Here is an 898,171-nt window from a genome sequence, read left to right on the forward strand (position 1 = left end):
AGCTCGCTCCTACATGAATTTCTGCGCGGGGCCGGCCCTCTTCCTGAACCTGGCTGCGGGACCCGCTTCGAAGGGAAAGAGGACTAAGCGGCGTCGGGCGGAACACCGGGTGGGCCGGCAACTTCGAACGGCCCCCTTTCCCTTCAGGGAGAGGGGAGCCCAGGCACGGACTATCGGAGAAGGGCTGCAATAACCCCTGCTACCGAACCCAGGTCAGAACTTCTCACCGGGCTGCAGGAAGCGCCATTGGCCGACGGGCAACTTGCCCATGGCCACGCCGCCCAGGCGCAGGCGACGGATCGACACGGCGTGCAGGCCGACTGCACGGCACATGGCGGCTATCTGGCCGGGGCGGAACTGCTTGCCGGCAAAGCGCAGGCGGTTCTCACTCTGCCAGCTGACCTTCAGCGGCGGCAGCTCGCGGCCGTCGATGACCATGCCACGGCACAGGCGTTTCAAACCGTTGTCGGCTATTTGCCCGCTGACCTCGACCACGTATTCGTGCTCGATGTTGTCCGCCTCGTCCACCAGCCGGCGCTGCACGCCGCGGCTCTGGGTGTAGACCAGCAGGCCGCTGGCATCGGTTTCCAGTACGGTGGTGTTGAACTGGTGGCCGAAGTGCTTGCGCAGCAGGCGCTGCTGCAGGTTGTCCTCGCTCCAGCGCTTGTCCGGCGTCAGCAGTTGCTGGGCGGAGTTGGCGCCGTTGCCGCTGCCCAGGCCGACAGGTTTGTGCACGAGGATGGTCACCGGCGGGATCGGGTCGGGAGAGGCGCCCGGCAGCAGTTCGATGCGCTGGGTGTCGACCTTGAACTGCGGTTCCTCCACGCGCTGGCCGTCCACCGTGACCCAGCCACCTTCGATGTACAGCTCGGCGTCGCGGCGCGAACAGGGCAGCAGCTCGGCGAGGCGCTTGGACAGACGGATGGCTTCGGACATTTCGGGTAACCAGGCAGGGGAAAACGTCCATTGTAACTGCAAGCCGGCGGAATGATCCGCGCGGTGTCCGGTCACAACCTCAGACCAAGCAACGAGGAAGAGCGATGCGGATCACCCTGATCGACGGCCTGGGCTGGGACCTGGACGAGCGCGGCACCGGTGGCCTGATCAATCGGCGCGGCGAGAAGGTGCACCTGCGCCAGGGCGACATGGACGGTGCCTGCGGGCCCTACTGCCTGGTGATGGCCATGCTCGCCCGCAACCAGTTGGCGCGGCGCCAGGCCAAGGGGCTGGCGCCGGTGGATTCGCGGACCCGCTACGGGCGGTTGATGGAGGCGCTGAACGAGCACGAGACTCTGGTGCGCGTCGGCACCACGGGCGCCGACCTGCTGGAACTGCTGAAGGTCATCAGCGACAAGGAATACCGCGTCGAGCGCGGCAACGGTACACGGATGGTGGAACTGACCCGGCGCCATCTGGACGAGAACATCCCGGTGGTGCTGGGCTTCCACGGCCGCAAGGACAGCGATATCCGCCACTGGTGCCTGGCGGTGGGCATGAGCGACGACGCCTTTTTCCTCCTTGATCCGGCTCACGACCTGCAGCGCGGACTGGCGTGGAACGCGGTGCTCACCACCCTGGCCAACGGCTCGCGCTTCGGCTATCGCTACCTCAATGCGAAGGGCACCTGGGCGGTGACGCTCAAGGAGATGGTGGCGCTGCTTTGAGCGCTTGCCTCAGCGGGTGAAGCGGAACAGGTTGTAGCCTCCCAGCTGTTCCGGCACCAGCAGCACGAAGCCGTCGTACGAATTGCGTACCACGCCGACCACGTCGGTCTCGCGCGCCGCTGCCTGCTCCAGGCCGCTGTAGCCGACCTGCGGATCGTCGTTCACCGAGGCACCGCCGACAAAGACCAACTGCTTGTCGTCCAGGCGCTGCAGATAGCCGCTGATTCGCTGCGAGCCACTGGTCTTCTCCAGGAACAGGCCCTTGGGCGTTTGCCGCACCGAGCACTTGAAGTTCGGGTAACCGTACAGCGCTTCCGTTTCGATCTGCACCGAGCGGCATTTCCAGTCGCCGGTCAGGGCCGTGTCGGCCAGTGGTTCGGGATCTTCCAGCACGATGCGGTAGAGGTTCAGCGCTTCGTTGCGGGTGGTCTCGTCTTCGCTCTGCTGGAGCTGGTCGAGCAGGCGCTTGACCTCGCCGTCGAGGGTCGTCAGGCGCTGCTGGTCGGCGGCGTTGACCGCGGCTGGCCAGACGATGGCAGCGTCTTCGGCGAAGGCCAGCGGGGAGAGCAGCAGGCCGGCGGTGAGCAGGGCGGCAGTGAGGGAGCAGCGTTTGGACATCGTATGCATTCCGTTGCGGGGTGAATGTCCGCGGACCGCGCCGCGGGCGGGAGACCAGGCTAGGGAGTCGGTTCGACCGGCGGCGCCACGGGCGCCTCGCGTTCGTGCACCCAGGACATGAACAGTTCGTAACCCAAGGCCAGCACCACCGGGCCGACGAACAGGCCGATGATGCCGTTGCTGAGCATGCCGCCGAGGGCGCCGATCAGGATCACCGCCATCGGCACCTTGCTGCCGCGGCCGAACATCAGCGGCTTGAGCACGTTGTCGGAGAGGCCACCGGCGACGGTCCAGACAGTGAACAGGATGGACACCAGCAGCGAGTCGTTGGTCATGAACACGTAGGCGATCGCCGGCAAGGTGATCAGTACCACCGGCAGTTGGGTGATGCCCAGCAGCAGTACGCCCAGGGCCAGCAGGCCGGCGCCGGGAATGCCCATGACGATGAAGCCCAGGCCGAGGATCAACGTCTGGATGAAGGCAACGCCCACCACGCCTTGGGCGACCGCACGGATGGTGCCGGTGCACAGCTGGGCCAGGCCCGGACCACGGTCCGGCCCGGAGATGCGGATGGCAATGTCGCAGGCGGTGCGGCTGCCAAGCTTGCCGTAGGCCATGATGATTCCGGCGATGATGAAGGCGGCGAGGAACTGCATCAGCCCCATGCCCACGCCTGCCGCCTGCCCTGCGACTTTCTTCGCCACGCCCTGCAGGTGTGGCGCCAGTTGGTGTGCCACGCCCATGAAGTCAGTGGCCACGCGCTGCCAGAAGGGATAGACGTACTGCCCGATCACCGGCCAGTTCTGCACCGAGTCCGGTGGCAGCGGGATCTGCAGGGTACGGTTCTGAATGGCGTGCACCAGGTCGCGTACCGAATCGGCCATGGACAACCCGATCACTACCACCGGCACCAGCAGGATCACCAGGCCCAGCACCACGATCAGGCTGGCGGCGCTGTTCGGGCGCTCGCCCAGCCAGCCGCTGAGCAATTGGTGCATCGGGTAGAGGGTGATGGCGAGGATCACCGACCAGAGCATCAGGTCGAGGAAGGGATGGAAGATGCGGAAGCAGAATACGGCCAGCAACAGGATCAGACCGGCGCGGATCAGTACATCGAGCAGGTTGCGCGACAGTAGCTTTTCCGGAGAGGGCAGCATGGGGTGCTCCTTGCGAGTGGCTGGGATTGGCCAAGTCCTAACTATCGGCGGACTCTGCCCGAGTGCAAGGTGGGCGGCAACACAGGAACAGCGGATTTGCGGAGGTTTTGGTGTAAAGCGGGGGCGGGAGCAGTGCGGGACAGGTGGTGCGGAGGAGGCGGGCAGCCTGCCGGGAGCCGGCAGGCTTGCCTGCGAGATATTACTTCTTGCCGAGGCTGATATGGCGGCTCGGTGCGCCGTAGTTCTGACCAGTCACGCCCTTGGCGATCTGCTGGATCTCACCGCCGGAGTTCAGGAAGGCGGCGATCTGGGCTTCCAGAGCTTCGCTGGTCGCGGTCGCGGCGGGAGCTTTGGGGGCGGCTTTCTGGCGGGTGGAGGGCTTGGTAGTCATATCTGCCATACCTGTCTGCGCAAATTGGCCGCCCATTGTACATCAAACGAGCACCTTTCGGGGCGGTTATGGAACGAACGGTCCCATTCGGCTGCCTGAATCGTCCTTGGCGTGGCGTCCTGCGGCGGTGCTACCCTCTGCCCATTTCGGCCGTTCAGAGCCCGCCATGTCCCTGTTGTCGTCCCGCCAGCGCAATGCCCTGCGCCTGGCCCGCTCGTTCCTCGCACCGTACCGCTGGCGTGCCCTTGGCGCCTTGCTGGCGCTGCTGTTCACCGCTGCCATCACCCTGTCACTGGGGCAGGGCATCCGCCTGCTGGTGGACCAGGGCTTCATCACCCAGTCCGAACAGCTGCTCACCCGTGCCATCGGCATCTTCTTCGCCCTGGTGCTGTGCCTGGCGGTGGGGACCTTCGTGCGCTTCTACCTGGTGTCGTGGATCGGCGAACGCTTCGTCGCTGACATCCGCCAGCGCGTGTTCGACCACCTGATCGAGCTGCACCCTGGTTTCTACGAGAACAACCGCGCCTCGGAAATCCAGTCGCGGCTGACCGCCGACACCACGCTGCTACAGTCGGTGATCGGCTCTTCGCTGTCCATGGCGCTGCGCAACGTGCTGATGCTGCTGGGTGGAGTGATTCTGATGTTCTTCACCAACGCCAAGCTGACCAGCATCGTGGTCGCCTCGCTGCCATTGGTGATCGCACCGATCCTGCTGTTCGGCCGCCGCGTGCGCAGCCTGTCGCGGCTCAGCCAGGACCGCGTGGCGGACGTCGGCAGCTACGTCGGCGAATCCCTCGGGCAGATCAAGACGGTGCAGGCCTACAACCACCAGGCGCAGGATCGAGCGCGATTTGGCCGCACGGTGGAAGACGCCTTCGATACCGCGCGCAAGCGCATCATGCAGCGCTCCTGGCTGGTCAGCGTGGTGATCCTGCTGGTGCTCGGCGCCGTCGGCGTGATGCTCTGGGTCGGCGGCATGGACGTGATCGCCGGACGCATCAGCCCCGGCGACCTGGCGGCTTTCGTGTTCTACAGCCTGATTGTCGGCATGGCCTTCGGCACCCTCAGTGAAGTGATCGGCGAATTGCAGCGCGCGGCCGGTGCCGCCGAGCGCATCGCCGAGCTGTTGCGCGCGCGCAGTGAAATCCACGCGCCGGCCAGCGACTTGCTGCGCCTGCCCGAACGTATCGTCGGCAGCATCGACCTGCAGGGCGTGCGATTTGCCTACCCCTCGCGCCCGGAGCAGTGGGCCATCGACGGTATCGACCTGCGCGTGGAGCCGGGCGAGACCCTGGCGCTGGTCGGCCCGTCGGGCGCCGGCAAGTCCACCCTGTTCGACCTGTTGCTGCGCTTCTACGACCCGCAGCAGGGGCGCATCCTGATCGACGGCCAGCCCATCGCCCAACTCGATCCGGCGGACCTGCGCCGCAGCTTCGCGCTGGTGTCGCAGAACCCGGCGCTGTTCTTCGGCACGGTGGAGGAGAACATCCGCTACGGCCGCCCCGGCGCCAGCGATGCGGAAGTCGAGGCCGCCGCGCGCGCCGCCCATGCCCACGAGTTCATCCTGCGCCTGCCGCAGGGCTACCAGACGCACCTGGGCGAGAGCGGCATGGGGTTGTCCGGTGGCCAGCGCCAACGACTGGCGATCGCCCGTGCGCTGCTGGTGGATGCGCCTATCCTGTTGCTCGACGAAGCTACCAGCGCGCTGGATGCCGAGAGCGAACACTTGATCCAGCAGGCGCTACCGGGGCTGATGCGTGATCGCACCACCCTGGTGATCGCCCATCGCCTGGCCACGGTACTCAATGCCGACCGCATCGCGGTGATCGAGCATGGTCGCCTGGTGGCGCTGGGGCGGCACGCCGAACTGGTGGTCAGCAGTCCCTTGTATGCACGCCTGGCCGAGCTCCAGTTCGGCCAGGCGGAACAGAACCTGTAGGAGCGAGCTTGCTCGCGAACCGTTTGATACCGGAGCCGACGGTGTGAGTTCGCGAGCAAGCTCGCTCCTACAATCCTGCGGCGTTCGGCGGCTGAAGGCGCATCCTGGCGCCAATGCGCGTAGAATGCCCGCCCCGTTCACGAGGTAAGCGTCATGGCAGTCATAGGTCGGTTCAATTCGTTGCAGGTGGCCAAGCACACCGATTTCGGTCTCTACCTGGATGGCGAGAGCCACGGCGAAATCCTGCTGCCCAAGCGCTACGTGCCGAAGAACGAACCCACCGAAGTGGGTGACTGGCTCAACGTGTTCATCTACCTGGACAGCGAAGACCGCCTGATCGCCACCACCCAGAAGCCCAAGGTGCAGGTCGGCGGCTTCGCCAGCCTGAAGGTGGTGGAGGTCAACCGCATCGGTCTGTTCCTCGACTGGGGGCTGCCCAAGGACCTGCTGCTGCCGCACTCGGAAGAGAAACGCCCGCTGCAGGTCGGCGATTACTGCGTGGTCTACGTCTACCTCGACGAGCGCAGCCGCCGCATCACCGCCACCGCGCGTCTGGACCGCTACCTGGACAACACCCCGGCGAATTACAAGGCCGGCCAGGAAGTCGACCTGCTGGTCGTCGAACGCACCGACCTGGGCTACAAGGCGATCATCGAAGGCAAGCACTGGGGGCTGATCCACAAGAACGAAGCGTTCAAGTTCCTGCGTGGCGGCCTGCGTGAGAAGGGCTACATCAAGGAAATGCGCGCCGACGGCAAGATCAGCCTGAGCCTGCAACCGGCCGGCGCGGGGCTCTCTGATGCCCTGAGCGAGAAGATCCTCCAGGCTCTGCGCGATGCCGGCGGCACGCTGGCGATCAGCGACAAGAGTCCGCCGGAGCTGATCGCGCAGCAGTTCGGCGTCAGCAAGGGCAACTTCAAGAAGGCCATCGGCGGCCTGTTCAAGCAGGGCCTGATCGTCATTCACGACGACCGTATCGAACTGGCCTGAGGCTAGCCGCGACCGCGGACGATGGACTCGGCCACCGCGCAACGAGGCTCGGCCGGGGCCAGTGAACCCATGCGTTGCAGGTCCACCGGTGTGCCTGGCTCGGCCTTCAGCTGGCGACGCAGGTCGTCGAATACCCGGTCATGTTCCTTGCGAAAGCGCAGTACCGGCCCGCGGCACGCCCGCAGGCCGTGGCGCCGCAGGATGCGCGTGGCGCTGCCGGCGAAATTGAAGGCGAGATCGCCGGGCAGGTCGAAGCCGTCCTTGAATGGTTGGCCGTCGATTTCCCCCTCCAGTTCGAACTTCACCAGCGCATCGCGGCTAGCGGCGTTCTCCACGCTGTAGCTCAGGCGGATGCGGTATTGCTGGCGGTCGAGGCCGGCAGTCGAGTGGACGGTGACCTGAGCCGGGGTAGCCATTGCTCCTCCTCGAGGCAAGTAGCTTGAAGGGTAGATGGACCGTAGCGGGCGGCAGGAGATACAGCCAGGTGATACGGGGAAAGTCCGCGCATCGATCTGCCGATGCAGGTCGCAGAACGGCTCGTTGAGCGTTCAGTAGGAAGTTTCAGACGCTCGCGCGGGGTGATGCATGACATGAGTCAACGCCCGGCGCGCCGCTGGCGGGGCGAGTGACAGGCACGCAACGCACCTGCCGCTGACTGGAGTCACGGATGGGAGAGCTGGCGGCGCTGATCGTGCAGAGGCGCCGCTACATCATGTGGCGGAAGCGATTCCAGGCCTGCTCGATGGACAGCCACCAGGCCGGCATGGCGCTGCCGAAGCCGGCGATTTCCAGGCGCGGGTGATGGCGCACCACCATGTCCAGCACCGGTTCCTGCTCGGGCTTCACGTCGACGAAGAACACGTGGCGGCCTTCCTGCAGGTTGTCCTGGAAGCGGCGCACGTCGCCGCTGGGGCGCTGCAGACCGAAGAAGCTGCTTTCCCATAGACTGAAGCCCAGCAGTACCGCGGCAAGGAACACCACGGGAATCCAGCCGGCCGCCGTTTGCGTCCAGCCGCTCAGGTAGCCGACCACCAGTACCAGCACCGCCAGCGCGGCGCCGATCATCAGGCCGATCTTGCCCCAGTGCACCACGTCCTTCTTCATCATCGAGGGCACTTCGTGGAGGCGGTGTTCTTCCAGCTCCGCATCGCTGTCGCTGAGCACGTGCATCTGTTCGATGCCGATGCCGCTTTCGGAAAGCTCCTGCTCGACCTGTTCCAGGTCGTCCAGGTTGTCGCTGATGTAGTAATGCCTGTTCATGACGAACCTCCCGCCCCCGGAATGAAAGCGCCCCCAGGGTTCGACCGCCATCTACCGTGAAATTCGGCAAATATCCGTCGTTCGATGGTTGTCGTCGTCGATCAGTCTATCACTGCGGTGCTGCGGCTTCCGGGGCGCTGCCCGGCGGTCGCGGGCTTGCCAGACCGGTTGCAGGGGCCGAGGATGCAGCTCTCATTGGAAGCATGCCGCTTTCACACAACGGCGAACGAGGCCGAGATGATCCGCGAGATTCTCAAGATGGGCGACGAGCGCCTGCTGCGCATTGCCCCGCCAGTGCCCGAGTCGATGATCGGCAGCAACGAGTTGCAGGAGCTGATCGACGACATGTTCGAGACCATGCACCACGTTGGCGGCGTCGGCCTGGCTGCGCCGCAGATCGGCGTCGACCTGCAACTGGTGATATTCGGCTTCGAGCGTAGCGAGCGCTACCCGGATGCGCCGGCGGTTCCGCCGACCATCCTGCTCAACCCGGTGATCACGCCCATAGGTGACGAGTTGGAGGAGGGCTGGGAAGGCTGCCTGTCGGTGCCGGGCCTGCGCGGCGCGGTGAATCGTTACCAGCGCATCCGCTACCAGGGCGTCGATCCGCAGGGGCAGCCTATCGACCGTACCGTGGAAGGCTTCCATGCGCGGGTGGTGCAGCACGAGTGCGACCACCTGATCGGCCGCCTGTACCCGTCGCGCATCACTGATTTCAGCAAGTTCGGTTTTACCGAAGTGCTGTTCCCAGGGCTCGATCCGAGCGCGGACGACTGACAGCAACCCGAGCCGTTCTCTGTAGGAGCGAGCTTGCTCGCGAACCCGCCGGGCTGTGGAACTGCCGGCGAACTTATTCGCGAGCAAGCTCGCTCCTACAGCAGGTGATGGTGCCGTGCGCGTTTGCAGGAGCGGGCTTCTTCCTGAGAAGAGGGCGGCGTCGCCGTTAATCTTCCTGGTCGAGTTGGTAGCGCGTCGGCACCAGGCTCTCCTTGATCTTGCGCAGGTGTGGCTGGAAGTCCACGCCACGGCGCAGGGTCACGCCGGTGGCGAGCACGTCGAGTACGGTGAGCTGAATGATCCGCGAGGTCATCGGCATGTAGATGTCGGTGTCTTCGGGCAGCGGTATGTCCAGGCTCAGCGTGCTGGCGCGGGCCAGCGGCGAGTCGGCGGCAGTCAGGCCGAGCACCGAGGCGCCGTTCTGCCGCGCCAGGTGCGCCACGTCCACCAGCTCGCGGGTGCGCCCGGTATAGGAAATCACCACGAACAGGTCGCCGGTGTGCGCCACCGAGGCGATCATCCGCTGCATCAGTACGTCGCTTTGCGCCGACACGGCGAGATTGAAGCGGAAGAACTTGTGCTGCGCGTCGAGCGCTACCGAGCTGGAGGCGCCGAGGCCGAAAAAGTGGATTTGCCGGGCCTGGATCAGCAGGTCGACGGCACGGTCGATCACCTTCGGGTCGAGCTGCTTGTGGGCGCTGTCCAGCGAGGCGATGGTGCTGCTGAAAATTTTCCGGGTGTAGGCCTCGGGGCCGTCGTCGGCGGCCACCGCCTGGGTCACGAAGGCCGCACCGCTGGCCAGGCTCTGCGCCAGCTGAATCTTCAGTTCCGGATAGCCGCTCATGCCGAAGGAGCGGCAGAAACGGTTCACCGTCGGCTCGCTGACGCTGGATGCCTGGGCCAGCGCGGCGATGCTGAAGCGCGTGGCCTGCTGCGGATCGCGCAGGATCACCTCGGCGACCTTGCGCTCGGCCTTGTTCAGCTCTTCCAGACGGCTCTGGATCTGCTCCAGCAGGTTTTTCATCCGTGCTCCTTGGGCAATCGACGGTTGACCGGTTGGTTACGGTCAGCGGCGCTATCCTAACGTCAGGCCGGCAGGCGACCAACAGCGGCGCGAAACGGCAAAAATATGTTGTTTAATTACTACATATTTGCCTTAATGTTGGCGTGGAAGGCTAACTATCGTTCAAAATTTGGTTGGTAACAACAAATGCCTGAAGTCCGCGTTCTGCCCTGCACCCTCGCGCTGTTCGGCGCCCTGGGTGATCTCGCCCTGCGCAAGCTGCTGCCGGCGCTCTATCAGCTCGACCGTGAAGACCTGCTGCACCGCGATACCCGCATTCTCGCCCTGGCACGCGATGACGGCGCCACCGAGGCTCCGCTGGCGACCATCGAGCGCCGCCTGCGTCAGGCCGTACCGGCGAAGGAGTGGGACGAGGCAGTGTGGTCCCGCTTCCAGGCGCGCCTGCATCACCTGAGCATGGATTTCCTCGACGCCGGCTCCTACCAGGTGCTGGCCGAACTGGTGGGTGACGAGAAAACCCTGGTCGCCTACTTCGCCACCGCCGCCTCGGTATTCGGCGGCATCTGCGAGAACCTTGCTGCTGCCGGCCTCGCCGAGCGCACGCGGGTGGTCCTGGAGAAACCCATCGGCCACGACCTCGAATCATCCCGCGCGGTGAACGATGCGGTGGCGCGCTTCTTCCCGGAAAACCGCATCTACCGGATCGACCATTACCTGGGCAAGGAGACGGTGCAGAACCTCATCGCGCTGCGCTTCGCCAATAGCCTGTTCGAGACCCAGTGGAACCAGAATCACATCTCCCACGTGGAGATCACCGTGGCCGAGAAGGTCGGCATCGAAGGCCGCTGGGGTTACTTCGACAAGGCCGGCCAACTGCGCGACATGGTGCAGAACCACCTGTTGCAACTGCTCTGCCTGATCGCCATGGACCCGCCGGCGGACCTTACCGCCGACAGCATCCGCGACGAGAAGGTGAAGGTGTTGCGCGCGCTGGAACCCATCGCCCCCGAGCAGCTGGCGACCCGCGTAGTGCGTGGCCAGTACACCGCCGGCTACATCGATGGCAAGGCCGTGCCGGGCTACCTCGCCGAGGAAAACGCCAACCCCAACAGCGATGCCGAGACCTTTGTCGCCCTGCGCGTGGATATCCGCAACTGGCGCTGGTCCGGGGTGCCGTTCTACCTGCGTACCGGCAAGCGCATGCCGCAGAAGCATTCGCAGATCGTCATCCACTTCAAGGAACCGCCGCACTACATCTTTGCTCCGGAGCAGCGCTCGCTGATCAGCAACCGGCTGATCATCCGCCTGCAACCGGATGAGGGTATTTCCCTGCAGGTGATGACCAAGGACCAGGGTCTGGGCAAGGGCATGCAACTGCGCACCGGCCCGCTGCAGCTGAATTTCTCCGAAACCTTCCAGACCGCCCGGACGCCGGATGCCTACGAGCGACTGTTGCTGGAAGTCACGCAAGGCAACCAGAACCTGTTCGTCCGCAAGGATGAGATCGAGGCCGCCTGGAAGTGGTGTGACGGCCTGATCGACGGCTGGGGGCGCCTGGGCGAGGAGCCCAAGCCCTATCCGGCCGGAAGCTGGGGTCCGCAGGCCTCGGTTGCCCTGATCGCACGCGACGGGAGGGACTGGTATGGCGATCTTTGAACCGACTCTGAAAGAAGGCATGGCCTGGAAGACCTGGAACAACGCCGCCGAGCAGTCTCGCGGCCTGGCCGAAGCGGTAGCCGATAGCCTGCGCGAGGCATTGATCGAGCGTGGGCGCGCGTTGCTGGTGGTGTCCGGTGGACGCAGCCCGGTGGCCTTCCTCGAGGCCCTGAGCGGTGCGGTGCTGGATTGGTCGAAAATGGTCGTCAGTCTCGCCGACGAACGCTGGGTGCCCGAGTCCCACCCGGACAGCAATGCCGGCCTCCTGCGTCGCCACCTGTTCAAGGGGGCAGCGGCCAAGGCGCAGTTCATTGGCATCTACCAACCGGCAGCCAGCCTGGAAGAGGCGGCCGACAAGGCCGACCGCTACCTGCACGAGCTGATGCTGCCAATCGACGTACTGGTGCTGGGCATGGGCGATGACGGCCACACGGCCTCTCTGTTCCCCGGAAGCACCAACCTGGTCGAGGCGCTCGACCCTGACGGCACGCGCCGTTGCCTGCCGATGTGGGCGCCGACCGTGCCGCATCAACGCCTGACCCTGACCCGCGCGGTGCTGCAGGGCGCGCGGGTGCAGATCCTGGCCATCCAGGGCGAGTCCAAGTTGGCCACTCTGAGCCAGGCGCTGAGCGACAACGATGACCAGCGCATGCCGATCAATGCATTCCTGCGTTCACCACTTTCGATCCATTGGTGCCCCTGAGGCACGGAGTTACCGCAATGTCTGAACAACACATCCAGCAGATCGATGCCCTGGCGCAGCGTGCACGCATCCTGCCGGTGATCACCATCGACCGCGAGGCGGACATCCTGCCCATGGCGGATGCTCTGGCAGCCGGTGGCATCACCGTTCTGGAAGTGACCTTGCGGACCTCGCTGGGCCTCACCGCCATTCGCCAGTTGAGCGAGCAGCGCCCGGAGCTGATCGTTGGCGCCGGTACCGTGCTCGATTCTGAGACCTTCCGCCAGGCGGAAGAGGCGGGTGCCAAGTTCATCGTCACGCCCGGCTGCACCGAGGAACTGCTGCAGCATGCCGTGACGCGCCCTGTACCGCTGCTGCCGGGCGTGGCCACCGCGTCGGAAATCATGGCCGCTTATCGCCATGGCCTGCGTCGCTTCAAGCTGTTCCCGGCGAAGGTCGCCGGCGGCGTGGAAGCGCTCAAGGCTTTCGGCGGGCCGTTCCCGGACATCCGTTTCTGCCCCACCGGCGGCGTCGGCCCGGACAACCTCAACGACTACTACCGGCTGGCCAACGTGATGTGCGTGGGCGGCAGCTGGATGCTGCCCAAGGCTGCCATCGACAGCAGCGACTGGGCTGCCGTCGAGCGCCTGAGCCGCGAGGCGCTGGCGCTTCTGGATACACACTGAGCTGTCCTGGATTTGGACGTGCCCGGCCTTGAGCCGGGCTTTTTTATGGGATGACTTTTCGTAGGAGCGGACTTCGTCCGCGATTGCTTCGCCCCCGCTCCAGCTATCTGAAGGAGCGAGGCCTACCCATCGCGGACGAAGTCCGCTCCTACGAGAGCCAATTTCTCAGCCCTTGAATGGGTCAATCCACTCCGACGAACCCGCCTGTCTGGTGCCGCCACAACCGCGCATAGAGCCCTCCATGGGCCAGCAACTCCGCATGGCTACCGCTCTCGACCACGCGGCCATGCTCCAGTACCACCAGGCGATCCATGCGCGCGATGGTGGAAAGGCGGTGAGCGATGGCGATCACTGTCTTGCCCTGCATCAGGGTTTCCAGGCTTTCCTGGATCGCCGCTTCCACTTCCGAGTCCAGCGCCGAAGTGGCTTCGTCGAGGATAAGGATCGGCGCATCCTTGAGTAGCACGCGGGTAATCGCAATGCGCTGGCGCTGGCCGCCGGAGAGTTTCACGCCGCGCTCACCGACGTGGGCGTCGAGGCCGAAGCGGCCCTCGGCGTCGCTCAACTGCGGAATGAACTCCGAGGCGCGCGCCTTCTGGATTGCATCCTGCAACTCCGCCTCGCTGGCGTCCGGGCGGCCGTAGAGCAGGTTGTCGCGGATCGAACGGTGCAGCAGGGAGGTGTCCTGGGTGACCATGCCGATCTGCGCGCGCAGGCTTTCCTGGGTCACGTGGGCAATGTCCTGGTTGTCGATCAGGATGCGCCCGCCCTCCAGGTCGTACAGGCGCAGCAGCAGGTTCACCAGCGTGGACTTGCCGGCGCCGGAGGGCCCGACCAGGCCGATCTTCTCACCGGGGCGCACGGTCAGGTCCAGCCCGCTGATCAGGCCGCCGCCCTTGCCGTAGCTGAAGTCCACCTGGTCGAAGCGCACTTCGCCACGGCTCACCAGCAGCGGTTTGGCGTCAGGGGCATCGACGACCTGGCGGGGTAGGGCGATGGTCTGCATGCCGTCCTGTACCTGGCCGACGTTCTCGAAGATGCCGCCGACCACCCACATGATCCAGCCGGACATGTTGTTGATGCGGATGACCAGGCCGGTAGCCAGGGCGATGGCGCCGACCGAGATCAGCGACTGGGTCCACAGCCACAGGGCAAGACCGGTGGTGCCGGCGATCAGCAGGCCGTTGAAGACGGTAATGGTAACGTCCATCGAGGTCACCACGCGGCCGGCGCTTTGGGCCTTGCGAGTCTGGTCGTCGATGGCTTCGCGGGCGTAGTCCTCTTCCTGCCGCGTGTGGGCGAACAGCTTGAGGGTCGTGATGTTGGTGTAGCCGTCGACGATGCGGCCCATGAGCTTGGAGCGCGAGTCGGAGGCGACAACGGAACGGTGCTTCACCTGCGGGATGAAGTAGCCCAGCGCGCCAACGTAGCCGATCACCCAGAGGATCAGCGGGATCATCAGGCGCCAGTCGGCTTCGGCGAACAGCACCAGGGCGCTGACGGTGTAGATCACCACGTGCCAGATGGCGTCTACCACCTGCACGGCGGAGTCGCGCAGGGAGTTGCCGGTCTGCATGATGCGCTGGGCGATGCGCCCGGCGAAGTCGTTCTGGAAGAAGCCCAGGCTCTGCTTGAGCACGTAGCGATGGTTCTGCCAGCGGATCAGGTTGGTCATGCTGGGGTTGATGCTCTGGTGCACCAGCATGTCGTGCAGGCCGTTGAACACCGGGCGCAGGATCAGCGCGACGGCGGCCATCCAGATCAGCTCGCGGCCGTGCACGCTGAAGAAGTCGGCGGGGGCGGTGCCCTGGGCGAGGTCGACGATGCGCCCCAGGTAGCTGAACAGCGCGACTTCGATCAGCGCGACGATCAGCCCGACGAACAGCAGGGCGAGGAATACCGGCCAGACCTGGCGCAGGTAGTAGACGTAGAAGCGAACGACGTCGGAGGGCGGCATGCGCTCGGGGACGTCGCGGAAGGGATCAATCAGACGCTCGAAACGACGGTAAAGCATGATGGGTCTCGGGTTGTGTCGGCGAGCCCGTCCTGGGCCCGCCTTGAATGGCCTCCGTCAGCCGTGGTTGCGCGCAATCACAGACGCTTGGCGGAGAGGATGACCACCGGGGTGGTCGGTACGTCCTGGAACATGCCGCGGTTGCCGGTCTTCACGCCGGCGATCTGGTCGACCACGCCCATGCCGCGCACGACCTTGCCGAACACCGCGTAGCCGAAGTCACGGGCGCCGTGGTTGAGGAAGTCGTTGCCGGTCAGGTTGATGAAGAACTGGCTGGTGGCGGAGTTCACGTCACTGGTGCGTGCCATGGCCAAGGTGCCGCGCTCGTTGAGCAGGCCGTTGTCGGCCTCGTTCTTGATCGGCGCCTGGGTGTCCTTCTCTTTCATGGCTTCGGTGAAGCCGCCGCCCTGGATCATGAAGTTGGGAATGACGCGGTGGAAGATGGTTCCGTTGTAGAAGCCGCTATCGACGTAGGACAGGTAGTTCTTCACGGAAATCGGCGCCTTGTCGGCGTACAGCTCGATTTCGATTTCGCCCGAGGTGGTGGACAGCAGTACATGCGGGTTCTTGCTGTCGGCGGCGAGCGCCGAACCGGCCAGGACCAGGGAGCAGGCAGCGAGCAGGAAGCGTTTGAACAGGGTCATTTGGCGGATGTTTCCTGAAGGTTCTAGGGATGGTCGACCTGCTCGAGGAAGCCGAGCAGGGTGGTATTGAATCTTTCCGGCTGGTCCAGCGGCGTGGCGTGGCGCGAATCCTCGATCACCACCAGGCGCGCGTTGGGCATGCGCCCGACGTAGGCTTGCTTGAGCGAAACCGGGGTGTAGTCGCGGTCGGCGCTGATCACCAGGGTTGGACAGGTTATGCGCGCGAGGCGTTCCTGCACACCCCAGCCGATGATGGCGTGCAGGCTGGAAAGATAGGCGCGTTTGTCGTTCTGCGGCCAGCGCTGCTGGATCTTGCGGCGCAGGTCGCTCTGCTCGGGCTTGGGAAAGAGCATCTTGCCCAGCGCCTTGCCCACTGTATCCAGGCCCAGTACATGGGCGAGAAACAGCCGGCGCGCGACTTCGAGATGCTCGCGCAGGCTGCGCGGTTTCACTTCCGGGGCGCTGTTGACGATGGTCAGGCTGTTCAGCCGTTCCGGCCAGCGCGTGGCCAGTTCGAAGCCGATCATGCCGCCCATGCTGATGCCTACCAGGTGCACGCGGCCCAGGCTCAGGTGGTCGAGCAGGGCGACCACGTCCTCGGCAAAGGCAGCGATGCTGTAGCGCTGGCGGGGTTTGTCCGACTGGCCGTGGCCGCGTACATCGAGGGCGATTACCCGATGGTGCTTCTCCAGCTCCGGCACCTGATACTCCCAGTCGCGGGTGCTGGAGCCGAGCCCGTGCACCAGCAAAACCGGTGTGCCGAATCCGCTTTCCTCATAGTGCAGGCGATGACCGGCGTGGTCGAAGAACGGCATGACGGGCTCCTTTTCCGTACGGCCTTTATTCAGGCCGGGCTTTCCGGGGCGGCGAAATGGGCGTCGAGGGGCACGTTGGCAAAGGTGGTCAGCAACTCCACGAGGATCTGCGTGGCCGGGCCCAGGGGCTTTTCCTTGTTCGGGTAAAGATAGAAGCGGCTCTCGCGCACGCCGCCCTGTTTCATCGGCAGCGGCTTGAGCTGCCCGTCGCGCAATTCGCGCTCGATCATGTGCCGCGGCAGCCAGGCGAAGCCCAGGCCATTGCTGACGAAGGTGGCGGCGGTGGCCAGGCTGCCCACTGTCCAGCGCTGCTCGGCACCGAGCCAGCCGACATCGCGCGGCTGCAGGCGGCCGGAGTCGCGGATCACTACCTGCATCTGGGTTTCCAGATCCTGGTGGGTGACCTCACGCTGCAAGCGATGCAGCGGATGATCGGGATGGGCGACCGCGACGAAGTCGACGATGGAGAGATCGGCGCCGAGGTGGCCGGGGATGTTCAGGCCGCTGATGGCAAGATCGGCATGACCTTGCACTAGGGCTTCCTCCACGCCCGACAGCACCTCTTCGCGCAGCAGTACGCGGCAACCACGGCTCTGCGGCATGAAGGCGGAGAGGGCACGGACCAGGCGCACGGTCGGGTAAGCGGCATCGACCACCAGGCGCACTTCCGGCTCCCAGCCCTGCTCCATGTGATGGGCCAGTTCTTCGAGCTGGCCGGCGGATTTCACCAGTTGCCGCGAGCGCCGCAGCAGCACTTCGCCGGCCTCTGTGAGCACGGCCTTGCGCCCGTCGATGCGCAGCAGCGGCACGCCGAGCTGCTCTTGCATGCGCGCCACGGTATAGCTGATCGACGACTGCGAACGGTGCAGGGCTTCCGCCGCCTGGGCGAAGCCACCGTGATCGACCACGGCCTGCAGGGTTCTCCACTGATCCAGGGTAACGCGGGGCGCTTTCATCCTCGCTTCCTCTTGTCTAATCTGGCGGTCCGCAGAAGACCAACAAGAGACCGCCATGAAAAAAATCTGTTGTGCCGTTCTGGCACTGTTGCCGCTGACCGCCCTGGCCTATCCCATCGAAGTGCAGAAGAGCCTCAATGGTGCCGAGCTGGATGTCGAGACCCAGGACATAGGCGACCAGATGGGCGCGATCATCCTGCGCAACGTCGGGCAGCAGTCGGTGACCTGCACTGCAGTCTTCGTCAACGGGCCCGAGACGCCCCATGTACGCAAGGCCAGCATCGCGCCGGGCAAGGAAGCCAACCTGACTTCCAGCTTCAGCCGTGCGGTGATCAAGCTGCGGATCAAATTGACCTGTAACCCGTCCTGACACTTCTGCCGGACAAGATTAGAAGCTGCTCCGGAAGAAATCAATTTATTCGATAATTAGAAGCGAGTATTTACGCTTTTTTATCGATTTGTTCATATTTAGGATGGCCTCCATCGACACATTCAACGACCGATGGAGGTCCAGTCCATGTCCCGCGTTCTGGTTATCGAGAGCAGTGCCCGTCAGGATGGTTCCGTTTCCCGCCAGCTGACCCGCGATTTCATCGCCCAGTGGCAGGCCGCTCACCCGGCTGACGATATCCAGGTCCGTGATCTGGCCCTCGAGCAGGTGCCACACCTGGACGCCAATCTGCTGGGCGGCTGGATGAAGCCGGCGCAGGAGCACAGCGAAGTCGAACGTGTCGCGCTGGAACGCTCCAATCAACTGACTGCCGAGCTGCAAGCCGCCGATGTGTTGGTGCTGGCCGCGCCGATGTACAACTTCGCCATCCCCAGCACCCTGAAATCCTGGCTGGACCACGTGCTGCGCGCCGGTGTCACCTTCAAGTACACCGAGACCGGCCCCCAGGGCCTGCTTACCGGCAAACGCGCCTTCGTCCTGACCAGCCGCGGTGGCATCTATGCCGGCGGTGCGCTGGATCACCAGGAACCCTACCTGCGCCAGGCGCTGGGCTTCATCGGCATTCACGACGTGACCTTCATCCACGCCGAGGGCCTGAACATGGGCGGTGAGTTCGCCGAGAAGGGCCTGGCCAAGGCCAAGGCGCAGCTCGCCACCATCGCCTGATCCGTTTCCTGTTTGCGCGTCCTCCCGCTCCTGGACGCGACCGTGGCCGATCTCCTCTGCCGGAGATCGGCCATTTTTTATTTGCCAACTACTTGACCGGATGAAAACACATCCTTCCCGTTCGGGCTGTTCAAAGCATGACCAGCATGCTAAAAGAACCTAGAGCTGATCTAGCCGCTTGAAAAAGAAGGGAAAACCATGACCAAGTCGGAGTTGATCGAGAGAATCGTCACCCATCAGGGGCAGCTTTCCGCAAAGGATGTGGAGCTGGCGATCAAGACCATGCTTGAGCAAATGTCCCAGGCTCTGGCCACTGGGGATCGCATCGAAATCCGGGGTTTCGGTAGCTTCTCGCTGCATTACCGTGCGCCGCGCACCGGCCGCAATCCGAAGACCGGCGAGTCCGTGCGCCTGGACGGCAAGTTCGTCCCGCACTTCAAGCCCGGCAAGGAGCTGCGCGACCGCGTCAATGAACCCGAGTGACCCCGGGGTATCCGTCTTCAAGAAGGAGTGTCCATGCTTCGGGCAAAGCGTTTCCTGCTGATTCTGGCGTTGGTCGTTCTGGCCGCCGTCGTCGTGGTTTTCGTCCTGGAGAACCTGCAATCGACCCAACTGACTTTCCTTGGCTGGCAGTCGCCGCAGTGGCCGCTGGTGGTCTTCATTTCCCTTGCCTTCATCCTGGGGGGCGTGATCGGCCTGCTGCTGAGCATTCCGTTCCGCGCTAAGGCGCACGTCCGCATGACCGGGCTGCGCTCCGAAGTCACTCGTTTCCGTAAGGAGAATGACGCGCTGCGTGAAAAGTCGCTGACGGACCATGCCTAGCGTCATCGCCACGCTGTTCTTCTTCTGCGCCCTGGCCATCGGCTGGTGGATGGGGCGTCGCTCCCTTTCCCGAAACCAGCCCGCGTCCGACTCGAACCTCCGGACCCGTGTCCACAGCATGCACAACTTGCTGGAGCGGCATTCTGACGACGCGCTGGAGAGCCTTTCCCAGGGCCTGGTCGTCAGCCCGGAGACTCTTGAAAGCCACCTGCACGTCGGCAATCTGTTCCGCCGACGCGGCGATATCGAAAAAGCCATCCATATCCACCAGGACCTGCTGGGCCGCGCTGGCGAGGATGGTTCGCTGGTTGCACAGGTGCGTCTGGAGCTGGCGCGCGATTACATCGCTGGCGGCCTGCTCGGCAGCGCCGAAGAGTTGCTGGACGAGTTGACGCAGCAGCGCGACGAGCCTATCTCCCTCGAGGCGCTGGATGAGCAGCGGCTGATCTGCGAGCGCGAGAAGAACTGGTCGCGAGCCATCGAGCTGGCGGCCCGGCTGGTGCCGAGCCGCCCGGAATTGAGCGCCGCCTGGGCCAACTATTACTGCGAGCTGGCCCAGGAAAAAGGCAAGGCCGGGGATCGCAGCGCCATGCAGGAGCTGCTGCGTGAGGCCCGTCGTGTCGACAGGCGTTGCGTGCGTGCGCTGCTGATGCGGCTGGACTGCGAGCTGTGGCGCAAGGATCAGGCTGCGGCGGTCGCCACCATTGGCGAACTGGCCAGCGATGCCAAGGCTTTCCTGGGCGAGATCGTGCCGCTGCTGCGACGTCATGATGGCCTCGCCCGGCCGGAGCTACTGGCCTGCTTGCGTGAGTTGGCCATGGGCGAAGAGGTGCCTCCGGCGATCCTCGCGCTGCTGGCCGAGAGCGAGCCGGTGGAAGGGGCGACCACCTGGCGGCACAGCCTGCTGGAGCGGGTGGAGCGCCATCCTTCCTGGCAGGGTGTCAGCGAGTACCTTGAGGTGGTCGGCAGCGATCGCGAAAAAGACTCGGCTGCCGGAAAAATCGCTCCAATAATCATCGGTTTGTATAAGACAATGCCGCGCTATCGATGCGGCAAGTGTGGATTCGCCGGCCGCGAGCTTCATTGGCAATGTCCCAGTTGCCACGCTTGGAATGCCCTGCGGCCGGTCATCTCGCCGCTCTGACACGTTCGCTCAAACATGGAAGACGCCGTAGGCGTCAGGTTCGGCAGGTACTGGATTGAAGGTTCTACTCACGGGCGCGACTGGATTTGTCGGCCGAGGCGTGCTGGCGCGCTTGCGTCAGGAAGACGATGTGCAGGTGCGTGTCTCCCAGCGCGGCATCGCGGCGCAATGGCCCGATGGCGTCGAAGTGGCGCAGATCGATGGGCTGAGCGTGGCGCAATCCTGGGCGCAGGCCTTGCGCGGAGTCGATGTGGTGATCCATTGCGCTGGGCGCGTCCACGTCATGGATGAGCGGGCGGCCGATCCGCTCGCCGAGTTTCGCTCCGTCAATGTCGAGGCGACCCGGCATCTGGCGCAGGAAGCGGCCGCCGCTGGAGTGAAACGTTTCGTTTTCGTCAGCTCGATCAAGGTCAATGGCGAGGAAACCGCGCCGGGCCTTCCCTTCACTGCCGATGCGGCTCCGCAACCGCAGGACCCTTACGGGCAGTCCAAGCTCGAAGCTGAGCAAGCCCTGTTCGCGGTTGCCGCGCAGACCGGATTGGAAGTGGTCGTGGTACGCCCGCCGCTGGTCTATGGACCGGGCGTGAAGGCCAACTTCGCCAGCCTGATGCGTGCCTTGCAGCGTCGCCTGCCGTTGCCCTTCGGGGCCATCGATAATCGTCGCAGCCTGGTGGCTCGGGACAATCTGGTCGACTTGCTGCTGCTTTGTGCCCAGCATCCCGCGGCGGCAGGGCAGGTATTCCTGGTGAGTGATGGCGAGGATCTGTCCACGGCGCAGTTGTGTCGCGGCCTGAGCAAGGCGCTGGGGGTTCGCCCGCGCCTGCTGCCGGTTCCGTCAGGGCTGTTGCATCTGCTGGGGCTGCTGACCGGGCGGAGCCAACAGGTCCAGCGCCTTTTGGGATCGCTGCAGGTGGATATTTCCGCGACGCGCCGTCAGTTGGGCTGGATTCCGCCGGTCAGCGTCGAGCAGGCGCTGCAGGAAGCGGCCAAGGAATTCAGTCAGGAGCAGAACCGATGAGCATGGTATTGCTGCTGGTTGCGGTGTTCGTCGCGTCCTGGACCATGACTGCCGGTGTGCGCCGCTATGCACTGGCGCGCAGCATCATGGACATTCCGAACGCCCGCAGTTCGCACCAGATTCCCACGCCGCGCGGCGGCGGTGTCGCGATTGTCCTGGGATTCCTCGGCTGCCTGCCGTTGGCTGGCCTGCTCGGCGCAGTGGATGGGCGCAGTCTGTTGGCCCTGCTGCCAGCAGGTGTCCTGGTCGCGGCCATTGGCTTCCTTGATGATCATCGCCATATTCCCGCACGCTGGCGTCTGCTCGGGCATTTTGTCGCCGCGCTCTGGCTGCTGTGCTGGCTGGGTGGAGTACCTCCGCTCCCGATGCCCTGGGGGATGCTGGATCTGGGCCTGCTGGGGGATTTCCTGGGGCTGGTGTTCCTGGTCTGGCTCCTCAACCTCTATAACTTCATGGACGGTATCGACGGGATCGCCGGTCTGGAAGCCATCAGCGTCTGCCTGGGTGGCGCCCTTTGCGGATGGGCGGTCGGAACATCGCAATTGGCCTGGCTGCCTTTGATCCTGGGCCTGGCGGCGGCAGGATTCCTGGTCTGGAATTTCCCTCCAGCGCGCATTTTCATGGGTGATGCGGGCAGCGGTTTCCTCGGGCTGATCCTTGGGGGGCTGGCATTGCAGGCGGGGTCGGTGGCGTCGCCACTGATCTGGAGCTGGCTGATCCTGCTCGGCGTGTTCATCGTCGACGCCACCTTCACCCTGATTCGTCGCCTGATACGCGGCGAGCGCGTCTACGAGGCGCATCGCAGCCATGCCTACCAGCGCGCGTCACGGCGTTACGGCAGCCACCTGCGGGTATCGCTGGCGGTGACCGCCATCAATGTGCTGTGGCTCATGCCGCTGGCATTGCTGGTGGCGCTGGGGCAAGTTTCGGGTTTGCTGGCGCTCATTGTGGCCTATGCTCCTTTGGTGCTTGTCGTAGCTCATCAGGGCGCAGGTCGTCCGGATGAACAGGATGTGAGCTGAACTCCGCCGGATTTGGTGGTCAATGTAGCGGGTGGACGATTTCCTCCGCTCGGGATTAAGGACAAGCGCTGATGCTCCGAGAACGCCTGCTGAGGCTTCCGAGACGACATAAACGGTTACTGCAGGTCACCACCGATATCTTCCTCGTGTGGTTCGCGCTGTGGTTGGCGTTCATCGTGCGGTTAGGCACGGACGATCTGGAGTATCCGTTCCGCGTGCACGGCTGGCTGTTCGTGGCAGCACCGGCTGTGGCCATTCCGCTGTTCATTCGCTTCGGCATGTACCGAGCGGTCATGCGTTATCTCGGCAATGACGCGCTGATTGCCATCTGGAAAGCGGTGACGATCTCGGCTTTGCTGCTTTCGCTGGTGGTCTACTGGAACCGCTCGGTGACTGAGGCGGTACCGCGCTCGCTGGTGCTGAACTACTGGTGGTTGAGCCTGCTGATGATTGGCGGCCTGCGCTTGGCCATGCGGCAGTTCTTCATGGGTGACTGGTACAGCACGGTACAAGCCGTTCCTTTTCTCAAGCAGCAGGATGGTCTGCCGAAAGTCGCCGTCTACGGTGCGGGTTCTGCCGGCAACCAACTGGTTGCCGCCTTGCGCCTCGGTCGCGCGATGCGCCCGGTGGCTTTCATCGACGACGACGACGAGATCGCCAACCGCGTCATTGCGGGGCTGCGCGTCTACAAGCCCAAACATATCCAGCAGATGATCGACGAGACCGGCGTGCAGGAAGTGCTGCTGGCTGTCCCTTCTGCAACGCGCGCCCGCCGCCGCGAAATTCTCGGTCTCCTCGAGCCTTATCCGGTCCACGTGCGAAGTGTTCCGGGGTTCATCGAACTGGCCAACGGCCGGGTGCGGGTGGATGACATCCAGGAAGTGGATATCGCCGATCTGCTCGGACGCGACCCGGTTGAGCCGCGCAAGGAGCTGTTCGAGCACTGCATTCGTGGCGAAGTGGTGATGGTCACTGGCGCTGGCGGCTCTATCGGTTCGGAGCTCTGCCGGCAGATCCTCGGCTCGGGGCCGACCGTGCTGGTGCTGTTCGAACACAGCGAATACAACCTCTATCGCGTGCACCAGGAGTTGGAGAATCGCATCAAGCGTGAGTCCCTCGCGGTGCAATTGGTGCCGATTCTGGGCTCGGTGCGCAGTGCCGAGCGCCTTCTCGACGTCATGCGCACCTGGAAGGTTGCCACCGTCTACCACGCTGCGGCTTACAAGCATGTGCCCATCGTCGAGCACAATATTTCCGAAGGCGTGCTGAACAATGTGATGGGCACCCTGCATACCGCCCAGGTGGCGGTGCGGGCGGGGGTGGAGCACTTCGTGCTGATTTCCACCGACAAGGCGGTGCGGCCGACCAATGTCATGGGCAGCACCAAGCGTCTGGCCGAAATGATTCTGCAGGCTTTGAGCCAGGAGTCGGCGCCGGTGCTGTTCGGCGACAAGTCTGGCGTGCACCAGGTCAACAAGACCCGTTTCACCATGGTTCGCTTCGGCAATGTGCTCGGCTCATCCGGCTCGGTGATCCCGCTGTTCCGTGAGCAGATCAAGCGTGGCGGTCCGGTTACCGTGACCCATCCGGGGATCACCCGCTATTTCATGACTATCCCTGAGGCGGCCCAGTTGGTGATTCAGGCCGGTTCCATGGGGCGCGGTGGCGACGTCTTCGTGCTGGACATGGGGCAGCCGGTGAAGATTCTCGAGCTCGCCGAGCGGATGATTCACCTGTCCGGCCTGAGCGTTCGCTCCGAGCGTACCCCGCACGGTGACATCTCCATCGAGTTCAGTGGTCTGCGGCCCGGCGAGAAGCTCTACGAAGAGCTGCTGATTGGCGACAACGTCAGCGCCACCGAGCATCCGATGATCATGAAGGCCAATGAGGAGCTGATGCACTGGGAGGGCTTCAAGCTGGTGCTGGCCGACCTGCTAATGGCGGTGGACCAGGGAAATTATGCGCGGGTCCGGCAACTGTTGCGGGAAACCGTCAGCGGCTATTGCCCCGAGGGCGAGATCGTCGACCTGATCCACCAGCAGCGACGGATGGAGCCCTGAATCAGGGTTCGTAGCAGACGGCGCTGTATTCGTATCTGCGAGCGTTGTCAGTCCTTTCTTTCCGATCTGTCAGCGGCGCCGGAAACTGCCGCTGACTCTCTAAACCAGCGTTTTCAAGGGTATTCCTGGCGATATGTTCTTTCAGGCGGCGCGGCCGCGCCTGCCTAAAAGTCATTCATAAGGAAACAACCCATGAGTAAGAAACTGCTTTCCATCGCCAGCGTGTTCCTGATTGCCGGCCTTTCCTTTGCCGGCCTGACTCAGGCAGCCACAAGCGCCCAGCCCGCCGCCAAGCCGGCGGCCGAAGCGCCGGCTCCCGCCGCCAAGGCGCCTGTTTCCCAGGTGGAGTCGGTGAATATCAACACGGCGTCCATCGAAGAATTGCAGAAGTCCCTGAAGGGCATCGGCAAGGTGAAGGCCCAGGCTATCGTCGACTATCGAACCAGTAATGGGCCGTTCACCAGCGTCGATCAGTTGCTGGAAGTGAAGGGAATAGGCAAGGGCACCCTGGATAAGAATCGCGACAGGATTTCGCTCTGAGCCTTCCTTATGAAATGGAAAAGCCGGTCGTTGGCCGGCTTTTCCATTCAGGACTTTCATGCGTCCAATAAAAAGCCCCCGGCGTGTGCCGAGGGCTTTGAATTTGGCTCCGCGACCTGGACTCGACGGCGTCAGCCGAACGCGCTTCAGCGCGGCCCCGAAGGGGGAATCACCTGGGACGCAGTCCCTGGAGAGAGTCCAGCGGCACAAAGAAAAAGCCCCCGGCATGTGCCGAGGGCTTTGAATTTTGGCTCCGCGACCTGGACTCGACGGCGTCAGCCGAACGCGCTTCAGCGCGGCCCCGAAGGGGGAATCACCTGGGACGCAGTCCCTGGAGAGAGTCCAGCGGCACAAAGAAAAAGCCCCCGGCATATGCCGAGGGCTTTGAATTTGGCTCCGCGACCTGGACTCGAACCAGGGACCCAATGATTAACAGTCATTTGCTCTACCGACTGAGCTATCGCGGAACAACGGTGCGTATCTTACTGATTAAAAAGGGGAAGTCAACAATGTTCCGATGACTTCCCCTTAATTTTTTACAGCAGCTGGACGATGGCGCGGGTGACGGTATCCAGGTTGCCGTTGTTCAGCGCGGCAACGCAGATGCGGCCGGTGCCGACGGCGTAGATACCGAATTCGTTCTTCAGGCGCTCGACCTGCTCGGCGGTCAGGCCGGAGTAGGAGAACATGCCGCGCTGCTGGGCAACGAAGCTGAAGTCGCGCTTGGCGCCCAGGGCGGCCAGTTGCTCGACCATGGCCACGCGCATGGCGCGGATGCGGGTGCGCATTTCGCCCAGCTCTTCTTCCCAGACCGCACGCAGCTCCGGGCTGTTCAGCACGGCGGCGACGACGCTGGCGCCATGGGTCGGCGGGTTGGAGTAGTTGGTGCGGATCACGCGCTTGACCTGAGACAGGACGCGGGTGGCTTCCTCGCGGCTGTCAGTCACGACCGACAGGGCGCCAACGCGCTCGCCGTACAGCGAGAACGACTTGGAGAAGGAGCTGGACACGAAGAAGTTCAGGCCCGACTTGGCGAACAGACGTACAGCGGAGGCGTCTTCGTCGATGCCGTCGCCGAAGCCCTGGTAGGCGATGTCGAGGAACGGCACGTGGCCCTTGGCCTTGAGCACGTCCAGGACCTGCTTCCAGTCGTCCATGGTCAGGTCGACGCCGGTCGGATTATGGCAACAGGCGTGCAGAACGACGATCGACTGAGAAGGCAGCGCGTTCAGGTCTTCCAGCAGACCCACGCGGTTCACGCCGTTGGTGGCGGCGTCGTAGTAGCGGTAGTTCTGAACCGGGAAGCCGGCGGCTTCGAACAGTGCGCGGTGGTTTTCCCAGCTCGGGTCGCTGATGGCGACGGTGGCGTTGGGCAGCAGGCGCTTGAGGAAGTCGGCGCCGGTTTTCAGTGCTCCGGTGCCGCCCACAGCCTGGGTGGTGACCACGCGGCCTTCGGCCAGCAGCTCGGAATCAGCGCCGAAGAGCAGCTTCTGCACGCCCGAATCGTAGGCAGCGATGCCTTCGATCGGCAGGTAGCCGCGCGGAGCGTGGGCCTCGATACGGGCTTTCTCCGCGGCCTGCACGGCGCGCAGCAGCGGGAGACGGCCTTCCTCGTTGTAGTAAACGCCTACGCCCAGGTTGATCTTGCCCGGACGGGTATCGGCGTTGAAAGCTTCGTTCAGGCCCAGGATCGGGTCGCGGGGGGCCATTTCGACAGCGGAGAACAGACTCATTTTGGCAGCAGCTCTAAGGCGGGAGTGAAGTGCAATTGCAACCCGCCCGCTCACGGCGCTGGGGGTTGCGTCGACGGGCCGGTATTATATAGGCCTCTATGGCAGGCGGCGAGTTGTCGCGCATGCTTTTCGACTGGTATGACGCTTTGGCGACCGAAGCGTCACACGTCAAAGCGAGGTTCCCATGTCGTTATTCCAGCTGGATTCGCGGTTCGAGCCGGCCGGCGATCAGCCCGAAGCCATCCGACAGATGGTGGAAGGGCTGGAAGCCGGGCTGTCGCACCAGACGCTGTTGGGGGTGACTGGCTCCGGCAAGACCTTCAGCATCGCCAACGTCATCTCCCAGGTGCAGCGCCCGACAATGGTGCTGGCGCCTAACAAGACGCTGGCCGCGCAGCTCTACGGCGAGTTCAAGACCTTCTTCCCGAACAACGCCGTCGAATACTTCGTCTCCTATTACGATTACTACCAGCCCGAGGCCTATGTGCCGTCCTCGGACACCTACATCGAGAAAGACTCCTCGATCAACGACCACATCGAGCAGATGCGGCTGTCGGCGACCAAGGCGCTGCTGGAGCGCAAGGACGCCATCATCGTCTGCACCGTGTCGTCGATCTACGGCCTGGGTGATCCGGCGTCTTACCTGAAGATGGTTCTGCACCTGGATCGCGGCGACAAGATGGACCAGCGCGAACTGCTGCGCCGCCTCACCAGCCTGCAGTACACCCGCAATGACATGGATTTCGCCCGCGCGACCTTCCGGGTGCGTGGCGATGTGATCGATATCTTCCCGGCGGAATCGGACCTGGAGGCCATCCGCGTCGAGCTGTTCGACGACGAAGTGGAGAATATCGCCGCTTTCGATCCGCTCACCGGCGAGGTGCTGACCAAGCTGCCGCGCTTCACCTTCTACCCCAAGAGTCACTACGTCACCCCGCGGGAGACGCTGCTGGAGGCGGTGGAGCACATCAAGGCCGAACTCAAGCAGCGCCTGGACTACCTGCGCACCAACAACAAGCTGGTGGAGGCCCAGCGCCTGGAGCAGCGCACCCGCTTCGACCTGGAGATGATCCTCGAGCTGGGTTACTGCAATGGCATCGAGAACTACTCGCGCTATCTCTCGGGACGCGGTCCCGGCGAGCCGCCGCCAACCCTCTACGACTACCTGCCGGCCGATTCGCTGCTGGTGATCGACGAATCCCACGTCAGCGTTCCCCAGGTAGGCGCCATGTACAAGGGCGACCGGTCGCGCAAGGAAACCCTGGTGGAGTACGGCTTCCGCCTGCCCTCGGCATTGGATAACCGCCCGCTGCGCTTCGAGGAGTGGGAGGCGATCAGCCCGCAGACCATCTTCGTTTCGGCGACGCCTGGCCCCTATGAGGATCAGCATGCTGGAAGGGTGGTTGAGCAGGTGGTGCGTCCCACCGGCCTGGTCGACCCGGAAGTGGAAATCCGCCCTGCGACCACTCAGGTGGATGACCTGCTCTCGGAAATCGGTAAACGCGTGGCGCTGGACCAGCGAGTGCTGGTCACCACCCTGACCAAGCGCATGGCTGAGGACCTTACTGACTACCTGGGCGACCACGACGTGCGCGTGCGCTACCTGCACTCGGATATCGATACCGTGGAGCGGGTGGAAATCATCCGCGACCTGCGCCTGGGCAAGTTCGACGTGCTGGTCGGCATCAACCTGCTGCGCGAGGGCCTGGACATGCCGGAAGTGGCGCTGGTTGCGATCCTCGATGCGGACAAGGAGGGCTTCCTGCGCTCCGAGCGCTCGCTGATCCAGACCATCGGCCGCGCCGCGCGGAACCTGCACGGCAAGGCGATCCTCTACGCCGATAACATGACCGGCTCGATGCAGCGTGCGATCAACGAGACCGAGCGTCGCCGCACCAAGCAGCTGGAGTTCAACGCCAAGCACGGCATCGTGCCCAAGGGCGTGAAGAAGGACATCAAGGACATCCTCGAAGGAGCCGTGGTGCCGGGGGCCAAGGGTAAGCGCCGCAGCCTGGCGAAAGTGGCGGAGGAGAGCGGGCGCTACGAGAACGAGCTGCGCACACCCGACGAGATCGGCAAGCGCATCAAGCAGCTGGAAGAGCGCATGTACCAGTTGGCCCGCGACCTGGAGTTCGAGGCTGCGGCCGGCGTGCGCGACGAGATCGGCAAGTTGCGCGACCGCATTGTGTCCATGGGCTGATCAACTTGGCGATTCTTGTAGGGGCGAGCTTGCTCGCGAACCGCCCGATGCCGGTGTGGCCGGCTGACAAAGCGTTCGCGAGCAAGCTCGCTCCTACAGTGCCCTGGCGGGCAGGGCTCAATGCGCGCCGGCTGCTGCGCCCGAGCCTACTCCTGCCGGTAGCGGGCGCGTCAGCAGCACCGCAACCATGCTGACTGCCAGCACGATGCCGATGGCGTGGAAGGCGTCGTTGTAGGCCATGATTGCTGCCTGCTGGTGGACAATCTCACTGATCTTGCCCAGGGCGGCCTGTTGCGTGCCCAGTTGTGAAGTCAGCTGCGCCAGTCGCTCGTCCACCGCACCGTTCACCGGCACTACCGCTTCGCGCAGATAGTCGTAATAGACCTTGGCGCGGCTATCCAGCAGGGTAGCCAGCAAGGCGATGCCGATGGCGCCGCCGAGGTTGCGCAGGATGTTGAACAGGCTCGAAGCCGACCCCGCGTCCTGTGGTTGCAGATAGACGGTGGCGATCAGCGAGATGGTGACCATCACCATCGGCTGACCGAGGGCGCGCAGCAACTGGATCTGGTTGAACTGCGGGCCGGCGAAGTCCGGGTTGAGCACGCCGGAAAAGAAGCTCGCCATGCCGAACAGGCCGAAGCCCACGGCGCACAGCAGGCGCGGCTCGATGATCTTCATCAGCTTGGGGATCAGCGGGATGAGGAACAACTGCGGCACGCCCATCCACATGATCACCTCGCCGATCTGCATGGCGTTGTAGCCCTGGATCTGTGCCAGGTAGAGCGGCAGCACGTAGATTGAGCCGTACAGTCCCATCCCCAGTCCGATGCTGGAAATGCTCGACAGGCCGAAGTTGCGATTGCGCAGGATGCCCAGGTTGATCAGCGGATTCGGCCGCGAGGTCTGCAGGATCACGAAGAGAATCAGGCTGACCAGGGCAATGCTGCCGAGGCTGACTATCAAGCTGGATTCCAGCCAGTCCTTGCGGTGGCCTTCCTCGAGGAACACCTGCAGGCAGCCCAGGCCAATAGCCATGGTGACGATACCTGCGTAGTCAGTGCTCTTCAGCAGCTCCCAGTGCGGCGGCTTCTTCTCCAGGCCGTAGAGCAGCCCGGCAATCATCAGCAGGCCCGGCGGGATGTTGATATAGAAGATGTACTCCCAGCCGAAGTTTTCCGTCAGCCAGCCGCCCAGGGTCGGGCCGATGGAGGGCGCGAAGGTGGCGGTGATGGCGAACAGCGCCATGCCCTTGGGGCGGTGGTGCTCCGGCAACTTGATCAGAGCCAGGGTGAACGCCAGCGGAATCAGCGCGCCGCCGGTGAAGCCCTGCATGGCGCGGAACACGATCATGCTCTCCAGGTTCCAGGCAAACGAGCAGAGCAGTGAGGAGAACAGGAAGCCGACCGAGATCATCCAGGCCAACCGGCGCGCCGAGAGCAACTGCACCAGCCAGGCGGTGAGCGGGATCATGATGATTTCCGCCACCAGGTAGGAGGTGGAAATCCACGAACCTTCTTCCAGGGTGGCGGCCAGCGCGCCCTGGATGTCCTTCAGCGAGGAGTTGGTGATCTGGATGTCGAGGACCGCCATGAACGCGCCGAGCATGGCGCTGAACACGGCGATCCAGTCGCGGCGGGTCGGTTCCCCGACCGGCCGCACCAGGGCATCAGCGGACACGCAGCTCGACCTCGGCCTCGACGGACATGCCGGGGCGGATCAGCCCCTTGAGCGGGTTCTCGTCGGCGAAGGTGATCTTGACCGGAATACGCTGCACCACCTTGGTGAAGTTGCCGGTGGCGTTGTCCGGCGGCAGCAGGCTGAACTGCGCGCCGGAGGCGGCGAACAGGCTCTGTACCTGGCCGTCGATGGGCTGGTCAGGGAAGGAATCGAACACCAGTCTGGCGGTCTGGCCTGGGCGCATCTTGCCGATCTGGGTTTCCTTGAAGTTGGCCTGGATCCAGATGCCATCATCCGGCACCAGCGACAGCAGCTGGCTGCCGACCTGCACGTACTGGCCGACGCGGGCGCCGCGCTGGCCGACCAGGCCGCTGACCGGTGCGTGGATTTCAGTGCGGGCGAGGTTGATCTCGGCCTGGGTGATGTCGGCGCGAGCGCTTTCGATCTGCGCCTGCAGACGCTGGACGTCGGTGCCCAGGGTTTCGCGCTGTACGCGCTGGGCCTGCAGATCGGCCTGGGCCTTGGCCACTTGCGAGCGGGCGACGTTGGAGTCGGCCGCCAGGGTGGTCACGCGCTCTTCCGACACGTAGCCGGGCTTGCGCAGCGCCTGGGCGCGGCCGAGGTCGACTTCGGTGCGGCCGAGGGTGGCCTGGCTGGCATTCACGTCCGCCGCACTGGCAGCAATCATGCTGGTCTGGCCCTTGAGCTTGCTGCGCGCCTGCTCCAGTTCTGCCTCACGGGTGGCCAGGGTGGCCTTGGCGCGGTCCAGCGCGAGCTGGAAGTCTGCGGCTTCGAGCTTCACCAGCAACTGGCCTTTCTCGACGTGCTGGTTGTCCTGCACCAGCACCTCGTCGACGCGGGCGCCGAGCTGGCTGGCAATGCGGGTGATCTCGCCCTGCACGTAAGCGTTGTCGGTGGTCTCGACGAAGCGGCCGATGAAGTACCAGCGCGCGAGGAAGGCGAGGGCAACCACGGCGAGGATGACGAAGAACACGGTCAGGCGGCGTTGTAATTGTGCGGGCATAGGTAAACGAGCGTTTGGTTGGCCAAAAAATGTTTGCCAATGTAACAGTGTTCCGTGGCGGCACGTAGCCGCTACACTTCGGAAACTTTGTTGCTTATAGGGAACAATCATGGGGCTGGATGATGCGCTGATCTTCACCCGCGTCGTGGAGCTGCACAGTTTCACCCAGGCGGCGCAGAGCCTTGGCATGCAGAAATCGACCGTGAGCCGGCGTATCGCGCTGCTGGAGGAACGCCTAGGCGTGCGCCTGATCAATCGCACCACGCGCAAGCTGCGCCTGACCGAAGTGGGGCAGGCCTACTACGACCGCTGTCGGCAGATCATGCATGACTTCGCCGAGGCCGAGCAGGCGGTGATGCAACTGCAGCAGGCGCCTTCGGGATTGTTGCGGATCACTGCGCCCATCGAGTTCGGCCAGATGTACCTGGCCAAGGTGCTCGGCGATTTCATGAATCTTTATCCACAGATTACAGCCGAGGTCGAGTTGACCTCGCGTAATGTCGATCCGCTGGAGGAGGGCGTAGATATCGTCATCATGGTCGGTCAGCCGGAAGACTCGACCCTGATCGCCCGGCGCATGCTCACCACCAATCGCTGCCTGTGCGCCAGCCCCGAATACCTGAAATTGCACGGCTGGCCGGAAACCGTCGAGGAACTGGCCGGGCACCGCGCCGTGCTGCTGCAGGCCGATTCCCAGCGCTATTGGCCGTTGCGCGGGGAAACCGTGCCGTGTCACCGCGTGCTGTCGTGCAACAACATCACCTTCGCCCGCGAAACCGTGCTGGCGGGCGCGGGTATCGCCTCGCTGCCGGAGTTGATCGTCGACGAGGAACTGGCCAGCGGCCGCCTGGTACGCGTGTTGCCGCAGGTTCAGCTGCCGGTGGGCGAACTGTATGCCGTCTACCCATCGCGGCGCTTCCAGGCGATGAAGGTGAAGGCGTTCCTCGACTTCCTGATCAACAACCTGCCCATCGATCCCGGTCGTTGGCTGGAGCCGAAGGCGGCCCGCCTGATACCATCGCACCCATGAGCGCGCGCGCCGTCGCGCGCTGTCGCCGCTTCACACGAAGAATTGCTTCACACGAGAGCCTTCATGACCACAGTCCGCACCCGTATCGCGCCGTCTCCCACCGGTGACCCGCACGTCGGCACCGCGTATATCGCGCTGTTCAACCTCTGCTTCGCCCGCCAGCACGGCGGTCAGTTCATCCTGCGTATCGAGGACACCGACCAGGTGCGCTCGACCCGCGAGTCGGAACAGCAGATCTTCGACGCACTGCGCTGGTTGGGTATCGAGTGGGACGAGGGCCCGGACGTCGGCGGCCCGCACGGCCCGTATCGCCAGAGCGAGCGCGGCGCCATCTATAAGCAGTACAGCGATGAGCTGGTCGACAAGGGCCACGCCTTCCCCTGCTTCTGCTCCTCCGAGCGCCTCGACGCGCTGCGTGCCGAGCAGCAGGCGCGCAAGGAAACCCCGCGCTATGACGGCCACTGCATGCACATCCCGAAAGAGGAGTCGGCCCAGCGCATCGCCGCCGGCGAATCCCACGTCGTGCGCATGAAGGTGCCGACCGAGGGCGTCTGCGTGGTGCCGGACATGCTCCGTGGCGATGTGGAAATCCCGTGGGACCGCATGGACATGCAGGTGCTGATGAAGGCCGACGGCCTGCCCACCTACTTCCTCGCCAACGTGGTCGACGATCACCTGATGGGCATCACCCACGTTCTGCGCGGCGAAGAGTGGCTGCCCTCGGCGCCCAAGCTGATCAAGCTGTACGAGTACTTCGGCTGGGAGCAGCCGGTGCTCTGCTACATGCCGCTGCTGCGTAATCCGGACAAGAGCAAGCTGTCCAAGCGCAAGAACCCCACATCCATTACCTTCTACGAGCGCATGGGCCTGCTGCCCCAAGCGCTGCTGAATTACCTCGGGCGCATGGGCTGGTCCATGCCTGACGAGCGCGAGAAGTTCAGCCTGGCGGAGATGATCGAGCACTTCGACCTGTCCCGCGTCTCGCTGGGCGGCCCGATCTTCGACATCGAGAAGCTCTCCTGGCTGAACGGTCAGTGGATTCGCGAGCTATCGGTGGAGGACTTCGCCAAGGAAGTGCAGAAGTGGGCGCTCAACCCCGAGTACCTGATGAAGATCGCCCCGCACGTGCAAGGCCGAGTGGAGAACTTCAGCCAGATCGCCCCGCTGGCCGGTTTCTTCTTCAGCGGCGGCGTGCAACTGGACGCCAAGCTGTTCGAGCACAAGAAGCTCGATGCCACCCAGGTTCGCCAGGTGCTGCAACTGGTGCTGTGGAAGCTCGAAGCGTTGCGCCAGTGGGAAAAGGATCGCATCACCGCGACCATCCAGGCCGTCGCCGAGCACCTGGGTCTCAAGCTGCGTGACGTGATGCCGCTGATGTTCCCGGCCATCACCGGCCAGGCCAGCTCGGTATCGGTGCTCGACGCCATGGAAATCCTCGGCGCCGACCTGTCGCGCTATCGCCTGCGCCAGGCCCTGGAGTTGCTGGGCGGTGCGTCGAAGAAAGAAGCCAAGGAGTGGGAAAAGATTCGCGACGCAATCGGCTCGTGAGTTCTTTCCTACACTGAAAAAGGCCGGGCGCTGCGAAGCGTCCGGCCTTTTTCATGCTGGCGGCGTGGGTTGCGGACGAGCCGGGGGAGGACAGGCGGGCCGCGGATTTCGCCGGCCGGAAACCGGGGCGGTCACATAAGTGATTGTTCTATGGGAGAAAAAATAAGATTTCTGAAAAAATGTTGTTGACAGGGGTTCGCCTCACCCCTAAGATGCGCCCCGTTCCAGCGACGAACTGAACTGATAGGGCGAAGCGGAACGGTAGATCCAGCGGTACTTTGGGGCTATAGCTCAGCTGGGAGAGCGCTTGCATGGCATGCAAGAGGTCGACGGTTCGATCCCGTCTAGCTCCACCAAATTACCAGTAGGTCTTGTCTGGTCCGGACAAGGCTGAAATCGAAGGTTTTGCGTCCCCTTCGTCTAGTGGCCTAGGACACCGCCCTTTCACGGCGGTAACAGGGGTTCGAGTCCCCTAGGGGACGCCACTTATCCAGCGACGATGCGTTCGCGTCGTCAGCCAGAGTCATCTGGGGCTATAGCTCAGCTGGGAGAGCGCTTGCATGGCATGCAAGAGGTCGACGGTTCGATCCCGTCTAGCTCCACCAAATTCCCATACGGGATGAAGCCAGAATCCACCACCTGGTGGGTTTCTTCGAAGGATATGTCCCCTTCGTCTAGTGGCCTAGGACACCGCCCTTTCACGGCGGTAACAGGGGTTCGAGTCCCCTAGGGGACGCCATTTTTATCGCTCTGCGATGCCTATAGGGCCACTGAGACTTTCAGTGGCCCTTTTGTTTTTTTACGCTCAAAAAATTTTCCTCCGACCAGTGGTCGCGCTTTGCGCTTGCCGATTTTTATTATGAGAATAATATTCTCTCCATAATATTTCTCGAGCCGAGGTCCGCCATGAGCGACAAGAAAGCCCAGACCCGCGAACGCATCCTTTCCGCCGCCACCAGTGCGTTGCTGCAGCGCGGGCCGGTCGGGCCCAGCGTGGGCGAGGTCATGTCGGCGGCGGGACTGACGGTGGGCGGCTTCTACGCACACTTCGAGAGCAAGGACGCGCTGATGCTGGAAGCCTTCCGCCAGTTGCTCGCCAAGCGCCGCGAAGGGCTCAAGCGCTTCGATCCGCAATTGAGTTTCGCTGAGCGCCGGGCGCTGACGGCGCAGTTCTATTTGTCGCGCAAACATCGCGATACCGAGGAAGAAGGCTGCCCGATCCCCAGTTCGCTGAACGAGGTGGCCAATCTGCCGGAAGCGTTTCGCCAGACCCTGGAAGAGCACGTGGAGCTGATGGTGGCGGCGCTGGCCGGCCGCCCCGAGGAAATCGACACCGTGCTCAGCGACATGGCCCTGATGATTGGCGGATTGGCGCTGGCCCGTGCCCTGGGGACGGGGGACCTGTCCGATCGTGTCCTGCGTGCCGCGAAGAAGGCGGTGAACTGAGGAGGTGTGGAAAATGAGCAGTCTGAGCTGGGTTCGAGGAATCAACGCCACCCTGGGCCGCGTCGCGCCGCAATGGGCGGCTGGACGTATGCAGCAACTGTTCGTGACGCCCAACGCGCATGCGCCGCGGGAGTGGGAGCTGCCGCTGCTGGCCAGTTCCGAACGTGTCACCCTGCGTTTCGGTCTGTCGGCGCTGCGTTGGGGGGAAGGTCCGGCCGTACTGTTGATGCATGGCTGGGAAGGGCGGCCCACCCAGTTCGCCACGCTGATTGAGCATCTGGTAGGCGCCGGTTATGGCGTCATCGCACTCGATGGCCCTGGGCACGGCCGCTCGCCCGGCCAGGAGGCGGACATCGTGCTGTTCGCCCGCGCCCTGCTGGAAGCGGCCGGGGAATTACCGCCGCTGCGCGCCGTGATTGGCCATTCCATGGGCGGCGCCAGCGCATTGCTGGCCACCCAGATGGGGTTGCGCACCGAAACACTGGTGTCCATCGGTGCGCCCAGCAACGTGCTCGGCGTCCTGCGGGGCTTCTCCAAGGTGGTCGGCTTGCCGCCGGTGGCGCGGTCGCGCTTCATCCGGATGATCGAAAGCCGTTCGGGGATCGCGGCCAAACAGCTGGATGTGGCGCGTTATGAGTTGGACTTCCCCGGCCTGGTGGTACACGCCGAAGATGATCGGTACGTGAAGGTCAGCGAGGCGGCGGCCATTCACGAGGCCTGGTCGCAGAGCCGGTTGCTGCGCCTGGCCAATGGCGGGCATCACCGGGTGCTGGCGGACCCGGTCGTCATCGATGCGATTCTGGAACTCCTGGAAGAGGCCGAGGAGCCGCTGCCCCTGGCATTGGTTTCCTGAGTCATTCACCCGCTTGATAACGGCGGCTACGGGCCGCCGTTTTCGTTCCATGATGGCCCGTTGCAGGTCGTCACATCTGGCGCGCTGGCGTAGACTTTCGGGTATTTCCGGCCGCCCCGGCCTGGGCGCGAGGTCTTGCGCACGCGGGTGGCCGACTGGGGGAATGCATGAATCTGTCGCTGGATTGGGTGCTGCAGCAGGCGCGCCCGGTCATGCCGGTGTTGGTGATCGACGATGTGGCGCTGGCCGGTGATCTGTCCCGCGCGCTATATGACGGTGGCGTGCGGGTACTCGAGGTGACGCTGCGCACTCCGCAGGCGCTGGATGCCGTCGCGCAGATCCGCCGCGAGCTGCCGGAGATGATTGTCGGCGCGGGTACGCTGATCCACACCGAGCAGTTCCAGGAAGCGCGCGATGCCGGCGCGCAGTTCGCTGTCAGCCCTGGCTGTACGCCGCGACTGGTGGCGGCTGCCGACGATGCCAAGCTGCCGTTTTTGCCGGGTGTGATGACGCCTTCGGAGGTGCTGGTGGCGCTGGAATACGGTTACCGCTCGCTGAAGCTCTTCCCGGCCGACGGCAATGCCGCGATCAAGATGCTCAAGAGCCTGAAAGCACCTTTTGCCGGCATCCGTTTCTGCCCGACCGGCGGTATTACCCAGGAAAACCTGCTCAACGTGCTGCGCCTGCCCAATGTCGCCTGCGTAGGCGGCACCTGGATCGCGCCGCCCAGCCTGGTGCGCGCCCGCGCCTGGGATCAGATCACCCAATTGGCCGCCGAAGCCCGCGCGTTGGCCGCAAGCCTGGAGCATTCCGCATGAGTTGGCAGTTGCCCGACCCCTTCGTCATCGACATCGAGGTCAAGTCCGAGGACATCGATGGACTCGGCCATGCCAACAACGCCGTCTATGTCAGTTGGCTGGAGCGCTGCGCCTGGCGTCATTCGCAAAAGCTGGGGCTGGACCTGGCCGAGTATCGGCGGCTGGATCGCGCCATGGCCGTGGTGCGCCATGAAGTGGATTACCTGGCTGCTGCCTACGAGGGCGAGCAGTTGCAGCTGGCGACCTGGATCGTCGAATCCGACCAGCGTTTGAAGATGACCCGTCACTTTCAGCTGGTGCGGCCGGCAGATGCCGTGACCTTGCTGCGCGCGCAGACCACCTTCGTCTGCATCGAATTGTCCACTGGTAAACCCAAGCGCATGCCGGTGGAGTTCATCGAGGGATATGGCCGGGCATTGCTCTCTGCGGAAACCGTGGCCGCCGGCGCGTGATCCGTCGTGCCGCGCTTTTCCCGGCGCGGCGCATTCCCTACAATCCGCGGCCTTCGTTATTGCCCGAGATTCTCCCGTGCAGATCGCCCTGGCCCCGATGGAGGGGCTGGTAGATGACATCCTTCGCGATGTGCTGACTCGCGTCGGCGGCATCGACTGGTGCGTCACCGAATTCATCCGCATCAACGACCGGCTGTTGCCGCCGTCGTCCTTCCTGGCGCTCGCCCCGGAACTGGCGCATGGCAGCCGCACTCGTGCAGGCGTGCCGATGCGCGTGCAACTGCTCGGTTCCGACCCGCAACTGTTGGCGGAGAACGCCGTGCAGGCCTGCGAGCTGGGTGCGCCGGTGATCGATCTGAACTTCGGCTGCCCGGCAAAGACCGTGAACCGTTCCCGTGGCGGCGCCGTGCTGCTGAAAGAGCCTGAGCTGATGTTCAGCATCATCGAGGCGGTGCGCCGCGCCGTACCCGCGCACATTCCGGTGACCTCGAAGATGCGCCTGGGCTACGACAGTCCGGATGGGGCTATCGATTGCGCCCGTGCGTTGGCTGACGCCGGCTCCGCCCATGTGGTGGTGCATGCGCGGACCAAGGCCGATGGCTACAAGCCGCCGGCACATTGGGAGTGGGTGGCGAAAGTAGCAGACGCAGTGAAGGTGCCGGTATTCGCCAATGGCGAAGTCTGGACGCTCGAGGATTACCACCGCTGCCGCTCTATCAGCGGCGTGGCGGACATCATGCTCGGGCGCGGGCTGGTTTCCCGCCCGGATCTTGCTCGGCAGATCGCTGCGTGGCGCGACGGTCGCGAAGTAGTGCCGATGCCCTGGTCGGAAGTGCGCATGTTGCTCGATGACTTCTGGCGCCAGGCGCGTCGCAAGCTGGCGCCGCGCTATGCACCGGGGCGTCTGAAGCAGTGGTTGGGCATGCTCACCCGCAGTTATCCAGAAGCTGTGGAGCTGTTCGCCCAGGTGCGGCGCGAGAGCGATTGCGAGGTGCTGGATCGGATGCTGCAGGTCGAGGTCGACGTCGCGGCCTGAATCCCGGCTGCTCTTCGTAGGAGCGAGCTTGCTCGCGAATGCGGTTCGTCCCGATGCGCTGGCGTTGGGTGGTTCGCGAGCAAGCTCGCTCCTACAACAGCGTTCAGCACGGCAACGCCGGATCAGCGCCCGCCGCTGACGTCGACGAAGCTGCCGGTGGAATAACTGGACTCGTCCGAGGCGAGGAACAGGATCGCCCGCGCCACTTCTTCCGCCTCGCCGCCCCGGCCCAGGGGGATCGCCGATTGCAGGCGCTCCACACGCCCGGGTTCGCCGCCGCTGGCGTGAATCTCGGTCCTGATCAGCCCAGGTCGCACGGCATTCACGCGGATGCCTTCGCTTGCCACTTCCTTGGCCAGGCCGATGGTCAGGCTGTCCACCGCGCCCTTGGCGGCGGCGTAGTCGATGTACTCGTTGGGCGAGCCCAGTCGTGACGCCATGGACGAGACGTTGACGATGCTTCCGCCGTCGCCGCCGTGCTTTTGCGCCATGCGCTTCACCGCCTCGCGGCAGCAAAGGAAGGTGCCGGTGACGTTCACCGCGAACACCCGCTGCAGGCGCGCGACGTCCATGTCTTCCAGGCGCATCTGGCGCTCGAGGATGCCGGCGTTGTTCACCAGTACGTCGAGACGGCCGAAGGCATCGTCGACTTCGCCGAACAGGCGCAGCACGTCGTCTTCATTCGCCACATCGGCGGCAAAGGCGCGCGCAGTGCCGCCGGCGGCGGTGATCTTCGCTACCAGTGCCGCGGCCGCTTCACGTTCGCGACGATAGTTGAGCGCTACGGCATAGCCGCGTTTGGCGGCGAGCAGCGCAGTGGCGGCGCCGATCCCGCGGCTGGCGCCGGTGATGAGCATGACGGGTTGCATGGGCGAATCCTTTTTGCGTGACGGGGCTTGAAACGGGGTTTGCCATCCCTATCTATGTCCCTGCGGGAGGCCGAAGACGGGTCCCGCACCGGAGTTCTGACGACAGGCTCCCGATCATACCTTGCTGAAAATTTCAGGAGATTCGCAATGAGCAACGTCCTTTCCCTCGCCCCGCTGTTCCGCCAGTCCGTCGGCTTCGATCGTTTCAACGATCTGTTCGAATCCGCCCTGCGCAGTGAAAGCGGCAGTTCCTACCCGCCCTACAACGTCGAGAAGCATGGTGACGACCAGTACCGCATCGTCATCGCCGCTGCCGGCCTGCAGGAGGAAGACCTGGAACTGCAAGTGGAGCGCGGCGTGCTGACCGTCAATGGCAGCAAGCGCGAAAAGGCTTCCGAGAGCGTCACCTACCTGCACCAGGGCATCGCCCAGCGCGCCTTCAAGCTGTCGTTCCGCCTCGCCGACCACATCGAGGTCCAGGGCGCGTCGCTGAAGAACGGCCTGCTGAGTGTCGAACTGGTGCGTATCGTTCCGGAAGAAGCCAAGCCCAAGCGGATCGCCATCAACGGCCAGCGCCCGGCCATCGAAGGCTGAGCAGTGTCCCGGCGCCAGCCGGGGCGTAGCCGCAAACAAGAACGCCCGCCTCGAAAGAGGCGGGCGTTCTCTTTTTCAGAGGGCCTGGATCAGGCGTTCTGGCCCAGCGGTGCCGAGCGGTTGCGCCACCAGGCGATGACGATCGCCGCCATCAGCACGAAGCCCAGGTAGCCCATGGCCGGGTAGACCAGGCCCACCAGCTTGACGAAGCCGACCTGGCTGGCGATGAAGGCGAGTATTACTGCAGCGACGGTTGCCACGCGGAAGGGCACGCCGTAGGCAGCGCAGCGTGCGGCCAGGGTGTAGGCGAAGCCGCTGGTGGTGCAGTACAGCTTCACCAGCAGCAGGGCGAGCATCACATCGCCGAACCAGGGCGCGATGTTGTTGCTCAGCAGCAGGGTGGGAATGGCGCTGTCGCCGATCACGTCGACCTGTACCAGCATCACCAGGGCCATGGCGAGGATCAGCACGCCGACGCCGATGCCGCCGAACACACCGCCCAATGCCGCGGTGCGCAGATTGGACACGCTGCCGCCCATCACCACCACGGCAGCCGCGGTGGCGGCGACGTTGTAGGAGACATAGAGCAGCGCGCCGAGCAGCCAGTTGGGCGCCGGGTGCGGCACGGCCAGGGCGATCTGCTCCAGCTCCGCCAGCGGCTTGTGAATATGCGTCAGCGCGTAGATGGCGATGATCGCCACGATGACCATGAGTACCGGAGTGATCAGGCTCATCAGGGTGATCACCCGCTTCAGGCCCAGGCACACGGTGATGATGGTCATCACGCCGAGAACGATGCCGCCGATGGAATGGCCGATGCCCAGCTGCTGCTCAAAGGAGGAGTTGGCGCCGGCGAACATCACCACCATGGTGCCGAACAGGAAGAAGGTCAGCATCAGGTCGACGACGCGGCCCAGCGGTTTGCCACAGATGTACTCCATGGCCTCCTTGTGCGACTGGGTCTGCAGGCGGCTGCCGATCTGGTAGAGGTTCATCAGCAGGAAGGCAAACAGTGCCAGCGCCACCATCGCGCCGGCCAGGCCCATGATGCCGAAACCGCCGAAGAACTGGAGGATCTCCTGGCCCGAGGCGAAGCCGACGCCCACCACCAGGCCGATATACGCACCGCCGAGCTTGAGACTGGTTTTCATGATCGAGACTCTGTTGTTGTTATGAGAGCGGCCCCGCTCGTGGCGGGGCCGGAAAGGTCACGCCTGGCCGACGTAGGCCTGGACTTCCACCTCGACGTCCACGCCCAGCGCCAGTGCCGACGCCACGCAGGAGCGCACCGGCAGCCCTTGCTCGAAGTAGCGCTTGTACACCTCGTTGAAGCCGGCGAAGTGGGACATGTCCGACAGCCACACAGTGGCTTTCACCACCTGGGAGTAGTCGGCGCCGCAGGCTTCCAGGCTCTCGGCAATGCGGGTCATCACCGCCTCGGTCTGGGTCTGAATGTCGCCCTTGACCACCTGGCCGTCAGCGGTCATCGGGATCTGTCCGGAGAGGAGCAGGAAGCCGCCGGCCTTCACCGCGCGGGAGAAGGGGAAGGGCAGGGTGCTGGGATAACGCTGGATATCGTTCATTCTAAAGTCTCCGGGGAAATTCAACGCAGGCGCGCCGGGCTCAGGCGCTGGGGATCGACGCCTTCCTGACGCAGGGATTCGGGGAGCGGCTGGCCGAGCAGCAGCGACTGGGCCAGGCGCGACACGCCGTCGGCGGACTGAATGCCGTAGCCGCCCTGGGCGGCCAGCCAGAAAAACGCCGGGTTCTGCGCATCCGCGCCGATCACCAGGTCGCCGTCGGCGACGAAGGAGCGCAGGCCGGCCCAGCTTTGGTTCGGTCGGCGGATCGCCAGGGTGGTGTGCTCCTCGATGTGGTACACGCCCAGGGCGATGTCGAGTTCCTCGGGCTGCACATCCTGGGCTTCCACCGGATCGGCGTTAGCGGGCGAGCCGAGCAGTTGGCCGGCGTCCGGCTTGAAGTAGAAGCTCTCGTCGATGCCGATCACTGTTGGCCAGCGGCTGATGTCCAGGCCGTCGGGCACCGGGAAGGTGAAGGCGGTTCGGCGACAGGGTTGCAGGCCGACCGGGCGGATGCCGCAGCGCTCGGCCACGTGATCGGCCCAGGCGCCGGCGGCGTTGATCAGTTGCGCGGCTTGAACGGTTTCGCTCTGGCTGAGTTCGAGCGTCCACTCACCCTGCGCATATTCAGCCGACTGCAGCTCGCGGTTGCAGCGCAGTTCGCCGCCGCGCTGGCGCAGCGCTCGCAGGTAGCCCTGGTGCAGGGCGTGCACGTCGAGATCACGGGCGTCCGGCTCGTAGAGCGCGCCAATGATGGCGTCGGCGCGCAGGACAGGGAGGAATTCCAGCGCCTGCACGGTGCTGATGCGTTCGACGCCGGGCGTGGCCTCGGCTTGCTTGAGCAGTTCGACGTGTTCCGGACCGCCGACGTACAGGCAGCCGCGCGGGGTGAGGATCGGGTACTCGCTGAAGCCGGCCGGCGGATTCTCGTAGAAGGCACGGCTGGCGCGGGTCAGCGCCTGGATCTGCGGTGTGCCGTAGGCCTCCATGAACATGGCGGCGGAGCGCCCGGTGGAGTGGTAGCCGGGCTGCTCTTCGCGCTCCAGGACCAGCACTTTGTGAGTCTCGCTCAGACGGTAGGCGAGGGAGGCGCCGGCAATACCGGCGCCGATGATGACGAAATCGAAATGGCTCACTGCAAGGGCCTTCTGCAGATTTTCTCGTATGTGAGAAATCTAAGATATGAGAATTTTTGCGCCAAAGGCAAGGCCCGGTAAACTTTCGTTGGCCCCCTCACGAGATGTCCCATGAGCGAAACCGCCCAAGTACTACCCAAGCCCCAGCAACTGGATCGAGATGAAGTCGGTGCGCGCCTGCGGGCTGTTCGCAAGCAGCAGAAGCTGACCCTGAAACAGCTCTCGGACCTGTCTGGCGTGGCGGTTTCCACCCTGTCGAAGATGGAGCTGGCGCAGGTTGCGGTGAGCTACGACAAGCTGGCCGCTGCCGCCCGCGCCCTGCAGGTGGACATCGCCCAGTTGTTCCGTCCGCTGCCGCCCGTCGGGGCGCTCGCGGGGCTGAAGACTTTCGTGAAAACCCAGGTGGACGACACCGCGGGTTACGACACCGGCGGCTATGAGTACTACCCCATTGCCGGTGATTTCCCACAACGCAGCATGACGCCGCTGTACGCGCGCATTTTCGCCCGCGAGGTCGGTGAGTTCGATGATTTCGTCCGTCATCCCGGCCAGGAGTTCGCCATGGTGGTGTCCGGCCGGGTGCGTATCCAGTTCGAGACGGGCGAGTCAGTGAGCATCGGCACGCGTGAGACGGCCTATTTCGACAGCAGCGTCGGCCATCTGTACCTCAATGACGGCGAGGACGACGAGGCGCAGGTGATGGTGGTGATGTCAGAGCTGCGGCCCGCCGAATAGCGGGCCTCAGGTTGCCTGCTGGGTATCGCGGCGCGGCAGCAGTGCGATGAAGTCGTCCAGCGGCACCGGGCGGCTGAACAGGTAGCCCTGGTACAGGTGGCAACCCTGCTCGGCCAGCAGCGCCAACTGCTCTGGGGTTTCCACCCCTTCGGCCACCAGTTCCAGCCCCAGGCTGTGCCCCATGGCGACGATGGCGCGGACGATTTCCGCATCGTTGCTGTCGTTGGGCGCATCGCGCACGAAGCTTTGGTCGATCTTCAGGCTGTCCACCGGCAGGCGCTTGAGGTAGGTCAGCGATGAATAGCCGGTGCCGAAGTCGTCCATGGCGAACTGCACACCGGCTTCACGCAGGCGCTCCATGCGCGCGATGGTGTCGTCCAGTTGCTGGATCACAATGCCCTCGGTGATCTCCAGTTTCAGCAGGCTGGGAGGCAATCTGGTCTTGTGCAGCAGCGCCAGCAGGCGCTCGACGAAGTCGCTCTGGCGGAACTGCCGAGGGCTGATGTTCACGCTCAGGCTGAAATTCTCGATGTCGATGCGACCCTCGGCGAGGAGTTGCGCGCCGGTGCGGCAGGCTTCCTCGATGACCCATTGGCCGACTTCGACGATCAGACCGCTGTCCTCCAGCACGCGGATGAAACTGGCCGGTGATTGTGGGCCACGGGTCGGATGGCGCCATCGCAGCAACGCCTCGGCGCCGACGATGCGCGAATCGCGGGCGTCCACCTGCGGCTGGTAGTGCAGGTTGAATTCGCGGCGGGCGAGGGCCATGCGCAGGCCGTTCTCCAGGCGCAGGCGCTCGCTGGCGGCCTGCTGCATGGATTCGTGGAACAACTGCACGGTGTTCCGCCCGGCGTCCTTGGCGCGGTACATGGCGATGTCGGCGCGCTTGAGCAGGTCGTCCGGGGTCGCGCCGTCATCGGGGATCAGCGCGATGCCGATGCTCGGGGTGATCTGCAGGCGGTGGCCGTCCAGCAACATCGGTTCGGCCAGCAGGTCGCGCAGTTTTTCCGCCAGTTGGCGCACCTGCTGGGCGGTTTCCAGGCGGCTACCCTCGATGCCGGTGATCAGCACCACGAACTCGTCGCCGCCCAGGCGCGCCACGGTATCTTCCTGGCGCACGCTGGCCTCCAGGCGCGCGGTGACCATCTGCAGGATGGAATCGCCGACCGAGTGACCGAGCGAATCGTTGATGTGCTTGAAGTGGTCGAGGTCGAGGAACAGCAGGGCGCCGCGCAGGCTGTGGCGCTGCAGCAGGGCGATCTGCTGCTTGAGGCGGTCCATCAGCAGCGCGCGGTTGGGCAGGTCGGTCAGGGCATCGTGGTATGCGAGGTGCTGGATGCGCGCCTCGGCCTCACGCAGCTCGCTGGTGTCGCGGGCGGTGAGCAGCAGACAGTCCACGCCACCCAGTTCGATCGGCTCCACCGACACGTCCACCGTCTTGATCGTGCCGTCGCGGTGGCGGCCGCGCATTTCCAGGTGGTGCACGAAGCCGTCGCGGTTCAGCGCGGCGATCATGTTCAGCCGCTCGTCCGGGTCGGCCCAGATGTTCATCTCCAGTGAGGTTTGCCCCAGCACCTCCTCGGGGCGGAAACCTGTGAGGCGGTGGAAGCCCTCGTTGACCTCGATGTAGCGGCCCGACTCGCGCTCGGTAATGGTGATGGCGTCGGGGCTGGAGTGGAACGCCTTGGCGAACTTCTCCTGGCTGGCCTTGAGCGCTTCCTCGGCCTGCAGGCGCCGGGTGACATCGCGGAAGCTGGAGAGGATGCACAACTGGCGGTCGACCCAGATCAGTCGGCTGGCCACCATGCAGGTGATGGTCCGCCCATCGCGGGTGAGGAACTGCACTTCGACGTTCTGCAGCGAGTGGTCACGCATCAGTTGCTCGAACAGCCGCGAGCGTTGGTGATGGTCGGCCCAGAAGGTCACCTGGTGGGACGAACGGCCGATGATGTCCTCGGCGAGCCAGCCAAAGGTGCTGCAGAAGCTGGGGTTGACCTCGACGAACTCGCCGTCGCGTACTCGTGACACGCAGATCGGGTCCGGGCTGCCCTGGAACAGGCTGGCGAACTTTTCCTCCGAGGCCTGCAGGCTGCGTTCGCGGAGCACGCGTTCGGTGATATCGAGCAGGGTGCCCGCCATGCGCAGGGGCTTGCTGCGAGCATCGCGGTAGAGACGCGCGCGGCTTTCCAGGTAGCGCACTTCACCGGAGTCCAGCTGCGCGCGGTAGGTGAACTGGTAGTCGTTCTCCGGCCCACGGGCCAGTCGGGCGTAGGCCTGGCGCATGCGCTGGCGATCGGTCTTGTCGACGCAGGCGAAGAATTCACCGAAAGGCCCGTGGAAATCTCGGTCAGGCAATTCGTGCAGAACGGCGGCGCGGGCCGAACCGTAGAGCAGGCCGCTGGGAATGTGCCAGTCCCAGATGCCCAGTTGTGCCGAATCCAGCGCCAGGTCCAGACGCTCCTGGCTGTCGCGCAGGGCCTGCTCCTGGGCTCGGACGTGGGTGATGTCGCGTACCGTCAGCACCAGGCAGGGCTGTTCGTCCAGTTCAATCTGGCAGCCATAGACGCGAGCGCTGCGGATTTCACCGGTGCGGGTCAGCAAGGTGACTTCGAAGCCGTCGAGTTGCTGCTCGGCGGCGATCCTGTCGAGCATTCGCTGGCGCTCGTCGAGGCTGCGCCAGAGGCCGAGTTGCACCGATGTACGGCCAAGCGCTTCCTCGCGGCTCCAGCCGAAGCGGTCGACGAAACTGGCATTCAATTCGAGGAATTTTCCGCTGTCCCGGTCGGTGATGACCATGGCATCAGGCGCGGTATGAAAGGCTTTGGCGAACTGGTCCTGGCCGTCGGTAGCGAACGGAGGCGTGCGCGGGGCGCGGCTCATGCGGCGCTTCCCCGATGGCTGGCGGCGCCGACCAAGTGAGGCCGGCTAACGCGAAGTGGCGTGCGGACGGGCATTCGGGCCCCTTCTTCTAGTTCTGTCAGAACAATAGAGGTTAGGCCGCGACAGGCGCAAGCCCGGCTGCCTGGGCGTCGAGCAGGCGCATGAAGGCCCGGGCGGCGTTGGACAGCGTGCGCTCGGTATGCAGGATGTAGCCCAGCTGGCGGCTGAGCTGGATGTCCTGCAGCGGCAGGCGTACGACGCTGTCATCCAGCATCGTACGAGGCAGTACGCTCCAGGCCAGGCCGATGGAGACCATCATCTTGATGGTCTCCATGTAGTTGGTACTCATGCCGATGTTCGGTGTCAGGCCTTCAGCCTCGAACATGCGCCGCACGATGTGGTGGGTGAAGGTATTGCCGCCGGGGAATACCGCCGGGTGCCGCGCCACGTCGGCGAGGAATACCGGGCCCTGCACCGACAGCGGGTGCTCGGGGGCGGCAACGAAGTCCAGCGGGTCGTCCCACACCGGCACGGCGCGCACGGGTTCGGCAGTCTCAGGGGCAAGAGTGATGACGGCCAGCTCGGCGCGGCCGTGGAGAATTTCTTCGTAGGCCACTTCCGAGTCGCAGAACTGGATATCCAGCGCCACCTGCGGGTGGGCCTTGGTGAAGGCGCGCAGCAGCGGCGGCAGGCGGTGCAGGCCGATGTGGTGACTGGTGGCCAGGACCAGCCGGCCGCTCACTTCGCCGTTGAGGTTGGTCAGGGCGCGACGGGTGTCATCCAGTACGCTGAGGATCTGATAGGCGCGCGGCAGCAAGGCGCGACCGGACTCGGTCAGGGTAACTTCGCGGCCGACGCGGTCGAACAGACGTACGCCCAGCTGGTTCTCCAGGGCGGCAATGCGCTTGCTCACCGCCGGCTGGGTCAGGTGCAGGCGCTCGCCGGCCTCGGAGAAGCTGCCGGATTCGGCAATGGCGAGGAAGGTGTTGAGGCTGGTCAGATCCATGTCGACTCCCTGCGCTCTGGAAGCGGCGCCCGACTTTTATAACGCACCGTATTCCTCGTGGGAATCCTTTGGATAAAAAATATGAATTTGAGTTATTCAGTGCCTTTCCATAGGATCATCCCCACAAGCCCAAGGGGCATAGAAAGACGCTGATGAGGACTCTCTGATGGCCGGCAAGACGCTCTACGACAAACTCTGGGAAATGCACGAGGTGAAGCGCCGTGACGATGGTTCGTCGCTCATCTACATCGACCGCCACATCCTCCACGAAGTGACCTCGCCGCAGGCCTTCGAAGGTCTGCGCCTGGCTGGCCGCAAACCCTGGCGCATCGATGCGAACATCGCGACCCCGGACCACAACGTGCCGACCACCCAGGCCGAGCGCAAGGGCGGCCTGCAGGCTATTGCTGACGAAGTGTCGCGCATCCAGGTCCAGACCCTGGACGAAAACTGCGACGACTTCGGCATCCTCGAATTCAAGATGAACGACGTCCGCCAGGGCATCGTCCACGTGGTCGGCCCGGAGCAGGGCGCGACCCTGCCGGGCATGACCGTGGTCTGCGGCGACTCGCACACCTCGACCCACGGCGCCTTCGGTGCGCTGGCCCACGGTATCGGCACCTCCGAGGTGGAGCACGTGCTCGCCACCCAGTGCCTGGTTGCCAAGAAGATGAAGAACATGCAGGTCCGCGTGGAAGGCAAATTGCCCTTCGGCGTGACTGCCAAGGACATCGTCCTCGCGGTGATCGGCAAGATCGGCACCGCGGGCGGCAACGGCCATGCCCTGGAGTTCGCCGGCAGCGCCATACGTGACCTGTCCATGGAAGGCCGCATGACCATCTGCAACATGTCCATCGAGGCGGGCGCCCGCGTCGGCATGGTGGCGTGCGACGAGAAGACTGTCGAATACGTGAAGGGTCGTCCGTTCTCGCCGCAAGGCAGCGACTGGGCCAAGGCCGTGGAAGCCTGGAGCGATCTGGTTTCCGACGCCGATGCGCACTTCGACACCATCGTCGAGCTGCGTGCCGAGGACATCAAGCCGCAGGTCAGCTGGGGCACTTCGCCCGAGATGGTCCTCGCGGTGGACCAGAACGTGCCGGACCCGGCGGCCGAAGCCGATGCGGTCAAGCGCGATTCCATCGTCCGCGCCCTGAAGTACATGGGCCTGAACGCCAACCAGGCGATCACCGATATCCAGCTGGACCGCGTGTTCATCGGCTCCTGCACCAACTCGCGCATCGAAGACCTGCGCGCCGCAGCCGCCGTGGCCAAGGGCCGCAAGGTCGCTGCCACCGTCAAGCAGGCGCTGGTTGTGCCGGGCTCGGGCCTGGTGAAAGCCCAGGCCGAACAGGAAGGCCTGGACAAGATATTCATCGAAGCCGGTTTCGAATGGCGCGAACCGGGCTGCTCCATGTGCCTGGCGATGAACCCGGACCGCCTGGAAAGTGGCGAGCATTGCGCTTCCACCTCCAACCGCAACTTCGAAGGCCGCCAGGGCGCCGGTGGTCGTACCCATCTGGTGAGCCCGGCAATGGCCGCCGCGGCTGCCGTGACCGGTCGTTTCATCGACGTACGTGAATTGATGCAGGCCTGAGGAGACCGAACATGAAAGCCTTTACCCAGCACACCGGCCTCGTCGCGCCGCTCGACCGCGCCAACGTCGACACCGACCAGATCATCCCCAAGCAATTCCTCAAGTCGATCAAGCGCACCGGCTTCGGCCCGAACCTGTTCGACGAGTGGCGCTACCTCGACGTGGGTCAGCCGAACCAGGACAACTCCAAGCGCCCGGTGAACAAGGACTTCGTCCTCAACTTCCCGCGCTTCCAGGGTGCCAGCGTGTTGCTGGCCCGTGAGAACTTCGGCTGCGGCTCCTCCCGCGAGCACGCGCCGTGGGCGCTGGACGAGTACGGTTTCCGCACGGTGATCGCGCCGAGCTTCGCCGACATCTTCTTCAACAACAGCTTCAAGAACGGCCTGCTGCCGATCATCCTGAAGGACGAAGAAGTGGACGAGCTGTTCGCCCAGTGCGAAGCGACCGAGGGTTACCAGCTGACCGTCGACCTCGCCGCGCAGACCGTGACCCGCCCGGACGGCAAGCAGTACAGCTTCGAAGTGGACGCGTTCCGCAAGCACTGCCTGCTCAACGGCCTGGACGACATCGGCCTGACCTTGCAGGACGCCGAGGCCATCCGCAGTTTCGAAGGTGGCTATAAACAGCAGCAACCCTGGTTGTTCCGCGACGCCTGATGGCCGTTGCACCACTCAGTAAGGAGAGCAGCATGACCGAGAGTCGTCACGAGCAAGTGGTCCAGCGCCAGTTCGGCGCCCAGGCCAACGCTTACCTGACCAGCGCCGTACACGCCCAGGGTGAAGAATTCGCCCAGCTGCGTGAGCGACTGTCGACGACTACCGGTGCGCGCGTGCTCGACCTGGGGTGCGGGGCAGGGCACGTGAGCTTCAACGTCGCGCCGCTGGCCGGCGAAGTGGTGGCTTACGACCTGTCCCAGCAGATGCTCGATGTGGTGGCCTCGGCCGCCGCCGAGCGCGGCCTGGGCAACATCGCCACGCGCTGTGGTGCTGCCGAGCAACTGCCGTTCGAGGATGGCGAGTTCGATTTCGTCTTCAGCCGCTATTCTGCGCACCACTGGCGGGATGTCGGTCAGGCGCTGCGCGAAGTGCGCCGGGTGCTCAAGCCGGGCGGCGCGGTCTGCTTCATCGATGTCGCGGCGCCGGGCTTGCCTCTGCTGGACACCTATCTGCAGACTGTCGAGGTCCTGCGCGACACCAGCCACGTGCGTGATTACTCGCCTTCGGAGTGGGCGCGCCTGGTCGGCGAGGCCGGCCTTGCGGTGACCGCCGCCAAGCGCCAGCGGCTGCGTCTGGAGTTCACTTCCTGGGTCGAGCGCATGCGCACTCCCGAGGTGATGCGCCAGGCCATTCGTGCCTTGCAGCTTTCGATGGGCGATGAGGTGCGCGAGTATTTCGAGATCGACGCCGAGGGCTCCTTCAGCACCGACGTGCTGGTGCTCTGGGCGGAGCGCTGAGTTCAGTTTTTGACCGCTCCGGGTGGCTTGCGCCGCCCGGAGCGTTACGTTTTTTGCCAAGCGACTTTTTAAAGTGAGCAGAGAGATGAGCAAACAGATTCTGGTTCTCCCCGGCGACGGTATCGGCCCGGAAATCATGGCCGAAGCGGTCAAGGTGCTGGAACTGGCCAACGACAAGTTCGGCCTGGGCTTCGAACTGACCGAAGACGTGATCGGCGGCGCGGCCATCGACAAGCACGGCGTACCGCTGGCCGACGAGACCCTGGAACGCGCGCGTAACTCCGACGCGGTTCTGCTGGGCGCCGTGGGCGGCCCGAAGTGGGACAAGATCGAGCGTGACATCCGCCCCGAGCGCGGCCTGCTGAAGATCCGCTCGCAACTGGGCCTGTTCGGCAACCTGCGTCCGGCCATCCTCTACCCGCAACTGGCCGATGCCTCCAGCCTGAAGCCCGAAGTGGTCGCCGGCCTGGACATCCTCATCGTTCGCGAGCTGACCGGCGGCATCTACTTCGGCCAACCGCGTGAACAGCGCGTGCTGGAGAACGGCGAGCGCCAGGCGTACGACACCCTGCCGTACAGCGAGAGCGAAATCCGCCGCATCGCCCGCGTCGGCTTCGACATGGCCCGCGTGCGCGGCAAGAAGCTGTGCTCGGTGGACAAGGCCAACGTCCTGGCCTCCAGCCAGCTGTGGCGCGAAGTGGTCGAGGAAGTCGCCAAGGACTACCCGGACATCGAGCTGTCGCACATGTACGTCGACAACGCCGCCATGCAGTTGGTCCGCGCACCCAAGCAATTCGACGTGATGGTGACCGACAACATGTTCGGCGACATCCTGTCGGATGAGGCTTCCATGCTCACCGGCTCCATCGGCATGCTGCCGTCCGCCTCCCTGGATTCGAATAACAAGGGCATGTACGAGCCTTGCCACGGTTCCGCACCGGACATCGCCGGCAAGGGTATCGCCAACCCGCTGGCGACCATCCTCTCGGTCTCGATGATGCTGCGTTACACCTTCAACGAAGGCGCCGCTGCCGACGCCATCGAGAAGGCCGTGAGCCTGGTGCTTGACCAGGGCCTGCGTACCGGTGACATCTGGTCCGAAGGCTGCACCAAGGTCGGTACTCGCGAAATGGGTGATGCGGTAGTCGCGGCTCTGCGGAATCTGTAATCTGTCCGGCTCGCTCGTTCCCGCGCTCTTGTAGGAAAGCGGGAACGACGGCCCTCTAAATATTTGAAGGTGTAGTAGCGATGAAGCGTGTAGGTCTGATCGGTTGGCGTGGCATGGTGGGTTCGGTGCTCATGCAGCGGATGCTGGAAGAGCGGGACTTCGACCTGATCGAGCCGGTGTTCTTCACCACCTCCAACGTGGGTGGCGAAGGTCCGTCCATTGGCAAGGACATTGCCCCCCTCAAAGACGCCTACAGCATCGAGGAGCTGAAAACCCTCGACGTCATCCTGACCTGCCAGGGCGGCGACTACACCAGCGAAGTCTTCCCCAAACTGCGTGAAGCCGGCTGGCAGGGCTACTGGATCGACGCCGCCTCCAGCCTGCGCATGCAGGATGACGCGGTCATCGTCCTCGACCCGGTGAACCGCAAGGTCATCGACAACTCGCTGGACGCCGGCACCAAGAACTACATCGGCGGCAACTGCACCGTCAGCCTGATGCTGATGGCTCTGGGCGGCCTGTTCGAAGCCGGCCTGGTCGAGTGGATGAGCGCCATGACCTATCAGGCGGCCTCGGGCGCCGGCGCGCAGAACATGCGCGAGCTGATCAAGCAGATGGGCGCCATCAATGCTTCCGTCGCCGATGACCTGGCCAACCCGTCCAGCGCCATCCTCGACATCGATCGCAAGGTCGCCGAAGCCATCCGCAGCGACGCCATGCCCACCGAGAACTTCGGCGCGCCGCTGGCCGGCAGCCTGATCCCGTGGATCGACAAGGAACTGCCCAACGGCCAGAGCCGCGAAGAGTGGAAAGGCCAGGCGGAGACCAACAAGATCCTCGGCCGCTTCAAGAACCCGATCCCGGTGGATGGCATCTGCGTGCGCATCGGCGCCATGCGTTGCCACAGCCAGGCGCTGACCATCAAGCTGAACAAGGATGTGCCCATCGCGGACATCGAAGGCCTGATCAGCCAGCACAATCCCTGGGTCAAGCTGATCCCGAACCAGCGCGAGATCAGCATGCGCGAACTGACTCCGGCAGCCGTTACCGGCACGCTGAGCGTTCCGGTGGGTCGTCTGCGCAAGCTCAACATGGGCACTCAGTACCTGGGCGCCTTCACCGTTGGCGACCAACTGCTGTGGGGCGCTGCTGAGCCGCTGCGCCGCATGCTGCGCATCCTGCTCGAGCGTTGATTCGCTCCTGAGTGCGGACTCCACGACGCCGGCCTTGAGCCGGCGTCGTGCTTTGTGGAGCACGAGAAGTTCCCGGCGTGTAGGTGAACCGCCGCACAAAAATGCCAGTCCGTTGGGTTGTCGGCTCTTTGGCGCCAGTTTCTGTGACGCACCCGGAAAAGCCACCGGGAACCAGTCGCTATCCTCGCAGCCCGTCCATGGGGACAGGTTTCGGCGCGCCTTTTCGCGCCGGCCGATGGCAAGCAGCGGGGGAGAAAATGGTTCGGTTGCACAGATTGTGGTTGGCGACGGCAGTCGCCGCGGCGTTCATGCCGGGCATGGCCGGCGCCCTGGAACTGGGCGACATTTCCTCGCGGGCGGCGTTGGGACAGAACCTCTCGGCCAATATCGACCTGCGCGGCGCGGCTGACCTGAGCTCCGAGGAGGTCTTGGTGACCCTCGCCTCGGCAGAGGACTTCGAGCGCCTGGGCGTGGATCGCAACGTCGTCACCAGCGGTTTGAAGTTCACCCCCGATCTTGGCAAGAACGGCCGTGGTGTCATCCACGTCAGCTCGTCCAAGCCAATTCGCGAGCCCTACGTGAACTTCGTCCTCCAGGTCGTCTGGCCGCAGGGTCGCCTGGTGCGTGAATTCACCTTGCTGCTGGACCCGCCAACCTATGTGGCCAGCCCGGTGACGCCGCCGTCGGTCGCACCGGTGGTTGCTGCGGTTCGTGCGCCGCAGATGCAAGCGCTGGCGCCGGCTGTGGCCAATGTGCCGGCAGACAGCTATCGCATCCAGCGCAATGATGCGCTGTGGGACATCGCTTCGCGCAATCGCCCGTCCAGCGGCGTCTCGGTCATGCAGACCATGGCGGCGATCCAGCGGATGAACCCCGACGCCTTCGTCGACGGCAACATCAATCGCCTGAAGGTCGGCCAGGTGCTGCGCCTGCCCGACGAGCAGCAGGTTCGCGAGCAGAGCCATGCCCAGGCAGTGGCGCACGTGGAAACCCAGAATTCCGAGTGGAAGGCCAAGCGCAATCCGCAGCTGGCCCAGCAGGGACGCCAGCTGGACGCAACCCACAAGGCCGAAGCGGGCAGCGCGCCGGCGAAGGCTGAGGAGCGCGACAACCTGCGCCTGGTCTCCGGTCAGCCGGGTAAAGACAAGGGCAAGGTCGAGACGGAACAGTTGGCCGTCGCCCAGGAGGGCCTGGACAGCGCGCGTCGCGAAGGCGACGAACTGCGTAGCCGGATTTCCGATCTGGAAAGCCAGACGCAAAAGCTGAACAAGCTGATCGAACTGAAGGACTCGCAGATTGCCGGCCTGATCGCGCGCCTGGCCGAGCAGGATCGCGTCAAGGCTCAGGCTGCCCCGGCGGCGGGCAATCCCCAGGCCGCGGCAGGGGAGGTCGCCCAGGTGTCCGCGCCGCTGACCGCCCAGGCTACCGGGGGTGAGCCGCGGCCCTGACCTGCGGCGATAGGCGGCGGAGCCCTCGATTGCTTCGTCGCCGGTGGGGGCAGTAAAGTGCTGCGCTACTTTTCCCACCGATTTGAGACACTTCGATGCCTGAAACACTCGACATCGCCGTAGTTGGCGCCACTGGACTCGTTGGCGAGGCTTTGGTCGAACTGCTGGAAGAGCGTGACTTCCCTGTCGCCAACCTGTACCTGCTGGCCAGTGGCGAATCCGCCGGCAAGTCGGTGGCCTTCCGCGGACGCAACATCCGGGTTGGCAAGCTCGATGATTTCGATTTCGCCAAGGTGCGTCTGGCCTTCCTCTCGGTAGGCGCCGACGCCGCTGCCGATTGCGCCGCTCGCGCCGGCCAGGCTGGCTGCAGCGTGATCGATCTGAGTGGTGCGTCGTTGACCAATACTGCTGCGCTGTTGGCTCAAGCCTGCGTGAATGGCGATGCCGTCGAATCCTTGCAGGTTCCTGCTCTGATTGCCGCTCCGGCAGCGCCTGCCGCCGAGGTTGCCGAGGTGCTTGCGGCATTGCGCGGTGTGCTGGAGCTTCGCCAGGTCACGGTGAGTGCCTGCCTGTCCGCCTCCGCGCTGGGGCGCGAAGGTGTGCAGGAGTTGGCGCGACAGACTGCCGAGCTGCTCAATGCCCGCCCGCTGGAGCCACGCCTGGTGGACCGCCAGTTCGCCTTCAACATGCTGGCGCAGGTGGGTGGCGTCGACGAGCAGGGCTATTCGGTGGTTGAGCGCCGCATCGCGGCCGAGCTCACTGTCCTGTTCCCTGAGCTGAAGGACGGCCTGAGCGTGACCTGTAGTCTGGCGCCGGTGTTCTTCGGCGATACGCTGATGCTATCTATCAAGGCGGCGGCGCCGGTTTCCCTGTCCGCTGTCACCGCGGCGCTGGAGGCGGCGGAGGGCATCGAGCTGGTGGAAGACGATTACCCGACTGTCATCGGCGATGCGCAGGGGCAGGATAGTGTTTATGTCGGCCGCCTTCGGAACGGTCTGACAGATTCGTGCGAACTGAATTTGTGGATTGCGTCAGATAATGTGAGAAAAGGCGCAGCCCTAAATGCTGTGAACTTGGGCGAATTGTTGATAAAACACTATCTGTAAAAGATACTTACCGAATATTTGAAGAAGTATTCTAGCTTGGCAATACTGGCCGGGAACGTCGCTGACAGGGGAGAGCACCGCCGTGAAAACGGAGGGTGTAGTGGGCAGCGGCGCCCGATAGACGTTGTTCTAATCCAGAAAAAAGCTATTAAAACAAGGGATTACTATATGGTCCGGCTTCGCAAACTGGTGCAGGCAATCGCAGCTGCTTCGGCACTGACCTCGGGCATGGCACATGCGCTGGGGTTGGGGGATATCCACCTGCGTTCGGCGCTGAACCAGCCGCTGGATGCCGAGATCGACCTGGTCGAAGTTCGCGATCTGTCCGCGGCCGAGGTAATCCCGAAGCTGGCATCGCCGGAAGACTTCAACAAGGCGGGCGTCGACCGTCAGTACTTCCTGACCGGGCTCAAGTTCACGCCTATCGTCAAGCCCAATGGCAAGAGCGTCATTCGCGTCACCTCCGACCGGCCGGTGCAGGAACCCTACCTGAACTTCCTCGTGGAAGTGATGTGGCCTAACGGCCGGCTGCTGCGCGAGTACACCGTGCTGCTCGACCCGCCACTGTATTCCCCGCAGACCGCCGCCGCCGTGCCGCGCGCGCCGATGGCCGTCCCTGCGCCGGTGGCGCGTCCGTCCGCCACTGCCGCGCCGCGCCCGGTTGCCGCTCCGGCGCCTGCCCGCAGCGCCGCCCCGGCTGCAGCCGCTCCGAGCTCGCGCCGCATCGACGGCAACGAGTACCGCACCGGCAAGAATGACACCCTCTGGGAAATCGCCGCCCGTGCGCGCCCGGATGGCAGCGTTTCCGTCCAGCAGACCATGCTGGCGATCCAGGACCTCAATCCGGATGCTTTCCTCGGCGGCAACATCAACCGTCTGAAGAGTGGCCAGGTGCTGCGTCTGCCCGATGCCGAGCAGATCAAGGCGCGCACCCAGCCGACCGCCGAAACCGAAGTCAAACAGCAATACACCGCCTGGCGCGAAGGCCGCAGCCTGCCTGCCGGTGGCGCACGTCAACTGGATGCCACGCCTCGCGCCAACGCCGGTAATGCTCCGGCCCAGGCTGAAACCAAGGACAGCCTGCGTCTGCTCTCCGGCGAGAACGGCAAGGCCAAGGGCGGTGACAAGGGCAGCAAGGACGGCCAGGCCGTCGCTGACAAGCTGGCCGTCACCAAGGAAAGCCTCGACAGCACCCGTCGCGAGAACGACGAGCTGACCGGCCGCATGACCGACCTGCAGAGCCAGATGGACAAGCTGCAGAAGCTCATCGCACTCAAGGATGCGCAACTGGCGAAGCTGCAGAGCGAACTGGGCAGCGACAAGGGCGCCGCGGCCAATGGTGCCGCCGTGCCGGTGCCGGGCACCGATTCGGCCGCCCAGCCGGTGACGCCGCCTGCGCCTGCCGCAGAGCAGCCGGTCGCGCCGGCTCCCGCTGGCGATGCAGGCACTCCGCCGGCTCCTGCCGCCGAGGCGCAACCGCAACCCGCTCCTGCTCCGGTCGCGCCGGCCCCTGCGGCCGAGGCGAAGAAACCCGAGCCCGCTCCGGCGCCGGTGGCAGCGCCGGCCGTGCAGTCCGAGACCAGCTTCATCGATGAGGTCCTGGCCAACCCGATCTGGCTGGGCGCCATCGCCGGCAGTGCACTGCTGGCGCTGCTGGTCCTGCTGATGATCATTTCCCGCCGTCGCGCCGCCAAGGAGCAGGAAAGCCTCGCTGCCTATGCCGGTGATGATGAGCCGCATCTCGATGACGACCTGACTCTTGCCGGCAGCGAGCTGGACACCCTGGACGTACCGCAGGCGGCCGAAGTTGCCGCCCCGGCACAGGCTGCTCCGGAGCGCGTTGCTGCTCAAACCAGTGATGCGCTGGGCGAGGCAGACATCTACATCGCCTATGGTCGCTTCAATCAGGCTGCCGAGCTGCTGCAGGGCGCCATCTACGACGAGCCGCAGCGCACCGATCTGCGTCTGAAACTGATGGAGGTCTACGCCGAGATCGGTGACCGTGAAGGCTTTGCCCGTCAGGAAAACGAGCTGCGTGAGATCGGCGGCGCCGAGCCGCAGGTAGAACAACTGAAATCCCGCTACCCGGGCATGGTCGTCCTGGCGGCTGTGGGTGGCGGTCTGGCCGCGGCCGCAGCGACTTCCGACGACGATCTCGACGGGTTCAGCCTGGACGATTTCGCCATCGATAGCCCGTCTGCCAATAGCCCGGCCGCCGCAGTCGAACCTGCCGTGCAGCCCCATGGCGACCTGGACGATGCTTTCGACCTGGCGCTGGACGATCTGGAGCTGGGCGACGACAAGCCTGCCGCTCCGGCCGCCGCGCAGGGCGATGAGCTGTCCTTCGGCAGCTTCGACCTGGATGATGACCTGACCCTGGGCGGCTCGCCGGCCGCAGCGCCGAGTACCAAGGTCGAGGACGATTTCGCCTTCGACCTGGACCTGCCGGAGGCGCCTGCCGCCAAGGTTGAGGCTCCGTCGCTGGTCGACGACCTGAGCGACTTCTCCCTGGATCTGGACAAGGACCTGGAGAAGGACGGCCCCTCCACCCTGGCATCGGCGGAAGATGATTTCCTGCTGGGCCTGGACGACGACACCGCATCGCTGTCCGGCGTGAGCCCCGAGGAGTTCAGCCTGGATATCGAGAGCAAGGCGCCGCAGGCCGACGACCTGCCGGACGACTTCGACCTGTCCCTGGCGGATGACGAGCAGGCACCGGCCAAGGCCGACGACAGCTTCGCTGCCCAGTTGGATGAGGTCAGCGCCGAGCTGGACCGTCTCTCCGCGCAGAACGACGAGCCGCAGGCTCCGGTCGAGTCGCTGGCAGAAGAAAGCTTCGCTGCAAGCGATCTGGACCTGTCGGGCGAGAGTGCCGACGACGAAGACGATTTCGACTTCCTCTCCGGCGCTGACGAAGCGGCCACCAAACTCGACCTGGCGCGTGCCTACATTGACATGGGTGACACTGAAGGCGCCCGCGACATCCTCGATGAAGTACTCACCGAGGGTAACGACAACCAGCAGCAGGAAGCGCGCGAATTGCTCGGGCGTATCGCCTGAGCCGGAAGGCTCCAGATAGATGATTGAAGCAGTACCCTCAGCGGCGGCCGAATCGGCCGCCGTTGGCGTTTCCAGGATTGCCCTGGGCGTCGAATTCAAAGGTTCGCGTTATCGCGGTTGGCAGCGCCAGGAAAATGGTGTGCCGACCGTGCAGGGCGCGCTGGAAAAAGCTCTGTCCCGGGTGGCTGATCACCCGGTTTCGCTGATGTGTGCGGGTCGCACTGATGCGCTGGTGCACGCAAGCGGGCAGGTGGTGCATTTCGACACCACCGCCGAGCGTTCGCTCATCGCCTGGGTCATGGGCACCAATGCCAACCTGCCCGGCGACATCAGCGTGACCTGGGCCAAGGTGATGCCGGCGCATTTCCATGCGCGCTTCACCGCCATGGCGCGGCGCTATCGCTACGTGATCTACAACGACCAGATACGCCCGGCGCATATGGCCGAAGAGGTCACCTGGAACCACCGTCCGCTGGATGTCTCGCGCATGCGCGAAGCGGCCCGCGCGCTGGTCGGTACCCACGACTTCACCTCGTTCCGCGCGGTGCAGTGCCAGGCCAAGTCGGCGGTGAAAACGGTGCATCATCTGGAGGTGATCGAGCACGGGCGCTTTATTGTGCTGGATGTCCGTGCCAACGCGTTCCTGCACCACATGGTGCGCAACTTTGCCGGGATGCTGATGACCATCGGCGCCGGTGAACGCCCGGTGGAATGGGCGGCCGAAGCGCTGGCCGCGCGCGATCGGCGTGCCAGCGGCATTACCGCGCATCCGTACGGGCTGTACCTGGTGAGCGTGGAATACCCCGAGGAATTCGTCTTGCCCGAGCGCTACCTGGGGCCACATTTCCTTTCAAGTTTGCCGGATATCGTCGGCTGACGATGCCGGGGTCATTTGCTACCATCGATCGATCACTTGCCTGAAGGTTGCTGCATCTTGTCAGCCGTTCGCATCAAAATCTGCGGTATTACCCGAGTCGAGGATGCCCTGGCCGCCGCCGAGGCGGGTGCCGACGCCATTGGTCTGGTGTTCTACGCCAAGAGCCCGCGCGCGGTGAGCATCCAGCAGGCGCGGGCCATCGTTGCCGCGCTGCCGCCGTTCGTCAGCACTGTTGGGCTGTTCGTTGATGCCAGTCGCTGCGAGCTGGGCGAAATTCTCGATGCGGTGCCGCTGGACATCCTGCAGTTCCATGGCGACGAGACGCCCGAGGCCTGCTCCGGCTGGCACAAGCGCTACATGAAGGCCCTGCGGGTGAAGCCCGGTGATGATGTGGCGGCGCAGATCGCGAAGTATCCGCAGGCCAGTGGGTTCCTCCTGGATACCTACGTTGAAGGCGTTCCCGGTGGAACCGGGCTGGCTTTCGACTGGTCCCTGGTGCCGAAGGATGTGCAGCGTCCGCTGATCCTGGCTGGCGGGCTCACGGTCGGCAACGTGGCCGATGCAATCGCCCAGGTGCGTCCGTACGCCGTGGATGTGAGCGGCGGAGTGGAGGCGAGCAAGGGCATCAAGGATGCGCAGAAGATCCGCGATTTCATCGCGCAATGTCGTTCGGTGGCGTGACGCGGAATCTTCATGTGACGACGAGCGGCCTGCCGCCGTCCACTACCCAGTCGCTGCCTGCGGGTAGCGCTGGGAGTCGCAGCAGGAAGACCTGCCCACCGACGCCCCGCATCGAGTGCTGTATCCGTGGTGACGCCCCAGGCGGCGCCTTTGTTTGCGAGGGGTTCCATCCTTGAGGTCGGAACCGCGACGATGAATTTGCTCAGGAGCCTGCGCAGCCCACCGCGCTGAGCCCCTGCACTGGAGACGAGAGCATGAGCAACTGGCTGGTAGACAAGCTGATCCCTTCCATCATGCGTTCCGAGGCAAAGAAGAGCTCGGTACCGGAAGGCCTGTGGCACAAGTGCCCGTCCTGCGAGGCGGTGCTGTACCGCCCGGAGCTGGAAAAGACCCTCGACGTCTGCCCCAAGTGCGATCACCACATGCGTATCGGCGCCCGCGCGCGTATCGATATCTTCCTTGATGAAGAAGGTCGCGAGGAACTGGGTGCCGAGCTGGAGCCGGTGGACCGCCTGAAGTTCCGTGACAGCAAGAAGTACAAGGATCGCCTGACCGCCGCGCAGAAAGACACCGGCGAGAAGGATGCGCTGATCTCCATGAGCGGCAAGCTGATGGGCATGCCGGTCGTGGTCAGTGCCTTCGAGTTCTCCTTCATGGGCGGCTCCATGGGTTCCATCGTTGGCGAGCGCTTCGTGCGTGCGGCCAACTACGCCCTTGAAAACCGTTGCCCGATGATCTGCTTCTCCGCCTCGGGTGGCGCGCGCATGCAGGAAGCGCTGATCTCCCTGATGCAGATGGCCAAGACCTCCGCCGCGCTGGCTCGCCTGCGTGAAGAAGGTATCCCGTTCATCTCCGTGTTGACTGACCCGGTCTACGGCGGTGTGTCCGCGAGTCTGGCGATGCTTGGCGATGTGATCGTCGGTGAGCCGCGCGCCCTGATCGGCTTCGCCGGCCCACGGGTGATCGAGCAGACCGTGCGCGAGAAGCTGCCGGAAGGCTTCCAGCGCAGCGAGTTCCTGCTGGAGCACGGCGCCATCGACATGATCGTCCACCGTGCAGAAATGCGTCAGCGGCTCGCCAGCCTGCTGGCCAAATTCACCCACACTCCAAGTACCGCGCTCGCAGGATGACCCAACGTACCCTTGCCGACTGGCTCAGCTATCTCGAACAACTCCACCCCACGGCAATCGACATGGGGCTGGATCGCTCCCGTGAAGTAGCTGGCCGGCTTGGCCTGGGGCGCCCCGCGCCCCGCGTGGTGACCGTCACCGGCACCAACGGCAAGGGTTCCACCTGCGCCTTCCTCGCTGCCATGCTCGGTGAGCAGGGGCAGCGCGTCGGTGTCTACAGCTCGCCGCACCTGCTGCGCTACAACGAGCGCGTGCTCATCGATGGCATCGAGGCCAGCGATGAGGCGCTCTGCGAAGCCTTCGCCGCCGTCGAGGCGGCCCGTGGCGAAATCTCCCTGACGTACTTCGAGATGGGCACGCTCGCGGCCTTCTGGCTGTTCGAGCGCGCCAACCTTGATGCCGTGGTGCTGGAAGTCGGCCTGGGCGGCCGCCTGGATGCGGTCAACCTGGTCGACTCGGACGTCGCTGTGGTCACCAGCATCGGCATCGATCACGCCGACTGGCTGGGGGATACCCGCGAAAGCGTGGCCTTCGAGAAGGCCGGTATCTTCCGCGCCACAAAGCCTGCCGTGTGTGGCGACCTGGAGCCGCCGGCGCCGATCATGGAGCAGGCGCGCAAGCTCGGTTCACCGCTGGTTCTGCGCGGTCGCGATTTCGATCTGGCGATGGGCGAGGGCGATTGGCACTGGCGCGGCCGTTCCGCCACGGGCGAGGCGCTGAGCCTGCACAACCTGCCGCTGCTCGATCTGCCGATGGAGAACGCTGCGCTGGCTTTACAGGTCTACGCCTTGTTGGACCTGCCGTGGCAGCCTGAGCAGTTGATCGCTGCGCTGCTGCGCACCCGCGTTACCGGGCGCCTGGATCGCCGCACCGTGCAATGGCACGGCGAAGAGCGCCACTTGCTGCTCGACGTCGGGCATAATCCACACGCATCGCAATACCTGGCCAGTCGCCTGCGTGCGGCGCCACCCAAGGGTGTGCGCCATGCAGTGTTCGGTTTGCTGGCGGACAAGGATCTCGACGGCGTACTGGAACCCGTGCTCGGCTTGGTGCAGGATTGGGCCGTCGCGCCACTGCCCACCGGCCGCAGCCGTCCCGCTGGAGAGCTGGAGGCGGCATTGCAGGCTCGCGGGGCGCAGGTCAGTTGCCATGGCGATATCGCCGCGGCGTTGGTAGCGCAATGCGATGCAGCGAGCACCGATGACGAGATTCTGGTGTTCGGATCGTTCTACAGCGTGGCGGATGCCCTGGAGTGGCTCGCCAAGGCTGCTCAATAAGGTAGACCTAAGGGGAGTTGTTGCATGGCGTTGCTCGATAAGGGGCTCAAGCAGCGGGTAGTCGGAGCGCTGGTGCTGCTGGCGCTGGCGGTGATCTTCCTGCCGATGCTGTTCTCCCGCGAGGATGATGTACGCCAGGTGGTGGTCGAGGCGCCGGTGATGCCCAAGCCGCCGGCCATGCCCACCGTCGAAGTGCAACCCACCGAAGTCCCCGAGCCGCAGGCCGAGGATGTCGACAATGGTGCGCCGCCTGCCGAGACGGCGGCTGCGCAGGCGCCTTCCGCGCCGATCGCCAGCTTGCCAGCCCAGCAGTCCCAGCCCGCTCAGCCCAAGGCTCCGGCCCCGCAGCCAGCTGCGCCCAAGCCTGCTGCGCCCGCTCAGCAGCCTGCTCAGGCCAGTGCCGCTCCGGCCGCGCCGGCGCAACAGCCGGCCCAGCGCCTGGACAGCAATAACCTGCCGGTGAGCTGGTCGGTGCAATTGGCCAGCCTGTCCAACCGTGCCCGCGCTGATGAACTGCAGAAGTCCCTGCGCAGCCAGGGCTACAACGCTTATGTGCGCAGTTTCGACGGCATGAATCGGGTGTTCGTCGGCCCGGTGGTCGAGCGCGCGGAAGCGGATCGCCTGCGTGACCAGCTCGGCAAGCAGCAAAAGCTCAATGGTTTCGTGGTGCGATTCCAGCCTGAGCGCGGCTGAGTTCGTTCGTTAGCTTCTCTCAATCGGCCCCATGTCAAACTGGGGCTCTTCTAAATCGAAGGCCTCTGCTAAAATGCGGGGCCTTTCCGTTTCTGGGCCGCAACGTGGCATTTACCTGGGTCGATTGGACGATGATCGGCATCATCGTCATTTCCAGCCTGATCAGCTTGAGCCGTGGTTTCGTCAAGGAAGCCCTGTCGCTGGTCACCTGGATCGTAGCCGGTGCGGTCGCCTGGATGTTCGGCGGCGCCCTGGCTGAGCATCTCGCACCCTACATTCAGCTGCCCTCGGGGCGTGTCATCGCCGCTTGCGCTCTTCTTTTCGTCGTCACGCTGCTGCTGGGCGCACTCGTCAATTTCCTCATCAGCGAGTTGGTCCGAGTGACCGGCATGTCCGGCACCGACCGTGTGCTGGGTATGGTGTTCGGCGGCGCCCGTGGCGTGCTGCTGGTGGTTTTGCTGGTCGGCCTGCTGAGCCTGGCTCCGGTGCAACAGGATCCGTGGTGGCAGCAATCGGTGCTGATGCCGCATTTCCTGATGGTTGCTGACTGGTCGAAGAATTTCATCCTGACTTTTGCCGGGCATTGGATGTCCGGCGTGACCATCACTCCGCCATCCGGAGTGGGGTCTTTGCTGCCGGCCCAGTGACGGGCAGGCACAGGCGACGGGAAGCCGTCGCCGCAACGGCAGGTCCGGTGGATACTGCCGAATATGGAATTGTTTTAGCCTGAACACCAACTAGGGGTTGCGTCGCATGTGTGGCATCGTCGGTATCGTGGGCAAGTCGAACGTCAATCAGGCGCTCTATGACGCGCTCACCGTTCTCCAGCATCGTGGCCAGGACGCTGCGGGGATTGTCACCTGTCAGGACGACCGTCTGTACCTGCGCAAGGACAACGGCCTGGTCCGTGACGTCTTCCAGCAGCGCCACATGCAGCGCCTGGTCGGCAAGATCGGCATCGGTCACGTGCGCTACCCGACTGCGGGCAGCTCCAGCTCCGCCGAGGCGCAGCCGTTCTACGTCAACTCGCCGTACGGCATCACCCTGGCGCACAACGGCAACCTGACCAACGTCGAGCAACTGGCCAAGGAAATCTACGAATCCGACCTGCGCCACGTGAACACCAATTCCGACTCGGAAGTGCTGCTCAACGTGTTCGCCCATGAGCTGGCAGTGCGCAACAAGCTGCAGCCCACCGAGGAAGACGTGTTCGCCGCCGTGGCCGGCGTGCATGCCCGTTGCGTGGGCGGCTACGCCGTGGTGGCGATGATCACCGGCTACGGTATCGTCGGCTTCCGCGATCCCCATGCGATCCGCCCGATCGTCTTCGGTCAGCGTCACACCGAAAATGGCGTGGAGTACATGATTGCTTCGGAAAGCGTTGCCCTGGACGTCCTCGGCTTCACCCTGATCCGCGACCTGGCTCCGGGCGAAGCGGTGTACATCACCGAAGACGGCAAGCTCTACACCCGTCAGTGCGCAGCCAATCCGCAGTACTCGCCGTGCATTTTCGAGCACGTCTACCTCGCCCGCCCGGACTCCATCATCGACGGCATCTCGGTCTACAAGGCGCGTCTGCGCATGGGCGAGAAGCTGGCTGACAAGATCCTGCGCGAGCGTCCGGATCACGACATCGACGTGGTTATCCCGATCCCGGACACCAGCCGTACCGCGGCCCTGGAACTGGCCAACCGCCTGGGCGTTAAATTCCGAGAAGGTTTCGTGAAGAACCGCTACATTGGCCGTACCTTCATCATGCCCGGCCAGGCCGCGCGCAAGAAATCGGTACGCCAGAAGCTCAACGCCATCGAGCTGGAATTCCGCGGCAAGAACGTGATGCTGGTGGACGACTCCATCGTTCGCGGCACCACCTGCAAGCAGATCATCCAGATGGCCCGCGAGGCCGGCGCGAAGAACGTCTACTTCTGCTCCGCCGCCCCGGCGGTGCGCTACCCCAACGTCTACGGCATCGACATGCCGAGCGCCCATGAGCTTATCGCGCACAACCGCAGCACCGAGGAAGTCGGCGAGCTGATCGGTGCCGACTGGCTGGTGTATCAGGACCTGCAGGACCTGATCGAATCCACCGAGGGCGGCAAGATCAAGATCGAACACTTCGACTGCGCCGTGTTCAACGGTGAATACGTCACCGGCGACGTCGATGAAGCCTATCTGAACAAGATCGAGCAGGCGCGCAACGACGCGACCAAGACCAAGGGCGCCGCCGTCAGCGCCATCATCGATCTCTACAACGACTGATTTAGAAACGAATAGGGAGAGCAGGGCATGGCTCAGGATTGGGAAGCCGGCCGGCTGGACAGCGACCTGGAGGGCGTCGGTTTCGACACCCTCGCGGTACGCGCCGGGCAACGCCGCACCCCGGAGGGCGAACACGGCGAGGGCCTGTTCACCACCTCCAGCTATGTGTTCCGCAGTGCCGCCGACGCAGCCGCGCGCTTCGCCGGTGAAGTGCCGGGCAACGTCTACTCGCGCTACACCAACCCCACGGTGCGCACTTTCGAGGAGCGCATCGCCGCGCTGGAAGGCGCCGAGCAGGCAGTGGCCACGTCCACTGGCATGTCGGCGATCCTCTCCCTGGTAATGAGCCTGTGCAGCGCCGGTGACCACGTACTGGTCTCGCGCAGCGTATTCGGCTCGACCATCAGCCTGTTCGAGAAGTACTTCAAGCGCTTCGGCATCGAGGTGGACTACCCACCGCTGAGTGACCTGAAAGCCTGGGAAGCGGCCTGCAAGCCGAACACCAAGCTGTTCTTCGTCGAATCGCCGTCCAATCCGCTGGCCGAGCTGGTCGATATCGCCGCACTGGCGGAGATCGCCCATGCCAAGGGTGCGCTGCTGGCGGTGGATAACTGCTTCTGCACCCCCGCGCTGCAGCAGCCGCTGAAGCTCGGCGCTGACGTGGTGATCCACTCCGCGACCAAGTACATCGACGGCCAGGGCCGTACCATGGGGGGCGTGGTTGCCGGTCGCCGCGCGCAGATGGAGCCCGTTGTCGGCTTCCTGCGTACCGCCGGCCCGACGCTCAGCCCGTTCAACGCCTGGATATTCATCAAAGGCCTGGAAACCCTGCGCGTGCGCATGCAGGCCCACAGCGCCTCGGCCCAGCAGGTTGCGCAGTGGCTGGAGCAGCAGCCGGGTGTGGAGCGCGTGTACTACGCGGGCCTTGCCAGCCACCCGCAGCACGAGCTGGCCAAGCGTCAGCAGAAGGGCTTCGGCGCGGTGGTGAGCTTCGAGGTGAAGGGCGGAAAGGACGCGGCGTGGCGCTGCATCGACGCCACCCGGATGATCTCCATCACCACCAACCTGGGTGACACCAAGACCACCATCGCCCATCCGGCCACTACCTCCCACGGTCGACTGTCGCCGGCCGAGCGCGAGAACGCCGGTATCCGTGACAACCTGATCCGTGTCGCCGTGGGCCTGGAAGATGTCGACGACATCAAGGCCGACCTGGCGCGGGGCCTGGCGGCACTGTGAGCGTGATGGACGCCCTGGGCAACGGCCGGGTAGTGCTGGTCACCGGTGCAGCACATGGCATCGGCCTGGGTGTCGCTGCCTGGCTGGTGGCCGAGGGCTGGCAGGTGGTGCTGGCGGACATCGATCGTGAGCGCGGCCCGAAGGTGGCGGCGGCGTTGGGCGAGCGTGCCAGCTTTATCGCGGTGGACGTGGCTAGCGAAGGGCAGGTCGCTGCGGCTGTGGCCGAGCTGATCGGTCAGTTCGGCCGCCTGGATGCGTTGGTGAGCAATGCCGCCATCGCCCGGCCGCACAACACCGCGCTGGAAAGCCTGGGTCTGAACGAGTGGAACCGCACCCTGGCGGTGAACCTCACCGGTCCGATGCTGCTGGCCAAGCACTGTGCGCCGTACCTGCGCGCGCACGGCGGTGCCATCGTCAACATCGCCTCCACCCGGGCGCATCAGTCCGAGCCGAACTCCGAAGCCTACGCGGCGAGCAAGGGCGGGCTGCTGTCGCTGACCCACGCCCTGGCCAGCAGCCTGGGTCCGGATATTCGCGTCAATGCGATTTCCCCTGGCTGGATCGACGCCCGCGACCTGCGCGAGCGCGAGGCCGAACCGCTGACCGAACTGGACCATGACCAGCATCTGGTCGGCCGCGTCGGCACGGTGGAGGACGTCGCTTCAGCGGTGGCCTGGCTGGTTGGTGAGAGTACCGGCTTCGTCACCGGGCAGGAGCTGGTGATCGATGGCGGCATGACGCGCAAGATGATCTACCTCGACTGAGAGTCGGGTGTGGCAGAGGAGGGCGGCCCGAGGGTCGCCCTTTTCTTTTTGGGGTTCTGCACTTGGGCTGTTCGCGAGCAAGCTCGCTCCTACAAGAGCGGGCATAGGCTGACCCTGTAGGAGCGAGCTCGCTCGCGAACCCGGGTCCGCACCCTGGTCGATACCGGCGCGCCGAACTTTTTTCGCGCCAAATAAAAAAAAGTTCAATCAGGGCATTGACTTAGGTTCTGCCGGCTGTAGAATGCGCCCCACTTCGAGACGAAGGGTGATTAGCTCAGCTGGGAGAGCATCTGCCTTACAAGCAGAGGGTCGGCGGTTCGATCCCGTCATCACCCACCACTCTCGCAAGTTACGCGCAGCGGTAGTTCAGTCGGTTAGAATACCGGCCTGTCACGCCGGGGGTCGCGGGTTCGAGTCCCGTCCGCTGCGCCATTTTCCCCCTCCTTGGTTCCTACCCCGAACCAGCTTGTTGAGTGATTCACTCCAGGCGCAAGGAGGTTGCTTTACCGGACGAAAGTCCAACCGACACGCAGCGGTAGTTCAGTCGGTTAGAATACCGGCCTGTCACGCCGGGGGTCGCGGGTTCGAGTCCCGTCCGCTGCGCCATATTCGAAAGCCCTCAGGTAGCAATACCTGAGGGCTTTTTCGTTTCCGTCCGAAAACTCCTGTCGTCGCTCTGAAAGACGCTGTCACAGGTCGTTCACCTTTGCCGTCTAGCTTTTTTCCCGTGGTCTTTGCTAAAACCGGATCGAACGGTCAGGAGAAAAGCCAATGGATGACTATCAGGAAGAACTGCTGGAGCTGCATGCCGTGGAACAGGATCTGCCGGAGCCGGCCGACGACGCCACGGAGATGTGATCAGGCGCTGTGGCGCTGGGCGCGGCGGAATTCCCCCGGTGTCTGCCCGCTCCAGCGCTTGAAGGCGCGCTGGAAGGCTTCCGCCGAGGCGAAACCAAGCAGGTAGGCGATTTCGCCGAAGGCCAGGTCGGTGTCGCGGATGTAGATCATCGCCAGGTCGCGGCGGGTGTCGTTGAGGATGCTGCGGAACTGCGTGCCTTCCTCGGCCAACTTGCGACGTAACGTCCAGGTTGGCAGCTTGAGCCGTGCGGCCACTTCCTCCAGGTCCGGTTCGCGACCGTTGAGCATCGGGCCCAGCAGCTGGGCGACGCGCTCGCGCAGGCTGCGGGTGCGGGTCAACTGCTCCAGTTCCTTCTCGCAGATATCAAGCAGTTGCCGCCAGGTGCTCGGGCAGTGGTCCGGGTTGCCGCGAGCCAGGGTCGACTGGTCCAGGCGCAACTGGTTGTGCGCCGCACCGAACTCCACCGGGCAACCCAGCATCTCTTCGAAGCGCGATGCCCAGGCCGGCGCCGGATACTCGATCTCGATCTTCTCCGGGCGCAGCGGCTGCGCGCCGATGCTGCCGAGCATGCTCACCCAGCCAGCCAGCACCGAATCCACCACGAAGCGGTTGTAGGTGTTGTACGGGCTGATGGAGTAGAAGCGCAGCCAGGCGCCGCTGGCGTCCTCGATGAAGCTGCTCTGGCCGCGATAGTTCTGCGCATAGAGCGGTTCGAAGCGAATCAGCGCGCGGGCGGCGGCGCGCAGGTTGGGTGCCTGGGCTGCCGTGACGCCGGCCAGGCCACTCTGGCTCGGTCGGCTCAACTGACCCATGCGCAGGCCCAGGGCGGGGTCGCCGCTCTGCTGGATGGCCGCGTGGCCCAAACGCATGTAGCGGGGGATCGACAACCGTGCGCCGGGCTCGCCCAGGCGCGCCGCGTCCAGACCGTATTGCTGGAGCAGGGGTTGGGGGGCGACGCCGCTTTCTGCCAGGGCGTCGGCGAGACTGTGGACGAAGCCCACCGAAAGGTCGCCGAGGCGCATGCTCGGGCGGGTCATAGCCAGAGGTTGATCAGGCGTGCGCCGGGTCCTTCGGGCGCCAGGGTATGGTTGCTACCGCTGACGACCAGGCTGCGGCCATCGCTGCCCAGATCCCAGAGATGGCCACGGAGGAACACGGTGATGCCAGCATGGGCGCCGCTTTCGCCGAGGCGGCCGGCCAGGGCCAGGCGCTCCCAGGCTTCGCCTTCCGTGAGTTCACCGGGTTTGAGGGTCACGTCGTTGGGCGTCGCGCTGCCGTTGTAGCCCTTCCACGGCTTGCTCCAGTTGCCGTTGCCGGTGAGGAAAGCCGGCACGGCAATGATGTCAGGCTTGTTCGCGGCCAGCGCGCTGTAACTCGCTGGGTACCAACTGTCGGCGCAGACCAGCACGCCCAGACGTCCGGCCGGGGTCTGCAGCACCTGCAGGTCGTCGGCGTCGCCGCCGCGGGTGAAGCCTTTCTCGTCGTCGATGGGGAACAGCTTGCGCTGCGGCTTGCCCAGCGGCAGGCCGTCGCTGCCGAAGACCTGGCTGACGTTGTAGAGGCGGCCGTTGCCGGTGCGAATCTGGCCTTCAACGATGCGCGGATTGGGCAACACGATGGAGCCGGCGACGATGGTCACGCCAAATTCCTTTGCCAGTCCGCCGAACAGCGTCTGGTAGTCGTGGGCCATGTCCACCGCCTTCATGCGGAACAGGGCGTCGGCCATGCGGTCCTCGCCCTTGGCGCCGAGCCAGCCGCGCGCCAGTTTCAGCGGGTTGCTGGCAGCCATCCACTCCATGGCCTCGGCCATGTGCTCGGTCTGGTAGACCTCGGGCTTCTCACCGGCGGCCACCAGCCAGGTGCCGACGTGCTCGGGAAAGACCACCACGGTGCGCGGGTTGATCAGCCCTTCGTCGCGGGCTTTGGCCAGGTAAGCATGGAACTTCAGGTGCAGGCGCTCGACGCTCTGGTAGTCCTGGGTGAACAGCTCCGGCTGTACACCCAGCAGGTTGCCGCGCTCGGACGGCTGGCCCTGGTTGAGCGCCACCTGGCTACGCAGGTCGGACAGGTAATGGCCCACCGGGCGACGCTCCGCCCAGCCGGCATAACCGGCGAAGAGAATCACCAGGACGAGGAAGATCAGCTTGCGCATAAAAGACGGGTACTCATGGGATGCACCACAGGGTAGGGGTTGGGCCGGGCGTTGCCAAGACGGGGTGTCATCTTTGGTCAGTAACTTGTCATTTTCGATCATTGAGCGACCGGTGTGCGCTCCTTAGAGTCTGCCCCATACCGACCGTGCTCCATGCCTTGCCGTTCCGCAGGCTGAGGGCGCGGCATCACCGTGAATGCCGGAGGAATCATGACCGCCACTTATCCGCACCTGCTTGCGCCGCTGGACCTGGGTTTCACCACCCTGCGCAACCGCACCCTGATGGGCTCCATGCACACCGGCCTGGAAGAGAAGCCCCAGGGCTTCGAGCGCATGGCGGCGTACTTTGCCGAGCGCGCCCGTGGCGGCGTCGGCCTGATGGTCACCGGCGGCATCGGCCCGAACGAGGAGGGTGGCGTTTATTCCGGCGCGGCCAAGCTGAGCACCGCCGAAGAAGCCGAGAAGCACAAGATCGTCACCCAGGCGGTGCACGAGGCGGGCGGCAAGATCTGCATGCAGATTCTCCACGCCGGCCGTTACGCCTATAGCCCCAAGTCCGTCGCGCCCAGCGCTATCCAGGCGCCGATCAACCCGTTCAAGCCACGCGAACTGGATGAAGAGGGCATCGAGAAGCAGATCGCCGATTTCGTCAATTGCTCGAGCCTGGCCCAGGTGGCCGGCTACGACGGCGTCGAGATCATGGGTTCTGAAGGCTACTTCATCAACCAGTTCCTCGCCGCCCACACCAACCACCGCACCGATCGCTGGGGTGGCAGCTACGAGAACCGCATGCGCCTGCCGGTGGAAATCGTCCGCCGCGTACGCGAGGCCGTGGGCCCGAACTTCATCATCATCTATCGCCTGTCGATGCTCGACCTGGTGGAAGGCGGCAGCACCTGGGACGAGATCGTCCTGCTGGCCAAGGCCATCGAAAAGGCCGGCGCCACCATCATCAACACCGGCATCGGCTGGCACGAGGCGCGTATCCCGACCATCGCCACCAAGGTGCCGCGCGCGGCCTTCACCAAGGTCACCGCGAAGCTGCGTGGCGAGATCGGCATCCCGCTGGTCACCACCAACCGCATCAATACTCCGGAAGTGGCCGAGCAGGTGCTGGCCGAAGGCGACGCCGATATGGTCTCCATGGCCCGCCCGTTCCTTGCCGACCCGGACTTCGTCAACAAGGCTGCCGAAGGCCGCGCGGACGAGATCAACACCTGCATCGGCTGCAACCAGGCCTGCCTGGACCACACCTTCGGCGGCAAGCTGACCAGCTGCCTGGTGAACCCGCGCGCCTGCCATGAGACTGAGCTGAATTACATCCCGACCACCCACGTGAAGAAGATCGCCGTGGTTGGCGCCGGCCCCGCCGGGCTGTCCGCTGCCACCGTGGCGGCCGAGCGCGGCCATGAAGTGACGCTGTTTGACGCCGCCAGCGAGATCGGTGGGCAGTTCAACGTTGCCAAGCGCGTGCCGGGCAAGGAAGAGTTCTACGAGACCCTGCGCTACTTCAAGCGCAAGGTGGAAACCACCGGCGTCGCCCTGCGCCTGAACACCCGCGTCAGTGTCGATGACCTGGTCAAGGGCGGCTTCGACGAGATCATCCTGGCGACCGGCATCGTGCCGCGCACTCCAGCGATCCCGGGTATCGAGAACGCCAAGGTGATCAGCTACCTGGACGCCATCCTCGAGCGCAAGCCGGTCGGCAAGTCTGCCGCCGTGATCGGCGCCGGCGGGATTGGCTTCGACGTTTCCGAATACATCACCCATGCCGGCGAATCCACCAGCCTGGACCGCCATGCCTTCTGGCAGGAGTGGGGCATCGACGAGAACCTGGAAGCCCGTGGTGGCATCGCTGGCATCCAGGCTCATCCGCACGCCGCGGCGCGCCAGGTATTCCTGCTGCAGCGCAAGAAGTCCAAGGTCGGCGACGGCCTGGGCAAGACCACCGGCTGGATCCACCGCACCGGCCTGAAGAACAAGCAGGTTCAGATGCTCAACAGCGTCGAATACCTCAAGGTCGACAACGACGGCCTGCACATCAGCATCGCCGGCGGCGAGCCGCAGGTGCTGCCGGTGGATACCGTGGTCGTCTGCGCCGGCCAGGACCCGCTGCGCGAGCTGCATGACGGCCTGGTCGCTGCCGGCCAGAGTGTGCACCTGATCGGTGGCGCCGACGTGGCTGCCGAGCTGGACGCCAAGCGCGCCATCAACCAGGGCTCGCGCCTCGCTGCCGAAATCTGAAGTGCTTGAGACCTGAGCCGGCTCAGATTCAGGTCTCAAAACCGGGCCCGGAAAAGTTCCCTTCCGGGCCCGGATATCCTTTCGAAAATCCAACCGCGTCACAGAATTATCCAGCCAGTTAACCGCCCGGCCTGACCGCCGGGGCGGGTGCCAACCGAGTCACATTGCCTGCGACATTAATTCCCCTAGACTTGCTCGGATGTCGGGATTTTCCCGCCATCTGGGTGCTGCAATTCTGACAGACCCTTTTTCCAGACTTCCTCCCGCACGAGCCCAGAGGTCAATCGATGAGCATGCAGAAGAAGCCTCAAATGGTGGAAGCCGTGGTCTTCTTCAATGACCGTGGCGTCTGCAGGGAAATGCTCTACCCCGAATTCGAGGCGCTGCTCGACAACGTCGTGCAGATGCCGGAATACGCCGATCAGCAGATGCAGCTCGCCTATGTGCTGATCAACCCGCGCCTGCTGGTCAAGGCGGTGGTGTTCTTCTACCTGGACTTCGACGAGAAGGGCGAGGCTGACCGCGGCTGGAACCTGCCACTGCGCAACCTGGCCGATCGCGCCGGCCGCGGGCCTGATATGGGCGCCGGTCCCATTCGCCTCGCTTGCCGCAGCCAGTGCCCGGTGTCCTGGCATCAGATGCATTTGTGGGACCCGACCCTGGACGCCAGCCAGAACCATCTGGTGCAACTGCGGGAATCGATCAAGCGCAACAACCTTGGCGTGCTGGTGGAGGAAGAACCGGCCGCCGTGGAGCTGGCGCGCCTGCAGATGGCTGACGAGCACCAGTGGTATGCGCCCGCTGAAGAGTCCCGCGAAGAGGCCGAGAAGCTGGCCCGCGCGATGCTCGAGGAGCACCAGCAGAAGACTGCTGAGTTGCTCGGTCAGCATGACGCCCGCCTGTCGCAGGTCAGCCAGCAGCACGAGCAGGAGCTCAGCCGCCTGAAGCTCGGTGCGCAGGAGCAGGTCAAGGTGCTGCAGGCCGAACTGGCCGCGCTGCGCGAAGGCATCAAGCGCGAGGAAGAAATCAATGCCGGCCTGCGCCGTGAACTGGATGGTCAGGCCAATGGCTTCCAGCGCGGGCGCGAGGAACTGACCGCGCAACTGCGCCATATCGAACAGAGCGGCCGCGACGAGCTGGAGCAGTTGCGCCAACAGATCGAGGAAGAGTCACGCACCCGTATGGCCAGCCTGGAGGCTCGCTACAAGGAGCAGATTTCCGTCCGCGATGTCGAGCTGGGTTATCGCAACGAGCTGGATCAGCAACTGCAGCTGGAGAATCAGCAACTGCGCAAGGAAGCTGAGCAACTGCGCGAGGAAACCACTCAGTTGCGCGAAGTCGCCGCGCAACTTCAGCAGGGTGCCGAGGGGCTGCGCCTGGAGCTGGATGCGCTGTCGACCAAGGCGGCCGATGGCTCGGTGCTGGAGCGTCTGGCTGGCCTGGGGGTGATCTTCGTGGTGTACCATCCCGGCGCCGGTCATCTGACCCTGTCGCTGCAGGATGTCGCCCGTTACCAGGAAAACCCCATGGCTTATGCTGCGGCCAAGTGCTTCGTTGCCGAAGACCAGTACCGCAGCTGGCTCGCCCATTACCAGCAACCCGCCTGTGAAGGACGACTGTCCAACGGCGAGCGCTGCGCCATGCCCATCGATCGCGTGGAAACCCCCGGCCGCTTTGTCGAAGGCGACAGCAACTGCTGCTCCCGACACAAGACCGCCGGCCGACTGCGCAGCGTCACCACAGGCTGACCGGGGCGCCTTGCGGTTTCCCGACTGGCGCCCCGAAGCTCCCCTGCAACGCGTCCACCTGCATTGGCTCGACCGCGCCGGCGTCGAGCTGGCGTTGTTGCGCCTGGACCTGGTGGATTCGCTGGTCTCCGGCAACAAGTGGTTCAAGCTCGCGCCCTACCTCCAGCAGGCCGCCGACCTCGGTTTGGGCGGTGTGATGACCTTGGGCGGCGCCCATTCCAATCATCTGCATGCGGTAGCGGCGGCCGGCGCGCGGTTCGGCTTCGAGACCGTCGGGTTGTTGCGCGGGGACGAGCAGGACAATCCCACGGTGGCTGATCTGCGCCAGCTCGGCATGCGGCTCCACTGGCTCGGCTACGGCGGCTATCGTCGGCGTCACGATGCGGATTTCTGGGCGCCGTGGCGCCAGCGCTATTCCCAGTTGCTGGCGGTCGGCGAGGGCGGCGGCGGACTCCTTGGCGCGCAAGGTTGCTCGCCACTGGTCGAGCTGGTTCGCCAACAGCTCGGCGCCCTTGGCTGGGAGGAGTATCAGCAGCTCTGGGTGGCTTGCGGCACCGGCACGACCCTGGCCGGTCTGGTGCTCGGCGAGGACGGTGCGCATCCGGTGGTTGGCGCCATGGCGGTGCCGCCGGGACATGGCGTCGAAACACAGGTGCGCGAGTTGCTGGGCGAGGCGGGTGTGAGCGATAGCGGATACCGCCTGATCGACGCCAGCCGTGGCGGCTTCGCGCGGATCGACCCGACGCTGGCACGCTTCATTCTCGCGGCCGAAGCCGAATGCGGCGTGCCGCTGGAGCCGTTGTATACCGGCAAGTTGCTGCTGGCGCTACGTGAGGAGATCGCCGCCGGACGTATCGCGCGGCGCACTCGTATTGTTGCGATCCACACCGGGGGCCTGCAGGGGCGCCGGGCTCTGGCCGAGAAACTGAAGGCGCTGGCCGCTCAGCGGGAATAGCCGCTGTGCACCCGCGGCCAGCGGTCACCCACCAGGAACAGGCGCTCCTGTTCCCGCCAGCGCCCCTGGCGGAACTCCATGCGCACCAGCATTTGCGGGAAGCCGTCTTCCGGCAGTTCCGCCAGCCAAGTGGCGAAGCGCTCCGTACTCCAGCATTCATCCTCGGCGGCTGGGGATAGCCAGCCCTTGCGCGACAGCGCCTGCCAGCCATGCGGATGCTGTGCCTGGTAGGCCGGCCAGGCGCGTCGGTGCAGCCAGCGGCCGCGTTGGTGGTTGTCGCTGGCGCCGGCGGGCGGCGGGCAGGGCGTGGGCCAGGAGTAGAACAGGTAGCCGCCCAGCCAGAGGCTGGCGGAGGGCGCGGCATCGCTGTGCTCCCGGACCACGGCCAGCCCTTCGGCGGTGGAGGAGAGCGGCAACTGGTGCTGGTAGAAGTGCTCGATCTTGCGCAGCAGATGGTCTTCGGCGCCTGGACCGAGCCAGGAGTCGGGGCCGTCGTCACTGGGGCCTAGGTAGAGCTTGATGGCCAGCTCCAGGTGGTGCAGTCCGTCGTCGTCTTCCAGCAGCAGGTCCAGCTCGCCGAGGGTCTGGCCGTTGTCGCGCACCGGCAGGTTCGCCGCCAGCAGGCGCAGGTCAGGGGCACGCTCCAGAGCGTATTGCCAGAGGCGCTCGTAGTAGCGCCCCAGACGCTGGTGCGGCGCGGATTCCAGCTGCGCCACCAGTTCGCCTGGCGACCGTTCCTGGTCGCGCAGCCAGTCGGCCAGCAGTGCGGGCCGTGAGTACCAGCGACTGGCATTCAGCGGGTGGCGCAGTGCGGGGCTGCCAGGCTGCAGCAGGGGCGGGGAGAGCAGCGTCCAGGCGAGGTCGCGGACCTGCGGCTGGCGCAGGTCGATCAGCAGCTCGTCGAGCAGGGCGGTGGAGTCGGTCATGCCCCAAGCCTAGCCGCTACAGACTCGTTCCGGCCACGCTGCGGTTTGCCGCTGCTTCCGCCTTTCGCCCATAATTCCGATATTCGAGCACCGCAAAGCCGTCCGGAGTCCCATGGAACCCTTTCGCAATATCGGCATTATCGGCCGCCTGGGCAGCACCCAGGTTCTGGAAACCATCCGTCGGCTGAAGAAATTCCTCACCGAGCGCCACCTGCACGTGATCCTCGAGGACACCATTGCCGAGGTGCTGCCGGGCCACGGCCTGCAGACCTGCTCGCGAAAGATCATGGGCGAGATCTGCGACCTTGTGATCGTGGTTGGCGGCGACGGCAGCATGCTCGGCGCCGCGCGCGCCCTGGCGCGGCACAAGGTGCCGGTACTGGGGATCAACCGCGGCAGCCTGGGCTTCCTCACCGATATCCGCCCCGACGAGCTGGAGACCAAGGTCGCCGAAGTGCTCGGCGGCCAGTACATCGTCGAGAGCCGCTTCCTGCTCGACGCCCTGGTGCGCCGCCATGGCGAATCCATCGGCCAGGGTGATGCGCTGAACGACGTGGTGCTGCACCCCGGCAAGTCCACGCGGATGATCGAGTTCGAGCTGTATATCGACGGTCAGTTCGTCTGCAGCCAGAAGGCCGACGGCCTGATCGTCGCCACGCCGACCGGCTCGACTGCCTACGCGCTCTCCGCCGGCGGGCCGATCATGCATCCCAAGCTGGATGCCATCGTGGTCGTGCCGATGTACCCGCACATGCTCTCCAGTCGGCCCATTGTGGTGGACGGCAACAGTGAGCTGAAGATCGTCGTCTCGCCCAACATGCAGATCTACCCGCAGGTTTCCTGTGACGGCCAGAACCACTTCACCTGTGCGCCGGGCGACACCGTCACGGTGAGCAAGAAGCCGCAGAAGCTGCGCCTGATCCACCCCATCGACCACAACTACTACGAGGTCTGCCGGACCAAGCTGGGCTGGGGCAGCCGCCTCGGGAGCAGCGAGTGATGGAACTCGACCCCGCTCGCGGCTATGACCTGATCGGCGATATCCACGGCTGCGCGCACACCCTCGACCACCTGCTGGAGCGCCTCGGTTATCGATCGCAGGGTGGCGTGTGGCGACATGCACGGCGCCAGGCGCTGTTCCTCGGCGACATCATCGACCGCGGCCCGCGGATCCGCGAGGCGCTGCATCGGGTGCACGACATGGTCGCCGCTGGCGAGGCGCTGTGCATCATGGGCAACCACGAGTTCAATGCCCTGGGCTGGTCTACCCCCGCCGCGCCAGGCAGCGGCCGCCAGTACGTGCGCGAGCACACGCCGCGCCATGCCCGGCTGATCCGCGAGACGCTGGAGCAGTTCGAAGGCCACCCGGCGGACTGGCGCGACTTTCTCGGCTGGTTCCAGGAGATGCCGCTGTTCCTCGATGCCGGGCGCTTCCGCATGGTCCACGCCTGCTGGGATCACGACGTGATCGAGGCGCTGCGCCAGCAGTTCCCGGACGGACGCATCGACGAAACCTTCCTCATGGCCACCGCCGAGCCGGGCAGCTTCGCCCAGCAGGCCTGCGACCGCCTGCTGCGCGGCACGGATATGCGCCTGCCCAACGGCCTGACCCTGACCGGCAGCGACGGCTTTACCCGCGCCTTCTTTCGCACCAAGTTCTGGGCAGAGGACCGCGCGCCGGAGACCTACGGCGACATCGTGTTCCAGCCCGACGCGTTGCCCGACGAAGTGGCCAGCGAGCGCCTGAGCGAAGACCAGAAATCCCGCCTGCTGACCTACGGCGCCGACGAACCACTGTTGTTCGTCGGCCACTACTGGCGGCGTGGCACCCCGGCACCTATCCGCCCGAACCTTGCCTGCCTGGACTACAGCGCGGTGATGTACGGCAAGCTCGCGGCCTATCGGCTGGACGAGGAAACGCGGCTGGACCGCAACAAGTTCGTTTGGGTGGATGTGAAGCGTGCGGAGGGCGATGAGTGAGTGCCATTGAAGCGATGCGGTTGCCGGCGGCAGTCGATCTGGGTGAATTCGTTGGCTTGCTGCGACGGCTGAACGTGCCGTTTCGGGTCAGCGAAGAGGCCGGTGAACAGGTGCTCTGGGTGCCCAACTCTCAACTGGCCGAGCAGGTTCGCAGCCTTTACCAGCGCTATCCGCAGGGCGACCCGGAGTTCGCCGTGCAGGCCGAACCCCAGCGCCGCGGGCCGGGTTTTGTCCAGCAACTGCGGATGAGCCGGATGACTGCGGTGGTGCTGTTGGTGACCTTTGTGGTGGCGGCCATCACCCTGCTGGGGACTTCGCCGGAGACGCTGCGCTGGTTCACCTTCCAGAATTTCCAGATGGTCGGCGAGGACCGCGCGCTGTTCTATCCGCTGTCCGACTCGCTGGCGCAGGGCCAGTGGTGGCGTCTGTTCACGCCCATGCTGATCCACTTCGGCTGGCTGCACCTGGCGATGAATGCCATGTGGTACTGGGAGCTGGGCCGGCGCATCGAGTATCGCCAGGGCCCATGGTTGCTGCTGGGGTTGAGCCTGGGCTTTGGCCTGGTGTCGAACCTGGTGCAGTACGCTGTGAGCGGGCCAAGCCTGTTCGGCGGGTTGTCCGGTGTGCTCTATGGTCTGCTCGGCCACTGCTGGATCTTCCAGCGCGTGGCGCCAACGCCGGCCTACCACCTGCCCAAGGGCGTGGTGGCGATGATGCTGATCTGGCTGCTGGTATGCCTGTCGGGGGTGATTGATCTGCTCGGTTTTGGCTCTATCGCCAACGGCGCACATGTGGGTGGGCTGGTGGCGGGATGCCTGAGTGGCCTGATCGGTGGGCTGCTGGCACGGCGCCGCGCGGCCTGACTCTGGCTATGTAGGAGCGAGTTCGCTCGCGAACCGTCTAGCTCCGCAGCATCCCAGGGGCCTGTTCGCGAGCAAGCTCGCTCCTACACAAGAGCAATCACCACAAGAGCAATCACCGACCGCCTGACCTCTGTTCGTGCGTCAAAGCCATCGGGCCGGTAGAATGCCGGCTTCGTTTTTCCCCTGCAGGAGCCGGCCCATGTCGTCCTTCGCCGAAATGATCGAGAACATCACCCCCGAAATCTACGAGAGCCTCAAGCTGGCCGTGGAAATCGGCAAGTGGCCAGACGGCCGCAAGCTGTCCCAGGAACAGAAGGAGCTGTCGCTGCAGGCCATGATTGCCTGGGAGATGGACAACCTGCCCGAGGACCAGCGTACCGGCTACATGGGCCCGCAGGAATGCGCTTCCCACGCCGAGCCGATCCCGAACATGATCTTCTCCTCCAACTCCCTGCACTGATGCAAGAGATCGGACGCGGCGCCCTGGACAAGATGTCGGCGCGCCTGGAAAGCCCCGTGCAGTATGCCTTCCGCCTGGGCGATGCGCAGATTCCGGTGAACCCGCTGATTGGCGAGACCGTGCGCCTGGAATACCTGGGCGAAATCTTCTGCAGCCACTGCGGGCGCAAGACCAAGAAGAGCTTCGCCCAGGGTTACTGCTACCCGTGCTTCACCAAGCTGGCGCAATGCGACAGCTGTATCATGAGCCCGGAGAAGTGCCACTTCGAGGACGGTTCCTGCCGCGAGCCGGAGTGGGGCGAGCGCTTCTGCATGACCGATCATGTGGTCTACCTGGCCAACTCCTCGGGAGCCAAGGTGGGCATCACCCGCGCCACCCAGGTGCCGACCCGCTGGATCGACCAGGGCGCGCGCCAGGCGCTGCCGATCATGCGCGTGGCAACCCGCCAGCAGTCGGGCTTCGTCGAGGACCTGCTGCGCAGCCAGGTCACCGACCGCACCAACTGGCGCGCCCTGCTCAAGGGCGAAGCCGAGCCGCTGGACCTGGTGGCCATCCGCGAGCAGATCTTCGACGCCTGCGCCGAGGGCATCGTCGCCCTGCAGCAGCGCTTCGGCCTGCAGGCGATCCAGCCGGTGATCGACATGGCGCCCATCGAGATCAGCTATCCGGTGGAGGCCTACCTGGCCAAGATCACCAGTTTCGATCTGGACAAGACGCCGGTGGTCGAGGGTACCCTGCAGGGTATCAAGGGTCAGTACCTGATCTTCGATACCGGCGTGATCAACGTGCGCAAGTTCACCGCGTACCAGTTGGCCATCAGCGCCTGATCGGACCTGCATTGAATTTTCGGCGCGAGGAACGCATCTAGGGATAGATGCGTTCCCGACTCGCCCGCGCCGTTCCCAATCGCTAGAGTCAGTATTCCTCCGGCCGGCCCATTCGCCTGCCGCCTTCCAAGGGGCCAAAAGCCATGCGTACCGAGCAACCGAAAGTCATCTACCTCAAGGATTATCAGGCGCCCGAGTACCTGATCGACGAGACCAACCTGACCTTCGAGCTGTACGAGGACCACACCCTGGTCCACGCCCAGCTGGTGATGCGCCGCAACCCCGAGCGTGGCGACGGCCTGCCGCCGCTGGTGCTCGACGGCCAGCAGCTGGAGCTGCTGTCAGTGGCGCTGGATGACCAGCCGCTCGCGGCGGGCCAGTACCAGCTCGACGAAAACCACCTGACCCTGCAGCCGACGGCGAAGACTTTCACCGTCGACAGCACCGTGCGCATCCACCCGGAAAGCAACACCGCGCTCGAAGGCCTGTACAAGTCCGGCAAGATGTTCTGCACCCAGTGCGAGGCTGAAGGCTTCCGCAAGATCACCTACTACCTCGATCGCCCGGACGTGATGAGCAGCTTCACCACCACGCTCTCGGCCGAGCAGCACAAGTACCCGGTGCTCCTGTCCAACGGCAACCCGGTGGCCAGCGGTTCGGAAGAGGGCGGCCGTCACTGGGCGACCTGGCAGGACCCGTTCAAGAAGCCGGCCTACCTGTTCGCCCTGGTCGCCGGCGACCTCTGGTGCGTGGAAGACCAGTTCACCACCATGAGCGAGCGCGAAGTCACCCTGCGCATCTATGTCGAGCCGGAGAACATCGACAAGTGCCAGCACGCCATGGACAGCCTGAAGAACTCGATGCGCTGGGACGAGAAGGTCTACGGCCGCGAGTACGACCTGGACATCTTCATGATCGTCGCGGTCAACGACTTCAACATGGGCGCGATGGAGAACAAGGGCCTCAACATCTTCAACTCCAGCTGCGTGCTGGCCAAGGCCGAGACCGCGACCGACGCCGCGCACCAGCGTGTCGAAGGCGTAGTGGCGCATGAGTACTTCCACAACTGGTCGGGCAACCGCGTGACCTGCCGCGACTGGTTCCAGCTGTCGCTCAAGGAAGGCTTCACCGTGTTCCGCGACAGCGAGTTCTCCGCCGACATGAACTCGCGCACCGTCAAGCGCGTCGAGGACGTAGCCTTCCTGCGCACCAACCAGTTCGCCGAGGACGCCGGCCCCATGGCGCACCCGGTGCGCCCTGATTCCTTCATCGAGATTTCCAACTTCTACACCCTGACCGTCTACGAGAAGGGTTCGGAAGTGGTGCGGATGATCCACACCCTGTTGGGCGCCGACGGCTTCCGCAAGGGCACCGACCTGTATTTCGAACGCCATGATGGCCAGGCAGTGACCTGTGACGACTTCGTCAAGGCCATGGAGGACGCCAACGGCGTCGACCTCACCCAGTTCAAGCGCTGGTACAGCCAGTCCGGCACCCCGCGTCTGGCGGTCGAGGAGAGCTACGACGCTGCCGCGCAGAGCTACACCCTGACCTTCCGCCAGAGCTGCCCGGCCACGCCGGGGCAGAGCGAGAAGCAGCCCTTCGTCATTCCCGTGCAGATGGGCCTGATCGACAAGCTCGGCAACGCCCTGTCGCTGCGCCTGCAGGGTGAAGAGCATGCCCACGGCAGCGACCGTGTGCTGCAGGTGACCGAGGCCGAGCAGTCCTTCACTTTCGTCGGTCTCGCCGAGAAGCCGCTGCCGTCGCTGCTGCGTGGATTCTCCGCGCCGGTGAAGCTGAGCTTCCCGTACAACCGCGACCAGCTGATGTTCCTCATGCAACATGACGAGGATGGTTTCAACCGCTGGGAAGCTGGCCAGCAGCTGTCCGTGCAGGTGCTGCAGGAACTGATCGGCCAGCACCAGCGTGGCGAGACGCTGGTGCTCGATGAGCGCCTGATCACCGCCTTCCGTACCCTGCTGCTGGACACCGGCCTGGATCAGGCCATGGTCGCCGAGATGCTTTCGCTGCCCAGCGAGGCCTACCTCACCGAGATCAGCGAAGTGGCCGATGTCGAAGCGATCCACGCCGCGCGCGAGTTTGCCCGCCAGCAGATCGGCGCGGCGCTGCACGAGCAGCTGTGGGAGCGCTACCAGGCCAACCGCAAGCAATCCCGCGAGACCGCCTACGTTGCCGAGGCCTCGCACATTGCCCGCCGCAGCCTGCAGAACATCGCGCTGTCCTACCTCATTCAGAGCGGCAAGGCCGAAGTGCTCGCCGCCTGCCAGGAGCAGTACAAGGATTGCGACAACATGACCGAGCGCCTGACCGCGCTCGCGGTGCTGGTCAACTCCTCCTTCGAGAGTGAAAAGGCCGAAGCACTGACGATGTTCGCCGACTACTTCAAGGACGACCCGCTGGTGATGGACCAGTGGTTCAGCGTCCAGGCCGGCTGCACCCTGCCGGGCGGGCTGGAGCGTGTACAGGCGCTGATGAGCCATCCGGCCTTCACCCTGAAGAACCCGAACAAGATCCGCGCGCTGATCGGCGCCTTCGCCAACCAGAACGCGGTGAACTTCCATCGCGCGGACGGCGCCGGCTACCGCTTCCTGGCCGACCAGATCATCACCCTCAACGCGCTCAACCCGCAGATCGCTTCGCGCCTGCTGACGCCGCTGACCCGCTGGCGCAAGTACGCGGCGGCGCGCCAGGCGCTGATGAAGGCTGAACTGGAGCGCATCCTGGCGTCCGGCGAGCTGTCCAGCGATGTATACGAAGTGGTCAGCAAAAGCCTCGCGTAACACACCCGCCGCGCCCCGTTCCAGGGGCGCATGCCATGTTCGAAAAGGTGTTACCAACTTATGTTGGTAACACCTTTTTGTTACCTATCGAAATTAATCGACGTCTGGCTTATCGCTGCCCGCTATTGAGCGAAAAACGCCGATGTGTCTGCGTCGCGCCTTCAGGGGCCGATTGCGCCATCTGGCGTGCTGAATGGCGCAATCGGCCACCTGATTTGATCAGTGAATGACCAGTCACAAAAAGTAGCGCGCTGTTTCTTTATTTTTTGTAAGCAGAATCGTATGCATCGGTGCTCTTGGCACTGGGGTTGCACCGGCGGACCCCGCTTAGCCTTTGCCCGTCCATTGGGACGGGAGGCGTGTCGAGCACCTTGGGGGAGTTTCCTTCAGATCGACGACAACAAGGCCGTGGAATAACGGCTGACAAGGCGTACCGCGCACTGGCGGCGCCGCCAAAGAATGATCAGTCCATGGAGTGAGTCCTAATGGAAATCCCAGTTCGCAAGCCCGTCTTGCGTTATGCGCCTGCCCGTGCGGGCTTTGCCCTGGCAGGTATCCTGCCGCTGCTGATGTCTGCCCAGGCAACGGCGGTCGAGTTCAGCTTCCTCGATAACGAAGTCACCGGTTCGCTGGACAGCACCGTGTCCTACGGCGCCCTGTGGCGCGTGCAGGGTCAGGACAAGACCAACAACGACATCAACGGCAACGACGGCAACCGCAACTTCGACACTGGCCTGGTTTCCGAGGTGTACAAGATCACTTCCGACCTGGAAGCGACCTACAAGAACTACGGTCTGTTCGTACGTGGCTCGGCTTTCTATGACACCCAGATCATGGACAAGCGCAACGACTACTACGACAACAACCATCCGGCGCAGCCGAGCCAGACCTACCCCAACAGCGATCGCTTCACCAGCGAGACCCGCGACGCCGCCGGCAACCGCGCCGAGATCCTCGACGCCTACGTCTACGGCAACTGGGACGTGGCCGATCATCCGCTGACCGCGCGCCTGGGCCGCCAGGTATTCAACTGGGGCGAGGGCATCTTCTACCGTGGTGGCGTGAACACCACCAACCCGGTGGACGCCGCCAAGTTCCGCCTGCCGGGCTCGGAGCTGAAGGAAGTGCTGATGCCGGTTGAAGCCGCGAGCTTCAATATCGGCCTGACCGACAATCTGTCGATGGATGCCTTCTACCAGTGGAACTGGAAAGAGACCCGCATCGACCCGGTTGGCACCTTCTTCTCCGAGACCGACCTGTTCGCCGATGGTGGCAATACCGCTTACACCACCGTGGGCGCGCTCTCCAACCCGCTGTTCCAGAGCCTCTACCCGCAGCTTTCCGCCGCCCATGTGGGCGGCCTGCAGGGTACCCAGTACCTGGACTCCAATGGCGTGTTCAAGGTCGCCAACGTTGGCAAGGACATCAACGCCAAGAACGACGGTCAGTTCGGCGTGGCCTTCCACTATGTGGCTGAAGAGCTGAACTCCACCGAGTTCGGCTTCTACTTCGTCAACTATCACTCCAAAGAGCCGACCATCTACGCCGACCTCAACAGCGATTATGCTGGCGTAGACCTCGACCAATTGGCTGGCGTTGGCGGCTTCACCTCCTACGACCAGCTCGTCAGCGCTGCCGGCAGCGGCAATGCCCTGGCCGGCCAGGTGCTGAGCCTGGTCAACGGCGCGACCTCCGTGGACGTGGCCAACCAGGTCAACGCTCGTCGTGAGTACGTCGAGAACATCCGCATGTACGGCTTCAGCTTCAACACCACCGTGGGCGACGCCTCGGTGTTCGGCGAGCTGGCCTACCGCCCGAATCTGCCGATCGGCATCGCCACCACCAACGACCTGCTCGGCGACCTGCTGGTCCAGGCTCCGGCGCTGGCCAGCGGCAAGACCGTGAACATCGGTGGTGGCGACGTTTCGATTCGCGACCAGATCCACAACTACGAACGCGTCGAGGCCTTCAACACCTCGTTGGGCACCATCTACAACTTCGGCCCGTCGCTGTCCTTCGACTCGCTGATGGGTGTGGCGGAACTGGCCTCCGAGCACCTGCGCGGCAGCGACCTGCAGTACACCGCCTATGACGGCAGCACCCGCTACTACTCCGGCCGTGGCAACGGCGCCTACATCTCCGGCTACGACCGCGACGATCAGGTGAACAAGAACGCCTACGGCTACACCCTGCTGCTGTCGGGTACCTGGAACGATGTCTTCGCCGGCGTGAACATCTCGCCCTACGCCGTCTACAAGGACGACTTCGAAGGCAACTCCTACCAGACCGGCAACTTCATCGAAGGCCGCAAGGCCTACACCCTGGGCGTCAAGGCTACCTACCTGAACGCCCTGGAAGCCGAGCTGCAATACACCGAGTTCTACGGCGCCGGGCAGAACAACGCCGCACGCGACCGCGACAACGTGGGCTTCAACGTCAAGTACTCGTTCTAACGACCATTAGATCCAAAGCCGCGCGGCAAGCTCTCCGAGCTGTCGCGCGCCCCTCACGGAGAAGCAACATGCGCAACATGCGTACCCTGGTCGGCGCCGCCGTGGCTCTGGCCCTGTCCGCCGGCAGCGCTCTGGCGGCGGTTTCCCCGCAGGATGCGGCCAAGCTGCAGTCGTCCCTGACCCCGCTGGGCGCGGAAAAGGCCGGCAACGCTGCCGGCACCATCCCGGCCTGGACTGGTGGCATCACCCAGGCGCCGGCCGGCTACAAACCAGGCCAGCACCACATTGATCCGTTCGCCAGCGACAAGCCGCTGTACACCATCACCAAGGCGAACCTGGACCAGTACAAGGCCAATCTGACCCCAGGCACCCTGGCGCTGTTCGCCACCTACCCGGACACCTTCCAGATGCCGGTGTACCCGAGCCGCCGCAGTGGTTCGGCGCCGCAGTGGGTGTATGACAACACCCAGAAGAACGCCACCAGCGCCAAGCTGGCCGAGGGCGGCAACGGTTTCGTCGACGCCTTCGGCGGCATTCCGTTCCCGATCCCGCAGAACGGCGTGGAAGCGGTGTGGAACCACATCGCCCGCTACCGCGGCACCTACGTCGTGCGTCGCGCGTCCGAAGTGGCCGTGCAGCGCAACGGTGACTACTCGCTGGTGACCTCGCAGCAGGAAGCGCTGTTCAAGTACTACATCCAGGGCAAGAGCTTCTCGGACCTGAACAACCTGCTGTTCTACTACCTGTCGTTCACCAAGAGCCCGGCGCGCCTGGCCGGTGGTGCCGCACTGGTACACGAGACTCTGGACCAGGTGAAGGAGCCGCGCCAGGCCTGGGGCTACAACGCCGGCCAGCGCCGCGTGCGCCGTGCGCCGAACCTGGCCTACGACACCCCGATCGCTGCCGCCGACGGCCTGCGTACCGCCGACGACACCGACATGTTCAACGGCTCGCCGGACCGCTACGACTGGAAGCTGATCGGCAAGAAGGAAATGTACATCCCGTACAACAACTACAAGGTTTCCAGCCCTGAGGTTAAGTACAAGGATCTGCTGACCCCGAACCACCTGAACCCGAAATACACCCGCTACGAACTGCACCGCGTGTGGGTCGTCGAAGGCACCCTGAAGCCGGGCTCGCGCCACATCTACTCCAAGCGCGTGCTGTTCCTGGACGAAGACAGCTGGGGCGCCGCCGAAGTCGACCAGTACGACGGTCGCGGCGAGCTGTGGCGTGTTTCGCTGGCTTACCTGAAGAACTACTACGAGCTGCCCACCACCTGGACCGCTCTGGATACCTTCCACGATCTGCAGGCCCGTCGCTACCACGTACAGAACCTGGACAACGAAGAGCCGAGCACCATCGACTTCGGTCAGGCCGTACCGGACGACTCCTACTTCAGCCCGTCCGCACTGCGTCGCCGCGGCACCCGCTGAGTTCGTGTCATGCCTGAAAAAGCCCGCCCCTTGGCGGGCTTTTTCATGTACGCAGGAAAACCGGGACAGGCAGGAGCAACAGTCTTCTGGATAAGCCTTGCCTGTGCTTTCCCTCGCCCAACCCTGTTCCGCCGGGAGAGGCGAGGGTGAGGGCTCTCGACTTTGTAGGAGCGAGCTTGCTCGCGAACCCGCCAAGCTCCTAAGCGGCGTCATGACGCCGTTCGCGAGCCAGCTCGCTCCTACAAAAAGAGGTTCCCCGGCAAGGCTGCACGAGGGCTGGGCGAACAGCTGGAATCGGAAAAGTGTTACCGCTCCACCCGCTGCAAGCCCCCAGCTGCGCGCCTTTCGGGCGAGATGGCAAAATGCACTCATCCTTTCGAGTGAGGCGCCCAGGGCTTAACAAAAGATAACGTGCCGTTAATTGTCAGCCCCGGAAAAGGCTGGCTATATAGCTCCAAACTACATACCGCCTGCATAAGAAAAAGAGGTAAAGGCATATGCGTGAGCCCCTGTGGCGCACTTCGAGCGAGCAGCCCGTATCGGGAGTGCGAAGCTCCTTCCCGATGTCGCGCAAGACGGTTTCCCTGCTCGGCGCGTTTTCCTTCCTGATGATGTCCCTGGCACCGCTGCATGCCGTTGCCGCAACGGACGCCGCCAGCGACTCCAACTCGATCATTTCCGCCAAGGCGTCCAGCAGCCTGCTGCTGAGCATCGCCCATGCCGGCAAGCGTCTGGTCGCGGTGGGTGATCACGGGCACATCCTCTATTCCGACGACGCAGGCAAGAGCTGGACCCAGGCCACCGTGCCGACCCGCCAACTCCTGACCTCGGTGTTCTTCATCAACGACAAGAAGGGCTGGGCCGTCGGCCATGACGCCCAGGTCCTGGCTACCACCGATGGCGGCACCACCTGGACTCGTCAGTTCGAAGACCTGAAGCGCGAAGCGCCACTGCTGGACATCTGGTTCCAGGACGAGAACCACGGCATGGCCGTGGGCGCCTACGGCGCGCTGCTGGAAACCACCGACGGCGGCAAGAGCTGGGAAGATGTCAGCGACCGCCTGGACAACGAAGACCAGTTCCACCTCAACGCCATTACGGCGGTGAAGGATTCCGGCCTGTTCGTGGTCGGCGAGGCGGGCAGCATGTTCCGCTCCAAGGACTGGGGCGAGACCTGGGAAAAACTCCAGGGCCCTTATGAAGGCTCGCTGTTCGGCGCCACCGGCACTACCCACGCCGGCACCGTCCTGGCCTATGGCCTGCGCGGCCACCTGTTCCGCTCCACCGATTTCGGCGACACCTGGCAGCAGGTCAGCCTGCCCACCGCCAATGGCGGCGAGCTGGAGTTCGGTCTCTCCGAAGGCAGCCTGCTGGATGACGGCACCATCGTCGTCGTCGGCCATGGCGGCAGCGTACTGGAGAGCAAGGACGACGGCGTGAGCTTCAGTGTCGTCAACCGTCCGGACCGCCTGTCCCTCGCGGGCGTGAGCGCGGCCGGCAATGGCAACCTGGTCCTGGTCGGCCAGGGCGGTATCCACCTGGCTACGGCGACCGGCGCCGAGCTGACAGAACAACAATAAGCCGGGGAGCCGCAATGAACGCTCTGAACAAGCATCAACAGGACAAGGCGACTTTCCTGGAACGCATCATCTTCACCCACCGGCCGTTCGTGATCATCGCGTGCCTGCTGGTGACTGTCTTCCTCGCCTGGTCGGCCACGCAAGTGCGCCCGTCCACCAGCTTCGAGAAGATGATTCCGCTGCAGCACCCGTTCATCCAGAACATGCTGGAGCACCGCAACGACCTGGCCAACCTCGGCAACACCGTGCGCATTTCGGTGGAAGCGGTGAACGGCGACATCTTCACCAAGGAATACATGGAGACGCTGCGGCAGATCCATGACGAGGTCTTCTACATCCCCGGCGTCGACCGCTCCGGCATGAAGTCGCTGTGGAGCCCGAGCGTGCGCTGGACCGAAGTGACCGAGGAAGGCTTCGCCGGTGGTGAAGTGATCCCGCAGACCTACGACGGTTCCGCCAAGGCCCTGGACCTGCTGCGCAACAACGTGCTCAAGTCCGGCCAGATCGGCCGCCTGGTGGCCAACAACTTCAAGTCGAGCATCGTCGATGTGCCGCTGCTGGAGGTCTATCCGGACCCGAAGGACCAGGGCAAGCTGATGAAGCTGGACTACCGCCAGTTCTCCCATGAGCTGGAAGAGAAGATCCGCGACAAGTACCAGCTGCAGAACCCCAACGTGAAGATCCACATCACCGGCTTCGCCAAGAAGGTCGGTGACCTGATCGACGGCCTGCTGATGGTGGTCGGCTTCTTCGGCATCTGCTTCGTCATCACTCTGGTGCTGCTGCTGTGGTTCACCAAGTGCGTGCGCTCCACCATCGCCGTGCTGTCCACCACCCTGGTGGCGGTGATCTGGCAGCTGGGTCTGCTGCATATCATCGGCTTCGGGCTGGACCCGTACTCGATGCTGGTGCCATTCCTGATCTTCGCCATCGGTATTTCCCACGGCGTGCAGAAGATCAACGGTATCGCCCTGCAGTCCAGTGACGCGGAAACCCCGCTGCTGGCTGCTCGCCGTACCTTCCGCCAGCTGTTCCTGCCGGGCATGATCGCCATCCTCGCGGACGCCGTCGGCTTCATCACCCTGCTGGTGATCGACATCGGCGTGATCCGCGAGCTGGCCATCGGCGCCTCCATCGGCGTGGCGGTGATCGTGTTCACCAACCTGATCCTGCTGCCGGTCGCCATCTCCTACATCGGCATCAGCAAGAAGGCGGTGCAGCGCAGCAAGGAAGACGCCGTGCGCGACCATCCCTTCTGGCGCGCGCTGTCCAACTTCGCCAGCCCGTCCGTGGCGCCGATCTCCGTGGTCATCGCCCTGGCGATGTTCGCCGGCGGCATGTGGCAGGGGCATCACCTGAAGATCGGTGACCTCGACCAGGGCGCGCCGGAGCTGCGTCCGGACTCGCGCTACAACCTGGACAACGACTTCATCATCCGCAACTATTCGACCAGCTCCGACGTGCTGGTGGTGATGGTGGCGTCCGAAGCCGAAGGTTGCTCCACCCACAAGACCCTGTCTGCCATCGACGAGCTGGCCTGGCGCCTGGAGAACACCCAGGGCGTGCAGTCGGCCATTTCCCTGGTCACCGTCTCCAAGCAGATGATCAAGGGCATGAACGAAGGCAACCTGAAGTGGGAGTCGCTGTCGCGCAACCAGGACGTGCTGAACAACTCCATCAGCCGCGCCGAAGGCCTGTTCAACAGCAACTGCTCGCTGGCGCCCCTGCTGGTGTTCCTCAACGACCACAAGGCCGAGACCCTCGACCGTGCCGTGGCCGTCGTGCAGGACTTCGCCAAGGCCAACGAGAAGGACGACCTGAAGTTCAAGCTCGCCGCCGGTAACGCCGGTATCGAGGCCGCCACCAACGACGTGATCAAGCACTCGGAACTGACCATCCTGATCCTGGTGTACATCTGCGTGGCGGTGATGTGCCTGATCACCTTCCGCTCCTTCGCCGCTACCCTGTGCATCGTGCTGCCGCTGATCCTCACCTCGGTGCTGGGCAACGCGCTGATGGCCACCCTGGGCATCGGCGTGAAGGTGGCGACCCTGCCGGTGATCGCGCTGGGCGTGGGTATCGGCGTGGACTACGGCATCTACATCTACACCCGCCTGGAGTCCTTCCTGCGCCAGGGGCTGTCCCTGCAGGAGGCCTACTACGAGACCCTGAAGTCCACCGGTAAAGCCGTGCTGTTCACTGGCCTGTGCCTGGCCATCGGCGTTGCAACCTGGATCTTCTCGGCGATCAAGTTCCAGGCAGACATGGGCCTGATGCTGACCTTCATGCTCCTGTGGAACATGTTCGGTGCCCTCTGGTTGCTGCCGGCGCTGGCGCGCTTCCTGATCAACCCGGAGAAGGTGCGTCAGAAGAAGGCTTCGATCCTGGTCCACTGATCGATGCTTCAGCGGTAAACAAAAAACCGCGGCCCCAGGGCCGCGGTTTTTTATTGCGCCGGATAAGGAGCTCGGCGCGCCCGGGAATTCATCTGGAGCCATGCCCGCGATCGCAGTGCCCCATTGCTAGACGCCCGTCCCACACCGTATAAGGTCGCTTTCGCCCGCATGAAAGGAAGCTTCCGATGTTCAGTCTGAGCGAGCTCTACCGCTACCCGGTCAAATCCACCGCCTATGAGCCCCTGGAAGCCGTCCGACTGGACGCCCTCGGTCTGGAAGGGGATCGACGCTGGATGGTGGTAGATGCCGCCAATGGACGCTTCCTCACTCAGCGGCTGCTGCCGCAGATGGGTCGCATCGAGGCACGCTGGCAGGACGGCTTCGCCGCCTTGCGCTTGCGCGCCCCCGGCATGGATGACCTGCTGGTGGACGTGCCGGGCAGCGACGATAACCTGCGCGGCGTGCTGATCTGGCGCGACATGCTGCAGGTGCCCGATGCGGGCGATGCCGCCGCCCAGTGGCTGAGCGCTTTCCTCGGTCGGGACGTGCGTTTGGTGCAGATGCCGGAGCAGCGTGCGCGTCAGGTGGATACGGCCTACGCCGAGCCCGGCGAGCATGTGCACTTCGCGGATGGTTTCCCACTGCTGCTGATCGGCCAGGGGTCGCTGGACGACCTGTCTGCCAAAGTTGGCCGCCCGCTGGAAATGCTGCGCTTCCGCCCGAACCTGGTGGTCACTGGCGCTGAACCCTTTGCCGAAGATGGCTGGAAGCGCATTCGCATTGGCGAGGTTACCTTCAAGGTGGCCAAGCCCTGCTCGCGCTGCATCCTCACCACCATCGACCCGCATACCGGAGAGCGCGACCCGGAGCGTCAGCCGCTGGCGACGCTGCTCCAGTACCGTAACGTCAACGGCGATGCGCTGTTCGGCCAGAACCTGATTGCCCTGAACAGCGGCGAGCTGCGCGTGGGCATGGACGTGGAAGTCCTGGAGTAGGGCATGGCCAAGGCCCGGCGGCGCATAACGTGGAGCGTTGTGCGCCCTTGCTTCCAACGCTTGGATGAACATCTTTTGTAGGAGCGAGCTTGCTCGCGAACAGACTCGCCGGCAGCTCTGGCGTTGGGGCGGTTCGCGAGCAAGCTCGCTCCTACAGATAGCCGCAGGGCGTACAACCGTCGGCGGTTGTACGCCGTTACACCGAGCCCATCGCCAATGCCTTGCTCAGTCGGGCCCTGGGGCTGGTCTTACAGCTTGGCCTCGACGCAACCGGTGCTCTGGCACTCGCGCTCACGCTCGCGCAGCACGGCCAGGCGCTCGTTGGTCTTGTCCACCGCGCACTGCAGATTGACGAAGTAGCCGCCGTCGCGCTCGTAGCTGCACTGGGCGTCGCGGTCCTTGATCCAGGCGATCTGGCTCTTCTTCAGCGCAGCCTTCTGCCCGTCGTTGAGCATCTTGCGCAGGGTGCCGAATTCATTGTTCAGCTCGCGGTCGACCTGGGCGTATTCGGTACTCAGGCAGTACACGCTGTCGAAGGCGTTGCGCGGCTTCTCGCAGGCGGCCAGGGCGAGGTTGGCACTGAGCAGGCCGGCGGCGAGCATGGTCAGGGAGAGAACGGTCTTGCGCATGGAAATTTCCTTTTTCCTTAGGAAATGAAAACCGCCCGGCGGATGCCGGGCGGGGGAGGGATCAGAGTTCGTCAAAGAAGCGTTCGTGCCAGTCGACAATGGGTTGCGGCGCGTTGAGCTTCTGCCCGTAGATCACCGCGTAGGACAGCACGTTCTGCACGTAGGCGCGGGTCTCATCGAACGGAATGGTCTCGACCCAGACGTCGAAGGCCAGGTGACGTGCATCCTTCAGCCACTGGCGCACGCGGCCGGGGCCGGCGTTGTAGGCGGCGGTGGCGAGCACGCGGTTGCCGTTGAACTGACCGTGCACCTGGCTCAGGTAGGCGGCGCCGAGCTGGATGTTCACATCCGGCACGATCAGCTGCTGCGGCGAGGCCAACGGGATGCCGAACTTGCGTGAAGTCTCCTTGGCGGTGGCCGGCATCAGTTGCATCAGGCCGGTGGCGCCGACGCCGGAACGCGCATCGGACATGAAGGCGCTTTCCTGGCGGGTGATGGCGAATACCCAGCTGGAGTGCAGGCCGCGGTTGCGCGCCTCGCGCACCAGGGTGTTGCGGTAGGCCATGGGGAAGCGGATATCGAGGTCGTCCCAGTACTTGGCCTGGCTGATCGCGCGGATGGCCGGGAAGTACCACTGCATGTCGTAGGCGATCTTCGCCTGGGCCAGCAGCTCGTCGTGGCTCAAGTGGCGGGCAGCGTGGTACCACTCGCGGCGGGCATTGATGATCTCGCCACGGGCGTAGAACTCCAGGGCGCGGCGGGTGCTCGGCGCGTTGCGCACGCGCTGCATCGTCGCCGCGTCCAGCGATACCGGGCGGTTGTTCAACTGGTAGGGAGCGTTGATCCGGTCAGCGGCCAGGAAGCCGTAGAAGTCACGCTCGCTGGCCACCGGCTGGTACAGGCTGACGGCCTGCTTGTTCTGCGGCTGCGCCAGTTGCAGCGAGCGCGCCTGCCAGTATTTCCAGCGATTGGTCTCGGCCAGCGACGGCGGCAGGGCGCGGGTCAGCTCGTAGGCTTCTTCCCAGCGGCCCAGGCGCAGCAGCAGGCGCAGGCGCCACTCGGTGACGGTGTCGTCGCGCAGTTGCGGGTCGTACTTGACCATCATCGGCAGCGCGCGCGGGTCATAGCGACGCGCCAGGCTCAGGCCGATCTCGCGGGCGATGGAGACTTTCTCGTCGCTGGAGAAGGGCAGCACCGAGCTGTAGTAGTCGAGCAGGCTGATGGCCTTTTCCGGATCCTGCTTGGCCAGGCGGCGCAGGCCGAGGCCGACCACGTCGGCGGTAGCGTGGTCGCGGGCGCCGAAGCGGGTGGTCTGGCTCAGCTGCGATGGATTCTGTGCCACGTTGACCATCAGCGCGCCCTGGCTGCCGAGGGTTGGCAGGCGCTTGGAGAGCACGCTGGCGAGGCTGTAGTTGCCCTTCTCGGCGGCCAGCTTCAGGCGCTTCCAGACCTTCTCTTCGGTGAGCTGGCCATCGGCCTGCCACATGGCAAAGGTAGTATCGCAGGCGTCCGGCTGCGGCTTGCCCACCAGCCAGAGTTTCTCGGCGGTGGCATAGCCCTCGGCCTTGTTGCCGTGGCCCAGCTGGTACTGGCCGTAGAGGCAGTCCAGCTCGGTGAAATTCATCTTCGGGTCGTAATAACGGACAAAGGTGTTCCAGTCGCCGCGGTCGGCCAGCTGGCGCATCCAGCGCAGTTTCAGCCAGTTGATCTGCGGCAGGTCGCCGTGCTGCTCGATGAAGCGCTCGATCTCAGCGTTGCTGGCGCTTTTCAGGCGGTTGGTCAGCTCGTCGTAGGCCAGGTACGGCTGCAGCGGATAATCGGCCAGTGCCGACTGGTAGCTGAAGTACGGACCGCTGTCGCCGCGCGCCAGTGCCTTCTGCGCCTCGTCGTACATCTGGCGCTGTTGGGGCAGGGACGCTGCGTTGGCTGTCGAAGCAGACAGGCTGAGGATCAGGCAGGAAAACAGTGAGAAAAGGCGACCGCGCATGGCTCTTCCGGGAAGATGATCGGTGGGCGCTGGATGGCGCGCGCCCGCTGCCGGGTAGCTTAGCCTGTTGCGCGCGGGGGGTGAAAGCGCCACCAGGGCTGCCTGACTCAAAGGCGGACGAATATCTCGCCCCTGCACTTTGTCCGCACCCCTCTGACTTTTCTGCGCTTTCCCTTAAACTGCGCGCCCTGTTTTACGGAAGATGCCCTCATGACCCTGCTCAAGTTAACCGACGTGTCCCTCGCCTTCGGCACCACTCCGCTGCTGGATAAGGTGTCCTGGCAGATCGCTCGCGGTGAGCGGGTCTGCATCATCGGCCGCAACGGCACCGGCAAGTCGAGCATGCTCAAGCTGGTCAAGGGCGAGCAGAAGCCCGATGACGGTGATATCTGGCGCGCTCCGTCGCTGAAGATCGGTGAGCTGCCGCAGGAATTGCCGCGCGCCGATGACCGCACCGTCTACGACGTGGTCGCCGAAGGCCTGGCCGAAGTCGGTGAGTTGCTGGCGCAGTACCACCACCTGAGCATGCACATCGAAAGCGAAGAGGATCTGAACAAGCTGGCACGCGTCCAGCAGGACCTCGAAGCCCGCGATGGCTGGCGTCTGGGGCAACTGGTGGATACCACCCTGAGCCGCCTGCAACTGCCGGCCGACAAGACCCTCGCCGAACTCTCCGGCGGCTGGCGTCGCCGCGTGCTGCTGGCCCAGGCGCTGGTGGCCGAGCCTGACCTGCTGCTGCTCGACGAGCCGACAAACCACCTGGACATTGGCGCCATCGCCTGGCTGGAAAACGCCCTGGCGGACTTCCCCGGTGCGGTGCTGTTCATCACCCACGACCGCTCCTTCCTGCAGGCCGTGGCCACCCGCATCCTCGAGCTGGACCGCGGCCACCTGATCGACTGGAACGGCGACTACGCCAGCTTCCTGGTGCATAAAGAGCAGGAGCTGGCGGCGGAAGAGGCAGCCAACGCGCTGTTCGACAAGCGCCTGGCCCAGGAAGAAGTGTGGATTCGCCAGGGCATCAAGGCCCGTCGTACCCGTAACGAAGGCCGTGTGCGCGCGCTCAAGGCGATGCGCAACGAGCGCGCCGAACGCCGTGAGCGCCAGGGCAAGGCCAGTTTCCAGATGGAGACAGCCGAGAAGTCCGGCAAGCAGGTGATCGTCGTCGAGAAAGCCGGCTTCGCCCATCCGGGTGGCCCGGCGCTGATCCGTGATTTCTCTCTGGTGTTGCAGCGCGGTGACCGTATCGGCCTGCTCGGCGCCAACGGCACCGGCAAGACCACGCTGCTCAAGCTGCTGCTGGGCGATCTGCAGCCGACTTCCGGCAGCGTCAAGGAAGGCACCCGACTGGAAGTGGCTTATTTCGACCAGCTGCGTCACCAGCTGGAGCCGGAAAAGACCGTCATCGATAACATTTCCGAAGGTCGCGAATTCATCACCATCAACGGGCAGAATCGCCACGTCCTCAGCTACCTGGGCGACTTCCTGTTCTCCCCCCAGCGCGCCCGTACCCCGGTGAAGGCGCTCTCCGGTGGCGAGCGGGCACGCCTGTTGCTGGCGAAGTTGTTCAGCAAGCCGGCCAACCTGTTGGTGCTGGACGAACCGACCAACGACCTGGACGTGGAAACCCTGGAGTTGCTGGAAGAAGTGCTGCTGACCTTCGACGGCACCGTACTGATGGTCAGCCACGACCGGGCCTTCCTCGACAACGTGGTGACCAGCACCCTCGTGTTCGAAGGCGAAGGGCGCGTGCGCGAATTCGTCGGTGGCTACCAGGACTGGCTGCGTCAGGGCGGCTCGCCCAAGCTGCTCGGCGTGGGCGAGGAGAAGGGTGACAAGCCTGCTGCTGCTCCTGCTGCCGAGCAGCCGGCGGTTGTGAGTGCGCCGGTGGAAGCCGCGCCGAAGAAGAAACTGAGCTACAAGCTGCAGCGCGAACTGGAAGCCATTCCCGGGCAGATCGAGGCCCTGGAAGCGGAAATGGCCGCGCTGCAGGAAGAAACCGCGTCACCGGACTTCTACCAGCGTCCGCAGGACGAAGCCCAGGCCGCGCTCGCGCGCCTCGGTACCCTGCAGGAGGATCTGGACCGGCTGATCGAGCGCTGGGCCGAACTGGAAGAGTGATCCGTTCGGTCCGGTGATGTGCCCGTGCGTATCGCTGATCAAAGACTGTTAGGGATGGCCGAATGGCAATCGAGTACCGCATCACCCTGGATGATGAGCACGAGTTCAGTTACCGCATCGAGCTGGAGCGCCAGTACGACCCACATATAGCCGCCCAGACGCCACGCTGGACGCGCCTGGAGAACAACCGTTGCAGCAACTGCCCGCTGAGTCCGGCGCAGTACAGCCACTGCCCGGCGGCGGTGGACCTGCACCGGGTGATCGAGGACTTTCGTGGTTTGCCGGCCTTCAAGAAGGTCTCGGTGCAGGTACGCACGCCGGAGCGTGAGTACATCAAGCACGCGGGGCTGGAGGAGGGCCTGCGCGCGCTGCTCGGCGTGATCATGGCCACCAGCGCCTGTCCGCTGCTGGGCAAGCTCAAGCCGATGGCGCAGCAGCACTTGCCGTTCGCCAGCAACCAGGAGTTCATCCTGCGCGCGGTGTCGCTGTACCTGATGCGTCAGTACTTCAACTTCCGTGAAGGACGGCATGCGGATTGGGAGCTGAAGGGGCTGGTGAAGCAGTTCCAGCAACTGCAACTGGTCAACCAGGCGTTCTGGCAGCGTATTCACGAAACCTGCGACGGCGACTCGAACCTGAAGGCTTTCCTCAGCTTCTTCTCCATGGCGTCGAGCATGAGCTATTCGCTGGAGGCGCAGTTGCAGAAGGTGCGGCCGCTGCTGATGAGCGGGGACATGCTCGGGGCCTGAAACGAAGCGGGCCCCGTAGGGCCCGCTGTCTACTCAGGTTGGCTCAGCTGGTTTTCTGCAGACGCACGGCGAGGACATCGCAGGGCGCACCGTGCAGGACGTCGTTGGCGGTGGAGCCCAGCAACAGGGCGAGGCCGTGGCGGCCGTGGCTGCCGACGACGATCAGGTCGCAATCCTGTTCATCGGCGAGGCGGTGGATTTCCTGGCGCGGTTGGCCATAGACCAGATGGCACTGGGAGCTGGTGATCTCGGCGTAGGTGAGGGTGAACTGGTGCAGGCGCTCCTTGGCCTGGTCGAACTGCTGTTGTTGCAGCATCGACAGGTCCATCGGCACATCGCCTCCGAAGGCCATGGCCATGGGCTCGACCACATGCACCGCCGAGAGCCGGGCGTCGTTGGCCTTGGCCAGTGCGACCGCTCGCTTCATCACCGGATCGCATTCTTCGGTAAGGTCGACGGCGACCAGAATGTGTTGGTAGGGCATGAGCGTCTCCTCCGGGGGACTCGTTATTAATCAGTATGGCCCCAATGGCCGTGCTTGACCTGTTTGACCGGTATAACCGATATGACCACGTGGATGGTAATTCTTCTCATCGCATTGGTGCTCAGCCCGCTGACCTGGCTGATCCCTTCGCGCGGTCAGCGTGGGCAGATGGACCTGCGCCTGCAGGCGCGGCGCCTGGGGCTGGCCATGCAGATGGCGCAGCAGGAGTGGCCGCACTGGCTGGAACGGCAGCCGCCGCGCCAGTGCGCGCAATATCACCGCGCCCGTGGAAAGAACCGCGATGCGTGGTGCTACTGGCAGAGCGAGCCGGGCGTCTGGCTGGATCGCTGGCGTGAGGCGAGCGCCCCTGCCGAGCTGGCCCAGGCGCTGGCCAGCCTGCCGAAAGACGTCTACATGGTCGAGGCGACACCCCAGTTCCTCGCGCTGTACTGGGGCGAGCGGGGCGACAGCAGCGACCTCGAGCGGGTCGCCACTTTTCTCAAACAGCATGCCTGAGGCGATCAGCTCTGCTGCGCGGCATAGAGACCGGAGACTTTCTCCAGGTCTTCGATGATGCGGTCGGAGTACTTGTTGATCAGGAAGGGCACACTGTTCTGGTTGTAGTTCTGCAGCGATTTCTCGATGTAGCGCCACTTGATCGCCACGCCGCGCAGTTCCTGGCCAATCTCCGGGGTTGTCTGCGGCGCCTGTTGCAGCTTCACCAGGTTGATCGCGAAGCGGTTGGCCAGGTCATCCAGCGGGCGCTCCTCGCCGCCACCGAAGAAGCTGGCGCCCACCGAGGCGTTGCGCGAGGCGTAGTCCACCGCGATATCCTGCATCAGCAGGCTCTGCTCGCGGGTTTGCTGGGTCAGCGGTGGGACCTTGCTGCCGCTTTCGTCCTGGATCTTCGCGTAGAGCTGCTCGGCGGTATCCAGTAGCTTGCGGTTCTGCGCGGCGAGGTCGGCCACCGGTTGCAGGTCGGTGTAGCCGCTCTTGTCCAGTGCACCGGTGAGGGAATGCAGTTGGGCCGCATAGGCCTTCCACTCATCCTGCAGCTCGGTCTTGAGCTTCTTCGATTCGTTGCCGGGCATTTCCCCGAGCTTGCCCAGGGCGTCTGTGGCGCTCTGCGACGAGGCCTCGACCATCTTGGCGTACTTCTGGTCGCCCTCCATCGCGTTGAACATGAAGAAGTCGCCGAGGCTGCGTTGGGCGGCGAGGCGCGTCTGGTGGACGTTGAGCAGGTCGCTGGCGGCGTCGGCGACAGCGATGAGGGGCAGGGCGGTGAGCGCGAGCGCAGACAGCAGACGCACGAGCGGACGGCTGGGCATCGTTCCAACTCCTTGGAGCCATGGGCTTCTTGTTGTTTTGTATTGCACAGGTTCCAGGCGTCCGCCGGCGTTGGCAGAAGGCAGATCGCCATTGCGCCCGACTCTAGCGCGGGCCATGGGGTTTGAACAGTGGCTGTCGGGACGTCGGTGCCAGGTAGCAATTGTCACGATAGGCGTGGTGAATAGCTTGTCAGGGTTGCGCTGAATGCTCCGGCCCAGACGCCCTGGCCGCTTTGCGACTGTTACGTCTCGCCGATTGACAAGCATTGGCTTTTGCTAGAAGGTGGGCGCACCCAAATCAAACGGGCGTATGAATCGAGCGTTTGCCACGTGCAACGACTCGGACAGAACGCCCCGGCTATCGCGTCGGCGGGTGTGCCGCAAGCTTTGGGACTAACCTCGGCACTGCCGAACGGTCCCGATACACGGTGTCCGACGTGTGATTTCAAGCTTCCCTAGCGTGGAGATCAGTTGATGATTTACCAAGGTAAAGCCATCACGGTTAAGGCTCTTGAGAGCGGCATCGTCGAACTGAATTTCGACCTCAAGGGCGAGTCCGTCAACAAGTTCAATCGACTCACCCTGAATGAACTGCGCCAAGCAGTGGATACCATCAAGGCCGATGCGTCCGTCAAGGGCGTGATCGTGACCAGCGGCAAGGGCGTGTTCATCGTCGGCGCCGACATCACCGAGTTCGTCGACAACTTCAAGCTGCCTGACGAAGAGCTGCTGGCCGGCAACCTCGAAGCCAACAAGATCTTCAGCGACTTCGAAGACCTCAACGTCCCGACCGTAGCCGCGATCAACGGCATCGCCCTAGGCGGCGGTCTGGAAATGTGCCTGGCTGCCGACTTCCGTGTCATGAGCGCCACCGCCAAGGTCGGCCTGCCGGAAGTGAAACTGGGCATCTACCCGGGCTTTGGCGGCACCGTTCGCCTGCCGCGCATCATCGGTTGCGACAACGCAGTCGAGTGGATCGCCTCGGGCAAGGAAAACCGTGCCGAAGACGCGCTGAAAGTCGGCGCCGTCGACGCCGTCGTGGCCCCGGAGCAACTGCAAGCTGCTGCCCTGGACCTGGTCAAGCGCGCCATTGCCGGCGAGCTGGATCACAAGGCCCGCCGTCAGCCGAAGCTGGAAAAGCTCAAGCTGAATGCCATCGAGCAGATGATGGCCTTCGAAACCGCCAAGGGCTTCGTTGCTGGCCAGGCCGGCCCGAACTACCCGGCTCCGGTCGAGGCGATCAAGTCGATCCAGAAAGCCGCCAACTTCGGTCGTGACAAAGCGCTGGAAATCGAAGCCCAGGGCTTCGTGAAACTGGCCAAGACCTCGGTTGCGCAGAGCCTGATCGGCCTGTTCCTGAACGACCAGGACCTGAAGAAGAAGGCCAAGCAGTACGACGAGATCGCCAAGGACGTGAAACTGGCTGCCGTACTGGGCGCCGGCATCATGGGTGGCGGCATCGCCTACCAGTCCGCCTCCAAGGGCACTCCGATCCTGATGAAGGATATCCGCGAAGAGGGTATCCAGATGGGCCTGAACGAGGCCTCGAAGCTGCTGGGCAAGCGCGTCGAAAAAGGCCGCATGACCCCGGCCAAGATGGCCGAGGCCCTGAACGCCATTCGCCCGACCATGTCCTACGGCGACTTCGGCAACGTCGACATTGTCGTCGAAGCTGTGGTCGAGAACCCGAAGGTCAAGCAGATCGTTCTGGCCGAAGTTGAAGGCGTCGTGAAGGAAGATGCGGTTCTCGCGTCCAACACCTCCACCATCTCCATCAACCTGCTGGCCAAGGCGCTCAAGCGTCCGGAAAACTTCGTCGGCATGCACTTCTTCAACCCGGTGCACATGATGCCCCTGGTCGAAGTCATCCGTGGCGAGAAGTCCAGCGACGTTGCCGTCGCCACCACCGTGGCCTATGCCAAGAAGATGGGCAAGAACCCCATCGTGGTGAATGACTGCCCCGGCTTCCTGGTCAACCGCGTGCTGTTCCCGTACTTCGGCGGCTTCTCCAAGCTGCTGGGCTTCGGCGTGGACTTCGTGCGCATCGACAAGATCATGGAGAAGTTCGGCTGGCCCATGGGCCCGGCCTATCTGTCCGACGTGGTCGGCATCGACACCGGCCACCACGGCCGCGACGTGATGGCTGAAGGCTTCCCGGACCGCATGGCCGTGGAAGGCAAGACTGCCGTCGACGTGATGTACGACGCCAATCGCCTGGGCCAGAAGAACGGCAAGGGCTTCTACGCCTACGAGACCGACAAGCGCGGCAAGCCGAAGAAAGTCACCGATCCGCAGGCTTATGAGCTGCTGAAGTCCATCGTCACCGAGCAGCGTGAGCTGAGCGACGAGGACATCATCAACTTCATGATGATCCCGCTGTGCCTGGAAACCGTGCGCTGCCTGGAAGACGGCATCGTCGAGACCGCTGCCGAGGCCGACATGGGCCTGATCTACGGCATCGGCTTCCCTCCTTTCCGTGGCGGTGCCCTGCGTTACATCGACTCCATCGGTGTGGCCGAATTCGTCGCACTGGCCGACAAGTACGCCGACCTGGGTGCGCTGTACCACCCGACCGCGAAGCTGCGTGAAATGGCCAAGAACGGCCAGAAGTTCTTCGGTTGAGTGCGCAACGAATAGAGCGAGAGTGAATTTATGAGCCTGAATCCGAGAGATGCCGTCATTGTCGACTTCGGCCGCACCCCGATGGGCCGTTCGAAGGGTGGCATGCACCGCAACACCCGCGCGGAGAACATGTCCGCGCACCTGATCAGCAAGCTCCTGGAGCGCAACCCGAAGATCGACCCGGCGGAAGTCGAGGACGTGATCTGGGGCTGCGTGAACCAGACCCTGGAGCAGGGCTGGAACATCGCGCGCATGGCGTCGCTGATGACCCAGATCCCGCACACCAGCGCCGGCCAGACCGTCAGCCGCCTGTGCGGTTCGTCCATGAGCGCCCTGCACACTGCCGTGCAGGCGATCCAGACCGGCAACGGTGACGTCTTCGTCATCGGCGGTGTGGAGCACATGGGCCACGTCGGCATGATGCACGGCGTCGACCCGAACCCGCACATGTCCCTGTACGCTGCCAAGGCGTCGGGCATGATGGGCCTGACCGCAGAGATGCTGGGCAAGATGCACGGCATCACCCGCGAGGCGCAGGACAAGTTCGGCGTGCGTTCGCACCAGCTGGCCTGGAAAGCGACCCAGGAAGGCAAGTTCAAAGACGAAATCATCCCGATGGAAGGCTACGACGAGAACGGCTTCCTGAAGGTCTTCGACTTCGACGAAACCATCCGTCCGGAAACCACCCTGGAAAGCCTGGCGGCCCTGAAGCCGGCGTTCAACCCGAAAGGTGGCACCGTGACCGCGGGTACTTCCTCGCAGATCACCGACGGCGCTTCCTGCATGATCGTCATGAGCGCCCAGCGCGCCCAGGACCTCGGCGTGCAGCCGATGGCCGTGGTTCGCGCCATGGCCGTGGCAGGCGTTGATCCGGCGATCATGGGCTACGGTCCGGTTCCGTCGACCAACAAGGCGCTCAAGCGCGCTGGCCTGACCATCAACGACATCGACTTCTTCGAGCTCAACGAAGCCTTCGCCGCACAGGCCCTGCCGGTGCTGAAGGACCTCAAGATCCTCGACAAGATGGAAGAGAAGGTCAACCTGCACGGCGGCGCCATCGCCCTGGGTCACCCGTTCGGCTGCTCCGGTGCGCGTATCTCCGGCACCCTGCTGAACGTGATGAAGCAGAACAGTGGCACCCTGGGCGTGTCCACCATGTGCGTGGGCCTCGGTCAGGGCATCACCACCGTCTTCGAACGCGTCTAAGCTTTTGTCGATGGGAGAGCCGGGGCCTTGTGCCCCGGCTTTCGTTTTTGTCAGGTGGGGATTGCCCGGCGACCGCGCAATCAGCACAATCGCCGCCTTTTGGCCGGCCGAGGGAGAACCGACATGCACTTGCAGCCCGGACTGTATCGACATTACAAGGGACAGCAGTACCGCGTGCTCGGTGTCGCCCGGCATTCGGAGACCGAGGAAGAGCTGGTGATCTACCAGGCGCTGTACGGTGAATTCGGTCTCTGGGTGCGCCCGCTGAGCATGTTTACCGAAGCGGTGGAAGTGAACGGAGAACGGCTTCCGCGCTTTGCTCTGGTGAGCGCCGAGAACGATCCGTTGGGTCTTTCGACTGGTCCGTCCGGCGAAACCCAAGCTTGACCTTGGCGCGACCGCCACTATATATAGCGGTGCCGCTCCTAGCTCCTCCCTCCTTATAAATTCATCTTTTCGACGCAGGAATCTTCCGATCCATGGGTAAATCGCTGGTCATCGTGGAATCACCGGCCAAGGCCAAGACCATCAACAAGTACCTGGGCAACCAGTACGTGGTGAAGTCGAGCATCGGCCACATCCGCGACCTGCCCACCAGTGGCTCGTCTGCGTCGAAGGAGCCTGCGGCGAAAGCGCGCAAGACCGCTTCGGAAGCGCCGGCCCTGTCGCCCAAGGAAAAGGCCAAGCGCCAGCTCGTCACCCGCATGGGTGTCGACCCGGAGCACGGCTGGAAGGCCAAGTACGAGATCCTGCCCGGCAAGGAAAAGGTGATCGAGGAACTGCGCCGTCTGGCCAAGGATGCCGACACCATTTATCTCGCAACCGACTTGGACCGCGAAGGGGAGGCCATTGCCTGGCACCTGCGCGAGGCCATCGGCGGCGACGACTCGCGCTACAAGCGCGTGGTCTTCAACGAAATTACCAAGAAGGCCATCCAGGAGGCCTTCTCCCAGCCCGGCGAGCTGGATATCAACCGCGTGAATGCCCAACAGGCGCGTCGCTTCCTCGATCGCGTGGTGGGCTACATGGTCTCGCCGCTGCTGTGGGCCAAGATCGCCCGCGGCCTGTCCGCTGGCCGCGTGCAATCCGTTGCCGTGAAACTGGTGGTCGAGCGTGAGCGCGAGATCCGCGCCTTCGTCCCGGAAGAGTACTGGGAAGTGCACGCCGACCTCGGCACGCCGAAAAACGACAAGGTCCGCTTCGAAGTCGTGCGCGAGAAGGGCGAAGCCTTCAAGCCGCTGAACGAAGCCCAGGCCACTGCTGCCCTGGAGAAGCTCAAGGCGTCCAGCTACAGCATCGCCAAGCGCGAAGACAAGCCGACTTCCAGCAAGCCCTCGGCGCCGTTCATCACCTCCACCCTGCAGCAGGCTGCGAGCAACCGCCTGGGCTTCGGGGTGAAGAAGACCATGATGATGGCCCAGCGTCTCTACGAAGCTGGCTACATCACCTATATGCGTACCGACTCGACCAACCTGTCGGCCGACGCCATCGACATGGTGCGCGGCTTCATCGACAGCGAGTTCGGCAAGAAATACCTGCCGGCCAAGCCTAACTTCTACTCCAGCAAGGAAGGCGCCCAGGAAGCGCACGAGGCGATTCGTCCTTCCGACGTCAACCTGCGTCCGACCCAGCTGTCGGGCATGGAGCGCGACGCCGAGCGCCTGTACGACCTGATCTGGCGCCAGTTCGTGGCCTGCCAGATGCCGCCGGCCGAGTACCTGTCCACCACCGTCAGCGCCGCTGCCGGTGACTTCGAGCTGCGCGCCAAGGGCCGTATCCTCAAGTTCGACGGTTACACCAAGGTGCTGCCGCAGCAGAGCAAGCCGGGCGAGGACGATGTCCTGCCGGAAATGAACCAGGGCGATGCCATGAAGCTGCTCAAGCTCGATCCGAGCCAGCACTTCACCAAGCCGCCGGCGCGCTTCTCCGAAGCCAGCCTGGTCAAGGAACTGGAAAAGCGCGGTATCGGCCGTCCGTCCACCTACGCGGCGATCATCTCCACCATCCAGGAGCGCGGCTACGTCACCACCCACAACCGCCGCTTCTACGCGGAGAAAATGGGCGACATCGTCACTGACCGCCTCAACGAGAGCTTCTCCAACCTCATGGACTACGGCTTCACCGCCGGCATGGAAGAGAACCTCGATGACGTGGCTCAGGGTGAGCGCGACTGGAAAAACGTGCTGGACGAGTTCTACGGCGACTTCCGCAAGAAGCTCGACCTGGCCGAAGCCTCCAACGATGGCATGCGCGCCAACCAGCCGACCCTGACCGACATCCCCTGCCGCGAGTGCGGCCGGCCGATGATGATCCGTACCGCGTCCACCGGCGTGTTCCTCGGCTGCTCGGGCTACAGCCTGCCACCCAAAGAGCGCTGCAAGGCGACCGTGAACCTGATTCCGGGCGACGAAATCGCCGCGGATGACGAGGGCGAGTCCGAATCCCGCGTATTGCGCGGCAAGCATCGTTGCCCGATCTGCAGCACCGCCATGGATGCGTATCTGGTCGACGAAAAACGCAAGCTGCACATCTGCGGCAACAACCCCGATTGCGCCGGCTACGAGATCGAGGAAGGCCAGTACCGCATCAAGGGCTACGAAGGCCCGAGCCTGGAATGCGACAAGTGCGGCAGCGAGATGCAGCTCAAGACCGGCCGCTTCGGCAAGTTCTTCGGTTGCACCAACCCGACCTGCAAGAACACCCGCAAGCTGCTGAAGAGCGGCGAGCCCGCGCCGCCGAAGATGGACGCCATCCGCATGCCGGAACTCAAGTGCGAGAAGGTGGACGATATCTACGTACTGCGTGACGGTGCTTCCGGCCTGTTCCTGGCCGCCAGCCAGTTCCCGAAGAACCGCGAGACCCGTGCTCCGCTGGTTGCCGAGCTGGTGCCGCACAAGGAAGAACTGGATCCGAAGTACCACTTCCTGCTCTCCGCTCCGGCGAAAGACCCGGATGGCCGCCCGGCGGTGATCCGCTTCAGCCGCAAGACCAAGGAGCAGTACGTGCAGTCCGAGGTCGACGGCAAGCCTACTGGCTGGCGTGCGTTCTTCGACGGCGGCAAGTGGAAGGTCGAAGACAAGCGCTGATGGAAGGCGCGCCCCGCTGAGGCGGGGCGTGCTTATACTGCCGAAGTCGACTGCAGAGGGCCTGGTCATGGCGAACGAACTCTATACCCGCACCAACCAGAAGCTGTTCTTCGCCGGCCTGGCCCTGGAAGCCTGGCGCAGCGCCGAAGCCGCGCGCGCGATGAACGCCCAGGCGCGTATCCAGGCCGAGCGCGAAGCGGCGCTGTTCCATCTCTACGGAGCGGTGCTGGGCGTGGCCCATGAAATCGCCGGCTACTACCGCCTGCCCCAGGCCGGTGCGCCGCGCGTCGATATCCTGCTGAACGCCCAGGTGCTGGCTGCCGCTCCGAGCCCGGAGCTGGCGGAAATGGTCGAACTGGCGCAATCGCCGGAAGCCTGGCTGGGCCGCCTGTTGGCTGCCTATGCCGAGCTGTTCCAGCCGCCGAGCGAGCCGAAGAAAGCCAAGGTCGATCCCACTCAGCCGCTGATCCAGGCGATCAATGTCGACGATGAAGCGCCTACCGCGTTGGGCAATGACGAGCTGGAGGCCTGGCGCAAATCCATCAAGGAGTTGGTGCTGCGCTTCCGCGCATCGCTCACCGAGCTCTGATCCCTGCCTCACGGCGTGCCGGCCTTCCGGTCGGTCCGCGCAAGCTTTGGCTAGGGTGTAGCGAATGTGGCTGTTACACTACGCGTTCTGCTGTGGAGAACGTCGCTATGCCAACCTCATTTCTGGAAATTGTCGAGCTGCCTGACGGGCGCATTGTGCTGCGTCGTGCGGACGAGGAGGAGGCGCTGGTGACCCTGGAGTTCTCTGCCGATGCCAAGGGCTTCCTGCAGGGCCAACACATCGAGATCGCCAAGGCGATGTTCAATGTCGGTGTACAGATGGCTGGTCGTCTCGCCGAAGGTGGCGACATGAGCATGGACGACGAAGGCCCTCGCGTCCTGCACTGAGTTCTTCCGCTTCGCCGCGTTCGCGGCGAAGCTTCTCGCTCCAATCAACCCAGACGAATATTCAGGCTCTGCGCCTGGCCGGCGACGGCAGCGCGGGACAGTTGCGTGCGCGCTTTCGCGCTGAGGTTCAGCCAGCTCACTACGGTGTGGCTGTTGCCCAGACGCAGCGCTTCGCAGGCCAGCGCATGCGCTGCGGCCTGATCGCGGGCCGGCAGCAGCAGGATGCCCTGGCGGTTCAGGCCGGCCTTGCGCAGCCAGTCCGGCGTCAGGCTGGACGGCGGGGCGATCAGGGTCAGCCAGCGCGAGTCACTTTCCTCGCTCAGTTCGCGGAGCATCGGCGCCAGTAACATCAGGCATTGGCCGGGGAGGCCGCGCAGAGCAATTTCGCTGAAGGCGCTTTCATCGGCGATGGGCTCTTCTTCCATCAGCTCCGGGAGCAGGGGAGCAGTACCGCTTGCCCAGAGTGCTTCCTGGAACAGCGGGAGTTGCGGCAGGTTCTGCGGCTGCGGGTACTGCATGGATGTCTCCTGTTAGCGACGGATCACGCCGACGCTCAAGCCTTCGATGACCAGTTCCTGTTCCTTGAGATCGACCTCGATGGGGGCGAACTCCGGGTTCTCGGCAAGCAGCCAGACCTTGCTGCCTTCGCGCTTGAAGCGCTTCACCGTTACCTCTTCACCCAGGCGGGCAACCACGATCTGGCCGTTACGCGCCTCGCGGGTGACATGCACGGCGAGCAGGTCGCCATCCATGATGCCGACGTCCTTCATGCTCTGGCCGCGCACACGCAGCAGATAGTCGGCCGGCGGGTTGAAGAAGGTGGGGTTGATCCGACAGGTGTCGTCGACGTTCTGCTCGGCGAGGATCGGCGCGCCAGCGGCGACGCGGCCGATGATCGGCAATTCGTCGTCGTTGGCGGCAGTCTTGGGCTCGAAGCCGGGGATGCGAATGCCACGGGAGGCGCCCGGGGTCATTTCGATGGCGCCTTTGCGGGCGAGGGCCTTCAGGTGCTCCTCGGCAGCATTGGGCGACTTGAAGCCGAGCTCCTGGGCGATTTCCGCGCGGGTGGGCGGGTAGCCGTTGGCTTCCAGGCAGCGTTTGATGAAGGCGAGGATCTCGGCTTGGCGCGGCGTGAGCTTCAGCATGTCCATACTCTGGCTTTTTATACAGTGCCTGGGATTATATACAGTGATGGCGGGCTGGCAATGCTTTTATTGGTCGCGGCTGTCGGTGGAACGTTCGTGCATGTAACCTTTGGTCTTTGGCAAGCGTCTTGCTGTCTTCTTATTTAGGATAAGTACGGTGTCTCGTCGCATTGCCATGATATTGGTAACAATCCATCGCACTTTGCTTGACAATACAAGACGCTGAAACGTATGTTTCAAACAAGTGTTTGTCAGGCGGAGTAGCCATGGCCCAGTCGGAAACCGTCGAACGCATCCTGGATGCTGCGGAACAGTTGTTCGCGGAGAAAGGCTTCGCCGAAACTTCTTTGCGTCTGATCACCAGCAAGGCGGGGGTGAACCTCGCGGCGGTGAACTATCACTTCGGCTCGAAGAAGGCGTTGATCCAGGCAGTCTTCTCGCGCTTCCTCGGCCCGTTCTGCGCCAGCCTTGAAAAGGAACTGGATCGCCGCCAGGCCAAGCCCGATGCGCCGCGCGCCACCCTGGAAGAGCTGCTGGAGCTGCTCGTGGTCCAGGCCATGGCGGTGAAGCCTCGTAGCGGCAACGACCTGTCGATCTTCATGCGCCTGCTGGGTCTGGCCTTCAGCCAGAGCCAGGGCCATCTGCGCAAGTACCTCGAAGAGGTCTACGGCAAGGTGTTCCGCCGCTACATGCTGCTGGTGCATGAATCCGCGCCGCGCCTGCCGCCGCTGGAGCTGTTCTGGCGCGTGCACTTCATGCTGGGTACCGCCGTGTTCAGCATGTCCGGCATCAAGGCACTGCGCGCCATGGCCGAGAACGATTTCGGCGTGAACACTTCCATCGAGCAGGTGATGCGCCTGATGGTGCCGTTCCTTGCTGCCGGCATGCGTGCCGATAGCGGTGTGAGCGATCCGTCGCTGGCCGGTGCCCAGCTCAAGCCGCGCACCAAGTCGAGCGCCGCACAGGCTCCCGCCAAGGTCTGATCCGGGCCCGGCTTCGCGCTGGGCTGCGTCGGTCCGATCGGCTACAGTAGCCGGCCATGGCTGATCTTGATCTTCTCCATATCTCCCTTGCTGACCAGATGCTCTACGGCTTTGCCGCGGGGCGTCTTGTCTTGCGTGTTCCGGTATCCAGCGCCGCCAACGGCGCGGGGGAGCGCAACGGCTCCGGCTGCACACCGCGCGGCTTGCACCAGGTCCGTGCGCGTATTGGCGAGGGCTTGCCCAAAGGTGCGGTCCTGAAGGGGCGACGCTGGACCGGCGAGACCTGGACGGCCGAGCTTCACGAGGCCTTTCCCGGTCGCGACTGGATACTTACGCGCATCTTGTGGCTCAGTGGCTGCGAACCGGGGCGCAATCGGATGGGGGAGGTCGATACTTTCCGTCGCTACATCTACCTGCACGGCACGCCCGACTGCGAGCCCATGGGCATGCCGCTGTCCCACGGCTGTATCCGCCTGCGCAATGACGACCTGCTGGAACTCTTCCCGCGGGTGCCGCTCCATTGCCGGGTCAGAATCGAAGAGGCCGCCTGTCCCGACTGGCAGGCGGCGCAACTGAATTGAAAGGAATGCACATGCAAGGCTCCCTGATGCTCGACATCGGCGGCACCTGGCTGACCGCCGAGGACCGTCAGATCCTGCGCCACCCGGAAGTCGGTGGCCTGATCATCTTTGCCCGCAACATCGAGTCGCCGCGCCAGGTGCGCGAGCTGATGGCGGCTATTCGCGCAGTACGCCCCGACCTGCTTCTGGCCGTAGACCAGGAGGGGGGGCGCGTGCAGCGTCTGCGCCAGGGCTTCCTGCGCCTGCCGGCGATGCGCGCCATTGCCGATAATGCCAACGCCGAACGACTGGCCGAGCAGTGCGGCTGGCTGATGGCAACCGAAGTGCTGGCGGTTGGGCTCGATCTGAGCTTCGCCCCGGTACTGGACCTGGATCACCAGCGCAGCGCCGTGGTCGGCAGCCGCGCTTTCGAAGGCAACCCGGAGCGCGCCGTTACGTTGGCGGGTGCGTTCATTCGTGGCATGCGCGCCGCCGGCATGGCTTCCACCGGCAAACACTTCCCCGGCCACGGTTGGGCGGAGGTGGATTCCCACGTGGGGATTCCCGAGGACGAGCGCACGCTGGAGCAGATTCGGGCTGTGGATCTGGTCCCATTCCAGCGCCTGTCCGGCGAACTGGATGCGTTGATGCCGGCCCATGTGATCTACCCGCGGGTCGACCCGAACCCAGCAGGCTTCTCGCGCCGCTGGCTGCAGGACATCCTGCGCGGAGAATTGGGCTTCGGCGGGGTGATCTTCAGTGACGATCTGTCCATGGCCGGCGCCCACGTGGTCGGCGATGCCGCCAATCGCATCGAGGCCGCGCTGAGCGCTGGCTGCGACATGGGCCTGGTGTGCAACAACCGCGCCTCCGCCGAACTGGCCCTGAGCGCCCTGCAGCGCCTCAAGGTCACTGCGCCACAGCGCCTGCAACGTATGCGCGCCAAAGCCTGGCCGGGCATCGAATACAAGCAGCTGCCGCGCTGGCAACAAGCCGTCGGCGAGTTGCGCGCCGCACAACTGATCGATTAATTGCAATCTGCCGCGCGTCGGCATGACGGCGTTGGAAGGCTGGCTCGGGCTGCACATTGATGTGTGGTCCGATCCAGCCTTCCGCCTTGTTCTGCGCTAGCTCGCGAGATTGCAGGAATAAATTGAGGATAGAAGCATGACTGTCTACGCCATCATCGGCGGCACTGGCCTGACCCAGCTGGAAGGGTTGACCCTGAAGGACGCCATCGAACTGGACACGCCTTACGGCGCGCCTTCGGCGGCCATCCAGCGTGGCGAGTTTGCCGGCCGCGAGGTGCTGTTCCTCGCCCGTCACGGCCATCCGCATCGCTTCCCGCCGCACCAGGTGAACTACCGCGCCAACCTCTGGGCACTGAAGCAGGCCGGCGCCGAAGCCATTCTGGCGGTGAACGCTGTGGGTGGTATCCACGCGGCCATGGGGAGCGGCCATCTCTGCGTGCCGCACCAGATCGTCGATTACACCTGGGGCCGCGAGCACACCTATTTTGCCGGTGACATCGAGCATGTCACCCACATTGACTTCAGCCATCCCTATGACGAGGCGCTTCGGCTCAAGTTGATCGCCGCCCTGCAGGCGCTGGGCTTTGCGTACAGCAGCCATGGCGTGTATGCCGCGACTCAGGGCCCACGTCTGGAAACCGTGGCGGAAGTCGCCAAGCTGGAGCGCGATGGTTGCGACATCATCGGCATGACCGGCATGCCCGAAGCCGCGTTGGCTCGTGAGCTGGACCTGCCTTATGCCTGTCTGTCGCTGGTGGTGAACCCGGCAGCTGGCAAGTCCAGCGGCATCATCACCATGGCCGAGATCGAGCAGGCGCTGCACGAAGGCATCGGCAAGGTGCGCGAGGTATTGGGGCGCGTGCTGGTGAGCTGATGGAGGACTTGTAGGAGCGAGCTTGCTCGCGAACCGCCTGGCACCGTGCCTTGCAGGTTCGCGAGCAAGCTCGCTCCTACAAAAAACAAAAGCCCGGCGAGTGCCGGGCTTTTTTCATTATTGCGCGGGCTGTGCCGGCGGCGGGGCGTCGAAGCCGCCGTCTGCCGGAGCGGCCGGCGCCGGCTGCTGTGGCGCGTCCGGGCCGGTCGGCGCCTCGTCTTCCACGCCGGGTGGTGGGGCGGAGGCGGGCTTGGCGTTGAGCGGGGTCACCTTGATCAGCATGCCCAGGCTCGGATGGTCGAGGTAGGTCAGCACGCTGTTCTTCAGGCTGGCTTCCTGGACCATGTGCTGGCTGGCGGCGAGCAGACCGTCCTGGCCGAACTGGTTGATCCAGAAGTCGGTCTGGGTGTTCACGAAGCGCTGCTGGCTGAGGGTGACGGTGCCTTCCACCGGGAAGTGGCCGTCATGCTTCTCGCCTTCGCTCAGGGAAATCTTCACCGGGTTGGCATCGATCTCCTGGCGCCAGGCCTTGTGCATCAGGACCTGGAAGCCTTCGTTCTGCTTGAGTTTGGCCACCTGGGCGTCCATCGCGGTGGGGCGCGAGCTGTCCGGGCCCGGCGGTTGTGCTCCCTTGGCCCAGTCGTCGGGCGCCGGGCGGCTGGCGAACACGGCGTCGCCGGACTGCTGGAAGAGGATCAGCTCCACCTGGTAAGGCTCGGCGAAGGCGGCTGGCGACAGCAGTGCCAGCGACAGCAGCAAGGGTTGGAACAGGCGCATGCACAGGGTCCTTAGTGAGTCTGTGGCGTGAGGCGCTCAAGCAGCGCCTCCAGCGTGTTGAACCGTTCTTCCGGGCGCTCCATGGGCACCTGGAACTTGAAGAGGGTGGCCCCTTCGAATTTGTACCGATTGGGCTGGCTCTGGATCATCTTGATCAGTACCAGTGGGTCGACGCAGGTATCGGCGGCGAATTCTACCCGGCCTCCCTGCGGGCCGGCATCTACCTTCACGATCCCGAGTTTTTCCGCCTGCAGTTTGAGAAGCGTCAGGCGGATCAGATTTTTCGCCGGGTCCGGCAGCAGGCCGAAGCGGTCGATCATTTCCACCTGCAGTTCGCGCAGGCCGTCTTCGTCGGCGGCGTTGGCGATGCGCTTGTAGAGGATCAGGCGGGCGTGCACGTCCGGCAGGTAATCCTCGGGGATCAGCGCCGGCACGCGCAGGTTGATGTCCGGGCCGCCGCCCAGCGGTTGCTCCAGGTTCGGTTGCTCGCCCTTGCGGATGGCCTTCACCGCGCGTTCGAGCATTTCCATGTAGAGGGTAAAGCCCACCGCCTGGATCTGCCCGCTCTGGCCGTCACCGAGCAGCTCGCCGGCGCCGCGGATTTCCAGGTCGTGGGTGGCCAGCACGAAGCCGGCACCGAGGTCCTGGGCGTTGGCGATGGCTTCCAGGCGCTTCTCGGCGTCCGGCGTCATCTGCTTGCGCGGCGGCGTGAGCAGGTAGGCGTAGGCCTGGTGGTGGCTGCGGCCGACGCGTCCGCGCAGCTGGTGCAGCTGGGCCAGGCCGAACTTGTCGGCGCGCTCGATGAGGATGGTGTTGGCGCTGGGCACGTCGATGCCGGTCTCGATGATGGTCGAGGCCACCAGCACGTTGAAGCGCTTGTGGTAGAAGTCGCTCATCACCCGTTCCAGATCGCGCTCGTTCATCTGCCCGTGGCCGATGCCGATGCGCGCTTCCGGGACCAGTTCGGCCAGGTCGCGGGCGCACTTCTCGATGGTCTTCACTTCGTTATGCAGGAAGTAAACCTGGCCGCCGCGCAGCAGTTCGCGCAGCAGGGCTTCCTTGATCACCGACTTCTGCTCTTCCATGACGAAGGTGCGCACGGAGAGACGTCTCGCCGGCGGCGTGGCGATGATCGACAGGTCGCGCATACCGGCCACGGCCATGTTGAGCGTGCGTGGAATCGGCGTGGCGGTGAGGGTGAGGATGTCCACCTCACTGCGCAGGGCCTTGAGCTGCTCCTTCTGGCGCACGCCGAAGCGGTGCTCTTCGTCGATGATGACCAGGCCAAGGTTCTTGAACTTGACGTCGTCCTGCAGCAGCTTGTGGGTGCCGATGACGATGTCCACCTTGCCCTCGGCAAGCTGCCCCGCGGCGCCTTCGACTTCCTTGGCGGACTTGAAGCGGCTCATCACCTCGACCGTCACCGGCCAATCGGCGAAGCGGTCGCGGAAGCTGTTGTAGTGCTGCTGGGCGAGTAGGGTGGTCGGTACCAGTACGGCGACCTGCTTGCCGCTGTGCACCGCGACGAAGGCCGCGCGCATGGCCACTTCGGTCTTGCCGAAGCCCACGTCGCCGCAGACCAGGCGGTCCATCGGCTTTTCCGAGAGCATGTCGGCGACCACCGCTTCGATGGCGGTCTGCTGGTCGGGGGTTTCCTCGAAGGGGAAGCCGGCGGAGAAGGTGGCGTAGTCGACCTGCGGGTCCTTGAACGCGTAACCCTTGCGCGCGGCGCGGCGGGCGTAGATGTCGAGCAGCTCGGCAGCGACGTCGCGGACCTGTTCGGCGGCCTTGCGCTTGGCCTTCTGCCAGGTTTCCGAGCCCAGCTTGTGCAGCGGTGCCAGGGCATCGTCGCTGCCGGTGTAGCGCGCGATCAGGTGCAGGTTGGCCACTGGCACGTAGAGCTTGGCTTCGTCGGCGTATTCCAGGGCGAGGAATTCTGCATTCTGGCCGTCGATTTCCAGGGTGATCAGGCCCATGTAGCGGCCGACACCGTGGTCGATGTGCACCACCGGTGCGCCTTCGCGCAACTCGGTGAGGTTCTTGATGACGTTTTCGCCACCGTCGCGGGTCTTCTCGCGGCGCCGGCGCTGCATGACGCGCTGGCCGAACAGCGGGCTTTCCGCTACCAGGGCGATGCCCGGCTGGCCCTTGTCGGCGTCCAGCAGCAGGCCTTCGTCCATCGGTGCGATGGTGATCGCCAGGCGGTCCTTGTGCGCCAGGAAGCCCGGCCAGCCCTCGACCTCGACCGGGCGCAGCTTAAGCCGCGCCAGCAGTTCCAGCAGCACTTCGCGGCGACCGGCGGATTCGGCGGTGAAGAGAATGCGCCCGTCGAACTGCTCGATGAACTGGCGCAGGCGCGCCAGCGGCTCGCTGGCCTTGGCCTCGATGGCCAGCTCGGGCAGCGCTTCGGCGGGGAAGCGCTCGCGGCCGACGCCGGTCTCGATCGGTTCGGGACTGACCACCACGCGCGGCCAGTTCTTCAGGCGGGCGAAGCAGTCCTCCACCGGCAGGAACACTTCACCTGGCGGCAATAGCGGGCGTTCCGGGTCGTAGCGACGGTCTTCGTAACGGTTGCGCACGTCGGTCCAGAACTGCTCGGCGGCGCTCTCGATACCTGGCAGGGAGAACACCTGGGTGTCCTGCGGCAGGTAGTCGAACAGCGTCGAAGTCTCGCCATCTTCGAAGAACAGCGGGATGTAGTACTCGATGCCGGCGGGTGTCAGGCCGCTGGCCAGGTCCTGGTAGATCGGGCAACGGCGGTAGTCGACGTCGAAGCGCTCGCGGAAGCGGCCACGGAAGCCGGTCACTGCTTCCTTGCGTAGCGGGAACTCGCGCGCCGGTAGCAGGCGGATGCTGTCGACCTTGTCGATGGAGCGCTGGGTTTCCGGATCGAAGGTGCGAAGTGTCTCGATTTCGTCGTCGAACAGGTCGATCCGGTAGGGCAATTCGCTGCCCATGGGGAACAGGTCGATCAACGCGCCGCGCACGGCAAATTCGCCGTGTTCGTAGACGGTATCCACGCAACGGTAGCCGGCGGCCTCGAAGCGGCTGCGCATCTGCTCGACGTCGAGCTTCTGGCCGACATCCAGCACCAGGCTGCTGCCGAGCAGGAACTTGGCCGGAGCCAGGCGGTGCAGGGCGGTGGTGATAGGCACTACCAGCACGCCACGGCGCAGTTCGGGTAATTGATAAAGGGTAGCGACGCGCTGGGAGATGATGTCCTGGTGCGGCGAGAAGACGTCGTAGGGCAGGGTTTCCCAATCCGGCAACTGCAGCACGGGCAGGTCCGGCGCGAAGAAACGCAGCTCCTGCTCCAGGCGCTCGGCGCTCTGGCTGTCGGCGGTCAGCAACAGGGTGAAACGCTTTGCCGGTCCGGCGGCTTCGGCGATGGCCAGGCTGAGGGCGGCCCCGGGGAGGTTGCCCCAGGATTGTTTGCCGGCTGCGGTCGGCAATGAAGGTATGCGCAATACGGACACGGGCGTTCGTGGCTCCGGTCGAGGAATTTGACCGGTCGGATTGTAACTATCCCGATTGACGGATGTCAGTCATACGACCGCTGCGGATTGCCGGCGATTGTTCGCGCCGTCATAATGTAGCCCCTTTTTTCTTCTCCTACATGTGGAAGGTATTGCCCGTGACCCAGAAGCCCGACCAGTGTCTCGGTGAGTGGATCGATCGTGAAGCCCTCGCGGAAGCCATGATTCCGCTGATCGGTCAGCTGTACCGTAACAACAACGTGGTGACCTCGATCTACGGCCGTGGCCTGATCAACCGTTCGGTGATCGCGATCCTCAAAGCGCACCGTTTCGCCCGTCACCGCCTGGCCGAAGAAGGCGGGCTGTCGGTTCACGACACTTTCCCGATCCTCAAGGCGATGAGCGAGCTCAAGCTGGGCGCCGCCTCGGTGGACCTGGGCAAGATGGTTGCCAAGTTCAAGACCGAAGGTAACGGTCGCAGCATCGAACAGTTCACCAAGGACGAGCTGGCCGACGTAGTCGGCAAGCAGAACGGCGGCGCCCGCGAAGGCACCGACGTGGTCCTGTACGGTTTCGGTCGTATCGGCCGCCTGCTGGCCCGCATCCTCATCGAGAAGACCGGTGGTGGCGACGGCCTGCGCCTGCGTGCCATCGTCGTCCGCAAGGGCGCCGAGAACGACCTGGTCAAGCGCGCCAGCCTGCTGCGTCGTGACTCCGTGCATGGTCCGTTCGATGGCACCATCACCATCGACGAAGAACACAACACCATCACCGCCAACGGCAACCTGATCCAGGTGATCTACTCCAACGACCCGGCGTCGATCGACTACACCCAGTACGGCATCAAGAAGGCCCTGCTGGTCGACAACACCGGCAAGTGGCGTGATGCCGAAGGCCTGGGCCAGCACCTGAAGTGCCCGGGTATCGACCGCGTGATCCTGACCGCTCCGGGCAAGGGCGCGCTGAAGAACGTCGTACATGGCATCAACCATGGCGACATCACCGCTGACGACAAGATCGTCTCGGCCGCTTCCTGCACCACCAACGCCATCGTGCCGGTGCTGAAGGCTGTCAACGACCAGTACGGCATCGTCAACGGCCACGTCGAAACCGTTCACTCGTTCACCAACGACCAGAACCTGATCGACAACTTCCACAAGGGCAGCCGTCGTGGCCGCGCCGCGCCGCTGAACATGGTGATCACCGAGACTGGCGCCGCTACTGCTGCCGCCAAGGCTCTGCCGGTTCTCAAGGGCAAGCTGACCGGCAACGCGATCCGCGTTCCGACGCCGAACGTTTCCATGGCCATCCTGAACCTGAACCTGGAAAAGGCCACCAACCGCGAAGAGATCAACGAGTACCTGCGCCAGATGGCCATGCACTCGGACCTGCAGAAGCAGATCGACTTCGTGTCGTCCCAGGAAGTGGTTTCCACCGACTTCGTCGGTTCCCGCCATGCGGGCGTCGTCGATGCGGAAGCGACCATCGCCAACGACAACCGCGTCGTCCTCTACGTGTGGTACGACAACGAGTTCGGCTACAGCTGCCAGGTCGTCCGCGTGATGGAAGACATGGCTGGCGTGAATCCGCCGGCTTTCCCGCGCTGATCCAGGCGGTCTAGATAAACGGGAGCTCTCGGGCTCCCGTTTTTCGTTACTGGCTCCACCATAATCATCAATAAAATCTGCCAATTCCTGAACCTGGAAAGACTTCAAATGGATGGACAACATCTGCATGAAGGCGAGCTGAAGCGTGGTCTGAAGAACCGCCACATCCAGCTGATCGCCCTCGGCGGCGCCATCGGTACCGGCCTGTTCCTGGGCTCTGCCGGCGTCCTGCAATCCGCCGGCCCGTCGATGATCCTCGGCTACGCCATCGGCGGCTTCATCGCCTTCCTGATCATGCGCCAGCTCGGCGAGATGATCGTCGAGGAGCCCGTCGCCGGTTCCTTCAGCCACTTCGCGCACAAGTACTGGGGTGGTTTCGCCGGCTTCATGTCCGGCTGGAACTACTGGGTGCTGTACATCCTGGTGGGCATGTCGGAGCTGACCGCAGTCGGCAAGTACATCCAGTTCTGGTGGCCGGACTTCCCGACCTGGGCGACGGCAGCGGTGTTCTTCGTCCTGATCAACGCCATCAACCTGTTCAACGTGAAGGCCTTTGGCGAGACCGAATTCTGGTTCGCGATCATCAAGGTCGTCGCCATCATCGGCATGATCCTGCTCGGTGTCTGGCTGCTGGTCAGCGGCACCGGCGGCCCGCAGGCCTCGGTGAGCAACCTCTGGGCCCACGGCGGCTTCTTCCCCAATGGGTGGAAGGGGCTGATCATGGTCCTGGCGATCATCATGTTCTCTTTCGGTGGCCTGGAACTGGTCGGTATCACTGCCGCCGAAGCTTCCGAGCCGAAGAAGGTGATCCCCAAGGCGATCAACCAGGTCATCTACCGGATCCTGATCTTCTACATCGGCGCCCTGGCCGTGCTGCTCTCGCTGTACCCCTGGGATGCCCTGCTGCAGAGCATCAACAGCGCTGGCGACCCCTACAGCGGCAGCCCGTTCGTGAAGGTCTTCTCGCTGCTGGGTAGCGAGTACGCAGCCAATATCCTGAACTTCGTGGTGCTCACCGCCGCGCTGTCGGTCTACAACAGCTGCGTGTACTGCAACAGCCGCATGCTCTATGGCCTCGCCGAGCAGGGCGACGCCCCGCGCGCCTTCGCCAAGGTGGATGACCGTGGTGTGCCGCTGCTGGCCATCGGTGTGTCTGCCTTCATCACCCTGGCCTGCGTGGTGGTCAACTATGTGATCCCGCACCAGGCGCTGGAGCTGCTGATGTCCCTGGTGGTCGCCGCGCTGGTGATCAACTGGGCGATGATCAGCCTGGCCCACATGAAGTTCCGCAAGGCCATGGTCGCCAAGGGCGTGCGGCCGTTCTTCCGTGCGCTGTGGTACCCCTACGGCAACTGGCTGTGCCTGGCCTTCGTGGTGTTCATCCTCGGCATCATGCTGCAGATCCCGGGCATCGACGTGTCGGTGTACGCGATCCCGGTGTGGGTTGTGCTGATGGGTGTGTGCTACCTGTTCAAGCGCAAGACTCCGGTCAAGGCCAACGCCTGAGCCGATTGAGAAACGGGAGCTTCGGCTCCCGTTTTCTTTTGGTAATGCACCTTTGCCAGAGCGGAAACAGTGGCGGCGGGTGCTTGCGGTAGAATGCCCGGCGCCGCGCACCTGGCGGCTGATGGAGAGACCCGTGTCCCGTGCAGGCCTGTTGATCGTGCTGGTTCTGGCAGCCCTGAGCGGCTGCGGGCAATCCGTCGAGCGCTTCGGCGGGCCGACCATGGGCAGCAGCTACACGGTGCAGTTCGTGCCGACCGGCAAGTCGCCTGACGCAGCAAAGCTCAAGGCCGAGGTCGACACGATCCTGGCTGGCCTGGACGATCAGTTCTCCACTTACCGCGATGATTCCGTGGTTTCCCGCTTCAACGCCCTGCCGGCTGACGGCTGCATGGCGTTGCCGGCGGACATGCTCGAGCTCTGGCGCTATGGCGAGCAGTTGTCGCAGCAGAGCGACGGTGCCTTCGACCTCACCGTCGAGCCGCTGATGAACCTCTGGGGCTTCGGTCCGCAGTCGCGCACTGAAAAGGTGCCGGACGCTGCCGCGCTGGTGCGCGAACGCGCCCGAGTCGGCCATCAGCATCTGCATCTGGACGGCGATCAGCTGTGCAAGGACGTCGACGCGCAGCTGGACTTCGACAGCATCGTCGCCGGTTACGCGGTGGATCAGGTCAGCACGCGCCTGGCCGAATTGGGCCTGACGGACTACCTGGTGGAGATCACCGGGGAGCTCAAAGCAGTGGGCCGCAAGCCCGATGGCACACCCTGGCGCATCGCTCTGGAGGTGCCCAGCGGCGAGCGCGAGCGGCAGATAGAGCGCTCAGTGGCGCTGGACGGAATCGGCTTGTCCACCTCCGGCGACTACCGCAACTATTTCGAGGAGGGTGGGCAGCGCTATTCGCACACCTTCGATCCGCGCACGGGCGCGCCAGTGCGGCATGAGCTGGCGGCTGTCACCGTGGCGGAGGCGCAGGCCTTGCGTGCTGACGGCCTGTCGACCGTGCTGATGGTGCTGGGACCGGAGGAGGGCTATACCTTTGCCGAGCGCAATGGGCTGGCGGCATTCTTCATCGTGCGCCAGGGCGGTGGCTTCGTGACCCGCGCGACGACGCGCTTCGAGGCGCTGTTCCCGTCGCCTGAATGAAAGCTTCGGCGGGCATTATGGCGGCCCGCAGGTTGGTCAATGCATGTAGTGGCGGCAAAATTCGCCTACCTGCCGACCAACCGCTAATGTGCAGCCTTTTGCCGCAGGGCTAAGCTGCGCCAATGATTTCGATCCGCCTCGGCGCATGTGGTGCCGGGGCTTCGCCGGGAGCGCCACGCGGGCGCCCCGGCCTGTTCTGAAGGAGTACGCATGGCTGTCTACAACTACGACGTGGTGATTCTCGGCACGGGCCCGGCAGGCGAGGGGGCGGCGATGAACGCCTCCAAGTACGGGCGCAAGCTGGCGGTGGTGGACAGCCGTCGCGTGGTCGGCGGCAACTGCACGCACCTGGGCACCATCCCGTCCAAGGCGCTGCGTCACTCGGTGAAGCAGATCATCGAGTTCAACACCAACCCGATGTTCCGCCAGATCGGCGAGCCGCGCTGGTTCTCCTTCCCGGACGTGCTGAAAAGCGCCGAGCGGGTGATCTCCAAGCAGGTCTCCTCGCGCACCGGCTACTACGCGCGCAATCGCATCGACATGTTCAACGGCACCGCCAGCTTCGTCGATGAGCGCACCGTCGAAGTCGTCACCCCCAGCGGCGCGGTAGAGCGCCTGGTGGCCGACCAGTTCGTCATCGCCACCGGCTCGCGTCCGTATCGCCCCTCGGACATCAACTTCAACCACCCGCGCGTCTACGACAGCGACACCATCCTGTCCCTGAGCCACACCCCGCGCCGCCTGATCATCTACGGAGCTGGCGTGATCGGCTGCGAGTACGCCTCGATCTTCAGTGGCCTGGGCGTGCTGGTAGACCTGATCGACACCCGCGACCAACTGCTGAGCTTCCTCGACGACGAAATCTCCGACGCGCTGAGCTACCACCTGCGCAACAACAACGTGCTGATCCGTCACAACGAGGATTACGAGCGCGTCGAGGGCCTGGATAACGGGGTGATCCTGCACCTGAAATCGGGCAAGAAGATCAAGGCAGACGCCCTGCTGTGGTGCAACGGCCGTACCGGCAACACCGACCGCCTGGGCCTGGAGAACATCGGCATCAAGGTCAACAGCCGTGGTCAGATCGAGACGGATGAGAACTACCGCACCTCGGTCTCGAACATCTACGCCGCGGGCGACGTGATCGGCTGGCCAAGCCTGGCCAGCGCTGCCTACGACCAGGGCCGTTCGGCCGCCGGCAACATCGTCGAGCACGACGGCTGGCGCTTCGTGAATGACGTGCCGACCGGCATCTACACCATCCCGGAGATCAGCTCGATCGGCAAGAACGAGCAGGAGCTGACCGTAGCGAAGATCCCCTACGAAGTGGGCAAGGCCTTCTTCAAGGGCATGGCTCGTGCGCAGATCTCCAACGAGCCGGTGGGCATGCTGAAGATCCTGTTCCACCGCGACACCCTGGAAATCCTCGGTGTGCACTGCTTCGGCGACCAGGCCTCGGAGATCGTCCACATCGGCCAGGCGATCATGAATCAGCCGGGCGAGTTGAACACCCTGAAGTACTTCGTCAACACCACCTTCAACTATCCGACCATGGCCGAAGCCTACCGCGTAGCGGCGTTCGACGGCCTGAACCGGATTTTTTGAAATACCCCGACCGGCGGCCTGAGCCGGTCGGGGGGAACCTGCTCAGCGATTCCCGATCGTGGCAGTGGCCAAACCGGGAAAGTCTGTGATCAGGCTATCCACGCCAAAATCGGCGAGCCGGCGCATCAGCGCCGGCTCGTTGACCGTCCACACCGACACATGCAGCCCCTGTTTCTGCGCTTTCAGCAGGCGCTCCGGGGTGCACAGCATCCAGTTTAGCGCCAGCAGATCACAGCCGTAGTGCGCGGCGACCTTCAGCGGGTCGAGCCAGGCGTATTCGGCCACCAGCCCGCGAGACAGGTCCGGCGCAAGTTCTTCCAGTGCGCGCAGCACCGTGCGTGAGCTCGAGGTCACGGTGATCCGGTCGCGCAGGCCGAAACGGCCTACCAACTGGTGGATCGCCTGCACCGTGCGGCTGGCACGATCCTTCGATGCGCTTTTCACTTCCAACTGCCAGTGCTCGAACTCGCAGCGCTCGAACAACTCCGCCAGGCGCGGGATAGGGCAGGGGCGCACCCAGCCCGGGCCGCCGTCACGGGCGTCCATGGTGACCAGGTCGTCCGCCAGTTGCTCGGAGACCTTGCCGCGCCGCCCGGTAGTGCGCTTGAGCGTCGGGTCGTGGATGACCATCAGCTCGCCGTCGCGGGACAGGTGCAGGTCCAGTTCGCAACGCTTCACGCCATGTTCCAGGCAGCGCAGGAAGCTGTTCAGGGTGTTTTCCGGTGCTTCGCCTTTGGCGCCGCGATGGCCATAGATCAGAGTCACTGAGGCTCCTTGGGAGTCTGGGGTGAAAGGTCCTTGAGATATTGCGAGCGGTGCTGGCGGACGGCATCGACCACCACCCCGCTCTCGAAATAGACGCTGAATTCGCGGTAGTCCCAGCGCGAGATGGGCGGCTTGCCCACCGCCGGGTGTTCCTCGTCCGGCAGGCCGAAGCGCTCCAGCACGGCCTTCTGGCTCTCGCCACGGGCCGGCAGCACGATGTGTGGGTCACCCTGGCTGCCCACGGGTATCTCGATGGTATCCGCCAGCAGTGGCAGCGGGGTGACAAGGCTCAACAGGAGCAGCAGATGGCGCATGGATTTTCCTGGGTTCATTCTTCGCGGGCCTTGGCCTGCCGGCGTTCCAATGCCTGGCGCTGGAGGATGTGGCGGGCCAGCAGTTGCCGCTGGGTATCGCCCAGGATGTCGAATTCGGTACCGATCTCGTAGTCGCCTTCGTTCTGTTGCTGGCAATGGGTGACCTTGGCGCGCAGCAGCAGGCCCAGGCCGTGGGGCAGCAGGACGATCTTCAGCGCCAGTGGTTGGCCTACGGGAAGCGCGCGAGCATCGCGGAAGTTGATGCCGCCCTCGGACAGGGTGACCTTGCGCGCCGGGCCGATCTCGCTGAGCAGGCTCTGGGTCAGGGCCTGGGCGATCAGGTCGATGCGCTTGTTCATCACCTTCAGGTAGCTGGCCAGTGGGCGGTCGCGCTCGTGGATATGGCGCAGCAGGTGCTGCGACTCGAAGTCGGTCAGGTGCAGGTCGCTGAGCAGATTGAACAGCGCCGAATCATCCTGAAGCACTTCTTGCGACTGGATTTCGTCCTCGCGCAGCGGGCGAAATTCCAATGCGAGCGTGTCTTCAATACGATAGTATTCGCGGCGGTCATCCGCGTCTGGAGTGGACATGGCGAACCCACGGCGGCAGTGATGGTCTGAGTGTAAAGCCGCCTGCCGAGCCTCGCCACACGGAAGTCGCACGCCAGATGGAACTGACGCTCGACGCACTCTTCATCTTCTCAATCGGCCCCACATGTTCAGACCTCTTTCCGTCTATATCGGAACGCGCTACACACGCGCCAAACGTCGCAGCCATTTCGTTTCCTTCATTTCGCTCACTTCCATGATCGGCCTCGCGCTGGGCGTGGTGGTGATGATCGTGGTGCTCTCGGTCATGAACGGCTTCGACCACGAGATGCGGACCCGCGTACTGGGCATGGTGCCCCACGCTACGGTTGAGTCGTACCAGCCCATCTCCGGCTGGCAGGGCATCGCCGGGCAGATCAAGACCCAGCACCCGAACGTGCTGGAGGTCGCGCCCTTCATCCAGATGCAGGGCCTGCTCAGTGCCGGTGGCACGGTGCAGAAGGTGCTGATCAACGCCGTGGACCCGAACGAGGAGAGCAAGGTCTCGATCATCGACCAGTTCTTCCAGGAAGGTTCGCTCTCGAGCCTCAAGCCCGGCGAGTTTGGCATCATCATCGGTGACAAGGCGGCGAAGAACCTCGGCGTGAAGCTGGGCGACAAGGTCACCTTCATCGCCCCGGAAGTCTCGGTCACCCCGGCCGGCATGTTCCCGCGCATGAAGCGCTTCACCGTGGTCGGCACGTTCCACGTCGGCGCCGGCGAGTTGGACGGTTACGTCGCCATGGTCCACATCGACGACGCCGCGCGCATGCGCCGCCTCAAGGAAGGTCAGGTCGAAGGCCTGCGCCTGAAGCTCGACGACCTGTTCCAGGCGCCGCGCACCGCCTGGGAAATCGCTCGCACCCTGAAGGGCAATGACTACTTCGCCCGCGACTGGACCCGCAGCCACGGCAACCTGTACCAGGCCATCCGCATGGAGAAGTCGATGATCGGCCTCTTGTTATTGCTGATCGTCGCGGTCGCCGCGTTCAACATCATTTCCACCCTGGTCATGGTCGTCACCGACAAGAAGGCCGACATCGCCATCCTGCGCACCTTGGGCGCCACGCCGGGGCAGATCATGGCGACCTTCATGGTCCAGGGCACGGTGATCGGTGTGATCGGCACCTTCATCGGCGGCGTGCTGGGCGTCCTCGCGGCGCTCAACGTCAGCTCCGCCATCGCCCTGCTGGAGCGCCTGCTGGGCCATAAATTCCTCAATGCGGACGTCTACTTCATCGATTACCTGCCCTCGCAACTGATGAGCGAGGACGTGATCCTGGTGTGCAGCGCCGCGCTGATCCTGAGTTTCTTCGCCACCCTGTATCCGGCCTGGCGTGCGGCCCGCACCCAGCCCGCGGAGGCCCTGCGTTATGAGTAAGCCGACCCCCAACGACCAGGCCGTCCTGAGCTGCCGCGATCTGGGCAAGCGCTACGAGGAAGGCCCGCAGTCGGTCGAGGTGCTCTCTGGTGTGCAGTTGGAGCTGCTGCCCGGTGAGCGCGTCGCCATCGTCGGCAGCTCCGGCTCGGGCAAGAGTACCCTGCTGAACATGCTCGGCGGCCTCGACACACCCAGCACCGGTAGCGTCTGGCTGGCCGGCGAGCAGCTGTCGGCGTTGAACGAAAAGCAGCGCGGCCTGCTGCGCAACCGCGCGCTGGGCTTCGTTTACCAGTTCCACCACCTGTTGCCGGAGTTCACCGCCCTGGAGAACGTCTGCATGCCGTTGCTGATCGGCAAGACGCCGATCCCTGAGGCGCGCCAGCGTGCCACCGCGCTGCTGGAGCGTGTGGGCCTGGGCCATCGCCTGAGCCACAAGCCGTCCGAGCTGTCTGGTGGTGAGCGCCAGCGCGTGGCCATTGCCCGCGCCCTGGTGAATACGCCGAAACTGGTGCTGCTCGACGAACCCACCGGCAACCTCGACCAGCACACCGCCCACGGTATCCAGGAGCTGATGCTGGAGCTGTCGCAATCCCTGCGCACCGCCTTCCTGGTAGTGACCCACGACACTCACCTCGCCCAGCAGATGGACCGTGTGCTGCGCCTGGAGGAGGGCCGGCTGGTCGCCGCCTGAGGGATAACGGAATGTTCAGACCCCTGTCCGTCTTCATCGGCACCCGCTACACCCGTGCCAAGCGACGCAACCACTACATCTCGTTCATCTCCCTGACCTCGATGATCGGCCTCGCCCTGGGCGTGCTGGCCATGATCGTGGTGCTGTCGGTGATGAACGGCTTCCAGAAGGAAATGCGCTCGCGCATCCTCGGTATGGTGCCGCATGCCGTGCTGCAGCAGACCAGCGGCCCGCTGGACGACTGGCAGCGCGTGGCCGAGGTAGCGAAGCAGAACCCGAAGATCGTCGGCGCGGTGCCCTACACCGAAGTCGACGGCATGCTCTCCTACAAGGGCATGATGCAGCCCATCGAGGTGGATGGCGTCGATCCGGCGCTGGAAACCCAGGTATCGATCATCGGCCAGCACATGGTCCGCGGCAGCCTCGATGACCTCAAGGCCACCGAGTTCGGTGTGGTTGTCGGTGAGATCACGGCGCGACGCTTCCATGTCAACGTCGGCGACAGCCTGCTGTTGATCGTTCCTGAGCCGAGCACCGCGCCCGGCGGCATCACTCCGCGTATGCAGCGCCTGAACGTGGTCGGCATCTTCAAGGTCGGCGCCGAGTTGGACAGCACCCTGGCGCTGATCCACGTGGACGACGCAGCCAGCCTGATGCGTTGGCAGCCCGGCCAGGTGCAGAGCGTGCGTATCGCCCTGAAGGACCTGTTCCAGGCGCCGGAAGTCGGTGCAGCCATCGCCAAACAGCTGGGAGACGGCTACCGCTCGGTCGACTGGACCCACACCCAGGGCAGCCTGTTCAGTGCGATGAAGATGGAAAAGACCATGATCGGCCTGCTGCTTCTGCTGATCGTCGCGGTCGCCGCCTTCAATATCATCGCCACGCTGATCATGGTCGTCGCCGACAAGCGTGCGGACATCGCCATCCTGCGCACCCTGGGCGCCACGCCGAAGCAGATCATGGCGATCTTCATGGTGCAGGGCACGGTGATCGGCCTGATCGGCACCGTCATCGGTTGCGTGCTGGGTGTGCTGGCGGCGTACAACGTCACCGCCATCGTCTCGACCCTGGAGCGCGTGGCCGGCACCCATGTGTTCAATTCGGACATCTACTTCATCAACTACCTGCCGTCCGACCCGCAGATCAGCGACATCGTGCTGATCTGTGTCGCGGCGCTGTCGATGAGCTTCCTCGCCACGCTGTACCCGGCCTGGCGCGCGGCATCGACCCAGCCGGCAGAATCACTGCGTTACGAGTAATTCACCGGCCCATGAAAAAGCCGCCCCGAAGGGCGGCTTTTTCATACCTGTAGGAGCGAGCTTGCTCGCGAATCGCCCCAACGCCGGCCCAGCCGGTCAGAATGTTCGCGAGCAAGCTCGCTCCTACAAAAAGCTCATAGGCCGTTTTGCAGATTGCGCAGCGCCTGGCGACGTCGCCAGCTGCGGCCGATCCACCAGCGCCAGTAACCTTCGGTGACCAGGTAGCCAAGGATGCCTACCAGAATGCCGCAGATCACCGAGCCCAGCAGGAATGGCTGCCAGAGCAGCGCCAGTTCGCCGCTGATCCATTCCCAGGTCAGATGGTCGGGCAGGGCGCGCGCCGGGATACCCATCACCCAGGCGCCCATCTTGTAGGTGCAGTAGAACACCGGCGGCATGGTGATCGGATTGGTCAGCCAGACAAGGCCCACCGAAATCGGCAGGTTGGCCCGCACCCAGACCGCCAGCGAGGCGGCCAGCAGCATCTGCAGCGGGATCGGGATGAAGGCGGCAAAGAGCCCCATGCCCATGGCGCGGGACACGGAACGGCGATTCAGGTGCCAGAGGTTGGGCGACTGGATCAGCGGTCCGAGAAAGCGCAGGCCCTTGTGGTTCCTGATGCTCTCCGGATCCGGCATGTAGCGCTTGAAGATTCGGCGCGGCATGGAGGAAATCTCTGGCAGACGGACGACGCACCATTATGCCTAGCTAGGTGACAGTCATTCGTTGCCAACTATGTCCGTGTGTAACCGCCGCCGATTCATCGGATCAGCGGTTGCACGGGGCTCCAGGGAGGAGTCCTTTGCCTCGTACCGGGATGTTCGCGCTGGCCTGCGGGCTACTGCTCCTGCGCTGGATGCCGGCGCTCCCGCCGGGCTGGGTGCTCCTGCTTCTGCCCTTGGTCGCGCTGCCTCTGTTGTTCACTCGCTGCTATTTCGTCGGTCTGTTCCTGCTGGGTTTTGCCTGGGCTTGCCAATCCGCGCAATGGGCGCTGGATGACCGCCTGGCGCCGGCGTTGGATGGTCGCACGCTGTGGCTGGAGGGCAGGGTAGAGGGCTTGCCGGACCGCTCCGGGCCTTCGGTACGTTTTCTGTTGTCCGACGTTTCCAGTCCCCGCGCGAAGGTGCCTGCAACGCTGCGCCTGTCCTGGTTCGGCGGTCCGCCGGTGGAAGGCGGTGAGCGCTGGCGGCTGGCCGTGAAACTCAAGCGTCCCCATGGCATGGCCAATGGCGCGGGGTTCGATTACGAGGCCTGGCTCACCGCCCAGCGCATCGGCGCCACCGGCAGCGTGAAGGATGGCCAGCGCCTGGAGGCTTCCAGCGGCCCGCGCGCCTGGCGCGAGGCCTGGAGGCAGCGGCTGTTGGCGGTGGATGCCCATGGCCGCTCCGGTGCACTCGCAGCCCTGGTGCTGGGCGACGCTTCCGGGCTGACCACGGCGGACTGGCAGGTCCTGCAGGACACCGGAACTCTGCACCTGATGGTCATCTCCGGCTCGCATATTTCCCTGCTGGCCGGCTTGCTCTATGCCGTCGTCGCAGGCTTGGCGCGCTTGGGCTACTGGCCGCCGCGCGTTCCGTGGTTGCCTTGTGCCTGTCTGCTGGCCGGCGGCGGAGCCTGGGCCTACAGCCTGATGGCCGGGTTCGAGGTGCCGTTGCAGCGCGCCTGCGTCATGGTCTCCATCGCACTGCTCTGGCGTCTGCGTTATCGCCATCGCGGCTTGTGGACGCCGCTGCTGGGTGCCTTGCTGGCGGTGCTGCTGGTCGAGCCGCTAGTGGTGCTGTTACCGGGCTTCTGGCTGTCCTATGCGGCAGTGGCGCTGTTGATCTTTGGCTTCTCCGGGCGTCTCGGGCACTGGACCGCTTGGCGTACCTGGCTACGCGCGCAGTGGCTGATGGCGGTCGGGCTACTGCCCGCATCCATCGCCCTGGGCCTGCCGCTGAGTATTTCCGGCGTTGTGGCCAACCTGGTAGCGGTGCCCTGGGTGGAGTTGGTCGTCGTGCCGCTGGCCTTGCTGGGCAGCCTGGCGCTGGGAATTCCAAGGTTGGGCGAGGCATTGCTGTGGGTGTCCGGGGGGCTGCTGGAGTTGCTGTTCCGCCTGCTGGGCTGGATGGCCGGGCTGGCGCCCGCCTGGCAGCCGGTGGCAGCGCCGAACTGGGCGCTGGTGCTGGCGTTGCTTGGCGCGCTCCTGTTGCTGGCACCTGCGGGCGTTCCGATGCGCGCGCTGGGGCTGGTGATGTTCCTGCCGGTGTTCTGGCCGACAGTCCCGTCGCCCGTGCCGGGCACGGCCGAGATTCGCGTGCTGGATGTAGGGCAGGGGTTGTCGGTGCTGATCCGCACACGCAGCCAGGCCTGGCTCTACGACACTGGGGCGCGCAACGGTGATTTCGATATCGGCGAGCGAGTAGTGGTACCGACGCTGCGCAGCCTGGGCATCGGTCGCCTGGACATGTTGATGCTCAGCCATGCGGACAACGACCATGCCGGCGGCGCCGTGGCGGTGAAGCGCTCGTTGCGGCCGGCGCAGATTGTCAGCGGAGAGCCGGAGCGCCTGGCGGCTGAGCTGCAGGCCAAGCCCTGCCAGGTGGCGGAATGGCACGTCGATGGTGTCCGGCTCTCCAGTTGGGCGTGGCAGGGGGCGAGGGAAAGCAATGACCGCTCCTGCGCGCTGGAAATAGAAGCCAACGGTGAGCGCATCCTGCTCACTGGCGATCTGCCGCAAGCCGCTGAACTGGCATGGCTGGCCGCGCATCCGGGGAAGCATATCGACTGGCTGCTGGCCGGCCACCACGGCAGCCGCAGTTCCTCCGGGCCGAGATTCCTGCAGGCCATCCGGCCGACGACGGCGATCATTTCCCGCGGCGCCAACAACCCTTATGGACATCCGCATCCGTCGGTCGTCGAGCGCTTCCGCGCGCTGGGCATCCGGATTCAGGATACGGCGGAGCAGGGCGCGCTGACCCTGACGCTCGGTACCCATGGCGAGGTCCGGGGAGTGCGGGAAGGCGCACATTTCTGGCAGGAAAATTGAGCCTGGGGCGGTCGGCTCGCCACGGCCCCTGTGCTAGAGTGGCGCCACTTTTTTTCAGGGGATTCACCACTGTGTGGGAACTGGTCAAAGCTGGCGGCTGGATGATGCTGCCGATCTTGCTGAGCTCCGTCGCTGCCATGGCGATCGTCGCCGAACGTCTCTGGACCCTGCGCTTGAGCCGTGTGGCCCCGCCGCAGCTGCTCGGCCAGGTGTGGAAGCAGATCAAGGACAAGAAGATGAACAGCCAGGCTCTCAAGGACCTGCGCGCGTCTTCCCCGCTGGGTGAAATCCTCGCCGCCGGCCTGGCCAACTCCAAGCACGGTCGCGAGATCATGAAGGAGTGCATCGAGGAAGCTGCCTCCCGCGTCATTCATGAGCTGGAGCGCTACCTCAATGCCCTGGGCACTATCGCCGCCATGGCGCCGCTGCTCGGCCTGCTGGGTACCGTGTTCGGCATGATCCAGATCTTCAGCGCCTTCATGGGTGATGGCATGGCCAACGCGCCGATGCTCGCCGGCGGTATCTCCAAGGCCCTGATCACCACCGCGGCCGGCCTGATCGTGGCGATCCCGGCGGTGTTCTTCCACCGTTATCTGCTGCGCCGTGTCGATGAACTGGTCATCGCCATGGAGCAGGAAGCCATCAAGCTGGTGGAAGTGACCCAGGGCGATCGCGAAGTCGATTTCGTCGAGGAAGGCAAAGCGTGAAATTCCGCCGCAGAGCGGGCGGAGCGGCCCGCGAGGACGTCTTCATCAACCTGGCGTCGCTGATCGACGTGATCTTCGTATTGCTGTTGTTCTTCGTGGTCGCCACCTCGTTCACCAAGCCCTCGCAGCTCAAGGTGGAACTGCCTGAGGCGGTCAGCGGCACGCCGCCTGAAGCCACCGAGATCAAGCAGCTGGAAATCTCCATCAGCCTCGAAGGTCACTACGCCCTCAACGGCCAGAGCCTGGCCCGTGACGACCTGGAAAACCTGATGAGCGCCATGCAGCGCGAGTCCGCTGGCGACAACAGCCTGCCGGTGGTAATCACCGCCGACGGCAAGGTGGACTACCAGTCCGTGGTCACCGCGATGGATGCTGCCGGCAAGTTGGGCTTCACCCACCTGCGCATCACCACCATCGAGTCCCGGTCGGACAAGAAGACCCCCTGATGGCGCTCTCCGACCGCCTGCTCGACGCCTGGTACAAGGGTCACCCGGCCCTTGCCTTGCTCAGGCCGCTCGAACTGCTCTACCGGCGCGTCGCCCAAGGCCGCCGGCAGGACTTCCTCTCCGGCGCCAAGCCGGCCTACCGCGCTCCCGTACCGATCATCGTGGTCGGTAACATCACCGTGGGCGGTACCGGCAAGACGCCGATGATCCTCTGGCTGATCGAACACTGCCGCACCCGTGGACTGAAGGTCGGTGTGGTCAGCCGTGGCTACGGTGCAAAACCACCGCAGACGCCCTGGCGCGTGCGTGCGGATCAATCCGCAGCGGAGGCGGGCGACGAACCGCTGATGATCGTGCGCCGCAGCGGCGTTCCGCTGGTAATCGACCCGGACCGTTCCAGCGCCGTGCGCGCGCTGCTGGCTGAAGAGCCGCTGGACCTGATTCTCTGCGATGACGGTCTGCAGCATTACCGTCTGGACCGCGATCTGGAACTGGTGCTGATCGATGCTGCGCGCGGCCTGGGCAATGGCCGTTGTCTGCCCGCCGGGCCGCTGCGCGAGCCCGTCGAGCGCCTGCAGGACGTGGACGCCGTACTGCACAACGGCGCGCCTTCCGATCCGCCGGGCGCCTTCTCCTTCGTCCTGCGACCTTCTGCCCTGGTCAATCTGGCCTGCGGCGAACGCCGCGGCGTCGAGCATTTCCCTGCCGGACAAGAGGTTCACGCCTTGGCCGGGATCGGCAACCCCCAGCGTTTCTTCAAGACGCTTGAGGCGCTAAACTGGCGGCCGATTCCGCATCCCTTCCCCGACCATGCGGCCTACACCGCCGAGCAGCTGCGCTTCACGCCGGAACTGCCGTTGGTCATGACCGAGAAGGATGCGGTGAAATGCCGGTCCTTCGCCGCGCCCGACTGGTGGTATCTCGCCGTCGAAGCGCAGCCGTCGCCGGCCTTCGTCGCCTGGTTCGACGCCCAGCTCGAGCGCCTGCTCGCCCGCTGATCCGGCGCCGCAACCCTGCGCCGCCTGCTTAATTCATGTTCAAGGAACGCACCATGGACCCGAAACTCCTCGATATCCTCGCCTGTCCGCTGTGCAAGGGCCCGCTCAAGCTCACCGACGACAAGTCCGAGCTGATCTGCAAGGCCGACGGCCTGGCCTACCCGGTACGCGACGGCATCCCGGTGATGCTCGAAGGCGAGGCGCGTACCCTGAACGTCGATGAGCGTCTGGATAAGTAATCCCATGAGCCAGGCCTACACCGTCGTCATCCCCGCCCGCTACGCCTCCACCCGTCTGCCCGGCAAGCCGCTGCAGGACATCGCCGGCAAGCCGATGATCCAGCACGTCTGGGCCCAGGCTGGCAAAAGCTCGGCCGCCCAGGTGGTGGTCGCCACCGACGATCAGCGTATCTTCGAAGCCTGCCAGGGCTTCGGCGCCCAGGTGGTGCTGACCCGCGCCGAGCACAATTCCGGTACCGACCGCCTGGCGGAAGTGGCCGATGCGCTGGGCCTGGCCGACGACGCCATCGTGGTCAACGTGCAGGGCGACGAACCGCTGGTGCCGCCGTCGATCATCGATCAGGTGGCCGCCAACCTCGCGGCGCACCCGGAGGCGGGCATCGCCACCCTGTGCGAGGAAATCCACGACCCGGCCGCGTTGTTCAACCCGAACATCGTCAAGGTGGTCAGCGACAAGAACGGCCTGGCCCTGACCTTCAGCCGTGCCACATTGCCCTGGGCGCGCGACGCCTTCGCAGTGGATCGCGAAAGCCTGCCGGCCAATGTGCCGTACCGCCGGCATATCGGCATCTACGCCTACCGCGCACGCTTCCTGCGCGATTTCGTGGCCTGGGGCCCGTGCTGGCTGGAAGACACCGAGTGCCTGGAGCAACTTCGGGCGCTCTGGCATGGCGTGCGCATCCACGTGGCTGACGCCCTGGAAGCGCCGCAAGCTGGCGTCGACACCCCGGAAGACCTGGAGCGCGTCCGGCGCATCCTGGGGGCCTGATGAAGGTCCTGTTCGTCTGCCTGGGCAACATCTGCCGCTCGCCCACCGCCGAAGGCGTGTTCCGCCACAAGGTACGCGAAGCCGGACTTGAGGATCACATTGAGATCGACTCGGCCGGCACCGGCGACTGGCATGTCGGCAAGTCGCCGGACGCGCGCACCCGCGCCGCCGCGCTACGCCGCGGCTATGACCTGTCGAGCCTGCGAGCGCGGCAGGTCAGCGTCGCCGATTTTTCCCGCTACGACCTGGTCCTGGCTATGGACGACGCCAACCTGCGCGATCTCAAGCGCCTGCGTGGCAGCAATGGCAAGGCGGAGCTGGACCTGTTCCTGCGCCGCTACGAGCTGGAAATCGACGAAGTCCCCGATCCGTACTACGGCGGCGAGGACGGCTTCGAGCAGGTGCTTGACCTGGTGGAAAGGGCCTGTGACGGCCTGCTGACGGAAGTGAAGGGGCGCCTGTGACGCTGCAACTGCAAGAACGCATTTCCCTCAAGCCCTACAACACCTTCGGTGTGGAGGTCTCGGCGCGCTGGTTTGCCCAGGCCCACGACGACGCCGAGGTGCGCGCGGGTATCGCTGCCGCTGTTGAAAAGGGCCTGCCGCTGATGGTCATTGGCGGTGGCAGCAACCTGCTGCTGACCCGTGACGTCGAGGCGCTGGTACTGCGCATGGCGTCCCGTGGTGTGCGTGTCGTCAGTGATGACGGCGAGCGCGTGGTGGTCGAGGCGGAAGCTGGCGAAGTGTGGGACGACGTCGTGCGCTGGACCTTGGGTCAGGGCTTTGGCGGGCTGGAAAACCTCAGCCTTATCCCCGGCACCGTGGGCGCCGCGCCGATGCAGAACATTGGCGCCTATGGCGTCGAGATCAAGGATGTGTTCGCTGGTTTGACCGCGTTGGATCGCCAGAGTGGCGAGTTGCGCGAGTTCAGCCTGGAAGACTGCGCCTTCGCCTACCGCGAAAGTCGCTTCAAGCGCGAGCCCGGTCGCTGGCTGATCCTGCGTGTGCGCTTCGCCCTGAGTCGTGCGGCAAAACTGCATCTGGACTACGGCCCGGTGCGCCAGCGTCTGACGGAGGAGGGCGTTACTGCGCCGACGGCAGCCGATGTTTCGCGGGTGATCTGCGCGATTCGTCGCGAAAAGCTCCCGGACCCGGCCGTGCTGGGCAATGCCGGCAGCTTCTTCAAGAATCCAGTGGTGTCCGCGGATCAGGCAGCGGCCCTGCGTCAGCGCTACAGCGATCTGGTAGCCTACCCGCAGGGTGACGACCAGAGCAAGCTGGCCGCTGGCTGGCTGATCGACAAGGCTGGCTGGAAAGGCTTCCGTGACGGCGCCGCCGGCGTGCATGCGCAGCAGGCGCTGGTGCTGGTCAACTACGGTGGAGCCACAGGTGCGCAGTTGCATGCCTTGGCGCAGCGTATTCGCGACGATATCCAGCAGCGCTTCGGCGTGGAGCTGGAGATGGAGCCGAATCTCTACTGAGGTCGCTGTAGTCGTGAAGAAGGGATGCCTCGGCATCCCTTTTTTGTGCCGACCGTTCACGTTCTTCCTGTAGGAGCGAGCTTGCTCGCGAACAGGTGCCAGCGACGGACCCGAACTGGGCGTAGGAGCGGACTCCGCCTGCAATAGGTTCACATCGCGCCGGAAGCCTATCGCGGACGGAGTCCGCTCCTACGAAAACCGGCGGGCGCCGCAGTTCGAGGGCAATAAAAAAGGGGATGCCGATGCATCCCCTTTTTCAGATCAGGAAGCTATCAGTTGTGGTGCTTTTCCACCACGGAACCTTCTTCTTCCTCGGCCTTCTCGCCTTCAACCTGCTCGGCAGTCGCTTCGTGGGCTTGGGCTTCGTTCACCACTTCGGCCACAACGGTCTCGGCAGTGACATCAGCGGTCGGCTCGACCACGACTTCGGCTTCCACGGCAGCGGCCTCTTCAACCACGGCTTCGACGACCGGAGCCTGCTCCACCTGCGGAGCGGCAGCTGCAGCGGCGGCGGCTTCGCGGGCAGCGCGTTCCTGGCGACGACGCTCGCGCGGGTCGTTGGAAGCGCGGCCGGTGGCGTTTGCCGGAACGGCCGGGGCCGCTTCTTCGGTTGCAGTCGGGGCAGTAGCCGGAGCTTCCTCGGCAACTACCGGGGCTTCTTCGACCAGTTGGGCGACAGCTTCGATCACGGTTTCAGCAGCCGGAGTGGATGCTTCTTCCGCAATGGTCGGCTCGGTCGCAGCCACTTCAATGGTTTCGTTGGCAACTTCTACCGATTCTGCAGCCTGTTCGCTGGGCTTGGCCAGGAACTCGATGGTCTGCTCCAGGGCGCTTTCGGTGCGAACCGCTTCGACGATGCCGGATTCGACTTCAACAGTTTCAACCTGGGCTTGAGCAACAGGTTGCTCCTGCTCGGCGGCGGCTTCGGCAACGACTACAGCGGTAGCGGCAGCAGCAACCATGGCAGCGGGCGACGGAGTGTCGGAGCCAGCTTGCTCGGCAGTGCCTTCGGCGCTGCTTACTTCGCCTTCTGCACCTTCAGCACCATCCACGCCGGCTTCACGCTGACGCTCGCGGCGGTTGCTGCGGCGACGCTGGCCACGGGAACGGCGACGCGGACGCTCGTCATCCGAGCCTTCGTCGTCCTGTTGCTCCAGCAGCTCCTCGTTCGGCAGCTCTTCGGCTTCCAGGGCGGCAGCATCGCGGGCCTGACGGTCTTCGCGCGGCTGGCGCTCTTCACGGGGCTGACGTTCGGCGCGCTCGCCACGCTCACCGCGGGGTTGACGCTCTTCGCGCGGCTGGCGTTCTTCACGCGGTTGACGCTCGGTACGCTCACCACGCTCTTCGCGGGGCTGACGCTCCTCGCGCGGTTGGCGTTCGGCGCGTTCTTCACGCGGCTGGCGCTCTTCACGCGGTTGACGATCGGCGCGCTCTTCACGCGGCTGGCGTTCCTCGCGCGGTTGGCGCTCGGCACGCTCTTCACGCGGTTGGCGCTCCTCGCGAGGCTGACGCTCGGCGCGTTCTTCACGCGGCTGACGCTCTTCGCGAGCCGGACGTTCGGCTCGCTCGCCGCGTTCGTCGCGACGACCGCGCTCTTTACGCTCGTCATCACGGCGGCCACCGTCGCGACCATCACGGCGACGATTCTGCTGGCGGCCATTGCGACGCTCGCCCTGGCTTTCGCTGCGCTCGGTAGCCGGTTTGGTAGCGGCGGCAGCTGGAGCCTGCTCGGGCTTGCTGCCGGCGAACAGGCCTACCAGCGACTTCACCAGGCCCTGGAACAGGCTCGGCTCGGGCATGGGTTTGGTGGCTTCGACGACTGGAGCTTCAGCGGCGGTCTGCTGTGGGGCGGGAGTCTGCGGGGAAACGGTCTTCACCGCGGCTTCCTGACGAACCAGGGTGCGGGTGGCGCTGACCGGCTGGATTTCCTCGTGCTCTTCCGGGGCCATCTCATAGCTGGCGTGGCCGGCAAGCAGCTCGGGGTTGTCGTCACGCAGGCGCTGCACTTCGAAGTGCGGAGTTTCCAGGTGGTCGTCCGGCAGGATGAAGATGCGCGCGCGGGTGCGCAGCTCGATCTTGGTAATGGCGTTGCGCTTCTCGTTAAGCAGGAAGGCAGCGACATGGAACGGCACGCGCGCACGAACCTCGGCGGTGCGGTCCTTCAGGGCTTCTTCCTCGATCAGGCGCAGGATGGCCAGCGAGAGGGATTCGACGTCGCGGATGATGCCTTGGCCGTTGCAGCGCGGGCAGACGATGCCGCTGGTCTCGCCCAGGGACGGACGCAGGCGCTGACGGGACATTTCCAGCAGGCCGAAGCGCGAAATGCGGCCAACCTGGACGCGGGCGCGGTCAGCTTCCAGCGCTTCGCGGACGCGTTCTTCCACGGCGCGCTGGTTCTTCGCCGGAGTCATGTCGATGAAGTCGATGACGATCAGGCCGCCGATGTCACGCAGACGCAGCTGGCGGGCGATTTCCTCGGCCGCTTCCAGGTTGGTCTGCAGGGCGGTTTCCTCGATGTCGCCGCCTTTGGTGGCGCGCGCCGAGTTGATGTCGATGGACACCAGGGCTTCGGTCGGATCGATGACGATGGAGCCGCCCGACGGCAGCTTCACTTCGCGCTGGAAGGCAGTTTCGATCTGGCTCTCGATCTGGAAGCGGTTGAACAGCGGAACGCTGTCCTGGTACAGCTTCACCTTGCTCGCGTACTGCGGCATGACCTGCTGGATGAAGTTAAGGGCTTCTTCCTGGGCGTCGAGGCTGTCGATCAGCACTTCGCCGATGTCCTGGCGCAGGTAGTCGCGGATGGCGCGGATGATGACGTTGCTTTCCTGGTAGATCAGGAACGGACCGCTGCGCTCGCCGGAGGCTTCCTTGATGGCGCCCCACAGTTGCAGCAGGTAGTCCAGGTCCCATTGCAGCTCTTCGGAGCTGCGGCCCAGGCCCGCGGTGCGGACGATCAGGCCCATGTCGCCGGGAACGGTCAGGCCGTTCAGGGCTTCACGCAGTTCGTTGCGCTCTTCACCCTCGATGCGGCGGGAGATGCCACCGGCGCGCGGGTTGTTGGGCATGAGCACCAGGTAACGGCCGGCGAGGCTGATGAAGGTGGTCAGGGCGGCGCCCTTGTTGCCACGTTCTTCTTTTTCGACCTGGACGATGACTTCCTGGCCTTCGCTCAGGACGTCCTTGATGTTGATGCGGCCTTCAGGATTCTTCTTGAAGTATTCGCGGGAGATTTCTTTGAGGGGGAGGAAGCCGTGGCGTTCGGCGCCGAAGTCGACGAAAGCGGCTTCGAGGCTCGGCTCGATGCGGGTGATGCGGCCTTTGTAGATGTTGGCCTTCTTCTGTTCGCGCGCGCCGGACTCGATGTCCAGGTCGAACAGGCGTTGGCCGTCTACCAGCGCTACACGCAACTCTTCGGGTTGAGTCGCGTTGATCAGCATTCTTTTCATGTAGTACCAATGGTTTCCGGGGCCACCGGAAACGGCGATCGGCACACACGACTCTCACGGTCGGTGCTAAGGCACGTACTCAGGAATGGCGGACCATTCCCGTGTCCAGCGGCAGCAGGAGAAATCTGCTGTGCCGCGACTACGTTTCCTGCTTGTCGAGTAAGAACAAGCACTCATCAGGAGGAGGAATTAGCTGTCAGATGCGGACGATAAGTGCGTCTACGTTCAAGGCATGCGTTCAAGGCATGAACGCAACGCAATCCGACAGTTGTGCATCTCCGCCCTGCACATTTCCTTAAGAGCCGGGTGCCACTCGCTGAATCCGGGAGCGGGGTTGGCTTTTATCACGGCTACCTTGGTGGCCGTGGTCATGTCTCAAGGCCTGGGTTTCGAGGCGCTGTCGGCGGGAGAATCGCTCGAGCCGTTGCAACGCTTCAGGGGACTGCCTGGTGTCCTTTTAATGTGTTTGCAGGCGGTTGGGGATGGCGATTACGCGATCATCCGCAGGCCTGGCCACTTTTGGCGGCCTCCCGAATATAGCAGCAATGATTAAGTGCTTCAATTGAATGAAAAATTGTTATTATATCCGGATGACGAATCCCGCCCCTCCGACTTCCGGCGTTCAGCTGCTTGAAGTCGCGCCGGAGTATGCCGGCCAACGAATCGACAATTTCCTTCGCACCCAGCTCAAGGGCGTACCCAAGACCCTGATCTATCGCATCCTTCGCAAGGGTGAGGTGCGGGTCAACAAGGGACGCATCAAGCCTGAGTACAAGCTGCAGGCTGGCGACGTGATACGCGTTCCGCCTCTGCGCCTGGCTGAGCGCGACGAGCCGGTGCCGCTGGCCCAGGGCCTGCTGGAGCGCCTGGAGGCAGCCATTGTCTTCGAAGACAAGGCGCTGATCGTGGTGAACAAGCCCACCGGCATCGCCGTGCACGGCGGCAGCGGCCTGAACTACGGGGTCATCGAGGCCTTCCGTCAGCTGCGCCCGGAGTGCAAGGATCTGGAGTTGGTCCACCGCCTGGATCGCGATACCTCCGGCCTGCTGATGATCGCCAAGAAGCGCAGCATGCTGCGCCATCTGCACGACGCTCTGCGCGGCGAGCGCATCGTCGACAAGCGTTACCACGCTCTGGTGCGCGGTAACTGGCCGGCGGCGAAGAAGCAGATTGCCGTGCCATTGCTGAAGAACAACCTGCGTTCCGGCGAGCGCGTGGTGGAAGTGAATCCCGAAGGCAAGGAGGCGCTGACCGAGTTCAAGGTGCTGCGCCGCTTTGGTGATTTCGCCACCCTGGTGGAGGCGCGCCCGATCACCGGTCGTACCCATCAGATCCGTGTTCATGCCAAGCACGCCGGTCATTCCATTGCGGGCGATCCCAAATACGGCGACGAAGATTTCTCCCGCGAGATCCGCGAGTTGGGTGGCAAGCGCCTGTTCCTGCATTCCGCGTTCCTGCGCGTACCGATGCCGGATGGCTCGGTGCTGGAGTTGGAGGCGCCGGTGGACGAGGTCTGGCAGCGCACGGTGGAGCGCCTGGATGCGTGAGTATTCCCTGCTGATCTTCGACTGGGATGGCACATTGGTGGATTCCATCGGTCGTATCGTCGAGGCGATGCGGGTCGCGGCAGTCGGCTCCGGCCTTCCTGAGCGCAGCGAAGCGGCCATCAAGGGCATCATTGGGCTGGGCCTGCCGGAAGCCATTCAGACGCTGTATCCGGAAGTGGAAGAGGGCGAGCCGCTGGAACGCTTTCGTCTTGACTACGGTAATCACTATCTGAGCCTGGAAGTGCAGCCTTCGCCTTTGTTCCCGGGTGTTGCCGAGGCGATGGCGGAGTTTCGTGGTGCGGGCTATCAGTTGGCCGTCGCCACCGGTAAGAATCGCCGCGGGCTGGATCGCGTACTGGCGGGGCAGGGCTGGACCGATTTCTTCGATATCACCCGCGCCGCCGACGAGTCGGCGAGCAAGCCGGATCCGCGCATGCTGCACGAGATTCTCGAGCATTGCCGGGTCGATGCTCGCGATGCGCTGATGGTGGGTGATTCGCCGTTCGATCTGGAAATGGCGCGCCGCGCTGGCATGGATTCGGTGGCAGTGGGCTATGGTGCTCAGTCGCTGGAGATCCTTCGGGAGTATGCTCCGGCGCTGGAAGTGAATCATTTCAATGAATTGCGCGCCTGGCTTGCCGGGCGTTCGGTCAAACCAGTGCTCGAGGTAGGCAACTGATGTCGGATGAATGGAAGGCGGACGATAGCAAGGCTGCGCAAACCACGGCAGGTGATGACAAGAGCTGGAAGTTGCTGGAGAAGGCCGTTCTGGCGGGTGTCCAGGAGCAGCGTCGGTCGCGTCGCTGGGGTATTTTCTTCAAGTTGCTGACTTTCGTATATCTGTTCGGCGCGCTGGCGTTGTTCAGTCCGTTCAGCGGTCTGTCCAAGTCCGCGTCGCGCAGCGCCAGTCACACGGCGCTGATCGAAGTTAAAGGCATGATTGCCGACAATGAGCCGGCCAGCGCTGACAACATCGTTGGTGCGCTGCGTTCGGCATTCGAGGATGCTGGCACCAAGGGTATCGTCCTGCGCATCAATAGTCCGGGCGGCAGTCCGGTGCAATCCGGCTATGTCTACGATGAGATCAAGCGTCTGCGCGGTGAGTACCCGGATATCAAGGTCTACGCGGTCATCAGTGATCTGGGTGCTTCCGGCGCCTATTACATCGCCAGCGCTGCCGACGAGATTTACGCGGACAAGGCCAGTCTGGTGGGTTCCATCGGTGTGACGGCAGCGACGTTCGGCTTCGTCGGCACCATGGAAAAGCTGGGTGTGGATCGCCGCATCTATACCTCGGGCGAGCACAAGGCCTTCCTTGATCCGTTCCAGCCGCCGAAAGCGGATGAAACCGCCTTCTGGCAGCAGGTGCTGGATACCACGCACAAGCAGTTCATCGATGTGGTGAAAAAAGGCCGTGGCGACCGCCTGAAGGACAAGGATCATCCGGAGCTGTTCTCTGGCTTGATCTGGTCCGGCGAGCAGGCGTTGCAGTTGGGTTTGATTGATGGCCTGGGCAGCACCAGTTATGTGGCGCGCGAGATCATCAAGGAGAAGGAAGTGGTGGACTACACCGTGCAGGAAACTGCCTTCGACCGCTTCACCAAAAAGCTGGGTGCGAGTGTCGCCGAGCGTTTGGCATTGTGGATGGGTTTTCAGGGGCCGGCTCTGCGCTGAAGTCCTTCCTTATATAAGGAAAGGCCCGGCGATCGCCGGGCCTTTGTGTTTCCGGCGTTGCGGGGCGGCTTTCTGTTTCAGGCTTTAATTTCAGGGCACTGGCACCTGCTCGGCGAGCAGCATGTCCACCAGGCGGATCAGCGGTAGGCCGACCAGGCTGGTGGCGTCTTCGCCCTCGGTGGAGCGGAAGAGGCTGACGCCCAGGCCCTCGGCCTTGAAGCTGCCGGCGCAGTCGAAGGGTTGTTCGGTCTCCAGGTAGCGGCGAATGCGTGCTTCGTCGAGATCGCGGAAGTGCACGGTAAACGGCACGCAATCCACTTGGGCTTCGCCGCTCTGGCTGTTCAGCAGGCAGAGCCCGGTGAGGAAGCTGACGCTCTTGCCGCTGGCACTCTTCAGTTGTTCGGTCGCGCGCTCGAGATTGTGCGGTTTGCCGAGAATCCGACCTCCATTCACCGCAGCCTGGTCCGAACCGATGATCAAATGGGCGGGGTAGCGCTGGGCCAGGGCGCGAGCTTTGCTTTCCGCCAGTCGGCGCACCAGCTCTTCGGCGCTCTCGTCGGGCAGCGGGGTTTCGTCGATGTCGGGGCTGGCGCATTCGAACGGCAGGCGCAGGCGTTGCAATAATTCACGGCGGTAGGGCGAGCTGGAAGCAAGGATCAGAGGTAGCATGGAGAATTCCTTTGGCGCGTCACGGCGATTCTAGCGAAAAGGGCTGTCCATACAGCGGTTTATGGCTAATTTCCTTTGACAGCTTCGGGTGCATCCCTATAATGGCGCGCTTATGTTGAATGGACCGATACCACCTCACGTTGATCCGCGCAAATTGGTAGAGCGCGCCGCCACCCTCGAGGGTGTGCTGCCGATCGCCAAGATGGCACGTCTCAGCGAGCAACTGACCAGCAGTGATGGCGATGTTCACGCGAAGTTTTCCTTCTTCCGTGATCAGCAGAAGCTGGCGGTCATGCACGTCGAGCTCAATGGCGAGGTGAGCATGGTATGCCAGCGCTGTCTCGAGCCGGCCAAATTCCATGTGGGTGGTGAGTACGATTACGTCATCATCCCGGAAGGCAAGTCGATCGATGATCTGCCCAGTGGCTACGATGCGCTGGAGGTGGGGGATGACCCCATCGACCTGACCTCGCTGGCTGAGGACGAGTTGCTGCTCGCCTTGCCCATCGTGCCGGTCCATGACCCTGAGGATTGCCAGCAGCCGGTGGGATACGCTACAGCGCCCGAACCGAGCGAGAACGTCGAAGAGCGGCCCAATCCGTTCAGCGTACTGGCGCAGTTGAAGCGTGACCCAAACGTTTAGGAGTTAATCAATCATGGCTGTTCAGCAGAACAAAAAATCCCGTTCCGCTCGTGACATGCGTCGTTCGCACGATGCCCTGGACGCGAACGCTCTGTCCGTGGAAAAGAGCACTGGTGAAGTTCACCTGCGCCACCACGTCTCCCCGGACGGTTTCTATCGCGGCCGCAAGGTCGTAGACAAAGGCTCTGACGAGTAATCTTTGTCCGCACCAATCATCGCGATTGATGCAATGGGTGGGGACTACGGTCCCCACTGCATTGTTCCGGCCTGTATTTCCTTTCTGGCCGAATATGCCTCCCTCCAGCTGGTCCTCGTCGGCCAAGCTCCTCTGATAGAAGAACACCTGCGCAGCCTTTCTCCGGCCGAGCGTCAGCGTCTTCATGTTCATCACGCCAGCGAAATCGTCACGATGGACGAGCGTCCGTCCCAGGCGTTGCGTGGCAAGCCCGACTCCTCGATGCGTGTTGCCCTTGAACTGGTTCGAGACGGCAAGGCCCATGCCTGCGTGAGCGCTGGCAATACCGGTGCGTTGATGGCGCTGTCCCGATATCTGCTCAAGACGCTGCCTGGCATCGATCGACCGGCCATGGTCACTGCCGTGCCGACGCAGAATGGTCACTGCCATCTGCTGGATCTGGGTGCCAATGTCGACTGTAGCGCCGAGCACCTCTACCAGTTCGCCGTCATGGGCGCCGTGGCGGCGGAAGCGTTGGGCAAGAGTAATCCCAGGGTCGCGCTGCTCAATGTCGGTACCGAAGACATCAAGGGCAACCAGCAGGTGAAGCTCGCGGCCAGCCTCCTGCAGCAGGCGCGCGGCGTGAACTATATCGGCTACATCGAGGGTGACGGCCTGTATCGGGGGTTGGCCGATGTGGTGGTCTGCGACGGTTTCGTCGGCAACATCCTGCTCAAGTCCAGCGAAGGTCTCGCGGCCATGGTGGCGGCGCGTCTGGAAGAACTGTTCAATTCCAGCCTGGCGGCCAAGGCGGTCGGGCTGATGGCTATGCCTTTCCTGCGTCGCCTGCGCGGCGAGCTCACGCCGTCGCAGCACAATGGCGCGAGTTTCCTCGGTTTGCAGGGCATCGTGGTGAAGAGCCACGGCAGTGCGAAAGAGGAGGGCATCCAGAGCGCCTTGCGTCGCGCGCTGCTGGAAGTTCGCGAGAATCTGCCCCAGCGGCTGCATGGCCGTCTGGAACATCTGCTCTAATGTGTGACCGCAGTCGTCAGACCGTCATCCAACTGTCAGTTCAATGCGCCAGGCTCTCGCCGGCGTTATCCATTTGACGACACAGACAAAAGGGACCTGTTGCAATGTCCGCATCCCTCGCCTTCGTATTCCCCGGCCAAGGTTCGCAGTCGCTCGGCATGCTCGCCGAGCTGGGTGCTCAACATGCCATCGTGCGCGATACCTTCGCCGAAGCTTCCGCCGCCCTGGGTTATGACCTCTGGGCCCTGGTACAGGAAGGTCCGGAAGAGCGCCTGAACCAGACCGACAAAACCCAGCCCGCCATCCTCACCGCCTCCATCGCCCTGTGGCGCCTGTGGCAGTCCGAAGGTGGTGTGCAGCCGGCTTATGTCGCCGGCCACAGCCTGGGTGAGTACTCCGCACTGGTCGCCGCTGGCAGCCTGGCTTTCGCCGATGCAGTGAAGCTGGTCGAGCGCCGTGGCCAACTGATGCAGGAAGCTGTGCCGGCTGGTACCGGTGGCATGGCTGCCATTCTCGGTCTGGAAGACGCCGACGTGCTCGCCGCCTGCGCCGAAGCCGCTCAGGGCGAAGTGGTCAGCGCCGTGAACTTCAACACCCCCGGCCAGGTGGTAATTGCGGGTGCGGCGAAGGCCGTAGAGCGCGCCATCGAAGGTTGCAAGGCCCGTGGCGCTAAGCGCGCCGTGGCTCTGCCGGTCAGCGTGCCGTCGCACTGCGAACTGATGCGTCCGGCCGCTGAGCGTTTCGCTGAAGCTGTCGAAGCGGTGCAGTGGCAGATGCCGCAGATCGCTCTGGTGCAGAACGTCAGCGCCCAGGTTCCCGCCGATCTGGTTGCCCTCAAGCGCGACCTGTTGGCGCAGTTGTATAGCCCGGTCCGCTGGGTCGAGACCGTGCAGTTGCTGGCCGAGAAAGGCGTCACTGACCTGATCGAATGCGGTCCGGGCAAGGTGCTGGCTGGTTTGAACAAGCGTTGCGCCAAGGGCGTGACCACCCACAACCTGGATTCCGCGGACGCCTTCGGTGCGGCTCGCGCGGCTCTGGCTTGAACAGGAGATAAGGCATGAGTCTGCAAGGTAAGGTTGCTCTGGTTACCGGCGCGAGCCGTGGTATTGGCCAGGCCATCGCACTGGAGCTGGGGCGCATGGGTGCCACCGTGATCGGCACCGCCACCAGCGAATCCGGCGCTCAGAAGATTTCCGAATATCTCAAGGATAACGGTATCCAGGGTTCGGGAATGGTTCTGGACGTGTCCAACGACGAGTCTGTGACGGCCGTTGTCGAAGCCATCCAGAAAGAGTCCGGCGCACCGGCTATCGTCGTCAATAACGCAGGCATCACCCGCGATAACCTGCTGATGCGCATGAAAGACGATGAATGGTTTGATGTGGTCAATACCAACCTCAACAGCCTCTACCGTCTGTCGAAAGCTGTGCTGCGCGGCATGACCAAGGCACGCTGGGGTCGCATTATCAATATCGGCTCCGTTGTCGGTGCCATGGGCAATGCCGGGCAGACCAACTATGCGGCGGCCAAGGCTGGCCTTGAAGGCTTCACCCGCGCCCTGGCGCGCGAAGTCGGTTCCCGTGCTATCACTGTCAACGCGGTTGCTCCGGGCTTCATCGACACCGACATGACTCGCGAACTGCCCGAAGCCCAGCGTGAAGCGCTGCTCGGCCAGATTCCGCTGGGTCGACTGGGACAAGCCGAAGAGATCGCCAAAGTGGTAGCATTCCTCGCTTCCGAGGGCGCAGCTTATGTAACGGGTGCCACGGTACCGGTGAATGGCGGAATGTACATGAGCTGATGTGACGAGTTCCTTACTGGCGATGTCATATGCGCTGTCTAAAAATCTCCAGGCGTTTTTACGCTGGAATAGACAGAGCATCTGGATTGCCGGGAAGGGGGCGTCAGCGTTCAGCTTGAAATGCAGAAAACCCTTTCTATACACTTACCCGCAGCCCAGCTGTACGGATTGTCCATAGGAGTGAAAACAAGGTATGAGCACCATCGAAGAACGCGTCAAGAAGATCGTTGCTGAGCAACTCGGCGTTAAGGAAGAAGAAGTCACCAACAGCGCTTCCTTCGTTGAAGACCTGGGCGCCGACTCCCTTGACACCGTTGAGCTGGTGATGGCTCTGGAAGAGGAATTCGAGACCGAAATCCCCGACGAGCAAGCCGAAAAGATCACCACCGTTCAGGAAGCCATCGACTACATCGTTGCCCACCAGGCATAAGACGTAGTCGTCGGTTCCCCGACGAAAGAAGCCGCACGGCCTGCAAAGGCGTGCGGCTTTTCTTTAACGCCGGCATCAGCCGGCGTTATTGCCGTGAAACACATGAGAGGAAGTCACAGTGTCGCGTAGACGCGTAGTCATCACTGGCATGGGTATGTTGTCGCCCCTGGGTGTGGATGTGCCGAGCAGTTGGGAAGGCATTCTCGCCGGGCGCAGCGGTATCGCCCCGATCGAACACATGGATCTGTCCGCCTTTGCCACCCGTTTCGGCGGCTCGGTGAAAGGGTTCGACGTCGAGCAATACATGTCCGCCAAGGAAGCTCGCAAACTCGACCTGTTCATCCAGTACGGCCTGGCTGCCAGCTACCAGGCGGTGCGTGACTCTGGTCTGGAAGTCACTGACGCCAACCGGGAGCGCATCGGCGTTGCCATCGGTTCGGGCATCGGCGGTCTGACCAACATCGAAAACACCTGTCGTTCGCTGTTCGAGCAGGGCCCGCGGCGCATTTCGCCGTTCTTCGTGCCCGGCTCGGTCATCAACATGGTCTCCGGATTCCTGTCGATCAACCTCGGTCTGCAGGGCCCCAATTACGCCATCACCACCGCCTGCACCACCGGCACCCACAATATCGGCATGGCCGCACGCAACATTGCCTACGGCGACGCTGACGTGATGGTGGCCGGCGGCTCCGAAATGGCAGCCTGTGGCCTTGGCCTGGGTGGCTTTGGCGCTGCGCGCGCGCTGTCCACCCGCAACGACGAGCCGACCAAGGCGAGCCGTCCGTGGGACCAGGATCGCGACGGCTTCGTGCTCTCCGACGGCGCTGGTGCGCTGGTGCTTGAGGAGCTGGAGCACGCCAAGGCCCGTGGGGCGCGTATCTATGCTGAAGTCGTCGGCTTCGGCATGAGTGGCGACGCCTTCCACATGACCGCTCCGCCGGAAGATGGCGCCGGTGCCGCGCGCTGCATGAAGGCCGCGCTGCGTGATGCCGGGCTGAACCCCGAGCAGGTCGACTACATCAACGCCCACGGTACTTCGACGCCGGCCGGCGATATCGCGGAGATTTCCGCGGTGAAATCGATCTTCGGCGAGCATGCCTACAAGCTGTCGATGAGCTCCACCAAGTCCATGACTGGCCACCTGCTGGGCGCTGCCGGTGCAGTCGAGGCGATCTTCTGCGTACTCGCCCTGCGTGATCAGGTCGCGCCGCCGACCATCAACCTGGACAACCCCAGCGAAGGCTGCGACCTCGACCTGGTCGCGCATCAGGCCAAGGAGCGTCCGATCGACGTTGCCCTGTCCAACTCCTTCGGTTTCGGTGGCACCAACGGCTCCCTGGTGTTCCGCCGGTTCCACGGCTGATGCTGAGCTGGATCGACGGCCACAACGCCGAAGTCCTGTCCGCGCGTGATCGCGGGCTGGCCTACGGCGACGGGCTGTTCGAGACCATCCGCGTGTCCGCGGGCCGTCCGCGTCTGCTGGCACGCCATCGGGCGAGGCTGGAGGAGGGCGTTCGCCGCCTCTCCCTGCCGGTCTCCCTTGGTCTCGTCGAAGATGAACTCCTGCGCTTCTCCGTCCTGCTCGGCGATGGTGTCGTCAAGCTGATGCTGACCCGTGGCGAAGGAGCGCGCGGTTATGCGCCGCCGGCTGATGCACAGGTGCGCCGCCTGTTGCTGGCCTCGCCTGCACCGGCCTACCCGACGAAGAACAGCGAGGAGGGCGTCACACTCTTCCCTTGCATCACACGCCTGGCCGAGCAACCGCTGCTCGCCGGTCTCAAACACCTCAATCGCCTGGAGCAGGTCCTGGCTCGTGGCGAGTGGAGCGATCCGGCCTTCGCAGAAGGTTTGATGCGCGATGTTTCCGGGCGCATCGTCGAAGGCGTGTTCAGCAACCTGTTCCTGGTGAAGCAGGGTGCGCTGATTACCGCCGACCTTAGCCGCTGCGGTGTTGCCGGCGTCATGCGCGCCGAGATCATCGAGCGCGCCCGCGACCTGGGTGTGCCGGTCATCATTCGCGATATCGAGCACAGCGAACTGGCGCGGGCCGATGAGGTCTTTCTCTGCAACAGTCTCTACGGTATCTGGCCGGTGCGTGGCGTGGCCGAGTTCGCTTGGCCGGTCGGGCCGCTGACCCGTAAACTGCAGGGCCAACTCCGCGAACTTCTGGATTTCTGATACGTGATGCGCAAATTGCTGGTGCTGCTGGAAGGCGGCCTGCTGCTGGTCGGGCTCTTGCTGGGCCTGGCGGCCTGGGAGCAGCACCGTGCGCTGCAGCAACCGCTCCAGCTCACCGAAGAGCGTCTGCTCGACGCTCCGAGTGGCGCCACCCCTGGCCGCCTGTTGACCCGACTGGAGGACGAGGATGTCCTGCATGGTGGGTTCTGGCTGCGCCTGTACTGGCGCTTCAACCTGTCCGGGGAGGCGTTGCACAGTGGTGAATATCGCCTGACGCCCGGCATGACCGCTGCCCAGCTGCTCGATCTGTGGCGCGAAGGCGACGTGGTGCAGTACGGCCTGACGTTGGTGGAAGGCTGGAACTTCCACCAGGTACGCGAACTGCTCGCCCGCCAGCCCAAGCTGGACCAGACCCTGAACGGCCTCAGCGATGCTGACGTCATGGCGAAGCTGGGCAAGCCTGGCGTCTTCCCGGAAGGACGCTTCTTCCCCGACACCTACCGCTTCGTTCGTGGCACCAAGGATGTCGACATTCTCAAGCACGCCTACCAGCGCATGGACAGCATCCTCGCCGAGGAGTGGGACAAGCGCGCGCAGGACCTGCCCTACAAGGATTCCTACCAGGCGCTGATCATGGCGTCGCTGGTGGAGAAGGAAACCGGCGTGCCCCAGGAGCGCGGCCAGATCGCCGGCGTTTTCGTCCGTCGCCTGCAGAAGAATATGCTGCTGCAGACGGACCCGACCGTCATCTACGGCATGGGTGAGCGCTACTCCGGCAAGATTACCCGCGCCGACCTGCGTACACCGACGCCCTACAACACCTACGTGGTTGCCGGCCTGCCGCCGACGCCCATCGCGCTGCCCGGCCGCGAGGCAATCCACGCCGCGCTCAACCCGGTCGCCGGGCAGAGCTTGTATTTCGTGGCCCGCGGCGACGGCAGCCATACCTTCTCCGACAACCTGGACGACCACAACAAGGCCGTCCAGGAGTTCCAGATCAAGCGCCGCGCCGACTACCGTTCCAGCCCGGCGCCCATTCCGCTACCGGCGCCGATGCCCGCGCCAGATGCCCCCGCCGCCGATGCACCGGCGGCGCCGCAAGACAAGGAGAGTGCCGAGTGACCGGCCTGTTCATCACCCTGGAAGGCCCCGAAGGCGCGGGCAAGAGCACCAACCGCGAGTACCTGGCCGAGCGCCTGCGCGAGCGCGGCATCGAGGTCCAGCTGACCCGTGAGCCCGGCGGCACCCCGCTGGCGGAGCGCATCCGTGAACTGCTGCTGGACCCGAGCGATGAAAAGATGGCGGTGGATACCGAGTTGCTGCTGGTTTTCGCGGCTCGCGCCCAGCACATCGCCCAGGTGATCCGGCCGGCCCTGGAGCGCGGCGCCGTCGTACTCTGCGATCGCTTCACTGACGCCACCTACGCCTACCAGGGCGGCGGCCGCGGCCTGCCGGTGGAGCGCATCGCCCAGCTGGAAAGCTTCGTCCAGGGCGGCTTGCGTCCGGACCTGACCCTGGTCTTCGACCTTCCGGTGGAAATCGGCCTCTCCCGCGCGGCTGCTCGTGGTCGCCTGGATCGTTTCGAACAGGAAGGGCGCAGCTTCTTCGAGGCCGTCCGCAATACTTACCTGGATCGCGCCCGCGCCGAGCCGGCGCGCTATCACATCCTCGATGCCGCGCAGTCGCTGGCCGAGGTGCAGCGCGACCTGGACAAGCTTCTGCCGGCCTTGCTGGAGCGCCTCAATGGCTGACATCTACCCCTGGCAGCAGGGCCTCTGGCAGCAGCTCAGCAGCCGCTCGCAGCATGCTCATGCCTATCTGCTGCACGGCCCGGCCGGTATCGGCAAGCGCGCCCTGGCAGAGAACCTGGTGCACCTGCTGCTCTGCCAGCGCCCCGAGGGCGGCAAGGCGTGTGGTCAGTGCAAGGCCTGCCAACTGCTTGCCGCCGGCACGCACCCGGACTATTTCCTGCTGGAACAAGAAGAGCCGGAGAAACCGATCCGTGTCGATCAGGTCCGTGAACTGGTGGGCTTCGTGGTGCAGACCGCGCAATTGGGCGGGCGTAAGGTGCTGCTGCTGGAACCGGCTGAGGCAATGAACCTCAATGCCGCCAACGCACTGCTGAAGAGCCTGGAAGAGCCTTCCGGCGATACCGTGCTGCTGCTGATCAGTCACCAGCCCAGCCGGCTGCTGCCGACCATCAAGAGTCGTTGCGTGCAGCAGGCCTGCCCGCAGCCTAACGCCGAGCAGGCACGTGCCTGGCTGGCGCGCTCCCTGCCGGACGAGTCGGTGGAGGCGTTGGACGAGTTGCTGGTACTGTCCGGCGGCTCACCGCTGACCGCGTTGCGCCTGCAGGGCCAGGGCGTGCGGGAGCAGCGCGCGCAGGTGGTGGAGGGCGTGAAGAAGCTGCTCAAGCAGCAGGTTGCCCCAGGTCAGCTGGCCGAAAGCTGGAATGCTGTACCTTTGCCATTACTGTTCGACTGGTTCTGCGACTGGGCGCTGCTGATCCTGCGCTACCAGTTGGCCCGCGATGAAGAGGGACTGGGCCTCGCCGATATGCGCAAGGTCGTGCAGTATCTCGCCGAGAAGTCGACACAGCCCAAGGTGCTGGCGATGCAGGACTGGTTGCTGTTGCAACGGCAGAAAGTCCTCAATAAAGCCAACCTCAACCGTGCCTTGCTTCTCGAAGCCTTGCTCGTACAGTGGGCAAGTCTCCCCGGGCCGGGCTAGAATCCGGCCATCGGAAAAATCTGCCAGGACAGCTGAATGAGCTTGCCACCAAATCTGGGTCCGCGTAACGGAATCCTGTCCCTGACCATCAAGGACAAATCCGTGCTGTATGCCGCCTACATGCCGTTCATCCGCAACGGTGGGCTGTTCATTCCGACAAACAAGACCTACAAGCTGGGCGATGAGGTCTTCATGCTGCTCAACCTGATGGACGAGCCGGAAAAGATCCCGGTCGCCGGCAAGGTGGTCTGGATCACCCCGAAAGGTGCTCAGGGCAACCGCGCGGCCGGTATCGGCGTGCAGTTCAACGATGGCGACAACACTGCGCGCAACAAGATCGAGACCTACCTTGCCGGCGCGCTGAAGTCGGACCGCCCGACCCATACCATGTAGCTCATACCCTGTAGCTCATGCCATGCGAGAATGGCAGGCTATACAGGCTGCAAACACGAAGCGCCCTCAGGGGCGCTTCGTCATTTTCCGGAGAACGTTTTCATGTTGGTCGATTCCCACTGCCATCTCGATCGCCTCGATCTCGCCGCCCACGACGGGTCGCTGGATGCCGCGCTGGACGCTGCGCGCGCGCGTGGCGTCAGCCAGTTCCTGTGCATCGGCGTGAGTGCGGACAACGCCAAGGCGGTGAAGGACCTGGCCGAGCGTTATGCAGACGTGCACTGCTCGGTGGGCGTTCACCCGCTGGACCTGGAGCCCGGCGCCGCACCTGCTCTGGACTGGCTGTTGGGCGAGCTGAACCATCCGCGCGTAGTGGCCATCGGCGAGACTGGCCTGGACTATCACTACGAGCCCGAAGCGGCCGAGTTGCAGCAGGAAGCCTTCCGCCTGCATCTGGAGGCTGCCAAGGTCACCGGCAAGCCGGTCATCGTGCATACCCGTGAAGCCCGCGCGGATACCCTGGCTCTGCTACGTGAGGCGGCGCTGCCACAGGCTGGTGTGCTGCACTGCTTCACCGAAGACTGGGAGATGGCCAAGGCGGCGCTGGATATCGGCTTCTACATTTCTCTGTCGGGCATTGTCACGTTCCGCAATGCCGAGCAGCTGCGCGAAGTGGCGCGCCAGGTGCCAGTGGATCGCTTGCTGGTGGAGACCGATTCGCCCTATCTCGCGCCCGTGCCCCATCGTGGCAAGCCGAATCTGCCCGAGTATGTGCGCGAGGTCGCCGAGTACCTGGCTGTGCTGCGCGGGGTGAGTTTCGAGACCCTGGCCGAGCAGACCACCGCCAACTTCCGCCGGTTGTTCCCACTGGCGAGCTGATTGCGTCGGCGCTGATACTTTTATTACGCGCAAAAAAAACCCGGGTTCTGGGGGATGAATCCGGGTCAAGACCATTAGGAGTGTAACAATAAGGTACGCGATCCTCGGTACCTTCACCGGCGGGGCACTTGGGGGGAGATGCCGCGCACCGGTATCTTCAAGTATTGGTCAAGATGCCGCGCTTGCCACAGGGCCCCCGGTGTTTTTTAAACGGATTTGGAATACATCACACCGGGCTGAGCAGCTTTCTCGGTCGTGCCTGCGTTATTTCCCCGCCAGAGCCCCGATCAGTTCCAGGGTTTCCTCGATCACCGCCTCGCTGGTGTAGAAGTGCGGCGAGAAGCGGATGCCGGCGCCACGCTGGATGCACACCACCTGTTCGGCGCGCAGGCGTTCCAGCAGGCGGGTGTTGTCCCAGCCGGCGAGGCTGAAGGTCAGGATGCCCGCGCGGCGGGCCGGGTCCTGCGGGCTGTGCAGTGAGGCTGCGCCGATGCGGCCAAGGCCGTCATGCAGTTGCTGTACGCGTGTCTGCACCAGTTCGCCCACCGTTGCCATGCCGACTTCTTCGAGCAGACTCAGGCTCGCCTCCAGCGCCACGGCGCCGAGCATGTTCGGGCTGCCGCACTCGAAGCGCCGGGCGCTGCGGGCCGGCTGCCAGTCGGCGAGGTCGTAGTTGCCGGCGTTTTCCAGCATGTGCCAGCCGTATTCCTGCAGCGCCAGTTGCTCGCGCTCGGCGGCACGGCAATAGAACACGCCCAGGCCTTCCGGGCCGAGCATCCACTTGTGGCCGTCGGCCATGGCGAAGGCGCAGTCATAGGCCTGCACATCGAAGGGCAGGGCGCCCAGTTGCTGGATGGCATCGATGCAATACAGCACGCCACGCTGGCGGCAGCCGGCGCCGAGGCGCTCCAGGTCCATGCGCAGGCCGCTGGCGTACTGCACGGCGCTGATCGATAGCAGGCGCGTGCGCGGGGTGCAGGCGGCCAGCAGGTCGCCTTCCGGGTCATCGCCGTTCAGGCTTACCTGGATGACTTCCACGCCACGCGGTTTCAGAGCTTCCCAGACGATGCGGTTGGAGGGGAACTCCTGGTCGCTGATCACCACCTGATCGCCCGCGCGCCAGTCCAGGCCGAAGGCGACAAAGGACAGCGCCTCGGAAGTGTTCTTCACCAGGGCGATATCGCCGGTGGTCTGGGCATTGACCAGGCGCATCAGACGCTCGCGCAGGCGTTTCTCGATGGTCAACCACCGCGGGTAGTCACGGGCGCCCTGCAGGATGTTCTCCTGGGCAAACGCTGCGACCGCGTCTGCCGCGCGCTTGGGCCATGGAGCCACGGCCGCGTGGTTCAGGTAGCGCAGGCCGGGATGGTGCGGGAATTCTGAAGAAAAGCTAATCATGTCGGATGATCCGTGCAATTTGGCGCTGAATAGGCATAATACGCGGCTTCGAATTTTGACTATTTTTGACCGAACAGTCTTTTTATGCAGAAAGAGCCGCGCAAGGTTCGCGAATTCCGTCGTCGCGAACAGGAAATCCTCGACACCGCCCTCAAGCTGTTCCTCGAACAGGGCGAAGACAGTGTCACGGTCGAAATGATCGCCGATGCCGTGGGTATCGGCAAAGGCACCATCTACAAGCACTTCAAGTCCAAGGCGGAGATCTACCTGCGCCTGATGCTGGACTATGAGCGCGATCTGGCCGACCTGTTCCACTCCGAAGACGTCGCCCGCGACAAGGAGCGCCTGTCGCGAGCCTACTTCGAGTTCCGCATGCGCGACCCGCAGCGCTATCGCCTGTTCGACCGCCTGGAAGAGAAGGTGGTGAAGACCAGCCAGGTTCCGGAGATGGTCGAGGAGTTGCACAAGATCCGCGAATCCAACTTCGAGCGCCTGAGCCAGCTGATCAAGGAACGCATCGCGGCGGGCAAGCTGGAAGACGTGCCGGCCTATTTCCACTACTGCGCGGCCTGGGCGCTGGTGCATGGCGCCGTCGCGCTGTACCACTCGCCGTTCTGGCGCGACGTGCTGGAGGACCAGGAAGGTTTCTTCCAGTTCCTCATGGACATCGGTGTGCGCATGGGCAACAAGCGCAAGCGCGACGGCGATACGCCAGCCGTCTGAGTCGTCATTCGCGTTGCCCATCGTCGCGGTTGCGACAGGGCTAGTGGCACCGGTGGGGATATACTTGTGTGAGTGATCTCCACCGGAGCCGAGCATGATCGTCGACCGCCAGGGCAGGCGCTTTCGCAATCTCCGCGTGAGCCTGACCGCCGCCTGCAACTATGCCTGCACCTACTGCGTGCCGGACGGCAAGCGTCTGGTCGCCGCGCAGGACGAACTCTCCGCCGATTCGCTGGTGCGCGGCGTCGCCTACCTGATCGAGGCCGCTGGCATCGAGCGGCTGCGGGTCACCGGCGGTGAGCCACTGGTCAGTCCCAAGCTGGATGCCTTCCTGCACGGCGTCAGCCGCCTTGGCCTGCAGGACATTGCCATCACTACCAACGGCCAACTGCTCTCGAAAAAGCTGCCGTTGCTGCTGGACTGCGGCATCCGCCGCCTCAACGTTTCCCTCGATACCCTGGATGCCGACGCTTTCCGCCGTATCGCTCGTGGCGGCGATCTGGCGACTGTGCTCAAGGGGCTCGACGAGGCTCGTGCGGCGGGCCTGAAGATCAAGCTGAACATGGTGCCCCTGCGCGGCCAGAACCTCGACCAGGTGGTTCCGCTGCTGGACTACTGCCTGGAGCATGGCTTTGAACTGCGCTTCATCGAACTGATGCGCATGGGCCACCTGGCTCACGATCCGAACGGCTTCCACCAGCAGTTCGTCAGCCTGCAGGAGCTGCTGGAGCTGATCGGTTCACACCACTCCTATGTCCAGGCCAACGCGCCGGTGGATGCCACGGCCATTCGCTATGAAGTGCCGGGCCAGGGCTTCTTCGGCGTGATCGCCAACGAGAGCGTACCGTTCTGCCGGACCTGTTCGCGCCTGCGCCTGTCCTCCACCGGCTGGCTGCACGGCTGCCTGTCGTCGAGCAATCGCCATTTCGTCGGCGATCTGTTGGACAAGCCACGTCACCAGGCGCTGCCAGCCCTGCAACGGTTGCTGGTGCAAGCCCTGGGTGACAAGCAGGAAGTCGCCTTCTCCGGCGGCGTTACCATCATGAAGATCATCGGCGGCTGAGACCGCCCCCAGACCTGATTAACCCATGCCCAACGAATTCCCCATTTCCTATATCGAGCCGGTGTTCCGGCCGCCGAGCGAGGCGAACTCGCTCATTCTTCCGGTCACCAACGGTTGTTCGTGGAACCAGTGCGGCTTCTGCGAGATGTACACCCAGCCGCAGAAGAAATTCCGTGCCCGTGATGAGGCCGAAGTGCTGGAAGAAATTCGTCGTTGTGGCGAGCGCCTGATCGTCCAGCGGGTGTTCCTTGCCGACGGCGATGCGCTGGTGCTGCCGACGCGGCGCCTGCTCAATATCCTCCGCGCGATCCGTGAGCACATGCCCGAGGTGAACCGCGTTTCCAGCTACTGCCTGCCGCGCAACCTACGCAAGAAGTCCGTGGACGAACTGAAGGAGCTGGCCGATGCCGGCCTGTGCATGGCGTATGTGGGCGCCGAGTCCGGCGATGACGACGTGCTGGCGCGGGTGAACAAGGGCGAGACCTATGCCTCCACGCTGGATGCCCTGCAGAAGTTGGGCGAGGCGGGGATCACGCGCTCGGTGATGATTCTCAACGGTCTGGGCGGCAGCACGCTGAGCGCCCAGCATGCCGACAATTCGGCACGCCTGATGAACGAAGCGCAGCCGGAGTTCCTCTCCACCCTGGTGGTGAGTTTCCCCACCGGCGAGGAGCGCTATCGCGCTGGCTTCCCGGACTTCCAGCCGCTGTCCCAGGCCGAGCTGTTCGTCGAGGTCGAGCGCCTGCTGAATGCGCTGGAACTGCGCGACACGGTGTTCCGCAGCGACCATGCATCCAATTACCTGGTGCTCAAGGGCACACTGGGGGCGGACAAGGCAAAATTGCTCGCCCAGGTGCGCCAGGCCATCGAGCAACCTCAGCGTGCGCATCTGCGCCAGGAATGGCAGCGCGGCCTGTGATGGCGCGGAAGCTGCATTGCCTGTCCGAATGCCGGTTTTTCGTCGCCGGCTCCGGAGACATTGCATGCGCCAACTGATACTGATCCTTGCCTTCGCTGCCCTCGGCGGTTGCATGAGCCCCAACGACCTGGCTGACGGCACCGATTATTACCTGCGCGACGCGGGCTTCCTCGATCACAGCCAGACCCGCCGGACGACCAACTGGCGTCTGCAGCAGGACTCTTTCATCTATATCGCCCAGGGCCCGTTCGTCCCGCCAGGCCATCCTTACGCGCGGCCCAACGTGGTGGCGGAGGAGGCATTCAAAGGCTTCGTCCAGTACTTCCCGCTGGTGCGCCGAGCCAAGAGTCCGCTGGGCCTGGAAGGTGCGATGCAGGAAGCGCGCGCGGCGGGCGCCAATTATCTGCTGTATACGCGCTTTGCCCGTGGGGAGGACAATGTCGGCACTTACGAGCAGTACGAAGACACCGATAACGCCGTGGGCCGTGACCGCAGCGTGATCCAGGTGATGCTGATCGAAACCGACAACCGCTATCTGGTGGACAGTGCGACCATCCGCAGCCGCGGCGGTTTTCTGACATTCTATGACGCCAGCCCCGAGGATCTGATCGGGCGGCCGCTGGAAGACTATGCCCGCAGCCTGCTGGGGGTGAAGACGCGAGAGGAGTACCAATGACTGATCCACAGACTCAATCGGACCGGGCCGGCAATCTGCTGGCGCAGATTCCCGCCAGCAAGGACAAGGGGCTGCCGCCGGTGCATCTGTGGAACCCTGATTGCTGTGGCGATATCGACATGCGCATCGCCCGCGACGGCACCTGGTATTACCTGGGCACGCCGATTGGCCGCAAGCCGATGGTGCGACTGTTCTCCACCATCATCCGCCGCGATGGCGACGACTATTTCCTGGTCACTCCGGTGGAGAAGTGCGGAATCACCGTCGATGACGCGCCTTTCGTCGCTGTCACCCTCGCGGTCGAAGGGGAGGGCGAGCAGCAGGTGCTGCGCTTCACCACCAACGTCGAGGACGAGGTGGTGGCCGACGCCGCACATCCGATCCGCGTCGACCTGGACCCGCAGACCCAGGAGCCGTCGCCCTACGTGCTGGTGCGGGTGAACCTGGAAGCGCTGATCCACCGCAATGTGTTCTACCAACTGGTGGAACTGGCGGTTCCCCGCGAGATCGACGGCGTTGACTGGCTGGGTGTCTGGAGTTCGGGGGAGTTCTTTCCCATCGCTCCGCAGCCTTGACCTGCTGGTCTTGATGTGGCCGGTAGTTCGACTCCGGCCTCGCTACAACTTTTTCGAACCTGCAAAAAAGGCTCCCGAGGGAGCCTTTTTCGTTACCGCCAACGGATTACATGTTGGGGTAGTTCGGACCGCCGGTGCCCTCGGGGGCAACCCAGGTGATGTTCTGGGCAGGGTCCTTGATGTCGCAGGTCTTGCAGTGCACGCAGTTCTGCGCGTTGATCTGGAAGCGCTTGCTGCCGTCGTCGTTGCTCACCACTTCGTACACGCCGGCCGGGCAGTAACGCTGCGCAGGCTCGTCGTAGAGCGGCAGGTTCTTCGCGATCGGGGTGTTCGGGTCGGTCAGCTTCAGGTGGATCGGCTGGTCTTCCTCGTGGTTGGTGTTGGACAGGAACACCGAGGAGAGCTTGTCGAAGCTGATTTTGCCGTCCGGCTTCGGATAGTCGATCTTCGGCGCTTCGCTGGCCTTCTTCAGGGTCGCGTAGTCCGGAGTCGTATCGTGCAGGGTGAACGGAAGCTTGCCGCCGAAGATGTTCTGGTCGATGAAGTTGAACGCACCGCCACCGATGGCGCCGAACTTGTGCATGGCCGGGCCGAAGTTACGGCTGCTGAACAGTTCGTCGTACAACCAGCTGGACTTGAATGCCTCGACATAACCGGTCAGTTCGTCACCGCCTTCACGGCCAGCGAACAGTGCTTCGGCAACCGAGTCGGCGGCCAGCATGCCGGACTTCATGGCGGTGTGGCTGCCCTTGATCTTGGCGAAGTTCAGGGTGCCCAGGTCGCAGCCAATCAGTGCGCCGCCAGCGAAGACCATCTTCGGCAGCGAGTTCAGGCCGCCCTTGCAGATGGCGCGAGCGCCGTAGGCCACGCGCTTGCCGCCTTCCAGGTACTGCTTGATCACCGGGTGGTGCTTGTAGCGCTGGAATTCGTCGAACGGCGACAGGTGCGGGTTGGTGTAGGACAGGTCGATGATCAGGCCCACTACGACCTGGTTGTTCTCCAGGTGATAGAGGAAGGAACCGCCCGGGTTGTCATCGTTCAGCGGCCAGCCGGCGGTGTGCACCACCAGGCCTTGCTCGTGCTTGGACGGATCGATGTCCCAGATTTCCTTGATGCCGATGCCGTAGTGCTGGGCGTCGGCTTCGTTGTCGAGTTTGTACTTCTTGATCAGTTGTTTACCGATGTGGCCACGGCAGCCTTCGGCGAACAGGGTGTACTTGGCGCGCAGTTCCATGCCCGGGGTGTAGTAACCCTCTTTCGGATTGCCTTCGCGGTCGACGCCCAGGTCACCGGTGACAATGCCGCGTACCACGCCATTCTCGTCGATCAGCGCTTCCTGGGCGGCGAAGCCCGGGTAGATCTCGACGCCCAGGCCTTCGGCCTGCTGGGCCAGCCAGCGGCACAGGTTGCCCAGGGAGATGATGTAGTTGCCTTCGTTGTGCATGGTCTTGGGCACGAAGAAGTTCGGCACCTTGGCCGCCGCTTCCGGGCTCTTGAGCACATAGATGTCGTCGCGCTTGACGGGGGTGTTGAGCGGCGCTTCGAGTTCCTTCCAGTTGGGGAACAGCTCGTTCAGCGCGCGGGGCTCGAACACGGCGCCCGAGAGGATGTGGGCGCCCACTTCGGAACCCTTCTCGACCACACAGACGCTGATTTCCTGACCGGCGTCGGCGGCCTTCTGTTTCAGTCGGCATGCGGCGGACAGACCGGCAGGGCCGGCGCCGACGATGACGACGTCGAATTCCATAAATTCGCGTTCCACTATCGATCTCTCCTGAATCAAGGCTCTGGGCATTTTGTAGGTATTGGGATGGGCGTGCCCCCACCCAGTAAGAGCGGGGCGCATTATAGCTAGACCTGTTGCTATATCTAAACCCTTTATCCAACACAATACAAACGTTTGTTTGAATCGCCCGTAACCCTGATAGAATCGGGGTCCGCGGCTTATGAAGGGGTATTTTCGTGTATTGACCCGCCCGGTCGATGCGGTCAAGATACCTGCGGTTTTGCGGTCGCGTTGCGCTGGATGTAGTCGCAGATGGCGTGCACTACCGGCCAGGCCTGTCTGGCGACATTCCTATTCACCGGAGAAAAACGAGGAATCCATGAAGGTTCTTGTAGCTGTCAAACGAGTGGTTGACTATAACGTCAAGGTCCGCGTCAAGGCGGACAACTCCGGCGTCGATCTCGCCAACGTCAAAATGTCCATGAACCCCTTCTGCGAAATCGCCGTGGAAGAGGCCGTGCGCCTGAAAGAGAAAGGCGTCGTCACCGAGATCGTTGCGGTCTCCGTCGGCCCGACTGCCGCCCAGGAGCAACTGCGTACCGCGCTGGCTCTGGGTGCTGATCGCGCCATCCTCGTTGAAACCAACGAAGAACTGAGCTCCCTGGCTATCGCCAAGTCGCTGAAAGCCCTGGTCGACAAAGAGCAGCCGCAGCTGGTCATCCTCGGCAAGCAGGCCATCGACAGCGACAACAACCAGACCGGCCAGATGCTGGCTGCGCTGACCGGCTACGCGCAAGGCACCTTCGCCTCCAAGGTCGAAGTCGCTGGCGACAAGGTCAACGTTACCCGTGAAATCGACGGCGGCCTGCAGACCGTTGCCCTGAACCTGCCGGCAATCGTCACCACTGACCTGCGCCTGAACGAGCCGCGCTACGCGTCGCTGCCCAACATCATGAAGGCGAAGAAGAAGCCGCTGGACGTGGTGACCCCGGACGCCCTGGGCGTTTCCACCGCTTCCACCGTGAAGACCGTGAAAGTCGAAGCTCCGGCCGCCCGTAGCGCCGGCATCAAGGTCAAGTCCGTTGCCGAACTGGTCGAGAAACTGAAGAACGAGGCGAAAGTAATCTGATGGCTATCCTGGTAATCGCTGAGCACAACAACGGCGCACTGGGCGCTGCCACTCTGAACACTGTTGCTGCTGCGCAGAAGATCGGTGGTGACATCGCCGTGCTGGTCGCTGGCCAGAACGTCGGTGGCGTGGCTGAAGCCGCTGCCAAGATCGCCGGTGTTTCCAAGGTGCTGGTCGCCGACAACGCCGCCTATGCTCACCAACTGCCGGAGAACATTGCTCCGCTGGTCGCTGAGCTCGGCAAGGGCTACAGCCACGTGCTGGCCGCCGCCACCACCAACGGCAAGAACTTCCTGCCGCGCGTTGCCGCCCTGCTGGACGTCGACCAGATCTCCGAGATCATCGAAGTGGTCAGCGCCGACACCTTCAAGCGCCCGATCTACGCCGGTAACGCCATCGCTACCGTGCAGTCCTCGGCTGCCGTGAAAGTGATCACCGTGCGTGGCACCGGCTTCGACGCCGTCGCTGCCGAAGGTGGTTCCGCCGCTGTTGAAGCCGTTTCCGGCCCGGCCGATGCCGGCAAGTCCGCCTTCGTGGGCGAAGAACTGGCCAAGTCCGACCGTCCGGAACTGACCGCTGCCAAGATCGTCGTTTCCGGCGGCCGTGGCATGGGCAATGGCGACAACTTCAGCATCCTCTACTCCCTGGCTGACAAGCTGGGCGCTGCCGTCGGCGCTTCCCGCGCTGCCGTTGACGCCGGCTTCGTGCCCAACGATATGCAGGTCGGCCAGACCGGCAAGATCGTCGCTCCGCAGCTGTACGTGGCTGTCGGTATCTCCGGCGCCATCCAGCACCTGGCGGGCATGAAGGATTCGAAAGTGATCGTTGCGATCAACAAGGACGAAGAGGCGCCGATCTTCCAGGTCGCCGACTACGGCCTGGTCGCCGATCTGTTCGAAGCTGTACCGGAGCTGGAAAAGGCCATCTGAGCCCGATCCGCTTACTGAAGGAACCCGCCCTAAGTGGCGGGTTCTTTCATTTCAGGTTCCTGATTTTTATCGGGAAATAACTTTTTTGTTGCGCCGGTGACCCATTGGTCACGATTCTTTGCCGAGAAGTCCACTGGCGAAGGTGTCTCATCTACAATGCGCGACGTCTCCAGTTCCTGAATGTGTTCAATCGACACCTGGCTACCGAGGTTTTCATGATCATCAAACCGCGCGTGCGTGGCTTCATCTGCGTCACTACCCACCCGACCGGCTGTGAAGCCAACGTCAAGGAACAGATCGAGTACGTCGAGGCGCACGGTGCCATCGCCAATGGCCCGAAGAAGGTCCTGGTCATTGGTTCCTCCACCGGCTACGGCCTGGCCGCGCGCATCAGCGCTGCCTTTGGTGCCGGTGCCGACACCCTGGGCGTGTTCTTCGAGCGTCCGGGCAGCGAAACCAAGGCAGGCACCGCCGGCTGGTACAACTCCGCTGCCTTCGAGAAGTTTGCCAAGGCCAAGGGCCTGTATGCGCGCAGCATCAACGGCGACGCTTTCTCCGATGAAGTGAAGAAAGTCACCATCGACACCATCAAGCAGGACCTGGGCAAGGTCGACCTGGTCGTCTACAGCCTGGCCGCACCGCGCCGCACCCATCCGAAGACCGGCGAGGTCTTCAACTCCGTGCTCAAGCCAGTGGGCAAGGCCGTCAACTTCCGTGGTCTGGATACCGACAAGGAAGTGATCAAGGAAAGCGTGATGGAGCCGGCTACGGCCGAGGAAATCGCCAACACCGTAGCGGTAATGGGCGGTGAAGACTGGCAGATGTGGATCGATGCCCTGCAGGAAGCCGGTGTGCTGGCCGATGGCGCGAAGACCACCGCCTTCACCTACCTGGGTGAAGAGATCACCCACGACCTGTACTGGAACGGCTCCATCGGCGCCGCCAAGAAGGACCTGGACCAGAAAGTCCTGGGCATTCGCGAGAAGCTGGCCGCCACCGGTGGCGACGCTCGTGTTTCCGTGCTGAAGGCCGTGGTCACCCAGGCCAGCTCGGCCATCCCGATGATGCCGCTGTACCTGTCGCTGCTGTTCAAGGTGATGAAGGAAAAGGGCACCCACGAAGGTTGCATCGAGCAGGTCGACGGCCTGTTCCGCGAGAGCCTGTACGGTGCCGAGCCGCACCTGGACGCCGACGGCCGACTGCGCGCCGACTACAAGGAGCTGCAGCCGGATGTGCAGGACACCGTGAAGGACCTGTGGAACAAGGTCACCAACGAGAACCTGTACCAGCTGACCGACTTCACCGGCTACAAGTCCGAGTTCCTGCGCCTCTTCGGTTTCGAGATCGCTGGCGTGGACTACGAGCAGGACGTCAATCCGGACGTGCAGATTCCGAATCTGATCCAGCTCTGAGTTCGACTCTTTGCAAAAACAGAAACGGCGCCCCAAGGCGCCGTTTCTGTTCTCCAGCTGGGCTCAGTTTGCTGCCGTCACGGGCGCGTGATTCTGCTGGAGGAAGTCGAGGTAGAGGCGGGCGGTTTCCTCCGGGCGCTCGATCATGGGTACATGACCGCAGTCGCGCAGGATCGCCACGCTGGGCTTCTTCAGCAGCGGCTTCATCACGTCGATGCTCGATACATCCAGCACGCGGTCGCGGTCGCCCCATAGCAACAGGGTTGGCGCGGTGATCTTCGGTAGCTCCGGCTCCAGCGGGATGTAGCGTTCACGTAGCTGCTGGAAGACCATGCCGTTGAAAGCGCTGCGTTCCAGCGAGCGTTCGGCCAGGTAATCCTGCAGACGCGACGGCAGCGGCGGCTTCTGTACGAAGACGAAATCGAGCAGGGCCGGGAAGTCGTCCACCGAGCGCAGTACCAGCGGATTGTCGCCACCCTTGAGCAGGCGCTCGAACAGCTCGCTCTGATGCGGCGCCATGACGCCAGCGTTGTCGAACAGACCGACCGACAGCACCTCCTGCGGATGTCGCGCGGCCAGCAGCGCAGCGATGTGACCGCCCATGGAGTTGCCGACCACGTGGAAGCGGCCGATGCCCAGTTCGCGCATGAAGTCCGCCAGGCGCTCGGCCTGAGTGCCGACGTCGTAGCTGATGTTCTCGGGCTTGCTGCTGTCGCCGAAGCCCGGCAGGTCGACAGCGATGACGTGATAGTCCTTAGTCAGGAAGCGCGCGAAGCGCGGCCAGTTGCTCTTGTCGGCGCCGAAGCCGTGGATCAGCAGGACGGTCTGGGCCTTGTCCGGCCCGCCTTCGTAGTAGGTGATGTTCAGGTCATCGACCTGCAGGCTGTTGGTCGACAGCCGGGCGCGGGTGCTTTCGACGTACTGCGCAGTTGCCAGCAGGGTGGAGGGGAAGGCGTACAGCACGCCAGCAGCGACGGCTATCAACAGCAGAAGGGCCAGAAGGGCTTTCTTCATGAGAAGTCCTTATTACCAAATCGGGTCGGTGTGCTTTACGCTAGCATTTTGCGGCTCTAAGCATGGCCGTTCTTTCTTCTGGTGAGCGAGACTACCGATGCCTGATTGCTCCACGATGATCCGTGCGGCGCTGTTGCTGGTGACTTTCTCTATTCCCCTGGCCGGTTTTGCTGCCGGCAAGTGCGAGCGCCTGGTGGCCACTGGCAACCCGGAATACCCACCCTACCTGTGGCGCGATCCGGCGCAGCCGGAGCGCCTGATCGGCGCCAATGCCGACCTGCTGGAGCAGATCGGAAAGGCCGTCGGGGTGAATATCCGGATCATCTACAGCGGCTCCTGGGCGCGTGCGCAGGAAGAGGCGCGACTGGGTCGGGTCGACCTGATTGCCGGCGCCTTCCTCACGCCGCCGCGGCTGGAAACCATGGACTACATTCATCCGGCCTTCCTCACCACTGATAACGTGGTGTGGATGCGCAAGGACGCCACCACGCCCTACACCGGTCGAGACGACCTGCGCGGCTTGAAGGGCGGCACCCTGGTGAACAACAGCTTCGGCCCCGACTTCGACACCTTCGCCAAACAGGAACTGACCCTGGAAGAGGTGCCAAGCCTGACCCAGGCGTTCCAGAAATTGCTGCTCAAACGTTCGGATTACGTGATCTACGAGCACTATCCGGGCCTGGCGGTCGCCGATACCCTTGGCATGGCCGACGACCTGCAGCCGCTGGAACCGCCGATCTCCAGCGAAGGTCTGTACCTGACCGTGGCGCACAACTCGGCCTGCAACGACCCGTGGCTGCGCGGACAACTGGCGAAAAAAATGACAGAATTGACGGCCGCCGGAGTCCCGCAGCGCCTGCTGCAGGACAACATGGCCCGCTGGAAGGCCCAGCAGCTGCAGCCTGCCAGCACTCCCACCGAGTAGGACAATAGATTTCGTGATCAAGCGACGGATGATGGTCGCCGGCCTGGCTTTGTTTGCATTGGCCGGCTGTGCGACGAACGACCCGGCACCCAACGAGCAGATGCGCCTCACCGAGCAGGCGCTGGAGCAGGCCAAGGCCGTGGGTGCGACCGATGACGTGGCCGAGTTCAAGCTCGCCGAGGACAAGTACCAGGCCGCCAAGGGCGCCCTGGCGGTCGGCTCGAACAAGAAGGCCCGGCAACTGGCCGAACAGGCCGAACTCGATGCCCGCTTGGCCGAAGCCAAGGAGCTGACGCGCAAGAGCGCCGAGCAACTGGCCGAGCAGGGCAAGAGCATCAACCGCCTGCGCAAACAGTTGGGAGAAGTGCAATGACTTCCGCACAACTGTTGCGTTTGAGTGCGCTCGCCGCGGCCGCGTTGCTGGCCGGTTGCGCCAACAGCCAGCTCAGCGAAAAGTCGCTGGAGCAGGCTCGCACCCAGTTCCAGGCGGTGAAGGAAGATTCCGCCGTGCTGCGAAGCGCGCCCAAGGACGTGATCCGTGCCGGCGAGTCGCTGGCACGCGCCGAGCGCCTGTCCAACTACTGGGGCAGCAGCGATGACGTGCTGCAGTACTCCTACCTCAGCCAGCGCTACAGCGAGATCGCCCGCGAGCACAGCAATCTGGCGCTGAACCAGGAGCGCCTTGGCAAGCAGCAGATGGAGCGTGAGCGCCTGCAACTGGCGATGCGCGAAGCGCGCCTGCTCAACGTGCAGGAACAGAGCAGGTGGCTGGAGCAGCAGATGGTCAGCCTGGCCACCAACGAAACCGAGCGCGGTTTGGTGCTGACTCTTGGTGACGTGCTGTTCGACAGCGGCGAAGCGGACCTGAAGCCCGCCGCCAACCGCACCGTGCTCAAGGTGGTGCAGTTCCTCCAACTCAACCCGCGCCGGGTGATTCGCATCGAGGGTTACACCGATGCCGAAGGCGATCGCGAGCAGAACCTGCAGCTGTCCAGGGACCGTGCGCAGGCCGTGGCGGACGCCCTGACCGACCTGGGCGTGGACGAGAAGCGCGTCAAGGTGCAGGGCTACGGTGAGACCTATCCGGTCTCGGACAACGCCTCGTCGCTGGGGCGTGCGCAGAACCGCCGGGTGGAGATCGTCTTCTCCGACGAGAAGGGGCAACTCGGCGCCGAACGCTGATTGCCTCGCAATATCTCGACACAGGAAAACCCCGGCTGCCTCGGCTCCGGGGTTTTTCGTTGAGGGTATCTCGAAATCTTTCGAGTGGCAGCTTGGCGAAAATGGCCGGGTGCGACTAATCCCCTCAGGGGGAGCTGTAAACGAGAGAATGTGATGCCATCGGAAAAGAAGCTTTTCAATGTAATCGTGGCGGACCCGCAGCCGATGATCGGTTGGGGTCTGGAACGCTATCTGCTTGAGCGCGAACTGGCGCAGGTGAAAGCCTTTGTCAGCGACACCGACAGCCTGCTGGATGTCCTCACTGCCCATCCCGAGGTCGACCTGGCCATCGTCGAGCTGGCGCTGCCCGGTGCCCGTGGGCGTGACGGCGTGCACTTGATCGAATGGCTGCAGCGTCACCATCCGGACGTACCTGTACTGGTCTACTCGGTCATGGGGGCGCCGTTGCTGGCCACCGCGGCGGTGAAGTGCGGGGCGGTAGGCTACGTCTGCAAGCGCAACCCGCTGAACCTGCTGGATGACGCCTTCGCCCGCATTCGCAAGGGCGAGACCTACATCGACCCGATGCTCCGGCCGCCGCGCCACACCGGCAAGCCGCTGAGCCCGACCGAGATCGATATCATCCGGCGGCTGGCCCATGGTGCCACGGTGGGTGAAATCGCCGAGCGGACCAATCGCAGCGTCTCCACCATCAGCACCCATAAACGCAATGCCATGCAGAAGCTCGGCCTGACCACTGACGCGCAGTTGGTGGTGGCGGGCCTGCTGGACTGGCTCGGGGAGATCTGAGCGGGCGGGGCGGCGTAACTGTATCGGACGGAATACCTCCGACTGTTCTGGAACAGTTTGCACTTTTTGGCTACTGTTTCGGTTCAATGACCGAGGGATGGCCGTCATGTCCAATCTGCTGCTGTACCAGCGCATCGCCCAGCAACTGGCGGAAGACATCCGTCGTGGTGTCTACCAGCCGGGCGAGCGCGTGCCGTCCGTGCGCAAGCTGAGCACCCAGCTCAATGTCAGCCATGCCACGGTGCTCCAGGCCTACGCCACCCTCGAAGACCAGGGACTGATCCGCGCTCGTCCGCAATCGGGCTTCTACGTGCATCGCACGCCGGCGCTGACTGCCTCGACGCCGGACATCGCTCGCGTCGAACGGCCCGGTCTGGTCACCCGCAGCAGCATCATCAACCAGGTGCTCGCCGAGGCGCGCCGCGAGGGCGTGTTCCCGCTCGGCGCCGCCGTGCCGCACGTGGATTACCTCCCGGTCCGCGCGCTGCACCAACAGTTGGCCAAGGTCACGCGCTTCTCCAGCCCGCGCGCCTTCAGCTACATGTTCAGCCCCGGCTACGAGCCGCTGCGCCGCCAGGTGGCGATCCGCATGCGTGACGCCGGCGTGGTGGTCGACCCGACCCAGGTAACCATTACCCACGGCTGCGTCGACGCCATCCATATGGCCTTGCGCGTGATGACCCGCCCAGGCGACCTGATCGCCACCGAGTCGCCGAGCTACTACGGCCTGCTGCAGTTGGCCGACATCCTCGGCCTGAAGGTCATCGAGATCCCCAGCGACCCTCTCACCGGTATCAGCCTGGAGGCCCTGCAACTGGCCGCCAACCAGTGGCCGATCAAGGCCCTGGTACTGACCGCGCGCCTGAGCAATCCGATGGGCGGTACCATTCCGGAGGACCGCCAGAAGGCGCTGCTCAAGCTCACTGCCGAACACAACATCGGAGTGATCGAGGACGACATCTACGGCGAGCTGATGTTCGACCAGGGCCAGACCAAGGCGCTCAAGGCTCACGACCGCGATGGCCGCGTGGTGTACTGCTCGAGCTTCTCCAAGACCATTTCCCCCGGCGTGCGCATCGGCTGGATCATTACCGAGCGCTACCAGGAAGAAATCCGTCGCCTGCAGACCTTCACCACGCATTCGGCGTGCACTGTCACCCAGATGGGCGTGGCGGCGTACCTGGAGAACGGTGGCTACGACCGGCACCTGCGCTACATCCGTCAGGAGTACCGCAAGAACATGACGGCGTATCAGTTGGCGGTGCAGCAGTACTTCCCCGAAGGCACGCAGATGACGAGGCCCAAGGGCGGTTTCATCCTCTGGGTCAGCCTGCCGGCCAAGGTGAACACCAAGGAGCTGCACGTACGTGCGCTGGAGCAGGGGATCAGCATCGCGCCGGGGCTGATCTTCAGTAATACCGAGCAGTTCAACAACTGCCTGCGCCTGACCTGCGGCATTCCATGGGACCGTGAGGCGGAGCGGGCGATCATGACCCTCGGCATGCTGGCCTGCCAGCTGTGCCAGGAAGAGCTGATCGCTGCTTGATTGCCCTGCATGCGTAGGAGCGGACTCTGTCCGCGATAGGTCCGCCGCGCGCCGGATGCCATCGCGGACGTAGTCCGCTCCTACGTAAATGTTTATCGACGGTTAACCCGTTTTCCCACATCGTCTCGTCCAAGCAAGTTGCAACCCTCGACGAGACCGCCGCCGTGCCGCTTGCCACACCCGAGCCTCTGCCTGCCAGTCACGGCGCTACACCTGCGCCAGCGACATCGGCGATACTCGGTCGCTGGCGAGAAGCCAGCCGACACCCGCACCGCTACGGATCGAGAGAGTTGAAGAAATCCCTCACGGATGAAAACGACGTCGCATTGCTGCGACGCTACCGACAAGGCGACGCCGATGCTTTCGGTGAGCTCTACGCTCGCCATCGCCTCGGCCTGTTCCGCTTCCTCTGCGGCCTCTGTGGCGACCACGCGCAGGCCGAGGAAGTGTTCCAGGAAACCTGGCTGAGCCTGATCCGCAGCGATAGCCAGCCGTTGGGCGCAGCCAGCTTCAAGACCTGGTTGTACCAGATCGGCCGCAATCGCCTGATCGACCACTGGCGCAAGCTGGGCCGTCATCAGGGGCGCCAGGAGAGCTTCGACGAGCAACTGCATGGCGATGCGCTGAGCGGTGAAAGCGTTGATCCCGAGCGCGAGCTGAGCCTGAGCCGTGACCAGCAGCGCCTGCAGGAAGCTCTGGAGTCGCTGCCGGAGGAGCAGCGCGAAGTGTTCCTGCTGCGTGCCCACGGTGACCTGGAACTGCACGAGATTGCCGAGCTGACGAAGGCCCCGGCTGAAACGGTTAAGAGCCGGCTTCGCTATGCGATGCAGAAATTGCGTCGGTTGTTGTCCGATCCGTCGGTGACCGAGGAGGTGAGCCCATGAATCGCGATCCGCACGAGCAGGAACTGCTCGAGCATTACCGCCGGCACAGCGACGAGCAGCCGTCGGCGCAGTTGGACGCGCGCATTCTGGCCGCCGCCCGTGCCGCGGTGCAGGAGCCGAAGCCGAGTTTCGCCCGGCGCCTGCATCACTGGCTGCTGGGTGCTGGCAGCCGTCAGCGCTGGGGCGTTGCCGTGGCTGGCCTGGCAACCCTGGGCATCGGCCTGAGCCTGACCCTGCGGACCTTTGAAGAGGCGCCAGAGCGCTTTGACGCGCCGGTATCCCCGGCAATGATGCGCGCGCCAGCGCCCGCTCCGGCCATGGCGCCGCCAGCGGCTCCGGCTGCTGCGCCCTATGCAGCGGAGCCGCGCATGGCCGCGCCGCAGATGGATAGCGCCGCTGCCGGAGCGGCAGTGGAAGAGCTCGCCAAACCGGCGCCGATGAGCAAGAAAATGGCGGCGCAGGCGGAGGAGGCCAAGGTCCGCGAGTCCTTTGACGCCAAGGCGCCGTCTGATGTGCAGGTGCAAGGGAAGCTGCAATCGTTCACGGAAGCGATCGACGAGCCGCATGCCAGCCTGCTGCATCTGCGCGACTTGCAGGGCAAAGGACAGAAGGAGGAGGCTGAACGTGTGCGCGAGAGCCTCCGGCAGCGCTTCCCGGGCCTGGATATCGACAAGGCTCTGAAGGAATTGCCTGACAATCCTTGATCAATGACAGGCCGGGTTCAGCCCGTGTCTGTCAGACTAATCGCAGTAACGGTTTGTCATGGCAAGGCTATTGCTCTGCAACGCATCTCGCGCCAGCATTGCGCGGTTTTTCTGACGGTCCGCCCCATGAAGAAATCCCGAATTCTCGTTGTTGCCGGTCTGTCCCTGCTGCTCGCCGCCTGCGGTGACGAGCACAAGGACAAGGCTGTGGCGCCGGCTGCTGCTCCGGCCGTGACTGCGCCCGCCAGCACGCCTGCGCCCAAGCCGGCCGCTGAACAGCCGCGGGAGGACGAGGCCAAGCCGGCCGCCGCCAAGGCTGTGGCGTCGCCCAAGGCGCCCGCCGTCGAGGCAGCCATCAAACCCGAGGCCAAGGCGCCTTCGAAGACCCCGGCGCAGGTGAGGAAGCCGGTCGATCCGGTCGTCAAGGAACCGCTGCCGCCAGTGAAGCTGGACCTGCGCCTGCCCAAGGATCTGGTCCGCCAGATGGACCCGGACGATCCGATCACCGTGATCGAGGAAAAACCGATCCTGCCGCCGATGTTCGGTGAAAAGGCCGGGCAGAGCCCCTTCGAGGTCGGTGGCCGGCTGATCCAGCGCGAGCCCAACGAGCGCGAGGCCAACGACGACAGCTGGCACTCGGACATCCGTGGCGCCGAGTTGCAGTTCAAATTCCGCAACTGACTCTTTAGCGAGCGGGCCCAGGTAGGGTGTACAACTGCGAACGTTTGTACGCCCTACGGTTCTGGCTCAGAACCGGTGCACGCCACCGCGAATCGCCTCGAACAGAGCCCCGTCCAGCGCCCGGTAGTCCGCTTCGCCGGGTAGGCGCACGTACAACGCCTCGGTCACGGACGATGGGTCGTACGCGTTGCGCTTGAGATCGGTCTTCTTGTACTTGAAGGTACCGGTGGTCTCCACCTGGGCCAGCAGGCGCAGGAATAGCGGCACGGCGTAGGCCGGCAGCTCGCGGTCGAGGTGCGCCGCCAGCAGCGCGGCGTCGAGGCTGGCGCCGTCGGCCAGGCGCAGCGCGGCCATGCCGCAGCGGCCGTTGGTTCCGGGGATCTCCACGCCATAGACCACAGCATCCTCCACACCGGGGAAGGCGCCCAGGGCGTTTTCCACTTCGGTGGTGGAGACGTTCTCACCCTTCCAGCGGAAGGTGTCGCCCAGGCGGTCGACGAACTGCGTGTGCTTGAAGCCGATGTCGCGCATCAGGTCGCCGGTGTTGAACCAGGTGTCGCCTTCCTTGAACACGTTGCGGTAGATCACCGCCTCGCTCTTGGCCGGGTCGGTGTAGCCGTCGAACGGCCACTTGTCGCTGATCTCGCTGACCAGCAGGCCGGCTTCGCCTTTGTCGACCTTTTCCATGAAGCCCCTGGCGTTGCGCACCGGCTGGTCATTTTCCAGGTCGTAGCGGACGATCGCGTAGGTTGCCGGCGAGAAGCCCACCGTATTGTCGAAGTTGAACACGTTGGTGAAGCCGATGTTGCCCTCGCTGGAGGCATAGAACTCGGTGATCCGCTCGATGCCGAAGCGCTCCTTGAACTCCTGCCAGATTGACGGGCGCAGGCCGTTGCCGATCATGCAGGTCAGGGTATTGCCACGTTCTTCCGCGCATTCGGGCTGGTTGAGCAGATAGCGGCAGAGTTCGCCGATGTAGCCGAAGCAGGTGGCCTGGTAGGTCTGGACGTCTTTCCAGAACGAACTGGCGGAGAACTTGCGGCGCAGGGCGATGGCTGCGCCGCCGGCCAGTGCGGCGCTCCAGCACACGGTCACCGCATTGTTGTGGTAGCAGGGCAGGGTCAGGTAAAGCACGTCGCTGTTGGTCAGCGCCAGGCCCGAATGGCCGAAGCCGCCGTAGGCCTTGATCCATTTGCCATGGCTCATGATCGAGGCTTTCGGCAGGCCGGTGGTGCCCGAGGTGTAGATGTAGAAACAAGCGTCCTTCAGGCGGACCTTGGCGGTTTCGGCAAGGTTGTTCGAGTCCTGCTCCTGGGCCAGGCGCATGAGGTTCTGCCAACCCGCTGGCGCTTGGTTCTGCTCGTCGCCATCGGCAATCCAGTAGCAGCGGCCACCACTGTTTTCCAGGGCTGGGCGAACGTCCTCGAAAGCCTCGCGCAGTTCTTCGCCGACCACGAAATGGCTGGGCTTGACCAGGTTGAGGCTGTGGCTGAGCACCTGGCCGCGCTGGGTAGTGTTCACTAGCGCGCCGATGGCGCCGAGCTTGGCCAGGGCGGCGAGCACGACCATGAGTTCGGCGCGGTTCTCCAGCATCACCGCGACCACGCTGGCGTGGCCCACGCCCTCGGCCTGGAAGGCCCGCGCCAGGCGGTTGGCCCAGCCGTTGAAGAGGGCATAGGACAGGCGCCGGCGTTCGTCGATCAGCGCGGGGCTGTCCGGGTAGAGGCGCGCAGCGCGCTCCAGCGCCCAGCCCAGGGAAAGGTTCTTTTCGCGGTTGCGGATGCCGGTGTAGTACAGCCCGCGCAGCATGCGTGGCACGCGACCGAGGGTGGCGGGCAGATGGGCGAGGAAGCGGGTCGGGGTGATGATGTCGGCGTGGCTCATTGACGCGTGCCCTTATTGTCATTGTTGTCTGGCGTGCAGACGCTTGCGAGCGACTCTAGGTCGTCGTCCGGCGTGCGCCTATGGCTGTTGCGCGCGTGGCGCAGGGCAGATCGGCAAACGCATCGGGCAAGCGTTCATCGCAGTCTAGAAAGCGATGGCCGGACGGCCAGGGCGGGATTGTGTCGATTGGTAAACGCCGCGAACGATGCCAGGGGAGAGCGCCGTAGGGCGAATAACCGTTTGCGATTAACCGCCGCCAGTCCGTGGGGAGTGAACGGCGCATAACGCGTTCCGCGTCATGCGCCTCACGAAGAGGTCCGCGAGTGGGCTCAGTCGAGGAACAGGTCGGGCACCAGGCTGCCGCCGTTCGGATCGAAGCGGTATTGCTCGAAGTCGGTCTGGCCCTGTTCGCGCAGGATGTCCTCGTCGATCAGCAGGCGCCCGCTGATGGCGCGCTCGCTGCTGGAGAGAATGGCGTAGGCGGCATCGGCCATGATCGCCGGGGTGCGTGCGCGCTTGAAGGCATCGCGGCTGCCCAGTTCGAACTCGATGGCGGCGGTGGCGATCATGGTCTTCGGCCAGAGGGCGTTGACGCTGATGCCGTACTTCTTGAACTCCTCGTGCATCCCCAGGGTGAGCATGCTCATGCCGTACTTGGTGACGGTGTAGGGGCCGTGCTGGGCGAACCACTTGCCGGCCAGGTTGATCGGCGGCGACAGGCTGAGGATGTGGCCCTTGCTCTGCTTCAGGTAGGGCAGCGCGGCCTGGCTGCAGACCATCACGGCGCGGGTGTTGATCTGGTACATCAGGTCGAAGCGCTTGGGCTCCAGGCGCTCCACGCCGACCAGCTTGATGGCGCCGGCGTTGTTGACCACGGCGTCGATCCCGCCGAAGTGCTCGGCAGCCTTGGCCATGGCCTCGCGCACGGCGATCTCGTCGCGCACGTCGAGTTGCAGGGCCAGTGCCTTGCCACCGGCGGCTTCGACTTCCGTGGCGACGCTGAAGATGGTGCCTTCGAGTTTCGGGTGGGGTTCGGCGCTCTTGGCGGCGATGACGATGTTGGCGCCATCGCGCGCGGCGCGCAGGGCGATCTCGCGGCCGATGCCGCGGCTGGCGCCGGTGATGAAGAGGGTTTTGCCGTTGAGGGACATGGTTGGGGCTCCGTGTTCTTGTTATGAGTCGTCAGCTGACCTGTAGGAGCGAGCTTGCTCGCGAACCTGGGCCCCGCAGCGGGGATTGTTCGCGAGCAAGCTCGCTCCTACGAAAAGCCAAAATCCAAAATCCAAAAGCCGAAAAGCGGTTCAGGCGGGCTCCAGCGCCTCGACCTCCACCAGCAATTGCCGCGATTTCACCTGTTCGCCCTTGCTCACCTGCACCCGGCGGATCACGCCGTCGACGCCGGCCTTGAGCGGGTGCTCCATCTTCATCGCTTCAAGCACCAGCAGCAGCTGGCCCTTGCTGACCCGCGTGCCTTCGCTCACCAGTACGTCGACGATGGCGCCATCCATCGGTGCCTTCACCGTGCCGGAGCCCGCGCCAGCGGCGGCGCCAGCCGGTTCGTGGGTGACGTCGAGCAGTTCCAGGTTGCCGTCTGCGCCATACAGCCACAGGCGCGCACCATCGCGGTGGAAGGGCAGGCGACGGCGAATGCCGTCGGCTTCGAGGATGGCGTCGCCGTTGTCCTCGCCGAGTAGGCGCAGGTTGATCTCGCTGTCACCGATGCGGGCCAGCAGCGTCGGTTGGGTACCGTGCTTGCGGACGTCCAGTTCAACGACGAACTTCTCTTCGCCATGCTTGAGCGCGAAGCGCCACGGCGCGCTGCCCGCGCTGCGCCAGCCGGAAAGCCCCGGCTGGTGCGCACGATCACTGGCGGAAGCCTGGTAGAGCAGGGCGGCGGCGCAGGCCAGTTCCAGCGCTTGCGGCTGGCGCGGGGCCAGGCTGGGGTCACCGGCGAACTGTTCGCCGATGAACGCCGTGGTGGCCTTGCCAGCGGCGAATTCCGGGTGCTTGAGCAGGTTGGCGAGGAAGCGCTGGTTGCCGGTCACGCCCAGCAGCACGCTATCCTCGACGGCGCGCACCAGCTTGCGCCGCGCCTCGTCGCGGGTGGCGCCGTAGGCGATGACCTTGGCCAGCATCGGGTCGTAGAAGGGCGTCACCGGCTGGCCTTCGCACAGGCCGTGGTCGACGCGGATGCCGTCCAGCTGTGGCGGTGTCCAACGCAGAACCTGGCCGGTCTGCGGGAGGAAGCCGTTGCCGGCGTCCTCAGCGTACAGACGTACCTCGATGGCATGACCCTTGAGCTGGATCTGCTCCTGGGTCAGCGGCAGCGGGTCGCCTTCGGCGACGCGGATCTGCCAGGCCACCAGGTCCTGGCCGGTGACCAGTTCGGTGACCGGGTGCTCCACCTGCAGGCGGGTGTTCATTTCCAGGAAGTAGAAGGCGCCGCTGGCGTCCAGCAGGAACTCCACGGTGCCGGCGCCCAGGTAGTTCACCGACGCGGCGGCCTTCACGGCAGCGCTGCCCATGGCAGCGCGCAGCTCCTCGGTCAGCACCGGGCAGGGCGCTTCTTCGATGACCTTCTGGTGACGGCGCTGCACTGAGCAGTCGCGTTCGCCGAGATAGACGATATTGCCGTGGCTGTCGCCAAACACCTGGATTTCCACATGGCGCGGTTGCACCACGGCTTTCTCCAGGATCAGCTCGCCGCTGCCGAAGGCGTTCTGTGCTTCCGAGCGCGCGGTGCGCAGCTGTTCGGCGAGGTCTTCGCTGCGGGTTACCAGGCGCATGCCGCGCCCGCCGCCACCGGCGCTGGCCTTGATCATCAGCGGGTAGCCGATGCGCTGTGCTTCGCGGGTGAGCGTGGCGTCATCCTGTTCTGCGCCCTCGTAGCCGGGAATGCAGGGCACGCCGGCTTCGAGCATGGCGATCTTCGACAGGCGCTTGCTGCCCATCAGGTGGATGGCTTCCACACCGGGACCGATGAAGACGATGCCGGCGGCCTCGCAGGCGCGAGCGAAATCGGCGTTTTCCGAGAGGAAGCCGTAGCCGGGGTGGACTGCGCCAGCGCCGGTACGCCTGGCGGCGTCGAGGATGGCCTCGGGTTTCAGGTAGGACTGGCCCACGGGCGCCGGGCCGATGCACACGGCTTCGTCGGCCAGTTGCACATGGCGGGCATCGGCATCGGCCTCGCTGTACACCGCCACGGTGCGGTAGCCCAGGTCATGGGCGGTTCGGATCACCCGGCAGGCGATCTCGCCACGGTTGGCGATCAGGATTTTGTCGAAGCTGGGCATGGTGGCTGTTTCCCTCTCCCCAGTCCTCTCCTTGAAAGGAGAGGGGGTTGTTCGGTGCGCGCGTTGAGTCACTGCGCCCAGTTCGGTTTGCGTTTCTGCACGAAGGCCATGGTGCCTTCGGCGCCTTCCGCTCCGGTTACCGCGGCAGCGAACTGGCGGGCGGCATCGTCCAGCAGCGGGCCGAGGGCTTGCACCTCAGTGGCCAGCAGCAGCGCCTTGGTGGCGGCATTGGCGCCGGGGGCGCAGCGGCGAACCTGGTCGAGCGCCTGGGCCAGTTGCTCGCCAAGGCTCTCGGCGTTATCCGCGCAGAGATGCACCAGGCCCAGGCGCAGCGCCTCGCGGCCGTCGAAGCGCGCGGCGGTGAGGGCCAGGCGACGCGCCTGGGTCAGGCCGATGCGTTTCACCACAAAGGGTGCGATCTGCGCCGGCAAAATGCCGAGGCTGGTTTCCGGCAGGCCGAACTGCGCGTCGGCCGCCGCGATGGCGATATCCGAGACGCAGGCCAGGCCGAAGCCGCCGCCCAGCACTGCGCCTTCCAATACGGCGACCAGCACCTGCGGCTGTGCCTGGGCTTCTTCCAGCAGGCCGCCGAAGGCGCGGTTCAGCGCGGCGTAGGCGTCGGGACCGGCGGCGCGGGCGCCGGCCATGTCCTTGATGTCGCCGCCGGCGCAGAAGTGTCCGCCAGCGCCGCGCAGGACGATGGCGCGTACGCTGCGATCGTCGCGCACGGCCGCTAGCACCGCGCGCAGTTCGCTGACCATCGCCAGGCTCATGGCGTTGCGGCTGTCCGGGCGGTTGAGGGTGACGTGCAGCACGCCGCCTTCAGGTTCCAGCAGCAGGGTTTCGCAGTTCGGCAACTTATTCATGCCGGGGTCCTCATGGAGTCGGATATTCCCTGTAGGAGCGAGCTTGCTCGCGAACGGATTTTCACTGGGCGCCGAGGCGCCATGCGGTTCGCGAGCAAGCTCGCTCCTACAAAGGGCCCAGGCCCTTAGCCTTTCTTCTTGCCCGGCAGGGTGCCCATCATTTTGCAGATGATGCCCAGCATGATTTCGTCTGCGCCGCCGCCGATGGAGACCAGGCGGGTATCGCGGTAGGCGCGGGAGACCGGGTTTTCCCACATGAAGCCCTGGCCGCCCCAGTACTGCAGGCAGGCATCGGTGACTTCGCGGGCCAGGCGGCCGACCTTCAGCTTGGCCATGGAGGCCAGGCGGGTCACGTCCTTGCCGCGGATGTACTGCTCGGTGGCCTGGTAGGTGAGGGCGCGCAGACACTCGATCTCGGTCATCAGCTCGGCCATGCGGAAGTGGATGACCTGGTTGTCGATCAGCGCCTGGCCGAAGGTCTTGCGCTCCTTGCAGTAGTCAATGGTGGCGTTGACGCAGTACTCCAGGCCCTTGATCCCGCTGGCGGCGCCGAACAGGCGTTCTTCCTGGAACTGCAGCATCTGCATCATGAAGCCCGCGCCCTCGGCGCCGATGCGGTTGCGCTGCGGGACGCGCACATCGTCGAAGAACACCTGGGCGGTCTCCGAGCTGCGCATGCCGAGCTTGTCCAGGTGCGGGCTGACGCTGATGCCCTTGGACTTCATCGGCACCATGATCAGCGACTTGTTGACGTGGGGCTTGTCGTCGGAAGTGTTGGCCAGCAGGCAGATGAAGTCGGCAGAGGGCGAGTTGGTGATCCACATCTTGCTGCCGTTGATGACGTAGTCGTCGCCATCCTTGCGCGCGGTGGTCTTCAGCCCGGCAACGTCGGAGCCGGCGCCGACTTCCGAGACGCCGATGCAGCCGACCATTTCGCCGGCGATGGCCGGGCGGAGGAATTCCTCGCGCAGCTCATCGGAGCCGAAGCGCGCCAGGGCCGGGGTGCACATGTCGGTCTGCACACCCAGGGCCATCGGCACGCCGCCGCAATGGATGGTGCCAAACTCTTCGGCGGCGACCACCGAGTAGCTGTAGTCCAGGCCCATGCCGCCGAATTTCTCCGGCTTGGAGATACCCAGCAGGCCCAGGTCGCCGGCTTTCTTGAAGACTTCATGGATCGGGAAGCGGCCGGCCTTTTCCCATTCGTCGACGTAGGGGTTGATCTCCTTCTCGACGAAGTTGCGGACGGTGCGGCGGAGTTCTTCGTGTTCCTGGGTGAAGATCATTGTTGTTGTTCTCCTGATGCTTGGTCTGGTTTCCCGCCTCTTGCCCTCCTCCCAACCCTCTCCCTGAAGGGAGAGGGGGCTGTGCGGAGTGGCTGGACGGTTCGCATTACGCCGGGTCGCTTTGGCCCCCTCTCCCGCTTGCGGGAGAGGGCGGGGGAGAGGGGCTTTTGCCCGCTCCCATCAGAACCTGGCTACCCCAAAACTATTACCCTTCAGCGGCCGCACGGCCGCCTCCGCGCAGATGTCCAGCAGGTAGCCGAGCAACTGGCGCGTGTCGCGGGGGTCGATCAGCCCGTCGTCCCACAGGCTCGCCGTGCCATAGAGCGCGGTGGATTGGGCGTCGAGCTTCTGCGCGGTCATCTGTTCGAGCATGTCGAGCATCTTCGGGTCGGCTTCCTTGCCCTCCTTGGCGTGTTTTTCCTCGGTGACGATGCGCAGCACCTTGCCGGCCTGGGCGCCGCCCATCACGGCGGTACGGCTGTTGGGCCAGGCGAAGATGAAGCGCGGGTCCAGCCCGCGGCCGCACATGGCGTAGTTGCCGGCGCCATACGAACCGCCGACGACCAGGGTGAGCTTGGGCACAGTCGCGTTGGCCACCGCCTGGATCATCTTCGAGCCGTGCTTGATCACGCCCAGGCGCTCGGACTCGGTGCCGACCATGAAGCCGGTGGTGTTGTGCAGGAACAGGATCGGCGTGTTGCTCTGCTCGCACAGCTGGATGAACTGCGCCGCCTTGGCCGCACCCTGCGGGGTGATCGGGCCGTTGTTGCCGATCAGGCCGCAGGCGTGGCCCTCGATGTGCAGGTGGCCGCAGACGGTCTGGCTGTCGAACTCGTTCTTGAAGTCGAGGAAGCGCGAGCCGTCGGCGATGCGCGCGACGATCTCGCGCACGTCGTAGGGCTTCTTCGCGTCCGCCGGGACCACGCCGAGCAGTTCCTGCGCCGGGTACAGCGGCTCGTCCCACGCCTGTTTCGGGCGAGCCGGAAGCTGCGAATTCCACGGCAACGATGCAAGGATTTCGCGGGCCAGGCGCACGCCGTCGGCGTCGTTCTCCGCCAGGTATTCTGCGGTGCCGGCGACCTGGGCGTGCAGCTCGGCGCCGCCGAGGTCTTCATCGGTGGCGATCTCGCCGGTGGCGGCTTTCAGCAGCGGCGGGCCGGCGAGGAACATCTTGGCCTTGCCGCGCACCACCACCACGTAGTCCGACAGCCCCGGCTGGTACGCGCCACCCGCGGTGGACGATCCGTGCACCACGGTGACCTGGGGAATGCCTGCTGCCGACATGCGCGCCTGGTTGGCGAAGCCGCGTGCGCCCTCGACGAAGATATCTGCCGCATAGTTCAGGTTGGCGCCGCCGCTCTCGGTCAGCGCCACCACCGGCAGCTTGTTCTCGAAGGCGATCTGCTGCAGGCGCAGGGTCTTCTTCAGGCCGGTGGGGGAGATGGTGCCGCCCTTGATCGCGCTGTTGCTGGCCGTCACCAGGCAGCGCACCCCGGCGATGTAGCCGATGCCGGAGATGATGCCGCCGCCGGCCTGGGTGCCGTCCTTGTCGTCATGCAGCTTGTAGCCGGCCAGCGAGGAAATCTCGAGGAACGGCGCACCCGCGTCCAGCAGCAGGTTCAGGCGCTCACGCGGCAGCAACTGGCCGCGCTTGTCGAACTTGGGCTTGGCCTCGGCGGCCTTGTCCAGCACCTTCCGCTCGACCTCGCGGAAGCTCGCCACGGCGGCCAGCATGGCCTCGCGGTTGCGGGCGAAGTCTTCGCCCTGGGGATCGAGTTCGGATTGAATGACCGGCATCGCTTACTCCTGATCCTTCAGTACATCGGGCAGGTAGGCGCGGTGAAAACCGTTGTAGGAGCGGCTCTGCCCCGGCTTCACCTTCGACAGCGGGAAGGCGCGGCTGCCCTGGCTGGCGGCGCCGTCGATGCGAATGGTATTGCCGCTGATGAAGGCGGCGCCGGGGGAGAGCAGGAAGACAATGGCGGCGGCGACTTCCGACTCGGTGCCGATGCGCTTGAGTGGCACGTGCTCGCGCAGGGTTGGAATCACTGCCTTGAACGCGCCTTCGTAGGTGTCCATGCCGCTGGAAGCGACCCAGCCCGGGGCCACGGCGTTGACCCGCACCCCGGCGTGGCCCCACTCGATGGCGGCAGTCTTGGTGAAGTTCTCCATCCCCGCACGCGCTGCGCCGGAATGGCCCATGCCGGGCATGCCGCCCCACATATCGGCGAGCATGTTGACGATGCTGCCGCCGGTCTTGCTCAGGCTCTGGTTGAACACTTCGCGGGCCATCAGGAAGCCACCCACCAGGTTGGTGCGCACTACGGCTTCGAAGCCCTTCAGGTTGATCGACGCCAGCGGCGCGGGGTACTGGCCGCCAGCGTTGTTGACCAGGTGATGGATCGGTCCGCGCTCGGCGATGACCTGCGCCACCAGCGCCTTCACCGCTTCCTCATCGCGGATGTCGCAGCTGTGCCAGCTGGCGCTGCCGCCGTCCTCGATGATTTCGCCGGCGGTCTTCTCCAGCTTCTCCGCCTTGCGCCCGACCAGCACCACGTGGGCGCCGAGGGCGGCCAGCTCATGGGCGGTGCAACGACCGATACCGCTGCCGCCGCCAGTGACGATGATGGTCTGGCCGTTGAACAGGCCGGGTTTGAAGATCGAGTCGTAGCTCATTGTTGTTTTCGTCCTGCCGGGTTTGGACCCCACCCTGTCAAGGTGGTGCTCTGACGCTGTTCTTTTGTAGGAGCGAGCTTGCTCGCGAACCGCCTGACGTTAGTGTTTCCGGCGAAAAGCGTTCGCGAGCAAGGGCTAGGCGCCCCCCTCGGTCCTACATGTTCAGTTCATCGGCGATGGCTTGCGGCACCGCCACCGGGAATTCCAGCAACTGCTGGGCGAAGGCCTTGCCCTGCGGGTCGATGCGCAGGCTCGCCACGCCGCCGCCGCCCAGGGCGTTCTCCAGCAGGAAGTTCAGGCTGTGGCTGCCCGGCAGGTGCCAGCGGCTGACGCGGCCCGTCTGCGGGTCGAGCACGTGCTGCATCCACTCGGCCACGGCGCCTTCGCTCAGTGCCTCGGCGATCCACGGCAGGTATTCGGGCCGGCGCGCCATGACGCCGATGTTGCTGTGGTTGCCCTTGTCGCCGGAGCGCGCCACGGCCAGCTTCACCAGCGGCACGCTGGCCTGGGCCGGGCCTTTGGCGGCCGGAACGGCAATATCGTCGGCCAGCGCGGCCGGATCGAAGGCGTCGAGTGCAGGGAGGGCGGCGCTCTGGCGCTGGCCGTCGATCTCCACGGCCAACTCGCAGTTGTCCTTGTCGATCAGGAAGGAGAACAGGCGGATCACCGGGTACACGGTCGGGCGGCCGCCGACGATACCGGTCAGGCCCGGCGCCATGCCGGTGGCGGCCTGGGCGATCTCGCGGGAGAACAGCACAAGGGCTTCCTTGCGGCTGTGGCGCACGGCGAGCTTCACCACGATTTCGCGGTTGTCCGAACGGCGACCGTGGGGGCCGTAGGTGGCCTCGCTGCCGAGCAGTTCCACACTCACCTCACGGTACGGGCCCCAGCCGCGCTCCATGAGGATTTCTTCGGTCTTGGCGATGATCGCCTGGCTGACCCGCTCGGCCTTCTTCACCGCGTCGATGCCGGCGATCAGGCAGCTGGCGGTGCAGCGGAAACCGTCCGGGTAGGTGGCGCTGACCTTGTATTGGCCGGTCGGCGGCAGGCCACGTGCGCCACTGACGGCGACGCGGTTCTCGCCGACCTGGGCGAGTTGGACCTGGGTGAAATCGCAGATCACATCGGGCAGCAGGTAGGCGCGCGGGTCGCCGATCTCGTAGAGCATCTGCTCGCCCACCGACAGCGGCGAGACCAGCCCGCCAGTGCCCTGCGGCTTGGTCACGACAAATGCGCCGTCAGCCTGCACTTCGACGATAGGGAAACCGATGTGCTCGTAGTCCGGCACGCTTTCCCAGTCGGTGAAGTTGCCGCCGGTGCACTGCGCGCCACATTCGATGATGTGCCCGGCCAGGGCGGCCTGGGCCAGTCTGTCGTAGTCGTTCCAGGCCCAGCCGAACTCGTGCACGAGGGCAGCGCTGACCACTGCGCTATCCACCACGCGACCGGTGATGACGATATCGGCGCCGGCCTTCAGCGCCTGGACGATGCCGGGCGCGCCCAGGTAGGCGTTGACCGAGACGCACATGGGTGGCATGGGCGCATCGCTGAACATTTCGCGGATGCCGGCCTTGGCCAGTTCACCCAGGCGCGGTTGCAGGTTGTCGCCGTGCACCACGGCGATCTTCAGCGCCACACCGGCCTTCTCGCAGGCAGCGGCCAGGGCGCTGGCGCAGGCCTGCGGGTTCACTCCGCCGGCGTTACTGATCACGCGGACCTGCTTCGAGGCGATGTCGCCCAGCAGGGGTGTCATCACGTCGATGAAATCGGTGGCGTAGCCTGCCTCGGGGTTCTTCAGGCGGGCGCCGGCCATGATCGACATGGTGATTTCGGCGAGATAGTCGAACACCAGGTAATCCATTTCCGCGCCGCGCACCAACTGTGCGGCGGCGGTGGAGGTGTCGCCCCAGAAGGCAGAGGCGCAGCCGATACGTACGGTTCTAGTCATTGTTCTGCCCGTGACGCTGAGTGATGGATCGACATTACCAAGCAAGCGCTTGGTTGAAAAGCCCCCGATCGATGACAACCCCAACCATTGGATGGCCAAGCGCTTGCTTGGTTGGTGCTCGCGGGCTTACATTTCGTCAGACAACACAAGCACTTGCAGGGCGTTTCGATGAATCGCCCTGAGCAGATCGGCCGATGCGGCCAATGGGGAGAGAACAGCGTGGATGACCGCAAAGCCCGCGAAGTAATGCTGGAGCTGGTCGGGACCGGGCAGATCACCGACCCGGAGAGCGCTCGTGGCAAGCTGCTGCATACCGCCGCGCACCTGTTCCGCAGCAAGGGTTACGAGCGCACCACGGTGCGCGACCTGGCCGGCGCGGTGGGCATCCAGTCCGGCAGTATCTTCCATCACTTCAAGAGCAAGGATGAGATTCTGCGCTCGGTGATGGAGGAAACCATCCTCTACAACACCGCCCTGATGCGCGCCGCCCTGGCCGATGCGACGACTCTGCGCGAACGCTTGCTGGCGCTGATCCGCTGCGAATTGCAGTCGATCACCGGCGGCACCGGCGAAGCGATGGCGGTACTGGTCTATGAATGGCGCTCGCTGTCGGAAGAAGGCCAGGCGTACATCCTCAGCCTGCGCGACATCTACGAGCAGATGTGGCTGGAAGTGCTGGAAGAGGCGCGTTTGGCCGGCTACAGCCAGGGCGATCCGTTCATCCTGCGGCGCTTCCTCACCGGGGCGCTGTCCTGGTCGATCACCTGGTTCCGCCCCGAGGGCAGCCTGACGCTGGACGAATTGGCTGAGCAGGCATTGCTGCTGGTTATTCGCGATTGAGGCTCTTGTAGGAGCGAGCTTGCTCGCGAATGGCCCCGCAGCGGAGTCGGTTCGCGAGCAAGCTCGCTCCTACAAGGTCAAAAGCAGATCGTGCAGGCTCAGCACGTAGGGCGAATAACGCGCCAGCGTGATCCGCCCAACAGGGATATGTCCGTGTCGTTCAGATAATCCGCAACGGATAACTGAATAGCAGCAAGTGCAGGCAGTTCACCGCCGCGTGCAGCAATACGGGGACCGCAAGGCGGCCGCTGAAGTGGAAGGCCAGGCCGTAGCCCAGGCCCGCCACGCCGGCCACCACGGCGAACAGCGGGTTGATCGGCCAGTGCACCATGCCGAACAGCACGCTGGCGACCGCCACTCCGCCGAATGCGCCGAAGCGACGCACCAGCTCACTCTGCAGGAGGCCGCGGAAGAACGCCTCCTCGGTCAAGGAGATCACGCAGACGTTGACCAGCATCCACAGCCAGAAACCGGGTGGCCATTTCGGGTTCCACACCACCAGGCCGCCGGCGACGGCCACCAGGGGCACGGCGAACAGCGTGGTGACGATGACGATGGCGGCGAAGTCCGGCGAGCGCTTTTCCTCCGGCACCGGCTCACGCCGCAGCCACCAGGCGAGCAGCGTCGCTCCGACCAGGGCCTTGTCCCAGGACAGGTGCAGGGCGTAGACGGGAGCGTCGGGGCTGAGCTGGCGCACTGGCCAGAGCGTCCATGACGTGGTGCCCGGCAGCAGGTGCGCGGCCAGGGCGATACTGAGCACGAGGCACACCAGCCACCAGAGCAGCCGGGGCATGCGTTGCTCGCCGTAGAGGGTCCAGGCGACGTAAGCGGCGCCGATCAGCAACCCCACTGGCTGGACGAATCCCAGCCCGAAACCGCAGAGCAACAACACGGCTGGCAGCAGCGGCAGGAGTTTCCTGAGCATTCTTTCCTCCATCCAGGGAGGCGCAGTCTAGGCAATTTCGACTGCCGCTGGCCATCGCTGTGGCCAGTTTTTGACTGAAACGTCAGTCAGTTAGGTGAGTATCACCGTTTATCGTCGGCTTCCTTGGCATCCATCTCGGCGTTTCGCTCATGGATGCGCTTGAGCTGCTCCTCGGTGAGCGGGAGTTTCTTCGCGGTATCGCGCAGCATCATCAGCGCGCCGACGATTGAGCCCAGGGCTAGGGCAATGATCAACCAGGCATACCAGGGCATGGTCCCGTCTCCGACAGTGGCAGTGAAACATCACGATACGCTGTGATTCAGACCTTGTCAGGCGAGCGCCGGTTCAGACTGATCGCTTCGGGCAGGTCACTGTCGTCCTTGAGCCTGACACCGCTGACTCGCAGGCGCAGCGACTGCTGCAGCAGGTGAGCGAGCTTGTGCGCTGCCAGCGTGTAGGGCAAACCCTGCGGGCGGACGTTGGAGATGCAGTTGCGCTCGCTGTCCATGCGGCCCACGCGCGGCTGCCAGGTGAGGTAGAGGCCAAGGCTGTCGGGCGAGCTGAGGCCGGGGCGCTCTCCGATCAGTACCAGCACGAGCTTCGCCCCCAGCGCTGCACCGATGCCGTCGCCGATGGCCACGCGGCCCTGTTCGGCGAGCACCACGGGGATGTTCTGCCAATCGGCGGCGAAGCATTCTCGCAGCGCATTGAGCAGCGGCAGCGCGTGTTGCTGGACGGCGAAGGAGGATAGGCCGTCGGCGATCACGATCGCCAGTTCCGCCGCTGCGTTCTCGCCCTTGAGCCGCCATTGGCTGTCGGGATGCAGTGCGCGGCCGAGGTCAGGGCGCAGCAGGTAGGTCTGGCGGTCCGGCGCTTCGCTGCGCGCGCGCAGGACACGGAAGTCCTCGTGGGCCAGCGATTGCTGCAGTGCCTCGAAGTCCAGCGGATGGTGTACCGCATCGCGGGCCTGGGCGTGCGCCAGGCCGAACTTCAGCACCTCGCGCGTCGGCAGGCTGGAGCCGACGCGGCCCAGCGCGATGCGTGCGGAAGTGTGCGCACGCAGTTCGTCCCACGGGTCGTTCTGGATCAGGTCCATGCCGGCAGTTCCTCAGAAGGCCCGTAGCAGATCGTGGCCACGGCCGATTGGGCGCAACTGGCCCGAGGCTTCGGTGATCGCCATCTTCGCCAGCCAGGCGTCGAATTCCGGCGCGCGCTTCAGCCCCAGGGTGCTGCGCAGGTAGAGGGCGTCGTGGAAGGAGGTGCTCTGGTAGTTGAGCATGATGTCATCGGCGCCGGGGATGCCCATGATGAAAGTGATGCCCGCCGCGCCCAGCAGGGTCAGCAGGTTGTCCATGTCGTCCTGGTCGGCCTCGGCGTGGTTGGTGTAGCAGACATCGCAACCCATGGGTACACCGAGCAGCTTGGCGCAGAAGTGATCCTCCAGCCCGGCGCGGATGATCTGCTTGCCGTCGTAAAGATATTCCGGACCGATGAAGCCGACCACGGTGTTGGTCAGCAGCGGGCGGAACTCTCGGGCCACGGCATAGGCGCGGGCCTCGCAGGTCTGCTGGTCGACGCCATGGTGGCCGCCGGCAGATAGTGCGCTGCCCTGGCCGGTCTCGAAGTACATGACGTTGTCGCCCAGCGTGCCGCGCTTGAGTGATAGCGCCGCCGCGTGTGCCTCGCGCAGCAGGGAGAGGTCGATGCCGAAGCTCTCGTTGGTTTTCTGCGTGCCGGCGATGGACTGGAACACCAGGTCGATCGGCGCGCCGGCCTCGATGGCCTGTATCTGCGAGGTGACGTGGGTGAGCACGCAGCTCTGCATGGGGATATCGAAGCGCTGGCGCAGCTCGTCCATCATCCGCCACAGCTGCATCAGCGTGGCTTGCGAATCGCTCGCCGGGTTGATGCCCACCACCGCATCGCCCGAACCATAGAGCAGGCCGTCGAGCATGCTGGCGGCGATGCCGCGTACGTCGTCGGTGGGATGGTTGGGTTGCAGGCGCACCGATAGGTGGCCGGGCAAGCCGATGGTGTTGCGAAAGCGCGTGACCACGCGGCACTTCTTCGCTGTCAGGATCAGGTCCTGGTTACGCATCAGCTTGCTCACCGCGGCAGCCATTTCCGGCGTGATGCCCTTGGCAGCGGCAGCGAGCGTCCTGCTGTCGGTACTGTCCAGCAGCAGCCAGTCGCGGAAGTCGCCGACGGTGAGATGGCTGATCGGCGCGAAGGCAGCGGCGTCGTGGCTGTCGATGATCAGCCGGGTGACTTCGTCTGCTTCGTACGGAATCAGCGCCTCGTCGAGGAAGCGCCTGAGCGGCACATCGGCGAGGGCGATCTTCGCCGCCATGCGTTCTTCGTAGCTGCCAGCGGCAAGACCCGCCAGCGAATCGCCGGAGCGTGCCGGGCTGGCCTTGGCGAGCAGCGTCTTCAGGTCGGCAAAGCGGTAGGTGAGGCTACCGACGGTGGTCTGGTAGGTCATGCGAACGTCCCGGTTATCCCGCGCCCCGCTGCAAGGGCAGGGCGCGGATGGCGATCAGGCTCCCGTCAGCATAGCGTCCGCCGGGGCGCTGGCGCGATGGGCGGCGGTGAGTTGGAAGTAGATGAAGCCCGCCGCCATGAAGGCCAGGAAGATGCCGGCAATCTGCAGGTTGAACCAGACCATCGCCGCCAGGCACAGCACCGCCAGCGCAAGGGCGATGCCCGGCACGATGGGGAAGCCCGGCGCGCGGAAGCTGCGTTCAAGATCCGGCTCGCTGCGGCGCAGCTTGAACAGGCTGAGCATGCTCATGATGTACATGACGATGGCGCCGAATACGCTCATGGTGATCATTGCGGCAGTCAGGCTCATGCCCTGCAGGGCGATCAGGCCGTCGCTGTAGATCGCCGCGATGCCCACCAGGCCGCCGGCGATGATCGCCCGGTGCGGCGTCTGGAAGCGCGACAGCTTGGCCAGGCCACGCGGCAGGTAACCCGCACGGGCCAGGGCGAAGAACTGCCGCGAGTAGCCCAGGATGATGCCGTGGAAGCTCGCCACCAGGCCGAACAGGCCGATCCATACCAGCATGTGCAGCCAGCCGGAGTTCTCGCCGACCACCATTTTCATCGCCTGTGGCAGCGGGTCGTTGATCCCCGACAGCGCCTTCCAGTCACCCGCGCCGCCGGCGAACAGCATAACGCCGAGGGCCAGCACTACGAGGGTGAGGATGCCGCTGACGTAGGCCTTGGGAATGGTGCGTTTCGGGTCCTTGGCTTCCTCGGCGGCCATGGCCGCGCCCTCGATGGCGAGGAAGAACCAGATGGCGAAAGGAATTGCCGCGAAGATGCCACTGATCGCCGCGCCGCCGAAGCTGTCGGAGCCGGCCCAGCCATTGAGCACGAAGTTGCTGAAGCTGAAGCCCGGCGCCACCACGCCCATGAACACCAGCAACTCGCCCACCGCAAGGATGGTGACGATCAGCTCGAAGGTGGCGGCGATACTCACGCCGAGGATGTTCAGGGTCATGAAGATCAGGTACGCGCCGACTGCCGCGTGCTTGGGATCGAGCGAGGGGAACTGCACGTTGAGGTAGGCACCGATGGCCATGGCGATGGCCGGCGGGGCGAAGACGAACTCGATCAGCGTGGCGAGGCCCGCCACCAGCCCGCCTTTCTCGCCGAAGGCGCGGCGGCTGTAAGCGAAAGGACCGCCGGCGTGGGGAATGGCAGTGGTCAGCTCGGTGAAGCTGAAGATGAAGCAGGTGTACATGGTCGCCACCAGCAGCGTGGTGACCAGGAAACCGAGGGTGCCGGCCACGCCCCAGCCATAGCTCCAGCCGAAGTATTCACCGGAAATCACCAGGCCCACGGCGATGCCCCACAGGTGCAGGGTGCCGAGGGTGGGTTTGAGTTGCGTGCTCATGCGAGGTCTCCAGGACAGAGGATGAAAGACACGACCCGTGCATTCGTGCAGTGGCCGTGCCATTCCCCTCACGTCGGTCGCAAAGTGCCTGATCGCGTCGTTTCGTGAACATTCGCCACCTGTTCGCCTGCTTCGAAGCGGTGCGATGGTGTTTCGCGCGTCCTGTTCGGGTGCGCCGCCGCGACGCTTGTTGCAGTGCGATGACCGCGCCGTGAAGCTTCCCGGCCACGCGACGGCTGTCACAGGATGGCAATCTGCCGCTGCTCTACTGGCGCCCATCCCAGTGACCGGAGTTCCGCCGATGACCACCCGCGCCCTGCACGAGCTGTTGCGCCAGGTTGCGCCCTTGGCCCCGGAATTGAGCATCAGCGACGTGGCTGAACGCTTCCTCGACGCCGAGCATCGTTCCTTCCTTTCGCTGCCGGTGGTGGATGGAGCCGGAATGCCGCTTGGGCTGGTCAGCCGCAACGGTCTGCAGGACATTTTCATGCAGCGCTTCGGCCGCGACCTCTGGGGGCGCCGTCCGGCGAGCGACGTGATGAATGCGCAGCCGTTGAAAGTGCGCGGCGACCTGAGCCTCGAAGAAGCCTCGCAACAGGTCACCGCCCAGCTGAGTTACCCGATCACCGAGGACTTCGTTCTGGTGGACGAGCAGGGACGCTACCTCGGCCTGGGCACGGTGCTCGACCTGCTCAAGGCCATGGAGCAGCGTGTCGCCCAGCGCAATCAGGTGCTCAACAAGACCCTGCAGGACTTGCGCGAATCCCAGGCACAACTGGTGCAGTCGGAGAAAATGGCGTCCCTCGGGCAGATGGTCGCCGGGGTTGCCCATGAGCTGAACACTCCGCTGGGCTATGTGAAGAACAATGTCGCCCTGCTGCGCGAACTGCTGATTCCGCTGCTGGGCCTGACCGAAGCGCAGACCCTGCTCAACGAGTGCCTGGACGATCCGGCCTGCGCTCCCGAGCAACTGGCCCGCGCCCGCGCCGCTTTCGAGCAGGCCCGCGACGAGGCCGCGCTGGAGCAGTTGGTGGGCGATCTCGACCAACTGTTCGGCGACACCGATTTCGGCCTGGCGCAGATCGGCGAGCTGGTCGGTGGATTGAAGGATTTCGCCCGCCTGGACCGAGCCCGCAGCGAAGAGGTCGATCTCAACGACTGCGTGCGCAGCGCGCTGCTGATCGCCCGCAACAGCATCAAGGAAAAGGCCGAGGTCGCCACCCTGCTGGGTGCGCTGCCCAAGGTCGCCTGCGCCGCCAGCCAGATCAACCAGGTGCTGCTCAACCTGCTGACCAACGCCGCCCAGGCCATGGAGAAGTTCGGCCTGATCCAGCTGAAATCCTGGGCGGACGAAACCCATGTGCACCTCTCGGTACAGGACAACGGCAAGGGCATGAGCGAGGAGGTGCGCGCGCGCATCTTCGACCCCTTCTTCACCACCAAGCCGGTGGGGCAGGGCACGGGCCTGGGCCTGTCGATCAGCTACAAGATCGTCCAGGACCACGGCGGTCGCATCCGCGTGGCGTCCGAGCCCGGACGCGGCACGCGATTCCTCATCAGCCTGCCGATCCAGCAGGCCAGCGAACTGAAACGGAGCGCCTGAACATGAGCCAGCAGTCTGTCCGCATCCTCTTCGTCGACGACGAGGAACGCATCCTGCGCAGCCTCGCGATGCAGTTCCGCCGTCACTACGACGTGCTGGTGGAGACCGATCCGCACAAGGCCCTGCAGCGCCTGCGCGAAGAGCGCATCGACATCCTCGTCAGCGACCAGCGCATGCCGCAGATGAGCGGCGCCGAGCTGCTGGCGCAGGCGCAGGAAATTGCCCCGGACACCCTGCGTATCCTGCTGACCGGCTATTCGGACCTCGACGCCGCGGTGGATGCGCTCAACAGCGGCGGCATCTTCCGCTACCTGACCAAGCCCTGGGATCCGCAGGAAATGGCCTTCACCCTGCGTCAGGCGGCCGAGATCGCCCAGCGCCAGGCTCCGGCCGAGCCCATCGATACCAAGGCGATCAGCCGCGTCGTTGCGCCGCTCAACGTGCTGCTGCTGGACGAGGACCCCGAGACGCTGGCCTGCGTCGGCGAGTTCTGCAGCGCCGGCACCCACCAGCTACACCGCGCGCGCAACCTGGCCGAGGCCATCGTGCGGCTGAACAGCGAGCCCATCGATATCCTCGTCAGCGACCTGAAGCTCGCCGGCGAGGACACCGCGCCGCTGCTCAAATCCCTGGCCCAGGCTCATCCGCGCCTGCTCAGCATCGTCGTCACGCCGTTCCGCGACACCCAGGACCTGCTGGCGCTGATCAACCAGGCGCAGATCTTCCGCTACCTGCCCAAGCCGATCCGCCGCGGGCTGTTCGAGAAGGGCCTGAAGGCCGCCGCCGAACAGGCGCTGCTCTGGCGCGCACAGCCGGAGCAGAAAGTCGCGCGCATCGCCGAGGTGCCGCGCGAGGATCGTGAGCGGGAAAAAGTGGGCAGCCTGCTGGGCATGCTCGGCCGCCTGCGCGAGCGGCTGAGTGCCTGATCGCCGTCGGCGACGCAGCATTCCTGCCGGGCGGGCTACGGAAGTCGGCGCGTTTCTGCGACAATGCGCGCCGATTTTTTCGATACCCGCGAGAGAGCCCATGTCCGCCTGCCAGACCCCGATCATCGTCGCCCTGGATTTCCCCACCCGCGAAGCCGCGCTGGCGCTGGCTGACCAGCTCGATCCGAAGCTGTGCCGGGTGAAGGTGGGCAAGGAACTGTTCACCAGCTGCGCCGCCGGTATCGTCGAGACGCTGAACAGCCGCGGCTTCGAAGTCTTCCTCGACCTGAAATTCCACGACATCCCCAACACCACCGCGATGGCCGTGCGCGCTGCCGCCGAGATGGGTGTGTGGATGGTCAATGTGCACTGCTCCGGCGGCCTGCGCATGATGAGTGCCTGCCGCGACACCCTGGACGCCTTCAATGGCCCGTCGCCGCTGCTGATCGGCGTGACCGTGCTGACCAGCATGGAGCGCGAGGACCTGGCCGGCATCGGCCTGGACGTCGAGCCGCAGGAGCAGGTGCTGCGCCTGGCGGCGTTGGCGCAGAAGGCCGGCATGGACGGTCTGGTCTGTTCCGCCCAGGAGGCGCCGGCGCTGAAAGCCGCGCACCCTGCCCTGCAACTGGTGACCCCCGGCATCCGTCCGGCCGGCAGTGCCCAGGACGACCAGCGGCGCATCCTCACTCCGCGCCAGGCGCTGGACAACGGCTCGGACTACCTGGTGATCGGTCGCCCGATCAGCCAGGCCGCCGACCCGGCCAAGGCCCTGGCCGAGATTGCTGCCAGCCTGGCCTGAGCCTTTCTCCAGGCATGAAAAAAGCCCGCAGCGATGCGGGCTTTTTGCTTTTTGTAGGACCGAGGGGGACGTCCAGTCCTTGCTCGCGAACCGTCCGGCTCATTCGCTGCCGGGAAATTCGTTCGCGAGCAAGCTCGCTCCTACAGGTTTCAGCCGTGGGCTTGAGCGGTTGAAGTCGTCCGGCCGATCCAGCGCTCGCGCACAACGTCATAGACCCAGTTGAACACCAGCGCGTAGGGCAGGAAGAACAGCACCAGGCCGATGTCGAGGATGAAGGCTTCCAGCAGGCTCACCGACAGCCACCAGGCGGCCAGCGGCACCAGCAGGATGATCAGGCCCAGTTCGAACAGCGAGGCGTGCAGCACGCGCACCGACAGGGTGCGGGAAAAGCCCATGCGGTTCTGTGCGCGGTCGAAGGCGGCGTTGAACAGCATGTTCCACACGGTGGCGATGGCCGAGAACATCAGGGTCATGGCGCCCATGTGGCCCAGGGGTTTGTCCATCAGCCAGGCCAGGGTCGGTGCGCAGATGACGACCGCCAGCAGTTCGAAAAGTCCGGCGTGGAACATCCGTTCTTTCAAGGTTTTAGTCGGGCTCATGGTGCTTCTCCAGATATAACGGTGGTAGGCCGACTCCGTCGGTCCGCTGCCATTATCATCGGTCGACCGGCTGGATCTAAGTTGGATACCATCGGGATAACCGATGGAAGAGGTGCCGCCCGTGCAATATTCCCCCGAATCCCTGCAGGCCTTCGCCGAGGCTGCCTGCCTGGGTTCCTTCAGCGCCGCCGCGCGCAAACTCGGCAAGAGCCAGTCCACCGTCAGCGAGGCCATCGCGCGGCTGGAGATCGATCTGGGGTTGACCTTGTTCGACCGCAGCAGCCGCCAACCGCAATTGACCGAGGCCGGCCATGCGCTACTCGGGCGGGTCGAGGAAGTGCTGATGGCCAACGACCGGCTAGGCCAACTGGCGCATCAGCTGGTCGGAGGATTGGAGTCGCGCGTCACCCTGGCGATGTCGGATACCTATCAGTCCGCCGAATTCGAGGCGCGGCTGGCAGAAATCGATGCGCGCTACCCGGACCTGGAGTTCGAGTGGCTGATCGCCGAGGACAGCGATGTGCTCGACCTGGTCGTCCAGGGACGCGCCAGCCTGGGGCTGCTTGCGGCACAGCGGGATTACCCGCCGGACATCAGTTCGGCGACCTTGAGCGAACAGGCCGAGTTCGGCCTGTTCGTCAGCCGCGATCATCCGCTGGCGGGCCGTGCTCAGGTAGAGCGCGAAGATCTGCTGGCCTACAGGGCGCTGCGCCTGAACACCTATCTGGACGACGCCGCGCCGATGCCGGGTGGCCGCTGCTGGAGTGCACCGAACTACCTGCTGCTGCTGGACATGGCGGTATTGGGCTTCGGCTGGATCGAATTGCCCAGCTGGATGGTAGGACGCTTCGCCAGTGGGCGTATGCAGGAACTGAAGGTCGCGGGCTGGCCGCGTCGGGTGGCGGTGGACGTGATCTGGTCGCGACAGCGCCCGCTGGGGCCGGCGTCGAGCTGGCTGATGGAGCGCCTGTTGGGGCGCTAGGCGCTCTGGATCACAGCTCTACATCACAGATTGCGGACTAAATGTGTCGAGGTCTTTGATGCTCTGTCCGGGACCAGTAGGATCGGAGTTTTCCGGGGAAGAGAGGGACAGGATGCACGCCAAGCTGGAGAATTGTCTGAAGGCAGTTGATCAGGTACTGCTCGGCAAGGAAGTGCAGGTGAGGTTGGCGCTGACCTGCCTTCTGGCTCGGGGGCACCTGCTCATCGAAGACCTGCCCGGCATGGGCAAGACCACCTTGAGCCACGCCCTGGCGCGGGTGCTGGGCCTGAGCTTCCAGCGCATCCAGTTCACCTCCGACCTGCTGCCCGGCGACGTGCTGGGCACCTCGGTGTTCGACAAGGACACCGGCCAGTTCGTCTTCCACCCCGGGCCGATCTTCTCCGAGCTGGTGCTGGCCGACGAAATCAACCGCGCCACGCCCAAGAGCCAGAGCGCGCTGCTCGAAGCCATGGAGGAGGGACAGGTGACCATCGAGGGCGCGACTCGCCCGCTGCCGGACCCTTTCTTCGTCATCGCCACGCAGAACCCGGTGACCCAGGGCGGCACCTTTGCGCTGCCCGAATCCCAGCTCGACCGTTTCCTCATGCGCCTGTCGCTGGGCTATCCCGGCCGCGCGGCGGAGAAGGCGCTGCTGCTGGGCGAGGCGCGCCGCGACCTGCTGCCGCGTCTGGAGCCGATGCTCGACCCACAGGAATTGCAGGCGCTGCAGGGCGAGGTGCTGGAGGTGCGCGCCAGTGACGCCCTGGTGGATTACGTGCTGCGCCTGGTGGAGGCTACGCGCACCCAGCCGGCCTTTGCCCTTGGCCTGTCGCCGCGCGGCAGCCTGGCGCTGCTGGCGGCGGCCCGCGCCTGGGCTTTGCTGGCCGGGCGCGATTATGTAATCCCCGAGGATGTGCAGGCCGTGCTGCCCTCGGTGGCCGGCCACCGCCTGCGCGACCAGGCCGACCCGGCCGGGCATGGCGGTGGTGCGCTGGTGCAGTGGCTGTTGCGCGAAGTTCCGGCTCTCTGAGGGGCACGCCATGCTCGTCAGGGTCAGACCGCTGTGGCAGAGCTGGATAGCCCGTCGCATACCGCCGTCGCCGTCGTTGCAGCTCAACCAGCGGCGCATCTTCATCATTCCCACCCGGCAGGGGATGGCGTTCGGTGTCGCCCTGCTGTTGATGCTGCTCACCGCCATCAACTACCAGAACAGCCTCGCCTACGGCCTGACCTTCCTGCTGCTGTCGCTGTTCATCGTTGCCATCCTGCACACCTACCGTAACCTCGGTGGTCTGCGGCTGAGCTCTCTCGGCGCACAGCCGGTGTTCGTCGGAGAGCAGGCCGCGTTCCGTGTACGCCTGGAAGCCGAAGGGCGCGCGCGGCAGGCCATCGGCCTGGGGTGGGAAGCCCAGCGCATGCAGTTCTCCGATGTCGCGGTAGAGCATGCCCAAGAGGTGCTGCTCAGCCTGCCGGCGGAGCGCCGTGGCTGGTTGCGCCCTGGCCGCCTGCGAGTGGAAAGCCGCTTCCCGCTGGGCTTGCTGGTGGCCTGGAGCTGGGTCGACCTCGATCAGTCGGTGCTGGTCTACCCGCATCCACAGCCCGGCGACCTGCCGCTGGAAGGCGGCCCGGCGGAGAACGACGAGGAGGGCGTACGCCCCAGTGGTCGCGGTGTCGACGATTACCAGGGGCTGCGGCCCTACCAGCCGGGCGACTCGCGCCGGCGCTTGCACTGGAAGGCCTATTCCCGTGGCCAGGGATTGCTGGTGAAGGATTTCTCTGCCCTGGCCGGGCGCAATGTCTGGCTGGAATTCGACAGCCTCGGCGGTGACACGGAGGGGCGCCTGTCACGCCTGTGCTTCTGGGTCCTGCAATTGTCGCTGCGCCAGCAACCCTTCGGTTTGCGCCTGCCGGATGCGCAGCTGGCGGTTGGCCTGGATGACGCGCATCGCGATGCCTGCCTGCGCGCCCTGGCACTGCACGGGATGAAACGATGAGCAGCGCGACCGCCACATCCGCCCAGCCGATCCCCCGGGTGGCGCTGACCTGGCTACTGGTGGCCCAGGCCGTGGTGATCATTCCGCACCTGCAGCATTTGCCGCTGTGGATCGTCGCGGTCTGGCTGGGGTGCGCGGCGTGGCGCATCCAGGTGTTCCGCATGCGCGCCAACTACCCCAGCGGCGTCGCCAAGCTGGCGCTGGTGGCGGCGGCCGGTTTGGGGGTGTGGTTTTCCCGCGGTTCGCTGATCGGCCTGGATGCCGGCGTGGTGCTGCTGATTTCGGCCTTCGTGATCAAGCTGGTGGAACTCAAGACCCGTCGCGACGCCTGGGTGCTGATCCTCCTGGGCTTCTTCGCGGTGACCACCAGTTACCTTTTCCAGGACGACATCATCGCCGCTGCTTTCAGCCTGCTGCCGGTGCTGGCCCTGCTGGCGGCGGCCATCGGCCTGCAGCAGAGCAGTTTCGCCGCGCGCCCGATGCCTACCCTGCGCCTGGCGGGCGGCCTGCTGCTACAGGCCTTGCCGCTGATGCTGCTGCTGTTCCTGCTGTTTCCGCGCATGGGGCCGCTGTGGTCCTTGCCCATGCCGGGCGACAAGTCCATGACCGGGCTGAGCGACAGCATGGCACCGGGTGACATGGTGGAGCTGAGCCAGTCCCCGGCGCTGGCCTTCCGTGTGAGTTTCGACGGCAGCCCGCCACCGCGATCGCAGCTGTACTGGCGCGCCTTGACGCTGGAGCGTTTTGACGGCGTGCGCTGGAGCACCGCGTTCCAGCGTGGCGATCGCCCACCGCAATGGCGGCAGCAGGGGCAGCCTCTGCAGTACCAGGTGATCATGGAACCCAATGGCCGCCCCTGGCTGTTTGCCCTGGATGTGGCACAGGCCAGCCTGGACGATGCGCGAATGATGAGCGACTTCCACCTAGAACGGCGCCTGCCGGTGCGCCAGGGGCTGCTCTATCGCGCCACATCCTGGCCGCAGGCGCTGCTCGAACCGGACGATGCCGCCCGCGCGCAACGGATCAACCTTGCCTTGCCGCAAGGCAGCAATCCCCAGGCCCGCGCCTGGGCGCAGCAGCTGCGCGAGCGCTACCCGCAGCCGGCCGAACTGGTACAGGCGATGCTCCGGCACTTCCGCGAGCAGCCGTTCCGCTACACGCTGCGGCCGCCGGATGCCGGCCCGGAACGTATCGACGGCTTCCTGTTCGGCACTCGCGCCGGCTTTTGCGAGCACTATGCCGGCGCCATGACCTTCGTCTTGCGCGCGGCTGGCATTCCGGCGCGCGTGGTCACCGGTTACCAGGGCGGCGAGGCCAGTTCCTCGGGCAATTACCTGACGATCCGCCAGTTCGATGCCCACGCCTGGGTGGAGTACTGGCAGCCTGGCCGGGGCTGGACGCGGGTCGACCCGACGGGAGCGGTATCGCCCGAGCGGATCGAGCAGGGCCTGGAGGCGGCCATGAGCCAGGAAGGCAGCTTCCTCGAGGCCGATCCGTTTTCGCCCCTGCGCTACCGGAACTTCGCGCTCCTCAATGAGCTGCGCATGGCCTGGGACAACGTCAACTACGGCTGGCAGCGCTGGGTGCTGGGCTACCAGGCCGAGCAGCAGGGCGACATGCTGAAAAACTGGTTCGGCGGGCTCGACCGGCAATGGATAGGCGCGCTGCTGGTGGGTGGCGGCGGGCTGCTGCTCGGCGTGCTGGCGCTGGTGCTGTTCAAGCCCTGGCGGCGCTCTGCCGATCTCCAGTTGCGCAGTTTCCAGCGCTTCGAAAGGATGCTCGCTCCACTGGGCGTACGCCGCGAACCGGGGGAGGGTGCGCGGGACTTCTGCCATCGTGCCATCAAGGTCCTGCCGGCTCATGCACAGGCGATCCGCGCTTACCTCGAGGCGTTCGAAGCGCAGCGCTATGGCGGCGTAGCCACTGCGCCGGGCGAGCTGCGCGCGCACCTGGCGCGCTTGCGCCGCGAGCTGCCCTGGCGCTTGCGCACTGCGGGCAGAAACGCAACGTGACATGGTGTCCCTTGCCGCTGCGTCGGTGGGGGCTAACCTGATATCTCACCCTCTGGCGTGGAGCCTGCCGTGACCTCCTTCTCCGATTACCTGGTAAGCCATCTGATCGAGCAGGAGGTCGCGTTGTTCTCCGCGTCTTCCCGCCTGAAGGCCGAATCCGATCCCGAGGCGCTGCATGACCTGCGCATCGCTGTACGCCGGCTGCGCAGCCTGCTGCACCCGGTGCGGGGCATGCCCGGCATCGATGAACTGGAGCAGGCATTGGGTGACATGGGCCGGCTCAGTGGCCCGCTGCGTGATCTTGAAGTGCTGCTGCCGGTGCTGGAGGCCGAAGGCTACGAACGTGCAGTCGCACTGCGTCGGCCGGCGCTGATGTCCGGCTACGCCACGCTGCTCGCCAGCCCGCAGTGGGAACGCCTGATGATGCGCCTGGATGGCTGGCCGCAGCTGTGGCGCACCGCCGAACGCCACGGCGTGCTCAAGGGACTGCATGGCAAGGTGGAGAAGCGCCTGGCCAGGGAGTGGCAGAAGCTGCGCGACGCGCTGAAAGACCCGGCCCACGACCGCCATCGCCTGCGCCTGCTGATCAAGCGGGTGCGCTATTCGCTGGAGGCCTATCCGAAAGAGTCGGCCGTTCCCCAGCGCCTGCTGGTGCCATTGAAGGATGCGCAATCGGCCCTCGGTGACTGGCATGACTACGAGCAGTGGCTGATTCGCAGTGAGCGCGAACTGGACCTGATGCCGCTGCAACCCCACTGGAACGCCCGCCACGACCTTGCCGAGCGCCTCGCCGACGAGAGCCTGGACGCCCTGCAGAAGGCATTGCATAGAGGCCATTGATGGCAGGGCATTTCCTGCAGGGGACAAGGCTTTGGATGGTTTGCCGGTGCGGCGCGATGCCCTAGGATCGCCGGCAGTCCCTTATGGAAGTATCGACATGTCCTTCAGCGAAATGCTCCGGGCGGTGCGTGCCGCGCCGCTGTCCATCGTCATCCCCGCCACCTGGGCACAGGGCCGCGCAAGCTTCGGCGGCCTTGTGGCGGCCCTGGCCTACGAGGCGATGGCGGCGGTTGCCGAGGCCGGTCGGCCGGCGCGCTCCCTGGCGATCACCTTCGTCGGGCCCATCGAAGTGGAAGTGCCGGTGAGCTTCGAGGCCGAAGTGCTGCGTGAGGGCAAGTCGGTCAGCCAGGTGTTCTGTCGCGCTGTGCAGAACGGGCAGGTGGTGCTGCTGGCGCAGGGCAGCTTCGGCGTATCGCGCGAATCCACCGTGCAGATGGACGGCCTGCCGCCGCCGGCCTTCAAGGCCGTGGAGGACTGCCAGGAGCTGCCCTACATCCGCAAGCTGATGCCGGCCTTCACCCAGAACATCGCCATGCGCTGGGCAGTCGGGCACATGCCGTTCTCGGCCAGCCGCGAGCGTGCAATGGGCGGCTGGATGCGCTTTCGCGGCGATGACGTAGGCGATGAGCCGATGGAGATCAGCCACCTGCTGGCGCTGATCGACGCCTGGCCGCCGGCCAACCTGCCGCACCTGAAGTCACCGGCGCCTTCCAGCTCGCTGACCTGGACGGTGGAGTTCGTCCAGCCGTTGCCGGCGATGCCGGCCAATGGCTGGTGCCAGTACCTGGCGACCATCGAACATGCCCGCGATGGCTATGGCCATATTGCAGCGCAGACCTGGTCGGCCGATGGCCAGCTCCTGGCGATCGGCCGGCAGACAGTCACCATCTTCGGCTAACGGCGTTTCAACTAGATACCGGGCGCGGTTTCCGTACGATTGCGCCCGCCGGCCTTGGCCCGGTAAAGCGCGCGGTCGGCACGGGCGAGCAGGTCTTCCAGACGCAGTTCGCCTTCGCGGCGTGCGGCCACGCCGATGCTCAGGGTCAGGCGCACGCGGCTGCCGTCCTCACTGGTGAAGGACAGCGCCTGCACGCTGTTGCGCACCCGCTCGGCGACCAGCAGCGCCTGCTGCAGGTCGGTTTCCGGAAGGATCGCGGCGAACTCCTCGCCACCCAGACGGCCGAGCAGGTCCACTTCGCGCAACCCCTGTGTCAGTTCCTTCGCCACGGCTTGCAGCACGGCATCGCCGAAAGCATGGCCGTGGGTGTCGTTGATCGGCTTGAAGAAATCGATGTCCAGCATCAGCGCTGCGCACTGGCGCTCGTAGCGCTGCGCGCTCTTGAGCAGGGCGACGCCGCGTTTGACGAAGGCATGGCGGTTCTGCAGACCGGTCAGCGGATCGGTAGTGGCCAGCAGGCGCAGTTCCTGCTCCATGGCTTTGCGCTGGTTGATGTCGAAACTCCACACCAGCGAGGCGGGGTGACCGTCCACTTCCATCTTGCGCGCCCAGACGATCGCCCAGTAGGCGGGGTTGCCCGCCAGGCGGGTTTCCCAGCTGTCCAACTGGCCGCGTTCGGCCAGGGACTGGCGGAAGCGCGCTTCCTCGTCGGGGTCGTCAAATAGCCGGTGCAGGGTGAAGGGCTCGTCCGGATGGATGCCGGTACGTTGCAGCAGGCGCGGGCTGACGTAGTGCGCGCGGGAATCCTCATCGCTGAGCAGCGCCACGTCGCTGGGGCTGGTATCGAGGATGTAGCGCAGCAGTGCCTTGCGCTCGCTCAACTCCTGGGTACGCTGCTCGACGCGTTGTTCCAGGGATTGGTTGAGATCATGCAGTCGCTGCGTGAGCAGCAGCTTGCGCCGCGAGTTGGCGATGACCCGCAGAGCCAGCAGCACGCTGCACAGGCCGAGGCCGAAAAGCACCCAGGCCAGCAGGTTGAAGGCACGCTGCAGGTCCAGGCGCTCGGCATCCATGTAATTGGTCAGGGCGATATTGGTGACGACCACCAGTTCGTGCGTCGGTTCGAGCAGGGGCGGTAGTTCACGCAGCATCTCGCCGGCCAGGAGCCTTGCGGCTTGCGGCTGACCCCACGGGGCGCGCTTGAGCCAGGCGTCGCTCAGGCGCTGGATTCGCTCCAGGGTCGCCTGCACTTCCGGGCGTGGCACGACCAGGTAGCTGTAGACAGGCGTATTGCGCAGCGGCGGCAGGAGGCTGGCGAGCACTTCGACGCGGGTCGCCAGGGCATCGCTGTCGCTCTTTCCGGCGAGCACCTTTTGCGCGGTGCTCAGTGAGCGCTCCAGCTCGGCGCGCAGCTGGTAGGCCTGCCACAGCTCGCTGTGGGCGTCGGGATGGGCCAGTTGGCGGACATGCTGGTGCACCATCAGCAGCGCCGCGCCGGCGCCGGCAGTCAGCGCCGCGATCAGGCTGCTGAGGATGATGATGGTCAGGCGGCGATGGCGCCGCCTGGGAGCTTGCGGGGGCACGGCGATCACTCCAGGGTAATGCGGCTTACCTGCCAGACGGTGCGGTTGAAATAGACCTGGGTCCGCAACTCCGGGTGATCGAGCATCGGGTAGATGACGAACAGCGGGCCGCGCTCGGCGATGCCGATGGCTTGGCCGTCGCGGCGGTAGGCGAGAATCGGGTCGAAGGCGTCGAGGTCACTCAACGGAATCAGGGCGGAATAGTCGTTCAGCGCCTCGACCCGCAGGCGCTGGGCGGCGCCGCGGTCGAAGCCGGCGAGCAGGGTACTCAGGCGTACGCCCTGCCAGCCGTAGACCTGGGATTCGTCGGGGAGCATGGAGCGCCGCTCGGTCTGCGGCAGTGCTTCCAGGTCGCGCAGGGTGTATTGGCGCTGGAGCTGCGGCTGGTCTTTCACCGCCAGGATCAGCACGGTGCGCTCGGCCGCCGGTTCCGGGGCTGAGTGAGCAAGCGTGACAATAAACAGGCAGACAAAAATGCCAATAAAATGACGAAAAGCCGACATCTCAACAGCTCGTGACGAAATCTCGACGATTATATCGGCGAACCTGCCCGGTACTTGAATGGCCGAAATGCCACGCCTTTCTGTTAGGGCCGGCTCAGCGCCGGCGACTACGCCAGGCGCGCCACCAGGCGCCGCTCAGCACGAAGCGCGGGAAAGTGATGAATTGCTCGGTCAGGAGGCGGCCCACGGCGTCCTTGCGGTCGCTGAAGGGTTCGGGCGCCTCTTCTTCCAGCTTGTGCCCTCGGCCCTGGATGGCCAGCGAGGCGATCATGCCGATCACGCCCAGCAGAATCGTTGTCAGGCTCAGGCCGAACAGCCCGCTGAGCAGCGTCAGGGCGCCAAGGATGAACAGCGGCACGGCGATGATGTGCAGCGCCAGGTTGGTCGGGTTGCGGTGATTGGCGGCGTAGCCCTGCCACTGCCAGGCGACGAGGTTGGGGTGACGTTTGCCCATGGCGAAGCTCCTGAGACTGAAAGGCCCGCCTGAGCGCAGGCGGGCGGAATGTCAGCAGTCTAGGTGCTGCCGCGAAACCCGTGCCAATGGGCACAGGCTATGCGGGCGATAGGGATTACAGGCGCAGTTGGCGGATGGCGCGGCTCAGCTCACCGGCGAGGTCCGCCAGCTGGTGGCTGGTGCCGGCGGAGTCCACGGTCTGCTGCACGGTGTGCTCGGTGACGTCACGGATACCGACCACCGAGCGGGTCATTTCCTCGGCCACCTGGCTCTGTTGCTCGGCGGCCACGGCGATCTGTGTATTGCTCTCGCGCATCAGCGCCACGGCCGAGGCGATCGCCGCCAGGGCCTCGCCGGCTTCGCGGGCTTCCTCGACGCAGCCGTCGGCCTTGATCGAGCTTTCCTGCATGAACTCCACGGCGTCGCGGGTGCCGGACTGCAGTGCGTTGATCATCTGGGTGATCTCGTCGGTGGAGTCCTGCACGCGCTTGGCGAGGTTGCGTACTTCATCGGCGACCACCGCGAAACCGCGGCCCATCTCGCCGGCGCGGGCGGCCTCGATGGCGGCGTTGAGGGCGAGCAGGTTGGTCTGTTCGGCGATGCCGTGGATCACGCTGACCACGCTACTGATCTTGTGGCTGTCCTGGGCCAGTTGCTGGATCATCTCGGCGGTCTGCTGCACGCCCTGGGACAAGCCGGCGATGGACTGGCCGACGCGGCCGACGACCTGTTGCCCGTTGCCGGCGAGACGGTCGGCTTCCTGCGACTGGTCGCGGGTGTCGGCGGCGTGTTGGGCGATGTGGTGGACGGTGGTGGACATCTCGTTGATGGCGGTGGCGGCCTGGTCGGTCTCGCTCTGCTGGCCGAGCATGCCCTGGCGCACCTGGCCCATGCTGTTGGCGAGGCTGCGCGCGCCTTCGTCGAGGCGCCCGGCAGCCTGGGCGACGGTGCCGACCACGCGCTGGTAGCCGGCCTGCATGGCGTTGAAGGCGGTAGCCATCTGGCCGACCTCGTCGCGGCTCTCCAGCGGCACGCGGGCGGCCAGGTCGCCGCTCTTCTCCACATGAAGCATCACGTCGCGCAGGGTCAGCAGGTGGGTGAGGATGAACCGGATCAGCAACTGCGAGGCGGCCAGCAGGGCCAGCATCAGCACCAGTACGGCGCCGGCGAAGGGCACTGCGCGCTCCTCGAAGACGCTCCAGAAGTCCGCGCCGGGGGCGAGGACAGCGACGCGCTGGCCGCTGCCGATGTCCTGTACATAGGCGCCGGCCAGTGCACCGGCGCGGGTCTGCACGCCCTGCAGATCAACCCAGCCGTTGGCGCGGGCGAGGGCGGAGCCGTCGACACCGGCGATTTGCGGCGAACTGCCGCTGGCGAAGCTGACAAGGTTCGGCGAGTTCGGCAGCGCCAAACCTGCCGGCCAGTTCTTGAGCAGCTGGGCCTGGGCTTCGGCAGCCTGGCGTGCCTGCTGGTTGCGCCCGTCGAGCTCCTGGTGCATGGCGAACAGCACCAGCAGCAAGGTGGTGACGAAGGCGACCGCGTTGACGGCCCAGAACTTGTACTTGAGGGAAATATCGCGGATCCAGGCGGCCATATATCTCTTCTTGTCGGTCGAATAGTGGCGAGGCGCCATTATTGTCGTGAAAAGGATGAAGGTGGCAATTGATGGGAATCAAGCCACCTTCTGCTCCCGACTTATCGGCCGACGAAGGGCTATCTTGAGAGCCGGTTCAAATTTCCGGCAGGCCAAAGAAGCGTCGCGCGCAGTCGCTGGTGTGGGCGGCGACACGCTCTGCGCTCTCGCCTCGGTGCTGGGCCACGCAGGCCAGCACTTCGGGCAGGTAGGCCGGTTGGTTGCGGCCGTTCTTGGGTTTCGGACGCAGGGTTCGCGGCAATAGATAAGGAGCGTCGCTTTCCAGCATCAGCCGGCCTTCGGGAATTTCCCGCACCAGTTCCTGCAGGTGGGTGCCTCGGCGTTCGTCGCAGATCCAGCCGGTGATGCCGATGTGCAGGTCGAGGTCGAGGTACGAATAAAGCGTACGGCGCTCGCCGGTAAAGCAATGCACAACGGCGGCCGGCAGCTTGTCGCGGAAGTCCTTGAGGATCGCCAGCAGGCGTTCGCCGGCATCGCGCTCGTGGATGAACACCGGCAATTGCAGCTCCACGGCGAGGCTCAGCTGTTCCTCGAAAGCCTTCTCCTGCTGCGGACGCGGCGAAAAGTCGCGGTTGAAGTCCAGCCCGCATTCGCCCACGGCCTTGACCCGGTCCTCGGCCAGCAGGCCGCGCAGTGCTTTCGCGGTGCCGCTGTCCCAGTGGCTGGCTTCGTGCGGATGGACGCCCGCGGTGCAGTAAAGACGCTGTTCTTCGTCCAGTTGCCGGCACAGTCCCAGGGCCTGTTCGCTGTCATCCAGGCTGGTACCGGTCAGCACCATCTGCACGACGCCGGCCTCGATCGCGCGAGCGAGGACAGCTTCACGTTCCGGGGCGAAGCTCGGATGGGTGAGGTTGACGCCAATGTCGATCAGTTGCATCGTTCATCCCTTGGTTCGGGCGAGCAGCATAGCAGAACCTCTGTTTTTCAATAAAAACCCTTTTAAAACAGATAGTTGAAGCCACTTCTGAAAGTGCTTCCGGAATTTCGGGTTGGCATTCGGCCCGTGCTGTGAGAGTCTCGCGCGCCCTCGGCGGCTGGGAACTTGCGGCCAAAACCGCGCTCTGATCGGGCCGGTGCCGTGTGCAACCCCCTGGAGAGCTGGATGACGCGACTGTTGCTGCTACTGCTGTGCCTTGTGGCTTTGACGCCACTGCCGGCGGCCGCGCGCCTGACGGCCCAGCCGGAAAACTGGGAACAGGAAAGCAGCGGTGCCCGTGACCTGGCCACCATCCGCTCCGGTGGCACCCTCCGGGTCCTGGTCAACCAGAGCCGCAACAGTTCTGGCGAAATCAAGGGCGAGCCCATCGGCGTAGAGTACCGCCGCCTGCGAGCCTTCGAGCAGTACCTCAACGACAGCGCCCCGGGGCGCAAGCCGCTCACCGTCAAATTCATTCCCAAGGCCAAGGATCAATTGCTCGGCGCGTTGCAGCGCGGTGAAGGCGATCTGGTTGCGCCTGGGGAAGTCCTGCTGGCCCGCGATGGCCAGAATCTCAGCCCCAGCCTGCCGTGGAAGGCCGAGGTGCCACTGGTGCTGGTGACCAAGCAGGGCAACCGCAAGTTCGTCCGCCTGGAGCAACTTGCCGGCCGCACCATCACCCTGCCGGCCGGCAGCGCCGCTGGCGAGGCCGTGCGCAAGGTCAACGAGCGTCTGGCGCAGAAGCGACTGGCGCCGCTGGTGCTGGAGTGGACCGATTCCTCGCTCGCCGTGGAAGACGTGCTGGAGATGGTCCAGGCCGGCATCTTCAACTACACCGTGGTCGAGCAGCCCATCGCCGAGCGTTGGAGCAAGGTCTTCACCAAGTTGCGCGTCGACCGGCATCTGGTGCTGGACAACAGTGAGCCGATGGCCTGGTACGTGCGCCGCGACGCACCGATGCTGCGCGCCAGCGTCAACCGCTTCCTCAAGGACTACCGCGCGCCGGCGGACCAGGACGCGGCTTTCCAGCGTCTGTACCGCCGCGCCTATCAGGTGCGCAACCCGCTTCAGGTGCCTGACCGCAAGCGCCTGGAAGCCGTGCGCCCGACCTTGCAGCGCTATGCCGAGCAGAGCAAGGTGGACTGGCTCGCCCTGGCTGCGGTGGGCTTCAAGGAATCCAATCTCGATGCCAGTGCGCGCGGCGCTGGTGGCGCCACCGGGCTGATGCAGATCACCCCGGCGGCGGCCCGCGCCGTCGGCGTGGATACCGTGCACCAGAAGGAGAACAACGTGCAGGCCGCCAGCCGTTACATGGCGATGCTGCGCAAGCGCTTCTTCTCCAGCCCGCGCATCAATGAACGGGACCGCATGGCCTTCGTTCTTGCTGCCTACAATGCCGGTCCCGAGCGGGTGCAAAGCCTGCGTGCGGAGGCCAAGCGCCAGGGCCTGAACCCCAACCAGTGGTTCTTCCAGGTCGAGCGCGTGGCGGCCGAGCAACTGGGCATGGGCGTGGTGAACTACGTCAGCAGCGTCAACAAGTACTATCTTGCATATCAGCGGGAACGTGATGGCCTCGAGCCACGTGAAAGCGTGGCGGCAATCAAGAAGTAATCGGTTTATTCGATAGTTATTAGTGCGATTTTGCGCTTTTGATATCGTAAAAACTGGTTATATTGGTCGCCAAGCAACCACGGTTGTCACCAACTTCCTACGCCACCCTTCGCTCCCACTAGAGCTTCCATAAGGACGCACCATGAACTCGCTGATCAAATCCATCCTGACCACCAACGCTGGCGCCGGCATCGCTGTACTGCGTATCACCACCGGCCTGACCTTCATGGCTCACGGCTCGCAGAAGCTCTTCGGCGCCTTCGGCGGCCCGGGCCTGCAAGGCATGGCGGGCTGGCTGGAATCCCTCGGCGTGACCCCTGGCTACCTGATGGCTGCTCTGGCCGGTAGCGCCGAATTCTTCGGCGGCCTGGCCCTGGTCCTCGGCCTGCTGGTGCGCTTGGCGAGCATCCCGCTGATCGTCGCCATGCTGGTCGCGGTGTTCAGCGTTCACCTGGCTAACGGCTTCTTCATCACCGCCAATGGCTTCGAATACGCCTTCACCCTGATCATGATCAGCGTCGCACTGCTGATCAGCGGCGCCGGCCCGTTCTCCCTGGACCGCAAGCTGTCCAGCTGATCGCCAGTGAAGTAATAGAACGCCTGTAACGAAAAAGGGCGGACACCCAAGGTGTCCGCCCTTTTTGTTTTCTCTCCGAAATCAGTGGAACAGGTACTGCACGCCGCCATTGATCAGGCCGCCGCCCACCAGCAGGAAGACGAACAGCCCGGCGCCCAGCAGCAGCGGTTTGGGGCCTTCCTTGCGCAGGTCGCCAAGGCGGGTGGCCAGCCCCAGGGCGGCCATGGCCATGCCGAGCATCACGTCGTCCAGTTGCTGCAACGGGGCCAGCCAGCTTTCCGGAACCCAGCCCAGCGAGCGCAGGCCGGTCACCAGCAGGAAGAACACGGCGAAACCGGGGATGTGCAGCTTGCGACGGGTACCCGGCTCGGCAGCTTCGGCGCAGCCAACACGACCGAGGATCAGCAGCGCCGGAGCCAGTAGCAGGACGCGCAGCATCTTGCTGATCAGCGCGGCATCGGCGGCGGCCGGGTCCATGGCGCGGCCGGCGGCGACCACCTGGGCGACTTCGTGGATGGTCGAGCCGGTGAATATGCCGAAGGCTTGCTCGCTGCCGAACAGGTTGGGCAGCGCAGCGTAGATCAACGGATGCAGCAGCATCGCCAGGGTGCCGAACAGTACAACGGTGGCCACCGCGACGGCGGTATGCTCGGCGCGCGCCTTGAGCACCGGGCTGCTCGCCATCACTGCCGCGGCGCCGCAGATGGCGCTGCCGGCGCCGATCAGCAGGGCGCTTTCGCGCGGCAGCTTGAGCCAGCGTTCGCCGATCCACCAGGCGACAGTCAGGGTACTGGCGACCATCAGCACGTCGATGATCAGCGCGGCCGGGCCGAGGGCGGCGATGTCCTGGAAGGTCAGGCGCAGGCCATAGAGCACCACGCCCAGGCGCAGCAGCTGCTGGCGCGACAGGTCGATGCCGGGGCGGATGCTGCCGAAGCGGGCCAGGCCGAGGTTGCCGGCCAGCAGGCCGATGAGGATCGCCAGGGTCAGGCTGCCGAGCCCCAGGTGCTGCAGCGCAGGGATTTCCATGAGCTGGCGGGAGCCGAAGGCGATGCCCAGGCAGAGCAGGGCGCCGGGGACGTAGTAGGGCAGGCGGCGAAGGGCGTTCATTACGGGCTCCTTTTGTAAGGTGAAGCCATGGTGCCGCCACTCCACTTAGTGTAAAAACGGATTGTTCTTATTAGGTTGACCGGTTTTATCGATATGGGGCCGCGCATCACCCTTCGCCAATTGGCGACCTTCACCGCCATCGCCGAACTGGGCAACGTGACCCAGGCCGCATCACGCATAGCGCTGTCGCAGTCCGCTGCCAGCCAGGCGTTGCAGGAGCTGGAGCGTACGCTCGGCACGCGCCTGTTCGACCGCAGTGGCAAGCGCCTGGCGCTCAACGACAACGGCCGTGCCTTCTACCCCAAGGCCAGCGCATTGCTGGCGCAGAGCGCAGAGCTGGAGAGCCTGTTCGAGTCGGCGCCGGTGCAGTTGAGCCTGGGTGCCAGCCGCAGCATCGGCGGCTACCTGCTGCCGCAGGTGATGTCCGGCTTTCTCCACACATTGCCTGAAAGCCGCCTGGAGCTGCAGGTCGCCAACAGTGGCGGGGTGATCGAGGCATTGGCCGAATTCAGGCTGGATGTGGCCTTCATCGAGGCACCGATCCAGCATCCGCAGATCCAGCTCACACCCTGGATGGACGATGAACTGTTGCTGGTAGTGGCGCCGGATCATCCCCTGGCGCTGGCTGAGCGCATCAGCCTGCAGGACCTGGCGGCGGCGCGCTGGGTGCTGCGCGAGGCAGGTTCGGGTACCCGAGTGACATTCGAGCAGCAGGTGTTGCCGCGCCTGGGCAGCGTTAACGCGCCGCTGGAGGTGAGCAACGCCGAAGCGATCAAGCAACTCGTCGGCAGCGGATTCGGCATCGGCTGCCTGTCGCAGCGCGTAGTGCAGGCAGAGCTGGTGCGCGGCGAGCTGGTGCGCCTGGACAACCCGCTAGGGCCGTTGCGGCGCACGTTCTTCCGTGCGCTGCATATCGACAAGTACCCCACCGCCGGCCTGCGTCGTTTCCTCGATTACGCCGAGGAATGGGCGGTGCGTTCAGCAGCAGCGCTCTAGCGGCCACTCGCCGATGGCGCGATAACGCACGCCGGTGGGGCTGTTTTCCGAGCTGAACAGCGTCACGGCCTGCGCTGGCAAGCGGAATGACGCCGTGGCCGCCGGCGTGTGGTGCGCGTGGCGTGCGAGGGTGATGTGAGGGTGGAAGGGGCGGTGTTCGACCTCGAATCCTCCTGCCTTCAATTCCTCGCGCAGCGCATGGACCAGCTCGTGCAGCGCGGTCGGCACTTCGCTGGGCGCGAGGTGAAGGATGCCGTTGGACCAGCGCGCAATGTGGTCCAGTTCCAGGTTGAAACCCTGGCGCGGCAAGCGTTCGCCGATGGCTCGGAGTTCCGCCTTGCGGCCGCGGGGCACTGAGCCGAGGAAGGCGAGTGTCAGGTGCAGGTTGGCCTGGGCAACGGGCTGGCCGTCGAGGTGCATGCCGTCGCGCCAGGCGCAGATCCGCACCGCCAGTTCCGGCGGGCAGGGCAGGGCGAAGAACAGCCGCAGGGGTGGGGTGGTCATCGACTGAAGTCTCCTTGACAGCTTTGCCGGGGCTTCTCTAGGATGCCGCACAGCGCCGATTTAAGTAGCAACTTGCGGGGCGCGGATGCAGCGATGGCTGACATCGAAATACCGCTAAAGCGCTGGTTCGGTGTGCCTCTCGCCGCGTCCAGCAGGACCCCTGAGGCGGAGACGTGACACCATGACCTGTCCCAACCCGCATGTGCGCCTGGCCCCGATCACCACCGGCCTGGTTCGCCGCAACCCGAAGATTCTCCTGGGCGGTAATCACCAGCCCACTCTCGTCCGTTACCTCGATGGCTGGCCCAAGCGCTGGAACGGCTCGCGTACCTTCCTGATCCAGTTCGCCGAAACCTTTGCCGATCTCGCGCGTTTCCCTTCTGACAGCTTCGATTTTGCCGTGGTCCAGTCGCCAGTGGCCGAGCAGTTGGAGTCGGCCATCCACGAGCTGACCCGTGTTGCTCGGCAAGGCCTGATTACCCGGCGTCCGCAGCCGCTTTGACGTTGTAGGAGCGAGCTTGCTCGCGAACGGATTCACCGACAGCTCCGGAGTTGGGCGGGTTCGCGAGCAAGCTCGCTCCTACACCGATATGTGCTCAGGGGTACTCGATTTCCACCACGAACCAGAGCTTCTCGCCTGACGGGCTGCGTACCATCACCTCGGCGTCCAGCTCTTTGCCCACCAGCGCGCGGGCCAGTGGCGAGTCGATGCTGATGTGGTTGTTGCGCAGGTCCAGTTCGTCCGGGCCGACGATGCGGTAGCGGGCCTGTTCACCGTCCTCGTCTTCCAGGGTGACCCAGGCGCCGAAGTAGACCTTGTTCGGATCGGCCGGGCGCTCGCTGACCACCTTGCAGTTTTCCAGGCGCTTGCGCAGGAAGCGCACGCGGCTGTCGATCTCCCGCAGCATCTTCTTGCCGTAGGTGTACTCGGCGTTCTCGGAGCGATCACCTTGCGCGGCAGCCTCGCTGACCGACTGGGTCACCTGGGGCCGGCGCACGTTCCACAGTTCATGCAGTTCGGCGCGCAGGCGCGCTTCGCCTTCGGGAGTGATCAGCGGGGTACCAGCGGGGCGGGGCGGACGATAACGGCTCATGGCTTCCAGTGCGGCGAGGGTGATCGGGCCAGTCTACCCGATCAGCTCTCGCGCAGCAGGCGCAGTGGGCTCACGTTGAGCGCACGGCGGGTGCCCAGCAAGCCGGCGCCGCCCACCAGTAGGGCCCCCAGCACCGGTAGTACCAGCAACCAGGGATGCGGGCTCCACGGCAGGTCGAACACCAGCCGGTAGAGCAGGTAGCTGATCAGCTCGCAGCCCAGCGCCGCGAGCAGGCCGCTGACGGCGCCGAGCAGGGCAAACTCGCTGCGCCGCGTGCGCATCAGCAGGCTGCGTTCAGCGCCCAGGGCACGCAGCAGCGCGCCTTGGCGCAGGCGTTCATCGAGGGTGGCCTGCAGGCCGGCGAACAGCACCACGAAGCCGGCGGCGAGGACGAATACCAGCACGTACTCCACGGCCAGGGTCACCTGGTCGAGGATGCTGCGCAGTTGCGCGAGCAGCGCGTCAACGGGAAGCAGGGTGACGGTGGGATAGGCGCGTGCCAGTTCGATCAGTTGGCGCTCCTGGCTGATGGGCAGATAGAAGCTGGTCAGGTAGGTCACCGGCAGGTCGGTCAGGGTGCCCGGCTCGAAGACCATGAAGAAGTTGGGCTGGAAGTTGTCCCATTTCACCGAGCGCAGGCTGCGGATCTGCGCTTCGCGGGTCTGCCCGGCGACGGTGAAGCTGAGGTGGTCGCCAACCTTCAGGCCGAGGTTGCCAGCGAGCTTTTCTTCCACCGACACGCCCGGTAGATCGCTCTTTTCCCCAGTCTTCCACCAGTCGCCCGCGACTATCTGGTTTCCCGCAGGCAGGCGCGCGGACCAGGTCAGGCCCAGGTCGCGTTGCAGTGCTCGCTCGCTGCGGATGTCCTCGTTCATGGCATGAACCGGCTTGCCGTTCACCGCCACCAGGCGGCCGGGGACCATCGGGTAGAGGTCTTCGGCATTGGGCGACAGCGCCTTTACCCGCTGCTCGAAGCCATCTTTCTCGGCGGGGAGGATATTCAGCGCGAAGTGGTTCGGTGCGTCGGGCGGCAGCTGGGAGTGCCAGGTGTCCAGCAGCTCGCCGCGCAGCAGGGCGATGAGCGCCATGGCCAGCAGGATCAAGCCGAAGGCGAGGCTCTGTCCGGCGGCGGCCAGCGGGTAGCGCAGTAGTTGGCCGAGGCCCAGTCGCCAGGGCAGGCTGGCGCCTTGCAGCGCCCTGCGCAGGCCGCGCAGGGCGAGCAGCAGGATGAAGCCGAGGATTACCGCAGCGATGGCGCCGCCGCCTAGCAGGGCGAGGGTGAGTTTCAGGTCCAGGCTCAGCCGCCACATGATCAGGCCGAGGGCGAGCAGGGCGCAGCCATAGGCGGCCCAGGTGCGCATCGGCACTGGCAGCAGGTCGCTGCGCAACACCCGCAGAGGCGGTACACGCCCGAGCGCGGCGAGTGGCGGCAGGGCGAAGCCGGCGAGGGCGACCAGTCCGGTGGCCATGCCGGCAAGCGCGGGCACGATGCCAGCGTCGGGGATTTCCGGCGGCAGCAAGTTGCCCAGTAAATGCATCAGGCCGAGCTGCGCGAGCCAACCGAGGAAGGCGCCACACATACTGGCGACCAGGCCCAGGACGAACAGTTGGCTGCCATACAACAACAGGGCTTCGCGACGCGACAGGCCGAGGCAGCGCAGCAGCGCGCTGGCGTCGAAGCGGCGGGTGGCGAAGCGGTTCGCCGAGAGCGCCACCGCCACGCCGGCGAGCAGCACGGCAGCAAGGCTGGCGAGGTTCAGGTAGCGCTCGGCGCGGCCCAGGGCATCGCCGATCTGGCGGTTGCCATGGTGGGCGTCCTGCAGTTCCTGGTTGGCGGCAAGGTTGCCCTGGGTAGCTTGCCGGTAAGTTTGCAGCGCATCGTGCGCGCCGCCCCAGAGGTCGCGATAGCGTACCCGGCTGCCGGGCTGCACCACGCCGGTAGCGGCGAGGTCCTGCAGGCTCATCATCACGCGCGGGGTAAGGCTGTAGAAGTCACCGGCGCGGTCCGGTTCATAGGTCAGTACGCGGGCGATGCGCAGGGACTTGCGACCGATGTCGACGCTGTCGCCGATCTTCAGGTCGAGGCTGGCCAGCAGGCGCGATTCGACCCAGATTTCGCCCGTCGCCGGACGGCCGCCCTCGACTTCCGGTTGCAAGGGCGCTGGCGCGCTTTTCAGTTCGCCGCGCAAGGGATAGCTGTCGCCAACGGCCTTGACGCTGCTTAGCTGGATGCCGTTGTCGGTGGCTACCACGCTGGAGAACTCGACGCTCTGCGCGTGCTTCAGGCCGAGCTTGAGGCCGCTGTCGATCTGCTGCTGTTGGGCCGGCTGGGTGCCGGTGAGTACCAGGTCCGCACCGAGGAATTCGGCAGCGCGGACCAGCATGGCGCCGTTCAGGCGAGCGCTGAAGTAGCCGATCGCGGAGCTGGCTGCCACCGCCACCAGCAGGGCGAAGAACAGCACGCGCAGCTCGCCGCTGCGGCCCTCGCGCCACAGTTGGCGCAGGGACAGGCGGAACAGGTTGGGCAGCGAGAGTGGCTTCATCGGCTCTCGTCCGTCAGGGTTCGACGTGGTCGATCAGGTGGCCGCTTTCCAGGCGGATATGGCGCTGGCAGCGGTGGGCGAGGCGTTCGTCGTGGGTCACCAGGACCAGGGTGGTGCCGCGCTCGCGGTTCAGCTCGAAGAGCAGGTCGCTGATGCGCTCTCCGGTGTGGGTATCGAGGTTGCCGGTGGGTTCGTCGGCGAACAGGACGTCCGGCTCGGCCGCGAAGGCGCGGGCGATGGCGACCCGCTGCTGTTCGCCACCGGAGAGCTGGCGCGGGTAGTGGCTCAGGCGCTGGCCGAGGCCAACCCGTTCGAGCAGTTCGCGGGCGCGCTGCTCGGCGTCTTTGCGGCCATCCAGTTCCAGCGGCAGCATGACGTTCTCCAGCGCATTGAGACTGTCGAGCAACTGGAAGGACTGGAAGACGAAGCCGACGTGCGCCGCGCGTACCCGTGCACGCTGGTCTTCATCGAGGCTGCCGAGCGTGTGCCCGAGCAGGACGATCTCGCCGCCGCTCGGCAGGTCGAGCCCGGCGAGCAGGCCGAGGAGGGTGGATTTGCCCGAGCCGGAACTGCCGACAATGGCGAGGCTGTCGCCGCGGGCGAGGTCGAGGGAGAGATCGTGGAGGATGGTCAGCTTGCCTTCCGCGCTGGAAACAACCTTGCTAAGGTTCCGCGCGGTGAGAATGCGTTCGCTCATGGAGAATCCGATGCGTGCATGGCTAATGGGCGGCTGCCTGGCGTTGCTTCTGATCACGCAGCAGGCCGCGGCGCAGACGCTGTTGGTCGTCGGCGATAGTATCAGCGCCGGTTTGGGGCTGGATACCAGCCTGGGGTGGGTCAGCCTGCTGGACAAGCGGCTGAAGGAGCAGGGTTTCGACTACCAGGTGGTGAATGCGTCGATCTCCGGCGACACCACGGCGGGAGGCCTCGCGCGGCTGCCGGCGCTGCTTTCGGAGCAGAAGCCGAAGCTGGTGGTGATCGAGTTGGGCGGCAATGACGGCCTGCGTGGAATGGCGCCGGCGCAATTGCAACAGAATCTTAATGCGATGGTTCAGCAGTCGCAGAAGTCGGGTGCCAAGGTAATGCTCCTCGGCATGCGCCTGCCGCCCAACTACGGGCAGCGCTATACCGATGCGTTCGCCAAAGTCTTCGACAGCGTGGCGAGCGAGCAGAAGATTGCCCTGGTGCCGTTCTTCCTCGAAGGGGTAGGGGGCGTGCAGGACATGATGCAGGCCGACGGCATCCATCCGGCGGTGGCGGCGCAGCCTAAACTGCTCGACAACGTGTGGCCGACGCTCAAACCTCTGCTTTGATGAATAGCGGCACGGATAAACCACGGAATCGAGGCTTCCCCGCGCCCGGCCTTTCGGCTATGTTTGCGCACCCTTCTGGAACCCCCTATGTCGCGCCCCGCCTGGACCCTCTTCGCCTACCAGTTGATCGAGCCCGATGAGCAGCTGGATCTGTTCGCCTGCCGCGAGATCCGGGTGCATCTTGTTGCGCGCCAACTGGAGCTGGGAACCTCGGCCGACCGTACGCTTTGCGGCAGCCTGTTGCCGGCGCAGCCCTTGTGGCGCGGGGTGGAGAAGCCATTGCTGCGCGATCGGCGCATCTGCGCGGCCTGCCTGAAACAACTGGAAGAGGAAAAGCGCGGCGCGCGCAGTTCCTGGCTCGTCTGATATCTCCCGTTGACGGGGCTTGCGGTGGTAAACTGATCATCTTTGCTCATTGCCCACGTCAAGGATCCTCGGATGTTGTCGCGCGTCATTGCCGCCTGCTCGCTGTCCCTCGCCGCGCTGCTCTCGGCCGGCCCCGTTTCCGCCATTGAATTGCCGCTGCCGGCGCCGGGTGACGATATCGTCGGCCAGGTCCAGGTGATCAAGGCCAAGTACGAAGACACTTTCGCCGACCTCGGCGAGAAGTACGGCCTCGGCTATTCCGAGATGATCGCCGCCAACCCAGGTGTTGATGCCTGGCTGCCGGGCGTGGGCACCGAGGTCATCATTCCGACCCGCTTCGTCCTGCCGGCCGGTCCGCGTGAAGGTGTGGTGATCAACCTCGCCGAATACCGCCTCTACTACTTCCCCAAGGACAAGAACGTCGTCTACACCTACGCCCTGGGCATCGGTCGTGAAGGCTGGGGTTCGCCGGTGGGCAGCACCAGCGTGATCGCCAAGACCAAGGACCCGGCCTGGTATCCGCCGGCGTCGATCCGCGCCGAGCACGCCGCCGATGGCGACCCGCTGCCGTCCGTGGTGCCGCCGGGTCCGGACAACCCGCTGGGTCCCTACAAGATGAGCCTGGGCTTTCACGGTTATCTCATCCATGGTTCGAACAAGAAGTTCGGTATCGGTACCCGCACCAGCCACGGTTGCTTCCGTATGTACAACTGGGACGTGACCCAGTTGTTCTCGATGATCCCGGTGGGCACCAAGGTGCGCATCATCAACGAGCCGTACAAGTTCGGTCGCAGCGAAGGCAAGATCTACCTCGAGGCCCATGCGCCGATCGACGACAACGGTGATCCGTCGGTGGTCGACAAACACACTGCAGTGATCAACGCCCTGCTCAAGCGCGAAGACATCGCCAGTCAGATGCAGATGGACTGGAACGTGGTGCGTGAAGTGGTGGCTGCCGAAGATGGCCTGCCAGTTGCCATTGCCCAGCCGCAGCAAGTGCAGCAGGGCGGTTCGGTTGCCGCAACTGTCGACCAGGATGCCATGCCGCTGCAGTAACTCGCCGCGTGCAATCAAAGAGCCCGCCGACCCTCACCGGTCGAGCGGGCTTTTTGTTGCCTGCCTGGCTCGGGCAACAAAACTGCGGACATAAAAAAACCGACCCCGGAGGGTCGGTTTTCTAACAGATCCGAAGATCTATTACTTGCGGCTGGCTTTGTCCAGCATACGCAGGGCGCGCTCGTTAGCCTCGTCAGCGGTCTGCTGGGCTTTCTGAGCGGCGGCCAGAGCTTCGTCAGCCTTGCGATAGGCTTCATCGGCACGGGCTTGAGCGCGAGCAGCGGCGTCTTCAGTAGCGGTCAGACGTGCTTCGGTTTCTTTCGAGTGGCTGCTGCAACCGGTGGCCAGAACAGCAGCCAGAGCCAGAGCAGAGAATTTCAGAACGTTGTTCATCGTGTTCCCCTTAAGGTGGACATTTCCATTAAAAGCAATCTCCCATGACTGGGAAATTAGCCGGACTACATAGTACCCATTACTTGTAGTAAGTAAACTGACCAAGCGCAAGTACGGCACTTTTTTTTCATGTTACGGGTGCTGTTAGCAGTTATCCGAGGCCGATTTGGGCAAAAACTGTCCAATCTGGCAAAGGAGTGTTTCCAACAGGTGTCAGGCGCGGGTTGAGGCTGGTTTCCAGTGGGCGGAACCAAGCTGTCAGATGACTGTCGACAATGATCGAACAACTGTTTAATCGCCGTTGTGCATTTGTCCAACTGACAACTTGCAACTAGGCCGCAACAGGTGAAGAAAGTGTGAAGGGGAAAACGAAAAAGCCCGGCTAATTGCTTAGCCGGGCTTTTTCATGAATCTGGCGGTGAGGGAGGGATTCGAACCCTCGATACGATTTCTCGTATACACACTTTCCAGGCGTGCTCCTTCAACCGCTCGGACACCTCACCAGATTTCTCGACAGCGCTGTGTCTGTCGAGGCGCGCACTTTACTCAAAGGTTTTCTCCTTGGCAAATCTTTTTTGAAAATTTTTTCCAAGGGATTCATCGGCTTAAGGAGCGCGGCCAGGATCACGGGTACACTGGCGCCTTCTGATCCGCGGGGAAGCGCATGGCCAGCTGGGATATCTTCTGCAGCGTAGTCGACAACTATGGCGATATCGGCGTCACCTGGCGGCTGGCGCGCCAACTGGCGGGCGAGCATCGGCAGCAGGTACGGCTGTGGGTCGACGACGTCTCGGCCTTCGCTCGCATTTGTCCAGCGGCTGATAGTGGGGCCGCATCGCAGTGGCAGGCGGGCGTGGAAGTTCGCCTGTGGCCGAAGCCCTGGCAGAGCGCTGCGGCGGCGGACGTGGTGATCGAGGCCTTCGCCTGTGAGATGCCAGCTGCCTATATAGAGGCGATGAGTCGGCGCCAGACGCCGCCTCTGTGGCTGAACCTGGAATACCTCAGCGCCGAGTCCTGGGTGGAGTCCTGCCACGGCTTGCCGTCCTTGCAGCCCAGCGGCTTGCAGAAGTACTTCTATTTTCCCGGATTCACTCCGGCCACGGGTGGGCTGCTGCGCGAGGGCGACCTGATCGCCCGGCGCGATGCCTTCCAGGCCGATCCTTCTGCGAGCCTTCGTTTCCTTGGGGAGCTCGGTGTACACCCGCGTGCACAGGAGCGGTGCATTTCCCTGTTCGCCTATGAGAATGCTGCATTGGGCGACTGGCTGGATGCCTTGGCCGTGGGCACTGTCGCCACCTTGTTGCTGGTGCCGGAGGGTAGGGTGCTCGCCGATGTCGAGCGCTGGGCGGGGCAGACGCTGGGAGTGGGGCAGCAGTACCAGAAGAATGCCCTGCGCCTGCAAGTGCTGCCGTTCGTGCGCCAGGAAGACTACGACCCGCTGCTGTGGAGTTGCGATTTCAACGCGGTGCGTGGCGAGGATTCGTTCGTGCGGGCGCAATGGGCGGGGCGGCCATTCGTCTGGCACATCTATCAACAGGATGAGGACATCCACCTGGAGAAGCTGGAAGCCTTCCTGGCCCTGTTCGGCGAGGGGATGGATGAGGCGCTGCGGGTGGAGTTGCAGTCCTTCTGGATGGCCTGGAATGGCCAGGGTGATATCGGCGATGCCTGGCAAAAGCTGGAAAGCCGGCTGCCGGAGTGGGCTGCGTGGATTGGCAATTGGCAGCGGCGGCTGAGCGAACAAACCGATCTTGCCGCGGGGCTGGTGCGTTTTTATACAAATTGGCTATGATATGGCCCCTGATTTTTGTCTCCAATCCAATCGGATAATCGTATGAAAACCGCACAAGAGTTCCGCGCTGGCCAGGTTGCCAACATCAATGGCGCCCCCTGGGTCATCCAGAAGGCCGAGTTCAACAAGTCCGGCCGTAACTCCGCGGTCGTCAAGATGAAGCTGAAGAACCTGCTGACCGGTGCCGGCACCGAGACCGTGTTCAAGGCCGACGACAAGCTGGAGCCGATCATCCTCGATCGCAAGGAAGTAACCTACTCCTACTTCGCGGACCCGCTGTATGTCTTCATGGACACCGAGTTCAACCAGTACGAGATCGAGAAAGACGATCTGGAAGGCGTGCTGACCTTCATCGAAGACGGCATGACCGACGTCTGCGAAGCCGTCTTCTACAACGAGAAAGTCATCTCCGTTGAACTGCCGACCACCATCGTTCGCGAAATCGTCTACACCGAGCCGGCTGTCCGTGGCGACACCTCCGGTAAAGTGATGAAGACCGCTCGCCTGAAGAACGGTGCTGAAGTCCAGGTTTCCGCCTTCTGCGAAATCGGCGACTCGATCGAAATCGATACCCGCACTGGCGAGTACAAGTCCCGCGTCAAGGCCTGAGCCTGATCCGAGACACAAAAAAGCCCGGCTGATGCCGGGCTTTTTCGTTTCTGCGGCTAGGGGTGCGAGCTGAATCAGACGCTGACGTTCAGGCGCACGTCGATGTTGCCGCGGGTGGCGTTGGAGTAGGGGCAGACCTGGTGGGCCTTGGCGACCAACTCTTCGGCCTCGGCCTGGTCCAGGCCCGGCAGGTTGATGTTCAGTTCCACTTCCAGGCCGAAACCGCCGGGGATCTGGCCGATGCCGACCTTGCCGGTGATCGAGGCGTCCGCGGGGATCTGCTTCTTGCTCTGGCTGGCGACGAACTTGATGGCGCCGATGAAGCAGGCCGAGTAGCCGGCGGCGAACAGTTGTTCCGGGTTGGTCGCTTCGCCGCCCGCACCGCCCAGTTCGCGCGGGGTGGACAGTTTCACGTCGAGGATGCCGTCCGAGGAAACGGCACGGCCGTCACGGCCTCCGGTGGCGGTAGCGGTGGCGGTGTAGAGGGCTTTGATGGTTTGCATGGTGGTCTCCGATTCGCTGTCAGGTAGGTCTGGTTGAGAATGCCTTGCTGCTTAATGTTTTGTGCGCTAAGCAGTTCGTGAGATGAAATTTAGTTCTATTTAATTTAGTGCGCAAGATAATTATTGGAAGATTTCTGACTAAGGAACCTGCAGCTTTGGCATAAGCGCCGGATTACGGGCCTTGCAGGTGCCCGCGCAGGTCCACGAGCTCCTCCTGGAGACGCTTCAGACTGTCCAACGTTAGACCGCTGCTGGCCAGGATGCAGGCCGGAATGCTCTCCGCCTGTCGGCGCAGCTCTCGCCCCTTGTCGGTCAGGCGCAGTTGCACCACGCGTTCGTCCGCCTGGCTGCGGGTGCGGGTGATCAGGCCCTCGGCCTCCAGGCGCTTGAGCAGGGGCGTAAGAGAGCCAGGGTCGGTGAGCATGCGTGAGCTGATCTCGCCCACGGTGATGCCGTCTTCTTCCCACAGCACCAGCATGGCGATGTACTGCGGGTAGGTAAGTCCCAGCTCCTGCAACAGCGGCTTGTAGACCTTGGTCATTTGCAGGGAGGTGGAGTAGAGGGCAAAGCACAGCTGGTTATCCAGCTTGAGGGCTTCGCAGGTCGGGTCTGGCTTGGTCATGGCGTGCTCCTGGCTGGGCACTCGAAGCGAAGAGGTGATTGCGCATTAATTTAGCGCGGCGGTTAATTCTTGAACAGCGCTTCTTCCAGGGCGGCATCCCAGGGCGGCGGAAAGCCGAAGCGCTTCAGCAGGAAGGCCAGCAAGCGTTCGCTACGCGGGTGGGTGCCGCGCTCCAGGCGCAATGCATGGATGACGCCGGGCTCCGGTTCAGGAAGGCCGTTCTCGCAGAACAATGGCCGCAGCTGGCCGCTGATCAGGTATTCACTGCACAGCCAGGTGGGCAGGTGAGCCAGTCCGATTCCCTGCAGTGCGCCCTCCACCAGGGTTTCGGCATTGTTGGCGGTCATCCGCAATCGGCGCGGCCGCAGATGTTGCAGCTTGCCGCCGAGGAGGAAGCGCCAGGCCAGCGGCGGCGCCAGGCCTTCCCAGTCGAGGCCGATGTGTTCGGGCAGCTCCAGAGGTGAAGCCGGCCTGCCGTGTTGCCGCAGGTAGGCGGGGCTGGCGCAGACGATCCGGCGCATGGGCGCCAGTCGCGTGGCGACCAGGCGGCTGTCGGGCAGGGTGCCGATACGCAGGACCAGATCGACCTGGCCGAGGTTCTCCCCGCGGGTGTCGGTGAAGCTGTCGATCAGCCGAAGCTGCACGTCCAGGCCGGGATTGGCGGTGAGAAAGTCCGCCAGTGCCGGCGCCAGGTGGCGGCGGCCGAAGGGCACCGGGGCGTCGATGCGGATCAGGCCTTCCGGGGCGGTGCTCAGCGATACCGCTTCCGCTCGCGCCTGGCGCAGCTCGCTGACGATCCGCCGTGCCCGTTCTGCGAACGCCAGGCCTGCCGGCGTGGCACGTACGTTGTGGGTGCTGCGGACCAGCAGGGTCGAGCCCAGCCCGTGCTCCAGGGCATCCATGCGCCGCGCCACGGCTGAGGGGGTGAGCTGGCGCAGGCGGGCGGCAGCGGAGAAGCTGCCGTTGTCGAGCACGTCCAGGTAAAGGTCGAGTTGGTCTTCGAGGCTGGAAGGGTTCATGGCGGTTGTTCCTTGCGCTGCGGGGGCGCTTTCTCTTTGCAAATAACGCAAAGCCATTGTGCTGCGCTTTGCGTTTCCCATCCAGCCGGGGTTTTCTAGGATGGTCGCACTGTTGTGGAGGTGCGTGATGTGGGACCTGGTTCTGGACTTTCTGCTAGGCGTCGTCCTGGGCAGCCTGGGTGGGCTGTTCGGTATCGGCGGCGGGCTGCTGGCGATTCCTGCGCTGGGGGTGCTGTTCGGGCTGGACCAGCAACTGGCACAGGGCACTGCGCTGGTGATGGTGGTGCCAAACGTGCTGCTGGCGATCTGGCGATACCACCAGCGCAATCGCATCGACTTCGCCCAGGCCGGCGTATTGGCGCTGACCGGCCTGGTCTGCGCGTTCTTTGCTTCGAGCATTGCGGTGAATCTGGACGCCCGCAGCATGCGCACTGCCTTTGTGGTCTTCCTCGTGCTGCTGGCGCTCTATCTGCTGGTGCGCCTGTTCCAGCATGTGCCCCAGGGCGGCAGCACGCCGCGCTACGGCCTGCCGTGGATGGGTGTGCTGGGGCTGGGCGCGGGTTCGCTAGGCGGGCTATTCGGTGTGGGGGGCGGAGTGCTGGCGACGCCGGTGCTGACCTCGGTATTCGGCCTGACCCAGGTGATCGCACAAGGGCTGGCACTGGCTCTGGCGGCGCCCAGTACGGGCGTGGCGCTGGCAACCTATGCGGTGCACGGCCATGTGGACTGGCGCATGGGCACCGCGTTGGCGCTGGGCGGGCTGGTGAGCATTTCCTGGGGCGTGCGCCTGGCCCACGCGCTGCCCGAGCGTCAGTTGCGCATGGCCTTCAGTGCGTTCCTGATCGTCTGTGCGGTGCTGCTGGCAGTGCGTTGAACCGCCTTATGAGCGGAAGCCCTCGACAATGTACTCGGCCAGCTTGTCGGTCACCGGGGTCATCTTCTGCCCGCGCAGCAGCACGATGCTGGCGTTGGGCAGCACAGGCAGGCCTTCGTCCTCGCCGATGATGCGCAGGTTGCCGGTGAGCAGGCTGCGCAATTGCGCGGTCACTGCCAGGCCGGCGTTGGCCACGGCGAAGAGGGCGGACAGACTCGGGCTGCTGTAGGCGATGCGGTAGTCCACCTCCATCGCCTCCAGCGCATTGCAGGCCCAGGCGCGGCAGAAGCAGGCGGTGTTGAACATCGCCAGCGGCAGCGGGCGCTGGTCCTGCGGGCAGAAGCTTTCGGCGGCCATCCAGACAAAGTCTTCCTGGCGCAGCAACTGGCCGATCTCGGTGCCCGGCTCGCGGGTTACGATCGACAGGTCCAAGTCGTTACGCATCAGCAATTGTGCGGAGGAATCGCAGTGCACTTCCACTTGCACCAGCGGGTAGGCCTCGGCGAAGCGCGAAAGTATGGTCGGCAGGAATCGCATGACGTAGTCATCCGGCGTGCCGATCTTCACCGAGCCGACCATGTGCGGCTGGCGGAAGGTGTTGAACACCTCGCCCTGCAATCGCAGGATGCGCCGCGCGTAGCCCAGCAGGATCTGCCCCTCAGGTGTCAGCCGCACCTGGCGGCCGTCGCGCTCGAACAGGCTGCGCTCCAGCACGTCTTCTTCCAGGCGTTTCATCTGCATGCTCACCGCGGACTGGGTGCGGTTGACCATCTCGGCCGCGCGGGTGAAGCCGCCGTGGTCGGCGATGGCGACGAAGGTGCGCAGCAGTTCGCTGTCGATGCTGGGGAAGCTGCTCATTCATCAATCTCCGAGATGGGTCGCATAAGAATGATTCGTTGGATTGATCTTAGCGCGAGCGTGAAACTGCATCCAACCCCACTGGGAGGGAAGCATGATGAAAGGTCAACTTGGTTTCGTAGCAGCGTCCTACCATGTCCAAAGAACTTCTGTTCGCAAAACCGCAGCCGCGCCGCTGTGGAAGCGCGCCTTGCAGCGTGTCCTGCACTGGCATGAACTGGCCCGCCAGCGCCGTGAACTGGCGACCATGAGTGATGAGGCGCTCAAGGACATCGGCTTGACCCGCGCCGATATCCAGCAGGAAGTCGAGCGCCCGTTCTGGATGGATTATGTCCGCCGCTGAGTTCTTCCACATTGAACAGGCCGGGCGGCACGGACCCTCGCCGTGTCGCCCGTGCTCATGATTGAAGAAGCATGACAAGGAAGCCCATGTCCACGTCCTACCATCTCGCCCAGGTCAACATTGCCAAGGCTCGCGCCCCGCTGGATCACCCCCTGATGAAGGGTTTCGTCGACCAGCTTGACCACATCAATGCCCTTGCCGAGCGCAGCCCCGGTTTCATCTGGCGCCTGCAGACGGAGGAGGGCGATGCCACCTCCATCCGCGTCTTCGACGATCCGCTGATCATCGTCAACCTTTCCGTCTGGGAGTCGGTCGAGACGCTCAAGGACTACGTCTATGGTGGCGAGCACCTGCAGGTGTTGCGCAACAAGCGCGACTGGATGGAACGCCTGTCCGCCCCCAGTCTGGCGCTCTGGTGGCTGCCCGAAGGCGAACTGCCCGATGTGCAGATGGCTCGCGACCGCCTGGAGCGTCTGCGAACAGAAGGCCCCTCAGCGGATGTCTTCACCTTCGCCCGTCCGTTTCTCGTACCCGAGCGGCTCGGCGAACCCGCCTGATGCAGCCAGGCATTGCGATTGGAGTTAGGCTCTAGGGCTTGTCCAGCCTTGGAGTTCACGATGCCGACCGTCGAATCCTTGTCCCTCAAGCAGGCCCGCCGACTGGCCCTGGCCGCCCAGGGCTTTACCCTGCGCAAGCCCGGCGCAGAGGTGCAGCGCCGCCACGTGCGCAGCCTGCTGGAGCGCCTGGGCGTGCTGCAGATCGACTCGGTGAACGCGCTGGTGCGCTCGCATTACCTGCCGCTGTTCTCGCGCCTGGGCAACTATTCGCCGAGCTTGCTGGAGGAGGCAGCCTGGAGCGGCGGGCGGCATCGCCGGCTGTTCGAATACTGGGGGCATGAAGCTTCGTTGCTGCCGCTGGCACTCTACCCACTGATGCGCTGGCGCATGCGCCGCGCGGCCGAGGGGCGTGGCATCTACCAGCAGCTGGCGCGCTTCGGGCGCGAACAGCAACCGGTGATCCAGCGGGTACTCGGCGCCGTGCGCGAGCAAGGTGCGTTGGGGGCCGGCAGCCTGACCACTCGCGAAGAGCGCGCCGGCCCCTGGTGGGACTGGAGCGACGAGAAGCACGCGCTGGAGTGGCTGTTCGCCGCTGGCGAGGTGACGGTTGCCGGGCGGCGCGGGTTCGAGCGTCTGTACGATTTGCCGGAGCGCGTCCTGCCTGCCGATCTGCTGCAGCAGCCCGAACTGGACGAAGCCGCGGCGCAGCGCCAATTGCTGCTGCATTCGGCACAGGCGTTGGGGGTGTCTACCGAGAAGGACCTGCGCGATTACTTCCGCCTGGACCCCGCTGACAGCAAGGCACGCCTGGCCGAATTGGTGGAGGCAGGCGAGCTATTGCCGGTGCAGGTCCAGGGCTGGCAGGCGCCGGCGTACTGCCTGGCGGATTCCGTTATTCCTCGCCGGGTGCGCGCCAGTGCCTTGCTCTCGCCATTCGATTCGCTGGTCTGGGAGCGCGCCCGCACCGAGCGCCTGTTCGACTTCCGCTACCGCCTGGAGATCTACACGCCGCAGCACAAGCGCGTTTATGGCTACTACGTGCTGCCCTTCCTGTTCGACGAGCGCCTCGCCGCGCGGGTCGATCTGCGCTCCGATCGCGCCTCCGGAAAGCTGGTCGTGCATGCTGTCCATGAAGAGGAAAAGGGGCTGGGCGATGAAGGGCATGCCGCACTGGCGCAGCAACTGGGCGAGATGGCGAACTGGCTCGGGCTGGAGCGGGTGGCAGTGAATTGCCGGCGGCCGTCCGGCGAGCGGCTGCAAGGGCTGCTGGCGCAGGCTTGAAAGGAAACGGGCCTCCGAAGAGGCCCGTTGGGATCACTTCCCGCTGGCGATGCGCTTGCGGATGTGGTCCGCGCGTTGCTGCGAGCCGGGGTGCGAGTCGAACATGCTGCTCTCTTCGCCGCCACTCAGCTTGGCCAGCTTGTCGAAGGCGCTGGCCAGGCCGTTGAGGTCGATGCCGCGCTTCTTCAGCAGATCGAAGGAGTAGTCGTCGGCCGCCGACTCCTGGGACTGGGAGAACTGCGCATTGACCAGCGCTTCGCCGATCTCGCCCAACTGCGACTGTGACAGCGCGGCCACGGTGGCATTGCCCGAGGCAGCAGCGGCGTTGCGCGCGGCAGCGGCTGCGTAGGCGGTCTGGGTGGCTTTCTTGATATGGCCCAGGGCGACGTGGCCGATCTCGTGGCCGAGCACGCCTTCCACTTCGTTGTCGTTCATCAGGTCCATCAGGCCGGAGTAAACGCGCACGCAGCCGTTGGCCATGGCGAAGGCGTTGACGTCGTCGGTGAGGTAGACCTTGTAGTTGACTGCGGTGCCGGTCAGCGGATTGCCCAGGGCGGCGGCGATCTTGTCCAGGCGCTGCGTGTAGGGGCTGGAGGCGGGCGCGATCTGTGCTTCGGCGTCCTGCTTGGCGCAGGCTTCGTCGGCGACCTGCTTGATCTCGGCGTCGCTCAGGGTGGCGGCCTTCATCGCCATCATGCCCGACTGCACGAGGCTGTCGGTGTTCATGTTCTGACAGCCGGAGAGCGCGGCGCTGGCGCCGATCAGCAGGGCGAGCAGGGAGCGGTGCAGTTGCATCGGAATCTTCCTTGGTTGACGGTTTCCATGGTGCGGCGGCTGCCGCGCGGGGCGCCACTCTAGGTAGGCGCCCCGATACCGTCAATTGCGGGAAGTGGTTTTAGGACTGCTCTGAGACCCGTGTCGGATTCAGCGACGAACCTGTTTCAGGGTTTCGGCGATCAGGAAGGCCAGCTCCAGCGATTGGTCCGCGTTCAGGCGCGGGTCGCAGTGGGTGTGGTAACGGTCGCTCAGGCCGTCCTCGGTAATCGGCCGTGCTCCGCCGATGCACTCGGTGACGTTCTGCCCGGTCATCTCGATGTGGATGCCGCCTGCGTAGCTGCCCTCGGCCTGGTGCACCTCGAAGAACTGCCGGACCTCGGCGAGGATGCGCGCGAAGTCTCGGGTCTTGTAGCCGCTGGAGGCCTTGATGGTGTTGCCGTGCATGGGGTCGGAGCTCCATAGCACCTGCTTGCCCTCGCGCTGCACCGTCTGGATCAGCCGCGGCAGGCCGTCGCCGACCTTGTCCGCGCCCATGCGCACGATAAGGTTGAGGCGGCCGGGCTCGTTGTCCGGATTGAGGATATCGATCAAGCGGATCAGCTCTTCGCTGTCCATGCTCGGGCCGACCTTCACGCCGATGGGGTTGCCGACGCCACGGAGCATTTCCACGTGGGCGCCATCGAGCTGGCGGGTGCGGTCGCCGATCCACAGCATGTGCGCCGAGCAGTCGTACCAGCCGCCGGTGAGGCTGTCGCGGCGGATGAAGGCTTCCTCGTAGTTGAGCAGCAGCGCTTCGTGGGCGGTGAAGAAGCTGGTCTCGCGCAACTGCGGCGCGGTATCCAGGCCGCAGGCACGCATGAAGGCGAGGGTTTCGTCGATGCGGTCGGCCAACTGCTGGTAGCGCTCGGACAGCGCCGAGTTGGCGATGAAGTCGAGGTTCCACTGGTGCACCTGGTGCAGGTCGGCGAAGCCGCCATTGGCGAAAGCGCGCAACAGGTTCAGCGAGGCGGTGGACTGGTGGTAGGCCTGCAGCAGGCGCTCCGGGTCCGGCACGCGGCTCTTCTCGTCAAAGCCGATGCCGTTGACGATATCGCCGCGGTAGGCGGGCAGGGTCACGCCGCCGATGGTTTCGTCGCCGGAGGAGCGCGGCTTGGCGAACTGCCCGGCCATGCGCCCGACCTTCACCACCGGGCAGCCGGCCGCGAAGGTCATCACCACCGCCATCTGCAGCAGCACCTTGAAGGTGTCGCGGATCTTCGCCGCGGAGAACTCGGCGAAGCTCTCGGCGCAGTCGCCGCCCTGCAGCAGGAAGGCGCGCCCCGCAGTGACTTCGGCGAACTGCCGGCGCAGCTCGCGGGCCTCGCCGGCGAACACCAGCGGCGGGTAGCTGGCGAGGGTGCGCTCGACTTCGCTCACGCGGTTGGCGTCAGGGTAGGCGGGCTGTTGCTGGATCGGCTTGCTTCTCCAGCTATCGGGGCTCCAGGGCAGGCTCATCGGCGGGGTCTTCGCGGCTGTGGACGGTATCCGCCCATGGTATCAGCTCGGCTTTTACCCCGCGCGTGGTGGCTGGGGTGCAATCAGGGGGGACATCCTTGTCCAGGGGAACTCTTTGCTTGGCGCTCTGGCGCGATCAGCCGTCCGCGCAGCACGCGGGCGCGCACTGAAGCTGGGGATTCGGCGGGAGAGGGGGACGTTGGGCGGAATCGCGAAGGGCGTTGCGCTGGCGCATGCTCGGTTGTGCCTCTTGGGCTGTTATTCTTGCGGCTTTGCCGACCGGGTGGTGGTGGTTGGCCGTCTTGATGCGAAGGATTATTGCGTGCGCGAGCCCCTGTATTTCAATGGCAATCCGTGCCGTTCGCCACAGCTGGCGGACCGCATTGTCATGGCTGTTCCTGCCCGGAGCCGGACATGACCGAGGAGCTGCTGAGCGAAGAGCTTTTGATCGTCGAGGAGCGCGATGACTTCGGCGTGATTCGCGTCGTGGAGAGTGGTGCCTTCCGCTATCTGGAGTTCGGCGACGAGGTCGAGCAGAGCTGCGTGCTGATGGGCGATCCAAGCTGGCTGGAGTACGACTACTCGCGCGCCATGCTGGTCGGTGCGCTGTGTCATTCGCGTCCGCGCCGTGCGTTGTTCCTCGGCTTCGGCGCTGGCAGCCTGACCCAGGCCTGCCTGAAGTACCTGCCGCTGGAAGACGTGGAGGCCATCGAACTGCGCCCATCCATTCCGCGCCTGGCTCGCGAGCATCTCGGCCTGGTGGAGGATGAACGCCTGAACCTGCGCATTGGCGATGCAGTACAGGAGCTGGCCGAGTGCGAGCCGGCGGACCTGATCTTCCTCGACCTCTACACCGATACCGGGCCGGCGCCGGCTCATATTGGCTGGGATTTCCTCGGTGCCTGCCGCGAGCGGCTGCGGCCAGGTGGTTGGCTGGTGATCAACCAGTGGAGCACCGATGATGGCCGGCCGCTGGGCGCCGCGCTGCTGCGCGGGCGCTTCAACCGGCATTACTGGGAGTGCCCGGTGCCCGAAGGCAACGTGATCGTCTTCGTCCCTGCCGAGCTGGATCAGGAGCTGAACCTGCGCGGTCTGAAGAAGCGCGTCGGCCAGCTCGAGCCGAAGCTGGGCTACTCGTTGCGCACCTACGTCGAGTCACTGCGCCCGGCGCAGTGACTCTCTGCAAGGTTCTCAGGGAATCTGGTAGCTGAAGGCGAAATTCAGCCGCGGGCTGCGCTCGTTGTTGTCCAGCGCGCGGTCGCCGAATGGCTTGGCCACCTCCATCGACACCAGGTAGTGCTTGCGGTTGGAGAAGCGTACGCCGAGCGCTGCCGAGCCGAGCTTGCCTTCGCTCAGACCGTCCTGGTTGTAGCGGGTGCGCGCGGTGTCGACGACGAAGTAGGGCTGGATCTGGTTGAGCACCATGCCCTGCCGCAGGAAGGAATAGTTCACCTCGTACGAAGCGCCCCAGCCCTTGTCGCCGCTGGCCTGGTCGTCCGGGTAGCCGCGGCCGAAGTTGCCGCCGCCGTAGGTGACCTGCTCGGAATCGGGCAGCACGTCGTCGCTCCACTGGAAGGCGGCGGTCACCACGCCCTGCCAGTTGGAGCCGAACTGGTCCTGCTGTGCGCCGTAGCCGAGCAGGCGGGTGAAGTTCTTCTTGATCGGCTCCGGCGCTTCCGCGCCCATGCCATTGAGCCCCTGATAAACCGCCATGCTGCCGGCGCGCACGCGCTTCTCGGCGAATTGCTGGACGACGGTTTCAATGCCCACTACGCGCAGCTTGCTCTTCTGTTCGATGCGGAAGGGGATGGCCGGGTAGACCAGGTCGTAGGTGCTGGTGTCGTTGACCGTGTAGCCGCGCAGGTTGAGGTCCCAGGTCAGGTCGCGGCGCAGCACCAGCGGAATGCCCAGGCCGGCGCTGACCCGCTCGTTCTGCCGCTTGCGCTCGAATTCCAGGCCGCTGGCCAGGCGCAGGTTCTCGCCGGGGCGCGAGTTGTACTTGCTGTAGCCGGCCAGCAGTTGCAGGCCGTTGTCGCCCAGCAGCTGGCTGTAGTTCCAGGCGCGGTAGTACTCGTGGTCGTCGCCCGGCGGGTAGAGGTAACTGAACTGCAGTTGCTCGCCCCAGCCGAGCATCGACATCACCTCGGCATTGAACAGCCCGCGCTGCTCGCCGCGGCGCGAGTCGAGGTTCATCCCGGTATCGAAGCGCTTCTGCTTGCCGGCCAGCTCCAGCACGGCGCCGCCGTCGCTGGTGGTTGGCGGGTTGAGCGCCATGGCCATCTGCATGCCAGGCACCCGGCTCATCAGCACGCTGAAGCGTTCGAAGCTCTCGCGGGTCAGGGGCTTTTCCGCCTTCAGCTTCTCGATCCAGCGGTCCACGCGCATCTGGTGCACGCCCAGGTCGCCCGCGGCGCGGACCTGGCTGATATGGCCTTCGACCAGCACGATCCGCGCGACGCCGCTGCGGAAGTCCTGGTTGGGCACGTAGGCAAAGGAGATGAAGTAGCCGTCGTCCTGGTAGCGCTGGGTGATGGCCTTGGCCGCCGCCACCAGTTCGCTGACCTGGATGGTGCGCTTGGTCAGCGGCTCCAGCAGCGGTTTCCAGGTCTCGACGGGGTAGTGCTTGCCGCCGGCCAGCTCGATGCGCTTGATGCGGATGCGTTGCTGGAGAATCTGTCCGGGCTGGGTGGCGGAGGGTTCTGGCGCGGTGACCTTGGGGGCCTTGGGGCGGATGTCGCCGCCAGGAAGGTTGGGGCGGGGGAGAGTCTGTTCGATATCGGAGCCGGGAAGCTGGATCGGGCGCTCGGCCCAGGCGAAGGGTGCAGCCAACAACAGGGGAAGGACAGCGAGTCTGCGCATCTGGCTCCTCCATGAGACCGATCTTCTTATTAAAAGACCAGGAGCCGTGGGCGGCTCCTGGCTACTACAGTATGGGCGTAATTCGGATTATTGCTTGGGCGTACCGATCGCCAATCCACCGCCCAGTCCGCCGGTTACACCACCCAGCGCGCCACCCACGGCGCCCAGCGTATTGCCCAGCAGGCCTCCCTGACCGCTGGTACCGCCAGTCGTACCGGCACCGGCGCCGACTGCCACACCCGAGCCCTGGGTATTGCTGCCGATACCCACGCCCGCCCCGGCGACCAGGCCACCGCCACCGGTGAGGCTGCTGGTCACGCCACCGAGGGTGCCTGCCACGCCGTTGACCAGGCCGCCCACCGGATTGCTGCCGCCAGTGGCGCCGCCAAGCGAACCGGTGATACCGCCCACTGCGCCGGTCACACCGTTGACCAGGCCGCCCACCGGATTGCTGCCGCCGGTTGCGCCGCCAAGCGAACCGGTGATACCGCCCACTGCGCCGGTCACACCGTTGACCAGGCCGCCCACCGGATTGCTGCCGCCGGTTGCGCCGCCCAGGGAACCGGTGATGCCGCCAACCGCGCCGGTCACGCCGCTGACCACGCCGCCCACCGGGTTGCTGCCGCCAGCAGCGCCACCCAGCGCGCCGGTGACACTGCCGAGCAGACCGCCGCCCGGGTTGCTGCCATTGACCAAGCCGCCGGTGGCGCTGACTGCCTGACCCGCATTGCTGACGATTCCGCCGACCGGCGCCAGCGCCGGATTCGCACTGGCTACCTGGTTGCCTGTCTGGGTCACAACGCCGCCGACGGTGGTCAACAGGTTGTTCACCGGCGTTCCCAGTCCGGTGGCGGCGCCAAGGCCGCGAGTGGTTCCTTCGACCTTGCCGACCAGGCCCGCGGTGGTGCCGCTGAGCTGGGTGGTCAGCTGGCTCAGCGGGCCAGTGGTAACCGCGCCGCTGAGAGAGTCGCCGAGCATGGTGATCTTGCCGCCGACGCCGTCCACTAGCCCGCCGACCTGCCCGGTCAGGCCGTTGAGCGGAGTGTTGGCCAGGACCGGGGCATCGCCGATGGCGGCCACGGTGTCGCCCAGGCTGCTGACTGCGCCGCCGGTATGGCTGACCAGACCGGTAGCGCCGGCCACTGTGGTGCCGAGAGCGTTGGGGTTGTTGCCGAGCTGGCCGAGGCCATTGGTGACGCCGCTGCCGACGCTATCCACACCGGCACCGACTTCCTGGATCAGGGTGCCGGCATTCTGCGTGACGCCATTGCCCAGCACCGGCAGGTCGACGGTTTTCACCACGGCGCCCACGGTGTTTACCGTGTCGCCGACGTTGGATACCGCTTCGCCGGTATTGGTCAGAATATTGCCAGTGGTGCTGGCCGGCGGAGGAGTGGTGCCGCCGCCGTCGGTACCGCCGTTGTCGCCGCCACCGGTACCGCCTGTACCACCGGTGCCGCCAGTCCCGCCAGTTCCTCCGGTGCCGTCAGTCCCACCGGTCCCGCCTGTTCCGCCAGTGCCTCCGGTGCCGCCAGTGCCATCGGTGCCACCCGTACCACCGGAGCCGTCACCACCGGTGCCACCACTGCCGCCGCTGCCATCACCACCGGAGCCGGAACCGTCGTCGGTGGTACTGCTGTCGGAAGCGCGGTGGTGGCTGCTGCCGCCGTGGCTGCTGCAACCTTGCAGCGACAGGGCGACGACGAGAAGGGAAAGTGCGAAAACGCGGATCGGGCCAGACATGAGAAGTTCCTCCATGAGAACGTCAGTCAGCGGGCTGTCCGGTCGGTATCCGGCGAGTCGCTGAGCTGCTCTGGAGTCAGTTCTAGAGGTTTGTTTTCAGGCGCGAAATTGGAACTTGTATATAGTCGTTTTGTGGCTGGCAAGTATCTGATAGTTAAGGGGAAACTAAAGGATTATGGCGACTTGCCAGGCGTTTTTAATACCTTGGATATAGCGCTTTTCGCACGATGGTTCCGGTTTGCATTTTTCCGCTGCGCTCATTTGCCCTGGAAGCGGCCTTCACGGCGCTCCAGCATGGCGCTCAAACCCTCCTGTGCATCCTCGGTGGACAGCAGTTCGCTGGCCATCTCGGGAAGCAGTCGCGCCGCTGCTTCCTCACCCTCATCGAGGCTGCGGCGCGCCGACGCCAGGGTGGCGCGGATGCCCAGCGGCGCCTGGGCGGCGACCCGCTGGGCCAGCCACAAGGCGCGGGGCATCAGCTCTTCGGGGGCGGTGACTTCCTGCACCAGGCCGATGCGGTAAGCCTCGTGGGCGTCGAAGGGATCGCCAGTGAGCAGCCAGCGCATCGCGTTGCCCCAGCCTGCCACCTGATGCATTCGCAGCGTGGCGCCGCCGAAAGGGAAGATACCGCGCTGTACTTCGAGTTGGGCGAAGCGCGCGTTGCTGGCGCACAGGTTGATGTCCGCCGCCAGCATGAGCTCGATGCCGAGGGTGAAGCAGTAGCCCTGCACGGCCACCAGCAGTGGCTTGGTCAAACGGCGGCCGCCGAAGGTGCCCCAGGGATCGGCCGAACCTTCGGGCATCGTCCAGCCGGTGCGGAAGGTCTCGCCGATGTTGGCCAGGTCCAGGCCGGCGGTGAAATGTTCGCCGTGGGCGAATACCAGGGCGCAGCGCAGTTCATCGTCGCGCTCGTATTCGCCGAAGGCCAGCACCAATTGGGTGAGCATCTCCAGGTCGAAGGCGTTACGCTTGTCGACCCGATTCAGGCCGAGCAGCAGGATGTGGTCATGGCGTTCGACTGTGATGCGCGGTTCGCTGCTGGCGGTCATCGGCGGGCTCCCATCAGGTGGCTTGCACGGTATAGCCGGCACGGACGGGGTTGTCCACGGAATGACCGTTCGCCGGGCATGTTCCGAAAAGAAACACATTGGTCAGGAATTTCCGGTATGATACGCGCCGGCCAAACGCTGGCCTCGTTTCGGATCCCGCATTTTTCCGTAGCTTCAGGCTCGGTCTGTGTGTCCGCAGTGCGGACTTCCTTGACGCATTCTTCCAATCTTCATTTCGCAAATCCCCGCTTCCAGCTGCCTGGGTGACTTCACTGTCGTACAGGGCATGCGCAGCTCGGCTATTGGGTCTTTGCGGATGTACTTAGAGGCAAAACCCATGACCCAGGAAACCGCCGGCTTCGCCGCGCTCGGTCTTCACCCCAATGTTCTCGCTGCCATTGCCGCTGTCGGTTACGAAGAGCCGTCGCCGATCCAGGCTCAGTCGATCCCGGTGATCCTCGAAGGCCACGACATGATCGGCCAGGCCCAGACCGGTACCGGCAAGACCGCTGCCTTTGCGCTGCCGATGCTGTCGCAGATCGAGCCGAGCCGCCGTGTACCGCAGGTACTGGTGCTGGTGCCGACCCGCGAGCTGGCCCTGCAGGTTGCTACCGCTTTCGAAACCTACTCCAAGCAGATGCCGGGCGTCGGCGTCATTGCCGTCTACGGTGGCGCGCCCATGGGCCCGCAGCTGAAGGCTCTGCGCCAGGGCGCTCAGGTCGTGGTCGCCACGCCGGGCCGCCTGTGCGACCACCTGCGTCGCGACGAAAACCTGCTGTCCACCGTCAAGAGCCTGGTGCTCGACGAAGCGGACGAGATGCTCAAACTCGGCTTCATGGATGACCTCGAAGTGATCTTCGAAGCCATGCCGTCCAGCCGCCAGAGTGTGCTGTTCTCCGCGACCCTGCCGGCCTCGATCCGCAGCATCGCCGAACGCCACCTGAAAGAACCCAAGCACGTCCGCATCGCTGCCAAGACCCAGACTGTCGCCCGCATCGAGCAGGCGCACCTGATGGTTCACGCCGACCAGAAGCCGGCCTCGATCCTGCGTCTGCTGGAAGTCGAGCAGTTCGACGCGCTGATCGGCTTCGTCCGCACCAAGCAGGCCACCCTGGACATCGCCGAGCTGCTCGAGCGCCAGGGCTACCGTGCCGCCGCGCTGAACGGCGACATGCCGCAGGCCCAGCGTGAGCGCGTGATCGAGTCGCTGAAAGACGGCTCGCTGGATATCGTCATTGCCACCGACGTTGCCGCCCGCGGCCTCGACGTGGCGCGCATCACCCACGTACTGAACGTGGACATGCCCTACGATCCGGAATCCTACGTACACCGTATCGGCCGTACCGGCCGTGCCGGTCGTGAAGGCCGCGCCCTGCTGCTGGTGACTCCGCGTGAGCGCCGCATGCTGCAGGTGATCGAGCGTGTAACCGGTCAGAAGGTCGGCGAAGTTCGCCTGCCGGACGCCGAAACCGTCCTCGAAGCGCGTCTGAACCGCCTTGCCACCGGCCTGCAACCGCTGCTGGCCAACGCCGTTGCCAGCCGTGGCGCCGTGCGTGACGAGCTGTGCCGTCGCCTGGGTACCGATATGGATACCCTGGCCGCCGTCCTGCTGGCCAAGCTGACCGAAGGCAAGGCGCTGGACCTGGAATCGGTCCGTCGCGAACAGCCGCTGACCCCGGCCGCCCCGCGTGAGCGCAGCGGTGACCGTTACGAGCGCAGCGAACGTGGCGATCGCCCCGAGCGTGGCGACCGTCCGGAACGCAGCGGCGCGCCCCGCACCATGGCTCCGCCGTCGGAAGGCAAGGCTCGTTGCCGTACCGCCCTGGGCGCCCGTGATGGCGTGCAGGCGAAAAACCTGCTGGGCGCCATCCTCAATGAGGGTGGCCTGTCCCGCGAGGCCATCGGCCGCATCCAGATCCGCGAGACCTTCAGCCTGATCGAGCTGCCGGAAGAGAACCTCGAGCGCCTGCTGACCAAGCTCAAGGACACCCGCGTTGCCGGCAAGGCCCTGCGTCTGCGTCGTTACCGCGAAGACTGATCCGTCAGTCCTGCGCGTATGAAAAAGCCCCGCCATTGGCGGGGCTTTTTCGTTTCCGGTGTCGATCGATGCCTGACCTGTAGGAGCGAGCTCGCTCGCGAACTTCTCGCAGCAGCGTCGAAGTCGGGCGATTCGCGAGCCAGCTCGCGCCTGCAGAGGGCTGTCAGTCGAAGCGATAGATATCCATCCCCAGCGCGCCGAGGGTGAAGCCCGCGTGCTCCACCGTCATCGCCGAGCCGCCCGCGCCACGGGCGAAGTACAGCGGCAGCAGGTGCTCGTCACGCGGATGGTTGCGCACCGCATGGGGTGCCTGCTGACGGTAGTCGAGCAGGGCGGCTTCGTCATTGGCTTCCAGGCGCTCCACCATCCAGTCGCGGAAGGCCTTGGCCCAGGGGGTGATCACGTCAGGCCCGGCGTGCCAGTCCAGCTCGCCCAGGTTGTGGGTGATGCTGCCCGAACCGATCAGCAGGATGCCTTCCCCGCGCAATGTGCGCAGGGCGTGACCGATGCGTTGCTGCATGGGGGCGCCAAGTCGGCTGGGCAGCGACAGTTGCACGACGGGAATACCGGCCTCCGGGTACATCAGGCTCAGCGGCACCCAGGCGCCATGGTCCAGCGGACGCTCCGCATCGAGGGTGGCAGGCAGGCCGTCCGCGGCCAGCAGCTGGACGACCCGCTGGGCCAGTTCCGGCGATCCGGCGGCGGGGTACTGCACGGCATAGAGCTCCGGCGGGAAGCCGTAGAAGTCATGCCAGGTGTCCGGCTTGGGCGATGCGGTGACGCGCAGGTCCGGGGTTTCCCAGTGGGCGGAGACCACCAGGATGGCTTTCGGGCCTGGCAGCTCGCGGGCCAGGCGCTTCAGGGGGGCGTCACTGGCGCCGGGGTCCAGGGCCAGCATGGGCGAGCCGTGGGAGATGAACAGGGCAGGGAGCATGGCGAACCTCGCTACTTGAATGCCCTTATGTTCACTCGCATAAATATCGAAATCCAGTATAGGTTTTTGAAGTTAATGATCTTGTTTGTCGATTTGTTGTAAGGCAATTCCCTGGCTGTTCGAGATTGTCTGGAATTGCCAACTGGATTGCAGACTGATTCATGCGCCCTGTCGGCAGCCGTTTCGCGGGATGTCATTCGCTCGATACGGTAGAGTTTGCGGAAATTTCCTAGTCGAACATCGGATTCAGTCATGCAGCAAAACCAACAGGTTCTTGTGCTTGAGCCAGGGGAGTGTCTCCGCCTCGAGGACGGCACCGAAATCTGCGTGCAGCGGGTTCGCGGCGACCAGGTGCGGCTGAAGATTCTCGAAGCCGGGGATAGTGAGCGCGAGCGACGTGGCGCCTGGTGGCGCTGGCTGTTGCCCCGCGCGTTGCGCAGTGTATGAGCAGGTGATGTATGCAGCATGAGTTCTGGCAGTCGCGCTGGGCGCGCAATGAAATAGGCTTCCATCAGCAATCGGTGAACCCCGGCTTGCAGCGGCACTGGCCGACCCTGGGCTTGCCCGAGGAGTCGCAGGTGCTGGTGCCGTTGTGTGGCAAGAGCCTGGACATGCTCTGGCTGGCGCAGTGGGGATATCGCGTGCTGGGTATCGAGCTGGCCGAGCGTGCCGCCGTCGATTTCTTCGCCGAGCTTGGCGTTGCGCCACGGATCACCGAAGAGGGCGCACTGCGGCGCTACAGCTATGAGCGCCTGGAGATTCTTCAGGGCGATTTCTTCGATGTTACGGCCGAACAGGTGGCCGGATGCAGCGCACTGTACGACCGTGCAGCGCTGATCGCGCTACCGCCAGACTTGCGCGCCGACTACGCCGTGCACCTGCAAGGCATCCTGCCAGATCAGGTACGCGGGCTGCTGGTGACCCTGGAGTACCCGCAGGCCGAGATGGATGGTCCACCCTTCGCCGTGCTCGCGGATGAAGTGCACGAGTTGTTTGCCGGCCACTGGGACGTGAAGGAGGTAGAGCGCCTCGATGTGCTGGCGGACAATCCGAAGTTCCTCAAGCGTGGCGTCAGCCATCTGGACGAAGTGGTGTTCGCGCTGCGCCGTGACTGAATCGCAGGCATGAAAAAGGGCGACCCGAGGGCCGCCCTTTTTTATCGCTTGAAGCTTAGCGGCCGGCAGCGCGCAGGGCTTCGATGCGGTCTTCCAGCGGCGGGTGGCTCATGAACAGGCCGGCGAGGCCATGCTTGAGGTTGCCGTTGATGCCGAAGGCCTGCAGCGAGTCGGGCATCTGCACCGGCACGCCCTGTTCGGCGCGCAGGCGTTGCAGAGCGGCGATCATCGCGCCGGTGCTGGCCAGGCGGGCACCGGCTTCGTCCGCACGGTATTCGCGTTTGCGCGAGAACCACATGACGATGATGCTGGCGAGGATGCCCAGGACCAGTTCGGCGAAGATGGTCGCGACGAAGTAGCCGATGCCAGGACCGTCTTCGTTCTTCAGGATCGCCTTGTCGACGAAGTTGCCGAAGATGCGTGCGAAGAACATCACGAAGGTGTTCACCACGCCCTGGATCAGTGCCAGGGTGACCATGTCGCCATTGGCCACGTGACCGATCTCGTGGGCCAGCACGGCTTTGACTTCTTCAGGCGAGAAACGCTCCAGCAGGCCCTGGCTGACCGCAACCAGTGCGTCGTTCTTGTTCCAGCCAGTGGCGAAGGCGTTGGCCTCGTAGGCGGGGAAGATACCCACTTCCGGCATCTTGATGCCGGCCTCGCGGGACAGCTCCTCCACGGTCTGCAGCAGCCACTGTTCGTGGCGGGTGCGCGGCTGGCTGATGATCTCGGTGCCGGTGCTCATCTTCGCCATCCACTTGGAGATGAACAGCGAAACGAGGGACCCGGCGAAGCCGAAGACGGCACAGAAAATCAGAAGGCTACCGTAATTCTGGCCGGTGAAACGGTCCACGCCGAGCAGTTTCAGGGTGATGCTGGCGATCACCAGAACTGCCAGGTTGGTGGCCAGGAACAACAGGATGCGCATCATGGCGTAAAGCTTCTCCTCACGGTGACATTGGGGAAAACCGCCTTGGAACGCGGCTTTCCGGATCGCCGGGCACAGTAGCGCACGGGATCGCTGAATAGTATGCGGGGTATATACGGTTGGGCCCCAGGCGATTCAACTCGGGGACTATTTCAACTTGTGTCGCCTGCCGGAATTACGGGCGCCCCAGGTCGCTCTCGAAGAGTAGACGGGTCAGCCGCGCGATGCGTTCCCCGTGCTGGCTCGCCAGTGCTTCGCGCAGCTGGTTGGCCAGCGTGGCCTGGTCGCGGCGCACGCTGGGCGGCAATTCATCGCTGTCTCGCACGGCGTGGGGGATGACTCGGGTCAGGCGCATGAAGGCCTTTTCGCTGAGCACCGCCTGGTCAAGCGCTTCGTAACGAATGGTTGCGTCAAAGCGCAGATAACCTTCATCGGCTAGCCACAGCAAAGCACCCAGGCAACTCTGGTGGCGTGTGCTGGGCAGGCCGAATTCGTCGGGCTCTTCCCGGCCGATCAGGTCCTCGATGTAGAGGGCGATCTTGCGCGGGAAGGCCTGGTAGAGCGTCAGCAGGCCGGAAGCGGCATCCTTGTAGAAGTCGTCGATCTGCAGGTCCATTTATGCGCTGGGATTCACTGGCGATGATTTATTGGCGATAGGTTTTCAGGAAGTTACCGATGCGTCCGATGGCCTGTTCCAGGTCATCGACACGGGGCAGGGTAACCACCCTGAAGTGATCCGGCCAGGGCCAGTTGAAGGCGGTGCCCTGAACAATGAGCAACTTCTCGGAAAGCAGCAGATCAAGGACGAATTTCTCGTCGTTGTGGATCGGGCAGACCTTCGGATCGATGCGCGGGAACGCGTAAAGCGCACCCATGGGTTTGACGCAGCTGACGCCGGGAATGTCGTTGAGCAGTTCCCACGCACGGTTGCGCTGTTCAAGCAGGCGCCCGCCCGGCAGTACCAGGTCGTTGATGCTCTGGTAGCCGCCCAGCGCGGTCTGGATTGCGTGCTGGCTCGGTACGTTGGCGCACAGGCGCATGTTCGCCAGGATATCCAGGCCTTCTATGTAGCTCTGTGCCTTGTGCTTGGGGCCGGAAATGGCGATCCAGCCGGAGCGGAAGCCGGCTACGCGGTAGGACTTGGACAGGCCGTTGAAAGTCAGGCAGAGCACGTCCGGCGCCAGTGACGCGGTGGAGATGTGCTGGGCTTCGTCGTAGAGGATCTTGTCGTAGATCTCGTCGGAGAAGATCACCAGGTTGTGCTGGCGCGCCAGTTCGACGATGTCCAGCAGGACTTCCTTCGAGTAGACCGCGCCGGTGGGGTTGTTCGGGTTGATCAGCACCAGGGCCTTGGTGTTGCTGGTGATCTTCGCCTTCATGTCGGCGACGTCGGGGAACCAGCCGGCCTGCTCGTCGCACAGGTAGTGCACCGGCTTGCCGCCGGAGAGGGCGACCGAGGCGGTCCACAGTGGGTAGTCGGGCGCCGGGATCAGCACTTCGTCACCGTTGTTGAGCAGCGCTTGCAGGGCCATGACGATCAGCTCGGACACACCATTGCCCAGGTAGATGTCCTCGATGCCGACGCCTTCCACTTGCTTCTGCTGGTAGTACTGCATCACTGCCTTGCGCGCGCTGAACAGGCCCTTGGAGTCGCTGTAGCCCTGGGCGGTCGGCAGGTTGCGGATGACGTCCTGGAGGATTTCGTCCGGTGCCTCGAAACCGAACGGCGCCGGGTTGCCGATGTTCAGCTTGAGGATGCGATGGCCTTCCTCTTCCAGGCGTTTGGCGTGCTTGAGCACGGGCCCGCGAATGTCGTAGCAGACGTTGGCGAGCTTGTTCGATTTGGTGACCTGCATGATCTGGGATTCCGAAATAGTCCGCGGCCGGCGACTTGGCAGGCTGTAACGCGGGTGACAGACTGGCGTCAAATGAGCGGTTCGGAAGTGCTTTTCCCTGGCGTCGACCCTGAAAATCGACAGGAAAACAGTGGAATTCTCGAAAAAATAGAGCTTTTAAGGCTTTTCTATCGCGAGAATGTCTCTGTGCGGCAGATTCTGAACCTGACGTTAACCACGTGCATCATACGTGCGGCCCGATTCCCGGAAAAGGAGGCATCGGGCATTTTTTCCATTAATGGAGGCAGATCAATGGAAAAGCTGGAAAAGCCCCTGGAATCCTGGCGTGACGAACTCACCGACGAGCAGTTCCATGTCTGCCGTCTGGGCGGCACCGAGCGTGCCTTCACCGGCGAATACCACGACACCAAGACGCCCGGCATCTACCACTGCGTGTGCTGCGCAACTGCGCTGTTCGACTCCGACGCCAAGTACGATTCGGGCAGCGGTTGGCCGAGCTACTTCCAGCCGGTGAATGGCGAGGTGGTCAAGGAGCTGGAAGACTTCAGCCACGGCATGCACCGCATCGAAGTGCGCTGCGGCAAGTGCGATGCGCATCTGGGCCATGTCTTCCCGGACGGCCCGCGGCCGACCGGGCTGCGTTACTGCATCAACTCGGCGTCGTTGAAACTGGTGCCGAAAGAGTGACCCCAAGGCCCGCCATCCGGCGGGCTTTTCTTTTTTGGGGCTCTTCGTAGGAGTGAGCTTGCTCGCGAACCCGCCCAGCACCATTGCCGCCAGAAAGGCCGTTCGCGAGCAAGCTCGCTCCTACAGGGGAGTCCTGATAACGGGGCATTCAGTGGGTGATTTGTGACCAATTGAATTGCATGCAATTTGATTGATCACTATTCTTTTATTTCCCACTATCCCCGGAGCCATGTCCGATGAGCGACGCACTGCTGAACATTCCCGTGACCACCATCAAGGGCGAACAGAAGACCCTCGCCGACTTCGGCGGCAAGGCCCTGCTGGTGGTGAACACCGCCAGCCAGTGCGGCTTCACCCCGCAGTACAAGGGGCTGGAAAAACTCTGGCGGCAGTACAAGGACAAGGGCCTGGTGGTGCTGGGCTTTCCCTGCAATCAGTTCGGCAAGCAGGAGCCGGGCAATGAAGGGGAGATCACGCAGTTCTGCGAGCTGAACTTCGGCGTGAGCTTCCCGCTGTTCAAGAAGATCGACGTCAATGGCGCCGAGGCTCACCCGCTCTACGTGCAACTGAAGAAGCGCGCCCCCGGTCTGCTGGGCAGCCAGGGCATCAAGTGGAACTTCACCAAGTTCCTGATCGGCCAGGATGGCAAGGTCATCAAGCGTTTCGCCCCGACCACCAAGCCTGAGCAACTCTCCGCTGAGATCGAAGCGCTGCTGTGATGAAAGAAGCTGTCTCCCTGCCGGCCGAACTGCAGCTGGACAATCAGCTGTGCTTTCGCCTGTACGCCGTGTCCCGCGCGGTCATCCGAGGCTACCGGCCGATGCTCGAGGCGCTCGGCCTGACCTACCCGCAGTACCTGGCCATGCTGGTGCTATGGGAGTGGCAGGCCGAGGCGCCGCAGCAGCCTTCGGTGAAGGCGCTGGGTGAGCGCCTGATGCTCGATTCCGGCACCCTCACGCCGCTGCTCAAGCGCCTGGAGCAACTGGGACTGGTGCAGCGCCGCCGGGCGCAGCATGACGAGCGCGAAGTGCACCTGGGGCTGACGTCGGAGGGGATGGCATTGCGCGAGAAAGTGTTGCCGCTGCGCGAGGAGCTGCTGTGCCGCAGCGGCATCGACCTGAGTGTCACCGACGGCCTGCGCGAGCAGCTCGACAGTTTGCTGCTGCAACTGGTGAGGCTGGACGCCTGATTCAGGCGCGGGCGCGTTGCCCGGCCCAGCGCTCGAGAATGGCCGCCAACTCGTCGCGATGGAAGGGCTTGGCCAGGTAGTCGTCCATGCCGGCAGCGCGGCAGCGCTCGCGCTCCTCCGGCAGGGCGTTGGCGGTCAGGGCGACCACCGGCAGCTCTGGCCAGCGGCCGCTCTCGCGGATCGCGCGGGTGGCCTGGTAGCCGTCCATCACCGGCATGTTGCAGTCCATCAACACCAGGTCGAATTCGGCGACGTCGAGCTGCTTCAGCGCCTCTTCGCCGTTGATGGCGATGCCCACCTGGCAACCCAGTTTCTGTAGCAGGCCGCGGGCGACCAGTTGGTTGACGGGGTTGTCTTCCACCAGCAGTACGCGGGCGGAGAACTGCTCCTGGAGAGCGGCGCCCGGCGCATTCGCAGAAGGCTGTGGCTGGTGCTCGAAGGCCTGTTTCAGCGCCTGGTAGAGCACAGCTCGGGACAACGGCCGGGCCAGTTGCCGCAGCGGCGCGAGGCGTTGGGTGAGTTCGGGTTCGAGGAAGTTGCCGTAAGCCGTCACCAGCAGTACCGGTTTGCTGACGTTGCGACGCAGGCCTATCAGGCAGTCCGGGCAGTCCGAGAGCAGCGCGTCCAGCTCCACGCCGGCCAGGCTCGCATCGATGTCCAGACGCTGGTAATCCACACCCCATTCCGGCAGCCAGTTCTGCAGCAGCGCCGCGAGTCCGCTACTGGCGGCGCACTGCACGATGAGCTTGCCGTGCAGTTTTGCCAGCGCTTGTGCCGGCTGCTGGGGCTGCAGCGGCAGGGTGACGATGAATTCGCTGCCCAGGCCCGGCTCGGAGGTGACGCTCAATTCACCCTGCATCGCCTCGCAGAGCTTGCGCGTCAGTGCCAGGCCCAGCCCGGTCCCGCCGTACTGGCGGGCGATGCCGGCGTCGGCCTGGGTAAAGGGCTGGAAGATCTTCTGCAGCGCTTCGGGCGCCACGCCGATACCGGTATCGCGCACGCTGATGCGCACACCTTGATCCCGGGCTTCGGCACTCAGCGGCTCGACGTGCACATCCACACGGCCCAGGCGAGTGAACTTGAGGGCGTTGGACAGCAGGTTGCTGACCACCTGGCGCACTCGCGTCGGGTCGCCGGAAAACTGTGCCGGCAGTTGCGGGCTGATCAGGCAGGTGAGTTCCACGGCGGGGCCGGCGTTCTGCGATAGCAGGCTGGCAGTGTCTTCCACCAGGGTGCCGAGGTCGAAAGGGATCTGTTCCAGCTCCAGTTGGCCAGCCTCGAACTTGGAGAGGTCGAGTACGTCGTTGAGCAGATCCACCAGCACCTTGCCCGAGTCGTGGGCGATGGATAGCTGCTGGCGTTGTTCGGCGGTGAGTGGGCCGTCGAGCGCCAGGCCGAGCATGCCCAGCAGCCCGTTGAGCGGGGTGCGGATTTCGTGGCTCATGTTGGCCAGGAAGCTGCCGCGTGCCTGGGCCATGGCCAGGGCGTTCTGGCGTGCCTGCTCCAGCTCCTGGTTGGACAGGGTCAGGCGCGCGTTGGCTGCCTTCAGTTCGGCAGTGCGCGCGGCAACGATGCTTTCCAGTTCTTCCAGGTACTGGGTCAGGCGGTCTTCGGCCTCACGGCGCTGTTCCATTTCCACCGAGATGCGATTGAGCTGGCGGTTGGTGACCTCCACCAATACGCCGATCTCGTCGCGCTCATGGCCGCGGGGGCAGGGCAGGCGCAGGCGCGAGGGCGAGCGCGGGTCATGGCGGGAGAGGGCATCGATCAGGCTCACCAGCGGCTTGGTCAGCAGCGCATAGAAAAGCACCAGCAGGATCAGCGAGAGCATCAGGCTGCGGACGAAGCCGGAGATGAGGGTCACACCGGCGCGGCGCAGGAAGTCGTTGCCGAAGACGAAGGTGTCGATTTCCAGGCGCAGCACGCCGAGGGACTCGGCCGGGGCGTGTTCGACGAACAGTGGCTCCTCGTAGGTGCGCTGCTGGCCGAAGAGGAAATCACTCAGGCCGCGCAGGTGGCTTTCCGCCGGCGGCCGGTCGGCGCTGGCCAGCGGTACGCCTGCGTTGTCGATGATCTCGGCGCGGATCACGGCGGGCGAGCGCAGCAGGCCCACGACCAGTTCCTGGGCGAGTTCGGCGTCGATGTTGTAGGCGATACGTGCGGCGGGGTTGTGGCTGACGTCCAGCAGGGCGCGCACTTCGCGGTTGATGGAGGCGTCCTGGCTGGCATAATCGACGCCTACCTGGATGAGGCTGAGCAAGGTGCCCAGGATGAACGCCACCAGCACCGTCAGGCTGGCCTGCTTGAACGAGAGGCGATGTGTGAGCGCAATATCCATGGTTGCGGAGCGTCGCCTCGCAGAAGCTTTCCTGCGGCGTAGCATAGCCCATCGGAACCGTCTGTCGGGATAGTCCGAAGATGAAGAAATTCCCGGTTCTGAACCCGAAGAACCGAGCCGGAGAATATGGAGACTCGCGTGGATTCCCGTCTTAACGATTTTCTCGCCCGCGCCGAAGCGCTGATGGCGCGTCTGGAGCCTTTGCTGCCAGCCGTTCGCGAAACGGTGGACTGGCAGCACAGCCTGGCGGCGCGCTGGCACCGCGACGGCCGCGGCGGTTACCTGCAGCCGCTGAAGGTCAGCCTCGACCTGCGCCTGGACGACCTGCTGGGCGTCGACAAGCAGCGCGAGCAGCTGGAGCGCAATACCCGGCAGTTCGTGGCCGGCCAGCCGGCCAACCACGCGTTGCTGTGGGGCGCCCGTGGCACCGGCAAATCCTCGCTGGTGCGCGCCTTGCTGGCGGAGATGGCGAGCGAAGGGCTGCGCCTGATCGAGATTGAGCGCGACCATCTGGCTGACCTGCCGCGCGTGGTCGAGCAGATCCAGGGTTTGCCGCAGCGCTTCGTGCTGTTCTGCGATGACCTGTCGTTCGATGCCGGCGAAGGCGATTTTCGCGTCCTCAAGAGCGTGCTCGACGGCTCGCTGGAGCAGGCGCCGGACAACGTGCTGCTTTATGCCACCTCCAACCGCCGTCATCTGGTCTCGGAGAAGCAGAGCGACAACGAGAACTGGAAGATGGTCGACGGCGAGCTGCACCCCAATGAAGCCGTTGAAGACAAGATCGCCCTGTCCGACCGTTTCGGCCTGTGGCTGTCCTTCTATCCCTTCACCCAGGAGCACTTCCTCAGCGTAGTGCGCCACTGGGTCGAGTTGCTCGCGCAGAAGTCCGGGCTCGCTGCCTGGAGCTGGGACGAGGCGCTGGAGAAGGAAGCCATCCGCTGGGCGCTCGGACGCGGCAACCGTAATGGCCGCTGTGCCTATCAATTCGCCCGCTACTGGGTGGGCCGACAATTGCTGGAAGGAGACACCCCATGATCGATCTGCAACAGGCCGGCGCCGGCCTTGGCGGCTACGCGCTGCTGGCCGCCCAGGCGGAGTCGCTGTTCGCCGACGAGCGCGACTTCATTGCCAACGCCTCGCAGTTTTCCGCGTTCCTGTTCAACGAGCTGCCGGACCTGAACTGGGCCGGTTTCTACCTGAACCGCAACGAAGAGCTGGTGCTCGGCCCGTTCCAGGGCAAGGTGGCCTGCGTGCGTATTCCCTTCAGCAAGGGCGTATGCGGCGCCGCGGCACGTACCCGTGAAACCCAGCGCGTCGAGGACGTGCACGCGTTCCCCGGCCATATCGCCTGTGACAGCGCGTCGAACAGTGAACTGGTGGTACCGCTGGTGAAAGATGGCCGCCTGATCGGCGTGCTGGATCTGGACAGCCCGAAGGTCGGCCGCTTCAGTGAAGAGGACCAGGCTGGCATCGAGCGTCTGGCGGAGATTTTCCTGCGCCTCTCCGACTGCTGACCCGTAGCCATGAAAAAGCCCCGCCTAGGCGGGGCTTTTTCGTTTCCGACGCCGATCAGCGCTTGGCCATGATCTTGGCGATGATCTGCAGCTCGCCTTCGAGAATCGTGGCGAGGGCCGGGCGGGCCAGGGTGCGCTGGAAATGCGCGGCCAGCTTCGGCCAGCGCTGGGCATCCAGTTCTTCGTCGCCGTGGCGCAGGTTCACCAACTGGCAGGCAATGGCGATGTCAGCGAGGCTGAAGCGGTCATCGACGAACCACTGCTGCTCACCCAGGTACTTCTCCAGGTAGTCGAAGTGCTCAGGGAGTTTCTCCTGCATGGCGCCTTTCACCGCCACTTCATCGCAGACCTTGCCCATCAGCGGCTTGAGCAGTCGGTTGCGGAACACGGTGAAGGTGGTCAGCGGGGCCAGCTCGTAGTCGGCGTATTTTTCCAGCCAGTTGATGCGTGCACGCGACTGGGCGCCTTCGCCGCACAGCGGGGCGCGCTGAGGGTCGCGCTCGTCCAGGTAATGGCAGATGACGCTGGAGTCGGCGAGGGTGAGGTCACCGTCGCGGATGGCCGGCACGCGGCGCAGCGGGTTGAGCTCGCGATACCAGTCCGGCTGGTTGAACGGGTTGACGTTCTCCAACTGGTAGTCGATGCCTTTCTCGGCCGCGAACAGGCGGACTTTGCGAACGAAGGGGGACAGCGGTGCGCCGAAGACGACGAGGCTCATGCAAGGCTCCTGGGGCGAAGGTTGCCGGGGGTGATGGTTCGACGACGGATCAGTCGTAAAGGTTCTTCTTCTTCCAGATATCGTCTTCGTCCAGCGCTTTCAGGCCATCGCCCAGTTCGCTCTGTTCATCCGCAGCGGGCTGGGAGGTTTCCAGCACCAGGGCGTTGGCGTGGGCCAGCTGGGCTTCCATCTGCTTGAGCTGCGCCTGGTAGCGGCCGATCTCCGGTTGCTTCTGCAGGTACTGCACGCCGCGCTCGAAGGCCAGGCGCGCCTGGCGCGGTTGGCCTTGCTGCAGCGCCTGCTGGCCGAGGTTGCCGAAGAACTCTATATGAAGAAGGGCGAGCAGGTGGCGGATCTCCTTGACCCACTTCTGCGCCTCGACCCGCGGCAGCATGTTGTCCTGGGCGCAGCGGGTGAGCTGGGCGTGCAGTGCTTCGAAGAGGAAGCGCACGTCCTTGGCCTTGGCCTCGGTGAGAATTGGTTGCGGCGGGTTCTTGACCGGGATGGACTCGCCCTTGGCGACCAGGGCGCGCAGCTCTTCCATGCGCTGCTTCAGCGCGGCGTTCTGCTTGTCCACGGCCAGCAGTCGCTCGCTGAGGCTCAGCTCGAAGCCGCTGAGCAGCAGCTTCAGTGCCGGCGACATGAACTGGCCGGGCAGGGATTCGGAAACATCGGCGCAGCGCCGGCAGCGGTCGGACAGATCGGCCTTCAGGCGCGCCTGCTCCAGCTTGCGGTTTTCCACCAGATAATTGATGTAGCCGATGGCGACCAGCAGGGCGATACCGACGAGAACCAGGACCGTAATGACGATTGGCGACACCGTGGAGTGCTCCGGATGTTTTTCCGCGAGTGTAATGTCTTAGTGATACTGCTGATAGCGGCAGCTCAGTTTTTACTCAGAAGTCTTTGATTTAAAAAATATTTCTTTCAAGGGTTGACGACCTAACAAAGCCTCCCTAGAATGCGCGCCACTTCGACGCGAAACGCAGAACTTGCCGGAACGACGAAGTCGGAAAGATGTTAAGTTCCGGGCCGCGTCCCCTTCGTCTAGTGGCCTAGGACACCGCCCTTTCACGGCGGTAACAGGGGTTCGAGTCCCCTAGGGGACGCCATTGCGGGAATAGCTCAGTTGGTAGAGCACGACCTTGCCAAGGTCGGGGTCGCGAGTTCGAGTCTCGTTTCCCGCTCCAGATTCTCGATCATCGCCGAGGCGGTGAACGAAAGATGAAATGGCGTTACCCTTCGGCGAAAGCTGAAGGTTGCAACAAGTTGATGCGGGAATAGCTCAGTTGGTAGAGCACGACCTTGCCAAGGTCGGGGTCGCGAGTTCGAGTCTCGTTTCCCGCTCCAAAATCGAAACGCCGCCCATCAGGGCGGCGTTTTCGTTAACCTCCGGCGAAAGCCGAGGTTACAGCAAGTTGATGCGGGAATAGCTCAGTTGGTAGAGCACGACCTTGCCAAGGTCGGGGTCGCGAGTTCGAGTCTCGTTTCCCGCTCCAGAATCGAAACGCCGTCCATCAGGACGGCGTTTTCGTTTGTGCGGTGAAAATTTCGGCCGCCTTACCCGCCTTTCCCGATGCCGCTCCAGCGCGAGTGGCGGGCGATGGCTGCAGCGTGCGGCCGGAGTCTGTCTCCTGTTGGTTTTCGACTTCGACGACACCCTGACCCGGCACGTTCGGCTGTTCGCGCCGCCTGCCAGCCAAGGTGGTGCCAGCCCTGGGGTTTGTCGGGGGCTTCCGAGCGCTGATCGAGCAGCAACGCCAGCTTGAAAAGCCCGCCTCGCTGCGGGCTTTTTTCATGGCTGGGATTCGATGCCGTTAGCCGGTGATCGGATTTTTCCCGGAGGCGCCTGAGCGAAGGCTTCGGTGCTTCAGGGGCACGTCCTAGAGCCTTTGGCGGAGGGTTCTTCATCAGTCGTAAAACATCGGTTCGACGAATTCTTCACGAGTTCTTCACGGGCGTAGCGCGGCGCGGAAAGTGGCATGGCCATTGGCCGCACATCGCCATTTTCGTTGATCTAAGCTCCTCTCAGGTTGGCCTCTCGAGCAGAGGTTTCCATGCGAAATACCTCCGAAGAAAGCCTTCGAAGCGCGCTGCAGGCTTGCCGTGAGAGCTTCCTGTTCGTGGGTTTCTTCAGCCTGTTCATCAATGCGCTGATGCTGGTGCCGACCTTCTACATGCTTCAGGTGTACGGACGGGTGATCACCAGCGGCAGCCTGACCACCTTGACCATGCTGACGCTGATCATGACCCTGCTGGTGATCACGCTCGGCTCCCTGGAATGGGTCCGCTCGCGGATTCTGGTGCGGGTCAGCACGCGGTTGGATGTGCTGCTCAGCCGCCAGGTCTACAAGGCCAGTTTCAAGCGCGCGCTGCACAGCGGCGGGATGGACGCCTCGGCGCAGCCGCTCAACGACCTGACCGGCCTGCGCCAGTTTCTCGCCGGCAGCGGGCTGTTCGCATTCTTCGATGCGCCCTGGCTGCCCATCTATATCGCGGTGATGTTCCTCTTCCACCCGTGGCTGGGCTGGGTGGCGGTGGGCAGCGCCATCCTGCTGCTGGTGCTCGCGCTCATCAACGAGAAGCTGACCGCGCCGGCCCTGGCGCAGGCCAACAAGGAGCACATCTCGGCGACGCTCTACACCACCAAGAACCTGCGCAACGCCGAAGTCATCGAGTCCATGGGCATGCTGGAAACCCTGATGGACCGCTGGGGCGCGCGGCAGCGTGGCGTGTTGCTGCTGCAGTCACTGGCCAGCGACAAGGGCGCGGTGATCAGCACGCTTTCGCGCACCTTCCGCCTGCTGGTGCAGTCGCTGGTACTGGGGTTGGGCGCGTATCTGGCGGTGGATCACCAGGTGGGGCCGGGCATGGTGTTTGCCGGCGCCGTGCTGTTGGGTCGGGCGCTGGCGCCACTGGACCTGATCATCGGCAGCTGGAAGGGCTTCATCTCGGCCCGCTCCCAGTACAACCGGCTCAACGACATCCTCGACAAGCTGCAGGCGCAACCCGAGCGCATGCCGTTGCCGGCGCCCCAGGGACATATCCAGGTAGAAAACCTGGTGGTCACGGCGCCGGGCTCGATGACGCCGATCATCAAGAACATCAGCTTCAGCGTGCCCGCCGGTTGCGTGGTGGGCATCATCGGGCCGAGCGCGGCGGGCAAGTCGACCCTGGTGCGGGCGCTGATGGGCGTCTGGCCGCCACTGCACGGAGTGGTCCGGCTGGATGGCGCGGACATCAGCACCTGGAACAAGCATGACCTCGGCCCGCACATTGGTTACCTGCCCCAGGACATTGAGCTGTTCGAGGGCACCGTCGGCGAGAACATTGCCCGATTCAACGAAGTGGATTCGGAGAAGGTCATCCAGGCGGCGAAAATTGCCGGCGTCCACGAAATGATCCTGCTGCTGCCCGATGGCTACGACACCGTCATCGGTAGTGAAGGGCTGATGCTCTCCGGCGGGCAGCGCCAACGCATCGGCCTGGCCCGAGCGTTGTACGGCAGCCCGCGGCTGATCGTATTGGACGAGCCCAACTCCAATCTCGACGACGTCGGTGATCGAGCCCTGGCAGCGGCCATCCACCAGCTCAAGCAGACCGGCGCGACTGTCTTCGTCATCACCCACCGCACCAACCTGGTTGCGCAGCTCGACCGGTTGATGCTGATGAACGATGGCACCGTCACGCTCTACGGTTCCCGCGACCAGGTTCTGGCCGAACTCACCGCCAAACAGCAGCAACAGGTGCAGCAGCGGCCAATGCCGGCCGGCGCCAGCATCGCTCCTGTGGATACCCGCAAGGGTGACGTCGATGCCCAGTCATCCAATTGAAAGCTTCGCCGATTTGCCGGTTTCGGACGTCAAGGTCCGCCGCCTGGGGTTGGTCATCGTCACGGTGACTTTCGGCCTGTTCGGCACCTGGGCAGCGTTGGCACCGCTGGATGGTGCCGTCTACGCGCCGGGGGTAGTGACGGTGCAGGCCTACCGCAAGACCGTGCAGCATCCCGAAGGCGGCATCGTCAAGGAAGTGCTGGTGCATGACGGCGATATCGTCAGGCGCGACGATCCGCTGATCGTGCTCGACGATGCCCAGCTGCGCTTTGAGTTCGAGATGACTCGCAGTCAACTGATCGCGGCTGAAGCCATGGAGGCGCGGTTGAAGGCCGAGCGCGACGCCCAGGCGACGATTGACTTCGACGGTGTCGGCGATCTGGCCAGCCCGCGCGGCGAAGAGGCGCGGCAGAGCGAGACCCAGGTGTTCAACGCCCGCCAGGGTTCGCGGCAGGGACAGATATCGGTGCTGCGCGAGCGCATTGGCCAGTTGAACCAGCAGATCGACGGGCTGCAATCGATGATCGGCGCGAAGGTCCAGTTGGCGAACTCCTACAGCGGCGAGATCGGCGAGCTGTCCGACCTGCTCAAGCAAGGGTACGTCGACAAGCAGCGCCTGCTGGAGCAGCAGCGCAAGCTGGGGATGATCCGCGCGGAAGTCGCCGATCACCGCTCCAGCATCAATCGCACACGCCTGCAGATCAACGAAACGCAGCTGCAGATCCTGCAGATCGACAAGGACTTCAGTTCAGAGGTCGCCAAGCAACTGGCCGAGGTGCAGACGCGCATCTACGACCTGCGGGAAAAGAGCTCGTCGCTGCAGGATCGCCTCGGTCGCATCGTCATCCGCGCGCCCGACGCGGGCATGGTGATCGGCATGACGGTACATACCGTCGGAGGCGTCGTGCGGCCGGCGACGCCGCTGCTGGATATCGTGCCCTCGGTGTCCGAGCTGGTCATCGAGGCCCAGGTGCCGCCGGTGGATATCGACCGCGTGGCCATCGGCAAGCGCGCCGATATCCGCTTCAGCGCCTTCAACAGTGCGACCACGCCGGTGATCGAGGGCGAGGTCATCAATGTCTCGGCGGACCGCCTGGTCAGTGAAAAGACCAATGCCGCCTATTACCTCACGCGGGTCCGGGTCACGGAAAAAGGGGCCCGCACGCTGGGCGAGCGCAAGCTGCTGCCGGGCATGCCGGCGGACGTGCTGATCATCACTGGGCAACGCACGTTGTTGCAGTACCTGATGCAGCCGGCGCGCAACGCCCTTTCCCAATCGATGATCGAGGAATGACCATGGACGCATCTTCCATCTGGCTGGCGGGTGCGCTCATGCTGGCGGCGGGAACGGCAGCGGCGCAGGCATCCAGCGGGGTCGGTGTTGCCGACGATGCCACCGACCTGCTGCACCTGTACCACGAGGCGCGGCTGGAGGACCCACAGATACTGGCCTCCTATGCCCACGCGCAGGCGGGCAAGGAGTACCAGCGCGAGGCCATGGGTGTGTTGCTGCCGCAGTTGTCGCTCAACGCCGGAACCAACCAGATCCACCAGCGTAACGACTTCATCGACGAGAGCTACGACAGCGAGAACTACAGCCTGGTGCTGCGCCAGTACCTCTACAACAAGGCGGCCTGGGAGAACTACCAGAAGTTCAAGAGCATGGCCGCGCAATCGGAGAATGAGGCGCTGGATGCTCAGGCGGAAGCCACGGTCGAGCTGGCGCGGCGTTACTTCACCGCGCTGGCGGCCGAAGACGAACTGGAGCTGGTGATCGCCGAGCGCCGTACCACCCAGGAGAGTCTGGACCGGGTCAATGCCCTGTACGCCAAGCAGTTGGCCCTGGTGACCGACCAGCTCGACCTGCAGGCGCGGGTGGACCTGCTCGCGGCGCAGGAGCTGGAGGCGCGCAACCAGGCCATCATCAGCCGCGAAGCGTTGGCGGAGATCGTCGGGCGGCCGGTGAAGGAACGGCTCAGCCGGGTCCGTGATGATGTGCGCCTGCAGGTCATGGAGCGGAGCCTGGAGAACTGGGTGCGCGACGGCATCGCACTCAACCCGGCGCTCAAGGCGCGGCAGAGTGGCGTCGAGGCGGCGGAGGCGGCACTGCGCAGCGGCAAGGGCGGACACTACCCCACGCTGAGCCTGAACCTCAGCGCACAGCAGACCAACGAGGGCTACAACAACTCCCTGGCGCCGCGCACCGACAGCTACGTCGCCGGGGTCGGTCTGCAGGTACCGATCTACAGTGGCGGCTCCACCTCGGCGCGGGTACGCGGCCTGTATCAGGACCAGTTGGTGGCCGAGGAGCAGCTAGAGGAAATCCGCCGGCGGGTGGTCAAGGAGATCACCAGCGCCTACCTCACGGCCAACTCCAACGGCGAGAAGATCCAGGCCAACCGCCTGGCCCTGGTTTCCGCGCACAAGTCGCGGGAATCGGCGGAGAAGGCGCTGGGCTACGGCATGGTCAACGCGGTGGATGTGCTTGCCGCGGTGCGCAATGAGTTCCGCGCGCGGCGGGACCTGCTGAAGACGCAGTACGAGTTTCTCAGCAATGTCTTCACCCTCAATCGCTGGGCGGGCAAGCCGCCGATCGAGAGTGTGCAGAGCGTCAATGGCTGGCTGAGCCCCGGCAGTTCCAGTACGGACTTCTCGCGCCCCTGATTTCCCCAGGAGGGGTGCGGCGCGCCCTGCGGCCCCTGCCTCCCTGTTCGATTACTGTCGGCCGGAACACGGAGACCGTGCTGCCGGCCGTCGTCTTTGCACGCCTTTACGGGTTGTCAGGTGTCAGTTTTGACGAGATTTTGACGAGATTTTGCCTAGGGTGATTCTCCCCAAGCCATTCGTCGTTTAATTGACGATTCCGGTTGCGGCCGGATGATGGCTCAGGCGTGCCGTAGACGCATCCAACTCATTGATTTGACGAGGTTTGTCGCGCGGGGAAGGGAAGGGCGGGCGCTACCGTCTGCCGCCAAATCGAACCGCTGGTCGACGGATGGCCAGGCGGGTAGCGGACCGGGCTGACCTAGACTCAGGTGACCGGTCCAGGGAGCACAGCGCCATGTGCAACTTGTTGATAGATGTTCGTACTCATGCCGTCGCGATGGCTCTTCCCGGCCCGGGGAATCCTATCTTGACCGAGTGGGTGGAGGCCTCGCCCGCGCCAAAGAAGTCCCCATTCGCCAGCTCCGGGGCTGGTACTGCCACAACCTGTCGGCGCTTTCGCCTTTCTTCCAATCGCTGTGGCCCGGTGAGAAAAACGCCGATGGAAAGGAGCGCGCGAGTCCATTTGCAGAGGGGGTCAGAAAGCCATGTCTGACCACGGAAAAACGATACGGGTGATGCTGATCGACTGCCGCCCGCTGGTCCTGATCGGCTTGCACGACCTGATCAACGCCAGGAAGCCGCACATGGAGGTCAGTGGCCAGGCCACGACCTACACCTACGCGCTCGACCTGGCTGACCAGCAGAGCCCCGACGTGATCTTCTTCAGCTTCTTTCCCGATGCCCTCGACCCGCTGGAAGTGATGGGTGAATTGACCCGCAGCGCAGAGATGAAGGTGCTGGTGCTCAAGGGGTTGTACGAGGCTGTCCCGGTTGCCCAGGCGATAGAGGCGGGCGCGCGCGGCATCGTCCTGGCGGAAGACCCGACCGAGTCGATCATCCAGGCCATCGTCAATGTTCACCACCGTGATATCGGCCTGGACCGCGCCTGGGCGGGTGGGCTTTCCGGCTATGCCGCCAGCGGGCATGTGCCGCTCCGGTGCAATCACGAGCAGGCCAAACAGGCCAGGCTGACGCTGCGCGAACGGGAGTTGATCAGCGCCATCGTCGAGGACCCGTCGGCGAAGTACATGAGCATCGCCGAGCGCCTGGGCATCAGTGAGCACACGGTGCACAACCACCTGAGCAACATCTACCAGAAGCTCAACCTGATCAACCGCATGGACCTGCTGATGTATGCGCTCAAGCACGGGCTCGGCGGCAGCGAAGAGCCGCCGGAATCCGCCTGGGTGGAGCTCGACCGCACGCAGCAGGGCAACGGGTCGTCGCTGCGCAATAACTGACGTATCGCCCCGCGATGACGGCGGTCTGTTTCCCCTGCTCTAAAAGCGATGAGGAGGTGGTTTCCACACCACCCCCTCATCTTTCCCGCGTGCGAACTAAGTGGCGCTGCCGTGCACGATGTCGGTGTTGAGGATATCGACGCCGACCAGGGTGATGGTCGTCAGTTGCCCGCCGGTCTCGTGAATCGTCACGATGCTGTCGGCGCCGCTGTTGTCGATGTTCTGCACGGTGGAGCTGGCGTCGCCGTTGAGGACCAGCTTGTCACGCTGGCCGGCGGTGTCGAAGCCGGTGACCTGGTACTTGTTCTCGGTGCGGGCCAGGTCGACGTTGAAGGCCTCACGGGTGCCGGTCACGCCCGCCAGCACGTAATCGAAGGTCCCGCCCGCGGCCTTGTTGGCGAACAGGTTGGTGGTGAAGGAGCTGGTGGCGGTGTCTCCGTCCCCGTCGGTCACCGTGGCGTTGAACGACAGCTTGACGTCGCTGGCCAGGTTCTCGACCTGCCGGATGAACTGGATGGTCGGGACCTTGATCATGCCTTCGGCCATGGTCAGCTGGATGGCGTCGATCATCTTGCCGGCGACTGTCTGCACGGTGAAGGACTTCTGCCCGCCGGACTCGTTCTGCAGGTTGGCCGCCAGCACTTTGATCGGCGCGCCGGACGTCGTGCCGTCGTCGTAGTAGGCGACGTAATACAGGGACTCCGTCGCCGGGTCGTAGCCACCCACCGAGTTGTCGATGAAGACCTTCACCGAGGTCAGCAGGGTCTGCGGGTTGGCGACGAAGCTGTCGTCACCGGCGGTAATGCCGGCACCGCTGCCCTGGAGGACGTTGTTCTTCACGCCGATGCCGGAAGTGCTGACATTGAGGGCCTTCTGGTCGTCGATGTATGACGGCAGCGGGTTGGTCTGCAGTTGCACTTCGGTGGGGTCGGTCGCGCCCTGTCCGATACCGGTCAGGATGCTGTTTGCCCCCGTCTGCGGGGCCAGCGCCTTGGCGGCGAAGAAGACCACGGCGTCAGTGCCGATGGTCAGCGTCTGCACCGGGTCCGGGCCGCCGGCGCCGAGCTGGCCGTTGGCGGTGCTCAGCACCAGTGTCGAGCTGAAGCCCTGCACCAGGTCGAGGGTGTAGGTGCCATCCGCCAGGGCCGTCAGGGTGTAGTCCACGCTGGTGTTGGCGGTGCTGGCATTGTTGTCGAAGTCGCCGGTGAGGGTGCCCGCGAAGTGGTAGGCGCCATTGGCGTCCGGCGATGGCGATTGCTCGGTGAGCGTGCCGGTCCCGGTGGTGGTGGTGCCGTTGGGCCGTACCAGGGTGAACTGCCCGTTCGCCAGGACGATATCCAGCCCCGCAGCACCACTGCCGTCGGCGCCGAAGGCATGGTCCCAGTAGCCGGTCTGCGCCAGGGTGCTGCCGGTGCCGACGATGTTGCCGAAGGCCAGCGACGGTCCGTCGTCCTTGAAGATCAGGTTCTGGCCGATGTTCAGCGTGGCCTGGGCGCTGTCGCCATCCTTGTCGGTGATGGTCCCGGTGAGCTTCACCAGGTTGTCCGCGCTGAGGGTCCTGCTGTCGTCAGGGTTGCTGGTATTGGCATGCACCACGGCGCGCAACTGGTCGAGGGTGACGTCACCGTTGCTGGCTGCGCTGACGGTAAACACCAGTGCATTGCTGACTGCGGTGCGACCCTCCACCACGCCGTTGTTGACGGACAGGTTCACCGCCTGGCCGGTCGCCGTGTCGACCAGGCCGGAAGGCCCGGCGACCACGCTCAGGGTGTAGGTCAGGGTGCCGGCTCCGTCGGCGCCGTACGCTGAGGTGAAGTTGGCGGCGAAGTTCGCCGTGGCGTTGGTGGCGAGCACGGTTTCGTCCACCGTCAGGGTCGGTTCGACGCCGGTGGTGCTGATGCTCGGCCCGTCATCCTTGAAGATCAGGTTCTGGCCGATGTTCAGCGTCGTCTGGGCGCTGTCGCCGTCCCTGTCGGTCTTGGTCGCGGTCAGGGTTACCAGGCTGTCCGAGCTCAGGGTCCTGGAGTCATCGGGATCGCTGGTGTTGTCGTGGACGATGGCGCGCAACTGATCGAGGGTGACGTCACCGTTGGCATTGACACTGACGGTGAAGACCAGGTCGCCGCTGACGGCGCAACGGCCTTCGACCACCGTGCCGTTGAGGGAGAGCAGCACCGACTGGCCGGTGGCGGTGTCGGTCAGCCCGGAGGCCCCCGAGACGCAGCCCAGGGTGTAGGTCAGGGTGCCGGCTCCGTCGGCGCCGAACGAGGAGTTGAAGTTGGCGGAGAAGGCCTTCAGCGAGTTGGTGCTGAGGTCGGAATCATCCACGGTCATCACCGGTTCCGTGCCGGCGGGGCTGACGCTCGGGCCGTCGTCCTTGAACACCAGGTTCTGGCCGATGTTCAGCGTGGCCTGGGCACTGTCGCCCTCCTTGTCGGTCTTGGTCGCGGTAAGTTTCACCAGGTCGTCGGAGGTCAGCGTGCGGGAGTCATCCGGGTTGCTGGCGTCGGCATGCACGATGGCGCGTATCTGGTCCAGCGTCACGGTGCCGTTGGCGGCGACGCTGACGGTGAACACCAGGTCGTTGCTGGAAGCCGTGCGGCCTTCGACGACGCCGTTGTTGACCGAGAGGTTCACGGCCTGCCCGGTGGCGGTGTCGGTCAGCCCGGAGGCACCGGCAATCACGCTCAGCGCATAGGTCAGGGTGCCCGCGCCATCGGCGCCGAAGGCCGAGCTGAAGTTGGCAGCGAAGCTCTGGCTGGCATCGGTGCCGAGTGCCGATTCGTCCACCGTCAGCGTGGGCTCGGTGCCGGTGGTGCTGATGCTCGGGCCGTCGTCCTTGAAGTTCAGGTTCTGGCCGATGTTCAGCGTGGCCTGGACACTGTCGCCGTCCTTGTCGGTCTTGGTCGCGGTGAGTTTCACCAGGTCATCGGAGGTCAGCGTGCGGGAGTCATCCGGATTGCTGGTGTCGGCGTGCACGATGGCGCGTATCTGGTCCAGCGTCACGGTGCCGTTGGCGGCGACGCTGACGGTGAACACCAGGTCGTTGCTGGAAGCCGTGCGGCCTTCGACGACGCCGTTGTTGACCGAGAGGTTCACGGCCTGCCCGGTGGCGGTGTCGGTCAGCCCGGAGGCTCCGGCGATTACGCTCAGCGCGTAGGTCAGGGTGCCCGCGCCGTCGGCGCCAAAGGCCGAGGTGAAGTTGGCGGCGAAGCTCTGGCTGGCATCGGTTGCCAGGGCGGATTCGTCCACTGTCAGCGTGGGTTCTGTGCCTGTGGTGCTGATGCTCGGGCCGTCATCCTTGAAGTTCAGGTTCTGGCCGATGTTCAGCGTGGCCTGGACACTGTCGCCGTCCTTGTCGGTCTTGGTTGCGGTGAGTTTCACCAGGTCGTCGGAGGTGAGGGTCTTCGAGTCATCCGGATCGCTGGTGTTGGGGTGGACCACGGCGCGGATCTGGTCGAGGGTGACGTTACCGGTGGTGTCGACGCTCACCGTGAACACCAGGTCGTTGCTGACCGCCGTGTGGCCTTCGACTACGCCGTTGTTGACCGAGAGGTTCACCGCCTGCCCGGTGGTGGTGTCGGTCAGCCCGGAGGCGCCGGCGATCACGCTCAGCGCATAGGTCAGGGTGCCTGCGCCGTCAGCGCCGAAGGCCGAGGTGAAATTGGCGGCGAAGCCCTGGGTATCGTTGGTGGCTAGGGCCGATTCGTCCACGGTCAGGGTCGGCTCGGTGCCCGTGGTGCTGATGCTCGGCCCATCGTCCTTGAAGACGAGGTTCTGGCCGATGTTCAGTGTGGCCTGGGCGCTGTCGCCGTCCTTGTCGGTCTTGGTCGCGGTGAGTTTCACCAGGTCGTCGGAGGTCAGCGTGCGGGAGTCATCCGGATTGCTGGTGTCGGCGTGCACGATGGCGCGGATCTGATCCAGCGTCACGGTACCGTTGGCGGCCACGCTGACGGTGAATACCAGGTCGTTGCTGACCGCCGTGCGGCCTTCGACCACGCCGGCATTGACCGACAGATTCACCGCCTGCCCGGTGGCGGTGTCGGTCAGCCCGGAGGCGCCGGCGATCACGCTCAGCGCATAGGTCAGGGTACCGGCATTGTCGGCGCCGAAGGCGGAGGTGAAGTTGGCGGCAAAGCTCTGGCTGGCGTCGCTGGCCAGGGCGGATTCGTCCACGGTCAGCGTCGGCTCGGTGCCGGTGGTGCTGATGCTCGGGCCGTCATCCTTGAACACCAGATTCTGGCCGATGTTCAGGGTGGCTTGGGCGCTGTCGCCGTCGCCGTCGGTCTTGGTCGCGGTGAGCTTCACCAGGTCGTCGGAGGCGAGGGTTTTCGAGTCATCCGGATCGTTGGTGTCGGGGTGGACCACGGCGCGGATCTGGTCGAGCGTGACGGTGCCGTTGGCGGCCACGCTGACGGTGAACACCAGGTCGTTGCTGACCGCCGTGCGGCCTTCGACCACGGCGCCGTTCATGGACAGGTTCACCGCTTCGCCGGTGGCTGTGTCCACCAGTCCCGAGGCGCCGGCAATCACGCTCAGCGCGTAGGTCAGGGTGCCCGCGCCGTCGGCCCCGAAGGCCGAGGTGAAGTTGGCGGCGAAGCTCTGGCTGGCATCAGTGGCGAGGACGGTTTCGTCCACCGTCAGCGTGGGTTCGGTGCCGGTGGTGCTGATGCTCGGGCCGTCGTCCTCGAAGATCATCTTCGAGCCGATTTCCGCCGTCGCCGTGGACACCTGCAGCAACTTGAAGCCGCCGATGTCGAAGTCGGCGTGGTCATTGCCCTTGGCGTCGACCGCCGCGCCGTTCTCGACCAGCACGCGGTTGTGGTCCGCCGTGGTGGTGTATTCGATCTTGTAGCCGGCCAGCACGCCAGTGATGGTCGCCACGCCGCCGTTGAAGGTGATGGCGATGGTCGGATCGTTCACCGTGCCGTTGGAGTTTTCCACCACCGCGTTGGTGGCGATATTGATGACCCGGACGTTGGTGATGGCAATGGCGGTGTCGCCGGCATAGCCGTCGATGAAGTTCGTACCTGATTCGGCGGCGGTGCTGAAGGCGCTGATCTTGACGATGGCGCTCTTGCCGCTCTGCAACTGCACCACATCGAAGCTGGCGGTCTTGGCGTTGAACATCTGGGTGAAGTCGATGTTCGCCTCGATGTCCGCTTCATTCTGGTCCAGGTTGGGAATGGTCACGTTCTGCCGGGCACCGGTGACGAAGGTGAAGCGGATGCCTTCCTGCTCGACGATCATCTGGTTGTTGGTGCCGAAGGTGGTCGGGCCGCCAGCCTGGCTGGTGTTGATGGTATCGCCGGTGGTGATGTTGGCGCCGGTGGACTGGTTGGCCGGGTCCTTGCCGGTGGCGATGATGGTCGGGTCGGTGATGCGCACCACTCCGTTTTCAGTGACCGTGGTCGGGTTCGCCGTGGTGAACATCAGGAACAGGTTCTGCCCGGATGGGGCGTCGGCCAGGCTGAAGGTCAGGTCCTGGCTGGTGCCGATGTAGACCTTGTTCAGCAGGTCGAGGGCATCGTCCGGGTTGCTGCCGTTGGGGTGCTTGAGGGGCTGGTATTCCACCGTCCAGATCTTGCCGCCGCTGACCGGCGAGCCGGTTTCCTCGATGTAGGCGGCGAACACGATGGCGCCTGAAGCGCTGCCGGCACGCCCGACGAGCACGTTGTTGTTGGTGCTGTCGGTGTAGAGCAGGATGTCGACGCCGGCGAGGGTGTCCAGGCCGCTGTCCAGGCCATTGAGCGGCGCGCCATTGCTGCCGGTGAAGAGGATGTCAGTGATGGCGCCACCGGGTGCCGCGCTGATGGTGAAGGCATTGCTGCCAGTGTTGCCGGCCGCGCCGGTGTAGCCGCTCAGGGCGGCACCCGAGGCGGTGCCGGCGCCGAGGGCGGTGAGACGGGCGGTGAACGCGGCCGGCAGGGAGGTCAGGAGGATGTCGTTGTCATTCGCGTCGCCTGCCGGGCTGGGGCTTGCCGTGGCGTTCTGCAGGCCGGCAGTTTCGTCGACCGTAACGGTCACGCCGGTCGCCACGACGGTGGGGCCGGCGTCAGTGAAGGTGGCGGTTGCCGTAGCGCCGCCGCTGGAGGCGGAGAGCAGGAATCGCGCCCCGGCCGAGTCGTCCGGGTCCACGTACCAGGAAGTGGTGACGCTGCCGTTGACCTGGCCGTCCAGGTCGCCGGCGCCGCCGTCGGTCACGTACCAGGGATCGTGGCCGGCACCGGCGTTGGTGTTGAGTACGTCGTCCGCGGTGCCCCATATGCCGTCGGCGCCGGGGCTGGTGGCGTGGTCCACCTCGATCTTCACGGTGCTGCCGGCAGCAAAGCCGCTGGCGGTGATGGTGGCAGTGCTGCCGGGGGCGTAATCGTTCTGGTCGGTGGTGACGGATGGGGCGCTGGTGTCATCTGCGGTGGGGCGCGTTGGCGGCGCAATTTTCTTATGGATGGTCATGATGTTCTCCCGTGCATGTCCATGCGTGGTGGCCAGACCTCGACTGCTGGCCTTTTACTGCTACATGCCACGACTATGGGGACGGCCCCCGGAATGCGCATCGGCCGATACTCCCAGGCGGCCTGGGAGTTTTGGACTAGTCCGGAAGGCAAGGGCAGGCGGCGCGCGGGCTGCAACGCAGCGCTTGCCGACGGGAGGTAGACAGATCGGCATTTGCCGGGAGAAGAAGCAAATCGCCGGGGAACGCCCATGAAAAAGCCCGCATCATGCGGGCTTCTTTCATTCTGGCGGTTTGTATCAGTGCTTCGGCGCGTCGTCCGGCAGGGCTAGGACCTGCTTCTCGCGGTTCCAGTCGAAGGGCTCGCCGTTCTCCTCGGCCTCGAAGCGACGCTCGTCCAACTGCTGGTACATCTGCAGCTCTTCGTCGGGCATGTAGTGCAGGCAGTCACCGCCGAAAAACCACAGCAGGTCGCGCGGGATCAGGTGGGCGATCTGCGGGTAGCGGTGGAAGATCTGGCTGATCAGGTCCTGGCCCAGGTACTGAGCGCCTTCCGGGTCGCGCGGCAGTTCCGCCAGCAGTTCGTCGAAGCGCTCGAGGAACAGGCCGTGGTTGTCCTCGGGTACCTGCTCGGCTTCACCCAGGGCGCCAAGAATCATGCGCAGGTGGTTGAGCAGGGCGATATGGTGGTCGAGATAGGCACTGGCCATGGGAGTTCCTCTGGAGCTGGATTAAAACGGCCGGGGAGTATATCGGGTTTCGCCGCTGCTGCCGCCGGGTCGATCAGCGGAGCGGGCGCATCTGGATCTGCCGGCGCTGGTTGTCGATCTGCTGGCGCTGCTGGTCGATGATGCGCTGCTGCTGTTGCAACTGCTGTTGCTGCAGGTCGCTCTTCTGCCGCTGGATCATCTGGTCGCTCTGCCGCCGCTGCTCGTTCCAGCGCCGCTGGTTGTCCTGCTGGCGCTGCAGGTCCTGCTGCTGCATCTGCAGGCGCTGGTCCTCGTAGTTGAGGCGCTGGCTGTCCAGCTGGTTTTGCCGCAGCTGCTGCTGGCGGCGCAGGCTGTCCTGCTGTTGCTGGATTGGGTCGATGACCGGGCTGGGTGGCGGCGCCGGGCGTTGCCGGCTGGGGTAGAGCCAGGGGTCGGCCTGGGCGCTGCCAACCAGCACCATTGCCAGGACGAGAAGCAGGGATCGACGCATGGTGCGGTTCTCCATTGCGGTGATTGCTGCAGTGTGCACCCGATAGCCCGAACCGGCATTGCTTTGCGTCGGACAAAAGAAGGGCGCCCGAAGGCGCCCCGTGCGTGAAGCGTGACAGTTACTCCGCCGAGGTGGTCGGCTTGCGGGCCGGTTTCTCCGTGCGTGCCTCTTCGTGGACGGGGTGTTTCCCAGTCAGTTCTTCCTTGGAAAAGTCGTCCACGTCGATCACCGCGCGGCGTGCGCGTTCGGCGGCGTGCAGGGTTTGCGCTTCGGCCGCTTCCAGCATGCCAGCCTCGAGGGCTGCGTCGATGGGCGACTGCCCCGGCTTGGGCGCCACGCCATGCTCCTTGAGGGCCTTGTGCAGCTTCTTCTGCAAGGGTGCAGCGACGGCAAGCTGGTCGTAGGCGGTGGTGAGCTTGGCCACCGGATCATCCGCGCCCGTGGGCAGGTGGGCGCCGGCAAGGATTGCCTGCAATGCCGGGTCGCTCAGCGGGCGGCCGAGGATGTGGGCAATCTCGGCGTCCAGCGCGTCGCTCGGGCCACGGTGGCGACGACCCAGTGGCAGCACCAGCACACGCAGCAGGCAGGCGAAGGCGCGGTTGGGGAAGTTGTCGATCAGGTCGGCCAGCGCCGCTTCGGCCTTCTCCAGGTTCTCCTCCATGGCCCAGTGCAGCAGCGGGTGCAGGTAGTCCGGGTTGTCCAGGTCGTGATAGCGCTTGAGTGCGGCGGAGCCGAGGTACAGGTGGCTGAGCGCATCGCCCAGCCGCGCGGACAGGCGTTCGCGGCGCTTCAGCTCGCCGCCGAGCATCATCATGCTGAAGTCGGCGAGGAGGGCGAAGGATGCGGCGAGGCGGTTCAGCGCACGGTAGTACGGACGGCTGATACGGTCCCCCGGCACCTGGTCGAAGCTGCCGAAGCCCAGGCCCAGCAACAGGCTGCTGGCGGCGTTGCTGACGGCGAAGCCGATGTGGTTGAGCAGCAGTTCGTCGAACTCGCGCTCGGCCTGGTCCTGATCCTCGCGGCGGGCCAGCTCCATTTCCTTGAGTACGTACGGATGGCAGCGGATGGCGCCCTGGCCGAAGATCATCAGATTGCGCGAGAGGATGTTGGCGCCCTCGACGGTGATGAAGATCGGCGCAGCCTGCCAGGAGCGGCCCAGGTAGTTGTTCGGGCCGAGGATGATGCCCTTGCCGCCATGGATATCCATCGCGTGGGCGATGCACTCGCGGCCGCGTTCGGTGAGGTGGTACTTGAGGATGGCCGAGAGCACCGAGGGCTTCTCGCCCAGGTCCACTGCGTTGGCGGTGAGGATGCGTGCGCTGTCCATCATCCAGGCATTGCCGCCGATGCGGGCGAGGGCTTCCTGGATGCCTTCGAAGGCCGACAGCGGCACGTTGAACTGCTCGCGCACCTGGGCGTAGCGGCCGCTGACGTAGCTGCCAGCCTTGGCGGCGCTGGTGCCGACTGCCGGCAGGGAGATGGAGCGGCCCACCGACAGGCAGTTCATCAGCATCATCCAGCCTTTGCCGATCATCTCCTGGCCGCCGATGATGTAGTCCAGCGGCACGAACACATCCTTGCCGGAGTTGGGGCCGTTCATGAAGGCGGCGCCCAGCGGCACGTGGCGGCGGCCGATCTGCACGCCGTCGGTATCGGTGGGGATCAGCGCCAGGGTGATGCCGAGGTCTTCCTCCTCGCCCAGCAGGTGGTCCGGGTCATGGCACTTGAAGGCCAGACCGAGGAGGGTGGCCACCGGGCCTAGGGTGATGTAGCGCTTCTCCCAGGTGAGGCGCAGGCCGATGACTTCCTGGCCTTCCCACTGGCCCTTGCAGACCACGCCGACGTCGGTCATGCCGCCAGCATCGGAACCGGCCTGCGGGCTGGTCAGGGCGAAGCAGGGGATCTCGTCGCCAGTGGCCAGGCGCGGCAGGTAGCGCTGGCGCTGGGCGTCGGTGCCGTAGTGCAGCAGCAGTTCGGCCGGGCCGAGGGAGTTGGGCACCATCACCGTAGAGGCAAGGTCGCCGCTGCGGGTGGCGAGCTTCATCACCACCTGGGAGTGGGCGAAGGCGGAGAAGCCCTTGCCGCCATATTCCTTGGGAATGATCAGGCCGAAGAAGCCCTGGCTCTTGATGTAAGCCCAGGCTTCGGGCGGCAGGTCCATGTCCTTGCCGACCTGGTAATCGTTGATCATCGCGCAGAGCTGCTCGGTGGGACCGTCGACGAACGCCTGCTCCTCCTCAGTCAGTTGCGCACGGGGGTAGGCCAGCAGGGTGTGCCAGTCCGGGCGGCCGCTGAACAGCTGGCCATCCCACCAGACGGTACCGGCCTCGATGGCCTCGCGTTCGGTCTCGGACATCGGCGGCAGGGTCTTCTTGAACCAGGCGAACAGCCGCGAGGTGAACAGGCTGCGGCGCAGGTCGGTGGCGAGAATGGTCACCGCGACTACCGCCCAGAGCAGCCACAACGGCACCATCCAGCCGTGGGCGTGGCTGAACAGGCTCATCAATGCAAGGTACACGGCGACGATGCCAAGTGCCTTCAGGGGCGCGGCGCGGCGGTGCGCGAGCCAGGCAACGCCGAGGATCAGGACGAGTAACCAGACGAGTAGCATGCGGATTCCTCCATGACAGCCAGCTCCGGCAACCGCAGGCCGTGGCGGGCTTGGTGACGAGAGTGCGCGAACATGGCGGCAGGTGTTCCCGGTCGGGGCCCCTCCACCTTGCAACGGAAGCTTAGCTGGGCGAATCGGACCGATGGCCGCATGGCCGGACAGCTTGGCCGGATCGCCTTGTCGGGTAGCCGATCCGGCTGGTTAGACTGGTGGCGACATCAAGGACGACCAGCCCGGAGACAGCGCCATGCAGCAATACCTCAAGCCCAGCCGCTTCGTGGATAGTGACCACCCGGGGGTGATCGAGTTCGCTCTAAATCACCGTGGCGACGGCGGCACCCCGCTGGAGCAGGCGGTGGCGCTGTATTACGCGGTGCGCGACAAGGTTCGCTACAACCCGTACGTGTTCAGCCGCGACCCGCAGACGCTCAAGGCCAGCCATGCGCTGGAAACCGGGCAGTCCTACTGCGTGCCCAAGGCCACGCTGCTGGCGGCCTGCGCCCGCTATTGCGGTATCCCCGCGCGCATCGGACTGGCCGACGTGAAGAACCACCTGGCCACGCCGCGCCTGCTGGAACTGCTGCGCAGCGAAGTGTTCGCGATGCACGGCTACACCGAGCTGTTCCTCGAGGGGCGCTGGGTCAAGGCTACGCCGGCCTTCGACATCGGCCTGTGCGAGGCCTTCGGCGTGCTGCCGCTGGAGTTCGACGGGCGCACCGACAGCGTCTTCCACCCGTTCAACCGCGACGGTGAGCGGCACATGGAGTACCTGCGCGACCACGGCCAGTTCCCCGACGTACCCGAGGAATTCTTCTTCGGCTACCTCAAGCAATGCTACCCGCACCTGTTCATGGGCGAGGACGCGCCGCTGCAGGGCGACATGCGCAGCGAAGCCGCTAAAGCATGAACGCAATCGATAGTGACCATCAGTAGCTGTGTCTTTTTTCCTCGCGCCGTTGCCGGTAGGGTGCCGTCATCCGAAGTCACGTCTTCAAGCCGTGGCTTCATCCGATGACGACAACAAGAGAGGCGCAGCATGCTCAAGATCTGGGGCCGGAAGAATTCCTCCAACGTGCGCAAGGCGCTCTGGTGCGCGGAAGAGGCCGGTCTGGCCTATGAACGGATCGACGCCGGCGGCGCTTTCGGCCTGGTCAACGACGAGCCCTACCGCTCGCTGAACCCCAACGGTGTGGTGCCGACCCTGGACGACGACGGCTTCGTGCTCTGGGAGTCCAACACCATCGTCCGCTACCTTGCCGCGCGCTACGCCCCGGACCTGTATCCGCAGGACCTGCAGCAGCGCGCCAGCGCCGAGAAATGGATGGACTGGACCACCTCGTCCCTCGCCACGCCGTTCCGCACCGTGTTCTGGGGAACCGTGCGCACGCCGCCGGAGCAGCGCGACGTGGCCGCCATCCAGGCCGCCATCGACATCTGCGCCAACCTGCTGGCCATTCCCGAAGCGACCCTGGCGAAACAGCCGTACCTCACCGGCGAACAATTCGGCATCGGTGACATTCCGCTGGGCTGCTTCATCTATGCTTGGTTCGAAATGCCCATCGAGCGCCCGGCACAGCCGCATCTCGCGGCCTGGTACGAGCGCCTGAAGGCGCGCCCGGCCTACCGTGACGCAGTGATGACCGATCTGACCTGAATGCCTGCGCGTGCCGCAGAGGTTGCAATCCTCGCGGCGTACCCTTATCAAGCAGGCCTTTTTCCAAAGACATGCGTCTTTCCACCGACTTTCAACGGGAAAACCCATGAGTTCCGCGCTGTCCATCCGTCAACTGACGAAGACCTACGGCAACGGCTTCCAGGCCCTCAAGGGCATCGATCTGGACGTCGCCGAGGGCGATTTCTTTGCCTTGCTGGGCCCCAACGGCGCCGGCAAATCTACCACCATCGGCATCCTTTCCACCCTGGTGAACAAGACCAGCGGCACAGTGAACGTGTTCGGCCATGACCTGGACAAGGACCCGTACGGTTTGAAGCGCTGCCTGGGCGTAGTGCCCCAGGAGTTCAACTTCAACCAGTTCGAGAAGGTGTTCGACATCGTCGTCACCCAGGCCGGCTACTACGGCATCCCGATGAGCGTGGCCAAGGGCCGCGCCGAGAAATACCTGACCCAGCTGGGCCTGTGGGACAAGCGCAACTCCGCTTCCCGCGAACTCTCCGGCGGCATGAAGCGCCGTCTGATGATCGCCCGCGCACTGGTACACGAGCCGCGCCTGTTGATCCTCGACGAACCCACCGCCGGCGTGGACATCGAACTGCGCCGCTCGATGTGGAACTTCCTCACCGAGCTCAATGGCGAAGGCATCAGCATCATCCTCACCACGCACTATCTGGAGGAAGCCGAGCAGTTGTGCCGCAACATCGCGATCATCGACCACGGCACCATCGTGGAGAACACCAGCATGCGCAAGCTGCTGAGCAAACTGCACGTGGAGACCTTCTACCTCGACCTGCAAGGCACCCTGAGCGAGGCGCCGAAGCTCGATGGCTATCCGGTGCGCCTGGTGGATGACCACACCCTGGAAGTGCAGGTGGACAAGTCGCTGGGCATCAACGGCCTGTTCGTCCAGCTCAATGCCCAGGGCCATCAGGTGCTGAGCCTGCGCAACAAGAGCAACCGCCTGGAGGAACTGTTCGTGTCGCTGGTGGAGAAGAATCTGTCGAAGGTGGCGGTATGAGTCACGAACTGCGCGCCAACTGGGTCGCCCTCAACACCATCGTCTACCGCGAAGTCCGCCGCTTCCTGCGCATCTGGCCGCAGACCCTGCTGCCGCCAGCGATCACCATGGTTCTGTACTTTGTCATCTTCGGCAACCTGATCGGCCGGCAGATCGGCGACATGGGCGGCTTCACCTACATGCAGTACATCGTGCCGGGGCTGATCATGATGTCGGTGATCACCAACTCCTACGGCAACGTGGTGTCGAGCTTCTTCGGCAGCAAGTTCCAGCGCAACATCGAGGAGCTGCTGGTCTCGCCGGTATCGCCGCACACTATCCTCCTGGGCTTCGTCTGCGGCGGCGTGCTGCGCGGCCTGGCGGTGGGCGTGATCGTCACCATCCTGTCGCTGTTCTTCACCGACCTGCAGATCCACCACCTGGGCATCACCGTGCTGGTGGTGGTGCTGACAGCGGCGATCTTCTCCATGGGCGGCTTCGTCAATGCGGTGTTCGCACGCAACTTCGACGACATCTCGATCATCCCGACCTTCGTGCTGACGCCGCTGACCTACCTGGGCGGGGTGTTCTACTCGATCACGCTGCTGCCGCCGTTCTGGCAGACGGTGTCGCTGGCCAATCCGATCCTGCACATGGTCAACGCTTTCCGCTACGGCATCCTCGGCGTGTCCGACATCCGCATCGGCACGGCGGTGATCTTCATGCTGGTGGCGACCGTGCTGCTGTACGTCTTCTGCGTGCGCCTGCTGGTGAGTGGGCGCGGCATGCGCCAGTGAGCGGCTCGTTGCGCTGATGAAAAAGGCCCCGGTTGGGGCCTTTTTTTTCTTTTTGAGGTAGGCAAATCTGATTCCCCAGCGGGACCCGGCTCTTGCAGGAGCGAGCTTGCTCGCGAACCGCCCAGCGCGAGAGCTGCCGGTGAATCAGTTCGCGAGCAAGCTCGCTCCTACAGGGAGTGGCTTTTCGGAAACTCGATAACGAACCGCGTCCACCCGTCGGCCGACTCACAGCGAATCTCCCCGCCATGGGCCCGCACGATGGACCGGCAGATAGCCAACCCCAATCCGGCATGTTCGCCCTGGCCTTCGCGGCGAGCAGGGTCGGCGCGGTAGAAGCGATCGAACAGGCGCGGCAGGCGCTCGGCGGGAATTTCCCGGCCAGGGTTCTCCACGCTCAGGCGGTCCGGTTCCAGGCGCACGCGAATCTGCCCGCCGTCCGGGGTGAAGCGCAGCGCGTTGTCCAGCAGGTTGGCCAGCACCCGGCGCAGCAAGGCACGGTCGCCCTGTACGGACAGCTCGCCATCACGCTCCAGGCGAATCGACTTCTCCTCCGCCAATGGCCCGTAGAACTCCAGCAACTCGTCCACCTCGCCGGCTAGCGCCAGCGGCTGGCTATTGGGCGTGAGCAGGCCGTGGTCGGCCTTGGCCAGAAACAGCATGTCGTTGACCATCGCGGTGAGCCGCTCCAGCTCCTCCAGGTTGCCGTGCAGCGCCTCGCGGTATTCCTCCAGGCTGCGCGTGCGCGACAGCACCACCTGTGTCTGGGTCAGCAGCCCGGTGAGCGGCGTGCGCAGCTCGTGGGCGATGTCGGCGGAGAAGGCTGACAGGCGCTGGAAGGCTTCTTCCAACCGCGCCAGCATGGCGTTCAGCTCGCCGGCCAGACCGCGCAGTTCCTGCGGCATCTGCCCGGCATCCAGGCGAGTGGTCAGCGAGTGCGCGCTGACCTGTGCCGCCACTTCACTCATGCGCCGCAGAGGCTTCAGGCTGGCGCGGGCGGCCCAGGCGCCCAGCAGCGCGGTGGCCAGGGCGGAGAAGCCCATGGTCATCCAGATCAGCCGCTGCATGCGCTGCAGGAAATGCTGGTGGTGGGTGATGTCGAGGATCAGCGTCAGTTGCGGGCCGTCGGATCGCTCGGCATTCAATGGCGCTTGCAGTTCGCGGTAGGCAGGGGGTTCGTCGCTGGCCATGTTCATCGTCGGCAGTTGCCAGAACCAGCGTTGCCCGTCAGCGCCTTGCAGGCGCAGGCCGAGGTCGGGATGGCGTTCCAGTTCGCGGCGCAGTTCGGCGTTATGCGGGGCAAGTTCGTCGGCGCTGCCGACATCCTTCAGGACATCGCGGAAGATCGCCAGTTTGCCGCTCAGCAGTTGCTGATCCAGTTCGATGAAATGCGCCTCGCTGGCGCGGCTGAAAACAATGCCCGCCATCAGCGACACGGCGGCGGTGCAGCCGGCGAACAGCAGGCTCAAGCGCAGGCCGAGGGACAGGCGGGCGCTCATGCTTCACGCTCTTCCAGCACGTAGCCCATGCCGCGCACGGTGTGGATCAGGCGCTGCGGGAAGTCGTCGTCGACCTTGGCGCGCAGGCGGCGGATGGCGACTTCGATGACGTTGGTATCGCTGTCGAAATTCATGTCCCACACCTGGGAGGCGATCAGCGACTTGGGCAGCACCTCGCCGCGGCGCCTCAGCAGCAGTTCCAGCAGGGCGAACTCCTTGGCGGTCAGGTCGATGCGCTTGCCGGCGCGCTGCACGCGGCGGCGCAGCAGGTCCAGTTCGAGGTCGGCCAGTTGCAGGGTGGTTTCCTGCAACTGCTGGCCGCCGCGGCGCAGCAGAGTACGCACGCGGGCGAGCAGTTCGACGAAGGCGAAGGGCTTCACCAGGTAATCGTCAGCACCCAGCTCCAGGCCGCGCACGCGGTCCTCCACGGCATCACGGGCGGTGAGGAACAGCACGGGCACGGCGCTGCCGGTCTGGCGAACTGCCTGGAGGATCTGCCAGCCATCGCGGCCGGGCAGCATCACATCGAGGATCAGCAGGTCATGTTCACCGGCCAGGGCCAGTTGCAGGCCTTCGTCACCGTCCGCGCTCAGGTCGACGGCGAAGCCGGCCTCGCTGAGGCCCTGGCGCAGGTATTGGCCGATGCGGGGTTCGTCTTCGACGATGAGGAGTTTCATCCGGATATCCATTCAGGTGCTTTGGGGCGCGGCTGTCATCAGGGTAATGGGACGGTCAGCGAACTGACAGGGTCGGCATTGCACACTGGCGATGTGTTCATTCTCCAGCGCCATCGAGGAGCCCACCATGCACCTGATCATCTCCACGCTGTTTGCCGTGCTGTTCTTCCCCGCTACGCCGGTCCTGGCCGACGGAGGAGGGGACATCACCTTCCAGCGCATGCAGGAACAGGCCGCCACGGCGCGCCAGGCCTGCTGAATCCGATTCATCGTGCTGCCCCTTGCCCGCCCTTCGGCGGGCTTTTTTTCGCCCTCTTTATACCCCGTGCCGGGCGGGTGAGCGCCAAGCTGACAGAGTTGTAATCTTCCCGACAGGTAACCCTCAGCCGCCGACAGCGACCATGGCCAACATTCCAGAAAGGAGATTCGCCATGTCCCTGCGCCATCTGCTCCAAGTTTCCGCCCTCGGCCTTGCCGCCGCCATCAGCCTGCCGGCCCTGGCCGATGCCGGGCACGGCTATGACTTCGGCAAGCCGGCCAAGGCTACCCAGGCCACCCGCACCGTGGAGATCAAGCTGGGCGAGATGTTCTTCGAGCCGGAAAGCATCGACGTGAAGCCGGGCGAGACCGTGCGTTTCGTCATCCACAACACCGGCAGCCTGCTGCACGAGTTCAACCTGGGCAGCGCCGCCATGCACGCCGGTCACCAGAAGGAAATGCAGCAGATGATGGACTCGGGGATGCTCACCCCCACCGGCATGCACGACATGAGCAAGATGGACCCCGGCTCCATGGGCCATAGCAAGATGGACCATAGCAAGATGGGCCATGGCGATATGCCGATGATGAAGCACGACGACCCCAACAGCGTGCTGGTCGAGCCCGGCAAGACCGCCGAGCTGACCTGGACCTTCAGCAAGGCCACCAGCCTGGAGTTCGCCTGCAACATCCCGGGGCACTACCAGGCCGGCATGGTCGGCAAACTGACCGTCAAGCCCTGAGCGGGAGCGCTGCGATGATCCGCGCAAGGGAATGGGCTCTGGGGGCGCTGCTGCTGGCACCGTTGATGGTGCAGGCGGGCGTGTATGACCTGACGATTGGCGAGGGCGAGCTGAAGCTGTCCGACGGCGCTCGCAAGGCGCTCACGGTAAACGGGCAGACGCCCGCGCCCGAACTGCGCTTCAAGGAGGGCGAGGACGTCGAGCTGCGCGTGACCAACACCCTCGACCGCGATACCTCGCTGCACTGGCACGGGCTGATTCTGCCCTACACCCAGGACGGCGTGCCGGGGATCAGCTTCCCCGGCATCAAGCCCGGCGAAACCTTCACCTATCGCTTCACCGTGAAACAGTCCGGCACCTACTGGTACCACGCCCACAGCGACTTCCAGGAGATCGAGGGGCTGTACGGCCCGCTGGTGATCGAGCCAAAAGCGCGCGAGCCATACCGCTACGACCGCGAGTACACCCTGCTGCTGGCCGACTGGCACGACACCCGGCCGGAAACCGTGTTCGCCAACCTGAAGAAACAGAGCGACTACTACAACCGCAACCAGCGCACGCTGGGTGATTTCATCGCCGACTCCAGCGCCAATGGCTTCATGGCGACCCTGCGCGACCGCCTGGACTGGGGCGGCATGCGCATGACGCCAACGGACATCGCCGACATCACCGGCTTCCGTTTCCTGGTCAATGGCCAGGACTCCGAGCAGAACTGGAGCGGCCTGTTCAAGCCCGGCGAGCGCGTGCGCCTGCGCATCATCAACGGCTCGGGCATGAGCTACTTCGACCTGCGCGTTCCCGGCCTGAAAATGACCGTAGTGCAGGCCGACGGCAACGATGTGCAGCCGGTTAGCGTGGACGAACTGCGTATCGCCGTGGCGGAGACCTATGACGTGATAGTCCAGCCGAAGGAGGACCGCGCCTACACCTTCTTCGCCGAGGCGATGGACCGCAGCGGATACGCTCGCGCCACCCTCACACCCCGCGAAGGTCTGGTGGCCGCGGTGCCCGCGCTGCGCGAACGACCGCTGCTGAGCATGGCCGACATGGGTATGAACCATGAAGGAATGGACCACAGCGGCATGGCGATGGCTGAGTCGAAAGGCACGGACATGGCGGCAATGGATCATTCCAGCATGGCTGGTATGGATCATTCGCAGATGGCCGGCATGGATCACTCGAGCATGGCCGCGCCGAAATCCGACTACGCACCGGGCAGTGGCCTGACGCCGCAACCGGCCGAGCCGGGCAATCGCCTGCTGGTCTACGCGGACCTCAAGGCCATGCGCCCCTATGCCGACTACCGCGCGCCGGACCGCACCATCGAGTTCCGCCTGACCGGCAACATGGAACGCTACTTCTGGTCCATCGACGGCAGGAAGTACTCCGAGGCTGAACCTGTCCGCCTGACCTACGGCGAGCGCGTACGCATCCGCTTCGTCAACGACACCATGATGACCCACCCCATGCACCTGCATGGCATGTGGATGCAGCTGGACAAGGGTAACGGCCGCTTCAACCCGCTCAAGCATGTGGTCAGCGTGACGCCGGGCAGCACCCTGGACGTCGACGTGCCCGCCGATGCCCTGGGCGAATGGGCCTTCCACTGCCATCTGATCTACCACATGGCCGCCGGCATGATGCGCAAGGTCATAGTCGAGCCGGCTCCCGCCAGCGCCAGCCTCTGAGGAACCGCCATGAAACGCATAGCAACGGTGGCCTGCGCGGCGACCCTGGGCCTGGCCTTGCCCGCCGAAAGTGCCGAGATGGACGACATGCCCATGGGCTCGCTGCTGATCCAGCGCCTGGAAAGCCGCTTCCACGGCAACGACCAGGCGCTGGGTTGGGAAGCCCAGGGCTGGTACGGCAGCGATTATCAGAAGCTGCGCCTCAAGCTGGAAGGCGAGCGCGACGCCGGCGGCCCGACCACCGACAACGAGGTGCAACTGCTCTATCAGCGCATGGTCGCGGACTTCTGGGACTGGCAGGTGGGTGTGCGCCATGACGACCAGCCGGGGCCGTCGCGCACGTATGCGGTATTGGGCATCCAGGGGCTGGCGCCGCAGTGGTTCGAGGTGGACGCCAACCTGTTCCTCAGCGAACGCGGCGATCCGTCACTGCGCCTCGAAACCGAGTACGAACTGCTGCTGACCCAGCGCCTGATCCTGGAACCCTCGCTGGAATACAACCTGGCGCTGGCCGATGATCGCGACATTGGCGTGGGCGCCGGCGGTAGCGAATTGGAGGCCGGGTTGCGCCTGCGCTACGAGGTGCGCCGGGAATTCGCGCCGTACTTCGGCTACGTCTGGAGCAAGACCTACGGCCGCAGCGGCGATATTGCCCGCGCCGAGGGCGAGGATGACGAGGAGGGCTACTGGGTCGCGGGTGTGCGGATGTGGTTCTGACGCTTTTCGTAGGAGCGAGCTTGCTCGCGAATGAACGTCCCGGTGGGCTCGGTGCCTGGGCGGTTCGCGAGCAAGCTCGCTCCTACGGGGTACGCCGTCTCGGCATTCGGCTCGTCCGCCGGCTGCTGAAAGACGAGGCGGATTTGTATACACTCGCCGCCTCGCGCCACCATCCGCATCGCCGATCCAGCAGGTCTTTCCATGCAGCATCCCGCCGAACACTCGCCCCTGGGCAAATCCAGCGAATACGTCTCCACCTACGCGCCGGAATTGCTGTTCCCGATCTCCCGCACCACCAAGTGGGCGGAGCTGGGCCTGACCGCCGAAACGCTGCCCTACCAGGGCGTGGACCTGTGGAACTGCTACGAGCTGTCCTGGCTGACCGCCTCGGGCAAGCCGGTGGTGGCCATCGGCGAATTCGCCATTCCCGCGCAGTCGCCGAATATCATCGAGTCCAAGTCCTTCAAGCTCTACCTCAACTCGCTGAACCAGACCGCCTTCGACAGCTTCGAGGCCGTGCGCGCGGTGATGGAGCGCGACCTGTCCGCCGCCGCCGGGGCGCCGGTCGGTGTGCGCGTGCGTAGCCTGGACGACGTGGCGAGCGAGGGCGTGGCCGTGGTCGAGGGTACCTGCATCGACGACCTGGACCTTGCCGTGGACAGCTACGACCACCCGCGCCCGGAACTGCTGCGCTGCGACGACACCCGTCGCGTCGACGAAGTGCTCTACAGCCATCTGCTCAAATCCAACTGCCCGGTCACCGGCCAGCCGGACTGGGGCACGCTGGTCGTCGAGTACACCGGCCCGGCGCTGGATGCCGCGAGCCTGCTGGCCTACGTGGTTTCGTTCCGCCAGCACCAGGACTTCCACGAGCAGTGCGTCGAGCGCATCTACCTCGACCTGCAGCGCCTGCTGCAGCCGACCCGCCTGACCGTCTACGCACGCTATGTGCGCCGCGGCGGGCTGGACATCAACCCCTACCGCAGCAGCGACGCCGTGCAGCCGGATAATCGCCGCCTGGTGCGTCAGTAAGGCGGCAGTAAAACGCAGATACGAAAAACCCGGCCGAAGCCGGGTTTTTCATGTCTGCTGGGCGCAAAAGCCGGGCTCAGATCCCCATGTTCGCCAGGCTTTGCACGATGGAGCGGAGCGTGCCGGCCAGTGTCGGATGGCTTGCCTCGAAGCGCTCCACAGCCAGGTTGACGTTGTCCATCAGGGTCTCGTCGGCCAGCGCCTCTTCGTTGGCCAGCTGCAGTTCGATGTCCTTGATCAGGGCTTGCAGCGATTCGCGCTCTTCCGCGTTCAGCGGCGGCTGACGTTCCAGCTGGTCGCGCAGGGCCTGGAGTTCTTCCTGGAGGCGTTGTGTCGGCATGGTGGTGTCCTTCTGCGGTACGTACCCAAAGATGGACCTCGCCCCACAGGGAAAAGGTCCATCGCCATGCCTTTGAGCTTAACTCGCCGCGCGCACCCTTGCCTGATGCCGATCAACTCGCAGGAGGCGTTCGAGCAGCGGGAAGAAGTGTTCCAGCTCCGGCGTGCGCATGGCCGGGTCCTTGCCCAGGTCGTCCAGGCGGCGCAAGGTCAGTGCGTCCTGGGAGAAGGGCGCGTTGAGGAAGGCGCTGGCGCCGCGCTCGTCGAACGGCCCGCCCTGCAGCGCCAGGCTCTGCCGCGAGGCCCAGGACAGGCCGGCGTGGTACGCCGGATCGACCGCGCAGAGGTAGCGCTTGGCGGCAACGTGCAGGCGGATCGGCTGCCAGACGGATTCGGGCAGCAGCTCGCGCAGCAGGCTGGCGCCGAACTCTTCATGGCGCAGGTCCTGTTCCTCGATCAGTTCCGGGTCCTCGTAGAGGTGGCCGATGTCGTGGAGCAGGGCGGCGATCACCAGGCTGTCGGAACAGCCTGCGCGTTCGGCCAGGGTGGCGCACTGCAGCGCATGCTCGGCCTGGCTGACGGCCTCGCCGTAAGGCTCGGCGCCGTGGCTGGCGAAGCGCTCGGCCAGTTCGTCGAGGAAGCGATGGCGCTCGTGCTTCATGGTTTTTCTCCTTTCAGGCGGCGGCCGGCGATGTCCTGCAGGCAGGAGTCCAGCTCGCCCAGATGATCGATGACCGAGTGCACGCCGAGGCGGTACAGGCCCAGCGTCGCCTGGGCGCGCAGGCGGTCGCGGTCCAGGTTGCCAAGGGCATCCCAGTCTCCCGGTGCATGGCCGCACAGCGGGCCGCTGGCGCCCAGTCCAATGGTCCACAGGCCGGCATTGAGGCCCGCCTGGAGCAGGCGCGGCTGGCCGCTGACCAGCACGCAGCCGTCCAGGTGCGGACTGTCCAGTTGCATCAGCGCCTGCCAGCAGGAGTCCGGCGCGGGCCATTGGCGGCCGGCTACCTCCAGTCCGGTGGCGAGGTGGTCGTGCAGTGCGGCAGCCAGATGTTGAGCCGTGGCAGTGGGCAGCTCATCGAGCCAGGCGCAGGGCACGCCGCGCTGGTGCAGCGCCTGCAGGGCGTCCAGGGCGCCGGGTGTGGCCTCGGCGTGAACCTGCGCTGCGTCGTCCAGCGCAGCCTGGAAGCGGCTGCGTTCCTGGGGCTCGGCGCGGCGGCCCAGGGCTAGCTCCAGGGCCTCCTGCGGGGGCAGGGCGAGAGCGCTGGCCAAGCGTTCCGGCGGACAATCGGGGCACGTGCGTTGCAGGGCTACCGGCAGCGTCCTTGCGCCGAAGTCCACCAGATCGCCCGTGAGTCCGAACAGCAGGGTCGTGAAGCGCGGAAGGTCGGCGGTCGCAGGCATGGTGGGCTTTTCTGATAATTGGTCTAGGCCAGACTAGCGGGGCAATGTGACGGTCCGATGAAGTCCGCCGCCGTCTCGCTATAATCGCCGCGCCTTTCTGCGGAAGATGCCCATGCCGGTCGACCTCATGCCTCATTACCTGCGCATTCGCGACCAGCTCGCGCAGGACATCGCCAGCGCCGCCCTGACTGGACGCCTGCCCGCGGAGCGCGAGCTGGCCGAGCGCTTCAGCTGCACCCGCGTAACCCTGCGCGAGGCCTTGCAGCAGTTGGAGACCGAAGGTGTGCTGTACCGCGAGAACCGCCGTGGCTGGTTCGTCTCCCCACCGCGTATCCGTTACAACCCGACCCGCACGACGGGCTTCATGGACTACGTCCAGGCCCAGGGGCGTGTGCCGCGCACCGAGGTGCTTACCGCCGAGCGTCGGATGGCAGGGCCAGTCCTGGCGCGCCGCATGCGCTTGGACGAAGAGGCCGAGGTGATCCACATCCTGCGCCGTCGCTGGGTCGACGAGCGCCCGGTAATGCTGGAGGAAATCAGCCTGGATGCGAGTTGGTGCCCGGGCTTGCTCGACCATGGCCTGGATACCTCGCTCACCCGCGTCATGCGCGAACAACTGGGCCTGAGCCTGTCGCGGTCCGAGCTGGCCATGCATTCCACGGCGCTGGTGGAAGCGCGCGCGACGCCGCTGCAACTGACGCCGGGCTCGCCAGGCCTGTACGTCGAGCGCGCCAGCTATATCGAGGACGGCCGGCTGGTGGAGTGGGATCAGGAGTTCTGGCGTTCCGATGCATTGGAAATTGTCATCGACGCACGGTATCCGGACTGAACTGGCACTATGCTTTCAACTGGGACCAAGCGAAACGGCAGGTCGTGATCTCGAATCGAAATCCTGCGAGATCGCGCCGGGTCTGCAAAACCGTTGCGCCTCTATATACTCTGCCCGCATAGCGGGGCCGCCATGGCTGGCCCGAACGACATTCACTGGAGAATTCCCGATGCGCCCACTAGGCGTCCAATGGACGAAACGCTGCTTCAGCCTGCTCGCCGCCGCCGGCCTTGCCACGATCCCGTTCCTGGCCCAGGCCGCCAGCGAAGACGACCCGTGGGAAAGCGTCAACCGCCCGATCTTCACCTTCAACGACACCCTGGACACATACGCACTGAAGCCGCTGGCCCAGGGTTACCAGTACGTCACCCCGAATGTCGTGCAGGATGGCGTGCACAACTTCTTCGGCAACATCGGTGACGTGAAGAACCTGGTCAACGACCTGCTGCAGCTGAAATTCCGCGACGCCGGCGTCGACACCAGCCGCCTGCTGTTCAACACCACCTTTGGCCTGGCTGGCTTCATCGACGTCGCCACCCACATGGGCCTGCGCCGCAACGACGAAGATTTCGGCCAGACCCTCGGCCATTACGGCGTGGGCAGCGGCCCCTATGTGATGCTGCCGCTGCTGGGCCCGAGCACCCTGCGCGATGCCCCTTCGCTGATCCCGGACGCCTACACCGGCCCGTACCCCTACATCGATAATGTATCGGTGCGTAACAGCCTGCGCGGCGTCAACGTGGTCGATACCCGTGCCGACCTGCTCAAGTCCGAGAAGCTGATCAGCGGCGACAAATACACCTTCATCCGCAACGCCTACCTGCAGAACCGCGAGTTCAAGGTCAAGGATGGCGAGGTCGAAGACGACTTCTGATCCGCCTTGCGCGCAGGCCATTCCTGTCCTCCAGCCCGCGCCATTCGTGGCGCGGGCGGCGCCTGCTTGAACCCTTGAGCGGATGGGAGTAGTGTCTGCGCCTTGTCGCGACCGACCCGCGCCGCTGTTCCCTAGAATGAGCGCCAAACCACAACCCCGGCGCCGTTTGCCTGGATGACCCATGCACAAAGCCAGTGCCTCGCTGCTGATTATCGATGACGACGACGTCGTCCGCGAAAGCCTCGCCGCCTACCTGGAAGACAGCGGATTCAAGGTCACACAGGCCACCAACGGCCTGGAAGGCCTGAAAGTCTTCGAGCACGAACTCCCCGACCTGGTGATCTGCGATCTGCGCATGCCGCAGATGGACGGCCTCGAGCTGATCCGTCGCGTCAGCGAGATGGCGGTGGAAACCCCGGTGATCGTGCTGTCCGGTGCCGGCGTCATGAGCGATGCCGTCGAGGCCTTGCGCCTGGGCGCCGCCGACTACCTGATCAAGCCGCTGGAAGACCTCGCCGTCCTGGAGCATTCGGTCCGCCGGGCCCTGGATCGTGCCTTCCTGCGCTCGGAAAACCGCCGCTACCGCGAGAAGCTGGAAACCGCCAACCGCGAGTTGCAGGCCAGCCTGAACCTGCTCCAGGAAGACCAGAATGCCGGTCGCCAGGTGCAGATGAACATGCTGCCGGAAACCCCGTGGGAGTCAGAGGGGCTGGTGTTTTCTCACCAGATCATCCCGTCGCTGTACCTCTCCGGTGATTTCGTTGACTACTTCCGCGTGGATGCCCGGCGCATCGGCTTCTACCTGGCCGACGTCTCCGGCCACGGCGCTTCGTCCGCCTTCGTGACCGTGCTGCTGAAGTTCATGACCACCCGGCTGCTCTACGAATCCAAGCGCAACGACATGTTGCCGGAATTCAAGCCGTCGGACGTCCTCGGTCACATCAACCGCGGGTTGATCAACTGCAACCTGGGCAAGCACGTGACCATGCTCGGCGGCGTGATCGACCTGGAGACCGATCGTCTGACCTACAGTATCGGCGGTCACCTGCCGTTGCCGGTGCTCTACGTCGATGGCGAAGCCCGTTACCTGGATGGCCGCGGCCTGCCAGTGGGGCTGTTTGACGAAGCGACTTACGAGGATCATGTCCTCGATCTACCCAAGTCCTTCAGCCTTTCCCTGTTCTCGGACGGAATTCTCGACGTCCTTCCGGGGGCTACGCTGAAGGAAAAGGAGACGGCCCTGCCCGAGCAGGTCGTCGCCGCCGGCGGAACTCTGGATGGCCTGCGTCAAGTCTTCGGACTGGCCAAGTTGTCCGAGATGCCGGATGATATTGCCTTGCTGGTGTTGAGCAGGAACCTTGCATGAGTACCGGTAAAATCCAGTTCGCCGAGCAGGATGGCTCATTTGTCCTGAAGTTCGTGGGCGAAGTCCGACTGACCCTGTGTTCGGCGCTGGATGCCACCATTGAAAAAATCTTCGCCGCGTTGAATTTCTCGGCGATCATCATCGATCTCACGGAAACCCAAAGCATCGACAGCACCACGCTGGGCCTCCTGGCGAAGTTGTCGATTCTCTCGCGGCAGAAGGTCGGTCTGTTGCCCACGCTGGTCACCACCAACGCGGACATCACCCGGCTGCTGCAGTCGATGGGCTTCGATCAGGTGTTCAACATCGTCGATCGCCCGATTCCGTGCTCGGATTGCCTGACCGATCTGCCTCCCCAGGACCAGTCCGAGGAGGTGGTGCGCGGCAAGGTGCTTGAAGCCCACCGTATCCTGATGGGCCTGAACGAGACCAACCGCGAGGCCTTCCACGACCTGGTGAGCGCGCTAGAGCGCCACTGATTCGATGAGCCCCAATGCAAACCGGCGCCCTGGGGCGCCGGTTTGCATTTGCTCGTCCGCAGTTTTCAACGGTCGGCGAGCAGTGCCTCGAGCTTTTCCTGGTCGCGGGCAAACAGGCGGATGCCTTCGGCCAGCTTCTCGGTGCCCATGGCGTCTTCGTTCATCTGCCAGCGGAAGGCGCTCTCGTCCAGCACCTGGCGCGCTTCGCCTCCGCCGGGTTGCAGCGCGCGCGGCAGTTCGCCCTGGGCATCGGCCAGCTGTTGCAGCAGGTCCGGACTGATGGTCAGGCGGTCGCAGCCGGCGAGTTGTTCGATCTGGCCGAGATTGCGGAAGCTGGCGCCCATCACCACCGTCTCGTAGCCGTTGGCCTTGTAGTAGCGGTAGATGCGCGAGACGGACTGTACGCCCGGGTCTTCCGCGCCTACGTAATCGCGGTTGTTGGCCTTCTTGTACCAGTCGTAGATGCGCCCGACGAAGGGCGAGATCAGGAATACGCCGGCATCGGCACAGGCTGCCGCCTGGGCGAAGGAGAACAGCAGGGTCAGGTTGGTCTGGATGCCTTCGCGCTCCAGTTGCTCGGCGGCGCGGATGCCTTCCCAGGTGGAAGCGATCTTGATCAGCACGCGGTCGAGGCCGATGCCCTGCTGGTCATACAGGTCGATCAGGCGGTGGGCGCGCTGCAGAGTGGCTTCGGTATCGAAGGACAGGCGGGCGTCCACTTCGGTGGAGATGCGCCCCGGAATCACACCCAGGATGTCCTTGCCTACGGCGACGGCGAAGCGGTCGCAGGCGAGGCCTGCGTCACCCTGCGCGCCTTCTGTGGCGCGGGCCAGGTGCTCGGTGTAGCGGGGCAGGGCGGCGGCCTTCAGCAGCAGCGACGGATTGGTGGTGGCATCCACCGGCTTCAGGCGGGCAATGGCGTCGAAATCGCCGGTATCGGCGACAACCGTGGTGTACTGCTTGAGTTGTTCCAGCTTGGAGGTCATGGCGCGTCTTCCGTAGAGAGTGCATCGACCTTACCCGAGGCCGATGCGCCACTCAACGGGACTCAGTGACCGGCGAGAAGTTCTCCGGCCTGATCGAGCAGTCCGAGAGAATCCTTGGTCTTGTGAACGTCCACCGAAAGCAGCTGGCGGAAGCGCCGCGCGCCCGGGAAACCCTGGGCCAGGCCGAGGACATGGCGGGTCACGTGGTGCATCGCGCCGCCCTCGGCGATGTGCCGCTCGATGTACGGACGCATTCGCGCCAGGGCTTCGGCGCGGGTAATGGCCGGCTCCTGCGAGCCATACAACGCGGCGTCCACCTGGGCGAGCAGGTAGGGGTTGTGGTACGCCTCGCGGCCGAGCATCACGCCATCGAACACCTGCAGGTGCTCGCGGCATTCCTCCAGGGTCTTGATACCGCCATTGAGGACGATCTCGAGTTCCGAGAAGTCGCGCTTGAGTTGCGCGGCGATGTCGTAGCGCAACGGCGGAATTTCGCGGTTTTCCTTGGGCGACAGGCCTTCGAGGATGGCAATGCGTGCGTGCACGGTGAAGCTGCGGCAGCCGGCATCGCGGACCTGGCCGACGAAGTCGCACAACTCTTCGTAGCTGTCGCGGCCGTTGATGCCAATGCGGTGCTTGACCGTCACCGGGATCGACACGGCGTCGCGCATGGCCTTCACGCAGTCCGCCACCAGCGCCGGATGGCCCATCAGGCAGGCACCAATCATATTGTTCTGCACGCGGTCACTGGGGCAGCCGACGTTCAGGTTCACCTCGTCGTAGCCGGCTGCCTCGGCCATCTTCGCCGCGGCAGCCAGTTCTGCCGGATTGCTACCGCCCAGTTGCAGCGCCAGCGGATGCTCGCTCTCGTCGTGGCGCAGGAAGCGCGCAGCATCGCCGTGCAGGATGGCACCGGTGGTGACCATCTCCGTGTAGAGCAGTGCGTGGCTGGAAAGCTGGCGTAGGAAATACCGACAATGTCTGTCAGTCCAATCCATCATCGGCGCCACGCTGAAGCGGCGGGAGGGCTCGGGGCGGTTGGCGGCGGTTGGTGCGGCAATGGTCATCGGTACGTCGTATCTGGCTTCGCAAGGAGCGCGAAATCGCTCGCGCCGGCGGAAAGGGCGGAGATTTTACCGGGGTTGCCCGCCCAGCGCACGGAAACCGGCAGGCGGTCGAGGTCGGGATTGATCTGACAGGGCGGTCAGTGCCAGCTCAGCTGCTACCCTCTGGGTTCCTGACAGAAGGATCTCACCCGATGAAACCCCTATTGCTGACGCTTCCGTTGATCCTGCTGGCCGCCTGTACCTCGCCGGGCAAGCTGAAGGAGGAGGCGCCGGCATTGCGGCTGGAGAGCGGAAAGTCGCCTTCGGTCTATATGACCTGCCTGCTGCCGAAGTGGCAGACAATTCGCGCCTCGGCGACGGTGAAGGAAATCCGTTTCGGCTATCGGCTGTTGGTGCCGGCCACCGCGGGCGATACCGCTGAGGTGCTGTTGGAGACGACAGCGGCAGACAAAGGCAGCGACGTGGCGCTGTATCGCCGCAACGCGCCGAGCCCGGACGATGCGATTACGCAGGCGGCTCGCAGCTGTCTGTAGCGACTCAAGCAGCGTCGTATCTACCACTAAGGAACGATAGCCGTCGCGAGAAGCAGGCGGCCTAATGGCTCTGACAAGAATAATCGGGCTCCCCGGCAGCATGCCTGCTGCTCTGCGGTCGGGCCCGCCAGAAGAGAGCTGCCGCCATGGATATCGCGCGTCCGCGTATCGTCCTCATCCTTACCCTGCAGACTTGCGGCCTGGTGCTGCTGTTCATTGCCCAGGCGCTGGGCGGCTGGCCGCTGTCGTTGTGCCTGCTGCTCGCGGCGGGGCTGCTCTGGGGGCCCTGGTTCATTCGCGAAAAGAACGCGGCCGCCGGTGCGCTGGCGGTGTTGCCGGATGTCGCCGAGCTGACCCGCGAGCTGTCCCAGGGGACCAGCCGCAACGCGCTGTCCGCCGCCGGTGTTTCCTACTCGGTGCAGCGCCTGGTGGAGAAGCTGGAGTCCCAGGTGTTGGCCGCCGAGCAGATCGTCGGCAGCGCCGAGGTGATGATTCACACCGAGCGCGCCACGTCGAACCTGGCGCGCCAGGCGAAAGAGGCCGCAACCCTGGCGCGCGCCGGCAGCGATGCCGGGCGTGGAGAGCTGCAGGCGGCCATCCAGCGCATGCACCAGTTGAGCCAGCGTGCCAGCGCCAGTCGCGCGCTGATCGAGACGCTGAATGCCCGCAGCGAGGAGATCCAGCGCGTCACCCAGGTGATCCAGTCCATTGCCAGCCAGACCAACCTGCTGGCGCTCAACGCGGCCATCGAGGCGGCGCGGGCGGGCGAGCATGGCCGTGGTTTTGCCGTGGTGGCCGAGGAGGTCCGCGGGCTGGCTGGGCGCACTGCCGAGGCCACCGACGAGGTCGGGCAGATGGTCGAGGATATCCAGCGCCAGACTGGCGAGGTGGTGGAGCAGATCCGCCAGCTCACCGATGACCTGGGCCTGGGTGTCAGCCAGGTGGAGAGCACGGGGCGCCAGTTGCAGGACATCGCCGGGCTGGCCGCTACCGTGGAAACCCAGATCACCGAGATTGCCGAAGGCGCGGAGATCAATCGCAACCAGTTGGACAGCCTGTTTGCCGCCGTCGAGCAGGTGCGCGGTGACCTGCGCGCCAGCGACGAGCAGACGCACCGGCTGGCGGACGCGGCGGTGCAGTTGGAAACCCAGGCGGAGATGATCAGCGAGCGGCTGGCCGAAGTCGCGCTGGATGATTATCACCAGCGCATCTATGACCTCGCCCGCGCGGGTGCGCAGGCTATCGGCGCGCGTTTCGAGACGGATATCGACACCGGGCGGATCGGCTCCGAGGACCTGTTCGACCGCGATTACCAGCCGCTGCCCGGCACCCGCCCGCAGAAGTTCCGCACACGCTTCGACCGCTACACCGACGAGGTGCTGCCGCGTATCCAGGAAGACCTGCTGCAACGCCATGAAGGGCTGGTGTTCGCCATCGCCTGCACCGCTGAAGGTTACGTGCCAACGCACAACCAGGCGTTCAGCCATCCGCCTTGCGGCGATCTGCAGGTGGACATGCTCAAGAGTCGCAGCAAGCGCCTGTTCAACGACCGTACTGGCGTGCGCTGTGGCAGCCATAACCAGCCGATGCTGTTGCAGACCTACTGCCGTGATACCGGCGAGCTGATGCACGACCTTTCGGTGCCGATCTACGTGCGTGGGCGCCAATGGGGCGGCTTGCGCCTGGGCTACCGTCCGGAAGCCTGAGTGCTCGGATGCATGCCATCCTGAAGGAGCGAGCTTGCTCGCGAACAGCCTCGCCGTGGAGTTTGGTTGGCGAGCAAGCTTGCTCCTACTTTGAGCCGCCGAAATAAAAAAGCCGCGAAGGAGTAGGACGCGGCTTGGTACGGGCGTCCGGGAGACGCCCGCGAAAGGGTTTCAGTGATGCCCGCAGAGGGCGTCGCGGCCTTGCTCGCCGAGGATGTTGAACAGAATGTTCAGCACCACGGCCCAGATCGCAGTCATCGCAATGCCGCTGTGGGTGATCGGCTCCATCCATTGGGGCAGGGCGGCGAAGAAGTCCGGACGCACTACCGGCACCATCCCCATACCGATGCTCACCGCCACCAGCAACTGGTTGCGGCGGTCGACGATGTCCGCTTCGTGGAGGATGCGGATGCCGCTGGCGGCGACCATGCCGAACATGGCGATGCCGGCACCGCCGAGCACCGCCGGCGGAATCGAGGCGACCAGGAAGGCGGCCTTGGGCAGCAGCGACAGGGCGATCAGGAACAGCGCGGCAGCGGCGGTGACGTAGCGGCTGCGCACGCCGGTCATCTGCACCAGGCCGATGTTCTGGGCGAAGGAGGAGTGGGTGAAGGTGTTCATGAAACCGGCGATGAAGGACGCGCTGGCATCGCACAGCAGGCCGCGGCGCAGACGGTTGGGGCAGATTTCGGTCTCGGTGATCTTGCCCAGGGCGAGGAACATGCCGGTGGACTCGACGAAGATGATCACCACCACCAGGCACATGGACAGCACCGGCGCGAGGTGGAATTCCGGGGCGCCGAAGTGCAGCGGGGTGACCACGTCGAACCAGGGGCGCTGCTCGATGCCGTCGAGGCTGACCATGCCCATGCTGGCGCCGATGATGTAGCCCAGCAGCATGCCGATCAGCACCGAGACGTTGACCCAGAAACCTTTCAGGAAGCGGTTGATCAGCAGGATCACCGCCAGCACGAAGGATGACAGGGCGAGGTATTCGATGGCGCCAAAGTTGGCTGCCGCCTTGCCGCCGCCGGCCCAGTTGATGGCCACCGGGAATAGGCACATGCCGATGGAGGTGATGACGGTACCGGTCACCAGTGGCGGGAAGAAGCGCACGATGCGGCTCATGAACGGCGCAATGACCATGCCGAAGAAGCCGGCAGCGATGGTGGCGCCGAAGATGCCGGTCATGCCCACGCCCGGCATCCCGGCCATGGCGACCATGCTGCCGACGGCGGCAAAACTGGCGCCCATCATCACCGGCATGCGGATGCCCACCGGGCCGATGCCGAGCGATTGCACGAGCGTGGCGATGCCGGCGACCAGCAGGTCGGCGTTGATCAGGAAGGCGATTTCCTCGCGGGACAGACCGGCGGCCTGGCCGACGATCAGCGGGACGGCGACGGCGCCGCCATACATCAGGAGAACGTGCTGGAAGCCGACCAGCAGCAGCTGCAGCAAGGGCAAACGCTGGTCGACAGGCGAGCCGGTATGGGAGCGCTCAGTTACCACGGACATGCAACACCTCGGTTTTTATTGTTGTCAGTCGCTGGTTGCCGGACGGGCACGACAACCGGGAAGTACTGGCCGATCTCACCCCCGGGGCCGAGCGGGTGAAGCGGTGCGGGACTTTATAAACGCGATGTGTATTACGTTCAATCGATTTTTGTATACAACTCGCTGGTCACGTTTCGTCTCTATGGTACTGCAGGGCTCTAGGGCGCGTGTTCTCTGGCTTTGGTGTTTTTGTAGCCATTGGTCGAGTGGACTACATTTTTTGTTTCAGGGGGCGCTTTTCGTAGGAGCGAGCTTGCTCGCGAATGGATGTGCTTCCTGTCGTTCCGGTGCGTCGGGATGTTGTGTTCGCGAGCAAGCTCGCTCAGACAGGAGGTGCGTGTCGGGCATTTCGTGGGCATAAAAAAACCGCACCCGAAGGTGCGGTTTTCCTGGCCGTGCCGCAGGCTCAATTAACCTGGGCGCCCTTGGAGATCCAGTCTCCGACGAGCTTGCGCTCTTCCGGGGTCATCTGGGTGATGTTGCCCAGCGGCATTACCTGCGAGGCTACGGCCTGCGCCTGGATGCGCGGGGCGAGCTGCTGGATCTGCTGCGGGGTGTCGAACATCACGCCGGCCGGCGCGGTGCTGAACAGGTTGCTGGTCGGCTTGGCCGAGTGGCACACGGCGCAGCGTTCCTGGATGACGTGATGGACCTTGTCGAAGCCTTCGGTCGAACCTGCAGTGGATGCCTGGGCCGGGGCGGCCTGAGCCTGCTGGGCAGCGGCGGCCTTGGCGGTTTCCTCGTCCTTGGCGCGTTCGGCTGGGGTCTTGCCGCCGATGGCGGTTTCCGGCAGCGGCTGGTACTCGACCTTCGGCGCCTGAGCGGTGCTGGAAGAAGCATCGCTGCTCGGCCAGTTCGGGCCGGTGACGAAGGCCAGGGCGATCATGCCGACGGCGCCGGCAGGCAGGGCCCAGGCCATGCCGTTGCCTTCGTGGCGGGTGTTGAAGTAGTGACGCACGATCACCGCCAACGCCGCGATGCAGGTCAGGATCAGCCAGTTGTAGTGGCTGCCGTAGGTGCTCGGGAAGTGGTTGCTGATCATGATGAACAGCACCGGCAGGGTGAAGTAGTTGTTGTGGCGCGAACGCAGCAGGCCTTTGGCCGGCAGTACCGGGTCGGGCTCGCGGCCTTCCTCGATGGCCTTAACCAGCGCGCGCTGGGCCGGCATGATCACGCGGAACACGTTACCCACCATGATGGTGCCGATGATGGCGCCCACGTGCAGGTAAGCACCGCGGCCGCTGAACACCTGGCTGAGCAGGTAGGCGGCGAGCACCAGCAGGCCGAACAGGATGGCGCCGAGCAGGGCGGGCTTCTTGCCCAGCGGCGAGTCGCACAGGGTGCTGTAGACGAACCAGCCGGCGATCAGCGAGCCGATGCCGATAGCGACGGCGGCGGCCGGAGCCAGGTCGCTGCCTGGGGCGATCAGGTACAGGGTCGGGTTCAGGTAGAACACGATGGTCAGCAGGCAGACACCCGACATCCAGGTGGAGTAGGCCTCCCATTTGAACCAGTGCAGGTTGTCCGGCATTTTCGGCGGGGCGAGCTTGTACTTCTCCAGGTGGTAGATGCCGCCACCGTGGATCGCCCAGAGGTCACCGGAAAGTCCCTCGCGCGGGTTGGCGCGGTTGAGGTTGTTCTCCAGCCAGACGAAGTAGAACGAGGCGCCGATCCAGGCGATGCCCACAATCATGTGGACCCAGCGGACCAGCAGGTTCAGCCATTCGATGAGATGTGCTTCCACAGTTTTTTACCTCTTGCCCGGATACCGCCGTCGCGGTGTGCGGGCCTCTCTTATTAGTTTGCTTGGGGGTCGAGGAGGAGCTGTTCGTCCTCGGTGAAGAAATGCTCGTCGCAGTTGTTGCCAGAACCGCTGCGATCGACCACCAGGAAGTCATCCCGCTTTTCGATCGTCAGCACCGGGTGGTGCCAGACGCCGCGGTGGTAATTGACGCCCTGCTTGCCGTTGGACAGGAAAGCGCGGGCGAGACCCGATACAGGTACATCGCCAACTGGCGCGACCACGATCAGAAATTGATTGCCGAGCAGCGGGATGAACGCCTGGCTGCCCTGCGGATGACGCTCCAGCATGCGGATGCGCAAGGGCATCTCCAGGGATTCGGCGCTGAAGATGCTGATGATTGCCTTGTCATCGGGCTGCGCCGTTTCGACGGTGGCGAGCTTGTGATAACGGCGGGTGGAGCCGTTGTTGATCATGAAGAAATCACTGCCTTCGGTCTCGATGACATCACCGAACTGGGCGAAGGCTTCCTTGGTCAACGGCTCGATCTTCAGGGTACGCATGGCTGGTCTTCTTATTTCGTTGTTCGCATGGACCCCTTCCAGAGAGAAGGGGAGTGAAGGTCCGCTCGCTCAGAGCTGCTGCAGGCGGAACATCGCGATCTTGTTGATTTCCGCCAGGGCGGTCTGGAACTCCTGCTCCGGCGTGTTGTGGATGCGCTCTTCGAACGCGGCCAGGATCTGATGGCGGTTGCTGCCCTTCACCGCCTTGATGAAGGGGAAGCCGAACTTGGCCTTGTAGGCGTCATTGAGTTCGGTGAAGCGGGCGAACTCCTCGGCGGTGCAATCCTGGATGCCGGCGCCGGCCTGTTCGGCGGTGCTGGAGGCGGTCAGCTCGCCACGCACGGCGGCTTTGCCGGCGAGGTCCGGGTGCGCGTTGATCAGCGCCAGTTGCGCGTCGTGGCTGGCGGACAGAAGGATGTCGGCCATGCGCTGCTGTAGCAGTTCGATGTCGTTCAGGCTGTCATCGACGCCCAGGTCATAGGCTTTCTCGGCGACCCACGGGGAGTGCTCGTAGATGTCGGCGAAGGCGTTGATGAAGGCGGCGCGGTCGAGGCTGGCCGGGGTCAGTGTCTGGAAGCGGCTCATGCCTGGTTCTCCTGCGCTTTGAACGGGTGTTTCTCGTGCCAGTGCTTGGCGATCTCTACGCGACGGGCGATCCACACCTTTTCGTGACCTTTAACATACTGGATGAAGCGCTCCAGCGAGGCCATGCGCGCCGGACGGCCCAGCAGGCGGCAGTGCATGCCGATGGAGAGCATCTTCGGTGCGCCCTCGGCGCCCTCGGCGTAGAGCACGTCGAAGGCATCCTTGAGGTATTCGAAGAAGTCGTCGCCCTTGTTGAAACCCTGCACCTGGGTGAAACGCATGTCGTTGGTGTCCAGGGTGTAGGGGATCACCAGGTGCGGTTTCTCGGCGGTGCTCGCCGGGTCCCAATAGGGCAGGTCGTCGTCGTAGGTGTCGGAGTCGTAGAGGAAGTTGCCGTCTTCGCGGACGATGCGGCGGGTGTTCGGGCCCAGGCGGCCGGTGTACCAGCCCTGCGGGCGTTGGCCGGTCAGCTCGGTGAGGATGCGCACGGCCTCGAACATGTGCTCGCGTTCCTGCGCCTCATCCATGTACTGGTAGTCGATCCAGCGGTAGCCGTGGCTGCAGATTTCGTGGCCGTCGGCGACCATTTGACGGATCGCCTCGGGATGGCGCTGGGCGGCCATGGCCACGGCGAACACGGTCAGCGGCAGGTCGTACTTCTTGAAGAGCTTGAGCAGGCGCCACACGCCGGCACGGCTGCCATATTCGTACAGCGATTCCATGCACATGTTGCGCTCGCCCTTGAGCGGCTGGGCGGCGACCATTTCGGAGAGGAAGGCTTCGGATTCGGCGTCACCGTGCAGGATGTTGCGTTCGCCGCCTTCCTCGTAGTTGAGGACGAAGGACAGGGCGATGCGCGCATCGTTCGGCCAGTGCGGGTGGGGGATGTTGTTGCCGTAACCGATCAGGTCGCGTGGGTAGTCAGCGCTCACTGCAGTGTTCCTTCTTGTGGTTGGCGGTCGGCGCCGGGTCGGTGGACTGTGCGCTGCCGTTGATGGCTGCATTGTATACAAAATGTTAGGCGGTCTGTAAATACAATCTGCGCAACGGTCGTTTCATTCCGTTCGTCAGCGTTCGATGGGCTCCGGACGCGCGGTGTGCTGGGTTCGGAAGCGCCTGGGCAGTGGTTTCGGCCTTTGGAGGCCAGGGTTCCAAAGGGGGTGGTAGGGCCTTTTTGCAGAGTTTAATCACTTTTTTGTATACAATTAATCGTGCTGCTGGGTATATTCGCTGCAACCAAACACCGCGCGGGCTGCCATCCAGGTGACCCGCCGATCCGCATCAACAAGACAGAGGAGGAAGGTGTCGGACGGCTGCGCCGCAGGACACCGATAAGCCCATGGGACGCCTGACCACCCACGTACTGGATTCCGCCCACGGTTGCCCCGGCCACGGCATCAAGATCGAGCTGTATCGCGTCGAAGGCCAGCAGCTGGAGCTGATCGCCACCCGTGTGACCAACGATGACGGTCGCTGCGACGAGCCGCTTCTGCAGGGCGACGCCTTCCGCGCCGGCGTCTACCAGCTGTTGTTCAATGCCGGTGATTACTACCGTGCCCGTGGTGTCGAGCTGCCCCAGCCGGCGTTTCTCGACCAGGTCGTGCTGCGCTTCGGCATTGCCTCGGAAAGCGACCACTACCACGTGCCGCTGCTGATCTCCCCCTACAGCTATTCGACTTACCGGGGCAGCTAGTCCCCGCCCCGGTCTTCCCCCGGACTCTTCGTGGAGTCTTCCTCAGCCCGCCCACACTGCGGGCTTTTTTTTGCGCGCAACTCTGCTTTACCAGCGCGCAGGCAGGCGCGACTCGAGGATTTGAACTAGAAATCAGGGAGTTATTATTTCGAGGGATGTCATGAGCAGGATTCTGATCGTCGACGAGCAGCCGGTAACACGCCATGCCTTGCGGCTGATGATGGAGGCTGATCGGCATGAGGTCGTGGGTGAGGCCGACAATGGGCCTGAAGCATTGCAGCAGGTGCGTGCCTGTCGTCCCGACCTGATGATTCTGGAGCTGTCGATTCCCCGGCTCGGTGGTCTGGAGGTCATCCAGCGCTTGGTGGCGCAAGGTGCGACAGTGAAGGTCCTGGTGCTGACCTCGCGTGACTCGGAGTATTTCGCCGGTCGTTGCCTGGCGGCGGGTGCGGCTGGCTTCGTCAGCAAGCAGGAGAACCCCCAGGCAGTGCGCGAGGCAGTGCGGGCGATCGCCCAGGGGCACAGCTATTTCCCCAGTCATGCGCTGGGAAGTGTCGCTATGGCGGAGGAGGTAGGCCATGGCGATTTGCTCAAGGAGCTATCGGTCCGCGAGTTGACTGTGCTGCAGTTGCTGGCGGGTGGGCTGAGCAACGTGGCCATTGCCGATCAGTTGTCGATCAGCGACAAGACGGTGAGCACCTACAAAGTGCGCCTGATGCAGAAGCTGCATGCCAAGTCGTTGGTCGAGCTGGTGGATATCGGGCGCCGACATGGGTTGGTGGAGGGCGATGCGTCCGACGCAATGGCGGAGCCGGCTCCCATGTCGGCGGCGCAGGCGAAGGAGCTGGCGCTGCTGCGCACTATGCTCGATGCACAGCCCCATCCCATGACTGTCCGGGGGCTCGATGGCCGTATCCTGTTCTGCAACCGCCATACGCTGGAGCTGCTCGGGCTGCAGTTGGAGGATGTGGTGGGCAAGATGGTGGGTGACCTGGGATTGTTTGCCAGCCCTCACGAGGCAGAACTGCTGGGCCGGCAACTGAGGGACGCGATCAGTCGTGGCGAGCCCTTTGACGCGGATGTGGAGTTTCGCTCGCAGAACGGGCGCGAGGTCTACCAGCATTGGGTCCGGCCTTACCGCGACAGCGAGGGAAATCTGGTGGGCGCGCTGTGCGGCTCGATCAATGTCACCGGGCGCGACGAACTGGTGCGCGAACTGCGCAGCGCGAACGCGCGGGTCGATGCAATCAGCCGCGGCAAGAGCCAGTTCCTGGCTGGCATGGGCAGCGAATTGCAGGGGCCTTTGCAGAATGTCCTGGCGATGCTGGAACTGGCGCGAAACCAGAGTGATTCTGCACGGCGTGACGAACCCCTGGCGGTAGCGCTGAAGCTGACCGGCAACCTGTTGTCGCTGCTGGATGACCTGCAGTTGCTCAGTCGCGCCAAGTCCCGGCGCTTGCCGCTGGCGCCCGAGGACATCGATGTACGTACATTGCTCGAACGACAACTGGAGCTCATCGGAGATTCTGCCCGGGCCAAGGGAATCCGCCTGGAGACCGATTTTGGCCTGGCCTTGCAGACGCGCGTCTGGGGCGATCCGCAGCGACTGCGCCGGGTGATGTTCAACCTGCTGGATAACGCCGTGAAGCACACCGAGGTCGGGACGGTGCTGGTGCGGTTGCGCGCGCGGGGGCAGGGAGCGGCGATGGTCAACGTCGAGATCGATGTCGTCGATACCGGGTCGGGAATCTCGGTTGAGGATCAGCAGCACCTGTTCGAGCCGTTTTCCTTCCCATTGGAGGACGAGCGTGTACGCAGCGGAGGTACCGGCCTGGGCCTGGCATTGTGCCGCAGCCTGGTGGAATTGATGGGCGGGCAGATTGATGTGAAGAGCCAGCCTGGCGTCGGTTCGGAATTCAATGTGCAGATCTCGTTGCCTGCTTCCGCGCACTAGCGACGATCGCTGCCCCATGAAAATCCCTGCCCCATGAAAAAGGCCCCTTGATCGGGGCCTTCTTCATGGGGCAGGGGCGGGTCTTACAGGAAGATGAACTTCGCCACGAAGATCGCGCACAGCGCATAGAGGCTGATGGTCACATCCTTGTGGCGGCCGGTGAAGACCTTCATCGCCACGTAGGTCACGAAGCCCAGGGCAATGCCGTCGGCGACCGAGAAGGTCAGCGGCATCATGATCACGGTGACGATGGCCGGGATGGTTTCGGTGTGCTCGTTCCAGTCGATGTGGGCCATGCCGCCCATCATCAGCATGGCGACGTAGATCAGCGCGCCGGCGGTGGCGTAGGCGGGGATCATACCGGCCAGCGGGGCGAAGAACATCGCCGCGACGAACAGAACGCCCACCACTACGGCAGTCAGGCCGGTGCGGCCACCCGCGGCGACACCCGCGGCACTTTCCACGTAGCTGGTTACCGGCGGAACGCCCAGCACCGCGCCGAAAGCGCTGGAGGTGCTGTCGGCCTTCATCGCCTTCGACAGGTTCTCGATGCGGCCGTCTTCACGGACCAGGTGAGCACGTTGCGCGACGCCCATCAGGGTGCCGGCGGTGTCGAACATGTGCACGAAGAGGAAGGCCAGGATCACGCTGATCATGGTCACGTTGAACGCGCCGGAAATATCCATCGCCAGGAAGGTCGGCGCCAGGCTCGGCGGCATGGAGAACACGCCGCCGAACTGGACGATACCCAGGGCGATGCCGGCCACGGTGACGGTGAGGATGCTGATCAGGATGCCGCCGAACACACGACGGTATTCCAGCACCGCGATCATCAGGAAGCAGATCGCGGCAAGCAGCGGGCCGGGGCTGGTCAGGTCACCCAGGTGGACCAGGGTGGCGGGGCTGGCGACCACGATGCCGGCGGTCTTCAGGCCGATCAGCCCGAGGAATAGGCCGACGCCGGCGCCCATGGCGAAGCGCAGGCTGACCGGGATGCTGTTGAGCAGCCATTCGCGAATGCGCGAGAAGGTCAGGATCATGAAGGCGATGCCGGAGATGAACACCGCGCCCAGCGCGATCTCCCAGCTGTAGTTCATGGTCTTGACCACGGTGTAGGTGAAGAAGGCGTTGAGGCCCATGCCCGGCGCCAGGCCCACCGGCCAGTTCGCATACAGGCCCATCAGGAAGCAGCCGAGCGCCGCGGCCAGGCACGTCGCGACGAAGGCGGCGCCATGGTCGATACCGGCGTCGGCCATGATGTTGGGGTTGACGAAGATGATGTACGCCATGGTGATGAAGGTCGTGAGACCCGCGGCGAGTTCGGTCTTCACGGTGGTGCCATGCTGGCTGAGCTTGAACAGGCGTTCGAGCAGGCCGGTGGCGGGGGGACTGGATGCAAAGGCTTGTTGTTCTTGTTTGGTGCTTTCCACAGCGGTACTCCTCAACGCTCTTGTTGTTGGTCCCTTGCCGTCGGCTGGTTCACCTGCGTCCCTTGCGCTAACGGAAAGAGTTGTGAGGGTGTGAATGTTGACCTTTGGGTCAGGAAGTCACGCCGCGATTATGCAGTTGTGTACAAAAAGTTCAAATAATGTTTAGTGCCTGGATGAAAGATTTTTACAAGAAAAGGCTCGGAATGGTCGCAGGATGGAAACGATTCATCCCACGCATGGCGCGGCATTGGCAGCGATCGAGAGTCGTTCGTGACGGCTGCACGATAGTGGCCACTTTGTGTACACTGTGCCCCATGCCTGGCCCGCGGCCAGTTTCACTTCAGCCCCCCACGGATTTCGTGCCGGTTCGCACCGGCTGAGCAGGGTTCGACTCCGATGACCGACCAGTTGCAACAGATCAGGAAGCAGCCGCGCAATGGCAAGGCCCGCAGCGGCACGCAGGACGAGATCGTCTACGCGCACATCTTCGACGCCATCCTCGAGCAGCGCCTGGCGCCCGGTACCAAGCTGAGCGAAGAAGCCCTCGGCGAAATCTTCGGCGTCAGCCGCACCATCATCCGCCGCGCCCTGTCGCGCCTGGCCCACGAGCAGGTCGTCCTGCTGCGTCCCAATCGTGGCGCCGTGGTGGCCAGCCCGAGCATCGACGAAGCTCGGCAGATTCTCTTCGCCCGCCGCACCGTCGAGCGCGCGATCACCGAGCTGGCGGTGGACAACGCCAGCAGCGATACCCTCGCCGAACTGCGCGACATGGTGAAGCAGGAGCAATCCAGCTTCGCCCGTGGCGACCGTGGCGCGGGCATCCGCCTCTCCGGCGAGTTCCACCTGAAGCTTGCCGAGATGGCGAAGAACGCACCGCTGGTGGTATTCCAGCGCAGCCTGGTCTCGCAGACCTCGCTGATCATCGCCCAGTACGAAAGCGGCGGTCGCTCGCACTGCTCGTTCGACGAGCACAACGAGATCCTCGACGCCATCGAGAAGGGTGACAAGGAAAAGGCCGTGACCTTGATGATGCACCACATGGCGCACATCGACGATAAGCTGAACCTGGACGTGGACGGCGCCTCCGGCGACCTGCACGCGGTGTTCTCGCATCTGCTGGCCGGCAAGAAGAAGCCGCGCCGTAGCAAGGCAGACGCCGACTCGGCGGCCTGATCGCCGAGCCAGAAAAAAGCCCCGAATCTGCGGGGCTTTTTCGTTTCAGCACCGACGGCCTTTTGTAGGAGCGAGGGGGACGTCCAGTCCTTGCTCGCGAACGCTTTATACCTTGAGGCTCCGGCGTGATGCGGGTTCGCGAGCAAGCTCGCTCCTACAGGGAGGCTGTGGAATTCGGGGTTTGCTGCCAGCCTCCGCCCAGCGATTTGTAGAGCAGCACCAGCGTCGTCCCCACGGCTTCCCGGCCGCGCACCTGTTGCTCCTCGGTAGCCAGCAGTTCGCGTTGGGCACTGAGCACGTTGAGGAAGTCCACGGCACCGGCCTTGTACTGCTCGCGGGCGTTGGCCAGGGCGGTGCGGCCATGCTCGGCGGCGGTGTCGAGGCTGGCCAGGCGGCGCTGGTCGGCGGCGTAGTCGGTGAGTGCATCGTCCACCTCGCGCCAGGCGTTGAGCACCGTGCGGCGGTAGGCGATGGCCGATTCCTGTTGCTGCGCTTCGCGCAGGGCGAGCATGCCTTTCAGGCGGCCACCCTCGAAGATCGGCAGCGACACGCTCGGACCGATACCGAAGGTACGGCTGTTCCAGTCGCCAAAGTTGGACAGTTGCAGCGCCTGGAAGCCGAAGCTGCCGTTGAGGCTGATGCGCGGGTAGAAGTCTGCCGTGGCCACGCCGATGCTGGCGGTGGCAGCGTGCAGCGTGGCTTCGGCACGACGGATATCCGGGCGGCGCTGGGCCAGCTCCGAAGGCAGTCCGATCGGCACGCCACGGGGCGGCTGCGGCACGGGCCTGGCCTGGGCGAGTTCGGCCTGCAGCGCGCCGGGAGCCTCGCCAAGCAGATAGCCCAGGGCGTTGATCAGCCGTGCCTGGCGCTTCTGGCTGTCGGGCAGGCGCGCTTCGATGCTGGCGACCTGGGTCAGGGCTTCGGCGACATCCAGCTCGGTGGCGACACCATCGGCGCGGCGCAGGCGGGTCAGCTCCAAGCTGCGCCGGGCGATCTCCAGGTTGCTGCGGATGATGGCTTCCAGGTCCTGTTCGGCGCGCAGCTGCAGGTAGTTGCGCGCGGTCTCGGCGAGCACCGAGACGAGCACGTCGCGGCGGCTTTCCTCGGTGGCCTGGACGTTCGCATCGGCAGCCTCCAGTTCACGGCGTACGCGGCCCCAGAAGTCCAGCTCCCAGGACAGGTCGAAGCCGCCGTCGAGCTGGTTGAAGCTGTCCTTGCCGGCTTTGCCCGAGGGGTCGTTCAGGCCCACTTCGCTGTTGCGCTTGCGCTGGTAGCCTAGGTCTGCGCCGACATTGGGCACGGCATCTCCGCCCAGCGCCTGGCGGATCGCCCGGCTCTGCTGCAGGCGTGCGTCGGCTTCGCGCAGGTCGAGGTTGGCGGCGGCCACGCGGCGTTGCAGGTCATCCAGCCGTGGGTCGCCGAGCAGCTTCCACCATTGCGCTTCCATGGGCGCGTTGAGCGCCTGGCTAGGCGCCTGGCCGCGCTGGGTGGACCAGTTCACCGCGTCTGCATCGCCAGGGCGTTGGAAATCCGGGCCGACACTGCAGGCGCCGAGCGCGAGCAGGGCAAGGCCCGCCAGTAGGAACGGGGGCGTGCGGGCGGCGATCATTGCACGGCCACCTTCTGCTCATTGCTGGCGTGCTTGCCGGTGTCGATCCGCGCGATCACCGACATGCCCACGCGCAGTTTGTCGCGCAGCGGCTGGTCGGCGTCGAGGACGATCTTCACCGGGATGCGCTGGACGATCTTGGTGAAGTTGCCGGTGGCGTTGTCCGGGGCGATGGGCGCGAAGCTCAGGCCGGTGGCCGGGGCGATGCTGTCGACGTGGCCGCGCAGTTTTTCGCCGGGGAAGGTGTCGATGCTGATCTCCACGGCCTGGCCAGGTTGTACGTCGGTCAGCTGGGTTTCCTGGAAGTTGCCGACCACGTAGGCATTCTGCAGCGGCACCACCGCGAGGAGCGCATTGCCCGGCGTGGTGTAGGCACCGACACGCACGGCGCGGCGGCCGACCATGCCGTCGAAGGGCGCGCGGATCTCGGTGTACGACAGGTTCAGTTGCGCCTGCTGCAACTGCGCCTGACCGCGCTTCAGTGCGCCGAGAGCCTCGGCCTGCTGGGCCAGCAACACGTCGAGCTGCTTGCGGGCGGCCAGCGCGGCGGCCTTGTTCTTCTCCAGAACGGCTTTCGCCGAATCGACGCGCGAGCGCGCCTGCTGGGCGTTCTGCAGGGTGCCAGCGCCCTGGGTAGCCAGGTGCTGGTAGCGGTTGAGCTCCTGCGCGGCAAAGGTCAGCGCGGCTTGGTCGGCCTGCACCTGGGCGGCGCTCTGGGCAATCACCGCCTGCTGGCGTTCGAGGTCGGCGGCGACATGGTGGTGACGCGCCTCGGCGGCCAGCACGTCGGCTTCGGCGGCTTCCAGCGCTGCGCGGTAGTCGCGGGCATCGATGCGCGCGAGAACCTGCCCGGCCTTCACCGACTGGTTGTCTTCCACCAGCACTTCCTCGATGAAGCCGGCGATCTTCGGCGCCACCAGGGTGAAGTCGGCATGGATATAGGCGTCGTCGGTGCTCTGCTCGCGGGCGGGGCCCAACAGGCGCAGCAGCAGGTAGATGACTAGGGCGAGCAGCAGCACGGCAACCAGGGCCAGACTGCCGCGACGGGAGCTTAGTTTCGACATGGGCAGACCTTTCAATCAGGAGAAGTTCAGTTAGCAGGAACCACGGGGCGCGGCGGATAGACCCGCAGCGGCATCAGGGGAATCAGCACGAGCAGGGCGGCGGCCAGCCAGGCCATCGCCAGCAGCGTGTCGGAGGCGGCGAGCACGCTGGCCTGGCCGCGTACCTGTCCGGCGAGGCGCCCAATGCTCTCGGCGCCGCCCAGTTGTTCCAGGCGCAAGCCGAGGGCTTGCGAGGCGTTGCCCAGGTGATCGACCAGGCGGTTGGAGTGGTAGTGCTCGCGCCAGGTCATCAAGAACGAGACGATGGCGCTGCCCATCACCGCCGAGAACGCACGCACGCTGTTGAACCAGGCCGAGGCGAACGGCCCTTCGATGGGGGCGACCACGCTGGTGGCGGACATCAGCAGCGGCACGATGGCCATTGGCTGGCCGATGATCTGCAACGCCAGCAGCCAGTAGAAGTTCTCCCGCGTCCATTCGCTGGTCAGCTGGCTCATGCCGAAGGCCGACAGGCCGCACAGGCTGATGCCGATGGCCAGCACCCAGCGGCAATCCACGCGGGGGATGTTGCACAGCGCGGCAATCAGCGGCAGGGAGATCAATTGGGGCAGCGCCACCAGCAGCGCCATGGGGGCCGATTGCAGCGGGCGATAGCCGTGGGCCGAGGCGAGGTAGGACGCTGGCACGCCGGAGCAGGCGCCGAGCACTACCAGCACGCCTGCCAGGGTGATCAGCGAGTGGGTGAAGTTGCGCCGCTTGAGGATGTCCAGGCGGAAGAAGGGCAGCGGGTGCGTCCACTCGTTGATAAAGAACGCCACCAGCAGCCCGGCACCACCGACCACCAGCAGGGTGACCAGGTCGGATTCGAACCAGTCCAGGCGCTCGCCCTGCAGCAGGCCCATCACCAGCATCAGGACGCCTGGGAGGCCGAGTGTGATGCCCAGGTAATCGAACTGGCGCAGACGCTCCAGGCGCAGCGGGTCCTGCGGGATGCCCCAGGCCACGGCAGCCAGCGCCACCGCGCACAGCGGAATGACCTGCCAGAACACCCATTGCCAGCCGACGAATTCGGTCCACAGCGCCGCCAGCGGCATGCCCAGGTTAGGCGCGAAGGTAGCGGTCAGCGCATAGGCGCCCAGGCCGTAGAGCTTGATGCCCGGCGGCAGGAAGCGCAGCGCCACGGTCATCAGCATCGGCGGCATGCAGCCACCGGCGAAACCCTGCAGCAGGCGCAGCAGGTAAAGCGTTTCGACATTCGGCGCGAACGGGCAGAGAAGTGCCAGCAAGGCGAACATGGCGATGGCGCCGAGGGTAAAGCGGCGCAGTGACACGGTGACCGAGAACCAGGGCGCGAAGGCCATGGCGGCGACCTGCGCCGCCGAGTACAGGGCGATCAGCCAGGTGCCTTCGTCGTGACCGATGGACAGTGCGCCGCGCACATCGGTCATGGCCAGGTCAGTGACCTTCTCATTGAGGCCGGCGCTGAGTGACGCGATCAGTACGCCAATCATGCCGACCACGATGCGCAGGCCGAACGGCTGCGCCACGGGCTTGGCAGGCTGTGCGGCCGATTGCAGGCTGGCGGCGGAAATCGGGGCGAGCGCGGTCATGGCCGGCCTCCATGGGGATGGCCGATGCCGCCGCCGGAGGGCGGTATTGTGCAAGGCATAGGAATCAACTCGGGTATTTGCGACCGAGTCTAGGGAAGGGCGTTAATTGTGGAAATTGAAATGATTGCAGCTAATCAGTGTGTCTGGTGCACTGATTATGCAGTCAGCTCAGCAGGCCGGAGCTCTCGCGCAGTTCAGTGCACACACGCTTCACCGTCTGTCGCAGCCAGCTGTGCGCCGGGTCGTTGTCGAAGCGCGGGTGCCAGGCCTGGATGATCACCACCGACTTGAGCGGCAGGGGAATATCGAACTGGCGCAGGGCGAAGCCCAGGCGATCGAGACGCCACAGCGAATGCTCGGGAATGGGCAGCACAAGGTCGGACTCCAGCAGGGCGAAGATCGAGGAGTGGAAGGTCGGCGCGGTAAGGCGGATTTCCCTGTGCAGCCCCAGGTTCGCCAGTTCTTCGTCGATCGGTCCGCGCGACTTGCCGCGCCGCGACACGCTGATCTGGGGGAAGCAGGCGAACCGCTCGGCGGTGATCTCGTCATCGAAGATGGGATGATCGCGTCGCGCCAGGCCGACGAAATTGGTGGTGAACAGCGTCTGCGTGCGGATTTCCGGCTCCAGCGTCGAAGCGCCGCCGATGTACAGGTCGATGCGGTTCTGCCGCAGGGCTTCGTCGTCGAAGTCGGCTTCCGGGGCAATACGCAGGCTGCAGCGCGGCGCTTCTTCCTTCATCACCGCCAGCATGCGCGAGGCGAAGCCGCCCACCAGCACGTTGTTGGAACGCAGCACGAAGCAGCGCTCGAGCTGGTCCATGCGCAGGTTTTCCTTGGCATTGAACAGGCGCGTGGCGTGCTCCACCAGGTCGCTGACTTCCTCGCGCAGTTGCAATGCACGAGGTGTGGGCACCAGGTTGCGCCCGGCGCGGACCATGATCGGGTCGCCCACTGCTTCGCGAATGCGCGACAGGGTGCGGCTCATGGCGGGTGCACTGAGGTGCATGCGTCGCGCCGCACCGACCACGCTGCCTTCTTCGAGCAGGATGTTGAGGGCGACCAGCAGGTTGAGATCGGGCAGGGCCATGGCGACTCCGGAGGGTTGGCACGATGCTATTCATGTTCCATTGCGACGGGCCCGATGAGCAAGCATGCGTTTGACGCAATGGTTCTTTACGTTCGGCGTGCCTTTACGGGGCATGGCGCTACCCGAAGAATGACGCTGATTTCGTTCTTCGAGGGAGAAGGCATGTTCAAACGGATTCTGCTGGCCATCGATGGTGCGGCGCAGTCGCCACGGATCATCGCCAGCGCCGCAGAGCTGGCGCGTTGCAGCGAAGCGGCAGTGCATGTTGTCTGCGCAGTGGATCGTGCCTTTGCCATGCCGCGCCAGGATGCCCTGGAGTACCCGCCGGCTGAACAGGAGCAGCACGAAGCCCAGGCGCTGGTGGATGATGCGCTGGCGCAGCTCCAGCCATGCGTGGCGTCCGGGGCTGTGGTAGCGGGCGATCCAGCCCGCGCGATTTTGCGCGAGGCGCAGCGCCTGGAGTGCGACCTGATCGTGATCGGCCACCGGCACCTGGGGCGTATCGAGCGGTTGCTGGACCCGTCGGTAGGGCAGCGGGTGATCGAGCGGGCGCCGTGTCCGGTGTTGGTCGAGGTGCGGGAGTAGGGGCGTTGTTGGCTCGGTGCCGTGCGGTTCGCGAGCAAGCTCGCTCCTACAGGCCCGCACCGGCGCGATCTTCGTAGGAGCGAGCTTGCTCGCGAACCCAGGTTGGCACCGTCGCGTTGCCGGGAATCGATCGCGGACGGAGTCCGCTCCTATGTACGTCGGGAAGCCTGGCGCCGAAATAGAGGCGACACGCATCTGGAAAGAAAAGCGGCCCCGGCGCCGGGTTGGTCCTGAGCGAGGACCCGGCGCCGAAGCCGTAAGGGGTCAACCGCGGCGATGCACGTTGCGGCCGTGCGCGAAGGTTTCCTTCACGGTACGGTCGTCGCCGAGGATGACCAGTGCGAAGAGTTTCTCCTCCAGGGTCTTGGCCTGCTGCAGGCGATAATCCAGCAGCGGGGTGGCCTTGTAGTCGAGGACCACGAAGTCGGCCTCGTTGCCCTGGGCGAAGCTGCCAACCTTGTCTTCCAGTTCCAGCGCGCGGGCGCCGCCGAGGGTGGCCAGGTACAGCGACTTGAACGGGTCCAGCTTGATGCCCTGCAGCTGCATCACCTTGTAGGCCTCGTTCAGCGATTGCAGCTGGGAGAAGCTGGTGCCGGCGCCGACGTCGGTGCCCAGGCCGACTTTCACCTTGTGTTTCTCGAGTTTCGCCAGGTCGAACAGGCCGCTGCCCAGGAACAGGTTGGAGGTCGGGCAGAAGGCCACGGCAGAACCGGTTTCCGCCAGGCGCTGGCACTCGCCGTCGCACAGGTGCACGCCGTGGGCGAACACCGAGCGCGGGCCGAGCAGGCCGTGGTGGTCGTAGACGTCCAGGTAGCCCTTGCGCTCCGGGAACAGCTCCTTGACCCACTCGATTTCCTTGAGGTTTTCCGACAGGTGCGTGTGCATGTACACGCCCGGATGCTCCTTGAGCAGGCGGCCGGCGGCGTCGAGCTGCTCCGGCGTGCTGGTCGGGGCGAAGCGCGGAGTCACTGCGTAGAGCAGGCGACCCTTGCCGTGCCAGCGTTCGATCAGCGCCTTGCTGTCGGTGTAGCTGCTCTCGGCGGTGTCGGTCAGGTAGTCCGGCGCGTTGCGGTCCATCATCACCTTGCCGGCGATCAGGCGCAGGTCGAGCTTTTCAGCAGCGCCGAACAGCGCATCCACCGACTGTGGGTGCACGGTGCCGAATACCAGCGCGGTGGTGGTGCCGGCGCGCAGCAGTTCCTTGAGGAAGATGCCGGCGACATCGGCGGCGTGGGCCGGGTCGGCGAACTGCTTCTCGGTGGGGAAGGTGTAGGTGTTCAGCCAGTCCAGCAGTTGCTCGCCGTAGGAGGCGATCATGCCGGTCTGCGGGTAGTGGATGTGGGTGTCGATGAAGCCGGGGGTGATCAGCGCGTCGCGGTACTCGACCACTTCCACGCCGCCCAGTTGTGGCAGCAGCTCGGTGGCGTGGCCGAGGCGGGCGACCTTGCCGTCTTCCACCAGCAGGATGCCGTCCTCGAAGTACTGGTAGGAATTCTCCACACCGACTTCGGCGGGGTCGGCGACGCTGTGCAGGATGCTCGCGCGGTAGGCTTTGGCTTGAGTGCTCATCGATCTCTCTTCAGTCGTGTTTCGGGGCCGGGGCGCGCGCTGGCGCCGGGGCGGGATGGGCGCAATAGACATGTGCCCATGCTATGGAAATCTCAGGCGCCGCTCTCTGCGGTGCGCGCGCGGCGGCTCGTGGGTAACAGTTTGGCCACAGTGTTCTCGCCTTTGCTGGTCTGCTGACCGAAGGTGGCGTTGTAGGTGGCGATCACTTCGCCGGCGATGGACACGGCGATCTCCACCGGCAGCTTGCCCTTTACCTCGCTGATGCCCATGGGGCAGCGCATGCGCTGCACGGTGTCGGCGGCGAAGCCGCGGTCGCGCAGGCGGTGTTCGAACTTGGCGCGCTTGGTGTCGGAACCGATCAGGCCGAAATAGGCGAAGTCATTACGCTCGAGGATTTTCGCCGTCAGCTCCAGGTCCAGCGCGTGGTTGTGGGTCATGACGATGAAGTAGCTGCCGGCGGGCATTTCGTCGATCTCGTCGATCACATCCTCGTTGATTGCGCGGCTCACGCCCTCAGGGATGTAATCGGGAAACTCGGCTTCCCGCGAGTCGATCCAGCGCACCTTGCACGGCAGGCTGGCGAGCAACGGCACCAGCGCACGGCCGACGTGGCCAGCGCCGAACACGGCGATGTGCGCCTGGGGCTGGCCCATGGGTTCGAACAGCAGCACCGTGGCGCCGCCGCAGCACTGCCCGAGGCTGGCGCCGAGGCTGAAACGCTCCAGCTTCGGTTCGCGCTCGCGGTTCTGCAGCATCTCACGGGCGATGGCCATGGCCTTGAACTCGAGGTGACCGCCGCCGATGGTGTCGTAGAGCTTGTCGGCGCTGACGACCATCTTCGAGCCGGCATTGCGCGGGGTCGAGCCGCGTTCTTCGATGATGGTCACCAGCACGCTGGCTTCGGCGCGCTGTTGCAGGTCGGCGAGGGCACTGATCCAGTTCATCGTTTCGAACCTCAAGGGTAGCCTTCTCGTAGGAGCGGACTCTGTCCGCGATGGCATCCGGCGCGATGCGGACCTATCGCGGACGGAGTCCGCTCCTACGCATGTCTGTCAGTTCGTGGGGCGCGTTCGGCGTTCCACGGTACTTGAAAGGGTGGGGCGCCGCTGGCGGGGTGGAGGACGGAAGTGGGGACGTCTCTCCCTGCCAGCGGTGCCCCATGGTCACATCACGCCGGCTCGACCTGAGCCGGTGCTTTCTCGGCCTGGGCCAGCTTCAGCTTGCGCATCTGCTCCACGCCCCAGAGCACGCGCTCGGGAGTGGCGGGGGCGTCGATCTGCGGCTGGGCGCGGTAGTCGGCCAGGCTGGCCACGGCGTCCTTGATCGCGCAGAACACCGAGATGCCCAGCATGAACGGCGGCTCGCCGACGGCCTTGGAGTGGAACACCGTCTGCTCCGGGTTCTTGCGGTTTTCCACCAGCTTCACCCGCAGGTCGATCGGCATGTCGGCGATGGCCGGAATCTTGTAGCTCGCCGGGCCGTTGGTCATCAGCTTGCCCTTGGCGTTCCACACCAGTTCTTCCATGGTCAGCCAGCCCATGCCCTGGACGAAACCGCCTTCCACCTGGCCAATGTCGATGGCTGGGTTCAGCGAGGCGCCGACGTCGTGGAGGATGTCGCTGCGCAGCATCTTGTACTCGCCGGTGAGGGTGTCGACGATCACTTCCGAGCAGGACACGCCATAGGCGAAGTAGTAGAACGGCCGGCCGCGCGCCTGGCTGCGGTCGTAGAAGATCTTCGGTGTGCGGTAGAAGCCGGTGGAGGAGAGTGACACCTGGCCGAAGTACGCCTGCTGCACGAGCTCCTCGAAAGGCAGGATAAGGTCGCGCACGCGCACCTGATTGTTGCGGAACTCGACGTCTTCCTCGGTCACCTTCCAGTGCTTGGCGGCGAACTCCACCAGGCGCTGCTTGAGGATTTCGGCGGCGTTCTGCGCGGCCTTGCCGTTCAGGTCGGCGCCCGAGGACGCGGCGGTCGGCGAGGTGTTGGGCACCTTGTCGGTGTTGGTGGCGGTGATCTGCACGCGGTCGATGTCGACCTGGAACACCTCGGCCACCACCTGGGCAACCTTGGTGTTCAGGCCCTGGCCCATCTCGGTGCCGCCGTGGCTCAGGTGGATGCTGCCGTCGGTGTAGATGTGGATCAGCGCGCCGGCCTGGTTGAGGAAGGTGGCGGTGAAGCTGATGCCGAATTTTACCGGGGTCAGCGACAGGCCCTTCTTCAGTACTGGGCTGCTGGCGTTGAAGGCGCGGATCTCGGCGCGGCGCTTGGCGTACTCGGCGCTGGCTTCCAGTTCCTCGGTCATTTCCTCCAGCAGGTTGTGTTCCACCTGCTGGTAGTAGTGGGTGACGTTGCGCTCGTCCTTGCCGTAGTAGTTGCGCTTGCGCACTTCCAGCGGGTCCTTGCCCAGATGGCGCGCGACGGCGTCCATGATCTCCTCGATGGCGACCATGCCCTGCGGGCCGCCGAAGCCGCGGTAGGCGGTGTTCGACGCGGTGTTGGTCTTGCAACGGTGACCGTTCACCGTGGCGTTGCCGAGGAAGTAGGCGTTGTCGGAGTGGAACATCGCGCGGTCGACGATGGAGCCGGAGAGGTCCGGGGAGTAACCACAGTTGCCGGCCAGCTCGATATTGATGCCGTGCAGCAGGCCGTCATCCTCGAAGCCCACGTCGTACTCGACGTAGAAGGGGTGGCGCTTGCCGGTCATCTGCATGTCTTCGACACGCGGCAGGCGCATCTTCGCCGGGCGGCCGGTGAGACGCGCGACGACCGCACACAGGCAGGCAGGCGCAGCGGCCTGGGTTTCCTTGCCGCCGAAGCCGCCACCCATGCGGCGCATGTCGATGACCACCTTGTTGAAGGAGATACCCAGCACTTCGGCCACCAGCTTCTGCACTTCGGTGGGGTTCTGCGTGGAGGTGTAGACGATCACACCGCCATCTTCGGTGGGCATCACCGAGGAAATCTGCGTCTCCAGGTAGAAGTGTTCCTGGCCGCCGATGTGCAGGGTGCCCTGGATGCGGTTCGGCGCAGTGGCGAGCTTCGCCTCGGAGTCGCCGATCTTGTGCTGGTGGCTATCGAGCACGAAGTGCTTCTTGCGCAGTGCGTCGACCACGTCGAGCACCGGTTCCAGGTCCTCGTACTCGATGATCGCGGCCATGGCCGCCTTGCGCGCGGTTTCCAGGCTGTCGGCGGCCACGGCGATGACCATCTGGCCGACGTACTCGACCTTGCCGTCCGCCAGCAGCGGGTCACCGGCGACCACCGGGCCGATGTCCAGCTGGCCGGGCACGTCATCCTTGGTGATGGCGATGGCGACGCCGGGGAACTGGTAGCAGGGGCTGACGTCCAGCTTGGTGATGCGCGCATGGGCGCGGTCGCTCACGCGGGCATAGACGTGCAACTGGTTGGGGAATTCCAGGCGGTCGTCGATGTACTGCGCTTCGCCGCTGACGTGCTTGGGCGCGCTCTCGTGCTTGACGCTGCGGCCAACGCCGGTGGTCAGGTCGGCGCGGAACAGTGCGGCGAGTTCTTCCTGGCTTTTCTGGGGCTTATGCATAGTGGGTCACCCGGGTTACGGCCTGAGGGGCTTCCAGCTCCAGGAAGCACTTGCGCAGCAGGTTCTGCGCGGTGAGCAGGCGGTATTCCTTGCTCGCACGGAAGTCGGTGAGCGGCGCGAAGTCCTCGCTCAGTGCCAGCGCGGCGCGTTCGAAGGTGGCGCTGTTGAAGGTCTGGCCGAGCAGGGCGGCTTCACAGGCCTTGGCACGTTTCGGGATGGCGGCCATGCCACCAAAGCCGGTGCGTACGGCGGTGATCTTGCAGTTCTCGACCGTCAGGTTGAAGGCGGCGCAGACAGCGGAGATGTCGTCGTCCAGGCGCTTGGAGACCTTGTAGGCGCGGAACGCCTGGCTGGCCTGCGGGCGCGGGATGATCACCTGTTCGATGAACTCGCCTTCCTGGCGCGCGGTGACCTTGTAGTCGATGAAGTACTCGTCGATCGGCATCTCGCGACGTTCGTTGCCCTTGCGCAGCACCAGGCGCGCGCCCAGGGCAATCAGCAGTGGCGGCGAGTCGCCAATGGGGGATGCGTTGCCGATGTTGCCGCCCAGGGTGCCCTGGTTGCGGATCTGCAGCGAAGCGAAGCGGTGCAGCAGTTCGCCGAAGTCCGGGTAGTCGCGGGAAAGGGCTTCGTAGCAGTCGGTCAGCGGAGTCGCCGCGCCGATCTCGATGCGGTCGTCGAAGACCTCGACGCGCTTCATTTCCTCGACGTGGCCGACGTAGATCATCACCGGCAGTTCACGGTGGAACTGGGTGACTTCCAGGGCCAGGTCGGTGCCGCCGGCGAGCAGGCGTGCCTGCGGATTGGCGGTGTAGATATCGGCCAGGTCGGCGATGGTCAGCGGCAGCAGGCAGCGCTTGTCGCCGCTGTTCAGCTCGGCGGTTTCGCGCGGGGCGATGGCCTTGAGCTGGGCGATGATCTCGGGCTGGGCGACGTCGAACTGGTCCGGCTGCTTCTGGCAGCAGGATTGCTCGGCGGCATCGAGAATCGGGCGGTAGCCGGTGCAGCGGCACAGGTTGCCGGCCAGCGCTTCATGGGCTTCGGCCTTGCGCTCGTCGGCGGTTTCGCCCGCGGTGTTCTTCTGCAGGGCGAACAGCGACATGACAAAGCCAGGGGTGCAGAAACCGCACTGCGAGCCGTGGCAATCGACCATGGCTTGCTGCACACCGTGCAGTTCGCCGCGGTGCTTGAGGTCGTCGACGCTGATCAGCTGCTTGCCGTGCAGCGAGGAAACGAAGGTGAGACAGGAGTTGAGGGTGCGGTAGCGGACGCGCTCGGCACCTTCTTCGCCGACCAGTTCGCCTACGACCACCGTGCAGGCGCCGCAGTCACCGGAGGCGCAACCCTCCTTGGTGCCGGTCTTGCCCAGGGTCTGGCGCAGGTAGTTGAGCACGGTGAGATTGGGATCGAGGCGGTCTTCGACGCGCAGCTCGCGATTGAGCAGGAACCTGATCAAGGCTTGCCTCCAGGCTGATTCTTGTTTTTGGTAGGGCACTGGAGGCGAATTTATGGAAAGCTGACTTTTGAGTCAATAAAATTTCTGTCCGAATGGTCAGAAAGTTTTTCCGCGGGTGATGAGTGACGCTTTTGCAGGAGCGAGCAGCCGTGATTGCGGGTGAGCGCGGTGGGTGCATACCGGATCAGCGTTATCTGGCCGACGTCCAGCAACTGCGCGCTTTTGTAGGAGCGAGCTTGCTCGCGAACAGCCGTGATTGCCGGTGAGCGCGATACTGGTCGGGCATGCCGATGCGCTCCCTCTCTTTGGGGGAGAGTTGGGGGGAGGGCAGTCCCAGGGAGAAGAGCTTCGCGAGCAAGCTCGCTCCTACCTAAAGCCAAAGCCAAAGCCCAAAGCCCAAAGCCCAAGCCCAAGCCCAAAGCCCAAAGCCCAAAGCCCAAAGCCCAAAGCCCAAAGCCCAAAGCCCAAAGCCCAAAAGCAAAAAGCCCAAAAAGCAAAAAAGGCGGCAAGCCGGGGTGGGGCTTGCCGCCAAGGCGTGGATCTGGTTGATCAGGCTTGCTGGGTGGCGCTCAGCTGGTATTCCTCGCCTGCGTAGTAGGCGCGTACCCGACGGTCCATCACTGCGCGCCAGAGCGGCGGGAACAGCGCCAGGACGATCATTCCGGCGTAACCATTGGGCAGTTGCGGGCTCTCGTCGAAGTGGCGGAGCACCTGGTAACGGCGCTTGGCGTTGGCGTGGTGGTCGGAATGACGCTGCAGATGGAAGAGGAACAGGTTGGTCAACAGGAAGTTGCTGTTCCAGGAGTGCTCGTGGGTAGTCCGCTCGTAGCGCCCGCTGTCCAGGCGGCGGCGATGCAGGCCGTAGTGTTCCACGTAGTTGACGATCTCCAGCAGGGTGAAGGCCATCACCGACTGGCCGATGAAATACACCGCGCCGATCCAGCCGAAAGCGACGCTGAAGCCGACCAGGAACAGCGCACTGATCACGTACCACCAGATCAGCTCGTTGCGCCAGTGCAGCGCCGGCAGGCCCTTGCGCTTGAGGCGCTCGGTCTCCAGCTTCCAGGCATTGAGGAAGTTGTGTTTGTAGGCGTGGGGCAGGAAGGCGTAGAGGCTCTGGCCGTAGCGCGAAGACGAAGCGTCCTCGGGCGTGGAGACATGCACATGGTGGCCGCGCACGTGTTCCACCTTGAAGCCTGCGTAGCACACCGCGGCCAGCAGCAGGCCGCCGGCGTTCTGCTCCAGTTCCGGATCCTTGTGGATCAGCTCGTGGGAGACGGTGATACCGATGGCGCCCATGACGGTGCCCACGGAAAGGATCCAGCCGAGCTGGCCGACCCAGTTCCAGGCGTCATAAGTAGCCAGCACCCAGCCGCCGTAGACCAGCATGCCCAGCAGCAGCGGCACGGTCATCAGGCTGAGGAAGCGGTAATAGCCTTCGCGCTCCATGGGCGGCACTTCATCGATCTCATCGGGGTTGGCCGGGTCGCGGCCGACCACGAAGTCCAGCAATGGAATCACCCCGAACACCACGGTGATCACCAGCCAGGCCCAGGCATTGGGGTATTGGCTACCGTAAGACCACCAGTAGCTGACGGGAATCCCGAAGACAGGGACCAGCCAGATCCAGTAACCGGCTTTCTTGAGACGCAACATCCAGGCAGGGGAAAGGAAAAAGGCGAACATGGACGACTCCCGATACGTCTCTTGTGTAGGATTGTCAGACAATCCTGCGCCTGATCCTTCTGATGGACGCACCAACCTTTGTTCTGTCGTCCACCCTGGGCGGGGGATGGCGCGGTAACACCCTGTGTTACACTTCGCGTCCGCAACACCCCTTCGAAAGCGCCCCGATTCTTAAGGACAACCATGACGTTCAAGGCCCCGGACAGCCTGGCTGAGCAGATCGCGCATCACCTTGCCGAACGCATCATCCGGGGCGAACTCAAGGAGCGCGAGCGCATCCAGGAGCAGAAGGTCACCCAGACCCTCAACGTCAGTCGCGGTTCGGTCCGCGAAGCGTTGCTGATCCTCGAACGTCGCCATCTGGTCGTGATCCTGCCGCGTCGGGGTGCGCAGGTGTCCGAGCTTTCTGCCGCGCACGTGGAAAGCCTCTATTCGCTGGTGATGGAGCTCTACATCATGCTCGCCAGCGCCGTGGCCCGGACCTGGCGCGAAGAAGCCGACCTGGCGCCCTTCATGGCGATCCAGCAACGCCTGTTGGATAACCTCGAGCGCGGCGACATCAATGCATTCGTCGAATCCAGCTTCGACATCATGCGCGCCGCCTTTCCATTCGCTGCCAACCCCTACCTGCAGGAAACCGTGGAAAATCTCCTGCCGGCCATCAGTCGCACCTATCATCTGGCCCTGGAACGCCGCAAAGGCGAGATGAGTCAGTTCATCGGCAGCTTCGAAGACCTGCTGCGCGCGGTGGTGGGCCGCGACGAGGCGGGCATCCGCGAGGTGCTGCTCGACTACGGTCGACACAACAGCCAATTGGTCCTGGCCGCGCTGGCTGAACGATAAGCTCTCTATTAAGAGACGGAGGGGGAAGGGCTCATGCGGCTCAAGTGCATCAAGCTGGCGGGCTTCAAGTCCTTCGTCGACCCGACGACGGTGAATTTCCCGAGCAACATGGCGGCAGTGGTCGGCCCCAACGGTTGCGGAAAGTCCAACATCATCGACGCCGTTCGCTGGGTGATGGGCGAGAGTTCGGCGAAGAACCTCCGTGGCGAGTCGATGACAGACGTCATCTTCAACGGCTCCAACACGCGCAAGCCGGTGACCCAGGCGTCCATCGAGCTGATCTTCGACAACTCCGACCAGACCCTGCTGGGCGAATACGCCAGCTACGCCGAGATTTCCATTCGCCGCCGCGTCACCCGTGACGGCCAGAACACTTATTTCCTCAATGGCACCAAGTGCCGGCGTCGTGATATCACCGATATCTTCCTCGGAACCGGCCTGGGCCCGCGCAGCTACTCGATCATCGAGCAGGGCATGATCTCCAAGCTGATCGAGGCCAAGCCCGAAGACCTGCGCAACTTCATCGAGGAAGCTGCCGGCATCTCCAAGTACAAGGAGCGTCGCCGCGAGACCGAGAACCGCATTCGCCGTACCCAGGAAAACCTCGCGCGCCTGACCGACCTGCGCGAAGAGCTGGAGCGCCAGCTGGAACGCCTGCACCGCCAGGCCCAGTCGGCGGAGAAGTACCAGGAATTCAAGGCCGAGGAGCGCACCCTCAAGGCCCAGCTCGGCGCCCTGCGCTGGCGCGACCTGAACGAGCAGGTCGGGCAGAAGGAGAAGGTGATCGGCGATCAGGAAGTGGCCTTCGAGGCCCTTGTCGCCGAGCAGCGCAGCGCCGACGCCAGCATCGAGCGCCTGCGTGACGGCCACCATGAGCTGTCGGAAACCTTCAACCAGGTGCAGGGTCGCTTCTATTCCGTGGGTGGCGACATCGCCCGCGTCGAGCAGAGCATCCAGCATGGCCAGCAGCGCCTGCGCCAGTTGCAGGACGACCTGCGCGAGGCTGAAAAGACCCGCCAGGAAACCGAATCCCACCTGGGGCACGACCGTACCTTGCTCGCCACCCTGGGCGAGGAACTTGAGCGCCTGGCCCCGGAACAGGAAATCAGTGCCGCCGCCGCCGAAGAGGCTACCGTCGGGCTGGAGGACGCCGAGCAGCGCATGCACGACTGGCAGCAGCGCTGGGATGCGTTCAACCAGCAGAGCGCTGAACCGCGCCGCGAAGCCGAAGTGCAGCAGTCGCGCATCCAGCACCTGGAGCAGAGTCTGGAGCGCCAGGGCGAGCGTCAGCGCCGCCTGAGCGACGAGCGCACGCAACTGGCCGCTGATCCGGAAGACGCCGCGATCCTCGAACTGGGCGAGCAGGTCGCCGCTATCGAGTTGCTGCTGGAAGAGTCGCAGATTCAGGAGCAGGAACTGGCCGAGCGCCTAGAGCGCGTGCGCCAGTCCCTGCAGGAAAGCACCGCCGCGCAGCACCAGGCGCAGGGCGAGCTGCAGCGCCTGAATGGCCGCATTGCGTCGCTGGAGGCATTGCAACAGGCAGCGCTCGATCCGGGGGACGGCACCGCGCAATGGCTGCGTCAGCAAGGGCTGGAGCAGCGCCCGCGGCTTGCCGAAGGCCTGCGTGTGCAGTCGGGCTGGGAGCTGGCGGTGGAAACCGTGCTCGGCGCCGACCTGCACGGCGTGTTGCTGGATGACGTGAAGGGGTTGCCGTTCGAGGCCCTGGAAAAGGGCGAGCTGCGCCTGCTCGATCTGGCCGCCGGTGCGGTCTCCCGTCCCGGCAGCCTGCTGGACAAGGTCGAAACCAATGTCGACCTGAGCTACTGGCTGGGCCGCGTGCGCCCGGTCGAAACCCTGGAGCAGGCGCTGAACCAGCGCGCATCGCTGGGGGAGGGCGAAAGCCTGATCAGCCGCGACGGCTACTGGGTGGGCCGCCACTTCCTGCGCGTGCGTCGGGGCGAGTCGGCTGACGGCGGTGTACTGGCGCGTGGCCAGGAACTGGAGCGCCTGTACGTCGAGCGCGAGACGCTGGAACAGCGCCTCGCCGAGATCGACGAACAGCTGGCGCGCCTGCGTGACGAGCAGCGGCAGGCCGAAGAGGGGCGCGATCAGGTGCGCCGTCGCCTGCAGGATGAAGGTCGCCGTCAGGGTGAACTGAAGGCGCAGCTGTCCGCGCAGCAGGCCAAGGTCGAACAGCTGACCCTGCGCCGCCGGCGTCTGGACGAAGAACTGGCCGAGCTCGCCGAGCAGCACGCCATCGAGCAGGAGCAACTGGGCGAGGCGCGCCTGAGCCTGCAGGAAGCGCTGGACGCCATGGCCGTGGACACCGAGCGCCGTGAGTCGCTGCTGGCCGAGCGCGACGGCATGCGCGAGAAGCTCGACCGCATCCGCCAGGAATCCCGCCAGCACAAGGATCACGCTCATCAGTTGGCTGTGCGCGTGGGCTCCCTGCGCGCCCAGCACGAATCCACCCGCCAGGCGCTGGAGCGCCTGGACAGCCAGGCCGTGCGCCTGGTCGAGCGCTGCGAGCAGCTCAATCTCAACCTGGAGGAGGGCGCCGCGCCGCTGGAAGAGCTGCGCATGCGCCTGGAAGAGCTGCTCGACCGGCGCATGGCGGTGGAGGACGAGCTCAAGCACGCACGCCTGGCCCTCGAAGATGCCGACCGCCAGTTGCGCGACGCCGAGAAACGCCGCACCCAGGCCGAGCAGCAGTCACAACTGCTGCGTGGCCAGCTGGAACACCAGCGTATGGAGTGGCAAGCCCTCAGCGTGCGACGCAAGTCGCTGCAGGAACAGCTCCACGAGGACGGCTACGACCTGCATGGCGTGCTGAGTACGCTGCCACACGATGCTGCGGAAAAAGTCTGGGAAACCCGCCTGGAAGAACTGGCCGCGCGCATCGGTCGCCTCGGCCCGATCAACCTCGCGGCCATCGAGGAGTACCAGCAGCAATCCGAGCGTAAACGCTACCTGGATGACCAGAACGACGACCTCGTGGAAGCGCTGGATACCCTGGAAAACGTCATCCGCAAGATCGACAAGGAAACCCGCAACCGCTTCAAGGAAACCTTCGACCAGATCAATGCTGGCCTTCAGGCATTGTTCCCCAAGGTTTTCGGCGGCGGTCACGCCTATCTGGAACTTACCGGCGAGGATCTACTCGATACCGGGGTGGCGATCATGGCGAGGCCGCCGGGCAAGAAGAACAGCACCATCCATCTTCTGTCCGGTGGCGAGAAGGCCCTGACCGCTCTGGCGCTGGTATTTGCGATCTTCCAGCTGAACCCGGCACCGTTCTGTATGCTCGACGAAGTCGACGCGCCGCTGGACGATGCCAACGTCGGCCGTTATGCGCGGCTGGTGAAGGAGATGTCGGAGAAAGTGCAGTTCATCTATATCACCCACAACAAGATCGCCATGGAGATGGCAGATCAATTGATGGGCGTGACCATGCACGAACCGGGTTGTTCGCGTCTGGTGGCGGTGGATGTGGAAGAGGCAGTTGCGCTCGCCGAAGCGTGATCGTCCAGGCGAACTTGGGCTATGCTGGCAAGATGCTTTGTTTCAAGCCTAAGGCATTGATTTGATTGGGGTAGGATTTGCTTCAGGTGCGCCAGCGGCAACCGCTATGAAAAGTTGCAAAGAGTGCGGCGGAGTGTCGCCTCAGACAGTGTAAAGTTATGTGAGAGCGTGTTAGCTTAACGCCCACTTTTGTATCGCGTGGAAAACATCAGTCAGAACATGAAGTTGGCTCCACGTTTTCAAGGGATAGGATGTCCTTTTTTTCATTATCATTTTTTGTTCAGGGGCTACGGGATTAGATGGATATCGGTCTGCGCGAATGGCTGATCGTCATTGGGCTTATCGTCATCGCCGGCATTCTGTTCGACGGCTGGCGTCGTATGCGGGGTGGCAAGGGCAAGCTGCGTTTCAAGCTGGATCGCCAATTTGCCAACCAGCCTGATGACGGAGATGAAGGCAACCCGGAACTGCTCGGGCCGTCCCGAGTGGTCGAGCACCGCGAGCCGGAACTGGACGAGGAAGACCTGCCCAAGGTCAGCGCCAAGGAGTCGCGCGGCAAGCGCCGCGGCGAGCCACGCCAGGGCGACCTGAACCTCGACGACCCGGCGCCGAACCTGCTCGGCCCGCTGGACGAGGAAGACTTCCCCAATCCGCTGGACGAAGCCTCCCAGGAAAAGCCGAAGAAAGAGCGCAAGAAAGACAAGGAGCGTACTGCTCCCGCGGCCCCTGCGGCTGCTCCTTCGGCATCCCAGGCCCCGGTCGAGGAAGTGCTGATCATCAATGTCATCAGCCGCGACGAGAATGGCTTCAAGGGCCCGGCGCTGCTGCAGAACATCCTGGAAAGCGGCCTGCGCTACGGCGAGATGGATATCTTCCACCGCCACGAGAGCATGGCCGGCAACGGCGAAGTGCTGTTCTCCATGGCCAACGCGGTCAAGCCGGGCACCTTCGATCTGGATAACATTGACCAGTTCAGCACCCGCGCCGTGAGCTTCTTCCTTGGCCTGCCGGGCCCGCGTCATCCCAAGCAGGCGTTCGACGTAATGATCGCCGCCGCTCGCAAGCTGGCCCAGGAGCTCAATGGTGAGCTGAAGGACGAGCAGCGCAGCGTGATGACTGCGCAGACCATCGAGCACTACCGTCAGCGCATCATCGACTTCGAGCGACGCGCCCTGACCCAGAAGCGCTAAGCTTTCCGCACGCTGCACAGAAGCCCCAAGCGACCCTTGGGGCTTCGCATTTTTACCCCAAGCAGAAACAGCCGCCCGAGATTCCCGCATGACCGACTCCCAGACCGCAGCAGAACGCATTGCCCAGCTGCGCAGCGAACTCGACGACCACAACTACCGCTACTACGTGCTCGACGAGCCGAGCGTGCCGGACGCCGAGTACGACCGCCTGTTCCGCGAACTGAAGGCGCTGGAGGCCGAGCATCCCGAACTGATCACTCCCGAGTCGCCGACCCAGCGCGTGGGCGGTGCGGCTGCCTCGGCTTTCGGCGAAGTGCGCCACGAAGTGCCAATGCTCAGCCTGGGCAACGCCTTCGAGGAGCAGGACCTGAACGACTTCGACCGCCGCGTGCGCGAAGGCCTCGCCGATCAGTTGCCGTCTTCCGACCTGTTCGGTGGCGGTGCCGAGGTGGAGTACAGCTGCGAGCCCAAACTCGATGGCCTGGCAGTCAGCCTGTTGTATGAGAACGGCGTGCTGACCCGCGGCGCCACCCGTGGCGACGGCACTACTGGGGAAGATATCAGCGTCAACGTGCGCACCATCCGCAACGTGCCGCTGCGCCTGAAGGGCGAGGGCTGGCCGGCGGTGCTGGAAGTACGTGGCGAAGTGTTCATGTCCAAGGCCGGTTTCGATGCGCTCAACGAGCGGCAGATGGAGGCCGGCGGCAAGACCTTCGCCAACCCGCGCAACGCCGCGGCCGGCAGCCTGCGCCAGCTGGATTCGAAAATCACCGCCAGCCGCCCGCTGGAGTTCTGCTGCTACGGCTTCGGCCGTGTCGAAGGCGGCGTACTGCCGGGGACCCAGGTCGATATCCTCGAGGCCCTGAAGGGCTGGGGTATTCCGATCAGCCGCGAGCTGAAACTGGCCAGGGGCGTCGAAGGTTGTCGCGCCTATTACGAAGACATCGGTGCACGCCGCGACAGTCTCGCCTACGAGATCGACGGCGTGGTGTTCAAGGTCAACCGCATCGACTTCCAGCGTGAGCTGGGCTTCCGCGCCCGCGAGCCGCGCTGGGCGATTGCCCACAAGTTCCCGGCACGGGAAGAACTCACCGAGCTGCTCGACGTGGAATTCCAGGTCGGCCGCACTGGTGCCGTGACGCCGGTGGCGCGCCTGAAGCCGGTACAGGTGGCCGGCGTGACCGTGTCCAACGCCACCCTGCACAACATGGATGAAGTCGCCCGCCTGGGCCTGATGATCGGCGACACCGTGATCATTCGCCGCGCCGGCGATGTGATCCCGCAGGTGATGCAGGTCGTCTCCGAGCGCCGCCCGGCAGACGCGCGCCCGGTAGAAATCCCCACCCTGTGCCCGGTATGCGGCTCGCAGGTCGAGCGCACCCAGTTAGTCAAGCGCAGCAAGGGCAAGGAGTCGGTCAGCGAGGGCGCCATCTACCGTTGTGTTGGCCGGCTGTTCTGCCAGGCGCAACTCAAGCAGGCGATCATCCACTTCGTCTCGCGCCGTGCCATGGACATCGACGGCCTCGGCGACAAGATCGTCGAGCAGCTGGTGGACAAGGGGTTGGTGAAATCGCCTGCCGATCTCTACACCCTGACCTTCGAGCAGGTCATTGAGCTGGAAGGCTTCGCCGAAGTCTCAACGCGCAACCTGCTCGCTGCCATTGCCGAAAGCCGTAAGCCCGCGCTGGCGCGTTTCGTCTTCGCCCTGGGTATCCCGGACGTGGGCGAGGAAACCGCCAAGCTGCTCGCACGCTCCCTGGGTTCGCTGGCGCGTATCCAGAAGGCGTTGCCGGAAGTGCTGACCTACCTGCCGGATGTTGGCGGCGAAGTGGCCTACGAAATTCACAATTTCTTCGATGATGAGCACAACCGCAGCGTCATCCAGCAATTGCTGGAGCGCGGCATCGAACTGCAGGACGAGGGCGATGTATCTGCCGAGTTCGCCGCCGTCGCCACGCTGGCGGGCTTCATCGATAAGCTGAACATTCCCTTCATCGCCGCCACCGGCGCGGAAAAACTGGCCGACCGCACGGGTAGTCTCGATGCGCTCATCACCCTCAGCCAGGACTGGCTGGACCTCAGCACCCTCAAGGGGGTGAACGAGAAGGCCAAGCAGTCGGTGCGCGAGTATTTCGCGGATGCAGCCCGTGTCGAGCGTGCCAAGGCCGTCGAGGCACAACTGGCGGAGTTCGGCATGCACTGGCGCAGCGAGCGCAAGGTGGTCGAAGGCCTGCCGTTGGCGGGCCAGACCTGGGTGCTGACCGGCACGCTGGAGGCCATGAGCCGCGACATTGCCAAGGAAAAACTCGAAAGCCTGGGCGCCAAGGTGGCCGGTTCGGTGTCGGCTAAGACACATTGCGTCGTTGCCGGGCCGGGAGCGGGGTCAAAATTGGCCAAGGCCCAGGAACTTGGCGTCGCTGTGATGGACGAAGAGCAGCTGGTCAAGCTGCTGGCCGACCATGGCATCGGCGCCTGACACGCCTTTCTTCCGATCAAAGAATCAAGATCAACGCATCAAGGAGTCACTCCATGCCCATGACCAAGGACCAACTGGTTCGCGATATCGCCGAATCCCTCGACCTGACCCAGACCGCCGTACGCGGTGTATTCGACCAGTTGGCGCAGATCGCCCAGGACGCCCTGGAGAACGACGGCGAACTGACCCTGCCGGGTATCGGCAAGCTCAAGGTCAGCGAGCGCGCTGCGCGCACCGGCCGCAACCCGCAGACCGGCAAGACCATCGAGATCGCCGCGAAAAAGGCGGTACGCCTGGTGCCCGCCAAGGCTCTGGTCGACAGCCTGAACTGACCGGCAGGCTCGTCCCGGCCCATGCATGGCGCAGGACGGGGCGAGCCATCCGCTGACGGAGAGCGAGATGGACAAGGCAAGAAAGCAGCGCCTGCTCGGCGTTGGGGCGCTGGTGCTGCTGTTCGGGGCCTACGTGGCCTGGACCGAGCGTCCGCAGATCGTCCTTCACTACGAAGGAGTGGGCGGGCCGGCGGTGAGTTATAGCTTCAAGGAAAACGGCGAGGAAACCCTCGCGGGCGAGATCAAGCCGGGCGAGGCGCGTGCCTTCCCGCTGCGCCTGCTGCGTTCGGATGAGTACCGCGTGGCCTTCCAGTTCCATCAGGGCGCGGAGCGCTATTCCACCTTCAGCACCCGTCCGGGCTACAGCAAGATGGACCTGTTCATCGGGCCGAACCTGGAAGTCTCCACCCAGCCTCGGCCCGAGGGGCTGCTGCAGGGGCAGTAACGCCCCTTACAGGTATTCGGCCACCAGCACCACATTGCGCTTGTCCGCGGCGACGCCACCCTTGGCGATGTCGTGGATGATGCTGTCGACGCCACCATTGGCGGCGATTGCCTGCCCCAGCGATTTTCCCTGCACATCGGTCAGGCGGTAGCTCACGCTCGGCAGTGAGCCGCGCGGCTCGTTCAGCATCATCGTCATCGCCTGGTTGCAGTCACTCAGATTCACCCGCGCGCTACGGGCGGTGATGTCGCTCAGGCCTACCTGGCACGTCGGCTCGACTACGGCGCCGCTGAAGCGAATGATGCCGTCATAGGCCATTAGCGGGGCGGAGAAGAACAGGGCAATGAGGGTGGTGGATCGCAGGGCAATTGGCATGTCGGCATTCCTCGCTCGGTCGTGGTCCGCCATTGATCGGCGGGCTCTTCCCTAAGCGTCGGCGCAACTCGAATTTTCTTAATCATTTGTAGGGCGATTCCTTTAATGGTTTCTCCAATTCGTGATGGAGGTCAGGAATTGCCTGAAGGGCTGCGCTAAGTGCTTGAAGTACTTGTAACTTGCGCGCAAGCCGCTACAATGGCGCGGCTCGCCGATCTGGCGAGTCTCGCGATGGTGGCCCTGTCGGTCCCCCCGCAACGATTACTCGCTTACCTGGTCAGGTCCGGAAGGAAGCAGCCAAGGCGGGGACATTGTGTGCCGGGGTGTGGCTGGCGGGGCCGCCTCCATTTCCTAAGTCCTTAATTCTAAAGGACTTTCCCTTCTGAAAATCTCTGGGTGTGACAGCGCTTTGGTACACCTCTGTGGTGCACCGCGCTGGGATTCTATTCATCCCTTCGTAGCATCGCCATGTCTCCGTGTCTGAGACTGGATGGCGGTGATTGATGGCAAATGGCTCAATTCTTTATACTGGTGCAAATCCCCGCATTCGGTACAAGGATTTACCGGCCCATGCTGCTCTCTCTCCTCAAAAGCATTCTCCCATCCATCAACCCTGCGACTGCAAAGGTCTATTTAGCTCAGCACAACGGCATTGATCACCCTATGGATGTCTATCTGGCGGGGCGGTTTGATGAGTGGCAGTCATGGCAGGCCCGAAGAAATTTCGACTGTGACCACGTGATCGGCTTGGTTGAGATGCCGGAAACGAAGAAATGGCTCTTTACGGGGTATACGACTCGCTGCGGATCATCAGGACAGTGCCCACTAAGCGAGGTGCTGAATACGTCTAAGACTACCGAAAGCTTCCTGAGTTTTCAGAGCTAGAGGGGCGTTTGACCCTTGAGTACAAGAAGCCCACCTAAATCGTGCTCGGTCTTGATCTGCCTGGTCACTTAATCAATTAGCTTCGGGTCGATGTTGAGAAATAATTCGTTTGCCATGCCTGTTCTCCAAAGCCTGTCATGCATAGAAAAGTGCCGGTAGTTACACGGTTTTATTTATAGCTCAGATTCGATTTGGGTAACATCTGTCTTTTCGTTCAATCAATATCTCGCGTGAGCCATTCTGTATCCATATGAGCCATTCTGCTGCAGCACAATCCGACAAACATAACGCCCATCCCGTCTATCGTCCCGATATAGACGGCTTACGTGCTGTGGCGATCCTCTCGGTTGTTATCTTTCATGCATTTCCGTTTAGGTTGCCGGGCGGATTCGTTGGCGTCGATATCTTTTTTGTCATTTCCGGCTTTCTGATCTCCACCATTATTTTCAGAGGCTTGCAGCGCGGCGATTTTGATTTTGCTGGGTTCTATGCCCATCGGATTAAACGTATTTTCCCGGCTCTAATCATTGTGCTGTTGACATGTTATGCCTTTGGTTGGTTTTCCTTGTTGCCCGATGAATTCAAGCAACTGGGCAAACACATGGCCGCAGGTGCGGGCTTTATCCAGAACCTCATCCTCTGGCAAGAGGTGGGGTATTTTGATACAGCGGCCGAACTGAAGCCGTTACTACACCTGTGGTCGCTGGCTGTCGAGGAGCAGTTCTACCTGATCTTTCCGGTATTGATCTTTGTCGTGTGGCGTATCGGTCTCAATGTCCTGACAGTGGTTCTTTTGTTAGGTCTGATTTCCTTCGGATTGAATATTGCCGGTGTCACGGAGAGCCCGACAAAGGCCTTCTTTATGCCGCAAACGCGCGGCTGGGAGTTGCTGGCAGGGTCAGTCTTGGCCTACCTGCAATTTTTCAAGAGAGCGAATTTTTCAGCGTGGGTGCAGCGCTGGACGTTTCATCCCGTCCTGTTTCGTCACCCCCCCGAATCAGCTCGGCGTGGGGAGGTGCTCAACAGCACTCTTTCGGTTGTGGGCCTACTACTCCTTGTTGCCGCAGTGTTTTTCATCAACAAGAGCGAACCGTTTCCGGGATGGTGGGCGCTACTGCCTGTGTCGGGAACGTTTCTCCTGATACTTGCCGGCCCAGAGGCGTGGGGCAATAGGGTCATTCTGGCCAACAAGCTGATGGTATCTGTTGGTTTGATCAGCTATCCGCTTTACCTTTGGCACTGGCCGCTCCTCTCATTTGCCCGAATAATCGAATCTGAGATTCCATCGCGCGAAATTCGGATAGGTGCGGTGGCGCTAAGTTTTGTGTTGGCGTGGTTGACTTATCGTTTGATCGAAAAGCCGATCCGATTTGGCAAAAAAACTTGGATCAAAACCGCTGCTTTGACCGTGGCCTTGGTGGTGGTGGGCTACGTTGGCTACAACACTCATCAGAGAGGTGGCCTTGAGTTTAGAGCAAAGGAATTTATTAAGATTACAAAAGCAGCTGGCGAATGGGAGTTTCCTGGAAAACTCGTTCCTATTGCCCGTAATGGCGAATTGGATTATTATTTTATTCAGTCGGGCCGACAGAAAGTTACGCTCTTTGTCGGTGACTCGAATATTGAGCAATATTTCCCTCGCACAGAAGTCTTGGTCGAAAACGACCCGAAAAATACCAATGGGATTATTTTTAAGACTGCACATGGATGCCTCACCATTCCGGAACAGCCTTATGAAAATAAGTACTGCTCGACGGTGACGCAAGATGCCCTAAGAATTGCAAAGGAAAAGCCAGAAGTTGATACCGTTGTTATTGGATCGCTTTGGCATCACTATCTTGGGCATGGCGCCGGCATGACAAAGAAATACGGGGTTGGTAGCGCAGAGTACGCTGATGCCATGGTTAAATTAGGAAATTACATTGGGGAGTTTCGAGCATTGAACAAGCGTGTATTTCTTGTGCTTAACATCCCGACAGGTAATGCACTTGACCCCAAGTACATGGCTAAGCGTGATATAAAAGAATTTCCAAGAGTTTTGTCCATCCGGAGCGGAGGAATACCTAGAGTTGAGCTGGAAAATACGTATGGGAAAATCCGCACTGATCTTACACAAGTGGCTGTGAATGCTGGAGCTACTGTCATCAGTCCAATGGACTCTTTGTGCGGAGTTATTTGTTTTGCAGTCGACGCCGAAGGCGAACCAATATACAAAGATGGCGCTCACTTAAGGCCGACATATGTGCGGCGGAAAGCGGACTTCATAGATGTAACAGTGCAGTAGAGAATGTAGGTGCTCCTTTGGCGAGAGAAAACTGATGTTAAAAAGCACTTTTTGTTGGCGATTGATCGGATGTGGCTGGCTGAGGTAGCAACCTGAAGGGCGGAGATGGCATTCGGCTAGTATGTCTGGGCTACGACAACTGACCTGCTCATTGCGCTTATTCGCGGCGACGCACCCCATGGTCGTTGTGGCCGATGAGTCGGAATCGCTGTTCCGGCAGCTTTCAGAATGGAGTGGCTCTTTGGATGACTGCAACCTGAAGAGGCTGACAGTCCGGTTGTTCCCACTTCCTGCCGGTCATGACGGACCGATATTGGCCAGAGGTCGAAGCTCAAAGAAGCTCTGCTGTGGGCGAAGCTTATCGCCCTATCGGAGTGCCTAGAATCATTAGGCTACTTCAGTCATGAGTGGTACAGCAGAGTGGAATACTGCTAGCCACACCTCAGATTTTTGGTCGTGCTACAAGCGCGGATATCGCCTGAAACAAGATGGAAGGAAATCCCGTTGAAACCCGATTACCCCAGACGCAGCGAGGCTTTCAGCCGAACTGCGAGCACGCTTGAGTGCACCCTGGTCAGGTCCGGAAGGAGGCAGCCAAGGCGGGGACATCGTGTGCCGGGGTGTGGCTGGCGGGGCCGCCTCCATTTCGGGGGCAGGAAAATCTGCCGCCCCTCCTGTCGATACGCGTATCGCCTCAGCGATAGTGATCCAGGATCTGCTCGATCTTTCCCGACGCCTTGATTTTCGCCAGCACCGAGAGCACCTCGTCGGCGCGGACGTCTGGCGCATCCAGCACCATGCACGACAGCGGTGTCTCCTCGATCACGCTGGCGATTCTCAGACGCTCCGCCTCCGGCAAATCACGGTTGAACCAGTTCAGCGCGAACTCGCTGCTGATCGCGTACTGATAGCGGCCGATGCGCAGTTTCTTCAGCACCAGTTCCTGATTGCGTGCGTCGTCGCGGGTCAGCCAGTGGCTGTCCAGTAGCGGCTGCAGACGTGGGTAGTGATAACCCAGCACGGTACCGACGGACTGGCTGGGCAGGGTTTCCAGCCTGTCGGCCGGAGCGTCGCGGACTACCAGCAGGTCGCGCTGCACCATCAGTGGCGCGGTCCAGCGGTAGTCGTTGAATTCGTGCTCGATCCAGGTGCGCGACACGTAGCAGCGCACGTCCACGCTGTGGCTGAGCAGGGCCTGTTCGATGCGCGCACGTGGCACGATGTGGAAGGCAGCAGGGCGGCCCAACTCGCGCGCCGCCTCGTTGAACAGCTCGAACATGATGCCGCCGGTCAGTTCGCCATTCTCGATCTGCGCCAGGGGCATCGCCCAGCTGTCGACCACTGAGAAGCGCAGGGGACGGTCGTCGGCCTGGGCGAAGGTGGCGGTCAGCAGCAGGGCGGTGGCAAGGAAGCGCATCAAGGCTCCGTTGATGGCAGAACGACAACACAATGCCGTGTAGCCCGGCCCTTGCCAAGATGCGACAACGACCGGTGCGGACATCGGGTGCAATTTACGGTCCGCTTCGCTAGGATTAGCGCACTTCTGCTCACCTGTCGCGATGGATTTCAATGAGTTATCAGGTTCTTGCCCGCAAATGGCGTCCGCGCTCGTTCCGCGAAATGGTCGGCCAGACCCATGTGCTCAAGGCCCTGATCAACGCGCTGGACAACCAGCGCCTGCACCACGCCTACCTGTTCACCGGTACCCGTGGCGTGGGCAAGACCACCATTGCGCGCATCCTGGCCAAGTGCCTGAACTGCGAGACCGGCGTCAGCTCGACTCCCTGCGGTCAGTGCTCGGTGTGCCGCGAGATCGATGAAGGCCGCTTTGTCGACCTCATCGAAGTGGACGCCGCCAGCCGCACCAAGGTCGAGGACACCCGAGAGCTGCTCGACAACGTGCAGTACTCGCCGACCCGCGGGCGCTACAAGGTCTACCTGATCGACGAAGTGCACATGCTCTCCAGCCACAGCTTCAACGCCCTGTTGAAGACCCTGGAGGAGCCACCGCCCCACGTGAAGTTCCTGCTGGCGACTACCGATCCGCAGAAGCTGCCGGTGACCATTCTCTCGCGCTGCCTGCAGTTCTCCCTGAAGAACATGCCGCCGGAGCGCGTGGTGGAGCACCTGACCCACGTCCTGGGCGCCGAGAACGTGCCATTCGAGGGTGATGCGCTGTGGCTGCTCGGCCGAGCGGCCGATGGCTCCATGCGTGACGCCATGAGTCTCACCGACCAGGCCATTGCCTTCGGCGAAGGCAAGGTGCTGGCCGCCGACGTGCGTGCCATGCTCGGTACCCTGGATCACGGTCAGGTCTACGGCGTGCTCCATGCACTGCTCGAAGGCGATGCCCGGGCACTGCTGGAAGCCGTCCGCCACCTGGCCGAGCAAGGCCCGGACTGGGGTGGCGTGCTGGCCGAAATGCTCAATGTGCTGCACCGCGTGGCCATTGCCCAGGCGCTGCCCGAGGCGGTGGACAACGGCCAGGGTGACCGCGACCGCGTGCTGGCATTGGCCCAGGCGCTGCCGGCCGAAGACGTGCAGTTCTACTACCAGATGGGCCTGATCGGCCGTCGCGACCTGCCGCTGGCGCCCGATCCCCGTGGCGGCTTCGAGATGGTGCTGCTGCGCATGCTGGCATTTCGTCCTGCCGATGCCGACGGCGCGCCCAGGTCACCACTAAAGGACCTGGGGATCAGCAAGGCCACGGCTGATTCCAACCCGAACCCAGTGGCCGGCGCTGCCGTTGCAGCGCCGGTTGCATCCATTGCTCCATCGCCCAGTGCGCCTGCGCCGGTCGCTCCTGTAGCTCCGGCCGCCGAGGTTGCGCCGGCCGCTGTTGCGCCGCAGCCTCAGGTGGCCCCAGCCCCAGCCCCAGCCCCAGCTCCCGCTCCCGCTCCGGTCGTGGAGGCTGTGCCTGTCGTGGCTCCTGCGCCGGTGGTCGAGGCCGCTCCCGCGCCGGTTGAGGTGCAGCCGGAAGTGGTCGTCGCCGCAGAGCCTGTCGCGCCGGCCGTCGAGCCGCAGCCGCCGGTTGCCGAAGCGCCTGTGGATCTGCCATGGGACGAACCCTCTGCACCGGCTGCCGCCACTCCCGCACCGGTCGCGCCTGCTGCACCTGCAGCGGTAGAGGCCGTTCCTGCGCAAGCTGCTGCCCCGGCACCGGTGGAAGTACCGGCCCCGGTCGTGGCCGCAACCCTGGCCGAGGACGACGATCGCGACGACGAGCCGCCGCCGGCCGAGGACTACTACGAAGTCGACATGGAGTCCTACGGCTATCTCGAGAACGAGGCGCCGCAGGAGCAGGCCGAACCGGAACCCGAGCCCGCTGCCATGCCCGCGACCGGCCTTGCCGCCGAGTGGCTCGACCTGTTCCCGCGCCTGGGCCTGGCCGGCCTGACTGCCAGCATCGGTGCCAACTGCACGCTGGTGGCGGTGGATGGCGACAACTGGCACCTGCACCTGGACCCGGGCCAGAGCGCGCTATTCAACGCGACCCAGCAGCGTCGCCTGAACGATGCGCTGAACCAGTTCCATGGGCGCACCCTGACCCTGCAGGTCACCCAGCAGAAGCCCGAGCAGGAAACCCCGGCCCAGGCCGCCGCACGCAAGCGCGCCGAGCGTCAGCGTCAGGCCGAGGCATCGATTGCCGCCGACCCCTATGTGCTACAGATGAAGCAACAGTTCGCCGCGGTTGTCCGCGACGGTACCATTGAACCCCTGGAGGCGAAGGCCTGAGAGCCAGCCCGCGACCTGCTGCGCGTCGGCAGAACGTCGTTGAAAGCAAGCGAGGGATGCTCATTTACTGGGTGTAAACTCCGCTCCCTCGCTCGCTTTCGCCTAGTTCTGTTCTAGCTCGCGAGGCCGCGAACAGGCTCTGACTTTCTCCACGACTGAACGAATCGAGGAACTCGACATGATGAAAGGTGGCATGGCCGGCCTGATGAAGCAGGCCCAGCAGATGCAGGAAAAGATGCAGAAGATGCAGGAAGAGCTGGCCAACGCCGAAGTGACCGGTCAATCCGGCGCCGGCCTGGTGAGCGTGGTGATGACCGGTCGCCACGACGTCAAGCGCGTCTCCCTGGATGACAGCCTGATGCAGGAAGACAAGGAAATCCTCGAAGACCTGATCGCTGCCGCGGTGAACGACGCCGTGCGCAAGATCGAGCAGAACAACCAGGAGAAGATGTCCGGCATGACCGCCGGCATGCAGCTTCCGCCCGGCTTCAAGATGCCGTTCTGATCCAGGCTCTTCCCCTGTAGGAGCGAGCTTGCTCGCGAACGCTCTACCGGCCCTCGCGGCTGGGCAGGGTTCGCGAGCACGCTCGCTCCTACAGTCGTTCTGACCCTCCCAAAACTTGAGACCGCCCCATGAGCTTCACGCCGCTGATCCGCCAATTGATCGATGCCCTGCGCACCCTGCCCGGAGTAGGGCAGAAGAGTGCCCAGCGTATGGCGCTGCAGCTGTTGGAGCGGGACCGCAGCGGCGGCTTGCGCCTGGCCCAGGCGCTGACCCAGGCGATGGAGGGCGTCGGTCATTGCAAGCAGTGCCGCACCCTGTCCGAGGACGAGTACTGCCCGCAGTGCACCGACCCGCGCCGTGACGACAGCCTGTTGTGCGTGGTGGAGGGCCCGCTGGACGTGTTCGCCGTCGAGCAGACCGGCTACCGCGGCCGCTACTTCGTGCTCAAGGGGCACCTGTCGCCGTTGGATGGCCTCGGCCCGGAAGCTATTGGTATTCCCGAGCTGGAAGCACGGATCAAGGCCGGCAACTTCAGCGAGATCATCCTCGCCACCAACCCCACGGTGGAGGGTGAGGCGACTGCCCACTACATCGCCCAACTGCTCGGCGGCGGCGATCTGGTGCTGTCGCGCATCGCCCACGGCGTACCGCTGGGTGGCGAGCTGGAACTGGTCGACGGCGGTACGCTGGCTCACGCCCTGGCGGGGCGTCGACCGATCAGCAGCTAACCGCCGGCAAGGCGCAGCAGCTCGCGATCATCCATCCGGTAGGCAATCCACTGGCTTTCTCGCCGGCCGCCCAGGTTCGAATAAAAGCGTTCTGCCGCGTCATTGCCGGCCAACACATCCCAAAGCACGCGGCCCGCGCCTTGTTCCAGCGCCCATTGGGCAATGCGCCGCATCAATTGCCCGCCTACGCCCCCGCCGCGCTGTCCCTGGACGACATATAGCTCCTTGAGTCGAACGCTCGGGCGTAGATCGAAGGTGAAGGCAAGGCTCTGGACGACGGCGTAACCGCAGATCGCGTCGGTCTCGGCGACGAACACCTGGCACTGCGCCGCCGGCCCGAAGGCGCGTGTGAGCAGGGCGTCGGCGTCCACCACGAAGTCGTCGAGATAACCTTCGAATTCCGCCAGCGCGCGCATCAACTCGAGCACGGCTGGAACATCGTCCGGCCGTGCCTCGCGAATGCTCAGCAGGCGCACGAGACGCCTTCTGTCTGGCTGCGTTGCTCGTGGCCCTCGGCACTGACCAGCGCCAGGCCCTCATCCAGCCAGCCGGTCACCCCGCCGATCATCTCCTTCACCGGCAAACCCAGCGCCGCGAGCTTCGCGGCTGCGCGGTGCACGCCGTTGCAGTGCGGGCCGGCGCAGTAGACGACGAACAGGGTGCCCGGTGCGAACTGCGCCATGCGCCGCGCGTCGATCTCCCGTGTCGGCAGGTTCAGCGCGCCGGGCACGTGGCTGCGGGCGAAGGCGGCTGCGTTTCGCACATCAAGCAGGACGAAATCCTGTTCGCCGTTCTGCAGGGCGTCGTTCACGTCCGAACAGTCGGTCTCGAAAGCCAGGCGATGGCTGAAGTGCGCGAGGGCGTCGGCGGGCAGGGCGGCGGGGAACTGGCTGACGAGGCTGGGCATGGTGGGGCTCCTGTGGAAGACAGGGCCACTTTAAGGCGAGGCGAAAGCCGGCTACAGTGGCGGCCTGGACAGTGATCGGAAGTTTTCCGCCAAATGCCGCGCAATCCCCTGGAAGTTGCCGTTCTCGCCTACGACGGCCTGTGCACCTTCGAATTCGGCATCGCCGTGGAGATCTTCGGCCTGCCGCGTCCGGAGTTCGAATTCCCCTGGTACAGCCACCGGGTCGTTGCCGTGGACGACGGACCGATGCGGGCACTGGGTGGCATCCGTGTGCTGGCCGACGGTGGGCTGGAGTCACTCGACACGGCGGGTACTCTCATCGTGCCGGGCTGGCGTGATCGTGCCGAGGCGCCCTCCGCCGAGCTGGTGCAGGCGCTGCGCAAGGCCCACGACGAAGGAGCGCGGCTGCTGTCGATCTGCTCCGGGGTGTTCGTCCTCGCCGCCACGGGATTGCTGGATGGCCAGCGCGCGACCACGCACTGGCGCTACGCCGAGGAGCTGGCAACGCGCTTCCCGGCCATCGAAGTCGATGCCCAGGTGCTGTACGTGGATGCCGGGCAGGTGATCACTTCGGCCGGCAGCGCCGCGGGTATCGACGCCTGCCTGCACCTGGTGACGCGTGACTTCGGCGCGCAGGTGGCCAATACCGTGGCGCGGCGCCTGGTGATGTCGCCGCAGCGCGGCGGTGGCCAGGCGCAGTTCATCCCCGCGCCGGTGGCGCAGGCGCCCAGGCATGATCTCGCGGGGCTGCTGGACTGGGCCCGGCAACGGCTGCACCGGTCGATTGCCGTCGGTGAACTGGCGAGCCGCGTGGCCATGAGCGAGCGCACCTTCCTGCGCCGTTTCAGCGAGGCGACGGGGATGACGCCCAAGGCCTGGTTGCAGCACGAGCGCATGCTGCGCGCCCGCGAATTACTGGAAAGCAGCGCCGATAGCGTCGAGCGGATAGCTGAGCAATGCGGCTTTGGTACCGTTGAAAGCTTTCGTAATGCCTTCCGAGGGGCGGCGGGTGTGGCGCCTTCGGCCTACCGCGAGCGGTTCGGCGCGGCGCATCTGTCCTAGTCGATGGCGGGTGTCTCGCCTTGAAAACCAAGCAAGCGCTCGGTAAGTTTCAGGCAAACCGTCTGGAGCCTTGCCATGTCCGTGTTCAGCGAATACTTCGATGACAGCCACCGCCTGGTCCGCGACAGCGTGCGGCGCTTCGTCGAACGGGAAATCCTGCCCCACGTCGCCGACTGGGAAGAGGCCGAGGAGTTTCCCCGCGAGCTTTACCGCAAGGCGGGCGAGGCCGGCATCCTCGGTATCGGCTATCCGGAAGCGCTCGGTGGCAGCCACGAGGGCGACCTGTTCGCCAAGGTGGCGGCCAGCGAAGAACTGATGCGCTGCGGTTCCGGCGGTCTTGTGGCGGGCCTGGGCTCGCTGGATATCGGCCTGCCGCCGCTGATCAAGTGGGGCCGCCCGGAACTGCGCGAGCGTATCGCGCCGCAGGTGCTGGCCGGCGAGAAGATCATGGCGCTGGCGGTCACCGAGCCGTCCGGCGGCTCCGATGTCGCCAGCCTGAAGACCCGCGCCGTGCGCGACGGTGACCACTACCGTGTAAGCGGCAGCAAGACCTTCATCACCAGCGGCGTGCGTGCCGACTACTACACCGTGGCCGTGCGCACTGGCGGCGATGGCTTTGGCGGCGTCAGCCTGTTGCTGGTGGAGAAGGGTACGCCCGGCTTCACGGTCAGCCGCAAGCTGAAGAAGATGGGCTGGTGGGCATCGGATACCGCCGAACTGTTCTTCGACGACTGCAAGGTGCCGGTGGAGAATCTCATTGGCGCAGAGAACATGGGGTTCGCCTGCATCATGGCGAACTTCCAGAGCGAGCGCCTGGCGCTGGCGATCATGGCCAACATGACCGCGCAGCTGGCGCTGGACGAGGCGCTGGCCTGGAGCCGCGAGCGCGAGGCGTTCGGCAAGCCGGTCGGCAAGTTCCAGGTGCTCAAGCACCGGCTGGCGGAGATGGCCACGCAAGTCGAAGTGTCCCGCGAGTTCACCTACCGTCAGGCGGCGAAGATGGCTGCCGGCAAAAGCGTGATCAAGGAAATCTCCATGGCCAAGAACTTCGCCACGGACGTGGCCGACCGGGTGACCTACGACGCGGTGCAGGTGCTGGGCGGCATGGGCTACATGCGCGAGAGCCTGGTGGAGCGGCTGTACCGCGACAACCGCATCCTCTCCATCGGCGGCGGTACGCGGGAGATCATGAACGAGATCATCGCCAAGCAGATGGGGTTGTAGGAGCGCTGTCCGGAGGGCTTTTCTGTAGGAGCGAGCTTGCTCGCGAACCCGTCTGGCGTTGGTTTGCCGGAAAACCGTTCGCGAGCACGCTCGCGCCTACAAGGAAGGGCGTGCGACGGTGGATTGGCTGCGACGCCACGCCGCCGGTGGGCAGCCGTATTCACGACGAAAGGCGCGGCTGAAGGCGGTGTCTGTCTGGTAGCCGACGTCTTCGGCAATCCGCGCCAGTGGGGCATTGCTGCCGCGCAGCAGGTTGGCCGCCAGCAGCATGCGCCATTGGGTGAGGTACTGCATGGGCGGGCAGCCCACCAGGCCCTGGAAGCGCTCGGCCAGTACCGAGCGCGAAGTCCCCGCGCTACGGGCCAGCTCCTCCAGGCTCCAGGGGTGCGCCGGCGCCTTGTGCAGGGCGCCCAGCGCGCTGCCGACGATGCGGTCATGCAGCCCGGCCAGCCAGCCGCTGTGACCTTCACCCTGTTCCTCCATGTACAGGCGCAGCACTTCGATGAACAGCACTTCCGCCAGCTTGGCCAGCACGCCGGCGCCGCCCGGGCGAGGGGAGCGTGCCTCGGCCAGTGCATAGCGCACCGAGGATTCCAGCCAGGCGCCCGCCGCTGATCCGCGTACGTTGACCTTCACCAGCGCTGGCAGCCCCGCGAGCAGCAGCCTTGCCAGTCGTGCGTCGCAGGCGAGGTAGCCACACACCAGCCTTGTCGTCGCACCTCCGCCGCCATAGGCCAATTGGCGGGGCCGCCGGGCCAGCACCGCGTCCAGTCGCGCCCCTGTGGCCGGCGGGACGCCCGGTTGCGAGGCCATGCGATGGGCGTGGCCCTGGGGGAATATCACCGCGTCACCTGCCACCAGCCGCACCGGCTCCGCCTTGCCCATCTCGACGAAGCACTCGCCCTCGGTGATCAGATGGAAGATCACCACCTGTTCGGCGCCGGGCTCCAGCAGGTTGACCACCGAATCCGCACGCGGCGACTGATAGCACCAAGGCGCGGTGAAGCGCGCGTTGATGAAGATCGCGCCGACCAGCCGCACGACCCGCAGGGTTTCGGAAAGCGCGTCCATCAGGCCGACCCGGTATCGATGTCCAGCCGGACCGGTACGGCGTCGCGGAAGGCTGCGACCATTGGCGACAGCCGGGTGGCCTCGGCGACCAGTTCGCGCAGGTGTTCTGGCGGCACACCTGCCGCCGCAATGCGTACTTGCAGATGGGCCTGCGCCGGACCGGGCGAGGCGGCCTGGCCGTCTTCCCGGCTGAGCCCCAGCAGCCCATGCACGTCGGTGACGGAGTCCACCTCGGCCTCCAGATTCTGCAGCGCGATGCCTCTCTCGTTGGCCAGCATGGCGATGCGCGTGACCGCGCAAGAGGCCATGGCGGCGCGCAGCAGCCAGCCGGGGCTGACCCGCTCGCCATCGCCTCCGAGCTCTCGGGGCAGGTCGGTGTGGATGACATTGCCGTCCGGGTGCCGGGTATTGGTCTTGCCCGCGCCTTCCCACTGCGCGATGGCGGGCGTCTCCTGCACCAGCGCCACGCCAGGCCGCTGGCGTACCAGACGTTCCAGACGCTGCTGGGCGGCGAGGATGTTCTCCGAACTCATGGGAAGGTCCCTCCGGGCGAGGTTCTTCTCGAAGTCTGGGCGCGAAAGCGCAGCCGTGACGGGCCGCCGGACGATCGGACAGGGAAGGCCGACGCTGGAGCAGGACGCCACTGCGACGGCGGCGCAGCATGAAGGTGCGGGATGTCGCGGTACCCGCTCTATCCCACCTTATGGAGAGTGTCATGCCGAAGTTCGTTATCGAGCGCGAGATCCCTGGCGCCGGAGCCCTGACTGCCCGCGATTTCCAGGCCATCGCGCAGAGGTCCTGCAACGTCCTGAGCCAGCTGGGGCCCCAGGTGCAGTGGTTGCACAGCTACGTGGTCGCGGATCGTATCTACTGCCTGTACATCGCCCCCGACGAAGCTGCCGTGCGAGAGCACGCGCGACTGGGCGGCTTCCCGGCCAATCGGATATCGCAGGTCGTCACCACCCTCGATCCGACTACCGCCGAATGAACGCGCCTTGCTCGTCAGGAGACCGACAAATGAATACCGCTGTAGACCTCAATGCCCTGAAGCAACGCCAGATGGCCACCTGGGCCAGCGGCGACTACGCCGTGATCGGCACCACCCTGCAGATAGTCGGCGAACGCCTGGCCGAAGCCTGCGACCTGCTCTGCGATGAGCACGTACTGGACGTCGCCGCCGGCAACGGCAACGTCACCCTGGCCGCCGCGCGGCGTGGGTGTCGGGTGATGTCCACCGATTATGTTCCGCGGCTACTGGAGTTGGGTGCCGAGCGCGCCCGCGCCGAGCACCTGGCTGTGGAGTTCCGTGAGGCCGATGCCGAAGCATTGCCTTTCGAGGCAGGCAGCTTCGATGCCGTGGTTTCCACCTTCGGCGTGATGTTCACCCCGGACCAACCCCAGGCTGCCGCCGAGCTCGTGCGTGTCTGCCGTTCCGGCGGGCGCATTGGCCTCGCCAACTGGACGCCCGAAGGTTTCATCGGCCAGGTGTTCAAGGTGTTGTCGGGTTACATCCCGCCTGCGCCGGGCGTGCGTCCGCCATCGGGCTGGGGGCGTGAGGAGTACCTGCACGAACTGTTCGGTGATTCGATCAGCGAACTGAGTGCCACGCGGCAGACCTTCAACTTCCGCTATCGCTCGGCGGCGCACTTCCTGGAAGTGTTCCGGACCTGGTACGGGCCCGTGCACAAGGCATTTGCCGCGCTGCCCGAAGCCGATGCTGCGTTGCTGGAGCGTGACCTCACCCAGTTGCTGGAGCGCTGCAACCGCGCCGGTCCGGAATCGTTGGTGATTCCCAGTGAATACCTGGAGGTGGTGGCGACCCGTCGCTGATCCAGTAACGACCAGCAAAAAACGGCGCCCATCCGGGGGTAAGGGGGATGGGCGCCGGCCCGAGAGGGAAAAAGGGACTCTGTGCGCGGACGCGTTACTTGGCCTCGTACCCTTCGGCGGCCGATTTGCGCTTGGGCTTGGGCGCGAAGCGCTTGGCCAGCTTCATGCTGCCGGTGACCACTTTCTGGTACCAGACCGGCAATAGCCGCAGCATCACGTCGATGGCGTGGGCGTCCGGGCCGATGAGGATGCGCCGCGAATCGCGCTCGACGCCGCGGATGATCACCTGGGCGGCCTTCTGCGGGGTGGTGCGCAGCAGCTGGTCGTTGAACTGCGTGCGGGCCTGCTCGGCGTTCTGCCCGGTGACCTTGACCATGCTGTCGTTCATCCGTGCAGTCTTGGCGATGTTGGTCTTGATCCCGCCGGGGTGCACACAGCTGGCGGAGACTCCGCCGCGCTCCATGTCCAGCTCCTGGCGCAGCGACTCAGTGAAACCGCGCACGGCGAACTTGGTGGCGTTGTAGGCGCTCATGCCCGGCTGGGAGAACAGGCCGAACACGCTGGAGACGTTAACAATGTGGCCGTCACCGGAGGCCTTGAGGTGCGGCAGGAAGGCCTTGGTACCGTACACCACGCCCCAGAAGTTGATGTTGGTGATCCACTCGTACTCTTCGTAGTCACTGGCTTCCACGGTGCCGGCGTGGGCGACGCCGGCGTTGTTGAACACCAGGTTGACCTTGCCGTGTTCGCGGGCGGCCTTGTCGGCCCAGGCGTGCACCTGCTCGCGGTCGGCCACGTTCACCGTGTCGATGGACACGCGCACGCCGGAAGAGGAGAGCAACTGGCGGGTTTCCTCGAGGCCGGCGGCGTTGACGTCCGCCAGGGCCAGGTGGCAGCCACGGGAGGCCAGTTCGACGGCGAGGGCGCGGCCGATGCCGGAGCCTGCGCCGGTGATGGCGGCGACCTTGTTCTCAAAGTTCTTCATGCCGGCACCTCTTCTGCGTGGCGTTGGGGTTGGACGACAGGGCTGGACAGCGGCTTGGACTTCAGATGATAGGCGCTGGGGTCGAATTGGCTGGTCAGCGCACGAAAGCGCCAGGTGAAGCCCGGCCACAGGGTGCAGTTGCGCCCGCTCACGGGGTGCAGGTACCAGCTCTTGCAGCCGCCGGTATTCCACACGCTGTGGTTGAGGCCGCGCTGCAGCTTCTCGTTCCAGCGCTCCTGCACCTCCTGCTTCACTTCGACGCTCTGCAGCTCGCGGCGATCCATCAGCTTGATGGCGCCCAGCACGTAGGCGATCTGCGACTCGATCATGTAGACCATCGAATTGTGGCCCAGGCCGGTGTTCGGGCCCATGAGGAAGAACAGGTTGGGGAAGCCGCGGGTCATGGTGCCCTTGTAGGCTTCGGGGCCGTTCTTCCAGGTGTCGAGCAGGTCCATGCCGCCCTTGCCGAATACCACGCCGCGCGGGATCGGGTCGTTGGCGGTGAAGCCGGTGCCGAAGATGATGGCGTCCACCTGCCGCTCGCGGCCATCGGCGGTGATGATGCTGCTCGCCTTGATCTCGCGGATGCCGTCGACGATCACCGAGGAATTGGAAGCTGCCAGCGCCGGGTAGTAGTTGTGCGACATCAGCACGCGCTTGCAGCCGATGGTGTAGTCCGGGGTCAGCTTGCGGCGCAGGTCCGGGTCCTTGATCTGCTGGCGGATGAAGCGCTCGGCCAGCTTGCCCACCAGTTTCATCGCCCAGGGCGCGAAGGTGAAGCCCAGCACGCGGCCTTCGAGCATGCTGTAGAGGGCCCCGCGCCAGAGTTTCTGCACCGCCGGGAAGTGGCGGAAGCGCGCGCGTTCCTTCGCGCTGATGGCGCGGTCTGGCTTGGGCAGGATCCACGGCGCGGTGCGCTGGTAGAGGTCGAGCTTGGCCACCAGCGGTTGGATTTCCGGGACGAACTGGATGGCCGAGGCACCGGTGCCGATCACTGCGACGCGCTTGCCCTTGAGGTCGTAGTCATGGTCCCACTGCTGGGAGTGGAAAGCCTTGCCCTGGAAGTTCTCCAGGCCCTTGAGCGCCGGGATGGAAGGGATCGACAGGGCGCCCATGCCGGAGACCACGGCCTTGGCGGTGTAGTGGTTACCGGCGGCGTCGAACAGGTGCCAGAGCTGCTGTTCCTCGTTCCACTCGAAACGCGCCATCTCGGTGTTGAGCAGCGTCTTGTCTTCCAGGCGGTACTTCTTCCAGCAGTTCTCCAGGTAGGCGCGGATTTCCGGCTGGCGGGCGAACATGCGCGTCCAGTCCGGGTTCGGCTCGAAGGAGAACGAATAGACGTGGGACTGCACGTCGCAGGCGCAGCCGGGGTAGTTGTTGACCCGCCAGGTGCCGCCGACGCCGGCGTCCTTCTCGAACAGCAGGAAGTCGTTCTCGCCTTCCTGCTTCAGGCGGATCGCCATGCCGAGGCCGGAGAACCCGGTACCGATGATGGCGACCTTGCAGTGTCTGGGGGCAGTCTTTGGTTGGGTACTTACAACCGTACTCATGGCCACGCTCCTGTTATGATTATTGCTGGCGTATACAACTGTCTACGAGATGGAATGTAGACATCTGTATACTTCGGCGACAACCAACCTTAGGTGGGGCCGGGTACCAGACTCATGCAAATCGGACAGGAAGAACGGCCAACGGAGGCCGCCGGAAAACGCGCGCTGATCGACGCCGCGCTGCGCCTGGCGGCCACCCGGCGCAGCCTGAGCAGCCTCGGGCTGCGGGAGCTGGCGCGGGAGGCAGGGCTGAACCCGAACACCTTCTATCGACACTTCGGTGATGTGGATGACCTGGGCCTGGCGATCATTCGGGATATTGCCACGCAGCTGCGTCAGCCGCTGCGCGACCTGCGCCGTGAGGCCGCCGAGCGTGCGCGGCCGGGGGAGGGTGCCGCCACTGTGCCTTTTGGTCTGGACCTTGCGCGCGGACAGCGCGTGACCCGCGAGACGGTGCGACTGTTCTTCGATTTCGTCGAGCGCAACCCACAGGCCTTCATCATCGGCGTGCGCGAGTTGCACGGACCGTCGCCGTTGCTGCGTGCGGCGCTGGCACGGGTGATGGACGAGTTCGGTGAGGACATGGCCGAGGACATCCGCCAGTTCCACCTGCTGCCGGATGTCGATGCGAGCGAACTGGATTCGCTCTCGCGGCTGATCAGCCGGCAGTTGTTCCAGCAGTCACTGGATTTTCTTGAGCGCCCGCCGGAGCAGCGCGAGGAAGTCTGCGCGTTGGCCGAGCGACAAATCCTGTTGCTCTTCACCGGCGTGGCGGTGCTGCAGACCTTCGGCATGCTGGCTAGGCTCTGAGGTTTTCCGGACTCGTTCAGGAGACTGCCATGTTGCCCTTGCCCCTGTTCGGCGGCTGCGCCTGCGGCGCGGTGCGCTACCGGGTGGATGCCGAGCCGGAAGAAGCCGGCTACTGTCATTGCCGCATCTGCCAGAAATCCAACGCCGCGCCAGCGGTGCCGTGGGCGGTGATTCCACTGACGGGCTTTGCCTATACAGCCGGTGAGCTGGGCATGTGGCGCTCCAGTGAGGACGGCGAGCGGCGCTTTTGCCTGAAGTGCGGCACGCCAATGGAGTTCCGCGTGCGCGACGGCGAGACGGTAGGACTCAACATCGTCACGCTGGACGAGCCAGAGCTGATCAAGCCGCAGTGCCATGTGTGGTGTTCTTCGCAGCTGTCTTGGTTCGATACCGTGGATGACCTGCCGCGGCGGACCGAGGGTTAGCCGGCTTTTGTAGGAGCGCTGCACGGGCGCCTGCCCTCTCCCTAACCCTGGCTACGCGCCCCGCTCCGAAGGGAAAGGGGGCCATTCGGTACAGGAGGAAGCTCTGGCGTCAGCCGGCACGGATAGCACCCTCTCCCTTCAGGGCGGGGGAGAGGGACGAACGGCACCGAGGATTCGGGAAAAGACCGTTGCTCCTACGGGGTACCACAGCGCTTGAGGGAGATGCATCGGTGCGGACTTCCAGACGAAGACCGTTGCGCTTACAGGGAAACGCCTCGCCACCAATCGGTGTTCAGGGCGCCGACAGGCGCTGGATAGTCTTTACGGGCGTCCCATCACTCCAGCGCCCCATGGACAGTTGCGCCGGTCCGCCGCCCAGGGCGTAGTCGCGATCCTGGCTATGGAAGGCTGCATCGCACAGGGCATCGAACAGCTTCCAGTACCCGAACCAGTCCATTGCATCGGTGGCAAGCGCGTTATGCGCCGATGGCAGGCCTTGCTTCAGACGCTGCTTCACGCGTTCCTGCACACGGTTGAGCAGCCAACTGGATGAGTCGCTGGGCGGGTAGCGTGGGTCGAAGCGTGGTGCGGTCGGGGCTGCGTGGTTGGCCAGCAGCGGCGGGCTGCCATGGCGGTCGCTGCGCAGCAGGAGCAGGTCCTTGTCACGCGGTGCGACCTGGGAGCTTTCCGAGTAGATGCGCCGGGCGTCATCGCAGGCGACGCGCTCGTCCTCATCGCCGCACAGCGCCAGCAGCAGGGTGCCGGCGGGAATGCCGGCCAGTGGCTCCAGCGGCACCTGCCGCCAGCGTTGGCCGCTGCTCTTGCCGGGTTCCACCGCCATCAGCGCGCGCGGTTTCGGTAGGCCCAGACGTTGCCAGGATGCCGCCAACCCGCTGGCGATCAATCCGCCTGCCGAGTGGCCGATATAGGCGGCGTGTTCGAGCTCCGGCTGCACCTCCAGTTTGCCAGCCTGCAGGTCGGCGATGGCGCGGCGTACGGCGTTGGCGGCGTTGGGCAGGAACTCCGCCGCGGGTGTCTTCAGCGTTGCCTGGTAGCGCGGGTAGATAAGGATGGCGCCGCGCCGGACGATGTGCTCGATCCAGGCGCGGTAGAGGTCGGGTTGCATCACGCTCCAACCGTGGGTGAAGACCACGACGGGCGCGCTGGAAGGGACGGGGCGGTCCGGGGTGAAGACCCAGTACTCGTTGCCCTCGGCGGTGAAGTGCCATTGGCGGACGTCGGCATGGGCGTAGTGCGATCCGCCTGGGCCCTGCAGCGGTTGGGTTGGCGGCAGGATGTCACCGGCATTAACGATGCCGCTGCTCAGCAGGGAGCTCAGCAGCAGGCCAGCGAGGAACGCCGGAATCAACCGGTTGCGACGCATGGAGGCACCTTTGGCGGAGACGCCTACAGCATAGCCGTCAGCGTGGGTAGAGCGGCGGCAGGCTGCTGGCTTCCGGCGCCGACGGTGCATCCGGATCGGCGCCAGGGAGTGTGCGAATGGCGCGCCAGAGATCGTCGCCCTGCCAGTTGCGGCCGCCTTCGCTGTCGCTGTAGAGCGCGCCGTTGAGGCCGTCCAGCGCATCGGACAGCGGCACGAAACGCGCCGCCATGTCGGCCAGGGTTTCCGGCTGCTGGCGAGCCCAGGCGTCCAGGGCCTGGCGGGTGGCGTGCGAATCGTTGGCCTGGCAGGCGCGGCGCAGTTCGTCGAGCAGGGTGCGAGTGCTCGGGCCTGCCTGCGCCACGCGGATGACTGCCGGTTGGCTGCGGGCACGCCACCAGAGGGCGAAGCCGAGCAGGGTGGTCAGGCTGAGCAGGGCGCAGGCGAGTTGCCAGGGCCACAGCAATGCGTCGCTGAAGACCGTTTCGCTGGGCGCGGCGGGTGTCTCGGTGTGCTCTTCCAGTTGTGAGTTGGCGGCGACCTGCAGGGTGCGTGCCGGCAGGCTGGTGCGCTCGACGCGGCGCCCCTGGGTGTTCCACCAGACCAGCTCCACCGCTGGCAGCTCCACCGGGCCGGCCTTGTCGGCGATCAGCGCCTCGCGCTCCTCGCGGCTGCCGATCATGCCCTGGTCGCTGCTTTCGTTGGCCAGTTGCGGCTGGTCCGGGTAGTGGCGCAGGCCCTCGGGCAGGGTGATCGGCAGCGGCGGCAACTGGGCGCCGGAAAGGCCCTCCACGCGCAGCATGATGTTGCGGGTGAGCGCCTCACCGGCCTTGGCTTGCTCCGGCTGCGGGCTCCAGGTCTCGGTCAGGCTGAGTGAGCGGGCCGGCAGCCAGGGCGCGTCCTTCGGGTAGTCGGCGGGCTTGGGGTCGATCTGCAGCGGGATGCTCGGCGAGGTGACCAGCACCTGCTTGCCCGGCTGCGGGCCGAACGGATTGAGATCATCGCTGTTGCGGCGCTGGGCGACCTGAGTGGCCTTGAAGGTCTGGCCAGGGATTTCCAGGGTGCCGCTCTTCTGCGGGAAGATGGCGTAGCGCACTTCGATCACGCCGTGACGGACGCCGTTGATGTCCTTCTCGTAGGTGCGCGGTTCGCCCAGTTGCTCGACGCGGGCATCGTTCATGCGCAGCGGGCTGAGGCTGCTGTCGTCGTACAGCGACACCGAGTGGTAAATGCGCAGGGTGAGGATCACCTGGGCTTGCACCCAGCTTTCCTCGCGGTCGACGCTGGCGTCGATGAACACTGGCGCAAGCTTCTGCCCCTCGGCACTGTCCTCGGCCTTGAGCACGTCGAGGCTGATCGGCTCGCTGGCGTTGCCGCCCAGATGGATCGGCGGGATTTCCACCTTGCCTTCATTGCGCGGCTGCAGGGTGATGATCCAGCGCGTGGTGGCCTGGGCTTTGCCGTTGAGGGCGGTCAGGCGGTTGACCTGACGGGTGCCGAGTACCACGAACTGCTCGTCCAGCGGCTTGAGGTCGGGTTTGCCGAACAGCGTCGGGTCGTCGGACTCCAGCGTCAGTTCGACGCTCTCGCCCGCGGTCAGGCGTGCGCGGTCAACGCTGGCGGTGAAGCTGGCCTCGGCGCGGAAAGCGGCGAGACAGAGCAGGGTCAGGCAGATCAGCCTTTTCATGGGTTGGGTTCCTGGCGCTGCTGCTGTTGCTGGTACCAGAACTTGCGGCGCAACAGCTCGGACGGATCGTCGGGAATCTGCCGCAGCCACTGTTCCAGGGCCTGACGGCGCTCGTCCCCCAGTGGACCGGCATCTTCCGGGTTGGTTTCCTGTTCTTCGCGGACGTCCTCGCCAGGCTTGTCGCTCTGGCTGGCGGAGGGCCGGTCGGCGTCCTGCGAAGGGTTCTTCGCCGCCGGAGCCGGCTGCGAGTCGCGTTCGCTGGAGTGTTCATCCTCTTGCTGCTGGTCCTGCGGCGTGGCGGCCTGGGGATCGCTGCTCTGGGCCGGGTCCTGGTTCTGCTGGGGCTGCTGGTCCGTGCCATCGCCGGCAGGGTTTTCCTTGCGCTGGCGCAGCAGGTCTTCGAGCAGAGCCTTGTTGCGCTTGGCGACTTCCAGTTCGGGATCGCGCTCCAGCGCCTGGTCGTAGGCGTCGATGGCAGCTTCCAGCTCGTTCTGTTTCGCCAGGGCATTGCCGCGGTTGTAGTGGTCCGCCGCCTCGTCGCCCTGGGAAAAGGCCTGCGCGGCATCCACGTAATCGCCGGCGCGGTACAACGCCAGGCCTTTCCAGCGGAAGTCGTCGAAGCGTTCGGCGGCCTCGGCGGGGCGCCCGGCGTCAAGCAGGCGCTGGCCCTGCTGGTCGAGGCGCAGCCAGAGATCCTTGAACTCGAAGGCGTTGGCATCCTTCGGCGGCGCCCACAGCAGCGGCAGCAACAGCGGCAGGCTGAACAACCACCCGCGACGGCCGGCACAGGCGGCGAGCAGGAGCAGCGGCAACAGCAACCAGTAGCCCTGGTCGGCCCAGCGTTGCAGGCGCAGCAGGGCGTCCTCCTCGCTGACCTGCAGGCCCTGGGTGCTGTCCAGCAGGCCGAGGGAACGCAGGTCGCTGCTGCTGGCGCGCAGGCGCTGGAAGCGTCCACCCATGTCGATGGCGAAGGCGCGCAGCGAGCTCTCGTCCAGGCGCGGCACGAGAATGTTGCCCTGGTCGTCCTTGAGGAAGGTGCCGTCTTCCTGGGCGATGGGCGCGCCACCGGGCGTACCCACAGCGAGCAGCAGCAGGTCTTTGCCCTTGCCTTTGAGCGCCTGGCGGATGCCCTGGCGTTCGCGGGCGTCCAGCGTGCTGGTGATCAGCAGGATGCGGCCGTTGCCCTCGGCGCCGTTATCCAGCAGGCGGCGTGCCTGGGCCACGGCGAGGTCGGCGCGCTGGCCGGGTTCGGGCATGATCGACGGCTTGAGGGCGTCGAGCAGGTTGCGCGCGGTGCCCAGGTCATTGGACAGCGGCACCAGCGTATGGGCACTGCCGGCGTAGACGACGATGGCGGTCTGCGCGTCGCTGCGGCTCTGCAGCAGGTCGAGCAGCTTGTGCCGGGCCTGTTCCAGGCGGGTCGGCTTGAGGTCGGTGGCGAGCATCTGCGGAGTGAGTTCCAGCACCACCACCAGCGGGTCGCTGCGCTCCATGGTCGGTTGCTCGACCTGTTCCCAACTCGGGCCGAGGAGGGCGAGCACGGCCAGCAACCAGGCGATGCCGAGGTAGATCCACGGACGACGCTCGTGCCGGCCACTGCCACCGGACAGCAGCCAGGGATGGAAGGCCTGGGGCAGCAGCAATTGCCAGCGGCCGGCGCGGCGCTCGCGGTGCCAGAGCCTCCACAGCAGCCAGCCGAGCGGCGGCAGCAGGATCAGCCAGAGCGGATGCAGCAGGTGCGGCCAGATGCCGTTCATGGCCGGCGCTCCTTCAGCAGGCGCGCCACCCAGGCTGGCCAGCGCCAGTCCTCGGGCGGCCACAGGGTGCCGACCACCAGCGCCGCGCTGATCAGCAGGGCCAGCAGCAGCGGCCAGCGGTACAGGGCGAGGGCCGGGCGTGCCTGGGTCGGTTTCTGTTCCACTGGCTCAAGCTGATCGAGGCTGTCGGAGATGCGCCGCAATTCTTCGCCGTTGCGTGCACGGAAGTACTCGCCGCCGGTGGTTTCGGCAATCGCTCTGAGCGCCGGTTCATCCAGGTCCAGCCCCGGATTGAGGCCGAACAGGCCGGCCACGCCGCCCTGCTTGGGATCGGCGCCGATGCCGATGGTGTAGACCTTAACGTGCTCTTCGGCGGCCAGCTTGGCGGCGGTCTGCGGAGAAATCTCGCCAGCGGTGTTGGCGCCATCGGTGATCAGCACCAGCACGCGGCTCTCGGCTGGGCGCTGGCGCAGGCGCTTGACCGCCAGGCCAATGGCGTCGCCCAGGGCGGTGTCCTTGCCGGCGATGCCGATCAGCGCCTCGTCCAGCCAGACGCGCACGGTGTGGCGGTCGAAGGTCAGCGGCGCCTGCAGGTAGGCGCGGGTACCGAACAGGATCAACCCGACGCGATCACCCCGGCGGCCTTCGATGAAATCGCCAAAGAGCTTCTGCACGGCGTGCAGGCGGCTGACTTCCGCGCCGTCCCAGGTCATGTCGGCGTAGTCCATGGAGCCGGAGACATCGACGGCCACCAGCAGGTCGCGGCCTGTCGCCGGGATCGGCAGCGGCTCGCCCACCCACTGCGGGCGCGCGGCGGCCAGCAGCAGGCACAGCCAGAGCAGGGCGAAGGGCGCTTGCTGGCGCCAGGCCGGCAAGCGTGCGCGGGCGCGGCGGCCGGCGAGGCCTTCGAGTTCCTTGAGGAAGCTGACCTTGATCGCTGCTTCGCCGTTGTCGGCCGGCGGCAGGATGAAGCGCATCACCCAGGGCAGCGGGGCGAGCAGGAATATCCAGGGCCAGGCAAACTCAAACATGCTTGCGCACCCAGGTTTCCACGGAGGCGGCGAGGCCGTCGATGGCCTTGTCGTCCAGCTTGCACTCGGCGCGGTAGCCGCCTTCCACCAGAATCATCCAGCGCGTCAGGCCGGCGGCCGGGCAGCGGGTGTCGAGGAAGGCCAGCCAGGCGCGGCCGCTCAGGGTATGGCTGTGGCTTTCCGGCCAACGGGCGCGCGACAGGCGCTTGAGCAGGCCGTTGAGCGATTGCAGCCAGGGCCCGGCCGGCGCGCGGTCGTAGGGGCGCGGCAGGCGCTTGAGTTCTTCCAGTGCGGCTTCGCGCAGCGGATCCAACGGCACCTCGGTGATGACCTTGGCCTTGCGCCTGGGCAGCCAGCGTTGGCGGTTGCGCCACAGCAGCCAGAGCAGCGGCGGCACCAGCGCGGCAAGCAGCCACCAGCCCGGCGCCGGAGGCCACCAGGGCACCGCGGTGGGTTCGATCAGCGGTTGCAGCTGGTCGAGGGGATTCATTTGGCGTACCCCGGCTGGTGCTGTTCCAGCAGGTTGCGCAGCTGTTCCACCAGTTCTTCCTGGGTGGTCAGCGGCAGCAGCGGCACGCCCAGGCGCAGGGCGAGGCGTTGCCAGCGTTCGCGGCGAGCCTCGCCGAGGGCGCGGTAGGCCAGGCGCTGTTCGTCGATGTGGGTGTCCAGCTCCAGCTGCGCCTGGCCTTCGGCGAATCTCAACAGCCCGGCGGCGGGCAGCGCGTGGTCGAGCGGGTCGGAGACCGGCAGCATCACCAGGTCGGTGTGCCGGGCCAGCAGCGAAAGCTGTTGTTCGGCCACATCCGTGAGCGCGCGCTCGTCGCACATCACCATGATCAGGCTGCCGGGGCGCAACACCTCGCGGGCGCGGCGCAGGGCCATGCCGAAGCCGTCGCCGTTGTGGCTGAGGTTGGAGCCGGCGAGCAGGGCGTTGTTGGCGCGCACGATCAGGTTGAACAGTTGCAGCAGGCTCTGTTTGCTGCGCCGGGGCTTGATCTCGTGGCATTCGCTGTCGGTGAACACCAGCCCGCCGATGCGATCGTTGTGTGCCAGCGCAGCCCAGCCAACGAAGGCGGCGGCGCGGGCAGCGAGTACGGATTTGAACGATTGGCCGGAGCCGAAGAACATTCGTGCGCTTTGCTCCACCAGCACGTAGACCGGGCGCTCGCGTTCTTCATGGAACAGCTTGGTGTGTGGCTCCTGGCTACGGGCGGTGACGCGCCAGTCGATAGTGCGGACGTCGTCGCCGGCCTGGTACACGCGCACCTGGTCGAAGTCCACGCCACGGCCGCGCAGGCGCGAGTGGTGCAGGCCGATCAACGGGCTGCGCCGCGAGGGCGTGGAGAACAGCTGGACTTCGCGCAGGCGGTGACGAATCTCGATCAGCTCGCCGAGCGAGACGGCCACGCCGGGCGCCAGGACATTGTGCATGTCAGGCGACGGCGACCACGTCGAGGATGCGCTGGACCACGCGGTCCTGGTCGATCCCGGCGGCTTCCGCCTCGAAGGTGAGGATCAGGCGATGGCGCAGCACGTCGAAGAGCATCGCCTGGATGTCCTCGGGGCTGACGAAATCACGCCCGGCCAGCCAGGCGTGGGCGCGCGCGCAACGATCCAGGGCGATGGAGCCGCGCGGGCTGGCGCCGTACGACAGCCATTCGGCCAGCTCGGCGTCGTACTTGGCCGGCGTACGCGTGGCCATGATCAGTTGCACCAGGTACTCCTCCACGGCGTCGGCCATGTACAGGCCGAGGATTTCCTGGCGGGCGGCGAAGATGGCCTCCTGGGTGACCCGGCGCTCCGGCTTGGTCTCTCCGTGCAGCGCTTCACCACGGGCCTGCTGGAGGATGCGGCGCTCGACGGAGGCCTCCGGGTAGCCGATCTTCACGTGCATGAGGAAGCGGTCGAGCTGGGCCTCGGGCAGCGGATAGGTGCCTTCCTGCTCGATGGGGTTCTGCGTCGCCATCACCAGGAACAGCGGCGGCAGGTCGTAGGTGCTGCGCCCCACGCTGACCTGGCGCTCAGCCATGGCTTCAAGCAGGGCGGACTGCACCTTGGCCGGCGCGCGGTTGATTTCGTCGGCCAGCACCAGGTGGTGGAAGATCGGCCCCTGCTGGAACACGAAGCTGCCGTTTTCCGGGCGATAGATCTCGGTGCCGGTGATGTCCGCCGGGAGCAGGTCGGGGGTGAACTGGATGCGGTGGAACTCGGCTTCCAGGCCTTCGGCCAGGTCCTTGATCGCCTTGGTCTTGGCCAGGCCGGGTGCGCCTTCCACCAGCAGGTGGCCGTCGGCGATCAGGGCGATGAGCAGCCGCTCGATGAGCTTTTCCTGGCCGAGGATCTGGCTGGAGAGATACTGGCGCAGTGCAAGGAGCGACTCACGATGTTCCATCGCGTGGATTTCCTGGACGAAGGGTGGGGCTGTCGGGCCGCCTACTTTACTGCATCGGCCATCACTCTTGCAGCGCTGTGCTTCGAGCCTTGTGCTGCGCTACCGGTTCCGGAAGCGTCTCGACACCCGGCAAGGGCGTCAGGCAGCGCAGCGAGGTATTGGGGTTTCTCTGGTGGCGCATGTCACGGGCGCCGCCGTGAACTACGGCGAAGCGATAGACCCAGGCGACGATTCGTGGCATGCCGGCAGCCAGCAGCATGCGGTGGAACAGGTCGTCCGCGTCGGCCTTGGTGACCGGAGCCACGTTGAGGAACTGGTACAGGGCGTCGTGCACCAGGCTCGCGTGGTGCGCCACCGGCCAGAACATCACGCGCTCTTTCTGCTTGCCGTGGCGCAGGCACTGCACGCTTTCCAGGTGCTCCCACCAATCCGGCGTGCCAAGGGTGGCGATCCAGAAGAACGGCACTTTCGGTGAGCAGCCGTCCCAGGCGTAGGTGCGGGTACAGCCGAAGTCGTAGCCTACGGTGCCGGCGGCGAGGTCCACGCTGGCCGGGCCGGGGTTGATGATGATGCGCCCGTCGTGCACCACCAGCCATTCGCTATAGAAGTAGCGGCCCTCGAACACCGGGTCTTCGCAGACCAGCGGGAAGTCGATGTAGTTGATCCACGGGCCGTTGCGGTCGCGGCTGCAGAAGCCCCATTCGCGCACTGAGCGTTCCCGCGCGGCTTCGACACGGCGCAGGCGCTCGCCGCGGCCGACGATGCGCGGTAGCAACACGCCCAGATAAACCGGGACCGCGCCGACCAGCAGCGGTCGCACGGCTTCGTCGAGGAACAGCCAGGCCAGCACCAGCAGCGCCACGCCCAGCAGAGTGACCAGCAAGTTGTCGAGATGGCGCAGCAGCGGGCGGTGCAGGGGTGGGTGGCGTTGCATGGCGTCCGTTCCAGGGCAGGAAAGGCCATGATAGCGCTTTGATATTTCCTGCGGCAGATGCGGAACGATCGTGCGGCGCAATTTGTCGTTTTCCAGTAAGCGCGGAGCCTGCATGCCGTTGAACGAATATGTCGCAGCCCCGTAAGCCAGCGCCTGCCGACTCCCGATAAGCTCCGTGGAATCGGTGACCGCCCGGTCGGGGCTGTCAATCGAGGGTCGCACTGCCCGGCTATACCTGTGGCCCGACACAAGACGATATGCGTTCTACGCTCAATCCAAATAAAACGAGCCCAGCGGAGTACCAACATGGCGTTCTTCACCGCAGCCAGCAAAGCCGACTTCCAGCAACAACTGAAAGCGGCCCTGGCGCAGCACGTCGACGACAAGGGTCTGCCACAAGTGGCCCTGTTCGCCGAGCAGTTCTTCGGCTTCATTTCCCTCGACGAATTGACCCAGCGCAGGTTGTCCGACCTGGTCGGCTGCACCTTGTCTTCCTGGCGCCTGTTGGAACGCTTCGACCCCGCTCAGCCTGACGTGGCGGTGTACAACCCCGATTACGAAAAGCACGGCTGGCAGTCCACCCACACTGCCGTGCAGGTGCTGCACCCGGACCAGCCATTCCTGGTCGACTCGGTGCGTATGGAACTGAACCGCCGCGGTTACAGCATCCACACCCTGCAGACCAACGTGCTCAGCGTGCGCCGCAACGCCAAGGGCGAACTGCTGGAAATCCTGCCCAAGAACAGCACTGGCAAGGATGTGCGCCAGGAATCGCTGATGTACCTGGAGATCGACCGCGTCTCCCAGGCCGGTGAACTGCGCACCCTGGAAAAGGCCCTGCTGGAAGTGCTCGGCGAGGTCCGCCTGGCGGTCGCCGACTTCCCGGCCATGCGCAGCAAGGCTGAAGAACTGCTCGCCTGGCTGGGCAAATCCAAGGTCAAGGCCCGTGCGGAAGAAACCGCCGAGGTGCGCGCCTTCCTCGAGTGGCTGCTGGACAACCATTTCACCTTCCTCGGCTATGAAGAATTCACCGTGCAGGAGGAGGCCGATGGCGGCCACCTGGTGTATGACGAGAAGGCTTTCCTCGGCCTGACCCGCACCTTGCGCGCCGGCCTGAACAAGGATGATCTGCACATCGAGGACTACGCGGTCGCCTACCTGCGCGAGCCGGTGCTGCTGTCCTTTGCCAAGGCCTCGCAGCCTAGCCGCGTACACCGCCCGGCCTACCCGGACTACGTGTCGATCCGCGAGATCGACGCCAAGGGCAAGGTCGTCCGCGAGTTCCGCTTCCTCGGCCTGTACACCTCGGCTGTCTACGCCGAGAGCGTGTTCGACATCCCGTTCATTCGCGGCAAGGTCGCCGCCGTCCTGAAGAATTCCGGCTTCGACAGCAAGGCGCACCTGGGCAAGGAGCTGGCGCAGATTCTCGAAGTGCTGCCGCGCGACGACCTGTTCCAGACTCCGGTGGACGAGTTGTATGCCACCGCCATGTCCATCGTGCAGATCCAGGAACGCAACAAGATCCGCCTGTTCCTGCGCAAGGACCCCTACGGCCGCTTCGCCTACTGCCTGGCCTACGTGCCGCGCGACATCTATTCCACCGAAACGCGGATGAAGATCCAGCAGGTGCTGATGGAGCGCCTGAAGGCCAGCGACTGCGAGTTCTGGACCTTCTTCTCCGAATCCACCCTGGCCCGCGTGCAGTTCATCCTGCGCGTCGACCCGAAGAACCGCATCGATGTCGACGCCGCCCAGTTGGAGCAGGAAGCCATCCAGGCCTGCCGTTCCTGGCAGGACGATTACGCCGCACTGGTGCTGGAGAACTTCGGCGAAGGGCAGGGCAACAACCTGCTGGAAGACTTCCCCAAAGGCTTTCCGGCCGGCTACCGCGAGCGTTTCGCCCCGCACTTCGCAGTGGTGGACCTGCAGCACCTGTCCAGCCTGTCCGACAGCCGCCCGCTGGTGATGAGCTTCTACCAGCCGCTGGCTCAAGGTGAACAGCAGCTGCACTGCAAGCTGTACCACGCCGACACGCCGCTGGCGCTGTCCGACGTCCTGCCGATCCTGGAGAACCTCGGCCTGCGCGTGCTTGGCGAATTCCCCTATCGCCTGCGCCACATCAATGGCCGCGAATACTGGATTCATGACTTCGCCTTCACCTATGCCGAAGGCCTGGACGTCAACATCCAGGAGCTCAACGAGACCCTGCAGGATGCCTTCGTCCACATCGTCAACGGCGATGCCGAGAACGACGCCTTCAACCGCCTGGTGCTGACTGCCGGCCTGCCGTGGCGCGATGTGGCGCTGCTGCGCGCCTACGCCCGCTACCTGAAGCAGATTCGCCTGGGCTTCGACCTGGGCTATATCGCCAGTGCGCTGAACGCCCATGTGGATATCGCTCGCGAGCTGGTACGCCTGTTCAAGACCCGGTTCTACCTGGCGCGCAAGCTCACCTCCGAGGACCTGGAGGACAAGCAGCAGAAACTGGAACAGGCCATTCTCGCGGCGCTGGACAACGTCCAGGTGCTCAACGAAGACCGCATCCTGCGTCGCTACCTCGACCTGATCAAGGCGACCCTGCGCACCAACTTCTACCAGCCGGATGCCGCCGGACAGAACAAGAGCTACTTCAGCTTCAAGTTCAACCCGAAAGCCATTCCGGAAATCCCGCGACCGACGCCGAAGTTCGAAATCTTCGTCTACTGCCCGCGCGTGGAAGGCGTCCACCTGCGCTTCGGCGACGTGGCCCGTGGCGGCCTGCGCTGGTCCGACCGCGAGGAGGACTACCGCACCGAAGTGCTGGGCCTGGTGAAGGCGCAGCAGGTGAAGAACGCGGTGATCGTTCCCACTGGCGCCAAGGGCGGCTTCATCCCTCGGCGCCTGCCGGTTGGCGGCAGCCGCGATGAGATCCAGGCCGAAGCCATCGCCTGCTACCGCATCTTCATCTCCGGCCTGCTGGACATCACTGACAACCTCAAGGAAGGCCAGGTCCTGCCGCCAGCCAACGTGGTACGCCACGACGCGGACGATCCCTACCTGGTGGTGGCGGCGGACAAGGGCACTGCGACCTTCTCCGACATCGCCAACGGCATCTCTGCCGACTACAACTTCTGGCTGGGTGACGCCTTCGCCTCCGGCGGCTCCGCCGGCTACGACCACAAGGGCATGGGCATTACCGCCCGCGGCGGCTGGGTCTCGGTGCAGCGCCACTTCCGCGAGCGCGGCATCGACGTGCAGAAGGACAGTGTGACCGTCATCGGCATCGGCGACATGGCCGGCGACGTGTTCGGCAACGGCCTGCTGATGTCGGACAAGCTGCAGATGGTCGCGGCCTTCAACCATATGCACATCTTCCTTGACCCCAACCCGGACGCGGCGGCGAGCTTCGCCGAGCGCCAGCGCCTGTTCAATCTGCCGCGCTCCAGCTGGGCCGACTACGACGCCTCGCTGATCTCCGCCGGCGGCGGCATCTTCCTGCGCAGCGCCAAGAGCATCACCCTGACCCCGGAAGTGCGCGCGCGCTTCGACATCGACGCCGAGCGCCTGACCCCGACCGAGCTGATCCACGCGCTGCTCAAGGCACCGGTGGACCTGCTGTGGAACGGCGGCATCGGCACCTACGTGAAATCCAGCGATGAAACCCATGCCGACGTCGGCGACAAGGCCAACGATGGCCTGCGCGTGGACGGCTGCGACCTGCGGGTGAAAGTGGTGGGCGAGGGCGGCAACCTCGGCATGACGCAGCTGGCACGGGTCGAGTTCGGCCTCAACGGCGGCGCGTGCAACACCGACTTCATCGATAACGCCGGTGGCGTGGACTGCTCCGACCACGAGGTGAACATCAAGATCCTGCTCAACGAGGTAGTGACCGCCGGCGACATGACCAGCAAGCAGCGCAACAAGCTGCTGGCGGAAATGACCGACCAGGTGTCCGACCTGGTGCTGGGCAACAACTACAAGCAGACCCAGGCGTTGTCCCTGGCCGAGCGTCGCGCCCGCGAACGCATCGCCGAGTACAAGCGCCTGATGAGCGACCTGGAGGGCCGTGGCAAGCTGGATCGCGCGCTGGAATTCCTGCCTACCGACGAGGGGATTGCCGAGCGCATCGCCGCCGGCCAGGGCCTGACCCGCGCCGAGCTGGCCGTGCTGATTTCCTATAGCAAGATCGACCTGAAGGAGCAGTTGCTGGGCTCGCTGGTACCGGATGATGACTACCTGACCCGCGATATGGAAACGGCGTTCCCGCAGACCCTGGTCGATACCTTTGGCCCGGCCATGCGCAAGCACCGCCTCAAGCGTGAAATCGTCAGCACGCAGATCGCCAATGACCTGATCAACCACATGGGCATCACCTTCGTGCAGCGCCTGAAGGAGTCCACCGGCATGACGCCGGCGAACGTGGCGGGTGCCTACGTGATCGTGCGGGATGTCTTCCACCTGCCGCACTGGTTCCGCCAGATCGAGGCACTGGACTACCAGGTGCCGGCGGAAGTGCAGCTGACCCTGATGGACGAACTGATGCGCCTGGGGCGTCGGGCTACCCGCTGGTTCCTGCGCAGCCGTCGCAACGAGCAGGATGCCGCCCGTGACGTCGCCCACTTCGGCCCGCGTATCGCCGCCCTCGGCCTCAAGCTCAACGAGCTGCTCGAAGGCCCGACCCGCGAGCTGTGGCAGGCGCGCTACCAGGCCTATGTCGACGCTGGCGTACCAGAACTGCTGGCGCGCATGGTCGCCGGCACCAGTCACCTCTACACCCTGCTGCCGATCGTCGAAGCGGCGGACGTCACCGGCCGCGACCCGGCCGATGTGGCGCGCGCCTACTTCGCCCTGGGCAGTGAGCTGGAATTGACCTGGTACCTGCAGCAGCTCAGCTCCCTGCCGGTGGAGAACAACTGGCAGGCGCTGGCTCGCGAAGCTTTCCGCGACGACCTGGACTGGCAGCAGCGGGCGATCACCGTTTCCGTGCTGCAGATGCAGGACGGCCCGGCGGAAATCGATGCGCGCGTGGCGCTCTGGCTGGAGCAGCACGCCCCCATGGTTGCCCGCTGGCGCGCCATGCTCACCGAGCTGCGTGCTTCTACCAGTACCGACTACGCCATGTACGCCGTGGCCAATCGCGAGCTGCTTGATCTGGCGCAGAGTAACCAGCAGGGCGTCTGCCCGGCCTGATGTTCTGATCCGTTTGACCTTTTGATGCTCCAGCCCCGCCTAGTGCGGGGCTTTTTTTCGCTCTGATTCCTGATCTGGAACAGGCGGCCTGGGCAGGTCCGATGGCGGCGAATTCGCGAGCAAGCGCGCTTCTGCAAAAAATGGCGCTACGAAAATTGGGCGGGTCTGTAGGAGCGAGCTTGCTCGCGAATCGCTTTATCTCTCAAGGTCTTCGCGTTGCTCTACAGGAGCACCCCGGAGCGCTGGAATCGCAACCCCGAACAGGTCCAGCGAGACTCAGCTCCCGCTGCGCCCATCCTCGCGCGGCTCGGTCAGTGCCCGGCGGTACTTGGCGTACAGCTCATCGGACATGTTGCTGGCCCCCAGCATCTTCAGCGCGAAGGTCTTCACTTGCTCGTCGCTGTAGGGCTCTTGCTGCGGCGCCGGCTGGCTGGCGCAGCCCACCAGCCACAGGGGCAGGGTCAGGGAGAGTAGGGCGAGGGCACGGTTCATGGTTTTCACACGCAGGCTGGTTCGGGATGGTTGTCAGGCTATCAACCGCTCGAAGCGAGCAGAAATCATCCCGTTCAATAGTGGGTATCGTTTCTGGCGACTTCGGACGCCTTTATCTGACAGAAAGTTCCGCGCCTGCAGTGTTTTAACGCGAATGCGGATATGCTTCCCGGCTGTTCATCTCTCCCCCAGGATTACCCCATGAAAGCGCAACTCGTCGAACTTCTAACGCTGATCAGCTCTGGCTGCCTGGGTGAGGAAGAGATCCAGCAGATCGCCGACGAGGCGTCCCAGGCCTATGCCGATCCGGCAGCCTTCCTCGCCGCCAATGCGGATATCAACTATGACGATGAATTTCCCATCCCGCTGGGTGAATGGGTCGTGGTGGGCAGCCTGCCGGAAATCGTGCTGTTCATGGGCGACAGCTATGAAGAACTGTTCGGCGAGATCCGCGCATCCTTCGACCCGAGCGTGAGCTTCGTGCTTCAGGCCAAACAACTGCGCAAGGCCGAGCCGTTGGCTGCGCTGAACCGTATCCAGACCCAGCTCGGCGCGCTGTACCCGGAGAAGGGTGGCTACGTGCTGGTGGACTTCAGTGAGCCGCTGGATTCCGAGCTACAGTGCGTGCTGGTCTACCGCAATGACCTGGAGCGCGTCATGGCGCTCTGCGTGGAAATCGGCATTCCCGCTGTGCCGGCGCTGCAGGCCGCACAGGAATCGGGTCAGGACTGACCCAGCTGACTCCTTCGGAGCAGGGCGCCCAGGTCCACCAGGAGCTGGCCGCCAATGCAGCGGGAGGGTAGGTCGCCCTGGTCGATCCAGCGTTGCACAATGCCTGGGCGATCGCTCAGGCCGATCAACTGCGCAAAACGTTCGGGCGTCACGTAATAGCCACCTCCGAGCAAGTCCGGGGTGAATCCTCTTCCTTCTTTCATGCCTCGTCCCGCACCATCCAGCCCCTCGGTCTATGCCTTGGCCGTGGGGGATGAATCTATCCTAATTGTCAGGGTGTTTTTCCGGGCTTTGGACGTCTCGGAGATGGATGACGCATGATGAAGAAACGTTTCCTGTTCACCGCAGGAGAAAGACTACGAGCGTTGCGCTCGCTGACCGGCCTGTCACGTCGCGCCTTCGCTGAAACGGTGGGGATGAAGCCCAAGGATGTGGAGAACATCGAGTACGGCAATCAGCGCATGCGTGACCTCGATTTTCAGAAGGTCTGCAGCGTTTACCCGGATTTCAGCCGCTGGATTACCTACGAAGGGCCGATCGACCCGGCGGAGGTCGGCTGGAAAGTGGAGGACTCCGCCCAGCGTGCGGCGGTTTACCTGGTGAAGCACAATCCGCAGCTGCTGGCGACGCTCGGCCTGAGCCTGGAGGAATGGCAGGCCCGATACCATGAGGTGCTGGCGAGTCTCGATGATGAAGAGCGCCGGCTGCGCGAAGATGCCTCAGAGAACTGACGCCTGGGCTCAGGCTGTCTTGCCGGTACGGCGCAGGTAGGCGATCACGTCCGGCGCGCCGGCTAGACGCAGCCCTTGGCCGAAGGCATCCGACTGCAAATGATCCCTTGGCAGCAGCAGGCTTTCCGGGGTTTCCGAGTTGAACAGGCCGAAGCGCGCGTAGGGCATGCCGGTTTCCAGCAGCAGCTCCATGAAGGCCGCATCACTCCACGCCCTGGCAGGCATCGCCAGCATGTGGAAGCCTCGCTCCAGCTCATCCAGCACTGAGGCTTGCAGCTCGAAGCGCTGGATGCTCGCCGGCAGGGTGATCTCCAGCCCGCGGCGACGGGCATAGACCACCGCATTGGCCAGTTCGCAGGGATGGTTGTCGTCGTCCCAGAACAGGCGCGTGCCATGCCAGCCAGCGCTGCGCAACTGCAGCTGTGCCTTGCGCTCGAAGCCGGGCAAGGCCACGCCTAGCACCTTGGTGAAGTCGTTGTAGCTGATGATTCGCACCTTGCGGCACTGCTCGCAGTTGGAGAGCTCTTCGAGCCCTGCCAATGGGCTGTCGAGCCGGCTGCGGCAGCAGAGACCGTCGATGCTTCGCAGGTCTACGGCTGGATGGTCTTCGCGGTGGCTGGCCACCAGCCGCTTGAGCACGGCGTGGATACGCGCCTTGTCTTCCTGTACGGGGCCGGAGAGCGCTCCGCGAGGCAGGTCGATCAGCCGGTACAGCGGTGGGCCGGAATGCCAGCCGATGCCGGCGGGCCAGTCGGGCAGTGGCGAGAAGGGCAGGGACAGGCTCCGGCTGCGTTCGGCGACATTGCGCCCATCGGCACTGCCGATGCCCAGGCGCTGGGCAAGGGCGGCCAGCCGACTGGTCACGCTGCGGGGGCGAGGTGGTTGACTCATGGACGACGCAAGACTCCCGATGGCCAGCAGGTCAGTGCAGGAAGCGCCGGGCCCGATGCGCGGCGAATTGCCCTAAGCATAGAAAACCCTGGCGCCGTTGGGCGCATGCGTTGTGGCAAAATTCTTTCCTTAACTTGCAAGGAGGCCTCCATGGCTTGCGTGGTGCTGGATATTTCCCTGTCCGCCGACCGGCTGCAGGCGCTCTACAGCGGGCAGGCGAACCGGGTCCAGGTGCGTAGCCGCGATGGTCGGCAGGTCAACTTGCCGGCACATCATCTGCGTCCATTCGTCACTCACTCTGGAGTTCACGGCAGCTTCGAGCTGGAATTCGACGATTCCGGGCGGCTGCTGGCGCTGCGTCGCCTCGCCTGAGCGAGGGCAGGCTGGCTATAATAGCGCCCCATTTTGCCGACCGATGCCCGACCATGTACAGCCTGGCCCGCGAGCTCCTGTTCAAGCTCTCCCCGGAAACCTCCCATGAATTGTCCATCGACCTGATCGGCGCTGGTGGCCGCCTGGGCCTTAATGGCCTGCTGACCCAAGCGCCGAAAAGCCTCCCGGTGAAGGTGATGGGCCTGGAGTTCGCCAACCCCGTGGGCCTGGCCGCCGGCCTGGACAAGAACGGTGATGCCATCGACGGCTTCGCCCAACTGGGTTTCGGTTTTGTCGAGATCGGCACCGTCACCCCGCGTCCGCAACCGGGCAACCCCAAGCCGCGTCTCTTCCGCCTGCCGCAAGCCACCGCGATCATCAACCGCATGGGCTTCAACAACCACGGCGTCGATCACCTGATCGAGCGGGTCAAAGCGGCGAAGTACAAGGGCGTACTGGGCATCAACATCGGCAAGAACTTCGACACACCGGTCGAGCGCGCAGTGGATGACTACCTGATCTGCCTGGACAAGGTCTACGCCCATGCCAGCTACGTCACGGTCAACGTCAGCTCGCCGAACACTCCCGGCCTGCGTAGCCTGCAGTTTGGTGATTCGCTCAAGCAACTGCTCGAAGCGCTGCGCCTGCGGCAGGAAGACCTGGCCGTGCGGCACGGCCGCCGTGTGCCGCTGGCGATCAAGATCGCCCCGGACATGAGCGACGAAGAAACCGCGATGGTTGCCGCCGCGCTGATCGAGTCGGGCATGGATGCGGTAATCGCGACCAACACCACTTTGGGTCGCGAAGGCGTCGAGCACCTGCCGTTCGGCAACGAAGCGGGCGGCCTGTCGGGCGCTCCGGTGCGGGAGAAGAGTACCCATATCGTCAAGGTGCTGGCTGGCGAGCTGGGTGGCCGCCTGCCGATCATCGCCGCTGGCGGCATCACCGAAGGCGCGCATGCGGCGGAGAAGATCGCCGCGGGTGCGAGCCTGGTTCAGATCTATTCGGGGTTCATCTACAAGGGCCCGGCGCTGATCCGCGAAGCGGTGGACGCCATTGCGGCGGCCAAGCGGGCATAAGTACCGATAGCAGAAATAAGTAGGGCTCCTTTCGGAGCCCTTGGGCTTGCGCCCTTTTCCGCCCGGATGGGGCGGCTTGGGGAAGTCGTGGGTGACCCTGGATTCAGCCTGTTGCGTGCTGCAATTGGTTCACTCGTTGAATACCGGCGGCGCCGGTCAAACCATCCCAGTTGTCGCCGCGGCCCTCACGCCAGCCGTTGAGCCAGGATTGCCGGGTAGTGGGATGGGTAAACGGACAGAGGTCGCGAGATTTTCCAGTAATGCCGTGCTGATAACCGCGCAAAAAGGCTCTTTCCAACGGATCACGCTTAAGTCTTCTCATAGGGTGTTGCCCTCACTTGTTGACTGTTATGTCCCGTTGGCCCCCCAGGGAGGCCGGGCGGAATGTTCCGCCAAATGGGGCGCATTGCCGGCGTGACGCGCCCCGCCCGACACCATTGCGGTGAAGGATTACCCCGAGTTCTATCGAAAGGTTCCGGGGCTGTGAATGACCAATTTGTCATAAGGACGTAACTCTTATGGGTTTGGGCCATAAGGTTCGCCCGGTTTGCAAAATGCCAGTACGGCATAACCCGCCAGGGGCGGGAGCTTGCCAAGGATCAAGAGGAATATGTGTCTAATTGAGACCACCTCTCGTTCCGACGAGTGGGATGACTTTCTGCGACGCGAGGCCGCAGGCCGGTTGCCGGGCCATCCCTGAAAATGAATACATGGGTCGCCCTTGAGTTCGCGCGAGTGAACAAAAGGTGGCCGACAAGGCCGTAAGCGGCTTTGCTGAAAGGGCTGCGGCCCAGGAATTATTTGCATGGCGGATTTGCACGATCTCTTCCTCACTTGCCCGAAAGGGCTCGATGGGCTGTTGCTGGAGGAAGCCCAGGCGCTCGGGCTGACCGAGGCGCGCGCCCAGGTTTCGGCCATTCGCGGCAAGGGCGACCTGGAGACGGCCTACCGTCTGTGCCTCTGGTCGCGCCTGGCCAACCGCGTGCTGCTGGTGCTGTCTCGCTTCTCGGTTAACAACGCTGAAGACCTTTACCTGGGCGTCAATGCCGTGCCCTGGAGCGACCATCTGGAAGCCGACGGCAGCCTGGCCGTGGAGTTCAGCGGTAAGGGCTCGGGCATCGACAACACGCATTTCGGCGCGCTGAAGGTCAAGGACGCCATCGTCGATAACCTGCGCGCCGAGTTCGGCAAGCGGCCGACCGTTGACAAGGTCAACCCGGACATCCGCGTGCACCTGCACCTGGATCGCGGCCAGGCGGTGCTGTCGCTGGACCTTTCCGGCCACAGCCTGCACCAGCGCGGCTACCGTCTGCAGCAGGGCGCTGCCCCGTTGAAGGAAAACCTTGCGGCTGCCGTACTGATTCGCGCCGGTTGGCCGAAGATCGCTGCTGAAGGCGGCGCACTGTCCGACCCGATGTGTGGTGTGGGCACTTTCCTGATCGAGGCCGGCCTGATGGCCGCCGATATCGCGCCGAACCTCAAGCGCGAGCGCTGGGGCTTCAGCAATTGGCTGGGCCACGTGCCGGCGATCTGGAAGAAGCTGATCGAAGAAGCCCAGCAGCGTGCCGAAGTCGGTCTGGCCAAGACTCCGCTGTGGATTCGCGGCTACGAAGCCGACCCTCGCCTGATCCAGCCGGCGCGCAACAACATCGAGCGCTCCGGTCTGGCCGAGTGGGTGAAGATCTACCAGGGCGAGTTGGCTACTTTCGAGCCACGACCGGACAAGGGCCAGAAGGGCCTGATCATCTGCAATCCGCCCTACGGCGAGCGCCTGGGCGATGAAGCCAGCCTGCTGTACCTCTACCAGCACCTGGGCGAGCGTCTTCGCCAGAGTTGCCTGGGCTGGAGCGCCGGCGTGTTCACCGGTGCGCCGGAGTTGGGCAAACGCATGGGTATCCGCAGCCACAAGCAATACGCCTTCTTCAACGGAGCGCTGCCTTGCAAGCTGATCATGCTCGATGTCGAGCCGCGCCAGTTCGTGACCGGTGACCGCGGCGATCGCAGCGAATCGTCCCCGACCCAGGGCGCCGCTGTGATCGAACAGGCGCGCCTGAGTGAAGGTGGGCAGATGTTCGCCAACCGCCTGCAGAAGAACGTCAAGGCGCTGGGCAAATGGGCGCGCAAGGAAAAGATCGAGTGCTACCGGGTGTATGACGCCGACATGCCCGAGTACGCCCTGGCCGTTGATCTCTACCGTGACTGGGCGCACGTGCAGGAATACGCGGCGCCCAAGTCCATCGATCCGGAAAAGGCCCAGATCCGCCTGCTCGATGCACTGGCCGCGTTGCCGCAGGCGCTGGGCATTCCCACCGAGCGCATCGTGATCAAGCGTCGCGAGCGCCAGACCGGTAAAAAGCAGTACGAACGGCAGAACGCCGAAGGGCGCTTCATGGAAGTGGAAGAGGGCGGCGTGAAGCTGCTGGTCAACCTGACTGACTACCTCGACACCGGCCTGTTCCTTGACCACCGCCCGATCCGCATGCGAATCCAGCGCGAGGCTGCCGGCAAACGCTTCCTCAACCTGTTCTGCTACACCGCCACGGCCACCGTGCATGCAGCCAAGGGCGATGCGCGCAGCACCACCAGCGTCGATCTTTCCAAGACCTACCTGGACTGGGCGCGGCGCAACCTGTCGCTCAACGGCTTCTCCGACAAGCAGCGCCTGGTACAAAGCGACGTGATGGAGTGGCTGCGCGAGGATCGCGGCGAGTACGATCTGGTGTTCATCGATCCGCCGACCTTCTCCAACTCCAAGCGCATGGAAGGCGTATTCGATGTGCAGCGTGACCATGTCGAGCTGATCGATCTGGCCATGGCGCGCCTGGCCAAGGGAGGGGTGCTGTACTTCTCCAACAACTTCCGCAAGTTCGAGCTGGATGAGGGGTTGGCTGCGCGCTACCGGGTCGAGGAAATCAGCGCCCAGACGCTGGATCAGGATTTCGCCCGTAACAGCAAGATCCACCGCGCCTGGCGCATCACCGTACGTTGATGCCCGAGCGGCGCACGGCCTGGGCCGTGCGTCGCGCCAAGGCTGGGCAAATGGCCATCGGCTGCTATAAAAACTGAGTACCCCTGGGAACGAGAATCCACATGACTCAGTTGCCGGCCTACGAGCAGTTGCCCGCCGCTCAGGGAGTCGCCAGCCAGAAGAAGGCTCTGCGCGCCGCCGGCGTGGTGCTGGTGGCCGGCCTGCTGCTGACGGCGCTGCTGGGCTGGAATGTGTGGCGCAATGCCCGCATGGCGCTGGAACAGCAGTTCGTCCTCACCGCAAATGAGCGGATAGATCGAGTCCGCGAGCGGCTATCGACGCAACTGAGCGAGCTGGAGTCGATTCAGCGCTTCTTCGAGAACTCCGAGAAGGTGTCCCGCGAGGAGTTCGAACACTTCGTCAGCCCCCTGCTGGGCGATACCTTGGGCTATGCCTGGCTGCCGCGCGTGGAGCAGCGCCAGCGCGAGTCATTCGAAGCCAGCGCCCATGATGCCGGCATGCTCGATTACATGCTGTTCGAGCTCGACCTGCAGGGGAGGCCGATCCCGGCGCAGGTCCGCGAGCGCTATTTCCCCGTCCTCTATGGCGCCTCCGAGTACCTAGAGGAGATGCCCCTTGGCCTGGACCTCAACTCCACTTTGCCGGGCCGGGAGCTGACCCAGCGCGTGATGAAGTCTCGTTCCGTTGCCGCCTCGATGCCTGTCGTACTGCCCGGCGCACCGCCTGCGGACTCCACCGGCTTGTTGCTGGCCGCTCCGCTCTACCGTAACAGCGCGACTCCCAGCCCGACGGCGGAAACGCGCGTCGGCATCCAGGGCATCCTGCTGGCGGCGATCAGTTATCGACTGCTCATCGAGCAGGGATCGGAAGGCCATGGCGAGCAATTGGCCTTGACCCTGCGCGATGCCAGCGACCCCCGTCCGGACGTGCCTCTCTACCGCAGCCCGGTGACGGCGGACCAGACGGCGGGCTTGGTCTCGGAGCGCCACCTGCCATTCGCCGGTCGCGACTACCTGGTACGTGTCGAGCCTTCCAGTGACTTCCTACGGCGCAACCAGGGACACCCGCAGCTTTGGGTGGTGTTCGCCGGTGGGCTGACCTCCGTGTTGCTGGCCGGCTATGTGCTGGCGCTCCTCGGTCAGCGCCAGCGCGCCCTGCAACTGGTGGGCGAGCGCACTGCCGAGTTGCGCGCCAACCAGCTGGAGCTGCAGGAGAACCAGGCGCGCCTGCACTTCGCCATGGACAGTGCCGGCCATGGCGTCTGGGACTGGAGCCTGGATACCGGAAATGTCTTCTACTCCCATGCCTGGAAGGCCATGCTCGGCTACCGCGATAGCGAGGTCGGGGCGACGACCGAAGAGAGCCTGAGCCGGGTCCATCCAGAGGACAAAGATGCACGCTGCGACGCGCTGCGCCGGCATCTTCGCGGCGAATCGTCGCTGTACCAGAGCGAACACCGGCTGCGTTGCAAGAGCGGACGCTGGCTCTGGGTGCTTGATCGCGGGCAGGTAGTCGAACGCGACAGCGATGGCTCGCCAAGACGCATGATCGGCACCCAGACCGACATCAGCTCGCGCAAGGCCGCCGAACTGGAACTGGGCGAGGTGAACAGCCGGCTGCACGGCCTGCTCGATGCGGCGACCCAGGTTGCCATCGTGTCTACCGACCTGCGCGGGTTCGTGCGCAGCTTCAATGTGGGTGCCGAGCGCATGTTCGGTTACAGCGCCCAGGAGGTGATCGGGCGCCCGGTGCCGGAGAACGTCTTCCTCAAGGATGAAATCCGCCGGCGCGGACAGGACCTGTCCAGCATCCTGGGCCGGGAAATACGCGGCTTCGAAGTGGTCGGCGCGCTGGTTGGCGAGGGCCACGAGGAGCATGAATGGACTTGCATTCGGCGCGATGGGCGGCAGTTGAAGATCAACCTGATCATTACCGGCGTCCGCGATTCGGCCGGCAACACCACGGGCTATCTGGGGATCGCCACCGATATCACCCGACGCAAGGAGGCGGAGCTGGAGCTGCGGCGCCTGTCGGTCACCGATGCACTCACCGGCATCCACAACCGCCGCTATTTCAAGGAGCAACTGGACCAGGCCATGGCGCGCTGCTCGCGTAGCGGTGAAGCGCTGTCGCTGGTGATGTTCGACATTGATCACTTCAAGGACATCAACGACCGCTTCGGCCACGAGGCGGGCGATATCGTGCTGGTCACCTTGTGCCAGCGCATTGCGCAGCGCCTGCGCAAGGTGGACGTGTTCTGCCGCATTGGCGGGGAGGAATTGGTGGTGCTTTGCCCGGGGAGTACCACGGAGCAGGCCTGGCAATTGGCTGAGGCGTTGTGGCAGGCCCTGCGCGGCCAGCCGATGGAAGGCGTCGGCGTGGTCACGGCGAGCTTCGGGGTGGCGTCCTGGTGCCCTGGCGAGAGTGCGGACGACCTGATGCGCAAGGTAGACCGCGCGGTGTATCGCGCCAAGCGCTTGGGCCGGGATCGTCTGGAGCGAGTGGAGGCCTGAAACGAAAACCCCGGCCACTTGGCCGGGGTTCGTGTGGGGATCAGCCCTTGGTGCTGTTGTAGAGGTCCAGCAACACCTGGTCGAGGATCGAGGAGGCGCCCCACGGCCGGTTGCTGTTGAGGATCGCCACCACCACCCAGGTGCGGCCATTGGCATCGCGGCTGAAGCCGGCGAGGGCGCGCACGGTGTTCAGGGTGCCAGTCTTCACGTGCGCTTCGCCGGCCATGGGTGTGCCGCGCAGGCGTTTGCGCATGGTGCCATCCTTCGCCACGATCGGCAGCGAGGAAATGTACTCCGCGGCGTACGGGCTGTGCCACGCGGCCTGCAGCATGGCCGCCATCTCGCGGGCACTGACGCGCTCGTCGCGGGACAGGCCCGAACCATTTTCCATTACCAGGTGGCTCGCGGTGATGCCCTTGCGCGCCAGCCACTGGCGGATCACCCGCTGGGCGGCCTTGGCGTCGTCCGCATCGGCTCCGTTGCGGTACTGGCGACCAACCGAGAGGAACAGTTGGCGGGCCATGGTGTTGTTACTGTACTTGTTGATGTCGCGGATGATCTCCACGACATCCGGGGACATGGCGCGGGCTACCAGGGTTGCACTTTTCGGCACGGTGCCTTCGCGGTCCTTGCCGAGGATGCTGCCACCCAGTTCCTGCCAGATACCACGCACGGCGCCGGCGGTGTAGGCCGGATGCTCAAGCAGCGACATGTACGTCTGTGCGCTGCAGCCCTGGGGAATCTGCCCGGTGGCGACCAGCGAGGTGCCGTCGAACTGAGTCACCGGATTGAAGCGCAGCTTCGGCCAGGCCGGGCAGGCGGCGGGCTTGCTCACCTGGATCTGGTTGTCGATGCGTACGTTCGCCAGCGGCGGGTCCATCAGTACGGTGGCCTTGCTGCCTTCGGTGCGAATCACCAGGCGCACGCTCTTCAAGTTGACCATCAGTGAGTCGGGGCCGACCAGGAAGGGCTTGTTGTCGTCGCCTCCGTCGTCGTTGAACACTGGCAACTGCGGAATGTTGAAGTAGCTGCGGTCCAGCACCAGGTCGCCGGTGACCGTGCGCACGCCGTTGGCGCGCAGGTCGCGCATCATCAGCCAGAGCTTCTCCAGATTCAGCTTCGGATCGCCGCCACCCTTGAGGTAGAGGTTGCCATTGAGGGTGCCGTCCTTGAGCTGGCCGTCAGTGTAGAACTCGGTCTGCCACTGATAGGTCGGGCCGAGCATTTCCAGAGCGGCGTAGGTGGTGAACAGCTTCATGGTCGACGCCGGGTTCACCGAGACATCGGAGTTGAAGTAAGTGGCGTTGCCGGGGCCTTCCAGGGGAATCATCACCAGCGATAGGGCGTCATCGGTGAGCTTGCTGGCCCTCAGCGCTTTCTGGACGCGCTCGGGCAGGGCGGTGTTGATCTGGGCAACGGCCGGCAAGGCAAAAGGCAACAAAGTAGCGAGAGCGAGGACGCGCAGAGACTTGAACATAGAAAAGATGACATCCCAGTAGTCGGGCATTGACTTGAAAAAATGAAAAGATGAAGCGCAACACTACAGATGAAATACTCCCTGTTGTGTCGGGAGCTGCGGCACATTATGCCGCAAGCCGTTCCAGTATGCGCAGGCGTTCGAGTGCCAGTCGTCTCGGCGAAGCGCTGCGGGACCTGGCTGGCGCAAGTTCGGATTGGTTAGTACACACAAGTTCATCCAGTGGCGAAAGCCCCCAGTGAAGGAGAGATTCAGATGGCTCCCCATCGTTCCCGCCGTTTACGCAAGAAGTTGTGTGTCGATGAGTTCCAGGAGCTCGGATTCGAGCTGAGCTTCAAGTACAACGAAGGGCAGGGCGAGGATTCTGTCGGTGCCTTCATGGGGCGTTTCGCTGCTGACGCCGTAGAACCCAATGATCTGGTCTACAGCGGGTGCGACGAATACGGGTTCATCTGCCTGGCCCGGCGCGGCTCAGTCACTTCGCAGCAGCGCGAGCTGATCGAGGGGTGGCTGAAGCAGCAGCCTGAATTGGCGGGGTTTACCGTCAGCCCGCTAGTCGACGCGTGGTACCCGGACCAACCGGTCAATCCGCCCGTCCGCTGAGCAGGATATTCTCGTCCGACTCCAGGGCGCGCATCAGCGCCCTTTGATCGAGTGGCTTCGACAGGCAAGCCAGATTGGGCGTGCCACGCGCTCTGAGCGTCTGCTGCAGGGCTCGTAGTTCTTCTTCGTCGCGGCTACTGAGCAGGATTGTCTGGCGAACGCTACCTGCGCCGGCCAGTTCGCCGGCCAGTTCAATACCATTAGTGTCCGGAAGATTGATGTCGCAAAGCAGCAGGTCGAAAGGCTCATTGCGCCGGGCACACGCGTCTCGTGCTTCGGTGGCATCCATTGCGGGAGTCAGTCTGAAAAAGCCCAGTCGGTTCAAGTGCATCTGTACGGCAAAGAGTTGGAAGGGATGATCCTCGACAACCAGAATGCTGAGTTTGTTGTTCTGCACGGAAGTGGCTCCAGGAAGTAGCGGGCTGCGTTCGGTGTTACCAATTGACTAAGTCGTGTGTTGCGCACATTTCCGAAATTGGGCTTCTGCTTTCGCTGAGTTCAATTATGTTCAGGTGAATTGGATAGTTGTGCATGGGTTCGGATGTTCATTGCTAATGAGTTGGGGTCATATTGTTAATTGAGTCTGCCTGTTTAATTTGAAAGTGGGTGTTTTTTAACTTGCGCTTTCTGGTTTGCGTTGATTTGGCTTTTGGATGTTTTTATCGGCTGGTTGATGGGCGCATTAAAACTCCTTGGTACTCTCTAGTTGACTTTTCGGTCAGCTGGAATAGCTGGCGTGCTTTTTGAGGGCTGGCTATTGGCGAATGTGATGAAGCCAGCTTTTCGAGTGCTTGACGCTGATTTTTTGCCGCTCCGGGCAGGATGCGGCACGCGGCCGTGCAGGCGTAATGATTGTCCTAGAGCCTTTCTTTTAAAAAATCGGGATGCTCTGAAGGAGTCGTTTATCTGCAATTTGAGTGATGAGAATTTGATTGAGTGGCGGGTCCGGAAAGTGTTTTCTGTAATGAAAAGGCAGGGCGTACAGAGATGCCCCCTGGTTTTTTCAGGAATCTAAGTAAGCTTGCCTACCGTTTGACGTCGGAATCTTCGTGCTCAGTGTCTGTGAAAGTCCAGGTGCTTAGGTTTGTTTGTAGGAATTATTTAGTTGTTGCGTAGGAAAATCCTCTAATGATGAATATTGAGGGTGGGCAATCTCGACAGAATAGGCTCGACATATATCTTACCGATGACGAAGGAAATCCATTTCGACGGGTCTGAGGAAGGAAGCTGATGAGCAAGGTTCTAATTGTCGATGATCACCCAGTCATACGCATGGCGATGCGGGTGCTGTTGGAAAAGGAAGGCCACGTCATCGTTGGTGAGACCGACAACGGCGTGGATGCACTTTCGCTTGTCAAGGACCTGATTCCTGACTTGGTCGTTCTGGATATCGGCATCCCCAGGCTCGATGGCCTGGAGGTGATCAGCCGCATCTCTGCCTTCGAACTGCCGCTCAAGGTACTGGTGCTGACCGGTCAGAGCGCTTCGCTGTTCGCCATGCGCTGCATGCAGGCCGGTGCTTCCGGGTTCGTCTGCAAGCAGGGTGGCCTTGCGGAGCTGATCAGCGCGGTCAACGCCGTGGTTGCCGGTTACAACTATTTCCCCAGTACCGCCGTTCGGCAGACCCGCCGCAACAACGGCCAGATGGATGACCAGGAACTCATCCAGCGCCTGTCGGACCGTGAGATGGCCGTTCTCCAGTATCTCGCCAACGGGTATTCGAACAAGGAAATCTCCGAGCAGATGTTCATCAGCAACAAGACGGTCAGTACTTACAAGACCCGTCTTCTGCTGAAGCTCAATGCTCATTCGCTGGTCGATCTTATCGAGTTCGCCAAGCGAAACGCCTTGGTTTGAGGTGTGTGATGGGCCGCTTTCGCTGTCTCATTGGTGTGTTACTACTTATCTGTTGCCGATGGGGGATGGCGGAGCCGATTGACTGGACCTCGATGAACCTACTGGCTCGTTCGGCGGACGAGCCGGTCAAGGTGCAACTCAACGATGCCGATTGGCAGTGGCTGAGGGAACATCGCACGCTGCGGCTGGGGGTCACAGCGCCGGATTACGCGCCCTTCGACATCACTGCGAGCAGAACGGATCTGGAGGGCATCACTGCCGACTTCATTGGAATCATCGGCGATACCCTCAACGTCAGAGTGGAAGTAAGGCGCTTCGCCGATCGCGATACCGCTGTGAGGGCACTGGCTCATGGCGATATCGACCTGCTGAGCCGCGCAACGAGTTACGAGTTGGCTGAGCCTGGGGTCGTGCTTTCGCGCCCTTACTTCGTCAACCAGCCGGTGGTGATCGGGCCGGAAAGCGTCCGACTGGAAAGTCCGGAGCAACTGGCAGGCAAGCGCATCGCGGTGGTCAGTGACTACTTTTCTGCGCAGGAGCGTGAGAAGTACTTCAGTGGTGCTTCACTGCAGCCTTATCAGTCGATACGCAGGGCACTCGAAGCCGTCGCCTTCGGTCAGGCGGACCTGTACGTCGGCGATGCCTTCAGTGCGCAGTACCTCATCAGCCAGGGGTACCTGGCCAACCTCAAACTGCTCAACTTCGCGAGCTTCGATGGCGAAGGTTTCAGTTTTGCCCTCAACGCATCCGATCATGCGTTGCTGAGCATCATCGATCGCACCCTGGACGCCATTCCCCAGCAGACCGAAAACGCGATCCAGCGTCGCTGGAACCCTGGCGGTGCCTTCTCCATTGGCAGCCAGCGATTGATCCTGACGCCTCAGGAGCAGCGATGGCTCGATCGTCATCCGCGGCCTGTCGTGCTGATTGATCAGGCCTTGGCGCCGGTGTCGTTCTTCGACGCACAGGGGCAATTCCGTGGCATTACGGCCGACTTGCTCGATCTTATCCAGGCCCGCACCGGACTCGATTTCGATGTACGGCCCGCGCCCAGTGTTTCCTCGATGATGGACCGGGTGCGCGCCGGCAAGGCCGACGTCATCGGGGCATTGGCGCCCACTGTGGAGCGAGAGGAGTTCCTCGGCTTCACGCGTCCGTACATGAGCACGTCCTTCGTCGTGGTGGTATCCAGCCATACCGACTGGCTGCATTCGCTTGCTGATCTCAATGGGCGTTCGGTGGCGGTGCCGCGCGGTTCGGTCGTGGCGGAGTTCATGCGCACGCACTACCCGCAGGTGCATATCGTCGAGGTGGAAAGTAACGTCGATGATCTGCCGATGATCAGCGAAGGCAGGGTGGATGCGGGGATTCATCTATTGTCGTCCGCCAACTATCTGATCTCCCGTTATTACCCCGACCTCAAGGTTGCGCTGGCACTCGATCAGGAGCCTGGGCAGGTCTCGCTCGCCGTGTCGCAAACGGATCCCGAACTGCTGAGCATTCTGAACAAGGCCATCCTGGCCATTTCTCCCGAGGACATGAGCAACATCGTCATGCGCTGGTCTGCCAGCGTGGAGAGGCCGGATAGCGTCTGGCAGGGTTACCGTACACAGTTCGTCCGACTCGCTGGCGTCGCCGCAGCCTTGTTGCTCATCGCTCTGCTGTGGATCTGGCGGTTGTGGCTCAAGGTGCGGCGCCGTCAGGACTCCGAAAAGGAGCTCAATTACCGCCTCGAATTCAAGCGAGCGCTGATCGACGGTATTCCGCAACCGGTGGCCGTGCGTGATCGAGAGGGGCGCCTGATCACCTGCAACGTTGGCTTCCTCAGGGATACCGGGATGGCTCGTGACACAGCATCCGGGACGCGCGTGAGCGATTACTTATGGCTGTTGCCCCAGGACACGCAAGCTCTGCAGCGAATTCACCAGCAGGCCATGGACCAGGATGGCAAGGCGGAGTCGGATCTGATTCTTCAGATCCATGGCGATGTCCGCGAAATTCATTACTGGGCGACGCCCTATCATGGGCCTGGCGGTGAAGTTTCCGGTGTGGTCACCGGCTGGATCGACGTGACCGAGCGCGAACGGCTGCACCATCAGTTGGAAGCTGCCAAGGAGCAGGCCGAGGAGGCGAACCGCGCCAAGAGTACATTCCTTGCGACCATGAGCCATGAGATCCGCACCCCCATGAATGCGGTGATCGGAATGCTCGAGCTGGCCCTGACCCGGGCAGGGCAGGGGCATTGGGATCGCGAACCGGTGGAAGTGGCTTATGACTCCGCGCGGTCTCTGCTGACCCTGATCGGCGACATCCTGGACGTGGCCAAGATTGAATCCGGACGCCTGACATTGATGCCTGAGCGCGCGCACCTGCGTGAGTTGGTGGAGTCCGTGGCTCGGGTGTTCGATGGGCTGGCTAGGCAGAAGGCGCTGGAGCTCAGACTGGAAATCGAGGCGGACGCTGCCTGCGATGTACTGATCGATCCGTTGCGGTTCAAGCAGATCCTGTCGAACCTGGTGAGCAATGCCATCAAGTTCACCGATGTTGGGCTGGTACGTATCCACGTGTTTGGTGAGCGTGTCGCTGGCGACCGACTGGCTCTTGAAGTCAGCGTGAAGGACAGTGGCATCGGGGTTTCCGAAGAGGATCAGCGCCAGTTGTTCGAACCCTTCAGCCAAGTGGCCCGAAGCAGCCTCGCAAGCCGCGGCGGCACCGGATTGGGGCTGACGATCTGTAGAAAGCTGGCGGAAATGATGGGAGGCACGGTTCGCATGGAGAGCCGCGCTGGCGAAGGGACAACGGTCATTGTCCGGCTGCTGCTCCAGACGCTCGAAAGCGTCCCCGAGGATGAGTCAGCTTCGGCACCGGATATCCCGGCTTCTGCCCATGCATTGCGAGTGCTAGTGGTCGATGACCATGCGGCAAACCGCCTGCTGCTGTCGCAGCAGCTGGAACACCTGGGACACCAGGTCGAGGTTGCTGCAGATGGTTCCCAGGCATTGCAGCAGTGGCATCCGGGTGATTTCGACCTGGTCATCACCGACTGCAATATGCCGGTGCTTAACGGCTATGACTTGGCTCGGCGGATTCGCGAACTCGAGCAAGAGATGGCGGCTCAGTCTTGCGTTATCTACGGATTCACGGCCAATGCTCAGCCCGATGAAGTGGATAACTGCCGGCGGGCGGGCATGGATGATTGCCTGTTCAAACCCATCGGCCTGGATAACCTGCGCATGAGACTGGAAACCGTGCCAAAGATCACCACACCCGTTGAGTCTGAAGCAGAAGGCGAGGGTCAGAGCGCCGGTTTCGACCTCAAGGCTCTGCGCGAGATGACTGGTGGAAATCCGGGCTTGATCAGGCGTTTGCTGGAGGAACTGTACAGCAGCAATCGGATCGATATCGATCAGGTCCGCCCCCTGTGGGAGGCTGGCGACTGGAAGCAACTGGCGGACCTTGCCCACCGCATGAAAGGGGCGGCGCGTCTGGTCAACGCTGACGTTCTTCAGGATCTTTGCTGCAAACTGGAAGGCGGTTGCAAGGACGGGCTCGGCAGCAAGGAGTTGCGCGCCCGAGCGCTGGCTGTGGAGCAGGCCATGGCTGTCCTGCAGGACAGCCTGTTGCAACAGCTGCAGGAACTGGCCGCCTAGCCTGCGCGGCTGCTTCAGCTGGGGCTGGAGCGGCCGGTCATTTCGCGGGCCATCTCGGTGGCGTAGCTGTCGGTCATCCCGGCGATGAAGTCGATGACCCGCAGAAAGGCGCGATAGAGCGTCCAGTCTGGGTCCGGTGCGTTATTACCCAGCAGGTCCAGAATGCGCTGGTTCTTGAACGACGGGGTGCTCTGCCCGTATTGCTCCAAGGCGGCGCCGCAGAAAGAGTTCAGCAGAATCTCCAGGGTCGTATAGGCGCCGATCTCGTGCAGGGTCTTGCGCTTGTCCTGGAATATCTTCTCCCGCGCCATGCCCTTGGCCCGCTGCACGCAGCGCTTGGCGGGGCCATGCATGTGCTCCACCAGATCGCCTTGCAGGGTGCCGGAGAGCAGAGCCGGTTCCTGTTCGACGAAAGCTCGTGCGGCGGCGTTGGTCAGGTGCTCGATGGCCTTGCCGCGCAGGATGGCGAGCTTGCGCCGGCGTGAGTCCTTCGGGCCAAGCTGGCGGTAGGTTTCCGGTAGGTCATCTCCCACGAGGTCGAGCAGCAGTGACTCGACTTCCGCGTAATCGAGCAACTCCATTTCCAGGCCGTCTTCCAGGTCGATCAGGCCATAGCAGATATCGTCGGCTGCTTCCATCAGGTAGACCAGCGGGTGACGCGCCCAGCGTTCGTCCTCCAATTGCGGCATACCGAGCTTGTGGGTGATTTGCTCCAGCAGCGGAAGTTCGCTGCGATAGCAACCGAACTTGTGCTTCTTGTAGCCGAGGGAGTCGGCGTGGCGCGCCGTCCAGGGGTACTTCAGGTAGGTGCCGAGGGTGGCATAAGTCAGGCGAGTTCCACCGTCAAACTGGTGGTATTCGAGCTGGGTAAGGACGCGGAAGCCCTGGGCGTTGCCTTCGAAGTTCAGGAAGTCGGAGCTTTCCTCTTCGCTCATGCCATCCAGCCAGCCGCGCCCGGCGGCCTGCTGGAACCAGTGGCGGATGGCATCCTCGCCGGAATGGCCGAAGGGCGGGTTGCCGATGTCGTGGGCGAGGCATGCGGACTGCACTATGACGCCCATGTCTCCCGGGTCGCACCATTCCGGAAGGCGGTCGCGGAGGATTTCTCCGACGCGCATGCCCAGCGAGCGGCCGACGCAGGCCACTTCCAGGGAGTGGGTCAGACGGGTGTGGATATGGTCGTTGCTCGATACCGGGTGCACCTGGGTCTTGCGCCCCAGGCGGCGGAAGGCACCGGAGAAGATGATGCGGTCGTGGTCCTTGTGGAAGGCGCTGCGGCCGAGTTCGGCGCTGCTGTGCACCGGTTTGCCGAGGCGCTCCCGGGGGAGCAGGGTGTGCCAATCCATTCTTCTTTCCGCGATCAAGAGAGTTACCGGCAACGCTAGCTGTTCGCACCGGTAATCTCAATCGCGGCGCTAGAGGCCTTCGGCATCGATGTCGATGAGCAGAAGGCGTCGCCCCTGGTCGATGAACTGGCCGGCCGTCATGCAGTACTGGTTGGTAGTAGCGTCGCGGTAGGTGTTGGACAGGGTGAGGCGGCGTTCCTCCCAGCCTTCGGCGAGCAACTGGTAGAAGTACGGGCGCCAGGACCAGTTATGGCCAAGGTAGCGACGGTTCTCCTTCCAGAACAGGCCGTTCCATTCCAGGTTCGGCGAAGTCTGGGTGCCGTGACGGTCGCACTGGTAGATGCGCAGCAGGCGGCTGAAGGATTCCGGCGCCGGCGGCAGGCTGCTGAGCATGGCGCCGCCTTCGGCCCAGGGGCGCAGCATGTTCATCAGCTCGGAGAGTTGTTGCCGCAACTGGATGAGGTTGGCGCGCTCCTGCAGCTTTCGATTCACGTAGTGGTCGCGGCGCTGGGCAAAGGCATCACGGAAGGCGTCGCTGGGCGGGAATTCCAGCGCCGGTTTGGCGAACAGGAAACCCTGCACATAGCGCGCACCGCACTCCAGGGCGAAGTCCATTTCCTCTTCGGTTTCCACGCCCTCGGCGATGATCCAGCAACCGGTCTTCTCGGCCATCTGCGCCAGGGCCTTCACCACTTCGCCGCTAGGGCCGCCACGGGCAGCCTCCTGGAACAGGCGCATGTCCAGCTTGAGGATGTCCGGTTGCAGCGCCAGAACGCGGTCCAACTGCGAGTAGCCGGCACCGAAGTCATCGATGGCGATGCGCGCACCAGCATCCCGATAACGCGCCACTACCTCCGGCAGGCGCTGGTGGGCGCCGCCCAGTTCGGTGATTTCGAAGACTACGCGCTCCGGCGGTACGCCTTGCTGTTGCAGTTGCTTGAGGCTGGGCAATGGCTGGTTCGGGCGCAGGCGGCTGATCCAGCGTGGCGAGATGTTCAGGCTGAGGAACCAGTCCTTGGGCGCTTCGTGAATGCGGGCGAGGGCGGCATCGCGGATCTGCCGGTCAAGGCGGCGCAGTTCGGCCAGGCCGACTCGCGGGTTGAAGAACAGCGGGCCGACCGATTGCAGGTCGCCGTTATCCTGGCGCAGCCGTCCCAGTGCTTCGACACCGGCGATCAGGCCAGTCGCGGTGTCTATGAAGGGCTGGAAGCAGGCGATGGGTTGCCCGTCGATCAAGGGACACATCCTTAGTGGCGTGACAGGAAGCGCATTGGCGCGGATTCCTGTCACATTGCAAGAATGTGGCCAGTCTAGACGTCAGAGGTGCGTCGAGGGGGCGGGTGGGTCCTGATGCTCGGGCTTGTTGCGCATCTGCAGGACGATCGGGACCAGGGCAATGCCCAGGCGCAGCAGGCGTGCCCAGCGGCGCTTGCGACCGAACAGCAGTGCCAGGGCTGCGGCGCCGCCAGCGCCCCACAGCGGGAGATTGCCGCCCAGTCCGCCGCGTAGGCTCTGGCCGACATGGCGAGCCTGTTTCAGGGGTTGCAGCAGCAATTCACCTTCCTGGCGAATCTGCTGGCGCTGCATTTCCAGGCGCAGGCGGACGATGGCCTTGCGCAGTTCAGCCCGGCTCAGGTTGCGGGCGTCCGGCATTTCGCTCATGGCAACAGGCGCTCCCGGTCGCGGGCCAGTTCATCGAGGGTGGCACTGAAGGGCGAACCTTCGTCGGTGACCAACAAGTGCAGCCGCCAGGCGCACAACAGGCTGCCGCCGACATAGAAGAGGCACAGGCCGATGGCGGCCTGCAGTCGGTAACTGTCCCAGAAGACAATCAACACCAGCACCGACAGCGCAACCAGCAGGAGCAAGGCGAAGACCAATGCGAGTCCAGCCATCAGGAGCATCTGTACGGTCCGAGTCTTCTGCTCCTGCAGCTCGATGCCCAACAGTTCGACGTGGCCGTGCAGCAGCCCGAGGGCTGCGGCGCCGAAGCGCCGCAGGGAAGGAGAGTTGGCCGAGGACTTCGGCCCGGCGTCCATTCCGTCGCTCATGGATCAGCGCCGGCTGACCAGCAGGCCAAGGAGGAAGCCCACGCCGGCGGCTATGCCGACGGCCTGCCACGGGTGGTCACCGACATAGTCCTCGGTGGCGTCCACGGCGGCCTTGCCCTGGTCGCGCACGGAGTCCTTGGTGGAGTAGATGGCGTCGCGGGCGCGCTTGAGGCTCTCGTGGATCTGCGCGCGCATCTGGTCGGCTTCGGCGCCAGCCAAGTCGGCAGAGCTCTGCAAGAGTTTCTCGGTGTCGCTGACGAGGGCCTGGAATTCGGCCAGGAGTTCATCCTTGGCGGCGTTCACTGCAGTCTTGCGAGGCATGTGATGCTCCTTGTGCGGGTTGAGGTTCCTAGTTTTCGAGCCCCAGGGGCGGAGGAAAGTTTCTCATAAATTCACCACGGGGCCGCTCTCGCGTGCGAGTTGAAGCCTAGCCGCTGTTTGTTCCCGCGGTGGTATGCCACTTGCATTTCTCTGGTGCGCATGGAGAGCCGAGCGCCCCACGGCGGGGCGTTCCCGGTATCGGAAATGGCTGGGAATATGAGCTCAAACCACTGAAAAACATAAGGAAGTACAGGAAATTGCAACGCTGGTCGGATGGCCCGTGGGCCAATCTGGTTCAGCGCTCGGCTCCTCTGTGGTGCGCCGCTGCTTCAGCGTGGTGCGACTCGGGGTCGCCGCGAGCCGTTTTGGTGCTTTCCCCTTGACCTCCGGGGCTGCCTGTAGCGATGGAAAACCTCAATAGTGCCGTAGAGACACTGGTCCACGGCTCCAACACGCTGTTCCTCCTGATGGGCGCGGTCATGGTGCTCGCCATGCACGCTGGCTTCGCGTTCCTGGAAGTGGGTACGGTGCGCCTGAAGAACCAGGTGAACGCCCTGTCGAAGATACTCTCGGACTTCGCCATCTCCACCCTGGCCTATTTCTTTATCGGCTACTGGATCGCTTACGGCGTCACCTTCCTGCAGCCGGCGGCGACCCTGGCGAATGAAAACGGCTACGCGCTGGTGAAGTTCTTCTTCCTGCTGACCTTCGCCGCAGCGATTCCCGCGATCATCTCGGGCGGCATCGCCGAGCGGGCGAAGTTCGGGCCGCAGTTGATGGCGACCGCACTGATCGTGGCTTTTGTCTATCCGTTCTTCGAGGGCCTGATCTGGAATGGCAACTTCGGTTTCCAGGATTGGCTGAAGGCCGAATTCGGCGCGGCCTTCCATGATTTCGCCGGCTCGGTGGTGGTGCACGCGTTTGGCGGCTGGCTGGCGTTGGCGGCTGTCGTACTGCTGGGGCAGCGCAATGGCCGTTACCGCGAGGGTCGACTGGTCGCTTTTGCGCCGTCGAACATTCCGTTCCTGGCAGCGGGTTCCTGGATTCTTATCGTCGGCTGGTTCGGCTTCAACGTGATGAGCGCGCAGTCGCTCGCCGGCGCCAGCGGGTTGGTAGCGGTGAACTCGCTGCTGGCGATGGTCGGCGGTACCGTGGCGTCGCTGCTGGTCGGCCGCAATGACCCTGGTTTCCTGCACAACGGCCCGCTGGCCGGGTTGGTGGCAGTCTGCGCCGGCTCCGACCTGATGCACCCGATCGGCGCCCTGGCTACCGGGATGGTGGCAGGTGCGTTGTTCGTTTGGGCCTTCACCGCGACACAGGTCCGCTGGAAGATCGACGATGTGCTCGGCGTCTGGCCGTTGCATGGCCTGTGCGGCGCCTGGGGCGGCATCGCCTGTGGCATCTTCGGCCAGCAGACGCTTGGCGGTCTGGGTGGTGTCAGCCTGGCCAGCCAGGCGCTCGGCACGCTGCTGGGCGTAGTGGTGGCCTTTGCTGGCGGCCTGCTGGTGTACGGCCTGGTGAAGTCGGTTGTAGGCATCCGCCTGACGAAGGAAGAGGAGTACTACGGCGCCGACCTGTCGATCCACAAGATCGGGGCGCTCAGCCAAGACTGAAGGATATTGTAGGAGCGAGCTTGCTCGCGAACGCTTCGCGCCGGAGTGGTGGTAGAGAGGTTCGCGAGCAAGCTCGCTCCTACAAAAGAGCAAGAAAAAGCCCGGCGGATGCCGGGCTTTTTCGTCATGCCGTGTGGGTTACCAGAGCGGCATGGTGTAGCTGACGATCAGACGGTTCTCGTCGTAGTCGTTGGTGTAGTTGGTGCGCATGGTCGCGTTACGCCACTTCACGCCCAGGTTCTTCAGCGGGCCGTCCTGGAAGACGTAGGCAATGTCGGTGTCGCGTTCCCATTCCTTGCCTTCGCCGTCGGTGGTGATCAGGTCGATGTTGTCGCCTTTCACGTAGCGGGTCATGAAGGTCAGGCCGGGGATGCCGAGGCCGGCAAAGTTGTAGTCGTAGCGCGCCTGCCAGGATTTCTCGTCCTTGTTGGCGAAGTCGCCGATCTGGATGTAGTTCACCAGGTAGGGGTCGGTACCGTTGATGTAGGCGAAACCGGTGTCGCCGCTCATCTTCTGGTAGCCGACGCCGAAGGCGTGGTAGCCCAGGGCATAGGTGAACATGGCGTTGAGCGCCTTGTTGTCGACGTTGCTGCCGCCGTCGTCATCGGACTTGGCCCAGCGGATGTCGGACTTCAGCGATTGCTTGTCGGCGATCGGCAGTACGTGAATCAGGCCCAGGTAGTGCTGCTTGTAGATGTCTTCCAGGCCGCCGTAGTGGTAGCTGGTGCTCAGGCTGTCGGTCCACTTGTAGGTGAGGCCGCCGAACAGGAATTTGTTGCTCGTGGTGGCATCGCCCAGCTTGATGTTGCGCTTGCCGCCGCCGGTGATGGTCATGTCCTCGTAGTCCGAGGAATCGCGCTGGTTGACCTGGTAGAGGCGGCCGCCGTCGACGGTCAGGCCGTCGAGTTCCGCGGAGTTCAGGGCGAAGCCGCTGAAGGTCTGCGGCAGCAGGCGGGTGTCGTTGAATTGCACCACCGGCATCTTCGGCATCAGGGTGCCGCCCTTCAGGGTGGTCTTGGACGCACGCAGCTTGGCAGTAACGCCCAGGTCGCCGTAGCTGTCCTCGGCGCGGCCGTCGCTGCGCGAGCGCTGCAGCAGGCCTGTGCCGCTGCGGTCAGGCGAGGAATCGAGTTTCAGGCCCAGGGTGCCCAGGGCGTCGACGCCGACGCCAATGGTGCCGTCGGTGTAGCCCGATTCGTATTTGAGGATGAAGCCCTGGGCCCATTCCTCTGCCTTGTTCTGGGCAGGGGCCGGGCTGTCCTGGCGGAAGTCGCGGTTGAAGTAGAAGTTGCGCAGTTCGACGGTGGCCTTGCTGTCCTTGATGAAGTCAGCGTGGGCGAGTGTCGGAAGGATAAAGCTGGTACCCAGCGTGGACAAAGCCACGGCACGGGCGATCGGGGTCTTGCTCATTGTTATTGTCTCCTCGAGCGCTTGGGGCAGTTTGATGATGCCGACTGGATCAGGGTCGGCATGTCAATCTGTTACAGCCTATCTACTAAATCATTACCGAATGTTGACGACTCTTAGACCTTAGTCGCTGATTAGTAAGCTGGCTATTGAAGCGCCGAGCGGCGGCTGGCGTGGCTTTCACTGTACCCAGTGGGGGAAGTAGCCGAGTTTGTCCTGCACCTGGGCGTCATGGGCGGGCACCACAGTCAGTTTTGGATAGGCAAGCATCAGTTCGTGCACGCGGGCCACTTCGGCCAGGGTCTGGTCGCGGTCGGTGTCCACCAGCTTGCTACTGACCCAGAACTTTTCGCGGGGGCCGGTGAAGCCGGACAGGCGCCAGGTGGTGTCGCCGCTGAAGAAGAAGCGCCGACCGTCATCAAGGGTGATGAACAGCCCGACCGAGCCGGGGGTATGGCCGCGCATGGGGACCAGTACCAGGCTGCCGTCACCGAACAGATCGAGGCTGCGGTCGTAGCTCAGGAAGGGGCCGGAATCGAACTGGAAGGGCACCCATTTCACCGGATGGCGGAACTGGCTGGGGAATACCGCAGGCGGCTGGGCGATGTGGGCGTAGTTGATCTCGTCATAAGTTGCCCAGACCGGGACTTCAGGGAAGTCCGACAACGCCGAGGCATGGTCCCAGTGGGCGTGGGACAGGATGATCCGATCGATCCGAATGCCGCTGCCCTGCAACTGATCGCGTGCCGGTTTCAGGCCTTCGTACTGGAACAGCGGTTTGTCCCACCAGGGCATGTCCTGCTTGAACTGCGCATCCGCCTGGCTGCCGAGCCCGGTATCGAACAGCAGCGTCGCGGCGTGGTGCTGAATAAGCACGGCGGTGTGATTGAGCGGGACCTTTCGCGTCCACTCGCCGCCGGCCACGGTGAACGCATCCAGGGTGGTGACGCCGGAGGTGCGGATCAGCGAGAAGCGCAGGTCGGCAGCCTGGGCGTTCAGGCAGGCAAGGGCGAACAGCCCGACCAATAGCAGAGATGGCAGACGCATCGGAATTTCCTTTTCGTGGAGCGGAAGGGGGGCGCCGCCGCATGACTGGCGGCGCGGACTATCAGAAGGCGGGCTGCGCGACGTAGCCGGGCAGGGCGCGCACGCGGGCCAGCCAGTCCTGTACGTAGGGGTAGCCGGACGGCTCCAGGCCTCCTTCCGGCGCCAGGGTGACATAGGGGTAGATGGCAATGTCGGCGATGCTCGGCTCGGTCGTCTGCGCCAGCCAACGGTGATCGGCCAGGGTCGTATCCAGCAGCTCCAGGGCATGGCGGCCCTTGGCCTGGGCGGCGGTCAGATCTCCGGGCCGCTTGAACAGCTGGATCACCCGCGCCATCGCCAGTCCGTGCTGCACCTCGTTGGCCGAGAAGCTCAGCCAGTTGGCGATGCGCCCCTGGGTGGCGGCGTCCTGCGGGTACCAGTGCGGCTCGGCGTACTGCTGGGCGAGGTAGACGAGGATGGCGTGGGAATCACCCAGGCGCAGCTCGCCATCCTCCAGCGCGGGCACCTGCCCGCGCGGGTTGATCGCCAGGAAGGCGGGGCGTTTGTGCGCGCCTCCCTGCAGGTCTACTGGCACCAGCTCGGCCTTTTGACCGATGAGCCCGAGGAACAGGCGAACCTTGTAGCAGTTACCGGAAAGCGCGACGTCGTGGAGTTTCATGGCGAAAGCCCTGTGCATTGTTGTGGGAGCGGCGGAATAGATATTAGACAGACAGGTCTGTATAGTTCAAGAAAAAAAACCACCCGCCATTCGGTATCCGCGCGTGCGCCTCCAGCAACGTTCAGGCTCCCCATGGGCGCCGAGGCTCGCGCATAATGTTCGGTCAGGAGGTAATGCCATGGCATCCAGCAAACGCGAGCTGTTGCTCACCACCGCCCAGGACCTGTTCTACCGCGAGGGCTATCACGCCACCGGTATCGACCGAATCCTTGCCGAGTCGGGCGTCGCGAAGATGACGCTGTACAAGCACTTCAAGTCCAAGGACGAGCTGATCATGGCGGCGTTGGAAGAGCGCCATGCCCGCATGGTCGAGCGCATGGAAGTAGCCGAGCGCATCCTCGCACCGCGCGAGGCGATCCTGGCGGTCTTCGATGGCCTTCAGGAAGTACTCAACGGCCCGGACTTCTGCGGTTGCGCCTTTATCCACGCCGCCGGCGAGTTCCACGACCGCGAACATCCCATCCACCAACAGGCCGCCGAGCACAAGGCCTTTCTCGGCCGCTTCTTCGCTGCCCAGCTGTCACGATTGGGGGCAGCGGAGCCCGAAGCCCTGGCCCGCCAGCTGCAATACCTGCTCGAGGGTGTACTGGTGATGGCGCACATGCAGGGCCCGGCCCAGCAGGGGCGAGAAGCCCGCGCCGTGGCCGACACGCTGCTCAAGCATGCCGGAGTCTGAATCCATGTCGCCAACCCTGGAGTCCTCCATGCCCCCGGAATGCCAACTCTTCGGCACCCTCGGCTGCCACCTCTGCGAAGTGGCCGAAGCGGTGCTGATGCCCTTCGTCGAGCACGGCCTGCTGGTCGAGCTGGTGGACATTGCTGTCCGCGAGGATTGGGTCGAGCAGTACGGCCTGACCATCCCCGTGCTGCGCCGCTGCGATTCTGGCGCCGAGCTCAACTGGCCCTTCGACGCGCAGCAGGTCGCCGCCTTCCTCAGCCGCTGATGTCTTCGGCGGCTTTCCCCTCCTCAATCAACCGATGCGAGGCGCATTGCAATGAAGATCGGATTTCTCGGATTGGGCGGCATGGGTGCCGCCATGGCTGCCAACCTCATCAAGGCCGGCCACCAGGTCGTCGTGTGGAATCGCTCACCCGGCGCCGCGGAGCCGCTGGTGGAACTGGGCGCCACCGCCGCCGCCACGCCCGTGCAGGCTTTCGACGTCGAACTGGTGATCTCCATGCTGGCCGACGACGCGTCTACCCGCACGGTGCTGCTGGATAGCGGCGCCCTGGCTTCGGCCAAGGCGGGGCTGGTGCACCTGAGCATGGCCACGCTGTCCACCGCCTTCGTCGGCGAGCTGATCGAGCTGCACCGCGAGCAGGGCGTCGAATTCGTCGCCGCGCCGGTATTCGGCCGTACCGACGTTGCCGCCGCCGGCAAGCTGAACATCCTGGTGGCTGGCCCCGAAGCGGCCATCGCCAAGGCGCAGCCGATTCTTGAAGTGCTGGGGCAGAAGACCTGGCCGCTGGGCGACGACCCACTGCGCGCCGTCGCCGTGAAGATCGCGGGCAACTTCATGATCGCCAGCGCCATCGAGGCGATGGGGGAGAGCGCCGCCCTGGTGAAGACCTACGGCGTGGCGCCGGGTGAATTCATGGAGATCATGGGCAGCACCCTGTTCAACGCGCCGGTGTACCGCAACTACGGCGCGCAGATCGCTGAGCAGCGCTTCGATCCGGCTGGCTTCCGCCTGGTACTGGGGCTCAAGGATGTCGGCCTGGCGCTGTCGGCTGGGCATGAGCAGCGGGTGCCGCTGCCGCTGGCCAGTCTCCTGCGGGACAACCTGCTGGAGGCCATTGCCCACGGTGATGGCGAACTGGACTGGAGCGCCCTCTCGCAGGTGGCGCTACGCAAGTCCGGGCAGCTCTGATTCGCCCATGAAAAAGCCCGTCCTGATGGACGGGCTTTTTTGTGTCCGCGAATTCTTCCTCTGAGGAAAATCGCAGGCAATAAAAAACCCGCCGTTAGGCGGGTTTTTCGGGATTTGGTCGGAGCGACTGGATTCGAACCAGCGACCTTCTCGTCCCGAACGAGACGCGCTACCAAGCTGCGCTACGCTCCGTTTGATGGCGCGCATTCTACCGAAAAACTTTTGATGCACAAGGGGTTAGCGAAAAAATTTTGAAAAATTTTTCGGCCCCCCCATGAAAACACAAACGCCCCGCAGACCGATCAAGGCCTGCGGGGCGTTTTCACCACCGGGAGAATCAGAGGTCCTTCACGGTCCGTACCTGATCCTTGTTCACGCGGGCGGTTTTGCCATCCAGCTGTTCGAACTCATAGAAGCCGGATTCTTCGTCGTACTTGGGTTTGTCGACCGACTGAATCTCGCGTCCATCGTTCAGGGTGATGACGGACGGGGTGGAGCAACCAGCGAGCACGCTAAAGCCCAGGGCGAGCAGGAAGGCGGGAAGCATCCGTTTGTTCATGGGTGAATCTCCTGATGAGCGAACATAAAAGTACGAAAAGTCTGACCGGGAGCTTTGCAGCATAGTTCCCGGAAAATTTTCGAATGCGTCGCTATCGCGCGCGATAGAGCAGCTCCGGGGTGTTCAGATTGGCCAGGCGCGGGTCATCGGCCGGGCAGTCCACCGCCTGCAGGCCCAGGTTCGAGAACACATGGCGCGGGCTGCGGTCGCCTTGCTGCCAGGCTTCTTCTATCTGCGCGCGCATCGCCACCGGGATGACACTGAACAGCGGCTCCCACTGCGTGCCGCAGCGCAGCATGTGCACGACGCCCGGCATTGCAGCCGATGCGCGCAGCAGGCGCTCCAGCAGGTCCGCATCCAGGCGCGGGGCATCGCAGGGCAGTACCAGCAGGTGACTGTGGCGCGCGGCGGCGAGGCCCGCGCGGATGCCGGCCAGCGGGCCGGGGAAGTCCGTGCTGTCGTCCTGCACCAGGCGGTCAGCGAAGCCGGCGTAGACGTCCGCGTTGCGGTTGCAGGAAATGATCAGATCGTCGCTGAACGGGCGGGCGAGGGCGGCGGCGTAGCTCACCAGCGGGCGGCCCTGCCACTCCAGCAGGCCCTTGTCCTGGCCGCCCATGCGCTGGCCGCGTCCTCCGGCGAGAATCAGGACGGAACAGGGGAGCAGCGGGGCTTGTGGCATGTCAGGGTCTCCGGGGCGGGCCTGTGATATAACACCGCGCATTCCAACCTCACAAGCAAGGGCCCTCATCATGAGCCACAAGGCCGAGCAGCCATTCGTCCCACTGAACATCGCCGTCCTCACCGTCAGCGACACCCGCACCCTGGAAACCGACACCTCCGGCCAGCTGTTCGTCGACCGCCTGAAGGCCGCCGGCCACAACCTGGCCGCCCGCGTCCTGCTCAAGGATGACCTCTACCGCATCCGCGCCCAGGTCGCGACCTGGATCGCCGAAGACGAAGTGCAGGTCGTGTTGATCACCGGCGGCACCGGCTTCACCGGCCGCGATAGCACTCCGGAAGCCGTGACTTGCCTGCTGGACAAGGTGGTGGACGGTTTTGGTGAACTGTTCCGGCAGATTTCCGTGGCCGACATCGGCACCTCCACCGTGCAGTCCCGTGCGCTGGCCGGCCTGTCAAACGGCACCCTGGTCTGCTGCCTGCCGGGCTCCACCAACGCCTGCCGCACCGCCTGGGATGGCATTCTCGGAGAGCAACTGAACGCCAGCCACCGCCCATGCAATTTTGTGCCGCACCTGAAGAAGGCGGCGCCCTGCGAGAGCCGCGGATGAGCTGCTGCGACAAGCCGGGGCTGTTGCCGGTCGAAGATGCCCTGGCGCGGCTGCTGAGCCTGGCGGAGCAGTCGCCGATCCTCGACACCGAAACCCTGCCGCTGAGCGAGGTGGATGGGCGCGTGCTGGCCGAGCCGCTGCTGGCCGGGCTGGACCTGCCGCCGTGGCCGAACAGCGCCATGGACGGCTATGCGCTGCGCCAGGCTGACTGGCAGGGCGAAGCGCTGCCGGTCAGCCAGAAGATTTTTGCCGGGCAGGCGGGCGAGCCGTTGCTGCCGGGCACCTGCGTACGAATCTTCACCGGTGCGCCGGTGCCCGAAGGCGCCGATTGCGTCGAGATGCAGGAGAACGTCGAGGTGCTGGAAGACGGCCGTGTGCGCTTCCTCGAAGCGCTCAAGGCGGGTCAGCACGTGCGCCCACAGGGCCAGGAAACCCGCAAGGGCGACTGCGTGTTGCCGGCCGGCACACGCTTGGGGCCGATCGAGATCGGGTTGGCCGCCTCGCTCGGCCACGCCGAACTGCACGTGCGCCGCCGTCCTCGTGTGGCGCTACTGTCCACCGGTGATGAACTGGTCGAACCTGGCAAGCCGCTGGCGCTCGGGCAGATCTACAACAGCAACCGTCACCTGCTGCGTACCTGGTTGCAGCGTTTCGGTTGCGAGGTGGTGGATGCCGGTATCCTGCCGGATGACCTCGATCGCACTCGCGCCGCCCTGGGCGGTTTGTCGAATGTGGACCTGATCCTCTCCACCGGCGGCGTATCCGTCGGCGAGGCGGACTTCCTCGGTGCGGCCCTGCGCGAAGCGGGCGAGCTGGCGCTGTGGAAATTGGCGATCAAGCCGGGCAAACCGCTGACCGTCGGCCATTACCAGCAGGTGCCGGTGATCGGTCTGCCGGGCAATCCCGCGTCCACCCTGGTGACTTTCGCGCTACTGGCGCGGCCCTACCTGATGCGTCGTCTCGGCATGCAGAGGGTCGAGCCGTTGCGCCTGCAGGTGCCCGCCGGTTTCAACTGGACCAAGCCGGGCAATCGCCGCGAATACCTGCGTGCGCGCCTGGAGAATGGCCGTGCGGTGCCCTATGCCAACCAGAGCTCAGGTGTGCTGCGCAGCGCGGCCTGGGCGGAAGGATTGGCGGAGGTGCGCGAGGGCACGACCGTGGCCGAAGGTGATTCGCTGGCATTCATCCCGTTCAGCGAACTCCTCGACTGACTTTGCTGTTTGTAGGAGCGAGCTTGCTCGCGAACCGCTTCTCACCGGCGCACGGGTGGAGGATTGTTCGCGAGCAAGCTCGCTCCTACAGATTCGATGGGGCGCAGGAGCGGATTCATCCGCGATCCCGCTGACAGGGCCGACCGGTTAAGGGCTGATTGCTGCTCCTGGCGGTGGGCAGTTACCGACCCATAGCGGATGTTCAATGATTGACTAATCCGAAGATGGAGCTCGCAACGAGTTGACGTCGAGATGACGAGCGGCGAGTTCCAACGTGCCTCTACCGCCGCGCCGAAGGCAGGCGACCAGGGAAAGCCAGGGAATGTCGGTCAGTGTCACGTCTGCAGCAGGCAGCGCTCGTACTTCACCAGCGGTGCCTCCGGCAGGGCCACCATCGGGCAGATAGAGCAATACCCAGTCACCCTGGGATTCGAGAACCAGCCCCAGGCGAAAGCCCCCACCTTCGTTAACCATTCCTACCCGAGCACCTTCGATCTGCTCCAGGCCAGCAAAGCGGGCCGTCGCGTCTTTAAGCAACTGATACCCCGGTAGATTGCCGAGGATGCGGTCCTCGAGCGTTTGCAGGCCTCTAGTGGCCAGCCGAGTTCTGGCAATCAGCCCGGCCAGGAAACAGATCGCCGCGAGCGCAATGATTGCCACCAACGTTACGGACGTCGCCGCCGCAACGCCGAACCCATCGAACAATGGCAGCACCTTTTGCAGAGGGCCGCTGAGCAGATGGATGGCTTTTTCGATGAGGACGACAACAAGAACCAGCGGCAGGATGAACAGCAAGCCGCCAGCGATTGTTGTCTTGATGAATTTGAGCATGGCTCCTCCTATCTGCAGCGCAGCTGCTGATCAGTGGAAGAAATCACGGGTTCTTTTGGTTTTCCTTGAGCTGTCGCCTGCGCTCTATGGGCGCTACTCCAAACCAGCGATGGTGCGCTCGACAAAAAGAGGTGGTGCGCCGATATCCCAGCTCCATGGCGATTTGCCCGATAGTCAGATCTGACTCACCAAGAAGCTCTTCGGCACGGCGGCGACGTATCTCGTCCACGTGCTCCTCGAAGTCAATCCCATCGTTAGCGAGACGTCGTTGTAGCGTTCGCGGGTGCAAGTCCAGAATCTTGGCGATCTGCTCAAGGCTGCAGGTCTGTTTCGGGAGCAGGGCTTGAATGTGCCGCTCAACTTCGAAACCCAGCTTCTCATCCGGATTTGTATGCGCCTCGAGATAAAACCGCACGATGGAATGCAGCATCGCGTCGTGGCGGGAGCATGGCTGCTGCATGTCGCGCTGGCTGATTGCTATAGCGTTGTGTTCTTGGCCGAACAGCACCTGGCAGCCGAAGTAGCGGTGATACACGTCGAGGCTGGCCTGGGGTTGATGGCGCAGTAAAACCATTGCTGGTTTCAGTGGTTTGCCTAGCAGTTCGGACATGAGCAGCCGACCGTGCAGCAGCGACTTTTCCACGATCTGCGGAATGTCTTGAATGCAGGGCAATGCATTGTCGAAGCAGAGCAGTGTGCAGCCAGGTCGGCGCTCCAGGTGAAAAAGGATCGAGGGGCTGTAGACCCGCATGTAGCGCACAACAGCAATCAAACCTTCTCCTGCCGTCGGAGCCGTCTGCGCCAGGTGTTGCAGAGGGCCAAGTAACGTCGACTTCTGGCGAGTCGCCAGTTCAAGACCTAACTCGGGCAATCCTAGCGCCTGGGCGCTGCCCTCGAATATTTGCACCAGGCTCTTGTAGGAGAACTTCTTCTCGTAGCTGCCCACTACATCCATATCGATGCGGTGAGGGGAAAGATGCGCGCGTATCGAAGCGCCGCGTTCGGCGAGCAGCTCGCCAAATTGCAGGAATGCCGTCCCGCGAACTGTGTCCATGCTGTTGGGCTCCCTTGGAAAAGCGGCAAGCCATCTGCCGTCGCTGATGGCTTGCCGTAGATACCTTCAGGTATCGGAAGGAGCGTTAGGGGGTCACGATGTTGAACCAGAAGTCGAAGTTGTCCATGTAGCTCATCAGTTCGTCGAGCTTGCCCGCATCGCCCTGCACCTTGATCTCGCCCGAGCCTTCCGCGTCCTTGAGCGTGGTCTGCTTGAGCATGAGTTTGTTCAGGGTGTCGCGGGTCAGGGTGATGCTGGCGTCGGCGTCCTTGGCCTGCGCGCCTTCGGTGTGGTTGAGCACGCCGTTGACCATCTCCAGGGTGTACTTCTGCTTCAGGTCGGTGAAGTCGAAGTTGAGGGTGATGTGCTTGTCGGCGACCTCAGGTCCTTTCAGGCGCATGGCCAGGTAGTCGAAGAACAGGTCCAGATCCATTGCCTTGACGGTGTCGGGGCTGGCGGTGTCCGGGGTTGGCAGTTTCTGCACGCCGTTGCGCAACTCCTGCGCGCCGGTCAGGTAGAAGTTGCGCCACGGGCCGCTCTCGGCCTGGTAGCCGAGCTGTTCGAGAGCGTCGGCCTGCAGGTTCTTCGCCGCCTGGTTGTTCGGGTCGGCGAAGACCACGTGGTTGACCACCTCGGCCACCCAGCGGAAGTCACCCTTGTCGTAGTACTCCTTGGCCTTCTTCAGCACGGCGTCGGCTCCGCCCATCATGTCGACGTAGCGCTTGGCTTCTTCCTCGGGCGGCAGTTCCCACAGGGTTGCGGGGTTGCCGATGAACCAGCCCAGGTAGAGCACGTAGGTGGCCTTGACGTTGTGGTTCAGCGAGCCGTAGTAGCCGCGGTTGGAGAAGCGATCGGCGATCCCCTTGGGCAGTTTCACCTGCTCGGCGATCTCGGTCATGGTCAGGCCCTTGTTGGCCAGGCGCAGGGTCTCGTCGTTGATGTAGCGGTACATGTCGCGCTGCGAGGAGAGCTGGTCGCGGACTTCCTTGTTGCCCCAGATCGGCCAGTGGTGCATGGCGTACATCACCTGCACGTCGTCGCCCCACATCTTCAGTGCCTCGTTGAGGTACTTGGACCAGGGCAGCGGCTCGCGGATCTTCGCGCCGCGCAGCGAGTAGGTGTTGTGCAGGGTGTGGGTGGAGTCCTCGGCGGTGTTCAGCGCCTTCAGCTCCTTGATGTAGTACATCATCTCGGCCGGCGCCTCGCTGCCCGGCGCGTAGAGGAACTCGTAGGTGAGGCCGTCGATGACGCGCTTCTCACCGGTCTTGGAGATGATGTCGGTGGGCGGGATCAGGGTAACGGTGCCGGCGGACGTGGTGGTGCCCAGGCCCGCGCCAAGCTGGCCGGTTTCGCTCGGGGGCAGCAGGTTGCCGTACATGTAGCTGGCGCGGCGGCTCATGGCGGTGCCGGCCATGACGTTCTCCGCCACGGCGTGCTCGAGGAAGCCCAGCGGTGCGTAGATCTTCACCTTGCCGGACTTCACGTCCTTCTCATCCACCACGCCGCGCACACCACCGTAGTGGTCAACGTGGCTGTGGGTGTAGATCACCGCTACCACCGGCTTCTTCGGTCGGTGCGCGTAGTACAGGTCGAGCGCCGCCTTGGCAGTCTCGGCGGAGATCAGCGGGTCGAAGATGGTGATGCCGGTCTTGCCTTCGACGATGGTCATGTTCGACAGGTCGTAGTTGCGTACCTGGTAGAGGCCCTTGGTGACCTCGAACAGACCGGAAATGTTGATCAGCTGCGACTGCCGCCACAGGCTCGGGTTGGTCGTGGCGGGCGCGGCTTCGCCTTCCTTGATGAAGTTGTACTTGGCCGGGTCCCAGATCAGGTTGCCTTTCTCGCCCTTGATCGGCTCGCTGGGCAGCGGCGCGATGAAGCCCTTGTGGGCCAGTTCGAACGAGGTCTTGTCGTTGAACGGCAGCTCCTTGAGCAAGGCGTCGTTGGCGGACTTGGTGGCATCGGTGGCCGGCTTGGGCGCTTCGGCGGCCCAGGCCTGGGTGGTCATGGAAATGGCCGCGGCCAGCAGGAACGACGAGCTGAATTTCCAGAGCCTGGCGGCGCCTTGGCCGTCCAGTGGGTTCGAAGATTGCGCGATCAGTTTCATTTCAAGCTCCTTCTTGCTTGATGCGCTGTACCCTTCGAGGCAACTGCCAGCGGTATTGGTTGTGATGCTTCCTGTTTTAGCTTGGAGGGCGCCAGCCCTGGCCGGCACCCTCGCTGCGAAGGCTTACTTCTTCAGTTGCTCGTAAGACTTGACCATGTCCCGTGCCCAGCCATCGAGTACGGCTTTCGCATCGTTGGCGGTCATGACTTGGGAGGAGTTCTCCAGTTCTGCGCCGGCTCCCTTGCGCACGACCTGGGCGACCACTTCACCATTGCCGCCGTCGAGGAAAGCCGCTTCGGTGGCGATGCTGGTGTCCTGGTCGCGGATGCCGGTCGCGGTGCTGACGCCGGCGGCGATCAGGGCGATGGGGATTACCTCGTAGGGCTGCAGGCCCTTGGTTGAGGCGCTCACGGCGGTGATGGCCGGACGCACCACCAGCACGTGCGGACCAGGGCCGCTGGCGAGGGGCAGGGCCTTGGAGAATTGAGTCTGGAGGACCTGGTCGTAATAGGTAGTGATGCCTTGCAGGGTCTTCTCGGGAATCTTCTCGGTCGGTTGCGGTTGCGGATACAGCTGGCTGCGCTCGACATACACACTGGTAAAGCTGCTCACGTCCACACCGGGTTTGATCCAGCGCATCACCGGTGCACCCGAGGGTGACTTCTCTTCCTTCAGCGCCTTGTAGTCCTTCAGGAAACCGGAGTAGTTCTCCGGCTCCACGTACTTGCTCGCGCATCCGGCGAGCGTCAATGTGGCAAGGCACAGCGGCAACGCCATCAGTTTCCAATTCATCGAGCTACTCCTTGTGGATGATTCTTCATTCAGTGTTGGGGTACGGTCTTCTGCCGCGTGCTATCAGAAACGCCAGGTCGCTCCCCCGCCGATGATGTGGAGGGCGGCGTTGTTGTAGGTGCCCGAAAGCGTCTCGCCGGAGCGTGATTTGGTCTGTTCGTCGTCCATATCGCCCAGCCATACCAGGGTGTAAGCCAGGTGAACGTCCAGCCCGTCATCGAGCTGGTAATTGACTCCAGTGGCGAGGCGCCAAGTCTCGGCCATGGGGTTGTCGACGGTGCGATCCTTGTCATCGACAGCCGAGCTGTCGTAGCCCACACCAAAGCTCCAACGCAGGCGAGGGTTGGCCTGATATTGAGTGCCGATGGAGGCGTGCCAGGTGTCCTTGTAGTGGCGGTCTACCGTGCGATCCACCCCACCTGCGTTCGCATCCACCTCCACGCCGATCTGGCCGAAGTCGCTCCAGTCCTGCCAGCCCAGGCTGCCCAGCAGCTTCCACTGAGCATCGACTTGGTGGGCGATGCTGAGGGTCGCGGTCTGTGGAATGTTCATGTCCAACTCAAGCGAGTCGACATCCAGCCGATTGAGCGCAGCGTTGATGATCGGGTTGCTCACCTTGCGTACGTCAGGGCTGTCTTCGAACTCCAGTTTCACCTTGCTGGTGTAAGCGAGGCCGATCTTTGTCCGTTCGCTGAGGTCGTAGAGCAAACCGATGTTCACACCCGTTCCGACGTCGGTGTCCTTGTATTCCAACTGGCCGTCGGGGTTGTCGCGCAGGCCGAGCAAGTTGTTGTTGATGGCCATTTCGGTGCGGTAGTAGCCATACACAATACGGGGGCCAATACCGACCGAAAGCTGGTCGGTGAACTTGTGCGCAATGGTCGGCTGGAACGACACACCGATCACCGCCGACTCCTGGCTGAAGTAGCGGCCGGCCCAGTCATCGTCATAGTTCACTGCCAAGCCGAAGTTGCCGTACATGCCGAAGCCGATAGCGGAGCGATCATCGATCTGGTGGCTGATGAACAGGCTTGCGCCCGGCAGCCACTCAAGGGCATTGCCACCTTCGTTGCCGTCGAATTCGTTATTGCTGTCACGTCAGAAGCGCAGATCGCCAAGGATCACTTGCGCATTGGCGCTGAGCTGAGTTCCCGCCAGTTGTGTGATGCCGGCGGGATTACTCATCAGGATGCTGGGGTCGCTAGGCAGGGCTGCGGAACCTGCGTTGGCGAGACCGTTACCCTCCTGTCCCGCCTCGTAGATCAGAATGCCTCCCGCAAATGCCGGACCGCTCAAACATGCCAGGAGTACTCCTGAAACCAGCGCCGCTTTAGTCTGGTCGGCTCGTTCAAGATTCGAGATCATTCAGCGCTCCATGCCCGCAGAGGGACCAACTGCCACGCATGGAAACGTGTGGCAGGCTAAGGCTCCGAATGCAATCTGGAGACAAGTGCCGCTCATCCAACGTGGGATCCGGCGATTGTGTGAATCAGCCTAGATAGCTAATCGCGATGTGCAAGCTGACTTTTGGTTCAAGGGGCGATTAAGACGTATTGGGCGACAGGGGCAGAGGTATAAGGAGTGGTCAAACTGGATGAGGGTTTTCAGGCAATGAGGCTTTTCGCAGGGTTCAGTGGCGAACGAACACTCCCCTCCACTCATCAGGTGTCGCGAAATGAGTTGCCAGGAGTTGAGCTCGCGATGCGAGAGCAAACCCCTGCCGTTGAGCGCTGCCATCCCCAACAACATTCGTGAGTGGCGCGCTTGTGCGACGCTCCGAATCGTCAGCCTGCCGTCACCGCGACGATGATTGGACCGCACACCGCCAGCAGCACATTGGAAATTGCGTAGCACACCGTGAAGCCAATGACCGGCGTATTGCTGCCGGACTGCTCGATGATCTTGTTCATCGACGCCGCCTCTGTCTGCGCGCCGGCAAGTGCGCCGAACAGAATCATCGGGTGCAGCCCGAGGACGTAGCGGCCGAAATACAGAGTCACCACAGGTGGGATGATGGTTACCAGTGCGCCGGCGAACACCAGCGCCGCTCCCTGGTTCTGGATCGCAGTGATGGCCGCTGGGCCGGCCAGCAGACCCACCACTGCACCGAAGGCGGTCAGTCCGAACTCGGAAAAGGCCCACTGCGCAGCTGGTGGAAGAGCGCCGTGCTCGGGATGCCGCGAGTTGTACCAGCCGATCACCAGACCGGCGAGGAGTATGCCGCCGCCAATGCCGAGCTCCACCGGAATCATGCCGACGTGGGTAGAGAGCATTCCGGCTAGCGAGCCAAGTACCAGGCCCAGGGTATGGATGGCGATGTCGCTCTTGTAGTTACTTTCGCGAACGCGTCCGATCTGTTTTGCCAGGGCCTCGACGCTGGCAGCACGCCCCACCAGGTTGATCACATCGCCACGGCGTAGGACGGTATCGGGCAGTTGTGGCAGCTCCAGGCCCTGCCGGGTGATGGTTCGGATGTAGCAGCCCATGCGTTGTGCCGCGCCCAGTTTCGCCTTGATCTGCGCGATGGTCTTGCCCGCCAGGTGCTTTGAAGTAAGCACGATGTCGGCATCGCGGGTGGCAAAGGACATACTCAGCGGATCGTCCACCTCTGTGCCTATCCACTGGCTCAACCCAGCCAGGGCTTCACGCAGGGCATACACCCCGAGCATATCGCCGTGCTCCAGGCGCAGTTGTGGGTCGCGCTCGATCACTCGGCCTTGGCGAATCACCCGTTCGACGCTGAGCTCGGCATGCAAAGCCTCCAGGTCTGCGATGCGCTGGCCAGCGACAGCCGATGCCTCGACGCGGTAGGCGCGGACGACGATGCGGGTGTAGGGGATGGTGATGCTCTGCTCGTCGCGCTCGATGCCCAGTTGCCGCTCCAGTTCGTGCGCGCTCTCGCGCAAATCTACGCCCAGCAGCCGGGGTGCGATGCTGCCGACGAAAACAATCAGGCCGATGGTGCCGAACAGATAGGTAATGGCGTAGGCCACCGCCATATGGCTGTTGAGCTGGTTGCGCGCGGCTTCGTCAACGGACAGTTGTGCGATGGCGCTGCTGGCGGTGCCCATGATCGCCGTGTCGGTCAGCGCGCCAGCGCCCAGCCCGGCGGTGAAGCCGGCATCGAAACCGAACAGTCGGTACATCGCCAGGATGGTCGCGAGTGCGGTTGCGCAGAGCACCACCGACAGCAGTACCAGCTTGAACGTGCCGCGGTTGAGGCTGCCGAAGAACTCCGGACCACTCTTGAAACCCACCGCATAGATGAACAGCGCGAAGAAAACTGACTTCAGCTCGTGGGGCACCTCCAGCCCGATCTGCCCGATCAACAGCCCCATCAGCAGTGCGCCGGCGACCGACCCTAAATGGAAGCCGCCGATTTGAATCCGGCCCAGCAGAACACCCAGGGATATCGCAAGGAACACAGCGATTTCAGGGTTGGCGCGCAAGGCATGCAGGACAAAATCGAGCATCGACATAGCTCCCTGTCGAACAGACATCGGTGAAGTATGGCTGGTGTGGGCCGTGCTGCTGTTATGCGGTGGAGTGTGGACCAGGCTTTTTCTTAGTGCGATTTCGCATTCTCGCCGGCCATGTCGAAAATCCTCGACTAGTCTCTTGCTGACTTCTTCCGGATCGCTCCAGAGCCATTAACAAGGCTCTTGTCGTGGATAGCGATTTTCCTGGTCGGCGTATGCTGGCCCGCCACGAGAGCGCCTATGGCTGTAGCCAGTGATTTGATCATCTGCGAGTACTGCGACGCGGTGTACGAGCGCCAGCCGCTGCAGCGTCATCAACGAGCCCTGTGCGTGCGTTGTGGCGGCGTACTGCATCGGCACAATGCGTTGTCGGTGCAGCAACGCTTGGCCTTGGCGCTGACTGGCGCCGTGCTGCTGGCCTTTGCCAATGCGTACCCGGTGATGACCATCAGCATGCAGGGCCTGAGCAACTCGGCGACGCTGTGGGACGCAGTGCTGATCCTCAGCAGCGGTCCCATCACCTTCATCGCCCTGGTCACCGGCCTTGCCATCATCCTCGCGCCTGCGCTGCAGGTGACGCTGCTCCTCTGGGTACTGAGCTTCGCCCTCGCCGGGAGTCGCGCTCCGGGCTTTGCCTTCTGCATGCGCTGGCTGGAAGCACTGCGTCCCTGGAGCATGCTGGAAGTCTGCCTGCTGGGCACCATGGTTGCGGTGATCAAGCTGGCCGGGCTGCTGGACGTGATCCCTGGTATCGGCCTGGTGGCCATGGCGGCACTGAGCGTGTTGATCATCGCGATCGCCGGCAAGGACATCCGCGATCTTTGGGAGCGCGTATGAGCACACCGCCACTGGCCAGCGACCTGCACCTGTGTCTGTGCCATGGCTGCGGCATGGCCTGTGATACCCGCAGTAATGCCGACCATTGCGAGCGCTGTGGCGCGCCCCTGCACAGCCGCAAGCACGACGCTATCACCCGCGGCTGGGCGTATCTGGTGGCGGCGCTGATCTTCTATGTGCCGGCCAACCTGCTGCCAGTGATGCACACCGAAATGCTCGGCCAGGGCATCGACAGCACCATCGGCGGCGGCGTCCTGGAGTTCTGGGAAAGCGGCGCGTGGGATATCGCCCTGATCATCTTCATCGCCAGCATCGGCGTGCCGGCGATCAAGTTCCTCTCCCTCGGGCTGCTGCTCTGGACCGCCCAGCACCGCAGCGCCTGGGCGCGCCGGCAGCGCTCGCAGCTGTATCGCTTCGTCGAGCTCATCGGCTACTGGTCGATGCTCGACGTGATGGTCGTGGCGCTGGTGGCGGCCCTCGTGCAGATGCGCGAACTGGGCACCATCGAGCCGCGCGCCGGCATTCTCTTCTTTGGAATGGTCGTGGTGCTCACCATGCTCTCGGCCATGAGTTTCGATCCACGGCATATCTGGGATGAGGGAGACCCTATCGATGGCGCACACTGAGCAGCACACTCCGGGACAACCGCAGGTCCGCACCCGGCGCTGGAGCGTCTCGCTGGTCTGGATCGTGCCGATCGTGGCGCTGCTGATCGGCGCCTCGCTGATCGTGCGCAGCTGGATGGAGCAGGGGCCGACCATCGAGATTTCCTTCAAGACCGGCGAGGGCCTGGTCGCCCACAAGACGCAGGTGAAGTACCGCAGCGTGGTAATCGGCGAAGTCGAGGGCGTGGAGCTGGCCAAGGACAAAAACAGCGTCACCGCCAGCGTCAAGCTGAACAAGGAAGCCGAATCCTTCGCCACTGACGGCGCGAAATTCTGGGTCGTTCGCCCGCGCATTGGCGCCGGTGGCGTGACCGGTGTCGACACGTTGCTCTCGGGCAACTTCATCGGCGCCGACGCCGGCGAATCCAGCAAGCCGCAGAAGCGCTTCACCGGCCTGGAGGCACCGCCACCGATTACCTATGGCGAGAAGGGCAAGAGTTTCGTCCTGCGCGCCGATGACCTGGGCTCACTGGATATCGGCTCCCCGATCTATTACCGCAAGATCCCGGTGGGCCAGGTGACCTCCTACGCCCTGCGCAGCGACGGCAAGGGTGTGGATCTGGGCATCTTCATCGAGGCGCCCAACGACGCCTTCGTGACCCAGAACACGCGCTTCTGGAATGCGAGTGGAGTCGATGTCGACGTCAGCGCCAATGGCCTGAGGGTGAACACCGAATCGCTGTCGGCTCTGCTGGTTGGCGGGCTGGCCTTCGGTGCGCCGGAGGGCAACGAAGAAGTGTCCGCCGCACAGGACAATCAGGCTTTCGACCTCTATGCCAATCGTGACAACGCCCTGGCGCCGCCCACCGGGCTGCCGCAGTACATGCGTCTGCGCTTTGACCAGTCGATGCGGGGGCTGAGCGTGGGCGCGCCGGTTGAGTTCATGGGCGTCGAATTCGGCAAGGTGACCAACATACAGTTGGATTACGACGAGAAGCTGCAGATATTCCCGGTGGTGGTGGATGCAGTGATCTACCCGCAGCGCCTGGGGCCGGTGCACCAGAAGATGCTGAAGGCCTTCGACAGCAGCGTGGGTGATCAGGGCGGCGTCACACGTGTGATCGGCAGCTTCGTCGAGCACGGCATGCGGGCCCAGGCTCGCAGTGGCAACCTGCTGACCGGACAGCTTTACATCTCCCTGGACTTCTATCCCGACGCCAAGCCCGTGGCCTTCGACGCCACCGCCCGGCCGCTGCGTATCCCGACGGTGCCCAGCAGCCTGGCGAAGCTACAGGAACAGTTGCAGGCAGTGGTGGACCGCATCGGCAAGCTGCCGCTGGAACGCATCGCCAACAACCTCGACGGCAACCTGCGTGAATTGCAGGGCAGCCTCAAGCAGTTCAATACCCAGACCCTGCCGGGCGTCACCAAGACGCTGGATGAAGTGCGCACGACGCTGGCCACGGCCAACTCGGCGCTGGGCGAGAACTCGCCGCAGCGCGAGAAGCTCAGCGACACGCTTGATGAACTGGACCGCATGTCACGCTCGTTGCGCGACCTCTCCGACTACCTGGGGCGTCATCCGGAATCGCTGATCCGCGGGCGACCGAAGAACGCCAACGCCGATAACCTTCAGCCCTGATCAAGGAGAGATTTCTGATGCCGAAGCTGCCCATGCTGCTCCTGGCCGGCCTGTTCCCCGTGATGTGGGGTTGCAGTAGTGCGCCCATCCATTACCACACGCTGGTACCCGCCCAGCCGGGCGGCCCGGCCAGCGGCCAGGTGAAGGTGGAACGAGTGTCCATGCCGCCGCAAGTCGATCGCTCGCAGATTGTCATTCGGCAGGGTGGCAGCGGTTTGGCAATCCTGGAAACCGAGTGGTGGGGCGCCAACCTGGTGGACGAATTCCGCAACGCCCTTGAAGACCAGCTCGGAGCGCCGGGTGCCGGCGCCGCGTTGCTGCGGGTGGATGTGCAGCGCTTCGATTCGGTGCCGGGGCAGTATGCGTTGCTCGATGCGCGCTGGCGCCTGCAGCGTCGCGGTTCGGAAACACCCCTGGTCTGCCGCAGCAGCCTGCAGACGCCGGCCGGCCCCAGCGTCGAGGCGCTGGTGGTCGCGCAGCAGGCCAACCTGCGCAAGCTCGCCGAACAGGTGGCACAGGCCAGCGCCAGCGCAAGCACCCGCTGCCCTTGATCGCCAACTGCCAGGTGCCCTCGATAAATCGGCAGCGCCGGGGTTGTCCTCGGCACGGCGTACCGCCCGGCGCTTCATGACACGTATCGCAGCACGCGAAGCGATGAAGATCACCTTCTTCCACTGTGGCCTGCGCGCGTGGGCGGTCTGCGCCATCGTCGGCCTGATTCCGGTCATAAGCCTTCGCAGCAGCCGGGAGAGGGCCCTGTCTAGACCGGGCTTGCATCAGACCAAGTAATGAGCATTTCACGGCAGACCAGTTGCCGGCAGCCATCTATTGGGAGCTCGTTCATCGGTTCCTGGCCAGTCGAGCGTCGTATTTCTGCCGGCCAACGCCAGCAAAATGGTTACGCTCATACCTAAGTATGATTTTTTGAATCGCTACTTCGTCGCTTACGTGGCGCAGACGTACTGATTAGTTTTCCCGGGCCAACATCAACCACGGGAAAGCCGCATGACAACAAAAAAAGCGCGCGCCGGATTCGTCCCAAACGCACTCGCACTTGCCGTAGCCATCGGCTGCGCCGCACAGGCTCAGGCCGCGACATTCACTATCGGTGAGATCGAGGGGACATTCGATTCATCCCTCTCCGTGGGGGCCAGTTGGGCACTGCGCGGTGGCGATCCGGACCTTATTGGCGTCAACAACGGCGGCAAAGGCCTATCGCAGACCTCCGATGACGGCCATCTGAACTTCAAGAAGGGCAAGACCTTCTCCAAGATTTTCAAGGGCATCCATGATCTGGAGTTGAAGTACGAGGACACCGGCGTGTTCCTGCGCGGCAAGTACTGGTACGACTTCGAACTCAAGGATGAGAGCCGGCCGTTCAAGGACATCGACGACAGTGGCCGGAAGGAAGGTGCCAAATCTGCCGGTGCGCAGATGCTTGATGCCTTCGTCTACCACAACTACACCATTGCCGATCAGCCCGGCTCCGTACGCCTGGGCAAGCAGGTGGTGAGCTGGGGCGAGAGCACCTTCATCCTCAACAGCATCAACTCGATCAACCCCATCGACGTTGCTGCCTTCCGCCGCCCAGGCGCAGAGATCAAGGAAGGCCTGATCCCGGTAAACATGTTCTTCGTCTCGCAGAGTCTGACCGACAGCCTCTCGGCCGAAGCCTTCTACCAGTTGGAATGGGATCAGACTGTCGTCGACAACTGCGGCACCTTCTTCTCCCAGGCTGATGTGGTGGCGGACGGCTGCAGCAATAACCTGCGCCTGCTGACCAACAACCTGGCGGCAGGTCGTGCGGTGAATGCCGCTTTGCCCGGCACGACGATGGATATCGATCAGAACGGCGAGGGCACCCTGGTGCGCCGCGCCGGCGACCGTGACGCGCGCGACAGCGGGCAGTGGGGCCTGGCGCTGCGCTACATGTTCGATCCGCTGAACACCGAGTTTGGCGCGTACTTCATGAACTACCACAGCCGTGCACCCTTCCTGAGCGTTACTTCCCCTTCGCAAGGCGTGTACAACACCGCGGCACGCACCGGCGCCGCTGCGCCGCTGGTTGTGGCGGGCAACTCCAGTTATTTCATGGAGTACCCCGAGGACATCCACCTTTATGGCCTGAGCTTCTCAACGACACTGCCCACCGGCACCGCCTGGAGCGGTGAGGTGAGCTACAGGCCCAACGCGCCGGTACAGCTCAACACCACCGACCTGTTGTTTGCTGGTGTTGGCCCCCTGGCCGCCATAAACCCGGTCGGCTTTGCGGCCTACGGCAACGCTTCGGTGCTCGATGCAACGCCGGGGCAGGATCTGCACGGCTATCGCCGCAAGGAAATCACCCAGTTCCAGACGACCCTGACGCACTTCCTCGATCAGGTGATGGGCGCCGAGCGCCTGACCCTGGTTGGCGAACTCGGTGTGGTCCATGTGGGGGGCCTGGATTCGCGGCAGGACGCGCGCTATGGCCGTGACCCCGTATATGGGCCGGGCGAGCTGCCGGCCACTGGCGCGGTCAATACCTGCCGGGCCCTGAACCAGACGACCATATCCGGTGCGGTGGGCAATAACGATTTCACCAACCTGACCACCAACTGCGATAACGACGGCTATGTGACCTCTACGGCTTGGGGTTATCGGGCCCGCGCAATCTGGGACTACAACAGCGTGTTCGCCGGCGTGAACCTGCGACCGAACATCAGTTGGTCCCATGACGTTCATGGCTATGGCCCCAACGGCCTGTTCAACGAAGGCAGCAAGGCTGTGAGCATCGGTCTGGATGCCGACTACGCGAACACCTACACCACCAGCCTTTCCTACACGGACTTCTTTGGCGGCGACTTCAACACGTCAGTCGACAGGGACTTCGTCGCTCTCAGTTTTGGCGTGAACTTCTAACGCAGAGGACATTGCAATGCACATTCAACGAACCTTGAAATCCGGCGTACTGGCTTTTTCGCTGTTGGCATCTGGCGTGATGGCTGCGGTCCCTGCAGCTGAAGTCGCCCAACTGGGTGGAACCCTCACGCCGATGGGCGCCGAAAAGGCCGGCAACGCGGACGGCAGTATCCCGGCATGGACCGGCGGCCTGGCCGCCAACGCAGGCGCCGTCGATTCCAAGGGCTTTCTTGCCGACCCGTTCGCCAATGAGAAACCGCTATTTGTCATCACCGCTGCCAATGCGGAGCAGTACAAGGACAAGCTGACTGACGGCCAGATGGCGATGTTCAAACGCTATCCGGATAGCTACAGAATCCCGGTCTATCCGACGCATCGCACCGCTGCATTACCGGACGATATCTATGCGGCGATCAAGACCAGTGCGACTCGTACGGAACTGGTGGGCGGCGGTAACGGCCTGCAGAACTTCGACAGCCACTATTACGCCTTCCCGATTCCCAAGACTGGCGTCGAGCTGGTTTGGAACCACGAAACGCGTTACCGCGGCGGTAACATCCATCGCTACATCACCCGCGTACAGCCGCAGACCGACGGTTCTTTCTCCATGGTGCACTTCGAGGATGAAGTGTCCTACCCGTCGAACCTGCCGGACTTCGACAAGGCCAAGGGTGACAACATCCTCTTCTATTTCATCCAGCGCGTGACGGCGCCGGCGCGTCTGGCGGGCAACGTCCTGCTGGTGCACGAAACCATCGATCAGGTGAAGGAGCCTCGTCAGGCATGGCTCTACAACGCCGGCCAGCGCCGCGTGCGCCGTGCGCCTCAGGTGGCTTATGACGGCCCAGCCACCGCTGCGGACGGCCTGGCGACCTCCGACAACTACGACATGTACAACGGCTCGCCCGACCGCTACGACTGGAAGCTGGTGGGCAAGAAGGAGCTGTACATTCCCTACAACAGCTACAAGCTTGATTCGCCCACGCTCAAGTACGACGACATCATCAAGCCCGGCCACATCAACCAGGACCTGACGCGCTACGAATTGCACCGCGTGTGGGAAGTGGTCGGTACGCTCAAGAGCGGTGAGCGACACATCTACGCCAAGCGCCACATGTACTTCGACGAGGATACCTGGCAGCTCGCGGAGGTCGATCATTACGATGGCCGCGGCCAGCTCTGGCGCGTTGGCGAAGGTCACGCCCAGCAGTACTACAACCACAAGGTGCCGGGTTACACCGCCGAGACGCTTTACGACGTCATCTCCGGTCGTTACTCGGTCATGGGCCTGAAGAACGAGGAGAAACAGAGCATCGTCTTCGGTGCCAAGGCGATCGCCGCTGACTACACCCCCGCTGCGCTGCGCCAGACTGGCGTGCGCTGATGGCGACCGTGTTCCACTGAGCAACTCCGTGTTGGGCGGCCCATGGGCCGCCCTTTTTTGTGCCAGATCGTCGGCAAGTCCGATACAGCCAGCGGTTCAAACCGTACGATGTGTTCCTTTTCCCACTGGAAACCAACGAGTAACGCCATGCCCACGGCGACTATCTACACGGACCCGTGCCGTGCTCCTGCGTTGCCCACCGGCTTTCTACCTCGCCCACGTCTGAGCCAGGCACTGCTTCACTCGTCATGCCGATTGCGGTTGATCTGTGCCCCTGCCGGCAGCGGGAAGAGTGTGCTGCTGCGCGAGTGCGCACTGGCGCGCCCAGAAGACACGCGCCTGCATTGGCTGGATCTGAAGGGTCTTCAGCTAGACGAAGCTTCACTACTTGAAATCCTGGCCTCCGCGCTTGGCCTTGCCGGCCATGATGTCACCAGTGTGCTCACCTACCTGGCTCAACACGATGGGCCACTCTGGATCATGCTCGATGATCTGCCGCAGATAGGTGATGAGCGCCTTGACCGGCTTCTCGATCTGTTGCTCCACACCTCGTCGGCGAATGTGTACTGGTGGCTCGCAAGCCGCCGTCGGCCTGCCTGCAAACTGGAACGGTTACTGCTCGAAGGAGAGTTGTTCGAACTCGGGGCCGATGATCTAGCCATGACGGCTACCGAATTGACTGATCTGCTGGGCAGTCTCTATGGCGAAGTCCCATCCGCCACAGTGCAGGCATTGATGGCTCAGACCGATGGCTGGTTCGCCGGCATCCGCTTGCGCCTGCACGGCCGCGACCCCGGCCAGCCGCCAGAAGCCGCGCAGGGCAATGCACTGGTTCGCCGGTACTTGGAGCAGGAAGTGCTGGCTGAGCTCCCTGACGAGTTGCGCCAGGCGCTATGCAAGCTTTCTTGCTTGCAGGATTTTGACGAGTCGCTCTGTGAGCATGTGCTCGGTGTCGGCGAAGGCAAGCTGTTGCTGCAGCAATTGCTGAACGCGGGCGTGTTCATAGAAACACTGGACAGCGATCAGGGGCTGCATCGCGTACGCCCAGCAGTGGGAAGCATTCTTGCTGCGGAAGTGGCGCAGAACCTGAAGCGGGCCCTATACCGCCACGCCTGCCAATGGGCCGCGGGGCGCGAGCAGATTCGCCAAGCCATCGACTATGCACTGCTGGCTGATCAGGCTGAGATTGCCGCCAGCCTGCTGCAGCACTTCAATCGAGACAGGTTGCTGCATGGTAGCCAGATGGCGCGAGTACTTCGCTGGCGCAACCTGCTGCCCGGAGAGCTGATTTCCAGTACGCCCCGGCTGCTGATCCTCAATTCCTGGGCACTGCTCATCAGCGGTCGACTGGACGAGGCTGAGGTCTGCGCCGCGCAGTTACAGCGCTTTCTTCCGCAGCCGACAGCGCAGCGTCAGCGAGAGCTGCTTGCTCAGTGCCAGGCACTGAGCGGCAAGCTGGAGTATCACCGCGGCAAGGTCGATGCCCCACACATGCGTGAGGCGTTGGAAAACCTGCCGGAGTCCGCCTGGGCGCAATACGTGATAGTGCTTACAGCGCTCATCGAAGTAGAGATAGTCGACGGTCGCATCGAGACCGCGCAAGTCTTCCACCGTGATGCCATCAAAGTGGCTCGCCGCCACGGCAGTCGAGTACTGGAGGCTTTGTTACTGCTCCAGAAGGTGCAGCTCCTGGAGATGCAGGGGGAGCTCAGGCAGGCGTTGCACTTGGCAGAACAACTCCACCAGGAACTGAACGCCGGGGGTAAAGGAGAAGCCAACCCGCTGAGTGGTCGTACAAGGTTGCGTCTGGGCGCCTTGCTGGCCCGAATGGGGCAATACGCTGCGGCTCGCGGGCACTTTGAAGCTGGCCTGCAGGAGTGCCTGGACTGCGAGGACCCAGCAGCCTCGTGGGGGTACATCGGGCTGGCCGAACTGGATGCGATGCAACAGTCCCTCGCTCAAGCTCATCTACGGCTCGCCGATGCCGAGCGCTTGCTGCAGTTCCGCAACATCACCGAGCCGCTGTACCAGAATCTGCTTTTGCTGGGCTACGCCAGGTTATGGATTCAGGAGGGCTACGCCGGCCGCGCTCGCGCCGCGCTGGAAGAGTGCCTGCTGCAATACTCCGGGCCAGCCCGCAAAAGGCCACCCTATGGCAACCCCGAATTGGTCCAGCACCTTCAACTGGCCCTTGTCCAGGCGCGCCTGGCAGCCGGTGAAGATGTCGCTGCAGTTCTCGAGGAGATGCTCAAGGATGCCCTTCAACAGGAGCGGCGTGCGCTGGCCGTGGAGTTATGGTTCGTCCTGGCCGAGGCACATTACTCCAAGGGCCAACAGGTAGTCGCACAGCGGGCGTTGCTCGATGCAATGGCGCTGGCCCGGCAGGTAGGTATGGTCAGCGCGGAATACGCTTGTAGTCTTCGCAACCCGGGTCTCGTGCGCTGGGGAAAGGAATCGCTGAGGGCTGACGATCAACAACCCGCCGCTGTGCTGCTCAGCCCCCGCGAGTTGTCGGTGCTGAAGATGATCGCCCAGGGGTTGTCCAACCAGGACATTGCTGAGCAGCTATTTATCTCCCTGCACACCGTCAAGAGCCACGCGCAGAAGATAAACGTAAAGCTGGGAGTGGCGCGGCGCACCCAGGCCATTCTCCGGGCCAAGGAGCTGGGGCTGGTGAGATAACCGCGCGCTGATCCGTTTCAGCCAGATGGGGCGGGGGATTGAGAGGCGTCCGCAGCGTCGAGCAACTGCCGGCGGACCCCGCGCGGAGTGTCATCGAACCAACGACGGCAGGCACGATTGAAGACGCTTTGCTCGCTGTAACCCAGCAAGCCCGCCACCTGGGAGAGTGGCATATGGCGCTCGGCCAGATAGCGCTGCGCACAGGAGCGGCGAGCCTGTTCCAGCAGCGCCTCGAATCCCGTTCCCTCGACGGCAAGGCGCCGCTGCAGCACACGTTCATGCAAACCTAGTTGCTCGGCGATCAGGCTGATGCGGCAGCGCTGGGTCGGCAGCGTGCGCAGAATCAGATTTTCCACTTGCCGCACCAGGCCAGCCGAGCCCTGCGCGTCGAAAGGGCTGAGGTAGTCCAGCAGTACCCGGTGCAGTTGGGCGTCCTGTCGCTCGACTCGCTGACAGAGCTGTTCTCGGCTCAGGACGAGAGCGTTGCAGTCCTGGCCGAAATAGATGGTCGTCCCGAAGTAGCGCCGGTATCGGCTGGATGGCAGTGCCCCGGCGCCGCTGAGCTGAAGGGAGCGGGCGCTGAACTGGCTGCCGCACAGCAGTTTCATCGTGTTGTAGCCCACACCCAGAGCGAGTTCCTGCATCTGTCGATGCCGCGTTGGGCCTGGCAGGCGAATCTCGATCACCAGCCGAGGGCTGTCAGGTTCGGCGCGGTCGAGTTGCACGTCGATGCCGGGGCTGTGGTAGCCGATGAAGCGCGATATCTCCTCCAGTGCCTGGCCGACCGTCGCCGAATTTCGCGCAATCAGCGCGACGGGCCCCAGGACATGCAGGTCCTGATACTCCGCCATGCGTAGACCCAGGTCGGGGCAGCCCAGCTCATCGGCCGCGCATTCGAGCACCCCCACCAACGATCTCAGCGGGACCCGCGCTTCGTCATCATCCAGTGCGCGAAGGTCGATCTGGAAACGATGCAGGAACTGGGCAGGATCGCCGCCCAGTTGCTCGACCAACTGCGGAAATCCAATGAACGAAGTGGTGCGGATGAGGGCTGTCACAGTCGTCAAAAATCAATTTTTAGTCGTCAAGGATCAATTAATTTGCGCCTCATCGACGAAGAATTCCAGACCCCGCACCTCCTGATCTGCCAGGTGCCCATACTCGCGAACCGAGAAGAACAATTATGGAATTCGACTACGTCATCGTTGGTGCCGGCTCGGCTGGCTGCGTTCTCGCTAACCGCCTCAGTGCTGATCCTTCCGTGCGGGTGTGTCTGCTGGAGGCTGGTTCCGAAGACACCTCCCCGCTGATCCATGCGCCGATCGGAGTGGCGGCGATCCTCCCGACACGCCATGTGAACTGGGCGTTACAAACTGTGCCGCAGCCGGGCCTGATGGGGCGTTGTGGGTACCAGCCACGCGGAAAAACCTTGGGGGGCAGCAGCTCGATCAACGGAATGATTTATATCCGTGGCCACCGCAGCGACTATGACGACTGGCAAGCCCTTGGAAATTCCGGCTGGTCCTATGAGGACGTCCTGCCGTACTTCCGAAAAAGCGAAGGGCACCATCTGGGCGACAGCCAGTTCCACGGCGGCGAAGGCGAGTTGTATGTCGGCCGTGTGCAGCCTCACTCGGTCACCAATGCGTTTCTTGATGCGGCCAGGCAAGCAGGGCATGAACGTAACGCGGACTTCAATGGTGCCGAGCAGGAGGGTATAGGGCACTACGATGTAACCATTCGCGACGGACGCCGCTGGAGCGCCGCCGCAGCCTTCCTCAAACCCATTCGCGAGCTTCGCGGCAACTTGACCGTGATTACCGGTGCGCACGCTCAGCGCATCCTGCTGCAAGGCAAACGTGCGGTGGGTATGCAGGTATCGCTGAAAGGCGAACGCATGGAAATCCGGGCGCGCCGCGAAGTCCTGCTCAGTGCGGGGGCGTTTGGCAGTCCGCAGTTGCTGATGCTTTCGGGTATCGGCGCGGAGAGCGAACTCAAGCCCCAGGGTATTGCCTTGCACCATGAACTGCCTGGGGTCGGGCAGAATCTTCAGGATCATCCCGATATCGTCGCCTGCTACAAAAGCCACGACACCTCCCTGCTGGGAATCTCTGCCAGTGGTACGGTCAAGATGGGCAAGGCCTTCGTCGAATACACCCGCCACAGGACCGGCCCCTTCGCCAGCAACTGCGCGGAGAGCGGGGGATTTCTCAAGACTTCGCGCGAGCTGTCACGCCCGGACATCCAGTTGCATGCGGTCATCGGGCCAATCGACGACCATGGCAGGAAGCTGCATTGGGGCCACGGCTTCAGCTGTCACGTTTGCGTGCTGCGGCCCAAGAGTGTCGGCAGTGTCGGATTGCACTCAGCCAATCCCTTCGCGCCGCCACGCATTGACCCGAACTTCCTCGGCCACGACGACGATGTCGGCACGTTACTCAAGGGCTATCGCATGGTGCGGGAAATCGTCGGACAGCCACCGCTGGCACGATATGGTCTGAAAGACCTCTACAGCAGCAACCTGGTCAGCGATGAGCAATTGATCGAGCTGTTGCGCAGACGAACAGACACCGTCTATCACCCTGTCGGTACCTGCAAGATGGGGAACGACGAGATGGCCGTGGTGGACCACCAGCTCCGAGTGCATGGCATCGAAGCGCTCAGGGTTGTCGATGCCTCAATCATGCCGACCCTGATCGGGGGCAACACCAATGCACCGGCCATCATGATTGCGGAGAGAGCGTCTGAGTGGATCAGGGCGACGCAATGATCCGATCGGAATCCAGGCGTCGCATGAGCCATTGAGTTGACGTCTCCCAGCCTCTTTCTGGAGTTTGCGCACGTCGTAGGGCCTGGCAGTCCAGCACGCTGGTAGATGCGCATCGCCAGTCGGAGCGTCAGGAGGAATGCGCACGTTCACTGTGCGCAAGAATGCGACGAGTTCTCCACTGCTGGCAGGGGAGTGGCGATGCGTTTGGCGGGGCTTGAACTAGTCTTGAACTGACGGCGGAGCTTCCCCAGCTCCGCCAGCGGTATTGGTTCAGGGCGCGGCGCCGGCCACGTGACCTGGGCATGTCTTGCGACCGGTCATCCAGCTAAACGGGAAGGTTCGAACCATGGGACGCCGCTGCCTCGCTTCCGTGTGCCTGTCGTTCACGCTGTTTTCATGTCTTTGCGCTTATGCCGCGCAACCCTCGTTGCCTGATGCCCGCTTGACCCAGCAGGAAGAGGCGGAGGTCCGGGCCATGGTGCTGCCGATTCCGCCGGCCTGGAAGGGGGACCTGGACGGCATGCGCGAACGCCGGTTGGTGCGCATCCTCGTGCCCTATAGCCGGACGTTCTTCGCTGTCGATCGAGGACGGCAAGCAGGCATCAGCTACGAGCTGGGCAAGGCGCTGGAAGCTTGGCTGAACAAGCAATATCCCTATACGGAGAAATCCCTGCACTGGCGCGTGCTGTTCATACCTACGCCAAGGGACCAGTTGATGCCTCAGCTGCAGGCCGGTGTGGGTGACATCGCTGCCGGCGGCCTGACGATTACCGACAGCCGCCAGCGGGTAGTGGATTTCGCCGCACCTTTCGCCACTGGCATCAAAGAAGTGCTGGTGACGGCGCCTGGCAGCAATCCGATTGCGAGCCTGGAGGCGCTGGCCGGCCAGGAGGTAACGGTGCGGCCTTCAAGCAGTTACAACGAGCACCTGCAGGCATTGAACAAATCCTTCGCGCAGAAGGGAATCGCACCGGTGCAGATCAAGTCTGCCGACGAGAACCTCGAATCCGAGGACCTGCTGGAAATGGTCAATGCTGGGCTGATCCCGGCCACGGTGGTCGACCTGTACATTGCCAAGGCCTGGAGCGCGCTCTACCGGCAGATGCAGGTGCATGAAGATATCGCCATTAACGCCCAGGGTTCGGAGTTTGCCTGGGCCATCCGCAAGGACAGTCCGCAGTTGAAGGAGAGGCTCGACGCCTTCGTGCAGGTCCACAAGGTCGGTACGACTTTCGGCAACACTCTGCGCAATAAGTACGTGAAGAACAGCAAGCGCTTGTTCGACGCGACTTCCGAGGCGGAGATGAAGCACTTCCGCGACATGGTCGGGTTGTTCCAGAAGCATGCCGGCACCTACGACTTCGATTACCTGATGCTGGTTGCCCAGGGCTTTCAGGAGTCGCAGCTGAACCAGAAAGCACGCAGCTCGGCGGGCGCCGTGGGCGTCATGCAGATGAAGCCCAGCACCGCGGCGGATCGCTCGGTGGCCATTCGCGGTATCGACAAGAGTGCGGACAAGAACATTGAGGCCGGCACGAAGTACATGCGCCTGCTGGCCGACAAATACTTGAGCGATCCGCAACTGACGCCATTGAACAAGACACTGATGACGTTCGCTGCCTACAACGCCGGACCTGGGAACCTAATGAAGTTTCGCCGCCTGGCCCAGGAGTCAGGGCTGGATCCGAACATCTGGTTCGGCAACGTCGAACACGCCGCCGCGCGAGTGGTGGGGCGGGAAACAGTCGATTATGTGGGCAATATCTACAAATACTACGTTGCGTACAAACTGGCCGAAGACAAGAGTCGGCCCCAACAGGCGGCGCAGTGATGGGCTTTGGGAAAGGAGGATTGTGACGTCCGCTTCTGGCAGGTTGCTGCCTCTGACGAGGGGCTGCTACCGACCCAAAGCGGACTTTCCTCAGACGTCTCCTGCAGGCCTTTCCTCTCGGCCTGACTAAGCGCCAAGAGGCCCTTATCCGCGACGTACTCTAGCCCGGCACCAACTCCCCTCGCAGAATCGAGATTTGCCTGGGCGCATCAATGCTCACCCGAATCTGGTTGGGGTTTGAGGTTGTGTTTATTTGGATGGTGATGCCGTTGCGTAGGAGCGCCTGCAACAGTGTATCGGTATCGATGCCTGGCTCAATGATCAACCGGATTTGCTCGCCATCGCGGCGATTTACGCTCAGGTATCCCATGCGAAAACTCCTATTCATTGAGAAAGAGCCCATATAGCTGGCGTCAGCTTAGAGCATTAGCGAGGTGGAATGAGCTTCGCATCGAGTAACAGACGAGGAGCACCAACTATGAGCGACACCTCACGGATGCCGTTTGACAGGGCATATCCCCGCTCCAAAACGCATATCCTTGAATGCACAGCAAGATAGCTCTATTCCTCCCGGCTGATCGCCAACACGCGGTCTGGCTGTACCGAGAACTGATGGCGAAACTCGGCTGGCGAGATGCCCAGCCATCGCTGATGTGCTCTACGGAAGGAGCCAATCTGCCTGTAACCAAGCGCCCTGGCGATTTCACCAGTCCCCATTTCGGTCTGCTGAAGAAGTCGAAACGCTTGCTCGCGTCGCACGCTATCTAATAGGCCCTCAAAGTCAGACTCTTCCTCGGCGAGCCGTCGCTGAAGTGTGCGAGGATTCATTCTCAAAGCCTGGGCGACGTTAACGAGTGTCGCCCGGCACTCTGGCAGGAGTTTCCGAACCTCCTCAGCCACCTGGTTTCGCAATTGCCCAGAGTGGCGGGCATGCGAGGCAAGATAGAAGCGCATGATGGAGTGCAGAGTCGGATCGGCCTCTACACACGTCTCTCTGAGTATGGAGGGGGGCAGCACCAATGAGTTGTTCTTCTGCCTAAAGAGGGCGGGGCAGCCGAATCGCTTGAGGTAATCCCTACGATCACCATGGGGGCCATGGCGAAACGCGACCTGCTCCGGATGGAAAGTTCGTCCAATCAGCGTTCCTATAAGCCCAGTTATGCGAAGCATCCAGACTTCAGCGCCCGAGCTGTCATCCCGTGAGGAGCTGGCAAAATCAAAGTGCAACAGGGCGTGTGAAGAGTGGCGCTCTAGGCGGCAATGAACCGCCGTGACACAGACGCTCATGTAGCGACCGAGTGAAACAAGAGCATCGTTAACATTTGCTGCTGACGAGACCAGATAACGCAAAACCCCAAATTGAGCGATGTCGAAATCTTCTTGAGCGGAGGTACGAAGCAGAGTTTGGCAATGCTGGTGCTGTTTCAATGATCCACGCATGAGTCAGGCCTAAAGCAGTTCCGAGGATGCGATCCTTCCGGAGTAGTTGACGGACTACCTCAAGGCTAGACCAGAGATGCCTTCAGCTACTCACCAATTCGAATCTGCTCCACTCAAAAGTCCGTTAATGGCCGATGACTGCCCCTAGCTAGAGGCAGCTACCGAACGCGTCACGCGGGGGAGGCGGTGGGCGAGCTGTGCTGACAGGCCTTAGCCACAGAAAATGATCACCCGCGCTCGTTCAATTGCGGAGCGGAGAGTCGCCCTGGCGAATACGGATGGATGGTCAAGCGCGGAGCAATACCCACTTTGCGCAGACTGCCGCTAGGGTGTGGGTGGCAAGTCAGTGATTATCTGGCGCCCAGCACTGCAAGACCTTCAGGTATTAAAACGCCAGTCTCAAACCGGCGTTTTCTTGTGCTGCTGGCGATACTCGCCGGGCGTCTGGTCGGTCCAGCCCTTGAAGCTGCGATGGAATGAGCGCGACTCGGTGAAGCCCAGGTACTGGGCGATGTCCTGGATGGGTAGGTCGCTGTGCACCAGGTAGTGCTCGGCCAGTTCCTGGCGCAGTTCGTCGAGGATCTGCTGGTAGCTGGTGCCGGCCTGCTGCAGGTGGCGCTGCAGGGTGCGCACGGTCATCTCGAAGCGTTCAGCGACCCGCTCCTTGCGTGGCAGGCCGTCCTTGAGCAACAGGCGCAGGGCGTTCTTCACCCGTAGCGGTAGCGGCTCGTCGTCGTCCAGTTCGGCCATCAGCGCCAGAGCGTGTTCTTCCAAGGTGCGCAGCAGGTTGGCGTCGGCCTGGCGCAATGGGTAGGTCAGCAGTTGCAGGGGCACCAGCAAGGCGCTGAACGACTGGTCGAAACGTACCGGGCAGCCGAACAGTTGCTCGTATTCGGCAACGTCGGTGCCTTCGGGCTGTGCGTGCTCGAACCAGACTTCCTGCGGCGAACCATTGGTGTCGGCAATCCAGCGCGCGTAGAGCAGCCAGGACGCCAGCACGTTCTCCACCATATGCCGGCGAATCTGCGCGGCCTCGTGGCGACAGTTCCAGATCAGCTTGATGTGATCCTCGCCCGGTTCCAGGCGGCTGACTCCCATGTCGCCGACCAGCTTTTCGTAGGGAATGATGCGGCCCATGGCTTCGCCCAGGTTGGCGCAGTTCATGGTGATATACCCCAGCACGCTCCAGGAGCCAGGCTGGACGAAGCGTGCCGAATGCAGCCCGAACAGCGGGTCGCCCGAGTGCGCACACAGGTGCTGCAGCAGGCGCTCGTGGGCCTCGCTGGGCAGGCGCTGGCTGTTGTCGCTCAGTTGCGAGCGCTCCAGGCCTGCGGCCTTGAGGGCAACGTCCAGCTCCATGCCGAGGGACTCGGCGTGGCGCAGGTATTTCAGCAGTGCGGGAACGGAGGTATAGCCGAGGGAATGCATGGCGTTCGTTCTTGTTCTGGTGTCTCGATCGGCAACTGCGCCTGTCTTGATCCGACAGTGACAGGGCAGGGCGGCTGGCTAGTATAGGCAGCCATCAAGCGGCACCGAAATAGCAATCTAACGGGCAAACACAGACCCTGAATAAAAGGAGCGGGCATGCGACGCTGGAATGGCTGGGGCGAGGAAACGACGGTAGTGGAACTGCCCGACAATGGGCGCGGTTTTCTTGCCGAGCTGGTGGGCCCCGGCCTGACGCTGCCCGATGCGACGCTGGAGCAGGTGCTGGCCAAGGTGCCGGCTTCGCGTCTGCCCGAGCACCCGCTGGTGGTGCGCGAAGCCCGCGACCGCCTGCTGCACGCCCGCGGCCAGAGCTTGCCGGATTGGCTGGCCATGCGCGAAGGCGAATTCGGCGTGTTCCCTGATGGCGTGGCCTACCCGCAGACCGCCGAGCAGATCCGCGAGTTGCTGAAGTTCGCCGAGCTCTGGGATTGCCTGGTCATCCCCTACGGTGGCGGCACGTCGGTGGCCGGGCACATCAATCCGCCCGAGTCGGACAAGGCGGTGCTCACCATTTCCCTGGAGCACATGAACCGCCTGCTGGAACTGGACGAGCAGAGTCTGATCGCCACCTTCGGCCCCGGCGCCAACGGCCCGCAGGTAGAGAGCCAGCTGCGTGCCCGCGGCTATACGCTCGGTCACTTCCCGCAGTCCTGGGAGCTTTCCACCCTCGGCGGCTGGGTGGCCAGCCGCTCCAGTGGTCAGCAATCGCTGCGCTACGGGCGCATCGAGCAGCTGTTCGCCGGCGGCACCCTGGAAACCTTCGCCGGCAGCCTGGACATCCCGACCTTCCCGGCATCCTCCGCCGGCCCCGACCTGCGCGAAATGGTGATGGGGTCCGAGGGGCGCTTCGGCATCCTTTCCTCGGTGAAGGTGCGGGTGACGCGCATTGCCGAGGATGAACGCTTCTATGCGGTGTTCCTGCCGTCCTGGGAGCAGGCGCTGGAAGGCATTCGCACCCTGGTGCAGGCGCGCGTGCCGCTGTCCATGCTGCGCCTGTCCAACGCCATCGAGACCACGACCCAACTGGCCCTGGCCGGCCATCCGGGGCAGATCGCCTGGCTGGAGCGCTACCTGAAGATGCGCGGCGCAGGCGAAGGCAAGTGCATGCTGACCTTCGGCGTCACCGGCGATCGCGCCCAGAATGCCACTTCTCTGCGTGCCGCGCGGCGTCTTCTCAAGGGCTTTGGCGGGGTGTTCACCGGCACCCTGCTGGGCAAGAAGTGGGCGCAGAACCGCTTCCGCTTCCCTTACCTGCGCGAGGCGCTGTGGGAGAACGGCTACGTGGTCGACACCCTGGAAACCGCCACCGACTGGTCCAACGTCGACAACCTGCTCAACCGCATCGAGGCGAGCCTGCGCGAGGGCCTGGCCGCCGAGGGGGAGCGCGTGCACGTGTTCACCCACCTGTCCCACGTCTATGGCGAAGGCTCGAGCATCTACACCACCTACGTGTTCCGCCCAGCCGCCAGTTATGCGCAGACGCACGAGCGCTGGCGCAAGCTCAAGCACGCCGCCAGCCAGACCATCGCCAACAACCGCGGCACCATCAGCCACCAACACGGCGTGGGCAAGGACCACGCGCCCTACCTGCCGGTGGAGAAGGGACCGCTGGGCATGGCGGCGATCAAGGCGCTGGCCGGGCATTTCGACCCGTCCGGCCGGCTCAACCCCGGCACCCTGCTGCAGGACTGAGCCCATGCCTGCCTGGAATGCGACCTGGCGTGCGCAGGCGCTGCCAGAACTGGCGGCGCGTGACTGGGACCTGATCGTCGTCGGTGGCGGCATCACCGGTGCCGGCATCCTGCGCGAAGCGGCGCGGCGCGGTTGGCGTTGCCTGCTGGTGGAGCAGCGTGATTTCGCCTGGGGCACCTCCAGCCGGTCCTCGAAGATGGTCCATGGCGGTCTGCGCTATATCGCCAAAGGCCAGTTCGGCCTGACCCGCGACTCGGTGCGCGAGCGCCAGCGCCTGCTGGGCGAGGCGCCGGGACTGGTCGATCCACTGAGCTTCATCATGCCGCACTACCAGGGCGGCTTCCCCGGCCCGCGTGTGTTCGGCACGCTGCTGTCGCTTTACGACGCACTGGCGGGGCGGCGCAACCATCTGTTCTATCGCCTGGAAGAACTGCGCTACCTGGCGCCGGGGTTGAAGGAAGATCGCCTGCTGGGTGGCACTCGCTTTCAGGATGCAGTGACGGACGATGCGCGTCTGGTGATGCGCGTGCTCGGCGAGGCGCGCGCAGAAGGCGGTGAAGCTCTGAATGGCCTGAAGGTGATCGAACTGGAGCGCCGCGATGGTCGTGTTCAGGGGCTGGTCGCCGAGGACAGCGAAAGCGGCCAGCGCCACACCTTCCGCGCCCGCGCCGTGGCCCTGGCTACTGGCGCCTGGGCCGATGCCTTGCGGCAGAAGCACGGCAGCGAGCACATCCGTCCGCTGCGCGGCAGCCACTTGCTGTTACCGGCCTGGCGCCTGCCGGTGGCCCACGCCTTCAGCTTCATGCATGGCCAGGACAAACGCCCGGTGTTCGTTTTCCCCTGGGAGGGCGCGACCGTGGTCGGCACTACCGACCTTGACCATCGCGACACGCTGGACGATGACGCCGCCATCAGTCGCGAGGAAGTGGATTACCTGCTGGCGGCCTGCGGTCAGCAGTTCCCCGCCGCGCAGATCAGCGCCGCGGATGTGCGCTCCACCTGGGCCGGCGTGCGCCCGGTGGTCAGCGAGGGAGCACCGTCACTCAAGCCGTCGGACGAAAAACGCGAGCACGCGCTGTGGGTCGAGCCCGGCTGCGTGACATTGGCCGGCGGCAAGCTCACCACCTTCCGCCTGCTGGCGCTGGAGGTGCTCGCGGCCTGCGCGCCGATGCTGGAGCGGCCGCTGGAAGCAGCTGGCGAGCAGGTCTTCGAGCCTGTCGAGGATATCGACCTGCCTGGGCTGACTCCGCCGCAGCGGACCCGCCTGCGCGGCCGCTATGGCCGTGCGCTGCCCGAGCTGGCGCGGGTGCTGAAAACTGTGGGTAGCGAGTGCATCGGCCATACCGATTCGCTCTGGGCCGAGCTGGCCTGGGCGGCGGAAGGCGAACTGGTGCTGCACCTGGACGACCTGCTGCTGCGCCGTACCCGCATCGGCCTGCTGCTGGCCGACGGTGGCGCCCACGAGCTGCCAAGAATCCGCGCGCTCTGCCAGCCACGCCTGGGCTGGGACGACGTGCACTGGAAACGCGAAGAACAGGACTACCTGGCGTTGTGGCGTCGCTGCTACAGCCTTCCGAATTGACTGAAGCCCCACTGACCAAGAGCCCATGGACAATAACAATTACCTGCTGGCCATCGACAACGGCACCCAGAGCGTGCGCGCGCTGCTCTTCGATCTTCAGGGCAACCTGGTGGGCAAGGGCAAGGTTGAGCTGGAAGCCTATTTCTCCTCGCAGCCCGGCTGGGCCGAGCAGCACCCGGACTATTACTGGGAACAGCTGGGCGAAGCGTGCAAGCGCCTGTGGGCCAGCGTGGACATCGATCGCAGCTGCATCCGTGGCGTGTCGCTGACGACCCAGCGCGGCACCGTGATCCATGTTGACGAAGCGGGCCAGGCGTTGCGCCCGGCGATCATCTGGCTGGACCAGCGCCGCGCGGAACTGGAAGGTTCGATCAAGGGCCCCTGGGGCTGGTTGTTCAAGCTGGTGGGTGCGCAGGGCGCGGTGGACTACTTCCGCACCCAGGCCGAGGTGAACTGGGTTGCCCAGCAGCAACCGGACATCCACCAGCGCACGCACAAGGTACTGCTGCTTTCCGGCTTCCTCACCCAGCGCCTGTGCGGGCGTTACGTGGATTCGGTGGCTTGCAGCGTTGCCTACCTGCCGTTCGACTACAAGAAGCTGCAATGGGCCGCGCCGCGCGACTGGAAGTGGCAGGCGCTGGATGTGCGCCGCGAGCAACTGCCGGAGCTGTTCAAGCCCGGTGAAAAACTGGGTGAAATCACCGCTGAAGCCAGCCGCCTGACCGGGATTCCCGAGGGCCTGCCGCTGATCGCCGCCGGTGCCGACAAGGCCTGCGAAGTGCTCGGTGCGGGCGCCATCGACCCGACCGTGGCCTGCCTGTCCTACGGTACCACTGCGACCATCAACACCACCCGCTCGCGCTACCTGGAGACCATCCCGTTGATCCCGCCGTACCCGGCGGCCATTCCCGATCACTTCAACACCGAAGTGATGATCTACCGTGGCTTCTGGATGGTCAGCTGGTTCAAGCGCGAGTTCGGCCTGCGCGAGATGCAGCGTGCGCAGGAGTTGGGCGTCGAGCCGGAGAAACTGTTCGACGAACTGGTCAACAGCGTGCCCGCCGGCTCCATGGGCCTGATGCTGCAACCCTATTGGACGCCCGGCATCCGCGAGCCGGGGTTGGAGGCCAAGGGCTCGATCATCGGCTTCGGCGACGTGCACACCCGCGCGCACATCTACCGCGCCATTCTCGAAGGCCTGGCCTACGCGCTGCGCCAGGGCAAGGAGCGCATCGAGAAGCGCTCCGGCACCCGCATCCTGCGCCTGCGCGTGGCCGGAGGCGGTTCGCAGAGCGACGCGGCGATGCAACTTACCGCCGACATCTTCGGCCTGCCGGCGGAGCGCCCGCACGTCTACGAGGCTTCCGGCCTGGGCGCGGCCATCGATTGCGCAGTGGGGCTGGGGCTCTATCCCGACTTCACCAGTGCCATCGCCGCCATGACCCATGTCGGTGACGTCTTCCACCCGCGCCCCGAGGCGCAGCGCACCTACGAACGCCTGTACAGCGAGGTCTACCAGCGCATGTACAAGCAGCTCAAGCCGCTGTACCAGAGCATCCGCGAGATCACCGGGTATCCCGCCTGATCGGCAAATTAAGTTTGAGGAAATTTCCTCCCGCTAGTCTGAGTCGATATCCAGTGGACTCACCGGGAGGAAACCCACCATGACGCAACCCAAGGCCCTGCTGATCCTGCACGGCAAGCAAGCCGCCAACGATGAGGTGCGCGCCGCCGTATTGGCGACGCGTGAAGCGGGGCGCACGCTGGATGTGAGAGTGACCTGGGAGGGTGGCGACGCCCGGCGGCTGGTGGAGGAGGGGCTGGCAGCGGGCTACACGACGCTGATCGCCGGCGGTGGCGACGGCACGGTGCGCGATGTCGCCGAAGCGTTGGCCCAGGCCGGCGGCAAGGCCAGCCTGGCGATCCTGCCGCTGGGGACCGCCAACGATTTTGCCCGCGCCGCTGGCGTGCCGCTGGAGCCGGCCGCGGCGCTGGCACTGCTGGATGTGCCGGCCCGGCCCATCGACCTGGGTGAAGTCGATGGGCAGTGCTTCCTCAACATGGCCACCGGCGGCTTCGGTTCGAAGGTCACGGCCAACACCCCTGAAGACCTGAAGAAGCTTCTGGGTGGCGCTGCCTATCTGCTCACCGGGTTGACGCGGTTTTCCGAGGTCCATGCTGCCCAGGGGCGTTTCACCGGGCCGGATTTCGAGTGGGAGGGCGAATTCCTCGCCCTGGGTATCGGCAATGGTCGTCAGGCGGGTGGTGGGCATGTGCTCTGCCCGCAGGCAGTGGCGGATGACGGCCTGCTGGATCTGAGCATCCTGCCGACCCCGCAGGACATGGTCGGCACCCTCGGCGCGCTGCTGGGCAGCGGCTTCGGTACCCAGGATGTTTTCGTCCGCGCGCGCCTGCCGTGGGTCGAGGTGGAGGCGCGCGAAGGGCTGGACGTCAATCTCGACGGCGAGCCGCTGGAAGGACGCAAGCTGCGCTTCGGGGTGCGCCCAGCGGCGCTCTCGATGCACCTTCCGGCGGATTCGCCGCTGCTCTCGTCCACCGGGCGACTAAGCGCAGCGAAGGGATGATCGGTGTGGCCCGGACCGGATAAGTCGTGCATGATGGCGCTCGGCCAGTATCTTGTCGGAGAAGATGCGGCCGATAGCTATCCCGCACGACTCATTCCGAATCTGGAGCAGGCATGGCCGGTATTCTCGACACTGTCGATCAACGCACCCAACTGGTAGGCGAGAACCGCCTGGAAATCCTGGTCTTCCGCCTGGCCGGGCGGCAGCAGTTCGCGATCAACGTGTTCAAGGTGCAGGAAGTGCTGCAACTGCCGCGCCTGACCCTGATCCCGCAGCGCCATCCGATGATTTGCGGGGTGATCAACCTGCGCGGCCAGACCTTGCCGGTAATCGACCTGTCGCGCGCCATCGGCATGCGCGCGCTGACCCCGGATGCCAACAGCACCATCATCGTCACCGAGTACAACCGCTCGGTTCAGGCGTTCCTGGTGGGCGGAGTCGAGCGCATCCTCAACCTCAACTGGGAGTCGATCCAGCCGCCACCCGGTGGCGCCGGCCGCCAGCATTACCTGACTGCGATCACCAAGGTTGAAGACCGCTTGGTGGAAATCATTGACGTGGAAAAGGTGCTCGCCGAGATCGTCCCGATGAACACCCGCGTCTCCAGCGACCGCCTGGACGACACGTTGCTCAGCAAGACCGGTGGTCGCGAAGTGCTGGTGGTGGATGACTCCAGCGTCGCCATCTCCCAGCTGCGCGATACCCTCGGCCAGCTCGGCCTGCGCCTGCACGTGGCCACCGACGGCCTGCGCGCGCTGCAACAGCTCAAGCGCTGGGCGGACGAGGGGCACGACATGGAAGAAAAGCTGCTGATGGTCTTCACCGACGCTGAGATGCCGGAGATGGACGGCTACCGCCTGACCACCGAGATCCGCAACGACCCGCGCCTGCGCGACCTCTACGTAGTGCTGCACACCTCACTTTCCGGCAGCTTCAACGACGCAATGGTGAAGAAGGTCGGTTGTGATGACTTCCTTTCCAAGTTCCAGCCGGACCAATTGGTGGAAGTAGTGCGTCGGCGCCTGCAGAAAGTCCCTGCGTAACGGGCATTTTCGGTCCGCCCAGCGGATCGCGGACCTGTAAGGGGGCTTGCAGGCCGCTCCTACGCAAATGCCGCCATCGAGCGAGCGACAAGGAAAAACGCCAGGCAATGCCTGGCGTTTTTGCCTGGGCGCGAGGGTCAGCCGGCGAAATCCAGCGTCTCCTTCCAGCGGGTTTCCAGCGCCTTGGTGTCGTGGTCGAAGGGGTGGAAGCCGGGGCGGAAATAGTCCAGCCACGGGCGGATCAGGTTGACGAAGTAACCGCGGCGCGGGTGCAGCAACACGCCCAGGCCGTGTTTCCAACTGCGCCAGTTGAACAGCTGGCCGTCGCGTCGCAGCAGGTTGATCTGGAATCCGGCGATGACGCCGAGGAAGATCACGGTGGTCAGCAGCATCACCGCAGTGCGGGTGAAGTAGCCGCCGTAGACCTGCTGGTAGACGTCGTAGGCCACCGCCTTGTGCTCGTTCTCTTCTACGGCGTGCCACATCCACAGCTTGTACATCTTGTCCGACTTCATCTGGCTGCTCAGGTCTTCACGCTTGAGCAACTGCTCGGCCATGGTCGCGGTGAAGTGCTCCAGGGCGCAGGTGATCGCCAGCTGATGCTTCTTGGTGGTGACCTTGCTGATGGATTCGAGCAGCACCTTGATGCGCAGTTCCAGGGTTTCCAGGTCGATGCCGTGCTCGTCGGCGTACTCGTTGTAGGCCGCGTGCTCCTTGGAATGCATGGCTTCCTGGCCGATGAAGGCGCTGACGTCCTTCTGCAGCTGCGGGTCCTGGATGCGTTCGCGCACCGCACGCACGCTGTCGACGAAGAACTTCTCGCCATAGGGGAACAGCGAGGACAGGTTGTTCATGAAGTGGGTCATGAAGGGCTGCCCGTCCCACCAGTACTTAGGCGTTTCACTGAAGGTGAAATCCATGCGGCGGACCGGGAAGTTGGCGCGGATTGGCGTGGTACTGGCGTTCATGACTAACTCCTTCTTGTTGTGCGGGCGTGGGTTCCGGAGCGCGACGCGGCAGGGGCGGCGACCCGGGCAAGCCCTGTCGTTAGTTCGTGATGCCACTTTCGAATGTGTCATCAGCTGATGTCATGTTCGAAGTCTTGTCGGACAATCGCCAGGTCATATCTGGCCGTGCCGGGGTCGGATCAGGCCAAAAGGGGGGCGACCAGCCATTGGATGGGGCTCTGTCGCGAACGCCGGAAACGACAACGGGCGCCGAAGCGCCCGTTGTCGTGGACAGCACGGATCAGCCTTCGTCGAGGGCGAAGGCGGTCAGGCTGTAGGTGGGGATCTGTGCGTCGTTGAGCTTGGTCGAGCCGCCGAGTTCCGGCAGGTCGATGATCGCAGCAGCCTCGAACACGCTCGCGCCCATGCGGCGCACCAGTTGTGCGGCGGCCAGCAGGGTACCGCCGGTGGCGATCAGGTCATCGAAGATCAGCACGCTGTCGCCTTCGCACAGGCTGTCCGCGTGGACTTCCAGCAGGGCTTCGCCGTATTCGGTCTCGTAGGCCTGGGCCAGTACATCAGCCGGCAGCTTGCCGCGCTTGCGGAACAGCACCAGGGGCTTGTTCAGCTCGTAGGCAATGATCGAACCGATCAGGAAGCCGCGCGCATCCATGGCGCCGATGTGGGTGAAGTCGGCCTCGACATAGCGCTGGATGAAGCTGTCGGCGACGAAGCGCAGGGCTCGTGGCGACTGAAACAGCGGGGTGATGTCGCGGAACATGACGCCGGGCTTGGGAAAGTCGGGAACGGCACGGATCACGGACTTCAGGTCGAGTTGGTTGAGGATCATGCTGGATGTGCACCTGATGCGGTTTTTGCTGAGGCCAAAGTATAACGGGCCCGCCAGTTGGCGAGCCCGTTTTCGATGACTGGAAAGTCAACCAATTGGTCAGCTTTCGTGTCTGTCAGCTGTCCAGCTGGCCGCCAGCCAGTGCGCACAGCTCGATGGAGTCGAGGATGTGCACTTCCTTGCCTTCGGCGGCGATCAGGCCGTTCTGCTGGAACCGGGTGAACACGCGGGAGACGGTTTCCACTGCCAGGCCCAGGTAATTACCGATCTCGTTGCGCGACATGGCGAGGCGGAACTGCTGGGCGGAGAAGCCACGGGCGCGGAAGCGCGCGGAGAGGTTCACCAGGAAGGTGGCAATGCGTTCGTCGGCGGTTTTCTTCGACAGCAGCATCATCATCTGTTGGTCGTCGCGGATTTCGCGGCTCATCACGCGCAACAACTGGCGACGTAGTTGCGGCAGTTGCTCGGACAGCTCGTCCAGGCGTTCGAAGGGAATCTCGCAGACCGAAGTGGTTTCCAGCGCCTGGGCCGATACCGGGTAGCTCTCGGTGTCCATGCCGGACAGGCCGACCAGTTCGCTGGGCAGGTGGAAGCCGGTGATCTGCTCTTCGCCGCCGTCGGTGATGCTGAAGGTCTTCAGCGCACCGGAGCGCACGGCGAAGACGGAGCCGAAGGCATCGCCCTGACGGAACAGGAATTCGCCTTTCTTCAGCGGTCGGCCGCGCTTGACGATCTCATCGAGGGCGTCCATGTCGTTGGTATTCAGCGACAGGGGCAGGCAGAGGGGAGCCAGGCTGCAATCCTTGCAGTGCGCCTGGGGCAGGGCGCGCACTTTGATGGTTTCGGCCATGAGTGTTCCTTGAATGGGATGGCACACAAAAACCAAGGGTACCGCAGACGGCAAGTCGCGCGCCAGTTGGCGACCTGTCTGAATCGCTGGTTTCAGCGACGGGGATGAGGGTTCACGAGGGTTGTGGCCAGGCTCGAATCCTTTCTAAAAGTGCCGGTTCAGGGCTGTTCCTACTCCTTGGGGTGATAGACATATCCTGTAGCAAAGGGTGCGACAGTTGGCCCCGTACCGCCGGTCGCGCCAAAGGGAACTCGCGGATCAGATGACCCGCGAGAAGCGTTGCAGGTTCTGCATCGGCAGGTAGCGGTCGAACAGCATGCACAGCGAGCGCACCAATAACCGACCGGAGGCGCTGACGTCGATGCCGCGAGGGCCGAGAGTGATCAGGCCATCCCGGGCGAAGCGTTCGAGGTCTTCCCAGATCTCCGCGAAGTAGCCGCGGAAGTCGATGTTGTAGAGGTCTTCGATGTCTTCGAAGTCCAGCTGGAAGTGGCAGATCAGTTGCTGGATCACCGCGCGGCGGATGAGATCGTCCTTGTTGCAGTGCAGGCCGCGCCGGGTGGCCAGCTGGCCCTGGTCGAGGGTGTTCTGGTAGTCGGCGATGTCACTGCTGTTCTGGCAGTAGAGGTCGCCGATCTGGCTGATCGAGGAAACCCCCAGGCCCACCAGGTCGCAGTGGCCGTGAGTGGTGTAGCCCTGGAAGTTGCGCTGCAGGCTGCCGTCTTCCTGGGCCATGGACAGTTCGTCGTCCGGCAGGGCGAAGTGGTCCATGCCGATGTAGCGGTAGCCAGCGGCTTCCAGTTGCTCGGTGGTGCGCTGCAGCATTTCCAGCTTCTGCGCGGGGGAGGGCAGGTCTTCGGCCCTGATCCGACGCTGCGGCGGGAAGCGCTCCGGAAGATGCGCGTAGTTGAACACGGACAAGCGATTGGGCTGCAGGGTGATGACCTGTTCGACGGTGCGGGCAAAGGTGTCCGGGGTCTGCTTGGGCAGGCCGTAGATCAGGTCGATGTTGATCGAGCGGAATTGCAGCGTGCGCGCCGCGTCGATGATGGCGCGGGTCTCGTCGAGGCTCTGCAGGCGGTTGATGGCCTGCTGCACGTCCAGGTTGAAGTCCTGCACGCCAATGCTGGCGCGGTTGAAGCCCAGCTCGCGGAGCAGGCCCATGGTCGACCAGTCGGCCTCGCGCGGGTCGATCTCGATGCCATAGTCGCCGAAGTCGCCGTCGACGAAGTGGAAGTGGGTGCGCAGTTGCGCCATCAGTTCGCGCAGCTGGCCGGGGCTCAGGAAGGTCGGGGTACCTCCGCCGAAATGCAACTGCTCGACTTGTTGCTGGCGACCCAGGTGACGGCTGACGATCTCGATTTCATGGATGAGACGGGCAAGGTAGGGAGCGCTGCGGCCACGATCCTTGGTGATGACCTTGTTGCATGCGCAGTAGTAGCAGATGTTCGCGCAGAACGGGACGTGCACGTAGAGCGAGAGCGATCTCTGAGCCTTCTGGCTATCGCGCAGCGCGTGCAGCAGGTCGAAGGGTCCGACTCCTTCGTGGAACTGCACGGCTGTGGGATAGGAGGTGTAGCGCGGGCCGGACAGATCGTATCGGCGTATCAGATCTGCATCCCAGCGAATATTGTCGAGCATGCCGATGTTCCCCGGTGGCGAGCTTTTCCTGCGCAGTCTAGGGAGAGTCCGACAGAGGCCTGTTGACCTGTATCAAGCGGCTTTATGGTGGGGATTGCTGGCGCTGGCGTGCATTTCGTGGCCCATGATCCAGGCCTGGTGTGGGCCGGGGAGGGTCCACAGGCCGAAGAGGATCACCAGGATGCCACCGGCCATGCGCACGCTGCGCTTGCGCAGCAGGGCGGTGACGCGCTCGGCGGCGAGGCCCGTGGCAAGCAGCACCGGCCAGGTGCCCAGGCCGAAGGCGAGCATCAGCAGCGCGCTGTCCACCGCTGAGCCCTGGCTGGTGGCCCAGAGCAGTGTGCTGTAGACCAGGCCACAGGGCAGCCAACCCCAGAGTGCGCCGAGCAGCAGCGCGCGCGGCACCGTGGCAACCGGCAGCAGACGGCTGGCGAAGGGCTGGATGTGCTTCCACAGGCCGCGGCCGAGGGCTTCGATGCGGGTCAGGCCGCTCCACCAGCCAGCCAGGTACAGGCCCATGGCGATCAGCAGCAGACCGGCGATCACCCGCAGCGCGGAGGCGAACGGCGTGCGTGCCACGGCCCAGCCAGCGAGGCCGAGCAGCAAGCCGGCGCAGGCGTAGCTGAAGATGCGGCCGAGGTTATAGGCCAGCAGCAGGCGCAGGCGGCGACCGCGCTGATCTGGCGGAATGGCCATGGTCAGCGCGCCCATCAATCCACCGCACATGCCCAGGCAATGACCGCCGCCGAGCAGACCGAGGATCAGCGCGGACGCCAGCAGTGGCGCCAGCTCAGGCATCGCGCTTGTCCTGCTTGGGGCTGCCGTGCGACCCCTCACCCTCGGCTTCGTCGATGCCTGCCTGGTGCTTGGGGTCTTCGTCGTCGAACAGGATGCTGTGGGCCGGCCCGTCCATATCGTCGTACTGGCCGCTGTTCACGGCCCAGAAGAAGATTGCGATGCAGATGCCGACGATGACCACGGCGACTGGGATCATGATGTAGAGAGCGGGCATTTCAACTCCGTGGCAGCGCCTGGGCCGCCTGAAGTGCGGCGGAGTGGGCGGATGTCGCTGAAGCGGCGTCGGCGCCTTTCGGCAGCCGGGTCAGGCGCAGGGCGTTGAGCACCACGGTCAGCGAGCTGATCGACATGCCTACCGCAGCCCACACGGGCGTGATCCAGCCGAGGGCGGCGAAGGGCAACATGAGCCCATTGTACAGCCCTGCCCAGAGCAGGTTCTCGATGATGACTCGACGGGTGCGGCGGGCCAGGCTGAAGGCTTGCACCACGCTGTCCAGGCGGTTGGACAGCAGCACGGCATCGGCGCTGGTTTTCGCCAGGTCGGTGGCCGTGCCCATGGCAACGCTGATGTCGGCGGCGGCCAGCACGGGTACGTCGTTCACACCGTCGCCCAGCATCAGCACGCGGTGGCCTTGCTGGTGCAGCTGGCGCAGGACTTCCAGTTTGTCGTCCGGGCGCAGGCCGCCGCGGCAGTCGTCGATGCCCAGTTCGGCGGCGACGCGGCCGACCATCGGCGAGCTGTCGCCGGACAGCAGCAGCGTGCGCCAGCCGCGCGCGCGGCAGGCATCGAGCAGGTCGGCGGCGTCTTCGCGGATGCGGTCGTCCAGCACCAGCCAGGCGAGGGCGCCGCTTTCGTCCCCCAGCAGCAACCACTGGCCGGGCTCCTGCGGGTGCTGGGGCGCTTCGCTACCGCTCAAGCCACAGACGAACGTCGGTTCGCCAATGCGCAGGCGGCGCTCGCCGACGCGGCCTTCCAGGCCCAGGCCGGGATGGCTCTCCACATTCTCGGCGGGCTGCGGCGCGCGGCCGAAGGCACGGGCGATGGGGTGTTCAGAGCGGTTCTCCAGCGCGGCGGCGAGCGCCAGGCAGGCATCGCTGTCCAGCGCGCCCAGCGGCCGGACGGCACGCAGCGTCAGCCGGCCTTCGGTGAGGGTGCCGGTCTTGTCGAAGATCACCGTGTCGATATGGTTCAGGCCTTCGAGCACGTGGCCACGGGTCACCAGCAGGCCGAGCTTGTGCAGGCTGCCGGTGGCGGCGGTGAGTGCGGTCGGCGTGGCTAGCGACAGGGCACAGGGGCAGGTTGCCACCAGCATCGCCAGGACCACCCAGAAGGCGCGGGAGGCGTCATGCTGCCACCAGAACAGGCCGACCACCGCAGCGAGCACCAGCAGGGCGATGAGGAACCACTGCGCGGCCTTGTCGGCAAGCTCGGCGAGGCGCGGTTTGTCCGATTGCGCGCGTTCCAGCAGGCGGACGATGGCCGAGAGGCGGCTGTCGCCGCCCAGTGCCTTGACCTGCACGGTCAGCGGGCCTTCGACGTTGAGGGTGCCGCCGGTGACGCTGTCGCCGCTCTGGCGCGGCTGCGGCAGGTATTCGCCGGTGAGCAGGGATTCGTCGACGCTGGACTGACCGTCGAGGATCAGGCCGTCGGCGGGTATCACCGCGCCGGGCTGCACCAGCACGCGGTCGCCAACGCTCAGTTCGCTGAGCAGCACACGGCTGCTCTGGCCGCTGTCATCCAGCCGCAGGCAGGACGCGGGCAGCAGGTTGACCAGTTGCGCGGTGGCCGCGGCGGTGCGCTCACGGGCTCGGCGCTCGAGGTAGCGACCGGCGAGCAGGAACAGGGCGAACATGCCGACCGCGTCGAAGTACAGGTCGCCATGGCCGGTGACGGCGGTCCAGATGCCGGCCAGGTAGGCGCCGCCGATTGCCAGGGAGACGGAAACGTCCATGGTCAGGTGGCGGGTGCGCAGGTCGCGCACGGCGCCGCGGAAGAATGGCTGGCAGGAGTAGAAGACGATGGGCGTGGTGAGGAACATCGCCACCCAGCGCAGGATTTCGTGCAGCTCGGGACTCAGGTCGATGTTGAATTCGGGCCAGGTGGCCATGGTTGCCATCATTGCCTGGAACCACAGCAGGCCGGCGACGCCCAACTGGCGCAAGGACTTGCGGTTCTCCTGGTGCAACTGTTCGGCGGCGCGGTCCGGCTGGAATGGGTGCGCGGCGTAACCAATGCGGCGCAGCTCGGCAAGCAGCTCGCTCAGCGGTAGCTCGCTGTCGGACCAGCGCACGTGCAGGCGGTGGTTGGACAGGTTCAGCCCAGCCTCGGCGACGGCGGGCAGGCCCTTGAGATGTTTCTCGATCAGCCAGCCGCAGGCGGCGCAGCTGATGCCTTCCATGATCAGGGTGGTCTCGGCGAGATCGCCCTGGTGCTGGACGAAAGGCTGCTGAACGTCAGGGCGGTCGAACAGCTTCAGCTCATCGGCGAGCTGTTCGGGCAGGGCGTCAGGGTTGGGCGCAGCTTCGGTGCGGTGACGGTAATAGCCTTCCAGGCCGCCGGCGACGATGGCCTCGGCCACGGCCTGGCAGCCGGGACAGCAGAATTCGCGGGTCTCACCCAGGACTGGCGCAACGAAGCGGCTGCCGGGCGGAACCGGCAGCGCGCAGTGATAACAGAGCAGCGGGGCGCTCATGGGCGCTCGGCTTCATCTCCGCTGAGGGGCTCGTCGCCGAGGTCGAAGGAGCCGCCCGGGGCGACTTTTTCTTCCTCGAACAGACGCCAGGTCCGGCCATTTTCCTCGCCGAGCAGTTCGACGAAGCGGCGACCTTTTACGGCGGCATCCAGGCTGGCGGTATAGCGACCCGGCTCGGCGGGGCTGGCGCGCATTTCCAGGTGCTTGTCCTGGGATTCCAGGGTAGGGGAGAGCAGGTTCAGGGTGAGCGTGGCCGGGCGGCTATCGCCGGTCAGGCGCAGGTCCACTTCGCCGGTCAATTCGTCGAAGCTGATTTTTGCGCGCAGCTTGAGCTGCTGAGCGAGGTGCTCACGGTCGAGGGAGCGGTTGATGCCTTTGCCGGCTTCGTAATAGTTGTCGCTGACCAGGGAGTCCTGGTTGTTCACGGCGATGTTGACCATCGTCAGGCTGAGGAAGATCGAGGTGGCCAGCATGGCGATGATGATCCACGGCCAGAGGTGCTTGTACCAGGGTTCCACGGGCGTTTTCATGGCCGATTGCATGGTCTCTTTTCTCTCGCTGGCAACGCCACGCGGGGCGCTGCCCGGTGAAGGGGCGGGCAAATTCTACGTGCTTCGGTCGGTACTGGCACCCCATGCGCAACATGGGGTGCCAATTCGTTCAGCGCAGGTTCAACGAACGCGCGGGCCGATGAAGCGACTGGTGGATTCCTTGCTGATGGACGGGTCGTCCACCGACTGGATGGTGAAGCTGATCTCGTTGGTGGTGGAGGGCAGCTTCTCCGGTTCGATGGACAGTTCCACCGGCATGGTGAAGATGTCCCCGGCGGCGACCGATATTTCCTTCTTGCCTTCCAGGATCAGTCCGTCCATGCCCTTGGCACTGAGCACGTAGGTATGGTCCTTCTGGTCCTTGTTCATGACCTTCAGGCTGTACACGTTTTCGATGCGACCTTCGGCGTTCTCGCGGTAGAGCACGCGGTCCTTGCTGACGTCGAAGCCTACCAGCGGACGCAGGACGATGGCGGTGATCAGCAGGCCGATCATGATGCACAGGGCGATGGCGTAGCCGATCAGGCGCGGACGAACCAGGTGGGTCTTCTGCCCGGACAGGTTGTGCTCGGTGGTGTAGCTGATCAGGCCGCGCGGGTAGTTCATCTTGTCCATGATGCTGTCGCAGGCGTCGATGCAGGCGGCGCAGCCGATGCACTCGATCTGCAGGCCATCACGGATGTCGATGCCGGTCGGGCAGACCTGGACGCACATGGTGCAGTCGATGCAGTCGCCCAGGCCCTGGGCCTTGTAGTCGGCGCCTTTCTTGCGCGGGCCACGGCCCTCGCCACGACGCGGGTCGTAGGAGACGATCAGGGTGTCCTTGTCGAACATTACGCTCTGGAAGCGCGCGTAGGGGCACATGTAGATGCACACCTGCTCACGCAGCCAGCCGGCGTTGCCGTAGGTGGCCAGGGTGAAGAAGCCGACCCAGAAGTAGGCCCAGCCGTCGGCCTGGCCGGTGACCAGGTCGCTGAGCAGGTCGCGGATCGGGGCGAAGTAGCCGACGAAGGTCAGGCCGGTGACCAGGCCGATCAGCAGCCACAGGCTGTGCTTGGCGAACCGGCGCAGCAGCTTGTTGCCGCTCATGGGCGCCTTGTCGAGCTTCATGCGCTGGTTGCGGTCACCCTCGGTGACTTTCTCGCACCACATGAAGATCCACGTCCATACGCTCTGCGGGCAGGTGTAGCCGCACCAGACGCGGCCGGCGAACACGGTGATGAAGAACAGGCCGAACGCGCTGATGATCAGCAGGCCGGAGAGAAGGATGAAGTCCTGCGGCCAGAAGGTCGCGCCGAAGATGTAGAACTTGCGCTCGGGCAGGTCCCAGAGAACCGCCTGGCGACCGTTCCAGGTCAGCCACACGGTGCCGAAGTAGAGGAGGAAGAGGAGGGCGCCTCCGGCCATTCGGAGATTTCGGAAGAATCCGGTGAAGGCTCGGGTGTAGATCTTTTCCCGGGAGGCATAGAGGTCGACGCTTTCACCCTTGCCCTTGGTGGGCGGAGTGACGTCCTGGACCGGAATTTGTTTGCTCATCAGTGCATTCCACGGCAGCGGGAGGGCGCCCTGTCGATACATGCCGAGAGGGTCAGAAATATGCTTGCACGCCTAACAATGATACGGCGTGGAGGGTGTTGCAACCGTGCGACAGTTGGTCGCGCAAGGAATTATGGACCCAGAAATAGAGCGGCGCCGGTGTAGAAACCGGCGCCGCTGGGTGTCGCTATGGGTGTAGGAGAGGGAGGCTTATTCGGCGCTCTTCTCACCTTCGCCATGGGACAGGCTGTACACGTAGGCAGCGAGCAGGTGAACCTGGTCTTTGCCCAGACGCTCCAGCTGAGCCGGCATCTGGCCCTGGCGGCCGTAGCGGATGGTCTGCTGCAGCTGGGCGAAGCTCGAGCCATAGATGAACGCGGCCGGGTGAGTCAGGTTCGGTGCGCCCATGGCTGCAGTGCCTTTGCCTTCAGCGCCGTGGCAAGCCACGCAGTTGGTGGCGAAGATCTTCTGGCCATTGGCGACCTGCTCGTCAGTCACGCCTTCGGGCAGCTTGCGGCCGTCCAGCTTGGTGGTGACGAAGGCAGCTACGTCGTGAACGCCGGCATCGCCGATGACTTCGCCCCAGGCCGGCATGGCCGCATGGCGACCGCCTTCGATGGTGGCGATGATGTCCTTCGGCTCGCCGCCCCAGCGCCAGTCGGCGTCGGTCAGGTTCGGGAAGCCGTGGGCGCCCTTGGCGTCGGAACCATGGCAGACGGAGCAGTTGGAAGCGAACAGGCGGTTACCCATTTTCAGGGCCTGCTCGTCCTTGGCCACGTCTTCGATCGGCATGGCGCCGAACTTGGCGTAGAGCGGGCCGTACTTCTCATCGGCCTTGGCCATTTCCTTTTCCCACTGGTGCACACCGGTCCAGCCTTTTTCGCCGTTGGCGAATTCGGCCTTGTCCTGGTAGCCCGGCAGCAGGCCTTTCCAGTTGCCCAGGCCCGGGTACAGGGCCAGGTAGGCGAGGGCGAAGATGAAGGTGGCGACGAACAGCATGAACCACCACTTCGGCAGCGGATTGTCATACTCCTCGATGCCATCGAAGGCGTGGCCTACGGTTTCATCGGTGGCTTCGTTGCGCTGACCGCGACGGGTGGCGAACAGCAGCCACGCCAGGGCGAAGATGGTGCCCAGGGTAAGTACGGTGACGTACAGACTCCAGAAGGTTGTCATTCTTTGTTGCTCCTAGAAGCTTGCTCTTGCTCGACGTGCTTTTTGGCGACCGGGTCATCCGCGAAGGGCAGCAGGGCGTCTTCGTCGAAGCGCTCCTTGCGTTTGCCACCATAGGCCCAGAGCAGGACGCCGACGAAGGCGACCATGACTACTACCGTGCCGATACCGCGAATGGTCCCGATATCCATCACTGTCACCGTTTGCTCTTGATGATGGTGCCGAGGCCTTGCAGGTAGGCGACGACAGCGTCCATCTCGGTCTTGCCTTTGACGGCGTCACGGGCACCGGCGATGTCTTCGTCGGTGTAAGGCACGCCCAGCGTACGCAGGGCTTCCATTTTCTTCGCCGTGTCCTTGCCGTCGAGCTTGTTCTCCACCAGCCAGGGGTAGGAGGGCATCTTCGATTCCGGCACTACGTTGCGCGGGTTGTACAGGTGCGCGCGGTGCCAGTCGTCGGAGTAGCGGCCGCCGACACGAGCCAGGTCCGGACCGGTACGCTTGGAGCCCCACAGGAACGGGTGGTCCCAGACGCTTTCGCCGGCGACGGAGTAGTGGCCGTAGCGCTCGGTCTCGGCGCGGAACGGACGGACCATCTGCGAGTGGCAGCCTACGCAGCCTTCGCGGATGTAGATGTCACGGCCTTCCAGTTCCAGCGCGGTGCGCGGCTTCATGCCCTCGACCGGCTTGTTGGTGACGTCCTGGAAGAACAGCGGAACGATCTGGGTCAGACCGCCGATGCTCACCGCAATGACCATGAAGAAGGCCAGAAGGCCGATGTTCTTCTCGACTACTTCGTGCTTCATCAGTGAGCTCCTACAGCGGGGATCTGGGCAGCGGCATCGGCGTCAGCCTGTTTGAAACCGCGCACAGTACGGAAGGTGTTGTAGGCCATCAGCAGCATGCCGGAGGCGAAGAAGGCGCCGCCCAGTGCACGGACGATGAAGCCCGGGTGGCTGGCCTGCAGGGCTTCCACGAAGGAGTAGGTGAGGGTGCCGTCGGCGTTGATCGCACGCCACATCAGACCCTGGGTGATGCCGTTGACCCACATCGAGGCGATGTACAGCACGGTACCGATGGTAGCCAGCCAGAAGTGGGCGTTGATCAGGCCAACGCTGTGCATCTGCTCGCGACCGAAGACCTTCGGAATCAGGTGGTACAGGGAGCCGATGGAGATCATCGCAACCCAGCCCAGAGCGCCGGCGTGTACGTGGCCGATGGTCCAGTCGGTGTAGTGCGACAGGGAGTTGACGGTCTTGATTGCCATCATCGGGCCTTCGAAGGTGGACATGCCGTAGAAGGCCAGGGAGACCACCAGGAAGCGCAGGATCGGGTCGGTGCGCAGCTTATGCCAGGCGCCGGAGAGGGTCATCATGCCGTTGATCATGCCACCCCAGCTCGGAGCCAGCAGGATCAGGGACATCACCATGCCCAGCGACTGCGCCCAGTCCGGCAGAGCGGTGTAGTGCAGGTGGTGCGGACCGGCCCAGATGTACAGGGTGATCAGCGCCCAGAAGTGCACGATGGACAGGCGATAGGAGTAGATCGGACGCTCGGCCTGCTTCGGAACGAAGTAATACATCATCCCCAGGAAGCCGGTAGTCAGGAAGAAGCCCACGGCGTTGTGGCCGTACCACCACTGGATCATCGCGTCGGTCGCGCCGGCGTAGATCGAGTACGACTTGAAGGCAGTTACCGGGATTTCCATGCTGTTGACGATGTGCAGCATGGCGGTGACCAGGATGAACGCGCCGTAGAACCAGTTGCCCACGTAGATGTGCTTGGTCTTGCGCTTCATCACGGTGCCGAAGAACACCAGTGCGTAGGTGACCCAGACGATGGCCAGCAGGATGTCGATCGGCCATTCCAGCTCGGCGTACTCCTTGGACGAGGTGTAGCCCAGCGGCAGGGTGATGCCGGCCAGCACGATTACCGCTTGCCAACCCCAGAAGGTGAAGGCCGCGAGGCTGTCAGAGACCAGGCGGGTCTGACAGGTGCGCTGTACGACATAGTAGGAAGTTGCGAAGAGAGCACAGCCGCCGAAGGCGAAGATCACCAGGTTGGTGTGCAGCGGACGCAGGCGCCCGAAACTGGTCCAGGGAAGGTCCAGGTTCAACTGGGGCCAAACCAACTGTGAGGCGATGTAAACACCAACCCCCATTCCAAGTATCCCCCAGACCACCGTCATGATGGCGAACTGGCGGACGACCTTATAGTTATAAGCAGTCGGACTGATTGCTGTGCTCATTCTAAGGTTCCACGGTTTTTGGATTTTATGGACAAAAAAACGGCGGCAAGTATGGAGAAAGCAGGAGGCCATTGCAACGCGCCGGGCCTTGGCGCGAAGCCGGTTTGACGCCTGCTCCGGAGCGCTTTGCGCCGCTGTTTGCCGCTCGTTTCGGCTCGCTCGCACCAACCTGGGAAGTGGGTCAGGTTAGTCGTATTGCAGGTTTGCGAATGGAATTCAGCTTAGACGTGAACCGGAAGGGTGTGAAGAAAGGAGATAGAGAGGGTGCGACACTTCGTCGCGATATTGCGGAGGTAAGAAACTCGCGCCCGTTTTGGCGGGCGCGAGTTGGGGGCGGGGAGTTTACTTCGCCTGGCCGGAAATGTTGTAGATGTAACCGGCGAGAATGTGCACTTTGTCTTTGCCCAGGTACTGCTCCTGCGCCGGCATCTGGCCCTGGCGGCCGTGACGGATGGTCTGCTGCAGTTGTGCGTAGCTGGAGCCGTAGATGAAGGCGCCCGGGTGGGTCAGGTCAGGCGCACCCATGATCGGGTTGCCCTTGCCTTCCGGGCCGTGGCAGGCGACGCAGGTGGTGGCGAATAGCTTGCCACCGTTGTCGACGTTCTCGGCAGTCACACCCTCGGGCAGCTTGCGGCCGTCCAGTTTGGCGGTGACGAAGGCAGCCACGTCCTGCACGCCCTTGTCGCCCAGCACTTCACCCCAGGCCGGCATGGCGGCATGACGGCCACCGAGGATGGTGGTCTGGATGTCCTGGGCGGTGCCGCCCCAGCGCCAGTCGCTGTCGGTCAGGTTCGGGAAGCCTGCTGCGCCCTTGGCATCGGAGCCATGGCAGATGGAGCAGTAGGTGGCGAAGAGGCGCTCGCCCATTTTCATCGCTTGCGGGTCCTTGGCGACTTCTTCCACCGACATGGCAGCATATTTGGCGAAGATCGGGCCGTATTTTTCCTTGGCCAGGGCTTCTTCACGCTCCCATTGCTTGTCCTGAGTCCAGCCGCCGTCGTAGCCGGGCAGAACGCCTTTCCAGTTGCCCAGGCCCGGGTAGAGCACCAGGTAGCCGGCGGCGAACACGATGGTGCCGACGAACAGCAGGAACCACCATTTCGGCAGTGGGTTGTCGTACTCCTCGATGCCGTCGAAGGCGTGGCCCATGGTTTGGTCGGTGGTGTTCGAGGACTGCCCGCTGCGGGTGGCGAATACCAGCCACAGCAGGGCGATCAGCGAGCCGACTGTTAAAACGGTGATGTACAGACTCCAGAAGGTAGTCATGCGTTGTTGCTCCTAGAAGCTTGCTCTTGCTCAGCGTGCCGCTTGGCCACCGGGTCATCCGCGAAGGGCAGTAGCGCGTCTTCGTCGAAGCGCTCCTTGCGTTTGCCGCCGTAAGCCCAGAGCAGTACGCCGACGAAGGCCACCATCACGATGACGGTGCCGAGGCCGCGAATGGTCCCGATATCCATGCTGTCACCGCTTGTTCTTGATGGAGGTGCCGAGGACCTGCAGGTACGCGACGACCGCGTCCATTTCGGTCTTCCCTTTGACTGCATCGCTGGCGCCAGCAATGTCGTCGTCCGTGTAGGGCACGCCCATGACACGCATCACTTCCAGTTTCTTCGCTGTGTCCTTGCCGTCGAGCTTGTTCTCGACCAGCCAGGGGTAGGCGGGCATCTTCGACTCCGGTACCACGTTGCGCGGGTTGTACAGGTGCGCGCGGTGCCAGTCGTCCGAGTAGCGGCCGCCGACGCGGGCCAGGTCCGGGCCGGTACGCTTGGAGCCCCACAGGAACGGGTGGTCCCAGACGCTTTCGCCGGCGACGGAGTAGTGGCCGTAGCGCTCGGTCTCGGCGCGGAACGGACGGATCATCTGCGAGTGGCAGCCCACGCAGCCTTCGCGGATATAGACGTCGCGGCCTTCCAGTTGCAGGGCGGTGTAGGGCTTCATGCCTTCCACCGGGGTATTGGTCACGTCCTGGAAGAACAGCGGGACGATCTGGGTCAGACCGCCGATGCTCACGGCGACGGCCATGCACAGGGCCAGCAGGCCGACGTTTTTCTCAAGTACTTCGTGTTTCATGTCGGACTCCTCAGGCCATCTGCGCCGCGGCTTGCATTTCGGCCGGCTTGGCGGCCGCTACGGTGCGCCAGACGTTGTAGGCCATGACCAGCATGCCCAGCAGGAAGATGGCACCACCGATCATCCGCACGATGAAGCCGGGGTGGCCGGCGGCCAGGGCTTCGACGAAGGAGTAGGTGAGGGTGCCGTCGGAGTTCACTGCGCGCCACATCAGGCCCTGGGTGATGCCGTTGACCCACATGGAGGCGATGTAGAGCACGGTGCCGATGGTGGCCAGCCAGAAGTGGGTGTTGATCAGGCCCACGCTGTGCATCTGCTCGCGGCCGAAGACCTTCGGGATCATGTGGTACAGGGAGCCGATGGAAACCATGGCAACCCAGCCCAGGGCGCCAGCGTGTACGTGGCCGATGGTCCAGTCGGTGTAGTGGGAGAGGGCGTTGACGGTCTTGATGGCCATCATCGGGCCTTCGAAGGTGGACATGCCGTAGAAGGCCAGGGACACCACCAGGAAGCGCAGGATCGGGTCGGTGCGCAGCTTATGCCAGGCGCCGGAGAGGGTCATCATGCCGTTGATCATGCCACCCCAGCTCGGAGCCAGCAGGATCAGGGACATCACCATGCCCAGCGACTGCGCCCAGTCCGGCAGAGCGGTGTAGTGCAGGTGGTGCGGGCCGGCCCAGATGTAGACGGCGATCAGCGCCCAGAAGTGCACGATGGACAGGCGATAGGAGTAGACCGGACGCTCGGCCTGCTTCGGAACGAAGTAGTACATCATCCCCAGGAAGCCGGCAGTCAGGAAGAAGCCCACGGCGTTGTGGCCGTACCACCACTGGATCATGGCGTCAGTGGCGCCCGAGTACAGGGAGTAGGACTTGGTCAGGCTGACCGGGATTTCCAGGTTGTTGACCACGTGCAGGATCGCCACGGTCAGGATGAAGCCGCCGAAGAACCAGTTGCCCACATAGATGTGCTTGGTCTTGCGCTTCATCAGCGTGCCGAAGAAGACGATGGCGTAGGAAACCCAGACGATGGTGATCAGGATGTCGATCGGCCACTCCAGCTCGGCGTACTCCTTGGAGGAGGTGTAGCCCAGCGGCAGGGTGATGGCGGCACACAGGATCACCAGCTGCCAACCCCAGAAGGTGAAGGAAGCGAGCGGGCCAGCGAACAGGCGGGTCTGGCAGGTACGCTGCACCGAGTAGTAGCTGGTGGCGAACAGTGCGCAGCCGCCGAAGGCGAAGATCACCGCGTTGGTATGCAGCGGACGCAGGCGGCCGAAGCTCGTCCACGGTAAGCCGAGGTTAAGGTCCGGCCACACCAGTTGAGCGGCGATCAGGACACCGACGGCCATGCCGACGATCCCCCACACCACTGTCATAATGGCGAACTGGCGGACCACCTTATAGTTATAAGCGGTCTGATTGGTTGTGCTCATTTATGGGCTTCCATCCACGGTTATGGGCTATGCCCATCCCGGCAGGTTTTTTACGGCTTACGGCGTATGCCGCCCCTCCCCCTTGGGATAGGTACTAATTCGGAATTAGCGGAGTGAAGGATGGATAAAGGCACCTCTCGGAATATTGATTCGGATCAATTGGCGCCTGAGACCCCTGTCGCGGGCGCCTGCGGTCCTTTGTCGCTGCTGCGGAACCCGGCACATCGCGAACTGTCGGCAACGCTGGTTCTGGCGCACGGAGCGGGGGCGCCAATGGACAGTCCGTTCATGGATGACATCGCCGCACGCCTGGCTGAAAGAGGTATCTCGGTGGTGCGCTTCGAGTTCCCCTATATGGCTATGCGCCGCGAGGATGGAAAGCGGCGCCCGCCGAATCCGCAGAAGCAGTTGCTTGAGTGCTGGCGGCAGGTTTATGCGCAGGTTCGCTCCGAGGTGCCCGGCAAGCTGGCGATTGGCGGCAAATCCATGGGGGGACGCATGGCCAGCCTGCTGGCGGACGAGTTGGGCGCGGACGCGCTGGTCTGTATCGGCTACCCGTTCTATGCAGCCGGCAAGCCGGAGAAGCCGCGTGTCGCCCACCTCGCCGAGTTGAAGACGGCGACCCTGATCGTCCAGGGCGAGCGCGATGCGCTGGGCGACCGATCCACGGTCCAGGGCTACTCGCTGTCGCCGGCGATCCAACTCCACTGGCTGGCAGCCGGCGACCATGACCTCAAGCCGCTCAAGGCCTCCGGGCTGACCCACGAGCAGCATCTGGAGAACGCGGCCGCGAAAATCGAAGCGTTTCTATTGCCCTAATCGGTCCTTAAGGCAGGCCCTCCTATCCTCGCCGGCGTCGACTCCCAGCAGTCGACACCCCGCTTCCAGAGGACAGGCCGAAAGCTGCCATGAACCCCCAATACGCTGAACGCATTGCCACCCAACCCTACCGATTCTCCCCCGGCGCCGCGCACAGCCTGCTCTTGACTGGCGCCACCGGCTTCCTCGGCGGCTCCGTCGCTGCGCACCTGATCGCTGATGGTCATACGCCGGCGCTGTTATTCCTGGTCCGTGCCGAATCCCCCGCTCAGGGCTTGGAGCGGTTGCTCGACAACCTGCGCCTGCATTGCGTATCGGAGACGGCGCTGGAGAGCCTGCAGGAAAGCCAGATCCTCTGTGGTGACCTGCTCGACACCGCCTGGATGCAGGGCGAGCGTGCCCGCCTGATGCGCGTGGAGCAGGTGATCAACTGCGCTGCCGTCGCTTCCTTCTCGAAGAACCCGAGCATCTGGCCGGTAAACGTCGAAGGCACCTTCGCCTTCGCCAAGCTGCTCAGCCAGTCGCGCAACCTCAAGCGCTTCCTGCACGTGGGCACCGCAATGTGCTGCGGTCCGCAGCGCGAGTCACCGGTGCGCGAGTCCTGGGACTTCCCGGACAGCGACGAGCAACTGGTGGACTACACCGCCTCCAAGGCCGAAATCGAACGGCGGATGCGCGAAGAGTTGCCTGGCCTGCCACTGGTGGTGGCGCGCCCCTCCATCGTGGTCGGGCATCGCGAGCTGGGTTGCCGAGCCTCGGGGAGCATCTTCTGGGTGTTTCGCATGGGCTTTGCCCTGGAGAGTTTCACCTGTGGCCTGGACGAGCAGATCGACGTGATTCCGGTCGACTACTGCGCTGAAGCGCTGGTCGCTCTGGCGCTCAAGCCGACGCTGAACCACAGCCTCTATCACATCTCCGCTGGCCACGGTTCGGCATGCACCTTCGGCGAAATCGACCAGGCTTATGCCGACGCCCGTGGCGAAGCGCCGGTGGGCCAGCGTTATAGAAAGGTCAGTTCGGAGGATTTGCGCGAGCTGGCCGGCAGTTTCGAAAGCCGCATCGGCAAGGCCAACCCGCGCCTGGTGCTGCGTGCACTGCGCCTGTACAGCGGCTTTGCTGACCTCAACTACCTGTTCGACAACCAGCGCCTGCTGGACGAAGGCATTGCCGCACCGCCGCGCTTCACCGATTACGTGGACGTGTGTGTGCAGTCCTCGCGGGATGTGAGCATCCCGGCGCAAATGCAGTGGGATTTCAAGTAGCCGGCTGAGTGCTGCGGGTGGGTATGCGCTGTAGGAGCGAGCTTGCTCGCGAACAGCTCCGCGACGGGACCGGGTTCGCGAGCAAGCTCGCTCCTACAGTTGCCGCCGCGGGCGGCAATGGCCTCAGCGGTTGAACCGCTCCACCAGCGAATACTGGCGGTGCGCAGTCTGCGTCAGCTCCTCGCTGAGCAGGGCAGTGCGCTGCGCTTCGCCGGAGGTCTGGTCGGCGAGGTTGGCGATGGTGCTGATGTTGCGGTTGATTTCTTCGGCCACGGCGCTTTGTTCCTCCGCGGCGGCGGCGATCTGCGTGGTCATCTCGGTGATATTGGCCACTGCGTCACTGATACCGACCAGCGCGCTGTCCGCCTGCAGCACACGCTCCACGCCTTCGTCGGCCTGACGGCGACCAGAGTCCATGGCGCGCACCGCTTCGGTGGCGGTGTTCTGCAGATTGGCGATGAGTTGGTGGATCTGTCCGGTCGACTCGGCAGTGCGCTGAGCCAGCGAACGAACCTCGTCGGCGACCACGGCGAAGCCGCGACCCATTTCGCCAGCACGCGCGGCTTCGATAGCGGCATTGAGGGCCAGCAGGTTGGTCTGGTCGGCGATGCCCTTGATCACATCCACCACGCCGCCGATCTGCTCGCTGTCGCGTGCCAGTTGGCTGACCGCTTCACCGGTTTCGCCCACGGAGTTGGAAAGGCGCTGCATGGCCTCGCGGGTTTCGGCAGCGATCTGCCGGCCTTCGGTGGTCAGGTCGTTTGCCTGGCGAGTGGCATCGGCGGTGCGCTGCACGTTATCGGCCACTTCCTGGGTGGTGGCGGCCATCTGGTTGACGGCGGTCGCCACCTGCTCGGTTTCCTGGCGCTGTCGGTCCAGCCCGGCGGAGCTGTGGTGGGCCAGGGAGTCGGCTTCGCGGGCCTGCTCGGTGAGGGTTTCGGCGGTGTCCTGCAGACGGGTCAGACAGGTCTTCAGCCGGGCTTCCTGGCTCAGGATGGACATTTCCAGGCGCGCCTGGGCGCCACGGCTGTCGGTATACATCTGCGCGATCAGCGGGTCCGAGGTAGTCTGCTCGGCCAGGCGCAGCAGGCGCTTGAGGCCGCGCTGCTGCCAGCCGAGGCCGGCGAGCCCCAGCGGGATCGAGAGCAGGGCGGCCAGCAGGAAGCCCCAGTGGGAGTTCAGCCAGACGCCGATGAGGAAGCCGATCTGACCGATCAGGATGAACGGCAGCCAGTCCAGCAGCAACGGCAGCCAGCGGTCGCGAGCAGGGATAGCCGACTTGCCGGCATTGATCCGCGCGTACAGCGCTTCGGCGCGGCGCACCTGTTCGGCGCTGGGTTTCACCCGCACCGATTCGTAGCCGACGATCTCGTTGCGCTCGTAGATAGGCGTGACGTAGGCGCTGACCCAGTAGTGGTCGCCGTTCTTGCACCGGTTCTTGACGATGCCCATCCATGGCCGACCTTTCTTCAGAGTCGCCCACATGTGTGCGAATACGGCGGGTGGCACGTCCGGATGGCGCACCAGGTTGTGCGCCGCGCCGACCAGTTCCTCGCGGGAAAAACCGCTGATGGTGGTGAAGGCCTCGTTGGCGTAACTGATCACGCCGCGGGCGTCGGTGGTGGAAATCAGCCGCTGTTCGGCGGGGAAGGTGCGTTCACGCTGGGTGATCGGCTGGTTGTTGCGCATCAGGCTGGGATCTCGGAAAAGGCGAAATGGTACGTCTGTCCAGCTTATCGGCCGCCGGATCGAAAATTTGATGGCAATCACAGAAATAATGACAAAAGGGTGACGCCGGTAGGCTGACGATGGCCCATAGCCATGGGTCACTCGAAGTGCTTCGAAAGTGGAAGGCGGCGGCCCGTTGCAGGCCGCCGCGTTCATTCCAGCCGAGCTAGATCAGGCTGCGCAGCACGTAGTGCAGGATGCCGCCGGCCTTGAAGTATTCGACTTCGTTCTGGGTGTCGATACGGCAGAGCACCTCGAAGTTGTCCTGGCTGCCGTCCTCGCGCTTCACCGTGACCTTGAGGTTCATGTGGGGCTTCAGTTGGCCTGACAGACCGCTGATGCTCAGCACCTCCTTGCCGGTCAGTTTCAGCGCCTTGCGGTCCTGGCCGTCCTTGAACTGCAACGGCAGTACGCCCATGCCTACCAGGTTGGAGCGGTGGATACGCTCGAAGCTTTCGGCGATCACCGCTTTTACGCCCAGCAGGTTGGTGCCCTTGGCCGCCCAGTCGCGGGATGAGCCGGTGCCATACTCCTTGCCGGCGACGATAACCAGCGGGGTGCCGTCCTTCTGATAGCGCATGGCGGCGTCGTAGATAGCCAGCTTGTCGCCAGTGGGGACGTAGAGGGTGTTGCCGCCTTCCTCGCCACCGAGCATTTCGTTCTTGATACGGATATTGGCGAAGGTGCCGCGCATCATCACCTCATGGTTCCCACGGCGCGAGCCGTAGGAGTTGAAATCGGCGTAGGCCACGCCGTGTTCACTGAGGTAGCGCCCGGCCGGGCTGTCCTTCTTGATATTGCCGGCAGGGGAGATGTGGTCGGTGGTCACCGAATCGCCCAGCACCGCGAGAATACTGGCACCCTGGATATCCTCGACCTTCGGCGGCGCCTCGGCGATGTGTTCGAAGAACGGCGGATGCTGGATGTAGGTGGAGTCGCCCTGCCAAGTGTAGGTCTTGGCATCCGGCACCTGGATCGCGCGCCATTTTTCGTCGCCCTGGAAGACTTCGGCGTACTCCTTGTGGAACATCGCCGTGTCGACTTTCTGCACGGCGTCAGCGATTTCCTGCTGGGTCGGCCAGATATCCTTCAGATAGACCGGTTGCCCGTCCTTGCCGGTACCCAGCGGGTCCTTGGTCAGATCGGTACGCACGGTGCCGGCCAAGGCGTAGGCCACCACCAGCGGAGGCGAGGCCAACCAGTTGGTTTTCACCAGCGGGTGCACACGGCCCTCGAAGTTGCGGTTGCCCGAGAGCACCGAGGCGACGGTCAGATCTGCCTGCTGCACGGCCTTCTCAATGGGGTCGAGTAGCGGGCCGGAGTTACCGATGCAGGTGGTGCAGCCGTAGCCCACCAGGTCGAAGCCCAGCTCATCCAGATAGCGGGTCAGGCCGGCGGCGCGGAAGTAATCCGTCACGACCTTGGAGCCGGGAGCCAATGAGCTCTTCACCCAGGGCTTGCGCTGCAGGCCCTTCTCCAGTGCCTTCTTCGCCAGGAGGCCGGCGGCCATCATCACGCTGGGGTTGGAGGTGTTGGTGCAGGAGGTGATGGCGGCGATCACCACGGCGCCGTTCTTCAGCCGATAGGTGTGGCCGTCGTGCTGGTAGTCGGCCTCGCCGGTCTGGGCTGCTGCGCCCACGGCAGCGCCACCGCCCCCCTCGCTGAGCAGGCGGCCCTCCTCGGTGGAGGCGGGCTTGATCTGCAGGCCGAGGAAGTCATCGAAGGCCTGGCTGACCTGGCCGAGGGCGACACGGTCCTGCGGGCGCTTGGGCCCGGCGAGGCTGGCCTCGACGTCGCCCATGTCCAGTTGCAGGGAGTCGGTAAACACCGGCTCGTGGCCTTTTTCGCGCCACAGGCCCTGGGCCTTGCTGTAGGCCTCCACCAGCTTGACGGCGTCCTCTGGGCGGCCAGACAGGCGCAGGTAGCCCAGGGTGATGTCGTCTACCGGGAAGAAGCCGCAGGTGGCGCCGTATTCCGGGGCCATGTTGGCGATGGTGGCGCGGTCGGCCAGCGGCAGATCGGCGAGCCCATCGCCATAGAACTCGACGAATTTTCCGACGACGCCTTTCTTGCGCAGCATCTGGGTGACGGTCAACACCAGGTCGGTGGCGGTGATGCCTTCCTTCAGCTTGCCGGTGAGCTTGAAGCCGATCACCTCGGGAATCAGCATCGATACCGGCTGGCCGAGCATGGCCGCTTCCGCCTCGATGCCGCCCACGCCCCAGCCGAGCACGCCAAGGCCGTTGATCATGGTGGTGTGTGAGTCGGTGCCGACCAGGGTGTCGGGGAAGGCGTAGGTGCGGCCGTCCTCGTCCTTGGTCCAGACGGTGCGCCCCAGGTATTCCAGGTTGACCTGGTGGCAGATGCCGGTGCCCGGCGGCACCACGCGGAAGTTGTCGAAGGCGTTCTGACCCCAGCGCAGGAACGCGTAGCGCTCGCCGTTGCGCTCCATCTCGATCTCGACGTTCTGCGCGAAGGCTGACTGGCTGGCGAACTTGTCGACCATCACCGAGTGGTCGATGACCAGGTCGACCGGGGACAGCGGGTTGATCTTCTGCGGGTCGCCGCCGGCCTTGGCCATGGCGTCGCGCATGGCGGCCAGGTCGACCACCGCCGGTACGCCGGTGAAGTCCTGCATCAGCACGCGGGCGGGGCGGTACTGGATCTCGCGCTCGGAGCTGCGGGTCTTCAGCCAGTTGGCCAGGGCTTTGAGATCGTCGCCGGTGACGGTGTTGTCGTCCTCCCAGCGCAACAGGTTTTCCAGCAGGACTTTCAGGGACATGGGCAGCTTGCCCAGGTCTCCGAGACTCTTCGCCGCTTCAGGCAGGCTGTAGTAGTGATAGGTCTTGCCGGCGACCTCCAGGGTGCGCAGGCTGTTCAGGCTATCCACTGCGGGCATGACATTCTCCTCAGGCTTGGATTCTGCTCGTGATCGGCAGCGCGGCCGATTCGGCGGTGCACTGGCGATACTTGGCGAAGGAGGGCGCTAACGTCCTGATCCATCGCAGGCCTGCTCCATTTGGACGGGCCGCGATCGGTGATCATCTTCGCCAGGCAGGGCAATCATCGGGCAGTCTTCTGGCGGGCTGGGCCAGACCACTCAAGCTAGACCGCCCGAAGGGGTATTGCCATCTGTTCTGGACCGTTTGTCCTGCGAGTGGGTTCAGATCAAATGACTCCGGCCATGGGATGATTCCTGCGAATCTGCATGAAACCTTCGCGGGCAGCCTCTATAGTGCGCGGCCAAGGAGACACCCCGATGAATACCCTCTTACTGCACTGCCGCCCGGGTTTCGAGAATGAGGTCTGTGCCGAGCTGTCCGAGCACGCCGCGCGCCTGGACATTCCCGGTTACGCGCGGGCCAAGCCAGCCACTGCCTACGCCGAATTCATCAGCATGGACGCCGACGGCGCCGACCGGCTGATGCGCCATCTGCGTTTCTCCGAGCTGATCTTCCCGCGCCAGTGGGCACGCGGGGCCGGTTTTACCGCGCTGCCGGAGCAGGACCGCATCGGTGCGATCCTCGAGGCACTGGCCGGCTTTCCGCAGTGCGGCAGCCTCTGGCTGGAGGTGTTCGATACCAACGATGGCAAGGAACTCTCGACCTTCTGCCGCAAGTTCGAGAAGCCCCTGCGCGCCGCCCTGGTGAAGGCCGGCAAGCTGGTGGAAGACCCGAGCCTGCCGCGCCTGCTGCTGACCTTCCGTTCCGGCCGCGAGGCTTTCATCGGCCTGGCCGAGGCGCGCAACTGCGCCATGTGGCCTATGGGCATCCCGCGCCTGAAGTTCCCCCGCGAGGCGCCGAGCCGCTCGACGCTGAAGCTGGAAGAGGCCTGGCATCACTTCATTCCCCGCGCTGACTGGGACCGCCGTCTGGCGCCGGATATGCTCGCCGTGGACCTGGGCGCATCCCCCGGTGGTTGGACCTGGCAACTGGTGAACCGCGAGATGCGCGTGGTCGCCGTGGACAACGGGCCGATGGCGGAGAACCTGATGTACTCCGGGCTGGTCGAGCACCAGCGCGTTGACGGCTACGCCTTCCGCCCGCGCCAACGCATGGACTGGATGGTTTGCGATATCGTCGAAAAGCCCGCTCGCACCGGCGCGATGATCGAAACCTGGATCGGCGAGGGGCTGTGCCGCGAGGCCATCGTCAACCTCAAGCTGCCGATGAAGCAGCGTTACACCGAGGTGCGGCGCATCCTCGACCGCCTGGAAGAGTCCTTCCGCGAGCGCGGGCTGAAGGTGCAGATCGGCTGCAAGCAGCTGTACCACGACCGCGAGGAAGTGACCTGCCACCTGCGCCGGATCGAGAAGGGCGAGCGTTGACGACTCGGAAAGGTCCCGCAGCGCCACCCGACCTTCGGTGACTTGCCGCGCCGCCCGGCATTGCCCATGCTGTGCGGCGCGAGATCTTCCGGAGACCTTCGTGAAGCGAAAGTTGCCCTCCCTGCTGGGCAGTTACAGCCGCATGTTGCTGCCACGCCGCGGCCTCGGCCGCGATGAGCGCGTGCCTTACCTGGCGATGGATAGCCGCACCCTGAAATTCGACCTTCGCCACTTGCGCGCCTACCGCGAGCACTTCGGGCTCGACCCGGCGCTGGGCGTTCCGCTGCTCTATCCGCAGGTGATCAGCCTGCCGCTGCACCTGCGCCTGCTCAGCCGCTCGCGCATGCCGCTGTCGGTCGTGGGGCTGATTCACCTGCGCAGCCATATCCAGCGCTATCGCATGCTCGACGAGAACGAGCCGCTGCAGTTCGACTGCCGCATTCTCACCAGCCGCCGCAATGAGCTGGGCCTGGAGGTGGATGTCGTCACCGAGGCCTGGCATCACGACATGCTCTACTGGCAGTCGATCACCACTTACCTGCGCCGGGGCGACTTCCTCGAGAGCGGGAGCGAGCCCGATCCTCTGCCCGAACGTGCCCAATGGCACACCCTGGAAGCGCCGGTGCATTCCGGCGTGCAGTGGCGCGTGCCGAAGATTGTCGGCTGGCGCTACGCCGGGCTGAGCGGCGACTTCAATCCGCTGCACCTGTCGAGGCTGATGGCCTCGCACTATGGCTTCGGCAAGCCATTCGCCCACGGCATGTGGGGGCTGGCGCGCAGCCTGACCGGTCGTCGCCTGGCCGAGAATGTGCGCCTGGATGCGCACTTCAAGGCGCCGCTGCCGCTGGGCAGCCAGGTGAAGCAGAGCTACCGGCGGCTGGGCAAGAAGGAGCAGTGGGCGCTGCTGCCCGCTGAGGGCGATGGTCAGCCGATGCTGCTGGCGCAACTCGATGAGGCGCCGGACGGGCCGTTGCGTTAGTCGTTTCGCTGGGAAGCATGGGGCGGTCCTGTTCGCGAGCAAGCTCGCTCCTACGAAAAGCGCTCTGATGCAAACCTGTAGGAGCGAGCTTGCTCGCGAACCGCACGGCAGAGCGGTTACGGGTGCACGGCAACGCGGGGCTGCAGCGGGAGCAGGCTGGGCAGTTGCACCTCGCCCTGCAGCTCTACCGGCGCTATCCGCCAGGAACTGTTGAACAGGTACTGGTCGCTGAAGCCGCTGAGCAGCAATCCAATCTCATCTCCCGGCGCGAGGCTGGCGCTGACGGCGTTCAGGCGTGTGCTGCCCTGGTTCGCCAAGGGTTTTACCTGTTCGTCCAGACGACGCGTGCGGCCATTGGCGCTGCGGATCGCCAGGGCGGCGAACACCTGCGCCTCGGGGCGCTCCGTCAGTGGTTCGGTGAGACGGACTACGGCGCTGCCGAGCAGAGCGCTGTGTTCGCTGACGCGCTGCAGAGGAATGAACCGTGACGGCTGCACAAGGCCACTCACTGCCGGCCGGATGGTCGTAGCCGGCAGTGCCACGCTGGGGCCGGGCGGTGGCAGGTCGTCCAGCGCCAGGCCCTGCTCGAGATCAAGGCTGATGCACAGGTCCGGCACGCTGTCGGCGGCGCCGGGGCGCTTGCGTAGCTTTTCCTCGTACCAGGCGATGATGCCGGTATAGAGATTGATCGCCCGAGAACCGCAATGAATCACCGGCTCGTTGTTGAACGGCGGCAGCCCGCTCCAGGCTTGCATGGGCGGCGGCAGGATGTGCCCCCCCTGCATGCCCAGCAGGCGCACGTCGGCCGGAGCCTGCTTCAGGCACTGGCGAATCTGCAAGCCCTGGTCCAGCGGGAACAGGGTGTCGCGCAGACCCTGGATCAGCAGGGCGTCGGCGTGGGGCAGACGGCCCTCCGCGCAATAGCTGGCAAGGCTGTTGGCGTGCAGTTCGGCCTGCACCGGCGCAGCCATGCGCCCGCCGCTGGTGTGCAGGTAGTCGGCCTGGACGAACTTGCCCAGGTCATAGCCGGTGGCCAGCCCCAGGCTCACCAGCACGCCGCCCCAGCCGATCTTCAGCTGGCCGTCCGGCGCCAGGGCGTCGGCCAGGTCGTACCAGGTGGCGATGGGAACGATGGCGTCGATGCGCGGGTCTTGGGCCGAGGCCAATAGTTGCACGGCGCCGCCGTAGCTTTCGCCGAGCATGCCGACGCGCGGATCGTTCGCGCCATCCATCGTCACGCGCGGCAGGTGGGCGGCGGCCCAGTCGATCACGGCGCTGGCATCCTGCACTTCGAACTGCGGGTTCATCATCTCGATGCGCCCGTCGCTGCCACCCCAGCCGCGCTGGTCGTAGCTGACCACCCAGAAGCCGGCCTTCCAGGCGCGCAGTGCGGCGCGCCCGGACATCATGTTCTTGCCGTAGTAGCCGTCCGGCCCGGTTACCCGCCATCCGCCCCAGCCGTGGGTGTGGACGATCACCGGCGCGGTGTCGCCGGCCTTCAGCGCGGGCTGGAATACGGTGGCGGAGAGCCGGGTGCCGTCGCGGGCGGTGATCACCGCTTCGAACCAGGTGGCGGGCAGGTCCTTGCCCTGGCTGGCGCTGAAGTCGGGAAGCTGGTCGCGGGCGGCACAGCCGGCGAGCAGGGCAAGGCACAGGCAGAGGAGGGCGCGCATCGTCAGTCCATGGAGGAGGCGGATGCGCCAGCATGCCCGGCGCCCGTAGCGCCTACCCCCAACCAAGGTTGGGTGACCCGGACGGACGCGGGGTGACCGCACGGTGCCCTTTGCGCGACAATGCGCCATTGGTTTTTCTGGAGTGACGTGATGTCCCAGCCTGTCGATGCCATTCTCGACGCCACCGGCCTGAATTGCCCCGAGCCGGTCATGATGCTGCACAACAAGGTGCGCGACCTGCCCGCCGGCGGCCTGCTCAAGGTCATCGCCACCGACCCCTCCACCCGCCGCGACATCCCCAAGTTCTGCGTCTTCCTCGGCCACGAACTGGTGGAACAGCAGGAAGAGGCGGGGACCTACCTGTACTGGATTCGCAAGAAGGCGGAGTGATCTTTGCGTTGAGATCCCAATGTGCGTAGGAGCGGACTCTCAGCCTCGGAGTCACTGGCGATAGCGCTTTTTCGTAGGAGCGAGCTTGCTCGCGAACCGCCCAGCGCCGGAGCTGCCGGGGGCGTTGTTCGCGAGCAAGCTCGCTCCTACAGGGAAAGGCTTCAGCTTCCTACCGGGCGTGCTGCAAGCTTCTGGGCAATCATCCGCCCGACCAGCGCAACGAAGGTCAGGGCGATCAGCACCACTGAAATCGCCGCCACGGCCGGGTCGATGTTGTCGCGCAGGCCGGACCAGATCTGCCGCGGCAATGTATTCACCTCGGTGCTAGTGACGAACAGAGTCACCGCGATCTCTTCCCAGCTCAGTGCGAAGCACAGCAACGCCGTGCTCGCCACGCCCAGCTTGAGGTTCGGCAGCACCACCATGAAGGTGGTCTGGCCCAGGCTCGCGCCCAGGTTGCGCGCCGCCAGTTCGATGCGCCGGTCCAGTTGGCTGAGCGCTACCAGCATGGTCACCACACCATAGGGCACCACCATTACGATGTGCGCAATGGTCAGGCCGAACAGGGTGTCGTAGCCCAGGCCGGGCGCGAACTGGCTGACCTTGGTTTCCATGAAGTACAGGACCATCGCCGAGATCATCGGCGGGATTGCCATGGGCAGCAGCACCAGGCCGATCAGCAGGGTCGCCAGGCGCGAGCGCAGGTACCAGATGCCGAGGCTGAAGCTCACCGCCAGGGCGGTGGCGATGATGCAGGTGGCGGTGGCGACGATCAGACTCTGGCCGATCGCCGCGAGCCATTCGGGGCTGTCCAGCAGCGCCTGGTAATGCCGCAGCGACCAGTTGCCGTTGGGCATCGACAGGAAACGCTTGCTGGTGAAGGACACCGGAATCACCGCCAGCAGCGGGAAGACCATGAAGATCATCGCCATGGTCGCCAGCAGGCGGCTGGGGGCTTTGGTTTCGTGTGCGTTCATCAATGAGTACCTCGTTCCTCAGCCGACCAGCTTGTCGACGCGGGTCATGCGCAGCAGCGCCCAGATCATCCCGCTGACCAGTGCCAGCAAAACCACCGAAAGCGCAGCGCCGAGGCCCCAGTTGCTGGTCTGGAACATCTGCAGATAGACGTACTCGGCCACCATCACCGTTTGCCCGCCACCGAGGATCGCCGGGGTGATGAAGAAGCCCAGGCAGAACACGAAGACGATGATGAAGGCGCCGAGGATGCCGGGAATGGTCTGCGGCACGAAGATGCTCCAGAAGGTGCGCATCTGCCCGGCGCCCAGGCCGCGCGCGGCGAGCAGCACGCGCGGGTCGAGGCGGCGCATGGTGGAGACCAGCGGGAACAGCGCGAAGGGCACCATGAAATGGACCATGCCGATCACCACGCCCAGTTCGTTACGGGTGAGCTGTAACGGCTCGTTGGTGATGCCCAGGTACTGCAGCCAGTCGTTGAGCAGGCCGTTGCTGCGCAAGGCGATCAGCCAGCCGAAGGCGCGCACCAGTACCGACAGCCAGAACGGGATGAACACGCAGATTTCCACCACGCGCTGCCAGAACGGCGGGCTGTAGACCCAGCAGTAGGCCATCAGGTAGGCGATCACCAGGGAGATCACGCTGACCGTGGTGCACAGGCGGAAGGTCCGCCAGAGCACGTCGTGGATCGCCGGGTCCGTCATGATCCGCTGGTACTGCTCGATCCCCGGCTCCGGCAGGGTCACGCTCCAACCGAGCACGCCGAGGAAGGGCAGTACGTAGAACACGAAGAGGACGATCGGTAGCGGCAGCAGCAGGGCGCCCAGCTTGAGCCGCGAGGGGGCGTTATCGGCCATGACCTGCGCTCCGCGTCACTTGGAAATGTGGGTCAGGTACTGCTCCAGGGTTGCCCCGTAGTGGTCGGTGTACCACTCGTGGCTGAGCATGATCTGCTTGGGCAGGTTCGCCGGGTCCGTGCAGTTGAGGTGCTTGCGGTCGTCGGGGATCAGCGCGGCGGCGGCAGGGTTGGCCGGGCCGTTGCCGAACATCTTGAACAGCTCGACCTGGGATTGCGGGTCCTGGGCGTAGGCGATGAACTTCATGGCGGCCTCGGTGCCGGCCGGGTTGCCCTTGAGCACTCCCCAGTTGCTGCAGCCCAGCAGGGCGTTGTCGAAGGTCCATTTGATGCGGCCTTCGCTGTCGTCGGTGATGACCTGGGCGCGGGTGTTCCAGATGGCGCCCATGGAAACTTCGCCTTCGATCAGCAACTGCTGGGTTTCCGCCCCCGAGCCCCAGAAGGACAGCACATGGGGCTTGAGCTCTTCGATCTTCTTCAGCGCGCGCGGCACGTCCAGCGGGTAGAGCTTGTCCGGGGTCACGCCGTCGGCCAGCAGCGCGGCCTCCAGCATGCCGTTCATCCACTTGTAGAGGGTGCGCTTGCCGGGGAAGGTCTTCACGTCCCAGAAGTCCGCCCAGGTCTTGGGCACCTTGTCGCCGAAACGCTCGCTGTCGTAGGCGATCACGTAGCTGAGCATGTAGTCGGCGATGCCGTATTCGTAGGCGAAGCCGGGCAGCACCTTGTCCTTGGACACGACGTTGTAGTCGATGGGCTGGACCAGGCCTTCCTTGCCGAGGATCTGCAGGACCGAGCTTTCCGCGTCGACCACGTCCCAGCTTACCCGGCCGCTGGACAACTGAGTGCGGATGGCGCCTTCGGTGGGGCCGCTGCCGTCGATCTTGGTGGGAATGCCGGTGGCCTTGGAGAAGCCCTCGGTCCAGGCCTTGCCGAAGGCCTTGATCGCGTCGCCGCCCCAGTTCACCACCACCAGCGGCTTGTCGCCGGCGGCAAAGCTCACGCCGTTGCGCAGGGCCAGCGGCAGGGCGGCCATCAGGCCCATGCCCTTGAGGAAGGTACGGCGGTCGATCTGGCCGCGACGGGTCTTTTCGATGAGGACTTCGATGCAGTCTTGCTGGTGCGGATTGAACTCTTTCGGATTGAACATGGGGGGCAGCTCCCGATCAGTGGGGATGGCGAAAGGAGGACATGCGAACGCGATGACTCAGGCCAGCAGCAGGCTTTTCTCGATGGGCCAGCTCAGCCAGACCTTGGAACCGTGCTCCAGGCGCGAGGCCTGGTGGTCAGCGTGTACGGCGAGGCTCATGGGCAACTTGCCTTCACTGCCGGCGCCCAGGCACAGCTCAGTGCTGGCGCCCTGGTAGGTCTTGGCGGTGAGCACGGCCTGCACCACGTTGTGGCCGTTCACCTGCGGCGGTGCGCTGTGCAATTGCATGTGCTCCGGGCGCACCGCCAGCAGCGGTGCTTCGGCCTGCATGGCGGAGGAGTAGCTGGCGCGCAACTCGGCCTCGCCGAAACGTCCGCAGGCCAGTTCGCCGGCGCGGCCCAGCTGGCTGAGCGGGAAGAGGTTCATCTTGCCGAGGAATTCGGCGACGAAGCGGTTGTTCGGCCGGTTGTAGATGGTTTCCGGCGCGTCGACCTGGGCCAGTTGGCCCCGGTTGAAGATAGCGATGCGGGTAGACAGGGCGAGGGCTTCGTTCTGGTCGTGGGTGACGAAGACGAAGGTGGTGCCGACCTGGCGGTGGATGCGTTGCAGTTCCGCCTGCAGTTGCTCGCGCAGGTTCTTGTCGAGGGCGGAGAGAGGTTCGTCGAGTAGCAGCATGTCCGGTTCGAACACCAGGGCGCGGGCAATGGCAACGCGTTGCTGCTGGCCGCCGGAGAGTTCGCCAGGGCGCTTGCCCAGGTGCTCGCCCAGGCCGACCACTTCGAGCATGTGGCGCACGCGACGGTTGCGCTCGTCGGCCTTCACGCCGCGGATCTTCAGCGGAAAGGCAACGTTGTCCTCGATGCTCATGTGCGGGAACAGGGCATAGCCCTGGAACACCATGCCGAAGTTGCGCTTCTCGGCGGGGCGTCGGGTGATATCGGCGCCGCCTTCTTCGAGCTTGCCGCGGGACGGGTCCTGGAAGCCGGCGAGGATCATCAGGAAGGTAGTCTTGCCGGAGCCCGAAGGCCCGAGGAGGGTGAGGAACTCGCCCTGCTGGATGTCGATGGACACGTTGTCCAGCGCGTTGAAACTTCCGTAGCTCTTGCCGATGCCGATGGCACGGAGTTGGGGCTGTCGCTCCACTGCACTTACCTCGATTTCTTGTTCTTGTTCGAGCGGCCGCCGGGTGAGGATCGGGTAAAGATCGGCGGCCTTTTTTTAATGCAGTATTGTCAAATCTCTCTCCGCTTCAATCGCGTTTTTTTGCCCTCATTGTTCGAATTCACTCACCAATCAGCGCGTTGCGGCCGCCCTGGCGGAACTGCTCGGACATCCGCAGCTCGGCCTTCATCCAGGCCTTGAAGGCACGCACGTCCGGGCGTTCGGACTTGGCCGGGTCGGTGACGAAGTAATAGCGGTTGGGCGGCTCGATGGCGACGTTGAACAGCCGCACCAACTGCCCCTTGGCCATGGCGTCGCCGCTGACCAGCGCATCGCCCATGGCCACGCCTTGCCCGGCAATGGCCGCCGACTGCACCAGGTGCGCGTCGGAGAAGACGATGCCGTTGCGCACGTTGAGGTTCTTTACCCCGGCGGCGGCGGTCCACAGCAACCAGTCGGAGTGATCGACCATATGCAGGAAAGGCAGGCTGGCGAGGTCTTCCGGCGAGTCGAGGCCGCCCACCGAGTTGATCAGCGACGGGCTGCACACCGGGAAGGTGTCCAGGGTGGCGATCAGGTCCACGTGCAGGTCGGTCCAGTCGCCCACGCCGTATGCGATGAACAGGTCGACGTCGCGGTCGCTGACGTCGTCGGGCACCCGTGGCGAGACCAGGTTCAGTTCCACCTGTGGGTGGGCGCGCTGGAATTTGCCGATCTGGTGGCACAGCCAGTAGGTGGCGAAGCCTGGCGTACAGCTCACACAGAGGCGGCCGGAGACTTCCTCGGCATTGGCGAAGCGCCGCGCTTCGTTGAGGATCGCCAGGGCGCGCTGGGTCTCGCGGGCGAAGCATTCGCCGTGGTAGGTCAGGGCAATGCCGCGGCCGACCCGCTCGGTGAGCGGGATGCCCAGGCAATCTTCCAGGCTGTGCAACTGGTGGCTGACGGCGCTGCGGGTCAGGCTCAGTTCGCTGGCCGCGCCGGACAGGCTGCCCAGGCGGGCGACGGCGTCCAGCACGCGCAGGGCGGTCATCGAGGGGAAACGCATGGCTGCTCACTCCTGGTGCGCGAAGTGGAGCCTTTATCCCTGAGCGCGGCGGTGGTGTCGAGTGGCTGCGGGTACGGGCGGAGGGGATGTTGCAACGCGTGGTTTCCCGGACCGCGCTCCGGGCCGCCGGCGTCCGAGGGGCTCAATGGCGGGCGACAGGGCCCGCCCCGTAGGAGCGGACCTTGTCTGCGAAGGCTCGCCACCGCTCCCATGCCGAAGGGTGGAGCGAGCTTGCTCGCGAACGGGGCCGCAGCGGGGCGGGTGTTCGCGAGCAAGCTCGCTCCTACAGGATATGGCGCAAGATTGCGGCGTTCACCTGCAGATGAACTTTTCCGCCGCGCGGGATTTCGCGGACAAGGTCCGCTCCTACAGGTTGAGTCCGATGTGTTTCCTGTAGGAGCGGACTCTGTCCGCGATCGATTTCCGGCCACTCCGAAGTGACCGGTTGCCCATCGCGGACGGCGCCCGCTCCTGCACAGGTCGAGTGTGAAACTGGCTGTTAGCGCAGCTTCTCCATCATCTGGTAGTACCACATGCCTGCCGCCAGCATCGGGTTGCCGAACACGTCGCCCATGGGCACGCGGATGTGCTTGCACTGGGCGAAGGTGTCGAACTTCTCCAGGTCGCCGGTCATCGCCGTGGCCATGATCTCGCCCATGATGTGGGTGGTCGCCACGCCGTGGCCGGAATAGCCCTGGCAGTACCAGACGTTCTCCGACAGCTTGCCCAGTTGCGGGATGCGATTCATCACGATGCCCATGGCGCAGCTCCACTGGAACTCGATGTCCACGCCCTTGAGCGCCGGGAAGGTACGCTCGATGCACGGGCGCAGTTCGCCGGCGATGTCGCGCGAGTCGCGGCCCGAGTAGTTGGCGCCGCCGCCGAACAGCAGGCGGCCGTCACCGGTCATGCGGTAGTAGTCGAGCACGAAGCGGCAGTCGTAGACCGCCAGGTCCTGCGGGTTGATGCGCTTGGCCAGCTCACCCAGCGGCTTGGTGGTGACGATGCCGCCCATGGCCGGGAAGATCATGCCCTTGAGCTGCTTGCGTTCGAGCTTGTGGTAGACGTCGCCGGCCAGCATCACCTGGGATGCGTTGATCCGCCCACCGGAGGTGACCACCGCCGGGCGCGGGCCGTGGATGATGTCCAGTACTTCGGAGTGTTCGAAGATCAGCGCGCCCAGGCTGGCGGCGGCCTTGGCCTCGCCGATGCACAGGTTGAGCGGGTGCAGGTGCATGTTGCGGGTGTTCTTGATGGCGCCGCAGTAGAGGTCGCTTTCCAGGTGCGCGCGCACGCCGGCAGCGTCCAGCAGGGTGATCTCATCGCCCATGCCACGGCGCTTGGCGTCATCGAAGGTGGCCTTCAGCTCGTCCATGTGCGACGGCTTCATCGCGGCGTGCAGGTGGCCGAACTTCAGGTCGCACTGGATGCCGTATTTCTCCACGCGGCTCTTGATGATCTCGTGGCCGCGCCAGCGCAGGTGCCAGATGAAATCGTCGACGTCGTCGCCCAGCCACTGGCGCATCTGCTTCTCCATGGCCGAGTCGCCCGAGAGAGAGCCGGTGACCTGTCCGCCGTTGCGCCCACTGGCGCCCCAGCCGACCTTGTTGGTCTCGACGATGGCGACCTTGTAGCCGCGCTCGGCCAACTCCACGGCAGTGGCGACGCCGGTGAAGCCGCCGCCGATGATGGCGATGTCGACGTTCACCTCGCCCTGCAGCGTGGGGTAGCTGGTCTCTTCGTTGAGGCTGGCGGAATAGTAGGACTTCGCGCGCTCCGGGGCGGGAGTGGCGGGGTTCAGTGCGGCGTTCATTTCGGTGTTCCTGTTGTTGTTCGGTTTCCCTCTCCCCAGCCCTCTCCCTGAAGGGAGAGGGAGCTGATCGGAGCGGGCTGAAAATTCGCTTTTAACCTGGGATTTCAGTGAGCGAAGAACTCGTCTCGGCACAATCGGCCCCCTCTCCCGCTTGCGGGAGAGGGTTGGGGAGAGGGGCTCTTCAGCTCATCGCACCATCTTCACGCCTGCGTCAGATACCAGCGCCAGTCCTGCTCGCCGACCTCGCCCATGAACTGGCGGTACTCGGCCTGCTTGACCTTCAGGTAGACGCCGAGGAACTCGTGGCCCAGCGCATCGCGCGCCCAGCTGGAGCGCTCCAGTGCGCGCAGCGAGGTGAGCCAGTCGGTGGGCAGCAGTTCCTTGGCCTGGGCGTAACCGTTGCCTTCCACCGGCGCACCCGGATCGATCTCCTCGCGGATACCGCGATGGATGCCGGCGAGGATCGCGGCAGCGGCCAGGTAGGGGTTGGCGTCGGCGCCGCAGATGCGGTGCTCCACGTGACGGGTGTTGGCCGGGCCGCCCGGCACGCGCAGGCTCACGGTGCGGTTGTCGCAGCCCCAGGTCGGCGCCAGCGGCGCGTAGCTGTTGGCCTGGAAGCGGCGGTAGGAGTTGGCGTTGGGGCAGAACAGCAGCAGCGAGTCGAGCAGGCTTTTCAGCATGCCGCCCACGGACTGGCGCAGCAGCGGGGTGCCGGCCGGGTCTTCGCTGGCGAAGAGGTTGTTGCCCTCGGCGTCGGCCAGGGACACATGCATGTGCATGCCGGTGCCGGCCAGGTCGTCGAACGGCTTGGCCATGAAGCACGCCTGCATGCCGTGCTTGTGCGCCACGCCCTTCACCAGGCGCTTGTAGCGCACGGCCTGGTCCATGGCGAGCAGCGCGTCGCCGTGCTCCAGGGTGATTTCCACCTGGCCCGGCGCGTATTCGGAGATGGCCGTGCGCGCCGGGATGCCCTGGGCCTTGCAGGCGGCATAGAGGTCGGCGAGGAACGGCTCGATCTGTTCCAGCTCGCGCAGGCCGTAGACCTGAGTGGCGCGCGGGCGGCCACCGTCGGCATCCAGCGCCGGCTGCGGGCGGCCATTGGCATCGCGCTTGGCGTCCAGCAGGTAGAACTCCAGCTCGCAGGCCATCACCGGGTGGTAGCCGGCGGCCTTCAGACCGTCGATCACATGGATCAGCACATGGCGCGGGTCGGCGATGTCCGCCGGCTTGCCTTGCTCGGGGTGCATGCTGACCTGCACCGCCGCCGTGGGAATCTGCCGCCAGGGCAGGCGCACCAGGCTGCCAGCCAGCGGATAGGCGCGGCAGTCGATATCGCCGACATCCCAGACCAGCCCGGAATCCTCCACGTCTTCGCCGTGCACGGTGAGGCCGAGGATGGTGCTGGGCAGCGGCCGGCCGGACTGGTACACGGCGAGCAGCTCCTCGCGGTGCAGCAGCTTGCCGCGCGGCACGCCGTTGGCGTCGAGGATGAACAGCTCGACCATCTCGATATCGGGGTTCTGGGCCAGGAAATACTGGGCTTCTTGCACGGAGGCGAAATTCATGGGGCTCTCGTTAGCATCCACGCGGATGCTCTGACGACCTGCAGGCCAGGGCCGCGCCAACGGGCGCAGGATCAAAGGCAGGCAAGCGATGCAACGGGCTACGTCTTGTTCGATGAAGGCGATGGCTGTGATGAGCCCAGCTCTTCGATGAATGTAGCTCCGTCGGGCGAATTCGGGCGGGTGCCCGATCAGCGAGAGGTGGAGTCCGGCGGGCGCGCGTGGCGGCAATGCCAGAGCGCCCAGAAGGCCAGTTCCAGAGGCAGGGTCAGCGGTTGCAGTTCGAGCCAGCGGGCATGTTTGCGCGGCAGGCGGACAGCGCTGCCGGCCTTGCGGGCGGCGACGGGTTCCAGCGGTGCGGGCGAAACGAGCAGGTGCATGTCGAAGGATTTGGCTGACGATTTCCGCAGACTCGCACGGCGTATGGGTTTGTTAAATGTGATTTTCACGACGTTTGGTTTTGTAAAATCGAAACTGAATGCGCTTGCCTGTGCACCGGGAGGGCCGATCCAGAGCCGCTCCTGTCACCACAGCGCATCCCGTCGAACCAGCCGGATGCTTCGTCGGCACTGACCTAGACTGGGGCAGTCAGTGTCAGTCCATGGCCCGAGCATGTGCCGTATCGTCTTCGCCCCTTCTATCCAGCGCCACGTTCCCATCGAGGAGCGCGAGTTGCCTGCCGCGACCCTCGCCGGCGCGCTGGAAGCGGTATTTGTCGAAGCGCCGAAACTGCGCGGCTACCTGCTCGACGATCAGGGCGGGCTTCGTCGCCACCTGACCATCTTCATCGATGGCCTGCGCTTGCGTGATCGCGCCCGCCTCAGCGATGCGCTGGCGGCGGATAGCGAGGTCTACGTGGTCCAGGCATTGAGCGGCGGTTGAGAACAAGGCGGCATGTCAGGAGAGCAAGATGGATGATCGATTGCTGGTGGCGACCCGCAAGGGGCTGTTCACCTTCCAGCGTGACGCGGACGGCTGGCGGGAAACTCGCCGTGACTTTCTCGGCGAGCCGCTGAGTACGGTGCTCGCCGACCCGCGCGATGAAACCCTCTACGCCGCCCTCAACCTTGGCCACTTCGGCTGCAAGCTCTGGCGTCAGCGCGCGGGTGAAGACTGGCAGGAGGTCGCCGTGCCGACCTACCCGCCGCAACCCGACCCGCTGCCTGAGCCCAACGACGGTGATGCGCCGTCCGCGCCCTGGGTCTTGCAGCAGATCTGGTGCCTGGAAACCGGTGGCGCCGCCGAGCCCGGTGTACTCTGGGCCGGCACCATTCCCGGCGGCCTGTTCCGCAGCGGCGATGGAGGTGACAGTTGGGAGCTGAACCGCCCGCTCTGGGACCTGCCCGAGCGCGCGCGCTGGATGGGCGGTGGCTACGACTGGCCGGGCATCCACTCGGTCAGTGTCGACCCGCGCGACAGCCAGCACCTGACGGTCGCGGTGTCTTGTGGCGGCGTCTGGCAGAGCGACGATGGCGGAGCCAACTGGCGTGTCACCACCCGCGGCATGTACGCCGACTACATGCCCGCGGAATTGCGTGAAGACGGTGCCATCCAGGACCCGCATCGGCTGGTCCACTGCCCCGCGCAGCCGCAGCGTCTGTGGGTGCAGCACCACAACGGCATCTTCACCTCCACCGACGGTGGCGCGCGGTGGAGCGACGTGCAGGTCAAGCCGTCGAGCTTCGGTTTCGCCGTCGTTGCCCACCCGACCCAGCCGGACACCGCCTGGTTCGTTCCCGCCGTGAAGGACGTCTGCCGGATTCCGGTGGACGCCCGCTTCGTTGTCACCCGTACCCGTGATGGCGGCGCCAGTTTCGAGGTGCTCGACAGCGGCTTGCCGCAGGGCGCGGCCTTCGACCTGGTGTATCGCCACGGCCTGGCGGTGGATGACGACGGCGTGTGCCTGGCGATGGGCTCCACCACTGGCGGGCTGTGGCTTTCGGAAAACGGCGGCGATCACTGGCAGTGCCTGTCGATGAACCTGCCACCGATCTACTGCGTGCGCTTCGGCTGAGCCTTGCTCCTGGCCTGTTCGCGCACTTCGCGAGGCTTCATGCGGCGGTCGAAATAGTTGATCGCGGTGCCGAACACGACAATGGCGATCAGGATGCTCAGGCCGATATGCGTGGCTTCCATGGAGTTCTCCTTTGGGGGTTGATCACAACGCCTGGCCGCGCCGCTTGAGCTCCAGGCGGCGGATGAATTCCTCCAGCACCTGGCGGTAGAGGTCGTCCTTGAGGCAGGCGTCTTCGATGCCGGCATCGAGGTTGGGGTTGTCGTTCACCTCGATCACCACTACCTCGCCATCGACCTGCTTGAGGTCCACGCCATAAAGACCGTCGCCGATCAGGCTGGCGGTCTTCAGCGCCAGTTCCACCACGGCGGGCGGCGCGCTTTCCACCGGCAGCGTGCGGCACTCGCCGATCACCTCGCCGCCGGCCTTGTGTTCGACGATCTGCCAATGCCCGCGGGACATGAAGTACTGACAGGCGAACACCGGCTGGCGGTTGAGAATGCCGATGCGCCAATCGAATTCGGTGTAGAGGTATTCCTGGGCGAGCAGCAGCACCGAGTGCTCGAACAGCTCGGCGCTGACGCTGCGCAGATGCTGGGCGTCCTGGACTCTGTAGACGCCACGGGAGAAGCAGCCGTCGGGAATTTTCAGCACCAGCGGGAAGCCCAGCCGCGCGCCGATGCGCTCGAGCTCCTGTGGCGCGTCCTTGTAGAGGATTTCCGTATCCGGCATGCCCAGGCCGTGGCTGCGCAGCAGATCGGTCAGGTAGACCTTGTTGGTGCAGCGCAGGATCGAGGCCGGGTCGTCCATTACGATCAACCCCTCTCGCTCGGCTTTCTTGGCAAAGCGGTAGGTGTGGTCGTCGACGCGGGTGGTCTCGCGGATCAGCAATGCGTCGTACTCGGCGAGACGGGAGTAGTCCTTCTTCTCGATCAGCTCGACATCGATGCCCAGTTGCCGGCCGACGCGGACGAAACTTTCCAGCGCACCGGCGTTGGAGGGCGGCAGGCTCTCGGCCGGGTTGTGCAGGATGGCCAGGTCGTAGCGCGCCAGCCGCCGCGAGTTGGGCTGACGCCAGATGCGCCGGCTAAAGCGGTCGAGGGCATCGGCGAACTGGTCTTCCTGGTTCTCCCGCAGCTTGTGCAGGGCGCCGGGGCGCACGCCGGCGATGTGCCAGGCGTCGGTACGGCGGAAGTCCACCAGCAGGATGGGGCAGGGAAAGGCCTCGAACAGTTGGCGGGCGATGGGTTGCAGCGGTTCGAGGTCGGTGCGGCCGAAATACAGGCGTAGGGTGAAGCCGTCGGTGCTGGCGCAGGGATGCTGGGCGAGGGCTTTCTCGAGGGATTTTTCCAGGCCGTCCAGGGCCAGCCCATAGAGGGATTTCTTCGCCAGTTCGCTGATGGTGCGCACGGACGGAATGACCTTGTGCCCACGTGCTTCGGCGAGCAGAGAACAGTAATAACCATGGCCGAGATATTTATAGTGACGACATAGATTGATTACCTGGAAACGTTTTCCCGCTTCTAAATGACGGGAGTTTTCCAGATACTCCCGCGCCGTCAGCATATCCTCGCTGGGGATGTACGAGGCCCAGTCTTCTTTGCGCTCGACGATGATGAGAACCTGGCTGGACCGCGCTGAGGGAGGCTCTGCGGCGGCATCGGAGATTATCTGGAGAGAACTTGCGTTCAACTTTTCATGGAAGTTAGTGTGTAGCGAAGACATTGTTCACGGACCTGTCTGAAAGTTGCCGTGTGTCTATTAAGCAGTAACTTCTGGAAATGTCCCGGTTCATTACGAAAGTTTTACGGAGAGCCCATGTCACTGTTATATCGCCTTGCCGCGCGGGACGATTTGCCGGCCCTTCTCGCGTTGGAGGAGGGCACTTTCGACGAGGATCGCCTGAGTCCGCGCAGCTTCCGCCATCTGATCGCAGCGCCGAGCGCTGAACTCATCGTGGCGAAGGAGGGCGGCGAGCTGCTTGGCTACGCCTTGCTGCTGTTCCGCCGGGGCGCCACGGTGGCGCGGTTGTATTCGCTGGCGATCTCGGCGCAGGCCCGCGGCAGGGGGCTGGGCGGTCGTCTGCTGGAGCAGGCGGAGCGCAGTGCCAAGGGCCGCGGCTGCAAGGCGCTGCGGCTTGAGGTGCGTGTCGATAACAGCGTCGCCATCGGCCTTTACGAGCGGCGTGACTATCGTCGGTTCGGCCGGATCGCCGGTTTCTACGAAGACGGCGCCGACGCCTGGCGGTACGAGAAGCCGCTGATCTGAGGAACGGACGAGGGGCTGGTCAGGGTGCGGAAAACAATCTATAAAAATATAGATTGTTTATTTGTAGATCGTTTCCATGACCGCCACCACGCTCGACCCCGCCGACGCGCTGCGTCTGCACCAGTCCGCCGAATCCGCCTGTCAGTTGCTCAAGGCGCTGGCCAATACCGACCGCCTGATGCTGCTCTGCCAACTGGCCGAGGGTGAGCTGAACGTCGGTGAGCTGGAAGCCCGTACGGGCATCGCCCAGCCGACCCTGTCCCAGCAACTGGCGGTACTGCGCCGCGAAGAGCTGGTGGAGACCCGCCGCGAGGGCAAGCAGGTCTACTACCGCATTGCCAGCCAGCAGGCGCTGGCGGTGATCGAAACGCTGTACCGGCTGTTCTGCGCGGAGCAACCGACATGATCGACTGGACCCATTTCACGCCCTGGAGCGCCTTGGCCGGTGGTGCGCTGATCGGTCTGTCGGCCGGGCTCTATGTCGTGCTCGACGGCCGTGTCGCGGGCATCAGCGGCTTGCTCGGCGGGCTGTTCAAGAGCGCCGGCTGGAAGGGCGAAGGGCTGTTCTTCCTGCTTGGAATACTGGCTGCGCCGCTGTTGTGGGCAGCGCTGCGTCCACTGCCGGAGATCCGCTTCGAGGCCGGCTGGATGACGCTGGCGGTGGCGGGACTGCTGGTCGGTGTCGGCAGCCGCTTCGGTTCCGGCTGCACCAGTGGGCATGGCGTCTGCGGGCTGTCGCGGCTGTCTGGCCGCTCGCTGGTGGCGACACTGTGCTTCATGGGTACCGGCTTCGCCACCGTGTTCGCTCTGCGTCACTGGCTGGGGATTGGAGCATGAGCAGGATCGTCGCGTTGCTGGCCGGCCTGCTGTTCGGCGTCGGCCTGTTGCTGGCGGGCATGGTCAACCCTGCCAAGGTGCTGGGCTTCCTCGATCTTGCCGGGCGCTGGGATCCTTCGCTGGCACTGGTGATGCTGGCTGCCATCGCTGTTGGGCTACCGTTCTTCACCTGGGCGCGGCGGCATGACCGTTCGCTGCTGGGTGGCCTGATGCAGTTACCGCAGCGCCGCGACCTGGATAGCCGGCTGATCGGCGGCAGCCTGCTGTTCGGCGTTGGCTGGGGCATTGCCGGCATCTGCCCGGGCCCGGCACTGGTGAGCTTCGCCGCAGGCTACTGGCAGGGTGCGTTGTTCTGCTTCGCCATGCTGGTGGGGATGGCGCTCCACGCCGCCTACGAATGGCAACGCGAGACCCAGAGGAGACCCGCATGAGCGCCACCATCCAGCACTTCTTCGACCCGGCCACCTCCACCTACAGCTACGTGGTGGCGGACCACAGCACCGGGTGCTGCGCCATCATCGATCCGGTGCTGGATTACGACGCCGCCTCCGGCCGCGTGAGCAATGTCAGCGCCCGGCGCATCCTCGACCATGTACGCGAGCAGGCGCTGACGGTGCAGTGGCTGCTGGAGACCCATCTGCACGCCGATCACCTGTCTGCGGCCGCCTGGCTCAAGGCCGAGCTCGGCGGGCGGCTGGCCATTGGCGCAAGTATCGCCCGGGTACAGCGCACCTTCGCCGGGCTGCTCAACCTCGGTGAGGACTTTCCCTGCGACGGCAGCCAGTTCGACCACCTGTTCGCGGACGGCGAGTGCTTCAGCATTGGCGAATTGCAGGCCCAGGCGCTGCACACGCCGGGCCATACGCCGGCCTGCATGACCTATCTCATCGCTGACGCAGCCTTCGTCGGCGACACCCTGTTCATGCCCGACTACGGCACCGCCCGCTGCGATTTCCCCGGCGGCGATGCGCGCCAGTTGTATCGCTCGATCCAGCGGCTGTTTGCGCTGCCGGGCGAGACGCGCCTGTTCATGTGTCACGATTACCTGGCTCCGGGGCGCGACGAGCACCAGCACGAGACCACGGTGGCGCGCGAGCGCGAGGCTAACGTCCACGTGCATGAGGGGATAACCGAGGAGGTCTTCGTCGCCATGCGCAACGAGCGCGATGCGACGCTCAATGCCCCGGCACTGATCTGGCCGTCGATCCAGGTGAACATGCGAGGCGGGGCGTTGCCGGAGGCGGAAGCCAACGGCGTGCGCTATCTGCGGATTCCGCTGGATCGGATGTAACGGCTTCGCGAGCAAGCTCGCTCCTACAGGAAGCGCATACAACCAGCTCTTCGTAGGAGCGAGCTTGCTCGCGATCAGCGCCGGGACGGGCGCTATAGCAACAAACTGCGAATATCCCCCAGCACCTCCCCGAGCCGCCGGGTGAACCGCGCCGCCGCCGCGCCGTTGATCACGCGGTGGTCATAGGATAGCGACAGCGGCAGCATCAGCCGGGGGAGGAAGGCCTTGCCGTCCCACACCGGTTGAATGGTCGCCTTGCTGACGCCGAGGATCGCCACCTCTGGCGCGTTGACGATCGGCGTGAAGCCGGTGCCGCCGATGTGCCCGAGACTGGAGATGGTGAAGCAGGCGCCCTGCATGGCGTCGGCGGAGAGCTTCTTGGTCCGCGCCTTCTCTGCCAGCTCGGCAGCCTCCAGCGCAAGCTGCAGCAAACCTTTCTTGTCGACGTCGCGGATCACCGGCACCAGCAGCCCATCCGGCGTGTCCACGGCGAAGCCGATGTGCACGTACTTCTTGCGGATCAGCGCCTTGCCGCTGGGGGCCAGCGAGCTGTTGAAGTCCGGCAGCTCGCGCAGCAGGTGGGCACAGGCCTTGAGCAGGATCGGCAGGATAGTCAGCTTGGTCCCGGCCTTTTCCGCCGTCGCCTTCTGCGCAATACGGAAGGCTTCCGCTTCGGTGATGTCAGCGGATTCGAACTGGGTCACGTGGGGCACATTCAGCCAACTGCGGTGCAGGTTGCTGGCGCCGACCTGCATCAGGCGGGTCATCGCCACTTCTTCCGTTTCGCCAAACTTGCTGAAGTCGATTTCCGGAATCGCTGGAATGCCTGCGCCGCCAGTTGCGCCCGTTGGAGCGCCGGATCTGCTGCGCTGCAGTTGCTCCTTCACGAACAGCTGCACGTCCTCCTTGAGGATGCGGCCTTTGGGCCCGGTGCCGGTGACTTGCGCCAGGTCGACACCGAATTCGCGGGCGACCATGCGCACGGCGGGGCCCGCGTGCACCTTGGTGCCGTCTCGGCTCGGCGCACCCACCGGGGCGGCTTCCGCCACCTTCGGCTGCTCGGCTTTCGTGGCGGAGGCCGAAGCGGGTTCCTCGGCCTGCCTGGCCGGCTCCGGAACAGGGGCAGGAGCCGCTGCCGCCGCCGCTGCGCCACCCTCGGTTTCCAGTTCGAGAATGTCGTCGCCTTCCTTGAGGGTGTCGCCGATCTTCACCTTGAAGGCTTTCACCACGCCGGCCTTCGGCGCGGGGATTTCCATGCTGGCCTTGTCCGATTCCAGGGTCAGCAGGCTCTGGTCGGCCTCGATGCGGTCGCCGACCTTGACCATCAGTTCGATGATCTCGCCCTGGCCGTTGCCGATATCCGGCACCTTGATAGTTTCCACACCGCCACCAGAAGGCGCAGGTTCAGGCGACGGCGCGGCATCGGGCCGGGGTTCCTCGGCGGCAGGTTTGGCCGGCTCCGCGGGTTTGGCGTCGGCGCTGCCTTCGGCCTCCATTTCGAGGATCTCATCGCCTTCCTTGAGGGTATCGCCGACCTTCACCTTGATGGCCTTCACCACGCCGGCCCTGGGCGCGGGAATTTCCATGCTGGCCTTGTCCGACTCCAGGGTGAGCAGGCTCTGGTCGGTCTCGATGCGATCACCGACCTTGACCAGCAGTTCGATCACTTCGCCCTGGCCGTTGCCGATGTCGGGTACGCGAATGGTCTCGCTCACGGTGCCTCTCCTCAGCAGTCCAGCGGGTTGGGTTTTTCCGGGTCGAGGCCGAACTTCGCGATGGCCTCGGCCACCACCTTCGGCTCGATGTCGCCGCGATCGGCCAGGGCTTCCAGCGCGGCGAGCACCACCCAGTGGCGGTCCACCTCGAAGAAGTGGCGCAGCTTGGCGCGGGTGTCGCTGCGGCCGAAACCGTCGGTGCCCAGGACCTTGTACTCCTTGGTCGGCACCCATTGGCGAATCTGCTCGGCATAGACCTTCATGTAGTCGGTCGAAGCGATCACCGGCCCCTTGCGTCCGGCGAGGCATTGCTCCACATAGCTCTGCCTGGGCTTCTGGCCCGGATGCAGGCGGTTCCAGCGTTCTACCGCCAGCCCGTCGCGGCGCAGTTCATTGAAGCTGGGCACCGACCAGACGTCCGCGCCGATACCGAAGTCCTCACGGAGGATTCTCGCTGCCGCTTCCACCTCTCGCAGAATGGTCCCCGACCCCAGCAGCTGCACATGGTGCGAAGCGGCGCGGCGGTCCTCGAAGAGCAGGTACATGCCCTTGATGATGCCTTCCTCGGCGCCCTTGGGCAGCGGTGGGTGAGGGTAGTTCTCGTTCATCACGGTGATGTAGTAGAAGACGTCCTGCTGCTCTTCCATCATCTGCCGCACGCCTTCCTGGATGATCACCGCCAGCTCGTAGGAGTAGGTCGGGTCGTAGGTGCGGCAGTTGGGGATGACCGAGGCCAGCACATGGCTGTGGCCGTCCTCGTGCTGCAGGCCTTCGCCGTTTAGCGTGGTGCGCCCGGCGGTGCCGCCGAGCAGGAAGCCGCGCGTCAGGCTGTCGCCGGCCGCCCAGGCCAGGTCGCCGATGCGCTGGAAGCCGAACATCGAGTAGAAGATGTAGAACGGCAGCATCGGCTGGCGATAGTTGCTATAGGCCGTGCCGGCGGCGATGAAGGACGACATGGCGCCGGCCTCGGTGATGCCTTCCTCGAGGATCTGGCCCTTCTTGTCCTCGCGGTAGAACATCAGCTGTTCCTTGTCGACCGGCTCATAGAGCTGGCCCACCGAGGAATAGATGCCGAGCTGGCGGAACATGCCTTCCATGCCGAAGGTGCGAGCCTCGTCCGGGATGATCGGCACGATGCGCTGGCCCAGTTCCTTGTCCTTCACCAGCTGCGAGATGATCCGTACGAAGGCCATGGTGGTGGAAATTTCGCGGTCGCCGGAGCCGTCGAGCAGCGCCTTGAGTGTCTCCAGCGGCGGCGCCGGGATGCGCTGGCTGTTGCCGTGTCGGTGGGGCATGAAACCGCCCAGGGAGGCGCGACGCTCCTTCAGGTAGCGCGCCTCGGCGCTGCCTTCGTCGGGGCGGTAGAAGGGCAGCTTGGCGAGGTCGTCGTCCTTGATCGGAATGTCGAAGCGGTCGCGGAAGGCGCGCAGGCTTTCGACGTCGATCTCATGGATGTTGTGGGCAATGTTCTTCGCCTCGCCGGTGCCAGTGCCGTAGCCCTTGATGGTCTTGGCCAGTACGACGCTGGGCTGGCCCTTGTGGTTCACTGCCGCGTGGTAGGCGGCGTAGACCTTGTAGGGGTCATGCCCGCCACGGTTGAGCTTCCAGATTTCCTCGTCGGAGAGGTCCTTGACCATCTCCAGCAGCTCCGGCCGCGCGCCGAAGAAGTGTTCGCGGACGAAGGCACCGTCCTTGGCCTTGTAATTCTGGTAGTCGCCGTCCACCGCTTCGTCCATCCGCGCCTGCAGCAGGCCAGCGTGATCCTTGGCGAACAGCGGGTCCCAGAAACGGCCCCAGATCACCTTGATCACGTTCCAGTTGGCGCCACGGAACACACCTTCGAGTTCCTGGATGATCTTGCCATTGCCGCGCACCGGGCCATCCAGGCGCTGCAGGTTGCAGTTGACCACGAAGATCAGGTTGTCGAGCTTCTCCCGTCCGGCCAGGGAAATCGCGCCGAGGGATTCCGGTTCGTCCGTCTCGCCGTCACCCAGGAAGCACCAGACCTTCTGTTTGCCGGCGGGGATGAAGCCGCGGCTTTCCAGGTACTTCATGAAGCGCGCCTGGTAGATCGCCTGGATCGGCCCCAGGCCCATGGACACGGTGGGGAACTGCCAGAACTTCGGCATCAGCCGGGGATGCGGATAGGACGATAGCCCCTTGCCGTCCACTTCCTGGCGGAAGTTCTCCAGTTGCTCGTCGCTGAGCAGGCCCTCGATGTAGGCGCGGGCGTAGAAACCCGGCGAGGCATGGCCCTGGAAGTAGATCAGGTCGCCGGCGTGTTCCTCGGTGGGGCCGTTGAAGAAGTAGTTGAAGCCGATGTCATAGAGGGTCGCCGAGGAGGCGAAGGTGGAGATGTGCCCGCCCAGCGACGGGTCCTTGTGGTTGGCGCGCATGACCATCGCCAGTGCGTTCCAGCGCACCAGCGAGCGGATGCGTCGCTCCATGAACAAGTCGCCCGGCATGCGGGCTTCATGGCCCACCGGAATCGTATTGCGATAGGGAGTCGTGGTGGCGTAGGGCAGTTGCGTGCCGGTTCGACTGGCCAGCTCGCCAAGGCGAGTCATCAGGTAATGGGCGCGTTCTTCGCCTTCTTTCTCCAGTACGGATTCCAGCGCGTCCAGCCATTCCTGGGTTTCGACGGGGTCGATGTCGTGCATGGTCAGGGGTCCTGGTTACGGGGTCGGCTCTACGCAATGCCGGCTCCGGGCCAGGTGTTCCATGGGTTTGGCGCAGTGGGCGACAACCCTCGTGAGGCTGTCGCGCTGCCGCCGGCACGCGCGTGTGGCTATAGAGCTTAGTCAGCTCTCGCGCCTACGCCTGCCCGATTGGTCGAGTCAGGACGTCGCAGCCGGCTCTATCAGGAGCTGGTGCGCACCGAATCGCGCCGCAAGTCGTCGCCTCGGCTCCACTGCGCCGTCACCAGGCGGTCGCGCCCGGCCTGCTTGGCCTGGTAGAGCAATCGATCCACCGCGGCGACGAAGTCCAGCGGGCGGTCGCTGGAAGAGGGAACGGCGGTGCCGACGCCCAGGCTGATGGTCAGCAACGACGAGACATTGGACTTCTCGTGGCTGATCTGTTGCTCGCGCAGCACAGTGCGGCAGCGCTCTGCCACCTGCCGGGCGGCCTCGCTGTCGGTTTCCGGCAGCACCAGCACGAACTCCTCGCCGCCGAAGCGCGCAATGAAGTCACGCGGGCGGTGCAGTGCGCCGGCCAGGGCCTTGCCCACGGTGCGCAGGCAGTCGTCGCCCTGGATGTGCCCGTAGTGGTCGTTGAACTGCTTGAAGTAGTCGATATCCAGCAGCACCAGGGAGATCGGCTGGCCGCTGCGCTGGGCGCTGCCCCATTCGGTGTCCAGCACCGAGTCGAACATGCGCCGGTTGGCCACGCCGGTCAGGCCGTCCTTGTACGAATATTCCTCCAGCTGGCGCTGGAGCATGATCAACTGCTCTTCGGCGCGCTTGCGCTCGCTGATGTCGAACATGAAGCCCACCAGCGAATCCACCTCGCCGTTGTCGTCGCGCACCACGTGCACCACATCGCGAATCCACACATAGTCGCCGGTGGAGGTGAGGGCTCGGTAGTCCGCTTCGTGATCGGTGCCCTCGCGGGACTGCGACACGCAGAAGTCCACAACGCGCTCGCGATCCTCGGGGTGCATGCGTTCAGCCCAGTCGTTGGCGCTGACCCAGCTGGCCTGGCTCCAGCCCAGCAGCTCTTCGATCTGCGGGCCGATATAGGCGAACGTCATGGATTTCCAGTCGATCTTCCACGGAATGGCGCGGGTGGACTCGAGGAGGGTCTGGTAGACGGGATTTTCCGGGGAGGCGTCGTACGGCATGGCGGCGGCTCTCTGATGGCACTGTGCCGTCTTTCTATCACGAAAGCGATGACGTTGATCCGACCGAATGCGTCAGCCGCATGGTCGAAAGCGGCCGGACGACGGACGGTCATTTCCGACAGAGACGGATTCTTCAGCAATTCATAACGGGTTCTTCACGATTCCGGCGATAGGGTTTGCTTGCCCGCCATCTGACAACCCCGCAGTGCGATGGACATCCCAGGGATGGGTCGGGCCTCCCTCCTTCGTGGCGGGAAACGGATGCGGACTTCTTCCCAGTAGCACGGCCGAACCCATGCCCATCCCGAAATTCCTCAGCTCATTGTCCCGCGGTTGGCTATCTCTGCTGGCAATCCTCCCAGTAATTGCGCTGCTCAGCGGCTTCCTGCCCCTGGACTTCTCCCGGCCGACGCCGCTGGTGGGGGACGCCAAGCGCCAGGCGGAACTGCGCGAACACTGGCAGCAGGGCGACCTGATCATCCTGGTGCGTCACGCCGAGCGTTGCGATCGCTCCAGCGCGCCCTGCATGGGGAGCGTCGACGGCATCACCGTGCGCGGTGGCCAGAGCGCCCACGAGATCGGCCAGGACTTCGCCGCGCTCGGCCTGGCCAACGCGGACATCCTCAGCAGCGACCAGGTCCGCGCTGTGCAGACCGCTTCCTCGATGTTCGACCGCGCGCCGGTGGAGCAGCCCTGGCTGTACAAGTGCGAAGGCTCGATGCTCAGCCAGGCGCTGCAGCACAAGGTCGCGCACCGCAACCTGATCCTGGTGACCCACAGTGAGTGCATCGAGGACCTGGAACATTCAGTGAGCGTGGATGATCCGGCGACGCCGGACTATGCCTCCACGCTGTTCGTGCTCAGCGAGGCAGACAAGAATCCGCGCCTGCTGGGTTACCTCGATGCCGACCAGTGGCCGCTGAACGTCAGCGGGCGCTGATCTGGCTGGGCGTCGCGCCCAGGCGGTAACGCTGCAATTCCTGCGGAGTCAGCACGCGCATGCGCTGCGGGTCGATGCTCTGCATGGTGTCAGCCAGTTCCAGCGGAATGTCCATGTCGCGGAAGTAGCTGCGGGCGTTGTAGCTGCCCGCCGCCTGGGACGAATCGCCAGCGGGGTAGTAGGGGCGGTGCAGGCCCACATAGCCGCGCACCGTGCGGTGCTTGCCGGCGGCCAGCAGGTAGACGCAGGAGCCCTGGCAGACGCTGTTGGTCGGCACCAGCGTCTCGAAGCCGGATTCGCGCAGCAGGCGGCCCATCTTGATCGACTCGGCGGCGCTGCCACCGATGCTGTCCAGCAGGGCCACCTTGCGCGCGAACTTGCCCGGGTTGGCCAGCAGCCCCTTGAACAGGCGCTCGTAGTCGCCCGGAGCGATGTCTTCGCTGATCCGCACCGCCAGCACCTCGCCGACCTTGGAATGCTGCACCGGCTTCACCTCGACCTTGGCGAAAGTCAGGCTGGAGCACAGCGCGGTGGCACAGAGCAGGGCGGCGCGAAGCATCGGGAGACGAATCCTGTCGAAGTTTTTGTAGGAAGGCGCAGAAGATACCTTGAAGCGCCTTCCCGCGCATCCTCCCGGCTCGTCACATACCGTTGGCGTAGGCCGGGTTCTGCAGGTCGATCCGCTCGCGGACCCCGCGCAGCGCGGCCGCATACTGGCAGAGCATGTGCAGCGCCCAGTCGGCGCGTTCGCGCAGGCGCTGGTCGTCCTCATCAGTAGGGTGACCGGCGTTGAACATGGCTTCGACGCGGCGCACCACCAGTTGCTCCGGCAGGTAGGCGATGCGGCTGTTCTTGTAGCTGGAGGCGCGCAGTTCGGCCAGTGGATAGGCGCCGCCCAGGCCGGCGGAAACCCCCACCGGCAGAGCCGGCTTATGGCCCAGTTCACGCAGTCCGGCATAAAGGAAGAAGTTCTTCAGGGCCGGGCAGGCCATGCCGTGCCATTCCGGGGCGATAACCACCAGCGCGTCGGCCTCGCGCAGCAGCTCGCGGTACTGCGGCCAACTGTCCCGGGTGTCCGGCGCCGGCCATAACGGCAGGGGATCGGCGCCAAGGTCGATTACCTGCGCCCAGCCGCACAACGCCAGGCTTTCCAGGCGCCCGGCAAGGTAGCGGGCGACCTTTGCCGACTGGCTGTCCAACTGGCTGGAGCCGGCGATCAGTACGATACTCGGGTTCATCGTGCCACCTCCGCCGCCACGTCCTTGCCACTGGCCGGCGCACGAGTGCGCACCACCGGCCAGAACACCTCTTCCTGCCAGCTCACTGGCGCCAGGTCCTCGATGCCATAGGCCTGCGGGCGGCGCCGGGTGATCTTCGCCGTACCGAACAGCACGTCCCAGAAGAACAGCAGGTTGCCGAAGTTGCCCTTGTAGTAGGTCACGCCGTCATCGGCGTTCAGGCCATGGTGGGCGGAATGGGTGGCGGGGGTGGAGATGGTCCGCTCCAGCAGCCACATCAGCGGGCGCAGCGCGCGGATGCGGTAGAGCTTGTCGTCCCAGGCGAGGTTGCTGTGGGCGCCGAAGATCACGCACATCTTCACGATCAGGTAGACGTAATAGACGTTCGCCAGCCCCATGTGGATCAGCGCGCCGGAGAACCACAGGCCCGGCATCAGCAGGTAATAGAAGCTGTTGTTGCGGTAAACGATGCGGATGCTCATGTACGGCGCGGAATGGTGGGCGCGGTGCAAGGCATAGAGGAATGGCACGCGGTGAGCCAGGCGATGCCACCAGTACTGGGTCATGTCGTCGAACAGCAGGAACAGCGCGAAACCGGCCAGCCAGGGGATGCCCGCCAGGGAGCCGGCGGCGGCGGGGAAGGCGAGGTCGAGCAGGGCGCCGCTGGCCCACATCACCAGCGGGAAGGTCACCGCCAGCAGCAGGCTGGAGCCGAATATCTCGATCAGCGCGTCGCGGCGCTGGCCGCGGGGTTGGCGAAAGGTGGCGCGGGCCATCTCCAGGGCAATGAATGCGAGGAAGATCCCCGCCACGATCACGGTCGGATTGTCGAGCAGCATTGTTGTTGTAGTCATGACACTCTCGGTTCGGGTCCAATGGGACAAGGCGTGCCCATCAGAACCCAGGACCGAGCGGCGACCCATGCGCGAAAAGGACAGAAACACCGGAGAACTGGCCAACCCTGCGGCGCAGCGCTACCACCGCGGCCCGCTCGGCCAGGTGCTGGAGCGTTACCTGAGCAGCCACCGCGCGCGTCGTCACAGTGACTACAGCCTGGTCGAGCTCGAACAGTTATGGCTGGAAGCGGCGAGCCTTGAACCCGCCATCGGGCTGCAGCTGTTCGGCCAGTTCACCCCGCAGGACTGGCACGTGATCGCCCACCTCGCGCAGTTCTGCGCCGATGTACGCCAGGCGGTGCTCTGCTGGGTGCGCTACGCCCCGTTGGCTGCGGACACCGATACCTTTCGCCTGCTGGAAGAGGGCGACACCGTCGCCGTCGAACTGATCATCGACGCCCCCGAGCCGCTGAGCCGTTATCTGCTGGAGCACTACAGCGTGATGGCCGTGACGCAATTGCGCCGTGCCACCGGCTGCTCCGTCATACCGGTGCGCGCCAGCTTCGTCCATGCCCGGCCCGAGTACCACGCGCAGTACCGGCAGTGGTTTGGTGAGCGAGTCGAGTTCGGCAGTTCCTGCAACCGGTTGTATTTCGACGCGCAGACGCTCGCCTTGCCGCTACAGGGGCGCCACGCCGGCCTGGTGGAGTTGCTCACGATGGAGCTTGATCGCCGGCTCGCCCGTATGCGCCAACTCAGCGGCTGGGCAGCCAGGGCCGCCGGGATCGTCCGGCGCATGCTCGAACATGGCGAGGTGCCGGCGCTGGAAAGCGTTGCAGACCAGTTGCACCAGAGCCCGCGGACCCTGCGCAGGCGGTTGGCGGAGCAGGGCATGGGCTTTCGCGAATTGCTCGACCAGGTGCGCAAGGAGCTGGAACAACACCTGGAACTGCAAGGTGAAAGCCGCACGCGCATTGCCGAACGCCTGGGCTACGGCGACCTGGCTGCCTACCTGAATGCACGCAAGCGCTGGATCGGCGAGGGCGGAGAAGGCTGAAAGCTCCGGCGGATGACCTGGTCCTGGTTAGCCGTCGTATTCAGTAATCCTGGCGAATGAAAAAGGCCGGCATCAGCCGGCCTCTTTGCTCAGGCACGAGCGCAGCAGGCGCCGCACCGACTTGTTGATATTGCGCTTGCTCGCTTCCTCGGGGGTGAACCAGCGGCAGTCGGCGATTTCGTTCAGCGGGGTGGGCTGCTGCGCCGGGTCGACTGGCGTCTCGAACACGTAGTGCAGCGTCTGGTACAGCTCCAGCGGCGCCACGTAGTTCATCTGCTCGATGGTCAGCCCGGTTTCCTCTATCAGCTCGCGCGTGGCGGCCTGGCCGGGGCGTTCGTCGGCCTCGATGCGGCCGCCGGGAAGATTCCATTTCGACTTGGATTTGCGCACGAAGAGAATCTTGTCGTCGAGGCGGCAGATGACCGTTGCTCGCTCTTTCAGATTTTTAGCCATACCGGCTGCTCCTCGACAATCTTCCAACAGTTTTCAGAGTAGACATTAATCAGAGATTCCCAACCAGATGAAGTGGTTACGGCATTTATGTCGACAAATGGTAAGGATTGGTCGCTGAAAAGGTATGTCAGGCTCTTCCGAAGAAAAGCTCGTCATATTCTCGACTCGTATTTCTCCTGAGTGGACCGGCGTCGAAGGTTGAAGTGCGAACTTTCACGACATGTCGCTCCTCTCGAATTCCTCGCCGAGGAAATCCAGCAAGGTTCGTACCGACGGCAGCAGTCCGCGCCGCGAAGGGAACACCGCATGGACCACACCGGTGCGTGGCGCCCAGTCGGGCAGCAGGTTCACCAGCTTGCCGTCGTTCAGGTCTTCGCACACCACCACGGCGGGTATATGCACCGCGCCGGCGCCTGCCAGCGCGGCCTGGCGCAGGGCGACCAGATCGTCCGTGACCATTCGCGGCCGGTAGCGCACCTGCGCACTGGCGCCGCCGGGGCCGTCCAGTTGCCAGTGGTATTCGCGCTGCACTACGCCCCAGTGCAGCGTCGGCAGGGCGGCGACATCGGCGGGCGTCGGCCTTGCCGGCAGGCGCTCGTGCAAAGCCGGGGCACCGACCACACGCTGCCGGCTTTCGCCCAGCACCTTCATCACCAGATCACTGCTTTCCAGCGGCGGAAAGCGCACCCGCAGAGCGATGTCGATGCCTTCCTGGATCAAGTCCACCTGGCGGTTGGTGCTCTGCACATGCAACTCCACCAGTGGGTACTGCACCATGAAGCGCGCCAGCATCGGCCCGACCCAGAAGTTCAGCAGTGCCGTGGGGCAGCTCAGGTTCACCACCCCGCGAGGTTCGGAGCGGTGCTGCTCGACGGCCTCGGTGGCGGCCGCCGCTTCCACCAGCATCGCCACGCAGTGCCGGTAGAACACCTGTCCGATCTCGGTCACCGAGAAATGCCGCGTCGAGCGCTGGATCAGCCGCACGCCCAGGCGCTCTTCCAGCGCGGCGATGCGCCGGCTCAGCTTCGACTTGGGCTCGTCCAGGGCGCGGCCGGCCGAGGTGAAACCGCCGTGTTCCACCACCTGGGCGAAGTAATAGAGGTCGTTGAGATCGTCCATTTCGGTGTTCCTCTCATGGAACACTGATAGTAATTTTTGCCGACTACCGGGGCAATTGTTCCATCCGTATTCTCGCCTCCATGCACTACAGGAGGCACCTCATGAAACAGATTCTTGGCATCTACAGCGCCGCCCGGCCGCACTGGGTCGGCGACGGCTTTCCGGTTCGTACGCTGTTTTCCTACGACAGCCTGGGTGAGCACCTCAGTCCCTTCCTGCTACTTGACCACGCCGGCCCCCATGCTTTCGGCCCCAGCACGGTGCGTCGCGGCGTCGGCCAGCATCCGCACCGCGGGTTCGAGACCGTGACCCTGGTCTACGAAGGCGAACTGGAACACCGCGACTCCAGCGGCGGTGGCGGTCGCATCGGTCCCGGCGACGTGCAGTGGATGACTGCCGGCGACGGCATCCTCCACGAGGAATACCACTCGCCGGACTTCACCCGCAGCGGCGGCAACCTGCACATGGCCCAGCTCTGGGTGAACCTGCCGGCCCGCCACAAGCGCACTGCACCGGCCTACCAGACCCTGCTGGCTGGCGATATCCCACGCATCGAACTGGCCGACGGCGCCGGCAGCCTGCGGGTTGTCGCCGGTGACTACGCCGGCCACGCCGGCCCGGCCCACACCTTCAGCCCGCTGGATGTCTGGGATCTGCGCCTGCAGCCCGGCCGTCCGCTGGAGCTGGTCGTCAAGGCCGGGCGCAACACCGCCCTGGTGGTGCTGCGCGGCAACATTCGCCTGGGCAGTGGTGAAACGCTGCGCGAAGGCCAGCTGGCGCTGTTCGACCGGCGCGGCGACAGCCTGCAGTTGGAAGCCGAGAGCGATGCCCTGGTGCTGCTGCTCAGCGGTGAGCCGCTGAACGAGCCCATCGTCGGCTACGGCCCTTTCGTGATGAACAGCGAAAGCGAAATCCAGCAGGCCATTACCGACGTCCAGAGCGGACGTTTCGGACAGATGACCCGTTGATGTCACACCCCGGACTCAGGCGTCGCCTAGTCTGGATGAACACCCGCGCAGGAGGCGCGGGCTTTATGGGCCGGATGCCCTTCATGGAGCCCTCGAAATGAGCAACTTCAACCAGATTGCCAACTTCAACGGCCAGCGCCCGGTGATCGATCCCGACGACACCGCCATGCTGCTCATCGACCACCAGAGCGGTCTGTTCCAGACGGTCAAGGACATGCCCATGACCGAGCTGCGCAACAACGCCATCACTCTCGCCAGGATCGCTACGCTGGCGAAGATCCCGGTAATCACCACCGCCTCGGTGCCGCAGGGCCCCAACGGGCCACTGATTCCCGAGATCCACGAAGCCGCGCCCCATGCGCAGTACGTGGCGCGCAAGGGGGAAATCAATGCCTGGGACAACCCCGAATTCGTCGCCGCTGTGAAAGCCACCGGCAAGAACACCCTGGTCATCGCCGGCACGATCACCAGCGTGTGCATGGCCTTCCCCGCGATTGCCGCAGTCAACGCCGGCTACAAGGTGTTCGCCGTTATCGACGCCTCCGGCACCTATTCCAAGGCCGCGCAGGAAATCACCCTGGCGCGTGTGGTCCAGGCCGGTGTGGTGCCGATGGATACCGCCGCCGTTGCCTCGGAAATCCAGCGCACCTGGAATCGCCCCGATGCCGCGCAGTGGGCTGAGGCCTACAGCCTGATCTTCCCGCACTACCGCCTGCTGATCGAAAGCTACACCAAGGCCCAGCAGGTCGTGAGCGAACACGAAGTATTGGACTCCCAACGCTGATCCCACCCTTGCCCGGCTCCGGTCGGGCTTCCATTGCCAAGAGGAAATGCCATGAGCAAGCCCTACGTCCGTCTCGACAAGACCCAGGCCGCCGTTCTGCTGGTCGATCACCAGGCCGGTCTGCTCTCGCTGGTGCGGGACATCGAACCGGACAAGTTCAAGAACAACGTCCTGGCGCTGGCCGACCTGGCCAAGTACTTCAAATTGCCGACGATTCTCACCACCAGCTTCGAGAGCGGCCCCAACGGCCCGCTGGTGCCGGAGCTGAAAGACCTGTTTCCCGACGCGCCCTACATCGCCCGGCCCGGCAATATCAACGCCTGGGACAACGAGGATTTCGTCAAGGCGGTGAAGGCCACCGGCAAGAAACAGCTGATCATCGCTGGCGTGGTCACCGAGGTCTGCGTGGCCTTCCCGGCGCTGTCAGCGCTGGAGGAGGGCTTCGACGTGTTCGTAGTGGCGGATGCCTCGGGCACCTTCAACGAAGTCACCCGTGACGCCGCCTGGCGCCGCATGGAAGCTGCCGGCGCGCAGATGATGACCTGGTTCGGCGTGGCCTGTGAGCTGCACCGCGACTGGCGCAACGACATCGAAGGCCTCGCCGCGCTGTTCTCCAACCACATTCCGGACTACCGCAACCTCATCACCAGCTACAGCACGCTGACCGCCAAGAAGTAAGACGAAGCCCGCCGGGCCGGCAATATGAAGCGGCCCGGCGGGTCATGGTCGGCGGTGGTTCATGTGGCGCTGGTGCCGAGCCAGTTCGCGAGCAAGCTCGCTCCTACACCTCATGCGCTGTTCCACAGCTGGCACGATCTGCTCCCTCTCCCTTCAGGGAGAGGGCGGGGGAGAGGGCAGTCCTGGGCACTGATTTTCAGCAGAAGACAGTTTCTCCCGCGAGATACCTCCGCGCCTGGGTTGGCCCTCACCCTCACCCTTATGTCATGGGCTAGCGAAAGCTCGGGCCTCAGAGAATCGAGAAGTTGTAGCTGGCGATCAGGCGTACTTCGTCTACGTCGCGCGCCGATTGTTCGTAGTTGGTGCGGTAGGTGGCGTTGCGCAGGCGCAGGCTGAGGTCCTTGAAGGTTCCGCTTTGGATGACGTACTTGAACTCCACGTCGCGCTCCCATTCCTTGCCTTCGTCGCCATTGGCCAGGGCGATGTGGTCGCCGTTGACGTAGCGGGTCATGAAACTCAGGCCGGGCACGCCGACGCTTTTCAGGTCGAAGTCGTAGCGCAGTTGCCAGGAGCGCTCCTGGGCGTTGGCGAAGTCGTTCACCTGCACATAGTTGGCGAGGTAGGGGTTGCTGCCGTCGAGGTAGGGCATGGAGCTGTCGCCGCTCATGCGCTGCCAGCCGGCGCTGAGGGTGTGGCCGCCCTGGGCATAGGACAGCAGCAGGCTCAGCGCGCGGTTGTCGATTTCGCCGGCGCGGGCCGAGCCGTCGTCGTCGCTGTCGAACCAGCGCAGGTCGGCGGTGACTTTGCCGGCACCCACCGCCTGTTTGCCAACCACGCCGACGTAGCGCTGGCGGTAGACGTTCTCCAGCCCGCCCTGGGCGTATTGCAGCAGCAGTTGGTCACTGATCTGGTAGTCGGCCTGGTAGGAGTCGAAGCGGTTGCCGGTGGTGTCGCAGGGGTAGCGCTTGTTCTTGCAGTTCAGGCGTACGTCCTGGGCGTCGGTGGAGTCGCGCGCGGTGTAGCGTTCCAGCCGCGTGGCGGTGAGCTTGAGGTGGGCGATTTCTTCGCTGGTCAGCTGCGCGCCGTGGAACATGTTGGGCAGCAGGCGGCCGTCGTTGTACTTGAGCAGCGGCATGTCCGGCAGCATCGCGCCGTACTTGAACTGGGTGTGGGAGACGCGCAGTTTGCCGGTGACGCCAGCCTTGGCGTACTGGTCTGCGGAGTGGCGCGGGTCATGGCCGCTGGAGGGCAGCAGGCCGCTGTTGCTGTCGGCGGGGCTGGAGTCGAGCTTGACGCCGAGCATGGCGAGGGCGTCGACGCCGAAGCCGACAGTGCCTTCGGTATAGCCCGACTGCACATTCAGGATGAAGCCCTGCGCGGTTTCCTCGCGCTTGGAGGCGCCCTGCGGGTTGGATGAGCTGCCATCGCGGAAATCGCGGTTGAAGTAGAAGGTGCGCGATTCCAGGCGCGCGCTGCTGTCCTCCAGGAAATCGGCACTGGCCGGGGCGGCGATGCCGCCTAGCAGGGCAAGGGCGCTCAGGCGAGTGAGCGGGCTGGAGGAGAGGGGCGAGGGCATGCGGTGACTCCGGGGCGCTAAAAAAGCGCGCGAAGGTGTCACAGATGAGCGGGTGGGTCTTTGCGACCATGGTCTAGATCGCGGGTTGCGCGCCTCGACGAACCCGCAGGCGGTACCGTCCGGCAATCGGCTGAAACCTTCCGCGCGGCACCGCGTCAACCGCGATGCCATTGCCCGAACCGCTGGAGGTGAGCATGAAAGGTCACGGTGAAATCAGACAACGCCCCTCGGTCGCGCCCGAGCGCTGGCCGTCGCAGTCAGGCCCCGGCGACCAGCGCGGGCTGCCCGGCTATCCCAAGCGCGAAGGCCCGCCTGGCGGGTCGCGCAAGGTGGACCCGGAGCTGGGCTTCGACCCGGATTCGCCGGACCTGGCCGATCCGCAGATTGACCCGCCGCATCCACCCCATGCACCGCAGGACGGCCCCGACCCGCAGAAGCAGCGGCGTGTGCCAGGCGACCGCTATCCGCCGTATTCGCGGCAGTAAGCCAGAGCAGACTGTTTTCCCTCAGGGAGAGAGGGGCGGGACGTCACCGCGCCGATATGCCCGAAGACAGCTTCGTTTCATTGGGCACGGCACTTCCCTGTAGGAGCGAGCTTGCTCGCGAACCGGCTTCCACGACGTGGTTGGTTCTCGAGCAAGCGGGCTCCTACGAAAAGCGCGGGTCCGCTCGTCAGCAGCTCTGCGGCATTTCTCCCCGCGCCAGTCGTGCATTGATATCGGCGATCACCGCCGGCAGTTCGGCAATGGTGTCGATCAGGTAGTGCGGACGCGAGCCTTCGAACATCTGGCCGATGCGTTGGCGTTCCTGTTCCAGCTTCTGTGCCGGCAACGCCTTGTACTGCTCATAGGTCAGGCCCAGGGCGTTGCCCGAGCAGGTCAGCGCCACGGTCCACATGCCGGCGCTGCGGCCCTCGAGGATGCCCGGCCAGGTATCGTCGACCTTCACGCAGGCCGCGACGTCGCTGATGCCCAGGGCGATGACGTTGGCCAGCGCCTGCGCCGGGTGCGGCCGACCATTGGGCACTTCATCGGTGGCGACGACATGGTCGGCGATGTAGCCGTTGGTCTTCGCCAGGGCGACGACCTTTTCCATGACCACCGCCGGGTAGCCGGAGCAGGAACCGATCTTGAGTCCCTGTTTGCGCAGCGTGTCAATCGCGTCCAGCGCGCCGGGGATCAGTGCCGAGTGCTCGGCGATCTTCTCGATCTGCAGCGGCATGAAGCGTTCGTAGATGGCGGTGACGTCGTCGTCGGTAGGCAGATGACCGAACGCCGCGCGGTAGCGCTCGCCGATGGCGGGGATGTCGCACAGGGTGCGGATGTGGTCCCACTTGCCCATGCCCATCGGGCCGCGGGCTTCTTCCAGGCTGACCTGCACGCCGAATTCGGCGAAGGCTTCGACGAAGATCTGGGTCGGCGCGAAGGAGCCGAAATCGACCACGGTGCCGGCCCAGTCGAGGATGGCGGCCTGCAGTTGCTGGGGTTGCTGGTAATGCATGGTGGTGCTCCTGTGAGGGGATTCTGGGTGAAATGCAGGGTGAGCGCGGCCCGCCCGCTTTCGTGGCGGGCTCGCGGTTTCAGGGGTTGTTCGGCGTGACGATCAGACTGTGGAGTCGAACAGCTCGGCGATGATCGGCCGCTTGCGGCGGATGCCCAGGCAGCACAGGTAGTAGTCGATGTGGAACGGGTCCTCGGCGAAGGCGATGGAGCGCGTGCCGGGCCGGTCGGCGTACTCCACCGCGGAGACGAAGCCGACCCCGATGCCGTGCACCACCGCATGGACGATGGCCTCGCGGCTGTTCAGCTGCATGGCGCAGTCCAGTTCCACACCGTGCTGCCGGCAGCCTTCCTCCACCTGCTGGCGGGTGCGCGAGGCCGGCTCGCGCAGCACCACACGTTCCTTCGCGATCTCCTGCACGCTGACCGATGCCTGCTGCGCCCACGGATGGTCGTCGCGCACCACCGCGAGGATCGGGCAGGTGCGGTACAGCTGCGTGCTCAGGCGCTGGTCGAACTCCGAGAGGGCGAGGATCGCCACGTCGATGTCGAAGTTGTACAGCCGCTCCAGGGTGCCAGCCTCGCTGGTGAAGGAAGTTTCCAGCTCGATGTCGGGGTAGCGCTGCATCAGCGAGTAGGTCAGGCTCATGGCGATCGGCGGCGACACTGCGCCGAGGCGCAACATGCCCTGCTTGCGCTGCTGGAAGCTCTGCAGCAGTTGCAAGGCTTCGTCCTCCTGGCCGAACAGGCCCTGGGTGATCGCGTAGAGCTGCTCCCCAGCCGGGCTCAGCTCGATGAAGCGCCCCCTCCGGTGGAACAGCTCCACCGAGAAGCGCTTCTCCAGGCCGCTGACCTGCTCGCTGATGGTCGGCTGGCCGACGCTCAGCAGCGTCGCCGCCTGGGTGAAGCTGCCGGTGCGGGCCACGGCATGAAAGGAGCGCAACCACTTGTGGTACTGGTACATGAGTTCTCTTTATCAGCAGGAAGTCTTTCAGGAGGGCTTGCCGCATGGCCGTGCCCTCAGCGCCGGACGAACAGGGCGACCACCGCGCTGCATACGCAGGCCGTGGTGACCACGATGAAGATCAGTGAAGTATTGCCCGTCGTGTCCAGCATGCGACCGATCAGGGGTTCGGCCAGACCCGCGAAGAGATAGGACGAGAAATTCATGATCCCCGTTGCGGTGCCAGCGCGGCGCGCGCCGACCAGGTCCGGGCAGAGCGCCCAGAAGCTCGACGCCGGGCCGTAGACGAAGAAGCCGCAGAGGAACAGCGCGAGCAGGCCGATGCCGCTGTGCGCTGGCAGGCTCCACATCCATAGGCTGGTGAGTGCGCCGAGCACCATGTAGAGCACGATGGCGCGGTAGCGCTTGCTGCCGAACAGGCGATCGGACACCCAGCCGTTGCTCAGCGCGCCCACGGCCATGCCGACCGGCAGGGCGATGGTGATCCACTTCGGGTCGATGAAGCTCTGGCCCTTCTGCCAGTCGGCGCCGAGGAAGTGCACCGGCACCCAGACGATCAGCCCGTAGCGCGCGGCGTTCTGGAAGCCCAGCGAAAGCGCCGCCACCAGCAGCCGCGGGTTCTTCAGCACGGCGAGGTAGCGCTGGGTCGAGGTTTCCTCTTCACCGTGGGCCGCTTCGCTGGAGCGGTCCTCGGCGTTCGCCACGCCGGTGTCGGCCAGTGGCTCGAAGCCCATGTCCTGCGGGCGTTCGCGGGCCACGAGGTAGAACACGATGCCGCCGGCGAGCATCAGCAATACCGGCAGGCGGAAGATCCAGCGCCATTCCAGGTGCAGGACGTCGATCACCACCACCGAGGTGACGTACGACAGCACCGAAGCGCAGCCGGCAGCGAACACATAGAAGCCGTAGACCTTGCCGCGCTCGGCGGCGCTCCACCAGTTCGACAGCAGGCGGCTGCCCGGCGCCCAGCCCAGGGCCTGGAAGTAGCCGTTGATGCCCCACGGCAGGATCAGGCTGCCGAAGCCGCCGGCGAAACTGGTGACCCAGTTGGCGCCGCAGGACAGCACCGCGCCCAGGCTCATGATGCGCCGGCCGCCGAACTTGTCGGCGAGGTTGCCGTTGATGGCCTGGCCGATGGCGTACATCCAGAGCATCGCGCTGGAGGCCCAGCCGAGGGTTTCCTTGCTCAGGCCGAACTCGGCCTGGATACCGGGGATGGCGAAGCCGAAGGTCTGGCGGCCGGTATAGAAGAACAGGTAGCAGAACATCGCGGCGAGCAGCATGCGCCACTGCGCCACGCGGAAGGGCGACACGGATGACTCAAGGCCAGGCAGGGTTTGTGCACGGTTCATGGCGGTTTTCCTTCTTGTTCGCTCGCGCCGGCGCAAGGCTCGGCGTGTCGGCACTCTTCTTCGGTGCAATAGGTTTTCGGTGCAACAGGAAAAGGCGGCAGCCAGGGCCGCCCGGTAAAGGACGACCTCAGGCGGCTTGCGAGCCGATGAAGTTGCGGCCGCGTGCGCCCTGCATGGCGAAATCGATCATCGCTTCGGCCTCGGCGGTCGTGACGCCATAGTCGCCGAACTCGGTCTTGACCCCGAGGCGATGGAGGAATTCACGCAGGCGCTGCTGGGCGCCGTTGAGGTCGCTGCCGAAGACGCGTTGCAGCACGCGGTCGCGGTCGGCGTCGCGGCCCCAGGCCAGGCCCAGCACCAGTGGCAGGGTAAAGGAGCAGGCGATGCCATGGGGTAGGCCGTGGCGCAGGGTCATCTCGTAGGAGATGGAGTGGGCCAGCGCGGTCTTGGTGTTGGAGAAGGCCATGCCGGCCTTCAGCGCGGCCAGCGCCATGCGCGAGCGCAGTTCGCGGCTGGAAAGGTCCTGCTGCAGGCGCGGCAGGCAGTCGAGGATGTCTTCGATGGCGGAGACGGCAAAGGTGTCGGAGATTGGGTTGGCGTTGTGGTTCCAGATCGATTCCAGCGCGTGGGACAGCGCGTCCAGCCCGGTGGATACGGTCACCCCGGCGGGCACGCTGAGCATCAGGTCCGGGTCGATCAGTGCCATTTTCGGCCAGGTGCAGTCCAGGTGCAGGGAGTATTTCTTCTGTTGCTGCGCGTCCCAGATGGTGGCCCAGGGCGTCACTTCGCTGCCGGTGCCGGCGGTGGTCGGCGCGGCGATCAGTGTCTTGTGCCGGGCCGGGACGAAGGGCTTGCCGGCGGCCAGCAGGTCGAGCAGCTCGTCGAAACGGCCGGACGCGGTGCCGACGATCAGCGCCTTGGCGGTGTCGATGGCGCTGCCGCCGCCGAGGGCGAAGACGGTGTTGCAATCGGCTGCTTCACGCCAGAAACGCTCATGCACATCGCGCAGCCAGGCCACGTCAGGGTTGGGTTGCACGTCGTCGATGACGTAGGCCAGGCGTTCGCCCAGCAGGTGGCGGACGCGCTCGATCAAGCCCAGTTGTGCGGCTTCGGGGAAAGTCACCAGGGCGACCTTGCCGTCGCACAGCTCGGCGATGTGGTCCAGGCTGCCGCCGCCGAAAACGGTGGCGACCGGATTATGGAATCGGGCAGGCATGGGCAGTTCCTTGTTGTTGTTTGAACGTGCGGCCATGCTCGGGGCCTCGTCGGTTTCGTTCCAATCGATTGATCGCAGGTGGGCATCGGCCAGACCGATAACGGCGGGTGCGGGCATCTTGCAGTAACTCCGGGCGTGAGCCTGCCCGGCGCGCGCCCGGAAGGCGCACGTGGCGGGAGGTTGTGGCGTGAGAAGGGGCTGGGGAGGGGCGCGCTCAGTGCCGCCCGTTACCCTGGATGGCGTGGCGCAGGCGGTTGGAGAGCAGGTCGGCGAGCACCACCATGACCGTGATGACGACGATGCAGGTGGCGGTCTCCTGGTACTTGAACAGCTTCAGGCTGCTCACCAGCTCGAAACCCAGGCCGCCGGCGCCGACCATGCCGAGCACGGTAGCCGAGCGCAGGTTGACCTCGAAGCGGTAGAGCACCACGGCGATCCAGGCGGTGATCACTTGCGGCAGCACACCGAACACGATGACCTGCAAGGGCCGCGCACCGGTGGCCTGCAGCGCCTCGATGGGGCCCTGGTCGATCTCCTCGATGCTCCCGGCGAAGAACTTGCCGAGCATGCCCACGCCGTGCAGCGCCAGGGCCAGTACACCGGGGAAGGGACCCAGGCCCACGGCGGAGACGAATACCAGGGCGAGGATCAGCTCGTTGATGCTGCGGATGACGTTGAGCAGTTGTCGCGTAGCCAGGTAGAGCCAGCGGTTGCCGTGCAGATTGCGGGCGGCGAGGAAGCCCAGCGGCACGGCGAGCACGATGCCCAGCAGCGTACCCCAGAGGGCAATCTGCAAGGTTTCCAGCGCCGGCCCCCAGAGGCTCGGCAGGATGCTCAGGTCCGGCGGCAGCGAGCGGCTGAGGAAGTCGCCGATCTGCGGCAGGCCGCTGGCCAGTTCGCTCCAGCTCAACTGGGCGCCCTCGGCGCTCCAGTGCAGCAGGTAGAGCACTGCCAGCACGGCGGCGCCGGTGGTCAGCCAGCCGCGTTTGGTGTGGGGCGTGTCGACCATCCAGTGGTGGCTGCGCAGGTTCATGCTCCGGCTCCTGTTTCGCTGGCGTAGACCGCGCGGGCGGCCGCCTGGTAAGCGGTCGCCTCGCTGCTTGGGCGTTGCTGGTAGATGCGCCGCAGGGCCGAGTCATCCAGCTGCTCGCGGGTGCCGTCGAACACCAGGCGGCCGTTGGCCAGGCCGACGATGCGGTCGCCGAATTCCCGCGCCAGGTCCACCTGGTGCAGGTTGCACACCACGGTGATGCCCAGGGTGCGGCTGGCTTCGCGCAGGTAGTGCATGACCAGCTGCGCGGTTTTCGGGTCGAGGCTGGCGACCGGCTCGTCGGCGAGGATCACCTGCGGCCGCTGGGCCAGCGCGCGGGCGATGCCCACGCGCTGCATCTGCCCGCCGGAGAGTGAATCAGTGCGTGCCTCGGCCTTGTGCTCCAGCTCCACCCGACGCAGGCATTCGCGGGCCAGGGCGACATCGTCGCGACTGAACAGTTGCAGCACCGAGGCGAGGGTGCCGACGCACCCCAGGCGCCCGGTGAGCACGTTCTTCAGCACCGACAGGCGCGGTACCACGTTGTGGTGCTGGAAGATCATCGCCACTCGCCGGCGCAGTTCGCGGGTGTCGCGGGCCTGCATGGCGTCTACGCCGGCCACCTGCAATTCGCCGCCGTCGGCCTGCGCCAGGCGGTTCATGCAGCGCAGCAGGGTGGATTTGCCGGCGCCGGACTGACCGAGGATCACCACGAACTCGCCGGCCTCGATGCGCAGGTCGATCCCGCGCAGTACCGGGTTGTCGCCGTAGCCCTTGGTCAGTTGGGCGACGCGGATCATTTCAGGCTCCGCAGGTCGAGGTCGAGCACCTGGGCGGTGTCGCGCACGACGTTGTAGGCGGCATCATTGGTCGGCTGGAAGCCATTGAGCATGCCCTGGTCGCCCCACGGCACGTCCTTGATCGAGGCGAACGCGGCAACCAGTTTCTTCTGCAGCTGCGGGTCGAGATTCTTGCGCCAGACCATGGGCGATTCGGGGATGTCGTCGGATTTCCACACGACCTGGAAGTCGTCCTGCTGCACCTGGCCCGAACTGACGGCACCGGCGAGGATGCGGTCGGCCACGGCGGCGGCATCCACCTTGCGGTTCTCCACGGCGAGGATGCTGGCGTCGTGGGAGCCGGAGAAGATCACCCGCGAGAACAGCGCCTTCGGGTCATGCCCGGACTGCTCCAGGCCCGCCTTGGGGAACAGGTGGCCGGAGGCCGAGCTGGGGTCGACGAAGGCGAAGGTGTGGCCCTTGAGGTCGTCCAGGCTGCGGATGCCGCTGTCCTTCCGGGCGATGATCAGGCTGTGGTAGGCACTTGTACCGGTCTTCTTGGTCACCGCCACGGCGAAGGCGTCGGCGCCGGCCACCTTGTTCGCCAGCACGTAGGAGAACGGCCCGAGGTAGGCGACATCCAGCTTGCCGGCGCGCAGGGCTTCGATCACGCCGTTGTAGTCGGTGGCCACGAAAGGCTTCACCGGCATGCCCAGGCGTTCCTGCAACTGGTCGAGCACCAGTTGGCTGCTCTTGATCATGGCCTGGGAATCCTCGGAGGGGATCAGGCCGACGGTAAGGACGTCCTGTGCCTGGGCGGCGGGCAGCAGGGCGGAGGCGAAGGCGAGCGGCAACACGGCGAAGCGGAACAGTCTGGTCAGCGAAGTCATGGCGTTACCCGGAGGTTATGTTCGGTAGCGCCAACGCTAGGGCTGTCATGTGACAGTCACGCCATCAAATCAATATGGGTTTGCACGCAAATCCATTGATAGGAGCTATGGATGTCCACTGCCCGCCTGCGCACCTTCCTCGCCGTGGCTCGCCACGCCAGCTTCAGTGCCGGCGCTCGGGCCATCGGCCTCAGCCAGCCGACGGCGACCACGCAGGTCCAGGGCCTGGAGCGTGAGTTCAACGTCGAGCTGTTCCACCGCCGTGGCCGTCGCATCGAGCTGACCGCCGTGGGCCGCGCCTTGCTGCCCATTGCCCAGCAGATGTCGATGCTCGAATCCGAGGCGACCAACCTGCTGCGCGACTCCGGCCAGCTCAACCGGGGGCAACTGAAGGTCGGCGCAGTAGGGCCGTTTCATGTGATCGAGATGGTCGACCTGTATCGCCGCGACTACCCGCAGATCGACGTGTCGATCCGCATCGGCAACTCCGCCTCGGTGCTCGCCGACCTGGAGAACTACGTCACCGATGTCGGCGTGCTGGCCGGGCTGCATGACGATCCGGCCTTTGTCGCGCAGCTGTACGCGCGGCACCCGGTGATCCTCTTCGCTCACGTCGACCATCCGTTCGCGCGCCACGACGAAGTCCGCCTGCAAGCCTTGCAGGGCCAGCCTCTGCTGCGTCGCGAGCAGGGCTCGACCACGCGCGTGGCGCTGGAGCAGGAGCTGGACAAGGCCGACGTCACGCCGCGTATCGCCATGGAGATCGGCAGTCGCGAAGCCCTGCGCGAGGCGGCGATCCGCGGCATCGGCATCGGCGTGGTATCCGAGGCGGAGTACATCGCCGACCCGCGCCTGAAGGTCATCCGCATCAGCGGCGACCCGGTGTGCACCGAGACCTACCTGTACTTCCTTGCCGAGCGCCGCAGCAGCCAGGTGATCGCGTCCTTCCTGCGCACACTCGCGCGATAGCACAGCTGCCGGCGCGGGCGTAAGGCTTGTCCTGCGGGGCGGGGCGCGGGTTATCCTGCGGCCCCCGTCGTTGTCACGAGGCTGTCATGTCGTCCGCTTCCGCGCCTGCCCTGCTGCGGGCCGACCGAGATTCGCGCAACTCCGCCCAGGTGCTCGGCCTGTGCCTGCCCGCCGACGTGCTGCTCTACCTGCTGCTGCCGATGTACGCGGCGGATTTTGGCGTGACCCTGGTGGAAGCGGGCATCCTGCTGGCGGCGAATCGACTGGTGCGCATCGTCGGCTATGGTTGGGTGGTGCGTTTCTACGCCCGCCATGGCGATCGAGCTGCCTGCAGCCTTGCCGCGCTGGCGACGGCGGCCTGCGCGCTGGCCTCGGCGACCCTCTCCGGGTTTGCCGTGCTGTTGGTGTTTCGCCTGGTCTGGGGCCTGTGCTTCGCCACGTTCAACCTGAGCACCCAGACCCTCGCTACCGCCGAAGCCCAAGGCGCCGCGCGGCGCGCCGGGCGTTCGCGGGCGACCCTGTCCATCGGGCCGATGCTGGCGCTGCCGCTGGGGGCTGTAATGGCGCAGTCCTTCGGACCGCGCAGCGTGTTTTTCGTGCTCTGCGTGGCAGCCCTGTGCGGCCTCTGGCGCGCCCGCGCGCTGCCCGCCAAAGGACATGAAATCCCCATCAGCAGCGGCCGCCGCCTGCGCCTGCCGGACAGCATTGCCACCTGGTCCTTCATCGAAGGCGTGACCCTGGACGGCCTGTTCGTCTTTGGCCTGTCGCTCTACGCGCAGAACCACCTGGGTGCTACCGGCGTGCTGGTGGCGGGCATCCTGATGGCGGTGCGCTACCTCAGCGAGATGCTCTTCAGCCCGTTTGGCGGGCGCCTGGCGGATCGCTTCGGCGCGTTGCGCATGCTGGTGGTGCTGTCCCTGGCTACCTCGCTGGCGTTGCTGATGTTCGGCAGCTACTGGCTGTTCATCGGAGCCTTCTTCGTGCTGGTGCTGCGCGCGCTTCAACTGCCGCTGGTGGTGACGCTGGTGGCGCAACGCAACCCGCAGGCGCGCATCCAGGCGCTGGCCGGCAATGCGGTGTGGCGCGATATCGGCGCCGGGCTGGGGCCGATCCTCGCCGGCGTGCTGCTGCCGCAGGTGCCGGCGCTCTGGGCGTACGCCGGCGCGGCACTGATTCTGGCGCTCAGCGCCCTGGGTTGTGCCTGGCGCCGATGAGCCGGTAGATGCGCAGATTGTTCAAGCGCGGCTGACGGCGCGGCGGGAACACTGGCGGCTCCCACTGCACTGGAGTTGCCCCATGCGATACCTCTACGCCCCCACGTTCTTCTTCGGCTTCATTGGCCTGGCTCTCTATCTGGTCGGTGAAGGCGTATCGCTGCTCTGCCTGCCGGCGCTGTTGCCATTGGCGATCCTGCTGGCCTTCCTCGCCGAACGGCTCTGGCCCTGTCGAACGGGTTGGAACGCGAGCCACGGTGATGGCGTTCGCGACTTCATCCATGCGCTGGTCAACGAGACGCTGAACGCTCTGGGCATTGCAGCTATTGCGTTGATGGCCCGGTGGCTGCCGCATTTCGACCTGTGGCCAATGGATTGGCCGCTGGCGCTGCAACTGTTCGCAGCGCTGTTGATCGCTGACCTGGGCATCACCCTGGTGCACTACGCCAGCCACCGTTCGCCGCTGTTGTGGCGACTGCATGCGGTGCACCACAGCGTCACGCGCATGTATGGGTTCAATGGGCTGATGAAGCACCCGCTGCACCAGATGCTTGAAGCCCTCGGCGGTACGCTGCCATTGCTGTTGCTGGGTATTCCCGTGGAGGTTGCCGCGTTGCTGGCATTCGCCATCGCCATCCAGTTGCTGCTGCAGCACAGCAACGTCGACATGCGCATCGGTGCGCTGCGCCATGTGTTTGCCTGGGCGCCGCTGCATCGCCTGCATCATCTGAAATACGGCACGGCGGGCGACGTGAATTTCGCGCTGTTCTTCAGCTTCTGGGATCGCCTGCTGGGCACTGCGTTGTATCTGCCGGACTACGAATTGGCCGAGGACGACCTGGGCATCGGTGACCGCCCCGACTACCCGGTGGCCTACATCGCGCAGCTCGCCGAGCCGTTCCACCGCGCTGCTGCTGCGCATTCGCCAGCGCCATTGCCGACGGAGCTGCGCCGCGCGCTAGTCGAGTAGATGCAACCTCAGCTGGCGCAGCGTCAGGTCGGCGCGGATGCCGAACTGGCTGCGCACGCTGCGGGAAAAATGCGCGGAATCGGCGAAGCCCGCGGCGATGGCGGCGTCGGTCAGGCTGTCGCCGGCCATGGCCAGCCGCAGTGCCTGGCGCAACCGCTGCCAGAGCACCAGGCGGCGTACCGACAGGCCGAGCGTACCGCTGAACAGCCGCTCCAGTTGGCTCAGCGAGAGCGAGGCTTCCTCGGCCAGGGCCTGGGCGGGCAGGGCGCTGTCGTCCAGCGCGCGGATGCGTTGCAGGGCCTTCTCCAGGCGTGGGTCGAGCTGTCGGCGCGGCAGTTCGTTCAGGCGTGTCGTCAGCGATTGCAGGTTCGGCCCGGCCTGTCGACAAACACTCTCCAGATCGGCCAACGCAAAGGCCAGCGGCTCGGCGAACAGGGTGACCGTGTGCTGGTCGCTGTCGAGTATCGCGTGGCGCTGGTTGGAGGCGATGACCAGCAGCGAATCCTGCTGCGGCTGGTCGTCGATCAGTGCCTTTACCTCGCCCTCGCGAGCCATCAGTACTTGATGCGCGTAGTGTGCGTGGGGTCGCGCATGGCCGGTGGTGCCGGCGACGAGGCAGAAGTCCGCGCCCAGCCAGAGCTCGCCTTGCCAGGCCTGTTCAGTCGGCTGCATGGCGTGCCAGCCACTCTTCACGGGTCATTTCCCAGGTTTCCCGAGGGAGGACACCACTGACGAAGTGGCCTTGGTCGCAGGCCACCAGGCGCATGCCTTCGCGTTCGGAGATGCGCCGCGAGCCTTGGTTGACGATGGCCTTGGGCACCTGCATCCGCGGCCGTCCCAGCGTCACGAACCAGAAGCGGCTCACTGCCTCGCAGGCCTCGCTCATGTAGCCCTGGCCCTGCCAGGCGGGTGCCAGCCAGAAGCCGCGATGGTTGCCGGGCTGGTCATAGAGCGAAATGCTGCCGATGGCGCTGTATGGCTCGCTGGCGAGGCGAATCATCCAGTGCCATTCCTCGCCACGTGCCATGGCCGGCAGTACCATGTCACGCACGTAGACCAGAGCGCCATCGGCCGGGTAGGGCCAGGGCACACGGCTGTCCAGGTAACGCACCACGTCCCAGTGCGGAAACAGGCACTGGATGATCTCGGCGTCGGCCAGCTTCACCGGCGTGAGCAGCAGGCGTTGGGTGCGCAGGGTGGGTGGGCTGTGGCTATCCATGTCGGCTCCTGATTCTTCCGGGACAGTCTGCCGTTTTCCGACAGTCGCTGGCCAGCCTTGCGCAAGGCCGGCCTGCACTGGCGCACAGCCCTAGTTCGGTCGCCCGAAAGCGGCGATGGCGAAGTCGAGGAAACTACGCAGCTTGGGCGTCAGACGCCGGTCCGGGGCATAGAGCATGTGCATGGGCGAGGTCGGCACGCTGTACTGCGGCAGCAACTGCACCAGGGTGCCACTGCGCAATGCATCGCCGACCAGCTCCTGTGGCTGCAGCACCACGCCCAATCCGGCAATGGCGGCCGCCAGCAGCGGGTCGCCCTGATTGATCGTCAAACGGCTTGTAATCGGCACCTCGATGCGTCCGTCCGGGCCGTCGAAGGTCCAGCTGGATCGGCCATCGGAAAAGGCGAAACCCAGGCACTCGTGCTGGCTCAGCTCCTCCGGTGTGCGAATCGCTGGGCGCCGTGCGAGGTACGCCGGCGCGGCGCACAGCACGAGCCGGTAGGGCATCAGCGGCACGGCCTTGAGGCGGCTGTCGGCCAACTCGCCGATGCGGAACACCACGTCATAACCGTCGTTGACCAGGTCCACCAGCTCGTTGGACAGCGTCAGGTCCACCGACACCTGCGGGTAGCGCACCATGTACTCCAGCAGGCGCGGTGACAGGGTGCGCATGCCAAAGGTGACAGGGGCATTGATCCGCAAACGTCCGCTGGGTGTGCCGCGGGTGACGGCGGCGAGATTCTCCGCGGCCTCCATGTCCGCCAGGATCAGCTTGGCGCGCTGGTAGAAGGCCCGGCCGAAGTCGGTGAGGCTCTGCCGCCGGGTGGTTCGGTTGAGCAGCGACAGGCCCAGATGCTGCTCAAGCATCTTCACCTGCTTGCCCACCAGTTGGGAGGACATCTGCAACTCCTCGGCGGCGGCGCTGAAGGAGCCCAGTTCAACCGCCTTGACGAAGACGGCCATCTGTTCGAAGCGGTCCATTGCAAACTCTGTGTTTCAAGTGTGTGGCCATCCTAGGTCTTTATCCGGTGCGGGCCAACGCCTAGATTTTCCCCCATGTCGCGGACGGTCGAGCACCGCTCCGGGGACTTTCTACACTCCCATTCCGGCCGGCGTTTCCGTCCCGGCCTCCGATCGAGAAGAGGTTTGCCATGGCTCGCATTGTCAGAATCCACCAATACGGTGACGCCAGCGTCCTTAAGCTGGAGGCGGTGGATGTACCCGCCCCGGCAGCGGACGAGGTGCAGATCGCGGTCAAGGCCATCGGCCTGAATCGCGCCGAAGTGATGTTCCGCAACCACGCCTACCTGCAGGAAGCCGAGTTCCCCAGCCGCCTGGGCTACGAGGCCGCCGGCGTGGTGAGCGCGGTGGGCAGTGCGGTGAAGGACGTCGCGGTGGGCGATGCGGTGAGCCTGATCCCGCCGCTGGACATCGCCCGCTGGGGCACCTACGGCGAGGTGGCCAACGTACCGGCGTACCTGGTGGTGAAGCACCCGCGCAACCTCAGCTTCGAGCAGGCTGCCGCGTCCTGGATGCAGTACGTCACCGCCTGGGGCGCGCTGGTGGAGCAGGCAAAGCTGTCGAAGGGCGAGTTCGTGCTGGTCACCGCCGCATCCAGCAGCGTGGGCCTCGCGGCCTTCCAGATCGCCCGCATGGTCGGTGCCACGTCCATCGCAGTGACCCGCACCCAGGCGAAGAAACAGGCATTGCTGGAGGCCGGTGCCGATCACGTGATCGTCAGCGACGATGAGGACATCGTCGAGAGAGTAATGGCACTGACCGGCGGGCAGGGCGCCCGCGTGGTGTTCGACCCCATCGGCGGCCCCGGTTTCGAGGTGTTGACCCAGGCCATGGCGCGTGGCGGCATTCTTCTCGAGTACGGTGCGCTAAGCCCCGAGCCGACGCCGTTCCCGCTGTTCACCGTGCTGGGCAAGAGCCTGACGCTGAAGGGTTACCTCTACGCCGAGATCGTTGCCGACCCGGCGGCACTGGAGCGCGCCAAGGCGTTCATCGTCAAGGGGCTGGAGTCCGGTGCGCTGAGCCCGGTGATTGCGCGGACCTTCCCGCTGGAGCAGATCCAGGACGCGCACCGCTTCCTCGAGGCCAACCAGCAGGTGGGCAAGATAGTCGTCACGGTCTGACGCGGGCGGGCAACAAGCCGGCGCCCGGCAGTTGATGCCGGGCGTCTGTTGCTGCATTCAGCGGATCAGCCTTTGCGCTGCTCCCAAGGCGCGCCGTCGGCGAACTGTTCCTCGATCCATGTCTTGAATACTTCGCTGGCGGCCGAGTTGTAGCGCGCCGATGGGCGCACGAAATAGATGCCGGCCGCGGTGTCTAGTTGCCAGCCCGGCAGCACGCGCACCAGCCGACCGGCGTCGAGGTCATGCTGCATCAGCCACTCGCCGCCAGCGAGGATGCCCACGCCCAGGCGCGCCGCGGAGAGCAGCGCTTCGTTGTCGTTGCTGTGCAGGTTGCCGCTGACACGGACTGTCTGCTGCCGGTTGCCGTTGGCCAGCTTCCAGTCCGGCCAGGAGTGCAGGCCGGTAAAACCCAGGCAGTTGTGGCTGGCCAGCTCCGCCGGGGCTTGTGGGGTACCGTGGCGTTCGAGGTAGGCGGGTGCCGCGCAGAGGATGCGCCGCAAATCGCAGAGCCGCCGCGCCAGCAGGCGGCTGTCGGCCAGTTCACCGATGCGGATGGCGGCGTCGAAGCCTTCGGCGACGATGTCGACGAAGCGCTCCGAGTATTCCACCTCCAGCGTCACCTGCGGGTGCTCGAGGACGAAGCGCGAGAGGATCGGGCTCAGCCACAGCCGACCCATGGCAGCCGGCACGGCGAGCTTCAGGCGGCCCTGGACCAGGGCTGCGCTGCGGCTGGCTTCGTCCTGGGCCTCGGCGATCAGGCTGGCGGCCCGGCGCAGGCGCTCGACCAGCCGCTGGCCTTCGTCGGTGAAGCGCAGTTGTCGGGTGGTGCGCTCCACCAGCCGCACACCCAGGCGTTGCTCCAGTGCGCCGAGGCGCTTGGACAGTACCGACGGGTGGCGCTGCAGGGCGCGGCCGGCGGCGGCGAAGGAGCCGTGCTCGGCCAGCGCCAGGAGGGTGGCGAGTTCGTCGGCCTGGCGACTATCGAACAGATCCATAAGGCTCCCAATTCGGCGAATCCGCCAGGGCGGCGGCTGGCGGTGTCGGTCATGGCGTGAGTACGAGGGCCCCTTCGGAGCGGCCTTCGTGCAGGTCGGCGTGGGCCCGGGCGACGTCCGCCAGCGGGTAACGGCGCCACACGCGAGGCTGGATGATACCGTCCGCGACGGCTTGCAGGACGTCCTCCGCGCGCTGCTGGTATTCCTCGGCCGTGGCGGTGTGCGCGGCGAGCGATGGGCGGGTGAGGAACAGCGAGCCCTTGGCGTTCAGCGTGGCGACTTCCACCGCTGGCGGTGCACCGGAAGCCATGCCGAAGCTCACCAGCAGGCCGCGCGGGCGCAGGCAGTCCAGCGAGGCTTCGAAAGTGGTGCGGCCGATGGGGTCATAGACTACGTCGACCTTCTGCCCGTCGGTAATTTCCCGCACCTGCTCCGCCAGCGTTTGCGCATCGAACACCAGCACCGCGTCGCAACCGGCGGCGCGGGCGCGCTCGATGCTCTGTGGCTTCGATACCACGCCGATGACGAAGGCGCCCAGGTGCCTGGCCCAGGGCGCCATCAGTTGTCCCAGCGCGCCGGCTGCGCCATAGATCAACACACGTGAACCGGGGCCGACCGGCCAGGTGGACTTGAGCAGATACTGCGCGGTGATGCCCTTGAACAGCACGGCGGCGGCGTCTTCGAAGCTGACGGAGTCTGGCAGCTTCACCAGGCGCTGCGCCGGGTACAGCCGAGCGCTGGCGTAAGCGCCGAGCGGGCCGGTGGCGTAGGCGACGCGATCGCCGACCTGCACATTGGTCACGCCTTCACCGATGGCCGCCACGGTGCCTGCGCCTTCCAGGCCGAGCGAGGAGGGCAGCGGCACCTTCACTGCGCCGGAGCGCTGGCTGAGGTCCAGCGGGTTGACGCCGATGGCGGCCTGTTCCAGCCACACTTCGCCGGGGCCGGGCTGCTGCGCTTGGGCCGGTACGAGCTGGAGCACGTCGGGGCCGCCGAAAGTTTCGAGGAGTACGCGGGTGATCATGGTGTTGTCCCTGGCTGGAAGGTGTTGCCCGCCAGTCTAGGGACAGGATTCTGCTGCGCCAGACGGGGATCGTGCAGGACATAGCTGCATGGCATGCAGCAATCGTACGCTCTGGATCAGGCGCCGCTCAGTTGGGCAAATGCCAGGTGGTAGCCATTGCAGTCGCGTACGCCGAATTCGCGCGAGCCATAGGGCATGTCCTGCAGCGGCCAGGCGATCTGCGCCTGGTCTTTCACTGCGGCGTAATAGCGCGCGACGTCGGCCAGTTGCAGGTAGACCGTGCCGGAGCAACCCGCTTCGCGCTCCCAGAGGTCCTGGGCAGTGAAGAGCAGGCGGCAGTCTTCCAGTTGCACGGTAAGCGTGCCTTGTGCGGAGTCGCTTACGGTGAAGCCGAGGGTGTCGCGGTAATGCTCGCGGGTGAGGTCCAGATCGTGGCAGCGCAGTAGCAGGGTGAGCGGCATGGGGACTCCAGGTGTGGGCGTGGAGTCGTGATCATGGCATGAGTGGGCGATGCCATCAGCGAAGAATCACCCGCAGCAGGGCGACCAGCGCTGCGCCGAACAGCGGCGAGATCCAGATGCCGAACGTCTGCAGGATGAATTGCCGGGCATAGGCCAGCAGCTCCATGTCAGGGGACGGCACGCCCAGGCTATGCCGGCAATAACCCAGCACGGCAACGATGAAGCAGGTGCCAGCGAGGACCCCGGTCGCTCGCCACACCGGCCCGCGTTCGCTGGCGTAGGACAGCAGGGCGCCACAGAGTGTGCCGCTGGTGGCCACCAGGATCTCGAAGCTGAATTCCGGCTCGGGGAACCAATGGTTTCCGTTCAGCCCTATGGCATTGCCGATCTGCCAGCCGGCGAGGCTGCCCAGGATCAACGCCATGGCGAGCCATGGGATATAGCGCACGACCGGACTGCTCTGCATGGGGAGGCACCCCTCAGAATTCACGATGATGGCAAAAGAGCAGTATAGCGAGCACCCTGGAATTCGCCGGCTTGCCGATGGATGGTGCAAACAGTCACTTGCGCAGGATGTAGACCCGCACGCCGTCCACGCCGGGGATGATGTTGTAGTGGCGGATCTGCGAGAAGCCCAGGCGCTGGAACTCCCGCTCCAGGGCGCGAGCGCTGGCGAAGTCCGGGCCGCCGGGATGGGGCTCGGAGCCGCAGGGGCAGGCCTGGTCCGCCGCCAGGGTGGGGCTGGAATGGTCGATGCGGGCGAACAGGATCACGCTGTCGCGGGTGATGGATATCCACTGGTTCAGCAGCCGGATGTTCTGCCGGTTGCAGGCGGTAGGGGGGATTTCCGGAAGCAGCAGGCAATCCACCGAGCCCTTGCGCAGCTCGGCGTTCTCCTGCGGCGCGGGCAGTTCGCGGATGCGCCGTTTCATCGCCTCGGGGAGCTTCTGGTGGGCTTGCTCGAGCGAATCCGGGGACGGGCAGGTCGCCACGATGATGCGGTTGTTGTGTTCCAGCAGCACCGGCCAGTTGGTGCCGGGGCACTGCGAGACCTCCAGCATCAGGATCGGCTCTTCGGCGATGCGCAGGGCCAGGCGCAGCAGGCGCTTCTGCCGCCATTGGCGAATCCGCAGGCGAAGCCCGCCGCTGAACGAGCTGCCGGAGTGGGCATCGTGGTCGTGGGGGGAGGCGAACAGGCGTTGGGGTTCGTTCATGGGCGCGGACTCGTCAGTTACCGCCATTGTCGAATCGCGCGATCAAGGTCTCGTCAAGGACATGTGAAAAAGACGTGGAGCGGAACTTTTCGTCTGCCAGTAGCCTGCGGTGAACCTGATCGATTCCGGTTCATCGGCACTTCACGAAACCCGCAGCTTAATTTGACGATTTCTTTTCCTTTCACCTTGTAGTGTCCCGCCCCGGCTGCCGGCACCGGCGCTGACTTGCGCTGCACCGTGTCGCGCATGACGGACTACTACAAGGGACACCCCATGCAACTTTTCCGCTCGGCTCCAACGCGCTTCCTGGCGCTGGTCGCCTTGCTCTGGCTGATCGTCTTCTTCCTCACCCGATCGGTCCTCCTGCTGGCCCACCTGCCCGAGGTGGGCTCGGGCCACCTGGCGGTCTTCGCCATCGGTGTCCTCTACGACCTGAGCTTCCTGGTGTACGCCCTGTTGCCGATGGGTGTGATCCTGCTGCTGATGCCCGCACGGGTCTGGCGCGCGAAATCATGGCGCTGGCTGCTGACGGCCACGCTGTTCGCCAGCGTCTACGTGATGCTCTTCACCGCGGTGGCCGAGTGGCTGTTCTGGGACGAGTTCGGCGTGCGCTTCAACTTCATCGCGGTCGACTACCTGGTGTATTCGGACGAGGTGCTCAACAACATCCTCGAGTCCTATCCCATCGGCCTGCTGCTGAGCATCCTGGCGGCTGTTTCGCTGGTGGTGACCCTTGCGCTGTTCAAGGTTCTGGGGCGGCTGGTCCAGGCCGAAGTGCCACCCTTGTCGCAGCGCCTGCTGGGCGGAGTTGGCCTGGTGGCGATGGCGCTGCTGGCCGGCGTCCTGGTGGACCAGGACGCCCCACGCGGCCAGGACGGCAACACCTACGCCCGCGAGCTGGCGAGCAACGGCCCCTACCAGTTCTTCGCCGCCTTCCGTAACAACGAGTTGGACTACCCGCAGTTCTACGCCACGCTGCCGGCGCAGCAGGTGACCCAGCAGATTCGCTCCGAACTGGCAGAGCCTGCCGCCCACTTCACCGGCAATGATCCGATGGACATTCGCCGTCGCATCGACAGCGAAGGCGCACCCAAGCGCTACAACATCGTCCTGGTGACCATCGAGAGCCTGAGCGCCAAATACCTGGGCAGCAACGGCGACGAGCGCGACCTCACCCCAAATCTGGACGAGCTGCGCCGCAACAGCCTCTACTTCAACAACTTCTATGCCACCGGCACCCGCACCGACCGAGGCCTGGAAGCCATCACCCTGTCGATCCCGCCGACGCCCGGTCGCTCCATCGTCAAGCGCGTGGGACGCGAGAGCGGCTTCGCCAGCCTCGGCCAGCAACTGAAGAGCGTCGGCTACGACGCCGTGTTCCTGTATGGCGGCCGTGGCTACTTCGACAACATGAATGCCTTCTTCGGTGGCAACGGCTACCGCATCGTCGACCAGTCCAGCGTCCAGGAGTCGGACATCCACTTCAAGAACGCCTGGGGCATGAGCGACGAAGACCTCTACGCCCAGGCCATCAAGGTGGCGGACGAAGACCATGCGCGCCAGCAGCCCTTCCTGCTGCAACTGATGACCACCTCCAATCACCGCCCCTACACCTACCCGGACGGCCGGATCGACATCCCCTCCGGCGAGGGGCGGGACGGCGCGGTGAAGTACACCGACTATGCCATCGGCCAGTTCCTCACGGAGGTGAAGAGCAAGCCCTGGTTCGACACCACCCTGTTCGTGTTCGTCGCCGACCACACCGCAGGTAGCGCCGGCAAGGAAGACCTGCCGGTGGCGAACTACCAGATCCCGCTGTTCATCTACGCGCCCAAGCTGCTGCCGGCCGGTGAGCGCGCAGAGCTGGCGAGCCAGTTGGACCTCGCCCCGAGCCTGCTGTCGATCCTCAACCTGAGCTACACCTCGACCTTCTACGGGCGCAACCTGATGGCGCCGAACACCCTGCCGCCGCGCGTGGTGATCGGCAACTACCAGCACCTGGGGCTGTTCGACGGCCAGGACCTGGCGATCCTCAGCCCGCGCGGCGAACTGCGTCGGCACAACCAGGCACTCGGCGCGAGCACCGAAGTGCCGGCGAAGCCGGATGACCCGCTGGTGGACCGCGCGATCAGCTACTACCAGTCGGCGAGCTACGGCTTTACCCATCACCTGCTGGACTGGCAGCCGACGGCGGGGCAGTGATCGCGCCGGCTCCGCGGCCCTGCGGAACGACCCTTTGTCGCCTCGCTCAGAACTGCCCGTGCCAGCGTCTTTACTGGCACAGAGGAGCTGTCGCTCAACGAGGCCGGCACCATGAACAGCGAAGAGGTAGTACCTGAAACCCGAGGCGTGACGGTGGAGCTGCTTGCCTCGGTCGACCTCGGCCCCGAGATCGAAGGCATGGCGGGCCGCCAACTGCGGATGCGCCGGGTGACCATCGAGCCCGGCGGTGTCTTCGGCCCGCTGCACGACCACGTGGACCGGCCTGGCACGGTATTCATCCTGCAGGGCACCATCACCGACCATCGCAACGGCATCGCCAGGGACTACGGGCCGGGCGTCGGCTGGCCCGAGGACCACAACACCCTTCACTGGCTGGAAAACCGCGGCAATGTCACGGCCGTGGAAGTTTCGGTCGATATCGTCCGGCTCGCATGAAGACGCGTTCGACCTGAGCTTTGCGGATCGCCACCACCCTGGAGGCATGTGATGGATAACGTCGAAAAGGGCACCTGGCAGCGGGTGCTCGATCCCGTAGACCGCATCACCGAAGTGATCTTCGGCCTGCTGATGGCGATGACCTTCATCGGCTCGTTGAGCGTGGCGACCTCCGGCCGGGAAGAAGTGCGCACCATGCTGATCGCCGCCCTGGGCTGCAACCTCGCCTGGGGCCTGGCCGATGCCGTGATCTACCTGATGCGCACCTGGACCGAACGTACCCGCAGCCGCTCGCTGATGGAGCGCCTGCAGGGCAGCGCCGATCCGCGCAACGGCCAGGGCCTCATCGCCGACCAATTGCCGCCGCGCATCGCCTCGGCGGCGGGTGTGGAGGGGCTGGAGATGCTGCGCCTTCGCCTGCTGGGTACCGCAGGAACGCCCGTCCAGGCGCGGATCGGTTGGGAGGACGTAAAGGGCGCGCTGGCGACCTTCCTGCTGGTGGTGCTGGCGACCTTCCCGCTGGTGATTCCCTTCCTGCTGATCGACCAGACCGGACCGGCAATTCGCGCGTCGAACACAGTGGCGCTGGCCATGCTGTTCCTCTCCGGCTGGATGCTCGCACGCTATTCCGGTGGCTCACCCTGGGCTGGCGGCGTGGCGCTGGCGGTGGTGGGAACGGCCCTGCTGTTCGCGATCATCGCGCTGGGCGGCTGAGCCCGGCACGCAGGCTGATTCCGGCGGGTCTGGTGTCATCGAAAGATTCAGCGCCAGTGCCATGCGAGTCTGCTCAACGACCAGCGCTAGGGTGCGACGTCCCCCGGCCCCGCCGTGAAAGCCGCGCAGCACGCGCTGGCGTCTTCCGCGCACCTCTATGGACCGCCGCCACACTGCCGGGCCCACAGCCTTTGTGCCCGGCCAGTGTCAGGCCTTCGTTGCCGCTTTCGCTGCATTGCCCTCGCCGGGAGGAATCGTCGACTAGTCTTGTGCAGACCCGATGCGGATCGCTCCAGGGCCTTGCACCAGGCTCTCGTCGTGGATGGGTTGGCGCGGGCGAACCCCAGGGTGCCACGCGTTGCCCTGAAGTTCAGGGCACTGTGCCGTGCGCCTCTCAAGCCATTACGAGTGCTGGGCGCGTTACCGTTGGACTGGTGTGCCGCCAAACATGCCGTGGCCTGGACGTCGGTGCGCGCAATGTCGTTGCACAGGAGCAAATTTCCCGATGAGCGCTTCCGGCAAGCCACGAAGCACCCTGAATCCGCCGGTTTTCTACACCAGTGCGGCCCTGATCCTGCTGCTGGTGCTCTATGCGGTGCTGTTCAAGAGCCAGGCCCAGACGCAGTTCGAGCACATCCAGCAGTGGATCTTCACCAACGCCAGCTGGTTCTACATCCTCGCGGTAGCGCTGATTCTGATCAGCGTGGTGTTCCTGGCGGTCAGTCGCTATGGCGACATCAAGCTCGGCCCCGATCACAGCGAGCCGGAGTACCGCAGCAGCAGCTGGTTCGCCATGCTGTTCTCAGCCGGCATGGGCATTGGCCTGATGTTCTTCGGCGTGGCCGAACCGGTGATGCACTTCACCAGCCCGCCGGTGGGCGAGGCGGGGACCGTCACCGCGGCACGCGAAGCGATGAAGATCACCTTCTTCCACTGGGGCCTGCACGCGTGGGCGATCTACGCCATTGTCGGCCTGATTCTGGCCTACTTCAGTTTCCGCAAGGGCTTGCCGCTGACATTGCGCTCGGCGCTCTACCCGCTGATCGGCGAGCGCATTCACGGCCCGATAGGCCATGCGGTGGACATCTTCGCGATCCTCGGCACCGTGTTCGGCGTCGCCACCTCCCTGGGCTATGGTGTGCTGCAGATCAACAGCGGATTCCATCACCTGTTCGGTCTGCCGGTGAATGCCACGGTACAGATCATTCTGATCGCCGTGACCTGCGCCCTGGCGACCTTGTCGGTGGCCAGCGGTCTGGACAAGGGCATCCGCATCCTCTCGGAGCTGAACCTGGCGCTGGCGGTGATCCTCATGCTGTTCGTGCTGCTGCTCGGACCGACCGTATTCCTGCTGCAGACGTACGTGCAGAATACCGGCGCCTATCTGTCGGACATCGTCAACAAGACCTTCAACCTCTACGCCTATGAACCCACTGACTGGATCGGCGGCTGGACGCTGCTCTACTGGGGCTGGTGGCTGTCCTGGTCGCCGTTCGTGGGGCTGTTCATCGCGCGCATCTCGCGCGGGCGGACCATCCGCGAGTTCGTCTGTGGCGTGCTCTTCGTGCCGGCCGGTTTCACCCTGCTATGGATGACGGTGTTCGGGGATTCGGCGATTCACATGATTCTCAATGAAGGCGTGCGTGACCTGGCCGCCGTCGTGGACCAGGACAGCTCCCTGGCGCTGTTTGCCTTCCTTGAGCACTTCCCGCTGTCCAGCGTGGTGTCGATGGTCGCCGTGCTGATGGTGGTGGTGTTCTTCGTCACCTCGGCTGATTCCGGCGCACTGGTCGTGGACATGCTGGCGTCCTCGGGGCATGCCCACTCACCGTTATGGCAGCGCATCTTCTGGTCAGTGAGCATCGGTGTGGTGGCTGTCGCATTGCTGCTGGCCAATGGGCTCAAGGCATTGCAGACAGCGACCATCGCCAGCGCGCTGCCATTCTCGGCGATCCTGCTGGCGTCGATCTGGGGGCTATTCCGCGCCCTGCATCTGGACGCCACACGCCGCGGGTTGCGCAACCAGGCGCTGCCGGCGCCGCGCCACGCACCGCACCATGACGGAGGTTGGCAACGTCGCCTGCGCGGCATTGCCATGCGTCCCCGGCGCGCCCATGTCACCCGTTTCATCGCTGAAGTGGTGCGCCCTGCCTGCGAGGAAGTGGCGGCAGAACTGCGCAAGCAGGGCCATGACGCCCAGGTGCTGGAGCGTGAGGATGGCCGCGTGGCGCTGGAACTGGCCCAGCCGGGGGAGGGCCATTTCCTCTACGAAGTCCGTCCTCGGGCCTTCACCAGTCCCAGCTTCGTGATGCTGGAAGAGGAGGAGGGCAGCGAGGCGCGCAAGTACTTCCGTGCCGAAGTGCATCTGCGCGAGGGCGGGCAGGATTACGACGTCATGGGCTGGGCCCGCGATGACGTGATCTCCGACATCCTCGACCAGTACGAAAGGCACCTGCATTACCTCCACGTCGTACGCTGAGGTCACGGACGGTTCGGCGCCACCTTGTCGAGAACCTGCCGGGCCAGGGCGTGATAGAGCGACACGGGCGCGATCCAGCCGGAAATCGCAGAGGCCATCAGAGTGGCCGCGAGCATGGGAATGGCCAGGTCCGGACTGTGAGAAAGCTCCAGCACGATTACCGATGCGGTCAGCGGCGAGCGGGTGACACCGGCCAGGTAGGCTCCCATGCCCAGCAGCGCGCAGGTTTGCGGATTGATCCCCGGCAGCAGGGAAAGTAATGGCGCGAAGCCCGCGCCGACGCTCAGCGATGGCGAGAACAGGCCGCCAGGAATCCCAGCCAGGTAAGACACCACATTGGCGAGGAACTTCCATAGCAGGAAGCTGGCGTCGGTCACCGGATTGCCATCCAGGAGCGCGCGGGTTTCTTCGTAGCCGGTGCCGAACACGTGATTGCCGGAAATCACCCCGAGTAGCGCCAGCGCAAGTCCACAGGCCGCGGCGAAGCGCACGGGAAATCGCTCCCGCAGGGCACACATCCGGCCAATCCAGCCATGTTGCGTCGGCAGAACCAGCTTCACGTACAGCCCCCCGAGCACACCGCCCAGCACAGCGCAGGCGGGCACCTCACTCCAGCCCCAGCCGGTGGGCAGCCTGCCGCTGATGTCGCCGAAGTAGGAGTAATGGCCCATCAGGCCCAGCGTAACCACGCCGCCGATCAGCACGGCGGTCAGCACCAGGCCACTGAAACGCTGCTCGTAGGTGCGGCTCAATTCCTCGATGGCGAAGACGATCCCCGCAAGAGGTGTATTGAATGCTGCCGCAATGCCCGCGGCGCCTCCCGCGAGGATCAGCCCCGCCACGGTGCGTCGGCCATGAAGGCCCAGGCGTGTGCCGAAGGCATAGATCACCGCGGCTCCTACGTGCACGGTAGGCCCCTCCCGGCCGACCGAGCCACCGACCAGCAGGGCGCCCAGGGTGAAGAACATCCTGACCAGCGCCACCGGAAGCGCGAGCACCTGTGCACGAAAACGGCGCGATGGCGATTCCAGCGCGGCAATCACCTGTGGGATGCCGCTGCCTTTTGAATTGACGAACCAGCGCTGGGTGACCCAGGCCAGCAGGGCAAAACCCAGTGGCGTCGCCAGCAGTGGGAGCCAGGGGGAGACCTGCAGCATTCTCTGGAACAGCCCGAAGGACCTGTCGGCCAGCCAGGCAAAGGCCAGGGCCACGAGCCCCACCAGCAATGCGCCGACCCAGAATGCGAGATGCTGTCGCCATTTCAGCCAGCGCGAGCGCAGGAGCCGCCGCTGGCGTTTGCTGGTGATCAAGGCGTCTCGCGCGGCAGGTTCAGCTTGAAGGTCAGAGTCGGACATGGGCGGGTAGGAGGTTCGCTGCACAAAGACCGAGTATGGTCGCTACCGGCTGTACTGGAAAACCTTCAGTGCTGGCGCGCCCGAGTGCCGATCCGCTGGACCTTCCGGTCGCAGGGCCTGCTGCGGATCGGCTACCGGCCAGTGGTTAACGCCGCGCGTCCGGCCGTGCAGCCGGGTTCGGCGTCGTCATCCGAAATCATCACGCCTTTCCTGGCGATGCGATCAATATTGGGCGTGGTCATGGCGCCATGTCGTCGACCATGTTCACCACGCTGGCGGGCATTTCCGCAGCATGGGCGGAGGCCCGTGCGAGCGTGAAGTGTTGACTCCACTTTGGCGCCAGGGCGGACCCAAAAGCAGCCATCAGCCTGCGTCCCCATCAGTCACGCCTGAGTGAGCCGGAACCACCCTGCGAGCATCTCGGCGCACTGCTTGTGGAGGAACGCCGAAGCCGCGCATGAAGACTTCCCGCATATGACGGCGATCCCGGAAGCCCGTCTCCCTGGCCACCACATCGAGTGAGTGGCGGCTCTGCTCGATCATCAACCTGGCAGCTTCCAGGCGAAGGCCCTCGATGGCCTTGGCTGGGGATTGTCCCGTCTCGGCGGTGAACACGCGGGTGAATTGGCGCGGGCTGAGGTGTGCAACATCAGCCAGTTCCTCGACGCCCAGCGGTTGCTTCAGGTGCTGACGGGCGTAGTTCAAGGCGCTTTGGATGCGATCGGACTTGGGGGCGAGGTCGAGCATTTCAGAATGCTGTGATTGGCCACCTGAGCGGTGCTGGTGCATCACCAGCTTGTGCGCCACTGAGCGAGCGACCTCTGCGCCAAGGTCTTTCTCCACCATGCCGACGGCCAGGTCGAGGCCGGCTGTCATGCCCGCCGATGTCCAGAAGGGGCCGTCGACGATGTAAATGCGATCTTCCTCGACCGTGATCTGCGGATGGCGTTTCTGCAAGGCCTGGGCGTAGGCCCAATGGGTTGTTGCGCGTCGCCCTGCGAGCAGTCCTGCTTCTGCGAGGATAAAGCCGCCAGTGCAGATACCGACGGTGCGGCGCGCCTGGCTGCCAGCCTTGCGCACGAAGTCGAGAAGCGCAGGATCGGTCTCGCTCTCCACCGGGTCGTTGACCCCGACCACTATCCAGGTGTCGGCCAATCGCGGTGCTTGCAGGGGGCGGGTCTCCATGGTCAGCCCCAGCGAGGAGCGAACCAGGCCTCCGGACGGCGAGAAATGCTCGACGCTGTAGACCGGCTCACCGACCACCAGATTGGCGAACTCGAAGACCGATTGGGTGGCCAGGGAGAGCACCTGGAACCCGTCAGTGAGCAGATAGCCGATGCGGTGCATGATGGATTCTCTGATGTCCTGAATCACTACCTTATACGTCATTTGAGATGCAGCCAAGTCGCTGCATCCTGATCTCCAGTTCCTCCCAACCACCGCTGGAGAATCGACATGAGTCACTCTCACCCTGGTACTGCCCTGATCACCGGCGCTTCCTCCGGTATTGGCGCCATCTATGCCGAACGCCTGGCCCGTCGTGGCTATGACCTGATCCTGGTTGCCCGTAATCGCGGGCGTCTGAATGCGCTGGCCAAGCGCCTGAGCGATGAAACCGGGCGCTCCATCGAGGTGGAGGTCGCCGACCTTGCCGACAAGGCCGATCTGGCCCGCGTCGAAGCACTGCTCCGTTCGGATGCCAGCATCCGCGTACTGGTGAACAACGCCGGTATCGGTGCCACTCGCCCCTTGCTGGAATCGAACGTCGACAAGCTGGAGGATCTGCTCACGCTCAACGTGAACGTCCTGACGCGCCTGACCTACGCGGCTGTGCCCGGCTTCGTGGCTCGCGGTGGCGGCACCTTGATCAACATCGCCTCCATAGTTGCCATTGCGCCAGAGGTGCTCAATGGCGTGTACGGCGGCTCCAAGGCATTCGTCCTCGCCTTCAGCCAATCGCTGCGTCATGAACTGGCGGACAAGAACGTTCGGGTGCAGGTGGTACTGCCCGGCGCGACCGCTACTGACTTCTGGGGCTTGGCCGGCACACCGCTGGAGCATCTGCCGGATGCCATCGTGATGAAGGCAGACGATATGGTGGATGCGGCTCTGGCCGGGCTGGACCAGGGCGAATTCGTCACCATTCCGGCGCTACCGGAAATCGCCGACCTGAATGACTATGAAACGGCGCGCCAGAAACTGCTGCCCAACTTGTCGCGCAGCGTGCCGGCAGCCAGATATCAGGGTTGAAGTAACAGAATGCCGAGCCTGCTGCTGGGCAGGCTCGGCGTAGTGTGCCCAAGCCGGCGGACTGATGTTCAGTCGGGCTTGCTAGCCTGCGTCGAACGTGACTTGGCGCACATCGCCCCATCTCTTTAAGGATTTCGCAGACAGGTGACTCACCGTCTGCCACCGACCCAAAGCAGACGATGGTGCTACCGTATCTTGCGTGGCTGCTGATTGGTTTTTCGCAAATACTCAGCCATTGCCTCGAAGCGTTTTCGGGTGGCGTGCGCGAACAAACGGTTTGCCCACGCATCTACTAGCCAGCCGAGCCATCGCGGGCGGATGCGCAGATTGAAGGTGTAGATCAACTCTGACTCCCCTTCATGCAGGTCACGGTGGCGCATTGATGCCGACCAGTATTGAAAGATGCCTGCTGGCTCCACCAACATCGCGGCAGCCACCTTTCCTGGTTGATAGTTTACGAATCGAGTTCGCATCGATAATGGGCGCAGGCATCCGCGCCCCTGGTTGTAGGTCACGGCTCCGTTGTAGGGGTGACTACCACCACCCTCTACGTGGGCTGCTGACAGCAGGGTGTCCCATTGCAGGCGCACGACATGATTATGAAATGCCTCGAAGGTATCAGCTGCCGGGGCGGGCATGATCAGCGTGATTTTGTGACGGCTCATGAGCTATGGCCAATTGAGTGAGATAAAGACAAGCCTAGATAAACTGCTTTAGCTCCGATAGGGGCTTTGACAGGGGACAGCTACCGTCCGCTTCTGGCCGATAGCTGCCCCGGAATAGAGGCAGCATCCGACCCAAAGCGGACTCTCTTTTTCACGCCTCCTGCAGGCTAGCCTCTTGGCCTGTGCAGTAGCACCTCTCCCCTAATCGAGATGTTACCTAGGGCTGAAGCAACTCCCCTCGAAGAATCGTGATCTGCTTAGGTGCATCAATGCTTACTCGAGTTTGGTTGGGGTTCGACGTTGCATTGATTTGGATAGTGATGCCGTTGCGCAGAAGCTCTTGGAATAGGATGTCGGCATTGGTGCCAGGCTCAATGATCAATCGGATTTGCTCGCCATCGCGGCGATTCAGGCCCAGAAATCCCATACGAAAATCCTTCTTGATTGAGGGAAGCCAGATAGTACTGATGCCAGCTTAGGGCATGAAGAGAAGAGGAACGACATCCGGCTGTGGAGCAGCCTAGCTTCGCGCTGCCGCTTTGCAGCATCTGTTAGCGACCCATAGCGGACGTTCAACCGTTTTATTCCGGGTAGCAGTGGCGATCTTCGGGGTAGTTGCTCGAGCACCAAGCCCCGGCGCCGACGTCCCAACGCGCTCTATTTCGCCAGCATGAAAACGGCCTGTGGAAGGGCGCAAGCCGGGCGTTTTTCATAAATTCAATAAGACTCTGTGCAGAGCCTGTCTGGTGTAACTACGCTTGAGTCGCAATCAAACGAAGTCGCTGTGCCGTGATGCCAAACAGCGCGAGTCGTCAAACCGCATAGCCCTCATGGCCGATGAGTAAGGAAACTGCGTGCTGCTGCGCTACGTGCTGATGCTGTTGCTGTTGCTGTTGTTGGGCTGTGGTTACTCTATGGCCGCCACGTCAGGGGCCAAGCCTGGGCTCGCCAAGGATCGTCAGGGATATGCCGATGCAGCCAGTTGCATGGGGTGTCACAAGGAGCAGTCCGAGCAGTGGAAGGCGTCCGATCATGCATGGGCGATGCGCGACGCGACCGCAGGCAATGTCCTGGGCAACTTCGCCAACCAGAGCTTCGAGGAGGCCGGCGTTAGCGCCCGGTTTTACGAAAACGGAGGGCGTTACTACGTCCGCACCGAAGGGCGCGACGGCAAACCCGGCGACTTCCCTATCCAGTACATCTTCGGGCATTACCCGCTACAGCAGTACCTCGTGGCCTTCCCCAATGGTCATCTGCAGGCGCTGACCATCGCCTGGGATAGCCGGCCGAAGGAAGCCGGTGGGCAGCGCTGGTTCTCGCTCTATCCCGGACAGCGCTTCGCGCCGGATGATGCATTGCACTGGACCGGCCGCTTCCAGAACTGGAACGCGATGTGCGCCGATTGCCACTCGACACGGCTGATGAAGCACTACGACGACAAGACCGATACCTTCGCCACCACCTGGCAGGAGAAGACGGTGGGCTGCCAGGGTTGCCACGGCCCCGGCCAGGCCCATGTCTATTGGGCGAAGCAAAACAAGAGCGCAATCAAGACCTATGCCTCGGCGAAGGACATCGGCCTGCCGTTCGACTTCAAGTCCCTGGGGAGCAAGGAGCTGGTGGGCCAATGCGCCTTCTGCCACAGCCGCCGCCAGACCCTTGGCGTGGGCCAGCAGCCAGGGCACCCGCAGTTGGATGCGTCGTTGCCGGCGACTCTGCGCGCGGGGTTGTACCACGCGGACGGGCAGATCGATGGAGAAGTCTACGAGTTCGGCTCCTTCAGCCAGAGCAAGATGTACGCGGCCGGAGTGGCCTGCACGGATTGCCACAATCCACACACCGGCAAGGTACGCATCGAAGGCAATGGCCTGTGTATGCAGTGCCACAACGCCAACCCGCCGGTTGCGCGTTTCCCCAGTCTGCAGGCGAAGAGTTACGACAGCCCTGAGCACCATCATCACCTGGCGGGATCGCCCGGGGCCCAGTGCGTCAACTGCCACATGGCCAGCAAGACGTACATGGTGGTCGACCCGCGTCGTGACCATGACTTCCGTCTGCCGCGTCCTGACCTGGCCGAGCAGACGGGAGCGCCCGATGCGTGCACGGCCTGCCACCGCGACCAGAAACCGGCCTGGGCGGCCAAGGCCATCGAAGGATGGTTCGCCTCGCCGAAGCGACCGAAACACTATGGCGAGTCCTTCCATGCTGCGCGCATGGGCGACCCCGCTTCTGTGAGCCTGCTGGGCGCGGTGATCGCCGATATCGGCAGCGCGCCTATCGTTCGGGCGACTGCCGCGCAGCGCCTGGTCGAACTGGGGCAGCCCGGGCTGACGACCCTGCGCTGGGCGCTCAATGATGACAGCGCCCTGGTTCGTGCCTACGCGATTCCCGGCTTCGCCCGCCTGCCGCCTGAGGCTCGTATCAGGTTGCTGCTTCCCCAGTTGGACGACAGCGCGCTGGCTGTCCGCGATGAGGCGGTCAAGGCGTTGGCCGACGTGCCGATCGAATCCATCCCCGCCGAGCGCCGCGTGGCGTTTTCCAGTCAACTGGTGGACTACGAGAAGCGTCTGCGCGGGAATACGGACCTGCCCGGTGGGCGGCTGAACCTGGCGGTCTTCCTGCAGCGTCGCGGGGAGACTGCGCAGGCCATCGAGCAATACCAGCAGGCCTTGCGCCTGGACGCGCATTTCATCCCGGCGCGGGTGAACCTGGTGACGCTCTACAGCGGCTCCGAGCAGAGCGGCAAGGCGGAGCAGCTACTGCGTGAGGGGCTCGCCCTGGAAGGGTTGCCAGCCAGTGACCACGGCAATCTCGCCTACATGCTGGCGCTGTTGCTGGTCGAGCACGGCAATCCGGAGGAGGGGGTGAAATGGATGTCCACGGCCGCCGATGAGCTGCCGGGCAATGCCCGCGTTCGCTACAACCAGGGCCTGCTGCTGGCGCAGTTGCGGCGGCCAGGCGAAGCGGCGAGCGCATTAGCCAAAGGGCTGGAAAGCTCGCCCGATGATCCGGATCTGCTCTACGCGCTGATCTACCTGCATACCTCGGCTGGCCAGCTGGAACAGGCCAGGGGCTACGTGCAGCGTTTGCAACAAGTTGCGCCGAACGACCCTCGCCTCGAACCGATCAACCGGCAATGGGGCAACCCGGCGCAATGAGGATTTAGCGGGTCGCGGATTTGAATCGAGGCTGCGATTGCAGCCGATGCTCGATAGGTGTCATGCCGAACCAGCGATGGTGGGCGCGGCAGAAGGAGGTCGCCCGTCGATACCCTAGCTCGGCGGAAATCTGCGCAACAGTCAGACCGGTTTCGCGCAGCAGCTGGGCTGCCTGCTGCCGGCGGATGCCATCGACGCGATTCTCGAAGTCCACTCCGCTGCTCGCCAGGCGCCGTTGCAGCGTCCGGGAGTTCATGCCCAGCAAGCGCGCCACTTCCTCGAGCGAACAACGACTCTTGGGCAGCAGCGCCTGGATGTGGCGCTGCAGCTGAAGGAAGAGATTGTCCTCCGGCGTGCAGTGAGCATCCAGGTAGAACCTGACGATTTCATGCAGCGTGGCATCGGCCTGGTTACAGGGGCGTCTCAGGTCCGAGGTGCGCAATACCAGGGCGTTGTGATCCTGGGCGAAGCTCACCGGGCAATTGAAATAGCGCTGGTAGGCTGCCAGATCGCCCAGTGGCTGATGCCGGAACAGGACCGCCTGCGGGCTGAACGACGCGCCGAGCAGTTCTGCGATCATCAGCCGGCCATGCAGGACGGACTTCTCGACGATCTGCGGTATTTGCGTACTGCAGGGCAGGGCGTTGTCGAAGTACAGTAGGGCGCGACCGTTGCGCTGTTCCAGCCGGTAGTGAATGGAGGGGCTGTAGAGTCCCATGTAGCGCAACACAGCGACCAGGGCTTCGCCGACAGTGGCAGCCGTGCGGGCAAGGTGCTGGAGCGGGCCCAGCAGGGTAGAGCCCTGTCGGGTGGCCAGTTCCAGTCCGAGCGCGGGCATCTGCAAGGCCCCTGAACTGGCTTCGAAGATCTGCACCAGGCTCTTGTAGGAGAGGATCTTCTCGTAGTCGCCGACCACATCCAGACTGACGTGGTGAGGGGAGAGATGGTCGCGTAACGACGCGCCACGCTCGGCGAGCAGTTCGCCGAACTGGAGGAAGGCGGTTCCGCGGATGCTGTCCATGGCTGTCTCCGCAGCTGGGTGGGGCGAAACGGGCGCCTTCTACGGCGCCCTGTTCATCACTTGTGCTTGAGCTGCTCGAAGGACTTGAGCATGTCCCGCGCCCAGCCATCGAGCACCGCCTTGGCGTCGTTGGCAGTCATGACCTGGGATGAGTTCTCCAGCTCCGTGCCGGCGCCCTTGCGCACCACTTCGGCAACCACGCTGCCGTCGCTCCCGCTGAGGAACGCGGCCTCGGTGGCGATGCTGGTGTCCTGGTCGCGAATCCCCGTGGCGGTGCTGACGCCGGCGGCGATAAGCGCGATGGGAATCACTTCATAGGGTTGCAGGCCTTTGGTCGAGGCGCTGACGGCGGTGATCGCCGGGCGCACGATCAGCACGCCTGGGCCGGGGCCGCTGGCCAGGGGCAATGCCTTGGCGAACTGGGTTTGCAGCGCCTGGTCATAGTATTTCGTGATGCCGTCAAGGGTGCTCTGGGGAATCTTCTCGGTCGGCTGCGGCCGCGGGTACAACTGGCTCGGCTCGACGTACACGCTGGTGAACTGGCTGACGTCGATCCCCGGTTTGATCCAGCGCATCACTGCGGCTCCCGAGGGCGATTTTTCTTCCTTGAGCACGCTGTAGTCCTTGAGGAAACCCGAGTACTGTTCAGGCTCCACGTACTTGCTTGCACAGCCAGACAGCATCAGGGATGCCAGGCACAGCGAGACCGCTAACGACTTCAACTGCATGGAGTTGCTCCTCGTGTTCGAGACGACTGGTAGGTTGGCTTCTGGAATTTCTGGCCCGGCGCTAGAAGCGCCAGGTGACGCCCGCACCCAGTACATGCAACGCGGCATCCTTGTAGGTACCTGACAAGGTATTTCCGGATCGTGACTTGGTCTGTTCAACATCCAGGTCGCCCAGCCACATGAGCGTGTAGGCGGCATGCACGTCCATGCCGTCACCCAAGTCGTAGTTGACACCCGTGGCCAGGCGCCAGATGGCGCCGGCCGGGTTGTCCACGGTGCGATCGCTGTCGTCGACCATGGCGCTGTCGTAGCCCACGCCCATGCTCCACCGCAGTCGAGGGGTGTACTGGTATTGCGCGCCCACGGAGGCGTGCCAGGAGTCTTTGTACTGGCGGTCCACCGTCGTACTGGTTCCGGCGTTGTCGGTGTCCACTTCGACGCCGATCTTCCCGAAGTCGCTCCAGTCCTGCCAGCCCAGGCTTCCCAGCAGCGTCCATTGGGCGTCCAGCTCGTGGGCCACGCTGAACAGCACGGTCTGCGGGATATTCATGTCCAGCTCCAACTGATCGACGCTGCTACGACGCAAGGCCGCGTTGAGCAGTGGATTGCTGATGTTCTTGAGCTGCGGGCGATCCTCGAATTCGAACTTCACCTTGCTGGTATACGCAAGCCCCAGGCGTGTCTGGGCAGTGAGGTGGTAAAGCAGGCCGATGTTGAAGCCAGCGGCCACGTCGGTGTCCTTGTAGCGCAGCTGGCCGTCCGGGCGATCCACCAGACCCAGCACGCTGTTGTTCACGGCCACCTCGGTGCGGTAGTAGCCATAGACGATGCGCGGACCAATGCCGATAGATAGGTCGTCGGTGAACTTGTGCGCGAGAGTCGGCTGGAAGGAGACGCCGATCAGCGTGGATTCCTGGGTGAAATAGCGGCCAGCCCAGTCATCGTCGTAGTCCACGGCCAAGCCGAAATTGCCGTACGTGCCGAAGCCGATGGCGCTGCGCTCATCGATCTGGTGGCTGATGAAGAAGCTTGCGCCGGGTAGGTACTCCAGCGCATTGCCGCCTTCCTTGCCGCTGAATTGGTTGTCTGCATCGCGGGAGAATTGGTAGTGGCCGAAGATCACCTGGCCATTGAGATTCACCTGGGTGCCCTTGAGCTCGGTGATGCCGGCGGGGTTGCTCATCAACACGCTCGGGTCCCTTGCCAGAGCGGCGGCGCCAGCGTTGGCCAGCCCATTACCTTCCTGACCTGCTTCATAGATCAGCAGGTCGGCGGCGCGAGCATCGGCTCCTGCTAGGGCAAGGGCAGAAAGCGTGAGGGCTGTCGCGAGGGGGCAATAGCTTGATGCAGGCTTATTGTGCATGGGCTTCCTCTGCCAAAGCGTGTGAGCGCACGCGTTGAATCGTGTTCCGCATTGGCGCTTTCCCCCGGCACCGCTGAACTCCCCGAGGCTTGCGCGGTGACCCAGACCAGCCTAGATGCTGCCTCCAGTTGTGCAAACCTGGGGGCGTAGTTCTCGCCATCGCCCTGTTCATTTCACGACAAGTGCCATCATGGCGCGGCGTTTCACAGAAGCTACAGTTACCTCGCAGGCCGAGGCACGTCAGTGTGTAGGGGCAGCTCCAGCACGCCTACGGCAGGGAAACGAATCGACGGAACAAGGAACTCGCCCGTGACCACGCGTGAACAGATTGCAGGCCTGGAAGGCGCCGTATCGGCGCAGGTACTGGGTCAGGAAGAAACCGTCCGGCATATCCTGCTGGGTCTTCTGGCCAATGGTCATGTCCTTCTGGAAAGCCTTCCGGGTCTGGCCAAGACCCGTACCGTGAAGGCCCTCTCAAAGCATCTCGATGCGCGCATGAGCCGCGTGCAGTTCACTCCCGATCTGCTGCCGTCGGACATCACCGGCGCTGAAATCCTCCAGCAGACCGAGCAGGGCAACCAGCTGAAGTTCCAACCGGGGCCGCTGTTCGGCAACGTCATCCTCGCCGACGAGATCAACCGCGCACCGGCTAAGGTGCAGGCGGCGCTGCTGGAAGCCATGGAGGAACGCCAGATCACCGTGGCCGGGCAGACCCACCGCATGCCGGGACTATTCATGGTGCTGGCGACGCAGAACCCGATCGAGCAGGAAGGCACCTACCCTCTGCCCGAAGCGCAGATGGACCGCTTCCTGATGAAGCTGCTGATTGACTATCCCAAGGTCGAGGACGAGTCCCGCGTGCTGCAACTGGTACGCGCCGAGGAGCGGAGCCAGCAGGCTGGGGCGGCGCCCGAAGCAATCACGCCGCTGGCGCAGGAAGCGGTGTTCGCCGCGCGCAAGGAAGTGGGTGACGTACATGTCTCCGAGGCCATCGACCGCTACCTGATCGACCTGATCAACGCCACGCGCCACCCGGCTGACTACGACGCCGATCTGGCCCGCTGGCTGAAGGTCGGCGCCAGTCCGCGCGGAGGCATCAGCCTGGACCGCGTTTCCCGCGCCCACGCCTGGATGGCCGGCAACGACTACGTCACGCCCGACGATGTGCGCGCCGTCGTACACCCGGTCCTGCGCCATCGCCTGCTGTTGTCCTACGACGCGGTGGCCGATGGCGTGGGCACCGATCAGGTCATCGACCGCCTGCTCGACAAAGTGGCGATTCCGGCCTGAGGAGGCATCCATGGCCGAACCGCAGCCGGTCGCCGATGGTTTCGTCTACGCGTCGCTGGATCAGCTGATGCTCCTGGAACACCGGGTGCGCGGCCTGAGCTTTGTCTCGCGGCAGCCGCTTTCCAGCGTGCTGTCCGGCAGCCACGCGGCGCGCCTTCGCGGCCGCGGGCTGAGTTTCGACGAGCTGCGCCAGTACAACCCCGGCGACGACCTGCGCCACCTCGACTGGCGCGCCTCGCTGCGCTACGGCAAGCCCTTCGTGCGCAGCTACACCGAGGAACGTGACCGGCCGACGCTGCTGCTGGTGGATCAGCGCATGAGCATGTACTTCGGCTCCAGGCGCAGCTTCAAGTCGGTGCTCGCCGCCGAGCTGGCAGCGCTTGGTGCCTGGATGGCTTTGCAGGCCGGCGACCGAGTCGGCGGCCTGGTGTTCGGCGATCAGGCCATCGAATACATCCGCCCCTTGCGCAGCCGGGCGAGGGTGGAAGCGCTGTGCGCGGCCATCGTCCGTCACAACCACGCGCTGCAGGCCACGCGAAGTGACGACGACTCGCCCGGCCAGCTCGATCGCGTCCTGCGCCAATGCTTGGGCGTGGCCGGGCACGACAGCCTGGTGGTGATCATCAGCGACTTCGCCGGCGTCACCGAGCAGACGCTGCAATTGCTGCGGCAACTGAGCGCGCATAACGATGTGCTGGCCCTGCAGGTTTTCGATCCGATTGCACTGAAACTGCCCGACAGGGGCCGGGTAACCGTTACCCAGGGCGAGCTGCAGGTCGAGCTAGAGGTCGGTCGGCGCCAGGTCCAGCGGCCGCTGGGGGAGTTTCTCTCCGGGCGCCTGAAGGATGTCGCGACGCTGCTGCGCCGCAGCCAGGTGCCGCTGATGATGTTCAGCAGCGGCCGCGATGGTCTGGAACAGCTACGCGGCGAACTGGGGCGCCTGGCGCGATGAGCATTCCAAGCATCGACCAGCTCCAGGAATTGCCGGCGCCGCCGCTGGAGATCAGCTACTGGCCGCAGACCTGGGCCTGGGTGGTACTCGCCGTGCTGGTGCTACTGACGTTGGCGGCGTGGGCGGCCTGGCGTTACCGGAAATGGCAGCGTGATCGTTATCGGCGCGAGGCGCTGCTGCTGCTGGATGATCTGAGCGCGGCGCTGGGGGACCCGGAACGAAGGCTGGCGGCACTGCGCCAATTGCCGGCGCTGGTCAAGCGCGTGGCGCTGTCGATGCCCGGCGCAGAAGCCCCGGCGCCCCTGGGCGGCGGCGCCTGGCAGGCGTACCTGCAAAGTCGTAGCATGGTGACGCTGCCGGCGGATCTGGATCAGCGCCTCGCACTGCTGGCCTACGCGCCCGATGCCCGTGTGCAGGCGCTGGGCGAGCAGGACGTGCGGGCGTTGCTGGCAGCCTGCCGGGAGTGGGTCGAGGTGCACCATGTGGCAGCTTGACTACCCCTGGCTGCTGCTCCTGTTGCCATTGCCCTGGCTCGCCTGGCGCTACCTGCCGGCCTACCGCGAAGCGCGCAGCGCCTTGCGCGTGCCGTTTTTCGCCGCCATGAGCCAGGCGGCGGGTCAGGAGCCCAGCCGCGGCGGCGCTGCCGGCGGGCGCTGGCAGTTGCCGCTCAACTTGCTGGTCTGGGCGCTGCTGCTGGTCGCCTGCGCGCGGCCGGTACTGGTGGAAAAGCCCATCGAGCGTGTGCAGCCGATCCGCGACCTGATGCTGGCCATCGACATCTCCCAGTCCATGGAGACCAATGACTACCGCGACGCCGCGGGCAACCGCGTGGACCGCCTGAGCATCGTCAAGGGCGTCGTGCGCGACTTCATCGGCCAGCGCAAGGACGACCGTATCGGCCTGATCGTCTTTGGCACCGGCGCCTTCGCGCAGTCGCCACCCACGCTGGACCACGCCAGCCTGCTGATGCTGCTGGACGAGGTGGGCATCGGCATGGCCGGGCCCAATACCGCGTTGGGCGATGCCATCGGCCTGACCATCAAGCTGCTCGAGAAGGCGCCGGAGCAGCAGAAGGTTCTGATCCTGCTCACTGACGGCAACGACACCGGCAGTGCCATCACGCCCAGCCATGCCGCTTCCATGGCCCATGAACGCGGTGTGGTGGTGCACACCATCGGCATCGGCGACCCCGCCGCCAGCGGCGAGGCGAAGGTGGACCTGCAGACCTTGCAGGATATCGCCCGCACCACCGGTGGGCGTTTCTTCCGCGCCGGCGACCGCGAGGCGCTGCAGACGGTTTACGCGACGCTGGACCAGATCACCCCGCACCAGGTGAAAACCCTGAGCCACCAGCCCAAGCGCGACCTGTTCTGGCTGCCATTGGGCGCTGCGCTGTTGTTGCTGCTGGCGGCACACGTCGTGGCGGCCATCGCCGGTCGGCTGGCAGTGCCGCGCACGACATCCATCGGCCAGGAAGCGGAGCTCTGATGGACATCGACTTCAGCGCCTTCCATTTTCTGCGGCCCTGGTGGCTGTTGCTGCTACTGCCGGGCGTACTGTTGCCGTGGCTGTGGAGCCGGCGTCACGACCTGGCGCGACGCCTTGACGGGATCATTGCGCCGCATCTGTTGCAGCATCTGGTGATCACCCCGGTCGACCAGCACCGTGTGCGCCCGGTGCAACTGCTTGGCGCGCTGGTGGTAATCGGCGCCGTGGCCGCTTCCGGGCCTACCTGGGAGCAGGACCGCCCGGCCTTCCTGGAAAACCGCGCGCCGCTGATCCTGGCGCTGGACCTGTCGCCCTCCATGGCCGCCAGCGACGTGCCGCCCTCGCGCATCGAGGCGGCCAAGCACAAGCTGCACGACCTCATCGCGCGGCGGCCGGGCAGTTCGACGGCGCTCATTGCCTACGCCGGCAGCGCGCATCTGGTGCTGCCCGCCACCCAGGACGCCGGGTTGCTCGACAGCTTCCTGCAGGCGCTGGCGCCCGGCCTGATTCAGCGCAGCGGCAAGGACGCGCTGGGTGCCATCGAGATCGCCAAACGCCTGCTGGCCGCCGAACAATCGCCGGGCACTCTGGTGCTGCTGACCGATGGCGCCGACAAGGCGCAGTTCGATGCCATCGACAAGGCACTGCGTGGCACGGACCTGCAAGTGCTGGTGCTGGCGGTCGGCAGCCAGGATGGCGGACTGCTCGCCGGCAGCCAGCAGGATGCTGCCGGCCGCCCGTTGCTCGGCACGTTCGATGCGCAAGGGCTGAAAGACCTGGCGGACGCCGCCGATGCGCCGCTGGGCAGCCTGACCCTGAACGACGATGACCTGGACTGGATCGAGCTGCACGCCCAGCAACACTTCCAGGCGGCCCAGGGAGATGAGCAGCAATTGCACTGGAAGGACGCTGGCTACTGGCTGTGCTGGCCGGTGCTGTTGCTGGCGCTGTTGAGCGTGCGTAAAGGCTGGAAGGTGCATTGGCTGAGCGCTCTGCTGCTGGCGGCGAGCCTTGGCGGACTACCGCAGCCGGCGCGTGCCGGAACGCTGGCCGATGCCTTCTTCACCGCCGATCAGCAGGGGCGCTGGGCCTTCGAACACGGGCACTACCCGCAGGCGGCGGCGCACTTCCGCGATCCCTTCTGGAAAGGCCTGGCCGCCTACCGCGCGGCGGATTACGAACTGGCCCTGGCCAGCTTTGCCCGCCTGGATTCGGCGCAGGCGTATTTCTACCTGGGCAATACCTATGTGCGCCTGTCGAAGTTCGATCAGGCCATCGGCGCCTATCAGCAGGCCCTGGCGCGTCAGCCAGCGTTCCCGCAGGCCGCCGCCAACCTGGCGCTGGCCCAGGCGCTGGAGAAGGATCGCGAGGACCAGCAGCAAGCCGGCCCGCCTGACGAGAAGCCCGACCAGGAAGTCTTCGACAACAGCGGCGGCAAGGGCAGGGACGTGCCGCGCAAGGGGCAGCAGGCCGAATCGGACGAACAATGGCTGAACAACCTGAGCACCTCGCCCGCGCAGTTCCTGCGGCGCAAGTTCCTGCTGCAGGACGCGGCGACGGGGGCGGGATCATGAGGCGCGCGCTGGCGTTTTTCATGCTGTGCCTGCCGTTGTTCGGGCTGGCGGCCGAGCCGCAGGTGAAGGTCCGTGCCGAGCTGCAACCGGGCGACTCGGTGATGGTGGGCGGCACGCTGACGCTGCAGGTCGATCTGCTGGTGGACACCTGGTTCAGCCAGCCGCCGCAACTGCCGCCGTTGAAGCTGGCCGGCGCGGTGGTCTCCGAGCCTGCCAGCGAGGCCTCGCACCTCAACGAGAAGATGGACGGCCAGGCTTTCTTCGGCCTGCGCTACCGCTACCAGATCACCCCGCAGGCGGCGCGCCGCTTTGATATTCCTCCACTGGATATCCAGGTGCAGCCGGGGCAGGGCAGTGGCCCGATGCAGGTGCGCAGCCCGGCGCTGCACTTCACCGCCCGGCAGCCGGCAGGCGCGGACGCGGCGTCGGGGCAGCGGCTGGTGGCCAGCCAGCTCGCCATCAGCCAGGAACTCAAGGCCTCCCACGAACCGCTGCGCGTCGGGGACAGTGTGACGCGCACGCTGCATGTCCGCGCTCAGGGCGCCCAGGCCATGCTGATTCCCGCCCCGGTCTTCACCGACGTGGACGGGCTGCGCCGCTATGTGCAAGCGCCGACCGTGCAGCCGCTGAGCGATGGCCGTGGTGGCGTCCTGGGCGGCGAGCGCTTCGATGCGGTGACTTACGTGGTCAATCGCGCTGGAGACTTCCAGCTGCCCGCCATCGAGTTGCACTGGTGGGCTGCGGACAGCGGTGAGCCGCGCTCGGCCTCGGTGCCGGCATTGACGTTGTCGGCCCAGGCGGCAGCGGTTTACCAGGCGCCATTTTCCATCAGCGACGACCTACGCGAGCTCGGCCGCAAGGCGCAGGTTCGCATTGCCGGCCATTGGCTGGCTCTGGCCGCTGCACTACTGGTGCTGGCAGGTGTCGGCTTGGCCATCCGCAACTGGGGCGGCGCGCTGAGCACCCAGGCGAAAAACGCTTGGCAGCGCCACTGTCAGGCTTGGCGCGAGTCCCCCGCGTACGCCTGGAGACAGGTGCGCCGGCAGCTCAGGGGCGAGCCGCCGCAAGTGGGGGCGCTTTATCTTTGGCTTCGTCGGACCAATGGTTGTCGTGAAATGAGTGCGGCAATAGCTGAGCGCTCCGTCAAATCCGGCAATCCTTTGCTAGCTTTTCTCAGGGCCCGCTACGCGCGCCCAGGCCCGGAGGCGCAGCCGGGCGCCGCGCCCGCGCAATTGATCCAGGCGCTGCCGGAAATCCACCGGGAGATTGGCCACGGCAAGCAGAAGACCTCGCCGGCCCACGCTCTCAAACCGTTGAATCCGTGATCCAGGGATGTGACATGCCTTCGAACCTCGCTCGCCCCATCGCCCGTTGGATGCTCCTGCTGCTTTGGCTACCGCTGCTGGCCCAGGCCGCCGAGGATCTGCCATCGTGGAACGACGGGCCTTCACGGCAGGCGATCACGGGATTTGTCGAAGCCGTGACCCGCGAAGGCAGCAAGGACTTCGTGCCGCCAGCCGAACGCATTGCCGTGTTCGACAACGACGGCACCCTGTGGAGCGAGCAACCGATGTACTTCCAGGTGCTCTTTGCCCTGGACGAGGTGAAGCGCCAGGCGCCGCAGCACCCGGAATGGAAGCAGAAGCAGCCATTCAAGGCGGTGCTCGAAGGCGACCAGAAGACCCTGGCGGCCAGCGGCATGAACGGCATCCTGGCGATAGTCGCGGCGACGCATTCAGGCGTGAGCACAGACGAATTCATTGCCAACGCCCGCCGCTGGCTCGCCAGCGCCAAGCACCCGCGTAGCGGCAAACCGTACACCGAGATGGTCTTCCAGCCGATGCTGGAGTTGCTGGACTACCTGCGTGCCAATGGCTTCAAGATCTACATCGTCTCCGGCGGCGAAGTGGCGTTCATGCGTGCCTTCGCCGAGGAGGTCTACGGCATTCCGCCCGAGCAGGTGATCGGCACGACGCTGGGCAGCCGCTTCGAGGATCGCGACGGCGTGCTGTCGATTCAGCGCCTGCCCAAGCTGGTACACAACGACGACGGCCCCGGCAAACCCGAAAGCATCGACAGCATCATCGGCCGGCGGCCCATCCTGGCCTTCGGTAATTCCGACGGCGACCTGCAGATGCTGCAGTGGACCATGGCGGGCAATGGCTTGCGCCTCGCCGGCCTGGTGCACCACACGGACGCGCAGCGCGAGTGGGCTTATGACCAGCAGAGCAAGGTCGGGCGCCTGGACAAGGCGCTCGATACGGCGAAAAACAAGGAATGGGTGGTAGTGGACATGGCAGAGGAGTGGAAGCGGATCTATCCGTTCGACCAATAGAACACCAGCAAGCAACACCGCAGGGACACGGGGACATCCAGCTAGGCAGTCGGCATCTCCAGTGAACGCAGTCGTGGCAAATGACCAGTAACTGGAATGGAGAAACACCAATGAAGCGCACGGGAAGATGGATATCGCAGTTCGCCCTCGCGGCGACGGCGATAGTTGGGTGCTCGGTCGCCAGCGCGGCGGACAAGCCGAACATCCTGGTGATATTCGGCGACGATATCGGCCAGACCAACATCAGTGCCTACGCGTTCGGCGTGGTCGGCTACCAGACGCCGAACATCGACCGCATCGCCAAGGAAGGCATGATGTTCACCGACTACTACGCGGAGAACAGCTGCACCGCCGGCCGCTCGACGTTCATCACCGGACAGTCGATCCTGCGCACCGGCCTCTCGAAGGTGGGTATGCCGGGGGTACCGGTGGGCCTGCAGGACCGTGACGTGACCATTGCCCAAGCTCTCAAGGCACATGGCTATGCCACCGGGCAGTTCGGCAAGAATCACCTTGGCGATCGCGACGAATACTTGCCGACCAAGCACGGCTTCGACGAGTTCTTCGGCAACCTGTATCACCTGAATGCCGAGGAAGAGCCGGAGCGCCCCTACTGGCCCAAGGATGATGAGGCCTTCACCAAGGCCGCCTCGCCCCGTGGCGTGCTGAAGGCCACGGCTGACGGCAAGATCGAGGATACCGGTGCGCTGACCAGCAAGCGCATGGAAACCATCGACGACGACACCACCCAGGCCGCGATTAACTTCATGGACAAGCAGGTGAAGGCGGACAAGCCATTCTTCGTCTGGATGAACACCACGCGCATGCACGCCTTCACCCACGTGCGCGACTCCATGCAAGGGCAGAGCGGCATGCCAGGCAACGACTATGCCGACGGTATGCTTGAGCACGACGGCGATGTTGGCAAGCTGCTCAAGGCGGTGGATGACCTGAAGATTGCCGACAACACCATCGTCGTCTACACCACCGACAACGGCCCGAACCAGTGGTCCTGGCCGGATGCCGCCACCACGCCGTTCCGCAACGAGAAGAACTCCAACTGGGAGGGTGCCTACCGGGTGCCGGCGATGATTCGCTGGCCGAACCACATCAAGCCGGGCACCGTTTCCACACAGATGTTCTCAGGGCTGGACTGGTTCCCGACCCTGCTGGCGGCCATTGGCGATACCGACATCAAGGAGCGTCTGCTTAAGGGTGCCGATATTGGCGGTAAGAACTTCAAGGTGCACCTGGACGGTTACAACCAGCTGGACTACCTGACTGGCAAGACCGACAAGAGTGCGCGCCGCGAGTTCTACTACTTCAACGATGAAGCCGAGCTGGTGGGCATGCGTTTCGACAACTGGAAAATCGTCTGGTGCGAACAACGCGCACCGGGTGGCCTGCAAGTCTGGAGCGAGCCCTTCACATGCCTGCGGGTACCCAAGCTGTTCAACCTGCGCATGGACCCGTACGAGCGGGCTGACGTGGTTTCTGATCAGTACTACGACTGGCTGACCAAGAACGACTACCTGCTGTTCCAGGGTACTCGCAAGGCGGCAGCATTCCTGCAGACCTTCGTGGATTACCCGCCGAGCCAACGCCCGGCCAGCTTCAGCATCGACCAGATCCGCAAGGACGTGGATGCGAAGATCGAAGCCAAGATGAAGCAGGGCGCCAAGTAGTGAGTGGTAGCAGGGGCGCCTGTAACGAGGCGCCTCTCCCGTCCCCCGCGATAGCCTGGCTATCGCGGGGGCTTTACTGTCAGACAAGGTTGTTTCGATGCCTTCAGCGGTCAGCTCATCCCCGATGAACACCCTTCGTGTCAAACCGACGCAGTTGCGCTCGCAGCCAGGACTCGCAGCCTGGGGGCCGGCACTCCTGCTTTTCGCTTCGGGCGGATCGGCGTTGGTCTTTCAGGTGTTGTGGGTCAAGCAGCTGTCCCTGGTGGTGGGAGTGGAGGTGTACGCCGTCACCACCGCAATCAGCGCCTTCTTTGCCGGGCTGGCCCTGGGCGGCCTGGCCTTCGGACGACTGGCGGACCGCGTGGCGCGGCCACTGCAGCTGTATGCCGGTCTTGAATTCCTAGTGGCGCTGCTGGCCGTCGCCGCAACCGTGGCGCTGGCCAACGCCGCCAGCGCCTTTGCATTCCTCGAAGAAACGTTCGACTCCCTGGCTTGGGGGCTTCCATTCGGGCTGGTTGGCGTGCCGGCGTTCTTCATGGGCGGCACCCTGCCGGTGCTAGTGCGTGTGCTGGAACCCGCCGAAGGACAGATGGGCCGCGCCGGTGGGGGCCTGTATGCGGCCAACACGGCGGGTGCCATCGCCGGCACGCTGCTGGCAGCTTTTGTGCTGTTGCCCTGGCTGGGCGTGCTGGGCAGCGCCTGCGCGGCGGCGGTGTTCAACCTGTTCGCCGCCGCCGGAGCGCTACTGATCCGTCAGCAGGCGGCACGGACCGCCGCGCCCGACGCGCCCGACGCGCCCGACGCGCCCGACGCGCCCGACGCGCCGGCCACCGGACCGCGCAGCCGCGCGGCCCGCCTGGCCATCGGGCTTTACTGCGTCGCCGGTGGCGTGGCATTGGGTTACGAGGTGGTCTGGACGCAATCCATCGTCCAGTTCATGAGCACCCGCACCTTCGCCTTCGCCGTGGTGCTGGCCACCTACCTCTGCGGCCTGGTGCTGGGCAGCGCTCTGTATGCCCGCCGCGCCGACTCCATCCGTGATCCTTGGGGTCTGTTCGGGTTGCTCATCGCCGCCGCAGGGCTGTTGGCCATTGCGCAGATCGCCGGTCTCGGCAGCTGGCTGATCGGCCTGCAGACCCGCGTCGAATGGCTGGTGATGCAAGCCGGCGGCAGCGAGCTGGCAGGCATGTGTGCGCGCTTCGCGGTGGCGGCGCTGTGCGTGGTGTTCCTGCCGACGACCCTGCTGGGCGCGGCTTTCCCCATCGCCCTGCGGCTGTCGGTGGATCGCAACCACGTTGGCCGCGATGTCGGAGTCGTGGTGGCGCTCAACACGCTGGGCGGCATTGTCGGTGTCATGCTGACCGGCTTCGTTCTCGTTCCCGGATTGGGTCTGGTGCGCACGCTGGCCGTGCTCGGGACGCTGGCTGCCGTCATTGGCCTGCTGGCGGTCTGGTACGGCGAGGGCGTGAGCAGGAAGCTGCGCGTTGGCGTCATCGCCGTGGCGGTGCTTGCCGTGGCAATCGGCGCCCTGACGCCGCCGCAGCACCTGGCCGAGCTGATGCCGGGCGCGCGCAACGGCCGGATCGGCTTCTATGCCGAGGGCCGCGGCGGTACCGTGGCAGTCATCGAGCAGGGGCGGGGCGACAACCGCTTCAACCGCCTCTACATCCAGGGTGTTTCCAACACCGGCGATGCCATGCCATCGCTGCGCTACATGCGCCTGCAGGCGCTGCTGCCCCTGTTGATCCACAATGGCGAGCCGCGCTCGGCGCTGGTGATCGGTTTCGGCACCGGCATCACTGCCGGCGCCATGCTGCGCTACCGCGATCTGCAACACCCGGTGGTGGCCGAACTGCTGCCGGAGGTGCTGGCCGCCGCGCCGAGCTTCAAGGGCAATTTCGACGCCATCCACGAGCCGCGCCTGGACATCCGCCTGCGTGACGGCCGCCGCGAGCTGCTGCGCAGCGCCGAGCGCTACGACATGATCACCCTGGAACCGCCGCCGCCTTCGGCCGCAGGGGTGGTCAACCTGTATTCGCGTGATTTCTACCAGCTCGCTGCCTTGCGCCTGGAAGAGGGGGGCGTGGTTGCCCAGTGGTTGCCGTTGCCGACGCAGAACGACGAGGAAAGCCGCTCGCTGGTGCGCAGCTTCATCGACGTCTTCCCTTACGCCACGCTGTGGACCACGGAGTTCCACGAGATGCTGCTGGTGGGTTCGCTGCAGCCACTGCACCTGGACGTGACGACCATCCGCCGGCGCTTCGAGCAACCGGAAGTCGCCGCCGCGCTGGGGGAGGTCGGGATCGACTCGGTCGAAGCGCTGCTGGCCACCTGGGTCACCGACCGGGCGGGGCTGGAGCGTTACGCGGGCGATGCACTGCCGGTGACCGACGATCACCCGCGCATCGAGTACGCGCCCTGGGTCCGTCCGAAGGAAATCGCCCGCGTGCTGCCAGCCCTGCTCGCCCTGCGCACGGCGCCCCCGCTGGAGAACGTCCTGCCTTCGGTCCAGGCTTCGGTCGACGAGGGTTGGGTGCGGCTGCGGCGCTTCTACGACCTCAGCCTGCACGCCTACCAAGGCGACCGCCAGGCCTGGGCGCGTGACGCGCGGCAGGTGGTCCTGGATGACGGCGACAACCCCTATTACCGCTGGTTCCTGGGCGCGCCCTGAGGGCCCGCCCGGGCGTGCCACCTGACTCGGATCACTGAGCCGGGTTGTCGTCCTTGAGGCGGGGCGGAAGCGGGCCGAGGAACATCTTCCTCAGGCGCTCATGGCCGATCACCCGCGCCAGTTCCGAAATGACGCAGTACATGAAAATCAGGGTGATCAGCAGTATCTGCACCGCCCAGAAGCGCGGCCAGTTCATGGACGTCCACAGCATGGAGTTTGCGTCCAGCAGGCTGGGCGCTTCCTTCCAGTACTCGTAGAGCCGCTCCAGGTAGTGCACGAACAGGGCGACAAGCGCATACATCAAGGTCTTCCAGGTCACGTTCCAGATCAGCGGTTTTTCGGGGAAGCGATTGATGAAGGGCAGCATGTCGGCCACCAGTACCGACTTGCCGAGGACTAGGGATGCGATCAGTACCGAGGCCGTCACGGGCAGCGGTACCCCTGTGCCCTTGATCATCAGTGCGCGAATGGCGGCGACAATGTGCAGGATGACGAAGAAGAAGATGGTTGGCGGCAGCGCCTTGATGAACTCGTGTTTTGCCTTCTGCAGTATCGATGCCATGGGGCCTCCTGTTGGTACCCGGTCTCTCGGACTTACGTGCGTCGGTCGAATCGCTCGGTTCAATGTCCGACGCCCGCCGGGTAGGCCTGGCTACCCAGCAACACGCCGTCGACGGATTTTCCGTAGTAGCCCTGATCGGAGCCGTGGAAGCGTTTGGCCGTACTGGCGACATTGCCGTCGAAACGCGGATCCTGTGGCCGTTCCCGGCTGTTCAGGTAGGCCGCAACGTCCCAGGCCTGCTGGACGTTCAGTTGCACCGCCTTGCCCAGCGGCATGTTCTCGTAGATGAAGGTGGCCGCTGTGTTGACGCGGTGCATGCCGGCGCCCCAGTTGTACGAGTCGCTTCCCCATAGCGCCGGAATCACCGATACGTCAGCCATCTTGCGGCCTTCGCCTTGCGCGCCGTGGCAGACGGCGCAGTGTTGCGCGTAAACCTCTTCACCCCGTTGCGGGGAATAAGCTTGCGGTGGCTCGGGCAGGGCGGCGAAGGCGCGTCCGGGCATACGTTCTCGGCCTTCCATCTTCACCTTGCCGGTCAGCGGTCCCGGCAGCTTGAAGGATTCGTCCCGACCACCACGTTGCAGCGCTTCATCGCTAAGTTCGGGTACCGGTTTGTCCTCCATGCCGTACATGTCGAGCAGGCCGCCCATGAGCAGCCAGTAGGAGTAGGCGGAGATCGCCACCAACTCGGGCGAGCCGAGCTTAGGGGCCTTGCCGTTCATGGAGTAGTTGAAGCAACCCTGCACGCGTTCGGCGAAGTTGTTCACCCGATTGTCCTTCTTGCGGAAGGCCGGGTAGGCCAGGTACGCGGCCCAGAGGGGAGCGGCATAAGCCTTCGCGCCCGCATCGAGGTGGCAATTGGTGCAGTTCAGTTGGTTGCCGACGTAGCTTCCCTTGAGCTGCTGGGTGTTGACGATCAACTGATAGCCGCGGCGGACCTTGTCGCCAAAGGCACCGTCCGGGATCCGCGAAAGATCGCGCGGATTGAAGTAGTGGGCGTCCCTGGCCTTGGGTTGTGCGCTGATTTCTTCCATGGCGGTGGACACTGCATCGGCAGCGTGGGCGGGCAGCGCGATGCATCCCGCCAGCGACAGGTAGAGCAAGGGCCTGTTCATGAGCGCTCCTCAGCGAATCGCTGCCAGATAGCTGGCCAGCGCAGTGATGTCCTTGTCGTTCAGACGCTTGGCGATGGCTGCCATCATGCCGTCGGGATCGCCGCTGCGTTCGCCTTTGCGCCAGGCTTGCAGCTGGGCTTGCAGATAGCTCGCCTGCTGCCCGGCCAGTCTCGGGAAGGGGCCGCCGCCAATGGCCGAGGGGCCGTGACAACTGAAGCAGGCCGGGATGTCGCGAGCCATGTCGCCCTGGTAATAGAGCTTCTCTGCCGGTGAGCCGGCCGGGTTCTGACCTCGCACCTGTAGCGCCGGTGTCTTGCCCTGAGCCTCGAAATAGGCTGCGGCAGGCTGCAGCAGATCGGCCGAGGCATAGGCTTCGGCGATCGGCCCCATCAGCGCGTTGCTGCGTCGTCTTGAATTGAAGTTGGCGAGCTGTGCGGTGATGTAACTGGACGAAAGGCCGGCCAGCACTGGACCCTGCGCGGTGCCTTCGCCATGCATTCCATGGCAGACCGAACAGGCTTGAACGGAATCCGGTATTTCGTCGGCGATGGCCGCTCCGGCAATACATGAAAGAAGTACGACAGAAGGCCATCTGAGCATCGAGTTTCCCGCCTCTACATGCTGCGAATGCGCTGAGTGTAGACGGCATCATCAGTCGCGAGACGGTCGGCTGCCTCGCTGCCGGTACAAGCACTGAGCGTGCAAACTGGAAGAGGCAGAATTGGACACGCCGGCGAGGCGCTACGGGCGAGCTGCTGGCTGATTCTTCGCTGGGCGTGGTGAGGACTCGCCGAAGCGACGGGCGGGAATATAACGGGCCAATTGCTTGACTCAGGTCCATGAACCGTGAAGGTTGGTTTGTCCGCATGTTTTGCATCCTACAGACTGGTTGTCTTGTGTACAGTTTCTGGAGTCAATGATGCGAAAGTCCCTCTCTGCACTTGCATTTACCATCCTGGCGTCACAAGGCGTCATGGCGGGCGAGACCACGACCACAGCTGTCGGTGGCGGTGTCGGAGGTGCCCTGGGCAGCGTGGTGGGTAATGCCGTCGGCGGCAGCACTGGGGCTGCGATCGGCGCTGGAGTCGGCGGTGCTGCAGGCGGCGCGATGTCGGCGAAGAACGGGAAAAAGACCGAGGCGGCCATTGGTGGTGGACTCGGTGCGGCGGGTGGTCAGGTCATCGGCAGCAAGGTGGGCGGATCCACCGGTGGCCTTGTGGGTGCGGGGTTGGGCGGTGCTGCGGGCAGCGCCATCGGCAACAACCTGGCCGACGATGGCCATGACCACCACGACCATCACCACAAGCACCATCATTGACCGCTGTCCCCGGCGGACTCCTATGCTCTGACAATCAGCCGCTAATGGCGTTGTCAGGGCCACGATGATGGGGCCGCAGACTGTCAGCAGCAGGTGCGAAATGGCGTAGCAGACAGTGAAACCGGCCGCGGGGGGGGCTGCCGGATTGCTTGATGATCTTGTTCATCGATGCGGCCTCCGTCTGGGCGCTGGCCAGGGTACCGAGCAGGATCATTGGGTGGGCCTCAGGACGTAGCAGCCGAAATAGAGCTTTACCAGCGGCGGAATGATCGTGACGATCGCTCCCGCTACCAGCAGGACGGCGCCTTTCTTCTGGATGGTGGTAATGGACGGGCAACTGGCATCCCGAGCAATGCTAGGGCCGAAATGCGGATGCGCAGGCCATAACCAACAGCAGCAGGAAGAGATGCTCCGCACAGGTCGCTAGGCGGCTGGTGACTTGCGGGGGCATGCCCGGCAGCATGCGGTCATTCACCCTTTGGCCCCTTGGCTAATGTCCGCTAATGGCCGATAGCAGCCTCCTGCGAGCTGCACTACGAGGCCGCGGCGCGATGCTGGCGGAACTAGTTCCAATGGTGATATCAGGTAGCGCCAAATGCGATCTTTTACTCCGGTGTACCTGGGTATAAGTCCCCCATGCGCTACCGACGTCTTGATCTCAACCTACTGGTCGCCCTGGATGTGCTGCTCGAAGAGGGCAGCGTCAGCCGGGCGGCGCAGCGTCTCAATCTCGGCCAGTCCGCCACCAGCGCTGCACTGGGCCGGCTGCGTGAACATTTCCAGGACCCGCTGCTGGTGCCCCTGGGGCGGGGGCTGGTGCTGACGGCACTGGCGCGCCAGCTGGCGCCGAAGGTGCGCGAGGTGCTGAGCTTGGCCGGAGAGGTGGTGGAGACTTCCGCCGCCTTCGACCCTGCCCGCTGTGATCGGCGGTTCGCCCTGATAGCGTCGGACTATGTGGCGGCGACCCTGCTGCCGGCTGTAAGCCGTGAACTGGCGCGCCAGGCTCCCGCTGCCTCGCTGGTGCTGCGTGACCTGCCGCTGCCGCGCGACGGTGATGTGGTAGCCGAGGCGCTGGAGTACCGGCGCAGCGACCTGGTGATAGTCCCTCAGCGGCGGATCAACCCGCGTTACCCTCACGAGGCGCTGCTCAGCGATGAGCTGTGCTGCATCGTCTGCGCGGCCCATTCTGCTCACGAGGAATCGCTGAGCCTCGCTGCCTATTGTGCGGCTGGGCATGTGGTGCGCGAGTTTACCGATGGCCAGAACCTGTCGCTGGATACCCAGCACCTGCGGGAGATCGGTATCGAGCGCCGGGCAGCGGTGGCGGTGCAGAGCTTTGCCCTGATGGCCGAGTTCGTCGTCGGCACGCCGCGAATCGCCACGCTGTTCCGCCGCCAGGCTGAGTCGCTGGCGCGGCGTTATCCGCTGCGCGTGCTGTCGGCGCCCATTGAGTTCCCGGCGGCGGCGCAGGTGCTGCAATGGCACCCGCAGCAGGCCCTCGACCCTGCACTGGCCTGGCTCCGCCAGGTGCTGGCGGAGCAGGCCGCGCTGCTCGATCAGGATTGAGCAGAGCCCGTCTCGCCGTGCAGGCCGAGCTCCTCAATGGCCAGTAAAGCGCAGCGCTCGTCGTTATCCGAGGTATCGCCGCTAACACCGATGGCGCCCAGCAGCCGGTCTTCGCCGTCGCGCAGGAGAATACCGCCGGCCGCCGGAATCACCTCGCCAGCGGTGAGGCTGTTGATCGCATCGAAGAACGCCGGCATGGCCTGGGCGCGGCGCGCCAGTTCGCGGCCGCCGAAGCCCAGGCCCAGGCAGCCGCGCGCCTTGCCGGTGGCGATCTGCGGGCGGAGGAAGCTGGCCTGCTCGTCACGCAGCACGGCCAGCGGGTGACCGGCCGCATCCAGCACGGCGGCGGCCAGCGGGCGCGCGCCCTCGGCGCGGGCGTGACGCAGGGTGGCGGCAGCCAGGCGCGCGGCCAGTTCGAAGTCGAGATCGGTCATGTTCACTGGCTCCATTTACCCAGTTGGGCGACGCGGTCGCGGGTATACAGGTCGGTCCATTTCAGCGAGTTGAAGTCAGATACCTGCTTGGGGTTACAGGCGGTGCGTTGCAGGCGTACCGGCTCGCCGGCCTTGTACACGGCCTGCAGGCGGTTACGGTCTTGAAGAATGCGGATGTCTTCCAGCGGCGAGCCGTCGAGGATCAGCAGGTCGGCCTGCTTGCCCGTCTCCAGGGTGCCGAGGGTTTCGCCGCGGGGCATCAGGCGCGAGCCGACATTGGTGGCGGCATAGAGCGCTTCGGCGGGGGTGAAGTCCAGCCGGCGCACCAGCAGTTCCAGCTCGCGGGCGTGCCATTCGCCGTAGGGTGTCACGGCGAAACCGCTGTCGCTCCCGCAGGCGAAGGGGACGCCGGCGGCCTTGGCGCGCTTGAGTACCGGCGTGCCCAGTTCCAGGGTGCGCGCACAGTAGCCGGCGTAGCCGGTGGCGATGGCCGGGTCGTGGGGCTGGCAGAAGTCCACGGTGTTCTGTGGGAAGGTCATGGTCGGCGCGAGCACGCTGCCGGCTTCGAGCAGCGCCTCGATACAGGCGTCGTCCATGTAGAAGGCGTGGAAGACCAGGTCGACGCCGGCCTTGGCCGCGTACATGACCGCTTCGCGACCGTAGGCGTGGGTCGCCACGCGGCAGCCCAGGCGATGGGCTTCCTCGACCATCTCGCGGGTTTCGTCGGCGGTGAAGGCTGCGATGATCTCGCCATTGGGCCGGCGGTGCGTGCCGTCCATGGCGATCTTGATCAGGTCGACGCCGTCCTTGGCCTGCTTGCGGATTTGGGCGATGGCCTCGGTGCGGCTGGTGACCAGTGCGGCGGTGAAGTATTCCGGTGCGCCGACGCGGCTGGGGAACCAGTCGTTGAGGCTCTGCCGGTTGGTGATCACGCGGCTGCTGGCGGCGATGCGCGGGCCCTCGAAGAGCCCGGCGTTGACCGTGTTGCGCACGGCGATGCTGAGCTGGCCGCTGTCTCCGGGACAGACCATGGAGGTGACGCCGGCGGAGAGCACGTGCTGGGCGAAGAACAACCCGCGCAGAGCGCGGAATTCATCGCTGGTCCAGATATCGATGTCTTCCTCGCTCTGGGCGTTGCCGAAGGCCAGGTGGGTATGCACGTCGACCAGCCCCGGCATGACGAAGTCGCCGTGGACTTCGCGGTCCCTCGCTGCCGGGCGCGGCGCCTCGGCCGTCGGCCCTACGTGGCGGATCACGCCGTTCTCGATGATCAGTGTCTGTTGCTGGCGCGTTTCCAGGCCGGTGCCATCGAACAGGGTGGAGCAGTGCAGGTGCAGGGCGCCCATGGTCGGATTCTCCTCGTCTTGTTGTTTGCCGGCAGGCTAGTGCGGGCGTTCCGGCCGGCACCATCAGATATGGTCGATGGGCACCCATCGATGCCGTCGATACTTGGCGCAGGCCACGTGTTTCCTGCTCTTCATAGGAGGATGGGATGCTGCAGGACGGGTATCGGGAGTGGCGATGCCTGGCATGGCGATCGGCGATTTTTCCTGCGGCCGTGGCGAGGGCGAGGATGCGCCCGCCCATCAATCACCAAGGGAAAATCCCATGAAGGCTATTCGTGATCTGTTGCTGAATCTGGAAGCCGAACGCCAGCGCGCCCTGGTCGAGGAGGACCACACGCGGCTGGACGAACTGTTCGCCGATGAGTTGCTGTATGTGCACACCACCGGGCTGGTGCAGGACAAGGCGCAGTACCTAGACTATGCCCGCCACGCCGTGCGCTACCTGGCGGTGGAGCGTGGCGAGCTGGCGGTTCGTCTGTTCGGCGATGGACTGGCGCTGATGAGCGGCCCGCAGTGCAACCTGCTGCAGAAGCGCGGCGGCGGCGAGCCGGTGCGTGCCGAGGGTTTTGCCACGCAGCTCTGGGTGAAGGGCGAGGAGGGGTGGCGCATCGCGTCGTTCCATGGCACCCGCGCGCCGGCCTGACCTGAACCTACGAAGAACACCCGTCGCCGGCGTCGTAGCGAACCTGCAGGAGCGGGCCATGCCCGCGATCGCGCCCTTGGGGTGCTCGTGCCGGGGAGCGAGCAGCAAGAAAACGGCGCCAACGGGCGCCGTGGAGCGCGGGGGCGACGCCCCGCAGGAGCAGCGCCGGTGACCGGCGCAAGGGATTTCAGGCAGTGCGGCCACCCAGGGTTTCGGCGACCCAGTCGGCGATGTAGTGGCCGGCGTTGATGCTGTTGTCGAAGCTCGAATGCTGCACGCCGCCTTCGCGCTCGGTGAAGATCTTCAGCTCGCGTTTCGGGCTGTTCACCAGTTGTTCGTAAGTGCGGTGCGCCCATTTCAGCGGAATCTGCGAGTCCTTCTCGCCGTGGGTGACCAGGAAGGGCACGCGGATGCGCTCGAGCACGCCATCCAGGTGCACGTTCTCGGCGATGGTCATGAACTCGTCCATGTCCTTCGCGCCCCAGACCCACTGCACGTGCGCCCAATAGTGCGGCACCGGGAAGTTGCCTTCCTTCTCCAGGCGGCGCTTCTGCACGTCGCGCCAGTCGTGGTTGGCGCCCCACACCACACCGCAGGCGAAGCGCGGCTCGAAGGCCACTGCGCGCGGGCAGTAGTAACCGCCCAGGGAGACGCCCTCCAGGCCGATGCGCTTCGGGTCGACTTCGGGGTGGGTTTCCAGCCAGTCCACTACGCGGCTCGCCCAGTGCTCGCTGTCGTAGCGCGCGGTCAGGCCGTGCAGGCGCAGCGCCTCGCCGGTGCCGGGCTGGTCGATGATCAGCGAGGACACGCCGCGCCGGGCCAGCCAGGCCGGCAGGCCGACGCGGTATTTCATTTCCTTGGTCGAGTCCAGGCCATTGACCTGCACCAGCAGCGGCGTCGGGCCGTCGACGCCCTCGGCGCGCACCAGCAGGCCGGAGAGGTGCTTGCCCTCATAGGGGATTTCCACCCGCTCGCAGTTCTCCTTCGACAGGTCGATACCGCGCGCGAAGGTTTCCAGGAAGCGCTGGTACAGCGCTTCGCGGCCGGGTGCACCGTGGGCCTGCAGGCGTTCGCAGGTGAGGTAGTAGGTGGCCGCGCGGTTGTATTTCTCACCGGCGGAGAGGCGGCGGCCAGCGGCCTCGTCTTCTACGGCGAGGCCGCAGAGCTTGTCGGCCATCTTTGCCCAGGTCTCGCGGAAGGCCTGGGTGCCAGCGGCATCGGGCTGCTTGGCGGCCTCCTGCAGCGGGGCGCACATCTCCTCGATCTCGCCCAGGCGGGCGCCCATCTCGATGGCCAGGTCCACCGAGAGATTCCAGACGTAATTGGTGGGGAAGTAACGGAACATTCTTCTTGTCCTTCTGCGGTCGTAGAGTCCGGCGCCCGGAAACAGCGGCAGGCACGCAGGGCGCGGTTCGAAGGCAAGGTACGCAGGCGGGGTGGCGCGGGGCCAATCGCGAGTGGGGATGCGAGGTATCGTGAAACGCGATGCCCCGGCGCCGTTGCGGCGGCCGGGGCGATAACTGGCGTCAGGCGCTGGCGCGCAGGGCGTCTGGCTGCTGGTCGACGCTCTGGATGAACGCGCGGATGCGCTCGCGCAACCAGCGGTGCATGGGGTCCCCTTCCATGCTGCGGTGCCAGAGCATGAATTCGCGCATTACCGGGATCTTCACCGGCGGCGGCAGGATGCGCAGCGGTAGGTAGCGCGCGTACAGCTCGGCCAGACGCCGATGCATGGTCGCCACGCGCTGGGTGCCGACCAGCAGTTGCGGCAGGGTGTTGAAGTCGTTGGTGATCACTTCCAGGCGACGGTTGAAGCCGTACTGGTTCATGAACCAGTCCTCGATGCTCAGGTGCCGGTTGCGCCCGAAGCCCACCGAGATGTGGCCCATCTGCATGTACTGCTCCAGGGTCAGGACGTCACCGACCTCGGGGTTGTCGCGCCAGACCACGCAGACGTGGTCCTCCTCGAACAGCAGCTGCGCCGGATGGCCGTCGATGATGTAGCGCTCGGGCACGATCATCATGTCCACCTCGCCGCGCATCAGCAGCTCGGCGCTGTTGTCGCCGGGGCTGACCATCTCGAAAGTGATGTGCGGCGCCTCCTGGTGGATTTTCTGGATCACCTGGGCGAACAGCACGCTGATCAGGTAATCCGAGGTCACCAGGCGGAAGTGGCGCTTGCTTGTGGAGGGGTCGAACACCGGTTTGGCGGTGATCGAGGAGCGGATGGTCAGCAGCACCTCGCGCACCGGGGTGGCCAGCTCCAGGGCGTATGGCGTGGGCTGCATCTTGCGCCCGACCTGCACCAGCAGTTCGTCCTCGAAGAAGGTGCGCAGGCGCCCCAGCACGCCGCTGGTGGCCGACTGGGTCATGTGCAGGCGTTCGGCGGCGCGGGTGATGTTCTGCTCTTCGAGCAGTACATCCAGCGCCACTAGCAGATTCAGGTCCAGGTGGTGAAAACGCATGGCGATGGCTCACGGTTCTTGTAGTTATTTTTGCGATACCTTCCCGCTGCATTCCCGCTACGTCAATACCACTTCGCCATCCCCGTGCGGCTAACGCCCCGCGCCATGGCCCGCCGGGCAGGTATCGCGATTGCCGATGCCTCGCATCCCCACATGCGATTGGTCAGGGCGCCGGGCGTGCCTTCAACCTGCGCTCCAGTCGAGCGGCCGACGAGCCGCGGCGACCCACGACCGGCGACCCCCTGCCCGGCGCCGAACATAATTTCAATGGAGTGGTAGCCATGAACATTCTTGGACTCGACGCGCTGGTATTCGGCGTCGACGATATCCAGGCCTGTGCCGATTGCCTGCGTGACTACGGCCTCACGGCCGCCCAACTGGATGCCGACGGGGGCCGCTTCGAGGCGCTGGACGGCACCGCGATCATCATCTGCCGGGGTGACGATCCGAGCCTGCCGCCGGCGCTCGGGCCGACCCCGTCGCTGCGCGAGACCATTTACGGCGTGGCATCGACCGCGGACCTGGAGGCCATCGCCGACGAGCTGGGGCGTGACCGTGAGGTGCGCCGAGATGAGAACGGCGCGCTGCACAGCGTCGACGATCTGGGCTTCGCCATCGCCTTCCAGGTTTCCTGGCGTCGCGTTTTCGACGCGCCGGCCGACCTGACCAACGCCCCGGGCAGCGCGCCGCAGCGTCCGCTCAACCAGCTGGGCATTACCCCGGACATGCCGGCGCAGCCGCGCACCCTGTCCCACGTCGTCTACTTCGTGCCCGACGCTGCCAAGGGCGAGGCGTTCTATCGCGACCGCCTGGGCTTCGTCACCACCGACAGCTTCGTCGGCGTCGGCCCGTTCATGCGCAGCGCCGGCATGGACGACCACCACTGCCTCTTCATGATCCAGACCCCGCCGCACATGCAGGGCTGCGAGCACTTCACCTTCCATATGGGCAGCGGCACCGAAGTGCTGCTGGCCGGTACGCGATTCCAGCAGAAGGGCTGGACCAGCTTCTGGGGGCCAGGCCGCCACCTGCTGGGCTCCAACTGGTTCTGGTACTTCAACAGCCCGCTGGGCTGCCACATCGAGTACGACGCCGACATGGACAAGCACGACGACGCCTGGGCCGCACGCCAGGCGCCGATGTCGGCGGACAACTCGCAGTTGTTCCTCTTCACCTCGCGGGAGAAATGGGCGCCCAGCGGCCCGCCGCCCAAGCAGGGCTGAGCCGTGGATTGCGTGGCGCTGTGCCGGCTCGATGAGCTGGGCGAGGGGCAGTCGCGCGGCTTCGACCCGCAGGACAGGGGAGCGGACAGCCTGTTCGCTCTCCGTCACCAGGGTCAGGTGCGCGTGTATCGCAATCGCTGCCCGCATCTGTCGGTGCCGCTGGAGTACCGCAAGGACCGCTTCCTCAGCGCCGATGGCCAGTGGGTCATCTGCTACGCCCACGGCGCGCGCTTCCGCCCGGAGGACGGTACCTGCGTGCACGGTCCCTGTCGCGGGGAAGTTTTGCCGGCGCTGCAACACCGCGAGGCGGACGGTTGGCTGCTATTGCCGCTGGCGCAACTGGACGCCTGAGGTATCGCGCCGCGCGATAGGTCGCATCCGCGGACTCGATTAGTCAAAGCCCGGCCCCGCCGGGAAGCTGTGCCCTGGGCACGCAGAACGGCCGCCGCGCAGGACGTGGCGGAAAACAAGAACAAGACGTGAGAGATGCCATGAATACTGTGAGCAATGTGCTGATCGTGGGCGGCGGGATTGGTGGGCTGTGCGCCGCCATAGCCCTGCGCCGCAAGGGAGTCGCGGTCGATCTGGTCGAGCTGAAGACGCAGTGGACGGTCTACGGCGTCGGCATCATCCAGCAGAGCAACGTGGTGCGCGAGATGCACCGCCTCGGCCTGCTCGACGCCTACCTGGACGCCGCCTACGCCTTCGAGGACGTCGCCATCTACACCACCCACGGTGAGCAGCTGGCGCGCATTCCCGGCCAGCGCCTGGCCGGCCCGCAGTATCCGGCCAACGTCGGCATCTCCCGCCGCGCCCTGCACAAGGTACTGAGCGAGACCGCCATCGAGCTGGGCACCCAGGTACGCCTGGGCACCTCGGTGGAAAGCCTCGAGCAGGACGCCAGCGGCGTCGACGTGCTGTTCAGCGATGGCAGCCAGGGCCGCTACGCGCTGGTGGTCGGCGCCGACGGCCTGTTCTCGCGGGTCCGTGGCCTGCTCTTCGGCGATAAATACCAGCCGCGTTTCACCGGCCAGTCGGTGTGGCGCCACAACTTCTCGCGCGCCGCCGGCATCGACCACCTGGCCAATTACCAGGGGCCGGCCGGCAACGCCGGGCTGGTGCCGCTGGCCGATGACCTGATGTACCTCTTCACCACTTCCCACGAACCGGGCAATCCGTGGATGGACCCGGCCAGCCTGGCTGACGGCCTGCGCGAGCGCCTGGCCGGTTTCGGCGGGCTGATCGGCGAGCTGCGCGGGCAGATCGGCGACAGCGCCGAGGTCGTCTACAAGCCGCTGGAAGCGGTGTTCGTCGACGAACCCTGGTACCGCGGCCGCGTGCTGCTGATCGGCGATGCCGCCCACGCCACCACGCCGCACCTGGGGCAGGGCGCCGGCATGGCCATCGAGGATGCCGTGGTGCTGGCCGAGGAGCTGACCGCCGGCGGCGATCTCGACGACCAGCTGCGGCGCTTCATGGGCCGTCGCTTCGAGCGCTGCAGATACATCAGCGAGATGTCCCTGCTGGCCGGCGAGAAGGAGATCCAGCGCGACCCGACCTTCGACCGCATCGGCCTGGTCAAGCAGATGCTGGAGGTCACCGCGCGCCCCATCTGATCCCGTGCCCGGCGCGCCCTGCCTTGACGGCGCGCCACGGCTCACCACCGCCAACACCGACGCACAAGAACAAGAAAGAGGAAACCCCGATGTTGACTCGCACGCGTGCAACCGCGCGGCCGCTGCCGCCGCTCAAGCCCCTCACCCTGGCACTGTTCGCCCTGGCCGCCAGCCACGCCCAGGCCTTCGAATTCGACACCGGCAACCCCGACCTGCGGGCGCGCTGGGACAACACCCTGAAGTACAGCGCCGCCTGGCGCACCCAGGACCCCAGCAGCAAGCTCACCGAAGGCTCGACCGCGCTGAACCTGGACGATGGCGACCGCAACTTCGGCAAGGGCCTGATCTCCAACCGCCTGGACCTGCTCTCCGAGCTGGACATCACCTACGGCAACGTCGGTGCGCGGGTCAGCGGCGCGGCCTGGTACGACGACGTCTACAACCGCGGCACCGACAACAACGACCCCAGCCGCGCCAACAGCTACTCGGTGGACTATGACGAGTTCACCGACGACACCCGCACTCTCCACGGGCGCAAGGGCGAGCTGCTGGATGCCTTCGTCTTCGGCAAGACCGAGATCGGCGAGATGCCGGTGTCCGGCCGCCTGGGCCGCTACGCCATGCAATGGGGCGAGAGCCTGTTCTACGGCATGAACGGCATCGCCGGCGGCATGGCACCGGTCGACGTGGTCAAGGGCCTGTCGGTGCCCAACACCCAATTCAAGGAACTGATCCGCCCAGTACAGCAGGTCTCCGGCCAGCTGCAGCTGACCCCGGACGTGTCCCTGGGCGCCTATTACCAGTTCGAGTGGGAAGCCAACCGCCTGCCCGCTGCCGGCAGTTACTTCTCCAACGACGACTTCTTCGGCGACGGCGGCGAGCGAATGTTCGTCGGCACACCGGTGATGCCCGGCGGCCAGCCGCTGGCCTTCTACCGCGGCAACGACAAGGAGGCCAAGGATTCGGGGCAGGGCGGCGTGCAATTGCGCTGGCGCAGCGAGACGGTGGACTGGGGCGTCTACGCCATCCGCTTCCACGACAAGAGCCCGCAGCTCAACGTGCGCCCGGACTTCGCCAACCTCAACCCGTTGACCGGCAAGGCCGGCGAGTACTACTGGGTCTATCCCGAAGGCATTGAGGCGCTGGGGGCGAGCTTCTCCACCACCCTGGGCAACTTCAACGTGGCGGGCGAGCTGTCCACCCGCTGGAACCAGCCGTTGGCCTCCACCAGCCAGCACGCCCTGGCGCCGGGCGAGGCAATCGACAACGATGACGACCCGGTCTACGCCACCGGCCGCACGCTGCACGCCAACTTCTCCTGGCTGGCGAGCCTGGAGCCGAACTTCGTCGCCGCCGAGTCGAGCTTCCTCGGCGAGATCGCCTGGAACCGGGTGATGAGCGTGAGCCAGAACGCCGATGCGGTCGACCCCAACGCCGACCGCGACGCCACCAGCCTGCGCCTGGTGTTCGAGCCCATGTACCGGCAGATCTACCCCGGCCTCGACCTTTCGGTGCCCATCGGTGCGAGCTACACCAACGGCGCCTCCGAGGCGCTTGGCACCGGCTTCGGCACCGACCACGGCGGCGACCTGAACATCGGCCTGAAGGGCAACTACCTCAACACCTGGAACCTGGGCCTGACCTACACGCACTACTACGGCCCGGAGAACACCTTCCTCGACGCCGACAACCACTACACCTACGAACAGTCGCTGAAAGACCGCGACTTCATCGCCTTCACCGTCAGCCGCACCTTCTGACCAAGGACTGCCCGATGAAACACAACAAGAAAGTCGTTTCCCTGCTCACCGCCCTGAGTGCCTCCCTGCTGTTTGCCCATGGCGCCTTCGGCGCGGTGTCCGCCGAGGAGGCGGGCAAGCTGAAAACCAGCTTGACCCCGCTGGGCGGCGAGCGCGCCGGCAATGCCGACGGCAGCATCCCGGCCTGGACCGGCGGCTACACCCAGGTCGACCCGGCCTACCAGGACGGCGGCAAGCGCGGCGACCCCTTCGCCAGCGAGAAGCCGCAGCTGACCATCACTGCGCAGAACATGGCGCAGTACGCCGACAAGCTGACTCCCGGCATCCAGGCGATGCTGAAGAAGTACCCCGACAGCTACCGCCTGGAGGTCTACCCGACCCACCGCAGCGCCGCCGCGCCGCAGTCGGTGTACGACGCCACCTTCGCCAACGCCACCAGCGGCAAGCTGGTGGACGGCCCCGCCGGGCCGATGCCCGAGGGCGCCGCCGGGGGCATTCCGTTCCCGATTCCGGCCAATGGCGTGGAAGCCATGTGGAACCACCTGCTGCGCTGGCGCGGCGCTTCCTGGCACGCCAGCTTCAACCAGTACCTGACCACCGCCGACGGCAAGCACGTGCTGACCAACGACTCCCGCGCCGACCTGCAGATGCCCTGGTACCTGCCGGGCGGCACCGGCGACAAGGGCGTGTTCTGGTCCATCCGCATGACCAACGACGGCCCGCCGCTGCGCGCCGGCGAAGCCATCACCGGCCTGGAAAACCTAAACGCCGACAAGGCCGCGGTGTGGACCTACCTGCCCGGTCAGCGCCGCGTGCGTCGCCTGCCCAATGCCTGCTGCGACACACCGACGCCGGCCACCGCGGGGGTCATGAGCTTCGACGAGCTGTACGTGTTCAACGGCCGCGTCGACCGCTTCGACTGGAAGCTGGTGGGCAAGAAGGAGATGTACATCCCCTACAACGTCAACAAGGTCTTCACCGCCGAAAACGGCGAGGCGCTGCTCGATGCGCACCACCTGAAGTCCGACGCCATCCGCTGGGAGCTGCACCGCGTCTGGGTGGTGGAGGCGACCCTGAAGAACGGCCAGCGCCATGTCATGCCCAGGAGCACCTACTACCTCGACGAAGACACCTGGGCCGCCGTGCTCGGCGAGCGCTACGACGCCCGCAACCAGCTGGCCAAGGTGGTCTGGACGTCGCCGGTAGTACTGCCCGACCTGCCCGGCGTGGTGACCCTCACCAACGGCTTCTACGACCTGCTCTCCGGGGCCTGGTTCGCCGGCGACCTGTTCGCCGGCAAGAGCGAGCAGTACCGCATCGTGCCGCCCTACAAGGATTCGGTGTTCACCGCCGACGCCATGGCGGGTGAGGGCGTGCGCTGATCGTCCGCGGGGCGGGCCCGACGTCTCGGGCTTCGCCCAGCTACAGGGAGCTCCCTAGCGAAACCGTTGTACCGATTACAAGAAAAAAGAAAGGTTGCGTGCGATGAAGAAGAGTCTCTCCGCCTGGCTGCTGGCAGCCTGTAGCGCGGTGCCCGCGGCGTTTGCCGGTGGCAGCGTGGATGTCCTGGCGCAGCCCGCCGTGCATGGCCCGCAGGCCCTGCGCGCGGTGCTGCAGGATGTGGCCCGCGCTGGCGAGCGTCTGGTGGCAGTGGGGGAGCGTGGCGTGGTGCTGCTCTCCGACGACAACGGCAATACCTGGCGCCAGGCCACGGCGGTGCCGGTGAGCGTCGGCCTGACTGCCGTGCAGTTCATCGATGCGCAGGCTGGCTGGGCCATCGGTCACGCCGGTGTGGTGCTGCACAGCGAAGACGGCGGCGAGCATTGGACCCTGCAACTCGACGGCCAGCGCGCCGCGGCCCTGGAGCAGCAGGCCGCAGAGGCTTCCGGCGATGCCGCGCGTGTCGCCGCCGCTCGACGCCTGGTGGCCGACGGCGCCGACAAGCCGCTGCTGGCGCTGAGCTTCAGCGATGCCCGTCGCGGCCTGGCGGTGGGCGCCTATGGCCTGGCGCTGAGCACTGCCGATGGTGGCCGCAGCTGGCAGTCCGAGATGGGCCGGCTGCCGAACCAGCGCGGTCTTCACCTGTACGCCCTGGCCCGCGCCGGCAGTGACCTGTACATCGCCGGCGAGCAAGGCCTGCTGCTGCGTTCCCGCGATGACGGCGCGCACTTCGACGCCCTGCAGAGCCCCTACGACGGCAGCTACTTCGCTGCCGCCGTGCTCCCCAGTGGGCGCCTGCTGGTCGGAGGTCTGCGCGGCACCCTGTTGGCTTCCGACGATGCCGGCGAAAGCTTCCAGCCGCTGGATAACCCGATTCCCGCATCGCTCAACGGCATCCGTGTCGCTGGCGGCCAGCTGCTGCTGGCCAACCAGGCCGGGGTGTTGCTGCGCAGCGACCTGGGCGCTTTCGCCGTGCAGCCGCTGTCGGTCTCCGACGGCCTGCCGCTGACCGCCGCCACCCGCGCCGCGGATGGCGCCATCGTCACCGTCGGCATGGCCGGTGCGCGCCGCCTGGCGCCTTCCTCCCAACCTTCTCGCGCGGACTGAGCCATGCACGCCACCACTTCCCCTGCGCCGACCAGCGGCCGCCTCGACGACTTCGACAGTGCTTCCGGCTCGCTGCTGGAACGCGCGCTGTTCAACCACCGGGCACTGGTCCTGCTGCTGTGCCTGGCGGCGACCCTGCTGCTGGGCTGGCAGGCCACCCGCCTGACGCTCAACGCCAGTTTCGAGAAGACGATCCCGCGCGAGCACCCGTTCATCCACAACTACCTGGAGCACCGCCAGGAGCTGGCCGGGCTGGGCAACGCCGTGCGCATCGCCGTCGCCAACCCGCGCGGCAGCATCTACGAAAAAAACTACCTGCACAGCCTGCAGCAGCTCAACGATGCGGTTTACCTGCTGCCCGGCGTCGACCGCGCGGCGATGAAGTCGCTGTGGACGCCCTCGACCCGCTGGACCGGCGTGACTGAGGACGGCCTGGAAGGCGGCCCGCTGATTCCCGACGGCTACGATGGCGGCGTCGGGAAACTCGAAGAGCTCAAGCGCAACGTCGAGCGCTCCAACGAGATCGGCCAGCTGGTGGCCTTCGACCAGCGTTCGAGCATCGTCTACGTACCGCTGCTGGAGAAGACGCCCGACGGCAAGGCGCTGGACTACACGGCCTTCGCCCATGAACTGGAAAACCTGCGCATGCGCTTCCAGGGGCAGGGCGTGGACATCCACATCACCGGCTTCGCCAAGGTGGTGGGCGACCTGATCGACGGGCTCAGGCAGATCCTGCTGTTCTTCGCCGCCGCCATCGCCATCACCGCCGCAGTGCTCTACTGGTACACCCGCTGCGTACGCAGCACCGCGCTGGTGGTGATCTGCTCGCTGGTGGCGGTGATCTGGCAGCTCGGCCTGCTGCCGCTGCTGGGCTACGAGCTGGACCCGTACTCGGTACTGGTGCCGTTCCTGGTGTTCGCCATCGGCATGAGCCACGGCGCGCAGAAGATGAACGGCATCATGCAGGACATCGGCCGCGGCATGCATCGCCTGGTGGCGGCGCGCTTCACCTTCCGCCGGCTGTTCCTCGCCGGGCTCACTGCGCTGCTGTGCGACGCCGTGGGTTTCGCCGTGCTGATGATCATCCGTATCCAGGTGATCCAGGACCTGGCGGTGATCGCCAGCCTGGGCGTGGCGGTGCTGATCTTCACCAACCTGATCCTGCTGCCGGTGCTGCTGTCCTACATCGGCGTCAGCGCCCGTGCGGCGCGCCGCAGCCTGCGCGCCGAAGAGGCTGAGGCGAGCGGGGCGGACAAGCACGCGCTGTGGCGCTTCCTCGACCTGTTCACCCGTCGCCGCTGGGCCGCCGCGTGCATCGCCGTGGCCGCGCTGATGGCCGCTGGCGGCTATACCGTGAGCCTGCACCTGAAGGTCGGCGACCTCGATGCCGGCGCCCCCGAGCTGCGCCCGGACTCGCGCTACAACCGCGACAACGCCTTTGTCACCCGGCACTACGGCGCCAGTAGCGACGTCTTCGCCGTGATGGTGCAGACCCCGGCCGGCGCCTGCTCGGCCTACGACACCCTCAAGCGCGTGGATGAGCTGGACTGGCAACTGCGCGGCCTGCCGGGCGTGGACTCGACCAACTCGCTGGCGCTGCTCAACCGCCGGGTGCTGGTGGGCCTCTCCGAAGGCAGCCCGAAGTGGTACGAGCTGGTGAACAACCAGGCGACGTTGAACATGGTCACCGCCAACGCGCCGCGCGGGCTGTACAACGACGACTGCAGCCTGCTGACGCTCTACGCCTACCTCACCGACCACAAGGCCGACACCCTGGCGCGGCTAGTGGACAGCGTGCAGACCTTCGCCCGTGATAACGACAGCGAGCAGGCGAAATTCCTCCTTGCGGCCGGTAGCGCGGGCATCGAAGCGGCCACCAATCAGGTGGTGAAACAGGCCAACCGCGACATGCTCTGGTGGGTCTACGGCGCTGTGATCCTGCTCTGCCTGGTGACCTTCCGATCCTGGCGCGCGGTGCTCTGCGCGGTGCTCCCGCTGGTGCTCACCTCGATCCTCTGCGAGGCGCTGATGGTGGCGCTGGGCATCGGCGTGAAGGTCGCGACCCTGCCGGTGATCGCCCTGGGCGTGGGCATCGGCGTGGACTACGCGCTCTACGTCATGAGCATCGTGCTGGCGCAGCTGCGCCAGGGCGCCAGCCTGTCCGAGGCGTATTACCGCGCGCTGCTGTTCACCGGCAAGGTGGTGATGCTCACCGGCGTGACCCTGGCCATCGGCGTGGGTACTTGGATCTTCTCGCCCATCAAGTTCCAGGCCGACATGGGCGTGCTGCTGGCCTTCATGTTCGTCTGGAACATGGTCGGCGCACTGATCCTGCTGCCGGCGCTGGCGTATTTCCTCCTGCCGCAGCGCCAGGCACGGGTGGAGGCGCAACCCACCGTGGCGGCGCACCACCTGCAGGAAGTCCACCACGACCGCGACTGCTGCCAGCAGCACGCCGCCACGCCCCTGGCTTGCAGCCAGGCGCGCTGAGTCCACACAACGAAAACAAGAGGACGACCCCATGCCCTGCCTGAAGACCCTGTGGCGCGAGCTGCGCGCCGGCCTGATCCAGTACGGCGCCACCCATTGCCTGCTGGTGGAGGTGCCCCATGAGCGCTGATCGCCGTGCTGGCAGCGCGCAAGCGCTGTTGCTGCTGTTCGGCAGCTGCCTGCCGGTGCTTGGCGCGGTGCTCATCGCGCCGGTGCTGCCACGCATGCAGGCGCACTTCGCCGAGACTCCCGGCGCCGCCGTGCTGGTGCCGGTGGCGCTGACCCTGCCGGCGCTGGTAATCGCCTTCCTCGCGCCGCTGGCCGGGGTGCTGGCCGACCGCGTGGGACGGCGCTCGCTGCTGCTCGCCAGCATGCAGCTCTACAGCCTCTGCGGCGTGCTGCCGCTGTGGCTGGATTCGCTTGGCCTGATCGTCGCCAGCCGCGCCGGCATCGGCCTGGCGGAAGCGGGGATCATGACCTGCTGCACCACGCTGATGGGCGACTACTTCGACGGCCAGCGCCGCGAGCGCCTTTTCGCCCTGCAGATGGTTGCCACCTCGCTGTCCGCCGCGCTGTTCATGGGCCTGGGCGGCGCGCTGGGGGAGAGCAACTGGCGCACCCCGTTCGTGCTCTATGCCGTGGGCGTGCTGTGCCTGCCGTTGATGGCCGCCTTGCTCTGGGAGCCGCAGGCACGCCGTGTCGAGCACGAGCCGGCCAGCGCCTCTCGCTTCCCCTGGGCGGCGCTGGCGCCGCTGTACCTGCTTACCGGGCTGGCCGGTGTCAGCCTGTTCATCGTGCCGGTGCAGGCGGGCTACCTGCTGCAGCTGCTGCATGTCGACGGCCCGCAGCAGATCGGCCTGACCATGGGCGCCAACCAGCTCGGCGTGCTGGCCGGCGCGTTGACCTTCCGACTGCTGGCGGCGCTGCCGGCGCGTCGCCTGCTGGCGCTGGGCTTTGCCACGGCGGGTCTGGGCGGCGCGCTGATGGCGCTGTCGCCCAGCCATGCGCCAGTGGTCCTCGCCGTGCTGCTGAACGGGGTCGGCGTCGGCCTGTTGTTGCCGACGCTGATCACCCAGGTGATGCAGCAGGTCGGTTTCGAGCAGCGTGGGCGCGCCACCGGTGGCTTCACCGCGGCGATCTTCGCCGGCGAGTTCGTCAGCCCGTTGCTGGTGCTGGCGCTCACCGGCGGGGTCGCCGAGCAGTTGCCCCACGCCTTGTTGCGGGTAGCGGTGGTCCAGCTGGTGCTGGCGCCGCTGTGCCTGGTGCTGCTGCGCGGTCGCCGCGTGGCATCGGTAGCGGGGGCGCTATGAACGAACTGTTTTCCCTGGCCGGCAAGACCGCGCTGATCACCGGTGCCACCCGTGGCATCGGCCTGGCCATCGCACGCGAGCACGGCCTTGCTGGCGCGCGTTTGGTGATCAGCAGCGAAAGTGCCGATGACTGTGCGCGAACGGTGGAGTCGCTGGCGGACGAGGGCATCGATGTGATCGCTGCGCCCGCCGACCTGCGTGACGCGAACGCCGTGCAGGCCCTGGCGCAGCGGGCTCTGGAACATCTAGGCCGGCTCGATGCACTGGTCTGCAATGCCGGAGTCGCGCCGCACATGGGCCTGCTCGGCACGGCCAGCGATGCCGATTGGGAGCTGACCTTCACCGTCAACCTGCGCAGTGCGCTGTGGCTGACGTCAGCACTGCTACCGGCCATGGCCGGGAGTGGTGGTGGCAGCGTGGTGCTGATGGCCAGCATTGCCGGTGTGCGCGGCAACAAGGGCCTTGGCCTGTACGGATTATCCAAGGCGGGCCTAGCGCAGCTGGCGCGCAATCTGGCGGTGGAGTGGGGGCCGGCGAACATCCGCGTCAATGCCATCAGCCCTGGTGTGATCCACACCGAATTCGCCCGCCCGCTCACCGACAACCCGGACCTCATGCAGCGCCGCCTTGCCCTCACGCCGTTGCGCCGGGTCGGCCGACCCGAGGAAGTGGCCGCCCTGGCCTTGCTGCTGGCAGCCCCGGGCGGCGCTTTCATCAGCGGACAGAACCTCATCGTCGACGGTGGCACGACCATCGGCGACGGCCATTGAAAGGAGACACCATGCAACAGCTTCCCCCCTTCAAACGTGTGGTCACCGGCCATGATGCCCAGGGCCAGGCCGTGGTCGCCAGCTGCGGCCCGACGCCGAACAACTTCCCGCTCAAGGCCGTGCCGGGCACCCTGTTCTACGAGGTATGGAACAGCCATGGCAGCCCCGCACCGCTGGACAACGGCGACGATCCCACCGCGCAGCCGCTGCAGCTCAGCCCCGGCGCATTGGGCAGCGTCATCCGCGTGGTGGACATCCCCCCGGACAGCGTGCAGAACCAGGTCAGTACCGAAGACGCCGCAGCGGTCTTCGCCGAAATGGGTGAATCCCATGCCGGCACCGGCAAGGCCGACTCCAAGCACAAGCTGATGCATCGCACCCAGACCCTGGACTACGGCATTGTTACCGAGGGCGAGGTCTGGCTGGTGCTGGACGACGGCGAGGTGCACCTCAAACGTGGCGACATCGTGGTGCAGCGCGGGACCAATCATGCATGGAGCAACCGCACCGACGCGATGGCACGGATGGTGTTCATTCTTCTCGACGGTCGCTACGCGGCCGAGCTGAAGGATCTGTTGCCATGAAGCTCGCCACCCTCGATGACGGCAGTCGCGATGGCCGGCTGCTGGTGGTCTCACGCGACCTGACGCGGGCGGTGGATGCCAACGGTATCGCCGCTACCCTGCAGGCTGCGCTGGACAACTGGACGCTGCTGGAGTCCGACCTGCAGCGGCTGTACCAGCGGCTCAACGGCAATGCCGTCGCTGGCGCTTTCGACCTCGACCCGGCGCGGCTCGCCGCGCCGCTGCCGCGCGCCTGGCAATGGCTGGACGGCTCCTGCTTCCTCAGCCATGGCGAGTTGATGCAGAAGGCCTTCAACCTCGAGCCCATCGAAGGCGTGGAGCGCATTCCGCTGATCTACCAGGGCGCTGGCGACGACTTCCTCGGCCCGCGTGCGGACATCCCGCTGCCCAGCGAAGCCCACGGGATCGACTTCGAAGGCGAGTTTGCCGTGCTGCTCGATGAAGTGCCCATGGGCTGCCCGGCGGAGCAGGCGTTGCAGCATGTTCGCCTGGTGCTGCAGCTCAACGACGTCAGCCTGCGCGCCCTGGCGCCACGGGAAATGAAAACCGGCTTCGGCTTCCTCCAGGCCAAGCCGGCGTCCAGCTTCGCCCCGGTGGCGGTGACCCCGGACGAGCTGGGCAGCGCCTGGCGCGATGGCCGCGTGCACCTGCCGCTGAAGGTGGAGTGGAACGGCGAATGGTTCGGCCATCCCCATGGTGGCGCCATGCACTTCGGCTTCCATGACCTGATCGCCCACGCCGCCCTGACCCGGCGGCTGAGCGCCGGCACGCTGATCGGCTCGGGCACCGTGTCCAACGCCGACCGCTCGGTAGGCTCGGCCTGCATCGCCGAGCGCCGCGCCATCGAAACCATCGCCCACGGCGCACCGCGCACTGCGTTCATGCATTTCGACGACCGCGTGCGCATGGAGGCTCGCGGCAGCAAAGGCGAGGTGTTGTTCGGCGCCATCGACCAGCGCGTGGTGCAAGGGGGATGGCCATGCGCGTGATGGTCAGCGGGGCCAATGGCTTCGTCGGCCGCCTGCTGGTGAATCGCCTGCTGGAAGCGGGCGAGCTGCGTGGAAAGCGGATCGACGCCTTGTTGTTGCTGGACCAGAAACTCGAAGGCCTGCCGGACGATGCGCGCCTGCGGCGGCATTACGGCAGCGTCACCGATCCGGCGCTGCTGCGCCGCGTGCTGGCCGATGGTGTGGACGTGGTGTTCCACCTGGTGAGCGTGCCCGGCGGTGCCGCCGAAGCGCAGTACGAACTGGGTTACCAGGTCAACCTGCAAGCCAGCCTGGAGCTGTTGCAGCAGTTGCGCAATGCTGCGCGGCCGCCGGTACTGGTGTATGCCAGTAGCGTGGCGGTCTATGGCGGCGAGCTGCCGGCGCGGATGGACGAAGAGCAGCCAGCGGCGCCGCAGCTGTCCTACGCAGCGCACAAGCGCATGGTGGAAATTGCCTTGCAGGACCTCGCCCGGCGCGGCGAAGTGGACGGCCGCGCCCTGCGCCTGCCCGGTATTGTCGCCCGGCCGCGCGAGCCCAACGGGTTGCGCTCGGCGTTCATGAGCGACCTGCTGCACGCCTGTGCGGCGGGGGAAAGCTACACCTGCCCGGTTTCGCCGCAGGCCAGCGCCTGGTGGATGTCGGCGCGCTGCTGCGTGGACAACCTGGTGCACGCCGCCGAACTCAGGGAACCCGGCGGCCAGCGGGTCTGGCAACTGCCGGTGCTGCAGCTGTCCATTGCCCAGGTGCTCGCCGGGCTTGCCGCCTGTTTCGGTGAGGCCAACTGCGAGCGCATCACCTTCGAACCCGATCCGCAGCTGGAGGCGCTGTTCGGCGCCTACCCGCCGCTGCGCACGCCGCAGGCCCGCGAGCTGGGCTTCTGCCACGACGGCTCGGTAGCCGGCCTGCTGCGCAATGCCCTCGACCTTCCGCCGCGCCGCAGCCGCGCGGCGACCCGCAAAGGAATTTTCGCATGAGCCTGAGCCAACGCCGCTTGCTGGACCTGTCCGTGACCCTGGACAACAACCCCTACACCGACCCGCCGCCCCTGCTGCCGAAGATCGACTACATGGATCACCAGCAGGGCTGGCCGGAGATGGCTGCGATGTTCCCTGGCTTGCGCAAGCAGGACCTGCCCGGTGATGAATCCTGGGCGGCCGAGCGTCTGCATATCACCACCCACAGCGGTACCCACATGGACGCGCCGTGGCACTACGCATCCACCACCGATGGCGGCAAACCGGCCTTTGGCATCGACGAACTGCCGCTGGAATGGTGCCTGCAACCGGGCGTGAAACTGGACTTCCGCCACCTGCCGGACGGCCACGTAGTGACCGCCGCCGAGGTCGAAGCGGAGCTGGCACGCATCGGTCATGCCTTGCAGCCGCTGGACATCGTCCTGGTGAACACCCGCGCCGGCAGCCAGTTCGGCCAGCCGGGTTATCTCGAGGCCGGTGTCGGGATGGGTCGCGAGGCAACGCTTTACCTGCTGGAGCGCGGCGTACGGGTGGTGGGCACCGATGCCTGGAGCTGGGACGCGCCCTTCAAGTACACCCGCGAGCGCTTCGCCGCCTCGGGCGATGCGTCGATCATCTGGGAAGGCCACAAGGCCGGGCGCGACATCGGCTACGGGCAGATGGAGAAGCTCGCCAACCTGGAGCAACTGCCTAACCACGGATTCCTAGTCAGCTGCTTTCCCTACAAGATCCGCCACGCCTCCGCCGGTTTCGTGCGTGCCGTGGCGATCCTTGGTTAAAAGGGCCTGCGTCGTGTTCTGAAAAATGGCTGAGGCATAGAGTCGCCAGAGAGCGGCTGATTCCATTTCAGATCGATAGCTGCCTTCGGCCAGCGGCAGCTACCGACCCATAGCGGACGTTCAGCTTCGGTGCCTTAACGCTCGATTGGCCGTTCTTCGTGAGTGGCGCGTGCAGCTTGGTCTTCGCCACGAGACAATCGACGCTGGCGAAAGGCATTCCAAACACCCCAGAGCAGTCCAACTGAAACTGCCGCATAGGAGGCGAAGAGGGCGACTTGCTTGAAGGGGGCCAGAATCTGATCTAGGTCGTTCGCGGAGGCTGTTGTCGAGCCAATCAGGATCGCTCCGATTAGCCCAACCAGAACCAGAAATACGGGGAAACCATACAGGTACAGGTTTCGCTCAAAACCTCTCATGATGGAACTATTCTCCCTTTTTCAATGCAATTCCTTCCTTGGGAGTTGCGGTAATTTCCGACGTCAAGCCTGACCGACACCACGAACCTATGGCAGAGCTTATTACTGAGGAAAGTTAGCAGTGCCCGCGAGGCCTGCAAAGTTACTCAGAATGGCGCGAGCAGTCATACTGGCATAGTGCAATTATCGGTAAATTCTTTATGCGCCTGGCAGAAAGGAAGCTGAAGGCGTAAGGCGGCATCCGCAAATGTGGCCTTTGTCCTTGCATAGTTTTTCAGGCCAAGCCGGTCGCAGAAAGCTGGCTAATCTGGACTACATTCGTCATTCGCGTCCCGTGCTACCCGGCTCGCCCGCCGAGTCGGGTAGCTTTTTTACTGACGCATAGCGGACGTCTAGCATAAGAAGCTCAGTGCTCGTCTGGTGAGCTGGCGGTGCTGCCAGCCAGTTCCATTAGTACCTTGAGCTGGCCGGCCTTTATCGGAACGGTGAGATGTTCTGCGCCGTCAAAGATGGCTGTCTGCATATCCGGAGATAAGCCGCTCAGGATCAACTCGCAGAGCTTGCGCACTTCATCGAGGGTCGCGCGGTCAGTAGCCAAAATGCGCTTGGCCGTATGGTCGTCATGCGAAGCTCTAAGGGCCAAAGGCTCCCCCACACGAAGGCCACTGGCTTCTCCCTTCTCCAACGAGTCCAACGAGTAAGCAGGTAGAGCAAAAACGATCTCGATCTGCCTGGCCAAGTCCTCATCGATCCGTCTGAAGCCTTGCTTGGACGGTGGCGATAAGCATCGTGATATCAGGGTCGGGTTTTTGCCGAGCTTTTCAGCTGCTCGGCTCTGCGCACCTGGGGCGTTTACCCCGTAGGTGCGATCCAGGAGACGACGGAAGTTGAGCCGGCGAATCTCATAGTCAACCATGCTGCGCATTACTCACATTGATGATTCTGTTGCGCATTGCTGTTGGCCAGTTGCGCTATCAACACAGATGCTCAATCCAGCACGTTGTGCAGCACCTCATAGATGACGCCGGTGGCAATGGTCACCAGAAGCAGGTCGGTACCCGCCTGCTGCCATTCATAGCCGTCGTAATGAGGCAGGCGACCGACCAGTCGGCCGTCGAGTTTCTTCGCGATACCCGGTGGTAACGGTTTGCCGCGGGCGAGGTTCTTCTGAATTCCCGGCGGTAGCGATGCCCCAGGATTCCAGTAGTTGCGGTTGTCGTTGAGGATGACCTGTACACCGCCGATGTCGATCGAAGGGCCCCCTTGCCAGTTGTTCCCGCCACCTTGCCCTTGGTTGCCATGCTGCCCACCCTGACCATGCCCTTTCCCCTTGCCTGGGTCAGCCAACAAAGCAGGGGCCGAGCTGATTAGCGCAACGCCCAGGGCGGCCGCAAGCAGCGTGTTGAGCTTGAACATGTGCACAACTCCTTGTGGTGCATACAGTAGAAGTTGAGCGTAGCCGCTCAGATGTGAAACAGGAGTGAACAAGGCTGCACCTCAGTGCCAGCATTTCGTCGGGAGGCTACGAACCACCGGGGTTGCAGCGATGTCTCAGAACCAACTCAACATCGCCCTTGGAGGCGTCTCTACTATGAAGAAATCCCTGGTTGTTGCAGCAGTCTGTGCCTTCGCACTTGGTGCCACAGCAATGCTGCCCGCCGACCTCTCTCCGATTGGTTCGGTCTATGCCAAGGGCAACGGTGGTGGCGGTGGTAATGGTGGTGGCCACGGCGGAGGAAACGGTGGTGGCCACGGCGGCGGCAATGGTAGCGGCCATGGTGGTGGTAATAGCGCCGGGCATTCGGGTGGTAAAGGTGATGGCAATTCGGGTGTGCATGGTGCCAAGAGCAATGGTGCGAACGACGGTGGCGAGCACGCTGGCAAGGCCACTCGTGATCATGGCCTGAGCGGCAACCATTACGGCAGCGCCCGCAATGACGATAGCGGCCATGGCTCGACAACTTCGGGCGTCGCGCACTCCAAGGACACTCGGGGTCTTTCCAAGGCGACAGCCATCTCTTCCACGACGCCTGGTACCCACAACAACAAAGGTCTGAGTAACGCAGTGGATTCGTCCACCAAAAACGATCACTGATTGCTTTTGTAACGGCGTCAGAAGGGCCGGTTCGAGAGACCGGCCCTTCTTTTTGGGGTGGTTAGCGCCGGGAGCGCTCGTGTTATCGCTGCGATTCGCTACTAGGCGGCGTGCGATCGGCGGAGCCGAAATACGCCTCGGATGCTGTAGCCAGTAAGCTCTGCAGCTCAGCATGCTATTCAGCGCTGCGAGGATAGCCGCCAACTCTCCGTATGAAATCCAGCAGGCGTTGTTGTTTTGCTGCCGATGCGACGCTGTGCTCGACCTTTCTGCCTGTCATTTCCAGAACCTCACAATCCTTGGTTGCTTGGCCTCGCCAAGTTCCTGATGATTGAGTTGAAGTATTTGTGATTTGGTACATCAGTACATTGTCGTCGGTGACTTTGTGATCCACTTCACAGGTTCGTTTTCACCGCTGGCCAATTGCCCCTTTCTACTGCCCGTACGTCGCCTGCCAATAAGTACAACGCTTTCGAGAAGGCAGCTAGCGGCTCTGATGGCTGCTATTGGCCGATAGCTGCCCCGGAATAGAGGCAGCATCCGACCCATAGCGGACTCTCGTTTACAGGTCTCCTGCAGACTTGCTTATGGGGTTGTGGCGGCAACAACTTGTCTCTGTTCGAGACGCAATCTGGCGCCGCACCAAGGCTCCACGGAAAATTGTGATCTGCGCGGGCGCATCAATGCTTACTCGAAGAGGGTTGGAGTTCGAGGTGGTATTGGTTTGGACGGTGACGCCAATGCGTAGGAGCTCCTGCAACAGGATCCCGATATTGATGCCAGGCTCAATGAGCAATCGGACTTGCTCGCCATCACGCGATTGACGCACAGGTACCCCTTGCGGAAATCCTTCTTGATTGAAGGGAAGCCCATATTGCTGCTGCCAGCTTCGCACATGAAAGCGCTGAAATGGGCTTTGCACCGCAGGGCCGACGCGGGATGCCTGCCACGAGCAACGGCTCAGGATGCCGATTGACAGGGGCTGTTTTCTTCCCAAGCGGACTATCGGAAGCTTTGACTTGTGGAGTACCTGACGCGATCTAGACTCCGTATTCCATGGAGCCCGGAATGTTGAGCGTGTGCGTCATCCGAACGCCACCGCAGTTCACAGGTTCGCCTCCTTAGCGCATTCACAAAGCAAGGAAGTCGACGATGCCACACCCGCTGAAACTGCTGTCCATAGCCGTCCTGAGCCTTTCCATCGGCGTACCGGTGCTTCATGCCGCCGAGCAATCACCCGTCGCAGAGATTACCCAGCCCGCCACGGGTGTGATGATGCATCCCGAGTACGCCAAGACCATTGCACGCATGGCGTACCTCTGGGGCTGGCCGATGGTGAACATGCTCAATCGTAATGACACGATCACCAAGGCTCCGCACCCGGGTCTGCTGGGCGGCATTCTGCCGGTAGCTCCCCGTGGTCAACTGGGCATGCTGCACGACTACATCACCCCGGCGGAAACGTTTGTCACCTGCCCGAACCAGGATGTGGTCTACGGGCTGGGATTCTTCTCCCTCGACGATGAGCCGGTCATCATCCAGGTGCGGATTTCGGCGACCGGTTCTGGGTCTACTCGATCTATGACCAGCGCACCGACCAGGTGGGCGAACTGGGCAAACCCTATGGCAGCAAGGCGGGCTTCTACCTGCTGGTGGGGCCGAACTGGAAGGGCGACAAGCCCGATGGCGTCGAGGCAATCATCCGCAGCCCCACGGCGCTGACCAATGCCATCCCGCGCATCTTCATGGACGACACCGCCGAGGACCGCGCGGCGATCCAGGAAAAACTCAACCAGATCGCCTTCTACCCGTTGAAAGACTTCGACGGGAAGATGAAGAGCATCGACTGGAAGAACACCCCGGATATCCCCAACCCCAACGCGGCCAAGGCGAGTGGCGGGGAAACCAAGTGGGTAATCCCGGAGAAGTTCTTCGATCAGTTCCCCAGGGTGCTGGAAATGGTGCCACCGCTGCCGGGCGAAGAGGCGCTCTACGGCCAGTTCCGCTTGCTGATGGACGCCGCCGCCAAGGACCCGGAGCTGAAGAAGGTACTGGTGCAGACGGCGGTAGAGAGCGAGAAGGAAATCATCAAGCCGTTCTTCGAGTGGAGACACAACGGACGCCCGGCGGGGAACGGATGGAACCGTTCGACCAACAACGCGAAGTTCGGCATCGATTACTTCAACCGCACCGGCACGGCGAAGTCGAACATGTTCGACAACCGCCCGACCGAGACCCAGTACTTCTATACCGACTTCGACAAGACCGGCGCTCAGCTTAACGGTGCACACAGCTACGAAGTGACCTTCGCCGCCGGCCAGGAACCCCCGGTGAACGGCTTCTGGTCGCTGACGCTGTACAACGAGAAGCACTTGTTCAGCACCAACAAGCTCAACCGCTACTCCCTGGGCACCAAGAACAAGGACCTCAAGCGCAATGCGGATGGCTCACTGACGATTCATATCGGCCCGACCTCGCCCGGCAAGGATCAGGAGAGCAATTGGCTGCCGTCGCCCAAGGAGCCGATCTCGCTGTACATCCGCTCGTACTGGGGCAAGGAACCGATCCTCGATGGCAGCTGGAAACCGCCGGTGATCAAGAAGATCAAGTAAGCGTTGAGCTGCATTTCTCTCGGCGGTGCGATATGCGCCGCCCTTTACTTTCAGGAGATTGAGCATGGGTTCCATGCATCGAGTATTCGCGCTGTCGGCATTGGCCGCTTCACTGATGTGTTTGCCAGCGGTACAGGCGGCGGATCAGGCACCCGCTTCACCGCTGATCAAACAGATCAATAACGGCAACTGGCTCGACCCCAAGGAAGCAGAAAGCCTGCGCGATGAGCTGTACTACCAGCGTGCGGTGTACGCCTACATGACCATGCTCCCGGCACTCAACACCATCGGCATGAAGGACGGCTCGGAGAAGGCCTTCGGCGCCGGCTACAACGTGCTGCCGATCTGGAAGCAGCGAATGGACGCGCGAACCATGGTGCCCACGCCCAATGCCGACGTGATCTATTCAATGAGCTACCTGGACCTGAAGCAGACCGGACCGTTGGTGGTGAAGGCGCCGGCGAACGTCATCGGCATGTTCACCGACTTCTTCCAGCGCACGCTCACCGACGTGGGCGCCGTAGGGCCGGACCGCGCCCGTGGCGGCCTTTACCTGCTGCTGCCGCCGGACTACAACGGGCCCGTGCCGGGCGGGTACTTCGCGGTCAAGTCGCGTACCTACAACGTCTTCCTGTTCTTCCGCACCGTGATGGCCAAGGGCGAGGGCAAGCCCGATCCGGCGCCAGCGGTGAAGAATGCCGAGCTGACCCGCGTCTATCCGTTGTTCACGGTGGAGAAGGACGTCAAACCCATGGAGTTCCCGGATGCCAGCGGCAAGGCGCTGAACATGATGTACCCGGTGGACAACACCTACTGGAGCAAGCTCAAGGCCTTCGTTGACTACGAGCCGGTCGAGGCCATCGACCCCGAGCTGCGCGGCGTGCTGGCCTCCATCGGCATCATCAAGGGCGAGCCGTTCAAGCCCTCGGCGAAGCAGGAGGAATTGCTGAAGAAGGCCGTGGAGACTGCGCCGAAAATGATCCTCGCCAACCGTCAGCTGGGCCGCGAGGATAAGCGCAACCTCTACTACAAGGACCGCCAGTACGAGAACACCTGGGCCGGCGGCACCAACGACTGGATGCAGGACAGCTACCTGGATGTGAGCCAGCGCGCCAACTTCTTCCAGTTCGCCTACTCCTCAGCGCCGGCCATGGTGATGCACACCACGGGTGCCGGTTCGAAGTATCCCTTCACCGGCCGCGACAAGGACGGCAAGTTCCTCGAAGGCGGCAGCACCTACAAGCTGCGCCTGCCGCCCAACCCGCCTGCCGCGCTGTTCTGGGCCGTGACGGCCTACAACATCACCGACGGCACGATGCCCGAAACCAAGCAACTGCTGCCGTCCACCAATGGCTACTACGACATTCCGAAACAGCAGGATGGCTCCATAGAAATCTGGTTCGGCCCGGAGAAACCCGCCGATGTGGCCGACGCTGCATTCATCGAGACTATCCCTGGGCGCAACTTCCTCGTCGCGCTGCGCCTGTACGGCAGTGAGGACGCCTTCTACGACCAGACGTGGAAGCCGGATGATGTGGTGAAGGTAAAGTAAGAGAGGCCGGCCACGCTGGCGGGCTTATCCGTCAGCGTGCGCTATTGGCAGGCTGGCCCCATTGGCTTGGCACTGCCTGCAGTCGAAGGTTGGGCGCACTTGTCGTGTTTACCTATGCTGATCGCACGGAGATTGTCAGATAAGGAAAGAGAACAATGGCCACGGCACTTCTCGTGGATCCGACACCGATCGTGCGCAGCGCCTTGCGGGATTTGCTGGAAAGCATGGGGCACGGCAGCATCGACGAGGCGATCGACGTTCCGACGGCATTGACGCTGGCCCGTGAGAAGCGACCGGAGCTGGTCATTCTCGAGATGGCGCTGCCCGGTGCGGGAGGCCTCGACCTGCTGCGCCGGCTACGTGCGCGTGACCCTGCTCAAAAGCTGCTGGTCTATAGCCGGCAGAATCCCGCCCATTTTGCACCCTTGTGCTTTCAGGCCGGCGCCAGTGGCTTTGTCAGCAAGGATGAGGACATCACAGGGTTGCACAAGGCAATTGTCGATGTGCTGGCCGGCCGCGCGCACTTCGCCAGGGAATACATGCAGCCGGGCAGTGGGGGCGAGCTCGGGAATCTGACGCCTCGCGAATTGGCGGTGCTGCAACTGATCGCCGAAGGGCATTCCAATCTACGCATTGCCGAGCAACTGCGGATCAGCTTCAAGACGGTCAGCACCTACAAGGGGCATCTTCTCGAGAAGCTGCACGTCGGCTCCAACGTGGAGCTGGCCGAAATCGCGCGACGCAACGGCCTGCTGGCCGGGCAGGAAAGCAGTGCCGGCGCCCTGACGACCGAGGCGTTGCCGCTGGAACTGAACATGTTGCGCGACCTGGTCGACGCTGCGCCCAATCCCATGTTCGTGCGCACCATCGAAGGCAGGTTGTTGTTCTGCAACCAGGGTTTTCTCGACTACTACCACATCACCGCGGAAGAGGCGTTGAACTCGGGGCTCGCCGATGCGCGCTGGTTTTCGGCGGCGGTGCGCGAGAGGATTTCCGAATCGTTCAAGCGACTGGTCAATGATGGCGTTCCCATTTCCATGACCAACCGCGTGGAGATATTCGGCGTGCCGCGCGTGCTGCACTTCTGGATGGTGCCATACCGCGAGTCAAGCGGGGCGCCCGCGGGAATGCTCGGCAGCTTGCAGGACATCACGTCCAGCGAGGAACACCTGATCGATCTGCGCGACCAGGCGCTTGTTGCGCAGACGCAGTTGAGGCAGCGCACCGAATTCTACATGTCATCCTTGAGTGAGCTGGCCGAACGCCTGGCGAACATGGGGTTGCACCCGTCGACTCCTGGCCTCGCCGATCTGACCGGGCGCCTGGCGCGGCTGCGGCGCATCTGTGATCTGGAGGACGGGCAGGTGCCATCGCAGCCGGTGGCTTGCGAACTGCGCGCCTTGATCGGGCGCAGCCTGGCCGGGCATCCCGCCAGCCTTTTCGGCGTCGCGAACAACGACATCAACCGCGTCTGGGTGGACGCACGGCTCTTCTCCGAATGGATGGCGAGCGCCCTGGCTTTGTTCCGAGCCGACAACGACGCTCCGCTCATTTTGCGCCTGGATATCTCCACTCGCGAGTACGGGCGCCTTGGCGCGCGTCTGGAAATCCGCGGGCGGATGGCGCCGCTAAGCATCATTGATCGCAGTCACACGGCGCGGCTGGCCGAGCACCTCAAGGGGCACTACAGCCATGAGAGCGAAGGCGATGAAGCCACCGTCACCCTCGAGCTCGAACTACTCCTGGCCAGCCGGGAGTGACTATCGAAGAAGTCTGATGGCGCTGCCTGAAGGACTCTGAGTTCGCTGCGAAGCCTCCCTCCCTAGCATGTGGGCAACCCGATCACTTCCGGACTTGCCACCATGACTTCCCTCTCTGAATCGACATTCCCGCGCCGTCTGGGCGCACTCTCCATGCTCGCCGTCGCCCTGCTCATGGCAGGCGGATCTGCCCTGGCCGCGCCTGCTGCGGCGCAGCAGAAGCCCGCACAACCGCTGGTGATGCTCGCCCATCAGCAGTTTCTCGAAGGCGACCTCGCCTCTGCACAGGCCTTGCTCCGCGAAGCCGGCGCCAAAGGGCAGGGCGGTACTCGCGCACTGGCCGAGCAGGCGTTCCTGGAAGACGCCACCGGTCGTCACATGCGCGCCCGGCAGCTCTACGACGCTCTGAAGGGCAGCGACCAGGAAGCCGTCATCGCGGTTCCCTCGGCGGTGAACCTGACTGCCCTGGCCCGTTTCGACCAGGCACGGAGCTCGTTCGCCGCTCTGCAGAAGCGCTCTCCCAGCTCTCAGGTGAAAGCCTACGCCGGGCTGTGGAGCCTCTGGCTTGGTGCGCGCGGCGCCAGCGACGCCGGACTCAAGCCGGACGCGGCCAGGGCGCGGGTACAGAAGATTGCCCGCGGCATCAGGCCGGTCACCGCTCAGCAGCGCGCGTTGGTAGCCCTCTACCAGGGCAAGACCGATAGCTCGGCGGTGTTCGCCGAGATCGACGCCCTGCAGGTCCCCGAGGCGATCAAGCGTGACTTGCGCACCGAGGCCGGATTGTTCGCAGGCGCCTACCTCGACTACGTACGCCAGGACCACCAGGGCGCACTGCGCATCTACCAGCTCGCCCTGGGGCAATCGCGCCCCGCGGCCATGGAGCGCCCGCTGCTGATCCAGTCCAGCCGCGCCCTGCAACTGTCTTCTCGCTGATTTCCCTTACCCATGCCGGGGCATGCCCCTGGAAGGAGTTCCTTCGTGAACAGAATCTATCGTCTCGTCTGGTCGAAAACCCAGCAGTGCTGGAGCGTGGCCTGTGAGTACGCCCGCAAGTCGGGCAAGGGCGGCCGCGCGCTCGCGGTCCTCGGCCTGGGGGGCCTCAGCGGTCTCTTCCTCGGTGACGCCTTTGCCGCCGGCGGCTCGACCTATGAAAAAGGAATCGCCGGAAACGCCGGCATCTACGTCAATGACAGCACCGATTCAGGCTGCATATTCGTTCACGATACCGGCGTGAGCGGTGACCAGGGCTGGAAGTACGACGGCAACAACAGCAACTGCAAGGCCGGTGACAAGTCGAGTCAGACCGGCCGAGTGCTCTTCTACGGCACCGGCACCCAGAGCGATGGCACCAACTCGCTGACTCTGGGCAACGAGCTGTACGTGAACGGCGGCCGCATTGGCCTGAACAACAAGATCGACGGAACCAATTCCCTGGCCATCGGCAATGTTGGTACTGATGCCGCGGGTGCTGCCACAGGCACTCAAGCCGTCGCCGTCGATTCGGTGGCGATCGGCAACAATGCCGTAGCCAGCAAGCAGAACGCAGTCGCCCTGGGGACCGCTGCCCAGGCGTTGGCCCAGGACGGCGTTGCCCTCGGCTCGGGTTCGGTCGCGGGAACCTCGGCCGGCGCGCCTGGTTATGTCCCCGATGGTGCCAGCCAGGTACAGGCCAATGCGATTGGCGCCACCACCAGCACGCTGGGCGCGATAGCCGTCGGCGACGCTGCCACGGGCAAGTTCCGCCAGATCACCAGCCTGGCAGCCGGCACCCAGGACAGCGATGCGGTCAACGTGGCGCAACTCAAGGGTGTGGTCGGCAGCGCAACCGCCGATGCAGTGATGTACGACAACAGCACCCATAACCACATCACCCTCGGTGGCGACACCTACGACAACAGCACGCACACCGGTGGCACGACCATAACCAACGTGGCCAACGGGGTGAACAACAGCGACGCGGTCAACGTCTCGCAACTGAGTGAGCTGGCCAATACCCCGATCACCTTCGTCGGCAACTCCGGCGCGGTCGGCAAGAAGCTGGGTGACAGCTTCATTATCGAAGGCGCGGCCACGACCGCAGGTTCCTACTCAGGCGCCAACCTGAAGACCGAAGTGGATGGCAACGGCAACCTGCAAGTGCAGATCGCCGACAACGCCGTGTTCGACTCGGTGACCGCTGGCAATACCACGATCAACAACAATGGTCTGAGCATCATCGGCGGCCCGAGCGTGACCATCGCCGGTATCGACGCCGGCAACCAGAAGATCATCAACGTGGCACCCGGCGACATCAGTTCCGGCTCCACCGAGGCGGTCAACGGTTCGCAGTTGAATGCCACCAACCAGCAGGTGGACCAGAACACTACGAACATCAGCAACGTGACCAACAACGTCAACGACCTTAACAACGGGGCGGCCGGTCCGGTGCAACGCACCGGAAGCGATGTGCTGTCACTGATCGCCGCCGGCGGCGAGGCTTACGCGCCGGGTGTGGCCCAGACACTGAACAATGTGGCGAACGGGGCGATCAACACCAGCTCTACGGATGCGGTCAATGGCTCGCAGCTCTACGGCCTGGCCAACTCCACCGCCAATGCCTTGGGCGGCGGCTCGACGGTCAACTCGGACGGCTCACTGTCGGCGCCGACCTACTTCGTCGATGGTTCGACGGTGAACAACGTCGGCGATGCCATCACCAACATCGATGGCCGGGTCACGAACAACACCGCCAATATCACCACCCTGCAGCAGGATGCACTGCAGTGGAACGACAGCCTGGGCGCCTATGACGCCAGCCACGGTACGGGCGATGCGCAGAAGATCACCAACGTGGCGCCCGGCGACATCAGCGCTGGGTCCACCGATGCGGTCAACGGCTCGCAGCTCAATGCGACCAACCAGCAGGTGGACCAGAACACCACCGCTATCAGCAACGTCACCACCAACATCAGTAACGGCACGATCGGCCCGGTGCAGCGCACGGGAGCGAATCAGTTGTCGTTGATTGCGGCGGGTGGCGATGCCGCCACGCCGGGGGCCGCCCAGGTGCTGAACAACGTAGCAGCGGGTGCAATCAACCCCACTTCGACGGACGCGATCAATGGCTCGCAACTGCACGACACCAATCAGCAGGTCGACGCCAACACCACCCAGATCACCAACCTCGATGGCCGGGTGACCAACGTAGAAGGCGACGTCACCACGCTGCAAGGCGATGTGACCAACCTGGGCGACCACGTCGACAACATCTACAACACCGGCACCAAGTACTTCCACGCCAACTCCACCGGCACTGATTCCTCCGCCACCGGTGTGGACTCGGTGGCCATCGGCATGGGCGCGGTTTCCAGTCATGACGGCAGCATCGCCCTGGGCGCCGGTTCCATTGCGGACGGCAGTACCCTGGGCCACCAGGCCTACCTGGTAGGCGGCAGCGCCAAGGGCGAGGTCAATATCGGCGAGCGCCGCATCACGGGCCTGTCGGCCGGCGCGGACGACACCGATGCGGTAAACGTCGCCCAGCTCAAGCAGGTATCGGGCGCGGCTACCGAAGGCTCGGTCAAGTACGACCTCAATGGCGACGGCAGCATCAACTACAACAGCGTGACCATGGGTGGCAGCACCTATAACAGTGTTACCAGGACCGGCGGCACGAAGATCACCAACGTCGCTCGCGGCGAAAGCGACAGCGATGCGGTGAACATGTCCCAGCTCAACGAGACCAACGCCCAGGTCACCAACATCGACGGCCGCGTCACCACCGTCGAGGGCAGCATCACCACCATCAACAACGGCGGCGGCATCAAGTACTTCCACGCCAACTCGAGCAAGGCCGACTCGGTCGCCAGCGGTACCGACTCGGTCGCCGTCGGCCCCAATGCCCAGGCCAGCGGCAAGGGTGCTGTCGCCATGGGTGACGGTGCCAGCGCCGCGGCCGATGGCAGCGTGGCCCTGGGGCAGGGCGCCAGCGACAACGGCCGTGGTGCCGAAAGCTACACCGGCAAGTACTCCAACGCGGCCAACGCGAGCGTCGGTACCGTCTCGGTGGGCAACGCCGCTACCGGCGAAACGCGCACCCTGAGCAACGTCGCCGATGGCAAGGAGGCCACGGATGCGGTCAACCTGCGTCAACTCGATGGAGCCGTGACGCAGTCCAAGCAATACACCGACGACTCCATCAGCAACGTCAACACCCAGGTTGCCAACGTCACCACCAACGTCAGCAACCTCGACAACCGCGTGACTCATGTCGAGGGCGATGTGAGCAACGTGCAGAACGGCACCGACGGCATGTTCCAAGTGAACAACAGCAGCCACCTGCCCAAGCCGAAGGCGACCGGCAATGACACGGTAGCCGGCGGCGCCGGGGCCCAAGCGATGGGCGACAGCAGCACCGCGATTGGCTCCAACGCCAGGGCCAAAGGGCGCAACTCGGTCGCCATCGGTGCCAACTCGGTGGCCGAGCGCGACAACAGTGTCTCGGTCGGCAGCGCCGGAGGCGAACGGCAGATCACCAACGTCGCCGCCGGCACCGCCGATACCGATGCGGTGAACGTCGGTCAACTGAACAAGAGCATGGGCGACATCTCCAACCAGTTCTACGACTACACCGACTCCCGCTACAACGCGCTGCGCCACGACCTGAAGAAACAGGACGACATCCTCAGCTCGGGCATCGCCGGCGCAATGGCCATGGCCACGCTTCCGCAGCCGTACTCGCCCGGAGCCAGTATGGCCACCGTCGGGCTCGGCAACTTCCGAGGCCAAGGAGCGCTGGCTGTGGGTGTGTCGAAGATTTCCGACAACGGCAAGTGGGTCACCAAGCTGCAGGGCAGCACAACCAGCCAGGGTGAGACCGGCGTTGCCGTCGGCGTCGGTTACCAGTGGTGAGTCTTTCCATCCTGGCCCGGCTTCGGCCGGGCCAGTCCCAGGAGATCAACATGAATACGTTCAAATCCGTCACTACCCGCACTCTGCTCATCACTTACGCCGGTCTGCTGCTGGCCGCCTGCGGCACCCTCAGCCAGGTGGACGACCAGGGGCACAGCACTGCGCCCAAATTCCCCGCAGCAAGCGAGTCCTATCGTCCGCAAGGCAGCTACGCGAATCTTGAAAACCTGGCGAAGATCCAGCCGGGCATGAGCAAGGCGCAGCTGTACGAGCTGATCGGGCCACCGCACTTCCACGAAGGCCTGTTCGCCATACGCGAGTGGGACTACGTCCTGCGCTTCCGTCGTGCCGGCCAGGCCGATCTGGTCTGTCAGTACAAGGTGCTGTTCGACAAGGACATGCAAGCGCAGAGCTTCCTGTATTCGCCGGCTGATTGCCTCGATCGGCTCAAGCCGGCAGCCAGCCCCGTCGTCCAGCCTGTTTCGTCGAAACAACGGGTGACTCTGTCCGCTGACGCCAGCTTCGCCTTCGACCGGGCGGACCTGAGCGCCGACGGCCGCAATAGCCTGGATCGCCTGGCCATGCGGATTCGCGACGAGCACCCGCAACACATTGTCGTGACCGGGCACTCCGACCGTCTCGGTTCGCACGCCCACAACCTCGACCTCTCGCTGCGCCGGGCCGAAGCGGTCCGTGACTACCTGGCCGCCGCGGGCGTGCCGGCGGGGTCGATGCAGGTTCGCGGTGTCGGCGCGGCCGAGCCGCTGGTGAGTTGCCCGGATGCACCGCGCGAGCAATTGATCCAGTGCCTGGCAAGCAATCGCCGGGTCGTCGTCGAGTTCACCGCCAGCGTGGCCCAGTCCATCCAGAGTGAGGAATGAATCATGAATATTTCCAGCAAATGGCTGACCGCCACCCTGTTGCCGCTGTGCCTGTTGGCCGGCTGCAATGACACCGCTCGCAACGCCAGCAGTGCCCAGGTAAAGACCGAAGCCCTCGGTACCCTCGAGTACCCAGCTCTGCCGGTGATTCGCAACGCGGTCTTCAGCATGTCGCCGCTGGTAGATGGCAAGCGCAACCCGGCGGTCATGCAGCATATCTGCGGCCTGGCACGGGGCGAGATGAAGCAGGAGGATGTCGACAGGTTTGTCAGCGCCAGTGGCGAAACCGGCGAGGCCCTGAAGAAGAAAGGCGGGGTGACCGCGCTGCTGGTCAGCGGCAATGTTCAGGGCCAGCAGATCGCCTGTGCTTCCTTCCTGGCCACGACACCGCTCGTCCAGCTCGACAGCCATGACTTCGTCGCTGCGCAGAAATCCGCCGACGGCAGGCTTCAGGTCAATCCGGCTCGTCTGGGAGAGGTCATGGCGGTTCGCATGGCCCTGGCTCGCACCGATGCCGAGTATTTCTCGTTGATCGCCGAAAAACTGCAGCAGACGCCGGGCCTGAGCTCCGCGCAGTACCAGAGCAGGGCCCGGGAGCTGTTCTCCGAACTGGCCCCGGCCTACCTGGAGCGCGTCAAGCAGCAGATGCCGCTGCCCGGCACCCAGTACTCCATCAAGCGACTGGACAATGAACGCTTTGCCTTCAGTACGTCCAACGGCGGCGAATACGAATACGGGAACGATGGAATGACCCTGCATCAGGACAACATCACCTGGTACGGCGATGGGATGCTGATGGGGCAGCGACATACGCTCAAAATCGCCTATTACCCCGATGCAGTAGTGAATCGCATCAACTAGGTGTCAAAGGCGCCGATTCCCGTGCTCGGGATGGCTCACTGACTCGATCCGCATCACGTCATTACGGGGTGCGGATTTTGTCATTCGGCCAGACAGTCGACCGGCGCTTCTGGGAGCCTTTGCTGCAGTGCCGATTTCACCCGCGCTGCCGGGTACGGGCATCTTCTTCCACGCCCTGGGGAGAGCATGCCGTGCCGACACCTGAGGTTGCTCAATGCACGGTGGGGAAACGCTCCTTCACCAGTTCCTGGGCCTGCCAGGTCATCTGGTCGAGCAGGCGGTCGCGTTTCTTCTCGGCGTCGCGCATGGCCTTGCTGCCGTTCTGCTTCACCAGGTAGGTGTGGATCTGCCGCACCTCCTTGGACTGGTAGATCGGCGCGAGGTCCTGCACCGCGACCAGGCCATCGGAACGGTGGTCACGGGTGTTCAGCAGGACGTGCGGCCCTTGCGCCGCCAGTACACGAAAGCCCAGCGCCTCGAAGACCGGCACCTTGCCGGCGGCGCAGGCCAGTTCGGCGTGGGGGCGGTGGTCGATCATCTTCTGCAGCATGGCGCGGGCGATACCGCGACGGCGATGGCTGGCCTGGACGACGAGGTAGGCGAGGGTGCAGGCCTCTTCGTCGTCCTGGCTCGGCAGGTAGAGGGCGAAGCCCAGCACGTGCGACGGGTCTTCATCGTCCAGGGCAAGGATCAGGCGCGCGCCGCTTGGCGAGGCGGCATCCATGGCCTGCAGGTACAGGTGCACCTCGAAGCCGATCACGTACTGGTACAGCTGGAACAGCGGATTGCTCGGTGTCAGCGGAACCGGGCTGATGTCGCTGAAGTGGTCCACCACCATCTGCAGCACCTGGCTCTTCAGGGATTCGGGAGGAGAGGTGTCGAGGCTGACAAGGGTGAACATCTGAATCGGGCTCCGGGGGAATCGGTGTGATCGCCATTGTAACCTCCATGGGCCTCGGGCGATTCCTCCAGGGACACAGGATCCCGCACACAGCCCGACCGGCTACCACCAAGCTACGCTGGACTGGCCGGCCGATGCCCGAGCCCCCCCAGGTTGATGTGCATCAACGGGGTTTCGCGCCGGCCGAGCACACTGGGCCCTCCAAGCAAGGAGAAAGAACGATGGCAATGATGAAAGCGGCGATCTTCGTGGAGCCGGGTCGAATCGAGCTGGCGGACAAACCCATTCCGGAGATCGGCCCCAACGACGCACTGATCCGTATTACCACGACCACCATCTGCGGCACCGACGTTCACATCCTCAAGGGCGAATACCCGGTGGCCAAAGGGCTGACCGTCGGCCACGAGCCTGTTGGCGTGATCGAGAAACTCGGCAGCGCGGTCAAAGGCTACCGCGAAGGCCAGCGAGTGATTGCCGGCGCGATCTGCCCGAACTTCAATTCCTACGCCGCACAGGATGGTGTGCCGTCCCAGGACGGCAGCTACCTGGTCGAGAGTGGCCGCTGCGCCTGCCATGGCTACAAGGCCACCGCCGGCTGGCGCTTCGGCAACCTGATCGACGGCACCCAGGCGGAGTATGTCCTGGTACCGGATGCCGAAGGCAACCTCGCGCCGATTCCGGACAGCCTCACCGACGAACAGGTGCTGATGTGCCCCGACATCATGTCGACCGGCTTCAAGGGTGCCGAGAACGCCAATATCCGCATTGGCGACACCGTGGTTGTCTTCGCCCAGGGTCCGATCGGCCTGTGCGCCACCGCCGGCGCCCGCCTGCTGGGCGCCTCGACCATCATCGCGGTGGATGGCAACCAGCATCGGCTGGACATCTCCCGCAGCATGGGCGCCGACCTCACCCTGGACTTCACCAAGTGTGACGTGGTGGAAGAGGTGATGAAGCTCACCGGCGGGCGCGGCGCCGATTCGTCGATCGAATGCCTGGGGCTGCCGAGCACGTTCGAGCAGGCGATGAAAGTGCTCAAGCCGGGCGGGACGCTGTCGAGCCTGGGGGTTTACTCCAGCGATGTGCACATCCCGCTCTCGGCCTTCGCCGCCGGCCTGGGCGATCATCGCATCAATACCGCTCTGTGCCCCGGCGGCAAGGAACGCATGCGCCGGCTGATGAGCATCATCGAGTCGAACCGAGCCGACTTCGGCTCGCTGGTCACGCACCACTATGCCCTCGACGACATCGTCAGCGCGTACGACCTGTTCGCCCATCAGCGCGACGGCGTGCTGAAGATCGCCATCAAACCCTGACGCGGGGAGGGGAATGGCCGCCTCCCGCAGGCGGTCAAACCCTGCAGCGTTCAGCTCGATTGCGCAGGACAGGGCAAATCCAGTATTGTTGAGAACGATTATCATGTTTAACAAGACCGGACGTTCATGGACAGCGAGCGGGCATTCGAACGGGATGTTGAGCGGCTCTACATTGCCCACCACGGCTGGCTGAAGGGCTGGCTGCGACGCCGCCTGGGCGAGCACGCCGATGCCGAGGACCTGGCGCAGGATACCTTCGTGCGGGTGATGCGCTCGCGCAGCGCCATCGCCGATCTGCGTCAGCCGCTGGCCTATCTCGCCACCATCGCCAACAGCCTGTTGATCAACCGCTGGCGCCGCCAGGCGGTCGAGCGCGCCTACCTGGAAGCACTGGCCGCGCGCCCTGAAGCGGTGGCACCGTCGGAGGAAGAGCGCCTGCTGCTGATCGAGGCGTTGGTGGAGATCGACGAACTCCTGCATGGGCTTGCGCCCCAGGTGCGGGAAATCTTCCTGATGTCCCAGCTCGACGGCCTGACCTACCCGCAGATCGCCCAGCGCCTGGAACTGAGCGTCAATCAGGTGCAGAAGGCGATGAGCAAGGCTTTCACCGCCTGCTATGCCTGCCGGTTCGAGTGAGCGCCATGTCCCGCGAGAGCGACTCCCAACCGATTTCCGCTGTCATCCGCGACCAGGCGATTGCCTGGTTCACCCTGGCCCAGTCGGGCTGCATGAGCGATGCCGAGCAGCGCCAGTTGCGACTCTGGCGCGAGGCCAGCAGCGAGCACGAGCGCGCCTGGCAGCGCTTGAGCAGCATCCCGCTCGGCCTGCAGCGTCACGCCGGCACGCTGGCCGATCCGCTGGCGCGGCAGCTGGCCGGGCGCCGCCACTACAACGAGATGGACCGGCGCAAGGCGCTCAAGGTGCTGGTCGGTTTCGGTCTGCTCGGCGGGGTTGCCTGGCAGGGCCGTGACACACAGTGGGTTCAGGGCGCCATGGCGGACTATCGCACCGGCACTGGTGAGCGAACGCAGCGCACGCTGCCCGATGGCACGCGCCTGTGGCTCAACACGGCTACGGCGGTCGACGTGCATTACACCAACAGCGTTCGCGAACTGCGTCTGCGTTACGGCGAAATCGAGATTCTTACCGCCCACGACAGCGCCGGGCGGCCATTCCGGGTTGTCAGCGGCGATGCAGTGCTGCAACCGCTGGGCACGCGCTTCCGCGTCCGCCGCGATGAAGACGGGCGCGCCACCCTGCTGGCCGTCACGCAGGGGCGTGTCGCTGCCAGTTCGCTGGCGGGCGGCGAGGCGAGGGTGATCGAGGCGGGTTTCCAGGCTCGCATCGACACGGCTGGCGTCAGCGCACCGCAGGCGCTGGAAGCGAATGACGGCGCCTGGGTCGATGGCTACCTGGTGGCCGAGCGCATGCGCCTGGGCGACTTCCTCGCCGAGCTGGATCGCTATCGCCCCGGCTTGCTGCGTTGCGATCCGGCAGTCGCGGGTATTCGCCTGAGCGGCTCCTACCCGCTGGGCGACACCGACCAGGTGTTGGCCATGCTGCAGGACAGCTTGCCAGTGACGGTACAGCGGCGTACCCGCTACTGGGTGACGGTGGGCCCGCGCTGAAGCGCAGCGTGCTGAAAACGGGCCAATGAAAATAATTCTCGAAAAGTCGGCAGGTTTTCGTTTCTCGCTTGGCCTAGGGAGAAATCCCTGCTCGCAACCGCGGGCCAACAACGAGAAACGGACCCTCTGCCCATGACGCTTCACCCCATCACTCGCGCCCTGCGCCAGTCGCTCGGCCTTGCCCTGCTGTCCTGCTCCACGTTCACCCTGCTGCCGGCCATGCCGGTGCAGGCCGAAACCGCGGCTACCCGCACTCAGCAGTACGCCATCCCCGCCGGCCCGCTGGATCAGGTGCTCGGCGAATTCGGCCGACGTGCCGGCATCCCGATCTCGGTGAATGCGGGCCTGACCGAAGGCAAGCGCAGTGGCGGGCTGAACGGCGAGTACGGCATCGAGGATGGCTTCGCGCGCATTCTGTCCGGCACCCGCCTGACGGTGCGCCGCCTGGAGAACGGCGGCTACGGCCTGGTGCCGACACCTTCGGATGCGGTGCTGGAGATGGATTCCACCACCGTTTCCAGCCAACTGCTGGACCCGACCACCGAAGGCACCAATTCCTACAGCGCCCGCGCGGTGACCATCGGCAAGGGCACGCACAGCCTGCGCGAGACGCCGCAGTCGGTGACCGTGCTGACCCGCCGCTACATGGACGACCAGAACATCAACACCATCGACCAGGCGATGGAGAAAACGCCCGGCATCGCTGTGTACGAGTCGCCCATGGGCGGCAAGTATTTCTACTCGCGCGGCTTCATGATGCAGGGCCAGTACCAGTACGACGGCGTGCCGCTGGATGTCGGCGGCGAGTACGTCCAGGCCAACAGCTTCTCCGGCGACATGGCCTTCTACGACCGGGTCGAGGTGCTCAAGGGGGCGGCGGGCATGCTCAAGGGCTCGGGCAGCTCCACCGGTGGCGTCAACTTCGTCCGCAAGCGGGGCCAGAGCGTACCGCAGACCAAGCTGTCGCTTTCGGCGGGTTCCTGGGATAACTACCGCGGGCAGGTGGACGTGGGCGGGCCGCTGAACGACTCCGGCACCCTGCGTGGACGCACCGTGGTGGCGCTGCAGGACCGCCAGTATTTCTATGATGTCGGCAAGCGCAACGACCAGATTCTCTATGGCGCCCTGGACTACGACGTCACCCCGGACACCACCCTGGGGCTGGGCGTGGCCTACGAAAAGCTCGACGCGACCCCCTGCTGGCACGGCCTGCCGCGCTACAGCAACGGCAAGGACCTGAAACTCAGCCGCTCGACCTGCCTGGGCGCTTCCTGGAACAACTGGGAAAGCGAGCGCACCACCTTGTTCGCCGACCTGTCCCACCAGTTGAACGAGGACTGGACCTTCAAGTTCGCCGGCGTCTGGACCCACAACGACCAGAACATGAAATACGCGCTGTCGGAGACCCCCGGCGGCGTCGCGCCAGGTGCGACCTCGGCACCTTCCTCGGTGTATTCCGGGCTGTTCGACTATGACCAGACCGACTACGGCTTCGATGCCTACCTGGACGGCAAATTCGAAGCCTTCGGCCTGCAGCACGAGCTGACCGTCGGCGCCAACGCCAGTCGCGCGAAGACCCATGATCAGTGGGCGCTGATCAACATGAGCAGCCTGCTCGGGGCTTCCCAGGATCCGTTCCATCCCGACTCGCACATTCCCGAGCCGGCGGATGATTTCTACGCGCCCAACTCCTACCGTGGCGGACCGGTGCCTACCGACTCGGATACCCGCCAGTTCGGCACCTACGCCACTCTGCGCCTGAAGCTGGCCGAGCCCTTGACCGCGGTGCTGGGGTCGCGCGTGAGCTGGTACCGCAACAGCCGCGACTCCTACACCCAGGCGTGGGACTACTGGCAGCACGACCGCAGCCAGGAGAACGGCCAGGTCACGCCGTTCGCGGCGCTGATCTATGACCTCAACGATGAGTGGTCGGTCTACACCAGCTACGCGGACATCTTCCAGCCGCAGAGCACCTATACCGACGAATCCGGCAGCCCGCTGCAGCCCAAGACCGGTGCCAGCTACGAGCTGGGCATCAAGGGCGAGTTGCTGGATGGTCGGGTCAATACGGCCTTCAACCTCTTCCGCACGGTGGAAGAGCATCGCGCCGAGGCGAACTACGACACAGTCTGTGCCGGCTCATCCGACGGCTACTGCTACACCGACGTAGGCAAGGTGCGCGCCCAGGGCTTCGAGGCGGAAATCAGTGGCGAGGTCATCGACCGCCTGCAACTGCTGGCCGGCTACACCTACACCCAGACCAAGTACCTCAAGAGCGCCGAAGAGAACCCGCAGGAACCGACGTTCACCACCACCTACTTCCCGCGCCACCTGTTCCGTGCCTGGGCGGATTATCAGCTCGCCGGCGATCTCGACCGCTGGAGCCTGGGCGCGGGCGTGACGGCGCAGAGCGATACCTCCGTGCGCAGCGGCAACGTGACCTCGGTGCAGTCCGACTACGCCATCTACAGTGGCCGCGTTGGTTATCGCCTCGACGACCACTGGACGGTCGCGCTCAACGGCAACAACCTGTTCGACAAGAAGTACTACCAGAGCGTCGGCGCCGTTTCCTGGGGCAACTTCTACGGCGAGCCGCGCAACTTCATGGTCACGTTGCAGGGCTCGTTCTGACGCAGAACTGTGTTGACCTCAACCTAGGTTGAGGTCCTAGAGTCCGGCCGGGTCTGCCTGCCGCTGCTGTTTTCGAGTGGCGGGCAGGCACCTTCGGAACATGACCGCACAAGGACCCGGTATGGACACCCACGCTTCACTGATGATTTTCCAGGCCACCTGCTTCCTCGGATTCAGCCTCTGGCTGAGCATCGCGCTGATCAACAACCTGCACGCATTCCCCAGTTCGGCCGCGGCGGTGGGCGCGACCATGGCGATGGCGCACCTGCGCCAGCCTCCGGCAATCGACTTCCCCTTGCTGGCGCGTGCACTGACTTCACCCGTTCTGCATCGCGTGGCGCTGATCGTCGTCGTGCTGCTGCAGGCACTGGCCGCGCTTGCGGCCTGGACCGGTTGCTACGAGCTGCTGCTGGGTGCCGGCCTCGACGCCGCCAGACCCTGGCTGAACCTCGCCCTGAGCGCGGCACTGGCCTTCCTCTTCGCCATGCTGCTGGGCGGGCTCTGGTTCGCGTACTGGATTCGCCAGGAAGGGCTGCAGCTGACGCACCTGGTGCTGGTCATCTGGGTGCTGCTGAACTTCCTCGTCCTCAACCTGCGCTGGAGTTAGCGGGCACGCTGCACGCTCAGGGCCTGCGGGTTCGCGACGTTCTTCGGGGTGCCCTCGAAGAACGCCACGACGTTGTCGAAGGCGTCGCCGAAATACAGCTCGTAGCCGTTCTTCTCCACGTAGCCCAGGTGCGGCGTGCAGAGTACGCGGGGATGGTTCGCCAGGGGGTTGTCAGCGGCAAGCAGCGGCTCCTGGTCGAAGACGTCGACGGCCGCGTACCCCGGCCGCCCGGCGTCCAGGGCGCGAAACAGGGCGCCGGGGGTGATCAGCTCGGCGCGGCTGATGTTCACCAGCAGGGCGCTGGGCTTCATGCCGGCCAGGTCTTCGAAACGTACCTCGTGGCGGGTGCGGTCGGAGAGACGCAGGTTGAGGCTGAGGATATCCGCCTCGGCGAAGAACGCCTCGCGGGATACGGCTGCCCGGTGACCATCGGCCGTGGCGGCCGCGCGGCTCGTCTCGCTGCCCCAGACCAGTACCGGCATCTCGAATGCCTGGGCGTAGCACGCCAGGCGCTGGCCGATCTTGCCGTAGCCCCAGATGCCCAGCGTCTGCCCGGCCAGTGCATGACCCAGGTTGACCTGCCATTGGCCTGCCTTGTACGCCTCGATGGCCGGCACGAGTTGCCGGCGCGCATTGAGGATCAGCGCCCAGGCCAGCTCGGCGGGCGCTACGGGCGAGCCACGGCCTTCGGTGACGACGATGCCGCGTTCGGTGCAGGCGTCGAGGTCGAGATGCCCCGAGACCTTGCCCGTCTGGCTGATCAGACGCAGCTTCGGCAAGCGGTCGAGCAGTGCGCCCTCGATGCGCGTGCGTTCGCGGGTGAGCACCAGGGCGTCGGCGTCGGCGAACCGCTCGGCGAGTTCGTCCTGCGTGGCGGGCCCCAGGTCGTGGTGCAGGCTGACGTCGTGCCCGGCCAGGCGCTTGAAGCAGTCGAGCGTTTGGATCGCGTGCTGGTAGTCGTCGGGGATGACGATGCGCATGTGGATTCTGCCCCTGCGGTGCGGTGAGCGATCCCCGGACGATATCCGATTTTCGCAGGCAGGTGGGCAGGGCATCGGCGGTGCTGTAGCACTACAGGATCAGGCAAGTATTCCAGCGGATTGCTCTACTGGTCCCGGCGCGCTCGCCGGGAGAATGGCCCCACGAACTGCAGGAGGGTTGTTCAATGCAAGTCAACGCTTACGGTGCCCACGCGGGCCATCAGCCTCTGGAACCGCTGCGCATCACCCGCCGCGAGCCGGGCGCCCACGATGTGCAGATCGAAATCGCGTTCTGCGGCATCTGCCACTCGGACCTGCACCAGGTGCGCTCGGAGTGGGAAGGCACACAGTATCCCTGCGTACCCGGCCACGAAATCGTTGGGCGCGTGGCGGCGGTGGGGGCGCACGTTACGTCCTTCAAGCCGGGCGATCTGGTCGGTGTCGGCTGCATCGTCGACAGCTGCCAGCACTGCGACGACTGCGAAGCCGGGCTGGAGAACTACTGCGATGGCATGATCGGCACCTACAACTTCCCGACCCCGGATGCACCGGGCTGGACGCAGGGCGGCTACTCCCAGGCGATCGTTGTGCATGAGCGCTACGTCCTGCGCATCGATCATCCCGAAGAGCAGCTGGCCGCCGTCGCGCCGCTGCTGTGCGCGGGCATTACCACCTATTCGCCGCTGCGCCTCTGGAAGGCGGGCCCCGGCAAGAAGGTCGGCGTAGTCGGTATCGGTGGCCTCGGGCACATGGGCATCAAGCTCGCCCACGCCATGGGTGCCCATGTGGTGGCCTTCACCACTTCGCAGAGCAAGCGTGAGGCGGCGCTGGAACTGGGGGCGGATGAGGTGGTGGTTTCCCGTGATGCCGACCAGATGGCCGCCCATGCGAAGAGTTTCGACTTCATCCTCAATACCGTGGCGGCGCCCCATGACCTGGACGCCTTCCTGGTGCTGCTCAAGCGCGACGGGGCGTTGACCCTGGTGGGCGCGCCGGCCACCTCGCATCCCTCGCCGAATGTCTTCAACCTGATCATGAAGCGCCGCACGCTGGCGGGCTCGATGATCGGCGGCATCCCGGAAACCCAGGAGATGCTCGACTTCTGCGCCGAGCACGGCATCGTCGCGGACATCGAACTGGTACGCGCCGAGCAGATCAACGATGCCTACGAGCGCATGCTGCGCGGCGAAGTGAAGTACCGCTTCGTGATCGATAACGCCAGCCTGGCGGGTTGAGGCAAGGTGATGTAGGCCGGTCGCATCGACCGGCCAACGAGTAGTCGGAGGCATCATGGAAAGCATCGACCTGCTGGTTCTGCGAACCACCCGCGACTGGCTTGCTGCTGGCGAGCGCGTGTTGCTGGTCACGGTGGCCCGCACCTGGGGTTCTTCGCCGCGCCCGGTGGGGTCGATGATGGCCCTGCGCAACGACGGTCGGGTGGTGGGCAGCGTCTCCGGCGGCTGCATCGAAGACGATCTCATCCATCGGTATACCACCGCCTACGGCGCGGCGGGATTGCCCGATGCCCTCCCCGAAGTGGTGCACTACGGCGTCAGCGCCGACGACGCCCACCGCTTCGGATTGCCCTGCGGTGGCACGCTGGAACTGGTGCTGGAATTCAATCCGGCGCAGGGGGCCCTGGACCAGTTGCTGGGCCTGCTCGACGAAGGACGACTGGTGCGTCGCCAGCTGGACCTGGCGAGCGGCCGGGTCAGCCTGGCCTGCGCGTCCTCGCCGGACCCGTTCGGCTTCGATGGCCAGCGCCTGATCAGCACCCTGGGGCCAGGCTACCGGATGTTGCTGATCGGCGCCGGCGCGCTGGCCGAATACGTCGCCACCATGGCGCAGTTCAATGGCTTCCAGGTCACCGTCTGCGATCCGCGGCCGCAGTATCTGGCGACCTGGAGCGTCGCCGGCGTGACCTGCATCCAGGACATGCCGGACGACGTGGTCAGGGCATTCGGCGCGGACCTGCGCAGCTGCATCATCGCCCTGAGCCACGACCCCAAGCTGGACGATCTGGCTCTGCTGGAGGCGTTGCACGGGCCGGCCTTCTACATCGGCGCCATCGGTTCGCGGCGCAACAGCCGCAGTCGGCGGGACCGGCTGATCGAGCATTTCGGCGAGACGCAAGAGTCCCTTCGGCGCCTGCGTGGGCCCATCGGAATCTACATCGGCAGCAAGACGCCGCCGGAAATCGCCGTCAGCATCATGGCCGAGGTACTGGCTGCGAAGAACGCGGTGGCGCTGCCCGACGAGATGGGTGTCTCGCGCGCCAAGCACATCGAAGACCTGCGGCGTAGCGCGTGAATACCGCTGCGGTTCTGCGCAAGAACCTGCTCTTGCCGGAGAGCCGCAGCACCGCCAACGGCGGCGCCCCGCGCAACCTCATCGCCTCGATGACGGGAAGTGCTGACCGGTGCAGATCGTCGGGCCCCGGTGCGCGGGCCCGACGATGCTGTGCGAGGTGAAGCGGTGAGGGCGTGCCAGCTGACGCAACCACTCGACAGATGCTCCCAAGGCGACTGCCGCGGCGCGGGCCTGGCGCTTCAGGTCCAAAGCCCGGCCTGCTGCAGGCGTCAGCGAATGCCCTGGTTTCTCAGGGCTGTCGGGGTGTAGTCGACGCTGCTGGCCCTGAAGCCGAACTCCACCTGGGATTTCTCCTGGTTGGTCATGCCCGACACCAGGTAGCGGCCATTGATCAGGTCGTAGATGGCTTCGACGCCCAGCCAGGGAATCTGCTTGTCGTACAGCGGCGTCATGAAGCTCTCGCCCACGCGCCAGAGGGTGCCGCGGCCATCGTAGTGGTCGGCGAGCACGGCCTGCCAGGTGTCCTCGTCGAGGAACAGCACGCGGCGAGCGTAGATGTGCCGCTCGCCGGCGCGCAGGGTGCCTTCGACTTCCCACACGCGGTGCTTCTCGTAGCGAATCAGGTCCTGGTTGAGGTGGCCGGGTTTGACCAGGTCCTCGTAGCGGTGGGCAGTGGAGTCGAGGGCGAAGCTGTTGTAGGGCACATAGATTTCCTTCTTGCCCACCAGCTTCCAGTCGTAGCGGTCCGGCGCGCCGTTGAACACGTCCAGGTTGTCCGCCACACGCAGGCCGTCGGAAGCCGGGTAGGGGCCGTCGTAGGCGATCTGCGGTGCACGCCGCACGCGGCGCTGGCCGGCATTGTAGATCCAGGCCATGCGCGGCTCGCGCACCTGGTCGAGGGTCTCGTGGACCAGCACCACGTCACCCGCCAGGCGCGCTGGCGCGGTGACCAGTTGCTTGTAGTAGAAGAGGACGTTGTTGTCCTTGTCCGGGCTGTAGTCGGTGAGCTGGTCGCGGTAGCTGAACTGCTGCTGGAAGTAAGTGGGCGTGTAAGCGCCGTTGGCAGTGGGTGTCGCCTGGACGTGCAGGCGCTGCGCGCTGCCGCCGCGATAGCGGGTGATGTGGTTCCACAGCGCTTCGACGCCGCTCTGCGGGATAGGGAAGGGGATCGCGGTCTGGAAGTCCTTCAGGCCGTTGCCGCCCTCGACCAGGCTGGCATGCCGTGCATTGGCGGCCACCGCCTGCAGCACGGCTGCCGGGTAGGTCGCCGAGCGGTGCGCGGGATACACATTGAGGTGGTAATCGGGGTAGCGCTTGAGCATCGCCTGCTGGCCGGGCGTGAGGTTGGCCGCGTACTGCGCCATGTTCTGCCCGGTGATGGTGAACAGCGGCTTGTCGGCGGCGAAGGGGTCGCTCAGGCGCCCGTCGGCGCCGCGGCTGCCGGCATCGACCGGCAGGCCGCCGTCCCAGGCGGGAATGCTGCCGTCGGCATTGCCGGCACGTTCCGCGCCCAGGGGCGTAAGGGTGTTGCCCAGTTTCGCCGCTTCCGTTTCGGGAACGGCGGCCTGGAGGCTGAAGGGCAGGGCCAGGAACAGCAGGGAAGCGCACGCAAGTTTCTTGTTCATCGGGTTCTCTCCGCTTAGAACGACACGCCAAGGCTCAGGGCAAGGAAGTCCCGGTCGGTATTCACGTTGTACTTACCGCCGAAGAAGTTGGTGTAGGAAAGGCTCATGTTGTAGGTGTTGAGGTAGGTGCCATCGACGCCGACGCTGATGGCCCGCGCGCCCTGGTTGAAACCCGGTTCCGGGGCATAGCCATGGACGTCGTGGGACCAGGCCAGGTTGGGCCGCACCGTGGCGCCGTCGATGAGGTCGGCGTACTCCCAGATGGCTCGCGTCTGGTAGCCCCAGGCGGTGCTGGTGACGAAGCCCGAGTCGTTGCAGTACTGCGGTGTGACGCTGCTGCCGGTGCACAGGCTGTTGTCGGGGTACAGCGCGCCCTGGCCGAACACCGGGCTGCGGCCATAGCGAAGATCGTCGTCGCCACCCAGGCCGCCGACATGGGTCACGCCGATCTCGCCGATCAGGGTCAGGCGGTCGGCGCCCATCACCTGGTCGAAGAAGTGCGTGGCGGTGACCTGTGCCTGGGTCACTTCCTTGCGCCGGTAGCCCTTGAGGATCGCGTCGTTGGCCGGGGCCGGCGCATCGCCGTAGACCGGTGTGAGCGCCGGTATGCCCAGGGTCGAGGTGACCAGGTCGACCGGGTTGATCTGCACCGGCATATTCGGCCGGTAGCTGATCTCGCCGGCCAGGGTGGTACCGGTGGGCAGGCTGGTGCTGAAGCTCAGGCCGTAGAGCTGGATGTCCTCGGGGTAGTCGGCAAAGTACTGGGCGCTGCCCAGGCGGTAGGCCTGGGTCAGCTGCTGCCCTGCGCTGCTGCCGATCACCGCGCCGCAGAGGGCGTCGGGGATGCCAAGGTTGCCGCACAGCTGCGGGGCGAAACCCAGGTCGGCGGCGTGCGGGCCGCTGCGTACGCTGAGGTAGGGCTGGCGGCTGTGGTAGTTGATGAAGTAGCCGGCGAACTCGCTGTCCAGCTCCGGGGCGAACCAGCGCAGCGCCGTGCCCCACTGGCCATCGTCGCGCGCTTCGCGGTCCTTTCCGCGGGGGATGACGATGCCTTCGTCGGTCAGGTTGATTCCGGCCGGCGCCAGGGCCTGCACCGCCAGCGGGTTCTGGTTGATCACCGGGCCAGCCGCCAGGCCGTTGCAGCCGTCTGCCATCACGTCGGTGGTGGAGAAGAAGGTGCCGCAGTTGTCGATCACCGTCTTCTGCCATTCCAGCTGGTAGAAGGCCTCGGCTGACAGGTGCTCGCTGAAGTTCTGCGACACGTAGAACATGTTGACCGGAATCAGCCCTTCCTTGATCTCCGAGCCGGGACGGCGGAACGCCGCGACGTCGATCGGGTTGATGGCGTTGATGCCGCCCTGGATGAAGGTGCTCTCGCCCCAGCTCACCACCTGTTTGCCCAGGCGCACGGTGCCAGGCAGGTCGGCGATGCTGTAGTTGTGGTACAGGAAGGCGTCGAGGAACTCGGCGCCGGAGGCCTTGGCGCCTTCCTCGCGGCCGTGGTCGTCGATGTCCTTGAAGTGCAGGTGTTCGTCCTTGAGCTTGAAGTCATACCAGTACTTGCCGCGGACAAAGGCGCCGGAGTCGCCGTACTTGAGCTCCAGGTCATGGATGCCCTTCAACACCTTGGAGAAGGTGTCGCCCTCGCGGAAGTTGCGCTTGCCGTCGTCGGAGCTGTGGCTGTGCAGCAGGCCGGCGTCGGCGTTGCGCATGGCCCAGCTGGCGCCAACCGACAGGCTGGAGTCGAACTGCCCCTCGATCTCGCCGAGGGAAAAGGTGAAGGCTTGCGCGCCGTCGCCGTAGAGAGCCAGGCCGATGGCGGCGGGAAGCGCGAGCAGGTGCAAGGCGGGTGATCTGCGGTTCATCTGAAACGACCTCTTGTTGTTGTTCTGTCGTCTGCCGGCCCTTTTTCCGGGCGCAGCGGGGCCCCGCCGGCCCGCGGTGTGCAGGCCGGTTGATGAAGGTGGTTGGCGGTGGCGCTATAGGCTCAGGTCGAGGGCGTCCTCCCCGAGCGTGATCTCGCCCGAATACTCATCGGCCATGCCGCTGACGAACATCCGCCGGGCGAGGAGGTTGTCCGGAGCGGGAATCAGGTGGGTGAGAACCAGATGGCGCACGTCGGCGCGCTGGGCCGTGCGTGCCAGCTCCAGGGTGTCGGCGTGGTAGTCGAGCACGCGCACGGCCTGTGCGCCGCGATCCTTCTGCCCGATGCGCTCGAGCGCGGCGGCACCTTCGCGGACGAGATGGGCGTTGATCGCCTCATGCACCACCAGGTCGGCATCGCGCATGGCTTCGAGGTAGCGCTCGCTGACGCGGGTGTCGCCGCTGATGAACAGCTTCCTGCCCTGGTAGCGCAGCACATAGCCGTAGGCCGGCTCCACCGGATGGTGGTCGACGCGGTAGGCGTCGATGGTCACGCCGCCCTGGTCATAGACGCGTACCGATTCCTGTCCCTGGGCGATTTCGACCTGGCGTGGCTCGGCGAACGCCAGCTGCCTGTTGGTAGGCGGCAGGGCATGGGCGCTGCGGTAGCTGGCGTCCTGGCCGTAGGCCATGGCCAGCCCCTCGACCACCCGTTCGACACCGGGCGGGCCATAGACCAGGAAGGGCGTCTGCCGGCCATAGATCCAGCTGTGGTTGATCAGCGCACCCAGGCCATTGAAATGGTCGGAATGCCAGTGGGTGATGAATACCTGGTTCAGCGCCTGGATCGGCACGTGGCTGGTCTCCAGGTTGCGCATGGCGTTCTCGCCGGCATCGAAGAGGAACAGCCGGCCGCCGGCCGCCACCAGGGTGCAGGCTTGACCGCGAGTGGCGTTGACCTGCGGCGTACCAGTGCCGCAGAGGATCACGCGAATGGTGTTCCCGCCCTGGATCAGGGACTGGTCGGTGTGGTCCTCGACCATGGCATTCAGAGCAGCGTGCTGGACGCGTTCGCAGCCCGGCAGGGCGAGGACGAGCAGCAGGGCAAGGGCTCGGGGAAGTCGGAGTTGCATGGCACTTCCTTCGTCTTGTTCTTGTTCTGGGTGCGAGCGTTGCAGGTGACGCGGCCTCAGCCGTGCCAGTCCACCGCGAAGCTGTAGCGGCCCAGCGCGCGGGCCAGTTCATCGCGGCCAGTGCCGGCGCGCACCTGCGCTACCAGCCCGCGACGGGCATCCTGCACCACCTCCACGGCAATGCCGGCCAGGCCCTGGTTATCCGCTTCCTGATGGATCACCCGGGCGATCTCGCGTTGCTGCAGCGCGGGCTTGAAGATCTTGCCCACCGGCGTGACCGGCAGGGCGTCGAGAATCTCGATGCGCTTGGGCACCGCGGCGCGCTCGCTGATCCGCTGGTTGGCGAAGTCGAGCAGGGTGGCGCTGTCGGCACGTTGCCCGGTGGCCAGCTGCACGTAGGCCACGGGAATCTCGCCGGCATGCGGGTCGGGGCTGCCCACCGCCGCCACCAGGGCCACTGCCGGGTGTGCCTGCAGTGCTTCCTCGATCTGTTTCGGGTCGATGTTGTGGCCGCCGCGGATGATCAGCTCCTTCTTGCGTCCGGTGAGCCAGAAGTAGCCCTGGGCGTCCTGTCGCCCGAGGTCGCCGGTGTTCAGCCAGCGCTGCCCGCCGATGTCGATCCACAGGCCCGTGTTGTGGCTGGCCTCGAGGTAGCCGAGGAAGACGTTCGGGCCATGGATGGCGATCACCCCGACTTCGTCGGCCTCGGCGTCGCGCAGGTAGTCGCCGTGGTCGTCGAGGATCACCGAGCGCATGCCCTGGTAGGCCAGGCGCAGTCCGATGGAGCCGATCGGGCGCTCGCCGTCTGGCGGATTGCTCGACGAGACGCAAGCGCCCTCGGTGAGGCCGTAGCCTTCGAGGATGCGCACACCGACTTTGCGTTCGAACTCGCGGAACAGCTCCACCGGCATCGGTGCGGCGCCACACAGCGCGTATTGCAGGCTGGACAGGTCGTGGCCGGCGACAGGTTGTTGCAGCAGCGCCGAATAGACGGTCGGCACGCCGGAAAAGAAGTTGATGCCAAAGTGCTGGACCATCGCCCAGAAGGCCGGTATCACGCCCTCGCCGCGATAACCCTGGGGCGTGCCGATGATTACCCGGTCACCGTGGGTCCAGGGCATCAGCCCGGTCACCAACTGGCCGTTGACGTGGAACAGCGGCAGCCCGCAGAAGATCACCTGGCCGGGCTGGCGTGGCTGCATGTTGGCGGCCATGGCCCAGGCATTGAAGACTTCCGAGCCATGGCTGCGCCGGGCGATCTTCGGCAGGCCGGTGGTGCCGCCGGTGCAAAAATAGGAAGAGGGTTCTTCCGCGCGGATCACGCGACCACTGCTGAGCTGCTTGCCGTTCTCGCGGCGCATCAGGCGGCGCAGGTCGTGGATGTGCAGGCGTGGGTGGCGCGCGCGTTCGCGCCGAGCCATCCAGCGCAGGGCCAGGGACGCCACGCTGCCGACGTAGGGCGCCATGCTCACCCAGAGCACCTCTTGCACGCCCGGCAGGCTGTCGATCTGGCTGGCCAGCTTGGGCCACAGGTCGCTGCCGGGCGTCGGCGCCAGGGTCACCACCAGCCGTGCATTGGCGGCGCGCAGCAGGTCGCCGATCTGCGCGGCTTCCAGCAGCGGGTTGATCGCCAGGACGATGCCCGCGGCCTCGCCACCCCAGATGACGAAGTGGGTTTCCGGCAGGTTTGGCAGGAGGAAGGCGACCACGTCCTTCGGCCCGATGCCGAGCCGGTGGAAGGCATTGGCGGCGCGGGTGATATCGGCGAACAGCTCGGCGTAGGTCCAGTCGTGGGTGCGGCGGAAGTTCTTCGCTTCGAGGAAGAAGCTCAGCGCCGTTGCCTGGCCGTGCTGTACGGCGCAGCGACGCAGGGCTTCGTAGGTGCTGGCGGGCAGTTCGCGGCGGGCCAGCGGGACGCTTTCCAGCGCCTGGATGTCCGCGAGGGTCTTCACGGCCATCAGGCTTGCTCCACCACGCGGTTGCGCTGCACACCCAGGTCGATAACGCCGTCGGCGCTGCGGATGCTCGCCTCGACCAGGTCACCCGCCTTGAGGTACTGGCTGCGCCCCGCCTGCGTCTTGAGGAAGGCCTTCCACTTGATGTGCTCGGGCAGCAACGCGGCGATGCGCTGCTTGGCTGGCGAGGGCACCGACAGTGCACAGCCGGCCGGCGTGCCGGTGGCGATCAGGTCGCCGGCGGCGAAGTCCTGCACCCCGGACAGCTCGCTCAGGGTCTGTGCCGGGCCGTGCACCAGGTTGGCGGTGCTGTCGCTCTGGCGCACTTCGCCGTTGACCGTCAGGCGCAATTGCAGCTCCTTCAGGTAGCGCATGTCGCTCTTCTGCATCAGGCACAGGTACGGGCCGACCGGGCCGAAGGTGCGGAAGCTCTTGCCCTTGTAGAACTGCATCTGCGGAATCTGGATATCCCGCGCCGAATAGTCGTTGACGATCACCACGCCGGCGATGAACTCATGCAGGTTGGCGTCGGTCACGGCGACCTTGCCGGTGATGTCGCGGCGCAGTACCAGGCCCAGTTCGATCTCGTAGTCGAGGAAGCGCACCTGGCGCGGTTTGATCAGGTCGCTGTCGGCGGCGACGATGCAGCTCTGCGCCTTGGTGAAGATCATGTTGAAGTGCTTGGCGTCCGGGTCCATGCCCGACTCGATCATGTGCTGGCGGTAGTTGGCGCCCTGGCAGACGAACTGTTGGTCGCGGGTGATCGGCGAAAGCAGCTTGACCCCTTCCAGCGCCAGTTCGTCGCCACGCAGCTTGGTGAGCTCTTCGACGTCAACCTGGCGGATCAGCTCGCCGGTGCTGGCGTAGCGGCCGGGCAGGGGGCTGATGTGACCCTGGCGCAGCACGCCCCAGCGGGTTTCGTTCTGGTGTTCGAAGCGGACAAGGTGCACGGGCATGGCAACGACTCCTGGTACTGCGATGGACCGCGTCGGGGCGGCGATTGTTGTTGTGTTGTTGGTTGTGCTGCGGGCCTAGCCGAACATCCGCGCCAGCGTGATCAGCTTGCGCAGCGTCAGGTCCGGGCTGTGCCGCAGGTTGTGCAGCAGGATGCGCAGCTTCTGCAGGTTCATCGCCGGCTTGGTGAAGCTCTTGGGCATGCGCTGGCCCCATTGCGACATGGCTTCGGGGCTGACGCCGTGCAGCCCGGTGGGGCGCTCGGCGGTGAACAGATCGCCGTCGCAGTAGTGCTCGTGCTTGTCGCCCCAGGGGTCCTGCCAGTAGTCGAAGATCTGGCTGCCGAGAATGTGCCGGCCCATGCCCCAGGCATGCTTCCAGCCACGCTCGCGCAATACCCGCTGGCCCATGCCGACGGCATCGGCATCCACCACTTCGTAGGCACTGTGGCTGTAGGCGGCCATGAAGCCCTGGGCCAGCGCCAGGGTGTGGTGGTCGGCGGGCGTGTCGCCCAGGTCCAGGCGCAGGAAGGCCACCGCCGGGGAGCCATCGGGCAGCACTTGCACGTCGCTGGGAATGAAACCGAAATGCTCGGTGTACCAGGCGCAGGTGGCCTGGTAGTCGGCCACTTCGAGCACCACGTGGCCGAGCTTGATGATGTCCGGCGGCGCCACGGGCGGGCGCTGGGTAGCGTTGATCCGCGGTGCCTCGTCGACCTGGTTCAACGGCAGCGCCGGGCGGTGCGTCAGTTCGCTGGCAGGCTGCTGGCCGTGGATCGCCTCGACGACGAAGCCGGATGGGTCACGCAGGGTCACGCTTTCACCACCGCCGGGCGTGCCCGCCTTCTGGATCGCCGATGCGCCCGGCAGGCGCGCCAGTCGTTGCAGGTCTTCCCGGGTTTCCACGGCCAGGCCGAAGCCGACGAAGCGCGCCTGCGCCGCCCGTTCCACCCGATAGCAGTAGGGCGCCGGGCCGGTGCCGCGCAGGTGCAGGCAGTCGGCATCACGACGCGCCAGGGTCAGGCCGAAGTCGCCGAGAAAGCGTTCGGCCTGCTCGAGGTCCGGGCGCTCGAAGATCAGGTGGGCCAGCGCGCGGGCCCTGACTGTCGGCTGCGGATGGCGCGCCGGTTGCGGCGTCGCCAGGGCGGCGGACTGACTTGCGGAAGGGGGCTGACGGCTCATGCTTGTTGTTCTCCGTGGCTTTCGTCAGGCAAGGCTTCGCCATCGCCCCTGAAAAGGGGCGTTGGCAGATTCGGGTGGATCAGTCCGCGGGTGGCAGCACCGGCAGCTCTCCGGTGGACAGGCTGCGCGCTTCCTCCGGCGCTACACCGAGCGCGCGCAGGGTCAGCTCCGCCGCGTCGCTACCGGCTTGGCGCCAGGTCCGGTGGCCCTCTAGGACCAGGAAGATGGAGCTGAGCACGGAGCCGGCGATCATCGAAATCACTGACGGCAGCTGCTCCTGGCGGAAGCTGTAGCGGCCGTTGGCGAGCCCGCTGAGCAGGTCGGCCGTGGGCGGGCCGAACCACATGCCGCGCAGCGATTCCTCGCTCATCGAGAAGCGGCTGATGAAGGCGCCCCAGTGCGGCTCCTCGTGGGCCCGGCGGATGAAGAAGCGGATGCCGTTGGCCAGGCGCAGGGCCGGGTCCGAGGTCTCGCCGAAGCTCTTCACCACGCGCTGGTGCATTTCTGCCGCCAGGTGGCTGGCCACGTGCTGGAAGAGGTCGTCGATGGACTGCAGGTTGTTGTAGATGGTGCCCCGCGCCACACCGGCTTCCTGCGCGAGGTCGCTGATGTTCACCTGGCTGGCGCCCTTCTCGGCGAACAGGCGCAGGGCGGCCTGGTGGATGCGGCGTTGTACGGGGTTGAGGGTTTCCATGAAAAGACGGCTCCAACGTCAAGCTTGGAGTGATTGAACACGTGCGTTCAAAATAAGTCAACAGGGTACATTGCTCGTCATTTTTCCTGTTTTCTCCTCGGTTTCTCCCGTGTTCAGGGCCTTTCCGGCACGGCGGCAGTGCTCTGGAGAAGCTCTGGACAGCGGGTTCGGTTAGGCAAATGGAATCAGAATTGATCTCCAGTTGACTGAATTGAACAGTGGTGTTCAAAATGATTCGGCGATGTCTTCCCCTGGAGCAAGCAATGCAAGAGTCCACAACAACAACGACAACCTGTGACGTGATCATCGTTGGCCTCGGCCCCACCGGTGCCGTGCTGGCCAATCTGCTGGGCCGCTACGGCTGGTCGGTGGTCGGCCTTGAGCGCGACGAGGACCTTTACTACGCCCCGCGTGCCGTGCACTTCGATGACGAGATCATGCGCATCTTCCAGTTCGCCGGCCTGGCCGACGACATCGGCCGCACCAGCGAATCCTTCACCGACATGGAGATCATCCTGCGTCCCGGGCGCAAGCCGGTGACTCGCTCGCGCATCGGCAGCCAGGACCGCCGCTATGGCCATCCCGGCGCCTGGTGGTTCCACCAGCCGACTCTGGAGCGGCATTTCCACGATGGACTCAAGCGCTACCCCAATGTCACTCCGGTGTATGGCTGTCGCGTGACCGGCGTAGAGCAGGACGCCGAAGGCGTGCGCGCCACCGCCGTGCAGCGTGACGGCAGCGAGCGGGTGTTCCAGGGGCGCTATCTGATCGGCTGCGACGGCGGCAAGAGCTTCGTCCGCCGCGAGGCCGGGCTACGCCTGGAGTCGGCCGACTTCGACGAGGCCTGGGTGGTGGTGGATACCAAGACCCGCTCCGGCGAGAAGGATGCGCTGCTGCCGGCCAATCACTCGCAGGTGTGCAACCCGGCGCAGCCGGTGACCTACGTGCCCATGGCCGGCCCTTACTACGAATGGCAGTTCATGGTCACCGGCGGCAAGTCCGAGCGCGAGGCAACCGATCCCTATTTGGTGCGCCAACAACTGCGCGACTTCGTCGACCTCGACAAGATCGAGATCACCCGCATCGCCTACTACAAGTTCCACGGCCTGTGGGCCAACGATTGGCGCAACGGCCGGATCATCCTGGCCGGCGATTCGGCGCACCAGATGCCGCCGTTCCTCGGCCAGGGCATGTGCTCGGGCGTGCGCGATGCCAGCAGTCTGTGCTGGCGCCTGGATATGGTGCTGCGTGGTGCCGCGCGGGAGAAACTGTTCGACGACTACGAGGCCGAACGCTCGGCCCATGTGCGCGAAATCATCAATGGCGCGATGTTCCTGGGCAACGTCATCCAGACCCGCCACCGCGGCGTGGCTTTCCTGCGCGACTGGTTGCTGTTCCGCATCGCCGGGATGCTGCCTTTCGCCAACAAGGCCTTCGCCGACAAGGCCAACCGCAAGAAGCCGTTGGCTGCCGGTTTCTGCGGCTGGGGGCACCGGCTGTCCGGCCACCTGGCCCTGCAACCGAAAGTGCTGCGGGACGAGGAGGGCGAGCGCGTACTGCTCGACGAGGCGCTTGGCCACGGCTTTGCCTTGCTTGTCCGGCGCGGTTGCCTCGATAGCCAGCGCGCCCAGCTGGATCGCCTGGCACAACAGGTGGACCTGCGCGTGCTGGAGTTCGCCGAAGACCCGGCCGGCCCCGTGCTGGGCGACCCCACCGGCGCGCTGCAGGACTGGTTCGACGAAGCCGACATGGACTTCGTGCTGATCCGGCCCGACCGCTATGTCTTTGATGCCGGCCGCGCCGACCAGTTGGGTCGCGTCGCCGAGCGCTTCCTCGCCGGCCTGTCGCTGGTCCGTCACAGCAATCAACCCCAAGGAGTGGCGGCATGATCAACACCCCCGTTCTCATCAGCGGCGCCGGCCCTGTCGGCCTGACCCTGGCGCTGAACCTCAGCCGCCTGGGCGTTCGCTCGGTGCTGCTCAACGACCGCCGGCAAACCACCAGCCATCCCAAGCTGGACGTGGTGAACTGCCGCTCTATGGAAATCTTTCGCCAGCTGGGCCTGACCGAACGCATCCGCGCGGCCGGCAACCCGACCGATGCCAACCAGTATTCGGCGATGGCGGCGTCGGCCAGCGGGCCGTTCTATAGCGTGATGTCCGACCGTCACCTGATCTACCAGCCGGTCAGTCAGGCCGAGCAGGCCATCCGCGCCTGTCGCGACGGCAGCCTGCCGCTGGAGTCGATGCAGCGCATCGCGCAGATGCACCTGGAGCCGGTGCTGATGGCGGAGGTGGAAGCCGACCCGAACATCGAACTGCGCATGGGCTGGCGCCTGTATGGCTTCGAGCAGAGCTCCACCGGCGTGGTGGCGATGGCCCACGAAGTGGATAGTGGCGAAGCGCAGCAGTTCTTCGCCCAGTACCTGATTGGCTGCGACGGGCCCAACAGCCGCGTGCGCAACTTCCTCAACATCGATTACGACGGCACCCGCGACCTGGTCGGCGAGCTGTTCATCATCCACCTGCGCTCCGACGAGATCGCCGGGCTGTTCCCCAACAACCAGCCCTACTGGCACACCTGGCTGACCCGGCCGGGCTTCGCCGGCCTGCTGGTGTCGCCGGACGCCAGCCGCAACGATTACGTGCTGCACCGACCCTTTGCGCCGCGCCCCGGCGAGTCGCTGGAAAGCGTGGTGGACGCCGCCCTCGGCACCCGGCTGCGCTACGAGATCGTCCAGTCCGGTCCCTGGCGTCCGCAGTTCCTGGTGGCCCGCTCGTTCGGCCGGCAGCGGGTGTTCATCGCCGGTGACGCTACCCACCAGTTCATGCCCACCGGCGGGCTGGGGATGAACACCGGAGTCGCCGAGGCGCACAACCTGGCCTGGAAGCTGGCGGCCTGCCTGGCCGGCTGGGGTGGCCCGCGCCTGCTGGAAAGCTACGAAGCGGAGCGCCTGCCCGTGGCCAAGCGCAACCGCGACCACGTGAAGAAATGTGCGGCGGCGACCTTCGAGGCGCAGATGCGCCGCGACGATTCGCTGCTTGCCCAGGGGGCGGCCGGGGAGGCGGCGCGCGAGGCCGCCGGGCGCGAGTTCGAGCGCAAGGTCTCAAGGCTCTACGAATCGCTGGGCGTGGAGATCGGCTACCGCTACCACGGCTCGCCGGCGATCGAAGCAGACACCGCCAGCGAGCCGGCCTACGAAGAGATTCGCTACACGCCCACCACCTGGTCCGGCGCGCGCCTGCCCAGCGCGTTCCGCGAGGATGGCACGGCGCTGTTCGATCAGCTCGCACTCGGCGCCTTCACCCTGCTGGCGTTCGACGCCGATGCCGAGTCCTGTGCGCCGCTGCAGGAGGCGGCGCGGGAGTGCGGCGTACCGCTGAGCGTGCTGCCGATCCACGAGAAATACCTGGCCAGCCTGTACGAGCGGCGCTTCGTGCTGGTACGGCCTGACCAGCATGTGTGCTGGCGTGGCGACAGCCTGCCGGTCGATTGCTATTCGCTGTTCAACCGTCTGCGCGGAGCCCGCTGACCATGAGCCTGTTCATCGATTCGCTGAAACTGCGCCTGCTCCTGCTCGCGTCCATCCCGTTGCTGCGCCGGGCCGAGCGCCGCTCGGCGCGCCTGCGTGAACTGCTCCACGAGGACTCTTTCGTGCTGCAGATCCGCACGGGCGATGGCGTCGGCGGCTATTACCAATTGCGTGGCGGGGTGCTCAGCCTGCACCGTGGCGAGCACCGCCGGCCGGACTTTACTCAGCACTGGCAGCGCAGCAGTGACGCGCTGCGGGTGATGCTCAGCCGCGACGAGACCGACATGCTGCGCGCCGTCGAAGGCGGGCAGTGCCAGCTGCAGGGGCGCTTCGCGGTGGCCCTGTGGTTCAACGAGGCCATGAAGATTGCCCGTGCTGCCTGAACCCTCCCGGATCACACAAGGACAACAACAATGACGATCCAACAAGGTCGAATCGACGTGCACCACCACATCATCCCGCCGGCCTTCGTCGAGACCATGGCAAAGAAGGGCCTGGACATGGTGGCCGGTGCACCGCTGCCGAAATGGTCGCCACAGAAGTCCATCGAGGTGATGGACCTCAACGGCATCCAGACCGCCATTACCTCGCTGTCGGCACCTGGCGTGCACTTCGGCGGGGGAGTGGAGCAGGCCCGCGAGCTGGCGATGCGCTGCAACGACTTTGCCGCGCAGATGCGCGTCGATCATCCGGGGCGCTTCGGCAATTTCGCCGTGCTGCCCACGCCATTCACCGAAGCCGCCTGCCGCGAGGCCGTTCGCGCGCTGGATGAACTCAAGGCCGAAGGCGTGGTGCTGCTGGGCAGTACCGATGGCGTGTTCCTGGGCGATGAGCGTTTCGACGAGCTGATGGCCGAACTGGACCGCCGCGCGGCCATTGTCTTCGTCCACCCGAACATGCACGAAAGCAGCGAGAAGCTGGGCATCGCCGCACCGGGCTTCCTGGTCGAGTTCCTCTGCGACACCACCCGCGCGGCGGTGAACCTGATCCTTACCGGTACGCTGGAGAAGTACCCGCGCATCCGCTGGATTCTCGCCCACGGCGGCGGATTCCTGCCCTACGTGGCCTGGCGCGTGTCCCTGGCCAACGCCCTGCCGCAGTTCCAGGACAAGGCTCCGCAGGGGGTGATGACCTACCTCAAGCGCTTCTACTTCGACACGGCGCTGTCGCCGTCGCGCTACTCCATGGCGGCGCTCAAGGAACTGGTGGAACCCTCGCAGATTCTCTTCGGCAGTGACTTCCCCTTCGCTCCGGCGCCGGTCACCACGTTGTCCTGCCAGACGCTGGAACAGAACACGCTGTGGTCGGACGAGCAGCGCTACGGCATCAATCGTGGCCATGCACTGAGCCTGTTCCCGCAGTACCGCGAAGCGCAGGAGCAGGTGGCCGCGGCGCCGATCTTCAGTGGCGAATCCCTCGGCAGCCGGGTGAAACGCAGCCTGACCCGGCCGCTGGGCGCCTACGTCGAACGTGTGCGCAGCCGCTGATCCGGGGAGGAACGCATGAATCGCCGAGAATTCGTGATGAGCGCCGGCGTACTCGCCAGCGCCTCGTTGCTGGCCGCTGAACTGCCCGCCCTGTCGCCGACAGGTGATCCATCCGATGCCGTTGCTCCCGTGCAGCTTCCGTCACCACCGGCGCCCGGTCGTATCGACGTGCACCACCACATCCTGCCGCCGTTCTACGCCGAAGCATTGCGTCGCCAGGGATTGGACAAGGTGGCGGGGGTCGCCTTGCCGGAGTGGTCGGCACAGCGTTCGCTGGAGCTGCTCGACGAGCAAGGCCTGCAGTGCGCAATCACCTCGATTTCGTCGCCCGGTGTCTGGTTCGGCAACGACCGTGCCGCCGCCGAACTGGCGCGCCGCTGCAACGAGTTCGCGGCGGAGCTGGGCCAGCGGCATGCAGGGCGTTTCGGCAGCTTCGCCTGCGTGCCGCTGCCGGCCACCGAAGTGGCGTGCACCGAGGCGCTGTACGCGCTGGATGTGCTCAAGGCCGATGGCCTGGTGCTGCTGGCCAGCAATGACGGCGTGTTCCTCGGCGATGCGCGTTTCGACGAGTTGATGGCCGAGCTGGATCAACGCGGGGCGACGGTTTTCCTCCACCCGAACCTGCATCCAAGCAGCCAGACGCTGGGGGTGGCCGCACCGGGCTTCCTGCTGGAGTTCGTCTGCGATACCACCCGCGCAGCAGTGAACCTGATTCTCAGCGGCACCCTGGAACGCTATCCGCGTATCCGCTGGATCCTCGCCCACGCCGGCGGCTTCCTGCCGTATGCGGCGTGGCGGGTGTCGCTGGCCAATGCGCTGCCGCAGTTCGAGGACCAGGCACCGCTGGGCGTCATGACCTACCTTCGGCGCTTCTATTTCGACACCGCGTTGGCACCGGCCGCACCGTCCATGGCGGTACTGCGCGAGCTGGTCGAGCCCGGCCAGGTGCTGTTCGGCAGCGACTTCCCGTTCGCGCCGCAAGCGCTGGTGGCCGAGCAGGTCAGCACACTCGCCGCCAGCCGCGTCTGGAGCACGGCGGACCTCGCTGGCATTGGTCGTGGGCACGCGTTGAGCCTGTTCCCGCGCTTCGCCGCGCCGGGCGAAGCGCTGGCCGTGGCATTGCCGTATGAATCCGAGTCGACCTTGCACTGGTTGGGACGCAGCGCTGGCAAGCCCTTCGCCGCCCTGGCCCAACACCTGAAGGACTGAAACCATGAGTCAATTATTCGAGCCGCTACGTCTGCCCAATGGCCAGGTGATTGGCAACCGAATTGCCAAGGCGGCGATGGAAGAGAACCTCGCCGATGCCGACCACGCCCCCGGCGATACCCTGCTGCGCCTGTATCAGCGCTGGGCCGAAGGCGGCGCCGGGCTGATCATCACCGGCAACGTGATGGTCGACCGCCGCGCGTTGACCGGCCCGGCCGGCGTGGTGCTGGAAAATGACCGCCTGCTGCCGCGTTTCAGCCGCTGGGCCGAGGCCTGTCGTAGTCACGGCGCGCAGGCCTGGATGCAGATCAACCATCCGGGCCGCCAACTGATGGCTGATCTCGGCCAGCCGGCCCTGGGACCGTCGGCCATCGCCGTGGACATTCCCGGCTTGAAGGGAGTCTTCGCCCAGCCGCGTGCATTGTCCGGCGCGGAAATCGACGGGCTGATCCAGCGTTACCTGAATGCCGCCGTACTGGCCGAGCGCGCCGGGTTCACCGGGGTACAGGTGCATGCCGCGCATGGCTACCTGTTCAGCCAGTTCCTTTCGCCGCTGAGCAACCGGCGCGAAGACGACTGGGGAGGCAGCCTGGAGAATCGGGCGCGCATCCTGGTGCGCACGGTCGAGGCGATCCGCGAGCGGGTGGCACCGGAATTCTGTGTGGCGGTGAAGCTCAATTCGGCTGATTTCCAGCGTGGCGGTTTCGAGGCGCGGGACGCCGAAGCCGTGGTGCGCCTGCTCAACGAGCGGGGCGTGGATCTGGTCGAGCTGTCGGGTGGCAGCTACGAAAGCCCGGCGATGCAGGGCCAGACCCGCGACGGCAGCACGCTGGCGCGGGAGGCCTACTTCCTCGAATTCGCCGAGCGCATCGCCGCGACGGCACGCATGCCGCTGATGGTCACCGGCGGTATTCGCCGGCGCGAGATCGCCGAACGCGCCCTGCAGGGACCAGTGGCGATGGTGGGCATGGCCACGGCCCTGGCGGTCGATCCAACGCTGCCACGGCGCTGGCAGGCCGGCGAGGGCGCGCAGGTCGAACCGATAGTCGTGGCGTGGAAGAACAAGGCCTTCGCCGCCGTGGCCACCCAGTCGGTGGTAAAGAAGCAGCTGACGCTGCTCAGCCAGGGGCGCCCGACCAACCCGCGCACGTCACCGCTGCTGGCGCTTATTGGCAATCAGTTGAAGTTGCGCAAGCAGTCGCGGCGTTATCGGCTCTGGGTGGCGCGGCCCTGAAGCGAGCTCAGTCGCCCTGTGGCAAGGGCAGGGCGGCTATCTTCCGGGCCTTGGCCGGGCTGGCGCCAAGGGCGCGCAGGAGCATTTCGCTGAGCAGAATGTCCTGGTCCTGCGGCGCGCGGCCTTCCAGCGTGGCGCGGATGGCGCCGGTGGCACCGGCGATCACCAGGTCCAGAGCGATGTCTTCGTTGGCGTAGTTGAACACGCCTTCGGCCAGACCGCCGCGCAGGTCCTCGCGCACATGGCCGGCCAGCGTCGAGTGCATGGCCTGGTCGTAATGAATGACGCGCAGCAGCGCACTGGCCCATTGGGGGGCTGACTGTGCGCGCAGAACGAACATGCGCACGCCGATGGCCAGGCGCTTCGAGCCGCTGTCGATACCTTCGCTGAGCGCCGAGATGGTTTCGGAAAAGTCGCCAGCCAGGGCAATGCCCACCGCTTCGGCGAGCTCTTCGCGGGTACGGAAATAGTTGTAGATGGTACCGGTCGAGACCTCCGCCTCCGCCGCCAGATCCTGCAGGGCGGTGGCGGCGACGTCCTGGCGGGCGAACACGCGCAGGGCTGCATCGAGCAGGCCCTGGCGCGTGCGTGCGCGCTTCTTGTGGCCACGGGTGAGCGGCACGGTGGCGTCTTCGTGGGGTTGTCGGTCGGTCATGGCAGGTATCCGTCTGCAGGGCTGCAGCGATGATACGGGATGCCCGTGGCCGACCGGTACCCGCTCATGCCCGCAGCAATGCCTGGCAGTGCCGCAGCAGCTCGCCGGCCTTCTCGGGCCTGCACTGATGCATGATGATGCGGTCCGGGCGCACCACGGCCAGTGCCGGGTCGGGCCAGGGTGCGAGCAGGGCGCCGTCGAGGCTTTCGGCGAAATCGGCGCGGCTGTCGTCGCGGGCATGGCCGATCTGCAGGAAGCTGCCGCCCAGGTCGAACCACTGCTTCTGTTGCGCCGAGTCGAGCCAGCGGCGCGGGTCGGTGCCCAGGCCGACCAGTTGCAGGCGGTCCCCCAGTAATTGGTCGCTCAGGCAGATGCGCCCCGCGCTACGAACCCAGGCTTGAGGAAACAGGCCGCCGCTGGCCACTCGGGCGCGCCGCGTGCTGCGCACGAACAGGCCACGGCGGAAGCGGTGCCTGGGCTTGATGTCCAGTTCCTCGAAGTGCCGGCGAGCCGCGGGGATGATCCGCAACGCTTTCATGAAGCCGTGGATCAGCGCGGCCGCCACTGCGTTGCTCGGCATCACCAGGCGACCCATGAGCTTGGCCAGGTCGATCATTTCCCGGGCATGGGGCTGGCGCTCCTGGTCGTAGCTGTCGAGTATCCGCGGCGTGGCTCGCCCTTGCAGCACCCAGGACAGTTTCCAGGCGAGGTTGGCCACGTCGCGCAGGCCTGCCACCAGGCCCTGGCCGACGAAGGGCGGCGTGATGTGCGCGGCATCACCGACCAGAAACACCCGGCCCTGTTGGAAGCTCTCGCAGCAGCGGGCATGGAAGCGGTAAACCGCCTTGCGTTCGATCTTCAACTGCTGTGGCTCGATCCAGGGCGCCAGGAGTCCGCGGATGCGTTCCTGATCCTCCATCTCGTCGCGCGTTTCACCGGGGCGCAGCATGAATTCCCAACGCTCGCGGCCACCGGGAGCGGGCATGTGCGGCGTCGGGCGGCGGTGGTCGCAAAGGAACTCGACATGGTCGATGGCTTTTCCCTGGCGTGATCCGGCATCGACGATCAGCCAGTCCTCCGAGTAGCTCTGGCCGTTGAACTCCTGGCCGATCAGCCCGCGTACCCGTGAACTCGCGCCGTCTGCACCGACGAGATAGCGGCAGCGCAGCGAGTGCGGCTCATCAGCTTCATCCAGCAGGACGGCGGTGACTCCGCTGGCGTCCTGGGTGAAGTCCCGCAGCTCCAGGCCGCCCCGGCAGCGCAGGGTCCCGTGCTGCTCCGCCTGGCTGCGCATGGCGCGCTCCAGGTCCGGTTGATAGAAGGTCACCAGCTTGTGATGGCCGTCGATGCGCCCGCTGGTATTGGCCTGGCCGAACTGGCCGACGATGGGGCAGTGCATCTTTACATGGGGAATGACCACGGTCTCGAAGGCGTCTTCCTCCAGTCCGGCAAGTTGGAGAATTCGCAGCGCTTCGTTGTCCAGGGCGATGGCACGCGGCAGGGGCAGGACGTCATGGGCCTTGTCGATCACCAGGCAGTCCACACCATAGCGTCCCAGCAGGGACGCCAGCGTGGCGCCGACCGGGCCATTGCCGACGACCAGGACGTCGACCGATTCGGGGAGGAACTCATTGTTGTTATGCATTGGGAGATCCGGATCCGGGAGAGGGGCCCGGATCAGTTGATCCGGGTGGAACGGAATCTATCAAAAATGACGTGTTCGTCAATATTGGTTGTTTTGTCATAATTTCCGCCGAAGTAATGAACGCCTGACGAGTGACTGGAAAGACGTACCTGGGGCTACGCGAACTCCGCGAACGTGCGCTTCTGCGACGGCAAGGGATCGGAACTGGAGGACGGTGCACGGTTCTACTTCGAGACCTTCGGTTTTCCGGTCGATGCGCAGTCCGTTGTGCGGCGATGCAGTCCTGCCGATGGGGAACTACAGTTGCCCATCGAGGGCGATACCGTCGAAGGGACTCCGGACCTCTGGTCAGAATGAAAAGTCACCCGTCGTGCATTCTTGCGAGAGCCGCCTCCACTCGTTTTTCCGGTTGGATCCTCGCCTGTGCAAGCACGTGCGAAGCGGAAGTTTCGAGCTGTCAGAGCCACTGACGTTGGAGAAAGGACATGCCCAAGAAAATCATCATTTCCTTTGACGGGACCTGGAATACGCCGGATACGAAGTCCGAGATCAAGGGCAGTAAAAGCACCAATGTATGGAAGCTGCATGCTTCCATTCTGCCTGCCGACCAGAACGGCACGACGCAGGACAAGTGGTACGACAAGGGCGTCGGCACCGCGTGGTACGACCGCCTCGCCGGTGGGGCATTCGGTGTGGGGCTTTCCGAGAATATCCTCGATGGCTATCGGCAGCTGGTCAGGACCTACGAGGCCGGTGACCAGATCTACCTCTTCGGCTTCAGCCGCGGAGCCTATACGGCCCGCAGCCTGGTCGGGCTGATCCGCAACGCAGGCCTGCTCAAGCCCGAGCACATCGACCTGACCAACGAAGCCTATGGCCTCTACCGGACCCGCGACGAGGGCGCCGACTCCGACAGCGCCAAGCTCTTCAGGGACCGTTTCTCGCGGGTGATCTCCATCCACATGCTCGGCATCTGGGACACCGTGGGCGCCCTGGGCGTGCCGCTGGAGTCCTTCGACTGGTTCAACAAGGCCTACTACGAATTCCACGACACCGAGCTCAGCTCGATCGTCCACAACGCCTTCCAGGCTCTGGCCATCGATGAGTGGCGCAAGAACTACCAGTGCACACTGTGGGACCCCAGGAACAAACCCAACCAGCGCGTGGAGCAGGTCTGGTTCTCCGGTGCGCACGCCAATGTCGGCGGCGGTTACGCAGACAACAGCCTGTCGGACATCGCCCTGGTGTGGATGATCAACAAGGCGATCGAGTGCGGCCTGGCGCTGGACACCGGCAAGACCCCGAGCCTGCCCACGACGACGCTTCCCATCACCAACTCCTACAAGGAATTCCTGGGCGGCGCTTATAGCCAGCTGACCCAGCCGTACTACCGGGATATCGGCAACACGCCCTTCGGGCAGGAAGCGATCGACCCCAGCGTGGAGGAACGCCTCAAGCACGACGCCCAGTACAAGCCGAAGAACCCGGTGGGCGGCCATCTCACCGGTAACTTCACACCGGTCGGCAAGATCAGGTGACGGCCAGCCACGCCGGGCGTTCCTATCTCCGTTCCGGCCGGCGCAGGCCCAGGTGGTCGCGCAGGGTGCTGCCGCGGTACTCGCGACGATACAGCCCGCGCTTCTGCAGCTCCGGCACCACCAGCTCGACGAAGCTGTCCAGGCCGCTGGGCAGCAGCGGCGGCATGATGTTGAAGCCGTCGGCGGCGCCGGCGCTGAACCAGGCTTCCAGGTGGTCGGCGATCTGTTTCGGGCCGCCGACCAGCGTGCAGTGTCCGCGCGCGCCGGCGACCCGCAGGTAGAGCTGGCGAAGGGTCAGGTTCTCGCGGCGGGCCAGGTCGATGAACAGTGCCTGCCGGCTTTTCATGGCGTTGCTCGGGGGCAATTCGGGCAGCGGGCCGTCCAGCGGGTAGCGAGACAGGTCGAGCCCGCCGGCCATGCCCGAGAGCAGGGCGAGGCCGAGCTGCGGTTCGATCAGCTCCTGCAACTGGGCATAGAGGTCTTCAGCCTCGTCCTGGGTGCGCCCCAGCACCGGGGAAATGCCCGGCATGATCTTCAGTTCGTCCGGCTCGCGGCCATGCTCGGCGAGGCGTCCCTTCAGGTCGACATAGAACTCGCGCGCACCTTCGAGCGTTTGCTGCGCGGTGAACACCACCTCGGCGGTGCGCGCCGCCAGCACCTTGCCCGGCTCCGACGAGCCGGCCTGCACCAGTACCGGATGGCCCTGCGGTGAACGCGGCTGGTTCAGCGGGCCGCGCACCCGGTAGTGCTCGCCGCGATGTTCGAGCGTGCGCAGCTGCTGTGGGTCGAAGTAGCGGCCGCTGACCTTGTCGCGCAGGAAGGCGTCATCCGCGAAGCTGTCCCACAGGCCACGGGCGACATCGATGAACTCTTCAGCGCGGGAGTAGCGATCGGCGTGTTCGAAGTGCTGGTCGAGGCCGAAGTTCTGCGCTTCCTGGTCGGTGGCGGAGGTCACCAGGTTCCAGCCCGCACGGCCGCCGGAAAGGTGATCAAGCGAGGCGAAGCGACGCGCCAGCAGATACGGGTCGTTGTAGCTGGTGGAGACCGTGGAGATCAGGCCGATGCGCTCGGTGGACGAGGCCAGGGTGGCGAGCAGCATCAACGGGTCGAGCACTTCGCCGTGGGTGGTGTGCGCGGCCAGTTCGTTGCTGCCGAGCAGCGCGAGGTTGTCGGCGAAGAAGATCGCGTCGAACAGGCCGCGCTCGGCGGTCTGCGCCAGGCGCCGGAAGTGCGCGAGGCCGAGTGCTCCGGAGGGTGCCTGCGGGTGGCGCCAGGCGGCCAGGTGATGGCCGCTGCCCATGAGAAAGGCGCCGAGGCTGATCTGTGCTTGGCTCATGTTCACCTCAGAAGTCGTAGCGCAGGGTCACGCCGGTGACCCGCGGCTGGCCGGGATAGCCCACATAGAGGCCGTTGGAGGAGGCGATGACCGCCTGGTAGTACTCCTTGTCGAACGCGTTCTTCACCCACAGGGAGGCGTCCAGCAGCCCCTCGCCGACCTCGCGGCGCAGGCCCACCGAGAAGTTGGCCAGGCCGTAACCGGGAATCTTCGACAGGTTCGAGTTGTCCAGCGTGCCCTCGGCTTCGGAGCGGTACGCAAAGCTGGCGGTGACGTAGGGTTCGAAACGGTTTTCCAGCTGCCACTTGTATTCGCCGTTGAGGTTGGCGATCCAGCGCGAGGCGCCCATCACGCGTTCGCCGGAGAGGTCGCAGGTGGTTGGTGCGTTGGGCTGGCTGCTGACTTCGGCCGGGCAGGGCGCGTCCTTGAACGACAGGTAGGTGACGTCGTTGAACGAGCCGTTGAAGTTCAGGGTCAGGCCGCGCAGCGGCAACGCCGTGGCCTCGAACTCCACGCCGCGCGAGCGCAGGTCGCCGGCATTGGCCAGCACCTGGTAGCCGGTGAGCGAGCCCGCCGGCTGGTAGTAGGTGGTGGCCTGGTAGCCGGTGATACCGGTCCAGAACAGGTTGGCGTTGAGTTGCAGGCGGCGGTCGAGCAGGGTGCTCTTGAACCCCAGTTCGGCGTCGTTGGCCCGCTCCGGGCCGACCAGCAGGGAGTCGGCGCCGGCGCTGGGCGCACTGCCGACGCTAAGGTTGACCCCGCCGGACTTCTCGCCGTGGGACAGCGAGGCGTAGCCGAGCAGGTTGTCGTCGAACCTGTAGCTCAGGCTGATCAGTGCGGAGGGGGCGGCGTTGTGCAGGCTGAGGTCGCCCGAGTCGTAGGCGCCGGCCTGGCTCGCACGGATGGCCGCCGGAATGCCGCTGACGGCCGCGCCGCCTTCGGGCGCGTGACGTTCGACCTGCGCCTGCTTCTCCTCGTAGGTGCCGCGCAGGCCGAGGGTGAAATCGAGCTTGTCGGTCAGGTGCCAGGTGCCCTGGGAGAACAGGGCGAAACTGTCGGTGTCGATCCAGCCCTTGCTGGTGCTGCTGACGTTGTTCAGCGCGTTGAAGTTGGCGCCGATCAGGTTCAGGTCGGCCAGCGGGCCGAGGTCGACGAAGTAGCGGTTGTTCAGGCTCTGGCGGAAGGCATAGGCGCCCACCACGTAGTCGAAGGCGCCGCCGGTAGGTGAAGCCAGGCGGATTTCCTGGGAGAACTGGCGGTCGTGGATCTCGTAGCCGAGGTCGCTGATCACCGGCACGTCCAGCTCGTCCGAGTCGTTGGCCGGGTTGAAGTGCCAGTAGCGGTAGGCGCTGATGGAGGTGAGGGTGAAGCCGCCGCCCAGTTGCCAGTTGGCTTCCAGCGAACTGGCGTTCTGGTGGACGCTGACGTTCTGCCGGCCATCGATATTGGACTTGCCCTCCACCGGATTGGCGCCAACCAGTGCGGCGCGGCGCCAGAACTGGCTGGAGGCGCCGTAGATCACGCCGCTGCCCTGGCTGGAATTCTCGCTGTTGTACTCGTTGATCCAGCGCAGGCTGAGGTCGTCGTTGGGCTGGAACAGCAGTTGCCCGCGAACGCCTTCGCGCTCGCCGCCGAGCAGGGTGCGGCCATCGGCCAGGTTGTTCAGGTAGCCGTCGTCGCGGGTGCGGTAGAGCGACAGGCGCCCGGCGAGCGTCTCGGTCAGCGGTCCGGAGAAGCTGCCCTTGCCCTGGAAGTAGCCGTTCTCGCCGCCGGAAGTTTCGATGCTGCTTTCCGGGGTGAAGGTCGGCTTGCGCGTGGTGATGTTCAGCACGCCGGCCGTGGTGTTCTTGCCGAACAGGGTGCCTTGCGGGCCGCGCAGCAGGTCGAGCTGCTCGATGTCCATGAGGTCGAACACCGCCATGCCCGGGCGGCCGAGGTAGACGTTGTCCAGGTAGATACCGGCGGAGCCCTCCAGGCCGTCGCTGGCCGGGTTGTTGCCGATGCCGCGTACGGCGATGCTCGACTGGCGCGCATGGATGTAGGCGACGTTGACGCTGGGCAGGGCCTGCTGCAGGTCCTGGACCTTGTAGATGCGTTGCTTGTCGAGGGTATCGCCGCTGAGCGTGGTGATCGGCGTCGGCACGTCCTGGGCATTTTCTTCACGGCGGCGGGCGGTCACGGTGACCGTCTGCAGGGCGTCAGCGATTGGCTGGTCCTCGGCGGGGGCGCTGGCGGGCTCTTCCGCCACGGCGGCGGCGCTGGCGAGCAGCAGTGCCAGGGTCAGTGGATGCAGCGCCAGGCCGGGGCGGCGGGCGCGCAGAGGGGTTCTTTGCATGGCTTGTCCTTGCAGCAAGGCCGTGGCACACACGGCTGGAAGTCGGCGGAGCGGGGGCTGGTCACCCCTCTGGGGGCCGATGCTAGGCAAGCGGAAGTGAAGGCGATGGGCTTTGGCGGACAATCCATGGTCCGCCGCGGACAGGGCCGCTCTACAGCGCCAGGGCGAACCCGGCACCGGGCCGGGCGGTTGCCGGCTGCTCGACCACGCCCAGCTCACGCTGGCGCCATTGGCCGGGGCTCTGGCCGGTCCAGCGGCGGAAGGCGCGATTGAAGCTGCTGGGCTCGTTGAAGCCCAGGCGATAGCACGCCTCGTTGACCGAGCAGTGCGCCTGGCGCAGGTAGCTGAAGGCGAGTTCGCGGCGGGTTTCTTCCAGCAGCTCGCTGAAGCTGGTGGCGTGGCGCAGGAGATGGCGATGCAGGTTGCGCGTGCTCATGCCCAGCTCCGCTGCCACCAGTGATTGCTGCACTTCGCCGCTGGGCAACTGGCGCATGATCGACTGCCGCACCTGCTCGGGCAGGTCGTGCCCGGACAGGCGCTTGAGGTAGTTGTTCAGGCTGCCGTCCAGGGTCTGCGCCAGTTCGCGGTTGCCGCTGCGCAAGGGCACGTCGAGCAGCGACGCGTCGTACTCCACGGCATTGTTTGGCGCGTCGAAGCTCAGGCGCTGGCCGAAGCGTCGCTCCCAGGCCGAGGCATCGGCTGGCCGCGGGCGAACCAGGTGAACGCAACGTACCACGCCCAGGCCCCAGATCGAGGTGGCGTGGTGCAGGCCCGAAGCAAGCAGCGCCTCGGTGGCCATCTGTTCGACCTGGGCGCGGGCGATACGCCGGTAGACCAGGCGGCAGAAGCCCGGGCCTCGCTCCAGGCTCACCTGGCCTGAGGTGCTGACCACCGGGGAAAACCTCACCACACGCTCCAGCGCTTCGCCCACCGTGGCGCTGCTCTGCAGGGCGAAGAGCAGGCCGTGGAAGTCCGTGGGCAGGCTGTGCGCGGCGACTTCCAGACCGAACCCCGGATCACCGGTGGTGCGCTCCACCGCTCGCCAGAGCGCACTCATGCGGTCCAGTGGAATGCGCAGGTTGGCGTCGTGCAACTGCGTCGGGTCTATGCCGGCGGTGCGCAGCAATGGCTGGGGATCGTGCCCGTGGGCGCGCAGAGCGCGGGCGATGACCTGGGCCCAGGTCGCAATGGTATCGGCATGCATGTGCGCTACTCGTTGGGCTATCTGCCGGGTGCGCGACGCGCTGGCGCCGTTGGTCGTACGGTAGCTGTCGTCGAAGTCGAGACAGCATGATCGGTATTTTTCTATAACTCCTGAAGGAATTGTTTTTGTTATTTAAATAACCATAAGAAATAAAAAAAGGGCGTGGCGCCGCCACCTCGCAGCGCTCTCTCAGCGCTTCACACAGACGAACAAGGCATTGCCGGAACTGCCGGCCCAGGGCGTGATCCGCTCGTAGTCGTGTTCGAACATCTGCACCTCGAAGAGCGGCTCCAGCAGTCGCTGCAGCTCGGCGAAGGTCAGTGCGACCATCGCGTGTTCGTCCTGCCAGGCCTGGGTCTCGCCGGCTGTGGTCTTCTCGATGCTCAGGCGCAACGCCTGCTGCTCGCCCGCGCCGCTGTAGTACCAGCCCGAGCCGAAGGTGAACTGGCTGCCTTCGTGCTGTACCGAATGACGTACGAAGGAGCTGTTGTCGATCAGGCCCTTGTCCACGCTGTTGAAGCACAACACCCCGCCCTCCGCGAGAGCCCCGTGCACGCTCGCCAGGCACGCCTGCAACTGCTCCACGCCAGGGTTGTAGTGGATCGAGTAGAGGAAGCAGCTGATCAGGTCCTGCGGCTCGTCGACGCGGAAGCTCGCCATGTCCTGCCGGCTGAAGTGCGCCTCGGGGCAGCGCTGCCGGGCGATGTCCAGCATTGGCTGGTTGATGTCCAGGCCGGCGCTGCGGTAGCCGAAGTCGAGGAAGTGGCGCACGTGCGGCCCGGTCCCGCAGGCGAGGTCCAGGTGCCGCTCCCCCTGGTTGCCGAACAGCTGGTGCAGGCGGCGCACACAGTGGCTCTGCGCCTGGTAGTCGATGTCGGCGCACATCAGGTCGTAGTAGGAGGACAGGTCGGTGTACAGCGCGTTGGAGGACATAGGCAGCCAGGCAAAGGGTTCGCCGCAGGTTTGGGCGCGGCATGGTACATCAGCTGTAGGTCAGTCCTGCGGAAATCGGACTGGCGCGCAGGGGCTGATTGCGCAATCAAACCGCCCGGTGCGAGCCGGGCGGGGTTGCCTGGCGCTGGCTGTCAGTAATCCCAGAATCCGGCGATCCAGCGGAACGCATCACCATCGATGGCTACGCGGCCAACCGAAGGGAAGGGCAGGTGGGTGGCGACGAACAGCTCGCCGCTGGCCGCCGCTTCGCGCAGCAGGCGCACCCGCACGTGAACCGACTCCTCCGGATCATGCTCGAAGCCGTTGTGCCATTCCGGATGGTCGAAGGCCACCGGGAACAGCGCGTCGCCGGCAAATGTCAGGCGCTCGCCGGCGGAATCGACGTAGACGATGCAATGACCGGGAGTGTGGCCGCCGGTGAGCTTCGCCACCACGCCCGGCGCCACCTGGTGTTCGTCCTCGAAGATGCGCAGCCGGCTTTCGTAATGCGCCATGAATTCGTTGGCAGTGCGCCGCAGGACGTCCGGCACAGGCTGCGGCATTTCGGTCAGGCTGAAGTCCGGGATCTTCCAGAAATCGACTTCGGTGGCCGTGACGTGGATGCGCACCTCAGGGCTCAGGCCGTTCTTCACGGTGTCGGTCAGCAGCCCGCCGATGTGGTCCATGTGCATATGGGTGATTACGATATCGGTGATCGATGACAGCTCGATGCCGGCATCCTTCAGGCGCTTGGGGAACTGCCCGGCGCGAGGGAAGCCGGGGAACTGGTTGCCCAGGCCGGCATCGACCAGGATGGTCTGCTCGCCGCTGCGCACCACCAGTACGTTCAGCGCCCAGTCGAACATGTCCGGGCCCAGGTACATCTCCTTGAACCAGGCTGCGCGCTCTTCCGGGGTGGCGTTGGTCGACATGGTTTCGGTCGGCAGCGGCAGCACGCCGTCGCTGACCACCAGCACGTCGATCTCGCCCACGCGCAGGGCATAGCGCGAAGGCACCAGCTCCTGGGCTGGGGTGGCGGCATCGGGCTGGGCGAAGGTATTCAGGTGCATGGTCATGGTCGTTCTCCTGTTGCTTGTAGGTCGAGTCCATCAGGCGAATGGCGCTCCCTCGGGGGCGAGGGAGTGCGGGCAGAGCAGCGATCAGGCCACGGGGATCAGCGGGTCGGCGGCCGCCAGGGCGGAGCGGCGGTCGGCGGCCGGCGGGTAGATCCACACGGTGTTGATCTGCGTCTTGAGTTCCTTGGCCTCGGCCTTGACCAGCTTCAGCTGGCGGTCCCAGCCTTCGGTGTACACGGCGCCCCAGGCGCCCAGGTCCAGGCAGGTGACGTACTTGGGCTGGCGGTACTGGGTTGGAGCGACGCCCAGCAGGTCGGCGGCGGCGTTGTTGCCGGCGTGACGTCCGAGGCTGATGGCGTGCTGGCAGGACATCGCGGCGAAGTTGCCGATGTCATCGGTGGCGGCGTAGGCGACGTCACCGGCGGCGAAGACGTTCTGCAGTCCGCGCACCTTGAGGTTGCCGTCCACGTGCAGGCGGCCCTGGCCGTCGCGCTGGGCAGTCAGCTGCTCGGTCAGCGCGCTGGCGCGGAAGCCCACGGTCCAGATCACCGTGTGGCTCTCGATGTGGCGGCCGTCAGCGAGGGTGACGCCGTTGGCGTCCACGGCGGAGACCGTGGCGCCGGTGATCCATTCGATCCCCAGGCTGTCGGAGGCCTCGATGATCGACGGGCGGATGCCGTCGCCCATCACCGCACCGATGCGCTCTCCACGATCGACGATGATCACACGTACGTCCTGGTCTTCGCCCAGTACGGCACGCAAGCGCGCCGGCATTTCGGTGGCGGTCTCGATGCCGGTGAAACCGCCGCCAGCGATCACCACGGTGTTGCGTGCGCGGCTGGCCGGCTGATTGCGCAGCGACATCAGATGGCTTTCCAGGTGCGCCGCCGATTCGATCTGGTCAACGTCGAAGGCATATTCCTTCAGGCCTGGCACCGGCGGGCGGGACAGCTGGCTGCCGCTGGCCAGTACCAGGCGGTCGTAGCTCAGCTCGCCGGCGCGGCCGGTTTCGTCGCGGTAGCCGACCTTGCGGGACTGCTCGTCGATGCTCTCGGCTGTACCCTTTACGAAGCGCACGCCCACGGCTTCGAACAGTTCGGTCAGTGGAGCGAACATGCTGTGTACGTCGGGTTCGTAGAAGCGCGGGCGGATGCGCAGCTCGGCCTGCGGCGCCAGCAGGGTGATTTCCACATCGTTGCGGCTGTGCATGTCCAGCAGGCGGGCGGCGCTCAGTGCGCTCCACAGTCCACCGAAGCCCGCGCCAATAACCAGAAGTTGCTGTTTCATCATGTGCTCCTGACTCGAATGGATGATTTGCCTTGAAGTAACTTCTTCAAGTTCGGCGTGACGCTGACGGGGTTTAGCAAACTGTGGTTCGCGTTGTTCTGTCTGCAGTCGTCCGCTGTAAATCCATGCTAGGGAGGAGAGCTTCCGGATGCACTTCTACATCGGTGTGCGGGAATTACGCATGTGTGGAAGGGAACTATACGAAGGTATCGAGTGAGGCCGCGTGCAGTGCTCTTTCGCGCGGGAATGCGTGGGCGCAGTAACTTGGCGGGGAATTCTGAAACTCAGGGTTTGGGCAGCAGGGCGGTCTCGATGCAGTCCAGCAACTGGTCGGCTTCGAACGGCTTGGGCAGGCAGGCGATGACGCCGGGCATTTCGGTGCTGATGCGCGGCTTTTCGCCGGGGTAGGCGGTCATGAAGATCACTGGGAGTTCCAGGCCGCGGCTGCGCAACGCTTGGTAGAGTTCGACGCCGCACATGCCTGGCATCTGGATATCGGAGATCAGGCAGCCGGCCAGTTCCGGGCCGTCGGAGTCGAGGAACTCGCGGGCGCCGCCATAGGTGAGCGCCAGGTAGCCGGTAGCGCGCAGCAGGCCTTCCAGCGCGGTGCGCAGGGATTCGTCGTCGTCGACTACTGCAATGACAGCCTTATTGCGCATTTGCGTATATTGCATCCTCTGGGGCGCTCCTGGCGGCGCCTGCCGTACTTGCAAGATACGCCGTCGAACAAGTCGGAGAAGTATACCTAGGTATAGTCGGGCAACACCTCGGTATGGATATTTCGGCTTGCAGTCTAGTCTCGATGACATTTATGTCGGCAAGTTTCCCGGAGCAATACCCAGGTATTAGTCCGCATAACCAATGGGTGGCGATAGTGCACCCATGTACAACTGACTCGAAGGTTACGCCTGAATAATCTGCAATCACATCGCAAGCCTGGAGAAGTGAGCGGGCCCAGCGAAAGGCTGTTCGGATGCAACTTCACCAGGCGGGCGAAACCATGAACAGAAATGACCTGCGACATGCTGACATCAACTTGCTGGTTGTCTTCGAAACCATGATGCGCGAGCGCAACGTGACCCGGGCGGGCGAACGCCTGTTCCTCTGCCAGACCACCGTCAGCAGTGCGCTGAACCGGTTGCGGACGATGTTCGACGACCCGCTGTTCATCCGCAGCGGGCGGGCGATGGAGCCCACCGCGCGGGCCGAGGAAATCCATGTGCGCCTGGGACCAGCCCTGGAAGGCATTGCCCTGGCCTTGAGCTGCGCGCGGGAGTTCGACCCACGCACCAGCGAAGAGACTTTCCACGTCGGGCTCTGCGACGAAGTCGAGTACGCATTATTGCCCCGGCTGATGCAGCAACTGCGCGCCGAGGCGCCGAACATCACCCTGGTGGTGCGCCGGGTCGATGCCTGGCAACTGCCGCAACTGCTCGTCGCAGGGGACATCTCCCTGGGCATCGGTCAGGCGCAGGAGCTGCCGGCCAGCGCCCATTGCCGCAGCCTGCGCCCGGTGCAGCCGATGCTGCTGCGCGCGGACTCGTCGGCGGGGCCAGTGAGCCTCGATGAGTTCTGTCGGCGGCCCCATGTGGCGGTATCCGCGCTGGGCAAGGTGACCGACGATGTCGACCGCGCGCTGGCCCGTCATGACCGGCAGCGCCGGGTAGTGCTGGCGGTGCCGCAGTTCAGCGCCTTGCCGGCACTGCTGGCCAGCAGCGACATGCTTGCCATCGTGCCCGATTATGTGGCGCAGGCGATGGCGCGGGTGGAAGGCCTACGCGCCGAATACGCACCGCTGCCGCTGTCGAGCCCGGACCTGTCCATGGCCTGGCGCGGCACCAGCCACGCCGATCCGCGCGAGCGCTGGCTGCGCGGCTGTTTCGCCCGTCACCTGGAGCTGCAGCCGGAGCGTTCGCTGGCGCTGGCCGTGGCCTGAGCACGGCTGAAATGCTCAGCGGGTGAAGCGGCTGCGGTAGTCGCGCGGCGAGATCGACAGGTGGCGCTGGAAGGTGCTGCGCAGCCGTTCCTCGTCGGCGAAACCGCAAGCGCGGGCAATCTGCTCGATGTTGCGTGAGGAGTTTTCCAGCAGGCGTTTGGCCGCTTCCAGCCGGAACAGTTCGATGGCCTTGGCCGGCGTGCGCCCGGTGCGTTCCTTGTACACGCGGGAGAAGTTGCGCAGGCTCATCTTTGCCTGTTCGGCCAGGCGTTCCACGGTCAGTTCCGGGTTGCCCAGGTTCTCCGCCAGCCACAGGTGGAGCTCGTCGAAGGCGGGGCTGTCCTGGGTCTGCAATTGCAGCAGGGTGCTGTACTGCGCCTGCCCGCCAGGGCGCTTGAGGTACACCACCAGTTCACGCGCCGCCTGCATGCTGACCTCGCGGCCGCAGTCGGCTTCCACCAGCGCCAGTGCGAGATCGATGCCGGCGGTGACACCGGCCGAGGTCCAGACCGCGCCCTGCTGGATGAAGATCGCGTCGGCATCCACCTCCAAGGCTGGGAAGCGCTGCTGCAGGGTTTCACACATGGCCCAGTGAGTCGCGGCGCGACAGCCGTCGAGCAGTCCGGCCTTGGCCAGCAGGAAGGCGCCGCTGCACACCGATGCAACTCGGCGCACTCTGGGCGCCGCATGGTTCAGCCAGGCCGCCAGATCGCCGTGGCTGTCGAGGGTTTCGCAGATGTCCGGGGCGCCGGGGACAACCAGGGTATCGATTTCGGCGAGGCCGAGTTCAGCCAGGGCGCTTGTATCCACCGACAGTCCTTCGACGGTGCTCACCAGCCCACCGCGCAGGCTTGCCGTCAGTAGTCGGTAGCCCGGCAGGCCGCGCTGTGCCAGGGCCTTGCTGGCGGCCCAGAACACAGTCTGGGCACCGCTCAGGTCGAGCAGGCCCATCTGTGGGTAGGCGACGAAGGCGACGGTGATCGGTGTCGTCGCGGGGAGTGGGTAAGGAGGAGCAAAAGCGCTTGCCATCGGGGTTCTGCCTGTTCGGGTGGCCGGGTGGAAGAGAGCTGGTGGCCGGGCGCTTCCAGGGCCACAGATGTGGCCGATTTTCAGGGGTTTATGGCCTGGCGGCGCTTCGCTTCGCCAGGCTAGCCTTGCTCGCAGCAGCGGCGTGGCGCGCGCCATGGCCGAATCTGCAGGCACCGCTCCGGCCCCCATGACCATTGGGCTGGCATTTTGCCGCGGGCCCTATCATGGACTAGATTTTTTGACCTGCACACCGCGAGTGTCGCGGTCCCAAAAGGAGGCAAGATGATCTCGTCGTCGCATTCCAATCCGCCGCAAGGCCCGAAGGAGCCGGTGGTCTATGTGGTCGATGACGACGAGTCCATGCGCCTCGCTCTCGATGGCCTGCTGCGCTCCATCGGGCTGCAGGTGCAGACCTTCGATTCGACCCAGGCTTTTCTGTCCTTTGCCCGGCGTAACGTTCCCAGTTGCCTGGTTCTCGACGTGCGCCTGCGCGGCGAGAGCGGCCTGGCGTTCCAGGAACAGATGGAGAAAAGCGGAGTGCGCATGCCCATCGTGTTCATGACTGGTCACGGCGATATCGCCATGACGGTCAAGGCCATGAAGGCCGGAGCGGTGGATTTCCTGGCCAAGCCCTTCCGCGATCAGGACATGCTCGACGCGGTGGCCAGTGCCCTGGCCCGCGATGGTGAACGGCTGCAGGCCGAACAGTCCGGCGCGGTGTTGCGTCAGGCCTTCGAGGCGCTGACATTGCGTGAACGCGAGGTGCTGCGCTTTGTTGTGGCCGGGTTGATGAACAAGCAGATCGCTGCCGAACTCAACCTCAGCGAAGTGACCGTGAAGGTTCACCGAGGCCAGGTGATGAAGAAGCTGGCAGCGCGTTCGGTCGCCGACCTTGTGCGTATGGCCGAGGCCCTGGGCGTCGAGCCATTGCAGCGGACGACCTGAACCGATTGCAAGACAGTCGCTGACCGCCACTCGGGGGCAGCAGAAACCCCTGAGAGGTTGCCGAGCCGATGGCCAGCAAACAGAAGATCCTGTGGGACGACGGCGAGCGGGTGTTCTGCCGCGCCCGCCCATCCAGTGATGGTGGCGCCAGCGTGTTGCTGGTGCGGCCGGCCGCCGAACATCCCTTGCCTGCCACGCTGGAGCGGCTGGCCCATGAGTACAGTCTGCGTGACGAACTGCACAGCGCCTGGGCGTTGCGCCCACAGGCGCTGCATCGTGAAGGCGGCAAGACCCGCCTGCTGCTCGATGATCCCGGCGGCGAACCGCTTTCACGCTTGCTGCGCCAGGCCCTGGACACTGGAACCTGTCTGCGCCTGGCCGTGGACATCGCCGTGGCCCTGCGTCACCTGCACCAGCGTGGCCTTGTGCACAAGGACCTCAAACCCAACCACATCCAGGTAAACTGCACCGATGGCCAGGCACGCCTGACCGGCTTCGGTCTGGCCTCGCGATTGCCGCGCGAGCGACAGGCGCCCGAGCCACCGGAGACCATTGCCGGCACGCTGGCCTACATGGCGCCGGAACAGACCGGGCGGATGAACCGCTCCATCGACTCGCGCAGCGACCTCTATGCCTTTGGTGTGGTGCTCTACCAGATGCTAACCGGCACGCTGCCGTTCATAGCCAGCGACCCGATGGAGTGGGTGCACTGCCACATCGCACGCAAGCCGCTGCCGCCCGGTGAACGGGTTGCCGGCGTGCCGCCGATGCTCTCGCAGATCGTCCTCAAGCTGCTCGCCAAGACCGCCGAGGAGCGTTACCAGAGTGCTGCCGGCGTCGAGCACGACCTGCGCCGCTGCCTGGACGACTGGCAACGGGAAGGGCGCATTGAGCCCTTCAGCCTGGACGAGCAGGGCACGCCGGATCGCCTACTGGTCCCTGAGAAACTCTACGGCCGCGAGCATGAGGTCGAGGTGCTGGTGGAGGCCTTCGCGCGCATCGTCGCCAGCAGCACGCCAGAGCTGGTGCTGGTATCGGGCTATTCCGGGATCGGCAAGTCGTCGGTGGTCAACGAGCTGCACAAGGTGCTGGTGCCGCCGCGCGGGTTGTTCGCTTCCGGCAAGTTCGACCAGTACAAGCGCGACATTCCTTACTCGACGTTGGTGCAGGCCTTCCAGGGGCTGGTGCGCACGCTGCTGGGCAAGAGCGGTGACGTGCTGGAGGGCTGGCGCAGTGCGCTGCTGGAGGCATTGGAGCCCAACGCCCGGTTGATTACCGATCTGATTCCCGAGCTGCGGCTGATTATCGGCGAGCAGCCACCGGTGCCGGAGCTTGAGCCGCAGCAGGCTCAGCGTCGCTTTTTGCTGGTGTTCCGCCGTTTCATCGGGGTGTTCGCCCGTGCTGATCACCCGCTGGCGCTGTTCCTCGACGACCTGCAATGGCTGGATGCGGCGACCCTCGACCTGCTGGAAGATCTACTCACCCATTCGGAGCTGCGCCACCTGATGCTGGTGGGCGCCTACCGCGACAACGAGGTGGACGCCAGTCATCCGCTGACGCGCAAGCTGCAAGCCATCCGCCAGGCCGGCGTGCGCATCGACGAGATCCGCCTGACACCGCTGGCCCGCGCGCACATCGAACAGTTGATCGCCGAGGCCCTGCGTTGTCCGCCGCCAAGCATCGTGGCGCTGGCCCGGCTGGTGCAGGACAAGACCGCTGGCAACCCGTTCTTCGTCATCCAGTTCCTCCAGGCGCTGGCCGAGGAAGAGTTGCTGACCTACGACCATGAAGCCCGGCGCTGGCGCTGGGAGCCCGAGCGCATCCACGCCAAGGGCTTCACCGACAATGTCGTCGACCTCATGGTCGGCAAGCTTGCGCGCCTGCCTCTGGAAACCCGCGAGGCCCTGCAGCAGTTGGCCTGCCTGGGCAACATGGCGCAGATCGATACCCTGGCGACTGTGCTCGACCTGCCGTCGGCCAAGGTCCACTCGATACTCTGGTCGGCGGTGCGCCAGGAACTGGTGGAGCGCGTGGAGGGCGCCTGCGCGTTTGCCCACGACCGCATTCACGAGGCAGCGTATTCACTGATTGCCGAAACCTCCCGTGCCGAGGCGCACCTGCGCATCGGTCGTCTGCTGGCCGAGCAGACGCCGGCGGAGCGGCGCGAAGAGGCCATCTTCGAAATCGTCGGCCAGCTCAATCGCGGCGCTGGGCTGATCGAAGCCCGCGCCGAGCGTGAACAACTGGCCGAGTACAACCTGCTGGCCGGGCAGCGCGCCAAGGCCTCCAGCGCCTACAGCTCGGCGCTGGCCTACCTGGGCGCAGGCGCGGAACTGCTCGATGCCGATTGCTGGGAACGCCGCCACGACCTGTGCTTCGCCCTGGAGCTCAACCGCGCCGAGTGCGAGTTCCTCACCGGCCAGTTGATGCAGGCCGACGAGCGCCTCACCGCGCTGACGCCACGCGCCGCCACCACGGTGGAACAGGCGGCAGTGGCCTGTCTGCAGATGGATGTGTGCCTGTTGCAGGATCGTAGTGACAGGGCGGTCGCCGTATGCCTGGCCTACCTGGAGGCTGTCGGCATCCACTGGTCAGCGCATCCGGACGATGATCAGGTGCGCGAGGAGTACCAGCAGATCTGGACACAACTGGGCGAGCGCAGCATCGAACAGCTCATCGACCTGCCACTGATGGAGGACGCTGCCTCTCTGGCGACACTGGATGCCCTCTGCAAGCTGTTCGCGCCGGCGCTGCAGAGTGACGCCAACCTGGCCAGCCTGACCATCTGCAAGGCCGTCAGCCTGAGCCTGGAGCGAGGCAACTGCGACGCATCCTGCATGCTCTATGCGAATGTCGGACGCATCGCCGGCCGCCGCTTTGGCGATTACGAGGCCGGCTATCGCTTTGGTCGCCTGGGCTGCGAGCTAGTCGATAGGCGCGGCCTGAATCGCCATGAAGCGCGAACCTACCTGTGCTTCTCGATGTTCGTGGCACGCTGGATGCGGCCGGTACGCGAGTGCCGGGAACTGCTGCGCCGTGCTTTCGTCGCGGCCAACCGCGTCGGCGACCTCGCTTACGCCGCCTATGCCGGCAACGGTCACAACTCCGATGTGCTGTTTCTCGGCGAGCCACTGGCGCAGGTGCACGAAGAGGCCGAGCAGGGTTTGGCCTATGCGCAGAAGGTGCGCTTCGGCCTGGTGGTGGATTTCATCAGCACACAACTGGCGCTAATCCGTACGCTTCGCGGGCAGACCTCGACCTTCGGCTGTTTCGACGATCCGCAGTTCGACGAGGCGCGTTTCGAAGCGCACCTGGAGAGCACACCCGACCTTGCGCTGGCAGCGGCCAAGTACTGGACGCGCAAGCTCCAGGCGCGCTACATGGCGGGGGACTACGCCGCGGCCATGGACTGTGTGAGGCGGGCGAAGGCGCTGCTGTGGGTGGTGGAGTCCTTCACCGAGGAGGCCGAGTATCAATTCCATGCGGCGCTGACCCTGGCCGCCAGCTCCGATGCCATCGAGGCCGGCGAGCGGCCCGGCCTTTTGCAGGAGCTGACCGGCCATCACGTGCAGTTGCAGGTGTGGGCGCAGCAGTGCTCTGAATCCTTCGCCTGCCGCGTGGCACTGGTGGGCGCGGAAATCGCCCGCATCGAAGGGCGGCTGGTTGACGCCGAGCTGCTCTACGAAGAGGCCATCCGCCAAGCGCAGGACAACGGCTTCGTGCAGATCGAGGCGCTGGCCAACGAGCTGGCGGGGCGTTTCTACGGCAGTCGCGGACTGGCCAAGATCGCCCGCGTCTACCTGCAGGACGCGCGCTACGGCTACCTGCGCTGGGGCGCCGACGGCAAGGTACGTCAACTTGAAGGACGCTATCGCTATCTGCGCAACGAGGAGCCCGCGCCTGGCCCGACCGCGACCATCGCCACCCCGGTGGAGCACCTGGACCTGGCCACGGTGCTCAAGGTGTCCCAGGCCGCCTCGGGGGAGATCGTCCTGGAGAAGCTGATCGACATGGTGATGCGCACCGCCATTGAGCAGGCCGGCGCCGAACGCGGCGTGCTGGTCCTCGCCGAAGCGGGCGAGCCGCGCATCGCGGCGCTGGCAACTGTCGGTGATGGGGCGATGCTGTTGTGCAACGAACCGATCAGCGCGGCCGCGCTGGCTGAAACGGTGCTCTACCAGGTGCTACGCACCGGCGAGAGTCTATGCCTGGAAGACGCCATGGTCGATCCGGGACTCACCACCGACCCCTATGTCCGCCAGCACGGCGCGCGTTCAATCCTCTGCATGCCACTGATGAACCAGGCCAAGCTCACCGGCGCGCTGTACCTGGAGAACAACCTCTCGGCCGGCGTGTTCAGCCCGGCGCGGATCGCCGTGCTGCGGTTGCTGGCCTCACAGGCGGCAATCTCCCTGGAGAACGCGCGCCTGTACCGCGATGCGGCGGAGCGCGAGGCGAAGATTCGTCGGCTGGTGGACGCCAACATCATCGGCATTATCGTCTGGAGTGCAGGCGGCGAGATAGCCGAAGCCAACGACGCCTTCCTGCGCATGGTCGGCTACGAGCGCGACGACCTACTGTCCGGCCGCGTGCGCTGGCACGACATGACCCCGCCCGAATCCCTGGCACTGAGTCAGGCGCATCTTGCCACGGCTATTCGGACTGGGCATGCGCAGCCCTTCGAGAAGGAATACATCCGCAAGGATGGCAGCCGCGTGCCGGTGATCGTCGGCCTGGCCGCCTTCGAGGCCAGCCAGCAGGAAGGTGTGGCCTTCGTGCTCGATCTCACTGAGCGCAAGCGGGCCGAGGAGCGCGTGCGCGAGGGCGAGCGCCGCTATCGCGAGGTACAGACGGAACTGGCCCACGCCAACCGCGTGGCGACCATGGGGCAACTGGCGGCGTCCATCGCCCACGAGGTGAACCAGCCGATTGCCGCCACCGTGACCAATGCCAATGCCGCCTTACGCTGGCTGGGTGCGCAGCCGCCGGAGCTTGGCGAAGTCAGCCAGGTGCTGGGGCGCATCATCAAGGACGCCAATCGAGCGGCCGAGGTGCTGGGGCGCATCCGTCAGCTGATCCGCAAGACCCCGCCGCAGAGGCAGCCGGTGGACGTCAGTGCGGCGCTGCGCGAGATGGTCGAGTTCACCCGCGGCGAGGCGGCCAAGTGCGGCGCCGTGGTGCGTGTCGAACTTGCCGACGGCCTGCCGGAAGTGGAGGGCGATCGGGTCGAGTTGCAGCAGGTGATGCTCAATCTGATCGTCAATGCGCTGGAAGCCATGGGCGGTGTTCCTGCCAGCGAGCGCCGCCTGCTGGTCAGCTCCGAGTACGACGAAGATGGTGTGCGGGTGAGGGTGTGCGACAGCGGGCCCGGCTTCGCCGAGAGCAATTCGGACCTGCTCTTCGCCCCGTTCTACACCACCAAGGCCACCGGTATGGGCATGGGCCTGTCGATCTGCCGCTCGATCATCGACAGCCATGGCGGTCGTCTCTGGGCCAGCGCCAACCAGCCCCGTGGTGCGGTGGTGCAGTTCACCCTGCCGGCGCATCCCGCGAAGGACGCCTGAAAAAGCCAAAGGGGGGCTTGACCTTGACACTAGCGTCAAGCCCTCAGAGTTCTCCCATCGGAGGTCAACATGCAAATCGGAGAGCTGGCCTTGCGCGCCGGCGTCAGTACACGGGCGCTGCGCCACTACGAGTCGCGGCAGTTGATCGAGTCGTCGCGGCTGGACAATGGTTATCGCGACTATGCCTCGTCCATGGTCCAGCGCGTGCTCTGGGTTCGTGAGCTGCTCGAGTGCGGCTTCAGCACCCGGCAGATCCACGGCCTGCTGCAGTATCTGGAGGAAGAGGAAGATAGCGAGGGCTTCCTCGCCTGCCTGCAGCAGCACCTGGAAAAGCTGGTAGCGCTGGATGCACTCCAGGCGCAACTGGCCGTGCGCCGCGAGCGCCTGGCGGAGAAGATCGAGCGTTATCTGCCCCTGCACGAGAGCCTGGTGCGCGCCCCCGATCTGCGACCTCTTGAACGAGCTCATGCACAAGCCACGTTGGAGAGATGATGGGAAAGCTAAGCAACAAGGTCGCCCTGATCACGGGCGGCAACAGCGGTATCGGACTGGCTACCGCACAACGATTCGCCCTGGAAGGTGCCGAAGTGGTCATCACCGGGCGCCGCCGGGATGCGCTGGAGGAGGCGGTCGGCCTCATCGGTGAAAGCGCCGTTGGTATCCGCGCGGACGCCAGCCGGCTGGCGGATCTGGACGCGCTGTATCAGGAGGTGGGCGAGCGCTTCGGTCGCCTCGACGTGTTGGTCGCCAATGCCGGCATCATTCGCCCGGCTCCGGGGGATCAGGTTGACGAACAGCAGTTCGACGAGCAGTTCGACATCAACGTCAAGGGCGTCTTCTACACCATCCAGAAAGCGCTGCCTCTGCTGCGCGACGGCGGCTCCATCGTACTGGTGTCGTCCATCGCCCACCTGAAGGCACTGGAAGCTCATGCGGTCTATGCAGCGACCAAGGCGGCGGTGCGCTCTTTCGCCCGTAGCTGGGCGGCGGAACTCAAGGGCCGGAACATCCGTGTCAACTGCCTGAGCCCTGGCCCGGTGCTGACGCCGATCATCGGCAAGATGGGTGTTGACGAGGCGCAGTTCGATGCTTTCGAAAAGCAGCTGGCAGGGCTGATCCCGCTCGGCCGCCTTGGCCGTCCGGAGGAGCTGGCGAACGCGGCGCTGTTCCTCGCATCCGACGACAGCAGTTTCATCACCGGCGTCGACCTGTGTGTCGATGGCGGTTTGTCACAGCTCTGAACCGCAAAAGGCCCGATGCGATCGCGCCGGGCCTTTTGCGTTATGCCGCCGTCAGCTTTTGATGAAGGCCAGCAGGTCCGCGTTGATGGTGTCGGCGTGGGTGGTGCACATGCCGTGGGGCAGGCCGGGGTAGGTCTTCAGGGTGCCGTGCCGCAGGAGCTTGATCGAGAGCCGCGCGGAGTCGTCGATGGGGACGATCTGATCGTCCTCACCGTGCAGCACCAGGGTCGGCACCGCGATCAGCTTCAGATCCTCCGTGAAGTCGGTTTCCGAGAAGGCTGCAATGCAGTCGTAATGAGCCTTGGCACCACCATTCATGCCCTGGCGCCACCAATTGTCGATCACCGCTTCGGAGACCTTCGCACCTGGTCGGTTGAAGCCGTAGAAGGGGCCTGCCGCCACGTCGCGGTAGAAGTTCGAACGGCTGGCGGCGAGTGCCTCGCGGAAGCCGTCGAAGACCTTCAGCGGCAGTCCGCCTGGGTTTTTCTCGGATTGCAGCATGATCGGCGGTACAGCGCCGATCAGCACTGCCTTGGCAACGCGGCCGGCACCATGGCGCGCGACGTAGCGTGCGACCTCGCCACCGCCAGTGGAGTGGCCGATGTGCACGGCATTCTTCAGGTCCAGGTGCGCAGCTAGTTCCGCCAGGTCGGCGGCATAGGTATCCATGTCATTGCCTTGCGCCGTCTGCGTGGAGCGGCCATGGCCACGGCGGTCATGGGCGATCACGCGGTACCCCTTGGCGAGGAAGAACAGCATCTGATTGTCCCAGTCGTCTCCCGAGAGCGGCCAGCCGTGGTGGAACACGATGGGCTGCCCGCTGCCCCAATCCTTGTAGAACAATTGGGTGCCGTCACGCAGTGTGAGGTATCCCGACCCTTGCTCCTTGCGGCGTGCGCCCGTGGCGGCCGGTGCCTGGGCAGCGCTCGCCGGGCTTGCCAGCATGGGGACGGCAACCGCCAGGGTCGCGGCGGCTACGCCCGCGCTCATCAGGGCGCGGCGGGTGGTTCCTTTGGTCTCGTCGGTCATGGTGAAAGCTCTCGTCAGGGTACCGCTCGCGCGGCGAATGGGACCGGCCCGTTCCGGACTCGAAGCGACTGTGCGGTCGTTACGAAGGCGGATCGCCGGTAGGCAAACCCTATTCGCTGGCCGGAGGCTCCCACCATCGTCCATGGGTATCGCGCCACCATACTTAGGTTTTGCGGGATTGCACCGGAGTGTGCCGGCGTCAGTACAAGCCCCTGATTCGAAGCGCAGCGAGGCGGCGCGCAAGCAGGTGGCCAGCAGGGATGGAAAAATTCCTGCGCGACACTGGGCGGGTCGACGGGGCCGCAGCGGACGGCCATTTTTTTCATTGGCCTCGAAGATATTTTTACTAATTTTCCTCGGCGACGAGCTGAAGCACCATGCGGCCCCATTCGAACAACAACGTCCTTCGAGGCGGCCAGCAGGAGTGCCCAGTGCAAGCGTTCAACGAGTGGCGGCAGTGTTTTGCAGCACAGACTTTCATCGATGAGACCTTGAACTGCGGCCAGCGGGCCAGCGCCTTGTCCGACCTCAGCTGAATCCTCCGGCAGCGGCTGCCCGAAGCTTCGCCCCGGCTGAAATCTCCGGGCATCCGACCGCTGCGCAGGAAGCCTTGACCGGCATCACGCCGTTCCTGTCCAACGAGCGCCCGCCGCTCGCAGTCCATGAGTCAGCCATGAAAAAAACAACAAGCGTCTCCGATACTTCCTTGCCTGCCCATCAACACCCCAACCCCTCGGCGTCGTCACGCAGTTTCCGCAAGTCGCTGGGCATTCCGGCGCTGGTGCTGTTCGGCCTGGCCTACATGGTGCCGCTGGCGGTCTTCACCACCTACGGCCTGGTCACCCGGATGAGCAAGGGCCACCTGCCGACGGCCTACCTGTTCACCCTGGCGGCCATGCTGCTGACCGCCTACAGCTACGGACGCATGGTGCAGGCGCACCCGTACTCGGGGTCGGTCTACAGCTACACGCGCAAGACCTTCGGCGCGGCATTCGGCTTCATGGCGGGCTGGACGCTGCTGCTGGACTATATCTTCCTGCCGCTGCTGAGCTACCTGCTGATCGGCATCTACATGACCGATTACTTCCCCTCCGTCCCGCTGTCGGTGTGGATTCTCGGCTCCATCGCCCTGGTGACCCTGCTCAACCTCGTCGGCATCGAATCGATCACCCGCGTCAACTGGGTGCTGATCGTCGCGCAGATGGTGTTCGTGGTGGTGTTCATCGCACTCTCGCTGAGCCACCTGGGTGCCCAGGCCGAGCCGGTGGCGCTGGCCCAGCCCTTCTATGACGAGCACTTCAGCCTGCCGCTGGTGATGTCCGGCGCGGCCGTGCTGTGCCTGTCCTTCCTCGGTTTCGACGCCGTGTCGACCATGGCCGAGGAGACCCCGGAACCGCGCCGGCAGATTCCCGCGGCGATCATGCTGGTGACCCTGATCGGCGGCGTGCTGTTCATCGTCATGGCCTACTTCGGCCAACTGGTATTTCCCGAATGGCAGGCGCTCACCGATGCCGACTCCGCGTCGCTGGACGTGCTGCGCCGGATCGGTGGCGAGTGGCTGGTGACCTTCTTTACCGCCACCTACGTAGCCGGCTGCTTCGCTTCGGCGATGGTGTCCCAGGCCAGTGTCTCCCGCGTGCTGTTCGCCATGGGCCGGGACGGCGCGTTGCCCCGCGTGTTCGGCAAGCTGGTGACGAAGAAGCGCGTGCCGGCCACGGCGATCATGCTGATCAGCCTGCTCTCGCTGATCGCGCTGTTCGTCACCCTGGATACCGTGGCCAACATGATCAGCTTCGGCGCGCTGTTCGCCTTCTCGGCGGTGAACCTGGCGGTGATCAAGCACTACCTGATCGACGAGCGCCTCACCGGCAGGGGCAACTACCTGCGCTATGGTGCGCTGCCGGCGGTGGGCTTCCTCAGCACTATCTGGCTCTGGTCGAGCCTGTCGGGGATGTCCTTCATGATCGGCTTTGGCTGGATGTGCCTGGGCTTCGTCTGCCTGGCCAGTGCCACGCGGATGTTCCAGCAGCAACTGCCGGACCTGAACATGGCGGAGTGACCGCCAACCCTTGGCGAAGCCGGGCCTGGCCCCGGCTTCTTTCAAGCCGGCTCGATACTGGTTAAGGTGGCGCGCATTCGACGAGTCGGTTGGATTTCGCCATGAAACTGCATCAACTGCGCGCCCTGCGCACCATCGCCGAGAGCGGCAGCCTCCAGGAGGCGTCGCGGCTGCTCGACGTCACCCAGCCCTCGCTGTCCAAGGCGGTGAAGGAGCTGGAAGGCGAGCTCGGCGTACCGCTGCTGGTGCGCTCCAACCGTGGCGTGACGGTCACCCCGTACGGTGAGCGACTGGTAAGCATGGCCCGGCTGGTCACCGAGGAAGTGCGCCGCGCGCGCGACGAGATCGACACGCTCAAGGGCGCGACGGCTGGCCGTGTGGCCATCGGCGTGTCGCCGGTGACGCCCAACCGCGCCTTCGCCACGTGCTTCAAACGTTACCGCGAGCTGTACCCGAACGTGCAGTTGCAGATATTCGAGTTGCGTTCGGTGCAGCTGTTCGAAGGGCTGAAGGAGGGACGGCTGGACCTGGTGCTGACCACCCAGCCGATGGCGGAAGGCGCCGACGGGCAGGTCTGGCGTGAGCTGGCGCCGCAGCCTTCGGCACTGGCGGTGCGCAAGGGCCATCCGCTGGCGGACGCGAAGTCGCTGCACGAGCTGCTGGACCTGGAGTGGTTGCTGTCCGACCCGCTGGAGGTCGCCCTGGCCGGGCAGTTCTTCCGTGAACGCCAGGTGGCGCCGCCCAGACACATCACCGAGTGCTCCTCGTCGCTGCTCTACCTGGAGCTGGCGGCCAACACCGATGCGGTGAGTTTCTGGTCGCAGCGCATGCTCAAGCTGCCGATGGTGGCCCAGGTGCTGGTGCCGTTGCAGATCGCCGAGGCGACGCCAGTGGCGAGTATTTCCCTGGTCACCCGGGCGCAGGAACTGATGACCCGCGAAGCGCTTCTGCTGGCCGAGGAAATGCTGGCGGCATTCAGCGCGGAGCACGCGCCGCTGGCATAACCAGCCTCAATGCTCATGTGCAGAGATCATTACTCCGCGCTTTCGCGCTGATGCATCCTGCCGGCCGCCATCTGCCTCAGGAAACGGCCGGAGTCTCCATGAATGCATCGTCGTATTTCTCCCAGAGTTACGCCCAGGCGCGCAGCAAGTTCCTCGATGCCTGTGCGGCCGCCGGTCTGCCGGTGGAGTCCCACATCCACCCACTGCGCGGGCGCGACGGTGAGACGCTGGCGGTGGACGTCGCCCGTGAAGGTCCGATGGATGCGCAGCGCCTGCTGATCATCAGCAGCGGTTGCCACGGCGTCGAAGGCTTCTGCGGCTCGGGTGTGCAGAGCGCGCTGCTTGCCGACACCGCATGGCGCGAGCACGCTCGCCGCAACCATTGCGCAGTGCTCTACCTGCATGCCGCCAACCCTTTTGGCTTCTCCTGGTGGCGCCGCTGGACCCAGGAGAATGTCGACCTCAATCGCAACTTCCGCGACTTCGCCCAGACGGCACCGGAGAACCCCGGCTATGCGCGCCTCGACCCGGTGCTCGCGCCGCGACGCTGGCCCAGCCCACTGGGGCGTCTGCGCCTGCTCGGCTATGCGCTGCGCCACGGTCGCTGGGAGTTGCAGAAGGCGATCTCGTCGGGCCAGGCCAGTCATCCCGACGGCCTGTTCTTTTCCGGCTCGCAGCCGACCTGGAGCAACCGTACCGTGCGCGAGGTCTTGCGCGAGCATGGCCGACACTGCCGCGAGATGGCCTGGATCGACGTGCACACTGGCCTCGGTCCGAGCGGCTACGGCGAGTACATCTACTCGGGCGACCCGCGCCCCGAAGCGCTGGCCCGCGCCCGCGCCTGGTGGGGTGACGACGTGCGTTCGACGGAGGAGGGCAACAGCGTTTCGGTGAAGCTCAGCGGCAAGCTGGTCCATGCCGCGTTCGAGGAATGCCCGCAGGCCCTGCTGATTTCCATGAGCCTGGAGTTCGGCACCGTGCCCGGCCCGCAGGTACTCGAAGCGCTGCGCGCGGACCAGTGGCTGCATCGCACGCCCGATGCGCCGGCGGCCAAGGCGCGGCGGATCAAGCAGCAGCTGCGTGATGCCTTCTACATCGATACGGACGAATGGAAGAACGCGGTGCTGACTCGCTCGCGGGACACGGTCTGGCGGGCGGTGGAAGGGTTGTGCAGCGAGATTCCGGCGCCGCTGCGTTAACCGGGAATCAGCCTTCCAACGGGTTGCGCTGCTCCTCGAACCAGTCGAGCACCGGCTGGCAGGCCGGATGCGCGGCACCGCTGTCGCGCAGCCACAGCGCGTAGCGGCCGCCGGTCTTCAGCGCTTCGCCGAAGGGAACGATGAGGTCGCCACGCTGCAGGGCGTCGTGGGCCAGCATGCGGTCGGTCATGGCCACTCCCAGGCCTCGGGTGGCGGCGTCCAGCGCCAGGTCGTCGAGGTTGAACAGCATGTGCTTGAACTGCGTGGGCGGTGGCGCGTCCTGCGCGCGCAGCCACTGCGGCCACTCCAGGCCGCCGCTGGAGGCGTGGATCAGCGGATGGCGGGCCAGTTCCTCCAGAGAGCGGGGCGGCTGCTGGCCGTCGTCCAGGCGCGGGGCGCAGACCGGAATCAGGTATTCGTCATACAGCGGCGTCAGTGCGCGGCCCTGCGGATCGCTGCCACTGGGCAGGTAGAGGACGTAGGCATCGCAGTCGCCGCCGTCGTCCACCACTTCGCCGCCCACCGTCTCGATGGACAGGCACAGCTCCGGGTGACGGCTGTAGAAGGAGCTCAGGCGCGGCAGCAGCCAGCGCACCGCCAGCGAGACGAAGATGCGGATGCGGAAGGGCCGTTCCGCCGAGGCCGGGGCGAGGCGCTCCTCCAGGCGCAGCAGTTGCTGGAGCATGCCCTCGGCCACCGCGTAGACCTCGCGGCCGGCCTCGGTCAGCGCCACTTTGCGGCTGGTTCGGTCGAACAGCGGCACGCGGTAGTACTCCTCCAGTTGCTGGACCTGCCGGCTGATGGCGCTCTGGGTCAGGTGCAGCTGTTGCGCGGCCGCCGTGAAGCTGCCGGCCTCGGCAACCTGCACCAGCGCCTGCAGTGCTTGCAGGGAGGGAACGCGCAGCAGTTTGTCCATGAGTCGCCCATCCGCAATCTATGCGTTTTGAGAATACGAGGATGAAAAATCAGCGTTGGTGCGGCCAGCGCAACTGCCCGTAGATTCTGGTCATGACGCGCCACCGGGGAAATCGCTTGGATACGCCCGGTGCATGGATTGTGAAGGAGTGCCGGGCAATGAACAATCACTGCGGCTGGATCGCCCTGGCGGGCGAGTTGCCCGCGCGGCCGACGCTGAGCGGAACCCAGCGGGCGGACTGGCTGATCATCGGTGGCGGTATTACCGGGCTGTCCGCTGCCCACACACTGGCCGCGCGTTTTCCGCAGCAGCGCGTGGTGCTGCTGGAGCGCCAGCGTATCGCCCAGGGCGCCTCGGCGCGCAATTCCGGCTTCGTCGTCGCCCACGAGTTGCCGGCGGCCAGCGAACGCCTGGGCCAACCCGGCCATGCTGCCTACCAGGTGGCTTCGCGCATCGGCATCGCGGCAGCGCAGGAAGTTCGCCAGCGCATTGCGGACCTGAACATCGACTGCGAGCTGTTCAACGACGGCTACCACTTTGCCGCCCACCGCCCCGAGCACCTTGGCGACATCGACTCCATCCTCGCCACGCTGGCCTCGGTCGGCGCCAGCGCGCGCTACTACGAGGGCGCAGCACTCGAGCAACGGCTCGGCAGTGCCTTCTACGCACGGGCCATTCATTGCGCGGGCGGCAACGCGCTGCTGCAGCCGGCGCGCTATGTGAAAGGGCTTGCCGACAGCCTGCCGGCGTCGGTGGAAGTCTTCGAGCAGAGCGGTGTCGCCGACCTGCGCCGCAGCGGTCAGGGCTGGGTAGCGCGCACTGCGCAGGGCGAAGTCCATGCGTCGCAGGTGCTGGTCTGCCTGGGCGCCTTCATCGCCCGCGCCGGCCTGCGCGACAGCGGGGCTTTCCCACTGGAACTGAGTGCAAGCATTACCCGCCCACTGGATGAGCCGCGCTGGCAGTCGCTGTTCGGCGAGCGCCAGTGGGGCGTGCTCGCGCCGCTACCGGGCGGCGGCACCGTGCGCCTGCTGCCGGGGCGCCGCCTGCTGATCCGCAACACGGTCGAATACCGCCATCGCGACCTCGACAGCAACGCGCTGGGCGAGCGACGTCGCCGTCATCTCGCCGGTTTGCAGAAGCGCTTCCCTGGCATTGTCGAGGCCGATATTGCCTACACCTGGACCGGCCACCTTAGCGGCACCCGCTCCGGCGAGCCGTATTTCGCCCGCGTCGACCAGGGCCTGCATGCCGTGGCCGGCTGCAATGGCTCGGGCGTGGCGCGCGGCACCTTGTGGGGCCGCCTGCTGGTGGAGATGGCGGCGGGCGACAGCTCGCCCGTGCTGGCCGATGTGCTGGCGCAGGCCACTCCCGGCTACCTGCCGCCCAGCCCGTTCTTCGATATCGGCGCCTCGCTGCGCATGGCCTGGGAAGTTCGCCGCGCGCGCGCCGAGGCCTGATCCATTGCTTTACCCACGCACGACGAACCATGACGACCATCCCCGAAAACAAAAAACCGAGGGCAGCATGATCACCCGTCCCATGACCCTGGCAGGCCTGGCCCTGTCGCTGTTGGCTGGCACTACCCAGGCGGCGCCGACCGTCACCATCGCCAACTGGAGCGGCTATATCGCCGACGACACCCTGGCGAACTTCACCAAACAGACCGGCATCCAGACCACCTACGACCTGGTGGACAGCAACGAGACTACCGAAGCCAAGCTGATGACCGGCGCCAGCGGCTACGACCTGGCCAGCCCGTCCAACCACTTCCTGCCGCGCCTGATCAAGGCCGGCGCCATCCAGGAACTGGACAAGAGCAAGCTGCCCAACTGGAACAACCTCGACCCCAAGCTGATGAAGATCCTCGAGGTCAGCGACCCGGGTAACCGCTACGCCATTCCGTACCTCTGGGTGACCGTCGGCATCGGCTACAACGAGGACAGGATCAAGGCCATCTTCGGCAACACCGATGTCACTCACAGCTGGCAGTTGCTGTTCGATCCGAAGAACGCGGAAAAGCTCGCCCAGTGCGGCATCGCGGTGATCGACAACGCGACCCAGATGGTGCCCATCACCCTCAAGGTGCTGGGGCGTGACCCGGCCAGCCAGAACCCGGACGACTTCAAGGCCGCCGAAGCCGCGCTGCAGGCGGTGCGCCCGTCGATCCGCTACTTCCACCAGTCCAAGTACGTCAGCGATTTGGCCAACGGCAACATCTGCGTCGCCATCGGCTTCAGCGGCGACGTGCTGCAGGCCATGACCACTGCCCAGCAGGCCGGCAACGGCGTGAAGATCGGCTACAGCCTGCCGCGCGAAGGCAGCACCATCGCCGTGGACACCGTGGTGATTCCCAAGGGTGCGCCGCACCTGGAGAACGCCTACGCCTACATGAACTACCTGCTGCAGCCCGAGGTGATCGCCAACATCACCAACGCCGTGCAGTACCCCAACGGCAACGCCGCCGCGACCCAGTACGTGACTCCGACACTGCGTGCCAACCCGGCTGTCTACCCGCCGCAGGAAGTGCTCGACACCCTGTTCCCGATCAAGACCCTGTCGCCATCGGGGATGCGCATGAGCACCCGCCTGTGGACCCGTGTGATGAGCGGCAAATGACCCAGCCCAACGACCTGCGCCGCCACGCCCTGGTGGTCGGCGCCGGCGTGGTCGGCCTGGCCACCGCGCTGCAACTGCAACGCCGGGACTTCCGCGTGACCTTGCTGGACCGCAATCCGCCGGGGCTGGCAACCTCATTCGGCAACGCCTGCACCTTCGCCACCTACTCAGTGGAGCCGGTGGCAACACCCGGCATCTGGCGCAAGGCGCCGGGCATGCTGCTGCGCCCGGACAGCCCGCTGGCGATCCGCCCGGCCTACCTGCCGCGTATCGCCCCCTGGCTGCTGCGGTTCCTGGCGGCGTCCCGGCGTGATCGCGTGGAAGCCATCGGCCACGATCTCAACACTCTGCTGCACCCGTGCATGGACGCGTGGCAGGGGTTGTTCGACGAGGCCGGCGCCAATGACCTGATCCGCCATGACGGCTCGCTGTACATCTTCGAGGAGCATGAACGCCGCGACGCCGAGGCCATGGTGGATTACCACCGGCGCTTCGACGTGCCGATCCGTTTCGTCGAAGGCGGTGAATTACGCGAGCTGGAACCTGCACTCAACGCCCGCGCCAGTTGCGCGGTGGAGCTGCCCGGCGTGAGCCGCACGCTCGATCCCTACGCGTTGAGCCTGCGCCTGTTCGAGCGCTTCGTTTCCATGGGTGGCGAGTTTCGTCGCGGCGAGCTGCTGGGCCTGGAACCGGCCGGGCAGGGCAGGGACGCGGTGCAGGCGCAACTGGCGACCGGCGAGCGCCTGGCTGCCGACCGCGTGGCGCTGTGCACCGGCGCCTGGTCGCGCACGCTGGTGGACCAATTGGGCGATGCCGTGCCGCAGGACACCGAGCGCGGCTATCACGTGCTCTTCGGCCATGCCGGCCAGGTGCTCAACCGCCCGGTGTGCTGGGGCGCTGGCGGCTTCTACATGACACCCATGGCGCAGGGCCTGCGCGTGGCCGGCACGGTGGAATTCGCCGGGCTGGAGGCACTGCCGAGCCCGGCGCGCTACCGCTTCCTGACCCGTGGCGCGCGGCGCTTCCTGCGCCTGCAGCACGAGCCGGTATCGCAGTGGATGGGCTTCCGCTCCTCGGTGCCGGACAGCATGCCGGTGCTCGGCCCGTCCCGGCGGCTGCCGCAGGTCTTCTACAACTTCGGCCACGGCCATATCGGCCTGACGCTGGGCGCCATCAGCGGCCAGTTGCTCGCCGAGCAGGCCAGCGACGGCATCACCAGCGTGCCGGTGACGCCCTTCCTCGCCAGTCGCTTCAGCTCGCGCTGAAGCGCTTGTACCCACCGCCGCCAAAGGAGATCACGACATGCCCCAGCTGACCCTCGTTGCCCCTCGTAGCCATGCCATGCGCAGCGTGGGCCTGATGCTGTTGTCGATGTTCTGTTTCGCCGTGGTGGATGCACTGGCCAAGATGGTGGCGTTGAAGTACCCGGCCAACGAGGTGACCTTCTTCCGTATGGCCTTCGGCGTGCTGCCGGCCTTTCTCCTCTGCCTGCGTGGCCGGCCGCTGGCTGAGCGCTGGCGGCAATTGGACGTGCGTGGCCAGACCATCCGCGCGGTGACGCTGCTGGGGTCGTCCGCGCTGTTCTTCGCCGGGTTGCCCTACGTGCCCCTGAGCGAGGCGATTTCCATCGCCTATTCCGAGGCGCTGCTGGTGATCGTGCTGGCGCCGCTGCTGCTGGGCGAGCGCCTGCTGCCGCGCAACGCGCTGGCGGCGGTGCTCGGTTTTCTCGGCGTGCTGATGGTGGTCAAGCCCGACAACGCCGAGGCCAGCCTGGTCGGCCCGGCGCTGCTGGTCGCCAGCGCGTTCTTCGGCGCGTTGTCGATGATCCAGATTCGCCGTATCCGCGTCACTGACGACTCCACCACCACGGTGCTGTATTTCACTGTGGTCGGCACCCTGGTCACCGGGGCGACGCTGCCGTTTTCCTGGAGCACGCCGAGCCTGCCGGACCTGGGCCTGATGCTCGCCCTCGGTCTGCTCGCGACTCTCGGGCAACTGCTCTTCACCATTGCCGTACGCCGCGCCCACGCCGCCACGCTGGCGCCGTACACCTACACCAGCATCATCTGGGCGAGCCTGCTCGGCTACCTGATCTGGGGCGAGGTGCTCAGCCTGCTGTCGCTGGTCGGCATCGTACTGATCGTCGGCAGCGCGGTGGTCGTGGCGGTGCTGGAGCAGCCGCCGGAAGGCTCGGTGGTCTGATTTTTCAGCAACGAACACACTCCGTAGCATCCGGAGCTATGGATTAAGGTGCCGCGAGTCTTGTCCGCAATCCTGGGTGGGCCGGGTGCGAGGGTAGGCCAATCGCGGACGGAGTCCGCTCCTACACGGGTGCATGCCGTTGACGTTTTTCGCAGGGTTGGCAGATATCGCGGACAAGGCCCTCTCCTGCAAAGGTGTCAGGCTTCGTAGGAGCGGACTCCGTCCGCGATTGGCATCACCCCGCAGAGGAATACCGGGAACGGTTGGGGCGCCTGGCACGAGGGAGACGCCTCGACTGTCGGTCAGAATCCGGCCTGGCGGTCTGGTACCATGCCGCGCCGGCATACCCGATGACGCGTGATTGCACCGCGCCAGGCGCCGCCGGCTTCTTCCGCCCAACTGCGCTGTAATCAGGCCGCATCGATCGGAAAGCCCCCGCGCTCGGCGTGGTTGAAGCGCTTTTCCGCAGGATCGATGGGGACCTTCTGGAATCTCCCGATGCACGATCCGATCAAACTCAAGGACCACCAGCAGGAGTCGACGCTGGTCAACCGCCGGCTGATCGCCTGCGGCGCGCTGGTGGCCCTGATGAGCGTGACCCTGGTGGCGAGGCTGTACTTCCTCCAGGTCACCGACTACGCGACCAACGCCACCGTCTCTGAAAACAACCGCATCCACGTCCTGCCGATTCCCCCGGAACGCGGGCTGATCTTCGACCGCAACGGCAAGGTGCTCGCCGAGAACCTGCCCAGCTTCAACCTTACCCTGACCCGCGAGCGCGCCGGCAATTCCAAGGCGGTGCTCGACCAGGTCACCGATATCCTTCACCTGAGCCCCGAGCAACGCCTGCAGTGCGACAAGGCGCTGAAGAAGAGCCGCCATCCCTTCGAGCCGGTCACCCTCCTGCATGACCTGAGCGAGGAGCAGATCGCCCTCATCGAGGTCAACCGCTACAAGCTGCCGGGCATCGATGTGGATGCCGAGTTCGTGCGCCACTATCCATACGGCGAGCATTTCGCCCACTCGGTCGGCTTCGTCGGGCGGATCAACGAACGCGAGGCTGCGCGCCTGGACAGCACCGAGTACCGGGGCACCGAATACGTCGGCAAGACCGGTATCGAGCACTTCTACGAGCCGCAACTGCATGGCCACGTCGGCTACGAGGAAGTCGAAACCAACGCCCAGGGCCGCGTCATGCGCGTGCTGAAGAAGGTGCCGCCGGTGGCCGGCGAGAACATCGTGCTCGGCCTGGACGTGGACCTGCAGGTCGCCGCCGAGAAGGCCCTGGGCGATCGCCGCGGCTCCGTGGTGGCGCTCGACCCGAACACCGGCCAGGTGCTGGCAATGGTGAGCAACCCGAGCTTTGACCCGAACCTGTTCGTCAACGGCATCAGCTCGGCGCAGTACGCGCAGTTGCGCGACTCCATCGACCGGCCTCTGTTCAACCGCGCGCTGCGCGGGCTGTACTCGCCGGGCTCGACCATCAAGCCGGTGGTGGCCATCGCCGGGCTGGATACCGGCACCATCACGCCGGCTACGCGGGTCTTCGATCCGGGTTACTTCCAGTTGCCCAACTACGACCACAAGTACCGCAACTGGAACCACAGCGGCGACGGCTGGGTGGACCTGGACACGGCCATCAAGCGCTCCAACGACACCTACTTCTACGACGTCGCGCACAAGCTCGGCATCGACCGCATGCACGATTACCTGACGCGCTTCGGGCTCGGCAGCAAGGTGTCCATCGACATGGCCGAGGAAGCCCCCGGCCTGATGCCGTCCCGCGAGTGGAAGCGTGCTACCCGGCGCCAGGCCTGGTTCCCTGGCGAGACGGTGATCCTTGGCATCGGCCAGGGCTACATGCAGGTGACGCCGCTGCAACTCGCCGAAGCGACCTCGCTGATCGCCAGCAAGGGCGCCTGGCACCGTCCGCGACTGGCCGAGTCGGTGGGCGGCGAGGATGTCGTCGACAGCCATCCCATGCCTGACATCCACCTGAGCAATCCCCGCGACTGGGACGCGGTGAACTACGGCATGCAACTGGTGATGCACGATCCGGGCGGCGGCGCGCGGGCCGCGGGGCAGGGCGCGCAGTACCGCATCGCCGGCAAGAGCGGCACCGCGCAGATCGTCGCAATCCGCCAGGGCGAGCGCTACAACCGCCTGAAGACCCAGGAGCGCCACCGCGACAACGCGCTATTTGTCGGTTTCGCCCCGGCCAGCGAGCCGTCCATCGTGGTCTCGGTGACCATCGAGAACGGCGAAGCCGGCGGCCGCGTGGCCGGGCCGGTGGTGCGCGAGATCATGGATGCCTGGCTGCTCGATCAGGATGGCAAGCTCAAGCCGCAGTATGCGGTCCCGGCCGAGAAGGATTCGGGCAAGCACGCCTGAGGCGCTGTCGGAACCCAGCCTGCGCGCCGGGCTGGTTTCCGCAGTCGGCTAGGCCACTCTTTCGGTCAACGCCGCCCGCACCAGGGCATGCAGTTCGGCGCCCGGGTTCTGCTCCTGCCAAACGCTGAGCTCGCGGCGCATGGCCGGCGTCCAGAAATTCTGCAGGTGTTGCCGAACGCCGTGAACCGCCAGGTCGTGATCCGACTCGGTGGAGAAGTACTGGCCGATCTGGTTGGCCATCTTGATCAGGTTTTCGACGCTCATCGGCGCACCTCGGCTTTCTCGGCTCTCTCGGTTTGCGCGTGGCGGCGGTCCTTGAGCAAGCGCCGTTGTTCGTCACTGAACGCCTGGTAGCGCTTCTGCCATTCCGAAGGCTGGAACACGCGCACCACTTCCACCGCCGTGACCTTGTATTCCGGGCAGTTGGTGGCCCAGTCCGAGTTGTCGGTGGTGATCACGTTGGCGCCCGACTCGGGGAAGTGGAAGGTCGTGTAGACCACCCCTGGCGCCACGCGCTCGCTGACCTTGGCGCGCAGCACCGTCTGCCCCGCGCGGCTGCCGACGCCAACCCAGTCGCCGTCATTGATGCCTCGGCTTTCGGCGTCGCTGGCGTGAATCTCCAGGCGGTCCTCTTCGTGCCACGCAACGTTGTCGGTACGCCGGGTCTGCGCGCCGACGTTGTACTGGCTGAGGATGCGCCCGGTGGTGAGCAGCAGCGGGTAGCGGGCGTTGACCTTCTCCTCGGTGGGCACGTAGCCGGTGAGCATGAAGCGCCCCTTGCCGCGCACGAACTGCTCGATGTGCATGGTCGGCGTGCCGTCGGGCGCGGCGTCGTTGCACGGCCATTGCAGGCTGCCATGGCGGTCCAGTTCGGCATAGCTGACGCGGGTGAAGGTCGGTGTCAGGCGGGCGATCTCGTCCATGATCTGCGCCGGGTGCTGGTAGTCCATCGGATAGCCCAGGGCGTTGGCCAGGGCTACGGTGGCTTCCCAGTCGGCCTTGCCGCCCAGTGGCTCCATGACCTTGCGAACCCGCGAGATGCGCCGCTCGGCGTTGGTGAAGGTACCGTCCTTCTCGAGGAAGGAGCTGCCCGGCAGGAGTACGTGGGCGAACTTGGCGGTTTCGTTGAGGAAGATGTCCTGCACCACCACGCATTCCATGGCGGAGAGGGCGGCGGTGACGTGCTGGGTGTTGGGGTCGCTCTGGGCGATGTCCTCGCCCTGGCAGTACAGCGCCTTGAAGGTGCCGCCCAGCGCCGCTTCGAACATGTTGGGGATGCGCAGGCCGGGATCGGGCTGCAAGGTCACGCCCCAGGCCTCTTCGAACTGGCTGCGCACGGTCTGGTTGGAAATGTGCCGGTAGCCGGGCAACTCGTGGGGGAAGGAACCCATGTCACACGAGCCCTGCACGTTGTTCTGGCCGCGCAGCGGGTTCACCCCGACGCCCTCGCGGCCGACGTTGCCGGTGGCCATGGCGAGGTTGGCGATGCCCATCACCGCGGTGCTGCCCTGGCTGTGTTCGGTGACGCCCAGGCCGTAGTAGATCGCCGCGTTGCCGCCGGTGGCGTAGAGGCGCGCGGCGGCGCGGATTTCCTCGGCGGGCACGCCGCACACTGGCCCGAGCACTTCCGGGGCGTTGTCCGGCAGGCTGACGAAATCGCGCCAGCGGATGAAGTCGCTGGCCTCGCAGCGCGCATCGACGAAGTCCTGCTTGACCAGCCCCTCGGTGACGATGACGTGGGCCAGGGCGTTGAGCATGGCGACGTTGGTGCCGGGGCGCAGTTGCAGGTGCAGCTCGGCGCGGGCGTGGGGCGAATCGACCAGGTCGATGCGCCGCGGGTCGATGACGATCAACTGCGCGCCCTGGCGCAAACGGCGCTTGAGCTGCGAGCCGAACACCGGGTGCGCGTCGGTGGGGTTGGCGCCCATCACCAGCACCACGTCGGAGTGCATCACCGAGTCGAAGCTCTGGGTGCCGGCGGATTCGCCCAGGGTTTGCTTGAGGCCGTAGCCGGTGGGCGAGTGGCAGACCCGCGCACAAGTATCGACGTTGTTGTTGCCGAATGCCGCGCGCACCAGTTTCTGCACCAGGTAGGTCTCCTCGTTGGTGCAGCGGCTGGAGGTGATGCCGCCGATGGAGTCGCGCCCGTACTTCGTCTGGATGCGGCGGAATTCGCTGGCGGCGTAGGTGACTGCCTCGTTCCAGCTGACTTCCTGCCAGGGGTCGTTGATGTGCTGGCGGATCATCGGCTTGGTGATGCGGTCCGGGTGCGTGGCGTAGCCCCAGGCGAAACGGCCTTTGACGCAGGAGTGGCCGTGGTTGGCCTGGCCGTTCTTGTCCGGGACCATCCGCACCAACTGGTTGCCCTTCATCTCGGCGCGGAAGGAGCAGCCCACGCCGCAGTAGGCGCAGGTGGTGATGACGGCGCGCTCCGGCTGGCCGATCTCGACCACGCTCTTTTCCATCAGCGTGGCGGTGGGGCAGGCCTGCACGCAGGCGCCGCAGGAGACGCACTCGGAGTCTAGGAAATTCTCGCCGCCGGCCGCCGCCACGCGGGACTCGAAGCCGCGCCCTGAGATGGTCAGGGCGAAGGTGCCCTGGGTTTCCTCGCAGGCGCGCACGCAGCGATTGCAGACGATGCACTTGCTCGGGTCGTAGTCGAAGTAGGGGTTGGAGACGTCTTTCGCATCACTCAGGTGGTTGGCGCCGTCGTAGCCGTAGCGCACCTCGCGCAGGCCGACCTGGCCGGCCACGGTCTGCAGCTCGCAGTTGCCATTGGCGGAGCAGGTCAGGCAGTCCAGCGGATGGTCGGAGATGTACAGCTCCATCACGTTGCGGCGCAGGTCCGCCAGCTTGGACGTCTGCGTGCGCACCACCATGCCTTCGCTCACCGGCGTGGTGCAGGAGGCCGGGTAGCCGCGCATGCCGTCGATCTCCACCAGGCACATGCGGCAGGAGCCGAAGGCTTCCAGGCTGTCGGTGGCGCAGAGTTTCGGGATGGTGGTGCCCAGCAGGGCGGCGGCGCGCATCACCGAGGTGCCGGCGGGCACGCTGATTGCGCGGCCGTCGATGTTCAGGCTGACCTGCACGGCGCTCTCGCGCGCGGGCGTGCCGAAGTCGATGTCGCGGGTGTCGCCACTGGACGTGGAGGGATCGAAGTAGTTGATCACTGGTCGGCCTCCGAAGTCGCCAGACCGAAGTCGGCGGGGAAGTGCTTGAGGGCGCTGGCCACGGGGAAGGCGGTCATTCCGCCGAGGGCGCAGAGCGAGCCGTATTGCATCGTGTCGCAGAGGTCGGTGAGCAGTCGCGCCTGTTCCTCGCGGGCGGTGATGTCGGTGGCGGCGATCAGCCGGTCCACTACTTCCACGCCGCGGGTCGAGCCAATACGGCAGGGCGTGCACTTGCCGCAGGATTCCTCGGCGCAGAACTGCAGGGCGAAGCGCGCCATGCGCGCCATGTCCAGGCTGTCGTCGGCGACCACCACGCCGCCATGGCCGAGCATGGCGCCGACGGCGGCGAAGGCCTCGTAGTCCAGCGGGGTGTCGAACTGCGATGGCGGCACCCAGGCGCCCAGCGGGCCGCCGACCTGCGCGGCCTTCAGCGGACGGCCGCTGGCGGTGCCGCCGCCATAGCCTTCCACCAGCTCGCGCAGTGTCAGGCCGAAGGCGCGCTCCACCAGTCCACCGTGGCGGACGTTACCGGCCAGCTGGAAGGGCATGGTGCCCAGCGATCGGCCCATGCCGAAGTCGCGATAGAACGGTGCTCCCCTGGCCAGGATGATCGGCACCGAGGCCAGGGTGAGTACGTTGTGCACCAGTGTCGGCAGGCCGAACAGGCCCTGCAACGCGGGCAGCGGCGGCTTGGCGCGGACCACGCCGCGCTTGCCTTCGAGCGAGTCGAGCAGGGCGGTTTCCTCACCGCAGATGTAGGCGCCGGCGCCGACCCGCACTTCCAGTTCGAAGGCGCGGCCGCTACCGCAGATATCGTCTCCGAGGTAGCCGGCTTCGCGGGCGGTCTTCAGGGCCTGATTCAAGGTGGCGATGGCGTCCGGGTATTCCGAGCGCACATAGATGTAGCCCATGGTCGCGCCGACGGTGAGGCCGGCGATGGCCATGCCCTCGATCAGCAGGAAGGGGTCGCCCTCCATCAGCATGCGGTCGGCGAAGGTGCCGGAATCACCTTCGTCGGCGTTGCACACCACGTACTTCTGCGGGCCCGCGGCGTCACGCACGGTGCGCCACTTGATGCCGGCGGGGAAGGCGGCGCCACCCCGGCCGCGCAGGCCGGAATCGAGCACCGCGGCGACGACGTCGGCACCGTCCAGGCCGATGGCGCGGGTCAGACCCTCGAAGCCGCCATGGGCGCGGTAGTCGCCCAGCGACAGCGGCCGGGTGATGCCGGCGCGGGCGAAGAGCAGACGCTGCTGGGTCTTCAGGTAGGGCAGCTCTTCCACCGGCCCGAGGGCCAGCGGATGGCTGGTTGGGTCGTCGCAGAGGGCATCGAGCAGGGCCGGCACGTCGTCGACCAAGAGCGGGCCGAAGCCCAGCCGGCCGGCGTCGCTGTCCAGCTCCAGCAGCGGCTCCAGCCAGTAGAGGCCGCGCGAGCTGGTGCGCTGGATATCCAGCGGCAACTGGCGGCGCTCGGCCTCGGCGACCAGGGCGTCGGTCACTTCGTCGGCGCCCACCGCGCGGGCCAGCGAATCGCAGGGGATGAACAGCCTCAGCATGCGGCGTCCTCCCGGCAACCGTTCACCAGCTCGCGCAGGCGGTCGGCGGTAAGGCGGGCGTGCACGCGGCCGTCCAGCTCCAACGCCGGCGAGCAGGCGCAGGCGCCCAGGCAGTAGACCGGGCGCAGGCTGATGCGGCCGTCGGCGCTGGTGCCGTGGTCGTCCAGCTCGAGCTGTTCGCGCAGTTGCGCGGCGAGGGCTTCTGCGCCCCGGCTCTGGCACGACTCGGCGCGGCACAGGCGCAGCGTATGGCGCGCCGGGGGAGCGATGCGGAAGTCGTGATAGAAACTGATCACCCCGCGTACCTCGGCGATGCTGAGGTTCAGGGCATGGGCAATTTCGGGGAGGGCATCGTCGGGGATGTAGCCGACGCAGTCCTGGATGGCGTGCAGCACCGGCAGCAGGGCGCCGGGCGTGGCCTTGAGACGTTCCAGCACATCGTGGATCAGGGGCAGGTGAAGCGAATCATCAGGCATACAGCGCACCTCGACATCGCGGGCGCCTGCGATGGGCGGCGACCCGGAATCCTTCGGCGGCGGCGTACCGGCCACGTCACGGTATGCGTGGCTCTGCGGGGCGCCATCGTTCTTATGGGGTGTTGCGGTCCGGCCAGGCATCTGTGCGCGCCTGATCCTCGAAGATTGCCATTCCCCTGAATTAGGGATAGCACTCGAACGACGCCCCGCATCCTGAAACCGACAGGCAACCCAAGTCGTGACGTTGTCCGCTCAAAGCCCCCTGGTTGGCCGGCAAAGTCCTCGGGGGTGGAGTGCGCACGAATTAACCTGACCCCTGCCCATGAAAACAAGAATCCGCACCGCCTGCCGGGCGCGGTAACAAGAGGGGGAGCAGCATGGTGAAACCCGCAAGACTCTGGCAGCCGGCGGCCTTGCTGGCGCTGGTCGGCCTGCTCGGCGGCTGTGGCGATGATGCAGCGCCGCCCGCCACCGCCAATGCCGCCGCGCTGGCGCCCGCCGACCCCGCGTTGGCGAAGATATACGACAGCAGTTGCAAGCTCTGCCACGCCAACCCGGCCTCCGGCGCGCCACAGAGCGGCGACACGAAAGCCTGGCAGCCACGCGTCGCCCAGGGCGCCGACAGCCTGCTGGACCACAGCATCAATGGCTACAAGGGCATGCCGCCGATGGGCATGTGCATGCAGTGCTCGGAGGACGAGTTCCTCGCGCTGATTTCCTTCATGTCCGGCCTGCCGGTCCAGTAAGCACGGGGTTCTTTCGATGCCTATTCACCTTACCCGGCGCCGGCTCCTGCAAAACGCCGGTATTGCCGGCGCCTTCGCCGCGCTGTCGACCAGCCCGTTGGCAGCCGAGCTGGCTCGCGCGCCACGGCTGATCCCCTGGCGCAACTGGTCCGGTGGGCAGAGTTGCCTGCCGGCGGCGCGCCTGGCGCCGCAGAGCCTCGACGAGCTGGTGCAGGTCATCCGCCAGGCCCAGGGCAAGGTGCGTCCGGTGGGCTCGGCGCATTCCTTCAGCGCCCTGGTACCCACGGACGGCACGCTGGTCTCGCTGGCGTACTTCAACGGCCTGCTCGGCCATGACGCCGACACCTTGCAGGCGGAGTTCGCCGCCGGTACGCCCATGTCGCTCATGGGGCCGGCACTGAAGGAGATCGGCCAGGCGCTGCCGAATATGTCGGACATCGACTACCAGACCCTGGCCGGGGCGATCTCCACCTCGACCCATGGCACCGGCGTCGGCTTCGGCTCCTATTCCACCCGTGTGACCGGCCTGCAACTGGTGACCGCCAGCGGCGAGGTGCTGGACTGCGACGCCCAGCACCACCCCGAGGTGTTCAACGCCGCGCGGGTGTCGCTGGGTGCGTTCGGTATCGCCACCCGCGTGCGATTGCAGAATCGCGCGGCCTTCCGCCTGCGCGAACGGCAGTGGATCGCCAGCACCGAGGAGCTGCTGGAGGACGTGGAGAAGAACACCCGCGAGAACCAGCACTGGGAGATGCAGGTGCTGACCCATTCCGACTACGCGCTGTCCATCGCCCTGAACGAGACCGAAGACCCTGCCACACCGCCGCTGGACCCGGCCGAGGAGGGCGGCAACGGTTATGTCAGCATCATCGAGAATCTCGACAAGTACGGCAGCGACTTCCCTGCCGCGCGGCGCTTCCTGCTCAACAGCCTGCGCCATGTCGCCAGCTTCGACGACCGGGTCGGCGACTCCTACGACATCTTCGCCAACGTGCGTAATGTGCGCTTCAACGAGATGGAATACTCCGTTCCCGCCGAACACGGCCCGGCCTGCCTGCGCGAGATACTCAAGCTGATCAACGACAAGGACCTGCGCACCTGGTTCCCCATCGAATACCGCTACGTGAAGGCCGATGACATTCCGCTGAGCATGTTCGAGGGTCGTGACAGCTGTTCGATCTCCGTACACCAGCACTACAGCATGGACCATCACAACTTCTTCGCCGCCGTCGAACCGATCTTCTGGAAATACGCCGGCCGGCCGCACTGGGGCAAGCTGCACACGCTGAACGCGCGCACGCTGCAACCGCTGTATCCGCGCTGGAAGGAGTTCACCGAGGTACGTCGCGAGCTGGACCCACAGGGCAAGTTCCTCAATGCCCACCTGTCATCGATCCTGGGCGTGGCCTGACAAGGAAGAACAATCCATGAAACGACGCAATTTCCTCGTCGGCGCGGCGGGCGCGGGCGTCCTGCTCGCCGGTGCCGGCGCCTGGCTGCGCCCGGGCGACCACGGCGCCCCTTACGACGACTACTTCGCCCAGCTGAACCGCGAGCTGCGCGAGCATGGGCCGATGCGCCCGGTGATGCTGATCGACCTCGACCGGCTGGACCACAACGTCGACGTGGTGATGCAATCGGTAGCCCGCGGCGGCAAGCACCTGCGCGTGGTGGAGAAGTCCCTGCCATCGCCGCAATTGCTCGACTACATCGCCAAGCGTGCCGGCACCCGGCGGATGATGTCGTTCCACCAGCCGTTCCTCAACCACGATGCCGAGCGCTTCCCCGATTCAGACCTGCTGCTGGGCAAGCCGCTGCCGGTGGGGTCGGCGCAGCAGTTCTACGAGAACCTGCGCGGCCCCTTCGACCCTACCACCCAGCTGCAATGGCTGCTCGATACCCCCGAGCGCCTGCAGCAGTACCTGGCGCTGGCGCAAGGGCGCAACACCCGGCTGCGGATCAACATCGAACTGGACGTCGGGCTGCACCGCGGCGGCGTGGCGGATCACGACACCCTGGACCGGATGCTCACGATCATCGGCGCCAACCCGCAGCACCTGGAGTTCGCCGGCTTCATGGGCTACGACCCCTTCGTCGGCATGGGCGTACCCGAAGTTCTTGGCTCTTCGGAGGAGCTTTTCGCCAAGGTCATGACGCTCTACGACGGCTTCGTCGATTACGCCCGTACCCGCCATGCCTCGCTGTGGAAGCCCGGCCTGACGCTCAATACCGCCGGCAGCCCGAGCTTCCGCATGCACGAGAACGAGCGCACCAGCAGCGAAGTATCGGTGGGCTCGGCGCTGGTCAAACCGACTCATTACGACCTGCCGTCCCTGGTGGAGCACCAGCCGGCGGCTTTCATCGCCACGCCGGTGATCAAGAGCACCGGCGCGGTACGGATTCCGGCGTTGGACGATAAGTCGAAGCTGTTCTCCTGGTGGGACCCGAACCAGCGCGAGACCTTCTTCGTCTACGGCGGCAACTGGATGGCCGAGCCGGAATCGCCCAAGGGCTTGCAGTTCAACGGGCTGTATGGCCGCAGCTCGAACCAGGAAATGGTCAACGGCTCCAGCGCCGTCGGCCTGAAGGTGGACGATCAGGTGTTCCTGCGGCCGACCCAGTCCGAGTCGATCCTGCTGCAGTTCGGCGACCTGCTGGCCGTGCGCGGAGGGCGCATCGTCGAGCAGTGGCCGGTGTATAGCTGAGCGGCCGGTCCGCTTCGCCGAAAGAACCAGGCCGACGGCCTGGTTTTTAATAGGCGGGGGAAGGGGCGCGCCGCCCAGTGTTCACGGCCACGGCGGCGAGGGAGTGCGAGAGGCTCTGTAATATTCTGTTACGCCTGCTCTTGGCGGGCCTGCGAACGCGTTATGATGCGGCCATCGTGCGCCGGCCACATAACAAGAATCGCTGGCGCCCCCGATCGAGAGCAGCCTACATGCCCAGCACAAGCATCGACGCGCAGTTCGACCTGGCCCTGGTTTCGCCCTTTCTGCTGCAGACCCTGGCCGAAGTCGCCAGTGACCAGGGCGTGAGTAGCGAGCGCCTGTGTCGCGGGCTCGGCTTTACCGCCGAGGAGCTGCAGGACCCGGCTCAGCGCGTGACGTACCGGCAGACGGTGACCATGATCCAGCGTGCCCTCGCGGCGCTGCCCGACCGTGGCCTGGGGCTTTGGGTCGGTCACCACAACGTGCTGGGTACCCTCGGCCTGCTTGGCCACGTGCTGTCCCTGTGCAAGACCCTGCGTGACGCCTTTGAGGTCGGTCGGCGCTTCCAGCACACCACCGGTGGCATAGCGCTGTGCAACCTGATCGAGGGGCCCGAGGAAAGCTTCATCGAAGTCGAATGCCGGCTGCCCTACGCCGACATCCAGGTATTTGCCGTGGAAGAGTTCTTCGCCAGCCTGCTGGTCTACAACCGCACGCTGATCGGTCCCCAGTTCCAGCCCCTGCGCTTCGAGTTCACCCATGCCGTGCCGGGCTACGAGGCTGAGTATCGCCGGCTGCTCGGGCCGAACCTGCAGTTTGGCTGCCTGCACAATCGCGTGGTCATCGCCAGCCACTGGCTGGACGTGCAACTGCCCAGCCACCATCCCGTTGCCCTGCGCCAGGCGCTCAATCTGCTGGAGACCGAGTCTGCCCAGGTGCAGCAGAAGACCGGATTGCTGGAAACGGTGGAGCGCGCCATCGCCCGTGACCTGGCCAACGGCAGCCCGATCGACAAGGTCGCCAGCCAGCTGAACATGAGCAGTCGCACCCTGCGTCGGCGACTGAGCGAGCATGGCATGACTTTCGACGCATTGCAGGAACAGGTGCGCCACGCGCGAGCCATGAGCCTGCTGGGCAATCCCGACATGGCCATCGAACGCATCGCCGAAGCCCTCGGCTACAGCGACGTGCGTGGCTTCCGTCGGGCCTTCAAGCGCTGGACGGGGCAAAGTCCGTCGGCCTGTCGCGACGAGGTGGCGGCTTCGGCGCACTGAACCTGGAGCCTGGAGCCTGGAGCCTGGAGCCTGGAGCCTGGAGCCTGGAGCCTGCCGGCCAGCGCGATTCCATTGACACGGCACAAGGGCGTTTCCAGGCTGGGCAGCTAAGGTCTTACTGCCCAACCAACGAGGAACACATCATGTACGAGCACGTACTGGCCGCCGTGGACGGCAGCGCCGTTTCCTTCAAAGCCCTGGCCGAAGGCGCACGGCTGGTCCGCATGAGCGGTGGTGAACTGCATGTCATCACCATCGTCGATCGCCCTCTGGGGCACCTGCCTTATTACGCCAAGTACTATGACGCCGAAGCCTTGCAGGCTGCTGCGCTCAAGGCCGCCGACGACATCCTGGGCAAGGCGCGGGAGGTGGTCGCGGAGTACGGCGTGCCCGCCACTTACCAGCGGGTCAGCATGGAGACGACCGGTGAAGAGGTGGCCGACCGCATCGAGATCGAGGCCGACGCCGTCAAGGCCGACGCCATCGTCATGGGCACCCACAGTCGCCGTGGCGTGCATCGCCTGATGCTGGGCAGCGTTGCCGAAGGTGTTCTGCAGTCAAGCAAGCGCCCGGTGCTGCTGGTGCGCGATCACTGAGTCGGCTCAGTCGGCTGCAGGGCACCGCCCGCCTGTCGTCGCAGCCGCCATTGCCTTTCGTCGATCAGCGCCGGCAACCCTGCGCCGGCGCCTGCAGGCCCGAGGGAAATCGGCTGTACTGGATAGTCCCGATCCCTGCGCCGCAGGAGGTGATGCCATGACTCGTTCCCTGTTCACTGCGATGGTGGCGGCGACTTTCCTCGTTGCCTCGGCGGGTTCCGCCTGGGCCACCGAGCAGGGCAACCAGCGTCGCCAGGCGCGGGATGTACGCCAGGAAACCCGCCAGGACGCGCGCCAGACCAAGCAGGATTGCCGCGCCGCCGATCAGCAGTACAACGCCCAGTGCCGCCAGGATAAACGCCAGACCAAGCAACAAGGGCGGGAGCGGGCGCGCGACATCAAATACTGAGCTGCGGACGGCACGGTGTGATGCCGGGCAACTGCTACGCTCGGTAAATCCGCGCTGCCATGCAGGAGCGGCGTGCGCGTAGGTCTTGCGCGTGCCCGCAGGCGCAAACACCCTGACGCAAGGAGTCGCCCGATGAGTGTGTCCCGTTGGATCTGCCTGTCCCTGGCCGCCGGTGTGCTGGTCGGTTGCCAGAGCCCGAAGAACGATGAGCTCAGCTACCAGTTCGATAGCACCGAGTCGGTCGCCAAGGGCGTGCCGGGCGGCGCGATGACCGAGACGGAGGAGATGCAGGCCAGCGTCAGCGCCATCGATCGGAGCAAGCGTACCTTCACCCTCAAGGACGACCACGGCAACAGCCGCACCCTCCAGGCTCCGCCGGAGATGCGCAACTTCGACCAGCTCAAGGTCGGCGACAAGGTCCGCGCCATTGTCGCGCTGGAGCGCCTGGTTTACCTGCGCGAGCCGGGCCAGGAGACCGGCAGCGGCACCGCCGGCCTGCTGGCGACTGCCCAGCCTGGCAACAAGCCGGGCATGCTGGCGGCCGATACGGTGGAGATCACCGCCACGGTCAAATCCCTGGACACCGCCAAGCGCACCGCCACCCTGCAATTCGCCGATGGCAGCCAGCACACGGTCAAGGTCCGCCCGGATGTGGTGATGAAGCCCGAATACGTGGGGCGCCAACTGGTGATGCGGGTGACCTCTGCGGTCGCCGTCAACGTCCAGCCGCAGTAGGGCGTCCGCCTGCGCCTCTCAGGGTCAGCGCTCCCGCAGGGGAACAGAGGAGCAATTGTCTTCATCTGAAGGTTCGTGCCGGGGCGCCCCTCTCCCTGAAGGGAGAGGGGACTGGTTCGCTGCTGGCTGAAACCACAGTGTCAGCCGGTACGGATAGCCCCCTTGCCCTTCAGGGAGAGGGCGGGGCTTGCGTAGAGTTTCCAGGTGGAAGCGGACAAGGTCCGCACGTGCAGGCCGGCTCTATCATTCGGTTTTGATCGCCGATACTGCGGTCAGTGGCCGCAGTCCTCCAGGCACCGCCGTGCCCGTAGCTGGTCAGGCAAATCGAAGCCCTCGGTGAAGCGTCGATACACCGGTGCCAGCAACTGCCGCGCAGGGGCCTGCTTGCCCTGCGCGCTCCACAGTTCCGCCAGGCAGGTAGCCGAGCGCAGTTCCCAGGCCAGCGCGCCTTGCTCCTGCGCCAGGAGCAGGGCGCGGGTCAGCAGGGTTTCCGCGCCAAGGAGGGATTCGCGGTCGCCGCGCTGCTGTAGAGCCAGGGCCTCGTTGCGCAGGATTTCCGGTGCGCACCAGCCTGCTGCGCCGGTTCGTGCGCGCATCAGCTGGGCCTGGTCGGAGGGCAGGGCGCAGCCGCCGAGGGTCTGCACGATGTCGCGCACCAGCCCCACGGCGGGAGCCGTGGCGCTGGCCGACTCAGTAAACCGCATGGCCCAGGCGTAGTGCCGCGCCCAGTCGGTGAACAGCGGCACACGGTGGCGCTCGGCGACTTCGATCATCTGCCGCAGGCGTTGGTGGGCCTTGTCCAGTTCGCCGTTGTAGAAGGCGATGACGCAACCGGCCACTGCCAGGCTGTAGGCGATGGAGGCGCTGTGGTCCATCTCGCAGGCCAGTTCGATGGCCTGCGTGGCCATGTGCTCGGCCTGTACCGGCAGGCCGCGCAGCCACAGCGTGCGCGCCTGGGTGGCGAGGGAGGCGACCTGCTGGTCGTACTGCACGCCCAGGCAGGGGGCGAAGCGATTGGCCTGGCGTTGCCACTGCAGGCGCTGCAGCACTTCTTCGCCGACGGCCTGGGCGCGCGTCTGGTCGCCCGAGTAATGCAACGCCAGCACCTTCAGGCGCAGGGCGCTGGTGGCGAGCATCTCGCCGTGGCCGTCGCTCAGCCGGTCGAAGTGCCGGCTCTGCTCGGCTGCTTGCTGGTACTGACCCGCCCACAGCAGCACCGCCAGGCCGCCGGACAGCGCGGTGAGTTCGCCGTTGCGGTCACCGATCTGCTGGGCGAGGAAGCGCGCACTCTGGAAGGCTTCGTCCGCCTGACTGTTGCGCACATCGTGGTAGGTGGTATTGCCCAACGCCAATTCCAGGCGCATGGCCAGCTCCAGCGACGACGCGGATTCGGCACTGAGCAAACCCAGCGCAGCGCTGACGTAGGGACCATATTCATGCAGCAGCGAGAGTTCCTGCCATAGCGGCGAAGAGCAGGCCGCAAGGCGGATTGCCTGGGTGTGCCGCACCTCGGCGTGCAGGCCCCAGTCGAGGGCTGCGCGTACTTCCGCGAGCCACGGCGCATGGCGCTGCAACCAGCCTTGGGAGGCAGACCTCTCCCACTCGCTTTCCGCGGCCTGCATCGCGCTCTGGCAGAGCGCCAGGTGCCGCTCGCGCGCCGCGTGCCATTCACCGGCGGCCTGGAGTTTTTCCAGCGCATGGAGACGGGTTGGTTCGAGCAGCCGGTAAGTGACTTCGTCGCTGCGAATCTCTGTGGTCAGCAGCGACTTGGCGGTCAGCTGGTTCACCAGCAGGAAGGCCGCGCCCAGGTCTGCAGGCTGGTCGAGGACGGCGGCGATGGAACCCAGCGTGAAGCTGCCGCGGAACACACTCAGGCGACGCAGGCAGGACTGTTCCGCCGGGCGCAGCAGCGCGTAGCTCCAGTCAAGCATGGCGCGCAGGTGTTCGTGGCGGTTGGGCGACTCATCCGACTGCAACGGCAAGTCCAGGTAGCCGCCCTGCAGCAGCGCATCGATGCCGCCGTCGGCCTGGCCCAGGTGCCCGGCGGCCAGCTCCAGGGCCAGCGGAATGCCCTCCAGGCGCCGGCAGATTTCGCCGACCCGCGCCAGGTGTTCGGGGCGGAATTCGAAGTCCTCGTGGGTTTCCTTCGCGCGTTCGATGAGCAGCGCGACGGCGGAGTAGGCGAGGGCATCCTCGACACTGCCGACCTGCTCTGGCGGGCAGCTCAGTGGTCGCAGCGGCAGGATGTGCTCGCCGGTGGCGCGCAGGCTTTCGCGGCTGGTGGCGAGAATGTGGATCTGCGGCGCGTGGCGCAACAGGCATTCCACCAGATGTGCGGCGGCTTCGATCAGGTGCTCGCAGTTGTCGATGAGCAGCAGCATCTGGCGGTCGGCGACCTGGGTGCAGATGTGCTCCAGCGCTTCCCCCGCCAGCCCCGGAATACCCAGCGCGCCGGCGAGCGTGCTGTTCAGCGGTCGCGCGTCCTGCAGTTGGGTGAGGTCGAGCATGCGGATGCCGTGGGGATACCGGCCGATGCAGCGCTCGGCGGCCTGCAGGGCGAGGCTGGTCTTGCCAATGCCGCCGCTGCCCACCAGGCTGATGCAGCGGCGTCGCGGCAATTCGACAAGCAGGCGCTCCAGTTCCGCCTCCCGGCCCAGCAGGCGATTGCGCCGGGGCGGCAGGTTGTGGTCCGCCGTCTGGCCGCCACTGGTGGCCGGTGTGGCCTGTGCCGAAGTCGCCAGCGGCTCGACGAAGCTGTAACCGCGCAACGCGATGGTGACGATGAAGCGCCGGCCGTTCTGGCCGTCGCCCAGAGCCTTGCGCAGGGCGTTCATGTGGACCCGCAGGTTACCTTCGTCGATATCCTGCCCAGGCCACGCACGAGCCAGCAGCTCGCGCTTGCTGACCACATCGCCGGCGCGCTCCAGCAGCGCCAGCAGGATGTCCAGCGCGCGCTGGCCGAGGCGCAGCGGGCGGCCGGCCTCGAGGATCACGCGGGACGCCGGGAAAATCTGATAGGGGCCGAAATGAAGCACGGTTTCGACCGCGGCCGCGGGCTCGGGAATCATCGTCTGGTAGTCGTTTCGCACGCTGGGGGCAGGTTTCGCGCAGGCCCAGGCGTCAGCCTGGGTGGCGCATGTCCATCGACTCTGCGGTCGATTGGCCATTCACTGGTCATCGGACATCAGGGTAAACGACGCTTGCACGTTCAGCCATCCCGCGCCGGGCGGGCATCAGCGGGCGGCGCGCTTAATAACGATTAACGCCGGGTTCGCTCACGGGGCGCCGATCGAGATGGCCGCGGTGTGCCGCGTCCTGTGCTGTTTCCCGTGCAGCCTGCGCCGCGCAAGGCTTTGCGCAGGGTTGCCAGCCGCCTGCACCGCGTTGGCAGGCTGTCACGCGCGGCCTGGAAATTCCGCTCGTGTTTCGTTGCATCGCTGCTTTCCCGCTCTCACCGGTTAATGCGGTTTAACCAGCTTTAACTCGCCGCCACCCCTGCGCCCACAAAAAATGGTCGGCAGATCGCAGGGGAGGGACCAGCATGCTTCAGAGACTCATCAGCCAGATTCCGGTGGACGCCGCCAAGCGTGACCTGGCCCCCTGGCAAAAGGAGCGCGCCCAGGCGTTGCTGCTCAAACACCTGGATACCGGCATCACGGTGAGCGACCTCGCCGCAGCCTGCGCGTTGTCGCGCAGCGATTTCACCCGCAAGTTCAAAGTCACCACCGGGCATTCCCCCCAGGCCTGGATGCGGCTCCAGCGGGTGGAAAAGGCCAAGCAGCTGATGCGGGAGTCGGCCTACGCGCTGGCTGAAATCGGCTTGCAGTGCGGCTTCTGCGACCAGGCGCATTTCTGCCGGATCTTCTACCGCATCGAGGGCGTCACGCCCCTTAGCTGGCAGCGCCGCTTCTTCGACGGGGAGCGCGAATCCACGTGGCGGCACGCCGGCTAGCGCCATCGACTGGTGACACCCTTATGGTTTTTCGTTCCAAAAATGGAACGCTAGAAGTGATTTTTGCCATCTGGTGCAGCAATGGTGTCGAAATTAATCTCTCTTCCCATGCAGTGACGCACTGCAAACGAGTCCAAAACCTTCCGGCCCAGCCGGCACCCACTGAAAGCAAATCGAGGATTTCACCATGACCAACGCCACCTACAACCGCCTGGACAAAGACAACGCCGCCGTACTGCTGGTCGACCACCAGGCCGGTCTGCTCTCGCTGGTCCGCGACATCGATCCGGACAAGTTCAAGAACAACGTACTGGCGCTGGGCGACCTGGCGAAGTTCTTCAACCTGCCGACCATCCTCACCACCAGCTTCGAAACCGGCCCCAACGGCCCGCTGGTGCCCGAGCTGAAAGCGCAGTTCCCGGACGCGCCGTACATTGCCCGCCCCGGCCAGATCAACGCCTGGGACAACGAGGACTTCGTCAAGGCGGTGAAGGCCACCGGCAAGAAGCAGCTGATCATCGCTGGTGTGGTGACCGAGGTGTGCGTGGCGTTCCCGGCGCTGTCGGCCCTGGCGGAAGGTTTCGATGTGTTCGTGGTGGCAGATGCTTCCGGCACCTTCAACGAGATGACCCGCGACGCCGCCTGGCGCCGGATGGAAGCGGCCGGTGCGCAGCTGATGACCTGGTTCGGCGTGGCCTGTGAACTGCACCGCGACTGGCGCAACGACATCGAAGGCCTGGCGGCGCTGTGCTCGAACCACATTCCGGATTACCGCAACCTGATCACTGCCTACAGCACGCTGACTGCTGGCAAGTAACCGCCCGCTGAAATGAAAACCGGAGCCTCCTGTGAGGCTCCGGTTTTCTGCTTTTCTGCTTTTTTGCTTTTTTGCTTTTTTGTAGGAGCGAGCTTGCTCGCGAACCGTTCGAGCCGGGCTCTGTGGCAGGCCAATCGCGGACAAGGTCCGCTTACAAAGCATCAGGCTACGTGGGTGCGGAATCCGTCCGCGTTCGCCCTCATTCAGCAGAGAAAGACCCGAACCAGTAGGAGTGGACGATTCCGGCGCTGGGTGGGTTCGCGAGCAAGCTCGCTCCTACAGGCTCAAACGCGTCACCTCTTGAAATCCTCCGCGCTGTGCCGCTCCGGCAACGCACCATCACCCCAGGTAACGCTGCCTTCTGAACGGGGCAGTTCGGAGTGCTCGGAAGTCGCTCTGGAAAACTTCACAAGCAAACAGAAGTCGCCCTTACCTGTAGGAGCGAGCTTGCTCGCGAACCTTTGAGCCGAGCGTGCTGGCTGGTCAATCGCGGACAAGGTCCGCTTACAAAGCATCAGGCTACGCGGGTGCGGAATCCGTCCGCGTTCGCCCTCATTCAGCAGAGAAAGACCCGAACCAGTAGGAGTGGACGATTCCGGCGCTGGGTGGGTTCGCGAGCAAGCTCGCTCCTACAGGCTCAAACGCATCACTTCTTGAAATCCTCCGCGCTGTGCCGCTCCGGCAACGCACCATCACCCCAGGTAACGCGGCCTTCTGAACGGGGCAGTCCGGAGTGCTCGGAAGTCGCTCTGGAAAACTTCACAAGCAAACAGAAGTCGCCCGGATCTGTATGAGCGAGCTTGCTCGCGAACCGTTCGAACCGGGCTCTGTGGCAGGCCAATCGCGGACAAGGTCCGCTTACAAAGCATCAGGCTACGTGGGTGCGGAATCCGTCCGCGTTCGCCATCACTAAGCAGAGAAGGGCCTGAACCAGGAGGAGTGGACGATTCCGGCGCTGGGTGGGTTCGCGAGCAAGCTCGCTCCTACAGGCTCAAACGCATCACTTCTTGAAATCCTCCGCACTGTGCCGCTCCGGCAATGCATCATCGCCCCAGGTGCGGTTTACCCGCCGGCCACGTTGCACCGCCGGGCGTGCGGCGATTTCGTCGGTCCAGCGGCGTACATGGGTGTAGCTCTCCACGTCGAGGAATTCCGCGGCTTCATACACCTGGTTGTTCAGCAGCGCGCCGTACCAGGGCCAGATGGCCATGTCGGCGATGCTGTACTCGTCGCCGGCGATGTAGCGGTTTTCGGCGAGCTGGCGGTCGAGCACGTCGAGCTGGCGCTTGACCTCCATGGCGTAGCGGTTGATCGGGTACTCGTACTTCTCCGGCGCATAGGCGTAGAAGTGGCCGAAGCCGCCGCCGAGGAAGGGCGCACTGCCCATCTGCCAGAACAGCCAGTTCAGCGTCTCGGTGCGCTGGGCCAGTTCCTTGGGCAGGAAGTGGCCGAATTTTTCCGCGAGGTACACCAGGATCGAGCCGGATTCGAAGACGCGCTGCTCCGGTGTGACACTGGTATCCAGCAGGGCCGGGATCTTCGAGTTCGGGTTGATCTCGACGAAGCCGCTGCCGAACTGGTCGCCGTCGCCGATCTTGATCAGCCAGGCGTCGTACTCGGCTTCGGTCACGCCCAGCTCCAGCAGTTCCTCGAGCAGGATGGTGACCTTCACGCCATTGGGTGTGGCCAGCGAATACAGCTGCAACGGATGCTTGCCGCGTGGCAGCCGCTTGTCGTGGGTGGGGCCGGCGATGGGCCGGTTGATACTGGCGAAGGCGCCGCCGTTGCTCTTGTCCCATGTCCAGACGCGGGGTGGAGTGTAGGTATCGTTCGCCATCTCGAGTGCTCACCTTGTGGGTTGAATGCCGTGGATGCTACCCGCCCGATCCGCGCCGCGTCAGCCGTTTTCGCCGGCTGCTGTTGCTGGGTAAACAGTGCGCGTCGCCTTGCTCGGGTGGTTGTTAGCATATGCATAAACGATATTAAAAATTAGTTGATGCATGATTTGAGATTATAAAAGAATCGCCACTCAGTCCAATGGCGAAGCTCTGAAACGACGCTCTCGCTCTTTTGCGTCGTATCGAGAGCCCCATGCCTGCCCAGTCCGCTTCCACTGCATTCCTCCGCCTCGAGGGCGTCGGCAAGTCTTTTGCCGAAAACCGCGTGCTGGTCGATGTGGACCTTGAAATCCGCCCCGGCGAGGTGCTCGCCCTGCTCGGCGCCAATGGCGCGGGCAAGTCGACGCTGGTGAGGATTCTCGCCGGTTCCCATGCCCACGATTCCGGCCGGTTGTTGATCGACGGCGAGCAAGCCCGTTTCGCCTCGCCCCACGACGCACGCCGGCACGGCATAGTCGCCGTGCACCAGCAGGTGGAGCAGGGCGTAGTGCCTGGCCTGAGTGTCGCCGAAAACCTCCTGCTGGATGAACTCTGCGGCGCCCCCGGCTCCCTGTTTTTCCGTCCGGGAGAAGCACTCAAGCGCGCGGCTGAGATCGCCGCCGGCCTGGAGCTGCATCTGCCACTTCAAGCGCCCATCGAAAACCTGGGCACCGCCGAGCGGCAATTGGTGATCCTGTCCCGCGCGCTGGCGCTGAAACCGCGTCTGTTGATCCTCGACGAGCCCACCGCATCGCTGTCGACCGTCGAGGCCGAGCGTCTGTTCCATCTCATTGACCGCCTGCGCGAGCGCGGCGTGGCGATCCTCTACATCTCCCATCGACTGTCCGATCTGCAACGCGTGGCGGACCGCGCGCTGGTGCTGCGTGACGGGCGTCTGGTCGGTGAATTCAATGCACCGCTGGACCTGGGCGCCGCCGTGGAATCCATGCTCGGCGCCGCGCTGGGCGAGGTGCAGTTACAGCCGCTCGAACGCGGCGAAACCGTGCTTGCCCTGCGCGATTGGCAGCTCGATGCGCAGAGTGCCGCGTTCGACCTGGACCTGCACGAGGGGGAAGTGGTCGCCCTGACCGGCCTGCTTGGCGCTGGCAAGAGCGAGATCGCCGAAGTGCTGTTCGGCCTGCGCCGGCACCACGTCGGGTCGATCCGCCTCGATGGGCACGACTGGCTGCCGCGCACGCCGCGCGAAGCCATCGCCGCCGGGGTGTTCTTCGCCGCCGAGGACCGCGCAAGCAATTCGCGGGTGCCGGGCTTCTCGGTGCGCGCCAGCATGACCTTGCCGTTCCTGCGCAACTTCACGCGCTTCGGCTTCATCGACCGCCGCGCCGAGCGCGCCAAAGTTGCCGAGCAGATTCAAGCGCTCGGCATCAAGGGGCCTGCTATCCAGGGAGATTGCATCGAAGCCGCGCTGGAACTGCTCTCCGGCGGCAACCAGCAGAAGGTCATTCTCGCCCGCTGGCTGCTGGGGCAGGGCCGCGTGCTGATCCTCGACGAACCCTTCCAGGGCGTCGACGTGCGCGCCCGCCGCGATATCGGCCAGCGCATCCGTGCCAGCGCCACGGGCCGCGCCACGCTGGTGATCTGCAGCGACCCGGACGAAGCCCTGGAAATTGCCGACCGCATCCTCATCGTGCGCGACGGCGCGGTGGTCGCCGAACTGCCCCGGCACGATCTGCAACGCAGCGAAATCGTCGCCCACCTGGCGCCCAGCCAAACCCACTCTTCACGCCAAGGAGCCGCGCGTGTCTAGAACTGCCGTGGGCAGCCCGGCGACGTCGTCCGTCGCGCGCCTGCTCGATTTTCTCATCCATTACGCGCTGCTCCTGCTGCTGGCCCTGCTGGTGTTGGTGTTCGCGCTGCTGGAGCCGGCCTTCCTGCGGGTCGGCAACCTGTTCCTGGTGCTGCAGTCGGTATCCATCGTCGCGCTGCTCGCCCTGGGCGTGACCCTGAGCATGGCCGTGGGCGGATTGGACCTGTCCATCGGCGCGGTCGCCGCGCTGAGCCTGATGACCGCCAGCTACGTGATGGTGGTGCTGGACTGGGGGCCGATGGCGGCAATCCTCATCAGCCTCGGCCTCGGCACCCTGGTCGGGCTACTCAATGGCTGGCTGATCGTGCGCATGCGTGTGCCGGACATCCTCGCCACTCTCGGCAGCATGTTCCTGGTGGTGGGCGTGCAACTGATTCCCACCGGCGGCCGCTCCATCGCCGTGGGCATGACCTTGCCCAGCGGCGACGAAGCACCGGGCGCCTTCGCCAGCTGGTTCCTCGCTCTGGGCCGCGCCCAGCTGTGGGACCGCGTGCCGGTGCCGGTGGTGATCATGCTCGGCTGCGCGCTGCTGGTCTGGCTGTTCCTCGAACGTACGCGGCCTGGCCGATTGTTCTACGCCATCGGCGGCAACGAGCAGGCCGCGCGCCTCGCCGGTGCGCCGGTGGAGCGCTACAAGCTGCTCGCCTACGTGCTCTCGGCGCTGCTCGCTTCGCTGGGTGGATTGCTGCTGGCAGCGCGCCTGGGGCGTGGCGACGTCAGTTCCGGCAACGGGCTGGTGCTCGATGCCCTCGGCGCCGCGCTGATCGGCTTTGCCGTGCTCGGCGCGCAGAAGCCCAACGCCTTCGGAACGCTGGTGGGAGCGGTGCTGGTGGCGACTCTGCTCAATGGTTTGACCATGCTCAACGCACCTTACTACGCACAGGATTTCGTCAAGGGCGCCGTGCTGGTTTCGGCCCTCATGTTCACTTTCGGTCTGGCCCGGCGCGGGCGCTGATCGCATTCTTTTTCGGAGATTCAATGGATGAAATTCACCCCCGGCAAAACCCTGCGCGCGCTGTTCGCCGCCGGCCTGTTGTTGTCCGGCGCAGCCAGCGCGGTAGCGGCTGGCTTGCCCGGCGCACCAGCACCCTTCGACAAGGGCGGCGTGCAGATCGCTCTGGTCGGCTATCTGTTCTCCGGCGACTTCCCCGAGGCCTATCTGCGCGGCGTGGAGAAGCAGGCCGATGCGCTGGACGTGAAGCTGCGCGTGTTCGACGCCCGCCAGCAGGCGGCCACCCAGCGCGAGATGCTGGAGCAGGCCATTGATCTGGGTGTGGACGGCATCATCGTCCAGCTCGGCCTGGCGGAAACCCTCAAGGATTCCATCGACAAGGCGCTGGCCAAGGGCATCAAGGTGGTGACCTTCGACGTCGACGTGAACGACCCGCGCATCACCCGCGTCGAGCAGGACCACCGCGAGCTGGCGCGCCTGGCACTCAAGCAGGTGCTGCAGGACAACGGCAACGCCTTCGAGGCCGGCTACGTGTACATCGACGGCTTCACCCCCATGGAGCGCCGCGACGAAATCTGGCGCCAGGTGAAGGCCGAGAACCCCGGCATCGTCGAGAAGGCGCGCTTCGGTACGCTGAATGCACCGATTGCCAACTCGGTGGCCGATCAGGCCAGCGCAGTGCTGCGGGCCAACCCTGGCATCAGCGTGTTCTTCGCGCCGTTCGATGAGTTCGCCAAGGGCGTGAAGATCGCCGTGGACGAAGCCGGCCTGGGCAAGCAGGTGAAGATCTACAGCGCCGACATTTCTACCGCCGATATCCAGATCATGAAGGAGGAGGGGAGCGCCTGGAGCGCCACCGCCGCGGTCAATCCGGAAGTCGCCGGCGCCATCAGCGTACGCAGCCTGGCGCTGCGCATCGCCGGGGAGAATCCGGGCGAGCAGGTGCTGGTACCGCCGACCCTGATTACCCGCCAGCAACTGTTGGACCTGGACGTGAAGAACGTCCGCGACCTGGCGCGCAAGGTACCGGCCTTCGGCGAGGCGCAGAAAGTGGCGCAAGCGCCGTGGATCCCGCTGGCGAACTGAGGGTTGGGCGATGCACGACAAGGCCGGGCGCCTGAAGAAGGCGCGCTCGCCCAAGGGCGACCCGTGTTACGGCGCGCGCCTGCCGCCGGGGCAGGTGCTGACCGAGCGCTTTCCGATCCTCCATGAAGGCGAGGTGCCGGAGTACGCACGGGAAACCTGGCGCCTGCGCCTGTCCGGTGCGTTGTCTTGGCAAAATCCGGGGGCGCTATCGCTGGAGCTGAGCCTCGATGACCTGCTGGCGCTGCCGCAGCGCGAACTGGTCTGCGATATCCATTGCGTCACGCGCTGGTCGAAGTTCGACACCGCCTGGCGCGGCGTGCACCTGGCCGATCTGCTTGCGCACTACGGTGTGGAGCCAGCCGGGCAGTTCGTCATGGCCTATGCCGATCATGACTACGAGACCAACCTGCCATTGGAACACCTGCTGCGCCCGGACAGCCTGCTCGCCACGCATTACGCCGGCGAACCACTCACCCCGGTGCATGGTTGGCCGCTGCGGCTGGTGATTGCCGGGCGCTATTTCTGGAAGAGCGCGAAGTGGCTGCGCGAGCTGGAGTTCAGCGACAGCGATCGTCTCGGATTCTGGGAACGCAATGGCTTTCACAACGACGCCGACCCGTTTCGTGAGGAGCGTTTTTCCGGCGAGGCGCTGGATATTCCCGAGGATGAGTGGGAGCGCAAAGCCTTCGATTGAAGCGCACCGCTGTTGCCGGGCGAACACTCGGAACTGTTGCCCTGCGAACAGCATAACCGGTTATAAACAAAGCATTTTTTATTCGTTTAAAAGCATTCTGCCACTAGCTAGGATGACGCCTTCCCCATCGGGTCAGGGATGACCCGCGATACCGAGAGCCGCGCCTTTTCGCTCATCACGAAACGTGACCGGCCGTGACACCTGGAGCGTTTTCCCGAGCACTGTTTTCTCCACCCTGAGGAGGACAGTCGCTCGCGGTTTCCGGACTTCCGACACCAACCGCTCAAGTCAAAAGAACCCAAAAAAGCGGAGTTCCGGACTCGCCGCCAACGGCGAGTGGCGCTCTTTAAGCGAGACAGGAGTATTTCGCGTGTTATCCCGTTCCCTTATTGCCGTTGCGGTGGCCTCGGTCATCGCCCAGGCCTCCGCGCACGCCGACGAAAGCTCGTCGACCCCCGAGGCCACCACCAAGCTTGAGACCGTACTGGTCACCGGCACCCGCGGAAACAACCGCACCCTGCTCGATTCCCCCGTACCGGTGGACGTGCTGACCGCGCAGGACCTGCAATCCACCGGCGCCGTCGGCGGCGAACTGGGCCAGGCCCTGGCGACGCTGCTGCCGTCCTTCAACTTCCCGCGTCAGTCCAACTCCGGTGGCGCCGACCATGTGCGCGCCGCGCAATTGCGCGGCATGAGCCCGGACCAGGTGCTGGTGCTGATCAATGGCAAGCGCCAGCACACCTCGGCGCTGGTCAACGACTCGTCGAAGATCGGCCGCGGCACCGCGCCGGTGGACTTCAACTCGATCCCCATCAGCGCCATCAAGCGCATCGAAGTGCTGCGCGACGGCGCCGGTGCGCAGTACGGCTCCGACGCCATCGCCGGGGTGATCAACATTATCCTCGATGACGCTCCCGAGGGCGGCGAGGTGACCACCAGCTACGGCGCGTACCACACGCACCAGGACGCCATCGGCAAGACCACCACCGACGGCCAGAACTCCTATACCGCGGCCAAGGCCGGTACGCGTCTGGGTGAGGATGGCTTCGTCCGCGGCGGTGCCGAGTTCATCAACCGCGAACCGACCAACCGCGCGGGCTACGACGGCTTCGCCGATACCCCCGGGCAGCGCAATTACGTGATGGGCGATGGTGTGGCACGCGACGTCAACGCCTGGTTCAACGGCGACGTTGCCCTCGGCAGCGGCAAGCTCTATTCCTTTGGCCTGTACAACGAGCGTCATACCACTGGCGCGGAGTTCTACCGCTATCCGGATGAGCACCCGGAGATCTATCCCAATGGCTACCTGCCGCAGTCCCTGGGCGACAACCTCGACCTCTCCGGCACGCTCGGCTACAAGGGGCTGATCGCCGACACCTGGGACTACGACGCCAGCGTCACCCATGGCCGCAACCGCTTCGAATCCTCGACCCGGCGCACCCTCAACGCCTCCCTGGGTGAAGACACGCCGACCAAGTTCGACACCGGTGATTACGAGCTGCGCCAGAGCGTCGCCAACCTCGACCTGAGCCGTGAACTGAGCCTTGCCGGGCGGCCCTTCGTGCTCGCGCTCGGCGGCGAGTACCGCTACGAAAACTACATCACCACTGCCGGCGACGCGGCCTCGTACTACGGCGTCGGCGCTGACGGCGCCAACGGCCTGCGCCCCAGCGAAGAGTCGGATATCGATCGCAATGTCTTCGGCACCTACATCGATCTGTCGGGGGACCTCACCGACAAGTTCTTCGTCGATGCCGCTGCACGCTGGGAACGCTACGACGATGCCGGCAGCAAGCTCACCGGCAAGCTCAGCGGGCGCTATCAGTTGACCCCGGTATTGGCCCTGCGCGGCGCGGCATCCACCAACTTCCGCGCGCCGTCGCTGGCCCAGGTCGGCTACCAGAGCACCACCAGCAACTTCGGCGACGGCGGCACCCTGACCGATATCCGCGTGCTCTCGGTGAACGATCCGATCGCCCGCGCGCTGGGCGCCGAGAAGCTCGACCCGGAGACCTCGAAGAACTTCAGCCTGGGCCTGACCGCGCAGCTCAATGATCGCTTCGACCTGTCCTTCGATGTCTTCCGCATCGACGTCGATGACCGCATTACGTTGTCCCAGCGCATCGGCAGCGACGCCATGGAACAGTTCATCCAGGACAACTTCGGCGTGGCCGGCGTGCATGACGTGAACTTCTTCACCAACGCCGCCGACACCCGCACCGATGGCGCCGAGCTGGTGCTCAACTACCACCAGCCCTTCGTCGGCGGCCAGCTGGGCGTGACCACCGCGTATACCTACAACCACACCAAGGTGCGCAGCACCAAGGCGACCCCGCAACAGCTCAGCAACCTGGGCATCGGCGACGACGCGCTGGTCGGTGTGGAGGAGCGCAACACGCTCACCGACGCTGCGCCCAAGGACCGCTTCATCCTCACCACCACCTGGAGCGATGCGCAGTGGAACCTGCTCGGCCGCCTGACCCGGCAGGGCGAAACCACCCGCGTGTTCGACTTCGGTGATGGCTACCACCCGGAGCAGACCTATGGCGCGGTGTGGCAGCTGGATGCCGAGGTGGCCTACAAGTTCACCCCGCAGTTCAGCCTGGCGGTGGGCGGCAACAACCTCACCGACAACTACCCGGAACGCTCCAGCTCGGAGATCAACTACGGCGGCAACCTGCCGTACGACGTGCTCTCGCCGATCGGCTCCAACGGTGCGTACTACTACGCCCGCGCGAGCTATTCGTTCTGATCCGCTCTTCTGAAAATCAAAGGGGCCGCACTGCGGCCCCGACTACTTTTGCGGAGCCGACTCATGGCTGACAACTTCGCCGCTGACACGCCGGCCGGCCCGCGCCGGCACCTGGGCGCCGTCCACGCGCTGCTGCTGACGCTGGGCATGGTGATCACCAGCGACATCCTCAAGACCGCACCCACTGTGGCGCTCAACGTCGGCCAGGAGCACTTCTACCTGGTGTGGGTGCTCGGCGGAGTGCTGTCGATGGTCGGCGCGCTGTGTTACGTGGAGATGGCCTCGGCCTTCGCCCATCCCGGTGGCGATTACCACTTCCTCGAACGCGCCTACGGCCAGCGGGTGGGCTTCCTGTTCGCCTGGTCGCGCTTTGCCATCCTGCACACCGGGTGGATCGCGCTGATGGCGTTCCTCTTCGCCGATCACTTCAGTGCTTTGCTCGGTCTCGGCCAACTGGGCAATGTGCTGCTGGCGGGCGGGTTGGTCGCCGCGCTGGTGGTGCTCAACCTCATCGGCTGGCGTACCAGTTTCGGCACCCAGGCCGGCCTGGTGGTGCTGGTGGCGGCAGGCTTCCTGGGTATCGTCGGCGCCGGCCTGTGGCTGGAGTGGCGTGGCTTCGTCCCGCCCGTAGCACCGCCGGTGGAGCCCGAGCAGGTCGGTGTCGCCGGGTTCTCCGCCGCGCTGATCTACGTCTTCCTCGCCTTCGGTGGCTGGAGCGACGCAGCCACGCTGTCGGCGGAGCTGCGCGACAACCGCCGGGGCATCTTCACTGCCATGCTCGGCGCACTGGCGGCCTTGCTGTTGATCTACCTGGCGCTGAACTGGGCGTTCATTCGCGGCCTGGGCTTCGACGGCCTGGCCGCCAGCGGTGCGCCGGCACTGGAACTGCTTGGACTGGCGTTTGGAGCGCCGGGCATCGGGCTGATCATGGCGGTGGTGGTGGTCTCCGCCGTCGCCAGCATCAACTCCACGCTGATCGTCGGCAGCCGCACCACCTACGCCGCCGCCAGCGACGTGCCGGCGCTGCGCGTGCTCGGCCGCTGGGACGTGCGCCACGGCGTACCGCGCGCGGCACTGCTGGCCGAGGGGCTGGTGGCGCTGCTGCTGATCGCGGTCGGCGGCTGGAGCGGCCACGGCTTCAACACCATGGTGGAGTACATGACCCCGGTGTACTGGCTGTTCCTCAGCCTGAGCAGCGTGGCGCTGATCGTCCTGCGCCGCCGCCACCCGGAAGTGCCCCGGCCGATCCGCGTGCCGCTCTACCCGTGGCTGCCGCTGGGCTTCCTCGCGGTGTGCCTGTACATGCTGTATTCCAGCGTCGCCTATGTCGGCTGGGGTGCCTTGCTCGGCGTCGCTGTGCTGGCGCTGGGCGCCGTACTTCAACTCGTCCTGCGCCCGCGAACGGAGCAGGCGCAAAGCTGGTCGGGGGAGGGCGTGTGATGCGCGCGAAAGCACTCTGGCGCAATGGCGCCGTGGCCGTCCTGCTGGCGGCATTGGTCGGCCTGTGGCTAAACGAACCCGCTGCCAATGCCAGTGGCGAAGCCAGCGGCCGGCGCATGCTGCGCACCGAGCTCTACCTGGAAGCGGTGGAACTGTCGCAGTGGGAGGACTTCCTCGCCCGTGAGGTGACGCCGCGCTTCCCCGATGGTTTGAGCTGGCTCGACCTGCACGGCCAGTGGCGCGGCCCCAGCGGCGGACCGGAGAAGCTGCCCTCGCGGCTGCTGATCCTCATCCACGCCGACAACCCTTACACCCGCCAGGCGCTGGCGCAGATCGGCGCGGACTTCAAGCAGCGTTTCGGCACCGCGGTGCTGCAGGTCAGCAGCCCGGTTCGCGCTCGCGATCCGGACTGGACGCCGCAGCGCCTGGACAACCCTCAGCTGTCGCGCTGAAGCCCGGCCTCGATCAGGTCGAGCATGTAGCGCGGCAGGGCAAACGCCGCCTGGTGCACCTCGGGTGTGTAGTAACGGGTTACCAGGCCGCTTCTGGCGAAGCGCTGGCGCAGGGTTTCCAGGTCGGTGCGGCGCACCTTCTCGCTGTTCGACGCCCAGCCGAAGGCCATGCTGCCGCCGATGTAGGTCGGCACCGCCGCATGGAAGAAACCCCAGTCGGCGAAGCTGTCCGCCAACCGCCGCGCCGTGCCGCCCAGTTCCTCCGGCTGGAGGAAGGGCACGCCGTTCTGCGTGGCGAGGATGCCGCTGGCGCCCAGGCGCTGCTGGCAGTTGCGGTAGAAGGCGGTGGTGAACAGGCTCGCTGCCGGGCCGCCCGGATCGGTCGAATCGCAGAGGATCAGGTCGAAGCTTTCGCGGCTCTGCGCGAGGTACTCCAGGCCATCGGCGTAGACCAGCCGCAGACGTGGATCGTCCAGCGCGCCGGCCGAATGATTCGGCAACAGCTCGCGGCACAGTTCGACCACCTGCGGGTCGATCTCCACCGCGACAATCTCCTCGATGCCCGCATGCCGCACGATCTCCCGCAGGATGCCGCCGTCGCCGACGCCGATCACCAGCACGCGGCGCACCGCGCCATGGGCGAGAATCGGCACGTGGGCGAGCATCTCGTGGTAGACGAACTCGTCCGCCTCGGTGGTCTGCACCACGCCATCCAGCGTCAGCACACGGCCGAAGCGCCGGTTGCGGAACACCTGCACGGCCTGCTGGCCGGTGTTGCCCTCGTAGATCGGCTCATCGATGGTCAGCGCCTGGGCGTAACCCGCGTACAGCGTTTCGCGGAATTCGCTCATCAGAAGGAAACCTGCGCCGGTTGCGACAGGCGCAGCACGGAGAGGTCGCCGGTGATGCGCTTCCACGCCAGGCGGATCGCCTCGATGTCCTGGCCGCGCGCGGCGCTGTCCTCATGCAGGATCACGATCACCTTGGTGCTCAACCGCTCCGGCGCCGGCGCCCCATGGTCACGCCACTGGCCGTAGGCATCGTAGGCGGTGAAGCCGTCGGGGAAGCGCGGCGTCACCTCCTGGTCGAGGAACTGCCGCCAGCGCTGCTCGCTGATCTTCTCCTTGCCGTCCTCCTGGCCCAGCGCGAAATACAACTCGGTGCGCAGCCACTGCGCCTGCGCCGGCCGCGTGGGGTCGCCCTGCAGTGTGGAGGTGGAAGGGTTGGTGGTATGGACGGAGGGAGCGGGCGGGGTGGCGCAGCCGAACAGCGCCAGGGCGAGGCTGGCGGCGAGCAGGTGGCGGAGCATGGGACTTCCTTGCGATGAGATGACAGTTGGACCAAACCGCCACTATAGAAGCTCGTCTGTTATTTCCTTAAATATTAAAAACGCATTCCCATATGCCTGATTTTGCGTCTCTGTGGATGGTGTTGAAGCCCTCTAGGACGTGGCTCTCCGCCGGAAACGAAGTTTTTGCGAGCTGGTTAGATTCAATATTCACTACGGTTCTTTGCTAAGCACTGGATGGGATATCCATGTTGCTGAAATTCGCTTCAAGAATTCGCTGGAATTCGTTTTAGCGTCGTAACTAAAACCATCGCGAACAACAACGTCACCATCGAGCCAGAACCGCGAGAAGACGCGACAGAAACCGCCGTTCCCCCGCCATCTTGTCCCGCCGCCGCGCCTTCCTAGAATCGGCCCCATTCGCAGCACTTCATTCCAATCGATTCAGGGAGCTCCACCATGATGAACGCCATGCAGATGCCGATGAACACCAACGCCATGATGCCGATGATGGGCATGCCGATGATGATGGCGACCATGGAATGCGAAATGCTCGACGACGGCATGATGTGCAAGATGAAGCCGGCCATGGGCATGGAAATGGCCATGTTCCGCAACAGCGCCGAGATGATGGCGATGATGATGAACTGCGGCATGCCGATGATGATGCACTGCGGCAACCTGATGATGATGGGCATGTCCCAGTCCGCCATGGCCATGATGCCGATGATGGGCATGATGAACCCGATGATGCAGATGCCCATGATGGGCATGAACATGGGCATGCCCGCCATGAAGTGCATGATGGAGTGCTCCATGCAGGGCGACATGATGCTGTGCAAGATGATGCCGATGCACGGCATGAGCATGGACATGCTGAAGAACTGCTGCATGCTGATGAACAAGATGATGGACTGCGGCATGCCGATGATGATGAGCTGCAACGGCATGCCGATGATGTGCTGCACCTGCTGATCGCGGGGCGCTGAAAGGCCCGGCGGGGGAACCTGCCGGGCCTTTTGCTTTTTTGCCTGACGACTCAGTCCAGTCGTTCGGCGTAAGTCGTGACGAGGTAGGCCACCGCCTCGCTATCCGCCGGGTTGCGGTAGCTGTGCGGTTGGTCGGCGTAGAACAGGATGGAGTCGCCGGTGCCGAGGAGGAAGCGTTCTTCGTTGACGCTGATTTCCAGCACGCCCTGGGCGACTACGAGGTTTTCCTGGGTGCCCGGTGCGTGGCCGGTGGAGTGTTCGGTGGCCAGGCCCTTCAGGCGCAGTTCGTAGAATTCCACCTGGCGCGAGACGTCGAAGGGGAACAGTGCGCGGCTGACGAAGGCGCCGTCACCACTGACCAGGCGCTTGCTGTCGCGCGCGGGCAGTACGGCCACGCCTTCGAAGGCGCGGTCGTCGAGGAAGGCGGCGACCGAGACCTTCAGGCCCTGGGCGATCTTGCACAGCACCTTGATCGACGGGACGCTGCGCCCGGATTCGATCTGCGCGAGCATGGTACGGCTCACGCCGCACAGGCGGGCGAGGCCGTCGAGGGAGAGGTTGCGCTTGGCACGCAGGCGCAGCAGGTTGCTGGCCACGCGCTCGCCGATAGGGTCTTCGGGCGTGCCGGGCTCGGCGTCAAACGCCACGGCGGGCAGCTCCGTGGCGAGCGGCAGGCCCATGGCTCAGGCCTCGCGGCGGCCGCTGTCGCGGCTTTGCTGGACGATCTGGAAGGCGTCGTAACCGGCGCGCTGCGCGTACAGCATCCACATCAGCTCGGCCTGGCGGCGTGCCTGACGGCGCGTGCGGTGGCGGGCGAGGTCGATGATGTTGTCGGTGCGGTCCATGGCGGCTCCAGAAGGCTTGCAGACAAGCCGGTGGCGGTGAAGTTGGAGCTAGCCTAGCCGCGATTCTGTTAGAACAAGAAATACTGAATTAGCATTTGGTAATTACTTATTCAGCTATAACGGTCGCGACGGGAAATCCGCCTGCACGGCCACCGACACGGCGTCCGGCCGCCAGAATTCCTGGTCGAACTCCACCAGCAGGCCGTCTTCTGCGTAGTTCAGCCGTTCCAGCACCAGGTTGCTGGCGCCCGAGGCCAGTTGCAGCAGCTCGGCCTGGTCGTCGTTGACGGTGCCCAGGCGCAGGTTCAGCGTGCAGCGCGTCTGCACCTTGCCGAAGCGCTCGCGCAGTACGGTGGTCAGCGAACGGTCCAGGCGCGCGTCGAGCAGGTCCGGGCACCAGCTGGCGAGCAGGGTGTTGATCTCCACCAGCACCGGGCGGCCGTCGATAAGCCGGCGGCGGTGCAGGCGGAACACCGGTTCGTCCGGCGAGGGCAGGCCCATGCGCGCGGCCAGCCAGGCACCGGCGCGACGGCGTTCGGCGCTCAGCAATTCGGTCAGCGGCTCGCGGCCTTGCCGGCGAACGTAGTCCATGAAGCTGACCAGCCGCGTCGGGTCGTAGTCGATGCGCGGCGGGCTGAGGTACCAGCCGCGGCGGTTCTCGCGGTAGATCAGGCCCTCGGTTTCCAGCTGCTGCAGGGCCTGGCGCAGGGTCACGCGGGTGCACTCGAAACGCTCGGCGAGGTCGCGCTCGGGCGGCAGTTTCTGCCCGGCGAGGAAGCGCCCCTGGGCGATGTCCGCCGCCAGCTGGTCGCGGATGCGCGCGTAGTGCGGCGGGATGGCCTGGTAGAGCATGGCGGCCCTCAGGAGTTGCCGGCCAGTGCCGGAGCGCTGGGCGGTTGGTCATGCAGTTCGCGCTGCCAGGCCAGCAGGCCGTAGATCGCCAGCACCACGAAGCCGGCGTAGAGTCCGGCGGTGAGGTACAGCGCCTTGTAGAGGAAGACCCCGGTGTAGAGCACGTCGAGGATGATCCACAGCCACCAGCTGGCGACGTACTTGCGCGCCGCCCAGAAGCTCGCCACCAGGCTGAAGGCGGTCAGCGCGGCGTCCATCCAGGGCAGGGCGGCGTCGGTGTGGGTGTGCATCGCCCAGCCCAGGGCGAGGGCGCCCAGCGCACCGGCCAGGCAGCTGGTGAGAGCGGTGGAGAAGGGCAGGCGTTCGACGCGCACCTTGCCGTGGTCGCTGCCGCCCTTGCTCCATTGCCACCAGCCGTAGAACTGCAGCACCACGAAGACCAGCTGCAGGAGCATGTCGGAGTAGAGCTTCACGCTGAAGAATATCCACGCGTAGAGCAGCACTGCCACCACGTTCACCGGCCAGCACCAGCGGATGCGCCGGGCGGTAAGCCAGACGCCGAGCACGTTGACGATCACCGCGATGATTTCCAGAGCAGACATCTTGCGCTTACCTCAGAAGTTGACGCTCGCCGTCAGGCGAGCCGTGCGCGGCGCACCCTGGAACAGGTAGCCGTCGCCGAAATATTCACCGACATCGCGCCAGTAGCGCTTGTCGAACAGGTTGTCGACGCTCAGCCGCAGCACGGTCGGGTAGTCGCCGATGCGCGTGCTGAAGCGTGCCCCGGCGTCATAGACGGTGTAGCCGCCGACCTCCACCGCGCCATCGCGGTCGGCGTACTTGGCACCGCTGTAGCGCGCCGCGCCGAGCAGCGAAAGCCCCGGCACGCCGGCCAGCGCATAGTCCGCCTGCAGGCTGGCGCGCAGGCGCGGGACGTTGATCGCCTGGTGCCCTTCGTAGTCGTCGGTACCGCTGTTGACCACCCGCGAGCGGATCGCCGCGACGCTGCCGCTCAATTGCAGCGCGGAGGTTACCCGGCCACTGGCGGACAACTCCAGCCCGCTGTTCTTCTGCTGGCCTTGCTGCACGTAGGTGAAGGTGCCGTCGCCGTTGGGCCGGGCGAACTGGTACGCCTGGTGGATCTGGAACAGCGCGGCGCTCCAGTCGAAGCCGGGCAGTTCCTGCTTGATGCCGAACTCGACCTGGCGCGAGGAGGTGGGCGCCAGGGTATCGCCGGCATTGCTGGCAAACCACGGCGCTTCGCCGCCCAGCGACAGGCCCTTGCTGTAGCTGCCGTAGATCGAGATGTCCGCACGCGGTTTGAAGATCACCGCGCCGTTGGGCAGGAACTCCGTGCGGCGGGTATGCCGGGTGGTGTCGCCGTCGCTGTCGAAGGTGCGTTCGTCCAGGCGCACCTGGCGCCCGCCCAGCACGACCTGCCATTGGTCATTGAAGGAGATGCGGTCGCTGGCGAACAGGCCGTACTGGCGGCTGTCGAGGTGGCGATAGCTGTGGCCGGGCTCGCCGTCGAAGGGCTCCACGGCGCCGATGCCGGTGTAGATGTTGCCGGTGCCGACCCATTCGTTGAGCTCCGGGCGGCTGTCCAGCACACGGCGGAAGGCCGAGGTGCCGACAGTCAGCTCGTGGCGTAGCCAGCCGGTGGCGAACTGACCGTGCAGGGCGGCTTCCAGCTCGTCGTTGCGGCGGGTGTCGTCAGGGCTGCGGAAGTCGTAGAGGTCGTAGTCGCCCTCCGGGCTGAAGTAGTTCGGCACGGCGGAATCGGCGCAGCTGACCGCGCCGTAGCAGCCCCAGGGGAAGGCGCTGTAGTCGTCGATCACCACGCGGCTGCGCGAGGCGCTGAGGGTACCGGTCCAGGCGTCGTCGAAGCGGTACTCGAAGCGTGTGTTGAGATTCAGCGACTCGATGCGCACCGGGTCGGCCCAGCTCTGGTAGCCGAGTCGATCGTGCGGGTCGATGCCGTGGGGCAGCTCCGTGCCGCCGAGCAACTGGTAGCCGGGCGCCGAGGGCTGGCGACGGTTCTGGTATTCGGCGTCGAACTGCCAGAGGGCGTTGGGCGAGAGGTTCCAGTCCAGCGCCAGGGAGGCGAAGTCACGATTGCCATCGGTGTGGTCGATGTAGGAGCGCAAGTCCTCGTGGGCGAGGTTCACTCGCACGCCGACAGTCTGCTCGCTGCCGAGCCAGGCACCGACGTCGGTAGCGACATAGCGGCCGCCTTCGTCGTCGGTACCGAGGGTCACCGAGCGCACGTCCTGGGGCCGCTTGGTGACGTAGTTGATCACCCCGCCGGGTTCGGATACGCCGCTCTGCAGGCCGGACAGGCCCTTGAGCACCTCGACCTGTTCCTTGTTCTCCAGCGCCACGTTCTGCTCGCCGGTGATGGTGCGGCCATTGATCTTGTAGCTGCTGGCGGCGTTGAGCGAGTAGCCGCGGATCTCGAAGTTCTCGTAGTAGCCCACCGGTGCGTAGGCCTCGCCGGTGGAGGCGTCGTTCTTCAGCACGTCGCTGAGCAGGCGCGCCTGCTGGTCCTTGAGCAGGGCCTGGTTGAACACCGAGATGGACGCTGGCGTGTCCAGCAGCGGGGCTTCGCCGAAGCCGCCGACCGAGGCGCGATTGCTGGCGTAACTCTCGGTGTCGTGGCCGATCACCGTGACAGTATCCAGGGTCGTGACATCTTCGGCGTGGCCGGGACCGCTGGCCAGCAGCACGGCCAGGGTCAGCAGGCTGAGGGGAAATCTCGTGCGCGCGGGGCGCGGCAGGTACTGCATGGAACGCTCCTGAAAATCGCCGGGGCGTGCGCCGGGAATGCACGGGGCCGAGCCCCTCCCGCGCGAAACGGATGGCCTTGGATGTGAAACGGGTTGGCCCGTGGAGGGGCTGTCAGGCCGGAGATGCTCCGGTGGTCAATGGCAGGTTGGGCTCTGCGGCCCACTCCTGCAGCGAGCCGTCGTAGATCGCGACCCGCGTCTCTCCGGCCAGAGTCAGCGCCAGGGCGAGGGCGGCGGCGGAGATCCCGCCACCGCAGTACAGCAACAGCGGCGGGTCGGCCCGGTGCAGCCCGGCGAGGGCCTCATCCAGTGCCGCGCCGCGCCGGTAGTGGCCGTGGTCGTCGAACAGGGTGCGCGCCGGCAGGTTGCGGCTGCCGGGAATGTGCCCACGGCGGGCGTAACGGGTGACGGCGCTGCCGTCGAACAGGGCGGCGGACAGGGCGCAGACCAGCGTGCCGTCAGCTTTGCCAGCCACGACTTGCTCAACGTCGTGGCGGTCGATCCAGAAGCCCTCCCGGTACTTCGCCGGGCTCGATAAAGTGCCGCTTTCCACCTCGACAGATTCGCCTTGTTGCAGCGAAAAACCGGCAGCGATCCAGGCGCGCAGCCCGCCATCCAGCACAGCCGCGTCGATGCCCAGACTGCGCAACATCCACCACAGGCGCGCCGCCCAGAAGCCGTCGCTGCGGTCGTAGATCACGATCAGCGAATCGTCGTGAATGCCCAGTTTCCGCAGGGCATCCTTCGCCCTTTGCGGGTCAGGCAGGGCGAAACTGAAGGACGCTTGCGGATCGGCCAGGTCGTTGAGCAGATCGGCATGGCGTGCGTCGCGAATGTGCCCGGCGAGCCAGCCTGCGTGGCCGCTCTCGACGCGGTAGTCGCCGTCGGACTCGGGGGCGGCCAGCTCCACGCTGGCATCCAGCAGGCACAGGCGCGGGTCGTCCAGGCTGGCGGCCAGCCAATCGACGGTGACGAGGGGCTGGTTCATCTCAGTTCACCCTGGCGGCCAGTTGGCGAAGGTGATTCAGCAAGCGCTGGCCTTCGGCTTCGAGGAACCAGCGGGTATGGCCGATCAGGTAGTTGTCGTAGGCCAGCGAGGCGCTTTCGGCCGAGCCGAGGATGCCGTGGAAGTAGATGACTTCGGACAGCGCGAAATCCGCGTGCACCAGCGGCAGCAGCGCCGCCAGGGCGAGCAGGTCGTCGCGGCTCAGCGGGCGTACGCTGGCATAGCCTTGCAGCAGGGCGTCCAGGGCATCGAGGTCGGCTATGGCCGCGCGGCCCTGGTCCAGCTCCAGCCAGGGCACCAGGTTGCGCTCGATGGCAGTGGCCAGGTCGAACAGCGCGAAACTGCGGTCGCTCAGGCCGAAGTCCAGCACCGAGACCACCTGCGCCTGCGGGCTGTCCTCGCTCCATAGCAGGTTGGAGGCATGCCAGTCGTTGTGGGTCCACAGCGCCGGCTGGCGTTGCAGGTAGGGCAACAGTTCGCGTTGCAGCGGCAGATGCAACTCGCTGAGCGTCTCCTTCCAGGGGCGTGCCTGCAGGTACTCGGCGAGGGCGGGCGCCCGCTCGAAAGTTGCTTCGATGGCGGCCAGCGGGTCCGGCGCGCCGAACAGTTTCAGGTTGCTCAGCAGCACGCCGGCAGTGCGCGAGGGTGCGTCGAAACCTTCGGCGGCGCGGTGCAGTTTCGCCAGCGCGGCGCCGGCAGCGAAGGCATGAGCGTTGTGCTGGAACGGTGTCCAGGACAGCGCATCGCGATACAAGTCCAGGCCTTGGGCTTTCTCGTGGACTTCGTAGGTCCAGCCGTCGCGTTCGATAGCGCTGTGGCCTTGCTGATCACGCAGTACCCGCGCCACGGGTGCGCCGCGTCGGGCCAGGTTATCGAGGAAGGCATGCTCTTCCGCCAGCCAATCAGCCGTGCGCACGCTCGGGTGATGGCGTTTGACGAACAGCGGGCCGCTGGCGGTCTCCACCAGCGCGGCGGCGGAGAAGGGGCGCGGGCTGTGCCAGGTCAGCCGGGCATCGGCGCCGGCCTGCGGGAAGCCTTGCAGCAGCGCTGCGGCCTCCGCTTCGGTCAGTGCCGGCCAGTCGGCCTCCACCGGCTCCAGGCCCATGCCGTGGCTCAGGCGTTTCGTCATGTTGGGGTCTCCACTTGCCAGGCATTGCTGGTGGCGCCGCGCCAGATTTCCGGGTCGCGCAGCACACCGTATTCATGCAGCCACTGGGCGTAGGGCTGCAGCAGCTCTTCGCGCTGTTCGCCCCAGCGGCCCTGATGCAGCCAGCTGGGCGCGATGCGCCGCAGCGATTCTGCCAGCATCTCGCGGGGAAAGTAGGGAATGGTACGTTCGTAGACTGGTAGTGCGGCTTCCGGCTCGGCCGCTGCCGCGAGGAATCCGCGCGCGGTGACCGCGAGGAAACGCCGTGCGATGTCGGCGTTGGCGTCGAGCCAGTCTTCCCGCGCGCCGAGCAGGTAGCTGTGGTAGGGCGGGGCACCGATCTCGTCCACCGGCAGCACCACGCGGCGCTCGTTGGCGATGGAGCTGGGCAGCAGCGCCTCCCAGGCCCAGTAGCCGCCGAAGCTGGCGTCGGCGAGGCCGGCGGCCAGGTCCTCGGGGCGCAGCTCGCGGAAGCCGGCATCCACCAGCTCCACTGCATCGGGATCGCCGCCGTCCTGGCTTACCAGATGGCGCACCATGGCCAGGCCGCGCGGTGTGGGGTTGAGCGCCAGGCGCTTGCCCTGCAGGTCGCGCGGGCGGCGGATGCCGCTGTCGGTGAGGGTCTGGATCGACTCCAGGCCGCGATGGTTGATCGCCGCCACGCCCAGCAGCGGCTGGCCCAGCTCGCGGCGCACCAGCAGGCGGTTGCTGGGGAATACGCCGAACGCGGCGGCGCCGCGCGCCAGGTGCTCCAGGGTGTCGCCGTGATAGGGGTCGTGCACCACCAGTTCCACGTCCAGCCCCGCTTCGCGGTACCAGCCGCGTTCACGGGCGAGGTAGAAACCGGCCGAGTTGGGCCAGGGGTGGAAGTATTCGAGCATGACCCTCAGGGCGAACATGAAACCTTTCTCCAAAACGGCCGGCGGCCGATGACTGCGATGGGGCGTATTCCACGGCAGAAGATTTGGTATATACCAATATGATTTTCACTGGTTTTTATAATTTTAAAGTATAAAAATCCTCATGGCGGACTAAGAGTCCGCTGCGCGATTTCAACTCCGAGTATCCGCACGCATCGCTCTGGCGTGGGAGTCCGGGAGTTATGACCTCATGCGATAACGGTATTTAGAGCGATGAGTGGCCATCGCTAGAGTGTCGACCTGTTTTTCACTGCCCGGCCTCTCCATGACTGACTCCCGCCCACAACTCACCCGGCAGATCATCGAAGCCGGCCGCTTCCTCTACGGCAGGGGCTGGTCGCCGGCCACCAGTAGCAACTACTCGGCGCGTCTGGCCAGCAATCGTGCCTTGCTCACCGTTTCCGGCAAGCACAAGGGGCAGCTGGGTGAAGACGATGTGCTGGAAACCGATCTGGCGGGCAACAGCCTGGAGCCGGGCAAGAGGCCTTCGGCGGAAACCCTGCTGCACACCCAGCTCTATGCCTGGCGCGCGGAGATCGGTGCGGTGCTGCACACGCATTCGGTGAATGCCACCGTGCTGTCACGCCTGACGCGGGGGGATCGCCTCGAGCTGGAGGACTACGAGCTGCAGAAAGCCTTTGCCGGCGTCAGCACCCATGAAGGCCGCGTGACCGTGCCGATCTTCGATAACGACCAGGACATTGCCCGTCTGGCGACGCAGGTGCAGCCCTGGCTCGATGCACATCCGGACTGCCCCGGCTACCTGATTCGTGGCCACGGCCTGTACACCTGGGGAGCGCGCATGAGCGATGCGCTGCGCCAGGTGGAGGCGTTCGAGTTTCTCTTCGAGTGCGAGCTGAAGGTGCTGAGCCTGCGCTGAACCGCCTAAGGCGCGTTGACCGTCTCGGAGCCGAAAGCGACCACACGGTTGCGCCCGCTGTTTTTCGCCTGGTACAGCGCGCTATCGGCCGATTGCAGCAGCTCGGCCCAGCCGGCCGGGTTGAACCGCGAGGTGCTGGCCACGCCGATGCTCAGCGTGATAACGCCCAGCGGGCCGTGTTCGTGAGGCACGGCGAGGGCCTGCAGGCCGGCGCGGATGTGTTCGGCCAGCTCCAGGGCGTCGGCCTCCTCGCTGTCGCCCAGGAGCACGACGAATTCCTCGCCGCCGAAGCGCGCCGCGCAATCGGCCGGGCGCCGGGTCCATTCGGCGATCACCTGCGCCACCGTCTTCAGTGCGGCGTCGCCGGCGGGGTGACCATAGTGGTCGTTGTAGGCCTTGAACTTGTCGATATCCATCAGCATCACCGACAGCGCCGCGCCACTGCGCTGGTAGCGCGACCACTCGTGGCCGGCACGCAGGTCGAAGGCGCGGCGGTTGTTCAGGCCGGTCAGCGGGTCGGTGCTGGCGGCCAGCCGCAATTCGGCCTCCTGGCGGTCGCGCTCGCGCATATGGCGCAGGGCAATCAGCGCCAGGCCGAGCACCGTGCCATCCAGGGCGAGGCCCAACAGGGCGATCAATCCGCCGCGCCAGTACCAGTCCTCGTAGATCTCCGTCGAGGGCAGGGCCACGCTGAACACCAGCGGGTAGCCTTCCACCGGGCGGAAGTCATGCCAGCGCTTTTCGCCATCGCTGCCGATGTCGAAGAAGGTCTCCTCTCCGCTGGCGAGGTAGCGCTCGAAGGCGCTGGCCAGGGTGCCGGCGGGCGGCGAATCGGGCCAGCGCGCGAGCAGCGTGCCATCGCGCATGTGCAGGCTGACCGTGCCACCTTCCCCAAGGTTCAGGCCGCTGAAGAGCTCGCGGAAGTAGTTCAATTCCAGGTTGGCGCCAACCACGCCGGCAAAACTGCCGTCTTCGCGTTCCAGGCGTCGGCTCAGGGCGATGCTGCTGCGGGCGTTGCTGGAGTAGGGAATGTAGGGGTGGCCAATGAACAGTTGGTTGCCGCTGGCCTCGCGCTGGGCCTGGAAATACTCGCGCTCGGAGAGATCGATACGCGCGGGGATTTCCTTGCCGAAGTTGAACGTGGCCACGCCCTGGGCATTGGTGATGAATACCGAGCCCATGCCATGGGTCGGGGCGGTGTAGTCCTTGAGCAGAGACTCGCGCACCTCGCCGGAGAGTGCGCGCACTTCGGGCTGGGCATGGGCGTGCACCACGGCCATCAGGGTCATGTCGTAGAGGTCGAGGTTGCGCTGAATGTCGCGCTGCACCAGCAAAGCAATGTTGTGGCCGTTGGCGCTGGCGACTTCCAGGGCGTCGTGGCGCATTTCCAGGATGGCCCAGAGTGACAGGGCGCTGATGGCGGCGGTCAGGCCCAGGCTGCTGGCCAGGAGGGTACTGGAGCGGTGGATCGGCATGCCGGTATCCATACGAAAGCGCAAGTGGAGGGCTGCGCGCGAGCGCGTGCCTCAAGGCATATAGCAGCAATCTGCCGGGTTGTCCGGAAGCCAGAGCAGGGTGGCAGCATTTTTCGGGCAAAAAAAATGCTGCCTGAAACAGGCAGCATTCATGGGTCACGCACCATTGGTGACTGGGTTCAGTTTGCTGGCGCGAGATTAAGCTTTGATGAAGGCGCGCTCCTCGGTACGTTGCGCGCACGCTCAGCATGAAGTTGCGCGGGGCGCCGTAGACGTTGCCGTAGGTCGAGGTGCCGACCGCCTGGTAGTCAGGGCCTCCAGTGTTTCGGGTTTGCGCCTTACGATGCTGAAGCAGAAGTCGACGTTGTCGATGTAACTCATCAGTTCATCGAGCTTGCCCGCATCGCCCTGGACCTTGGCTTGCACGGCATGACCTGCGGTGGGGCAGGCCATGCCGGGGCATCGGGTTACTTGTGCTTCAACTGCTCGTAGGACTTGACCATGTCCCGCGCCCAGCCATCGAGCAGGGCCTTGGCGTCGTTGGCGGTCATGACCTGGGAGGAGTTTTCCAGCTCGGTGCCGGCGCCCTTGCGCACCACCTGGGCGACCACCGTGCCGTTGCTGCCGTCGAGGAAAGCGGCTTCGGTGGCGATGCTGGTGTCCTGGTCGCGGATACCGGTAGCGGTGCTGACGCCGGCGGCGATCAGCGCAATCGGAATCACCTCGTAGGGCTGCAGGCCCTTGGTTGAAGCACTGACGGCGGTGATCGCCGGCCGCACGATCAGCACGCCCGGGCCGGGGCCGCTGGCCAGGGGCAGGGCCTTGGAGAATTGCGTCTGCAGCGCTTGGTCATAGTACTTGGTGATGCCTTCCAGGGTGCTCTGCGGGATCTTCTCGCTGGGTTGTGGTTGCGGATAGAGCTGGCTCGGCTCGACGTACACACTGGTGAACTGGCTGACGTCGATGCCAGGTTTGATCCAGCGCATCACCGGCGCGCCGGAGGGAGATTTCTCTTCCTTGAGCACTTTGTAGTCTTTGAGGAAGCCGGAATAGTTCTCCGGCTCCACGTACTTGCTGGCGCAACCGGTGAGGGTCAGGGTGGCCACGCACAGCGGCATGGCCAGGAGTTTCCAGTTCATTGCATTGCTCCTTTTGGGCGGTACTGCATCGATAGTGTCGGGGCCGCGCTCTTGCCGGCGCGTTGCTCTTGCTCAGAATCGCCAGGTCGCACCGCCTCCAATGATGTGCAGGGCAGCGTTGCGGTAAGTGCCGGAAAGCGTTTCGCCGGAGCGCGATTTGGTCTGCTCGACATCCATGTCGCCCATCCAGACCAGGGTGTAGGCAAGGTGCAGGTCCAGCCCTTCTTCGAGCTGGTAGTTGACCCCGGTCGCCACGCGCCAGGCCTCACCCATCGGGTTGTCGACGGTGCGGTCCTTGTCGTCCACTGCCGAGCTGTCGTAGCCCAGGCCCATGCTCCAGCGCAGCCGCGGGTTGGCCTGGTACTGGGCTCCGATGGAGGCGTGCCAGGTGTCCTTGTATTGACGGTCGACGGTGCGATCCACCCCACCTGCGTTGGCGTCCACGTCCACGCCGATCTCGCCGAACTCGCTCCAATCCTGCCAGCCCAGGCTGCCCAGCAGCTTCCACTGCGGGTCCAGCTGGTGGGCGATGCTCAGGGTCGCCGTCTGCGGGATATTCACGTCGAGCTCCAGCGAGCTCACGTCCAAGCGGTTCAATGCGGCATTGATGATCGGGTTGCTGACCTTGCGCACGTCCGGGCTGTCCTCGAACTCCAGTTTTACCTTGCTGGTGTAGGCAAGGCCGATCTGGGTGCTTTCGCTGAGGCTGTAGAGCAGGCCGAGGTTGGCCCCGACGCCGACGTCGGTGTCCTTGAACTCCAGTTGGCCGTCGGGGTTGTCGCGCAGGCCGAGCAGGTTGTTGTTGATGGCCATCTCGGTGCGGTAGTAGCCGTAGACGATGCGCGGGCCGATGCCGATGGTGAGGTCATCGGTGAACTTGTGCGCGATGGTCGGTTGGAACGACACGCCGATGATGGCCGTTTCCTGACTGAAATAGCGGCCTGCCCAGTCGTCGTCGTAATTCAGTGCCAGGCCGAAGTTGCCGTACATGCCGAAGCCGACGGCCGAGCGGTCGTCGATCTGGTGACTGATGAACAGGCTTGCGCCCGGCAGCCACTCAAGGGCATTGCCGCCTTCGTTGCCGTCGAACTGGTTGTTGCCGTCGCGCGAGAAACGCAATTCGCCAAGGATGACCTGGGCATTGGCGCTGACCTGTGTGCCCTTGAGCTGCGCGATGCCGGCCGGGTTGCTCATCAGCACACTCGGATCGGTGGCCAGTGCAGCTGCCCCTGCGTTGGCCAGGCCCATGCCTTCCTGCCCGGCTTCGTAGATCATGATGCCGCCGGCAGAGGCGGAGCTGGAAAACAGCACGCAAAGCGATGTCGCAACGAGGGCGCGGCAGGCCTTGTTAGTACCTGGTCGTTCTTTTGTCATCGAGCATCCCCTGCTGATCCCTGGCTGGCGTGCACGGCGTTGCAGCCCGTGAAAGGCACTCGCTCCGAATGCGGTCTGGAGACGTCGAGCTCGCAATCCCTGGGGGATTCGGTCGTAGCGATGAGCCTAGATAACGAGTCGGGATATGCAACCTGGGTTTTGCTTCAACACGCGATTAATACGTGGTCCACGACACAAAAATGCGCGTGACGAGTAGCCCTCCAGTCCGCTGCCCTCGATTGCTCGCTATTGAGGCCTCGCCGCCAGGCTTCATGGCGGTTCTGGCAGAGCGGCGCCTGGCGAGAAAGGACCCATGCCTGCGAAGGGTTGGTTCTGTGGTGTGCGCCTTGCGCTGGGGGCTGCGCGTCGGTCAGCATGCCGGCCGCCACCCTTCGAAAAGACTGACCGCTCATGCGCCGCCTGCCTTCACTCACCGCCCTGCGCACCTTTGAGTCCGCCGCCCGCCACGCGCATTTCGGCCGCGCCGCTGCCGAGCTGTGCGTCACCGACAGCGCGGTCAGCCACCAGATTCGCCAACTGGAAGAGCAGTTGGGGGTGACGCTGTTCGAGCGCCAGGGCCGCCAGGTGCAGCCCACCGCCCAGGCGCGGCGCTTGCTGCGCAGCCTGCAGCAGGCCTTCGAGCTGATCGGAACGGCGTGCGATGAGCTGCGCGACCCCGGCTCCCAGGCGCAACTGCACATTGCGGTGACGGTAGAGCTGGCGCAGAAATGGTTGGTTGGCCGGCTGGCGGACTTTGCCGAGCGGTACCCGGAAATCATCCTGCATCTGCATGAGCAGCCGCTGGAGGCGCCAGGCCCGGCTGCCGAGATGGACCTGGCGATCATCTATGGCACCGGCCCGGCGGATGCCAGCAGCTATTTCGTGCGGCCGCTGCCGACCCTGCAGTTCTTCCCGGTGTGCAGCCCCGGCCTGTTCAACCAGTCGCCGCTCAAGCACCCGCGCGACCTTGCCCGCCATTGCCTGCTGCACGACGATCAGGACGGCAAGTCCTGGACCGCCTGGCTGACTACCCACGCCAGTGACATCCGCCCCAGCCGCCATGTCTACCTCGGCCATGCCGGGCTGACCATGGAGGCAGCAGTGCGTGGGCAAGGTGTGGCCATCGGCGACAACCTCACCAGCGCCGAGGACCTGGCCAGCGGCCGGCTGGTTCGGCCCTTTGCCGCGCAGATCACCTCGCTGGGGCAATACGCCCTGGTCTGCGAGCGCCTGCGCCTGGAGAAGCCGGCGGTGGCGGATTTCATCGAATGGTTTACCGACCAGCTCAACGACATGTGAGTACGCCGCCGGAGCTTCTTTTGTAGGAGCGAGCTTGCTCGCGAACCCGCTTGACGCCATTGCCCAGGAGAGGAGCCGTTCGTGAGCAAGCTCGCTCCTACAGGTCAAGGCTGTGGGTATTTATCTATCGTTGATGGGCTCATCATTTTTCCTGTGAAATGATGAGTTCAATTCAGGTATTCCGCGAAATTCATCATTGGTTTCCGCCACGGCGGGCCGGCAACCTGGGGTCATTCCACCCCTGAATCCGGAGAACCCCGATGTCCCGCACTCACTCGACAATGCCCAAGGCCGACGGCTTCCGCCTGCCCGGCGAATTCGAACCCAAGGCCCGCTGCTGGCTGGGTTGGCCGGAGCGGCCGGATGTCTGGCGCAATGGCGGCAAGCCGGCGCAGAAAGTCTGGGTAGAAGTCGTGAGTGCGATCGCCAGCAGCGAGCCGGTCACCGTCTGCGCTTCCGCCGCGCAATACGCCAATGCCCGGCGCATGCTCCCCGAGCACGTGCGCGTGGTGGAAATGACCTGCAACGACACCTGGTTCCGCGACAGCGGCCCGGCCTTCCTGGTCAATGATGAAACGGGCGAGATGCGCGGCGTGGACTTCCAGTTCAATGCCTACGGCGGCCTCGATGGCGGTCTCTACTATCCCTGGGACAAGGATGATCAGATCGCGCAGAAAATCCTTGAGATAGAAGGATTCGATCGCTATCGCGCGTCGATCATCGCCGAGATGGGGAGTATCCGCAGCGACGGCCAGGGCACTCTGCTGACCACCGAGCAATGCCTGCTCAACCCTAATCGCAACGCTCACCTGGGCAAGGCGGAAGTGACCCGCAGGCTCTGCGACTACCTGGGCGCCGAGCACGTCATCTGGCTGCCGCGCGGCTGCAAGTTCGACGAGACCGACGGCCACGTCGACGACCTGGCGTGCTTCGTGCGGCCGGGCGTGGTGGTGATGCAGTGGACGGACGACCGCAGTGACCCTCAGTGGGAAATTTACCAGGAGGCCTACGACGTGCTGCGCAGCGCCCGCGACGCCCGTGGCAATGCGCTGGAGGTGCACAAGCTTCCACAGCCGCAGGTGCTGGAGTGGACCGCCGCCGAAGCCGAGGGCCTGGACCAGGTCGATGGTAGCTTCGACCGCCAGGAGGGCACGAAAATCTGCGCCTCCTATATCAACTTCTACACCGGCAATTCGGCCATCGTCATGCCGTTCTTCAACGACCCGAACGACCGCATCTCCCAGGGCGTGCTGGCCGAACTGTTCCCGGGCAAGCGCGTGATCGGCATCGATAACTCGCGGGAGATCCTCCTGGGCGGCGGCAATATCGGCTGCATCACCATGCCCCAGTACGCGGCGCCGGCGCGCCGCGGCTGAAGTTGCCCCACGGCGTGCCCGGTGCGGCCGCGTCGCTCACATCAGCGTGAGTCAGCCCAGCCGCAGCGGGTCGCCACCGGCAACCGTGCGATCCATCAGGCGGATGCTGTCGCGGCCACCACGCTTGGATTCGTAGAGCGCGGCATCGCCTTGCTCGATCAGTGCGGCCAGGCTGGCCGGCGGCTGGTCGAACAGATTGGCGCCGATGCTCAGGGTCACCGCCTGGGGCGTGGGGAAGTTCTGCGTGGCGGTGACGTGGAACTGCTCGCGCAGCTTGTCGGCCAGCTCCATGACCTGCGCACCGGCGACATTGCTCAGCAGGATGACGAACTCGTCACCGCCCAGACGTGCCGCCACCGCGCGCTCGGGCAGCAAGGCGCGGATCATCTCGCTGAGCGCCACCAGCAGGCGGTCGCCGGCGGTGTGGCCGTGCAGGTCGTTGACCTGCTTGAAGTTGTCGATATCGATCAGCAACAGTGCGCCGGGGCGCTCCGGGGAGATGTCCTCGAACACGCGAGGCGCGCGGACTTCCAGCGCACGGCGGTTGTACAGGGCGGTCAGCGGGTCCCGCGCGGCAAGACGTGCGATGCGCTTCTCGCGGCGGTAGCGCTCGCTGCCGGTCATCGATAGGGCAATCAGCATCACCGCCATCGCGCCTTCCACCAGGGAAATCTGGATGATTTCGCCACGGAAGGCGGCCAAGTCGATCAGCGTGCCGGGGATGATTACCGTCGCGCCCTTGGCCAGATAGAAGGCGCCGTGCACCAGCATCACGTAGCGCAGCTGTACCGCGCCCACGCTCAGGGATTTTCCGTGGGGTCGCAGCAGGTAGCTGGCGCGCAGGGAGAGCAGGGCGACCAGCCAGGAGTTGGCCAGCAGCATCAGCTTGGACCACAGCGGGCCGCCTTCGGGCAGCGCCAGCAGTGCCGCCCATACGAGAGGTACGAGCAGCCAGCCCCGCGACAGCCGCGCTTCGGTGAACTTCGCCACGCCGCTGAGGAAGAACCAGTGCGCCAGCACCAGCAGGCCGTTGGCGAACCAGATGCCCACCAGCAGGTAGCCGCTCATGCGCAGCAGGGCGAGGGTGGAGCCGATGGTGATGGTGGCAAAGCCTGCGCTCCAGAACAGCAGGGAGCGTTCGCGCACGCTGCGCCATTCGATGGCCAGGTACAGCGCTGCGGCCGCAGCGAGGGCGACCGTGATGGTCAACATGGTGGGTGGGTCGAGCGCCATTTTCTAACCGTACTGCACTTGCGGTGAAAAACCGTGATTGTAAGCGCCCTTGGTGGCTTTCCGGTACGCCGAGCGACTTCATCCGGTCGGTTTCAGGCCGCCTGCTACGGGCTTTGGCGCCGCTGGCGAGCCCGACACCCGCTTTGGTCGCATTGCCAGTGAGGCCATTGGCCAGCACACTGCGCAGGTTTGCGAGTGTTTGCAGTGGGGCTGGGAGGCCCGACACCATGGAAAAGCCGTCGCGCCGGCGCTGGAGCCCACTCTGGTTCCTGATCGTAGTCGCCAGTTACCTGATTGCCATCCTGTTCACCGTGGCCCTGGCGGGGCTTGGCTGGATTCTCTTCTCCGGTGGCCTGGACATGACCGTGGTGAAGGAGCGCCGCTACCTGTTGCTGGGCAGCGGCGGCCTGATGCTGACGGTATCGGCCTACATCCTGCTGATGTCGATTCCCACGAGCTTCATCTCGACAATCCGTCGGGACGGATCCTGACGCGCCGGGAGCTGCCGAGCGCCGGGAACACGATGTAACTTCTTGATCCCGCGCAGGAGGCGCGTAGCCTGGGCGGTGTATCGTGCGGCGGCGACTCGCAGCGACAGACTGCCAGCGCCTCAGGAGCCCGTGTCATGCCCGAATCGATGAATTTCAACCGCGCGCTGGTGGAGAAGTACGACCGTCCCGGCCCGCGCTATACCTCCTATCCCACCGCGCCGCAGTTCCATGCTGCCTTCGCCGCCGACGACTATCGCGCGGCCGCCCAGCGCAGCAACCACCCTGGCAACGGGAGCGCGGCCAAGCCGCTGTCGGTGTACATCCACATCCCGTTCTGCAAGAGCCTCTGCTACTACTGCGCCTGCAACAAGATCATCACCCAGAAGACCCACCGCGCCGTGGAGTATCTGGATTACCTCAAGCGTGAAATCGCCATGCAGGCGGTGCTGTTCGACGGCACTCGCAAGCTCACCCAGCTGCACCTGGGCGGTGGCACGCCGACTTACCTCACCAGCGAGCAGCTGGGCGAGGTGATGGACAGCCTGCGCCAGCACTTCAACCTGGATGAGAGCGATGCCCATGAGTTCTCAATCGAAGTCGACCCGCGCACCATCAGCCGCGAGCGCATTGCTGAACTGCGCGCCCAGGGCTTCAACCGGCTGAGCTTCGGCGTGCAGGATTTCGACGAGCAGGTGCAGCAAGCGGTCAACCGCGTGCAGAGCGAGCAGCAGGTTTTCGACCTGGTGCAGGCGGCCCGCGAGGCGAAGTTCAAGTCGGTCTCGGTAGACCTGATCTACGGCCTGCCGCTGCAGACCGTGGCGAGCTTCGATACCACGCTATCCAAGATCATCGCCCTGCGCCCCGACCGCATCGCCGCCTACAGCTACGCCCACCTGCCCGAACGGGTACGCGCGCAGCGGCTGATCCGTCGTGAAGACATGCCGCCACCGGAGCGCAAGCTCGAACTTCTGGAGCTGACCATCCAGCGCCTGACCGAGGCGGGCTACGTCTACATCGGCATGGACCACTTCGCCCTGCCGGATGACGAGCTCACCGTGGCCCGCAGCAACGGCACTCTGCAGCGCAACTTCCAGGGTTACTCGACCCATGCCGATTGCGACCTGATCGCCCTGGGCGTGTCGTCCATCAGCAAGGTCGGCGATACCTACGGGCAGAACGTGAAGGAGCTTTCGCAGTACTACGCGCGGATCAATGAAGGCCTGTTGCCGGTGCACAAGGGCTATCGCCTGACCGAAGACGACCGCCTGCGCCGCGAGGTGATCAGCGCGCTGATGTGCCATGGACGAGTGGATTACACCCCGCTGGAGGAGCGTCATGGCATCCGCTTCGGCAAGTACTTCGAGGACGCGTTGCGGCGGTTGCAGGAGCAGGCCGGCGACGGCCTGATCGAGCTGCACGACGACGCCCTGGTGCTGCTGCCCCAGGGCCAGTTGATGATGCGCAGCGTGGCCATGGCCTTCGATGCCTACCTGGGTGGCGGGCAGCAGGAGCGCTTTTCGCGGACCATCTGACGCGGCTGCCGAATGCACAGCGGCCCGCCATCGAGGCGGGCCGCTGTGTTTTCACCGCTTAGCGGCGGTCGACCCAGACGGTCTGTGCGTTGCAGAACTCGCGCACGCCGAAGTGCGACAGCTCGCGACCGAAGCCGCTTTTCTTCACGCCACCGAAACCCACGCGGGGATCGCTGGCGCTGTAGCCATTGATGAACACGCCACCGACATCCAGCTCGGCGGTCATCTGCCGTGCGCGGGCGAGGTCGGCGGTGAACACCGTGGCAGTCAGGCCGAAATCGCTGTCGTTGGCCAGCTCCAGCGCATGACGGGCGTCCTTCGCGCGGATGATCGAGGCCACCGGGCCGAACAGCTCTTCGCGGAACGAAGTCATGTCCGGGGTGACGTCGGCCAGCACGGTGGGCTGGTAGAAGTTGCCTGCGCCGTCGACCTTGCCGCCGCCCAGCAGCAGGGTGGCGCCTTCGGCCAGGGTGCGCTGCACCTGGTCATCCAGTTCGTCGCGTAGGTCGAAGCGAGCCATGGGGCCGATATAGGTCTGCGCCTGGGTCGGGTCGCCCATCGCCAGTTCGCGGGTTGCCGCGACGAAGCGTTCGGTGAAAACGTCGGCGATGCTGTCCTCGATGATGAAGCGCTTGGCTGCGGCGCAGACCTGTCCGGAGTTCTGGAAGCGCCCGGCGACGGCGGCCTTCACGGCCACCTCGAGATCGGCGTCGGCGAGCACGATGAAGGCGTCCGAGCCGCCCAGTTCCAGCACGCACTTCTTCAGCGCAGCGCCCGCCTGGGAGCCGATGGCGGAGCCGGCGCGCACGCTGCCGGTAACGGTCACGGCGGCGATGCGGTCATCGCCGATGGCCTGGGACACCAGGTCATTGCCGACGTTGATCACCTCGAAGGTGCCGGCCGGGAAGTCCGCCTGCTGGAACGCCTGCTGCATCAGGTAGGCACTGCCCATGACGTTGGGCGCGTGCTTGAGCACATAGGTATTGCCCGCCAGCAGCGCCGGCACCGCCCCGCGCAGCACCTGCCAGATCGGGAAGTTCCACGGCATCACCGCGAGGATCGGGCCCAGCGGGCGGTACTCGATCCAGGCGCGCTCATGCTCAACGCTGGTCGGCTCCGGGGCGAGCATCTGCGGGCCGTTGGCGGCGTACCAGTCGCACAGGCCGGCGCACTTCTCCACTTCGCCACGGGCCTGGGTGATGGGTTTACCCATCTCGGCGGTAATGCTGGCGGCAAGGGCGTCGGCGTTGGCGCGCAAGGCCTGGCCGAGGCGTACCAGGGCGGCAGCGCGCTGTTCCAGCGGGGTGCGCTTCCAGGTGGCGTAGCCCTGGGCCGCGCGGGCCAGGGATTGCTCCAGCGCCTCGACGGATTCGAGGGCGTAGCTGGCGATCACCTCGCCAGTGGCGGGGTTGCGGGAGATCGCGTGGGTCTGCGGGGAAATGCTCATGGCTCGCTCCTGGAAGGTGGGTGGAAGGGGAGTGACGCCAGTTTCGCGTTGAATCATGCTTATGAAAACTGAATAATAATGATGATTACACTCTCGTATGGAGAATGAAGTGGACTTGGTCCAGCTGGAAATCTTCTGTGCCGTGGCGGCCCACAAGAGCATCGCCGCGGCCGCCCAGGCCATGCACCGTGTGCCCTCCAACCTGACCACGCGGATCAAGCAACTGGAGGCGGACCTTGGCGCCGACCTGTTCATCCGCGAGAACAACCGCCTGCGCCTGTCCCTGGCCGGGCACGACTTCCTTGTCTATGCCTCGCGCATCCTGGGCCTGGTGGAAGAGGCGCGGGTAGTAGTGTCCGGTAAGGAGCCCACCGGCCGCTTCCCCATCGGCTCGCTGGAGAGTACGGCGGCGGTGCGCATCCCGCGCCTGCTGGCGCGCTACCACCAGCAGTATCCGAAGGTGGAGCTGGACCTCTCCACCGGGCCTTCGGGCGACATGATCGATGGGGTAATCGCTGGCGAGTTGATCGCCGCCTTCGTCGACGGGCCGATCAAGCACCCGGCATTGGAGGGCGTGCCGGTGTTCGATGAGGAAATGCTGGTAGTTGCGCCCTCGCATCACGCCGCTATTCACCGTGGGAGCGATGCAGACGGCGAGATGATCTACGTGTTCCGCGACAACTGCTCCTACCGCCATCACTTCGAGCGCTGGTTCGCCGCCGACGGCGCGGCGCCCGGCGCGATCCGCGAGCTGGAGTCCTACCACAGCATGCTCGCTTGCGTGAGCGCCGGCGGTGGCCTGGCGGTAATGCCGCGTAGCATGCTGAGCAACATGCCCGGCAGCGCCTCGGTCAGTGCCTGGCCGATGGTTGGCGACTTTGCCCGGCTGAACACCTGGCTGATCTGGCGCAGCGATTCACGTTCGCGCTCGCTGGAGCTGTTCCGTCAGTTGGTGGAGGAGCAGGCGGCGGCGCTGGATATGGCCGGGGGCTGAGTTGCCTGATCAGCGCTTTTGAGGTCCGTCCTTGCGGATCTCGCGCATTTTTCGACGTAGCGCGTAGGCCACTCCTGCGCCGAGAATCCCGCCCATCAGCGTGGCCAGCAGCTCCGCCAGCAGACCCATGGCGCTGGCGACGCTCATGGACTGCAGGTAGTTGCCCAGTTCCGGCCAAAGCGCCAGCCAGAGGCCGACGAAGAGCAGCACCAGGTCGTACCAGAGGCCGCTGACGCCGGCCGGGCGGTAGCCGCGCACGAACAGGATGAATGCACTGAAGACCAGCGCCAGGAGCAGGACGCCGAGGAACTGGCTGAGTGCATCGGGCCCGGACATCACCTTAGCCCTCGCCGCTGCGCAGGCGCAGGCACTGGCCGCTGTGCAGGCCCAGCCGCATCTCGTCCAGCAGCGCCTCGGCGTAGGAGAGCGCCAGGGCGGAGTCCTGGGAGGAATCGCCGCCGGCACGGCTGAAGTCGTCTATGCGTAGGCCTTCGGGCATTGGCGGGGCTTCCACCAGCGTCCAGTCCAGGCCGCTTACCTCCAGGCTGCGGGCCAGACCGGCGCCGAGCTGTTCCTGCTGCGCATCGGCGGGTTCCACCAGCCAGCTCCAGTGGCCGACCAGCAGCAAGCGCGGTACTTCCGCGCGCAAGCATCCGTCGATCAGCGCGCCGCACTGCGCCGGGAGGGCCTCTGCGGGCTGGTCGTCGAGGAAGGCGAATACGGCAGCCAGCCCCGCTACGGCTTCGCTGACCACAACTGATGACTCCAGGCTACCCAGCTTGCAGCGCAGGCCGGGGCGGGCGCGCAGGCGGTTGAGGTCGTCGAGCAGCACGGTGACCTCGTGCTGGCGCTGCAGGGCGCCGGCGATCAGCGCCTGGCTGAAGCTGCCCGTGGGGTTGAACAGCCCAAGCTTCAGGGTCGGGGTTTCCAGGTTGTGCATGTGGACTCCTTCGACGGATGCGGCCTATGCATATCGAAGGAGGTGGCGGGCAAGGGTTCCGTCCAATTGCGCCAATGGCGTTACGGGCTAATCGTCGTTGCCTGGTAGGAGCTGGGCACCACGCCCAGGCTGCGGCGGAACATGCTGGTAAAAGCGCTCGGGCTGTCGTAGCCCAACTCCAGCGCCACGCGGGTGACCGGGTTGCCTGCTGCGAGACGGGTGACGGCGGCGAGCAGGCAGGCCTGCTGGCGCCAGGCGCCGAAGGACAGGCCGGTCTGCTGGCGGAACAGCCGACTGAAGGTGCGGGTGCTGCAATGCAGGTCGGCGGCCCAATGGTCCGCAATGACACCGATATCCGGCGCTCGCAGGAAGTTCCGGCAGAGCTCCGCCAACTGCGGGTGCGCCGGCAGCGGCGCGAACAGCGGCAGGCTGGGGGCCTGGCGCAGTTCGTGGAGCAGCAGGCGGATCAGGTCGCCGTCGCGGCCGCTTTCGTCGTGCAGCGCCGGCACCTCGACGCTGGCCAGCAGCAGGTGATGCAGCAATGGCGAGACGGTCAGCGCCTGGCACAGCAGGGTGTCACGCACCGGCACGCGCGGGTCGATGTAAAGGCTGCGCGTGCTCACGCCGCGCATCAGTACGCGATGCTGCTTGCCGGCGGGAATCCACACACCGCTATAAGGCGGAATCACCCAGGCGCCGTCTTCGGTCTCCACCTCCATCAGCCCGCTCATGCCATAGAGGAACTGCGCGCGGCGATGGGCGTGGGGCTTGAGCAGCGTGCCGAGCGGATAGTCGGTGCCGATGGCGAGGACGTCGCGGTCGACATCATCGACGCTGGCGAGGGGGATATTGAGCATGGTGGCGAATCTGGCTGAGTCGCGATGATTATTCTTCAATCATCCTGAAATGGCCAACAGCGATGCCGCTGACCTATACGGAAGGCTTTGTGTGGACAATTTGCCGTAGGATCAGGCCGACATGACTTGCCAGGAGGCGACTATGGGTACCCGAGGAAACGACCGTCAGATCGACAACATCGAGTTCAACGTCAACGATATCGCGCGCAGTAAAGCCTTCTACGGCAGCGCTTTCGGCTGGACCTTCACCGACTACGGCCCCACTTACACGGAATTCAGCGACGGCCGCCTCACTGGCGGCTTCACCACCGGCGAGCCGGTGCGTCCCGGTGGCCCGCTGGTGATCCTCTATGCCGACGACCTGGAACAGACCCAGGCCCGCGTGCAAGCCGCCGGCGCGACCCTCAGTCGCGCGACTTTCGCCTTCCCCGGCGGCAGGCGCTTTCACTTCATCGATCCGGACGGCTATGAGCTGGCGGTGTGGTCGGCGGGCTGAGTCGTCTGCGCGAGATACCGCCGTATCTGCGGGGCAGCCAAAGACCATAGGCCAGGCCGGGGCAGCCTCGGCCTCCGGGGCGCCAGCGCCTGTCTGCCCGTCTCATTTCCAGTCGTTGCGAATATGCCGGAGTCGTTCCTGCATGCCTTGGCTGGCGCCGGGCCCATGGCTCAGTGCGCAGTCTTCCCATGGCACGATCTGCCCCGATTCGGGATTGACCATCATGGGTTGCAACACCTCGCCTGTTGCCTTTTCCACTACCTGGACGCTGGGTGCTTCCTCGGCAAAGTGCTTGTTGCCCCAGGCAATGAGTGCGAAGAGCACGGCCTTCAGGTCTCGCCCGCACTCCGTCGGGATGTACTCATGGCGCAGGGGTTTTGTGGAGTAGGCGCGCTTTTCCAGCAATCCCGCCTCCACCAATGCATTGAGCCGGCGGGTAAGCATGTTCGGCGCGATCTCCAGGCTTCTGGAGAACTCATCGAAGCGCGTCAGGCCGTGCAGGGCATCGCGCATGATCAGCAGGCTCCACCACTCGCCCACGTGTTCGAGACTGAGCGCCACAGGGCACTCTGCATCTTTCATTGTCTTGCGTTGCATGGCGATTCTTCGCGCTCGTGGTCGGGATTGTCGTATTGGATGTTACTTTCATTATGATAGTGACGTCATCAGTACAACAGGGTAGCAGCCGCGAAGGAGTGGCCTCGATGAGCAAACGTATCGTTGTGACAGGAATGGGCGCCGTTACACCGCTGGGTTGTAGCGTGGAGCTGGTATGGGAGCGCCTGTTGGCGGGCAGGTCGGGCATTCGCCAGCTTCCGGAGTCGCTGATCGGTGACCTTTCGGTGCGAATCGGTGGCCAGGTGCCGACTCCTGAAGAGGATTCGGAGGGCGGGTTCGACCCGGACCTGGTGCTGTCCGCTAAGGATCAGCGCAAGGTGGATCGCTTCATCCTCTTTGCGCTGGCGGCGGCGGAGGAGGCGCTGGCGCAAGCGGGATGGAAGCCCGCCACAGCGCAGGACCAGGAGCGCACCGCAACCATCATCGCGTCGGGTATCGGTGGTTTCCCGGCGATCGCCGATGCGGTGCGGACGACCGACAGCAAGGGGCCGCGTCGCCTGTCGCCGTTCACTATTCCCTCGTTTCTGAGCAACCTGGCAGCCGGCCAGGTTTCCATTCGCCATGCTCTGAAGGGGCCGTTGGGGGCGCCGGTCACTGCCTGCGCGGCAGGCGTCCAAGCCATCGGCGATGCAGCCCGCATGATCCTGGCCGGTGAGGTGGATGTGGCGCTGTGTGGCGGCGCGGAGGCGGCTATCCATCGCGTCAGCCTGGCCGGTTTTGCGGCTGCGCGGACCTTGGCCAGCGATTTCAATGAAAGTCCGGAGACGGCCTCGCGCCCCTTCGATGAGGCGCGCGACGGCTTCGTGATGAGTGAGGGGGCCGGCCTGCTGGTCATCGAAGAGCTTGAGCACGCCTTGGCGCGCGGGGCCAAACCCTTGGCCGAGCTAGTGGGTTATGGCACGAGTGCCGATGCCTACCACATCACCTCCGGCCCCGAGGACGGCGATGGGGCTCAGCGGGCAATGAGAAAAGCCCTGCAACAGGCCGGCGTAGCACCAGGCCAGATAGGCCACCTGAATGCCCATGCAACCTCGACTCCGGTTGGTGACAAGGCTGAGCTGGCGGCCATCAAGGCGGTCTTCCAGGGGGCAGCGTCGCCGATCATCAGTGCCACCAAGTCTTCCACGGGGCATTTGCTGGGAGCGGCGGGTGGGATCGAGGCGATTTTCACCGTGCTGGCGCTGCGGGACCAATTGGCACCGGCGACGCTCAACCTGCATACCCCTGACCCATTGGCTGCAGGGCTTCGCCTGGCAACCACCAGCCCACAAACGCTGCATACCGACTACGCACTCTCCAATGGCTTTGGATTTGGCGGCGTCAATGCCAGTGTGCTGTTCCGCCGCTGGTCGAACGAGTGATTCCTGGGCGGCCGAACAGCAAGCAGATCACTGCTGTTGGCCGCCTTGATCCTCGAATTCCCCGGCTGACGGTGGTGCTACTTCATCGACCCGGAAGGCTGAGAGCTGGCGGTGTGGTCGGCGGACTGCCCCTTGACCTGTTCGATGTAGCGTCGCACCACCGGTGATTTCTCGAAGCGCCGGTGCAGCAGTGACAGCCAGGATCGCGGCCTGCAGTCGGCGAGCGGACGGTAGTTCACCTGCGGCAGCTGTACCCGGCGGACCACCGATTCCGGAACGATCGCAATGCCACGGCCCAGGGACACCAGGGCGATCACCGCGACGAGGCTGCCCGGCTGCTGGCCCAGGCGCGGGGAAAAGCCGCCGGCGCTGGCGACTTCCAGCGTGCCTGATATCTGCTCTGGAAGGATGAAGGTTTCCCCGCTCAGCCTGGCGGCGCGAATCTCCGGCAGTTCGTTGAGGCGCGAGGCGGCGGGGAGGGCGAGAACGAAGCCTTCCTCCTGCAGCGCGATGGCTTCCAGCTCCTCCGGCAGGTTCATTGGCGAGCGTACGTAGGCGAGGTCGAGCGCGCCGTCGCGCACCTGCGCCGGCAGTTGCGCCATGGGTGTTTCGCTGATGTCGAGGTCTACGGCTGGCAGGATGCGGGTGAACTGCTCGACATGCTGCTGCAGCACGCCGGAATAGGCCGCCGAGGCTACGTAGCCCAGGCGCAGATGCCCGGTTTCACCCCGCCCGGCGCGCTGCGCGCCCAGTTGCGCGGCATCGAACTGGCGCACGGCGAGTTCGGCTTCCGCCAGCAGGGCTTCGCCGGCGGCGGTCAGGCGCACCTCACGCTGGGAGCGCTGGAACAGCAGCACGCCGAGTTCCTTTTCCATGTCCTGGATCTGCCGGCTCAGAGTCGGCGGAGCGATGCCCAACTGCTCGGCCGCACGGGTGAAGTGGCCGTGGTGGGCGACGCTGAGAAAGTAGCGGAAATGACGGATTTCCATGTTCGTTAGTCGCAGGCTAATGACGAAGGCCGCCGAAGCTAACAAGCCCGGCGCACGCGGGCGTTACCGTGGGGGCAACACTACAAGGCTGGCGCGGTGAGGGCAAAACCCGGCGCGTCGGCCAGCGCTGGAAGCCTTGCCATGTCCGACCCTGCCGTTTGCGAACGACCTTCCGCCCGTTTCACCCTGCTGACCGCCTCGGCGGTGTGTGCGCTGATCATCCTCGATACCAACATCGTCGCCGTTTCGCTGCCGAGCATCGCTCGCGACCTGTCCGGTTCCTTCGCTGATATCGAGTGGGTGGTCAGCGCCTACCTGCTGGCTTTCGCCGCCTGCCTGCTGCCCGCCGGCAGCCTAGCCGACCGTTTCGGCCGGCGGCGCATGCTGCTGCTCGGGCTGCTGCTGTTCGGTGCGGCCTCGCTGGCGTGCGGTGCGGCGCCGAGCCTGCTGTTCCTTGATATCGCCCGTGCCGCCAAGGGCGTTGGCGCCGCGCTGTTGCTGACTTCCGCGCTCGCCGCCATCGGCCATCGCTTCCATGAGCCCGAGGAGCGTCTGCGCGCCTGGGCTTTCTGGGGTGCGTGCATGGGTGCCACCATCACCTTCGCACCGCTGCTGGGCGGGGTGATTTCCGCCACGCTGGGGTGGCGCTGGATCTTCTACCTCAATCTGCCCCTGGTGGTGTTGCTGGGAGCGATGGCGCTGCGCAGCATCGAGGAGTCCCGCGACAGTGCTTCGGCACGACTCGACCCGCTAGGCAGCCTGACCTTCGCCGGCGGCCTTGGCTACCTGATCTGGGCGCTCATCGATGGTAACCGCGTCGGTTGGGACAGCCCGCAGACCCTCGGGCGGCTGCTGGTCAGCGCTGGCCTGCTGGGTTTGTTCGTGCTGGTGGAGCGCAGCCAGGCGCGGCCGATGATCGATCTGCGGTTGATGCGCAGTGGCCGTTTCATCGGCGCCTTGCTCGGCATGTTCGCCTACGCCGCCTGTGCCCAGGTGATGATGACGCTGCTGCCGCTCTACCTGCAGAACGGTTTGCAGCTGTCGGCGGTTGCAGCGGGCGCGGGGATGCTGCCGTTTGCCCTGGCGATGTTGCTGGCGCCACGGGTGGGTTTGCGTCTGAGCGGGCGATTCAGTCCAGCCAGGGTTTTCGCCCTGGGGCTGGTGCTCGTCGGCGTGGGCAACCTGCTTTGCGCGCTGGCGGCCGGGCAGGGCGGTTACCCGGCCTTTGCCCTCGCCAGCCTGGTACTGGGCGCCGGCGCCGGGCTGCTCAACGGCGACACGCAGAAGAACATCATGGCCTGCGTACCTCGTGAGCGCACCGGTATGGCCTCGGGGCTGAGCACCACCACGCGCTTCGCCGCCATCGTGCTGGCCATCGGCATTCTCGGCGGTGTGCTGGCTGCGCGCAGTGCCCGATTGCTGCGTGGTGCGCTGGCAGAGCTTGCACCTGCGCAACTGGACAAGGCCGCCGAGATGGCAACCCGCGCAGCGGCGGGTGACTTCACGGCGGCGCTGTCGCTGGCCGATCCAGGGTTGCGGGATGCGCTGGCGCCCGCTGTTCGGCAAGCCTTCATCGGTGGTTTCGAAGGGGTGTTGCTGGTGGCGGGCGTCGCGGCCCTGGTGTTCGCCGTGTTGGTGGGCACGCTGCTCGGCAGGCCGATGCCGGTCCACGAGCCGGTGCCGGCCTGAAACGGCCGTTTGTCCGCTGCCCTGCGGGGCGGTGGTGGTTGCCGGAACTGTCGCTTGCCCGGCCGGGTCAGGAATCAGGAGGAGTGCGCGTTGCGCGCCTCATCGCTGTCATCCAGAGCAGAACGGGCCATTCGCGGCCAGGGGGAGAAGCGCATGCAGCAGTCAGCCGAGCCTGAGTTCATGGCACCCAGTGAATACCTGACGTCCAGCGGCGTCGCCGTGTTGATGTCGCCGCGTTACATCGCCCCAGGCAAGGTGGGCGAAGTGTTGTTGTCGCTGGCGAAGGTGCCGGCCGGCGTGTCGCCGCTGGACGTGGTGGTTGGCCCGTGGGAGTCCCACGAGGAAGCCTTCCAGGCGTCCCATGACGCGGCCGAGCGCTGGGTCGAGCGCCTCGACGACGCCTGAGCAAGCGCGCTCGCCCTGATCGTCAGCGGTAGCGCTGGCGGTCGGCCTCGCTGATCGGCCGGATGACCCGCGCCGGGTTGCCGGCCGCCAGCACGCCTTCGGGAATGTCGCGTACCACCACGGCGCCGGCACCGATCACGCTGTTCGCGCCGATGCTCACGCCCGGCAGGATGTTCACCCCTGCGCCGATCCACACGTTGTCGCCGATGCTCACCGGGTGCGCGTACTCCAACCCCTGGTTGCGCCGCTCGGCGTCCAGCGGATGGCCGGCGGTGCAGATACCGACGTTCGGCGCGATGAACACGTCGTTGCCGATGCTGACCCTGGCGCCGTCGAGGATCACCAGGTTGACGTTGGCGTAGAAGCGCTCGCCGATCTCGATGTTGAAGCCATAGTCGCAATGCAGCGGACCTTCGATCACGAAGCCTGCGCCGATACGCGCGAACAGCTCCCCGAGGATCGCCTCGCGGCGCTCACGGTCGTCCGGGTGGCAATGGTTGAAGTCGAAGAGCTTTGCCTTGGCCTCGGCGCGCTGGCGCAGCACCTGCGGGTCGTGATTGGCGTCGTAGAGCAGTCCGGCGGCAGCTTTTTCCAGCTCGGTCATCAAGGTTGATCCCTGGCGGCTTTGAAGGCGTTCGACGTCCTTGCGAACGCACCGGTTCCCTTTGCGGAAAATGGCACGCGCGGCTCTGCGTCGAGAGGTTGATGGGTGCGTTCAGCTTTGGTAGTGAATACTACAGAAAATAGATATTGAAAGTTTCTGGAGCGCATTATACAAATTGGCCACAACAAGAGGCGCACCCATGCTCACACTCAAAGACCGCCTGAACACCCCGGAAGTCGAGCTCACCAAGGCCGAGCGCAAAGTCCTGCGTGCCTTGCTCGATGACTACCCGCGCGCCGGCCTCGGGCCGATGTCGCGCCTCGCGCGCCAGGCCGGGGTCAGCGATCCCAGCATCCTGCGGCTGGTGAAGAAGCTCGGTTTCAGCGGCTACAGCGACTTCCAGAACGCACTGATGGCCGAGGTGGACGACCGCCTGCGCTCGCCGCGTACCCTGCTCGCCGGGCGCCGCGAAGGCATGAGTCGCGATGACGTCTGGTCCAACTACCTGAGCGACGCCAGCGAAGGCATCCAGCGCACCCTGGCGCTGACCCAGGCCGACGACGTGCGCCTGCTTGGCGACTGGCTGCTCGACCCCAAGCTGCGCGTGCTCTGCCACGGCGGTCGTTTCAGCCGCTTCGTCGCCGGCTACCTGGTGGCGCACCTGCGCATGCTGCGCAGCGGCTGCCTGCTGCTGGACGACGGCGCCGCGCTGCCCGACCAGTTGGGCGACATCGACCGTCAGACGCTGGTGGTGGTGTTCGACTACCGCCGCTACCAGGCCCAGGCACTGGGCGTGGCCCGCGCGGCGAAGGCCCGTGGCGCACGCGTGGTGCTGTTCACCGACATCTACGACTCGCCGCTGCGCGATTTCGCCGACCTGATCATCAGCGCCCCGGTGGAGTCCCCGTCGCCCTTCGACACCCTGGTGCCGACCATGGCCCAGGTCGAGGCGCTGATCGCCAGCCTGGTAGCGCGCATGGATGGCCAGCTCGACGAACGCCTGGAAGGCATCGACCACCTGAGAGCTGCCTTCGGCAGCCACATCCTCGAGGAATGACTGTGCTCACGCTGCCGCATCAATCGCCCCGCGACCTTCCGTTCACCCCCGGCCAGACCGCCATCCTGTTCGTCGATATGCAGAACGCCTGGGTCATTCCCGGCCGCGATGCCCACATCGACCCGTTAGCCCACCGCTATTTCTACGAGCGCGTCGAGTCGAGCGTGATACCCAACCAGCAACGCCTCCTGGCGGCGATGCGCGAGGTCGGCGGCGAGGTGCTGCACACCATCATCGAGAGCCTCACCGCTGACGGCCGTGATCGCTCGCTTGACCACAAGCTCTCCGACATGCACCTGCCCAAGGGCAGTCCGGATGCCCAGGTGATCTACGAGCTGGAACCGCGCGAGAACGAGATCGTGCTGCCGAAGACGTCCTCCGGGGTCTTCAACTCCACCGCCATCGACTACGTGCTGCGCAACCTGAACACCCGCCACCTGATCATCTGCGGCGTGGTCACCGACCAGTGCGTGGACATGGCCGTGCGCGACGCCGCCGACCGGGGCTACCTCGTCACCCTGGTGGAAGACGCCTGCGCCACCCACACCGCCGAACGCCACCAGGCCTGCCTGGAAGCAATCAAGGGCTACTGCTGGATCGCCGACACCGACACGGTGCTGGCCCGCATCGCCGCGCTGGCCTGAGGCCGGGAGAACGCCATGAGTCAGAACAATAACAATGCCGCTCCGATGCGCCTGACCAGCTTCGTCACCACCGACCTCTGCGGCATCACCCGCGGCCGTTCGCTTCCCGAATCGGAAGTCGCCGAGCAACTGGCCACCGGCTGCGGCTGGGTGCCCGCCAATAGCGCGCTGACGCCCCAGGACATCATCGCCGACGACAACCCCTGGGGCAGCCACGGCGACCTGCGCCTGCTGCCCGACCCGAGCAGCCGGGTGCGCCTGGAAAACGGCCCCGACTCCCAGGCCGCGCCGCTGGATTACCTGCACGGCGACCTGGTGACCACCACCGGTGCGCCCTGGCCGGTTTGCCTGCGCACGCTGCTGCGCGAGGAGATCGCCCGCTACCGCGAGCTGGACCTGCAGGTCACCGCCGCCTTCGAACACGAATTCAACCTGCTCGGCCTGCCGGACGAACACGCCGCCGCCTTCTCCCTGCAGGCGCAGCGGCAGACCGGCAACTTCGGCGGCTGGCTGATGAGCGCGCTGGAGCAGATCGGCGCCGAGCCGGAAATGTTCCTGCCCGAGTACGGGCGCAACCAGTACGAAGTCACCTGCCGGCCGACCCAGGGCGTTGCCGCTGCCGACCGTGCGGTGAATGTCCGTGAAGTCACCCGCGAGATCGCTCGGCAGTTCGGCTGGCGCAGCAGCTTCACGCCGCTGCTGGCCCCCGGCGCCGTGACCAACGGCGTGCACCTGCACCTGAGCCTGCAACGGCGGGATGGCACCCCGGTGTTCTATGACGAGGCCGCGCCAACCAACCTGTCGACACTCGCCGAGCACTGGGCCGCTGGCGTGCTGCGCCATCTGCCGGCGCTGTGTGCGCTCACCGCGCCGACGGCGGTTTCCTACCTGCGGCTGAAGCCGCACCACTGGAGCGCCGCCTACGCCTGCCTGGGCCTGCGCAACCGCGAAGCGGCGCTGCGCATCTGCCCGGTGGTGGAGATCGGCGGCAAACCCAAGGCGCGCCAGTTCAACCTGGAATTCCGCCCGATGGACGCCACCGCCAGCCCGCACCTGGCCATGGCCGCCGTGTTGATTGCCGGGCGGCTGGGCATGCAGCAGGAACTGCCGCTGTCGGCGGTCACCGATGTCGACCCGCACAGCCTCAGCAATGCGCAGCGCGAGGAACTGGGCATCAAGTCCCTGCCCGGTTCGCTGGAGGAGGCCCAGCGCCTGCTGCTGGCTGATACCGAACTGTGCGCCCAGCTGCCGCCGGCGCTACTGCAGACCTATGTCTCCATGAAGCGCCAGGAGCAGGCCCTGACCCGTGAACTCAGCGAAGAGCAACTCTGTGAATCCTATGCAAAGTTCTACTGAGGCCGGTCTGTACCGGCGCCCGCCGTTCGAGATCATCAACCCGCAGGGCAGGAGCCCGGTGCTGCTGGTCTGCGAGCATGCCAGCCGTTACATCCCCGAGGAACTGGCGCAGTTGGGCCTGGACGATGCGGCAGCGGCCGAACACATCGCCTGGGACATCGGCGCGCTGGACCTGGCCCGCGAACTGTCGGCGCGCCTGGACGCCACGTTGCTGGTGGCCAACTACTCGCGCCTGCTGATTGACCTCAACCGCCCGCTGTCTGCCCCGGATGCGATTCCCGAGCACAGCGAGATCTACCCGATCCCCGGCAACCGCAACCTGAGCGCGGCAGCCCGGCAGGAGAGGGTGGCGAGCCTGTTCGAACCCTTCCACCGGCAACTGGCCGCGCTGCTCGACGAACGCCTGGCTGCCGCCCGGCCAACCCGGCTGGTCGGCGTACACAGCTTCACTCCGAGCTATCGCGGCGAGATGCGCCCGTGGGTTGCCGGAGTGCTCTATGCCAAGGCCGAGGCCTATGCCCAGCGCATGGTGGCGGGGCTGCGGGAGAGCGGGGAGGAGATCGGCGCCAACCAGCCCTATGTGATCGACCCGCTGGAGGACATGACCGTGCCGGTGCATGGCGACGAACGCGGCGTGGACGCCGTGCTGATCGAAATCCGCAATGACGGACTGCGGACCCCGCAAGGGGTGGAAGCCTGGGCAGAACGCCTGGCTCCCTGGCTCTGAGAGCCTGTTTACGACCTGCTGCGCGTCGGCCGCAGGGCGTTGAAAAGCGCCCTCAGATGCTCATTTACGGCTCGTGAACTTCCGCTCTTCGGGCGCTTTTCGCCTACTACGGCGCTAGCTCGCGAGGTCGTAAGCAGGCTCTGAGGACCCAAGCCCGACCGGTGTGCTGAAGTGGCCGGGCAGGAGACAACAACAATTCAGCGCATGAGCGCCGAACCCTAAAAGCTGCCGTTCCCAGAGGAAGTGCCCCGTGGCTATCGAACAGTTCGGATACAAGCAACAACTGCGCCGCAGCCTGACGCTCGGCGACCTGGTGATCTACGGGATGATCTTCATGATCCCGATCGCTCCCTTCGGCGTGTACGGCTGGGTTCACGCCGACGCCCACGGCATGGTGCCGATGGCCTACCTGGTGGGCATGGTGGCGATGCTCTTCACTGCGCTGAGTTACGGCGCAATGTCCCGCGCGTTTCCCATCGCCGGCTCGGTGTACTCCTATGCCCAGCGCGGCATCCATCCCAACGTCGGTTTCATCGCCGGTTGGGTCCTGCTGCTGGACTACCTGCTGATCCCGCCGCTGCTCTACGTGTTCAGCGCGCTGGCGCTGAATCACCTGTTCCCGGCAATCCCCAAGCTTGTGTTCATGCTGATCTTCCTGGTGTCCGCCACGCTCATCAACCTGCGTGGCATCACCCTGGCGGCGCGCTTCAATCTGCTGTTCCTGATTGCCGAGCTGGCGGTGCTGGCCATCTTCCTGGCGGTGGGTTACCACGCGTTGGATGGCGGGCTCGGTAATGGCCGCCTCACCCTGGAACCGCTGCTGCAACCGGATCACTTCAACCTCGGCCTGGTGATGAAGGCGGTGTCCATCGCGGTGTTGTCGTTCCTCGGCTTCGATGCGATCTCCACCCTTGCGGAGGAGGTCAAGGGCGACCCGGCCAAGCAGATCGGCCGCGCCTCGCTGATCGCGCTGTTCGTCATGGGCGCCATCTTCATCGTGCAGACCTGGCTGGCCACTGACCTTGCCGCGGGTATGACCTTCAAGTCGGCGGACACCGCCTTCTACGAGATCGCCGAAGCGGCTGGCGGCAGTTGGCTCTCCACGCTGACGGCGGTGTCTACCGCGCTGGCCTGGGGCGTGACCGTGTCGATCACGTCGCAGGCCGCCGTTTCGCGCCTGCTGTACTCCATGGCCCGCGACGGCAAGCTGCCGCGCGTACTGGCCAAGGTGCATCCGAAATACCAGACCCCGCACATCAGCCTGTACCTGGTCGGCGTGCTGTCGCTGGGCATCGGTATCTACTTCCTCGACTCGCCCGACGTGCTCACCTCGCTGGTCAACTTCGGCGCGCTGACCGGCTTTTGCCTGCTGCACCTGGCGGTGATCAATCACTACTTCATCCGCCAGAAGAGTGGCCAGGTGCTGCGTCACCTGGTGTTCCCGCTGATCGGCCTGGTGATCATCGCCTATGTGCTGTTCAGCATGAGCCGCGAGGCGCAGGAACTGGGCGCGGGCTGGATCGCCATCGGCCTGGTATACCTCGCGGTACTGAGCCGGCGCGGCAACGGCAGCGAGCTGGCGAGGGAAATCTGATGGGGTGCGCCGTGCTGTCGCAGACGGCACGGCGCGCTTTGACAGAAGGCGGGGTGTGCCCCATAAAGATCCGGGTCGGTGGCGGACAGTGTTTCCACCGACTGCTTTCGCCGGGGCAGGGAAGCCGGCACGACTGACGAATCATCGCGAAGCATCATGAGCAGGAACGATCAGGACAGTCCCTTCACCCTGGACCGCATCGACGAGGAGATCATCCGCATCCTCCGTCACCAGGGGCGCATCACCTACGGCAAGCTGTCCGCCCTGGTCCATCTCACCCCGCGTCCGTGCCAGGAGCGCGTCCGCAAGCTGGAGCGACACGGCATCATCCGTGGCTACGGCGCGCTCATCGACGAGCAGAAGATTTCCGCCGGGCTCTCGCTGCTGGTGCTGGTCGCTCTGTCCAACCAGAGTGGCCGCAGCGCGCAGAAGGCCTTCGAAGCCCGCATCATCGCCTGCCCGGAAGTGCTGCACTGCCAACTGATCAGTGGCACCTTCGACTACAGCGTGCGCATGCGCTGCCGGGACATGGAGCACTACCGCGCGCTGACCGAAACCTGGCTCAACGACGAGAGCCTGCACATCGACAAGCTGGTCGCGCACCCCGAGCTGACGTCCATCAAGGAGTCGGCCAGCTAGCGCGTTGGCATCGTCGTTTCCGTCCCTTTTCCGACCACGCTGCAGGCTCGCAGACGACCGTTCCGTGCACAGCCGAATCGGCTGTCAGGACTCCCCAATACAGCCGGATCGGCCGGCACAGACCCGCATTACAGCCGGGTTTTCAGCGGGGGCGGTGGGAAAATCGTAACGCCCCTCTCCTGAAGTGCAGACCTGTTCCAGGGCCTCTGCGACGTTGTTGTGCCCGCTGTTCGGGGGCGGTGCAGTTCGAAAACACCGACAGAAAAGTCCAATCACAACAATCGGAGGTCCCACCATGACCCGCTTCGTCGACGTCCCCACGATGTCCCAACTGGTTCAGCAGATCGGTGTCGCCCGTTTCATCGGCGAACTCGCCGACACCATCGCTCAGGACTTCGTGCGCTGGGAGTCCTTCGACAAATCCGCCCGCGTCGCCAACCATTCCGCGATCGGCGTCATCGAGCTGATGCCGGTGTCCGACACCGCCCGCTATGCCTTCAAGTACGTCAATGGCCACCCGCAGAACACCCAGCGCGGCTTGTTCACCGTGATGGCCTTCGGCGTGCTGGCCGATGTCGAGACGGGCTATCCGGTGTTGCTCTCCGAGCTGACCGTGGCCACCGCGCTGCGTACCTGCGCTACGTCGCTGATGGCCGCTCGCGCACTGGCTCGACCGAACTCCCGACGCATGGCGCTGATCGGCAACGGCGCGCAGAGCGAGTTCCAGGCGCTGGCCTTCCATCACCACCTGGGCATCGAGGAAATCGCTGTCTACGACATCGACCCGCAGGCCACTGAAAAGCTGATCCGCAACCTGTCGGAGTTCCCCAGCCTGAAGATCATCCGCGCCGGATCCACCGCCGAAGCGGTGCGCGGCGCCGACATCGTGACCACGGTGACCGCCGACAAGGCCTACGCGACCATCCTTACCCCGGAGATGATCGAGCCGGGCATGCACATCAACGGCGTGGGCGGCGATTGCCCGGGCAAGACCGAACTGCACGCCGACGTACTGCGCGCCGGCAAGGTGTTCGTCGAGTACGAACCGCAGTCGCGCGTCGAGGGCGAAATCCAGCAGATGCCGGCGGACTTCCCGGTAACCGACCTGTGGCGCGTGCTGGCCGGCCAGCTTGCCGGGCGTGACAGCGCCGAACAGGTCACCATCTTCGACTCGGTCGGCTTCGCCCTCGAGGACTACTCGGCGCTGCGCTACGTGAACGAACAGGCCAGCCGCCTGGGCCTCGGCGAGTGCATCGACCTGGTCCCCTGGAGCGAGGACGAGGACAACGATCCCAAGGACCTGTTCCGCTACACTCGTTCCGCCAAGGCGCGCAAAGGGCTGCGGCGCATCGCCTGACGTTCAGCGCGCCTCGTCGGGAATCGCCAGCGGCGGCCGGCTGAGGTCGCTGGCGCTCTGCGTGGTGGCGGCGACACGGGCCTTGAGCCACTGGCTGAAGGCCTTCACCACTGGGCGCTCGGCCTTCACCGGGTCGGTCACCAGGAAATAGCCCCGGCTGGACTGGATGGTGATGTCGAACGGGCGCACCAGCAGGCCACGGGCCAGGGCATCGCCGCTGAGCAGGTTGTCGCCGATGGCCACGCCCTGGGCAGCGATGCAGGCGGCGATGGTGCAGGGCGCGTCGGCGAACAGAACGCCGGAGCGGTGATCGATGGCGCTGGCGCCCACGGCGCCCAACCACAGGCGCCAGTCGGCGAAGTCGTTCATGTGCAGCAGCGTGTAGTGGGCCAGGTCTGCCGGTTGCTGCAGGCCACCGCGCGAGTGGATCAGGCGCGGGCTGCAGACCGGGAAGAAGTGCAGCGCCACCAGTTGCTCCACTGTCTGGTTCGGCCAGTCGCCGCTGCCGTAGGCGATGAACAGGTCGGCATCGCTGGCGCTGGTGTCCTGCGGCACGCGCGGCGTCACTACGTGCAATTGCACCTGCGGGTACTGCGCGAGGAAATCCCCCAGGTGCTGGCACAGCCAGTAGGTAGCGAAGCCGGGGTTGCAACTCACGCACAGCGGCCCGCTGACCTGCTGCTCGTCGAAGCTGCTGCCGGCCAGTTGCACCTCCGCGAGGATGCGCTGCACGTCGCGCGCATACCTTTCTCCCCGATAGGTCAGGCGAATGCCGCGCCCGGTGCGCTCGGTCAGGGCAAAGCCCAGACGCTCCTCCAGCGTGGCGAGGCGGTGGCTGACCGCGCTGCGGGTGAGGTTCAGTTCCTGCGCAGCGGCGGACACGCTGCCCAGCCGGGCCACGGCATCCAGCGCGCGCAGGGCGGTCATCGAAGGAAAGTGCATGGGCGGTCCAATTCTCGATTGGTGAAACTCTATTGGTGAAATTGTATTGGTGAAACTAACCGGACATGGGGTGGCGAAATCCTGCGCTTGTTGCAAATTTTGCTTCACCAATACTAGGCCACACGACAACAACAACAGGCAACGATGAGGAAGCCGCCATGTCGAAATTCAAGGCCTACGTCCAGCAGTGGATCGACGAGCACCGCCAGCAGTTGTCCGACTGGCACCAGGTGATCTGGCATTTCGCCGAGCCGGCGTTCCGCGAGTACAAGTCCTGCGCCTGGTACGTGGAACTGCTGCGCCGCGAAGGCTTCACGGTGGAAGAGGGCAGCGGCGGCATGCCCACCGCTTTCGTCGCCACCTTCAGCAACGGCGAAGGGCCGATCCTCGCCACTTACGCCGAATACGACGCGGTGCCGGGCAACTGCCAGGCGGCGGCGACCAGACCAATGCCGCGCGAGGGGCTGTCGAAGTACGCGCCCGGCCATACCGATCCCCATTCGGCGCTGGGCATCAGCGCCCTGGGCGGCGTGCTGGCGGCCAAGGCGGCGATGCTGGAGTTCGGTATTGCGGGGACGATCAAGTTCTTCGGCGAGCCGGCGGAAAAGCTGCGGGCCTCCAAGCCCGTGCACGCCGCCAAGGGCCACTACGACGACCTCGACGCCGCCGTCAGCTTCCACCCCACCTACATGCTGCCGCTGAACAACACCACCACCTGGGACACCCACTGCGGCATCGCCTACTCGTACATCTACACCTTCACCTGCGAAGACCCGCAGAACTGGATCGCCGCCGACCGCTACAGCCCGATCCCGCAGAACCATTTGGCCGCCCGCGCGCCAGGGGCCAACGATGCGCTGGTGCACTTCTACACGCTGAACGAAAGCCTTCGCCGCTCGACACTGCCGTTCACCGGGCTGTGGAGTTTCAACGAAGCCATCCTCACCGCCGGGCAGGCTACTGCCGACAACCTGCCGCCGCACATCTCGCAGATCCAGTACCTGCTGCGCTGCGACTCCATCGAGCAGGCCGAGACCATTTCCACGGTGATGGACAACAACGCCGCTGCCGCGGCCATGGCTACCGGTTGCCAGTGGAAGAAGACCTGGGTCTGCAAGTCCCGTGGCGGGCTGGCCAACCACGCGCTGGCGCAGGCCTGCTACGACAACCTCGCCGCCATCGGCGCGCCGACCTGGGGCGAAAAAGCCATCGCCGTGGCGCGGGAAATCCAGACCAATCTGGGGCTGGATGCGATGGATGAGCCCTTCCTGCCGGCCACCCAGGCGCTGATCGAACCCCAGGAATGCGAGCGGCAGATGCGCCTGCAGATGCCGGCCTGGCAGAAGTACCTGACCTCCGACGACTACCCCGAGTACACCTGGCACTGCCCGACCGTGCGCCTCTACGTGGCCCGGCCGATGCTCAGCGCGCCAGCCGGCTTCACCTACCCGGACTGGGTGTCCAACGCCCTGGGCGGCATCCGCGAGACCATCGACCCGATGATCGACGTGGCGTCGAAGACCATCGGCAGCACCTTGATCGAGCTGTTCACCGATGCCGATCTGCTGGCCGCGGCGACCCGCGAGTTCAATGAGCGCACTGGCGGCGGCATTGGCGGCGAACACTGGCAGGCACCGCTGCTGCCGAAGGACTTCAAGGTTCCGCACCGCTTCCGCTGGCCGGAGTACATCCGCACGGTGCGCGGCGAGGAGTGGTGGATTCCGGCGCGGGAGGACGATTGACGCTGGTTTTTTGTAGGAGCGAGCTTGCTCGCGAACCGCATTCCACCCAAGCGTCGGTGTGCGCGCCAGGTTGTTCGCGAGCAAGCTCGCTCCTACAGGTTGTGTTGTGCGCCGCCGTGAAAGAACGATCCGTCTCTGAAAGTCCGTACCTGAGACGTCCCTCTCCCTAACCCTCTCCCTGAAGGGAGAGGGGACTGGATCGGTGCAGCGTCACGCTGATGTGTCAGCTGGCACGTATAGCTCCCTCTCCCTGAAGGGATAGTGCGGGGGGAGAGGGTTGGCCCATAGCGTCGAGCTTTTCACGTAGCAGCGACCATGCTCGTGAACCGCTCCTAACCCTTGCGCCTCAGCCAGCGCACCAGCGCCACACCGAACTTCACGGTACGCGACCGCGAAGGGCAACCGGGCGTCGACAGCAGTTGCGGCAGCAGGAAACCCACTTCCGCCTCGTTCGGCCCGCAGAACCGGGTTTCGGCCGACTCGACAAACTCCTCGTTCCACCGTGGGAAGCGTTCGTTTGCGCTTTCGAAGGAATGCAGTGCGTTCATGATCGATTCGCCTCCCTAGAGGTCCAGCACCAGCGGTTGCACGCCGCCGTCGTCCTGCGCCGGGATGGCGCAGCAAATCAGTACGCTGCCGGCTTCGGGCATTTCCGCCGGCGGGTTGGGGTAATGCACCTGGCCACTGACGATCTTCGTCCGGCAGGTGCCGCAGGAGCCGCCCCGGCAACTGAAGTCGGGCGTCAGCCCGCGGGCTTCGGCCAGTTCCAGAAGGCTGCCGCTGTCGGGTTTCCAGCGCGCCTCCTTGGCGGAGCCGGCGAAGTACACCGGCACCGGCTCGGTGGCAGCGGGCGGCTGCACCAGCGTTGGTTTGCCACCGTCACCATGACGCTTGAGTGTCGACGGGCCGAAGGTTTCGGCGTGGATGCGCGTATCGGCGATGTTCAGGTCACGCAGGCCGTCATAGATCGCCTGGGTGAATTCGCCGGGGCCGCACAGGTAGAAGTCGTAGTCATCGAACGGCAGCCGCGCCTTGATCGCTTCGATATCCAGGCGCCCGACCAGTTCGAAGTCACGGCCCAGATTGGCGTCCGCTTCGGGACGACTGAGCGCGCGATGGACCTGCAGTTGCGGCGCGCGCTGGCGCAGCTCGGCGATTTCCTGCTGGAACGGCAATTGGCCAAATGTCCGCGCGGACTGGAACAGGTGGACGCGCCGCGCAGGGCCCGCCACCAGTTCGCGCAGCATCGACAGCAGCGGGGTGATGCCCACGCCTGCGCCGATCAACACGACCGGCCGCCCGCTGTCGCCCTTGAGGGTGAAGCTGCCCATGGGCGCTCGGACCTGCAGGCGGCCGCCCGCCCGAACCTGCTCGTGCAGGTGGCGGGATGCCGGTCCCTGGGCTTTCACGCTGATGCGCAGTTCGCTGTCCGACGGCGCGCTGGAAAGGCTGTAGGTGCGGATCAGCGTCTGCTCGCCGACCGCCAGGCGCACGGGCAGGTGCTGCCCCGGCGCAAAGCTCACGGCAATGCCGGCCGGCGCTTGCAGGTAGAACGAGCGGATGTCGTCGCTTTCCTGCTCCACGCGCAGCACCGGCCAGTCCTGCCATTGCTGGCGTTGTTCGCGCTCCTGCAGTTTTGCGTCGGCCTCGGCCCAGGTGCCGGTCATCAGGCTGGTCGGCGAGTACTCGCGGAAGCTCCAGCGCAGCGCCAGGGCACTCCGGCGCAGCACGACATGCTGCACCTCCAGGGTCCATAGACGTTCGGCACCTTCGAAGGCGGTCAGCAACGGGCTGTCGAAGAGGATTTCGGTGCGGCCGTGGACCTGCAGCACGTCGCCGCTGGCGAAGTCGACGAAGAGCAACCCGGCCTGCGGGTTGGCCTGCAGGTTGCCCAGGGTGTTGAAGTGCAGATTGCCGGCATAGTCCGGAATGACCAGGCGGTTGCCGTCCACCTTGACGAAGCCCGGGCGGCCGCCGCGATGGGAGACATCCACCGAGCGATCACCGTCTTCATGCTGCACGTAGCTGGCAACGAAGAAGGTGTCGGCGTTGCGGATGATCGCGGCCAGTTCATCGTTCAGCGCGCTGAAGTCCTCGCGCGGAGCGCGCTGGCTGTAGCGCTGCTCGTCGCGGCCCCATTCGCGTTTCTGGATGTACTGCGGGCAGTTGCCGAAGGAGTGCTCCACGGCCACCGTCAGCAGGCCGCCGTCGACCTCGCGGAGGACACCATTCATGCGGTTGCGCCGACGGGTGTGCAGCTCAATGCCCAGCAGGCCGATGGCCTGGCCTGCCCGCAGGCCGCTGGCGGCGGGGTCCTGGCTGTCAGGTACGCTGTCGAGCAGCAGGCTTTTGGGGTCGGGCGAGGTGACAAAGCCTTCCGCGCCTTCGAGCAGGGTCGCCCAGGGCCGGCCCTGGTCATCCACGGCACCGGCGATGATGAAGGGCAACTGGTGGTAGAACTCGCGGTGCTGGTCGGGCATGTAGTCGCGAATGACTCTCTGGCCATGGACTTCCATGCGCTCGGCGACGCCGACACGCTCCTGGATTGCCTTCTCGCCGGCGTGCCAGGGGGAGGTACGGTGTTTGGGCAACTGGAACATGACAAGCACCTCGCAGAAGGTGCCGCCGGTTCAGCCCGGCGGCAAGGGTTGCATCAGGCTTGCAGGCCGATAGCGGTGCGCTGCATCGGCACGAAGTGCGGCAGGGCCTCCACGCGGGCCAGCCAGGCGCGCAGGTTGGGGTAGTCCTGCAGGGAGACGTTGCCCTCCGGTGCATGGGAAATGTAGGCGTAGTTGGACACGTCGGCGATGGTCGCCTCGGTGCCGGCCAGGAAGGGCGTCCTGGCCAGCTCGCGTTCCATCACCTGGAACAGTGTGTGGGCACGGGTGATGACTTCCTGTGCGTTGAAGGCCGCGCCGAACACGGTGACCAGCCGTGCGGCAGCGGGACCGAAGGCGACCTGCCCAGCGGCCACCGACAGCCAGCGCTGTACGCGGGCGGCACCGAGCGGGTCTTCCGGCAGCCAGCGACCGTTACCGTATTTTTTCGCCAGGTAGATGAGGATGGCGTTGGAGTCGGCGACGATGACGCCTTCGTCATCGATCACCGGCACCTGGCCGAAGGGATTCAGGGCGAGGAAGTCAGGGTGCTTGTGCGCGCCCTTGGCGAGGTCCACCGAGATCAGCTCGGTGGGCAGTTGCAGCAGCGAGAGCATCAGCTCGATGCGATGAGCGTGGCCGGACAGCGGGTGGCGGTAGAGCTTGATGGTGTGGGACATGACGATGACTCCGTTGACTTGAGTGGGGATGCAGCGCGAGTCGGGCCGTGGTGGGTTGCTCGAGCTGATGGATGAATGCTGCGCTCGATGCGGGCTGCGCAGAATCGCCAGGGCTGGCAATCCAGCGTTTCAGAATGCGGAAGAATGGGGGCGAGAGCTGCCTGATGGCGCGCCTCATTTCAGGCCCCGTAGTGGCGATGTTCGCGAGCAAGCTCGCTCCTACAGGCCAACTCCGGTGTTTCCTTGTAGGAGCGAGCTTGCTCGCGAACCGCCCAGAGCGCAGAAGGGTGAAAGTGCGCTTCTGGACAGCGCGCGCGTCAGCCGCGCAACGCCGGATGCGCCCGCAGACGCGGCACCACGAAATCGAGGAAGGTCCGCACCCGCGCCGCGGCGCGACGGCCTTCGCGGTAGATCAGCTGCACCGGCAGGCCGGGTGCGGCGTAATCCGGCAATACCACCTGAAGTCGCCCGTCGCTCAGCTCGGCATGGGCCTCGTGGCTCATGCAACGGGTCAGGCCGAGCCCCAGGCTGGCGGCGCGGATCGCCGCGTGGGTGGTGCTGCACGTCAGACGTGGAGTCAGGCGCACAGATCGTGGTGCGTCCTGATGGCGGAAGCGCCACTCGCTGATCGCACCCTGGCTGCCGGCGACGATGATGCGATGCGCCTTGAGGTCCTCCGGCGCCCGCGGCACGCCATGGCGCGCGAGGTAGTCAGGCGACGCACAGATCACCGGCTGTACCGTGCCCACCGGCAGGGCGAAGCCGGAGGAATCGGGCAGGGCGCCAATCACCAGGGCGACGTCGATGCCATCCTCCAGCAGGCGCGGCAAGTCTTCCCGGTGCCGACTGAGCAGACGCACATCGGGAAAGGCGGCCAGGTAATCCAGGGCGATGGGCGCGAAGATACGGTCGGCCATCAGCAGCGGCAGGGACAGGCTCAGAGGCCCGGCCGGGTGCGCCTGCAAGCCGCCGAGCGAGCCTTCCGCCTCATCGATGTCCTGGAGAATCTGCCGGCAGCTGGCGGCGAAGGTTAATCCGCTGTCGTTCAACTCGACCCCGCGCGGGCCGCGCAGCAACAGATCGCAGCGCAGGCGCGACTCCAGTGCGGCGACCAGGCGCATCACCGTGGCGGTGGACAGTTCCAGCTGCCGTGCGCCTGCGGCAAGGCTGCCGGAGCGCGCCACGGCATCGAACGCCTGCATCTCCCGGTAGCGGCTCACGGCTGCGCGGCCTGCAGGGCCGGGTCGGCGCGCAGGCGCTCCGCGCAATGATTGACGAAGCTGCGGACCTTCGCCGGCAGCCGCGCGCCATCCTGGTAGAGCAGGTGAATGGGTAGCGGCGCCGTGGAGAATTCGCCCAGGACAATCTCCAACTCGCCGCGAGCCACGGCTTCGGCGGCCTGGTACGAGAGCACGCGGGTATAGCCACCGCCCAGGCGCGCGGCATGGATCGCCGCGTTGTTCGAGCTGACCACGAAGCGCGACGGCGGGCGCAGGGTCAGCGGTCCGTCAGATGTGACGAACTGCCAATCCGTGAGCAGCACACTGGTAGCGGCCATCACCACCGGCGCGTCGAGCAGGTCATTGGGGTGCTGCGGGCGACCGTGGCGGTCGAGGAAGGCGGGGGACGCGCAGACTACCGGGCGGATTTCGCCGACGCGCAATGCGCTCAGACTGCTCTCCGGCAACTGGCCGATACGCACGGCGACGTCGATGCCCTCGTCGAGCATGTTCACCACGCGGTCCACCAGCAGCGCGTTGACCGTCACCTCGGCGTGGGCGTCCAGGTAGCTGGCGATCAGCGGAATCAGGTACAGCTCGCCGAACAGCACCGGGGCCGTCACCGTCAGGTTTCCGCGCGGGCGCAGGGCGCTGCCGGAGGCCAGTTCCTCGGCTTCCTCCAGCTCCTGCAGGATGCGTCGGCAGTCCTCGACGTAACGCTGGCCAGCATCGGTCAGGCGCACGCTGCGGGTGCTGCGGGCCAGCAGCAGGGTGCCCAGGCGCTGCTCCAGCGCAGCGATGGCGCGGGTCACGCTGGGTGGCGACAGGCCCAGCTGCTTGGCGCCTGCGGCAAAGTTGCCGGCTTCGGCTACGGCCAGCAGCACCGTCATTTCCTGAAACCTGTCCATGGATCACCGTTGTGGCCTTGTGCGGGTCGCCAGACTGTAGAGGGAAGCGGCGCAGGATTGAAGTGCCGGCGGCTTGCAGGCGACATCGGCGTGCTTGTCAGCGCCCTGTGGCTTGACCGCCGCCCGGCCACTGCGGCACAAGCGCTGGAGGCGCCCGAAGCGAGGCCGCCACTTGCCCGTGAGCCTCCCACCATGACCAGCAAGACTGCGGCCGCCGCGCTGGCCGTTACCAGCAATCCGCGCCTGGGCATTGCCCTGTGCCTGCTGTCGATGCTCATCTTTGCCTGCCAGGACGGCATCACCAAGGTGCTGGTCCGTCACCTGCCAGTGAGTGAGCTGGTGATGGTGCGCTACTGGGTGTTCGTGCTGTTCGCGCTTATCGTCTGCCGCGCCCAGGGTGGCATTCGCGCCGCCTGCCGCAGTGCCAGCCCCTGGCAACAGGTGGTGCGCGCGCTGCTGGGCGTGGGCGAGATCGCCATCTTCGGGCTGGCGCTGCGTTACCTCGGACTGGCCGAGACCCACGCGCTCTACGCAGTCTTCCCGTTGATGACACTGGGCCTGGCTCGGGTGTTCCTCGGTGAGCGGATGGTGGCCAGGCAATGGCTGGCGGCAGCAGTGGGTTTCGGCGGCACGCTGTTGATCCTGCGCCCGGGCATGGGCGTGTTCGAACTCGCGGCGCTGATCCCGCTGGCGGCGGCGCTGACCTTCGCCTTCTTCAACATCCTTTCGCGACGCATCAGCCACACCGACTCCTTCGCCACCACCACGTTGTACATGGCGGTTGTCGGCGCCGTGGCGGCCACCTCCGCCGGACTTCCCGCCTGGGTCACGCCGACGCCTCACGAGGCGCTGCTGATGTCCATCGTCGCCGTTTCCGGGGTGATCGCCCAGTTGCTGCTGATCCAGGCGCTGAAGTATGCCCAGGCCTCGACGCTGCAGCCGTTCAACTACTCGCTGCTGGCCTTCGCCACGCTGATCGGCCTGTTTGTCTTTGGCGAAGCGCCGACGGCGTGGACGGTTTCTGGCGCGCTGCTGATCCTGCTGGCGGGGTTGTATTCGATCAAGCCCAAATCCCTGTAGGAGCGGACTCTGTCCGCGATTGGCTTCGCAGTGCGCCGGACATCATCGCGGACGGAGTCCGCTCCTACGCTCGCCTGGAATTCCGGCTCGGCCGGCTCGCTCATGCCGAGCCGCCGATAGACACCATGGTGCAATGTCCGCCACGGCGACGCTCATGGTGTCATTCCTGTCACGGGTAACCCGGCCAGCCGTCCGGGAGTCCCTCAGCCTGAACGTGCGCGGCCAGGCCACAGCACGCTCAACCACCCAGGTGAATCCGTCGAATCGCGAGGTCTCCATGCTCCTACCCCTGTGCACCTGGTCCGAAATCGAGCAGTTCCTTGGCCGCAGCCGGACCATCGTCATTCCCATCGGCTCCAACGAGCAGCACGGTCCCATCGGCCTGCTGGGGACCGATTGGATGTGCCCGGAAATCATCGCCCATGAGGCGCAGAAGTCGGCGGATATCCTGATTGCGCCGACCTTCAACATCGGCATGGCGCAGCACCACCTGGGCTTCCCCGGCACCATCACGCTGCGCCCCTCGACCTTTATCGACGCCATCTGCGACTGGGTGAGTTCCCTGGCCGCCCATGGCTTCGAGAAGATCCTCTTCCTCAATGGTCACGGCGGCAACGTCGCTTCCATCGAGGCGGCATTCTCCGAACTCTACGCCCAGGCCAGCTTCGCCCGACGCCCGGCGGGGTTCGCCCTGAAGCTATGCAACTGGTGGGACCTGGAAGGTGTCGGCGAGCTGGCCAACCGGCAGTTCCCCAAGGGCCATGGCATCCACGCGACGCCTTCGGAGATCGCCGTCACCCAGTGGGCCTATCCGCAGCACATCAAGTCCGCCGAGTACTCGCCGCCAATCGCCAACTGGGGCCCGATCCGCGAGGCCGCGGATTTCCGCGCGCGCCATCCCGACGGGCGCATGGGCTCCGATCCGGGCCTGGCCTCGCCTGAGAAAGGTCGTGAGCTGGTGATGCTGGCGGCCCAGGGACTGGTGCAGGCGGTCGAGGCTTTCAGCGCCGAGCCATCGCCTTACTGAGCATCATCGACCGTCATCCGCCCCACCGGAAACCCGAGCCTCGCTCGGGTTTCTGCTTTTGACGGGTGCAAGGCGCGGCCAGCTAACAAGAGCTAACAGCAGATAACTCGCCTGATTGCGCCGGCCTTGCCACGCTGGCAGCCAAGTGTCATTGGCTAATCAGGGAGGCCTCCATGACCCAGCATCATGGCTGCATGAATCTGGCGGGGCGGCGCAGCAATGCGGAGTTCGGCGCGCTGATCCTCGGTTCCGGTGAGCTCGGCGAGGCGGCATTGCGTCAGCTTTACATGGCCGTACTGCCCCTGCTCATTGCCTTCTTCGAGGGGCAGGCGCAGGCCGGTCGAATCGGCCTGCAGGATGTGGGCGAGTTGCTGCGCGCCACCTTGCGCCAGGTGGATCGGCAGCGCGCCGGCTACGACGCCCTCGTTCCCTTTCGCGCATGGCTGCTGGAGCTGGCCCGGCACGAGCTGAGTGCCCACCGCAATGTGGCGCAGGTCGTGGCCTCTGCCGAGCGAGAGACAAAAAAGCCGGCGCGGCGCAGGCGTACCGCCGCAGCCCACTGAACCCACGTTTTCAGGAAGTCCCGATGCAGTCGATCGAGAAGGTTCTCTACACCGCCCGCGTGCATACCCGTGGCGGCCGTGATGGCGAAGCGCGCAGTGATGATGGCCGGTTGCACGTCCGGTTGACGCCGCCGGGGGCGCCGGGAGAGGGCAGCAATCCCGAGCAACTGTTCGCCGCTGGCTGGTCGGCCTGTTTCATCGGTGCACTGCGCCATGCCGCCAACGCGCGCAAGCTGGAGTTTCCGGTGGAGACGACGGTGGATGCGGAAGTTGAGCTGATGCACGGCGAGAACGGTTTCTTCCTGCGCGCACACCTGGTCATCCAGTTGCCGGGCCTGGACCCCGAGCTGGCGCAGCGGCTGGTGGATGCCGCGCAGCAGAGCTGCCCCTACTCGAAAGCGTTGCGGGGCAACGTCGCGGTAACCCTGAGCCTGCGCTGAAGTAGCCTCCGCTGGCCATATAGCGTGACAGCCCTCATAAAAGGTCACGCCCAAGGCTTGATCGCGCGCTCGAAACTCCTATCCTGCTAGGACTTGCGGGCCAGTCTCGCGCCCACTCCCTTAGTCGGAAGAGACGCCCCGTGGAGTCCGCAGCGGACGATCAGTCCTCCTCACTGAAAGCGCCGATCGAATTCGGCCCGTTCCGGGTCGTCCCCGGCAAGCGCCTGCTCACCCGTGATGCGCAGCCGATGGACATCGGCGGGCGTGCCTTCGACCTGCTGCTCGCCCTGCTGGAAAAGCCCGGCCGCGTGCTCTCCAAGCGTGAGCTGCTCAAGCGCGTGTGGCCCGACATGGTGGTGGAAGAGGGCAGCCTGCGCTTCCACATGACCGGCCTGCGCCGCGCCCTGGGCGACGGCGAAGACGGCGCGCGCTACATCGCCACCCAGGTGGGCGTCGGCTATGCCTTTGTCGCACCGGTGAGCCATGCAAGCGATGCGGCGCCGGCGGTGCTGCCCGTGGCGAGCATGAGCGAAGGCGTCGGCAGTTTGCCGCCGCGGGTGAAGCTGATCGGACGCGAAACCGATGTGCAGATGATCCTGCAGCGCCTGCGCGAACCTCGGCTCTTCACCATCGTCGGCACCGGTGGCGTCGGCAAGACCAGCCTGGCCAACGAGGTAGGCCATCGCCTGGCCGCAGAGCGCCGGCAGGCGGTGCGCTTCATCGACCTGGCGCAGGTCGAGGATGAGCAACTGGTGGCTTCGGCGCTGGCCGCCTCGGTGGGCGTGCCGGTGCAGGCCGAGGACCCGTTGGCAGTGCTGCTGGCTCATCTCAGGGGCCAGGATCTGCTGTTGATCGTCGACAACTGCGAGCACGTGGTCGACGTGGTGTCCGCGCTGGCCGAGCGCATCCGCGACGCCGCTCCCGGCGTCGGCCTGCTTGCCACCAGTCGCGAGCCACTGCGTGCCCGGGACGAAGAAGCACATTGGCTGGGCCCGCTGGATTTCCCGGAAGACCCTCAGGACTTGCCGGTCGAAGCCTTGCTGGAGTTCCCGGCCGTACGGCTGTTCGTCGAGCGCGCGGAGGCCGCCAGTGCCTCGCTGCAACTGCAGGGCGGCGACCCCGGCCTGATTGCCGACATGTGCCGGCGCCTGGGGGGCATGGCGTTGCCCATCGAACTGGCGGCGGTACGGGTGGCGGTCCATGGGGTGAAGGCGACCCATGCGCTGCTGGGAGAGCGATTTTCCCTGGGCTGGTCCGGCCGGCGCACCGCGCAGCCGCGCCACCAGACGTTGCGCGCGATGCTGGACTGGAGCTACGGCCTGCTGTCCGAGAGCGAGCGGTTGGTGTTCGACCGCCTTTCGGTCTTCGTCGGGCCCTTTTCCCAGGAGGCGGCCGCGCAGGTCGTCGCCGACGGCCGGATCGATGCGTTGGAGGCAGCGGCGATCCTCGATGACCTGACGTCGAAGGGTCTGCTGGCAGTGGACCGCAGCGAGTCCGGCGCGGCCTATCGTCTGCTGGAAATGACCCGCGCGTTCGCCCGCGAAAAGGCAGCCTCCCACGGCCACGAAGAGGCCCACGCGCTGGCCTTCCGTCACGCTGCCTATTACCTGTGGCTGCTGCAGCAACTGGGTAGCGAACCCGAGGTGATCTACGAGGGTTGCGTACGCCTGGCCAGCCAGCTGGGCAACGTGCGCAGCGCGCTGGAATGGAGCTTCGGCCCGCAGGGTGACCCCGGCCTGGCGCTGCCGCTGGCGGCGGCCAGCGCGCCGTTGTTCCTGCACTATTCGCTGCAGGTGGAGTGCCGTACCTGGTGTGCGCGTGCCACCCAGTTGCTGGAGCTGGGCTATTTCGGCACGCCCACCGAAATGGAGCTGCAGGCGGCCCTCGGGCTGGTGCTGATGTTCACTCGCGGCAACAGCGAGGCGGCCGGCAAGGCTCTGCTGCGGGCCTTGGAGATCGCGGTGGCGCTGGGCGATCACTGGGCCGAGCTGCGGGTGCTGGGGCGCTTGCAGATATTCTACGAACGCATCGGCGACTTCGCCTCGTCACTGGCGTGGGCGGACCGTGCGGTGCTGGTGGGCGATATCCTCGGCGAGCCGGAGGCGGTGGCGGTGGCTGCCTCGCTCGCCGGCATCTCCCATCACCTGCTGGGTGACCAGGAGCGGGCGCGCGAGGAACTGGAAAAGTCCCTGCGCAACAGCCTGCCCTCGGAGCGCAGCCGCACGCTGCACTATGGCTTCGACCACCACAACCGCACCGGGCTGGCCCTGGCGCGGACGCTCTGGCTGCTCGGTTGCGCCGACCAGTCGCGGCGCTGGGCGGACCAGGTGGAGGCCGAGGCGGCGGAGCTCAATCATCCGGCCACCCATTGCATCGCCCTGGTGTGGACGCTGTGCATCCATATCTGGACCGGTGAGCTGGACAAGGCCGAGCGCAGCCTGGCGACTTTCAGCCGCATTGCCGAGGCCAACGCCTTTGCGCCTTATCAGGCCGCGACGCCAGGGTTGCGTGCGGCCATCGCGATTCGCCGCGAGCAACCCGGTGATGCCGTGCGGCAGCTGGAAGAAAGCCTCACGCGCCTGCACGGCATGCGCTACGAATTGCTGACCACGTCGTTCGAGATCGCCCTGGCCGAGGGTCTTGTCCTCGCCGGCGAATATCGCCGTGCGCTGGGTGTGGCGCGGCGCTGCATCGCGCATTGCCGCAGCAGCGGCGATGCCTATGCATTGCCGGAGTTGATGCGTATCGAAGCGCAGGTCATCGGTGCGCTGGGCGAGGAGGGTGATCAGGCCGTTGAACGTATGCTGCAGGGCTCGCTGGCCATGGCGCGCGAACAGAACGCCCGCGCCTGGGTGTTGCGTTCGAGTCTGGACCTCGCGCGGCTGCGGGTGAAGCAGGGCGACAGGGCAGAAGCGCTGGCGCTGCTGGAGGCCTGCCAACTCGAAGAAGGTGTCGACACGCTGGATGTTCGCCAGCTGGAAGTACTGCGGCGGACACTGGGCGAGAGCGCCTGAGCCGAACTCAGCGGCTCTCGGGCGGTGTGATGGCGAGCGTTGCCGCCATGTTCACCAGGTCCGGCAGCGTGCGCGCCTGCATCTTGCGCATGACCCGGCCGCGGTGCGCTTTCACGGTGATCTCGCTGATGCCCAGGTCGGCCGCTACCTGCTTGTTCAGGCGGCCGGCCACCACCATCTCCAGCACTTCCCGCTCGCGACTGGTGAGCAGGGCATAGGCCTGGCGCAGGACGTCCAGGCGTGACTGCTGGCCGAGCGCGGCGCGACTGTGTTCCAGGGCGTCGGCGATGGCCTGCAATAGCGTGTCGCTGTCGAACGGCTTGGTGAGGAATTCCACCGCGCCGGCTTTCATCGCGCGGACGGTGAGCGGCACGTCACCGTAGCCGGTGATGAAGATGATCGGCATCGCCGGGCGCTTGCCGGCCACGCTGCGCTGCAGGTCGAGGCCATTGAGGTCCGGCAGGTTGACGTCCAGCACCAGGCAGCTGGGCGCTGGGCTCGGGGGCTCGTCGAGGAAGGCGCTGGCGGCGTCGAACAGCGCGGGCTGCCAGCCGGCTGAGCGGATCAGCAGCTCCAGTGACTCGCGCACCGAGATGTCGTCGTCGACCACGTAGACGATGGGTGTCGCCTCAGGCATCGGCAGGGCTTCCGTTCGCGGGGCTTGGCCGGTATGGGCCGGATGGTGATGCAACATGCCATGTCCTCCGAGTGGCGTCGACCGGGCTGTCAGCCGACTGGCAGGGCGGCGCTGAGCGCCTTGAGCAGTTCTGCTTCGCTGAACGGCTTGAGCAGGCAGGCCACCGCTCCCTGGGCGATCAGGCGCGGGCAGGTGGTCGCGTCGCTGTAGGCGGTGATGAAGATGATCGGCACGGGAATCGCGCGCAGGGCCAGTTCCTTCTGCAGTTGCGGCCCGCTCATGCCCGGCATCGACACGTCGAGGATCAGGCAGCGGGTGAGTTGCAGCGCGTCCGAGGCGAGGAAATCCTCCGCCGAGGAGAATGCGCTGACCTCGAAGCCGAACTCGCGCAGCAGGTCCGGCAGGGATTCGCGCACCGATTCGTCGTCATCAACCACCGACACGAGCAGGGGCGTGGCCATCAGCAGATCTCCGTCGGTTGGTCGTGGTTGGATAGCGCCGGCGAGAGCGCCTGCGGCAGCGCGAAGATGAAGGTGGAGCCCGGCCCATCGTGGGTGGTGGCCCAGATCCGGCCGGCGTGGTGCTCGATGATCGAGCGGCTGACCCACAGGCCGATGCCCATGCCTGATCGCTTGGTGCTGAAGAAGGCATCGAACAGGCGGCCCGCGTCCTCCGGCGCGAAGCCCGCGCCGTTGTCGCGCACCGCCAGGAAGATGCTTGCATCCAGATCATGGCCGGTGCTGATGCGCAGCTGGCGGGGGCGGTCCTGCACTTCGCCCAGCGCATCGATGGCGTTGAGGATGAGGTTGAGGATCACCTGTTGCAGTTGCACGCGGTCGCCGCTCACGGTGGGCAGTTCATCCTGCAGCGTCGGCACGACGGTCACGCCGTGGCGCTGCAGTTCGTTGTGCAGCATGGCAATCACTTCCCGCGCGGCTTCGTTGAGGTCGACCTCTTCGCTTACCGCTTCGTGGCGGGCGAACAGGGCGCGCAGTCGCTTGATCACATCCGCCGCGCGGTTGCCGTCGCGGATGGTGCGCCGCGCGGTTTCGCGCGCGCCTTCCAGGTTCGGTGTCTGCGCCCCGAGCATGCGCAGGCAGGTGCTGGCGTTGGTGATGATGCCCGCCAGCGGCTGGTTGACCTCGTGGGCGATCGAAGCCGTCAGCGCGCCCAGGCTGGCGACGCGGGCGACGTGAGCCAGCTCGGCGCGGGTCCGGTGCAGGGTTTCCTCGGCGAGGCGGCGCTGGGTAACGTCCTGCGCGGTGGCGATGTACAGCAGCGCGCCGTCAGCCACGCGAGTGGCCTGGGCGACCAGGTGCACGTGGCGCACGGCGCCGCTGGGAAGCAACAGCCGGTGTTCGTGTTCGAAGTCGCGGCCGGCGCGGCGCTGGTGTTTGAGCATCTCTTCCACTGTGGCGCGGTCGTCGGGATGGATGCGCGAGAAGATCAGCTCGAAGCTCGGCGTCAGGCCGGGCGCAAGGTCGAGCAGCCGGTAGATTTCCTCCGACCAGGCGATCTCGTCGTTGTCCACGCGCCAGGAGAAGGTGCCGGTCAGGCTGATGCGCTGGGCCTTGGCCAGGAACGCTTCGCTCTGGCGCAGCGCCGCCTCGCTGCGGGCACGTTCGATGGCGATGCTGGCGAGGTGGGTGAATTGCGCGATCAGCGCGCGCTGGTTGTCGTCGATCGCCTCGGGCCGGGTGAAATACACCGAGAGGATGCCGCTCACGTCGCCGTCAGTGGACACCACCGGTGTAGCGGCCAGCGCGTGCAGGCCGCAGCCCTGCGCCCGTTGTCGCCAGGCGGGCCAGCGTGTCTCGCCGGCCAGGTCGTCGATCTGCAGCGTGATGTTGTCCAATGCGGCTCGCGCTTGCGGGCTGTTCAGTGCGTCCACTGGCTGGCCATCGGCACCGCCATGCAACGAAGCCGGCAGGTGGGGTGCGGCGCCGGCCTGCAGGCGCAGCGTTGCTTCCGGCAAGCGGCCATGGCGTGGCGCGACCAGGGTGATGGCGCAGCGGCTGTCCTCGAGGTTGGCTTCCACCAGCTCGCACAAGGTTTCCAGCACCTGCGACAGGGCGCAGCCGCCGGCCATCAGGCCGAGCAGGCGCTTCTCGCCGGCCAGCAGCAGCTCGGCGCGCTTGCGCACGTGGATATCGGTGTTGCCGCCGTACCACTTGAGCACGCGGCCGGCTGCGTCGAGCTGCGGCACCGCGCGGATGAGGAACCAGCGGTAGCTGCCGTCGAAGCGTCGCAGCCGCGCCTCGAACTCGCCGGCGCTGCCCGCTTCCAGCAGGCCTTGCCAGTAGACGCCCAGCGCCGGTGCGTCGTCGGGATGCAGGGCGGTCATCCAGCCGGTGCCGGCGGCGTTTTCGGGCGTCATGCCGGTGTAGTCGAACCAGCGCTGGTTGAGGAATTCCACGCTGCCATCGGGATCGGTGCGCCAGACGAAGCCCGGTACGGCGTCGATCAGCGTGCGCAGGCGGTCTTCGGAAACGCTGACTTCTTCCAGTGCACTGGCCAGCGACTTCTGCGCCTGAGCGATCAATACCTGGTCTCGCCGCTGCTCGTCGATGTCCACCTTCAGCACGAACCAGCGCTGGATGCGTCCTGCGTTGTCGCGATGGGGCAGGGCGCGCACGTGGAACCAGCGATAGATGCCGTCTGCGCCGCGCACCCTTTGCTGGAAGTTGTAGGGATCGCCGCTGGCCACCGAGTGCTTCCAGGCGGCCAGCGCGCAGGGCAGGTCGTCGGGGTGGATGGTGTCGGAACTGGTCCAGTGACGCAGCTCCTCGAAGCTGGCGCCCAGGTAGTCGCTGTTGTGCCGGTTGACGCATTCCAGTTCGCCCGCCGGCGTCATCAGCGAGATCAGCGCGGGAATGCTGTCGATCAGATCCTGCGTCTCGCGCGTCACGCTCGTGGGCGGCGGCGCCAGCAGGTCCTCGATATCGATGTTCTGCCCGCACCAGCCGGTGGGTTCGCCGACGTTGTCGCCGAGCGGGCGGGCGCGCAGCAGGAAGCGCCGGTATGTGCCGTCATGCCGGCGCAGGCGCGCTTGCAGGTCATGGGGAATGCCCGACTCGCGAATGACGCTCCAGCCTTGCTGCAACGCCGACAGGTCGTCGGGATGCACCAGCGCCTGCCAGGCATGCTCGCCCAGGGCGTCGAGGCCGCGCCCGGCATAGATACGCCAGGCCTGGTTGACACTTTCCAGGCGACCTTGGGCGCTGGCGGTCCAGGCCATGTCGGGCAGCTTGTCGACGACATCGTTGTGCATACCGGTCTTCTCCCGGCGCTAGCCGTGGGGCGAGCATGCGCCTGGTTGGCGGGGCTGCCAATGATACCTAGGTGTCGGCTGAGGCACCGCAGGTATGTGAGCGAGCACGGCGATACCAAGGTATCGACCGACACCATGGTGCAATCGCGGCACCTCCCGCGCTTTGCTGAGATCGCTGCAGGTCGCCGATCCGTCGGCCAGTGAATCAGGGAGATCGACCATGCCAGCTGTCCCGTTAGCGCCTCACCTTCGTCGCCGCTTCAGCCGTTCGCTCATGGCTACCGCCGTGGGCCTGTTCCTGCTCGGTGATGGCCAGCACCATCTGATGCAGCAAACGTTCGCTGCCACTGCCAGCAATACTGCGCCGGCCGATGAGAGCGTGCGGCCGTTCCGCATCCAGGTGCCGCAGGAGCAACTGGACGATCTGCGTCGGCGCATCGCCGCGACGCGCTGGCCGGACCGCGAGACGGTGAACGATGCCTCCCAGGGCATCCAGCTGGAGAAGGTCCGCGCGCTGGTGGACTACTGGGGCAAGGACTACGACTGGCGCCGTGCCGAGGCAAGACTCAATGCGCTGCCGCAGTTCGTCACCCGCATCGATGGCGTGGATATCCAGTTCATCCACGTGCGTTCGAAAGAGCCGCACGCCATGCCGCTGATCCTCACCCACGGCTGGCCCGGCTCGCCGCTGGAGTTCCTCAAGACCATCGGCCCGCTGACCGATCCGGTGGCCTACGGTGGGCGCGCGGAAGACGCCTTCGACGTGGTGATCCCGGCCATTCCCGGCCACGGTTTCTCCGGCAAGCCGACCGCCACCGGCTGGGGCCCGGACCGGGTGGCCCGTGCGTGGGACGTGCTGATGAAGAGGCTGGGTTACAGCCACTATGTGTCCCAGGGCGGCGACCATGGCTCGGTGATCTCCGATGCCCTTGGCCGACTGGCCCCGGCCGGCCTGCTGGGCATCCATCTGAACATGCCGGCGACGGTGCCGCCGGAGCTGGTCGGACCGATCAACAGCGGCGCTCCGGCGCCCGTCGGGCTGGGCGTCGAGGAGCGCCGCGCGTTCGACGCGCTGAGCACTTTCTTCGGTCGCAACGCCGCCTACGGCGCGATGATGGTGACCCGCCCGCAGACCATCGGCTACTCGCTGGCTGATTCACCCGCCGGCATGGCCGCCTGGATGTACGAGAAGTTCGCCGCCTGGACCGACAGCGGCGGCGAGCCCGAGCGCGTGCTGAGCCGCGACGAGATGCTCGACGATATCTCGCTCTACTGGCTGACCAATACCGGCGCTTCCTCCTCGCGCTTCTACTGGGAAAACAACAACAACAACTTCAGCGCCACCGCGCAGAAGACCGCGCAGATCAAGGTACCAGTGGCCATCACGGTGTTCCCCGGCGAGATCTACCGCGCGCCGAAGAGCTGGGCGCAACGTGCCTATCCGTCGCTGGACTACTTCCATGCGGTGGACAAGGGCGGCCACTTCGCCGCCTGGGAACAGCCGCAATTGTTCAGCGAGGAACTGCGCGAAGCGTTTCGCCCGCTGCGAACCCAATTGAACACCCCCTGAACCCCGCCGGCTGCCGGCACCCACCGGGCAGGCCAGGGGCCTGCCATGGAGAACCGTGATGACTCTGTTCAAGCACTCGCTCCTCAGCGCCTCGGCGCTGGCCATCGTTGTTGCGCAATTTACCGCCTGCTCGCTGGCGCAAGCCGCCACGGCGCCGGCGTCTGACCCGTCCTTCGGCCCGCTCAAGCATGTCAACGCCGGCCTGCTCAACGTCGCTTACGCCGAAGCCGGCCCGGCAGATGGCCCGGTGGTGATCCTGCTGCACGGCTGGCCGTACGACATCCACAGCTACAGCGAAGTGGCGCCGCAGTTGGCCGCCAAGGGCTACCACGTGCTGATTCCCTACGCCCGCGGCTACGGCCAGACGCGCTTCCTCTCCGCTTCCACGAAGCGCAATGGCGAGCCGGCCGCGCTGGCGGTGGATGTCATCGACTTCATGGACGCGCTGAAGATCAAGAGCGCGGTGCTTGCCGGCTACGACTGGGGCGCGCGCTCGGCGGACATCGTCGCGGCGCTCTGGCCGGAACGGGTGAAGGCGCTGGTGTCGGTCAGCGGTTACCTGATCGGCAGCCAGGAAGCGGGCAAGGCGCCGCTGCCGCCGGCCGCCGAGCTGCAGTGGTGGTACCAGTTCTACTTCGCCACCGAGCGCGGCAAGGCCGGCTACGACAAGTACCGCCATGAGTTCGCCAAGCTGATCTGGCAACTGGCTTCGCCGCAGTGGAAGTTCGACGACGCCACCTTCGAACGCAGCGCGCAGGCTCTGGACAACCCCGACCAGGGGCCGATCGCCATTCACAACTACCGCTGGCGCCTGAACCTGGCCGAAGGCGAGGCGCGTTACGCGGAGCTGGAGAAGAAGCTGGCCGCATTCCCGACCATCAAGGTGCCGACCATCACCCTCGAAGGCGACGCCAACGGCGCGCCGCACCCGCCGGCAGATGCCTACGCCAAGCGCTTCAGCGGCAAGTACGAGTACCGCCTGATCAGCGGCGGCATCGGCCACAACCTGCCGCAGGAGGCGCCGGACGCCTTCGTCAAGGCCGTGATCGACGCCGATCATCTGTGAGCCGGAGAGCCGCCATGACCAACGCATTAAAAGCGTTGCATCGCATTGCCCTGGCCGGCTTCGCCTTGCTGGTGACGGCGGGCGCCAGGGCCGAAGGGGATGCCTCGCCGATCTACGGTGTGCGCATGCCTGAGGGGTACCGCAACTGGCAACTGGTGGCGCCCGCCCAGGAGGCGGAGCCGCTGAATGAACTGCGCGCGGTGCTGGGCAATGACATCGCCATGAAGGCCTATCGGGCGGGCACCTTGCCGTTCCCCGATGGCAGCGTGCTGGCCAAGCTCGCCTGGAAGCACGTGCAGTCGCCGGAGTTCGAACCGGCGTCGATTCCCGGCGCCGCTACCACCGTGCAGTTCATGGTCAAGGACTCGAAGAAGTACGCGGCCACCGGCGGCTGGGGTTTCGCCCGCTTCATCGACGGCAAGCCCGCCGATGAAGCACAGCACCAGACCTGCCTGGCCTGCCACCAGGCGCGGGTGAAGGACCACGACCTGGTCTTCACCCGCTACGCACCCTGAGAGCTGCACTTTGAGCGCTACACCTTGAGCGCTACACCTTGAGAGACGTGGAGGTTCCCATGAACCAACGATGGCTGATCACCGGTTGCTCCCGCGGGCTGGGCCGTGCGCTCGCCGAAGCGGTGCTGCAGGCCGGGCACCGCCTGCTCGCCACCGCACGCGACCCGGACGCTCTGGCGGACCTAGCCCGGCTCTACCCGCAGACATTGCGTCTGGCGTCCCTGGACGTCACCGACCCGGCAGCGGCGCAGGACGCCGTGGCGCAGATGGTGGAGGAGTTCGGCGGGCTCGACGTGCTGGTCAACAACGCCGGCTACGGCAACGTCAATTCGGTGGAAGACACGCCGCTGGAGGAGTTCCGCCGGCAGATCGAGACCAATCTGTTCGGCACCATCATCGTCACCAAGGCAGCGATTCCGCTCCTGCGCCGTCAGCGTAGCGGGCACATCATCCAGCTGTCGTCGGTAGGCGGGCGCATCGGCGCGCCGGGGCGCGCACCCTATTCGGCGGCGAAGTGGGGCGTGGAAGGCTTTTCCGAAGTGCTCGCGCGAGAAATGGCGCAAGTCGGCGTGCGAGTGACCATCATCGAGCCCGGCGGTTTGCGCACCGACTTCGCCGGCGCCTCGACGAGGCTCTCCGAAGGGCGTTTCGAGTACGACGCCGTGGTGGGCGCCGTGGCGCGCCGGCAGCGGGCCTACGACGGCAGCCAGCCGGGCGATCCGCAGCGTGCCGCGCAGGCGATCCTTGCGGTGGCCTGGATGGACCGTCCGCCGTTGCGCCTGGCTCTGGGCAGCGATGCGCTGCTGGCCATCGAGAACGCCGACAAGGCGCGCCTGGCAGAGCTGCGCCTGTGGCGCGAGTTGAGCGAGTCCAGCGATTTTCCCCGCACCCCGACAGCCCTGTAGGAGCGAGCTTGCTCGCGAACCCGCTTCGCGCCGGAACGCCCGGTGGTATGTGTTCGCGAGCAAGCTCGCTCCTACAAGAGCAATACCAGCTCCACCCCCCCCCCCCCGACTCAGGAGAACCATGATGAACAAAACCCTCACCGCCCTGGCGCTCGCCAGCGGCCTGCTGGCCGGCAGCGCTTTCGCGGCTCCGGTGAAACCGACGGTGGTGCTGGTGCACGGCGCCTTCGCCGATGCGTCCAGCTGGAACGGCGTGACCCGTATCCTGGAAAAAGACGGCTACAAGGTGATCGCCGCCGCCAACCCACTGCGCGGCGTGGCCAGCGACGGCGCCTACATCGGCAACATCGTCGGCAGTGTCAAGGGGCCGGTGGTGCTCGTGGGCCATTCCTACGGCGGCAACGTGATCAGTGCCGCAGCCAGCGATCGGCCCAACGTCAAGGCATTGGTCTATGTCGCCGCCTTCGCCCCGCAGAAGGGCGAGAGCGCCGCGGAGCTGGCCGGCAAGTTCCCCGGCAGCACCCTCGGCCCGACCCTGGCCGCGCCGGTAGCGCTGGCCGATGGCGGCAAGGACCTGTACATCCTGCAGGACAAGTTCCATGACCAGTTCGCCGCGGATGTCCCCGCCGGTGAAGCCGCGCTGATGGCGGCGGCGCAGCGACCGGTCACCGAGGCTGCGCTGAACGAGAAGGCAGGCGCGGCCGCCTGGACGGCCATTCCCTCGTGGTTCGTCTATGGCGATCAGGACCGCAACATACCGCCGCAGGCCATGGCTTTCATGGCGCAGCGCGCCCACGCGAAGGGAGTCGAGGTGGTCGGTGGCGCTTCCCATGTCGTCATGGTCTCGCACCCCGAGGCGGTCGCACGCTCCATCGAGCAGGCCGCCACGGGGTATTGATCGGCGAAGAGTGGGTTGTGCGCCGGGGGCTGACGATCCAACGGGCCTGCACCGCCAGCGATAGCGAGCGCAATGTCCCTGCCGTGCCAGTGGCGTCATCTGCTGTGCGCTGGGCATGGCCAGAGTCATGCGTGGCGCCACCTGGACTCGCCAGGCCGCTGCCTTGCCGGGCGGCCTTCCCAGGCCATCCATCGCGCATCCCGATGCAAAAGCGGGAGCTTTCGGCCTCTGGCGGACTCTCACTTCCATGTCGCCCATCAGGGTCGTTCAGCCGGCCATGGCTCACAGCGACGACGCACGGTTGCCCAAGGCGCTATTGGCCCGACAGGTTTTGGCTTCCTGGTCGAGCCTGGACAGGAGATGTGATTTGCCGCAACGCTCGCCCCCCAATACGCGTCGGACTGCATTCCTTGCCGACACGACCGCGCTGATCCTGTTCTTCACCACGACCGGGATAATCAATGAGCGCTTTCTGGCTGGTATGGCCTGGGACAAGGTGCTCCATGCTCGACTTCTGGGCGCTGTGCTGATGGTTCCAGTCGCCAGGCCATACGGCCTATGGCGGGATTGGGTGATGAAGCGGGCCACTCAACGTCGGATGTCCAGATTGCTATGGGACAGTATTGCTCTCCTGAGTTTCCAGGTGCCCATCTACGCGGCGATCATTGCCAGCAGCGGGGTATCCGGAGAAGGCCTGGTGCGCGGTACGCTCGGCGCTGCGGCGATGATGCTCATTCTGGGCAGACCGTATGGCGCCTTTCTCAACTGGATACGCAAGCTCTTCGGGCTGCCTGCCGGTGGCGATAAACCCATGTTGCTGAACAGTTGAACGGCTGTTATCCGCTCGGCCGTTATTGCCGAGGCATACCCTTCTAGCGTGACATTGGCCTGCCGTTGCGCTGGTCGGTGGTGGCCGGACGAACTTACACAGCCCCCTGGCGCGAGCGCCGCTCAATCCTCGCGGCACAGGACGCATTCAGCGCCTGCTTTCATGGCGGTGATCCCTTCTCGGGGCGGCAGGTTGCTCGGCACATTGACATCCCAGGCGAGGCCCAGACGCTGCAGGACCTGGATGAAGTGCCAGCCCAGGTCGATCTGGCCGGGGTAAAGCCCGTGGCGCGCCGAGGCAGGAAACGCGTGGTGATTGTTGTGCCAGCTTTCGCCAAAGGTTGGAATGGCGGCAATTGGTACATCGTGGGCCTGCACTCCGGCGCCATCTACCTGCCAGGTCTGAGGACCCCGGGTATGCGCGAAGTAGGAGATGAACCAGTGCATGGTTGTGCAGGCCGCAACGCGGACCGACACGCCCCATACCAGCCAGGGCATGCCGCCGATCAGGTACAGGACGATCGCGATGGGAAACTGCTGGAGCATCCAGGTTCTTTCGAGGAACCGGTAGAAGTGGTCATTGGCGATATCCGGACCCGGATTGAAGCCCGGCGGGTGGTCGAGCACGAGCTTGCAGTGCAGGTTGTACCAGGCGTCCTTGAGCAAGCCCTGGCGGTGGGCAAGGAAGTCGTGGCATGCGGGCTGGCGCTGCGACCAGTCGCGAGTGTCGTGCGTGCGGATGGTCCATAGCGGGCCGCCGATACCGACGATCGTCCCCATCCACACCAGGACCCGTTCGGTGGTTTTCGAGCACTTGAAGCTGCGGTGAATCAGGCGCCGATGAAAGCCCACGGAATGGCCGGCGCACAGGGTGGCCGCACTGAGCGCGAGGAAGACCAGGAACGCGCCCCAACTGAAGTAGACGGGGGCGAGGAGCAGCGCGCTGGTGAAGATGAAACTGTTCCAGAGCGAGCGCCACCTGTCCCAGACAATGGTTCCGGTCAACGGGCTGGCCCCATTGTCCAGCACCAGCGAATTGACTTTGTATGCGCCGGAGGCGGCTCCTGCGTGGCTGGACATCAGAAGGTCTCCGCCAGGGCAAGGATGAGGGCGATCAGCGGCAGCGCGATCACGCTTGCCGAACAGGCAACAAGGGCCAGGTACTCGAAGTAATGTCTGGGAGTCGCAATGACAGGGCCGGGCGGCAGTATCTCGGCGCGGACCTCAGCCACTCTCCGTTCAAGCAGTTCCGCATAGGAGTAGCCGCGGTACAGCGTTTGGCTGTACTTGCCGCGCACAAAGGCCGAGAAGCTGCGCCTGGGAATGGTGCAGGTGCCCAAGCTGACGAGCGGAAGACAAAACAGTGTGCTGAACGGGTTGGGGTAGCGGCCAGCAGCAAACTCCCACGCAGCCATTTCGAACTCGCCCGTTGGGCGAAACGGGTAGCCGGTGAGGACATGGTGGATGTCATGGAAGGGTAGGGCCCGGCGGCGCCACTCGAAATTCGGCAGGTAGACCTTCAAGTCGCGGCACCCCACGGGCGACCAGCGTTTGGCGTCGATTCCCCCGTCGCCCGGGAATCCATGCTGACTGTAGAACTGCGCAACGGCGTCTTTGAGTGAAACATCCGGATCGACGTCCATGTCGCCTGACTCCTTTCAGGTTCGCGATGTCCTTGCATGCCACACAGGTCTGACGGCGCGGGCGAGCTTGGATGTGAAGCTGGCATCCCCTGGCTGCGCCACTGTGCGCAACGAGGCAGCCGGAGTATGGACGATTTGAATGAGCTTTGAGCTTTTGGATGCTCGGGGTTTACTTCCGACCCTTAGCGGACGCCCGCATCGACGACAGTCAGCGCGCTAGCTTTGGCTTTCGCCACCAGGAAATGAAGCGCAAGACATCGCTTTTCAACAGCAGGGTCAGTGCCAGCAGGCAGGCCAACATCAGAGACAGCCCCTCAACGAGAATGGCTGGATTGCTTTCCTGGTGACTGTGCATGCGACCGAGCTGGTTGACGACGGTGGATGCAAACAACTGAGCGGGGAAGCACAGCAGGATCGCACAAACACGCCGCACCCAGACATGCAGCCGGTTCAAACGAGCTGGGATAACGGCCGGAAGCCAAGCAGGAAGACTGAACGTGACGCCTATCCCTATCCAGATAGCAATGGCGATCCGCGAAGACTGTGGCTCCACAGCAAAAGCGAACGTTACGCCATGGAGTGCGAAAGAGCCCCCAATGACGCATGCGAGTAGCAGTAAGGTGATTCGGGCTGAGTTGGACATGTCTCTACCGACCAGCGAGAAGCGGTGATAAGTCGGGGAGTGAAGCACAGGTGCGATCCCTGCGCTGTGTTCAACGTCCGCTCCTGGCCGCACGCTGTTCATGATGCGAGGTAGGTGCTGACCTACCGCGGGTACCCGGAAGCTGCAATTTCTGTATCTGGCCCTTCGACAGTACACAATCATTTGTAGCGTTTCTGAAACCATGAACTACCGTTTGCGTACAAGTGCCAGCCGGATGGCTTGTGCGACGAGACAGGAAGTACGGCGCGCGCCTTTGCCAATCATCTGCGGCTGCCACGGAGGTTCACGCAACACGGAGGTTCCCTATGCTCCCGCCAACGTCACACCGACCTGACTCTGCGCTTATTAAAACTGCCTTGAGCGCAGCCATTGCAAATGTCGTCCTCTTAGCTCTGCTTCCCGAAACAGCTCAAGCGGTTTGCGGCCCACAGAGCGGTACTTATACGACCACCCAGACATGTACTCCAGCCAGTGGAACTGCAGCGGAAATATCGACGCTGCCGGGTACTGAACTGATAACGACTGCGGGCAATTCGTTGCTAAGCCGATCGACCAATGCCGCATCCACCATTCTGCTCAACGGCACCCGTATTCAAAGTGCCCCCGCGACGTCTGCCAGTGCGATCCAGGCTCAGATCCTGGGCGGTAATCTCGGGCTAGGGCAGGCGCTGATCAATTTCCAGAGCGGAACCAATAGCATCAGCTTGGCCGGTAGCGGCCTCGACGCTGTCGCCATCACTAATACCAATCAGGGGACATCATCCCTGGTGGTGAGCGATGGCGCTGTAGTGAACATCGAAAACCGGGTGCCAGGTACTGAACACGATGGCGTTGATATCAATGCCTCAGGGGGCGGAGATATCCGTTTTCAGCATACGGGTTCGGGATCCATCCTCACCTATGGCGGCAACAACGTCTGGCTGAAGGCTGCGGGCAGCGGCAACATAAACGCAATCGTTGGTGCTGGGGTCAACCTGACTGTCGACAATAACGACCCGCTCTCTGGTGGCGACCCAAACATAGACGATGAGAACGACCCCCAGGCAGGGACAGGCAACCATGCAGGTCTGCACACTCGAGCCATCAACGGCAACACGTCGCTGAGCACCGCCGCCACCATTCACGGAAAGGGACTCAACGCTTTTGGCATCTTCACCGAGGGTGGTACAGGCACTACCAACCTCAGCAATACCGGCAGTATCACGACTGACGGAAGGAACGGCTTCGGTATCCGCGCTCTCTCAACTACTGGCAGCATCCATATCGTCAACAGCGGCGACATCACGACGACCGGCGACAACGGTCACGCCATCTACGTCAACGATAACGTCGGTGCGACCGGCGATATCAGCATCCAGAACGACGGCGACCTGGTGGTCGGCAATTCAACCGATCTGGTGGGCTCGCGTGGGATCTACGTCATCAAGCGCGGAACCGGCAATTTCAGCTTGACCGGCAGCGGCAATATCACGGTTAACAACGGGCCGAATTCGACTCGGGCCAACGGCATCACTATCACTGCTGCGCAGAACGGAACGGTGGACTACAGCGGTGACATCGTCACGAGCGGGCCGGGAGCGGGCGCCATTCGCCTTGACTCTAGCGGTGGCGATGCGACGGTGAACTACACCGGCAGCAAACTGCAAACCCTCAGCACCCAAGCCCACGGCATTTACGTAACGGCGCTGCTGGGAAGAGCGACGATCAACTCCAGCGGAATCATCACCACGCATTCCGAAGGCACGGGTGGGGAAGGGACGGGGATCGATGCCTACGGGCTGCGAGCCGAGACCGGCGGGCAGGATGCCAGCATCACTTACACGGGCCCGCGCATCGATGTGAATGGCTCCGGTGCGGCCATTCTCGGCAATACCACTTACAAGTCAGGTACGGGTGCAGGTCAGGTAACGATCGACAACAGCGGCGAACTGATCGCCAGGGGCGATAGGCAACGGGGGATTCGAGCCCTGACGGTGACGGGCGACCAGACGATCATCAACCGTGGGGCGATTACCACCCAGGGCGATACCAACAGCCAGGGGATCCTGGCGCAGGCTTCCGGTGCAGCCAGGATCACCGTGCAGAACAGTGGCGATATCACGACCCATGGCAGCATCGCCTCGGGTATCGACGCGCTGACGGTCGGCGGCACCGTGAGTGTCAGCAACACCGCGAAGATCCTGGGTGGCTGGGGGCAGAGTACCGGTGTCTCCCTGGCTGGCGAAACGCAGACGCTGAGCAACACCGGTACCATCGGCGCATTGAGTGACCGCGCCGTCCTCGGCGACGCTAGCGGCCCTGATGCCATCGTGAGCATTCTCAACGCTGGGGCGATTGTCGGGTCGATCAATGCAGGCACTTCTCAGGTCAGCATCGCCAACCAGGGCGACTGGACATTGCGCAACTTCGTCGACAGCAACGGCGATGGCGTTCGCGACGCCTGGGGTGTGGCCGTCAGCAATCTGGGTAGCGCCAGCGGCAACAGCATCGACAACAGCGGTACGCTCACGCTCGCCGCACAGCCGGGCAGTGGCATTCAAACCTTCGACACGACGGGCACCTACTTGCCGCTTGGACAAACCGCCAACACTCCCGTGCAAGGCGGGGCGGTGCAGGCCCAACTGCTCGGTGTCGGCACCTTTACCAACAGTGGGCTGATCGATCTCACCGGTGGCGGTGAGGCGGTCGGCAACGTGTTGCTCATCAGCAACGCGCAGGTGCCCGGCAACGATGGCGGTGGCGTGTTTGTCTCCAATGGCGGCCGTCTCCTGCTCAACAGCGAACTCAACGAAGGTGGCGCGAACAGCCGATCCGACATGCTGGTGGTGGACTCCACGGCTACAGGTAGCGGCGGCTCTACCGGGCTACTGGTGAACAACGTCGGCGGCAGAGGCGCGCTCACAGAGGGCAACGGCATCGCCGTGGTAAACCTGCTGGATACTGCTATTGCTGCGAGCGATGCCAACGCCTTCAGCCTCGCCAGGCGTGTGGTGGCTGGCCCGTATGAGTACCAGCTCTACCGTGGCGCAGTGGATGGCACGGGCACGCAGACCTGGTATCTGCGCTCGGATATCGAGCCGACGCCTCCTGACCCTCCCACTCCGCCGGTGCCTCCGGTGCCTCCGGTTCCGCCGACGCCTCCGGAGCCACGGACACCAAACTTCCGACCCGAGGTCTCGTTGTACGGTGCATTGCCGGCGCTGGCCCTGGTCTACAACCGCACGATAATCGATACCCTGCACGAACGAGTAGGTGAGGAACGCCCAACCGCCTGGCAGGAGCGACCGAAAGAAGATGAATCGAGCTGGGGGCCATCCCTGGGGTGGGGGCGAGTCATTTACCGGAGCGGCGAGCAGGACGGTGATCGAAAGGACGCCGTTGGCGATACCCCCGAATACAACTACGACCTGACGGCCTTCCAGGTCGGAGCCGACCTTTACCGGAAAGTGCGAGCCGATGGCAGTCACGACCAGGCTGGGTTTTCCCTGGCCGTTGGCAGCATGGATGCCGGCGTCAGCCACTACACCGGCCGTAATGCCGGTGATGACACACTACGGGCCTACAGCCTGGGAGGGTACTGGACGCACTTCGGCCCGGAGGGCTGGTATCTGGATGGGGTGCTGCAGGTCAGCCGGTATGACATCGAGGCGCGTCCCAATGAACTCGGCAAGCTGAAGACCAGGGGGTGGGGCTACACCGGTTCGCTGGAAGGCGGTTACCCGTTCGAGGCAGACAAGAATCTGTGGATCGAGCCTCAGGCCCAGGTGATCTACAGCTACGTTGACCTCGACGACAGCGACGACATCGCTGCCGATGTGCGCTTCCGCGATGTCGAGTCGCTGATCGGTCGACTTGGAGTGCGCATTGCCAAGGACTGGGAGACCCAAGGCAGCGACAATACCCGCCGTCGGACCCAGGGTTGGGTTCGCCCCAGCGTCTGGCATGAATTCAAGGGCCAGCCCAAGACCGAGTTCTCGTCGCAGTCTGGCTATGTACCCTTCGAGGCAGACATTGACGGCACCTGGGGTGAAGTGAATCTGGGGGTTGATCACCAAGCCAGCGAGAAGGTGACCTTCACCGTCTCCGCCGGCTATCGAGAAGCCTTCGATGGTGACAGCCACGGTTACGACGCGATGGTCGGATTCAAGTATCTGTTCTAGAGAGAGGGCGGTAGCCGCCAATCCGCTGGTTTGGCGACTACCCTCTTAACCCTGACCATCCAATCTCGGCTTCCGGCCGATTGCTGCCGCTGGCGAGAGGCAGCTACCGACCCAAAGCAGACGCTTCATAGGTCGAATTTACTCTCCGGAAGATAAGGATCGGCGAAATTCGTTTGCAGATTTCCCGGTCCACCGTCGAAACGCTTGGCGGAAGCTAGAGGCATCCGCATAGCCCAACAGTTCGCTTATGCGTTCGACGGGGAGTGAGGTCTGTAACAACAGCTGACGGGCGCGAGCCTCTCGAGCATCGTCGAGTATCTGCCGATAGCTGAAGCCTTCTTCGCTGAGGCGTCGTCTCAGCGTGCGCTCGGTCAGGCGCAGGTGTCGGGCCACGCTCTGAATGTCGGGATAGGGATCAGGCAGTGAGTCGAGTAGTGCCACGATCCGTGCGCGAAGTCCGCCCATTTCGACTTCCAGCAGGGCGTTAAAGCTTTCGCTGGCCATCGCCAGGGCTGCCTGAAACACCGCGGGATTCGCGGTGCTGTTCGGCAGATCAAGTTGGTTGGCTGGTAAGTGGAAGACAATATCGCTGCCGCGCAACCGCACTGGGAGCTTGAAGAAGTTCGTGTAGAAAGCGCTGCCACCAGGGCAACGAGGCATGGTTAGGCCATTGATAATGAAATCCTTGCCGAATAGATCGCGCATCAGCTTGCAGGAGGCAGAGGCAACGACGTTGCTGTGGAATTGCCGGCTGGTGTCGCTCCAGCCTGGGCGATGATTGAGGCTGATGAGGATGCGGACTTCATGACCGGTACTATGGTCCACACGAATATCGGCGATGTCTCGGTTGAATAGCATGATGTAGGCACGCACAACCTTCAGGGCATCAGACGCGCGTTCGGCGCAGAGCAGGGCGAGACCGGCCACCCCATAGTCAGAGATATGGTAGTAGCCGCCCAGCAGCAGGCCCTCGTCGGCGTTTAGCGCTTGGCTGACTATCCAGTCGTATAGCGCTTCGCTAGGCAGGGCGTTACCCGCCGAGAGTGCCGGAGCAGTCAGGCCCCGGTCGCGCAAATAGTTCTGCAAGGGTCTCCACTCAAAATCGAAGTGGAACAACGGATCGGCCTGCATGCCGGGCTCCTGTCAGGGCTTGAGCTGGTGGGCAATGGTGCGGAAGGCGGCGAGGGATTCATGCTCCATACGGATGCCGTCGACGTTGTAGTTGGCATACGCAGAGGATTTGGCGATGACCACACGCCGCTTCGGATTGACGTAGACGAATTGTCCGTACACGCCGATGGCCATGAACTCCCCCTCATTGCTTTTCGGAATCCACCACTGGTAGCCGTAGCCTAGGTTAGGCTCGCCTTCTTCCTGCGTGCGTCCGGGTTGCAGGTGGGCGTCGCGTGGGTGGGTTGAGGCCTGGACCCAGTTGGGGCTGACAATGGCCTCTCCGGACTGGCTTCTCCCCTGATGCAAGTAGAGCAAGCCGAGGCGGGCGAAATCGCGAAGGCAAAGATTAACCCCGCCGAAGGCCAGTTCAGTACCGGTGCCGTCGGTCAGCCACAACCCATCGCACTCGGCCCCCAGGCGGGACCAGAGTTTCTCGCTCATGTACTGCGACGGTGACTTACCGGTAGCGCCCTTGAGTACCATGCCCAGTACCTGGGTATCGACACTGATGTAGTGATGTTGCTGGCCGGGAGGGCTGTCGCGCTTTAGACCGGAGACCCAGGCGTCCACTGAGCCACCCAGAGCAAGGGTACGCCCCAGTCGGTTAATGTCAGCGTCCGGGTCGGCATAGTCCTCGTTGAAGGCAATACCCGATGACATTTCCAATACATCCCGCAGGGGCACCCCTTCGTAACCACTGCCCTTGAGTTGTGGGGCGTACCGGGTCACCGGATCGAGCAGGTCGTGGATTGCCCCATCCTCCAATGCCACGCCGATCAACAGTGACATGAACGACTTGCTGACCGACCAGCCGATGGCTCGGGTGTGGACATCGTTGCCTTGGTAATAGTGCTCGAAGGCTATGCGGTCGTCCGCCAAGACAAGCAGGCCAGTGGTCCCGGTCTGTTTAATCCAATCGTTGAGGACGATCGCATTGCCCTGGAAGTTGAAGCTTGCGGGCAGCTCGCGAGGTTGTTCCTCCAAGGGGCGTTGCGGGCCGCTACGCTGCACGGGAAGGGCATCAAACAACTGGGACATGGTACGGAAGTTCTCGACGATGTTCTCGGGTTCGAACAGCGTATGTACTTGCCACAGTCGTAGCCCTTTGTAGCCGGCGAACAGCAGTAGGGCAAAGCCTAGGGCTATCAGGGGGGCGAGCCATGGGCGGAATCTGCTCATCGCGGCGTCCTCAGTTGGTGCCCAAGCGGCGTAGGTTGGCGGGTTGCCAGTAGCTGTCCGGCGGTACAGGCAGCTGGAACTGACGCGGGTTCTTCTCCTGGCTGCGAAGACCAAGGGCGCTGTAATCGCGGCTGATCAGATCGTGGTAGACAATGACGCTGGTGGTAAGGGTTGGTACTTCGTACGCCTGCTGGGTGAACGCGAGATTGACGCGCCAAAGCTGGCCACGGCTGTCGAAACTCTCTGCCATAAGGATGTTCCAGCTGTCTTCATCGAGGTAGAAACGTCGCTTGGCATAGACATGGCGCTCGCCTGTCTTCAGGGTCGCCTCGAGCACCCAGACGCGGTGCAGCTCCCAGCGGGTCAGGTCGGGGTTGATGTGCCCCGGTTTGAGAATATCGTTGAAGGCCCGGCCCGGCTGGTTTAAGCGATAGTTGTTGTAGGGAACGAACAACGCCTGTTTGCCGACAATTTTCCAGTCGTAGCGATTGGGCGCGCCGTTGTACATGTCGGCATCGTCACTGACGTAGCCATCCACTGGGTTGTCATAGGCCACAGTAGGCGCGCGGCGCACTCGTCTCTGGCCGGGGAAGTAGTTCCAAGCCATTCGCGGCGCCTGCACCTGGTCGATAGTCTCGTGCACCAGCAAGGTTTCCCCGGCACTGCGCGAGGGAGGAAGAATCTGGTTCATGTAGCGGTACAGGATGTTGCCCAGGCCTTCCGTGGTCTGGTTCGCGGCATAGTAGTTAGATAGCAGCTGGTTGCGTTCGCGCAGACTGGAGTAGCTACCATCGGCGCGCACCTGGGCTGTGGTCGAGACCTCATCGAAGTAACGGCCCTGCCAGCGCGCGATATGGTTCCAGATGGCTTCTAAGCCGCTCTGCGGGATGGGGAATGGAATGCCACCGACGGCACCACCGAAGCCATTGCCTCCGGAGGTTAGCTCGGCGCGGCTGGCATTGGCTCGAGTGTTGGCGTAGACCTCCGGTGGTGCTGCGAAGGTGCGCTCCGTGGGGTAGACAGGGACCTTGAAGCTTGGGTAGGCGCTAAACAACGCCTGCACGCCCTCGCTCAGGTGCTCGGCGTATTGCGCTCGATTGGCGGAATCTATGATTAGCTGCGGACGTTGCTCGGGAAAGGGGTCAATGTCGAACGCGCCAGGGCCGGGATATCCCGCCGGGGGTTGCTGCAGGCCGCCAGTCCAGGCCGGTATGCCCAGGGCTGGATCACCAGCGCGGACGGCGCCGAAGGGTGTCAGGTCATTGTCGAGGCGAGCGGCCTGGTCGGCCGGCACCTTGGCCAAGGCGTGCAAGGGAAGCAGTGCGCAGAGCAGCGCGCCGGCCGCCTGGATGCGGAAGCGATTCATCTTCGGTCTCGGTCAGAAGGAGTAGGAAAGGTTGAGTGCGATGTTGTCGCGATCGATCAGCGGGTTGTCCTTGCGAGCGCCCCAGAACGCCGTATAGCTGAGCTTTGCGCCCAGGCTATCGCCGTAGCGCGCGCCTAGTTCGAGGGTGCTGCTGCGTCGGCCCTCAACGAAGTTTTCGTTCAGCGCAGGCGAGGTGCCGGAAACGTCCGCGCGGAAGGTGACCGCTGGCAGCAGGTCGATGCCGGGCAAGGCATCCTCCCAAGTTCCGCTTAGATTGAGGGTGTAGCCCCAGGAAAAGGGCGACAAATAGTGGTAGTTGGGAGTATTCGGCAGGCTGCCGGGAACGTAATTGGAAGCCAGTTCCGCCACCATTAGCAGGCCGTCCAGGCCCATAGTCGGACCGAAGGTGTGGATGGCGGACAGCGAGCTGGTATAGAGCTCACCGCGTTGGTACAGATTGATCGCCGAATGCGAAGCGGTGCCGAAATGGCCTAAGTCGATGGCCGCGCCGCTACCGCCGCCTTCGAGCAAGGCACCGTTGGCCAGTTGCTCCATTTCCCAGGTCATGGATGACTCCAGCGGCGCATTAGGGCGATAGGTCAGCTCAGCTGCGAGGTTGGTATCGGCCAGATTGCCCGAGACGGTGACGCCAAACAGGCGGATGTCTTCTGGGTAGACCAAGTCGTAGTGGCTACTGTCCAGCAGATCCAGGCCGTCCACCAGTGGGATCGCTTCCGGTGCCACCGCTCCGGCCAGGGTACAAAGACTGGCGAACCGTCCGCCGCCCCCTTGACTACAGCCACCGGGGGCACCTGGCCGCAGTGACATGAAGGGCACCTTGCTGTGGTAGTTGAGGTAGTAGAGGCTGAACTCGGTGTTGTTTAGTGCCTCGGACAGGTAGCGCAGGGCAACGCCGAACTGGCCGCTATCGCGGGCGTCGCGTTCGCGACCATAGCGCGAGACGGCCACGACGCCATCCTCTCCATTCACACCCGGGACCAAATTAGCGGGAATACCCATCGCTTCGAGTTGCTGTCGCAGGTCTACCAGGGTGCCGTTAGTTCCTTTTCCGAACACGTCGCTGTCGTTCAGGAAGGCTCCAGTTGGCATCAGTTCGTTGCCCCGCCACTCCAGCCCATAGAAGCTCTCAACGCTCAGGCTGTCGGTGAGGCCAACCTGCAGCGCAACCATATTGGTCGGAAGAAGGGCTTCCTTGAGACTGGCATTGGGCAAGGCGATGCGGCCGACGTCGATGGGGTTGGCCACGTTGAGTCCGTCGGCATAGTAGATGCCTTCGCCCCAGTTGATCACTTGCCGGCCCAGGCGCAGGTTTACAGGCATCCCATCGATTTCGCGGTTGCCATATACATACGCGTCAAGGAGTCGCGAACCGTGGCCAAGGCGGTTGCGTAGGTCGGACGGAAAGTGCTCATCACTGTCGGTGTTGTGTAGGGCGAAGGCTCCGCCACTCGGTGGGTGGTCCATTAGCTGAGTGTCGTACCAGGCGCTTCCTCGCAGGAACAGGCCGTTGTCCTGATATTTCAGGTGCAGCTCGGAGGTGAGCTTGAACTCGCTGGCGACCAGACCTCGGGCATAGTACTCACTCCCATCGTTGGCATTGGCGAAGAGGTTCTGCCCCCCGCGGACGATCCGTTCGGACTTGCCCGTGCGGAGCATCGCTGAGTATTCAGCAATGCTATCCAGTGAGGCGTCGAGACCGTCCACCGGTGTTTCGAAGGAAAATGCGCACGCCATCGGCGGCGCACTTAGGAGGCTCCAGAAGAGAAGCCGTGCAGTCGATCTTTTCATTGTTATCTGCTCGATCCAGGTGGTATTCCCCGGTGGCAGATGACAGCAGTGTGACTCAGCTCGAGCCAGATGATTAGCGGACAATTATCGGTGAACTTCGGACAGGCGCTGAGTCCATTGGCCCGAACCTGAGGACTATTACTCGCCGCCCGCCGCACCTATCCAAAGGCAGCTAATGGCCGTTAGATGCCAGCAGGTGGAATTTCCGGATGGGTCAGCGCCCGACGTCAGTCAGGGCGTGGATTTCGCATCTAACCGGAGCCTGCAACGGCTGGTATGCAAAACCCAGGGCCGAACTACCGCACCGGTTTCACTTTCCTTGGCGCCCAGCCCTGGGTGGGGGCTTCATGCCCGTAGCCTCCTTTCAACGAATCCTCAACATGCGATCCAGCGACCAGGCCCCCGCACCACGCCCAATAAGCAGTAACAGCAGTCCGGCCCAGGACAGGTGCGTGGGCCAGGCATCGGGGTAGACGAATACTTCGATCACCGTGGTCATGCCCAGCAAGGCCAGAGCAGAGAGGCGGGTGAACAGCCCCAGCACCAGCAGGACCGGGAATGCATGCTCGGCATAGGTGGCCAGGTGCGCCGCGACGTGGGGGGGCACCAGCGGCAGCACATATTCGGTCTGGAACAGCTCGTAGGTGCTCGGGGTGATGGTCAGGATGCCCTCGACCTTGGTCCGCCCGGAGAGGAAGAAAATCGCAGCGATGCCCAGGCGCGCCACCAGGCACAGGAGCGAGTCGCTGAGCAGGTGCTGCAGGCGCTCGGCGAGGGTGTTCCAGTGATGGCGCAGGGTCGAGTGGGAACGGTGGGAGATGTCCATGGTGGCGTCCTCAGGTGAGGTTCAGTGGGCGCAATACCGCGGCGTCGAGCAGAGTGCGCAGCAGCACGGTGAAGTCGAGATTCGGTTGCGCTTCGAGCGCCAGGGCCGATGCCTGGTCGAGGTTTTGCCCGCTGGCGCAGGCGTCGAGGAAGACGCAGCCGCCCAAGTCCAGGGCCTGCCAGGCAACCCCTTCGGCGTGACCGACCAACAGGGCGCCTTCACCGTGCCAGGGCAGGGTTTCGGGCAGCGGCAGGGCTTCGCGGTTGTAGTGCCAGATGCTGTAGATCGGCTGCGAATCGAACCAGCGCCAGCGTGCGCTGGCGCGTGGTTGCAGACGGCAGGTGGCAAGGTCCGAGGCGGTCATGCCGGCCAGGCTGGATAACTGCAGGGCAGCCTCCTGCGGCGCGGTGAAGGCTTCCAGCCATAACCGGTCCAGGCGCGCCACGTCGGCCAGGTAGGGCATCGCGCGGGCGGGTTCGAAGGCGTCGAGGAAGTCGGCGAAGTGTTTGCCGTAGAAGACCAGCCGGGCATCGCTCGGCGGCGTCTCGTGGGCGTGGATGGCCGCCGCCGCGCGCAGCCAGTCGGTGCCAACCAGGCGTTCGACGCTGGGGAAGTTGTCGCACAGGGCATCGATGCAACCCTTGAGCACGGTGTTGCGATAAACGCCGAATCCCGCCTGTTCGCTGACGGCTTGCAGCTCCACGGACGGGCGCTGGTAGAGCGCTTCGACGAAGGCATTCTGGAAGGCACCGAGCGTGGTTTTCATGCGGGCACCTCCGCCAGGTTGAGAATCGCCTGGGCGATATCGCGCTCGGCCAGCAGGTCGCTGAAGGCGGGGATGTGGTCATCGCGCTCGATCAGCGTGGGGCGTGGGCCGATGCGCTGGATCAGGTGCTGGTAGAGCGCCCAGACCGACTCGTCGATGGGCGCGTCATGGGAGTCGATCAGCAGGGCCCCGCTCTCGTCGTGGCTGTGTCCGGCCAGGTGGATTTCCAGGATGGCGGCGGCGGGGAAGCGGTCGAGGTAGCGCCGGGCATCGAAGACCAGGTTGTGGGCGCTGACGTGCACGTTGTTGATGTCCAGCAGCAGGCCGCAACCGGTGCGCAGTGCAAGCTCGGTGAGGAAGTCGATTTCGTCCCAGTCGTGGCCGTCGAGATGCAGGTAATGGCTCGGGTTCTCGATGGCGATGCGTCGGCCGAGAGCCTGCTGGGTACGCTGGATGTTCTCGGTGATGCGCGCCAGGGCGGCGTGGCTGCGCGGGAAGGGCAGCAGGTCCGGCAGGTACTGTCCGCGCCAGGCGGACCAGGCCAGGTGCTCGGAAATCAGCATCGGTTGCACGCGCTCGACCAGCTCGCGCAGGCGCAGCAGGTGTGCCTCGTCTGGTGCTGTGTCGGCTGCCAGCGACAACGACACCCCGTGCAGCGACAGCGGATGCCGTTCAGCGATCCGCTCAAGCCAGGCCAGGCGAGGGCCACCGACCATGTAGTTCTCCGGATGCACTTCGAACCAGAGTCCTCGGGCGTCGCAGCTCAGGGCTTGGGCATAGTGTTCGGCCTTGAGCCCGAGCCCGGCGCCCAGTTGCGTCGATGTGTTCATGGTCGGCGGCCTGTGCTCAGGACTTCATCGGGGTCAGCGAGCCCATGCCATGGGGCGTCTTGATCGAGGTGCAGGTGCCGGCCGGGACGTTCTTCCAGTGCATGCCGTCGTAGTCTTTCTTGGCGCTGCCGGCACAGGTGGTGCCCGCGCCCGCTTTGCAGTCGTTCTTGCCGGCCATGGCCACGCCGTAGCATTTCTCCATGGCTGCGCCGTTAGCGGCTTTGGTGTTCATGTCGTCGGCCATGGCTGCACCGGTGATGGCGGCGAGAGCGATGGCGGCGCAAGCGTGGGTCAGGGTTTTCATGGTGCGGTCTCTCCAGTTCGGTTGAAGGCCGCGGAGGACTTTCCTGCGGCTTGATGGGTAGTTCGCCGGGAGGACTGATCCGGTTACAGCGGCGCGAAAAAATTTTGAGAATTTTTTCGCTCGGCCCTAACGTATTGAACGACGGCCTGTTTTTCCGCCCGGCCGGCGGCGCGTCTGCCAGCCCCTGTGGGGGCGAGCGAGCCTGAAGAAAAAACCAGCCGCGGTGTAACCAGGACGGTCGATGCAACGAACTACCAGCCAGGAACAGTTGATCGCGCGCGAGGCCCAGTTGCAGGCGTTGCTGCTGCGTGGCATGGACGGTGACGGTGTGGCGTACCGTGAGTTTCTCAGCGCTCTGGGCACGCACCTGCGGGCCTTCCTGCGCCGGCGCCTGAGCCAGCGTTCCGGCGAGGTCGAAGACCTGCTGCAGGAAGTGCTGCTGGCGGTGCACAACGCCCGCCACACCTACCGTCCCGATCAGCCGTTGACGGTCTGGGTGCAGGCCATCGCGCGCTACAAGCTGGCCGACCACTTCCGGGCTTATGCGCGCCGAGAAGCGCTGCATGATCCGCTGGAAGATGATGCCGGGGAGCTGTTCGCCGTCGAGGACGGAGAACCCGCGCAAGCCAGCCGCGATCTCGGCAAACTGCTGCTGCAGCTACCGGACAAGCAGCGTCTGCCGATTGTCCACGTGAAGCTGGAGGGCCTGTCGGTGGAGGAAACCGCCAGCCTGACCGGGCTTTCCAGCTCCGCCGTGAAGGTCGGCATCCACCGCGGGCTCAAGGCCCTGGCGAATATCATCCGAGGGTTGCGAAGCGATGAAGACCAATGAACTGATCGACTTGCTGAGCGCCGGCGAAGGCGTGGTGGACCGCCACGCCCTGGGCAAGCGCTTCGCCGTCGCCCTGGCAGCCGGCGCCTTGGGCGCGCTGCTGCTGATGGCCGCCATCTTCGGTCTGCGGCCTGACCTGGGCGAGGTGGCCCGCACGCCGTTGTTCTGGGCCAAGGTCGCCTTGCCCGGCAGCCTGGCGCCGCTTGCCCTGTGGCTGAGCAGCCGTCTGGCGCGCCCGGGGGTAAGGGGCGGTCCGGCCTGGGCGCTGCTGGCGCTGCCTGTGCTGCTGGTCTGGATCGGCGGTGCCGTGGAGCTGGCCGGCGTGCCGGCCGACGCGCGCGCCGGCCTGATCCTGGGCAAGACCTGGCGTACCTGTCCGCTGAACATTGCGCTGCTCAGCGTACCGACCTTCATCGGGGTGTTCTGGGCGCTGCGCGGTCTTGCGCCGACCCGCCTGCGTATCGCCGGAGCTGCCGGAGGGCTATTGGCTGGCGCCACCGCTACTCTGGCGTACTGCCTGCACTGCCCCGAGATGGGCATTCCCTTCTGGGGTGTCTGGTACCTGCTCGGCATGCTGCTGCCGACTGCATTGGGCGCTGTGCTCGGGCCGCGGTTATTGCGCTGGTAGGCGGAAACGAGGGGCTTTGCGTGGCAGCTACCGAGCCACAGAGGGGATTCCGCCGGCAACGTCCGGGTATGGGAGAGGATCACAGGGCGAGTTACCCGGCGCACCGAGTTCCAGGCGCCAATAGCCCACGTCGTGCCATTGGCCCAGCTTGAAGCCGACCTGCGGGAAGGTGCCGATGTGCCGGAATCCCAGCCGCTCGTGCAGGCCAATGCTTGCGGCATTGGGCAGAGCGATCCCGGCATAAGCCGCGTTGAAGCCCTGCTTGGCCAGGATGGGAAGCAACTCGGCATAGAGGCTGCGGCCAACCCCGGAACGGCGCTCACCCTCCGCGATGTAGACGGTGACATCCACTGCCCATCGGTAGGCGGCCCGCGCCCGGTGCTGGCTCGCGTAGGCGTAGCCAACCAAGCGCCCATCACGTACCGCGACAAGGTACGGGTAAGTCTGCAGGGTCGTAACGATGCGCTGGCGCATCTCCTCGATGGAAGGCGGTACTTCCTCGAACGAGATTGCCGTGCTGGTCACGACCGGCGCATAAATGGCCTGGACCGCAGGGGCGTCCTCGGGGCGTGCTTGTCTGACTTCGATAGGCATGGTGACCTCAGATCGAACGTTGATTCACGCGGGCGGAGAGCTGCTCGGCGCTTTCCTTGCGCTCCGAATAGCGATCCACCAGGAACTCCTGGCGATCCCGCAGCAGCAGCGTGAACTTCACCAACTCTTCCATCACATCGACCACTCGGTCGTAGTACGCCGAGGGCTTCATGCGCCCGGCGTCGTCGAACTCCAGGTAGGCCTTGGGTACCGAGGACTGGTTGGGGATGGTGAACATACGCATCCAGCGGCCAAGCACGCGCAGCTGGTTGACCACGTTGAACGACTGCGAGCCGCCGCAGACCTGCATCACTGCCAGCGTCTTGCCCTGGGTGGGGCGGACAGCGCCGAGTGCCAGGGGAATCCAGTCGATCTGCGCCTTGAAGACGGCCGATAATGCGCCGTGACGTTCCGGTGAGCACCACACCTGACCTTCCGACCACTGCACCAGATCTCGCAGCTCCTGCACCTTGGGGTGCTCTACCGGCACGTCGTCAGGCAATGGCAGGCCGGATGGATGGAAGATGCGCGTCTCGGCGCCGAAGTGTTCCAGCAGGCGCGCGGCTTCTTCCACCAGCAGGCGGCTGAAGGAGCGTTCGCGGGTCGATCCGTACAGCAGCAGAATGCGCGGTTTGTGCTCGCTGTTACGGGTTGCTGCTGGTGGCAGATCGAACAGCGAAAGGTCGAGGTTGGGGAGTTGCTCGGACATGATTCCTCCTGGTCAGAGCGCGCCGATGCGATCCAGCTCGCGCTTGAGTTCGTCGCGGCCGAGGGTATCGAAGGGAAGGGCGAAGAAGGCCCGGCAGCGCGACTCGATGCGGGCCAGCGTGGCGCGGAAAGCGGCATCAACAGCAGCCTCTTCACCCACGACATCCGAAGGGTCTTCCAGCCCCCAGTGGGACTTCAGCGCCGGGCCGAAGTACACCGGGCAGGCCTCGCCAGCGGCCTTGTCGCAGACGGTAATGACGATGTCCGGCGGGTTGCCTTCGAACGCGTCATTGCCCTTGCTGCTCAAGCCCTCGATGGAGATGCCGGCCTGCTGCAGGGTGGTGAGGCTGCGCGGCAGCACCTGGCCCCTGGGGAAGCTGCCGGAGCTGATCGCCTCGAAGCCTTCCGGCGCCAGATGGTTGAACAGCGCTTCAGAGAGGATGCTGCGGCAACTGTTGGCCGTGCACATGAACAGGACTCGCATGGAAGGCTCCTTCGCTACGTGGCGGATGTCAGAGGCTCAGGCGCAGCGCCAGGGCCGAAAGGGTGATCAGCAGGACGGGCAGGGTCAGCAGGATGCCGACCTTGAAGTAGTAACCCCAGGTGATGCGCATGCCCTTGCGCTCCAGCACATGCAGCCAGAGCAGCGTGGCGAGGCTGCCGATGGGGGTGATCTTCGGGCCGAGGTCACAGCCGATCACGTTGGCGTAGATCATCGCCTCGCGCACCAGTCCTTCCGCGCCGCTGGCCTGGATCGACAAGGCGCCGACCAGCACGCTGGGCATGTTGTTCATCACCGAGGACAGCAGTGCCGAGAGCAGACCGGTGCCGATGGCGGCGCTCCACAACCCCTGTGCGGCAAGACGGTCGAGCAGGTGGGTAAGGAAGTCCGTGAGGCCGGCATTCTTCAGGCCGTACACCACCAGGTACATGCCGAGGGAGAAAATCACCACCTGCCAGGGCGCTTCGCGCAGCACACGGCGGGTGGAGATACGATGTCCGCGTGCGGCGACGGCAAAGAGGATTGCTGCGCAGGTAGCGGCCACGGCGCTGACCGGAATGCCCAGTGGCTCAAGAGCAAAAAGTCCGACCAGCAGCACCAGCAGCGTCCACCAGCCAACGATGAAGGTGGCGCGGTCGTGGATGGCGGCCTTGGGCTCCTTCAGTGCATCGAGCGCGTACTGCCTGGGGATATCGCGGCGGAAGAACAGGAACAGCACCAGCAGCGTAGCGGCCACGCTGGCGAGGTTCACCGGCACCATCACCGAGGCGTACTCGGCGAAGCCCAGGCCGAAGTAGTCAGCCGAGACGATGTTCACCAGGTTGGAGACCACCAGTGGCAGGCTTGCAGTATCGGCGATGAAGCCGGCAGCCATGACGAAGGCCAGGGTGGCGGCGGGGGAGAAACGCAGGGCGAGCAGCATCGACATGACGATGGGCGTGAGGATCAGTGCCGCACCATCATTGGCGAACAGCGCCGAAACGGCCGCGCCGAGCAGCACGCAGAAGGCGAACAGTCGGTAGCCGCTGCCCTTTGCCCAGCGAGCCACGTGCAATGCTGCCCATTCGAAAAATCCCGCCTCATCCAGCAGCAAGCTGATGATGATGACGGCGATGAAGGTGGCGGTGGCGTTCCAGACGATGGCCCACACGGTCGGGATGTCGTGCAGCGAAACCGCGCCGGCGGCCAGGGCGATGATCGCACCCAGGGCGGCGCTCCAGCCGACCCCTAGGCCCTTGGGTTGCCAGATGACCAGAATGAGGGTGAAGACGAAGACAGCAATGGCGACCAGCATGGAGAACTCGTTCGGAATGGATCAGCAGCAGGCGGCGTCACGAACGGGGCGGCCGTCCATGTTCTGCAGGCGGAGGGTGTTGTCGGCCAGCCATTGCGCGTTGGCCTGCAGGGTGACCTGCAGCATCTCGTGTACCCAGGCCGGCAGCTCGGGATTGAGGCGGTAGTACACCCACTGGCCCTGGCGCCGGTCCAGCAGCAGGCCACTACTGCGCAACTGCGCCAGGTGGCGGCTGATCTTTGGCTGGCTGTCGTCCAGAGCGCACATCAGCTCGCAGACGCAGAGCTCGCCCAGGCTGGCGATGAGCAGGGTGGCGCGAGCGCGAGTCTCGTCGGCCAGGCCCTTGAAGACTTCAGGCGGAGTGATCATGGGGTCACCAAATATATGGAAAATCGAATATACGAATTTCCATATGTTCAGTGCAAGCTATTTGGACGTGGGCGTCTGCTTATGGCTGCGGATTCAGCCGATCGACGCAACGGCAATACGCTGCCGGACAGGGCGAAGAGAACTGCCTGCAAACAGCAGTGATAAACTGGCTTTCTTCGACCCACCGTGCCTGCCCAGGAGATTTTCCATGTTCGGAGTGACCGATTACGGTGCCTTCCTGATTGCCTTCGTGGTACTCCTGGCCATTCCCGGCCCTGGCAATTTTGCGCTGATCACGGCGACCGGCAAGGGTGGTGTGCGGGCCGGGCTGGCGGCCACGTGCGGGGTGATTCTGGGGGACCAGGTTCTGCTGTGGATGGCGGTGGCAGGGGTGGCGACGCTGCTCGCCACTTACCCGGCGGCGTTCCATGCCGTGCAGTGGCTGGGCGCGGCCTATCTGGCCTGGCTCGGGCTGCGCATGCTGATGAGCAAGCCGGGCGAGGCGCCGCGGCAGAGCCGCATGGACAACGGCCACTATCTGCGCCAGACCATGCTGATCACCTTGCTCAACCCCAAGGCCATCGTGTTCTACATGGCCTTCCTGCCGCTGTTCGTCGACCCGGTGAAACACCAGGGGCTGGTGACCTTCGCCTTCATGGCGGCGACCGTGGCGGTGGTGACCTTCCTCTACGGGCTGGTGGCCGTGCTGCTGACCCACAAGCTGGCCGAGCGCATGCGCGCCAATCCGCGCGTCGCCAATCTGCTGGAGCGCCTGGCTGGCGCCTGCCTGCTGGGCTTTGGCCTCAAGCTGGCGGCGATGCGTTAGGCGCGACGTGGCATCTGTTTTACCGAAGGGCCGGCTCGAATGACCGGCCCTTTGTTTTTCGCCGCCAGCGTTGTCACGCCGGTGAGCGAACTGCTTTGATAATCTCATCCTCCCCGATTCCGATGGCGGCGAATGGAAACCATGGTCAACGAATCCCCCGTACCCCAGGCAGTCGACAGCCCGATCACCCGCAGCGCGATCTTCCTGGTCGCGACACTGACGCCAGGCAAGGACTGGAGCCCGGTGCGCGCACTTTGCGAAGACGTGGCGGCGCTGGTGCGCTCGGTCGGCAAGCGCGTGCCGACGGGCAATCTGTCCTGTGTGCTGGGTTTTGGCTCGGCGGCTTGGGATGCGCTGTTCGGCGCTCCACGCCCGGCTTCCCTGCATGCCTTCCGGGAGATTGGCAGCGGCGAGCGGGTCGCGGTTTCCACGCCAGGCGATCTGCTGCTGCACATCCGCGCCGAACAGATGGACCTCTGCTTCGAACTGGCTTCGCAACTGGTCGCGCGCCTGGGCGATGCGATCACGGTAGTCGACGAGGTACAGGGTTTTCGCTACTTCGACATGCGCAGCATCATCGGCTTCGTCGACGGCACCGAGAACCCGGAAGGCCGCGAGGTCCCTCACTTCACCCTGATTGGCGACGAGGACGCGGACTTCGCCGGCGGCAGTTATGTGCTGGTGCAGAAGTACCTGCATGACATGACCGGCTGGAACCAGCTCTCCACCGAAGCCCAGGAACGCATCATCGGGCGTACCAAGCTGGCCGACATCGAGCTGGGGGACGACGTGAAACCGAGTTGTTCGCACAGTTCGCTGACCACCCTGGAGAAGGACGGCCAGGAAGTGAAGATCCTGCGCGATAACATGCCGTTCGGCCGGCCCGGTGCAGGGGAATTCGGTACCTACTTCATCGGCTATGCCCGCTCGCCGGCGCCGGTGGAGGAGATGCTGGAGAACATGTTCGTCGGCCGTCCGGCCGGCAACTACGACCGCCTGCTGGACTACAGCACGGCGGTGACCGGCAGCCTGTTCTTCGTGCCGTCGGCCGATCTGCTCGAGGCGTTGGCCGACAAGCAGCCCTGAGCGCTCAACCGGCGACCCGCGTCGGGAAGCATTCCACCAACCAGTCGATGAACACCCGCAGGCGGTGGGTGACATAGCGGTTGTGCGGATAGACGACGTGGAAAGGGTAGGGCGCGGGGCGCCAGTCCGCGAGGATCTCCACCAGGGTGCCGTCGCGCAGGGCTGCACCGGCGGCATAGGAAAAGGTCTGGATGATGCCCAGGCCGGCGACGCACGCGGCGAGGTGGGCGTTGCTTTCATTGACACCGATACGGTGCTCGAGCTTCAGCTCGCTGCATTGGCCGTCGCGCTCAAAGCGAAAAGGCACTGCCCGGCCATTCTGCGGTGACAGGTAGCTGACCAGTCGATGGCCATTGCGCAGCTCCTCCGGGTACGCGGGGACGCCGTTATGGCGCAGGTACTCGGCTGAGGCGCAGGTGACCATGGTTGCCTGGCCGATCCCGCGCGCCACCAGCGACGAGGCGTCCAGTGCTCCGCCACGGATCACGCAGTCGACATTGTCGCTGATCAGGTCCACCGAGCGGTCGGAGACGCCCAGGTCGATGCGGATATCCGGATAGCGCGCGAGGAAGTCCGGCAGCAGCGGCAGCAACACGTCGCGCGCGGTCGAGCCGCCGACATCGATACGCAGGTGGCCGCGTGGCTTGCTGCGGGCGATGTTGAAGGATGAATCGATGTCCTCCAGGTCGCGCAATACGCGGCTGGCCTTGGCGTAATAGTCCTGGCCTTCCGGCGTCACCGTGACGCGCCGCGTGGTGCGCTGCAGCAGCCGCACACCCAGGTGTGCTTCCAGCTCCTGTACCAGCTTGCTCAGGGTGGCGTTGGGCATGTCCAGCGAGTCGGCGGCGCGGGTGAAGTTGCCCGCTTCCACCACGCGGGCGAAGGCGCGGATGGCCTGGAGCTGATCCATGGGAACTCCTGTGACGGGATCGTTCGATTATCCATGTACGTGGATAGTCATTCCATTGTATGCGCTTTTTCGGTTAATCGACGAACCCTAGAGTAGCGCCATGCCTCACCGCAAAGCCGCGCCAGATGCCGGCCTGAGAGGCAGAACCCTCAACTCGGAAAGGTCAGGAGCTCATCATGAACAAGTCCCTCACTGGTAAAGTTGCACTGGTCACCGGCGGCAGCACCGGAATCGGCCTCGGCGCCGCACAGGAGCTCGCCGCGCAAGGCGCTCGCGTGTTCATCACCGGCCGCCGCCAGGCCGAACTGGACGCCGCCGTCGAAGCCATCGGCCCGGCTGCCACGGCCATCCGTGCCGACGCTTCGGTGCTTGCCGATCTCGACGCGGTGTACTCGCGGATCGCCGAGACCGCCGGCCGCCTGGACATCCTCTTCGCCAACGCCGGCGGCGGTGACATGCTGCCGTTGGGCGCGATTACCGAAGAACACTTCGACCGCATCTTCGGCACCAACGTGCGCGGCGTGCTGTTCACCGTGCAGAAGGCGCTGCCGCTGCTGACCGATGGCGCGTCGGTGATCCTGACCTCGTCCACCACCTCGATCCAGGGCACCGCCAACTTCAGCGTGTACAGCGCGAGCAAGGCTGCCGTGCGCAACTTCGCCCGTTCCTGGGCGCTGGACCTGAAGGACCGTGGCATCCGCGTCAACGTCGTCAGCCCCGGCCCCGTCCGCACGCCTGGTCTTGGTGACCTGGTGCCCGAGGAAGCACGCCAGGGCCTGTTCGATGCGCTGGCCAGCCAGGTGCCGCTGGGCCGCCTGGGCGAGCCGCGGGAGATTGGCAAGGCGGTGGCCTTCCTGGCCTCGGAGTCCGCCAGCTTCATCAATGGCATCGAGCTGTTCGTCGATGGCGGCATGGCGCAGGTCTGATCGCGCAAAGGGCCGGGCAAGCCGCAGGCCTTGCGCCGGCCTGCGGCGCTGGTCGGCGAGCCTGCTTGCCCGGTACATTCATGCCAGGCAACCGTCAGGACAGGAGCCGTCAGCCATGAATTCCCCCTCCACCGACCTGCGTAACTGGTTCGACCAAGGCGGCCAGGCTTATGCGCGCTTCCGCCCCGAGTACCCGGCGGAGCTCTCCGCCTACCTCGCCTCAATGGCGCCGGACCGCGCGCTTGCGGTCGACGTGGGTTGCGGTAGCGGACAACTGACCCGGCAACTGGCCGAGCATTTCAGCGCGGTCGTCGGCTTTGATCCCAGCGCGGACCAGATCGCCCATGCCGCCCTCCACGAACACTTGAACTACGCCTGCGCTCCGGCCGAGGACCTGCCGCTGCAAAGCCGCAGCGCCAGCCTGATCACCGCCGCTCAGGCCGCGCACTGGTTCGATCTGCCAAAGTTCTATGCCGAAGTCCGGCGGATCGCTGAACCCAACGCGATCCTGGCGCTGATCAGCTATGGCGTGCTGCGCCTGGAGGGCGCTTTGGGTGAGCGCTTCGAGACGTTCTACTGGCAGGAAATCGGCCCCTACTGGCCCGCCGAGCGCAAGCTGGTGGACAGCGGCTACGCGACCATTGATTTCCCTTTCGGCGAATTTCCGGGGCCGGAGATAGCCATTCGCCTGGAGTGGAACCTCGAGGAGTTCCTCGGTTACGTCTCCACCTGGTCGGCGGTGCGCAGCGCCCGCGAGGCCGGCCGCGAAGACCTGTTGCAGTCCTTCGCCACCGACATGGCTGCGCGCTGGGGCGACCCCGTTGCTCGGCATCGGGTCAGTTGGCCGATCAATATGCGGATTGGGCGGGTGTGAAGCCCCGCTCAGTCACCGGTGTGCGCGTTGCCCTGCAGCGCTTCGTTCGACGCCCGCTGGATCGAAGTGCTCGCTCGTGTCCATGCGGACATTGCGCAATTTCAGCGTCTCCAGATGCGCTGCGTAAAGGGGTTCGGCCCGGTAGCTGATCAGGATCGTGCGACGGCGCGCACCCGTGATGTTCTGGCTACCGGCATGCACGAGGTCGACGTCGAACACCAGGATGTCGCCGGCCTGGCCGCTCAGATGCACGGAACGGGACTCGTCGTTGAAGTCGAAGTTCGCCTCTGCAGCAGAGGGTCGATGGCTGCCGGGGATGATCCGGGTGGCGCCATTTTCCGCCGAGAAGTCATCGAGGAAGGCGAGGGCGCTGACCATGTCCCCCGGACGCCGGGCCGACAGATCGCGATGCAGTTGTTGATGACCACCGTCCGGCAAGGGCTCGCGCCCTTCGGCCTGGGCGAGGAAGAAGCGCTCGCCGATCAGCGTGCCCGCAGCCATCAGCATTGACGGCAGACGACATACCGCCTGGACGGCGGGCTCCAGGTCCATCTGCGCGTGGAGCCAGTCCATGCCGCGGGGCACGGGCCAGCGATCCGAAGGCACGACGTTGGCATCGAAAGCCGCGCGCAGCTCTTCCAGCATGGGGAACGGGATTGCCCGGCGCAGCAGCGCGTAACCATCGGTGTGGAATCGCTGGTGATCGAACATGCCTGCGTCCATATGCCTGTCGTCCTTGAAGTCTGTCGATGGGCCCAGCCTAGAGCGGTTGCCGCGTTGAACCAGGTTTTCGCTGGTGCTGACCGGCAGCCAAGCCTACGAAGGATTTCTGCTGCGGCCAATATCCGCCGCTTGCGGAGTACCGTAGACTCCGCCGATCTGCAGGGAGAGCTGACAATGCATAAAGGGATCTGGCTGGGTTTTGGGGTGTCACTGTGTGTGGCGGGAGCGGCCTATGCCGCAGACCCAGCTCAGGACGACCCACTGCTGTCGAGCTCGCCTTCCTCCAGTGGTTCGGGCGATGTTCGCGGCATCCTGCGGGCGCGCGACCAGGCGATGCTGTCCAGCGAACTGGCCGGGCGCATCCTGGAGATGCCCTTCACCGAGGGGCAATCCTTCCGCAAGGGCGATGTGCTGGTGCGCTTCGACTGCTCGGCCTATCAGGCCCAACTCAATGCCGCCCAGGCGGGCGCCAAAGCGGCCAGCGAGCAACTGGGGCACAACCGCCAACTGGCATCGCTCAACTCGGTGGGACGCTTCGAGGTCGCACTGGCCGAGGCCAAGCTCTCCGAAGCCCAGGCGCAAGCTCAGGTCTACAAGGTCCAGGTCGGCCGCTGTGCGGTGGTTGCGCCCTTTGACGGCCAAGTCGTGCAGCGCAAGGCGCAGCCCTTCGAGAGCGTTTCCGGTGGCGCACCGCTGCTGGAAATCGTCGATAACCGCAGCCTGGAAATCCGCCTGCTGGTGCCCTCGCGCTGGGTCGCAAGGCTGAAGGCGGGGCAGTCCTTTACCTTCGTTCCCGATGAAACTGGCGAGCCGCTGCAAGCCGAGGTGAAGCGCCTGGGGGCGCGGATCGACGAGGGCAGCCAGATGCTGCCGCTGATCGCCACGCTGCCGGCCCAGACCAAGGGCCTGCTGGCTGGTATGAGCGGGACGGCACGCTTCGCGGAGACGCCATGAACGCACCGCAGGTCGGCCTGGCCGAGCGGCTCTTCGCCCAGTTCCTCGAGCTGGAGCGGCAGGCGCGGGCCTGTCCGACGGTGGAGCAGCTGGCGTATCACATGGTCAACGACGCCCAGTCACTGTTCGGTTACCGCCATGCGGCGCTGCTGATCGCGGGCAAGGTCAGGGCGCTCACCGGCATCAGTGTGGTGGAACCCAACGCTCCCTTCGTGGCTTTCGTCGAGCAGGCTTGCGACCAGTTGCACCAGCTCGATGCGCTGGGCAAGGCGCAGCGCGTCGACTTCCAGCAGTTGGGTGCGCAGCAGCAGGCCGATTGGCAGGAACTCTCTGCCGGCGAGGTCTTCTGGTTGCCGCTGGCTGATCGTCAGGGCGCAGTCTTCGGTGGCCTCTGGTTGGCCCGCGAGCAGTCTTGGAGCGAGGCAGAGCAGGCATTGCTGGTGCAGCTCGGCGATGCCTATGCGCATGCCTGGACGGCCCTGCAGCCGCGCAAGCCCTGGCGGCTGCGCTGGCCGAAGAAGAAGCTGGCGGCGATTGCCGCAGCGCTCTGCCTGCTGCTGCTCGCGCCAGTGCGCCAGTCTGTGCTGGCGCCGGCCGAAGTGGTGCCGCTGGATGGCCAGGTGATTGCTGCCCCGCTGGACGGCGTGATCCAGCAGGTGCTGGTCAAACCCAACCAGGCAGTGAAGTCCGGCGAGCTGCTGGTGCGCTTCGACGCCACCACGCTGCAAGCGCAGGCTGACGTCGCGGAGCGCTCCCTCGGCGTGGCCGAAGCCGAACTCAAGGCCAACTCGCAACGCGCCTTCTCCGACGCCGAATCTGGCGCCAGGGTCGATCTGCTGGCTGCGCGAGTGGAGCAGAAACGCGCCGAGCGCGACTACGCCCGCGACCTGCTGGCGCGCGCCGAGGTGCGGGCGCCACGCGACGGCATTGCGGTATTCGCCGATGCCGAGCGCTGGACCGGCAAGCCGGTGCAGACCGGCGAGCGTTTGATGGAACTGGCGGACCCGCACCAGGCGGAGCTGCGCATTGACCTGGCGGTGGGTGACGCCATCGTCCTCGAACCTGGCTCGGAAGTCGTGCTGCTGCTCGATAGCGATCCGCTACGCCGCCATGACGCCCGCCTGCAGCGCGCGGCCTACGAGGCCCAGATCACTGCCGCCGGACAACTGGCGTATCGGCTGGACGCGGCGTTCAACGAGGCGCCCCCGCGCATCGGCCTGCGCGGCACCGCCAAGCTGTATGGCGATCGCGCCCCGCTGGCTTATTACCTGTTGCGCCGGCCGCTGGCGGCTGCGCGCCAGAGCCTGGGGCTGTGATGCTGCCGGCGCTGCGACCGGACCTGCAGCTGTCGCCAGCCGCCCCCGCGCTTGACGGTGCGCCGCAATGGACGCTGGCCGACCCGTTGCGCGGACGCTATTTCAAGCTCGGCGGCGCGGCGGTGCGGCTGTTGCGCCACTGGGCGCTGGGTGACCCGCAGCGGGTACTGGGGGCGGCCAATGGAGAAACCGGCGAAGCCCTGCGTGCGCAGGAGCTCGAAGAGTTCCTGCGCTTCCTGCGCGGACATGACCTGATCGCCGCCGTGGACGCCGAACAGCGCGCCAGCTACGGGCAGAAGGCGCAGCTGCAAAAGCGCAGCCTGTGGCAGAAGGTGCTGCACCAGTACCTGTTCTTCCGTATCCCGCTGTGGCGCCCGGATGCCTTCCTCAATCGCGCCTGGCCGGTTCTACAGCGCAACGGCGGGTGGACACTGGGCTGGGGCTTGCCGCTGGTGTTCGCCCTCGGGCTGTTCCTGGTAGCGCGGGACTGGCAGCGCTTCCTGGCGACCTTCCCGCATCTGTTCAGCCTGGGCGGGGCGCTGGCCTTCGGTGTGTCGCTGACCTTTGCCAAGCTCTGCCACGAGTTTGGCCATGCCTTCATGGCCAAACGGGCCGGTTGCCGGGTCCAGAGCATGGGCTTGGCGTTCATGGTGATGCTGCCGATGTTCTACACCGATGTCAGCGATGCCTGGCGCGTCAGCGACCGTCGCTCGCGGCTGCTGATCGGTGCCGGAGGCGTACTGGCCGAATTGGTGCTGGCGGTGCTCGCGCTGCTGGCCTGGTCGTTGCTGCCGGACGGCCCCCTGCGCACCTCGGCCTTCATGCTCGCCAGTGCCACCTGGATCACCACTGTGCTGGTGAACCTCAATCCGTTCATGCGCTTTGACGGCTACTTCCTGCTCACCGACCTGCTGGGCGTGGAGAACCTCCAGGCGCGGGCTTTCGCGCTGTGTCGCTGGCGTCTGCGTGAGGCGCTGTTCGGCTACGGCGAACCAATGCCCGAACCCTGGCCTGCGCCGCTGCGCCGGCGCCTGCTGTTCTGGGGGTATGGTTCCTGGATCTGGCGTGCGGTGCTGTTCTTCGGTATCGCCCTGGCGGTCTACCACTTGTTCTTCAAGCTGCTGGGCATCTTCCTGATGCTGGTGGAGCTGGTCTGGTTCATTGGTCTGCCGATCTGGCGCGAACTGCACGAATGGTGGCAGCGCCGCGAGCAGGCAGCGCCGCACAAGATTGTCTGGCTCGGCTTGGCGCTGCTGGCTCTATTGGCGCTGCTGGTATTGCCCTGGCGCAGTGCCGTGGAAGTGCCGGCGCAGCTGGAGGCCACTCGTGCCATGGCGCTGCATGCGCCGGTGGCTGCCCAGGTCGGGCGACTGCTGGTGCGTGATGGCCAGACGGTGGGGCAGGGCGCGTTGCTGCTGGAGCTGACCTCGCCGGACCTCGATGCCAGGCAACTTATCGTGCGCCGCGAGATTGACCTGCTGCAGTTGCAGTTGCGCCGTCAGGCTGGCCGCAGCGAGACGGCTGCCGATGTCGGCATTCTCGAACAACGGCTGGCGGAGTCGGTGGCCCAGTACCGGGGCCTGGCCGCCCAGCGCGAGCGCCTGCAATTGCGCGCGCCGCAGGCCGGGGTCATACGCGACCTGCTGCCTGATCTGAGCCCTGGCCGATGGCTGAAGCCCGCCGATGTGCTGGTGCGCGTGGTGGAGCCAGGCCTGCGCCTGCGCGGCTATCTGGCAGAGGCAGACCTGTGGCGGGTGCGGAGCGGAGCGCAAGGGCGCTTCATCGCCGACGACCCGGCTCGCCCGGCCGTGCCGGTGCAGCTGGATGAGGTGGATGCCAACGGCGCGGTCTTCGTCGAGCTGGAGGCGCTGAGCTCCGATCACCATGGCCCGATTGCCGTGCGCCGCGATGCCCAGCAGCGCGCCGAGCCGGTCCAGGCGCAGTACGGTGTGCGCCTGAGTCTGCGCGACGCCCCGTGGTACCTGGCGCAGCCGCAGCGTGGCATGGTCGTTCTGGAGGGCAGCGGGCAGTCGATCCTGGGGCTCGCCTGGCGGCGACTGGCCGCGTTGGGTGTGAGGGAAAGCGGATTCTGAGGCGGCGGCTTTTCTCGGAGCAGGGAGAGTTCCATGAGCGCGACATCGTTACCCCGCTGCGCCCGGCTTGGGCTGGATATCCCGTTGCAGCCGTTGCTCGACGCATTGGCTGCCGTGGACGCAGCGGCCTGGCAAGGGCATTTCAACAGCGACTTCTACGAAGGAGACTGGAGCGGCGTTGCGCTGATCACGCCTGACGACGCTCCGATGCCGTTGGCGCCGGGGCAGGGTGCACCGCTGGCCAGCGACCTGTTGCGGCGCAGCGCGGTCTGGCAGGCCGCACTGGGCGCCTTCCGCACGACGATCCGTAGCGCACGGCTGCTGCGCCTGGGCTGCGGCTCGCGGATTCACGAGCACTGCGATCCGGACCTGGGGCTGCCCGACAGTGACCTGCGCTTGCACCTGCCGCTGCTGAGCTCCGAAGGTGTCGAGTTCCTGGTCGACGGGCTGCAGGTGCCGATGCGTCCGGGAGAGTGCTGGTTTGTCGATCTCGCCCGCCCGCATCGGGTGGATAATCCTGGGCCCGGGGAGCGCATTCATCTGGTGCTCGACTGCCAGCGCAACGGCTGGCTGCTGACGCTGATCGAGCACGGGCTGGCAGAAACGCCGAGCTTGCGCCCCGGTCGGGCGGTCCTGGCGTTCGAGCAGTTCCGCATGCGGGTAGCGCAGGAGCCCGAGCTCGCGCAGGCGTTGCGCTCGATGACCGACAGCGCAGACTTCGTTGAGCAGGTGGTTGCTATGGGCCGCGCCCATGACCTGCATTTTTCCGCCAGTGAAGTTCGCGCCACGATGCGCCTGGCCCGCAGAGCCTGGAGTGACCAATGGCGAACCTGAGCCCCGCGCCGGACTTCAGTGGCTGGCGGCCAATTCGTGCCTGGTCTGACGCACGGGGCTGGCGCCTGGACTGGTGCTGGTTCGGCGAGCAGCGCCTGACCCGGCCATTCTTTCATGACGACGTGGAGCAGGCCTTGCGCCTGCCCTTCAACCTGGCGTTCCGCCGCGAGACCGGCCTGACGGAGCTGCTCGATTGGCAGCGCGCGAGCTCCGGCCTGGCGCCGAGCCTGCTGGTCTTCCACGCCTCGCGCTGCGGCTCGACGCTGCTGGCGCAGATGCTCGCCAGGCTCGACAGTCACCTGGTGCTGTCCGAGCCTGGTCCGCTGGATAGCCTGCTGCGCAGTCACTACCTCCACGAGTGGGAGGCGGGCCGGCAAGAGCAGGTCGTCATCGCGATGCTGTCGGCGCTGGCACAGAGCGCGGGGCCGCCGGCGCAGCACCTGGTGGTGAAACTCGATGCCTGGAATCTATTCGAGCTGCCGCTGATTCGCCGCTGCTTCCCCGATACGCCATGGATTTTCCTTTACCGCGATCCGCTGGAGATCGCCGCATCGCACCTGAGGATGCCGGGCATGCAGATGATTCCCGGACAGTTGAGCCCGTCGCCGCTGAACCTGGCCGATGAGCCGGTGGCGCCGCGGGAGGAATACATTGCTCGTCGCCTGGGGCGCTTGCTGGCGCTGGCGTTGGAGGCATGCCGGGAGCATGGGGGCCTGGCCGTGGCTTACGAGGAGTTGCCGCAGGTGTTGGCCGGGCGTCTGCGCGAGCGCTTGCGGCTGACCCATGAGCAGGTCGAGCAAGCCATGGCGGTCAGCCAGCGCAATGCCAAGCGTCCGGGCGAGGCTTTCGTGGCGGACTCCCAGGGCAAGCGCGACTCCGCTTCGGCGCTGCTGCGCGACTCTGTGGCGCGTTGGGCTGAGGCGCCTTACCGGGAGTTGGAGGCGTTGCGCAGGGGTCAGGCGGGTTGAGCGGGCTCGCGGCGCATCTGCCATTGCGCCTCATCCGGCACACCCGGCAGGCTCTCGAAGCCCAGGCGCCGGTACAGGCGCACTGCGGGATTGTGGCGCATCACCGCCAGCTCCAGCGGCTTGCCCTGGCGGTCGGCATGGGCGATGACCTCGAGCAGCAACTGCTCGCCCACACCGCGTCCGCGCTGGTGGGGTTCGAGACCGATTTCGACGATGCGCAGGCTGTCCTGGTGTTCGTCCAGGGTCAGCACGCCGATCGGCTCGCCGTCGAGCAGAATCACTTCGGTACGGGCTCCGGGATAGTCACTGGCGAAGATGCGCTGCTGCAGTTGCCACTGCTGATCGAGCAGGGCGGGGCAGGCTTCGACCATTGCCGCCTCCAGGCCTCGCAGTTGCGCGAACAGGCGCTTCAGCCAGGGTTCGTCGGCGCTGCCGGCGGCGCGGCGAAGCAGATTGGGGCGGGTCTTTATCTCGCTCATGGGCTGTTGTAGTTTCCTGGCTTGGTCTTTTCAGGTTCAGGTTCAGGTTTTCAGGCTTCGCAGGGCGCAGCCTGCCATTCAACGATCAGGGAGTGACCTCATGCTCATCGACCTCCAGGGCCTGACGGCTCAGGCATTCGGCTCCGAACTCGGCCAGGTGTTCACCGCTCACACCGTTCCCGACCCGGTCCAGCTGACCTTGCATAACGTCATCGAAGGGCGCGAGGTCGGCAATGGTTTCCGCACGCCCTTTACGCTGATCTTCACTACACCAATGAATGTACTGTTGCTGGAGGCCCAATATCGTCTGAGCAGCCCGAGCGGGCGCGACTACGAGTTGTATCTGGCTCCTCTGGCGGCGACGGTCGGCGGCCAGCGCCACTACCAGGCCCTGTTCAACTAGGGCCTGATAGCGGGCTGTCCGGATCAGTTGCGGCTGGGGAATACGCCGAAGGCGCAGATGCACTGGGTCAGCGCCAGATAGGGCTGCATGACGGGGGTAGGGAAGCTGCTGCCGGTATTCGCCAGTGCCACGCCAAGTTGCGCCTGCACCGGTATCCCTACCGTACCCGGCGCAGGACCGTAGATCTGCACCGTGATGGTGTCACGCCCGCTGGCGCCCACCGACTGCGCCAGCGTATCGCTGGTCGTCGCCTGGCTGGCGCTGGCCGCGCTGCCGGACTGCTGCAGCAGCACGGTTGCCTCGGCGGTGGCGCCGTGGGTGTGGTGCGGCAGGTTGGTTGGGAGCAGGGTGATCTGCTCCGTCCCGGCTACAGCGCCAAGCGGCAAGTTGGCGCTCTGGCCCATGGCAACGCGTCCACCCAGATTGGGCAGGCAGAAGTTGCTGATACCGTCGCCTCCGTAGACGGTGCCCAGCAGCGAGTAGAGTGCCTGGTTCTGGTCAATACGGATCTGCTGGCCATTGCAGGTCATCCAGTTTCTCGGTGCGAAATTGCCAGCAAACGGTGCGACGACGCCTATGTAGCTGTCGACATCCATGTGGTGCTCCTTGAGTCGTCAGTTGCGGGAAGGGAAGAGCCCGGCGACGCAGATGATGTAATTGATTGCCTGGAATGGCTGCACGATGGAGAACGGCTGGGAACCCCCGGTCGCCTGGACGTTGACCGTCGCTGAACTGGTCAGCGGCAGGTTCACCGAGCCCGGCGCCGGTGCGTAGATCTTCACGTCGACCGTATCGCGACCGTAGAGGCCATTGGCTGTCGCCAGCACCAAGGTATCGGTCGGCGCGGCCGAAGTGGCGGCTGCAGTGCTGGTCGGCAGCGAGGCGCTGATGGTGCTGGTGGCGGTGTGGGTGTGTATCGGCATCTGCGCGGTGGTCAGGGTGGTGTTCTCGGAGCCGCCCGTCGCGCCGAGGGGGTAGTTGGACGTCCCCGGCGACTGGCCCGCGCCGACGGGGACGCGGCCCTGCAGGTTGGGCAGGCCGAAGGTGTTCTGGCCGTTGCCGCCGTAGGTGGTACCCAGCAGTGAGAACAGGGCGCTGTTCTGCTGGATGGCGAGGATCTGCCCAGCGCAGAACATCCAGCCGCGCGGTGCGAAGTTCGGGGCCCAGCCGCTGATCGAGCCGAGATAAGACTGTTCACTCATGATCATTTCCCTAATTTGAGTTGTTATTGCTTCATCACGGAAGACGCGACCCGGCCACCAATCCCCTGGCGGGCGGGCCGCCTGGAAACATAGACGAAATCCGCCAGAGCGCAGGGCGATCAGTTGCCTGCCCATCCTTTGTTCGAAATACCCGGTGCCCCGGCAATCTGGCCATTGACGGCACATGGCCTTCAGGCATTATGGCGAGATCATTTCAATAACAATTTGCCAGCTTGCAGTCGCTGTACCGGAGCGGTACGGCTGTGCGCGTGTGCTCTCAGGGAGGAGGCCATATGTTCAGGCATTGGTTCAGGTCGTCGGCCGTTCGCAAGCATCAGTCCGGCGCCATGCGCTCCCCACTGGCGCTGAGTCTCGAAGCCAGGATGATGTTCGACGGCGCGGTCGCCGCGACCGTGGCGGATACCGCCGCCAGCCAGGGCGCGGATCATCCCGCCGGCAAGGACAGCACGCCCACCGATCAGCCTTCCCACGACAGCCTCGCCGCTGCTCCCTCCGCCTCCAGCGATCAACGCCATGAAGTGGTGTTCGTCGACAGCAAGGTCGCCAACTACCAGCAACTGGTCGCCAGCCTGAAGCCGGGCACCGAGGTAGTGGTGCTGGACGGCAACAAGGACGGCCTGCAGCAGATCGCCCAGTACCTCAATGGCCGCAGCGGCATCGACGCTATCCATGTCCTCAGTCACGGCGAAGAGGGCGAGGTGCACCTGGGCAATACCGTGCTCAGCGCCAACAACCTGGCCAGCAAGGCTGGCGAGCTGTCCGCCATTGGCGACAGCCTGGATGCCAACGGCGACATCCTCATCTATGGCTGCGATGTGGCCAAGGGCTCCGGCGAGGTGCTGTTGCAGCAACTCTCAGCGTTTACCCGCGCCGACGTGGCGGCCTCCACCGACCGCACCGGCGCCGCGGCGCTGGGCGGCAACTGGACGCTGGAGGCGCACACCGGCAGCATCGAGACGAGCCGACCCTGGGCCTCCGACAGCGGCCCCGACTATGCCGATCTGCTCGCGCTGCCCTCCGCCACGCAGAACCTGAGCGACACCTACTGGACCAACAACACCGGCGGCAACACGGTGGACGGCTTCACCCTCAGTGAGTCCACGGGGGCTACGCGCGCCAGTTCGCCGGACTCGATCTACTACAGCACGGGTGTCGTCCGGGACGGCAGCAACAACTACTACTACCAACTGACCTGGACCGCGGATAACGTCGACCTTGGCAGGTTCGACCTGGACGGCATGCAGGTCCAGAGTTTTGGTGGCACCTACCGGCTGGATTTCTCGGCAGTCTCCGGCGGGACCACGGTAACCCAGAGCTTCACCTTCAGTGGTGCTCAGCCCGCGCAGATCATCAATATCGACAGTGCGCTGTTCAATGACATCAGCGCTTTCACTGTGCGGGTCACCAACCTGAACGGCTCCACGTCGGTTGCCAACATAGACCTGCAACAGGTCATCCTGACGGACCTCAAGGGGCCCAATGCCGACCCGGTGCTGGGCGGGCTCAATGGCAAGACCGCCAGCTACATCGAGGGCAGCAGCGCCACGCTGATCGATGCCACGGGTGTGGCCACGGTGACCGACAGCGACTCGGCGAACTTCGATGGCGGCCAGTTGCGCGTGGCCATCTCCTCGGGCGGGCAATCGCTGGAGGATGTGCTGGGGATCCGCAGTCAAGGCACGGGCGCGGGCGAGATCGGCGTGTCCGGTGCCAACGTCACCTATGGCGGCGTGGTCATCGGCACTTACAGTGGTGGCAGCAACGGCACCAACCTGGTGGTCACCTTCAACACCGCGGCCACCGCCGCCGCCGGCCAGGCGCTGGTGCGCAACCTGACTTACCTGAACAACAACGGATTCGACCCGGGTACGACGACGCGCAACATCAGCGTGACCGTCACCGATGGCGATGGCGGCACCAGCGCGAGCGCCACCGTCGCGCTCAGCGTGGTGGCGGTGAACGACGCCCCCGTGCTGTCGCCGGCCAACAACCTGGTGAGCTACACCGAGAACGCCGCCAGCTCGATCCTGAGCCCTGGCCTGACGCTGGTGGACGATGGCAGCAGCTTCCAGAAGGCCACGGTCGTCATCACCGATGTGCGCAGTGGCGATGTGCTGACCTTTGTCGCCCAGAACGGCTTCTCCGCGGCCTACAACGGCGCGACTGGAACCCTGACCATCACAGGCACCGGCAACGCGGCGGCGCTGCAGGCCGCTCTGCGCTCGGTCGGTTTCTCGTCCAGCTCGGACGACCCGACCTTCGGCGGTAGCGATACCTCCCGGCAGATCAGCTTCATCGTCACCGATAGCGCTGGCGCTGACTCCAACATGGCCGTCGTCGACGTGGCAATCAACGCAGTCAACGACGCGCCGACCCTGTCCGGTGGTCCCTACACCTGGGTGGGGACCAACGAAGATACCAGCTCCCAGGCAGCCACGGTCGCCAGCCTGGTGGCCGGTATGAGCTACCTGGACAGCGACAGCAGCGCCGTCGGTATCGCGCTGACGGCCAGCAGCGGTAACGGTATCTGGCAATACTCCACTGATGGCTCCACCTGGACCTCGGTCGGCGCGGTGTCCAATAGCAGCGCGCTGCTGCTGTCGGGCAATACCCAGCTTCGCTATGTACCCGATGGCGCCAACGGTGAGACTGCCACACTGACTTTCCGCGCCTGGGACCAGAGCGCTGGCAGCGCCTCCGTCAATGGCATTCGCCACACTGCCGATACCAGCAGCAACGGTGGCTCCACGGCATTCTCGACGGGCACTGCGCAGGCAACGATCAGCGTCAGCAGCCTCAACGATGCGCCGCTGCTCAATCCGTCCAGCCCGGTGCTCAACGGGCTGACCGATAGTGATGTGGACAATGTCGGGCAGGCGGTTTCCAGCCTCATCAGCGGCCAGGTCAGCGATGTGGATTCCAGCGCGGTACAGGGCATTGCCATTACCGGCATGGACTCGGGCGTTGGCGGCACCTGGCAATACAGCGTGAACAACGGCGCCAGCTGGCAGGACATCGGTGCGATTTCCACGGCCTCGGCGCTATTGCTGCGCAGTAGCGACCGGGTGCGCTTTGTGCCCGACGGCGTCCACGGGACCAATGCCTCTTTCACCTTCCGCGCCTGGGACCAGAGCGGCACCACCGCCGGCATGCAGGGCACCAAGGCAAATGCCTCCAGCGCCGGCGGCAGCACGCCGTTCTCTACCAACAGCGACACCGCCTCCGTTACCGTTACGGCGATCAACGATGCGCCTAGCATGACCGGCAGTTCCGGCAGCGTTTCCTGGGTCGAAGGCAACAACGTGAGTTCGACGCCGGTGGTCATCGATTCCGGGATAACCATCACCGATGCCGACGGCCCCAATCTGACGCAGGCCACCGTGCGCCTGACCAACTTCTACGCGGGCCAGGATTCGCTGGCCTTCACCAACAACCCCGCCACCATGGGCAACATCACGGCCATCTTTGATGGCGGAACCGGCGTACTGACCCTGACCTCGGCGGGCAATCAGGCGACCCTTGCGCAATGGCAGGCGGCGCTGCGCGCGGTCACCTACAGCAACGGGTCGGACAGCCCGGCTGTCATGACCCGCACCGTCGAGTTCCAGGTCACCGATGGCGGCGGCCTGAGTTCGTCCTCCGTGAGCCGCAGCATCACCATCACCGCAGTCGACGCTTCGCCGATCATCACGGCGCCGGCGAGCGCCATGATGGTCGAAGACGTCGCCTCGGTGCTCAACCAGATAAGCTTCAGCGATGTCGATTCCACCAGCGGCACCGTGACCCTGAGCGTCACTTCCGGCAGCTTGAGCGCCATCAGTGGCAGCGGCGTCACCGTGGGCGGCACTTCCACAGCGCTGACCCTGACCGGCAGTCTGATGAACATCAACAGTTTCATCGCCAGCAACGGGCTGACCTACACCACGGCGGCCAACTCCACGTTCAACGTGACGATGACCATCAACGTCGATACCGGCAGCGTCACCACCAGCACCACCAACATGCTTCTCGCTGTCACGCCGGTGAACGATGCGCCGGTCGTCACCGTGCCGGGCGCGATCACGGTGACGGAGGACGTGCCGAGCAGCGTGACCGGCATCAGTTTCAGTGACGTCGATGCGGGCAGCGGTCTCGTAAGCGCGACCTTCTCGGTTCCTTCCGGAACGTTCTTGGCGCTGAGTGGCAGCGGCGTCAGCGTGCTCAACTCGGGCACCGGTGTGATCGTGCTGACGGGCACGCTGAGCAACCTCAACGTCTTCGTGGCCGCTGGCAATCTGCACTTCCTGACTGCTCCCAACTCCACCAACGGCGTATCCCTGACGGTCACGATCAACGACAACGGCAGTACCGGTGGCGCTGCGCAGACCGACACCAAGATCACGACGCTCAACGTCACACCAGTCAATGATGCACCGGTCAACATCCTGCCGGGCACCCAGACCGTGCAGGGCAATGGATCGCTGGTGTTCAGCACAGGCCAGGGTAACGCCATCTCGATCAGCGACGTGGATGTCGGTGGCGGGGTGATGCAGGTGACCCTCACGGCCGTGAACGGAACGATCTCGCTGGGCGGCACCACTGGTTTGTCATTCCTGGTGGGTACCGGCAACGGTGACGGCACCATGACCTTCAACGGCAACCTGGCCAGCATCAACGCGGCACTCAATGGCCTGACGTTCCAGCCAACCCCCGGCTACCTCGGCAGTGCCTCGCTGCAGATCACCAGCAACGACATGGGGATGACGGGCACCGGAGGAGCCAAGAGCGACACCGACACGATCCAGATTTCGGTCGAGCAACCCAACCCGAAGATCGTCTCCGTCGACAGCAGCTCGCCCGATGGCACCTACAAGGTTGGCGACCAGATTCTGGTTCAGGTCCAGTTCGACCAGAGCGTCCACGTCAATCTCGTCGGCGGCACACCCAGTCTGTTGCTGGAAACCGGCCTGATCGATCGCGCGGCGGTCTACCAGTCCGGATCGGGCACCAACACCCTGACGTTCCTGTACACCGTACAGGCGGGCGACGTCAGCGCCGACCTGGACTTCCAGAACACGACCGCGCTGCAGCTCAACGGCTCAGCGCTGGCCAACGCCAGCAGCGACCCGGCTATCCTGACTCTTCCGACCGTCGGCGGCGCGGACTCGCTCGGTGGCCGCAGCAATATCGTGGTCGATGGCGTGGCGCCGGTGGTGAGTAGTGTGAGCGTGCCCGCCAACGGTACCTACGTGGCGGGGCAGACCCTCGACTTCACCGTCAATTTCAGTGAGAACGTCACGGTCGACGCCACCGGCGGAATACCGCGCATCGCGGTGACCCTGGACACTGGCGGCACTGCTTTCGCCCAGTACCTGAGCGGCAGTGGCGGCAGCGCCCTGGTGTTCCGCCTGGTGGTGGCGAGCGGTCAACTGGACGCCAACGGAATCACCCTGGGCTCGTCCATCCAGGCGAATGGCGGCTCCCTGCGTGATGCGGCCGGCAACAACATCATTACCGGCCTCAACAACGTGGCGAGCACCAGTGGCGTACTGGTCGATGCCAGGGTGCCCACGGTCAGCAGCGTCAGCGTACCGGCCGGCGTTGCCTATAACGCTGGCGATACCTTGACCTTCGTGGTCAACGCCAGCGAGGCAGTTGTGGTCAACGGCGTCCCGCGCCTGGCCCTGGATATCGGCGGCCACACGGCGTTCGCCAACTACGTCGCCGGTTCCGGCACCTCGACGCTGGTGTTCCAGTACACCGTCCAGGCCGGCGACAACGACGCCGATGGCATCAGCATCGGTGCCCTCAGCGCCAACGGTGCCACGCTGCGCGATGGCGCCGGCAACGACATGAATCTGACGCTCAACAATGTTGGCGGCACCAGTGCCGTCATCGTCGACACCGTCGCACCGACCCCCAGCGCCATCGTCACCCTCGACCCGTCGCCGACCAACGCCGGCAGCGTGCGCTATACCGTGACCTTCAACGAAAACGTCAGCGGCGTCGACCTGAGCGACTTCACCCTGGTGGGCACCGGCACCGCCGCGGGTAGCCTGAGCGGTCTGCAGCAGATCGACGCGCACACCTACCAGATTACCGTCAGCGGCGTGTCCGGCACCGGCACCCTGGGGCTGAATCTCAACGGCAGCGCCACCGGTATCGTCGACGCGGCGGGCAACGCTCTCAGCGGCGGCCTGACCGGCGCGGTTTACAGCGTCGACCGGGATGCGCCAACCGTTACCGCAGTCAGCGTGCCTTCGGGTGGCCTCAACAACGCGGGCGATACACTCGACTTCGTGGTGCAGACCAGCGAGGCCGTGCTGGTGGACGGTTCGCCGAAACTGGCGATCGACATGGGCGGACGTACCGTCTACGCCGACTACGTCAGCGGCTCGGGCAGCAACAGCCTGGTGTTCCGCTACACCGTCCAGGCCGGCGATAACGACGCGGACGGCATCCAGGTCACTGGGCTTTCCACCAATGGCGGCTCCCTGCGCGACGCCACCGGCAATGCCCTGAACCCGTCCCTGAATGGCCTCGGCGATAGTCGCGACGTGCTGGTGGACACCCGCGCGCCGACTGCAACCGGAGTCGTGCGTCTGGACCCGTCGCCCACCGGCGCAAGCACGGTGAACTTCCTGGTGACCTTCGACGAGGACGTCAGCGGCGTCGATGCCAGCGACTTCTCCCTGGTGACCAGCAACTCCGCCAGCGGCAGCATTCTCTCCGTCGTGCAACTGGATGCGCGGATCTACCAAGTAACCGTCGGCAACGTGAGCGGGCAGGGCAGCCTGGGCCTGGCGGTCAACGCCGGTGGCATCAGTGACGCAGCGGGCAACGCGCTGGCCAACGCACTGCGTGGCGACAGCTATGTGATCGGATCTCTGTCCGATGGCGACCCGGAGTTCCGTATCACGACGCCGAGCGTACCGCCGGTCTCGTCGCAGGTTTCCTTGCAGCCCAATGTGCCGGTGGTCGTCACGCCGCAGGGCACCTCGCCGGTGCTGCCGCCGTCGCTGTTCCCGAGCGAAGGAGCGGGCGGCCTGCCGCCGCTGGGCAATATCTTCATCCAGAACGGCGCGCCGTCGCAGAGCTTCATCGCCCAGGTGTTCGGCGATTCGGCCTTCGGTGACGGCAGTGGCCGCGGCTTCCTCGGCTTCGGCGGCGGTGATGGCGGGGTGTTCGGCAGCAGCACGCTGTCGAGCGTTTTCAGCCGTGACGGCTTCGATCAGAGCCAGCCGTTGAAAGCCTTCGATCGCCGCAGCGGTGATATCGACCAGGGCATCCGCGGCATCTTCGGCGCGCCGAGCCTGGCGCAGCAGCTGCAGCAGATCCACGAATCAGAACAACAACCCGTGCGTGAGCTGGCCTGGGCGCTGGGGCAAGTTGCCCAGGGCCGCGACGCATCCTGATCAGCACATTACCAAGTAGAACAAACACAAGAACGAAGCCGTAACGAGGGGGACGGCCAGGGATGAAAAAACACACGACCTTGCTAGGGATCAGCTTGTTGGCGCTTGCCGTGTCCGGCTGCGCTGTTACCACGCAACCCATCGACCGCAGTGTCAGCGAGCAACGCGCCCGCGACGACCTGCAGTCGATGTTTAAGGATCAGGAACCGCTCAGTGGCCCGCTGACCCTGCACGAGGCCATGGCCCGCGCCGTGAAGTACAACCTCGAGTCGCGCCTGAAGGTGATGGAGGAGGCGCTGTCACGCCGCCAGCTCGATCTTGCCACCTTCGACATGCTGCCGCGCATGGCGCTCGAGGCGGGTTACGCCGGGCGTAACAACCAGAGCGCCTCCAGCAGCCAGAGCGTGCTGACCAACACCCAGTCGCTGGAACCTTCCACCTCGCAGGACCGTGACCGCGACGTCGCCGACCTGACCATGGTGTGGAACGTGCTGGACTTCGGTGTCAGCTACGTCAGCGCCAAACAGCAGGCAGACCAGCGTCTGATCGTCCAGGAACGTCGGCGCAAGGTGGTGCAGACCATCATCCAGGACGTGCGCTCGGCTTACTGGCGCGCGGTCGCCGCGCAACGCCTTCTCGACCGCATCGACTCCCTGATGGCGCGGGTCGACGGCGCGCGCAAGGACAGCCAGCAGATGAGCCAGCAGCGCATCGGCGACCCGGTCCAGGCACTGGGCTACCAGCGTGCTCTGATCGAGGCCAGCCGCCAGCTGGAAGAACAGCGCCGCGCGCTGTCGCTGGCCAAGACCGAACTGGCCACGCTGATCAACCTGCCGCTGGGCACTGAGCTGACCCTGGCCGCGCCGGAGGGTTACGACGTGCCGGAGCTGAAGGTGGGTATCGAGCAACTGGAGCAGCAGGCCCTGGCCTCCCGCCCGGAACTGCGCGAGCAGGACTACCAGGCGCGTATCAGTGCCGCGGAAACCCGCAAGGCCATGCTGCGCCTGCTGCCGGGCCTGGAATTCTCCGCCGGCGGGCATTACGACTCCAACAGCTTCCTGGTCAACAACCGCTGGGCCGACTACGGCGTGAAGGTCACCTGGAACCTGTTCAACGTCCTTTCCGCACCGGCGGCCATCGACGTGGCCAAGGCTGGCGAGAACGTCAACGTGGCGCGTCGCCAGGCCATGTCGATGGCAGTCCTGGCGCAGCTCTATGTGGCCAACGCCAACTACAACGAGGCGCGCCGCCAGTTCGTCACCACCCAGGAACTGGCCAGCCTGGACAGCCAGATCGTGGGACAGCTGCGCAACCGTCATCAGGCGCAGGGCATCGGGGAGCTGGACCTGATCCAGGGTGAACTCAATGCCCTGCAGGCTGACCTGCGCCGCGACCTGGCCTATGCCGAACTGCGCAACAGCTACGGCCAGGTGTTCGCCTCGGCCGGCGTCGACCCGCTGCCCAGCAATGCTCCGGACACGAAGCTGAGCACGCTGGCCAATGGTCTGGCTGAGAAGGAACGCCAGCTCGACAGCGGTAACGTGCAGTAGCCGCCGGTGCACCAGTGCCGGAGCGGCACTGGCGCACCCTTCGAGTGACAGTCTTCAGCCAGCAGTCTTGCAATCCTCGGCCTGCTCCTTCGGCGCAGCCCGCGCCGCCGCAGGCTTGGCTCCAGACAGCCGCGATACCCCGAACAACACCAGCGCCAGGCCGGCCACCTGGTAGATCGAGATCGCCTCGCCCAGCAGCGCCCAGGAGGCGAACACGGTGAGCACTGGGCCCAGGTTGCCGAACGCCGCTGCATGGGTGGCGCCCATGCGTTGGATGGCAAGCGCCATCCAGTAGATCGGTAGCACGGTGGAGATCAGCGCCATCAGGGCGCCGTAGGGCCACACCGAACCGGGCAGGCTCGCCAGTTGTTGCGCATCGCCGGTCACCGCGTAGTGCATCAGCACCATTACCGATGAGGCGAGACCGGCCAGCGCGGCCAGGCGCATCGAGCCGACGCGCTGGATCACCGCGGCGGTGCCGATGTAGTACACCGCGTAGGTCACGGCGCTGGCGAAGACCCAGATGGCGCCCAGCAGGATCTGCCCGTCGCTGCCTTCCACCTTGATGTCATGGACCAGTGCAATGCCCAGGCCCAGGTAGCACAGCGCCATGGCCGCGAGGGTGCGCGAGCTCGGCCGTTCGCGGGTGATGGCCATCTGCAGGAGCAGGACCAGGGTCGGGTAGGTGAACAGGATCAGCCGTTCCAGGCCTGCGCTGATGTACTCCAGGCCGTAGAAGTCGAACAGGCTCGACAGGTAATAGCCGACCAGACCGAGCAGCAGGATGCGCATGCCATCGGCCAACGAAAGCCGTTCCTGCTGCGGCCCCTTGCTGAACCACAGCAGCCAGAGGAACAGCGGCAGTGCCAGGCCCATGCGGATGGCCAGCACGGTCACCGCATCCACGGAGGCGGCCGCGTAGGACAGTTTCACGAAAACGGCCTTGAGGCTGAAACCGGTGGCGGATAACACGGCGTAGAACACGCCATTGTTCAGGCTGCGCTGGTACAGGGAGCTCAGATTGTTCATGTCGGCAGGAAGGCAGGGCCAGAAAGGGCCTTATTCTAAGGCGAAGGCTGTGGCGCTAGAATCTCATCCTGGCGAACATTGCTTTCACTTCTGGAGAATGCTGCGTGCATTTCGATCTTGCCGATCTGCGCCTGATTGCCGCTATTGCCAGCACCGGCAGCCTGAGCAAGGCGGCGGCCTCGATACCGGTGGCAGTTTCGGCGGCGAGCAATCGCCTGCGCCTGTTCGAGGAGCGCTGCGGCCTGGCCCTGTTCGCCCGCCACAGCGACGGCATGTCGCTGACGCCCACCGGCCGCCTGGTGCTGGAGGCCAGCCAGCGCGTGCTCAAGGAAGCGCGGCAGCTCAAGGACACCCTGCAGGAACTGCGCGGCGAGCGGCGCATCACCTTGCGCCTCGCGGCGTCCACCGTTGCCAACAGCACCTTCCTGCCGACTGCGCTGGGTCCATTCCTGGCCGACTATCCGGAAGTGGACCTGCAACTGATCGAGCAGAACAGCAAGGACGTGCTGCGCGCCGTACAGGATGGCGCAATCGACATTGGCGTCTACGACGGCAACCTGCCCACCGCCGGGCTGCTGTCGCTGCCGTTCCGCAACGACAAGCTGGTGCTGCTGGTGCCGCAGGATCACCCGCTGGCGAGCCATCACCTGCCGAGCCTGCGCGACGCATTGAGCTACCCCTTCGTCTGCCTGCCCGCCGAGCGCGCCATGCAGCGCTTCGTCGAAGCGATGGCGGTACGCAATGCGATGCCGCTCAAGGTGCGGGTACGCGCGCCGAGCTTCGACGCCATCGCCCAGTTGGTCGCCCAGCGGGTGGGCGTGGCCATGCTCCCGGAGGCCGCCGCCACGCGCCTGGCGCAGGAGCTGCCGGCGACCGTGGTGGCGCTGGATGACGCCTGGGCCACCCGTGAACTGCGCCTCTGCGTGGCGGACTGGGATGCCCTGTCGTCCCATGCGCGACAGTTGGTGACCTACCTGATGAACGATGGGGCAACCGCGCGTTAGATCCGGGCAGTGATGACCGATTGCGCCGCAGCCCCTTGCGAAACTGCACGGTGACATTGCCTGGCCGCCAATATCCCCGGCGAGTGCGCTGGCGTATAGTCGCGCCCCCCAGCGAAACCACCAGGGCCGGCCAAGCCTGCCCTTGGCGACGCAACCACGAGGCGCGAGGAGCACGCCAGCAATGAAAACAGAACAGGGCATCCTGCGGCTTTCCATTATCGTGACTGTGCTATTGGCCGGTTTCGGTATTGTCGTCGGCCTGCTTTCGGGATCCTTTTCCATCGTCTTCGATGGTGTCTACTCGCTGGCCGATGCCAGCATGAGCGGCCTGGCGCTGGTGGTGGCGACACTGATCCGCCGCCACACCACCGAAGGCGACGCCAGCCGACGTCTGGCCGAGCGCTTCAACATGGGCTTCTGGCACCTGGAGCCGATGGTGTTGGCACTCAATGGCACGCTGCTCTGCGGCGTGACGCTCTACGCGCTGATCAACGCCATCGGCCGGCTGCTCAGCGGCGGCCACGCGCTGGAGTTCGGCTTCGCCATTCTTTACGCGGCGGTCGCCACGCTGGTCTGCTTCGCCCTGGCGGCGGTGCAGTTCCGTGCCAACCGGCGCATCGGCTCGGACTTCGTCGCCCTCGACGCCAAGTCCTGGGTGATGTCCGGCAGCATTTCCCTGGCTCTGTTGATCGCCTTCCTGGTCGGCGACCTGGCCACCGTGAGCGGCTATGCGCAGATCGGCCCGTACGTCGACCCGGCGGTACTGGCGCTGATCTGCCTGGTGATCCTGCCGATTCCGTTCCTTACCATTCGCCAGGCGCTCAAGGACATCCTGCTGGTCACCCCGCCGGAGCTGAAGCAGCACGTCGACGAAGTGGCCGCGCAGATTGTCGCGCAGCACGGCTTCCTGGCGTTCCAGGCCTACGTCGCCAAGGTTGGCCGGGCCCAGCAGATCGAGCTGTACTTCATCGTCCCGCCGGGCTGGCCGGCGCAGACTCTGGACGAGTGGGACCGCCTGCGTGACGAGATCGGCGAGGCCATTGGCGGCGAAGGCCCCAACCGCTGGCTGACCATCGCTTTCACCACCGATCCGCTCTGGACCCGCTGAGCCTGCCCGGCGCGCACTAGCGTGCCGGCTTCTCAGACCGTGGTGTTCACCGAGGTGCCGCTGGTGCTGCTGCCGGAGTCGGTCAGCGCTTCGGAATAGGCGGCGGTGGCAGCCGCTACCGCTGCGGACGCCGCCGAGACCCGTGCCTGCGCCGATTGCGCGGCGATCTGCCTGGCCTGCTGGTCCTCCTCGGTCTGGCCGCCGCCCTGGTTGGCCTTGGCCAATTCCTGTTCGGCCTCTTCCAGTTCCTTCTGCGCCTGTTCCATGGCCTGCTTGAGCTTGTCCAGCGTGGTATCGGAGCTGCTGTCCGAACTGCCGCTCGCGCCAGCAGCGCCGCCACCCGCTGCTCCGTTCGCCGACTGCGCCGACGAGCTGGCCGTGGTCTGAGAGGTGCCGGTGGCATCGCTGGTGGTGCTGTCTTCACTGCTCACGGAGGCGGTGGAGGTGGCCGAAGTCGAGGCGGCGGTATAGCGAACGTTGGTGGCGCTGACGGCGCTGATGGTAGTCATGGGCAGGCTTCCGTTGAGGATGAGTATCCGCAATGGCGGCTGCCGGGGAGAGAAATTTAGAGCGGCTTGTTATCGACTTGGTATCGGGCCTGGTACTTCGGGTGCTCGGCCTCAGTTCTGCTCCACCAGCCGGGGCGTCTGCGAACCTTCCAGGGCCAGGTGGATCACCCCGGCGCGGCTGGGGAAGTTCGGTGAATCGTCGTCGGTGTTCTCCATCACCGGGATGTCGATCAGGGTCCGCTTGCCGGAAGGGTCGGCAACCAGCCGGGCGTCCAGCTTCTCGACCGAGCGCCAGCCACCGCCGCCGATCTGCATCGCATCCAGCAGGCTGTAGTGCTCCTGGCCTTCCTCATTGGGTGTGGAGGTGAAGACCGCGAGGTACTGGCTGTAGTTGTTGCCCATGTCGAAGCCTTCGATGGTGAACACCGCCAGGGTGATCTCGCTGTTCTGGCCGGTCTTCAAAGTCTGCACACGGGTGGCTTCGGGGTAGCCGGTGGCGAAGCTGTCCTTGTACAGCTCCACCAGGCGGCCGACCTGTTCCTCCAGAGGCTTGGGAACGGGCGGCTGGTCGGCGGCGTGGGCGAGGGTGCAGGCCAACAGCAGGCTGGCGGCCAGCAGGGGCAGTTTCATGAAAGGTCGTCCTTGACGGTATTGAGCGAGCGGCCCGGTCAGCACCCTGGATGCTGATCGTCGCCGTGATCAGTGCCCGTAGGCAGGAGTCGCTCAGTTCTTTGGCACCCAGTCCCCGACCTGCGAGCAGGAGTAGGTATTGGAGTAGTCGTAATAGCGCTGCAGCGGCGCGCCGCTTTCGTAGGTCCCGCACTGGTAGACCGACGTGCTTTTCTGCAGGATCAGGAAGTGGATCTGGGTGACTCGTCCTGGCGCCACATAGGCGGCCTTCACTTCATAGCCGCTGCGCAGCAGTTCCGTCACCTTGACCTCTTCGGCTAAGGCTTGCGAACTGATGGCCGCGAGGCCGAGCAACGGGAATACGGCTTTCGCCAGGTAGCTCATGTTTGCCATGGTTACGTCTCCTCCTTGATGAGGAAGCCTGTGCTCAGGCTTCCGGCTTCAGCGAGATGCCGCCGCAATTGCCGCGGGTCAGCAGATAGTCCACCTGCCGGGCGCGGTTGATGGCGACGCGGATTTCGCAGCTCGCCGAGTGGACCACATCGCCCCAGTACTCGGTATGCACCAACTGGCCGTTCTGCGGGCCGGTGTAGGTCCCGAGCGCTTCACGCGAGACATAGGAAGTGTCGCGGCGATAGATCAGCACGACCCAGTCATTCTCCGGCGCCAGGGCAATATCGCTGGGCGCGCCGAAGTGGTCGATCGCGTCGCCCGCCGGGTGACCTTTCCAGTAGCTGCGGGCCTGCGCCTCGGGCAGGGTGGGAATGGCGGAACAGCCGCTGAGCAGGATGGCAATCATCCCGAGTGCGAATAGGCCTCTCATTGCACGCCCTCCTTGGCAGGTGCGTTCTTGGCGGGCATCTGCTCGAAGCCCTTGTCGACCATCTGCAGGATCAGGTTCTTGGCGTGCTCGCGGTTGCTTAACTGGAACAGGCCAGGGGCGGCCGAGACCAGCTGCGTCATGGGCATCTTGCCCAGCGGGTACATCTTCTGCTCGACGTGTGCATCCGGCTTGCAGAGGAAGTCGCGGCTCTGGGCGATCCACGCCTCAGGCTTCTTCTGCCACTCCTTGGAGACCTTCTTCGGACGGATGTCGTTGTAGAACTTGTCGTAGTTCTGCGCGCCGTTGAGGCGCACGCGGTTCTTCGCGCAGTCGACCTCTACGTCATAGGCGGTGAAGGTCGGCTTGGCGCCTTCCTCGTAGAACTGATAGACGCCCAGCGAACGCACGCCGTTCTTGCGGTCATAGATGTTGGCGGGGTCGCCATCGACGACGAAGATTTCGTTCTTGTAGAGACTGCCCTGCTGGTGAATCAGCCAGAAATCGCCAGAGGGGCCTTCCGCTTGCGCGGTGAACGGGCTGCAAAGCAGCAGGGCAGGCAGCCAAGGCCTGAGGGGCTTGAGCATGACGGACATTCCTTTGCCGTTGTGATCGCCAGGGCACAGCGCGCCCCGGAGAAAGAAGGGTAGGAATCTAGTGGTGCAGTAGGGGAGGGTCAACCTTGCTATCGGATTTCTGTGACGAGCGGCAGCGAACTTTCTTTGTTGACCATACGCTGATGGAGAAGGCGTCGGGCCGCTGAAACGTCCGGCATCAGGCGCCTGATGCCGGCCCCTTCACGGCATGGATTTCAAAGCGAGATGAATTTTCGAATCGCCTGGATCGTCTGCGCCGGTGCCTCCTCCATCAGCCAGTGCCCAGCCCCTGGCACCACCACTTCGGTGACGTTGTCGGCGGCATTGCGCATGACGATGGCTTCGTTGGCGCCGAAGGACTTCTCACCGCCAACGGCGAGCACCGGCATGGTCAGGCGAGTCTTGTTCGATGCCTCGTTGTCCACGGCATCCTGGCGAATGCTGCGGAACTGGGAGAAGGCGGCGTGCATGGCGCCGGGGCGGGCGTACAGCTTCGCGTAGTGTTCGCGGGTGGCCTCGTCGACCTTGTGCGGATCGCCGGCGAAGTCGTTCCAGAAGCGGTCCAGGTAGATGCGCTCGCGCCCGGCCACCAGCCGCTCCATGTCGGCGCCGCCGAAATCGAAGTGCCAGAGCAGCGGCGAGCGGACGATGTCATTCCACGGCGCGATACCGGGAACCGGAGCGTCCATGACCACCAGACGCTCGGTCTGCTGCGGATATCGCGCCGCATAGGCGTAGGCCACCATGGTGCCGATGTCATGGCCGATGACCACCGAATGTTCGATACCCAGCGAGGCCAGTACCGCTCGCACGTCGCCTGCCTGGGTCTTCTTGTCGTAACCGCCGGCCGGAATCGATGACAAGCCCATGCCGCGCAGGTCCGGCACCACCACGGTGTGATCCTTGGCCAGGTCCGCGGCCAGCGGCGCCCACATGTCGCCGGTATCGCCGAACCCATGCAGCAGCACTACCGCCGGCCCGTTTCCGCCGACTCGCACATGGATCGTCGCGCCCTCTACGGCGACCTCCTGGGTGCGAAAGGAGGAGGGGAAGGCGACGACTCCGGCCTCGGCCGAAACGCTCAGGCTCAACAGCAGGGACGCGGTCAGCAGGGTGCGGATCATCGTGATCTCTCCAGGAGTGTCGACTGGAGGAGCGTAGTTCGGTTTGCGATTGCCACACGGGCCAGCGATGTTGCCGCCCGGCAGATCGACGGCATCTGTGTGCCCAAGACCGGCGTCGATCTGCAGGGTGCCTAGGCCGCCGCTGAGCTGCCGAGTGCCCTGCAGGAACTGGAGAAATGCACTCAGGACGATAGTGACCTTACAACTCGGAAGCGCTGCAGCCAGGCAGCTATCGGCGAGAAGCGGACGTTCAACTCAACAATATTGCCGACAGAAAAGGGCTGCGCGTCTGAGCGGCTGTTGTGGAGATTGCGGGTTGCCGATCACTTAAAATCCATCTTGTTGATGCTGGCAATGTACGCACCCTGCTTGAAAAGCCGAGCATCGCCGAGTTCCATCACGCGCGACGCCAAGGTGACGTACTCGTGAAACAGCTCAGGTTTGCTCTGGGCAAGTTTGTCGCACTGCTCCGAGCGCAGATTTCTCAGAAGGCCACCTTGGGTTCTTATCTTCACGACCAGGCTCGAAGCGACGCTACGCGCCTTGGAAGGCGGCATTCGCGCCAGCGAACCCTCGTGATAACGGAGCAAGCTCGACTCCAAGCCGATAGGGCAAGCCCGTATCTTGTCCAGGCGATCCGGAACGCTCGATAGCAAGTTCAGAGCCGAATCCAGTTCGCCGCTATCGACCAATAGATTGGCAATCGACAGATCATTCAAAACACAGCGCGCCTCCGCGCTGCTGCATTTTTGTGCGCCCACATATTCCAAAAGCCCTTCCTTACGGTAGGCCCCTTTTTTCAGGCTCATGATGTTGATCGCCTCGTCCTCACTCACTCTGCCTTTGGATCGATTGAAGTAGTCTGCTCTCCACATCTCCTCGACGATCCAACGAGACTCGGTTCGTGCGCTATCTCCAACTTTGTAGCCGATCACCGCCCCTGCCACGGCGAGGCAGAGAGTGAAAAGTACAAATACAGTCAGCCATTTCGCCGCATTGCTCACCTAGATCTCCTTTCCCTGGTGGCCCTGTCGACCGTCATGGCTCAGCGCCAATGAAGCCAACGTCAAACTCTCGGGTGCGGAACAGATAACCTATTAGTGATGAGTGACGCCAGAAGTGCAGAGCGGCTGAGCGACAGCTGTCTCATCCTGCGGGCAGGGTGGGTGTAACAGATCAATTCCGCCGCTGCACTGACCAGCATCCGGCGTCCGCTATGGGGCGGTAGTTGCCCCACGTCACAGGCAGAAATCGGCCAGAAGCGGAAGTTTGGGCGAAAGAGGCTCAGTTCCCTCGACAGTGCCGCATTATTCTTTTCAGCTCGCTTAGCGCATCGCTGAAGTCGCTCACAGCGAAACTTACTGGCTTGCTGTCGGCGATCCAGTATGTTGATACCCCTACCTCCAAACCGCCCGACGCGCTCCAGCCAAAGCGGCGCCAGTGAAGTATTCCTCCCTCGATAACCTGCTCTGTCATCAGCACAGTGCAATCAAAATCCATATCGTCGCTGCATACCAGCAGCGGTACTAAGGTGGATGTACCATCCTCGCCTGGGGCAAAACGGCGCTCAGCGAGGGCGTCCTCCTCTTCGTCCAGTAGCCACATTAGCGACAATCCGAGCTTCGAGACCTCTGGGTCATCGATATGGCTCGCCATCCATTGCTCGATTGGTACCTCATCGATAGCAAGCCAGGCGCAAGGGCCTTTGGAAAAGCCTGCTTTGTGGCAGATGGCCCGAATTTGATGAAGCATTGAACACTCCCTGGTTCTGTCCTGATCACACGGCAGGATTTAACACTACTCGCGATGTCTAAACACTGTTTTGAGAATGTCCGCTATGGGTCGGTAGCTGCCGCTATCAGAAACGAGCGAATCGCTGTCGATATTCAGTCGGAGTAAGCCCGGTCAGCTCCCGGAACATGCGCCGGAGATTGGAGTCACTGCTGAAACCCAACTCTTCGCAGATGGATTTGATCGACGCGGACGTCAGCGTCAGTCGTTCGCCTACCTGGCTAAGTTTGATGCGGCGCACGTAGGTTGCTGTGGCCAACCCTGTTTCAGCCCTTACCTTTCGCGCGAGCGTCCTTTGCGACATGCACAGGGCATCCGCAAGTTTCTGCACGGTTATCTGTTCGGCAGGTAGCGAATGCACAAGCGTATGCACCCGCCGCAAAAACTCGCCGGGCTGCTCGATCAGGCTCACCGACTGAAACACATCATGGGTCTGTGTGGGGCGCGGTAGCACCATCAGCCGTATCAAGTCATGCAATGCTGTCTGGCTGACATGCGTCTCCAGCAATGCCTGGGCAATTGGCAGATAGCCGTTGACGCCGCTGGCCGTCGCGGTGCGCTCGTTGAAGACGCAGTGCTTTTCCATCTGCCACCGAGTGTCGGAGTAACGCTTGATCAGTGTGTCGGCGAGCCACCAGGTGGCCGTTGCCTCTTCGCCAGTCAATCGCCCTGACGCGGCGGCAAGCACGACGCCCGTGCAGTAGCTCCAGACTCTGCAGCGCCTGCCAATCCGGGCGAGGGCGCCAACCAGCTCTGTATTGGCAGCCAGGGCAGCCTCCGCCTGACTGACAGACTCGGCCCAAAAGCCAGGGATCAGGATTGCGTCGAGTGTCAACTCGGAAATGGAGTGGCTAGCCGTGAGTTGCAAGCCATGAGCGCACTCGACTAGCCCCTTTCGAGTGCCGACGTATTGCGTCTCGAATAGCGCCGCTCCTGAGCGCCGGTTGGCAGCGTGAAGCAGGTCATTGAAAGCCAGAAGGCCTGCGGGCATGCAGTTGGGAAATAGGGCAAGACCGATTCGAAGGGTTCTGGGCATGGCAGAAAATGAATGAATTGTGGCTGAAGCTGCCATTATGGACACTTCATCTGGCGAGCACCATGAACCCATCCTTTGGAAGAGGTGCACGATGAAGATTCAGCAGATCCGCAACGCAACCATCATTCTGGAACTGGACGACAAGCGAATCCTGGTCGATCCGATGCTTGCTGGCAAAGGTACGCTTCCGTCGCTGAGGCTGTTTTCCTCCCGGCAGCGGAACCCGACCGTCGAGTTGCCGGCTTCGACGGAACAGGCTCTGAACTCGGTCACCCACTGCCTCATCACCCACTGCCAGAAGGGCCACTTTGACCATCTTGACCGGGCAGCGATCAAATGGTTGGTTTCACGAAATATCCCGGTTATCTGCACGCCCCATGACGCTGCCTACCTGGCCAGGCGAAAGCTGAACGTTCAGCCGTTGGCGGAGGGCCACAGTGATCCTGTCGCGTTTCTGGGCGGCCTGATTCGCACCGTGCGCTGCACCCATGGCGGTGGGCTGGTCGGGCGCATGATGGAGCACGGAGTTGGCTATCTGATCGAGTATCCAGGCGAACCCAGCATCTATCTGGCCGGAGATACTGTACTGACGCAAACCGTTCGGGAGTTCGTCATCCAGCATCAGCCGCAGGTCTGCGTCATTCCAGCCGGAGGTGCGCGCTTCGATGTTGGCGGGGACATCATCATGGGGCTGGAGGATGTCCTGGAATTCGCCACCCTCAGCGAAGGCACTGTCGTTGCAAACCACCTGGAAGCTATCAACCATTGCCCTGTCACTCGACAGGAGCTGAGGCAGGCAGCGATCGAGACGGGGATCGCCCACAGATTGCTCATTCCCGCCGATGGCCAGCGCCTGGAGATTGGGTAGCCCAGAGGGTGTCCACTTCAGGGCAGAAGCAGTCGCTCGTGGAAGAGGATTCCGTGCCTACGGATTGCAGGCGGTGATGGCCTTCTGGCGCAATGCAGGGTTCTGAACTGCCAGAGCTGCCTAGCGCTGACACGGCCCGTTCCCGTGCAAGGAAGCAATAGCCGGGCGCGGGGGCATTTGTATAATCCCTTTCCACAAGAGGCAGGCCAGGCTCAAATCGCGCGAGCGCACCTGCCAACAAGAATTCGCACAGGTAGGCAGCAGTGGAAAGAAGGCAGTTCAGCGAGTCGATGCAGGGGCAGAACCTGCGCTTTGTCGATGACCGAAAAGGCGAGCCGCAGCGTCAGCGCAAAGTCGGTTTCGTGCTGCTGGAGAACTTCTCGCTGCCGGCTTTCACCCAGGCGCTGGACACCTTGGTCACCGCCAACCTGATCCGTGAAGGCGCCTTCGCCACGCGCACCTACAGCCTCGATGGCGAGTCGGTGACCAGCGACCTTGGATTGGTGATCTGTCCGGCGGCCGCGCTGGAAGGCAGGTACCTGGATATGGACCTGCTGGTAGTCTGCGGCGGCTTGCGCACGCCGCTCAAGGACATGCCCGGGCTCAGCCGCCTGCTGCAGCTTGCCGATGAGCGCGGCATTGCGCTGGCGGGCTTGTGGAATGGCGCCTGGTTCCTCGGCAAGGCCGGCCTGCTGGATGGCCACAAATGCGCTGTGCATCCGGAGAATCGCGCTTCGCTGGCGGAGGTGGCGCGCAACTGCGTGGTCACCGCCGAAAGCTACATTCTCGATCGCAACCGCCTGACCGCCGGCAGCCCCACGGGCGCCTTCAACCTGGTGCTGGAGTGGATTCACAACCTGCACGGCCGCGAACTGGTGGAGGGCATCGTCGACATCCTCGCCTTCGAGGAATCGCGCTACCGCCGCACCCGCCCGGCGCTGCACGAGAAGATGACGCAGCCGCTGCGCGATGTGCTCAACCTGATGAGCGCGAACATCGAGGAGCCGCTGAGCACTGATCAGCTGTCCGAGTGCGTAGGGCGTTCCAAGCGCCAGTTGGAGCGGCTGTTCCAGGAACAATTGGGCACCTCGCCGGTGCGCTATTACCTGGAGCTGCGCATTACCGAAAGCCGGCGCCTGCTGCAGCATTCCGAGTTGTCGCTGGTGGAGGTGGCGCTGGCCTGTGGTTTCGTTTCGCCCAGCCATTTCAGCAAGTGCTACACCTCGTTCTTCGGCCACTCGCCGTCGAAGGAAGTGCGCCTGGGCTGCGTGCGCTCGGCCAAGTAGCCGAGGCCGGCCTGGGCGCGTCGGTCTGCGGGCCCGCAGTTTCTCGCCGGAGGTGTTCCTTGCGTTGAGCAGCTGGTTAACTGGCCGGACGTGCGAAGAACAAGAGCGAGGAACAGGACGTGATCTTTCTTTACAACGCCGAACCCGAACACGCGGACCAGTGGCGAACCCTGCTGGCCGCCCAGGTGCCGGACCTTGAGTTCGTCGAAGGCTTCGAGGCGGTCGATCCGGCGCGCGTTACCTATCTGCTGACCTGGAAGGCCGTCGCCGATATCCAGCGCTATACCGGCCTGCGCGTACTGTTCGCGGCCGGGGCCGGGGTGGATCAGTTCGACCTGTCGAAGATCCCCGAATCGGTAGCGCTGGTGCGCATGGTCGATGACTCCCTGGCGGACATCATGGCCGAGTTCGTGGTGATGTCCGCGCTGGCGTTGCACCGCGAAATGCCGGCTTACCGCGTGGCCCAGGCTGCCCAGGTGTGGGAGCCGCTGAGCATTCTGCCGGCTTCGACCAGCCGCGTCGGCGTGATGGGCCTTGGCCAACTGGGCCAGGCGTGCCTCGCGCAGCTGCGCCATCTGAAATTCCAGTTGCTGGGCTGGAACCGCTCCGAACGGCAGATCGACGGAGTGAAGACCTACACCGGCCCCGAGGCACTGGCGAGCTTCCTGTCCCAGTGCGACATCCTGGTCAACCTGCTGCCGCTCACCGACAGCACCCGCGCCATCCTCAACCGCGAGACGCTGGCGCAACTGCCTAGAGGCGCGGGGCTGATCAACGTCGGCCGTGGCGAGCATGTGGTGGAAGCCGATCTGGTCGCTGCGCTGGACGCCGGGCAGGTCGGCGCGGCGATCCTCGATGTGTTCCACGAAGAGCCGCTGCCCGAGGGCCATCCGCTGTGGTCGCATCCGCAGGTCTGGGTCACTCCGCACATTGCCAGCACCATGCAGGTGGAAGGCGGCGCGGCGGTGGTGGCGAAGAATATCCTGCGTGACCTGGATGGCGCCGAGCTGCTGCATACGGTGAATCGCCAGACCGGCTACTGAGGCATTTCGCTTATCACTGAAATAGCCGGCGCGCGCTGTTTGTCCCGCACGGCACTTTCGATACTGGCGCCTCCCAACCGCCGCTCAGGAAGTGCCGTTCATGGACCACGAACCGATCGAAGCTCGCGACTTCGCCTTCATCCACTTTGCCGCTGTCGCCTTGTGCGGCACGCTGATCGGCGCGCTGGCGTTGTTCCTGGCGCGCCTAGGCGTGCTCCTGCACTGAGGCTCAGGCGGCGATGGCCTGGCTCAGCGTGCTGATCAGGGCGCGGGTCTGGGCGTCTCGATGGGCGCTGTAGAGCACCACGTCGCGGGGCGGAAGCTCGGGTAGATCGAAGCGTTCGCGTACATCCGTGCAGCCCGCCGGCGCCATGCGTTCGACCATGGCGCCAATGCCGATACCGGCCGACACCGCCGCGCCGATGGCCAGGATTCCCGAGCCGACGAAGGCTTCGCTCCAGCTGCGGTTCTGCGTCTGCAGCGCGCTGGCGACCATGCTGCGCATGCCGCACGGTGCCGGCTGGATAGCCAGTGGCAGCGGCGCGCCATCCGCCAGTTCGAAGGATTCGGCGGCCATCCAGCCGAAGCGTTCGCGGCCGATCACCTCGCCGTCCTGGCGACGGTTGTCGTGGCGCAGGATCAGCGCGATATCCAGCGCACCTTCTTCGTAGCTCTCCAGCATGTCCCGCGAAGTGCCGAGGCTGAAGGCGACTATCACTTGCGGATCGGCCTGCGCCAGGCGCCTGAGCCAGTGGCTCAGGTCCGCACCGAGGATGTGGTGGCTCACGCCGATGCGCAGGGTACGGCGGGGCGCGTCGAAGCAGCGCAACGTTTCGTCGTAGCTCTGCAGCAGGCGACGGGCGCTGGCGAGGAATACTGAACCTTGTGTTGACAGGGTGACGCGGCGCGGCGTGCGTTCCAGTAGCGGGCGGCCCAGGGATTCCTCCAGGCGTTTGATCTTCAGGCTAATGGCCGCCTGGGTGGTGCCGGTGACCTCGGCAGCGCGAGTGAAACTCTTCAGGTCGGCGACCAGCAGGAAGGCGCGGATGGCTTCGATATCGGGGTTTTTCATGGCAGCGAATCGTCCTTGGGGCTGTCGCCAGTCTGGCAGCTGGGACGGCGCAACCCAAGTGCCGGATGCGCTACAGTGCCGCCTTCGCCATCAATAGCCGCCAACAAGGAATTGCGATGCTGACCCAGGCCTTCGCCTACAAATGCTGGTCGGACCGCCGCGCGCTGGATGCCATCGCCCAGATCGACGCCGAGCGCTTTCCCGAGCAGCACGCTTTCGCGCTCCAGCAACTCAACCACATGGCCATCGTCGAGGACCTGTTCCGCGCGCGCCTGAGCGGCGAGGCGGACCCGCATCCGGCGACCAATACCCAGGCAGTTCCCGGTTACGACGAGCTGCGCGAACGCCTGCTGACTTCCGGCCAGTGGTACGTCGAGCGGCTCGCGGCGCTGACTCCGGAGCAGGCGTGTGAAGTCATTCGCTTCCGCTTCACCGACGGCCGCAGCGGCAGCCTGACTCGTGAGGAGATGTTCTTCCACATCCTCAACCACGCGACCTACCACCGCGGTTCCATCGCCCGCGCGCTGGACCAGGCCGGCGTGGCGCACCCGGCCGATACCTACACGGTGTTCGTGCACGCCACCGAGCCGCAGCGCCGCGACGGCTGAAGGCTCAGCAGGCCACTTCGTCGATGATGATCTGCAGGGTCTGCCGCGAGCAGTGTTCCACCCGTGCCTGCACGCCATAGACGTCGCCGAACAGCTGCGGCGTGAGGATGCTTTCGGCGTCGCCGGCGGCTACCAGCCGGCCCTGGTGCAGCACCGCCAACTGATCGGCGTAGCGAGCGGCGAGGCCGATGTCATGGAGCACGGCGATAGCGATCAGGCCGTGGCGGCGCACTTCCTCCTGCACGCACTGCATGACCCGCAGCTGGTAGTTCAGGTCCAGCGCGCTGGTGGGTTCGTCCAGCAGCAATACCTGCGGGCGTTGCGCCAGCAACTGAGCCAGGCTGACCATCTGCCGCTGGCCGCCGGAGAGGCGGTCCAGGCGCTGGTCGCGCAGGTGCAGGATGCCGACCCGGTGCAACGCTTCGAGGGCGGCGGCCAGCGGGTCGGCGCGGCGCAGTTCGCTGTCGAACGGGTTGACCCGCAGGCTGGCGAGCAGGGCGTCGAGTACGCTCAGGGCGATGCCGCCTGGCAAGTGCTGCGGCATGTAGGCGATGCGCCGGCTACGTTCGCCGGCCGCCAGCGAGGCGAGCGGCTGGGCGTCCAGACTCAAGTCGCCACGCACGCGCTCAAGGCCTGCAAGGCCGCGCAGCAGGGTGGACTTGCCCGCGCCGTTGGGGCCGATCAACGCGGTGAGGGTGCCACGTTTCAGTTCCGGCAGCGTCACGTCGTGGACCACGGCGTGGCGGCGATAGGCGACCGTCAGATTTTGCGCAAGCAGGCTCATGCGTGGCGTCCTCCCCGGCAGACCAGCACGACGAATACCGGTACGCCGACCAGCGCCGTGACGATGCCCACCGGCACGATCAGCCCCGGCATCAGCAGCTTGCTGGCCACCGATGACAGCGACAGCAGCAGTGCGCCGACTAGGGCACTGGCGGGCAGGTAGAAGCGCTGGTCCTCGCCGATCAGCAGCCGCGCGATGTGCGGGCCGACCAGGCCGATGAAGCCGATAGTGCCGACAAAGGCTACCGCACACGCCGACAGCAGGCAGATGCGCAGCAGGGCCAAGCGGCGCAGGCGGCGCACGTCCACGCCCAGGCTGCGGGCGCGGTCCTCGCCCATGCGCAGCACGGTGAGCTTCGAGGCCGCGGCCTGGGAGAAGGGCAGGCAGAGCGCAAGTACCAGCGCCAGCGCGCCGGCCTTGTGCAAGTCGGCGCGGGCGAGGCTGCCGAGGGTCCAGAACACCAGCTGTTGCAGCACGTCCTCGCTGGCCATCATCTGCAGCAGCGCCACCGCCGCGTTGCAACTGAACACCAGGGCGATGCCGAACAGCACCAGGCTTTCTACGCCGCCGCCGCGCAGGCGCGAGAGCAGTTGCAGCAGTACCAGCGACAGGCAGGCGAAGACGAAGGCAGCCAGCGACACAGCGGCGTTGGCCGAGAGCCAGGCGTTGCCCAGGTGGAAGAAGATCGCCAGGGAGGCGCCGAGGGCGGCCGACGACGACACACCGAGGGTGAAAGGACTGGCCAGCGGGTTGTCGAGGATGGTCTGCATCTCCGCGCCGGCCAGCGCCAGCGCGCCGCCCACCAGCAGCGCCATTACCGCGTAGGGGAGGCGTACGTTCCAGATGATTACCCGCTGGCTCGGCTCCAGCTCGCCTGGATGAAGCAGGCCGTGGAGCAAGGCGGAAGGCGTCAGCCCGGACGGCCCGCTGAGCAGGTCCCAGGCCAAGGAACCCAGCAGCAGGGCCAGCAGGACGATCAGCACCGCACCGCGGCGGCGCAGCTGCAGCCGGCGCTCACGACGCGCCAGCTGCAGGTCGAAGTTTTCAGTGGCGGCGTTCATTGCTGTTTGTCGGCATCGATCCAGTAGGTGCCGTCCAGGCCGATGCGCAGAAAGTTCTGGTTGATCTGCGCCTGCGTCTGCGCCGGGTCGAGACCGGCGAAGCGTTCCGGATGGACCCAGCGGGCCATGGCCTCGACGGCGAGGATGTTGAACGGCGAGTTGTAGAAGTCATGCCAGAGACCGTGGGCCTTGCCGTTGCGGATGGCGTCGAGGCTGGCGAACTCCGGGCGTTGCAGGACTTTGCCCAGGCTCTCGCGGGCCTGCTGCTGGCTGACGCCGGCGCCCAGGATCAGCCCCGGCTGGCGGTTGCCGGTGGCGATGTAGATATCCGGTTTTGCCGACAGCGCGTACTCCACGCTGATGTCACCCAGCGCTCCGGGCACCACGCCGGTCGCGATGTTGCGCCCACCCACCGCCTCGATCACGCTGCCCAGCCCGCTCTTGCCGGTGGTGTGGCCCGGCGCCTGCCAGACGCCGGCCAGGAGTTCGAGGAACACGCTCGGCTTGTGCGCGTCATCCAGGCCGGCTACGCCATCGCGAATGCGCTGCAGGTGGGCGTCATAGAACTTCAGGTACTGGTCTGCCTCGGCCTGGCGACCGAGCGCCGCGCCCAGTGCGGTGAGGCTGGTGCGCACGCCCTCGATGGGATGCACGCGGAAGTCGACGAACACCACCGGCACGCCGGCGGCGGCGAGGATATCGGGGACCGGGCTGTGCTGGGTCGGGCCTTCGCCGGCGATGCTGAACACGGCGAGGTCCGGCTTCAGCGCGAGTATCTGTTCGGCGCTCACGCTCTGCTCCGAAGCCTGGCCGATCAGCGGGATCTGCTTCACCTGGGGGAAGCGCTGGGCGTAGACGTCGAAGGTGTGCGGGTCGAGCAGGCGCACGTCGTTCTGCCAGCCAACCACACGCTGGAACGGGTTGTCGCGGTCGAGCAGGGCCAGGGCGAAGAACAGCCGGCCTTCACCCAGGACGATGCGCTGGGCGTTGCCGCTGACCTCGACCTTGCGCCCGAGCACATCGGTGACGGTGAGCGCCTGGGCGGGCAGGGCGAGGCCGAACCAGCCGAGGCAGAGCAGGGCGAGGGTGACGAGGGAATGGCTCAGACGGGAGCGGGAATCGCGGAACGACAGGAAGGGCATGCGGAACGACCTGGGCATGAAGTAGAATTAATCGCATTTGCAAAACCACTCTACCGCTGCCGCTGCGGGCGATCTGGACGGCTTTGTATTGGATCGGCGTGAAATCCCGCGCCACAACATTCCATTACATTTGCGCCGTGCTGTCCTCGCCAGCAGCCGGAACCCTAGCGACCCGCCGCGAGTTTCCCGATGTCCAGGCCAGACCACATCCTCGTCGTCGACGACGACCCCGAGATCCGCCAATTGCTGGCCGACTACCTCAAGGGCATGGGCTACCAGGTGTCCGCCGCCGCCGATGGCCGCGAGATGCAGCGCCAGCTGGAAGTCCAGCCGGTGGACCTGGTGGTGCTCGACCTGATGCTCCCCGGCGAGGACGGCCTGACCCTGTGCCGCGACCTGCGCGCGCGCAGCGACGTGCCGGTGATCATGCTCACCGCGCGCGGCACGCTGATCGACCGCATCATCGGCCTGGAGATGGGCGCCGACGACTACCTGCCCAAGCCCTTCGACCCGCGCGAGCTGCTGGCGCGGATCAAGGTGGTGCTGCGCCGGGTGCAGAGCTTCCCGCAGCGCGCCCAGGTGGACGAAGCGGCGACCCTGCGCTTCGCCGGCTGGGAGCTGGATACCCGCGCCCGTCACCTGCGCTCGCCGGCCGGCTTGAGCATTGCGCTGGCTGGATCGGATTTCCGCCTGCTGCGCCTGCTGCTGCAGCATCCCAATCGGCCGCTCGGTCGGGACTTTCTGTTGCGTCAGGTGTTCGACAAGGAGCGCCTGCCCTTCGACCGCGCCATCGACGTCTGTGTGAGCCGCCTGCGCCAGCACCTGGAAGATGATCCGAAGTCGCCGAGGCTGATCCGCACCGTGCGCAACCAGGGCTACATGCTCACCGCCGAAGACGTGGTCAGCGCCTGATGCGCCTGTGGCCGCGCACGCTGTTCGGGCGGCTGGTGGTGATCCTGGTAGGCGGGATGATCGCCGCCCAGGTGCTCACCGGCAGCATCTGGTACGACGTGCGCCACACCCAGGCGCTGGAGATTCCCCTGCGCCTGGCGGCGGCGCGACTGACCGATCTGCAGCATCTGCACCAGCGTCAGCCGGCGGATTTTGCTCAGGCGCTGGGTGCGCTTGACCGGCCGGGGTTCGAGGCGCGCCTGGTGGATTCGATGGAGGAGTCGGAGGGGGCTATCGACCCCGCGGCTGAGCGCCTGCTGCGTCGCGCTGTTCACGATCAAGGGGGCGACCCGCAAGGCTTGCGCCTGTTGCAGGTGGAACTGCGCGACGGCGCTGGTGAGCGCAGCGGGCTGGCAGGGCTGTTCACCGGCAGTGGCAGCAAGGCGCACCTGTTGCTGGAAGCGCCGCTGGGCGATGGCCAATGGCTGCGCCTGGAGATGCTCGAAGGGCAGGGCTGGAGCAGCCAGTCGACCCTCGATGTAGCCCTGGACTATCTGCTGCGCCTGTACCTGCTGCGCATCATCGTCGTCGTGCTCCTGGCGTTGCTGGCGGTACGTCTGGCCATCGGCCCGCTGGACAAGTTGGCGCGCGCGGCCGAAGCCCTGGGCCAGGACATCCAGCGCCCGCCGCTGGCTGAAGAAGGTCCGCTGGAAGTGCGCCGCGCCGCCCGCGCCTTCAATGCCATGCAGCAGCGCCTGATCCACAACCTCGGCGAGCGCATGCGCTTCCTCGCCGCCGTCTCCCATGACCTGCGCTCGCCGATCACCCGGCTGCGCCTGCGCACGGAAATGCTCGACGACGAGACTGCGCGGCAGAAGCTGCGCAAGGACCTCGACGATATGGAAGGCATGGTCACCGCGACCCTGGACTTCATCAGCGGCAGCGATCTCGACGAGGCGCGACAGAACCTCGACGTGAACGCGCTGCTGCAGAGCCTGCAGGCGGATTTCGAGGAGCAGGGCGAGCAGGTTTCACTGTCCGGGCGCGCGCTGCAACCGCTTCCGGGGTATCCGCTGAGCCTGCAGCGGGCGTTGCTCAATCTGCTGGAGAACGCCATCCGTTATGCCGGTGGCGCCGAAGTCGAGGTCGAAGACAGCGCCCAGGCGCTGTGCATCCGTGTGCTGGATCGCGGGCCGGGGATTGCGCCAGAGCAGCTGGAGCGGGTGACCGAACCGTTCTATCGCCTGGAACAGTCGCGCAACCGCTCCACCGGCGGCTACGGATTGGGCCTGAGCATCGCCCAGACCATTGCCGCGGCGCATCATGGCCGGCTGGAGCTGCGTAACCGCGAGGGTGGCGGTCTTCAAGCAACACTGCTGTTCGACCGCGGCATGTAGGGCGTACAACCGTTCGCGGTTGTACGCCGTTTACGCCGCTGCGTGGGGTGGAGGCATGGTCAAACGGCGTATAACGCCGAGCGTTATACGCCCTACGGTCGGCCGCTTAATCGGGATCGGGTCGCAAGCCTGCCCACCCGGTTTCCGGGGAGGGAGTCCTGTTGCTGGACAGGTTCGCGGTTGGACGTGTCGCGCCACCGCTCGGAAGCATGCAGCGCCTGTAGGAGCGAGCTTGCTCGCGAAGCGCTTGGCTCCGTGCCGTACCGGTTCGCGAGCAAGCTCGCTCCTACAAGGAAACAGTGCAGCGGGGATCGGGTCGCGAGCCTGCCCACCCGGTTTCCGGGGAGGGAGTCCTGTTGCTGGACAGGTTCGCGGTTGGACGTGTCGCGCCACCGCTCGGAAGCATGCAGCGCCTGTAGGAGCGAGCTTGCTCGCGAAGCGCTTGGCAGCGTGCCGTGCCGGTTCGCGAGCAAGCTCGCTCCTATAAGGAAACAGTGCGGCGGGGATCGGGTCGCGAGCCTGCTCACCCGGTTTCCGGGGAGGGAGTCCTGTTGGTGGACAGGTTCGCGGTTGAACGTGTCGCGCCACCGCTCGGAAGCATGCAGTGCCTGTAGGAGCGAGCTTGCTCGCGAAGCGCTTGGCAGCGTGCCGTGCCGGTTCGCGAGCAAGCTCGCTCCTACAAAGAGTGCAGCGGGGATCGGGTCGCGAGCCTGCCCACCCGGTTCCGGGGAGGGAGTCCTGTTGGTGGACAGGTTCGCGGTTGAAGTGAGCGGCGGAGCAGATTGACCTGCGTAGGAGCGGACTCTGTCCGCGATGCTGTCCGGCGCGATGCGGGCCTATCGCGGACGGAGTCCGCTCCTACGAAAAACGGATCGGTGCGTCGTCAGCCGCGCTGATCAATGCTCAGAACGAATAATCCGCACTCAGCACCGCACCGCGGCTTGCGCCCGGCACGCCGTAACCGCGGCCGTTGTACTGGCTCCAGTAGTGTTTGTCGAACAGGTTGTTGACGTTCAACCGCAGTTGCACGTCCTGGGTCGCCTGCCAGCTGAGCATGGCGTCGTGCACTACGTAGCCGGGCACGGTGCTCTGGCCGGCGCGGGTCATGGTCGAGCCGAGGCCCGGATAGATCTTCACGTCGTCCACATATTGCACGCCGTAGCTCAGGGCCAGATCGTCCGGCAGCTGCCAGGTGCTCCACAGGCTCAGGGCGTTCTGCGGGGTGTTGGCCAGTTGCACGCCCTTGTCCGAGCCGTTGTAGGGCTTCACCAGCTTGCTGTTCTGGTGTACGTAGGCGGCGTACAGCGACCAGTTGCGCGTGATGTTGCCGCTGGCGGACAGCTCGATGCCGCGCACCCGCTCCTCGCCGCCGGTATAGGCGGAAAGCTCCTCGTCGTCGATGTAGGTCAACTGGCGCTTGGTCTCGAACACGTCGCCGTTGAGTGCCAGTTGGCCGTCGAGGAATTCCCACTTGCTGCCCACTTCGTAGGTCTTGCCGCGGTCGCCCTTGGTCGAGGCAATGCTGCCGGTCTGCGCCACCGCGAGCACGCCAGAAGGTTGCCTGGCGTTGGCGTAGCTGACGTAGAGGCTGCCGTTCTCCACCGGCTTGTAGGTCAGTGCGGTGTGCACGCTGGTGAGCTTCTCGTTCTGCGAGGAGCTGCCCTTGTCGACCCAGGCGGCGCTCTGGCTGGCGCGGGTCTCGCTGTCCAGCACGCGGGTGTCGAAGTGGTCCTGGCGGGCGGCCAGGTGGAGTTGCCAGTGCTCGTCGAACTTCAGGGTGTCGAGCAGGTAGAAGGCCTTGTCGAGCTGCTCCACCGACTGCTTGGCGGAGGTGTAGGTGTCCAGCGCATAGGGGTATTTCGACCAGTCGTTGCTGGCTACCGGCAGGTTGCCCATGGTGGTCCGGCTGGCGGCGGTGAGCGCGCCGGTCTTCGAGTCCAGCGTCTGCTTGCTCAGGTCGAAGCCGCCGACCAGGGTATGGCCGATGCCGAAGGTATCGAAGTGCCAGGTCAGGTTGGTCTGGTTGCTGTAGGTCTCGTTGGTTTGCGAACGCAGCGGCGTGTTGATGTTGCGCCGGTAGATGCCCTTGCCGGCCTGGATGCCCGGCGCGCCGGCGTTCGCATCGCCACCGGGGGTGGTGACGAAGAAGTCGTGGTCCAGGTGGAACCAGGTGAAGCGGCTGTCCAGGCTCAGGTCATCGTTGAAGTCATGGGCGAACTTCAGGTTCACGCGGTGCGATTCGTTGTTCTCGTAGTCGAGGTTGCGCCAGCCCCAGTAGCTGCTCCAGCTGGCGCCGCCAGCGCGGTGCGGCGAGCTGCCGTTGCTGCCGTTGACGGTCGGGATGCCGTAGTCCGGCGTGGCGTTGTCATGCAGGTATTCGTAGGCCAGGGTGACGCGGGTGTCGGTGCCCAGGCCCAGTGCCAAGGAGGGGGCGAAGCCGTAGCGTTCGTCGCCGACCCAGTCGCGGCCGTCGGTGCCGGTGTTGGCGCCCATCACGTTGACGCGGAAGGCCGCGCCTTCGCCGAGGCCGTCGATGCGGTGGTTGACGTCCAGCGTACCGCGCTTGAAGTTGGCCGTACCGACGCCGCCGCTGAGCAGGTTGAAGTCATCCAGTTGCGGGGTCTTGGTCACCAGGTTGACCGCGCCGCCAACGGCGCCAACGCCCCAGGCCGCAGTGCTGGAGCCCTTGAAGACCTCCACGCCCTCGGTGTTGAAGAAGTCGTCGCGGGAGTACTTGGCCGGGTCGCGCACGCCATCGCGGTAGATGTTGCCGTCGGCGTTGAAGCCGCGGATGGTCAGGCTGTCGCCCACGCCACCGCCGCCCTCGCCGGAGTTGAAGGTGATGCCCGGCACGTTGCGCAGGGCGTCCTTCAGGCTCTGGGCATTCTGCTCCTTGAGCAGCGTCTCGGAGAGAACCGTGACGCTCTGTGGGGTATCGCGCAGCGGTTCGCTGTACTTCGCCGAGCTGGCGTGGTCGACCTTGTAGGGCGACTCCCGGGTGGCCTGCACGGTACTGTCGGGCAGGGCCAGGGCGTCCTGGTCATCGGCGGTGGGAGGTTGATCGGCCCAGGCGCTCAGCGGGATCGCCATGAAGGAGGCGAGGCCGACGATGGGGGCAAGGGTGAGAGGTGCGTCGGAACGGGTAACGGGAGTGAGGTTCAAGCGGGACGACATGGACGGAAAGCTCTCCGGCAAATGCGAGTTATTTGCATTGCGGAAAGGCTAACAGTGATGGCCCGAGGCCCAGGCAGCGCAAATGTATCGCCGGCGACGCTCAGGGCGCTTTACAACAATCCATTACATTTGCCCGCGCACGAATGGCCGGGCGAAGGGTCTGCCGCCGGCTCGGGGCCGGCGGCAGGGGGGTTACGCTTTCTTCTTCGTGGACGGCAGCAGAATCGTCAGGCAGCCCAGCAGCGGCAGGTAGGAGCACAGCGTGTAGACGTACTCGATGCCATGGATGTCGGCCAGGTGGCCGAGGAAGGCCGCGCCGATGCCGCCGAAGCCGAACATCAGGCCGAAGAACACCCCGGCGATCATGCCGACGTTACCGGGCACCAGTTCCTGGGCGTAGACCACGATGGCGGAGAAGGCCGAGGCGAGGATGAAGCCGATCACCAGGCTCAGCACGCTGGTCCAGAACAGGTCGACGTAGGGCAGCGCCAGGGTGAAGGGCGTGACACCGAGGATGGAGAACCAGATCACCGCCTTGCGCCCGATACGGTCGCCCACCGGGCCGCCGAAGAAGGTGCCGGCCGCTACCGCACCGAGGAAGCCGAAGAGGTAGAGCTGCGAGCTGGCCACCGAGAGGTCGAACTTCTCGATCAGGTAGAAGGTGTAGTAGCTGGTGAAGCTCGCCATGTAGAAGTACTTGGAGAACACCAGCAGCGCCAGCACCACCAGGGACGCCGTCACCCGGCCCTTGGACAGCCCGTGGGTGGCCACGCCGCCGGCCTTGAGCTTGAACAGGTTGAGGTGGTGGCTGTACCAGCGGCTCAGGCCCCAGAGCACGCCGACGAGGAACACCGCGAACAGGCCGAAGTACGCCACGTTGCCTTGGCCGTACGGAATGATGATGGCTGCCGCCAATAGCGGGCCGAAGGCGCTGCCGGCGTTGCCGCCGACCTGGAAGGTGGACTGCGCCAGCCCATAGCGCCCGCCGGAGGCCAGCCGCGCGATGCGCGAGGTTTCCGGGTGGAAGGTCGAGGAGCCGATGCCCACCAGCGCCGAGGCCAGCAGGATGGCGTGGAAGCTGCCGACGAAGGCCAGCATGAGGATGCCGATCAGCGTGCAGACGCTGCCCAGCGGCGCCAGCCAGGGTTTGGGATGGCGGTCGGTGTGATAGCCCACCCAGGGCTGCAGCAGCGAGGCGGTCAGCTGGAAGGTCAGGGTGATCAGGCCGACCTGGGTGAAGCTCAGGCCATAGTTGGCCTTGAGTACCGGATAGATCGACGGCAGCACGGCCTGGATCAGGTCGTTGGTCAGGTGGGCGAGGGCGCACGCGCCGATCACGCGCATGACCAGCGGGCTAGCCTGGCTGGCCACGGACGGCGTGGCCAGGGAAGAAGCGGTGGTAGACATGGGACTCCGGGGCAGCAAGGTGTGGCGCGCGGGCAGGGCGCGCCGGGGTTTTTCGTATTTGGGTGGCCTATGCTAGGCGCGGCCAAGGCGGCTGTCTCACGCGATCCGGACGACGAATATCGCGAAACGGCCAAATCGGCCTCCCACTTTGCGGATCAGCTATGCTCGCAGGCCTTCAAGAAGCCCATCCCGCCAGGTCTACCGCATGTCGTCCGCTGTCACTTTCCGCGTGCCCTTCGATGGGCGCGAACTCCACGCCGACACCCTGAAGGGCGACTCGTCGCTGCACCTGTTCGGCATTCATGGTGGCGGTGCCAGCAATCGCTCGGTGTGGGATGGCTTGCGTCGGTCGTTGTGGCAGCGCGGCGTGGGGTCGACGGCTTTGGACTGCATCGGCCACGGCCAGACCGGCGGCGTGTTCGCTGATTCCTCGCTGCAGCGCCGCAGCCAGCAGGCGCAGTCGGTGATCGAACAGGCGGGCGTGCGTCCGACCGCGCTGGCCGGTATCAGCATGGGCGCCTACAACGCGCTGCGGTTGAGCGAAGAACTGGAGGCGCAGGCGCTGATCCTCATCGTGCCCGGCATCTATACCCCCGAAGCCCACGAGGTGCCGTTCGGGCCGGACTTCTCGGCGATCATCCGTCGTCCGCGCAGCTGGGCCGACAGCGACGCCTGGGACATCCTCGGGCGCTTCCGTGGCCGCTTGCTGGTGGTGGCCGGCGAGCAGGACAGCGTGATCCCGCTGGAAATCCCCGAGCGCCTGCATGCCGCCGCGACCCGCGCGAGCCAGCGTGAGCTGCTGGTGGTGCCTGGTGCCGGCCACAAGGGGTTGCTGCCACGGCTGCTGGACAACCCGCAATGGCATGCCGCCGTACTGGCCTGCGTCGGTCTGGAAGACTGAACATCGACAGACCGGGCGGGTCATCATCACTCCTGCCCAATGAAGAGGTGCAACATGGACAAGGTCACCGGCAGCTGCCTGTGCGGCAGCCTGCGCATCGAAGCCACCGGCCAGCCGTACCGGGTCGGTATCTGCCATTGCCTGGATTGTCGCAAGCACCATGGCGCGCTGTTCAATTCATCGGCGATCTTCCCCGAGAGCGCCGTGCAGATCGAGGGTGAGTCCCACGAGTACAAGGGGCGAAGCTTCTGCCCGCGCTGCGGTTCCTCGGTGTTCGGCCGCAGCCCCGGCGAGATCGAGGTGGCGCTCGGTGCGCTGGATGCGCCGGACCAGTTCCAGCCCACCTATGAGCTGTGGACCTGTCGCCGCGAAGCGTGGCTGCCGGCGTTTCCGATGCGCCACCGTTACGAGCGTGACCGCGAGTCCACCGGGCACCGCGACGACTAGCTCCACGGACAGAAAACGCACCCCACGGACAGATCGCGCCGGCATTTCCCGATGCCGCGCGATTGTCATATTCGCGCCTGAAAACCCTGCCGATAGTAGCCACGCCAACAAGCTCAAAGAGGCTACATCGTGTTTCATCGTGCTCTGCTTTCCGCTTCCACCGTCGGCCTGTCCCTGCTCAGCCTGTCCATCGCCTGCGCCAACGCAGCTGAGACCTACGCCCTGGACACGCCGCACCTGGCCGGTATCGATAACTTCCGCGACATCGCCGGAACCACCACTGCCTACACGACCAGCAACGACGGCGTGATGCGCTCCGGGGTGTTCTACCGCTCCAACGCGCTGACGCCCAAGGGCACGGACCTGGCGGTGCTGGGCAGCCTGGGCATCAGCGACGTGTTCGACCTGCGCACGCCCAGCGAGATCGCCGGCACGCCTGACACCCTGCCGGCCGGGGCGGCCTACCACAACATCGACATCATCGGCAGCACCACCTCCGGCGCCAACATCACCAACATCTCCTTCACCAGCGCCGCCCAGGCCGTGCAGATGATGGAAGAGACCAACCGCGCCTTCGTCAACGACGCCGGCATGCGCGGCCAGTTCACCACGCTGTTCAACGAACTGGCTGCCGCCGACGGCGCTGCCTTGTTCCACTGCACCGCCGGCAAGGACCGCACCGGTTGGACCGCCGCCGTGTTGCTGAGCATCGCCGGGGTGGACAGCCAGACCATCATGGACAACTACCTGGCCACCAACGACTACACCGCCGCGCGGATCAAGGCGACCCTGGCGATGATGCCGGCGAGCATGGCGGCGATCTACGAGCCGCTGATCGGCGTGCAGGCCAGCTACCTGCAGGCCGGCCTGGACGAGGTGACTGCCGAGTACGGCACGATGGACAACTACCTGAAGGAAGGTCTCGGCCTGTCCCAGGAGACCATCTACGTGCTGCGCGGCAAGATGGTTTACTACGGCACCCTGCCGGGTACCGCCGGGCTTTCCGGCAACGCTGCCGCCGGTGCCCAGTTGCTGACCCAGCTGCAGAACAGCAGCCTCTCCGGTGCCTACACCGCATACAACTACTACCTGCAGTCGGCCATCGACGCCGGCACCCTTGGCGGCGTCGAATCCACCGTCGGCGGGCAGGTGCATGCCGACGCGGCCAGCTACCTGCTGCGCCAGGATGCGCTGATCGATCGCGCTGCCGCGCCCTATGCCAGCGGCGTCGATCTGAAGACCGGGCAGACCCGCCTGTGGACCACCGCGCTGGCCGGCTACCAGGGCAACTCCGCCACCTCTGATGCGCAAAGCAGCAACGAACACACCCAGGGCATGATGGTCGGTGTGACCCAGCGCTTCTCCGAACAGCTCAGCGGCAACGCCGGTTTCGGCTATAGCAAGGGCAGCGTCGGCGGTGCCGGCGGCGAAGTGGATACCGACCTGACCTTCGTCCGTGGCGGTGCGCGCTTGGCCCTCGACAACCTGGAGCAGGGCCTGTTCGTCGATGCCGACCTCAGCTACGGCTGGCTCGACTACGACAGCAAGCGCGACATTGGCGGCGGCCTGGGCAAGGCCAAGGGCGACACCAGCGGCAACCTGAGTGGCGCCAGTGTCGCCCTGGGTTACCGCGCGGCGGTGTCCACCGTGACCCTGGAGCCGAGCATCGGCCTGCGCTACAGCCACCTGGACCTGGACGGCTTCCAGGAGAAGGGCAGCGAACTGGCGCTGGACGTCGACGACATCAGCGAAAACCGCCGTAGCGCCTACGCCAACCTGAAGGCCTCCTTCGCTCCGGTGGAGCTCGGCAGCGGCTGGCAGATGGTGCCAGGCCTGGAGGTGGGCTACGACCACGCGCTGGGCGACTACAAGGTCGACAGCGATGGCCAGCTGCTGGGCCTGGACGTCTCCCAGCGCGCCGCCTTCGACAACCGCGACCAGTTCAGCGGCGCCTTCAGCCTGACCGCCAGCCAGGGCGACTTCAGCGTCGGCGCCGAAGTCGGTGCCCTGGGCGGCAGCGGCAGCCACGGTGCCAGTGGCAGCCTGAAGGCCAGCTACCAGTTCTGATCGCATCGCGCTGTCCAAGCGGCCCGTCGCGTCATACGCGGCGGGCCGCCTTGCTTTCCAGCGAGTAGGACGGGTAATTCGTTCCGGGTTATGCGCCCTAGGCGGCTGATCTACATTGCCACGTTGATGGCGATGTTCGCGAGCAAGCTCGCTCCTACGAAGAGCTCGAAACCCTGTAGGAGCGAGCTTGCTCGCGAACCGAGCTGGCTGGAGCCTAGCCGGCGAGCGTTGAGAGCAGGGTGAGGTTGCTTCCCTGGGCAGGCGTCGACAGATTCCTGCGCAGGTCTGCCGGGCTCATGCCGTAGGCGTTCTGGAAGTACTGGCAGAAGCGCCCGACGTTGCTGAAGCCCAGGGCCAGGGATATCTCGCTGACCGACTGCGTGCTGTCCTGTTGCAGCGCAGCATAGGCGCGCTGCAGGCGCACCTCGCGCTGATAGGCGACGATAGAGCTGCCGACGAAGCGACGGAAGCCTTCCTGCAACGCGCGCAGGCTGACGTTGGTCAGTTCGGCCAGGTCGCTGCCGCTGACCATGGCGTCGGGATGCTCCTGGATATAGTCCATGGCCAGCTTCACATGGCGCGGAGCGATCTGCGGGGCGGGGCGCCTGAGCGCATCGCTGTAGTTGTGCGGCCAGATTTCCAGCACCGAATCCACCAGCATTTCCTGCAGGCGCGCCGGCATCAGCGCGCTGGAGTTGATCAGCAGGTCGAACTCGTTGCCGGTAGCCATCGCGACGATGGCCTTGATGCCCTGGAAAGCGTCGTTGCTCAGGTCCACCCGCGGCTGGAAGCGCACCTTGTGGGTGATCGGCCGGCCGAGCAGGGTGGCCAGGCGGCGGGCGAACAGCGAGCGGCGCACCGACAGCCCATGGTGCGCGTGGCCGTCGATGAAACCGACCGAACGCACCGAAGCCTTCTCCATGGCCAGCCCGACGCTGGGCAAGCCCACGCTGTCGCTGCACTGGTTGAAGACGACGCGGCCGGCGCTGGGGAATATGAAGGTGATCTCGTCATCCAGGTCCGGCATCTCGGTCAGCAGGTCGCCGCGAAAGCTCAGACGACGGAAGCTCACGCCTTCGTAGCGCCCGTAGACGCCGCCGATGGCGATCGGCCGTTCCGGGCGCGGCATCCCCGAATAGAGGTTGCCGAACATCCGCGTGTAGAGCTCGCCGAAGTCGTCGGCGGTCATGTTCTCGGAACGGATCAGGAACTGCTTGCGCGAGGTGCTCGTGTCTACCGTCATGGTCCGTCTTCTGGCAGCGCCGGGGGAGCCGCGCCGACCCTGGGGGGCGGCGTGCGGAATGTGGGCGAGCACGTTAGCGGCCGAGGGTTACAAATCCGTGATGGCCGTAGGGCGTATGACCGTTCGCGGTCATACGCCGCTTCTGTGTGCCGGCCGCTTGCACCTTGCTCAAACCGGGCGCATTCATCACGGCACTGCCCGCAAGCAGCTCCCCAGGTCGCACGGCGCCGGCAGCGAGCGCTGGGCGGCCAGACGCACCTGCTGTGCCGAGCGTTCGTGGATATCCAGCATCAGGTGGGCGGTGAACAGGCAGCTGCAGAAGATCAGCGCCACGAACAGCGGAATCAGTCTGGACATGCTGGCGACCTCGTCGACCAACTGGGGGTGTCCCACGTTAGTCGCCGAGGCCGGCGGACAAATCGTCCGCTCGGACTAGCCCAGGGTCGCCACGCTGCGCAGGATCAGGCGCACCAGCATGGTCTGGCGGGTCACCCCGGTCTTGGAGAAGGTCGAGCGCAGGTGGGCGCGCGCGGTGTTGCGGCTGATGTTCAATTCTTCCGAGGCCTCGTCCAGGGTCAGACCGTTGGCCAGCAGCATGGCCAACTGCGCTTCGGCCGGGGTCAGGTCGAACAGCGCCTTGACGATTTCCTGCGGCGCGCGGGACTCCTGTTCCGGGTCGCTGACGAAGATCACCACCGACGGGCAGTGCTTGCCCTCGTTCCATTCGCTCAGCGGCACCGAGCGCACGATGATGCCCAGGTCCGCGCGGCCGGACGGGCGCTGCACGCGCATGGCCTCCACCACCGAGGGTTGCGCGCCTTTCTGCGACTGCAGCGCCTGTTTCACCAACCGGCGAAACTCCTGGCAGTCGCGCGGAGTGCCGACCTGCAGGCTGTCGGCGCTGATCTTCAGGCCGTCCTTCTCGCGCAGCAGGTTTTCCGCCACCTGGTTGGTCTGCAGGATCTTGCCGGCTTCGTCGAGGATGATGGTGCCGACGGCGAACTGGTCCACCGCGCCGGCGTAGAGGTTGCGTTCCGTCTCGATGCGGTTGATCTGCGTATGCAGCGCCACCGAGCGCTCCAGGTGCGGGACGAAATAGGCCAGCAGGGCCTTGTCGTTGTCGGTGAAGCCGGGCGATTCCACGCCGCGGCTGACGCGGATGCGGCACAGGGCGCCGTCGCTGGTGCGGATGTCGGCGCCGAGGATGTGGAACACCCCGACCGGCTCGAGGAAGTTGCGGTAGAACTCCGACGCCAGCCACTGTTCCTTGGAGACGAACTCCTCGAGGATCACCACCTGGCCGCTGGGCAGGTCGACGAAGGGGTCGAGGTTGAAATAGTACTGGTTGTACGACGCCACGACCTCGGCCGAGCTGCCGTTGGTGTTGACCATCAGGCCTTCGCTCTGGTCGCTTGGCGGACGCAGGATGAAGGTGACGTACTTGGCCTCGAGGAACTGGTTGAGCTGGTTGAGGAAGGATTGCCACGGCGTGGGCTCCAGGGGGCCCTGGTAGAGATTGCCGAGCATCCCGCTGAACTGGTCGAGATCGAGCGACTGTGCCATCGGTAGAACCATTTTTTATTGTTGTTGTAGGAAAGCGCCGACGAGATTAATCGGCGCATTCCGCAAAAGGCAATCGGTCCCGCAAGGCAGGGGACCGGTGGCTCAGGCCGGTTCCGCCTGTGCTGCCCGCACCACGAAGCTCTTGCGTTCGGCGAGGCCCGTCGGCAGCTCGGCGATGTTGGTGTAGAACTGCTCGTACCACTTGCGCAGCTGGTACACCGGGCCGTCGCCGTCGCACAGCAGCGGGTTGTCGACGCGGGTCTTGCTGTGCCAGATGGCTACGTCCTCGTAGAAGGCGGCGCGCGCCTGCTCCACGTAGGCCAGGGCCATGGCGCGGTTGTCCTCGGCGGACAGGCCCGGCACCTTTTTCACCAGTACGCCGTAGCGCAGGGTGAAGCTGTTCTGGTCGATGGGCACGTGGCAGTTGAGCAGGATCGACTCGATCGGCTGGCCGCCCATGGCGCCGGTCATCCAGGTGATCTGGTAGGCCGGGCCGTAGTAGGTGGCTACGGTGCGCAGCTCGCTGTCGCCGGACAGGCGCGCGCTGCGGCCGCGCATCACCTGGGTGGCCATGTGGCTTTCGAAGTGGTTGCTGAATTCGTCGATGGGCGCTTTGTGCACGCTGTCGAAATGCGCCATGTCGGAGACGTTGTCCACCAGCTCGCGGCAGTTGGTGTCGATCTTCAGTTCTGCCACTTCCCACTCGGCCCACTCTGCGTCGTAACAGGCGTCGATGCGTGGGATGGCCTGCTCGGCGATGGGCGGGTTGCCTTCGGGATCGTTCCAGACGAATAGCAGGTGGTTCTGCTCCATGACCGGCCAGGACTTGATTTTCGCCCTTGGCGGGATGCGCTTGGCATAGGGGATGTCATCGCACACGCCGTCGGCGCCCCAGCGCCATTCGTGGAAGGGGCAGCGCAGGCTGTTGCCTTCCACGCAGCCGTCGCTGAGGTCCGCGCCCATGTGCGGGCAGTAGCCGTCAAGAATGTGCAGTTGGCCATCCTCGCCCTGGAAGGCCACCAGGCGGGTGCCGAATACATCCAGGCGATGGGCCTTGCCGTCGCGATACTGGCTGGCCAGCCCCAGGCAGTGCCAGCCGCGCGCGTAGCGCTCTTCTACCGGGCGCGCTTCGATACGGTGCAGCGTACTCATCTTGTTGTTCTCCCATCAGGTTGCCGCAGGCAGAAGGGCGGCACGAGCCTGGTTGGGATTCTGCAAGCCAGAGCGTCCGCGGCATCGTCTGAACGGACGAGGGCGCGCCCTAGTCCGGGTGGACGATGCCGCCAGCCCCCTGGCCGGCGATAACACCGTCATCGACCGACAACAACGACAAACGGTGGAAAGATGAGCGAGCAGCAAGCTGGCCGCGTGGCCGTCATCACTGGCGCCGCCAGCGGCATTGGCCGTGGCCTGGCGCAGCACGCGGCAGGGTTGGGGATGCGCCTGGCCCTGGCCGACCGCGACCGCGCGGGGCTGGACGAACTGGCCAGCGAGTTGGCCGCGACCGGCTGCGAGGTGCTGGCGCAGGTTACGGATGTGAGCTGCGAGCTGGACCTTTTCGCCCTGCGCGATGCCACCCTGGCGCGCTTCGGCGGCGTCGACCTGCTGTTCAACAATGCCGGTGTCATGCAGACCGGCGCCAGTTGGGAGCTGAGTGAAGCGCAGTGGCGGCGCATGCTCGACATCAACCTGCTGGGCGTCACCCACGGCCTGCGCGCCTTCGTGCCGGTGCTGCTGGCGCAGGGCAGACCTGCGCACATCATCAACACTGCGTCCCTGGCCGGGCTGCTCGCCAGCCCATTCCTGGCTGCCTACACGGTCACCAAGCAGGCGCTGGTGGCGCTCTCCGAAGTGCTGCACCACGAGCTGGTGGCCATCGGCGCCCCGGTCGGCGTCTCGGTACTCTGCCCGGGGCCGGTGGCCAGTCGCATCATGGCCTCGGATCAGGCCGGCCAAGGCGCCGGTCCCGCACTCGGTGCGCAACTGGAGCAGAGCATCCGCGAAGGCATGCCGGCCGATCTCCTGGCCGCCCAGGTGTTCGCCGCCATCCATCAGAAGCGCTTCTGGATTCTCCCGCACCCCGATTTCAAGCCCGCGCTGCAGGCGCGCACGCAAAGCATCCTCGACGAGACCAACCCGGTCTTCCTGATGGCCGACGTATAAGGAGTGAACATGGCCCTCGATCCTCACATGCAGGCCCTGCTGGAACAGTTCGCCGGGGCCTTTGCCCTGGACTTCCAGCAACTCGACGCCGTGACCTACCGCAGCTTCGCCGACCAGGGGCTGGCCGCCGGCGAGCCGCCGACGATGGCAGAGGTACGCGAGCTGCGCGTGGTCGGCGAACTGCCGGCGCGCCTCTATCGCCCGAGCGACGAGTCCGGTCTGCCGCTGCTGGTGTTCTTCCACGGCGGTGGCTTCGTCGCCGGCACCCTCGACACCCACGATGACCTCTGCCGGCGTATCGCGCTGGGCAGCGGCGCAGTGGTGGTGTCGGTGGGCTATCGGCTGGCGCCGGAAGCGCCGTTCCCGGCCGCACCCAATGACTGCTGCCAGGCCGTGGCGGAACTCGTGGCGCGCGCCGCCGAACTGGATGTGGACGCCACCCGCCTGGCCCTGGCCGGCGACAGTGCCGGTGGTAACCTGGCCATCGCCGCCGCACGCCTGCTCAACCTGCGCGGCGGGCCGCTGCCCAGTGCGTTGTGCCTGCTCTACCCGGTGACCGATCAGAGCTGCGGCAGCGCCTCGTACCGCGAGTTCGCCAGCGGCTACTTCCTCGAAGCGTCGATGATGCACTGGTTCTGGCGCCAGTACCTGGGTAGCTGGCCGGCGCCGCTGGATGTGCTGGCCTCGCCGTTGCACGCCGCCGGCCTTGGCGCGCTGCCGCGCACATTGCTGGTGAGCGCCGAATGCGACCCGCTGCGAGACGAAGGCGAAGCCTTTGCCGAGCGCGCGCGCGCAGTCGGTGCCGATGTCGAATGGGTACGCGCCGAAGGCATGCTGCACGGCTTTGCCAGCTTCGCGCCCTTCGTACCGCGCGCGCAGGCCTATCTCGACGACGCTGCGGCCTGGCTGCGCGACGTGCTGCGCTGAGGAGCCGGACATGACGCTGGACAGTCCGTTGCACCTGATCGAAGCGCTGCGCCAGGGCCGGCCGGTCATCCTGGTCGATGGCGAGGAAGAGGGCGGTGACGGCATGCTGGTGCAGGCCGCCGAATTCATCGATGACGCGGCGCTGAACTTTTTCGCGGTGCAAGCGCGCGGGCTGGTCTGCCTGGCGCTGACCGACGAACGCTGCACGACCCTTGGCCTGCGGCCGATGACGGACAACCCGCGTGGCGACAGCCTCGGCTTCATGGTCTCCATCGAGGCCGCGCAGGGCATCAGCACTGGTATTTCCGCCGCCGACCGCGCGCGCACCGTGCAGGTAGCGGTGGACCCCGCCAGCAAGCCTGCCGACCTGGTCAGCCCCGGCCATATCTTCCCGCTGCGCGCATTGCCCGGCGGAGTGATGAGCCGTGCCGGACATGCCGAAGCGGCCTGCGACCTGGCGCGGCTGGCCGGCTTGCAACCGGCCGCGCTGGTCGCCGGCATCCTCGACGAGGAAGGCGAGAACGCGCGTGGCGAGGTCCTGCATGCTTTCGCTCAGCGCCACGGCCTGGCCATCGGTGGCATCGCCGAGCTGATCCATCACCGCATCCTTCATGAAGGCACCATCGCCCGTGGCACGGAACATCGCATCGATACCCGCCACGGGCCGTTCCGCGTGTGCACCTACCACGATGCCTTCAAGGACGTGGTGCACCTCGCCCTGGTGCGTGGCCAGGTCGATTCGGCCCAGCCAGTGCTGGTGCGTGTGCAGGCGGTGGAAACCCTGCGTGATCTCCTCGCCGGCGAACCGCCGCGTGGGCCGCAGCAGTGGAACCTTGACCGCTCCCTGGCGCGTATCGCCGCTGAGGGCAGCGGCGTGCTGGTGTTATTGGCCCAGCAGGAAAGCGCTGGCACTATCCTCGATCAACTCGCGCGCGGGCCGGGGTTGCAGGCACCAAAGTTTCCCCAGCGCACGCTGGGTGTTGGCGCGCAGATCCTGCGTGACCAGGGCGTGCGCAAGATGCGCCTGATGAGCTTCCCGGTGCCGTACAAGGCGGTCTCGGGTTTCGAGCTGGAAGTCGCCGAATTCGTCCCCTTCACCCAGCCCGAGGAGGCTTGAGATGACCCCGCAGGAGGCATTGGACAAGGTCCTGGCTCCCACTCGCCTGGCCGGCCTCGCGCTGCGCAACCGGGTGATCAAGACCGCCACCTTCGAGGGCATGTGCCCCGGTGGAGTGCCAGGCGCCGATCTGGCCGCGCACCATGCGCGGATGGCGCGCGGTGGCGTTGGCCTGACTACCGTGGCTTACTGCGGCGTGTCGCCGGACGGCCTGACCTTTGCCGACCAGATGTGGATGCACGAAGGTATTTTCGATCAGTTGCGCGCGCTCGCCGAGGCAGTGCACCGCGAGGGCGGCGCCATCTCCGCTCAGCTCGCGCACTGCGGCTTCTTCAGCCGTACGCGGCCGCAGAACATTCCGCGCCCGCGTGGGCCCAGTGCCGGCATCAACCAGTACGGGCTGTTCAGCGGCGTACCGTTCGCCGGGGCAATGGGCCCGGCGGACATCCGCAAGACCTTGGCCGAGTACCGCGATGCGGCGGCGCTGGTGAAGCGCGCCGGCTTCGACGCCGTGGAAATCCACATGGGCCACGGCTACCTGCTCAGCCAGTTCCTTTCGCCGGCCACCAACCGCCGCAGCGATGCCTATGGCGGCAGCCTGGACAACCGCCTGCGCCTGCCCCTGGAAGTCCTGGCGGCGGTGCGCGCAGCGGTGGGGGAGGACTTCCCGATCCTCGCCAAGCTGAACCTCAGCGATGGCTTTGCCGGTGGGCTGGAGATCGACGATTCCTGCCATATCGCCACGCGCCTGGCCGAACACGGGCTGAATGCGCTGGTGATGAGCGGCGGCTTCACCAGCCGTTCACCGATGTACCTGTTCCGCGGCGAGAGCCCGCTGGCGCAGATGATCCCGCTGGAACCCAACCCACTGCAGCGCACGGCGATGAAATGGTTTGGCGGGCGGCTGTTCGCCAGCCTGCCGTACGCCGAGATGTACTTCCTCGACCAGGCCCGGCGGGTGCGCCAGGCCACCGACATGCCGCTGGTGTACCTGGGCGGCGTCAGCCAGCGCGACAGCCTGCAGCGCGCCATGGCCGAGGGCTTCGATTTCGTCGCCCTGGGCCGCGCGCTGTTGCGTGATCCGGACCTGGTCAAGCAGGTGCGCAGCCAGGGCGAGGCTTACGAAAACGGCTGCAATCACTGCAACCAGTGTGTGGCGAGCATGGCCCTGCCGGGCGGCATCCGCTGCGTGCTGAACCAGCCCGATAGCTTCGCCCGCCTGTAGGTGTGCGCTGACGCGCGAACTGACGCAGCGCGGGGTCCCTTGTTCGCGAGCAAGCTCGCTCCTACAGGAATCGAGGCGATGCGGACCACCCTCACATAGGTCGCCCGCTGGTGTAGGAGCGAGCTTGCTCGCGAACCCGCCTGCCCCGGTCGCGCAGCCTACTAATCGGACGGAGCCCGCTCCCACGCCGTCTTCAGGGTTTCATCCCCCTACGAAGGTCCGCCGACAGATGTAGGAGCGAGCTTGCTCGCGAACCCGTCTGCCCCGGACGTGCAGCCCACTAATCGGACGAAGCCTGCTCCCACGCCGTCTTCAGGGTTCATCCCCCTACGAAGGTCCGCCGACAGATGTAGGAGCGAGCTTGCTCGCGAACCCGTCCGCCCAGGACGCGCAGCCCACTAATTGGACGGAGCGCTCCCACGCCGTCTTCAGGGTTTCATCCCCCTACGAAGGTCCGCCGACAGATGTAGGAGCGAGCTTGCTCGCGAACCCGCCTGCCCCGGACGTGCAGTCCACTAATCGGACGAAGCCTGCTCCCACGTCGTCTTCAAGGTTTCATCCCCCTACGAAGGTCCGCCGACAGATGTAGGAGCGAGCTTGCTCGCGAACCCGTCTGCCCCGGTCGCGCAGCCTACTAATCGGACGAAGCCCGCTCCCATGCCGTCTTCAGGGCTTCATTCCCTTCAACAATTCCCGCGCCCGCCGCTCGCCCTCGTGGTCTCCATTGAGGTCCGTCCCCACCACGCTGAGCACCGCATACCCCTGGGTCAGGAGGTAGGCATCCTCCCGGCGCTGTCGTTCGTTCGGTGCTTTCGCTGCGCCGAGATTCACGCGCGCGCCACCGTCCGCGTCCGCCTGCACGGCGAAGACGATGGGCGACCAGTCGCTCACCGGCGCATACACCAGCCCGCGCACCTGTGCCGCCTGGCGTGCCGGGTAGTTGAGGTTCAGGCCCTGGCCGACGGGCAGGCCGAGCAGGTTGAATGCGCATTCGCCTTGGCTTTTCCCGCATGCCTTCTGCGCCGACCGGCCGGCCACGAGCGCTCGATCGAGCACGCGCACGGCGAGGCGCGCGCTGTCGCCCAGGGCGTCACGGGTCAGTTGCATTCCGGCTTGCGGATTGCGCTGCACCAGCGGCAGGTCGATGGCGGTGGATACGGCCATCGCCGGCACGCCGCGGCGCATGGCCCAGAGCGCGGCGTTGAGGGTGCCGGACATCTGGATCAAGGGACCTGCGTTGTCGCCGAAGTTGCTGCCGGAAACTACCAGGTCCGGCGGGCTGTCCCTGAGCAACAGGTCGAGGCCAGTATTCACCGCATCCACCGGCGTGCCGACGGCCATGTTCTTGCCCGCAGGCAGGGTGAACCCGGCGGGTGCACCGACGCAGTATTGCTGATCGGCGAGGCGGGTAATGGTCAGCGCCTGGCCGGGAGCGACCACGCTGGCGGCGCCGATGCCGCTGTTGTCGGTATCCGGTGCCACCAGCGTCACGCGATGTCCGGCGGCACTCAGCTCGCGGTACAGCGCCTGGATGCCCGGCGCGCGGCAGCCGTCGTCGTTGGTGAGCAGGATGGTCAGCGCGTTGGCCTGGGTGGCGAGGCTCAAGCCGGCAGTGGCGATGGCAGCGCGGAGGAGGTTGTGCATGGGGCATTCCTTGGTCGGCGAAACAAAACACAAAGCCCGCGCGGTATCCCGCGCGGGCTTTCGAAGGGGGCCTTACTGGCCGAGTTTGCGCATGTTGGCGGCGGTGAAGTAGTTGGTGTCGTAGTCGGCGCTGTTCAGCTTGGGCGCCGGTTGTTCGTTGGCCATGCGGTCGGCCAGGTAGGAGCCGGCGATGAGGTCATGGAACAGCGCCACGCGGGCCTGGTTCACCTGGATGTCGTAGGCGTACACGGTGGTCTGCATGTTGGTGCGCCACAGCTGGCCGCGCGAATCGTAGTTGTCGGCCAGGGCGGCGGACCAGCTGTCCTCGTCGAGGTACAGGGTGCGCTTGCCGTAGATGTGTCTGGCGCTCGGCTTCAGCGTGGCTTCCACTACCCACACGCGGTGCAGCTCGTAGCGCATGAAGTCCGGGTTGACGTGGTTGGGCGTGAGGATCTGCGAGTATTTCAGCGCCGGGTCGTCGAGCTTGTAGTTGTTGTAGGGGATGTAGATTTCGCGCTTGCCGAGCATCTTCCAGTCGTAGCGATCCGGCGCGCCGTTGAACAGGCGGTCTTCGTCGATGGTGCGGAAGCCGCCGGCTCCGGTGGGCGTGTCATAGCCGACGGTGGGCGCGCGCCGCACGCGGCGGGTGCCGGGCAGGTACTGCCAGCTCTGCCGCGGGCTGGCGACCGGGTCGAAGAACTCATTGCCGCCGATGATTTCGCCCTTGGAGCGCACGGGCTTGAGGGTGGTGATCATGAAGTGGCTCATCACGCCGCCGTCATAGTTCTGCAGCGAGCCGGTCGGCGAGCACCAGGGTGCGAGAATCTGGTAGTGCACGGTCTGCAGCGCCTGGTTGCCGTTGGAGTAGATCACCGCCTGGTCATAGACGGCTTCCTCGCTGTTGGCGCGGGCCTGCAGGGCGTGGTTCCACATCAGCTCGTAGCCATCCTTGGGGATGGGGAAGGGCGAGGCGCCGAAGGCGTTGCGTACGGCGTTGCCGCCATCCACCAGTTCCGCGCTGGTGGCGTTGGCCTTGATGTTGGCTTCGATCTTCTCGCTGAAACGGAAGTCGCGGTGCGAGGGGTAGATCGGCATCTTGAAGGTGTCAGGGTAGCGCTTGAACAGGGCGCGCTGGCCGTCGGTGAGGTGCTTGGAGTACTGATCCATGTTCTGCGCGGTGATGACGAACAGCGGCTTCTCGTCGGCGTACGGATCGGCGTAGCGGCTACCGGGGCCGTCGTATTTCACCTGGGGCGGCGCGCCGCGCCACTTGCCGGTCCACGCGGGGATCGTCCCTTCGGCATTGCCGGCTTTCTCGGCGCCCATGGGCGTGAGCTCCTGGCCGAGGCGCGCGGCCTCTTCGGGGCTGACCTTGGCCTGGGCCTGGCCGATCAGGCAGGTGAGTGTCGCGGACAGCAGCAGGGCGGGCAGGTTGGGTTTGCGATTCATGATCTGGCTCCTTGGGCTGGGTCAGAAGCTGTATTTCGCGGTGAGCGAAAGGTTGTCGCGGTCCGCCAGGGTGGTTTCGCTCGGGTTGCCGAGGAACATGTTGTAGCGGGCTTCGATACTGAAGTTGTTCAGGTAGCGCCAGGTGGTGCCGACGGCGAAGCGGTCGTCGCCTTCGCCCAGGCCGAAGCTGCCCGGCATGGAGGAATTACCGTTGACCGCCTGGCTGTAGATGATGGGTACGCTCAGGTCCCAGCCGTTGAACACGTTGTTGTAGTCCAGCGTCAGGTTGACGGTGTAACCCCAGGCGGAACGGTCGTAGTAGAGCTTGTCGGTGTTGGGCGTGCGGATCTGCGCGTAGCCGGCGCCGGTGGGAACGAAGACGTCGAAGCTGGGCGCCTTGTCGTTGTTCATCACGCGGTTGTAGCCGACCTCGCCGGTCAGCGTGGTGTTGTCGGCAAAGGGCAGGGCGCCGTACGAGTGGATGAAGGACACCAGCGCCTGGGCGACGTCGGCGCGCACCGGTTGCGGCGTCAGCCCGGTATCGACCAGCACCGGCTGGCCATCGCGGTAGCTGATCTCGCCGCTGACGTTGGTCTCGCCGAGCATGCTGGAGAAGCTCGCGCCATAGAGCTTGATGTCGTCGTAGAAGATCGCCCGGTAGTTGCCGGTGTTCCAGTCGCTGAGGAAGTCCAGCTGCGGGCTGTGGTCGCTGAAGCGCAGGTAGTACAGGCCGAACTCGGTGTTGTTGAGCTGCTCCACCGTGTAGGTCAGCGCTGCGCCGTACTGGCCGCTGTTGCCCGGCGTATCGTCGCCCAGGCGGCGCTGCTGGCCGGTGGAGTCGTTGAAGCCGCCTTCGTCGATGTAGTCGGTGGTGGAGAAGAAGTGCCCGACCGGGGTCAGCTCGTTGCGCTTCCACTGGTACTGGTAATACAGCTGCACGCCCAGGTTGTCGGTCAGGCTGTACTGGGTGAACACCTGGCCCACCGGCAGGAACAGCTCCTTGATCTCGATGCCGGGCGTGTTGGCCTTGGTGGCGTCCACCGGGCTCATCGCACCGGAAATGCCGAAGCCGTTGAACAGGCTCTCGCCCCAGGCCACCACCTGGTTGCCGGCGCGGGCGTTGAGGGTGTGGCCGTTCAGATCCCAGGTTCCGTAGGCGTAGGTGTCGAGCAGGCGCAGGTCGTCGCCGGCCTGGTCCTCGGTCTCGCCGGAGAAGTGGTCCGGCTTGGAGCAACGGTCGCCGGCGAAGCAGTTCGAGGTGCCGAAGTCGTTGTCGTTGCCGCGCTGGTAAACGTCGTCGTAGAAGCCGGTGGCGCGGACGAACAGGCCGTAGTCCTGGCGGAACTTGAAGTCCGCCTCGGTGAGGAAGCTGGCGCGGTTGTTGATCAGCGCGCCGCGGTCGAAGGCGTTGTCGCCGTCGTCGCCGTTGGCAATGGCGGGATTGCTGCCGCCGTTGGACAGCGCATGGGCACGCTTCTCGGTGCGCCAGGCGAGGCTGTAGCTCAGGGTGGTATCCCAGTTGACCTGCAGGTCGTCGTTGAACTGGTAGGACAGCGCCTGCGCCTGGCTGGCGAGGAACAGGCTGCTGGCGCTGATCGCAAGGGCAAGGGGCAACGGCGGGAAGGCGATTCTTATTCTTGTCATCTCGTCCTCTGCTCGGGCGGCGCTGTCGGCCAGACCCGGAAACGGTGTTGGCGGGAAGGTGGCGGGGCTGACTATGTGGTCACCCGAGTGCGCCAACATCGTCCAAAAAGACTAAGCCGGCGGGACGGGGACGGGCCGCTCTGGCGCTAGTCCCATCGGACGATGCCGGGGCTTTGCGCGGGCGCGAACAATCGCCGGGCGAGCGTGGTTTTCCGCCACGCCAGATCCCGGAGAACAAGCGCATGAACGCAAGGGCGAGCGGCCAGCGAAGCCGTGAGTGGGACATGGAATGTGACGTCCTGGTGGTGGGCAGCGGTGCGGGTGGCATGACCGCCGCGCTGCGCGCCCGTGACCTCGGCCTGGACGTCCTGCTGGTGGAAAAGAGTGACCGCTACGGCGGCACCACGGCAGTGTCCGGCGGCGGCATCTGGATACCCTGCAACCATCGGATCGCCGCCCTCGGCGGCCAGGATTCGGCGCAGGAAGCGATCCGCTACATCCGCACGGTCAGCGACAACCTCGTGGATGACGGCCGCGTCGAGGCCTACGTCGAGCACGGCCGGCGCATGGTCGAGTACCTGGAAGGCAACAGCCGCGTGCGCTTCGAAGCCCAGGCCGAATACGCCGACTATTACCCGGAAGTCCCCGGCGGCAAACCGGGTTACCGCTCCATGGACCCGCTGCCCTTCGATGCCCGCGAACTGGGCGAGGAGTTCGCGCGGATGCGCGAGCCGTCCCCCGGCACCCTGATGATGGGGCGTGTGGCCATGACCATGAAGGAAGCCCGCGTGCTGCTTTGTCGCGGCCCCGGCTGGGTCGGGCTGACGCTGCGCATTCTGTGGCGCTACTGGCGCGACCTGCCCGCGCGTCTGCGCTCGCCGCGCGACCGCTTCCTGACCCTGGGCAACGCGCTGATCGCCGCGCTACGTCGCTCGCTGCTGGACCGCCAGGTACCGCTGTGGCTGAACACCTCGCTGCAGGAACTGATCGAGGAGCAGGGGCGTGTCATCGGCGCCGTGCTGCAGCGCGACGGCCAGACACTGAGACTTCACGCGCGGCGCGGCGTGGTCATCGCTGCCGGCGGCTTCGAGCGCAACCAGGCCATGCGCAGTCAGTATCATCCGCAGCCTTCCAGCACCCAGTGGACTGCCACGCCACCGTACAACACCGGCGACGGCATCCGCGCCGGACAGCAGCTGGGTGCGGCCACCGCGCTGATGGAGCACAGCTGGTGGGCACCCAGCGCCCACGTGGCCGGAGAGGAAAAAGCGCGTGTGCTGTTCGTCGAGCGCAACCTGCCCGGTTGCGTGCTGGTGGACTCCGCGGGCCAGCGGTTCGTCAACGAAGGCGCGCCCTACACTGACATCGTCTACGCGATGTACGCCCACGACAGCGAGCAGGCGCGCAGCGTGCCCTGCTGGATGATCTTCGACGCCGAGTTCCGCCGCAAATACCCCTGCGGCGCCTTGCTGCCGGGCTACGCCCAGCCGGACAGTCGCCTGCCCAAGCACCTGCAGGGCTTCTACCACAAGGCTGACAGCATCCAGGCGCTGGCCGGTGAGATCGGAGTCGACGGCGTCGGGCTCGCGCGCACGCTGGAGCGCTTCAACCGCTATGCCGTGCTCGGCCAGGACCCGGACTTCCACAAGGGCGAGTCGCTGTTCGACCGCTACTACGGCGACCCGCACGTGCAGCCCAACCCGTGCCTGGCGCCGCTACTGAAAGCGCCGTTCTACGCCGTGAAGATCGACGCCGGCGACATTGGCACCAAGGGCGGCCTGCTCACCGATGTGCATGCCCGCGTGCTGCGCGAGGACGGCAACGCCATCGAGGGTCTCTACGCCATCGGCAACTCCGCCGCCTCGATGATGGGCGCGACCTACCCCGGCGCCGGCTCGACCATCGGCCCGGCGATGACCTTCGGCTTCCTCGCTGCTGAGCACATCCAGCAGCAGGCCGTTCCCGCCCGCGCCCATCCGGAGGTACCGCAGAATGCCTGAATCCACTTCCCGCATCGCCCTGGTCACCGGCGCCAGCCGTGGCGTCGGCAAGGGCATCGCCGAGGCGCTGGGCGCCGCCGGCATGACCGTCTACCTCACCGGGCGCTCCGTCGAATCAGGCAACGCCAGGCTGCGCGGCCAGGTGATGCATGGCAGCATCCACGAAACCGCCGCGGCCATCGATGCCGCCGGCGGTCGTGGCATTGCCGTGCAGTGCGACCACGCTGATGACGAGCAGGTGCGCGCGTTGTTCCAGCGCATCGAGGCCGAGCATGGCCTGCTGGATTTATTGGTGAACAACGTTGCCTTCATCCACGAGCAACTGATCGATCCCGGCCCGTTCTGGGAGAAACCGCTGGAGCTGGTGGAAATCCTCGACATCGGCCTGCGCTCGGCCTATGTCGCCAGCTACCACGCCGCCCCCTTGCTGCTGCGCGCACCCAGGGCGCTGGTGGCGTTCACCTCGTCCTTTGGTGCCGGGTGCTACATGCATGGCCCGGCTTACGGTGCGCAGAAGGCCGGCGTGGACAAGCTGGCGGCGGACATGGCCATCGACTTCGAAGGCACGGGCGTGGCGGCGCTGTCCCTCTGGCTCGGCCCGCAGCTCACCGAGCGCACCGCCATTGCCGGCCAGGCCCGCGCCGAGCAGTACGAAGCCTTCCTTGCCATGGCCGAGACGCCGCAGTTCAACGGGCGGATCATTCATGCGCTGCTGGATGATCCAGAACTGCCGCAGCTCTCCGGGCAGACGCTGGTCAGCGCCGAACTGGCGCTGCGCTACGGCATCCAGGAAGCCGACGGGCGCCAGCCACCGTCCTGGCGCGAGCAACTGGGTGCACCGCGGGTGCAGCATCCGGCGCGGGTGATCTGAGCCGAGTGGCTGCGCGGCGGTAGAGCACGCGCAGGAGTAGTGCGCCCCACGCCGGGATCCGGCGTGGGGCGTTTGCGTTCAGCGGTGGGTACATGCGTTCGCGAGCAAGCTCGCTCCTACTGCAACTCCTGTCTCCGATGCCGCTCTTTGTAGGAGCGAGCTTGCTCGCGAACAGAACCCGCTCGATGCCAATCCCAGGTGCGGATTCGCTGCTTGAGGCGGCGTACAACCGCGAACGGTTGTACGCCCCACGCCGGGATCCGGTGTGGGGCGTTTGCGTTCAGCGGTGGGTACATGCGTTCGCGAGCGGTGGGTACATGTGTTCGCGAGCAAGCTCGCTCCTACAGTGGCCATTTGCATCAGGCGCTGCTCTTTGTAGGAGCGAGCTTGCTCGCGAACAGAACCCGCTCGATGCCAATCCCAGGTGGGGATTCGCTGCTTGAGATGGCGTACAACCGCGAACGGTTGTACGCCGCCTATCCGCTGCTGATTCCGGCGATGATTGCCTGCCTGATTCTGCACGAGAAAACAGAACGGGCCCCGAAGGGCCCGTCCTGGTGGTTCAGCGTAAGTGTCAGGCGATCTGCAGCTTGTCGCGGAAGTAGGGGATGACCTTCTCGCCGATGTTCTTCAGCGTCTCGATCTGCGCCCACTGCGGCACGGTGCCCATCTGGCAGATGAAGAGGATTTCATCGGCGCCGGCGTCGATCAGGCGCTGCACGTAGCCGATGCAGTCATTCACCGTGCCGTAGGCGTGGTTGGGGTTCATCATCGCCATGGTCGGGTCGGAGAAGTCCACCGTCACTTCCTCGGAGGCGAAGCGCGAGCGGATCACCGCCTGGCCGTTGCCGTCGACGAAGGTGTCGTCCTGCCACTTGGCCGGGTCCGGGCGCTCGCCGCCGGCGTACCAGTAGGCCAGGGATTCCATGAAGTAGCGCTGGCCGCGCACGCCGATGGCGCGGGCCTTCTCGTTGTCGTCCAGGACGATGGCCGGGCACAGCGCGGCGATGTGGCGGTTCGGCCGGAAGCCAACCTGGTTGGCCTCGTCACGGTTGTCCCAGGCCTCGTGGTAGACGGCGACCTTCTTGGCGATTTCCTCCGGGCCGCCGAAGCCCAGCACCAGCGCGCCCATGCCGCGGCCACCGGCGTTCTTCAGCGACTCGGTATTGGTGCAGGCCAGGTACATCGGCGGGTGCGGGTCCTGGTAGGGCTTGGGATGAATGGGACGCTTGGGAATCTTCACGTATACGCCGTCGTGCTCGATCTCGTCCTGCACGAACATCTTCGGGATCAGGTACATGGCCTCATCGATCTGCGGCTGCAGGGTCGCCAGGTCATAGCCGAAGGTGCCGGCCTCCTGCTGGGTGCCGCCCTTGCCGACGCCAAAGTGCACGCGGCCGCCGGACAGCAGGTCGAGGGTGGCGATGCGCTCGGCGACCTTCACCGGGTGGTTCATCGCCGGCGGCAGGCAGACCACGCCGTGGCCGATGCCGATGCGCTGGGTCTTGCCGGCGACGAAGGCGAGCATGGTCTCCGGCGCGGACATGTGCGAGTAGTTGGTCAGCGCGGTGTGCTCCACGCACCAGAAGGTGTCGAAGCCGAGCTGGTCGGCCAGCACTGCCTGTTCGACGGTTTCCTCGAAGATACGGCGATCGCCTTCGCGGGTGCTGTCCAGCGTCTGCGCTTCGTAGATCAGAGAGAATTTCATGGGATGCGTCCCTTGTTGTAGTGGCGGCCGACGGGCTCAGCCTCATGGGCCATGTTCTGTGTTCGCCGGCGCCTCGGAATCGCCCGAACGGACTACGCCGAAGTGCCGGGGTGGCAGGTGCTGCGGCTTAGAGGAAGAAGTCCGTGGAGTCCGCGCCCATGTTCACGCCGCCGAGGTTCCAGGCGTACTTCGCCGGGCTGTTGGCGACGTGCGCGCGACCGGTGTGGATGTCGCGGAAGGCCCGGTTGATCGGGTGCTCGCGGAAGATGGTGGAGGCGCCGCTGTTGAACATCAGGGTGCCGGCGGCGCGCGCACACTTGTCCGCCACCAGGGCCGAGTCGTAGCGCATCTTCACCCGCTCGGGCATGCTCAGCGGCTCGCCGTCGCGGGCGCGCTGCATCATCAGCTCGAAGTTGCGCAGCAGCACGGTGCGGCATTCGTCGGCCGCCACCATGGCATCGGCCAGCGCCTGCTGGGCGGCAGGGTCCTGGCCCATCTTGCGGCCGTCATTGACGCCGACGCGGGCGCGGTTGTGCTCGATGAACAGGTTCACCGCGCCCTGCAGCGCACCGATGGCCGCCGAGGAAACCGCGCGCACGAATATCTGCCCGAACGGCAGGCGGAACAACGGCGCACTGTTCACCGCGTTGCCCGGGCTGTTCTGCATGAAGCCGTCGAGGGCGCGGTGGGTGCGGTACTCGGGGACGAAGGCGTCGTCCACCAGCACATCGTGGGAGCCGGTGGCCTCCAGGCCCATGACGTTCCAGTTGTCGAGCACCTGGTAGTCGCTGCGCGGCACCAGGAAGGTGCGGTAGTCCGGCATGCCGCCCGGCTCGCTCGGCGGCACCAGGGCGCCGAGGAACGCCCACTGACAGTGCTTGCTGCCGCTGGAGAAGCCCCAGCGCCCGGACAGGCGGAAGCCGCCGTCCACCGGCGTCACCTTGCCTACCGGCATGTAGGAGGAGGAGATCAGTACGCTGGAGTCCTCGCCCCACACATCCTGCGCGGCGCGGTCGTCGAACAGCGCCAGCTGCCAGTTGTGGATGGCCACCACGCCCAGCACCCAGGCCGACGACATGCAGCCTTCGGCGAGGGTCATCTGCACCTCGAAGAAGTCCTTGGGCTCCAGCTCGTAGCCTTCCCAGCGGGCCGGCTGGAGAATGCGGAAGAAGCCGGCTTCGTGGAAATCACGGAGGGTTTCCTCCGGCAGCCGGCCTTCACGGGCGGCGTCGGCGGCGCGTTCGCGCAGCACCGGCACCAGCTCGCGGGCGCGCTGGCGCAGGCGCTGACGGATCAGGTCGTGGTCGAGCATCTTGTTGTTCTCCTGTGGTCGCCCCGTGGGGCGGTGCTCGGTCTCCCGCGTCGGATCGCAGGGGCCTTCGCGGGCATTTGAACAACGCGTGGAAATGTCCACATCCCACAAACGGACCATATGCGCGCAGCGCTTCGAGAGCGGGCACGACTAGTCCCCTCGGACGATGTTGCACACCCGCCGCGACCACAGAATCCATCGCACTACACCTCAGCCCAACACGCCCAGCGAGGCCCGTGCGATGAACCAGGACACTCTGAAAGCCGACATGCTCCAGGCCATGCGCCGGCTCGCCAAATCGGTGACCATCATCACCACCAGCGATGGCCGCGAGCGTTACGCCATGTCCGCCACGGCGGTGGACTCGCTGTCCACCGAGCCGCCGTCGCTGCTGATCTGCGTGAACCAGACTGCCTCGCTGCACCGCGTGCTGGAAGCCGGCGCGGACTTCTGCGTGAACATCCTCGGCCAGGACCAGGAGCACCTGTCGCACCTGTGCAGCGGCCCGGTGAAAGGCGAAGGGCGCTTTGCCAGCGGCGACTGGCGCGCCACCGAGTGCGGCGTGCCGTACCTGGCGGACGCGCAGTCCAGCGTGGTCTGCGAGCAGGACGGGCGCTTCACCTACGGCACCCACACGGTGTTCATCGGGCGCATCCGCGAGATTCGCAATACACCGCGTATCACTCCGCTGATCTATGTGAACGGCACCTACACCACCGCCGTCGCCGTACAGGCGCCGAGCGTGGCAGCGGCGGGCTGACGGCCATGGCCGGCGCATTGCCGATTCCGCCGCTGCGCCTGGGCGCGGGCGAGCAACTGACCTGGCACGCCCAGACCGATCTGCTGATCGTTGGCTTCGGCGGCGCCGGCGCGTGCGCTGCCCTGGAGGCCCGCGAGCGCGGCCTCGACGTGCTGGCGCTGGATCGCTTCGCCGGCGGTGGCGCCACCGCGCGCAGCGGTGGCGTCGTGTATGCCGGCGGCGGTACGCTGTACCAGAGTCAGGCCGGTTACAGCGACAATGCCGAGGCAATGTTCCGCTACCTGCAGGGTGAGGTCGGCGACGCGGTTCAGGGCGAAACCCTGCGTGACTTCTGCGAGCGCAGCGTGGACCAGCTGGCCTGGCTGGAGCGCCAGGGCGCACGTTATGAAGCCAGCGTGCCGCCGCACAAGACGTCCTACCCCAGCGACCGCTTCTACCTTTACTACTCGGGCAACGAAGCCGTGCCGGCCTACGCCAGCCTGGCGCAGCCTGCGCCGCGCGGGCACCGCACCAAGGGAAGCGGTATGTCCGGTGCGGCGTTGTTCGCCGCGCTGCGCGCCTCGGCGCGGGAGAGCGGCGTACAGCTCTACAGCCAGTGCGAAGTACGCCGGTTGGTGCAGGATGCCAACGGCGCGGTGATCGGCGTCGAGGCCTGGCGCCTGCCGCCGGGCAGCTTTGCCGCGCGTCGCCACGCCTGGCTGAGCCGCACCGCTACCGCGCTGCATCCCTATGCGCCGCCCCTGGCCGAGCGCCTGATCGCGGCCTTGCGTCGAATCGAACAACGACACGCGCGGCCCTTGCTGATCCGTGCGCGCAAGGGTGTGCTGCTCAGTGCCGGCGGCTTCATCTTCAATCGCGAGATGCTTGCCGAGCACGCGCCGCAGTACCTGCCGGGCCTGCCACTGGGCACGCCGGGCTGCGATGGCAGCGGTATCCGCCTTGGCCTTGGCGTGGGTGCCGCTGCCCAGCGCCTGGACAAGGTCAGTGCCTGGCGCTTCATCAATCCACCGCTGGCCTGGGCTCGCGGCGTGATCGTCAATGCCCGCGGTGAGCGCTACTGCAACGAAGAGGTCTACGGCGCCACCCTTGGCCACGCCATGGTGGAAGAGCAGGGCGGGCGCGCCATCCTCATCCTCGATCGCGCGCTGCTCAGGGAATCCCTGCGCCAGGTCGGGCCGGGCAAGGTCTGGTCGTTCCAGCGCCTGCCGGTGTTGCTCAATCTGCTGTTCAACCGTCGCCAGGGTGATACGCCCGAAGCGCTGGCCCGCGCCATTGGCGTGCCGCCGCTGAACCTGCGCCACACCTTGGAGGAGTACAGCCGCGCTGCGCGAGGCGAGCACACCGACGCCTTCGGCAAGTCGCCGGCGATGCTCGCCGATATGGACGACGGCCCCTGGTACGCCCTGGACCTGTCTTTCGACAGCAAGCTGTTCCCCTGCCCGGCGATCACCCTCGGCGGGCTGCGCGTCTGCGAGCGCAGCGGGCGCGTGCTGGATGCCGGCGGAGAGCCCATCGCCGGGCTCTACAGCGCCGGTCGCAATGCCGTGGGCGTCGCTTCCAATCTCTACGTATCCGGCCTGTCCATCGCCGACTGCGTGTATTCCGGTCGCCGCGCCGCCGCCCACGCGGCGTCCCGCGCGGCAGCCGTCATCCCCGAAACCGCCTGAAGGAAAACAAGCATGAATCGAGTACAAGGCAAGGTCTGCATCGTTACCGGCGCCGCCAGCGGCATCGGCCGTGAGGACGCGCTGCTGCTGGCCGGCGAGGGCGCCCGCGTGGTCCTCACCGACCTCAACGAGGAAGCCGGCCGTGCGCTGGCGGAGCAGATCGGCGGCGATGCGCTGTTCATCCGCCACGACATCGCCAGCGAGAGCGACTGGCAGCACGTGGTGAAAACCACCCTGGAGCGTTTCGGTCGCCTCGATGTGCTGGTCAACAACGCCGCCATCCTCGCCCTGGGCAGCATCGAGGACACCAGCCTGGAGCTGTGGCGCAAGGTGCAGACCATCAACGGCGAGGGCTACTTCCTCGGTTGCAAGTACGCCATCGCGGCGATGAAGGAAAGCGGCGGCGGCTCCATCGTCAATATGTCCTCGGTGGCGGCGCTGGGCGGCATGCCGGCGTTCTGCGCCTACTCGGCGTCCAAGGGCGCGGTGGCCGCCATGACCCGTTCCATCGCGCTGCACTGCAAGCAGCAGGGCTATCGCATCCGCTGCAACAGCGTGCACCCCGACGGCGTCAACACGCCGATGACCCAGGCCCTGGCGGGCGGCCAGCCGATTCCGCAGGAGGCGCTGGATGCCGACCCGATGAACCGCATGTGCGCGCCGCAGGATATTGCCAACGTGGTGCTGTTCCTCGCTTCGGACGAATCGCGCTTCATCAACGGCGCCGAGATCCGCGTGGACAACGCCCAACTGATCAGCGGGATCTGATATGGGCAGAGCGCAGTCCCTGGCGCCCCAGGCGCCGAGCGTGGCCGGCAGCTTCCAGCTGGAGGTGGCGCAGGTCATCGAGGAAACCGCCGACGCCCGCTCGCTGGTGCTGCGCGTACCGCAGGAGCTGGCCGCACGCTTCGCCTACCAGGCCGGGCAGTTCCTCGGTTTCCGCGTCAGCGTGGCGGGCAAGCGCCTGCTGCGCTGCTACTCGATGTCCAGCGCACCGGGGCTGGATACGCAGCTGCGGGTGACGATCAAGCGCGTCGAAGGTGGACGCGTATCGAACTGGATGAATGACAGCGTACGCGCCGGCGACCACCTGGAGGTGCTGCCGCCGGCCGGGCACTTCCACCTGGGTGCCGAGACCCGTGACCTGCTGCTGTTCGGCGGTGGTTCGGGCATCACGCCGGTGTTTTCCATCCTGCGCGAGGCGCTGGCGAGTCGCGATTGCCGCATCCGCCTGGTGTATGCCAACCGTGACGCCGAGTCGGTGATCTTCCGCGACGCGCTGCGCAGCCTGCTGCGTGAACACGGTGAGCGCCTGCAGGTAATCCATGTGCTGGACAGTGTGCAGGGCTTTCTCGCTGGCAGCGATGTGCGTCATCTGCTGCGCGGCTGGGAAGAGGCGGAATGCTTCATCTGTGGGCCCGGCCCGTTCATGGATACCGTGGAGACCGGCCTGCTGGCGGCGGGCGTGCCGCCAGCGCGGGTTCACGTCGAACGCTTCGTCTCGCCGGCCGATCCGGACGAGCTGGAAGCGGCCGATGAACAGGCTCGCCAGGCCGTTGCCGGTATCGAGGTGGAGCGCCTGAGCGTGATCCTCGATGGCGCCGAGCATGAGGTTGCCTGCGCAGCCGGCGAAACCCTGCTGGAAAGCTGCCGCCGCGCCGGGCTGGCGCCGCCCGCGTCCTGCGAAGAAGGCTTCTGCGGCGCCTGCATGTGCCAGGTGGAGCAGGGCGAGGTGCTGTTGCCGCGCAACGACGTGCTCAGTGCGGCCGAGCTGGCCGACGGCTGGACCCTGGCCTGCCAGGGCCGCGCCGGCAGCCGCGAGGTACGCGTTCGCTTTCCTGATTGAAGCTGGACAGAAGTCCGGACCGACAGATTGCTCTCGAGTGAGGGGCGGTGCCTGCCCCCTTTTTCGCCCGGCCTAGTGCCGGGCTTTTTTATCTTGCTGTAGGAGCGAGCTTGCTCGCGAACGCACTCTGCCGCTTGCCCCGGTGTGTGCGGGGTTCGCGAGCAAGCTCGCTCCTACAAAAAACGGTACTGGCTGAATCTCGTATGCACGCCAGCGTTATCTGCCGTGCCGGTGCTGGCGGATGACCTGTTCCGGCCTATGCGGTCTGCGGCGCTGTAGGAGCGAGCTTGCTCGCGAACGCACTCTGCCACTTGCCCCGGTGTGTGCGAGGGTCGCGAGCAAGCTCGCTCCTACAAAAAAACGGTACTGGCTGAATCTCGTATGCACGCCAGCGTCATCTGCCGTGCCGGTGCCGGCGGATCACCTATTCCGGCCTATGCGCTCTGCGGCGCTGTAGGAGCGAGCTTGCTCGCGAACGCACGCTGCCGCTTGCCCCGGTGTGTACGAGGTTCGCGAGCAAGATCGCTCCTACAAAAAACGGTACTGGCTGAATCTCGTATGCACGCCAGCGTCATCTGCCGTGCCGGTGCCGGCGGATCACCTGTTCCGGCCTATGCGGTCTGCGGCGCTGTAGGAGCGAGCTTGCTCGCGAACGCACTCTGCCGCTTGCCCCGGTGTGTACGAGGTTCGCGAGCAAGATCGCTCCTACAAAAAACGGTACTGGCTGAATCTCGTATGCACGCCAGCGTTATCTGCCGTGCCGGTGCCGGCGGATCACCTGTTCCGGCCTATGCGGTCTGCGGCGCCGTAGGAGCGAGCTTGCTCGCGAACGCACTCTGCCGCTTGCCCCGGTGTGTGCGAGGTTCGCGAGCAAGCTCGCTCCTACAAAAAACGGTACCGGCTGAATCTCGTATGCACGCCAGCGTCATCTGCCGTGCCGGTGCCGGCGGATCACCTGTTCCGGCCTATGCGCTCTGCGGCGCCGTAGGAGCGAGCTTGCTCGCGAACGCACTCTGCCGCTTGCCCCGGTGTGTGCGAGGTTCGCGAGCAAGCTCGCTCCTACACAAATCGGTGCTTGCGCAGCGGCTAGTCCCAATGGACGATTTGCCACCGCCGCCGGCTCGCTAGTCTGCGGCGCAGAGCAAACCGACAACAACAAACAGAGGTGTGCGAATGAATCGACTGCAAGGCAAGGTTGCCGTGGTCACGGGTGCTGCATCGGGTATCGGGCTGGCCTGCGCCCGCTGTTTCGCCGAAGAGGGCGCCCAGGTCGTCGGCCTGGACGTGGGTAATGCGCCGGCGGACTTCCCTGGCCTGTTCATGGCCCTGGACGTGCGCGACGAGAACAACGTGCAGCAGGTGATGGGCGAGGTGGTCTCGCGCCACGGCCGCATCGACGTGCTGGTCAATGCTGCCGGCGTCGCCAGCCAGGGCAACGTCACCAGTTCGCCGACCAGCGAATGGCAGCGCGTGCTGGACATCAACCTCACCGGCAGCATGCTCACCAGCAAGCACGCGGTGGCGCAGATGGTGCAGCAGCGCAGCGGCTCGATCATCAACATCGGCTCGATCTTCGGCCTGCAGGGCTGCGACGGCAACACCGCGTACAACGTCGCCAAGGGTGGTATCAACCAGCTGACGCGCTCCATGGCCATCGACTACGGTCACGCCAACGTGCGGGTCAACGGCCTCTGCCCGGGCCTGATCGAAACCCCGATGACCCAGATGGTCCGCGAGCAGGAGGCCTTCCACGCCTTCTTCGCCTCGCAGCACATGCTGTGCCGCGCCGGGCAGCCGGAAGAGGTGGCCAAGGCCGCGTTGTTCCTCGCTTCCGACGATGCTTCCTTCGTCAGCGGGCAGATGATCGCCGTCGACGGCGGCTTCTCCGCTGGCCGCCGCTTCGCGCCGCCTCAGGCCTGAGTCCGGCCTTGTCTGCGGGCCGGCCTGGCGCCGGCCCACTTTCGATACCTGTTCGACTTGAGCTGCCCGCCATGAACTGCCTGCCGTCTGCCCTGACCATCCCCCAACTGCTCGCCGCAACGGCCTCAACCTACGGCGACCTGTCGGCCATCGAGGACGGCGACGTCCGTCTTGGTTACCGCCAGCTCGATGCGGCCCGCCGCCGCGCCGCGCGAGCGCTGCTGGCCCTGGGCGTGGCTCACGGCGAGCGGGTGGCGGTATGGGCCCCGAACCTCTGGGAGTGGATTGTCGCGGCCACCGCGCTGCAAAGCGTCGGTGCCGTCCTGGTACCGCTCAACACCCGGATGAAGGGCGCTGAGGCGGCACTGGTGCTGCGCGAAAGCGGGGCTAGCCTGCTGTTCGTGATGAGCGAATTCCTTGGCATCGATTACCCGGCGCTGCTGGACGGCGAGAGCCTCCCGGCGTTGCGCCAGCGGGTGATCCTGCGCGGCTCGCGAGAGGGGGCGCTCGATTGGGCAAGCTTCCTGGCGCTGGCCGATGGCGTCGAGGAAGGCGCGCTGGATGCGCGCGAAGGCGCGCTTGGCGCCGATGACCTGTGCGACCTGCTGTTCACCTCGGGCACCACCGGCAAGCCCAAGGGCGTGATGACCGCCCACGGGCAGAACCTGCAGCTGGTGCGCGACTGGAGCGAAATGGTCGGCCTGCGCGAGGGCGATCGTTACCTGATCGTCAACCCGTTCTTCCATAGCTTCGGCTACAAGGCCGGCTGGCTGGCAGCGCTGATGCGCGGTTGCTGCGTGCTGCCGCAGGCGGTGTTCGACGTACCGCTGTTGCTGCAGCGCGTGGCTGCCGAGCGCGTGACGGTACTCCCAGGGCCGCCGACGCTGTATCAATCGCTGCTGGCGCATCCGTGTCGCGGCGAGTTCGACCTGTCCTCCCTGCGCGTGGCAGTGACCGGCGCGGCTTCGGTACCGGTGGAGATGGTCCGGCGCATGCGCAGCGAGCTGGGCTTTGAAACCATCGTCACCGCCTACGGCCTTACCGAGACCTGCGGCTTCGTCACCATCTGCCGGCCCGGCGACGATGCCGAGACCATCGCCACCACCAGCGGCCGCGCCTTCCCCCATGTGGAAGTGCGTTGCGTGGACAGTCAGGGCGGCAGCGTGCCCACCGGCGAACCGGGCGAAGTCGTGGTGCGCGGCTACAACCTGATGCGCGGCTACTTCAATAATCCCGAAGCCACTGCCGAGGCCATCGACAGCGAAGGCTGGCTGCACACCGGCGATATCGGCGTGCTGGATGAGCGGGGCTACCTGCGCATCACCGACCGGCTCAAGGACATGTTCATCAACGGCGGCTTCAACGTGTACCCCGCCGAGGTGGAGCAGGCGATTCTTGGCTATCCTGGCGTCGCCCAGGCGGCGGTGATCGGCATCCCCGACGAACGCCTGGGGGAGGTCGCCATGGCCTTTCTGCTGCCAGCCGCCGGCCAGGCCATCGACCTGGACGCCTTCCTCGCCTGGTGCCGCGAGCGCATGGCCAACTACAAGGCGCCGCGCCGGGCCATGCTGCTCGATGCACTGCCGCTCAACGCGGCCGGCAAGGTGACCAAGGCGGCGTTGCGGGAGCTGGCGGCGAGTTGCTGATAATCGCAGCGCTATTGATGGGTGTAGAGGCTGCTCGGTTGCTGGGTGGCCCTTGCTCCGTGCTCCCTCTCCCTCTCCCTAACCCTCTCCCTGAAGGGAGAGGGGACTGTTCGGCACTACCCGATATCCAGAGTATTTCTGATACTGCAGGATGAACCTGGGACCTTGATGTGGCGGGGGGAGCTTCCTCTCCCTGAAGGGAGAGGGGACTGTTCGGCACTGCCCGATATCCAGAGTATTTCTGATACTGCAGGATGAACCTGGGACCTTGATGTGGCGGGGGGGAGCTTCCTCTCCCTGAAGGGAGAGGGGACTGTTCGGCAGTGACCCGATATCCAGGGTGTTTCTGATACCACAGGATGAACCTGGGTCCTTGATGTGGCAGAGGGTAGCTCCCTCTCCCTTCAGGGAGAGGGCTGGGGAGAGGGGCTCCGTTTGCGCTGAGACTTCATCATCAGGATCGCGATCTGGACTTAATCCGATGCGTGCTGCCGCGCTCCTCATCGCACGGCAGAGCGGTCCGGGCTGGACTGCAATCCGGAACTTCTACATTTCTATCCTTTCCTTCGTTGCACTGGCTCTAGCCGATGGCCAGGTGCTGGACCAGCATCGAGATGTTCTTGCATCAATCCATCTTCGTCCAGGGGTGAGCTCCAGGGGGCAGTAGACTGTCACATTCCGCGCAACCCACGTCCCACGGCCCTTTTGCGCTAGTCCCATTGGACGATGTTGGGCGCCCCCCGCGCTGTTTGAATCCTCATCACCAGCCGATCCGTACGACGCATCGGCGATGACGATGAGGAGAACACCATGGATATCCGCGGACTGGGCTACGTGACCGTCCTGGCCAGCGATCTTGCGCGCTGGAGCAGTTACGCCAGCGACGTGCTGGGCATGATGGTGGACGCCGCCGCCCCCGAAGGCGCGCTGTACCTGAAGATGGACGAGCGCCACTACCGCGTGCTGGTGCTGCGCGATGAGCGGGACGGCTACGGCGCCAGTGGCTGGGAAGTGGCCGGCAAGGCCGCCTTCGAGCAGGCCATCGCCGAACTGGCCCAGGCCGATGTCGAGGTTGTCCGTGGCAGCGCCGCCGACTGCGCGCTGCGCAAGGTCCAGGAGCTGGCGCTGTTCCGCGATCCCGACGGCAACCGCCATGAGCTGTTCTGGGGGCCGTGCCAGGACTTTCGCCCGTTCGTCTCGCCGGTGGGTGTCAGCGGCTTCGTCACCGGTGCCATGGGCATGGGCCACGTGGTGCTGCCGGCGCCGACCTTCGAGCGCTGCCGTGACTTCTACGAACAGGTGATGGGCTTCGGCCTCTCCGACCTGATGAAGGTGCGTTTCACCCCCGATCCGCAGGAGCCGGAGAAACGTATCCACTTCCTCCATTGCAACAACACGCGCCATCACTCGCTGGCGATCTTCGAGTGCCCGATCCCCAGCGGCTGTGTGCACATGATGCTGGAGACCGCCGCCCTCGACGACGTGGGCCGCGCACTGGACCGCATGCACGCCAACGGCGTGAAGCTCTCGGCGACCCTGGGCAAGCACACCAACGATCACATGGTGTCGTTCTACATGCAGAGCCCTGGCGGGTTCGACATCGAGTACGGCCATGGCGGGTTGGAAGTGGACTGGGCGGAGCACACCCCGTTCGAAAGCACCGTGGTCAGCCACTGGGGCCACGACTTCAGTGTCGGCCGCCAGTAAGGAGCGCAACATGGACAAACGCATGACGGCCACCGAGGTGGTCGCCCAGCTGCGCGACGGCATGACCCTCGGCATCGGCGGCTGGGGCCCGCGGCGCAAGCCCATGGCGCTGATCCGCGAGATCCTGCGCTCGGACCTCAAGGATCTGACCATCGTCGCCTATGGCGGCGCCGACGTCGGCATGCTCTGCGCCGCCGGCAAGGTCAGGAAGCTGGTGTTCGCCTTCGTCTCGCTGGACTTCATCCCGCTCGAACCCTATTTCCGCAAGGCCCGCCAGGCCGGTGAGCTGGAGGTGATGGAGATCGACGAGGGCATGCTGCTGCTGGGCCTGCGCGCGGCGGCCATGAAGGTGCCGTTCCTGCCCACGGCCGTGGGCCTGGGCACCGATGTGCTCAAGCACAACCCGCAGATCAAGCTGATCACCTCGCCCTACGCCGATGGCCGCGACTGGGTCGCCATGCCAGCGCTGGAGCTGGATGCGGCGCTGGTCCACGTCGACCGTGCCGACGCCCGCGGCGTCTGCCAGATCGACGGGCCGGACCACTACATGGATGACCTGTTCGTCCGCGCCGCCAGCCAGACCTTCGTCAGTTGTGACGAACTGGTGGAGTCCGCGCACTTCCACGCCAACCCGCAGGCGGCACGCACGGTGTTCTGGGAGCGCAACCTCACCGATGGCGTGGTGCACGTTGCGGGCGGTGCCCACCCCAGTTCCTGCGCGCCGCTGTACGGCTTCGACGTGGCGCACTTCCAGCGCTACAACGCCTCGGTCCAGGAAGAGGACGGCTGGCAGCGCTACTACGACGAATTCATCCGCGACGGCGAAGCCGCCTACCTGGAAAAGGTCGGTGGGCTCGAGTCGCTCCGCAAGCTGCCACTGCCGGTGTTCTGACCATGACTGACGCTAACGCTTCCTGCAGCCTCGCCGAGCTGTTGATCTGCGCCGCCAGCGAATGCTGGCGTGACGACGGCGAAGTGCTCGCCACCGGCATCGGCGTGGTCCCGCGCCTGGCCGCTTCCCTGGCCATGCTGAGCAGCAACCCGGACCTGCTGATGACCGACTCCGAGGCCTTCATGGTCGCCGAGCCGGTGCCGCTGGGCGCGCGCAACGGCTACGTGCCGAAGTTCGACAGCTGGATGGGCTTCTCGCGCATCTTCGACAACGTCTGGGGCGGCCGCCGCCACGCGCTGGTCGGCCCGACCCAGATCGACCGTTTCGGCCAGGCCAACATTTCCTGCATCGGCGACTACGCCAAGCCCAAGGCGCAGATGCTCGGCGTGCGCGGCTTCCCCGGCAACTCCATCAGCCATGCCAACTCCTTCTTCGTGCCGGCGCACAGCCGCCGGGTGTTCGTCGAAGGCGAGGTCGACATGGTCGCCTCGGTCGGCTACAACCCGGCGCGCCTGGCGCGTGGCTGGTCGCTGGACGATATCGACATCCGCCTGATCGTCACCGACCTCTGTGTGCTCGATTTCGCGGGGCCGCAGAAGCAGATGCGCGTGCGCTCTCTGCATCCGGGCGTGGAACTGGCGCAGGTGCTGGACAACACCAGCTTCGACCTGGCCTTGCCGGCGCAGATTCCGACCACCGTCATGCCCACCGCCGCGCAGCTGGAAATCCTCCAGCGCCTGGACCCGCACAACCTGCGCAGCCGCCAGCTCAAGGACAACCCGCCGGCCGTGCGCGCTGCCGAAGGAGCACGGCCATGAGCGAAGAGGTCGTCCTCTACGAAGTCCAGGGCCCGGTGGCCCTGGTCAGCATGAATCGCCCCGAGTTCCACAACGCGCAGAACTCGAAGATGACCTACGCGCTGGACGCCGCCTTCCGTCGTGCCTGCGACGATGATGCGGTCAAGGTCATCGTCCTGCGTGGCGAGGGCAAGCACTTCTCCGCCGGCCACGACATCGGTACGCCGGGCCGCGACGTCAACGAAAGCTTCGAGCGCGCCAGCCTGTGGTACGACCACGTGAACAAGCCGGGCGGGGAATTCCTCTACGCCCGCGAGCAGGAGGTCTACCTGGGCATGTGCCGGCGCTGGCGGGAGATACCCAAGCCGACCGTGGCCATGGTGCAGGGCGCCTGCATTGCCGGCGGACTGATGCTGGCCTGGGTCTGCGACCTGATCGTCGCCAGCGACGATGCCTACTTCCGCGACCCGGTGGTGCGCATGGGTATTCCCGGCGTCGAGTACTTCGCCCACGTGCATGAACTGAGCCCGCGCATCGCCAAGGAATTCCTCTTCCTCGGCGAGCGCCTGCCGGCCGAGCGCGCCTGGCAGCTGGGCATGGTCAACAAGGTGGTGCCGCGCGACGTGCTGCTGGACGTGACCCTGGACATGGCGCGCCGCGTAGCCGAGATGCCGCGCCTGGGCCTGCAGCTGGCCAAGCAGGCGGTGAACAACGCTGAGGACCTGATGGGCAAGCGCGCCACCATGGACATGGTGTTTGGCCTGCACCACTTCGCCCACGCCCACAACGAACTGGTCAGCGGCGATCGCCTCGGCGGCTACGATGCCCGCGCCATGGCCAGCTCGCAGCGCGAGCCAGTGGAGGGCGGCCGATGAGTGCGGACCTGAGCACCCGCGTCACCCAGTTGCTCGGCTGCCGCTTCCCGATCATCCAGACCGCCATGGGCTGGGTAGCCGATCCGCGCCTGGTGGCGGCCACCAGCAATGCCGGGGCGTTCGGCTTTCTCGCCGGCGCAACCATCGAGCCTCACCAGATGGAAGCGGCGATCCTGGAAACCCGGTCGCTGACCTCGGCGCCCTTCGGTGTCAACTTCCACATGTATCAGCCCAACGCCGGCGAGATCGTCGAGCTGGTGCTGCGCCACGGCGTGAAAGCAGTGAGCTACAGCCGCTCGCCGGGCAAGCAGATGGTCGCCCGGCTGAAAGAGGCCGGGGTGATCTGCATGCCCACGGTCGGTGCGCTCAAGCACGCGCAGAAGGCCGTGGAGCTTGGCGCTGATATCGTCACTGTGCAGGGCGGCGAGGGCGGCGGCCACACCGGTTCCGTGCCCACTTCGCTGTTGCTGGCGCAGGTGCGCGAGGCCGTGCAGGTGCCGGTGGTGGCCGCTGGTGGCTTCCACGACGGCGCCGGCCTGGTGGCTGCGCTCGCCTTGGGCGCCGAGGGCGTGGCCATGGGTACGCGCTTTCTGATGAGTCGCGAAAGCCCGGTGCCGGACGCCACCCTGGCGCGCTACCTGGGCGTGAAGGACCCGGCGCAAGTGATCGTCAGCCGCGCCCTCGATGGCCTGCCGCAGCGGATGATCCGCAACGAACTGCTCGACGCCCTGGAGGCCGCCGGCCGCTGGCGGCGCCTGGCACTCGCCGCGCAGTGTGCGCTGGCCTACCGGTGTCACTCCGGCATCAGCCTCACGCAGATGCTCCAGGCGCTGCGCAACCGGGGCGAACTGACCCTGTCCCAGGCGCTGCTGGCGGCCAATGCGCCCATGGTGATCCAGAAGGCCATGGTCGATGGCCAGCCCGAAGACGGCGTGCTGCCGGCCGGGCAGGTCGCCGCATTGCTCGGCAGTCGCCTGCCGTGCGCCGAGATCATCCAGAACATCGTCAACCAGGCTGAAGTCCAGCTCACCGGGCTGGCCCGCCGGGTCGACCCGCAACCCATCCAGGAGAGCCTCCATGCAGCCGTTTCGCGTTGAGATCCACGACCATATCGCCGAGATGGTGTTCGACCGTCCGCCGGTGAATGCCTTCGACTGCGCCGGCTGGGCCGCCATCGCCGCCGAGCTGGAACGCCTGGGCCGCGACGACGCGGTGCGGGTCATCGTCATTCGCGCCGAGGGCCGCGGCTTCTGCGCCGGCGTCGACATCAAGGAGCTGGCCGCCGATGGCAATCTGATCGTTGCGGTGAACAAGGGCAACTACGACAGCTTCAAGGCCGTGCACCGCAATCCCAAGCCGGTGATCGCCGCCGTGCATGGCTTCGTCCTGGGCGGCGGCATCGGCCTGTGCGGTGCGGCGGACATCGTCGTCGCCAGCGAATGCGCGACCTTCGGCGTGCCCGAGGTGGACCGTGGCGCCATGGGCGGCGGCGCGCACCTGCAGCGCCTGTTCCCGGTGCAGAAGGTGCGCCACATGTACTTCACCGGCGAGCCCATAGACGCCTATGAGGCCTACCGGCTGGGCGCGGTGGAGCGCGTGGTGCCGCGTGACAGGCTGCGCGACGCGGCGCTGGACGTGGCCCGCCGGATCGCTGCCAAGAGCCCGGCCATGATCACGCTCGCCAAGGAAGCGTTGACCGGTATCGAGGACGGCAACCTCGAAGACAAGTATCGCTGGGAGCAGGGCTTCACCCTCGAAGCCTATCGCTCGCTGGATTCCCAGGAAGCGCGTGACTCCTTCGTCGAGAAGCGCGAAGCGCAATTCAACTGATCAACCACAGGCAGCAGCCCATGGACCTCAACTACAACAAAGAGCAACAGGCCTTTCGCGAGGAAGTCCGCGCCTGGCTGGCGGCCAACGTGCCGAAGAACCCCTTGCCCTCGTACGACACCGAAGAGGGTTTCCGCCTGCACCGCGAGTGGGAAGCGCGCCTGCATGACGGCCACTGGGGCATGGTGACCTGGCCGCAAATCTACGGCGGCCGTGGCTGCGACCTGATCCAGTGGCTGATCTTCGAAGAAGAGTACTACCGCGCCGGCGCCCCTGGCCGGGTCAACCAGAACGGCATCTTCCTGCTCGGCCCGACCCTCATGGAGTTTGGCAGCGAGGAGCAGAAGGCGCGCTTCCTGCCGCGCATGGCGCGTGGCCAGGACGTCTGGGCCCAGGGCTGGTCCGAGCCGGGCGCAGGGTCGGACATGGCCGCCATCCGCTCGCGCGCCGAGCGCGTCGGCGACCACTACGTGATCAACGGCCAGAAGACCTGGTCGACCCGCGCGGTATGGGCCGACTGGCTGTTCGGCATGTTCCGCACGGACCCTGCGTCCAGCCGTCACCATGGGCTGACCTTCATCCTGGTGCCGCTGGACTCGCCGGGCATCACCGTGCGCCCGATTGCCCAGCTCGACGGCCTGCCGGGCTTCGCGGAAATCTTCTTCGATGACGTCAAGGTGCCGGTGGAGAACGTGCTGGGTGGCGAAGGGCAGGGCTGGCACGTGGCAATGTCCACCGCCGGCTTCGAGCGCGGGTTGATGCTGCGTTCGCCCGCGCGCTTCCAGGAAACTGCGCGGCGCCTGCTGCAGCTGTATCAGGAAAACCGCGCGGCAGCCGACCGCGACCCGACCATCGGCGAGGCGGTGATGCGCGCCTGGCTCGACGCCGAGGCCTACACCCTGAGCACCTACATGACCGCCTCGCGCCTGCAGCAGGGCGGCCGTATCGGCCCGGAATCCTCCACCAACAAGATCTTCTGGTCGGAGCTGGACCAGCGCATGCACGACACTGCCCTGAGCATCCTCGGCGCCCGTGCCGAACTGCTGCCGGGCGAGCCGCTGGCCGGTGAAGTTGGGCGTTGGCTGGACGGCTTCCTGTTCTCCCTGGCCGGCCCGATCTACGCCGGCACCAACGAAATCCAGCGCAACATCATCGCCGAACGCATGCTCGGCATGCCGCGCGCCTGAGGAGCCGGGACATGGACTTCACTTTCAACGACGACCAGCTGAGTTTCCACGACAGCGTGCGCGCCTTCCTCACCAACCAGGTGACCCCGGAGCGCCAGCGCGAACTCTGGGCCAGCGAGACCGGGCGCAGTGACGAACTCTGGGCGCAGCTCGCCGAACTGGGCCTGACCGCCCTGAACCTTCCCGAAGCCCATGGCGGGCTGGGCCTGGATGAAACCGACTGGGTGCTGCCGGCGCAGGAGTGCGGCTATGCCGCTCTGGCCGAGCCGCTGCTCGACACCGTTCTGGTCAGTGCGCCGCTGCTAGCTGCATTGGGCGACGAGCACGAAGCGCTGAAGGCCGACTGGCTGGGGCGCATCGCCGCCGGCCAGGCGCGGGTTGCGCTCGGCCATCCGGACAACCTGCTGGTAGCCGACGCCCACGTCGCCGACCTGCTGATCCTCGGTCACCACGACGACATCCACGCCGTCCCGCGCGAGGCCGTGCAGTTGACCCGCAGCCTGGCGCTCGACCCGGCACGCCGCCTGTTCAGCGTGGCCTGGACGCCCAGCGAGGCCACCCGTGTTGCCCGTGGCGAGCAGGCCCGCACCTTGTGGGCAGCGGCCTTCGAGCGCGCTGCGCTGGCTTGCGCCGCCCAACAACTGGGCCTGGCCCGGCGCATGGTCGACCTGGCGGTGGACTACAGCTTCGAGCGCAAGCAGTTCGGCAAGCCGATCGGCAGCTTCCAGGCGGTCAAGCACCTGATGGCCGATGTCGCAGTGCTCATCGAATTCGCCAAGGCGCCGCTGTACCGCGCCGCGCAGTCCCTTGCCGAGGGGCATCCGCAGGCCGCGCTGCACGTCTCCCAGGCGCGCCTGGCCTGCTCGGAAGCTGCGCAACTGGCGGCGAAGAACGCCATCCAGGTACACGGCGCCATGGGTTACACCTGGGAGGTCGACCTGCAGCTGTACATGAAGCGCGCCTGGGCCCTGGACAAGGTCTGGGGCGACCGCAGCCTGCACAAGGCGCGGCTGTGCCAGGCGCTGTTCGGCGGGGCGATCAGCGCCGGCGCCGGCCACACCTTTGCCCGTTGAGGACATACCCATGGCAGAAGCCTACATAGTCGACGCCCTGCGCACGCCCACCGGCAAGCGCAAGGGCGGCCTGGCGCAGATCCACGCCGCTGATCTGGGCGCCCACGTGCTGCGCGAACTGGTGCAGCGCAACGGTATCCCGGATGCGGACTACGACGACGTCATCTTCGGCTGCGTCGACACCATCGGCCCGCTGGCCGGCGACATCGCCCGCACCGCCTGGCTGGCCGCCGGCCTCGACCAGGGCGTGCCCGGCACCACCGTGGACCGCCAGTGCGGTTCCTCGCAGCAGGCCGTGCACTTCGCTGCGCAGGCAGTGATGAGCGGCACCCAGGACGTGGTGATCGCCGGCGGCGTGCAGACCATGACGCAGATTCCGATTTCCTCGGCCATGACTGCCGCCGAGCCGCTGGGCTTCAGCGATCCCTTCAGCGGCTCGGAAGGCTGGGTGAAGCGCTATGGTGCCACGCCGCCGAGCCAGTTCCGCTCCGCGCAGATGATCGCCGAGAAGTGGGACATCAGCCGCGAAGCGCTGGAAGCCTATTCGCTGGAATCTCATCGCCGCGCCTTGCGCGCCATCGAAGCGGGCCGCTTCGCCCGCGAAATCGTCCCGCTGGCCGGCCTGCAGCACGACGAGACGCCGCGCCAGACCAGCCTGGCGAAGATGGCTGAGCTGGAATCCCTGTTCGGCTGCGACCGTGTCACGGCGGGCGTTTCCAGCCAGACCTGTGATGCTGCCAGTGCGCTGCTGATCGTCTCCGAGCGTGCCCTCAAACGCTACAACCTGACGCCGCGGGCGCGCATCCACCACCTCAGCGTGCGTGCCGCCGACCCGGTGTGGATGCTCACCGCGCCGATCCCGGCTACCGAGTACGCGCTTAAAAAAGCCGGCATGCGCCTGGACGACATCGACCGGGTGGAAATCAACGAAGCCTTCGCTTCGGTGGTCATGGCCTGGCTGCAGGAAACCGGCTACCCGCATGAGCGCACCAACGTCAACGGCGGCGCCATCGCCCTCGGGCACCCGCTGGGCGCCACCGGCGCGCGGCTGATGACCACGCTGCTCCACGAGCTGGAACGCACTGGCGGCCGCTATGGCCTGCAGACCATGTGTGAGGGCGGGGGTCAAGCCAACGTCACCATCATCGAACGGCTGTAACGCGACCATTTCCCTGGCCACGAAGCAAGCAGGCCGAACCTCAGGCCACCTCCGCTGCACGGACGGCCCCTATCCCTTCGGAGCGGGGCGCGTAGCCAGGGTTGGGGAGAGGGTGCTCGCTCTGGTACTCAACTTTCAGGAGAACCCCATGCAAATCTGCAAAGACCGCGTCGTCATCATCACCGGCGCAGGCGGCGGCCTTGGCCGCGCCTACGCCCTGGCCCTGGCGGCCGAGGGCGCGAAAGTGGTGGTCAACGACATCAATCGCGAAGCCGTGACCGGGGTGGTTGCGCTGATCCGCGACCAGGGTGGCGAGGCCATCGGCGACTGCCACGACATCACCGACTACACGGAGGCCGGCGAGATCGTTCGCGCCGCCATCGACGCCTTTGGTGAGCTGCACGCGGTGGTGAACAACGCCGGCATCTGCCGCGACCGGATGTTCGCCAGCCTCACCGACGCCGACTGGGACGCGGTGATGAGCGTGCACCTCAAGGGGCACTTCTGCATCGCCAGCCACGCCGTCCACCACTGGCGCGACCAGGCCAAGGCGGGCGCGACGGTGCGCGCGCGGATCATCAACACCAGCTCGGGTGCCGGGCTGCAGGGCTCCATTGGCCAATCCAATTACTCGGCGGCCAAGGGCGGCATCGCATCCTTGACCCTGGTGCAGGCCGCCGAGCTGGCGCGCTATGGCATCACCGCCAACGCCCTGGCCCCGGCCGCACGTACCGGCATGACCGAACAGGTGTTCGCCGACGTGATGAAGAAACCGCAGGAGGGCTTCGACCACTTCGCCCCGGAAAACGTCGCGCCGCTGGTGGCCTGGCTGGTCAGCGAGGACTCCCAACAGGTCACCGGCCGCCTGTTCGAAGTGGAAGGCGGCAAGCTGTCCCTTGGCGACGGCTGGCGCCGTGGCCCGGAACGCGACAAGGGCGCGCGCTGGCTGCCGGCGGAGATCGGTGGCGTGGTCAGCGAACTGATCGAGCTCGCCGTGCCGGCGCAGAAGGTGTACGGCACTTGATCGTCTGCTCTTCGTAGGAGCGAGCTTGCTCGCGAACCAGGCTCCGCTGCAGGGGCCATTCGCGAGCAAGCTCGCTCCTACAGGTTCCCAGCCGCTTGATGCCTCACTGGGCAGGATTGCTCCGCTACAGCGGGCAGGTCTTTCTCCGTGGAAGAACTGATCGAGCTCGCCGTGCCGGCGCAGAAGGTGTACGGCACTTGATCGCCTGCTCTTCGTAAGAGCCAGCTTGCTCGCGAACCAGGCTCCGCTGCAGGGGCCATTCGCGAGCAAGCTCGCTCCTACAGGTTCCCAGCCGCTTGATGCCTCACTGGCAGGATTGCTCCGCTACAGCGGGCAGGTCTTTCTCCGTGGAAGAACTGATCGAGCTCGCCGTGCCGGCGCAGAAGGTGTACGGCACTTGATCGCCTGCTCTTCGTAAGAGCCAGCTTGCTCGCGAACCAGGCTCCGCTGCAGGGGCCATTCGCGAGCAAGCTCGCTCCTACAGGTTCCCAGCCGCTTGATGCCTCACTGGGCAGGATTGCTCCGCTACAGCTGGCAGGTCTTTCTCCGTGGAAGAACTGATCGCGCTCGCCGTGCCGGCGCAGAAGGTGTACGGCACTTGATCGTCTGCTCTTCGTAGGAGCGAGCTTGCTCGCGAACCAGGCTGCGCTGCAGGGGCCATTCGCGAGCAAGCTCGCTCCTACAGGTTCCCAGCCGCTTGATGCCTCACTGGGCAGGATTGCTCCGCTACAGCTGGCAGGTCTTTCTCCGTGGAAGAACTGATCGGACGCGCCGTGCCGGCGCAGAAGGTGTACGGCACTTGATCGTCTGCTCTTCGTAGGAGCGAGCTTGCTCGCGAACCGGGCCCCGCTGCAGGGCCATTCGCGAGCAAGCTCGCTCCTACAGGTACCCTGGCTCCTCGCGTTTCCTTCCCACGTCCATTCGGACGATTCCCGCCCGAGCATCTCCCGCCAGACTGCGCCCATCCGACACCACAGGGCCGCTTCCCATGGAATTCGCCTTCACCGACGAGCAGCTGATGATCCGCGACAGTGCGGAAGGCTTTCTCGCCGATGCTTTACCCTCCAGTGCCGTACGCGCGGCGATGGCTGCCGGCTGCCATGACCGGGCGCTCTGGCAGCGTATTCGCGATGAACTTGGCTGGCAGGCGTTGCTGGTACCCGAGGCCCACGGTGGCCTGGGGCTGGGCTTCGTCGAGCTGGCTATCGTCCAGGAGCAACTGGGGCGCCGTCTGGCGTCGTTGCCGTTCTTCGCCAGCACCCTGGCCGTGTGTGCCCTGCGCGTGCTCGGCAACGCGGAGCAGCAGACCCGCTGGCTGCCCGGCCTGGCCGAAGGCAGCCTCACCGCCGCCCTGGCGCTGGGCGCTGAAGGTGCCCCGGAGGTGAGCGCGGTACAAGTCCAGGCGCGCAAGGAAGGCGAAGGCTTTGTGCTGGAAGGCCGTCTGCGCCCGGTGCTCGATGGCCACAGTGCCGACCTGCTGCTGATCCCCGCGCGCCTCGCCGGTAGCGGGGGCGAGGAGGGCATCTGCCTGTTCGCCGTTCCCGCGATCAGCAGCGGATTGCAGCGCTGCGCCTTGCCGACCCTGGACCAGACCCGGCAGCTCGCGGAGATCGAGCTGCAGCACCTCTATCTCCCCGCCGATGCGTTGCTCGGAACAGCGGGCGCCGCCTGGCCGAAGCTGCAAACCGTTGTGCAATTGGCCGCCATTGCCCTCGCCGCCGAGCAGGTCGGCGGTGCCCAGCAGGCGCTGGACCTGAGCGTCGCCTACACCCGTGAACGCCAGCAGTTCGGTCGCCCGGTGGGCAGCTTCCAGGCGCTCAAGCACCGCATGGCGGACATGATGCTGCAGGTCGAGTGCGCGCGCTCCGCGCTCTACTACGCCGCCTGTGTCGCCCAGCAAGCGATGGACCTCGAGGGCGATCTGGCACTCGCCGCCGAACTGCCGCTGGCCGCCGCGCTGGCCAAGTCCGGCGCCTCGGAAGCCTTCTTCCATTGCGCTGCCGAGGCGATCCAGCTGCACGGCGGAGTCGGCTTCACCTGGGAGTACGACCCGCACCTGTATTTCAAACGCGCCCGTGCCGGCGAAAGCTTGTTCGGCACGCCGGCCTGGCACCGCGAGCGCATCGCTGCCGCCATCCTGGAGGAACGCCCATGAAGATCGGATTCGACGCCGCCGACGAGGCATTCCGCGCCGAGGTTGCCCAGTGGCTGGCGGACAACCTGCGCGGCGAGTTCGAGCCGCTGCGCTTTCGTGGCGGGCCGGGCGACGAGCACAGCTTCCCCGAGGAGCGCAAAGCCTGGGAGCGCAAGCTCGCCGACGGTGGCTGGACCTGCGTGGGCTGGGCCAGTGAGCACGGCGGCCGCGGCCTGTCGATCAACCAGCAGGTGATCTTCCATGAGGAATATGCCCGCGCCGGCGGCCCCGGCCGCATGGGGCATATCGGCGAAGGTCTGGCCGGGCCGACCATCGCCGCCTTCGGCACCGACGAGCAAAAACGCCGGTTGCTGCCGGGCATCGTCAACGGCCGGGAGTTCTGGTGTCAGGGCTACTCCGAGCCGGGCGCCGGCTCCGACCTGGCGGCGGTCAAGACCCGCGCCACCTTCGACACCGAGCGCGGCGTCTGGCGCATCAACGGGCAGAAGGTCTGGACCTCGCTGGCCCACGAATCCGACTGGTGCTTCGTCATCGCCCGCAGTGAGCCGGGCAGTGTCGGCCACCACGGCCTTTGCTTCCTGCTGGTGCCGATGCACCAGCCGGGCATCAGCGTAAGGCCGATCGAGCAGCTCACCGGAACTTCCGAATTCAACGAGGTGTTCTTCGACGAGGCCGAGACGGCTGCCGAGAACCTGCTCGGCGCACCCGGCGACGGTTGGAGGATCGCCATGGCGCTGCTCGGCTTCGAGCGCGGCGTGTCCACCCTCGGCCAGCAGATGCAGTTCCACAACGAACTGGACGAGATCATCCGCATTGCCCGTGCCAACGGCTCCGCCCGCGACCCGCTGTTGCGCCAGCGTCTGGCTGAGGCCTGGGGCGGGCTCAAGGTGCTGCGCTACAACTCGCTGCGCATGCTCTCCGGCGAGCAGGACGGCAGCCTGCGGCCCGAGGCGCTGATCTACAAGCTGTGCTGGTCCGAGTGGCATGCGCGCCTGGGCAAGCTGGCGATGGACGTGCTCGGCGCCGAGGCGGAAATCCTCGACGGCTCGCCGTATCAGCTCAGCCGACTGCAGGGCCTGTTCCTGTTCAGTCGCTCCGACACCATTTACGGCGGCAGCAACGAGATCCAGCGCAACCTGATCGCCGAGCGTGCGCTCGGCCTGCCCAGAGAACCCAAGGTGCCTCGCTAGGAGATCGCACTCATGCTCAAACCCGAATACGTATCCGGCCGTGGCCTGCTGCGCGGCAAGTCGGTGCTGATCACCGCTGCCGCCGGCGCTGGCATCGGCTTTTCCGCCGCCTTGCGTGCCGCCGAGGAAGGCTGCCGGGCGCTTATGATCAGCGACATCCATGAAGGGCGCCTGAACGAAGCGGTGGAGCGCATCCGCCAGGCCTGCGGACTGCAGGCGGTGTACGGGCAGGTCTGCAACGTCACCAACGAGGAGCAGGTGCGTGCCCTGGTGGCCGCCGCCGAGGAACGTCTGGGTGGCGCCGACGTGCTGATCAATAACGCCGGCCTGGGCGGCTCGCGCTCGCTGGTGGAAATGACCGACGAAGAATGGAATCGCGTGCTCGACGTGACGCTCACCGGTACCATGCGCATGACCCGCGCGATGCTGCCGTACATGATGGAGCGCCGCGCCGGCGCCATCGTCAACAACGCCTCGGTGCTCGGCTGGCGTGCGCAGAAGGAGCAGAGCCATTACGCCGCCGCCAAGGCCGGGGTGATGGCGCTGACTCGCTGCGCCGCGCTGGAAGCGGCGCAGTTCGGCGTGCGCATCAATGCGGTGAGCCCGAGCATCGCGCTGCACGATTTCCTGCGCAAATCCGCTCCCCAGGAACTGCTGGAAAAGCTCGCGTCCACAGAGGCTTTTGGTCGTGCGGCGGAGGTCTGGGAAATCGCCAACGTGATGATGTTCCTGGCCAGCGACTACAGCTCCTACATGACCGGCGAAGTGCTGTCGGTCTCCAGCCAGAGGGCCTGACATGACGCGTGTCTTCGAGCACCCCGAGCAACTGCTGGCCTGCATCGGCGAAGCCCTCGGCGAGAGCGACTGGATCACTGTCGAGCAGTCGCGCATCGACCAGTTCGCCGAGGCCACCGGTGATCACCAGTGGATTCACGTCGACCCTGAGCGCGCAGCCAGCGGCCCCTACGGCACCTGCATTGCCCACGGTTACCTGACGCTGTCGCTGGTCAACCTGTTCCTGCCGCAGATCATCGAAGTGCGCGGCATTGCCATGGGCGTCAATTACGGCTGCGACCGTGTGCGCTTCCCCAATGTGGTCAAGGCCGGCGCCCGCGTGCGCGGCCGTGCCGAGCTGGTCGCCGCCGAGGCGGTGAAGGGCGCGGTGCAGGCCACCGTGCGCGTCAGCGTCGAGATCGAGGGCGAAGACCGCCCCGGCTGCGTGGTGGACACCATCAGCCGTTACTACCCCGTTTGAAGGACTACCCGGCCTAACCGGCTCTTGTAGGAGCGAGCTTGCTCGCGAACCGGCCTCGCAACGGGGCTGTTCGCGAGCAAGCTCGCTCCTACAGGGCGCCAACCCAGTACTTCCGAAGGAACCCATCATGAGAGAAGCCGTCATCGTCTCCACCGCCCGCACCGCCATTGGCAAGGCCTTCCGTGGCGCCTTCAACGACACCGAGGCGCCCGCCATGGGCGGCGCAGTGGTGGCCGAAGTGGTGCGCCGCGCCGGCGTCGAGCCGGGCGAGGTGGAGGACGTCATCATCGGCGCCGCCGCGCAGCAGGGCACCCAGGCCTACAACCTTGGCCGTCTCTGCGCCATCGCCGGCGGCCTGCCCTCGAGCGTGGCCGGCATGGCGGTGGAGCGCCAGTGCGCCTCCGGTCTGATGAGCATCGCCATCGCTGCAAAGTCCATCGCCTGTAACGAACTGGACATCGCCGTGGCGGGTGGCCTGGAGTCCATCTCACTGGTGCAGAACAAGCACAAGAACGCCTACCGCAACCAGTCGCAGGCCGTGCTGGCGCGCGACCCGGCGGCCTACATCCCGATGATCGAAACAGCCGAAATCGTGGCGGCGCGCTACGGCATCAGCCGCGAGGCCCAGGACGCCTATGCGCTGCGCAGCCAGCAGCGCACGGCGGCGGCGCAACGCGACGGGCTGTTTGCCAACGAGATTATGCCGATGCGCGCGCAACGCCTGGTGGTGGACAAGGCCACCGGCGAAAGCCGCCACGAAGCCGTGCTGATCGAACGCGACGAATGCAACCGCGTCGACGCCAGTCTGGCCAGCCTCGCCGCTCTGGAGCCGGTCTGGCAGGGCGGCCAGTGGAGCGGAGCGGGTAGATTCATCACCGCCGGCAACGCATCCCAACTCTCCGACGGCGCCTCGGCCTCGCTGCTGATGGAGGCCCGCGAGGCCGAGCGCCGCGGTCTGCAACCGCTGGGCATCTACCGTGGCCTGGCGGTGGCCGGTTGCAATGCCGACGAGATGGGCATCGGCCCGGTCTTCGCCGTACCCAAACTGCTCAAGCGTCATGGACTGAAGGTGGACGATATCGGTCTGTGGGAACTCAACGAAGCCTTCGCCTGCCAGGTGCTGTTCTGCCAGGACAAGCTGGGCATCCCCGACGAACGCCTGAACGTCAACGGCGGCGCCATCGCTATCGGCCATCCGTTCGGCATGTCCGGGGCGCGCATGGCTGGCCACGCGCTGCTGGAGGGACGTCGTCGGGGCGTGCGCTACGTGGTGGTGAGCATGTGCATCGGCGGCGGCATGGGCGCGGCCGCGCTGTTCGAGGTGGCCTGATGGATGCCCAACTGATCCGCCGGCGCATGGCGCGCTACGTGGAACTGGTGGATGCCGGCGACATCGACGGCATCCTCTCGCTCTACGCCGATGACGCGGTGGTCGAGGACCCGGTGGGCGCCGGGCCTCAGGTGGGAATCGAGGCCATCGCTCGCTTCTACCGCGAGGGGCTCGGCCGCGCGGAAGTCAGCGCCCAGCTCACCGGGCCGGTGCGGGTCACCGGCAACGGTTGCGGCGCCATGCCGTTCCGCGTCGACCTGAACTGGAACGGCGCGCCGTGCAGCCTGCACGTGATCGATGTGATGGAGTTCGACGAGCGTGGCCTTATTCGCAGCATGAAGGCGTACTGGGGCGATCTCAACCTGGAGCAGAGGCCGGAGTGAAGGCGGCGTATAACGCGGAGCGTTATACGCCCTACGGTAGGGCGTACAACCGTTTGCGGTTGTACGCCGATGGAGTGAGGCAGGCGACTAGCGTGGCGTGCGGTGAGGCTCTTCGTAGGAGCGAGCTTGCTCGCGAACAGACTCCGCTGCGGGGCCCAGGTTCGCGAGCAAGCTCGCTCCTACAGAGGGCGGTTATCTGCCGGTGAAGTCGGCGTTCTGCGTCTTGCCGGTTTCGTAGAAGGCCTTGAGGTTCACCGCGATCTTCGCCACGGTTCGACGCAACGCGGCGGCCAGCAACCATTCGCCCAGGCGACCGCCACGCAGGTCTCCGTCCAGGCTGAGGCTCAAGCGCGTACGCCCGCCATCCGAGGGTTGCAACGCATAGCGGAAACTGGCCTGGCGGAACGGGAAGGGCGGTCCCTGCTCGGCGCGGTGCAGGCGCAGCTCCAGGCCCTGGCTTTCGCGCCAGTCGACCACGCTTTCATCGAGGAAACCGCGTTTCATGTGCACCCGGCGGCTGGCGCCGAGACCTTCACGCGGGCCGGGGTGGAAGTCGCAGCCGGTCAGGCCCGGCACGTAGTGTGGTGCCAGGCTCAGGTCGCGCAGGCGCGCCCAGGCGGCATCGTGGGGCAGGTCGATGATCAATTCGTGTCGGGCGCTGAGCATGGCGTCATCCCTGTGCCGCGTCGAGGAAGGCGGGGCGTTCGCCGCCGCCGTGCAAGGCAATTTCGGCGCCACTGACATAGGCGGCCAACGGGGAAGCAAGATACAGGCAGGCATCGCCGATATCACCCGGCTCGGCGAGGCGTCCCAGCGGAACCGTGGCGGCTACCCGTTGCAGGCCGTCTTCGTTGCCGTAATGCAGGTGGCTTTGCTCGGTGCGGATCAGCCCGCCGATCACTGCGTTCACCCGGACCTTCGGTGCCCATTCCACTGCCAGCGAGCGACCCAGGTTGAGCAGCCCTGCCTTGGCCGCGCCATAAGCGGCAGTGCCGGGAGATGGGCGGGTAGCGCTGACGCTGCAGATGTTGATGATCGAGCCGCCGTCGGCCTGCTGCTGCATGCGCTGATTGGCCAGCTGACAGAGGTTCAGCGGCGCCAGCAGGTTGAGCCGGACAATGGCTTCGGAGAAACGCGGCGAGGCGTCGGCGGCGTCGGCGTGGGGCGCGCCGCCGGCGTTGTTGACCAGCACGTCGAGCCGGCCGTGGCGCTCGTCGATGGCGCTCATCAGCGCCTGCAACTGTTCGAGGTCACGCACATCACAGGGGATGAACCAGGCCTCGCGCCCGTCATGATTGGGCGGCTGTTCGGGCGCTTCACGTCCACAGATCACCACCTCGGCACCCTGTTCCAGGAAACGCTGGCTGATGCCCCGGCCCACACCCTTGCCGCCGCCAGTGACCAGCACCACCTGGCCGCTGAAATCCATTGCTCTCGTCATGTCTGCTCCTCGATGGGGAAGGCTTCCAGCCTAGGCGCGCCGGTCTCTGGCGCCCACGTCCGAAGGGACTAGGGGAGAGCGGACAATATCCAGCACATGTACGGGTCGGCTCTTTTGTAGGAGCGAGCTTGCTCGCGAACCCGTCCAGCGCCGGAGCTGCCGGGAACAGCTGTTCGCGAGCAAGAACTAGGCGTCCCCCTCGCTCCTACGAAATGCTCCGGCGCGACCCGTAGTCCTCTCGGACGATGTGTCGCCCGGCCAGGCGCCGAAATAATCCCGGCACATTCCCCTCCCTGGAGCGATGCCATGGCCGCCTTGCCGCAAGGACACTTCGTCACCCTCAACGACGGACTCCGATTGCATTACCTGGACAGCGGCAGCGGCGATGCCGTGCTGTTCATCCATGGCAGCGGCCCCGGCGCCAGCGGCCACAGCAACTTCAAGCTGAACTACCCGGAGTTCGCTACCGCCGGCCACCGCGTGCTGGTGCCGGACCTGCCCGGCTACGGCGCCAGTGACAAGCCAGAAACCGACTACACCCTGGACTTCTTCGTCGATGCCCTGTTCGGCCTGCTCGACGCGCTGGGCATTGCCCGCTGCACCCTGGTGGGCAACTCCCTGGGCGGCGCCATCGCCATCAAGATGGCCCTCGACCAGCCGCAACGCATTGCGCGCCTGGTGCTGATGGCGCCCGGCGGGTTGATGGAGAAGGAGCAGTACTACCTGCAGATGGAAGGCATCCAGAAAATGGGCGCCGCCTTCGCCAACGGCGAGCTGAACGATGCCGACGGCATGCGCCGCCTGCTCTCGCTGCAGCTCTTCGATCCCGCGCAGATCAGCGACGAGACGGTCAACGAGCGCGTCGCCGTGGTGCTGGAACAGCCGCGCTGCGTGCTGACCCGCATGCAGGTGCCGAACCTGGCCGGGCGCGTGGCCGAACTGTCCTGCCCGATCCTTGGCTTCTGGGGCATGAACGACAAGTTCTGCCCCGCCAGCGGCGCGCAGACCCTGATGGACGCCTGCCGCAACATCCGCTTCGTGCTGCTCAGCGAGTGCGGGCACTGGGTGATGGTCGAGCACCGCGCGCTGTTCAATCGCGAAGTGCAGGCCTTCCTCGAGGAGACCGCGGCATGAGCGAGGCTCTCCAGCGGCAGCATGCCGACGAACTCTACGCCGCCCTGGTCGAGGGCCGCACCCTGGCGCCGCTGACCGAGCGCTGGGCACAGATTGGCATCGAGGACGCCTACCGCATCTCCCAGCACATGCTGCAACGGCGCCTGGCCGACGGCGACGAACTGGTCGGCAAGAAGATCGGCGTCACCTCCGAGGCCGTGCAGCGCATGCTCAACGTGCACCAACCGGACTTCGGCTTCATCACCCGCAGGATGTGGTTCGCCAACGGCGCCGACCTTTCGCTGTCGGAGAACCGCCTGATCCAGCCGCGCGCCGAGGGTGAGATTGCCTTCCGCCTCAAGCGCGACCTCAAGGGGCCGGGCGTCACCGAGGCCGACGTGCTGGAGGCCACCGAATGCGTGATGGCCTGCTTCGAGATCGTCGATTCGCGCATCCACGACTGGAAGATCCGCATCCAGGACACCGTGGCCGACAACGCCTCCTGCGGCGTGTTCGTGCTCGGCGAGGTGGAGCGTGATCCGCGTGAGCTGGACCTGCCCAACCTGCGCATGCGCGTGCGCAAGAACGGCGTGCAGATCAGCGAGGGCCTGGGCTCGGCGGTACAGGGCAACCCGCTCACCGCCGTGGCCTGGCTGGCCAACACCCTGGGCGCCTTCGGCATCCCCTTCAAGGCCGGCGAAATCATCCTTTCCGGATCGCTGGTGCCGCTGGAGCCGGCCAAGGCGGGCGACCGTTTCGAACTGGACATCGACGGCCTGGGTAGCGCCCAGGTGTCCTTCCGTGCATAGGAGTCACCCATGAGCAAGAAACTACGGGCCGCGATTATCGGCCCCGGCAACATCGGCACCGACCTGCTGATGAAGATGCGCCGCTCCGACTGGATCGAACCGGTCTGGATGGTCGGCGTCGACCCATCTTCCGACGGCCTGGCGCGCGCCCGTGAATTCGGCCTGAAGACCACTGCCGACGGCGTCGACGGCCTGCTGCCGCACGTGCTGGACGACGACATCCGCATCGCCTTCGATGCCACTTCCGCCTATGTGCACGCCGAGAACAGCCGCAAGCTCAACGCGCTGGGCGTGATCATGGTCGACCTGACGCCGGCCGCCATCGGCCCATTCTGCGTGCCGCCGGTGAACCTCGCCGAGCACGCCGGCAACCTGGCGATGAACGTCAACATGGTCACCTGCGGCGGCCAGGCCACCATCCCGATGGTGGCGGCGGTCTCGCGGGTACAGCCGGTGGACTATGCCGAGATCGTCGCTACCGTGTCGTCCCGTTCGGTGGGGCCGGGTACGCGCAAGAACATCGACGAGTTCACCCGCACCACGTCAGGCGCCATCGAACAGGTCGGCGGGGCGAAGCAGGGCAAGGCGATCATCGTGATCAACCCGGCCGAGCCGCCGCTGATGATGCGCGACACCATCCACTGCCTGACGGCTGGCACGCCGGACCAGGGCGCCATCCGCGCCTCGGTGCACGAGATGATCCGCGAGGTGCAGCGCTACGTGCCGGGCTACAAGCTGATCAACGGCCCGGTGTTCGAGGGCAACCGCGTCTCGGTGTACCTGGAAGTGGAGGGCCTGGGCGATTACCTGCCCAAGTCCGCCGGCAACCTCGACATCATGACCGCCGCCGGCTTGCGCACCGCCGAGATGTTCGCCGAACAAGCCCACCAGGGCGCCCTGCAATTGCCGGCCCGCTAAGGAGAATGACCATGAACCTGCAAGGTAAGAAGGTCCGCCTGCACGACATGAGCCTGCGCGACGGCATGCATGCCAAGCGCCACCAGATCAGCCTGGAGCAGATGGTGTCCGTGGCCACCGGCCTGGACGAGGCCGGCGTGCCGCTGATCGAAATCACCCATGGCGACGGCCTGGGCGGCGCCTCGGTGAACTACGGCTTCCCGGCCCACACCGACCGCGAGTATTTCGAGGCGGTGATTCCCAGGCTCAAGCAGGCCAAGGTCTCGGCGCTGCTGCTGCCGGGCATCGGCACCGTCGAGCACCTGAAGATGGCCCACGGCTGTGGCGTCTCCACCATCCGTGTGGCGACCCATTGCACCGAAGCGGACGTCTCCGAGCAGCACATCGGCATGTCACGCGAGATGGGCCTGGATACCGTGGGCTTCCTGATGATGGCGCACATGGTCAGCGCCGAGCAGCTGCTGGAGCAGGCGCGGTTGATGGAAAGCTTCGGCGCCAACTGCATCTACTGCACCGACTCGGCCGGCTACATGCTGCCCGCCGAGGTCAGCCAGAAGATCGGCCTGCTGCGCGCCGAGCTGAAGCCGCAGACCGAAGTCGGTTTCCACGGCCACCACAACCTGGGCATGGCCATCGCCAACTCCCTGGCTGCCATCGAGGCCGGTGCCGCGCGCATCGATGGCTCGGTGGCCGGTCTGGGCGCGGGCGCCGGCAATACGCCGCTGGAAGTCTTCGTCGCCGTGCTCAAACGCATGGGGGTGGATTGCGGGGTCGACCTCTACGGCATCATGGATGTCGCCGAGGACCGTGTGGTGCCGATGATGGACCAGCCGATCCGCCTCGATCGCGACGCGCTGACCCTGGGTTACGCCGGCGTGTACAGCTCCTTCCTGCTGTTCGCCAAGCGCGCCGAGGCCCGTTATGCCATCTCCGCCCGTGACCTGCTGGTGGAACTGGGGCGACGTGGCACCGTGGGCGGCCAGGAAGACATGATCGAGGACCTGGCCCTGACCATGGCGGCAAAGGCCGGGCTACTGCCGACCTGAGGCGAGCCGCGCCGGCTGCCGTGAGGGCGGCTGGCGCGTGCTCAGTCGGGCAGGCCGGCCTTGCGGAAGCCTTCGACGAAGTGTTCGCGCACGGCTGCATCGCGCAGCGGCTCGGTCTCTACCCAGTGGCTGATGGTGAAGTTCGGGTTGGTGACCAGGAAGAACTCGGTTTCCGCGCGGGCTTCGTCCAGCCGGCCCAACTGGGCAAGGCTGGCGGCGAGGAAGCGCCGCGAGCTGCTGCGGTAGGTTTCGTCGCGGCGCAGGGTCTGGATCGCGCCCAGATAATCGCGCGCCGCGTACTGCGCCTGGCCCAGCGTCAGGTAGTACCAGCCAGCGGGGAAGGGGTTGAGGCGAAAGGCCCGGCGGATGTGCGCCAGGCCTTCGTCGGTGCGCCCGGCCAGCACCATGACGTCGGACAGCGCCGTCCAGGCGTCGGCGTCGTTGGGGTCCAGCTCGATTGCCTGCTGGAACTGCGCGTCGGCTTCGCTGTACTGGCGCTCGTAGGTCAGCAGGTACGCCAGGCTCCAGCGACAGCCCGAATCGTTGGGGTCGATGCTCACCGCTTCGCGCGCCTGTGCCACGGCGGTTTCGCGCTCCAGCGCGGTCGGGCCGCCGCTGTGTATCCAGCCCATCCAGTGGTTCATCGCCAGCCAGCGCCGCGCCTCGGCGTACTGCGGGTCGAGGGCGATGGCTCGGCTCAGCATCAGGTGCGCTTCGCGCGCGGCCAGCGGCGAATCGTCCATCAACTGGCGGGCGCGTACGCAGAGTTCATAGGCTTCCAGGTTCTTCGGCCGGTTGCGCGGCAGTGGTGTACGCAGGTGGCCGAGCAGGGCCTGGACGATCTGCCCGGTGACCTGGTCCTGCAGGTCGAAGAGGTCTTCCATGCGGCTCTCGAATCGTTCGGCCCAGACATGTTCGCCAGTACTGGCGTCCACCAGCTGGGCGTTGATCCGCACGCGCGCATCGGCACGCCGGGCGCTGCCTTCGAGGAGATAGCGTACGCCCAGCTCGCGGGCGATCTCGCGTACATCCATGGCCTTGCCCTTGTAGGCGAAGGCTGAGGTGCGGGCGATGACAAACAGCCCGCCGACGCGCGACAGCTCCGTGGTCAGGTCTTCGCTGAGGCCGTCGGCGAAGACGGCCTGCTGCGGGTCGTCGCCGAGGTTGACGAAGGGCAGCACGGCGATCGAGGGCTCTTCCGGTAGAGCGGGAGTCACGCGCGTCGCGTCGGCCAGGCGCTGAACGGCGCCGCTGAAGCGGTAGCCGATGCGAGGCACGGTGGTGATCCACGGGGTGCCGTCCGGCGTTTCGCCGAGCACCTTGCGCAACTGGGCGATCTGCACCGTGAGGTTGCCTTCCTCGACCACCAGGCCCGGCCAGGTGGCATCCATCAGTTCGGCTTTGGTGCGGATTTCACCGGGCCGCTCCAGCAGCGTCTGCAGCAGGTTCAGTGCGCGAAAACCGATGGCGACGGGCTCCTCGTCGCGCTTGAGAATGCCGGTAGGGCCATCGAGCACGAAGGGGCCGAAAGCCAGACGCGATTGCAGCATGACGCCCCCTTTGCAAGTTTTTGGAAGTGTTTGGCGCCGCTTGAGGACGGCGCTGTGAGCGACCGCCATGCTCGGCCCCATGAGGCACGAGTCGAATGGAGGTTGCCATGAACGATACTCCCCGCCTGCTGCTGTCGGAAGCGTCATGCAGGCCGTTCAGCCTGCCGGCCTTGCTGGGACTGCTCGCGCTCTGGCGGGCACGAACCCGGGTTCGTCGCCAGCTTGCCAGCATGGCCCGCGCCAATCCGCACCTGGTCGAGGACATCGGCCTGACCCGCTGCCAGGTAGCCATGGAGATCGCCAAGCCGTTCTGGCGCGCCTGACGCTCACTTTTCCAGGCCGAGGCGCTGGTGCCATTGGGCGATGGACTCCTGCGGGTAGTCATCGAATTGCAGGTCGTGCGGTCCGGCCTGCACCTCGACCCAATCTGCCTTTGAGCGCAGCAGCAGATGCGTATGCTCGGGCGGAACCGGCAAGGGCGTGTCGATGGCCGAGGCAAAAGGGTGGATCAGCTCCGGCCAGCGTGCATCGTAAAGCCACAGCCCGCTGCCGCACTGGCTGCAGAAGTGCCGCTCGGCGCCGCTGGTGCGGGTACGCTGGTCTTCTTCGCGGATTTTCGCGTGGTAGATGCTGATGTGCTTGCGTCCGCGCACCTTGAGGCTGGCGGCGTCGCCGCCGAGGTTGATCGCGTAGCCGCCACCGCCCTGGGTCTTGCGGCAGATCGAGCAGTAGCAGCGCTGGTAGGGGTAGGGATGGGCGCTGTGCAGGCTGAAATGCACGGCGCCGCAGTGGCAGGAACCTTCGAGCAGCATGGCTTCTCTCCTTGCTGGCGGGCCATGGGGGATACCTGAGCAGGGACTCGCGGGCGCGCCGGGGATTCCATCGGATCGCACCAGCGGGACTGGCCGTGCCCTGTGCAGTAGACTAGCCGCCCGCCCAGCGCCGGACTCTGCCCATGCTCAGGAATTTCACCGACCTCGATCTGCGCCTGCTGCGCATCTTCGCCTCCGTGGTGAAGTGCGGCGGCTTCACCGCGGCGCAGGCCGAGTTGAACATGAGCCAGTCGAATATCAGCATGCACATCGGCAGCCTGGAAAAGCGCCTGGGCTACCGTTTGTGCGAACGCGGCAAGGGCGGCTTCCGCCTGACCGCGAAAGGTCAGCGGATTCTCGAAGCGTCCCAGGCGATGTTCGACGCCATCGGCCTGTTCCGCGACCAGGCCCAGGCATTGTCCGGGCAACTCGTCGGTGAGCTGTACCTGGGGCTGGCGGACAACGTCACGACCCTGCCGCAGGCGCGCTTCGACGAGACCCTGGCGGCCTTCCACAGCCGCGAGCAGGACGTGCAGCTGAACCTCTACGTGAACTCGCCCACGGAGCTCGAGCTGGCGGTGATCGACGGTCAGCTGGACCTGGCGATCTCCTACTTCAGCCGCACGCGGCCGACGCTGGATTACCTGCCGCTGTATACCGAGGAGATCGGCGTGTTCTGCGGCGAGCGCCACCCGCTGTTCACGGCGCGCAAGCCGACGCTCAAGCAGATCGCCGACTACAACTGGGTGCGCCATGGCTTCCTGCCGGCGGACCAGGAGCTGCCGTTCCGCCCCGAGCGCAGCAGCGCCACCGCACATCACATGGAGGCGGTGGCGCATTCGGTGCTGGCCGGTACGCACCTGGGCTATCTGCCGACCCATTATGCGAACATCTGGGTCGAGCGCGGGCGGATGAAGCCGCTGCTACCGGAAAAGCTCTGCTACGAGGTGACCCACAGTATGATCACCTACGCCGGGCGGCCGCGCAGCGAGGCCGCCCGTGCCTTCATCGAAGACCTGCTGAGCGTGCACGGCCTCGGCTAGTCCTCAGGCGAGCACGCCGTTGACTGCGTTGATGTAGATGCGCGAGTAGTCCTCGGCTTGTAGCGGCAGGGCGTTGGTCTCGGAGGAGGAGATGTCCGCCACCGCCTGTTCTCCGACCCATTGCGCATCCTCGCCATTGAGGCCCAGCTCCTTGAGCGTGTGGGGAATGCCCACCGCCGAACGCAACTCCAGCACCCAGCCGAGCAGGCCGTCGAAGCTCGCTTCCGGCAGCTCCAGGTAACGGGCGAGACGCGTGGCGTCGGCTTCGATGGCGGTGCGGTTGGCCACCAGCAGGTAAGGCAGCAGAACCGCGTTGAGCAGGCCGTGGTGCTTGTGGTGTTTCGCGCCCAGCGGGTGGGCCAGCGCATGCACGCCGCCCAGTCCTTTCTGGAACGCCACGGCGGCGCTGGCGGAGGCCACCAGCATGCCTTCGCGGGCAGCCAGGTCGGTGCCGTTGTGCACGGCGCGTTGCAGGTGCTCCTTCACCAGGCGCACGCCTTCAATGGCGACGCCGGCGGACATCGGGTGGTAGAGCGGCGAGAACAGCGATTCCAGGTGATGGGTCAGGGCGTCCATGCCGGTGGCGGCGGTGAGCGACTTCGGCAGGCCGACGGTCAGCGCCGGGTCGAGGATCACCGAGCGGGCCAGCAGCTCGCGATGGCCGACGACGATCTTGATGCCGCGCGCCGTATCGGTCAGTACCGCCTCGCGGCCCAGCTCGGAGCCGGTGCCGGCGGTGGTGGGAATGGCGATCAGTGGCGGCAGGCCGAGGTCAGGATGGTCGCCCAGGGTCGGGTAACGCTCGATCAGCTGCGACCATTCGAAATGCTGCAGGCCGTTCGCATCACGGCTGAGCAGGGCGATGCCCTTCGCGGCATCCAGCGCGCTGCCGCCGCCCAGGGCGATCAGCGAATCGTGGCCGCCTTCGGCCAGAGCACCGGCGCCGGCGGTGACTTCCTCCAGTGCAGGGTTGCTGGAGAAACCGTGGAATAGTGCGTAGTCGATGCCGGCGGCTTCCAGGCGGCGGCGTACTTCGTGCAGCGGCGGCAGTTCGAGCATGCCCGGGTCGGTGACCAGCAATGGCTTGCGCATGCCGGCAAGGCGGCAGCGGTCGGCCAGTTGGTCGAGTGCACCAACACCGCAGAGGATTTCCGTGGGGTAGTTCCAGTAGTTCAGGGTGGACATGACAAGCTCCGGATTTCAGGCATGACCTGCCCGTGCCGGCTTGTGCAAGCCAGCGGCGGGAGGCGTGGGAAATGAGGCGTCGGGCAGGCCGGCGCCGGGAATTCAGCTGACCGCTCAGCCGACCGCGCGGCCGGCGAAGCTCAGGCTGGTGGCGATGCGGCGGTGCGGCTTGGCGATGAACAGGTAGGCCAGGCCGAACAGGGCGAGGACGGAGAACACCACGATCACCGCCCAGACCTGGAACCAGGGCGCGCCGGGCGGGGCAAGCATTTCCCGCGGCCAGGCCACGTTGATTGCCTCGAACACCAGCCAGACCACCGCGATGACGTTGACCAGCAGGCCCTTGCGGCCAAGCTTCAGTGCACCCTTGTCCGGGTCCCAGCGGCCGCTCAGGCGGGCATACAGCGCGCTGGCGGCGACGATCAGGAAGACGAAGAAGAATCCGCCGCTGCCGAAGGCGATCAGCGTGCCGACTGCCGTGGCGTTCAGCCCCAGCGCGAGGCCCAGGCTGGCCAACAGGGTGCTGCAGACCATCGCCGCCATCGGCACCTTGCGTTTGTCCACGCGGCGCAGCAGGGCTGAGCCGGGGAGGATTTCATCGCGCGCCATGCCGAAGATGGCGCGGCCGATGTAGGTCTGCACCGAGACCACGCAGGCGATGAAGGCGACCAGCACAATGGCCACGAACGGCCGCTCGGCCCAGGCGCCAAAGGCGTCCACCACGGCCGGGGTCACCGGGTCGATGATCTGCCCGCTGACCACGGCGGCCGGGTCCTTGAATGACAGGGTGACGGCGAAGGCGGTGAGCATCACGGTCAGCCCGACCACCAGCATCGAACGCAGGATGGCGCGGGGTGTGGAGACGCGGGCGTCGGTGGTTTCCTCGGAAATCTGCGAGCAGGCGTCGAAGCCGAGGAAGGCCCAGCCGCCCACGGCCAGCGCGGTGAGGAAGCCTGACCAGTAGGTACCGCCGGAGACCTCCAGGGCATTGAGGCTGCTGAACAGCATCTCGAAGGAGTGGTTGCGGAAGAACAGCAGCAACAGCACACCGATGCCGATGGAGGCGATGGCCTCGGCGAAGATGCCGGCATTGACGAAGTACTTCAGCGGGTTGATACCGAGCAGGTTCACTCCCAGCCCCAGGGCCAGCAGTGCCGCGCCACAGAGCACCTGAGCGTTGGCCGATGGCGGCTCGCCGGTCACCAGCAGTCCGAGCCAGAAACCGCCCAGATAGGCGACGGTGGTCAGCGAGGCGAGGGCGGAGGCGAGGTAGAGGAAGCCGGTGAACCAGGCCGCACGGTCGCCGATCAGCCGGCGCACCCACTGATAGCAGCCGCCGGCCAGCGGGAACTGCGAGGACAGTTCGGCGTACACCAGCGCCACGGTGAGTTGCAGCAGCAGGCACAGCGGCACCACCCACACCCAAGATGGACCGACGCTCATGGCGCCCAGGGACATCACCGAGTAGATGCCGACAACCGGGGAAATGGTGGCGAAGCCGACGGAGAAGGACGACCACAGGTTCAGCCCGCGGTCCAGTTCCTGGCGGTAGCCATGGCTGGCGAGCAGGCTTTCGTCGCCGTTGCTGCCTTGGCTGGCAGCGGTACGAAGGTCAGACATGCCGGCCTCCGGTGTTCAGGGAAAAGTGGGATTCACGGCCAGGCATGACGGGGCGCATGGGAGATCCTCGGGGCAGTTGGAGTTGTTATCGAGAACCCGCGTCTCTAAAGGACGGCTGAGTAGCTGGCGCTGTCAATGCAGCGCGTGGCCAGAGTAGGGGGCTGCCGCATCAGGAAAAATTCATATTTGATTGGGCTGACATCAGGTACGGCTGATGTTTGTGCTGCGAAGGGCGCAATGATGCCAGGGTCAGGCGTTGTGGGAGAGCCAATCAGTAGGAGCGAGCTTGCTCGCGAAGAAGGCGGGCACACACTTGGGGCGGGCGGCAGGATGCGGGTTCGCGAGCAAGCTCGCTCCTGCGCAAAACAACGATGTTGTCCCGGGAACGGCGGTGCGTTCCCGGTGTGGATCGGTATCAGCAGTGCTTGTCCTGCCCGGCCTTTTTCTCGGCGTCCGGCTGGGCGTTCTGTGCGGTCTGCTGTTCGGCATCGGTCCTGGTGCGCAGAGCCTGGTAGTTGGCTTCGGTCAGGCGGTTGGTCATCAGGGGCGACTCTTCGGCCATGGAAGCCTGGCTGGCGAGCAGGGCGGCGAGGGTCAGGACGCTGGCAGTGAGCAGTTTCATGAGGGGATTCTCGGTAATGAGTCTATTGGGATGGTGCTCGCGAGTGGTCGCAGTCTACTGGCGCGTCGCCAGGGCAACCCATGAGGAAAACTGCTGGGAATGATCGAATCGCTTGGCGGGCTCACTGCAGGCCAAGCCCCGCCGAGTCGGAGATTGGCCTGTAAGCCTTGGTATTCGTAGGTTCGAGGAGGAGCCTTGGCAGCCCCTCGGTGGTTGTCGATCAGCCAACCCTGAAGCCAGGCTAATGAATCCATGCATCGCGCCTAACGAGTGCGACGAACACCCTCAGGCCTTTACGTAGACCCATGCCTCAAGGCCGGACTGCAACTGGACATTGATCCGCTGGTAATCGGAAACCTCATAGGCGTCCGCCGCCAGCAGTTCCTGCTGGGTGATCTCGAACACCGTCCCCGGTACCCGGTCCGCCTCCACGCCGCTGTACTGGACGATGGGGTGATGGGTCTTGCCACTGGTGGCGAGCACCGCCGGATCGGTGATTTCCACCCAGTCGGTACGAAAGGCTACCAGCGCGTCGGCGCGGCCGTGCAGCTCGCGGCCGAAGCTGGCCAGTTGCACGGCCTTGTCCTGCAGGGTGCCGTAGGAGAACAGCAGTACGTTTTCACTCATCGCGGGGGCTCCGGGTCAGGCCAGCAGGTCTTCGTAGAAGGCGCCATAGGCTTTGTTCGGGTGGGCGAGCTGGATTTCCAGGATCCACAGGCCGCCATGGGGATGCTCGGCATAGTCGCCCAGGTCGCCTGCGCGGTAGATGGCGTGGGGAAAGTCGCTGACCCGATGGCCCTTGATATCCAGATTCAGCTTCCAGCCCATGGCCTCGGCCTGCTGGTGGGCGAAGTCGTAGAGCTCGACGCCGCTGCAGCCGGTCTCGCGCCAGCGCGCCTCGACGTGTTCGAACAGCGTTTTCGCCGCCGCGGCGCAGGCAGCCATTTCCGGGTCATCTCCGGTGACGAAGGTGGCCCCCGCGTCGCCCTCGTGGCCGCGCCAGACCACGCCCATGTCGATGAAGAAGATGTCGTTCTCGCCCAGCACCGGGTTGCCCTCGGAGCGCTGCTTGAAGGTCTTCAGGGTGTTGGCGCCGAAGCGGATCAGCAGCGGGTGCCAGATGCGCTCCATGCCCAGGTCGGCGAGCACCTGCTTGCCGATGGCGACGGCCTCCAGTTCGGTCATGCCGGGGAGGATCGCGGCGGCAATGGCGTCCACGGCTTCCCAGGTGCGGGCCTGGGCGTATTGCATCGATTCCAGCGCGTAATTCGCGCCGACGGCTTCCTTGGCGTACACGGCGGTGTTCATTTTTCTTCTCTCTGAGCGACAACCTTATCGCCATATATATTTCTACATAGCGGTAGGGAAATTCAATCGTTGGCTCAGCAGCAGGACATCGCGCAGGCGATGAAGGCGGTCGTCAGGGTGGTGATGCTCAGCCCCACCAGGAACAGGGTGTCGGCGACGCGTTCCAGACGGTGATTGCGCTGCACCTTGCGGGTGCGCAGGCCGAAGTAGGCGGCGAGGGTGGTGGCCAGGTAGATCACCGTGTTCACCGCGAGCATGTCCTGGCCGATCAGGTCGACGCGGTGCTGACCAACGATGATGCGCAGGATGCCGACCACGGTCAGGCACACGCCGACCATGGCGCCGGACGCGGCGAAGATATGCACGCAGATGTCGTCGTCCAGTTGGGCGGTATGGCTCTTGTGGCTCATGGCAGGTTCTCCCGGGCCGGCCGCTGCGGTTCATCCGCTCGCCTTGCCGGCTTCGTTGTGGCTGCCATGATAGGAAGGACGCGGTGTTTGCTGTACTCGCTTTCCCGGTGGCCCCAGGTGAACCGAAAAACAGCGGAAAATCAGCCAGATAACCGTCGTCTGCCACGGCAGGCGCGGGCGCTGGAGAAAGTTGAGCTCATATTGGAGGCGTCCCGGCGCATCCTGGAACGTCACGGCCTGGAAGGTTTCACCACCAACCACGTGGCGGAACTGGCCGGGGTCAGCGTTGGCTCGTTGTACCAGTACTTCCCCAACAAGGAGCGTATCCTCGACGAACTGGCCCGGCGCGAACTGGCGGCGCTGGCCAGCGGCATCATGGGCGCGCTCACCAGCCGCCCGCCGGAAACGCCCGGCGAGCGTATCCGCGCGGTGATCCACGCCGCCGTCAGCGCCTACGGCGGACGCACCGGCGCGCACAAGGCGCTGATGCATTACCTGATGACCCGTGGCGGCGGCAGCCCGCTGCCCGCCTTGCGCGGCAGCATCATGACCCACCTGGTGACCCACGGTCTGATCGGCCACGACCAGCAACTGCGTAAGCTCGCCGAGGCCGAGGTCTTCGTCCTCGCCCACGCGGTCGGCGGTGTGCTGCGTGCCCTGCTGGAAGATCCCGATGCCCTGGCGCCGGGACGGCGTGAGGGCATCGAGGAAGCGCTGGTGCAGCTGGTGCTGGCGTACTACCGATTGCCTGCAGTGCCGACCGTGACACCGGGCTGATACGCGGCGCGATCAGTCGCCGTTGGCCGGATAGTCGAAGCAGGCGAACTGCTGGCCGCCGTACTCGTTCTGCTGGCGTCGGCAAGTGTTGTTCTGTGCTTCGCAGGCGGCCACGGACTTGGCGTCGGCGGCCGGGACCACGATGCGCACACTGGGCAAGCCCTGCTCGTAGCCGTGGGCGATGAGGAGTTCGCCAACCTGTGCCAGCAGCTCAGGGTCCTTGCAGCTTTCAGCCAGATTGGCGCAGGCGTGGCCAACGTCCTGGACCTGGCTGGCATCGGGTTCCAGCACGAGGCTGGCGATGCCGGAGCGATTCTGCTCGCCGTCCTTGAATACGTCATAGAAGATCACCGGAGCACCGGTAGGTTTGAAGACCTTCACTTCCCTTGGTTGCAGGCTGAAGCCCAGGCCGTAGAGGACTTGTGCCTCGGCGAAGGTTTCGCCGGGCTGGACTGCGCGCAGATCTTTACCATTGACGACGGTCATGTTGAGTGCTCCGGCAAGAGTGGCCCCCCGCTCAGCCTAGCTCCGCCACCGAAGCCACTCATCATTCATTTGAAGGAAGTGCCAGCGCTACAACCACCAGCGCAGCAGATAGAACGCCCCCATGCTGAGGAGCACACTGAGCAGTACGTTGCGCGTCCACAGCACCAGCGCAACCGCGACGACGGCGCCGAGCAGGTAGGGGTTGTCCAGGCGCAGGTTCAGCTGGTGTTCGGGCAGGAACACGATGGGGCCGCAGATCGCGGTGAGCATGCCCGGAACGGCGAAGCCGAGGAACTGCCGAACGTTGCTGCTCAGGCGGATTGGCAGGCGCGGTTCGAGGAATACATAGCGGTTGAAGAACACGATCAGGCCCATGCCGAAAATCACTGCCCAGACCATCATGCGCGCACCCCCGAGAATTTCTGGCAGAGGAAACCGGCGAACATTCCCGCAAGCCCGGAAAGCACCAGCGCCGAACCGACCTGCCAGTAGCTGAGCAGCACTGAGCAAAATAGCGAGACAGCGACGCAGACCACCGTCGGGATGTTCTTCACCACCGGCACGATCAGGGCGACGAAGGTAGCGGCGATGGAGAAGTCCAGCCCCAGGTGTTCCAGCCCGGGAATGCTGGTGCCCACCAGCACGCCGGCGAGGGTGAAGAGGTTCCAGGCGATGTAGAACGTCAGACCGACGCCCAGTGCGTACCAGCGGTTGAAGGTTTCGCGGTCATGGCCGCTGGTGAGGGCGAACAGCTCGTCGGTGAGCAGGAAGCCCAGCCCCGCGCGCCAGCGCCCCGGCAGGCCGGAGATCACCGGGCGCATGGTCATCCCGTAGAGCAGATGCTGGGAGGTGAGCAGCAGCGTGGTGATCATGATCGAGAAGAACCCGGCGCCGCCCTTGAGCATGCCGATGGCCACCAGTTGCGCCGCACCGGCGAAGACGATGGCGGACAGGCCCTGGCCGTGCAGCGGCGACAGCCCGGCGTCGATGGCCAGGGAGCCGGCGAGCAGGCCCCAGGGCAGGACCGCCAGCGACAGCGGCATGATGTCGATGGCGCCCCTGAGGAAAGCGCGTGAGGGAAGCTGATCGTGGGACATGAACGTTTCTTGCAGGCAGGTAAGTGCCTTCAGCGTGGCAGAAACCGGCAGGGCCTGGCTTGAACAATCTTGCTGTCATTGAAGTTGCGTGCCCGCGGCGCATCTCATGGTGGGGGACGGGACAGGAACGCCAGCAGCGTGGCTTCCTCGGCGCTCAGGTTCTGCCGTTTGCGCGCCTTGCGCAGCCCGTCGAGCTCCCCGGCGAGGAAGGCCTCGATCACCCGCGGGTGCACGTAGCATTTGCGGCAGATCGCCGGGGTATTGCCCAGCTCGTCGGCTACCTGCTGGATGATTTCCTTGAGCTGACGGCTAGCGCTTTTCCCGTCTACCCAGCGGGTCTTGCGGCAGTGCTCCAGGGCCAGGGTGGTGCCGGCCCAGGTGCGGTAGTCCTTGGCCGTGAACTCCTCGCCGGCGTGCTCGCGCAGGTAGGCGTTGATGTCGCGGGAGTCGATCATGTGCCGCTGGCGGTCTTCATCCAGGTACTGGAACAGCTGCTGGCCGGGCAATTCCAGGCAGCGCCGGAGAATGCGCGCCAGGCGCGGGTGCTCGATGTCCACGCTGTGCTTCACGCCGCTCTTGCCGCGAAAGGCGAAGCGGATGCGCGTGCCCTGTACCTCGACATGGCGATTGTTCAGGGTGGTCAGGCCGAAGGAGCGGTTTTCCTTGCGGTAGCGCTGGTTGCCGATGCGGATCAGGGTGCGGTCCAGCAAGGCGACTACGGTCGCCATGACCTTTTCCGCGCCCAGGCCCGGTAGGGCCAGGTCCTGTTCGATGTGCCTGCGCAAGGCTGGCAGGCGCTGTCCGAAACGCAGCAGACGCTCGTACTTGGCGCAGTCGCGCACCTCGGTCCAGCGCGGGTGGTAGCGGTACTGCTTGCGTCCGCGCACATCGCGCCCGGTGGCCTGCAGGTGGCCCAGCGGGTCGATGCAGATCCACACATCGATGTACGCCGGCGGAATCGCCAGGCGATTGATGCGCTCGATCTCCGCTTCCACGCGGATGCGCTCGCCGCCCGGATCGAAGTAGACGAAGCGCCCACGCAGGCGGCGTCGGCTGATGCCTGGCAGGCTGTCGTCGACGTAGTGCAGGTCGGGGGGAAGCTCCAGCAGCTCCGGCGGTGTGCTCATGGCGGCTCCTCGAAGACTCTTCCGTAATGGATCGCGGAAGGGCCTGCGGAGTGCCGTTTTTTTCACCTGCCGCGTAACGGCCAGTCTCAGCGACGCCGATACCTGTAGGAGCGAGCTTGCTCGCGAACCGCCCAACGTCGGAGTCGCCGGTAACCGATCGCGGACAGAGTCCGCTCCTACGCTCGTTGCTTGTATCGGCGTGCAGATAGCGCACGCTTATGAAAAGCCCCGGAAGGCTTGCGCCAACCGGGGCTCTGCTCAACCCATCAGGCCACGACCGGAATCATCGGGTCGGCCGCCGCCAGCGCGGTGGCGCGATCGGCGGCCGGCGGGTAGATCCACACGGTGTTGATCTCGGTCTTGATCTTCTTGCCTTCCTCGCGCTGGAAGCGCACCTGGCGATCCCAGCCTTCGGTAAACAGCGCACCCCAGGCGCCCAGGTCCAGGCAAGTCACGTACTTGGGCTGGCTATAGGGGATGGGCGCCACGCCCAGCAGGTCGGCGGCGGCGTTGTTGCCGGCCGAACGGCCCAGCGCGATGGCGTGCTGGCAGGTCATCAGCGCGTAGTTGCCGGCGTCGTCCACCGCGGCGTAGGCGACGTCGCCGGTAGCGAACACCACGTCCTGGCCGATCACCTGGAGATTGCGGTCTACGTGCAGGCGGCCCTGGCGGTCGCGCTCGCCGGCAACCTGTTCGGTCAGCGAGCTGGCGCGTACGCCGGCGGTCCAGATCACGGTCTTCGCGTCGATGCGCTCGCCGCTGGAGAGCGTCACACCGTTCTCGTCGATGGATTCCACCGACGACTTCAGGCGCCATTCCACGCCCAGTTCGGCGGAGGCTTCGGCCACCACGGACTGCGAGGTCACGCCGAGCGCACCGCCGATTTCGGCGCCGCGATCGATCACGATCACCCGCACCTGAGCATCCGCGCCCAGCACTTCACGCAGGCGCGCCGGCATTTCGGTGGCGGTCTCGATCCCGGTGAATCCGCCGCCGGCGACGACTACGGTGTTGCGTGCTTCTGACGCCGGCAGCCGGGGCAGCGCGCGGATGTGCTTCTCGAGCCGAACGGCCTGGTCGATGTCATCCACGTCGAAGGCGTGTTCGATGCCTGGCAGGGCGGGGCGGGCGACCTTGCTGCCGCTGGCGAGGATCAGGCGGTCGAAGCCCAGGGTGGCAATCGCGCCGCTGGCGTCGCGGTAATCCAGTTGGCGGCCGTCGACGTCGATCTGTTCGACGGTGCCCTGGATGAAGGTCACGCCCACTGCGCCGAACAGATCGCCCAGCGGAGCGGCCATCTGGTGCACGTTCGGCTCGTAGAAGCGCGGGCGGATGCGCAGTTCGGCCTGGGGCGCGAGCACTGCGACTTCAACGTCGCCGCGCTGGTGCATATCGAGCAGACGGGTGGCGCTCAGGGCACTCCACATACCAGCGAAACCGGTGCCGACGATCAGGATGCGTTGTTTCATGGTGCTCTCCGACGAAAAGGATGAATCCAGGTTGTTGGGTTCCCGAGTGCCTGACATCGGAGCGGTTCGCTTCCCGGCTCGCCTCGGATAACTGCGACTATATTGGTCGTAGTTGTCTGGCGCAACCGATTTTTGCCTCAAACTCCGACCGTTCGTCACGGCTGCGCTGGGGGACGCGCCGCTGCTTCTATTTATGTGGAAAGTACCAGGAAGTGCAGGGGAGCCCGTGTCGTGGGTGACAGCTCGTCAGGAGGCGTGCTTAAGTGCTTGCCGGATACCCGGTGTGGTCGGAAAATAATGCGACTAATCTAGGCGGAGTTTGTGATGGCTTTGTACAGCGCGGGGGTGGAGTACGGCATTCACTGCCTGCTCTTCCTGACAGACGAGAAGGGCGACAGTCGCGACTCCAGCGTGCGTGCGCTGGCGGAGCTGCAGGGTGTGCCCCAGGAACTGCTTGCCAAGGTTTTCACCAAGCTGGCCAAGGCCGGTCTCGTGGCTGCTACCGAAGGCGTGCGCGGTGGGTTCCGTCTGGCGCGGCCGGCGGACGAAATCACCGTGTTGGATATCGTCAAGGCCATCGACGGCGACAAGCAGATTTTCGAATGCCGCGATATCCGTGGCCGCTGCGCGGTGTTCGACGGATCGCCGCCGGAGTGGGCGACCTGCGGCACCTGCTCGATCCACGCGGTCATGCTCACGGCGCAGAAACGCATGGAAGAAGCCCTGGCCCAGCACACCGTGCTCGACCTCGCGCGCCGCGTCGGGCGCAAGGCACCGCCGGAGTTCGGCGAGGCCCTGGTGCGCTGGATGGACGCCCAGCGCGACGGTTCCAGCGCCGCCAACTGAAAGAACCCTAGCGCGCATCACCGCCGCGCGGCTTGTAGAAGACGAACTCGTCGGTCTCGGCCGTGCGGATGTATTGCTTCGCCCAGGACGGCGAGGCGTGGCGATCGTGGAAGTACATGGCGCCGCGCGTGCGGTCGTTCAACTGCTGGTTCAATGCCCGGCGGGCGATTTCCTTGGCGATGTCGTAGCGGTTCTTTTCTTCCACCTGGTCGGAGCGGCCGTCGCACCACCAGGAAAACTGGCAGTGCTTCTGTTCCTGCCCCTGCTTGACCACACCGCACACGGTGTCGGGGAAGCCGCCGTGGCCCATGCGGTTGAGCACTACATTGGCCACCGCCTCCATATCCGCCTTGCCGCCGCCCTTGGCTTCCCAGTAGATGGTCCGCGACAGGCCGGTGAGGGCGTCGTCCAGTGGCGCCTTGCCCGCCGGATCCAGCGCCTTGACCTCGGATTGGGTGATGGGCGCCGGGCTGGCCACTGCTGTGGCCGGGTGGGCGACCTGCTGCTCCAGCACTTCGGCTTTGTGCTCCGCGGCCTGGGCCTTTTGGTCGGTCGAGGTGCCGATGGGCGCAGCGGAGCAATGGGATGCCAACAGCGCGAGCAGCAAGAGCGGAATAAAAAGGCGGCACATGATCGAACCTACCTGCGCAGCAGAATCAGCCTTGCCGTTGCTTGAGTTCAATCTGCGAACCCTGCAACGACGCCCTTCAGGCCGCCCCTGATTCAGTGAAAGAAGGCGAGGCGACTGCGCCTGGACGTTGTGACTGTACCTGGCGCAGTTAGATTCATTTTTCCAGCCAGACGGTAAACCCTGCAGCCCACGAATACCGGGGCCTAGGACAGATACCGCTGAAGGAACTCGGCCACCGCGAGCAACACCTCCGCCTGTTGCTCGCGGTGCGGAACGTGGCCGCAGTCGGGCAGCAGCCTGAGCATCGTCGGTACGCCGGGCACCGAGGTGAAGCGTTGCGGATGTGCGGCCGACCCGTACTCGTCCTGCTCGCCGTGCAGGCTGAGGATCGGGCATTTCACCTGCGCCAGTTCGGCATCCAGATTCCAGTCGCTGAAGTCGTCGGACAACCAGGTGTCGACCCACGCGCGCAGCACCCAGAAGGCCTTGTCGCCGTGGTACTTCTGCAGGCGTTCCAACTGCCCCTCGCGGGCAAATTCCATCTCCGCGGCACGGATGCCGTCTCGGGTCCGGTGTTCGACGAAGGCCTGGGCCGACTCGGTGATCAGCGCGGCGCATGCCTGCGGATGCAGTGCCACGCACGCCACAGCCATGGCGCCGCCGACGCTGTGGCCGAACACCACGCAACGCTCGAAGCCGAAGTGCTGTTGCAGCAAGGGGAGGAAGGTACGTGCCTCATCGTCGATGAAGTTCAGGGGCAGGGCGCCGGGATAGCGATCCGAGCGACCGAAGCCGAGGCGATCGTAGGCGATTACCTGGCGACCGGTAGAGCGCGCAAGCTGTTCCGGGAAGTCGCGCCACAGCGTCACGCAGCCCAGTGAATCATGCAGCAGCAGGATCGGCTCGCCGGTGGTTTCGGCGGGCGTCCAGTCCTGGGCGAACAACTGGCCCTTTTCGCTGCTGATCCAGTGTTCCCGGGGGCTGACGGGCAACGACATGACGCTCTCCTGTACTGACTCGCGGTGGGTTCGGTCATAGTATTCCGGCCAGGGGCCCGCGGCGATGTTCAGAAGGGCGCATGCATAGTCCGATCGGGCCAGGGGAATGAATGAAGCAGGTAGCGATTCTGGCCTATGAGGGCTGCTGGGCGATGGGGCTGTTTTCCGCCGCGGACTTCTTCCGCATTGCGGCGTTGCTGGAGCAGCACCTGGGCGTCGAGCAGTCCTTCGCGGTGCGGCTGGTGGCTGTCGATGGCGCGCCGGTGTTGGCCGCGGGTGGCCACGTCATTACGGCGGAGTCTTCGCTGGCGGACGCCGGGGCGGCCTCGCTGATTGTCCTGCCGGCCATCGAGGGGCCGCGCCTGACCAGCTTCGTGCCCGATGCACGAGTGCTGGAATGGTTGGGCGAGCGCATCGATGCCGGCGCGCGGGTGCTGGCGCTGACCACCGGCGCTGCATGGCTGGCGGCGAGTGGGCGCCTGGATGGCGGGCTGCTGGCCACACACTGGGCCTTCGTCCGGCAACTGGGCAAGCGCTATCCGGCGTGCCGCTTCGTGGCGCGGGAATCCTTCCTGGAGGAGGGCGGGTTGTACAGTACCGGTTCGCTCAATGGCTGTTTCGACGCCCTGCTGGACGTGCTCGCCCGCGACCGCGGCGACCGCTTTGCCCAACTCTGCGCCACTCACCTGCTGGTGGCGGACCCGCACCGTCTCGGTCCGATCCTGCCGGGCCATCGCAACCATTGCGACGACACCGTGCTGCGGGTGCAGGACTGGATCGAAAGCCACTACGCCGAACCGCTGACAATCGAGCGCATGGCGCGCCAGGCCGGCGTCAGCCAGCGGACCTTCAAGCGCCGCTTCAGCGAGGCAACCCGATTGCCGCCGAACCTGTACCTGCAGCAGGTGCGCATCGACAAGGCGAAGAAGCTGCTGCTGGCGACTTCGCTGTCGGTGCGCGAGATCGCCGCCGAGGTCGGCTACGAGAACGTCAGTTTCTTCGTTCGACTGTTCAAGGCGCGGGCCGGCACCACCCCGGCGCGCTGGCGTAGCGGCTCATAAGCATTCCTTAAGGCAAGCCTGGGATGATGACGACTCGCGGCCGGAGCTGTCCCGGGCAGTGCTCACACCGGGTCCGGTCGCTTTTTTTGAATCTACGAAGGAGTCCTGCCTTGGACACTTGCCCTGGTCGATTGCGACAGGTCTGAACAGCGAGCCGTCCGGCAGAACCCTGCCACTGTCTCGCTGCGTTGCGGACAGTGGCGATACGCATCCCGCCACGGGATGACGTCTCACCATTCCCCTGCGGGGCCAACCGACCCTTCGCTCCCTCGCAATCCATCACCCGAATGCGCGCCGGCATCGCCCGGCGCATGGAGCGGCTGTGCGCCGCAAACGAGGTGGAACATGGATTGGAAAATCTTCCTGCTGCGGGTCGCCGCGGCACTCATCCTCGGCGCCCTGATCGGCGCCGAACGCCAGCTGCGCCAGCGCCTTACCGGCCTGCGCACCAACGCGCTGGTCAGCACTGGCGCTTGCCTGTTCGTGCTGATGACCCAGGCCATGCCGGGGCTCTCGGCGGATGCGCCGCGCATCGCCGCCTACGTGGTCTCCGGCATCGGCTTCCTGGGTGGTGGCGTGATCATGCGTGATGGCCTGAACGTGCGCGGCCTGAACACCGCCGCCACACTCTGGTGTACCGCCGCCATCGGTGTGCTGTGCAGCATGGGGCTGTTGCTGGAGGCGGCGCTGGGCAGCGTGGTGGTGCTGTGCGCCAACATTCTGCTGCGTGACATTGCCCAGCGCATCAATCATCAGGACGTACTGCCGGCCAGCGAGGCGGAGCAGCGCTATGGCGTCGCCATCGTCTGCCGTGCAGAGGACGAAATCCAGGTGCGCAGCCTGATGCTGCACAGCCTGGACAGCAGCGAACTGCGCCTGCAATCACTGCACAGCGAGGACCAGGCCAACCCGGCGAAACTGGAAGTGCGCGCCGAGCTGCTCGGCGGCCACGGCGCCGCCGGCCAGCTGGAACGCATGGTCAGCCGCATCAGCCTGGAGAAAGGCGTCAGCTCGGTGCGCTGGCAGCTGTTCGAGCTGGCCAGCGACTGAGCTCTTTTGTAGGAGCGAGCTTGCTCGCGAACCGCTTTGGCAGCGACGCCTGGGCTGTTCGCGAGCAAGCTCGCTCCTGCAGGGTTGGCTCCGTCGCATGACCTCGCGTAGGAGCGGACTCCGCCCGCGATGAGCCGGCATGGCCGGCATTGGTTGGGCGCGCGAACAGGCTCGCTCCTGCAGTGATGCGTACGGATCAGCGATTGTTGCGATAGCGCTCGGTCAGGGACTGCACGCGGGAGACATAGGTTTGCGTCTCCTCGTAGGGCGGTACGCCGTTGTACTTGTCCACGGTCATCTCGCCGGCGTTGTAGCCCGCCAACGCCAGCGTCTGGTTACCGTTGAAACGCTTGAGCAGCCACGCCAGATAGCGCACGCCACCGCGAATGTTCTGCCGCGCGTCGAACGGATCGTTGACGCTGAAGCGCTCGGCGGTCTCGGGCATCAACTGCATCAGCCCCTGGGCGCCGGCCAGGGAGATCGCGTCTGGGCGAAACGCCGATTCGGCATGAATCACCGCGCGCACCAGTGCCCTGTCGACGCCATAGGAGATCGATGCGGCTTCGATCTCCCGTCGATAGGATCGGGTGTCCAAGGGCAGCGAGGCGACCCTGAAATCCTTTGGCATCCGGCACAGGTAGCAGCCCTTGATGTAGTTCACCTCGATGATATCGACCCGCGCGGTAATCCCGACGGGGCGTCGGCTCACGTATTGCCGAACGCCCTTGTGGACGAAGGTGTACACCCGAATCCGCTCTGCGCCCGGAGTGTCGTTTCGCTCGAGTATGGGCGTGGCCTTCGATCGGGCGGCGGCACCTGTCTTGCCAGTCTGCTGGGTGCAGCGTGCGCCGCTGATGGCAGGGTTGGAACGGCTGACAGTGCCGTCGCGGGTCTGGCACTTGAACTGGGCGCTGGCGTAAAGCGGGGCGATCAGCAACGCCAGCCCGATGCAGCCAGGAAGACTCCTGCGAGTCCATCGCCATACCTTGGAACTCATCACACCGCTCCGCGCCACGGGCGCCGATCAGGTTCAAAGAACCTGATCCGTGCTGGGAAGAAACGCCAACAGGGGCCATCGCTGCAGGGTTGTTCCTGAGCGACCTGCCGTTTCGTTCCGGTAGTTATAGCGCTTGCCACTGAACCTGGAATTCGAGTTGACGTACGGCCTGCCGGCATCCCTGAACCTGGCGCAGGCTCCGGAAGCCGGCGCCGCCACATGCGCCTGCCTGAACTCGTGAGAAGGCAGGCATCGACGGCAGCTTGCCGGTTAGGCTGGTGGAGGACTCGTTCGCGAGCAAGCTCGCTCCTACAGGTCGGATGCAGGAGCGAATTTGCTCGCGAACCAGCGCAAAGCTGAACTCAGCCGAGAATGAAGTACACCTTGCGTACCGGCGTTAGGTTTTCCCAGGTGCCCTTGAAGCCTGCCGCGACCACGAAGGAATCCCCCGGCCCGAAGGTCTTGGCCACGCCGTCGGCGTCGGTCAGGCGCACAGTGCCCTCGAGGATGTGGCACAGCTCGTCGTAGTCGCACTCGCAGCGTTCCAGGTGCACGCCGGCCTCCCAGATGCCGGCGATGGCGTTTTTCTCCGGCGCCGCGAAGTGCCGCCAGCTGCGGCTCTGGTAGGGCGCATCAACGATGGCCGGGTCGTTGATCTCGCGCTCTTGCGGGGCAAGTTCGGGGTTGGCGAAGTCGATGACGTGGCGAGGCAGGGTGGACATGAAGTTCTCCATCAGGAATCGAAACCGATGCCGAAGGCATCGAAGGTCTTGAGCAGCAGGTCGCGGCGTCCGGTGCGGTCTTCCTTGGCCAGCGAGCGCTGGGCCAGGCGTACGCCGAGGTAACGCAGCGGTTCGGGCGGGAAGGGGAAAGGCTTCTGCGAGGTCATGCGCAGCTCGGTGCGTTCGGTGCGTTCGCCGCTCAGTTGGTCAAGCATGTTCAGCGCGGCAAAGCGGCTGGCCGACACGCCCTGGCCGGTGAAGCCCAGTGCATAGGCAACCCGTCCGCCGAGCACGCAGCCGGTGAACAGTGTGGTGCGCGCGGATGTGTCGATGATGCCGCCCCAGGCATGGCTGAACTCCACCGGGCCGAGTTGGGGGAAGGCTTCGCGGAACTGTTCGGCCAGGCGCTGGAAGCTTTCCGGGCGCTGGGTCAGGGCTTCATCGCGGCGGCTGCCGAAGTGGTAGATGGCGTCGAAGCCGGCCCAGAGAATGCGGTTGTCGGCAGTCTTGCGCAGGTAGTGGAACTGGTTGCCGGCATCGGCAATGCCGTAGCGGTCGACCCAGCCGATGGCGCGCAGCTGATCATCGGTGAGCGGCTGGGTGACCAGGGAGTAGTCGTACACCGGGATCACGCTGGAATTCAGGTGGCCGAGCAGCGGCGCTGCGATGTTGGTCGCCAGGGCTATCTGCCCGGCCTCCAGTTCGCCACGGTCGCAGCGCAGCATCAGGCGGTCGCCGCGCTGGTGCAACTCGTGCACGGGAGTGTTCTCGTACAGCTCAACGCCTTGCTCCAGGCACACGCGACGCAGCTCGGCGGCCATCTTCGCCGGATTGAGCAGCGCATAGTTGGGCTCAAACACGCCGGCCTTGTACATTGGCGAGTCCAGTTTCTGCGCCAGTTCCGCACCTTCGAGCCATTCGCAGTCAATGCCGAAACGCTGGTAGTTACGCTGCATGCCGCGCAGGCCATCGGCCTGCCAGGGCTGCATGGCGACGCTCAGCTTGCCGCATCGTTCGAACTCCACGCTCATGCCAAAGCGCTTCAGGTCCGCCTCGAACTCGTCGAGGTTCTGGCGCCCCAGGCGCACCAGGGTTTCGGCTTCTTCCGGCCAGCGGCGCAGGGCGTTGCCTACGCCGTGGGAAATACTCGGTGCGCAGAAGCCGCCGTTGCGCCCGCTGGCCTCACCGCCGCAGCGGCGCGCCTCGACCACCGCGATGCTCGCGCCGGGCCAGCGCTGGCGGGCGTGCAGGGCGGTCCAGAGACCGGTGAAACCGCCGCCGACCACTACCAGGTCGAAGCGGCGATCTGCTTCCAGCGCCGGTGCGGCGGGAGCGGGATCGAGGGTGTCGAGCCAGAAAGGGCGGGGAGTGGCGTGCGCAAGAAGGGCGGATATCATCGGAAAACTCCGGCAGAATGTCGGAAGAAGGAGCGGTCTTCGGGCCGCGTCCGGGTTTTGTAATCGCTTCCGGGAGCCAGGCATACGGTCCGCCGCTTTTTGCGGGCACGCCCGGAGCAGGAGCAGCCGGCCTCGGCCGGCAGGGGAAAACAATGAGCGAAGAACAGGGCTGGAGTGCCACGCTCGAAGGCACGACCCATCAGCCCGACCCGGCCAGCGCCGCTACTCACGCCGTGGTCATGCGTTATCACCAGGCGTGGCGTCGCCATGACATCGAGGCGCTGATGGCGCTGTTCGATCCGCAAGTGGAGTACAACGACTTCTTCCAGGGGCGTCGGATTGTGCCGGGCGAGCTGCGCGAATACCTGCAGACCAGCATGCCCGCGGCGGGGGACGAGTCGCAGGTCTACACCGACCGTCTGCGGGTGGACGGCGACACCGCTTTCCTGCAGTACCAGGTGACCCTGCGCGGCACCCAGGGGCTGGTGTCGTTCCGCACCACTGAGGCCTACACCGTACGCAATGGTCGGATTATCCGGGTCAACGAGCACGCCGCGTTGGTCGGTCAGGCGCAAAAGCCTGCCAATGAGCCGCAACCGCGCATGGCCGGTAGCCGCCTGGGGCTTTCCGCGCGGCAACTGAGCCAGCTGGGCGGCGACATCCAGCAGTACTTCCAGCAGAACCGGCCGTTCCTCAACCCCGACCTGGACATGCCCCAGGTGGCGGCGGCCACCGGCTATACGCGCAACCAGATTTCCTACTTCCTCAACCAGGTGCTGGGCCTGAGCTTCTACCAGTACCTGAACCAGTTGCGCCTGCGCCACCTGCTCGGCCAGCTGGACGGCGCCACCAGCGTCACGCGCATCGACGAACTGGCGCGGGCGGCCGGGTTCCGCTCGCTGTCCACCTTCTACCGCTGCTTCCGTGAGGAGACGGGACTGTCGCCCAAGGCATATCTTGAACAGCGAGCCGCTTCGTCGTCGCAATGACGAACCTTGTAGGAGCGAGCTTGCTCGCGAACGGATCTTCCCCTCGGCTCCGCAGCTGGGCGGTTCGCGAGCGAGCTCGCTCCTACAAGGCAGCCCCTACAACGTTTCGGGGCCGCTCCGCGCGTGCCCGCATGCAGGGCGCCCGCGTTATCAATCCAGCGGCCATTTCCCTATGCTCGCCCCACAAGCATTCCAACAAACTCAGGAGACCTTCGCATGCGCGACCAGCTCTATATCGACGGCCAGTGGCAGGCTCCCGCGAAAGGCGGGCGCTTCGAGGTGTATGAACCCTCCAGCGAAGCGGTGCTGACCGAAGTTGCCGCTGCCACCGGCGAGGACGTTGATCGCGCTGTGCAGTCCGCGCGCCGGGCTTTCGATGAAGGCGAGTGGGGCCTTAGCACGGGCAAGGAGCGCGCCGGTTACCTGCGCGCCATTGCCGACAACCTGCGAGGCCGCCGCGAGGACCTGGCGCGCCTGGAAGTCCAGGACAACGGCAAGCCGCTGCCCGAGGCGCAGTGGGACATCGACGATGCCATCGGCTGCTTCGACTATTACGCCGAGCTGGCTGAAGGGTTGAATGACGAAGGTGAAGTGGTCGCGCTGCCCGACGAGCGTTTTGCCTGCCGCGTGCTGCGCGAGCCGGTCGGCGTAGCGGGGCAGATCATCCCGTGGAACTACCCGCTGTTGATGGCCTCGTGGAAGGTCGCACCGGCGCTGGCCGCAGGCTGCACCGCCGTACTCAAGCCTTCGGAGCTGACGCCGCTGACCTCCCTGGAACTGGCTGCCGCCGCGGATGCGGTCGGCCTGCCGAAGGGCGTGCTCAACGTGGTAACCGGCCTGGGCCGCGATGCCGGCTCCCCGCTCTCGTCGCATCCGGGCGTGGACAAGCTGGCCTTCACCGGCAGCGTGCCGACCGGGCGCGCGATCATGCAGGCGGCAGCCCAGGACATCAAGAATGTCAGCCTGGAGCTGGGCGGCAAGTCGGCATTCATCGTCTTCGATGACGCGGATGTCGAGGCGGCCGTGGAATGGATTCTCTTTGGTATTTTCTGGAACCAGGGCCAGGTGTGCAGCGCCACCTCGCGCCTGCTGGTGCAGGACGGCCTGCACGACCGTCTGATCGAGCGCCTGGTGGAGGAGGCCCGTCGCATCACCATCGGCAACGGCCTGGAACCGGGCGTGCTGCTCGGCCCGCTGGTCAGCGCCGGGCAACACGCCAAGGTACTGCAGGCCATCGAAGCTGGTGTGCGTGATGGCGCCAGACTTGTCACCGGCGGCAAGCGCCCGGCACACCGCGAGAAGGGCTGGTTCGTCGAGCCGACGGTGTTCATCGACGCGCCACTGGAAAGCGCCGTGTGGCGCGAGGAAATCTTCGGCCCGGTGCTCGCCGTGCGTCGCTTCAAGGACGAAGCCGAGGCACTGCGCCTGGCCAACGACAGCCAGTTCGGCTTGGCGGGGGCGGTGATGTCCGCCGACCCGGCGCGTTGCCAGCGAGTGAGCCGTGGCCTGCGCGCCGGCATCGTCTGGGTCAACTGCTCGCAACCGACCTTCACCCAGGCGCCGTGGGGCGGTTACAAGCAGAGCGGCATCGGCCGCGAACTGGGCGTGTGGGGCCTGGACAACTACCTGGAGACCAAGCAGGTCACCGAGTACCTCAGCGACCAGCCGTGGGGTTGGTACATCAAGTAATTCCGGGAGCGGAGGGCGTTTAGGTAGGAGCGGACTCACGATCGATTCGCCGCGAAGGTCAGCGCACTGGGCGAAGCCATCGCGGGAAGGGTCCGCTCCTACGCTGTATCCAACCACGGTGCGGCTTTTTGAAGGAGGCGTCGGCGTCGCGAAGGGTGGGCTGGTAAGATTAAAGATACAAACAATTCGCATTTACAAAGAATTTACATCTGCATACACTTCGGCTCCCCGCCAGCGTTCCACCGCGCCGGCATTCGCCAACCCGAGTCATTGCGCCGACAGAGCGCAAACCTCGTACCGAAGGATCCTCCAGCAGATGAAAGATGTAGCCTCGGGCGCTCTCCTGCTCAGTCTCTCCACCTTTGCTCTCTCCGCGGTCGCCGCCCCCGTGGCCATCGACCTGCCCAAGCAGCCCCTGGCCGCTTCCCTGGAGCAACTGCAATCCGCCACTGGAATGCGGATTTCCTATGATCGTGCCCAGGTCGCCAAGGTTGGCGCGCCGGCACTCAAGGGCAGCATGGAGCCGAGTGAGGCACTGGATCGTCTGCTGGCGGACAGCGGCCTGCAGGGCACTGTCGACGGCAACCGCGCACAGATCAGTGGCACCGCACACAGCGGCGCGTCGGGCAACGACAGCGTCGACCTGGGCGCTACCGAGATCGTCGGCGCCGCCAGCGTGGCGCCGGGTACCACCGAAGGCACCGGCTCCTACACCACGGGCGTGATGCAGACTTCCACCAAGCTGAACATGACCGTCCGAGAGACGCCGCAGTCGGTCAGCGTGGTCACCCGCCAGCAGATGGAAGACCAGAACATGCAGGACCTGGACGATGCGATCCGCGGCGTCACCGGCATGACCGTGCAACAGTATGGCCCGGCCCGCGTGAGCTACGCGGCGCGCGGCTTTGACGTCGACAACATCATGTACGACGGCCTGGCCACCAGCATCTCTACCTACACCCAGGACGTGATCTCCGCTGCCGATCTGGCGATGTTCGACCGCGTCGAAGTGGTGCGCGGCGCCACCGGCCTGATGCAGGGCGCGGGCAACCCGGCCGCCGCCGTCAACATGGTGCGCAAGCGTCCGACCCAGGACTTCCACATGAGCCTGGAAGGCAGCGCCGGCACCTGGGACCGCTATCGCAGCCAGGTTGATGTGTCCGGCCCGCTGAACAGCGAAGGTACCCTGCGCGGTCGCGCGGTGGCTGCCTATGAGACCCGTGACAGCTTCCAGGATGTGGTCAGCGGCGAGCGCGGTGTGCTCTACGGCATCACCGAAGCGGACCTGAACCCGGACACCACCCTGACCCTGGGTGCGTCCTACCAGAACGACAACAAGAACGACAACTGGGTGGGCCTGCCGGCGCCGCTCGGCGGTCGCCACCTGGACCTCAAGCGCTCCGACTACTACGGCGCCGACTGGTCCTACTGGGATACCACCACCACTCACCTGTTTGGCGACGTGGTGCACCGTTTCGACAACGGCTGGCAGATGAAGGTCGCCGCCGACAAGCTGTGGGCGCGCATCGAGATGCTGGGCCTGTACAACAGCTGCTACTACACCGAAGGCTGCCCGACCATGATCCAGGGGCCGGGCCAGTATTCCTACACCGACGACCACCAGAGCTACGACGCCTTCGCCAACGGGCCGTTCCAGGCCTTCGGCCGTGAGCACGAACTGGTATTCGGCGGCAGCTACCGCGAAGAGCGCTTCGATGGCCACGGCGGCTGGGGCGACCTGTACTACAAGGACGGCTCGCCGGTCACCCCGTTCGACCCGACCAAATGGGACCCGTCCTCGGTGGCCAAGCCGGACATCGACATGAACCTGTGGGGCATGAAGCTCGACCAGGAGCAGAAGGGCGCCTACGTCACCACCCGCCTGAACATCGCCGACCCGCTCAAGGTGATTCTCGGCGGCCGCCTGGACTGGTACGAAGCCGACCCGCACAACGAGACTGGCACCCAGAAGGTCACCCGCAACGTCACCCGTTACGCCGGCGTGGTCTATGACCTGAACGATGTGTATTCGGTCTATGCCAGCTACACCGACATCTTCAAGCCGCAGAGCAACTTCGACGCCAGCGGCAGTCTGCTCGACCCGATCACCGGCAAGAACTACGAGATTGGCCTGAAGGGTGAGCACTTCGGCGGCACGCTGAACACTCAGATCGCGCTGTTCCAGATCGACCAGGAAAACCGCGCCACCGACGACACCAGTGGCCCCTCGCCGTGCCCCAGTTCGCCGACCTCCATGTACTGCTCCCGTGCCTCGGGCAAGGTCCGTAGCCAGGGCGTGGACATGGAAGTGAGCGGCGCGCTGACCGAGAACTGGCAGGCCATGGTGGGTTACACCTACGTCGACGCCAAGTACAAGCACGACAGCAACGAGGATAACGTCGGCAAACCCTTCGACCCGACCAAGCCGCGCCACCTGTTCAAGCTCGCCACCAGCTACAACCTGCCGGGCGAACTGCACAAATGGCGTGTCGGGGGCAACCTCGTGACCCAGAGCCAGACCGAGGACACCAGCACCGGCTTCCAGCAGGGGGGCTACACGGTGACCAACGCCATGCTCGGCTACAAGGTCAACGAGAACATCGACACGCGGGTGAACTTCAACAACATCTTCGACAAGTACTATTACAGCGGCATCAGCTTCGGCAACCTGAACTACGGTGAGCCGCGCAACCTGATGTTCACGGTGAAGTACTCGATGTGATCCGCCTGGCCTGAACGATAAAAAGCCCCGCATCGCGGGGCTTTTTTGTTGTTTGTAGGAGCGAGCTTGCTCGCGAACAATCTGCCGGTGACTCCGGTATGGGGCGGTTCGCGAGCAAGCTCGCTCCTACAGGTTCAGCCCGTAGGGCGTATAACGCGCCAGCGTTATCCGCCGCGAAGTGCCGGCGGATAACCTGTTCCAGGTTATGCGCCCTGCGTATCTGACGTTGGGCGGTTCGCGAGCAGGCTCGCTCCTACAGGTTCACCACCTTGCGCCTCAGGCGCGGCCTTCGGCTCTCTCGAACAGATCGAGCAGATCGCCCAGCGTGCTCTCCAGATACTCGCCCGCACGGTAGGCGGGCTTGAGCGCATCACCACCCGCCACCACGTCCAGCGGCCGTTCGATGAAGCGGCCCACCGGCAGGAAGTCGCTGTCGAGCACCAGCACCACCGGAATCAGGATGCGATCCAGCTCCATGCGTTCGCGCAGGTCATCTTCGGCGCGCCCCTTGGTGATCACCGCCAGTTCCACGCGCGGTTGCAGGCGCTGCAGGTGGTCCATCACGGTGACGTTGATCTGGCAGTCCGGGCACCACATCTCGCCGGCGATCAGCAGGCGGTAGCGGCCCTGGATGGCCTCGATACGCTGCAGGGTGTTGGCGCTGACCGTGCCGGGCTCTGCCAGCAACTGCTGGACCTTGCGCACGCCGGCGATCTCGCCGGGCAGGCCGTGGGCGACGAAGGCGTCGAAGCCCTCGCCGATGGAGAAGAGTTCCTCATAGGAGGCCATGGGGATTTCCTTGAAACGGGTGATGGCTCATCCCAGCAGAAATCCCCGTGGCGGGCAATCAGCTCTTGGCGGTCTGCGCCTTGGCTGCCGCCAGGTAGGGCGCCAGGCGGCGGCCCATTTCCTCGCCCAGGGCCTGCAGGCCGCTGAGCGGGCGGACCATGACCTCGAATTCGATGATCTTGCCGCTCTCGTCGAAGCGGATCATGTCGATGCCCTTGAGGTCCTTGCCATTCACCGTCGCACTGAACTCCAGCACCACGTTCAGGCCATCGCCGGTGGCGAGCTCGCGGTGGTAGGTGAAGTTCTCGAACACCTGCAGCACGGTGTTGAGGATGGTCGAGACCACCGGCGCGCCGGGGTAGGGCGAGTGCGCCATGGGCGAGCGGAACACCGCGTTGGATGCCAGCAGTTGAGGCAGGTTGGACAGGTTCTTGGCGGCCACCATCTGGTGCCAGCTGGCCAGCGAAGCAGCGGCGTGGGGGTGCAGGTTCAGTGCGGTCACGGGAATACCTCCTGAGAGTTCTTGTTGTTCATTCAGGACGATACGGCCGGGCCGGCGGCTGGCTCAATGATCGGAAATGACAGAAGACTGATCCTGGCGTACAGCGCTTTCAGTGCGTTGCCGGGCTGATCAGGTAGCTCACCAGTTGCGGGTCGTCGCCCGGCTCGATGCTTTGCACCGGGCGTGGCAGGTCGGCGAACACGGCCTGCCAGAAGGCCGCTGCCACCTCGTCCTGGGCATAGAAGCGCACCAGCCACGGACCGGGGTTGCCCAGCAGCACCTGGTTGGCCAGGGCGCGGCCAATCCCCATGCGACGGTACTTCTTCAGCACGAAAAGGTCCGACAGCTCCAGCGCGTCGATACCCGGCAGCTCGCTGCCCTCCACCAACAGGAAGCCGGCGATGAAGCCGTCGGCGAGGATCAAGTTGGCGCTCCACTCCGGCTCGCTCCAGTAGCGCGCCAGGTGCTCCTCGTGGATGTAGAAACGGCCGTCGACCTCCACGTCCTCATCTTCCCAGTCCGACGACTCGTAGGCGTAGTACTGGTAGAGGTTGCGGATCAGGTCCTGGTGTTCAGGGCCGGTCTGCACCAGCTGGATGGACAGATCGTTCATGGTCGGGAGGCTCGCGGCGAGGCGGAAGAGGATGGATGACCGCCATTGTCGCCCATTCCCGCGGCAATGCCAGTGGCAGACGGGTTTGAACCGCGCCGGGGCGGGTGCGATGATGCAGCCGCATTCTTTTTCGAGACCCTGCCGTGCGAACCGACAGCCGCCTTTCGCGCATGCTCCACGTGCTGCTGCACATGGCCCGCGACGACCAGCCCGTGACCTCCGAGCGCATCGCCCAGATGCTCGGCACCAACCCGGCCGTGGTGCGGCGGACCATGGGCGGCCTGCGCGAGGCCGGCTACGTGCGCTCGGAGAAGGGGCACGGCGGTGGCTGGACGCTGGACTGCGATCTGGCCCAGGTGACGTTGCTGGACGTCTACCGCGCCGTGGGCAGCGAGCGCCTGTTCGCCATGGGCTTCGACAACGTGCACCCGGACTGCCTGGTGGAAAAGGTGGTCAACGCCGCACTGCAGGACGCCATGGAGCAGGCTACCGCCATCCTCCTGGAGCGACTGGGTGCCGTGTCCCTGGCCGATCTCGCCGAACGCTTCACCGCGCTCTACCCGAAAAACCACTGATGGTTGCTGGCTGAAATGCCGGTCGATGATCGGCGTTGACCCTGTGTGTCAAATCAAGCTACTTTAAAAGTAACGAAAGATTCGAAGCCCCGACTCATCTTCACAGGAACCCTTCCATGATCGATCTTTTGAGCGCGCCGCTAGCCGGCGCGCTGTGGACCTGTCTTGCCCTGGCGATTGCCGCCTCCGCGCTGTCCATGACCGTCACCCAGACCGAACTCTTTGCGCCCCTGCGCGCGCTGGCCTGGAGAATCCATCCGCAGGTCGGCCATTTGTTCCAGTGCTTCTACTGCTTCAGCCACTGGGTGGTGATCGCCGGCACCCTGGTCTACCGTCCGGTAGTGATCGCCAGTGGCTGGGCGCCAGTCGACTGGCTGGTGGCGACCTTCTTCACCATCGCGCTGACGGCGATGTTCTGCGGGCTGCTGTTCAAGGTGTTCCTCACCGCAATGGCCAAGGCCGTGAGCGAGCGGGAGCTGAAGAAGCTGTTAGCCAGCGAGTGACCGGAAAGGAATCTGCATGAAGCACTCCGAACTGATGGCCCCGTTCCACGACCCCGAGGCCGCCGCGCGCTACGCGGAAAACCCGCCGCGCTTCGTTCCCGGTCTGTTCGATCTGCACCGCATGGCGGCGATCCTGCTGGCCGAGCAGGCGCCGCACGACGGCCACCTGCTGGTGCTTGGCGCGGGCGGCGGCATGGAGCTGCAAGCCTTCGCCGAGGCGCAGCCGGCCTGGCGCTTCACCGGCGTCGATCCTTCCGCCGAGATGCTCGCGGTGGCGGCGCAGATGCTCGGGCCGAACTCCCGGCGAGTCGACCTGCTGCAGGGCTACATCGACGACGCAGCGCCGGGCCCCTTCGACGGTGGCGCCTGTCTGCTGACCCTGCATTTTCTGCCTGAATCGGAGCGCCTGCGCGTGCTGCGCGAGATCCACTCTCGGCTCAAGCCCGGCGCGGCCTTCGTCATGGCGCATTTGTGTGTACCGCAAGGCGCTGGTGAGCGGGCGCGCTGGCTGTCGCGCTACGCGGATTTCTCTGTCAGCGCGGGCATGGAACCGACCACAGCGCAGCAGGCCCGCAGCGCCGTGGATACGCACCTGAACATCCTCACCCCCGAGCAGGACGAAGCGCTGCTCTGGGAGGCCGGTTTCAGCCGTATCGAAGTCTTCTACGTCGGCTTCGCCTTCCGCGGCTGGGTCGCGCTCGCCTGAGGGCTCGCTCAGGAGCGGTATCACCGGTTCAGTCTGCTAGGCTGGCGACCCGTTTTACGCTGGACGCCAGTCGATGCAGATTCCTTCCTCCCACGTCATCCACCAGACCGAGCATTGGCTGCTCAATCACCATCTGGCGTCCGCCTTGCCGGGCTACCTGATGCTCGGGTCTCGGCAGCCGGTAGAGTCCCTGGCCGACCTGCCGGACGCCGCGCTCGCGGAAATGGGTGTCTTGATGGCGAAAGTCCAGTGCATCCTCGAAGAGGCCCTGCAACCCAAATGGCTGTACATCGGTCGTTTTGGGCATTCGCCGGGATTCCCCATCCACTTCCATTTCATCCCGGTGTACGCCTGGGTGGAGGAACTGTTCTGGGCTGACGAACGCTATCGCTCGTTGAGCCAGTTCGCCCATGTCGAAGATGCCGCCACCCAGACTGATGGCGCCGAGCTGAGCCTGTTCATCTGGCGCGAGTTCGGCGAAGCCCCCGTGCCGCCAGCGGTGCAGGGGCCATCGATCGAGCAGGTGGTCGAGTTGCTACGCGGTCGTTTTCTCCAGTCCCAGTGATCCCAGCAACCAGTCATGGAACAGCTGCGCCGCCGGTGACAGATGGCGATGGCGCAGGGACACGAGGTATTCGCCGCGCTCGGTGACCATGGCCAGGTCCGTCACCCGTTGCATCTCGCCATTGCTCACGGCTTCGTCCGCCATGAAGCCCCAGGCCAGGCCGATGCCCATACCCTGCTGCACGGCGCGGTAGGCGAGGGTGAGCTGGTTGAACACCGGGTCGCTTTCCGCTGGCTGGTAGTCCTTGCCAAAGTGACCGAACCAGTCGTGCCAGTCCAGGCAGCTCCAGGCCGAGGTGTCCAGCTGCACCAGCGGGGCGGCGGCGAGTTGGTCGAGGGTGATGATGCGGGAAGCGTCGAAATCCGGCCGGGCGACGGGGTAGACCACTTCCGGCAGCACGAAGCGGCTGTTCAGCGTGGTCCAGTCGCCGGTGCCGTAGAGGATGCCGAGGTCGAAATCCACCAGGCTGGCTTCGTCCATCTCATTGATCGCATGCACGTGCACGGCGATGCCGGGATGCGCCTTGTTGAACTCGATCAGCTTGGGAAACAGCCAGAACTGCGCCATCGCATGGGTTGCCAGCACCGACACGGCGTTGCTCTGGTGCACGTTGCGGATGCGCCGCACGCTGTGTTGCAGGCGGTCCAGGAGCATGTCCACGGTAGTCAGCAGCTCCGCGCCAGCGGCAGTGAGGGTGACACCGCGCGGCTTGCGCTCGAACAGCGGCACTTTGAGGCTATCTTCCAGCGCGCGCATCTGTTTGCTCACCGCACTCTGGGTGAGAAACAGTTCGGTGGCAGCCTGGGTGAAGCTGCCATAGCGGCCCACGGCCTCGAAGGTGATGAGGGTTTCCAGGGGGGGCAGGGTGCGCAGGTAGCGGCTGATGACGGCTCTCCGGTAAAAGGCTGAGGCATTCCTGGTGGGAATGCCTTGGTGCGGATTTATCCTTGGTCAGAACCTACCACAACCGCTACCGTGGCGGCTCTTTTGGGGCTGTTCAGAGGTTGTGGGAAATGAAACGCGGGGTGGTATACGCAGGCATGGCAGGGGCAATCTGGGGCGGGGTGATTCTCGCTCCGTCGCTGGTGCCGGAGTTCAACCCGCTGCTGATCAGTTCCGTACGTTTCGCGCTGTATGGTGCCATCTCGCTGCTGATCGCCTTGCCGGTGGCCCTCGGTCTGCTGCGCCGGGTCAGCCGCGAGGACCTGTCGATGCTGATTCGCCTGTCCCTGGCCGGCAACCTGCTGTACTTCGCATTGCTCTCGGCGGCGGTGCAGTTCGCCGGGGTGGCGGCGGCCTCGCTGATCAACGGCATCATGCCGCTGGCGATCAGCTACCGCAGCCGTTCGGAGCAGGACTCGCTGCCGCTGTCGCGGATGAAGATGCCGCTGGCGCTGGTCGCGCTGGGCATCCTCTGTATCAATCTCGATACGTCGGCGCTGATGGCCGCCGGCAGTACGCCGGGCGAGCGCATCCTCGGCATCGTCTGCGGCTTCTCCGCGGTAGTCTGCTGGTCCTGGTACGCCACGGCCAATGCGCGCTACCTGAAGGCAAGCCATTTCAACAGCCACGAGTGGTCGACCCTGATCGGCGTAGTCACCGGTGTGATGGCTGTGGTACTGGCTGGCGTCGGTATGCTGATCGCGCCGCAGGCGGTCCCGACGGGGATTTCGTCGGAGCGCTGGATGGTATTCCTCTGGGTGTCGCTGTTCCTCGCCGTGTTCGGCTCCTGGGTCGCCAACGGTCTGTGGAACGCTGCGACGCGCCGCCTGCCGATGAGCCTCGGTGGCCAGCTGATCGTCTTCGAAACGCTGTTCGCCTGCGCCTATGCCTATATCAACGAGCAGCGGTTGCCCGGCCCGGTGGAAGCGCTGGCCATTGTCCTGCTGACCGGTGGCGTGCTCTGGGCTATCGGCCTGCACCGTGCGCCGGCAGAGTTCCCGGCGCGCGCGGTGGAGTCCTGAGTCAGGCCTTCGGGCTGCCTTGCAGACGCGGGCTCCAGTCTTCCACTGCGCCGCTCTCCAGGCGCCGCGACAGCGTGCGGCGCCAGTTCGGCGGCAGCGGCAGTTCCAGGCATTCGCGCAGGATATCGGCGTCCATGCGCTTGTCGAACAACACGGCGCAGAGCCGTTGCAGCGTCCACGCGGCATGGGGCCGCTCGACCAGTTCCAGTATCGCCCCGACGGCCACCGTACCTTCCTCCAGCACGCGGTAATACCAGCCGGTGCGCCCGGATTCCTGCACCCGCAGGGCCATCTGCGCGACGTCGAAGCGGTCGTTGAGTTTCCAGCAGGGCATGCGCCCCTGGGATACCTCCAGCAGGGCCGTGCCAGCGCGGATGCGGTCGCCCAGGCAAAGATTGGCTTCCGTCCAGCCAGTGGTACTGAAGTTCTCGCCGAAGGCGCCGGGCTCGCGGAGCAGCGGGTGCTCACCCAACTCGGTGGCCCAGGACGCGTAGTGCTCGCGGGGGTAATGGTGGATGGCTTTCTCCACCCCGCCGTGCACGCGCAAGTCGCCTTGCTCGTCGCTTTCCAGGCCCAGCGTCGTTACCGCCAGGGTGACCTGGCGAGGCTGCTTGGCGATGGCGCTGCGCGAACCGGGGCGAGTGAAAGGCACCGCGTGGCCAGTGAGGAGGGAGTCGAGGGAAATGGCGGGCAGGCTCATGATGAGATTCTCGTACTTGGAAATGGTATCGACCAAAAACTATATGGACAAAATCCGTCATAACGGTAGGTTGTGTCAATGTTTCGATTCGATACCAAAGCTTCCTTATCCCGTTCCCCAGTGAGTGCCTTCCATGCAGAAGTACCGCCTGATCATCCAGCGCCATGGCCAGTTGCTCGGCCATTTCGATTCCGATCTGCCCTGGGCGAAGGAGGCCGTGGCCAGCATCGCCTGTTGCCTGGGCGAGCTGGGTTACGGCCTCGAGCTGATGGTGGCCGACAGTGAGCGTCGCCTGCTGGAGAGTTCTCCCACAGGCATCAAGGTGCTGGCCAGCGAGCCGCTGTTTCGACCGCTGGCGCTGAGCGACCTGTAGGAGCGAGCTTGCTCGCGAACTTTTCGGCACAAACAACAAGCCCCTCCGGCGAGGGAGGGGCTTTGGGGTTGTTCGCGAGCAAGCTCGCTCCTACGAAAAGCGCATCAACTGCGCGAGGCTTTCCAGCGGCGGATCACCAGCTTCTCCAGCTCCACTGCGAAGAACACTGCGATGCCGATGCCGAGCGAGATCAGCCAGCCGCTGAAGGGCAGGGCGACGGTGTGGAAGGCGGTCTGCATGAAGGGCACGTAGATCACGAAGCACTGCAGCAGGATCAGCGCCAGGGTCACGGTGAGCAGGGCGCCATTACGCAGCAGCGCCATGTTCAGCGAGAACTCTTCCTGCAACCGGCAGTTGAACAGGTAGGCCCACTGTGCGGTGACCAGGGTGTGCAGGATCATGGTGCGGATGTGGTCGGTGTCCTGGCCGTTGCTGACCATCCAGGCTTCCAGCAGGAAGGCCGCTGCGGTGAGCAGGCCGCCCACGTAGAGCACCCGCCAGACGGCGAAGCCGTTGAGAATCGACTCCTTCGCGTTGCGCGGCGGCCGGCGCATCATCCCCGGCTCGCCAGGCTCGAAGGCCAGGGCGAAGGACAGGGTGGTGGAGGTCGCCATGTTCATCCAGAGGATCTGCAGCGGCGCCAGCGGAATCACCGCGCCGGCGAGGATCGCCATGACGATCAGCAGGCCCTGGGCCATGTTGGTCGGCAGGATGAACAGCACGGTCTTCTTCAGGTTGTCGTAGACCCGGCGGCCCTCGCGCACGGCGCCGGCAATGGTGGAGAAGTTGTCGTCAGTGAGCACCATGTCGGCGGCTTCCTTGGTCACCTCGGTGCCCTTGATGCCCATGGCGATGCCGACATCGGCCTGTTTCAGCGCTGGCGCGTCGTTGACCCCGTCGCCGGTCATGCCGACCACTTCCTCGTTGGCCTGCAGCGCGCGCACCAGGCGCAGCTTGTGCTCGGGGCTGGTGCGGGCGAATACCGAGTACTGCATGGCGAGGGATTTCAGTTGGGTGTCGTCGGCCTGCTCCAGTTCCTGGCCGGTCATGGCGCGCAGGTCGTTGCCCATGCCGAGCATGCCGGCGATGGCGACGGCGGTGTCCGGATGGTCGCCGGTGATCATCTTCACCTGGATGCCGGCGCGCTTGCACAGCGCGATGGCCTCGATGGCCTCGGGACGCGGCGGGTCGAGCAGGCCGGCGACGCCGAGGAAGATCATGCCGTCCTGCACGTCCTCATGGTCGATCACGCCGTCATCGGGCTGTACCGGCTTGTAGGCGGCGGCGAGCATGCGCAGGCCTTGCCCGGCGATGAAGCTCATCTCGCGCTCCCAATACTCGCGGTCCAGCGGCTCCACGCCGTTGGCGCCGAGTTGCTGTTGGCACATGCGCAGCAGCACGTCGGGCGCGCCCTTAAGGTAGATCAGGTTCTGCCCGGCGACATCGCAGCGCCGCGCCATGTACTTGTAGGCGGAGTCGAAGGGGATCTTGCCGAACTTGTGGAACTCGATCTCCGGCAGGTCCGCCTTGCGCGCCAGCACTTTCAGCGCGCCCTCGGTCGGGCCGCCGACCACGCCCCAGCGGCCTTCGTCACCCTGTTGCAGGCTGCTGTCGTTGCAGATGTCCACCGCGCGGATGAAGGCTTGCAGCGCAGCGTGTTGCGACCAGTCCAGTTCATCGCTGGTGCTGCCGAAGGTGATGCGGCCCTTGGGCTCGTAGCTCTGGCCCTCCACTGCATAGATGCCGTTGGCGAGCAGCACGTTCTTCACGGTCATCTCGTTCATGGTCAGGGTGCCAGTCTTGTCCGAGCAGATCACGCTCATGGCGCCCAGGGTTTCCACGGTCGGCAGCTTGCGGATGATCGCCTTGTTCTGCGCCATGCGCTGCACGCCCAGGGACAGGATGATCGAGACGATGGCCGGCAGGCCCTCGGGCACCGAGGCCACGGCCAGGCTGATCAGCGACAGCAGCAGCTCGCCGAAGGGGTAGTCGTGCCAGAAGAAGCCGATGATGAACAGCGCCACCATCATGCCGATGATCAACTGAAAGATGCGTTTGCCCAGCTCGGCGATCTGCCGCAGCAACGGGGTTTCGCTTTCGTCGACGTTGGCGATCAGCTTGTTGATGCGGCCCAGTTCGGTATTGCCGCCGGTCTCGATCACCACGCCGCGGGCGTTGCCGGCGCTGACGTTGGTGCCGGAGAAGCCGAGGTTGGTGCGGTCGGCCAGCAGCGCTTCCTTGTCCAGTGCGTCGGCGTGCTTGCCGACGGTGAGCGACTCACCGGTGAGCATGGACTCTTCGACCTGCAGGTGATGCACGTCGAACAGGCGCACGTCGGCGGGAATCTTGTCGCCAGGGCGCAGGATGACGATGTCGCCGGGTACCAGCTGGCTGGCGTCCAGCTCGATCTTCTTGCCGTTGCGCACCACGTGGGCGGTGCTGCTGAGCATGCCGCGCAGGGCTGCGAGGGATTTCTCCGCCTTGTTCTCCTGGAAGAAGCCGATGCCCGCGTTGATCACCGCCACCAGCAGGATGACGATGGTGTCGGTCCAGTGCCCCATCAGCGCGGTGGCGACCGCAGCGGCCAGGAGGATGTAGATCAGCACGTCGTTGAAGTGCCGGGCGAAGCCCAGCCAGAGCGGGTCGATCTCCTTGGCCGGCAGTGCGTTGGGACCGACGCGCAATAGTCGCGCCTCGGCGTCGTCGGGGGAGAGGCCTTCCGCGCTGGTCTGCAGATCGGCCATGGTCTGGTCGACGCTCTTGCGGTACCAGCCGGTGCTTTTCGGTTCGGTGCTTTGCGGTTTGCCGTCAGTGGTTTGCTGTGCAGTCATGCTTCGACTCCCGGCTCCTGCCAAGTGGGAAAGGTGATTAACTGCAGGGAAGCGTAGCTGTAGGAAATTGCTGTAGGACTGTCATATCTCAAGGTTCGACCGATCCTGGCTGAACCTTTCCTGAACGAAGCTGAATCGCGGGTTGCCGCTGCAGGTACGACCCGTTCACGCCGGTGGGATGTGTAGGAGCGGACTCCGTCCGCGATCGACTCAGCATTGCTCCGATCCGTCCGGAGTGGGGCAAACCCATCGCGGACGGAGTCCGCTCCTATATGGCCGGTGGCTCCAGTTCCCGTGTTCCGCCCACCCGGCTGGCCTGCCGCCAGCGGTTCGGCGTGCAGCCCACCAGCTTGCGGAAGCTGCGGCAGAAGTGGGACTGATCGGCGAAGCCACATTCCTGGCTGACCTGGGAGATCGGCGCGTCGCCGCTGGCCAGCAGCTCGCGGGCGCGGTCGATGCGCAGGCGCAGCGCCCATTCCCGTGGCGCAAACCCGGTGGCCTGCTTGAAGGCGCGGGAAAAATGGCTGCGCGACATGCCGCATTGCTCGGCGACATCGGCGATATACAGACGGCTGAGCAGGCTGCCGGCGAGGATGTCCTTGGCCTTGCGTTCCTGCCAGGGGGCGAGGGCGAGGCGTTCGCAGGCATCCGGTCCGTCATTGCAGGGCTCGGGCATCCGGTAGTGTTCCAGCAAGTGCTGGCAAAGGCGCTGGCTGGCCTGGTGGAGGCCGTCGCCCTGGCTTTCCAGCTCCTCCATGAGCTGCTGGACCAGGCGGTGGGTCTGGGGGGCGAGCATGGTCGCTACCTGGTGGGCAGGTGCGGGCATGGCGTCTCTCTTCTGGTTTTTATCGGCGGCTGAAATGCCGCTCCGGAATGTAAAAAATTCAAGGTAAATCAAGGTGATCCGATGCTCAATCGGATTAAGCCAAACGGTGCGCGAATGAGCACACGCGTCCAAGAAAAACACCCTGTTTCATGATCGACTGGCGCGGCCCTCGTCTTGTGCAAAGATGCCCAACCCACAGCCCCGAGCGACCAGCCATGAACCGAAACGACTTGCGCCGCCTGGACATGAACCTGCTGGTGATCTTCGAATCCCTGATGCTGGAGCGGAACCTCACCCGCGTCGGCGAGAAGCTGTTCATCACCCAATCCACCGTCAGCGCCGCCCTGGCACGCCTGCGTGACCTTTTCGACGACCCGCTGCTGGTGCGTGCCGGTCGCGCCATGGAACCCACCAGCCGGGCGCTGCACATCTTCGAGGAGCTGCGGCCGGCGATGGACGTGATCTCCGCCGCGGTCAGCCGCGCCAAGACCTTCGAGCCCGAGAGCAGTTGCAACATCTTCCGCCTGGGGCTTTCCGACGACGCCGAGTTCGGCCTGTTCCCGGCGTTGCTCGCGCGACTGCAACAGGAAGCGCCGAACATCACCGTGGTGGTGCGCCGTGCCAACTTCCTGCTGATGCCGGCGTTGCTGTCCTCCGGTGAGATCACCGCCGGGGTCAGCTACACCACCGACCTGCCGGCCAACGCCAAGCGACGCAAGCTGCGCGATATCGGCGTGAAGGTACTGCGCGGCGATGATCGTCCCGGCCCGCTGACCCTGGACGAATACTGCTCGCGGCCGCACGTGATGGTGTCCTTCTCCGGCGACCTGAACGGCGCCATCGACCTGGACCTGGAACGCATCGATCGCCGCCGCCGCGTGGTCCTCGCCGTACCGCAGTTCGGCAGCCTGCGTGCGCTGCTGCGCAACACCGAGATGATTGCCACTGTCCCCGACTACGCGGCCTGCGCGCTGGTGGAGGACAGCTGCCTGCGCGCCGAGGACCCGCCGCTGGAAATCAAGCCGGCGGAACTGTCGCTGGTGTGGAGCGCCGCCCACGACAACGACCCGGCCGAGCGCTGGCTGCGCGAGCGGATGGTCGAGTACATGAGCGCGCCGGTGCCCTGAGCTCCGCAGATCGCTGGGGTATCTTCGCTATGTTTCTCCTGCCAGGCGCCGGCGGATACCGTTGGGCGGTTCGCGAGCGAGCTCGCTCCTGCAAAGAGCCTCAACTCCCGGTTGCGGCAAACGCCTGCGCGATGGCGTCGATCACCGCGCGCACCCGCGCCGTGTGGCGCACATCCTTGTGGGTGACCAGCCACACGTCGTAGGGCAGGGGCGCGCGTTCCGGCCACAGGCGCACCAGCCCATCCGCATCGCCCAGCGGCAGCGGCAATTCGCCCACGCCCAGGCCGGCAGCCAGCGCGCGGCGGACCATGAAGCCGGAGGTGCAGCTCATGGCGATGCGCCCGTGGATGATCGGCTCGGAGGCCAGGAATACTTCCTTGCCGGCATCCAGATACGGCTGATAGACCACCAGGTCGTGCCCGGCGAAGGCGGTTCCCGGCTCGGGCACGCCGCGTGATGCGATGTACTGCGCAGAGGCGAACAGGCCGCTGCCCCAGCGGGCCACGCGTCGCACGATCAGGTCGGGGTTCTCGGGCTGGTGCGTGCGCACGGCGATGTCGGCCTCGCGCTTGCTCAGGTTGAGCATCTGCGTGGAGGTCTGCAATTGCACCTGGATTCCCGGTTTCTCGCGGTGCAGGGCGGCCACGGCGGGGATGATGTAGTCGGCGGCGAAGGAGTCTGTGGTGGTGACTCGCACCACGCCGCTCATGCGGTCGTCCATGCCGAGGATCTGCCGTTGCAGTTCGGCGGCGGAGGACTCCATGGCTTGCGCCGCCGCCATGGCGATCTCGCCGGCGGCAGTGAGGCTGTAGCCGGCGGAGGTGCGCAGGAACAGCGTCGCTTCCAGCGAGCGCTCCAGCGACGCCAGGCGCCGGCCTACAGTCGCCTGGTCCACCGCGAGCACGCGGGCGGCGCCACGCAGGGTTTGTTCGCGGCACAGGGCGAGAAATACGCGGGCATCGTCCCAGTTCATCATGGCGAAAACCTCGTGATGCAGAAACGCAATGGTGGCATGAAAAATCGCTGCATTACTGCATCGAAACGCAACTTTATGATCTCCCCATCACCACGTAACGGCGCCGCCCTGACGGCGCGATAGGGGTTGTCATGAATACCGATGCTTCCCGCCTCGCCAGCCGAGGCTCCCTCTGGTTGCCGATCTGGTCGGGCCTGTGCGCCAGCCTGGTCGGCATCGGCCTGGCGCGTTTCGCCTATACGCCGCTGATCCCGGCGCTGATCGAGGCGCGCTGGTTCTCGGCGTCCGCCGTGGTCTACCTGGGCGCCGCCAATCTTGCCGGCTATCTGGTCGGTGCGCTGGCCGGGCGCCCGCTGGCGGCGCGCTGGTCGAGCGCCGCGGTGCTGCGCGGCATGATGCTGCTGGTCACGCTGTCTTTCTTCGCCTGCGCCTGGCCGTTGAACCAGGCGTGGTTCTTCTTCTGGCGACTGGCCTCGGGGATTTCCGGCGGGGTGATCATGGTGCTGGCTGCCAGCACGATTCTGCCGCACGTGGCCGCCAATCGTCGCGGCTTGGCCAGCGGGGCGATCTTCCTCGGCATCGGCCTGGGCATCGCCGCCTCCGGCACGCTGGTGCCGCTGCTGCTGGCTCTGGGGTTGGTGCAGACCTGGCTGGGCCTCGGCGCGCTGGCCCTGGTGCTCAGCCTGAGCAGCTGGTTCGGCTGGCCGCAGGAGCACGCTCATGCCCAGGCGCACAGGGCAGAGCAGGCGCGTGCTTCGGCGGGCGTCTACGTGCTGTTCGCCCAGTACGCGCTGATGGCGTCTGCGCTGGTGGCGCCGATGATGTTCCTGGTGGACTACGTGGCCCGTGGACTGGGTGCCGGTACCCACGGCGGCGCACTGATCTGGACGCTCTATGGCATTGGCGCCATCGTCGGACCGGTGGTGTATGGCTTCCTCGCCGACCATCTGGGCGCGAGGGCGGCGATTCGGCTGGTGCTGGTGGCGCAATTCCTTGCGCTCGGCCTGCTGCTGGAAACCGCTGACCTGCGCCTGCTGGGCATGGCGAGCGTGGTGATCGGTTCGTTCCCGCCAGGCATCGTGCCGCTGGCGTTGGCGCGGGTGCATCAGCTCGTGCCTGGCCACGCCGCGCAGAACGCCACCTGGAGCCGGGCGACGGTGTCCTTCGCCAGCTTCCAGGCCATCGCTGGCTACGCCTACTCGGCGCTGTTCAGTGCCAGCCACGGGCATTACGCGCTGCTCTTCGCAGTAGCGGCGGGCGCCATCGTGCTGGCCGTGCTGATGGAACTGGCGCTGCTGTTCAAGGCGGCGCCGCAGGCCGGTGAGCCGGTGCGTGGCTGACCCACGCCGGCGCGTCGGATTTCTGTAGGAGCGAGCTTGCTCGCGAACGCCACGTGCCGGGAATGTCCGGCGTGAAGCAGGTTCACGAGCAAGCTCGCTCCTACAGGTCCGGATGTCTGTCGGCTCGGTTCAGAAGACGCCCTTGAGCGGGTATTCGACGATCACATAGATACGGTCGATATCCGCGCCACCCTGGGCGTCGTTGGCGCGGTGCGAGACCTGCGCGAAGCTCAGTGCCAGGTCCTTGGCCGGGCCGGACTGCACCACGTAGCGCACATCGAGGTCGCGCTCCCAATGTTTGCCTCCGTCGCCATAGGCGGGCTGGCAGGCGCCACCTTCCATGGGGTTGTAGGCGCCGCCACAAGGGGCGTGGGTGCCGTCGATGCCGCTGCCGCGCACATAGCGCGCGGAAAGGGTCAGGCCGGCGAGGCCGGAACTGGCGCCGTCCCACTGATAGCGTGCCTGCCAGGAGTGTTCGCCGGGGCCGTTGAAGTCGGCGTACTTGATCGAGTTGGCGAGGTAGATGGAGTCGCCGCCGACGAAGTCGAACGGCGTGTCACCGTCGATCTTCTGATAGGCGAGGCTCAGCGCATGGCTGCCCAGGGCGACTTTGCCCAGCAGGCTCCAGGCCAGGGTGTCGATATCCCCGGCGCGGGCACTGCCGGTGTCGCCGGTCTTATACAGATTGGCGTCCACCGACCAGCGACCGAGGCGGCCGTTGAGGTTGGCGTAGGCCTGATGCCAGACGTCGTCCAGCTGGCTGGCGTAGAGGGCGCCGCCCCAGTTGGCGTCGGATGCGTTCCAGGTGGCGCCGGCCAGGCTCAGGCCACCGAAGCGGGTGCTGGCGCCGTAGCCTTCGAACTCGCCGTGGCTGGAGCTGGAGTTCTGGTTCTTGAAGGCAGTGAAGCGCCCGGCCTGCAGGCGCAGCCCCGGCAGGCTGCGGTCGTCCAGGAACCAGCCGGTGGCGTACTCGGGTTGCAGGCGCTTGTCGCCGGTGTCGAACACCGGGGTTTCCACTTCCATCTCGCCCCACGCGAGGGATGTCTTCTCATGCACCAGGCGCAGCGCAGCGCCGGCGTCGGAATACTCGTTCTCGCTGCGGCCGTCGCTGTCCAGTGGCAGCAGACCGGTCCCCGCGTGGCCGCGCCCGCCGTCGAGCTTCAGGCCGAGGAAAGCGTGGGCGTCGACGCCCAGGCCGATAGTGCCGGGGGTGACGTCGCTGCTGAATTTGCCGATGAAGCCGTGCGCCCACTCTCGGCGCAGGCTCTGGCCGTTGGGGCCGGGGCTGCGATAGTCGTTGTCGAGGAAGTAGTTGCGCGACAGCAGCGACCAGTCGGCGGCGTGGGCCTGGATGCAGGCGAGCGCCAGTGCACAGGGGAACAGGGCGTTTCTCAGGGGCAGGGCCACGGTCAGGGCTCCGCGTGCAATGCAGCAGAGCGTGGCAGGGGGAGGCGGTAGCTGCCAGGGCCGGCAATCGCCAGGCCGGTGAAGAGTATCAGCATCCACCAGGCAAACTGGCCCTCAGCCAGCGACCACTGCGGGTGTACGAATACCAGCGCCACCAGCAGCACGGCGATTACCGGGAGGCAGGCGAGGCGGGCGAACACGCCGAGGATCAGCAGGATCGGGCAAAGCACTTCGGCGAACACCGCCAGCGCGAGGGTCGGCGTGGCGCCGAGGCCGAACGGGTCTTCGATGTGCTGCAGTTCGCTCTGCCAGTGCAGCAGCTTGGGCAGCCCGTGTACCTGGAGCAGAAGCAGGGCGGCGGCAACGCGCATGAACAGCAGCGCCAGCGCGCCGGAGCGGTCGTGGGTCGGCATGGTGTTTATCCCGGGAATGAAAAAGGGGCGGCAATGCCGCCCCTTTCGGCTGCTCAGGCTCAGTGGCCTTCGCTGGCGTTGAACATGGTCTTGGCGTAGATCAGGCCCAGGCCGTAGGCGCCGCCGTGTTCGATGGAGGTCTTCACGGTTGCATCGTAGGTCTCGCCACGGGCCCAGTCGCGTTGCAGTTCCAGCAGGTACTGCAGGGAGGTCATCGGGCGGGCGCCGAGCTGGATCATTCGTTGCAGGGCCATCTCATGGGCTTCGGTGGAGACATCGCCACAGGCGTCGGTGATCACGTAGACCTCAAAGCCCTGGTCGATGGCCGACAGCGCCGGGCCGACGATGCACACGGAGGTCCAGAGGCCGGCCAGGACGATCTTCTGCTTGCCGAACTTGTTCACTTCCACGGCGATGCGCGGGTCTTCCCAGGTGTTCATGCTGGTGCGGTCGATGACGTTGTGCCCGGGGAAGACCGACTTGATCTCGTCGAAGATCGGGCCGGAGAAGCTCTTCTCGGCGACGGTGGTGAGGATGGTGGAAACGTCGAATTCCTTGGCGGCCTTGGCCACCAGGGCGGCGTTGTTGCGCAGGGTCACGGCGTCGATGGACTTGGTCGCGAAGGACATCTGCGACTGGTGGTCGATCATGATCAGGGTGTGGTCGGTGGGGTTGAGCAGGGTTTTGCCGGGAACGGCTTTGGCGATGGCGGTCATGGTTGGATTCCTTGGTAGGTTGCGTGGATCAGTGGAGTGGCGGCTGGATCGTTCTGGGGCTTCGCAGGACTTGGCTGCGAACCGTGGAGATATCTTTGCCGAACGCTGCGAGTCGCGGAACAGACAGCTTTGCAGGGTGGCTTTGCAGTTCTGCAAAGGGCCTGTGGAGCGCTTCGATGGGCAAACTATGGTTTCGCCGGCGCGGCATTTATTGGACCTGTGTGCTCGGCCCGTCCGGCGCAGAATGATGCAAACGTGCGATTCGCCAGTGCGGCGAATCGGTACAGTGGTTTTTTCCTATACCGGGGCACGCGAGACCGCCAAGCCCCGTTTGCGTGCGAGCAGAAGAATGAAAACAGTGGCCATGGTGCTGTACGACGATGTGCTGGCGCTGGATGTGACGGGGCCGATGGAGGTGTTCTCCATGGCTAACCGCTACCTGCCGGCGGAGCGGCATTACCGGTTGCTGACGGTGGCGGCGAAGCCCGAGGGCGTGCGCGCCTCCAGCGGCCTGAGAATGAGCGCCGACCTGCCGCTGGAAGCGTTGCTCGCGGGTGTGGACCTGCTGCTGGTGCCCGGCGGTCCTGGCGCCTACAACGGCAACAACGAGGCGCTCAACGCCTGGTTGCCGGTAGCGGCGCGCGCAGCCAAACGCTATGGCGCGGTGTGCACGGGCGCCTTCCTGCTGGGCGCCGCCGGGCTGCTCGATGGCTACCGCTGCACCACCCACTGGAACTACCTCGAGCGCCTGGCGCAGTTGTACCCGCGCACCCAGGTGCAGGCCGAGCGCATCTACGTCATCGACCGCAACCTGATCACCTCCGGCGGCGTTACTGCCGGCATCGACATGGCGCTGGCGGTGGTCGCCGAGGACCACGGCAAGGACGTCGCCCTGGAGGTCGCCAAGGTGCTGTTGGTGGTGCTCAAGCGCCAGGGCGGGCAGACCCCGTTCGGCCCGCTGCTGGTATCGGTGGTGCGCGACGGCTCGGTGATCGCCCGCGCCCAGGCCTATGTGGTGGACCACATCGACGAACCGCTGACGGTGAATCGCCTGGCCGAACTGGTGGCCATGAGCCCGCGCAACTTCGCCCGCGCCTTCCAGCGCGAAACCAGCATGACGCCCATGCAGTACGTGCAGAGTGCGCGCATCGACCAGGCGCGCAAGTTGCTGGAAAGCAGCGACCTGCCGCTCAAGCAGGTGGCCAGCCGCAGCGGCTTCGGCAGCCCGAGGCATATGCGCACGGTGTTCGGCGAGCGGATCGGCATGACGCCGAGCCAGTATCGCGAGCAATTCGGCTTTGCCTGATGGCTTTGCGCCGCATTTCGTGGCGATTGACCGTCTGGCGCACCCAAGTTGGCCGAATCCTTCCCCCTGTGGGAATTGCGCTGTCACACGAGGGCGGGAAAATACCCTCACCAATCATCAGGGGCGCGTCACCTCGGTACTGGCCAGATCGCCTGGAGGACCCGTTGTAGAGCGATCCGTCAGATCCGCAGACGTGAGCAGGACATGAGCGCAAGCACGGAAAACCGCACCGAGACCATCCTGCAGTTCGGTAGCTTCCAGTTCCACCCCTACAAGCGCCAGTTGCTGCAGGGGGATCGTCCGGTGCGCATCGGCAGCCGGGCGCTGGATATTCTCCAGGTGCTGATCCGCCAACCCGGCGAGATCATCGGCAAGGACAGGATCATCGCCCAGGTCTGGGGCGACACCGTGGTCGAAGAGATCAACCTGCGCGTGCACATCGCAGCCCTGCGGCGTGCCCTTGGCGAAGGCCGCACGGGTGAGCGCTACATCGCCAACGTGCCGCTGCGCGGCTATGGCTTCGTCGGCGTGGTGGAGAGCGTGGTCGCTCCGGCGCAGGCGGTGCAACTGCCGTGCGAAGTGCGCGCCAGCAACCTGCCGATCCTGCTGATGGGTCTGGTCGGCCGCCAGGCGCTGCTCGCGCGGGTGGTGAAGCAGATGCCCGCCACGCGCCTGATGACCCTGGTCGGCCCCGGCGGCATGGGCAAGACCTCGCTGGCGATCCACGCTGCCGAGCAGCTCGGCAAGCACTTCAGCCAGGTGCGCTTTCTCGACCTGTCGGCCGACCCGGACGGCGTCTCCCTGAGCCAGAGCCTCGCCATTCTCCTGCGCGAGCCTTCCTATGAACCGACCCTGTTGTTGCTGGACAACTGCGAGCACCTTGCCGAGCGCTGCGCCGAGGCGGTGGAGCACCTGCTGCGCCTGCACCCGGTACTGAGCATCCTCGCCACCAGCCGCGAACCGCTGCGCGCGGAGGGTGAGCGCGTGGTGCGCCTGCCGCCGCTGGAGGTGCCCGCGCAGGACAATGCGCCGCTGGCGTTGGCCATGTGCAGTTCGGCGGTGCAGCTGTTCGTGATGCGCGCGCGGGAGGTTTGCGACCGCTTCGAGCTCAAACCCAGCCAAGTGCGCGCCATCATCGACATCTGCCGGCGCCTGGATGGCATTCCCCTGGCCATCGAAATGGCGGCGCGGCAGGTGGGTATCCTGGGTCTCGCGGGGCTGCCGGCATTGCTGGACACGCCGATGCACCTGTTGATGCCCGGTCGCCGCACTGCTCCGGCGCGACAGCAGAGCCTGCGCGCGACCTATGACTGGAGCTATGGCCTGCTGGATGTCGCCGAGCAACGCTGCCTGCGCCTGCTTGCGCAATTGGGTGAGGATTTCACCCTCGACGCGGCGGTGGCTTCCCTTGATGGTGACCGCCTGTGCCGCGAGTGCGCGTTCGCCACCGTGCGCCAACTGGCGGACAAGTCGCTGCTGTGGGTGGAGCAGGGCGAATGCGAGGTGCGCTACCGGGTGCCGAACACCGCGCGGGCATACATGCAGCAGGTGACCCTGCCGGGGCTCGCCGTCACAGCCGCGTGATCGCGCCATCGCCCTACTGCGCGTAGGAGCGGACTCTGTCCGCGATCGCTCTCCGGCGCGATGCGGACCCATCGCGGACAGAGTCCGCTCCTACAAAAGCCCGGCGTCCCGTGCCTCACGTCGCGCACGTTGATGCTTCTCGTAGGAGCGAGCTTGCTCGCGAACCGCCCAGCGCCGGGGCGCCCAGGAAGAGCGTTCGCGAGCAAGCTCGCTCCTACAGGTTGCCCCATCATCAATGTCGGGCGGATGACCCGCTCCGGGTTATGCGGCCTACGTAAGCAAAAGCCCCAACCCAGCGCATGCGTCCAACAGGCCAGCCGCTGCCGAGGCCAAAGCCGTGCCTCACGTCGCGCACGTTGATGCTTTTCGTAGGAGCGAGCTTGCTCGCGAACCGCCCAGCGCCGGGACACTCAGGAAGAGCGTTCGCGAGCAAGCTTGCTCCTACAGGTCACCCCATCACCAATGTGGGGCGGGTAACCCGCTTCGGGTTATGCGCCCTACGTAAGCAAAAGCCCCAACCCAGCGCATGCGTCCAACAGGCCAGCCGCTGCCGAGGCCAAAGCCGCGCCTCACGTCGCGCACGTTGATGCTTTTCGTAGGAGCGAGCTTGCTCGCGAACCGCCCAGCGCCGGGACGCCCAGGAAGAGCGTTCGCGAGCAAGCTCGCTCCTACAGGTCGCCCTATCATCAATGTCGGGCGGATGACCCGCTTCGGGGTATGCGCCCTACGAAAGCAAAAGCCCCAACCCAGCGCATGCGTACAACAGGCCAGCCGCTGCCGAGGCCAAAGCCGTGTCTCACGTCGCGCACGTTGATGCTTTTCGTAGGAGCGAGCTTGCTCGCGAACCGCCCAGCGCCGGGATACCCAGGAAGAGCGTTCGCGAGCAAGCTCGCTCCTACAGGTCGCCCCATCGCCAATGTGAGGCGGATACCCGGCTTCGGGGTATGCGGCCTACGTAAGCAAAAGCCCCAACCCAGCGCATGCGTCCAACAGGCCAGCCGCTGCCGAGGCCAAAGCCGTGTCTCACATCGCGCACGTTGATGCTTTTCGTAGGAGCGAGCTTGCTCGCGAACCGCCCAGCGCCGGGATACCCAGGAAGAGCGTTCGCGAGCAAGCTCGCTCCTACAGGTCGCCCCATCATCAATGTCGGGCGGATGACCCGCTCCAGGTTATGCGGCCTACGTAAGCAAAAGCCCCAACCCAGCACATGCGTCCAATAGGTCGGTCGACCTCAACGCCATAGTGACCGGACCTCAATCATGAGTCCGGGAAACCCATGAGCGCCGAAACCATCGATCTGAACAGCGTGGTGACGCTGGTGGTTCACCACAAGGTGCGTTGCGAAGCTCTGCCCAGCTACGAGGCCTGGCTACGCCGCACCGTCGCTGCGGCGCGCCGACAGCCGGGGCACCTGGGTGTGAATGTGATCCGCCCGGACGGCGAGGGCGCGATGTTCACCACCGTGGTGCGCTTCGCCCGCGCCGGTCAGCTGCAGGCCTGGATCGACTCCCGCGAGCGCGCCGAGCTGATCGACGAGGTCTCGCCACTGCTGGAAGAGGGCGACCACCCGCTGATCCACAACGACGCCGAATTCTGGTTCACCCCCGAGCACGGCAACGTGCGCCAGCCGCCGAAATGGAAGCAGGCGCTGCTGACCTACCTGGTGATCAGCCCGCTGACCATGGTCATCCCACCGCTCTGGGGGCCCGCGTTCGAACGTTTCCCGGTATTGGCCGGTGTGGTGCCGAGCAATCTGCTGGTGACCCTGTGCATCGTCCTTCTGGTGGTTTACCTGATCATGCCCTGGGTGACGCGTCGCTGCGCTGGCTGGCTCAACGCTGATTGAGCCTTCCCCTGACTTCCCCCTCCCGCGGCGCCCGCGCGGCGCCCGTTCCCACATCGTCCTGCATGGCAGGCAGAGGAGTTTCCATGAGCACTTTCGTTACCCGCGACGGCACCGAGATCTATTACAAGGACTGGGGCAGCGGCAAACCCGTGCTGTTCAGCCACGGCTGGCCGCTGGACGGCGACATGTGGGAATACCAGATGCAGTACCTGAGCAGCCGCGGCTACCGCACCATCGCCTTCGACCGCCGCGGCTTCGGTCGTTCCAGCCAGCCGTGGAGCGGCTACGACTACGACACCTTCGCCGATGATATCGCCGGCCTGATCGAGCACCTGGACCTGCGCGAGGTCACGCTGGTCGGCTTCTCCATGGGCGGCGGCGATGTCAGCCGCTATATCGGCCGCCACGGCACCTCCCGCGTCGCCGGCCTGGTGCTGCTGGGCGCGGTCACACCGATCTTCGGTCAGTCCGCTGATTTCCCCCAGGGAGTGGAGAAGGGCGTGTTCGACGGCATCAAGGCCGGCCTGCTGCAGGACCGCGCGCAGTTCATCGCCGACTTCGCCGCGCCGTTCTACGGCACCAACCACGGCCAGAAGGTATCCGATGGCGTGCTCACCCAGACCCTCAACATCGCCCTGCTGGCCTCGCTCAAGGGCACGGTGGACTGCGTCAGCGCCTTCTCGGAAACCGACTTCCGCGCGGACCTGGCCAAGGTCGACGTACCGACCCTGGTGATCCACGGCGACGACGACCAGATCGTGCCGTTCGAAACCACCGGCAAGCTGGCCGCCGAACAGATCAAGGGCGCCGAACTGAAAGTCTACGCCGGCGCTCCCCATGGCTTCGCCGTCACCCATGCGCAACAACTCAACGAAGACCTGCTGGCCTTCCTGCAACGCTGAGGTACCGAACATGAGCAATGCAGACCTGATCCTGTTCAACGGCAAGCTGCACACCGTTGACCCGGAACGCCCGCACGCCACCGCCGTGGCCATCGCCGACGGCAAGTTCCTGGTCGTCGGCACCGACGCCCAGGCAATGGCCTACCGCGATGCCTCGACCCAACTGGTTGACCTCAACCGTCGCACTGTCATTCCCGGCCTCAACGACTCGCACCTGCACCTGATCCGCGGCGGGCTGAACTACAACCTCGAACTGCGCTGGGAGGGCGTACCGTCGCTCTCCGACGCACTGGAGATGCTGCGCCTGCAGGCCCAGCGCACGCCGTCGCCGCAGTGGGTGCGCGTGGTCGGTGGCTGGAACGAATTCCAGTTCGCCGAACGCCGTCTGCCGACCATCGAAGAGCTGAACAAGGCGGCGCCGGACACCCCGGTGTTCGTCCTGCATCTGTATGACCGCGCGCTGCTCAACCGCGCCGCGCTGCGGGTCGTCGGCTACACCAAGGACACGCCGAACCCGCCCGGCGGGGAGATCGTCCGCGACAGCAACGGCGAGCCCACCGGCATGCTGATCGCCCGCCCCAACGCGATGATCCTCTACGCGACCCTGGCCAAGGGGCCGAAGCTGCCGCTGGAATACCAGGTCAACTCGACGCGCCAGTTCATGCGCGAGCTGAACCGTCTCGGCCTGACCAGCGTGATCGACGCCGGCGGCGGTTTCCAGAACTACCCGGACGACTACCAGGTGATCCAGCAACTGGCCGACGCCGACCAGCTCACCGTGCGCATCGCCTACAACCTGTTCACCCAGAAGCCCAAGGAAGAGCTGGCGGACTTCAAGAACTGGACCTCCAGCGTCACCTACGGCCAGGGCACCGACTTCCTGCGCCACAACGGTGCCGGGGAGATGCTGGTGTTCTCGGCGGCGGACTTCGAGGACTTCCTCGAACCGCGCCCGGACCTGCCCGGCACCATGGAAGCGGAGCTGGAGCCGGTGGTGCGTCACCTGGTCGAGCAACGCTGGCCGTTCCGCCTGCACGCGACTTATGACGAATCCATCTCGCGCATGCTCGATGTGTTCGAGAAGGTCGACCGCGACATCCCGTTCAACGGCCTGCCGTGGTTCTTCGACCATGCCGAGACCATCACGCCGAAGAATATCGAGCGCGTACGTGCCCTGGGCGGCGGCATCGCCATCCAGGACCGCATGGCCTTCCAGGGCGAGTACTTCGTCGACCGCTATGGCAAGCAGGCCGCCGAGGCCACGCCGCCGATCAAGCGCATGCTGGCCGAAGGCGTGCCGGTGGGCGCTGGCACCGACGCTACCCGCGTGTCCAGCTACAACCCCTGGACCTCGCTGTACTGGATGGTCAGCGGCAAGACCGTGGGCGGCCTGAGCCTGTATCCGGAGGGCCTGTCCCGCGAGGTGGCGATCGGGCTGTTCACCCACGGCAGCGCCTGGTTCTCCAGCGAGCAGGGCAAGAAGGGCATGCTCAAGGCCGGCCAACTAGCGGACCTGGCGGTGCTCTCGGAGGACTTCTTCAGCGTCGAGGAGGAGGCGATCAAGACCGTCGAGTCGGTGCTCACCGTGGTGGGCGGCAAGATCGTCCATGGCGACCGCGAATTCGACAAGCTGGCCCCGCCGAGCATCCCGGTGGTGCCGGAATGGTCTCCGGTGGCCATGGTTCCCGGCCACTGGCGCCCGCAGGCGCCGCTGCAGCAGGCCGTGCACCAGTGCGTCGGTTCCTGTGGCGTGCATGGACACAGCCATGAACGCGCGCGCACGAAAGACGTGCCGGTGAGCGACTTCGCCGGGTTCTGGGGCGCGTTCGGTTGTTCCTGCTTCGCGTTCTGACGCGTTAATGGTCCGGTCCGCAAGGGCCGGATGCCGATCGCGGACGGAGTCCGCTTCTACCTCCTGCCGACGATCTGGAGCTCTTTTGTAGGAGCGAGCTTGCTCGCGAACTCGCCTCACACCGGATCGAATCGGCGCCGGGTGGTTCGCGAGCAAGCTCGCTCCTACGCCGTCCATGTGCCCGACGCCACGGTGTTCGCGCCCAAGGCACCTGCAACAAGGCTTTTCGCCACCCCCATCGATAGCCTTTTACCGTCCGAGCCAATCGAAAACTGCAATAGCAGCCCGCCCCGTTTGATCTATCTTCTGATGGGTTGTGCGAATACAAGGCGCCAACGATAGGCGCCCCCAAGGAGCCTGCAATGAGTGAAGAAAAGAAAGGTAGCTGCCCGTTCCACCAGACCGCTGGTGGTGGTACTTCCAACCGTGACTGGTGGCCGAACCAGCTGAGGCTGGACCTGCTGCACCAGCATTCTTCCAAGTCCAACCCCATGGGTGAGGACTTCAACTACGCCGAGGCCTTCAAGACCCTCGACCTGGAAGCGGTCAAGGCCGACCTGCGCGCCGTGATGACCGACTCCCAGGACTGGTGGCCGGCCGACTTCGGCCACTATGGCCCGCTGTTCATCCGCATGGCCTGGCACGCCGCCGGCACCTACCGTATCGGCGATGGCCGTGGCGGCGCTGGCCGTGGCCAGCAACGTTTCGCCCCGCTCAACAGCTGGCCGGACAACGTCAGCCTGGACAAGGCTCGCCGGCTGATCTGGCCGATCAAGCAGAAGTACGGCGCCAAGCTGTCCTGGGCCGACCTGATCGTGCTCACCGGCAACGTCGCCCTGGAGTCCATGGGCTTCAAGACCTTCGGCTTTGCCGGCGGCCGCGAAGATGTCTGGGAACCGGACATGGACGTGTATTGGGGCGAGGAGACCACCTGGCTGGGCGGCGACAAGCGCTACACCGGCGAGCGTGACCTGGAGAACCCCCTGGCCGCCGTACAGATGGGCCTGATCTACGTGAACCCCGAAGGCCCCAACGGCAACCCCGACCCGGTGGCTGCCGCCCGCGACATCCGCGAGACCTTCGCGCGCATGGCCATGGACGACGAGGAAACCGTCGCCCTGATCGCCGGCGGCCACACCTTCGGCAAGACCCACGGCGCGGGCCCGGCGGACAACGTCGGGGTTGATCCGGAAGCCGGCGGCCTGGAAAACCAGGGCCTGGGCTGGGTCAGCAAGTTCGGCACGGGCTCGGGTGGCGATGCCATCACCAGCGGCCTGGAAGTCACCTGGACGTCCACGCCGACGCGCTGGAGCAATAACTTCTTCTGGAACCTGTTCGGCTACGAGTGGGAGCTGACCAAGAGCCCCGCCGGCGCCCACCAGTGGCAACCGAAGAACGGCGCGGGTGCCGGCAGCATTCCCGATGCCCATGACAAGTCCAAGCGCCGCGCGCCCTCGATGCTGACCACCGATATCTCGCTGCGCGTCGATCCGGTCTACGAGAAGATTTCCCGTCGTTTCTACGAAGATCCCGAGGCGTTCGCCGACGCTTTCGCCCGTGCCTGGTTCAAGCTGACTCACCGCGATATGGGCCCGCTGGCTCGCTACCTGGGCCCGGAAGTGCCGAAAGAGGAGCTGATCTGGCAAGACCCGATCCCGGCGGTCGACCACCCGCTGGTGGACGAGAAGGACGTCACCGCCCTCAAGGCCAAGGTACTGGCCTCGGGGCTGTCGGTCTCCGAACTGGTCTCCACCGCCTGGGCGTCGGCCTCCACCTTCCGTGGCTCCGACAAGCGCGGCGGCGCCAATGGCGCGCGCATCCGCCTGGCGCCGCAGAAGGACTGGCCGGTGAACCAGCCGGAGCAACTGGCCAAGGTGCTTGGCGTGCTGGGTGAAATCCAGTCCGAGTTCAACGCCTCGGCCGTCGGCGGCAAGAAGATCTCCCTGGCCGACCTGATCGTCCTGGCCGGTGATGCCGCCGTGGAAGAGGCCGCGCGCAAGGGTGGCCACACCGTCAGCGTACCGTTCGCGCCGGGCCGCATGGACGCCAGCCAGGAGCAGACCGACGTGCACTCGGTGGGCATGCTGGAGCCGGTGGCCGATGGCTTCCGCAACTTCCTCAAATCGAAGTTCTCGGTGCCGGCCGAAGCGCTGCTGATCGACAAGGCGCAATTGCTGACCCTGAGCGCACCGGAAGTCACCGCGCTGATCGGTGGTTTGCGTGTGCTCGGCGCCAACACCGGCGGCTCGCAGAACGGCGTGTTCACCGCGCGCCCGGGCACTCTGAGCAACGACTTCTTCGTCAACCTGCTGGACATGGGCACCGTGTGGAAGCCGACCTCCGACGCCAATGACCAGTTCGAAGGCCGTGACCGCAAGTCCGGCGAAGCGAAGTGGACCGGTAGCCGCATCGACCTGCTACTGGGATCAAACTCCCAGCTGCGGGCGCTGTCGGAGGTCTATGGTTGCTCGGACGGCGAACGCAAGTTCGTCCATGACTTCGTCAAGGCCTGGACCAAGGTGATGAACCTCGACCGCTTCGACCTGCCGCGCTGACCGGGCAGGGAAGAGCAAAAGGCCCGCGAACGAGCGATCGTTCGCGGGCCTTGTCGTTTCAGCCGTCGCAGGATTTTCACAGGCCGCCGGCAGACTGGGCCGCTTACCCGTTACCCATCGCAAGGGGTTTCGCACATGCGCCGTCGCATCATCGCTGTACTGGGCACCATCGCACTGGCCGCCGCCAGTTTCACTGCCAGCGCCGAGGAATCCCCCGGCCGCGCACTCAGCGAGGCTGTCGGCATCCCCTGGCCGACGGTGATCGCTCACCGCGGCGCTTCCCACGACGCCCCCGAGGAAACCGCGCCGGCCTATCTCGCCGCCCGCGACCTGGGGGCGGACTACCTGGAGGCCGACTTGCAGCGCACCAAGGACGGCGTGCTGGTCGCGGTGCACGATGACACCCTGGAGCGCACCACCGACGTCGCCAAGGTCTTCCCGGGCCGCGAAAAGGCGCCGGTGAGCCAGTTCACCCTGGCCGAGCTCAAGCGCCTGGACGCCGGCAGCTGGTTCAATGCCGCCTATCCCGAGCGCGCCCGCTCCAAGTACGCAGGGCTGCGCATCCTCACCCTCGACGAGCTGATCGACATCGCCGAAGGCGGCGGCGAAACCCCTGGCCTGTACCTGGAAACCAAGGCGCCCGGGCAGTTCCCCGGCATCGAGGAAGACCTGCGCAAAGCCCTGGAGAATCGTGGCTGGCTCGACGCGCAGGGCGAGCCGCAAGGCAGGATCGTCCTGCAGACCTTCGAGAAGAGCAGCCTGGAGCTGCTGCAGAAGAGCATGCCGAAGGTGCCCAAGGTGCTGCTGTTGTGGGTCGGAGACGGCTACATGGCGGCGAAGAAACCGACCACCTTTGCCCAGTCGGGTGAGAAGATCAAAGCGGACTTCTATGCCGGGCAGGAAGTGAAATCCAAGGAAGAGCTCTTCGCCTGGCTTGACTGGGCCAAGGCCAATGGCGCCCTGGGCACAGGTCCCTCGGCGACTCTGACTGCGCGTGGCGACCAGAGCTACATGGACCTCGTGCAGCCGTGGATGAACCAGGCCGCCCATGAGCGTGGCCTGTTCGTGCACGCCTACACCGTCGACGATGCCGTGGACTTCGACAAGCTCACCAAGGCTGGCGTGGACGGCTTCTTCACCAACCGCACCGACCAGTTGCTGATGTTTCTCGGCAGGCCGCCCAGCCAGGATGTGGATTCGGTGCTGAAGTCGGTGGGCTACTGACGGTTGGTCAGGCGCGCGGAAAGGCTGCGCCGTGGTGCCGCTTTTCTGTAGGAGCGAGCTTGCTCGCGAACCGCATGGCACCGGCGTTACAGGCGGGCTCTGTTCGCGAGCAAGCTCGCTCCTACAGGGTGGAGATCGGCGCGAGGGGGAGCATCAGGTGCACGCTGGCCGTCGTACCCTGGCCCGGCGGGCTGGCGAGCACCAGTTCGCCCTGGAACAAACCGACCAGTTGCTGATGTTCCTTGGCCGGCCGCCCAGCCAGGATGTGGATTCGGTGCTGAAGTCGGTGGGCTACTGACGGCTGGTCAGGCGCGCGGAAAGGCTGCGCCGTGGTGCCGCTTTTCTGTAGGAGCGAGCTTGCTCGCGAACCGCATGGCACCGGCGTTATAGGCGTGCTCTGTTCGCGAGCAAGCTCGCTCCTACAGGGTAGAGATCGGTGCGAGGGAGCATCAGGTGCACGCTGGCCGTCGTACCCTGGCCCGGCGGGCTGGCGAGGACCAGTTCGCCCTGGAACAAACTGACCAGTTGCTGATGTTTCTTGGGGGCCGCCCAGCCAGGATGTGGATTCGGTGCTGAAGTCGGTGGGCTACTGAACCGATTTTCGCCAACCTCCTGCAAGGGAACGCCGTGCGCGATTGGCAGACCGCGCCGACCTCTGGGGATTTTTGTAGGAGCGAGCTTGCTCGCGAACCGCATGGCACCGGCGTTACAGGCGGACTCTGTTCGCGAGCAAGCTCGCTCCTACAGGGTAGAGATCGGCGCGAGGGGGAGCATCAGGTGCACGCTGGCCGTCGTGCCCTGGCCTGGCGGGCTGGCGAGGACCAGTTCGCCCTGGAGCAAGCCGACCAGACGCTTGGCGACGATCAGGCCGACCGGTGCTTCCTGCAGCATCTGTCTGGCCGCGTCGGCGGCCAGTTCCTCCAGCGAGTAGACCGCCTGCGGGTCCTCGGCAGCCTGCAGCAGCGGGGCTGCGTTCAGGCGGACGGCCAGGCGTTCGCCCTCCACCTGGCCATGCAGGGCAATGCACAGGGTGCCAGCGGCCGTTTCGCGGATCAGGTAGGCCAGCAGGTAGTCAAGGATTTTCCGCAGTAGCAATGGGTCGCCCAGCAGTGCGTGGTCCACCTCCGGCGCGGCCTGCAGCTCCAGTTTCAGGCCCTTGGCGCTGACCGGCGCCTCGAGGGCTGCCAGCGCTTCGCGCAGCAATGGCTCCAGGTGCAACGGCACGCGCTGCGCCTGTTCTTCGCCACTTTCCAGGCGGGCAATCTGGCGCAGGTCGGCGGTCAGCTTCAGCAAGTCGCGGCTGGTGCCGTCGATCCATTCCAGCGCCTCGCGGTCGGCCGGCTGCAGCGTCGCGCGCTGCAGCACCATTTCCAGCAGGCCGTGCATGGCGCCCAGGGGAACGCTGAATTCGTTGCTCGCGCGCACCAGGAAATTGAGCTTCTGCCGGTTGCTCAGCTCCGCCTGCTGCTTGTCCGCCTCGATGGCGCGCAGGCGGTCCTGGCGGCCGGTGATGTCGGCACTGCCGCAGATCATGCCAAGCAGCCGGCCCTGGGCATCGCGATAGGGCTTGCCCCAGTGATGCAGTACGCGGCGCTGGCCATGGATGCGCAGCTCGATGTCGCGCGCGAAGGCCAGCTCGGCAGCTACCGCCTGCAGGAAGTACTGGTGCAGCAGCTCGGCCTGGGCCGGCGCGTACCAGTCCACGTCCATGGCGCGGGTGCCCAGCACGTCCTCCAGGCGCACGTCGTATAGCCGCAGGAAGGCAAGGTTGGCGTGCGCCAGGCGGCCGGCGATGTCGCGCACGTAGAGGGCATCAGGCAGGCTGTCGACCAGGCTGCGCAGCATCACCAACTCATCGCTGTCCGGTGCTGCCCGTTCGGGCTCGGCCTGGGGAGCGGTCACCAGGGCGTTGCGCCGGGCGAAGTCGATCAGCTCCGCCAGGCTATGCAGGTTGAGCTTGTGCTGCAGGCGCGTGCGGTAGGTGCTGACGGTCTTTTCGCTGATGGTCAGCTCATGGGCGATCTGGTGGTTGTTGCGTCCGCTGGCGAGGAAGTACAGCACCGACAGCTCGCGGTTGGACAGGCTCGCCACCCGTTCACGCTCGCCGCTGCGTACTTCCGGCAGGTTGACGTTGCCCAGCAGGCGCATGGGGAAGTAGCTGCGCCCACGCAGCAGCATGGCTACCGCGAGGCTCAACTCGCGCAGGTCGTCGTGCTTGCTGACGAAGCCCGAGGCGCCGCCCTGCAGGAAGCGCCCGACGATGTGCTCCGAATCCTGCGCGCTGAAGGCCAGCACCGGCAGATTCACCCCGCGCGCCCTCAGGCGTGCCATGACGTCCAGGCCGTTCAGGCGCGACAGGTCGATATCGAGGATCAACAGGTCAGCGGGCTGCTCAAGGCCCAGCCGCAGGGCGTCCAGGCCGTCCTCCGCCTCGCCGGCGATGGTGTGGCCCTCGCTCTCCAGCAGTATGCGCACGGCATGCCGGGTGACCGGGTGTCCGTCGGCGATCAGCACCTGCCCCATGGCAGCTTCCTCAGTCGAATACCTGATCAACGCTAGGTCATTTCTCTCAGGCGTGCAGGATTTGAGTAGGAAGTTTCCTACGCAACAGTAAATGCTTTCCCATCTTTGGAGTTCATCGTTCCGAGAAGAATCGCCCCTAGAGACCGGCTCACGCGCCGGCCAGAAATGGATTCTGGAGGGCAACCAGATGAGTACCTGCACGATTGCATTGGCGCGCCGACACGCGCCGCCGTTCGTTCCCACGCTGCTGGCGGTGGTCATCACCTCGCTGGTGGCGCTGCCTTCGCTGGCCGAGGATTTCGACACTCCACAGTCGTTTTCCCCCTGGGAGAACAACACCAGCGAGCTGCACGACGCCCACTTCGACGTGAATGCCAGCCAGTCCGCCATCACCGTCAACGACATGGAATTCAGCATGGACGGCGGCTGGGTCCATAACACCGGCGCGGGCGGTGGCCTGCTGTTCAACCTGTGGAGCGGCAAGCAGGACCAGGTCGATCACGTGGAGATCGACAGCGCCGGCAGCTTCGGCCTGCAGGTCAACGGCGGCAAGGTCAGCATCGTCGACTCCCAGGTCAGCACCCATGGCGACAACGACGCCGGCCTGGACGCGCAGAGCGGCGGCCAGGTCGAGTTGGTGGGTGGCAGTGTCGCCACTGACGGCGACAGCTCCGCAGCGGTGCACGCCCACAACAACGGCGGCGCCCAGGTCAATGGCAGCGCGCTGACTACCGCGGGCGACCACGCCGCCGGCGTGCTGCTGGACAATAACGGCACGTTGCTACTGGACGCGTCGCAGATATCCACGAGCGGCGACGACAGCAGCGCTATCCAGGCCAACAACGGCGCCTCACTGCAGGTCAGCGGAGCCACTCTCGAAACCGCCGGCCAGGGTAGCCATGGCGTGCATATTTCCAGCAACGGCGCGGACAACACGCTGGCTGACTCCAGTATCACCACCCATGGCGCCGGCAGCATCGGCGTGATGGTCAATAACGCCAGCGGCTCGGCGCAGCTGCAGAACAGCCGCATCGTCACCGAAGGCGAGGGCAGCCACGGCCTCTATACCCGTCAGGGAACCCATATCGATCTCACCCAGGGCAGCCAGGTGGAAACCAGCGGCGCCCACGCTGATGGTGCCTGGACGGCCGAGGGCGGCAGCATCGCTATCGCCGACAGCAGCCTGGCGAGCACCGGAGCCGGCTCGGCAGCCGTGCACGCGGCGGCGTCCGGCACCATCAAGGTGGAGGCCAGCCAACTCTCCAGCGGAGGCAGCGCCGGGGCGAGTGTGCATCTGGACAATGGCGGGGCGGTCACCGCCAGCAACAGCCGGATCGATTCGCAGAATGGTTCCGCCATCCTTTTCAGCCAGGGCGAGCTGCAGGGCGGCGGCGAAGCGCACATGGACCTGAGCGCCAGCCGCGTGACCAGCGATGCAGCCGTGGTGACGGCGCAGGCCGGCAGCTCGGGCACTTTCAACGCTACGGGCAGCCAGTTGCAGGCGGGCAACGGGGTGGGTTATGCCATTGCCGAAGGTGCCAATCTGCAATCCACGCTTACTAACTCCAGCCTGGACGTCGGCGATGCCGGGCTGCTGGCGGAGGTCGCCGGCAATGGCTCGCTGCGGCTGACCAGCGAAGGCAGCGACCTGCACGGCGATACCCGTTTGCAGGACAGCGACCAGGGCCTGCTCGACATGACCCTGCACAACGCCCGCTGGCAGATGAACGCCGACTCCACCCTGAGCAACCTGGACGTGGACGGCGCGACCGTGGCCTTCGGTGCCAACGGCTATCACACCTTGTCGATGGCCGGCGACCTGACCGGCTCCGGCACCTTCGACATGAACACTGATCTCTCCAGCCTGCAGACCGACCTGATCCTGGTCGGCGGCCAGGCCTATGGCGCGCACACGCTGGTGGTGGCCGACAGTGGCAAGGAGGCGGGCGGCGACCAGTTGCGCGTCGTCGGTACCCAGGGCAGTCCGGGGGCCTTCAGCCTTTATGGCGAGCACGTGGATGCTGGCGCCTACCGCTACACCCTGGAGCAACAGGGCAACGACTGGTATCTGGTCGCCAGCGGCAAGAATGTGGTCGACCCGGGCGAACCGACCGATCCGGAGGATCCCGACCAGCCCTCCACGGGAACCGGTGACGGCGGCGACCCCGGGACGACCACTCCCGATCCGGGTGACGGCGGTAATGAAAACGGCAATCAGGGCGGCACGGACGGCGGCGAACAGGGAGGCAGCTCGGGCGGGGACCAGGGCGGTACCGACGGTGGCAGCCAGGGAGGCAGCGACGGCGGTAACCAGGGCTCCAACGGGGGTGGCAGTACCAGCCAGCCGGACATCATCTCCAAGGGCTCCAACGTCGCGCTGGGCATGCAGAGCGCCGCCGCCAACCTGTACTACGCCGAACTCGGCACCCTGGTACAGCGCCTGGGTGAACTGCGCCTCAGCCAGGACGAAGGCGGCGTGTGGATTCGCGGTATCGGCAAGCGCATGCGCATGGGCGAGCACTATGGCCGGGCCTTCGAACAGAACCTCGATGGCGTCGAGATCGGCGCCGACAAGGCCATTCACCTCGACGGCGCCCGCCTGTACCTGGGCGCCATGGTCGGCGCCAGCGAGTCGCGCATCCGTTTCACCGAGAACAGTCGTGGGCATCTGGACAGCACCAGTGTCGGCGCCTACGCCACCTACCTGCGCGACGACGGCTGGTACCTGGACAACGTCATCAAGTACAGCCACATGGACGGCGACGTGAAAGTGCCGACCAACCTGGGTCAACCGGTGAAGGGTGACTACAAGGCCGATGCCTATGGTGTCAGCGTCGAGGGTGGCAAACGCATCGACCTGCAGGACCAGTGGTTCGTCGAGCCCCAGGTGCAGCTCAGCGCCACGCACTTCGAAGGGCCGCGCTACACCAGCAGCGACGGCCTCAAGGTGCGCGCGAGCGACACAGACTCGCTGCAGGGCAGGATTGGCCTGCGCGGTGGCAAGGAAATCCAGCTGGACCGCGATATGCGCCTGCAGACCTACGCGACCGCGTCCTACATCGACGAACTGGCCGGCAACACCCACGTCCGCATCAACGGCGAGAAGCTCAACAACCAACTGCCCGGCTCGCGCGGCGAACTGGGTGCCGGCGCGGCGCTACAGGTCAGCCGCCAGCAGAAGGTCTCGCTGGAAGTGGACTACGCCAAGGGCGACCACCTCGAAGAGCCCTGGGCCGTGACCCTCGGCTACCGCTACCTCTGGTAGGCACAGACCCACGGGGAGGGCGCTGACGCCCTTCCATTCCCCCTTCGACATTCCGTGCGGAACCGGTGCTCCCGGTTCCAGGGAGACAATCATGTACAGGAAACTTGCGGCCGAGCTGATCGGCACCTTCTGGCTGGTCCTGGGCGGCTGCGGCAGCGCCGTTCTCGCCGCCAACTTCGGTGATCATGGCATCGGGCTTCTCGGCGTCGCGCTGGCCTTCGGCCTTACCGTCGTCACCATGGCTTATGCGATCGGCCCGATCTCCGGCTGCCACCTCAACCCGGCGGTAAGCGTCGGCCTGATGTTCGGCGGCCGTTTCCCGGCCGCCGACGTATTGCCCTACATCCTTGCCCAGGTCGCCGGCGGCCTGTTGGCCGGCGGCGCGCTGTACCTGATCGCCAGTGGTGCGCCCGGCTTCGATGCAGCCAGTGGTTTCGCCGCCAACGGCTATGGCGCGCACTCGCCGGGTGGTTACAGCCTGGCGGCGGTGCTGCTGTGCGAACTGATCATGACGGCCATGTTCCTCTTCGTGATCATGGGCGCCACTGATCGCGACGCTCCGGCGGGCTTTGCGCCGCTGGCCATCGGCCTGACGCTGGCACTGATTCACCTGATCAGCATTCCGGTCAGCAACACTTCGGTGAACCCGGCACGCAGCCTGGCCGTGGCCTTCTACGCCGCACCCTGGGCTCTGGAGCAGCTCTGGGCCTTCTGGCTCGCCCCGCTGGTCGGCGGCAGCCTGGGGGCGCTGGTCTATCGCGCGGTCCGCGGCCGCTGATGTCTACACTCGCTGTGGCGCTTGGCGCCGCGTTGTCTGCCACCAGGAGATCGTCATGAATACCCGTAAACTGATTCCCACCGCTCTTGCCGTCGTACTGCTGCCCTGGTCGCTGGCCCAGGCAGCGTCCCTGGGCGATGTTGCCGGCAGCCTCGGCGGCCTCGGCAACCTGTCGTCGGTGTCGTCCAGCAGCAGCGGCAACGTCGCCGGGTTGCTGGAGTACTGCGCCAAGAACAACTACCTCAACGCCGATGCGGCCACCCAGGTGAAGGACAAGTTGCTGGGCAAGCTGCCGGGCAACACCACCACCAGCGACAGCGGCTACAAGGACGGCGCCAAGGGCATCCTCACCGGCAGCGACGGCAAGAGCCTCGACCTGTCCGGCAGCGGTATCAAGGAGAAGGTCACCAAGCAGGTGTGCGACAAGGTCCTCAGCCAGGGCAAGTCGCTGCTCTGACGCTCCGGCATGTCGGAGGCGGGTCCTCGTCAGGGGCGGGATTTCTCGTAGCGGACATCCCGCTCGTCCACCCGCCCGGCGAACTGCCAACCGTGGCGACGGTAGAAAGCATTGGCGCGAATGCCGTCGCCGCCATCGGTTACCAGCCAGATGTTCCCGTGCTCGCGGAACAGCTGTTCCTCGGCCGCCGCCAGCAACAGGCGGCCCATGCCCAGCCCCTCGCACTCCGGGCGCACGAACAGGGCGAAGAGTTCTCCCTCGTCGGTATCCACCATGGCGAAGCCGCCGGGAACGCCGTCGATCTCGGCAATCCACGCGCACGGCGCGGATTCGATCGCCTCGGCCAGCACCTGCGGCGTGATACCCAACTTGGCCATCTGCTCGCGGCTCAGGTGGTTCTCACGCACGCTGGTGCGGATGTCGAAGAGGGTGTCGATGTCCGTCGGGTTTGCGGGGCGGATCGATAGGGGCATGGCGGCTGTTCTCGTCGTCAGGTCGCGGAGAAACCGCTGTGGTAGGCGACCTGGCCGGCGGCCTTCGAGCCATCCAGCGACAGCGCCATGAAGTATTCGGGCGGCACGCCCGCGTACTGGATCGCCGGGTCCTGGTGGAAGCCGAAGCGCGGGTAGTAGGCCGGGTCGCCCAGTACCACGCAGCCTTTTGCGCCGAGAGCCGCGAGTCGCTCCAGCCCCGCATGGATCAGCGCCGCACCGATTCCCCGGCCGTGCAGGTCGGGACGCACGGAGACCGGGCCGAGTCCGTACCAGCCGAGGTCCGCGCCATCCAGGGTCACGGGGGAGAACGCCACATGGCCGACGACCACACCTTCCACGGTGGCGACCAGGGAAATGCTCAGCGCCCCGGCTGCGCGCAACGCATCGACGATGGCGCCTTCGGTACCGCTGCTGTGCTCGGCCTCGGCGAAGGCGGCGGTGGTCACTTCGCGGATGACGCTGAGGTCGTCCGGGTGCTCGGGGCGAATGCTGTACTGCATGCTGTTTGTCCTCCTGGAAGGCCGGCTTGGGGTGATCCTGTGGGAAGCGGGTAAAGTCGATCGTTGCAGTCTGAAGACTAGGCCGGCTGAACTGCGGGCCTGGTCATCTCAAACCCTGCGCCAAACGCTGGCCAGCCAGGGCTGCTGCTCCCGCGGCAGGCCTGCGGGGCGGTAGTAGTGTTCCAGCTCGCGGAAGCCCGCGTCTTCCAGCAGGCGGGTCCAGTTCTGCAGGTCGTGGTAGGAGCCAAAGCGTCCGCCGTTCCAGCCTTCCTGGTTTTCCCCACGAGGGTTGGAGCTGAACAGCACGCCGCCGGGCTTCAGCGCGGCATGCAGCTGGCCGAGTACGCGCGGCAGCTCGCTGCGCGGCACGTGGAACAGGCTGGCATTGGCGTATATGCCGTCGAAGCGCTCGGCGGGCAGGTCGAGGGCGAGGAAATCCTGCTGCCAGACTTCGCAGCCGCTGGCTTCGCGCGCCATGGCGACAAAGTCGGCGCAGCCGTCCAGGCCGACAGGAGCATGTCCCAGGCTTTTCAGCGCGCACAGGTCACGCCCCGGACCGCAACCGAAATCCAGCAGCACGAAAGGTGCTTCGCTCTGGATGTGCCGCAGCAGCGCGGCAATGTTCTGGGTGACGTCGTGGTCCCAGGTGCCCTCACGGAAGGACTGTGCGCTGTCCTGATAGTGCTGCAGGGTGACGCGGGAGATGTCGCGCAGGATCGGGTCTTCGGTGCTCATGGCCGTAGTCGGTCTGGGTGGATGCCTGTGATTCTACAATGCGCCACGCGCGGTGGCCCAATCGACGGGCCACCTGCAGCAGCGAGCGATGCCCGTTTCTGCAGGTCCGGTTTGAAAGTCAGTGCCGGGACGCGAACGGCAAGGGGGCGGTTCTAGACTGAGGCATTGCCACCACGGATTGCCAAGATGTCCCTCTCCCGAAACCTGCCTGCCCTGGATTGGCCCGCACTCACCGGGCAACTCGACGCCGATGGCCATGCACTGATCCCCGGCCTGCTGGACAGGGCACAGTGCGAGACGCTCCGCGCGCTGTACGACCAGGACGCGCCATTTCGCAGCCGCGTGGTCATGGCCCGACACAACTTCGGTCTCGGCGAATACCGCTACTTCGCCTATCCCTTGCCGGCGCGGCTGCAGGAGCTTCGCGAGGCCCTCTATCCGCCGCTGCGCGCCATCGCCAATACCTGGCAGGTGCGCATGGACACCTGCATCCAGTACCCGCCGGAGCATGCCGGCTTCCTCGCCCAATGCCACGCCGCCAGCCAGCGCCGGCCGACGCCCTTGCTGTTGCGCTACCGCGCCGGTGACTACAACTGCCTGCACCAGGACCTCTACGGGGAGCTGGCGTTCCCGTTGCAGGTGGCGATCCTGCTTTCGCGGCCGGGCGAGGAGTTCGAGGGCGGCGAGTTCGTGCTGACCGAGCAGCGCCCGCGCATGCAGTCACGGGTGACGGTAGTGCCGCTGCAGCAGGGCGACGCCGTAGTGTTCGCGGTGGCCCAGCGGCCGGTGCGGGGCGTGCGCGGCTACCATCGGATCAACCTGCGCCATGGTGTCAGCCGCCTGCATACCGGCGAGCGCTTCACCCTCGGAGTGATCTTCCACGATGCGCTGTGAGGAGTAGCATGGATCGGTCCAGGGAACCGGGAGATCGACATGCACTACGAAGTGATTCAACGCCACCGTAGCGAGTACCCCGCGCCCATCACTTTCGCCAAGGGTGCGCCGCTGTTCGTCGGCGAACGTTACGAGGGCGCCGAGGGCTGGGAGGACTGGTACTTCTGCTCCACGCCCGGCCAACGTGAAGGCTGGGTGCCGGCGCAGGTGTTCAACATGACCGCGCCGGGCGCCGGCGTGGCCATGGAGGACTACACCGCCCGCGAGCTCGACGTGGAGGTTGGCGAACGCCTTGAAGGTGGCCGCGAACTGGGCGGCTGGCTCTGGTGCGTCCGCTCCGGTGGCGAGGCCGGCTGGGTGCCGCTGGATTGCCTGCAGGAAGTCAGCGCCTGACCCTGCAACGCCTGATCTGCAATAGAGTCAGGCCTTGTAGCGGCGCCCGGCGTGCTGCTTGAGCCAGGCCATCAAGCCGCGCTGCTGCACCACCGTGGGTTGCTCCACCAATAGCGCAGCGCTGGCCTTCTGGCGGAAGTCCAGCAGGCGGCCCATGGCCTCGGCAATCTCCTGGCGCGCCTCCATGCAGGGGGCGAGGGTCTGCTTGTCGATGTAGTAGGCGGCGCCATCGCTGATCGCGGTGAATTGCGCCTGCCACGCGGAGCCGGTGAGCACGCCGGCCTCGCCGAACACTTCGCCCGGTCCCATGCGGCCGGCCTCGATGGTCTGGCTGTCGTGGGGCAGGGTGACGCTGACCACGCCGGAATCGATGATCAGCAGGCGCTCGCTGACATCCCCCGGCGCCAGCAGCACTTCGCCTTGCTTGAATGGGCGGCGCTGCATGCGGGTCGCCAGCTCGTCACGCTCCTCGTCACGCAGCGCATCGAACAGCCCTGAGCGCACCAGCAGCGCCCGTGCGCGTGAGGCGCTTTCGCGGATCGGAGCATCGGCCTCGGCCAGCAGGTTGATGCCGGCGGCCTGCAGGTGGCGGTAGGCGAGGTCGAACAACTGGTTGCGCACCTCGCGCTTCTCGCCCATGGCGGCGACGAAGCCGCTCATTTCATACTCCACCCCATCGGGCGCGGACTTGCGCACGCTCACCGCCGGTGCCGGGGTAGCCAGCAGGGCACGACAGCCGCCCAGGGCATGCTCAAGCGCTTCGATCACCTTGCGTGGTCGGATGTGCGGGCTGACCGTCAGGCTCACGCTGACGCCATAGAGGTTCGCCGGGCGGCTCAGGTTGAGCACCTTGGCCTTGGCGGCGAGGGAGTTGGGCACCACCGCCAGCGTGCCCTGGGAGGTCTGCAGATAGGTGGAGCGCCAGTCGATCTCGGTGACCTTGCCCTCGATGCCGTCGATGGAGATCCAGTCGTCCAGCTGGTACGGCTTGGTGGTGTTCAGCACGATGCCGGAGAACACATCGCTCAGGGTGCTCTGCAGCGCCAGGCCGAGGACGATGGCGACTACCCCGGAAGTGGCCAGCAGGCCCTTCACCGGCAACTCCAGCACGTAGCCCGCCGCGGCGATGATGGCGACCAGGAAGATCAGCGCGCCGACCACGTCCTGCAACAGCCGCCCGCCATGGCCGATGCGCTGCACCAGCAGGAAACCCAGGACAACCGTCAGGCAGCGGGCGGCGAACAGCCACCAGATGATCTGCACGGCGGTAGCGACCATGTGGCTGGGCAGGTCGTCCGCCCAGGGCGCGGCGCGCAGCGGGTTCATCCCGGCGTTGAACAGCAGCAGGCTGAACAGCAGGAAGCCGAGCAGGCGAACGGCCAGCCGCCAGTGCGGATGGGCCGGGCCAACCAGCCGCCAGAGCAGCAGGTCGATCAGCAGCAGGGCGGGGGCGGCGAACAACGGGTGGGTGGTGAGCAGCGCGGGCATCGAGCCTCTCCTTGGAACGATCGCAAGAAGATGGCACAGAAAGCGCTTTCTGGCAGCGGCTTCAGCTCGGGTTGTGCGGGCCCACCAGCTTCAGCCACTCATCGGTCTCCACTTCACCGGCAATGCGTAGCTGCGGCCGGGTCTCGTCGAACAGCACCAGGGCGCTGCCGTACTCGGGAGTATCGGTCTCGCGCACCTTGAGGTTCTCGCGCAGCAGGTCGAAGCATTCGCTGTGGGTGACCAGCACCAGGTTGCGATGCGCGGTCTTGTGTTCGCGGATCTGCGCGGCAAGGTCGCCGTCCTTGCAGGTCAGCAGCCAGTCCTGGCGCGCGACGCTCTGGTTGAACATCAGGTCGGCGGTCTGCATGGTGCGGTTGGCGGGGCTGCTGTAGATGTCGGTGGCCGTCAGGCCCAGGCGGGTGATGCTGTCACCCATGCTCCGGGCCAGGGCGGCGGCGCGCGCGGTGATACCGTCGGCAGCGCCCAGGCACTCGGCGCTGGAACGGTCGCAGCGCTCCATGTGGCGCACCAGCAGCACGACTCCGCCGCGGGCCCAGTTCTGGGCGAACAGGCTGCTGCTCGGCACGTCTTCCAGTGGCGTGGGCAGCGAGCGCCAGGCCACCAGGGCGAGGGTGGTGCAGGTCAGCAGGGAAGCGGCCAGAAGGCGAAGGCGGGGCAAGGGGCATCCTCGTGCGCAGGCGTCCGCGCGGGATGCGGGAAGCTGGGTGCATGCTGCACCGGGCGGGTGACAATCACGCGATGGGTTGATGACGGGGCGGTGATGAAAGTTCCCCCTGCCCATCGGAAGTTTGAGGGCTAGCGGGCGCCTTCGACCACGCTGACGGTGGCGGTGGTGCCGGCTCTGAGGCGGTCGCGGCCCTTGTAGTCCGGGTCGATGGCGATGCGCACGGGGATGCGCTGGGCGAGTTTCACCCAGGTATAGCTGGGGTTGATGTTCGCCAGCAGGCGCGCGCCGGGGGCGTTCTCGCGGTCGGTGATGGCGAAGGCGATGCTTTCGACGCGACCGTCGAAACGTTCGCCGCTCATCAGTTGCACGTCCACCGCATCGCCTTCGTGGATACGCGGCAGCTTGGTTTCCTCGAAGTAGCCGCCGACGTAGAAGGAGTCGCTGTCCACCAATGCCACCAGCGAATGGCCGGCGGTGGCGTAGTCGCCGGCGCGGGTCAGCAGGTTGGTCACGTAACCGTTCACCGGCGCCACCACCTGGGTGCGCTCCAGGTCCAGGCGGGCCTGCTTCTGCGCGGCTTCGGCGAGGGCGACGTTGGCCTGCGCCAGGCCCAGGTTGGCCTGCTCGCGCAGCAGTTGCGCCTCGGCGACGGTGACATCGGTATGCGCCTTCTCCCATTCCTCGTTGGAGATCGCCGAGCGCGCCTTCAGCGCCTTGCGGCGGACTTCCTCGCTCCGGCGCTGCTGCAGCAGCGCCTGGTTGGCGGCGATGGCGGCCTGGGACTGGCCGAGCGCGGCGCGGGCGACTTCCACTGCGCGGTCGGCGTGCAGTACCGCCAGTTCGTAGCGCGCCGGGTCGATGCTCAGCAGCAGCTCGCCTTTGCTGACGTGCTGGTTGTCCTCCACCCGCAGGTCGACGATGCGCCCGGTGACGTCCGCCGAGACGGTCACCACGTCGGCGCGCACTCGGGCGTCGCGGGTCCAGGGCGCGCGGGTGTAGTAGGTCCAGGCGAAGTAGCCGAGAATCAGTGCGAAGCCGACAACGGCCAGGGTGATCAGTGGTGGCAGGGCTTTGCGCAGGCTGGCCATATTCAGTGCAGGGCTCCCATGAGCAGGATCAGGCCCGCGCAGATGCAGGCGTAGAGCGCGCCTTCGAACAGCGCCTCGTGCCACACCAGGCGTAACACGCCGAGGCGGCGCAGGCTCCAGTCCAGCAGCAGGAAGATCGGCAGGGCCAGCAACAGCGCCTGGGCGAGCGGCGGCAGGTAGACCCCGCCCAGTTCGATATCAACGGGCATGCAGTGCGGCTTCCCCGTGGTCGTCGTGGAAGGCGGCGGACTCGCCGTAAAGGTCGCGGAAACGCTCCAGCAGGTCGGCCGCTACCAGTAGCGCCACGCCGCTGACGAAGACCGGGCGCATGGCATCGCCGCTGGGGTAGTTGCCGTGGCTTTGCAGTTCGTCCAGCTCATTGCCCAGCTCGCGCATGGCGGGCAGTACCCGGTGCAGCGGCGCGGCGGGCGGCTGGTCAAGGCAGGCGGCGAGTTCATCGAGCAGCAGCGACAGGCGCTCGCGCAGGGCTTGCGGCAGGCCGTTGGGGTTCAGGCTCTCGCGGCGTAGCTGGTGCAGCACCACGCCCAGGGTCATGCTCGCCAGGCTGCACTGGAAACGCTCGCTCGAGTGCGGGTCGCGCGCCGCCGGCAGCAGCCCGAGCATGATCGCCAGGCGATCCACCATGCGGCTCTCGAACAGGAAACGACGTGCCTCGCTGGGTTTGGACAACAGCACCGAACGCACCTCGGCGCGGGTCCGGCGCGACTGGCGACGCAGGCGTGCGTCGGCGTCGAAGGGGAACACCCAGGCGTACACCAGCAAGGCCAGCACCCCGGCGCTGACATAACCGCCGGCGAACTCGAACCATTGCAGCG

The 898,171-nt window shown here is 65.0% G+C and carries 803 protein-coding genes, 14 tRNA genes, 1 other RNA gene and 8 pseudogenes (1 of these 826 only partly in view); 457 read left to right on the forward strand and 369 right to left on the reverse strand.

Going from position 1 to position 898,171, the window contains the following annotated elements; all coding sequences use genetic code 11:
- Nucleotides 1-213: 213 nt before the first annotated feature.
- A complete protein-coding gene (locus AC2T4A_RS14095; RefSeq protein WP_486743550.1) occupies nt 214-936 on the reverse strand; it encodes an RNA pseudouridine synthase in 723 nt (240 codons plus the stop codon).
- A gap of 104 nt (nt 937-1,040) precedes the next feature.
- On the opposite strand from AC2T4A_RS14095, the gene AC2T4A_RS14100 reads away from it, so the two are divergent.
- Complete coding sequence (locus AC2T4A_RS14100) at nt 1,041-1,664, forward strand: hypothetical protein (protein ID WP_486743551.1); 624 nt, start codon at nt 1,041-1,043, stop codon at nt 1,662-1,664.
- Between the two features lie 9 nt (nt 1,665-1,673).
- Here AC2T4A_RS14100 and AC2T4A_RS14105 read toward each other — a convergent pair whose 3' ends face one another.
- The 3 genes from AC2T4A_RS14105 to AC2T4A_RS14115 all read right to left on the reverse strand — a co-directional run bounded on the left by AC2T4A_RS14105 (nt 1,674) and on the right by AC2T4A_RS14115 (nt 3,839).
- Nucleotides 1,674-2,282: a DUF4893 domain-containing protein gene (locus tag AC2T4A_RS14105; protein ID WP_486743552.1), complete on the reverse strand. Its 609-nt coding sequence runs from the start codon at nt 2,280-2,282 to the stop codon at nt 1,674-1,676.
- Nucleotides 2,283-2,341: 59 nt separating this feature from the next.
- A complete protein-coding gene (locus AC2T4A_RS14110) occupies nt 2,342-3,439 on the reverse strand; it encodes an AI-2E family transporter (protein ID WP_416745086.1) in 1,098 nt (365 codons plus the stop codon).
- A gap of 199 nt (nt 3,440-3,638) precedes the next feature.
- A complete protein-coding gene (locus AC2T4A_RS14115; protein WP_024765957.1) occupies nt 3,639-3,839 on the reverse strand; it encodes a hypothetical protein in 201 nt (66 codons plus the stop codon).
- 157 nt (nt 3,840-3,996) lie between these two features.
- Here AC2T4A_RS14115 and AC2T4A_RS14120 point away from each other — a divergent pair, with 157 nt between their 5' ends.
- The gene (locus AC2T4A_RS14120) at nt 3,997-5,769 is read left to right on the forward strand and encodes an ABC transporter transmembrane domain-containing protein (protein ID WP_486743553.1); all 1,773 of its coding nucleotides are present in this window, start codon (nt 3,997-3,999) and stop codon (nt 5,767-5,769) included.
- A 153-nt stretch (nt 5,770-5,922) separates the two neighbouring features.
- Nucleotides 5,923-6,759: a CvfB family protein gene (locus AC2T4A_RS14125; RefSeq protein WP_416745084.1), complete on the forward strand. Its 837-nt coding sequence runs from the start codon at nt 5,923-5,925 to the stop codon at nt 6,757-6,759.
- 2 nt (nt 6,760-6,761) lie between these two features.
- Here AC2T4A_RS14125 and AC2T4A_RS14130 read toward each other — a convergent pair whose 3' ends face one another.
- Both AC2T4A_RS14130 and AC2T4A_RS14135 read right to left on the reverse strand, forming a co-directional pair.
- Complete coding sequence (locus tag AC2T4A_RS14130) at nt 6,762-7,175, reverse strand: DUF5064 family protein (protein ID WP_416745083.1); 414 nt, start codon at nt 7,173-7,175, stop codon at nt 6,762-6,764.
- Nucleotides 7,176-7,464: 289 nt separating this feature from the next.
- The gene (locus tag AC2T4A_RS14135) at nt 7,465-8,019 is read right to left on the reverse strand and encodes a magnesium transporter (protein WP_138520576.1); all 555 of its coding nucleotides are present in this window, start codon (nt 8,017-8,019) and stop codon (nt 7,465-7,467) included.
- A 237-nt stretch (nt 8,020-8,256) separates the two neighbouring features.
- On the opposite strand from AC2T4A_RS14135, the gene def reads away from it, so the two are divergent.
- The gene (gene def, locus AC2T4A_RS14140; protein WP_478377494.1) at nt 8,257-8,796 is read left to right on the forward strand and encodes a peptide deformylase; all 540 of its coding nucleotides are present in this window, start codon (nt 8,257-8,259) and stop codon (nt 8,794-8,796) included.
- Between the two features lie 166 nt (nt 8,797-8,962).
- Here def and AC2T4A_RS14145 read toward each other — a convergent pair whose 3' ends face one another.
- Nucleotides 8,963-9,820, reverse strand: a complete 858-nt coding sequence (locus tag AC2T4A_RS14145; RefSeq protein WP_416745080.1) for a MurR/RpiR family transcriptional regulator — start codon at nt 9,818-9,820, stop codon at nt 8,963-8,965.
- Nucleotides 9,821-10,006: 186 nt separating this feature from the next.
- Here AC2T4A_RS14145 and zwf point away from each other — a divergent pair, with 186 nt between their 5' ends.
- From zwf to AC2T4A_RS14160, 3 genes are read left to right on the forward strand one after another with little or no spacing between them, the layout of a single operon-like run.
- The gene (gene zwf, locus AC2T4A_RS14150) at nt 10,007-11,476 is read left to right on the forward strand and encodes a glucose-6-phosphate dehydrogenase (protein ID WP_416745079.1); all 1,470 of its coding nucleotides are present in this window, start codon (nt 10,007-10,009) and stop codon (nt 11,474-11,476) included.
- The gene (gene pgl / locus AC2T4A_RS14155) at nt 11,463-12,179 is read left to right on the forward strand and encodes a 6-phosphogluconolactonase (protein ID WP_486743554.1); all 717 of its coding nucleotides are present in this window, start codon (nt 11,463-11,465) and stop codon (nt 12,177-12,179) included. The genes zwf and pgl overlap by 14 nt, the downstream gene beginning before the upstream one ends.
- Nucleotides 12,180-12,196: 17 nt before the next feature.
- Nucleotides 12,197-12,844: a bifunctional 4-hydroxy-2-oxoglutarate aldolase/2-dehydro-3-deoxy-phosphogluconate aldolase gene (locus tag AC2T4A_RS14160; RefSeq protein ID WP_478377495.1), complete on the forward strand. Its 648-nt coding sequence runs from the start codon at nt 12,197-12,199 to the stop codon at nt 12,842-12,844.
- Between the two features lie 181 nt (nt 12,845-13,025).
- Here the strand turns inward: AC2T4A_RS14160 and AC2T4A_RS14165 are convergent, their stop codons facing one another.
- The 4 genes from AC2T4A_RS14165 to AC2T4A_RS14180 form a co-directional block, all read right to left on the reverse strand.
- Nucleotides 13,026-14,858, reverse strand: coding sequence for an ABC transporter ATP-binding protein (locus AC2T4A_RS14165; RefSeq protein WP_416745076.1), 1,833 nt, complete (start codon nt 14,856-14,858; stop codon nt 13,026-13,028).
- A 77-nt stretch (nt 14,859-14,935) separates the two neighbouring features.
- Entirely contained in the window at nt 14,936-15,496 is a 561-nt protein-coding gene (locus AC2T4A_RS14170) for a peptidylprolyl isomerase (protein ID WP_416745632.1), read from the reverse strand.
- Nucleotides 15,497-15,525: 29 nt separating this feature from the next.
- A complete protein-coding gene (locus AC2T4A_RS14175; protein WP_416745075.1) occupies nt 15,526-16,317 on the reverse strand; it encodes an alpha/beta fold hydrolase in 792 nt (263 codons plus the stop codon).
- A gap of 29 nt (nt 16,318-16,346) precedes the next feature.
- Nucleotides 16,347-17,273 (reverse strand): PA3225 family LysR-type transcriptional regulator, encoded by a 927-nt coding sequence (locus tag AC2T4A_RS14180; RefSeq protein WP_236198533.1) that lies wholly within the window; start codon nt 17,271-17,273, stop codon nt 16,347-16,349.
- A 55-nt stretch (nt 17,274-17,328) separates the two neighbouring features.
- On the opposite strand from AC2T4A_RS14180, the gene AC2T4A_RS14185 reads away from it, so the two are divergent.
- From AC2T4A_RS14185 to AC2T4A_RS14225, 9 genes are all read left to right on the forward strand, one after another.
- Nucleotides 17,329-17,643 carry a 3-phosphoglycerate kinase gene (locus tag AC2T4A_RS14185; RefSeq protein WP_416745074.1) on the forward strand — a complete coding sequence of 105 codons (315 nt, stop codon included), beginning with the start codon at nt 17,329-17,331 and terminating at the stop codon, nt 17,641-17,643.
- Between the two features lie 147 nt (nt 17,644-17,790).
- Nucleotides 17,791-18,390 carry an FMN-dependent NADH-azoreductase gene (locus tag AC2T4A_RS14190; RefSeq protein WP_486743555.1) on the forward strand — a complete coding sequence of 200 codons (600 nt, stop codon included), beginning with the start codon at nt 17,791-17,793 and terminating at the stop codon, nt 18,388-18,390.
- A gap of 198 nt (nt 18,391-18,588) precedes the next feature.
- Nucleotides 18,589-18,873 (forward strand): integration host factor subunit beta, encoded by a 285-nt coding sequence (gene ihfB, locus AC2T4A_RS14195; protein ID WP_015478091.1) that lies wholly within the window; start codon nt 18,589-18,591, stop codon nt 18,871-18,873.
- 33 nt (nt 18,874-18,906) lie between these two features.
- Entirely contained in the window at nt 18,907-19,212 is a 306-nt protein-coding gene (locus AC2T4A_RS14200) for a lipopolysaccharide assembly protein LapA domain-containing protein (protein ID WP_416745072.1), read from the forward strand.
- A complete protein-coding gene (locus tag AC2T4A_RS14205) occupies nt 19,205-20,356 on the forward strand; it encodes a tetratricopeptide repeat protein (protein WP_486743556.1) in 1,152 nt (383 codons plus the stop codon). Before AC2T4A_RS14200 ends, AC2T4A_RS14205 begins: the two co-directional genes overlap by 8 nt.
- Before the next feature lie 55 nt (nt 20,357-20,411).
- Nucleotides 20,412-21,374, forward strand: a complete 963-nt coding sequence (locus tag AC2T4A_RS14210; protein WP_486743557.1) for a UDP-glucose 4-epimerase family protein — start codon at nt 20,412-20,414, stop codon at nt 21,372-21,374.
- Nucleotides 21,371-22,396: an MraY family glycosyltransferase gene (locus AC2T4A_RS14215; RefSeq protein ID WP_486743558.1), complete on the forward strand. Its 1,026-nt coding sequence runs from the start codon at nt 21,371-21,373 to the stop codon at nt 22,394-22,396. Before AC2T4A_RS14210 ends, AC2T4A_RS14215 begins: the two co-directional genes overlap by 4 nt.
- 71 nt (nt 22,397-22,467) lie before the next feature.
- On the forward strand, nt 22,468-24,456 hold the full coding sequence (locus AC2T4A_RS14220) for a polysaccharide biosynthesis protein (protein ID WP_478377500.1): 1,989 nt from the start codon (nt 22,468-22,470) through the stop codon (nt 24,454-24,456).
- A gap of 192 nt (nt 24,457-24,648) precedes the next feature.
- On the forward strand, nt 24,649-24,996 hold the full coding sequence (locus AC2T4A_RS14225; RefSeq protein ID WP_486743559.1) for a ComEA family DNA-binding protein: 348 nt from the start codon (nt 24,649-24,651) through the stop codon (nt 24,994-24,996).
- A 391-nt stretch (nt 24,997-25,387) separates the two neighbouring features.
- Here AC2T4A_RS14225 and AC2T4A_RS14230 read toward each other — a convergent pair.
- Together AC2T4A_RS14230 and AC2T4A_RS14235 are read right to left on the reverse strand one after the other, a co-directional pair.
- Nucleotides 25,388-25,463, reverse strand: a tRNA-Asn gene (locus tag AC2T4A_RS14230).
- A 69-nt stretch (nt 25,464-25,532) separates the two neighbouring features.
- Complete coding sequence (locus tag AC2T4A_RS14235) at nt 25,533-26,729, reverse strand: amino acid aminotransferase (RefSeq protein WP_486743560.1); 1,197 nt, start codon at nt 26,727-26,729, stop codon at nt 25,533-25,535.
- Nucleotides 26,730-26,913: 184 nt separating this feature from the next.
- Here AC2T4A_RS14235 and uvrB point away from each other — a divergent pair, with 184 nt between their 5' ends.
- A complete protein-coding gene (gene uvrB / locus AC2T4A_RS14240) occupies nt 26,914-28,929 on the forward strand; it encodes an excinuclease ABC subunit UvrB (protein ID WP_416745065.1) in 2,016 nt (671 codons plus the stop codon).
- A 117-nt stretch (nt 28,930-29,046) separates the two neighbouring features.
- Here the strand turns inward: uvrB and AC2T4A_RS14245 are convergent, their stop codons facing one another.
- Together AC2T4A_RS14245 and AC2T4A_RS14250 are read right to left on the reverse strand one after the other, a co-directional pair.
- Nucleotides 29,047-30,606, reverse strand: a complete 1,560-nt coding sequence (locus AC2T4A_RS14245) for an MDR family MFS transporter (RefSeq protein WP_478377502.1) — start codon at nt 30,604-30,606, stop codon at nt 29,047-29,049.
- Nucleotides 30,596-31,630 (reverse strand): HlyD family secretion protein, encoded by a 1,035-nt coding sequence (locus tag AC2T4A_RS14250; protein WP_416745064.1) that lies wholly within the window; start codon nt 31,628-31,630, stop codon nt 30,596-30,598. Before AC2T4A_RS14250 ends, AC2T4A_RS14245 begins: the two co-directional genes overlap by 11 nt.
- Before the next feature lie 109 nt (nt 31,631-31,739).
- On the opposite strand from AC2T4A_RS14250, the gene AC2T4A_RS14255 reads away from it, so the two are divergent.
- The 11 genes from AC2T4A_RS14255 (at nt 31,740) to AC2T4A_RS14305 (ending at nt 38,813) form a co-directional block, all read left to right on the forward strand.
- The gene (locus AC2T4A_RS14255) at nt 31,740-32,660 is read left to right on the forward strand and encodes a LysR family transcriptional regulator (protein WP_416745063.1); all 921 of its coding nucleotides are present in this window, start codon (nt 31,740-31,742) and stop codon (nt 32,658-32,660) included.
- A 63-nt stretch (nt 32,661-32,723) separates the two neighbouring features.
- Nucleotides 32,724-34,208, forward strand: coding sequence for a glutamate--tRNA ligase (gene gltX / locus AC2T4A_RS14260; protein ID WP_416745062.1), 1,485 nt, complete (start codon nt 32,724-32,726; stop codon nt 34,206-34,208).
- 280 nt (nt 34,209-34,488) lie between these two features.
- A tRNA-Ala gene (locus AC2T4A_RS14265) sits at nt 34,489-34,564 on the forward strand.
- 53 nt (nt 34,565-34,617) lie between these two features.
- Nucleotides 34,618-34,693: transfer RNA gene (locus tag AC2T4A_RS14270), tRNA-Glu, on the forward strand.
- A gap of 44 nt (nt 34,694-34,737) precedes the next feature.
- Nucleotides 34,738-34,813: transfer RNA gene (locus AC2T4A_RS14275), tRNA-Ala, on the forward strand.
- A 58-nt stretch (nt 34,814-34,871) separates the two neighbouring features.
- A tRNA-Glu gene (locus AC2T4A_RS14280) sits at nt 34,872-34,947 on the forward strand.
- A 167-nt stretch (nt 34,948-35,114) separates the two neighbouring features.
- A complete protein-coding gene (locus AC2T4A_RS14285) occupies nt 35,115-35,654 on the forward strand; it encodes a TetR/AcrR family transcriptional regulator (RefSeq protein WP_416745061.1) in 540 nt (179 codons plus the stop codon).
- A gap of 13 nt (nt 35,655-35,667) precedes the next feature.
- Nucleotides 35,668-36,507: an alpha/beta fold hydrolase gene (locus AC2T4A_RS14290; RefSeq protein WP_486743561.1), complete on the forward strand. Its 840-nt coding sequence runs from the start codon at nt 35,668-35,670 to the stop codon at nt 36,505-36,507.
- Between the two features lie 167 nt (nt 36,508-36,674).
- A complete protein-coding gene (locus AC2T4A_RS14295) occupies nt 36,675-37,325 on the forward strand; it encodes a bifunctional 4-hydroxy-2-oxoglutarate aldolase/2-dehydro-3-deoxy-phosphogluconate aldolase (protein ID WP_486743562.1) in 651 nt (216 codons plus the stop codon).
- Complete coding sequence (locus AC2T4A_RS14300; RefSeq protein ID WP_478377505.1) at nt 37,322-37,777, forward strand: acyl-CoA thioesterase; 456 nt, start codon at nt 37,322-37,324, stop codon at nt 37,775-37,777. The genes AC2T4A_RS14295 and AC2T4A_RS14300 overlap by 4 nt, the downstream gene beginning before the upstream one ends.
- 76 nt (nt 37,778-37,853) lie before the next feature.
- Nucleotides 37,854-38,813 carry a tRNA dihydrouridine synthase gene (locus AC2T4A_RS14305; RefSeq protein ID WP_478377506.1) on the forward strand — a complete coding sequence of 320 codons (960 nt, stop codon included), beginning with the start codon at nt 37,854-37,856 and terminating at the stop codon, nt 38,811-38,813.
- Between the two features lie 122 nt (nt 38,814-38,935).
- Here the strand turns inward: AC2T4A_RS14305 and AC2T4A_RS14310 are convergent, their stop codons facing one another.
- Nucleotides 38,936-39,682: an SDR family oxidoreductase gene (locus tag AC2T4A_RS14310; RefSeq protein WP_486743563.1), complete on the reverse strand. Its 747-nt coding sequence runs from the start codon at nt 39,680-39,682 to the stop codon at nt 38,936-38,938.
- Nucleotides 39,683-39,829: 147 nt separating this feature from the next.
- Here AC2T4A_RS14310 and AC2T4A_RS14315 point away from each other — a divergent pair, with 147 nt between their 5' ends.
- Nucleotides 39,830-40,276: an Hsp20 family protein gene (locus AC2T4A_RS14315; RefSeq protein WP_486743564.1), complete on the forward strand. Its 447-nt coding sequence runs from the start codon at nt 39,830-39,832 to the stop codon at nt 40,274-40,276.
- An 89-nt stretch (nt 40,277-40,365) separates the two neighbouring features.
- Here AC2T4A_RS14315 and AC2T4A_RS14320 read toward each other — a convergent pair whose 3' ends face one another.
- Genes AC2T4A_RS14320 through AC2T4A_RS14330 form a run of 3 tightly spaced genes read right to left on the reverse strand, consistent with a single transcriptional unit; the run spans nt 40,366 to nt 42,992 of the window.
- Nucleotides 40,366-41,427, reverse strand: a complete 1,062-nt coding sequence (locus AC2T4A_RS14320) for a YkvI family membrane protein (protein ID WP_486743565.1) — start codon at nt 41,425-41,427, stop codon at nt 40,366-40,368.
- Nucleotides 41,428-41,484: 57 nt separating this feature from the next.
- Entirely contained in the window at nt 41,485-41,859 is a 375-nt protein-coding gene (locus AC2T4A_RS14325) for a RidA family protein (RefSeq protein WP_486743566.1), read from the reverse strand.
- 20 nt (nt 41,860-41,879) lie between these two features.
- Nucleotides 41,880-42,992 carry an NAD(P)/FAD-dependent oxidoreductase gene (locus AC2T4A_RS14330; protein ID WP_486743567.1) on the reverse strand — a complete coding sequence of 371 codons (1,113 nt, stop codon included), beginning with the start codon at nt 42,990-42,992 and terminating at the stop codon, nt 41,880-41,882.
- 111 nt (nt 42,993-43,103) lie between these two features.
- Here AC2T4A_RS14330 and AC2T4A_RS14335 point away from each other — a divergent pair, with 111 nt between their 5' ends.
- On the forward strand, nt 43,104-43,727 hold the full coding sequence (locus tag AC2T4A_RS14335; protein WP_486743568.1) for a helix-turn-helix domain-containing protein: 624 nt from the start codon (nt 43,104-43,106) through the stop codon (nt 43,725-43,727).
- Nucleotides 43,728-43,733: 6 nt separating this feature from the next.
- On the opposite strand, the gene AC2T4A_RS14340 is transcribed toward AC2T4A_RS14335, so the two are convergent.
- Together AC2T4A_RS14340 and AC2T4A_RS14345 are read right to left on the reverse strand one after the other, a co-directional pair.
- A complete protein-coding gene (locus tag AC2T4A_RS14340; protein ID WP_416745051.1) occupies nt 43,734-46,610 on the reverse strand; it encodes a sensor domain-containing protein in 2,877 nt (958 codons plus the stop codon).
- Between the two features lie 112 nt (nt 46,611-46,722).
- On the reverse strand, nt 46,723-47,616 hold the full coding sequence (locus tag AC2T4A_RS14345) for a LysR family transcriptional regulator (protein WP_017520368.1): 894 nt from the start codon (nt 47,614-47,616) through the stop codon (nt 46,723-46,725).
- Nucleotides 47,617-47,782: 166 nt separating this feature from the next.
- On the opposite strand from AC2T4A_RS14345, the gene leuC reads away from it, so the two are divergent.
- The 20 genes from leuC to AC2T4A_RS14445 all read left to right on the forward strand — a co-directional run bounded on the left by leuC (nt 47,783) and on the right by AC2T4A_RS14445 (nt 68,164).
- Nucleotides 47,783-49,210 (forward strand): 3-isopropylmalate dehydratase large subunit, encoded by a 1,428-nt coding sequence (leuC, locus tag AC2T4A_RS14350; RefSeq protein ID WP_416745050.1) that lies wholly within the window; start codon nt 47,783-47,785, stop codon nt 49,208-49,210.
- An 11-nt stretch (nt 49,211-49,221) separates the two neighbouring features.
- Nucleotides 49,222-49,866, forward strand: a complete 645-nt coding sequence (gene leuD, locus AC2T4A_RS14355; protein WP_416745049.1) for a 3-isopropylmalate dehydratase small subunit — start codon at nt 49,222-49,224, stop codon at nt 49,864-49,866.
- 32 nt (nt 49,867-49,898) lie between these two features.
- Nucleotides 49,899-50,663 carry a class I SAM-dependent methyltransferase gene (locus AC2T4A_RS14360; protein WP_486743569.1) on the forward strand — a complete coding sequence of 255 codons (765 nt, stop codon included), beginning with the start codon at nt 49,899-49,901 and terminating at the stop codon, nt 50,661-50,663.
- 85 nt (nt 50,664-50,748) lie between these two features.
- Nucleotides 50,749-51,831, forward strand: coding sequence for a 3-isopropylmalate dehydrogenase (leuB, locus tag AC2T4A_RS14365; RefSeq protein ID WP_478377511.1), 1,083 nt, complete (start codon nt 50,749-50,751; stop codon nt 51,829-51,831).
- 80 nt (nt 51,832-51,911) lie between these two features.
- Nucleotides 51,912-53,024 (forward strand): aspartate-semialdehyde dehydrogenase, encoded by a 1,113-nt coding sequence (asd, locus tag AC2T4A_RS14370; RefSeq protein WP_045211887.1) that lies wholly within the window; start codon nt 51,912-51,914, stop codon nt 53,022-53,024.
- Nucleotides 53,025-53,281: 257 nt separating this feature from the next.
- Nucleotides 53,282-54,472, forward strand: coding sequence for a type IV pilus assembly protein FimV (locus tag AC2T4A_RS14375; RefSeq protein ID WP_486743570.1), 1,191 nt, complete (start codon nt 53,282-53,284; stop codon nt 54,470-54,472).
- 95 nt (nt 54,473-54,567) lie between these two features.
- The gene (locus tag AC2T4A_RS14380; RefSeq protein WP_478377513.1) at nt 54,568-55,578 is read left to right on the forward strand and encodes an aspartate-semialdehyde dehydrogenase; all 1,011 of its coding nucleotides are present in this window, start codon (nt 54,568-54,570) and stop codon (nt 55,576-55,578) included.
- A gap of 168 nt (nt 55,579-55,746) precedes the next feature.
- Nucleotides 55,747-58,638: a motility hub landmark protein FimV gene (locus AC2T4A_RS14385; protein ID WP_486743571.1), complete on the forward strand. Its 2,892-nt coding sequence runs from the start codon at nt 55,747-55,749 to the stop codon at nt 58,636-58,638.
- A gap of 19 nt (nt 58,639-58,657) precedes the next feature.
- A complete protein-coding gene (gene truA, locus AC2T4A_RS14390; protein WP_478377515.1) occupies nt 58,658-59,515 on the forward strand; it encodes a tRNA pseudouridine(38-40) synthase TruA in 858 nt (285 codons plus the stop codon).
- A gap of 57 nt (nt 59,516-59,572) precedes the next feature.
- Nucleotides 59,573-60,196 carry a phosphoribosylanthranilate isomerase gene (locus AC2T4A_RS14395; protein ID WP_416745042.1) on the forward strand — a complete coding sequence of 208 codons (624 nt, stop codon included), beginning with the start codon at nt 59,573-59,575 and terminating at the stop codon, nt 60,194-60,196.
- A gap of 254 nt (nt 60,197-60,450) precedes the next feature.
- Entirely contained in the window at nt 60,451-61,326 is an 876-nt protein-coding gene (accD, locus tag AC2T4A_RS14400; protein WP_478377517.1) for an acetyl-CoA carboxylase, carboxyltransferase subunit beta, read from the forward strand.
- Nucleotides 61,323-62,603 (forward strand): bifunctional tetrahydrofolate synthase/dihydrofolate synthase, encoded by a 1,281-nt coding sequence (gene folC, locus AC2T4A_RS14405; RefSeq protein ID WP_486743572.1) that lies wholly within the window; start codon nt 61,323-61,325, stop codon nt 62,601-62,603. Before accD ends, folC begins: the two co-directional genes overlap by 4 nt.
- A gap of 24 nt (nt 62,604-62,627) precedes the next feature.
- Nucleotides 62,628-63,296, forward strand: a complete 669-nt coding sequence (locus tag AC2T4A_RS14410; protein ID WP_416745039.1) for an SPOR domain-containing protein — start codon at nt 62,628-62,630, stop codon at nt 63,294-63,296.
- 104 nt (nt 63,297-63,400) lie between these two features.
- The gene (locus AC2T4A_RS14415) at nt 63,401-63,943 is read left to right on the forward strand and encodes a CvpA family protein (protein ID WP_416745038.1); all 543 of its coding nucleotides are present in this window, start codon (nt 63,401-63,403) and stop codon (nt 63,941-63,943) included.
- 106 nt (nt 63,944-64,049) lie between these two features.
- Nucleotides 64,050-65,555, forward strand: a complete 1,506-nt coding sequence (purF, locus tag AC2T4A_RS14420; protein ID WP_416745037.1) for an amidophosphoribosyltransferase — start codon at nt 64,050-64,052, stop codon at nt 65,553-65,555.
- A gap of 27 nt (nt 65,556-65,582) precedes the next feature.
- Nucleotides 65,583-66,794 carry an O-succinylhomoserine sulfhydrylase gene (locus tag AC2T4A_RS14425; protein ID WP_416745036.1) on the forward strand — a complete coding sequence of 404 codons (1,212 nt, stop codon included), beginning with the start codon at nt 65,583-65,585 and terminating at the stop codon, nt 66,792-66,794.
- Nucleotides 66,795-66,799: 5 nt separating this feature from the next.
- Complete coding sequence (locus tag AC2T4A_RS14430; RefSeq protein WP_486743681.1) at nt 66,800-67,558, forward strand: SDR family oxidoreductase; 759 nt, start codon at nt 66,800-66,802, stop codon at nt 67,556-67,558.
- Between the two features lie 263 nt (nt 67,559-67,821).
- Nucleotides 67,822-67,897 (forward strand) — tRNA-Val (locus tag AC2T4A_RS14435).
- A 16-nt stretch (nt 67,898-67,913) separates the two neighbouring features.
- Nucleotides 67,914-67,990, forward strand: a tRNA-Asp gene (locus AC2T4A_RS14440).
- A 97-nt stretch (nt 67,991-68,087) separates the two neighbouring features.
- Nucleotides 68,088-68,164 (forward strand) — tRNA-Asp (locus AC2T4A_RS14445).
- A gap of 252 nt (nt 68,165-68,416) precedes the next feature.
- On the opposite strand, the gene AC2T4A_RS14450 is transcribed toward AC2T4A_RS14445, so the two are convergent.
- Together AC2T4A_RS14450 and AC2T4A_RS14455 are read right to left on the reverse strand one after the other, a co-directional pair.
- Nucleotides 68,417-69,454 (reverse strand): AraC family transcriptional regulator, encoded by a 1,038-nt coding sequence (locus AC2T4A_RS14450; protein WP_416745035.1) that lies wholly within the window; start codon nt 69,452-69,454, stop codon nt 68,417-68,419.
- The gene (locus AC2T4A_RS14455; protein ID WP_478377520.1) at nt 69,451-70,569 is read right to left on the reverse strand and encodes a carbon-nitrogen hydrolase family protein; all 1,119 of its coding nucleotides are present in this window, start codon (nt 70,567-70,569) and stop codon (nt 69,451-69,453) included. Before AC2T4A_RS14455 ends, AC2T4A_RS14450 begins: the two co-directional genes overlap by 4 nt.
- Nucleotides 70,570-70,779: 210 nt before the next feature.
- Between AC2T4A_RS14455 and AC2T4A_RS14460 the strand changes: the two genes are divergently transcribed.
- From AC2T4A_RS14460 to AC2T4A_RS14470, 3 genes are all read left to right on the forward strand, one after another.
- Nucleotides 70,780-72,813: an oxidoreductase gene (locus tag AC2T4A_RS14460; RefSeq protein WP_486743573.1), complete on the forward strand. Its 2,034-nt coding sequence runs from the start codon at nt 70,780-70,782 to the stop codon at nt 72,811-72,813.
- A 287-nt stretch (nt 72,814-73,100) separates the two neighbouring features.
- Nucleotides 73,101-74,561, forward strand: coding sequence for a chromosome partitioning protein ParA (locus AC2T4A_RS14465; RefSeq protein ID WP_486743574.1), 1,461 nt, complete (start codon nt 73,101-73,103; stop codon nt 74,559-74,561).
- A 10-nt stretch (nt 74,562-74,571) separates the two neighbouring features.
- Complete coding sequence (locus AC2T4A_RS14470; protein ID WP_486743575.1) at nt 74,572-75,516, forward strand: 1-aminocyclopropane-1-carboxylate deaminase/D-cysteine desulfhydrase; 945 nt, start codon at nt 74,572-74,574, stop codon at nt 75,514-75,516.
- Here AC2T4A_RS14470 and AC2T4A_RS14475 read toward each other — a convergent pair.
- Nucleotides 75,504-76,442 (reverse strand): DUF1853 family protein, encoded by a 939-nt coding sequence (locus AC2T4A_RS14475; RefSeq protein WP_486743576.1) that lies wholly within the window; start codon nt 76,440-76,442, stop codon nt 75,504-75,506. The two genes, AC2T4A_RS14470 and AC2T4A_RS14475, sit on opposite strands and share 13 nt — an antisense overlap.
- Before the next feature lie 112 nt (nt 76,443-76,554).
- Here AC2T4A_RS14475 and AC2T4A_RS14480 point away from each other — a divergent pair, with 112 nt between their 5' ends.
- The 11 genes from AC2T4A_RS14480 to AC2T4A_RS14530 all read left to right on the forward strand — a co-directional run bounded on the left by AC2T4A_RS14480 (nt 76,555) and on the right by AC2T4A_RS14530 (nt 92,233).
- Nucleotides 76,555-77,442, forward strand: a complete 888-nt coding sequence (locus tag AC2T4A_RS14480; RefSeq protein ID WP_017519352.1) for an NAD(+) kinase — start codon at nt 76,555-76,557, stop codon at nt 77,440-77,442.
- The gene (locus AC2T4A_RS14485; protein WP_478377524.1) at nt 77,442-78,422 is read left to right on the forward strand and encodes a metallophosphoesterase; all 981 of its coding nucleotides are present in this window, start codon (nt 77,442-77,444) and stop codon (nt 78,420-78,422) included. The genes AC2T4A_RS14480 and AC2T4A_RS14485 overlap by 1 nt, the downstream gene beginning before the upstream one ends.
- 14 nt (nt 78,423-78,436) lie before the next feature.
- A complete protein-coding gene (locus tag AC2T4A_RS14490; RefSeq protein WP_486743682.1) occupies nt 78,437-79,285 on the forward strand; it encodes a rhomboid family intramembrane serine protease in 849 nt (282 codons plus the stop codon).
- A gap of 199 nt (nt 79,286-79,484) precedes the next feature.
- Nucleotides 79,485-79,745 (forward strand): YeaC family protein, encoded by a 261-nt coding sequence (locus AC2T4A_RS14495; protein ID WP_138525879.1) that lies wholly within the window; start codon nt 79,485-79,487, stop codon nt 79,743-79,745.
- Nucleotides 79,745-80,572 carry a DUF2797 domain-containing protein gene (locus AC2T4A_RS14500; protein WP_478377526.1) on the forward strand — a complete coding sequence of 276 codons (828 nt, stop codon included), beginning with the start codon at nt 79,745-79,747 and terminating at the stop codon, nt 80,570-80,572. The genes AC2T4A_RS14495 and AC2T4A_RS14500 overlap by 1 nt, the downstream gene beginning before the upstream one ends.
- Before the next feature lie 143 nt (nt 80,573-80,715).
- On the forward strand, nt 80,716-83,373 hold the full coding sequence (pepN, locus tag AC2T4A_RS14505; RefSeq protein WP_486743577.1) for an aminopeptidase N: 2,658 nt from the start codon (nt 80,716-80,718) through the stop codon (nt 83,371-83,373).
- 485 nt (nt 83,374-83,858) lie between these two features.
- Nucleotides 83,859-85,826, forward strand: coding sequence for a DUF1302 domain-containing protein (locus tag AC2T4A_RS14510; RefSeq protein ID WP_416745025.1), 1,968 nt, complete (start codon nt 83,859-83,861; stop codon nt 85,824-85,826).
- Between the two features lie 68 nt (nt 85,827-85,894).
- The gene (locus AC2T4A_RS14515) at nt 85,895-87,262 is read left to right on the forward strand and encodes a DUF1329 domain-containing protein (RefSeq protein WP_486743578.1); all 1,368 of its coding nucleotides are present in this window, start codon (nt 85,895-85,897) and stop codon (nt 87,260-87,262) included.
- 563 nt (nt 87,263-87,825) lie between these two features.
- Nucleotides 87,826-88,842: a WD40/YVTN/BNR-like repeat-containing protein gene (locus AC2T4A_RS14520; RefSeq protein ID WP_486743579.1), complete on the forward strand. Its 1,017-nt coding sequence runs from the start codon at nt 87,826-87,828 to the stop codon at nt 88,840-88,842.
- Nucleotides 88,843-88,856: 14 nt separating this feature from the next.
- Nucleotides 88,857-91,238 carry an efflux RND transporter permease subunit gene (locus tag AC2T4A_RS14525; RefSeq protein WP_054909190.1) on the forward strand — a complete coding sequence of 794 codons (2,382 nt, stop codon included), beginning with the start codon at nt 88,857-88,859 and terminating at the stop codon, nt 91,236-91,238.
- A gap of 185 nt (nt 91,239-91,423) precedes the next feature.
- Nucleotides 91,424-92,233, forward strand: coding sequence for an MOSC domain-containing protein (locus AC2T4A_RS14530; protein ID WP_486743580.1), 810 nt, complete (start codon nt 91,424-91,426; stop codon nt 92,231-92,233).
- A gap of 248 nt (nt 92,234-92,481) precedes the next feature.
- Here the strand turns inward: AC2T4A_RS14530 and AC2T4A_RS14535 are convergent, their stop codons facing one another.
- Both AC2T4A_RS14535 and AC2T4A_RS14540 read right to left on the reverse strand, forming a co-directional pair.
- Nucleotides 92,482-92,862, reverse strand: coding sequence for a lysozyme inhibitor LprI family protein (locus AC2T4A_RS14535; RefSeq protein ID WP_416745021.1), 381 nt, complete (start codon nt 92,860-92,862; stop codon nt 92,482-92,484).
- A 61-nt stretch (nt 92,863-92,923) separates the two neighbouring features.
- The gene (locus AC2T4A_RS14540) at nt 92,924-94,849 is read right to left on the reverse strand and encodes a transglycosylase SLT domain-containing protein (RefSeq protein ID WP_486743581.1); all 1,926 of its coding nucleotides are present in this window, start codon (nt 94,847-94,849) and stop codon (nt 92,924-92,926) included.
- Nucleotides 94,850-95,059: 210 nt separating this feature from the next.
- On the opposite strand from AC2T4A_RS14540, the gene AC2T4A_RS14545 reads away from it, so the two are divergent.
- Nucleotides 95,060-96,970 (forward strand): ATP-binding cassette domain-containing protein, encoded by a 1,911-nt coding sequence (locus AC2T4A_RS14545; protein WP_416745019.1) that lies wholly within the window; start codon nt 95,060-95,062, stop codon nt 96,968-96,970.
- A 62-nt stretch (nt 96,971-97,032) separates the two neighbouring features.
- On the forward strand, nt 97,033-97,719 hold the full coding sequence (locus tag AC2T4A_RS14550; RefSeq protein WP_416745018.1) for a DUF6901 family protein: 687 nt from the start codon (nt 97,033-97,035) through the stop codon (nt 97,717-97,719).
- Between the two features lie 43 nt (nt 97,720-97,762).
- Here the strand turns inward: AC2T4A_RS14550 and AC2T4A_RS14555 are convergent, their stop codons facing one another.
- Nucleotides 97,763-98,203, reverse strand: coding sequence for a universal stress protein (locus AC2T4A_RS14555; protein WP_024766849.1), 441 nt, complete (start codon nt 98,201-98,203; stop codon nt 97,763-97,765).
- An 81-nt stretch (nt 98,204-98,284) separates the two neighbouring features.
- Between AC2T4A_RS14555 and AC2T4A_RS14560 the strand changes: the two genes are divergently transcribed.
- Nucleotides 98,285-98,719, forward strand: coding sequence for a hypothetical protein (locus tag AC2T4A_RS14560; RefSeq protein ID WP_348586859.1), 435 nt, complete (start codon nt 98,285-98,287; stop codon nt 98,717-98,719).
- Nucleotides 98,720-98,724: 5 nt separating this feature from the next.
- Here AC2T4A_RS14560 and AC2T4A_RS14565 read toward each other — a convergent pair whose 3' ends face one another.
- Nucleotides 98,725-99,531 (reverse strand): hypothetical protein, encoded by an 807-nt coding sequence (locus AC2T4A_RS14565; protein WP_486743582.1) that lies wholly within the window; start codon nt 99,529-99,531, stop codon nt 98,725-98,727.
- 474 nt (nt 99,532-100,005) lie between these two features.
- On the opposite strand from AC2T4A_RS14565, the gene fadB reads away from it, so the two are divergent.
- The 6 genes from fadB (at nt 100,006) to AC2T4A_RS14595 (ending at nt 107,381) form a co-directional block, all read left to right on the forward strand.
- Complete coding sequence (fadB, locus tag AC2T4A_RS14570; RefSeq protein WP_416745016.1) at nt 100,006-102,153, forward strand: fatty acid oxidation complex subunit alpha FadB; 2,148 nt, start codon at nt 100,006-100,008, stop codon at nt 102,151-102,153.
- A gap of 30 nt (nt 102,154-102,183) precedes the next feature.
- Nucleotides 102,184-103,359 (forward strand): acetyl-CoA C-acyltransferase FadA, encoded by a 1,176-nt coding sequence (fadA, locus tag AC2T4A_RS14575; RefSeq protein WP_081519444.1) that lies wholly within the window; start codon nt 102,184-102,186, stop codon nt 103,357-103,359.
- Between the two features lie 123 nt (nt 103,360-103,482).
- Complete coding sequence (locus AC2T4A_RS14580) at nt 103,483-103,746, forward strand: DUF1653 domain-containing protein (RefSeq protein ID WP_416745015.1); 264 nt, start codon at nt 103,483-103,485, stop codon at nt 103,744-103,746.
- Between the two features lie 92 nt (nt 103,747-103,838).
- Nucleotides 103,839-106,445: a type I DNA topoisomerase gene (topA, locus tag AC2T4A_RS14585; protein ID WP_416745014.1), complete on the forward strand. Its 2,607-nt coding sequence runs from the start codon at nt 103,839-103,841 to the stop codon at nt 106,443-106,445.
- A gap of 67 nt (nt 106,446-106,512) precedes the next feature.
- Nucleotides 106,513-107,034 (forward strand): DUF6586 family protein, encoded by a 522-nt coding sequence (locus AC2T4A_RS14590; RefSeq protein ID WP_486743583.1) that lies wholly within the window; start codon nt 106,513-106,515, stop codon nt 107,032-107,034.
- Nucleotides 107,035-107,141: 107 nt separating this feature from the next.
- On the forward strand, nt 107,142-107,381 hold the full coding sequence (locus tag AC2T4A_RS14595) for a hypothetical protein (protein WP_045211682.1): 240 nt from the start codon (nt 107,142-107,144) through the stop codon (nt 107,379-107,381).
- A 44-nt stretch (nt 107,382-107,425) separates the two neighbouring features.
- On the opposite strand, the gene sulA is transcribed toward AC2T4A_RS14595, so the two are convergent.
- Together sulA and lexA are read right to left on the reverse strand one after the other, a co-directional pair.
- Nucleotides 107,426-107,899, reverse strand: coding sequence for an SOS-induced cell division inhibitor SulA (gene sulA, locus AC2T4A_RS14600; RefSeq protein ID WP_416745012.1), 474 nt, complete (start codon nt 107,897-107,899; stop codon nt 107,426-107,428).
- Between the two features lie 12 nt (nt 107,900-107,911).
- On the reverse strand, nt 107,912-108,526 hold the full coding sequence (gene lexA / locus AC2T4A_RS14605) for a transcriptional repressor LexA (RefSeq protein ID WP_416745011.1): 615 nt from the start codon (nt 108,524-108,526) through the stop codon (nt 107,912-107,914).
- Nucleotides 108,527-108,792: 266 nt separating this feature from the next.
- Between lexA and AC2T4A_RS14610 the strand changes: the two genes are divergently transcribed.
- From AC2T4A_RS14610 to AC2T4A_RS14625, 4 genes are all read left to right on the forward strand, one after another.
- The gene (locus AC2T4A_RS14610; RefSeq protein WP_017519280.1) at nt 108,793-109,509 is read left to right on the forward strand and encodes a TetR/AcrR family transcriptional regulator; all 717 of its coding nucleotides are present in this window, start codon (nt 108,793-108,795) and stop codon (nt 109,507-109,509) included.
- 56 nt (nt 109,510-109,565) lie between these two features.
- Entirely contained in the window at nt 109,566-110,090 is a 525-nt protein-coding gene (locus AC2T4A_RS14615; RefSeq protein ID WP_486743584.1) for a L,D-transpeptidase family protein, read from the forward strand.
- An 11-nt stretch (nt 110,091-110,101) separates the two neighbouring features.
- Nucleotides 110,102-111,100, forward strand: coding sequence for a beta-N-acetylhexosaminidase (gene nagZ / locus AC2T4A_RS14620; protein WP_486743585.1), 999 nt, complete (start codon nt 110,102-110,104; stop codon nt 111,098-111,100).
- A 136-nt stretch (nt 111,101-111,236) separates the two neighbouring features.
- The gene (locus AC2T4A_RS14625) at nt 111,237-111,974 is read left to right on the forward strand and encodes an S-methyl-5'-thioinosine phosphorylase (RefSeq protein ID WP_416745007.1); all 738 of its coding nucleotides are present in this window, start codon (nt 111,237-111,239) and stop codon (nt 111,972-111,974) included.
- A 117-nt stretch (nt 111,975-112,091) separates the two neighbouring features.
- On the opposite strand, the gene AC2T4A_RS14630 is transcribed toward AC2T4A_RS14625, so the two are convergent.
- Together AC2T4A_RS14630 and mfd are read right to left on the reverse strand one after the other, a co-directional pair.
- Nucleotides 112,092-112,751, reverse strand: coding sequence for a CsiV family protein (locus AC2T4A_RS14630; RefSeq protein ID WP_416745006.1), 660 nt, complete (start codon nt 112,749-112,751; stop codon nt 112,092-112,094).
- Between the two features lie 11 nt (nt 112,752-112,762).
- Nucleotides 112,763-116,227 carry a transcription-repair coupling factor gene (gene mfd, locus AC2T4A_RS14635; RefSeq protein ID WP_486743586.1) on the reverse strand — a complete coding sequence of 1,155 codons (3,465 nt, stop codon included), beginning with the start codon at nt 116,225-116,227 and terminating at the stop codon, nt 112,763-112,765.
- A gap of 140 nt (nt 116,228-116,367) precedes the next feature.
- Here mfd and AC2T4A_RS14640 point away from each other — a divergent pair, with 140 nt between their 5' ends.
- The 4 genes from AC2T4A_RS14640 to sthA all read left to right on the forward strand — a co-directional run bounded on the left by AC2T4A_RS14640 (nt 116,368) and on the right by sthA (nt 122,086).
- Nucleotides 116,368-117,834 carry a glyceraldehyde-3-phosphate dehydrogenase gene (locus tag AC2T4A_RS14640; protein ID WP_416745004.1) on the forward strand — a complete coding sequence of 489 codons (1,467 nt, stop codon included), beginning with the start codon at nt 116,368-116,370 and terminating at the stop codon, nt 117,832-117,834.
- A gap of 108 nt (nt 117,835-117,942) precedes the next feature.
- Nucleotides 117,943-119,340, forward strand: a complete 1,398-nt coding sequence (locus tag AC2T4A_RS14645) for an amino acid permease (RefSeq protein ID WP_486743587.1) — start codon at nt 117,943-117,945, stop codon at nt 119,338-119,340.
- A gap of 121 nt (nt 119,341-119,461) precedes the next feature.
- Nucleotides 119,462-120,481 (forward strand): FAD:protein FMN transferase, encoded by a 1,020-nt coding sequence (locus AC2T4A_RS14650; RefSeq protein WP_486743588.1) that lies wholly within the window; start codon nt 119,462-119,464, stop codon nt 120,479-120,481.
- A gap of 210 nt (nt 120,482-120,691) precedes the next feature.
- Nucleotides 120,692-122,086, forward strand: a complete 1,395-nt coding sequence (sthA, locus tag AC2T4A_RS14655) for a Si-specific NAD(P)(+) transhydrogenase (protein WP_017519271.1) — start codon at nt 120,692-120,694, stop codon at nt 122,084-122,086.
- Nucleotides 122,087-122,128: 42 nt separating this feature from the next.
- On the opposite strand, the gene AC2T4A_RS14660 is transcribed toward sthA, so the two are convergent.
- From AC2T4A_RS14660 to AC2T4A_RS14670, 3 genes are read right to left on the reverse strand one after another with little or no spacing between them, the layout of a single operon-like run.
- A complete protein-coding gene (locus AC2T4A_RS14660; RefSeq protein WP_416745003.1) occupies nt 122,129-122,851 on the reverse strand; it encodes a glycerophosphodiester phosphodiesterase in 723 nt (240 codons plus the stop codon).
- Nucleotides 122,848-123,165, reverse strand: a complete 318-nt coding sequence (locus AC2T4A_RS14665) for a phosphodiesterase (protein ID WP_416745002.1) — start codon at nt 123,163-123,165, stop codon at nt 122,848-122,850. The genes AC2T4A_RS14660 and AC2T4A_RS14665 overlap by 4 nt, the downstream gene beginning before the upstream one ends.
- Nucleotides 123,166-123,179: 14 nt before the next feature.
- Nucleotides 123,180-123,755, reverse strand: coding sequence for a PilZ domain-containing protein (locus AC2T4A_RS14670; protein WP_486743589.1), 576 nt, complete (start codon nt 123,753-123,755; stop codon nt 123,180-123,182).
- A gap of 124 nt (nt 123,756-123,879) precedes the next feature.
- Here AC2T4A_RS14670 and AC2T4A_RS14675 point away from each other — a divergent pair, with 124 nt between their 5' ends.
- The 3 genes from AC2T4A_RS14675 to AC2T4A_RS14685 are packed head-to-tail and all read left to right on the forward strand — an operon-like array spanning nt 123,880 to nt 127,083.
- Nucleotides 123,880-125,133 (forward strand): lipoprotein-releasing ABC transporter permease subunit, encoded by a 1,254-nt coding sequence (locus AC2T4A_RS14675; RefSeq protein ID WP_486743590.1) that lies wholly within the window; start codon nt 123,880-123,882, stop codon nt 125,131-125,133.
- Nucleotides 125,126-125,824 carry a lipoprotein-releasing ABC transporter ATP-binding protein LolD gene (gene lolD / locus AC2T4A_RS14680; protein ID WP_017519266.1) on the forward strand — a complete coding sequence of 233 codons (699 nt, stop codon included), beginning with the start codon at nt 125,126-125,128 and terminating at the stop codon, nt 125,822-125,824. Before AC2T4A_RS14675 ends, lolD begins: the two co-directional genes overlap by 8 nt.
- Before the next feature lie 11 nt (nt 125,825-125,835).
- Entirely contained in the window at nt 125,836-127,083 is a 1,248-nt protein-coding gene (locus AC2T4A_RS14685; RefSeq protein ID WP_416744999.1) for a lipoprotein-releasing ABC transporter permease subunit, read from the forward strand.
- A 134-nt stretch (nt 127,084-127,217) separates the two neighbouring features.
- Here AC2T4A_RS14685 and AC2T4A_RS14690 read toward each other — a convergent pair whose 3' ends face one another.
- Nucleotides 127,218-127,748, reverse strand: coding sequence for a DUF2062 domain-containing protein (locus tag AC2T4A_RS14690; RefSeq protein WP_486743591.1), 531 nt, complete (start codon nt 127,746-127,748; stop codon nt 127,218-127,220).
- Between the two features lie 152 nt (nt 127,749-127,900).
- Between AC2T4A_RS14690 and AC2T4A_RS14695 the strand changes: the two genes are divergently transcribed.
- From AC2T4A_RS14695 to murB, 8 genes are all read left to right on the forward strand, one after another.
- Nucleotides 127,901-130,111, forward strand: coding sequence for a DNA internalization-related competence protein ComEC/Rec2 (locus AC2T4A_RS14695; RefSeq protein ID WP_486743683.1), 2,211 nt, complete (start codon nt 127,901-127,903; stop codon nt 130,109-130,111).
- Between the two features lie 71 nt (nt 130,112-130,182).
- Entirely contained in the window at nt 130,183-130,818 is a 636-nt protein-coding gene (locus tag AC2T4A_RS14700; RefSeq protein WP_017519262.1) for a MotA/TolQ/ExbB proton channel family protein, read from the forward strand.
- A complete protein-coding gene (locus tag AC2T4A_RS14705; RefSeq protein WP_486743592.1) occupies nt 130,815-131,264 on the forward strand; it encodes an ExbD/TolR family protein in 450 nt (149 codons plus the stop codon). The genes AC2T4A_RS14700 and AC2T4A_RS14705 overlap by 4 nt, the downstream gene beginning before the upstream one ends.
- A complete protein-coding gene (gene lpxK / locus AC2T4A_RS14710; RefSeq protein ID WP_486743593.1) occupies nt 131,264-132,262 on the forward strand; it encodes a tetraacyldisaccharide 4'-kinase in 999 nt (332 codons plus the stop codon). The genes AC2T4A_RS14705 and lpxK overlap by 1 nt, the downstream gene beginning before the upstream one ends.
- A gap of 53 nt (nt 132,263-132,315) precedes the next feature.
- Entirely contained in the window at nt 132,316-132,501 is a 186-nt protein-coding gene (locus tag AC2T4A_RS14715; protein ID WP_009621404.1) for a Trm112 family protein, read from the forward strand.
- 4 nt (nt 132,502-132,505) lie between these two features.
- Nucleotides 132,506-133,270 carry a 3-deoxy-manno-octulosonate cytidylyltransferase gene (gene kdsB, locus AC2T4A_RS14720; RefSeq protein ID WP_478377539.1) on the forward strand — a complete coding sequence of 255 codons (765 nt, stop codon included), beginning with the start codon at nt 132,506-132,508 and terminating at the stop codon, nt 133,268-133,270.
- Nucleotides 133,270-133,734 carry a low molecular weight protein-tyrosine-phosphatase gene (locus AC2T4A_RS14725; RefSeq protein WP_486743594.1) on the forward strand — a complete coding sequence of 155 codons (465 nt, stop codon included), beginning with the start codon at nt 133,270-133,272 and terminating at the stop codon, nt 133,732-133,734. The genes kdsB and AC2T4A_RS14725 overlap by 1 nt, the downstream gene beginning before the upstream one ends.
- On the forward strand, nt 133,731-134,750 hold the full coding sequence (gene murB, locus AC2T4A_RS14730; protein ID WP_486743595.1) for a UDP-N-acetylmuramate dehydrogenase: 1,020 nt from the start codon (nt 133,731-133,733) through the stop codon (nt 134,748-134,750). Before AC2T4A_RS14725 ends, murB begins: the two co-directional genes overlap by 4 nt.
- A 272-nt stretch (nt 134,751-135,022) precedes the next feature.
- Here murB and rne read toward each other — a convergent pair whose 3' ends face one another.
- Nucleotides 135,023-138,199, reverse strand: a complete 3,177-nt coding sequence (gene rne, locus AC2T4A_RS14735) for a ribonuclease E (protein WP_486743596.1) — start codon at nt 138,197-138,199, stop codon at nt 135,023-135,025.
- Nucleotides 138,200-138,789: 590 nt separating this feature from the next.
- On the opposite strand from rne, the gene rluC reads away from it, so the two are divergent.
- Genes rluC through sppA form a run of 3 tightly spaced genes read left to right on the forward strand, consistent with a single transcriptional unit; the run spans nt 138,790 to nt 141,420 of the window.
- Nucleotides 138,790-139,746, forward strand: a complete 957-nt coding sequence (rluC, locus tag AC2T4A_RS14740) for a 23S rRNA pseudouridine(955/2504/2580) synthase RluC (protein ID WP_478377543.1) — start codon at nt 138,790-138,792, stop codon at nt 139,744-139,746.
- Nucleotides 139,739-140,425 carry an HAD-IIIA family hydrolase gene (locus AC2T4A_RS14745; RefSeq protein ID WP_478377544.1) on the forward strand — a complete coding sequence of 229 codons (687 nt, stop codon included), beginning with the start codon at nt 139,739-139,741 and terminating at the stop codon, nt 140,423-140,425. Before rluC ends, AC2T4A_RS14745 begins: the two co-directional genes overlap by 8 nt.
- Complete coding sequence (gene sppA, locus AC2T4A_RS14750; RefSeq protein ID WP_478377545.1) at nt 140,425-141,420, forward strand: signal peptide peptidase SppA; 996 nt, start codon at nt 140,425-140,427, stop codon at nt 141,418-141,420. Before AC2T4A_RS14745 ends, sppA begins: the two co-directional genes overlap by 1 nt.
- Before the next feature lie 90 nt (nt 141,421-141,510).
- Here the strand turns inward: sppA and AC2T4A_RS14755 are convergent, their stop codons facing one another.
- Nucleotides 141,511-142,089 carry a Maf family protein gene (locus AC2T4A_RS14755; protein ID WP_486743597.1) on the reverse strand — a complete coding sequence of 193 codons (579 nt, stop codon included), beginning with the start codon at nt 142,087-142,089 and terminating at the stop codon, nt 141,511-141,513.
- A 112-nt stretch (nt 142,090-142,201) separates the two neighbouring features.
- Here AC2T4A_RS14755 and AC2T4A_RS14760 point away from each other — a divergent pair, with 112 nt between their 5' ends.
- The 13 genes from AC2T4A_RS14760 to AC2T4A_RS14820 all read left to right on the forward strand — a co-directional run bounded on the left by AC2T4A_RS14760 (nt 142,202) and on the right by AC2T4A_RS14820 (nt 152,350).
- On the forward strand, nt 142,202-142,732 hold the full coding sequence (locus tag AC2T4A_RS14760) for a YceD family protein (RefSeq protein ID WP_045211618.1): 531 nt from the start codon (nt 142,202-142,204) through the stop codon (nt 142,730-142,732).
- A gap of 13 nt (nt 142,733-142,745) precedes the next feature.
- The gene (rpmF, locus tag AC2T4A_RS14765; protein WP_009621425.1) at nt 142,746-142,928 is read left to right on the forward strand and encodes a 50S ribosomal protein L32; all 183 of its coding nucleotides are present in this window, start codon (nt 142,746-142,748) and stop codon (nt 142,926-142,928) included.
- Between the two features lie 3 nt (nt 142,929-142,931).
- Nucleotides 142,932-143,939 carry a phosphate acyltransferase PlsX gene (gene plsX, locus AC2T4A_RS14770; RefSeq protein WP_486743598.1) on the forward strand — a complete coding sequence of 336 codons (1,008 nt, stop codon included), beginning with the start codon at nt 142,932-142,934 and terminating at the stop codon, nt 143,937-143,939.
- 104 nt (nt 143,940-144,043) lie between these two features.
- Nucleotides 144,044-144,982 carry an ACP S-malonyltransferase gene (fabD, locus tag AC2T4A_RS14775; RefSeq protein WP_486743599.1) on the forward strand — a complete coding sequence of 313 codons (939 nt, stop codon included), beginning with the start codon at nt 144,044-144,046 and terminating at the stop codon, nt 144,980-144,982.
- A 14-nt stretch (nt 144,983-144,996) separates the two neighbouring features.
- Entirely contained in the window at nt 144,997-145,740 is a 744-nt protein-coding gene (gene fabG, locus AC2T4A_RS14780; RefSeq protein ID WP_416744986.1) for a 3-oxoacyl-ACP reductase FabG, read from the forward strand.
- Between the two features lie 193 nt (nt 145,741-145,933).
- A complete protein-coding gene (gene acpP / locus AC2T4A_RS14785; protein ID WP_015477931.1) occupies nt 145,934-146,170 on the forward strand; it encodes an acyl carrier protein in 237 nt (78 codons plus the stop codon).
- Between the two features lie 118 nt (nt 146,171-146,288).
- Entirely contained in the window at nt 146,289-147,533 is a 1,245-nt protein-coding gene (gene fabF / locus AC2T4A_RS14790) for a beta-ketoacyl-ACP synthase II (protein WP_416744985.1), read from the forward strand.
- Nucleotides 147,533-148,348 carry an aminodeoxychorismate lyase gene (pabC, locus tag AC2T4A_RS14795; RefSeq protein WP_486743600.1) on the forward strand — a complete coding sequence of 272 codons (816 nt, stop codon included), beginning with the start codon at nt 147,533-147,535 and terminating at the stop codon, nt 148,346-148,348. The genes fabF (AC2T4A_RS14790) and pabC overlap by 1 nt, the downstream gene beginning before the upstream one ends.
- A 6-nt stretch (nt 148,349-148,354) precedes the next feature.
- Nucleotides 148,355-149,470 carry an endolytic transglycosylase MltG gene (gene mltG / locus AC2T4A_RS14800; protein ID WP_478377615.1) on the forward strand — a complete coding sequence of 372 codons (1,116 nt, stop codon included), beginning with the start codon at nt 148,355-148,357 and terminating at the stop codon, nt 149,468-149,470.
- Nucleotides 149,467-150,099, forward strand: a complete 633-nt coding sequence (tmk, locus tag AC2T4A_RS14805; protein WP_416744982.1) for a dTMP kinase — start codon at nt 149,467-149,469, stop codon at nt 150,097-150,099. Before mltG ends, tmk begins: the two co-directional genes overlap by 4 nt.
- On the forward strand, nt 150,092-151,078 hold the full coding sequence (locus AC2T4A_RS14810) for a DNA polymerase III subunit delta' (RefSeq protein WP_486743601.1): 987 nt from the start codon (nt 150,092-150,094) through the stop codon (nt 151,076-151,078). Before tmk ends, AC2T4A_RS14810 begins: the two co-directional genes overlap by 8 nt.
- Nucleotides 151,079-151,114: 36 nt before the next feature.
- Nucleotides 151,115-151,471 (forward strand): PilZ domain-containing protein, encoded by a 357-nt coding sequence (locus AC2T4A_RS14815; protein WP_009621447.1) that lies wholly within the window; start codon nt 151,115-151,117, stop codon nt 151,469-151,471.
- 102 nt (nt 151,472-151,573) lie between these two features.
- The gene (locus AC2T4A_RS14820) at nt 151,574-152,350 is read left to right on the forward strand and encodes a TatD family hydrolase (RefSeq protein ID WP_478377552.1); all 777 of its coding nucleotides are present in this window, start codon (nt 151,574-151,576) and stop codon (nt 152,348-152,350) included.
- Between the two features lie 264 nt (nt 152,351-152,614).
- On the opposite strand, the gene AC2T4A_RS14825 is transcribed toward AC2T4A_RS14820, so the two are convergent.
- Nucleotides 152,615-153,748 carry an aminotransferase class V-fold PLP-dependent enzyme gene (locus tag AC2T4A_RS14825; RefSeq protein WP_486743602.1) on the reverse strand — a complete coding sequence of 378 codons (1,134 nt, stop codon included), beginning with the start codon at nt 153,746-153,748 and terminating at the stop codon, nt 152,615-152,617.
- 84 nt (nt 153,749-153,832) lie between these two features.
- On the opposite strand from AC2T4A_RS14825, the gene AC2T4A_RS14830 reads away from it, so the two are divergent.
- From AC2T4A_RS14830 to AC2T4A_RS14850, 5 genes are all read left to right on the forward strand, one after another.
- Nucleotides 153,833-154,471 (forward strand): TetR/AcrR family transcriptional regulator, encoded by a 639-nt coding sequence (locus AC2T4A_RS14830; protein WP_486743603.1) that lies wholly within the window; start codon nt 153,833-153,835, stop codon nt 154,469-154,471.
- A gap of 94 nt (nt 154,472-154,565) precedes the next feature.
- Complete coding sequence (locus AC2T4A_RS14835) at nt 154,566-155,534, forward strand: GTP 3',8-cyclase MoaA (protein WP_486743604.1); 969 nt, start codon at nt 154,566-154,568, stop codon at nt 155,532-155,534.
- Nucleotides 155,535-155,559: 25 nt separating this feature from the next.
- Nucleotides 155,560-156,453, forward strand: coding sequence for a radical SAM protein (locus AC2T4A_RS14840; protein WP_486743605.1), 894 nt, complete (start codon nt 155,560-155,562; stop codon nt 156,451-156,453).
- A 64-nt stretch (nt 156,454-156,517) separates the two neighbouring features.
- Nucleotides 156,518-157,129, forward strand: coding sequence for a DUF4823 domain-containing protein (locus AC2T4A_RS14845; protein WP_416744976.1), 612 nt, complete (start codon nt 156,518-156,520; stop codon nt 157,127-157,129).
- Nucleotides 157,126-157,704: a DUF1285 domain-containing protein gene (locus AC2T4A_RS14850; RefSeq protein ID WP_478377555.1), complete on the forward strand. Its 579-nt coding sequence runs from the start codon at nt 157,126-157,128 to the stop codon at nt 157,702-157,704. The genes AC2T4A_RS14845 and AC2T4A_RS14850 overlap by 4 nt, the downstream gene beginning before the upstream one ends.
- Before the next feature lie 106 nt (nt 157,705-157,810).
- Here AC2T4A_RS14850 and AC2T4A_RS14855 read toward each other — a convergent pair whose 3' ends face one another.
- On the reverse strand, nt 157,811-159,466 hold the full coding sequence (locus AC2T4A_RS14855) for an electron transfer flavoprotein-ubiquinone oxidoreductase (RefSeq protein ID WP_486743606.1): 1,656 nt from the start codon (nt 159,464-159,466) through the stop codon (nt 157,811-157,813).
- A 343-nt stretch (nt 159,467-159,809) separates the two neighbouring features.
- On the opposite strand from AC2T4A_RS14855, the gene AC2T4A_RS14860 reads away from it, so the two are divergent.
- From AC2T4A_RS14860 to fabV, 3 genes are all read left to right on the forward strand, one after another.
- Nucleotides 159,810-160,559, forward strand: a complete 750-nt coding sequence (locus AC2T4A_RS14860; protein WP_026078867.1) for an electron transfer flavoprotein subunit beta/FixA family protein — start codon at nt 159,810-159,812, stop codon at nt 160,557-160,559.
- Nucleotides 160,559-161,488 (forward strand): electron transfer flavoprotein subunit alpha/FixB family protein, encoded by a 930-nt coding sequence (locus tag AC2T4A_RS14865; RefSeq protein ID WP_486743607.1) that lies wholly within the window; start codon nt 160,559-160,561, stop codon nt 161,486-161,488. The genes AC2T4A_RS14860 and AC2T4A_RS14865 overlap by 1 nt, the downstream gene beginning before the upstream one ends.
- A gap of 215 nt (nt 161,489-161,703) precedes the next feature.
- Nucleotides 161,704-162,900 carry an enoyl-ACP reductase FabV gene (gene fabV / locus AC2T4A_RS14870; RefSeq protein WP_486743608.1) on the forward strand — a complete coding sequence of 399 codons (1,197 nt, stop codon included), beginning with the start codon at nt 161,704-161,706 and terminating at the stop codon, nt 162,898-162,900.
- 63 nt (nt 162,901-162,963) lie between these two features.
- On the opposite strand, the gene AC2T4A_RS14875 is transcribed toward fabV, so the two are convergent.
- Nucleotides 162,964-163,914, reverse strand: a complete 951-nt coding sequence (locus tag AC2T4A_RS14875) for an alpha/beta fold hydrolase (protein ID WP_486743609.1) — start codon at nt 163,912-163,914, stop codon at nt 162,964-162,966.
- Between the two features lie 97 nt (nt 163,915-164,011).
- Here AC2T4A_RS14875 and AC2T4A_RS14880 point away from each other — a divergent pair, with 97 nt between their 5' ends.
- The 8 genes from AC2T4A_RS14880 (at nt 164,012) to AC2T4A_RS14915 (ending at nt 170,625) form a co-directional block, all read left to right on the forward strand.
- On the forward strand, nt 164,012-164,839 hold the full coding sequence (locus tag AC2T4A_RS14880; protein WP_486743610.1) for a substrate-binding periplasmic protein: 828 nt from the start codon (nt 164,012-164,014) through the stop codon (nt 164,837-164,839).
- A gap of 28 nt (nt 164,840-164,867) precedes the next feature.
- Nucleotides 164,868-165,212, forward strand: a complete 345-nt coding sequence (locus AC2T4A_RS14885) for a DUF4398 domain-containing protein (RefSeq protein ID WP_416748682.1) — start codon at nt 164,868-164,870, stop codon at nt 165,210-165,212.
- Entirely contained in the window at nt 165,209-166,021 is an 813-nt protein-coding gene (locus tag AC2T4A_RS14890) for an OmpA family protein (protein WP_486743611.1), read from the forward strand. The genes AC2T4A_RS14885 and AC2T4A_RS14890 overlap by 4 nt, the downstream gene beginning before the upstream one ends.
- 153 nt (nt 166,022-166,174) lie before the next feature.
- A complete protein-coding gene (locus tag AC2T4A_RS14895; protein WP_416748658.1) occupies nt 166,175-166,810 on the forward strand; it encodes a response regulator in 636 nt (211 codons plus the stop codon).
- Nucleotides 166,811-166,916: 106 nt separating this feature from the next.
- A complete protein-coding gene (locus AC2T4A_RS14900; protein WP_486743612.1) occupies nt 166,917-168,356 on the forward strand; it encodes an aminotransferase-like domain-containing protein in 1,440 nt (479 codons plus the stop codon).
- 290 nt (nt 168,357-168,646) lie between these two features.
- The gene (locus tag AC2T4A_RS14905) at nt 168,647-169,240 is read left to right on the forward strand and encodes an RNA polymerase sigma factor (RefSeq protein ID WP_486743613.1); all 594 of its coding nucleotides are present in this window, start codon (nt 168,647-168,649) and stop codon (nt 169,238-169,240) included.
- Entirely contained in the window at nt 169,237-169,944 is a 708-nt protein-coding gene (locus AC2T4A_RS14910) for a hypothetical protein (RefSeq protein ID WP_486743614.1), read from the forward strand. Before AC2T4A_RS14905 ends, AC2T4A_RS14910 begins: the two co-directional genes overlap by 4 nt.
- A 126-nt stretch (nt 169,945-170,070) precedes the next feature.
- On the forward strand, nt 170,071-170,625 hold the full coding sequence (locus tag AC2T4A_RS14915; RefSeq protein ID WP_486743615.1) for a hypothetical protein: 555 nt from the start codon (nt 170,071-170,073) through the stop codon (nt 170,623-170,625).
- 66 nt (nt 170,626-170,691) lie between these two features.
- Here AC2T4A_RS14915 and AC2T4A_RS14920 read toward each other — a convergent pair whose 3' ends face one another.
- The 8 genes from AC2T4A_RS14920 to AC2T4A_RS14955 form a co-directional block, all read right to left on the reverse strand.
- Nucleotides 170,692-172,509: a long-chain-acyl-CoA synthetase gene (locus AC2T4A_RS14920; protein ID WP_486743616.1), complete on the reverse strand. Its 1,818-nt coding sequence runs from the start codon at nt 172,507-172,509 to the stop codon at nt 170,692-170,694.
- A gap of 329 nt (nt 172,510-172,838) precedes the next feature.
- Nucleotides 172,839-173,660 carry an SDR family oxidoreductase gene (locus AC2T4A_RS14925; protein ID WP_416748648.1) on the reverse strand — a complete coding sequence of 274 codons (822 nt, stop codon included), beginning with the start codon at nt 173,658-173,660 and terminating at the stop codon, nt 172,839-172,841.
- A gap of 150 nt (nt 173,661-173,810) precedes the next feature.
- Nucleotides 173,811-175,802 (reverse strand): geranyl-CoA carboxylase subunit apha, encoded by a 1,992-nt coding sequence (atuF, locus tag AC2T4A_RS14930; protein WP_486743617.1) that lies wholly within the window; start codon nt 175,800-175,802, stop codon nt 173,811-173,813.
- Between the two features lie 68 nt (nt 175,803-175,870).
- Nucleotides 175,871-176,668 (reverse strand): isohexenylglutaconyl-CoA hydratase, encoded by a 798-nt coding sequence (gene atuE / locus AC2T4A_RS14935; protein ID WP_486743618.1) that lies wholly within the window; start codon nt 176,666-176,668, stop codon nt 175,871-175,873.
- Between the two features lie 125 nt (nt 176,669-176,793).
- The gene (gene atuD, locus AC2T4A_RS14940; RefSeq protein ID WP_401089026.1) at nt 176,794-177,954 is read right to left on the reverse strand and encodes a citronellyl-CoA dehydrogenase; all 1,161 of its coding nucleotides are present in this window, start codon (nt 177,952-177,954) and stop codon (nt 176,794-176,796) included.
- A 180-nt stretch (nt 177,955-178,134) separates the two neighbouring features.
- Nucleotides 178,135-179,751 carry a geranyl-CoA carboxylase subunit beta gene (atuC, locus tag AC2T4A_RS14945; RefSeq protein ID WP_486743619.1) on the reverse strand — a complete coding sequence of 539 codons (1,617 nt, stop codon included), beginning with the start codon at nt 179,749-179,751 and terminating at the stop codon, nt 178,135-178,137.
- A 3-nt stretch (nt 179,752-179,754) separates the two neighbouring features.
- The gene (locus tag AC2T4A_RS14950) at nt 179,755-180,630 is read right to left on the reverse strand and encodes an SDR family oxidoreductase (protein WP_416748639.1); all 876 of its coding nucleotides are present in this window, start codon (nt 180,628-180,630) and stop codon (nt 179,755-179,757) included.
- 154 nt (nt 180,631-180,784) lie between these two features.
- Nucleotides 180,785-182,578, reverse strand: a complete 1,794-nt coding sequence (locus AC2T4A_RS14955) for an acyclic terpene utilization AtuA family protein (protein ID WP_486743620.1) — start codon at nt 182,576-182,578, stop codon at nt 180,785-180,787.
- Between the two features lie 219 nt (nt 182,579-182,797).
- Between AC2T4A_RS14955 and AC2T4A_RS14960 the strand changes: the two genes are divergently transcribed.
- A complete protein-coding gene (locus tag AC2T4A_RS14960; RefSeq protein WP_416748635.1) occupies nt 182,798-183,418 on the forward strand; it encodes a TetR/AcrR family transcriptional regulator in 621 nt (206 codons plus the stop codon).
- A gap of 160 nt (nt 183,419-183,578) precedes the next feature.
- Here AC2T4A_RS14960 and AC2T4A_RS14965 read toward each other — a convergent pair whose 3' ends face one another.
- The 5 genes from AC2T4A_RS14965 to eat form a co-directional block, all read right to left on the reverse strand.
- Nucleotides 183,579-184,343 (reverse strand): CPBP family intramembrane glutamic endopeptidase, encoded by a 765-nt coding sequence (locus tag AC2T4A_RS14965; protein ID WP_416748633.1) that lies wholly within the window; start codon nt 184,341-184,343, stop codon nt 183,579-183,581.
- Between the two features lie 101 nt (nt 184,344-184,444).
- Complete coding sequence (locus AC2T4A_RS14970; protein ID WP_081518671.1) at nt 184,445-184,615, reverse strand: DUF2897 family protein; 171 nt, start codon at nt 184,613-184,615, stop codon at nt 184,445-184,447.
- 47 nt (nt 184,616-184,662) lie between these two features.
- On the reverse strand, nt 184,663-185,439 hold the full coding sequence (gene eutC, locus AC2T4A_RS14975) for an ethanolamine ammonia-lyase subunit EutC (protein ID WP_486743621.1): 777 nt from the start codon (nt 185,437-185,439) through the stop codon (nt 184,663-184,665).
- 12 nt (nt 185,440-185,451) lie between these two features.
- Complete coding sequence (locus AC2T4A_RS14980; protein ID WP_486743622.1) at nt 185,452-186,825, reverse strand: ethanolamine ammonia-lyase subunit EutB; 1,374 nt, start codon at nt 186,823-186,825, stop codon at nt 185,452-185,454.
- Nucleotides 186,826-186,879: 54 nt separating this feature from the next.
- Complete coding sequence (gene eat, locus AC2T4A_RS14985) at nt 186,880-188,244, reverse strand: ethanolamine permease (RefSeq protein ID WP_416748625.1); 1,365 nt, start codon at nt 188,242-188,244, stop codon at nt 186,880-186,882.
- 301 nt (nt 188,245-188,545) lie between these two features.
- Here eat and AC2T4A_RS14990 point away from each other — a divergent pair, with 301 nt between their 5' ends.
- From AC2T4A_RS14990 to pyrF, 3 genes are all read left to right on the forward strand, one after another.
- Complete coding sequence (locus tag AC2T4A_RS14990) at nt 188,546-189,847, forward strand: sensor histidine kinase (RefSeq protein WP_486743623.1); 1,302 nt, start codon at nt 188,546-188,548, stop codon at nt 189,845-189,847.
- Nucleotides 189,848-189,849: 2 nt separating this feature from the next.
- Nucleotides 189,850-190,773, forward strand: a complete 924-nt coding sequence (locus tag AC2T4A_RS14995; protein WP_486743624.1) for a response regulator — start codon at nt 189,850-189,852, stop codon at nt 190,771-190,773.
- A gap of 100 nt (nt 190,774-190,873) precedes the next feature.
- Nucleotides 190,874-191,572, forward strand: coding sequence for an orotidine-5'-phosphate decarboxylase (gene pyrF, locus AC2T4A_RS15000; protein WP_486743625.1), 699 nt, complete (start codon nt 190,874-190,876; stop codon nt 191,570-191,572).
- Nucleotides 191,573-191,721: 149 nt separating this feature from the next.
- On the opposite strand, the gene AC2T4A_RS15005 is transcribed toward pyrF, so the two are convergent.
- The gene (locus AC2T4A_RS15005; RefSeq protein WP_416748617.1) at nt 191,722-192,171 is read right to left on the reverse strand and encodes a multidrug/biocide efflux PACE transporter; all 450 of its coding nucleotides are present in this window, start codon (nt 192,169-192,171) and stop codon (nt 191,722-191,724) included.
- Nucleotides 192,172-192,292: 121 nt separating this feature from the next.
- On the opposite strand from AC2T4A_RS15005, the gene AC2T4A_RS15010 reads away from it, so the two are divergent.
- From AC2T4A_RS15010 to AC2T4A_RS15035, 6 genes are all read left to right on the forward strand, one after another.
- Nucleotides 192,293-193,153 carry a LysR family transcriptional regulator gene (locus tag AC2T4A_RS15010; RefSeq protein ID WP_416748615.1) on the forward strand — a complete coding sequence of 287 codons (861 nt, stop codon included), beginning with the start codon at nt 192,293-192,295 and terminating at the stop codon, nt 193,151-193,153.
- A 112-nt stretch (nt 193,154-193,265) separates the two neighbouring features.
- Nucleotides 193,266-194,183 carry an AAA family ATPase gene (locus tag AC2T4A_RS15015; protein ID WP_416748613.1) on the forward strand — a complete coding sequence of 306 codons (918 nt, stop codon included), beginning with the start codon at nt 193,266-193,268 and terminating at the stop codon, nt 194,181-194,183.
- 10 nt (nt 194,184-194,193) lie between these two features.
- Nucleotides 194,194-195,147 (forward strand): DUF58 domain-containing protein, encoded by a 954-nt coding sequence (locus AC2T4A_RS15020; protein ID WP_416748611.1) that lies wholly within the window; start codon nt 194,194-194,196, stop codon nt 195,145-195,147.
- Complete coding sequence (locus AC2T4A_RS15025; protein WP_486743626.1) at nt 195,144-197,159, forward strand: transglutaminase TgpA family protein; 2,016 nt, start codon at nt 195,144-195,146, stop codon at nt 197,157-197,159. Before AC2T4A_RS15020 ends, AC2T4A_RS15025 begins: the two co-directional genes overlap by 4 nt.
- 69 nt (nt 197,160-197,228) lie before the next feature.
- Nucleotides 197,229-197,999: a CHAD domain-containing protein gene (locus AC2T4A_RS15030; RefSeq protein WP_416748607.1), complete on the forward strand. Its 771-nt coding sequence runs from the start codon at nt 197,229-197,231 to the stop codon at nt 197,997-197,999.
- A gap of 97 nt (nt 198,000-198,096) precedes the next feature.
- A complete protein-coding gene (locus tag AC2T4A_RS15035; protein ID WP_416748605.1) occupies nt 198,097-198,897 on the forward strand; it encodes an acyl-CoA thioesterase in 801 nt (266 codons plus the stop codon).
- Between the two features lie 11 nt (nt 198,898-198,908).
- Here the strand turns inward: AC2T4A_RS15035 and AC2T4A_RS15040 are convergent, their stop codons facing one another.
- The 5 genes from AC2T4A_RS15040 to AC2T4A_RS15060 all read right to left on the reverse strand — a co-directional run bounded on the left by AC2T4A_RS15040 (nt 198,909) and on the right by AC2T4A_RS15060 (nt 203,968).
- On the reverse strand, nt 198,909-200,486 hold the full coding sequence (locus AC2T4A_RS15040) for a GGDEF domain-containing protein (RefSeq protein ID WP_486743684.1): 1,578 nt from the start codon (nt 200,484-200,486) through the stop codon (nt 198,909-198,911).
- The gene (locus tag AC2T4A_RS15045; RefSeq protein ID WP_478379586.1) at nt 200,486-200,890 is read right to left on the reverse strand and encodes a putative pterin-binding protein; all 405 of its coding nucleotides are present in this window, start codon (nt 200,888-200,890) and stop codon (nt 200,486-200,488) included. Before AC2T4A_RS15045 ends, AC2T4A_RS15040 begins: the two co-directional genes overlap by 1 nt.
- Nucleotides 200,891-201,077: 187 nt before the next feature.
- Nucleotides 201,078-201,437 (reverse strand): Mpo1-like protein, encoded by a 360-nt coding sequence (locus AC2T4A_RS15050; protein WP_486743627.1) that lies wholly within the window; start codon nt 201,435-201,437, stop codon nt 201,078-201,080.
- 115 nt (nt 201,438-201,552) lie between these two features.
- Complete coding sequence (locus AC2T4A_RS15055) at nt 201,553-203,031, reverse strand: methyl-accepting chemotaxis protein (RefSeq protein WP_486743628.1); 1,479 nt, start codon at nt 203,029-203,031, stop codon at nt 201,553-201,555.
- Nucleotides 203,032-203,167: 136 nt separating this feature from the next.
- The gene (locus AC2T4A_RS15060; RefSeq protein ID WP_416748597.1) at nt 203,168-203,968 is read right to left on the reverse strand and encodes a TatD family hydrolase; all 801 of its coding nucleotides are present in this window, start codon (nt 203,966-203,968) and stop codon (nt 203,168-203,170) included.
- A 225-nt stretch (nt 203,969-204,193) separates the two neighbouring features.
- Here AC2T4A_RS15060 and AC2T4A_RS15065 point away from each other — a divergent pair, with 225 nt between their 5' ends.
- Complete coding sequence (locus tag AC2T4A_RS15065; protein WP_486743629.1) at nt 204,194-205,618, forward strand: MltF family protein; 1,425 nt, start codon at nt 204,194-204,196, stop codon at nt 205,616-205,618.
- A 142-nt stretch (nt 205,619-205,760) separates the two neighbouring features.
- Nucleotides 205,761-206,195 (forward strand): DoxX family protein, encoded by a 435-nt coding sequence (locus AC2T4A_RS15070; protein ID WP_017517576.1) that lies wholly within the window; start codon nt 205,761-205,763, stop codon nt 206,193-206,195.
- Between the two features lie 81 nt (nt 206,196-206,276).
- Here AC2T4A_RS15070 and AC2T4A_RS15075 read toward each other — a convergent pair whose 3' ends face one another.
- On the reverse strand, nt 206,277-207,305 hold the full coding sequence (locus AC2T4A_RS15075) for a YeiH family protein (protein WP_478379589.1): 1,029 nt from the start codon (nt 207,303-207,305) through the stop codon (nt 206,277-206,279).
- 93 nt (nt 207,306-207,398) lie between these two features.
- Here AC2T4A_RS15075 and AC2T4A_RS15080 point away from each other — a divergent pair, with 93 nt between their 5' ends.
- Nucleotides 207,399-208,301: a LysR family transcriptional regulator gene (locus AC2T4A_RS15080; RefSeq protein WP_478379590.1), complete on the forward strand. Its 903-nt coding sequence runs from the start codon at nt 207,399-207,401 to the stop codon at nt 208,299-208,301.
- Here AC2T4A_RS15080 and thpR read toward each other — a convergent pair.
- A complete protein-coding gene (gene thpR / locus AC2T4A_RS15085) occupies nt 208,284-208,805 on the reverse strand; it encodes an RNA 2',3'-cyclic phosphodiesterase (RefSeq protein ID WP_478379591.1) in 522 nt (173 codons plus the stop codon). The genes AC2T4A_RS15080 and thpR overlap by 18 nt on opposite strands.
- Nucleotides 208,806-208,986: 181 nt before the next feature.
- Between thpR and AC2T4A_RS15090 the strand changes: the two genes are divergently transcribed.
- Complete coding sequence (locus tag AC2T4A_RS15090) at nt 208,987-209,307, forward strand: hypothetical protein (RefSeq protein WP_045211477.1); 321 nt, start codon at nt 208,987-208,989, stop codon at nt 209,305-209,307.
- Nucleotides 209,308-209,401: 94 nt separating this feature from the next.
- Here the strand turns inward: AC2T4A_RS15090 and greB are convergent, their stop codons facing one another.
- From greB to AC2T4A_RS15105, 3 genes are read right to left on the reverse strand one after another with little or no spacing between them, the layout of a single operon-like run.
- Entirely contained in the window at nt 209,402-209,899 is a 498-nt protein-coding gene (gene greB, locus AC2T4A_RS15095; protein ID WP_236170820.1) for a transcription elongation factor GreB, read from the reverse strand.
- 41 nt (nt 209,900-209,940) lie between these two features.
- On the reverse strand, nt 209,941-212,442 hold the full coding sequence (locus AC2T4A_RS15100) for an ABC transporter permease (protein WP_478379592.1): 2,502 nt from the start codon (nt 212,440-212,442) through the stop codon (nt 209,941-209,943).
- 13 nt (nt 212,443-212,455) lie between these two features.
- Nucleotides 212,456-213,139, reverse strand: coding sequence for an ABC transporter ATP-binding protein (locus tag AC2T4A_RS15105; RefSeq protein ID WP_416748584.1), 684 nt, complete (start codon nt 213,137-213,139; stop codon nt 212,456-212,458).
- Between the two features lie 10 nt (nt 213,140-213,149).
- Here AC2T4A_RS15105 and AC2T4A_RS15110 point away from each other — a divergent pair, with 10 nt between their 5' ends.
- The 3 genes from AC2T4A_RS15110 (at nt 213,150) to AC2T4A_RS15120 (ending at nt 215,177) form a co-directional block, all read left to right on the forward strand.
- Nucleotides 213,150-213,755 carry an arylesterase gene (locus AC2T4A_RS15110; protein ID WP_478379593.1) on the forward strand — a complete coding sequence of 202 codons (606 nt, stop codon included), beginning with the start codon at nt 213,150-213,152 and terminating at the stop codon, nt 213,753-213,755.
- Nucleotides 213,756-213,842: 87 nt separating this feature from the next.
- Complete coding sequence (locus tag AC2T4A_RS15115) at nt 213,843-214,121, forward strand: hypothetical protein (protein ID WP_416748580.1); 279 nt, start codon at nt 213,843-213,845, stop codon at nt 214,119-214,121.
- A gap of 72 nt (nt 214,122-214,193) precedes the next feature.
- Nucleotides 214,194-215,177 (forward strand): L,D-transpeptidase family protein, encoded by a 984-nt coding sequence (locus tag AC2T4A_RS15120; RefSeq protein WP_416748578.1) that lies wholly within the window; start codon nt 214,194-214,196, stop codon nt 215,175-215,177.
- A 141-nt stretch (nt 215,178-215,318) separates the two neighbouring features.
- Here the strand turns inward: AC2T4A_RS15120 and oprI are convergent, their stop codons facing one another.
- Nucleotides 215,319-215,570, reverse strand: a complete 252-nt coding sequence (gene oprI / locus AC2T4A_RS15125) for an outer membrane lipoprotei OprI (protein ID WP_017517003.1) — start codon at nt 215,568-215,570, stop codon at nt 215,319-215,321.
- Between the two features lie 413 nt (nt 215,571-215,983).
- Nucleotides 215,984-216,073: transfer RNA gene (locus AC2T4A_RS15130), tRNA-Ser, on the reverse strand.
- Nucleotides 216,074-216,234: 161 nt separating this feature from the next.
- On the opposite strand from AC2T4A_RS15130, the gene earP reads away from it, so the two are divergent.
- Nucleotides 216,235-217,362 carry an elongation factor P maturation arginine rhamnosyltransferase EarP gene (gene earP / locus AC2T4A_RS15135; protein WP_478379594.1) on the forward strand — a complete coding sequence of 376 codons (1,128 nt, stop codon included), beginning with the start codon at nt 216,235-216,237 and terminating at the stop codon, nt 217,360-217,362.
- Between the two features lie 42 nt (nt 217,363-217,404).
- Nucleotides 217,405-217,971 carry an elongation factor P gene (gene efp, locus AC2T4A_RS15140; protein ID WP_017517001.1) on the forward strand — a complete coding sequence of 189 codons (567 nt, stop codon included), beginning with the start codon at nt 217,405-217,407 and terminating at the stop codon, nt 217,969-217,971.
- Nucleotides 217,972-218,045: 74 nt separating this feature from the next.
- On the opposite strand, the gene AC2T4A_RS15145 is transcribed toward efp, so the two are convergent.
- The 3 genes from AC2T4A_RS15145 to AC2T4A_RS15155 all read right to left on the reverse strand — a co-directional run bounded on the left by AC2T4A_RS15145 (nt 218,046) and on the right by AC2T4A_RS15155 (nt 220,115).
- Entirely contained in the window at nt 218,046-218,474 is a 429-nt protein-coding gene (locus tag AC2T4A_RS15145) for an organic hydroperoxide resistance protein (RefSeq protein ID WP_138214829.1), read from the reverse strand.
- A 172-nt stretch (nt 218,475-218,646) separates the two neighbouring features.
- Nucleotides 218,647-219,096 carry a MarR family winged helix-turn-helix transcriptional regulator gene (locus tag AC2T4A_RS15150; RefSeq protein WP_486743630.1) on the reverse strand — a complete coding sequence of 150 codons (450 nt, stop codon included), beginning with the start codon at nt 219,094-219,096 and terminating at the stop codon, nt 218,647-218,649.
- 62 nt (nt 219,097-219,158) lie between these two features.
- Nucleotides 219,159-220,115 carry a LysR family transcriptional regulator gene (locus AC2T4A_RS15155; protein ID WP_486743631.1) on the reverse strand — a complete coding sequence of 319 codons (957 nt, stop codon included), beginning with the start codon at nt 220,113-220,115 and terminating at the stop codon, nt 219,159-219,161.
- Nucleotides 220,116-220,242: 127 nt separating this feature from the next.
- Here AC2T4A_RS15155 and AC2T4A_RS15160 point away from each other — a divergent pair, with 127 nt between their 5' ends.
- Nucleotides 220,243-220,989: a sulfite exporter TauE/SafE family protein gene (locus AC2T4A_RS15160; protein WP_416748570.1), complete on the forward strand. Its 747-nt coding sequence runs from the start codon at nt 220,243-220,245 to the stop codon at nt 220,987-220,989.
- 6 nt (nt 220,990-220,995) lie between these two features.
- On the opposite strand, the gene AC2T4A_RS15165 is transcribed toward AC2T4A_RS15160, so the two are convergent.
- Nucleotides 220,996-221,847, reverse strand: coding sequence for a LysR family transcriptional regulator (locus AC2T4A_RS15165; protein ID WP_416748568.1), 852 nt, complete (start codon nt 221,845-221,847; stop codon nt 220,996-220,998).
- Between the two features lie 97 nt (nt 221,848-221,944).
- Here AC2T4A_RS15165 and AC2T4A_RS15170 point away from each other — a divergent pair, with 97 nt between their 5' ends.
- From AC2T4A_RS15170 to AC2T4A_RS15180, 3 genes are all read left to right on the forward strand, one after another.
- A complete protein-coding gene (locus tag AC2T4A_RS15170) occupies nt 221,945-222,190 on the forward strand; it encodes a DUF1127 domain-containing protein (RefSeq protein WP_416748678.1) in 246 nt (81 codons plus the stop codon).
- Between the two features lie 86 nt (nt 222,191-222,276).
- Complete coding sequence (locus AC2T4A_RS15175; protein ID WP_416748566.1) at nt 222,277-222,747, forward strand: DUF3291 domain-containing protein; 471 nt, start codon at nt 222,277-222,279, stop codon at nt 222,745-222,747.
- A 60-nt stretch (nt 222,748-222,807) separates the two neighbouring features.
- On the forward strand, nt 222,808-224,028 hold the full coding sequence (locus AC2T4A_RS15180) for a winged helix-turn-helix domain-containing protein (protein ID WP_486743632.1): 1,221 nt from the start codon (nt 222,808-222,810) through the stop codon (nt 224,026-224,028).
- A gap of 33 nt (nt 224,029-224,061) precedes the next feature.
- Here the strand turns inward: AC2T4A_RS15180 and loiP are convergent, their stop codons facing one another.
- Together loiP and AC2T4A_RS15190 are read right to left on the reverse strand one after the other, a co-directional pair.
- Nucleotides 224,062-224,823 carry a metalloprotease LoiP gene (gene loiP, locus AC2T4A_RS15185; RefSeq protein WP_486743633.1) on the reverse strand — a complete coding sequence of 254 codons (762 nt, stop codon included), beginning with the start codon at nt 224,821-224,823 and terminating at the stop codon, nt 224,062-224,064.
- Between the two features lie 129 nt (nt 224,824-224,952).
- On the reverse strand, nt 224,953-226,299 hold the full coding sequence (locus AC2T4A_RS15190) for a class II 3-deoxy-7-phosphoheptulonate synthase (protein ID WP_486743634.1): 1,347 nt from the start codon (nt 226,297-226,299) through the stop codon (nt 224,953-224,955).
- A 414-nt stretch (nt 226,300-226,713) separates the two neighbouring features.
- Between AC2T4A_RS15190 and AC2T4A_RS15195 the strand changes: the two genes are divergently transcribed.
- On the forward strand, nt 226,714-227,475 hold the full coding sequence (locus AC2T4A_RS15195) for a spermidine synthase (protein ID WP_416748558.1): 762 nt from the start codon (nt 226,714-226,716) through the stop codon (nt 227,473-227,475).
- 15 nt (nt 227,476-227,490) lie between these two features.
- Here AC2T4A_RS15195 and AC2T4A_RS15200 read toward each other — a convergent pair whose 3' ends face one another.
- The 3 genes from AC2T4A_RS15200 to AC2T4A_RS15210 form a co-directional block, all read right to left on the reverse strand.
- On the reverse strand, nt 227,491-229,158 hold the full coding sequence (locus tag AC2T4A_RS15200; protein ID WP_416748556.1) for a ShlB/FhaC/HecB family hemolysin secretion/activation protein: 1,668 nt from the start codon (nt 229,156-229,158) through the stop codon (nt 227,491-227,493).
- A gap of 87 nt (nt 229,159-229,245) precedes the next feature.
- A complete protein-coding gene (locus AC2T4A_RS15205; protein WP_486743635.1) occupies nt 229,246-230,901 on the reverse strand; it encodes a collagen-like triple helix repeat-containing protein in 1,656 nt (551 codons plus the stop codon).
- Nucleotides 230,902-231,158: 257 nt separating this feature from the next.
- A complete protein-coding gene (locus AC2T4A_RS15210; RefSeq protein ID WP_416748551.1) occupies nt 231,159-231,950 on the reverse strand; it encodes a crotonase/enoyl-CoA hydratase family protein in 792 nt (263 codons plus the stop codon).
- A gap of 337 nt (nt 231,951-232,287) precedes the next feature.
- On the opposite strand from AC2T4A_RS15210, the gene AC2T4A_RS15215 reads away from it, so the two are divergent.
- Entirely contained in the window at nt 232,288-233,988 is a 1,701-nt protein-coding gene (locus AC2T4A_RS15215) for a DEAD/DEAH box helicase (RefSeq protein WP_478379419.1), read from the forward strand.
- Between the two features lie 163 nt (nt 233,989-234,151).
- On the opposite strand, the gene AC2T4A_RS15220 is transcribed toward AC2T4A_RS15215, so the two are convergent.
- Nucleotides 234,152-234,922, reverse strand: coding sequence for a DODA-type extradiol aromatic ring-opening family dioxygenase (locus AC2T4A_RS15220; RefSeq protein ID WP_486743636.1), 771 nt, complete (start codon nt 234,920-234,922; stop codon nt 234,152-234,154).
- Nucleotides 234,923-235,174: 252 nt separating this feature from the next.
- On the opposite strand from AC2T4A_RS15220, the gene AC2T4A_RS15225 reads away from it, so the two are divergent.
- Complete coding sequence (locus tag AC2T4A_RS15225) at nt 235,175-235,369, forward strand: hypothetical protein (protein ID WP_416748547.1); 195 nt, start codon at nt 235,175-235,177, stop codon at nt 235,367-235,369.
- An 11-nt stretch (nt 235,370-235,380) separates the two neighbouring features.
- On the forward strand, nt 235,381-236,037 hold the full coding sequence (locus tag AC2T4A_RS15230) for a thiopurine S-methyltransferase (protein ID WP_478379417.1): 657 nt from the start codon (nt 235,381-235,383) through the stop codon (nt 236,035-236,037).
- 55 nt (nt 236,038-236,092) lie between these two features.
- Here the strand turns inward: AC2T4A_RS15230 and htpX are convergent, their stop codons facing one another.
- The 3 genes from htpX to AC2T4A_RS15245 all read right to left on the reverse strand — a co-directional run bounded on the left by htpX (nt 236,093) and on the right by AC2T4A_RS15245 (nt 238,821).
- Nucleotides 236,093-236,968, reverse strand: a complete 876-nt coding sequence (gene htpX / locus AC2T4A_RS15235; RefSeq protein ID WP_416748543.1) for a protease HtpX — start codon at nt 236,966-236,968, stop codon at nt 236,093-236,095.
- Between the two features lie 172 nt (nt 236,969-237,140).
- Nucleotides 237,141-237,581 (reverse strand): hypothetical protein, encoded by a 441-nt coding sequence (locus tag AC2T4A_RS15240; protein ID WP_416748541.1) that lies wholly within the window; start codon nt 237,579-237,581, stop codon nt 237,141-237,143.
- Between the two features lie 28 nt (nt 237,582-237,609).
- Nucleotides 237,610-238,821, reverse strand: coding sequence for a pyridoxal phosphate-dependent aminotransferase (locus AC2T4A_RS15245; RefSeq protein ID WP_416748539.1), 1,212 nt, complete (start codon nt 238,819-238,821; stop codon nt 237,610-237,612).
- Between the two features lie 291 nt (nt 238,822-239,112).
- On the opposite strand from AC2T4A_RS15245, the gene msrB reads away from it, so the two are divergent.
- The 3 genes from msrB (at nt 239,113) to AC2T4A_RS15260 (ending at nt 240,697) form a co-directional block, all read left to right on the forward strand.
- Entirely contained in the window at nt 239,113-239,508 is a 396-nt protein-coding gene (gene msrB / locus AC2T4A_RS15250; protein WP_416748537.1) for a peptide-methionine (R)-S-oxide reductase MsrB, read from the forward strand.
- A gap of 236 nt (nt 239,509-239,744) precedes the next feature.
- Nucleotides 239,745-240,227, forward strand: a complete 483-nt coding sequence (locus AC2T4A_RS15255; RefSeq protein ID WP_017516977.1) for a glutathione peroxidase — start codon at nt 239,745-239,747, stop codon at nt 240,225-240,227.
- The gene (locus AC2T4A_RS15260; protein WP_416748535.1) at nt 240,227-240,697 is read left to right on the forward strand and encodes a MarR family winged helix-turn-helix transcriptional regulator; all 471 of its coding nucleotides are present in this window, start codon (nt 240,227-240,229) and stop codon (nt 240,695-240,697) included. Before AC2T4A_RS15255 ends, AC2T4A_RS15260 begins: the two co-directional genes overlap by 1 nt.
- Nucleotide 240,698: 1 nt before the next feature.
- Here the strand turns inward: AC2T4A_RS15260 and AC2T4A_RS15265 are convergent, their stop codons facing one another.
- Nucleotides 240,699-243,080: an ATP-binding protein gene (locus tag AC2T4A_RS15265; protein ID WP_486743637.1), complete on the reverse strand. Its 2,382-nt coding sequence runs from the start codon at nt 243,078-243,080 to the stop codon at nt 240,699-240,701.
- A 93-nt stretch (nt 243,081-243,173) separates the two neighbouring features.
- Here AC2T4A_RS15265 and AC2T4A_RS15270 point away from each other — a divergent pair, with 93 nt between their 5' ends.
- Nucleotides 243,174-244,070, forward strand: coding sequence for an ATP-binding protein (locus AC2T4A_RS15270; protein ID WP_416748531.1), 897 nt, complete (start codon nt 243,174-243,176; stop codon nt 244,068-244,070).
- Entirely contained in the window at nt 244,067-244,549 is a 483-nt protein-coding gene (locus AC2T4A_RS15275) for a GAF domain-containing protein (RefSeq protein WP_259755980.1), read from the forward strand. Before AC2T4A_RS15270 ends, AC2T4A_RS15275 begins: the two co-directional genes overlap by 4 nt.
- A 55-nt stretch (nt 244,550-244,604) precedes the next feature.
- On the opposite strand, the gene AC2T4A_RS15280 is transcribed toward AC2T4A_RS15275, so the two are convergent.
- Nucleotides 244,605-245,267 carry a glutathione S-transferase family protein gene (locus tag AC2T4A_RS15280; RefSeq protein ID WP_486743638.1) on the reverse strand — a complete coding sequence of 221 codons (663 nt, stop codon included), beginning with the start codon at nt 245,265-245,267 and terminating at the stop codon, nt 244,605-244,607.
- Nucleotides 245,268-245,316: 49 nt separating this feature from the next.
- Nucleotides 245,317-246,087, reverse strand: coding sequence for a hypothetical protein (locus AC2T4A_RS15285; protein ID WP_478379413.1), 771 nt, complete (start codon nt 246,085-246,087; stop codon nt 245,317-245,319).
- Nucleotides 246,088-246,303: 216 nt separating this feature from the next.
- Between AC2T4A_RS15285 and AC2T4A_RS15290 the strand changes: the two genes are divergently transcribed.
- From AC2T4A_RS15290 to AC2T4A_RS15305, 4 genes are all read left to right on the forward strand, one after another.
- Nucleotides 246,304-246,379: transfer RNA gene (locus AC2T4A_RS15290), tRNA-Glu, on the forward strand.
- Between the two features lie 2 nt (nt 246,380-246,381).
- Nucleotides 246,382-246,457 (forward strand) — tRNA-Gly (locus AC2T4A_RS15295).
- Between the two features lie 84 nt (nt 246,458-246,541).
- Nucleotides 246,542-246,617, forward strand: a tRNA-Gly gene (locus tag AC2T4A_RS15300).
- 73 nt (nt 246,618-246,690) lie between these two features.
- Nucleotides 246,691-246,766 (forward strand) — tRNA-Gly (locus tag AC2T4A_RS15305).
- 18 nt (nt 246,767-246,784) lie between these two features.
- Here the strand turns inward: AC2T4A_RS15305 and AC2T4A_RS15310 are convergent.
- Nucleotides 246,785-247,066 (reverse strand): hypothetical protein, encoded by a 282-nt coding sequence (locus tag AC2T4A_RS15310; RefSeq protein WP_486743639.1) that lies wholly within the window; start codon nt 247,064-247,066, stop codon nt 246,785-246,787.
- A gap of 258 nt (nt 247,067-247,324) precedes the next feature.
- On the opposite strand from AC2T4A_RS15310, the gene AC2T4A_RS15315 reads away from it, so the two are divergent.
- The 4 genes from AC2T4A_RS15315 (at nt 247,325) to AC2T4A_RS15330 (ending at nt 253,167) form a co-directional block, all read left to right on the forward strand.
- Complete coding sequence (locus tag AC2T4A_RS15315) at nt 247,325-249,100, forward strand: type I secretion system permease/ATPase (RefSeq protein ID WP_416748522.1); 1,776 nt, start codon at nt 247,325-247,327, stop codon at nt 249,098-249,100.
- On the forward strand, nt 249,081-250,394 hold the full coding sequence (locus tag AC2T4A_RS15320) for an HlyD family type I secretion periplasmic adaptor subunit (RefSeq protein ID WP_416748520.1): 1,314 nt from the start codon (nt 249,081-249,083) through the stop codon (nt 250,392-250,394). Before AC2T4A_RS15315 ends, AC2T4A_RS15320 begins: the two co-directional genes overlap by 20 nt.
- A gap of 2 nt (nt 250,395-250,396) precedes the next feature.
- Complete coding sequence (locus AC2T4A_RS15325; RefSeq protein ID WP_416748518.1) at nt 250,397-251,764, forward strand: TolC family outer membrane protein; 1,368 nt, start codon at nt 250,397-250,399, stop codon at nt 251,762-251,764.
- Nucleotides 251,765-252,411: 647 nt separating this feature from the next.
- A complete protein-coding gene (locus AC2T4A_RS15330) occupies nt 252,412-253,167 on the forward strand; it encodes a response regulator transcription factor (protein WP_416748516.1) in 756 nt (251 codons plus the stop codon).
- Between the two features lie 96 nt (nt 253,168-253,263).
- On the opposite strand, the gene AC2T4A_RS15335 is transcribed toward AC2T4A_RS15330, so the two are convergent.
- The 4 genes from AC2T4A_RS15335 to AC2T4A_RS15350 all read right to left on the reverse strand — a co-directional run bounded on the left by AC2T4A_RS15335 (nt 253,264) and on the right by AC2T4A_RS15350 (nt 263,432).
- Nucleotides 253,264-259,623 carry a DUF5801 repeats-in-toxin domain-containing protein gene (locus AC2T4A_RS15335; RefSeq protein WP_486743640.1) on the reverse strand — a complete coding sequence of 2,120 codons (6,360 nt, stop codon included), beginning with the start codon at nt 259,621-259,623 and terminating at the stop codon, nt 253,264-253,266.
- Nucleotides 259,624-259,920: 297 nt separating this feature from the next.
- Nucleotides 259,921-260,331 carry a PA2817 family protein gene (locus AC2T4A_RS15340; RefSeq protein ID WP_416748512.1) on the reverse strand — a complete coding sequence of 137 codons (411 nt, stop codon included), beginning with the start codon at nt 260,329-260,331 and terminating at the stop codon, nt 259,921-259,923.
- 73 nt (nt 260,332-260,404) lie between these two features.
- Nucleotides 260,405-260,821 carry a PA2816 family glutamine-rich protein gene (locus AC2T4A_RS15345; RefSeq protein WP_416748510.1) on the reverse strand — a complete coding sequence of 139 codons (417 nt, stop codon included), beginning with the start codon at nt 260,819-260,821 and terminating at the stop codon, nt 260,405-260,407.
- Between the two features lie 118 nt (nt 260,822-260,939).
- Nucleotides 260,940-263,432 carry an acyl-CoA dehydrogenase gene (locus AC2T4A_RS15350; protein ID WP_416748508.1) on the reverse strand — a complete coding sequence of 831 codons (2,493 nt, stop codon included), beginning with the start codon at nt 263,430-263,432 and terminating at the stop codon, nt 260,940-260,942.
- Between the two features lie 247 nt (nt 263,433-263,679).
- Between AC2T4A_RS15350 and AC2T4A_RS15355 the strand changes: the two genes are divergently transcribed.
- From AC2T4A_RS15355 to AC2T4A_RS15370, 4 genes are all read left to right on the forward strand, one after another.
- The gene (locus AC2T4A_RS15355; RefSeq protein ID WP_416748506.1) at nt 263,680-264,339 is read left to right on the forward strand and encodes a transglutaminase-like domain-containing protein; all 660 of its coding nucleotides are present in this window, start codon (nt 263,680-263,682) and stop codon (nt 264,337-264,339) included.
- A gap of 129 nt (nt 264,340-264,468) precedes the next feature.
- Entirely contained in the window at nt 264,469-265,086 is a 618-nt protein-coding gene (locus AC2T4A_RS15360) for a glutathione S-transferase (protein ID WP_416748504.1), read from the forward strand.
- A 106-nt stretch (nt 265,087-265,192) separates the two neighbouring features.
- On the forward strand, nt 265,193-266,125 hold the full coding sequence (locus tag AC2T4A_RS15365) for an ABC transporter ATP-binding protein (protein ID WP_416748502.1): 933 nt from the start codon (nt 265,193-265,195) through the stop codon (nt 266,123-266,125).
- Nucleotides 266,122-266,901, forward strand: a complete 780-nt coding sequence (locus AC2T4A_RS15370) for an ABC transporter permease (RefSeq protein ID WP_024763878.1) — start codon at nt 266,122-266,124, stop codon at nt 266,899-266,901. The genes AC2T4A_RS15365 and AC2T4A_RS15370 overlap by 4 nt, the downstream gene beginning before the upstream one ends.
- Before the next feature lie 167 nt (nt 266,902-267,068).
- Here the strand turns inward: AC2T4A_RS15370 and AC2T4A_RS15375 are convergent, their stop codons facing one another.
- Together AC2T4A_RS15375 and AC2T4A_RS15380 are read right to left on the reverse strand one after the other, a co-directional pair.
- Nucleotides 267,069-268,397 carry a heavy metal sensor histidine kinase gene (locus AC2T4A_RS15375; RefSeq protein ID WP_486741113.1) on the reverse strand — a complete coding sequence of 443 codons (1,329 nt, stop codon included), beginning with the start codon at nt 268,395-268,397 and terminating at the stop codon, nt 267,069-267,071.
- Nucleotides 268,394-269,074 carry a heavy metal response regulator transcription factor gene (locus AC2T4A_RS15380; protein WP_416748498.1) on the reverse strand — a complete coding sequence of 227 codons (681 nt, stop codon included), beginning with the start codon at nt 269,072-269,074 and terminating at the stop codon, nt 268,394-268,396. The genes AC2T4A_RS15375 and AC2T4A_RS15380 overlap by 4 nt, the downstream gene beginning before the upstream one ends.
- 127 nt (nt 269,075-269,201) lie before the next feature.
- Between AC2T4A_RS15380 and AC2T4A_RS15385 the strand changes: the two genes are divergently transcribed.
- From AC2T4A_RS15385 to queF, 5 genes are all read left to right on the forward strand, one after another.
- Nucleotides 269,202-269,333: a co-regulatory protein PtrA N-terminal domain-containing protein gene (locus AC2T4A_RS15385; protein ID WP_416748496.1), complete on the forward strand. Its 132-nt coding sequence runs from the start codon at nt 269,202-269,204 to the stop codon at nt 269,331-269,333.
- 172 nt (nt 269,334-269,505) lie between these two features.
- Nucleotides 269,506-270,075: a copper-resistant cuproprotein CopI gene (copI, locus tag AC2T4A_RS15390; protein WP_486741114.1), complete on the forward strand. Its 570-nt coding sequence runs from the start codon at nt 269,506-269,508 to the stop codon at nt 270,073-270,075.
- A 14-nt stretch (nt 270,076-270,089) separates the two neighbouring features.
- The gene (locus AC2T4A_RS15395; protein ID WP_486741115.1) at nt 270,090-271,763 is read left to right on the forward strand and encodes a copper resistance system multicopper oxidase; all 1,674 of its coding nucleotides are present in this window, start codon (nt 270,090-270,092) and stop codon (nt 271,761-271,763) included.
- Between the two features lie 9 nt (nt 271,764-271,772).
- Nucleotides 271,773-272,480 (forward strand): copper resistance protein B, encoded by a 708-nt coding sequence (locus AC2T4A_RS15400; RefSeq protein ID WP_416748490.1) that lies wholly within the window; start codon nt 271,773-271,775, stop codon nt 272,478-272,480.
- 201 nt (nt 272,481-272,681) lie between these two features.
- Nucleotides 272,682-273,512 carry an NADPH-dependent 7-cyano-7-deazaguanine reductase QueF gene (queF, locus tag AC2T4A_RS15405; RefSeq protein ID WP_478379405.1) on the forward strand — a complete coding sequence of 277 codons (831 nt, stop codon included), beginning with the start codon at nt 272,682-272,684 and terminating at the stop codon, nt 273,510-273,512.
- Nucleotides 273,513-273,588: 76 nt separating this feature from the next.
- Here the strand turns inward: queF and AC2T4A_RS15410 are convergent, their stop codons facing one another.
- From AC2T4A_RS15410 to pcrP, 3 genes are all read right to left on the reverse strand, one after another.
- Entirely contained in the window at nt 273,589-273,852 is a 264-nt protein-coding gene (locus tag AC2T4A_RS15410; protein ID WP_024763885.1) for a DUF4404 family protein, read from the reverse strand.
- Nucleotides 273,853-273,930: 78 nt separating this feature from the next.
- Complete coding sequence (locus AC2T4A_RS15415; protein ID WP_236170775.1) at nt 273,931-274,512, reverse strand: phosphonate degradation HD-domain oxygenase; 582 nt, start codon at nt 274,510-274,512, stop codon at nt 273,931-273,933.
- Complete coding sequence (pcrP, locus tag AC2T4A_RS15420; protein WP_416748485.1) at nt 274,509-275,252, reverse strand: HAD superfamily inactivated hydrolase PcrP; 744 nt, start codon at nt 275,250-275,252, stop codon at nt 274,509-274,511. Before pcrP ends, AC2T4A_RS15415 begins: the two co-directional genes overlap by 4 nt.
- A 112-nt stretch (nt 275,253-275,364) precedes the next feature.
- On the opposite strand from pcrP, the gene AC2T4A_RS15425 reads away from it, so the two are divergent.
- From AC2T4A_RS15425 to rssC, 4 genes are all read left to right on the forward strand, one after another.
- The gene (locus AC2T4A_RS15425) at nt 275,365-276,081 is read left to right on the forward strand and encodes a UTRA domain-containing protein (protein WP_486741116.1); all 717 of its coding nucleotides are present in this window, start codon (nt 275,365-275,367) and stop codon (nt 276,079-276,081) included.
- Nucleotides 276,082-276,250: 169 nt separating this feature from the next.
- Entirely contained in the window at nt 276,251-276,955 is a 705-nt protein-coding gene (locus AC2T4A_RS15430) for an MlaA family lipoprotein (protein ID WP_416748481.1), read from the forward strand.
- Nucleotides 276,956-277,136: 181 nt separating this feature from the next.
- Complete coding sequence (gene rssB / locus AC2T4A_RS15435) at nt 277,137-278,321, forward strand: two-component system response regulator RssB (protein WP_416748479.1); 1,185 nt, start codon at nt 277,137-277,139, stop codon at nt 278,319-278,321.
- Complete coding sequence (rssC, locus tag AC2T4A_RS15440; protein ID WP_017517513.1) at nt 278,318-278,800, forward strand: anti-sigma factor antagonist RssC; 483 nt, start codon at nt 278,318-278,320, stop codon at nt 278,798-278,800. The genes rssB and rssC overlap by 4 nt, the downstream gene beginning before the upstream one ends.
- A 65-nt stretch (nt 278,801-278,865) precedes the next feature.
- On the opposite strand, the gene tal is transcribed toward rssC, so the two are convergent.
- Together tal and dusA are read right to left on the reverse strand one after the other, a co-directional pair.
- On the reverse strand, nt 278,866-279,786 hold the full coding sequence (tal, locus tag AC2T4A_RS15445; protein ID WP_486741117.1) for a transaldolase: 921 nt from the start codon (nt 279,784-279,786) through the stop codon (nt 278,866-278,868).
- A 62-nt stretch (nt 279,787-279,848) separates the two neighbouring features.
- Nucleotides 279,849-280,853, reverse strand: a complete 1,005-nt coding sequence (gene dusA, locus AC2T4A_RS15450) for a tRNA dihydrouridine(20/20a) synthase DusA (RefSeq protein ID WP_486741118.1) — start codon at nt 280,851-280,853, stop codon at nt 279,849-279,851.
- 191 nt (nt 280,854-281,044) lie between these two features.
- Here dusA and AC2T4A_RS15455 point away from each other — a divergent pair, with 191 nt between their 5' ends.
- On the forward strand, nt 281,045-281,386 hold the full coding sequence (locus AC2T4A_RS15455) for a hypothetical protein (protein ID WP_416748473.1): 342 nt from the start codon (nt 281,045-281,047) through the stop codon (nt 281,384-281,386).
- Nucleotides 281,387-281,874: 488 nt separating this feature from the next.
- A complete protein-coding gene (locus AC2T4A_RS15460; RefSeq protein ID WP_486743685.1) occupies nt 281,875-283,092 on the forward strand; it encodes a methyl-accepting chemotaxis protein in 1,218 nt (405 codons plus the stop codon).
- A gap of 171 nt (nt 283,093-283,263) precedes the next feature.
- Here AC2T4A_RS15460 and AC2T4A_RS15465 read toward each other — a convergent pair whose 3' ends face one another.
- The 5 genes from AC2T4A_RS15465 to puuE form a co-directional block, all read right to left on the reverse strand.
- Nucleotides 283,264-284,610 (reverse strand): nucleobase:cation symporter-2 family protein, encoded by a 1,347-nt coding sequence (locus tag AC2T4A_RS15465; RefSeq protein WP_486741119.1) that lies wholly within the window; start codon nt 284,608-284,610, stop codon nt 283,264-283,266.
- Between the two features lie 445 nt (nt 284,611-285,055).
- Nucleotides 285,056-286,393: a urate hydroxylase PuuD gene (locus tag AC2T4A_RS15470; protein WP_478379398.1), complete on the reverse strand. Its 1,338-nt coding sequence runs from the start codon at nt 286,391-286,393 to the stop codon at nt 285,056-285,058.
- Between the two features lie 53 nt (nt 286,394-286,446).
- Entirely contained in the window at nt 286,447-286,953 is a 507-nt protein-coding gene (locus AC2T4A_RS15475; protein WP_416748465.1) for an ureidoglycolate lyase, read from the reverse strand.
- Between the two features lie 69 nt (nt 286,954-287,022).
- Nucleotides 287,023-287,538, reverse strand: coding sequence for a 2-oxo-4-hydroxy-4-carboxy-5-ureidoimidazoline decarboxylase (gene uraD, locus AC2T4A_RS15480; protein ID WP_478379397.1), 516 nt, complete (start codon nt 287,536-287,538; stop codon nt 287,023-287,025).
- Nucleotides 287,535-288,470 (reverse strand): allantoinase PuuE, encoded by a 936-nt coding sequence (gene puuE / locus AC2T4A_RS15485; protein WP_416748461.1) that lies wholly within the window; start codon nt 288,468-288,470, stop codon nt 287,535-287,537. The genes uraD and puuE overlap by 4 nt, the downstream gene beginning before the upstream one ends.
- A gap of 407 nt (nt 288,471-288,877) precedes the next feature.
- On the opposite strand from puuE, the gene uraH reads away from it, so the two are divergent.
- Both uraH and AC2T4A_RS15495 read left to right on the forward strand, forming a co-directional pair.
- Nucleotides 288,878-289,231: a hydroxyisourate hydrolase gene (uraH, locus tag AC2T4A_RS15490; RefSeq protein ID WP_478379396.1), complete on the forward strand. Its 354-nt coding sequence runs from the start codon at nt 288,878-288,880 to the stop codon at nt 289,229-289,231.
- 160 nt (nt 289,232-289,391) lie between these two features.
- Nucleotides 289,392-291,185 (forward strand): ATP-binding protein, encoded by a 1,794-nt coding sequence (locus AC2T4A_RS15495; protein WP_486741120.1) that lies wholly within the window; start codon nt 289,392-289,394, stop codon nt 291,183-291,185.
- Nucleotides 291,186-291,268: 83 nt separating this feature from the next.
- Here the strand turns inward: AC2T4A_RS15495 and AC2T4A_RS15500 are convergent, their stop codons facing one another.
- The gene (locus AC2T4A_RS15500; RefSeq protein WP_348586734.1) at nt 291,269-292,615 is read right to left on the reverse strand and encodes an NCS2 family permease; all 1,347 of its coding nucleotides are present in this window, start codon (nt 292,613-292,615) and stop codon (nt 291,269-291,271) included.
- 396 nt (nt 292,616-293,011) lie between these two features.
- On the opposite strand from AC2T4A_RS15500, the gene AC2T4A_RS15505 reads away from it, so the two are divergent.
- Nucleotides 293,012-293,788: a GntR family transcriptional regulator gene (locus AC2T4A_RS15505; protein WP_017517526.1), complete on the forward strand. Its 777-nt coding sequence runs from the start codon at nt 293,012-293,014 to the stop codon at nt 293,786-293,788.
- A 154-nt stretch (nt 293,789-293,942) separates the two neighbouring features.
- Here the strand turns inward: AC2T4A_RS15505 and AC2T4A_RS15510 are convergent, their stop codons facing one another.
- The 4 genes from AC2T4A_RS15510 to AC2T4A_RS15525 all read right to left on the reverse strand — a co-directional run bounded on the left by AC2T4A_RS15510 (nt 293,943) and on the right by AC2T4A_RS15525 (nt 299,158).
- Entirely contained in the window at nt 293,943-295,397 is a 1,455-nt protein-coding gene (locus AC2T4A_RS15510) for an efflux transporter outer membrane subunit (protein WP_486741121.1), read from the reverse strand.
- Nucleotides 295,394-296,461, reverse strand: a complete 1,068-nt coding sequence (locus AC2T4A_RS15515; RefSeq protein ID WP_416748454.1) for an HlyD family secretion protein — start codon at nt 296,459-296,461, stop codon at nt 295,394-295,396. Before AC2T4A_RS15515 ends, AC2T4A_RS15510 begins: the two co-directional genes overlap by 4 nt.
- 26 nt (nt 296,462-296,487) lie before the next feature.
- Nucleotides 296,488-298,071 carry an MFS transporter gene (locus AC2T4A_RS15520; protein WP_486741122.1) on the reverse strand — a complete coding sequence of 528 codons (1,584 nt, stop codon included), beginning with the start codon at nt 298,069-298,071 and terminating at the stop codon, nt 296,488-296,490.
- Between the two features lie 163 nt (nt 298,072-298,234).
- A complete protein-coding gene (locus tag AC2T4A_RS15525; RefSeq protein ID WP_416748450.1) occupies nt 298,235-299,158 on the reverse strand; it encodes a LysR family transcriptional regulator in 924 nt (307 codons plus the stop codon).
- Between the two features lie 162 nt (nt 299,159-299,320).
- Between AC2T4A_RS15525 and AC2T4A_RS15530 the strand changes: the two genes are divergently transcribed.
- On the forward strand, nt 299,321-299,743 hold the full coding sequence (locus tag AC2T4A_RS15530; protein ID WP_416748448.1) for a universal stress protein: 423 nt from the start codon (nt 299,321-299,323) through the stop codon (nt 299,741-299,743).
- Nucleotides 299,744-300,007: 264 nt separating this feature from the next.
- Here the strand turns inward: AC2T4A_RS15530 and guaD are convergent, their stop codons facing one another.
- From guaD to AC2T4A_RS15555, 5 genes are all read right to left on the reverse strand, one after another.
- Nucleotides 300,008-301,312: a guanine deaminase gene (gene guaD, locus AC2T4A_RS15535; protein ID WP_486741123.1), complete on the reverse strand. Its 1,305-nt coding sequence runs from the start codon at nt 301,310-301,312 to the stop codon at nt 300,008-300,010.
- A gap of 92 nt (nt 301,313-301,404) precedes the next feature.
- Nucleotides 301,405-302,256, reverse strand: a complete 852-nt coding sequence (gene xdhC, locus AC2T4A_RS15540; protein ID WP_416748444.1) for a xanthine dehydrogenase accessory protein XdhC — start codon at nt 302,254-302,256, stop codon at nt 301,405-301,407.
- 224 nt (nt 302,257-302,480) lie between these two features.
- Nucleotides 302,481-304,871: a xanthine dehydrogenase molybdopterin binding subunit gene (gene xdhB / locus AC2T4A_RS15545; RefSeq protein WP_486741124.1), complete on the reverse strand. Its 2,391-nt coding sequence runs from the start codon at nt 304,869-304,871 to the stop codon at nt 302,481-302,483.
- On the reverse strand, nt 304,864-306,327 hold the full coding sequence (gene xdhA, locus AC2T4A_RS15550; RefSeq protein ID WP_486741125.1) for a xanthine dehydrogenase small subunit: 1,464 nt from the start codon (nt 306,325-306,327) through the stop codon (nt 304,864-304,866). Before xdhA ends, xdhB begins: the two co-directional genes overlap by 8 nt.
- A 549-nt stretch (nt 306,328-306,876) precedes the next feature.
- Nucleotides 306,877-308,013, reverse strand: coding sequence for an alkane 1-monooxygenase (locus AC2T4A_RS15555; protein ID WP_416748438.1), 1,137 nt, complete (start codon nt 308,011-308,013; stop codon nt 306,877-306,879).
- 183 nt (nt 308,014-308,196) lie between these two features.
- Here AC2T4A_RS15555 and AC2T4A_RS15560 point away from each other — a divergent pair, with 183 nt between their 5' ends.
- The 6 genes from AC2T4A_RS15560 (at nt 308,197) to AC2T4A_RS15585 (ending at nt 316,821) form a co-directional block, all read left to right on the forward strand.
- The gene (locus AC2T4A_RS15560; protein ID WP_416748436.1) at nt 308,197-308,856 is read left to right on the forward strand and encodes a GntR family transcriptional regulator; all 660 of its coding nucleotides are present in this window, start codon (nt 308,197-308,199) and stop codon (nt 308,854-308,856) included.
- A gap of 33 nt (nt 308,857-308,889) precedes the next feature.
- Complete coding sequence (gene smc, locus AC2T4A_RS15565; RefSeq protein WP_416748434.1) at nt 308,890-312,378, forward strand: chromosome segregation protein SMC; 3,489 nt, start codon at nt 308,890-308,892, stop codon at nt 312,376-312,378.
- A 299-nt stretch (nt 312,379-312,677) separates the two neighbouring features.
- Nucleotides 312,678-313,568 (forward strand): cell division protein ZipA, encoded by an 891-nt coding sequence (zipA, locus tag AC2T4A_RS15570; protein WP_416748432.1) that lies wholly within the window; start codon nt 312,678-312,680, stop codon nt 313,566-313,568.
- Nucleotides 313,569-313,656: 88 nt separating this feature from the next.
- Nucleotides 313,657-316,044, forward strand: coding sequence for an NAD-dependent DNA ligase LigA (gene ligA, locus AC2T4A_RS15575; RefSeq protein ID WP_486741126.1), 2,388 nt, complete (start codon nt 313,657-313,659; stop codon nt 316,042-316,044).
- A 29-nt stretch (nt 316,045-316,073) separates the two neighbouring features.
- The gene (locus tag AC2T4A_RS15580) at nt 316,074-316,376 is read left to right on the forward strand and encodes an HU family DNA-binding protein (protein ID WP_486743686.1); all 303 of its coding nucleotides are present in this window, start codon (nt 316,074-316,076) and stop codon (nt 316,374-316,376) included.
- A gap of 67 nt (nt 316,377-316,443) precedes the next feature.
- Nucleotides 316,444-316,821, forward strand: coding sequence for a hypothetical protein (locus tag AC2T4A_RS15585; RefSeq protein ID WP_478379384.1), 378 nt, complete (start codon nt 316,444-316,446; stop codon nt 316,819-316,821).
- Between the two features lie 6 nt (nt 316,822-316,827).
- Here the strand turns inward: AC2T4A_RS15585 and AC2T4A_RS15590 are convergent, their stop codons facing one another.
- Nucleotides 316,828-317,196 carry a hypothetical protein gene (locus AC2T4A_RS15590; protein WP_486741127.1) on the reverse strand — a complete coding sequence of 123 codons (369 nt, stop codon included), beginning with the start codon at nt 317,194-317,196 and terminating at the stop codon, nt 316,828-316,830.
- A 241-nt stretch (nt 317,197-317,437) separates the two neighbouring features.
- Here AC2T4A_RS15590 and ffs point away from each other — a divergent pair.
- From ffs to AC2T4A_RS15605, 3 genes are all read left to right on the forward strand, one after another.
- An RNA gene (gene ffs / locus AC2T4A_RS15595) (signal recognition particle sRNA small type) lies at nt 317,438-317,534 on the forward strand.
- Between the two features lie 232 nt (nt 317,535-317,766).
- Nucleotides 317,767-318,081, forward strand: coding sequence for a hypothetical protein (locus AC2T4A_RS15600; protein ID WP_486741128.1), 315 nt, complete (start codon nt 317,767-317,769; stop codon nt 318,079-318,081).
- Between the two features lie 250 nt (nt 318,082-318,331).
- Nucleotides 318,332-320,365 (forward strand): acyltransferase family protein, encoded by a 2,034-nt coding sequence (locus AC2T4A_RS15605; RefSeq protein WP_486741129.1) that lies wholly within the window; start codon nt 318,332-318,334, stop codon nt 320,363-320,365.
- A gap of 694 nt (nt 320,366-321,059) precedes the next feature.
- Here AC2T4A_RS15605 and AC2T4A_RS15610 read toward each other — a convergent pair.
- A complete protein-coding gene (locus AC2T4A_RS15610) occupies nt 321,060-321,782 on the reverse strand; it encodes a substrate-binding periplasmic protein (protein ID WP_486741130.1) in 723 nt (240 codons plus the stop codon).
- Nucleotides 321,783-321,934: 152 nt separating this feature from the next.
- Between AC2T4A_RS15610 and dnaX the strand changes: the two genes are divergently transcribed.
- The 3 genes from dnaX to recR all read left to right on the forward strand — a co-directional run bounded on the left by dnaX (nt 321,935) and on the right by recR (nt 325,333).
- On the forward strand, nt 321,935-324,100 hold the full coding sequence (gene dnaX / locus AC2T4A_RS15615) for a DNA polymerase III subunit gamma/tau (protein WP_486741131.1): 2,166 nt from the start codon (nt 321,935-321,937) through the stop codon (nt 324,098-324,100).
- 178 nt (nt 324,101-324,278) lie between these two features.
- Nucleotides 324,279-324,605 carry a YbaB/EbfC family nucleoid-associated protein gene (locus AC2T4A_RS15620; protein ID WP_017516839.1) on the forward strand — a complete coding sequence of 109 codons (327 nt, stop codon included), beginning with the start codon at nt 324,279-324,281 and terminating at the stop codon, nt 324,603-324,605.
- A gap of 128 nt (nt 324,606-324,733) precedes the next feature.
- The gene (recR, locus tag AC2T4A_RS15625) at nt 324,734-325,333 is read left to right on the forward strand and encodes a recombination mediator RecR (protein ID WP_478378070.1); all 600 of its coding nucleotides are present in this window, start codon (nt 324,734-324,736) and stop codon (nt 325,331-325,333) included.
- Here recR and AC2T4A_RS15630 read toward each other — a convergent pair.
- A complete protein-coding gene (locus tag AC2T4A_RS15630; protein ID WP_478378071.1) occupies nt 325,330-325,809 on the reverse strand; it encodes a GNAT family N-acetyltransferase in 480 nt (159 codons plus the stop codon). The genes recR and AC2T4A_RS15630 overlap by 4 nt on opposite strands.
- Entirely contained in the window at nt 325,797-326,240 is a 444-nt protein-coding gene (locus AC2T4A_RS15635) for a rhodanese-like domain-containing protein (protein ID WP_486741132.1), read from the reverse strand. The genes AC2T4A_RS15630 and AC2T4A_RS15635 overlap by 13 nt, the downstream gene beginning before the upstream one ends.
- Nucleotides 326,241-326,333: 93 nt before the next feature.
- Between AC2T4A_RS15635 and ftrA the strand changes: the two genes are divergently transcribed.
- Together ftrA and AC2T4A_RS15645 are read left to right on the forward strand one after the other, a co-directional pair.
- Complete coding sequence (gene ftrA / locus AC2T4A_RS15640; RefSeq protein WP_416748412.1) at nt 326,334-327,302, forward strand: transcriptional regulator FtrA; 969 nt, start codon at nt 326,334-326,336, stop codon at nt 327,300-327,302.
- Nucleotides 327,303-327,377: 75 nt separating this feature from the next.
- Nucleotides 327,378-328,526, forward strand: a complete 1,149-nt coding sequence (locus tag AC2T4A_RS15645; protein ID WP_486741133.1) for an acyl-CoA dehydrogenase family protein — start codon at nt 327,378-327,380, stop codon at nt 328,524-328,526.
- A gap of 96 nt (nt 328,527-328,622) precedes the next feature.
- Here AC2T4A_RS15645 and AC2T4A_RS15650 read toward each other — a convergent pair whose 3' ends face one another.
- Both AC2T4A_RS15650 and AC2T4A_RS15655 read right to left on the reverse strand, forming a co-directional pair.
- Nucleotides 328,623-329,597 carry an AraC family transcriptional regulator gene (locus tag AC2T4A_RS15650; protein ID WP_416748408.1) on the reverse strand — a complete coding sequence of 325 codons (975 nt, stop codon included), beginning with the start codon at nt 329,595-329,597 and terminating at the stop codon, nt 328,623-328,625.
- Nucleotides 329,597-330,130 (reverse strand): OsmC family protein, encoded by a 534-nt coding sequence (locus AC2T4A_RS15655; protein ID WP_486741134.1) that lies wholly within the window; start codon nt 330,128-330,130, stop codon nt 329,597-329,599. The genes AC2T4A_RS15650 and AC2T4A_RS15655 overlap by 1 nt, the downstream gene beginning before the upstream one ends.
- A 182-nt stretch (nt 330,131-330,312) precedes the next feature.
- On the opposite strand from AC2T4A_RS15655, the gene AC2T4A_RS15660 reads away from it, so the two are divergent.
- Together AC2T4A_RS15660 and AC2T4A_RS15665 are read left to right on the forward strand one after the other, a co-directional pair.
- A complete protein-coding gene (locus AC2T4A_RS15660; protein WP_486741135.1) occupies nt 330,313-330,585 on the forward strand; it encodes a DUF4242 domain-containing protein in 273 nt (90 codons plus the stop codon).
- Nucleotides 330,586-330,614: 29 nt separating this feature from the next.
- Nucleotides 330,615-331,427, forward strand: coding sequence for a class I SAM-dependent methyltransferase (locus AC2T4A_RS15665; protein ID WP_486741136.1), 813 nt, complete (start codon nt 330,615-330,617; stop codon nt 331,425-331,427).
- Between the two features lie 94 nt (nt 331,428-331,521).
- On the opposite strand, the gene AC2T4A_RS15670 is transcribed toward AC2T4A_RS15665, so the two are convergent.
- Complete coding sequence (locus AC2T4A_RS15670) at nt 331,522-332,412, reverse strand: SDR family NAD(P)-dependent oxidoreductase (RefSeq protein WP_478378076.1); 891 nt, start codon at nt 332,410-332,412, stop codon at nt 331,522-331,524.
- Nucleotides 332,409-334,000 (reverse strand): annotated as a pseudogene (locus tag AC2T4A_RS15675) (flavin-containing monooxygenase). Before AC2T4A_RS15675 ends, AC2T4A_RS15670 begins: the two are co-directional and overlap by 4 nt.
- A gap of 76 nt (nt 334,001-334,076) precedes the next feature.
- Here AC2T4A_RS15675 and AC2T4A_RS15680 point away from each other — a divergent pair.
- Entirely contained in the window at nt 334,077-334,772 is a 696-nt protein-coding gene (locus tag AC2T4A_RS15680; RefSeq protein ID WP_486741137.1) for a TetR family transcriptional regulator, read from the forward strand.
- Between the two features lie 29 nt (nt 334,773-334,801).
- A complete protein-coding gene (locus AC2T4A_RS15685; protein WP_416748395.1) occupies nt 334,802-335,197 on the forward strand; it encodes a GFA family protein in 396 nt (131 codons plus the stop codon).
- Nucleotides 335,198-335,489: 292 nt separating this feature from the next.
- Here AC2T4A_RS15685 and AC2T4A_RS15690 read toward each other — a convergent pair whose 3' ends face one another.
- The 8 genes from AC2T4A_RS15690 to AC2T4A_RS15725 form a co-directional block, all read right to left on the reverse strand.
- Nucleotides 335,490-336,581, reverse strand: a complete 1,092-nt coding sequence (locus tag AC2T4A_RS15690) for an alpha/beta hydrolase fold domain-containing protein (RefSeq protein ID WP_486741138.1) — start codon at nt 336,579-336,581, stop codon at nt 335,490-335,492.
- 37 nt (nt 336,582-336,618) lie between these two features.
- The gene (locus AC2T4A_RS15695; protein ID WP_416748391.1) at nt 336,619-338,265 is read right to left on the reverse strand and encodes a BatD family protein; all 1,647 of its coding nucleotides are present in this window, start codon (nt 338,263-338,265) and stop codon (nt 336,619-336,621) included.
- Nucleotides 338,262-340,022, reverse strand: coding sequence for a vWA domain-containing protein (locus AC2T4A_RS15700; RefSeq protein WP_486741139.1), 1,761 nt, complete (start codon nt 340,020-340,022; stop codon nt 338,262-338,264). The genes AC2T4A_RS15695 and AC2T4A_RS15700 overlap by 4 nt, the downstream gene beginning before the upstream one ends.
- A complete protein-coding gene (locus AC2T4A_RS15705; protein WP_486741140.1) occupies nt 340,019-341,053 on the reverse strand; it encodes a vWA domain-containing protein in 1,035 nt (344 codons plus the stop codon). Before AC2T4A_RS15705 ends, AC2T4A_RS15700 begins: the two co-directional genes overlap by 4 nt.
- Entirely contained in the window at nt 341,046-341,543 is a 498-nt protein-coding gene (locus AC2T4A_RS15710) for a DUF4381 domain-containing protein (protein ID WP_416748385.1), read from the reverse strand. Before AC2T4A_RS15710 ends, AC2T4A_RS15705 begins: the two co-directional genes overlap by 8 nt.
- Nucleotides 341,540-342,484: a DUF58 domain-containing protein gene (locus tag AC2T4A_RS15715; protein ID WP_416748383.1), complete on the reverse strand. Its 945-nt coding sequence runs from the start codon at nt 342,482-342,484 to the stop codon at nt 341,540-341,542. The genes AC2T4A_RS15710 and AC2T4A_RS15715 overlap by 4 nt, the downstream gene beginning before the upstream one ends.
- Before the next feature lies 1 nt (nt 342,485).
- Complete coding sequence (locus AC2T4A_RS15720; RefSeq protein WP_184589183.1) at nt 342,486-343,445, reverse strand: AAA family ATPase; 960 nt, start codon at nt 343,443-343,445, stop codon at nt 342,486-342,488.
- Nucleotides 343,446-343,506: 61 nt separating this feature from the next.
- A complete protein-coding gene (locus AC2T4A_RS15725) occupies nt 343,507-344,379 on the reverse strand; it encodes a DUF1353 domain-containing protein (RefSeq protein WP_486741141.1) in 873 nt (290 codons plus the stop codon).
- A 306-nt stretch (nt 344,380-344,685) separates the two neighbouring features.
- Here AC2T4A_RS15725 and AC2T4A_RS15730 point away from each other — a divergent pair, with 306 nt between their 5' ends.
- Nucleotides 344,686-349,548 (forward strand): NAD-glutamate dehydrogenase, encoded by a 4,863-nt coding sequence (locus tag AC2T4A_RS15730; protein ID WP_478378083.1) that lies wholly within the window; start codon nt 344,686-344,688, stop codon nt 349,546-349,548.
- Between the two features lie 276 nt (nt 349,549-349,824).
- On the opposite strand, the gene AC2T4A_RS15735 is transcribed toward AC2T4A_RS15730, so the two are convergent.
- Nucleotides 349,825-350,040 carry a hypothetical protein gene (locus tag AC2T4A_RS15735; RefSeq protein ID WP_416748377.1) on the reverse strand — a complete coding sequence of 72 codons (216 nt, stop codon included), beginning with the start codon at nt 350,038-350,040 and terminating at the stop codon, nt 349,825-349,827.
- 201 nt (nt 350,041-350,241) lie between these two features.
- Here AC2T4A_RS15735 and AC2T4A_RS15740 point away from each other — a divergent pair, with 201 nt between their 5' ends.
- Nucleotides 350,242-350,772, forward strand: a complete 531-nt coding sequence (locus AC2T4A_RS15740) for a hypothetical protein (protein WP_478378084.1) — start codon at nt 350,242-350,244, stop codon at nt 350,770-350,772.
- Here the strand turns inward: AC2T4A_RS15740 and AC2T4A_RS15745 are convergent.
- Nucleotides 350,763-350,975 (reverse strand): DNA-binding protein, encoded by a 213-nt coding sequence (locus AC2T4A_RS15745; protein ID WP_416748374.1) that lies wholly within the window; start codon nt 350,973-350,975, stop codon nt 350,763-350,765. The genes AC2T4A_RS15740 and AC2T4A_RS15745 overlap by 10 nt on opposite strands.
- Before the next feature lie 114 nt (nt 350,976-351,089).
- On the opposite strand from AC2T4A_RS15745, the gene AC2T4A_RS15750 reads away from it, so the two are divergent.
- Nucleotides 351,090-351,503, forward strand: coding sequence for a helix-turn-helix transcriptional regulator (locus AC2T4A_RS15750; protein ID WP_416748372.1), 414 nt, complete (start codon nt 351,090-351,092; stop codon nt 351,501-351,503).
- Between the two features lie 9 nt (nt 351,504-351,512).
- Here AC2T4A_RS15750 and AC2T4A_RS15755 read toward each other — a convergent pair whose 3' ends face one another.
- Nucleotides 351,513-352,394 (reverse strand): DUF6685 family protein, encoded by an 882-nt coding sequence (locus tag AC2T4A_RS15755; RefSeq protein WP_486741142.1) that lies wholly within the window; start codon nt 352,392-352,394, stop codon nt 351,513-351,515.
- 150 nt (nt 352,395-352,544) lie between these two features.
- Between AC2T4A_RS15755 and AC2T4A_RS15760 the strand changes: the two genes are divergently transcribed.
- On the forward strand, nt 352,545-352,766 hold the full coding sequence (locus tag AC2T4A_RS15760) for a DUF2835 domain-containing protein (protein WP_416748368.1): 222 nt from the start codon (nt 352,545-352,547) through the stop codon (nt 352,764-352,766).
- Nucleotides 352,767-352,819: 53 nt separating this feature from the next.
- The gene (locus AC2T4A_RS15765) at nt 352,820-353,845 is read left to right on the forward strand and encodes a quinone-dependent dihydroorotate dehydrogenase (protein ID WP_416748366.1); all 1,026 of its coding nucleotides are present in this window, start codon (nt 352,820-352,822) and stop codon (nt 353,843-353,845) included.
- A 103-nt stretch (nt 353,846-353,948) separates the two neighbouring features.
- On the opposite strand, the gene rmf is transcribed toward AC2T4A_RS15765, so the two are convergent.
- Nucleotides 353,949-354,167 carry a ribosome modulation factor gene (gene rmf / locus AC2T4A_RS15770; protein ID WP_081519407.1) on the reverse strand — a complete coding sequence of 73 codons (219 nt, stop codon included), beginning with the start codon at nt 354,165-354,167 and terminating at the stop codon, nt 353,949-353,951.
- A 483-nt stretch (nt 354,168-354,650) separates the two neighbouring features.
- Between rmf and rlmKL the strand changes: the two genes are divergently transcribed.
- Complete coding sequence (rlmKL, locus tag AC2T4A_RS15775; protein ID WP_486741143.1) at nt 354,651-356,834, forward strand: bifunctional 23S rRNA (guanine(2069)-N(7))-methyltransferase RlmK/23S rRNA (guanine(2445)-N(2))-methyltransferase RlmL; 2,184 nt, start codon at nt 354,651-354,653, stop codon at nt 356,832-356,834.
- Between the two features lie 101 nt (nt 356,835-356,935).
- Nucleotides 356,936-359,347: a sensor domain-containing diguanylate cyclase gene (locus AC2T4A_RS15780; protein WP_478378086.1), complete on the forward strand. Its 2,412-nt coding sequence runs from the start codon at nt 356,936-356,938 to the stop codon at nt 359,345-359,347.
- A 40-nt stretch (nt 359,348-359,387) separates the two neighbouring features.
- On the opposite strand, the gene dacB is transcribed toward AC2T4A_RS15780, so the two are convergent.
- Nucleotides 359,388-360,824: a D-alanyl-D-alanine carboxypeptidase/D-alanyl-D-alanine endopeptidase gene (gene dacB / locus AC2T4A_RS15785; protein WP_486741144.1), complete on the reverse strand. Its 1,437-nt coding sequence runs from the start codon at nt 360,822-360,824 to the stop codon at nt 359,388-359,390.
- A gap of 255 nt (nt 360,825-361,079) precedes the next feature.
- Here dacB and AC2T4A_RS15790 point away from each other — a divergent pair, with 255 nt between their 5' ends.
- Nucleotides 361,080-361,427, forward strand: coding sequence for a YggL 50S ribosome-binding family protein (locus AC2T4A_RS15790; RefSeq protein ID WP_416748358.1), 348 nt, complete (start codon nt 361,080-361,082; stop codon nt 361,425-361,427).
- Here AC2T4A_RS15790 and AC2T4A_RS15795 read toward each other — a convergent pair.
- A complete protein-coding gene (locus AC2T4A_RS15795) occupies nt 361,408-361,824 on the reverse strand; it encodes a response regulator (protein WP_416748356.1) in 417 nt (138 codons plus the stop codon). The two genes, AC2T4A_RS15790 and AC2T4A_RS15795, sit on opposite strands and share 20 nt — an antisense overlap.
- A gap of 833 nt (nt 361,825-362,657) precedes the next feature.
- Between AC2T4A_RS15795 and AC2T4A_RS15800 the strand changes: the two genes are divergently transcribed.
- On the forward strand, nt 362,658-363,284 hold the full coding sequence (locus AC2T4A_RS15800; protein ID WP_236170933.1) for a response regulator transcription factor: 627 nt from the start codon (nt 362,658-362,660) through the stop codon (nt 363,282-363,284).
- A 92-nt stretch (nt 363,285-363,376) separates the two neighbouring features.
- Nucleotides 363,377-366,934, forward strand: a complete 3,558-nt coding sequence (locus AC2T4A_RS15805) for a transporter substrate-binding domain-containing protein (RefSeq protein WP_416748354.1) — start codon at nt 363,377-363,379, stop codon at nt 366,932-366,934.
- A gap of 14 nt (nt 366,935-366,948) precedes the next feature.
- Here the strand turns inward: AC2T4A_RS15805 and AC2T4A_RS15810 are convergent, their stop codons facing one another.
- The 5 genes from AC2T4A_RS15810 to AC2T4A_RS15830 form a co-directional block, all read right to left on the reverse strand.
- On the reverse strand, nt 366,949-368,280 hold the full coding sequence (locus tag AC2T4A_RS15810; RefSeq protein ID WP_478378090.1) for a deoxyguanosinetriphosphate triphosphohydrolase: 1,332 nt from the start codon (nt 368,278-368,280) through the stop codon (nt 366,949-366,951).
- A 69-nt stretch (nt 368,281-368,349) separates the two neighbouring features.
- Entirely contained in the window at nt 368,350-369,516 is a 1,167-nt protein-coding gene (locus AC2T4A_RS15815; RefSeq protein WP_416748350.1) for an EAL domain-containing protein, read from the reverse strand.
- An 81-nt stretch (nt 369,517-369,597) separates the two neighbouring features.
- A complete protein-coding gene (locus tag AC2T4A_RS15820) occupies nt 369,598-369,942 on the reverse strand; it encodes a hypothetical protein (RefSeq protein ID WP_416748348.1) in 345 nt (114 codons plus the stop codon).
- Nucleotides 369,939-370,319 carry a phage holin family protein gene (locus AC2T4A_RS15825; RefSeq protein ID WP_089285716.1) on the reverse strand — a complete coding sequence of 127 codons (381 nt, stop codon included), beginning with the start codon at nt 370,317-370,319 and terminating at the stop codon, nt 369,939-369,941. Before AC2T4A_RS15825 ends, AC2T4A_RS15820 begins: the two co-directional genes overlap by 4 nt.
- Nucleotides 370,320-370,334: 15 nt before the next feature.
- Nucleotides 370,335-370,652: an ElaB/YgaM/YqjD family protein gene (locus tag AC2T4A_RS15830; RefSeq protein WP_045211754.1), complete on the reverse strand. Its 318-nt coding sequence runs from the start codon at nt 370,650-370,652 to the stop codon at nt 370,335-370,337.
- 404 nt (nt 370,653-371,056) lie between these two features.
- Between AC2T4A_RS15830 and AC2T4A_RS15835 the strand changes: the two genes are divergently transcribed.
- Entirely contained in the window at nt 371,057-372,265 is a 1,209-nt protein-coding gene (locus AC2T4A_RS15835; RefSeq protein ID WP_486741145.1) for an ammonium transporter, read from the forward strand.
- 138 nt (nt 372,266-372,403) lie between these two features.
- Here AC2T4A_RS15835 and AC2T4A_RS15840 read toward each other — a convergent pair whose 3' ends face one another.
- The 3 genes from AC2T4A_RS15840 to AC2T4A_RS15850 form a co-directional block, all read right to left on the reverse strand.
- A complete protein-coding gene (locus AC2T4A_RS15840) occupies nt 372,404-373,675 on the reverse strand; it encodes an OprD family porin (protein WP_486741146.1) in 1,272 nt (423 codons plus the stop codon).
- 177 nt (nt 373,676-373,852) lie between these two features.
- A complete protein-coding gene (locus tag AC2T4A_RS15845) occupies nt 373,853-374,719 on the reverse strand; it encodes an MBL fold metallo-hydrolase (protein ID WP_486741147.1) in 867 nt (288 codons plus the stop codon).
- A 61-nt stretch (nt 374,720-374,780) separates the two neighbouring features.
- A complete protein-coding gene (locus AC2T4A_RS15850; RefSeq protein ID WP_416748340.1) occupies nt 374,781-375,377 on the reverse strand; it encodes a glutathione S-transferase family protein in 597 nt (198 codons plus the stop codon).
- Nucleotides 375,378-375,555: 178 nt separating this feature from the next.
- Between AC2T4A_RS15850 and AC2T4A_RS15855 the strand changes: the two genes are divergently transcribed.
- Genes AC2T4A_RS15855 through AC2T4A_RS15865 form a run of 3 tightly spaced genes read left to right on the forward strand, consistent with a single transcriptional unit; the run spans nt 375,556 to nt 377,308 of the window.
- Nucleotides 375,556-376,113, forward strand: a complete 558-nt coding sequence (locus tag AC2T4A_RS15855) for a TetR/AcrR family transcriptional regulator (protein ID WP_478378093.1) — start codon at nt 375,556-375,558, stop codon at nt 376,111-376,113.
- Between the two features lie 28 nt (nt 376,114-376,141).
- Nucleotides 376,142-376,381, forward strand: a complete 240-nt coding sequence (locus AC2T4A_RS15860; protein ID WP_486743687.1) for a glutaredoxin family protein — start codon at nt 376,142-376,144, stop codon at nt 376,379-376,381.
- A gap of 51 nt (nt 376,382-376,432) precedes the next feature.
- Nucleotides 376,433-377,308, forward strand: coding sequence for an NAD(P)-dependent oxidoreductase (locus AC2T4A_RS15865; protein ID WP_486741148.1), 876 nt, complete (start codon nt 376,433-376,435; stop codon nt 377,306-377,308).
- A 115-nt stretch (nt 377,309-377,423) separates the two neighbouring features.
- On the opposite strand, the gene AC2T4A_RS15870 is transcribed toward AC2T4A_RS15865, so the two are convergent.
- The 3 genes from AC2T4A_RS15870 to mobA all read right to left on the reverse strand — a co-directional run bounded on the left by AC2T4A_RS15870 (nt 377,424) and on the right by mobA (nt 378,546).
- Nucleotides 377,424-377,500, reverse strand: a tRNA-Pro gene (locus AC2T4A_RS15870).
- Nucleotides 377,501-377,645: 145 nt separating this feature from the next.
- Complete coding sequence (locus tag AC2T4A_RS15875) at nt 377,646-377,867, reverse strand: YgdI/YgdR family lipoprotein (protein WP_081519426.1); 222 nt, start codon at nt 377,865-377,867, stop codon at nt 377,646-377,648.
- Between the two features lie 91 nt (nt 377,868-377,958).
- A complete protein-coding gene (gene mobA, locus AC2T4A_RS15880; protein ID WP_486741149.1) occupies nt 377,959-378,546 on the reverse strand; it encodes a molybdenum cofactor guanylyltransferase MobA in 588 nt (195 codons plus the stop codon).
- Between the two features lie 70 nt (nt 378,547-378,616).
- On the opposite strand from mobA, the gene moaB reads away from it, so the two are divergent.
- Together moaB and AC2T4A_RS15890 are read left to right on the forward strand one after the other, a co-directional pair.
- A complete protein-coding gene (moaB, locus tag AC2T4A_RS15885) occupies nt 378,617-379,156 on the forward strand; it encodes a molybdenum cofactor biosynthesis protein B (RefSeq protein WP_416748332.1) in 540 nt (179 codons plus the stop codon).
- The gene (locus AC2T4A_RS15890) at nt 379,153-380,367 is read left to right on the forward strand and encodes a molybdopterin molybdotransferase MoeA (protein WP_486741150.1); all 1,215 of its coding nucleotides are present in this window, start codon (nt 379,153-379,155) and stop codon (nt 380,365-380,367) included. Before moaB ends, AC2T4A_RS15890 begins: the two co-directional genes overlap by 4 nt.
- Before the next feature lie 213 nt (nt 380,368-380,580).
- On the opposite strand, the gene AC2T4A_RS15895 is transcribed toward AC2T4A_RS15890, so the two are convergent.
- The 6 genes and pseudogenes from AC2T4A_RS15895 to aspT all read right to left on the reverse strand — a co-directional run bounded on the left by AC2T4A_RS15895 (nt 380,581) and on the right by aspT (nt 388,624).
- A complete protein-coding gene (locus AC2T4A_RS15895) occupies nt 380,581-381,198 on the reverse strand; it encodes a hypothetical protein (RefSeq protein WP_416748328.1) in 618 nt (205 codons plus the stop codon).
- Between the two features lie 43 nt (nt 381,199-381,241).
- Nucleotides 381,242-382,252 (reverse strand): AraC family transcriptional regulator, encoded by a 1,011-nt coding sequence (locus AC2T4A_RS15900; RefSeq protein ID WP_486741151.1) that lies wholly within the window; start codon nt 382,250-382,252, stop codon nt 381,242-381,244.
- A gap of 85 nt (nt 382,253-382,337) precedes the next feature.
- Nucleotides 382,338-384,359 carry an alkyl/aryl-sulfatase gene (locus tag AC2T4A_RS15905; RefSeq protein WP_478378098.1) on the reverse strand — a complete coding sequence of 674 codons (2,022 nt, stop codon included), beginning with the start codon at nt 384,357-384,359 and terminating at the stop codon, nt 382,338-382,340.
- Nucleotides 384,360-384,482: 123 nt separating this feature from the next.
- Nucleotides 384,483-385,151 (reverse strand): DUF3313 domain-containing protein, encoded by a 669-nt coding sequence (locus AC2T4A_RS15910; RefSeq protein ID WP_416748323.1) that lies wholly within the window; start codon nt 385,149-385,151, stop codon nt 384,483-384,485.
- A 63-nt stretch (nt 385,152-385,214) separates the two neighbouring features.
- Nucleotides 385,215-386,516 (reverse strand): annotated as a pseudogene (locus tag AC2T4A_RS15915) (OmpP1/FadL family transporter).
- A 419-nt stretch (nt 386,517-386,935) separates the two neighbouring features.
- Nucleotides 386,936-388,624, reverse strand: coding sequence for an aspartate-alanine antiporter (aspT, locus tag AC2T4A_RS15920; RefSeq protein ID WP_486741152.1), 1,689 nt, complete (start codon nt 388,622-388,624; stop codon nt 386,936-386,938).
- A 246-nt stretch (nt 388,625-388,870) separates the two neighbouring features.
- Here aspT and AC2T4A_RS15925 point away from each other — a divergent pair, with 246 nt between their 5' ends.
- The 9 genes and pseudogenes from AC2T4A_RS15925 to AC2T4A_RS15965 form a co-directional block, all read left to right on the forward strand.
- A complete protein-coding gene (locus AC2T4A_RS15925) occupies nt 388,871-389,467 on the forward strand; it encodes a paraquat-inducible protein A (RefSeq protein ID WP_088416859.1) in 597 nt (198 codons plus the stop codon).
- On the forward strand, nt 389,464-390,093 hold the full coding sequence (locus tag AC2T4A_RS15930) for a paraquat-inducible protein A (protein WP_486741153.1): 630 nt from the start codon (nt 389,464-389,466) through the stop codon (nt 390,091-390,093). The genes AC2T4A_RS15925 and AC2T4A_RS15930 overlap by 4 nt, the downstream gene beginning before the upstream one ends.
- Complete coding sequence (locus AC2T4A_RS15935) at nt 390,080-391,714, forward strand: PqiB family protein (RefSeq protein WP_486741154.1); 1,635 nt, start codon at nt 390,080-390,082, stop codon at nt 391,712-391,714. The genes AC2T4A_RS15930 and AC2T4A_RS15935 overlap by 14 nt, the downstream gene beginning before the upstream one ends.
- A 17-nt stretch (nt 391,715-391,731) precedes the next feature.
- Nucleotides 391,732-392,265, forward strand: a complete 534-nt coding sequence (locus AC2T4A_RS15940; protein WP_486741155.1) for a PqiC family protein — start codon at nt 391,732-391,734, stop codon at nt 392,263-392,265.
- 79 nt (nt 392,266-392,344) lie between these two features.
- Nucleotides 392,345-392,434: pseudogene (locus AC2T4A_RS15945) on the forward strand (hypothetical protein); the annotation flags it as partial.
- A 285-nt stretch (nt 392,435-392,719) separates the two neighbouring features.
- On the forward strand, nt 392,720-394,615 hold the full coding sequence (locus tag AC2T4A_RS15950) for a DUF1302 domain-containing protein (protein ID WP_486741156.1): 1,896 nt from the start codon (nt 392,720-392,722) through the stop codon (nt 394,613-394,615).
- Between the two features lie 16 nt (nt 394,616-394,631).
- Entirely contained in the window at nt 394,632-395,999 is a 1,368-nt protein-coding gene (locus AC2T4A_RS15955; protein ID WP_478378106.1) for a DUF1329 domain-containing protein, read from the forward strand.
- A 735-nt stretch (nt 396,000-396,734) separates the two neighbouring features.
- Nucleotides 396,735-398,384, forward strand: a pseudogene (locus AC2T4A_RS15960) (winged helix-turn-helix domain-containing protein); the annotation flags it as partial.
- Nucleotides 398,385-398,492: 108 nt separating this feature from the next.
- Nucleotides 398,493-398,681 (forward strand): annotated as a pseudogene (locus AC2T4A_RS15965) (response regulator transcription factor); the annotation flags it as partial.
- A 17-nt stretch (nt 398,682-398,698) separates the two neighbouring features.
- Here AC2T4A_RS15965 and AC2T4A_RS15970 read toward each other — a convergent pair.
- A complete protein-coding gene (locus AC2T4A_RS15970; RefSeq protein ID WP_486741157.1) occupies nt 398,699-399,694 on the reverse strand; it encodes an AraC family transcriptional regulator in 996 nt (331 codons plus the stop codon).
- Between the two features lie 170 nt (nt 399,695-399,864).
- On the opposite strand from AC2T4A_RS15970, the gene AC2T4A_RS15975 reads away from it, so the two are divergent.
- Together AC2T4A_RS15975 and AC2T4A_RS15980 are read left to right on the forward strand one after the other, a co-directional pair.
- Nucleotides 399,865-401,451 carry a GMC family oxidoreductase gene (locus AC2T4A_RS15975; RefSeq protein WP_486741158.1) on the forward strand — a complete coding sequence of 529 codons (1,587 nt, stop codon included), beginning with the start codon at nt 399,865-399,867 and terminating at the stop codon, nt 401,449-401,451.
- Between the two features lie 346 nt (nt 401,452-401,797).
- The gene (locus AC2T4A_RS15980; protein ID WP_486741159.1) at nt 401,798-403,282 is read left to right on the forward strand and encodes an MltF family protein; all 1,485 of its coding nucleotides are present in this window, start codon (nt 401,798-401,800) and stop codon (nt 403,280-403,282) included.
- A 160-nt stretch (nt 403,283-403,442) separates the two neighbouring features.
- Here the strand turns inward: AC2T4A_RS15980 and AC2T4A_RS15985 are convergent, their stop codons facing one another.
- From AC2T4A_RS15985 to gliR, 3 genes are all read right to left on the reverse strand, one after another.
- A complete protein-coding gene (locus tag AC2T4A_RS15985) occupies nt 403,443-403,652 on the reverse strand; it encodes a hypothetical protein (RefSeq protein WP_480448515.1) in 210 nt (69 codons plus the stop codon).
- A gap of 191 nt (nt 403,653-403,843) precedes the next feature.
- Nucleotides 403,844-404,722: a helix-turn-helix transcriptional regulator gene (locus AC2T4A_RS15990; RefSeq protein ID WP_486741160.1), complete on the reverse strand. Its 879-nt coding sequence runs from the start codon at nt 404,720-404,722 to the stop codon at nt 403,844-403,846.
- A gap of 399 nt (nt 404,723-405,121) precedes the next feature.
- Nucleotides 405,122-406,150 (reverse strand): AraC family transcriptional regulator GliR, encoded by a 1,029-nt coding sequence (gene gliR, locus AC2T4A_RS15995; protein ID WP_486741161.1) that lies wholly within the window; start codon nt 406,148-406,150, stop codon nt 405,122-405,124.
- Nucleotides 406,151-406,306: 156 nt separating this feature from the next.
- Here gliR and AC2T4A_RS16000 point away from each other — a divergent pair, with 156 nt between their 5' ends.
- The 5 genes from AC2T4A_RS16000 (at nt 406,307) to AC2T4A_RS16020 (ending at nt 413,112) form a co-directional block, all read left to right on the forward strand.
- Entirely contained in the window at nt 406,307-407,902 is a 1,596-nt protein-coding gene (locus tag AC2T4A_RS16000) for an FAD-binding oxidoreductase (RefSeq protein WP_486741162.1), read from the forward strand.
- Nucleotides 407,903-407,906: 4 nt separating this feature from the next.
- On the forward strand, nt 407,907-409,484 hold the full coding sequence (locus AC2T4A_RS16005) for a glycerol-3-phosphate dehydrogenase/oxidase (RefSeq protein ID WP_486741163.1): 1,578 nt from the start codon (nt 407,907-407,909) through the stop codon (nt 409,482-409,484).
- A 25-nt stretch (nt 409,485-409,509) separates the two neighbouring features.
- The gene (locus tag AC2T4A_RS16010; RefSeq protein ID WP_486741164.1) at nt 409,510-411,069 is read left to right on the forward strand and encodes an FGGY-family carbohydrate kinase; all 1,560 of its coding nucleotides are present in this window, start codon (nt 409,510-409,512) and stop codon (nt 411,067-411,069) included.
- A gap of 79 nt (nt 411,070-411,148) precedes the next feature.
- Entirely contained in the window at nt 411,149-412,069 is a 921-nt protein-coding gene (gene yegS / locus AC2T4A_RS16015) for a lipid kinase YegS (protein WP_486741165.1), read from the forward strand.
- A gap of 113 nt (nt 412,070-412,182) precedes the next feature.
- Nucleotides 412,183-413,112 (forward strand): chemotaxis protein CheV, encoded by a 930-nt coding sequence (locus tag AC2T4A_RS16020; RefSeq protein ID WP_486741166.1) that lies wholly within the window; start codon nt 412,183-412,185, stop codon nt 413,110-413,112.
- 137 nt (nt 413,113-413,249) lie between these two features.
- Here AC2T4A_RS16020 and AC2T4A_RS16025 read toward each other — a convergent pair whose 3' ends face one another.
- From AC2T4A_RS16025 to ccoN (AC2T4A_RS16105), 17 genes are all read right to left on the reverse strand, one after another.
- Nucleotides 413,250-414,080 carry a metal-dependent hydrolase gene (locus tag AC2T4A_RS16025; RefSeq protein WP_416748240.1) on the reverse strand — a complete coding sequence of 277 codons (831 nt, stop codon included), beginning with the start codon at nt 414,078-414,080 and terminating at the stop codon, nt 413,250-413,252.
- A 280-nt stretch (nt 414,081-414,360) separates the two neighbouring features.
- Nucleotides 414,361-414,909 carry an adenine phosphoribosyltransferase gene (locus tag AC2T4A_RS16030; RefSeq protein WP_486741167.1) on the reverse strand — a complete coding sequence of 183 codons (549 nt, stop codon included), beginning with the start codon at nt 414,907-414,909 and terminating at the stop codon, nt 414,361-414,363.
- Nucleotides 414,910-415,024: 115 nt separating this feature from the next.
- Nucleotides 415,025-415,759, reverse strand: coding sequence for a transcriptional regulator Anr (anr, locus tag AC2T4A_RS16035; RefSeq protein ID WP_416748238.1), 735 nt, complete (start codon nt 415,757-415,759; stop codon nt 415,025-415,027).
- A 258-nt stretch (nt 415,760-416,017) separates the two neighbouring features.
- A complete protein-coding gene (gene hemN / locus AC2T4A_RS16040) occupies nt 416,018-417,400 on the reverse strand; it encodes an oxygen-independent coproporphyrinogen III oxidase (RefSeq protein ID WP_416748236.1) in 1,383 nt (460 codons plus the stop codon).
- A gap of 72 nt (nt 417,401-417,472) precedes the next feature.
- Nucleotides 417,473-418,198, reverse strand: coding sequence for a sulfite exporter TauE/SafE family protein (locus AC2T4A_RS16045; RefSeq protein ID WP_486741168.1), 726 nt, complete (start codon nt 418,196-418,198; stop codon nt 417,473-417,475).
- Nucleotides 418,191-418,412: a cbb3-type cytochrome oxidase assembly protein CcoS gene (gene ccoS / locus AC2T4A_RS16050; RefSeq protein WP_486741169.1), complete on the reverse strand. Its 222-nt coding sequence runs from the start codon at nt 418,410-418,412 to the stop codon at nt 418,191-418,193. The genes AC2T4A_RS16045 and ccoS overlap by 8 nt, the downstream gene beginning before the upstream one ends.
- Before the next feature lies 1 nt (nt 418,413).
- Complete coding sequence (locus tag AC2T4A_RS16055) at nt 418,414-420,891, reverse strand: heavy metal translocating P-type ATPase (RefSeq protein WP_416748230.1); 2,478 nt, start codon at nt 420,889-420,891, stop codon at nt 418,414-418,416.
- Complete coding sequence (locus tag AC2T4A_RS16060; RefSeq protein WP_416748228.1) at nt 420,888-421,433, reverse strand: FixH family protein; 546 nt, start codon at nt 421,431-421,433, stop codon at nt 420,888-420,890. The genes AC2T4A_RS16055 and AC2T4A_RS16060 overlap by 4 nt, the downstream gene beginning before the upstream one ends.
- Nucleotides 421,434-421,562: 129 nt before the next feature.
- Nucleotides 421,563-422,978, reverse strand: coding sequence for a cytochrome c oxidase accessory protein CcoG (gene ccoG / locus AC2T4A_RS16065; protein ID WP_416748226.1), 1,416 nt, complete (start codon nt 422,976-422,978; stop codon nt 421,563-421,565).
- A 210-nt stretch (nt 422,979-423,188) separates the two neighbouring features.
- Nucleotides 423,189-424,154: a cytochrome-c oxidase, cbb3-type subunit III gene (ccoP, locus tag AC2T4A_RS16070; protein ID WP_054910515.1), complete on the reverse strand. Its 966-nt coding sequence runs from the start codon at nt 424,152-424,154 to the stop codon at nt 423,189-423,191.
- Nucleotides 424,151-424,342 (reverse strand): cbb3-type cytochrome oxidase subunit 3, encoded by a 192-nt coding sequence (locus AC2T4A_RS16075; RefSeq protein ID WP_024763940.1) that lies wholly within the window; start codon nt 424,340-424,342, stop codon nt 424,151-424,153. The genes ccoP (AC2T4A_RS16070) and AC2T4A_RS16075 overlap by 4 nt, the downstream gene beginning before the upstream one ends.
- Nucleotides 424,343-424,347: 5 nt before the next feature.
- On the reverse strand, nt 424,348-424,956 hold the full coding sequence (gene ccoO, locus AC2T4A_RS16080) for a cytochrome-c oxidase, cbb3-type subunit II (RefSeq protein ID WP_017516817.1): 609 nt from the start codon (nt 424,954-424,956) through the stop codon (nt 424,348-424,350).
- Complete coding sequence (gene ccoN / locus AC2T4A_RS16085; protein ID WP_401032189.1) at nt 424,956-426,398, reverse strand: cytochrome-c oxidase, cbb3-type subunit I; 1,443 nt, start codon at nt 426,396-426,398, stop codon at nt 424,956-424,958. The genes ccoO (AC2T4A_RS16080) and ccoN (AC2T4A_RS16085) overlap by 1 nt, the downstream gene beginning before the upstream one ends.
- 342 nt (nt 426,399-426,740) lie before the next feature.
- A complete protein-coding gene (gene ccoP / locus AC2T4A_RS16090; RefSeq protein WP_416748223.1) occupies nt 426,741-427,664 on the reverse strand; it encodes a cytochrome-c oxidase, cbb3-type subunit III in 924 nt (307 codons plus the stop codon).
- On the reverse strand, nt 427,661-427,852 hold the full coding sequence (locus AC2T4A_RS16095) for a cbb3-type cytochrome oxidase subunit 3 (RefSeq protein ID WP_205336386.1): 192 nt from the start codon (nt 427,850-427,852) through the stop codon (nt 427,661-427,663). The genes ccoP (AC2T4A_RS16090) and AC2T4A_RS16095 overlap by 4 nt, the downstream gene beginning before the upstream one ends.
- A gap of 4 nt (nt 427,853-427,856) precedes the next feature.
- Nucleotides 427,857-428,465, reverse strand: coding sequence for a cytochrome-c oxidase, cbb3-type subunit II (ccoO, locus tag AC2T4A_RS16100; RefSeq protein ID WP_015477751.1), 609 nt, complete (start codon nt 428,463-428,465; stop codon nt 427,857-427,859).
- A 10-nt stretch (nt 428,466-428,475) separates the two neighbouring features.
- Nucleotides 428,476-429,900, reverse strand: a complete 1,425-nt coding sequence (gene ccoN / locus AC2T4A_RS16105; protein WP_416748220.1) for a cytochrome-c oxidase, cbb3-type subunit I — start codon at nt 429,898-429,900, stop codon at nt 428,476-428,478.
- Between the two features lie 120 nt (nt 429,901-430,020).
- Between ccoN (AC2T4A_RS16105) and AC2T4A_RS16110 the strand changes: the two genes are divergently transcribed.
- On the forward strand, nt 430,021-430,719 hold the full coding sequence (locus tag AC2T4A_RS16110) for an alpha/beta family hydrolase (protein ID WP_486741170.1): 699 nt from the start codon (nt 430,021-430,023) through the stop codon (nt 430,717-430,719).
- Nucleotides 430,720-430,808: 89 nt separating this feature from the next.
- Nucleotides 430,809-431,981 carry a cationic peptide resistance protein CprA gene (cprA, locus tag AC2T4A_RS16115; protein ID WP_478378119.1) on the forward strand — a complete coding sequence of 391 codons (1,173 nt, stop codon included), beginning with the start codon at nt 430,809-430,811 and terminating at the stop codon, nt 431,979-431,981.
- A gap of 123 nt (nt 431,982-432,104) precedes the next feature.
- Here cprA and AC2T4A_RS16120 read toward each other — a convergent pair whose 3' ends face one another.
- The gene (locus AC2T4A_RS16120; protein ID WP_416748214.1) at nt 432,105-433,670 is read right to left on the reverse strand and encodes a methyl-accepting chemotaxis protein; all 1,566 of its coding nucleotides are present in this window, start codon (nt 433,668-433,670) and stop codon (nt 432,105-432,107) included.
- 205 nt (nt 433,671-433,875) lie between these two features.
- On the reverse strand, nt 433,876-436,608 hold the full coding sequence (acnA, locus tag AC2T4A_RS16125) for an aconitate hydratase AcnA (RefSeq protein WP_486741171.1): 2,733 nt from the start codon (nt 436,606-436,608) through the stop codon (nt 433,876-433,878).
- Between the two features lie 360 nt (nt 436,609-436,968).
- Here acnA and rlmM point away from each other — a divergent pair, with 360 nt between their 5' ends.
- Together rlmM and AC2T4A_RS16135 are read left to right on the forward strand one after the other, a co-directional pair.
- The gene (rlmM, locus tag AC2T4A_RS16130; protein WP_416748210.1) at nt 436,969-438,036 is read left to right on the forward strand and encodes a 23S rRNA (cytidine(2498)-2'-O)-methyltransferase RlmM; all 1,068 of its coding nucleotides are present in this window, start codon (nt 436,969-436,971) and stop codon (nt 438,034-438,036) included.
- Nucleotides 438,037-438,136: 100 nt separating this feature from the next.
- Nucleotides 438,137-439,015, forward strand: a complete 879-nt coding sequence (locus AC2T4A_RS16135; RefSeq protein WP_416748208.1) for a MaoC family dehydratase — start codon at nt 438,137-438,139, stop codon at nt 439,013-439,015.
- Between the two features lie 116 nt (nt 439,016-439,131).
- On the opposite strand, the gene AC2T4A_RS16140 is transcribed toward AC2T4A_RS16135, so the two are convergent.
- On the reverse strand, nt 439,132-440,688 hold the full coding sequence (locus tag AC2T4A_RS16140) for an alpha/beta hydrolase (protein ID WP_486741172.1): 1,557 nt from the start codon (nt 440,686-440,688) through the stop codon (nt 439,132-439,134).
- Between the two features lie 150 nt (nt 440,689-440,838).
- Here AC2T4A_RS16140 and tusA point away from each other — a divergent pair, with 150 nt between their 5' ends.
- Nucleotides 440,839-441,078: a sulfurtransferase TusA gene (gene tusA, locus AC2T4A_RS16145; RefSeq protein ID WP_015477744.1), complete on the forward strand. Its 240-nt coding sequence runs from the start codon at nt 440,839-440,841 to the stop codon at nt 441,076-441,078.
- A 161-nt stretch (nt 441,079-441,239) separates the two neighbouring features.
- Here tusA and AC2T4A_RS16150 read toward each other — a convergent pair whose 3' ends face one another.
- The 8 genes from AC2T4A_RS16150 to AC2T4A_RS16185 all read right to left on the reverse strand — a co-directional run bounded on the left by AC2T4A_RS16150 (nt 441,240) and on the right by AC2T4A_RS16185 (nt 450,017).
- Nucleotides 441,240-442,055: an ABC transporter permease gene (locus AC2T4A_RS16150; RefSeq protein ID WP_416748204.1), complete on the reverse strand. Its 816-nt coding sequence runs from the start codon at nt 442,053-442,055 to the stop codon at nt 441,240-441,242.
- 18 nt (nt 442,056-442,073) lie between these two features.
- Complete coding sequence (locus AC2T4A_RS16155) at nt 442,074-442,910, reverse strand: ABC transporter permease (protein WP_045209150.1); 837 nt, start codon at nt 442,908-442,910, stop codon at nt 442,074-442,076.
- A gap of 15 nt (nt 442,911-442,925) precedes the next feature.
- A complete protein-coding gene (locus tag AC2T4A_RS16160) occupies nt 442,926-444,056 on the reverse strand; it encodes an ABC transporter substrate-binding protein (protein WP_416748199.1) in 1,131 nt (376 codons plus the stop codon).
- A gap of 57 nt (nt 444,057-444,113) precedes the next feature.
- Entirely contained in the window at nt 444,114-445,199 is a 1,086-nt protein-coding gene (locus tag AC2T4A_RS16165) for an ABC transporter ATP-binding protein (RefSeq protein ID WP_416748197.1), read from the reverse strand.
- A gap of 139 nt (nt 445,200-445,338) precedes the next feature.
- Complete coding sequence (locus AC2T4A_RS16170; RefSeq protein ID WP_416748195.1) at nt 445,339-446,262, reverse strand: LysR substrate-binding domain-containing protein; 924 nt, start codon at nt 446,260-446,262, stop codon at nt 445,339-445,341.
- Nucleotides 446,263-446,761: 499 nt separating this feature from the next.
- A complete protein-coding gene (locus AC2T4A_RS16175; protein ID WP_478378123.1) occupies nt 446,762-448,075 on the reverse strand; it encodes an NAD(P)/FAD-dependent oxidoreductase in 1,314 nt (437 codons plus the stop codon).
- 200 nt (nt 448,076-448,275) lie between these two features.
- Nucleotides 448,276-449,640 carry a glutamine synthetase family protein gene (locus AC2T4A_RS16180; protein WP_138214724.1) on the reverse strand — a complete coding sequence of 455 codons (1,365 nt, stop codon included), beginning with the start codon at nt 449,638-449,640 and terminating at the stop codon, nt 448,276-448,278.
- 188 nt (nt 449,641-449,828) lie between these two features.
- Nucleotides 449,829-450,017 (reverse strand): hypothetical protein, encoded by a 189-nt coding sequence (locus AC2T4A_RS16185; protein ID WP_138521641.1) that lies wholly within the window; start codon nt 450,015-450,017, stop codon nt 449,829-449,831.
- Nucleotides 450,018-450,249: 232 nt separating this feature from the next.
- Here AC2T4A_RS16185 and AC2T4A_RS16190 point away from each other — a divergent pair, with 232 nt between their 5' ends.
- Complete coding sequence (locus AC2T4A_RS16190; protein ID WP_478378125.1) at nt 450,250-450,519, forward strand: MoaD/ThiS family protein; 270 nt, start codon at nt 450,250-450,252, stop codon at nt 450,517-450,519.
- Nucleotides 450,520-450,547: 28 nt separating this feature from the next.
- Nucleotides 450,548-451,651 (forward strand): WD40/YVTN/BNR-like repeat-containing protein, encoded by a 1,104-nt coding sequence (locus tag AC2T4A_RS16195; protein WP_486741173.1) that lies wholly within the window; start codon nt 450,548-450,550, stop codon nt 451,649-451,651.
- Here AC2T4A_RS16195 and AC2T4A_RS16200 read toward each other — a convergent pair.
- Nucleotides 451,630-451,773 (reverse strand): hypothetical protein, encoded by a 144-nt coding sequence (locus AC2T4A_RS16200; RefSeq protein WP_416748187.1) that lies wholly within the window; start codon nt 451,771-451,773, stop codon nt 451,630-451,632. The genes AC2T4A_RS16195 and AC2T4A_RS16200 overlap by 22 nt on opposite strands.
- Before the next feature lie 22 nt (nt 451,774-451,795).
- A complete protein-coding gene (locus AC2T4A_RS16205) occupies nt 451,796-453,376 on the reverse strand; it encodes a RimK family protein (RefSeq protein ID WP_486741174.1) in 1,581 nt (526 codons plus the stop codon).
- A 93-nt stretch (nt 453,377-453,469) separates the two neighbouring features.
- Here AC2T4A_RS16205 and AC2T4A_RS16210 point away from each other — a divergent pair, with 93 nt between their 5' ends.
- From AC2T4A_RS16210 to AC2T4A_RS16230, 5 genes are all read left to right on the forward strand, one after another.
- Nucleotides 453,470-453,919 carry a GNAT family N-acetyltransferase gene (locus AC2T4A_RS16210; RefSeq protein WP_486741175.1) on the forward strand — a complete coding sequence of 150 codons (450 nt, stop codon included), beginning with the start codon at nt 453,470-453,472 and terminating at the stop codon, nt 453,917-453,919.
- A gap of 76 nt (nt 453,920-453,995) precedes the next feature.
- Nucleotides 453,996-454,325 (forward strand): ArsR/SmtB family transcription factor, encoded by a 330-nt coding sequence (locus AC2T4A_RS16215; RefSeq protein WP_416748181.1) that lies wholly within the window; start codon nt 453,996-453,998, stop codon nt 454,323-454,325.
- Complete coding sequence (locus AC2T4A_RS16220) at nt 454,322-454,756, forward strand: YeeE/YedE family protein (RefSeq protein WP_486741176.1); 435 nt, start codon at nt 454,322-454,324, stop codon at nt 454,754-454,756. The genes AC2T4A_RS16215 and AC2T4A_RS16220 overlap by 4 nt, the downstream gene beginning before the upstream one ends.
- Nucleotides 454,753-455,187 (forward strand): DUF6691 family protein, encoded by a 435-nt coding sequence (locus AC2T4A_RS16225; protein WP_478378129.1) that lies wholly within the window; start codon nt 454,753-454,755, stop codon nt 455,185-455,187. Before AC2T4A_RS16220 ends, AC2T4A_RS16225 begins: the two co-directional genes overlap by 4 nt.
- Nucleotides 455,184-456,047 carry an MBL fold metallo-hydrolase gene (locus AC2T4A_RS16230; RefSeq protein WP_486741177.1) on the forward strand — a complete coding sequence of 288 codons (864 nt, stop codon included), beginning with the start codon at nt 455,184-455,186 and terminating at the stop codon, nt 456,045-456,047. The genes AC2T4A_RS16225 and AC2T4A_RS16230 overlap by 4 nt, the downstream gene beginning before the upstream one ends.
- A gap of 92 nt (nt 456,048-456,139) precedes the next feature.
- On the opposite strand, the gene aceF is transcribed toward AC2T4A_RS16230, so the two are convergent.
- From aceF to AC2T4A_RS16245, 3 genes are all read right to left on the reverse strand, one after another.
- Nucleotides 456,140-457,762 carry a dihydrolipoyllysine-residue acetyltransferase gene (gene aceF, locus AC2T4A_RS16235; protein ID WP_486741178.1) on the reverse strand — a complete coding sequence of 541 codons (1,623 nt, stop codon included), beginning with the start codon at nt 457,760-457,762 and terminating at the stop codon, nt 456,140-456,142.
- Between the two features lie 11 nt (nt 457,763-457,773).
- The gene (aceE, locus tag AC2T4A_RS16240; RefSeq protein WP_486741179.1) at nt 457,774-460,422 is read right to left on the reverse strand and encodes a pyruvate dehydrogenase (acetyl-transferring), homodimeric type; all 2,649 of its coding nucleotides are present in this window, start codon (nt 460,420-460,422) and stop codon (nt 457,774-457,776) included.
- A gap of 200 nt (nt 460,423-460,622) precedes the next feature.
- Entirely contained in the window at nt 460,623-461,603 is a 981-nt protein-coding gene (locus AC2T4A_RS16245; RefSeq protein WP_486741180.1) for a sensor domain-containing diguanylate cyclase, read from the reverse strand.
- 295 nt (nt 461,604-461,898) lie between these two features.
- Here AC2T4A_RS16245 and pmrG (AC2T4A_RS16250) point away from each other — a divergent pair, with 295 nt between their 5' ends.
- Nucleotides 461,899-462,543 (forward strand): lipopolysaccharide core heptose(II)-phosphate phosphatase PmrG, encoded by a 645-nt coding sequence (gene pmrG / locus AC2T4A_RS16250; protein WP_486741181.1) that lies wholly within the window; start codon nt 461,899-461,901, stop codon nt 462,541-462,543.
- On the opposite strand, the gene AC2T4A_RS16255 is transcribed toward pmrG (AC2T4A_RS16250), so the two are convergent.
- From AC2T4A_RS16255 to AC2T4A_RS16265, 3 genes are all read right to left on the reverse strand, one after another.
- Complete coding sequence (locus AC2T4A_RS16255) at nt 462,530-463,102, reverse strand: COG3904 family protein (protein WP_017518597.1); 573 nt, start codon at nt 463,100-463,102, stop codon at nt 462,530-462,532. The two genes, pmrG (AC2T4A_RS16250) and AC2T4A_RS16255, sit on opposite strands and share 14 nt — an antisense overlap.
- 82 nt (nt 463,103-463,184) lie before the next feature.
- Nucleotides 463,185-463,781 (reverse strand): NADPH-dependent FMN reductase, encoded by a 597-nt coding sequence (locus tag AC2T4A_RS16260; RefSeq protein ID WP_486741182.1) that lies wholly within the window; start codon nt 463,779-463,781, stop codon nt 463,185-463,187.
- A complete protein-coding gene (locus tag AC2T4A_RS16265) occupies nt 463,778-464,635 on the reverse strand; it encodes a sterol desaturase family protein (RefSeq protein ID WP_416748163.1) in 858 nt (285 codons plus the stop codon). The genes AC2T4A_RS16260 and AC2T4A_RS16265 overlap by 4 nt, the downstream gene beginning before the upstream one ends.
- Nucleotides 464,636-464,702: 67 nt before the next feature.
- Between AC2T4A_RS16265 and AC2T4A_RS16270 the strand changes: the two genes are divergently transcribed.
- Nucleotides 464,703-465,674, forward strand: a complete 972-nt coding sequence (locus tag AC2T4A_RS16270; RefSeq protein WP_486741183.1) for an AraC family transcriptional regulator ligand-binding domain-containing protein — start codon at nt 464,703-464,705, stop codon at nt 465,672-465,674.
- 72 nt (nt 465,675-465,746) lie between these two features.
- On the opposite strand, the gene AC2T4A_RS16275 is transcribed toward AC2T4A_RS16270, so the two are convergent.
- Together AC2T4A_RS16275 and AC2T4A_RS16280 are read right to left on the reverse strand one after the other, a co-directional pair.
- The gene (locus AC2T4A_RS16275) at nt 465,747-466,127 is read right to left on the reverse strand and encodes an NUDIX hydrolase (protein WP_416748159.1); all 381 of its coding nucleotides are present in this window, start codon (nt 466,125-466,127) and stop codon (nt 465,747-465,749) included.
- A 213-nt stretch (nt 466,128-466,340) separates the two neighbouring features.
- On the reverse strand, nt 466,341-467,246 hold the full coding sequence (locus AC2T4A_RS16280) for a LysR family transcriptional regulator (RefSeq protein ID WP_486741184.1): 906 nt from the start codon (nt 467,244-467,246) through the stop codon (nt 466,341-466,343).
- 101 nt (nt 467,247-467,347) lie between these two features.
- Between AC2T4A_RS16280 and AC2T4A_RS16285 the strand changes: the two genes are divergently transcribed.
- The 3 genes from AC2T4A_RS16285 to ycaC (AC2T4A_RS16295) all read left to right on the forward strand — a co-directional run bounded on the left by AC2T4A_RS16285 (nt 467,348) and on the right by ycaC (AC2T4A_RS16295) (nt 469,676).
- Complete coding sequence (locus AC2T4A_RS16285; RefSeq protein ID WP_486741185.1) at nt 467,348-468,214, forward strand: pirin family protein; 867 nt, start codon at nt 467,348-467,350, stop codon at nt 468,212-468,214.
- 97 nt (nt 468,215-468,311) lie between these two features.
- Nucleotides 468,312-468,998 (forward strand): hydrolase, encoded by a 687-nt coding sequence (locus AC2T4A_RS16290; RefSeq protein ID WP_416748154.1) that lies wholly within the window; start codon nt 468,312-468,314, stop codon nt 468,996-468,998.
- 51 nt (nt 468,999-469,049) lie between these two features.
- A complete protein-coding gene (gene ycaC, locus AC2T4A_RS16295) occupies nt 469,050-469,676 on the forward strand; it encodes an isochorismate family cysteine hydrolase YcaC (protein ID WP_413352915.1) in 627 nt (208 codons plus the stop codon).
- Between the two features lie 289 nt (nt 469,677-469,965).
- Here the strand turns inward: ycaC (AC2T4A_RS16295) and AC2T4A_RS16300 are convergent, their stop codons facing one another.
- Entirely contained in the window at nt 469,966-471,252 is a 1,287-nt protein-coding gene (locus AC2T4A_RS16300) for an OprD family porin (protein WP_486741186.1), read from the reverse strand.
- A gap of 194 nt (nt 471,253-471,446) precedes the next feature.
- Here AC2T4A_RS16300 and AC2T4A_RS16305 point away from each other — a divergent pair, with 194 nt between their 5' ends.
- Nucleotides 471,447-471,737, forward strand: coding sequence for a DUF6021 family protein (locus AC2T4A_RS16305; RefSeq protein ID WP_478378137.1), 291 nt, complete (start codon nt 471,447-471,449; stop codon nt 471,735-471,737).
- A gap of 187 nt (nt 471,738-471,924) precedes the next feature.
- Here AC2T4A_RS16305 and phnX read toward each other — a convergent pair whose 3' ends face one another.
- The 7 genes from phnX to phnD form a co-directional block, all read right to left on the reverse strand.
- Nucleotides 471,925-472,752 carry a phosphonoacetaldehyde hydrolase gene (gene phnX, locus AC2T4A_RS16310; protein ID WP_486741187.1) on the reverse strand — a complete coding sequence of 276 codons (828 nt, stop codon included), beginning with the start codon at nt 472,750-472,752 and terminating at the stop codon, nt 471,925-471,927.
- Nucleotides 472,753-472,854: 102 nt separating this feature from the next.
- The gene (locus AC2T4A_RS16315) at nt 472,855-473,715 is read right to left on the reverse strand and encodes a LysR substrate-binding domain-containing protein (RefSeq protein WP_416748145.1); all 861 of its coding nucleotides are present in this window, start codon (nt 473,713-473,715) and stop codon (nt 472,855-472,857) included.
- A 56-nt stretch (nt 473,716-473,771) separates the two neighbouring features.
- Nucleotides 473,772-475,067, reverse strand: a complete 1,296-nt coding sequence (locus AC2T4A_RS16320; RefSeq protein ID WP_478378140.1) for an MFS transporter — start codon at nt 475,065-475,067, stop codon at nt 473,772-473,774.
- A gap of 127 nt (nt 475,068-475,194) precedes the next feature.
- A complete protein-coding gene (gene psrA, locus AC2T4A_RS16325; RefSeq protein ID WP_486741188.1) occupies nt 475,195-476,283 on the reverse strand; it encodes an iron-containing alcohol dehydrogenase PsrA in 1,089 nt (362 codons plus the stop codon).
- A gap of 214 nt (nt 476,284-476,497) precedes the next feature.
- Nucleotides 476,498-477,316, reverse strand: coding sequence for a phosphonate ABC transporter, permease protein PhnE (gene phnE / locus AC2T4A_RS16330; RefSeq protein WP_486741189.1), 819 nt, complete (start codon nt 477,314-477,316; stop codon nt 476,498-476,500).
- Complete coding sequence (gene phnC / locus AC2T4A_RS16335) at nt 477,313-478,113, reverse strand: phosphonate ABC transporter ATP-binding protein (protein WP_486741190.1); 801 nt, start codon at nt 478,111-478,113, stop codon at nt 477,313-477,315. Before phnC ends, phnE begins: the two co-directional genes overlap by 4 nt.
- Entirely contained in the window at nt 478,110-478,982 is an 873-nt protein-coding gene (gene phnD / locus AC2T4A_RS16340) for a phosphonate ABC transporter substrate-binding protein (RefSeq protein WP_486741191.1), read from the reverse strand. Before phnD ends, phnC begins: the two co-directional genes overlap by 4 nt.
- Nucleotides 478,983-479,093: 111 nt before the next feature.
- Here phnD and AC2T4A_RS16345 point away from each other — a divergent pair, with 111 nt between their 5' ends.
- The 3 genes from AC2T4A_RS16345 (at nt 479,094) to AC2T4A_RS16355 (ending at nt 482,135) form a co-directional block, all read left to right on the forward strand.
- Nucleotides 479,094-479,951, forward strand: a complete 858-nt coding sequence (locus tag AC2T4A_RS16345) for a LysR substrate-binding domain-containing protein (protein WP_486741192.1) — start codon at nt 479,094-479,096, stop codon at nt 479,949-479,951.
- Between the two features lie 86 nt (nt 479,952-480,037).
- A complete protein-coding gene (locus AC2T4A_RS16350) occupies nt 480,038-481,165 on the forward strand; it encodes an MFS transporter (RefSeq protein ID WP_416748131.1) in 1,128 nt (375 codons plus the stop codon).
- 82 nt (nt 481,166-481,247) lie between these two features.
- Nucleotides 481,248-482,135, forward strand: a complete 888-nt coding sequence (locus tag AC2T4A_RS16355; protein WP_486741193.1) for a sterol desaturase family protein — start codon at nt 481,248-481,250, stop codon at nt 482,133-482,135.
- Here AC2T4A_RS16355 and AC2T4A_RS16360 read toward each other — a convergent pair.
- The 3 genes from AC2T4A_RS16360 to AC2T4A_RS16370 all read right to left on the reverse strand — a co-directional run bounded on the left by AC2T4A_RS16360 (nt 482,124) and on the right by AC2T4A_RS16370 (nt 484,335).
- A complete protein-coding gene (locus AC2T4A_RS16360) occupies nt 482,124-482,807 on the reverse strand; it encodes a helix-turn-helix domain-containing protein (RefSeq protein ID WP_486743688.1) in 684 nt (227 codons plus the stop codon). The two genes, AC2T4A_RS16355 and AC2T4A_RS16360, sit on opposite strands and share 12 nt — an antisense overlap.
- On the reverse strand, nt 482,794-483,354 hold the full coding sequence (locus AC2T4A_RS16365; protein WP_486741194.1) for a GNAT family N-acetyltransferase: 561 nt from the start codon (nt 483,352-483,354) through the stop codon (nt 482,794-482,796). Before AC2T4A_RS16365 ends, AC2T4A_RS16360 begins: the two co-directional genes overlap by 14 nt.
- A gap of 90 nt (nt 483,355-483,444) precedes the next feature.
- Nucleotides 483,445-484,335, reverse strand: coding sequence for a LysR family transcriptional regulator (locus tag AC2T4A_RS16370; protein ID WP_486741195.1), 891 nt, complete (start codon nt 484,333-484,335; stop codon nt 483,445-483,447).
- A 170-nt stretch (nt 484,336-484,505) separates the two neighbouring features.
- On the opposite strand from AC2T4A_RS16370, the gene AC2T4A_RS16375 reads away from it, so the two are divergent.
- Nucleotides 484,506-485,495, forward strand: a complete 990-nt coding sequence (locus tag AC2T4A_RS16375; RefSeq protein ID WP_478378148.1) for a zinc-dependent alcohol dehydrogenase family protein — start codon at nt 484,506-484,508, stop codon at nt 485,493-485,495.
- Between the two features lie 65 nt (nt 485,496-485,560).
- On the opposite strand, the gene AC2T4A_RS16380 is transcribed toward AC2T4A_RS16375, so the two are convergent.
- The 5 genes from AC2T4A_RS16380 to AC2T4A_RS16400 all read right to left on the reverse strand — a co-directional run bounded on the left by AC2T4A_RS16380 (nt 485,561) and on the right by AC2T4A_RS16400 (nt 489,189).
- Complete coding sequence (locus tag AC2T4A_RS16380; RefSeq protein ID WP_486741196.1) at nt 485,561-486,490, reverse strand: LysR family transcriptional regulator; 930 nt, start codon at nt 486,488-486,490, stop codon at nt 485,561-485,563.
- Nucleotides 486,491-486,539: 49 nt separating this feature from the next.
- Nucleotides 486,540-487,514, reverse strand: coding sequence for a quinone oxidoreductase family protein (locus tag AC2T4A_RS16385; protein ID WP_478378150.1), 975 nt, complete (start codon nt 487,512-487,514; stop codon nt 486,540-486,542).
- 116 nt (nt 487,515-487,630) lie between these two features.
- Nucleotides 487,631-487,975 carry a VOC family protein gene (locus AC2T4A_RS16390; protein ID WP_416748115.1) on the reverse strand — a complete coding sequence of 115 codons (345 nt, stop codon included), beginning with the start codon at nt 487,973-487,975 and terminating at the stop codon, nt 487,631-487,633.
- 55 nt (nt 487,976-488,030) lie between these two features.
- The gene (locus AC2T4A_RS16395; RefSeq protein ID WP_416748113.1) at nt 488,031-488,441 is read right to left on the reverse strand and encodes a hypothetical protein; all 411 of its coding nucleotides are present in this window, start codon (nt 488,439-488,441) and stop codon (nt 488,031-488,033) included.
- Between the two features lie 94 nt (nt 488,442-488,535).
- Entirely contained in the window at nt 488,536-489,189 is a 654-nt protein-coding gene (locus AC2T4A_RS16400; protein ID WP_486741197.1) for a hypothetical protein, read from the reverse strand.
- A gap of 273 nt (nt 489,190-489,462) precedes the next feature.
- Between AC2T4A_RS16400 and AC2T4A_RS16405 the strand changes: the two genes are divergently transcribed.
- From AC2T4A_RS16405 to AC2T4A_RS16420, 4 genes are all read left to right on the forward strand, one after another.
- Nucleotides 489,463-491,391, forward strand: a complete 1,929-nt coding sequence (locus tag AC2T4A_RS16405; protein ID WP_486741198.1) for an LTA synthase family protein — start codon at nt 489,463-489,465, stop codon at nt 491,389-491,391.
- A gap of 111 nt (nt 491,392-491,502) precedes the next feature.
- On the forward strand, nt 491,503-491,847 hold the full coding sequence (locus tag AC2T4A_RS16410) for a cupin domain-containing protein (protein ID WP_416748108.1): 345 nt from the start codon (nt 491,503-491,505) through the stop codon (nt 491,845-491,847).
- 51 nt (nt 491,848-491,898) lie between these two features.
- Nucleotides 491,899-492,561, forward strand: a complete 663-nt coding sequence (locus tag AC2T4A_RS16415) for a hypothetical protein (protein ID WP_416748106.1) — start codon at nt 491,899-491,901, stop codon at nt 492,559-492,561.
- A 505-nt stretch (nt 492,562-493,066) separates the two neighbouring features.
- Nucleotides 493,067-495,040, forward strand: a complete 1,974-nt coding sequence (locus AC2T4A_RS16420; protein ID WP_416748104.1) for a BCCT family transporter — start codon at nt 493,067-493,069, stop codon at nt 495,038-495,040.
- Between the two features lie 2 nt (nt 495,041-495,042).
- Here the strand turns inward: AC2T4A_RS16420 and AC2T4A_RS16425 are convergent, their stop codons facing one another.
- Together AC2T4A_RS16425 and AC2T4A_RS16430 are read right to left on the reverse strand one after the other, a co-directional pair.
- On the reverse strand, nt 495,043-496,266 hold the full coding sequence (locus AC2T4A_RS16425; protein ID WP_416748670.1) for a chloride channel protein: 1,224 nt from the start codon (nt 496,264-496,266) through the stop codon (nt 495,043-495,045).
- Nucleotides 496,267-496,758: 492 nt separating this feature from the next.
- Nucleotides 496,759-497,742, reverse strand: coding sequence for a GlxA family transcriptional regulator (locus AC2T4A_RS16430; protein WP_486743689.1), 984 nt, complete (start codon nt 497,740-497,742; stop codon nt 496,759-496,761).
- A 108-nt stretch (nt 497,743-497,850) separates the two neighbouring features.
- On the opposite strand from AC2T4A_RS16430, the gene AC2T4A_RS16435 reads away from it, so the two are divergent.
- Complete coding sequence (locus AC2T4A_RS16435; RefSeq protein WP_478378154.1) at nt 497,851-498,645, forward strand: SDR family NAD(P)-dependent oxidoreductase; 795 nt, start codon at nt 497,851-497,853, stop codon at nt 498,643-498,645.
- A gap of 185 nt (nt 498,646-498,830) precedes the next feature.
- Here AC2T4A_RS16435 and AC2T4A_RS16440 read toward each other — a convergent pair whose 3' ends face one another.
- Together AC2T4A_RS16440 and AC2T4A_RS16445 are read right to left on the reverse strand one after the other, a co-directional pair.
- Nucleotides 498,831-499,310 carry an SRPBCC family protein gene (locus tag AC2T4A_RS16440; protein ID WP_486741199.1) on the reverse strand — a complete coding sequence of 160 codons (480 nt, stop codon included), beginning with the start codon at nt 499,308-499,310 and terminating at the stop codon, nt 498,831-498,833.
- Between the two features lie 217 nt (nt 499,311-499,527).
- Complete coding sequence (locus AC2T4A_RS16445) at nt 499,528-499,737, reverse strand: carbon storage regulator (RefSeq protein ID WP_486741200.1); 210 nt, start codon at nt 499,735-499,737, stop codon at nt 499,528-499,530.
- A gap of 427 nt (nt 499,738-500,164) precedes the next feature.
- On the opposite strand from AC2T4A_RS16445, the gene AC2T4A_RS16450 reads away from it, so the two are divergent.
- Nucleotides 500,165-502,468 (forward strand): tetratricopeptide repeat protein, encoded by a 2,304-nt coding sequence (locus AC2T4A_RS16450; RefSeq protein WP_486741201.1) that lies wholly within the window; start codon nt 500,165-500,167, stop codon nt 502,466-502,468.
- Nucleotides 502,469-502,472: 4 nt separating this feature from the next.
- On the opposite strand, the gene AC2T4A_RS16455 is transcribed toward AC2T4A_RS16450, so the two are convergent.
- The 3 genes from AC2T4A_RS16455 to AC2T4A_RS16465 all read right to left on the reverse strand — a co-directional run bounded on the left by AC2T4A_RS16455 (nt 502,473) and on the right by AC2T4A_RS16465 (nt 505,580).
- Nucleotides 502,473-503,489 (reverse strand): AraC family transcriptional regulator ligand-binding domain-containing protein, encoded by a 1,017-nt coding sequence (locus tag AC2T4A_RS16455; RefSeq protein ID WP_486741202.1) that lies wholly within the window; start codon nt 503,487-503,489, stop codon nt 502,473-502,475.
- Between the two features lie 56 nt (nt 503,490-503,545).
- Nucleotides 503,546-504,217, reverse strand: coding sequence for a DUF3313 domain-containing protein (locus AC2T4A_RS16460; RefSeq protein WP_486741203.1), 672 nt, complete (start codon nt 504,215-504,217; stop codon nt 503,546-503,548).
- Nucleotides 504,218-504,278: 61 nt separating this feature from the next.
- Nucleotides 504,279-505,580 (reverse strand): OmpP1/FadL family transporter, encoded by a 1,302-nt coding sequence (locus tag AC2T4A_RS16465; protein ID WP_486741204.1) that lies wholly within the window; start codon nt 505,578-505,580, stop codon nt 504,279-504,281.
- A gap of 309 nt (nt 505,581-505,889) precedes the next feature.
- Here AC2T4A_RS16465 and AC2T4A_RS16470 point away from each other — a divergent pair, with 309 nt between their 5' ends.
- The 9 genes from AC2T4A_RS16470 to AC2T4A_RS16510 all read left to right on the forward strand — a co-directional run bounded on the left by AC2T4A_RS16470 (nt 505,890) and on the right by AC2T4A_RS16510 (nt 517,575).
- Nucleotides 505,890-506,870, forward strand: coding sequence for an AAA family ATPase (locus tag AC2T4A_RS16470; RefSeq protein ID WP_486741205.1), 981 nt, complete (start codon nt 505,890-505,892; stop codon nt 506,868-506,870).
- A gap of 10 nt (nt 506,871-506,880) precedes the next feature.
- A complete protein-coding gene (locus AC2T4A_RS16475; RefSeq protein ID WP_401037052.1) occupies nt 506,881-507,822 on the forward strand; it encodes a DUF58 domain-containing protein in 942 nt (313 codons plus the stop codon).
- Nucleotides 507,819-508,316, forward strand: coding sequence for a DUF4381 domain-containing protein (locus AC2T4A_RS16480; protein ID WP_486741206.1), 498 nt, complete (start codon nt 507,819-507,821; stop codon nt 508,314-508,316). The genes AC2T4A_RS16475 and AC2T4A_RS16480 overlap by 4 nt, the downstream gene beginning before the upstream one ends.
- On the forward strand, nt 508,303-509,310 hold the full coding sequence (locus AC2T4A_RS16485; protein ID WP_486741207.1) for a VWA domain-containing protein: 1,008 nt from the start codon (nt 508,303-508,305) through the stop codon (nt 509,308-509,310). The genes AC2T4A_RS16480 and AC2T4A_RS16485 overlap by 14 nt, the downstream gene beginning before the upstream one ends.
- Nucleotides 509,310-510,884, forward strand: coding sequence for a vWA domain-containing protein (locus tag AC2T4A_RS16490; protein ID WP_486741208.1), 1,575 nt, complete (start codon nt 509,310-509,312; stop codon nt 510,882-510,884). Before AC2T4A_RS16485 ends, AC2T4A_RS16490 begins: the two co-directional genes overlap by 1 nt.
- Nucleotides 510,881-512,209, forward strand: coding sequence for a hypothetical protein (locus AC2T4A_RS16495; RefSeq protein WP_486741209.1), 1,329 nt, complete (start codon nt 510,881-510,883; stop codon nt 512,207-512,209). Before AC2T4A_RS16490 ends, AC2T4A_RS16495 begins: the two co-directional genes overlap by 4 nt.
- A gap of 14 nt (nt 512,210-512,223) precedes the next feature.
- Nucleotides 512,224-513,219 (forward strand): HAD family hydrolase, encoded by a 996-nt coding sequence (locus AC2T4A_RS16500; RefSeq protein WP_486741210.1) that lies wholly within the window; start codon nt 512,224-512,226, stop codon nt 513,217-513,219.
- A 110-nt stretch (nt 513,220-513,329) separates the two neighbouring features.
- A complete protein-coding gene (locus tag AC2T4A_RS16505; protein ID WP_486741211.1) occupies nt 513,330-514,904 on the forward strand; it encodes an arylsulfatase in 1,575 nt (524 codons plus the stop codon).
- 76 nt (nt 514,905-514,980) lie between these two features.
- Nucleotides 514,981-517,575 (forward strand): fused MFS/spermidine synthase, encoded by a 2,595-nt coding sequence (locus AC2T4A_RS16510; RefSeq protein ID WP_486743690.1) that lies wholly within the window; start codon nt 514,981-514,983, stop codon nt 517,573-517,575.
- A 31-nt stretch (nt 517,576-517,606) separates the two neighbouring features.
- Here AC2T4A_RS16510 and AC2T4A_RS16515 read toward each other — a convergent pair whose 3' ends face one another.
- From AC2T4A_RS16515 to AC2T4A_RS16525, 3 genes are read right to left on the reverse strand one after another with little or no spacing between them, the layout of a single operon-like run.
- Nucleotides 517,607-518,137 (reverse strand): hypothetical protein, encoded by a 531-nt coding sequence (locus AC2T4A_RS16515; RefSeq protein ID WP_401037070.1) that lies wholly within the window; start codon nt 518,135-518,137, stop codon nt 517,607-517,609.
- A 59-nt stretch (nt 518,138-518,196) separates the two neighbouring features.
- The gene (locus tag AC2T4A_RS16520) at nt 518,197-519,252 is read right to left on the reverse strand and encodes a c-type cytochrome (RefSeq protein WP_486741212.1); all 1,056 of its coding nucleotides are present in this window, start codon (nt 519,250-519,252) and stop codon (nt 518,197-518,199) included.
- Nucleotides 519,253-519,261: 9 nt separating this feature from the next.
- Complete coding sequence (locus tag AC2T4A_RS16525) at nt 519,262-519,750, reverse strand: c-type cytochrome (protein ID WP_486741213.1); 489 nt, start codon at nt 519,748-519,750, stop codon at nt 519,262-519,264.
- Between the two features lie 421 nt (nt 519,751-520,171).
- Between AC2T4A_RS16525 and AC2T4A_RS16530 the strand changes: the two genes are divergently transcribed.
- Nucleotides 520,172-520,570: a glycine zipper domain-containing protein gene (locus AC2T4A_RS16530; RefSeq protein WP_486743691.1), complete on the forward strand. Its 399-nt coding sequence runs from the start codon at nt 520,172-520,174 to the stop codon at nt 520,568-520,570.
- A gap of 60 nt (nt 520,571-520,630) precedes the next feature.
- Here the strand turns inward: AC2T4A_RS16530 and AC2T4A_RS16535 are convergent.
- Nucleotides 520,631-520,876: pseudogene (locus AC2T4A_RS16535) on the reverse strand (aspartate-alanine antiporter-like transporter); the annotation flags it as partial.
- A gap of 330 nt (nt 520,877-521,206) precedes the next feature.
- On the opposite strand from AC2T4A_RS16535, the gene AC2T4A_RS16540 reads away from it, so the two are divergent.
- Nucleotides 521,207-522,136, forward strand: coding sequence for a LysR family transcriptional regulator (locus AC2T4A_RS16540; RefSeq protein WP_486741214.1), 930 nt, complete (start codon nt 521,207-521,209; stop codon nt 522,134-522,136).
- On the opposite strand, the gene AC2T4A_RS16545 is transcribed toward AC2T4A_RS16540, so the two are convergent.
- Nucleotides 522,127-522,570, reverse strand: coding sequence for a GlcG/HbpS family heme-binding protein (locus tag AC2T4A_RS16545; RefSeq protein WP_486741215.1), 444 nt, complete (start codon nt 522,568-522,570; stop codon nt 522,127-522,129). The genes AC2T4A_RS16540 and AC2T4A_RS16545 overlap by 10 nt on opposite strands.
- Nucleotides 522,571-522,572: 2 nt before the next feature.
- Entirely contained in the window at nt 522,573-523,916 is a 1,344-nt protein-coding gene (locus AC2T4A_RS16550; RefSeq protein ID WP_486741216.1) for a metal-dependent hydrolase family protein, read from the reverse strand.
- A gap of 262 nt (nt 523,917-524,178) precedes the next feature.
- Between AC2T4A_RS16550 and AC2T4A_RS16555 the strand changes: the two genes are divergently transcribed.
- Nucleotides 524,179-524,559, forward strand: a complete 381-nt coding sequence (locus AC2T4A_RS16555) for a nuclear transport factor 2 family protein (protein WP_192404910.1) — start codon at nt 524,179-524,181, stop codon at nt 524,557-524,559.
- A 187-nt stretch (nt 524,560-524,746) separates the two neighbouring features.
- On the opposite strand, the gene AC2T4A_RS16560 is transcribed toward AC2T4A_RS16555, so the two are convergent.
- Entirely contained in the window at nt 524,747-525,904 is a 1,158-nt protein-coding gene (locus AC2T4A_RS16560) for an alpha/beta hydrolase family protein (protein WP_486741217.1), read from the reverse strand.
- 181 nt (nt 525,905-526,085) lie between these two features.
- On the reverse strand, nt 526,086-527,024 hold the full coding sequence (locus AC2T4A_RS16565; protein WP_486741218.1) for a LysR family transcriptional regulator: 939 nt from the start codon (nt 527,022-527,024) through the stop codon (nt 526,086-526,088).
- A 281-nt stretch (nt 527,025-527,305) separates the two neighbouring features.
- On the opposite strand from AC2T4A_RS16565, the gene AC2T4A_RS16570 reads away from it, so the two are divergent.
- The 13 genes from AC2T4A_RS16570 (at nt 527,306) to AC2T4A_RS16630 (ending at nt 542,066) form a co-directional block, all read left to right on the forward strand.
- The gene (locus AC2T4A_RS16570; RefSeq protein WP_486741219.1) at nt 527,306-528,247 is read left to right on the forward strand and encodes a VOC family protein; all 942 of its coding nucleotides are present in this window, start codon (nt 527,306-527,308) and stop codon (nt 528,245-528,247) included.
- 3 nt (nt 528,248-528,250) lie between these two features.
- Nucleotides 528,251-528,598: a Rieske (2Fe-2S) protein gene (locus AC2T4A_RS16575; protein WP_486741220.1), complete on the forward strand. Its 348-nt coding sequence runs from the start codon at nt 528,251-528,253 to the stop codon at nt 528,596-528,598.
- 140 nt (nt 528,599-528,738) lie between these two features.
- Nucleotides 528,739-529,863, forward strand: coding sequence for an FAD-dependent oxidoreductase (locus AC2T4A_RS16580; protein WP_486741221.1), 1,125 nt, complete (start codon nt 528,739-528,741; stop codon nt 529,861-529,863).
- 89 nt (nt 529,864-529,952) lie between these two features.
- The gene (locus AC2T4A_RS16585) at nt 529,953-531,623 is read left to right on the forward strand and encodes a DUF1302 domain-containing protein (RefSeq protein ID WP_486741222.1); all 1,671 of its coding nucleotides are present in this window, start codon (nt 529,953-529,955) and stop codon (nt 531,621-531,623) included.
- Between the two features lie 14 nt (nt 531,624-531,637).
- On the forward strand, nt 531,638-533,005 hold the full coding sequence (locus AC2T4A_RS16590; protein ID WP_486741223.1) for a DUF1329 domain-containing protein: 1,368 nt from the start codon (nt 531,638-531,640) through the stop codon (nt 533,003-533,005).
- A 103-nt stretch (nt 533,006-533,108) separates the two neighbouring features.
- Entirely contained in the window at nt 533,109-534,170 is a 1,062-nt protein-coding gene (locus AC2T4A_RS16595; RefSeq protein WP_486741224.1) for a WD40/YVTN/BNR-like repeat-containing protein, read from the forward strand.
- Between the two features lie 3 nt (nt 534,171-534,173).
- Nucleotides 534,174-536,660 carry an efflux RND transporter permease subunit gene (locus tag AC2T4A_RS16600; protein ID WP_486741225.1) on the forward strand — a complete coding sequence of 829 codons (2,487 nt, stop codon included), beginning with the start codon at nt 534,174-534,176 and terminating at the stop codon, nt 536,658-536,660.
- A gap of 119 nt (nt 536,661-536,779) precedes the next feature.
- A complete protein-coding gene (locus AC2T4A_RS16605) occupies nt 536,780-537,970 on the forward strand; it encodes an MFS transporter (RefSeq protein ID WP_486741226.1) in 1,191 nt (396 codons plus the stop codon).
- Nucleotides 537,967-538,740: an SDR family NAD(P)-dependent oxidoreductase gene (locus tag AC2T4A_RS16610; protein WP_486741227.1), complete on the forward strand. Its 774-nt coding sequence runs from the start codon at nt 537,967-537,969 to the stop codon at nt 538,738-538,740. Before AC2T4A_RS16605 ends, AC2T4A_RS16610 begins: the two co-directional genes overlap by 4 nt.
- Before the next feature lie 11 nt (nt 538,741-538,751).
- The gene (locus AC2T4A_RS16615; RefSeq protein WP_486741228.1) at nt 538,752-539,324 is read left to right on the forward strand and encodes a cupin domain-containing protein; all 573 of its coding nucleotides are present in this window, start codon (nt 538,752-538,754) and stop codon (nt 539,322-539,324) included.
- Nucleotides 539,321-540,313 carry a fumarylacetoacetate hydrolase family protein gene (locus AC2T4A_RS16620; protein WP_486741229.1) on the forward strand — a complete coding sequence of 331 codons (993 nt, stop codon included), beginning with the start codon at nt 539,321-539,323 and terminating at the stop codon, nt 540,311-540,313. The genes AC2T4A_RS16615 and AC2T4A_RS16620 overlap by 4 nt, the downstream gene beginning before the upstream one ends.
- Nucleotides 540,304-541,287, forward strand: a complete 984-nt coding sequence (locus AC2T4A_RS16625) for an NAD-dependent epimerase/dehydratase family protein (RefSeq protein WP_486741230.1) — start codon at nt 540,304-540,306, stop codon at nt 541,285-541,287. Before AC2T4A_RS16620 ends, AC2T4A_RS16625 begins: the two co-directional genes overlap by 10 nt.
- Nucleotides 541,284-542,066: a cyclase family protein gene (locus tag AC2T4A_RS16630; protein WP_486741231.1), complete on the forward strand. Its 783-nt coding sequence runs from the start codon at nt 541,284-541,286 to the stop codon at nt 542,064-542,066. Before AC2T4A_RS16625 ends, AC2T4A_RS16630 begins: the two co-directional genes overlap by 4 nt.
- A gap of 822 nt (nt 542,067-542,888) precedes the next feature.
- On the opposite strand, the gene AC2T4A_RS16635 is transcribed toward AC2T4A_RS16630, so the two are convergent.
- Nucleotides 542,889-543,398 carry a hypothetical protein gene (locus AC2T4A_RS16635; RefSeq protein ID WP_486741232.1) on the reverse strand — a complete coding sequence of 170 codons (510 nt, stop codon included), beginning with the start codon at nt 543,396-543,398 and terminating at the stop codon, nt 542,889-542,891.
- Between the two features lie 71 nt (nt 543,399-543,469).
- The gene (locus tag AC2T4A_RS16640) at nt 543,470-543,898 is read right to left on the reverse strand and encodes an anti-virulence regulator CigR family protein (RefSeq protein ID WP_486741233.1); all 429 of its coding nucleotides are present in this window, start codon (nt 543,896-543,898) and stop codon (nt 543,470-543,472) included.
- A 529-nt stretch (nt 543,899-544,427) separates the two neighbouring features.
- On the opposite strand from AC2T4A_RS16640, the pseudogene AC2T4A_RS16645 reads away from it, so the two are divergent.
- The 9 genes and pseudogenes from AC2T4A_RS16645 to AC2T4A_RS16685 all read left to right on the forward strand — a co-directional run.
- Nucleotides 544,428-544,577, forward strand: a pseudogene (locus tag AC2T4A_RS16645) (hypothetical protein); the annotation flags it as partial.
- 1,431 nt (nt 544,578-546,008) lie between these two features.
- Nucleotides 546,009-546,065: pseudogene (locus AC2T4A_RS16650) on the forward strand (hypothetical protein); the annotation flags it as partial.
- A 113-nt stretch (nt 546,066-546,178) separates the two neighbouring features.
- Nucleotides 546,179-547,189, forward strand: coding sequence for a DUF1214 domain-containing protein (locus AC2T4A_RS16655; RefSeq protein ID WP_486741234.1), 1,011 nt, complete (start codon nt 546,179-546,181; stop codon nt 547,187-547,189).
- Between the two features lie 64 nt (nt 547,190-547,253).
- Nucleotides 547,254-548,741 (forward strand): DUF1254 domain-containing protein, encoded by a 1,488-nt coding sequence (locus tag AC2T4A_RS16660; RefSeq protein ID WP_416749834.1) that lies wholly within the window; start codon nt 547,254-547,256, stop codon nt 548,739-548,741.
- A gap of 155 nt (nt 548,742-548,896) precedes the next feature.
- The gene (locus AC2T4A_RS16665) at nt 548,897-550,501 is read left to right on the forward strand and encodes a response regulator (RefSeq protein ID WP_486741235.1); all 1,605 of its coding nucleotides are present in this window, start codon (nt 548,897-548,899) and stop codon (nt 550,499-550,501) included.
- A 102-nt stretch (nt 550,502-550,603) separates the two neighbouring features.
- Nucleotides 550,604-551,434, forward strand: a complete 831-nt coding sequence (locus tag AC2T4A_RS16670) for a hypothetical protein (RefSeq protein WP_486741236.1) — start codon at nt 550,604-550,606, stop codon at nt 551,432-551,434.
- A 45-nt stretch (nt 551,435-551,479) separates the two neighbouring features.
- Nucleotides 551,480-555,391 carry a YadA-like family protein gene (locus AC2T4A_RS16675; protein ID WP_486741237.1) on the forward strand — a complete coding sequence of 1,304 codons (3,912 nt, stop codon included), beginning with the start codon at nt 551,480-551,482 and terminating at the stop codon, nt 555,389-555,391.
- Between the two features lie 50 nt (nt 555,392-555,441).
- A complete protein-coding gene (locus AC2T4A_RS16680) occupies nt 555,442-556,272 on the forward strand; it encodes an OmpA family protein (protein WP_486741238.1) in 831 nt (276 codons plus the stop codon).
- Nucleotides 556,273-556,275: 3 nt separating this feature from the next.
- Complete coding sequence (locus tag AC2T4A_RS16685; protein WP_416749824.1) at nt 556,276-557,133, forward strand: hypothetical protein; 858 nt, start codon at nt 556,276-556,278, stop codon at nt 557,131-557,133.
- Between the two features lie 211 nt (nt 557,134-557,344).
- On the opposite strand, the gene AC2T4A_RS16690 is transcribed toward AC2T4A_RS16685, so the two are convergent.
- A complete protein-coding gene (locus AC2T4A_RS16690) occupies nt 557,345-558,034 on the reverse strand; it encodes a GNAT family N-acetyltransferase (protein WP_478378170.1) in 690 nt (229 codons plus the stop codon).
- Nucleotides 558,035-558,255: 221 nt separating this feature from the next.
- Here AC2T4A_RS16690 and AC2T4A_RS16695 point away from each other — a divergent pair, with 221 nt between their 5' ends.
- The 5 genes from AC2T4A_RS16695 (at nt 558,256) to AC2T4A_RS16715 (ending at nt 564,216) form a co-directional block, all read left to right on the forward strand.
- Nucleotides 558,256-559,350: an NAD(P)-dependent alcohol dehydrogenase gene (locus AC2T4A_RS16695; protein ID WP_486741239.1), complete on the forward strand. Its 1,095-nt coding sequence runs from the start codon at nt 558,256-558,258 to the stop codon at nt 559,348-559,350.
- 126 nt (nt 559,351-559,476) lie between these two features.
- On the forward strand, nt 559,477-559,986 hold the full coding sequence (locus AC2T4A_RS16700; protein WP_486741240.1) for a sigma-70 family RNA polymerase sigma factor: 510 nt from the start codon (nt 559,477-559,479) through the stop codon (nt 559,984-559,986).
- 5 nt (nt 559,987-559,991) lie between these two features.
- A complete protein-coding gene (locus AC2T4A_RS16705; protein ID WP_486741241.1) occupies nt 559,992-560,978 on the forward strand; it encodes a FecR domain-containing protein in 987 nt (328 codons plus the stop codon).
- A gap of 132 nt (nt 560,979-561,110) precedes the next feature.
- Entirely contained in the window at nt 561,111-563,609 is a 2,499-nt protein-coding gene (locus tag AC2T4A_RS16710; RefSeq protein ID WP_486741242.1) for a TonB-dependent siderophore receptor, read from the forward strand.
- 121 nt (nt 563,610-563,730) lie between these two features.
- A complete protein-coding gene (locus AC2T4A_RS16715; RefSeq protein ID WP_416749813.1) occupies nt 563,731-564,216 on the forward strand; it encodes a DUF2165 family protein in 486 nt (161 codons plus the stop codon).
- On the opposite strand, the gene AC2T4A_RS16720 is transcribed toward AC2T4A_RS16715, so the two are convergent.
- On the reverse strand, nt 564,213-565,196 hold the full coding sequence (locus AC2T4A_RS16720) for a D-2-hydroxyacid dehydrogenase family protein (RefSeq protein ID WP_486741243.1): 984 nt from the start codon (nt 565,194-565,196) through the stop codon (nt 564,213-564,215). The two genes, AC2T4A_RS16715 and AC2T4A_RS16720, sit on opposite strands and share 4 nt — an antisense overlap.
- Before the next feature lie 185 nt (nt 565,197-565,381).
- On the opposite strand from AC2T4A_RS16720, the gene AC2T4A_RS16725 reads away from it, so the two are divergent.
- On the forward strand, nt 565,382-566,431 hold the full coding sequence (locus tag AC2T4A_RS16725; RefSeq protein WP_486741244.1) for an NAD(P)-dependent alcohol dehydrogenase: 1,050 nt from the start codon (nt 565,382-565,384) through the stop codon (nt 566,429-566,431).
- A gap of 55 nt (nt 566,432-566,486) precedes the next feature.
- Entirely contained in the window at nt 566,487-567,506 is a 1,020-nt protein-coding gene (locus AC2T4A_RS16730) for an XdhC family protein (protein WP_486741245.1), read from the forward strand.
- A 269-nt stretch (nt 567,507-567,775) separates the two neighbouring features.
- On the opposite strand, the gene AC2T4A_RS16735 is transcribed toward AC2T4A_RS16730, so the two are convergent.
- The 7 genes from AC2T4A_RS16735 to AC2T4A_RS16765 all read right to left on the reverse strand — a co-directional run bounded on the left by AC2T4A_RS16735 (nt 567,776) and on the right by AC2T4A_RS16765 (nt 576,911).
- The gene (locus AC2T4A_RS16735) at nt 567,776-569,131 is read right to left on the reverse strand and encodes a DUF1329 domain-containing protein (protein ID WP_486741246.1); all 1,356 of its coding nucleotides are present in this window, start codon (nt 569,129-569,131) and stop codon (nt 567,776-567,778) included.
- Between the two features lie 14 nt (nt 569,132-569,145).
- Nucleotides 569,146-570,996 (reverse strand): DUF1302 domain-containing protein, encoded by a 1,851-nt coding sequence (locus tag AC2T4A_RS16740; RefSeq protein ID WP_486741247.1) that lies wholly within the window; start codon nt 570,994-570,996, stop codon nt 569,146-569,148.
- Between the two features lie 114 nt (nt 570,997-571,110).
- Entirely contained in the window at nt 571,111-572,127 is a 1,017-nt protein-coding gene (locus tag AC2T4A_RS16745; protein WP_486741248.1) for an MBL fold metallo-hydrolase, read from the reverse strand.
- A 56-nt stretch (nt 572,128-572,183) separates the two neighbouring features.
- Nucleotides 572,184-574,085: an acyl-CoA synthetase gene (locus AC2T4A_RS16750; protein WP_486741249.1), complete on the reverse strand. Its 1,902-nt coding sequence runs from the start codon at nt 574,083-574,085 to the stop codon at nt 572,184-572,186.
- Nucleotides 574,085-575,038, reverse strand: coding sequence for a fumarylacetoacetate hydrolase family protein (locus AC2T4A_RS16755; protein ID WP_486741250.1), 954 nt, complete (start codon nt 575,036-575,038; stop codon nt 574,085-574,087). Before AC2T4A_RS16755 ends, AC2T4A_RS16750 begins: the two co-directional genes overlap by 1 nt.
- 75 nt (nt 575,039-575,113) lie before the next feature.
- Nucleotides 575,114-576,217: a VOC family protein gene (locus AC2T4A_RS16760; RefSeq protein WP_416749795.1), complete on the reverse strand. Its 1,104-nt coding sequence runs from the start codon at nt 576,215-576,217 to the stop codon at nt 575,114-575,116.
- Between the two features lie 79 nt (nt 576,218-576,296).
- Nucleotides 576,297-576,911 carry a TetR/AcrR family transcriptional regulator gene (locus tag AC2T4A_RS16765; protein WP_416749793.1) on the reverse strand — a complete coding sequence of 205 codons (615 nt, stop codon included), beginning with the start codon at nt 576,909-576,911 and terminating at the stop codon, nt 576,297-576,299.
- A 263-nt stretch (nt 576,912-577,174) separates the two neighbouring features.
- Here AC2T4A_RS16765 and AC2T4A_RS16770 point away from each other — a divergent pair, with 263 nt between their 5' ends.
- Genes AC2T4A_RS16770 through AC2T4A_RS16795 form a run of 6 tightly spaced genes read left to right on the forward strand, consistent with a single transcriptional unit; the run spans nt 577,175 to nt 584,373 of the window.
- Entirely contained in the window at nt 577,175-578,800 is a 1,626-nt protein-coding gene (locus tag AC2T4A_RS16770) for a bifunctional 3-(3-hydroxy-phenyl)propionate/3-hydroxycinnamic acid hydroxylase (RefSeq protein WP_478378182.1), read from the forward strand.
- Nucleotides 578,797-580,443, forward strand: coding sequence for an FAD-dependent monooxygenase (locus AC2T4A_RS16775; RefSeq protein ID WP_486741251.1), 1,647 nt, complete (start codon nt 578,797-578,799; stop codon nt 580,441-580,443). The genes AC2T4A_RS16770 and AC2T4A_RS16775 overlap by 4 nt, the downstream gene beginning before the upstream one ends.
- A gap of 2 nt (nt 580,444-580,445) precedes the next feature.
- A complete protein-coding gene (locus tag AC2T4A_RS16780; RefSeq protein WP_416749787.1) occupies nt 580,446-580,826 on the forward strand; it encodes a hypothetical protein in 381 nt (126 codons plus the stop codon).
- Nucleotides 580,827-580,856: 30 nt separating this feature from the next.
- Nucleotides 580,857-581,930, forward strand: coding sequence for an amidohydrolase family protein (locus AC2T4A_RS16785; RefSeq protein WP_478378184.1), 1,074 nt, complete (start codon nt 580,857-580,859; stop codon nt 581,928-581,930).
- A 15-nt stretch (nt 581,931-581,945) separates the two neighbouring features.
- Entirely contained in the window at nt 581,946-583,139 is a 1,194-nt protein-coding gene (locus AC2T4A_RS16790; protein ID WP_486741252.1) for an amidohydrolase family protein, read from the forward strand.
- Nucleotides 583,140-583,143: 4 nt separating this feature from the next.
- Nucleotides 583,144-584,373 carry an NADH:flavin oxidoreductase/NADH oxidase family protein gene (locus tag AC2T4A_RS16795; protein ID WP_478378186.1) on the forward strand — a complete coding sequence of 410 codons (1,230 nt, stop codon included), beginning with the start codon at nt 583,144-583,146 and terminating at the stop codon, nt 584,371-584,373.
- A 7-nt stretch (nt 584,374-584,380) separates the two neighbouring features.
- On the opposite strand, the gene AC2T4A_RS16800 is transcribed toward AC2T4A_RS16795, so the two are convergent.
- Both AC2T4A_RS16800 and AC2T4A_RS16805 read right to left on the reverse strand, forming a co-directional pair.
- Nucleotides 584,381-585,028 (reverse strand): TetR/AcrR family transcriptional regulator, encoded by a 648-nt coding sequence (locus AC2T4A_RS16800; RefSeq protein WP_486741253.1) that lies wholly within the window; start codon nt 585,026-585,028, stop codon nt 584,381-584,383.
- 64 nt (nt 585,029-585,092) lie between these two features.
- Entirely contained in the window at nt 585,093-586,673 is a 1,581-nt protein-coding gene (locus tag AC2T4A_RS16805; RefSeq protein WP_486741254.1) for a bifunctional 3-(3-hydroxy-phenyl)propionate/3-hydroxycinnamic acid hydroxylase, read from the reverse strand.
- Between the two features lie 485 nt (nt 586,674-587,158).
- Here AC2T4A_RS16805 and AC2T4A_RS16810 point away from each other — a divergent pair, with 485 nt between their 5' ends.
- Entirely contained in the window at nt 587,159-588,211 is a 1,053-nt protein-coding gene (locus AC2T4A_RS16810) for a DUF2235 domain-containing protein (protein WP_478378188.1), read from the forward strand.
- A gap of 22 nt (nt 588,212-588,233) precedes the next feature.
- Here the strand turns inward: AC2T4A_RS16810 and AC2T4A_RS16815 are convergent, their stop codons facing one another.
- The 7 genes from AC2T4A_RS16815 to AC2T4A_RS16845 form a co-directional block, all read right to left on the reverse strand.
- The gene (locus tag AC2T4A_RS16815; protein WP_416749773.1) at nt 588,234-589,547 is read right to left on the reverse strand and encodes an LLM class flavin-dependent oxidoreductase; all 1,314 of its coding nucleotides are present in this window, start codon (nt 589,545-589,547) and stop codon (nt 588,234-588,236) included.
- Nucleotides 589,548-589,554: 7 nt separating this feature from the next.
- The gene (locus AC2T4A_RS16820) at nt 589,555-591,882 is read right to left on the reverse strand and encodes a TonB-dependent receptor (RefSeq protein WP_486741255.1); all 2,328 of its coding nucleotides are present in this window, start codon (nt 591,880-591,882) and stop codon (nt 589,555-589,557) included.
- Between the two features lie 151 nt (nt 591,883-592,033).
- Nucleotides 592,034-593,086, reverse strand: a complete 1,053-nt coding sequence (locus tag AC2T4A_RS16825) for an AraC family transcriptional regulator (protein WP_486741256.1) — start codon at nt 593,084-593,086, stop codon at nt 592,034-592,036.
- Nucleotides 593,087-593,275: 189 nt separating this feature from the next.
- Nucleotides 593,276-594,019: a class I SAM-dependent DNA methyltransferase gene (locus AC2T4A_RS16830; RefSeq protein WP_486741257.1), complete on the reverse strand. Its 744-nt coding sequence runs from the start codon at nt 594,017-594,019 to the stop codon at nt 593,276-593,278.
- Nucleotides 594,020-594,171: 152 nt separating this feature from the next.
- Nucleotides 594,172-595,095 (reverse strand): MBL fold metallo-hydrolase, encoded by a 924-nt coding sequence (locus AC2T4A_RS16835; RefSeq protein ID WP_416749734.1) that lies wholly within the window; start codon nt 595,093-595,095, stop codon nt 594,172-594,174.
- 84 nt (nt 595,096-595,179) lie between these two features.
- On the reverse strand, nt 595,180-596,382 hold the full coding sequence (locus AC2T4A_RS16840; RefSeq protein ID WP_416749733.1) for an NAD(P)/FAD-dependent oxidoreductase: 1,203 nt from the start codon (nt 596,380-596,382) through the stop codon (nt 595,180-595,182).
- Between the two features lie 284 nt (nt 596,383-596,666).
- Entirely contained in the window at nt 596,667-597,041 is a 375-nt protein-coding gene (locus tag AC2T4A_RS16845) for a response regulator transcription factor (RefSeq protein WP_486741258.1), read from the reverse strand.
- Nucleotides 597,042-597,382: 341 nt separating this feature from the next.
- Here AC2T4A_RS16845 and AC2T4A_RS16850 point away from each other — a divergent pair, with 341 nt between their 5' ends.
- Nucleotides 597,383-598,318 (forward strand): LysR family transcriptional regulator, encoded by a 936-nt coding sequence (locus AC2T4A_RS16850; protein ID WP_486741259.1) that lies wholly within the window; start codon nt 597,383-597,385, stop codon nt 598,316-598,318.
- Nucleotides 598,319-598,333: 15 nt separating this feature from the next.
- Here the strand turns inward: AC2T4A_RS16850 and AC2T4A_RS16855 are convergent, their stop codons facing one another.
- Entirely contained in the window at nt 598,334-599,347 is a 1,014-nt protein-coding gene (locus tag AC2T4A_RS16855) for a GlxA family transcriptional regulator (RefSeq protein WP_486741260.1), read from the reverse strand.
- 282 nt (nt 599,348-599,629) lie between these two features.
- On the opposite strand from AC2T4A_RS16855, the gene AC2T4A_RS16860 reads away from it, so the two are divergent.
- The 4 genes from AC2T4A_RS16860 to AC2T4A_RS16875 all read left to right on the forward strand — a co-directional run bounded on the left by AC2T4A_RS16860 (nt 599,630) and on the right by AC2T4A_RS16875 (nt 607,097).
- Nucleotides 599,630-600,292: a response regulator transcription factor gene (locus tag AC2T4A_RS16860; RefSeq protein WP_416749725.1), complete on the forward strand. Its 663-nt coding sequence runs from the start codon at nt 599,630-599,632 to the stop codon at nt 600,290-600,292.
- A gap of 68 nt (nt 600,293-600,360) precedes the next feature.
- The gene (locus AC2T4A_RS16865; RefSeq protein WP_486741261.1) at nt 600,361-605,856 is read left to right on the forward strand and encodes a trifunctional serine/threonine-protein kinase/ATP-binding protein/sensor histidine kinase; all 5,496 of its coding nucleotides are present in this window, start codon (nt 600,361-600,363) and stop codon (nt 605,854-605,856) included.
- Between the two features lie 69 nt (nt 605,857-605,925).
- The gene (locus AC2T4A_RS16870) at nt 605,926-606,348 is read left to right on the forward strand and encodes a MerR family transcriptional regulator (protein WP_416749721.1); all 423 of its coding nucleotides are present in this window, start codon (nt 605,926-605,928) and stop codon (nt 606,346-606,348) included.
- On the forward strand, nt 606,348-607,097 hold the full coding sequence (locus tag AC2T4A_RS16875) for an SDR family NAD(P)-dependent oxidoreductase (protein WP_486741262.1): 750 nt from the start codon (nt 606,348-606,350) through the stop codon (nt 607,095-607,097). Before AC2T4A_RS16870 ends, AC2T4A_RS16875 begins: the two co-directional genes overlap by 1 nt.
- Before the next feature lie 51 nt (nt 607,098-607,148).
- On the opposite strand, the gene AC2T4A_RS16880 is transcribed toward AC2T4A_RS16875, so the two are convergent.
- Nucleotides 607,149-608,126 (reverse strand): alpha/beta fold hydrolase, encoded by a 978-nt coding sequence (locus AC2T4A_RS16880; RefSeq protein ID WP_416749716.1) that lies wholly within the window; start codon nt 608,124-608,126, stop codon nt 607,149-607,151.
- Nucleotides 608,127-608,799: 673 nt separating this feature from the next.
- Here AC2T4A_RS16880 and AC2T4A_RS16885 point away from each other — a divergent pair.
- The 3 genes from AC2T4A_RS16885 to AC2T4A_RS16895 all read left to right on the forward strand — a co-directional run bounded on the left by AC2T4A_RS16885 (nt 608,800) and on the right by AC2T4A_RS16895 (nt 612,388).
- Complete coding sequence (locus AC2T4A_RS16885; protein WP_478378199.1) at nt 608,800-610,185, forward strand: APC family permease; 1,386 nt, start codon at nt 608,800-608,802, stop codon at nt 610,183-610,185.
- A gap of 101 nt (nt 610,186-610,286) precedes the next feature.
- Nucleotides 610,287-611,189, forward strand: coding sequence for a LysR family transcriptional regulator (locus AC2T4A_RS16890; protein WP_486741263.1), 903 nt, complete (start codon nt 610,287-610,289; stop codon nt 611,187-611,189).
- Between the two features lie 98 nt (nt 611,190-611,287).
- Nucleotides 611,288-612,388, forward strand: a complete 1,101-nt coding sequence (locus AC2T4A_RS16895; RefSeq protein WP_486741265.1) for a M14 family metallopeptidase — start codon at nt 611,288-611,290, stop codon at nt 612,386-612,388.
- A gap of 7 nt (nt 612,389-612,395) precedes the next feature.
- Here AC2T4A_RS16895 and AC2T4A_RS16900 read toward each other — a convergent pair whose 3' ends face one another.
- Nucleotides 612,396-613,304: a LysR substrate-binding domain-containing protein gene (locus AC2T4A_RS16900; RefSeq protein WP_486741266.1), complete on the reverse strand. Its 909-nt coding sequence runs from the start codon at nt 613,302-613,304 to the stop codon at nt 612,396-612,398.
- 158 nt (nt 613,305-613,462) lie between these two features.
- Between AC2T4A_RS16900 and AC2T4A_RS16905 the strand changes: the two genes are divergently transcribed.
- The 5 genes from AC2T4A_RS16905 to mrdA all read left to right on the forward strand — a co-directional run bounded on the left by AC2T4A_RS16905 (nt 613,463) and on the right by mrdA (nt 620,513).
- On the forward strand, nt 613,463-614,761 hold the full coding sequence (locus AC2T4A_RS16905) for an NAD(P)/FAD-dependent oxidoreductase (protein WP_486741267.1): 1,299 nt from the start codon (nt 613,463-613,465) through the stop codon (nt 614,759-614,761).
- 67 nt (nt 614,762-614,828) lie between these two features.
- The gene (locus AC2T4A_RS16910) at nt 614,829-615,920 is read left to right on the forward strand and encodes a polyamine ABC transporter substrate-binding protein (RefSeq protein WP_486741268.1); all 1,092 of its coding nucleotides are present in this window, start codon (nt 614,829-614,831) and stop codon (nt 615,918-615,920) included.
- Nucleotides 615,917-617,185 carry an NAD(P)/FAD-dependent oxidoreductase gene (locus tag AC2T4A_RS16915; protein WP_486741270.1) on the forward strand — a complete coding sequence of 423 codons (1,269 nt, stop codon included), beginning with the start codon at nt 615,917-615,919 and terminating at the stop codon, nt 617,183-617,185. The genes AC2T4A_RS16910 and AC2T4A_RS16915 overlap by 4 nt, the downstream gene beginning before the upstream one ends.
- A gap of 37 nt (nt 617,186-617,222) precedes the next feature.
- A complete protein-coding gene (locus AC2T4A_RS16920) occupies nt 617,223-618,122 on the forward strand; it encodes a DMT family transporter (RefSeq protein WP_478378205.1) in 900 nt (299 codons plus the stop codon).
- A gap of 498 nt (nt 618,123-618,620) precedes the next feature.
- Nucleotides 618,621-620,513, forward strand: coding sequence for a penicillin-binding protein 2 (gene mrdA / locus AC2T4A_RS16925; RefSeq protein ID WP_486741271.1), 1,893 nt, complete (start codon nt 618,621-618,623; stop codon nt 620,511-620,513).
- A 48-nt stretch (nt 620,514-620,561) separates the two neighbouring features.
- On the opposite strand, the gene AC2T4A_RS16930 is transcribed toward mrdA, so the two are convergent.
- The 4 genes from AC2T4A_RS16930 to AC2T4A_RS16945 are packed head-to-tail and all read right to left on the reverse strand — an operon-like array spanning nt 620,562 to nt 625,715.
- Nucleotides 620,562-620,777 carry a formate dehydrogenase subunit delta gene (locus AC2T4A_RS16930; RefSeq protein WP_486741272.1) on the reverse strand — a complete coding sequence of 72 codons (216 nt, stop codon included), beginning with the start codon at nt 620,775-620,777 and terminating at the stop codon, nt 620,562-620,564.
- Entirely contained in the window at nt 620,774-623,683 is a 2,910-nt protein-coding gene (gene fdhF, locus AC2T4A_RS16935) for a formate dehydrogenase subunit alpha (protein WP_486741273.1), read from the reverse strand. Before fdhF ends, AC2T4A_RS16930 begins: the two co-directional genes overlap by 4 nt.
- Nucleotides 623,680-625,239, reverse strand: coding sequence for a formate dehydrogenase beta subunit (locus AC2T4A_RS16940; RefSeq protein WP_486741275.1), 1,560 nt, complete (start codon nt 625,237-625,239; stop codon nt 623,680-623,682). Before AC2T4A_RS16940 ends, fdhF begins: the two co-directional genes overlap by 4 nt.
- Nucleotides 625,233-625,715 (reverse strand): formate dehydrogenase subunit gamma, encoded by a 483-nt coding sequence (locus AC2T4A_RS16945; protein ID WP_486741276.1) that lies wholly within the window; start codon nt 625,713-625,715, stop codon nt 625,233-625,235. Before AC2T4A_RS16945 ends, AC2T4A_RS16940 begins: the two co-directional genes overlap by 7 nt.
- A gap of 377 nt (nt 625,716-626,092) precedes the next feature.
- Here AC2T4A_RS16945 and AC2T4A_RS16950 point away from each other — a divergent pair, with 377 nt between their 5' ends.
- The 7 genes from AC2T4A_RS16950 to AC2T4A_RS16980 all read left to right on the forward strand — a co-directional run bounded on the left by AC2T4A_RS16950 (nt 626,093) and on the right by AC2T4A_RS16980 (nt 632,180).
- Nucleotides 626,093-626,461, forward strand: a complete 369-nt coding sequence (locus AC2T4A_RS16950) for a c-type cytochrome (protein ID WP_486741277.1) — start codon at nt 626,093-626,095, stop codon at nt 626,459-626,461.
- 16 nt (nt 626,462-626,477) lie between these two features.
- Entirely contained in the window at nt 626,478-627,872 is a 1,395-nt protein-coding gene (locus AC2T4A_RS16955) for a D-arabinono-1,4-lactone oxidase (protein ID WP_416749686.1), read from the forward strand.
- An 85-nt stretch (nt 627,873-627,957) separates the two neighbouring features.
- Nucleotides 627,958-629,166, forward strand: a complete 1,209-nt coding sequence (locus AC2T4A_RS16960) for a DSD1 family PLP-dependent enzyme (RefSeq protein WP_486743692.1) — start codon at nt 627,958-627,960, stop codon at nt 629,164-629,166.
- A 230-nt stretch (nt 629,167-629,396) separates the two neighbouring features.
- Complete coding sequence (locus AC2T4A_RS16965) at nt 629,397-630,440, forward strand: AraC family transcriptional regulator ligand-binding domain-containing protein (protein ID WP_416749668.1); 1,044 nt, start codon at nt 629,397-629,399, stop codon at nt 630,438-630,440.
- A gap of 143 nt (nt 630,441-630,583) precedes the next feature.
- Nucleotides 630,584-631,036 (forward strand): universal stress protein, encoded by a 453-nt coding sequence (locus tag AC2T4A_RS16970; protein ID WP_416749666.1) that lies wholly within the window; start codon nt 630,584-630,586, stop codon nt 631,034-631,036.
- A 157-nt stretch (nt 631,037-631,193) separates the two neighbouring features.
- On the forward strand, nt 631,194-631,445 hold the full coding sequence (locus AC2T4A_RS16975; RefSeq protein WP_478378214.1) for a hypothetical protein: 252 nt from the start codon (nt 631,194-631,196) through the stop codon (nt 631,443-631,445).
- Between the two features lie 132 nt (nt 631,446-631,577).
- The gene (locus AC2T4A_RS16980) at nt 631,578-632,180 is read left to right on the forward strand and encodes a hypothetical protein (protein ID WP_486741278.1); all 603 of its coding nucleotides are present in this window, start codon (nt 631,578-631,580) and stop codon (nt 632,178-632,180) included.
- 272 nt (nt 632,181-632,452) lie between these two features.
- On the opposite strand, the gene AC2T4A_RS16985 is transcribed toward AC2T4A_RS16980, so the two are convergent.
- Nucleotides 632,453-635,347 carry an ATP-binding protein gene (locus tag AC2T4A_RS16985; protein WP_486741279.1) on the reverse strand — a complete coding sequence of 965 codons (2,895 nt, stop codon included), beginning with the start codon at nt 635,345-635,347 and terminating at the stop codon, nt 632,453-632,455.
- Nucleotides 635,348-635,721: 374 nt separating this feature from the next.
- Here AC2T4A_RS16985 and AC2T4A_RS16990 point away from each other — a divergent pair, with 374 nt between their 5' ends.
- Nucleotides 635,722-636,132: a helix-turn-helix domain-containing protein gene (locus tag AC2T4A_RS16990; RefSeq protein WP_478378217.1), complete on the forward strand. Its 411-nt coding sequence runs from the start codon at nt 635,722-635,724 to the stop codon at nt 636,130-636,132.
- A gap of 187 nt (nt 636,133-636,319) precedes the next feature.
- On the forward strand, nt 636,320-636,949 hold the full coding sequence (gene ycaC, locus AC2T4A_RS16995; RefSeq protein WP_024765864.1) for an isochorismate family cysteine hydrolase YcaC: 630 nt from the start codon (nt 636,320-636,322) through the stop codon (nt 636,947-636,949).
- A gap of 1,000 nt (nt 636,950-637,949) precedes the next feature.
- On the opposite strand, the gene yghU is transcribed toward ycaC (AC2T4A_RS16995), so the two are convergent.
- The gene (gene yghU / locus AC2T4A_RS17000; RefSeq protein ID WP_486741280.1) at nt 637,950-638,786 is read right to left on the reverse strand and encodes a glutathione-dependent disulfide-bond oxidoreductase; all 837 of its coding nucleotides are present in this window, start codon (nt 638,784-638,786) and stop codon (nt 637,950-637,952) included.
- Nucleotides 638,787-639,040: 254 nt separating this feature from the next.
- Between yghU and AC2T4A_RS17005 the strand changes: the two genes are divergently transcribed.
- The 7 genes from AC2T4A_RS17005 to AC2T4A_RS17035 all read left to right on the forward strand — a co-directional run bounded on the left by AC2T4A_RS17005 (nt 639,041) and on the right by AC2T4A_RS17035 (nt 648,030).
- Nucleotides 639,041-640,594 (forward strand): sugar ABC transporter ATP-binding protein, encoded by a 1,554-nt coding sequence (locus AC2T4A_RS17005; protein ID WP_486741281.1) that lies wholly within the window; start codon nt 639,041-639,043, stop codon nt 640,592-640,594.
- Complete coding sequence (locus AC2T4A_RS17010; RefSeq protein ID WP_486741282.1) at nt 640,587-641,609, forward strand: ABC transporter permease; 1,023 nt, start codon at nt 640,587-640,589, stop codon at nt 641,607-641,609. Before AC2T4A_RS17005 ends, AC2T4A_RS17010 begins: the two co-directional genes overlap by 8 nt.
- A 27-nt stretch (nt 641,610-641,636) precedes the next feature.
- The gene (locus tag AC2T4A_RS17015) at nt 641,637-642,692 is read left to right on the forward strand and encodes a substrate-binding domain-containing protein (RefSeq protein WP_486741283.1); all 1,056 of its coding nucleotides are present in this window, start codon (nt 641,637-641,639) and stop codon (nt 642,690-642,692) included.
- A gap of 10 nt (nt 642,693-642,702) precedes the next feature.
- The gene (locus tag AC2T4A_RS17020; protein WP_486741284.1) at nt 642,703-643,386 is read left to right on the forward strand and encodes a molybdopterin-dependent oxidoreductase; all 684 of its coding nucleotides are present in this window, start codon (nt 642,703-642,705) and stop codon (nt 643,384-643,386) included.
- Between the two features lie 370 nt (nt 643,387-643,756).
- Nucleotides 643,757-646,138, forward strand: coding sequence for a TonB-dependent receptor plug domain-containing protein (locus AC2T4A_RS17025; RefSeq protein WP_486741285.1), 2,382 nt, complete (start codon nt 643,757-643,759; stop codon nt 646,136-646,138).
- Between the two features lie 63 nt (nt 646,139-646,201).
- Nucleotides 646,202-647,578, forward strand: coding sequence for an APC family permease (locus AC2T4A_RS17030; RefSeq protein ID WP_478379164.1), 1,377 nt, complete (start codon nt 646,202-646,204; stop codon nt 647,576-647,578).
- Nucleotides 647,578-648,030, forward strand: coding sequence for a DUF3574 domain-containing protein (locus AC2T4A_RS17035; protein WP_416752099.1), 453 nt, complete (start codon nt 647,578-647,580; stop codon nt 648,028-648,030). The genes AC2T4A_RS17030 and AC2T4A_RS17035 overlap by 1 nt, the downstream gene beginning before the upstream one ends.
- On the opposite strand, the gene speE is transcribed toward AC2T4A_RS17035, so the two are convergent.
- Together speE and AC2T4A_RS17045 are read right to left on the reverse strand one after the other, a co-directional pair.
- A complete protein-coding gene (gene speE / locus AC2T4A_RS17040) occupies nt 648,015-648,881 on the reverse strand; it encodes a polyamine aminopropyltransferase (RefSeq protein WP_416752101.1) in 867 nt (288 codons plus the stop codon). The genes AC2T4A_RS17035 and speE overlap by 16 nt on opposite strands.
- Nucleotides 648,881-649,339, reverse strand: coding sequence for a DUF3574 domain-containing protein (locus AC2T4A_RS17045; RefSeq protein WP_054908546.1), 459 nt, complete (start codon nt 649,337-649,339; stop codon nt 648,881-648,883). Before AC2T4A_RS17045 ends, speE begins: the two co-directional genes overlap by 1 nt.
- A gap of 438 nt (nt 649,340-649,777) precedes the next feature.
- Here AC2T4A_RS17045 and AC2T4A_RS17050 point away from each other — a divergent pair, with 438 nt between their 5' ends.
- The gene (locus AC2T4A_RS17050) at nt 649,778-650,293 is read left to right on the forward strand and encodes a hypothetical protein (protein WP_486741286.1); all 516 of its coding nucleotides are present in this window, start codon (nt 649,778-649,780) and stop codon (nt 650,291-650,293) included.
- 64 nt (nt 650,294-650,357) lie between these two features.
- On the opposite strand, the gene AC2T4A_RS17055 is transcribed toward AC2T4A_RS17050, so the two are convergent.
- From AC2T4A_RS17055 to AC2T4A_RS17090, 8 genes are all read right to left on the reverse strand, one after another.
- Nucleotides 650,358-650,987: a helix-turn-helix domain-containing protein gene (locus tag AC2T4A_RS17055; protein WP_478379167.1), complete on the reverse strand. Its 630-nt coding sequence runs from the start codon at nt 650,985-650,987 to the stop codon at nt 650,358-650,360.
- A gap of 3 nt (nt 650,988-650,990) precedes the next feature.
- Nucleotides 650,991-651,152 carry a hypothetical protein gene (locus AC2T4A_RS17060; RefSeq protein ID WP_017519129.1) on the reverse strand — a complete coding sequence of 54 codons (162 nt, stop codon included), beginning with the start codon at nt 651,150-651,152 and terminating at the stop codon, nt 650,991-650,993.
- Nucleotides 651,153-651,266: 114 nt separating this feature from the next.
- On the reverse strand, nt 651,267-652,004 hold the full coding sequence (locus AC2T4A_RS17065; RefSeq protein ID WP_416752119.1) for a UTRA domain-containing protein: 738 nt from the start codon (nt 652,002-652,004) through the stop codon (nt 651,267-651,269).
- A gap of 8 nt (nt 652,005-652,012) precedes the next feature.
- On the reverse strand, nt 652,013-652,606 hold the full coding sequence (pnuC, locus tag AC2T4A_RS17070) for a nicotinamide riboside transporter PnuC (protein ID WP_486741287.1): 594 nt from the start codon (nt 652,604-652,606) through the stop codon (nt 652,013-652,015).
- 12 nt (nt 652,607-652,618) lie between these two features.
- The gene (locus AC2T4A_RS17075; protein WP_486741288.1) at nt 652,619-654,790 is read right to left on the reverse strand and encodes a TonB-dependent siderophore receptor; all 2,172 of its coding nucleotides are present in this window, start codon (nt 654,788-654,790) and stop codon (nt 652,619-652,621) included.
- A gap of 112 nt (nt 654,791-654,902) precedes the next feature.
- On the reverse strand, nt 654,903-655,778 hold the full coding sequence (locus AC2T4A_RS17080) for a sulfurtransferase (protein WP_416752125.1): 876 nt from the start codon (nt 655,776-655,778) through the stop codon (nt 654,903-654,905).
- Between the two features lies 1 nt (nt 655,779).
- A complete protein-coding gene (locus AC2T4A_RS17085) occupies nt 655,780-656,925 on the reverse strand; it encodes a phosphotransferase enzyme family protein (RefSeq protein ID WP_486741289.1) in 1,146 nt (381 codons plus the stop codon).
- A complete protein-coding gene (locus AC2T4A_RS17090; RefSeq protein ID WP_486741291.1) occupies nt 656,922-657,842 on the reverse strand; it encodes an ABC transporter substrate-binding protein in 921 nt (306 codons plus the stop codon). The genes AC2T4A_RS17085 and AC2T4A_RS17090 overlap by 4 nt, the downstream gene beginning before the upstream one ends.
- 286 nt (nt 657,843-658,128) lie before the next feature.
- Here AC2T4A_RS17090 and AC2T4A_RS17095 point away from each other — a divergent pair, with 286 nt between their 5' ends.
- A complete protein-coding gene (locus AC2T4A_RS17095) occupies nt 658,129-658,743 on the forward strand; it encodes a methylthioribulose 1-phosphate dehydratase (protein ID WP_486741292.1) in 615 nt (204 codons plus the stop codon).
- Between the two features lie 5 nt (nt 658,744-658,748).
- Here the strand turns inward: AC2T4A_RS17095 and AC2T4A_RS17100 are convergent, their stop codons facing one another.
- From AC2T4A_RS17100 to AC2T4A_RS17110, 3 genes are all read right to left on the reverse strand, one after another.
- Nucleotides 658,749-660,218: a sensor domain-containing diguanylate cyclase gene (locus tag AC2T4A_RS17100; RefSeq protein ID WP_486741293.1), complete on the reverse strand. Its 1,470-nt coding sequence runs from the start codon at nt 660,216-660,218 to the stop codon at nt 658,749-658,751.
- A 467-nt stretch (nt 660,219-660,685) separates the two neighbouring features.
- The gene (locus AC2T4A_RS17105) at nt 660,686-661,357 is read right to left on the reverse strand and encodes a DUF3313 domain-containing protein (RefSeq protein ID WP_416752135.1); all 672 of its coding nucleotides are present in this window, start codon (nt 661,355-661,357) and stop codon (nt 660,686-660,688) included.
- 72 nt (nt 661,358-661,429) lie between these two features.
- Entirely contained in the window at nt 661,430-662,731 is a 1,302-nt protein-coding gene (locus AC2T4A_RS17110) for an OmpP1/FadL family transporter (protein ID WP_486741294.1), read from the reverse strand.
- Between the two features lie 411 nt (nt 662,732-663,142).
- On the opposite strand from AC2T4A_RS17110, the gene AC2T4A_RS17115 reads away from it, so the two are divergent.
- Nucleotides 663,143-664,030: a LysR substrate-binding domain-containing protein gene (locus AC2T4A_RS17115; RefSeq protein ID WP_486741295.1), complete on the forward strand. Its 888-nt coding sequence runs from the start codon at nt 663,143-663,145 to the stop codon at nt 664,028-664,030.
- 260 nt (nt 664,031-664,290) lie between these two features.
- Nucleotides 664,291-665,406 (forward strand): agmatine deiminase, encoded by a 1,116-nt coding sequence (gene aguA, locus AC2T4A_RS17120; protein WP_486741296.1) that lies wholly within the window; start codon nt 664,291-664,293, stop codon nt 665,404-665,406.
- A gap of 51 nt (nt 665,407-665,457) precedes the next feature.
- Here aguA and AC2T4A_RS17125 read toward each other — a convergent pair whose 3' ends face one another.
- On the reverse strand, nt 665,458-666,639 hold the full coding sequence (locus AC2T4A_RS17125) for a GGDEF domain-containing protein (protein ID WP_416752143.1): 1,182 nt from the start codon (nt 666,637-666,639) through the stop codon (nt 665,458-665,460).
- Nucleotides 666,640-666,866: 227 nt separating this feature from the next.
- On the opposite strand from AC2T4A_RS17125, the gene AC2T4A_RS17130 reads away from it, so the two are divergent.
- Complete coding sequence (locus AC2T4A_RS17130) at nt 666,867-667,130, forward strand: hypothetical protein (RefSeq protein WP_416752145.1); 264 nt, start codon at nt 666,867-666,869, stop codon at nt 667,128-667,130.
- 134 nt (nt 667,131-667,264) lie between these two features.
- Complete coding sequence (hemN, locus tag AC2T4A_RS17135; RefSeq protein ID WP_486741297.1) at nt 667,265-668,662, forward strand: oxygen-independent coproporphyrinogen III oxidase; 1,398 nt, start codon at nt 667,265-667,267, stop codon at nt 668,660-668,662.
- A gap of 58 nt (nt 668,663-668,720) precedes the next feature.
- On the opposite strand, the gene AC2T4A_RS17140 is transcribed toward hemN (AC2T4A_RS17135), so the two are convergent.
- The gene (locus tag AC2T4A_RS17140; RefSeq protein ID WP_486741298.1) at nt 668,721-670,109 is read right to left on the reverse strand and encodes an aldehyde dehydrogenase family protein; all 1,389 of its coding nucleotides are present in this window, start codon (nt 670,107-670,109) and stop codon (nt 668,721-668,723) included.
- Between the two features lie 109 nt (nt 670,110-670,218).
- On the opposite strand from AC2T4A_RS17140, the gene ptrR reads away from it, so the two are divergent.
- Nucleotides 670,219-671,103 carry a putrescine utilization regulator PtrR gene (gene ptrR, locus AC2T4A_RS17145; RefSeq protein ID WP_478379179.1) on the forward strand — a complete coding sequence of 295 codons (885 nt, stop codon included), beginning with the start codon at nt 670,219-670,221 and terminating at the stop codon, nt 671,101-671,103.
- Between the two features lie 9 nt (nt 671,104-671,112).
- Here ptrR and AC2T4A_RS17150 read toward each other — a convergent pair whose 3' ends face one another.
- The 3 genes from AC2T4A_RS17150 to AC2T4A_RS17160 form a co-directional block, all read right to left on the reverse strand.
- Complete coding sequence (locus tag AC2T4A_RS17150) at nt 671,113-671,439, reverse strand: hypothetical protein (protein ID WP_486741299.1); 327 nt, start codon at nt 671,437-671,439, stop codon at nt 671,113-671,115.
- A 4-nt stretch (nt 671,440-671,443) separates the two neighbouring features.
- Nucleotides 671,444-672,043, reverse strand: a complete 600-nt coding sequence (locus AC2T4A_RS17155; RefSeq protein WP_486741300.1) for an NAD(P)H-binding protein — start codon at nt 672,041-672,043, stop codon at nt 671,444-671,446.
- Between the two features lie 80 nt (nt 672,044-672,123).
- Entirely contained in the window at nt 672,124-672,900 is a 777-nt protein-coding gene (locus tag AC2T4A_RS17160) for an AraC family transcriptional regulator (RefSeq protein WP_416752154.1), read from the reverse strand.
- Between the two features lie 142 nt (nt 672,901-673,042).
- Between AC2T4A_RS17160 and AC2T4A_RS17165 the strand changes: the two genes are divergently transcribed.
- Nucleotides 673,043-673,396, forward strand: coding sequence for a VOC family protein (locus tag AC2T4A_RS17165; RefSeq protein WP_486741301.1), 354 nt, complete (start codon nt 673,043-673,045; stop codon nt 673,394-673,396).
- 102 nt (nt 673,397-673,498) lie between these two features.
- Here the strand turns inward: AC2T4A_RS17165 and AC2T4A_RS17170 are convergent, their stop codons facing one another.
- Nucleotides 673,499-673,993, reverse strand: a complete 495-nt coding sequence (locus tag AC2T4A_RS17170) for a winged helix-turn-helix transcriptional regulator (RefSeq protein ID WP_486741302.1) — start codon at nt 673,991-673,993, stop codon at nt 673,499-673,501.
- A gap of 107 nt (nt 673,994-674,100) precedes the next feature.
- On the opposite strand from AC2T4A_RS17170, the gene fabF (AC2T4A_RS17175) reads away from it, so the two are divergent.
- Complete coding sequence (gene fabF, locus AC2T4A_RS17175; RefSeq protein WP_486741303.1) at nt 674,101-675,375, forward strand: beta-ketoacyl-ACP synthase II; 1,275 nt, start codon at nt 674,101-674,103, stop codon at nt 675,373-675,375.
- A 77-nt stretch (nt 675,376-675,452) separates the two neighbouring features.
- On the opposite strand, the gene AC2T4A_RS17180 is transcribed toward fabF (AC2T4A_RS17175), so the two are convergent.
- Complete coding sequence (locus AC2T4A_RS17180; RefSeq protein WP_486741304.1) at nt 675,453-676,364, reverse strand: LysR family transcriptional regulator; 912 nt, start codon at nt 676,362-676,364, stop codon at nt 675,453-675,455.
- A gap of 141 nt (nt 676,365-676,505) precedes the next feature.
- On the opposite strand from AC2T4A_RS17180, the gene AC2T4A_RS17185 reads away from it, so the two are divergent.
- Both AC2T4A_RS17185 and AC2T4A_RS17190 read left to right on the forward strand, forming a co-directional pair.
- Entirely contained in the window at nt 676,506-678,053 is a 1,548-nt protein-coding gene (locus AC2T4A_RS17185; protein ID WP_486741305.1) for an MFS transporter, read from the forward strand.
- 153 nt (nt 678,054-678,206) lie between these two features.
- Nucleotides 678,207-678,458: a hypothetical protein gene (locus AC2T4A_RS17190; protein ID WP_478379186.1), complete on the forward strand. Its 252-nt coding sequence runs from the start codon at nt 678,207-678,209 to the stop codon at nt 678,456-678,458.
- A 22-nt stretch (nt 678,459-678,480) separates the two neighbouring features.
- Here AC2T4A_RS17190 and AC2T4A_RS17195 read toward each other — a convergent pair whose 3' ends face one another.
- A complete protein-coding gene (locus AC2T4A_RS17195; protein ID WP_486741306.1) occupies nt 678,481-679,062 on the reverse strand; it encodes a sugar O-acetyltransferase in 582 nt (193 codons plus the stop codon).
- Nucleotides 679,063-679,261: 199 nt separating this feature from the next.
- Between AC2T4A_RS17195 and AC2T4A_RS17200 the strand changes: the two genes are divergently transcribed.
- The 7 genes from AC2T4A_RS17200 to AC2T4A_RS17230 all read left to right on the forward strand — a co-directional run bounded on the left by AC2T4A_RS17200 (nt 679,262) and on the right by AC2T4A_RS17230 (nt 686,436).
- Nucleotides 679,262-680,119 (forward strand): MurR/RpiR family transcriptional regulator, encoded by an 858-nt coding sequence (locus AC2T4A_RS17200; RefSeq protein WP_486741308.1) that lies wholly within the window; start codon nt 679,262-679,264, stop codon nt 680,117-680,119.
- 2 nt (nt 680,120-680,121) lie between these two features.
- Nucleotides 680,122-680,763: a cysteine hydrolase family protein gene (locus AC2T4A_RS17205; RefSeq protein ID WP_416752168.1), complete on the forward strand. Its 642-nt coding sequence runs from the start codon at nt 680,122-680,124 to the stop codon at nt 680,761-680,763.
- Between the two features lie 15 nt (nt 680,764-680,778).
- Nucleotides 680,779-682,119, forward strand: a complete 1,341-nt coding sequence (locus AC2T4A_RS17210) for a glutamine synthetase (protein ID WP_486741309.1) — start codon at nt 680,779-680,781, stop codon at nt 682,117-682,119.
- Nucleotides 682,103-682,846, forward strand: a complete 744-nt coding sequence (locus AC2T4A_RS17215) for an N-formylglutamate amidohydrolase (protein ID WP_486741310.1) — start codon at nt 682,103-682,105, stop codon at nt 682,844-682,846. The genes AC2T4A_RS17210 and AC2T4A_RS17215 overlap by 17 nt, the downstream gene beginning before the upstream one ends.
- Before the next feature lie 250 nt (nt 682,847-683,096).
- Nucleotides 683,097-684,440: an APC family permease gene (locus AC2T4A_RS17220; RefSeq protein ID WP_416752174.1), complete on the forward strand. Its 1,344-nt coding sequence runs from the start codon at nt 683,097-683,099 to the stop codon at nt 684,438-684,440.
- 156 nt (nt 684,441-684,596) lie between these two features.
- A complete protein-coding gene (locus AC2T4A_RS17225; protein ID WP_486741311.1) occupies nt 684,597-685,079 on the forward strand; it encodes an Lrp/AsnC family transcriptional regulator in 483 nt (160 codons plus the stop codon).
- A gap of 295 nt (nt 685,080-685,374) precedes the next feature.
- The gene (locus AC2T4A_RS17230; protein ID WP_486741312.1) at nt 685,375-686,436 is read left to right on the forward strand and encodes an ornithine cyclodeaminase; all 1,062 of its coding nucleotides are present in this window, start codon (nt 685,375-685,377) and stop codon (nt 686,434-686,436) included.
- A gap of 3 nt (nt 686,437-686,439) precedes the next feature.
- On the opposite strand, the gene AC2T4A_RS17235 is transcribed toward AC2T4A_RS17230, so the two are convergent.
- Nucleotides 686,440-687,378: a LysR substrate-binding domain-containing protein gene (locus AC2T4A_RS17235; protein ID WP_416752180.1), complete on the reverse strand. Its 939-nt coding sequence runs from the start codon at nt 687,376-687,378 to the stop codon at nt 686,440-686,442.
- Between the two features lie 158 nt (nt 687,379-687,536).
- On the opposite strand from AC2T4A_RS17235, the gene AC2T4A_RS17240 reads away from it, so the two are divergent.
- Nucleotides 687,537-689,120 carry a zinc-binding metallopeptidase family protein gene (locus AC2T4A_RS17240; protein ID WP_486741313.1) on the forward strand — a complete coding sequence of 528 codons (1,584 nt, stop codon included), beginning with the start codon at nt 687,537-687,539 and terminating at the stop codon, nt 689,118-689,120.
- Between the two features lie 332 nt (nt 689,121-689,452).
- Here AC2T4A_RS17240 and AC2T4A_RS17245 read toward each other — a convergent pair whose 3' ends face one another.
- From AC2T4A_RS17245 to AC2T4A_RS17265, 5 genes are all read right to left on the reverse strand, one after another.
- Nucleotides 689,453-689,668 carry a hypothetical protein gene (locus AC2T4A_RS17245; protein ID WP_486741314.1) on the reverse strand — a complete coding sequence of 72 codons (216 nt, stop codon included), beginning with the start codon at nt 689,666-689,668 and terminating at the stop codon, nt 689,453-689,455.
- Nucleotides 689,669-689,683: 15 nt separating this feature from the next.
- Nucleotides 689,684-691,720: a pyridoxamine 5'-phosphate oxidase family protein gene (locus tag AC2T4A_RS17250; RefSeq protein ID WP_486741315.1), complete on the reverse strand. Its 2,037-nt coding sequence runs from the start codon at nt 691,718-691,720 to the stop codon at nt 689,684-689,686.
- A 53-nt stretch (nt 691,721-691,773) separates the two neighbouring features.
- Nucleotides 691,774-692,397, reverse strand: coding sequence for a glutathione S-transferase family protein (locus tag AC2T4A_RS17255; RefSeq protein ID WP_486741316.1), 624 nt, complete (start codon nt 692,395-692,397; stop codon nt 691,774-691,776).
- 317 nt (nt 692,398-692,714) lie between these two features.
- Entirely contained in the window at nt 692,715-693,617 is a 903-nt protein-coding gene (locus AC2T4A_RS17260; RefSeq protein ID WP_486741317.1) for a LysR family transcriptional regulator, read from the reverse strand.
- Nucleotides 693,614-694,525, reverse strand: coding sequence for a LysR family transcriptional regulator (locus AC2T4A_RS17265; RefSeq protein WP_478379196.1), 912 nt, complete (start codon nt 694,523-694,525; stop codon nt 693,614-693,616). The genes AC2T4A_RS17260 and AC2T4A_RS17265 overlap by 4 nt, the downstream gene beginning before the upstream one ends.
- Before the next feature lie 192 nt (nt 694,526-694,717).
- Between AC2T4A_RS17265 and AC2T4A_RS17270 the strand changes: the two genes are divergently transcribed.
- The 5 genes from AC2T4A_RS17270 (at nt 694,718) to AC2T4A_RS17290 (ending at nt 700,649) form a co-directional block, all read left to right on the forward strand.
- Nucleotides 694,718-695,605, forward strand: a complete 888-nt coding sequence (locus tag AC2T4A_RS17270; protein ID WP_486741318.1) for a DMT family transporter — start codon at nt 694,718-694,720, stop codon at nt 695,603-695,605.
- Between the two features lie 277 nt (nt 695,606-695,882).
- The gene (locus AC2T4A_RS17275) at nt 695,883-696,632 is read left to right on the forward strand and encodes a creatininase family protein (protein ID WP_486741319.1); all 750 of its coding nucleotides are present in this window, start codon (nt 695,883-695,885) and stop codon (nt 696,630-696,632) included.
- 173 nt (nt 696,633-696,805) lie between these two features.
- Complete coding sequence (locus AC2T4A_RS17280) at nt 696,806-697,195, forward strand: hypothetical protein (protein ID WP_486741320.1); 390 nt, start codon at nt 696,806-696,808, stop codon at nt 697,193-697,195.
- A 23-nt stretch (nt 697,196-697,218) separates the two neighbouring features.
- Nucleotides 697,219-697,635, forward strand: a complete 417-nt coding sequence (locus AC2T4A_RS17285) for an organic hydroperoxide resistance protein (protein WP_416752200.1) — start codon at nt 697,219-697,221, stop codon at nt 697,633-697,635.
- A gap of 140 nt (nt 697,636-697,775) precedes the next feature.
- Nucleotides 697,776-700,649 carry an ATP-binding protein gene (locus tag AC2T4A_RS17290; RefSeq protein ID WP_486741321.1) on the forward strand — a complete coding sequence of 958 codons (2,874 nt, stop codon included), beginning with the start codon at nt 697,776-697,778 and terminating at the stop codon, nt 700,647-700,649.
- A 7-nt stretch (nt 700,650-700,656) separates the two neighbouring features.
- Here AC2T4A_RS17290 and AC2T4A_RS17295 read toward each other — a convergent pair whose 3' ends face one another.
- Genes AC2T4A_RS17295 through AC2T4A_RS17305 form a run of 3 tightly spaced genes read right to left on the reverse strand, consistent with a single transcriptional unit; the run spans nt 700,657 to nt 704,557 of the window.
- Nucleotides 700,657-701,343, reverse strand: a complete 687-nt coding sequence (locus AC2T4A_RS17295) for a response regulator transcription factor (protein ID WP_486741322.1) — start codon at nt 701,341-701,343, stop codon at nt 700,657-700,659.
- Nucleotides 701,344-701,375: 32 nt separating this feature from the next.
- On the reverse strand, nt 701,376-701,747 hold the full coding sequence (locus AC2T4A_RS17300; RefSeq protein WP_486741323.1) for a response regulator transcription factor: 372 nt from the start codon (nt 701,745-701,747) through the stop codon (nt 701,376-701,378).
- Nucleotides 701,747-704,557 (reverse strand): PAS domain-containing protein, encoded by a 2,811-nt coding sequence (locus AC2T4A_RS17305; protein WP_486741324.1) that lies wholly within the window; start codon nt 704,555-704,557, stop codon nt 701,747-701,749. The genes AC2T4A_RS17300 and AC2T4A_RS17305 overlap by 1 nt, the downstream gene beginning before the upstream one ends.
- Nucleotides 704,558-704,882: 325 nt before the next feature.
- Here AC2T4A_RS17305 and AC2T4A_RS17310 point away from each other — a divergent pair, with 325 nt between their 5' ends.
- The 6 genes from AC2T4A_RS17310 (at nt 704,883) to alaE (ending at nt 710,340) form a co-directional block, all read left to right on the forward strand.
- Nucleotides 704,883-706,127, forward strand: coding sequence for an epoxide hydrolase family protein (locus tag AC2T4A_RS17310; RefSeq protein ID WP_486743693.1), 1,245 nt, complete (start codon nt 704,883-704,885; stop codon nt 706,125-706,127).
- 58 nt (nt 706,128-706,185) lie between these two features.
- Nucleotides 706,186-707,193: an alpha/beta fold hydrolase gene (locus AC2T4A_RS17315; RefSeq protein WP_486741325.1), complete on the forward strand. Its 1,008-nt coding sequence runs from the start codon at nt 706,186-706,188 to the stop codon at nt 707,191-707,193.
- A gap of 14 nt (nt 707,194-707,207) precedes the next feature.
- On the forward strand, nt 707,208-707,708 hold the full coding sequence (locus AC2T4A_RS17320; protein WP_486741326.1) for a cytochrome P460 family protein: 501 nt from the start codon (nt 707,208-707,210) through the stop codon (nt 707,706-707,708).
- Nucleotides 707,709-707,767: 59 nt separating this feature from the next.
- On the forward strand, nt 707,768-708,613 hold the full coding sequence (locus AC2T4A_RS17325) for an oxidoreductase (protein WP_486741328.1): 846 nt from the start codon (nt 707,768-707,770) through the stop codon (nt 708,611-708,613).
- A 124-nt stretch (nt 708,614-708,737) separates the two neighbouring features.
- Entirely contained in the window at nt 708,738-709,511 is a 774-nt protein-coding gene (locus tag AC2T4A_RS17330) for an alpha/beta fold hydrolase (RefSeq protein WP_416752244.1), read from the forward strand.
- 115 nt (nt 709,512-709,626) lie between these two features.
- The gene (gene alaE, locus AC2T4A_RS17335) at nt 709,627-710,340 is read left to right on the forward strand and encodes an L-alanine exporter AlaE (protein ID WP_486741329.1); all 714 of its coding nucleotides are present in this window, start codon (nt 709,627-709,629) and stop codon (nt 710,338-710,340) included.
- 122 nt (nt 710,341-710,462) lie between these two features.
- On the opposite strand, the gene AC2T4A_RS17340 is transcribed toward alaE, so the two are convergent.
- The 3 genes from AC2T4A_RS17340 to AC2T4A_RS17350 all read right to left on the reverse strand — a co-directional run bounded on the left by AC2T4A_RS17340 (nt 710,463) and on the right by AC2T4A_RS17350 (nt 712,625).
- On the reverse strand, nt 710,463-711,419 hold the full coding sequence (locus AC2T4A_RS17340; RefSeq protein WP_486741330.1) for an acyl-CoA desaturase: 957 nt from the start codon (nt 711,417-711,419) through the stop codon (nt 710,463-710,465).
- Nucleotides 711,419-711,982 (reverse strand): hypothetical protein, encoded by a 564-nt coding sequence (locus AC2T4A_RS17345; RefSeq protein WP_478379207.1) that lies wholly within the window; start codon nt 711,980-711,982, stop codon nt 711,419-711,421. The genes AC2T4A_RS17340 and AC2T4A_RS17345 overlap by 1 nt, the downstream gene beginning before the upstream one ends.
- A gap of 208 nt (nt 711,983-712,190) precedes the next feature.
- On the reverse strand, nt 712,191-712,625 hold the full coding sequence (locus AC2T4A_RS17350; RefSeq protein ID WP_486741331.1) for a hypothetical protein: 435 nt from the start codon (nt 712,623-712,625) through the stop codon (nt 712,191-712,193).
- 377 nt (nt 712,626-713,002) lie between these two features.
- Between AC2T4A_RS17350 and AC2T4A_RS17355 the strand changes: the two genes are divergently transcribed.
- Nucleotides 713,003-716,806, forward strand: a complete 3,804-nt coding sequence (locus AC2T4A_RS17355; protein ID WP_486741332.1) for an autotransporter outer membrane beta-barrel domain-containing protein — start codon at nt 713,003-713,005, stop codon at nt 716,804-716,806.
- A 138-nt stretch (nt 716,807-716,944) separates the two neighbouring features.
- Here the strand turns inward: AC2T4A_RS17355 and AC2T4A_RS17360 are convergent, their stop codons facing one another.
- From AC2T4A_RS17360 to AC2T4A_RS17395, 8 genes are all read right to left on the reverse strand, one after another.
- On the reverse strand, nt 716,945-717,937 hold the full coding sequence (locus AC2T4A_RS17360) for an AraC family transcriptional regulator (RefSeq protein ID WP_024766559.1): 993 nt from the start codon (nt 717,935-717,937) through the stop codon (nt 716,945-716,947).
- A 12-nt stretch (nt 717,938-717,949) separates the two neighbouring features.
- Nucleotides 717,950-719,158 carry a serine hydrolase domain-containing protein gene (locus AC2T4A_RS17365; protein WP_486741333.1) on the reverse strand — a complete coding sequence of 403 codons (1,209 nt, stop codon included), beginning with the start codon at nt 719,156-719,158 and terminating at the stop codon, nt 717,950-717,952.
- A gap of 10 nt (nt 719,159-719,168) precedes the next feature.
- On the reverse strand, nt 719,169-720,524 hold the full coding sequence (locus AC2T4A_RS17370) for a DUF1329 domain-containing protein (RefSeq protein WP_138526786.1): 1,356 nt from the start codon (nt 720,522-720,524) through the stop codon (nt 719,169-719,171).
- A 12-nt stretch (nt 720,525-720,536) separates the two neighbouring features.
- A complete protein-coding gene (locus AC2T4A_RS17375; protein ID WP_081754069.1) occupies nt 720,537-722,333 on the reverse strand; it encodes a DUF1302 domain-containing protein in 1,797 nt (598 codons plus the stop codon).
- Nucleotides 722,334-722,697: 364 nt separating this feature from the next.
- Nucleotides 722,698-723,159, reverse strand: a complete 462-nt coding sequence (locus AC2T4A_RS17380; protein ID WP_478378662.1) for a DoxX family protein — start codon at nt 723,157-723,159, stop codon at nt 722,698-722,700.
- 10 nt (nt 723,160-723,169) lie between these two features.
- Nucleotides 723,170-723,925 (reverse strand): HvfC/BufC family peptide modification chaperone, encoded by a 756-nt coding sequence (locus tag AC2T4A_RS17385; RefSeq protein ID WP_486741334.1) that lies wholly within the window; start codon nt 723,923-723,925, stop codon nt 723,170-723,172.
- The gene (bufB, locus tag AC2T4A_RS17390; protein WP_486741335.1) at nt 723,922-724,755 is read right to left on the reverse strand and encodes an MNIO family bufferin maturase; all 834 of its coding nucleotides are present in this window, start codon (nt 724,753-724,755) and stop codon (nt 723,922-723,924) included. The genes AC2T4A_RS17385 and bufB overlap by 4 nt, the downstream gene beginning before the upstream one ends.
- A gap of 16 nt (nt 724,756-724,771) precedes the next feature.
- On the reverse strand, nt 724,772-725,059 hold the full coding sequence (locus tag AC2T4A_RS17395) for a BufA1 family periplasmic bufferin-type metallophore (RefSeq protein ID WP_416749171.1): 288 nt from the start codon (nt 725,057-725,059) through the stop codon (nt 724,772-724,774).
- 241 nt (nt 725,060-725,300) lie between these two features.
- Between AC2T4A_RS17395 and AC2T4A_RS17400 the strand changes: the two genes are divergently transcribed.
- Nucleotides 725,301-725,891 carry a sigma-70 family RNA polymerase sigma factor gene (locus tag AC2T4A_RS17400; RefSeq protein ID WP_486741336.1) on the forward strand — a complete coding sequence of 197 codons (591 nt, stop codon included), beginning with the start codon at nt 725,301-725,303 and terminating at the stop codon, nt 725,889-725,891.
- Nucleotides 725,878-726,519, forward strand: coding sequence for a DUF1109 domain-containing protein (locus tag AC2T4A_RS17405; RefSeq protein WP_486741337.1), 642 nt, complete (start codon nt 725,878-725,880; stop codon nt 726,517-726,519). The genes AC2T4A_RS17400 and AC2T4A_RS17405 overlap by 14 nt, the downstream gene beginning before the upstream one ends.
- 27 nt (nt 726,520-726,546) lie before the next feature.
- Here AC2T4A_RS17405 and AC2T4A_RS17410 read toward each other — a convergent pair whose 3' ends face one another.
- The 5 genes from AC2T4A_RS17410 to AC2T4A_RS17430 are packed head-to-tail and all read right to left on the reverse strand — an operon-like array spanning nt 726,547 to nt 729,986.
- Nucleotides 726,547-727,113, reverse strand: coding sequence for an arsinothricin resistance N-acetyltransferase ArsN1 family B (locus AC2T4A_RS17410; protein WP_416749177.1), 567 nt, complete (start codon nt 727,111-727,113; stop codon nt 726,547-726,549).
- A gap of 7 nt (nt 727,114-727,120) precedes the next feature.
- Nucleotides 727,121-727,822: an arsenical resistance protein ArsH gene (arsH, locus tag AC2T4A_RS17415; RefSeq protein ID WP_486741338.1), complete on the reverse strand. Its 702-nt coding sequence runs from the start codon at nt 727,820-727,822 to the stop codon at nt 727,121-727,123.
- A 12-nt stretch (nt 727,823-727,834) separates the two neighbouring features.
- Nucleotides 727,835-728,305, reverse strand: coding sequence for an arsenate reductase ArsC (locus AC2T4A_RS17420; RefSeq protein ID WP_486741339.1), 471 nt, complete (start codon nt 728,303-728,305; stop codon nt 727,835-727,837).
- Between the two features lie 28 nt (nt 728,306-728,333).
- Nucleotides 728,334-729,617, reverse strand: coding sequence for an arsenic transporter (locus tag AC2T4A_RS17425; protein WP_486741340.1), 1,284 nt, complete (start codon nt 729,615-729,617; stop codon nt 728,334-728,336).
- 21 nt (nt 729,618-729,638) lie between these two features.
- The gene (locus tag AC2T4A_RS17430; protein WP_416749186.1) at nt 729,639-729,986 is read right to left on the reverse strand and encodes a metalloregulator ArsR/SmtB family transcription factor; all 348 of its coding nucleotides are present in this window, start codon (nt 729,984-729,986) and stop codon (nt 729,639-729,641) included.
- A gap of 208 nt (nt 729,987-730,194) precedes the next feature.
- Between AC2T4A_RS17430 and AC2T4A_RS17435 the strand changes: the two genes are divergently transcribed.
- Both AC2T4A_RS17435 and AC2T4A_RS17440 read left to right on the forward strand, forming a co-directional pair.
- Nucleotides 730,195-730,812, forward strand: a complete 618-nt coding sequence (locus AC2T4A_RS17435) for a LysE family transporter (protein WP_486741341.1) — start codon at nt 730,195-730,197, stop codon at nt 730,810-730,812.
- 141 nt (nt 730,813-730,953) lie between these two features.
- A complete protein-coding gene (locus AC2T4A_RS17440; RefSeq protein ID WP_478378788.1) occupies nt 730,954-731,898 on the forward strand; it encodes a Dyp-type peroxidase in 945 nt (314 codons plus the stop codon).
- 4 nt (nt 731,899-731,902) lie between these two features.
- On the opposite strand, the gene AC2T4A_RS17445 is transcribed toward AC2T4A_RS17440, so the two are convergent.
- Nucleotides 731,903-732,808, reverse strand: coding sequence for a LysR family transcriptional regulator (locus AC2T4A_RS17445; RefSeq protein ID WP_486741342.1), 906 nt, complete (start codon nt 732,806-732,808; stop codon nt 731,903-731,905).
- Between the two features lie 176 nt (nt 732,809-732,984).
- Here AC2T4A_RS17445 and AC2T4A_RS17450 point away from each other — a divergent pair, with 176 nt between their 5' ends.
- Together AC2T4A_RS17450 and AC2T4A_RS17455 are read left to right on the forward strand one after the other, a co-directional pair.
- Nucleotides 732,985-733,734 carry an SDR family NAD(P)-dependent oxidoreductase gene (locus AC2T4A_RS17450; RefSeq protein ID WP_416749192.1) on the forward strand — a complete coding sequence of 250 codons (750 nt, stop codon included), beginning with the start codon at nt 732,985-732,987 and terminating at the stop codon, nt 733,732-733,734.
- Nucleotides 733,735-733,849: 115 nt separating this feature from the next.
- Nucleotides 733,850-734,608 carry a class I SAM-dependent methyltransferase gene (locus tag AC2T4A_RS17455; RefSeq protein ID WP_478378670.1) on the forward strand — a complete coding sequence of 253 codons (759 nt, stop codon included), beginning with the start codon at nt 733,850-733,852 and terminating at the stop codon, nt 734,606-734,608.
- Between the two features lie 12 nt (nt 734,609-734,620).
- Here AC2T4A_RS17455 and AC2T4A_RS17460 read toward each other — a convergent pair whose 3' ends face one another.
- On the reverse strand, nt 734,621-735,319 hold the full coding sequence (locus AC2T4A_RS17460; protein WP_478378671.1) for a phytanoyl-CoA dioxygenase family protein: 699 nt from the start codon (nt 735,317-735,319) through the stop codon (nt 734,621-734,623).
- 186 nt (nt 735,320-735,505) lie between these two features.
- Here AC2T4A_RS17460 and AC2T4A_RS17465 point away from each other — a divergent pair, with 186 nt between their 5' ends.
- The 5 genes from AC2T4A_RS17465 to AC2T4A_RS17485 are packed head-to-tail and all read left to right on the forward strand — an operon-like array spanning nt 735,506 to nt 741,496.
- Nucleotides 735,506-736,285, forward strand: a complete 780-nt coding sequence (locus AC2T4A_RS17465; protein ID WP_478378672.1) for an efflux RND transporter periplasmic adaptor subunit — start codon at nt 735,506-735,508, stop codon at nt 736,283-736,285.
- Nucleotides 736,282-737,601 (forward strand): efflux RND transporter periplasmic adaptor subunit, encoded by a 1,320-nt coding sequence (locus AC2T4A_RS17470; RefSeq protein ID WP_486741343.1) that lies wholly within the window; start codon nt 736,282-736,284, stop codon nt 737,599-737,601. Before AC2T4A_RS17465 ends, AC2T4A_RS17470 begins: the two co-directional genes overlap by 4 nt.
- Entirely contained in the window at nt 737,598-739,694 is a 2,097-nt protein-coding gene (locus AC2T4A_RS17475; RefSeq protein ID WP_486741344.1) for a site-2 protease family protein, read from the forward strand. The genes AC2T4A_RS17470 and AC2T4A_RS17475 overlap by 4 nt, the downstream gene beginning before the upstream one ends.
- Before the next feature lie 33 nt (nt 739,695-739,727).
- Nucleotides 739,728-740,528 carry an aspartyl/asparaginyl beta-hydroxylase domain-containing protein gene (locus AC2T4A_RS17480; protein WP_486741345.1) on the forward strand — a complete coding sequence of 267 codons (801 nt, stop codon included), beginning with the start codon at nt 739,728-739,730 and terminating at the stop codon, nt 740,526-740,528.
- Complete coding sequence (locus AC2T4A_RS17485; protein ID WP_486741346.1) at nt 740,516-741,496, forward strand: sulfotransferase family protein; 981 nt, start codon at nt 740,516-740,518, stop codon at nt 741,494-741,496. Before AC2T4A_RS17480 ends, AC2T4A_RS17485 begins: the two co-directional genes overlap by 13 nt.
- On the opposite strand, the gene AC2T4A_RS17490 is transcribed toward AC2T4A_RS17485, so the two are convergent.
- Nucleotides 741,484-741,975 carry a GNAT family N-acetyltransferase gene (locus AC2T4A_RS17490; protein WP_486741347.1) on the reverse strand — a complete coding sequence of 164 codons (492 nt, stop codon included), beginning with the start codon at nt 741,973-741,975 and terminating at the stop codon, nt 741,484-741,486. The two genes, AC2T4A_RS17485 and AC2T4A_RS17490, sit on opposite strands and share 13 nt — an antisense overlap.
- A gap of 100 nt (nt 741,976-742,075) precedes the next feature.
- Here AC2T4A_RS17490 and AC2T4A_RS17495 point away from each other — a divergent pair, with 100 nt between their 5' ends.
- Nucleotides 742,076-742,378, forward strand: a complete 303-nt coding sequence (locus AC2T4A_RS17495; RefSeq protein ID WP_052969579.1) for a DUF6916 family protein — start codon at nt 742,076-742,078, stop codon at nt 742,376-742,378.
- Nucleotides 742,379-742,401: 23 nt separating this feature from the next.
- On the opposite strand, the gene AC2T4A_RS17500 is transcribed toward AC2T4A_RS17495, so the two are convergent.
- Nucleotides 742,402-742,974: a phage tail protein gene (locus AC2T4A_RS17500; protein ID WP_486741348.1), complete on the reverse strand. Its 573-nt coding sequence runs from the start codon at nt 742,972-742,974 to the stop codon at nt 742,402-742,404.
- An 18-nt stretch (nt 742,975-742,992) separates the two neighbouring features.
- Nucleotides 742,993-743,580 (reverse strand): phage tail protein, encoded by a 588-nt coding sequence (locus AC2T4A_RS17505; RefSeq protein WP_486741349.1) that lies wholly within the window; start codon nt 743,578-743,580, stop codon nt 742,993-742,995.
- Nucleotides 743,581-743,927: 347 nt separating this feature from the next.
- On the opposite strand from AC2T4A_RS17505, the gene AC2T4A_RS17510 reads away from it, so the two are divergent.
- Nucleotides 743,928-750,995, forward strand: coding sequence for a DUF4347 domain-containing protein (locus AC2T4A_RS17510; RefSeq protein WP_486741350.1), 7,068 nt, complete (start codon nt 743,928-743,930; stop codon nt 750,993-750,995).
- A gap of 62 nt (nt 750,996-751,057) precedes the next feature.
- The gene (locus AC2T4A_RS17515; RefSeq protein ID WP_486741351.1) at nt 751,058-752,545 is read left to right on the forward strand and encodes a TolC family protein; all 1,488 of its coding nucleotides are present in this window, start codon (nt 751,058-751,060) and stop codon (nt 752,543-752,545) included.
- A gap of 54 nt (nt 752,546-752,599) precedes the next feature.
- On the opposite strand, the gene AC2T4A_RS17520 is transcribed toward AC2T4A_RS17515, so the two are convergent.
- Nucleotides 752,600-753,574 (reverse strand): DMT family transporter, encoded by a 975-nt coding sequence (locus tag AC2T4A_RS17520; protein ID WP_486741352.1) that lies wholly within the window; start codon nt 753,572-753,574, stop codon nt 752,600-752,602.
- A 104-nt stretch (nt 753,575-753,678) separates the two neighbouring features.
- Here AC2T4A_RS17520 and AC2T4A_RS17525 point away from each other — a divergent pair, with 104 nt between their 5' ends.
- Complete coding sequence (locus AC2T4A_RS17525; protein WP_486741353.1) at nt 753,679-754,578, forward strand: LysR family transcriptional regulator; 900 nt, start codon at nt 753,679-753,681, stop codon at nt 754,576-754,578.
- A 181-nt stretch (nt 754,579-754,759) separates the two neighbouring features.
- On the forward strand, nt 754,760-755,686 hold the full coding sequence (locus AC2T4A_RS17530) for a cation diffusion facilitator family transporter (protein WP_478378683.1): 927 nt from the start codon (nt 754,760-754,762) through the stop codon (nt 755,684-755,686).
- 32 nt (nt 755,687-755,718) lie between these two features.
- Here the strand turns inward: AC2T4A_RS17530 and AC2T4A_RS17535 are convergent, their stop codons facing one another.
- From AC2T4A_RS17535 to AC2T4A_RS17575, 9 genes are all read right to left on the reverse strand, one after another.
- The gene (locus tag AC2T4A_RS17535) at nt 755,719-756,195 is read right to left on the reverse strand and encodes a hypothetical protein (RefSeq protein WP_486741354.1); all 477 of its coding nucleotides are present in this window, start codon (nt 756,193-756,195) and stop codon (nt 755,719-755,721) included.
- A gap of 111 nt (nt 756,196-756,306) precedes the next feature.
- Entirely contained in the window at nt 756,307-756,825 is a 519-nt protein-coding gene (locus AC2T4A_RS17540) for a hypothetical protein (RefSeq protein WP_486741355.1), read from the reverse strand.
- A gap of 93 nt (nt 756,826-756,918) precedes the next feature.
- Nucleotides 756,919-757,218, reverse strand: coding sequence for a hypothetical protein (locus tag AC2T4A_RS17545; protein ID WP_416749228.1), 300 nt, complete (start codon nt 757,216-757,218; stop codon nt 756,919-756,921).
- Nucleotides 757,219-757,252: 34 nt separating this feature from the next.
- The gene (locus AC2T4A_RS17550) at nt 757,253-757,648 is read right to left on the reverse strand and encodes a hypothetical protein (protein ID WP_478378685.1); all 396 of its coding nucleotides are present in this window, start codon (nt 757,646-757,648) and stop codon (nt 757,253-757,255) included.
- Nucleotides 757,645-758,232, reverse strand: a complete 588-nt coding sequence (locus tag AC2T4A_RS17555) for a hypothetical protein (RefSeq protein ID WP_486741356.1) — start codon at nt 758,230-758,232, stop codon at nt 757,645-757,647. The genes AC2T4A_RS17550 and AC2T4A_RS17555 overlap by 4 nt, the downstream gene beginning before the upstream one ends.
- A gap of 224 nt (nt 758,233-758,456) precedes the next feature.
- Nucleotides 758,457-759,365 (reverse strand): alpha/beta fold hydrolase, encoded by a 909-nt coding sequence (locus tag AC2T4A_RS17560; RefSeq protein WP_486741357.1) that lies wholly within the window; start codon nt 759,363-759,365, stop codon nt 758,457-758,459.
- Between the two features lie 323 nt (nt 759,366-759,688).
- Nucleotides 759,689-760,369, reverse strand: coding sequence for a hypothetical protein (locus tag AC2T4A_RS17565; RefSeq protein WP_416749236.1), 681 nt, complete (start codon nt 760,367-760,369; stop codon nt 759,689-759,691).
- Between the two features lie 280 nt (nt 760,370-760,649).
- Nucleotides 760,650-761,117, reverse strand: a complete 468-nt coding sequence (locus AC2T4A_RS17570) for a hypothetical protein (RefSeq protein ID WP_416749238.1) — start codon at nt 761,115-761,117, stop codon at nt 760,650-760,652.
- Nucleotides 761,118-761,223: 106 nt separating this feature from the next.
- On the reverse strand, nt 761,224-762,228 hold the full coding sequence (locus AC2T4A_RS17575) for a GlxA family transcriptional regulator (protein ID WP_486741358.1): 1,005 nt from the start codon (nt 762,226-762,228) through the stop codon (nt 761,224-761,226).
- Between the two features lie 55 nt (nt 762,229-762,283).
- Here AC2T4A_RS17575 and AC2T4A_RS17580 point away from each other — a divergent pair, with 55 nt between their 5' ends.
- From AC2T4A_RS17580 to AC2T4A_RS17595, 4 genes are all read left to right on the forward strand, one after another.
- Entirely contained in the window at nt 762,284-763,060 is a 777-nt protein-coding gene (locus AC2T4A_RS17580; protein ID WP_486741359.1) for an MBL fold metallo-hydrolase, read from the forward strand.
- A 263-nt stretch (nt 763,061-763,323) separates the two neighbouring features.
- Nucleotides 763,324-764,346: a GlxA family transcriptional regulator gene (locus AC2T4A_RS17585; RefSeq protein WP_486741360.1), complete on the forward strand. Its 1,023-nt coding sequence runs from the start codon at nt 763,324-763,326 to the stop codon at nt 764,344-764,346.
- Between the two features lie 119 nt (nt 764,347-764,465).
- Complete coding sequence (locus AC2T4A_RS17590) at nt 764,466-765,389, forward strand: 2-hydroxyacid dehydrogenase (protein ID WP_486741361.1); 924 nt, start codon at nt 764,466-764,468, stop codon at nt 765,387-765,389.
- 100 nt (nt 765,390-765,489) lie between these two features.
- A complete protein-coding gene (locus tag AC2T4A_RS17595) occupies nt 765,490-765,615 on the forward strand; it encodes a hypothetical protein (RefSeq protein WP_416749248.1) in 126 nt (41 codons plus the stop codon).
- 3 nt (nt 765,616-765,618) lie between these two features.
- On the opposite strand, the gene AC2T4A_RS17600 is transcribed toward AC2T4A_RS17595, so the two are convergent.
- Nucleotides 765,619-766,461 carry a LysR family transcriptional regulator gene (locus tag AC2T4A_RS17600; RefSeq protein WP_486741362.1) on the reverse strand — a complete coding sequence of 281 codons (843 nt, stop codon included), beginning with the start codon at nt 766,459-766,461 and terminating at the stop codon, nt 765,619-765,621.
- A 116-nt stretch (nt 766,462-766,577) separates the two neighbouring features.
- Here AC2T4A_RS17600 and AC2T4A_RS17605 point away from each other — a divergent pair, with 116 nt between their 5' ends.
- On the forward strand, nt 766,578-767,069 hold the full coding sequence (locus AC2T4A_RS17605; RefSeq protein ID WP_486741363.1) for a DinB family protein: 492 nt from the start codon (nt 766,578-766,580) through the stop codon (nt 767,067-767,069).
- A 4-nt stretch (nt 767,070-767,073) separates the two neighbouring features.
- Here AC2T4A_RS17605 and AC2T4A_RS17610 read toward each other — a convergent pair whose 3' ends face one another.
- The 3 genes from AC2T4A_RS17610 to AC2T4A_RS17620 are packed head-to-tail and all read right to left on the reverse strand — an operon-like array spanning nt 767,074 to nt 770,056.
- Nucleotides 767,074-767,853, reverse strand: a complete 780-nt coding sequence (locus AC2T4A_RS17610; protein WP_486741364.1) for an ABC transporter ATP-binding protein — start codon at nt 767,851-767,853, stop codon at nt 767,074-767,076.
- Complete coding sequence (locus tag AC2T4A_RS17615) at nt 767,850-768,914, reverse strand: FecCD family ABC transporter permease (RefSeq protein WP_486741365.1); 1,065 nt, start codon at nt 768,912-768,914, stop codon at nt 767,850-767,852. Before AC2T4A_RS17615 ends, AC2T4A_RS17610 begins: the two co-directional genes overlap by 4 nt.
- Nucleotides 768,911-770,056, reverse strand: a complete 1,146-nt coding sequence (locus AC2T4A_RS17620) for an ABC transporter substrate-binding protein (RefSeq protein ID WP_486741366.1) — start codon at nt 770,054-770,056, stop codon at nt 768,911-768,913. The genes AC2T4A_RS17615 and AC2T4A_RS17620 overlap by 4 nt, the downstream gene beginning before the upstream one ends.
- Nucleotides 770,057-770,245: 189 nt before the next feature.
- Between AC2T4A_RS17620 and AC2T4A_RS17625 the strand changes: the two genes are divergently transcribed.
- Nucleotides 770,246-770,968 carry a response regulator gene (locus AC2T4A_RS17625; RefSeq protein WP_416749259.1) on the forward strand — a complete coding sequence of 241 codons (723 nt, stop codon included), beginning with the start codon at nt 770,246-770,248 and terminating at the stop codon, nt 770,966-770,968.
- Nucleotides 770,968-772,344, forward strand: coding sequence for an ATP-binding protein (locus AC2T4A_RS17630; RefSeq protein WP_486741367.1), 1,377 nt, complete (start codon nt 770,968-770,970; stop codon nt 772,342-772,344). The genes AC2T4A_RS17625 and AC2T4A_RS17630 overlap by 1 nt, the downstream gene beginning before the upstream one ends.
- A 903-nt stretch (nt 772,345-773,247) precedes the next feature.
- Here the strand turns inward: AC2T4A_RS17630 and AC2T4A_RS17635 are convergent.
- Nucleotides 773,248-775,518: a TonB-dependent receptor gene (locus AC2T4A_RS17635; protein ID WP_486741368.1), complete on the reverse strand. Its 2,271-nt coding sequence runs from the start codon at nt 775,516-775,518 to the stop codon at nt 773,248-773,250.
- A gap of 192 nt (nt 775,519-775,710) precedes the next feature.
- Nucleotides 775,711-776,925 carry an MFS transporter gene (locus AC2T4A_RS17640; RefSeq protein ID WP_416749265.1) on the reverse strand — a complete coding sequence of 405 codons (1,215 nt, stop codon included), beginning with the start codon at nt 776,923-776,925 and terminating at the stop codon, nt 775,711-775,713.
- A gap of 205 nt (nt 776,926-777,130) precedes the next feature.
- Here AC2T4A_RS17640 and AC2T4A_RS17645 point away from each other — a divergent pair, with 205 nt between their 5' ends.
- The 3 genes from AC2T4A_RS17645 to AC2T4A_RS17655 all read left to right on the forward strand — a co-directional run bounded on the left by AC2T4A_RS17645 (nt 777,131) and on the right by AC2T4A_RS17655 (nt 780,340).
- Nucleotides 777,131-777,826 (forward strand): alpha/beta fold hydrolase, encoded by a 696-nt coding sequence (locus AC2T4A_RS17645; RefSeq protein WP_486741369.1) that lies wholly within the window; start codon nt 777,131-777,133, stop codon nt 777,824-777,826.
- Between the two features lie 54 nt (nt 777,827-777,880).
- Nucleotides 777,881-778,273: a GFA family protein gene (locus tag AC2T4A_RS17650; RefSeq protein WP_486741370.1), complete on the forward strand. Its 393-nt coding sequence runs from the start codon at nt 777,881-777,883 to the stop codon at nt 778,271-778,273.
- 129 nt (nt 778,274-778,402) lie between these two features.
- Nucleotides 778,403-780,340, forward strand: a complete 1,938-nt coding sequence (locus AC2T4A_RS17655; RefSeq protein WP_486741371.1) for a tyrosine-protein phosphatase — start codon at nt 778,403-778,405, stop codon at nt 780,338-780,340.
- Between the two features lie 214 nt (nt 780,341-780,554).
- Here the strand turns inward: AC2T4A_RS17655 and AC2T4A_RS17660 are convergent, their stop codons facing one another.
- From AC2T4A_RS17660 to AC2T4A_RS17675, 4 genes are all read right to left on the reverse strand, one after another.
- The gene (locus AC2T4A_RS17660) at nt 780,555-781,583 is read right to left on the reverse strand and encodes an AraC family transcriptional regulator (RefSeq protein WP_486741372.1); all 1,029 of its coding nucleotides are present in this window, start codon (nt 781,581-781,583) and stop codon (nt 780,555-780,557) included.
- Between the two features lie 186 nt (nt 781,584-781,769).
- Nucleotides 781,770-781,940, reverse strand: a complete 171-nt coding sequence (locus tag AC2T4A_RS17665; RefSeq protein WP_416749274.1) for a hypothetical protein — start codon at nt 781,938-781,940, stop codon at nt 781,770-781,772.
- A 75-nt stretch (nt 781,941-782,015) separates the two neighbouring features.
- A complete protein-coding gene (locus AC2T4A_RS17670) occupies nt 782,016-783,146 on the reverse strand; it encodes a helix-turn-helix transcriptional regulator (RefSeq protein ID WP_416749276.1) in 1,131 nt (376 codons plus the stop codon).
- A gap of 102 nt (nt 783,147-783,248) precedes the next feature.
- Nucleotides 783,249-784,298 carry a 3-ketosteroid-9-alpha-monooxygenase, oxygenase component gene (locus AC2T4A_RS17675; RefSeq protein ID WP_416749279.1) on the reverse strand — a complete coding sequence of 350 codons (1,050 nt, stop codon included), beginning with the start codon at nt 784,296-784,298 and terminating at the stop codon, nt 783,249-783,251.
- A gap of 192 nt (nt 784,299-784,490) precedes the next feature.
- Here AC2T4A_RS17675 and AC2T4A_RS17680 point away from each other — a divergent pair, with 192 nt between their 5' ends.
- Genes AC2T4A_RS17680 through AC2T4A_RS17695 form a run of 4 tightly spaced genes read left to right on the forward strand, consistent with a single transcriptional unit; the run spans nt 784,491 to nt 788,578 of the window.
- Nucleotides 784,491-785,309 (forward strand): SDR family NAD(P)-dependent oxidoreductase, encoded by an 819-nt coding sequence (locus tag AC2T4A_RS17680; RefSeq protein ID WP_478378710.1) that lies wholly within the window; start codon nt 784,491-784,493, stop codon nt 785,307-785,309.
- Nucleotides 785,310-785,318: 9 nt separating this feature from the next.
- The gene (locus AC2T4A_RS17685) at nt 785,319-786,236 is read left to right on the forward strand and encodes an alpha/beta hydrolase (protein ID WP_486741373.1); all 918 of its coding nucleotides are present in this window, start codon (nt 785,319-785,321) and stop codon (nt 786,234-786,236) included.
- Between the two features lie 10 nt (nt 786,237-786,246).
- A complete protein-coding gene (locus tag AC2T4A_RS17690; RefSeq protein WP_416749285.1) occupies nt 786,247-787,353 on the forward strand; it encodes a 3,4-dihydroxy-2-butanone-4-phosphate synthase in 1,107 nt (368 codons plus the stop codon).
- Nucleotide 787,354: 1 nt separating this feature from the next.
- Nucleotides 787,355-788,578 carry an oxidoreductase gene (locus AC2T4A_RS17695; protein ID WP_478378713.1) on the forward strand — a complete coding sequence of 408 codons (1,224 nt, stop codon included), beginning with the start codon at nt 787,355-787,357 and terminating at the stop codon, nt 788,576-788,578.
- Nucleotides 788,579-789,244: 666 nt separating this feature from the next.
- On the opposite strand, the gene surE is transcribed toward AC2T4A_RS17695, so the two are convergent.
- From surE to AC2T4A_RS17710, 3 genes are all read right to left on the reverse strand, one after another.
- A complete protein-coding gene (surE, locus tag AC2T4A_RS17700; RefSeq protein ID WP_486741374.1) occupies nt 789,245-790,222 on the reverse strand; it encodes a 5'/3'-nucleotidase SurE in 978 nt (325 codons plus the stop codon).
- 72 nt (nt 790,223-790,294) lie between these two features.
- Entirely contained in the window at nt 790,295-791,671 is a 1,377-nt protein-coding gene (locus tag AC2T4A_RS17705; protein ID WP_486741375.1) for a DUF1329 domain-containing protein, read from the reverse strand.
- A gap of 21 nt (nt 791,672-791,692) precedes the next feature.
- Entirely contained in the window at nt 791,693-793,315 is a 1,623-nt protein-coding gene (locus AC2T4A_RS17710) for a DUF1302 domain-containing protein (RefSeq protein WP_486741376.1), read from the reverse strand.
- A 284-nt stretch (nt 793,316-793,599) separates the two neighbouring features.
- On the opposite strand from AC2T4A_RS17710, the gene AC2T4A_RS17715 reads away from it, so the two are divergent.
- Both AC2T4A_RS17715 and AC2T4A_RS17720 read left to right on the forward strand, forming a co-directional pair.
- Entirely contained in the window at nt 793,600-795,315 is a 1,716-nt protein-coding gene (locus AC2T4A_RS17715) for an FAD-dependent oxidoreductase (protein ID WP_486741377.1), read from the forward strand.
- Nucleotides 795,308-796,186: an SDR family NAD(P)-dependent oxidoreductase gene (locus AC2T4A_RS17720; RefSeq protein WP_486741378.1), complete on the forward strand. Its 879-nt coding sequence runs from the start codon at nt 795,308-795,310 to the stop codon at nt 796,184-796,186. Before AC2T4A_RS17715 ends, AC2T4A_RS17720 begins: the two co-directional genes overlap by 8 nt.
- A gap of 574 nt (nt 796,187-796,760) precedes the next feature.
- Here the strand turns inward: AC2T4A_RS17720 and AC2T4A_RS17725 are convergent.
- Both AC2T4A_RS17725 and AC2T4A_RS17730 read right to left on the reverse strand, forming a co-directional pair.
- Complete coding sequence (locus AC2T4A_RS17725) at nt 796,761-797,894, reverse strand: LLM class flavin-dependent oxidoreductase (protein ID WP_416749298.1); 1,134 nt, start codon at nt 797,892-797,894, stop codon at nt 796,761-796,763.
- Between the two features lie 127 nt (nt 797,895-798,021).
- Nucleotides 798,022-799,206 carry a flavin-dependent monooxygenase gene (locus tag AC2T4A_RS17730; RefSeq protein WP_478378718.1) on the reverse strand — a complete coding sequence of 395 codons (1,185 nt, stop codon included), beginning with the start codon at nt 799,204-799,206 and terminating at the stop codon, nt 798,022-798,024.
- Between the two features lie 241 nt (nt 799,207-799,447).
- Here AC2T4A_RS17730 and AC2T4A_RS17735 point away from each other — a divergent pair, with 241 nt between their 5' ends.
- The 16 genes from AC2T4A_RS17735 to AC2T4A_RS17810 all read left to right on the forward strand — a co-directional run bounded on the left by AC2T4A_RS17735 (nt 799,448) and on the right by AC2T4A_RS17810 (nt 817,589).
- On the forward strand, nt 799,448-799,966 hold the full coding sequence (locus tag AC2T4A_RS17735; RefSeq protein ID WP_478378719.1) for a flavin reductase family protein: 519 nt from the start codon (nt 799,448-799,450) through the stop codon (nt 799,964-799,966).
- Between the two features lie 5 nt (nt 799,967-799,971).
- Nucleotides 799,972-801,633 carry an FAD-binding protein gene (locus tag AC2T4A_RS17740; protein ID WP_478378720.1) on the forward strand — a complete coding sequence of 554 codons (1,662 nt, stop codon included), beginning with the start codon at nt 799,972-799,974 and terminating at the stop codon, nt 801,631-801,633.
- Between the two features lie 12 nt (nt 801,634-801,645).
- On the forward strand, nt 801,646-802,401 hold the full coding sequence (locus AC2T4A_RS17745; protein ID WP_205335196.1) for a glucose 1-dehydrogenase: 756 nt from the start codon (nt 801,646-801,648) through the stop codon (nt 802,399-802,401).
- Between the two features lies 1 nt (nt 802,402).
- Nucleotides 802,403-803,479, forward strand: coding sequence for a 2Fe-2S iron-sulfur cluster-binding protein (locus tag AC2T4A_RS17750; RefSeq protein ID WP_486741379.1), 1,077 nt, complete (start codon nt 802,403-802,405; stop codon nt 803,477-803,479).
- A 1,173-nt stretch (nt 803,480-804,652) separates the two neighbouring features.
- A complete protein-coding gene (locus AC2T4A_RS17755) occupies nt 804,653-805,399 on the forward strand; it encodes an SDR family NAD(P)-dependent oxidoreductase (protein WP_416749309.1) in 747 nt (248 codons plus the stop codon).
- Nucleotides 805,400-805,470: 71 nt separating this feature from the next.
- The gene (locus AC2T4A_RS17760) at nt 805,471-807,045 is read left to right on the forward strand and encodes a FadD3 family acyl-CoA ligase (RefSeq protein ID WP_486741380.1); all 1,575 of its coding nucleotides are present in this window, start codon (nt 805,471-805,473) and stop codon (nt 807,043-807,045) included.
- A gap of 810 nt (nt 807,046-807,855) precedes the next feature.
- The gene (locus AC2T4A_RS17765) at nt 807,856-808,752 is read left to right on the forward strand and encodes a VOC family protein (protein ID WP_486741381.1); all 897 of its coding nucleotides are present in this window, start codon (nt 807,856-807,858) and stop codon (nt 808,750-808,752) included.
- Nucleotides 808,753-808,762: 10 nt separating this feature from the next.
- Nucleotides 808,763-809,644 (forward strand): CoA transferase subunit A, encoded by an 882-nt coding sequence (locus AC2T4A_RS17770; protein ID WP_486741382.1) that lies wholly within the window; start codon nt 808,763-808,765, stop codon nt 809,642-809,644.
- A 2-nt stretch (nt 809,645-809,646) separates the two neighbouring features.
- Complete coding sequence (locus AC2T4A_RS17775) at nt 809,647-810,462, forward strand: CoA-transferase subunit beta (protein ID WP_486741383.1); 816 nt, start codon at nt 809,647-809,649, stop codon at nt 810,460-810,462.
- Nucleotides 810,459-811,316 carry an enoyl-CoA hydratase gene (locus tag AC2T4A_RS17780; RefSeq protein WP_486741384.1) on the forward strand — a complete coding sequence of 286 codons (858 nt, stop codon included), beginning with the start codon at nt 810,459-810,461 and terminating at the stop codon, nt 811,314-811,316. The genes AC2T4A_RS17775 and AC2T4A_RS17780 overlap by 4 nt, the downstream gene beginning before the upstream one ends.
- Nucleotides 811,313-812,413 (forward strand): NAD(P)H-dependent flavin oxidoreductase, encoded by a 1,101-nt coding sequence (locus AC2T4A_RS17785; RefSeq protein ID WP_486741385.1) that lies wholly within the window; start codon nt 811,313-811,315, stop codon nt 812,411-812,413. Before AC2T4A_RS17780 ends, AC2T4A_RS17785 begins: the two co-directional genes overlap by 4 nt.
- On the forward strand, nt 812,394-813,146 hold the full coding sequence (locus AC2T4A_RS17790; protein WP_486741386.1) for an enoyl-CoA hydratase family protein: 753 nt from the start codon (nt 812,394-812,396) through the stop codon (nt 813,144-813,146). Before AC2T4A_RS17785 ends, AC2T4A_RS17790 begins: the two co-directional genes overlap by 20 nt.
- 20 nt (nt 813,147-813,166) lie before the next feature.
- Nucleotides 813,167-814,333 (forward strand): acyl-CoA dehydrogenase, encoded by a 1,167-nt coding sequence (locus AC2T4A_RS17795; RefSeq protein ID WP_478378729.1) that lies wholly within the window; start codon nt 813,167-813,169, stop codon nt 814,331-814,333.
- A gap of 11 nt (nt 814,334-814,344) precedes the next feature.
- Nucleotides 814,345-815,406, forward strand: a complete 1,062-nt coding sequence (locus AC2T4A_RS17800; RefSeq protein WP_486741387.1) for an acyl-CoA dehydrogenase family protein — start codon at nt 814,345-814,347, stop codon at nt 815,404-815,406.
- A 10-nt stretch (nt 815,407-815,416) separates the two neighbouring features.
- Nucleotides 815,417-816,565 carry an acetyl-CoA C-acetyltransferase gene (locus AC2T4A_RS17805; RefSeq protein WP_486741388.1) on the forward strand — a complete coding sequence of 383 codons (1,149 nt, stop codon included), beginning with the start codon at nt 815,417-815,419 and terminating at the stop codon, nt 816,563-816,565.
- Nucleotides 816,566-816,713: 148 nt separating this feature from the next.
- Nucleotides 816,714-817,589, forward strand: a complete 876-nt coding sequence (locus AC2T4A_RS17810; protein ID WP_486741389.1) for an SDR family oxidoreductase — start codon at nt 816,714-816,716, stop codon at nt 817,587-817,589.
- 124 nt (nt 817,590-817,713) lie between these two features.
- On the opposite strand, the gene AC2T4A_RS17815 is transcribed toward AC2T4A_RS17810, so the two are convergent.
- Nucleotides 817,714-817,890 carry a hypothetical protein gene (locus AC2T4A_RS17815; RefSeq protein WP_478378789.1) on the reverse strand — a complete coding sequence of 59 codons (177 nt, stop codon included), beginning with the start codon at nt 817,888-817,890 and terminating at the stop codon, nt 817,714-817,716.
- A 23-nt stretch (nt 817,891-817,913) separates the two neighbouring features.
- The gene (locus AC2T4A_RS17820; RefSeq protein ID WP_478378789.1) at nt 817,914-818,090 is read right to left on the reverse strand and encodes a hypothetical protein; all 177 of its coding nucleotides are present in this window, start codon (nt 818,088-818,090) and stop codon (nt 817,914-817,916) included.
- A gap of 487 nt (nt 818,091-818,577) precedes the next feature.
- Here AC2T4A_RS17820 and AC2T4A_RS17825 point away from each other — a divergent pair, with 487 nt between their 5' ends.
- The 6 genes from AC2T4A_RS17825 to AC2T4A_RS17850 all read left to right on the forward strand — a co-directional run bounded on the left by AC2T4A_RS17825 (nt 818,578) and on the right by AC2T4A_RS17850 (nt 823,902).
- Nucleotides 818,578-819,744: an acyl-CoA dehydrogenase family protein gene (locus AC2T4A_RS17825; RefSeq protein WP_486741390.1), complete on the forward strand. Its 1,167-nt coding sequence runs from the start codon at nt 818,578-818,580 to the stop codon at nt 819,742-819,744.
- Entirely contained in the window at nt 819,741-820,934 is a 1,194-nt protein-coding gene (locus tag AC2T4A_RS17830) for an acyl-CoA dehydrogenase family protein (RefSeq protein WP_486741391.1), read from the forward strand. Before AC2T4A_RS17825 ends, AC2T4A_RS17830 begins: the two co-directional genes overlap by 4 nt.
- A 12-nt stretch (nt 820,935-820,946) precedes the next feature.
- Nucleotides 820,947-821,729 (forward strand): SDR family oxidoreductase, encoded by a 783-nt coding sequence (locus AC2T4A_RS17835; RefSeq protein WP_486741392.1) that lies wholly within the window; start codon nt 820,947-820,949, stop codon nt 821,727-821,729.
- A 1-nt stretch (nt 821,730) separates the two neighbouring features.
- Nucleotides 821,731-822,189: a MaoC family dehydratase gene (locus AC2T4A_RS17840; RefSeq protein WP_486741393.1), complete on the forward strand. Its 459-nt coding sequence runs from the start codon at nt 821,731-821,733 to the stop codon at nt 822,187-822,189.
- Nucleotides 822,190-822,316: 127 nt separating this feature from the next.
- Complete coding sequence (locus AC2T4A_RS17845; protein WP_486741394.1) at nt 822,317-823,519, forward strand: acetyl-CoA C-acyltransferase; 1,203 nt, start codon at nt 822,317-822,319, stop codon at nt 823,517-823,519.
- The gene (locus AC2T4A_RS17850; protein ID WP_486741395.1) at nt 823,519-823,902 is read left to right on the forward strand and encodes a nuclear transport factor 2 family protein; all 384 of its coding nucleotides are present in this window, start codon (nt 823,519-823,521) and stop codon (nt 823,900-823,902) included. Before AC2T4A_RS17845 ends, AC2T4A_RS17850 begins: the two co-directional genes overlap by 1 nt.
- 192 nt (nt 823,903-824,094) lie before the next feature.
- Here AC2T4A_RS17850 and AC2T4A_RS17855 read toward each other — a convergent pair whose 3' ends face one another.
- Both AC2T4A_RS17855 and AC2T4A_RS17860 read right to left on the reverse strand, forming a co-directional pair.
- Complete coding sequence (locus AC2T4A_RS17855) at nt 824,095-824,568, reverse strand: SRPBCC family protein (RefSeq protein WP_486741396.1); 474 nt, start codon at nt 824,566-824,568, stop codon at nt 824,095-824,097.
- 4 nt (nt 824,569-824,572) lie between these two features.
- Nucleotides 824,573-825,343 carry an SDR family oxidoreductase gene (locus AC2T4A_RS17860; RefSeq protein WP_478378739.1) on the reverse strand — a complete coding sequence of 257 codons (771 nt, stop codon included), beginning with the start codon at nt 825,341-825,343 and terminating at the stop codon, nt 824,573-824,575.
- A 306-nt stretch (nt 825,344-825,649) separates the two neighbouring features.
- Between AC2T4A_RS17860 and AC2T4A_RS17865 the strand changes: the two genes are divergently transcribed.
- From AC2T4A_RS17865 to dmpG, 4 genes are read left to right on the forward strand one after another with little or no spacing between them, the layout of a single operon-like run.
- Nucleotides 825,650-826,477: an alpha/beta fold hydrolase gene (locus AC2T4A_RS17865; protein ID WP_486741397.1), complete on the forward strand. Its 828-nt coding sequence runs from the start codon at nt 825,650-825,652 to the stop codon at nt 826,475-826,477.
- Nucleotides 826,474-827,265, forward strand: a complete 792-nt coding sequence (locus AC2T4A_RS17870; protein ID WP_416749355.1) for a fumarylacetoacetate hydrolase family protein — start codon at nt 826,474-826,476, stop codon at nt 827,263-827,265. Before AC2T4A_RS17865 ends, AC2T4A_RS17870 begins: the two co-directional genes overlap by 4 nt.
- A gap of 9 nt (nt 827,266-827,274) precedes the next feature.
- On the forward strand, nt 827,275-828,183 hold the full coding sequence (locus tag AC2T4A_RS17875) for an acetaldehyde dehydrogenase (acetylating) (RefSeq protein ID WP_486741398.1): 909 nt from the start codon (nt 827,275-827,277) through the stop codon (nt 828,181-828,183).
- Between the two features lie 11 nt (nt 828,184-828,194).
- Complete coding sequence (dmpG, locus tag AC2T4A_RS17880) at nt 828,195-829,229, forward strand: 4-hydroxy-2-oxovalerate aldolase (RefSeq protein WP_325438151.1); 1,035 nt, start codon at nt 828,195-828,197, stop codon at nt 829,227-829,229.
- Between the two features lie 41 nt (nt 829,230-829,270).
- On the opposite strand, the gene AC2T4A_RS17885 is transcribed toward dmpG, so the two are convergent.
- On the reverse strand, nt 829,271-830,779 hold the full coding sequence (locus AC2T4A_RS17885; RefSeq protein ID WP_486741400.1) for a winged helix-turn-helix domain-containing tetratricopeptide repeat protein: 1,509 nt from the start codon (nt 830,777-830,779) through the stop codon (nt 829,271-829,273).
- A gap of 107 nt (nt 830,780-830,886) precedes the next feature.
- Here AC2T4A_RS17885 and AC2T4A_RS17890 point away from each other — a divergent pair, with 107 nt between their 5' ends.
- Nucleotides 830,887-831,102: a DUF1127 domain-containing protein gene (locus AC2T4A_RS17890; protein ID WP_486741401.1), complete on the forward strand. Its 216-nt coding sequence runs from the start codon at nt 830,887-830,889 to the stop codon at nt 831,100-831,102.
- 3 nt (nt 831,103-831,105) lie between these two features.
- Here the strand turns inward: AC2T4A_RS17890 and AC2T4A_RS17895 are convergent, their stop codons facing one another.
- The gene (locus AC2T4A_RS17895) at nt 831,106-831,591 is read right to left on the reverse strand and encodes a GFA family protein (protein WP_486741402.1); all 486 of its coding nucleotides are present in this window, start codon (nt 831,589-831,591) and stop codon (nt 831,106-831,108) included.
- 143 nt (nt 831,592-831,734) lie between these two features.
- Here AC2T4A_RS17895 and AC2T4A_RS17900 point away from each other — a divergent pair, with 143 nt between their 5' ends.
- Nucleotides 831,735-832,634 (forward strand): LysR family transcriptional regulator, encoded by a 900-nt coding sequence (locus tag AC2T4A_RS17900; protein WP_416749366.1) that lies wholly within the window; start codon nt 831,735-831,737, stop codon nt 832,632-832,634.
- A 3-nt stretch (nt 832,635-832,637) separates the two neighbouring features.
- Here AC2T4A_RS17900 and AC2T4A_RS17905 read toward each other — a convergent pair whose 3' ends face one another.
- The 6 genes from AC2T4A_RS17905 to AC2T4A_RS17930 all read right to left on the reverse strand — a co-directional run bounded on the left by AC2T4A_RS17905 (nt 832,638) and on the right by AC2T4A_RS17930 (nt 837,779).
- The gene (locus tag AC2T4A_RS17905; protein WP_486741403.1) at nt 832,638-833,819 is read right to left on the reverse strand and encodes an iron-containing alcohol dehydrogenase; all 1,182 of its coding nucleotides are present in this window, start codon (nt 833,817-833,819) and stop codon (nt 832,638-832,640) included.
- Nucleotides 833,820-833,933: 114 nt separating this feature from the next.
- Nucleotides 833,934-835,439: an APC family permease gene (locus AC2T4A_RS17910; RefSeq protein WP_486741404.1), complete on the reverse strand. Its 1,506-nt coding sequence runs from the start codon at nt 835,437-835,439 to the stop codon at nt 833,934-833,936.
- A 415-nt stretch (nt 835,440-835,854) separates the two neighbouring features.
- Complete coding sequence (locus AC2T4A_RS17915) at nt 835,855-836,061, reverse strand: hypothetical protein (protein WP_486741405.1); 207 nt, start codon at nt 836,059-836,061, stop codon at nt 835,855-835,857.
- Between the two features lie 285 nt (nt 836,062-836,346).
- The gene (locus AC2T4A_RS17920; protein WP_416749374.1) at nt 836,347-836,688 is read right to left on the reverse strand and encodes a gamma-glutamylcyclotransferase family protein; all 342 of its coding nucleotides are present in this window, start codon (nt 836,686-836,688) and stop codon (nt 836,347-836,349) included.
- A gap of 15 nt (nt 836,689-836,703) precedes the next feature.
- Nucleotides 836,704-837,369 (reverse strand): M24 family metallopeptidase, encoded by a 666-nt coding sequence (locus AC2T4A_RS17925; protein ID WP_486741406.1) that lies wholly within the window; start codon nt 837,367-837,369, stop codon nt 836,704-836,706.
- Between the two features lie 74 nt (nt 837,370-837,443).
- Nucleotides 837,444-837,779 carry a hypothetical protein gene (locus AC2T4A_RS17930; RefSeq protein ID WP_416749378.1) on the reverse strand — a complete coding sequence of 112 codons (336 nt, stop codon included), beginning with the start codon at nt 837,777-837,779 and terminating at the stop codon, nt 837,444-837,446.
- Between the two features lie 117 nt (nt 837,780-837,896).
- Here AC2T4A_RS17930 and AC2T4A_RS17935 point away from each other — a divergent pair, with 117 nt between their 5' ends.
- Nucleotides 837,897-838,556, forward strand: a complete 660-nt coding sequence (locus AC2T4A_RS17935) for a TetR/AcrR family transcriptional regulator (protein ID WP_486741407.1) — start codon at nt 837,897-837,899, stop codon at nt 838,554-838,556.
- A 12-nt stretch (nt 838,557-838,568) separates the two neighbouring features.
- On the opposite strand, the gene AC2T4A_RS17940 is transcribed toward AC2T4A_RS17935, so the two are convergent.
- The 5 genes from AC2T4A_RS17940 to AC2T4A_RS17960 form a co-directional block, all read right to left on the reverse strand.
- The gene (locus tag AC2T4A_RS17940; RefSeq protein WP_486741408.1) at nt 838,569-839,042 is read right to left on the reverse strand and encodes a hypothetical protein; all 474 of its coding nucleotides are present in this window, start codon (nt 839,040-839,042) and stop codon (nt 838,569-838,571) included.
- An 87-nt stretch (nt 839,043-839,129) separates the two neighbouring features.
- Nucleotides 839,130-839,444: an AzlD domain-containing protein gene (locus AC2T4A_RS17945; RefSeq protein ID WP_478378751.1), complete on the reverse strand. Its 315-nt coding sequence runs from the start codon at nt 839,442-839,444 to the stop codon at nt 839,130-839,132.
- Nucleotides 839,441-840,139: an AzlC family ABC transporter permease gene (locus tag AC2T4A_RS17950; protein WP_486741409.1), complete on the reverse strand. Its 699-nt coding sequence runs from the start codon at nt 840,137-840,139 to the stop codon at nt 839,441-839,443. The genes AC2T4A_RS17945 and AC2T4A_RS17950 overlap by 4 nt, the downstream gene beginning before the upstream one ends.
- Nucleotides 840,140-840,243: 104 nt before the next feature.
- Nucleotides 840,244-841,266, reverse strand: coding sequence for a DNA topoisomerase IB (locus AC2T4A_RS17955; protein ID WP_486741410.1), 1,023 nt, complete (start codon nt 841,264-841,266; stop codon nt 840,244-840,246).
- Between the two features lie 266 nt (nt 841,267-841,532).
- Nucleotides 841,533-842,735, reverse strand: coding sequence for an NAD(P)/FAD-dependent oxidoreductase (locus AC2T4A_RS17960; RefSeq protein WP_416749391.1), 1,203 nt, complete (start codon nt 842,733-842,735; stop codon nt 841,533-841,535).
- Between the two features lie 324 nt (nt 842,736-843,059).
- Here AC2T4A_RS17960 and AC2T4A_RS17965 point away from each other — a divergent pair, with 324 nt between their 5' ends.
- Complete coding sequence (locus AC2T4A_RS17965; RefSeq protein ID WP_486741411.1) at nt 843,060-843,581, forward strand: RrF2 family transcriptional regulator; 522 nt, start codon at nt 843,060-843,062, stop codon at nt 843,579-843,581.
- Nucleotides 843,582-843,588: 7 nt separating this feature from the next.
- Here AC2T4A_RS17965 and AC2T4A_RS17970 read toward each other — a convergent pair whose 3' ends face one another.
- Both AC2T4A_RS17970 and AC2T4A_RS17975 read right to left on the reverse strand, forming a co-directional pair.
- The gene (locus tag AC2T4A_RS17970; protein WP_486741412.1) at nt 843,589-844,212 is read right to left on the reverse strand and encodes a cell wall hydrolase; all 624 of its coding nucleotides are present in this window, start codon (nt 844,210-844,212) and stop codon (nt 843,589-843,591) included.
- Nucleotides 844,213-844,415: 203 nt separating this feature from the next.
- Complete coding sequence (locus AC2T4A_RS17975) at nt 844,416-845,210, reverse strand: alpha/beta fold hydrolase (RefSeq protein WP_478378754.1); 795 nt, start codon at nt 845,208-845,210, stop codon at nt 844,416-844,418.
- A 110-nt stretch (nt 845,211-845,320) separates the two neighbouring features.
- Between AC2T4A_RS17975 and AC2T4A_RS17980 the strand changes: the two genes are divergently transcribed.
- Nucleotides 845,321-846,271: a GlxA family transcriptional regulator gene (locus AC2T4A_RS17980; RefSeq protein WP_486741413.1), complete on the forward strand. Its 951-nt coding sequence runs from the start codon at nt 845,321-845,323 to the stop codon at nt 846,269-846,271.
- 345 nt (nt 846,272-846,616) lie between these two features.
- A complete protein-coding gene (locus AC2T4A_RS17985; RefSeq protein WP_416749401.1) occupies nt 846,617-847,321 on the forward strand; it encodes an MgtC/SapB family protein in 705 nt (234 codons plus the stop codon).
- 196 nt (nt 847,322-847,517) lie between these two features.
- On the opposite strand, the gene AC2T4A_RS17990 is transcribed toward AC2T4A_RS17985, so the two are convergent.
- The 3 genes from AC2T4A_RS17990 to AC2T4A_RS18000 form a co-directional block, all read right to left on the reverse strand.
- Nucleotides 847,518-848,318 (reverse strand): lytic transglycosylase domain-containing protein, encoded by an 801-nt coding sequence (locus AC2T4A_RS17990; RefSeq protein ID WP_486741414.1) that lies wholly within the window; start codon nt 848,316-848,318, stop codon nt 847,518-847,520.
- Nucleotides 848,319-848,680: 362 nt separating this feature from the next.
- Nucleotides 848,681-849,040 carry a cupin domain-containing protein gene (locus tag AC2T4A_RS17995; protein ID WP_416749405.1) on the reverse strand — a complete coding sequence of 120 codons (360 nt, stop codon included), beginning with the start codon at nt 849,038-849,040 and terminating at the stop codon, nt 848,681-848,683.
- Nucleotides 849,041-849,051: 11 nt separating this feature from the next.
- The gene (locus tag AC2T4A_RS18000; RefSeq protein WP_486741415.1) at nt 849,052-850,437 is read right to left on the reverse strand and encodes an NAD(P)/FAD-dependent oxidoreductase; all 1,386 of its coding nucleotides are present in this window, start codon (nt 850,435-850,437) and stop codon (nt 849,052-849,054) included.
- A 239-nt stretch (nt 850,438-850,676) separates the two neighbouring features.
- Between AC2T4A_RS18000 and AC2T4A_RS18005 the strand changes: the two genes are divergently transcribed.
- From AC2T4A_RS18005 to AC2T4A_RS18015, 3 genes are all read left to right on the forward strand, one after another.
- On the forward strand, nt 850,677-851,426 hold the full coding sequence (locus AC2T4A_RS18005; protein WP_486743694.1) for an AraC family transcriptional regulator: 750 nt from the start codon (nt 850,677-850,679) through the stop codon (nt 851,424-851,426).
- 216 nt (nt 851,427-851,642) lie between these two features.
- Nucleotides 851,643-853,115: an aldehyde dehydrogenase family protein gene (locus AC2T4A_RS18010; RefSeq protein WP_486741416.1), complete on the forward strand. Its 1,473-nt coding sequence runs from the start codon at nt 851,643-851,645 to the stop codon at nt 853,113-853,115.
- Nucleotides 853,116-853,431: 316 nt separating this feature from the next.
- Nucleotides 853,432-855,837 (forward strand): TonB-dependent siderophore receptor, encoded by a 2,406-nt coding sequence (locus tag AC2T4A_RS18015; protein WP_486741418.1) that lies wholly within the window; start codon nt 853,432-853,434, stop codon nt 855,835-855,837.
- A 276-nt stretch (nt 855,838-856,113) separates the two neighbouring features.
- Here the strand turns inward: AC2T4A_RS18015 and AC2T4A_RS18020 are convergent, their stop codons facing one another.
- The 3 genes from AC2T4A_RS18020 to AC2T4A_RS18030 form a co-directional block, all read right to left on the reverse strand.
- A complete protein-coding gene (locus AC2T4A_RS18020; RefSeq protein ID WP_486741419.1) occupies nt 856,114-856,626 on the reverse strand; it encodes a thioredoxin family protein in 513 nt (170 codons plus the stop codon).
- 58 nt (nt 856,627-856,684) lie between these two features.
- Nucleotides 856,685-857,128, reverse strand: coding sequence for a nuclear transport factor 2 family protein (locus tag AC2T4A_RS18025; protein WP_416749416.1), 444 nt, complete (start codon nt 857,126-857,128; stop codon nt 856,685-856,687).
- A gap of 109 nt (nt 857,129-857,237) precedes the next feature.
- The gene (locus AC2T4A_RS18030) at nt 857,238-857,741 is read right to left on the reverse strand and encodes a GNAT family N-acetyltransferase (protein ID WP_486741420.1); all 504 of its coding nucleotides are present in this window, start codon (nt 857,739-857,741) and stop codon (nt 857,238-857,240) included.
- 143 nt (nt 857,742-857,884) lie between these two features.
- Here AC2T4A_RS18030 and AC2T4A_RS18035 point away from each other — a divergent pair, with 143 nt between their 5' ends.
- From AC2T4A_RS18035 to AC2T4A_RS18050, 4 genes are all read left to right on the forward strand, one after another.
- On the forward strand, nt 857,885-858,316 hold the full coding sequence (locus tag AC2T4A_RS18035; RefSeq protein ID WP_416749418.1) for an Rrf2 family transcriptional regulator: 432 nt from the start codon (nt 857,885-857,887) through the stop codon (nt 858,314-858,316).
- Nucleotides 858,317-858,432: 116 nt separating this feature from the next.
- Nucleotides 858,433-858,819, forward strand: coding sequence for a DUF1360 domain-containing protein (locus AC2T4A_RS18040; RefSeq protein ID WP_416749420.1), 387 nt, complete (start codon nt 858,433-858,435; stop codon nt 858,817-858,819).
- 16 nt (nt 858,820-858,835) lie between these two features.
- Complete coding sequence (locus AC2T4A_RS18045) at nt 858,836-859,525, forward strand: class I SAM-dependent methyltransferase (RefSeq protein WP_478378763.1); 690 nt, start codon at nt 858,836-858,838, stop codon at nt 859,523-859,525.
- A gap of 73 nt (nt 859,526-859,598) precedes the next feature.
- Nucleotides 859,599-860,090 carry an HIT family protein gene (locus tag AC2T4A_RS18050; RefSeq protein ID WP_416749425.1) on the forward strand — a complete coding sequence of 164 codons (492 nt, stop codon included), beginning with the start codon at nt 859,599-859,601 and terminating at the stop codon, nt 860,088-860,090.
- Here the strand turns inward: AC2T4A_RS18050 and AC2T4A_RS18055 are convergent.
- Nucleotides 860,061-860,918: a LysR substrate-binding domain-containing protein gene (locus AC2T4A_RS18055; RefSeq protein WP_486741421.1), complete on the reverse strand. Its 858-nt coding sequence runs from the start codon at nt 860,916-860,918 to the stop codon at nt 860,061-860,063. The genes AC2T4A_RS18050 and AC2T4A_RS18055 overlap by 30 nt on opposite strands.
- A 185-nt stretch (nt 860,919-861,103) precedes the next feature.
- Between AC2T4A_RS18055 and AC2T4A_RS18060 the strand changes: the two genes are divergently transcribed.
- Complete coding sequence (locus tag AC2T4A_RS18060; protein WP_486741422.1) at nt 861,104-862,054, forward strand: DMT family transporter; 951 nt, start codon at nt 861,104-861,106, stop codon at nt 862,052-862,054.
- 1 nt (nt 862,055) lies between these two features.
- Here the strand turns inward: AC2T4A_RS18060 and AC2T4A_RS18065 are convergent, their stop codons facing one another.
- Nucleotides 862,056-862,754: an MOSC domain-containing protein gene (locus AC2T4A_RS18065; protein WP_486741423.1), complete on the reverse strand. Its 699-nt coding sequence runs from the start codon at nt 862,752-862,754 to the stop codon at nt 862,056-862,058.
- Between the two features lie 133 nt (nt 862,755-862,887).
- Between AC2T4A_RS18065 and AC2T4A_RS18070 the strand changes: the two genes are divergently transcribed.
- Nucleotides 862,888-863,127: a cytoplasmic protein gene (locus AC2T4A_RS18070; RefSeq protein ID WP_416749434.1), complete on the forward strand. Its 240-nt coding sequence runs from the start codon at nt 862,888-862,890 to the stop codon at nt 863,125-863,127.
- A gap of 104 nt (nt 863,128-863,231) precedes the next feature.
- Here the strand turns inward: AC2T4A_RS18070 and AC2T4A_RS18075 are convergent, their stop codons facing one another.
- Together AC2T4A_RS18075 and AC2T4A_RS18080 are read right to left on the reverse strand one after the other, a co-directional pair.
- Nucleotides 863,232-865,958 carry a cation-transporting P-type ATPase gene (locus tag AC2T4A_RS18075; RefSeq protein WP_486741424.1) on the reverse strand — a complete coding sequence of 909 codons (2,727 nt, stop codon included), beginning with the start codon at nt 865,956-865,958 and terminating at the stop codon, nt 863,232-863,234.
- Nucleotides 865,959-866,226: 268 nt separating this feature from the next.
- The gene (locus AC2T4A_RS18080; RefSeq protein WP_478378767.1) at nt 866,227-866,784 is read right to left on the reverse strand and encodes an AraC family transcriptional regulator; all 558 of its coding nucleotides are present in this window, start codon (nt 866,782-866,784) and stop codon (nt 866,227-866,229) included.
- A 215-nt stretch (nt 866,785-866,999) separates the two neighbouring features.
- On the opposite strand from AC2T4A_RS18080, the gene AC2T4A_RS18085 reads away from it, so the two are divergent.
- Nucleotides 867,000-867,911 carry a LysR substrate-binding domain-containing protein gene (locus tag AC2T4A_RS18085; protein WP_416749440.1) on the forward strand — a complete coding sequence of 304 codons (912 nt, stop codon included), beginning with the start codon at nt 867,000-867,002 and terminating at the stop codon, nt 867,909-867,911.
- 100 nt (nt 867,912-868,011) lie between these two features.
- On the opposite strand, the gene AC2T4A_RS18090 is transcribed toward AC2T4A_RS18085, so the two are convergent.
- Nucleotides 868,012-868,884: a LysR family transcriptional regulator gene (locus AC2T4A_RS18090; RefSeq protein WP_486743695.1), complete on the reverse strand. Its 873-nt coding sequence runs from the start codon at nt 868,882-868,884 to the stop codon at nt 868,012-868,014.
- Nucleotides 868,885-869,018: 134 nt separating this feature from the next.
- Between AC2T4A_RS18090 and AC2T4A_RS18095 the strand changes: the two genes are divergently transcribed.
- A complete protein-coding gene (locus tag AC2T4A_RS18095; RefSeq protein WP_486741425.1) occupies nt 869,019-870,227 on the forward strand; it encodes a YbfB/YjiJ family MFS transporter in 1,209 nt (402 codons plus the stop codon).
- A gap of 129 nt (nt 870,228-870,356) precedes the next feature.
- Here the strand turns inward: AC2T4A_RS18095 and AC2T4A_RS18100 are convergent, their stop codons facing one another.
- From AC2T4A_RS18100 to AC2T4A_RS18110, 3 genes are read right to left on the reverse strand one after another with little or no spacing between them, the layout of a single operon-like run.
- Nucleotides 870,357-871,628: an OprD family porin gene (locus AC2T4A_RS18100; RefSeq protein ID WP_486743696.1), complete on the reverse strand. Its 1,272-nt coding sequence runs from the start codon at nt 871,626-871,628 to the stop codon at nt 870,357-870,359.
- Between the two features lie 8 nt (nt 871,629-871,636).
- Entirely contained in the window at nt 871,637-872,047 is a 411-nt protein-coding gene (locus AC2T4A_RS18105; RefSeq protein WP_486741426.1) for a DoxX family protein, read from the reverse strand.
- 59 nt (nt 872,048-872,106) lie between these two features.
- Entirely contained in the window at nt 872,107-872,763 is a 657-nt protein-coding gene (locus tag AC2T4A_RS18110) for a hydrolase (protein WP_486741427.1), read from the reverse strand.
- Between the two features lie 349 nt (nt 872,764-873,112).
- On the opposite strand from AC2T4A_RS18110, the gene AC2T4A_RS18115 reads away from it, so the two are divergent.
- The 8 genes from AC2T4A_RS18115 (at nt 873,113) to AC2T4A_RS18150 (ending at nt 884,330) form a co-directional block, all read left to right on the forward strand.
- Entirely contained in the window at nt 873,113-874,069 is a 957-nt protein-coding gene (locus AC2T4A_RS18115; RefSeq protein WP_486741428.1) for a GlxA family transcriptional regulator, read from the forward strand.
- A 204-nt stretch (nt 874,070-874,273) separates the two neighbouring features.
- Nucleotides 874,274-875,653, forward strand: a complete 1,380-nt coding sequence (locus AC2T4A_RS18120; protein WP_486741429.1) for an ATP-binding protein — start codon at nt 874,274-874,276, stop codon at nt 875,651-875,653.
- Between the two features lie 1,276 nt (nt 875,654-876,929).
- Nucleotides 876,930-877,499: a putative antibiotic biosynthesis monooxygenase gene (locus AC2T4A_RS18125; RefSeq protein WP_416749452.1), complete on the forward strand. Its 570-nt coding sequence runs from the start codon at nt 876,930-876,932 to the stop codon at nt 877,497-877,499.
- A gap of 83 nt (nt 877,500-877,582) precedes the next feature.
- A complete protein-coding gene (locus tag AC2T4A_RS18130) occupies nt 877,583-878,401 on the forward strand; it encodes an alpha/beta fold hydrolase (RefSeq protein ID WP_486741430.1) in 819 nt (272 codons plus the stop codon).
- A gap of 10 nt (nt 878,402-878,411) precedes the next feature.
- Complete coding sequence (locus tag AC2T4A_RS18135) at nt 878,412-880,253, forward strand: amidohydrolase (RefSeq protein ID WP_486741431.1); 1,842 nt, start codon at nt 878,412-878,414, stop codon at nt 880,251-880,253.
- Nucleotides 880,254-880,615: 362 nt separating this feature from the next.
- A complete protein-coding gene (gene katG / locus AC2T4A_RS18140) occupies nt 880,616-882,808 on the forward strand; it encodes a catalase/peroxidase HPI (RefSeq protein ID WP_486741432.1) in 2,193 nt (730 codons plus the stop codon).
- 135 nt (nt 882,809-882,943) lie between these two features.
- On the forward strand, nt 882,944-884,032 hold the full coding sequence (locus AC2T4A_RS18145; protein WP_486741433.1) for a glycerophosphodiester phosphodiesterase: 1,089 nt from the start codon (nt 882,944-882,946) through the stop codon (nt 884,030-884,032).
- A 157-nt stretch (nt 884,033-884,189) separates the two neighbouring features.
- Nucleotides 884,190-884,330: a hypothetical protein gene (locus tag AC2T4A_RS18150; protein WP_486741434.1), complete on the forward strand. Its 141-nt coding sequence runs from the start codon at nt 884,190-884,192 to the stop codon at nt 884,328-884,330.
- Nucleotides 884,331-884,773: 443 nt separating this feature from the next.
- On the opposite strand, the gene AC2T4A_RS18155 is transcribed toward AC2T4A_RS18150, so the two are convergent.
- Nucleotides 884,774-886,555, reverse strand: a complete 1,782-nt coding sequence (locus tag AC2T4A_RS18155; RefSeq protein WP_486741435.1) for a response regulator — start codon at nt 886,553-886,555, stop codon at nt 884,774-884,776.
- A 187-nt stretch (nt 886,556-886,742) separates the two neighbouring features.
- Between AC2T4A_RS18155 and AC2T4A_RS18160 the strand changes: the two genes are divergently transcribed.
- The 3 genes from AC2T4A_RS18160 (at nt 886,743) to AC2T4A_RS18170 (ending at nt 891,055) form a co-directional block, all read left to right on the forward strand.
- Nucleotides 886,743-889,820, forward strand: a complete 3,078-nt coding sequence (locus AC2T4A_RS18160) for an autotransporter family protein (protein WP_486741436.1) — start codon at nt 886,743-886,745, stop codon at nt 889,818-889,820.
- 91 nt (nt 889,821-889,911) lie between these two features.
- Complete coding sequence (gene aqpZ, locus AC2T4A_RS18165; protein ID WP_486741437.1) at nt 889,912-890,598, forward strand: aquaporin Z; 687 nt, start codon at nt 889,912-889,914, stop codon at nt 890,596-890,598.
- A 55-nt stretch (nt 890,599-890,653) separates the two neighbouring features.
- Nucleotides 890,654-891,055 carry a DUF2501 domain-containing protein gene (locus tag AC2T4A_RS18170; protein ID WP_416749469.1) on the forward strand — a complete coding sequence of 134 codons (402 nt, stop codon included), beginning with the start codon at nt 890,654-890,656 and terminating at the stop codon, nt 891,053-891,055.
- Between the two features lie 29 nt (nt 891,056-891,084).
- Here the strand turns inward: AC2T4A_RS18170 and AC2T4A_RS18175 are convergent, their stop codons facing one another.
- The 3 genes from AC2T4A_RS18175 to AC2T4A_RS18185 all read right to left on the reverse strand — a co-directional run bounded on the left by AC2T4A_RS18175 (nt 891,085) and on the right by AC2T4A_RS18185 (nt 892,784).
- Entirely contained in the window at nt 891,085-891,528 is a 444-nt protein-coding gene (locus AC2T4A_RS18175; protein WP_416749470.1) for a GNAT family N-acetyltransferase, read from the reverse strand.
- Between the two features lie 17 nt (nt 891,529-891,545).
- Nucleotides 891,546-892,049, reverse strand: a complete 504-nt coding sequence (locus AC2T4A_RS18180; RefSeq protein WP_486741438.1) for a GNAT family N-acetyltransferase — start codon at nt 892,047-892,049, stop codon at nt 891,546-891,548.
- Between the two features lie 108 nt (nt 892,050-892,157).
- A complete protein-coding gene (locus AC2T4A_RS18185) occupies nt 892,158-892,784 on the reverse strand; it encodes a class I SAM-dependent methyltransferase (RefSeq protein WP_486741439.1) in 627 nt (208 codons plus the stop codon).
- Nucleotides 892,785-892,970: 186 nt separating this feature from the next.
- Here AC2T4A_RS18185 and AC2T4A_RS18190 point away from each other — a divergent pair, with 186 nt between their 5' ends.
- Together AC2T4A_RS18190 and AC2T4A_RS18195 are read left to right on the forward strand one after the other, a co-directional pair.
- Nucleotides 892,971-893,678, forward strand: coding sequence for a 2OG-Fe(II) oxygenase (locus AC2T4A_RS18190; RefSeq protein ID WP_478378783.1), 708 nt, complete (start codon nt 892,971-892,973; stop codon nt 893,676-893,678).
- 39 nt (nt 893,679-893,717) lie between these two features.
- Nucleotides 893,718-894,071, forward strand: a complete 354-nt coding sequence (locus AC2T4A_RS18195; protein ID WP_045207447.1) for an SH3 domain-containing protein — start codon at nt 893,718-893,720, stop codon at nt 894,069-894,071.
- Nucleotides 894,072-894,098: 27 nt separating this feature from the next.
- Here the strand turns inward: AC2T4A_RS18195 and AC2T4A_RS18200 are convergent, their stop codons facing one another.
- The 5 genes from AC2T4A_RS18200 to AC2T4A_RS18220 all read right to left on the reverse strand — a co-directional run.
- A complete protein-coding gene (locus AC2T4A_RS18200) occupies nt 894,099-895,559 on the reverse strand; it encodes a mechanosensitive ion channel domain-containing protein (RefSeq protein ID WP_416749477.1) in 1,461 nt (486 codons plus the stop codon).
- Between the two features lie 61 nt (nt 895,560-895,620).
- A complete protein-coding gene (gene pmrG / locus AC2T4A_RS18205) occupies nt 895,621-896,238 on the reverse strand; it encodes a lipopolysaccharide core heptose(II)-phosphate phosphatase PmrG (RefSeq protein ID WP_416749479.1) in 618 nt (205 codons plus the stop codon).
- Between the two features lie 137 nt (nt 896,239-896,375).
- A complete protein-coding gene (locus AC2T4A_RS18210; protein WP_486741440.1) occupies nt 896,376-897,335 on the reverse strand; it encodes an HlyD family secretion protein in 960 nt (319 codons plus the stop codon).
- Between the two features lie 2 nt (nt 897,336-897,337).
- Nucleotides 897,338-897,544 carry a DUF1656 domain-containing protein gene (locus AC2T4A_RS18215; protein ID WP_045207441.1) on the reverse strand — a complete coding sequence of 69 codons (207 nt, stop codon included), beginning with the start codon at nt 897,542-897,544 and terminating at the stop codon, nt 897,338-897,340.
- Nucleotides 897,534-898,171, reverse strand: partial view of an FUSC family protein gene (locus tag AC2T4A_RS18220; protein WP_416749483.1) — the final stretch only. It continues 1,528 nt past the right edge of the window; 638 of the gene's 2,166 nt are visible here — the last part of the coding sequence; its start codon lies beyond the right edge, outside the window; it ends in the stop codon at nt 897,534-897,536. Before AC2T4A_RS18220 ends, AC2T4A_RS18215 begins: the two co-directional genes overlap by 11 nt.

Source organism: Pseudomonas sp. PVC-3-1 (genome assembly GCF_057444315.1).

Excerpts from the sequence above, each read along its gene's own strand:
- AC2T4A_RS14095 (WP_486743550.1), bottom strand. The coding sequence starts at position 936 with ATGTCCGAAGCCATCCGTCTGTCCAAGCGCCTCGCCGAGCTGCTGCCC.
- AC2T4A_RS14100 (WP_486743551.1), top strand. The coding sequence starts at position 1,041 with ATGCGGATCACCCTGATCGACGGCCTGGGCTGGGACCTGGACGAGCGC.
- AC2T4A_RS14105 (WP_486743552.1), bottom strand. The coding sequence starts at position 2,282 with ATGTCCAAACGCTGCTCCCTCACTGCCGCCCTGCTCACCGCCGGCCTG.
- AC2T4A_RS14110 (WP_416745086.1), bottom strand. The coding sequence starts at position 3,439 with ATGCTGCCCTCTCCGGAAAAGCTACTGTCGCGCAACCTGCTCGATGTA.
- AC2T4A_RS14115 (WP_024765957.1), bottom strand. The coding sequence starts at position 3,839 with ATGGCAGATATGACTACCAAGCCCTCCACCCGCCAGAAAGCCGCCCCC.
- AC2T4A_RS14120 (WP_486743553.1), top strand. The coding sequence starts at position 3,997 with ATGTCCCTGTTGTCGTCCCGCCAGCGCAATGCCCTGCGCCTGGCCCGC.
- AC2T4A_RS14125 (WP_416745084.1), top strand. The coding sequence starts at position 5,923 with ATGGCAGTCATAGGTCGGTTCAATTCGTTGCAGGTGGCCAAGCACACC.
- AC2T4A_RS14130 (WP_416745083.1), bottom strand. The coding sequence starts at position 7,175 with ATGGCTACCCCGGCTCAGGTCACCGTCCACTCGACTGCCGGCCTCGAC.
- AC2T4A_RS14135 (WP_138520576.1), bottom strand. The coding sequence starts at position 8,019 with ATGAACAGGCATTACTACATCAGCGACAACCTGGACGACCTGGAACAG.
- def (WP_478377494.1), top strand. The coding sequence starts at position 8,257 with ATGATCCGCGAGATTCTCAAGATGGGCGACGAGCGCCTGCTGCGCATT.
- AC2T4A_RS14145 (WP_416745080.1), bottom strand. The coding sequence starts at position 9,820 with ATGAAAAACCTGCTGGAGCAGATCCAGAGCCGTCTGGAAGAGCTGAAC.
- zwf (WP_416745079.1), top strand. The coding sequence starts at position 10,007 with ATGCCTGAAGTCCGCGTTCTGCCCTGCACCCTCGCGCTGTTCGGCGCC.
- pgl (WP_486743554.1), top strand. The coding sequence starts at position 11,463 with ATGGCGATCTTTGAACCGACTCTGAAAGAAGGCATGGCCTGGAAGACC.
- AC2T4A_RS14160 (WP_478377495.1), top strand. The coding sequence starts at position 12,197 with ATGTCTGAACAACACATCCAGCAGATCGATGCCCTGGCGCAGCGTGCA.
- AC2T4A_RS14165 (WP_416745076.1), bottom strand. The coding sequence starts at position 14,858 with ATGCTTTACCGTCGTTTCGAGCGTCTGATTGATCCCTTCCGCGACGTC.
- AC2T4A_RS14175 (WP_416745075.1), bottom strand. The coding sequence starts at position 16,317 with ATGCCGTTCTTCGACCACGCCGGTCATCGCCTGCACTATGAGGAAAGC.
- AC2T4A_RS14180 (WP_236198533.1), bottom strand. The coding sequence starts at position 17,273 with ATGAAAGCGCCCCGCGTTACCCTGGATCAGTGGAGAACCCTGCAGGCC.
- AC2T4A_RS14185 (WP_416745074.1), top strand. The coding sequence starts at position 17,329 with ATGAAAAAAATCTGTTGTGCCGTTCTGGCACTGTTGCCGCTGACCGCC.
- AC2T4A_RS14190 (WP_486743555.1), top strand. The coding sequence starts at position 17,791 with ATGTCCCGCGTTCTGGTTATCGAGAGCAGTGCCCGTCAGGATGGTTCC.
- ihfB (WP_015478091.1), top strand. The coding sequence starts at position 18,589 with ATGACCAAGTCGGAGTTGATCGAGAGAATCGTCACCCATCAGGGGCAG.
- AC2T4A_RS14200 (WP_416745072.1), top strand. The coding sequence starts at position 18,907 with ATGCTTCGGGCAAAGCGTTTCCTGCTGATTCTGGCGTTGGTCGTTCTG.
- AC2T4A_RS14205 (WP_486743556.1), top strand. The coding sequence starts at position 19,205 with ATGCCTAGCGTCATCGCCACGCTGTTCTTCTTCTGCGCCCTGGCCATC.
- AC2T4A_RS14215 (WP_486743558.1), top strand. The coding sequence starts at position 21,371 with ATGAGCATGGTATTGCTGCTGGTTGCGGTGTTCGTCGCGTCCTGGACC.
- AC2T4A_RS14220 (WP_478377500.1), top strand. The coding sequence starts at position 22,468 with ATGCTCCGAGAACGCCTGCTGAGGCTTCCGAGACGACATAAACGGTTA.
- AC2T4A_RS14225 (WP_486743559.1), top strand. The coding sequence starts at position 24,649 with ATGAGTAAGAAACTGCTTTCCATCGCCAGCGTGTTCCTGATTGCCGGC.
- AC2T4A_RS14235 (WP_486743560.1), bottom strand. The coding sequence starts at position 26,729 with ATGAGTCTGTTCTCCGCTGTCGAAATGGCCCCCCGCGACCCGATCCTG.
- uvrB (WP_416745065.1), top strand. The coding sequence starts at position 26,914 with ATGTCGTTATTCCAGCTGGATTCGCGGTTCGAGCCGGCCGGCGATCAG.
- AC2T4A_RS14250 (WP_416745064.1), bottom strand. The coding sequence starts at position 31,630 with ATGCCCGCACAATTACAACGCCGCCTGACCGTGTTCTTCGTCATCCTC.
- AC2T4A_RS14255 (WP_416745063.1), top strand. The coding sequence starts at position 31,740 with ATGGGGCTGGATGATGCGCTGATCTTCACCCGCGTCGTGGAGCTGCAC.
- gltX (WP_416745062.1), top strand. The coding sequence starts at position 32,724 with ATGACCACAGTCCGCACCCGTATCGCGCCGTCTCCCACCGGTGACCCG.
- AC2T4A_RS14285 (WP_416745061.1), top strand. The coding sequence starts at position 35,115 with ATGAGCGACAAGAAAGCCCAGACCCGCGAACGCATCCTTTCCGCCGCC.
- AC2T4A_RS14290 (WP_486743561.1), top strand. The coding sequence starts at position 35,668 with ATGAGCAGTCTGAGCTGGGTTCGAGGAATCAACGCCACCCTGGGCCGC.
- AC2T4A_RS14295 (WP_486743562.1), top strand. The coding sequence starts at position 36,675 with ATGAATCTGTCGCTGGATTGGGTGCTGCAGCAGGCGCGCCCGGTCATG.
- AC2T4A_RS14300 (WP_478377505.1), top strand. The coding sequence starts at position 37,322 with ATGAGTTGGCAGTTGCCCGACCCCTTCGTCATCGACATCGAGGTCAAG.
- AC2T4A_RS14310 (WP_486743563.1), bottom strand. The coding sequence starts at position 39,682 with ATGCAACCCGTCATGCTCATCACCGGCGCCAGCCGCGGGATCGGCGCC.
- AC2T4A_RS14315 (WP_486743564.1), top strand. The coding sequence starts at position 39,830 with ATGAGCAACGTCCTTTCCCTCGCCCCGCTGTTCCGCCAGTCCGTCGGC.
- AC2T4A_RS14320 (WP_486743565.1), bottom strand. The coding sequence starts at position 41,427 with ATGAAAACCAGTCTCAAGCTCGGCGGTGCGTATATCGGCCTGGTGGTG.
- AC2T4A_RS14325 (WP_486743566.1), bottom strand. The coding sequence starts at position 41,859 with ATGAACGATATCCAGCGTTATCCCAGCACCCTGCCCTTCCCCTTCTCC.
- AC2T4A_RS14335 (WP_486743568.1), top strand. The coding sequence starts at position 43,104 with ATGAGCGAAACCGCCCAAGTACTACCCAAGCCCCAGCAACTGGATCGA.
- AC2T4A_RS14340 (WP_416745051.1), bottom strand. The coding sequence starts at position 46,610 with ATGAGCCGCGCCCCGCGCACGCCTCCGTTCGCTACCGACGGCCAGGAC.
- AC2T4A_RS14345 (WP_017520368.1), bottom strand. The coding sequence starts at position 47,616 with ATGGATCTGACCAGCCTCAACACCTTCCTCGCCATTGCCGAATCCGGC.
- leuC (WP_416745050.1), top strand. The coding sequence starts at position 47,783 with ATGGCCGGCAAGACGCTCTACGACAAACTCTGGGAAATGCACGAGGTG.
- leuD (WP_416745049.1), top strand. The coding sequence starts at position 49,222 with ATGAAAGCCTTTACCCAGCACACCGGCCTCGTCGCGCCGCTCGACCGC.
- AC2T4A_RS14360 (WP_486743569.1), top strand. The coding sequence starts at position 49,899 with ATGACCGAGAGTCGTCACGAGCAAGTGGTCCAGCGCCAGTTCGGCGCC.
- leuB (WP_478377511.1), top strand. The coding sequence starts at position 50,749 with ATGAGCAAACAGATTCTGGTTCTCCCCGGCGACGGTATCGGCCCGGAA.
- asd (WP_045211887.1), top strand. The coding sequence starts at position 51,912 with ATGAAGCGTGTAGGTCTGATCGGTTGGCGTGGCATGGTGGGTTCGGTG.
- AC2T4A_RS14375 (WP_486743570.1), top strand. The coding sequence starts at position 53,282 with ATGGTTCGGTTGCACAGATTGTGGTTGGCGACGGCAGTCGCCGCGGCG.
- AC2T4A_RS14380 (WP_478377513.1), top strand. The coding sequence starts at position 54,568 with ATGCCTGAAACACTCGACATCGCCGTAGTTGGCGCCACTGGACTCGTT.
- AC2T4A_RS14385 (WP_486743571.1), top strand. The coding sequence starts at position 55,747 with ATGGTCCGGCTTCGCAAACTGGTGCAGGCAATCGCAGCTGCTTCGGCA.
- truA (WP_478377515.1), top strand. The coding sequence starts at position 58,658 with ATGATTGAAGCAGTACCCTCAGCGGCGGCCGAATCGGCCGCCGTTGGC.
- accD (WP_478377517.1), top strand. The coding sequence starts at position 60,451 with ATGAGCAACTGGCTGGTAGACAAGCTGATCCCTTCCATCATGCGTTCC.
- folC (WP_486743572.1), top strand. The coding sequence starts at position 61,323 with ATGACCCAACGTACCCTTGCCGACTGGCTCAGCTATCTCGAACAACTC.
- AC2T4A_RS14410 (WP_416745039.1), top strand. The coding sequence starts at position 62,628 with ATGGCGTTGCTCGATAAGGGGCTCAAGCAGCGGGTAGTCGGAGCGCTG.
- purF (WP_416745037.1), top strand. The coding sequence starts at position 64,050 with ATGTGTGGCATCGTCGGTATCGTGGGCAAGTCGAACGTCAATCAGGCG.
- AC2T4A_RS14425 (WP_416745036.1), top strand. The coding sequence starts at position 65,583 with ATGGCTCAGGATTGGGAAGCCGGCCGGCTGGACAGCGACCTGGAGGGC.
- AC2T4A_RS14430 (WP_486743681.1), top strand. The coding sequence starts at position 66,800 with ATGGACGCCCTGGGCAACGGCCGGGTAGTGCTGGTCACCGGTGCAGCA.
- AC2T4A_RS14450 (WP_416745035.1), bottom strand. The coding sequence starts at position 69,454 with ATGACCCGCCCGAGCATGCGCCTCGGCGACCTTTCGGTGGGCTTCGTC.
- AC2T4A_RS14455 (WP_478377520.1), bottom strand. The coding sequence starts at position 70,569 with ATGCGCAAGCTGATCTTCCTCGTCCTGGTGATTCTCTTCGCCGGTTAT.
- AC2T4A_RS14460 (WP_486743573.1), top strand. The coding sequence starts at position 70,780 with ATGACCGCCACTTATCCGCACCTGCTTGCGCCGCTGGACCTGGGTTTC.
- AC2T4A_RS14465 (WP_486743574.1), top strand. The coding sequence starts at position 73,101 with ATGAGCATGCAGAAGAAGCCTCAAATGGTGGAAGCCGTGGTCTTCTTC.
- AC2T4A_RS14475 (WP_486743576.1), bottom strand. The coding sequence starts at position 76,442 with ATGACCGACTCCACCGCCCTGCTCGACGAGCTGCTGATCGACCTGCGC.
- AC2T4A_RS14480 (WP_017519352.1), top strand. The coding sequence starts at position 76,555 with ATGGAACCCTTTCGCAATATCGGCATTATCGGCCGCCTGGGCAGCACC.
- AC2T4A_RS14485 (WP_478377524.1), top strand. The coding sequence starts at position 77,442 with ATGGAACTCGACCCCGCTCGCGGCTATGACCTGATCGGCGATATCCAC.
- AC2T4A_RS14490 (WP_486743682.1), top strand. The coding sequence starts at position 78,437 with ATGCGGTTGCCGGCGGCAGTCGATCTGGGTGAATTCGTTGGCTTGCTG.
- AC2T4A_RS14495 (WP_138525879.1), top strand. The coding sequence starts at position 79,485 with ATGTCGTCCTTCGCCGAAATGATCGAGAACATCACCCCCGAAATCTAC.
- AC2T4A_RS14500 (WP_478377526.1), top strand. The coding sequence starts at position 79,745 with ATGCAAGAGATCGGACGCGGCGCCCTGGACAAGATGTCGGCGCGCCTG.
- pepN (WP_486743577.1), top strand. The coding sequence starts at position 80,716 with ATGCGTACCGAGCAACCGAAAGTCATCTACCTCAAGGATTATCAGGCG.
- AC2T4A_RS14510 (WP_416745025.1), top strand. The coding sequence starts at position 83,859 with ATGGAAATCCCAGTTCGCAAGCCCGTCTTGCGTTATGCGCCTGCCCGT.
- AC2T4A_RS14515 (WP_486743578.1), top strand. The coding sequence starts at position 85,895 with ATGCGCAACATGCGTACCCTGGTCGGCGCCGCCGTGGCTCTGGCCCTG.
- AC2T4A_RS14520 (WP_486743579.1), top strand. The coding sequence starts at position 87,826 with ATGTCGCGCAAGACGGTTTCCCTGCTCGGCGCGTTTTCCTTCCTGATG.
- AC2T4A_RS14525 (WP_054909190.1), top strand. The coding sequence starts at position 88,857 with ATGAACGCTCTGAACAAGCATCAACAGGACAAGGCGACTTTCCTGGAA.
- AC2T4A_RS14530 (WP_486743580.1), top strand. The coding sequence starts at position 91,424 with ATGTTCAGTCTGAGCGAGCTCTACCGCTACCCGGTCAAATCCACCGCC.
- AC2T4A_RS14535 (WP_416745021.1), bottom strand. The coding sequence starts at position 92,862 with ATGCGCAAGACCGTTCTCTCCCTGACCATGCTCGCCGCCGGCCTGCTC.
- AC2T4A_RS14540 (WP_486743581.1), bottom strand. The coding sequence starts at position 94,849 with ATGCGCGGTCGCCTTTTCTCACTGTTTTCCTGCCTGATCCTCAGCCTG.
- AC2T4A_RS14545 (WP_416745019.1), top strand. The coding sequence starts at position 95,060 with ATGACCCTGCTCAAGTTAACCGACGTGTCCCTCGCCTTCGGCACCACT.
- AC2T4A_RS14550 (WP_416745018.1), top strand. The coding sequence starts at position 97,033 with ATGGCAATCGAGTACCGCATCACCCTGGATGATGAGCACGAGTTCAGT.
- AC2T4A_RS14555 (WP_024766849.1), bottom strand. The coding sequence starts at position 98,203 with ATGCCCTACCAACACATTCTGGTCGCCGTCGACCTTACCGAAGAATGC.
- AC2T4A_RS14560 (WP_348586859.1), top strand. The coding sequence starts at position 98,285 with ATGACCACGTGGATGGTAATTCTTCTCATCGCATTGGTGCTCAGCCCG.
- AC2T4A_RS14565 (WP_486743582.1), bottom strand. The coding sequence starts at position 99,531 with ATGCCCAGCCGTCCGCTCGTGCGTCTGCTGTCTGCGCTCGCGCTCACC.
- fadB (WP_416745016.1), top strand. The coding sequence starts at position 100,006 with ATGATTTACCAAGGTAAAGCCATCACGGTTAAGGCTCTTGAGAGCGGC.
- fadA (WP_081519444.1), top strand. The coding sequence starts at position 102,184 with ATGAGCCTGAATCCGAGAGATGCCGTCATTGTCGACTTCGGCCGCACC.
- AC2T4A_RS14580 (WP_416745015.1), top strand. The coding sequence starts at position 103,483 with ATGCACTTGCAGCCCGGACTGTATCGACATTACAAGGGACAGCAGTAC.
- topA (WP_416745014.1), top strand. The coding sequence starts at position 103,839 with ATGGGTAAATCGCTGGTCATCGTGGAATCACCGGCCAAGGCCAAGACC.
- AC2T4A_RS14590 (WP_486743583.1), top strand. The coding sequence starts at position 106,513 with ATGGCGAACGAACTCTATACCCGCACCAACCAGAAGCTGTTCTTCGCC.
- AC2T4A_RS14595 (WP_045211682.1), top strand. The coding sequence starts at position 107,142 with ATGCCAACCTCATTTCTGGAAATTGTCGAGCTGCCTGACGGGCGCATT.
- sulA (WP_416745012.1), bottom strand. The coding sequence starts at position 107,899 with ATGCAGTACCCGCAGCCGCAGAACCTGCCGCAACTCCCGCTGTTCCAG.
- lexA (WP_416745011.1), bottom strand. The coding sequence starts at position 108,526 with ATGCTGAAGCTCACGCCGCGCCAAGCCGAGATCCTCGCCTTCATCAAA.
- AC2T4A_RS14610 (WP_017519280.1), top strand. The coding sequence starts at position 108,793 with ATGGCCCAGTCGGAAACCGTCGAACGCATCCTGGATGCTGCGGAACAG.
- AC2T4A_RS14615 (WP_486743584.1), top strand. The coding sequence starts at position 109,566 with ATGGCTGATCTTGATCTTCTCCATATCTCCCTTGCTGACCAGATGCTC.
- nagZ (WP_486743585.1), top strand. The coding sequence starts at position 110,102 with ATGCAAGGCTCCCTGATGCTCGACATCGGCGGCACCTGGCTGACCGCC.
- AC2T4A_RS14625 (WP_416745007.1), top strand. The coding sequence starts at position 111,237 with ATGACTGTCTACGCCATCATCGGCGGCACTGGCCTGACCCAGCTGGAA.
- AC2T4A_RS14630 (WP_416745006.1), bottom strand. The coding sequence starts at position 112,751 with ATGCGCCTGTTCCAACCCTTGCTGCTGTCGCTGGCACTGCTGTCGCCA.
- AC2T4A_RS14640 (WP_416745004.1), top strand. The coding sequence starts at position 116,368 with ATGTGGAAGGTATTGCCCGTGACCCAGAAGCCCGACCAGTGTCTCGGT.
- AC2T4A_RS14645 (WP_486743587.1), top strand. The coding sequence starts at position 117,943 with ATGGATGGACAACATCTGCATGAAGGCGAGCTGAAGCGTGGTCTGAAG.
- AC2T4A_RS14650 (WP_486743588.1), top strand. The coding sequence starts at position 119,462 with ATGGAGAGACCCGTGTCCCGTGCAGGCCTGTTGATCGTGCTGGTTCTG.
- sthA (WP_017519271.1), top strand. The coding sequence starts at position 120,692 with ATGGCTGTCTACAACTACGACGTGGTGATTCTCGGCACGGGCCCGGCA.
- AC2T4A_RS14665 (WP_416745002.1), bottom strand. The coding sequence starts at position 123,165 with ATGCGCCATCTGCTGCTCCTGTTGAGCCTTGTCACCCCGCTGCCACTG.
- AC2T4A_RS14670 (WP_486743589.1), bottom strand. The coding sequence starts at position 123,755 with ATGTCCACTCCAGACGCGGATGACCGCCGCGAATACTATCGTATTGAA.
- AC2T4A_RS14675 (WP_486743590.1), top strand. The coding sequence starts at position 123,880 with ATGTTCAGACCTCTTTCCGTCTATATCGGAACGCGCTACACACGCGCC.
- lolD (WP_017519266.1), top strand. The coding sequence starts at position 125,126 with ATGAGTAAGCCGACCCCCAACGACCAGGCCGTCCTGAGCTGCCGCGAT.
- AC2T4A_RS14685 (WP_416744999.1), top strand. The coding sequence starts at position 125,836 with ATGTTCAGACCCCTGTCCGTCTTCATCGGCACCCGCTACACCCGTGCC.
- AC2T4A_RS14690 (WP_486743591.1), bottom strand. The coding sequence starts at position 127,748 with ATGCCGCGCCGAATCTTCAAGCGCTACATGCCGGATCCGGAGAGCATC.
- AC2T4A_RS14695 (WP_486743683.1), top strand. The coding sequence starts at position 127,901 with ATGTTCGCGCTGGCCTGCGGGCTACTGCTCCTGCGCTGGATGCCGGCG.
- lpxK (WP_486743593.1), top strand. The coding sequence starts at position 131,264 with ATGGCGCTCTCCGACCGCCTGCTCGACGCCTGGTACAAGGGTCACCCG.
- AC2T4A_RS14715 (WP_009621404.1), top strand. The coding sequence starts at position 132,316 with ATGGACCCGAAACTCCTCGATATCCTCGCCTGTCCGCTGTGCAAGGGC.
- kdsB (WP_478377539.1), top strand. The coding sequence starts at position 132,506 with ATGAGCCAGGCCTACACCGTCGTCATCCCCGCCCGCTACGCCTCCACC.
- AC2T4A_RS14725 (WP_486743594.1), top strand. The coding sequence starts at position 133,270 with ATGAAGGTCCTGTTCGTCTGCCTGGGCAACATCTGCCGCTCGCCCACC.
- rne (WP_486743596.1), bottom strand. The coding sequence starts at position 138,199 with ATGAAAAGAATGCTGATCAACGCGACTCAACCCGAAGAGTTGCGTGTA.
- rluC (WP_478377543.1), top strand. The coding sequence starts at position 138,790 with ATGACGAATCCCGCCCCTCCGACTTCCGGCGTTCAGCTGCTTGAAGTC.
- AC2T4A_RS14745 (WP_478377544.1), top strand. The coding sequence starts at position 139,739 with ATGCGTGAGTATTCCCTGCTGATCTTCGACTGGGATGGCACATTGGTG.
- sppA (WP_478377545.1), top strand. The coding sequence starts at position 140,425 with ATGTCGGATGAATGGAAGGCGGACGATAGCAAGGCTGCGCAAACCACG.
- AC2T4A_RS14755 (WP_486743597.1), bottom strand. The coding sequence starts at position 142,089 with ATGCTACCTCTGATCCTTGCTTCCAGCTCGCCCTACCGCCGTGAATTA.
- AC2T4A_RS14760 (WP_045211618.1), top strand. The coding sequence starts at position 142,202 with ATGTTGAATGGACCGATACCACCTCACGTTGATCCGCGCAAATTGGTA.
- rpmF (WP_009621425.1), top strand. The coding sequence starts at position 142,746 with ATGGCTGTTCAGCAGAACAAAAAATCCCGTTCCGCTCGTGACATGCGT.
- fabD (WP_486743599.1), top strand. The coding sequence starts at position 144,044 with ATGTCCGCATCCCTCGCCTTCGTATTCCCCGGCCAAGGTTCGCAGTCG.
- fabG (WP_416744986.1), top strand. The coding sequence starts at position 144,997 with ATGAGTCTGCAAGGTAAGGTTGCTCTGGTTACCGGCGCGAGCCGTGGT.
- acpP (WP_015477931.1), top strand. The coding sequence starts at position 145,934 with ATGAGCACCATCGAAGAACGCGTCAAGAAGATCGTTGCTGAGCAACTC.
- pabC (WP_486743600.1), top strand. The coding sequence starts at position 147,533 with ATGCTGAGCTGGATCGACGGCCACAACGCCGAAGTCCTGTCCGCGCGT.
- mltG (WP_478377615.1), top strand. The coding sequence starts at position 148,355 with ATGCGCAAATTGCTGGTGCTGCTGGAAGGCGGCCTGCTGCTGGTCGGG.
- AC2T4A_RS14810 (WP_486743601.1), top strand. The coding sequence starts at position 150,092 with ATGGCTGACATCTACCCCTGGCAGCAGGGCCTCTGGCAGCAGCTCAGC.
- AC2T4A_RS14815 (WP_009621447.1), top strand. The coding sequence starts at position 151,115 with ATGAGCTTGCCACCAAATCTGGGTCCGCGTAACGGAATCCTGTCCCTG.
- AC2T4A_RS14820 (WP_478377552.1), top strand. The coding sequence starts at position 151,574 with ATGTTGGTCGATTCCCACTGCCATCTCGATCGCCTCGATCTCGCCGCC.
- AC2T4A_RS14825 (WP_486743602.1), bottom strand. The coding sequence starts at position 153,748 with ATGATTAGCTTTTCTTCAGAATTCCCGCACCATCCCGGCCTGCGCTAC.
- AC2T4A_RS14830 (WP_486743603.1), top strand. The coding sequence starts at position 153,833 with ATGCAGAAAGAGCCGCGCAAGGTTCGCGAATTCCGTCGTCGCGAACAG.
- AC2T4A_RS14835 (WP_486743604.1), top strand. The coding sequence starts at position 154,566 with ATGATCGTCGACCGCCAGGGCAGGCGCTTTCGCAATCTCCGCGTGAGC.
- AC2T4A_RS14840 (WP_486743605.1), top strand. The coding sequence starts at position 155,560 with ATGCCCAACGAATTCCCCATTTCCTATATCGAGCCGGTGTTCCGGCCG.
- AC2T4A_RS14845 (WP_416744976.1), top strand. The coding sequence starts at position 156,518 with ATGCGCCAACTGATACTGATCCTTGCCTTCGCTGCCCTCGGCGGTTGC.
- AC2T4A_RS14850 (WP_478377555.1), top strand. The coding sequence starts at position 157,126 with ATGACTGATCCACAGACTCAATCGGACCGGGCCGGCAATCTGCTGGCG.
- AC2T4A_RS14860 (WP_026078867.1), top strand. The coding sequence starts at position 159,810 with ATGAAGGTTCTTGTAGCTGTCAAACGAGTGGTTGACTATAACGTCAAG.
- AC2T4A_RS14865 (WP_486743607.1), top strand. The coding sequence starts at position 160,559 with ATGGCTATCCTGGTAATCGCTGAGCACAACAACGGCGCACTGGGCGCT.
- fabV (WP_486743608.1), top strand. The coding sequence starts at position 161,704 with ATGATCATCAAACCGCGCGTGCGTGGCTTCATCTGCGTCACTACCCAC.
- AC2T4A_RS14875 (WP_486743609.1), bottom strand. The coding sequence starts at position 163,914 with ATGAAGAAAGCCCTTCTGGCCCTTCTGCTGTTGATAGCCGTCGCTGCT.
- AC2T4A_RS14880 (WP_486743610.1), top strand. The coding sequence starts at position 164,012 with ATGCCTGATTGCTCCACGATGATCCGTGCGGCGCTGTTGCTGGTGACT.
- AC2T4A_RS14885 (WP_416748682.1), top strand. The coding sequence starts at position 164,868 with ATGATGGTCGCCGGCCTGGCTTTGTTTGCATTGGCCGGCTGTGCGACG.
- AC2T4A_RS14890 (WP_486743611.1), top strand. The coding sequence starts at position 165,209 with ATGACTTCCGCACAACTGTTGCGTTTGAGTGCGCTCGCCGCGGCCGCG.
- AC2T4A_RS14895 (WP_416748658.1), top strand. The coding sequence starts at position 166,175 with ATGCCATCGGAAAAGAAGCTTTTCAATGTAATCGTGGCGGACCCGCAG.
- AC2T4A_RS14900 (WP_486743612.1), top strand. The coding sequence starts at position 166,917 with ATGTCCAATCTGCTGCTGTACCAGCGCATCGCCCAGCAACTGGCGGAA.
- AC2T4A_RS14910 (WP_486743614.1), top strand. The coding sequence starts at position 169,237 with ATGAATCGCGATCCGCACGAGCAGGAACTGCTCGAGCATTACCGCCGG.
- AC2T4A_RS14915 (WP_486743615.1), top strand. The coding sequence starts at position 170,071 with ATGAAGAAATCCCGAATTCTCGTTGTTGCCGGTCTGTCCCTGCTGCTC.
- AC2T4A_RS14920 (WP_486743616.1), bottom strand. The coding sequence starts at position 172,509 with ATGAGCCACGCCGACATCATCACCCCGACCCGCTTCCTCGCCCATCTG.
- AC2T4A_RS14925 (WP_416748648.1), bottom strand. The coding sequence starts at position 173,660 with ATGTCCCTCAACGGCAAAACCCTCTTCATCACCGGCGCCAGCCGCGGC.
- atuF (WP_486743617.1), bottom strand. The coding sequence starts at position 175,802 with ATGCCCAGCTTCGACAAAATCCTGATCGCCAACCGTGGCGAGATCGCC.
- atuE (WP_486743618.1), bottom strand. The coding sequence starts at position 176,668 with ATGAATAAGTTGCCGAACTGCGAAACCCTGCTGCTGGAACCTGAAGGC.
- atuD (WP_401089026.1), bottom strand. The coding sequence starts at position 177,954 with ATGATCTTCACCCAGGAACACGAAGAACTCCGCCGCACCGTCCGCAAC.
- atuC (WP_486743619.1), bottom strand. The coding sequence starts at position 179,751 with ATGCCGGTCATTCAATCCGAACTCGATCCCCAGGGCGAAGACTTCGCC.
- AC2T4A_RS14950 (WP_416748639.1), bottom strand. The coding sequence starts at position 180,630 with ATGAGCTACGACTCGATCTTCAAACCCGGCCTGTTCAACGGCCAGACC.
- AC2T4A_RS14955 (WP_486743620.1), bottom strand. The coding sequence starts at position 182,578 with ATGACTAGAACCGTACGTATCGGCTGCGCCTCTGCCTTCTGGGGCGAC.
- AC2T4A_RS14965 (WP_416748633.1), bottom strand. The coding sequence starts at position 184,343 with ATGCTCAGGAAACTCCTGCCGCTGCTGCCAGCCGTGTTGTTGCTCTGC.
- AC2T4A_RS14970 (WP_081518671.1), bottom strand. The coding sequence starts at position 184,615 with ATGCCCTGGTATGCCTGGTTGATCATTGCCCTAGCCCTGGGCTCAATC.
- eutC (WP_486743621.1), bottom strand. The coding sequence starts at position 185,439 with ATGGACCTGATCCAGAACGACCCGTGGGACGAACTGCGTGCGCACACT.
- AC2T4A_RS14980 (WP_486743622.1), bottom strand. The coding sequence starts at position 186,825 with ATGACCTACCAGACCACCGTCGGTAGCCTCACCTACCGCTTTGCCGAC.
- eat (WP_416748625.1), bottom strand. The coding sequence starts at position 188,244 with ATGAGCACGCAACTCAAACCCACCCTCGGCACCCTGCACCTGTGGGGC.
- AC2T4A_RS14990 (WP_486743623.1), top strand. The coding sequence starts at position 188,546 with ATGACCACCCGCGCCCTGCACGAGCTGTTGCGCCAGGTTGCGCCCTTG.
- AC2T4A_RS14995 (WP_486743624.1), top strand. The coding sequence starts at position 189,850 with ATGAGCCAGCAGTCTGTCCGCATCCTCTTCGTCGACGACGAGGAACGC.
- pyrF (WP_486743625.1), top strand. The coding sequence starts at position 190,874 with ATGTCCGCCTGCCAGACCCCGATCATCGTCGCCCTGGATTTCCCCACC.
- AC2T4A_RS15005 (WP_416748617.1), bottom strand. The coding sequence starts at position 192,171 with ATGAGCCCGACTAAAACCTTGAAAGAACGGATGTTCCACGCCGGACTT.
- AC2T4A_RS15015 (WP_416748613.1), top strand. The coding sequence starts at position 193,266 with ATGCACGCCAAGCTGGAGAATTGTCTGAAGGCAGTTGATCAGGTACTG.
- AC2T4A_RS15020 (WP_416748611.1), top strand. The coding sequence starts at position 194,194 with ATGCTCGTCAGGGTCAGACCGCTGTGGCAGAGCTGGATAGCCCGTCGC.
- AC2T4A_RS15025 (WP_486743626.1), top strand. The coding sequence starts at position 195,144 with ATGAGCAGCGCGACCGCCACATCCGCCCAGCCGATCCCCCGGGTGGCG.
- AC2T4A_RS15035 (WP_416748605.1), top strand. The coding sequence starts at position 198,097 with ATGTCCTTCAGCGAAATGCTCCGGGCGGTGCGTGCCGCGCCGCTGTCC.
- AC2T4A_RS15050 (WP_486743627.1), bottom strand. The coding sequence starts at position 201,437 with ATGGGCAAACGTCACCCCAACCTCGTCGCCTGGCAGTGGCAGGGCTAC.
- AC2T4A_RS15055 (WP_486743628.1), bottom strand. The coding sequence starts at position 203,031 with ATGGCCGCCTGGATCCGCGATATTTCCCTCAAGTACAAGTTCTGGGCC.
- AC2T4A_RS15060 (WP_416748597.1), bottom strand. The coding sequence starts at position 203,968 with ATGCAACTGATCGACATTGGCGTCAACCTCACCCATCCGAGCTTCGCC.
- AC2T4A_RS15065 (WP_486743629.1), top strand. The coding sequence starts at position 204,194 with ATGACGCGACTGTTGCTGCTACTGCTGTGCCTTGTGGCTTTGACGCCA.
- AC2T4A_RS15070 (WP_017517576.1), top strand. The coding sequence starts at position 205,761 with ATGAACTCGCTGATCAAATCCATCCTGACCACCAACGCTGGCGCCGGC.
- AC2T4A_RS15075 (WP_478379589.1), bottom strand. The coding sequence starts at position 207,305 with ATGAACGCCCTTCGCCGCCTGCCCTACTACGTCCCCGGCGCCCTGCTC.
- AC2T4A_RS15080 (WP_478379590.1), top strand. The coding sequence starts at position 207,399 with ATGGGGCCGCGCATCACCCTTCGCCAATTGGCGACCTTCACCGCCATC.
- thpR (WP_478379591.1), bottom strand. The coding sequence starts at position 208,805 with ATGACCACCCCACCCCTGCGGCTGTTCTTCGCCCTGCCCTGCCCGCCG.
- AC2T4A_RS15090 (WP_045211477.1), top strand. The coding sequence starts at position 208,987 with ATGACCTGTCCCAACCCGCATGTGCGCCTGGCCCCGATCACCACCGGC.
- greB (WP_236170820.1), bottom strand. The coding sequence starts at position 209,899 with ATGAGCCGTTATCGTCCGCCCCGCCCCGCTGGTACCCCGCTGATCACT.
- AC2T4A_RS15100 (WP_478379592.1), bottom strand. The coding sequence starts at position 212,442 with ATGAAGCCACTCTCGCTGCCCAACCTGTTCCGCCTGTCCCTGCGCCAA.
- AC2T4A_RS15105 (WP_416748584.1), bottom strand. The coding sequence starts at position 213,139 with ATGAGCGAACGCATTCTCACCGCGCGGAACCTTAGCAAGGTTGTTTCC.
- AC2T4A_RS15110 (WP_478379593.1), top strand. The coding sequence starts at position 213,150 with ATGCGTGCATGGCTAATGGGCGGCTGCCTGGCGTTGCTTCTGATCACG.
- AC2T4A_RS15115 (WP_416748580.1), top strand. The coding sequence starts at position 213,843 with ATGTCGCGCCCCGCCTGGACCCTCTTCGCCTACCAGTTGATCGAGCCC.
- AC2T4A_RS15120 (WP_416748578.1), top strand. The coding sequence starts at position 214,194 with ATGTTGTCGCGCGTCATTGCCGCCTGCTCGCTGTCCCTCGCCGCGCTG.
- oprI (WP_017517003.1), bottom strand. The coding sequence starts at position 215,570 with ATGAACAACGTTCTGAAATTCTCTGCTCTGGCTCTGGCTGCTGTTCTG.
- earP (WP_478379594.1), top strand. The coding sequence starts at position 216,235 with ATGGCCAGCTGGGATATCTTCTGCAGCGTAGTCGACAACTATGGCGAT.
- efp (WP_017517001.1), top strand. The coding sequence starts at position 217,405 with ATGAAAACCGCACAAGAGTTCCGCGCTGGCCAGGTTGCCAACATCAAT.
- AC2T4A_RS15145 (WP_138214829.1), bottom strand. The coding sequence starts at position 218,474 with ATGCAAACCATCAAAGCCCTCTACACCGCCACCGCTACCGCCACCGGA.
- AC2T4A_RS15150 (WP_486743630.1), bottom strand. The coding sequence starts at position 219,096 with ATGACCAAGCCAGACCCGACCTGCGAAGCCCTCAAGCTGGATAACCAG.
- AC2T4A_RS15155 (WP_486743631.1), bottom strand. The coding sequence starts at position 220,115 with ATGAACCCTTCCAGCCTCGAAGACCAACTCGACCTTTACCTGGACGTG.
- AC2T4A_RS15160 (WP_416748570.1), top strand. The coding sequence starts at position 220,243 with ATGTGGGACCTGGTTCTGGACTTTCTGCTAGGCGTCGTCCTGGGCAGC.
- AC2T4A_RS15165 (WP_416748568.1), bottom strand. The coding sequence starts at position 221,847 with ATGAGCAGCTTCCCCAGCATCGACAGCGAACTGCTGCGCACCTTCGTC.
- AC2T4A_RS15170 (WP_416748678.1), top strand. The coding sequence starts at position 221,945 with ATGAAAGGTCAACTTGGTTTCGTAGCAGCGTCCTACCATGTCCAAAGA.
- AC2T4A_RS15175 (WP_416748566.1), top strand. The coding sequence starts at position 222,277 with ATGTCCACGTCCTACCATCTCGCCCAGGTCAACATTGCCAAGGCTCGC.
- AC2T4A_RS15180 (WP_486743632.1), top strand. The coding sequence starts at position 222,808 with ATGCCGACCGTCGAATCCTTGTCCCTCAAGCAGGCCCGCCGACTGGCC.
- loiP (WP_486743633.1), bottom strand. The coding sequence starts at position 224,823 with ATGCAACTGCACCGCTCCCTGCTCGCCCTGCTGATCGGCGCCAGCGCC.
- AC2T4A_RS15190 (WP_486743634.1), bottom strand. The coding sequence starts at position 226,299 with ATGAGCCTGCCCTGGAGCCCCGATAGCTGGAGAAGCAAGCCGATCCAG.
- AC2T4A_RS15195 (WP_416748558.1), top strand. The coding sequence starts at position 226,714 with ATGACCGAGGAGCTGCTGAGCGAAGAGCTTTTGATCGTCGAGGAGCGC.
- AC2T4A_RS15200 (WP_416748556.1), bottom strand. The coding sequence starts at position 229,158 with ATGCGCAGACTCGCTGTCCTTCCCCTGTTGTTGGCTGCACCCTTCGCC.
- AC2T4A_RS15205 (WP_486743635.1), bottom strand. The coding sequence starts at position 230,901 with ATGTCTGGCCCGATCCGCGTTTTCGCACTTTCCCTTCTCGTCGTCGCC.
- AC2T4A_RS15210 (WP_416748551.1), bottom strand. The coding sequence starts at position 231,950 with ATGACCGCCAGCAGCGAACCGCGCATCACAGTCGAACGCCATGACCAC.
- AC2T4A_RS15215 (WP_478379419.1), top strand. The coding sequence starts at position 232,288 with ATGACCCAGGAAACCGCCGGCTTCGCCGCGCTCGGTCTTCACCCCAAT.
- AC2T4A_RS15220 (WP_486743636.1), bottom strand. The coding sequence starts at position 234,922 with ATGCTCCCTGCCCTGTTCATCTCCCACGGCTCGCCCATGCTGGCCCTG.
- AC2T4A_RS15225 (WP_416748547.1), top strand. The coding sequence starts at position 235,175 with ATGCAGCAAAACCAACAGGTTCTTGTGCTTGAGCCAGGGGAGTGTCTC.
- AC2T4A_RS15230 (WP_478379417.1), top strand. The coding sequence starts at position 235,381 with ATGCAGCATGAGTTCTGGCAGTCGCGCTGGGCGCGCAATGAAATAGGC.
- htpX (WP_416748543.1), bottom strand. The coding sequence starts at position 236,968 with ATGATGCGCATCCTGTTGTTCCTGGCCACCAACCTGGCAGTTCTGGTG.
- AC2T4A_RS15240 (WP_416748541.1), bottom strand. The coding sequence starts at position 237,581 with ATGGACCTGCAGATCGACGACTTCTACAAGGATGCCGCTTCCGGCCTG.
- AC2T4A_RS15245 (WP_416748539.1), bottom strand. The coding sequence starts at position 238,821 with ATGCAGGTCACCAAATCGAACAAGCTCGCCAACGTCTGCTACGACATT.
- msrB (WP_416748537.1), top strand. The coding sequence starts at position 239,113 with ATGGAAAAGCTGGAAAAGCCCCTGGAATCCTGGCGTGACGAACTCACC.
- AC2T4A_RS15255 (WP_017516977.1), top strand. The coding sequence starts at position 239,745 with ATGAGCGACGCACTGCTGAACATTCCCGTGACCACCATCAAGGGCGAA.
- AC2T4A_RS15260 (WP_416748535.1), top strand. The coding sequence starts at position 240,227 with ATGAAAGAAGCTGTCTCCCTGCCGGCCGAACTGCAGCTGGACAATCAG.
- AC2T4A_RS15265 (WP_486743637.1), bottom strand. The coding sequence starts at position 243,080 with ATGCTACGCCGCAGGAAAGCTTCTGCGAGGCGACGCTCCGCAACCATG.
- AC2T4A_RS15275 (WP_259755980.1), top strand. The coding sequence starts at position 244,067 with ATGATCGATCTGCAACAGGCCGGCGCCGGCCTTGGCGGCTACGCGCTG.
- AC2T4A_RS15280 (WP_486743638.1), bottom strand. The coding sequence starts at position 245,267 with ATGAGCCTCGTCGTCTTCGGCGCACCGCTGTCCCCCTTCGTTCGCAAA.
- AC2T4A_RS15310 (WP_486743639.1), bottom strand. The coding sequence starts at position 247,066 with ATGAAAAAAGCCCGCAGCGAGGCGGGCTTTTCAAGCTGGCGTTGCTGC.
- AC2T4A_RS15315 (WP_416748522.1), top strand. The coding sequence starts at position 247,325 with ATGCGAAATACCTCCGAAGAAAGCCTTCGAAGCGCGCTGCAGGCTTGC.
- AC2T4A_RS15320 (WP_416748520.1), top strand. The coding sequence starts at position 249,081 with ATGCCCAGTCATCCAATTGAAAGCTTCGCCGATTTGCCGGTTTCGGAC.
- AC2T4A_RS15325 (WP_416748518.1), top strand. The coding sequence starts at position 250,397 with ATGGACGCATCTTCCATCTGGCTGGCGGGTGCGCTCATGCTGGCGGCG.
- AC2T4A_RS15330 (WP_416748516.1), top strand. The coding sequence starts at position 252,412 with ATGTCTGACCACGGAAAAACGATACGGGTGATGCTGATCGACTGCCGC.
- AC2T4A_RS15335 (WP_486743640.1), bottom strand. The coding sequence starts at position 259,623 with ATGACCATCCATAAGAAAATTGCGCCGCCAACGCGCCCCACCGCAGAT.
- AC2T4A_RS15340 (WP_416748512.1), bottom strand. The coding sequence starts at position 260,331 with ATGGCCAGTGCCTATCTCGACCACCATATCGCCCTGCTCAACCACCTG.
- AC2T4A_RS15345 (WP_416748510.1), bottom strand. The coding sequence starts at position 260,821 with ATGCGTCGATCCCTGCTTCTCGTCCTGGCAATGGTGCTGGTTGGCAGC.
- AC2T4A_RS15350 (WP_416748508.1), bottom strand. The coding sequence starts at position 263,432 with ATGCTACTCGTCTGGTTACTCGTCCTGATCCTCGGCGTTGCCTGGCTC.
- AC2T4A_RS15355 (WP_416748506.1), top strand. The coding sequence starts at position 263,680 with ATGCAGCAATACCTCAAGCCCAGCCGCTTCGTGGATAGTGACCACCCG.
- AC2T4A_RS15360 (WP_416748504.1), top strand. The coding sequence starts at position 264,469 with ATGCTCAAGATCTGGGGCCGGAAGAATTCCTCCAACGTGCGCAAGGCG.
- AC2T4A_RS15365 (WP_416748502.1), top strand. The coding sequence starts at position 265,193 with ATGAGTTCCGCGCTGTCCATCCGTCAACTGACGAAGACCTACGGCAAC.
- AC2T4A_RS15370 (WP_024763878.1), top strand. The coding sequence starts at position 266,122 with ATGAGTCACGAACTGCGCGCCAACTGGGTCGCCCTCAACACCATCGTC.
- AC2T4A_RS15375 (WP_486741113.1), bottom strand. The coding sequence starts at position 268,397 with ATGAGCGCCCGCCTGTCCCTCGGCCTGCGCTTGAGCCTGCTGTTCGCC.
- AC2T4A_RS15380 (WP_416748498.1), bottom strand. The coding sequence starts at position 269,074 with ATGAAACTCCTCATCGTCGAAGACGAACCCCGCATCGGCCAATACCTG.
- AC2T4A_RS15385 (WP_416748496.1), top strand. The coding sequence starts at position 269,202 with ATGCACCTGATCATCTCCACGCTGTTTGCCGTGCTGTTCTTCCCCGCT.
- copI (WP_486741114.1), top strand. The coding sequence starts at position 269,506 with ATGTCCCTGCGCCATCTGCTCCAAGTTTCCGCCCTCGGCCTTGCCGCC.
- AC2T4A_RS15395 (WP_486741115.1), top strand. The coding sequence starts at position 270,090 with ATGATCCGCGCAAGGGAATGGGCTCTGGGGGCGCTGCTGCTGGCACCG.
- AC2T4A_RS15400 (WP_416748490.1), top strand. The coding sequence starts at position 271,773 with ATGAAACGCATAGCAACGGTGGCCTGCGCGGCGACCCTGGGCCTGGCC.
- queF (WP_478379405.1), top strand. The coding sequence starts at position 272,682 with ATGCAGCATCCCGCCGAACACTCGCCCCTGGGCAAATCCAGCGAATAC.
- AC2T4A_RS15410 (WP_024763885.1), bottom strand. The coding sequence starts at position 273,852 with ATGCCGACACAACGCCTCCAGGAAGAACTCCAGGCCCTGCGCGACCAG.
- AC2T4A_RS15415 (WP_236170775.1), bottom strand. The coding sequence starts at position 274,512 with ATGAAGCACGAGCGCCATCGCTTCCTCGACGAACTGGCCGAGCGCTTC.
- pcrP (WP_416748485.1), bottom strand. The coding sequence starts at position 275,252 with ATGCCTGCGACCGCCGACCTTCCGCGCTTCACGACCCTGCTGTTCGGA.
- AC2T4A_RS15425 (WP_486741116.1), top strand. The coding sequence starts at position 275,365 with ATGCCGGTCGACCTCATGCCTCATTACCTGCGCATTCGCGACCAGCTC.
- AC2T4A_RS15430 (WP_416748481.1), top strand. The coding sequence starts at position 276,251 with ATGCGCCCACTAGGCGTCCAATGGACGAAACGCTGCTTCAGCCTGCTC.
- rssB (WP_416748479.1), top strand. The coding sequence starts at position 277,137 with ATGCACAAAGCCAGTGCCTCGCTGCTGATTATCGATGACGACGACGTC.
- rssC (WP_017517513.1), top strand. The coding sequence starts at position 278,318 with ATGAGTACCGGTAAAATCCAGTTCGCCGAGCAGGATGGCTCATTTGTC.
- tal (WP_486741117.1), bottom strand. The coding sequence starts at position 279,786 with ATGACCTCCAAGCTGGAACAACTCAAGCAGTACACCACGGTTGTCGCC.
- dusA (WP_486741118.1), bottom strand. The coding sequence starts at position 280,853 with ATGACCATTGCCGCACCAACCGCCGCCAACCGCCCCGAGCCCTCCCGC.
- AC2T4A_RS15455 (WP_416748473.1), top strand. The coding sequence starts at position 281,045 with ATGAAACCCCTATTGCTGACGCTTCCGTTGATCCTGCTGGCCGCCTGT.
- AC2T4A_RS15460 (WP_486743685.1), top strand. The coding sequence starts at position 281,875 with ATGATTCACACCGAGCGCGCCACGTCGAACCTGGCGCGCCAGGCGAAA.
- AC2T4A_RS15465 (WP_486741119.1), bottom strand. The coding sequence starts at position 284,610 with ATGTCCGTGGTAACTGAGCGCTCCCATACCGGCTCGCCTGTCGACCAG.
- AC2T4A_RS15475 (WP_416748465.1), bottom strand. The coding sequence starts at position 286,953 with ATGCGTACCCTGAAGATCGAGCCGTTGACCAAGGAAGCCTTCGCCCAG.
- uraD (WP_478379397.1), bottom strand. The coding sequence starts at position 287,538 with ATGAGCCGCTTCCAGACACTGACCCCGGCCAGCCTCGACCGCGCCGCC.
- uraH (WP_478379396.1), top strand. The coding sequence starts at position 288,878 with ATGGGACGCCTGACCACCCACGTACTGGATTCCGCCCACGGTTGCCCC.
- AC2T4A_RS15495 (WP_486741120.1), top strand. The coding sequence starts at position 289,392 with ATGAGCAGGATTCTGATCGTCGACGAGCAGCCGGTAACACGCCATGCC.
- AC2T4A_RS15505 (WP_017517526.1), top strand. The coding sequence starts at position 293,012 with ATGACCGACCAGTTGCAACAGATCAGGAAGCAGCCGCGCAATGGCAAG.
- AC2T4A_RS15510 (WP_486741121.1), bottom strand. The coding sequence starts at position 295,397 with ATGATCGCCGCCCGCACGCCCCCGTTCCTACTGGCGGGCCTTGCCCTG.
- AC2T4A_RS15515 (WP_416748454.1), bottom strand. The coding sequence starts at position 296,461 with ATGTCGAAACTAAGCTCCCGTCGCGGCAGTCTGGCCCTGGTTGCCGTG.
- AC2T4A_RS15520 (WP_486741122.1), bottom strand. The coding sequence starts at position 298,071 with ATGACCGCGCTCGCCCCGATTTCCGCCGCCAGCCTGCAATCGGCCGCA.
- AC2T4A_RS15525 (WP_416748450.1), bottom strand. The coding sequence starts at position 299,158 with ATGGCCCTGCCCGATCTCAACCTGCTGGTCGCCCTCAACATCCTGCTC.
- AC2T4A_RS15530 (WP_416748448.1), top strand. The coding sequence starts at position 299,321 with ATGTTCAAACGGATTCTGCTGGCCATCGATGGTGCGGCGCAGTCGCCA.
- guaD (WP_486741123.1), bottom strand. The coding sequence starts at position 301,312 with ATGAGCACTCAAGCCAAAGCCTACCGCGCGAGCATCCTGCACAGCGTC.
- xdhC (WP_416748444.1), bottom strand. The coding sequence starts at position 302,256 with ATGAACTGGATCAGTGCCCTCGCCGACCTGCAACAGCGCGCCGAAGCC.
- xdhB (WP_486741124.1), bottom strand. The coding sequence starts at position 304,871 with ATGCATAAGCCCCAGAAAAGCCAGGAAGAACTCGCCGCACTGTTCCGC.
- AC2T4A_RS15555 (WP_416748438.1), bottom strand. The coding sequence starts at position 308,013 with ATGTTCGCCTTTTTCCTTTCCCCTGCCTGGATGTTGCGTCTCAAGAAA.
- AC2T4A_RS15560 (WP_416748436.1), top strand. The coding sequence starts at position 308,197 with ATGACGTTCAAGGCCCCGGACAGCCTGGCTGAGCAGATCGCGCATCAC.
- smc (WP_416748434.1), top strand. The coding sequence starts at position 308,890 with ATGCGGCTCAAGTGCATCAAGCTGGCGGGCTTCAAGTCCTTCGTCGAC.
- zipA (WP_416748432.1), top strand. The coding sequence starts at position 312,678 with ATGGATATCGGTCTGCGCGAATGGCTGATCGTCATTGGGCTTATCGTC.
- ligA (WP_486741126.1), top strand. The coding sequence starts at position 313,657 with ATGACCGACTCCCAGACCGCAGCAGAACGCATTGCCCAGCTGCGCAGC.
- AC2T4A_RS15585 (WP_478379384.1), top strand. The coding sequence starts at position 316,444 with ATGGACAAGGCAAGAAAGCAGCGCCTGCTCGGCGTTGGGGCGCTGGTG.
- AC2T4A_RS15590 (WP_486741127.1), bottom strand. The coding sequence starts at position 317,196 with ATGCCAATTGCCCTGCGATCCACCACCCTCATTGCCCTGTTCTTCTCC.
- AC2T4A_RS15600 (WP_486741128.1), top strand. The coding sequence starts at position 317,767 with ATGCTGCTCTCTCTCCTCAAAAGCATTCTCCCATCCATCAACCCTGCG.
- AC2T4A_RS15605 (WP_486741129.1), top strand. The coding sequence starts at position 318,332 with ATGAGCCATTCTGCTGCAGCACAATCCGACAAACATAACGCCCATCCC.
- AC2T4A_RS15610 (WP_486741130.1), bottom strand. The coding sequence starts at position 321,782 with ATGCGCTTCCTTGCCACCGCCCTGCTGCTGACCGCCACCTTCGCCCAG.
- dnaX (WP_486741131.1), top strand. The coding sequence starts at position 321,935 with ATGAGTTATCAGGTTCTTGCCCGCAAATGGCGTCCGCGCTCGTTCCGC.
- AC2T4A_RS15620 (WP_017516839.1), top strand. The coding sequence starts at position 324,279 with ATGATGAAAGGTGGCATGGCCGGCCTGATGAAGCAGGCCCAGCAGATG.
- recR (WP_478378070.1), top strand. The coding sequence starts at position 324,734 with ATGAGCTTCACGCCGCTGATCCGCCAATTGATCGATGCCCTGCGCACC.
- AC2T4A_RS15635 (WP_486741132.1), bottom strand. The coding sequence starts at position 326,240 with ATGCCCAGCCTCGTCAGCCAGTTCCCCGCCGCCCTGCCCGCCGACGCC.
- ftrA (WP_416748412.1), top strand. The coding sequence starts at position 326,334 with ATGCCGCGCAATCCCCTGGAAGTTGCCGTTCTCGCCTACGACGGCCTG.
- AC2T4A_RS15645 (WP_486741133.1), top strand. The coding sequence starts at position 327,378 with ATGTCCGTGTTCAGCGAATACTTCGATGACAGCCACCGCCTGGTCCGC.
- AC2T4A_RS15650 (WP_416748408.1), bottom strand. The coding sequence starts at position 329,597 with ATGGACGCGCTTTCCGAAACCCTGCGGGTCGTGCGGCTGGTCGGCGCG.
- AC2T4A_RS15655 (WP_486741134.1), bottom strand. The coding sequence starts at position 330,130 with ATGAGTTCGGAGAACATCCTCGCCGCCCAGCAGCGTCTGGAACGTCTG.
- AC2T4A_RS15660 (WP_486741135.1), top strand. The coding sequence starts at position 330,313 with ATGCCGAAGTTCGTTATCGAGCGCGAGATCCCTGGCGCCGGAGCCCTG.
- AC2T4A_RS15665 (WP_486741136.1), top strand. The coding sequence starts at position 330,615 with ATGAATACCGCTGTAGACCTCAATGCCCTGAAGCAACGCCAGATGGCC.
- AC2T4A_RS15670 (WP_478378076.1), bottom strand. The coding sequence starts at position 332,412 with ATGAAGAACTTTGAGAACAAGGTCGCCGCCATCACCGGCGCAGGCTCC.
- AC2T4A_RS15680 (WP_486741137.1), top strand. The coding sequence starts at position 334,077 with ATGCAAATCGGACAGGAAGAACGGCCAACGGAGGCCGCCGGAAAACGC.
- AC2T4A_RS15685 (WP_416748395.1), top strand. The coding sequence starts at position 334,802 with ATGTTGCCCTTGCCCCTGTTCGGCGGCTGCGCCTGCGGCGCGGTGCGC.
- AC2T4A_RS15690 (WP_486741138.1), bottom strand. The coding sequence starts at position 336,581 with ATGCGTCGCAACCGGTTGATTCCGGCGTTCCTCGCTGGCCTGCTGCTG.
- AC2T4A_RS15695 (WP_416748391.1), bottom strand. The coding sequence starts at position 338,265 with ATGAAAAGGCTGATCTGCCTGACCCTGCTCTGTCTCGCCGCTTTCCGC.
- AC2T4A_RS15700 (WP_486741139.1), bottom strand. The coding sequence starts at position 340,022 with ATGAACGGCATCTGGCCGCACCTGCTGCATCCGCTCTGGCTGATCCTG.
- AC2T4A_RS15705 (WP_486741140.1), bottom strand. The coding sequence starts at position 341,053 with ATGTTTGAGTTTGCCTGGCCCTGGATATTCCTGCTCGCCCCGCTGCCC.
- AC2T4A_RS15710 (WP_416748385.1), bottom strand. The coding sequence starts at position 341,543 with ATGAATCCCCTCGACCAGCTGCAACCGCTGATCGAACCCACCGCGGTG.
- AC2T4A_RS15715 (WP_416748383.1), bottom strand. The coding sequence starts at position 342,484 with ATGCACAATGTCCTGGCGCCCGGCGTGGCCGTCTCGCTCGGCGAGCTG.
- AC2T4A_RS15720 (WP_184589183.1), bottom strand. The coding sequence starts at position 343,445 with ATGGAACATCGTGAGTCGCTCCTTGCACTGCGCCAGTATCTCTCCAGC.
- AC2T4A_RS15725 (WP_486741141.1), bottom strand. The coding sequence starts at position 344,379 with ATGCAACGCCACCCACCCCTGCACCGCCCGCTGCTGCGCCATCTCGAC.
- AC2T4A_RS15730 (WP_478378083.1), top strand. The coding sequence starts at position 344,686 with ATGGCGTTCTTCACCGCAGCCAGCAAAGCCGACTTCCAGCAACAACTG.
- AC2T4A_RS15735 (WP_416748377.1), bottom strand. The coding sequence starts at position 350,040 with ATGAACCGTGCCCTCGCCCTACTCTCCCTGACCCTGCCCCTGTGGCTG.
- AC2T4A_RS15740 (WP_478378084.1), top strand. The coding sequence starts at position 350,242 with ATGAAAGCGCAACTCGTCGAACTTCTAACGCTGATCAGCTCTGGCTGC.
- AC2T4A_RS15745 (WP_416748374.1), bottom strand. The coding sequence starts at position 350,975 with ATGAAAGAAGGAAGAGGATTCACCCCGGACTTGCTCGGAGGTGGCTAT.
- AC2T4A_RS15750 (WP_416748372.1), top strand. The coding sequence starts at position 351,090 with ATGATGAAGAAACGTTTCCTGTTCACCGCAGGAGAAAGACTACGAGCG.
- AC2T4A_RS15755 (WP_486741142.1), bottom strand. The coding sequence starts at position 352,394 with ATGAGTCAACCACCTCGCCCCCGCAGCGTGACCAGTCGGCTGGCCGCC.
- AC2T4A_RS15760 (WP_416748368.1), top strand. The coding sequence starts at position 352,545 with ATGGCTTGCGTGGTGCTGGATATTTCCCTGTCCGCCGACCGGCTGCAG.
- AC2T4A_RS15765 (WP_416748366.1), top strand. The coding sequence starts at position 352,820 with ATGTACAGCCTGGCCCGCGAGCTCCTGTTCAAGCTCTCCCCGGAAACC.
- rmf (WP_081519407.1), bottom strand. The coding sequence starts at position 354,167 with ATGAGAAGACTTAAGCGTGATCCGTTGGAAAGAGCCTTTTTGCGCGGT.
- rlmKL (WP_486741143.1), top strand. The coding sequence starts at position 354,651 with ATGGCGGATTTGCACGATCTCTTCCTCACTTGCCCGAAAGGGCTCGAT.
- AC2T4A_RS15780 (WP_478378086.1), top strand. The coding sequence starts at position 356,936 with ATGACTCAGTTGCCGGCCTACGAGCAGTTGCCCGCCGCTCAGGGAGTC.
- dacB (WP_486741144.1), bottom strand. The coding sequence starts at position 360,824 with ATGTTCAAGTCTCTGCGCGTCCTCGCTCTCGCTACTTTGTTGCCTTTT.
- AC2T4A_RS15790 (WP_416748358.1), top strand. The coding sequence starts at position 361,080 with ATGGCTCCCCATCGTTCCCGCCGTTTACGCAAGAAGTTGTGTGTCGAT.
- AC2T4A_RS15800 (WP_236170933.1), top strand. The coding sequence starts at position 362,658 with ATGAGCAAGGTTCTAATTGTCGATGATCACCCAGTCATACGCATGGCG.
- AC2T4A_RS15805 (WP_416748354.1), top strand. The coding sequence starts at position 363,377 with ATGAACCTACTGGCTCGTTCGGCGGACGAGCCGGTCAAGGTGCAACTC.
- AC2T4A_RS15810 (WP_478378090.1), bottom strand. The coding sequence starts at position 368,280 with ATGGATTGGCACACCCTGCTCCCCCGGGAGCGCCTCGGCAAACCGGTG.
- AC2T4A_RS15820 (WP_416748348.1), bottom strand. The coding sequence starts at position 369,942 with ATGAGCGAAATGCCGGACGCCCGCAACCTGAGCCGGGCTGAACTGCGC.
- AC2T4A_RS15825 (WP_089285716.1), bottom strand. The coding sequence starts at position 370,319 with ATGGACGCCGGGCCGAAGTCCTCGGCCAACTCTCCTTCCCTGCGGCGC.
- AC2T4A_RS15830 (WP_045211754.1), bottom strand. The coding sequence starts at position 370,652 with ATGCCTCGCAAGACTGCAGTGAACGCCGCCAAGGATGAACTCCTGGCC.
- AC2T4A_RS15835 (WP_486741145.1), top strand. The coding sequence starts at position 371,057 with ATGGAAAACCTCAATAGTGCCGTAGAGACACTGGTCCACGGCTCCAAC.
- AC2T4A_RS15840 (WP_486741146.1), bottom strand. The coding sequence starts at position 373,675 with ATGAGCAAGACCCCGATCGCCCGTGCCGTGGCTTTGTCCACGCTGGGT.
- AC2T4A_RS15845 (WP_486741147.1), bottom strand. The coding sequence starts at position 374,719 with ATGCGTCTGCCATCTCTGCTATTGGTCGGGCTGTTCGCCCTTGCCTGC.
- AC2T4A_RS15850 (WP_416748340.1), bottom strand. The coding sequence starts at position 375,377 with ATGAAACTCCACGACGTCGCGCTTTCCGGTAACTGCTACAAGGTTCGC.
- AC2T4A_RS15855 (WP_478378093.1), top strand. The coding sequence starts at position 375,556 with ATGGCATCCAGCAAACGCGAGCTGTTGCTCACCACCGCCCAGGACCTG.
- AC2T4A_RS15860 (WP_486743687.1), top strand. The coding sequence starts at position 376,142 with ATGCCCCCGGAATGCCAACTCTTCGGCACCCTCGGCTGCCACCTCTGC.
- AC2T4A_RS15865 (WP_486741148.1), top strand. The coding sequence starts at position 376,433 with ATGAAGATCGGATTTCTCGGATTGGGCGGCATGGGTGCCGCCATGGCT.
- AC2T4A_RS15875 (WP_081519426.1), bottom strand. The coding sequence starts at position 377,867 with ATGAACAAACGGATGCTTCCCGCCTTCCTGCTCGCCCTGGGCTTTAGC.
- mobA (WP_486741149.1), bottom strand. The coding sequence starts at position 378,546 with ATGCCACAAGCCCCGCTGCTCCCCTGTTCCGTCCTGATTCTCGCCGGA.
- moaB (WP_416748332.1), top strand. The coding sequence starts at position 378,617 with ATGAGCCACAAGGCCGAGCAGCCATTCGTCCCACTGAACATCGCCGTC.
- AC2T4A_RS15890 (WP_486741150.1), top strand. The coding sequence starts at position 379,153 with ATGAGCTGCTGCGACAAGCCGGGGCTGTTGCCGGTCGAAGATGCCCTG.
- AC2T4A_RS15895 (WP_416748328.1), bottom strand. The coding sequence starts at position 381,198 with ATGCTCAAATTCATCAAGACAACAATCGCTGGCGGCTTGCTGTTCATC.
- AC2T4A_RS15900 (WP_486741151.1), bottom strand. The coding sequence starts at position 382,252 with ATGGACACAGTTCGCGGGACGGCATTCCTGCAATTTGGCGAGCTGCTC.
- AC2T4A_RS15905 (WP_478378098.1), bottom strand. The coding sequence starts at position 384,359 with ATGAAACTGATCGCGCAATCTTCGAACCCACTGGACGGCCAAGGCGCC.
- AC2T4A_RS15910 (WP_416748323.1), bottom strand. The coding sequence starts at position 385,151 with ATGAATTGGAAACTGATGGCGTTGCCGCTGTGCCTTGCCACATTGACG.
- aspT (WP_486741152.1), bottom strand. The coding sequence starts at position 388,624 with ATGCTCGATTTTGTCCTGCATGCCTTGCGCGCCAACCCTGAAATCGCT.
- AC2T4A_RS15925 (WP_088416859.1), top strand. The coding sequence starts at position 388,871 with ATGGCTGTAGCCAGTGATTTGATCATCTGCGAGTACTGCGACGCGGTG.
- AC2T4A_RS15930 (WP_486741153.1), top strand. The coding sequence starts at position 389,464 with ATGAGCACACCGCCACTGGCCAGCGACCTGCACCTGTGTCTGTGCCAT.
- AC2T4A_RS15935 (WP_486741154.1), top strand. The coding sequence starts at position 390,080 with ATGGCGCACACTGAGCAGCACACTCCGGGACAACCGCAGGTCCGCACC.
- AC2T4A_RS15940 (WP_486741155.1), top strand. The coding sequence starts at position 391,732 with ATGCCGAAGCTGCCCATGCTGCTCCTGGCCGGCCTGTTCCCCGTGATG.
- AC2T4A_RS15950 (WP_486741156.1), top strand. The coding sequence starts at position 392,720 with ATGACAACAAAAAAAGCGCGCGCCGGATTCGTCCCAAACGCACTCGCA.
- AC2T4A_RS15955 (WP_478378106.1), top strand. The coding sequence starts at position 394,632 with ATGCACATTCAACGAACCTTGAAATCCGGCGTACTGGCTTTTTCGCTG.
- AC2T4A_RS15975 (WP_486741158.1), top strand. The coding sequence starts at position 399,865 with ATGGAATTCGACTACGTCATCGTTGGTGCCGGCTCGGCTGGCTGCGTT.
- AC2T4A_RS15980 (WP_486741159.1), top strand. The coding sequence starts at position 401,798 with ATGGGACGCCGCTGCCTCGCTTCCGTGTGCCTGTCGTTCACGCTGTTT.
- AC2T4A_RS15985 (WP_480448515.1), bottom strand. The coding sequence starts at position 403,652 with ATGGGATACCTGAGCGTAAATCGCCGCGATGGCGAGCAAATCCGGTTG.
- AC2T4A_RS15990 (WP_486741160.1), bottom strand. The coding sequence starts at position 404,722 with ATGCGTGGATCATTGAAACAGCACCAGCATTGCCAAACTCTGCTTCGT.
- gliR (WP_486741161.1), bottom strand. The coding sequence starts at position 406,150 with ATGCATTCCCTCGGCTATACCTCCGTTCCCGCACTGCTGAAATACCTG.
- AC2T4A_RS16000 (WP_486741162.1), top strand. The coding sequence starts at position 406,307 with ATGCGACGCTGGAATGGCTGGGGCGAGGAAACGACGGTAGTGGAACTG.
- AC2T4A_RS16005 (WP_486741163.1), top strand. The coding sequence starts at position 407,907 with ATGCCTGCCTGGAATGCGACCTGGCGTGCGCAGGCGCTGCCAGAACTG.
- AC2T4A_RS16010 (WP_486741164.1), top strand. The coding sequence starts at position 409,510 with ATGGACAATAACAATTACCTGCTGGCCATCGACAACGGCACCCAGAGC.
- yegS (WP_486741165.1), top strand. The coding sequence starts at position 411,149 with ATGACGCAACCCAAGGCCCTGCTGATCCTGCACGGCAAGCAAGCCGCC.
- AC2T4A_RS16020 (WP_486741166.1), top strand. The coding sequence starts at position 412,183 with ATGGCCGGTATTCTCGACACTGTCGATCAACGCACCCAACTGGTAGGC.
- AC2T4A_RS16025 (WP_416748240.1), bottom strand. The coding sequence starts at position 414,080 with ATGAACGCCAGTACCACGCCAATCCGCGCCAACTTCCCGGTCCGCCGC.
- AC2T4A_RS16030 (WP_486741167.1), bottom strand. The coding sequence starts at position 414,909 with ATGATCCTCAACCAACTCGACCTGAAGTCCGTGATCCGTGCCGTTCCC.
- anr (WP_416748238.1), bottom strand. The coding sequence starts at position 415,759 with ATGGCCGAAACCATCAAAGTGCGCGCCCTGCCCCAGGCGCACTGCAAG.
- hemN (WP_416748236.1), bottom strand. The coding sequence starts at position 417,400 with ATGCTCGACAATATTCGCTGGGATGCAGATCTGATACGCCGATACGAT.
- AC2T4A_RS16045 (WP_486741168.1), bottom strand. The coding sequence starts at position 418,198 with ATGCCTGAGCTGGCGCCACTGCTGGCGTCCGCGCTGATCCTCGGTCTG.
- ccoS (WP_486741169.1), bottom strand. The coding sequence starts at position 418,412 with ATGCCCGCTCTCTACATCATGATCCCAGTCGCCGTGGTCATCGTCGGC.
- AC2T4A_RS16055 (WP_416748230.1), bottom strand. The coding sequence starts at position 420,891 with ATGAGCGCCCCGCTGCTCTGTTATCACTGCGCGCTGCCGGTTCCGCCC.
- AC2T4A_RS16060 (WP_416748228.1), bottom strand. The coding sequence starts at position 421,433 with ATGCAATCGGCCATGAAAACGCCCGTGGAACCCTGGTACAAGCACCTC.
- ccoG (WP_416748226.1), bottom strand. The coding sequence starts at position 422,978 with ATGAGCAAACAAATTCCGGTCCAGGACGTCACTCCGCCCACCAAGGGC.
- ccoP (WP_054910515.1), bottom strand. The coding sequence starts at position 424,154 with ATGACAACCTTCTGGAGTCTGTACGTCACCGTACTTACCCTGGGCACC.
- AC2T4A_RS16075 (WP_024763940.1), bottom strand. The coding sequence starts at position 424,342 with ATGGATATCGGGACCATTCGCGGTATCGGCACGGTAGTAGTCATGGTC.
- ccoO (WP_017516817.1), bottom strand. The coding sequence starts at position 424,956 with ATGAAGCACGAAGTAGTCGAGAAGAACATCGGCCTTCTGGCCTTCTTC.
- ccoN (WP_401032189.1), bottom strand. The coding sequence starts at position 426,398 with ATGAGCACAGCAATCAGTCCGACTGCTTATAACTATAAGGTCGTCCGC.
- ccoP (WP_416748223.1), bottom strand. The coding sequence starts at position 427,664 with ATGACTACCTTCTGGAGTCTGTACATCACCGTTTTAACAGTCGGCTCG.
- AC2T4A_RS16095 (WP_205336386.1), bottom strand. The coding sequence starts at position 427,852 with ATGGATATCGGGACCATTCGCGGCCTCGGCACCGTCATCGTGATGGTG.
- ccoO (WP_015477751.1), bottom strand. The coding sequence starts at position 428,465 with ATGAAACACGAAGTACTTGAGAAAAACGTCGGCCTGCTGGCCCTGTGC.
- ccoN (WP_416748220.1), bottom strand. The coding sequence starts at position 429,900 with ATGAGCACAACCAATCAGACCGCTTATAACTATAAGGTGGTCCGCCAG.
- AC2T4A_RS16110 (WP_486741170.1), top strand. The coding sequence starts at position 430,021 with ATGGATAAAGGCACCTCTCGGAATATTGATTCGGATCAATTGGCGCCT.
- cprA (WP_478378119.1), top strand. The coding sequence starts at position 430,809 with ATGAACCCCCAATACGCTGAACGCATTGCCACCCAACCCTACCGATTC.
- AC2T4A_RS16120 (WP_416748214.1), bottom strand. The coding sequence starts at position 433,670 with ATGCGCAACAACCAGCCGATCACCCAGCGTGAACGCACCTTCCCCGCC.
- acnA (WP_486741171.1), bottom strand. The coding sequence starts at position 436,608 with ATGCCCGCAGTGGATAGCCTGAACAGCCTGCGCACCCTGGAGGTCGCC.
- rlmM (WP_416748210.1), top strand. The coding sequence starts at position 436,969 with ATGAATACCCTCTTACTGCACTGCCGCCCGGGTTTCGAGAATGAGGTC.
- AC2T4A_RS16140 (WP_486741172.1), bottom strand. The coding sequence starts at position 440,688 with ATGCGCGCCCTCCTCTGCCTGTGCCTTGCCCTGCTCGCCGGCTGTGCC.
- tusA (WP_015477744.1), top strand. The coding sequence starts at position 440,839 with ATGTCCCAGCCTGTCGATGCCATTCTCGACGCCACCGGCCTGAATTGC.
- AC2T4A_RS16150 (WP_416748204.1), bottom strand. The coding sequence starts at position 442,055 with ATGAACGCACACGAAACCAAAGCCCCCAGCCGCCTGCTGGCGACCATG.
- AC2T4A_RS16155 (WP_045209150.1), bottom strand. The coding sequence starts at position 442,910 with ATGGCCGATAACGCCCCCTCGCGGCTCAAGCTGGGCGCCCTGCTGCTG.
- AC2T4A_RS16160 (WP_416748199.1), bottom strand. The coding sequence starts at position 444,056 with ATGTTCAATCCGAAAGAGTTCAATCCGCACCAGCAAGACTGCATCGAA.
- AC2T4A_RS16170 (WP_416748195.1), bottom strand. The coding sequence starts at position 446,262 with ATGCGTTTCCCCTCGATGACCGCCCTGCGCGTGCTGGACGCCGTCGCC.
- AC2T4A_RS16175 (WP_478378123.1), bottom strand. The coding sequence starts at position 448,075 with ATGAACGCCGCACTGAACCCCGCCACTCCCGCCCCGGAGCGCGCGAAG.
- AC2T4A_RS16180 (WP_138214724.1), bottom strand. The coding sequence starts at position 449,640 with ATGAATTTCGCCTCCGTGCAAGAAGCCCAGTATTTCCTGGCCCAGAAC.
- AC2T4A_RS16185 (WP_138521641.1), bottom strand. The coding sequence starts at position 450,017 with ATGCACCTGCTCGTTTCGCCCGCACCGCTGGAACCCGTCGCCGCCCGC.
- AC2T4A_RS16190 (WP_478378125.1), top strand. The coding sequence starts at position 450,250 with ATGTGCCGTATCGTCTTCGCCCCTTCTATCCAGCGCCACGTTCCCATC.
- AC2T4A_RS16195 (WP_486741173.1), top strand. The coding sequence starts at position 450,548 with ATGGATGATCGATTGCTGGTGGCGACCCGCAAGGGGCTGTTCACCTTC.
- AC2T4A_RS16200 (WP_416748187.1), bottom strand. The coding sequence starts at position 451,773 with ATGGAAGCCACGCATATCGGCCTGAGCATCCTGATCGCCATTGTCGTG.
- AC2T4A_RS16205 (WP_486741174.1), bottom strand. The coding sequence starts at position 453,376 with ATGTCTTCGCTACACACTAACTTCCATGAAAAGTTGAACGCAAGTTCT.
- AC2T4A_RS16210 (WP_486741175.1), top strand. The coding sequence starts at position 453,470 with ATGTCACTGTTATATCGCCTTGCCGCGCGGGACGATTTGCCGGCCCTT.
- AC2T4A_RS16215 (WP_416748181.1), top strand. The coding sequence starts at position 453,996 with ATGACCGCCACCACGCTCGACCCCGCCGACGCGCTGCGTCTGCACCAG.
- AC2T4A_RS16220 (WP_486741176.1), top strand. The coding sequence starts at position 454,322 with ATGATCGACTGGACCCATTTCACGCCCTGGAGCGCCTTGGCCGGTGGT.
- AC2T4A_RS16225 (WP_478378129.1), top strand. The coding sequence starts at position 454,753 with ATGAGCAGGATCGTCGCGTTGCTGGCCGGCCTGCTGTTCGGCGTCGGC.
- AC2T4A_RS16230 (WP_486741177.1), top strand. The coding sequence starts at position 455,184 with ATGAGCGCCACCATCCAGCACTTCTTCGACCCGGCCACCTCCACCTAC.
- aceE (WP_486741179.1), bottom strand. The coding sequence starts at position 460,422 with ATGCACGACATCGACCCCGTCGAAACCCAGGAATGGCTGGACGCGCTG.
- AC2T4A_RS16245 (WP_486741180.1), bottom strand. The coding sequence starts at position 461,603 with ATGCCGTACGACGCCTCCCCGGAAAATCCCGTCTACCAGACCCTCCTC.
- pmrG (WP_486741181.1), top strand. The coding sequence starts at position 461,899 with ATGCCCATCCCGAAATTCCTCAGCTCATTGTCCCGCGGTTGGCTATCT.
- AC2T4A_RS16255 (WP_017518597.1), bottom strand. The coding sequence starts at position 463,102 with ATGCTTCGCGCCGCCCTGCTCTGTGCCACCGCGCTGTGCTCCAGCCTG.
- AC2T4A_RS16260 (WP_486741182.1), bottom strand. The coding sequence starts at position 463,781 with ATGAACCCGAGTATCGTACTGATCGCCGGCTCCAGCCAGTTGGACAGC.
- AC2T4A_RS16265 (WP_416748163.1), bottom strand. The coding sequence starts at position 464,635 with ATGACTACAACAACAATGCTGCTCGACAATCCGACCGTGATCGTGGCG.
- AC2T4A_RS16270 (WP_486741183.1), top strand. The coding sequence starts at position 464,703 with ATGCGCGAAAAGGACAGAAACACCGGAGAACTGGCCAACCCTGCGGCG.
- AC2T4A_RS16275 (WP_416748159.1), bottom strand. The coding sequence starts at position 466,127 with ATGGCTAAAAATCTGAAAGAGCGAGCAACGGTCATCTGCCGCCTCGAC.
- AC2T4A_RS16280 (WP_486741184.1), bottom strand. The coding sequence starts at position 467,246 with ATGGACGATCTCAACGACCTCTATTACTTCGCCCAGGTGGTGGAACAC.
- AC2T4A_RS16285 (WP_486741185.1), top strand. The coding sequence starts at position 467,348 with ATGAAACAGATTCTTGGCATCTACAGCGCCGCCCGGCCGCACTGGGTC.
- AC2T4A_RS16290 (WP_416748154.1), top strand. The coding sequence starts at position 468,312 with ATGAGCAACTTCAACCAGATTGCCAACTTCAACGGCCAGCGCCCGGTG.
- ycaC (WP_413352915.1), top strand. The coding sequence starts at position 469,050 with ATGAGCAAGCCCTACGTCCGTCTCGACAAGACCCAGGCCGCCGTTCTG.
- AC2T4A_RS16300 (WP_486741186.1), bottom strand. The coding sequence starts at position 471,252 with ATGCCCTCGCCCCTCTCCTCCAGCCCGCTCACTCGCCTGAGCGCCCTT.
- AC2T4A_RS16305 (WP_478378137.1), top strand. The coding sequence starts at position 471,447 with ATGAAAGGTCACGGTGAAATCAGACAACGCCCCTCGGTCGCGCCCGAG.
- phnX (WP_486741187.1), bottom strand. The coding sequence starts at position 472,752 with ATGCATTACCAGCAACCCCAGCAACTGCAGGCCGCCATCCTCGACTGG.
- AC2T4A_RS16315 (WP_416748145.1), bottom strand. The coding sequence starts at position 473,715 with ATGTACCAGTACCACAAGTGGTTGCGCTCCTTTCATGCCGTGGCCCGC.
- AC2T4A_RS16320 (WP_478378140.1), bottom strand. The coding sequence starts at position 475,067 with ATGAACCGTGCACAAACCCTGCCTGGCCTTGAGTCATCCGTGTCGCCC.
- psrA (WP_486741188.1), bottom strand. The coding sequence starts at position 476,283 with ATGCCTGCCCGATTCCATAATCCGGTCGCCACCGTTTTCGGCGGCGGC.
- phnE (WP_486741189.1), bottom strand. The coding sequence starts at position 477,316 with ATGAACCTGCGCAGCCACCACTGGATGGTCGACACGCCCCACACCAAA.
- phnC (WP_486741190.1), bottom strand. The coding sequence starts at position 478,113 with ATGATCCGCGTCGCCCAACTGACCAAGGGCTACGGCGACAACCCGGTA.
- phnD (WP_486741191.1), bottom strand. The coding sequence starts at position 478,982 with ATGACTTCGCTGACCAGACTGTTCCGCTTCGCCGTGTTGCCGCTCGCC.
- AC2T4A_RS16345 (WP_486741192.1), top strand. The coding sequence starts at position 479,094 with ATGTCCACTGCCCGCCTGCGCACCTTCCTCGCCGTGGCTCGCCACGCC.
- AC2T4A_RS16350 (WP_416748131.1), top strand. The coding sequence starts at position 480,038 with ATGTCGTCCGCTTCCGCGCCTGCCCTGCTGCGGGCCGACCGAGATTCG.
- AC2T4A_RS16355 (WP_486741193.1), top strand. The coding sequence starts at position 481,248 with ATGCGATACCTCTACGCCCCCACGTTCTTCTTCGGCTTCATTGGCCTG.
- AC2T4A_RS16360 (WP_486743688.1), bottom strand. The coding sequence starts at position 482,807 with ATGCAGCCGACTGAACAGGCCTGGCAAGGCGAGCTCTGGCTGGGCGCG.
- AC2T4A_RS16365 (WP_486741194.1), bottom strand. The coding sequence starts at position 483,354 with ATGGATAGCCACAGCCCACCCACCCTGCGCACCCAACGCCTGCTGCTC.
- AC2T4A_RS16370 (WP_486741195.1), bottom strand. The coding sequence starts at position 484,335 with ATGGACCGCTTCGAACAGATGGCCGTCTTCGTCAAGGCGGTTGAACTG.
- AC2T4A_RS16375 (WP_478378148.1), top strand. The coding sequence starts at position 484,506 with ATGGCTCGCATTGTCAGAATCCACCAATACGGTGACGCCAGCGTCCTT.
- AC2T4A_RS16380 (WP_486741196.1), bottom strand. The coding sequence starts at position 486,490 with ATGGATCTGTTCGATAGTCGCCAGGCCGACGAACTCGCCACCCTCCTG.
- AC2T4A_RS16385 (WP_478378150.1), bottom strand. The coding sequence starts at position 487,514 with ATGATCACCCGCGTACTCCTCGAAACTTTCGGCGGCCCCGACGTGCTC.
- AC2T4A_RS16390 (WP_416748115.1), bottom strand. The coding sequence starts at position 487,975 with ATGCCGCTCACCCTGCTACTGCGCTGCCACGATCTGGACCTCACCCGC.
- AC2T4A_RS16395 (WP_416748113.1), bottom strand. The coding sequence starts at position 488,441 with ATGCAGAGCAGTCCGGTCGTGCGCTATATCCCATGGCTCGCCATGGCG.
- AC2T4A_RS16400 (WP_486741197.1), bottom strand. The coding sequence starts at position 489,189 with ATGAACGAACCCCAACGCCTGTTCGCCTCCCCCCACGACCACGATGCC.
- AC2T4A_RS16405 (WP_486741198.1), top strand. The coding sequence starts at position 489,463 with ATGCAACTTTTCCGCTCGGCTCCAACGCGCTTCCTGGCGCTGGTCGCC.
- AC2T4A_RS16410 (WP_416748108.1), top strand. The coding sequence starts at position 491,503 with ATGAACAGCGAAGAGGTAGTACCTGAAACCCGAGGCGTGACGGTGGAG.
- AC2T4A_RS16415 (WP_416748106.1), top strand. The coding sequence starts at position 491,899 with ATGGATAACGTCGAAAAGGGCACCTGGCAGCGGGTGCTCGATCCCGTA.
- AC2T4A_RS16420 (WP_416748104.1), top strand. The coding sequence starts at position 493,067 with ATGAGCGCTTCCGGCAAGCCACGAAGCACCCTGAATCCGCCGGTTTTC.
- AC2T4A_RS16430 (WP_486743689.1), bottom strand. The coding sequence starts at position 497,742 with ATGCACCGCATCGGCTATCTGCTCACTGACGGGTTCCAGGTGCTCTCC.
- AC2T4A_RS16435 (WP_478378154.1), top strand. The coding sequence starts at position 497,851 with ATGAGTCACTCTCACCCTGGTACTGCCCTGATCACCGGCGCTTCCTCC.
- AC2T4A_RS16440 (WP_486741199.1), bottom strand. The coding sequence starts at position 499,310 with ATGAGCCGTCACAAAATCACGCTGATCATGCCCGCCCCGGCAGCTGAT.
- AC2T4A_RS16445 (WP_486741200.1), bottom strand. The coding sequence starts at position 499,737 with ATGGGATTTCTGGGCCTGAATCGCCGCGATGGCGAGCAAATCCGATTG.
- AC2T4A_RS16455 (WP_486741202.1), bottom strand. The coding sequence starts at position 503,489 with ATGGACAGCATCCGCGGAACCGCCTTCCTCCAGTTCGGCGAACTGCTC.
- AC2T4A_RS16460 (WP_486741203.1), bottom strand. The coding sequence starts at position 504,217 with ATGCAGTTGAAGTCGTTAGCGGTCTCGCTGTGCCTGGCATCCCTGATG.
- AC2T4A_RS16465 (WP_486741204.1), bottom strand. The coding sequence starts at position 505,580 with ATGCACAATAAGCCTGCATCAAGCTATTGCCCCCTCGCGACAGCCCTC.
- AC2T4A_RS16475 (WP_401037052.1), top strand. The coding sequence starts at position 506,881 with ATGGCCGAACCGCAGCCGGTCGCCGATGGTTTCGTCTACGCGTCGCTG.
- AC2T4A_RS16480 (WP_486741206.1), top strand. The coding sequence starts at position 507,819 with ATGAGCATTCCAAGCATCGACCAGCTCCAGGAATTGCCGGCGCCGCCG.
- AC2T4A_RS16485 (WP_486741207.1), top strand. The coding sequence starts at position 508,303 with ATGTGGCAGCTTGACTACCCCTGGCTGCTGCTCCTGTTGCCATTGCCC.
- AC2T4A_RS16490 (WP_486741208.1), top strand. The coding sequence starts at position 509,310 with ATGGACATCGACTTCAGCGCCTTCCATTTTCTGCGGCCCTGGTGGCTG.
- AC2T4A_RS16495 (WP_486741209.1), top strand. The coding sequence starts at position 510,881 with ATGAGGCGCGCGCTGGCGTTTTTCATGCTGTGCCTGCCGTTGTTCGGG.
- AC2T4A_RS16500 (WP_486741210.1), top strand. The coding sequence starts at position 512,224 with ATGCCTTCGAACCTCGCTCGCCCCATCGCCCGTTGGATGCTCCTGCTG.
- AC2T4A_RS16505 (WP_486741211.1), top strand. The coding sequence starts at position 513,330 with ATGAAGCGCACGGGAAGATGGATATCGCAGTTCGCCCTCGCGGCGACG.
- AC2T4A_RS16515 (WP_401037070.1), bottom strand. The coding sequence starts at position 518,137 with ATGGCATCGATACTGCAGAAGGCAAAACACGAGTTCATCAAGGCGCTG.
- AC2T4A_RS16520 (WP_486741212.1), bottom strand. The coding sequence starts at position 519,252 with ATGAACAGGCCCTTGCTCTACCTGTCGCTGGCGGGATGCATCGCGCTG.
- AC2T4A_RS16525 (WP_486741213.1), bottom strand. The coding sequence starts at position 519,750 with ATGCATGGCGAAGGCACCGCGCAGGGTCCAGTGCTGGCCGGCCTTTCG.
- AC2T4A_RS16530 (WP_486743691.1), top strand. The coding sequence starts at position 520,172 with ATGCGAAAGTCCCTCTCTGCACTTGCATTTACCATCCTGGCGTCACAA.
- AC2T4A_RS16540 (WP_486741214.1), top strand. The coding sequence starts at position 521,207 with ATGCGCTACCGACGTCTTGATCTCAACCTACTGGTCGCCCTGGATGTG.
- AC2T4A_RS16545 (WP_486741215.1), bottom strand. The coding sequence starts at position 522,570 with ATGACCGATCTCGACTTCGAACTGGCCGCGCGCCTGGCTGCCGCCACC.
- AC2T4A_RS16550 (WP_486741216.1), bottom strand. The coding sequence starts at position 523,916 with ATGGGCGCCCTGCACCTGCACTGCTCCACCCTGTTCGATGGCACCGGC.
- AC2T4A_RS16555 (WP_192404910.1), top strand. The coding sequence starts at position 524,179 with ATGAAGGCTATTCGTGATCTGTTGCTGAATCTGGAAGCCGAACGCCAG.
- AC2T4A_RS16560 (WP_486741217.1), bottom strand. The coding sequence starts at position 525,904 with ATGTTCCGTTACTTCCCCACCAATTACGTCTGGAATCTCTCGGTGGAC.
- AC2T4A_RS16565 (WP_486741218.1), bottom strand. The coding sequence starts at position 527,024 with ATGCGTTTTCACCACCTGGACCTGAATCTGCTAGTGGCGCTGGATGTA.
- AC2T4A_RS16570 (WP_486741219.1), top strand. The coding sequence starts at position 527,306 with ATGAACATTCTTGGACTCGACGCGCTGGTATTCGGCGTCGACGATATC.
- AC2T4A_RS16580 (WP_486741221.1), top strand. The coding sequence starts at position 528,739 with ATGAATACTGTGAGCAATGTGCTGATCGTGGGCGGCGGGATTGGTGGG.
- AC2T4A_RS16585 (WP_486741222.1), top strand. The coding sequence starts at position 529,953 with ATGTTGACTCGCACGCGTGCAACCGCGCGGCCGCTGCCGCCGCTCAAG.
- AC2T4A_RS16590 (WP_486741223.1), top strand. The coding sequence starts at position 531,638 with ATGAAACACAACAAGAAAGTCGTTTCCCTGCTCACCGCCCTGAGTGCC.
- AC2T4A_RS16595 (WP_486741224.1), top strand. The coding sequence starts at position 533,109 with ATGAAGAAGAGTCTCTCCGCCTGGCTGCTGGCAGCCTGTAGCGCGGTG.
- AC2T4A_RS16600 (WP_486741225.1), top strand. The coding sequence starts at position 534,174 with ATGCACGCCACCACTTCCCCTGCGCCGACCAGCGGCCGCCTCGACGAC.
- AC2T4A_RS16605 (WP_486741226.1), top strand. The coding sequence starts at position 536,780 with ATGAGCGCTGATCGCCGTGCTGGCAGCGCGCAAGCGCTGTTGCTGCTG.
- AC2T4A_RS16610 (WP_486741227.1), top strand. The coding sequence starts at position 537,967 with ATGAACGAACTGTTTTCCCTGGCCGGCAAGACCGCGCTGATCACCGGT.
- AC2T4A_RS16615 (WP_486741228.1), top strand. The coding sequence starts at position 538,752 with ATGCAACAGCTTCCCCCCTTCAAACGTGTGGTCACCGGCCATGATGCC.
- AC2T4A_RS16620 (WP_486741229.1), top strand. The coding sequence starts at position 539,321 with ATGAAGCTCGCCACCCTCGATGACGGCAGTCGCGATGGCCGGCTGCTG.
- AC2T4A_RS16625 (WP_486741230.1), top strand. The coding sequence starts at position 540,304 with ATGCGCGTGATGGTCAGCGGGGCCAATGGCTTCGTCGGCCGCCTGCTG.
- AC2T4A_RS16630 (WP_486741231.1), top strand. The coding sequence starts at position 541,284 with ATGAGCCTGAGCCAACGCCGCTTGCTGGACCTGTCCGTGACCCTGGAC.
- AC2T4A_RS16635 (WP_486741232.1), bottom strand. The coding sequence starts at position 543,398 with ATGGTTGACTATGAGATTCGCCGGCTCAACTTCCGTCGTCTCCTGGAT.
- AC2T4A_RS16640 (WP_486741233.1), bottom strand. The coding sequence starts at position 543,898 with ATGTTCAAGCTCAACACGCTGCTTGCGGCCGCCCTGGGCGTTGCGCTA.
- AC2T4A_RS16660 (WP_416749834.1), top strand. The coding sequence starts at position 547,254 with ATGGGTTCCATGCATCGAGTATTCGCGCTGTCGGCATTGGCCGCTTCA.
- AC2T4A_RS16665 (WP_486741235.1), top strand. The coding sequence starts at position 548,897 with ATGGCCACGGCACTTCTCGTGGATCCGACACCGATCGTGCGCAGCGCC.
- AC2T4A_RS16670 (WP_486741236.1), top strand. The coding sequence starts at position 550,604 with ATGACTTCCCTCTCTGAATCGACATTCCCGCGCCGTCTGGGCGCACTC.
- AC2T4A_RS16680 (WP_486741238.1), top strand. The coding sequence starts at position 555,442 with ATGAATACGTTCAAATCCGTCACTACCCGCACTCTGCTCATCACTTAC.
- AC2T4A_RS16685 (WP_416749824.1), top strand. The coding sequence starts at position 556,276 with ATGAATATTTCCAGCAAATGGCTGACCGCCACCCTGTTGCCGCTGTGC.
- AC2T4A_RS16690 (WP_478378170.1), bottom strand. The coding sequence starts at position 558,034 with ATGTTCACCCTTGTCAGCCTCGACACCTCTCCTCCCGAATCCCTGAAG.
- AC2T4A_RS16695 (WP_486741239.1), top strand. The coding sequence starts at position 558,256 with ATGGCAATGATGAAAGCGGCGATCTTCGTGGAGCCGGGTCGAATCGAG.
- AC2T4A_RS16700 (WP_486741240.1), top strand. The coding sequence starts at position 559,477 with ATGGACAGCGAGCGGGCATTCGAACGGGATGTTGAGCGGCTCTACATT.
- AC2T4A_RS16705 (WP_486741241.1), top strand. The coding sequence starts at position 559,992 with ATGTCCCGCGAGAGCGACTCCCAACCGATTTCCGCTGTCATCCGCGAC.
- AC2T4A_RS16710 (WP_486741242.1), top strand. The coding sequence starts at position 561,111 with ATGACGCTTCACCCCATCACTCGCGCCCTGCGCCAGTCGCTCGGCCTT.
- AC2T4A_RS16715 (WP_416749813.1), top strand. The coding sequence starts at position 563,731 with ATGGACACCCACGCTTCACTGATGATTTTCCAGGCCACCTGCTTCCTC.
- AC2T4A_RS16720 (WP_486741243.1), bottom strand. The coding sequence starts at position 565,196 with ATGCGCATCGTCATCCCCGACGACTACCAGCACGCGATCCAAACGCTC.
- AC2T4A_RS16725 (WP_486741244.1), top strand. The coding sequence starts at position 565,382 with ATGCAAGTCAACGCTTACGGTGCCCACGCGGGCCATCAGCCTCTGGAA.
- AC2T4A_RS16730 (WP_486741245.1), top strand. The coding sequence starts at position 566,487 with ATGGAAAGCATCGACCTGCTGGTTCTGCGAACCACCCGCGACTGGCTT.
- AC2T4A_RS16735 (WP_486741246.1), bottom strand. The coding sequence starts at position 569,131 with ATGAACAAGAAACTTGCGTGCGCTTCCCTGCTGTTCCTGGCCCTGCCC.
- AC2T4A_RS16740 (WP_486741247.1), bottom strand. The coding sequence starts at position 570,996 with ATGAACCGCAGATCACCCGCCTTGCACCTGCTCGCGCTTCCCGCCGCC.
- AC2T4A_RS16745 (WP_486741248.1), bottom strand. The coding sequence starts at position 572,127 with ATGCAACTCCGACTTCCCCGAGCCCTTGCCCTGCTGCTCGTCCTCGCC.
- AC2T4A_RS16750 (WP_486741249.1), bottom strand. The coding sequence starts at position 574,085 with ATGGCCGTGAAGACCCTCGCGGACATCCAGGCGCTGGAAAGCGTCCCG.
- AC2T4A_RS16755 (WP_486741250.1), bottom strand. The coding sequence starts at position 575,038 with ATGCCCGTGCACCTTGTCCGCTTCGAACACCAGAACGAAACCCGCTGG.
- AC2T4A_RS16760 (WP_416749795.1), bottom strand. The coding sequence starts at position 576,217 with ATGAGCCGTCAGCCCCCTTCCGCAAGTCAGTCCGCCGCCCTGGCGACG.
- AC2T4A_RS16765 (WP_416749793.1), bottom strand. The coding sequence starts at position 576,911 with ATGGAAACCCTCAACCCCGTACAACGCCGCATCCACCAGGCCGCCCTG.
- AC2T4A_RS16770 (WP_478378182.1), top strand. The coding sequence starts at position 577,175 with ATGCAAGAGTCCACAACAACAACGACAACCTGTGACGTGATCATCGTT.
- AC2T4A_RS16775 (WP_486741251.1), top strand. The coding sequence starts at position 578,797 with ATGATCAACACCCCCGTTCTCATCAGCGGCGCCGGCCCTGTCGGCCTG.
- AC2T4A_RS16780 (WP_416749787.1), top strand. The coding sequence starts at position 580,446 with ATGAGCCTGTTCATCGATTCGCTGAAACTGCGCCTGCTCCTGCTCGCG.
- AC2T4A_RS16785 (WP_478378184.1), top strand. The coding sequence starts at position 580,857 with ATGACGATCCAACAAGGTCGAATCGACGTGCACCACCACATCATCCCG.
- AC2T4A_RS16790 (WP_486741252.1), top strand. The coding sequence starts at position 581,946 with ATGAATCGCCGAGAATTCGTGATGAGCGCCGGCGTACTCGCCAGCGCC.
- AC2T4A_RS16795 (WP_478378186.1), top strand. The coding sequence starts at position 583,144 with ATGAGTCAATTATTCGAGCCGCTACGTCTGCCCAATGGCCAGGTGATT.
- AC2T4A_RS16800 (WP_486741253.1), bottom strand. The coding sequence starts at position 585,028 with ATGACCGACCGACAACCCCACGAAGACGCCACCGTGCCGCTCACCCGT.
- AC2T4A_RS16805 (WP_486741254.1), bottom strand. The coding sequence starts at position 586,673 with ATGCATAACAACAATGAGTTCCTCCCCGAATCGGTCGACGTCCTGGTC.
- AC2T4A_RS16810 (WP_478378188.1), top strand. The coding sequence starts at position 587,159 with ATGCCCAAGAAAATCATCATTTCCTTTGACGGGACCTGGAATACGCCG.
- AC2T4A_RS16815 (WP_416749773.1), bottom strand. The coding sequence starts at position 589,547 with ATGAGCCAAGCACAGATCAGCCTCGGCGCCTTTCTCATGGGCAGCGGC.
- AC2T4A_RS16820 (WP_486741255.1), bottom strand. The coding sequence starts at position 591,882 with ATGCAAAGAACCCCTCTGCGCGCCCGCCGCCCCGGCCTGGCGCTGCAT.
- AC2T4A_RS16825 (WP_486741256.1), bottom strand. The coding sequence starts at position 593,086 with ATGCATGCCGATACCATTGCGACCTGGGCCCAGGTCATCGCCCGCGCT.
- AC2T4A_RS16830 (WP_486741257.1), bottom strand. The coding sequence starts at position 594,019 with ATGTCCTCCAACGCGCTGTACACCGACCTGTCCTCCTACTACGACCTG.
- AC2T4A_RS16835 (WP_416749734.1), bottom strand. The coding sequence starts at position 595,095 with ATGACCATGCACCTGAATACCTTCGCCCAGCCCGATGCCGCCACCCCA.
- AC2T4A_RS16840 (WP_416749733.1), bottom strand. The coding sequence starts at position 596,382 with ATGAAACAGCAACTTCTGGTTATTGGCGCGGGCTTCGGTGGACTGTGG.
- AC2T4A_RS16845 (WP_486741258.1), bottom strand. The coding sequence starts at position 597,041 with ATGCGCAATAAGGCTGTCATTGCAGTAGTCGACGACGACGAATCCCTG.
- AC2T4A_RS16850 (WP_486741259.1), top strand. The coding sequence starts at position 597,383 with ATGAACAGAAATGACCTGCGACATGCTGACATCAACTTGCTGGTTGTC.
- AC2T4A_RS16855 (WP_486741260.1), bottom strand. The coding sequence starts at position 599,347 with ATGGCAAGCGCTTTTGCTCCTCCTTACCCACTCCCCGCGACGACACCG.
- AC2T4A_RS16860 (WP_416749725.1), top strand. The coding sequence starts at position 599,630 with ATGATCTCGTCGTCGCATTCCAATCCGCCGCAAGGCCCGAAGGAGCCG.
- AC2T4A_RS16865 (WP_486741261.1), top strand. The coding sequence starts at position 600,361 with ATGGCCAGCAAACAGAAGATCCTGTGGGACGACGGCGAGCGGGTGTTC.
- AC2T4A_RS16870 (WP_416749721.1), top strand. The coding sequence starts at position 605,926 with ATGCAAATCGGAGAGCTGGCCTTGCGCGCCGGCGTCAGTACACGGGCG.
- AC2T4A_RS16875 (WP_486741262.1), top strand. The coding sequence starts at position 606,348 with ATGGGAAAGCTAAGCAACAAGGTCGCCCTGATCACGGGCGGCAACAGC.
- AC2T4A_RS16880 (WP_416749716.1), bottom strand. The coding sequence starts at position 608,126 with ATGACCGACGAGACCAAAGGAACCACCCGCCGCGCCCTGATGAGCGCG.
- AC2T4A_RS16885 (WP_478378199.1), top strand. The coding sequence starts at position 608,800 with ATGAAAAAAACAACAAGCGTCTCCGATACTTCCTTGCCTGCCCATCAA.
- AC2T4A_RS16890 (WP_486741263.1), top strand. The coding sequence starts at position 610,287 with ATGAAACTGCATCAACTGCGCGCCCTGCGCACCATCGCCGAGAGCGGC.
- AC2T4A_RS16895 (WP_486741265.1), top strand. The coding sequence starts at position 611,288 with ATGAATGCATCGTCGTATTTCTCCCAGAGTTACGCCCAGGCGCGCAGC.
- AC2T4A_RS16900 (WP_486741266.1), bottom strand. The coding sequence starts at position 613,304 with ATGGACAAACTGCTGCGCGTTCCCTCCCTGCAAGCACTGCAGGCGCTG.
- AC2T4A_RS16905 (WP_486741267.1), top strand. The coding sequence starts at position 613,463 with ATGAACAATCACTGCGGCTGGATCGCCCTGGCGGGCGAGTTGCCCGCG.
- AC2T4A_RS16910 (WP_486741268.1), top strand. The coding sequence starts at position 614,829 with ATGATCACCCGTCCCATGACCCTGGCAGGCCTGGCCCTGTCGCTGTTG.
- AC2T4A_RS16915 (WP_486741270.1), top strand. The coding sequence starts at position 615,917 with ATGACCCAGCCCAACGACCTGCGCCGCCACGCCCTGGTGGTCGGCGCC.
- AC2T4A_RS16920 (WP_478378205.1), top strand. The coding sequence starts at position 617,223 with ATGCCCCAGCTGACCCTCGTTGCCCCTCGTAGCCATGCCATGCGCAGC.
- mrdA (WP_486741271.1), top strand. The coding sequence starts at position 618,621 with ATGCACGATCCGATCAAACTCAAGGACCACCAGCAGGAGTCGACGCTG.
- AC2T4A_RS16930 (WP_486741272.1), bottom strand. The coding sequence starts at position 620,777 with ATGAGCGTCGAAAACCTGATCAAGATGGCCAACCAGATCGGCCAGTAC.
- AC2T4A_RS16940 (WP_486741275.1), bottom strand. The coding sequence starts at position 625,239 with ATGCTGAGGCTGTTCATCCCCTGCGATTCGCTGGCCCGCGCGGTGGGC.
- AC2T4A_RS16945 (WP_486741276.1), bottom strand. The coding sequence starts at position 625,715 with ATGCCTGATGATTCGCTTCACCTGCCCCTGATCCACGATGTGCTGGAA.
- AC2T4A_RS16950 (WP_486741277.1), top strand. The coding sequence starts at position 626,093 with ATGGTGAAACCCGCAAGACTCTGGCAGCCGGCGGCCTTGCTGGCGCTG.
- AC2T4A_RS16955 (WP_416749686.1), top strand. The coding sequence starts at position 626,478 with ATGCCTATTCACCTTACCCGGCGCCGGCTCCTGCAAAACGCCGGTATT.
- AC2T4A_RS16965 (WP_416749668.1), top strand. The coding sequence starts at position 629,397 with ATGCCCAGCACAAGCATCGACGCGCAGTTCGACCTGGCCCTGGTTTCG.
- AC2T4A_RS16970 (WP_416749666.1), top strand. The coding sequence starts at position 630,584 with ATGTACGAGCACGTACTGGCCGCCGTGGACGGCAGCGCCGTTTCCTTC.
- AC2T4A_RS16975 (WP_478378214.1), top strand. The coding sequence starts at position 631,194 with ATGACTCGTTCCCTGTTCACTGCGATGGTGGCGGCGACTTTCCTCGTT.
- AC2T4A_RS16980 (WP_486741278.1), top strand. The coding sequence starts at position 631,578 with ATGAGTGTGTCCCGTTGGATCTGCCTGTCCCTGGCCGCCGGTGTGCTG.
- AC2T4A_RS16985 (WP_486741279.1), bottom strand. The coding sequence starts at position 635,347 with ATGGCCAATCGACCGCAGAGTCGATGGACATGCGCCACCCAGGCTGAC.
- AC2T4A_RS16990 (WP_478378217.1), top strand. The coding sequence starts at position 635,722 with ATGCTTCAGAGACTCATCAGCCAGATTCCGGTGGACGCCGCCAAGCGT.
- ycaC (WP_024765864.1), top strand. The coding sequence starts at position 636,320 with ATGACCAACGCCACCTACAACCGCCTGGACAAAGACAACGCCGCCGTA.
- yghU (WP_486741280.1), bottom strand. The coding sequence starts at position 638,786 with ATGGCGAACGATACCTACACTCCACCCCGCGTCTGGACATGGGACAAG.
- AC2T4A_RS17005 (WP_486741281.1), top strand. The coding sequence starts at position 639,041 with ATGCCTGCCCAGTCCGCTTCCACTGCATTCCTCCGCCTCGAGGGCGTC.
- AC2T4A_RS17015 (WP_486741283.1), top strand. The coding sequence starts at position 641,637 with ATGAAATTCACCCCCGGCAAAACCCTGCGCGCGCTGTTCGCCGCCGGC.
- AC2T4A_RS17020 (WP_486741284.1), top strand. The coding sequence starts at position 642,703 with ATGCACGACAAGGCCGGGCGCCTGAAGAAGGCGCGCTCGCCCAAGGGC.
- AC2T4A_RS17030 (WP_478379164.1), top strand. The coding sequence starts at position 646,202 with ATGGCTGACAACTTCGCCGCTGACACGCCGGCCGGCCCGCGCCGGCAC.
- AC2T4A_RS17035 (WP_416752099.1), top strand. The coding sequence starts at position 647,578 with ATGCGCGCGAAAGCACTCTGGCGCAATGGCGCCGTGGCCGTCCTGCTG.
- speE (WP_416752101.1), bottom strand. The coding sequence starts at position 648,881 with ATGAGCGAATTCCGCGAAACGCTGTACGCGGGTTACGCCCAGGCGCTG.
- AC2T4A_RS17045 (WP_054908546.1), bottom strand. The coding sequence starts at position 649,339 with ATGCTCCGCCACCTGCTCGCCGCCAGCCTCGCCCTGGCGCTGTTCGGC.
- AC2T4A_RS17050 (WP_486741286.1), top strand. The coding sequence starts at position 649,778 with ATGATGAACGCCATGCAGATGCCGATGAACACCAACGCCATGATGCCG.
- AC2T4A_RS17055 (WP_478379167.1), bottom strand. The coding sequence starts at position 650,987 with ATGGGCCTGCCGCTCGCCACGGAGCTGCCCGCCGTGGCGTTTGACGCC.
- AC2T4A_RS17060 (WP_017519129.1), bottom strand. The coding sequence starts at position 651,152 with ATGGACCGCACCGACAACATCATCGACCTCGCCCGCCACCGCACGCGC.
- AC2T4A_RS17065 (WP_416752119.1), bottom strand. The coding sequence starts at position 652,004 with ATGCTCTACCAGGCCATCCCGCCGCACTACGCGCGCATCCGCGACCAG.
- pnuC (WP_486741287.1), bottom strand. The coding sequence starts at position 652,606 with ATGTCTGCTCTGGAAATCATCGCGGTGATCGTCAACGTGCTCGGCGTC.
- AC2T4A_RS17075 (WP_486741288.1), bottom strand. The coding sequence starts at position 654,790 with ATGCAGTACCTGCCGCGCCCCGCGCGCACGAGATTTCCCCTCAGCCTG.
- AC2T4A_RS17080 (WP_416752125.1), bottom strand. The coding sequence starts at position 655,778 with ATGAACCAGCCCCTCGTCACCGTCGATTGGCTGGCCGCCAGCCTGGAC.
- AC2T4A_RS17085 (WP_486741289.1), bottom strand. The coding sequence starts at position 656,925 with ATGACGAAACGCCTGAGCCACGGCATGGGCCTGGAGCCGGTGGAGGCC.
- AC2T4A_RS17090 (WP_486741291.1), bottom strand. The coding sequence starts at position 657,842 with ATGTTCGCCCTGAGGGTCATGCTCGAATACTTCCACCCCTGGCCCAAC.
- AC2T4A_RS17095 (WP_486741292.1), top strand. The coding sequence starts at position 658,129 with ATGACTGACTCCCGCCCACAACTCACCCGGCAGATCATCGAAGCCGGC.
- AC2T4A_RS17100 (WP_486741293.1), bottom strand. The coding sequence starts at position 660,218 with ATGCCGATCCACCGCTCCAGTACCCTCCTGGCCAGCAGCCTGGGCCTG.
- AC2T4A_RS17105 (WP_416752135.1), bottom strand. The coding sequence starts at position 661,357 with ATGAACTGGAAACTCCTGGCCATGCCGCTGTGCGTGGCCACCCTGACC.
- AC2T4A_RS17110 (WP_486741294.1), bottom strand. The coding sequence starts at position 662,731 with ATGACAAAAGAACGACCAGGTACTAACAAGGCCTGCCGCGCCCTCGTT.
- AC2T4A_RS17115 (WP_486741295.1), top strand. The coding sequence starts at position 663,143 with ATGCGCCGCCTGCCTTCACTCACCGCCCTGCGCACCTTTGAGTCCGCC.
- aguA (WP_486741296.1), top strand. The coding sequence starts at position 664,291 with ATGTCCCGCACTCACTCGACAATGCCCAAGGCCGACGGCTTCCGCCTG.
- AC2T4A_RS17125 (WP_416752143.1), bottom strand. The coding sequence starts at position 666,639 with ATGGCGCTCGACCCACCCACCATGTTGACCATCACGGTCGCCCTCGCT.
- AC2T4A_RS17130 (WP_416752145.1), top strand. The coding sequence starts at position 666,867 with ATGGAAAAGCCGTCGCGCCGGCGCTGGAGCCCACTCTGGTTCCTGATC.
- hemN (WP_486741297.1), top strand. The coding sequence starts at position 667,265 with ATGCCCGAATCGATGAATTTCAACCGCGCGCTGGTGGAGAAGTACGAC.
- AC2T4A_RS17140 (WP_486741298.1), bottom strand. The coding sequence starts at position 670,109 with ATGAGCATTTCCCCGCAGACCCACGCGATCTCCCGCAACCCCGCCACT.
- AC2T4A_RS17150 (WP_486741299.1), bottom strand. The coding sequence starts at position 671,439 with ATGTCCGGGCCCGATGCACTCAGCCAGTTCCTCGGCGTCCTGCTCCTG.
- AC2T4A_RS17155 (WP_486741300.1), bottom strand. The coding sequence starts at position 672,043 with ATGCACAACCTGGAAACCCCGACCCTGAAGCTTGGGCTGTTCAACCCC.
- AC2T4A_RS17160 (WP_416752154.1), bottom strand. The coding sequence starts at position 672,900 with ATGCTCAATATCCCCCTCGCCAGCGTCGATGATGTCGACCGCGACGTC.
- AC2T4A_RS17165 (WP_486741301.1), top strand. The coding sequence starts at position 673,043 with ATGGGTACCCGAGGAAACGACCGTCAGATCGACAACATCGAGTTCAAC.
- AC2T4A_RS17170 (WP_486741302.1), bottom strand. The coding sequence starts at position 673,993 with ATGCAACGCAAGACAATGAAAGATGCAGAGTGCCCTGTGGCGCTCAGT.
- fabF (WP_486741303.1), top strand. The coding sequence starts at position 674,101 with ATGAGCAAACGTATCGTTGTGACAGGAATGGGCGCCGTTACACCGCTG.
- AC2T4A_RS17180 (WP_486741304.1), bottom strand. The coding sequence starts at position 676,364 with ATGGAAATCCGTCATTTCCGCTACTTTCTCAGCGTCGCCCACCACGGC.
- AC2T4A_RS17185 (WP_486741305.1), top strand. The coding sequence starts at position 676,506 with ATGTCCGACCCTGCCGTTTGCGAACGACCTTCCGCCCGTTTCACCCTG.
- AC2T4A_RS17190 (WP_478379186.1), top strand. The coding sequence starts at position 678,207 with ATGCAGCAGTCAGCCGAGCCTGAGTTCATGGCACCCAGTGAATACCTG.
- AC2T4A_RS17195 (WP_486741306.1), bottom strand. The coding sequence starts at position 679,062 with ATGACCGAGCTGGAAAAAGCTGCCGCCGGACTGCTCTACGACGCCAAT.
- AC2T4A_RS17200 (WP_486741308.1), top strand. The coding sequence starts at position 679,262 with ATGCTCACACTCAAAGACCGCCTGAACACCCCGGAAGTCGAGCTCACC.
- AC2T4A_RS17210 (WP_486741309.1), top strand. The coding sequence starts at position 680,779 with ATGAGTCAGAACAATAACAATGCCGCTCCGATGCGCCTGACCAGCTTC.
- AC2T4A_RS17215 (WP_486741310.1), top strand. The coding sequence starts at position 682,103 with ATGCAAAGTTCTACTGAGGCCGGTCTGTACCGGCGCCCGCCGTTCGAG.
- AC2T4A_RS17225 (WP_486741311.1), top strand. The coding sequence starts at position 684,597 with ATGAGCAGGAACGATCAGGACAGTCCCTTCACCCTGGACCGCATCGAC.
- AC2T4A_RS17230 (WP_486741312.1), top strand. The coding sequence starts at position 685,375 with ATGACCCGCTTCGTCGACGTCCCCACGATGTCCCAACTGGTTCAGCAG.
- AC2T4A_RS17235 (WP_416752180.1), bottom strand. The coding sequence starts at position 687,378 with ATGCACTTTCCTTCGATGACCGCCCTGCGCGCGCTGGATGCCGTGGCC.
- AC2T4A_RS17240 (WP_486741313.1), top strand. The coding sequence starts at position 687,537 with ATGTCGAAATTCAAGGCCTACGTCCAGCAGTGGATCGACGAGCACCGC.
- AC2T4A_RS17245 (WP_486741314.1), bottom strand. The coding sequence starts at position 689,668 with ATGAACGCACTGCATTCCTTCGAAAGCGCAAACGAACGCTTCCCACGG.
- AC2T4A_RS17250 (WP_486741315.1), bottom strand. The coding sequence starts at position 691,720 with ATGTTCCAGTTGCCCAAACACCGTACCTCCCCCTGGCACGCCGGCGAG.
- AC2T4A_RS17255 (WP_486741316.1), bottom strand. The coding sequence starts at position 692,397 with ATGTCCCACACCATCAAGCTCTACCGCCACCCGCTGTCCGGCCACGCT.
- AC2T4A_RS17265 (WP_478379196.1), bottom strand. The coding sequence starts at position 694,525 with ATGGACAGGTTTCAGGAAATGACGGTGCTGCTGGCCGTAGCCGAAGCC.
- AC2T4A_RS17270 (WP_486741318.1), top strand. The coding sequence starts at position 694,718 with ATGACCAGCAAGACTGCGGCCGCCGCGCTGGCCGTTACCAGCAATCCG.
- AC2T4A_RS17275 (WP_486741319.1), top strand. The coding sequence starts at position 695,883 with ATGCTCCTACCCCTGTGCACCTGGTCCGAAATCGAGCAGTTCCTTGGC.
- AC2T4A_RS17280 (WP_486741320.1), top strand. The coding sequence starts at position 696,806 with ATGACCCAGCATCATGGCTGCATGAATCTGGCGGGGCGGCGCAGCAAT.
- AC2T4A_RS17285 (WP_416752200.1), top strand. The coding sequence starts at position 697,219 with ATGCAGTCGATCGAGAAGGTTCTCTACACCGCCCGCGTGCATACCCGT.
- AC2T4A_RS17295 (WP_486741322.1), bottom strand. The coding sequence starts at position 701,343 with ATGTTGCATCACCATCCGGCCCATACCGGCCAAGCCCCGCGAACGGAA.
- AC2T4A_RS17300 (WP_486741323.1), bottom strand. The coding sequence starts at position 701,747 with ATGGCCACGCCCCTGCTCGTGTCGGTGGTTGATGACGACGAATCGGTG.
- AC2T4A_RS17305 (WP_486741324.1), bottom strand. The coding sequence starts at position 704,557 with ATGCACAACGATGTCGTCGACAAGCTGCCCGACATGGCCTGGACCGCC.
- AC2T4A_RS17310 (WP_486743693.1), top strand. The coding sequence starts at position 704,883 with ATGCAGCAAACGTTCGCTGCCACTGCCAGCAATACTGCGCCGGCCGAT.
- AC2T4A_RS17315 (WP_486741325.1), top strand. The coding sequence starts at position 706,186 with ATGACTCTGTTCAAGCACTCGCTCCTCAGCGCCTCGGCGCTGGCCATC.
- AC2T4A_RS17320 (WP_486741326.1), top strand. The coding sequence starts at position 707,208 with ATGACCAACGCATTAAAAGCGTTGCATCGCATTGCCCTGGCCGGCTTC.
- AC2T4A_RS17325 (WP_486741328.1), top strand. The coding sequence starts at position 707,768 with ATGAACCAACGATGGCTGATCACCGGTTGCTCCCGCGGGCTGGGCCGT.
- AC2T4A_RS17330 (WP_416752244.1), top strand. The coding sequence starts at position 708,738 with ATGAACAAAACCCTCACCGCCCTGGCGCTCGCCAGCGGCCTGCTGGCC.
- alaE (WP_486741329.1), top strand. The coding sequence starts at position 709,627 with ATGGCCAGAGTCATGCGTGGCGCCACCTGGACTCGCCAGGCCGCTGCC.
- AC2T4A_RS17340 (WP_486741330.1), bottom strand. The coding sequence starts at position 711,419 with ATGTCCAGCCACGCAGGAGCCGCCTCCGGCGCATACAAAGTCAATTCG.
- AC2T4A_RS17345 (WP_478379207.1), bottom strand. The coding sequence starts at position 711,982 with ATGGACGTCGATCCGGATGTTTCACTCAAAGACGCCGTTGCGCAGTTC.
- AC2T4A_RS17350 (WP_486741331.1), bottom strand. The coding sequence starts at position 712,625 with ATGTCCAACTCAGCCCGAATCACCTTACTGCTACTCGCATGCGTCATT.
- AC2T4A_RS17360 (WP_024766559.1), bottom strand. The coding sequence starts at position 717,937 with ATGCAGGCCGATCCGTTGTTCCACTTCGATTTTGAGTGGAGACCCTTG.
- AC2T4A_RS17365 (WP_486741333.1), bottom strand. The coding sequence starts at position 719,158 with ATGAGCAGATTCCGCCCATGGCTCGCCCCCCTGATAGCCCTAGGCTTT.
- AC2T4A_RS17370 (WP_138526786.1), bottom strand. The coding sequence starts at position 720,524 with ATGAATCGCTTCCGCATCCAGGCGGCCGGCGCGCTGCTCTGCGCACTG.
- AC2T4A_RS17375 (WP_081754069.1), bottom strand. The coding sequence starts at position 722,333 with ATGAAAAGATCGACTGCACGGCTTCTCTTCTGGAGCCTCCTAAGTGCG.
- AC2T4A_RS17380 (WP_478378662.1), bottom strand. The coding sequence starts at position 723,159 with ATGGACATCTCCCACCGTTCCCACTCGACCCTGCGCCATCACTGGAAC.
- AC2T4A_RS17385 (WP_486741334.1), bottom strand. The coding sequence starts at position 723,925 with ATGAAAACCACGCTCGGTGCCTTCCAGAATGCCTTCGTCGAAGCGCTC.
- bufB (WP_486741335.1), bottom strand. The coding sequence starts at position 724,755 with ATGAACACATCGACGCAACTGGGCGCCGGGCTCGGGCTCAAGGCCGAA.
- AC2T4A_RS17395 (WP_416749171.1), bottom strand. The coding sequence starts at position 725,059 with ATGAAAACCCTGACCCACGCTTGCGCCGCCATCGCTCTCGCCGCCATC.
- AC2T4A_RS17400 (WP_486741336.1), top strand. The coding sequence starts at position 725,301 with ATGCAACGAACTACCAGCCAGGAACAGTTGATCGCGCGCGAGGCCCAG.
- AC2T4A_RS17405 (WP_486741337.1), top strand. The coding sequence starts at position 725,878 with ATGAAGACCAATGAACTGATCGACTTGCTGAGCGCCGGCGAAGGCGTG.
- AC2T4A_RS17410 (WP_416749177.1), bottom strand. The coding sequence starts at position 727,113 with ATGCCTATCGAAGTCAGACAAGCACGCCCCGAGGACGCCCCTGCGGTC.
- arsH (WP_486741338.1), bottom strand. The coding sequence starts at position 727,822 with ATGTCCGAGCAACTCCCCAACCTCGACCTTTCGCTGTTCGATCTGCCA.
- AC2T4A_RS17420 (WP_486741339.1), bottom strand. The coding sequence starts at position 728,305 with ATGCGAGTCCTGTTCATGTGCACGGCCAACAGTTGCCGCAGCATCCTC.
- AC2T4A_RS17425 (WP_486741340.1), bottom strand. The coding sequence starts at position 729,617 with ATGCTGGTCGCCATTGCTGTCTTCGTCTTCACCCTCATTCTGGTCATC.
- AC2T4A_RS17430 (WP_416749186.1), bottom strand. The coding sequence starts at position 729,986 with ATGATCACTCCGCCTGAAGTCTTCAAGGGCCTGGCCGACGAGACTCGC.
- AC2T4A_RS17435 (WP_486741341.1), top strand. The coding sequence starts at position 730,195 with ATGTTCGGAGTGACCGATTACGGTGCCTTCCTGATTGCCTTCGTGGTA.
- AC2T4A_RS17440 (WP_478378788.1), top strand. The coding sequence starts at position 730,954 with ATGGTCAACGAATCCCCCGTACCCCAGGCAGTCGACAGCCCGATCACC.
- AC2T4A_RS17445 (WP_486741342.1), bottom strand. The coding sequence starts at position 732,808 with ATGGATCAGCTCCAGGCCATCCGCGCCTTCGCCCGCGTGGTGGAAGCG.
- AC2T4A_RS17450 (WP_416749192.1), top strand. The coding sequence starts at position 732,985 with ATGAACAAGTCCCTCACTGGTAAAGTTGCACTGGTCACCGGCGGCAGC.
- AC2T4A_RS17455 (WP_478378670.1), top strand. The coding sequence starts at position 733,850 with ATGAATTCCCCCTCCACCGACCTGCGTAACTGGTTCGACCAAGGCGGC.
- AC2T4A_RS17460 (WP_478378671.1), bottom strand. The coding sequence starts at position 735,319 with ATGTTCGATCACCAGCGATTCCACACCGATGGTTACGCGCTGCTGCGC.
- AC2T4A_RS17465 (WP_478378672.1), top strand. The coding sequence starts at position 735,506 with ATGCATAAAGGGATCTGGCTGGGTTTTGGGGTGTCACTGTGTGTGGCG.
- AC2T4A_RS17470 (WP_486741343.1), top strand. The coding sequence starts at position 736,282 with ATGAACGCACCGCAGGTCGGCCTGGCCGAGCGGCTCTTCGCCCAGTTC.
- AC2T4A_RS17480 (WP_486741345.1), top strand. The coding sequence starts at position 739,728 with ATGAGCGCGACATCGTTACCCCGCTGCGCCCGGCTTGGGCTGGATATC.
- AC2T4A_RS17485 (WP_486741346.1), top strand. The coding sequence starts at position 740,516 with ATGGCGAACCTGAGCCCCGCGCCGGACTTCAGTGGCTGGCGGCCAATT.
- AC2T4A_RS17490 (WP_486741347.1), bottom strand. The coding sequence starts at position 741,975 with ATGAGCGAGATAAAGACCCGCCCCAATCTGCTTCGCCGCGCCGCCGGC.
- AC2T4A_RS17495 (WP_052969579.1), top strand. The coding sequence starts at position 742,076 with ATGCTCATCGACCTCCAGGGCCTGACGGCTCAGGCATTCGGCTCCGAA.
- AC2T4A_RS17500 (WP_486741348.1), bottom strand. The coding sequence starts at position 742,974 with ATGGATGTCGACAGCTACATAGGCGTCGTCGCACCGTTTGCTGGCAAT.
- AC2T4A_RS17505 (WP_486741349.1), bottom strand. The coding sequence starts at position 743,580 with ATGAGTGAACAGTCTTATCTCGGCTCGATCAGCGGCTGGGCCCCGAAC.
- AC2T4A_RS17510 (WP_486741350.1), top strand. The coding sequence starts at position 743,928 with ATGCGCTCCCCACTGGCGCTGAGTCTCGAAGCCAGGATGATGTTCGAC.
- AC2T4A_RS17515 (WP_486741351.1), top strand. The coding sequence starts at position 751,058 with ATGAAAAAACACACGACCTTGCTAGGGATCAGCTTGTTGGCGCTTGCC.
- AC2T4A_RS17520 (WP_486741352.1), bottom strand. The coding sequence starts at position 753,574 with ATGAACAATCTGAGCTCCCTGTACCAGCGCAGCCTGAACAATGGCGTG.
- AC2T4A_RS17530 (WP_478378683.1), top strand. The coding sequence starts at position 754,760 with ATGAAAACAGAACAGGGCATCCTGCGGCTTTCCATTATCGTGACTGTG.
- AC2T4A_RS17535 (WP_486741354.1), bottom strand. The coding sequence starts at position 756,195 with ATGACTACCATCAGCGCCGTCAGCGCCACCAACGTTCGCTATACCGCC.
- AC2T4A_RS17540 (WP_486741355.1), bottom strand. The coding sequence starts at position 756,825 with ATGAAACTGCCCCTGCTGGCCGCCAGCCTGCTGTTGGCCTGCACCCTC.
- AC2T4A_RS17545 (WP_416749228.1), bottom strand. The coding sequence starts at position 757,218 with ATGGCAAACATGAGCTACCTGGCGAAAGCCGTATTCCCGTTGCTCGGC.
- AC2T4A_RS17550 (WP_478378685.1), bottom strand. The coding sequence starts at position 757,648 with ATGAGAGGCCTATTCGCACTCGGGATGATTGCCATCCTGCTCAGCGGC.
- AC2T4A_RS17555 (WP_486741356.1), bottom strand. The coding sequence starts at position 758,232 with ATGCTCAAGCCCCTCAGGCCTTGGCTGCCTGCCCTGCTGCTTTGCAGC.
- AC2T4A_RS17560 (WP_486741357.1), bottom strand. The coding sequence starts at position 759,365 with ATGATCCGCACCCTGCTGACCGCGTCCCTGCTGTTGAGCCTGAGCGTT.
- AC2T4A_RS17570 (WP_416749238.1), bottom strand. The coding sequence starts at position 761,117 with ATGCTTCATCAAATTCGGGCCATCTGCCACAAAGCAGGCTTTTCCAAA.
- AC2T4A_RS17575 (WP_486741358.1), bottom strand. The coding sequence starts at position 762,228 with ATGGCAGCTTCAGCCACAATTCATTCATTTTCTGCCATGCCCAGAACC.
- AC2T4A_RS17580 (WP_486741359.1), top strand. The coding sequence starts at position 762,284 with ATGAAGATTCAGCAGATCCGCAACGCAACCATCATTCTGGAACTGGAC.
- AC2T4A_RS17595 (WP_416749248.1), top strand. The coding sequence starts at position 765,490 with ATGGACCACGAACCGATCGAAGCTCGCGACTTCGCCTTCATCCACTTT.
- AC2T4A_RS17600 (WP_486741362.1), bottom strand. The coding sequence starts at position 766,461 with ATGAAAAACCCCGATATCGAAGCCATCCGCGCCTTCCTGCTGGTCGCC.
- AC2T4A_RS17605 (WP_486741363.1), top strand. The coding sequence starts at position 766,578 with ATGCTGACCCAGGCCTTCGCCTACAAATGCTGGTCGGACCGCCGCGCG.
- AC2T4A_RS17610 (WP_486741364.1), bottom strand. The coding sequence starts at position 767,853 with ATGAGCCTGCTTGCGCAAAATCTGACGGTCGCCTATCGCCGCCACGCC.
- AC2T4A_RS17615 (WP_486741365.1), bottom strand. The coding sequence starts at position 768,914 with ATGAACGCCGCCACTGAAAACTTCGACCTGCAGCTGGCGCGTCGTGAG.
- AC2T4A_RS17620 (WP_486741366.1), bottom strand. The coding sequence starts at position 770,056 with ATGCCCTTCCTGTCGTTCCGCGATTCCCGCTCCCGTCTGAGCCATTCC.
- AC2T4A_RS17625 (WP_416749259.1), top strand. The coding sequence starts at position 770,246 with ATGTCCAGGCCAGACCACATCCTCGTCGTCGACGACGACCCCGAGATC.
- AC2T4A_RS17630 (WP_486741367.1), top strand. The coding sequence starts at position 770,968 with ATGCGCCTGTGGCCGCGCACGCTGTTCGGGCGGCTGGTGGTGATCCTG.
- AC2T4A_RS17635 (WP_486741368.1), bottom strand. The coding sequence starts at position 775,518 with ATGTCGTCCCGCTTGAACCTCACTCCCGTTACCCGTTCCGACGCACCT.
- AC2T4A_RS17640 (WP_416749265.1), bottom strand. The coding sequence starts at position 776,925 with ATGTCTACCACCGCTTCTTCCCTGGCCACGCCGTCCGTGGCCAGCCAG.
- AC2T4A_RS17645 (WP_486741369.1), top strand. The coding sequence starts at position 777,131 with ATGTCGTCCGCTGTCACTTTCCGCGTGCCCTTCGATGGGCGCGAACTC.
- AC2T4A_RS17650 (WP_486741370.1), top strand. The coding sequence starts at position 777,881 with ATGGACAAGGTCACCGGCAGCTGCCTGTGCGGCAGCCTGCGCATCGAA.
- AC2T4A_RS17660 (WP_486741372.1), bottom strand. The coding sequence starts at position 781,583 with ATGACGGTAGACACGAGCACCTCGCGCAAGCAGTTCCTGATCCGTTCC.
- AC2T4A_RS17665 (WP_416749274.1), bottom strand. The coding sequence starts at position 781,940 with ATGTCCAGACTGATTCCGCTGTTCGTGGCGCTGATCTTCTGCAGCTGC.
- AC2T4A_RS17670 (WP_416749276.1), bottom strand. The coding sequence starts at position 783,146 with ATGGCACAGTCGCTCGATCTCGACCAGTTCAGCGGGATGCTCGGCAAT.
- AC2T4A_RS17675 (WP_416749279.1), bottom strand. The coding sequence starts at position 784,298 with ATGAGTACGCTGCACCGTATCGAAGCGCGCCCGGTAGAAGAGCGCTAC.
- AC2T4A_RS17680 (WP_478378710.1), top strand. The coding sequence starts at position 784,491 with ATGAGCGAGCAGCAAGCTGGCCGCGTGGCCGTCATCACTGGCGCCGCC.
- AC2T4A_RS17685 (WP_486741373.1), top strand. The coding sequence starts at position 785,319 with ATGGCCCTCGATCCTCACATGCAGGCCCTGCTGGAACAGTTCGCCGGG.
- AC2T4A_RS17690 (WP_416749285.1), top strand. The coding sequence starts at position 786,247 with ATGACGCTGGACAGTCCGTTGCACCTGATCGAAGCGCTGCGCCAGGGC.
- AC2T4A_RS17695 (WP_478378713.1), top strand. The coding sequence starts at position 787,355 with ATGACCCCGCAGGAGGCATTGGACAAGGTCCTGGCTCCCACTCGCCTG.
- surE (WP_486741374.1), bottom strand. The coding sequence starts at position 790,222 with ATGCACAACCTCCTCCGCGCTGCCATCGCCACTGCCGGCTTGAGCCTC.
- AC2T4A_RS17705 (WP_486741375.1), bottom strand. The coding sequence starts at position 791,671 with ATGAATCGCAAACCCAACCTGCCCGCCCTGCTGCTGTCCGCGACACTC.
- AC2T4A_RS17710 (WP_486741376.1), bottom strand. The coding sequence starts at position 793,315 with ATGACAAGAATAAGAATCGCCTTCCCGCCGTTGCCCCTTGCCCTTGCG.
- AC2T4A_RS17715 (WP_486741377.1), top strand. The coding sequence starts at position 793,600 with ATGGAATGTGACGTCCTGGTGGTGGGCAGCGGTGCGGGTGGCATGACC.
- AC2T4A_RS17720 (WP_486741378.1), top strand. The coding sequence starts at position 795,308 with ATGCCTGAATCCACTTCCCGCATCGCCCTGGTCACCGGCGCCAGCCGT.
- AC2T4A_RS17725 (WP_416749298.1), bottom strand. The coding sequence starts at position 797,894 with ATGAAATTCTCTCTGATCTACGAAGCGCAGACGCTGGACAGCACCCGC.
- AC2T4A_RS17730 (WP_478378718.1), bottom strand. The coding sequence starts at position 799,206 with ATGCTCGACCACGACCTGATCCGTCAGCGCCTGCGCCAGCGCGCCCGC.
- AC2T4A_RS17735 (WP_478378719.1), top strand. The coding sequence starts at position 799,448 with ATGAACCAGGACACTCTGAAAGCCGACATGCTCCAGGCCATGCGCCGG.
- AC2T4A_RS17740 (WP_478378720.1), top strand. The coding sequence starts at position 799,972 with ATGGCCGGCGCATTGCCGATTCCGCCGCTGCGCCTGGGCGCGGGCGAG.
- AC2T4A_RS17745 (WP_205335196.1), top strand. The coding sequence starts at position 801,646 with ATGAATCGAGTACAAGGCAAGGTCTGCATCGTTACCGGCGCCGCCAGC.
- AC2T4A_RS17750 (WP_486741379.1), top strand. The coding sequence starts at position 802,403 with ATGGGCAGAGCGCAGTCCCTGGCGCCCCAGGCGCCGAGCGTGGCCGGC.
- AC2T4A_RS17755 (WP_416749309.1), top strand. The coding sequence starts at position 804,653 with ATGAATCGACTGCAAGGCAAGGTTGCCGTGGTCACGGGTGCTGCATCG.
- AC2T4A_RS17760 (WP_486741380.1), top strand. The coding sequence starts at position 805,471 with ATGAACTGCCTGCCGTCTGCCCTGACCATCCCCCAACTGCTCGCCGCA.
- AC2T4A_RS17765 (WP_486741381.1), top strand. The coding sequence starts at position 807,856 with ATGGATATCCGCGGACTGGGCTACGTGACCGTCCTGGCCAGCGATCTT.
- AC2T4A_RS17770 (WP_486741382.1), top strand. The coding sequence starts at position 808,763 with ATGGACAAACGCATGACGGCCACCGAGGTGGTCGCCCAGCTGCGCGAC.
- AC2T4A_RS17775 (WP_486741383.1), top strand. The coding sequence starts at position 809,647 with ATGACTGACGCTAACGCTTCCTGCAGCCTCGCCGAGCTGTTGATCTGC.
- AC2T4A_RS17780 (WP_486741384.1), top strand. The coding sequence starts at position 810,459 with ATGAGCGAAGAGGTCGTCCTCTACGAAGTCCAGGGCCCGGTGGCCCTG.
- AC2T4A_RS17785 (WP_486741385.1), top strand. The coding sequence starts at position 811,313 with ATGAGTGCGGACCTGAGCACCCGCGTCACCCAGTTGCTCGGCTGCCGC.
- AC2T4A_RS17790 (WP_486741386.1), top strand. The coding sequence starts at position 812,394 with ATGCAGCCGTTTCGCGTTGAGATCCACGACCATATCGCCGAGATGGTG.
- AC2T4A_RS17795 (WP_478378729.1), top strand. The coding sequence starts at position 813,167 with ATGGACCTCAACTACAACAAAGAGCAACAGGCCTTTCGCGAGGAAGTC.
- AC2T4A_RS17800 (WP_486741387.1), top strand. The coding sequence starts at position 814,345 with ATGGACTTCACTTTCAACGACGACCAGCTGAGTTTCCACGACAGCGTG.
- AC2T4A_RS17805 (WP_486741388.1), top strand. The coding sequence starts at position 815,417 with ATGGCAGAAGCCTACATAGTCGACGCCCTGCGCACGCCCACCGGCAAG.
- AC2T4A_RS17810 (WP_486741389.1), top strand. The coding sequence starts at position 816,714 with ATGCAAATCTGCAAAGACCGCGTCGTCATCATCACCGGCGCAGGCGGC.
- AC2T4A_RS17825 (WP_486741390.1), top strand. The coding sequence starts at position 818,578 with ATGGAATTCGCCTTCACCGACGAGCAGCTGATGATCCGCGACAGTGCG.
- AC2T4A_RS17830 (WP_486741391.1), top strand. The coding sequence starts at position 819,741 with ATGAAGATCGGATTCGACGCCGCCGACGAGGCATTCCGCGCCGAGGTT.
- AC2T4A_RS17835 (WP_486741392.1), top strand. The coding sequence starts at position 820,947 with ATGCTCAAACCCGAATACGTATCCGGCCGTGGCCTGCTGCGCGGCAAG.
- AC2T4A_RS17840 (WP_486741393.1), top strand. The coding sequence starts at position 821,731 with ATGACGCGTGTCTTCGAGCACCCCGAGCAACTGCTGGCCTGCATCGGC.
- AC2T4A_RS17845 (WP_486741394.1), top strand. The coding sequence starts at position 822,317 with ATGAGAGAAGCCGTCATCGTCTCCACCGCCCGCACCGCCATTGGCAAG.
- AC2T4A_RS17850 (WP_486741395.1), top strand. The coding sequence starts at position 823,519 with ATGGATGCCCAACTGATCCGCCGGCGCATGGCGCGCTACGTGGAACTG.
- AC2T4A_RS17855 (WP_486741396.1), bottom strand. The coding sequence starts at position 824,568 with ATGCTCAGCGCCCGACACGAATTGATCATCGACCTGCCCCACGATGCC.
- AC2T4A_RS17860 (WP_478378739.1), bottom strand. The coding sequence starts at position 825,343 with ATGACGAGAGCAATGGATTTCAGCGGCCAGGTGGTGCTGGTCACTGGC.
- AC2T4A_RS17865 (WP_486741397.1), top strand. The coding sequence starts at position 825,650 with ATGGCCGCCTTGCCGCAAGGACACTTCGTCACCCTCAACGACGGACTC.
- AC2T4A_RS17870 (WP_416749355.1), top strand. The coding sequence starts at position 826,474 with ATGAGCGAGGCTCTCCAGCGGCAGCATGCCGACGAACTCTACGCCGCC.
- AC2T4A_RS17875 (WP_486741398.1), top strand. The coding sequence starts at position 827,275 with ATGAGCAAGAAACTACGGGCCGCGATTATCGGCCCCGGCAACATCGGC.
- dmpG (WP_325438151.1), top strand. The coding sequence starts at position 828,195 with ATGAACCTGCAAGGTAAGAAGGTCCGCCTGCACGACATGAGCCTGCGC.
- AC2T4A_RS17885 (WP_486741400.1), bottom strand. The coding sequence starts at position 830,779 with ATGCTGCAATCGCGTCTGGCTTTCGGCCCCTTCGTGCTCGATGGCCCT.
- AC2T4A_RS17890 (WP_486741401.1), top strand. The coding sequence starts at position 830,887 with ATGAACGATACTCCCCGCCTGCTGCTGTCGGAAGCGTCATGCAGGCCG.
- AC2T4A_RS17895 (WP_486741402.1), bottom strand. The coding sequence starts at position 831,591 with ATGCTGCTCGAAGGTTCCTGCCACTGCGGCGCCGTGCATTTCAGCCTG.
- AC2T4A_RS17900 (WP_416749366.1), top strand. The coding sequence starts at position 831,735 with ATGCTCAGGAATTTCACCGACCTCGATCTGCGCCTGCTGCGCATCTTC.
- AC2T4A_RS17905 (WP_486741403.1), bottom strand. The coding sequence starts at position 833,819 with ATGTCCACCCTGAACTACTGGAACTACCCCACGGAAATCCTCTGCGGT.
- AC2T4A_RS17910 (WP_486741404.1), bottom strand. The coding sequence starts at position 835,439 with ATGTCTGACCTTCGTACCGCTGCCAGCCAAGGCAGCAACGGCGACGAA.
- AC2T4A_RS17915 (WP_486741405.1), bottom strand. The coding sequence starts at position 836,061 with ATGAAACTGCTCACTGCCAGCGTCCTGACCCTCGCCGCCCTGCTCGCC.
- AC2T4A_RS17920 (WP_416749374.1), bottom strand. The coding sequence starts at position 836,688 with ATGAGTGAAAACGTACTGCTGTTCTCCTACGGCACCCTGCAGGACAAG.
- AC2T4A_RS17925 (WP_486741406.1), bottom strand. The coding sequence starts at position 837,369 with ATGAACACCGCCGTGTACGCCAAGGAAGCCGTCGGCGCGAATTACGCG.
- AC2T4A_RS17930 (WP_416749378.1), bottom strand. The coding sequence starts at position 837,779 with ATGAGCCACAAGAGCCATACCGCCCAACTGGACGACGACATCTGCGTG.
- AC2T4A_RS17940 (WP_486741408.1), bottom strand. The coding sequence starts at position 839,042 with ATGACCGTCGTCAATGGTAAAGATCTGCGCGCAGTCCAGCCCGGCGAA.
- AC2T4A_RS17945 (WP_478378751.1), bottom strand. The coding sequence starts at position 839,444 with ATGATGGTCTGGGCAGTGATTTTCGGCATGGGCCTGATCGTGTTCTTC.
- AC2T4A_RS17950 (WP_486741409.1), bottom strand. The coding sequence starts at position 840,139 with ATGTCCCACGATCAGCTTCCCTCACGCGCTTTCCTCAGGGGCGCCATC.
- AC2T4A_RS17955 (WP_486741410.1), bottom strand. The coding sequence starts at position 841,266 with ATGAGCACACCGCCGGAGCTGCTGGAGCTTCCCCCCGACCTGCACTAC.
- AC2T4A_RS17960 (WP_416749391.1), bottom strand. The coding sequence starts at position 842,735 with ATGAAACAACGCATCCTGATCGTCGGCACCGGTTTCGCTGGTATGTGG.
- AC2T4A_RS17965 (WP_486741411.1), top strand. The coding sequence starts at position 843,060 with ATGGCTTTGTACAGCGCGGGGGTGGAGTACGGCATTCACTGCCTGCTC.
- AC2T4A_RS17970 (WP_486741412.1), bottom strand. The coding sequence starts at position 844,212 with ATGTGCCGCCTTTTTATTCCGCTCTTGCTGCTCGCGCTGTTGGCATCC.
- AC2T4A_RS17975 (WP_478378754.1), bottom strand. The coding sequence starts at position 845,210 with ATGTCGTTGCCCGTCAGCCCCCGGGAACACTGGATCAGCAGCGAAAAG.
- AC2T4A_RS17980 (WP_486741413.1), top strand. The coding sequence starts at position 845,321 with ATGAAGCAGGTAGCGATTCTGGCCTATGAGGGCTGCTGGGCGATGGGG.
- AC2T4A_RS17985 (WP_416749401.1), top strand. The coding sequence starts at position 846,617 with ATGGATTGGAAAATCTTCCTGCTGCGGGTCGCCGCGGCACTCATCCTC.
- AC2T4A_RS17990 (WP_486741414.1), bottom strand. The coding sequence starts at position 848,318 with ATGAGTTCCAAGGTATGGCGATGGACTCGCAGGAGTCTTCCTGGCTGC.
- AC2T4A_RS17995 (WP_416749405.1), bottom strand. The coding sequence starts at position 849,040 with ATGTCCACCCTGCCTCGCCACGTCATCGACTTCGCCAACCCCGAACTT.
- AC2T4A_RS18000 (WP_486741415.1), bottom strand. The coding sequence starts at position 850,437 with ATGATATCCGCCCTTCTTGCGCACGCCACTCCCCGCCCTTTCTGGCTC.
- AC2T4A_RS18005 (WP_486743694.1), top strand. The coding sequence starts at position 850,677 with ATGCGTTATCACCAGGCGTGGCGTCGCCATGACATCGAGGCGCTGATG.
- AC2T4A_RS18010 (WP_486741416.1), top strand. The coding sequence starts at position 851,643 with ATGCGCGACCAGCTCTATATCGACGGCCAGTGGCAGGCTCCCGCGAAA.
- AC2T4A_RS18015 (WP_486741418.1), top strand. The coding sequence starts at position 853,432 with ATGAAAGATGTAGCCTCGGGCGCTCTCCTGCTCAGTCTCTCCACCTTT.
- AC2T4A_RS18020 (WP_486741419.1), bottom strand. The coding sequence starts at position 856,626 with ATGGCCTCCTATGAGGAACTCTTCTCCATCGGCGAGGGCTTCGACGCC.
- AC2T4A_RS18030 (WP_486741420.1), bottom strand. The coding sequence starts at position 857,741 with ATGAACGATCTGTCCATCCAGCTGGTGCAGACCGGCCCTGAACACCAG.
- AC2T4A_RS18040 (WP_416749420.1), top strand. The coding sequence starts at position 858,433 with ATGATCGATCTTTTGAGCGCGCCGCTAGCCGGCGCGCTGTGGACCTGT.
- AC2T4A_RS18045 (WP_478378763.1), top strand. The coding sequence starts at position 858,836 with ATGAAGCACTCCGAACTGATGGCCCCGTTCCACGACCCCGAGGCCGCC.
- AC2T4A_RS18050 (WP_416749425.1), top strand. The coding sequence starts at position 859,599 with ATGCAGATTCCTTCCTCCCACGTCATCCACCAGACCGAGCATTGGCTG.
- AC2T4A_RS18060 (WP_486741422.1), top strand. The coding sequence starts at position 861,104 with ATGAAACGCGGGGTGGTATACGCAGGCATGGCAGGGGCAATCTGGGGC.
- AC2T4A_RS18065 (WP_486741423.1), bottom strand. The coding sequence starts at position 862,754 with ATGAGCCTGCCCGCCATTTCCCTCGACTCCCTCCTCACTGGCCACGCG.
- AC2T4A_RS18070 (WP_416749434.1), top strand. The coding sequence starts at position 862,888 with ATGCAGAAGTACCGCCTGATCATCCAGCGCCATGGCCAGTTGCTCGGC.
- AC2T4A_RS18075 (WP_486741424.1), bottom strand. The coding sequence starts at position 865,958 with ATGACTGCACAGCAAACCACTGACGGCAAACCGCAAAGCACCGAACCG.
- AC2T4A_RS18080 (WP_478378767.1), bottom strand. The coding sequence starts at position 866,784 with ATGCCCGCACCTGCCCACCAGGTAGCGACCATGCTCGCCCCCCAGACC.
- AC2T4A_RS18085 (WP_416749440.1), top strand. The coding sequence starts at position 867,000 with ATGAACCGAAACGACTTGCGCCGCCTGGACATGAACCTGCTGGTGATC.
- AC2T4A_RS18090 (WP_486743695.1), bottom strand. The coding sequence starts at position 868,884 with ATGAACTGGGACGATGCCCGCGTATTTCTCGCCCTGTGCCGCGAACAA.
- AC2T4A_RS18095 (WP_486741425.1), top strand. The coding sequence starts at position 869,019 with ATGAATACCGATGCTTCCCGCCTCGCCAGCCGAGGCTCCCTCTGGTTG.
- AC2T4A_RS18105 (WP_486741426.1), bottom strand. The coding sequence starts at position 872,047 with ATGCCGACCCACGACCGCTCCGGCGCGCTGGCGCTGCTGTTCATGCGC.
- AC2T4A_RS18110 (WP_486741427.1), bottom strand. The coding sequence starts at position 872,763 with ATGACCGCCATCGCCAAAGCCGTTCCCGGCAAAACCCTGCTCAACCCC.
- AC2T4A_RS18115 (WP_486741428.1), top strand. The coding sequence starts at position 873,113 with ATGAAAACAGTGGCCATGGTGCTGTACGACGATGTGCTGGCGCTGGAT.
- AC2T4A_RS18120 (WP_486741429.1), top strand. The coding sequence starts at position 874,274 with ATGAGCGCAAGCACGGAAAACCGCACCGAGACCATCCTGCAGTTCGGT.
- AC2T4A_RS18125 (WP_416749452.1), top strand. The coding sequence starts at position 876,930 with ATGAGCGCCGAAACCATCGATCTGAACAGCGTGGTGACGCTGGTGGTT.
- AC2T4A_RS18130 (WP_486741430.1), top strand. The coding sequence starts at position 877,583 with ATGAGCACTTTCGTTACCCGCGACGGCACCGAGATCTATTACAAGGAC.
- AC2T4A_RS18135 (WP_486741431.1), top strand. The coding sequence starts at position 878,412 with ATGAGCAATGCAGACCTGATCCTGTTCAACGGCAAGCTGCACACCGTT.
- katG (WP_486741432.1), top strand. The coding sequence starts at position 880,616 with ATGAGTGAAGAAAAGAAAGGTAGCTGCCCGTTCCACCAGACCGCTGGT.
- AC2T4A_RS18145 (WP_486741433.1), top strand. The coding sequence starts at position 882,944 with ATGCGCCGTCGCATCATCGCTGTACTGGGCACCATCGCACTGGCCGCC.
- AC2T4A_RS18155 (WP_486741435.1), bottom strand. The coding sequence starts at position 886,555 with ATGGGGCAGGTGCTGATCGCCGACGGACACCCGGTCACCCGGCATGCC.
- AC2T4A_RS18160 (WP_486741436.1), top strand. The coding sequence starts at position 886,743 with ATGAGTACCTGCACGATTGCATTGGCGCGCCGACACGCGCCGCCGTTC.
- aqpZ (WP_486741437.1), top strand. The coding sequence starts at position 889,912 with ATGTACAGGAAACTTGCGGCCGAGCTGATCGGCACCTTCTGGCTGGTC.
- AC2T4A_RS18170 (WP_416749469.1), top strand. The coding sequence starts at position 890,654 with ATGAATACCCGTAAACTGATTCCCACCGCTCTTGCCGTCGTACTGCTG.
- AC2T4A_RS18175 (WP_416749470.1), bottom strand. The coding sequence starts at position 891,528 with ATGCCCCTATCGATCCGCCCCGCAAACCCGACGGACATCGACACCCTC.
- AC2T4A_RS18180 (WP_486741438.1), bottom strand. The coding sequence starts at position 892,049 with ATGCAGTACAGCATTCGCCCCGAGCACCCGGACGACCTCAGCGTCATC.
- AC2T4A_RS18185 (WP_486741439.1), bottom strand. The coding sequence starts at position 892,784 with ATGAGCACCGAAGACCCGATCCTGCGCGACATCTCCCGCGTCACCCTG.
- AC2T4A_RS18190 (WP_478378783.1), top strand. The coding sequence starts at position 892,971 with ATGTCCCTCTCCCGAAACCTGCCTGCCCTGGATTGGCCCGCACTCACC.
- AC2T4A_RS18195 (WP_045207447.1), top strand. The coding sequence starts at position 893,718 with ATGCACTACGAAGTGATTCAACGCCACCGTAGCGAGTACCCCGCGCCC.
- AC2T4A_RS18200 (WP_416749477.1), bottom strand. The coding sequence starts at position 895,559 with ATGCCCGCGCTGCTCACCACCCACCCGTTGTTCGCCGCCCCCGCCCTG.
- AC2T4A_RS18210 (WP_486741440.1), bottom strand. The coding sequence starts at position 897,335 with ATGGCCAGCCTGCGCAAAGCCCTGCCACCACTGATCACCCTGGCCGTT.
- AC2T4A_RS18215 (WP_045207441.1), bottom strand. The coding sequence starts at position 897,544 with ATGCCCGTTGATATCGAACTGGGCGGGGTCTACCTGCCGCCGCTCGCC.